720 protein-coding genes, 12 tRNA genes, 1 other RNA gene and 1 pseudogene (2 of these 734 only partly in view) are annotated in these 922,746 nt (G+C 46.9%); 469 read left to right on the top strand and 265 right to left on the bottom strand.

The features are described 5' to 3' along the window. Window positions 1-1,745, bottom strand: the 5' portion of a protein-coding gene (locus PV783_RS29060) for a glutamine synthetase III (protein WP_111577867.1). The gene continues 445 nt to the left of window position 1, outside the view; 1,745 of the gene's 2,190 nt are visible here — the first part of the coding sequence; its start codon is at window positions 1,743-1,745; its stop codon lies beyond the left edge, outside the window. Window positions 1,746-2,035: 290 nt separating this feature from the next. On the opposite strand from PV783_RS29060, the gene purL reads away from it, so the two are divergent. Beyond that, window positions 2,036-4,261: a phosphoribosylformylglycinamidine synthase subunit PurL gene (gene purL / locus PV783_RS29055; protein ID WP_420990517.1), complete on the top strand. Its 2,226-nt coding sequence runs from the start codon at window positions 2,036-2,038 to the stop codon at window positions 4,259-4,261. Between the two features lie 76 nt (window positions 4,262-4,337). Here purL and PV783_RS29050 read toward each other — a convergent pair whose 3' ends face one another. Continuing rightward, entirely contained in the window at window positions 4,338-5,417 is a 1,080-nt protein-coding gene (locus PV783_RS29050; protein WP_420990516.1) for a PepSY-associated TM helix domain-containing protein, read from the bottom strand. Window positions 5,418-6,036: 619 nt separating this feature from the next. Next, window positions 6,037-7,278, bottom strand: coding sequence for an aminotransferase class I/II-fold pyridoxal phosphate-dependent enzyme (locus tag PV783_RS29045; protein ID WP_111577865.1), 1,242 nt, complete (start codon window positions 7,276-7,278; stop codon window positions 6,037-6,039). Between the two features lie 174 nt (window positions 7,279-7,452). On the opposite strand from PV783_RS29045, the gene pafA reads away from it, so the two are divergent. From pafA to PV783_RS29030, 3 genes are read left to right on the top strand one after another with little or no spacing between them, the layout of a single operon-like run. Beyond that, window positions 7,453-9,108: an alkaline phosphatase PafA gene (gene pafA, locus PV783_RS29040; protein WP_420990515.1), complete on the top strand. Its 1,656-nt coding sequence runs from the start codon at window positions 7,453-7,455 to the stop codon at window positions 9,106-9,108. A 48-nt stretch (window positions 9,109-9,156) separates the two neighbouring features. Continuing rightward, on the top strand, window positions 9,157-9,936 hold the full coding sequence (locus PV783_RS29035) for an enoyl-CoA hydratase/isomerase family protein (RefSeq protein ID WP_420990514.1): 780 nt from the start codon (window positions 9,157-9,159) through the stop codon (window positions 9,934-9,936). Between the two features lie 40 nt (window positions 9,937-9,976). Next, a complete protein-coding gene (locus PV783_RS29030; protein WP_420990513.1) occupies window positions 9,977-10,624 on the top strand; it encodes a hypothetical protein in 648 nt (215 codons plus the stop codon). A 79-nt stretch (window positions 10,625-10,703) separates the two neighbouring features. Here PV783_RS29030 and PV783_RS29025 read toward each other — a convergent pair whose 3' ends face one another. Then, window positions 10,704-10,988 carry a hypothetical protein gene (locus PV783_RS29025; RefSeq protein WP_133256166.1) on the bottom strand — a complete coding sequence of 95 codons (285 nt, stop codon included), beginning with the start codon at window positions 10,986-10,988 and terminating at the stop codon, window positions 10,704-10,706. Between the two features lie 278 nt (window positions 10,989-11,266). On the opposite strand from PV783_RS29025, the gene PV783_RS29020 reads away from it, so the two are divergent. The 3 genes from PV783_RS29020 (at window position 11,267) to PV783_RS29010 (ending at window position 14,468) form a co-directional block, all read left to right on the top strand. Further along, the gene (locus PV783_RS29020) at window positions 11,267-12,688 is read left to right on the top strand and encodes a tetratricopeptide repeat protein (protein WP_079471000.1); all 1,422 of its coding nucleotides are present in this window, start codon (window positions 11,267-11,269) and stop codon (window positions 12,686-12,688) included. A gap of 180 nt (window positions 12,689-12,868) precedes the next feature. Then, entirely contained in the window at window positions 12,869-13,633 is a 765-nt protein-coding gene (locus tag PV783_RS29015) for a phosphosulfolactate synthase (protein ID WP_079470721.1), read from the top strand. Between the two features lie 103 nt (window positions 13,634-13,736). After that, a complete protein-coding gene (locus tag PV783_RS29010; RefSeq protein ID WP_079470720.1) occupies window positions 13,737-14,468 on the top strand; it encodes a shikimate dehydrogenase family protein in 732 nt (243 codons plus the stop codon). On the opposite strand, the gene PV783_RS29005 is transcribed toward PV783_RS29010, so the two are convergent. Further along, window positions 14,469-15,266, bottom strand: coding sequence for a class I SAM-dependent methyltransferase (locus PV783_RS29005; RefSeq protein WP_079470719.1), 798 nt, complete (start codon window positions 15,264-15,266; stop codon window positions 14,469-14,471). A 123-nt stretch (window positions 15,267-15,389) separates the two neighbouring features. On the opposite strand from PV783_RS29005, the gene truB reads away from it, so the two are divergent. Then, window positions 15,390-16,085: a tRNA pseudouridine(55) synthase TruB gene (gene truB / locus PV783_RS29000; protein WP_079470718.1), complete on the top strand. Its 696-nt coding sequence runs from the start codon at window positions 15,390-15,392 to the stop codon at window positions 16,083-16,085. Here truB and PV783_RS28995 read toward each other — a convergent pair. Beyond that, on the bottom strand, window positions 16,066-18,495 hold the full coding sequence (locus tag PV783_RS28995; protein ID WP_420990664.1) for a BamA/TamA family outer membrane protein: 2,430 nt from the start codon (window positions 18,493-18,495) through the stop codon (window positions 16,066-16,068). The genes truB and PV783_RS28995 overlap by 20 nt on opposite strands. A gap of 102 nt (window positions 18,496-18,597) precedes the next feature. Between PV783_RS28995 and PV783_RS28990 the strand changes: the two genes are divergently transcribed. From PV783_RS28990 to PV783_RS28980, 3 genes are read left to right on the top strand one after another with little or no spacing between them, the layout of a single operon-like run. Beyond that, window positions 18,598-19,338 carry a TrmH family RNA methyltransferase gene (locus PV783_RS28990; RefSeq protein ID WP_079470716.1) on the top strand — a complete coding sequence of 247 codons (741 nt, stop codon included), beginning with the start codon at window positions 18,598-18,600 and terminating at the stop codon, window positions 19,336-19,338. 6 nt (window positions 19,339-19,344) lie between these two features. Then, window positions 19,345-20,367: a hypothetical protein gene (locus PV783_RS28985; RefSeq protein ID WP_420990512.1), complete on the top strand. Its 1,023-nt coding sequence runs from the start codon at window positions 19,345-19,347 to the stop codon at window positions 20,365-20,367. Continuing rightward, on the top strand, window positions 20,333-22,663 hold the full coding sequence (locus PV783_RS28980; protein ID WP_420990511.1) for a hypothetical protein: 2,331 nt from the start codon (window positions 20,333-20,335) through the stop codon (window positions 22,661-22,663). The genes PV783_RS28985 and PV783_RS28980 overlap by 35 nt, the downstream gene beginning before the upstream one ends. Here PV783_RS28980 and PV783_RS28975 read toward each other — a convergent pair whose 3' ends face one another. Then, window positions 22,664-23,899, bottom strand: a complete 1,236-nt coding sequence (locus tag PV783_RS28975) for an ABC transporter permease (RefSeq protein ID WP_420990510.1) — start codon at window positions 23,897-23,899, stop codon at window positions 22,664-22,666. A 170-nt stretch (window positions 23,900-24,069) separates the two neighbouring features. Here PV783_RS28975 and PV783_RS28970 point away from each other — a divergent pair, with 170 nt between their 5' ends. After that, window positions 24,070-25,362: a DUF5103 domain-containing protein gene (locus PV783_RS28970; RefSeq protein ID WP_420990509.1), complete on the top strand. Its 1,293-nt coding sequence runs from the start codon at window positions 24,070-24,072 to the stop codon at window positions 25,360-25,362. Window positions 25,363-25,419: 57 nt separating this feature from the next. Here PV783_RS28970 and PV783_RS28965 read toward each other — a convergent pair whose 3' ends face one another. The 5 genes from PV783_RS28965 to ffs all read right to left on the bottom strand — a co-directional run bounded on the left by PV783_RS28965 (window position 25,420) and on the right by ffs (window position 31,173). Then, window positions 25,420-26,733, bottom strand: a complete 1,314-nt coding sequence (locus PV783_RS28965) for an NAD(P)/FAD-dependent oxidoreductase (RefSeq protein WP_079470712.1) — start codon at window positions 26,731-26,733, stop codon at window positions 25,420-25,422. Window positions 26,734-27,888: 1,155 nt separating this feature from the next. After that, window positions 27,889-28,599, bottom strand: coding sequence for an MIP/aquaporin family protein (locus PV783_RS28960; protein WP_079470711.1), 711 nt, complete (start codon window positions 28,597-28,599; stop codon window positions 27,889-27,891). A gap of 34 nt (window positions 28,600-28,633) precedes the next feature. After that, complete coding sequence (glpK, locus tag PV783_RS28955; protein ID WP_420990508.1) at window positions 28,634-30,127, bottom strand: glycerol kinase GlpK; 1,494 nt, start codon at window positions 30,125-30,127, stop codon at window positions 28,634-28,636. A 173-nt stretch (window positions 30,128-30,300) separates the two neighbouring features. Beyond that, complete coding sequence (fsa, locus tag PV783_RS28950) at window positions 30,301-30,951, bottom strand: fructose-6-phosphate aldolase (protein WP_079470709.1); 651 nt, start codon at window positions 30,949-30,951, stop codon at window positions 30,301-30,303. A 122-nt stretch (window positions 30,952-31,073) separates the two neighbouring features. Continuing rightward, an RNA gene (gene ffs / locus PV783_RS28945) (signal recognition particle sRNA small type) lies at window positions 31,074-31,173 on the bottom strand. Window positions 31,174-31,375: 202 nt separating this feature from the next. Here ffs and PV783_RS28940 point away from each other — a divergent pair. Continuing rightward, a complete protein-coding gene (locus PV783_RS28940) occupies window positions 31,376-31,819 on the top strand; it encodes a DUF5684 domain-containing protein (protein WP_420990507.1) in 444 nt (147 codons plus the stop codon). Window positions 31,820-31,867: 48 nt separating this feature from the next. Here PV783_RS28940 and PV783_RS28935 read toward each other — a convergent pair whose 3' ends face one another. Continuing rightward, window positions 31,868-32,608, bottom strand: a complete 741-nt coding sequence (locus tag PV783_RS28935; RefSeq protein ID WP_079470707.1) for an RDD family protein — start codon at window positions 32,606-32,608, stop codon at window positions 31,868-31,870. Window positions 32,609-32,728: 120 nt separating this feature from the next. Between PV783_RS28935 and PV783_RS28930 the strand changes: the two genes are divergently transcribed. The 5 genes from PV783_RS28930 to PV783_RS28910 are packed head-to-tail and all read left to right on the top strand — an operon-like array spanning window position 32,729 to window position 38,120. Continuing rightward, on the top strand, window positions 32,729-33,724 hold the full coding sequence (locus PV783_RS28930) for a stage II sporulation protein M (protein WP_079470706.1): 996 nt from the start codon (window positions 32,729-32,731) through the stop codon (window positions 33,722-33,724). Window position 33,725: 1 nt separating this feature from the next. Beyond that, window positions 33,726-34,538: a hypothetical protein gene (locus PV783_RS28925; protein WP_420990506.1), complete on the top strand. Its 813-nt coding sequence runs from the start codon at window positions 33,726-33,728 to the stop codon at window positions 34,536-34,538. Next, the gene (locus PV783_RS28920) at window positions 34,535-35,764 is read left to right on the top strand and encodes a DUF4350 domain-containing protein (RefSeq protein ID WP_420990505.1); all 1,230 of its coding nucleotides are present in this window, start codon (window positions 34,535-34,537) and stop codon (window positions 35,762-35,764) included. Before PV783_RS28925 ends, PV783_RS28920 begins: the two co-directional genes overlap by 4 nt. After that, the gene (locus tag PV783_RS28915) at window positions 35,764-36,744 is read left to right on the top strand and encodes an AAA family ATPase (protein ID WP_079470703.1); all 981 of its coding nucleotides are present in this window, start codon (window positions 35,764-35,766) and stop codon (window positions 36,742-36,744) included. The genes PV783_RS28920 and PV783_RS28915 overlap by 1 nt, the downstream gene beginning before the upstream one ends. A gap of 23 nt (window positions 36,745-36,767) precedes the next feature. Next, a complete protein-coding gene (locus PV783_RS28910) occupies window positions 36,768-38,120 on the top strand; it encodes a DUF58 domain-containing protein (RefSeq protein ID WP_079470702.1) in 1,353 nt (450 codons plus the stop codon). Here PV783_RS28910 and PV783_RS28905 read toward each other — a convergent pair whose 3' ends face one another. The 5 genes from PV783_RS28905 to gatC form a co-directional block, all read right to left on the bottom strand. Beyond that, complete coding sequence (locus PV783_RS28905; RefSeq protein WP_420990504.1) at window positions 38,121-38,810, bottom strand: hypothetical protein; 690 nt, start codon at window positions 38,808-38,810, stop codon at window positions 38,121-38,123. It lies immediately after the preceding gene. Window positions 38,811-38,848: 38 nt separating this feature from the next. After that, entirely contained in the window at window positions 38,849-39,439 is a 591-nt protein-coding gene (locus PV783_RS28900; RefSeq protein ID WP_420990503.1) for a riboflavin synthase, read from the bottom strand. Between the two features lie 21 nt (window positions 39,440-39,460). After that, window positions 39,461-40,021, bottom strand: a complete 561-nt coding sequence (locus tag PV783_RS28895; RefSeq protein WP_420990502.1) for a cob(I)yrinic acid a,c-diamide adenosyltransferase — start codon at window positions 40,019-40,021, stop codon at window positions 39,461-39,463. Window positions 40,022-40,109: 88 nt separating this feature from the next. Next, a complete protein-coding gene (locus PV783_RS28890; protein WP_111577847.1) occupies window positions 40,110-40,811 on the bottom strand; it encodes an ABC transporter ATP-binding protein in 702 nt (233 codons plus the stop codon). 5 nt (window positions 40,812-40,816) lie between these two features. Next, on the bottom strand, window positions 40,817-41,107 hold the full coding sequence (gatC, locus tag PV783_RS28885) for an Asp-tRNA(Asn)/Glu-tRNA(Gln) amidotransferase subunit GatC (protein WP_079470697.1): 291 nt from the start codon (window positions 41,105-41,107) through the stop codon (window positions 40,817-40,819). A 185-nt stretch (window positions 41,108-41,292) separates the two neighbouring features. Between gatC and trpS the strand changes: the two genes are divergently transcribed. After that, window positions 41,293-42,300 carry a tryptophan--tRNA ligase gene (trpS, locus tag PV783_RS28880; RefSeq protein ID WP_420990501.1) on the top strand — a complete coding sequence of 336 codons (1,008 nt, stop codon included), beginning with the start codon at window positions 41,293-41,295 and terminating at the stop codon, window positions 42,298-42,300. Window positions 42,301-42,348: 48 nt separating this feature from the next. Beyond that, on the top strand, window positions 42,349-42,984 hold the full coding sequence (locus tag PV783_RS28875) for a deoxynucleoside kinase (RefSeq protein ID WP_079470695.1): 636 nt from the start codon (window positions 42,349-42,351) through the stop codon (window positions 42,982-42,984). Here the strand turns inward: PV783_RS28875 and PV783_RS28870 are convergent. Next, a complete protein-coding gene (locus PV783_RS28870; RefSeq protein ID WP_420990500.1) occupies window positions 42,981-43,535 on the bottom strand; it encodes a dihydrofolate reductase family protein in 555 nt (184 codons plus the stop codon). The two genes, PV783_RS28875 and PV783_RS28870, sit on opposite strands and share 4 nt — an antisense overlap. 347 nt (window positions 43,536-43,882) lie before the next feature. Between PV783_RS28870 and PV783_RS28865 the strand changes: the two genes are divergently transcribed. The 8 genes from PV783_RS28865 (at window position 43,883) to PV783_RS28830 (ending at window position 55,636) form a co-directional block, all read left to right on the top strand. After that, entirely contained in the window at window positions 43,883-44,674 is a 792-nt protein-coding gene (locus PV783_RS28865; protein ID WP_420990499.1) for a hypothetical protein, read from the top strand. Between the two features lie 68 nt (window positions 44,675-44,742). After that, a complete protein-coding gene (locus PV783_RS28860; protein ID WP_420990498.1) occupies window positions 44,743-46,818 on the top strand; it encodes a ComEA family DNA-binding protein in 2,076 nt (691 codons plus the stop codon). 692 nt (window positions 46,819-47,510) lie between these two features. Beyond that, window positions 47,511-50,717, top strand: a complete 3,207-nt coding sequence (locus PV783_RS28855; protein ID WP_420990497.1) for a SusC/RagA family TonB-linked outer membrane protein — start codon at window positions 47,511-47,513, stop codon at window positions 50,715-50,717. Between the two features lie 19 nt (window positions 50,718-50,736). Next, the gene (locus PV783_RS28850) at window positions 50,737-52,227 is read left to right on the top strand and encodes a SusD/RagB family nutrient-binding outer membrane lipoprotein (RefSeq protein ID WP_420990496.1); all 1,491 of its coding nucleotides are present in this window, start codon (window positions 50,737-50,739) and stop codon (window positions 52,225-52,227) included. Window positions 52,228-52,251: 24 nt separating this feature from the next. Next, window positions 52,252-52,752 carry a lipid-binding protein gene (locus tag PV783_RS28845; protein WP_420990495.1) on the top strand — a complete coding sequence of 167 codons (501 nt, stop codon included), beginning with the start codon at window positions 52,252-52,254 and terminating at the stop codon, window positions 52,750-52,752. An 82-nt stretch (window positions 52,753-52,834) separates the two neighbouring features. Beyond that, window positions 52,835-53,149, top strand: a complete 315-nt coding sequence (locus PV783_RS28840) for a DUF3467 domain-containing protein (RefSeq protein WP_079470689.1) — start codon at window positions 52,835-52,837, stop codon at window positions 53,147-53,149. Window positions 53,150-53,160: 11 nt separating this feature from the next. Continuing rightward, window positions 53,161-54,234, top strand: a complete 1,074-nt coding sequence (locus PV783_RS28835) for an Ldh family oxidoreductase (RefSeq protein ID WP_420990494.1) — start codon at window positions 53,161-53,163, stop codon at window positions 54,232-54,234. A gap of 79 nt (window positions 54,235-54,313) precedes the next feature. Continuing rightward, window positions 54,314-55,636 carry an aspartate kinase gene (locus tag PV783_RS28830; RefSeq protein WP_079470687.1) on the top strand — a complete coding sequence of 441 codons (1,323 nt, stop codon included), beginning with the start codon at window positions 54,314-54,316 and terminating at the stop codon, window positions 55,634-55,636. A 50-nt stretch (window positions 55,637-55,686) separates the two neighbouring features. Here PV783_RS28830 and PV783_RS28825 read toward each other — a convergent pair whose 3' ends face one another. The 4 genes from PV783_RS28825 to dinB are packed head-to-tail and all read right to left on the bottom strand — an operon-like array spanning window position 55,687 to window position 60,838. Further along, window positions 55,687-56,145 carry an RES family NAD+ phosphorylase gene (locus PV783_RS28825; RefSeq protein ID WP_079470686.1) on the bottom strand — a complete coding sequence of 153 codons (459 nt, stop codon included), beginning with the start codon at window positions 56,143-56,145 and terminating at the stop codon, window positions 55,687-55,689. An 18-nt stretch (window positions 56,146-56,163) separates the two neighbouring features. Then, on the bottom strand, window positions 56,164-56,622 hold the full coding sequence (gene parS / locus PV783_RS28820) for a type II toxin-antitoxin system Xre/ParS family antitoxin (protein ID WP_079470685.1): 459 nt from the start codon (window positions 56,620-56,622) through the stop codon (window positions 56,164-56,166). Window positions 56,623-56,663: 41 nt separating this feature from the next. Beyond that, window positions 56,664-59,621 (bottom strand): DNA polymerase III subunit alpha, encoded by a 2,958-nt coding sequence (locus PV783_RS28815; RefSeq protein WP_420990493.1) that lies wholly within the window; start codon window positions 59,619-59,621, stop codon window positions 56,664-56,666. Between the two features lie 5 nt (window positions 59,622-59,626). Beyond that, window positions 59,627-60,838, bottom strand: a complete 1,212-nt coding sequence (gene dinB, locus PV783_RS28810) for a DNA polymerase IV (RefSeq protein ID WP_079470683.1) — start codon at window positions 60,836-60,838, stop codon at window positions 59,627-59,629. 310 nt (window positions 60,839-61,148) lie between these two features. Here dinB and PV783_RS28805 point away from each other — a divergent pair, with 310 nt between their 5' ends. Then, the gene (locus tag PV783_RS28805) at window positions 61,149-61,820 is read left to right on the top strand and encodes an SdpI family protein (protein ID WP_079470682.1); all 672 of its coding nucleotides are present in this window, start codon (window positions 61,149-61,151) and stop codon (window positions 61,818-61,820) included. A gap of 83 nt (window positions 61,821-61,903) precedes the next feature. On the opposite strand, the gene PV783_RS28800 is transcribed toward PV783_RS28805, so the two are convergent. Continuing rightward, window positions 61,904-62,353: a hypothetical protein gene (locus PV783_RS28800; RefSeq protein ID WP_079470681.1), complete on the bottom strand. Its 450-nt coding sequence runs from the start codon at window positions 62,351-62,353 to the stop codon at window positions 61,904-61,906. A 109-nt stretch (window positions 62,354-62,462) separates the two neighbouring features. Here PV783_RS28800 and PV783_RS28795 point away from each other — a divergent pair, with 109 nt between their 5' ends. The 28 genes from PV783_RS28795 to PV783_RS28660 all read left to right on the top strand — a co-directional run bounded on the left by PV783_RS28795 (window position 62,463) and on the right by PV783_RS28660 (window position 87,523). After that, window positions 62,463-63,215, top strand: a complete 753-nt coding sequence (locus PV783_RS28795; RefSeq protein ID WP_079470680.1) for an XRE family transcriptional regulator — start codon at window positions 62,463-62,465, stop codon at window positions 63,213-63,215. Between the two features lie 123 nt (window positions 63,216-63,338). After that, window positions 63,339-63,665 carry a cupin domain-containing protein gene (locus PV783_RS28790; protein WP_079470679.1) on the top strand — a complete coding sequence of 109 codons (327 nt, stop codon included), beginning with the start codon at window positions 63,339-63,341 and terminating at the stop codon, window positions 63,663-63,665. Between the two features lie 71 nt (window positions 63,666-63,736). After that, complete coding sequence (gene rpsU / locus PV783_RS28785) at window positions 63,737-63,934, top strand: 30S ribosomal protein S21 (protein WP_079470678.1); 198 nt, start codon at window positions 63,737-63,739, stop codon at window positions 63,932-63,934. Window positions 63,935-64,020: 86 nt separating this feature from the next. Next, window positions 64,021-64,962 (top strand): tyrosine-type recombinase/integrase, encoded by a 942-nt coding sequence (locus tag PV783_RS28780; protein WP_420990663.1) that lies wholly within the window; start codon window positions 64,021-64,023, stop codon window positions 64,960-64,962. A gap of 161 nt (window positions 64,963-65,123) precedes the next feature. After that, complete coding sequence (locus PV783_RS28775) at window positions 65,124-65,423, top strand: HPF/RaiA family ribosome-associated protein (protein ID WP_079470676.1); 300 nt, start codon at window positions 65,124-65,126, stop codon at window positions 65,421-65,423. Window positions 65,424-65,658: 235 nt separating this feature from the next. Beyond that, window positions 65,659-65,732: transfer RNA gene (locus PV783_RS28770), tRNA-Thr, on the top strand. Window positions 65,733-65,787: 55 nt separating this feature from the next. Beyond that, window positions 65,788-65,869 (top strand) — tRNA-Tyr (locus PV783_RS28765). Between the two features lie 200 nt (window positions 65,870-66,069). After that, window positions 66,070-66,142: transfer RNA gene (locus PV783_RS28760), tRNA-Gly, on the top strand. Window positions 66,143-66,165: 23 nt separating this feature from the next. Beyond that, window positions 66,166-66,237 (top strand) — tRNA-Thr (locus PV783_RS28755). A gap of 114 nt (window positions 66,238-66,351) precedes the next feature. After that, window positions 66,352-66,425 (top strand) — tRNA-Lys (locus tag PV783_RS28750). 72 nt (window positions 66,426-66,497) lie between these two features. Next, window positions 66,498-67,685, top strand: coding sequence for an elongation factor Tu (gene tuf, locus PV783_RS28745; RefSeq protein ID WP_079470675.1), 1,188 nt, complete (start codon window positions 66,498-66,500; stop codon window positions 67,683-67,685). A gap of 101 nt (window positions 67,686-67,786) precedes the next feature. Next, window positions 67,787-67,857, top strand: a tRNA-Trp gene (locus PV783_RS28740). A gap of 103 nt (window positions 67,858-67,960) precedes the next feature. Beyond that, window positions 67,961-68,161, top strand: a complete 201-nt coding sequence (gene secE, locus PV783_RS28735; RefSeq protein ID WP_079470674.1) for a preprotein translocase subunit SecE — start codon at window positions 67,961-67,963, stop codon at window positions 68,159-68,161. Next, entirely contained in the window at window positions 68,162-68,728 is a 567-nt protein-coding gene (gene nusG / locus PV783_RS28730) for a transcription termination/antitermination protein NusG (RefSeq protein WP_079470673.1), read from the top strand. A 90-nt stretch (window positions 68,729-68,818) separates the two neighbouring features. After that, window positions 68,819-70,006 carry a transglutaminase domain-containing protein gene (locus PV783_RS28725; RefSeq protein WP_420990492.1) on the top strand — a complete coding sequence of 396 codons (1,188 nt, stop codon included), beginning with the start codon at window positions 68,819-68,821 and terminating at the stop codon, window positions 70,004-70,006. 227 nt (window positions 70,007-70,233) lie between these two features. Then, the gene (gene rplK / locus PV783_RS28720) at window positions 70,234-70,677 is read left to right on the top strand and encodes a 50S ribosomal protein L11 (RefSeq protein WP_079470671.1); all 444 of its coding nucleotides are present in this window, start codon (window positions 70,234-70,236) and stop codon (window positions 70,675-70,677) included. A 44-nt stretch (window positions 70,678-70,721) separates the two neighbouring features. After that, window positions 70,722-71,411: a 50S ribosomal protein L1 gene (gene rplA / locus PV783_RS28715; RefSeq protein ID WP_079470670.1), complete on the top strand. Its 690-nt coding sequence runs from the start codon at window positions 70,722-70,724 to the stop codon at window positions 71,409-71,411. 58 nt (window positions 71,412-71,469) lie between these two features. Beyond that, complete coding sequence (rplJ, locus tag PV783_RS28710; RefSeq protein WP_079470669.1) at window positions 71,470-71,997, top strand: 50S ribosomal protein L10; 528 nt, start codon at window positions 71,470-71,472, stop codon at window positions 71,995-71,997. A 96-nt stretch (window positions 71,998-72,093) separates the two neighbouring features. Next, window positions 72,094-72,465, top strand: coding sequence for a 50S ribosomal protein L7/L12 (rplL, locus tag PV783_RS28705; protein WP_420990491.1), 372 nt, complete (start codon window positions 72,094-72,096; stop codon window positions 72,463-72,465). Window positions 72,466-72,683: 218 nt separating this feature from the next. Then, window positions 72,684-76,493, top strand: a complete 3,810-nt coding sequence (gene rpoB / locus PV783_RS28700; protein WP_079470667.1) for a DNA-directed RNA polymerase subunit beta — start codon at window positions 72,684-72,686, stop codon at window positions 76,491-76,493. A 121-nt stretch (window positions 76,494-76,614) separates the two neighbouring features. Next, window positions 76,615-80,913 carry a DNA-directed RNA polymerase subunit beta' gene (rpoC, locus tag PV783_RS28695; protein WP_079470666.1) on the top strand — a complete coding sequence of 1,433 codons (4,299 nt, stop codon included), beginning with the start codon at window positions 76,615-76,617 and terminating at the stop codon, window positions 80,911-80,913. A gap of 98 nt (window positions 80,914-81,011) precedes the next feature. Then, a complete protein-coding gene (locus PV783_RS28690) occupies window positions 81,012-81,704 on the top strand; it encodes a DUF4397 domain-containing protein (protein WP_420990490.1) in 693 nt (230 codons plus the stop codon). Window positions 81,705-81,836: 132 nt separating this feature from the next. After that, window positions 81,837-82,835: a glycerophosphodiester phosphodiesterase gene (locus tag PV783_RS28685; protein ID WP_420990489.1), complete on the top strand. Its 999-nt coding sequence runs from the start codon at window positions 81,837-81,839 to the stop codon at window positions 82,833-82,835. Between the two features lie 117 nt (window positions 82,836-82,952). Continuing rightward, entirely contained in the window at window positions 82,953-83,567 is a 615-nt protein-coding gene (locus tag PV783_RS28680) for an OmpH family outer membrane protein (RefSeq protein WP_079470663.1), read from the top strand. Window positions 83,568-83,645: 78 nt separating this feature from the next. Next, window positions 83,646-85,079 carry an APC family permease gene (locus PV783_RS28675; protein WP_420990488.1) on the top strand — a complete coding sequence of 478 codons (1,434 nt, stop codon included), beginning with the start codon at window positions 83,646-83,648 and terminating at the stop codon, window positions 85,077-85,079. 609 nt (window positions 85,080-85,688) lie between these two features. Further along, window positions 85,689-86,294: a DUF4254 domain-containing protein gene (locus PV783_RS28670; RefSeq protein ID WP_336389076.1), complete on the top strand. Its 606-nt coding sequence runs from the start codon at window positions 85,689-85,691 to the stop codon at window positions 86,292-86,294. A gap of 10 nt (window positions 86,295-86,304) precedes the next feature. After that, a complete protein-coding gene (locus PV783_RS28665; RefSeq protein ID WP_420990487.1) occupies window positions 86,305-87,345 on the top strand; it encodes a glycosyltransferase family 9 protein in 1,041 nt (346 codons plus the stop codon). 104 nt (window positions 87,346-87,449) lie between these two features. Next, window positions 87,450-87,523 (top strand) — tRNA-Gln (locus PV783_RS28660). A 240-nt stretch (window positions 87,524-87,763) separates the two neighbouring features. Here PV783_RS28660 and PV783_RS28655 read toward each other — a convergent pair. The 3 genes from PV783_RS28655 to PV783_RS28645 form a co-directional block, all read right to left on the bottom strand. After that, on the bottom strand, window positions 87,764-88,600 hold the full coding sequence (locus tag PV783_RS28655) for a class I SAM-dependent methyltransferase (RefSeq protein ID WP_420990486.1): 837 nt from the start codon (window positions 88,598-88,600) through the stop codon (window positions 87,764-87,766). 142 nt (window positions 88,601-88,742) lie between these two features. Beyond that, complete coding sequence (locus tag PV783_RS28650) at window positions 88,743-89,708, bottom strand: MBL fold metallo-hydrolase (RefSeq protein ID WP_420990485.1); 966 nt, start codon at window positions 89,706-89,708, stop codon at window positions 88,743-88,745. An 86-nt stretch (window positions 89,709-89,794) separates the two neighbouring features. Beyond that, window positions 89,795-90,364, bottom strand: coding sequence for a Crp/Fnr family transcriptional regulator (locus PV783_RS28645; protein WP_079470657.1), 570 nt, complete (start codon window positions 90,362-90,364; stop codon window positions 89,795-89,797). A 469-nt stretch (window positions 90,365-90,833) separates the two neighbouring features. On the opposite strand from PV783_RS28645, the gene PV783_RS28640 reads away from it, so the two are divergent. The 4 genes from PV783_RS28640 to PV783_RS28625 all read left to right on the top strand — a co-directional run bounded on the left by PV783_RS28640 (window position 90,834) and on the right by PV783_RS28625 (window position 99,172). Continuing rightward, window positions 90,834-94,055, top strand: a complete 3,222-nt coding sequence (locus PV783_RS28640; RefSeq protein WP_420990484.1) for a SusC/RagA family TonB-linked outer membrane protein — start codon at window positions 90,834-90,836, stop codon at window positions 94,053-94,055. 20 nt (window positions 94,056-94,075) lie between these two features. Continuing rightward, window positions 94,076-95,572, top strand: a complete 1,497-nt coding sequence (locus PV783_RS28635) for a SusD/RagB family nutrient-binding outer membrane lipoprotein (protein WP_111577828.1) — start codon at window positions 94,076-94,078, stop codon at window positions 95,570-95,572. 28 nt (window positions 95,573-95,600) lie between these two features. Then, on the top strand, window positions 95,601-97,922 hold the full coding sequence (locus PV783_RS28630) for an arylsulfatase (protein WP_420990483.1): 2,322 nt from the start codon (window positions 95,601-95,603) through the stop codon (window positions 97,920-97,922). A gap of 158 nt (window positions 97,923-98,080) precedes the next feature. Then, a complete protein-coding gene (locus PV783_RS28625; RefSeq protein ID WP_336386638.1) occupies window positions 98,081-99,172 on the top strand; it encodes a sterol desaturase family protein in 1,092 nt (363 codons plus the stop codon). A 60-nt stretch (window positions 99,173-99,232) separates the two neighbouring features. Here the strand turns inward: PV783_RS28625 and PV783_RS28620 are convergent, their stop codons facing one another. The 11 genes from PV783_RS28620 to PV783_RS28570 all read right to left on the bottom strand — a co-directional run bounded on the left by PV783_RS28620 (window position 99,233) and on the right by PV783_RS28570 (window position 118,745). Then, on the bottom strand, window positions 99,233-100,297 hold the full coding sequence (locus PV783_RS28620) for a redoxin domain-containing protein (protein WP_420990482.1): 1,065 nt from the start codon (window positions 100,295-100,297) through the stop codon (window positions 99,233-99,235). Window positions 100,298-100,322: 25 nt separating this feature from the next. Further along, window positions 100,323-101,825 (bottom strand): PKD-like family lipoprotein, encoded by a 1,503-nt coding sequence (locus PV783_RS28615; protein WP_420990481.1) that lies wholly within the window; start codon window positions 101,823-101,825, stop codon window positions 100,323-100,325. A 28-nt stretch (window positions 101,826-101,853) separates the two neighbouring features. Continuing rightward, complete coding sequence (locus PV783_RS28610) at window positions 101,854-102,606, bottom strand: DUF4843 domain-containing protein (protein ID WP_420990480.1); 753 nt, start codon at window positions 102,604-102,606, stop codon at window positions 101,854-101,856. A gap of 36 nt (window positions 102,607-102,642) precedes the next feature. Continuing rightward, the gene (locus PV783_RS28605) at window positions 102,643-104,082 is read right to left on the bottom strand and encodes a RagB/SusD family nutrient uptake outer membrane protein (RefSeq protein ID WP_420990479.1); all 1,440 of its coding nucleotides are present in this window, start codon (window positions 104,080-104,082) and stop codon (window positions 102,643-102,645) included. 11 nt (window positions 104,083-104,093) lie between these two features. Then, window positions 104,094-107,480, bottom strand: a complete 3,387-nt coding sequence (locus PV783_RS28600) for a SusC/RagA family TonB-linked outer membrane protein (protein ID WP_420990478.1) — start codon at window positions 107,478-107,480, stop codon at window positions 104,094-104,096. Between the two features lie 133 nt (window positions 107,481-107,613). Continuing rightward, a complete protein-coding gene (locus tag PV783_RS28595; protein ID WP_420990477.1) occupies window positions 107,614-108,786 on the bottom strand; it encodes a FecR family protein in 1,173 nt (390 codons plus the stop codon). A gap of 91 nt (window positions 108,787-108,877) precedes the next feature. Next, entirely contained in the window at window positions 108,878-109,510 is a 633-nt protein-coding gene (locus PV783_RS28590; protein WP_159454334.1) for an RNA polymerase sigma factor, read from the bottom strand. Window positions 109,511-109,625: 115 nt separating this feature from the next. After that, window positions 109,626-112,088: a PQQ-binding-like beta-propeller repeat protein gene (locus PV783_RS28585; RefSeq protein WP_420990476.1), complete on the bottom strand. Its 2,463-nt coding sequence runs from the start codon at window positions 112,086-112,088 to the stop codon at window positions 109,626-109,628. Between the two features lie 127 nt (window positions 112,089-112,215). Further along, window positions 112,216-114,009 carry a RagB/SusD family nutrient uptake outer membrane protein gene (locus tag PV783_RS28580; RefSeq protein ID WP_420990475.1) on the bottom strand — a complete coding sequence of 598 codons (1,794 nt, stop codon included), beginning with the start codon at window positions 114,007-114,009 and terminating at the stop codon, window positions 112,216-112,218. A gap of 19 nt (window positions 114,010-114,028) precedes the next feature. After that, complete coding sequence (locus PV783_RS28575; RefSeq protein WP_420990474.1) at window positions 114,029-117,421, bottom strand: SusC/RagA family TonB-linked outer membrane protein; 3,393 nt, start codon at window positions 117,419-117,421, stop codon at window positions 114,029-114,031. Between the two features lie 244 nt (window positions 117,422-117,665). After that, on the bottom strand, window positions 117,666-118,745 hold the full coding sequence (locus tag PV783_RS28570; protein WP_420990473.1) for a FecR family protein: 1,080 nt from the start codon (window positions 118,743-118,745) through the stop codon (window positions 117,666-117,668). A 217-nt stretch (window positions 118,746-118,962) separates the two neighbouring features. Between PV783_RS28570 and PV783_RS28565 the strand changes: the two genes are divergently transcribed. Then, complete coding sequence (locus PV783_RS28565) at window positions 118,963-119,523, top strand: RNA polymerase sigma-70 factor (protein WP_079470642.1); 561 nt, start codon at window positions 118,963-118,965, stop codon at window positions 119,521-119,523. A gap of 1 nt (window position 119,524) precedes the next feature. Here PV783_RS28565 and PV783_RS28560 read toward each other — a convergent pair whose 3' ends face one another. Continuing rightward, window positions 119,525-120,589 (bottom strand): SDR family oxidoreductase, encoded by a 1,065-nt coding sequence (locus PV783_RS28560; RefSeq protein WP_420990472.1) that lies wholly within the window; start codon window positions 120,587-120,589, stop codon window positions 119,525-119,527. Window positions 120,590-120,680: 91 nt separating this feature from the next. Between PV783_RS28560 and PV783_RS28555 the strand changes: the two genes are divergently transcribed. Then, the gene (locus tag PV783_RS28555) at window positions 120,681-121,511 is read left to right on the top strand and encodes an AraC family transcriptional regulator (RefSeq protein WP_420990471.1); all 831 of its coding nucleotides are present in this window, start codon (window positions 120,681-120,683) and stop codon (window positions 121,509-121,511) included. Between the two features lie 42 nt (window positions 121,512-121,553). Here the strand turns inward: PV783_RS28555 and PV783_RS28550 are convergent, their stop codons facing one another. Beyond that, entirely contained in the window at window positions 121,554-122,654 is a 1,101-nt protein-coding gene (locus PV783_RS28550; RefSeq protein ID WP_227024506.1) for a fatty acid desaturase family protein, read from the bottom strand. A gap of 186 nt (window positions 122,655-122,840) precedes the next feature. On the opposite strand from PV783_RS28550, the gene PV783_RS28545 reads away from it, so the two are divergent. Continuing rightward, window positions 122,841-123,632: a TerC family protein gene (locus PV783_RS28545; protein WP_420990470.1), complete on the top strand. Its 792-nt coding sequence runs from the start codon at window positions 122,841-122,843 to the stop codon at window positions 123,630-123,632. Between the two features lie 45 nt (window positions 123,633-123,677). On the opposite strand, the gene PV783_RS28540 is transcribed toward PV783_RS28545, so the two are convergent. Next, window positions 123,678-124,694: a LacI family DNA-binding transcriptional regulator gene (locus PV783_RS28540; protein ID WP_079470638.1), complete on the bottom strand. Its 1,017-nt coding sequence runs from the start codon at window positions 124,692-124,694 to the stop codon at window positions 123,678-123,680. A gap of 186 nt (window positions 124,695-124,880) precedes the next feature. Here PV783_RS28540 and PV783_RS28535 point away from each other — a divergent pair, with 186 nt between their 5' ends. Genes PV783_RS28535 through PV783_RS28505 form a run of 7 tightly spaced genes read left to right on the top strand, consistent with a single transcriptional unit; the run spans window position 124,881 to window position 135,417 of the window. Continuing rightward, window positions 124,881-127,940 (top strand): SusC/RagA family TonB-linked outer membrane protein, encoded by a 3,060-nt coding sequence (locus PV783_RS28535; RefSeq protein ID WP_420990469.1) that lies wholly within the window; start codon window positions 124,881-124,883, stop codon window positions 127,938-127,940. A gap of 20 nt (window positions 127,941-127,960) precedes the next feature. Beyond that, window positions 127,961-129,517: a SusD/RagB family nutrient-binding outer membrane lipoprotein gene (locus PV783_RS28530; protein WP_420990468.1), complete on the top strand. Its 1,557-nt coding sequence runs from the start codon at window positions 127,961-127,963 to the stop codon at window positions 129,515-129,517. 24 nt (window positions 129,518-129,541) lie between these two features. Beyond that, window positions 129,542-131,563 (top strand): alpha/beta hydrolase family protein, encoded by a 2,022-nt coding sequence (locus PV783_RS28525; RefSeq protein ID WP_420990467.1) that lies wholly within the window; start codon window positions 129,542-129,544, stop codon window positions 131,561-131,563. 18 nt (window positions 131,564-131,581) lie between these two features. Further along, complete coding sequence (locus PV783_RS28520) at window positions 131,582-133,024, top strand: Gfo/Idh/MocA family protein (RefSeq protein ID WP_420990466.1); 1,443 nt, start codon at window positions 131,582-131,584, stop codon at window positions 133,022-133,024. Between the two features lie 26 nt (window positions 133,025-133,050). Continuing rightward, window positions 133,051-133,800 carry a glucosamine-6-phosphate deaminase gene (locus tag PV783_RS28515; protein WP_111577809.1) on the top strand — a complete coding sequence of 250 codons (750 nt, stop codon included), beginning with the start codon at window positions 133,051-133,053 and terminating at the stop codon, window positions 133,798-133,800. A gap of 3 nt (window positions 133,801-133,803) precedes the next feature. Beyond that, complete coding sequence (nagA, locus tag PV783_RS28510) at window positions 133,804-134,994, top strand: N-acetylglucosamine-6-phosphate deacetylase (RefSeq protein WP_420990465.1); 1,191 nt, start codon at window positions 133,804-133,806, stop codon at window positions 134,992-134,994. A 30-nt stretch (window positions 134,995-135,024) separates the two neighbouring features. Then, window positions 135,025-135,417: an acyl-CoA thioesterase gene (locus PV783_RS28505; RefSeq protein ID WP_079470631.1), complete on the top strand. Its 393-nt coding sequence runs from the start codon at window positions 135,025-135,027 to the stop codon at window positions 135,415-135,417. Window positions 135,418-135,419: 2 nt separating this feature from the next. On the opposite strand, the gene PV783_RS28500 is transcribed toward PV783_RS28505, so the two are convergent. The 3 genes from PV783_RS28500 to PV783_RS28490 are packed head-to-tail and all read right to left on the bottom strand — an operon-like array spanning window position 135,420 to window position 137,323. Next, on the bottom strand, window positions 135,420-135,815 hold the full coding sequence (locus PV783_RS28500) for a DUF1634 domain-containing protein (RefSeq protein ID WP_079470630.1): 396 nt from the start codon (window positions 135,813-135,815) through the stop codon (window positions 135,420-135,422). 10 nt (window positions 135,816-135,825) lie between these two features. After that, the gene (locus tag PV783_RS28495; protein ID WP_079470629.1) at window positions 135,826-136,659 is read right to left on the bottom strand and encodes a sulfite exporter TauE/SafE family protein; all 834 of its coding nucleotides are present in this window, start codon (window positions 136,657-136,659) and stop codon (window positions 135,826-135,828) included. Window positions 136,660-136,669: 10 nt separating this feature from the next. Continuing rightward, entirely contained in the window at window positions 136,670-137,323 is a 654-nt protein-coding gene (locus PV783_RS28490; protein ID WP_420990464.1) for a FadR/GntR family transcriptional regulator, read from the bottom strand. A gap of 269 nt (window positions 137,324-137,592) precedes the next feature. Between PV783_RS28490 and PV783_RS28485 the strand changes: the two genes are divergently transcribed. From PV783_RS28485 to PV783_RS28470, 4 genes are all read left to right on the top strand, one after another. Next, window positions 137,593-138,318, top strand: a complete 726-nt coding sequence (locus PV783_RS28485) for a GDSL-type esterase/lipase family protein (RefSeq protein ID WP_420990463.1) — start codon at window positions 137,593-137,595, stop codon at window positions 138,316-138,318. Further along, a complete protein-coding gene (locus tag PV783_RS28480; RefSeq protein ID WP_420990462.1) occupies window positions 138,315-139,958 on the top strand; it encodes an FAD-dependent oxidoreductase in 1,644 nt (547 codons plus the stop codon). Before PV783_RS28485 ends, PV783_RS28480 begins: the two co-directional genes overlap by 4 nt. Window positions 139,959-139,973: 15 nt before the next feature. Beyond that, on the top strand, window positions 139,974-140,522 hold the full coding sequence (locus tag PV783_RS28475; protein WP_079470625.1) for a DUF4126 family protein: 549 nt from the start codon (window positions 139,974-139,976) through the stop codon (window positions 140,520-140,522). A gap of 60 nt (window positions 140,523-140,582) precedes the next feature. Beyond that, a tRNA-Gln gene (locus PV783_RS28470) sits at window positions 140,583-140,653 on the top strand. Between the two features lie 132 nt (window positions 140,654-140,785). On the opposite strand, the gene PV783_RS28465 is transcribed toward PV783_RS28470, so the two are convergent. The 6 genes from PV783_RS28465 to PV783_RS28440 form a co-directional block, all read right to left on the bottom strand. Continuing rightward, window positions 140,786-141,907: an IPT/TIG domain-containing protein gene (locus PV783_RS28465; RefSeq protein ID WP_420990461.1), complete on the bottom strand. Its 1,122-nt coding sequence runs from the start codon at window positions 141,905-141,907 to the stop codon at window positions 140,786-140,788. 11 nt (window positions 141,908-141,918) lie between these two features. Next, window positions 141,919-142,650 (bottom strand): DUF4397 domain-containing protein, encoded by a 732-nt coding sequence (locus PV783_RS28460; RefSeq protein ID WP_420990460.1) that lies wholly within the window; start codon window positions 142,648-142,650, stop codon window positions 141,919-141,921. 14 nt (window positions 142,651-142,664) lie between these two features. Further along, entirely contained in the window at window positions 142,665-144,371 is a 1,707-nt protein-coding gene (locus PV783_RS28455; protein WP_420990459.1) for a hypothetical protein, read from the bottom strand. Between the two features lie 19 nt (window positions 144,372-144,390). Next, window positions 144,391-147,549: a TonB-dependent receptor domain-containing protein gene (locus tag PV783_RS28450; protein WP_420990458.1), complete on the bottom strand. Its 3,159-nt coding sequence runs from the start codon at window positions 147,547-147,549 to the stop codon at window positions 144,391-144,393. Window positions 147,550-147,631: 82 nt separating this feature from the next. After that, window positions 147,632-148,648, bottom strand: a complete 1,017-nt coding sequence (locus tag PV783_RS28445; RefSeq protein ID WP_420990457.1) for a FecR family protein — start codon at window positions 148,646-148,648, stop codon at window positions 147,632-147,634. An 81-nt stretch (window positions 148,649-148,729) separates the two neighbouring features. Next, window positions 148,730-149,302, bottom strand: a complete 573-nt coding sequence (locus tag PV783_RS28440) for an RNA polymerase sigma factor (RefSeq protein WP_420990456.1) — start codon at window positions 149,300-149,302, stop codon at window positions 148,730-148,732. Window positions 149,303-149,427: 125 nt separating this feature from the next. Between PV783_RS28440 and PV783_RS28435 the strand changes: the two genes are divergently transcribed. The 10 genes from PV783_RS28435 (at window position 149,428) to PV783_RS28390 (ending at window position 166,451) form a co-directional block, all read left to right on the top strand. Then, on the top strand, window positions 149,428-150,021 hold the full coding sequence (locus PV783_RS28435; RefSeq protein ID WP_420990455.1) for an RNA polymerase sigma factor: 594 nt from the start codon (window positions 149,428-149,430) through the stop codon (window positions 150,019-150,021). 148 nt (window positions 150,022-150,169) lie between these two features. Next, window positions 150,170-151,345, top strand: a complete 1,176-nt coding sequence (locus PV783_RS28430; protein WP_420990454.1) for a FecR family protein — start codon at window positions 150,170-150,172, stop codon at window positions 151,343-151,345. 240 nt (window positions 151,346-151,585) lie between these two features. Beyond that, a complete protein-coding gene (locus PV783_RS28425; protein WP_420990453.1) occupies window positions 151,586-154,915 on the top strand; it encodes a TonB-dependent receptor in 3,330 nt (1,109 codons plus the stop codon). Window positions 154,916-154,955: 40 nt separating this feature from the next. Then, window positions 154,956-156,527 carry a RagB/SusD family nutrient uptake outer membrane protein gene (locus PV783_RS28420; RefSeq protein ID WP_079470621.1) on the top strand — a complete coding sequence of 524 codons (1,572 nt, stop codon included), beginning with the start codon at window positions 154,956-154,958 and terminating at the stop codon, window positions 156,525-156,527. 39 nt (window positions 156,528-156,566) lie between these two features. Continuing rightward, window positions 156,567-158,069 (top strand): redoxin domain-containing protein, encoded by a 1,503-nt coding sequence (locus tag PV783_RS28415; RefSeq protein WP_420990452.1) that lies wholly within the window; start codon window positions 156,567-156,569, stop codon window positions 158,067-158,069. 175 nt (window positions 158,070-158,244) lie between these two features. Continuing rightward, window positions 158,245-158,817 carry an RNA polymerase sigma-70 factor gene (locus tag PV783_RS28410; RefSeq protein ID WP_079470619.1) on the top strand — a complete coding sequence of 191 codons (573 nt, stop codon included), beginning with the start codon at window positions 158,245-158,247 and terminating at the stop codon, window positions 158,815-158,817. Between the two features lie 61 nt (window positions 158,818-158,878). After that, window positions 158,879-159,856, top strand: coding sequence for a FecR family protein (locus PV783_RS28405; RefSeq protein WP_111577801.1), 978 nt, complete (start codon window positions 158,879-158,881; stop codon window positions 159,854-159,856). Window positions 159,857-160,052: 196 nt separating this feature from the next. Continuing rightward, complete coding sequence (locus tag PV783_RS28400; protein ID WP_168771321.1) at window positions 160,053-163,361, top strand: SusC/RagA family TonB-linked outer membrane protein; 3,309 nt, start codon at window positions 160,053-160,055, stop codon at window positions 163,359-163,361. 29 nt (window positions 163,362-163,390) lie between these two features. Then, complete coding sequence (locus PV783_RS28395; protein ID WP_420990451.1) at window positions 163,391-165,016, top strand: RagB/SusD family nutrient uptake outer membrane protein; 1,626 nt, start codon at window positions 163,391-163,393, stop codon at window positions 165,014-165,016. A gap of 37 nt (window positions 165,017-165,053) precedes the next feature. Then, window positions 165,054-166,451 carry an alpha-L-fucosidase gene (locus PV783_RS28390; RefSeq protein WP_420990450.1) on the top strand — a complete coding sequence of 466 codons (1,398 nt, stop codon included), beginning with the start codon at window positions 165,054-165,056 and terminating at the stop codon, window positions 166,449-166,451. Between the two features lie 65 nt (window positions 166,452-166,516). Here PV783_RS28390 and PV783_RS28385 read toward each other — a convergent pair whose 3' ends face one another. The 3 genes from PV783_RS28385 to PV783_RS28375 form a co-directional block, all read right to left on the bottom strand. Continuing rightward, the gene (locus PV783_RS28385) at window positions 166,517-168,118 is read right to left on the bottom strand and encodes an NAD(P)/FAD-dependent oxidoreductase (protein ID WP_420990449.1); all 1,602 of its coding nucleotides are present in this window, start codon (window positions 168,116-168,118) and stop codon (window positions 166,517-166,519) included. Between the two features lie 289 nt (window positions 168,119-168,407). After that, window positions 168,408-169,256, bottom strand: a complete 849-nt coding sequence (locus PV783_RS28380; RefSeq protein WP_420990448.1) for a hypothetical protein — start codon at window positions 169,254-169,256, stop codon at window positions 168,408-168,410. Between the two features lie 355 nt (window positions 169,257-169,611). Then, entirely contained in the window at window positions 169,612-170,379 is a 768-nt protein-coding gene (locus PV783_RS28375; RefSeq protein WP_420990447.1) for a hypothetical protein, read from the bottom strand. Between the two features lie 125 nt (window positions 170,380-170,504). Here PV783_RS28375 and PV783_RS28370 point away from each other — a divergent pair, with 125 nt between their 5' ends. The 8 genes from PV783_RS28370 (at window position 170,505) to PV783_RS28335 (ending at window position 180,281) form a co-directional block, all read left to right on the top strand. Then, window positions 170,505-173,699 (top strand): SusC/RagA family TonB-linked outer membrane protein, encoded by a 3,195-nt coding sequence (locus PV783_RS28370; RefSeq protein WP_420990446.1) that lies wholly within the window; start codon window positions 170,505-170,507, stop codon window positions 173,697-173,699. Between the two features lie 11 nt (window positions 173,700-173,710). Continuing rightward, window positions 173,711-175,141: a SusD/RagB family nutrient-binding outer membrane lipoprotein gene (locus tag PV783_RS28365; protein ID WP_363437029.1), complete on the top strand. Its 1,431-nt coding sequence runs from the start codon at window positions 173,711-173,713 to the stop codon at window positions 175,139-175,141. 294 nt (window positions 175,142-175,435) lie between these two features. Further along, window positions 175,436-176,044, top strand: coding sequence for a DUF6088 family protein (locus PV783_RS28360; RefSeq protein WP_420990445.1), 609 nt, complete (start codon window positions 175,436-175,438; stop codon window positions 176,042-176,044). Further along, window positions 176,037-177,089 (top strand): nucleotidyl transferase AbiEii/AbiGii toxin family protein, encoded by a 1,053-nt coding sequence (locus tag PV783_RS28355; protein ID WP_420990444.1) that lies wholly within the window; start codon window positions 176,037-176,039, stop codon window positions 177,087-177,089. The genes PV783_RS28360 and PV783_RS28355 overlap by 8 nt, the downstream gene beginning before the upstream one ends. A gap of 148 nt (window positions 177,090-177,237) precedes the next feature. After that, window positions 177,238-177,444: a hypothetical protein gene (locus PV783_RS28350; RefSeq protein WP_420990443.1), complete on the top strand. Its 207-nt coding sequence runs from the start codon at window positions 177,238-177,240 to the stop codon at window positions 177,442-177,444. 769 nt (window positions 177,445-178,213) lie between these two features. Then, window positions 178,214-178,633 (top strand): hypothetical protein, encoded by a 420-nt coding sequence (locus PV783_RS28345; RefSeq protein WP_420990442.1) that lies wholly within the window; start codon window positions 178,214-178,216, stop codon window positions 178,631-178,633. 122 nt (window positions 178,634-178,755) lie between these two features. Further along, the gene (locus PV783_RS28340; protein WP_420990441.1) at window positions 178,756-179,814 is read left to right on the top strand and encodes a hypothetical protein; all 1,059 of its coding nucleotides are present in this window, start codon (window positions 178,756-178,758) and stop codon (window positions 179,812-179,814) included. 176 nt (window positions 179,815-179,990) lie between these two features. Then, the gene (locus tag PV783_RS28335) at window positions 179,991-180,281 is read left to right on the top strand and encodes a helix-turn-helix domain-containing protein (RefSeq protein WP_420990440.1); all 291 of its coding nucleotides are present in this window, start codon (window positions 179,991-179,993) and stop codon (window positions 180,279-180,281) included. A gap of 584 nt (window positions 180,282-180,865) precedes the next feature. On the opposite strand, the gene PV783_RS28330 is transcribed toward PV783_RS28335, so the two are convergent. Then, window positions 180,866-181,186 (bottom strand): hypothetical protein, encoded by a 321-nt coding sequence (locus PV783_RS28330; RefSeq protein ID WP_420990439.1) that lies wholly within the window; start codon window positions 181,184-181,186, stop codon window positions 180,866-180,868. 88 nt (window positions 181,187-181,274) lie between these two features. Here PV783_RS28330 and PV783_RS28325 point away from each other — a divergent pair, with 88 nt between their 5' ends. Together PV783_RS28325 and PV783_RS28320 are read left to right on the top strand one after the other, a co-directional pair. Continuing rightward, window positions 181,275-181,628, top strand: a complete 354-nt coding sequence (locus tag PV783_RS28325) for an ISAon1 family transposase N-terminal region protein (protein ID WP_420990438.1) — start codon at window positions 181,275-181,277, stop codon at window positions 181,626-181,628. A 337-nt stretch (window positions 181,629-181,965) separates the two neighbouring features. Further along, window positions 181,966-182,601 carry an ISAon1 family transposase gene (locus tag PV783_RS28320; protein WP_420990662.1) on the top strand — a complete coding sequence of 212 codons (636 nt, stop codon included), beginning with the start codon at window positions 181,966-181,968 and terminating at the stop codon, window positions 182,599-182,601. 103 nt (window positions 182,602-182,704) lie between these two features. Here PV783_RS28320 and PV783_RS28315 read toward each other — a convergent pair. Then, window positions 182,705-182,775, bottom strand: a tRNA-Gln gene (locus PV783_RS28315). A gap of 167 nt (window positions 182,776-182,942) precedes the next feature. On the opposite strand from PV783_RS28315, the gene PV783_RS28310 reads away from it, so the two are divergent. The 8 genes from PV783_RS28310 (at window position 182,943) to PV783_RS28275 (ending at window position 196,294) form a co-directional block, all read left to right on the top strand. Beyond that, entirely contained in the window at window positions 182,943-184,481 is a 1,539-nt protein-coding gene (locus tag PV783_RS28310) for a hypothetical protein (RefSeq protein WP_420990437.1), read from the top strand. A 70-nt stretch (window positions 184,482-184,551) separates the two neighbouring features. Next, window positions 184,552-187,596 (top strand): S41 family peptidase, encoded by a 3,045-nt coding sequence (locus PV783_RS28305; protein WP_420990436.1) that lies wholly within the window; start codon window positions 184,552-184,554, stop codon window positions 187,594-187,596. A 14-nt stretch (window positions 187,597-187,610) separates the two neighbouring features. Beyond that, window positions 187,611-188,162, top strand: coding sequence for an RNA polymerase sigma factor (locus tag PV783_RS28300; RefSeq protein ID WP_420990435.1), 552 nt, complete (start codon window positions 187,611-187,613; stop codon window positions 188,160-188,162). Window positions 188,163-188,253: 91 nt separating this feature from the next. Then, a complete protein-coding gene (locus PV783_RS28295) occupies window positions 188,254-189,330 on the top strand; it encodes a FecR family protein (protein ID WP_420990434.1) in 1,077 nt (358 codons plus the stop codon). A gap of 111 nt (window positions 189,331-189,441) precedes the next feature. Then, entirely contained in the window at window positions 189,442-192,795 is a 3,354-nt protein-coding gene (locus tag PV783_RS28290) for a TonB-dependent receptor (protein ID WP_336386683.1), read from the top strand. Between the two features lie 12 nt (window positions 192,796-192,807). Continuing rightward, window positions 192,808-194,205, top strand: a complete 1,398-nt coding sequence (locus PV783_RS28285) for a RagB/SusD family nutrient uptake outer membrane protein (RefSeq protein WP_420990433.1) — start codon at window positions 192,808-192,810, stop codon at window positions 194,203-194,205. Continuing rightward, window positions 194,205-195,239 (top strand): cyanophycinase, encoded by a 1,035-nt coding sequence (locus PV783_RS28280; protein ID WP_420990432.1) that lies wholly within the window; start codon window positions 194,205-194,207, stop codon window positions 195,237-195,239. The genes PV783_RS28285 and PV783_RS28280 overlap by 1 nt, the downstream gene beginning before the upstream one ends. A 23-nt stretch (window positions 195,240-195,262) precedes the next feature. Next, on the top strand, window positions 195,263-196,294 hold the full coding sequence (locus tag PV783_RS28275) for an isoaspartyl peptidase/L-asparaginase family protein (protein ID WP_336386686.1): 1,032 nt from the start codon (window positions 195,263-195,265) through the stop codon (window positions 196,292-196,294). Window positions 196,295-196,349: 55 nt separating this feature from the next. Here the strand turns inward: PV783_RS28275 and PV783_RS28270 are convergent, their stop codons facing one another. From PV783_RS28270 to PV783_RS28250, 5 genes are all read right to left on the bottom strand, one after another. After that, window positions 196,350-196,619: a hypothetical protein gene (locus tag PV783_RS28270; RefSeq protein WP_079470598.1), complete on the bottom strand. Its 270-nt coding sequence runs from the start codon at window positions 196,617-196,619 to the stop codon at window positions 196,350-196,352. Between the two features lie 109 nt (window positions 196,620-196,728). After that, a complete protein-coding gene (locus PV783_RS28265; protein ID WP_420990431.1) occupies window positions 196,729-197,703 on the bottom strand; it encodes a hypothetical protein in 975 nt (324 codons plus the stop codon). Between the two features lie 120 nt (window positions 197,704-197,823). Further along, window positions 197,824-198,297, bottom strand: a complete 474-nt coding sequence (locus PV783_RS28260) for a PRC-barrel domain-containing protein (RefSeq protein WP_079470596.1) — start codon at window positions 198,295-198,297, stop codon at window positions 197,824-197,826. Between the two features lie 39 nt (window positions 198,298-198,336). Next, window positions 198,337-198,546, bottom strand: a complete 210-nt coding sequence (locus PV783_RS28255) for a hypothetical protein (RefSeq protein ID WP_079470595.1) — start codon at window positions 198,544-198,546, stop codon at window positions 198,337-198,339. Between the two features lie 177 nt (window positions 198,547-198,723). Continuing rightward, window positions 198,724-199,320 (bottom strand): RNA polymerase sigma-70 factor, encoded by a 597-nt coding sequence (locus PV783_RS28250; RefSeq protein WP_079470594.1) that lies wholly within the window; start codon window positions 199,318-199,320, stop codon window positions 198,724-198,726. A 169-nt stretch (window positions 199,321-199,489) separates the two neighbouring features. On the opposite strand from PV783_RS28250, the gene PV783_RS28245 reads away from it, so the two are divergent. Genes PV783_RS28245 through PV783_RS28230 form a run of 4 tightly spaced genes read left to right on the top strand, consistent with a single transcriptional unit; the run spans window position 199,490 to window position 206,942 of the window. Then, complete coding sequence (locus tag PV783_RS28245; RefSeq protein ID WP_420990430.1) at window positions 199,490-200,464, top strand: FecR family protein; 975 nt, start codon at window positions 199,490-199,492, stop codon at window positions 200,462-200,464. A gap of 17 nt (window positions 200,465-200,481) precedes the next feature. Then, window positions 200,482-203,808, top strand: coding sequence for a SusC/RagA family TonB-linked outer membrane protein (locus tag PV783_RS28240; RefSeq protein ID WP_420990429.1), 3,327 nt, complete (start codon window positions 200,482-200,484; stop codon window positions 203,806-203,808). A 12-nt stretch (window positions 203,809-203,820) separates the two neighbouring features. Beyond that, complete coding sequence (locus PV783_RS28235) at window positions 203,821-205,587, top strand: RagB/SusD family nutrient uptake outer membrane protein (RefSeq protein ID WP_420990428.1); 1,767 nt, start codon at window positions 203,821-203,823, stop codon at window positions 205,585-205,587. Window positions 205,588-205,604: 17 nt separating this feature from the next. Then, window positions 205,605-206,942, top strand: a complete 1,338-nt coding sequence (locus tag PV783_RS28230; RefSeq protein ID WP_420990427.1) for an alkaline phosphatase family protein — start codon at window positions 205,605-205,607, stop codon at window positions 206,940-206,942. 67 nt (window positions 206,943-207,009) lie between these two features. On the opposite strand, the gene PV783_RS28225 is transcribed toward PV783_RS28230, so the two are convergent. From PV783_RS28225 to PV783_RS28215, 3 genes are all read right to left on the bottom strand, one after another. Continuing rightward, entirely contained in the window at window positions 207,010-207,828 is an 819-nt protein-coding gene (locus PV783_RS28225; protein WP_420990426.1) for an AraC family transcriptional regulator, read from the bottom strand. A gap of 13 nt (window positions 207,829-207,841) precedes the next feature. Then, the gene (locus PV783_RS28220) at window positions 207,842-208,594 is read right to left on the bottom strand and encodes an SOS response-associated peptidase (RefSeq protein WP_420990425.1); all 753 of its coding nucleotides are present in this window, start codon (window positions 208,592-208,594) and stop codon (window positions 207,842-207,844) included. Between the two features lie 63 nt (window positions 208,595-208,657). Beyond that, window positions 208,658-209,077, bottom strand: a complete 420-nt coding sequence (locus PV783_RS28215) for a LexA family protein (RefSeq protein WP_420990424.1) — start codon at window positions 209,075-209,077, stop codon at window positions 208,658-208,660. 381 nt (window positions 209,078-209,458) lie between these two features. Here PV783_RS28215 and PV783_RS28210 point away from each other — a divergent pair, with 381 nt between their 5' ends. From PV783_RS28210 to PV783_RS28105, 22 genes are all read left to right on the top strand, one after another. Further along, window positions 209,459-210,139 (top strand): hypothetical protein, encoded by a 681-nt coding sequence (locus tag PV783_RS28210; protein WP_079470587.1) that lies wholly within the window; start codon window positions 209,459-209,461, stop codon window positions 210,137-210,139. A 284-nt stretch (window positions 210,140-210,423) separates the two neighbouring features. Further along, the gene (gene hisG / locus PV783_RS28205) at window positions 210,424-211,278 is read left to right on the top strand and encodes an ATP phosphoribosyltransferase (RefSeq protein ID WP_079470586.1); all 855 of its coding nucleotides are present in this window, start codon (window positions 210,424-210,426) and stop codon (window positions 211,276-211,278) included. 15 nt (window positions 211,279-211,293) lie between these two features. Then, window positions 211,294-212,586: a histidinol dehydrogenase gene (gene hisD, locus PV783_RS28200; RefSeq protein WP_420990423.1), complete on the top strand. Its 1,293-nt coding sequence runs from the start codon at window positions 211,294-211,296 to the stop codon at window positions 212,584-212,586. Between the two features lie 10 nt (window positions 212,587-212,596). Further along, entirely contained in the window at window positions 212,597-213,670 is a 1,074-nt protein-coding gene (gene hisC / locus PV783_RS28195; protein WP_079470583.1) for a histidinol-phosphate transaminase, read from the top strand. Next, a complete protein-coding gene (gene hisB / locus PV783_RS28190; RefSeq protein ID WP_079470582.1) occupies window positions 213,667-214,803 on the top strand; it encodes a bifunctional histidinol-phosphatase/imidazoleglycerol-phosphate dehydratase HisB in 1,137 nt (378 codons plus the stop codon). The genes hisC and hisB overlap by 4 nt, the downstream gene beginning before the upstream one ends. A gap of 246 nt (window positions 214,804-215,049) precedes the next feature. Then, window positions 215,050-216,462 carry an anthranilate synthase component I family protein gene (locus PV783_RS28185; protein WP_079470581.1) on the top strand — a complete coding sequence of 471 codons (1,413 nt, stop codon included), beginning with the start codon at window positions 215,050-215,052 and terminating at the stop codon, window positions 216,460-216,462. A gap of 1 nt (window position 216,463) precedes the next feature. Next, window positions 216,464-217,033 (top strand): anthranilate synthase component II, encoded by a 570-nt coding sequence (locus PV783_RS28180; protein ID WP_420990422.1) that lies wholly within the window; start codon window positions 216,464-216,466, stop codon window positions 217,031-217,033. A gap of 60 nt (window positions 217,034-217,093) precedes the next feature. Continuing rightward, on the top strand, window positions 217,094-218,089 hold the full coding sequence (gene trpD, locus PV783_RS28175) for an anthranilate phosphoribosyltransferase (protein ID WP_336386700.1): 996 nt from the start codon (window positions 217,094-217,096) through the stop codon (window positions 218,087-218,089). Between the two features lie 15 nt (window positions 218,090-218,104). Next, window positions 218,105-218,908, top strand: a complete 804-nt coding sequence (trpC, locus tag PV783_RS28170) for an indole-3-glycerol phosphate synthase TrpC (protein WP_079470577.1) — start codon at window positions 218,105-218,107, stop codon at window positions 218,906-218,908. A 4-nt stretch (window positions 218,909-218,912) separates the two neighbouring features. Then, the gene (locus PV783_RS28165) at window positions 218,913-219,548 is read left to right on the top strand and encodes a phosphoribosylanthranilate isomerase (RefSeq protein ID WP_420990421.1); all 636 of its coding nucleotides are present in this window, start codon (window positions 218,913-218,915) and stop codon (window positions 219,546-219,548) included. 6 nt (window positions 219,549-219,554) lie between these two features. Continuing rightward, window positions 219,555-220,763: a tryptophan synthase subunit beta gene (gene trpB / locus PV783_RS28160; protein WP_079470573.1), complete on the top strand. Its 1,209-nt coding sequence runs from the start codon at window positions 219,555-219,557 to the stop codon at window positions 220,761-220,763. Between the two features lie 8 nt (window positions 220,764-220,771). Then, complete coding sequence (gene trpA, locus PV783_RS28155; RefSeq protein WP_079470572.1) at window positions 220,772-221,545, top strand: tryptophan synthase subunit alpha; 774 nt, start codon at window positions 220,772-220,774, stop codon at window positions 221,543-221,545. Between the two features lie 4 nt (window positions 221,546-221,549). Beyond that, the gene (gene hisH / locus PV783_RS28150; RefSeq protein ID WP_111577767.1) at window positions 221,550-222,143 is read left to right on the top strand and encodes an imidazole glycerol phosphate synthase subunit HisH; all 594 of its coding nucleotides are present in this window, start codon (window positions 221,550-221,552) and stop codon (window positions 222,141-222,143) included. Between the two features lies 1 nt (window position 222,144). Next, a complete protein-coding gene (gene hisA, locus PV783_RS28145; RefSeq protein WP_420990420.1) occupies window positions 222,145-223,290 on the top strand; it encodes a 1-(5-phosphoribosyl)-5-[(5-phosphoribosylamino)methylideneamino]imidazole-4-carboxamide isomerase in 1,146 nt (381 codons plus the stop codon). Window positions 223,291-223,301: 11 nt separating this feature from the next. After that, window positions 223,302-224,057 (top strand): imidazole glycerol phosphate synthase subunit HisF, encoded by a 756-nt coding sequence (hisF, locus tag PV783_RS28140; protein ID WP_079470569.1) that lies wholly within the window; start codon window positions 223,302-223,304, stop codon window positions 224,055-224,057. Between the two features lie 23 nt (window positions 224,058-224,080). Beyond that, window positions 224,081-224,674, top strand: coding sequence for a bifunctional phosphoribosyl-AMP cyclohydrolase/phosphoribosyl-ATP diphosphatase HisIE (hisIE, locus tag PV783_RS28135; protein ID WP_420990419.1), 594 nt, complete (start codon window positions 224,081-224,083; stop codon window positions 224,672-224,674). Window positions 224,675-224,932: 258 nt separating this feature from the next. Beyond that, window positions 224,933-226,015 carry a redoxin domain-containing protein gene (locus PV783_RS28130; protein ID WP_420990418.1) on the top strand — a complete coding sequence of 361 codons (1,083 nt, stop codon included), beginning with the start codon at window positions 224,933-224,935 and terminating at the stop codon, window positions 226,013-226,015. A 70-nt stretch (window positions 226,016-226,085) separates the two neighbouring features. After that, complete coding sequence (locus PV783_RS28125) at window positions 226,086-227,225, top strand: AhpC/TSA family protein (protein WP_079470566.1); 1,140 nt, start codon at window positions 226,086-226,088, stop codon at window positions 227,223-227,225. Between the two features lie 171 nt (window positions 227,226-227,396). Then, window positions 227,397-227,756 (top strand): BlaI/MecI/CopY family transcriptional regulator, encoded by a 360-nt coding sequence (locus PV783_RS28120; RefSeq protein ID WP_079470564.1) that lies wholly within the window; start codon window positions 227,397-227,399, stop codon window positions 227,754-227,756. Between the two features lie 13 nt (window positions 227,757-227,769). Further along, window positions 227,770-229,335 (top strand): TonB-dependent receptor plug domain-containing protein, encoded by a 1,566-nt coding sequence (locus PV783_RS28115; RefSeq protein ID WP_420990417.1) that lies wholly within the window; start codon window positions 227,770-227,772, stop codon window positions 229,333-229,335. A gap of 114 nt (window positions 229,336-229,449) precedes the next feature. Further along, window positions 229,450-229,911 (top strand): redoxin domain-containing protein, encoded by a 462-nt coding sequence (locus PV783_RS28110; RefSeq protein ID WP_111577763.1) that lies wholly within the window; start codon window positions 229,450-229,452, stop codon window positions 229,909-229,911. 1 nt (window position 229,912) lies between these two features. Continuing rightward, window positions 229,913-230,422, top strand: coding sequence for a DsbA family protein (locus PV783_RS28105; RefSeq protein WP_420990416.1), 510 nt, complete (start codon window positions 229,913-229,915; stop codon window positions 230,420-230,422). On the opposite strand, the gene PV783_RS28100 is transcribed toward PV783_RS28105, so the two are convergent. After that, a complete protein-coding gene (locus PV783_RS28100; RefSeq protein WP_420990415.1) occupies window positions 230,405-231,451 on the bottom strand; it encodes a formylglycine-generating enzyme family protein in 1,047 nt (348 codons plus the stop codon). The genes PV783_RS28105 and PV783_RS28100 overlap by 18 nt on opposite strands. 189 nt (window positions 231,452-231,640) lie before the next feature. Here PV783_RS28100 and PV783_RS28095 point away from each other — a divergent pair, with 189 nt between their 5' ends. Then, window positions 231,641-233,011 carry a GH1 family beta-glucosidase gene (locus PV783_RS28095; protein ID WP_420990414.1) on the top strand — a complete coding sequence of 457 codons (1,371 nt, stop codon included), beginning with the start codon at window positions 231,641-231,643 and terminating at the stop codon, window positions 233,009-233,011. Window positions 233,012-233,237: 226 nt separating this feature from the next. Here the strand turns inward: PV783_RS28095 and PV783_RS28090 are convergent, their stop codons facing one another. Continuing rightward, window positions 233,238-234,467, bottom strand: a complete 1,230-nt coding sequence (locus PV783_RS28090) for a hypothetical protein (RefSeq protein ID WP_420990413.1) — start codon at window positions 234,465-234,467, stop codon at window positions 233,238-233,240. A 9-nt stretch (window positions 234,468-234,476) separates the two neighbouring features. Then, window positions 234,477-235,811: a DUF4270 family protein gene (locus PV783_RS28085; RefSeq protein ID WP_420990412.1), complete on the bottom strand. Its 1,335-nt coding sequence runs from the start codon at window positions 235,809-235,811 to the stop codon at window positions 234,477-234,479. Window positions 235,812-236,058: 247 nt separating this feature from the next. On the opposite strand from PV783_RS28085, the gene PV783_RS28080 reads away from it, so the two are divergent. The 5 genes from PV783_RS28080 (at window position 236,059) to PV783_RS28060 (ending at window position 240,931) form a co-directional block, all read left to right on the top strand. Next, complete coding sequence (locus PV783_RS28080; RefSeq protein WP_200817289.1) at window positions 236,059-237,057, top strand: Kelch repeat-containing protein; 999 nt, start codon at window positions 236,059-236,061, stop codon at window positions 237,055-237,057. Then, window positions 237,050-237,397 carry a DUF4907 domain-containing protein gene (locus PV783_RS28075; protein ID WP_420990411.1) on the top strand — a complete coding sequence of 116 codons (348 nt, stop codon included), beginning with the start codon at window positions 237,050-237,052 and terminating at the stop codon, window positions 237,395-237,397. Before PV783_RS28080 ends, PV783_RS28075 begins: the two co-directional genes overlap by 8 nt. A gap of 191 nt (window positions 237,398-237,588) precedes the next feature. Beyond that, window positions 237,589-238,881: a sensor histidine kinase gene (locus PV783_RS28070; RefSeq protein ID WP_111577758.1), complete on the top strand. Its 1,293-nt coding sequence runs from the start codon at window positions 237,589-237,591 to the stop codon at window positions 238,879-238,881. Next, window positions 238,878-239,609 carry a LytR/AlgR family response regulator transcription factor gene (locus PV783_RS28065; protein ID WP_079470552.1) on the top strand — a complete coding sequence of 244 codons (732 nt, stop codon included), beginning with the start codon at window positions 238,878-238,880 and terminating at the stop codon, window positions 239,607-239,609. The genes PV783_RS28070 and PV783_RS28065 overlap by 4 nt, the downstream gene beginning before the upstream one ends. A gap of 194 nt (window positions 239,610-239,803) precedes the next feature. After that, window positions 239,804-240,931, top strand: a complete 1,128-nt coding sequence (locus PV783_RS28060) for a cysteine desulfurase family protein (protein ID WP_079470551.1) — start codon at window positions 239,804-239,806, stop codon at window positions 240,929-240,931. 70 nt (window positions 240,932-241,001) lie between these two features. Here PV783_RS28060 and glmM read toward each other — a convergent pair whose 3' ends face one another. Next, complete coding sequence (glmM, locus tag PV783_RS28055) at window positions 241,002-242,384, bottom strand: phosphoglucosamine mutase (RefSeq protein ID WP_336386711.1); 1,383 nt, start codon at window positions 242,382-242,384, stop codon at window positions 241,002-241,004. 166 nt (window positions 242,385-242,550) lie between these two features. On the opposite strand from glmM, the gene PV783_RS28050 reads away from it, so the two are divergent. The 29 genes from PV783_RS28050 (at window position 242,551) to PV783_RS27910 (ending at window position 273,663) form a co-directional block, all read left to right on the top strand. Beyond that, window positions 242,551-244,569: an LTA synthase family protein gene (locus tag PV783_RS28050; protein WP_420990410.1), complete on the top strand. Its 2,019-nt coding sequence runs from the start codon at window positions 242,551-242,553 to the stop codon at window positions 244,567-244,569. Between the two features lie 31 nt (window positions 244,570-244,600). After that, the gene (locus PV783_RS28045) at window positions 244,601-245,344 is read left to right on the top strand and encodes a class I SAM-dependent methyltransferase (protein WP_420990409.1); all 744 of its coding nucleotides are present in this window, start codon (window positions 244,601-244,603) and stop codon (window positions 245,342-245,344) included. Between the two features lie 2 nt (window positions 245,345-245,346). Beyond that, on the top strand, window positions 245,347-245,925 hold the full coding sequence (locus PV783_RS28040; protein WP_079470547.1) for a phosphatase PAP2 family protein: 579 nt from the start codon (window positions 245,347-245,349) through the stop codon (window positions 245,923-245,925). Then, window positions 245,922-246,653, top strand: coding sequence for a ZIP family metal transporter (locus PV783_RS28035; protein ID WP_079470546.1), 732 nt, complete (start codon window positions 245,922-245,924; stop codon window positions 246,651-246,653). The genes PV783_RS28040 and PV783_RS28035 overlap by 4 nt, the downstream gene beginning before the upstream one ends. A gap of 23 nt (window positions 246,654-246,676) precedes the next feature. Beyond that, window positions 246,677-247,966: a hemolysin family protein gene (locus PV783_RS28030; protein ID WP_420990408.1), complete on the top strand. Its 1,290-nt coding sequence runs from the start codon at window positions 246,677-246,679 to the stop codon at window positions 247,964-247,966. 146 nt (window positions 247,967-248,112) lie between these two features. Beyond that, window positions 248,113-249,648, top strand: a complete 1,536-nt coding sequence (locus PV783_RS28025) for an HAL/PAL/TAL family ammonia-lyase (RefSeq protein WP_420990407.1) — start codon at window positions 248,113-248,115, stop codon at window positions 249,646-249,648. Window positions 249,649-249,696: 48 nt separating this feature from the next. Next, window positions 249,697-250,425, top strand: coding sequence for a 3-oxoacyl-ACP reductase FabG (gene fabG, locus PV783_RS28020; protein ID WP_111577756.1), 729 nt, complete (start codon window positions 249,697-249,699; stop codon window positions 250,423-250,425). Window positions 250,426-250,474: 49 nt separating this feature from the next. After that, window positions 250,475-251,701 carry a beta-ketoacyl-[acyl-carrier-protein] synthase family protein gene (locus tag PV783_RS28015; RefSeq protein ID WP_079470542.1) on the top strand — a complete coding sequence of 409 codons (1,227 nt, stop codon included), beginning with the start codon at window positions 250,475-250,477 and terminating at the stop codon, window positions 251,699-251,701. A 95-nt stretch (window positions 251,702-251,796) separates the two neighbouring features. Next, a complete protein-coding gene (locus tag PV783_RS28010) occupies window positions 251,797-252,054 on the top strand; it encodes an acyl carrier protein (RefSeq protein ID WP_079470541.1) in 258 nt (85 codons plus the stop codon). Further along, window positions 252,054-252,929, top strand: a complete 876-nt coding sequence (locus PV783_RS28005; protein WP_420990406.1) for a lipid A biosynthesis acyltransferase — start codon at window positions 252,054-252,056, stop codon at window positions 252,927-252,929. The genes PV783_RS28010 and PV783_RS28005 overlap by 1 nt, the downstream gene beginning before the upstream one ends. Before the next feature lie 75 nt (window positions 252,930-253,004). Next, the gene (locus PV783_RS28000; RefSeq protein WP_079470539.1) at window positions 253,005-253,430 is read left to right on the top strand and encodes a hypothetical protein; all 426 of its coding nucleotides are present in this window, start codon (window positions 253,005-253,007) and stop codon (window positions 253,428-253,430) included. A 6-nt stretch (window positions 253,431-253,436) separates the two neighbouring features. Next, window positions 253,437-254,195, top strand: coding sequence for a hypothetical protein (locus tag PV783_RS27995; RefSeq protein WP_420990405.1), 759 nt, complete (start codon window positions 253,437-253,439; stop codon window positions 254,193-254,195). 3 nt (window positions 254,196-254,198) lie between these two features. Then, a complete protein-coding gene (locus tag PV783_RS27990) occupies window positions 254,199-254,618 on the top strand; it encodes an acyl-CoA thioesterase (RefSeq protein ID WP_079470537.1) in 420 nt (139 codons plus the stop codon). Between the two features lie 12 nt (window positions 254,619-254,630). Further along, window positions 254,631-255,776, top strand: a complete 1,146-nt coding sequence (locus PV783_RS27985; RefSeq protein ID WP_420990404.1) for a beta-ketoacyl synthase N-terminal-like domain-containing protein — start codon at window positions 254,631-254,633, stop codon at window positions 255,774-255,776. Between the two features lie 14 nt (window positions 255,777-255,790). Then, window positions 255,791-256,852, top strand: a complete 1,062-nt coding sequence (locus tag PV783_RS27980; RefSeq protein WP_420990403.1) for a methyltransferase — start codon at window positions 255,791-255,793, stop codon at window positions 256,850-256,852. 43 nt (window positions 256,853-256,895) lie between these two features. Beyond that, a complete protein-coding gene (locus PV783_RS27975) occupies window positions 256,896-258,152 on the top strand; it encodes an NAD(P)/FAD-dependent oxidoreductase (RefSeq protein ID WP_420990402.1) in 1,257 nt (418 codons plus the stop codon). A gap of 64 nt (window positions 258,153-258,216) precedes the next feature. Continuing rightward, on the top strand, window positions 258,217-259,059 hold the full coding sequence (locus tag PV783_RS27970; RefSeq protein WP_420990401.1) for a phosphopantetheine-binding protein: 843 nt from the start codon (window positions 258,217-258,219) through the stop codon (window positions 259,057-259,059). Then, window positions 259,056-260,252, top strand: a complete 1,197-nt coding sequence (locus PV783_RS27965) for a beta-ketoacyl-[acyl-carrier-protein] synthase family protein (RefSeq protein WP_336386717.1) — start codon at window positions 259,056-259,058, stop codon at window positions 260,250-260,252. Before PV783_RS27970 ends, PV783_RS27965 begins: the two co-directional genes overlap by 4 nt. 12 nt (window positions 260,253-260,264) lie before the next feature. Further along, entirely contained in the window at window positions 260,265-261,329 is a 1,065-nt protein-coding gene (locus PV783_RS27960; RefSeq protein WP_227024502.1) for a beta-ketoacyl synthase N-terminal-like domain-containing protein, read from the top strand. Then, a complete protein-coding gene (locus PV783_RS27955; protein WP_079470530.1) occupies window positions 261,323-262,102 on the top strand; it encodes a polysaccharide deacetylase family protein in 780 nt (259 codons plus the stop codon). Before PV783_RS27960 ends, PV783_RS27955 begins: the two co-directional genes overlap by 7 nt. Next, complete coding sequence (locus PV783_RS27950; protein WP_336386719.1) at window positions 262,095-262,727, top strand: outer membrane lipoprotein carrier protein LolA; 633 nt, start codon at window positions 262,095-262,097, stop codon at window positions 262,725-262,727. The genes PV783_RS27955 and PV783_RS27950 overlap by 8 nt, the downstream gene beginning before the upstream one ends. Beyond that, window positions 262,705-263,328 (top strand): hypothetical protein, encoded by a 624-nt coding sequence (locus PV783_RS27945; RefSeq protein WP_420990400.1) that lies wholly within the window; start codon window positions 262,705-262,707, stop codon window positions 263,326-263,328. The genes PV783_RS27950 and PV783_RS27945 overlap by 23 nt, the downstream gene beginning before the upstream one ends. A 35-nt stretch (window positions 263,329-263,363) precedes the next feature. Next, window positions 263,364-263,723, top strand: a complete 360-nt coding sequence (locus PV783_RS27940; RefSeq protein WP_079470527.1) for a hypothetical protein — start codon at window positions 263,364-263,366, stop codon at window positions 263,721-263,723. Beyond that, window positions 263,724-264,917, top strand: coding sequence for a DUF2062 domain-containing protein (locus PV783_RS27935; RefSeq protein WP_420990399.1), 1,194 nt, complete (start codon window positions 263,724-263,726; stop codon window positions 264,915-264,917). After that, entirely contained in the window at window positions 264,910-268,785 is a 3,876-nt protein-coding gene (locus tag PV783_RS27930; RefSeq protein WP_420990398.1) for a 1-acyl-sn-glycerol-3-phosphate acyltransferase, read from the top strand. The genes PV783_RS27935 and PV783_RS27930 overlap by 8 nt, the downstream gene beginning before the upstream one ends. After that, window positions 268,772-270,289, top strand: a complete 1,518-nt coding sequence (locus tag PV783_RS27925; RefSeq protein WP_363437126.1) for a phytoene desaturase family protein — start codon at window positions 268,772-268,774, stop codon at window positions 270,287-270,289. Before PV783_RS27930 ends, PV783_RS27925 begins: the two co-directional genes overlap by 14 nt. A gap of 1 nt (window position 270,290) precedes the next feature. Beyond that, window positions 270,291-271,976, top strand: a complete 1,686-nt coding sequence (locus PV783_RS27920) for a C45 family autoproteolytic acyltransferase/hydolase (RefSeq protein WP_420990397.1) — start codon at window positions 270,291-270,293, stop codon at window positions 271,974-271,976. Between the two features lie 5 nt (window positions 271,977-271,981). Beyond that, entirely contained in the window at window positions 271,982-272,359 is a 378-nt protein-coding gene (locus tag PV783_RS27915) for a holo-ACP synthase (RefSeq protein WP_079470522.1), read from the top strand. Window positions 272,360-272,370: 11 nt separating this feature from the next. Beyond that, window positions 272,371-273,663 carry a phenylacetate--CoA ligase family protein gene (locus PV783_RS27910; RefSeq protein ID WP_079470521.1) on the top strand — a complete coding sequence of 431 codons (1,293 nt, stop codon included), beginning with the start codon at window positions 272,371-272,373 and terminating at the stop codon, window positions 273,661-273,663. On the opposite strand, the gene PV783_RS27905 is transcribed toward PV783_RS27910, so the two are convergent. The 3 genes from PV783_RS27905 to PV783_RS27895 all read right to left on the bottom strand — a co-directional run bounded on the left by PV783_RS27905 (window position 273,660) and on the right by PV783_RS27895 (window position 274,970). After that, the gene (locus tag PV783_RS27905; protein ID WP_420990396.1) at window positions 273,660-274,040 is read right to left on the bottom strand and encodes a helix-turn-helix domain-containing protein; all 381 of its coding nucleotides are present in this window, start codon (window positions 274,038-274,040) and stop codon (window positions 273,660-273,662) included. The two genes, PV783_RS27910 and PV783_RS27905, sit on opposite strands and share 4 nt — an antisense overlap. Window positions 274,041-274,094: 54 nt before the next feature. Further along, window positions 274,095-274,388 (bottom strand): type II toxin-antitoxin system HigB family toxin, encoded by a 294-nt coding sequence (locus PV783_RS27900; protein ID WP_420990395.1) that lies wholly within the window; start codon window positions 274,386-274,388, stop codon window positions 274,095-274,097. Between the two features lie 93 nt (window positions 274,389-274,481). Beyond that, window positions 274,482-274,970: a DUF6702 family protein gene (locus tag PV783_RS27895; protein ID WP_420990394.1), complete on the bottom strand. Its 489-nt coding sequence runs from the start codon at window positions 274,968-274,970 to the stop codon at window positions 274,482-274,484. A gap of 69 nt (window positions 274,971-275,039) precedes the next feature. Here PV783_RS27895 and PV783_RS27890 point away from each other — a divergent pair, with 69 nt between their 5' ends. From PV783_RS27890 to PV783_RS27880, 3 genes are all read left to right on the top strand, one after another. After that, entirely contained in the window at window positions 275,040-275,621 is a 582-nt protein-coding gene (locus tag PV783_RS27890) for a HupE/UreJ family protein (protein ID WP_420990393.1), read from the top strand. 8 nt (window positions 275,622-275,629) lie between these two features. Continuing rightward, a complete protein-coding gene (locus PV783_RS27885) occupies window positions 275,630-277,954 on the top strand; it encodes a M1 family metallopeptidase (protein WP_420990392.1) in 2,325 nt (774 codons plus the stop codon). A gap of 84 nt (window positions 277,955-278,038) precedes the next feature. Beyond that, entirely contained in the window at window positions 278,039-278,851 is an 813-nt protein-coding gene (locus PV783_RS27880) for an alpha/beta hydrolase (RefSeq protein ID WP_420990391.1), read from the top strand. 249 nt (window positions 278,852-279,100) lie between these two features. Here the strand turns inward: PV783_RS27880 and PV783_RS27875 are convergent, their stop codons facing one another. The 7 genes from PV783_RS27875 to PV783_RS27845 form a co-directional block, all read right to left on the bottom strand. Continuing rightward, on the bottom strand, window positions 279,101-280,702 hold the full coding sequence (locus PV783_RS27875; RefSeq protein WP_420990390.1) for a SusD/RagB family nutrient-binding outer membrane lipoprotein: 1,602 nt from the start codon (window positions 280,700-280,702) through the stop codon (window positions 279,101-279,103). A 29-nt stretch (window positions 280,703-280,731) separates the two neighbouring features. After that, complete coding sequence (locus tag PV783_RS27870; protein WP_200817288.1) at window positions 280,732-283,881, bottom strand: SusC/RagA family TonB-linked outer membrane protein; 3,150 nt, start codon at window positions 283,879-283,881, stop codon at window positions 280,732-280,734. A 376-nt stretch (window positions 283,882-284,257) separates the two neighbouring features. Beyond that, a complete protein-coding gene (locus tag PV783_RS27865; RefSeq protein WP_420990389.1) occupies window positions 284,258-285,835 on the bottom strand; it encodes a SusD/RagB family nutrient-binding outer membrane lipoprotein in 1,578 nt (525 codons plus the stop codon). 11 nt (window positions 285,836-285,846) lie between these two features. Continuing rightward, complete coding sequence (locus PV783_RS27860; RefSeq protein ID WP_420990388.1) at window positions 285,847-289,332, bottom strand: SusC/RagA family TonB-linked outer membrane protein; 3,486 nt, start codon at window positions 289,330-289,332, stop codon at window positions 285,847-285,849. A gap of 5 nt (window positions 289,333-289,337) precedes the next feature. Next, window positions 289,338-290,360 carry a FecR family protein gene (locus tag PV783_RS27855; protein WP_420990387.1) on the bottom strand — a complete coding sequence of 341 codons (1,023 nt, stop codon included), beginning with the start codon at window positions 290,358-290,360 and terminating at the stop codon, window positions 289,338-289,340. Between the two features lie 92 nt (window positions 290,361-290,452). Then, the gene (locus PV783_RS27850; protein ID WP_079470511.1) at window positions 290,453-291,037 is read right to left on the bottom strand and encodes an RNA polymerase sigma factor; all 585 of its coding nucleotides are present in this window, start codon (window positions 291,035-291,037) and stop codon (window positions 290,453-290,455) included. Between the two features lie 138 nt (window positions 291,038-291,175). Next, window positions 291,176-292,051: an AraC family transcriptional regulator gene (locus tag PV783_RS27845; RefSeq protein ID WP_079470510.1), complete on the bottom strand. Its 876-nt coding sequence runs from the start codon at window positions 292,049-292,051 to the stop codon at window positions 291,176-291,178. Between the two features lie 314 nt (window positions 292,052-292,365). Here PV783_RS27845 and PV783_RS27840 point away from each other — a divergent pair, with 314 nt between their 5' ends. The 3 genes from PV783_RS27840 to PV783_RS27830 all read left to right on the top strand — a co-directional run bounded on the left by PV783_RS27840 (window position 292,366) and on the right by PV783_RS27830 (window position 299,160). Continuing rightward, a complete protein-coding gene (locus tag PV783_RS27840) occupies window positions 292,366-293,397 on the top strand; it encodes a LacI family DNA-binding transcriptional regulator (RefSeq protein WP_079470509.1) in 1,032 nt (343 codons plus the stop codon). 856 nt (window positions 293,398-294,253) lie between these two features. After that, window positions 294,254-297,538: a SusC/RagA family TonB-linked outer membrane protein gene (locus PV783_RS27835; protein ID WP_336386734.1), complete on the top strand. Its 3,285-nt coding sequence runs from the start codon at window positions 294,254-294,256 to the stop codon at window positions 297,536-297,538. Between the two features lie 38 nt (window positions 297,539-297,576). After that, window positions 297,577-299,160, top strand: a complete 1,584-nt coding sequence (locus tag PV783_RS27830) for a SusD/RagB family nutrient-binding outer membrane lipoprotein (RefSeq protein ID WP_336386735.1) — start codon at window positions 297,577-297,579, stop codon at window positions 299,158-299,160. 80 nt (window positions 299,161-299,240) lie between these two features. On the opposite strand, the gene mutS is transcribed toward PV783_RS27830, so the two are convergent. Then, on the bottom strand, window positions 299,241-301,850 hold the full coding sequence (gene mutS / locus PV783_RS27825; protein WP_111577742.1) for a DNA mismatch repair protein MutS: 2,610 nt from the start codon (window positions 301,848-301,850) through the stop codon (window positions 299,241-299,243). Between the two features lie 46 nt (window positions 301,851-301,896). Here mutS and PV783_RS27820 point away from each other — a divergent pair, with 46 nt between their 5' ends. The 8 genes from PV783_RS27820 to PV783_RS27785 all read left to right on the top strand — a co-directional run bounded on the left by PV783_RS27820 (window position 301,897) and on the right by PV783_RS27785 (window position 307,881). Beyond that, window positions 301,897-302,430 (top strand): RNA methyltransferase, encoded by a 534-nt coding sequence (locus PV783_RS27820; protein WP_235015944.1) that lies wholly within the window; start codon window positions 301,897-301,899, stop codon window positions 302,428-302,430. A gap of 12 nt (window positions 302,431-302,442) precedes the next feature. Next, window positions 302,443-303,309 carry a UbiA-like polyprenyltransferase gene (locus tag PV783_RS27815; protein WP_079470505.1) on the top strand — a complete coding sequence of 289 codons (867 nt, stop codon included), beginning with the start codon at window positions 302,443-302,445 and terminating at the stop codon, window positions 303,307-303,309. 26 nt (window positions 303,310-303,335) lie between these two features. Continuing rightward, window positions 303,336-303,749, top strand: coding sequence for a Holliday junction resolvase RuvX (gene ruvX / locus PV783_RS27810; RefSeq protein WP_079470504.1), 414 nt, complete (start codon window positions 303,336-303,338; stop codon window positions 303,747-303,749). 102 nt (window positions 303,750-303,851) lie between these two features. Beyond that, entirely contained in the window at window positions 303,852-304,430 is a 579-nt protein-coding gene (def, locus tag PV783_RS27805; RefSeq protein ID WP_420990386.1) for a peptide deformylase, read from the top strand. 119 nt (window positions 304,431-304,549) lie between these two features. Further along, complete coding sequence (locus PV783_RS27800) at window positions 304,550-305,053, top strand: RNA polymerase sigma factor (RefSeq protein ID WP_079470502.1); 504 nt, start codon at window positions 304,550-304,552, stop codon at window positions 305,051-305,053. Between the two features lie 66 nt (window positions 305,054-305,119). After that, window positions 305,120-305,989, top strand: coding sequence for an anti-sigma factor domain-containing protein (locus PV783_RS27795; protein WP_420990385.1), 870 nt, complete (start codon window positions 305,120-305,122; stop codon window positions 305,987-305,989). A gap of 269 nt (window positions 305,990-306,258) precedes the next feature. Then, on the top strand, window positions 306,259-306,798 hold the full coding sequence (locus tag PV783_RS27790; RefSeq protein ID WP_420990384.1) for an anti-sigma factor: 540 nt from the start codon (window positions 306,259-306,261) through the stop codon (window positions 306,796-306,798). A 132-nt stretch (window positions 306,799-306,930) separates the two neighbouring features. Continuing rightward, window positions 306,931-307,881: a hypothetical protein gene (locus PV783_RS27785; RefSeq protein WP_111577739.1), complete on the top strand. Its 951-nt coding sequence runs from the start codon at window positions 306,931-306,933 to the stop codon at window positions 307,879-307,881. 3 nt (window positions 307,882-307,884) lie between these two features. Here the strand turns inward: PV783_RS27785 and PV783_RS27780 are convergent, their stop codons facing one another. Further along, a complete protein-coding gene (locus PV783_RS27780) occupies window positions 307,885-309,555 on the bottom strand; it encodes a gliding motility-associated C-terminal domain-containing protein (protein ID WP_420990383.1) in 1,671 nt (556 codons plus the stop codon). Window positions 309,556-309,678: 123 nt separating this feature from the next. Further along, window positions 309,679-310,752: an RluA family pseudouridine synthase gene (locus PV783_RS27775; protein WP_420990382.1), complete on the bottom strand. Its 1,074-nt coding sequence runs from the start codon at window positions 310,750-310,752 to the stop codon at window positions 309,679-309,681. Window positions 310,753-310,810: 58 nt separating this feature from the next. On the opposite strand from PV783_RS27775, the gene lipB reads away from it, so the two are divergent. Beyond that, entirely contained in the window at window positions 310,811-311,575 is a 765-nt protein-coding gene (gene lipB / locus PV783_RS27770) for a lipoyl(octanoyl) transferase LipB (protein WP_339545901.1), read from the top strand. 2 nt (window positions 311,576-311,577) lie between these two features. On the opposite strand, the gene PV783_RS27765 is transcribed toward lipB, so the two are convergent. The 3 genes from PV783_RS27765 to PV783_RS27755 all read right to left on the bottom strand — a co-directional run bounded on the left by PV783_RS27765 (window position 311,578) and on the right by PV783_RS27755 (window position 314,694). Next, the gene (locus PV783_RS27765; protein WP_079470496.1) at window positions 311,578-312,309 is read right to left on the bottom strand and encodes a hypothetical protein; all 732 of its coding nucleotides are present in this window, start codon (window positions 312,307-312,309) and stop codon (window positions 311,578-311,580) included. Window positions 312,310-312,376: 67 nt separating this feature from the next. Then, the gene (locus PV783_RS27760) at window positions 312,377-313,324 is read right to left on the bottom strand and encodes a 1-aminocyclopropane-1-carboxylate deaminase/D-cysteine desulfhydrase (protein WP_420990381.1); all 948 of its coding nucleotides are present in this window, start codon (window positions 313,322-313,324) and stop codon (window positions 312,377-312,379) included. Window positions 313,325-313,353: 29 nt separating this feature from the next. Continuing rightward, window positions 313,354-314,694 (bottom strand): alpha-L-fucosidase, encoded by a 1,341-nt coding sequence (locus PV783_RS27755; protein WP_420990380.1) that lies wholly within the window; start codon window positions 314,692-314,694, stop codon window positions 313,354-313,356. A gap of 131 nt (window positions 314,695-314,825) precedes the next feature. Between PV783_RS27755 and PV783_RS27750 the strand changes: the two genes are divergently transcribed. The 8 genes from PV783_RS27750 (at window position 314,826) to ilvA (ending at window position 325,053) form a co-directional block, all read left to right on the top strand. Next, complete coding sequence (locus tag PV783_RS27750; protein ID WP_079470493.1) at window positions 314,826-315,728, top strand: sugar phosphate nucleotidyltransferase; 903 nt, start codon at window positions 314,826-314,828, stop codon at window positions 315,726-315,728. Further along, window positions 315,719-316,816 carry an aminoglycoside phosphotransferase family protein gene (locus PV783_RS27745; protein ID WP_336386741.1) on the top strand — a complete coding sequence of 366 codons (1,098 nt, stop codon included), beginning with the start codon at window positions 315,719-315,721 and terminating at the stop codon, window positions 316,814-316,816. The genes PV783_RS27750 and PV783_RS27745 overlap by 10 nt, the downstream gene beginning before the upstream one ends. 515 nt (window positions 316,817-317,331) lie before the next feature. Further along, window positions 317,332-318,234, top strand: coding sequence for a branched-chain amino acid transaminase (locus PV783_RS27740; RefSeq protein ID WP_079470490.1), 903 nt, complete (start codon window positions 317,332-317,334; stop codon window positions 318,232-318,234). Between the two features lie 247 nt (window positions 318,235-318,481). Then, complete coding sequence (gene ilvD, locus PV783_RS27735) at window positions 318,482-320,161, top strand: dihydroxy-acid dehydratase (protein ID WP_079470489.1); 1,680 nt, start codon at window positions 318,482-318,484, stop codon at window positions 320,159-320,161. Then, the gene (gene ilvB / locus PV783_RS27730; RefSeq protein WP_235015942.1) at window positions 320,127-321,875 is read left to right on the top strand and encodes a biosynthetic-type acetolactate synthase large subunit; all 1,749 of its coding nucleotides are present in this window, start codon (window positions 320,127-320,129) and stop codon (window positions 321,873-321,875) included. The genes ilvD and ilvB overlap by 35 nt, the downstream gene beginning before the upstream one ends. 49 nt (window positions 321,876-321,924) lie before the next feature. Then, window positions 321,925-322,461 (top strand): acetolactate synthase small subunit, encoded by a 537-nt coding sequence (gene ilvN, locus PV783_RS27725; RefSeq protein ID WP_079470487.1) that lies wholly within the window; start codon window positions 321,925-321,927, stop codon window positions 322,459-322,461. 128 nt (window positions 322,462-322,589) lie between these two features. Beyond that, a complete protein-coding gene (gene ilvC / locus PV783_RS27720; protein WP_079470486.1) occupies window positions 322,590-323,636 on the top strand; it encodes a ketol-acid reductoisomerase in 1,047 nt (348 codons plus the stop codon). A gap of 160 nt (window positions 323,637-323,796) precedes the next feature. Continuing rightward, a complete protein-coding gene (ilvA, locus tag PV783_RS27715) occupies window positions 323,797-325,053 on the top strand; it encodes a threonine ammonia-lyase IlvA (RefSeq protein ID WP_420990379.1) in 1,257 nt (418 codons plus the stop codon). A gap of 29 nt (window positions 325,054-325,082) precedes the next feature. On the opposite strand, the gene PV783_RS27710 is transcribed toward ilvA, so the two are convergent. Then, window positions 325,083-325,607: a hypothetical protein gene (locus PV783_RS27710; protein ID WP_133256157.1), complete on the bottom strand. Its 525-nt coding sequence runs from the start codon at window positions 325,605-325,607 to the stop codon at window positions 325,083-325,085. A 129-nt stretch (window positions 325,608-325,736) separates the two neighbouring features. Beyond that, window positions 325,737-326,783 carry an NAD(P)-dependent alcohol dehydrogenase gene (locus PV783_RS27705; protein ID WP_420990378.1) on the bottom strand — a complete coding sequence of 349 codons (1,047 nt, stop codon included), beginning with the start codon at window positions 326,781-326,783 and terminating at the stop codon, window positions 325,737-325,739. 149 nt (window positions 326,784-326,932) lie between these two features. Here PV783_RS27705 and PV783_RS27700 point away from each other — a divergent pair, with 149 nt between their 5' ends. From PV783_RS27700 to PV783_RS27665, 8 genes are all read left to right on the top strand, one after another. Further along, window positions 326,933-327,733 carry a glucose 1-dehydrogenase gene (locus PV783_RS27700; protein WP_336386743.1) on the top strand — a complete coding sequence of 267 codons (801 nt, stop codon included), beginning with the start codon at window positions 326,933-326,935 and terminating at the stop codon, window positions 327,731-327,733. Window positions 327,734-327,742: 9 nt separating this feature from the next. After that, a complete protein-coding gene (locus PV783_RS27695; RefSeq protein WP_420990377.1) occupies window positions 327,743-328,882 on the top strand; it encodes an NAD(P)/FAD-dependent oxidoreductase in 1,140 nt (379 codons plus the stop codon). Between the two features lie 397 nt (window positions 328,883-329,279). Beyond that, window positions 329,280-330,965, top strand: coding sequence for a sodium/sugar symporter (locus PV783_RS27690; RefSeq protein ID WP_079470481.1), 1,686 nt, complete (start codon window positions 329,280-329,282; stop codon window positions 330,963-330,965). 96 nt (window positions 330,966-331,061) lie between these two features. Continuing rightward, entirely contained in the window at window positions 331,062-332,540 is a 1,479-nt protein-coding gene (locus PV783_RS27685; protein WP_420990376.1) for a xylulokinase, read from the top strand. A 46-nt stretch (window positions 332,541-332,586) separates the two neighbouring features. After that, window positions 332,587-333,915 (top strand): xylose isomerase, encoded by a 1,329-nt coding sequence (gene xylA, locus PV783_RS27680; RefSeq protein ID WP_420990375.1) that lies wholly within the window; start codon window positions 332,587-332,589, stop codon window positions 333,913-333,915. A gap of 113 nt (window positions 333,916-334,028) precedes the next feature. Then, window positions 334,029-334,982, top strand: coding sequence for an aldose 1-epimerase (locus PV783_RS27675; protein WP_420990374.1), 954 nt, complete (start codon window positions 334,029-334,031; stop codon window positions 334,980-334,982). An 81-nt stretch (window positions 334,983-335,063) separates the two neighbouring features. Continuing rightward, on the top strand, window positions 335,064-335,249 hold the full coding sequence (locus PV783_RS27670) for a CsbD family protein (protein ID WP_079470477.1): 186 nt from the start codon (window positions 335,064-335,066) through the stop codon (window positions 335,247-335,249). 183 nt (window positions 335,250-335,432) lie between these two features. Further along, window positions 335,433-336,149 (top strand): carboxypeptidase-like regulatory domain-containing protein, encoded by a 717-nt coding sequence (locus PV783_RS27665; protein WP_079470476.1) that lies wholly within the window; start codon window positions 335,433-335,435, stop codon window positions 336,147-336,149. A gap of 68 nt (window positions 336,150-336,217) precedes the next feature. Here PV783_RS27665 and PV783_RS27660 read toward each other — a convergent pair whose 3' ends face one another. Together PV783_RS27660 and PV783_RS27655 are read right to left on the bottom strand one after the other, a co-directional pair. Then, on the bottom strand, window positions 336,218-337,351 hold the full coding sequence (locus PV783_RS27660; RefSeq protein WP_420990373.1) for a S1C family serine protease: 1,134 nt from the start codon (window positions 337,349-337,351) through the stop codon (window positions 336,218-336,220). Next, window positions 337,326-337,901, bottom strand: a complete 576-nt coding sequence (locus PV783_RS27655) for an RNA polymerase sigma factor (RefSeq protein ID WP_079470474.1) — start codon at window positions 337,899-337,901, stop codon at window positions 337,326-337,328. The genes PV783_RS27660 and PV783_RS27655 overlap by 26 nt, the downstream gene beginning before the upstream one ends. A 131-nt stretch (window positions 337,902-338,032) precedes the next feature. On the opposite strand from PV783_RS27655, the gene PV783_RS27650 reads away from it, so the two are divergent. The 8 genes from PV783_RS27650 (at window position 338,033) to PV783_RS27615 (ending at window position 346,247) form a co-directional block, all read left to right on the top strand. Next, the gene (locus PV783_RS27650) at window positions 338,033-338,266 is read left to right on the top strand and encodes a hypothetical protein (protein WP_079470473.1); all 234 of its coding nucleotides are present in this window, start codon (window positions 338,033-338,035) and stop codon (window positions 338,264-338,266) included. A gap of 581 nt (window positions 338,267-338,847) precedes the next feature. Continuing rightward, window positions 338,848-339,672: a prephenate dehydratase gene (locus PV783_RS27645; protein ID WP_363437199.1), complete on the top strand. Its 825-nt coding sequence runs from the start codon at window positions 338,848-338,850 to the stop codon at window positions 339,670-339,672. Between the two features lie 8 nt (window positions 339,673-339,680). Then, the gene (locus tag PV783_RS27640; protein WP_111577728.1) at window positions 339,681-340,844 is read left to right on the top strand and encodes a pyridoxal phosphate-dependent aminotransferase; all 1,164 of its coding nucleotides are present in this window, start codon (window positions 339,681-339,683) and stop codon (window positions 340,842-340,844) included. After that, entirely contained in the window at window positions 340,841-341,683 is an 843-nt protein-coding gene (locus tag PV783_RS27635) for a prephenate dehydrogenase (protein ID WP_111577727.1), read from the top strand. The genes PV783_RS27640 and PV783_RS27635 overlap by 4 nt, the downstream gene beginning before the upstream one ends. Before the next feature lie 33 nt (window positions 341,684-341,716). Beyond that, window positions 341,717-342,820, top strand: a complete 1,104-nt coding sequence (locus PV783_RS27630) for a chorismate mutase (RefSeq protein WP_227024498.1) — start codon at window positions 341,717-341,719, stop codon at window positions 342,818-342,820. Between the two features lie 75 nt (window positions 342,821-342,895). After that, a complete protein-coding gene (gene aroB, locus PV783_RS27625) occupies window positions 342,896-343,921 on the top strand; it encodes a 3-dehydroquinate synthase (RefSeq protein WP_420990372.1) in 1,026 nt (341 codons plus the stop codon). A 39-nt stretch (window positions 343,922-343,960) separates the two neighbouring features. Beyond that, window positions 343,961-345,223, top strand: a complete 1,263-nt coding sequence (gene aroA, locus PV783_RS27620) for a 3-phosphoshikimate 1-carboxyvinyltransferase (RefSeq protein WP_079470467.1) — start codon at window positions 343,961-343,963, stop codon at window positions 345,221-345,223. Window positions 345,224-345,245: 22 nt separating this feature from the next. Continuing rightward, on the top strand, window positions 345,246-346,247 hold the full coding sequence (locus PV783_RS27615) for a chorismate synthase (RefSeq protein ID WP_079470466.1): 1,002 nt from the start codon (window positions 345,246-345,248) through the stop codon (window positions 346,245-346,247). Between the two features lie 214 nt (window positions 346,248-346,461). Here the strand turns inward: PV783_RS27615 and PV783_RS27610 are convergent, their stop codons facing one another. From PV783_RS27610 to PV783_RS27585, 6 genes are all read right to left on the bottom strand, one after another. Further along, window positions 346,462-347,181, bottom strand: a complete 720-nt coding sequence (locus PV783_RS27610; protein WP_079470465.1) for an FKBP-type peptidyl-prolyl cis-trans isomerase — start codon at window positions 347,179-347,181, stop codon at window positions 346,462-346,464. Between the two features lie 124 nt (window positions 347,182-347,305). After that, window positions 347,306-349,198 carry a CocE/NonD family hydrolase gene (locus PV783_RS27605; protein WP_420990371.1) on the bottom strand — a complete coding sequence of 631 codons (1,893 nt, stop codon included), beginning with the start codon at window positions 349,196-349,198 and terminating at the stop codon, window positions 347,306-347,308. 73 nt (window positions 349,199-349,271) lie between these two features. After that, window positions 349,272-349,622: an MmcQ/YjbR family DNA-binding protein gene (locus tag PV783_RS27600; RefSeq protein ID WP_079470463.1), complete on the bottom strand. Its 351-nt coding sequence runs from the start codon at window positions 349,620-349,622 to the stop codon at window positions 349,272-349,274. A gap of 47 nt (window positions 349,623-349,669) precedes the next feature. Continuing rightward, window positions 349,670-350,590 (bottom strand): hypothetical protein, encoded by a 921-nt coding sequence (locus PV783_RS27595; protein ID WP_420990370.1) that lies wholly within the window; start codon window positions 350,588-350,590, stop codon window positions 349,670-349,672. A 15-nt stretch (window positions 350,591-350,605) separates the two neighbouring features. After that, the gene (locus PV783_RS27590) at window positions 350,606-351,475 is read right to left on the bottom strand and encodes a hypothetical protein (RefSeq protein WP_420990369.1); all 870 of its coding nucleotides are present in this window, start codon (window positions 351,473-351,475) and stop codon (window positions 350,606-350,608) included. Window positions 351,476-351,742: 267 nt separating this feature from the next. Beyond that, complete coding sequence (locus PV783_RS27585; RefSeq protein ID WP_079470460.1) at window positions 351,743-352,255, bottom strand: hypothetical protein; 513 nt, start codon at window positions 352,253-352,255, stop codon at window positions 351,743-351,745. Window positions 352,256-352,571: 316 nt separating this feature from the next. On the opposite strand from PV783_RS27585, the gene PV783_RS27580 reads away from it, so the two are divergent. Beyond that, a complete protein-coding gene (locus tag PV783_RS27580; protein WP_111577723.1) occupies window positions 352,572-353,822 on the top strand; it encodes an ectonucleotide pyrophosphatase/phosphodiesterase in 1,251 nt (416 codons plus the stop codon). Window positions 353,823-353,902: 80 nt separating this feature from the next. On the opposite strand, the gene gcvP is transcribed toward PV783_RS27580, so the two are convergent. Continuing rightward, a complete protein-coding gene (gene gcvP, locus PV783_RS27575) occupies window positions 353,903-356,764 on the bottom strand; it encodes an aminomethyl-transferring glycine dehydrogenase (RefSeq protein ID WP_079470458.1) in 2,862 nt (953 codons plus the stop codon). A gap of 164 nt (window positions 356,765-356,928) precedes the next feature. Here gcvP and PV783_RS27570 point away from each other — a divergent pair, with 164 nt between their 5' ends. After that, entirely contained in the window at window positions 356,929-357,423 is a 495-nt protein-coding gene (locus tag PV783_RS27570) for a YkgJ family cysteine cluster protein (protein ID WP_079470457.1), read from the top strand. Window positions 357,424-357,463: 40 nt separating this feature from the next. On the opposite strand, the gene PV783_RS27565 is transcribed toward PV783_RS27570, so the two are convergent. Further along, entirely contained in the window at window positions 357,464-358,720 is a 1,257-nt protein-coding gene (locus PV783_RS27565; RefSeq protein ID WP_079470456.1) for an MFS transporter, read from the bottom strand. Window positions 358,721-358,861: 141 nt separating this feature from the next. Here PV783_RS27565 and PV783_RS27560 point away from each other — a divergent pair, with 141 nt between their 5' ends. Further along, the gene (locus PV783_RS27560; protein WP_420990368.1) at window positions 358,862-360,091 is read left to right on the top strand and encodes a PQQ-dependent sugar dehydrogenase; all 1,230 of its coding nucleotides are present in this window, start codon (window positions 358,862-358,864) and stop codon (window positions 360,089-360,091) included. A 275-nt stretch (window positions 360,092-360,366) separates the two neighbouring features. Next, window positions 360,367-362,487 (top strand): carboxy terminal-processing peptidase, encoded by a 2,121-nt coding sequence (locus tag PV783_RS27555; RefSeq protein ID WP_079470454.1) that lies wholly within the window; start codon window positions 360,367-360,369, stop codon window positions 362,485-362,487. A 222-nt stretch (window positions 362,488-362,709) separates the two neighbouring features. On the opposite strand, the gene PV783_RS27550 is transcribed toward PV783_RS27555, so the two are convergent. Continuing rightward, window positions 362,710-364,326, bottom strand: coding sequence for a S41 family peptidase (locus PV783_RS27550; RefSeq protein WP_420990367.1), 1,617 nt, complete (start codon window positions 364,324-364,326; stop codon window positions 362,710-362,712). A gap of 216 nt (window positions 364,327-364,542) precedes the next feature. On the opposite strand from PV783_RS27550, the gene PV783_RS27545 reads away from it, so the two are divergent. The 8 genes from PV783_RS27545 (at window position 364,543) to PV783_RS27510 (ending at window position 374,427) form a co-directional block, all read left to right on the top strand. Continuing rightward, a complete protein-coding gene (locus PV783_RS27545) occupies window positions 364,543-365,391 on the top strand; it encodes a BadF/BadG/BcrA/BcrD ATPase family protein (RefSeq protein WP_336386753.1) in 849 nt (282 codons plus the stop codon). Between the two features lie 19 nt (window positions 365,392-365,410). Beyond that, window positions 365,411-366,229: an N-acetylmuramic acid 6-phosphate etherase gene (gene murQ, locus PV783_RS27540; RefSeq protein ID WP_079470451.1), complete on the top strand. Its 819-nt coding sequence runs from the start codon at window positions 365,411-365,413 to the stop codon at window positions 366,227-366,229. Window positions 366,230-366,259: 30 nt separating this feature from the next. Beyond that, window positions 366,260-366,823, top strand: coding sequence for a hypothetical protein (locus PV783_RS27535; protein WP_079470450.1), 564 nt, complete (start codon window positions 366,260-366,262; stop codon window positions 366,821-366,823). A gap of 187 nt (window positions 366,824-367,010) precedes the next feature. Next, complete coding sequence (locus PV783_RS27530) at window positions 367,011-367,694, top strand: succinate dehydrogenase cytochrome b subunit (protein ID WP_079470449.1); 684 nt, start codon at window positions 367,011-367,013, stop codon at window positions 367,692-367,694. Between the two features lie 19 nt (window positions 367,695-367,713). Then, complete coding sequence (locus tag PV783_RS27525; protein WP_420990366.1) at window positions 367,714-369,687, top strand: fumarate reductase/succinate dehydrogenase flavoprotein subunit; 1,974 nt, start codon at window positions 367,714-367,716, stop codon at window positions 369,685-369,687. Between the two features lie 63 nt (window positions 369,688-369,750). Continuing rightward, a complete protein-coding gene (locus PV783_RS27520; RefSeq protein WP_079470447.1) occupies window positions 369,751-370,515 on the top strand; it encodes a succinate dehydrogenase/fumarate reductase iron-sulfur subunit in 765 nt (254 codons plus the stop codon). Window positions 370,516-370,854: 339 nt separating this feature from the next. Beyond that, window positions 370,855-372,240 (top strand): Gfo/Idh/MocA family protein, encoded by a 1,386-nt coding sequence (locus PV783_RS27515; RefSeq protein WP_111577717.1) that lies wholly within the window; start codon window positions 370,855-370,857, stop codon window positions 372,238-372,240. Between the two features lie 138 nt (window positions 372,241-372,378). Further along, complete coding sequence (locus PV783_RS27510) at window positions 372,379-374,427, top strand: S9 family peptidase (protein ID WP_420990365.1); 2,049 nt, start codon at window positions 372,379-372,381, stop codon at window positions 374,425-374,427. A 54-nt stretch (window positions 374,428-374,481) separates the two neighbouring features. Here the strand turns inward: PV783_RS27510 and murI are convergent, their stop codons facing one another. Together murI and PV783_RS27500 are read right to left on the bottom strand one after the other, a co-directional pair. Further along, a complete protein-coding gene (murI, locus tag PV783_RS27505; protein WP_079470444.1) occupies window positions 374,482-375,300 on the bottom strand; it encodes a glutamate racemase in 819 nt (272 codons plus the stop codon). A gap of 2 nt (window positions 375,301-375,302) precedes the next feature. Then, window positions 375,303-375,965: a carbonic anhydrase gene (locus PV783_RS27500; RefSeq protein ID WP_079470443.1), complete on the bottom strand. Its 663-nt coding sequence runs from the start codon at window positions 375,963-375,965 to the stop codon at window positions 375,303-375,305. Between the two features lie 256 nt (window positions 375,966-376,221). Between PV783_RS27500 and PV783_RS27495 the strand changes: the two genes are divergently transcribed. After that, window positions 376,222-377,865, top strand: a complete 1,644-nt coding sequence (locus tag PV783_RS27495; RefSeq protein WP_079470442.1) for an ABC-F family ATP-binding cassette domain-containing protein — start codon at window positions 376,222-376,224, stop codon at window positions 377,863-377,865. Between the two features lie 76 nt (window positions 377,866-377,941). Here the strand turns inward: PV783_RS27495 and PV783_RS27490 are convergent, their stop codons facing one another. Further along, entirely contained in the window at window positions 377,942-378,337 is a 396-nt protein-coding gene (locus PV783_RS27490; RefSeq protein WP_079470441.1) for a response regulator, read from the bottom strand. Window positions 378,338-378,774: 437 nt separating this feature from the next. Continuing rightward, entirely contained in the window at window positions 378,775-379,737 is a 963-nt protein-coding gene (locus tag PV783_RS27485) for a hypothetical protein (protein WP_079470440.1), read from the bottom strand. A gap of 138 nt (window positions 379,738-379,875) precedes the next feature. Here PV783_RS27485 and PV783_RS27480 point away from each other — a divergent pair, with 138 nt between their 5' ends. Genes PV783_RS27480 through PV783_RS27470 form a run of 3 tightly spaced genes read left to right on the top strand, consistent with a single transcriptional unit; the run spans window position 379,876 to window position 381,870 of the window. Further along, a complete protein-coding gene (locus PV783_RS27480) occupies window positions 379,876-380,568 on the top strand; it encodes a ribonuclease H-like domain-containing protein (protein ID WP_227024494.1) in 693 nt (230 codons plus the stop codon). Window positions 380,569-380,596: 28 nt separating this feature from the next. After that, window positions 380,597-381,592, top strand: a complete 996-nt coding sequence (holA, locus tag PV783_RS27475; RefSeq protein ID WP_111577714.1) for a DNA polymerase III subunit delta — start codon at window positions 380,597-380,599, stop codon at window positions 381,590-381,592. Window positions 381,593-381,600: 8 nt separating this feature from the next. Next, window positions 381,601-381,870, top strand: coding sequence for a hypothetical protein (locus PV783_RS27470; protein WP_420990364.1), 270 nt, complete (start codon window positions 381,601-381,603; stop codon window positions 381,868-381,870). Here PV783_RS27470 and PV783_RS27465 read toward each other — a convergent pair. Further along, window positions 381,867-382,805 (bottom strand): bifunctional riboflavin kinase/FAD synthetase, encoded by a 939-nt coding sequence (locus tag PV783_RS27465; RefSeq protein ID WP_079470436.1) that lies wholly within the window; start codon window positions 382,803-382,805, stop codon window positions 381,867-381,869. The two genes, PV783_RS27470 and PV783_RS27465, sit on opposite strands and share 4 nt — an antisense overlap. 137 nt (window positions 382,806-382,942) lie before the next feature. Between PV783_RS27465 and PV783_RS27460 the strand changes: the two genes are divergently transcribed. After that, a complete protein-coding gene (locus PV783_RS27460) occupies window positions 382,943-384,118 on the top strand; it encodes an AIR synthase related protein (protein ID WP_079470435.1) in 1,176 nt (391 codons plus the stop codon). 303 nt (window positions 384,119-384,421) lie between these two features. On the opposite strand, the gene PV783_RS27455 is transcribed toward PV783_RS27460, so the two are convergent. Together PV783_RS27455 and PV783_RS27450 are read right to left on the bottom strand one after the other, a co-directional pair. Next, window positions 384,422-386,110 carry a TonB family protein gene (locus tag PV783_RS27455; RefSeq protein ID WP_420990363.1) on the bottom strand — a complete coding sequence of 563 codons (1,689 nt, stop codon included), beginning with the start codon at window positions 386,108-386,110 and terminating at the stop codon, window positions 384,422-384,424. A 2-nt stretch (window positions 386,111-386,112) separates the two neighbouring features. After that, window positions 386,113-386,478: a BlaI/MecI/CopY family transcriptional regulator gene (locus tag PV783_RS27450; RefSeq protein WP_079470433.1), complete on the bottom strand. Its 366-nt coding sequence runs from the start codon at window positions 386,476-386,478 to the stop codon at window positions 386,113-386,115. 153 nt (window positions 386,479-386,631) lie between these two features. On the opposite strand from PV783_RS27450, the gene PV783_RS27445 reads away from it, so the two are divergent. The 3 genes from PV783_RS27445 to PV783_RS27435 all read left to right on the top strand — a co-directional run bounded on the left by PV783_RS27445 (window position 386,632) and on the right by PV783_RS27435 (window position 390,233). After that, window positions 386,632-387,327, top strand: a complete 696-nt coding sequence (locus tag PV783_RS27445) for a cell division ATP-binding protein FtsE (protein ID WP_079470432.1) — start codon at window positions 386,632-386,634, stop codon at window positions 387,325-387,327. A gap of 148 nt (window positions 387,328-387,475) precedes the next feature. Continuing rightward, window positions 387,476-387,748 carry a 30S ribosomal protein S15 gene (gene rpsO, locus PV783_RS27440; RefSeq protein ID WP_079470431.1) on the top strand — a complete coding sequence of 91 codons (273 nt, stop codon included), beginning with the start codon at window positions 387,476-387,478 and terminating at the stop codon, window positions 387,746-387,748. A 124-nt stretch (window positions 387,749-387,872) separates the two neighbouring features. Next, window positions 387,873-390,233: a polyribonucleotide nucleotidyltransferase gene (locus PV783_RS27435; RefSeq protein ID WP_079470430.1), complete on the top strand. Its 2,361-nt coding sequence runs from the start codon at window positions 387,873-387,875 to the stop codon at window positions 390,231-390,233. 91 nt (window positions 390,234-390,324) lie between these two features. Here PV783_RS27435 and PV783_RS27430 read toward each other — a convergent pair whose 3' ends face one another. After that, complete coding sequence (locus PV783_RS27430; protein WP_420990362.1) at window positions 390,325-390,894, bottom strand: hypothetical protein; 570 nt, start codon at window positions 390,892-390,894, stop codon at window positions 390,325-390,327. A 121-nt stretch (window positions 390,895-391,015) separates the two neighbouring features. On the opposite strand from PV783_RS27430, the gene prmA reads away from it, so the two are divergent. The 3 genes from prmA to PV783_RS27415 all read left to right on the top strand — a co-directional run bounded on the left by prmA (window position 391,016) and on the right by PV783_RS27415 (window position 393,510). Continuing rightward, window positions 391,016-391,843, top strand: coding sequence for a 50S ribosomal protein L11 methyltransferase (gene prmA / locus PV783_RS27425; protein WP_420990361.1), 828 nt, complete (start codon window positions 391,016-391,018; stop codon window positions 391,841-391,843). A gap of 115 nt (window positions 391,844-391,958) precedes the next feature. Further along, window positions 391,959-392,600, top strand: a complete 642-nt coding sequence (plsY, locus tag PV783_RS27420; RefSeq protein WP_079470427.1) for a glycerol-3-phosphate 1-O-acyltransferase PlsY — start codon at window positions 391,959-391,961, stop codon at window positions 392,598-392,600. A 106-nt stretch (window positions 392,601-392,706) separates the two neighbouring features. Next, window positions 392,707-393,510 (top strand): M48 family metallopeptidase, encoded by an 804-nt coding sequence (locus PV783_RS27415; protein ID WP_079470426.1) that lies wholly within the window; start codon window positions 392,707-392,709, stop codon window positions 393,508-393,510. Window positions 393,511-393,574: 64 nt separating this feature from the next. Here the strand turns inward: PV783_RS27415 and PV783_RS27410 are convergent, their stop codons facing one another. Beyond that, window positions 393,575-394,519 (bottom strand): hydrogen peroxide-inducible genes activator, encoded by a 945-nt coding sequence (locus PV783_RS27410; protein ID WP_079470425.1) that lies wholly within the window; start codon window positions 394,517-394,519, stop codon window positions 393,575-393,577. A gap of 125 nt (window positions 394,520-394,644) precedes the next feature. Next, window positions 394,645-395,973, bottom strand: a complete 1,329-nt coding sequence (locus PV783_RS27405) for a hypothetical protein (RefSeq protein ID WP_133256155.1) — start codon at window positions 395,971-395,973, stop codon at window positions 394,645-394,647. Between the two features lie 187 nt (window positions 395,974-396,160). Here PV783_RS27405 and PV783_RS27400 point away from each other — a divergent pair, with 187 nt between their 5' ends. The 3 genes from PV783_RS27400 to PV783_RS27390 are packed head-to-tail and all read left to right on the top strand — an operon-like array spanning window position 396,161 to window position 398,545. Beyond that, window positions 396,161-396,898, top strand: coding sequence for a glycosyltransferase family 2 protein (locus PV783_RS27400; protein WP_079470423.1), 738 nt, complete (start codon window positions 396,161-396,163; stop codon window positions 396,896-396,898). A gap of 14 nt (window positions 396,899-396,912) precedes the next feature. Beyond that, window positions 396,913-397,710 (top strand): O-methyltransferase, encoded by a 798-nt coding sequence (locus PV783_RS27395; protein WP_079470422.1) that lies wholly within the window; start codon window positions 396,913-396,915, stop codon window positions 397,708-397,710. A 37-nt stretch (window positions 397,711-397,747) separates the two neighbouring features. Then, window positions 397,748-398,545: an alpha/beta hydrolase-fold protein gene (locus tag PV783_RS27390; protein ID WP_420990360.1), complete on the top strand. Its 798-nt coding sequence runs from the start codon at window positions 397,748-397,750 to the stop codon at window positions 398,543-398,545. Between the two features lie 48 nt (window positions 398,546-398,593). On the opposite strand, the gene PV783_RS27385 is transcribed toward PV783_RS27390, so the two are convergent. The 11 genes from PV783_RS27385 to hemA form a co-directional block, all read right to left on the bottom strand. Beyond that, window positions 398,594-400,024, bottom strand: coding sequence for a TolC family protein (locus PV783_RS27385; RefSeq protein ID WP_420990359.1), 1,431 nt, complete (start codon window positions 400,022-400,024; stop codon window positions 398,594-398,596). Then, window positions 400,017-403,157 carry an efflux RND transporter permease subunit gene (locus tag PV783_RS27380; RefSeq protein WP_111577709.1) on the bottom strand — a complete coding sequence of 1,047 codons (3,141 nt, stop codon included), beginning with the start codon at window positions 403,155-403,157 and terminating at the stop codon, window positions 400,017-400,019. Before PV783_RS27380 ends, PV783_RS27385 begins: the two co-directional genes overlap by 8 nt. A 32-nt stretch (window positions 403,158-403,189) precedes the next feature. After that, window positions 403,190-404,308, bottom strand: coding sequence for an efflux RND transporter periplasmic adaptor subunit (locus PV783_RS27375; protein ID WP_420990358.1), 1,119 nt, complete (start codon window positions 404,306-404,308; stop codon window positions 403,190-403,192). Window positions 404,309-404,446: 138 nt separating this feature from the next. Then, window positions 404,447-404,872: a hypothetical protein gene (locus PV783_RS27370; protein ID WP_079470418.1), complete on the bottom strand. Its 426-nt coding sequence runs from the start codon at window positions 404,870-404,872 to the stop codon at window positions 404,447-404,449. Window positions 404,873-405,026: 154 nt separating this feature from the next. Then, the gene (gene hemL, locus PV783_RS27365) at window positions 405,027-406,313 is read right to left on the bottom strand and encodes a glutamate-1-semialdehyde 2,1-aminomutase (protein ID WP_079470417.1); all 1,287 of its coding nucleotides are present in this window, start codon (window positions 406,311-406,313) and stop codon (window positions 405,027-405,029) included. Between the two features lie 36 nt (window positions 406,314-406,349). Further along, complete coding sequence (gene hemB, locus PV783_RS27360; protein ID WP_079470416.1) at window positions 406,350-407,321, bottom strand: porphobilinogen synthase; 972 nt, start codon at window positions 407,319-407,321, stop codon at window positions 406,350-406,352. Window positions 407,322-407,363: 42 nt separating this feature from the next. After that, window positions 407,364-408,278 carry an oxygen-dependent coproporphyrinogen oxidase gene (gene hemF / locus PV783_RS27355; protein ID WP_420990357.1) on the bottom strand — a complete coding sequence of 305 codons (915 nt, stop codon included), beginning with the start codon at window positions 408,276-408,278 and terminating at the stop codon, window positions 407,364-407,366. Between the two features lie 6 nt (window positions 408,279-408,284). After that, window positions 408,285-409,313, bottom strand: coding sequence for a uroporphyrinogen decarboxylase (gene hemE / locus PV783_RS27350; RefSeq protein ID WP_420990356.1), 1,029 nt, complete (start codon window positions 409,311-409,313; stop codon window positions 408,285-408,287). After that, window positions 409,310-410,053, bottom strand: coding sequence for a uroporphyrinogen-III synthase (locus PV783_RS27345; protein ID WP_420990355.1), 744 nt, complete (start codon window positions 410,051-410,053; stop codon window positions 409,310-409,312). The genes hemE and PV783_RS27345 overlap by 4 nt, the downstream gene beginning before the upstream one ends. Next, window positions 410,043-410,963 carry a hydroxymethylbilane synthase gene (hemC, locus tag PV783_RS27340; RefSeq protein ID WP_420990354.1) on the bottom strand — a complete coding sequence of 307 codons (921 nt, stop codon included), beginning with the start codon at window positions 410,961-410,963 and terminating at the stop codon, window positions 410,043-410,045. Before hemC ends, PV783_RS27345 begins: the two co-directional genes overlap by 11 nt. A 4-nt stretch (window positions 410,964-410,967) precedes the next feature. Next, window positions 410,968-412,221, bottom strand: a complete 1,254-nt coding sequence (gene hemA, locus PV783_RS27335; RefSeq protein WP_079470411.1) for a glutamyl-tRNA reductase — start codon at window positions 412,219-412,221, stop codon at window positions 410,968-410,970. Window positions 412,222-412,449: 228 nt separating this feature from the next. Between hemA and hemH the strand changes: the two genes are divergently transcribed. From hemH to PV783_RS27300, 7 genes are all read left to right on the top strand, one after another. Further along, a complete protein-coding gene (gene hemH / locus PV783_RS27330; RefSeq protein ID WP_079470410.1) occupies window positions 412,450-413,493 on the top strand; it encodes a ferrochelatase in 1,044 nt (347 codons plus the stop codon). A 9-nt stretch (window positions 413,494-413,502) separates the two neighbouring features. Further along, window positions 413,503-414,849 (top strand): protoporphyrinogen oxidase, encoded by a 1,347-nt coding sequence (gene hemG, locus PV783_RS27325; protein WP_420990353.1) that lies wholly within the window; start codon window positions 413,503-413,505, stop codon window positions 414,847-414,849. A 60-nt stretch (window positions 414,850-414,909) separates the two neighbouring features. Continuing rightward, entirely contained in the window at window positions 414,910-416,040 is a 1,131-nt protein-coding gene (locus PV783_RS27320; protein WP_420990352.1) for a Re/Si-specific NAD(P)(+) transhydrogenase subunit alpha, read from the top strand. A gap of 29 nt (window positions 416,041-416,069) precedes the next feature. Further along, window positions 416,070-416,381 (top strand): NAD(P) transhydrogenase subunit alpha, encoded by a 312-nt coding sequence (locus tag PV783_RS27315; protein ID WP_079470407.1) that lies wholly within the window; start codon window positions 416,070-416,072, stop codon window positions 416,379-416,381. Between the two features lie 95 nt (window positions 416,382-416,476). Continuing rightward, a complete protein-coding gene (locus PV783_RS27310; RefSeq protein ID WP_420990351.1) occupies window positions 416,477-417,943 on the top strand; it encodes an NAD(P)(+) transhydrogenase (Re/Si-specific) subunit beta in 1,467 nt (488 codons plus the stop codon). Window positions 417,944-418,018: 75 nt separating this feature from the next. Then, the gene (locus tag PV783_RS27305; protein ID WP_420990350.1) at window positions 418,019-419,422 is read left to right on the top strand and encodes a methyltransferase RsmF C-terminal domain-like protein; all 1,404 of its coding nucleotides are present in this window, start codon (window positions 418,019-418,021) and stop codon (window positions 419,420-419,422) included. A 208-nt stretch (window positions 419,423-419,630) separates the two neighbouring features. Beyond that, window positions 419,631-420,605, top strand: a complete 975-nt coding sequence (locus tag PV783_RS27300; protein ID WP_420990349.1) for a LysM peptidoglycan-binding domain-containing protein — start codon at window positions 419,631-419,633, stop codon at window positions 420,603-420,605. Between the two features lie 202 nt (window positions 420,606-420,807). Here the strand turns inward: PV783_RS27300 and fmt are convergent, their stop codons facing one another. Continuing rightward, a complete protein-coding gene (gene fmt / locus PV783_RS27295) occupies window positions 420,808-421,734 on the bottom strand; it encodes a methionyl-tRNA formyltransferase (RefSeq protein ID WP_079470403.1) in 927 nt (308 codons plus the stop codon). 70 nt (window positions 421,735-421,804) lie between these two features. After that, window positions 421,805-422,971, bottom strand: coding sequence for an exo-beta-N-acetylmuramidase NamZ domain-containing protein (locus tag PV783_RS27290; protein ID WP_420990348.1), 1,167 nt, complete (start codon window positions 422,969-422,971; stop codon window positions 421,805-421,807). Between the two features lie 104 nt (window positions 422,972-423,075). Between PV783_RS27290 and PV783_RS27285 the strand changes: the two genes are divergently transcribed. Further along, window positions 423,076-423,504, top strand: coding sequence for an FKBP-type peptidyl-prolyl cis-trans isomerase (locus PV783_RS27285; protein WP_079470987.1), 429 nt, complete (start codon window positions 423,076-423,078; stop codon window positions 423,502-423,504). 71 nt (window positions 423,505-423,575) lie between these two features. Here the strand turns inward: PV783_RS27285 and PV783_RS27280 are convergent, their stop codons facing one another. Beyond that, window positions 423,576-423,770, bottom strand: coding sequence for a cysteine-rich CWC family protein (locus PV783_RS27280; protein ID WP_079470401.1), 195 nt, complete (start codon window positions 423,768-423,770; stop codon window positions 423,576-423,578). Between the two features lie 80 nt (window positions 423,771-423,850). Next, window positions 423,851-426,142 carry a 5-methyltetrahydropteroyltriglutamate--homocysteine S-methyltransferase gene (metE, locus tag PV783_RS27275; protein ID WP_420990347.1) on the bottom strand — a complete coding sequence of 764 codons (2,292 nt, stop codon included), beginning with the start codon at window positions 426,140-426,142 and terminating at the stop codon, window positions 423,851-423,853. Window positions 426,143-426,336: 194 nt separating this feature from the next. Here metE and pepT point away from each other — a divergent pair, with 194 nt between their 5' ends. The 3 genes from pepT (at window position 426,337) to PV783_RS27260 (ending at window position 428,792) form a co-directional block, all read left to right on the top strand. Beyond that, window positions 426,337-427,584 (top strand): peptidase T, encoded by a 1,248-nt coding sequence (pepT, locus tag PV783_RS27270; RefSeq protein WP_420990346.1) that lies wholly within the window; start codon window positions 426,337-426,339, stop codon window positions 427,582-427,584. 85 nt (window positions 427,585-427,669) lie between these two features. Beyond that, complete coding sequence (locus PV783_RS27265) at window positions 427,670-428,386, top strand: MotA/TolQ/ExbB proton channel family protein (protein ID WP_079470399.1); 717 nt, start codon at window positions 427,670-427,672, stop codon at window positions 428,384-428,386. A 10-nt stretch (window positions 428,387-428,396) separates the two neighbouring features. Next, window positions 428,397-428,792 (top strand): ExbD/TolR family protein, encoded by a 396-nt coding sequence (locus PV783_RS27260; protein ID WP_079470398.1) that lies wholly within the window; start codon window positions 428,397-428,399, stop codon window positions 428,790-428,792. Between the two features lie 55 nt (window positions 428,793-428,847). Here PV783_RS27260 and prmC read toward each other — a convergent pair whose 3' ends face one another. Then, window positions 428,848-429,702, bottom strand: coding sequence for a peptide chain release factor N(5)-glutamine methyltransferase (prmC, locus tag PV783_RS27255; protein ID WP_420990345.1), 855 nt, complete (start codon window positions 429,700-429,702; stop codon window positions 428,848-428,850). 107 nt (window positions 429,703-429,809) lie between these two features. Between prmC and ribD the strand changes: the two genes are divergently transcribed. From ribD to PV783_RS27225, 6 genes are all read left to right on the top strand, one after another. Beyond that, window positions 429,810-430,853 carry a bifunctional diaminohydroxyphosphoribosylaminopyrimidine deaminase/5-amino-6-(5-phosphoribosylamino)uracil reductase RibD gene (gene ribD / locus PV783_RS27250; RefSeq protein ID WP_420990344.1) on the top strand — a complete coding sequence of 348 codons (1,044 nt, stop codon included), beginning with the start codon at window positions 429,810-429,812 and terminating at the stop codon, window positions 430,851-430,853. Window positions 430,854-430,879: 26 nt separating this feature from the next. Beyond that, window positions 430,880-431,482 (top strand): IMPACT family protein, encoded by a 603-nt coding sequence (locus PV783_RS27245; RefSeq protein ID WP_079470395.1) that lies wholly within the window; start codon window positions 430,880-430,882, stop codon window positions 431,480-431,482. Between the two features lie 285 nt (window positions 431,483-431,767). After that, window positions 431,768-433,576 (top strand): type VI secretion system Vgr family protein, encoded by a 1,809-nt coding sequence (locus tag PV783_RS27240; RefSeq protein WP_420990343.1) that lies wholly within the window; start codon window positions 431,768-431,770, stop codon window positions 433,574-433,576. 16 nt (window positions 433,577-433,592) lie between these two features. Beyond that, on the top strand, window positions 433,593-434,963 hold the full coding sequence (locus PV783_RS27235; protein WP_420990342.1) for a hypothetical protein: 1,371 nt from the start codon (window positions 433,593-433,595) through the stop codon (window positions 434,961-434,963). Window positions 434,964-434,998: 35 nt separating this feature from the next. Then, entirely contained in the window at window positions 434,999-439,243 is a 4,245-nt protein-coding gene (locus PV783_RS27230) for a DUF6531 domain-containing protein (RefSeq protein ID WP_420990341.1), read from the top strand. Window positions 439,244-439,259: 16 nt separating this feature from the next. Continuing rightward, window positions 439,260-439,685, top strand: coding sequence for a hypothetical protein (locus PV783_RS27225; protein WP_420990340.1), 426 nt, complete (start codon window positions 439,260-439,262; stop codon window positions 439,683-439,685). A gap of 322 nt (window positions 439,686-440,007) precedes the next feature. On the opposite strand, the gene PV783_RS27220 is transcribed toward PV783_RS27225, so the two are convergent. Beyond that, entirely contained in the window at window positions 440,008-440,892 is an 885-nt protein-coding gene (locus tag PV783_RS27220; protein WP_420990339.1) for a 3-hydroxyacyl-CoA dehydrogenase family protein, read from the bottom strand. Between the two features lie 58 nt (window positions 440,893-440,950). Next, the gene (locus PV783_RS27215) at window positions 440,951-441,556 is read right to left on the bottom strand and encodes a carboxypeptidase-like regulatory domain-containing protein (RefSeq protein ID WP_227024489.1); all 606 of its coding nucleotides are present in this window, start codon (window positions 441,554-441,556) and stop codon (window positions 440,951-440,953) included. A gap of 189 nt (window positions 441,557-441,745) precedes the next feature. On the opposite strand from PV783_RS27215, the gene PV783_RS27210 reads away from it, so the two are divergent. From PV783_RS27210 to pyrF, 3 genes are all read left to right on the top strand, one after another. After that, window positions 441,746-442,843 carry an Mrp/NBP35 family ATP-binding protein gene (locus tag PV783_RS27210; RefSeq protein ID WP_420990338.1) on the top strand — a complete coding sequence of 366 codons (1,098 nt, stop codon included), beginning with the start codon at window positions 441,746-441,748 and terminating at the stop codon, window positions 442,841-442,843. Between the two features lie 70 nt (window positions 442,844-442,913). Then, the gene (locus PV783_RS27205; RefSeq protein WP_079470388.1) at window positions 442,914-443,540 is read left to right on the top strand and encodes an FMN-binding negative transcriptional regulator; all 627 of its coding nucleotides are present in this window, start codon (window positions 442,914-442,916) and stop codon (window positions 443,538-443,540) included. A 215-nt stretch (window positions 443,541-443,755) separates the two neighbouring features. Next, window positions 443,756-444,577, top strand: coding sequence for an orotidine-5'-phosphate decarboxylase (gene pyrF / locus PV783_RS27200; RefSeq protein WP_079470387.1), 822 nt, complete (start codon window positions 443,756-443,758; stop codon window positions 444,575-444,577). 72 nt (window positions 444,578-444,649) lie between these two features. Here pyrF and PV783_RS27195 read toward each other — a convergent pair whose 3' ends face one another. Beyond that, window positions 444,650-444,934, bottom strand: coding sequence for a YciI family protein (locus tag PV783_RS27195; protein WP_159454323.1), 285 nt, complete (start codon window positions 444,932-444,934; stop codon window positions 444,650-444,652). A gap of 308 nt (window positions 444,935-445,242) precedes the next feature. On the opposite strand from PV783_RS27195, the gene PV783_RS27190 reads away from it, so the two are divergent. Both PV783_RS27190 and PV783_RS27185 read left to right on the top strand, forming a co-directional pair. Beyond that, window positions 445,243-446,421 (top strand): acyl-CoA dehydrogenase family protein, encoded by a 1,179-nt coding sequence (locus PV783_RS27190; RefSeq protein WP_079470385.1) that lies wholly within the window; start codon window positions 445,243-445,245, stop codon window positions 446,419-446,421. A gap of 16 nt (window positions 446,422-446,437) precedes the next feature. Further along, on the top strand, window positions 446,438-447,454 hold the full coding sequence (locus PV783_RS27185) for an FAD:protein FMN transferase (RefSeq protein WP_420990337.1): 1,017 nt from the start codon (window positions 446,438-446,440) through the stop codon (window positions 447,452-447,454). Between the two features lie 77 nt (window positions 447,455-447,531). Here PV783_RS27185 and PV783_RS27180 read toward each other — a convergent pair whose 3' ends face one another. The 6 genes from PV783_RS27180 to PV783_RS27155 form a co-directional block, all read right to left on the bottom strand. Continuing rightward, window positions 447,532-448,152, bottom strand: a complete 621-nt coding sequence (locus tag PV783_RS27180; protein WP_079470383.1) for an outer membrane beta-barrel protein — start codon at window positions 448,150-448,152, stop codon at window positions 447,532-447,534. Window positions 448,153-448,183: 31 nt separating this feature from the next. Continuing rightward, window positions 448,184-448,828 (bottom strand): DUF4136 domain-containing protein, encoded by a 645-nt coding sequence (locus PV783_RS27175; RefSeq protein ID WP_079470382.1) that lies wholly within the window; start codon window positions 448,826-448,828, stop codon window positions 448,184-448,186. Window positions 448,829-449,031: 203 nt separating this feature from the next. Continuing rightward, entirely contained in the window at window positions 449,032-449,652 is a 621-nt protein-coding gene (locus PV783_RS27170; protein WP_079470985.1) for an HAD family hydrolase, read from the bottom strand. 10 nt (window positions 449,653-449,662) lie between these two features. Beyond that, window positions 449,663-450,955 (bottom strand): DUF2130 domain-containing protein, encoded by a 1,293-nt coding sequence (locus tag PV783_RS27165; RefSeq protein WP_420990336.1) that lies wholly within the window; start codon window positions 450,953-450,955, stop codon window positions 449,663-449,665. A 468-nt stretch (window positions 450,956-451,423) separates the two neighbouring features. After that, complete coding sequence (locus tag PV783_RS27160) at window positions 451,424-452,011, bottom strand: SHOCT domain-containing protein (protein WP_420990335.1); 588 nt, start codon at window positions 452,009-452,011, stop codon at window positions 451,424-451,426. A gap of 289 nt (window positions 452,012-452,300) precedes the next feature. Continuing rightward, complete coding sequence (locus PV783_RS27155; RefSeq protein WP_420990334.1) at window positions 452,301-452,669, bottom strand: DUF5013 domain-containing protein; 369 nt, start codon at window positions 452,667-452,669, stop codon at window positions 452,301-452,303. A 198-nt stretch (window positions 452,670-452,867) separates the two neighbouring features. Between PV783_RS27155 and PV783_RS27150 the strand changes: the two genes are divergently transcribed. Next, window positions 452,868-454,787, top strand: a complete 1,920-nt coding sequence (locus tag PV783_RS27150) for an alpha/beta hydrolase-fold protein (RefSeq protein ID WP_420990333.1) — start codon at window positions 452,868-452,870, stop codon at window positions 454,785-454,787. Window positions 454,788-454,870: 83 nt separating this feature from the next. Here PV783_RS27150 and PV783_RS27145 read toward each other — a convergent pair whose 3' ends face one another. The 4 genes from PV783_RS27145 to PV783_RS27130 form a co-directional block, all read right to left on the bottom strand. Next, window positions 454,871-455,404 (bottom strand): hypothetical protein, encoded by a 534-nt coding sequence (locus tag PV783_RS27145; protein ID WP_420990332.1) that lies wholly within the window; start codon window positions 455,402-455,404, stop codon window positions 454,871-454,873. A 94-nt stretch (window positions 455,405-455,498) separates the two neighbouring features. Further along, window positions 455,499-456,077 (bottom strand): Crp/Fnr family transcriptional regulator, encoded by a 579-nt coding sequence (locus tag PV783_RS27140; RefSeq protein ID WP_079470376.1) that lies wholly within the window; start codon window positions 456,075-456,077, stop codon window positions 455,499-455,501. Between the two features lie 359 nt (window positions 456,078-456,436). Then, window positions 456,437-456,520 (bottom strand) — tRNA-Leu (locus tag PV783_RS27135). A gap of 81 nt (window positions 456,521-456,601) precedes the next feature. Next, window positions 456,602-457,750, bottom strand: coding sequence for a sensor histidine kinase (locus PV783_RS27130; RefSeq protein WP_079470367.1), 1,149 nt, complete (start codon window positions 457,748-457,750; stop codon window positions 456,602-456,604). A 118-nt stretch (window positions 457,751-457,868) separates the two neighbouring features. On the opposite strand from PV783_RS27130, the gene PV783_RS27125 reads away from it, so the two are divergent. The 5 genes from PV783_RS27125 (at window position 457,869) to PV783_RS27105 (ending at window position 460,992) form a co-directional block, all read left to right on the top strand. Beyond that, on the top strand, window positions 457,869-458,888 hold the full coding sequence (locus PV783_RS27125; RefSeq protein WP_336386797.1) for a glycosyltransferase family 2 protein: 1,020 nt from the start codon (window positions 457,869-457,871) through the stop codon (window positions 458,886-458,888). Between the two features lie 106 nt (window positions 458,889-458,994). Next, window positions 458,995-459,195, top strand: a complete 201-nt coding sequence (locus PV783_RS27120; protein ID WP_079470365.1) for a hypothetical protein — start codon at window positions 458,995-458,997, stop codon at window positions 459,193-459,195. Window positions 459,196-459,361: 166 nt separating this feature from the next. After that, window positions 459,362-460,588, top strand: coding sequence for a PepSY-associated TM helix domain-containing protein (locus PV783_RS27115; RefSeq protein ID WP_420990331.1), 1,227 nt, complete (start codon window positions 459,362-459,364; stop codon window positions 460,586-460,588). 228 nt (window positions 460,589-460,816) lie between these two features. Continuing rightward, window positions 460,817-460,892 (top strand) — tRNA-Gly (locus PV783_RS27110). Window positions 460,893-460,919: 27 nt separating this feature from the next. Further along, a tRNA-Gly gene (locus tag PV783_RS27105) sits at window positions 460,920-460,992 on the top strand. 70 nt (window positions 460,993-461,062) lie between these two features. Here PV783_RS27105 and PV783_RS27100 read toward each other — a convergent pair. Then, window positions 461,063-462,232, bottom strand: a complete 1,170-nt coding sequence (locus PV783_RS27100) for a hypothetical protein (protein WP_420990330.1) — start codon at window positions 462,230-462,232, stop codon at window positions 461,063-461,065. Next, window positions 462,219-463,199 (bottom strand): DUF2157 domain-containing protein, encoded by a 981-nt coding sequence (locus PV783_RS27095; protein WP_079470362.1) that lies wholly within the window; start codon window positions 463,197-463,199, stop codon window positions 462,219-462,221. The genes PV783_RS27100 and PV783_RS27095 overlap by 14 nt, the downstream gene beginning before the upstream one ends. A 119-nt stretch (window positions 463,200-463,318) precedes the next feature. On the opposite strand from PV783_RS27095, the gene PV783_RS27090 reads away from it, so the two are divergent. Together PV783_RS27090 and PV783_RS27085 are read left to right on the top strand one after the other, a co-directional pair. Further along, entirely contained in the window at window positions 463,319-464,191 is an 873-nt protein-coding gene (locus PV783_RS27090) for an SMP-30/gluconolactonase/LRE family protein (protein WP_420990329.1), read from the top strand. A 183-nt stretch (window positions 464,192-464,374) separates the two neighbouring features. Next, window positions 464,375-464,668, top strand: coding sequence for a GNAT family N-acetyltransferase (locus tag PV783_RS27085; RefSeq protein ID WP_159454320.1), 294 nt, complete (start codon window positions 464,375-464,377; stop codon window positions 464,666-464,668). Between the two features lie 138 nt (window positions 464,669-464,806). Here PV783_RS27085 and PV783_RS27080 read toward each other — a convergent pair whose 3' ends face one another. Continuing rightward, complete coding sequence (locus PV783_RS27080; protein WP_420990328.1) at window positions 464,807-465,307, bottom strand: OmpH family outer membrane protein; 501 nt, start codon at window positions 465,305-465,307, stop codon at window positions 464,807-464,809. A 414-nt stretch (window positions 465,308-465,721) separates the two neighbouring features. On the opposite strand from PV783_RS27080, the gene PV783_RS27075 reads away from it, so the two are divergent. The 4 genes from PV783_RS27075 to PV783_RS27060 all read left to right on the top strand — a co-directional run bounded on the left by PV783_RS27075 (window position 465,722) and on the right by PV783_RS27060 (window position 470,321). Further along, on the top strand, window positions 465,722-466,297 hold the full coding sequence (locus PV783_RS27075; protein WP_111577676.1) for an RNA polymerase sigma-70 factor: 576 nt from the start codon (window positions 465,722-465,724) through the stop codon (window positions 466,295-466,297). A gap of 10 nt (window positions 466,298-466,307) precedes the next feature. Next, window positions 466,308-467,285 (top strand): FecR family protein, encoded by a 978-nt coding sequence (locus PV783_RS27070; protein WP_420990327.1) that lies wholly within the window; start codon window positions 466,308-466,310, stop codon window positions 467,283-467,285. A 15-nt stretch (window positions 467,286-467,300) separates the two neighbouring features. Continuing rightward, entirely contained in the window at window positions 467,301-469,109 is a 1,809-nt protein-coding gene (locus PV783_RS27065; protein WP_420990326.1) for an STN and carboxypeptidase regulatory-like domain-containing protein, read from the top strand. A gap of 72 nt (window positions 469,110-469,181) precedes the next feature. Next, window positions 469,182-470,321 carry a hypothetical protein gene (locus PV783_RS27060; protein WP_420990325.1) on the top strand — a complete coding sequence of 380 codons (1,140 nt, stop codon included), beginning with the start codon at window positions 469,182-469,184 and terminating at the stop codon, window positions 470,319-470,321. 46 nt (window positions 470,322-470,367) lie between these two features. On the opposite strand, the gene PV783_RS27055 is transcribed toward PV783_RS27060, so the two are convergent. Then, window positions 470,368-471,237, bottom strand: a complete 870-nt coding sequence (locus tag PV783_RS27055) for a hypothetical protein (RefSeq protein ID WP_420990324.1) — start codon at window positions 471,235-471,237, stop codon at window positions 470,368-470,370. Between the two features lie 61 nt (window positions 471,238-471,298). Next, entirely contained in the window at window positions 471,299-472,159 is an 861-nt protein-coding gene (locus tag PV783_RS27050; RefSeq protein WP_420990323.1) for a helix-turn-helix domain-containing protein, read from the bottom strand. An 85-nt stretch (window positions 472,160-472,244) separates the two neighbouring features. Between PV783_RS27050 and PV783_RS27045 the strand changes: the two genes are divergently transcribed. Both PV783_RS27045 and PV783_RS27040 read left to right on the top strand, forming a co-directional pair. Beyond that, entirely contained in the window at window positions 472,245-472,664 is a 420-nt protein-coding gene (locus tag PV783_RS27045) for a hypothetical protein (protein ID WP_079470353.1), read from the top strand. A 192-nt stretch (window positions 472,665-472,856) separates the two neighbouring features. Beyond that, window positions 472,857-475,394 carry a phosphocholine-specific phospholipase C gene (locus PV783_RS27040; protein ID WP_420990322.1) on the top strand — a complete coding sequence of 846 codons (2,538 nt, stop codon included), beginning with the start codon at window positions 472,857-472,859 and terminating at the stop codon, window positions 475,392-475,394. 53 nt (window positions 475,395-475,447) lie between these two features. Here PV783_RS27040 and PV783_RS27035 read toward each other — a convergent pair whose 3' ends face one another. The 6 genes from PV783_RS27035 to PV783_RS27010 all read right to left on the bottom strand — a co-directional run bounded on the left by PV783_RS27035 (window position 475,448) and on the right by PV783_RS27010 (window position 480,569). Further along, a complete protein-coding gene (locus tag PV783_RS27035) occupies window positions 475,448-476,140 on the bottom strand; it encodes a hypothetical protein (protein WP_420990321.1) in 693 nt (230 codons plus the stop codon). After that, a complete protein-coding gene (locus PV783_RS27030) occupies window positions 476,140-477,138 on the bottom strand; it encodes a glycosyltransferase (RefSeq protein WP_336386807.1) in 999 nt (332 codons plus the stop codon). The genes PV783_RS27035 and PV783_RS27030 overlap by 1 nt, the downstream gene beginning before the upstream one ends. A gap of 19 nt (window positions 477,139-477,157) precedes the next feature. Continuing rightward, window positions 477,158-478,171: a glycosyltransferase gene (locus PV783_RS27025; RefSeq protein ID WP_420990320.1), complete on the bottom strand. Its 1,014-nt coding sequence runs from the start codon at window positions 478,169-478,171 to the stop codon at window positions 477,158-477,160. Continuing rightward, on the bottom strand, window positions 478,150-478,761 hold the full coding sequence (locus PV783_RS27020; protein ID WP_079470348.1) for a class I SAM-dependent methyltransferase: 612 nt from the start codon (window positions 478,759-478,761) through the stop codon (window positions 478,150-478,152). The genes PV783_RS27025 and PV783_RS27020 overlap by 22 nt, the downstream gene beginning before the upstream one ends. A gap of 23 nt (window positions 478,762-478,784) precedes the next feature. Further along, window positions 478,785-479,735 (bottom strand): nucleotide-diphospho-sugar transferase, encoded by a 951-nt coding sequence (locus PV783_RS27015; protein ID WP_079470347.1) that lies wholly within the window; start codon window positions 479,733-479,735, stop codon window positions 478,785-478,787. A 75-nt stretch (window positions 479,736-479,810) separates the two neighbouring features. Beyond that, on the bottom strand, window positions 479,811-480,569 hold the full coding sequence (locus tag PV783_RS27010) for a DUF5672 family protein (protein WP_336386810.1): 759 nt from the start codon (window positions 480,567-480,569) through the stop codon (window positions 479,811-479,813). Window positions 480,570-480,855: 286 nt separating this feature from the next. Between PV783_RS27010 and PV783_RS27005 the strand changes: the two genes are divergently transcribed. Together PV783_RS27005 and PV783_RS27000 are read left to right on the top strand one after the other, a co-directional pair. Continuing rightward, window positions 480,856-481,443, top strand: coding sequence for a hypothetical protein (locus tag PV783_RS27005; protein ID WP_079470345.1), 588 nt, complete (start codon window positions 480,856-480,858; stop codon window positions 481,441-481,443). Window positions 481,444-481,601: 158 nt separating this feature from the next. Next, complete coding sequence (locus PV783_RS27000; protein WP_420990319.1) at window positions 481,602-483,161, top strand: L,D-transpeptidase family protein; 1,560 nt, start codon at window positions 481,602-481,604, stop codon at window positions 483,159-483,161. 1 nt (window position 483,162) lies between these two features. Here PV783_RS27000 and PV783_RS26995 read toward each other — a convergent pair whose 3' ends face one another. Continuing rightward, on the bottom strand, window positions 483,163-483,921 hold the full coding sequence (locus PV783_RS26995) for a murein L,D-transpeptidase catalytic domain family protein (protein WP_079470343.1): 759 nt from the start codon (window positions 483,919-483,921) through the stop codon (window positions 483,163-483,165). Between the two features lie 325 nt (window positions 483,922-484,246). Between PV783_RS26995 and PV783_RS26990 the strand changes: the two genes are divergently transcribed. Further along, window positions 484,247-485,026 (top strand): Fpg/Nei family DNA glycosylase, encoded by a 780-nt coding sequence (locus tag PV783_RS26990; protein WP_079470342.1) that lies wholly within the window; start codon window positions 484,247-484,249, stop codon window positions 485,024-485,026. Here PV783_RS26990 and PV783_RS26985 read toward each other — a convergent pair. The 8 genes from PV783_RS26985 to PV783_RS26950 all read right to left on the bottom strand — a co-directional run bounded on the left by PV783_RS26985 (window position 485,015) and on the right by PV783_RS26950 (window position 493,545). Next, window positions 485,015-485,755: a DUF72 domain-containing protein gene (locus PV783_RS26985; RefSeq protein ID WP_420990318.1), complete on the bottom strand. Its 741-nt coding sequence runs from the start codon at window positions 485,753-485,755 to the stop codon at window positions 485,015-485,017. The two genes, PV783_RS26990 and PV783_RS26985, sit on opposite strands and share 12 nt — an antisense overlap. Window positions 485,756-485,855: 100 nt before the next feature. Then, a complete protein-coding gene (locus PV783_RS26980; RefSeq protein ID WP_079470340.1) occupies window positions 485,856-486,668 on the bottom strand; it encodes an SDR family NAD(P)-dependent oxidoreductase in 813 nt (270 codons plus the stop codon). A gap of 13 nt (window positions 486,669-486,681) precedes the next feature. Then, window positions 486,682-487,575, bottom strand: coding sequence for a phytanoyl-CoA dioxygenase family protein (locus PV783_RS26975; protein WP_079470339.1), 894 nt, complete (start codon window positions 487,573-487,575; stop codon window positions 486,682-486,684). A 379-nt stretch (window positions 487,576-487,954) separates the two neighbouring features. Then, on the bottom strand, window positions 487,955-488,548 hold the full coding sequence (locus PV783_RS26970; protein ID WP_079470338.1) for a nucleotidyltransferase family protein: 594 nt from the start codon (window positions 488,546-488,548) through the stop codon (window positions 487,955-487,957). Further along, window positions 488,548-489,702, bottom strand: a complete 1,155-nt coding sequence (locus tag PV783_RS26965) for an XdhC family protein (protein ID WP_420990317.1) — start codon at window positions 489,700-489,702, stop codon at window positions 488,548-488,550. The genes PV783_RS26970 and PV783_RS26965 overlap by 1 nt, the downstream gene beginning before the upstream one ends. Beyond that, entirely contained in the window at window positions 489,699-491,936 is a 2,238-nt protein-coding gene (locus tag PV783_RS26960) for a xanthine dehydrogenase family protein molybdopterin-binding subunit (RefSeq protein WP_079470336.1), read from the bottom strand. The genes PV783_RS26965 and PV783_RS26960 overlap by 4 nt, the downstream gene beginning before the upstream one ends. Beyond that, entirely contained in the window at window positions 491,933-492,913 is a 981-nt protein-coding gene (locus PV783_RS26955) for an FAD binding domain-containing protein (protein WP_079470335.1), read from the bottom strand. Before PV783_RS26955 ends, PV783_RS26960 begins: the two co-directional genes overlap by 4 nt. Continuing rightward, window positions 492,910-493,545 (bottom strand): (2Fe-2S)-binding protein, encoded by a 636-nt coding sequence (locus PV783_RS26950; protein ID WP_079470334.1) that lies wholly within the window; start codon window positions 493,543-493,545, stop codon window positions 492,910-492,912. The genes PV783_RS26955 and PV783_RS26950 overlap by 4 nt, the downstream gene beginning before the upstream one ends. Window positions 493,546-493,734: 189 nt before the next feature. Here PV783_RS26950 and PV783_RS26945 point away from each other — a divergent pair, with 189 nt between their 5' ends. Further along, window positions 493,735-494,403 (top strand): ankyrin repeat domain-containing protein, encoded by a 669-nt coding sequence (locus tag PV783_RS26945; protein ID WP_420990316.1) that lies wholly within the window; start codon window positions 493,735-493,737, stop codon window positions 494,401-494,403. A gap of 47 nt (window positions 494,404-494,450) precedes the next feature. Here PV783_RS26945 and PV783_RS26940 read toward each other — a convergent pair whose 3' ends face one another. Both PV783_RS26940 and PV783_RS26935 read right to left on the bottom strand, forming a co-directional pair. Continuing rightward, window positions 494,451-495,671, bottom strand: a complete 1,221-nt coding sequence (locus PV783_RS26940) for a tetratricopeptide repeat protein (RefSeq protein ID WP_420990315.1) — start codon at window positions 495,669-495,671, stop codon at window positions 494,451-494,453. A gap of 225 nt (window positions 495,672-495,896) precedes the next feature. Continuing rightward, window positions 495,897-496,874 (bottom strand): sugar phosphate isomerase/epimerase family protein, encoded by a 978-nt coding sequence (locus PV783_RS26935; protein ID WP_079470331.1) that lies wholly within the window; start codon window positions 496,872-496,874, stop codon window positions 495,897-495,899. A gap of 345 nt (window positions 496,875-497,219) precedes the next feature. On the opposite strand from PV783_RS26935, the gene lepB reads away from it, so the two are divergent. Next, entirely contained in the window at window positions 497,220-498,407 is a 1,188-nt protein-coding gene (lepB, locus tag PV783_RS26930) for a signal peptidase I (protein WP_079470330.1), read from the top strand. A gap of 199 nt (window positions 498,408-498,606) precedes the next feature. Here lepB and PV783_RS26925 read toward each other — a convergent pair whose 3' ends face one another. Next, window positions 498,607-500,031 (bottom strand): amidohydrolase family protein, encoded by a 1,425-nt coding sequence (locus PV783_RS26925; protein ID WP_420990314.1) that lies wholly within the window; start codon window positions 500,029-500,031, stop codon window positions 498,607-498,609. Between the two features lie 79 nt (window positions 500,032-500,110). After that, on the bottom strand, window positions 500,111-500,932 hold the full coding sequence (locus PV783_RS26920; protein ID WP_420990313.1) for a helix-turn-helix domain-containing protein: 822 nt from the start codon (window positions 500,930-500,932) through the stop codon (window positions 500,111-500,113). 46 nt (window positions 500,933-500,978) lie between these two features. Here PV783_RS26920 and PV783_RS26915 point away from each other — a divergent pair, with 46 nt between their 5' ends. The 12 genes from PV783_RS26915 to PV783_RS26860 all read left to right on the top strand — a co-directional run bounded on the left by PV783_RS26915 (window position 500,979) and on the right by PV783_RS26860 (window position 520,306). Beyond that, window positions 500,979-501,941 carry a YheT family hydrolase gene (locus PV783_RS26915; RefSeq protein WP_111577650.1) on the top strand — a complete coding sequence of 321 codons (963 nt, stop codon included), beginning with the start codon at window positions 500,979-500,981 and terminating at the stop codon, window positions 501,939-501,941. Window positions 501,942-502,042: 101 nt separating this feature from the next. Continuing rightward, a complete protein-coding gene (locus tag PV783_RS26910) occupies window positions 502,043-502,633 on the top strand; it encodes an RNA polymerase sigma factor (protein ID WP_079470326.1) in 591 nt (196 codons plus the stop codon). An 86-nt stretch (window positions 502,634-502,719) separates the two neighbouring features. After that, entirely contained in the window at window positions 502,720-503,892 is a 1,173-nt protein-coding gene (locus PV783_RS26905) for a FecR domain-containing protein (protein WP_420990312.1), read from the top strand. A 305-nt stretch (window positions 503,893-504,197) separates the two neighbouring features. Then, window positions 504,198-507,551 (top strand): SusC/RagA family TonB-linked outer membrane protein, encoded by a 3,354-nt coding sequence (locus tag PV783_RS26900; protein ID WP_420990311.1) that lies wholly within the window; start codon window positions 504,198-504,200, stop codon window positions 507,549-507,551. A gap of 21 nt (window positions 507,552-507,572) precedes the next feature. Beyond that, complete coding sequence (locus tag PV783_RS26895; protein ID WP_420990310.1) at window positions 507,573-509,135, top strand: RagB/SusD family nutrient uptake outer membrane protein; 1,563 nt, start codon at window positions 507,573-507,575, stop codon at window positions 509,133-509,135. A gap of 92 nt (window positions 509,136-509,227) precedes the next feature. After that, window positions 509,228-510,643, top strand: a complete 1,416-nt coding sequence (locus tag PV783_RS26890; protein ID WP_420990309.1) for a glycoside hydrolase family 30 protein — start codon at window positions 509,228-509,230, stop codon at window positions 510,641-510,643. A 391-nt stretch (window positions 510,644-511,034) separates the two neighbouring features. Further along, the gene (locus PV783_RS26885; protein WP_420990308.1) at window positions 511,035-513,683 is read left to right on the top strand and encodes a GH116 family glycosyl-hydrolase; all 2,649 of its coding nucleotides are present in this window, start codon (window positions 511,035-511,037) and stop codon (window positions 513,681-513,683) included. A gap of 61 nt (window positions 513,684-513,744) precedes the next feature. Then, window positions 513,745-514,302, top strand: coding sequence for a DUF1543 domain-containing protein (locus PV783_RS26880; protein WP_420990307.1), 558 nt, complete (start codon window positions 513,745-513,747; stop codon window positions 514,300-514,302). Next, a complete protein-coding gene (locus PV783_RS26875) occupies window positions 514,299-514,838 on the top strand; it encodes a Crp/Fnr family transcriptional regulator (protein ID WP_420990306.1) in 540 nt (179 codons plus the stop codon). The genes PV783_RS26880 and PV783_RS26875 overlap by 4 nt, the downstream gene beginning before the upstream one ends. 69 nt (window positions 514,839-514,907) lie before the next feature. Beyond that, a complete protein-coding gene (locus PV783_RS26870; RefSeq protein ID WP_420990305.1) occupies window positions 514,908-515,858 on the top strand; it encodes a quinone oxidoreductase family protein in 951 nt (316 codons plus the stop codon). 102 nt (window positions 515,859-515,960) lie between these two features. Further along, window positions 515,961-517,106 carry a redoxin domain-containing protein gene (locus PV783_RS26865; RefSeq protein WP_420990304.1) on the top strand — a complete coding sequence of 382 codons (1,146 nt, stop codon included), beginning with the start codon at window positions 515,961-515,963 and terminating at the stop codon, window positions 517,104-517,106. A gap of 182 nt (window positions 517,107-517,288) precedes the next feature. Next, complete coding sequence (locus PV783_RS26860) at window positions 517,289-520,306, top strand: PVC-type heme-binding CxxCH protein (protein ID WP_420990303.1); 3,018 nt, start codon at window positions 517,289-517,291, stop codon at window positions 520,304-520,306. 7 nt (window positions 520,307-520,313) lie between these two features. Here PV783_RS26860 and PV783_RS26855 read toward each other — a convergent pair whose 3' ends face one another. Genes PV783_RS26855 through PV783_RS26845 form a run of 3 tightly spaced genes read right to left on the bottom strand, consistent with a single transcriptional unit; the run spans window position 520,314 to window position 525,117 of the window. Beyond that, window positions 520,314-521,576, bottom strand: a complete 1,263-nt coding sequence (locus PV783_RS26855; RefSeq protein ID WP_420990302.1) for an acetyl-CoA C-acetyltransferase — start codon at window positions 521,574-521,576, stop codon at window positions 520,314-520,316. Window positions 521,577-521,628: 52 nt separating this feature from the next. After that, entirely contained in the window at window positions 521,629-522,603 is a 975-nt protein-coding gene (locus PV783_RS26850) for a 2-hydroxyacid dehydrogenase (RefSeq protein WP_420990301.1), read from the bottom strand. A gap of 12 nt (window positions 522,604-522,615) precedes the next feature. Beyond that, a complete protein-coding gene (locus tag PV783_RS26845) occupies window positions 522,616-525,117 on the bottom strand; it encodes a cation-translocating P-type ATPase (RefSeq protein ID WP_420990300.1) in 2,502 nt (833 codons plus the stop codon). 487 nt (window positions 525,118-525,604) lie between these two features. Here PV783_RS26845 and PV783_RS26840 point away from each other — a divergent pair, with 487 nt between their 5' ends. The 3 genes from PV783_RS26840 (at window position 525,605) to PV783_RS26830 (ending at window position 528,313) form a co-directional block, all read left to right on the top strand. Further along, window positions 525,605-527,041 carry an ArnT family glycosyltransferase gene (locus PV783_RS26840; protein WP_420990299.1) on the top strand — a complete coding sequence of 479 codons (1,437 nt, stop codon included), beginning with the start codon at window positions 525,605-525,607 and terminating at the stop codon, window positions 527,039-527,041. A 187-nt stretch (window positions 527,042-527,228) separates the two neighbouring features. Continuing rightward, entirely contained in the window at window positions 527,229-527,915 is a 687-nt protein-coding gene (locus PV783_RS26835; protein WP_420990298.1) for a hypothetical protein, read from the top strand. A 17-nt stretch (window positions 527,916-527,932) separates the two neighbouring features. Next, the gene (locus tag PV783_RS26830) at window positions 527,933-528,313 is read left to right on the top strand and encodes a hypothetical protein (RefSeq protein ID WP_079470310.1); all 381 of its coding nucleotides are present in this window, start codon (window positions 527,933-527,935) and stop codon (window positions 528,311-528,313) included. 3 nt (window positions 528,314-528,316) lie between these two features. On the opposite strand, the gene PV783_RS26825 is transcribed toward PV783_RS26830, so the two are convergent. The 3 genes from PV783_RS26825 to PV783_RS26815 form a co-directional block, all read right to left on the bottom strand. After that, the gene (locus tag PV783_RS26825; RefSeq protein WP_079470309.1) at window positions 528,317-529,375 is read right to left on the bottom strand and encodes a response regulator; all 1,059 of its coding nucleotides are present in this window, start codon (window positions 529,373-529,375) and stop codon (window positions 528,317-528,319) included. Beyond that, window positions 529,353-530,894, bottom strand: a complete 1,542-nt coding sequence (locus tag PV783_RS26820; RefSeq protein WP_420990297.1) for a PAS domain-containing sensor histidine kinase — start codon at window positions 530,892-530,894, stop codon at window positions 529,353-529,355. The genes PV783_RS26825 and PV783_RS26820 overlap by 23 nt, the downstream gene beginning before the upstream one ends. A 140-nt stretch (window positions 530,895-531,034) precedes the next feature. Next, on the bottom strand, window positions 531,035-531,748 hold the full coding sequence (locus PV783_RS26815; RefSeq protein WP_079470307.1) for a pirin family protein: 714 nt from the start codon (window positions 531,746-531,748) through the stop codon (window positions 531,035-531,037). Between the two features lie 168 nt (window positions 531,749-531,916). Between PV783_RS26815 and PV783_RS26810 the strand changes: the two genes are divergently transcribed. The 10 genes from PV783_RS26810 to PV783_RS26765 all read left to right on the top strand — a co-directional run bounded on the left by PV783_RS26810 (window position 531,917) and on the right by PV783_RS26765 (window position 545,820). Then, on the top strand, window positions 531,917-534,001 hold the full coding sequence (locus PV783_RS26810) for a TonB-dependent receptor plug domain-containing protein (protein WP_420990296.1): 2,085 nt from the start codon (window positions 531,917-531,919) through the stop codon (window positions 533,999-534,001). 11 nt (window positions 534,002-534,012) lie between these two features. Continuing rightward, on the top strand, window positions 534,013-534,600 hold the full coding sequence (locus PV783_RS26805) for an HmuY family protein (RefSeq protein WP_420990295.1): 588 nt from the start codon (window positions 534,013-534,015) through the stop codon (window positions 534,598-534,600). A gap of 18 nt (window positions 534,601-534,618) precedes the next feature. Then, window positions 534,619-535,566: a DUF6607 family protein gene (locus PV783_RS26800; RefSeq protein ID WP_420990294.1), complete on the top strand. Its 948-nt coding sequence runs from the start codon at window positions 534,619-534,621 to the stop codon at window positions 535,564-535,566. Between the two features lie 103 nt (window positions 535,567-535,669). After that, a complete protein-coding gene (locus PV783_RS26795; protein ID WP_420990293.1) occupies window positions 535,670-536,251 on the top strand; it encodes an RNA polymerase sigma factor in 582 nt (193 codons plus the stop codon). Between the two features lie 111 nt (window positions 536,252-536,362). Continuing rightward, window positions 536,363-537,412 (top strand): FecR family protein, encoded by a 1,050-nt coding sequence (locus PV783_RS26790; RefSeq protein ID WP_420990292.1) that lies wholly within the window; start codon window positions 536,363-536,365, stop codon window positions 537,410-537,412. Between the two features lie 226 nt (window positions 537,413-537,638). Next, window positions 537,639-541,031: a SusC/RagA family TonB-linked outer membrane protein gene (locus PV783_RS26785; protein ID WP_420990291.1), complete on the top strand. Its 3,393-nt coding sequence runs from the start codon at window positions 537,639-537,641 to the stop codon at window positions 541,029-541,031. An 18-nt stretch (window positions 541,032-541,049) separates the two neighbouring features. Beyond that, a complete protein-coding gene (locus tag PV783_RS26780; protein ID WP_420990290.1) occupies window positions 541,050-542,480 on the top strand; it encodes a RagB/SusD family nutrient uptake outer membrane protein in 1,431 nt (476 codons plus the stop codon). Window positions 542,481-542,508: 28 nt separating this feature from the next. After that, entirely contained in the window at window positions 542,509-543,207 is a 699-nt protein-coding gene (locus PV783_RS26775) for a DUF4843 domain-containing protein (protein ID WP_079470300.1), read from the top strand. Between the two features lie 36 nt (window positions 543,208-543,243). After that, window positions 543,244-544,698: a PKD-like family lipoprotein gene (locus PV783_RS26770; protein WP_420990289.1), complete on the top strand. Its 1,455-nt coding sequence runs from the start codon at window positions 543,244-543,246 to the stop codon at window positions 544,696-544,698. Between the two features lie 21 nt (window positions 544,699-544,719). Further along, window positions 544,720-545,820: a redoxin family protein gene (locus PV783_RS26765; RefSeq protein ID WP_420990288.1), complete on the top strand. Its 1,101-nt coding sequence runs from the start codon at window positions 544,720-544,722 to the stop codon at window positions 545,818-545,820. Between the two features lie 55 nt (window positions 545,821-545,875). Here the strand turns inward: PV783_RS26765 and PV783_RS26760 are convergent, their stop codons facing one another. Beyond that, window positions 545,876-546,826 carry a DUF3829 domain-containing protein gene (locus PV783_RS26760; protein WP_420990287.1) on the bottom strand — a complete coding sequence of 317 codons (951 nt, stop codon included), beginning with the start codon at window positions 546,824-546,826 and terminating at the stop codon, window positions 545,876-545,878. Window positions 546,827-546,998: 172 nt separating this feature from the next. Here PV783_RS26760 and PV783_RS26755 point away from each other — a divergent pair, with 172 nt between their 5' ends. After that, the gene (locus tag PV783_RS26755) at window positions 546,999-548,099 is read left to right on the top strand and encodes a gliding motility-associated C-terminal domain-containing protein (protein ID WP_420990286.1); all 1,101 of its coding nucleotides are present in this window, start codon (window positions 546,999-547,001) and stop codon (window positions 548,097-548,099) included. Here the strand turns inward: PV783_RS26755 and PV783_RS26750 are convergent. Then, the gene (locus PV783_RS26750) at window positions 548,096-548,812 is read right to left on the bottom strand and encodes a sensor histidine kinase (RefSeq protein ID WP_420990285.1); all 717 of its coding nucleotides are present in this window, start codon (window positions 548,810-548,812) and stop codon (window positions 548,096-548,098) included. The two genes, PV783_RS26755 and PV783_RS26750, sit on opposite strands and share 4 nt — an antisense overlap. 335 nt (window positions 548,813-549,147) lie before the next feature. Here PV783_RS26750 and PV783_RS26745 point away from each other — a divergent pair, with 335 nt between their 5' ends. Continuing rightward, window positions 549,148-549,834, top strand: coding sequence for a response regulator transcription factor (locus tag PV783_RS26745; protein ID WP_111577624.1), 687 nt, complete (start codon window positions 549,148-549,150; stop codon window positions 549,832-549,834). 65 nt (window positions 549,835-549,899) lie between these two features. On the opposite strand, the gene PV783_RS26740 is transcribed toward PV783_RS26745, so the two are convergent. After that, window positions 549,900-550,079 (bottom strand): hypothetical protein, encoded by a 180-nt coding sequence (locus PV783_RS26740; RefSeq protein WP_168771290.1) that lies wholly within the window; start codon window positions 550,077-550,079, stop codon window positions 549,900-549,902. On the opposite strand from PV783_RS26740, the gene PV783_RS26735 reads away from it, so the two are divergent. The 27 genes from PV783_RS26735 to PV783_RS26605 all read left to right on the top strand — a co-directional run bounded on the left by PV783_RS26735 (window position 550,069) and on the right by PV783_RS26605 (window position 580,164). Continuing rightward, window positions 550,069-550,803: a polysaccharide biosynthesis/export family protein gene (locus tag PV783_RS26735; protein WP_227024486.1), complete on the top strand. Its 735-nt coding sequence runs from the start codon at window positions 550,069-550,071 to the stop codon at window positions 550,801-550,803. The two genes, PV783_RS26740 and PV783_RS26735, sit on opposite strands and share 11 nt — an antisense overlap. A 3-nt stretch (window positions 550,804-550,806) precedes the next feature. Then, window positions 550,807-553,158, top strand: a complete 2,352-nt coding sequence (locus tag PV783_RS26730; protein ID WP_079470292.1) for a GumC family protein — start codon at window positions 550,807-550,809, stop codon at window positions 553,156-553,158. A gap of 108 nt (window positions 553,159-553,266) precedes the next feature. Further along, window positions 553,267-553,776, top strand: a complete 510-nt coding sequence (locus PV783_RS26725) for a transcription termination/antitermination NusG family protein (protein ID WP_079470291.1) — start codon at window positions 553,267-553,269, stop codon at window positions 553,774-553,776. An 18-nt stretch (window positions 553,777-553,794) separates the two neighbouring features. Continuing rightward, window positions 553,795-554,817 carry a mannose-1-phosphate guanylyltransferase gene (locus PV783_RS26720; protein WP_079470290.1) on the top strand — a complete coding sequence of 341 codons (1,023 nt, stop codon included), beginning with the start codon at window positions 553,795-553,797 and terminating at the stop codon, window positions 554,815-554,817. Between the two features lie 25 nt (window positions 554,818-554,842). Beyond that, complete coding sequence (gene fcl, locus PV783_RS26715) at window positions 554,843-555,787, top strand: GDP-L-fucose synthase (RefSeq protein ID WP_079470289.1); 945 nt, start codon at window positions 554,843-554,845, stop codon at window positions 555,785-555,787. 11 nt (window positions 555,788-555,798) lie between these two features. Continuing rightward, the gene (locus PV783_RS26710) at window positions 555,799-557,145 is read left to right on the top strand and encodes a UDP-glucose dehydrogenase family protein (protein ID WP_111577622.1); all 1,347 of its coding nucleotides are present in this window, start codon (window positions 555,799-555,801) and stop codon (window positions 557,143-557,145) included. 32 nt (window positions 557,146-557,177) lie between these two features. Continuing rightward, on the top strand, window positions 557,178-558,275 hold the full coding sequence (gene gmd, locus PV783_RS26705; protein ID WP_079470287.1) for a GDP-mannose 4,6-dehydratase: 1,098 nt from the start codon (window positions 557,178-557,180) through the stop codon (window positions 558,273-558,275). Window positions 558,276-558,285: 10 nt separating this feature from the next. Next, complete coding sequence (locus PV783_RS26700; protein ID WP_111577621.1) at window positions 558,286-559,839, top strand: lipopolysaccharide biosynthesis protein; 1,554 nt, start codon at window positions 558,286-558,288, stop codon at window positions 559,837-559,839. A gap of 3 nt (window positions 559,840-559,842) precedes the next feature. Beyond that, window positions 559,843-560,997 carry a glycosyltransferase family 4 protein gene (locus PV783_RS26695; RefSeq protein ID WP_111577620.1) on the top strand — a complete coding sequence of 385 codons (1,155 nt, stop codon included), beginning with the start codon at window positions 559,843-559,845 and terminating at the stop codon, window positions 560,995-560,997. Continuing rightward, the gene (locus tag PV783_RS26690) at window positions 560,990-562,255 is read left to right on the top strand and encodes a hypothetical protein (RefSeq protein ID WP_420990284.1); all 1,266 of its coding nucleotides are present in this window, start codon (window positions 560,990-560,992) and stop codon (window positions 562,253-562,255) included. The genes PV783_RS26695 and PV783_RS26690 overlap by 8 nt, the downstream gene beginning before the upstream one ends. A 19-nt stretch (window positions 562,256-562,274) precedes the next feature. Then, on the top strand, window positions 562,275-563,420 hold the full coding sequence (locus PV783_RS26685; RefSeq protein WP_079470283.1) for a glycosyltransferase family 4 protein: 1,146 nt from the start codon (window positions 562,275-562,277) through the stop codon (window positions 563,418-563,420). Window positions 563,421-563,431: 11 nt separating this feature from the next. Next, entirely contained in the window at window positions 563,432-564,358 is a 927-nt protein-coding gene (locus PV783_RS26680; protein ID WP_079470282.1) for a polysaccharide pyruvyl transferase family protein, read from the top strand. 3 nt (window positions 564,359-564,361) lie between these two features. After that, complete coding sequence (locus tag PV783_RS26675) at window positions 564,362-565,720, top strand: hypothetical protein (protein ID WP_420990283.1); 1,359 nt, start codon at window positions 564,362-564,364, stop codon at window positions 565,718-565,720. Next, window positions 565,717-566,793 carry a glycosyltransferase gene (locus PV783_RS26670; RefSeq protein WP_420990282.1) on the top strand — a complete coding sequence of 359 codons (1,077 nt, stop codon included), beginning with the start codon at window positions 565,717-565,719 and terminating at the stop codon, window positions 566,791-566,793. The genes PV783_RS26675 and PV783_RS26670 overlap by 4 nt, the downstream gene beginning before the upstream one ends. Window positions 566,794-566,802: 9 nt before the next feature. After that, complete coding sequence (locus PV783_RS26665) at window positions 566,803-567,933, top strand: XrtY-associated glycosyltransferase XYAG1 (protein ID WP_420990281.1); 1,131 nt, start codon at window positions 566,803-566,805, stop codon at window positions 567,931-567,933. Beyond that, window positions 567,934-568,839: a glycosyltransferase family 2 protein gene (locus PV783_RS26660; RefSeq protein ID WP_079470278.1), complete on the top strand. Its 906-nt coding sequence runs from the start codon at window positions 567,934-567,936 to the stop codon at window positions 568,837-568,839. It abuts the gene before it with no gap. Between the two features lie 6 nt (window positions 568,840-568,845). Further along, window positions 568,846-569,427: a WcaF family extracellular polysaccharide biosynthesis acetyltransferase gene (locus PV783_RS26655; protein ID WP_079470277.1), complete on the top strand. Its 582-nt coding sequence runs from the start codon at window positions 568,846-568,848 to the stop codon at window positions 569,425-569,427. After that, complete coding sequence (locus PV783_RS26650) at window positions 569,424-570,857, top strand: capsule assembly Wzi family protein (protein ID WP_420990280.1); 1,434 nt, start codon at window positions 569,424-569,426, stop codon at window positions 570,855-570,857. Before PV783_RS26655 ends, PV783_RS26650 begins: the two co-directional genes overlap by 4 nt. A gap of 18 nt (window positions 570,858-570,875) precedes the next feature. Continuing rightward, window positions 570,876-572,111, top strand: coding sequence for a WcaI family glycosyltransferase (locus PV783_RS26645; RefSeq protein WP_079470275.1), 1,236 nt, complete (start codon window positions 570,876-570,878; stop codon window positions 572,109-572,111). Window positions 572,112-572,145: 34 nt separating this feature from the next. Beyond that, window positions 572,146-573,531, top strand: coding sequence for an undecaprenyl-phosphate glucose phosphotransferase (locus PV783_RS26640; protein WP_079470274.1), 1,386 nt, complete (start codon window positions 572,146-572,148; stop codon window positions 573,529-573,531). A 58-nt stretch (window positions 573,532-573,589) separates the two neighbouring features. After that, window positions 573,590-575,731, top strand: a complete 2,142-nt coding sequence (katE, locus tag PV783_RS26635) for a catalase HPII (RefSeq protein WP_420990279.1) — start codon at window positions 573,590-573,592, stop codon at window positions 575,729-575,731. A 64-nt stretch (window positions 575,732-575,795) separates the two neighbouring features. Next, on the top strand, window positions 575,796-576,461 hold the full coding sequence (locus PV783_RS26630; protein WP_420990278.1) for an epimerase: 666 nt from the start codon (window positions 575,796-575,798) through the stop codon (window positions 576,459-576,461). 245 nt (window positions 576,462-576,706) lie between these two features. Continuing rightward, window positions 576,707-577,396: an NUDIX hydrolase gene (locus PV783_RS26625; RefSeq protein WP_420990277.1), complete on the top strand. Its 690-nt coding sequence runs from the start codon at window positions 576,707-576,709 to the stop codon at window positions 577,394-577,396. 4 nt (window positions 577,397-577,400) lie between these two features. Then, complete coding sequence (locus PV783_RS26620; RefSeq protein WP_420990276.1) at window positions 577,401-577,946, top strand: 2OG-Fe(II) oxygenase; 546 nt, start codon at window positions 577,401-577,403, stop codon at window positions 577,944-577,946. An 8-nt stretch (window positions 577,947-577,954) separates the two neighbouring features. Beyond that, a complete protein-coding gene (locus PV783_RS26615) occupies window positions 577,955-578,689 on the top strand; it encodes a metallophosphoesterase family protein (RefSeq protein WP_420990275.1) in 735 nt (244 codons plus the stop codon). Window positions 578,690-578,699: 10 nt separating this feature from the next. Further along, window positions 578,700-579,428: a metallophosphoesterase gene (locus PV783_RS26610; protein WP_420990274.1), complete on the top strand. Its 729-nt coding sequence runs from the start codon at window positions 578,700-578,702 to the stop codon at window positions 579,426-579,428. Window positions 579,429-579,438: 10 nt separating this feature from the next. Beyond that, the gene (locus PV783_RS26605; RefSeq protein WP_420990273.1) at window positions 579,439-580,164 is read left to right on the top strand and encodes a metallophosphoesterase; all 726 of its coding nucleotides are present in this window, start codon (window positions 579,439-579,441) and stop codon (window positions 580,162-580,164) included. Window positions 580,165-580,180: 16 nt separating this feature from the next. Here the strand turns inward: PV783_RS26605 and PV783_RS26600 are convergent, their stop codons facing one another. The 7 genes from PV783_RS26600 to PV783_RS26570 all read right to left on the bottom strand — a co-directional run bounded on the left by PV783_RS26600 (window position 580,181) and on the right by PV783_RS26570 (window position 588,217). Further along, window positions 580,181-581,266, bottom strand: a complete 1,086-nt coding sequence (locus PV783_RS26600) for a hypothetical protein (RefSeq protein ID WP_420990272.1) — start codon at window positions 581,264-581,266, stop codon at window positions 580,181-580,183. 122 nt (window positions 581,267-581,388) lie between these two features. Further along, a complete protein-coding gene (locus PV783_RS26595; protein WP_420990271.1) occupies window positions 581,389-583,944 on the bottom strand; it encodes an outer membrane beta-barrel protein in 2,556 nt (851 codons plus the stop codon). Between the two features lie 96 nt (window positions 583,945-584,040). Further along, window positions 584,041-584,751: a LytR/AlgR family response regulator transcription factor gene (locus PV783_RS26590; protein ID WP_420990270.1), complete on the bottom strand. Its 711-nt coding sequence runs from the start codon at window positions 584,749-584,751 to the stop codon at window positions 584,041-584,043. Next, on the bottom strand, window positions 584,751-585,791 hold the full coding sequence (locus PV783_RS26585) for a sensor histidine kinase (protein WP_079470268.1): 1,041 nt from the start codon (window positions 585,789-585,791) through the stop codon (window positions 584,751-584,753). The genes PV783_RS26590 and PV783_RS26585 overlap by 1 nt, the downstream gene beginning before the upstream one ends. Before the next feature lie 117 nt (window positions 585,792-585,908). Next, window positions 585,909-587,240 carry an ABC1 kinase family protein gene (locus PV783_RS26580; RefSeq protein ID WP_079470267.1) on the bottom strand — a complete coding sequence of 444 codons (1,332 nt, stop codon included), beginning with the start codon at window positions 587,238-587,240 and terminating at the stop codon, window positions 585,909-585,911. A 5-nt stretch (window positions 587,241-587,245) separates the two neighbouring features. Beyond that, the gene (locus PV783_RS26575) at window positions 587,246-587,872 is read right to left on the bottom strand and encodes a TetR/AcrR family transcriptional regulator (RefSeq protein ID WP_079470266.1); all 627 of its coding nucleotides are present in this window, start codon (window positions 587,870-587,872) and stop codon (window positions 587,246-587,248) included. Between the two features lie 213 nt (window positions 587,873-588,085). Continuing rightward, window positions 588,086-588,217, bottom strand: a complete 132-nt coding sequence (locus tag PV783_RS26570; protein WP_420990269.1) for a hypothetical protein — start codon at window positions 588,215-588,217, stop codon at window positions 588,086-588,088. A gap of 190 nt (window positions 588,218-588,407) precedes the next feature. Between PV783_RS26570 and PV783_RS26565 the strand changes: the two genes are divergently transcribed. The 15 genes from PV783_RS26565 (at window position 588,408) to PV783_RS26495 (ending at window position 609,817) form a co-directional block, all read left to right on the top strand. After that, entirely contained in the window at window positions 588,408-589,808 is a 1,401-nt protein-coding gene (locus tag PV783_RS26565) for an RtcB family protein (protein ID WP_420990268.1), read from the top strand. Between the two features lie 4 nt (window positions 589,809-589,812). Next, a complete protein-coding gene (gene prfH / locus PV783_RS26560; RefSeq protein ID WP_420990267.1) occupies window positions 589,813-590,427 on the top strand; it encodes a peptide chain release factor H in 615 nt (204 codons plus the stop codon). Between the two features lie 121 nt (window positions 590,428-590,548). Then, window positions 590,549-591,109 (top strand): RNA polymerase sigma factor, encoded by a 561-nt coding sequence (locus PV783_RS26555; protein ID WP_159454314.1) that lies wholly within the window; start codon window positions 590,549-590,551, stop codon window positions 591,107-591,109. A 54-nt stretch (window positions 591,110-591,163) separates the two neighbouring features. Further along, entirely contained in the window at window positions 591,164-592,288 is a 1,125-nt protein-coding gene (locus tag PV783_RS26550) for a FecR family protein (protein ID WP_420990266.1), read from the top strand. A 205-nt stretch (window positions 592,289-592,493) separates the two neighbouring features. Then, entirely contained in the window at window positions 592,494-595,727 is a 3,234-nt protein-coding gene (locus tag PV783_RS26545) for a TonB-dependent receptor (RefSeq protein WP_336386852.1), read from the top strand. Window positions 595,728-595,737: 10 nt separating this feature from the next. Beyond that, complete coding sequence (locus PV783_RS26540) at window positions 595,738-597,255, top strand: RagB/SusD family nutrient uptake outer membrane protein (RefSeq protein WP_420990265.1); 1,518 nt, start codon at window positions 595,738-595,740, stop codon at window positions 597,253-597,255. Window positions 597,256-597,267: 12 nt separating this feature from the next. Beyond that, a complete protein-coding gene (locus PV783_RS26535; RefSeq protein WP_420990264.1) occupies window positions 597,268-598,137 on the top strand; it encodes a PKD domain-containing protein in 870 nt (289 codons plus the stop codon). Window positions 598,138-598,166: 29 nt separating this feature from the next. Further along, complete coding sequence (locus PV783_RS26530) at window positions 598,167-599,276, top strand: acyltransferase family protein (protein WP_420990263.1); 1,110 nt, start codon at window positions 598,167-598,169, stop codon at window positions 599,274-599,276. 291 nt (window positions 599,277-599,567) lie between these two features. Continuing rightward, window positions 599,568-600,110 (top strand): RNA polymerase sigma factor, encoded by a 543-nt coding sequence (locus PV783_RS26525; protein ID WP_079470256.1) that lies wholly within the window; start codon window positions 599,568-599,570, stop codon window positions 600,108-600,110. Window positions 600,111-600,172: 62 nt separating this feature from the next. Further along, entirely contained in the window at window positions 600,173-601,255 is a 1,083-nt protein-coding gene (locus PV783_RS26520) for a FecR family protein (protein ID WP_420990262.1), read from the top strand. Between the two features lie 131 nt (window positions 601,256-601,386). Then, window positions 601,387-604,818, top strand: a complete 3,432-nt coding sequence (locus PV783_RS26515; RefSeq protein WP_420990261.1) for a TonB-dependent receptor — start codon at window positions 601,387-601,389, stop codon at window positions 604,816-604,818. Window positions 604,819-604,841: 23 nt separating this feature from the next. Then, on the top strand, window positions 604,842-606,677 hold the full coding sequence (locus PV783_RS26510; RefSeq protein ID WP_079470253.1) for a RagB/SusD family nutrient uptake outer membrane protein: 1,836 nt from the start codon (window positions 604,842-604,844) through the stop codon (window positions 606,675-606,677). Window positions 606,678-606,708: 31 nt separating this feature from the next. Continuing rightward, window positions 606,709-608,010 carry an IPT/TIG domain-containing protein gene (locus PV783_RS26505; RefSeq protein WP_420990260.1) on the top strand — a complete coding sequence of 434 codons (1,302 nt, stop codon included), beginning with the start codon at window positions 606,709-606,711 and terminating at the stop codon, window positions 608,008-608,010. A gap of 69 nt (window positions 608,011-608,079) precedes the next feature. Continuing rightward, the gene (locus PV783_RS26500; RefSeq protein WP_336386859.1) at window positions 608,080-609,600 is read left to right on the top strand and encodes a DUF1565 domain-containing protein; all 1,521 of its coding nucleotides are present in this window, start codon (window positions 608,080-608,082) and stop codon (window positions 609,598-609,600) included. A gap of 73 nt (window positions 609,601-609,673) precedes the next feature. Then, window positions 609,674-609,817 (top strand): hypothetical protein, encoded by a 144-nt coding sequence (locus PV783_RS26495; protein ID WP_159454313.1) that lies wholly within the window; start codon window positions 609,674-609,676, stop codon window positions 609,815-609,817. 472 nt (window positions 609,818-610,289) lie between these two features. On the opposite strand, the gene PV783_RS26490 is transcribed toward PV783_RS26495, so the two are convergent. Further along, window positions 610,290-611,387, bottom strand: a complete 1,098-nt coding sequence (locus PV783_RS26490) for an alkene reductase (protein ID WP_420990259.1) — start codon at window positions 611,385-611,387, stop codon at window positions 610,290-610,292. Further along, window positions 611,374-612,495, bottom strand: coding sequence for an alkene reductase (locus PV783_RS26485; RefSeq protein ID WP_420990258.1), 1,122 nt, complete (start codon window positions 612,493-612,495; stop codon window positions 611,374-611,376). The genes PV783_RS26490 and PV783_RS26485 overlap by 14 nt, the downstream gene beginning before the upstream one ends. A 70-nt stretch (window positions 612,496-612,565) precedes the next feature. On the opposite strand from PV783_RS26485, the gene PV783_RS26480 reads away from it, so the two are divergent. Further along, entirely contained in the window at window positions 612,566-613,528 is a 963-nt protein-coding gene (locus tag PV783_RS26480; RefSeq protein ID WP_420990257.1) for a LysR family transcriptional regulator, read from the top strand. On the opposite strand, the gene PV783_RS26475 is transcribed toward PV783_RS26480, so the two are convergent. Then, the gene (locus PV783_RS26475; RefSeq protein ID WP_420990256.1) at window positions 613,493-614,614 is read right to left on the bottom strand and encodes a helix-turn-helix domain-containing protein; all 1,122 of its coding nucleotides are present in this window, start codon (window positions 614,612-614,614) and stop codon (window positions 613,493-613,495) included. The genes PV783_RS26480 and PV783_RS26475 overlap by 36 nt on opposite strands. A 229-nt stretch (window positions 614,615-614,843) precedes the next feature. Between PV783_RS26475 and PV783_RS26470 the strand changes: the two genes are divergently transcribed. Continuing rightward, entirely contained in the window at window positions 614,844-617,720 is a 2,877-nt protein-coding gene (locus PV783_RS26470) for a TonB-dependent receptor (RefSeq protein WP_420990255.1), read from the top strand. A 30-nt stretch (window positions 617,721-617,750) separates the two neighbouring features. Then, window positions 617,751-618,560, top strand: a complete 810-nt coding sequence (locus PV783_RS26465; RefSeq protein ID WP_079470245.1) for a tyrosine-protein phosphatase — start codon at window positions 617,751-617,753, stop codon at window positions 618,558-618,560. 35 nt (window positions 618,561-618,595) lie between these two features. On the opposite strand, the gene PV783_RS26460 is transcribed toward PV783_RS26465, so the two are convergent. Further along, window positions 618,596-619,750: an MFS transporter gene (locus tag PV783_RS26460; RefSeq protein ID WP_079470244.1), complete on the bottom strand. Its 1,155-nt coding sequence runs from the start codon at window positions 619,748-619,750 to the stop codon at window positions 618,596-618,598. Between the two features lie 264 nt (window positions 619,751-620,014). Between PV783_RS26460 and PV783_RS26455 the strand changes: the two genes are divergently transcribed. Next, window positions 620,015-620,542 carry a hypothetical protein gene (locus PV783_RS26455; protein ID WP_420990254.1) on the top strand — a complete coding sequence of 176 codons (528 nt, stop codon included), beginning with the start codon at window positions 620,015-620,017 and terminating at the stop codon, window positions 620,540-620,542. A gap of 43 nt (window positions 620,543-620,585) precedes the next feature. Beyond that, window positions 620,586-621,113, top strand: coding sequence for a helix-turn-helix domain-containing protein (locus PV783_RS26450; RefSeq protein ID WP_133256150.1), 528 nt, complete (start codon window positions 620,586-620,588; stop codon window positions 621,111-621,113). Between the two features lie 107 nt (window positions 621,114-621,220). Here PV783_RS26450 and PV783_RS26445 read toward each other — a convergent pair whose 3' ends face one another. Next, entirely contained in the window at window positions 621,221-621,925 is a 705-nt protein-coding gene (locus tag PV783_RS26445; RefSeq protein WP_420990253.1) for a porin family protein, read from the bottom strand. Between the two features lie 345 nt (window positions 621,926-622,270). On the opposite strand from PV783_RS26445, the gene PV783_RS26440 reads away from it, so the two are divergent. From PV783_RS26440 to PV783_RS26430, 3 genes are all read left to right on the top strand, one after another. Next, window positions 622,271-623,455, top strand: a complete 1,185-nt coding sequence (locus PV783_RS26440) for a glycosidase (protein WP_420990252.1) — start codon at window positions 622,271-622,273, stop codon at window positions 623,453-623,455. 15 nt (window positions 623,456-623,470) lie between these two features. Then, window positions 623,471-624,568, top strand: a complete 1,098-nt coding sequence (locus PV783_RS26435; protein WP_420990251.1) for a glycoside hydrolase family 26 protein — start codon at window positions 623,471-623,473, stop codon at window positions 624,566-624,568. Window positions 624,569-624,664: 96 nt separating this feature from the next. Next, the gene (locus PV783_RS26430) at window positions 624,665-626,740 is read left to right on the top strand and encodes a hypothetical protein (protein ID WP_420990250.1); all 2,076 of its coding nucleotides are present in this window, start codon (window positions 624,665-624,667) and stop codon (window positions 626,738-626,740) included. Here the strand turns inward: PV783_RS26430 and PV783_RS26425 are convergent. The 6 genes from PV783_RS26425 to nirB form a co-directional block, all read right to left on the bottom strand. Next, entirely contained in the window at window positions 626,715-628,172 is a 1,458-nt protein-coding gene (locus PV783_RS26425) for a rubredoxin (protein ID WP_420990249.1), read from the bottom strand. The two genes, PV783_RS26430 and PV783_RS26425, sit on opposite strands and share 26 nt — an antisense overlap. A 2-nt stretch (window positions 628,173-628,174) precedes the next feature. Beyond that, window positions 628,175-631,672, bottom strand: coding sequence for a molybdopterin-dependent oxidoreductase (locus tag PV783_RS26420; protein ID WP_420990248.1), 3,498 nt, complete (start codon window positions 631,670-631,672; stop codon window positions 628,175-628,177). Between the two features lie 20 nt (window positions 631,673-631,692). Further along, the gene (locus PV783_RS26415) at window positions 631,693-632,982 is read right to left on the bottom strand and encodes an MFS transporter (RefSeq protein WP_111577591.1); all 1,290 of its coding nucleotides are present in this window, start codon (window positions 632,980-632,982) and stop codon (window positions 631,693-631,695) included. Between the two features lie 18 nt (window positions 632,983-633,000). After that, a complete protein-coding gene (locus PV783_RS26410; protein WP_420990247.1) occupies window positions 633,001-634,323 on the bottom strand; it encodes an alginate export family protein in 1,323 nt (440 codons plus the stop codon). Window positions 634,324-634,408: 85 nt separating this feature from the next. Next, the gene (nirD, locus tag PV783_RS26405) at window positions 634,409-634,786 is read right to left on the bottom strand and encodes a nitrite reductase small subunit NirD (protein ID WP_079470234.1); all 378 of its coding nucleotides are present in this window, start codon (window positions 634,784-634,786) and stop codon (window positions 634,409-634,411) included. A gap of 25 nt (window positions 634,787-634,811) precedes the next feature. Next, entirely contained in the window at window positions 634,812-637,310 is a 2,499-nt protein-coding gene (gene nirB / locus PV783_RS26400) for a nitrite reductase large subunit NirB (protein WP_420990246.1), read from the bottom strand. 185 nt (window positions 637,311-637,495) lie between these two features. Between nirB and cobA the strand changes: the two genes are divergently transcribed. Further along, entirely contained in the window at window positions 637,496-638,281 is a 786-nt protein-coding gene (cobA, locus tag PV783_RS26395) for a uroporphyrinogen-III C-methyltransferase (RefSeq protein ID WP_111577589.1), read from the top strand. Continuing rightward, window positions 638,268-638,960 carry a Crp/Fnr family transcriptional regulator gene (locus PV783_RS26390; protein ID WP_079470231.1) on the top strand — a complete coding sequence of 231 codons (693 nt, stop codon included), beginning with the start codon at window positions 638,268-638,270 and terminating at the stop codon, window positions 638,958-638,960. Before cobA ends, PV783_RS26390 begins: the two co-directional genes overlap by 14 nt. A 66-nt stretch (window positions 638,961-639,026) precedes the next feature. Here the strand turns inward: PV783_RS26390 and PV783_RS26385 are convergent, their stop codons facing one another. Continuing rightward, window positions 639,027-639,701, bottom strand: coding sequence for a Crp/Fnr family transcriptional regulator (locus PV783_RS26385; RefSeq protein ID WP_079470230.1), 675 nt, complete (start codon window positions 639,699-639,701; stop codon window positions 639,027-639,029). A 146-nt stretch (window positions 639,702-639,847) separates the two neighbouring features. Between PV783_RS26385 and PV783_RS26380 the strand changes: the two genes are divergently transcribed. After that, the gene (locus PV783_RS26380) at window positions 639,848-641,611 is read left to right on the top strand and encodes a chloride channel protein (RefSeq protein ID WP_420990245.1); all 1,764 of its coding nucleotides are present in this window, start codon (window positions 639,848-639,850) and stop codon (window positions 641,609-641,611) included. A 118-nt stretch (window positions 641,612-641,729) separates the two neighbouring features. Further along, complete coding sequence (locus tag PV783_RS26375) at window positions 641,730-642,740, top strand: MBL fold metallo-hydrolase (protein ID WP_420990244.1); 1,011 nt, start codon at window positions 641,730-641,732, stop codon at window positions 642,738-642,740. A 3-nt stretch (window positions 642,741-642,743) separates the two neighbouring features. On the opposite strand, the gene PV783_RS26370 is transcribed toward PV783_RS26375, so the two are convergent. Beyond that, entirely contained in the window at window positions 642,744-643,580 is an 837-nt protein-coding gene (locus tag PV783_RS26370) for a class I SAM-dependent methyltransferase (RefSeq protein WP_420990243.1), read from the bottom strand. A 156-nt stretch (window positions 643,581-643,736) separates the two neighbouring features. Here PV783_RS26370 and acnA point away from each other — a divergent pair, with 156 nt between their 5' ends. Next, complete coding sequence (gene acnA / locus PV783_RS26365) at window positions 643,737-646,463, top strand: aconitate hydratase AcnA (RefSeq protein ID WP_420990242.1); 2,727 nt, start codon at window positions 643,737-643,739, stop codon at window positions 646,461-646,463. Between the two features lie 229 nt (window positions 646,464-646,692). Here the strand turns inward: acnA and PV783_RS26360 are convergent, their stop codons facing one another. The 5 genes from PV783_RS26360 to PV783_RS26340 all read right to left on the bottom strand — a co-directional run bounded on the left by PV783_RS26360 (window position 646,693) and on the right by PV783_RS26340 (window position 654,122). Continuing rightward, window positions 646,693-648,933 carry a cation:proton antiporter gene (locus tag PV783_RS26360; RefSeq protein WP_420990241.1) on the bottom strand — a complete coding sequence of 747 codons (2,241 nt, stop codon included), beginning with the start codon at window positions 648,931-648,933 and terminating at the stop codon, window positions 646,693-646,695. A 217-nt stretch (window positions 648,934-649,150) separates the two neighbouring features. After that, the gene (locus PV783_RS26355; RefSeq protein ID WP_420990240.1) at window positions 649,151-649,504 is read right to left on the bottom strand and encodes a hypothetical protein; all 354 of its coding nucleotides are present in this window, start codon (window positions 649,502-649,504) and stop codon (window positions 649,151-649,153) included. Next, window positions 649,501-650,049, bottom strand: coding sequence for a hypothetical protein (locus tag PV783_RS26350; protein ID WP_420990239.1), 549 nt, complete (start codon window positions 650,047-650,049; stop codon window positions 649,501-649,503). The genes PV783_RS26355 and PV783_RS26350 overlap by 4 nt, the downstream gene beginning before the upstream one ends. Window positions 650,050-650,193: 144 nt before the next feature. Next, a complete protein-coding gene (locus PV783_RS26345) occupies window positions 650,194-650,973 on the bottom strand; it encodes a response regulator (protein WP_420990238.1) in 780 nt (259 codons plus the stop codon). Further along, window positions 650,955-654,122 carry a ligand-binding sensor domain-containing protein gene (locus PV783_RS26340; RefSeq protein ID WP_420990237.1) on the bottom strand — a complete coding sequence of 1,056 codons (3,168 nt, stop codon included), beginning with the start codon at window positions 654,120-654,122 and terminating at the stop codon, window positions 650,955-650,957. The genes PV783_RS26345 and PV783_RS26340 overlap by 19 nt, the downstream gene beginning before the upstream one ends. A gap of 199 nt (window positions 654,123-654,321) precedes the next feature. On the opposite strand from PV783_RS26340, the gene PV783_RS26335 reads away from it, so the two are divergent. The 6 genes from PV783_RS26335 to PV783_RS26310 all read left to right on the top strand — a co-directional run bounded on the left by PV783_RS26335 (window position 654,322) and on the right by PV783_RS26310 (window position 665,196). Beyond that, on the top strand, window positions 654,322-655,347 hold the full coding sequence (locus PV783_RS26335; protein WP_420990236.1) for a family 43 glycosylhydrolase: 1,026 nt from the start codon (window positions 654,322-654,324) through the stop codon (window positions 655,345-655,347). Between the two features lie 19 nt (window positions 655,348-655,366). After that, entirely contained in the window at window positions 655,367-657,214 is a 1,848-nt protein-coding gene (locus PV783_RS26330) for a glycoside hydrolase family 2 protein (RefSeq protein WP_420990235.1), read from the top strand. A 2-nt stretch (window positions 657,215-657,216) separates the two neighbouring features. Continuing rightward, window positions 657,217-659,271, top strand: a complete 2,055-nt coding sequence (locus PV783_RS26325) for a beta-L-arabinofuranosidase domain-containing protein (protein ID WP_420990234.1) — start codon at window positions 657,217-657,219, stop codon at window positions 659,269-659,271. 78 nt (window positions 659,272-659,349) lie between these two features. Then, the gene (locus tag PV783_RS26320; protein ID WP_111577581.1) at window positions 659,350-662,511 is read left to right on the top strand and encodes a SusC/RagA family TonB-linked outer membrane protein; all 3,162 of its coding nucleotides are present in this window, start codon (window positions 659,350-659,352) and stop codon (window positions 662,509-662,511) included. Between the two features lie 19 nt (window positions 662,512-662,530). Then, window positions 662,531-664,483, top strand: a complete 1,953-nt coding sequence (locus PV783_RS26315; RefSeq protein WP_420990233.1) for a RagB/SusD family nutrient uptake outer membrane protein — start codon at window positions 662,531-662,533, stop codon at window positions 664,481-664,483. A gap of 11 nt (window positions 664,484-664,494) precedes the next feature. After that, a complete protein-coding gene (locus PV783_RS26310) occupies window positions 664,495-665,196 on the top strand; it encodes a DUF3823 domain-containing protein (RefSeq protein ID WP_111577579.1) in 702 nt (233 codons plus the stop codon). Window positions 665,197-665,247: 51 nt separating this feature from the next. Here the strand turns inward: PV783_RS26310 and PV783_RS26305 are convergent, their stop codons facing one another. Continuing rightward, entirely contained in the window at window positions 665,248-666,141 is an 894-nt protein-coding gene (locus PV783_RS26305) for a LysR substrate-binding domain-containing protein (protein ID WP_420990232.1), read from the bottom strand. A gap of 74 nt (window positions 666,142-666,215) precedes the next feature. Between PV783_RS26305 and PV783_RS26300 the strand changes: the two genes are divergently transcribed. Both PV783_RS26300 and PV783_RS26295 read left to right on the top strand, forming a co-directional pair. Next, window positions 666,216-666,602 carry a cupin domain-containing protein gene (locus PV783_RS26300; RefSeq protein WP_420990231.1) on the top strand — a complete coding sequence of 129 codons (387 nt, stop codon included), beginning with the start codon at window positions 666,216-666,218 and terminating at the stop codon, window positions 666,600-666,602. Between the two features lie 3 nt (window positions 666,603-666,605). Then, on the top strand, window positions 666,606-666,992 hold the full coding sequence (locus PV783_RS26295) for a tautomerase family protein (protein ID WP_079470217.1): 387 nt from the start codon (window positions 666,606-666,608) through the stop codon (window positions 666,990-666,992). An 8-nt stretch (window positions 666,993-667,000) separates the two neighbouring features. Here the strand turns inward: PV783_RS26295 and PV783_RS26290 are convergent, their stop codons facing one another. Then, window positions 667,001-667,162 (bottom strand): dihydrofolate reductase family protein, encoded by a 162-nt coding sequence (locus tag PV783_RS26290; protein ID WP_420990230.1) that lies wholly within the window; start codon window positions 667,160-667,162, stop codon window positions 667,001-667,003. Between the two features lie 388 nt (window positions 667,163-667,550). Here PV783_RS26290 and PV783_RS26285 point away from each other — a divergent pair, with 388 nt between their 5' ends. The 5 genes from PV783_RS26285 to rpiA all read left to right on the top strand — a co-directional run bounded on the left by PV783_RS26285 (window position 667,551) and on the right by rpiA (window position 674,479). Then, window positions 667,551-668,477 (top strand): YihY/virulence factor BrkB family protein, encoded by a 927-nt coding sequence (locus tag PV783_RS26285; protein ID WP_420990229.1) that lies wholly within the window; start codon window positions 667,551-667,553, stop codon window positions 668,475-668,477. Window positions 668,478-668,595: 118 nt separating this feature from the next. Beyond that, window positions 668,596-669,975: an MFS transporter gene (locus tag PV783_RS26280; protein WP_420990228.1), complete on the top strand. Its 1,380-nt coding sequence runs from the start codon at window positions 668,596-668,598 to the stop codon at window positions 669,973-669,975. After that, window positions 669,975-671,156 carry an AGE family epimerase/isomerase gene (locus PV783_RS26275; RefSeq protein WP_420990227.1) on the top strand — a complete coding sequence of 394 codons (1,182 nt, stop codon included), beginning with the start codon at window positions 669,975-669,977 and terminating at the stop codon, window positions 671,154-671,156. The genes PV783_RS26280 and PV783_RS26275 overlap by 1 nt, the downstream gene beginning before the upstream one ends. A gap of 98 nt (window positions 671,157-671,254) precedes the next feature. Then, the gene (locus tag PV783_RS26270; RefSeq protein ID WP_420990226.1) at window positions 671,255-673,699 is read left to right on the top strand and encodes a glycosyl hydrolase family 95 catalytic domain-containing protein; all 2,445 of its coding nucleotides are present in this window, start codon (window positions 671,255-671,257) and stop codon (window positions 673,697-673,699) included. Between the two features lie 78 nt (window positions 673,700-673,777). Then, window positions 673,778-674,479, top strand: a complete 702-nt coding sequence (gene rpiA, locus PV783_RS26265; RefSeq protein ID WP_420990225.1) for a ribose-5-phosphate isomerase RpiA — start codon at window positions 673,778-673,780, stop codon at window positions 674,477-674,479. Here rpiA and PV783_RS26260 read toward each other — a convergent pair. Further along, the gene (locus tag PV783_RS26260) at window positions 674,467-677,232 is read right to left on the bottom strand and encodes a family 78 glycoside hydrolase catalytic domain (RefSeq protein ID WP_420990224.1); all 2,766 of its coding nucleotides are present in this window, start codon (window positions 677,230-677,232) and stop codon (window positions 674,467-674,469) included. The two genes, rpiA and PV783_RS26260, sit on opposite strands and share 13 nt — an antisense overlap. A 115-nt stretch (window positions 677,233-677,347) precedes the next feature. Between PV783_RS26260 and PV783_RS26255 the strand changes: the two genes are divergently transcribed. From PV783_RS26255 to PV783_RS26205, 11 genes are all read left to right on the top strand, one after another. Then, complete coding sequence (locus PV783_RS26255) at window positions 677,348-677,890, top strand: TetR/AcrR family transcriptional regulator (RefSeq protein WP_420990223.1); 543 nt, start codon at window positions 677,348-677,350, stop codon at window positions 677,888-677,890. 182 nt (window positions 677,891-678,072) lie between these two features. After that, a complete protein-coding gene (locus PV783_RS26250) occupies window positions 678,073-678,513 on the top strand; it encodes a DUF1348 family protein (RefSeq protein ID WP_079470209.1) in 441 nt (146 codons plus the stop codon). An 88-nt stretch (window positions 678,514-678,601) separates the two neighbouring features. After that, window positions 678,602-679,504 (top strand): AraC family transcriptional regulator, encoded by a 903-nt coding sequence (locus PV783_RS26245; protein ID WP_079470208.1) that lies wholly within the window; start codon window positions 678,602-678,604, stop codon window positions 679,502-679,504. 82 nt (window positions 679,505-679,586) lie between these two features. Next, window positions 679,587-680,423, top strand: coding sequence for an oxidoreductase (locus PV783_RS26240; RefSeq protein ID WP_420990222.1), 837 nt, complete (start codon window positions 679,587-679,589; stop codon window positions 680,421-680,423). 520 nt (window positions 680,424-680,943) lie between these two features. Then, window positions 680,944-681,534, top strand: a complete 591-nt coding sequence (locus PV783_RS26235) for a TetR/AcrR family transcriptional regulator (RefSeq protein WP_420990221.1) — start codon at window positions 680,944-680,946, stop codon at window positions 681,532-681,534. A 19-nt stretch (window positions 681,535-681,553) separates the two neighbouring features. Then, window positions 681,554-682,411, top strand: coding sequence for an AraC family transcriptional regulator (locus tag PV783_RS26230; protein ID WP_420990220.1), 858 nt, complete (start codon window positions 681,554-681,556; stop codon window positions 682,409-682,411). 78 nt (window positions 682,412-682,489) lie between these two features. Beyond that, window positions 682,490-684,331 carry an ABC transporter ATP-binding protein gene (locus PV783_RS26225; RefSeq protein ID WP_420990219.1) on the top strand — a complete coding sequence of 614 codons (1,842 nt, stop codon included), beginning with the start codon at window positions 682,490-682,492 and terminating at the stop codon, window positions 684,329-684,331. Between the two features lie 5 nt (window positions 684,332-684,336). Beyond that, window positions 684,337-686,073 carry an ABC transporter ATP-binding protein gene (locus tag PV783_RS26220; RefSeq protein ID WP_420990218.1) on the top strand — a complete coding sequence of 579 codons (1,737 nt, stop codon included), beginning with the start codon at window positions 684,337-684,339 and terminating at the stop codon, window positions 686,071-686,073. Window positions 686,074-686,545: 472 nt separating this feature from the next. Further along, entirely contained in the window at window positions 686,546-687,004 is a 459-nt protein-coding gene (locus PV783_RS26215) for a hypothetical protein (RefSeq protein ID WP_420990217.1), read from the top strand. 2 nt (window positions 687,005-687,006) lie between these two features. Beyond that, complete coding sequence (locus tag PV783_RS26210) at window positions 687,007-687,156, top strand: hypothetical protein (protein WP_420990216.1); 150 nt, start codon at window positions 687,007-687,009, stop codon at window positions 687,154-687,156. A 73-nt stretch (window positions 687,157-687,229) separates the two neighbouring features. Beyond that, window positions 687,230-687,541, top strand: a complete 312-nt coding sequence (locus tag PV783_RS26205) for a DUF3817 domain-containing protein (protein ID WP_420990215.1) — start codon at window positions 687,230-687,232, stop codon at window positions 687,539-687,541. A gap of 145 nt (window positions 687,542-687,686) precedes the next feature. Here the strand turns inward: PV783_RS26205 and PV783_RS26200 are convergent, their stop codons facing one another. Beyond that, window positions 687,687-689,804 carry a DNA topoisomerase 3 gene (locus tag PV783_RS26200; RefSeq protein WP_420990214.1) on the bottom strand — a complete coding sequence of 706 codons (2,118 nt, stop codon included), beginning with the start codon at window positions 689,802-689,804 and terminating at the stop codon, window positions 687,687-687,689. A 164-nt stretch (window positions 689,805-689,968) separates the two neighbouring features. Here PV783_RS26200 and PV783_RS26195 point away from each other — a divergent pair, with 164 nt between their 5' ends. Continuing rightward, window positions 689,969-692,164: a S41 family peptidase gene (locus PV783_RS26195; RefSeq protein WP_420990213.1), complete on the top strand. Its 2,196-nt coding sequence runs from the start codon at window positions 689,969-689,971 to the stop codon at window positions 692,162-692,164. A gap of 1 nt (window position 692,165) precedes the next feature. On the opposite strand, the gene PV783_RS26190 is transcribed toward PV783_RS26195, so the two are convergent. After that, window positions 692,166-695,864: a hypothetical protein gene (locus PV783_RS26190; protein ID WP_420990212.1), complete on the bottom strand. Its 3,699-nt coding sequence runs from the start codon at window positions 695,862-695,864 to the stop codon at window positions 692,166-692,168. Between the two features lie 59 nt (window positions 695,865-695,923). Then, window positions 695,924-696,607 carry a VIT1/CCC1 transporter family protein gene (locus PV783_RS26185; RefSeq protein ID WP_420990211.1) on the bottom strand — a complete coding sequence of 228 codons (684 nt, stop codon included), beginning with the start codon at window positions 696,605-696,607 and terminating at the stop codon, window positions 695,924-695,926. A gap of 103 nt (window positions 696,608-696,710) precedes the next feature. Here PV783_RS26185 and PV783_RS26180 point away from each other — a divergent pair, with 103 nt between their 5' ends. Then, entirely contained in the window at window positions 696,711-697,595 is an 885-nt protein-coding gene (locus tag PV783_RS26180; protein ID WP_420990210.1) for a carbohydrate kinase family protein, read from the top strand. A 37-nt stretch (window positions 697,596-697,632) separates the two neighbouring features. Here PV783_RS26180 and PV783_RS26175 read toward each other — a convergent pair whose 3' ends face one another. Then, window positions 697,633-698,199, bottom strand: coding sequence for a DUF1579 domain-containing protein (locus PV783_RS26175; RefSeq protein WP_336386894.1), 567 nt, complete (start codon window positions 698,197-698,199; stop codon window positions 697,633-697,635). Window positions 698,200-698,353: 154 nt separating this feature from the next. Between PV783_RS26175 and PV783_RS26170 the strand changes: the two genes are divergently transcribed. The 5 genes from PV783_RS26170 to PV783_RS26150 all read left to right on the top strand — a co-directional run bounded on the left by PV783_RS26170 (window position 698,354) and on the right by PV783_RS26150 (window position 706,880). Continuing rightward, complete coding sequence (locus tag PV783_RS26170; RefSeq protein WP_420990209.1) at window positions 698,354-700,690, top strand: GAF domain-containing protein; 2,337 nt, start codon at window positions 698,354-698,356, stop codon at window positions 700,688-700,690. 108 nt (window positions 700,691-700,798) lie between these two features. Then, window positions 700,799-702,217 carry an NAD(P)/FAD-dependent oxidoreductase gene (locus PV783_RS26165; protein WP_336386895.1) on the top strand — a complete coding sequence of 473 codons (1,419 nt, stop codon included), beginning with the start codon at window positions 700,799-700,801 and terminating at the stop codon, window positions 702,215-702,217. Between the two features lie 28 nt (window positions 702,218-702,245). After that, window positions 702,246-703,499, top strand: coding sequence for a YeiH family protein (locus PV783_RS26160; RefSeq protein WP_420990208.1), 1,254 nt, complete (start codon window positions 702,246-702,248; stop codon window positions 703,497-703,499). Window positions 703,500-703,535: 36 nt separating this feature from the next. Then, a complete protein-coding gene (locus PV783_RS26155; protein WP_420990207.1) occupies window positions 703,536-705,200 on the top strand; it encodes a hypothetical protein in 1,665 nt (554 codons plus the stop codon). 27 nt (window positions 705,201-705,227) lie between these two features. Next, window positions 705,228-706,880 (top strand): hypothetical protein, encoded by a 1,653-nt coding sequence (locus tag PV783_RS26150; protein ID WP_420990206.1) that lies wholly within the window; start codon window positions 705,228-705,230, stop codon window positions 706,878-706,880. On the opposite strand, the gene PV783_RS26145 is transcribed toward PV783_RS26150, so the two are convergent. Continuing rightward, a complete protein-coding gene (locus PV783_RS26145; RefSeq protein ID WP_420990205.1) occupies window positions 706,877-709,375 on the bottom strand; it encodes an Hsp70 family protein in 2,499 nt (832 codons plus the stop codon). The genes PV783_RS26150 and PV783_RS26145 overlap by 4 nt on opposite strands. A 4-nt stretch (window positions 709,376-709,379) precedes the next feature. After that, window positions 709,380-709,703, bottom strand: a complete 324-nt coding sequence (locus PV783_RS26140) for a hypothetical protein (protein ID WP_079470196.1) — start codon at window positions 709,701-709,703, stop codon at window positions 709,380-709,382. A gap of 99 nt (window positions 709,704-709,802) precedes the next feature. Here PV783_RS26140 and PV783_RS26135 point away from each other — a divergent pair, with 99 nt between their 5' ends. From PV783_RS26135 to PV783_RS26115, 5 genes are all read left to right on the top strand, one after another. Further along, window positions 709,803-710,255, top strand: coding sequence for a DUF1801 domain-containing protein (locus tag PV783_RS26135; protein ID WP_420990204.1), 453 nt, complete (start codon window positions 709,803-709,805; stop codon window positions 710,253-710,255). Between the two features lie 76 nt (window positions 710,256-710,331). Next, complete coding sequence (locus PV783_RS26130; protein WP_336386901.1) at window positions 710,332-710,676, top strand: hypothetical protein; 345 nt, start codon at window positions 710,332-710,334, stop codon at window positions 710,674-710,676. A 576-nt stretch (window positions 710,677-711,252) separates the two neighbouring features. After that, complete coding sequence (locus PV783_RS26125; RefSeq protein ID WP_079470194.1) at window positions 711,253-712,110, top strand: sugar phosphate isomerase/epimerase family protein; 858 nt, start codon at window positions 711,253-711,255, stop codon at window positions 712,108-712,110. Window positions 712,111-712,137: 27 nt separating this feature from the next. Next, on the top strand, window positions 712,138-713,502 hold the full coding sequence (locus PV783_RS26120) for a Gfo/Idh/MocA family protein (RefSeq protein ID WP_079470193.1): 1,365 nt from the start codon (window positions 712,138-712,140) through the stop codon (window positions 713,500-713,502). A gap of 173 nt (window positions 713,503-713,675) precedes the next feature. Continuing rightward, complete coding sequence (locus PV783_RS26115) at window positions 713,676-715,112, top strand: arylsulfatase (RefSeq protein ID WP_420990203.1); 1,437 nt, start codon at window positions 713,676-713,678, stop codon at window positions 715,110-715,112. Window positions 715,113-715,120: 8 nt separating this feature from the next. Here PV783_RS26115 and PV783_RS26110 read toward each other — a convergent pair whose 3' ends face one another. Beyond that, window positions 715,121-716,110: an aldo/keto reductase gene (locus PV783_RS26110; RefSeq protein ID WP_420990202.1), complete on the bottom strand. Its 990-nt coding sequence runs from the start codon at window positions 716,108-716,110 to the stop codon at window positions 715,121-715,123. A 136-nt stretch (window positions 716,111-716,246) separates the two neighbouring features. Between PV783_RS26110 and PV783_RS26105 the strand changes: the two genes are divergently transcribed. The 5 genes from PV783_RS26105 (at window position 716,247) to PV783_RS26085 (ending at window position 721,317) form a co-directional block, all read left to right on the top strand. After that, window positions 716,247-717,152 carry a helix-turn-helix domain-containing protein gene (locus PV783_RS26105; RefSeq protein WP_420990201.1) on the top strand — a complete coding sequence of 302 codons (906 nt, stop codon included), beginning with the start codon at window positions 716,247-716,249 and terminating at the stop codon, window positions 717,150-717,152. 57 nt (window positions 717,153-717,209) lie between these two features. Beyond that, the gene (locus PV783_RS26100; protein WP_420990200.1) at window positions 717,210-717,638 is read left to right on the top strand and encodes an SRPBCC family protein; all 429 of its coding nucleotides are present in this window, start codon (window positions 717,210-717,212) and stop codon (window positions 717,636-717,638) included. A 299-nt stretch (window positions 717,639-717,937) separates the two neighbouring features. Then, the gene (locus tag PV783_RS26095) at window positions 717,938-718,984 is read left to right on the top strand and encodes a type II asparaginase (RefSeq protein WP_420990199.1); all 1,047 of its coding nucleotides are present in this window, start codon (window positions 717,938-717,940) and stop codon (window positions 718,982-718,984) included. A gap of 18 nt (window positions 718,985-719,002) precedes the next feature. Beyond that, complete coding sequence (aspD, locus tag PV783_RS26090) at window positions 719,003-720,646, top strand: aspartate 4-decarboxylase (protein ID WP_079470188.1); 1,644 nt, start codon at window positions 719,003-719,005, stop codon at window positions 720,644-720,646. Between the two features lie 104 nt (window positions 720,647-720,750). Then, entirely contained in the window at window positions 720,751-721,317 is a 567-nt protein-coding gene (locus tag PV783_RS26085) for a YceI family protein (RefSeq protein WP_420990198.1), read from the top strand. Between the two features lie 83 nt (window positions 721,318-721,400). On the opposite strand, the gene PV783_RS26080 is transcribed toward PV783_RS26085, so the two are convergent. Then, window positions 721,401-721,841, bottom strand: a complete 441-nt coding sequence (locus PV783_RS26080) for a carboxymuconolactone decarboxylase family protein (RefSeq protein WP_079470186.1) — start codon at window positions 721,839-721,841, stop codon at window positions 721,401-721,403. Between the two features lie 91 nt (window positions 721,842-721,932). On the opposite strand from PV783_RS26080, the gene PV783_RS26075 reads away from it, so the two are divergent. Further along, window positions 721,933-723,399 (top strand): PLP-dependent aminotransferase family protein, encoded by a 1,467-nt coding sequence (locus tag PV783_RS26075; protein WP_420990197.1) that lies wholly within the window; start codon window positions 721,933-721,935, stop codon window positions 723,397-723,399. Here the strand turns inward: PV783_RS26075 and PV783_RS26070 are convergent. Beyond that, on the bottom strand, window positions 723,393-726,008 hold the full coding sequence (locus PV783_RS26070) for a putative LPS assembly protein LptD (RefSeq protein WP_420990196.1): 2,616 nt from the start codon (window positions 726,006-726,008) through the stop codon (window positions 723,393-723,395). The two genes, PV783_RS26075 and PV783_RS26070, sit on opposite strands and share 7 nt — an antisense overlap. 89 nt (window positions 726,009-726,097) lie before the next feature. On the opposite strand from PV783_RS26070, the gene PV783_RS26065 reads away from it, so the two are divergent. Further along, window positions 726,098-726,469 (top strand): winged helix-turn-helix transcriptional regulator, encoded by a 372-nt coding sequence (locus PV783_RS26065; RefSeq protein WP_420990195.1) that lies wholly within the window; start codon window positions 726,098-726,100, stop codon window positions 726,467-726,469. Window positions 726,470-726,487: 18 nt separating this feature from the next. Here the strand turns inward: PV783_RS26065 and PV783_RS26060 are convergent, their stop codons facing one another. The 5 genes from PV783_RS26060 to PV783_RS26040 are packed head-to-tail and all read right to left on the bottom strand — an operon-like array spanning window position 726,488 to window position 734,067. Beyond that, window positions 726,488-726,889, bottom strand: a complete 402-nt coding sequence (locus tag PV783_RS26060; protein ID WP_420990194.1) for a hypothetical protein — start codon at window positions 726,887-726,889, stop codon at window positions 726,488-726,490. 24 nt (window positions 726,890-726,913) lie between these two features. After that, window positions 726,914-728,311, bottom strand: coding sequence for a DUF4302 domain-containing protein (locus tag PV783_RS26055; protein WP_420990193.1), 1,398 nt, complete (start codon window positions 728,309-728,311; stop codon window positions 726,914-726,916). Window positions 728,312-728,337: 26 nt separating this feature from the next. Continuing rightward, on the bottom strand, window positions 728,338-729,225 hold the full coding sequence (locus PV783_RS26050) for a substrate import-associated zinc metallohydrolase lipoprotein (protein WP_420990192.1): 888 nt from the start codon (window positions 729,223-729,225) through the stop codon (window positions 728,338-728,340). A 34-nt stretch (window positions 729,226-729,259) separates the two neighbouring features. Continuing rightward, a complete protein-coding gene (locus tag PV783_RS26045; RefSeq protein WP_420990191.1) occupies window positions 729,260-730,687 on the bottom strand; it encodes a RagB/SusD family nutrient uptake outer membrane protein in 1,428 nt (475 codons plus the stop codon). A gap of 17 nt (window positions 730,688-730,704) precedes the next feature. Beyond that, a complete protein-coding gene (locus PV783_RS26040; protein WP_420990190.1) occupies window positions 730,705-734,067 on the bottom strand; it encodes a SusC/RagA family TonB-linked outer membrane protein in 3,363 nt (1,120 codons plus the stop codon). 379 nt (window positions 734,068-734,446) lie between these two features. On the opposite strand from PV783_RS26040, the gene PV783_RS26035 reads away from it, so the two are divergent. Continuing rightward, window positions 734,447-735,028, top strand: a complete 582-nt coding sequence (locus tag PV783_RS26035) for an RNA polymerase sigma factor (RefSeq protein WP_111577544.1) — start codon at window positions 734,447-734,449, stop codon at window positions 735,026-735,028. A gap of 57 nt (window positions 735,029-735,085) precedes the next feature. On the opposite strand, the gene PV783_RS26030 is transcribed toward PV783_RS26035, so the two are convergent. Beyond that, window positions 735,086-736,924 (bottom strand): hypothetical protein, encoded by a 1,839-nt coding sequence (locus PV783_RS26030; protein WP_420990189.1) that lies wholly within the window; start codon window positions 736,922-736,924, stop codon window positions 735,086-735,088. Between the two features lie 523 nt (window positions 736,925-737,447). On the opposite strand from PV783_RS26030, the gene PV783_RS26025 reads away from it, so the two are divergent. The 11 genes from PV783_RS26025 to PV783_RS25975 all read left to right on the top strand — a co-directional run bounded on the left by PV783_RS26025 (window position 737,448) and on the right by PV783_RS25975 (window position 756,840). Further along, entirely contained in the window at window positions 737,448-738,377 is a 930-nt protein-coding gene (locus PV783_RS26025; protein ID WP_420990188.1) for a zeta toxin family protein, read from the top strand. A 454-nt stretch (window positions 738,378-738,831) separates the two neighbouring features. Continuing rightward, complete coding sequence (locus PV783_RS26020; protein WP_420990187.1) at window positions 738,832-741,210, top strand: ABC transporter permease; 2,379 nt, start codon at window positions 738,832-738,834, stop codon at window positions 741,208-741,210. 210 nt (window positions 741,211-741,420) lie between these two features. Then, a complete protein-coding gene (locus PV783_RS26015; protein WP_420990186.1) occupies window positions 741,421-741,822 on the top strand; it encodes a c-type cytochrome in 402 nt (133 codons plus the stop codon). A 12-nt stretch (window positions 741,823-741,834) separates the two neighbouring features. Then, window positions 741,835-744,093: a DUF7133 domain-containing protein gene (locus PV783_RS26010; RefSeq protein WP_420990185.1), complete on the top strand. Its 2,259-nt coding sequence runs from the start codon at window positions 741,835-741,837 to the stop codon at window positions 744,091-744,093. Between the two features lie 239 nt (window positions 744,094-744,332). Then, window positions 744,333-746,804 (top strand): glycosyl hydrolase family 95 catalytic domain-containing protein, encoded by a 2,472-nt coding sequence (locus tag PV783_RS26005; RefSeq protein WP_420990184.1) that lies wholly within the window; start codon window positions 744,333-744,335, stop codon window positions 746,802-746,804. A 175-nt stretch (window positions 746,805-746,979) separates the two neighbouring features. Further along, entirely contained in the window at window positions 746,980-747,570 is a 591-nt protein-coding gene (locus PV783_RS26000; protein WP_336386917.1) for an RNA polymerase sigma-70 factor, read from the top strand. Window positions 747,571-747,660: 90 nt separating this feature from the next. Then, a complete protein-coding gene (locus tag PV783_RS25995) occupies window positions 747,661-748,659 on the top strand; it encodes a FecR family protein (RefSeq protein ID WP_420990183.1) in 999 nt (332 codons plus the stop codon). A gap of 299 nt (window positions 748,660-748,958) precedes the next feature. Further along, the gene (locus tag PV783_RS25990) at window positions 748,959-752,381 is read left to right on the top strand and encodes a TonB-dependent receptor (RefSeq protein WP_420990182.1); all 3,423 of its coding nucleotides are present in this window, start codon (window positions 748,959-748,961) and stop codon (window positions 752,379-752,381) included. Window positions 752,382-752,401: 20 nt separating this feature from the next. Beyond that, window positions 752,402-754,168, top strand: coding sequence for a RagB/SusD family nutrient uptake outer membrane protein (locus PV783_RS25985; protein WP_079470169.1), 1,767 nt, complete (start codon window positions 752,402-752,404; stop codon window positions 754,166-754,168). 32 nt (window positions 754,169-754,200) lie between these two features. After that, on the top strand, window positions 754,201-755,184 hold the full coding sequence (locus tag PV783_RS25980; RefSeq protein WP_420990181.1) for a BT_3987 domain-containing protein: 984 nt from the start codon (window positions 754,201-754,203) through the stop codon (window positions 755,182-755,184). Between the two features lie 57 nt (window positions 755,185-755,241). Next, window positions 755,242-756,840 carry a GxGYxYP domain-containing protein gene (locus PV783_RS25975; RefSeq protein ID WP_420990180.1) on the top strand — a complete coding sequence of 533 codons (1,599 nt, stop codon included), beginning with the start codon at window positions 755,242-755,244 and terminating at the stop codon, window positions 756,838-756,840. A 60-nt stretch (window positions 756,841-756,900) separates the two neighbouring features. Here the strand turns inward: PV783_RS25975 and PV783_RS25970 are convergent, their stop codons facing one another. The 4 genes from PV783_RS25970 to PV783_RS25955 form a co-directional block, all read right to left on the bottom strand. Next, on the bottom strand, window positions 756,901-757,287 hold the full coding sequence (locus tag PV783_RS25970) for a DUF3037 domain-containing protein (protein WP_079470166.1): 387 nt from the start codon (window positions 757,285-757,287) through the stop codon (window positions 756,901-756,903). Further along, on the bottom strand, window positions 757,265-758,068 hold the full coding sequence (locus PV783_RS25965; protein WP_420990179.1) for a HipA family kinase: 804 nt from the start codon (window positions 758,066-758,068) through the stop codon (window positions 757,265-757,267). Before PV783_RS25965 ends, PV783_RS25970 begins: the two co-directional genes overlap by 23 nt. An 84-nt stretch (window positions 758,069-758,152) precedes the next feature. Next, window positions 758,153-759,220 carry a winged helix DNA-binding domain-containing protein gene (locus PV783_RS25960; protein WP_420990178.1) on the bottom strand — a complete coding sequence of 356 codons (1,068 nt, stop codon included), beginning with the start codon at window positions 759,218-759,220 and terminating at the stop codon, window positions 758,153-758,155. Window positions 759,221-759,273: 53 nt separating this feature from the next. Next, window positions 759,274-760,215, bottom strand: coding sequence for a helix-turn-helix transcriptional regulator (locus PV783_RS25955; RefSeq protein ID WP_420990177.1), 942 nt, complete (start codon window positions 760,213-760,215; stop codon window positions 759,274-759,276). Window positions 760,216-760,323: 108 nt separating this feature from the next. Between PV783_RS25955 and PV783_RS25950 the strand changes: the two genes are divergently transcribed. Next, window positions 760,324-761,271: a hypothetical protein gene (locus tag PV783_RS25950; protein ID WP_420990176.1), complete on the top strand. Its 948-nt coding sequence runs from the start codon at window positions 760,324-760,326 to the stop codon at window positions 761,269-761,271. Here the strand turns inward: PV783_RS25950 and PV783_RS25945 are convergent. The 8 genes from PV783_RS25945 to PV783_RS25910 all read right to left on the bottom strand — a co-directional run bounded on the left by PV783_RS25945 (window position 761,260) and on the right by PV783_RS25910 (window position 773,146). Continuing rightward, a complete protein-coding gene (locus PV783_RS25945; protein ID WP_336386926.1) occupies window positions 761,260-761,658 on the bottom strand; it encodes a helix-turn-helix domain-containing protein in 399 nt (132 codons plus the stop codon). The genes PV783_RS25950 and PV783_RS25945 overlap by 12 nt on opposite strands. 155 nt (window positions 761,659-761,813) lie before the next feature. Further along, window positions 761,814-762,665, bottom strand: coding sequence for an aldo/keto reductase (locus PV783_RS25940; RefSeq protein ID WP_420990175.1), 852 nt, complete (start codon window positions 762,663-762,665; stop codon window positions 761,814-761,816). A 129-nt stretch (window positions 762,666-762,794) separates the two neighbouring features. Then, complete coding sequence (locus PV783_RS25935) at window positions 762,795-764,609, bottom strand: cytochrome-c peroxidase (RefSeq protein ID WP_420990174.1); 1,815 nt, start codon at window positions 764,607-764,609, stop codon at window positions 762,795-762,797. After that, complete coding sequence (locus PV783_RS25930) at window positions 764,596-766,164, bottom strand: purple acid phosphatase family protein (RefSeq protein WP_420990173.1); 1,569 nt, start codon at window positions 766,162-766,164, stop codon at window positions 764,596-764,598. Before PV783_RS25930 ends, PV783_RS25935 begins: the two co-directional genes overlap by 14 nt. A 10-nt stretch (window positions 766,165-766,174) precedes the next feature. Continuing rightward, entirely contained in the window at window positions 766,175-767,260 is a 1,086-nt protein-coding gene (locus PV783_RS25925; RefSeq protein WP_420990172.1) for a phytase, read from the bottom strand. A gap of 18 nt (window positions 767,261-767,278) precedes the next feature. Next, window positions 767,279-768,544, bottom strand: coding sequence for a hypothetical protein (locus PV783_RS25920; protein WP_420990171.1), 1,266 nt, complete (start codon window positions 768,542-768,544; stop codon window positions 767,279-767,281). 24 nt (window positions 768,545-768,568) lie between these two features. After that, a complete protein-coding gene (locus PV783_RS25915) occupies window positions 768,569-771,331 on the bottom strand; it encodes a TonB-dependent receptor domain-containing protein (RefSeq protein ID WP_420990170.1) in 2,763 nt (920 codons plus the stop codon). A 237-nt stretch (window positions 771,332-771,568) separates the two neighbouring features. Beyond that, window positions 771,569-773,146 carry a tetratricopeptide repeat protein gene (locus PV783_RS25910; RefSeq protein WP_111577523.1) on the bottom strand — a complete coding sequence of 526 codons (1,578 nt, stop codon included), beginning with the start codon at window positions 773,144-773,146 and terminating at the stop codon, window positions 771,569-771,571. A 186-nt stretch (window positions 773,147-773,332) separates the two neighbouring features. Between PV783_RS25910 and PV783_RS25905 the strand changes: the two genes are divergently transcribed. The 9 genes from PV783_RS25905 to PV783_RS25865 all read left to right on the top strand — a co-directional run bounded on the left by PV783_RS25905 (window position 773,333) and on the right by PV783_RS25865 (window position 787,817). After that, a complete protein-coding gene (locus PV783_RS25905; protein WP_420990169.1) occupies window positions 773,333-774,106 on the top strand; it encodes a 3-keto-disaccharide hydrolase in 774 nt (257 codons plus the stop codon). A gap of 132 nt (window positions 774,107-774,238) precedes the next feature. Then, a complete protein-coding gene (locus tag PV783_RS25900; RefSeq protein ID WP_079470153.1) occupies window positions 774,239-774,841 on the top strand; it encodes an RNA polymerase sigma factor in 603 nt (200 codons plus the stop codon). Window positions 774,842-774,927: 86 nt separating this feature from the next. Further along, window positions 774,928-776,097 (top strand): FecR domain-containing protein, encoded by a 1,170-nt coding sequence (locus PV783_RS25895; RefSeq protein ID WP_420990168.1) that lies wholly within the window; start codon window positions 774,928-774,930, stop codon window positions 776,095-776,097. Window positions 776,098-776,416: 319 nt separating this feature from the next. After that, complete coding sequence (locus tag PV783_RS25890; protein ID WP_420990167.1) at window positions 776,417-779,743, top strand: TonB-dependent receptor; 3,327 nt, start codon at window positions 776,417-776,419, stop codon at window positions 779,741-779,743. Between the two features lie 11 nt (window positions 779,744-779,754). Further along, window positions 779,755-781,443: a RagB/SusD family nutrient uptake outer membrane protein gene (locus PV783_RS25885; RefSeq protein ID WP_420990166.1), complete on the top strand. Its 1,689-nt coding sequence runs from the start codon at window positions 779,755-779,757 to the stop codon at window positions 781,441-781,443. Between the two features lie 8 nt (window positions 781,444-781,451). Next, window positions 781,452-783,926 carry a hypothetical protein gene (locus PV783_RS25880; protein ID WP_420990165.1) on the top strand — a complete coding sequence of 825 codons (2,475 nt, stop codon included), beginning with the start codon at window positions 781,452-781,454 and terminating at the stop codon, window positions 783,924-783,926. Between the two features lie 9 nt (window positions 783,927-783,935). After that, window positions 783,936-785,084 (top strand): hypothetical protein, encoded by a 1,149-nt coding sequence (locus PV783_RS25875; RefSeq protein WP_420990164.1) that lies wholly within the window; start codon window positions 783,936-783,938, stop codon window positions 785,082-785,084. Continuing rightward, entirely contained in the window at window positions 785,047-786,855 is a 1,809-nt protein-coding gene (locus PV783_RS25870) for an FAD-dependent oxidoreductase (RefSeq protein ID WP_420990163.1), read from the top strand. Before PV783_RS25875 ends, PV783_RS25870 begins: the two co-directional genes overlap by 38 nt. Window positions 786,856-786,857: 2 nt before the next feature. Further along, window positions 786,858-787,817, top strand: coding sequence for an FAD:protein FMN transferase (locus tag PV783_RS25865; protein ID WP_420990162.1), 960 nt, complete (start codon window positions 786,858-786,860; stop codon window positions 787,815-787,817). Between the two features lie 31 nt (window positions 787,818-787,848). Here the strand turns inward: PV783_RS25865 and PV783_RS25860 are convergent. Next, window positions 787,849-787,938: pseudogene (locus tag PV783_RS25860) on the bottom strand (hypothetical protein); the annotation flags it as partial. 360 nt (window positions 787,939-788,298) lie between these two features. Here PV783_RS25860 and PV783_RS25855 point away from each other — a divergent pair. After that, window positions 788,299-788,808: a hypothetical protein gene (locus tag PV783_RS25855; protein WP_420990161.1), complete on the top strand. Its 510-nt coding sequence runs from the start codon at window positions 788,299-788,301 to the stop codon at window positions 788,806-788,808. 1 nt (window position 788,809) lies between these two features. On the opposite strand, the gene PV783_RS25850 is transcribed toward PV783_RS25855, so the two are convergent. From PV783_RS25850 to PV783_RS25830, 5 genes are all read right to left on the bottom strand, one after another. Beyond that, the gene (locus tag PV783_RS25850) at window positions 788,810-789,982 is read right to left on the bottom strand and encodes an acyltransferase family protein (RefSeq protein WP_420990160.1); all 1,173 of its coding nucleotides are present in this window, start codon (window positions 789,980-789,982) and stop codon (window positions 788,810-788,812) included. Window positions 789,983-790,052: 70 nt separating this feature from the next. Further along, complete coding sequence (locus PV783_RS25845) at window positions 790,053-791,837, bottom strand: RagB/SusD family nutrient uptake outer membrane protein (RefSeq protein WP_420990159.1); 1,785 nt, start codon at window positions 791,835-791,837, stop codon at window positions 790,053-790,055. A 25-nt stretch (window positions 791,838-791,862) separates the two neighbouring features. Then, entirely contained in the window at window positions 791,863-795,273 is a 3,411-nt protein-coding gene (locus tag PV783_RS25840) for a TonB-dependent receptor (protein ID WP_420990158.1), read from the bottom strand. A gap of 99 nt (window positions 795,274-795,372) precedes the next feature. Continuing rightward, a complete protein-coding gene (locus tag PV783_RS25835; RefSeq protein WP_420990157.1) occupies window positions 795,373-796,350 on the bottom strand; it encodes a FecR family protein in 978 nt (325 codons plus the stop codon). Window positions 796,351-796,451: 101 nt separating this feature from the next. Next, complete coding sequence (locus tag PV783_RS25830) at window positions 796,452-797,012, bottom strand: RNA polymerase sigma-70 factor (protein WP_079470966.1); 561 nt, start codon at window positions 797,010-797,012, stop codon at window positions 796,452-796,454. Between the two features lie 238 nt (window positions 797,013-797,250). Between PV783_RS25830 and PV783_RS25825 the strand changes: the two genes are divergently transcribed. The 4 genes from PV783_RS25825 (at window position 797,251) to PV783_RS25810 (ending at window position 804,517) form a co-directional block, all read left to right on the top strand. Next, complete coding sequence (locus tag PV783_RS25825; RefSeq protein ID WP_420990156.1) at window positions 797,251-798,267, top strand: zinc-binding alcohol dehydrogenase family protein; 1,017 nt, start codon at window positions 797,251-797,253, stop codon at window positions 798,265-798,267. 21 nt (window positions 798,268-798,288) lie between these two features. After that, window positions 798,289-801,078: a family 78 glycoside hydrolase catalytic domain gene (locus tag PV783_RS25820; RefSeq protein WP_420990155.1), complete on the top strand. Its 2,790-nt coding sequence runs from the start codon at window positions 798,289-798,291 to the stop codon at window positions 801,076-801,078. A gap of 181 nt (window positions 801,079-801,259) precedes the next feature. Further along, entirely contained in the window at window positions 801,260-802,993 is a 1,734-nt protein-coding gene (locus PV783_RS25815) for an NACHT domain-containing protein (RefSeq protein ID WP_420990154.1), read from the top strand. A gap of 138 nt (window positions 802,994-803,131) precedes the next feature. Then, window positions 803,132-804,517, top strand: coding sequence for a hypothetical protein (locus tag PV783_RS25810; RefSeq protein WP_420990153.1), 1,386 nt, complete (start codon window positions 803,132-803,134; stop codon window positions 804,515-804,517). Window positions 804,518-804,560: 43 nt separating this feature from the next. On the opposite strand, the gene PV783_RS25805 is transcribed toward PV783_RS25810, so the two are convergent. The 5 genes from PV783_RS25805 to PV783_RS25785 form a co-directional block, all read right to left on the bottom strand. After that, a complete protein-coding gene (locus PV783_RS25805; protein ID WP_079470143.1) occupies window positions 804,561-805,379 on the bottom strand; it encodes an SDR family oxidoreductase in 819 nt (272 codons plus the stop codon). A gap of 159 nt (window positions 805,380-805,538) precedes the next feature. After that, a complete protein-coding gene (locus PV783_RS25800; RefSeq protein ID WP_111577510.1) occupies window positions 805,539-806,546 on the bottom strand; it encodes a hypothetical protein in 1,008 nt (335 codons plus the stop codon). Between the two features lie 334 nt (window positions 806,547-806,880). Next, complete coding sequence (locus tag PV783_RS25795; RefSeq protein ID WP_420990152.1) at window positions 806,881-809,562, bottom strand: sugar-binding domain-containing protein; 2,682 nt, start codon at window positions 809,560-809,562, stop codon at window positions 806,881-806,883. Between the two features lie 62 nt (window positions 809,563-809,624). Then, window positions 809,625-811,070: a RagB/SusD family nutrient uptake outer membrane protein gene (locus PV783_RS25790; protein WP_420990151.1), complete on the bottom strand. Its 1,446-nt coding sequence runs from the start codon at window positions 811,068-811,070 to the stop codon at window positions 809,625-809,627. A 25-nt stretch (window positions 811,071-811,095) separates the two neighbouring features. Next, entirely contained in the window at window positions 811,096-814,446 is a 3,351-nt protein-coding gene (locus PV783_RS25785; protein WP_420990150.1) for a SusC/RagA family TonB-linked outer membrane protein, read from the bottom strand. A 390-nt stretch (window positions 814,447-814,836) separates the two neighbouring features. Between PV783_RS25785 and PV783_RS25780 the strand changes: the two genes are divergently transcribed. Then, window positions 814,837-817,581 (top strand): alpha/beta hydrolase family protein, encoded by a 2,745-nt coding sequence (locus tag PV783_RS25780; protein WP_420990149.1) that lies wholly within the window; start codon window positions 814,837-814,839, stop codon window positions 817,579-817,581. 497 nt (window positions 817,582-818,078) lie between these two features. Here the strand turns inward: PV783_RS25780 and PV783_RS25775 are convergent, their stop codons facing one another. From PV783_RS25775 to PV783_RS25765, 3 genes are all read right to left on the bottom strand, one after another. Next, window positions 818,079-818,342, bottom strand: a complete 264-nt coding sequence (locus PV783_RS25775; RefSeq protein WP_420990148.1) for a hypothetical protein — start codon at window positions 818,340-818,342, stop codon at window positions 818,079-818,081. 142 nt (window positions 818,343-818,484) lie between these two features. Next, window positions 818,485-819,036 carry a TlpA family protein disulfide reductase gene (locus PV783_RS25770; protein ID WP_420990147.1) on the bottom strand — a complete coding sequence of 184 codons (552 nt, stop codon included), beginning with the start codon at window positions 819,034-819,036 and terminating at the stop codon, window positions 818,485-818,487. A 28-nt stretch (window positions 819,037-819,064) separates the two neighbouring features. Beyond that, window positions 819,065-820,639: a hypothetical protein gene (locus PV783_RS25765; RefSeq protein WP_420990146.1), complete on the bottom strand. Its 1,575-nt coding sequence runs from the start codon at window positions 820,637-820,639 to the stop codon at window positions 819,065-819,067. A 734-nt stretch (window positions 820,640-821,373) separates the two neighbouring features. On the opposite strand from PV783_RS25765, the gene PV783_RS25760 reads away from it, so the two are divergent. The 3 genes from PV783_RS25760 to PV783_RS25750 all read left to right on the top strand — a co-directional run bounded on the left by PV783_RS25760 (window position 821,374) and on the right by PV783_RS25750 (window position 828,828). After that, entirely contained in the window at window positions 821,374-824,040 is a 2,667-nt protein-coding gene (locus PV783_RS25760; RefSeq protein WP_420990145.1) for an outer membrane beta-barrel protein, read from the top strand. A 111-nt stretch (window positions 824,041-824,151) separates the two neighbouring features. After that, window positions 824,152-825,263, top strand: a protein-coding gene (locus tag PV783_RS25755; protein ID WP_420990144.1) for an IS3 family transposase whose coding sequence is annotated in 2 segments (ribosomal slippage) — window positions 824,152-824,404 and window positions 824,404-825,263 — 1,113 coding nt in all. Because the reading frame shifts where the segments join, the coding sequence is not laid out codon by codon here. A gap of 904 nt (window positions 825,264-826,167) precedes the next feature. After that, on the top strand, window positions 826,168-828,828 hold the full coding sequence (locus tag PV783_RS25750) for an alpha/beta hydrolase family protein (protein ID WP_420990143.1): 2,661 nt from the start codon (window positions 826,168-826,170) through the stop codon (window positions 828,826-828,828). Between the two features lie 545 nt (window positions 828,829-829,373). On the opposite strand, the gene PV783_RS25745 is transcribed toward PV783_RS25750, so the two are convergent. Further along, window positions 829,374-829,595, bottom strand: coding sequence for a hypothetical protein (locus tag PV783_RS25745; protein ID WP_420990142.1), 222 nt, complete (start codon window positions 829,593-829,595; stop codon window positions 829,374-829,376). Between the two features lie 420 nt (window positions 829,596-830,015). Beyond that, complete coding sequence (locus tag PV783_RS25740; RefSeq protein WP_420990141.1) at window positions 830,016-830,138, bottom strand: hypothetical protein; 123 nt, start codon at window positions 830,136-830,138, stop codon at window positions 830,016-830,018. A gap of 751 nt (window positions 830,139-830,889) precedes the next feature. Between PV783_RS25740 and PV783_RS25735 the strand changes: the two genes are divergently transcribed. Beyond that, on the top strand, window positions 830,890-831,150 hold the full coding sequence (locus PV783_RS25735; protein WP_420990140.1) for a helix-turn-helix domain-containing protein: 261 nt from the start codon (window positions 830,890-830,892) through the stop codon (window positions 831,148-831,150). 171 nt (window positions 831,151-831,321) lie between these two features. On the opposite strand, the gene PV783_RS25730 is transcribed toward PV783_RS25735, so the two are convergent. The 3 genes from PV783_RS25730 to PV783_RS25720 all read right to left on the bottom strand — a co-directional run bounded on the left by PV783_RS25730 (window position 831,322) and on the right by PV783_RS25720 (window position 832,961). After that, complete coding sequence (locus PV783_RS25730; RefSeq protein ID WP_111577498.1) at window positions 831,322-831,546, bottom strand: hypothetical protein; 225 nt, start codon at window positions 831,544-831,546, stop codon at window positions 831,322-831,324. Between the two features lie 56 nt (window positions 831,547-831,602). Then, window positions 831,603-832,379 carry a hypothetical protein gene (locus PV783_RS25725; protein WP_420990139.1) on the bottom strand — a complete coding sequence of 259 codons (777 nt, stop codon included), beginning with the start codon at window positions 832,377-832,379 and terminating at the stop codon, window positions 831,603-831,605. A gap of 363 nt (window positions 832,380-832,742) precedes the next feature. Further along, entirely contained in the window at window positions 832,743-832,961 is a 219-nt protein-coding gene (locus tag PV783_RS25720) for a hypothetical protein (protein WP_420990138.1), read from the bottom strand. Between the two features lie 112 nt (window positions 832,962-833,073). On the opposite strand from PV783_RS25720, the gene PV783_RS25715 reads away from it, so the two are divergent. The 10 genes from PV783_RS25715 to PV783_RS25670 all read left to right on the top strand — a co-directional run bounded on the left by PV783_RS25715 (window position 833,074) and on the right by PV783_RS25670 (window position 849,766). Continuing rightward, window positions 833,074-833,634 carry an RNA polymerase sigma factor gene (locus PV783_RS25715; protein WP_420990137.1) on the top strand — a complete coding sequence of 187 codons (561 nt, stop codon included), beginning with the start codon at window positions 833,074-833,076 and terminating at the stop codon, window positions 833,632-833,634. A gap of 71 nt (window positions 833,635-833,705) precedes the next feature. Then, the gene (locus PV783_RS25710) at window positions 833,706-834,614 is read left to right on the top strand and encodes a FecR family protein (RefSeq protein WP_420990136.1); all 909 of its coding nucleotides are present in this window, start codon (window positions 833,706-833,708) and stop codon (window positions 834,612-834,614) included. A gap of 80 nt (window positions 834,615-834,694) precedes the next feature. Then, entirely contained in the window at window positions 834,695-838,138 is a 3,444-nt protein-coding gene (locus PV783_RS25705; RefSeq protein ID WP_420990135.1) for a TonB-dependent receptor domain-containing protein, read from the top strand. Window positions 838,139-838,149: 11 nt separating this feature from the next. Next, window positions 838,150-839,862: a hypothetical protein gene (locus PV783_RS25700; protein WP_420990134.1), complete on the top strand. Its 1,713-nt coding sequence runs from the start codon at window positions 838,150-838,152 to the stop codon at window positions 839,860-839,862. Between the two features lie 8 nt (window positions 839,863-839,870). Continuing rightward, complete coding sequence (locus PV783_RS25695) at window positions 839,871-841,052, top strand: hypothetical protein (RefSeq protein WP_420990133.1); 1,182 nt, start codon at window positions 839,871-839,873, stop codon at window positions 841,050-841,052. A gap of 18 nt (window positions 841,053-841,070) precedes the next feature. After that, window positions 841,071-842,156, top strand: coding sequence for a fasciclin domain-containing protein (locus PV783_RS25690; RefSeq protein WP_420990132.1), 1,086 nt, complete (start codon window positions 841,071-841,073; stop codon window positions 842,154-842,156). A gap of 11 nt (window positions 842,157-842,167) precedes the next feature. Then, the gene (locus PV783_RS25685; RefSeq protein ID WP_420990131.1) at window positions 842,168-843,352 is read left to right on the top strand and encodes a fasciclin domain-containing protein; all 1,185 of its coding nucleotides are present in this window, start codon (window positions 842,168-842,170) and stop codon (window positions 843,350-843,352) included. Window positions 843,353-843,369: 17 nt separating this feature from the next. Beyond that, complete coding sequence (locus tag PV783_RS25680; RefSeq protein WP_420990130.1) at window positions 843,370-844,353, top strand: fasciclin domain-containing protein; 984 nt, start codon at window positions 843,370-843,372, stop codon at window positions 844,351-844,353. A gap of 2 nt (window positions 844,354-844,355) precedes the next feature. Beyond that, window positions 844,356-847,592, top strand: coding sequence for a TonB-dependent receptor (locus PV783_RS25675; protein WP_420990129.1), 3,237 nt, complete (start codon window positions 844,356-844,358; stop codon window positions 847,590-847,592). 20 nt (window positions 847,593-847,612) lie between these two features. Continuing rightward, the gene (locus PV783_RS25670; RefSeq protein ID WP_420990128.1) at window positions 847,613-849,766 is read left to right on the top strand and encodes an IPT/TIG domain-containing protein; all 2,154 of its coding nucleotides are present in this window, start codon (window positions 847,613-847,615) and stop codon (window positions 849,764-849,766) included. Window positions 849,767-849,838: 72 nt separating this feature from the next. On the opposite strand, the gene PV783_RS25665 is transcribed toward PV783_RS25670, so the two are convergent. From PV783_RS25665 to PV783_RS25655, 3 genes are all read right to left on the bottom strand, one after another. Next, window positions 849,839-851,317, bottom strand: coding sequence for a RagB/SusD family nutrient uptake outer membrane protein (locus tag PV783_RS25665; protein WP_420990127.1), 1,479 nt, complete (start codon window positions 851,315-851,317; stop codon window positions 849,839-849,841). A gap of 25 nt (window positions 851,318-851,342) precedes the next feature. Continuing rightward, complete coding sequence (locus PV783_RS25660; RefSeq protein ID WP_420990126.1) at window positions 851,343-854,495, bottom strand: SusC/RagA family TonB-linked outer membrane protein; 3,153 nt, start codon at window positions 854,493-854,495, stop codon at window positions 851,343-851,345. Between the two features lie 499 nt (window positions 854,496-854,994). Next, window positions 854,995-855,384, bottom strand: coding sequence for a VOC family protein (locus tag PV783_RS25655; RefSeq protein WP_420990125.1), 390 nt, complete (start codon window positions 855,382-855,384; stop codon window positions 854,995-854,997). A 159-nt stretch (window positions 855,385-855,543) separates the two neighbouring features. Between PV783_RS25655 and PV783_RS25650 the strand changes: the two genes are divergently transcribed. Further along, on the top strand, window positions 855,544-856,803 hold the full coding sequence (locus tag PV783_RS25650; protein WP_420990124.1) for an NRAMP family divalent metal transporter: 1,260 nt from the start codon (window positions 855,544-855,546) through the stop codon (window positions 856,801-856,803). A 2-nt stretch (window positions 856,804-856,805) separates the two neighbouring features. On the opposite strand, the gene PV783_RS25645 is transcribed toward PV783_RS25650, so the two are convergent. After that, on the bottom strand, window positions 856,806-858,128 hold the full coding sequence (locus PV783_RS25645; RefSeq protein ID WP_420990123.1) for an amidohydrolase family protein: 1,323 nt from the start codon (window positions 858,126-858,128) through the stop codon (window positions 856,806-856,808). Between the two features lie 199 nt (window positions 858,129-858,327). Between PV783_RS25645 and PV783_RS25640 the strand changes: the two genes are divergently transcribed. Further along, a complete protein-coding gene (locus PV783_RS25640) occupies window positions 858,328-860,154 on the top strand; it encodes a right-handed parallel beta-helix repeat-containing protein (protein ID WP_420990122.1) in 1,827 nt (608 codons plus the stop codon). Here the strand turns inward: PV783_RS25640 and PV783_RS25635 are convergent, their stop codons facing one another. Continuing rightward, on the bottom strand, window positions 860,155-860,973 hold the full coding sequence (locus tag PV783_RS25635; RefSeq protein ID WP_420990121.1) for an SUMF1/EgtB/PvdO family nonheme iron enzyme: 819 nt from the start codon (window positions 860,971-860,973) through the stop codon (window positions 860,155-860,157). Next, window positions 860,951-861,697, bottom strand: coding sequence for a hypothetical protein (locus PV783_RS25630; protein ID WP_420990120.1), 747 nt, complete (start codon window positions 861,695-861,697; stop codon window positions 860,951-860,953). Before PV783_RS25630 ends, PV783_RS25635 begins: the two co-directional genes overlap by 23 nt. A 224-nt stretch (window positions 861,698-861,921) precedes the next feature. On the opposite strand from PV783_RS25630, the gene PV783_RS25625 reads away from it, so the two are divergent. From PV783_RS25625 to PV783_RS25615, 3 genes are read left to right on the top strand one after another with little or no spacing between them, the layout of a single operon-like run. Then, a complete protein-coding gene (locus PV783_RS25625; RefSeq protein WP_420990119.1) occupies window positions 861,922-864,969 on the top strand; it encodes a SusC/RagA family TonB-linked outer membrane protein in 3,048 nt (1,015 codons plus the stop codon). A gap of 21 nt (window positions 864,970-864,990) precedes the next feature. Continuing rightward, on the top strand, window positions 864,991-866,568 hold the full coding sequence (locus tag PV783_RS25620; RefSeq protein ID WP_420990118.1) for a RagB/SusD family nutrient uptake outer membrane protein: 1,578 nt from the start codon (window positions 864,991-864,993) through the stop codon (window positions 866,566-866,568). A 9-nt stretch (window positions 866,569-866,577) separates the two neighbouring features. Continuing rightward, entirely contained in the window at window positions 866,578-867,912 is a 1,335-nt protein-coding gene (locus PV783_RS25615; protein ID WP_420990117.1) for a sulfatase, read from the top strand. Between the two features lie 66 nt (window positions 867,913-867,978). Here PV783_RS25615 and PV783_RS25610 read toward each other — a convergent pair whose 3' ends face one another. From PV783_RS25610 to PV783_RS25600, 3 genes are all read right to left on the bottom strand, one after another. After that, window positions 867,979-869,547 carry a DUF6770 family protein gene (locus PV783_RS25610; RefSeq protein WP_420990116.1) on the bottom strand — a complete coding sequence of 523 codons (1,569 nt, stop codon included), beginning with the start codon at window positions 869,545-869,547 and terminating at the stop codon, window positions 867,979-867,981. A gap of 30 nt (window positions 869,548-869,577) precedes the next feature. Then, on the bottom strand, window positions 869,578-870,972 hold the full coding sequence (locus PV783_RS25605; RefSeq protein ID WP_420990115.1) for a M48 family metallopeptidase: 1,395 nt from the start codon (window positions 870,970-870,972) through the stop codon (window positions 869,578-869,580). Between the two features lie 65 nt (window positions 870,973-871,037). Beyond that, the gene (locus PV783_RS25600) at window positions 871,038-871,871 is read right to left on the bottom strand and encodes a phosphatase PAP2 family protein (protein WP_420990114.1); all 834 of its coding nucleotides are present in this window, start codon (window positions 871,869-871,871) and stop codon (window positions 871,038-871,040) included. Between the two features lie 95 nt (window positions 871,872-871,966). On the opposite strand from PV783_RS25600, the gene PV783_RS25595 reads away from it, so the two are divergent. From PV783_RS25595 to PV783_RS25535, 13 genes are all read left to right on the top strand, one after another. Further along, the gene (locus PV783_RS25595) at window positions 871,967-872,722 is read left to right on the top strand and encodes an MBL fold metallo-hydrolase (RefSeq protein ID WP_420990113.1); all 756 of its coding nucleotides are present in this window, start codon (window positions 871,967-871,969) and stop codon (window positions 872,720-872,722) included. A 72-nt stretch (window positions 872,723-872,794) separates the two neighbouring features. Then, window positions 872,795-873,283, top strand: coding sequence for a DUF5946 family protein (locus PV783_RS25590; RefSeq protein WP_420990112.1), 489 nt, complete (start codon window positions 872,795-872,797; stop codon window positions 873,281-873,283). 41 nt (window positions 873,284-873,324) lie between these two features. Then, entirely contained in the window at window positions 873,325-874,041 is a 717-nt protein-coding gene (locus tag PV783_RS25585) for a DUF92 domain-containing protein (RefSeq protein WP_420990111.1), read from the top strand. Between the two features lie 498 nt (window positions 874,042-874,539). Next, window positions 874,540-875,547 (top strand): type IX secretion system membrane protein PorP/SprF, encoded by a 1,008-nt coding sequence (locus tag PV783_RS25580; protein ID WP_420990110.1) that lies wholly within the window; start codon window positions 874,540-874,542, stop codon window positions 875,545-875,547. A gap of 27 nt (window positions 875,548-875,574) precedes the next feature. Then, the gene (locus PV783_RS25575; RefSeq protein WP_420990109.1) at window positions 875,575-877,167 is read left to right on the top strand and encodes a hypothetical protein; all 1,593 of its coding nucleotides are present in this window, start codon (window positions 875,575-875,577) and stop codon (window positions 877,165-877,167) included. Between the two features lie 83 nt (window positions 877,168-877,250). Further along, a complete protein-coding gene (locus PV783_RS25570; protein WP_420990108.1) occupies window positions 877,251-877,856 on the top strand; it encodes an RNA polymerase sigma factor in 606 nt (201 codons plus the stop codon). Window positions 877,857-877,939: 83 nt separating this feature from the next. Beyond that, complete coding sequence (locus PV783_RS25565; RefSeq protein WP_420990107.1) at window positions 877,940-879,100, top strand: FecR family protein; 1,161 nt, start codon at window positions 877,940-877,942, stop codon at window positions 879,098-879,100. Between the two features lie 185 nt (window positions 879,101-879,285). Beyond that, a complete protein-coding gene (locus PV783_RS25560) occupies window positions 879,286-882,744 on the top strand; it encodes a SusC/RagA family TonB-linked outer membrane protein (protein ID WP_420990106.1) in 3,459 nt (1,152 codons plus the stop codon). Window positions 882,745-882,762: 18 nt separating this feature from the next. After that, window positions 882,763-884,391: a SusD/RagB family nutrient-binding outer membrane lipoprotein gene (locus PV783_RS25555; protein ID WP_420990105.1), complete on the top strand. Its 1,629-nt coding sequence runs from the start codon at window positions 882,763-882,765 to the stop codon at window positions 884,389-884,391. Between the two features lie 28 nt (window positions 884,392-884,419). Beyond that, the gene (locus tag PV783_RS25550) at window positions 884,420-887,230 is read left to right on the top strand and encodes a M16 family metallopeptidase (RefSeq protein ID WP_420990104.1); all 2,811 of its coding nucleotides are present in this window, start codon (window positions 884,420-884,422) and stop codon (window positions 887,228-887,230) included. 6 nt (window positions 887,231-887,236) lie between these two features. Further along, window positions 887,237-889,750, top strand: a complete 2,514-nt coding sequence (locus PV783_RS25545; RefSeq protein ID WP_420990103.1) for an outer membrane beta-barrel protein — start codon at window positions 887,237-887,239, stop codon at window positions 889,748-889,750. A 43-nt stretch (window positions 889,751-889,793) separates the two neighbouring features. Beyond that, a complete protein-coding gene (locus PV783_RS25540; RefSeq protein WP_420990102.1) occupies window positions 889,794-890,372 on the top strand; it encodes a Crp/Fnr family transcriptional regulator in 579 nt (192 codons plus the stop codon). Window positions 890,373-890,437: 65 nt separating this feature from the next. Next, window positions 890,438-891,514 (top strand): NADH:flavin oxidoreductase, encoded by a 1,077-nt coding sequence (locus PV783_RS25535; RefSeq protein ID WP_420990101.1) that lies wholly within the window; start codon window positions 890,438-890,440, stop codon window positions 891,512-891,514. Between the two features lie 23 nt (window positions 891,515-891,537). Here the strand turns inward: PV783_RS25535 and PV783_RS25530 are convergent, their stop codons facing one another. The 4 genes from PV783_RS25530 to PV783_RS25515 form a co-directional block, all read right to left on the bottom strand. After that, window positions 891,538-891,807: a hypothetical protein gene (locus tag PV783_RS25530; protein ID WP_079470098.1), complete on the bottom strand. Its 270-nt coding sequence runs from the start codon at window positions 891,805-891,807 to the stop codon at window positions 891,538-891,540. Between the two features lie 79 nt (window positions 891,808-891,886). Beyond that, complete coding sequence (locus tag PV783_RS25525; protein ID WP_079470097.1) at window positions 891,887-892,786, bottom strand: LysR family transcriptional regulator; 900 nt, start codon at window positions 892,784-892,786, stop codon at window positions 891,887-891,889. A gap of 11 nt (window positions 892,787-892,797) precedes the next feature. Continuing rightward, window positions 892,798-893,595: a hypothetical protein gene (locus PV783_RS25520; protein WP_420990100.1), complete on the bottom strand. Its 798-nt coding sequence runs from the start codon at window positions 893,593-893,595 to the stop codon at window positions 892,798-892,800. 172 nt (window positions 893,596-893,767) lie between these two features. After that, a complete protein-coding gene (locus PV783_RS25515; RefSeq protein ID WP_420990099.1) occupies window positions 893,768-894,895 on the bottom strand; it encodes a hypothetical protein in 1,128 nt (375 codons plus the stop codon). Between the two features lie 119 nt (window positions 894,896-895,014). Between PV783_RS25515 and PV783_RS25510 the strand changes: the two genes are divergently transcribed. Further along, window positions 895,015-896,361 carry a hypothetical protein gene (locus PV783_RS25510; protein WP_420990098.1) on the top strand — a complete coding sequence of 449 codons (1,347 nt, stop codon included), beginning with the start codon at window positions 895,015-895,017 and terminating at the stop codon, window positions 896,359-896,361. A 79-nt stretch (window positions 896,362-896,440) separates the two neighbouring features. On the opposite strand, the gene PV783_RS25505 is transcribed toward PV783_RS25510, so the two are convergent. From PV783_RS25505 to PV783_RS25490, 4 genes are all read right to left on the bottom strand, one after another. Beyond that, complete coding sequence (locus PV783_RS25505) at window positions 896,441-896,854, bottom strand: VOC family protein (RefSeq protein WP_363437940.1); 414 nt, start codon at window positions 896,852-896,854, stop codon at window positions 896,441-896,443. A 256-nt stretch (window positions 896,855-897,110) separates the two neighbouring features. Beyond that, window positions 897,111-897,380 carry a hypothetical protein gene (locus PV783_RS25500; RefSeq protein ID WP_111577460.1) on the bottom strand — a complete coding sequence of 90 codons (270 nt, stop codon included), beginning with the start codon at window positions 897,378-897,380 and terminating at the stop codon, window positions 897,111-897,113. Window positions 897,381-897,395: 15 nt separating this feature from the next. Beyond that, window positions 897,396-897,914 (bottom strand): sigma-70 family RNA polymerase sigma factor, encoded by a 519-nt coding sequence (locus PV783_RS25495; protein ID WP_111577459.1) that lies wholly within the window; start codon window positions 897,912-897,914, stop codon window positions 897,396-897,398. 64 nt (window positions 897,915-897,978) lie between these two features. After that, window positions 897,979-898,743 carry a hypothetical protein gene (locus tag PV783_RS25490; RefSeq protein ID WP_420990097.1) on the bottom strand — a complete coding sequence of 255 codons (765 nt, stop codon included), beginning with the start codon at window positions 898,741-898,743 and terminating at the stop codon, window positions 897,979-897,981. A 319-nt stretch (window positions 898,744-899,062) separates the two neighbouring features. Between PV783_RS25490 and PV783_RS25485 the strand changes: the two genes are divergently transcribed. Together PV783_RS25485 and PV783_RS25480 are read left to right on the top strand one after the other, a co-directional pair. Then, entirely contained in the window at window positions 899,063-899,500 is a 438-nt protein-coding gene (locus PV783_RS25485; RefSeq protein WP_079470089.1) for a hypothetical protein, read from the top strand. Between the two features lie 14 nt (window positions 899,501-899,514). Beyond that, the gene (locus PV783_RS25480) at window positions 899,515-900,699 is read left to right on the top strand and encodes a hypothetical protein (protein ID WP_420990096.1); all 1,185 of its coding nucleotides are present in this window, start codon (window positions 899,515-899,517) and stop codon (window positions 900,697-900,699) included. 7 nt (window positions 900,700-900,706) lie between these two features. Here PV783_RS25480 and PV783_RS25475 read toward each other — a convergent pair whose 3' ends face one another. The 4 genes from PV783_RS25475 to PV783_RS25460 all read right to left on the bottom strand — a co-directional run bounded on the left by PV783_RS25475 (window position 900,707) and on the right by PV783_RS25460 (window position 905,628). Further along, on the bottom strand, window positions 900,707-902,152 hold the full coding sequence (locus PV783_RS25475; protein WP_420990095.1) for an amino acid permease: 1,446 nt from the start codon (window positions 902,150-902,152) through the stop codon (window positions 900,707-900,709). A 117-nt stretch (window positions 902,153-902,269) separates the two neighbouring features. After that, window positions 902,270-903,142, bottom strand: coding sequence for an endonuclease/exonuclease/phosphatase family protein (locus tag PV783_RS25470; RefSeq protein ID WP_420990094.1), 873 nt, complete (start codon window positions 903,140-903,142; stop codon window positions 902,270-902,272). A gap of 23 nt (window positions 903,143-903,165) precedes the next feature. Further along, window positions 903,166-904,134, bottom strand: coding sequence for a metallophosphoesterase family protein (locus PV783_RS25465; RefSeq protein WP_420990093.1), 969 nt, complete (start codon window positions 904,132-904,134; stop codon window positions 903,166-903,168). 18 nt (window positions 904,135-904,152) lie between these two features. Further along, the gene (locus tag PV783_RS25460) at window positions 904,153-905,628 is read right to left on the bottom strand and encodes an alpha-L-fucosidase (protein WP_420990092.1); all 1,476 of its coding nucleotides are present in this window, start codon (window positions 905,626-905,628) and stop codon (window positions 904,153-904,155) included. A 430-nt stretch (window positions 905,629-906,058) separates the two neighbouring features. On the opposite strand from PV783_RS25460, the gene PV783_RS25455 reads away from it, so the two are divergent. From PV783_RS25455 to PV783_RS25415, 9 genes are all read left to right on the top strand, one after another. After that, window positions 906,059-909,178 carry a SusC/RagA family TonB-linked outer membrane protein gene (locus PV783_RS25455; protein ID WP_420990091.1) on the top strand — a complete coding sequence of 1,040 codons (3,120 nt, stop codon included), beginning with the start codon at window positions 906,059-906,061 and terminating at the stop codon, window positions 909,176-909,178. Window positions 909,179-909,196: 18 nt separating this feature from the next. Further along, window positions 909,197-910,705, top strand: a complete 1,509-nt coding sequence (locus PV783_RS25450) for a SusD/RagB family nutrient-binding outer membrane lipoprotein (protein ID WP_420990090.1) — start codon at window positions 909,197-909,199, stop codon at window positions 910,703-910,705. A 28-nt stretch (window positions 910,706-910,733) separates the two neighbouring features. Further along, window positions 910,734-911,972 (top strand): phosphonoacetate hydrolase, encoded by a 1,239-nt coding sequence (gene phnA, locus PV783_RS25445; protein ID WP_420990089.1) that lies wholly within the window; start codon window positions 910,734-910,736, stop codon window positions 911,970-911,972. A gap of 8 nt (window positions 911,973-911,980) precedes the next feature. Further along, on the top strand, window positions 911,981-913,426 hold the full coding sequence (gene phnY / locus PV783_RS25440) for a phosphonoacetaldehyde dehydrogenase (RefSeq protein ID WP_420990088.1): 1,446 nt from the start codon (window positions 911,981-911,983) through the stop codon (window positions 913,424-913,426). A gap of 23 nt (window positions 913,427-913,449) precedes the next feature. Then, window positions 913,450-914,676: an NAD(P)/FAD-dependent oxidoreductase gene (locus PV783_RS25435; protein WP_420990087.1), complete on the top strand. Its 1,227-nt coding sequence runs from the start codon at window positions 913,450-913,452 to the stop codon at window positions 914,674-914,676. A 42-nt stretch (window positions 914,677-914,718) separates the two neighbouring features. Next, entirely contained in the window at window positions 914,719-916,023 is a 1,305-nt protein-coding gene (locus PV783_RS25430; RefSeq protein ID WP_420990086.1) for a DUF5690 family protein, read from the top strand. A gap of 25 nt (window positions 916,024-916,048) precedes the next feature. Then, on the top strand, window positions 916,049-917,143 hold the full coding sequence (locus tag PV783_RS25425) for an alkaline phosphatase family protein (protein WP_420990085.1): 1,095 nt from the start codon (window positions 916,049-916,051) through the stop codon (window positions 917,141-917,143). 4 nt (window positions 917,144-917,147) lie between these two features. Further along, the gene (locus PV783_RS25420) at window positions 917,148-918,749 is read left to right on the top strand and encodes a LamG-like jellyroll fold domain-containing protein (RefSeq protein ID WP_420990084.1); all 1,602 of its coding nucleotides are present in this window, start codon (window positions 917,148-917,150) and stop codon (window positions 918,747-918,749) included. 91 nt (window positions 918,750-918,840) lie between these two features. Beyond that, on the top strand, window positions 918,841-919,731 hold the full coding sequence (locus PV783_RS25415; RefSeq protein ID WP_420990083.1) for a glycoside hydrolase family 43 protein: 891 nt from the start codon (window positions 918,841-918,843) through the stop codon (window positions 919,729-919,731). A 52-nt stretch (window positions 919,732-919,783) separates the two neighbouring features. Here PV783_RS25415 and PV783_RS25410 read toward each other — a convergent pair whose 3' ends face one another. Continuing rightward, window positions 919,784-920,497, bottom strand: a complete 714-nt coding sequence (locus PV783_RS25410; RefSeq protein WP_420990082.1) for a 3-keto-5-aminohexanoate cleavage protein — start codon at window positions 920,495-920,497, stop codon at window positions 919,784-919,786. Window positions 920,498-920,744: 247 nt separating this feature from the next. Between PV783_RS25410 and PV783_RS25405 the strand changes: the two genes are divergently transcribed. Continuing rightward, window positions 920,745-921,605 (top strand): helix-turn-helix domain-containing protein, encoded by an 861-nt coding sequence (locus PV783_RS25405; protein WP_420990081.1) that lies wholly within the window; start codon window positions 920,745-920,747, stop codon window positions 921,603-921,605. Between the two features lie 70 nt (window positions 921,606-921,675). Beyond that, a complete protein-coding gene (locus tag PV783_RS25400) occupies window positions 921,676-922,545 on the top strand; it encodes an SDR family oxidoreductase (RefSeq protein ID WP_336386998.1) in 870 nt (289 codons plus the stop codon). A gap of 74 nt (window positions 922,546-922,619) precedes the next feature. On the opposite strand, the gene PV783_RS25395 is transcribed toward PV783_RS25400, so the two are convergent. Then, window positions 922,620-922,746: the end of a M48 family metallopeptidase gene (locus PV783_RS25395; RefSeq protein WP_079473498.1), read on the bottom strand. It continues 638 nt past the right edge of the window; 127 of the gene's 765 nt are visible here — the last part of the coding sequence; its start codon lies beyond the right edge, outside the window; the stop codon is at window positions 922,620-922,622.

The following is a 922,746-nucleotide window of genomic DNA, read 5'->3' as shown; positions in this document are numbered from 1 at the left end:
ACGCCGGTTTCAGCATAAAGTTTGGTTGCTTTAGGAGTGATCATTGCATCCAGAGCTTTAGGAGTGGTTTTCACATTTGGTAAACCTCTTCTTTCAGCTTCTTTCTCCCATTCTTCGCTGTATCCGTCGCCTTCGAACAGTATTTTTTCCGAATCTACAATATATTTACGAAGAGTTTGCATGATCGCAATCTCTTTTTTCTCGCCTTTTTCGATCAGTGAATCTACTTCTGCTTTGAAGTCAACCAGGGTTTTAGCCATGATAGTATTCAGAACGGTCATTGCAGAAGCACAGTTAGCAGAGGAACCTACCGCGCGGAATTCAAACTTGTTGCCGGTGAAAGCAAAAGGAGAAGTACGGTTACGATCGGTGTTATCCAGCAACAATTCAGGAATATGACGGTGCAGATCCAGTTTCAGGATAGCTTCGTCCTGTTCGTCGAACTTGTTGTTTACGCGGTTTTTAACTTCCTGCAGAACATCGAACAGGTATTTACCGGTAAATACGGAAATGATAGCAGGAGGTGCTTCGTTAGCGCCCAGACGGAAATCGTTGCTTGGAGAAGCAATCGCAGCTCTCATCAGGTCAGCGTAGTCATGTACTGCTTTAATGGTGTTCACAAAGAAAGTGAGGAACATCAGGTTGGTCTTCGGTGTTTTACCGGGAGCCAGCAGGTTTACACCGGTATCGGTGGACATGCTCCAGTTGTTGTGTTTACCGGAACCGTTGATGCCTGCAAAAGGTTTCTCGTGCAGTAACACTTTCAGTTTGTGACGTTTTGCCACTTTATTCATTACATCCATCAGCAGGGAGTTGTGATCCACTGCGATGTTTACTTCTTCAAATATTGGAGCGCACTCGAACTGAGAAGGAGCAACTTCATTATGACGGGTTCTTAAAGGAATACCCAGTTTGTAGGATTCTACTTCGAAATCGCGCATGTAAGCGTAAGCGCGCTCAGGGATAGCACCGAAGTAGTGATCTTCCAGCTGCTGACCTTTGGATGGAGCGTGACCAACAACGGTACGACCGGTCATGATCAGATCAGGACGGGCGTTAGCCATAGTTTCGTCTACCAGGAAGTATTCCTGTTCCCAACCCAGGGTACCGGTTACTTTAGTAACGTTCTTATCGAAATAGTTACATACGTCTACTGCAGCTTTGTCCATTGCAGCCAGTGCTTTCAGCAGTGGTGCTTTGTAATCCAGGGATTCGCCGGTGTAGGCAACAAAGATAGTAGGTATGCAGAGTGTTTTACCATAACCCTGCTCAAGGATGAATGCAGGAGAGGAAGGATCCCAGGCAGTGTAGCCGCGGGCTTCGAAGGTAGCTCTCAAACCACCGTTAGGGAAACTGGAAGCATCTGGTTCCTGTTGTACCAGTGCATCACCATCAAAGGTTTCCAGTGCAGTGCCATCACCTTTCAAAGTGAAAAATGAATCATGTTTTTCTGCGGTAGTGCCGGTCAATGGCTGAAACCAGTGTGTGTAGTGAGTCACACCTTTTTTCATCGCCCATGCTTTCATGCCTGAAGCGATCTGCTCGGACATCTTACGTTCCAGCTTGGTGCCATTTTTAACAGAGTTCATCAGGCTCTTATAAGCCTCATCGCTCAGATATTCCCGAACAACTTTACCAGAGAAAACATTGCTGCCAAATACATCGGTAATTTTACCGTCATGTTCGGTGAGAGTGGAGTCTACGCCAGCTAATCCTTCCAGCGCTTTGAAACGTAACGATTGCATGCTGTAAATTATTTTACACAAAAGAACGCATCCATCGCTATAAATGCAAATAAATTGTTCATTTTAATTGAAAAATTACATTTAGGGCTTTAAAAGGGGTATTTTTTTATCATTTCATTAAATATTTGGAGCGGATCGACTTTGAATCTGATGAATTTAAAAATAAATAATATGATAACGGGCTGCAAAAAAACAGCAGAAAAGCCACCACGGGGTACTCTTGGCATTTGAAGGAAAATCATGTACTTTTGCGACTTCTTTTAAATATCTCGTTTTTTATACTTAAATACATGCAAACCACCGTAGAAATTGCTGAACAGCTAGGACTTACCGCTGACGAGTTTGAACGAATTAAATCTATTTTAGGCCGTACCCCCAATTTTACCGAGTTAAGTATGTACTCAGTAATGTGGAGTGAACACTGCTCTTACAAAAACTCAATCGTCTGGCTGAAGTCTCTGCCCCGCGAAGGCGACAGGCTCCTGGTTAAAGCAGGAGAAGAAAATGCCGGTCTGGTAGATATAGGTGATGGCTACGCGGTGGTATTTAAAATAGAATCGCATAACCACCCTTCCGCTATCGAACCCTTCCAGGGCGCAGCTACCGGTGTTGGTGGTATTCACCGCGATATCTTTACAATGGGCGCCCGTCCCATTGCCGCACTGAACTCTCTTCGCTTTGGTAATATTAATGATAAGAAAACACAACACCTGGTAAAAGGTATTGTACATGGTATAGGCCACTACGGTAACTGCTTCGGCGTTCCTACCGTAGGCGGTGAAACTTATTTTGAAGAATGCTATGGCACCAACCCACTCGTAAATGCGTTCAGCGCAGGTATCGTAAAAGTTGGTCAAACCGTTTCCGCTACTTCATACGGTGAAGGAAATCCTGTTTTCATTGTTGGTTCCGCTACCGGTAAAGACGGTATCGGGGGCGCTTCTTTCGCTTCCGCCAATATCACAGAAGACAGCGTGGAAGATTTACCGGCCGTTCAGGTAGGAGATCCTTTCCAGGAAAAGAAACTGCTGGAAGCCTGCCTGGAAATCATCAAAACCAATGCTATTATTGGTATGCAGGATATGGGCGCTGCCGGTATCACCTGCTCTACTGCAGAAATGAGCGCGAAAGGCGAACATGGTATGAACATCTGGTTAGATAAAGTACCTACCCGCCAGAAAGATATGAAAGCATGGGAAATGCTGCTGAGCGAAAGCCAGGAGCGCATGCTGATAGTAGTGAAGAAAGGAGAAGAAAAACCAGTGCTGGATATCTTCGAAAAATGGGACCTGCACTGCGTTCAGATCGGTGAAGTAACCAAAGATAAAAACCTGAAGTTCTATATGAACGGCGAACTCGAAGCAGATGTTCCTGCTGAAAGTATGGTACTGGGCGGCGGCGCTCCCCAATATCACCGCGCTTATACAGAACCAGCCTATTTCGCTAAAGTAAAAGCATTCGATATTCAGAATATCCCTGATACAGAACACCCGCGTTTTGTAGCAGAAAGAATGGTGGCATTACCAAACATCGCTTCCAAACGCTGGATCTATAACCAGTACGACAGCATGGTGGGTACTGCCAACGCCAGCACCAACGCACCAAGCGATGCCGCTATCGTGTTGGTAAAACCAACAAAGAAAGCGCTGGCCATGACTACCGACTGTAATGGCCGTTACGTATTTGCCGATCCTCATAAAGGCGGACAGATTGCGGTAGCAGAAGCTGCACGTAACATCGTTTGCTCCGGTGGCGAACCGGTAGCTATCACCAACTGCCTCAACTTCGGTAATCCTTACGATCCGGAAGTGTACTACCAGTTTGTACATGCAGTACAGGGTATGGGTGAAGCCTGCCGCAAATTCAATACGCCTGTTACCGGTGGTAACGTGAGCTTCTATAACCAGTCACCCGACGGTCCGGTGTATCCTACTCCAACCATTGGTATGGTGGGTATCCTGGATACTTTGGATCAGCGTATCACCCTTAACTTCAAGGAAGAAGGCGACCTGGTATACCTGGTAGGCCGCAGCCGCAACGATATCAACAGCTCTGAATACCTGCACAAAATCATTGGTATAGAATACAGCCCTGCGCCGCATTTTAACCTCGATGAAGAACTGCACCTGCAACAGGCCATCACCAAACTGAACAAGGCGAAACTGATCCAATCCGCACACGATGTAAGCGACGGCGGTTTATTTGTTACGTTGCTGGAAAGCGCTATGCCATCCGGCCTGGGCTTTGAACTGGCACTCAACAACAAATTCCGTAAAGATGCTTACCTGTTCGGTGAAAGCCAGAGCCGTGTAGTAGTAACCGTTAAGCCTGCAGATAAAGAGAAGTTCGAAGCACTGTTACATGGTTTGGTAGATGCATCAGATAACTCTGTACGCTACGAAAAACTGGGTGTTGTAACCGGTGAATCCATTAAAGTAAATGGAGAAGACTGGGGCAATGTAAGTACCTGGAAAAAAACATATGATACCGCAATTGAAGAGCATCTGAAGAAATAATCTTCCGCTTTTCAACAACATAAAAAAGGGTTCGCATAGCTGTTATGCGAACCCTTTTTATTTCAGCCAACAGCCATCATTTTCTGTTTCCGTGTATTTTGATAATAAACTTTCTGCGATACCAGATCAGGAATCCTGATACAGATAAAACACCAGGGGTTAAGGCAAAGAGAGAATAAATGATTTTCAGAATAATGCCGCCATAGTTGCCGAAGTGAAGGGGAGCGATGGAGGCGTTGAATTTATCGCTGATGGTAGCGTTGCTGAAATCCACCTTTTTTTTAACGGCGCCATTTTCATCGATGAATACCGACGAGGCGTATTCGCCGAAGAAGGCAGATTCATGTGCATGGCCAAGTATCCGTACCGGGTCGCCTGCTTTTTTGGGAGGACGGAGGCCTGTGGCCTGGAAGCCGGGAATAGTGGCCGTAGCTTTGATGAGCAGGGGTTCATATTCGCCGGAAAAAGGGATGGCAGTGTATCCTGCTTTGGTGTTTTTCCGTGCGTCAATTACTTTCAGCTCCATCATAAAGCCGGTAAAAGAGATGAGCAGGTTAAACAGCAGCGCCCATACACCGGTGATGCGGTGCAGGTTGCGCCAGCGCCGGGTGCGGTTATGCCACTCCAATGGCTGCCGGAAGGTGAGTACCTTGCCCAGCGCATGCCTGTAAACAAACAGTCCGGTGAGGACCGACAGGAATAGCCCTATTCCTGTGATTAAGACGATTATAGCCCCTGTTTTACCACTCAGCAGGGTGAAGTGCAAATACATTACATAACCCGTAAAATGGCCTGTATTGGAGTATTGCTGTAATATTTTGCCGGTATAAGGGTTCAGGAAGATGTATACTTTGTGATCTGCTGAATATTCGGCTCTCAGCACGGTACTTTCGTCAGGCGCCTGGGGGAGTCTTACAAAAAACAGGTAAGGATTTCCCGGAAGTGCCTGGCGGGCATCTTTCATTTGTTCCTGCAGTGTTCTGGGAACAGCCTGCGGTGGCACATGATAGGCATGGGCATATACTGCATGATCTATTTCATCGCTGAATACCAGCATACTGCCGGTAAGGCTCACCAATAGCAGCATAGCGCCTGCTACCAGCCCGGTGATTCTGTGCAGGCGGAAAAATTGCTTGCTCCATTGAATGTTGAACACCTGTTTCTTATCAGTTTGACTTAAAAATATACCCGGGCCTAATTAACGAAAGTGCTATAGGCACTTCTGCCGCCTTGCCTTGTCACCGCCATAGTGGTTAAAGGATTGAGTATGTATTGCTTCCGCCGCAAAGTTACCACGATATACCCGGGAATGGCTTACGCAAAAGGGAAAATTATTGCCCGGATTTGAAAAAAAGAGGCGCGCCGGCATCCTGGTGACTTATTGTTGCAGTATAAATCTTTAACAAGCCATTAACAAAATCCCACTTATGTGTTATAGATTTTGGTAAAATCTGACCTATTTTTGGAAAGCATCGATGAATAAAACGACCGAATTAAAATAAAAAAACTTTTATAAAATATTTGGAATCACTTGGTTATTCCAATTTCTATGAAAACCAGTTGTTCTCTACCATGTCCTGATGAAATCTAATGAAAAATTACACCTAGTGAAAGAACGATTTGAAGTAAAGGGCTGAGTAAAATCAGCCCTTTTTGTTTTTCCCGATTATTTTGCCGTACCTTCTTTTGCCATAACCCCTCTGGCCTTTTCCCATTTTAAATAGAAAAGCCTTCCTGGAAAGCAGGAAGGCTTTTAATATTATAGTGTGTGTCAGTTATACCATCGGGATTTCCGCCACCTGGTAAACTTTCTCATCCAGTTTTGCTTTGGTTTCGCTGAATGCCTTGAGGGTAAGTTCAATATCCTCATCGCTGTGTGCAGCGGTTGGGATCAGGCGATAAATGATCTGTCCTTTTGGAATAACAGGGTATACCACGATAGAACAGAAGATGTTATAGTTTTCGCGCAGATCCAGGCACATCGCAGTAGCTTCAGGAATATCGCCCTGCAGGTAGATAGGCGTTACCGGTGAATTGGTTCTGCCGATATTGAATCCACGTTCTTTCAGGCCATTCTGCAGTTTATTCACATTATCCCACAGCTTCGCTTTCATTTCAGGATGCTGACGCATCAGCTGCACACGTTTCAGGTGACCGATAACGATTGGTAACGGAATGGATTTAGCAAAGATCTGGGAGCGCATGTTATAGCGCAGGTAGTTGATGATCTGTTTTTCGCCGCTGATGAAAGCGCCGATAGATGCACCGGATTTTGCAAAGGTATTGAACAACAGGTCGATCTTATCCTGAACGCCCTGTTCTTCGCCGGTACCAGCGCCGGTTTTACCCATTGTTCCAAAGCCGTGGGCATCATCAACCAGCAGGCGGAACTCATATTTATCTTTAAACGCAGCAATTTCCTTCAGTTTACCCTGGTCGCCGGCCATGCCAAACACGCCTTCTGTTACCACAAGTATACCACCACCCTGGGTTTTAGCCAGTTCAGTTGCACGTTTCATCTGCTTGTCGAAATCTTCCATATCGTTATGCTTGAACACATAACGTTTGCCGGGGTGCAGGCGTAAACCATCCAGGATACTGGCGTGGCACTCTGCGTCATACACAATTACATCCCTGCGGCCTACTATCGCATCAATGGCACTCATGATGCCCTGGTAACCATAGTTCAGTAAGGTAGTCGCTTCTTTACCCATGTAATCAGACAGCTCATTTTCCAGCTGCTCATGGTAGTTGGTATTTCCGCTCATCATACGCGCTCCCATCGGAGACGCCATTCCAAAGTCTGCAGCAGCTTTGGCGTCGGTAGCGCGCACTTCCGGGTGGTTGGCCAAACCCAGATAGTTGTTCAGGCTCCATACAATCTTTTCATTACCCCGGAAGTTCATGCGGGGGCCTATTTCTCCTTCCAGTTTAGGAAAGGCAAAATAGCCGTGGGCTCTGTCTGAATGTTCCCCGATAGGGCCCAGATGTTTCAGCAGTTTCTCGAAAATATCCATACGATATATTATGTAATGGTTAATTCATTCCATTTAAAATGGACACAAAGGTATTAAAATATTACTTTTTGTAAACTTGGTTTACATTTGGCGCAAGCCATTTTATGCATTTATTGATGCAACATAACAGTCTATCTTGTTGTGTTACAGTGACTTTTAAATTATTACAATCTAATGAAATTTACACATTTCCTGGCAGCTGCATTCCTGTTATCTGCTACGGCCGGCCAAGCGCAGAACGCTACTCCAAAGCCGCTTTCCCCTGCTAAAAACACCAACACGACAGCCCGTCCCAAACTCATTGTAGGCATGGTAGTAGACCAGATGCGGTGGGACTACCTGTACCGCTATGCCGGCAGGTATGGCGCCGGTGGCTTTAAGCGTTTGCTGCAGGACGGTTTTTCCTGCGAAAACACATTGATCAATTACACACCTACCATCACTGCCTGTGGTCACACCTGTGTGTATACCGGCTCTGTGCCTGCTATCCACGGTATTATCGGCAACACCTGGTACAGTCCCGAACTGGGCCGTACCATGTACTGCGCAGAAGATACCACAGTAACAACCGTTGGCAGCTCTTCCGCCGCCGGTAAAATGAGTCCCCGGAATATGCTGGTAACCACCATCGGCGACGAGTTGAAGTTATCCAATAATTTCCAGAGTAAGGTGATAGGTGTAGCGATTAAAGACCGCGGCGCTATTCTTCCTGCCGGACACAGTGCCAACGCGGCTTTCTGGTATGATGCCGGCACCGGTAACTGGGTGAGCAGCACTTACTACATGAATGAACTGCCTGTATGGGCGCAGGAATTTAACCAGCAGAAATTCCCGCAGCAATATCTCAGCAAACCATGGACCACACTGTATCCTGTATCTACCTATACCCTTAGTACGGCCGATGAAAAGCCTTACGAAGGAAAGTATAAAAATGCCACTAACACCTCCTTCCCGCATAACCTGTCGGAAATCGCCAATACGGCTATTTCGGCTTCTCCCTATGGTAATACCATGACGCTGGAATTTGCCAAAAAAGCAATGGAAGCTTATGGCCTGGGAAAAGGCCCGGTAACGGATTTGCTGGCTATCAGTCTTTCTTCCCCTGATTATGTAGGTCACCAGTTCGGTCCCAATTCAATAGAAGCAGAAGATACTTATCTGCGCCTGGACCAGGACCTGGCCGCATTCTTCACCTACCTCGATGCGAAAGTAGGCAAGGGGCAATACCTGTTCTTTATCACCGCGGATCATGGCGTAGCGCATGTACCCGGATTCATGGCAGAAAACAAACTGCCGGGCGGCGCCTGGGACGATAAAGCTGCCGTGGCCTCCCTGAACGACCAGGTAGCGGCTAAGTTTGGAGTGAAAAATGTGGTGAAAGGCGCCGATAATTACCAGTTCTGGCTGAACCATGATGCTATTGAGCAGGCAGGTAAAAGTGAGGCAGACATCCGGCAGTTTATGATCCGGGAACTGCTGAAATCTCCTGCCATTGCCAAAGCCTTTTCCATAGATAACCTCATGGGCACTACCCTGCCGGAACCCATGCGTACCATGCTGTCTAACGGTTTTAACACTAAAAGAAGCGGCGACATACAGGTAGTACTAACGCCGGGTTATATCGATGGTGGCAATGTGGGAACCACCCACGGATTATGGTACCCTTATGATGCGCATATCCCGCTGGTATGGATGGGCTGGGGCGTTCGTCCGGGTAAAACCAACCGTACAGTAGGTATGACGGATATTACGCCTACCCTGGCTGCTTTGCTGCATATCCAGATGCCCAGCGGTAATGTAGGTCAGGTAATACAGGAGATTACCCATTAAATTTTTTTTGCTTAGATTGCCATAAACAAGGCTTATAATTCTTTGTTTATGGCATTTTCTTTTATCCAGTATACTGTAGCGGAACGGGTAGCCACCATCGCCCTGAACCGGCCGGAGAAGCGTAACGCGCTCAACGGGCCAATGGTAGCAGAACTCCGTGCCGCATTCCGTGCGGCGGCTGCCGATGAAGCCGTGAAAGTAGTAGTGCTGAAGGGGAACGGGGAAGCTTTCTGTGCAGGCGCCGATCTCGAATACCTGCAGCAGCTGCAGCAAAATACCTATGATGAAAATCTCGCTGATTCCCGGGAACTGATGCAGTTATTCCGGGAGATTTATGATCTTGATAAGATAGTGATTGGCCAGGTGGAAGGGCATGCTGTTGCCGGTGGTTGCGGGTTGGTGACCCTGTGCGACCTCAGTTACGCGGTACCGGAAGCGCTGATGGGATATACCGAGGTGAAAATCGGGTTTATTCCTGCCCTGGTGGCTGTTTTCCTGGTTCGTAAAATAGGAGAGGGCCGCTCCCGGGAGCTATTGTTGACCGGTAAACTGGTAACGGCTGAAAAAGCGGCTGCCGATGGCCTGATCACAGCGGTGGTACCCGCGCCAGAAATAGCCCAAAAGGTAGCGAAAGTGGCTGCCAGCCTATGTAATGAAGCTTCTGCCAATTCCCTGAAGGTGACCAAAAAATTGATTGGCACAGTGTTGGACTTACCGGTAGCGGAAGGGTTGGCGCACGCAGCCATACTGAATGCTGCCACCCGCGGCCATGATGACTGTAAACGCGGAATAGCCGCGTTTTTAAACAAAGAGAAGCTTAACTGGTAATGGGTCACTGATTGCCATTTTATTATTAATACACCACACTATGTTATATCGGTTGTTATTAACTTTTACCTTCCTGTGCGGCACCGGCTCACTGCTGGCGCAGCGTGTTATTTCAGATGCAAAGATTGTTTACAAAATGGAACTGCCGCCAGAGCAACTGCAGATGGATGCCATGCTGGAAGGCAGCACCTTCACCCAATATATGCGCGGGCCACTGAGCAGGATTGATATGAATTTCAATATTGTTCACTACACTTACCTGATCAACAGCAAAGCAGAAACAATGACCACGCTGATAGATCAGCATGGGAATAAGTACCTGATACGTGCCGGGAAAGAGCAATACCAGAAGGACCTGAAGCAATACGAAAGTATCCGGTTCGAGGACCAGTCTGAAACCAAAAAGGTGGCGGGCTACGATTGCAGGAAAGCGATTGGTACCATGCCCGATGGTAAAACCTTTGAGGTATATTATGCGCTCGACCTGGTGCCGGAGAATAAGCAGTATAACCGTCGCTTTGTGAACCTGAAGGGAATTCCGCTGGAATTTGAGATTATTACCAAAACGGGATCTAAAACCAGGGTAGTAGCGGTGAAGATAGAATTATACCCGATTCCTGCTTCTTATTTTGATGTGCCTAAAACGGGCTATAAGGAAGTGAGTCAGAAGGAATTGCAGAATATGTAACGCCCAAAAAAAGGACCGGTTAAAAAGCTGTTTAACTTTTTAACCGGCCCATATTGTAATTGAAGAAACGTTAAGTTTATTACCCTTTCTTAAGCGGCAGAATAATCTGCAGTTTCTGAAAGTTCATGTTTCCAGGAGGTTGTGATTGCACCTGGACATTGGATGGTACTACATAAGTGACATTACCTTTCGTATAGGTCATCACCGCTTTCAGGTTAATGACGTTATTATAGTTATTGGTAGTAGTAAACTTAAAGTCTGAGTTGAAGGTACCGGAAAAGCGGTAGCCAGCGTCGAGGCTCAGATTGGTTTTGGGCATAGCTGTATTCAGCACAAAATGTTGGCTGTCAGCTGTTTTTTTCACTTTGTCTTTGTTATTATCGGTGGGCAAAAAGCCATTATTTGCCGCCGCATTGAGAGCAAAAAACGCTAATGCGCCCGCTAACAAGCAAGACAATGAAAAGGTGCGTGATATGTATGTTTTCGCTTTCATTGTAACACAAATGTACAAACTTTTTGATATATTATATAACATATTCTTAACGCAAGATACGAAGAAATCACAAAGAATTGTTAAAAATTTTTTAGCACATAGAATCCACCCCATATTTGGGCATAAATAAAAGTACTATATTTACAGTAATGAGTAAAGACTTTTCATTTTTAAACGAGGATTTTGATGATCTGAGAGACTTGTTGCAGCAGTTTGAAAACCTCAGGGCTGGTAAGTCTCATTCTTTTCTGGACGAAGATTCATTTGAGCAGATCATAGACTATTATGACGAGCATGACGAAATGCCGATCGCATTGCAGGCGGCAGAAATAGCCATCGAACAATTCCCTTATTCCTCCACTCTACTTCTCAAAAAGGCCAACTTACTGATAGAAACCAAAAAATACAAGGAAGCATTGGATTTGCTGGAAAAAGCAGAAGTGCTGGACCGTACTGATATCAATCTTTATATACTGCAAACAGACGTTTACCTGGCGCTGAACCAGCACCAGAAGGCAGCTGCTGTGCTGGAAGAACAGATTGAACAGTTTTCGGGAGAAGACAGGACGGAATTATTGCTGGAGCTGGCCGATGTATACGACGACTGGGAGGAATTTGAAAAAGTATTCGATTGCCTGAAACTGGCGCTGGAGTACGATCCTACCAGTGAAGAAGCATTGCATAAAATCTGTTTCTGGACAGAATTTACCGGTCGCAATGAAGAGAGCATCCGTTTGCACAGCGCCATTATCGACGAGCATCCCTATAACCAGCTGGCCTGGTTTAACCTGGGTACAGCGTTCCAGGGACTGAAGCTATACGAGAAGGCGATCGATGCATATCAATACGCAGTAGCTATTGATGAGAAATTCGATTATGCCTACCGTAATATGGGCGATGCGTATATCCGCCTGCGTAAGTATGCCGAAGCCATAGAAGTGCTCCAGAAACACCTGGAAATAGCCAAGCCGGAGGATGTTATCTATGAAGCCATCGGCCATTGTTACGAAAGACAGCGCAAATTTACCCAGGCGCGTTATTACTACCGTAAAGCCTCGCATCTGAGCCCCAGCGATGATAAGCTGTACTACAAGATTGCAGTTGCCTATATGATGGAAGCCAACTGGGAAAATGCCGCCAAATCGTTACTGAGCGCACTGAAAATAAATAAAACCAACGCAGAGTATAATATGAGCCTGGGTGAATGCTACCTGGAGCTTGGAAAGAACAAGGATGCACTGGTTCATTTCATGAATGCCGTACGTACTAGGCCAAAAAGCGCCGTTACCTGGCAGGAACTGTTAAAGGGACTCTATGTATCCGGATTCCTTGAGGAAGCCCTCGTACAATTGGCCATAGCAGAGGAAAAGGCCGGCCGCAAACCCATTTTTATCTATTACCGGGCGGCTATCCTGATAGCTATGGGTAAAACAAAAGAAGGGTTACTGCACCTGGAAACAGCCCTGCAACAGGCCCCAAAAATTGTTAAAAAGCTCGTAGAGCTTGACCCTGCTGTGTTACAGCATGTGAGTGTGGTTGATCTGATCGCCCAATATCGCCGCAAACGTTAACCAGTGTTATTTACTTTAATAAAATAAAGTATACTTCTTATTTTTGCGCCGGCTTTTAATTGTCATGGACAAAAGTCAATAGTATTTCCGGTTACTAAAATTGCATCTACGCTATCCCGAAGTGCCTGGCGAAAATTAGTATGTGTTTTACTGACCAATAAGAAGATAAAAATATTTCAAATGAATTTTAATCTGACACAAATCCCGGAAAGGACAAAGAAGCCCCGTACACATGGACTCACTATGGTAATGGACAAAGGGCTGAGTTTGGAAGAAGCACGAAATTTTTTATCCGCAGCAGGTCCTCACATTGATATCCTGAAACTGGGTTTTGGCACTGCTTACGTTACGCCCAACCTGCGCGCAAAAATTGAACTTTACCAGTCGGCAAACATTCCCGTATACTTTGGCGGAACCCTGTTCGAAGCCTTTGTAATCCGCAACCAGTTTGAAGAATACATCAAAGTGGTAAAAGATTACGGTATCAGCTACATGGAAGTTTCCGACGGCTCTATCACTATCCCGCATGCGGAAAAATGCGGCTATATTGAAAAACTGGCGAAAATAGGGCTGGTATTGAGCGAAGTAGGCTCCAAAGATGCTGAGCACATTATCCCTCCCTATAAGTGGATTGAACTGATGAGCGCTGAGCTCTCCGCCGGCGCCACTTATGTGATTGCAGAAGCCCGTGAAAGCGGCAACGTGGGCATCTACCGCGGTAGCGGTGAAGTACGCGAAGGACTGGTACAGGAAATCCTGACACAGATCCCCGCTGAAAAAATTATCTGGGAAGCGCCACAGAAAGCCCAACAGCTTTACTTCCTCGAACTGGTAGGCTGTAATGCCAACCTGGGCAACCTGGCTCCCAATGAAGTAATTTCCCTGGAAGCCATGCGTATTGGCCTGAGAGGAGATACTTTTAACCTGTTCCTCGACAGAGAATAGTTTTTTAAATAATTACAGATTATGAATTACGAATTACGGATTTGTGGATAACACAGCTCCCCGGTTCGTAATTCATAATTGGTAATGATCAATTACCTGGTGCATGAAAATTTACGGACTTATTGGCTATCCGCTCAGTCATTCCTTCTCCAAGGGCTTCTTCAAAGAAAAATTTGAAAAGGAAAATATATCAGGATGTGTATATGATAACTTCCCGATTCCAGGTATCTCTGAATTCACCTCCTTGCTGGAACAGCATCCGCAACTACATGGCCTGAACGTTACCATTCCCTATAAAGAAGTAGTGATCCCTTTCTTGGATGAACTCAGCGACGCAGCCGCACAAATTGGCGCTGTAAACTGCATCCACTTTAAGGATGGGAAAAAGACGGGCTACAATACAGATGTAATCGGATTTACCAAATCGCTGCAACCCCTGCTGCAGGCTCATCACCAGCACGCACTGGTACTGGGCACCGGCGGCGCTGCCAAAGCCATTATGTATGCACTGGAACAACTGGGCATTACCTATACAGTAGTAAGCCGGCAACCTGTGAATGGAGCGGTATCTTACGAATCGCTGAACCGGCAGGCAATGGAAGAACACACCGTAATTGTAAATACAACACCACTGGGCATGTATCCCAAAACAGATACCTTCCCTGAAATCCCTTACCAGTACCTTACTTCCAGGCACCTGCTCTATGACCTGGTGTATAACCCGGCAGAAACATCCTTCCTGCAACGGGGCGCCGCACAGGGCGCCACCATCAAAAACGGACACGAAATGCTGATCCTCCAGGCGGAGGCATCGTGGGAGATCTGGAATAAATAACTATTCCGGTTTAATCATGTAGTACACACACGTAGTCACGAAATTCCTGAAGAAAGGAATCGCTGCAATGGGCTTCCACTGTACCCGTGCGCTTACACCAAATTTATATTTATAGATAGGATTGATCAGGTAAAACCTGCGTTGTGTAATCTTATATTGCTGGCGCTTTACGATGCGTTCAAAACGTTCAATGGAAATGCCGGTTGATTTCACATCCATAAGATCTATCACTACATCATCTCCTTCGCCAAACATCCGCAATACGCCTTTGTAGAGCGGGCGGGGAAGCAAATGGATATAAGGCACCATGCTGAGAAATTTGTTCTTGCAAATCTGCTGATGACCTCCATGAGGCATATACCACGGCGGAAAACCAAAATACACCTGTCCGCGTGGACTCAGCAATTGTTTCAGATGACCAATGATCTTTTCCTGGTCAGGAATGTGTTCAATGGCATCTTTCAAAATAATTACATCAAAAGAATTCCGGAATTCTCCGAGGAAATCCAGATCGTAGATATTTTTGGCAATCAGTTTTAATTGCCCGTTGTCGAGATATTTCTGCAAAAAAGTTTTGGCCAGTTCTATCCGGTCCGGTGCAAGATCCACGCCTACACAGTTGCACCCTTTTTCCAGCAAAGGAGTAAGTACACCGCCTTCCCCACATCCTACCTCCATTACGCGCAGCCCTTCCAGTTGCGGAAATTCCTGCTGTATGAATGGCAGCACGTAGTCGCGCGAATTGTCCACCTGTTGCTGGTGCCGTAGTGTTGCGTCTAAATGATGTTCTAATGCCATGTATACTAAAATTGCGTGAATTTAGTAAAAAGCGCTTAGCTTTTAGCTTTTCAGCGTCTTAAATAAATCCTATAATTACCGGCCGCATGCTGACAGCTAACTGCTAATAGCTATCTTTGCGGCATGCAAACGAACGAAAAAACAAATTACCAGGAAGGAGCCGTGATATTGATCAACAAGCCTTTAACATGGACCTCCTTTGATGTAGTGCGTAAGATAAGGAACATCACCAAAGCTAAAATAGGTCACGCCGGCACGCTGGATCCTTTAGCTACCGGACTGCTGATTTGCTGTACCGGGAAAATGACCAAGAAAATCAATGAATACCAGGCGCAGGAGAAAGAATACACCGGCACTTTTACTTTAGGCGCTACCACGCCTACGTTTGATAAGGAGTCTGAGCCGGAGAATTTTAAAGATATCAGCCATCTTGATGAAGCGGCTATAATGGCTGCCACGCAGCCTTTCATCGGTGAAATTATGCAGCTGCCTCCTATACATTCTGCCATCAAACAAAACGGGAAACCTATTTACCTGCTCGCCAGGAAAGGTGTGGATGTAAAAGTAGAACCCCGTAAATTAACCATTGCAGCATTTGAGATCACTAAAATAGATTTACCGGAAGTACATTTCAGGGTGGTATGCAGCACGGGTACGTATATACGCTCCCTGGCAAATGACTATGGTGCACAATTAGGTTGCGGTGCTTATCTGAGCAGTCTTTGCAGAACCCGCATCGGTAATTTCAGTTTGTCGGAGGCTACCGACATGGAGGATTTTATTGCCACTAACTCCGTTCCTAAAACGGATAACCAATAGCTATATTCCAGATAATATTTTCACGGCGCCAGCGGCTGTCTTTCAGATCCCATTCACTTACATACCAGCCGTTTTTATTGCCGGTGAAGTAAGGAACTTTCAACGGGATACCCCAATCCAGACGGATGAGGAAGAAGGAGAAATCCAGTCGCAGGCCCGCGCCGGTACCCATCGCCAGATCGTGATACAGCTGGTTAAAGCGGAATTCGGAACCGGGCCGGGTGGAGTCCTTCCGGATCATCCAGATATTACCCATATCCAGGAAGGTGGCGCCTTTCAGGTTTACGCTGCCACCAAACATCCTCAACAGGTCGAAGCGGTATTCGATGTTTCCTTCCAGTTTCATGTCGCCGGTTTGATCGGGGAATGCCTGCGCAGTTGCGGAGGAATCTTTATAGGAGCCGGGACCTAACGTACGTAAGCGCCACGCACGGATACTATTGGGGCCACCGGAAGTAAACTGCCTGATATAGGGTAGTACCTGTGAATAGCTGTACGGAATACCTACGCCGGCATAAGCCCTGGTAGCAAGCCCGCTGTGTAATCCCAGTTTCCAGAAGTGACGGTAATCTGCTTCTATCTTTACAAAATTTGAAATATTTACATTGGTCAGCGTTTCCAGGTTGGTTTTTTTACCGCTGATGCCGTTCATCAGGCTGTTGATGCCACTGAGCCAGAGCCCTGATTCTTCTACGTTCACGCGGAAATAGCTGTAGTGGTTTTGATGCAGCAGGTCCTGGTTGCTGAAAATAAATGAAACGCTTTCCCCGCCAATCAGGGCCGGTTCAAAGCTGCGTTTCAGGTATGGATTGGTATTCACCACGCTGTCGCGGAAAGTAGGGTCCAGGCTCACTCCTACATAGTTAAGGGTGATGGGCCGGATGATCCAGCGTTTGTAAAGGGTTTCGTTCCAGTCGTAGCCATAGGAGGCATTGATACTGGTCACATCAAACTTTTCTACGCGGGAGAGGTAGTTGGCGCCAAGCGTTAATCTTGTTTTTACGTTGGAGCGGTTGCTTTGTTTGATATTAAATGGCAGTGCAAACCGTGGCCAGGTAAGACTTACCTCGCCTCCAAACTGTTTGGACTGCAGTTCCCATCCTGACTCCTGGCGTACCAGTTCAATACCGGTACTGAGCGCCATACCCAGCTGCGTAGCCGTTCTATTCAGGTTAATATGCCGGTAGTTCAGGGTAACACCCGATCCGAGTGTATAGTCCGAACTGTTACTTAATTCAAAAGTTAAACCCAGTTCCTGCCTGCGCCGGGGCGTGAGGAATACATAGGCATCAAGCGTGTTTACGGAGTCTTTCGGTTCTTTGTATTGCAGGGTTACAAACTGCCATACGCCGATATCGTATAATTTATTGACAGCATTATTATACCGTTGTATGGAATAAGCTTCCCCCGGCCGCAGTAATATGGACCTGGAAAGAATCTTTGGTTTCAGTATTTCCTGGTGGGAGCGGATGGTAATAAACTTACGTTCGTCCTGTTTCAGGGAGCTGTCGTTTGGATTGGCATTCAATGAAAAGTCGGGATAGGCGTATATTTTACCGATATGATACTTTTGCCAGCTATCGGTACTGTCTTCCGGATTTTTAATCCGGATTTCCACATCCATCGTCAGCTTATCCCTGCCTTTATTTTCATTAAAGATATTTACAAACCCTTCAAATGGGTTGAGGGTATTCCGGAACAGGGCTTTGTTAAGCGTGTCCACACTGAATTCTATGGCATCGCGGTTAAACTTGTAGTAGCCCGCATCTTTGATAAGGCGGGTGAGTCTTTCCCTTTCGCTGCCCAGGGTGGCCGATTTAAATACAACGCCTTTCTGTACCAGCGATAATTTCTCATTGGCTTTTACGAGCTGCAGGATGGCGCTATCCGGCACGGTGTAGGTAATCTTATCTATTACAAAGTTTCTTCCTGTATTTACCTGGTAAGTAACACTGGTTTTACGACGGGCAGTTTTTTCCTCATAATTTACTGTTACATAAAAGAAGCCCTGGTTGTGAAGATAGCTGGTCATGCGTGCCACCGATTCTTTGGTTTTGGCAGAATCGTATACCACGGGTTCTTCGAGGTTCCTTTTGGCGAGCATGAGGTTCCAGAACCAGTTGGACTTTTTCTCGTTGTACTTCTGGTTATAGAGCCATACTTTGATGCGGCTGTTGAGCAGTTTTTTATTGGGCTGCTGTGTCATCAGCGATTTGGAAGAAAGGGAGCTGCGCAGATCCTGTTTTTCAGAATTGAGGATTTCGCCCTTTACATCTACTTTGGCGCTGGTATACAGTGTTTGATCTTTCTGGAGATATTTGGTATTGGAGCAGGCTGCCAACGTGAGTATTACAGCCAGTAGCAGCAATTGTTTCAGCAATAAAATTTTTGAATTGGGAAGCAGCTGCATCACGGGCGAAAACGTTGTTAAAAATTTTAAAAGCCAATACTGACGAATGGGTAACCACGCCTCTTCTTGGCTGATTAAAAGAAATCGTGTAGGTTTGGCCCCATGTTGTCAAAGGCGCAAATTAAATATATTCAATCATTACAGCACAAAAAAAACAGGCAAAAATCCAGCCAGTATGTGGCAGAGGGTGACAAGATTGTGCAGGAGCTGCTACAGGCGGGCATGCCCGTGAAAGGAGTATATGCAACGGCCGGTTGGCTGGAACAGCATCACTCCCTGGTAAACCGTATGCCGCCAGGTACTGTAACAGAAGTGGATGCTGCTGTGCTCAAACAACTGTCGTCGCTCACTACCCCCAACCAGGCGATGGCCTTGCTGGATATGCCTGCTCCCGTGAATCCCCTGCCTGCTGCCGGGACAGTAGCTTTGGCGCTGGAAGCCATCCAGGACCCCGGTAATATGGGAACGCTTATTCGTATAGCCGACTGGTTTGGGATTCCGCAGATCATTTGTTCGCCGGATTGTGTGGACGTATATAATCCTAAAACCATACAAGCTACTATGGGCAGTATGATACGGGTTCGTATAGCCGAATACGATATCCGCGAATTGCTGCAGCAAACGAAGCTGCCCTCTTTTGCCGCTACCCTGCATGGAAAAAATATCGCGGAGTTTCCCGTTATCAAAGAAGGCATTATCCTGATAGGTAATGAGGGAAGAGGATTAACGGAAGATGTAACCGCAATGGCCACCCACCGGATCACCATTCCCCGGATCGGAGGCGCCGAATCATTGAATGCTGCAGTAGCTGCAGGTATTATCTGTGGCCGCCTGCTTATTTAACTACTCATGAACCCCCGGATACTGCTCATCATATTATTGCTTTCCTGTAACCACGCAGCGAAACGGAACGTAACACCCGCATTTTATTACTGGAAGCAAACCTGGACGGGCAACACCGCCGAACTGAAATACATGCAGGATCTCCCCGCAAGGCGACTGTATGTAAAACTGTTTGATGTAGACATCGACGAGGTAACCAAAGCGCCCACGCCAGTGGCCATATTCAGGCAGAAAGCCCCTTTCCCTGCCGGCGTGGAAATAGTGCCGGTAGTATTCCTGATGAACGAAATATGGGCAAACCCAACCCCTCAGCTGGCGGCCAATGTATCCCGGCTGCTGGAACAGCTGTGCGATTCCCTGCCCGCCACCAGCATAAAGGAAATCCAGCTGGATTGCGACTGGACCCAAACTTCCCGTGATGCCTACTTCTCCTTTATAAAACAGATCCGGCAAACACCCTTTTTCCGGGAGCGCCGGGTATCCGCTACCATCCGCATGTACCAGGTGAAGTACAAAGTACGCACCGGCATACCGCCGGTAGACAGGGGACTGCTGATGTGCTATAACATGGGTGACCTGCGTAAACCGGGATCGCATAATTCCATTCTCGACATATCCGCTATGGAATCCTACCTGGGCGAACAACGGGTGGCAGCATATCCCTTACCTTTGGATATCGCTTTACCGTTATTCAGCTGGAGCGTTTTATTCCGCAACGGAACGGAGTATACCGGTATTTTAAGAAATATTGGTACGGAGGAATTACAGGATACCACTATCTTTGCAGCCGGTAGCAAGCAACTATATACCATCAGGAAGGATACTACGCTGAACGGATATCCCTTAAAAGAAGGAAGCGTGATCCGGCGTGAAACCATTGATCAGCAGGCATTGGAAACAGCCGCGCAGTTAGTGGCAAAACAGTTGCAAACACCCGATCCGGTTATTATATTTTATCATCTTGATTCAACAACCCTGAAAAAATATCCATTGAATGAACTACAAAAAATTTGTCGTTTTTTTAATTAGCTTTTGTGCCGTTTTCTTTGGCAATGTAGTATACACCTTATCCTGCGGGCCAACACCGGACCCTTACGACTACTACGTTTCCTTTTTTAGTCCGTATGCAAAAGGCGGCGGTTACGAGCCTTTCTATTATACCGCCCTCACCAACTTTTTTGGCGATCCAACCCCATCAGAAGAAACGGCCAATGTTGCCGACTGGCAAAACTATGCAGGCAGCAAAGTAACGGCAAAGGATATACGTGAATGTATTTACACCTACCCGAAAGAGCAGCTGGCTGCTATTGCAGAAGGCAGTACCGCATTACCGGATAGTGTGCAGAAGAACACCTTTGCACAGTTCCTGGGAAAAGAAAAGAACCGGGAAGCGGCACGCTACCTGCTGTTTGCGAAATCGTGCGAGCCTGCCGTGATCAATACCGATCCGTGGTCGGTACCGGAGCGTAATACCCCGTTGCTGTCCGCATTGTATACAGAAGGGCAGGGGCTGCGTGATAAAGTAAAAGATAAAGATATCCGTGACCGTTATAGTTTCCAGCTGGTACGGTTGCAACATTACAGTAAGCAATACCGCGAAGCAGTTGCCTCCTTCGACCAGCTGTTTGACGGAAAGGAAAAGTCTTCCCTGGTATATTATAAGGCCCTGGCGCTGAAATCAGGCGCCTTACTGTATTTGAAGGACTCTGTGCGGAGCGCCTATTTGTTTTCCCGTGTGTTTGAGATGGCCCCATCGCTGCGGCTTTCCTGTTTTATCAGTTTAACATGGACTAACACCAGCAGCGAACAAATATATCCCCTGTGTAAGGATGACCATGAAAAGGCAATGGTAGCGGCTATTTACGGCTTTACCAATCCAGCGCCCGATGTAACCGCCATCCGCCAGGTGTACGCATTAGATCCCGCTTCTCCTGCCCTGAATATATTGTTGGCGAGAGAAATTAATAAACTGGAAGATGCTTACTTCAGCCCGGTGCTGATGGATGAACAGAATAACGGCATTGTGAGCATTCAGGATTATTCGCCTGCGGAAAAGAATAAGCTGCTTGCCAGGCTAAGCGGGTTACAAACCCTGGTGGATAGCCTGGTTCAAAAGGGCAAATTAAAAGATGTGGACTTATGGCGGGTTTCATCTGCCTACCTTTCCTATATCCGTAAAAATTACCCGGCGGCAGCACAACAACTGGCGGCCGTAAAAACAAAAGATCCGGAAGTAAAAGATCAGTGGGAAATTGTGAACCTGCTGGTAAACATCAATCAGCAGAAAACGATCGACAGCGCCTTTGAATCGAAGCTGCTGGCATCTTTTAAATGGCTGGATACAAAAACTGCCGGCGCTGAAAGTTACTGGGATAGCTGGGGAAGAGGGGAAAATAAAAGCTTCTCTTTTAGTAAAACGTACCGTAACCTGTTGTTTGCCATACTGGCGCCGCGCTACCATCAGCAGGGTGATTTTGTGAAAGAATCACTGATCCGGGGCCGCTGCGATTCGCTGAAGATGAACGATTACTTTGTTTCTGGTCAAACCTCCATGGATCAGATCAACAACGATATGAACCCGGCCACGCTGATACGCCTGAAGGATTTCCTGCGCCAGCCGGTTAAAACACCGTACGAATCTTATCTCGCGGGGTTCTTCCCCGAAGGTATTAACATGGATCAGGCGATAGGCGTGAGCTATATGCGCATCCATGATTTCAGCAGCGCGCGCGATTGGTTTAAGAAAGCTGCGCCCGGTGCACTGGCTGTTTCTTACCAGGTATTCCATGATCAGCTGCAGGACTTTGGGGTAGACAGCGCTGAAGCGCCCTATACAAAAGAGATTACGCAGCTGCAGTTCTGCGAGCGCATGGTACAGTTGCAGGAGAAGATGAAAACAGCGCCGGTACCTGCAAAAGTATACTACGATTATGCGACCGCGTTATTCAGCATTTCCTATTATGGCAGAACCTGGAACTTTGTAAAAGACTACCGCCCGTCTACGCAGTGGTATTCCCCGGAATGCGATAAAGATGCTTTTGAGAAGCAGTATTTTGGATGCTACGCAGCAGAGAGTTATTATCTCAAAGCAGCGCAGGCCAGTACTGATAAGGAGTTCAGGGCAAGATGCGCATTTATGGCTGCCCGTTGTTCGCAAAAACATACGGCTAATAATGGCAACAGTGATCAGTATATCACTGCGTTGGTGCATAACCGTTACTTCACTTTGCTAACTGGCAATTATGGACAAACGAAATTCTACCAGCGGGCATATGACCAGTGCAGTTACCTGCGTGATTATGTGAAAAGCACCCGGAAGAAATAACTATTTAAACTGGATAGCCTTCACAGGTGTAATACGCCGGATGATCCTGGCCGGGATTTGCAGTATCACTGTGCAAATAAGAAATGTACCCACGTTGATCAGTACAATATCCACCCAGTGGAGGGATACTGCTGCTACCGACATGTAATAGGATTCTTCCGGCAGCTTGAAAATGCCGGTGGCCTGCTGAAGGAAAGCAATGCCCAGCCCGAAGAAATCGCCGATCAGTATTCCCAGTATAACGATATAAGCCGCCTGGTATACAAATACTTTCTGGATATCCCAGTTGCGCATACCGAGCGCTTTGGCAATGCCTATCATGTTGGTACGTTCCAGGATGAGAATGAGAATAGCCGTGATCATGTTAATGATGGCAACTATGGTCATAATAACGATGATGATCAGTTCATTCTGGTTTTGCAGTTGCAGCCAGTCGAAAATATTCGGATAAATATCCCGGATGGTGCGGGTGAACAATTGGTCCGGCAATACGTTGTTATCCATGTACCGCGCTGTGGAATCCATGTTGCGGTAGTTATTGATGGATATCTCGAAGCCGCCTACCTGGTCGGGGTCCCAGTCGTTGAGTTTACGTACCAGGTTAAGATCGCCGATCACATAGGTTTTATCATATTCCTCGATACCGGTTTTGAATATGCCCGTTACCGTTAGTTTGCGGGCCCGGGGCGGTAATCCGCCTCCCTGTATAAAATAGATAATGGCTTTGTCATTTACTTTCAGCTGCAATTCTTTGGCCATGTATTCGGAGATCATAATTTCCGGTGCATAGGAGCTGTCGTTAAACTGTAGCAGTTTGCCCGCCTGGAGGAAGCGTTTCAGTTGCGGCCAGTCGTATCCCTGGTCTATTCCTTTGAAGATGATGCCGTCTATTTCCTTTTCGGATTTGATGATGGCAGATTTGGTAGCGTAATTGCTGATGGTTTTAATACCGGGTGATGTTTTGATGCTATCTATCAGGCTTTTGCGGCTGTAGAAGGGGATTTCCTCTGTAAGCGGACCGGCATTGGGCTGGTATTCATTGATATGAATATGTCCCCAGAAGCTGAAGATCTTCTCCTGGATCACCTGTTGAAAGCCGTTTACCAGCGCTGTTGCCAGGATCATTACCGCTACGCTGATCGCAGTAGCGGCTACTGCGATATTGATAATGAATTTTGAGAAAGAAGATCCCTTATTGAAAGCAATCCGTCTGGCAATAAAAAATGATAAACGCATGGAACAAATATAGGGAAAAGCTGAAAGTGCAAAGCATAAAGCAAAAAGGGATGCCAACGGGTAATTGGGCGGGATAAATATTCTATCTTCGCCGGGATCATTTGCTACCTGGCTTTTGGCTTTCAGCTTTCCGCTTTTAATCGTAACTTGAATACTATCAATTACCTCGTATGCGTATAGCAGCATTAATTTTTACAATAGTTCTTGTTTCCTGTTTGTTTAACAACAGCACTTCGGCACAAGTGAATGTTATTACTCCGGACCATGTATACTACAACAACATTAAATCCGTGAAGTTTAACCAGAGCGGCGATCCGTTGAGCTTACCCATGTATACAATTGGTACCGGAGAAAAACTGGAACTGTCGTTCGACGACCTGGATAACGATGTGAAGAACTACTATTATTCTTTTGTGCTTTGCAACGCCGACTGGACGCCTGCCCAGGTAAACCAGTTTGATTATATGCGGGGATTTTCAGAAACCAGGATCCTGAATTACAAGTTATCCAGTGTGTCGCTGCAGCGTTATACCCATTACAGTGTGCAGCTGCCAGGCACCAATAGCTACCCCGTAAAATCGGGCAACTACCTGTTGAAGGTTTACCTGGATAGTGATACCTCCCAGCTGGCATTTACCCGCCGGATGTTTGTGGTGGAAAATAAAGCCGGGATAACCGGGTTTATCCAGCAACCTATTGCCCCCAAACTTTTCCGTACACACCAGAAGATCAATTTTGAAGTAAACACTGGCGCCCTGAATATCCAGAACCCGTTTGACCAGATCAAAGTAGTGGTGCTGCAGAACTATCGCTGGGATAATGCACTCACCAAATTGAAGCCGCAGTTTATTAACGGCAACATTTTAAAATACAATGCGGAACAGGACTGTATAATGCCCGCCGGTAAAGAGTATCGCTGGATTGACCTGCGTAGTTTCCGGCTGCAAACCGAAAGGGTGCAGCGTTCAGAATATCATAGCAACAGTACAGATGTATTTGCGGTAATGGACCAGGAGCGGGCAGATAAGCAGTATCAGTTTATTAAAGATATCAACGGAAAATATTACCTGGCCACACTGGATGATTATGATCCTAATTTTGAAGGGGATTATGCGTCTGTACATTTTTCATTTGGAGCGCCGGAACCTTATGCGGGTTATGAGATGTATATCTTTGGAGAGTTTACCAATTATGAGCTGAACAACTCGAACAAGCTTACGTATAATGGGGCCAGTCGTGCTTATGAAGGCACTATTTTCCTGAAGCAGGGCTACTATAATTATATTTACGGCATGGTAGATAAAACCACACCCAATGCAAAATTCAGTACGGATATGACGGAAGGAGATCATTGGGAAACGGAGAACAACTATACTATTTTGTTGTACTACCGGGCGCTGGGAGGAAGGTCTGATGAACTGGTGTCTTCAATTACATTGAATTCGATCCTGAACCGTAAGTAAGGAGTATATAAAAAGCAACAGGGAGATGAAATCATTCATCTCCCTGTTGCTTTTTATTTATGCGCCGATGCTTTGGCGTAGTTTAACAATATTGGCGGCGCCGCGTTTGATGATGATGCGGGTGCCTCTTTCGTAAGTGAAGTACCGGTAGAACCAGTTAATGAATACCACCAGTTTATTCCTGAATCCCAGCAGGCTGAGAAGGTGTACGATCATCCACGCTATCCATGCGAGGTAGCCGCTCATGCGCATACCGGCAAATTCAGCTACCGCCCTGTTGCGGCCAATGGTAGCCATGCTGCCGAGATCTTTATAATTAAATCCTTTCATAGGTTTGTTTTCCATTGAAAGCATCAGGTTGTGCGCTACATTTTTGCCTTGTTGAATGGCCACCTGTGCCACCATCGGGTAGCCTTTGGGGAAGCGGGGATCATTGGTCATCTGGGCAATATCGCCAATCGCATAAATGTTGGTAAATCCTTTGACCTGGTTTAATTCATTTACGATGATACGGCCGTTTGGCAGGATAATGTCTGCCGGGATACCTTTTACCGGGATGCCTTTTACGCCGGCAGACCAGAGGAGTGATTGTGTTTGGATCAGTTCCCCGGTACTGAGGGTAACGGTTTTGCCGTCGTATTCTTTTACGCCGGTATTGGTTAATACGCGGACGCCGATTTCCTGGAGGGCTTCCAGTGTTTGCTGCGATGTTTTTTCGCTGAAGGAGGGCAGTACTTTTGGTCCTGCTTCAATGAGGTATACATTCATTAACGACTGGGGCAGGGTGGGATAGTCTTTCGGCATGATGTATTTGCGGAGTTCTGCAAAAGCGCCGGCCAGTTCCACGCCGGTAGGGCCACCGCCTACCATTACGAAATTGAGCTTTGGTTTTATTTCTTCGGGGTTTTGCAGCAGCAGGCTTTCTTCAAATTGTTTCACCACATAGTTCCTGATTTGTACGGCTTCTATGAGGGATTTCATGCCAATGGCATTGTCTTCAATATCTTTATTTCCGAAGAAGTTGGTGTTGCTGCCGGTGGCGAAAACGAGATAGTCGTAATGTATTTCGCCGATACCGGTTTCCAGTATATTTTCTGCAGAGCGGATGCCTGTAACTTCCGCCATGCGGAATACAAGGTTACGCTGTTTTCTGAAGATGCCACGCAGGGGGAAGGCGATGCTGTCTGGTTCCAGGCCGGCAGTAGATACCTGGTATAGCAGCGGCTGAAACAGGTGGTAGTTGTTCCGGTCGAGCAGTACTACCTGTACGGGTGCATGTTTAAGTTGTTTGGCAAGATTTACGCCGCCGAATCCGCCACCTACTATAACGATTCGCGGTTGTGTTGTTTCCGGGATGTTGGGCTGAATCATAATTCGTCATTTTATATGTTGCCGCAATTGCGATGATATGGTAACCTCTGTCAGTAACCACGGAATCCGGGAGTTTTTTTGGCAAACGGTGTACCGTTGTTAAAGATTCTCAAAGTTACGAAACTTTCAGAAAAAAATGAAACTATAGAAGAAGATTAGTGGGAGATTGTCGCGGAGGTTGTCCTGGTACCCAGATTAGGCTGATTTTACTGATTAGCCTTTTGTGATTTTGGGAGATTGGTGGGAGCGAAGAGCGTGAAGATCGTCATGGGCCACTGATTTTGTTGATTAGCTTTTTGTGATTATGAGGGATTTTCGGAAGATTTTGGAAGATTGAAGTGAGTGGAGGTTGTCCTGGTACCCTGATTACGCTGATTTTACGGATTGGTTTTTGGTGATTATGGGAAGGATTTTTGGAAGATAGGGAGATTTGAAGAGAGCGAAGATGATCCTGCAGCGCTTATTTTGCCAATTGGCTTTTTGTGATTACAGGAGATTTTATAGAAGATTTGGAAGACGGGTGGATAGCGTGTTGCCCTGTGACTATTATCAGGCTGATTTTGCTGAATAGCTTTGGGTATTACAAGAGTTTTTTGGAAGATTTGAGGAGATTCATGCATTGACCGGATTTTAATTCCTGTCTCCGGAGAATTGGTTTATTTTTGATTTTTGAAGGATTTCCGGAAGATTTACTAAAATTAGAAGGCTTTTATCATCGTTATTTCTTGAATAATTAAAAAAGATGAGCAGCATAATCTATTGAATGCCGCTCACTTACTTTCACCGGTATATCAGGACACCGGTTCACTTATATAGCTCCCGCATGAATAACCGGCCTACCTTCTTTCCTCTGTAAGGCCCTGTGATAAAGCGTCTTCAGATCAAGTCCACATCCCCTCCACGTCACCTCCGCGTTATCTCCATGTATTAAGCATGTGCTAAGTATGTATTAAGCATTTGCAAAGCATGTGCAAAGCATAAGCTAAGTATCTCACCGTCAATCTTTAAATATCCCAGTTATCCCCGTCAATCTCTCCAAATCTTCCAAAAATCCCTCATAATCACAAAAAGTCAATCAGTAAAATCAGCGTAATCAGGGTACCAAGACAACCTCCGCGACAACCTCCGCGACAACCTTCGCAACAACCTCCGCACTTAATGCAGCCAGTATTGATACAGGAACGCCGCCGCCGCTGCACCTGCCAGCGGGCCGAGAACAGGGATCCACGCATAGCTCCAGTCGCTGTTGCGTTTGCCGGGAATGGGCAGGAGGAAGTGCATAAGCCGTGGTCCCAGATCACGCGCCGGGTTGATGGCATAACCCGTGGGGCCGCCGAGCGACAAGCCGATAGCCAGCACCACGAAGGCTACAGGCAGTGCATCAAGCGAGCCGATGCCGGCGGTAGGGCCGGTGATATAAGAAATAGCCAGGATGAATACCATTGTGGCAATGAACTCCGTGAGGAAGTTGTACTTCGGATTGCGGATGGCTGGAATGGTGCAGAACACGCCCAGTTTGGTGTCGGCATCGGGCGTTTCATCAAAGTGTTTTTTGTAGGTGAGCCATACCAGGAAGGCGCCCAGCATAGCACCGGCCAATTGGGCGGCTACATAGGCAGGCACTTCTTCCCAGGGGAATTTCCCCTGCAACGCCTGTGAAAAGGTAACGGCAGGGTTGAGGTGGGCGCCGCTGTATTTAGCGGTGGCATATACGCCGATGAATACGGCCATGCCCCATCCCAGGGTGATAACGATCCAGCCGCCCTGGTTGCCTTTGGATTTGTTGAGGATCACGCTGGCCACTACGCCATCGCCCAGTACGATGAGGAATGCGGTGCCGATTAGTTCTGCTAAATAAGGTGACATAAGCTGAAATGAATATTGATAAACGTGGATAAATTTATTCTTCGGTCCATGCCTGCGCTGCCCGGATGGCGCGTTTCCATTCCTTGCGCAGCCGTTCGTTTTCCGCGGGCTCCATTGCCGCGTCGAAAGTGGCATCTATTTTCCATTGCTGCGCAATGGTTTCGATGCTGTCCCAGAAGCCGATGGCGAGTCCGGCGAGGTAGGCCGCCCCCAGTGCGGTTGTTTCTGTGATGGTGGGGCGTACTACCCTGACATTGAGCAGGTCGGCCTGGAATTGCATGAGCAGGTTATTTTTTGTGGCGCCGCCATCTACTCTGAGTTCGGTGATGGGCATACCGGCGTCTGCTTCCATTGCTTTCATCACATCCATTGTTTGGAAGGCGATGCTGTCGAGGGCCGCGCGTGCAATATGCGCGGCAGTGGAGCCACGGGTGAGACCCACCATTGTGCCGCGTGCATGCTGGTTCCAGTAAGGCGCACCAAGACCTGCAAATGCCGGCACCAGGTATACGCCATCGCTGTGAGGTACAGTAGCGGCGAGTTTTTCCACATCAGCAGAGTGGCGGATGATGCCAAGACCATCGCGGAGCCATTGTACTACGGCGCCGCCAATGAAAATACTGCCTTCTAATGCGTAAGTGGTTTTGCCATTTATTTTCCAGGCCACGGTGGTTAACAGGTTGTTTTTGGAAGGAATGGGCTTATCGCCGGTATTCAATACCATAAAACAACCGGTGCCATAGGTGTTTTTTAACATGCCGGGCTGTGTGCATAACTGCCCGAAGAGGGCCGCCTGCTGGTCGCCGGCAATACCGGCAATGGGAATGCGGTAGGGAGTAAGATTGGCTTCTGAGTAGCCATATACTTCGCTGGATTGTTTTACTTCCGGCAGCATGGACGCAGGAATATCGAAGAGGGTAAGCAGTTCGTTGTCCCAATGCATGTCGTGGATATTAAACAGCAAGGTGCGGGAGGCGTTACTCACATCAGTAATGTGGAGTTTGCCGTTGGAGAAATTCCATACCAGCCAGCTGTCAACGGTACCAAAAGCGAGTTCCCCGTTTTCTGCTTTTCTGCGTGCATCGGGAACGTTGTCCAGGATCCACTTTATTTTGGTGCCGGAGAAATAGGCATCTATACGAAGACCTGTTTTATCTTTGACGAGTTGTTCTTTTCCTTCTTTGATGAGGGAATCGCAATAGGCGGCGGTGCGCCTGTCTTGCCATACAATCGCATTGTGTATAGGTTTGCCGGTCCGTTTATCCCACACAATGGTGGTTTCGCGTTGGTTGGTGATACCAATAGCGGCGATGCTTTCACCGGTTACTCTTAATTTAAGGATGGCTTCTGCTGCCACGCTGGCTTGTGAAGTCCAGATTTCCATAGCATCGTGTTCTACCCAGCCGGGTTGCGGGAATATCTGTTTGAATTCTTTCTGGGCAACTGCTTTGATGCTGCCATCATGGTCAAAAATAATGGCGCGGGAGCTGGTGGTGCCCTGATCCAGCGAAAGAATGTATTTTCCCATTAGCTTTTCGTTTAGTGTGTTACCGGGTTTACGTGGATATAAGCACTGAATTTAGATAAATTCTCCAACAAAACATGATCATCTCCCGGAGGGAAAAATATCAGGGTGTTGGATAAAAAAAATCCCCGGCGCAATTACTGCACCGGGGATACACCATCTAAAAAATATTGAGACTACATTTTCTTTGCGTCTTCCAGGAACTTAGCCAGGCCGATATCAGTTAACGGATGTTTCAGCAGACCGAGAATAGATTCTAACGGGCAGGTACATACGTCGGCGCCCACTTCAGCACATTTTACAATGTGGAGTGCGCTACGGATAGAAGCGGCCAGGATTTCAGTTTTGTAACCCTGTAAGCTGTAGATCTGTGCAATTTGTGCGATCAGTTCCACACCATCCCAGTTGGTATCGTCAATACGGCCAATGAATGGGGAAACGTAAGCTGCGCCTGCTTTTGCAGCCAGGATAGCCTGACCGGCAGAGAACACCAGCGTACAGTTGGTTCTAATACCATTGTCGGTAAACCATTTGATGGCTTTTACGCCGTCTTTGATCATAGGTACTTTCACCACGATGTTCGGGTGGATAGCAGCCAGTTTCTTACCTTCTTCAATGATAGATTTAAAATCAGTAGATAATACTTCTGCACTCACATCACCATCTACTATTTCGCAGATATCTTCGTAATGTTTGATAATTGCAGCTTCACCTTTGATGCCTTCTTTAGCCATCAGGGAAGGGTTGGTGGTTACGCCGTCCAGAACGCCAAGATCGTGAGCTTCTTTGATTTGCGCCAGATTAGCCGTATCGATAAAGAATTTCATACTATGATAAATTAGTTGTCAGGAAATGAACATTTGAGGAGAAGCTGTCATTAGTGAAAGAGGTGGAGAAAATAGCAACCAGATACTATTGACAAGCAACTAATGACAATAAAAAAAGAAAAAAAAGGCAAGTTACTTATATCGCACCGCTACAACCACCTACCCTTGCTACATTCCTGTCCTGGGGGAGTTCAGTAGGAGCTGGTCGTATAAGACTTGCCGGTTGCAAAGGTAATATAATGCGCTGAATATCCAAATATTAGCAACAGAAATGTTGAAACTTTTTTTAAAACCGTAGGAATACGCATTCTTTTGGGGCTAATACTGATTACGCTATGTAATGGGAAAAATTATATATATTTGGAATGCAAACGTATCCCAAGTATTGTCATCATTCATTTTTAAAACAATATAAACCTCAATTATGGAAACAACCACTTATGAAGGCGGCAGCGTTTTTGGCGCCATATTCGGTACTGGTTTTATCATCTTCTGTTTAGCGGTTGCTGTCTTCTTTATCATCTGTTTGTGGAAGATATTCGAGAAAGCCGGCCAGGAAGGCTGGAAAGCGATTATCCCTATCTACAACGTTTATGTGCTCACCCAGATTATTGGCAAACCCTGGTATTGGGTAATCCTGATGTGTATTCCTTATGTGGGAATCATCTGGGGTATCTGGGCAACCAACCTGCTCAGCAAAAGCTTTGGTAAAACAGAAGGATTTACGGTAGGGCTGATATTGCTCGGTATCGTATTTTATCCTATCCTGGCATTTGACCGTACCATTGTGTACAAAGGACCGGCAGGCGATCCCACCCGTTTTAATAATGTAAATGAGGATCTGAATTCGATAGGAAAAACGGCCTGATCAAAATAACTGTAAGAAAAAGGCGGCTGAGATAATCAGCCGCCTTTTTTAATGTTCTTTAGTAGTGTAGTAATTATAGTCGTTCAGCACTGTTTCAAGGAAATGTGTATTAGGCATTTCGGTTTCAATATGCAGTACCTCTCTTACCCGCATCGCCACACGGGCTGCGAGGTCTTCATCTTTCGCCTTCAGCGCGCGGTCCAGCAGGTCTTTCACTTTGTTCATATCCCTGTCAGACAGCTTCATGATCTGTGGAAACTGCGGTTTGTAATCGCTGTGGGAAAGATCCCGGAAGATGGTTTCTTCTATACTGCCTTTTCTTTTGGTGCTGATCACGATGGTGCCGGCTACCAGGTCGCCCAGCCGCTGGTTATAAGGCGTGCGCACAATAGATACTGCCGGGATAATTACAGGTACCAGCGCGAAAAAATACAGCGGCGTTTCTATGATCCGGAATATCCATCTTATCAGGTGCTGACTCACACTTGGCTGGTTGCCCGTCATACTTACCACCTGTAGGTGCAGCATTTTTTTGCCGGGTGTTTGTCCTTTCATACCAATTTCCGCCACCGGGAAATAAAACAACAGGGGCAGCAGTACCAGGAAGAAGTAGATGCCTACATGCCCTTCCATTTCTATACGAAAAGAGCTCAAGGTCATATACGCCACCAGGTAATAAAAAAAACGGATGGCGAAATCAATGAGCCACGCCAGGAATCTTTTCATGATGTCTGCTGATTCAAATTCCAGGTCTATATTGAAAGAAGTCGGTATTTTTATATCTGCCATACTCAAATTTACATATTTGTTGATATATTGTTGAACGATTTAGTATGTTTGCCGGTATTCCCCCATTAGTAACCCATTACTGTAGGTGATATCTGTTTTTTAAAAGGGAAAGGACTCACTATGAGAGAATCGCTGTTTATCAAAAAAAATCTGTCCCGCTGGAAAAAATACCAGGAGGAACCAACAGATGACCCTGATGAAATGGCGGAAAGATTTGTATCACTGCTAGATGATCTGTCTTACGCTAAAACTTTTTACAGCTTCAGTAAAGTAACCCGTTATATCAACGGCCTGGCAGCAGGTATCTACCATCGTATTTACCAGAACCGCAAAGAAGATGTAGGACGTTTCCAGTTGTTTTTTAAATACGAATTACCGCTGTTGTTCCGTAAACATCACCGCCTCTTATTATTTACACTCTGTTTCTTTTTATTGTTCTGTATTATCGGCGCGTTTTCATCAGCACATGATGAAACCTTTGTGCGCGGCGTATTGGGCGATGAATATGTAAATATGACGGAACGGAATATCGCCAATAAAGATCCTTTCGGCGTGTATAAAGACGGTAACCCGATACTGATGTTTTTCCGCATCGCTTACAACAACATCATGGTATCCTTCTATTGTTATATTGGAGGTATTTTCCTGGGCGTAGGTTCATTGTACCTGCTGGTGCGCAATGGCGTGATGCTGGGCGTTTTCCAGTATATCTTCTTTTCGCACGGGCTCGGCTGGAAATCTATCCTCGTAATCTGGATACATGGCACGCTGGAAATATCCAGTATTGTGATTGCCGCCTGCGCAGGCATTATCATGGGAAAAAGTATTCTTTTTCCCGGTACACGCAAACGGATCGATTCCCTGCGTAAAGGCGCCAAAGACGGTATCAAAATCATGGTAACCCTCATTCCTGTATTCATTGTAGCCGCTTTCCTGGAAAGCTTTGTAACCCGGTATACGGAAATGCCGCTGGCGGTAAGTCTTTTTATCCTCCTGGCATCACTGGCTTTTATACTGGGATATTTTATTTTCTATCCCATTTACCTGCATAAAAAAGGATATCGATTGAGTGCGGAAGGGAAAGTATTAACACCATTTATCCTTTCAAAGCAGTAACATGAATAATTTTTTCCGGATTAAATACGGCCTGCTGTTACTGCTGCTTTGCTGTTCCATGCAAAGCATGGCGCAATATGAGAACACCGCTCAAACCAAAGAAGCATACGACAGTTTACTGCAGGCAAGGATAACGGAAGACAGCTTCGCTACCATCGCCGTAGACCAGGAGCGTGCAGAAGGCGAACATGAATACGCAACAGAAATCCCGCCATTTGAATTACGCGAGGTGCCGGATTCGCTCGTGAAATCGCTGAAAGAAAACAAGAAACTGCAATACAAGGATATACCACCGGAGCCGCCCAAAGATAATACCTGGATGCAGCGTTTCTTAATAGCTTTATTTTCATCGATCGGCGCTATCCGCATCATTGTGATGCTATTGCTGCTGGCGGGTTTGGGCTTCCTGGTATATTGGTTTATGAAAAGCAATGGCATGAGCTTCTTCCGTAAACCACAGTTAATAGAAGGTTTAACAGAAGTACCCGAAGAAGACCTGCAAAGCGCACAGGAATATGAAGAGAAGATCAAAGCGGCGATAGCCGCCGGGGAAACAAGACAGGCCATCCGTTGGTGGTACCTGTACACGCTGTTTCAGCTGGCCGGACGGGAACTGATAGTACCAGGGAGAGAAAAAACCAATAACGATTACCTGCGCAGCATGCGGAGTTCTCCCTACTATAAAAAATTTGCTACGCTGACGTTGGACTATGAATATATCTGGTATGGCGGATTTGAGGTGAGTGAAGAAAATTTCAGGAATATTAACCAGGAGTTCAGGGATTTTAATAACACAATCGGAAAAGCTTCGTGAAGAACAAACCTCTATATATCGTCCTGTTCGTTTTGCTCCTGCTGGTAGTACTGGTAATGGTGAGTGGAAACCTCGCCAATAAAAAGAATGAGCAATCCACAGATATGACACAGTCTTCTTTTTACAGCAAGGATAAAAAAGCAGGAGGCGCCTACGCTGCCTTTAAAATGCTTCCCCAGCTGTTTATGAGGAATTCTGTACAGGTGGTAACCAAACCATTTGCCCGCACTTTTGATAAAGACAGTGAGCTGAAATTCAGGAACAACGTATATATCCTGGTAGCAGACAAACTCTTTACTACAGAAAGCGATATAGACGCCATGCTGGATTACGTATCGCGGGGAAATGAGCTGTTTATTGCCATGAATACACCGGACCCTTTGCTGGAAAAGCACCTGAAGTTTGTGACGGTGGAAAGCAATAACATGCAATCCAAAAAAGAAGGCATCGTGCAGCGGTATGCTGATGAAACCATTCCAATGGATACTTCCTTCAGCTATCCTGGTATGGTGAGCGGGAATTATTTTTCAGCGGTAGATAGTAACACCACCAACATACTTGGCTACAATTATAAAAACAAGCCCAATTTTATCCGTATTGAATACCGCAGTGGTTTCATTTACCTCCTGCTGAATCCATATACTTTTACGAATTATTTTCTGCTGCACAAACAAAACGTGAAGGCGTTGGAAACACAAATGTCGTACCTGATCAACGACGCGGGCAATGTATACTGGGATGATTTTTATAACAGTCAGCATAGCGCGCAATCAGGCGATTTCAGTGAGTGGCAGGTGCTGATGCGGTATGCCTCCATGCGCTGGGCATTATGGCTGGCGGTAGTATTGCTGCTGATTTACGTGGTGTTTGAAAGCAAGCGCCGGCAACGGATCATTCCCGATAAACCACCGGTGACCAATACTTCGCTGGAGTTTGTGGATGCCATCGGGCAGCTGTATTATCAGCAACATAACAACTATAACCTGGCGCATAAAATGATCATTCATTTTATGGAGTATATACGTTCCCGTTATTACCTCAATACCAATGTGCTGAATGATGAATTCATTGCATCGCTGGCGCGTAAATCGCTGGTGCCGGAAGGGGAAATAAGGGCGTTGCTCCAGATGGTACATCATATCCAGCTGGAAGAAAATATCAGTGATGATGATCTGAAAGATTTTTATAACCGCATTCAACAATTTTATATAAACACGAATAAATAATGGATACCAATACATTTCAACCCAGGACTGATTTTTCTGCCTTGCATGAAGGTGTGGAAGCCATCAGGGAGCAGATCGGTAAAGTAATTGTAGGACAGCATCAGATGGTGGACCTGCTGATAGCAGGTTTGCTTACACAGGGACATGTGCTGATTGAAGGTGTTCCCGGCGTTGCAAAAACACTCACCGCAAAATTGCTGGCGCAGTGTGTGGATGCGGACTTCAGCCGTATCCAGTTTACACCCGACCTGATGCCGGCGGATGTATTGGGCACTTCCGTTTTTAACCCGCAAACAAGGGAGTTTGAATACAAGAAAGGACCCGTTTTCAGTAACCTCGTACTGATCGATGAAATAAACCGTGCCCCGGCCAAAACGCAGTCGGCATTGTTTGAAGTAATGGAAGAAAGACAGATCACGAACGACGGCACCACCTGGTCGCTGGACCGGCCCTTTATGGTGATCGCCACACAAAACCCGATTGAACAGGAAGGTACTTACCGGTTGCCGGAAGCGCAGCTGGACAGGTTCCTGTTTAAGATAGAAGTAAGGTATCCTAACCTGGAAGAGGAAGTAGCAGTATTACGCAGCATCCATCATTTCAACGGGGAAACGGATCTTACAAAAATGATCAGCAAGGTAGTCACTACCACGCAGATTATCGAATTCCAGAACCTGGTACGGCAGGTAGTAGTAGATGAAAAACTGTTTCACTACATCGCGTCTATCATCAATGAAACACGCATGAATTCCTCGCTGTACCTCGGCGCATCGCCGCGTGCATCCATTGCCGTTATGAACTGTGCAAAGGCATCCGCTGCTATGAAGAACCGCGATTTTGTGATCCCTGACGATGTAGTGGAAATGGTACCGCACGTATTGCGCCATCGTATCATGCTGACGCCTGAAAAAGAAATGGAAGGCATCAAAACAGATGACGTGATTGCACAGATCGTAAAAACGATAGAGGTACCGAGATAATCATCTCCCAAGAAGATATTAGTATGTCAGCCACTGTAAAGAATAATTTATTCCAGATACTCTTTTTTACCAACAGGCTTTATTTCCTGCTGGGAGGGAATATCCTGTTATTTATCATCTCGTTTTTTATTCCGCGTATTTTCAATATTGCTGTTATTGCATTTATTGTGCTGGTAGGTGTTGTACTGCTGGACATGATCCTGCTGATCCTGCGCCCGGCAACTATTGTATCGATGGAACGTAAAACCAGTAACCGTTTCAGCAACGGGGATGATAACGAGGTGTTGCTGGATTTTCAAAGCCGGTACCCGTTTCCGGTATTTGTATCTGTAATAGATGAATTGCCTCTTCAGTTCCAGAAACGCGATTTTTTATTAAAAGCAAAAGTATCTGCAGGAGGCTCACATAGTTTCCGCTATGTGTTGCGCCCACTGGAAAGAGGGTTGTATAACTTTGGCTATAGTAATGTATTTGTTAAAAGCGCATTGGGTATTGTGAGCCGCCGGTTTATTTTTGATAATGAACAAACCATCAGCGTGTATCCCAGTTATCACCAGCTGCGGCACTATGCGTTGTATTCCTATATGAACCGGCTGAATGAGCTGGGTGTTCACAAGCGCCGGGTAATTGGCCATAGCATGGAGTTTGATCACATCAAGCCCTATACAAAAGGCGACGATGTGCGTATGCTTAACTGGAAAGCTACTGCGCGCAGCGGTAACCTGATGATCAATAATTATGTGGAAGAAAGATCGCAGCAGGTGTATTCCATCATTGACAAAGGCCGTAATATGAAGATGCCTTTCAATGGATTGTCACTGTTGGATTACGCAATCAATGCATCGCTGGTGTTCAGCAATGTGGCGGTGGATAAAGGCGATAAGGCGGGGCTGGTTACTTTCACCGAAAATAAAGTGGAGGTACTGCCTGCCAGCAATAAAAAAGTGCAGGTAAATAAGATCCTGGAAACGCTGTATGCGCAGGAAACGCTGTGGCAGGAAAGTGATTACGAGGCGCTGAGTGTGCAGTTGCGCAGCAGTTTATCTACCCGGTCACTGCTGATGATCTATACAAATTTTGAGTCGATGTCCAGTCTGCACCGGCAGCTGCCTTTTCTGCGGCGTTTGGCACGCTACCATTTGGTGCTGGTGGTATTCTTTGAGAATACTGAACTGAAGCGGGTTACAGAGCAAACGGTGCAGGATGTGGAAGGGATTTACAAGCAAACTATTGCGCAGAAGTTTGCATATGATAAGAAGCTGATTGTAAAGGAACTGGCGAAATATGGTATTATGTCGTTGCTGAGTCCTCCGGAGCAGCTGACATTGAACGTGGTGAATAAATACCTGGAGTTGAAATCGCGTATGTTGATCTAGCTAGTGTCTTCTCTTCTTTTTAAACAGGTCGTCCGTATTTTTTATAATGAGTGAATCGGCGTCCGGCGCTTGTTTCACGGGTATAACCGATCGCAGGTAGAGGCGGTCGTTGTGTTTATACCAGGCTTCCACGGTTACTGATTTTAATGTATCATTCTTAGGGAGTAATAAATCCTGTCCTATTATTTTTCCTGCGGAGGTGGCGAACCTGATGGCGTTGGTATCTAACGGAAATACTTTCCCGCTGCTGAATTTCCCTTCTATATTCAGATAAAAACGGATATCGCGTTTTATGCTGTCGGCGTAATGATTGAACCGGATACCCGTGATGGCCGGGAGTTGCAGGGAGGTTTGATGGGTAGCGTTGTCGGGTGTAGTAACGGTAAGGGTTATACGGTAATTATCTTTTACCAGTTGTTCCCTGTTAAAACGGAGTACACCATTTTGTACTTGCCCGTTGTTGCTGGTAACGGTTAGTTTGTTCCAGCGGAGATCTCCTTCGAGGAGGCCGGTGGTTTGCTGGGTGGAGCTATCGGTATAAATAATCCGGATGCCCAGGGGGGCGGTGTTGTACAATTCGGTGACGGCATCGGCATCATAAAAGGCTGCTATGCGCGCCACTTTGGGCTGCCGGGCATTTGCCGGCAGGGTGATAGAAAGTATGGTGCAAAGCAGGAGATATTTCAGCATGCGGTTTGGAATGTTTTAGCACCGGTGGCCACCGGCTGTTAATTTCTTACCGCCATTTGCCTGGCTACATATTTGCCGAGAATATCGAATTCCAGGTTTACCAGGCTGCCGGCTTTTATGTTGGATATGTTGGTAAATTCGTAGGTGTATGGAATAATGGCAACGGAGAACTCATCGTTGGTTACATTGAACACGGTGAGACTGATACCATTAAGACAAATACTTCCTTTTTCCACAATCAGCGCGGCAAATTCGGTAGGGTAGCGGAAGCGGTATAACCAGCTGCCGTCCTGTTCCTCGCAGGAGAGGCATTCTCCCACGCTATCCACATGGCCTTGTACCAGGTGGCCATCGATGCGGCCGTTGAACACCATTGCTCTTTCGAGGTTCACAAATTGTGTGGGGGTGAGCTGGCCGAGGTTTGTTTTCTGCAGGGTTTCGTCTACCGCTACGGTTTCGTAGGTATCGCCCTGGATGCTGGTAACGGTTAAGCAAACGCCGTTATGCGACACGCTCTGGTCTATCTTCAACTCGGCTGCCAGTGGTGTTTGTATCGTGAGCACCAGGTTAGCGCCTTCCTTCCTGGTGGATACTACTTCTGCTAATGTTTCTATGATTCCTGTAAACATGCGGCAAATTTAAGCATTTTTCTATACCCGGGGTTTCCAGGGGATTTCTTCTGCGCCCAGCTTGTGTCCTGTCCAGCGGGCGAGTACAAAGAGATAATCGCTGAGGCGGTTAATATACTTCAGTACCAGTGGTTCGATGAACAGGTCGTGTTCCTGCATGCCTACGCAGAGGCGTTCTGTGCGGCGGCATACGCAGCGGGCGATGTGGCAGGTAGATACCGCTACATGTCCGCCGGGGAGGATGAATGATTTCATTACGGGAAGTTCTTCATTCATCTGGTCGATACTTTTTTCCAGGAGGGTGATATCTGCTTCGTGGAGGTCAGGTATTTTCAGTTTGGTTTCTTTGTCGGGGTCGCAGGCCAGTGCGGCGCCGATGGTAAAGAGGCGGTCCTGTATTTCGCGGAGGAGGCTTTTGGTGTCCGGGTCTGCGATGTAGTCGTTTACCAGGCCGATATAGGAGTTGAGTTCATCCACGGTGCCATAGGCATCAATGCGGACATCGCTTTTGGGCACTTTGGTGCCGCCGATAAGGGATGTTTTGCCTTTGTCGCCTGTTTTAGTATATATTTTGAAAGACATGGGTGTTGGTGTTGATCAGTTGCAAATTACGCAAAACGGCGTTACGGGAAAGGTTCCTGTAACGCCGTTTCATTGTAATTGAAATATTTTATGCGTGTACTTTTTCGTTGACGCGGTCGGATTCAATGACGCCATCGCGCAGGCGTATAACGCGGCGGGCGTGATCGGCGATATCTTCTTCGTGTGTTACCAGTACTACGGTGTTGCCGGAGGCGTGGATGGTACCGAAGATTTCCATGATTTCCACAGACGTTTTTGAGTCGAGGTTACCGGTGGGTTCATCCGCGAGGATAAGCGACGGGTTATTAACGAGCGCACGGGCGATGGCAACGCGCTGGCATTGTCCGCCGGAGAGCTCATTGGGCTTATGTTTATAGCGGTCGCCAAGACCTACTTTTTTCAGCATGGCAATGGCTCTTTCTTCCCGTTCCTTTTTGCTCACGCCGGCGTAGATCAGTGGGATGGCCACATTTTCCAGGGCGGTGAGGCGGGGCATGAGGTTAAACTGCTGGAATACAAAGCCGATTTCCTTGCCACGTACAATGGCGAGGTCGTTGTCTTCCATTTTGCTTACATCATGTCCGCTGAGGACATACCTTCCCGCGGTGGGGGTATCCAGGCATCCGAGGATGTTCATCAGGGTAGACTTCCCGGAGCCGGAGGGGCCCATGAGCGCTACATATTCATTCTTGAAAATGTCCAGCGATACGCCTTTGAGCACCGGTAATTCATTTTTACCGAGAAAATAACTTTTCCTGATTCCTTCCAGGTGTATGACGGACTTTTCCATGTGGGTTATTTCTTTATTATTTTCGGCACTTTAAAGTATTCCTCAGTGGCGGAAGGTGCGTTTTTCAGGGCCTCTTCACGGGTGATCACCGGTATAACCTTATCTTCCCTGAAAACATTATAATCATCTGTCAGGTGAAGTAATGGCTTCACATCGGTGGTATCCAGTTCATTGAGTTTCTCCACAAAGGTGATCATCCTCTGGAGGTCTCCGCGTATTTCAATCTTCTCCTGGTCGTTGAATTCCAACCTGGCCAGATCGGCCAGTTGCTGCACCAGTACGTCGTTCACTTCCATAATCAAATTAAATCAAAAGATAATGAAATATAAATGGTAAATATGATAGTATCTCAAAATTAGGGATAAACGGACAGAATAAAGTGCTTTTGATCATCTGCTTTTGGCTTTTGGCGTTTTTTTTACAAAACAGCCCGGTGTGAATGGCTAAAAGCTAAAAGCTATTCTTTAAATTGCGCCCTGTTATGGCTACTGAAAAAGAAATTGTGGTAAGCGGCATACGCCCTACCGGTTATTTGCATTTAGGTAATTATTTTGGCGCTATCCGTAATTATATCCGGATGCAGGAAGATTTTAACTGCTACTTTTTTGTGGCAGACTGGCATTCACTCACCACCCATCCCGATCCGAAGGATCTTCCGGGGAACGTGATGCGGGTACTGGCGGAAAATATTGCATCAGGACTGGACCCCGAAAAGGTATCGCTGTATGTGCAGAGCGACATTCCCGAAATAGCGGAACTGTACCTGCTGATGAATATGCTGGCTTATGTAGGTGAACTGGAGAAAGTACCTACTTTTAAAGATAAGGTGCGGTTGCAGCCGCAGAATGTGAACGCAGGGCTGCTTACTTATCCTGTACTCATGAGCGTGGACATCCTGATCCAGCGCGCGGTAAAAGTGCCGGTGGGTAAGGACCAGGGGCAACACCTGGAAATGGCGCGTAACTTCGCCCAGCGCTTCAATCACCGCTATGGTAACCTGTTCCCCGAACCGGAGGCATTCAACTACGGTGATAGCCTGGTACGTATCCCCAGCCTGGATGGTAACGGCAAAATGAGCAAAAGCGAGAATGAACTGGCTACGCTATACCTGGCAGACGAAGATGATAAGATCATCAACAAGATCAAAAAAGCTAAAACCGACAGCGGTTCCGGTGAACCTGGTTCGCCAATTCCTGATTCTGTACAGAACCTGCTGGACCTGATGAAACTGGTGTGTGCGCCGGATGTAGTATCTTTCTATGAAGAAGCATGGAAGAATACCGGGACTATCCGTTTCGGGGATCTGAAAAAGCAGTTGGGAGAAGATATGGTGAAGTTTATATCGCCTATCCGCGAAAGGGCGAAAGACCTGCAGCGCGATACGGACTACCTGAAGAAGATAATGAAAGCCGGTGCAGAGAAGGCCAGGGCGAATGCGGCACAAACTTTGCAACAGGCGAAAAAACTTATTGGTATAAATTATTATTGAAAAAGTCGCCAACTGTAGCTATTTTCAGTATTAACCACTTCACATCGCATGGCAAAACAGAATAAGATCAAACATATAGCTATCGCCGGAAACATCGGTGCGGGCAAAACCACGCTGACAGAAATGTTGTGCAGGCATTACAAATGGCATCCGCAATATGAAGATGTGGAGCACAATCCTTACCTGAACGATTTTTATGAAGACATGCCCCGCTGGTCATTCAACCTGCAGGTGTATTTTCTGAACGGCCGGTTAAAGCAACTGCTGGAAGTGCAGAACGGAAAAGAAACCGTTATACAGGACCGGACCATTTATGAAGATGCACATATTTTTGCGCCTAACCTCTACGAAATGGGGCTGATGACCAAGCGCGATTTTGATAACTATTTCAATTTCTTTGAAACGCTGAAAAGCATGGTGAAGCCACCGGATCTGCTGATTTACCTGCAGGCATCTGTGCCTACCCTGGTAGCGCAGATACAGAAGAGAGGAAGGGAGTATGAAGAGAATATCCGGCTGGACTACCTGAAACGCCTGAACGAATATTACAACAACTGGATTGAGAAATACAAAGAAGGTCCGTTGCTGATCATTGATATTGATAAGAATAAATTTCCGGAGAGTGATGAAGATCTGGGAGAGATCATTTCCCGGATTGATTCACAGTTGTACGGGTTGTTTTAGCGGCGTTTCAGGTAATGAAGCGCTATACAGCCTGATTTAAGCGTCCTCGAATCTGCCAGTTGCAGGTTTTGCGACTCCTGAAAATTTGCATCGTCAAACAGCCGCCTGCCTTGCCCGACAAGGACAGGATGAACGAGGAAATAATATTCATCCACCAGGCCAAGCGCTATCAGTTCCGAAGGCAGGCTTACACCACCAAGCGAAATATTTTTGCCTGGTTCCTGTTTCAGTTTCAGTACTTCTTCTGCGAGGTTTGCACGGATAAGCCTCGCATTACCTTCAACGTTGTCTAATGTGCGGGAACAAACAATTTTGTCGATGGCGTCAAATGTTCGCGCAAATTCATTCTCTGTTTTCGTACCGGACTGGTTTTTTGCAACCTCAGGCCAATAAGGAACCATCAACTGATAAGTCTTGCGGCCGTAGATAATCAGGTCAACGTCCCGCATGAGGTCCGTAAAATACTGAACGGTTTCTTCGCCGCCACCAAATTTGGTGTGGTCGCAGCAACCATCTGCACTCAGATTGATACCATAGATGATATTTCTCATGGGTAGTGATTTTTCTACATTCTTTCCCAAAGATAAAATAATGCATCGCTCTATGTGAGGGCGATCCGGACAAAACAAAGGGGCGTTTAAGCCAAATCCGCAGTGGTCTTATTTTAAGCGCTAAAGCAGAGAGCCAACCTTTTCTTTTTTTAGTGGAATAACACGCTGAAATTAAAAAGAAAAATCAATGTAATCAGCACAATCAGTTTAATCCTGGGAAAGACAAAATCCGCGTGTTTATGTTTCATTAACACTTCTGTTATTTCCGCTGCTTATTTTTGTATCCGCCGGCAATAAGTTGTTAACCCGTTTGTCTGCGGATTTTTATTGTTAAACCCAATTCCCTGATGAAACAATTATTGTTAACCTTTTTATTCACGTGGTGGATAGCGCTGTTGCATGCGCAACCCTTGCTGACGCCCGTGGGAAAGAATACCGGCAGCGGCAGTTACAGCCGTCATTTCCAGCAGGTGATATCTGCGTGGTACAATCCTGCCGGCTTATCCTGTTTATCTTCTTTTGCAGCGGGTATTTATACCGAGAATAGGTTCATGTTAAAGGACGCCTCGTTGTATGCGGCGATAGTGGCTATTCCGGTGCATGCAGGTGCTTTCGGGGGAAGTATTACGCGGCTGGGTAATACATCCTGGCATCAGCAGCGGCTGAGTAGCGCGTATGGTATGCGGCTTGGTCGAAGGGCTGGTGTTGGGTTGCAGTTTAATTACGAGGCTACCAGTGTGCAGGGATTCGGGACTACCGGTAACATCAGCGTTGATGGCGGAATGCTCTGGCATATCAGTGAGCAATGGCATGGTGGCGTTCATGTGTATAAACCAGCAGAAACGCCTGTTGTATACAGCGGTGGCGTGGGCTTTGAGGCATCGCGTGATTTCCTGCTAACCGGCGAAGTGATTTGTACGGGCGCATTTACTTCCGTGAAGGCATCCGCTTATTACCGCATTATCCGGCAACTGGCGCTGGAAATGGGTATTGCATCCGGTCAGGCTTATAACAATGCGGCAGTGATATTATTCCTGCGATCCCTGCGGATAGACATCGCCGCCGGGTTTCATCCACAGCTGGGCATTACGCCTTCTACTTCATTGATATGGCAGCTTTCTCCGCCGGCAATGGAGTAATGCGATGAGGAATTGCTGGCTGAATGAATTATGGTGCGGCAGGAAATTAAACTTTCAATGTTATTGATATGGCAACTATCCGCTCGGCGATTTGCGGCGTCACCGGTTGTTTGTTGTTGCTGCTGTGTGGGCGGAAAGCGTGGGCCCGTCAACAGGAAGAGGCGTTGCCTCCGGCAATGGAAAATAACCTGGAAAACGAAGCGGCTGGTACAGAAACGGTATCAGAGGATGATGCGCAATGGCAAACTTTAAACGCATTGGCGCGGCATAAGATCCGGTTGAACACAGCAGATGAGGCAACGTTGCAGTCGTTGGGACTGCTTACGGCTTTGCAGATCAGCAGCTTTTTGCGGTACCGCGCTTTATTGGGGGATCTGCTGAGTATTTATGAATTGCAGGCGGTGCCGGGGTTTGAACCGGATGTTATCCGGCGCATACTGCCTTATGTGACGGTAGGCGATGATCTGGCGCCTCATTATACATTAAGGGACTATGTGCATAAAGGCGATCATTCATTCCTGCTGCGCTACGCCCGTGCAGCGGAGAAAGCAAAGGGGTATCTGCACACCGACAGCACCTTACCTGCCTACAGGGGAAGCCCGGAGAAATTGTTTATGCGTTACCGTTATAATTTCCCGCGGTACATGAGCTGGGGAATAGTGATGGAGAAAGATGCCGGGGAAGCTTTTTTTAAAGGTGCGCAAAAGCAGGGATTTGATTTTTACAGTGCGCATGTTTTTATCCGGAACTACCGGGGAATAAAGGCCCTTGCATTGGGGGATTATACGGTGAACATGGGACAGGGATTGTTGAACTGGCAGGGACAGGCATATGGCAAAGGAGCCTCGGTGATGCAAACAAAGCGGGAAGGAGAAGTGTTGAGGCCATACACCTCACCCGGGGAGTTTTATTTTTTCAGGGGAGCAGCTGTTACGCTGCAGCAACAGCGCTGGGAATTGACGGCCTTTGCATCTGTCCGCAAACAGGACGCCAGTACGGATACGCTGATGGATGAAATAACTGCGGCCAGTATCATCAGCAGTGGATATCACCGCACGGTTACCGAAGCCGCCAAACGTGGACAGGTACAGCAGCTCAGCGCGGGCGGGAATATCCGTTACCATGCCAACCGCTGGCAGGTAGGAGGAAATGTAACCAGTCATCATTTAACGCCGGTACTTCAAAAGAAAACAGCGCCCTATAATCAATTCGACTTTAACGGTAACCGGCTTACGGCTGCCAGTATCGACTATTCCGGCAGCTGGAAAAATGTGCATTTATTCGGAGAGGCAGCGGTGAGCAGTAACGGGAAACCTGCCATAGTTCAGGGATTGCTCACCAGCGTGGCGCCTGCGGTAGACATGGCGGTTGTATACCGGTATTATGACAGGGCTTACCAGTCGCTATATGCCAAAGGCTTTGGCGATGGCTACCGCACCGTTAATGAGCAGGGATTATACACCGCCGTTACTTTGAAAGTAAGCCCGCGGTTAAAGGCTGATGTGTATGCTGATATTTTTCACTTCCCCTGGCTGAAATACCGGAGTAATGCGCCTTCTTACGGCAAAGACTTTTTTCTGCAGGGAAGTTATGTACCGGGGAAAACAATGACCCTGTTACTTCGGTATAACTACCGGCAGGGAGCAGAAAATGTATTGTTGCCGGGTAACCCCGTTAAAGTATTGACCGCTGTAACGTCGATGCACATACGTTCCCAGTGGACTATAAAAGTAAACCGGCAGCTGGATCTCAAAACCAGGCTGGAATACAGTAGCTATGAAGCGGCAGGGGATATGCAGCGGGGATGGATGATATACCAGGATGCCAGTTACCGTTTTGCACATCTGCCAGTTGTAATAAGCGGAAGGTTATCCCGTTTTCAGACCAGTAGTTATGATAGCCGGATATATGCAACAGAAAGCAGTGTGCTATATGAAAATGCAGTATCGCAGCTATATGGCGAGGGGTGGCAGTATTACCTGAATGTAAAATGGAAAGTGAACCGCCGGTTATCATGTTGGGCACGCTGCCATCAAAGCAGGTATCCGGGCCAAACCAGTATTGGTAGCGGGAATGATGTGGTAGCAGGGAACAGGAAAACACTGTTTCAATTTCAGCTGCAGTATTTAATAGCAGGAAAATGAATTTTTTTTATGTGGCTATATGTTGATTATCAATTTGTTGTGATACTAAATTTATCTGCTGTTAAAATAATGTTAAGTAGATGCATCACGATTTACTTTTTTTTTCTAACTTGTGGATGTCAACCAAAATCTAAATCTGATTTGCTTTATGAGAAAGACCTTACTGCAAGAAAAAAGCTTGTGATTATGGCTGTAAACCCGCAGCAGGATATTTGTCATGATTCAAATCAATAAGACACAGAGAGAGACTTAGCAAGGCTTTTACCGATTTAAACGCTATAACGGAGCACATAACCATTCCTGTAATTGAGATTACAACTGTTAGCCAACAGTAAGAGGTATACAACAATTTATTGTGAGAGAACACATGTTGATCTATTATAGACTTGTACAACCAAAATCAGAACTGTTTATGAAAAAAAACACTTCTCCCTTTACATAGCCGTTTGGCAATATACCCGACCGTATGTTGCGATAATTATTTTCTGTAACTGCAGAACCGATGGGTATTCTGTCTGATTAGTCATGTCTCCTGAGGCATGATATGGATTCTTTATGCTGTCATTTTAATGCGTAACATGATACAACAATAGCTAAAACATCTTATCCGGAAGCAGCTACTGGCATTTGTTGCCGGGTAAGCATTTATAAGACCCGATGTATTTCTTCTTCAACCAAAATCTGAAACTTTTATGAAAAAGGGGTTCCTCCTTTTTGCCATGCTTATGGCAATCATTCACCTGGCCTACTCGCAGCAGCGACAGGTTACAGGTACCGTTAAGGGAAATGATGGCAATCCGGTTCCGTTTGCCACCATCCAGGTTAAAGGTACCACCGCCGGTACCACCGCCAATGACAATGGCGTATTCAACCTGAGTGTACCCGGTGCTTCCACTGTGCTTGTTATAAGAAGCGTAGGATACAAAGCCCAGGAAATAACTGTGGGAGAAAGTTCAAATCTCCAGGTAACACTGGTAGCAGATAACAAAAACCTGCAGGAAGTAGTAGTAACAGGTTTGGGACTGGTGCGTGAAAAGAAAACCGTGGGGTACGCTACCAGTAACTTTGCTACTGAACAAATTAACAGGGTAGCACCCGTAAGTATGATGGATGGTTTGTCCGGAAAAATAGCCGGTGCTGAAATATCCACTACCAGCGGCGCTCCGGGCGCATCCAACAAAGTAATCCTCCGTGGTTATTCTTCCCTGCAGGGTAACAACCAGCCACTGTATGTGGTAGACGGGGTGCCACTGAATAACGACCGTCCCGGTTCTACAGTTGATGGAAAAGGTGTCAACAACGGCGGTTACGACTTTGGTAACAATGCCAATGATATTAATCCAAATGATATTGAAGCAATCAGCATCCTGAAAGGCGCCGCGGCCACCGCAATTTACGGTTCCAGGGCCGCCAGTGGTGTGGTATTGATCACCACCAAAAAAGGTAAAAGCGGGGGGCTGAAAGTAGATGTGGCCTCAGCAGCCACTTTTTCCCGTGTAGGGATGTTGCCTACCATGCAGGAAAAATTTGGACAGGGCTGGGGTGGTACATTTATTCTTTCAGAAAATGGTAGCTGGGGACCACGCTTAACCGGTGAAAACCGCGAGTGGGGCGCCCCGGTGGATGGTGTATCATTAACAAAACCATTTTCCTTTGTAGAGGATAACGTACGCAACTATTTCACTACCGGTAAAGAATTGAACAACACCATTGCTGTTAGCGGTGGAAATGAAACATCCACTTTCTTCCTGTCTTACGGTAATGTATACAGCGATGGTATCCTGCCTACTGATGCAGACTCTTATAAAAGAAATACTTTCTCTGCAAGAGCATCTACAAAATACGGCAGGTTCTCTGCTTCTGCTTCCTTTAACTACGTAAATAAAAATGCAAAGGCAGTATCTACCCGCAGTGAGGCCGGACTTGGATCTTCTTTGTTTGAAGACATCATCCAGATTCCGGTAGACATCAATATCTCCCAGTTCAAGGATTACAAGAATAAGTATTACAATGTAGATAACTACTTCACTCCTTACGCAGAGAACCCTTATTATTCCCTGTATGAAAATGGGAATAATCTGAAAAGTAACAGGATCTTCGGAAACATTGATCTGAAGTATGGCATCACAGATTGGTTGAATGTACAATGGCGTCTTGGCGCTGATGTTACCAATGCCCAGTCTAAAACCTATAAAGCGAAAAACAGACCATCACTCGACAGCTGGAATGATGGTAATAACGTGGAAGGTGCGCAACGACAGGAAGACGTTGGTTATGTAAGGGAAAACAGCGATTACAGAGGTGAGTTCAACTCCGATCTCCTGCTCACTGCCAATAAAAAGCTGAGCTCAGATTTTACCATTGATGGATTGATTGGCTTTAACGTTAACCAGCGGGAAGGAAAAATATTCAGTTCGGCCGTGAAGGGACTGGCTATTCCAGGTTTCTACGTGATCTCCAACTCACCTAATTCGCCGGTATCACAAACACAGGAATTCAGACGCAGGATTTATGGTCTTTACGGACAAGCTACTTTAGGTTTCCGCGAATACCTGTTCCTGACTGTGAATGCCCGTAACGACTGGTCATCTACATTACCTGAAAAAAATAACAGCTATTTCTACCCTGCGGTGAATGCCGCCTTCATTTTATCAGAAGCACTGAAGCTGGATGATCGCGGTGTTTCTTTTGCAAAACTGCGTGCCAGCTGGGGTAAAACAGGTAACGATGCGGGTCCCTATCTCACTAAAACAACATTATCTACCGGTCAGATCATAGATCTTCCTTTCGGTACACTGGATTTTCCATTTAATGGCATTCCCGGATATACCGTAGGTGATAACATTGGTAATCCTGAACTGGCGCCTGAGTTAAGTAATGAATATGAACTGGGTGCTGAAGTGAAATTCCTGCGGAACAGGTTGGGATTCGATATTGCCTACTATAATAAACTTACCAAAGGTCAGATCCTGGCAGTGCCTACCACGCCGAGTTCCGGTTATGCCAGCATTACGCAGAACTTTGGTAAGGTGAGAAATAAGGGTATAGAGTTATCTGTTAACATCATACCGGTAGAAACAAAAGATTTTACCTGGACCATGAACTACACCTACGCCCGTAACAGGAATACAGTTGAAGAACTTCCTGCAGGTTTGAACCAGGTGGTGCTCAATTTCGCTTACGATGCAAAATTTGTGGCCCGCAAGGGAGATCCGCTGGGTGTATTTTATGCCCCGGTACCTGCTACCACACCGGATGGAAAAATAATTGTAGATGCTACCGGCTTACCTAAAGCAGCAGAAACCGACGGATATTATGGTACATCTCAGCGCGACTTTACAATGGGATTGGTAAACACACTCCGCTATAAAGATTTAACACTGGGCTTCTCTTTCGACTGGAGAAAAGGCGGTGTGTTCTACTCCGGTACAGCAGATCTGACCTACTTCGTGGGTAATGCCTTATTATCTACCTATAACGACAGACGTGCTTTCGTGGTGCCCAATTCTGTAATGCAGATTGGTACGGATGCACAGGCCAAACCAATATATGGTGAAAATACCATTCCGCTGACAGATTATAACTATGATGCTTACTGGTATCATACCACCAATAAAGGTGGCGCTTACTCACAGCGTATCATTGATAAAACCTATTTGAAACTGCGTGATATCACGCTCTCTTACAGTCTGCCTTCATCAGCTGCCAGAAAAATTGCTGCCAGCAACCTGATGCTGACCGTTTTTGCGCGCAACATGTTTGTGTGGACACCGGAAGGAAATACATTCATTGATCCTGAAGTATCCAACTATGGTAACGATTTGAACAGTGAGTTTGGTGAATTCAGATCCATGCCTACTACCAAATCTTATGGTGTTTCATTGAAGGTATCCTTCTAATCTTTTAAATTCTGATATCATGAAAACGTACAACAATCAATATATTCTCCTCCTGCTTTCAGCGGTGCTTTTGTTGGGCGCCTCCTGTAAGAAGAACCTGGATATCAACAACGATCCGAATAACCCACCGTTGGAGCGGGCTACGCCTTATGTGTTGTTTCCGCCTGCGGTAATGTCTACCATATCATGTGCCGGCACTGATGGCGCTGTTATTGGTGGTATCTGGTCGCAATACTGGACACAAAGTAATGCCTCCAACCAGTACAAAACCATTGATGCGTATAATATTCAGCGTACAGACTACAATGCGTTGTATACGCAGATGTTTTCCGGCGCACTGCAGGATTACAGCCTGATGCTCAAATTATGCGACAGCCTGCACGATTATAGTTTTGGTTTGATGGGAACGGTAATGAAAGCCTATTCTTACCAGATATTGGTAGACCTGTACGACCAGGTACCTTACCAGGAAGCATTTGGCGGATTAAACCAACTGCAGCCGAAGTTTGACCGGGGCGATAGCATCTACTCCTGGTTGCTGAGAGATCTGGATATCGCATTGTCCAAAGATCTGACCGTTACCATCCTTGATGAGAATGCAGCACAGGATATTATTTATAAGGGAGATATGGATAAATGGGTAAAGTTTGCCAATACGCTGAAATTAAAAATGTACCTGCGTATGGTGAATGTAAATCCAACTCTGGCAAGAACAAAAATCACGGAGCTGATTAACAGCGGCGCTGAGTTCCTCACAGATGTGGACGCCTCCTACAGCACATTTAAAGATGCACCGGGCCAGGACAACCCGTTATATGAATCAAATATCCGCAGCCTGAATACTACTACCAACATCCGCGCGAGCTACACCATGATGTCGTGGTTACAGAAAAATAAGGATTCACGGATGAACAAAATCTTCCGTGCACCGGGTGCTGCAAGAGGTGTTTATTATGGTATTAACCAGGGAGACTTCACCAGTTTGTCGCCTACTTATAACGTAGCGGCTATCTTCAGGCAAACACCTCTTGATACAGCGTATCTCATTTCCAGGGCTGAAACCAATCTTATGCTGGCAGAAGCAGACGAACGTTATTTCGGTGGTACTAAAGCAAAAGCTTATTATGATGCAGGCGTGCAGGCTGCATTTCAGCAATACAAATTAAGTGCTGATACCTTCATTCAGGCCGGCCGGGTATACGAGTACCCAACAGGGGCTACTTTTGATAAGAAGCTCGAAGCCATTATTACGCAGAAATGGGCTTCTTTCCCGGGTACACATGCACTGGAAGGGTTCCTGGAACAAAACAGAACAGGTTATCCTAAGTACAGCCCGGTATATTCCACTGACCCATCTTACATCCCAGGCCAGCTGGTATATTCCCGTAACGGTGTTACCGGCGCTGGCAAATTCCCTAAACGCCTGGTATTCCCGGATGTGGAAAGGAGCAGAAATAGTAATACACCAGCGGAAGTACCTATTTATCAAAAGGTTTGGTGGGCTTTATAATGTTAACGGTTTAAAATAATTACCATGAGAACAATAATGAATAAACAATATATCACAGGATTGCTGCTGCTGGTGGGTGCTGTTCTTTTTTCTTCCTGTAAAAAGGAATTGCCGGACGTGAAGAATACACAGGTAGTGAAAATGGCCGGCACCTGGTGGGTAACCATGACGCTCAACGGCGCGCCCCAGATCGACGGGGACCATGTACAGATTAATACTTTTAATACCGCTGCCGACGACGGAAAGCAGCTGTGGATACAGGATGCAGGCCTGGGATTCGACTTTCAGTCGAAGGTAGACGTAAATTTAGCTGATCTTACCTTCAGCGCCACCAACGCTAAAGATGAGAACAGCGACGCTACCGTTACCATTACCGCCGGAAAAGTTTTCCCTGATGGTGGAAAATCGAAGGGCGGGCACATAACAGACAGTATTTACATGGAACTGCAAATATCTTCTGATCCCGGCAAGAAGTACGTAGTGGCGGGTATCCTGCGAACCAAGTTCGACGAAGACGACTATTAATACCGGTCAATCCGCTGTTTATAAAAAAAGAGGGCTCATTTGAGTCCTCTTTTTCTATTTTTGTACGGCTAAATCATACAACATGGAAAATCAGCATGAAGAACAGAATCAGCTTAATATAGAGTTGAATGAAGAAATCGCCGAGGGACAATACGCCAATCTCGCCATCATCACTCATTCAAATGCCGAATTTGTGGTAGACTTTGTGAACGTGATGCCCGGTCTGCCAAAGGCTAAGGTGAAATCCCGTATTATCCTCACGCCGCAGCATGCGAAGCGTTTTATGAAAGCCATGCTTGATAATATTAAGAAATACGAATCTGTACACGGCCCGATTCAGGATCAGGAGCAGGTATCGGTACCATTGAATTTTGGTGGACCCACCGCTCAGGCCTAACTTGTTGACAGATGGAACATATTTTTTCTTATCATCATTTGAGAGAATTTACCAGGGAAGTATTTATTCACATGGGGTGCAGCCTGGAACATGCAGCCCTGGCCAGTGAAGTGCTGGTATCGGCAGATTTAAGAGGTATCGATTCTCATGGAATAGCCCGCTTATCGGGCTATGTTCGTTTATGGGAGGCTAAGCGGATCAACGCTAAGCCTAATATCAGGATAGTACACGAAACCCCAAGCACGGCGGTTATTGACGGAGATGCGGGCCTGGGCCTGGTAGTAGCACCCTATGCAATGGAAGTAGCCATGCAAAAGGCCGCAGCCGTTGGTACCGGCTGGGTAAGTGTGAAAAACTCCAACCACTTTGGTATTGCAGGTTACCACGCTATGAAAGCGCTGGACCAGGATATGATTGGTATGGCTATGACCAACGCCAGTCCGCTGGTAGCGCCCACCTTTTCCACCGAACGTATGCTGGGAACCAATCCCATTGCAGTAGCCATTCCCGCAAAAGAGCAGCCAGCGTTTGTGGCGGATTTTGCCACCACCACTGCAGCCAACGGGAAGCTGGAGATCCTGCAGCGCAAAAATGAAGAAGCTCCTTACGGTTGGATCCAGGATAAAGAAGGGAACCCAAGTAACAATCCTCATGAACTCAAGAGTGGCGGGGCTTTGCTGCCTTTGGGCGGCGATCGTGAGCATGGAAGTCATAAAGGGTATTGTTTGGGAGCAATTGTTGATATATTTTCGGCCGTTCTTTCAGGCGCCAATTATGGCCCGTGGGCGCCGCCTTTTGTGAGCTTTCTCCCGCTGGCGCCGGATCCGGTAGGAGAGGGACTGGGACATTTCTTTGGCGCCATGCGTGTAGATGCGTTCCGTCCGGCAGAAGAGTTCAAGGCCAACATGGATACCTGGATCAATCGCTTCCGCGCAGCAGAGCCGGTAGCCGGAAAAAAAGTACTGATCCCCGGAGATCCTGAAAGAGAAATGCATCAGGAGCGGCTGGAAAAGGGTATTCCCGTAATAGCGCCCGTGGTGAAGGATATGCAGGAAGTTGCTGCTAAATTTAATTTGAATTTTTAATTCACAATCGTTCATAAAAAACACCCGGAATGAGGCTGATGCAGCGTTTCAGGTAGCTAAAGCAAAAATAAACATTCAGATGAAAGTGTTAAAATTTGGTGGAACCTCCGTGGGAAAACCAGAGCGTATGCAGTCGGTATCGCAACTGATCACAGCAGATAATGATCAGAAAATTGTGGTTCTCTCTGCACTGTCAGGCACCACAAATTCCCTCGTGGAAATCAGTCAGTCGCTGTCAGAAGGTAAGAAGGAGCAGGCGAAGCAGCAGATAGACAAGCTGGAAAGCCATTACCGGACCTTTTGCAACGACCTGGTGAAGAAGGAAGCCGGCCGCGCAAATGCCAAGGCTATTGTTGATGAACACTTCGAATTTCTGAATATCATCCTGAAGATATCTTTCAATGAAGCACTGAATAAAGATATCCTTGCACAGGGAGAGTTATTGTCTACACGTCTTTTCTGCGTATATCTCGAAGAAGCCGGTATTCCCGCGGTATTATTACCCGCGCTGGATTTCATGAGCATCGACGAATACGAAGAACCGGAAATTCCAAAGATTAAAATTAAACTGGCTAACCTGATCAGCCAGCATAAAGGGCAGCATATCTTTATCACACAGGGATACATTTGCCGCAACGCCAGGGGCGAAGTGGATAACCTGAAACGTGGCGGTAGTGATTACTCTGCTTCCCTGATCGGCGCTGCTATCCAGGCAGATGAAGTACAGATCTGGACGGATATCGACGGTATGCACAACAACGATCCGCGGGTGGTGAAGAAAACTTTCCCGATTGATCAGCTCTCCTTTGATGAAGCAGCGGAACTAGCTTACTTTGGCGCCAAGATCCTTCACCCAGCTTCTATCTGGCCTGCACAGCATTTCAACATCCCGGTGAAATTGCTGAACACCATGCAACCCGAAGCAAAAGGCACTATCATCACTGAGATGCCTAACGGCAACGGTGTAAAGGCAATTGCTGCAAAAGATGGTATCATTGCTATTAAGATCAAGTCCAGCCGCATGTTGTTGGCATATGGCTTCCTCCGTAAGATTTTTGAAATATTTGAGAAATACCGCACCCCGATCGATATGATCACTACTTCTGAAGTAGCGGTATCTATCACCATCGATAACCAGCAATACCTCGATCAGATCCTGAAAGAGCTGCAACCTTTTGGTACCGTGGAACTGGACTACCACCAAACAATCGTTTCCATTGTTGGTAACGAAGTGGCGGCAACTCCTTCCATTATCACCAAATTATTTGATGCGATAGAAGAAATTCCTTTGCGCATGATTTCCTATGGTGGCAGCAGGCATAACATCTCTATCCTGATCAATGGTCAGTTTAAAGAGAAAACCTTGCAGGTATTGAATAAAGGATTGTTTGGCCTGGAATAGGAAAAACGACTTTACATAGAAAAGCAGCGGAGATTACTTCGCTGCTTTTTTTATTTTTTCAACCGCTGATCAAAAACGAAGGGTTGCGTATTCAGGATGGTAATATTTACGGCATCGGGATGCAGCGGGTTGATCAGGTAGTTATATTCATCTGCAATTACCACGGATGGAATCCGGAGCACGGCGTATTTAGCGGTGTCTATCCATTCATCTCCGATACATTGCAGCTCCGGTGAGGGCGCCAGCGATTGCCAGCCGGAGGGCAGATCATGTTTGGTGAGTACTTTAATGGCAATGTTATCGGGGATCTGCAGGGTAGCGATGCAGAAATCCTGTACTATATTTTTCAGTGGAATGTGCACCAGTACTTCCAGCGCCGATAAAGCCCTGCTGCCGGCAGTATACACAATAGCATGCCCCGGGCTGTTCCAGCGGCCTCCATACAGGCGCGCACCTGTTCCACTCAGATCATTGATGTAAGCGCACTTACTGATCCTGTATACTTCCATGTTGATGGTTTCGTAGATTTATGCAAAGATGCCATGCTCAATGCGCCCCAGCTCATCCTGGATAAGCTGAAACCCAAAGGTGGTATCTAAAAGCGAAATAGGGGTTTGATAGTTGAAGGCAGGTAACGGAGTTCTCATCCATTCCTTGAAGTTTTCCAGCTGGCCAAATACTTCGGTACCACGCTGGTAAAGCTGGGAAAGTAAAATAGCACGTTCAGACGTGTCGGCAGACAATTTCTCGTCGTCTGCATAGCGTTGCAGCGTTCTTTCTGACACATGTACTACCTGCGCCAGCTCTGATAAAGAAAAAGACAGCTGCCTGCTCAGATTCAATAAAGCTCTTTTAATAATTCCACTGCGGGAAAGCTGTATAAAATCAAAGTAGCCACTACCGGCAATATATGCCGCTCCACCTCCTGGCTGCTCTACTATCAATAATGCATTTTCCTGCACGCGGTATCCTTTTACGTGTTTCATATACCCGACATTTGTCACAAAAATACAACAAATTGTCGGAATTAAGGCTTTTTATCTTCAAAATAACCAATCTTCCACATCTTATTGATTTCCAGTTGTATTACGCCGTACTCTTCTGCCACCCTGCCCTGCAGCACATAAAAGCCGCCCTTTTGAAAAGGGTACAGCCGCAGGCTATCGGGAAAATGGATGGTATCCATAAACGCGCCGTCGCGGTCGAGGAACGTACCAAAGCACATGGGTTCCCCTTTGCTGCTGCGCAGGAATTTGTTGGTTACCAGGTAGCCAAGCGTGGTAACAGGCTGACCAATATTTTTGCTGAACTCACTGGAAGGCATATACGCACTTTGATCGTGCTGCAATACTTTAAAGGGTGATTGCAGCGGAAAGCCCAGCAGGTCTATCTCATCAAAGGCATCTTCATGCGCGTGATAAGCCAGGGTGGGCAGTTCACAGTTAACAGTGGTGGTATTGCCAAACAAGGAAATGCTGTGTGGATTGACTTCTTTCTTACTTACCAGTAAACTGCTTTTCCACAATAATTCTTTTTTGGTGTAGCCGGTAAAGTTGAAACAGCCAATGCGGATCAGTATTTCCAGCTGTTCCGGACCCGGTGAAATCCGGCTGGTAAAATCTTCGAGATGTAAAAACGTGCCATACTGTTCGCGGTCTTTTAATATTCTTTCCGCCAGCAATTGTTCCAGTCCTTCTATGTGGATCAGTCCTGTGTATACCTCTCTGCCGGTGATATTGGTGGCATAATCGCTATGATTGATACAAGGCGGGTGCAGCGTTACGCCGGTTTTCTGCAATTCCCGGAAATAGAGTTCCCGGTTGTAAAAGCCGCCGAAATTGTTGATAACAGCCACCATAAACTCTGCAGGGAAATAGGTTTTGAGGTACAGGCTTTGGTAGCTTTCCACCGCAAAACTGGCGGAGTGGGCTTTGGAAAAAGAGAAGTTAGCAAAGCTGGCAATTTGACGCCACACTTCCGCAGATACTTCCGGTGGCCGTTTGAGGCGTTCGCAGTTATCAAAGAAACGTTTTTGTATATCCCTGAAGTCGTTGGATCCCCGGTATTTCCCTGCCATCGCCCTTCGCAGGCTATCGGCATCGGCGAGTTCCATGTCTGCATATTTGTGTGCCACTTTAATGACATCTTCCTGGTATACCATAATCCCGAAGGTATCTTTCAGCAGTTCTTCAATAACCGGATGGAGATAAACTACTTCATCGGGGTGCCGGTAACGGTGTATGTATTGTTTCATCATGCCCGATTGCGCTACGCCGGGGCGGATAATAGAACTTGCCGCTACCAGGGTGAGATAATCATCGCATCCCAGTTTCAGCAGCAGTTGCCGCATAGCGGGCGATTCTATATAAAAGCACCCGATGGTATTTACACCAGACAGATTTTTACGCACCAGCGGATCTACCTGGAAAGCTTTTACATCATGGATATCTATATCAACGTCCTGGTTTTTTTTGATGATATCAATGGCATCGCGGATATGTCCGAGGCCACGCTGACTGAGGATATCGAATTTATACAACCCAATTCTTTCCGCCTGCCACATATCCAGTTGCGCGGTTACAAAACCTTTGGGAGGCAGGTAAGTAGTACAGAACTGGTGAATAGGCGCATCACTGATGAGGATACCGCCGGCATGAATACTGAGGTGATTGGGAAATGCTTTTTCCGTATCCATCAGGTTACTGAAGTACGCTATTTTCTGATGGATGCTATCGGCTTCCAGATTAACGTGGAAGCCATTTTCCAGGATTTTATCGATTTCTTTTTTAGGTAGGCCGTATACTTTTCCCAGCTCGCGGATAACGGCGTTGGTTTGAAAAGTAGTTACGGTGCCCAGCAGGGCCGTGTGTTGCGGGCCATACTTATTAAAAACGTACCGGATAATTTCGTCCCGGTCGCGCCAGGAAAAATCAATATCAAAATCCGGAGGTGAGGTGCGGTAAGGATTCAGAAATCTTTCAAAATATAAATCCAGTTCTATCGGATCTACATCTGTAATTTTTATGCAGTAGGCGATAATGGAGTTAGCGCCGCTTCCGCGGCCCACATAAAAGAATCCGCGTTCCTGTGCATAGCGGATGATATCCCAGGTGATGAGAAAATAGGATTCGAAGTTTAGTTGCGCTACAATGGCCAGTTCTTTTTCAATCCGTTGAAGGGCTTCTTCATGATCGTCGCCATAGCGGTATAACATGCCTTCCAGGGCAAGCGCCCGTAGCTTCGCACGATCTTCTTCCACGCTGCCGAGGAAACATTTTTTATTTCGGGAGATGGAATGATGAATATCCATTTCAACGTGGCAGTCTTCCATCACTTCCACGGTTCGCTGTACGATGTCCGGATAATCGGCGAAGTGTTCCACGAGTGAAGCGGGCGTAACAAATTGTTCCTGCGGATGGCCTGTCATAGCCGGCTCCAGCTGTGTGATCAGGATATTCTGATCAATGGCACGCAGCAGTTGATGTAATTCATAATGGGTATTGTCCTGGAAGGTAACTGGCTGGAGGATCACGAGTTTATCGCGGAGTGTGGTGTTAGCTGTTCTGAATAATTTATTGCGTTGCCAGGGTTTTACACCAATGAGTTCATAAGGCGCTAATGATTCAGGAGCGCGGGTTCCCAGCGCATAGATCACCCAGGTATGCGGGATAACGGGCGCCTGATCGGGGAAAGGTTTTTCCTGTTGGAGGTGGGTGGATAAGAAAACATTGATATGGTGCCAGCCTTCCTGGTTGCGGGCCAGCAGGAGATATTTAAAATCATTTCCGTTTCTGCATTCCAGTCCGAGTATAGGTTTAATATCATGTTTACGGCAGAGGGCCACGAACTCCCACGCATCGGAAGTGATGTTGATATTGGTGAGTGCCAGCGATCCGATACCGAGTTCATGTGCTTTCTGCACCAGCATTTCCGCGTGCATGGTGCCATAGCGTAGACTAAAAAATGTTTTGCAGTTGAGGAACATGATGTTTATTTAAAGTATGGCATGATATCTTTTTTCGGTGTGTGCTGGTCTTTTTTTCCGGGTGGTATTACGTTGGTACCTTTCATGAGATATTCCCATCCGAAGCGGTTTTTGATTTGATCGATGGCCTGGTAGAGGGCAATCATTTCCTGTTTGTCGTCGAACAGGCTGATCTGGTAGTTACCGTGTACGAGGTGACTGAAACGTACGCCTATGAGGCGAACCAGCAGCCGGCGGTCGTACAGTTTTTTGAAGAGGTCTTTTACTTTTTCCAGCAGCACATGATCTGCACAGGAGTAAGGAATAGACATTTGTTTGGTAACGGTTTCAAAATCGGAGTAGCGGATTTTGAGGGTGATGCAACCGGTTAATTTATTTTGCTGTCGCAGTTCGAATGCGATTTTCTCCGTCATGCGTACCAGTTCGGCGTGAAGGAATTGCATGTCGATGGTATCTGCGGGAAATGTACTTTCCGTGGAGATAGATTTCTGTTCATAAAAAGGCACCACCGGCGATTCATCGATTCCATTGGCTTTTCTCCAGAGGGCTATTCCGTTTTTTCCCATCCATGCTTCCAGCAGGGAGATGGGCACTTCGCTCAGTGTTTTTACGGTTTCTACGCCGCGGCGCCTCAGCAGGGCGCCGGTTTCACGGCCTACCATTGGAATCTTTTCTACCGCCAGCGGCGCCAGGAAATTTTTTTCTTGTCCGAACAGGATTTCAAGCTGACCATTAGGTTTGGCTTCATCGGTGGCTACTTTTGAAACGAGTTTATTGGATGCGAGTCCGAATGAAATGGGCAGTCCTGATTCTTTCATGATGGTTTTCCGCAGTTCGGTGGTCCATTTCATGGAGCCAAAGAATTTATCCATGCCGGAGAGGTCGAGATAAAATTCATCGATAGATGATTTCTCGTAGAGAGGCGCCTTTCCGGCGATGAGCTCCGTGATTTCCCTCGACTTGGCACTGTACAGTTCCATGTCCCCGCTGCGGACAATAGCGTGGGGACAAAGCCGCAGCGCGGTTTTCATGGGCATGGCGGAATGAATACCATACCTTCTTGCCTCATAACTGCAGGCAGCTACTACAGCGCGATCACTGCTGCCGCCCACCAGGATTGGTTTGCCGAGGAGGCGATTGTCCCGCTGGCATTCCACTGATACAAAGAAGCAGTCCAGATCGAAATGCGCTATTGTTCGCTGTTGTAAAGTGATCATACTGGTAATGGTTTATGGATAAACAAAGGACGGAACAGGGGCAGGCAGTTAAAGCGATTACGGATGGCGGACCGGGCAGAGGGAGGATAGTATAGCAGCAGGCCTGCCAGCCGGAATCACTTTTACATGTGGAGTAAAGTTACTAATTTATTTAGTAATGCTAAGAAAATTAGTAAAAAATATTGAAATTTCCGGTCGCCTCAATTTTCGTAACTTTAGTACAACATATCTGGCAATCAATATGTAATAGATAAGAGAATGGGAATGAAGGAAAACAAGGGAGTATGTGAACATTTAAACTGATCTCCACATGAAAAAACCGGATTTTACCAGGGAATTACTTATCCTCGCTTTGCTGCTGGTGCCGATGGTTTACCTGGCGGTAGTCTTCAAAGACTTACCAGCTGTTTTATCTAACAATGTTAATGCGGCGGGATCTCCTGAGATGGGGACAAAAAATGATTTCCTGCTGCTGATGATCTTTCTCTTTTTCACCAACGGGCTGATCTATTTCCTGTTCCGCTATATTCCACGGGCTGATGAAACCCAGTTGCGGCCTTCTGCTATTGAGATGGAGCATAAAGAGTATTACAGGATCCGTTTCCTGATCCATTCTTACCAGGCGGTATTTACCTGTATTATTATTTTCCTGGTGAGCCAGGGGAAGCCATTTATCATGGAGCGCTGGGCTTTTATTGGCGTGGGGTTGCTGATTGTGGGCATAGGCGCTTACCTGCGTAAGGTGAAGCCTAATAACTATGTGGGGGTGAGAACGCCGTGGACCCTGCAAAGTGCAGAGGTTTGGAGGGAAACGCATCAGATGGCGAGCAATCTGTGGATCAGTGCAGGTGCGGTGATCATCATCGCCGGCTTTTTCCTGTCGCTTATCACAGGGGTATTTATCATATTTTTTGTGGCGATTGTGCTGGCGGCATTACCCTATATTTATTCCTTCAGGTTATATAATAAGGATAAAGGATAATTCAGTGGTCAATCAATACATCGGAAAAAAGGAATGGCGTCCCTGACAGGGGCGCCATTTAATTTTATAATCCGGCAGGTTGTTTAGAACCAGCCTTTGCCGAGAGCTTCCCGGAAAGGCCACGGGATGAGAGCCAGGATAACGATGAAGGCAAGACCAAAGAAGATCAGGCCCAGTTTATGTTTTTGCGCATCGGTAGCCGCTTTCTTTATTTTTGATTTACCGATATGTACCAGTGCGATGGCGATGATGGCCATTACTTCGTGTTCTACTGTGAAGAACCGTAAAACCGGGTTTTTCATGGCGCCTCCCATATCAGCTACGCCGGCCTGGGAAAGGGGACTCATAAAAAACAAAATCAATCCTACTACCAGTTGCAGATCGCAGAAGATCATAAAGAAAAGTCCGGCCTTGCTATCTGCTGCAGTGAATGGTGTTTTGCCTGTTACGCCTTTGAGGGAGCGGATAACCGCCCAGAGCCCTGCCAGCAATATAGCCCATCTTAAGAACGAGTGTACATAGTTAATTAACATATCGAGTTGGATTTTACCGGGCAAAAATAAGCGAAGCGCCCCGAATATATTTGGTAATTCATAAAAATATTTGCTAATTTTGTTAGCAAGGTACTAAATTATTTAGGTTATGTCCGTAGTATGTCAGAATTTGAAATATCTGCGTAAGCAAAAAGCCTGGACGCAGCAAGAGTTTGCCGATAAGCTCGGTATCAAGCGTTCGCTGTTGGGTGCATATGAGGAGGAGCGTGCAGAGCCCCGTACGGAGATCCTGGAACAGGTAAGCGATATGTTCCGGGTATCTATCGATGATCTGCTTCGTCGTGATCTTGGCTCCCAGAAAGATAATTTCCTGGAGAAGCGCCGGCAGCTTAAGCTGGGCAGTTCCCGTCAGGCGATCCAGTTTGTGCCGGTAAAAGCGGCCGCCGGTTACCTGGCCGGTTATAATGATGATGAGTTTATCGAAGAGCTGAACACGTTCACCTTACCCATGCTGGGCGCAGGTGATTACAGGGCATTTGAAATAGCGGGAGATTCCATGCTGCCGGTTACTTCTGGTTCTGTGATCGTTTGTCACAAGGTAGAGGGATGGGATGAGATCAAGAACAATGAAACCTATGTGGTGATTACCTCCCGGGAAGGCATTGTTTTTAAAAGGATCCTGAAGAACAACCGTTCCAAATCTAAGATTACGCTGGTATCTGATAATCCGCAGTTTGAGCCTTATGGCGTGGATATGGAAGAAGTGCTGGAGTTGTGGCAGTCGGATGCGGTAATCAGTAAAGCGGGACAGCAGAGCCGGATGAGTGTAAATCACCTGGCGGATATGGTGAGCCATCTGCAGGACCAGGTAAGCCTGTTGAAGAAGAAGCTGAAAGACTGATTTCCATTACATTATACAAACGGATGGACCGGGAGCATGTAAGCCTCCCGGTCCATCCGTCATGCAATATCCCGATTCTTTCTTAAATTCGGTTATCTGAGAACACGTTAAATCAACCATAGGATGAGATTTCATGTTTCTTTTGCCGAGTCTTTACGACAATTGCAGAAAAGCGATGATGATTTCGCAGTATTGTTTGAACACGGTTCCATGCGGGGGATCATTTTTGCCCCGGATGAGATAGATGGGCAGGAGCCGCATATACAGGACGAGATTTACCTGGTGATGCAGGGGAGTGGTGAGTTTGAAATGGAAGGGAAGGTGGTGACGGTAGGAGTGGGTGATTTCCTGTTTGTTCCGGCAGGGGCAGCGCACCGGTTCCGGAATTTTACGGCCGATTTGCTGTTATGGGTCATCTTTTATGGAGAGGAAGGCGGAGAAATTGAATAATTCTTGTGGTCTTTTGTTTTTTTACAAATGTTGTGTTATCTTTGCGTTCCTAAAAATAAGAGGCAAAAATTATGTTGATCATTGATTCTAAAGATTGCGAAAACATAGACAAGGCGCTTAAAAAATATAAAAAGAAGTTTGAGAAAGCTCGCATTTTACTGCAGCTGAGAACGCGCCAGTCTTTTACTAAACCATCTGTTAAACGTCGTAACCAGGTGTTAAAAGCCGTTTACAAACAACAGTTGGCAACAGGTAAATTTGAAGATTAATATTGCTTAGGCGATAAGCCGTTGGCAACTCAAAATATTTGATGATTGTAAGGTTATTTAATAACTTTACAATCATCAATCTTTTTGTGTTGAACGAAGCTTTATATTCCTTAGCAGAGCGATTCATATCCTATATCCAGCTCGAAAAACGGTACTCAGCGCACACCTGCACTGCCTATCGCAACGATCTTTTCCAGTTTTTTGATTATGTGACCCTCAATTATGGCAGTACGCCGGTTGGGGATCTCAGTCATATTATGATCCGGAGCTGGCTGGCGAAGCTCATGGAAGATGCCATGACAGCCAAAAGTGTTAACCGCAAGATCTCCACACTCAAATCCTTTTTCAAATTCTGTCTGCGTCAGGGCCTGATTAAACAGTCGCCTATGATCAAGGTCATTGCGCCCAAGATCAGCCGTCGTTTGCCCGGCTACATTGAACAGAAGGGGATGCAGGCGCTGGAAGACAATGTGAGTCCTGTTTCGGTAACTTCCCTGCACATCTTTGCCAACGATTTCGAAGGCATTACCCACCGGCTTATTTTTGAGATCTTTTATCAAACGGGTATCCGTTTGTCGGAATTGATTGCTTTGCAGGAATTCCGGGTGGATGAAGGGAACAAATCCGTAAAGGTGATGGGGAAAGGAGGCAAGGAGCGGATTATACCGGTTAGTCCCGAGCTCCTGGTACAGATCCGTGCTTACATGGATGAGAAGCGCCGTTGCCTGGAAGAATTTGAGAACGGGGTATTGCTGGTGCATCCGCATAGCGGTCAGCGTTTGTATCCCAAGTATGTGTACCTGACAGTGCGAAAGTATCTCACGGAACATCAGATTACTACTTTAAAGAAGAAGAGCCCGCATATACTACGACATACCTTTGCTACACACCTTGCGAACAATGGTGCGGATCTGAATGCGATCAAAGAGTTGCTGGGGCACTCGAGCCTGGCCGCCACACAGGTTTACACGCATAATACGATAGAGCAGTTGAAGAAGGTGTATAAGCAGGCGCACCCGAAAGCGTAGCAGTTATTTTAAGCTTTTAACAAAATATTACGCAGCTAAACAGTATTGCATTGCAAAAGTGACTATATTAGTAATCAAGTTCATTATGCTAAAAGAGAATGCCTATGACCTTCCTTTACTAACTAGAACCTAGATTGTTAAATATTTAAAAAATTAGTGCTATGAACGTACAAATTCAAACTGTGCATTTTGATGCTGATTCCAAATTGATAGATCATGTGAACAAGAAAGTTCAGAAACTGAACACCTTTTATGACCGTATCATTAGCGTGGATGTATTTTTAAAAGTGGATAATTTAGCGCATCAAATTAAAGATAAAATAGCCGAGATCAGAGTTCGAATACCCCGTCAGGACCTGTTTGTTAAGCACGAGTCTAAATCCTTCGAAGAGTCCTTCGACCTTGCCTTTGAATCCCTCGTAGAACAGGTGAAAAGAAAGAAGGAAAAGAAATTTCAATAATTTTCTGAAATAATTTTGGAAATATTAATCTCTTTGCTACCTTTGCCATCCCGATTCAAAAAGAGGGTCGGTAAAGGTAGCAAAGTTCTTTATGGTAGGGCGTTTTCGGGGAAGCAGATAAATTTTTAAATATTTGTAACAAACTGAAAAAAAGATTTTGAGAATTGAAAAAATCTCTTAATTTTGCGCTCTCTTTCAACGAGTTACTTTATTGAAAGGATGTTTTTTGAAAGATGCCAGCATAGCTCAGTTGGCCAGAGCTACTGATTTGTAATCAGTGGGTCGGGGGTTCGAATCCCTCTGCTGGCTCATCGATTTTTATTTGGTTGTTTATTAGCCGGATGACAAAATCAAAAGATAGTTAGGGCAGGTTCCAGAGCGGCCAAATGGGGCGGACTGTAAATCCGCTGACTACGTCTTCATAGGTTCGAATCCTATCCTGCCCACAAAAACAGCGTGTTCCGCTTTTGCCCTTCGCAGAGGCGGAACATAGTTGTTGAGAGGAAGGTGAGTAATTCAGAAGTAGTAGACAGAAACACCCTAAACCTGTGGTACAACAGCCTTTAAAGCTCTTATTTTTATTCTTATAATTCTATAAGTGGAAAGTTGCAGTGTTGTTTGCCGGAAGCTTAGTGAATTAAAAAATGCGGGAGTAGCTCAGTTGGTAGAGCGACAGCCTTCCAAGCTGTAGGTCGCGGGTTCGAACCTCGTCTCCCGCTCGTATTTTAAAGCAATTTTTCAAGCTGTTGTAGCTCAGGGGTAGAGCACTTCCTTGGTAAGGAAGAGGTCGAGAGTTCAATTCTCTTCAACAGCTCATTGAATTTTAGAAGAATAGTTGTAGTGAGTTTTTCAATCGCCTCAACAAACTCCATAAAATTCGAATTTCGGAATTCGAATTTGTTAATTCTGCACTCCGAAATTAAAACTTAGCGTTGTAGCTCAATGGAAGAGCAACCCATTTTTATTTAGGGAAGGCCATGAGTTCAATTCTCATCAACGGTACAAGTTTGTAAAACCGTTTTTTTAAAACAACAATCAATACAATCTTTACAAACCATCTAAAAAGAAAATACAATGGCAAAAGAAACCTTCAAGCGGGATAAACCCCACGTAAACATTGGTACCATCGGCCACGTGGATCATGGTAAAACTACTTTGACTGCTGCCATTACCACAATTTTGGCAAATAAAGGTCTGGCAGAGAAGAGAGGATATGATGAGATCGATGCTGCTCCTGAAGAAAAAGAAAGAGGTATTACTATCAATACAGCTCACGTTGAGTATCAGACAACTGCTCGTCACTATGCTCACGTTGACTGTCCTGGTCACGCGGATTATGTGAAGAACATGATTACCGGTGCTGCTCAGATGGACGGTGCTATCCTCGTGGTGGCAGCTACAGATGGTCCTATGCCGCAAACAAGAGAGCACATCCTGCTGGCTCGCCAGGTAGGTGTACCTCGTATCGTAGTATTCATGAACAAAGTTGATCTGGTAGACGATCCTGAACTGCTGGAACTGGTAGAAATCGAAATCCGTGATCTGCTGTCTTCTAACGGTTTTGACGGTGATAACGTTCCTGTTATCCAGGGTTCTGCAACCGGCGCTCTTGCTGGTGACGAAAAATGGGTAGCTGCTATCGACCAACTGATGGACGCTGTTGATACTTACATTCCGCTGCCTCCACGTCCGGTTGATCAACCGTTCCTGATGTCAGTAGAAGACGTATTCTCTATCACCGGTCGTGGTACCGTTGCTACAGGTCGTATCGAACGCGGTCGTATCAAAGTTGGTGAGAACGTTGAAATCGTAGGTCTGCAGGAAGAACCACTGAAATCTACTTGTACTGGTGTTGAGATGTTTAAGAAACTCCTCGACGAAGGTGAAGCAGGTGATAACGCTGGTCTGTTACTCCGCGGTATTGAGAAAACTCAGATCCGTCGTGGTATGGTTATCTGCCAGCCAGGTTCTATCAAACCTCACTCTGAATTCAAATGCGAAGTATACGTACTGAGCAAAGAAGAAGGTGGCCGTCACACTCCGTTCTTCAACAAATACCGTCCTCAGTTCTACTTCCGTACTACTGACGTAACCGGTGAAGTTGAATTACCAGCAGGTGTTGAAATGGTTATGCCTGGTGATAACGTTAGCCTGACAGTTAAACTGATCCAGCCTATCGCTATGGACAAAGGTCTGAAGTTCGCTATCCGTGAAGGTGGTCGTACAGTAGGTGCAGGTCAGGTTACTGAAATCCTGAAATAAGCATCTGAATTATATTAAAAGCCATTAGCTTTGGCTATTAAACGTCAACATTTTTTTATATATTTGCTGACGTCGAAAGCTGAGTGCTAATGGCTTTATACACGGGTATGGTGCAACGGTAGCATACGGGTCTCCAAAACCTTTGATCTGGGTTCGAATCCTAGTACCCGTGCAAGGTTTATAGAAAATAATTAAATGGTTGAGTTGTTACAATAAGACAAGTCAACCATTTTTTAGGCTTTAAACAATTGACCATAAATAGTTAACTTTATATAATGAATAAGATCAGAAACTATTTCCGCGAGTCTTATCATGAATTGGTTTACAAGGTGTCCTGGCCTACCTGGCAAGAGCTCCAGTCTTCTACCATGATTGTGCTGATAGCAACAATATTTGTTACCGGGCTGGTTTGGGGTATGGATGCCGCTTCCAACTTCGTGTTAACTCACTATTACCAAATTTTCAAAGCTAAATAAATGGATGCAGCCAATCTTCCTGCTCAGGAAACAAAGTGGTATGTACTCCGCGTTGTTAGTGGCAAGGAAAAAAAAGTGAAGGAATACCTGGATATTGAAGTACGCCGCTCCGATTGGGGTAACGTAATCAGCCAGATCTTCCTGCCGGTAGAAAAAGTTTATAAAGTGCAGGCCGGTAAAAAGGTAATGCGCGAAAAGAACTTCTATCCCGGATATGTGATGATCGAAGCAGTAGATGGTAAGATGACCGATGAGGTAATACAGGCCATACGTAACGTATCCGGTGTTATCCATTTTCTCGGAAAGGAAAAGCCTATCGCACTCCGTAAATCTGAAGTAAACAAAATGTTAGGTAAGGTGGATGAACTGAGCGATCAGGGACTGACCATGAGCGAGCCTTTCATTGTTGGTGAAACCATTAAGATCATTGATGGTCCGTTCAACGACTTTAATGGTGTGATTGAGGAAGTAATTGAAGACAAGAAAAAACTGAAAGTAACTGTAAAGATCTTTGGCCGTGCTACTCCGGTAGAGCTGAACTTTATGCAGGTAGAGAAACTTTCCTGATAACTTATATAACATCTTTATTGAAAAGCGTTCCGTTTATGCGGAACGCTTTTTCTCGTTTATCCAATATACGTCCTATATCTATTGATTATGAAATCAGTGATTGCTGTGATGCTCGGACTCCTGCTGGCTATTGAGGCAGGTGCTCAGTCCGGGAAATCTGTTAAGCCGGCCGCAACAGCGGCCATTGTTTCCATTCCGGAAGAAGCCACCACTTCTCCCGAAGTGATGGCCAAATGGCTGAAGGCCCATACAGGGAACAGTATGGCATTGCAGCGCGCGCTGTTTAACTGGATGGCTACGCACATCGCCTATGATGCCGAGAACATAAACCGCGTGAGCAGTTACCGGGATTCTGCTGCAGCCATGCTAAAAACGCTGCGTACGCGGAAGGGGCTTAGTACTGATTATGCTGTATTATATGCCCGGGTATGCCGGGAAGCTGGTATAACGGCCGTGGTGGTAACGGGCTACGGGTTACAGAACGATATTATGCTGCCAACCGGTTCGCACGACTGGGTGGTGGCAAAGAATGGAAGTCAGTGGACGATAACTGATCCTACCTGGGGAGCCGGGGTAGTGGATAACGGCCGTTTTATCCAGCGGACCAACTGGACCTGGTTCCAGGCGGCGCCGCAGGTGGCGGTAAAAACCCATATGCCTTACGACCCGATGTGGCAGATGTTACCGTTTCCGCTGCGTCATGATGAGCTGGGTAGCCAGGCTTTTGCAGCTGCGGCCAAACGCCCCGTTTTTGCTTATAACGATACATTGAATAACTGGTTCCGGCAATCGCGGCTGCAGCGGTTAGAGTATGCAGCTGCGAGGATCCGCCGGTTTGGGGGAGCGGCCAATCCGTTTATCATGACGGAGCTGGACTGGATGGACCAGTCGATAAAGGTGCTGGCGGCCAACCAGGAAATTGAGGCGCGGAACCGGCGGGTAGATCAGTTTAACGGGGTAAGCCGGGACTACACGGAGATTGTGAAGCTATATAATGAGTATGTTGATTTTAAGAACCGGCAGTTTGTACCGGAGGTAAGGGATGAGGCATTGAGGAAGATGATTGACGGGATAGCGGGGAAGCTGGCTGCAGCAGAGAAGGCGCTTTCCGGGCTGGAAGGTAATGATGATGCCATGAAAGACAATATAGCAGCATTGCAGCAGGCGGTTACCGGGATGAAGGAAAAGGTGGGGACTGAGCAGCTGTTTGTAAGTAAGTATATAAAGACGGAGAAAGGGAAGCGGAAAGAATTGTTATATGCAAGTGGGAGATAAGTTGTAACTTTGCCGGCTTCGGAGAGTAAGGAAATTTTACGGGAAATGCAATAGATTTGTAAAAAAAATCTCATCCAGAGCAAAAAGGATGCCCAATTTCAAATACTTTTTGACAATTTCATAATAATATATACCTTTGCATCCCCTTTAAAAGGTTATTTTTAGTCTTTTACTTTTGGGAGTCTTCTGTTTGGCAGAGGGCGTTTAACCAAATTAAATTAAGAAACATGGCAAAAGAAATCGCAACGTACGTGAAATTGCAGGTGAAAGGCGGCCAGGCCAATCCTGCACCTCCAATTGGTCCCGCGCTGGGTTCCAAAGGTGTGAACATCATGGAGTTCTGCAAACAGTTTAATGCCCGTACCCAGGATAAAATGGGTAAAGTATTGCCTGTGTTGCTGACTGTTTACACTGACAAATCTTTCGACTTCGTAATTAAAACTCCTCCGGCACCTGTACAGCTGCTGGAAGCTGCTAAATTGCAGAGTGGTTCTAAAGAACCTAACCGTAACAAGGTGGGTAAAGTTTCCTGGGCTCAGGTAGAAGCTATCGCACAAGACAAGATGGCTGATCTGAACTGCTTTACGCTGAACAGCGCTATGAAAATGGTAGCTGGTACTGCTCGTAGCATGGGTATTACTGTTGATGGTAAAGCCCCTTGGGAAAACTAATTGTTTCACCCTGTTGAGGCAGGATCTTAAAATCATTTTGACAAATGGCAACTAAAAAGAGAAAAGTAGCTGACGCTAAGCTCGAAAAAAATAAGGTTTACAGCCTGAAAGAGGCTTCCAGCTTAGTTAAAGATATTAACTGTACTAAATTCGACAGCTCTGTCGATTTACATATCCGCTTAGGCGTTGATCCTAAGAAAGCAGACCAGGCTATCCGTGGTTCCGTAACGCTTCCACACGGTACTGGTAAAACTAAAAGGGTGTTAGTGCTTTGCACACCTGATAAAGAAGCTGCTGCAAAAGAAGCAGGTGCTGATTTCGTTGGACTGGATGAGTTCATCCAGAAGATCGAAGCTGGCTGGACTGATGTAGATGTAATCGTAGCTACTCCTTCTGTAATGCCGAAGATCGGTAAACTGGGTAAGATTTTAGGTCCCCGTAACCTGATGCCAAACCCTAAGACCGGTACTGTTACAAACGACGTTGCAGCTGCAGTAAACGATGTTAAAGGCGGTAAAATCACTTTCAAGGTAGATAAGGCTGGTATCATCCACGCTTCTATCGGTCGTGTATCTTTCGCATCTGATAAAATTGAGCAGAACTCTTTAGAGCTGATCAATGCTATCATCAAGCTGAAACCAGCTACTGCAAAAGGTACTTACCTGAGAGGTCTGTCTATGGCTAGCACCATGAGTCCTGGTATTGTTATCGATACTAAATCTGTTCAAAACTAATTGATCACGAGTTGTAGCCGTTATCTGCAAAGATGGGGCTTGCTACAAACGTTATAATATGAATAAAGATCAAAAAAATGATGCGATCGAACTGCTGAAAAGTAAGTTCTCTCAATACAGCAACTTTTATGTCACTAATACCGAATCATTAACGGTAGCGCAGGTGAATGACCTGAGGAAAGTGTGCTTCGATAAGCAGGTGGAAATGAAGGTGGCTAAGAACACCCTGATCCGTAAGGCTTTGGAATCCCTGGACAGCGAAAAATATGCAGGTGTATTTGACAGTCTGCATGGTGTAACTGCCCTGATGTTCTCTGACAGCCCGAAAGAGCCGGCTCTGATCATCTCTGCATTCCGTAAAGCAAACGGTAAACTGGAAAAACCAGTACTGAAAGCTGCATTTGTTGCTGACGAAGTATTCGTAGGTGACAACCAGCTGGTAGCTTTAACCAACATCAAGACCAAGAACGAGCTTATCGGCGAAGTTATCGGTCTGTTGCAATCTCCTGCAAAGCGCGTTATTGCTGCTTTACTGGAAAAAGGCAAGAAAGAAGAAGCTGGGGTGGAAGCACCTGCGGCAGAATAGTGTGGATGGCCTTTGGCTACCCGCATTCAAAATTGGCTTCCAAGTCACAATATAATTAACAACAACATTACAAACATTACATTAAAACATTATAAAATGGCAGACGTAAAAGCATTAGCTGAACAATTAGTAGGTTTAACTGTTAAGGAAGTACAGGAACTCGCAGATGTACTGAAATCTGAGTATGGCATCGAACCAGCTGCTGCTGCAGTTGTAGTTTCCGCTGGTCCTGGCGACGCAGCTGCTGTTGAAGAGAAAACTGCCTTCAACGTTGTACTGAAAGCTGCAGGTGCAAGCAAACTGAACGTTGTTAAGATCGTTAAAGATCTGACCGGCTTAGGTCTGAAAGAAGCGAAAGAACTGGTTGACGGTGCGCCTAAATCCATCAAGGAAGGCGTTAGCAAAGCTGAGGCAGAAGACCTGAAAGCTAAGCTGACCGAAGCTGGTGCTGAAGTTGAAATTCAGTAATTCTTTGCTTAAGTATACATCTTTTAAAGGTCAAAAGTGCTTTTGCACTTTTGGCCTTATTCCCTTTGGGAAAGTGTCTTTTTCAGAGAGTCAAAACGGGGAATCACTTTTAGGTGACTTTGACCACGTGCAGAAGGCATAAATAAATTGGGATGGTATTGGCAAAGAAATCTTAATTTCCCTAATTCTTACAAGTCATATAACTGCTAACTTCGAATATGTCTCTAAAAAAAGCCCAAACAAACGAAAGAGTAAATTTTGGAAAGATCAAACAAGTTACTGAGACACCGGATCTGTTGGCTATCCAAATCCAATCTTTCAAGGATTTCTTCCAATTAGAAACCACACCAGACAAGCGAAACAACGAAGGCCTTTTTAAAGTATTTAAAGAGAACTTCCCGATTACGGATACCAGAAATATCTTTAATCTGGAATTCCTTGATTATTTCGTGGATCCGCCGCGTTATACGATCGAGGAGTGTATTGAGCGTGGGCTTACTTATTCTGTACCGTTGAAAGCGAAACTCCGCCTCAGCTGTAATGATGAGGAGCATGTGGATTTCCAGACGATTGTCCAGGATGTGTTCCTAGGTAACATTCCTTACATGACTCCAAGAGGTACTTTCGTTATTAATGGTGCTGAGCGTGTTGTTGTATCCCAACTGCACCGTTCACCTGGTGTTTTCTTTGGTCAATCTGTACATCCGAACGGAACCAAGATCTACTCTGCAAGGGTGATCCCGTTCAAGGGCGCATGGATGGAGTTTGCAACGGACATCAACAACGTGATGTACGCTTACATCGACCGTAAGAAGAAATTCCCGGTTACCACCCTGTTGCGTGCCATCGGCTATGAAACAGATAAAGATATTCTGCAGCTGTTTGGCATGGCAGATGAAGTAAAAGCAGACAAAAAAAGTCTTGATAAATATGCCGGCAAGAAGCTGGCTGCCCGCGTTTTAAGAAGCTGGGTGGAAGACTTTGTGGATGAAGATACTGGTGAAGTGGTGAGCATCGAGCGTAATGAAATTATGCTGGAGCGCGATAGCATCCTGGATGAAGCGAATATCGAAACCATCGTAGACATGGGATTGAAAAGCGTGTTTGTTCAGAAAGAAGAGGTGAGTGGTGATTTCTCCATCATCTACAATACATTAAACAAGGATACATCTAACTCCGAACTGGAAGCCGTTCAGCACATCTACCGCCAGTTGCGCGGAGCAGATGCGCCGGATGATGAAACAGCAAGGGGTATTATTGATAAATTGTTCTTCTCCGACAAACGTTACGATTTAGGTGACGTAGGCCGTTACAAGATCAACAGAAAATTAGGTCTTCCTACTCCGTTAGACATGAAAGTGCTGACGAAGGACGACATCATCTCCATCATCAAGTACCTGGTACAGCTCACCAATGGTAAGGCGGAAATCGATGATATCGATCACCTGTCTAACCGCCGTGTACGTACTGTAGGCGAGCAGTTATATGCTCAGTTTGGTGTTGGTCTTGCACGTATGGCACGTACCATCCGTGAAAGAATGAACGTACGTGATAACGAAGTATTTACGCCGGTAGACCTGATCAATGCGAGGACACTGTCTTCCGTGATCAACTCCTTCTTCGGTACTTCCCAGTTGTCACAGTTCCTGGATCAAACAAACCCACTGTCTGAAATCACGCACAAACGCCGTATTTCCGCTCTCGGACCCGGTGGTTTGAGTCGTGAAAGAGCAGGCTTTGAGGTGCGTGACGTTCACTACAGCCACTATGGCCGTTTGTGTACAATTGAAACACCGGAAGGTCCGAACATCGGTCTGATCTCTACCCTTTGCGTTCACGCGAAGGTGAATGAGATGGGCTTTATTGAAACACCTTACCGTAAAGTAAGAGATGGTAAAGTGGACATGCATAAAGTGGAGTTCCTGAGCGCTGAGGAAGAAGATTCTGTGAAGATTGCACAGGCCAACGCCCCACTGGATGACAAAGGACACTTTGTAAATGATAAGGTAAAATCCCGCGAAACCGGTGACTTCCCGATCCTCGACAGAGATGAAGTGGAATTCATGGACGTGGCTCCTAACCAGATCGTAGGTTTGAGTGCATCATTGATTCCGTTCCTGGAACATGATGATGCCAACCGTGCGTTGATGGGATCAAACATGCAACGTCAGGCCGTGCCACTGCTGAATCCGGAAGTTCCTATTGTAGGTACCGGTCTGGAAGGCAAGGCAGCGCGTGACTCCCGTTTGCAGATTACTGCAGATGGTAATGGTGTGATCGAATTTGTGGATGCAAATGAAATCCATGTTCGTTACGAGCGTGATGAAATGCAGAAACTGGTGAGCTTTGAAGACGATCTGATCGTTTACACACTGACCAAATTCGTAAAAACCAACCAGAGCACCTGTATTAACCTCAGACCTTGTGTAAAGAAAGGTCAGCGCGTTAAGGATGGCGACTTCTTAACAGAAGGTTACGCTACCCGTGGTGGTGAACTGGCGCTGGGACGCAACCTGAAGGTAGCGTTCATGCCATGGAAAGGTTACAACTTTGAGGATGCGATCGTAATTTCTGAGCGTGTTGCACGTGAGGATCTGTTTACTTCCATCCACATTGATGAATATGAACTGGAAGTTCGTGATACCAAACTGGGTGAAGAAGAACTGACTCCGGATATTCCTAACGTAAGTGAAGAGGCTACAAAAGACCTCGACCAGAACGGTATCATCCGTGTTGGTGCGCACATCAAGGAAGGCGATATCCTGATTGGTAAAATCACTCCGCGTGGTGAATCTGATCCTTCTCCTGAAGAAAAGCTGTTAAGAGCAATCTTTGGTGACAAGGCTTCTGATGCGAAAGATGCTTCACTGAAAGCGCCTCCGTCAACAGAAGGTGTGGTGATTGATAAGAAACTGTTCAGTCGCGCCAAGAAAGATAAAAATTCCAAAACCCGCGAGAAAGCAGCTATCGAGAAACTGGAGAAAATTCACCAGAAGAATGCGGAAGACCTGCTGGAAGTGCTGATGAGCAAGTTACTGGTATTACTGAAGGATAAAACTTCTCAGGGTATTACCAACACTTACGGTGAAGTATTGATCTCAAAGGGTTCCAAGTTCTCTCCGAAGAACCTGGTAAATATTGATTTCATGAACGTGAATCCGCTGGGCTGGACAACAGACGAAGTGGTGAACGATCAGATCAATACCCTGCTGCATAACTATAACATCAAGTTCAACGAAGAGCTGGGTCGTTACAAACGTGAGAAGTTCAACATCTCTATTGGTGATGAGCTGCCAGCGGGCGTACTGAAACTGGCAAAGGTTTACCTGGCCAGCAAGCGTAAGTTGAAAGTGGGTGATAAGATGGCGGGACGTCACGGTAACAAGGGTATCGTAGCCAAGATTGTGCGTGATGAAGACATGCCGTTCCTGGAAGATGGTACACCACTGGATATCGTACTGAACCCACTCGGGGTACCTTCCCGTATGAACCTCGGACAGATCTATGAAACCGTATTAGGTTGGGCAGGTCTGAAACTGGGCGTACGTTTTGCGACTCCGATCTTTGACGGTGCTACTACAGAGGAAATTGCTGATTATATCAAGGAAGCAGGCTTACCAAGCTTTGGTCACGCTTACCTGCATGACGGTGAAACGGGCGACCGTTTCCACCAGAAAGCAACCGTAGGTGTTATCTACATGCTTAAACTGAGCCACATGGTGGATGATAAGATGCACGCCCGTTCTATCGGACCGTACAGTCTCATTACCCAACAGCCGCTGGGTGGTAAAGCCCAGTTTGGTGGTCAGCGTTTTGGTGAGATGGAGGTATGGGCACTGGAAGCATATGGTGCATCCAACATCCTGCAGGAACTGCTTACTATTAAATCCGATGATATCGTGGGTCGTGCCAAAGCATATGAATCTATCGTGAAGGGAGACAACATACCGAAAGCCGGTGTGCCTGAATCCTTCAATGTATTGATCCATGAATTGCGTGGTCTGGGTCTGGATCTGAAATTTGACTAAGAGCTTTTAGCTACCAGCCATTGGCAGTGATGCCAGTGGCTGATAGCTTGGATATTTCGCAGGAATAAAATTTTTGTCGCTGGCTTACCACCAACGGCTAACAGCTAAAAGCTAATTACAGATGGCTATCAAAAAAGAAAATCGTCCTAAATCAAATTTTAACAGCATTACCATCAGTCTGGCTTCTCCGGATGTTATTCTGGAGCGTTCATACGGTGAAGTGCTGAAACCTGAAACCATCAACTACCGTACTTACAAGCCGGAACGTGATGGTTTATTCTGCGAAAGGATATTCGGGCCTGTAAAGGATTACGAATGTTATTGCGGAAAATACAAACGTATCCGTTATAAGGGTATTGTGTGTGATCGTTGTGGTGTTGAGGTAACGGAGAAGAAAGTACGTCGTGAAAGAATGGGTCACATTCGTTTAGTGGTGCCCGTTGTACATATATGGTATTTCAAATCCCTGCCTAACAAGATCGGTTACCTGCTTGGAATGTCTTCCAAGAAACTGGAAACCATCGTTTACTATGAAAGATACGTAGTAATCCAGGCGGGCATGAAACAGGAGAAAGGCATGAACTACGGTGATTTGCTCACTGAAGAAGAATACCTGGATATCCTGGACACCTTACCAAAAGACAATCAGCTGTTACCGGATGAAGATCCTAACAAGTTTATTGCTAAAATGGGTGCGGAAGCGGTAGAAATGATGCTGGCCCGTATTGATCTGGACAGTCTTTCTTACCAGTTACGTAACCAGGCTGCAACTGAAACTTCCCAGCAACGTAAAGCAGAAGCGCTGAAGCGTTTGAGCGTGGTGGAAGCTTTCCGTGAAGCTAATGGCCGTGTGGAAAACCGTCCTGAATGGATGGTAATGCAATATATTCCTGTGGTACCGCCAGAACTGCGTCCGTTAGTTCCATTGGATGGTGGCCGTTTTGCGTCTTCCGACCTGAACGATCTTTACCGCAGGGTGATTATCCGTAACAACCGTCTGAAACGTTTGATCGAAATTAAGGCGCCTGAGGTGATCCTTCGTAACGAAAAACGTATGCTGCAGGAAGCGGTGGATTCCCTGTTCGACAACTCCCGTAAATCCAACGCGGTGAAAGCGGAAGGTGGTCGTGCACTGAAATCACTGTCAGACGTACTGAAAGGTAAACAAGGCCGTTTCCGTCAGAACTTACTCGGTAAACGTGTGGATTATTCCGGACGTTCTGTTATCGTGGTAGGACCTGAACTGAAACTGCACGAGTGTGGTTTACCAAAAGATATGGCGGCTGAATTATTCAAACCGTTTATTATCCGTAAGCTGATTGAAAGAGGCATCGTTAAAACCGTGAAATCAGCCAAGAAGCTGGTAGATCGTAAAGAAGCGGTGGTTTGGGATATCCTGGAAAACGTGCTGAAAGGTCACCCGGTTATGTTAAACCGTGCTCCAACCCTGCACCGTTTGTCCATACAGGCTTTCCAGCCTAAGCTGGTGGAAGGTAAAGCGATCCAGTTGCACCCGCTCGTGTGTTCTGCGTTTAACGCGGATTTCGATGGTGACCAGATGGCAGTACACGTGCCTTTGAGCAACGCTGCAATCCTGGAAGCCCAACTGCTGATGCTGTCTTCCCATAACATTCTTAACCCGCAGAATGGTACGCCAATTACCCTGCCTTCACAGGACATGGTACTCGGCTTGTATTATATCACAAAGGGTAAGAAAACAATCGGTGATGTAGTAGTAAGAGGAGAAGGTAAAGCTTTCTACTCTGCTGAAGAAGTAATCATCGCATTGAACGAAGACCGTATCGATCTGCATGCTCACATCCGTGTTAAAGCTGATGTAAGAAATGCAAATGGTGAGCTGGAAAGAAAACTGATCGACACTACTGTAGGCCGCGTACTGTTTAACCAGCACGTACCTAAAGCAGCCGGTTATGTAAATGCCCTGCTGACCAAGAAATCACTGCGTGAAATCATCGGTGATATCATTAAAGCAACTGACATTCCAAAAACTGCGAAGTTCCTGGATGACATCAAACAATTAGGTTTCCGCATGGCGTTCCGCGGTGGTCTGTCATTTAACATTAATGACCTGATCATTCCGGATGTTAAGCAGGATATGATTGATGGTGCAGCCGGTGAAGTAGAAGAAGTTTGGGATAACTATAACATGGGTCTGATCACCAACAACGAACGTTACAACCAGATCATTGATATCTGGTCACGTGTGGATACGAAGGTGACAGAAACCCTGATCCGTGAGCTGGCAACAGACAAGCAAGGGTTCAACTCAGTATACATGATGTTGGATTCCGGTGCGCGTGGTTCCAAGCAGCAGATCAAACAGCTGGCTGGTATCAGAGGTCTGATGGCCAAGCCGCGTAAGAGTGGTTCTACCGGTTCGGAGATCATCGAAAACCCGGTATTGTCCAACTTTAAAGATGGTTTGAACGTATTGGAATACTTCATCTCTACGCACGGTGCCCGTAAGGGTCTTGCGGATACGGCGTTGAAAACGGCGGATGCGGGTTACCTGACCCGTCGTCTGGTAGACGTTGCGCAGGATGTGGTAATCAATGAAGAAGATTGTGGTACACTCCGTGGTATTGCTACTTCCGCATTGAAAGATAATGAAGAAGTGATTGAAACACTGTACGACCGTATCCTCGGACGTACTTCCCTGCACGACGTATTTGATCCTCATAATGATGATGAGCTGATCGTTGCTGCCGGTGCTGAAATCACTGAAGAAATTGCACACAGAATTGAAGAAAGCGCCATTGAAACCGTAGAAATCCGCTCCGTACTGACTTGCGAAAGCCGTCGTGGTGTGTGCGTGAAATGTTACGGTAAAAACCTGGCCAGCGGTTATACTGCACAGAAAGGTGATGCCGTGGGTATCATCGCTGCACAGTCGATCGGTGAGCCTGGTACACAGTTGACACTGCGTACCTTCCACGTGGGTGGTGTTGCCGGTTCTACTTCCGTTGAATCCGGTTTGCCAGCTAAGTTTGATGGTACCGTTCAGTTCGATGGCTTACGTACTACCACTTACGAAAACAACCAGGGTGAAAAAGTACAGATCGTTATCGGCCGTACCGGTGAGTTGCGTATCATGGACGTGAAAAATGACCGTCTGCTGGTAACCAACAACATCCCTTATGGTTCTACCCTGTTGGTGAAAGACGGACAGAAAGTAGTGAAAGGTGATATGCTCTGCACATGGGATCCGTTCAACGCCGTTATCGTGTCTGAAATCCCGGGTAGCATTCGTTTCGACAGCATCATTGAAGGTATTACCTTCCGTGAAGAAGCGGACGAACAAACTGGTCACCGTGAGAAAGTGGTAATTGAAACCAAAGACAAGAATAAGATCCCGTCTATCATGGTAGATGGTAATAAAGAGGTGAAATCATACAACTTACCGGTAGGTTCCCACATCGTTATCTCTGAAGGAGATAAGGTGAGAGCTGGTCAGGTAATCGTGAAGATCCCCCGTATTATCGGTAAACTGCGAGATATCACGGGTGGTCTGCCACGTGTAACTGAGCTGTTTGAAGCACGTAACCCAAGCAACCCTGCCATCGTTTCTGAAATTGATGGTGTGGTAGCTTTCGGTAACATCAAACGTGGTAACCGCGAAATCATCATTGAAAGCCGTGAAGGCCAGGTGAAGAAATACCTGGTGCCGTTAACACGTCACATCCTGGTTCAGGACGGTGACTTTGTGAAGGCCGGTACTTCACTCTCCGATGGTTCTACTACTCCTGCAGACATCCTGTCTATCAAAGGACCGTTTGCTGTACAGGAATACCTGGTAAATGAAATCCAGGAAGTATACCGTTTACAGGGTGTGAAGATCAATGATAAACACATCGAGGTGATTGTTCGCCAGATGATGCGTAAAGTAAACATCGAAGATCCGGGTGATACCCGCTTCCTCGAAGGTGATACTGAAGACAGGTTTGATTTCTTCGAAGAAAACGATATGATCTTCGATAAGAAGGTGGTAACTGAAGCCGGTGAATCTGCTAACCTGAAAGCAGGTCAGATAGTAACACTGCGCCAGGTTCGTGAAGAAAACTCCCTGTTACGTCGTGCAGATAAGAAACTGGTAGAATATCGCGATGCACAGCCGGCTACTTCCAGTCCGCTCCTGCAGGGTATTACCAAGGCGTCCCTTGGTACCCGTAGCTGGATCTCTGCTGCTTCGTTCCAGGAAACCACGAAGGTATTGTCACAGGCCGCTATCAACGGTAAAACCGATGATATGATGGGTCTGAAGGAGAATGTGATCACAGGTCACCTGATCCCTGCCGGTACTGGTTTACGTGAGTTTGAAAACATGATCGTAGGTTCTAAAGAAGAATACGACATCCTGGCCTCTTCTAAAGAAGTGTTCCAGTTTGACGAAGAAGAATAGTATTACACAGATATTAAAACAAGAAGCGCTTGCCCCAAAGGCAGGCGCTTTTTGTTTTAATATTACTACATTTGAGTCCGTAAAAAGAAGCGGATTTCATGAAACACCTGATCATTCCTGTTTTAGTATTGTTGGTGATACTGGGCGCCTGTAAAAAGAACAGTGACAGTGCCGTACCTGATACGCACGGTAACTTTATGTTTGTAAATGCAGTGCCTGGCAATGATCAGTTTAATGTGATGCTGGACAGCCTTCCTGTTGCCACCAACGTAGGCTATGGCGCAAATACAGGGTACAAATCCTTCCGTGCGCAGAAGTACAACCTGATCATTTCCAACACCAGGCAGCCTGGTGTAGCATTATACCGTGGGCAGATCTTTCTGCGTAATAATCACTATTATTCTGCTTACGTAGGCGCCGACAGCGCCGGCAACCAGATACTGATTGCTACAGAAGATGACCTGAGCGCTCCCGCGGCAGGCATGTCTAAATTCAGGGTGATTAATTTTGCACAGGCATTCAGGCCCAACCGTACACCGCTTGGTATGGATGTTTATTCCGATACGCTTCCACGCTTTTTCAGGGGACTCACGTTTCCTGCACAAACTGGGTTTGCGCCGCTTTACGGCGACAGCGCCCATTACAAGATTAATTTCCGCTGGTCTGATTCTCTCAGAGTCCTGAAAACATTTGATATGGCTACCCAGGCGGGTAAGATATATACGCTTGTCAGCAACGGATATCCGCTGGATCCTGCCAGGTTCAATGTGTTGCTGATACAGCATAATTAAAGCGATCGCTTCTTAAAGCTTTATAGTAATTTAACGTAGTGTTTTTCCACCCGGGGAGTGGAAATGAATAAATTGCGCGCTATTTTAGCCACAAACGCGGATCACATGAACAATTGCAAAAAAATATTTCTGATGGCAGGAATAACCTTGATGGGTACCGCAGCAGCGGCGCAACACGCCAACGCTCCTTACCTGGATGCCTATACGATTCCCGTTCAGCAAAAGAACGCGGTTATTGGTAAGATCTATGACAGGAACGGGCAGCTGTCGGCCGCCACGTTGCTGGAGGACAAGTCGGGGTTATTTACAATCAGCGGTCATGAATTGAAACTGAGAAAGAAAGCTACGATAAGCAAGGACGGTGATTTTACGTATCCGGTCCGCATTAAAGCAGGAACGGACACCGCTGAATTCCTGCTGGTAGCGGACGATTTTATCCGTAATAAAGTAGTGGCTCATCGTGGTGCATGGAAGCACCAGGCGGGTAGCCAGAACAGCATTACTTCCCTGAAAGACGCGATGAAGCTGGGTTGTGAGGGATCGGAATTTGATGTTTGGTTATCGTCAGATAATGAGCTGGTAATTTCACATGATCCGGAGATAGGGGGAAAGAAGGTAGAAGAGAGTACCCTGGCGGATTTGCAGACCGTTCAGCTGAAGAACGGAGACCGGGTGCCAACGCTGGAGGAGTTTATTGATATAATCCAACAACAGCACCGCACGCGGCTGGTACTGGAGTTAAAGCCTTCCCGCACCGGCAGGGGCGATTTGCTGGCCACCAAAGCGGTAGCAATGGTGCAGGCTAAGAAGGCCCAGGCGTGGATGTTTTACATCAGCTTCGATTACAATATCTGCAAAAAAATCAAGGAGCTTGATCCCGCAGCAAAAATAGCCTATCTCAATGGGGATAAAACACCGGCGCAGCTGCAGGCGGATGGTATATGGGGACTGGATTACAACCAGCAGGTGTTTAAAAATGATCCGCAGTTGATTGCCACCGCGAAGCAACATAAAGTAACTACCAATGCATGGACAATAGATAATCCGGAAATAATGGACGATTTATTGAAAAACGGGGTGGATTATATTACCACTAATGAGCCGGAGATCCTGTTGGAGAAGGTGAAGTAATAATATTCGTTAAAACCTAGCTAAAAAAATGGATGGGAATATGAAAATCCATTAAAAACCTTATTTTAGCCGTTCCATTTTTCAAATGTACTAAAAGAAGCAAATCCACCTATTAACATGCGCACTTGTAAACAATTAGTGACTAAAGGATTATTAGCGGCATTTTCAGCCGGTTTATTGATGTCTTGCCAGGGAAATAAAGCTGGTAACAGTGCACCAGCTGCATCAAGTGCGGCAAACAGCGGTACTCCGGCTGCGGGTAGTTTTAAAATTGCTTATGTAGATCTGGATTCTCTGGAAGCGCATTTTGAGTATTTCAAGGAAAAAAGAGGCTTACTGGAGCAGAAGCAGCAGCAGATGGATAACCAGCTGAAAGGCAAGGCCCGTGCATTGCAGAGTGAGTATGAGGACCTGCAGCGCAGAGCATCTACACTTACCCAGGAGCAGGGGGAAGCAGCGCAGCGTAGCCTGATGTCTAAACAACAGCAGTTAGAGCAGGAAGCGCAGAACCTGCGTGCTACTTATACTGAGCAGGAGACTAAGTTTAATGAAGAACTGCAGAAAAGACTGGATGATTTTCTGAAATCATTTAACGCCGACAAACGTTTTGCATATATATTCTCTTATCGCAGTACTGCCAGCAACATCCTGTATAAAGATCCGGCTTACGATGTAACCCCGGATGTTATTAAAGGAATGAATGATAACAGCGCGGCAACTCCTGCTAAATAAGCGGGTAAACCATCAGAAATTTTTTCTACCTTATAGTCCCGGTTCCCTTATGAGCCGGGATTTTTTATAAATATCAATATGGAAATCAACCAAACTAAATCATTCAAGCCATCCCTGGGCTTATTGGACGCTACCATGATCGTTGCCGGATCCATGATAGGTTCCGGGATCTTTATTGTAACTGCGGAAATTGCCCGTAGCGTGGGTGGCGCAGGCTGGATCACTGCCATGTGGGTATTGGCGGGTATTGTTACGCTGATTGCCGCAATGAGTTACGGTGAATTATCCGGGATGTTCCCCAAAGCCGGCGGCCAGTATGTGTATCTACGCGAAGCCTACAATCCATTTATCGCATTTTTATTTGGCTGGACGCAGTTCGGTGTTATTCAGACTGGTACCATTGCTGCCGTGGCGGTAGCTTTTGCCAAGTTTACCGCTTACCTGATCCCGGGTTTCAGTGAGAAGAATATTTTGCTGGACGCGGGTATCGTGCAGATTTCTGCGGCGCAGATAGTGGCTATCTTGTCTATCATCTTACTAACATTTATTAACACACGCGGTGTACACCACGGTAAGCTGATACAAACCGTATTTACACTGGCGAAGCTGTTGTCTTTATTCGGGCTCATTATTTTCGGGTTGCTGTTTGGCGCAAAATCTGAGATCTGGCAGGCCAACTGGCAGCACGCCTGGGACGCTGCGGCGGTGTCTTCGCAGAATGGTACGGTGGTAACAGCAGCCTTATCGGGGTTGGCGTTATTTGGCGCCATTGCGGTTTCCATGAAAGGGTCGCTGTTTTCCAGTGATGCCTGGAACAACGTGACTTTCATTGCCGGGGAGATCAAAAATCCTTCAAAGAATATTGGCCGTTCCCTTTTCCTGGGAACACTGATTGTAACCATTATTTATGTGAGCTGCAACCTGATGTACTTAGCCGTGCTGCCGCTGAATGAAATTGCGTTTGCCGCCAATGACCGGGTAGCCGTTGCCGTAACCGCCAAGATCTTTGGTTCCAGCGGGGCCATTATTATTGCAGTGATGATCATGATCTCTACTTTTGGGTGTAATAACGGGTTGATCTTATCAGGTGCGCGGATCTATTACACGATGGCAGAAGATAAGTTGTTCTTTAAAAAAGCGGGCGAGCTGAATAAGCACAGCGTGCCTGGCTATGGCTTGTGGATCCAGTGTGCATGGGCTTCCATGCTTTGTTTGACCGGTAGGTACAACGATTTGCTGGCACTGGTAATTTTCGGGGTATTGATATTTTATGTGTTAACCATCCTCGGAATTTTTATTTTAAGAAAGAAGCGTCCGGAGATTGAAAGACCGTACAAAGCTTTGGGTTATCCGGTGTTGCCAATGATTTATATTGTAGTGGCGTTATCGTTGGCGGCGCTGCTGCTGGTGTTTGAAACCAACTATACTTTACCCGGACTGGGCATTATTTTATTGGGCATCCCGCTGTATTATCTTACCAAGATTAAGCGTCCGGCTACTACGGAGAGCTAATTTGGACAAGAAAACGCCGGAATTACCACAAACGTTGTATAAAAAAAGGGGGCCACTGCAGTGCAAAATGCAGTGGCCCCTTTTAATTTGCACTAAGACACACGGACATAAAGATGTCCACCTTTAAACCCTGATTATTTAGAAAACCCGGTACTATTTGAGAATAATTAAACAATTGAAGTTGTCAACATTAACAGAGAAATCCCATAAAAAGTAGTGGTGAGCGGCCACTCCAGGTTTATGAAAAATAACGTCTGTGATCCTGGCCCTGTAATTAGTGATCTGGTATTTTGTTAACAGCTATAGCATTTTAGAACACCCTCAATAAAGCGTTTAGCCATTAGAGTGATTGATTTTTACTGCATTCAAAAAATATTCAAAAACAAACAATCATAAAAATATTATTGCCAACATATGGTGTGATTACATCATTTCAGGGTAAAAAGGAAAATAAGGTGGTATAACCTTGACGGCATCTCAACCCCAAGATAACCATTGAAAGCCTTCACGATTTGCATTCTCGAACATTCACATGACAATCTTTTACAATAAGCGTATGGTCTCTACCATGCGCTTCTTTTTTGTCGCCAGCCTTTGTACATTTGCGCCATGTTTACACAATTGTGCAATAAGATATTTAACCAGAGTATCGTGGCCTACCATGAGCACAACGATGTGCATCAGGCCATTTCCAATCCCTATGAAAAGAGCAGCATTGAACACCTGCTTTTCCTGAAAAACTGGATAGACACGGTGCAGTGGCACCTGGAGGATATTATCCGCGATCCGAAGATTGACCCGGTGGAAGCATTGGGTATTAAGCGTTGGATAGACCGTTCCAACCAGGAGCGTACCGACGTGGTGGAGTACATCGATAGTTATTTCCTGGAAAAGTACGGCAAAACCGCGCCTGCTGCGGATGCGGGGATTAATACCGAGAGTCCTGCCTGGGCAATAGACCGTTTGTCTATTTTGGCCCTGAAAATTTACCACATGCAGGAAGAGGCTACCCGTGCGGATGCTACACCTGAGCACCGTGCAGCGTGCCAGCGTAAGCTGGATATCCTGCTGGAGCAGCAACAGGACCTGAGCACCGCTATTGAAGCGCTGCTGGCAGATATTGCCGCCGGTAAAAAGTTTATGAAGGTATACAAGCAAATGAAGATGTATAATGATCCTTCCCTGAACCCGGTGTTATACAAAAACGAAAAATAAATCTTCTTACTTGGGCACAGTTAAAACGATATTGGTTACCCGGTTGTCTGCTATGGGCGATGTAGCCATGACCATTCCTGTGATGAAACAGGTGCTGGATGAAAATCCGGAAGTGGAGATTGTTTTTGTGACCAACCGGAACTGGGGCGCTTTGTGCGCGGGGATTCCCCGGCTCACCTTTTTCCCGGCGGATGTAAAAGGTATCCATAAAGGGGTAAAAGGACTATATCGCCTGTTCCGTGAAGTAAAAAAGGCCTACCGGATTGCCGCAGTGGCAGACCTGCACAATGTGCTGAGGTCGCAGATTATCCGCACTTTTTTCCGTTTGAGCGGCACACCTGTGGCGGCCATTGATAAAGGCCGCGCCGAAAAGAAAGCACTGACCCGGAAGGAAAATAAGGTATTGCAGCCGCTTACCAGTACCATAGAACGGTATGCGAAAGTATTCCGGCAACTGGGTCTTCGCTGTGAAATGGGCCGCAAACCCGTTTTTCAGCCCCGTGTGTTGCCCGGAACGGTTACAGCGGTAACTGGTTCGAAGCAAGGAAAAAAATGGGTAGGATTGGCTCCTTTTGCTACTTACCGGGAAAAAATGTACCCTTTGGAGCAAATGGCGGCTGTTTTAGGCATGCTGGCGCAGGAACAGGGACTACAGCTATTTCTTTTGGGCGGTGGAAAGCAGGAGGTAGCATTGCTTACACAGCTGGCAGCCCAATATCCGCAGGTAATTGTGGTGGCGGGGCGTTTTTCCCTGGAGGAAGAAATGGCCATCATCAGCCAGCTGGATGTGATGATCAGCATGGATTCGGCCAATATGCACCTGGCTTCCCTGTTTGGGGTGCCTGTGGTATCTGTTTGGGGCGCTACCCATCCTTTTGCGGGATTTATGGGGTATGCACAGTCGCCCGAAAATGCCATCCAGATCCTTGATCTGCCTTGCCGGCCTTGTTCCGTATTTGGCAACAAACCCTGCTTCAGAGGGGATTACGCCTGTATGGAGTGGATAAAACCGGCACAGATAGCGGAAAAAGTGAATGAGTTAGTTTTATAACTCTTTACTGTAGAGGATTCCGAAGGATATTTTAAAAATATTGCAAGTTTTTTTTGCAGAAATAAAAAAAGTTATACTTTTGCCATCCCAAACAATAAGGGTATTGCCCAATAGTATAATGGTAGTACGACAGATTTTGGTTCTGTTTGTCTAGGTTCGAATCCTGGTTGGGCAACCAAAAAGCCGGAACTTTTAAGTTCCGGCTTTTTTATTTCTTCTGAGTCCTAAGTTGACATTTAAAACGTAACACCCCCAGTTACCCCCTTTATTCTGCCAGATAATAAGTCCAACCAGGGAATTACCGGTTGGGAATAATCGCGCTATAGCAAAAGAACTAGTTTCAGTTATCCTTTTAGCTCCTAAATTCCGGATGCATATCTTTCTCCCAAAAAAAGCAGTACAAAACACTATTTATTTACTATCCTTCTTTTTTACATTTTATAATTATAAACCTGAAGGCCGGTTTATCCGGCATCACCTTATTAGGTTCATCAATTTCAAAGAAATCTACTAATCCATATTTTCCGAATTCTTCTTTTACAGATTCCTCGTCATAGAAAAATATTTTGGCTCCTTTCGTAGCTTCAAAGCGGTGTTTGCCTACTTGTTTACCCATTCCATAATTAGGTGATTGCTTAGAGATGACAGAGAAGAACAGGTATCCGTTGGGTTGCAACTGAGCATAACAGTCACGGATAAACTTTTTCCGTTCTTCAGTACCCAACAGGTAAACTAATCCATAGCTAAAGATGCCATCATACAAATGATGATCAAATGGCATGGCGGTTACTGAGCCATGATAGATTTTCATTTCATCTCCATAATGGCTTTTCGCCAGATCAATGGCCGTTTTTGAGATTTCAATGCCTGTTACTTTTATGCCATTGTCCACAAATAACTTTGCATTTCTGCCATATCCGATACCGGGGATCAATATATCTTTAATACCTTCTTTTATAAAAAAATCCTTTGCTAAAATGGTAGATTCAGCGGGTTCAAGTCCCCACATTGTTTGTTTTTCAATAAAACTGGATTCCCAGAAAGCCCCGGTTTCGTCCTCCTGTATGGCGCATTCAAATCCCAGTTCCTTGATAGTTGAGATGATCTTGTCTGAATGGATTACGGGCGCCTCCACACGGATTAGTTGACCGCCATTACCGGTGTCGGAGGTAATGTCTGCATCCGGAAAAATATTTGTAAGCGCCTTTAATACCTGTTCTGCCTCGCGGATATTTGTTTTGAATATTTCGATCATGATAAAACATTTTATGCCAGCCTTCAGGAATAAAGATACGCATTAATTTATAAATGCAACATTGTTGCACTATTAAAAGGAAGCATTAAACCATCAAAACGAATGGCTTAATGCTTCCTTTTTCTCACCTGTTAAAAACAATTTAATTAATGGAATAATTGACGGGTAACCATTGATAATGCTGTGCATCACCACGTAAATGGCCAATCCCCGGAAAGGAAAGATGGGGCGCTGCAATCCAGTAACCATTTTTAACTGCATTCTCAAAAGCTTTGTTACGCTCATCAGCGGCAGCGGATAAATCGACATCAAAATCAATTGTCACCGAAGGATCGGCGAACTGGACTGCGCCGGCATGAATCATATCTCCCCAAAAAACGAGCTTTTGCCCTTTACTCTCCAGTGCATAGCAGCTATGACCGGGAGTATGGCCGGGCGAATTCACCGATGAAATACCTGGAAAAAGTTGTGTGCCCGGATCATACATCTTTACCTTACCTGCCTTTTGATAAGGTATCATAGCGGCTTGCGCGGGATCGAAGAATGGTTGCGCCCTTTTATTGGCGGTGTTCTTATTGGCGGCAGTTAACCAAAACTCAGCTTCCGGCTTGCTGATATATACGGTGGCGTTAGGAAACGCAATTTTATCCCCGTTTGCCAGGCCACCTACATGGTCTGCGTGAAGATGTGTCAGCAATATTGCACTAATGTCTTCCGGATGAAAACCCGCGGCAACAAGGTTTTTCTTTAATTTTCCCAGGGTTGGTCCCAGGAAGCTGCCGCATCCTGCATCGATGAGTATCAGTTGATTGTTCGCCCTCACGAGGTAAGCTGTGATGGAGGTTTCAACCGTGGTGTCGAGGTAGTTTTGATGAAGCAGATCCATCACTTCACCTTTTTGGTTTTCATGCAGCAATGTGGTGAGGTTCAGCGGAATCGTTCCGTCGGACAATGCGATTACCTGGAAATCGCCCAGCTGCATGGAATAGAACCCCGGCTGGGCCGGTAGTTTATGGGCTGAGGGTTGTGATCTTACAGAAAGTAATCCGTTCAACAGCAGCAATAATACGAATGTCCCTCTCAGGGAAAATAAATGTAGAGATTTCATTTTTATTAAATTATCCTACAAAATTCCCATACTTATTTTCCATGGGGGAAGGCATTTATCACTTTAAAAATGTGATAAATCTGCCATTATTTTCGGTATAAACGGCTTATGGTTTCCCTTGAAACGCCCAGGAAAGAAGCTATAAAGGCTTTGGGTACACGACTATACAAGTCCGGATACTGGTTAACAAAATTCTCAAACCTCTCTTTTGTACTACCCATAATCATTAACTGCAGCCTTTTTTGCAACGCAACATATCCAAGACTTGTTTTTACTGCTACATAATGTTCATACTTCCACATCTCCCGGCCTAATTTCTCCCGGTTTTCAAAACTCAGTCCCAGCAGCTCACAATCTTCTACACATTCAATAGCAGTAGTGGCGGCAGTTTGCTTTAAAAAAGCCTCCCGTTCCGATATCCACCAATTCTCTGCGGCAAACTGATAGGTGAATTCCTTGCCGGTGTCAGCATCCGTAATATAGGACCGCAAACATCCCTTTAGTACAAAATACTCGTGTTTCACCCAATCGCCCTCTCTTACCAGCAACCGGTGTTTTTTGAGCTTTAAAGGAGTAAAGTGGGATAAAACATATTCAAACTCTTCATCTGTCAGCTTACAGACCGTTTCTATATGCGTTCTTAATGGATGTACCATAAATCAAAAGTAAAGAATAGCCAAGTTCCCCACCCGGATTTTTTCTATACCCCCAAACTGCCCTGTCAGCGCGGAAGTTCACCCATCCGAAAACTTTTTTTGCCCGGTGCTTGCGTTTTCCAAAAGCCGGTTGTATATTTGTCTACAATAATAGTAGACTAATAGAATTTACCACCACCAAAGTCTTTGTCCCCACCATACAAAGCAAATCTGATTAGTGTTCTTTATTGAAGTTGTCTCACACAGAGGCGACCTGATCAACCAGTTTAATAAACATTTCAACAATGAATCAGCTATTGTACAACAATAGAAGCAACAGGAATTTTAACGCGGATCCAGTGACATCCGTGTGTTGCTGTTGTTGTTAGACGGCCTTTCCGATTGGCACATCCGATTATTTAAATGACACATAGCGTGGTCATCATGGGCATCTATTGCCCAATTCTTCCAACATCTAATTTCCCTTTGTATGTTTAAATATTTACGAAAGACACTATTGTGTGCTGCTTTGTTGTCCTTTACCAGCAGCGTTTATTCACAGGCGCCTGTACTGTTAAAAGGAAAAGTGATTGATAATAAAACACAGGAAGCATTACCTGGTGCATCCGTGCGCGTCAAAGGCGGCGCCACCGGCACGCTGGCAGATGCTACCGGAACATACCAGTTAAGCCTGCTGACATTACCGCAAACCATCGTCGTTACATTTATTGGATATCAGTCGCAGGAAGTATTGATTACCAAAAACGATCTGAACAAAGTAATAAAGCTGGAACAACAGCAGGCGTTATCCGAAGTAGTAGTAACGGCAGTGGGTATACGAAGTGCTACCCGGTCACTTGGTTATAGTGTGGGAGAAGTAAAAGCCGCTGCATTGAAAGATAGCCGGGAACCTAACATAGTAGCGGCGCTCAGCGGAAAGGTAGCTGGTGTGCAGATCAATAACTCCGGTGGCTCCCCCGGTGGATCATCTACCATAAAAATCAGGGGCAACAGTTCCCTGCTGGGCAACAATGCGCCGTTATTTATTTTAGATGGCGTACCGGTAGATAATTCTATCCAGGATATTCTTCCTGTGTCAAACAGTGTTTCGCTGGCTACACCATCTAACAGGGCCATTGATATCAACAGCGCAGACATTGCCAGCGTAACCGTGCTGAAAGGCCCGGCAGCAGCTGCATTGTATGGCATCAGGGCATCAAACGGCGCGGTGGTGATCAATACAAAAAGAGGCAGTTCACTAACAGATAAATCTTTTGGCGTAAGCTATAGCGGATCATTTACGATTGATAAAATAAACCGCCGCATGCAACCACGCCAAACCAGTTTTTCAAATGGCATCGGCGGGCAGTATGTGAAACCAGGCACAACGGGCTCTGATGAAAACTGGGGCGCCTTGCTGGATACCCTTACCTACAGCTCGCAGCCCAGCAACTTTGATAAGAACGGTACTATAGTAGGGAGAAGCTCTCCGCTCTCCAATGGTATACCGGTGAACAGGTACGACAATATCGGGCAGTTTTTCGTTAACGGCTATACGAATGATCATAACATCAGTTTTTATGGCAACACAGGTAATGCAGGCTATTATTTTTCTTATGGAAATCTGAAACAGACAGGCATTATTCCGACAACAGATTTCTTCCGGCATACCTTCCGCTTTAACGGCGACTATACCGTGAACGACCGGCTGAAAGTATCCGGCGGACTCAATTACATCAAGGATGGCGCCGGTAACAGGGCGTTGATGGGAGGATTCAATACCAACGTGGTTCGTGCGCTGATCAATTCTCCGGCAAACTTTGACATCACAAATGGTTACTCCAATCCCTGGGAACATCCTGAATCCTATAAGCTGCCGGCTACTACCAACAAGCCTTGGGGCGACAGCCGTTCCTATGCCAATGGTATTGGCTGGGATAATCCCTACTGGTCGCTTAACATGAATCCACAAACCGATGAGCTGAACCGCTTCATCACCTTTGCGGAAGCCAGCCTGGATATTACGAGCTGGTTAAAAGCCACTGCCCGTTATGGCATCGATAACTATACTGATGTAAGGAAAGGCGCTTTTAGTCGTGGTACCTCCGGCGTAGCTACCGGCACCATCAATGACGTAAATTATTCCAGGAGGGATAACAACCTGGATGTTTTACTGGTGGCCGACAGGAAGCTGAACAAAGACCTGGATCTTACCGTAGTGGCAGGATACAACTATTATAATTCCTGGAAGAACCAGGTGAATACCCGTGGCGACGGATTAACGATCCCTGGTAATTTTAATATCTCCAATGCATCATCTACCCAAACATTTAATCAGACTATCCGCAGGAAACTGGTTGCCGGATATGCAGATGTAAAGCTGGATTACAGGAAGTGGTTATACCTGGAGCTTACCGGAAGAAACGAATGGACTTCCACGCTGGCCAAAGGAAAGAACGCATTCTTTTATCCTTCTGCCAGTACAAGTTTTATTTTTACAGATGCGCTTCACCTGAATAATACAATCCTGAATTTCGGTAAGATACGCGCCACTTACGCGCAGGTGGGTAATGACGCCGATCCGTATTCCCTTGAAACCTATTATGTGCCTACTACCAGCAGCGGTTGGATACAGAGCGGAATCAGTTTCCCATTCAACGGCAAACAGGGACTCAGCTACAGCGCTACTATCGGCAACCCCGATCTTAAACCGGAACGTATCAGCACCTGGGAAGCCGGACTGGACCTGCATTTCTTCCATGATAAAACACAACTGGAAGGAGTTTATTATTACAACAGCAGTAAAGACCAGATCATACCGGTTACGCTGCCTTACTCTACCGGTGCCGCCTATACGCTTACCAATGCCGGTAATATCGTTAACAAAGGAATTGAAGCCAGCCTGTTGCAGCGCATCGTTAGCGGCAGAAAATTTTCATGGACCGCCACCGCCTTGTTTAACAAAAACATCAGCCGTGTAAACTATATCGCTGATAATATTTCCAGTGTTAGTCTTGGTGGCATATGGATGGAAGCAAGAGGCCAGGCGGGGCAGCCCTATGGCGTGTTTTACGGCACCGATGTAAAACGTAACGCAGCAGGAAAACCCATCATCGACGATAACCCCAACAGTGCCAGCTATGGCTATCCATTGGTGAATACCACGTTCACCAAAATAGGAGATCCAAATCCTGATTTCAATGTGGGGTTGCGTAATGAACTGAGATACGGTTCCTTCAGCTTTTCGTTTTTGCTGGATGGCCGCTTTGGTTTTGACCTGTTCAATGCGCCGCGTTTGCAGATGGTGTTTAACGGTGTAGATGCTTCCACGGCTGCAAGAGGCACTACCACTGTGTTTGACGGCGTTACCGCTTCAAAGGGAGAGCCTAATACCATTAGTGCAGTGTTGTCGCAGGCGTGGTACCGTAATACTTTCAATATACAGGGATTGTATGTGGAGCATGATCTCTACTGGATAAAGCTCAAAGATGTGAATCTTACATATGCTTTACCTGCGCAGTTGCTGAAGCCTGCTCACATATCAGCAGCGAGTGTTACGCTGACGGCCAGGAACTTTTTGCTTTCCACCAATTACACCGGCAGTGATCCGGACCTGGGAAGCCGCAATGGTTTGTCGAATGCCGCGGGTATTGACTTCTGGACAACGCCCAACACAAAAAGCTATGGCGTGGCATTGAACGTTTCTTTTTAATCTATTAAGTAATCAGCAAGATGAAAATATATCCATCTAATATCGGACGTTTATTTATTGCAGTGAGTATGTTAGCAGGGCTGGCGTCCTGCTCACTTGAAGGTACCAACGTTAACCCTAACGCCTCTACGGAGGTATCCGTTAGCGCGGTGTTAACCGGTGCAGAAGTAGCGCTCGGCTTTAACCTGGGCGTTAACGCAGGACTGATCGCCAATATCTATATCCAGCAGGCTTCCGGCGCTAACGGTGATGCCGCCTCCTTTGATAACTACGCTTCGTCCACCCAGTATTTTAACCAAACCTGGAGAGGGTTTTATGTAGAAGTGCTGGATGAACTGAAGATTGTGAGAACTACCGCCACGCAGCAGCAGTTGCCCTATTACAGCGGTATTGCACGGGTGTTGAGCGTGTATACTTATGGTACTTTAACAGATCTTTTCGGAGACATCCCCTACAAGGAATCATTATATGGTAACAACATTACCAATCCCGCGTATGATAAGCAGGAGGATATTTATAAATCGTTGCAGGAACAGCTGGACTCCGCTATCGCGGAGCTTTCCTTACCGGCAGCCAGCAACCAGGGTGCATTGCCGGCTACAGATGATGTGATATACGGCGGTAATATTGACCGGTGGAAATCGCTTGCGTATACCCTGAAAGCACGATATGCTATACATCTTACTAAAATAAACAGCACCACTGCTGCACAAGCCGTGTTGAATGCGTTATATGATGGCGCCCGCTACAGGGGAATAGCCGATAATTCAGGAGATGCGCTGGTGATATTCGGCGCATCCACTACCAATGCGAACCCGTTCTATCAGCAGAACACCAACAGGCCGGGATGGATAGGACTGGGCGCTTCTTTTGTAAACCTGTTGAATGGAAATGCCGTAACGGATGATCCTACTAAGCCGGAAGGACTGCTGGTAGACCCAAGACGTGCTTATTTTGCCACTCCTTACCCCGTGGGCAGCAATACTTACAGGGGCAGCGCTCCGGGCGTGCCTGGTGCGTTTTCAGTGATTGGCAGTTATTATGGAACAGCCACTTCACCGGTGGTGATCAGCAGTTTCACCGAAGCAAAATTCCTGGAAGCAGAAGCGCGGTGGAGAATAAATCCTGCGGATCCTCTGGCCAAAACAGCCCTGGAAGCAGCAATACGTTCCTCTTTTCAACGGGTAGTAAGCAACAGCACCGATCCTTATGCCACACCGGAGAAGCAACAGGCATATATAACGGCAAAGGCTATATTAAACGGTGACTCCGGCAGTGATCTGAACACGATCATTACCCAAAAATATATTGCCTTGTTCCTGCAACCGGAAGCGTGGTCGGATTACCGCCGGACAGGCTATCCTGCATTGCCGCTGGCTAAGAACGCGACCAGCGTTGCCAATCCAAACGGACAAATACCCAGGAGGATTCCTTATCCACAGAATGAGCAGACACTGAATAATAATACTCCCGCAGGATCGGGATATCAAACACCTGCCTTGTGGTGGGACAAATAAAACTATCAAGCCAACTAAACAATAAGTAATGAAATTTTCAACCTCATCCGGACCCTTTATTTCGTTGATGCTGCTGGGCGTTGCATCAGGCGCCTATGCGCAATACAGCCCGCAAAAAAGTTATGCCGGAAAGCCAGGTACTACGCTTGCACAAACGGTTATTACGCCAACGCCTTTTAACCCTGTTGCGCCGGCAGGTGCGCCCAATATTATTTATGTGATGCTGGATGATGTGGGATGGGGCGCCAGCAGTGCGTTTGGCGGGTTAGTGGAAACGCCTGTTTTTGATAGCCTGGCTAATAACGGTTTGCGCTATACGAATTTTCATACCACCGCTATTTGCTCGCCCACCCGTGCCTCTTTACTAACTGGCCGCAACCATCATTCTGTGAATGTACCTACAGTGATTGATGCGGCAGTGAACCTGCCAGGTCATAACGGTTACATGCCGTTTGAAAAAGGTACGGTAGCGGAGATATTAAGAGAAGATGGATACAACACATATGCTGTTGGTAAATGGCATGTAACGCCCAGCCCGGATCTTACGCCGGCAGGGCCTTTTAACCGCTGGCCCACAGGCCGCGGGTTTGATGCCTTCTTCGGATTTATGGCCGGAGAAACAGACCAGTATACGCCTGCACTCTGGGAAAATACGGTGAAGGTAGAACCGGATCTGCAGGGAAAGCATCTCACTACCGTGCTGGTGGATAAAGCGATTTCCTATATCGCCGGACAACACTCTGCAGCGCCTGATAAACCTTTCTTCCTGTACTTCACACCGGGGGCTACACACGGGCCTCACCAGGTAGATAAGTCATGGGTGGATAAATACAAAGGTAAATTTGACGCCGGCTGGGATGTATACCGGGAGCAGGTGCTGGCGCGGCAAAAGGCACTGGGACTGGTACCAAAGGATGCAACGCTGCCACCGCGTAATCCCGGCGTGAAGCCGTGGGAATCGCTTTCCGCCACTGAGAAGAAAGTATTTTCCCGCTTCTTTGAAGTATATGCAGGATTTCTTTCCCACACGGATTATGAAGTAGGCCGCCTGGTGAATTACCTGCGCGATACCAAACAGCTGGATAATACGCTGATCGTGCTTATCATTGGCGACAACGGCGCCAGCAAGGAAGGCGGTTTGAGCGGTCATGTGCATGGCATTAATGAGTACATCGACGGTAGTTTGTTTACTGAGAATTATGACCGCAGAATAAAGGATATTGATAGTTTGTATGAGAAGATAGGAAGTCCGGAATCCGGCCCCAACTATCCCGTGGGCTGGGCGCAGGCCGCGAACACACCTTTCCGTTATCTCAAGCAGGATGCCAACAGCGAAGGTGGTACCCGTAACCCGCTGGTGATCTTCTATCCAAAGCTGATCAAAAAAGGAGGCATCCGTACGCAGTATTCACATGTAAACAGTGTAACGCCTACGGTGCTGGAAATTGCGGGGTTGAAAATACCTAAAGTGATCAATGGTTATCCGCAGGATACGCTGGAGGGAATCAGTTTAGCTTATACTATCAACAATGAAAATGCGCCGGGCCGGCATCATGTGCAATACTACGAAATAGCCGGTGGACGCGCTATCTACAAAGATGGCTGGAAAGCTGCCGTAAGCCATAAACGGGGTACGCCGTTCTCCACAGACAAGTGGGAACTATACAACCTGGATACGGATTTTAATGAACAACATGATCTGGCTGCGGATAACCCTGCAAAGCTGAAAGAGCTGCAAAGTCTTTTTGATAAAGAGGCATGGAAGTATAAAGTGTATCCCTTGCTGGGAGATACTACCCGTCTTACCCCTGCTATCCTTACCCGCGGTCCGCTGGATAGCCGCGCCAGCGCTATATTGTATCCGGGGATTACACAAGTGCCTTCGCGTTCCGCGCCGTTTCTTTCAGAGCAGTCGTTTATCATCAAAGCAGATGTGGAGCTGAGTGATGCAAAGAATGAAGGCGTGTTATTAAGTACAGGCGGGCGTTTTTCAGGGTTTACTTTTTTTGTACAACAAGGGAAACTGAAAGCTGTGCATAACAATAACGGTCGGTTAACGGATCTTACTTCGGGTAAAGATCTCCCATTAGGAAAGGCCATACTCCGCTATGAATTGAAATACACACCGGCATTACAACTCACAGACCCGGCAGGTACAGAGTCATTATATATCAATGATGAAAAGGTGGCGGAGCGCACCATCAGCAAAGCCGATGCTACTATTTCCCCTTATGACGAAGGGCTGGATGTGGGAAGGGATCAGGGTTCTGCGGTATCGCCATTGTATAAATCGCCTTACAATTTTACCGGTAAACTTAACCATATCGAAATTATACATCCTTCACTTTAAATGCATTATTATGACGTTAGCAGATCTTGTTTTATTAACAAAAAAAATTGCCATCGGCATATTGATATTCCTGATACCGCTGGTGATTATCGCCGGCAGTATCTGGCTGATACACTTTTTATTTAATCAACATCACTGATCACATAAAAAAGATAAGTATGACAACAACAGCAAAAACGCAGACGCAGGTGATCCTGAAGGACTCCCTGATTAGTTTACTGCTATATGTATTGCCGATAGGGCTCATGTTTCTGTCGTTTTATATCAGTGGCAGCAAACCGTGGCTGAATGCCACTTCTGAGCATCTTTCCTTCCGCGCGCCGGCATTCCTGGAGGCCGTATTTAATAACCTCAAAACGTGGGGATTACCGGCTATTATGCTGGTAGTGGGGATTGTGGAATTTTCTGTAGGATTGTATGAAAATAAGTGGACGAAGAATGAACGCACACTGGATATTGTATGTTTTATACTTCCGAAAATTGTGCTGCGTCCGATGATTGCTTATTTCGGGTTGAAGTTATTGCCTTTTGTTTTACCTGATGCAAAGAATGCATTTGCCTGGGTGCCGTTCTGGTGGGGTATTGCGATCATGGCTGTTGCTGATGATCTAACGCAGTACTGGTATCACCGGCTGCATCATCAATTGCCCCTGTTATGGCGTTTTCACCGTACACACCATTCCGCGCCTTATATGGGCATGGCGATGACGAGCAGGCAGAATATTATTTACACCGCCTTCTTTTCGCAGATCTACCTGACAGTAACGCTTACTTATCTGGGTCTTGGTTATCCGGCGCTTTTTGTAGGCGGCATAAAATCACTGATTACTACTGCAGCGCATTCCAGTATTAAATGGGATAAGCCATTTTATACCATCCGGTGGCTGAACCCGGTAGCATGGGTGATGGAGCGTTTAATTTCAACGCCCGCCACGCATCATGCACACCATGCAGATACTACAGATGATGGCGTGGGATACTACAAAGGTAACTTTGGGAATATGTTTTTTATCTGGGATATCATTTTTGGTACAGGCATTATCACCCGTCAGTATCCAAGTGCTTATGGATTGAAACATTATAAAGAAGAGGAATGGTATGCACAGTTGTTATGGCCTATTTTTAAATCGAAGAAAGAGGGCAGTGAGCTGGCGCATAACGGGCCCGTGGTAGGAGATGAGGTAACAGAAGAACCGGTGCCGGTGGTAGCGCCGCCAGTGGCGGCGATTGTACATGCTGAAGCAGTATAACGGATTGTATGTAATAGAAAGAAACCGCTGCAAACACTTGTTTGCAGCGGTTTCTTTTTGCTACTTCAATAATTCATCGAGTTTATCCAACCCTTCGCCTCTTAAATTGCTGGCGATAATTTTTCCTTCCGGATCGATCAGGTAATTCTGCGGAATAAACCTGACGGCATATTTCTTAGCGCCTTCTGCATTTTGCGGATCGAGTGAAGAGATCTGTTGCCAGGGAAGATTATCTTCTTTGATGGCCTTTATCCAGTCGGCCCTGGACTTGTCCAGTGAAACCCCGAGTATAGTAAAGTTCCTGTCTTTATACTTATTATAGGCATTGAGTACATGCGGGTTCTCCGCCCTGCATGGCATGCACCAGCTGGCCCAGAAATCGATCAGTACATATTTGCCCCGGAAATCTTTCAGGGAAACGGCGATGCCGGCGGTGTCCTTTTCAGTGAAGTCGGGTGCGGGTTTTCCCGGCAGCAACAGTTTGGCCTGTTCCACTCTTTGGGTAAATGCCACTCCGGCTGTGCTGTTTTTCAGTGCGGGCGATAAATTATTGAACAGGGTTTCTTTCTGCATCATGTCTGCCGCTCCGCCGATATCGTTCAATACAAGATCCAGGCTGATCTGTGAAGCCGGGTGCTTTGCCACGAATTCGCGGTAAACCTCCTGCCGGCGTTGGGCGATAGCGGCATAGCTGTTTAATGCAGTATCTGCCTGACGCGCAGAAGCCTTGCTGAGTGCCTGTTCCAGCCGGCTATATTCTTCATTGAGCGGAGTGCCGCCTATACGCAGTTGCCTGCTGGTATCTGCATTGGTAACGGTGATATTTCCTGCTTCCAGGTAGAAATAGGCGCCTGTAAAAGTGGGTCTTGTTCCTGACGAAGGAGTAGTAATGGAAATAACTGATTTTACCGGTTCAGCTATATTGCCTGTTAAGGTGAAGCGGCCATCGGTGATTTTTGCGGAATCATGGATGCGTTTACCATCCAGCTGGTAGTAAACATGCGCCCATGTTTGGTTGTCTGCCTTGCGCAGGCTGCCGTTAATGGTAAACGGCTGCCCGGCATAGGCTGCACCGGCCGTGAAGACCAGGAGCAGGAAGAGGAGGTTGGTTTTGATTTTTCTCATTTTTATAAATTTTTTAGATAGATGTTTATCGTTCGCGGTAGGCGATGCAGGAAATTTTACCCGTTCCTGCATATGATTTATACAGTTGTAACGGTGCATTGATGTCAGGAACGTTATAGATATCCAGTATGCCAGAATTCTCCGGTTGACCCTGGATATAAGTACCCACCAGTAGCTTTTTACTCAGCCCGATGTAGTAAGTGGCGTTGGAAGCGCTGGCGTATGTGGAGGCAAATGGCTGGAATTTCAGGAGTGAAATTTTCCTGTTGCCATAATCATGCATCAGTATGCTGCGTTTGGTGGCATGATCATATTCATACACCTTGCCACCTACATTGTAAAACAGGTAGCCAAGATCGGGACTCACTGCAAAGTTTTCGGCATCAGCAATGCCGTCGCCGGTGATTTCTGCAAAATAGTTCTGTTTACCGGGCACTGTAAATCTTGCCAGGTAACGTTTACCGGTCGTACTGTTTTTCAGCACAGCAAATACTTCGCCGCTGTTGAATGGAGCAAAGGCGCTGTAGAGCAGGTCCATGCCGGTGCTGAAATTAAAGAGGTCTCCTGCGGGAAGTGTGAGACAGGTGGTACCTGATCCGGGATAGCGCAGAAACGTTTTGGTATCTTCATTGAAGATGATCGACTGGCCTGACGTGTTTTGAGCGGTCCAGCGCGATGGTTTGAAAAGCGCAGAACCTCCGTCCTGTGTATTCACCGGGTTGTTAATGGAGCTGTAACCGATTCCATAGATATTGTTGTTGACATAAAGTAAACCGCCATACATCCGGAGGGAAATGTCGGCGCCTGTCCAGTCGGTAACAGGCTCCGCCGCCTGCATAAAATTCTTCAGGTCGTAAGCGGGTACATAATCCAGTGAGTCCAGTCCGAGAAGCACGGCATTTTTGCTGGTGGCTACAAATATGCCGAGAGATCCGTTGGTAGGGCCTCCGAGCTGTGAAAACTGGGTGGCTATAAAAGCAGGCGTGCCTGTTGTTTTGTAAGCAGAGCGTACTTCTTTGAGGATATCGCGGTATAATGTATCGGTGTTACCACTGTGTGAAATCATATCCAGGCGGCTGTTACCATTTTCCATATCGCACAGCATCATCCATCCTTCATAGGAGGGTGCGCCTACATTCAGTGTAAAATAGCTGTCGGTGAACACACCCGTTTTTTTGTCGGTAACGCGGTAGTACATTGCGTAGAGGCCGTAGTCAAGCGTGATCACGGTATCAAGATTCCTCGAGGTGGAAATGATGGTGGGCGCCATCGTGTATCCTACCAGGTGATCCGCCACCCAGTTATAGGTATAGTTGGCAGTATCCTCGTGATCATCTTTTGAAAATTTAAGCACCGGTTTGATCTGCAAACGTGTGCCGTAATCCAACAGGTAAGCAGAGTCCACACCCTGTATAGTGATACTGTTGATGGGTGTATAGGTATAGTTGCCCTTATCCTTCATACATGCCGACAGCAGCAGTGCAAAGATGAAAGAGATCAATATTGGTTTGTAATGATGAGTGTTCATATTTGTTGATGAATAAGATGAAAGAATATTATTGAACAGCGGACCCCATTTTCATTTCGGTTCCATCTTCTTCTGTAATTGTTTTACCTGCGTTCTTCTGGTTGTTTAAATAGGTTTGGAACTGCCTGGAGTAGTTGGTGAGCTGTGTGGTGGAGTACAGTGTACCCGCGTAAAATTTCGCCAGCAAGAGCGACTGGTTGGCAACGAGCAGTTCCAGTTTTTTGCGTGAATAAGCGCCCAGCGCGCTGGTGTTGTTATCCCAGAGATCAGGTTTGGGAAGGATATCCTGTATGATAATTTCCAGGTTGGTGGCAGATATAACATCTGTCGCTGCAGCATTGAACACGCTCATGTTTGTTTGAAAATTGTTGTTGGGACTGAGCTTCAGAAACAGCGACACTGTTTTTTCGCGCAGGTCTGCCGGTCGCAGGATCTTAACAGGTACCAGTTTCTGGTTGGCATTGGCAGGAATAAATAGACTATCGTTAACGGGTAAACGATAATGTTTATCCGCTACAGCGGTGCTGGATTGATCTGCTGTCATATTGAACAACCGGTTATCCGGGGTGACTTTCCCCAGCAGGTTTACATAAAACCCGGTGCTGTCTTCTGTTCTGTTTCCCCGGAAGGCAAAATTGATCATGATAGTATCATAGTTGGTGCCGAAGCGGGAGTAGGAAAAAAAGACATTGCTTTCTTCTGTGTAATGCAGCAGTTCACTTTTGGCGCATCCGGTTACGAGAGCGGTGAGCAGGAGGAAGTATATTGGAAAAATCTTCATGTTATTTGCATTGATACATTTAAGAATAAAGGCTTCCTATCTGAAAGTGGTTTCGGATAGCGGAAGCGGCACTACGTATTTTGCCGGCGTCATGGCAATGGTGGCATTGGCGGAAGAGCCGCTGTTGATGGCCGGAAGATTGATGCGTTTGTAATAGTAGAACAGCTGCCCTTCTCCCCAGAACTCTTTCTGATATTCTTTAGTAAGCTGGTTCCTCTTATCACCGCTGATAGTAACCGGAGGCAGGCCCCTGTTGTAGCGTACGGTATTCAGCAGTGTGGAAGCCCTGCTGTCATCGGTTTCTCCTTCTATAGCGATGTAATACAGTTCTGTGAGCCTCACTAAAGGTTGCAGTTTCCGGTAGAGCAGGTTTTTGTTTTGTATATCTGCATATTTGAAGAAGGTTTTGTCTGTCCGTACGGAAGTTCTGTCTACATCAAAGTTGATCCGGTACCGGTAATCGTTGTTATAATCTTCATAAATGGCGGTAAGCCGCTGCGGCAGCGGCGCCAGCAGGCTGGTGTTAAGACTCGCAGCGAACCAGCTGGTTTGAGTGGCATACATATCTGCATTTTCCAGCCCGAAAATAACTTCGGAAGAAAAGATCCGGTCCGGGTTCACAATGCCGGGAGCGGAGAGGGAAGAAGGACTCCAGGGAAACCAGGGAGTGGCTTCATTGATTACGGCTGTTGCTGTGGCGGCAGCGCCTGTGTTATCGCGCCTGTAGAGCAGCACTCTTGCCTGCAGGGTTTTCACGGCATAATAATTCATGCGGCGGTTGCGCAGACTGAAGAATTTATCTGCCATAGCATCCGGCGCCTTTATACCAGCCGTGCGTACCGGGTCTTTTTCCAGCAGGGTGGCTGCTGTAGATAGATCAGCCAGCACATTTGTGATAACGGTATTAGCGGGCAATAACGCCTCTATTTTTGATTCCGGTGTAACGGGATAGGGAATAGACGTTTTAGTGGAGTCGGTGGCATATACCGGTCCGAAAAGCCGCAACAAATCGAAGGCCACAAACGCCCTTAGCCCGTAGGCTTCTCCCAGCAGCAGATTTTTTTCTTCCGCGCTCAATACATTGTTGGTGCTATCTACATTGTGAATAAAGAGATTGATATTCAGGATAGCGGTGTAGGCATTGTTCCAGATAGCGGTGGTATGCGACATCGCAGTGGCATCTGTGTATTTGTACCCAAACGTTGTATAAAAAGGGTGGGAGGTGGCCGCACAGTTATAATACTGGGCCAGCACATCGAGGGTGGTAGCGGTAAGCTCGCGGCCATACACCGCGGGTTTGGCCAGGTTCAGATAGATGCCGTTGATCACATTACGGATAGATGTTTGGCTGCCGTATACCTGGTTTTCCAGGAACTTGTCTTCCGGCTGTACATCCAGGTATTTACTGCAGGATACCATTGAAAGAAAGAGAATGGTAAGCAGCAGGAGCGGAAAGATGCGTTTTATCGGTTGCATAAAAAATATATTTAGAAGAAGATGTTTAAACTGAAAGAAACCGCATTGCTGAAAGGATAATCGATTCCTCTTTCAGATTTTATATTCGACAGGCGGAAGATATCGTTCATGTAGGCGTTTACCCGGATGGTTTGCAGTTTCAGACGCCGCACCCACGGATATTGTACGGAGCGGAACTCGTAGCCCGCATTGATAGATTCGCCCGTGAGATAATTTTCTTTCTGGATAAAGCGGGACGACATCGGCGTTACATCGGTAAGACTGATCCCTTTAAACAGCGCATCATCGCCGGGTTGTTTCCAGCGTAACTCCAGCGCTCTTTTATCCTGGTTGTACTGCAGCTGGTCGAAGCTGATGTTTTCCACTTTGTTGTACAGGGCGGAGTTGAAAATATAAGCGCCGATACTGTAACGGAGATTGATACCAAACAGGAATCCTTTGATATTAAGATTGGAGCTGATCACGCCTTCCACCTGTGGCCTGCCGTTGCCGATAGGAACGATGTCGGCAGGATCGTATACCAGTGTTTTTTCCCCGTTTGTTTTTCTGAATACTTCTTTACCGGAAGCGGGATCAATACCGAGTGATTTTACCGCCCAGAGTTCATCGGGACTGTAACCATCGAGATAGCGCTGCAGGGAGTTGGATTTCTGCGCTTCATCATTCAGGTTTTTGAGAATGTTGGAGAATCCTTCATACCTGCTTTTGTACAGGCTCCCGGTGTAGCCGAGTGTCCACAGTATATTTTTCCGTGGCAGATAGATGGGTGCATACCGTACAATAGCTTCCACCCCGCGGGTACGGAGGTTTCCTACGTTCAGCACATAGGTAGATACGCCGGAAGATGCAGGCAACGAGCCGTTGGTGATCAGTGGTTTTGACAATTTCTCATAGGCGTTGAAAGTAGCGGTGAAGCGGTTATCAAAGAGGGAAGCATCTATACCAACGCTGGTGCTTTGTGTTTTCTGCCACTCCAGCAACGGGTTACCGAGTTGGGTGAGATAAAGCCCCTGTCCGTAGATGTTCAGGTTATTTTCATATCCGTAAACCGAGGTGGAGGCGTAGCTGCCTAGCGCCTGGTTGCCCGTGGTACCTATATTCCCCCTGATCCGGAGCATGGTTAGCCATTGTATGTCTGACATAAAATGCTCGCTGCTGATGTTCCAACCCACACCGGCCGACCAGAAAGGAGAGTATTTATTTTCGGCGCCGAAAGAAGTGGAGCCGTCTATCCTGAAATTTGCATCTATAAAATAGCGGTTGTCGTATGCGTAGTTAACGCTGCCAAGTGCATTAACCCTTCTTACAGTTGTTTTCTGGTATATGGGTTTGGTGTCCGGCAGGAAGCCATAGGCAAAGGCAGGATTGGGATTTACACCTTCCGGAAAACCAGTGGCAGTGTAAGCGGAATAGGTTTGACTTTGTTCCTGCATTTCCGTCCGGGCGTTCCCGGTGAGACTATGCACATCGTTGAATACTTTCCTGTAAGTAAGCATCAGGTTGGCCTGGTAGCTCATGTTATCTGTACGGGAATCGGTGTAGCGGCCTTTCCGGTATGTATCCACGGTGTCGAACATGGTATTGGCGGCAGGAATAAAAAGCGTGCCTTTGGTACTTCCTTTTTGTACCTGTAAGCCACCGGACAGCCGGAAGCTCCGCGTGAAATCGTATATGAAGTTCAGGTTGTTCTGGAGTATGAGGGTGTTGGTATTGTTTTTTGAATTGAGCGTGGCATTGTACAGCGGGTTGCCTACTTTAACGGTATCAGGAATAAAGGAGTTGGTGTTAACCAGGTATGTTTCCAGGTACCGGTCTGTGTTCAGGCTGCCGTCGTCTCTTTTTTTCCGGTAGTAGGGATTGATGTTTACAAAATCATTGAATGAGCCGTAGGGCGATTCGTTGGAGTTGGTGCCGTTTACATACAGCTGGTTGGTGATGTTCAGTTTTTTCTTGCGATAGGCAAGATCCACGGTAGCGCCCCAGGTGGTTCTGTCGGAGCCGATCATAACGCCGTTCAGTCCGCGGTAGTTCAGTCCTATGCCATATTGAAATTCCTGGCTGCCACCGCTCACGCGCAGCGAGTGCCCGTTGGTGAAGCTGTTTCTCAGCGGAACATTGAGCCAGTAGCTGTTAACTCCGCTGCGTACGGCTGCCAGGCGTTGATTATAGAGGTTGTCGTTGGTGATGCCGGAAAAGCCAAATTCTTTTTTATACAATCCTGCCAGTCGTTGAAATTCCAGGTTTTCTTCTGCATTCATCATATTGTAATCGCGGAGGTCCGGTATTTCCCAGCGGAGGTCGGCGGTGTAGGATACATTGAGTTCTCCCGGTTTGGGTTGTATGGTTTCCACGATCACCACGCCGTTGGCGGCCCTGGAGCCATACAGCGCGGTAGACGCGGCATCTTTGAGCAGGGTAATGGAGGCCACCCGGTTGATGTCGAGATCCACGATCTGGCTCAGGGTTGTTTCCATTCCATTCAGGATAAACAGCGGCTGGTTAGGATCATTGGAAAACTGGTCCCTTACTGTGCTGGAGGAAAGACTTGTTTTGCCGCGTACTTCTATGTTGGGCAGCTGGTTGGGATTGGAACCCTGGATATTATTGGTGGTAACGATAAAGGAGGGGTCCAGTGTTTTTAGGCTCTGGACAACGTTGAGGTTCCCTACCCGGCGCAGGTCCTTGCCGCTGAAAGAGGCCACCGCCCCGGAGAAGGTGAGTTTATTCCTGTCGAACATCCCGGTGCGCACCACTACGTCCTGTATTTCCACGGCGGACCGTTCCAGTTGTATGGTACGGATTCCTTCCTTCCAGGGTTTCAGTTCCAGTGATTTGAAGCCGACAAAGGTGATGAGGATAGCAGTCTTTTCGTCCGGTACACGGATCTGGAAAGTACCATCAGCCAGGGTGGATGTACCCAGGCGGGTTCCTTTCACAATTACGCTGGCGCCGGGCAATGGCTGGCCGTTTGCATCGAAAACCCGGCCCCGCAGCACGATGGATTGCGCCTGTTCGTCCGTACTGCCAGATGGTTTGTAGGGACTGATTACAATGGTATTGCCGTCGCGGATGGAATAGGTGAGTGGTAAGCCTTTCAGGCATTGCGTGAGTACTTCTTTCACCGGCGCATTTTTTACATGCAGGTCAAACCGCTTCTCATCCGGCAACATATCATTGTTGTAGATGAATACATAACCCGTTTGTTTCCGGACTTCTTTAAATACTTCTGCCAGCGTGGTGCTGTTTTTTGAGATCGTAATTTGTGAGAAGCCCGTTGCTGCTACCTGCAGGCAGGTCATCAACAGAAAAATAGCTTTAAACTTCATGGTTGATAATGGTTTGGTCTTTGTCCTGCTGCCATAGTGCAGGAAATGATGATAAAGCCACAAATGTTTCATTTGTGTAGATTCTGGTTTAATCGCGTTATTGAATGATGGGTATCATTTGCTTTGTCTGCAGTGCATAGCAAATTTCGCCCGGATGCGTGGTGGTGCGCATGGTGACTCTAAAAACGACAGTCGGTATAAAAAATCAGTATACTTTAATTTTATTTCCTTCTTCCCTGAATTTCACGGCGCCGGTGGCCGACAATAATGACAATACATCGCTTATCTGTGACGAGCGGGATATTACCGCGCTGAATTTCAGATTGAGCATGGCGGGATCCGCCTCAAAATCCACATTATACCATCTCGACAGGAGGCGTAAAACCACGGCCAGGCGTTCTTCTTCAAAATCGAAATAGCCATTTTTCCAGGCTATTACCTTTGAAGTTTCTACCTGCCGTACCGGGATAGTGGTGATGGCGCCGTTATGGGTAGTAACCGCCTGTTGGTCGGGCGCCAGTATCACGCCGGCGTTGCCGCTTTGTGCGGACACCCTTACTTTTCCTGTAATTAATGTGGTGCTGGTGGCTCCTTCTTCTTCGTACGCGTTGATATTAAAATGCGTGCCGAGTACCGTTACATGCTGATGTGCGGATACTACCACAAAGGGCATGTTTTCCGCGGCGCCTGCATTAAAGGGGCTTACTTCCAGGTATACTTCTCCCGTAATTTCTATCCTTCTTTCCTTACCGGTAAATGCGGTAGGATACCTGACCGATGAAGCGGCGTTGAGCCATGCCTTTGTACCATCCGGTAATGTTACCTGGAACTGTCCGCCGCGCGGGGTGCGCAATACATTGTAGCTTACGCCTGGGGTACTGCTTTGTACATCGTATTTCAACTGGCTGCCCTGCTGGTGGATGGAAGTACCGCCCTGTTGCAGCTGCTGTTTGCCGGAGCTGTCGAGCGCAATACTGGAGCCATCGGCCAGTATGAGAATGGCTTTGTTGGCGCCGGGTTTAGCGGTGCTGATATAGCCTGCTGCCGGCGCTGGTACTTTGGACGGTGGTTGCAGCCAATAGTAAGCACCTGTTGCGATGAGCAGTAAAATGGCTGCTGCCGCGGCATAGCGCGGCCACGGGCTTAATTTTTTCACCGGCTGGTTCTGTGCTTTTATATAAGCAAAGATTTCTTCCCTGAGGGCTATGTCTTCGGTTACTTCAATGGGTGTTCCGAGTGCATCGTCCACTACTTTTTCCAGGACGGGCAGGTGTTGCCTGCTCCTGATCATGGCGAACAGTAGTTCCTTCTCCGTTGCTGTGATGGAGTTGGTGAGGTATTTATCCATTAATGACTGGAATTCCCCGGATGCGTGCATACACGATTACATTTTAAGACATCAGAAAATAGCGTCTTTACTATAAAGACCAAAAAAAAGGGCGATAGGTGCAGTTGAGGGAAAACTTTTTTTATTTTCCTAATTTTTCCAGCAGCCAGATGAGGAGCAATGCGTTGCCACCCTGTTTCCGGACATATTCCCGGATGGTGTTCAGCGCCCGCACCATATGGCTTTTCACGGTAGCTGGCGCGATATTCAGCTCGCGTGCAATTTGCGGATGCGTTAAACCCTGTTCCCGGCTTAAACGGAAAATAAGCGACTGCTGTGGTGGCAACTGTGCAATGGCATCCTGGATGAGGGAGGCGGTTTGTTTGTATTCCAGTAAAGAGTCGGGGGTGAGATAGTTTTCCGGAACGGTGTCTTCCACCTGGTGAACATCCACAAAGGACGCCTGCTGATGAAGGATGTTGACAATCGTATTACGGGCCACAATAAACAACCAGGCGTCGAAATTGTCGACTTCCGGCAGTTTGTGTCTTTTTTCCCATAGTTTGATGAACACTGTTTGCACTGCATCCTTCGCTTCTCCGGGTGTTTTGAGGAAGCTGAGGGCCACCTGGTAGATCTGGTTCCAGTGACTGTTAAATACCTGCCTGTAGGCAGTTTCATCTCCCGCTGCTATCTGTAAAAGAAGCGCCTTCTCGTTATATGTTTGGTTGATTGGCAATTGCTTTCCGTATTCAATATTCCACTTCTGCTGCAAACTATAATAAAATATTTAAAAAAGGGAAGCAATATTCGTAAGATAATAATTTGTTATATAAAAAGAGGATATCTCTTTTAACGGAAATATCCTCTTTTGTATAAGATGCGTGTTCTTATAAGCGGAACGCATTTACGTTTCCTGAAAAATCTGCTACATACAGCATGCCGTTATACACAGCCATATCCGCCAATACGGGCGCGCCGGTATTGAAGCGGCTGATCAGTGTCCCGGTGGCCAGGTCTATCACATATACATACCCGTCAGACGCGCCTGCAATGAGGCGGTTGCCGGCCAGTAAAGGCGTGGATTCGATAGTGGCGGAAGCTGGGGAGGAATAAGGTGCAGAGTAAAACAGGGCTTCACCCGGTACAAAACGCCACTGCTCTTTTTTTGTTTTTTTATCGAAGGCCAGCATACCACCGGAAGCCGTACAGGTAATGATATATCCGTTAGTGACCAGCGGCGCCGTCATGGTTTTCAGTTCTTCCGTAACGGGGATGCTGTCTGTAGTTTTCCCGGTAGCGGGGTCCAGGATATGAAGTTTATTGATACCGTGTACATACAACAAATTATCAAAGAATGCCGGTGTGCCGCTGCGGAAGCGGATCCCTTCATCGCTGCGTTTCCATTGCAATTTCCCGGTGGCGGCGTTGTGGGCAAACAAGTGGTTCCAGTTAGAAGAAGTGATGAGCTGCCCGTTGTGGATAGCCATTGCCGCGGGAGTGCCTTCCCCGCCGGTCCAGTCGTGGTTCGTCCATTTCACCTGCCCGGTGCGGATATCCAGGGCCTGTAAATAATTGCCTGCGCCGGTAAAGTAAACGTCATCGTGGATAGCGCCGGCCGAATTATAGGCGGGCAGGTTTTTCAGATCGCCGGTGTGTTTCCATTTCAGTTTACCGGTAGCGGCATCGAGGGCGTAGGTAACGCCTTCTGCATCGGTAGCCAGCAACAGGCCGTTGTGGTAGCTGATGCTGTGTTTAATGGAGTTACCGGTGGGGAATTGCCACAACTGTTTGCCGGTTTGTGCATCCAGCGCGGTGATGCTGCTATGGTGATTCCCTTCATCATCAATAGTGCCTGTGAATATTTTGCCTGCGGCGCATATGGGAGATGATTTCCAGATATTACCTCCCACGTTTGCGGTCCAGTTTAAATGCAGCGGTCCGGCGGTGGGTATACCGGTAACGCCTGTACGTTGTATGTTCTGTAATACTTCCGGCCAATCGGCGGCGTTCGCACTGGTTTTTACAGGCATATTTTTTACCAGCGTAAATGTATCCCTGCGGAACAGTACCCTACCGGTACCTAATGTAGCTTCTAACGTTGAGGTATATACGCCATTTAACCATGCAGCGGGAATGGAAGTAGTAGCAAACCAGTTCCAGTCGGTGCGGGGTTGCAGCGATACCTGCTTCACGAGGTTTCCTTTTTTATCGAATAAGCTGAACAGTACTTTATTTACCGGGGAAGCAGTGTGATAGGCGTTTGCGCTGATCACCATTTTATCCTGGTCAAATGCAATGCCTGCTGCCGACGGCGACACGGATACCAGTTGATCGTGTACATAGGTATAACGCCGTTGCACAAACGAAAGTCCGTTTTTATCCACGCCGATTATATCGAAGTTGGAAGCCGAGTTGTCGATACCGCCGTCGGGAGGCGGCGCAGCGCAGAGGGAGCGGATGCCGGTGTTGCCGTGGGTACGTGCAAAGTTGATATGCCAGTGGCCATAGATCCAGGCTTTGAGGTGATGTTCATTGAGGTTGATGCTATCGTTTTTTGAACGGATGGTAAACAACGTATCATAAGTGAGCAGATCGTGATTGAACACGATCACGGGCTTTTCAGGCGCCGTGTTGGCAAGATCATTTTTCAGCCATTGCACTACATCATCTACTGTATAGGAAGGTTGATAATCGCCGTTGCGCATGGGCGTTACAATGAAGTGCGCGGGGCCGGCATCAAAGGAGTAGAACACCGGGCCAAACAAGGACTCGTACAATGCTTCACCGTACGGACCCTTTACGAGATCGTGATTGCCGATGCAGTAATATACGGGTACTCCCATTGTGCGGGTATTGATGTATTGCGCGTGGAATGCCATACCTTTTTCGTAGCAGATATCGCCGGTATGGATCATGAAATCAGCGTTTTCATTGTATGCATATTCTTTTGCATCGGTGATCCAGTTGTTGAACTGGTAGGTTTCTGTATCGGTGAGCCGAACAAACTTTGCGGCGGCTGCTGTGGCTTTAGTCACGGGCTGCACACCAAAGTCGTAGGTGGACAGGGTACTATCGGTATGTATATAGAATGCTTTGGTGAACCGGTATCCGGCGGGTGTGGTGATAAATATAAATCTTGTTTTCGTGTGACCGGGGAGGTGATAGTTACCGTTGGCATCGGTGATGGCTACGTGGAGTCCGTCGGATACACGCACGCCTGCGAGTCCTTTTTCCGCGTTGTTTGGTTTGCCGTCGGCATTATTGTCTGTAAACACCTGCCCTGAGAATCCCTGTGCCATCAGTGTTTGCAGGCTGCAGGCGATGAGGAGGGTTAAGAGTAATTTTTTCATGAATGGATTTATTTTATAAGCATGATTGCGGTATTAAAAAGGATTACCACGATCCATGTTTTTGCAGTGAGTCATTCCCCGCAAAAACATGGATCGTGGTAATCCTGCTCATCACTGTTCATCCGGTTTACCAGCCGAATATCTGTTTCAGTTTATCATTCAGTATCGTCTGTTGTTTTGGTATAGGACGATAGTAAAACTGGGGCTCTTTAAAAGTACGGCCGGCGCGGTCGGCAGTAAATTTGATATGACCATTGGTGCCGTTGTCGAGGTAGAAATTATTTTCCCCGTTTTTATCCGTGAGATAGAAACGTGACAATTTTGCCCTCACATCAGCGGGTAACCCGGCGATAGAAGAAGTATCTGTAGTGTTTGGCAGTATAGCGATGTCGGCTACGTTGTCGCCACTCATATCAATGCCGCCGAGTGCGGGAACATACATGCCCTGTGGCGCTTCCTGTAAACGCGCGCCTGCTCTCCAACGATTGATATCTTTGAGACGCAGCCCTTCGCAGGCCAGTTCTACTCTTCTTTCGCGGCGTATTTCCAGCAGCACGCCTTTATTGACGCCGCTTACCTGGTAGGCTGCATTCAGCACCGGGTCCACGTTTCCGTTAGCAGTAACAAGGTTGAGGTCGGGCATTTGCACCCTGCGGCGCAGCAGGTTCACGGATATGTCAAGATCGGCCTGTGTGAGGCTGCCCAGTTCTGCTTTTGCTTCAGCGAAGTTGAGCAGTACTTCGGCGTAACGGTATACGGGTAATGCGGTATAGTTAGTTTCCCAGCCCTGGCGTTGTTTCGGATCGCGTGGATAAAACTTCAACTGGTCGTAAGCGCCGAGGTTAGGCTTTGCGATGTAAAGGTTATTATCCTGGGTGGTGGAAAAGCCGGGATAGGCCACTGTTTCGGCCAGGCGAGGATCACGGTTTTTGAAGGTGGCGGTGAAGCCTGTTTTATCATAGCCTGGCTGTGAAGTGAATGGCGTGCCGTCTTTCATCAGGTAGCTGTATACAAGGCTCTGGCTGAGCGACCAGGTCCATCCGAGTACTGTATGCGTGTTGTTGCCTTTACCAAGACTCTGTGGATAATCTCTCCATTGGATAATTTCTTTGTTGCCGTTTAAGGAAAGACTGGAAAACAAAGCGCGGTAGTCTTCCCCACCTTTGCCGTTATTGTAGATCACATAACGGTTACTGCTTATTACCTGTTGCGCTGCTGATACCGCCTTCTGGAGAAAAGCTTCAGCGGTGCTGGCAAGTTTTACTTCGTCGTGATATTTTCTGAATGTTCCTTCGAAAAGACAGAAGCGGGACATGAGTACCAGGGCAGCGTATTTATTTACGCGGGTGCCGTTGTCTTTATCATCTACCTTAATATTATCCACAGCAAACTGCAGGTCAGCAAGCACAGAGTCGGCCACTGCGGACCGTGGATCACGACCTTTGTACAGATCGGGGTCCACATCTGTTAATGCGTGGCCGTACCAGGGCACATCAGAATAGGTGGCTATCTTTTCAAAATAAAATCTCGCACGGAAGTAGCGGGCAATGCCTATGTAGTGATTAATGTCGGCAGCATCACCTTTTGCTTTACCGGCGTTATCCAGCAGAAAGTTGATATCGCGCAGTACATCCCAGTCGTTCCATCCGCCAACGGTGTTTTCGTCGAGGGTGTTGTGCACCAGTTTGTCCATTTCGCTGCCGGTGTTGCCGGAAACGTTATCGGAGTTATTATCGTCATACGGCGCCGAAAGGTTATCGTCGTATAAGCCGTTGATATAGGTATTCAGATCCTGTGGTGAATTGAAGTATGCTTCCGGTGAGATCTCCGTTTGCGGGTTGCGTTGCAGGAAGTCCTTGTTACAGGAAGCTGCTGCACAGCCCAGTATGATGAGTGATAAATAAAGCCTTTTATTTTTCATGTTCCGATGTTTGAATTAATTAAAAGTTCAGGTTTAATCCGAACGAGTATGTTTTCTGGTAAGGATATACAGAACCGTCCAGTCCTTCAGGATCGATATTTGCTTTCAGGTGGGAGATGGTAAAGATATTTTCCGCACTGAAATAAACACGGAAACGGAAAATCTTGTACTTCTCTGTGATGGACTTTGGAATGGTATAGCCGATAGAAACATTTTTGAGACGGGTATACGCTGCATTTTGCAGGTACCTGGTTTGCGGTGCGCCCAGTTCGGTGGCATCTTCTGCGATATATGATTTCAGGCGTGGGAAGTAACCATTGGGTGTTTCTGGAGTCCAGCGATCGAGGTTGTGTACCTGTACGTTTGTCCATGGTTGTGCATATACGCCCCAGAAATAGTGGTTACCTGCATTGGGGTACCAGTCTCTTTTTCCGATACCCTGGATGAGCGCGCGGAAATCAAAACCTTTGTAGGAGGCGGTGAGGTCGATGCTGTAAGGAAAGCGCGGCATGTTGTTACCGATTATTTTCCTGTCGCCGGGATTGCTGATGGTATTGTCGCCATAGTCAACCGAGCCATCGCCATTGAGATCTTTAAATTTCAGATCGCCTACATAAAACTGGTACTGTTGGTCGTCGGACCCTACTTTGGATTGTTTGGCATGTGACTTCAGTTCGTCTTCGTTCTGGAAAAATCCTTCTGTAACAAGGCCCCAGATATCACCTATTTCCTGTCCCTGGTAGTAGTTGCGGTTTTCCAGTGAGCCGGCGTCGTAGTTGGCGAGCGTACCGGTAGGATTGGTGAAGCGGGTAATAAAGGAACGGCTGTCGGCCACCAGTAATTTTACGCCGTATCCGAAGTCGTTGTTACCGATTTTAAACTGATCGCGCCAGTAAAGGGTCATTTCCCATCCGCGTGTTTTCAGGTCGGCAGAATTGGTTCTTGGAGCCGGTGCGCCGTATACGTTGGGCAGTTCCTGGCTTTTGGCGAACATGCCGTTGGTATAGCGGGTGTAGCGGTCGTAACTGAAGAATAATCTTTCTTTCAGCATGCTGAAGTCGATACCGCCGTTAACGGTTTTCACCGACTGCCAGGTGTAGGTGGCAGTAACCGGTGTTGGTGCATATACGCCGATAGGTAGCTGGCCATTTAATACGGAGTTGATGTTACCGGCCGACATGAGCGGCATGTATCCGTAGGCTTTCCATTGCTGATCGCCCAGGGAACCATAGGAGCCGCGGAGTTTCAGGAGGTCGATGCCTTTAATGCCGCTGAAGAATTTCTCTTTGGAAATTACCCATGCAGCAGAAGCGGATGGGAAGAAGCCCCAGCGGTTATCGGCGCGGAAGCGTGATGATCCGTCGTTACGGCCATTTACTTCTACAATATATTTATCATCATAGGTATAATTCAGGCGATAGAAAATACCTCTTACGGCCCAGTCTTCGATGGTTTGTTTTTCCGTGATATTGCCGGTAGCCAGTTGAGGGGTGGGGTATTGTGTGCTGATGAGTCCCTGCCTGTTTACATTGAATATATTGGTGTAGTGGTATTCCTGGTTGAACCCTGCGAGTGCGCCAACAGCGTGTTTTTTATTGAATGTTTTGTGGAAGTCGGTGTAAACGTTATATACATTATACTTCAGTTCATTGGTACTGTTGTTGGCGGACGACTGGTTACCGTTGGTATATTGGGTAGGCTGATCCGGTCCGGTGCTGTAGGGAACCGGCAGTGTATAGGATTTACCTACGTTATTTCCGCGGCGGTAGGTAGCATCTCCTTTCAGGGTCCATACATCTTTCACCAGGTTTATTTCTGCGTTGAGCGTGGTCATAAATTCGCTCCAGGTATCTGCTGAGCGGCCGCCATTCTGCAGGTTACCCAGTAATGCTGCGCCGTCTGAAGTCCAGGTACCATCCGGGTTGCGGGGTACGGACAAAGAAGGGGTGCGGTTAGCATTATGAAAAAATAAGTAATCAACGGTATTGGCGGGTTGCGAATAGGTGGTGTTGGTGTACATGGTGTTGCTACCAATTTTCACGCGGTCGTTGATGGTATAGGTAGCTTTTGCACGCATGTTATAGCGTGTGTATTGGTCGGGGTTATAGCGGAGCATACCATCCTGTTTGTAATAATCTCCGGAGAAGTAGTAGTTCAGTTTTTCATCTCCGCGGGAAATGCTGAAGTTGGCATTATACGCGGGCGCTGTTTTCTGGTATACTTCATGGAGCCAGTCGGTAGATCCGTAATAAGCATATTTTGTTTTATCGGTGGGGCTTACGATTACTCTTGGCAAAGAAGGGTCGTTGGCAAGTTTTTCTGCATAGGCCCTGTCGGCGGCGGGGTACAGATCATACAGTGGTGTGGCGGCATCATGCTTGTATTGCATGGTGGTGAGTGGGTCTGTAATGATTTTTGGTACCAGTCCTAATGTGCGCACGGCGTAGTTGGCGTTGGCATTCATCAGGAGGCGGCCGTCTTTTCCCGACTTGGTAGTAATGAGCACTACCCCGAAGGCGGCGCGGGCGCCATAGATGGCGGCGGAGGCGGCGTCTTTCAGGGTGGTTACGCTTTCCACATCGGCGGGGTTGAGGCGCGACACTTCTTCATTGGTGAAAGGGATGTTATCTACCAGTATGAAGGGATCGCCGCCGTTGATGGAGGTCATACCACGCAGGTTAAATTTTGGTGCGGAAGATACGCGGCCGTTGTTATTGGTGATATTCAGGTTGGGTAATAATCCCTGCAGGCCGTTACCGATATTGGCGATAGGGCGGCTTTCCAGTTCTTTACCGGAAATAGCATCTACCGCGCCGCTGAGATTAGCCCTTTTCTGTTTGCCGTAACCTACTACCACTACTTCATTGAGGCCGCTGGAATTGGCTTTCATGGCAATGTTAAGAGAGGCGCCGTCACGTGCTTTCATCTGCTGGGCTTCGTAGCCAACGTAGGTGAACTCCACGGTGGCGTTTTCGGGTACTTCCAGGGTAAAGCGGCCATCATTATCTGTTTTAGCGCCCTGTGTGGTACCTTTTACCAGCACGGTAACGCCAATCAGCGGGTTGCCGGCTTCGTCGGTTACCCGTCCTCTTATATGAACATTCTGTACGGTTTCACCTGCTTCCAGGATTACCACCAGGTTATCTTTCATGATCTTATATCCCAGCGAGGTGCCTGCGAGCGCCTTATCCAGGATCTCCGCCACCGGAGCATCTTTCATGGAGATAGAGATTTTCCGGTCGGGGATGCTGGCATTTTTGTACAGGAAAGTATAGTCGCTCTTCTGTCCTATGACAGTCAGCAGCTTACCAATGTTAATATTGTTATAATTAACACTGATCCGTTCCTGTGAAAACCCATGTGCGCTTAGTTGTAAGAACCCGGCACAAAGCAATACGGAGGTTAGTTTCATACGCAATAATAGTTTCCTCATATTCCGCTGGGGAATATGGGAAGGCCACCAATAGCTTTTTTTCATAAATTTGTTTCGTTAGGTTAAATAATGAGCCGTTACCAGATCGTAAGGAAATCGGTTTACATTGTTTAGCCAGCATTTTAAAAGGGGGAATGTTGCTGCATTTCCCTTTTTTTATTTGCTGTCTGCAATAAAAAATCAGTGGATTATCAAGCCATAGATGACGTTTGGATGTTGTGTTTTACCATATGTAAATAACATTTTCTTTCGTGTTCATCTCATAATGAAAGCCCGACATCAGTTGTAATGCCTGCAATACATCTTCAATACTTTGTTTCCGGAATGCGCCTGTAAATACTTCGTGTTTGTATTTATCATTTTTAAAACGCAGGGTTACGTTGAACCAGCGTTCCAGGTCGTGCGATAGTTGTTCAAACGTTACATTGTCAAAGTCGAAGCGGTCGTTAACCCAGGCGGTGGCTGGTTTTTCCGCTGTGGTATGGTTGCCGGCAGCAGCCATTGTTTTTACCGGTGTGATGCTGAAGTTGGTTTTTCTGTTTACAGGTATTTGTTTATTTTCTTTTATGCCGATGATTAATTTTTGTTCCGGTTGCAGCTGTACGGTTTTCCTCGCTCCGCCATGATCATTATCCGGGAAATCCACTTCCACTTTTCCACTGAGCAGGGTTGTTTCCACGGTAGCATCTTCTGTATAGGCTTTTACATTGAATACAGTTCCCAGCACCCGGATATTTATGTTGCCGGATTGGATGATGAACGGATGCGCGGGATCATGCTTTACATCAAAGTACGCTTCACCGGTAAGACTCACCTCACGCTCGCCGTTCAGAAAACGGGTGGCGTCGTATTGGAGGCGGCTGCAGGCGTTGAGTATTACGCTGGTGCCATCCGGCAGTACCACGCTGGTTTTGGAGCCGGTTTTAGTAACCACTTCATTGCGGAAGGCCTGTTTGCGCGGCACGACCGGCCACAGGGTGTAGGCCGTGATGAGTATAGCGATGCCGGCAGCAATGCCGCTGATCATACGCCAGGGGATCAACCGTTTGGCGGGAGGCAGCTCCTGTTCCTGCTGGAGGAACAGGTTGATGCGGTCCATTCCTTCGCTGGCCAGCCGTTCTTCTTCTGCCGGGGAAAATCCGTTGGCGCTGTTAACGGAGCTGATATCCCCGATAATGGTAAAAGCATACTGCAGCTCCGGAAACTGCATCAGCAGCATTTCCAGTTCTTTCAGTTCTTCTGTGGTGGCCTCTCCGGATACTTTCCTGGCCATCAATATATTTACCCGGTTGCGCTCGATCATTTATTTTTATCCGTGTTATATCAGAAGGACGAAAAGAAAATGAAAAACCCCCAAAGCCGCCGGTAAATTTTTTCTTTTCCCGGAAATAGCGCAGATACCACCATTTTCCGCCAAAAAAACACTACTCTAAAAATAAATTGCGGGATAATTTATTTTGTTAACTTTAGCGTAATCTGCGTTATATATTATTGCAACCAATATCAGTGGCTTAAAAGGGATGGATCAGTGTACAATCAATGAATTATTTAAAAACATCACGGTGAACAATGATCAGGCGGCCTTCAAAGCTTTCTATCATCATTTTTTCATCAGGCTGTTACGTTTTTCTTTTTCGCTTACCCGTAGTAAAGAGGTAGCAGAAGAAATAACGAACGATGTTTTTATGCATTGCTGGCAAAAAAGGCAATCACTGACGGACATAAAAAATCCGCAGGTATACCTGTTTGTGGTAGCAAAAAATAAAGCGATTGATTATATGCGTAAACAGGCCAGTTCCCGGCAGGTAGTTTTTGCAGAAGAAGATAAACTGGAAATTGCCTTTGAAAGCGATCCGGAGCAACTGATGATTTCTGCGGAGATGATCCGTAAAATGGAATATACCATTGAACAACTTCCTCCCAAATGCAAAATGGTATACATCCTTGTAAAACAATACGACCTTCGTTATAAAGAGGTAGCCACCATTTTAAACCTCTCGGTTAAAACGGTGGAAAACCAGCTGGCTATTGCCATGAAGCGCCTCACGGCAGCGGTGAATTTCACATTGGAAAAAGCATAGATCAGGGAATTACTTTCATCTTCTTAAAATTTTCAAAGATTTCCAGGAACATCGCTTCGGTATCCACAAACTCCCGGAAGCCTGCGCGGCGTGCTTTGCTGCCATCGGCAAAAAAGTCGTAGTCCCACGAAAAAACAAAGTCGCCGAACTTCCAGGACGATACTTCCGCATAGCTGTATTGCAACCCGTATTTTTCCATCATGGTATTCCATAGTGGTTCCTTGTCGGCCATTACCACATCCAGTTGCATAGGCAGGGGCGCTTCCGTTTCCATATCGAAATAACGGGCTATGCGTGGCCACAGATCCGACCAGCGGAAGAGGTCACCGTTGTTAATATTAAAGGCTTCATTTGTGCCGGCATCACTTTCGGCTGCCCATACCGTGGCTTTTGCCAGGAGGCCGGCGTCGGTCATTTCCATGAGTTTATCGTAGGCGCCTGGTTTTCCGGGGAAGCGGAGCGGCAGTCCCAGTTCCTTTGAAATAGCGGCATACACGGCTATCACCATTGCCAGGTTCATAGGGTTACCCAATGCAAAGCCACCTACTACAGAAGGCCGGATTGCGGACCACGACCAGGATTTGCCCTGTTGATACGCTTCCAGGAAACGTTGCTGCTCCATATTAAATTCCGGCGGCATAAAGCGACCGGCATCTGTTTCGCGCGCCGGCGTTTTAAACGGACCGAAGTGTGCGCCATAAACTTTATATCCCTGCATCAGGCTGATGTGTTGCAGGTTAGGGGCAATAGGTGCTACCACTTCAACTACGTTGCGGAGCATGGTCATATTGGGAGGCACGAGTTCCGCCCAGCTGCCACGGTCCTGGTAGGCGGCGTAAAATATATGCGTCACCGTAGTGAGTTGTTTTAGTTGTTGCTCACTGTTTTCGCGGCTTAATAAGTCTACTGCAATGTGCTTCATATTTGCGTTACCGTCACCGCCTCTCCTGGATAAACCGATAATCTCCCAGTTGGGTTGTGTAAGCAGGTAATCGATAAGATTACGTCCTATTACTCCCTGCGCGCCCGCTATCAGGGCTACTTTCTTATTATTATGCTGTTCCATATCTGTGTTGTATTTTTAACAGTACAAAGATCAGCTCTCCGGGTTGCCTGTTACTTGTACATCCGCGGGGTTCATTGGTATATTTTAAAGAATGAAGAGATACATACAACACGAGTACCTGAAAGTGTCGCACTTTACTACCCGGGAATGGGAGCATCCGGTGCATAACCATAATCATTTTGAACTCATCTTTATACACAAGGGCAGCGGTACGCATTGCGTTTCGGGGATGAATATTCCGTATGATGGTCCGTGTTTGTTTTTACTGGCGCCCTGTGATGCGCATCATTTTGAAATTACGGCGCCCACTACGTTTACCTTTATCAAGTTTACCAATGTATACCTGCATGGCACGGGTAACATACGGTTGCAGCAAAGCTGGAACCAGGAGCTGGATCAGCTGTTGTTACAGGCGCGGCAAAAGAGAATGATTACGGCTGTTCATCGTATGGAACCCTTGATACAGCTGGTGGTGGCAGAGTGGAAAGCTGCCGGGCAAGAAAACAGTGATACTGTTTTCTTTTTGTTACAGGCATTGTTTTCCATGATTAAACAGGTAGCTGATCAGGAATTATTGGAAGCAGGCGCCAAAAGCGGCGCGAGGGTAACGCATATTCTTAACTATATCCACGAACATATTCACCAGGCAGATGATATCCAGGTAGAGCAGCTGGCGGAGTTGTTTGGTTTTTCCAAACATTACCTGGGCGCTTTTTTTAAAGAGCAAACCGGCAGCACGCTGAGGGATTATGTGAACCAGTATAAATTGCAGCTGTTGGAAAACAGGTTGCACTACAGTGTTTTTTCTTTGAAAGAAATCAGTCATGAGCTGGGGTTTAACGACCAGAGTCACCTGAACAAATTTTTCAGGAGATATCATGCCATGAGTCCTTCTGCTTACCGGGAGCAGGTGCAGGGGTAAGATAAACAGGGGAGTACCGGTTGTGGCGCTCCCCTGTTTGTTTTATTTACGGCCAAGTTTTTTGAGCATGCGGGCATGTTCCCACAGGGCGCGTATAAAGGTTGGTTGAACCTGGTAAGGTATGTTAAAGGCAGCCGCCTGTTGTTTCACAATAGGCGCCAGTTTCCGGTAATGCACATGACAGATGCCGGAAAACAGGTGATGTTCTATCTGGTAGTTTAACCCGCCGATACACCAGGACAATACACGGCTGCGTGGTGCGTAGTTGGTGGTATTTTCCATTTCGTGTACAGCCCAGCTGTCTTTCATTTTCCTGTCGGCGTCCGGGGTGGCGTATCCGGAGGAACTCATAACATGTGCCGGCTGAAAGATACAGGCCAGCAGCAACCCTGCGGTGAAATGCATGAGGAAGAATCCTGCCAGCACCCAATACCAGGGCATCCCGGAGAATATTAACGGCAATACCAGGATATATCCATAGTAAATCACTTTGAATAGAGAAATCCTGAACATGGCCTGTTTTAACGTTACTTTTTGTTTTGAAAGAAGGCCATGACTTTTATAGCGTAATACCTGCAGGTAATCTTTTGCTGTCATCCAGAAAAGCGTCATAAGCATGTAAAAGCCCCATGCATACATGTGCTGGTAGCGGTGATACCAGTGGCGGGGCTGATTGGGAGAGAAACGCAGGAATTTAATACTGTCAATGTCTTCATCCAAACCGGTTACATTGGTATAAGTGTGGTGGAGTACGTTGTGCTGTATTTTCCAGGTAGGTGCATATCCGCCTATGATTTCCAGGATATGGCCTATCATATCATTAATACCCTTTTTGGGAGAAAACGAGCCGTGGTTGGCATCATGCATAATGGAAGCACCAATACCGGTAACCCCCAGACCGGTAAGCAACCACAGGCCGAGGTACAACCACACGTTTCCGGCGCCGAGGCCCACCACCATCAAAGTATAGGGTACAAAATATAACGAAAGCATTACGATTGTTTTAATCCACATTTCCCTGTTGGCATACACAGAGATGTTATTAGCGGAAAAGTAATCCTGTACTGCAGCCTTGGCAGATTCTATAAAGCTGTTGTTACCGCGCGAAGCAAAGCGCACTATATGCCATTCATCTTTTTTCATATTACTATTTTAATCAGAAAACGGTGTTGTGATACAGAAAACAAGCAGGAGGGGAGAAGTGCTGATCATTGTATATTCCTGTAATTTACGACAAATGTTTTTAGCAGGCGTTTAGCAGATTTCATCACTATCAAAAAAGGAAGTATATTCGGGTTTGCACATACATAACCTATATAACTGTCAATTATGGAACACCTGCTTACCGTTGACTCGCTGATAAGCCTGTTAACGCTAACCGCACTGGAGATCGTGTTGGGGATCGACAATATTGTGTTTATTTCTATCCTGGCGGGGAAACTGCCGGAAAATAAACAAAAGAAGGCCCGCCGCCTGGGGCTTGGACTTGCCATGTTTGTGCGTATTTTATTGCTGCTGTCTATCAGCTGGATTATGTCGCTGACAAAGCCGCTTTTTAATATAGGCGAATGGATCGGTATACAAAACGCTGAGTGGTTGGGAAAGCTGGCCATTTCTGGTCGTGACCTTATTTTACTGGTAGGAGGGTTATTCCTTATTTATAAAAGTACTGCGGAAATCCACGAGAAACTGGAAGGAGAAGAGCATGCGAATGCCAATGCCAAACAGATGAAGTTCGGGCAGGTGATTGTGCAGATCCTGTTACTGGATATTGTGTTTTCACTGGATTCCGTGATCACGGCCGTGGGAATGGCTGATCATGTGGAGATCATGATTGCAGCGGTTGTGGTGTCTGTAGGCGTTATGCTGCTGGCATCCGAAGCTATCAGCCGTTTTGTGAACAGTCATCCTACGGTGAAAATGCTGGCATTATCGTTCCTGCTGCTGATTGGCGTTTCGCTGATAGCGGAAAGCTTCGACCAGCATATTCCGAAAGGCTATATTTATTTTGCGATGGCATTCTCTGTATTTATCGAGGTGCTGAACCTGAAGGTAAAAGCGCGTTCAGAGAAACCGGTAAAACTGCATAATGAAGCTGAATTGCCTCCAAAGGAAAAATAAGGTAATCATCTTCCAAAAAATATAATAACGGGAAAGCGTATACGATTATGAACGTATACTGCTTTCCCGGATAATTAATTTTCCGGGCAGGATAATTTCTTCAGGAATAAAATTTTTCTTCTTAATATGATTCAGCAGCAGCTGGCAGCTTTTCTTTCCTATTTCAAAGGCTGGTTCAGCAATAGTGGAAAGGGATGGGGAGATGATAGCAGACATCGGGTCGTTGGTAAAACCGATCACGCCCACTTCTTTTCCTACCGCAATATTCTTCTTCTTCAGCGTAACGATGGCGCCCACTGCCTTACGGTCGTTTACCGCAAAAACCGCATCCGGTTTATCATTCAGCTTCCATAATTTTTCGAGGTCATTTTCGCCGCATTCCTGTGTAAACCCGGAATGGATGATCCATTTTTTGCGGATAGGCATTCCATGCTTCCGCAACGCATCCAGGTAGCCATTGAGGCGGCTGGTGGTAAACGTGAGTCCTTCCGGCCCCGCAATGTGCGCTATTTTTTTGTAGCCGTTGGCAATAAGATGCGTGGTAGCTTCAAAGGCGCCGTTGTAGTCGTCCTGCATTACTTTGGAGGTACGGATACCGGCTGCCACGCGGTCGAAGAACACCACGGGTATACCGTCGTCGATGATTTCCTGGAAATGATCACAGGAATCCGCCTGTGAGGAAACCGATACCAGCAGGCCATCCAGGCTGCTGAAAGAAAGATTTCTGATGATGTTTAATTCCCGCGCGGCATCATCGTTCGTTACATACAATATGATATTATAATTATGACTGTAGGCGATTTCCTGGATGCCGGTAAATACAGTAGAGAAATAATAATTGGTAATACCCGGCAGTATCACGGCCAGGTTATGCGTACTGTTTTTTACGAGGCCGGTGGCATTGAAGTTTGGCTTGTAGTTCAATTTGGCAGCCATTTCCAGCACCAGTTTACGGGTATCTGCACTTACGTCATACGTATCTCTCAAAGCCCTTGAAACGGTGGATACAGAGATATTCAATGCATGAGCAATGTCTTTTATGGTAGCATAGTGTCGGCGCATTCTTCTTACAGGTGTGGTTGGAATACTTAAATATAATAAATCAATCGGTAACGTTCTCGGTGAATTTTCCAAAGAAAGGAATCATCGGGTGTATTTTAGGTTCACAATTACCAACCAGGATCACCATAAAATTCATAGTGTATGAGAAGCTGTATTAGCCAAAAGCTACACCTGTATTTCCTAATCATGCTAATTGCCTTGCCATGGCAGCTATCCGCACAAGATCAATTATCCCTGAAGGGCGTAGTACGCGACGCTGCTTCCAGATCGCCGCTTCCCGGCGTAAGTGTAAGCGTAAAAGGTACCACGCGCGGTGTGAGTACCGATGCCGAAGGAAAGTATGCCATTTCCGCGGCTGCCGGCGCTATGCTGGTATTTACCTATGTAGGATATGATAAGAAAGAAATCCCTGTATCAACACAAACAATTATCGATGTAGCACTGCAGCAAAGCGCCACGGGCTTAAATGAAGTAGTGGTCACCGCATTGGGTATTGAGCGTAAAACCCGCTCCCTGGGCTATGCCACGCAACAACTGGATAACGCCGCCATCAACACGGTGAAGGATCCCGGCGCTAATATTATGAATACCCTGAGCGGTAAAGTGGCCGGCGCAGTGATTACGCCCGCAGCCTCCGGCCCCGGTGGTGCAGTAAGAGTTGTATTACGCGGCAACCGGTCGATCAGCGGTAATAACAATGCGCTGATCGTAGTAGATGGTGTGCCGATAGATAATACTATGTCGACCGAAAAAAACGGCGGCGGTTCTGCCAACACTATTTCCACACAGCCTAAAAGTATCAGCAGCGGTTACTCCGGCAGCGATGGCGCGGCCAGCGTGAACCCGCAGGATGTGGAATCTATCAACGTACTGAAAGGACCGGCGGCAGCGGCTTTGTATGGTAGCCGCGCTGCCAACGGCGCTATCATCATCACCACCAAAAGCGGTAAAAGCGGTAAGCTGGCCGTAAATTATAACGGCGGCGTATCGCTGGACCAGCCTAATATGCTGATGAAATTCCAGAACACCTATGGCAGCGGCAGCAAAGGACAAGCCGGAACCCGCGCCCCTGCCAGCTGGGGAGCCCCGGCACAAACCTATTCCGATAATGTGAGAAGCTTTTTTAACACAGGAACAGCCGTGAACAATTCTATCGATATTTCCGGCGGCAACGACAAACTGCGTGGCTATGCATCTTACACCAACAATGCCATCAGTGGTATTATTCCTAAAAACAGGCTGGAAAGAAATACACTGAACCTCCGGGTTGCCGCCGAAATATTGCCCCGCTTAACAACGGATGTAAAATTAACTTACATCAGCCAGGATATTAAAAACAAGCCACGCCTGGGCGATCAGGGTGTTGCCAATGAAGCCTACCTGATGCCGCGTGATCTCAGCAAGGACTCGCTGAACCATTTTGAAGGTACCGATGCTACCGGTCAGCCTTACCCCATTTACTGGACCAATTCCACCACCTTCCAGAATCCTTACTGGGACGTGTACCGTAACATGGTGGATGAATCGCGCAACCGTATTATGCTGATGGGATCAGCCAAATACCGGCTTACCGACTGGCTCAGTTTACAAGGCCGGTATAGCCTTGACCGTTATGACGATAAAATCACTGCATCCTATTATAACGGTACGGTCGCTTTCCCCGTGCAGCCCGGCGGCCGTTACCTGGAGGCGTATGTAAATCACTGGGAACGTAACATGGACCTGTTGTTATCCGGCAGCAATAAATTATCCGGCGATTTCCATGTGAATTATAATGTAGGTGGAAGCATCCTTACCAGCAAGGGATATAATTCACAGGCGCTGGCCAACGGGCTAAGCATTCCTAACCATTTTAATCTCATGTTTGCTACTGCGCCGGCTACTACCAACACTACGGTGCAGAAAGAGATACAATCCGTGTATGGTAATGCCCAGCTGGATTTCAGGCAGTATTTATATTTAGATGTAAGTGCGCGTAACGACTGGTCTTCCACATTGCCAAGTCCGTACAGCTATTTTTATCCTTCCGTGGGATTATCGGCCGTAATATCAGATATGCTGAAGATGCCTTCCTGGGTTACGTTTGGTAAGGTGCGTGCTGCTTATACACAGGTAGGAAATGATGCAGATCCTTACATGCTGTTGCAGGCTTATTATTATAGTGTAGGCGCCGGCGGTGGTTTTGTATCGAGAGATAACACAAAATCCATTTATAATCTGAAGCCCGAACAAACAAAATCGTGGGAGGTGGGACTGGAATGGAAATTCCTCAATGGCCGGCTGGGACTGGATGCTACAGTGTATAAGAATAATACCATTAACCAGTTGCTGAATGTTGGGTTGCCACAGGCCAGCGGTTTTGACGACCAGTATATCAACGCTGGTAATATACAGAATAAGGGGCTTGAAATTATGCTCACAGGTACGCCCATACAACGCAAGGATTTTAGCTGGAACACCAGCCTGAACTTTGCCACCAACAGCAACAAGGTGCTGTACCTGAAAGATGGTGTGGACCAGATCGGCCTTTCTTCCGCTACTAATTTCGCTACTGTGCAGGCAAGAGTAGGAGGTAAGTATGGAGATATGTACGGATACGCATGGCAGAAAGATCCGAAAACAGGACAATACCTCATAGGTACTGATGGCCTCCCCGTGGTTGCGCAGAATCAATACCTCGGCAATTTTAATCCTGATTTCACCCTGGGCTGGAACAACCAGTTCCAGTATAAAAAATTCAGTATGTCGTTCCTCATTGACGGGCGTGTAGGCGGTATCGTTATATCCGGTACTGATGCACTGCTGGCTTCCTATGGCGTAGCCGATTATACCACTCAATACAGGAACGGCGGACTGGTATTGCCCGGTGTGCTGGCAGACGGAAGCGTCAATACCAAATCTATCGACGCAGAAGATTTCTGGACAAAAGTATCGCAGGGTGGCCGCGATGCATGGGGACAATTCTTTGCTTTCAGCGCCACCAATTTCCGGTTGAGGGAATTATCCTTCGGGTATGATTTCGATTTCGATCAGAAGCTGGTAAAGCGTGCCAGGCTTTCTTTAACGGCACGTAACCTGTTTTTCCTGTACCGTGGTAAGTCTGTGCTGGATATACCGGGCATGGGTAAACGTACTTTGCCGGTAGATCCGGAATCCGCACTGGGTACCAGTAACTACCAGGGCATAGAAGCCGGTTTACCGCCGGCAGTACGCAGCTTTGGCCTGAACCTGAATGTATCCTTTTAGTCAACAAAAAACACACAGCCATGAACAAGCAATTAAAATATATACTTCCGCTGGCGCTGACGGTGATGCTGGGCAGCTGTACAAAAAACTTCGACTCCATGAATGTGGACCCAAGCGGGTTAACAGGAGTAGGTAAGGGAGAATTACCATTTATGTTTTCAAAGGCAGAATCATCTGCGGGGATCAACCAGGGATATTACCAGACCGTACAAAACCTGTATGCCGATTTATATGCACAATATTTTGCACTGAACACCAACAGCTTTCAAACCGATCGTTATGTGATCAACGACGGCTGGTTGCCGCGTCCCGGCATCATTGCCTATGTGCAAACTGTACCACAGCTGCGCACCATTTTTGAGAATACGGAAGAAACTTCCGGCGAATATGCACTCGCGGAAATCATGTGGGTATATGCTTTTCATCACCTGACGGATTATTTCGGTCCGGTAGCTTATTTTGATGCCGGAAAAGCCCAGGATGTTATACCTTATGATGCCCAGGATAAAATTTACGACGACTTCTTCAAAAGACTGGACCATGCCGTAAAGAACCTGAAAGCAACCAGTGCTACCAATATTTTTGGTGCTAACGACCTGATATACGCCGGGGATGTGCAACAGTGGATCCGTTTCGCCAATACGCTGCGTTTGCGGCTGGCGCTGCGTATTTCAAAAGTACAGCCCGACCGCGCCAAACAGGAAGCTGAAGCCGCTGTGACAAGTGGTGTAATGACAGCAGTAGCACATACCGCCATGATGAAAAAATCGCTGAATGGTGGCGATGGCAACGGCCTGGCAAGAGTGGCCTCCTATAATGAATTCAGTATGAGCGCTACCATGGCTTCTTATATGAAAGGCTACAATGATCCAAGGATCGGGGCTTTTTACCAGCCTGCGGTAAATGGCGGTACTTTCCGTGGCGTGCGCAACGGATCACCGGCAGTGTCGCTGAATAACCCATTGAACCAGGCATCGCAAACTTCCAATGCGGGTACTTACTGGGCTACCTACAATCCGCTGAACCTCTCCTGGCTGCCTGCGCTGGAGGCACCCAAGCACGTGATGATGGCGGCAGAAGCCTATTTCCTGCGGGCAGAAGGCGCATTGAATGGCTGGAACATGGATGGATCGGCTAAAGATCTGTATGATAAAGGCATTGCGGTGAGCATGGAAAACTGGGGCGTGAAGGACGCGGCTGTTATCAACGCCTATACGAATTCCACTGCAGTACCGGTAGCTCCCGGCGATGTGGAAAATTCTGCCGCGGTAGCCAATATACCAGTTAAATTTGGTACTGTGGTAAACATACAACGTCAGCAGATAGGCACGCAGAAGTGGCTGGCTATTTACCCCGACGGGCTGGAAGCCTGGGCAGAATACCGCCGCAGCGGTTTCCCGGTGATGTACCCGGTGGTGAAATCGGATAACCCCGATTTACCGGCCGGTACTTTTATCAAGCGGCTGCCTTATCCTTCTTCTGAAGCGGTGAACAACGGCGAAGAGCTGAAGAAAGGTATCCAGTTGCTGGGAGGACCGGATAATGCCGCCACCCGTCTTTGGTGGGACGTAGATTGATCTGATCATTAAACACAATTATACTTGAAAGCATTAGTTTCCTTTTTCATGGTGTTGTCCTCACTATTCTACGCTCCGCAGGGGCCGTTGCCAAAAGTTTTCTCCGGAGAGCGGACGGATATTATCCAGCAACAGCTGAAGCAGCAGGCGGCGACCGCGTTTCAGGCGCAGGTGCTGCCTGCCACGGAGCAGGAATGGACACAACGGCGCCGGCAACTGAAGACCGCCATTCTGCAGTCGACCGGCGCCGTGGAGGACCACAAACTGCCATTGCAGGTAAAAGAAACCGGGCGTACGCAACTAACGGGGTACCATATACGTAATATCCTGTTCCAGACAAGGCCCGGTGTATTTGCCACTGCCAACTTATACATCCCCGATGGCAAAGGGCCTTTCCCGGCGGTGATCAACATGCATGGCCACTGGAAGGATGCCCGCATGGGGGAAATGGTACAGGCCACGGCGCATAGCCTTGCATTAAATGGCTACGTGTGTTTAAATATTGATGCATGGGGTGCCGGTGAAAGAGCCACCACCGAAGGCGTGGCGGAATACCACGGCGCCAACCTCGGCGCTTCGCTGATGAATACAGGCAATACTTTGCTGGGCATGCAACTCACCGATAACATGCGGGGAGTAGATTTGCTTTGCAGTTTACCGGAAGTGGACAAAGCGCGTATAGGCGCCACCGGTGCCAGCGGCGGCGGGAATCAAACCATGTGGCTGGCAGCAATGGATGAGCGCATTAAAGCGGCCGTACCGGTAGTGAGTGTAGGCACTTTTGAATCTTATATCATGAACAGCAATTGTGTATGTGAGTTGGTACCGGATGGACTTACCTACATGGAAGAATCCGGGGTACTGGCAATGGTGGCGCCCCGCGCATTGAAAATCTGTAATGCGCTGAATGATGCAAGTAAGTCGTTTTACCCTTTGGAAATGTTGCGCAGTTATAAACAGGCTGCACCCATATATGAGTTACTGCACGCCGGCGATAAACTCAGTTACCAGTTGTTTAATACCGTGCATGGCTACTGGCCTGAAATAAGGGAAACCATGATTGGCTGGATGGATTTGCAGCTGAAACACATTGGTACCGGGGCGCCCAAAAAGGAACCGGCTTTTAATTTGCTGCCCGCTGCACAGCTGTTCACTTTTCCCAACGGGCGCCGCGACAGCAGCGTGATCACTACCGCAGCATGGTGCAGCCGGCAGGGGCAACTGCTTCATCAAACATTGCTGGAAGAAAATATTAATGTTGATGACAAGAGAAAAGCTTTGCAACAACTGTTACGGATAAACGAAAACAGCACACTGAAACAGGCACACCGGTATTCGCCACAGGAAGGGTGGGAGCGTGTAGCGCTGGAAACAACAGATGGTTCACTGATCCCTTTGCTGTTGCGTGCTCCGCGCAGCAAAGAGAAAGGTTATGTAGTGGTAACCCATCCGGGTGGAAAAGACAGTATTCCCGCGGCATTGATTACGGAATTAACGGAGACCGGTAGTGGCATTGTGCTGGCAGACCTGTGGGGTTGCGGTGAGCAAAGCTCCGTATCTGCCACTGCTACAGATGGCAGCCAGCCGCCTTATCATACCCTGGCACGTTCTGCCTTATGGTTGGGCGCCACCGTGCAGGGCAGATGGGTAAGTGATCTGCGGATTATTACAGATTATTTGAAAATGGTAAATGGTGATGTTCGTATAGTGCTTAACGGTAGCAGGGAGGCTGGCGTGGCCTCCCTGTTTTTTGCAGCGCTGAACGGAACAGCTGCACAGGTAACGCTGAACGGCGGCCCGTTGAGTTACCGTTTTGATGAACGCATGGGGATTGACTATTTCAGTATGGCTATACATGTGCCGGGTTTGTTGCAGTGGGGGGATCTTTCGCTGGCGGCGGCGTTGAGTGGAAAGGATGTTGTGTTTAAGATGCCGGTTACCATGTCTGGCCGGCCGGTGACTGGAGCCGCGTTGCAGGCGCAGCAGGAGGAATTCTTCCAATTGAGAAAACGCTATAAACAGCCGGGGCAAAGCATTTTTCAGTAATGTAGAAAATATATCTTTATGATAAATGAACGCAGAGATTTTTTAAAATTAATAGGAATAGCAGGCATTGGAATTGGCAGCAGTACGCTGGTACCCGGTTATGCCAGTGCGCAGGAAAAACCAGGAAAAGCATTGGATCAGATCAGGAAACAGGCAGGCAGAAAATACCGGCAGCAGTTTAATATGAGCGGTTATGCAGCGCCGAAAATTGATACGGTGCGCATAGGTTATATCGGTCTTGGTAACCGGGGCTCCGCTGCCGTGGAGCGTATCACCTATTTGCAGGGTGTGGAGGTAAAAGCGTTGTGTGATATCAGGCCGGAAATGATTGCCGCCACCAAAGAGAGAATTAAAGATGCCGGTTATCACCCGCACGAATACACGGGATCGGCAGATGCGTGGAAGCAATTGTGTGAACGTGATGATATTGACCTGGTATACATTGCCACGCCGTGGGATTTGCATACGCCTATTGCTGTATACGCTATGTTGCACGGTAAGCATGTGGCCACGGAAATTCCGGCGGCTGTTACGATTGATGAGTGCTGGCAGCTGGTAGAAACTTCCGAGAAAACAAAGAAGCATTGCGTGCTGCTGGAAAACTGCTGCTACGATTTCTTTGAACTGCTCACGCTGAATATGGCCCGGCAGGGGTTTTTCGGGGAGTTGGTGCATTGCGAGGGCGCATACATCCATGATATTTTTGAGAGCCTTTTTGATAAGAACAAACGTTATGATGTGTGGCGGCTCAAACAAAATGCACATCGCAATGGAAACCTGTATCCCACGCATGGCCTGGGCCCGGTGTGCCAGGTGCTGGATGTGAACCGTGGCGATAGTATGGAATACCTGGTATCCATGCAAAGCAATGATTTTATGTTGCATCAGAAAGCGGAGGCACTCGCGGCCACTGATGATTTTTATAAGCCTTATGTGAATGCACATTTCCGCGGGAATATGAATACCACTACTATCCGTACCCGCAAGGGCCGCACTATTATGTTGCAGCACGATGTGAGTTCCCCGCGGGTATATTCCCGCCTGCACCTGGTAAGCGGCACAAAAGCCACCGCGCAAAAATATCCGCTGGAGCCAAGAATTTCCCTGAATCATGAAGGATGGGTGAGTGCAGAAGAATTTAAGCAGCTGGAAGAAAAGTATACGCCTGCCATTATTAAAAAGTTGGGTGAGATGGCCAAACAGGTAGGAGGCCACGGTGGTATGGACTTTTTAATGGACTGGCGCCTGATTGATTGTTTACGCAACGGCTTACCCGTAGACATCGACGTATACGATGCAGCCGCATGGAGCGCTATAGGCCCGCTGAGTGAATGGTCGGTGGCCAACCGCTCCAATTCCATCGACATCCCCGATTTTACCAACGGCGCCTGGCAGCATAACAAGCCGGTAGACATCTCCCTGCAGCAGGGTGGTACCACCGGGGTAAAAAGCAAAAAGTAATCATCTCCTGAAAAAATATAAGTGCAATGAAAATCATCCGATCCAAAGACCCGCAAACATTGGGTACTGCAGCCGGCAATACTGCAGTGGCATTGATTAAGGCCGCTATCGCAGAAAAAGGCAGCGCCAATATTATACTGGCCACCGGTACAAGCCAGTTTGAAACAATCCGGCAACTGATAGCCAGCGATATTGACTGGGGAAAAGTGAATATGTTCCACCTCGATGAATATATTGGCCTGCCGGTAACACATCCGGCCAGTTTCCGGAAGTACCTGAGAGAGCGTTTTCTCGACAAGGTAGCGCCGTTGCAATCGGTGTGCCTGATCAATGGGGAAGGCGATCCCGAAGCAGAATGCAGCCGCATTTCCGCACTCATACAGGCGCATCCCATTGATGTGGCTTTGGTGGGCATCGGAGAAAATGGCCATCTCGCTTTTAATGATCCTCCGGCAGATTTTAACACCACGAAACCGTATCTTGTAGTGAACCTCGACGCCGCCTGCCGGCAGCAACAAATGAATGAAGGCTGGTTCAGCGCCGTTACAGAAGTGCCTTTGCAGGCCATCAGTATGTCGGTGCACCAGATCCTGCTATCGAAACATATTATCTGTTCGGTACCCGGTGAGCGGAAGGCGCAGGCAGTAAAAGACAGCCTGGAGCAGCCCGTGAGCAATTTGTTTCCCGCCAGTATTCTACAAACACACGCAGATTGTGTGTTTTACCTGGATGAAGCATCTGCCGCAAAACTGCAACCAGCGCAGAAAACAGTTTAATACATGCAGGAAACTATTAAAATCATCAATGGCCGCCTGATTACGCCGTTCCGGGTAATCACTTCCGGAAGTGTGCTGATTAAAGAAGGCCGGATTGCAGCAGTGGGAGAAGGAACCATTCCTGACCATGCTGATAAGATAATAGATGCCGGGGGCAATTACGTGGCCCCCGGCTTCATCGACCTGCATATACATGGAGGCGGTGGCCATGATTTTATGGATGGTACCGTAAACGCTTTTCACCGTATAACGGAAACGCATGCACGATATGGCACTACCGCAATGGTGCCTACCACTTTAACCGCAGAGAAAGCAGGGCTTTTACATACGCTGGACATTTATCGTCAGGCAGTGGCATTGCCGCATAACGGGGCTTCTTTCCTGGGCATGCACCTGGAAGGACCCTATTTCGCCATGAACCAGCGCGGCGCGCAGGACCCGCGCTATATCCGTAACCCCGATCCGGCTGAATACAAAGAAATACTTGATTACAGCCCGCACATTTCCCGCTGGAGTGTAGCACCCGAATTACCCGGTGCGCTGGAAATGGGCAATTACCTGCGGAGTAAAGGTGTTTTACCGGCTATTGCCCACACGGATGCTGTTTATGAAGAAGTGGTGCAGGCAGTGGAGTGCGGCTATACGCTGGCTACGCATTTTTATTCCGCCATGTCGGGTGTAACGCGCCGTAACCTGTATCGTTATGCCGGTGTAGTGGAAAGCGTTTACCTCATCGATGAAATAGATGCTGAAGTGATTGCCGACGGTGCACACCTGCCGGCGTCGCTGCTGAAACTGATCTATAAAATAAAAGGGGCCAACAGGATCGCGCTGATCACCGATGCCATGCGGGCAGCGGGCATGCCTCCCGGCAAAAGCATACTGGGGCCGCTGAATGGAGGGTTGGAAGTAATTGTGGAAGATGGTGTTGCCAAACTACCTGATGGGAGTGCATTTGCAGGCAGCGTAGCTACGGCAGACCGCCTCGTGAGAAGCATGGTGGAGCTGGCTGGTGTGCCGGTAACAGAAGCCGTGCGGATGATGAGTTATACCCCCGCACGCATCATGGGGGTGTCTGACCGGAAAGGTACGCTGGCAGCAGGAAAAGATGCCGATATTGTTATTTTCGATGAAAACATTGCCGTACAACTGACGATGGTATCAGGAAAAGTTGTGCATCGTATCGGAGAATGAAATAGCTTTGCCTTCAAAATTGTACGGGTCATGAATTTTTATACACGGAAATGGGTAAAGCCGGAGGATCTGAATGCGCACGGCACTTTATTTGGCGGCAGTTTGCTGCGTTGGATCGATGAAGAAGCAGCTATTTATTCCATCATTCAGTTAGGTACCAATCGTTGTGTAACCAAGTACATGTCTGAAATCAATTTTATCAATTCTGCCCGCCAGGGCGATATCGTAGAACTGGGTATTAAAGCCACCCACTTCGGCAGAACTTCTCTCACACTCACCTGCCAGGTGCGCAACAAGATCACGCAAAAAACGATTCTTACTGTTGACAAAATGGTGTTTGTAAGTGTGGATGAACAAGGGAAACCTGTTCCCCACGGCAGAACTGCCATTACCTATACCGACGAACGGCTGCGGGAAGAATAGTATTATATTTTCAGTCCGCCGAACATACTGAATAAAATAATCCCCAGCACCAGCGTAGTGATCAACACGTACAGCCTGTCTTTTTCCAGTGCGAAAGCCAGCAGGGAAAAGAAGATGCGGAGAATAGGTGTGGCCAGTAATACCAGTACGCCCAATTGTATAAATTCCGTGGCGCTGCCCGTGGCTACGCCGTGAAAGATACCGCGGAAAGAAGTGTATTCCGCTCCTTCTCCTTTAAACTGTGAATAATCCGGCACACTGGCTGCGCCTTGTTGCACGAGGTAAAAGATGCCTCCCAGCAAAGCAATGCAGCTGGCAGTGACCACCCCGGTCCTTAGTTGTTTGCCGATGAGTAATTCGATGTCGCGGTCGCCGAGTATTTTCTTAAATATATTCATGACACAGTAATTAGAACTGGTGATTTAATCCGTTATAGATCATTTCCAGCGCCACAAAAGTGATAGCTGCGCAGAAGATGATCCGTAATGTGCGGGCATTGATGAAGGTGAGCAAACGGGCGCCGGTAAAGGCTCCGCCCAACACGCCCAATACTACCGGGAAGGCCATGCCCGGATCGATGTAGCCTCTTTGAAGGTACACGACTGCACTGGCCGCGGCGGTAACGCCAATCATAAAATTGCTGGTAGTAGTACTTACTTTGAAAGGGATACGCATGGTGCTATCCATTGCCAGTACTTTTAACGCGCCCGACCCGATGCCCAGCAAACCTGATAACACGCCTGCTATCAGCATGATGCCGAATCCGCCGGCCACGTTTTTGAGTTTGTAACTTACTTCCCCGGTGGGTGTTGGATAGCTGCTGTTTAGTTTTAGGAGATAAGATAGTTTACTGCCCGTTTGTTCCGCATGTTCGTGCTTTTTCCGGATGGTCATGGCGGCGGAAAATATCAGCACTACGCCGAGCAGGATGGCAATGGTGTTTACCGGTGTAAATATTGCCAGCAGCGCACCTCCTACGGCGCCTGCAGTGGTGGCTATTTCCAGGAACATTCCCAGCCGGATATTGGTAATACCTTCTTTTATATACGCCGTGGCAGCGCCGGAAGAATTGGCTATAGAGGCCAGCAGGGCCACGCCTATGGCGTAGCGGATATCTACATGAAATACAAGTGTGAGCAATGGAATCAGTATCACGCCGCCACCTAAACCGGTGAGGGAGCCCAGTAGCCCGGCTACATAAGCGCCTGCCAGCAGTATTAAGCTAAAGATCAGGATATTCATCTGTTGATATTTAATAGTTATTGTCCAGTATGTCTTCCATTACCTGCCGGGATAATTTGGCGTTGCCGCTTTTGATGGCTTTGTACAATTGTTCGTGCAGGTGGTGACTGATCGCAAAGTGGCTGATACTCTGTGTATCGCGTTTGGCGAAGAAGTCGCGGATTACGGCGGTGAAGCTGCGGAAGAGATCGGCCAGTACATTGTTGCCGGAGGCTTTTGCAATAGCAGTGTGGAAGGCGATATCGGCATCCACGCATTGCTGGTACTGTTGTTCCAGGATGGCTTTTTTGCGTTGTTCCAGTAAGGCTTTCAGCTGGTGGAGATCTTCTTTGGTATGGTTTTCTGCGGCTAGTTTTACGATTTCATAATCCAGCATGCGCCTTACCTGGTTTATTTCCTCGAAGTCGGCGCGCCTGAGACGCTGGTCCAGCGATTCCGCCTGAACGGTTTCATTTACAAAGGTGCCGGCGCCCTGTTGCACGCGCAGAATACCCATCATAGCAAGCGTTTTAATGGCTTCGCGGACGGTAGAGCGGCCTACGGCGTATTGCACCATCAGCTCAGGTTCTGTGGGTATTTTCTGACCTGGTTTATATTTTCCCTGGGAGATATCTTTCTGGATGGCGTTGATAACACGGTCCGATAGTTTGGATGTTTGCTCCATAAATCTTCATTTACGATACAAAGGTATGACGTTTATTTAAACATCTGATGTTTTATTTTTTATCCCTTGATAATTTTGATAGATTGGATATCTAGCCCTGGGGTTGTATATTCGGCAGGCAGTATGATCATTTGCCAGCTGAACGAAACATTCCACGTGAAAAACTTGTATGTCATGGCAGCTGTTTGTTGAGGGTTCATCCAGCCGGTTTCTTAGTAACCACGCCAGCCGGATGGCATTGATTATTATCTCTTCCAAAATAAAAACAAATGCATCGCAGGAATTTTTTACAGGCGGGATTACTCACCGCCACATTTTCATTTCCGGAGAAGTATTTCCCCGGAAGGATCTATCGTCCTGGTAACACAGCTGTTTTCAACGCGGGCATCGGCGGAAATAACACGGTTGACCTGCTGAAGCGTATCGATAAGGATTGCCTGGTACATCAACCGGACCTGACGGTGCTGATGATAGGCACCAACGATATGAATTCGATGAAGCACATTGCTTTACCGGAGTATGAAGCCAACCTGCGGAAAATAGTGGCACAGCTGATAGCGGCCAAAAGCCGGGTATTGATGATGACGATCCTGCCGGTGCATGAGCCTTATTTATATACCCGCCACCCGCGCGCATTTTATGAGCCGGAAGGACATGCCAAACGGAAGCAGCAGGTGAATGATGTGATCCGGAAAATTGCAGCGGATAATAAGCAGGATTTATTAGACATGGGCTACATTTTTCAACAGGTGGGCGATGTGGGAGAAGAGACGGACAGCCTGATCCAGAATGTAGCCAACAGCCAGAAACAGGATGGTGTACATCCTACCCCGGCGGGTTACCGCACCATGGCAGTAGCCGTGTATGAATATATTACGCAACGCCAGCTGCCTCATAACAGGGTGGTTTGTTTCGGCGACAGTATCACCTTTGGCGATGGAGGAACAAACGGAAAAAGTTATCCCGCATATCTAAAAAAATTATTGACAGCATGAGAAAAATAGTCCTGTTAGCAACGATCCTGGTGATCCCTTATTTATTTTCCCGCGCCGGCGCGCCGGTAAATAAGGCAGATGTAATTATTTATGGTGGCACCTCTGCAGCAATTGTGGCCGCGGTGCAGGCGCATAAAATGGGTAAAACAGTCATTGTGGTATCGCCGGATAAACATGTTGGCGGTCTTTCTTCAGGCGGATTAGGGTTTACCGATACCGGCAATAAATCTGTAATAGGTGGCCTGGCCCGTGATTTTTATCACCGCATCTGGTTGCACTACCAGCAACCTGCCGCCTGGAAGTGGCAACAGCAGGCGGAGTATGGCAATAAAGGCCAGGGTACGCCGGCAATGGATGGCGCGGAGCGCACCATGTGGATCTTTGAACCGCATGTAGCAGAGCAGGTATTTGAAGATTATATCCGGGAGAATAACCTGAAAATTTACCGCAACGAATGGCTCGACCGCAAGCAGGGCGTAAAAAAGGAAGGCGGAAAGATAGTGGCTATTACTACCCTCAGCGGACAAACCTATAGCGGCAAAGTATTCATTGACGCCACTTATGAAGGCGATCTGATGGCAGCTGCAGGCGTAAGCTATACCGTAGGCCGCGAAGCAGTGGCCACCTATGGCGAAAGCTGGAACGGCGTACAAACGGGCGTTTTACACCACGGCCATTATTTCAAACAAAATATCAGTCCGTACCGCATTGCCGGTGAGGCAACAAGTGGATTGCTGCCGCGTGTTTCCGGGGAAGATCCCGGGGAAAAAGGAGCGGCGGATAAAAGGATCCAGGCGTATTGTTTTCGTATGTGCCTGACCGATAAACCTGCCAACCGCATTCCTTTTCCGAAGCCGGAAGGCTATGATCCCACGCAGTATGAATTACTTACCCGTGTGCTGGATAGCGGCTGGAATGAAGTGTTCAGTAAGTTTGATCCTATCCCCAATCATAAAACGGATGTGAACAATCATGGTCCTTTTAGTTTTGACAACATTGGTATGAACTACGATTATCCGGAAGCCACCTATGAGCGCAGGAAGGAGATCATTCATGAGCATGAAGTGTATCAGCAGGGACTTTTATATTTCCTTGCGAACGACGCCCGTGTGCCGGCTGCTATTCAGCGTCGCATGCAAACGTGGGGCTTATCGGCCGATGAGTTCCGTGACAATCATAACTGGCCGCACCAGTTGTATGTACGCGAAGCAAGGCGTATGAAAGGCGTGCATGTTATGACGCAGCAATCGGTGCTTGGGGAAAGCGCGGTACCGCAATCTATAGGCATGGGTTCTTATACCCTGGATGCGCATAATGCGCAACGTTATGTGAAAAAAGATGGGTATGTGCAGAATGAAGGCGACATCGGTGTGGATATCAAAGAGCCCTACCAGGTGTCTTACGGGTCCATACTTCCGCAACGGGCAGAGTGCAGCAACCTGCTGGTACCGGTATGCATGTCGGCTTCACATATCGCCTATGGTTCTATCAGGATGGAGCCGGTGTTCATGATCCTGGGGCAGAGTGCCGCCACCGCAGCGGCGCTGGCCATTGATGGGAACAAGGCCGTGCAGGAGGTAGATTACGGGCAGTTGAAAGGGCAGCTGGAGAAAGATCATCAGCGGTTATCGGCACGATAGCATAAACAGTCATCCATGCTACAGCGAACAGAAGCAAAGTGGCATGGATGGCACAATGATTGCGGCGGCTGCTATATGAAAAAAGCTATGATACCTACTATCTGCCGGGCTATTGGCCTGGGCATTGTTACCGGGATGCGCAGCGCAATGGGCCCTGCTTTCGCCAGTTATTTTGTTAGTCAGCAACCATCAGACAAACTACGTAAATCGCCTTTGGGCTTCATGCAAAAGCAAGGTACTTCCCGCTATTTACAAACAATGGCCGCAGGCGAGCTGGTTGTAGACAAAGCACCCAACATCGGAAATCGTATAGCCGCTGCCGGTATTACCGGCCGGGCACTTTCCGGCGCATTGGCTGGAGCTACTTTATACCAGGCAAAAGGTGAGAAAGCCTGGAAAGGAGCGGTAATTGGCGGCGTGGCAGCAGTAGCCGCAGCATACGCATTCTTCTATTTACGCAAGGCTGCCGGCAGGAAATTACATGTAAGAGATGCAGCAGTAGGTGGACTGGAAGATGCTGTAGCACTGGGTATCGCGGCATTGTCTATCAGGAAGAAAAGATAAATTCTTTTATGTAGTTGTTTTCTTTGAGAAAAAAACTACATTTGCATCCCCATAGAATGATGCCTAATAGTATAATGGTAGTACGACAGATTTTGGTTCTGTTTGTCTAGGTTCGAATCCTGGTTGGGCAACACCGGACAATAGTCACAGACAATGTTCAACGGATTTTACCCACTGTAACGTAAGTTGCGGTGGGTTTTTTCTTGCGTTTATTTATCTAATATAAAAACGGCGCCTTTTTAAGGCGCCGTTTTTATATTTAATTACCAGTTGCCGATCGGATAAGTCATAGGTCCATCTATTTCGTATATGATGCTGTTGCCGCACTGATGCTTCCTGATAATGCGCCGTTGCGGGCCGTATTCCCATATGGGTTGGTCTGCAGCGGTGTTGAGGGTGGAAAGCACATACCGCTCACCACTTACTTCCCTGATTACAATAAACGCATGCCAGTCGGGGAAGCCATCAAAGTATTCGTATACATAGTTGGTGTACTCTGAAGGATAGAGTTTGTCCGGCTCCGGCACGCTGGTTTGTTTCAGCACGCCGTTCAGCAGGGCGTTGAAATTAAGCCCCGCATTGGGTGCGTCGCTGTGCTGGTAAATGCCTATTGCATTCATGGCAATGTTATTAGGCAGGAACATGGTGCAGGGGATCTGGCCAGTGAGATATTGACGCAACGTATCGTTCAGGCTTTTGTTGGCGGGCGTAAGCGACATGTAATCCATCACTGCGCCGGTAAGATCCATTCCCGGATCTTTTTGCAGGTATTCGAGAATGTTGTTGGCAACGATGTTAGTGGGTCTTACTGCTACGGTCAGATCGTCCTGTTTGTACTTCGGGCCATTGTAGGTTTGCCAGCTCACCACTGCACGCAGCCCCGTTCCGGCAGGAACTACAATGTGTGCGGTGTCAGGCTTCACGGCGATGATGTTAACGGCCACGCCATCGAGCCATACTTTCAGTACGACAGGATCGTTGCCGAGGTTTTCCCCGGTAAGCAGGATGGTATCGCCGGCATAGACATAGCGCGGATTGGCTGCCTTTATTTTTGGTGAGCCGATTACTTTTACTTCGGGCCACAGTGTGGTTTGCGGACCTATATGCACTACGATGTTGCCGGTAAATACTTTTTCAGGAACCAGCAATTGCAGTTTAGTATCGGACTGGCTGAGGATACGCGCCGGCCGGTCGCTGATGAAAACTTCCGTGGGATAGTTGGACAGCTGGAGGTTTTTGCCGGAAAGTTCCAGCGTGTCGCCCGACTGCACGGTTTCGCGGCTTATTGCCGTGATCTCCGGGGTTGGCAATGCGGGGACCTCATTTTTATCCTGCCGGCAGGATGCCATTATTCCCAGTATTATAACGGTATAGACTATACGCATTTTTATCTCTTTTAAAAATTGATAATGGCAGACATATTGATGGTGGTATTGGGATCTTCTCCCTGCTGCTGTATATACCCGCGGAAAATGAAGGTATAGGAGCGTCCTGCATAGGTAGCAAAGGCTTTCCTGAGCAAGTGTGGTTCACCTTCCGCGGCGCCTGTTCTTTTTACCCGGAAGGAGGGATTCTCTGCCGGGGCTACTTCTATAAAAGGTGTGATGGTTTTATAGGTGAGGCTGTCCATTCCGGGCACTTTTACCGTATCAATGAAAAAATCCAGTGGTCCGGCGTCCGGTGAGAGATGCACAAACCTGATGCGGGCTTTGTGTTCCGGGCGGTCTTGCATATTTTCTTCAGACATCAGCACCTGGTAATAGCCTAAACTATCTGCCAGGTAAAAAGTATACCAGGTATCCTTTGCGAGGGTAGTATATTTTTCTGCGATCTTTACCTGGCCGCTGGTATCGGTGAAGCCTATACGATGTTTGCCGGGAGCTACCCAGTTGTAGCTGGCATTGTTGAACATACCCATTCCAGCGCCGTCGATATCGTTGTAGGCTCTCGCCGTTATAAAGGCGGTGTCTACAAATACCTGGCTTGCTTTGCTGATAAATGCGGTGCTGCCATTATAGATCATCAGGTGGGTAATATCAGGAGATGCCGGTATTTCTGTTGACTTATTGCAGGCAGTTACCCAACAAAAAGTTACCGGCAGTAGTAATTTTAAAAAGATGTTTCGCATAGCTGGATTGTTTATTACCTGGTAATGGAGATAGTGGACAAATGTATCTGGTCAAAGGAGTCGTATCGCGTGTAGCCCACATATAGTTTCCCGAACTGGTCGAACAGGATACGGCTTACTGCGCCTACAATGGCGGTTTGGCCCGGCTGTGGCTTTGTGGCATCGGACATTCCTTTGTAACCGGCTATTTTGTATACCATCTCTTTGTTCACATCAATTTTATAAATGCCGCGGGGTTCTTCTACATAGATCTGTTCATCATACCCAATGAGAATATTACCGTCGAAGTCAGCATCAAAAGAAGTGATGGTGCGCATATCTACTTCTTTAAAAGTGCCGGAGTACAGGAAGTTATCCGGTGCGTTCACGGCCTTTCCAATGATGGTAGTTACCTCTTTGGTGAGTGGGTTGAATTCCCGTACGCATTCTTTCATTTCAGCGCTGCCTGCTCCTTGCGCAAGGTATATTTTGCCGTTTCCTCCCAGCACAATGCCTCTTGGGGAAGCTATCCTGGCTTTGGGGCCGAAGCCGTCCGCCGTATTGCTGCCGTAATTCACCATGGTACCGGCTTTCATGGTTTCGGGGTTGGTTCCATCGTTGTTATAGAACACATAATCCGCCAGGTCGTCTACTGTGCCGGCTTCTGTAGTCACTATGCCATCGGCGGATATTTTGCGGAGTACGGCTCCGCCTCCCGCCCGTCCACCGTCCAGGAAGTAGAGGTTACCTGCTTTATCCAGCTCCATGCCTGCCACCGCGCCTATCATGGCTTTATCCGCAGGTCCGTCCACGATTGCTTCGTAAATCATCCCGTTATCCAGGCAATATTTATCGTTACGCCCAACCAGTGTTTTTACTTCACTGGTGCGGGGATTGATCTTCAATATCCGGTGAAAACGTAATTCGTATTCTAATACGTCCGTACTGCCTGGTAGCGTTATACGTGTCAACGGGGCGTTGGTTACTGCGAGATAGATGGTGCCGTCTTCTGAAATCTTCATGGCATCGATGCTGTTCAGTTTCAGATCGCCGAGCTGCGTGGCAAATTCATTGTTGCCGCCGCCGCCGAGGGTTACGATCCGGTTTCCGGCAAACTTCCTGATGGTCATGTTACGCCTGTTATAGCCGTGATCCGGGTTAAAATCAAAGGCGCCGTTATCGATAAAATAAATGGCTCCTTCTTTATCCATGCCCATATCGTGTACTGCGCCTACGGTGGCGGTACCCACCGGTCCGTCTATGGGTTCCAGTTCTGCATGGGGTGTCATCAGCAAAGGGCTTACGGTTACATCGCCGGGATAGAGGATATCCGGCTTCTTTACGGTGAATTTGAAAGGCGCGCTCCTGATGCCGTTTACGATGATGTAAATGCTGGTTTCGCCGATCTGTGAAGAGTCGGGCACCAACATCCTGAAAGTATCGGCTACGATGGTTTCTTTATCGTCGGTGTATTTGGATATGGGCACTTCCAGTTGTGTTTGTCCGTGTGTGAGTACCGTTGCTTCGGCGTTGCCCACAAAAATTTTCAGGCTGGCATCCGGCTTACCAAACTTTACGTACAGGGTGAGCGGTTCACCGCGCATGGCTATGCCTGGCGTAGCAGTGGTGGCCATCACGATGCCGGATTCTTTCTCCCGTGTATCCAGTTCTTTATCGAATGTTTTTTTACAGGAGAAGCATACCGGTAGTATTAGCAGCAGGTAATATTTTATGTGATTCATATGCACTGATTGGTCAGGATTAGTAAATAAAATTCAGGCCGAGAGAGTAATAGGGCCGCGGGCTGAAAAGCTGGTATGGTCTGTCTTTTGTCCAGTTGTCGCGGTCTTTCACTACGCCATCGTATTTATAGTTGCGGTTAAAGTCGAGGAACAATTCCCGCTTTTGATCCAGCAGGTTTTGCACGCCGGCTTTGAAATGTACATGTTTGTTCAGGCGCTGGCTCCAGGTAAAGTCCAGCAGGTGCTGGCTGCGCTGCATTACATCCGGGATGCCAAGGAGGTGTTCGCTGGGCCGGTGGTTGTTGGTGCCCAGCAATACGATCATAGGGCCGGTAACGTTATAACCGAGAGATATTTTGGTACCGATGGCAGGGTCTTCATAATTGAGTGATGAGTTAAGGATATAAGGCGCCTGCCCTTGCAGCGGGCGTTTGCGGCCTACCTGGTTACCATCTGAACCCTGCGGCTGCATGTCCACGCGGCTGTATATCCATGCCCCGTTCATCATGAAAGAGAGGTTACGGAAAAGAGCGCCTGGTATAAAGCTGAGGCTTTTACGCATTTCGGCTTCTATGCCATATACTTTTGTAGGGCCGGAGTTGATGAAACCGATTTCGTTGATGAACGATGCGTAGTAAGTTTCCCTGATCAGTATTTGTTCGATAGGTTTGTCCAGTGTTTTATAAAAGAAGCCGAGGTTGAACATTTCGTTTTTCAGCATGCTTTCGGGATACCATTCCAGCCGGATATCATAGTTGTCGATATTCACCGGATGCAGCGCCGGGTTGCCGACGTACATCAGGTAGTTTTCTATATCGGCGTAAGGGAAGGGGGCTACTTCACGGAATTCAGGCCGGTTAAGGGTTTTACCGTATCCTGCGCGTACAATGATACGTTCGGCAGGTTTCCAGTTAAGGTTGATGGAGGGGAGCACATGTGTGCGGGAATTTTCTACCACCAAAGGATAATTGGCCTGGCCGGCCATCAGCGCGCCAATAATGCGCAGGCGGTTGTTTTCCACCCTCACGCCACCGAAGATGGAGAGGTTGGAGTGTGGAATGTGGATGTCTGTAGCCAGGAAGTAGGAGAGGTTACGGTTATCTGCGAAGTAGCTGTCGTACGGACTGGTTTCTTCAAACCAGGTATGACCGGTATTGTCTGCCCGGAAATTGTCCGGCGACATATAATGATCCAGCATGTCTTCCGTGAGCTGATAACCGATATGGCCGTTTTCAAAATCACCATTATACGCGGTGCCCTGGCTCAGGCCGAACTGGCGCAGGTTTACGCGTCTTTCTTTCTGTTCGAAAAAGAAGCCTGTTTTTGCAGACCACCAGGGCAACAGCCAATGTTCTGCTTCTGCATTGGCCTGCGCGGTATTTTCGTTGATGCGGGTGTAAATGCGGCGTATGCCGAACGTTTGGGCTGCGCTGCCCACCAGCCAGGGATCGCTGGCGATATGTTCGGGATAGGTGCTGTCCTGGCTGTTGCGGCGGTACCATATCTCGCGGGTATCAGGATCGTTTCTGCGCACCAGGGTATAACCCGCATTGGCGAACAGGTGGGTGTTTCCTTTGTTCTTCAGGTTCCAGTAGGCGCTGAGTTGTGCCGTGTAGAGGAAAGTGCTCTGGAATATCAGCTGGTTGTCTTTACTCTGCCCGTTGAAGTCACTTTGTCTTGAAAGGATATACGACATCATTTGTTTGTTGCCCAGCTGGTTCACAAATTGTTTTAACTCCAGGTGCGCACTGTCGCCAACAGGCAGGGTATTCTGCTGGATGAGGGTGATGCGTGCGGATTGTGTGCCGCTGCGGATCACGCCTTCAGCGCCATTGGCATTGCGGCTGTCGTACACCGGGATGGTATTGTTTTGCGTGGTATTGGTGTAAGCAATGGAGGTGAGATTGTTGATGTGTTTGCGGCCTATTTTCCAGGCATCATAGTAGTTGGCCAGTATCCGTTTATCAAGATCGTTTTTTACTTTGAAGGACTTAAAATTGTTGGGGAATGCCTTCCAGTATGGGGCGTTATCTTTTGGATCGCCGGTATTGAACTTTACCAGATCCGGCAACCCTGCCGGCAATGCGCGGGTGCCGTCGTCGAAGCCGAGTGCATCGTAGCGGCCACCTGCATAGGTGGGCATATCGCTGAAGCTGGAGCCGGGGCGGTATTGAGCAGAGAGTTGCAGATCGAACTGGCGTGTGAGCTGGCTTTTCTTGGTGTATATTTTTACAACGCCGCCTGCGAAATCTCCGGGAAGATCCGGCGCAGGGGATTTATAAATGAGGATACGGTCAATCATGCTGCTGGCGATCTGGTCGTAGGAAAATGCCTTGCTGTCCAGTTCTGTTGCGGGAGCGATGTTATCGTTCAGGAAGGTAACATTATACCGGCGGTTAAGGCCGCGTACTACAATGAACCGGTCGTTTGTGATATTTACGCCGGCTACGCGGCGCACCACTTCAGCCGCATCACGGTCCATGCTGCGGGCAATTTGTTCATTGGAGATACCGGATACTACGCTGCGGGCCGTGCGTACTTCATCTATCAGCTGCGCATCGGTAGTATTGATCACCTTGCGGTGCGGAATGCCGGTTACCACTACTTCCTTCAGCCCGCGTTTCGGCTGCAGCTTAAAATTGGCTTGCAGGGTAGCTTTGCCTTCCACCTTTATACCGTTGAGGCTACCGGTTTCGTATCCAACGTAGCTGAACATCAGATTGTATTTGCCGGGTGGAATTTTATCGATCGTATAATATCCTTTTTCATCTGTTATGGTGGCGAAAGAAGTATTGGCTATCCTTACGGTGGCGCCGATCAAAGGATCGCTGCTTTCGAAATCCACTACGCGGCCGGTGATCCTGCCCGGTACCACCTGTGGTTTGGGCGATACAATGATGTTGTTGCCATCGATCGTAAACAGCATAGCCGTGTTGGCAGAAAGCCGGTCGAGGCAGGATTGAATTCCTGTACGACCGGCAACGGTGATAGGGATGGTTACAACCTTCTGCTTTACAATGGCGGGATCATAAATAAAGTGAAAGCCCGTATGATCTGCAATACGGTTTAGTACTGCTTCCAGTGTTTCCTGCTGTTCCACAATAGCTTTCGCGGCAAATGAAGGTAGCAGGGATAGCAGGAGCCAGCCTAAGCAAATGTGTAAAATTCTCTGATGCATATTTATTTTTTATGGGACAATAAGCGGCCTGCCGCAGGTTTACTGCGGTAATGTCAGGGCCGGGAATGACTATGAATATTTGTTATCGCATATGAACGAGTACAGTATCTCCCTTTTGTTCAAAGTAAATGTTGCGGTTGATGCTTAGCAACGCCAATACCTTTTTGAGTGGCATTCCTTTATCAAAGGAGGCGGTGAACAATTCTTTGCGGCAGCGATTGTCTGTGAATACAAAAATGGCGCCGTAACGGGTGGAGAGTGTTGCGGCGATATCCTGTAACGACTGCCCGTAAAAGTCCAGTTCACCATTGATCCACTTACTGTATCGCGCGGCTGGTACCCTTTGTACGGCATAGGTGCGGTCGGCGCTGATTGTCAGCTGTTCATCGGGCTTTAGTAAGATGGGCTGTGGCGCAATACCGGTATGCACGGATATTGATCCTGTGAGCAACGTGATGCGCATGCCTGCCTTTTCCGTATATGCCTGTACGTTAAAGGAAGTGCCGAGTACCCTGGTTTCCACCCCTTTGCTTTTTACGGTGAAAGGATGGTTAGCATGATGGGTTACATCAAAGAAAGCCTCTCCTTCTGCCAGTATTACTTTTCTTTCGTGTTTATTATAATCAGTTGGAATGAGCAGACGTGAATGGCTGTTGAGCACTACGGTGCTGCTGTCTGCCAGCCGTATGCTGCGCACCTGGCCAATACCGGCATCTATGGTATCATACAAAGGTCCGCTTACCTGCGCAACAGCTGTAGTGCCCGCGGGACGCAGGGTATAATAAAGCGACGCGGATACCAGCGCCAGTAGGGACGCTGCTGCCACCGCGTTGCGTACATTGAGCCAGCGGCGTTTGGGCTGTATAGTAGTATGGATTTCGTTGCTGAAGCGTTCGAATGCCTGTTGATAGCCTTCATCATAAACGCCTATCATCTTATATAAATGCTCCGCTTCCCGGAATATGTGTGCCATTCCTGGATGCGCTTTAAGCCAATTGGTCCAGTATTGCACATCTTTTTCAGGTGCGCCTTTGCAGTAATTGCAGAATGTGATGTCTGATAAAAAATCTTCCGGCAGTGCGTAGTATTGTTCTTCCAACGATCCAATGTTTATTGTTCCACTAGTAGGACAAAGGAGGTGCAGGAATTTCCATGAAAGAAAAGTGGAGTTAACGATTCCTTAATATGGGAGCGAGGGTTTTCCTTTCAATTGCTTCCGGAGTGCGGCGAGGGCTTCGTGTACATAGTTATAGGCCGTTTTTACCGGCTGGCCGGTGATCCGGGCAATCTCTTCGTAACTGTACTGGCGGAAAAAACGCATCTCTATCACCTGTTTGTAGCGGGGCGGGAGACTATGCAGGGCGCGCTGTAAGTTTTGCTGTTTGTCTGTTTCATCCGCCTGGCGTATCAGTATTTCTTCATAGGAGTATTCCACGCCATCCATTTCGCCGGGTTCGTAGGTAACTGTTTTGTTTTGCTGCTTTAGGGCAGTCAACAGCCGGTTGCGTAAGGAAACGGTGAGATAATTTTTCAGGTGCAATATCTTAGAAAGCTCATCTTTTTTTTGCCAGCAATGGAGAAATAGCTGGTGGATGCAGTCGCGTATCAGTTCCTTATCGTCCGTAAGATAACATCCTGCGGCAAACAGCGCATGATAATGTGTTTGGTATAATTGTAAGATGGCATCCCTGTTATCCATTTCATGTATAAGCGATCCGGTGTACTCAAAGTTACCATATCGGCCGGCAGGCACATTTTAAGAAATTGTTAAGCCTGTTTATGGATCACCGGGGAGAAATGAAGCGGATGCCGGCCCAGCTATTATTTAGAAAAGAAAAAGAGAATGATTAAATTGCCGCTTGTCTAACTAAGGAGATATTGCGCGGCGCCAAGTTTCATATAGCAAAAGAATTACTGATCAGTATATCGGAAGGAGATGAAGTAGCTTTTCGTGAACTTTTTTATGGGGCGCTTCCCTGGCTGACATCTTTTATACAGAGGATGGTCAAATCGCCGGAGGGAACCCAGGAAGTTGTACAGGAAACCTTTATCCGCATCTGGCTGAGCCGCGATAAGCTGCCAGGGCTGCTGGAGCCACAGGCATGGATCATACGGGTGGCCAGCAATGAGTGCTTTACCTGGTTCCACAAGCAGGCGGCGCTCCGTAAGATAACGGATATCCGGGACGACGCGGGAAGCGCCGCTGCCAATCTCGCGGAAGACCGCCTGCAGGTACAGGAAACCCTGTTGCTGATCCGGGAGGCAGTGGAGCAATTGCCCCCGCAGCGTAAAAAGATTTACCAGCTTAGCAGGGAGGAAGGGCTGAAAACACAGGAAATTGCCGATCGCCTGCAATGCTCTCCCAGCTACGTAAAAAATACGCTCAGTGCAGCGCTGAGTTATATCCGTGGATATCTTACCGATGCCGGGAAAATAATTCCCCTTTTATTTTTGTTCTCCTTAACACGCTGAAAATAAGGCGGTTAATTTCTTCTCTCTCTTTATTCTAAAAAAAATGTGCTGCCCGATGAGTACCACCGGTCTTTTTTACATTCTATATAGTATTACGCTGCTTGCCGGCGTGCACCTGTAATTATTTTACTACGTTTTGAAAACCACTATGGAACAGAGAATTACTTTTTTATTGAGAAAAAGTGGGGAAGAAGGACTGACGAAAGATGAAGAAGGAGAGCTGACCGCTTTTTTTCAGGATGAAGCCAACCGGGAACTGTTTAACAGCGCAGCGGTTGCATTGCCGGAGGAGCTTTCCGGTGATGTGGAGGTGAACCGTGCCGACTGGGAGCCAATGCTGCAGCATATACTGAATGCCGATAAACCAGGCCATAGCAGCATCCCGGTGAAGGTATTGTACCGGAAATGGTGGCAATATGCAGCGGCTGCGGTGTTTATATTGGTGGCATCAGGAGTATGGTTCTTTATGCAGCAGAAGAAGCAAGGCATCATGCATCACATTCCGGAGGTAGCGGCAGATATAGCGCCGGGCACCAATAAGGCGACGTTGCAGCTGGCCAACGGGAAAACGATTGTACTTTCTGACGCACAGAATGGTGTGGTTGGTCAGCAGGGAAATGCGCAGGTGGTAAAAATGGATAACGGCCTGCTGGCGTATCAGCCTGGGTCACAGTCCGGCGGCAATACGGTGGAATACAATACCATGATCACGCCACGTGGAGGACAGTACCGCATTATACTGCAGGATGGCTCAAAGGTGTGGCTGAATGCCGCCAGCTCTTTAAAATACCCGGCGGTATTCAATGGTCCGGAGCGGGTAGTGGAGCTTACCGGGGAGGCTTACTTTGAGATAGCGGCGAAAGCAGACCAGCCCTTCCGGGTAAAGTCGAAAGGACAGGAAGTATTGGTACTGGGTACCCATTTTAATATCAATGCTTATCCCGATGAAACCGTGACAGCCACTACGCTGATCACGGGTAAGGTGAAAGTATCCGGTGCGGGGTATGCGGGTGTGATGCAACCGGGAGAGCAGGTGCAGCAACAGGAAAACCACAGGTGGCAGCTGTTAAAGAATGTAGATACCGAAACGGTGATGGCCTGGAAGAATGGATATTTTTCTTTTAACAAAGCCAATATCGTTACTGTGATGCGGCAACTGGCCAGGTGGTATGATGTGAATGTAATATTTGAAACCAAAAATACAGAGCAGGCTTTTGTGGGTGAAATACCCCGGAGTGTAAGCCTGGAGCAAGCTTTAGAGATACTTAAATTCAGTGATATTCACTATGTAATAACAGGAAGAACAATTAAGATTATTGATTGATCTGTCAACCAAACAGGATTTATTATCAACCAAAAACCAACCAACCATCAATGAAAAAAAATACGTCTTAAAAAACAAAACAGAAGTGCTTGCAACACTTCTGTTTAATCCGGGCTTACCGACAACCATCCGACTAAAGAAAGTTTAATCAATTCACCCAAACACTACAAATGTATGCAATTAAGTAATTGCTATGGGCATTTCTTTGCCCGTTCCCTCCTTAAAAAAACGATGCTCATTATGAGATTGAATTTTTTCCTGATTGTTGTGCTATGTCTGCATGTAAGTGCAAAAGGGGTGTCTCAGGAGATTACATTATCATTGAAAGAGGCTTCACTTGAAAAAGTACTGACAGGTATTAAAAAACAGAGTACTTATCATTTCTTTTATGATGCGCAACTGCTGCGGCAATCCGCGCCCGTAAGTGTACAATTAAAAAATGCCTCGCTCCGGCAGGCACTGGAGCAGGCTATGCGGGGACTGCCGTTTACCTGGCGTATTGATGAAGAAAATAAGCTGGTGACCATTGGCCGAAAAATGGTAATGGCCCGGCCATTGATGGAGTTGCCATCGGCGTCCGGCATTGTAACCGGGGTGGTGGTAGATCACCAGGGAAAACCCATACCGGGAGCCACGGTAAGCCTGCGGCCTTTTAACAGGGGCACGGTTACCAGGGAAGATGGCTCTTTTACTTTCAGAAATCTTGCTGTTGGTAATTACACCGTCATCGTGACTTTTGTCGGTTTCGGATCTTTCGAAAAAAACATTAAAGTAGGCGAAACCCCGGTACAGCTCACCATTTCGCTGAAGCCTGTGCTTACAGAGCTGAATGCTTCTGTAATTATTGGATACGGCACCACTACCGAACGAAACAAAACAGAATCGATGTCTTCTGTAAGATCGAAGGAGCTTACAGAAAATCATTCCAGTATAGCGGTGTCGGATATGCTGGCGGGCCGGTTGCCAGGACTGTACGCGGTAAAATCCGGTGGTGCGCCGGGAGCGGGTTCTACGCTTTTTGTGCGTGGGCTGAGCACCTTTAATAACTCTGCCCCGCTGGTAGTAATTGATGGCATTCCCGACAGGCGGCTGGATGATCTGAATGCCAACGATATTGATGTAATATCCGTGCTGAAAGATGCGTCGGCGATTTCTGTATATGGCGCGCGTGCGGCCAACGGGGTAATACTGGTGACTACCAAAAAAGGAAACATCGGCAAACCCAGTATCACTTTTGCGGCCAACGTGGTGAACCAGCGTCCTACGCAATATTATAAGCAGATGAATGCTTTTGACTATGCCACTACTTACAATGAAGCGCTGAAGAATGAAGGATTATACCAGCCAGGTGTGGGTATGGGTTTCAGTGATGAAGCCCTGCAGAAATATAAGGATGGTTCTGATCCCAATTATTATCCAAATGTGAACTGGATCGACGAAGTGCTGGCTACTTCTTTGTGGCAAAGCAATTATAATTTATCTGCCGCAGGCGGAAGTGAAAACATCCGGTACTTTATTTCCGGAGGTTATTCAAAAAACAGCGGATTGGTACCCGTAGAAGGTTACAGCCGTTATAACCTGCGCAGCAATTTGGAAGCAAAGGTAACGCGCGATCTGAAGGTGACGATGAACCTCAGCGGGTCATTCAGCAAACAAAATTCAGAAGCGGTGTATGGTTCGGAGTACGTTATCAGTAATATGTATTCAACCCCGCCTATCCGTGCAAACCGCTTCACCAATGGTTTGTATGCTGTTGTGCCGGAGCAGCGCGGCAATGCTTACCAGCAATCGATAGGCGCATCTGGTTACAATCTTACCAATATCAATATCTTTAATTCGGTAGTCAACATACAGTACGATATTCCTTTTGTAAAAGGGTTATCGCTGAAAGCCAATGGCTCCTTCGATAAGCTTTATTCTTTTGGTAAACGCTTCGCTACACCGTATGATATGTATAGTATTAATGCGGCAGGCAATTTTAAGAAAGCAACGCCTTATCCTACGGAGCCTTACCTGCGGGAAACCTTTGCGCAAACGCAGAGCCTCACGCTGGAAGCCGGCGCGCAATACGACCGGTCGTTTGGTAAACATGATTTATCCGGTTTGCTGCTTTATACACAAACCAATAATACCGGTGATAATTTTAATACACAGCGTTCGGGCTTTGTATCTTCCAGTTTATCACAGCTGGACTTAGGCGATCCTACGCGCGTTACCAATGGGGGTTCCGGCACACAAAATGCCAGGCGGGGTTTGGTAGGCCGGTTATCGTATAACTATGCATCGCGCTACCTGTTCCAGTTTAACTTCCGGTATGACGGGTCTGATATTTTCCCTCCTGACCAGCGGTATGGATTTTTCCCGTCGCTGTCTGCCGGGTGGGTTTTATCGGAAGAACCTTTCATGGATAATGTATCCAACGATCTTGATTTCCTGAAGGTAAGAGCGTCGTGGGGGCAGCTGGGTAACGACCGTGTAGATCCGTACCAGTTCCTGACCACTTATGCTTTGGGCGCTACACCGGGATATTCACTGGGAGGCGCTACGCCGCAGTATTATCAAACGTTATCGCCTAATGTATTACCTAACCCGGTATTTACCTGGGAACGTGCGGTAATTGCCAACATAGGCGTGGAAGCGCATTACAAGCAGGATCTCTTAACACTGGAAGCAGATTATTTTCAGAAAAGAACAAAAGATATCCTGGCGCCGCCGGCACAGCAGGTGCCTGCTGTAATTGGTATCGGGCTGCCTGATATTAACAGCGGTATTGTGGATACCAGGGGACTGGAAGTTGTTTTAAGTCATGCGCAACACTTCGGGAAGTTCTCTTATTTTATTTCTCCGAATTTTAGTTTTAGTAAGAATAAGGTCGTCTACTATCCTGAATCACAAAGCATCCCGGAATGGCAGAAGGCAACCGGGAAGTCTATCGGTTATTTTTATAACAGGGTAGGCATGCAGGCGGTTGGATACATATCCGAGGGCCTCTATCAGAGCGAAGAAGAAATTACCAAAGGGCCTAAGCCGCTCTACCCTGGCACTGCGCCCGGTGATATCCGGTATAAGGATGTAGATGGCGACGGCGCCATTACAGCCAGGGACCAGGTTTTCTTTGGCGCTTCATTTTTCCCTAAAATCCAGTACGGTATCCGCTGGGGAGTGAAGTACAGCAGTCTTGAGCTGAATGTGCTGATGCAGGGCGCGGGCGATGTACAAGGGTACGCCTATACGAATCTGCCTGCCACCACAGATAAACTGGACCGTTGGACGCCCACTCACACCAATGCTTCTTATCCGCGTTTGTGGTACAACAATCAGAATAATGAGGAAAACTCTGATTACTGGGCGCGTAATACCGCCTACCTGCGGGTGAAGAACATGGAGCTGGCTTATAGCCTGCCTGGCAGCGTACTTCAGCGTATTGGTGCAAAGAGTTTGCGTATCAGTGTTAGCGCGAACAATCTCTTCACTTTCACTCATTTTAAATCGTTTGACCCGGAAAGTGCGGGGCAGGTACGTGATCCGCTGATGAAATCGTTCGCAGCCGGTTTAACGCTGCAGTTCTGATCAGTGGAAACGAATTTATTGAACCAACTAATGCTCTCAAATGAAAAGATTAATCAGCTATATAGCCCTTGCTGCAACGGTGGGAACAGTTGCCTGTAATAAAGAGGCGTTGAATAAAGGTCCCCTGAACCTTTACAGCGACAGCAACGTATGGAAAGACAGTGCTCTCATCAGCAGGGTGGTGCTGGAATCGTACAGCAAAATACACGCAATCTATGATGATGCGGGAAACTGGATGATCTGCGATATTACCGATGAAGCCAAAGCCGCCAAGTCGTTCCTGGAGTCCAACCAGATTAATTCGGGGCAGTATTCTCCTTCCAGCAATATCAACACCGACCTGTGGACAAACACCTATACGGCGGTGCGGAACTGCAATTCCGTGTTATCGCACCTGGATGAAACGCCCCTCAGTGCCGGTGGAAAGCAACAGATCAAAGGCGAGATGCTGTTTCTCCGGGCGCTGCATTATATGGATCTCTACTTTACTTTCGGGCGTTTCCCGATTATAGATAAAGTACTGACACTGAATGATGAGCTGACAATGGGTCGCGCTACTGATGAAGCCTGCATAAATTTTATGGTGAAAGACCTGGACGATGCCGCGGCCATCCTGCCGGGAAGCTACCCTGCTTCCTCCACAGGACGGGCTACCCGTTTTGCAGCATTAGCCATGAAAGCACGGCTGCTGCTGAATCATAAGGACTATAGCGGCGCGGCTGCTGCCGCCAAAGAGGTAATTGACAAAGGCGGCTTCTCTCTTTTCCCGGATTATGGCGCGATGTTTTTCCCGGAGAATGATGATAACAGCGAAGTTATTTTTAATAAAGAATATGCGGGAGACTTAAGCGGACAGGTACATTCGCTGGACGACTACAACAACTCTACTTACTTCACCGGCTTTGGCAGTGTGCGGGATTGTCCTACGCAGAACATGGTAGACCAGTACCTGATGACAGATGGTAAACCCTGGAATCAATCGGCCTTATATGATCCGGCGCATCCTTATGCTAACCGCGATCCGCGCCTGCATGCCAGCGTTATCTACGATGGCACTACCTGGATGAATACCGAAATGGACTTAAAGCTGGGATCAGCCATGAACCCCGGTACTTCCAGCACCGCCATCACAGGTTACCTGCTGCGCAAGTTCATGAACCCAAATTATATTTTCGGCGGTAATAACACCAACTACCAGAACTGTATCATGATGCGGTTGGGCGAAGTATATCTCAACTATGCAGAGTGCCAGCTGAAACTGAATAATCCCGGTGAAGCGCGCACGTATGTGAACCTGCTGCGTAAGCGGGTAAATATGCCGGAAATAACCGGCACGCTCACGTGGGATGATTATGTGCGTGAACGCACCGTGGAACTGGCATTTGAAGGCCAGCGGTTCAACGATATCCGCAGGTGGGGTACCGGCGCTACGATGATCGGCGCAGCCATCCGGGCGATGCAGGTTGGCATCGTAAACGGCGCCCGGACTTATACTTCGGTGCCACTGGAACAGCGGTTTTTCGAAGACAAAATGTATTATTTCCCGATACCACAGGACCAGTTGCAAAAGTATCCTGCGGGTAAAGTACCGGAGCAGAATCCCGGTTGGTAATCATCTACATAAAATTATATACCGTCAAACACCAGCATTATGAAAATCACTTTCAATCATTTAATCACCGCGGCCTTGCTGTCGTTGCCTTCAATGGCCAATGCGCAGCTGAAGCAAAAAGGCGATAGCCTGATAAGCGTTATTAATAAACATCCGGAAAATATTGCCGCGCACGATGCATACATACAAGCCATGTGGAAAGACAGTGCAGCTGTTGTAAAACAATACCAGCTGTGGACCAAAAAGTTCCCCAAAGAAGCGGGTATCGCTTATGGCTACGGTAAATTTTATACAAACATGGAAAGCCCTGCAGCCCGTCCTTTCCTGCTGAAGGCGGTGGCGCTGAATCCCAAACTGGCGGATGCCTGGCAGGAGCTGTCGATAGATGCAGAGCGCTGGGGCGAGTTTGACAAGGCGCGGGACTTTATGGGTAAAGCGGCTGCTGCAGAACCGGATAATGCAGATTATCTTTTTTACTATGCCAATTCCCTTGAAAAAGATGATCCGGAGAAATACCGGGAGATGTGTAATGAGTTGATCAAAAAGTTCCCGGAAAGTCAGCGCGGAGCACAGGCATTGTATTGGATGGCTTTCCGTGCACCGGATATGCAGAAAAAGAAGGCACTGTATGAGCAGATGCGCCGTGATTTCCCGGTATCAAAGTTCAGCTGGTCCAATTCCGGTATGGAAGAATACTTTGATCTGCTGTTATCTGACAATCCTTCGGAAGCGCTGAAGCTGGCCACTGACCTGGCAGCAACGCCTGGTCTGGAATCAGAAAGCAAAGAAGGGTTTGAGAAAAATGCAAAGCTGGCCGGCCAGTTTATAGCCGCCGGAAAACTACTGGCAGATAATAAAACCAGTGAAGCCGCCGCGGTACTGAATAACATAAAGCCAAAGAGATGGGGCAGCATGCCGCAAACACTGGCATTGCTCAAAGCAAAAGTAGCCAACCAGGGCGGACATCCGCAGCAGGCGTATGATACCCTGATGAAGTACTACGTGGCCACACCGGCCAGGTCGTTGAAAGCGCCGCTGCTGGCCTATGGTAAGGAAGCCGGTAAAACAGAAAGCGCAATTTATGAGGAGCTGAAGCAACAGTTGAATACAGGGGCTAAGGAAGCGTCTTTTTCGCTGGAGTCCTATTTAGCCGATGGTAAAGTATCCATGAAAGACTACAAAGGCAAAGTGGTATTGCTTACCTTCTGGTTTCCCGGCTGTGGCCCCTGCAGGGGAGAGTTTCCTCACTTTGAAAAGGTGCTGAAGAATTTTAATGGTCAGCCGGTATCCTACCTGGGCATTAACATTGTGCGCGACCAGGATGCGTATGTGGTACCGTTTGTGAAATCCAGTAAATATAGCTTTACGCCATTGAAAGATGTGGAAACCAACCGGCAGAACCTCCCGGTGAGAGGCGCGCCCACGAATTACCTGATTGACCAGGATGGTAAGATCATTTTCAAGAATTTCATGATTCAGAATCATGATGCGGAGTTGATGCTGGAGGATATGATCCGGTTGTTGCTGGAGAAACAGGCATAATACAATATTGAAACCCCATTTATGCAGCAGGGCTGGCCAATTGGCCGGTCCTGTTATTTTATGGTATACACCCGGGGCCGGAACGCCACTCATCTTTTTTGCCCAAAGGATAATAATTTAAACTCTATATTTACCCCCGGTATTCCACCTTCATATAAAAAAATTAATATCAGCCATGCCGGCCATCGAGGGGCAAACAGATGAAGAATTGTTGTTGTTGCTGCAGTCGGGTAATGAACAGGCGCTAACCCTGTTGTATAAGCGGCATTGGGAACCGCTGTTCTTGTCGGCCTACCAGGTGCTGAAAGACAAAGAAGCCTGTAAAGACTTGGTACAGGAGCTGTTTACAGAGCTTTGGCAAAAGTCCCATCGCATTCAATTAACCGTTTCCCTGAAGGCTTATCTTTCTGCCAGCATCCGTTACAAGGTATTCCGGTATATCCGGCAAAACCCGGTGCGGGAGGAGTTATTTGATCATATGATGGAGCGGATGGAAGCCGCTTCGCCGGAAAGTAAGCTGGCCGTAAAAGAGCTGCAATCCCTGCTGAATACCCTGATAGACACCTTGCCGGAGAAATGCCGGATCATATTCCGGATGAGCCGGGAGCAACATCTTTCCTATAAAGAGATTGCCACACAGTTGAATGTTTCGGTGAAAACCGTTGAAAACCAGATCAATATTGCCATCCGTAAGCTGCGGTCCGCCCTGGGCTATGCTTTGCTGCTGCTCCTGCTTATTAATAAATAATTTTTTTTGCCTGCTTTGGGGGTAGCCCTTCTTTTTTGTCACTAATGATAAAATACCCCGTATGAACAGACAGGAGTTTTTTTCATTGATAGATAAATGGATGAATGGCTCGGCGAGTGAGGAGGAGATACAATCATTGATGAATTACTATCACAGTTTCAAATCTACCACGGAGTGGGACGAAGCGCAGCTTGGTGCTAAATCCTTACTGGAGGCGGAAATGGAGCAACAGCTGTTGCTGCGCATCCGGACTGCGGAGCCGGAAACAGCGCCGGTGAAACGCATGTGGTGGACAAAAATCGCCGCGGCGGCAGCAGTGCTGCTGGTACTCGCAGCAGCAGGCTGGTGGTATTTCCAGCGCCCTCCGGAGCAAATGGCTGTTCATTCGCAGCAGCAACTGGTGGCCACTAAAGCAGGGGAACACAAGAAGATACAGCTGCCCGATAGTACCATCGTTTGGCTTAGCCCGGCCTCCCGGCTGGAATATACGGATGCTTTCGGGAAAGGAAGCCGTGAACTTACATTGAATGGCGAAGCCTTTTTTGAGGTAGCTACCGATGCGGCGCAGCCTTTTATTATTCACAGCGGGCGGGTAGATACACGGGTGTTGGGCACTTCCTTTAACATCCGGGCATTTGATGCGCAGCCGGATGTGGCGGTAACGGTGTTAACGGGTAAGGTGGCGGTAGGCAACGCGGATAGCGCGGTGCATGTATCTCCCAGCCAGCGGGCGGTGTTTAGCAAGGCTACGGGGAAGATCACGAAGGAAGACGGGGTAGCCACCGGTAACTTATTGAGCCGGCGCGAAGGCATCCTGAAATACGACCGGGCGGGCCTGCGGGAAGTAGCAGCCGAGCTGGGATATTATTACAACGTAAAAATTGAGATCACCGGAGATATTTCCAACTGTTTTTATTTCGGGGAATTTAATACCAACGGCACTTTGGAGAAAGCGTTGCGGCAGCTGTGCCTGTCGCTCAATGCTACCCTGGAGCACAACGGTACTACCTACATCATCAGGAAGGATAAGGAATGCTGAACGTTATGAAATAAACCACCAACCTATGCATAAAGAAGCGCCACCTACATAAAAAGAACCTCCCTTGCGGGAGGCTGAAAGTTAAGTCTTAACGCTAGTATGCCACACTGGCCTGGTAACCGATGGCAGCTAGTTTTTACTCAACCTTAATCTACGTAAAAGTATGAAAAAATGTGTACCTGTAATAGGCATGCTAATGAAAATGTCATTGTGTATTGTAGTCGTTGTATGTAGTACCACACTAACATTGCTGGCCAAGCACACCGAAGCCCAGCTGCTCGAAAAAAGGATTACGCTGAAAGTGGAAGGAGGAGCATTGCATGATGCCCTGGATGAGATAGGCGCCAGCGCCAATCTCTCTTTCAGCTATGCGGTTAATAAAGAGATCTTTAACAGCGTGGTAACTATCCGGGCAAAGCACCAGAAAGTAGGTAATGTACTGAAAGAGCTACTGGCGCCGTTTTCCCTGGAATATTTTATAGCAGATGATAAAGTGATCATCCGCCGCAGCAATGAAATGCTGGCGAATATGCTGCTGGACGCCGATGCCGGCCTGATGTACAAAGACATCCGCGGGAAGGTGGTGAATGAAAAAGATGAACCCCTGCCCGGTGTATCTGTTCGTGTAAAAGATGCTTCCATGGCAGCGGTTACCGATGAAAAAGGAGAATACGTGCTGAAAGGCATCCCTGAAAACGCGGTGCTCATCGTATCTTTTATGGGATATAATACCCAGGAGATAGCCAGCGGTAAGGACACCCAGCTCCGTATTGTACTCACGGAAGACACCAAAAAGCTCGGTGAAATTGTAGTAGTAGGTTATGGCTCCCAGAAAAAGGCCAGTCTTACCAGCGCAGTAGCCTCTGTAAAAGGCGCCGCAGTAGCGGAAAGGCCCGTACCAAACGTAGTAAACGCCTTACAGGGACAAGTACCCGGCCTGTTCATCCAGCAAACCGATGGTATGCCCGGCACCAACAACAACAAACTGAATATCCGCGGTATCAGCACTTTATCCAGCAACCCCGTACTGGTACTGATAGATGGCGTGGCCGGTCAGCTGGAAACAGTAAACCCGCAGGACATTGATAACATCAGCATCCTGAAAGATGCGTCTGCCACCGCTATTTACGGCGCACGCGCTTCCGGCGGGGTAATACTGGTTACCACCCGTAAAGGTAAGCTGAACAGCAAGCCTTCGCTCGCGTACGATGCTTACGCAGGTATACAGCAGCCTACCTATCTCCCAAAACTGGTAGACGCAGTATCCTTTATGCGCAAATGGAATGAATCCCAGCTGAACGATAATCCCGATGCCACCGTGCGTTTTTCTGACGCCGATATCCAGAAATACGCCAGCGGTGAATTGCCCAGTACCGACTGGATCAGCGCCATCTTCAAAGAGAACGCACTCCAGATGCAACATAACGTTGGCGTCTCCGGAGGAACAAAAAATACCGATTACTTTGTATCACTCGGATACCTGAAACAGGAAGGACTGGTACAGGGCGTGATGAACGAGCGCTTTACCTCACGCGTAAATATCAATACACAGATATTGGATAACCTGAAGTTCGGGATCAACACGGTGTATATGAATGCGCCTAAAAGCTTTGCGGGCGCCGGTATTTATACTACCGCCATGCACTGGGCATATATCCTCAACCCTACGGAATGGGCCTATACACCACAGGGGCGCGACAGAAGCTACCGTGGCGGCTCCCAGCCGGTGGCTATTATCAATCACGGCGGGTTTGAAAATTACAAAGACAATTACTTTAATACCAACCTGACGCTGGATTACGGCATTACGAAAAACCTGTCGGTAAAAGGACAGTATTCCTACAACAGCCGCGATATCAAGCATAAAATTTTCAGGGCTACCTATAAGCTGTATGATGATGAGGAAAACCTCGTTACTACACAGCAGTCGCCCAACTCGTTGAACGACGATTATAATACGGCTATTAACCAAACGTTTATTGGTACGCTGAATTACGGCTTACAGGTGAAGCAGCACGACTTTAAAGCCCTGCTGGGATATAGCCAGGAGAGCATGAAGTACGACTCTTACTCCCTGGGTCGCCAGGATTTTCTGAATAATGATATTCATGTGATCAATGGCGGCAGTGTGAAAAAAGACTATTGGTCTACCGGCGGAGGCGCCTATGAATGGGCGATCCAGTCGATGTTCGGACGGTTGTCTTACAGCTTTAAAGACCGCTACCTGCTGGAAGTAAACGGGCGGTACGACGGATCTTCCCGTTTCAAAAATAACCGCTGGGGATTCTTCCCATCTGTTTCTGCCGGATGGAGAATTTCGGAAGAAGACTTCCTGAAAGGATCTGACATTGTGAGCAACCTGAAGCTGCGTGGCTCTTACGGTAAGGTAGGTAATCAGAATGCAACGGGAACGGATACACGTGGTATTTACTCCTGGGCCAGTTTAATTGGTACCGGCGCTTCTTATTTCAATGATAAAGCGCAAACTACCACGTATTATAACAATACCGCTAACCCGGATCTTACCTGGGAAGAGAAAGTAACCGGAAATATTGGTGTGGACGCGGGATTTTTTGATGAGAAATTTACCCTCACCGCTGATGTTTTTAAAGAGAAGACCACCGGGATTTTATTAACGCCCAGTGTGCCATCCACCTTTGGCCGCGATGCGCCCGTAATGAACCTGGGCCGCATGAGCAACTGGGGATGGGAAGTATCTGCCGGCTACCAGAACCGCGATAATAAGCTGAAGTATGGTGTGATGGTGAATATCTACGATTCCCGTAACAAGATCCTCGACCTGGGTGGCACGCCGGATGTATTACAGGAAAACCCCGTAATGGTAGGCCAATCACGGTGGACGTGGTATGGTTATAAAGCGCTTGGCTTGTATCAGTCGGATGAAGAAGTGAAAGCATCGCCTACCTATAAGCCGCAAAATAAAGCCGGCGACATCAAGTACCAGGATACCAACGGCGACGGGCAAATTACCCCGGAAGACCGTGTAATACTGGGCGATGCAGACCCGCACCTGATGTTTGGCGTGAATGCTAATTTCTCCTGGAAGCAGTTTGACCTGAGCATGTTATTCCAGGGCGTGCTGAAAAATAAAACGTACCTCACCGGTTATGCCGTAAGTCCGTTTAACTACGGCGGTTCCTTTACCACCGACCTGATGGACTCCTGGACGCCGCAAAATAAAGGCGCCCGCTATCCCCTGATGCGGCAGGATTTGAGCGTGAACTACGACTTTTCCGACTGGTGGCTGTATGATTCAAAGTATGTGCGTTTGAAGAACCTGCAACTGGGATATAATGTACCCAACAATATTTTGCAGCGCGCGAAGATTGGTCAGCTCCGTTTTTATTTCATGATGGAAAATGTGCTGACGCTGAAGTCGAAACGTTTCCCGAAAAACTTTGACCCGGAAATCGACAACTGGCAGTCGGGTGTGAACTTCCCGCAAATGAAGACTTACACCTTTGGTTTGAACCTGAAATTCTGATGACGCTCTCACTGCAAAACAACAACAACATGAAACGACTACACATCATCACTATATTATGCGCCTGCAGCCTTCTGGCGGCTTGCTCTAAAAACTTCCTGGACCGTGCGCCGCTGGATCAATACTCTGATGACACCTACTGGACCACCGAATCGGATGCAGTGAAATTTGCCTCCAGGGTATATGAATTCCTCCCTTCCGCCGACTTTTTTGTTTGCTATGAAGGAATGAGCGACAACGCTTTTTCCAAAACAGCTTCCTGGGGTAATACCCTTCGCAATGCGCAGCTGATTGGCAACAGCACGTTTGTAGCCACTACCGGTAATCTGGGCGACGAATGGAAGTACGACCAGGTAAGACATTGCCTCGAATTCCTTGATCATGTGGATAAAGTGCCTGATATGAATGAAGGATTAAAGAAAAGATTAAAAGCAGAAGTAAAGGTATCGCTGGCATACCGTTATTTTATAATGGCCACGCTTTTCAGGGATGTGCCTTTGGTGACGAAAGTATTTGCTACTCCTGCTGAGTCGGATGTGCCGCAGGACAAGAAAGCCCTGGTGATTGCGCAGGCGATCAAATGGCTGGATGAAGCCGCACCGGATTTGCCGCCATCTTATACCGGCGACGATAAGGGACGCTTTACACAAGGGGCCGCCTGGGGGCTGAAAGCCCGCGTGCTTTTATATACCGGCGACTATGCAGGTGCTGCCACTGAAGCAAAGAAAGTGATCGACAGCAAAGTGTATTCCCTGTACCCGGATTATTATAACCTGTTTCAGCAGGAAGGAGATTACTCCTCCGAAAGCATGATCAGCTATATCCATGTAAAGGAGTTACGTCCTAACGGCTTGCGTGATATAGCCGGTGTGAACTCTGTTTCAGGAGGTACGCTTTACCTGAATCCTTTGCCTTCGCTGGTAGATGACTATGAAAGCGCTGCCGGTTATTATCCTTATACCAAAGATCCTGCGTATGATGCACATGCACCGTGGAAGAACCGCGACCCGCGTTTAAAGGCCACTATTTATTACCCCGGCAGCACGCTGGCAAATGATAAAATGTACGATCCTATTAACAGTGCGCTGGATAAAATAGGCGGCGATAAAGCCACCTATACCGGCTATGCGTTTAAGAAGATCTTCGATAAAACAGAGCTGGAATCCCGCGATAATGGCGGCAACGACTGGAAGATCCTTCGTTATGCAGAAGTGTTGCTTACGTATGCAGAAGCTGCGAATGAAACCTCCGGGCCATCTGCAGATATTATTAATGCGCTGAATGAAATCAGGCGTCGTGCCGGTATGCCCGATGTAGCCGCCACTTTCGCGCTTAACGGGTGGAGTATGAGCAAGGAAACGCTGCGTACTTTTATCCGTCATGAGCGCCGGATAGAGCTGGCTGGTGAAGGACACCGCTACTTCGATATTTTGCGCTGGAGAATTGGGCAGCAGGTATTGAACGGACCTATTTATACGATAGATGCCTCTGCCGGGTTAACAGATATTCCTGCTACCGGTGGTAAAACCAATAAGTATCCTAAAACAAAGCTGGAAGACAGGCATTTCACTACGGATAAATTTTATGTATGGCCTATACCACAGGGCATACTGGATCAGGGCCGCAAATTGGTGCAACAACCTGAATGGAAGTAAGTACGTTTTATTCTTTTATATTTTAACTCATTAGCTTGTGAAAAAGAATCAGGTTATCAGCTTTCTGGCGGCAGTACTGTTACTCGTAACGGGGCGGGCCGGCGCCCAGCAAACACCGTCGCTGCCTGCGTTGCAGCAGCAGTTTGTGGATCTGCGTTTCGGTATGTTCATCCATTTCAATATTCCTACTTTTATGGATGATGACTGGGCCGATCCGGAAGCATCCCCGGCGATTTTTAATCCGAAGAAACTGGATTGTAATCAATGGGCGGCGGCGGCCAAATCAGCAAACATGTCTTATGGTTGTTTAACCACTAAGCATCACAGTGGTTTTGCCATCTGGGATACCAAAACCACTCCTTATAATGTGATGAACAGTCCGTTGAAAAGAGATGTGGTAAAGGAATACACCACTGCTTTCCGTGCGAAAGGACTGAAGGTGATGTTGTATTATTCTATCCTGGATACGCATCATAAAATCAGGCCGGGGCAAATTACAAAAGAGCATATTAAGATGATCAAGGCGCAGCTCACCGAGTTGCTCACCAACTACGGCGAAATTACCGCGCTGATCATTGATGGCTGGGACGCGCCGTGGTCGAGGATTTCCTACGACGATGTTCCTTTTGAGGAAATTTATGGCCTCATCAAAAGACTGCAGCCTAAGTGCCTGGTGATGGATCTGAACGCTGCGAAGTATCCTGCGGAGGCGTTGTTTTATACGGATATCAAATCGTATGAGCAGGGGGCTGGTCAGCATATTTCTACGGATAACAACCGCTTGCCGGCATTGTCCTGTTTGCCTATTAACACGGCGTGGTTCTGGAAAGCTGATTTCCCTGCTACACCGGTGAAGAGCGTGGACCAGTTGGTAAATGAAAACATCGTTCCTTTTGGTAAAGCGTGGTGTAATTTCATTTTAAACGTAGCGCCTAACCGGGATGGTTTAATCGACAACAATGCGCTGGAAGCATTAAAGCAGGTAGGAAAACAGTGGAAGAATGACGGACCGGTAGCGGCATTACCTGCGTATGCATCTCCCATTATTTCTCCCAACATTGCCAAACACCAGGCGGCTAATTCCAGCTGGAGCAGTGATATGAACATCATGGATTTTGCGAACGATGATAGTTTCAGAAGCACGTGGCAATCGAACCGTGCGGTAAAGCAGCCCTGGTTTGAAGTGGAATTTGACAAACAGCAGGGTTTTAACATGATTGTGATTACAGAAGACAAAGCGCGTATTAAACAATACAGGCTGGAGTATAATGAGAACGGGGAGTGGAAGCCACTGCCATCAGCAGGGGAGAATGCGGGGCGTGTGAGGATTCACCGTTTTCCGCGTGTATGGGGTAATAAAGTGAGGATACTGATAGACGATTACACTGAAACGCCCGCGATTGCAGAGTTTGGCGTGTATAACGAGAAACGGTAACCATTGATTTTATCCGCAGACTTTGTTCCCGGAGATAGTTTCCAGGAACAAAGTCTGCGGATTTTTTATTTTTTCTCTTCATGATATTCCTGTTCTGTGTTGATAGACCAGATATTTGATTTGGTAACGATGCCGTTGGCGATATTATCTACCGCTACCATTGCGGTGAGCATAGAGTGGTCGGAGTTATTGTATTTGTGCATACCGTTGCGGCCAACCAGGAACAGGTTTTCGAAGGTATCTATATAGCTTTTCAGTTCTTCAAAGCGGGCATAGGTGCCCCAATAGGCGGGGTATGTTTTTTCCATTCTGAGCACGGTGGCGTCCAGCACATCTGCTTGTTGCGCCAGTCCTATTTTACAGAGTTCCGTGATGGCGGTTTGCCGGATTTGTTCATCTGTCAGTTCCCAGAAATCATCTCCTTTATTGCAGAAGTATTCCATGCCCACCCAGGTAGTGTCGGGGTCTTTCACCATGTAGGGGCTCCAGTTATTGAATAGTTGCAGTCGTCCTACTTTCACATCTTTTTCCTGGATGTAGATCCAGGTGTCTTTCAGTTCCAGTGGTTTGTGTTCGCCGGTTTTTTTATCCGCGAAGCTGAGGTTTTTTAGTAAGATGCCGATGGTGATAAAGTCGCGGTAATGTAGTCCGGCGGCGATTTCCCGGACATTGCCCGGTACATTTGCTTCCAGGTCGGCTACCAGTTCTTTGATGGGCATGGTAGAGAAGAAGTAGTCGCCTTCCAGCAGTACTACTTCGCCGGTGGTGTGATCCAGCGCTTCGATGGCGGTGATTTGATTACCGGAAGTATGAATCTTTTTTACATCGTGTTGCATTAATACGGTACCGCCTTTGTTGATTACCTGGTGGGCCACTTCTTCCCAGAGTTGGCCGGGGCCGTGTTTTGGATAGAGGAATTGTTCGATCAGGCTGGTTTCCACATTTTTTTGTTTCAGGTCTTTGGGCTTTCCTGCTTCGATGGCAGATTTTACTGCATGTGAAATTGCTTTACCGATAGAGATGCCTTTGATCCTTTGTGCGCCCCATTCTGCGGAGATGGCTTTGCAGGAAACGCCCCATACTTTTTCTGTATAGTCTTTGAAGAAGAGGTGGTAAAGGGTAAGTCCAAAACGGTTTACCATGAAGTCTTCCAGCGACTTTTCATTTTTCCTGGGGAAGATCTGTGCCCACAGGTACGACACCATAATACTGATGGTAGTGGAGAAGCCCAGTTTACGCAGGGTATCTACCGATAGCTGAATGGGGTAGGTAAAGAATTTGTGCAGGAAGTAGATGCGCGACAGGCGTTTTCTTACCAGCATGATGAGGTCGGGATCGGGCGCTACGAGGGTATCCGTGTTATTGTTGTTGCGGGTAGCTTTTATTTCTTTTGTTTTTTGCTGGTAGCTGATAGAGAATATTTCTGCGGCTTCTTTATCCAGCGGCATCATGTTCATCCACCAGTCCATTACGCGGTCTGATTTGGAGAAGAAGCGGTGGCCACCGATATCGATGCGGTTGCCTTTATAGTTTACAGTTTTGGAGATCCCGCCGATATCTGTGCTTTTCTCCAGTACAATAGGGGTGATACTGGTGCGCTGTAGTAGTTCATAGGCAGCAGTGAGCCCTGCAGGGCCGGCGCCAATGATGATAGCTTTCTTTTGCATGAGCGAATGAGGTTATTGAATAAATGGTTCTGAGGTGAGCTGTTGTGCAATTACCTGTTTGAAACGGCCTGCCGGAGAGGCATTCCCCGGGCAAAAAAATGGTGGAAGCTGTTAGTCAGTGGCATAGTAGAAAAATGGTTTTACTCCAGGTATTTCCGGGCAAGGGAATTACCTGTTTTTTTGAGGGTGTATATAAATATGGGTTAGCAGCAGATAATGAAGGCTGCCCGCACTATACAAGTATAGACGATGTTACTGAAATGCGACGGCAGCAATAAAGGTTAGCGGTTCAGAATTTCCATTTATAAAAATTGAGGGGAGCGTGTTTTCCTTCGCTGATGGTAACATAGCCGCTGTTGTCTGGCAGGATGGTGATGCCTTCACCTTGTTTTTCGATTACGTAAGGGAGTTCTTTTGCAGGTTTTGACATGGCCTGTTCCACACTTTCGTTGGTATTGCGGTGCCAGTAGTAAACGGTGGTGAGGGTTTTAATCACGATGTGGTGTCCGTCTTTGGAAATATCGCCGGAGGTAACCCAGGTGTAGGGGAGTTTTATTAATTTCTGCAGAGTGTCTTTATCGCCGTCTTTGAAAAACAGCTGACTTGTTTTATAGAGGCTTATTTCTTTTTCTCTTTTGCTGAGGATATAGATTTGTTTGCTGATAGGATCAATCATGAGCGACTCTGCATCGCGGGGGCTGTTGGGGTAGTGGAGTGTGAGCACATCTGGGGTTACTTCCAGGTGTGCAGCGGGGAGTTTATCCGGCTCCTGGAACCGGTAAATGCGGATATGCCCCCTTACACCGGAGTTATCGCCGATATCACCTACGTATACATAATGCTTGCCTTTTTCCGGTCCGATACCTTCCGCAATATCTTCCCAGTCGCGGTTACCTGCATCCGCGAGTTTCACGGTGCTGATCAGCGCTGCTTTGCTGTTGAGCAGGTATACTTCGGGTTTGTTGCCGCTGTCGTTGTGCGTCCAGTAGCAGCCTTTCAGGGTAGTGCTGGAGGCGATGCCGGAAGCTTCTTTGATTTTGTCGGTAGACAGGGCGCCGAGTGCCACCGGGGCAACGGTTTGTGCCAGGGTGGTGATAGAGGACAGGAGCATGAGTATATAGATGATGATATAACGCATGCGTAAAATTACGGAAAAGTGGGGAATTAATAAGTGTATACGTATGAGTTACTCAGGAATGGCTTAGGAATCGCTGTACAGTGGCTTAGGACATACAGTATCCATGCAGGGGAGGTGGACTTGAAGCGGAGGTTGTCTTCACCAGGATCAGGATGATTTTACGGATTGCTTTTTTTGATTTTTTTTGCTTGTGAGGGATTTTTTGGAAGATGATTGATCGTTGAACGGGTGATTTTTGGTTTTTTATGGCTTTTTATTGTTGATGTGATACCGTGGCGCATGGCGATTCACGGGAGCGATGGCTCCGGGGTTTTAGAGATGATATTTTGTTGATTGTTTTAAGCAGTGGGAGCACTCATTCCCGTTGCCACTTATTGGTGGTGCGCACTACCGGTGATCCTGGTGTTTTCGCGGGTCTGTAAGGTAATACTTTCCTGACATCCGGTATATGCTGTTTCCTTTTTGCGGCTTCCTTTTTGGTTGCCGGTGTAGCGGCGAACACGATATCGGCGGCCATGAAGCGGCGATCCCCAACAGGATCGGCTCCTTTCCAGGCGGTTACCTGCAATACTACCAGCAGCGTTCCTTTTCCGGGAACGGATGCGTTCAGTTCTGCTCCATTGAAGGGGGCGTTCAGATCCACCTTTATGGTAGTGGAATGCTGTTTAATGATCCGCCGTTCCACGAAGCTGATGCGTGTAGCCATCACCGTTATTTGCAGGTGCGTAATGGCTCCCTGCGGCGATAATGTTTGAGCCGGTATTTTTAATGTACCGTTTTGCATGACCGGTTGCAGCCAGAAGAATTTATCGATCCCGGTGTGTTTATTGAACCGGAAGCCTTCGAGGTGTTTCCACTGGTCTTTCCCCGCGGTGATCAATACTTTATTGAGACGGTTCACGAGGGAGCCGTCGCAGTTAATTTCCAGCTGAGGCGTAATAGCCTGCCGGATGAGTTTAGCCTTCCTGCTGGCGACCCCGAAATTGCGGGATGCCTGCCGGGTAGCGGCAGTTTGTTTTACAGTGACCGGCATGGTGCGTACAAAATAGCTCCCATTTCTCCGGTAACCGATCACATTATCCAACTTACCGGTGAATTGGAATAACCCAGTTTGTTTTGCCATAGCGATTTGTTTTTACTGAAAATACGAAGAAATGGCGAGATGTGAGCTTTCCCGTGCTATTGACATTAAGAGATTAATGCGCTATTTTGTATAATATATCTTAACCAAAATCTAACCTCTATTCAATGAAAAAACTCCTCGCTATCCTATTGGTGTACTGTGCCATATCCTTACCCTCCATCGCGCAAACAGGTATTATTACCGGTAAGGTAACAGGTGAAAAAGGTGAAAGCCTGCCTGGCGTGAGCGTACAGATCAAAAACACTAATAAAGGTACTTCAACAGACACCGATGGAAACTTCCGGCTGGATGCCGGCAATACCGATGTAATACTGATTTTCCGCCTGGTAGGGTATCTTACAACAGAAGTAAATACCAGTGGAAAAAGTAGCATTACCGTTACACTAAAGCAGGACACCCGGAACCTGGATCAGGTGGTGGTTACTGCGTTGGGCATCTCCCGGAAAGAAAGAGCAGTAGGTTACTCGGTACAGGAAGTAAAAGGGAGTAACCTTACGCTTACGAAAGAGCAGAATGTGCTGGGCTCCCTGACGGGTAAAATAGCGGGTGTGCAGGTGGTAGGTTCATCCGGCGCGAGTATGGGCGGTACGCAAAAAATAAAGCTCCGTGGCATCAACTCTATCAACGGGCAGGAAGAGCCGCTGATAGTAGTGGATGGAACGCCTATTTCGAATAATAACTTTGCCGGCAGAAACGGTCCGGATCTGGGAAACCTGGCGCAGGATGTTAACCCGGAGGATATTGAATCCGTGAATGTGCTGAAAGGCCCGGCTGCTTCCGCGTTATATGGATTGAGAGGACAGTATGGCGTGATCCTGATCACCACGCGGCAAGGTGGTCGTAAAGGAAACCGGAAAGTGGCGGTGGATGTTAACTCCGCTTTTTCCGTTGAGAAAGCAGGCAATTTTATGCCGTTGCAAAATATTTATGGGGCCGGTAGCAGTCAGCAGTTCAGTACTATTACCGTGAACGGGCAATCGCAGTTACTGGCGTCCGGTACCGACGAAAGCTGGGGCCCGAAAATGGATGGCACACCCGTACGGCAAATGTATAGTTTCTATCCTGCTGATCCTGACTATGGCAAGCTAACGCCTTTTAGTCCGCATCCCGATAATATCAAGGACTACTTTGTAACGGGTACTACTTTCAATAACAACATCAGTATGTCTGGCGGCGGTGAAAATACCACTTTCCGGTTGTCGTTCAATCACACTGATATCAAGGGTATTGAGCCCAATACCTATCTCAAAAGAAATAATCTCGGTTTTAACGGCTCGCTGAATCTTACGCCGAAATTAACGGTATCTACCAGCTTCAATTATGCCAACAATAAAGGTCAGCGGCCGGCCCAGGGCTACTACCAGGGTTCGCGTAACTTTTATCAGTGGTTTGAACGGTCGCTGGATATGAACCGGCTAAAGCAATATAAATATCCTGATGGTACTTTTTATCACTGGAATCATGAAGATATTGATGATCCTGATTTTCTGAAGAAGCCGGGCAGCGACTGGAACAACCCTTACTTTGAAGCATACGAAAATCTTAATCACGATACGCGCGACCGCTTCTTTGGGAATGTGGGCCTGAGCTATGATGTATTGCCGGGACTGAAAGTAAGCGGCGCCGTGAGAGGGGATATGTATACGCAGAGCATTGATCAGCGTAAGGCTTATGGTGGCAGGGATATCAACGAATATTATGAAGCGAAATTTGAGAATAAGGAGATGAACTACGAGATACTGGCCCAGTATAATAAAGCATTTGATAAACTGAGTTTGAATGCCAATCTGGGCGGTAACCTGCTTACGCAACGGTATAACGGCATCCAGGGCAGAACGCAGGGCGGTTTATCTGTTGTTAATTTCTATAATCTTTCTGCTTCCATCGACCGGCCAAATGTATCCAACTATCTCCGGAGAAAGGAAGTGCGCAGTGCGTTTGCAGCTGTTTCACTGGGTTATGATAATATTTATTACCTCGATGCTACCGTGCGTAATGATATCTCCTCCGCACTGCCGGCGGGTAATAATTCTTATTGGTATCCATCTGTATCTTTTAGTATGGTATTCAGTGAGCTGCTGAAGTGGGAGCCGCTTTCCTATGGAAAAGTGCGGCTCAGTTTTGCGAAAGCAGGATCGGACCTTGATCCTTACCAGATCTACGAGTCGTATATACTGGAAACGCCGTATAAAGGACGTGATGATAATCCTTATTTGCCCATGCATCTGCCTACCACGCTCAATAACCCGGGGATCAAGCCATCGTTGGGTAATTCCTTTGAAACAGGTTTGGATCTGAAGGTGCTGAATAACCGTTTGGGGCTTGCATTTACCTATTACAACCAGCAGAATATTGACCAGGTGCTGAGTATCCCCGTATCAGGCGCTATTGGCTATGAGAATACGATTATCAATGCCGGTAAGATCCAGAATAAAGGGGTGGAGCTGAGTTTGAATGGCACACCGGTACAAACAAAATTCTTTAACTGGAATTCTACGCTCAATGTGAGCAGGAACAGGAGCCTGGTGAAGGAATTGTATCCGGGCATTAACACCCTGCAGCTGGATGTGAATACGTATTCAAGAGTGAGCGTTTACCTGAATGCCGATGTAAACGCCGCTTTCGGCACGCTGGTGGGGAATGCTTACCGTCGTGATACTAAAACGGGCAAGATACTACTGGATGCGGCCAACTTGCCGATGTTTGAAGAGAACCACAACTTTGGCAGCGTGGTACCCGATTTCACCGGGGGATGGCTGAATACGTTCCGTATTGGCCGGTTCGATGTATCAGCGATGATCGATTTTCAATCCGGCGGGCAATTTTTCAGCTGGACAAAAATGCTGAGTGTTAAGTCGGGTCAGGCTGAAGAAACAGCGGCCATTAATGATAAAGGGAAGAATGTACGCGATCCGCTGGCAGATGGTGGCGGCGTGAAAGTAAATGGTATCTCCAGCGTAACAGGAGCCGAAGTAACCGCTTATGTAGATGCAAAATCTTATTACCGTACGGTGCTTGGCACATCGGTATATGAAGAATGGTTGTATGATGCCAGTTATATTAAGATGCGGGAACTTCGTGTAGGCTATACATTTACCAAAGAGCTGCATAAGAAAATGCCATTCAACAGTATTAATGTAGCGCTTATTGCGCGTAATCCTTTTATGATATACCAGCAGGCGCCCAAAGGGCTTGATCCTTCCGAACTGTCCACGGGACGGTCGTCTATCAGCTGGCTGGAAACAGGGCAATTAGCCACCACCCGTTCGTTTGGTATCAATCTTAACATTTCTCTGTAAACCAGTCTATCATGAAAAAGCTATTATATATTATTATCGTACTTGCGTTTACGTTAGTATCCTGCACTAAGTTTTCTGACAGTATTAACCGTGATCCGAATCAGCCGGATACTTTTTCCAATCCCAAACTGCTTACCTATGCCATCCTGAGAATGGATACCACCACGGCCACTCCATATGGATTGTTGTATGTACAGCATCTTTCCGAAAAAGTATATACAGATGCCTCCCGTTATATCAACATCTCCTTTGAATTTTCCAGTTTTTATGCCGATGCGCTGATGAACCTGAACAAGATCATCAACACTGTTCATTTTAATGAAGATGAAGGATCTGCCAATAACCAGAAAGCAGTAGCCAGGATACTCCGGGCTTACTTCTTCTGGTACATCACCGACCGCTGGGGAGATGTGCCTTACAAAGAAGCATTGCAGGGACGGGATAAAATAAATCCCGCTTACGACCGCCAGAAAGATATTTATACAGACCTGTTTAAAGAACTAACCGAAGCCGCCGCCCAGCTGGAAGACAGCAAAACCGCCGCCGCAGGCGATGTGCTGTATTATGGTGATATCAGTAAATGGAAACGGCTGGCCGCCACCCTGCATGCACTCATGGCATTACGACTGTCGAAAGTAGACCCCGCCTGGGGCAAGCGTGAATTTGCCGCCGCATTAACCGATGGCATCTTTACCAGTAACGACGACAATGCCATTTCGCAGCACCTCGGAGAAGCAGCCTACCAGAACTACTGGTACTACGTGTATTCCGTGCAGGGCCGTAGATGGTACTGCATCAGCAAGCCACTCGTAGATTATATGAAGCCACTGGGCGATCCCCGCCTGAAAGTATATGCAGGCACCACCGGCAGCGGCGATTATGTAGGCATGCCTTACGGTTTGCAGGGAAACCAGGCGCAGAATATCCCCGCAAGCAGCGTATCCTTCCAGGGAACGGCTATACGTAAACAGGATGCCACCGTTTACCTGGTGACATACGCGCAGGCACTGTTTGCCCGTGCAGAAGCCGCGAAGCTGGGATGGATCAGCGGCGGCGATGCGGCAGCATTGCTGGATTACAATGCCGCTGTTACCGCGTCTATTAATCAATGGACAGGTTCCTCCACCGGCGTTGCCGCCTATCTTGCCCGTCCGGAAGTAGCGTATAATGCCGCTACCGCTATTAAACAGATTGCATACCAACGTTGGGTACATCTGTATATGAACGGTTATGAAGCATGGGCAGAATGGAGAAGGACAGGCTATCCTGAGTTAACGCCTGCGCCGGATAATAATAACATCCCTATTCCCCGGAGGCAGGGGTACCCGCTTTCAGAGCATAATGTGAATACGAAGAGTGTGGATGATGCGGTTGCTGCGCAGCCGGGGTTGCATGGTAAGGATGATTTGACGGGGAGAGTGTGGTGGGATGTGGAGAGGTAAGGGAAGGTGGCGGAATATGCCTGCGGATAATAATCCCCTTATTCGCCGCAAAATGTGCGGCGAATAAGGGAGCTACCAGATAGATTTTGTCCTTTCTTCTGTATCGGCATTTATTTCTTTATTTGACTTGCCTTGTACTTTGTTTTAGTTGTACAACTAATTGATTTTTATTGTTTTGATTAAGTACGTGTTTTATAAATCTGTTACCTTTTTGTGGTTTTTTGTAACTTAATTTGTTACTTTTTTTGTAAAAAAGGTAACAGATTTGGAGGCTTTTCGGTATATTTGTAGTATATGGGAAGTATTCAGACCAATATTGAGGATAAAATCTCTTATCTTAAAAAAGGGAGTCTCATTTTTCCTGCTGATTTCAGGGGGGAGGGTTCAAGTGCTGCCATTAAAATGGCATTATCCCGGCTTACGGCAAAGGGTAAGTTAAAGCGACTTTCTCATGGGATTTATTATGTTCCCAAACAAGATCGTGTATTTGGGGAATTATATCCAGATCCCGAAAAGGTAGCAGAAGCTGTGGCGAAGAAAGAAAAGGTACGTATCAGGCCAACAGGTTCTCAGGCGTTGCACAAATTAGGACTTACTACCCAGGTGCCAACTAAAATGACATACTTAACAGACGGGGAACGCAGGCAAATAAAAATGGGCAATTTGTATATTGAGTTTAAACCTACTACCCCCAAAAAGATGGCATTTGAGGGTGAGTTAAGTAGCCTTGTTATACTAGGTCTCATAGAAATTGGAACTAAGAATCTCTCAGTAGAATTTGAAAAAAGAATAAAGGAAATTCTTCAAAGCGAAAAAAGCGAGGCGCTGACAAAAGATTTGGCTTTAGCTCCTGCCCAGGTTTATGACTTTATTATACATCTATTAAGCGATTCGCATGATTGAATGGCTACATCTTACAGATACCCAAAGACGAACTTCACTTAACCAGGCTGCTGTTAAATCGGGAGTGATTCCTGTTGCAATTGAAAAGGACTGGTGGGTAACCCTTGTACTTAAAGCACTTTTTACAACTCCCAATGAAGGACATTTTATTTTTAAAGGTGGTACATCCTTAAGTAAAGGGTTTGGATTAATTGAGCGTTTTTCAGAGGACATAGATATAGCCCTGTCCCCGGAGGCTTTTGGTAAAAAGTATAAAGATGAGCCTACCCACAGGTATGTAAAGGGTTTGAAAAAAGAAGGATGTGCATTTACTACCGGTACTATAATTAAAGAATTGGCTGTTAGTCTGCAACAGACAGGATTAGATCTTGCCACCATTGAAATGTTCGCCGAAGCAATAGATCCTTTAATGCGGGACAAAGACCCGCAAACAATTTATGTACGGTATCGCTCTTTATTTGAGCCCCACCCTTATTTGAAGAATGAAGTAAGGATTGAGTTTAGTGTAAGATCCCTGACTGAGCCATTTGAGACCGTGGACATCCAGTCTCTTCTTTGGCAACATTTTCCTAATCCCATATATGCAGAGCAGTTATCTAAAGTAAGAGCTACCCATCCAATGAAGACGCTATTGGAGAAGATGTTTCTACTTCATGAAAAATTTCAAATTATCAATCAAAGGCAGATTTCACCCGAAGATGTTAAGCTGGAACGCGGCTCCAGGCATTTATTCGATCTGATCAGAATGGATGATAAGGGAATTGCAGATCAGCTTTTGACCGATCCACAATTTTATGAAAAATTATTATTGCACCGACGATACTGGATACGTCAAAAGGGGGTGGACTATGATAAACTTCAGCCGGCAACTTTAAACTTTAGACCTCCGGCAGAAATTTTAGAAGTTTATCGAGCGGACTATACGACTATGCGCGCTGAAATGATATATGGTAAGTCGGAGGATTTTGATTCCCTCATTCAAAGACTGAACAATTTAAACAACAAAATTAATGGGATGGTGTTACCATCTACGGTTATGGCTTAAAGCGATTATTCATTATAACCATGCTTATTATTTTAGCATTATAGTTTGCAGAGAACAAGGGCCAATTATCAATGATATCTTAAATGTTTGATTTTTACTTTGATACTAAAGTATTAGATTGCAAGCTGTACCTATACCTAATATTTTTATGAATAAATGGAAAATTTACGCCATCGTTATGAGCCTTATTGCCTTTGGTTCTGTAAAGGAAACATTACGCATATTAACTTCTGATGCCCCGGATATAAAGGACAACAGAGCCGCCTTAATACCAATAGCCATCCTTCTAGCGGGTATTTTTATTTTCCTGGCGATTCGGCTATGGAGAAAATCTGGTAACCGTAACCTTTCATAATCCGGAGATTTAGCTTATGTAAGCAAGTTGTCGAAAAGTATCGCCTCTCCAACGATATGCCAATCAGTTGAGAGCAGCAGATATTTCTGCAACAATAGGAAAACTTGAAAAAAATGACTGTTAGGGGCGTTTAATAGTATCACTCCCCCTTTCCCCAATAAAAAAAAGTCCGCTATCAAAGCGGACTTTTTTTTATTGCCTGACCTAGATTCGAACCATGACAAACAGAGTCAAAGTCACCGTTAGTTTGATTCGGATCATCGTTTAACTCTCTTCTGGGGGTGGTAGTAAATATCAAAAAATGTTAATTAATTAGATATTTCGAAAATTTTCTTTACCAGCTAAACATTGCCGCAAAAATAAAAAACCTAAAGCGATCCTCCTATTGGTAGCCATTCTGTCCTCCGCATTTCGATACTCACATAGGCTGTACTCTCACCGCAGCAATCAGAAAAAGGTTCTGTAATAAGCACCTTACGCGAAAAGTACCTACGCATGCTATAGCATAGCTCTGAAAAGACCCGAAGTTATGAAAACCTTGCTGACAATGCTAAAGAAACATTCCGGTAAGATCTGGTGGATATTGCTGTTTGTGCTTATTATTGCAGTCCTGGGAAAACTTACCACCTTTATCTCCCGCATCGGATCTGACACACAGCCGACTGCCTCAATTTCAACATTAGATGAGGTAAGATCCTAGAGGGATAAGAATGGTGAGCTGGTAGCGATCATCAAAGCGTAGGAAATCGCGCGGGATAAATACTGGGCTATGGTAGATTCTCTGGCTCGCGCCCTAAAAGTTAAAAGCAGCCAGGTAAAATCAGCGGACCGTTGTATTCTGCGCACTGATTCTATTATTCAAAAGGATATTAACTTGTTTCGAAGGGAAGATTCATTCCTGATCACAAAAAAAGATGCATACCTGGATCTTAAATTGCTTGCCATTGATAGTACGGTGGCTTATATTCGATTGTCTAACAGGGATACCATCACCCGTACGGAAATGCGCAGATCCACTTTCTTCAGTACCGCATACACTGATATTTATCTAAGTAGCGCCAGCCCCTATAATCATATTACCAGTGGAGCGTCGTTTCGAGTTCAGGTCCCCAGACTAATCATCACTATTGGTCCTCAAATTGGATATGATCTTATTAACAGGAAAGCAACTGTAGGAATTGGAGTTTAAGTACCGATTTTAAAAATTTATCAGGTTGTCAGATAGTTATATATTATATTGAAATAAGTATATTTAAGTCACACTTAAAGTCGAATTGCTTTTATACATTTGTGAAGTAAAATCGAAGGAACATGAAGATAGTGGAACTTTACGAGAAAAGCTGTAAAAAAGTGCCCAAAGGGATAGAAGCCTGGGTGCAGGCGCCTGCTGTAAAAACCAGGTTTTCTGCCAAAGTTCCAGCGTTGTTAAATACGCATCAAAACAGAATATGTTCTGTTATTGCAAAAACCCCATTTGTTAAATATGGAGGTCCGTTTTATGGCGGAGGTATGGCAATTCCTACAGCAAATTTTATCAATACAGGTTCGCATTATAATTCTACGAAATCATTAGTCAGTCATATCTCTGCTGTTACTGCAGTGGTGAAAAATATTGAGCTGGATTTTCAAGTTCATATTGCCTCGCATGGATCCTCGTACACGCCATCATTTATAACCAAAGCTTTGGCTTCTTCTATTGGAGGGATAAACTGGGGTTTAACTGGTCAATGGGCGGCAGGATGTGGGAAAACTAATAACTGGGACAATTACTATCAAAACATTCTGATAATCGAACCCAAACCTTTCAGTGGTGGGTCTTATGTTCCTTACTACACCGATTATTATAATGCAGCAGACCAGATTCTTTCACATGCCAGTAAAAAAACAGGTGCATACACCTTTGTTGCCGGCAAAAAGAAGGATTATAAAACCCCTGGTATTTTCCTATTACTTGAGCAAAAAGCTGCTTATCAACTGCCATTGAATTTGTTTCTAAATTTCAATGGGGTATCAAACCCGTTTGATATATTAACAGCAGGTGAAGAAAATAAAAAAGCTGCAGTTGATCAAACCAGCAGTAAATCAGTTTTTCAGGATGTTATTGCAGCAGTTAAGTTGTTTCTTGAAGGGTTTTTAAAACATCTTCATCAACAATTACGCACGTTATTAAAATTAGATAAAAGGTATCTTCTTCGCACAGTTGTTAGGTCACTGCGAATTACAACATTTGATGGAAAAGAAGCTGATAGTGATTTGTTTCTTCTGAAAAGTTTTGAGAAACACAATTACTATCACACATTAAATTTCCCAACAAAATGTCTGAAAAAGATATTCAAATACAGATGGTTGAACACGCCATCACTATGTTAGAGAGTAAAGGCACATTATCAGGTAAAGACCTGAAGGTATATAAAGACCTTATTGCACTTAGGGAGAAAATCAAGGCCAAAAACTATAAAGTGAACTGGGTCGGTTTTCTTCCAGTAATTGCTCACTTTCTTGAAAAAATAAGGGAGCATTTTATGGACCAATAAACCACACTTAAAATGAAATTGGGAAAAGCGATTGTTAAGCTGCGTGAACTTCATGGCCTCAAACAGGTTGAATTGGCTGATAAAGCTGGTATATCAGCAACAGCTTTATCGCAGATTGAGACCGACAAGGCAAAACCTAGCGATAAAACGCTAAAAGATATCGCTGCGGTATTTAATAAGGATGCAGCGTTTATCATCTTGTTATCGATCGATCCGGAAAAGGATATGAACGAAGAGGATGGTGCAATGTTCAAACACCTTTTCCCAGGATTTCATGATAAATTATTATCTACTATTGGATAGTAACATGTAAAATAATCGGTAGTATGGAGCTTGCCCTGCTACCGGTTATTTTATCATCATACTCTACCCGCAATGAAAAAGCTTTTTGGGAATATGTGATGAAACATGCTTGTAAGCGACTCAGAGCCCAGGGACTTGCCGCTGATCTGACCGATTCCGTTTCTCTCTTCCCATATTTCTGTATAAAAGTCATGCCCCCATAGCTACTGTGCTTTGTCTGAACGGAAGAATTCTTTACGTTTTTAAAGAGTGTCTTTTCAGGGGGACTCTGTAGTGATATTTCCTTTCACATTTAGGGGCCTTGTCACCGTTACTACTTCATTACCCTTTAAACCGTCCAGCGGGAATCTTTCATCTGCAAGGGTAAGTGAGCAGCTCCTGGAGCTTATGAGAATGCGTGATGGCACCTCTCTAGGGGGATATCTTCCACTCTTTCAATATATTAGAGAATGACATGCTCTATCACTGTCAGCTCTTTTTGTTAGAGTGCCATAATCCGGTTTTCCACTGTAGCCATCTGCTCTCCGTTGATACGCAATTCCTCCTGAATGCCTTTCAGCTTAAGAATAAGCAGCTGTCTTTGCTCAGAGAGTTTGCGACGGTAATTCCCCAGCCCTTTTATGGAACCACTTGCTATATCTTTGTACTTCATCAGGGGTTATAACAGGTTCCTGTTTGCTGCAATATAGAGCAGGATTCAGTAACTGTTTGATGACGGAGTTATAGCCTTTTTTCAGCTTTGACTTAATATCCTTCAGGGCCTGTTTTACGAGTTTCTTGCGTTTAGCAACGGTGGGAGCATCAGCAAATCCCTTTTTAAAACTGCAGTGTTTTTCCCCTAGGAAAAATTCCCTTGAACGCAGGATCATAGAACCAATACTCGATATACCATTTTGTATTAACATATGAGTGATAGTTTACTACGGATCAAGTTGAAAAGTTGGGGGATAGTCAAAAAAATAGTTTTTTTGCTTCCAATTAAGATTGACAGCCTTGGACAAGAATTTTAGCCTCTTGATAGAGGCCCTGCTACCAGAAGGGATTTTATATTACTTTGAGATAACTGATGCATCTCAAAATGAGACTGAAATAAGTATTTATTTAGAAGAAAAGAATATTGTTCCCGCTGAGCATCAGCATAAAAAACTTCACGCCAAAGACTTCCTTCCTCCCGTTGCAGTTCAGGATTTTCCTATCCGCAGAAAGAAGGTCACTTTGTATGTAAAGCGCCGCCGGTGGGAGGTTGTATCCACTGGGGAAACGGTGACAAGAGATTGGGAAATAGTGAAAAAGGGAACGCGAATGACATTGGAATTCGGTTATTTTTTAAAAGGATTACTTAGATAATCACCCTATCAGCCCTGTTCAGCTTGGGCATATCTACGGAGTTGACGGGAAACAACTCGGGCAACAATACAAACATCATTTAAGTGATTTTTCCAGCTGGGAGCAGAAAGAGCATGCTTCTCAGTGGATGCTCTTTGAGCAAAATATCGGCGCGACTTTAAGCATAGATGAAACGGCCTTTTCCAGCGGAGAGCTATATACCATAGTCACAAATAAGCTGGCTAAAGGGCGTAAAGGCTCAATAGTGGCTATGATCAAGGGGACTCAGTCTGAATTTCTGAAAGAAATACTGTTTAAAATCCCTAAGCGCCTGCGCGGGAGAGTATAGGAAGTTACTATTGATATGTCTGGTAGCCTCAATAGCACTGTGAAAGCATGTTTTCCTAATGCACACCGGGTGATAGATCGCTTCCATGTACAGCACCTGGCCTTTGAAGCAGTACAGGAAATAAGAATAAAACATCGATGGGAGGCCCTGGAACAGGAAAATCAGGAGTATGAGCAAGCCAAACGGGCAGCAGTGAAGTATGAGCCTGTCAGGCTACACAATGGCGACACTGCGAAACAGCTGTTAGCCAGAAGCAGATATTTGCTGTTTAAGCACCCCAGACTATGGACCAGAGAGCAGCAGAGAGCCGAACTTTTATTTAGTCATTATCCTCTTATTCATAAATCCTATCAGCTATCCCTGCGGCTGGGCGAGGTTTACAGGCAGTGTAAGTGTAAAGAAGAGGCGTTTAAGAAACTGGCTTTGTGGTATAACGACGTAGAAGAGACGGGGATATTATCCTTCAAAACCGTTGCCAGGACTATCAGAACTCATTATCTGGGCATTCTCAACTTCTTCAACAACAGGGCGACCAATGCGGCTGCCGAATCTTTTAATGCAAAAATAAAGTCCTTTAGAAACGCATTAAGAGGGGTAAGAGATGTAGAATTCTTTCTTTATAGATTAACTAAACTCTATGCTTAAAAGTTACACCATCCCCCAACTTTTCAACTTGATCCTTTACTACCCCGCCAGAGTTTGGGAAATTAAAAAGCCGAACCCTTTACTGGAGAAGGATTCGGCTTCGTTGCCTGACCTGGATTCGAACCAAGACAAACAGAGTCAGAGTCTGTCGTACTACCGTTATACTATCAGGCAATAGCAATTCAGGACCGCGAAATTATGACATTTCTGATAATTACCAAATTTTTAATCCCCTTTTCTCAAAAAAAGATCTTTAAAACGCTGAAAATCATGCACTGATACCTCAATTCAGTGGCTTCTTTTATACTTGTAGCCATATGTAAAATCCCTCAAAACTGGCTATGTTATTACTATCTCCCCGGTCCTTTGTTACTCCCGCTCCTGGTTTCGGCGCCTTTATATTTGCCAGCCGGCGCAATGGGCTGCTCCTGGCCGCAGCCGTTATTGTTGCAGTGATCAAGATGGTGGTATTCAAACATTTTTTCCCGTATATAGATTTTACGTCAGATACAGGTTCTTATATGGAAACGGCCCTGCAGAACAGGAATTACAACCTCTGGCCCATAGGATATTCTAAATTCCTGTGGCTGTTTCACCAGTTTTCCCGTTCTGAAACAATGCTTACCATAGTGCAGTTTATATTGCTGGAAGCCAGCGCCTTTTTCTTTTATTTCAGTGTATGCTACATTTTTAATCCGCAGAGCTATTTCAGGTATGGCTTTTATGCATTTCTGCTTATTAATCCGTTGTTCCCGTTTCTGAGTAATTATTTTATTTCGGATGCTTTGTTTCTCTCGCTCGGACTTACCTGGATTACCTTGTTGCTCTGGATTCTGCACAAACCCACCACGCTGTTACTGGTATTTCACGGGCTGTTGCTGGGGTATGCTTTTACGGTGCGGTATAATGCCATGTTTTACCCGTTGGTGGCGTTGATACCGATTTTATTATCGGCTTACCGGCCGTGGCAGAAAGTGGTGGCTGTTTTATTACCGGTGGTGCTGATCGTTTCGTTTGTGGTGTTTACCCGCCAGAAAACCGCGGAGCATTCCGGGGTGAAAATATTTTCTGCTTTCAGTGGCTGGCAGATTATGAATAACGCTATGTATATGATGCAGTATATACCGCTGGATTCCGTGGGCGTACCAGAACAGTTTGCCAAAACGCATAAGGCGGTATATCATTACATGACAGCGCTGAAGAAGTTGCCGAGAAGAATAGTGGTGTCAGACGGATCGTATTTTATGTGGGATATGAACGGGCCGCAGAAGGGATTGCTGAGAGACTATGGACTGGCGCATAAGGACAAAGATGTATATGCCGGCTGGTGTGGCGTAGCGCCTTTATGCAGCGACTACGGGAATTATATGATCCGGAAATATCCCTGGGACTTTACCCGCTATTATTTGCTGGGCAATGCGAAGCTATACCTGTTACCGGAGCTGGAAGTATTAGGTGGGTATAACCGGCCCATCATCAACCTGGTGAATAAAGAAGTAGCTACTTTTTTTAAAGATGGGGATAAGCCAAAGCCGGAAGGCAAATACAATAACTGGCAAAGTACGCTGATGTCGCTGTTCCCTTCCCTGATAGTGATTTGTCATTTGTTGTTTATAGAAGAAACGATCCGCTATCTTATTAAAAAAGGAGTCCGGAAAACCAGCCGTAAATTTAATATCGCGCTGCTGTTGTGCTGGGCTTTCATCGGGCTGAATTTTGCATTCAGCGTTTTTGCTGCGCCAATTGTATTGCGATACCAGGTATTATTAATTGTATTGCTGCTGGGGTATACCCTGTTGCTTACAGAAGTAACCGATGCGCCACTGGTGACCCAGGAAGAAGCTGAAGCCGAGGAGGAGCGGGTGATGCTGGGCATTTAGCAGGATGCAGTAACCCCGGAAAATATGAATGATATATTTGTATCTTTATCCGGGTTGTTACAAACTGCGAATGAAAAGACTGATCATTATTTTACTCATCTTGTTTTTTGGGGAATATATTTTTGCCCAAAGTTCGTTCAGCTGGCTGCGCTATCCTTCCCTTTCTCCTGATGGAAAAACAATAGCATTTACTTATAAAAGCGATCTGTACACTGTAGCCGCCACAGGTGGTACTGCTATACAGTTAACGAATAGCAGCGCAGAAGAATGGATGCCTGTATGGAGCCACAATGGCCGCAGCATTGCCTTTGCATCGGACCGCTATGGTAATGCAGATGTCTTCCTGGTACCTGCCGGCGGGGGAATTGCAAAACAGCTCACCTTTCATTCAGCAGATGAATATCCATATGATTTTAGCGAAGATGATCAGCAGGTGATTTTTGGCGGCGTAAGAATGGATGCGGTGAACAACCGGCAATTCCCTTCAGATGCGCAGCCAGAACTATATCGTGTATCCGTAAACGGTGGACGGGTAACGCAGCTGCTAACTGTTCCCGCAGAAGATGCAAAACTCAATGGTCAATACATTATTTATCACGATAAGAAGAACCGGGAGAATCCGTGGCGAAAGCACCAGGTATCTGCTGCAGCAAGGGATATATGGCTGTATGATACGCAGAAAGATACCTACCGGCAACTGACAAACTTTCGCGGGGAAGACAGGTCACCGGTGTTTACCAATAAAGGAAAGGCCATCTGTTATCTGAGTGAAGAGAGTGGTAGTTTTAATGTACACCGTTTATGGCTGGATCGTCCCGGAACATCGGAACAACTCACAACATTTAAGCATTACCCCGTCCGGTTTCTCAGCGCCGCCGGCAATGGTGTGCTGTGCTTTGGTTTCAACGGGGATATTTATTTGCAGGCGCCGGGTGCAGCACCTGAAAAGATAAACATACGCCTTACCAGCCGCACCATAGAAAACACAAAGGTAGTGCCGGTGGCGGATCATATTAAATACGGTGTGGTTTCACCTTCCGGTAAGGAGTGCGCATTTATTTTCCGGGGAGATGTATTTGCCGCCGGCATGGAACAGGGTACCATCCGGCAGTTGACGCATACCCCGGGAGAAGAGGCAGACCTCAGCTTTTCACCGGATGGCACAAAATTGTTGTATGCGAGTGAAAGCAGTCGTGGCTGGCAGCTTTGCGAGATGGATCTGTTGCGTGGAAAAGCAACCGTGTTGCTGGCCAACGGCCAGGAAAACTACCAGCCTTTGTATTCTCCCGATGGAAAAGAAGTAGCTTATATCGAAAACAGGGTAACGTTAAGAATATATAACATCGCTTCGGGAAAGAGCCGTCGCATTGCGTCGTTGTTCAGCCGTAAGGATCACGACCAGTATTTTCGCTGGAGCGCTGACAGCAAGTATCTCCTGCTTCAATACAACCAGCCTGGCGCCGGCAACCAGGAAGTAGGTCTCGTAGCAGCTGATGGCAGTGGTAGTGTACAAAACATCACGCAAAGTGGCTTTGCTGATGAGGCGCCGCAATGGGCAATGGACGGAAAGATGATGATCTGGAAAAGCGACCGGAACGGACTGCGGGGTTTTTCCACCAGCAGCAGCCGGCAGCAGGACGTATATGCGTTACCGTTTTCCGGCAACAGTTTTAAAGATGCAGAACGGATTACAAAACTAACCCCCTCGGCCGCTATGCTGGCGGATGTATTACTGAGTAAAAACGGGAATAAATTATATTATCTGGTAAAAGCCGGTGCGGCTTACCAGTTGTGGATAACGGATGTATCCACCAAAACATCCACGATGCCTTTGTCTGTTAAGGCGGAAGATTGTTCCCTGCAATGGGATACTGCACAACAACAGCTTTTCCTGCTGGCAGACGCCCGTATCCTGCAATTGGATACCACCGGAAAAACGCAGCATAGCATCACCATTAACGGCACTATGAAAATAGATTTGCCCGCAGAAAGGGAAGCGATGTTCTCGCATATCTGGCGACGAACAAAGGAAGCATTTTATACCGCCGGTTATCACGGCGCCGACTGGGAAGCGTATGGCCGGAATTATGAAAAGTTCCTGCCGCATATTGCCAACAACTTTGAACTGGCAGAGATGGTAAGTGAAATGCTGGGTGAGCTGAATGTAAGTCACAGTGGTGCTACGGGTAGCAATATTGCGGAAGAAAAAGAAGAAACGGCTTCCCTGGGTATTTGTTACGATGTATCTTACAGGGGCGCCGGTGTGAAAATAAGTGAGGTACTTCCCAATGGTCCGCTGGATCAGGAAGCATTTGGCCTGAAGCCGGGCATGTTTATTACGGCTATAGATGGAGAGGAGATTACAGCAGATAAAGATCTTTCCCAATATCTTAATCACCGGGCAGGTAAAAATACCCGGTTGCGTATTAGTGATGGCGGTCAGCAGCGGGATATAGTGGTGACGCCGGTTACGCCGGAAGCAGAAAGTGACCTGCTGTACAAAAGATGGGTGAAACGCAACAGGGACGAAGTAACACGCCTCAGCAACGGCCAGCTGGGATATGTACATTTATACCGGATGAATGATGCTGCCTATCGCAACGCCTACAGCGAAATAATGGGCAGGTATGCCGGCTGCAAAGGTATTGTGGTGGATACCCGTTTTAACCGGGGGGGCGACCTGGCCTCAGACCTGGGTATGATGCTGAGTGGCACGGAGGTCAGGAAAAATACAACGGACTCCCAGGTAGAAAGCTTCGAACCCGGCTTCCGCTGGACAAAGCCATCGGTGGTGATTGCCAACGAAGCCAACTACAGCGATGGCAGCTGTTTTGCGTTCGACTATCAGTATCTCCATATGGGCAAGCTGATAGGCATGCCGGTGCCGGGAAGCTGTACTTTCATGACCGGGGAAACATTATCTAATGGGAATCTCCACTGGAGCGTGCCTTCGCTCGGTGTAAAAAGCAGGGAGGGCTATTACCTGGAAAATCATCAGACGGAGCCGGATATACGTGCGAATAACGCGCCTGAAGAGATAACTAAAGGAAGAGATCAGCAACTGGAAGCAGCCATCAGGGAACTGATGAAGGAAACTGCGATATCAACATTATAACGACCTGCATTTTTATGTCTTATGAAGAAGACAATAATATTCATTGGGAGCGCCTGAGAAACGGCGATAAACAGGCGTTGTTTGCACTGTATAATAATACCTATTCACATTTGCTGCGGTTTGGATTAAAAATTTGCGGCAGCGATGAACTGGTAAAGGACTGTATCACACAATTGTTTTTGCAGCTCTGGACCCGGCACCAAACGCTGCGCCCGGTAACCAATGTACCGGCCTATTTATTTACCGCCCTGAAACGACAGCTGCTGGATCAATTGGCGTACCAGTCGAAGATCCATGCCGCCATTCACCGGATGACGGATAAAGAAGCAGAGAGTGAATTATCCTATGAAGAAATAATTATCCAGGTACAACAGGATGAAGAATTAAAACAACGGCTGCAACAGGCCCTGAAAGCGCTAACCCCACGACAGATAGAGCTGATACGGCTTAAATTTTTTGAAGGATTGTCGTATGAACAGATAGCCGCACAAACTTCGCAAACGGTGAAAACGGCTTACAATACCATTTATGATGCCATCAAAGCACTAAGGAAAATGCTGAAATAAGCAGCATTTTTCTATCTCCCGGAAAAAAAATTATAAAACCCTTAGGAAAAACGGCCGGTTTTGCCGTCTGTATAATCAAAGGCATACCTACATGAATTTCCAGGATTTCGAAGCCGCCGACTTTGCATGTGATGAATCTTTCCAGCGCTATTGCCTGGAAGAGAACGACACTGATGTATTATTTTGGGAGAGCTGGGTGGCCAGCCATCCCGAAAAGAAGGCCGCTGTACAGGAAGCCCGGTATATGATTGAGGTACTGTCGGCCCGGCAGGGCAACCGCCTGGAGCAATTGAAACACCTGCAGGATGGTATTTCACAGTATGAGCTTCTTCATTCAGCCCTGGAAGAGCAGCCTGTCACTCCTTCCGGCAGAAAAATCAATCCGCTATTTAAATATGCCGCTGCATTGGGAGGCATCCTGCTGCTGGCCGGAGCTATTTACCTGTTCAACCGTACCAATACTGTTGCCGATATCACCTCGCCCGAAACAGGCATGGTGGTTATCAATGCCGGCAATGATCCCCGTAAAACGATCGTGCTACCGGATGGTTCCTCCATTATTTTACGGCAAAACAGTACCGTGGAACTGGCCGCAGGCTTTAATGAGGCCAACAGGCAGTTAACCCTTACCGGAGAGGCTTTTTTTGATGTAACACAACATGCGCAGTACCCTTTCATTGTACATACTGCCGCTTTTGATATTAAGGTACTGGGTACCGTTTTTAATGTAAGCGCCTATGCCGGCAGTCATCAATCGGAAACTGCTTTGTTTAAAGGCAAGGTAGAGGTTACGCTGGCCAACAAACCGGAAGAGAAGATCATACTACAACCAAATCAGAAATTCACAACGAATGCAGCCGGGCTGTCAACACCGGCCAATCCTTTTAAAATAGTGCCGCTGGATGCTGATCCGGTAAATCACAAAGCCAGGGAAATAGCCTGGGTAAGAAACCGGCTGGAAATTGAAAACGAGCCACTGGAAGCGATTGCAGGCAAGCTGGAAAAATGGTATGGTATCCGGGTCACCTTTGCAGATGAAGAAGTAAAGCATTACCGGTATTCCGGCACTTTTGAAAGTGAAACGATCCTGAAAGCACTGGATGCCCTGCAGTTATCTTATCCATTCAGCTTTAAAATGGTAAACGGAGAAATTATTATCAGTAAATAAATAATTATACATCAACCAAATATAAGAAAGGGGGAAGTGGTGGAACACTTCCCCCCGGAATTAGGCTAGAAAATGTCCTGAATGATCATTTACTAAACCAACATCAAAGGTATGTTAAAACTTGTATTCCTGGAATGGAAGGGGAAACCTGTTCCCACCGGCAAATTGCTGCTTACTATGAAATTAACGGTTCTTCTTTTTTTGACCTGCCTTCAGGTGCAGGCTATTTGTTTCGCGCAGGAGACGATCACCCTGCAGGTAAAAGAAACAAGTATCAAACAATTGCTGAAAACATTGGAACATCAAACAGCTTACCGCTTTGTGTTTCATGATAAAACACTGCCTGAAAACAAAAAGGTGACAGTAGCAGCAAAGGAAGCCACATTGGACGCGGTGCTCTCACAGGCATTTGCAGGCACCAACCTGGCCTATTCCCTGAAAGAAGACGGGCTGGTAGTAGTATACGCCGGTACAGAAAGTAAATCTGCCGTAGATATTACTATCAGGGGAACCGTCCGGGGACTGGATAACCTGCCTTTACCCGGTGTTACGGTACGTGCCTCCGGCACCACTGCCGGCACGCTTACCAATGAAGATGGCGCCTATACGCTCATTGCTCCTGATAATGCCGCCACGCTCCAGTTTTCACTGGTAGGCTATGTTAGTCAGCAGGTAACTATCGGTAACCGGCGTGAAATCAACGTGGTATTAACAGAAGATATCAAAACGCTGAATGCCGTAACGGTTACCGGGTATACGAATTATGCCAGGGATAAATCTACCGCCGCCGCCGGCGTAGTAGGCGCTGATAAAATTACACAGGTGCCTATGGCTACCTTCGACCAGATCCTGCAGGGACGGGTTCCGGGAATGGTGGTATCTGCGGGTTCCGGTCAGCCGGGTACCAGCGCCACTATTACCGTACGCGGCGTAGGTACCATTAATGGCAGCTCCTCCGTTTTATATGTAATGGATGGTATTCCCATTGAAGCAGGTCAGTTTCAGGGTATCAACCCTTCAGACATCGCTTCTGTTACCGTATTGAAAGACGCTTCCGCCAAAGCATTATACGGATCGCGCGGTTCCAATGGCGTAATTGTGATCACCACCAAAAAAGGACAGGCAGGAAGATTAGCAGTGTCCTATAAATCGCAATATGGTTTTTCCAATATGACCACGCCAAAATTCCAGATGATGAATTCAGCGCAGCACCTGCAGTTTGAAGAAGAAATCGGTCTGGAAACCGGCGCTAATCTTGGACCCGGCTGGGAATTTTCCAGTAAAAATCCTGACTACGCCAATAAAACACCACAGGAAAAACAGGAAGCAGACCATATCATCGATAGTTTAAGAAATGTAAATACCGACTGGAGAAAGATTTTCCTGCAAACAGGTAAATTCCAGGAACAACAGCTGAGCGTAAGCGGTGGTAATGAAAACATACGGTTTTATAGTTCCGTGAATTATTATGATCAGCAGGGTATTGCCAAACGTTCTGAACTGAAACGTTACAGCTTTAAAAATAACCTGGATTTCAACGCCGGTAAGTTAACCGCCAACATCAACGTGGGCCTTGCCTATTCTGAATCTTCCTTTATAGAAAGAGAAGCTTCCAGCAGCGGCAGCAACCCGCTGGCAGCTGTATACTACGCCCTGCCTTATGAATATCCTTATGCACCGGATGGTACCCTCGTCACCAACTATAACGATGATGTGTACCCGGTATATGATCTGCGGGAAGGCAGCAATGCACTGGAAGCATTATTAAATACCAGCAGCAAAGACAACCAGCTGAAAAGCATTATCGGTACTTCACTGAATTATATCCTGGCAAAAGGACTGGTAGCGAAAACCAGGCTGGGCATCGACTTCAGGGAAACTACCACCGAGCGTTATGTGAATCCGGATTCCTATTCCGGCTATAAAGTAGATAACGGCGGAAGAGGTAGTTTTGGAGAAGGCGTTACCAGGAACGTTACACTGGTGAGCACTTCCGGGTTAACGTATTCAAAAGTTGCCGGTAAACATGATTTTGAAGTATCCGGTTATTTTGAGTTTACCCGGAATAATTACCGCGCATTTGACTATACCGGTTATGACCTGGACGACAGGTTGCCCGCTACTCCTGCGGCCATTACCCCTGGCTCGCCCTACAACGCTTTGCTGGGAGGCGGCCGCACCAAAAGCGCACTGGCTTCCTGGATTGGCGTAGGCCGGTATACTTTCAATGAAAAGTATACACTGAATGCCAGTTACCGGTACGACGGCGCTTCTACCGTACCACCGGACAACCGCTGGCATGGCTTCTATTCCCTGGGTGTTGGATGGGAAGTGAAGAAAGAAAATTTCCTGAAAGATGTAAGCTTTGTAGATAACCTGCGCTTCCGTGCGAGCTATGGTACTTCTGCCAATCCATTTTCCAATCTTGGCCCCTTTGCTTATTTCCGTACCTACGGAACCGAGCAGTATGGCGGTAATCCGGCCATTGTGCCTAACCAGCCGGGTAATCCTAACTACGACTGGGAGTATGCCAAAGAATTTAACGTTGGCTTTGACCTGGGTGTAATGAATAACCGTATCCGCCTGGTAACGGATGTATATAATAAAGTAACCAATAACCTCTTCATAGAACAGCCTTTATCTATCACTTCCGGTTTTTCCACCATGTTCCTCAATTCCGGCGCTATGCGCAACAGGGGCATAGAAATGGATCTCCAGGGAGATATTGTGAAGAGAAGAGATTTCACCTGGTCGGTAGGAGTAAACTTTGCGTATAATAAAAATGTGATCACCGATCTGGGGGCTTCCGGTGAATTTACGCAGGGTACCACGCAGATTGTAAGAGTAGGCTTGCCCTACGGATCACACTATGCGCCTAAATGGGCCGGGGTGGATCCGCAAACAGGCGATCCGTTGTACTACGACAGATCGGGTAATAAAACGAGCGATTACAATGAAACGGCTTTGAGCGTAGCGGAGTTTGGCACTTATATTCCTCCTTTCACCGGTGGGTTTAATACCGGCGTTACCTGGAAAGGATTTTATCTGAATGCCCTGTTTACGTTTGCAGATAAAACCATGCGCTATCTCAACGAAGATTATTACAACGAAAACCCAAGTTTTGCCAGCAGTAATCAGTCGGTGCGCATGTTGTATGACCGCTGGAAGAAACCGGGCGATAACGCCATCCTGCCTAAGTTTGACGCCAGCAGGGGATTCTCTTCCAAAGATATCCAGGATGCATCTTACCTGCGTTTAAGGAATGTAAATATCGGCTATAATTTCCCGAAAGAAATTATGACCCACCTGAAATTTGTGCAGGGCATCCAGATTTTCGCGCAGGCGCAGAACCTGTATACCTGGACCAAATGGAAAAGTTTTGATCCGGAAAATAACTATGGTGAGGGCAGGTTTGATTACCCCAGCGCACGAACCTACACTTTTGGCCTGAACGTTAATTTTTAAATCATTGAGCTCATGACAATCCGTTATATCAAATATACTTTTACACTCCTGTTGTTGTTGTGTATACTTGCCTGTAATAAGCAACTGGACCTTTCGCCTACCGACAGTATCATAGATCCGGGAAGAACTTTCCGGACGGTGAATGATCTGAATGGCGGCCTGCTCGGCGCCTATTCTGGTCTTACCTATAACACCATCTACAGCGTATCCCTGATGACCGATGAGTGTACCCTTCCCAGTGAAAATGGTACGGGTGGCGGCGTTGCCACTTACCGTTGGCGGGTGGATCCCAGCAATACCACCGTTACCGCTTCTTTCGGGGAATATTACATTGCCATTGACCGCGCCAACCGGGTATTGGGCGCTATGAGTAATGTTCCTGCCAAAGGTGATGAGATAGGTTTGAAAGATCAGTACCGTGGAGAGGCATTAGCTATTCGTGCTTATTGTCATTTCCAGTTATTGCAGAGTTATGCAGAAGCATATGAGCCGGCCGCTATGGGAGTGCCTTATATGGATACTTCCGTTAACAGTTTTCCTGCACGGAATACTTTTGGAGAAGTAATAGCTGGTATAGAAAGAGATTTGCAGCTGGCTAAAACACTGATCCCTGCTGAGGCAGATGATAATACGAGGATCACGCTTCCGGCCATTTCTGCTATCCAGGCGAGAGTGGCTTTATACGCCAAAAAATGGAGCGATGCAATAACTTATGCCACAGAAGCCATTGATGCGTTGCCGCTGGCTGATGCCAGCGATTTTCCCGGCATCTGGAAAGACACGAAGGAGGCTGAAGTGATCTGGAAACTGAAACAGGTGGCAGGCAGTAATGATGACCTGATCGGCAGCGCTTATTTCAACAGGGATGTAGCGTTGTATGTACCTTCCTTTGAACTGATTAACCTGTTTGATAAGAATAACGATGTGCGTTATCCTGCTTACATACAGTTTGACGATACCCGTGGCGCCGGTAACTCCGAGTACCTGGTGAATAAATACTTTGGTTCTTCCGGCAGCCTGGGCCTGGCGGATATTAAGCTTTTAAGAACAGGAGAAATGTACCTGATCCGTGCGGAGGCACTGGCAGAAAGTAACCGGGTGGGAGACGGCGCTGCTGATCTGAACAGCCTGCGTGCCGCGCGCATCAATGGTTACACGCCGCAGTCATTCAACAATAAAGATGCGTTGATCACGGCTTTGTATACCGAACGTTTCAAGGAACTGGCCTTTGAAGGGCACCGTCTCTTCGATCTGAGAAGAAGGGGCCTGAATGTAACCCGCAACCCGGAAGACGCTGTCAACGCCCTGGGTGCCGTGTTGCTAAAACCCGGCCAGAAGGGATATGTATTCCCTATTCCTGATGCGGAAACCAAAGCCAACAAAAACATGAAACAAAATCCCGGCTACTGATGAAAAAGATAATGATTGTGCTAACGGTAACGGCTATGTGTTTAAATGCCTGTTACATGCGTGTTCCAAAACAACCGGCTGTTGCCGGTCGCCCGGCCTCGATAGGAATTATTGGCGATACCGCAGACGTAACCACACCGGTAAAAGGCGGCGTGGCATTGATTGGTGGCGGGGGCAATGTAGACGGCGCTTTTCAGTGGATGATTGAACGCAGCGGCGGCGGCGATGTGGTAGTACTTACAGCCTCCGGCAACGGTGGTTATAACAGTGACATAGATTCCCTCGGAAAAGTAAATTCCGTGGAAACGCTGAATATCACCAGTCGCGAACTGGCTAACAACGATACGGTAGCCAATATTATCCGCAACGCGGAGATGTTGTTTATTGCCGGCGGGGATCAGTCGCGCTACATGAACCAGTGGAGGGGCACCAAAGTGAATGATGCGATTAATTATTTACTGCAGGAAAAGAAGGTGCCGGTAGGCGGTACCAGCGCGGGCTGTGCCATCCTGAGCGGGTTTTATTACAGCGGAGAAGGCGGCAGTGCAGTGTCTGATTCTGTGTTGGCCAATCCGTATGATTCGCTGGTGAAAGTGTACAACAACGATTTCCTGCATGCGCCTTATCTTCGTGACGTGATCAGCGATCAGCATTACCTGAAGCGTGGCCGGGAAGGCAGGCATGTTACTTTTATGAGCCGCATTATCAAAGACCAGGGCATCTTCCCCTGCGGTATTGCACCCGACGAAAAAACGGCGGTGTGTATTGACGAAGCAGGGATGGCAAAGGTTTTTGGTGTGAGTAAGGCATATTTTATCCTGACTGACAGTCTTAAAAAGCCGGAACTTTGCGACCCGGGACAACCACTGCAATGGAACCACAACGGGCAGGCATTGAAAGTATATGAGATTCCTGCCAGTGCCTCCGGCAACGGCAGTTTCCGGGTAACTGATTTTGATGCGGCAACAGCCAGTGGCGGCGCCTGGTACTGGTGGTGGGTGGAAAACGGACAGTTGAAGAAGAAGGCAATCTGATTATTCTCTTAATAAAATTTGATATGAAAGGCAGGTTTGGCATTTTATTTTTTCTGACAGCACTTTTTGTTTTACCTGTAATGGCGCAGCAAAAGGCATCGTCCTACGTACTGGTGATTCATGGCGGTGCGGGTACCATTCTTAAAAAGAATATGACCCCGGAGAAAGAAGCGGCTTACAAAACATCTTTACAGAAAGCACTGGAAACAGGTTACAAGATCCTGCAATCCGGCGGAAGCAGTTTGGATGCGGTGGAAGCCACTGTAAGGGTACTGGAAGACGATTCCCTTTTTAATGCAGGGAAAGGTGCGGTGTTTACCCATGAAGGACGCAACGAACTGGATGCCGCTATTATGAATGGTAAAACCAGGGCAGCAGGCGCCGTAGCCGGTGTAACCACCGTGCGTAATCCGGTGAGCGCTGCAAGGGCTGTGATGGAAAAGTCGGAGCATGTGATGATGGTAGGTCCTGGTGCGGAAAAGTTTGCAAAGGAAGCCGGATTGGAAATAGTAGATCCTTCTTATTTCAGAACAGAATCACGCTGGAGGGACCTGCAAAGGGCTATCAGGGAGGATTCTGTTGCAGCGGCTAAATCCAACGCCTATACGAACCCGGAAAAACTGGGCATCAAAAACAGGGATTATAAATTTGGTACCGTGGGCGCCGTGGCGCTGGATCAGCAGGGCAACCTGGCGGCGGCTACTTCTACCGGCGGTATGACCAACAAAAAATATGGCCGCATTGGCGATTCCCCGATCATTGGTGCAGGTACTTATGCGAACAATGAAACAGCGGCTATTTCCTGTACCGGCTGGGGTGAGTTTTATATCCGTAATGTGGTGGCTTATGATTTGTCGGCCCTCATGGCGTATAAAGGACTTTCTGTGCAGCAGGCGGGAAATACCGTGATCAAAAAAGTAGGTGATATGGGCGGCGATGGCGGTTTGATTGCCCTGGACAAAAAAGGAAATATGACCATGTCGTTCAATACAGAAGGCATGTACCGGGGCGCCGTTACCAAAGACGGGAAAATTGAAATTGCGATCTATAAGTAAGTGTTAAAATAACGAACGGATGCGGGGCGTAGTACCCGGATCCGTTCGTGTTTTTTTATTCCAACGGCCTTTTTGGTGAATCATCTTCCTCCAGGCTGTTTTCAGCTACATCCTCATCCGTAATATCTTCTTCCTCCAGCAGTTCATCTATTTCCACGTCATCATCTTCTTCATCCAATAGTTCATCGGAAGTATCGTCTCCCCGCCGTGATTGTTCATCCTGGTTGCCTTTTTGCGGCACCGGTTGTTGTTTCTGATTAACAATATCGTCTGGTTGAAGATCATCGTCGAGGAGTGGTCCGGGTGTTTTAGGTTGTGTGGTCATAAAGCATGTTTTTCAGGAAATGACCCAAACATCGCACCACTAAAAACGGCTTGATTTACAAGGGGCTAACGGGGAAGGCTGCGTAAATAAATACACAGTTGTGGGATAATTATTCATTCACCACTTTACTTTTTCTGAAAACGGCGCTCCATTTACTTACAAAATCAGCCGGCAAAGTTTCTGTTTTTTTAGCGATAAAAACGGCGTGAAAGGATTTAGGTCCCTGTATCACGTAATACAGTTGTGATTCCGGGTTCCCCGCGCCGGGTGTTTCCACTTTAAACAGCGCCCACCGCCGTTGGGGGATATTTTCTTTTCCAAGCACCGTGATCTTTGCCTGGGATGCTTTACTTACTGCGGCGTCTGAAAAGCTTTTCACGGCAAGATCAATGTTATTGACCCTTGCATTTTCCATTGTCATATCATTGATGAGCAGGGTCCATTGCTGCGGGGTTTCGTCGGCGGGCAGGAACTGGCGCGTGGCCAGGTTGTCCACCTCAGTATCGGTGATCATGGTCCATTTAATACCGGCCGGCAACGCTATTTTAAGGCGTTCTTTCCTCGCTGCTTTGCCTGTTTTGAAGGAATGTCCTATTTCGTGAAATAAGGGCTTAAAACCGGCGGAAAATGGCGAAAGGGTAGTGGCTGTCAGCAGGTAGGTTTTATTGTCTGCATACGCAATAAAAATGCTGGCAAATATAGTATCGGCCCTGTTTCCCTCCAGGTGTATTTCATCCAGCCAGATCATCCGTTTGCCGGCGCTCACGATGCTGCCGGAATCCAGCAGTTTGAAATAGGGATTGCGGCCGATATAGTACAGGAGTTTTTTTGCGATGGCATCCACATTGGAGCGGGGTTCTTCCACTACGTTGACTATAAAATTTTCCGGCGCCGGAAGGGCGCTGTCGGCGGTGCTCCGCTGCGCCATAAATTTCAGGGAAGGGATCTGTTTGTTTTTTATTACCTGCCATCCGTTGGGAATTCCTACGGAGAAATGATTCGCCGTATCAGGGTAGTTCACCAGGTTCTGGCCTTTTACAACAAAAGAAAGTAACACGAGGCCACACAGCAGAGCATATTTCATCCGGAGTAATTTGTGTACAAATAAAGGGTATTTAGTGTAGCCTGCAAAAGAGAAAGCCTCCGACCGGAGGCTTTCTCTTTTGCAGGCTAACGTTCAACGGACGATTATTTAAGGCAAGTACTATACGCGGTTGTCCCGTGGCGCCCGGGTTCCATAAAACTTTTCCTGGTTAAACTGGTCGTGGCCATAAAAGTCGCTGTCGGCTATATGCGAATCCGGTGAAACAAATACATTCCGGATATCCTGTTCTGTTTCGGGCGTAACAATCACTCCTTTCTCATAGAAAGGCAGAATACTGATCTGTACAGGCGTTACTTCCGGCAACAGTACCGTATCATCTTTTTCATGCAGGATGGCCACGCCGATGGGGAATAGTACTTTCCGGTCGGTGAGTCCTACCCGGTTGCCTTTCAGGTTGATGACGAGATAGCGTACCCTGCGTGAGGCAGGATTGAACAGCAGGTCATCTACTTTTCCCAGTTTATTTCCCTGCAGGTCTTCTACTTCCCAATGCCTGACATCGGGCTGTCCGTCTACGATTTCAAATTTGCTGCCGCTTAATTCTTCAAGCCGGTTAGTTGCAGTTATAGACATGGTAATGATTTTTTAAGATGAAGAATCGGTGAGGGGCCGTTAGGGCTGTGTGCCGGCAGTATCCGCTGCTGGCGCCATATTACCGGTATCGGCGGTGGTAACAGTATCAGTAGTTGTTATGATGTCGCGGCGGTTGTTGTTACTGCTGCGCATGAGTAAGAACATAATAGCAACAATGATAACAAGCCCTAGTATCAGCCATATCCACGCCGGATTTTTTTTCCTGGGTTGAACTTCTAAGTGTGCCATAATTATAGGATTAAGAATGGTTCATACAATGTCCGGCAATCATTATACCAATGCACACAAAAAAACAGTAAATCATTATTTTCCTGGTCTATGGCTGATTAGGGAGGATTTATCCGGTAATTCCGGGGAGTTCAGCCATTTTTTTTAGGGTGTTTTTCCTACGTATTGCGGAAATTATCATCCGGTGCAGATACTCACTGCTACCAGCAGGATACCGAGATAATGTTCTTCTTTCAGTTCCCGGCGTAGTACCTGTAGCGCTTTGCTCATGTGCTTTTCCACTGTTTTTACAGAGATGCCCATTTCCTGTGCAATCGTTTTATAGCTCATATTACCATAGTAATTGAGCATAAACACCTCTTTGCATTTTTGTGGCAGTGTATTAATGCTGCGGGCGATCCGGTTTTTCAGTTCATGCTGTTCCAGCTGCACGGGCTGTACCACTTCCTGCTGGTGCGCCTGCCTGATCAGCACCTGGTGATGGTTTTCTTTGAGCAGTTTATTACGCAGCTGGTTGGATACCTTATATTTAACGGCATTGTTAAGATAACCGCTGATGTTAACATCTCCGGGCAGTTCATCTCTCCTGAGATATAAACTCGTAAAAATATCCTGTATAATATCTTTTACCTGTTCCCGGTCTTTCAGAATACGGAATGCCTGGTTGCTGAGAGAAATAACGGTGGCCCGGTATAATAGCTCAAAGGCTTTGGTATCGCCACTCCTGGCTTGTTGCCATAAATTATCACATGTATGTTGACCAGCGGAGCAGATAAGCGTTCAGTTTTGCCTGCAAAGATATCTACTGGGGTAAAGTTTCCATGTTAACTTATGGTAAACAACTTCTTCCAATGTTAACTAAATATGAATTCGTTCTTTTTGGGAGAAAAGGAGTGGGGGTAAATGTCCGTTCAGGTGATAAGTATTACAAACACCCATACTGATGACGCCATCGCGCCTGCAATATTTACTGGACAGATACCTGAACGGAACTGCTACGGAAGCGGAGCAGGCAGAGTACGATCATTGGTATGAGCAACAGCAAGTGCCGGAGATAAATGCCTTTACTTCTGCAGAAAGAAGTGAGATGTATGCCGTAATAGCCACCCGTATCAGGGAAAAGCGCCGGGTGGTGTACCTGCGCCGTGCCGCCGCTGTTGCCGCTGCCGTAGTAATAGCCGCCGGTGCGTTGTGGATATTTAATACTACGCTGCCGCCTGCACGAAAAGTAGCAGTCAAACAAGCAGTACTGCAGCCCGACACGACCGCCATCGCCAATACTTCCGGCAAACAGCAGATTCTTCATTTGCCGGACGGCTCACAGGTAATATTATATAAGGATGCGGAAATCCGCTTTGTGGCTCCGTTTGGTACAAAAAACAGGGTAGTGTTGCTGCGTGGTAAAGGGTATTTTAACGTAGCAGCGAACGCGCCCAAACCCTTTACAGTATGGAGCGAGGGCGTGTCCACCACCGCGTTGGGGACCAGCTTTACTATCTCCAGTAAACAAAAGGAAGTAAACGTAATTCTCCATACAGGTAAAGTAATGGTGAAGACCAATACACAGGTGCGCTATCTCACACCGGGCCAGTCGCTGGTTTGTAATGCTGCTACGGGAATTGCACGCTTGCAGCCAACTCCGGAGAAAACACTTGTTACGCCGAAGATCGACTTTGGCTCCTTACGTGGATTTACCGCTACATTCGACCAGGCGCCGTTATCCAATGTATTCGACACTATTGCCAGGGGATATCATGTGAACATTCAGCTCAAGGCGGCTGCCTTTAATAATATCGCCTTCTCCGGGGTAATCCGGGATACCGATTCACTGTTACAGGTGCTGCATCGTATTGCGATGCTGCACGATTTGAAAATTACATCAACAAATACAGGTTACCGTATAGAAAAGAATCACTAACTAAACATTTGCGCATTATGACACATCGCTACCTGCTAGTGAAGGGCGGAGCTTTGCCCCTGAACCACTCCAACAGGTTCCTGCATGGCTGTAAATTTATCAGCCTGCTGCTCCTGATGGCTTTTATCAACCTGCTGCCGGCACAGGCACAAAAGAAAACATGGATCAAAGGCTTAATTGAAGACGAAAAAGGACAGGCCGTACCGGGCGCTTCTGTACAGCTGAAAAGCGGCCCCGATAGCCTGAAAAGCTTTGCCATCACAGATGCAAAGGGCGTATTTACTTTTGATAACTCGCATCTGCAAGGTCCGTTTGTATTTACGATCGCTTATGTGGGATATGTTACACAGGTAATTACCAAAAACAATCTCGATCCGCAGAAAGAGCAATCTATTTACGTGGTGATGAAAGAATCTTCGGCTGCGCTCAGCGAAATAGTAGTAGTTGGTTATGGTACCCAAAAGAAGATTAATCTCACCGGAGCGGTAGACCAGGTAGGAAAAGAGGTATTTGAGAACAGGCCCATGACCAGCGCCACCAAAGGGTTGCAGGGAGTATTGCCAAATCTTAATATCCGTATCACGGATGGTAAGCCCATCCGCGGCGCTACCTATAATGTAAGAGGTACCACCTCCATTGGTGCAGGTGGTAGCGCACTGGTACTTATAGATGGCGTTCCCGGCGATCCCAATTTATTAAACCCCAACGATATTGAAAGTGTAACCGTATTGAAGGATGCGGCTTCCGCCGCTATTTACGGCGCACGCGGTAGTTTCGGCGTGGTACTCATCACCACAAAAAATCCTGCTAAAAATAGTACGCAGCTTACTTACTCCAGTAACTACTCACTGAACGACCGCACTGTTAAACCACAGTTTGTTACTAACGGGTACGAATGGGCCAAAAATTTTGATGAAGCCTATTACGCATGGAACGATTATAAGTCGCACCCCGCCAAAGCCAACAGCGTATTCCCTTTTTCACTGGATTACCTCGACGAGCTGAAACGCAGAAACGACGACCCTTCCCTGCCAAAAACAGACATCGATCCCACTACGGGCAACTATGTTTATTACGGTAATACCGACTGGTTCAAAGAACTGTATGCAGACCGGAACCCCGGTACAGAACAAACATTGTCCGCCTCCGGTGGCAATGCAAAATCGGAATATTATCTCTCCGGCAGGTATATGTCGCAGAACGGTATCTTCCGGTACAACCCCGATAAATTCAAGATGTATAATGTGCGGGCAAAAGGAGCGGTAAGGCCGTTCGACTGGCTCAAACTGGAAAATAATTTCGACTTCTCCCAACGCACTTATTTCTTCCCGATCCTCAACCACCCCAGCAATACGCCGGTATGGAGAAGGATTTCGGATGAGGCATTTCCTGTTGCCATGCTGAAAAACCCGGATGGCTCCCTCACTGAAAACGCCGCTATTGTATTTGGTAGTTTCTTAACGGGGAATAACTATTCCGATCAAACGCAGCTGATGCTGAGAAATACGTCGCGCTTTACCACGTCTTTCCTGCATGATAAACTGCATGTGAACGGCGACTTCACCTATGCTTATACGTCCAGTGTGGAAACACGTTTGTATACGCCGGTGCCCTACAGTAAAACACCCGGTCAAACACTGACCCGGGGCGAAAGTAAGATGAATGAAGAAAACGACCGGACTACCTATACCGGCATGAACCTCTATGCGGATTATGAACAACGTGTAGCGAAAAATACCTTTAAGTTACTGGTTGGATACAACTATGAAAACACCCTGTTCAAATCGCGGTATTATCAGCACGACGGATTGATTAATCCCAATATGCCCGATTTTTCGCTGATGAATGGGTTGAACTATGTGCTCACAGGTGGTGGCTATGAATGGCGTACGCTCGGAGGCTTCTTCCGCCTTAACTATAACTATGATGAGCGTTACCTGTTGGAAGTAAATGGCCGTTACGATGGTTCTTCCAAGTTCCCGGAATCACAGCAGTTTGGCTTCTTTCCTTCTGCTTCTGCCGGGTGGCGCGTGTCGAAAGAGAAGTTCTGGAATGTATCACCGAAGGCAGTGAGCGATTTAAAGCTGAGAGCTTCATACGGGGCATTGGGTAATGGTAATGTGAATCCTTACCAGTTCCTGCAAACCATGTCGGTGACCAAACTGCAGATGGCTATCAACGGTGTGATACCGGATTATACGCAACAGCCAAATGTGATACCTAATGGTCTTACCTGGGAGAAATCCACTACGCTGAATGGTGGTATAGATGTATCGTTGCTGAACAGCCGTTTAAAAGTTTCCTTTGATAAATACACCCGCAACACTACCAATATGTTTACCGTGGGATTACCGGTTCCTGCTGTGTTTGGCGCCAGTGTGCCAAAAGGGAACTATGCTGATCTGCAAACAAAGGGCTGGGAATTATCGGTGAACTGGTCGGATCAGTTTAAAGCCGGCAGCAAGCCTTTCAGTTATTCATTTGGTGTGGTGTTATCTGATTATAAATCATACATCACCCGTTTCAACAATCCCAGTAAGCTGATCAACACTTATTATGAAGGCATGCGCGTAGGTGATATGTGGGGTTTTGTAAATGATGGTTATTTCCAGAGCCAGGATGAAATTAATAAGTATGACGTTGACCAGTCGTTTATCCGCGTGTCTAATGCCAATAAGTTGTTACCCGGAGATATCCGTTTTAAAGATCTTGATGGAAACAAGAAGATAGACCAGGGCGAGGGCACGGTATACAAGCCGGGCGATCAGCAGGTGATTGGCAATACCGAACCCCGTTATGCTTTTGGGATTACCGGTAGCGCTAACTGGAATAATTTCTTTGTGAACTTTTTCTTCCAGGGTATTGGTAAGCGCGACTGGTGGCCGGGTACAGATGCCTCTCTTTTCTGGGGGCAATACAACCGTCCTTATAGCTGGATGCCGCAGGAGATCATGGATAACCGCTGGTCGGAAACCAATCCGGATGCGTATTTCCCGCGCTTCCGTGGATACACTGCGCTCAACTCCAATGCAGAGCTGGTTGTGCAGCAATCAAAGTATGTGCAGAACGTGGCTTACATCCGTTTAAAGAACCTGACAGTTGGCTACAACCTGCCGCAGGAATGGATTTCAAGGATTAAGATGAAGAATGCCAGGGTGTTCTTCACGGGTCAGAACCTGTGGACGTGGTCGCCGTTGTACCGCATAATGAAAACGCTGGATCCGGAAGTGATTGAAGGTTCCGATCCTGAGTTGAATAACAATGCCGCGGGCATTGGTGCGGGTAATGGTATGTCGTATCCGATGTTGAAAACATATACCGTTGGTTTAAGTGTAACTTTTTAACGACTAATGTTTATGAAGATGAAAAATAGTATTTACCTGTTATTGATCCTGGCGATGGTGTCCTGTAAGAAGGATCTCGACCTGAAGCCGTTTGATAAACTGGATCCTGATAATGCGTTTAATACAGAGCAGGATCTGCAGCTGTATGCTACTTCTTTCTATAAAATATTACCTGATGGAAATGCAATTATCAGGGGAGATGTGATGAGCGATTATATGGCGGGGAAAGATGTGAATACGTTCATTCAGCGCGATGCTTACTCGGCTACGCAGAGTAGCGGCTGGAGCTGGAGCGACCTGCGTAATATCAATTATTTCCTGGAGCATTACAGCCAGGCGAAAATTCCTGACGAAGCTAAAAATCATTATGCCGGTATTGCCCGTTTTTTCCGTGCCATGTTTTACTTTGAAAAGGTGAAGCGTTTTGGTGATGTGCCCTGGTATAGTAAAACCATGACCATCGAAGATCCGGAGTTGTATAAAGGCCGTGATCCGCGCACGATGGTAATGGACAGTGTACTGGCTGATCTTGATTTTGCGTGTGCCAATATCCGTAACAAAAAAGATAACACCTGTTCACAGATCACGCGTTGGGTGGCGCTGGCGTATAAGTCGCGCGTATGTTTATTTGAAGGCACGTACCGTAAGCATCGTCCGGGAACGCAGACACCGGGTTACGACAACTGGCTGAACGCCGCGGTGAGTGCCGCCGACGAAGTGATAAAGAGCGGACTGTATACGCTGAACACCGGCAGCGACGCCACTATGAGCTACCGCAACCTGTTCATTAATGAAACGCCGAATGTGAATGAAGTGATCCTGGCGTATGTGTGTAATAAAAGCTTGCGCGTATTCAATGATGCCAACTGGTTTTTTACCAGCACCACTTACGGTAACAGGATCAGTCTTGTTAAAACATTTACCGATACTTATCTGAACATCGATGGCAGCCGCTTTACAGACAAAGCTGGTTATGATAACCTGCCTTTCAATGAAGAAGTAAAGAACCGGGATCTGCGTTTGCAGCAAACTATCCGTATGGGGAAATACAGCCGCGACGGACAAATTGCGCCGCCTGATTTTACGTATACCTATACCGGTTACCAGCCGCTGAAGTTTACGATGGATTCAAAAGCTACCGATGGTGTGGCAGAGAATAATAACTCTGTTCCTATTATCCGTTATGCAGAAGTATTGCTGAATAAGGCAGAAGCAAAGGCCGAGTTGAACAGCTTCACCGCGGACGATTGGAATAGCACCATCAAATTACTGAGAACCCGCGCAGGTTTGAAGAATACCGAGATGCCGGTAACAGCCGATCCTTATCTCATTGATTATTTCAAGGATAAAACAGCACTCCCGAATGTTAACGCAAGCGTAACAGACGCCGTGTTACTAGAAGTACGCCGTGAAAGAGGGATTGAGCTGATCCTGGAAGGGTTCCGTTTTTATGACCTGGTGCGCTGGGGACTTGGTTCCTTACTATTGAAGCCTTATATTGGCTTATATGTACCTGCTATGGATGCCCTGATGGATTTAAATGAAGATGGAAAGCCCGATGTATCCTTTGTAAAGAAAACGCCGGCCACTAAAGTGCCGGGTGTATACTACTTCCTGATTGATGACGACCAGACCAAATTATCTGCCGGTAACAGCGGTAACCTGATCTGGCTGAGTAATATTGAACGTCAGTGGGCAAATTATAAGTACGTATACCCGATACCGTATAATGAGCTGGTATTGAACCCTAAGCTGAGGCAGAATCCTGAATGGAAATAAAGTAAAACAAAAATAGTATGAAGAAGATTACCGGTATAGCACTGTTGCTGATGATAGGATTCACATCTTATGCACAGCGCGCTTCGCATGTGGTGCTGATTACCATTGATGGCTTCCGGCCTGAGTTTTATACCGATGCCTCCTGGGGTATGGTAAACCTGCGGGCAATGAAAGACAGCGGCGCTTATGCAGATGGGGTAAACAGTGTATTCCCTACTGTTACCTATCCCAATCACACGTCGCTGATCACTGGTGTTACGCCGGCCAGGCATGGTATTTACTATAACACGCCTTTTGAACCCAACGGCGCCAGCGGGATCTGGTATTTTTATTACGACAGTATCAAAACGCCTACGTTGTTCGACGCTGTGCATAAAGCCGGTAGAAAATCGGCCAATGTAATCTGGCCGGTATCCGTAGGCGCACCGATCGATTACAACATACCGGATGTATGGTCCGTTGGTAAGAAGGACAGACGGGAGCTGATGGCCACCGTAACCAATCCGGTTTCGTTGTGGCAGGAAGTACAGGAGCATGCCACCGGTAAACTGGGCGAAAAGGATTTCACGATGGAAGATGAAGAACTGATCCTGGATGAAAATGTGGCGCGCATGTCGGCCTACCTGATTGCTACCTATAAGCCTGCTTTTACTACGCTGCACCTGGCCTGCACGGACCATTACGAACATGAACAGGGCCGCGACGGACTGTTGGTGAGAAAGGCGGTAGCCGGCGCCGACAGGGCATTGGGTACCATTATAGAAGCACTCAAACGGGCAGGGATATACGAAAGTACCACCATCATTGTTACCGGTGATCACGGTTTTGTGAATATCAGCAAAAACTTTTCCCCGAATGTATTGCTGGCGCAAAACGGATTGCTGAATAATGCCAAAACGGGCGACTGGAAAGCACAGTTCCATTCTTCCGGCGGAGCGGCTTTCCTGCATCTGAAAGATCCGAAGGATGTGGCTACACAGCAGAAAGTGCTGGCGTTGCTGAAAGCGCTGCCAGCTGCACAGCAGCAACTATTCCGGGTTATTACCCGCAAACAGCTCGATGCAGTGGGTGCTGATCCACACGCGGCCCTGGCTATTTCCGCATCTGATGGCGTAACCATTGGCGGCGCATCTACCGGGGAGCTGGTACGGGCAGCCAAAGGAGGAACGCATGGTTGTTTCCCGGATTTTAAGCAGATACAAACCGGCTTTGTGGCCTCCGGAGCCGGGATAGTGGCAGGTGCTCATGTGAAAGAAATGAACGTAACAGATGTGGCGCCGCTGGTAGCGCAACTGCTTGGGCTATCGCTGGATAATACCGATGGCAAAGTGCCGGCGGGTGTGGTAACAAAATAAAGCATTGAAAACGTAGCAATAGTAAGCGGGTGCCTTGTGAGAGGGGCGCCCGCTTTTTTTGTGGCGTTTAAGATGGCCTGAATTTATTTCTGAACAGGAGCGGGGTAGTGCCGGTATGTTTCACAAAGAAGCGGGAAAAATGGGTATGGTTTTCAAATCCCAGTTCATAGGCAATTTCCCGTATATGGAGGTCTGTATAATAGAGTATTCTTTTGGCTTCGGTTAAAACGGTATCCGCGATCCAGTGAGATAAGGGAAACCCGGTGGCTGTATGAACGCAGTAGCTGAGGTAGTCGGCGCTTATGTTTAGTTCACGCGCCATGCTTTCCGGTGTGGGCATGGAGCGGCCTTTGTCGGCCAGCGCTTCTTTGAAGCGGCTGGTAATCTTTTCCGGTTCGGTTTGTGCAGTGGCTGGCGTATTACACGGAGGATAACATGCTGCTGCTGTATGGAACAATGTTTCGAGTAAACTATGGAGAATGTTATTATAAAAAAGAGAGGGTTGGCTGAACTGCTGCAACAGCAGCTGGCAGAGCTGTTCCGGCATATGCAGTGAAGCTGCATCCAGCGGCTGGCATTGCCGGCTTATGGGTAAACTTTTAAACAGGTTGATGCACGCGGATGGGATAAGGAAGGCTTCAGCCGAAATAAGCCATCCCTGCAGATCTTCGACTTCTTTTAATACATGCACCTGGCCAGGATGAACAAAGGCGAAGGAAGGCGTAGTGATATGAAGCGGCTGCCCGTTTATTTCCAGGCTGCAATGGCCTTTCCGGAGTAGGAATAACAGGTATGCATCTTCCTGATGGTTGATTACGCCAATTTCCTGTATATAAATGCCACCGGTGGTAGCCGGTTTGAAGAAAGGGATAACAGTGTCTTTCATCGGTGAAAATTATTTACACCTGCAGGGCAGGTAAATTTTCATAGGCTGCCGGGGTTATTACTGTTGCGTCGTCGGGCTTTACTTTTCTGACAGAATTCACCGGCCAGCATTCCAGTTGTGTTGCGGGCAGTTCATACTGTATGATGGATCGTATATCCGTATCTGTTAGATCTGGTTGCAGCCATTGTTCTGCAAGTTCAGTCGTAAGCATCATGGGCATTCTGCCGGCGTTGTCGCCGCCGTTATGGATTTGTGCCATCAGTGGGTTAGCGGCGCGGGTTAACAGTGTGAAAGCGGGTATGCGTGCGGGTTTATCCACATCCCAGGAGTTAGACATTGCCCATAGTCCCGCTATGAAAAAGAGTTCCTGTTCTTTGGGTTTAATATAGTAGGCCACTTTGTTTTTCCATCCGGGAATATGCCGGTATTCAAAGAAGCCGCTGGCAGGAACGAGGCAACGCTGATGCCGGATAGCATTCCACATCGTACCATTTTCAAGAACTTTTTCGCTGCGGGCATTCAGGAAAAGTTGTCGCTGCCGTTTTACTTTTTCCAGGGTATCCAGCATTTTAGGTACGGGGCCCCAGGTATATTTTTCCAGTTTGAATCCGTTGTTGTTGGTTACCACCGGCCATTGCGGGTAAGACATCCCTATCTTGTGCCAGGTGGGATCGAAGTGGATATCCAGTTTGCCGCCGGGTTTCAGTCGCGGCAGGTATTTGAAAATGCTCTCTATGCTGGAGGTAAAAGCGATATCGTAACACATATTGATCTGTCGGGATGTTATAGCTGATAAAGGTACTTTTATTTCTGTATCTGTTCCGGTGCGCTATTTACGCATATCTACAATTACCGCGGTTACCACGCCCCACACCTGGAAGTCGGCATCTTCAGTGATAACAATGGGTTTATAAAAAGCATTTTCGGGGTGCAGTACCCAGCTGCGGCCTGCTTTTACGAGGCGTTTTACGGTATATTCCCCATTGAGCGCCGCCACCACAATATCTCCTGTAGATGGGCGGATGGAGCGGTCTACAACGGCCATGCAACCGTCGGGGATGCTGGCATCTGTCATGCTATCGCCTTTTACCCTGATAATGAAGGAGGTAGTGGGATTGGGCTGCAGGATACGGGAGAGATCAATCTGTTCTTCCTCGTAATCCAGGGCGGGTGTGGGAAACCCCGCGGGGACACTGGTATTAAAGAATGGCAGGGTGATGTGCGGGTCACTCAGTTTCAATACTTGCATATGACTATCGTTTTTGTGAATACTAATATTATTAGCAAAATAAAGCTAAAATTATTAGTTTATAAAATCCATTAACACATCGTTTGCAAAAGTGGAAATCTGCAACTGCAGCGGGTGAAAAGTAAGTGACAGGAGATCAGTGTGCTGTGAATTCCGGCTGCTAAAACAGGCGCAGTAAGTTTTTTTTGAGGAGGGGAGAAGGGAACATATCTAGTTAAATAATTAGCAATTATTGGCGGTTTATATATTTGTTAATCACTTGTTATTCACCGCATCCGGATTTTTTTTCTACACTCTCCCTATATCCCATCAATAACTTCATGCGCCGTTAAATTTTTAGGCGGCGATAATATTGTAAACCTCAGATAATCCTTATTTCTTATGGGCATTCAAATCAAAGCACTCCTGTTCTGCTGCCTGGCAGCTTTCACCTTCTTTGTACCTAATGAGCTGTCTGCAAAAGTTAAATCCAAAAAGATTGTCATCAATACCGAAAATGATGCACGGATCTATGTAGATGGAAAACTGGTCAATAACACCTCTACAGAAATTAAAGTAGCCGCGTATGCACAGGTGAATATCCGCGTGGAAAAAGTAGGTTTCATTACACAGGAAAGGAACTACATTAACGACGGAAAGCACACATTACCTTCTACAGATTATATTAAACTGGAGAAAGATGATGCTTACGAAAATTCAATGGTAACCAATCTCGCTAACCAGGATATCGACGTGCGGACCAGTCATGATGAAGAAAATTCCTGGAAGCTGATCAACCGGATCATTACCGGTTATTTTGATGTGATTGCGGTTACTGATAAAGCCACAGGATACATGTGTACTGCCTGGGTGGTAAAATCTTTTAAAGCAGCTACTATCCGTACCCGTCTTATTATCAAAACAGGAAACACAGATCCGCTTACCTACAAGGCGAAGCTGGTCAGCGAAATAGCCCCTCCCGGTGTTTCTGCCAGTTCTGATGAGTCATTCCGCAACTGGGACCGGCTGTTGCGTACTTTCGAAAATGTAGTGCCTGAACTGCAAAGCAGGCTGGCGAAATAAACGTGGAATTACTTACGAAAGGAGTATGGGAAACAACCATTTATACCAGTGGTTATATATAAGCGCTTATATTTAAATTTCCGGTTAATTCCAAAAAAAACCTTTGTTATTTCATTTTACTTCCTATTTTTGCACCTGAAATTATGATAACAAACAAACATACACATCACCACCATCATATCTTACCACAAGGGTAGGCAGGGGATGATTTGTGTATATCACCATATTACATCATCAACAGGGGCTTACCGCAGAGGTAAGCCCCTTTTTTTATTTTATCAGGGATGAAACTGAAAATTGCAATCCAGAAATCTGGCCGCCTGCACGACGATTCCATCAAGCTTTTGAAGGAGTGCGGCATCGACATCAACAATGGTGTTAATAAGCTGAAGACAGAAGCCACCAACTTCCCGCTGGAAGTGTTTTTCCTGCGCGATGATGATATTCCGCAATACATTGAAGATGGTGTGGCAGATATAGGAATTGTAGGAGAAAATGTAGTGCTGGAAAAACAAAAGCAGGTAAATATTGTTCAGAAACTGGGCTTTGGCAAATGCCGCTTATCTATGGCAGTGGAGAAATCAGTGGATTATACTTCCGTGAAAGACCTGCAGAACAAACGTATTGCTACCAGTTACCCGGTGATAGTGGAAGATTTTCTGCAACAAAACGGTATCACCGCAGAGATCCATGAAATCAGCGGCTCCGTGGAAATAGCGCCCGGTATAGGTTTGGCGGATGCCATCTGTGACCTGGTGAGCAGCGGATCTACCCTGTTCATGAATGGTTTGAAAGAAGTGGAAACAGTGCTGAAGTCGGAAGCCGTGCTGGCAGCCTGTCACAGCCTGAAGCCGGAACAACAGCTGTTGCTGGACAAACTTTTATTCCGCATCCAGGCAGTAAGGAAAGCAAAAAATAATAAGTACATCCTGCTCAATGCGCCCAATGATAAACTGAATGAAATTATTGGCCTGCTGCCGGGTATGAAAAGCCCTACAGTACTGCCCTTGGCAGAAGCCGGCTGGAGCTCTGTTCATTCAGTGCTGAATGAAAATGATTTCTGGGATATCATCGAAAGCCTGAAAGAGGCCGGTGCACAAGGTATCCTGGTAGTGCCCATCGAAAAAATGGTGATCTGATAAACTGAGTAAACGATGCAAATAACCAGATTTCCCGATAAAAGTTCCTGGAATACACTGCTGCAAAGACCTGTAATGGATACCTCCACGCTCGAAAAGAAAGTGAACGATATCCTCCAGGAAGTACGTACCGGCGGAGACGCTGCTGTCAGAAAATTTGCAGCTGAATTTGATAAAGTAACGCTGGACAATTTACAGGTACCATCCGCCGCTTTTGCTGCTGCAGAAGCCACCCTGGAACCCGCACTGAAAGCGGCTATCCAGCAGGCGGCAAAAAATATTACTACCTTTCACCGCGCACAGCAGGAAAAGGTACAGGTAATTGAAACCATGCCCGGCGTACAATGCTGGCGTAAATCAGTAGCCATACAAAAGGTAGGCTTATATATTCCCGGGGGCTCCGCACCGCTGTTTTCCACTATCCTGATGCTGGGAATACCAGCCATGATAGCTGGTTGTAAGGAGATAGTGCTTTGCACGCCTTCCCTGCACCCGGCGATATTGTACACTGCACAGCTGACAGGAATTGAAAAAGTATTTACAATCGGTGGTGTACAGGCCATTGGCGCTATGGCTTACGGTACGGAAAGCGTGCCGCAGGTATATAAAATCTTTGGGCCGGGTAACCAGTATGTTACCTGTGCAAAACAACTGGTAAATAAAAGCGGCGTAGCCATCGATATGCCGGCTGGTCCTTCTGAAGTGGCTGTGCTGGCGGATGATAGCTGTGTGCCGGCTTTTGTGGCGGCCGATTTACTGTCGCAGGCAGAGCATGGCCCCGACAGCCAGGTGGTATTGGTAACCACGAGTGAGAAAGTACTTACCAATGTGACTAATGCCCTGAATGCCCAGCTGGATGCACTTCCCCGCAAAGGCATTGCCACCGCAGCGTTGGGAAACAGCAAGATGATCCTGGTGAAGGATATGGACACTGCCATTGAAATGCTGAACACCTATGCGCCGGAACACCTGATCCTGGCCTGTGAAGGTGCAGAGAACCTGGCAGATAAAGTAACAGATGCCGGGTCCGTTTTCATGGGCAACTACACCCCGGAAAGCGCTGGCGATTATGCTTCCGGCACCAATCACACGCTGCCTACGAATGGCTATGCCAGGGCTTATAGCGGTGTTTCGCTGGATAGCTTCGTAAAAAAGATTACTTTTCAGCAGATATCTCCCGAAGGGCTGCAGAATATTGGTTCTACCATAGAAGCAATGGCAGCGGCAGAGGGACTGGAGGCACATAAAAACGCCGTTACCGTAAGATTAAAACAGCTGGAATACACCGGCTCAATAATAACAGATTAATTAATGCGATATGTTTAATCTCGATACCCTGGTAAGGGAAAACATAAAAAAACTGGTGCCTTATTCTACTGCCAGAGATGAGTTCAAAGGAGAAGCGTCCATCTTCCTGGATGCGAATGAGAATAATTTCGGATCTCCGTTGCCGGTGAATTATAACCGCTATCCTGATCCGATGCAATGGCAGCTCAAATACAAAATTGCCGATATCAAAGGCGTGCCCCCGCAGAATATTTTTATTGGTCACGGCAGCGACGAAGCCATAGACGTGCTTTACCGCTCATTCGTAAATCCGGGTGTGGATAATGTGATTCTTTGTCCGCCTACCTATGGCATGTATGAAGTAAGCGCGCACATCAACGATGCTGTTATCCGCAAGGTAACGCTGACTGAAGATTTCCAGCTGGACATTCCCGCGCTGCAACAGGCCATAGACGCCAATACAAAGCTCATCTTCATCTGTTCTCCCAATAACCCTACCGGTAATTCTATTAACCGTTCGGATATTGAACTGCTGTTGAATAATTTTGATGGTATTGTAGTGATAGATGAAGCTTATATCAATTTCTCCCGCCAGAAAACCTTTATACAGGAACTCACCGAATACCCGAACCTCGTGGTGATGCAAACGCTGTCGAAAGCATGGGGACTGGCCGGACTCCGTATCGGGATGGCTTTTGCCAGTGAAGATATTGTGAACACCTTTAACAAGGTGAAGCCTCCGTATAATATCAGCCAGGCTACCAATGAGCTGGCGCTCCAGGCATTGGAAAACGTGAGCCAGGTAAATGAATGGATCCGTGAAATAGTGATAGAACGCGACCTGCTCTCCGGCGCGCTGCTCCAGCTGCCGGAAGTACTGCACATTTATCCCAGCGACGCCAGCTTTATCCTGGTGAAAACCACCGATGCGAAAGGCATCTACAACTACCTTATTGAACAGGGAATTGTAGTGCGTGACCGTTCCAAAGTAGAGCTGTGTATGGGTTGCCTGCGGATCACCATAGGCACGCCGGCTGAGAACCTGCGCCTGCTGGAAGTATTGAAATCTTTTAACCTGAAAACAGCCACAACAGCATCTGCATGAAACGAGTGCTCTTTATAGACCGCGATGGTACCCTGATTAAGGAAGTGCCGCCAACTTACCAGATCGATAGCCTGGACAAAATAGAGTTTTATCCCAAAGTATTTGTGAATATGGCGCGGATCGCCGCTGAGCTGGACTATGAGCTGGCAATGGTTACCAACCAGGATGGTTTGGGCACCGCCTCTTTCCCGGAAGATACCTTCTGGCCTGCGCAGAACATGATCATGAAAGCGCTTGAGAACGAAGGGATCAAGTTTGATGAGGTGTTTATTGACCGCTCTTTTCCGGCTGATAATGCGCCTACCCGCAAGCCCCGCACCGGTATGCTCACCAAATACCTCGATGGCAGCTATGATCTGGCCAACTCTTTCGTGATCGGCGATCGTATCACCGATGTGGAACTGGCAAAGAACCTGGGTGCAAAAGCTATCTGGATCAATGAAGGCTCCGGTTTGGGCAGCGCAGAGATCAGCGATAACACGGCCGCCCTGCAATCCGTAATTGCCCTTGAAACCACCGACTGGAACCGGATCTATGAGTTCCTGAAGCTGGGATTAAGAACGGTAACGCATGTACGTAAAACCAATGAAACAGATATCAATATAGAACTGAACCTGGATGGTACCGGTAAAGCGGATATTCATACCGGGTTGGGTTTCTTTGATCATATGCTCGACCAGATTGCCCGTCATGGCGCCATAGACCTGAAGATTACGGCCAAAGGCGACCTGCATATCGATGAGCACCATACCATAGAAGATACCGGTATTGCACTGGGAGAAGCCATTGCCAAAGGTTTGGGTGATAAGCGTGGTATCGAAAGATACGGTTTCTGCCTGCCGATGGATGATTGCCTGGCCCAGGTGGGTATTGACTTTGGCGGTCGTAACTGGCTGGTATGGGATGCGGAATTTAAAAGGGAAAAAATAGGGGAGATGCCTACCGAGATGTTCTATCATTTCTTCAAATCCTTTTCAGATGGCGCCAAAGCAAACCTGAACATTAAGGCAGAAGGTGAAAATGAGCATCATAAGATAGAAGCTATCTTCAAAACCTTTGCCAAGTCCATCAAAATGGCGGTAAAGCGCAATCCGGCCAATATGCAGCTGCCTTCTACCAAAGGGGTGCTGTAGGACAGCGAAGATGCCACCACAAAAAAAATTTGCATTTTCTAAAAAAATGTTTCATTTTTGTTCTCGCTATGCAAAATATCATTACAAACAAACATTGGTGGTGGCACGGAATCAATTCCTGATCTGTGTTACAGTGCCATGTTTCGTTTAGAAATATATTTGGAAGGCCCGCTGTTACACAGCGGGCCTTCCGCTTTTTCAGCCCTTCCCTTTTTCAAATAAAACAAATACTTCACCCAATACATCATGCGTACCATCCAAGTAAAAACGAGATCCAAACAGATGCTGGCAGACATTTTCACGCCAGTGGGAATATATCTGCGGCTGCGCGATAAATTCCCGGGTTCTATTCTCCTCGAAAGCACTGACTACAGGGCCAGTGACAACAGTTATTCCTTTATTTGTGTGAAGCCTATTGCAGGTATCGAAGTTACTTCCACGTCGCACTTCGAGTTTAAATATCCCAACCTGCCTGTGGAAAAGAAAGAGCTGAAGAATAAGCAGCAGGTACTGGATGAAATGGAGAAGTTTCTGGGCAACTATTCTTTCACCGGCAAACACCCGGTACCAATGGCACAGAGCCTCTTCGGCTATACTACTTTTGATGCCGTACAGTTCTTTGAAACCATTGAATTTAATAAGAAGAAACAACAGGCAGGTAACACCATCCCGCTGATGCGTTACCGCTACTATCAATATGTAATAGCGATCAATCACTTTAAAGATGAACTTTATCTTTGTGAAAACCAGGTAGAGGGCATCGACAGTGAGTTTGAACTACTGGAGTCGCTTATCCGGCACAAAGATTCCCCCGGGTATCCGTTTGCCACTACCGGGGAAGAAGAAAGCAATATGACGGACGCGGAATATATGCAGATGGTAGAACAAGGCAAACAACACTGCTTCCGCGGAGACGTTTTCCAGGTAGTACTTTCCAGAGCTTTCCAGCAATCCTTCAAAGGCGACGAATTCAACGTTTACCGCGCCCTCCGCTCCATCAACCCCTCTCCTTATCTCTTCTTCTTCGATTACGGCGATTACAAATTAATGGGTTCCTCACCGGAAGCACAGATCGTGATTACAGATGGCAAAGCCACTATTCACCCCATTGCAGGTACTTTTCGCCGTACCGGGGATGATGAACAGGACAAACTACTGGCCAATAAGCTGTTGGAAGATCCGAAGGAAAACGCAGAACACGTGATGCTGGTGGACCTGGCAAGAAATGACCTCAGCAGAAATGCCACAGAAGTGGAGGTAGCTTCTTACAGACAGGTACATTTTTATTCCCACGTAATTCACCTGGTAAGCGAAGTAACCGGAAAGGTAGATCCAAAGCTGAATCCCTTCACCCTCCTGGCTTCCTCCTTCCCGGCAGGTACGCTGTCCGGCGCACCAAAATACCGTGCTATGGAAATCATTGATCAGTATGAACCCACTGCGCGTGGCTTCTACGGTGGTTGTATCGGCGCTGTTGGTTTCAACGGCAACTTCAACCACGCCATCATGATCCGCTCCATACTCAGTAAAATGAATACCCTGTACTATCAGGCCGGCGCCGGTGTGGTAGCCAAATCAGTAGCTTCTTCGGAACTGGAGGAAGTGAACAACAAACTCAATGCGTTAAAACAAGCCATTCTGCTGGCACAAAAAATTTAGTATGAACATCCTCGTTTTCGATAACTACGATTCATTTACATATAACCTCGTTCATCTCGTGGAAAAAATCATCAACGGTAAAGTAACCGTGGTACGCAATGATGAAATTCCACTGGAAAAAGTAAACGACTACGATAAAATCATTTTATCGCCCGGCCCCGGTATTCCGGAAGAAGCCGGATTGTTACTGCCGCTGATCAAAGAATATGCACCCACCAAATCCATTTTTGGGGTATGTTTAGGTCAGCAGGCCATAGGACAGGCTTTTGGCGCTTCTCTCACCAACCTGAAAGAAGTATACCACGGCGTAGCTACCAATGTGAATATTATTAAAGAAGATGGACGGCTGTTTAACGGTTTACCACGACAAATACTCGCTGGCCGTTACCACTCCTGGGTAATCGACGAATTTACCCTGCCTGCGGAACTGGTGATCACCGCCAAAGATGAAGATGGTTTTATCATGGCGGTACAACATAACAAGTATGATGTGAGTGGCGTACAGTTTCACCCGGAAAGTGTGCTTACCCCGCAGGGAGAAAAGATTGTAAGAAACTGGTTAAGCCTGTAAGAACAACAGGACGCCCGTTTTAACATTATCGAACACCCAATCAGCAAAATTCTTCCAAAAATGAAAAAGATTCTTAACTACCTTTTTGAACATAAAACTTTCAGCCGCGAAGCTGCCAAAGACATCCTGATCAGCATTTCCAAAGGGATGTTCAATGAAAGCGAACTGGCCGCTTTTATGACCGTATACCTGATGCGCAGCATCACCATCGATGAGTTGCTGGGCTTCCGTGATGCCTTGCTGGAACTCTGTGTACCGGTTAATCTCAACGGTTACGATGTACTGGATATCGTTGGTACCGGCGGGGATGCAAAAAATACTTTTAATATTTCTACCTTGTCGTGCTTTGTGGTAGCCGGCGCAGGCGCCAAAGTAGCCAAGCATGGCAACTATGGCGTATCTTCTGTAAGCGGCGCCTCCAATGTAATGGAGCTGGTGGGGTATAAATTCAAGAACGACGATGCCAAACTGAGAACAGAGCTGGAAGATTCAGGTATCTGTTTCCTCCACGCACCCCTGTTCCACCCGGCGTTAAAACATGTAGCAGGTATCCGCCGCCAGCTGGGTATCCGTACGTTCTTTAACATGCTCGGCCCCCTGGTGAACCCGGCGCTGGCCAAACATCAGCTGATCGGTGTGTACAGCCTGGAAATGGCGCGGGTATACAACTACCTGTTCCAGCAAACAGATAAGCAGTTTGTGATTGTTCACAGCCTCGACGGATATGATGAAATATCCCTCACAGCAGATACTAAAGTGATCACCAACAAAGGTGAACAGGACTGGACCCCGGAACAGCTGGGCAAACGTAAAGTTCACCAGGAAGATATTTACGGTGGTAACTCTACTGAAGAAGCCGCAAAGATCTTTATGAAGATTTTGAAAGGAGAAGGTACCTGGGCACAGAACTCCGTTGTTTTTGCCAACGCAGCAATGGGTTTGTACAGCCTCGGAAAATATAATTCGTATGAAGATTGCTTCGCCGCCGCGGTAGAATCCCTGGAGTCGGGCAGTGCACATAATGCGTTCAAAAAACTGATTGCTTTGCAGTCGTAGTACAGATAGTTTATCATGAAGAATATTTTAGCAGAAATTGTTGCTCATAAACACATCGAAGTAGCTGCCCGCAAACTGCAGCGCAGCGCGCAGGACCTGGAGCAGTCGCCGGCATTCCCGAGGGAAACCTTGTCGCTCCGCCATTTCCTGCAGCAACCGGAAAAAACGGGTATCATTGCGGAATTCAAACGCCGCTCTCCCTCAAAAGGAGTGATTAATGGTGATGTTACCGTGCAACAGGTAACCACGGCGTATACCCGTTACGGCGCTTCCGGGCTGTCGGTACTCACCGATGAAAAATATTTCGGTGGTTCATCCGACGACCTGCAACAGGCGCGCAGCTTCAACCAGATCCCGATTCTGCGGAAAGATTTTGTGATAGATGAATACCAGATACTGGAAGCTAAGGCGATCGGTGCGGATGTAATACTTCTCATCGCAGAATGCCTGGATGCCGCGCAGGTAGCACACCTGGCAGCTTTTGCACATAACCTCGGACTGGAAGTGTTGCTGGAAGTACACAGTGAAGCGCAACTGGAAAAAGTAACTGAACATACTCACCTGGTAGGGGTGAATAACCGCGACCTGATCACTTTCCAGGTAGACTTTAACCGCTCCTGTGAACTGGCCCCGAAAATTCCGGCCGATAAAGTTAAAGTGGCAGAAAGTGGTATCAACGATCCTGCGGCTATTGTAACGCTGAAAGCCGCCGGATTCCAGGGATTCCTGATAGGCGAGCATTTCATGAAACAGGAAGATCCGGCGCGTGCCTTTGAAAATTTTGTACAAACACTCAACGACCTGCAGCATAAATCATAACACTATGCGTATTAAAGTTTGCGGCATTACCAGGATAACTGACTTGCAGGCGCTGGTAGATAACAGCGTTGACTACGCAGGGTTTATTTTTTACGAAAAATCCCCTCGTTTTGCCGGTAACAAAATAGATGCAAGATCGGTACGGGAAACCACCCGCATCAAGAAAGCAGGGGTGTTTGTAAATGCGCCGCTGGAGCAGATCCAGCGTACCGTGAGCGATTACGCACTGGACCTGGTGCAACTGCATGGCGATGAAACGCCGGAGTTTTGCGCTGCTGTCCGCACATTTATTCCGGTGGTAAAGGCTTTTCGTATAGGTGACAACGTTAACTGGCAAACCGAAGTAGCGCCTTTTATACCGGTAACGGATTATTTCCTCTTCGATACCGCGTCCGTAAAAGGCTATGGCGGTACCGGCGAAAGATTTAACTGGGAGCTGCTGGCTGCTTATCCTTTTGATCATCCCTTCTTTTTAAGCGGGGGCATTAGTGCAGATCAGGCAGCAGAGATATTGGAGATGCAGTTGCCGGCGTTGTTTGCGGCGGATGTGAACAGTAAGTTTGAAGACAGCCCGGGTGTGAAAAACATCCCGCTAGTAAAACAATTTGTGAAACAAATTCATTCATCAATAATAAAATAGACGGTCATGGATATTGCGATTAATACCGGCAACTCCAGGTATCAGGTGGATAAGAATGGCTATTATGGCAGATTTGGTGGGGCATACATCCCTGAGATGCTGTATCCCAATGTACAGGAATTACAGTCCCAATACCTCAGCATCCTCAGCGATCCTACTTTTCAGCAGGACTTTGAAGCCCTGCTGCGGGATTATGTAGGACGCCCTTCCCCTTTATATTTTGCCAAGCGTTTGTCTGAAAAATATAAAGCGAAAATTTATCTTAAGAGAGAAGATCTGAATCATACCGGCGCACATAAAGTAAACAATACTATCGGGCAGATCCTGCTGGCGCAACGACTGGGCAAACGCCGCATCATCGCTGAAACCGGCGCTGGTCAGCATGGCGTGGCTACAGCTACCGTATGTGCGCTCATGGGCATGGAGTGCGTGGTGTATATGGGCAGCATCGACATAGAAAGACAGGCGCCCAACGTAGCCCGTATGAAAATGCTGGGAGCTACCGTAGTACCGGCCACCAGCGGCAGCAAAACGTTGAAAGACGCTACCAACGAAGCAATCCGCGACTGGATCAATAACCCGGTAAATACCCATTATATTTTAGGTACCGCTGCGGGGCCGCATCCATATCCTGATATGGTGGCCCGTTTCCAGTCGGTGATCAGTGAAGAAATAAAAAAACAGCTCCTGGAGAAAACCGGCAGCGAAAATCCTGACTATGTACTGGCCTGTATCGGTGGCGGCAGCAATGCAGCCGGCGCCTACTTCCACTACCTCGACAGGGAAGAGGTGAAACTCGTAGCAGTAGAAGCTGGCGGAAAGGGCGTACACAGCGGGTTTTCCGCCGCTACCACGCAGCTGGGCACCATTGGTATTATCCATGCCAGCAAAACATTGCTGATGCAAACCAACGACGGACAAATCGTGGAACCGCATTCCATTTCTGCAGGACTCGATTACCCCGGCATCGGACCGATGCACGCCCATTTGTATGAATCAGGCCGTGCACAGTTCCTGTCGGCTACCGATGATGAGGCACTCGCAGCGGCTTATGAACTGAGCCTGCTGGAAGGAATTATTCCTGCTATGGAATCGGCTCACGCCCTGGCTAAACTGAAAGACCTGCCCCTGAATACAGATGATGTAGTAGTGGTATGCCTTTCCGGCCGCGGTGATAAAGATCTGGATACCTATATCCGTCACATGAATAAATAAAATGGATTATGCAAAATCGTATTGATCAACTGTTTGCCGTTAAGCGGCACAACGTTTTAAATATATATTGTACGGCTGGTTTTCCGGAGTTAAATGACACCCTGCCGGTAATGACCGCGTTACAGCAGTATGGGGCGGATCTTATTGAACTGGGCATGCCCTTCTCCGATCCGCTGGCAGATGGCCCTGTGATCCAGGACAGCAGCACCAAAGCGTTGCAGAATGGAATGAGTCTTCACAAATTGTTTGAACAACTCACCAGCTTCAGGGATCGTATACAGGTGCCCGTTATCCTCATGGGGTATTTCAACCCGGTATTAACTTACGGTGTGGAAGCCTTTTGTGCAAAGTGTGCGGAAGTAGGGATAGATGGCATCATTGTGCCGGACCTGCCAATGGCTGAATATGAAAATGAATACAGACCTGTTTTTGAAAAGTATAACCTGCACCTGATTTTCCTGGTAACACCGGAAACCAGTGAAGAACGGATCCGTAAAATAGATAGTCTGAGTAAAGGTTTTATTTATGCGGTGTCTTCTTCCTCCACTACAGGAAAGGACAAGGATATGAAAGACCAGCAGGCTTATTTTGAGCGGCTGAAGCAGCTGCAGCTTAAAAACCCGGTTTTAATTGGTTTTGGTATAAAAGATAAAGCTACTTTTGAGGCAGCATCTGCATATGCCAATGGTGCTATTATTGGTACTGCTTTTATCAGGGCCATTGAGCACAGCAAAAATATTGACGAAACGGTGAAAACGTTTATTTCGGGAATAACTCAGTAATAACATGAAAACGGTTATCATAAAATATAACGCGGGTAATATCCGCTCTGTGCAATTCGCATTGGAGCGTTTAGGCGTAAACGGTACTGTTACGGATGATCACGAAGAGATCATGTCGGCCGACAAGGTGATTTTTCCCGGAGTGGGAGAAGCCAGCACGGCGATGCAGTACCTGAGAGAAAGGAAACTGGATGCTGTGATTGCCGGCCTGAAACAGCCGGTGCTGGGCATTTGCCTGGGAATGCAGCTGTTGTGTAAATATTCGGAAGAAAACGATACCAAATGCCTCGGTGTATTTGATGTGGATGTGAAACGTTTTCAGTCGCCGGTAGAAAACCTGCTGAAAATACCACAGATCGGCTGGAACAACATCACCGGTTTACATAGCGTAGTGTTTGAACACGTGCCGGAGAATTCCTACATGTATTTTGTGCATAGCTACTATGCCGCCCTCGGCGCAGATACAGTAGCCATCACCAATTACGTGATCAACTACAGCGCTGCTTTGCAGAAGGATAACTTTTATGCGGTACAGTTTCACCCGGAGAAATCCGCAGTAGCAGGCGCCCGTATTATTGAAAACTTTTTGAACCTGTAAGATGAATATCCGGAAAATCAGCGCAGATGATACGCTGCAACTCCGCAGGGATGTGTTGTATCCCAATGAGTCGCTGGACGCTGTAAAAGTAGACCACGATGCAGATGGATTACACTTCGGCGTTTTTGACCAGGGACAACTGGTAACAGTGGTATCCCTTTTCCTGGGCCGCGACAGTGCGCAATTCCGCAAACTGGCTACAGCGCAGGCTGCACAGGGGAAAGGCTTTGGCGAAGCGATACTGGCGCATCTGGCGGATATCTGTAAAAAAGAAAAAATAAAACTGCTCTGGTGTAATGCCCGCGATACCGCAGTAACATTTTATGACAGGCTGGGCTACACGACGAAAGGGGACTACTTTGTTAAAGGAGGAATCACTTTTGTTAGAATGGAGCTGCCTTTGGATCAGCAAAACATGACGACTAAGAAATTTGAAATTATACCTGCTATCGATATCATTGGTGGTAAATGCGTAAGGCTTACCCAGGGCGATTACAACCAGCAGAAAGTATATAACGAACATCCGCTGGAAGTGGCGAAGGAATTTGAAGCTATCGGTGTTCGCCGTCTTCACCTGGTAGACCTCGACGGCGCCAAAAAAGGAGCGGTGGTAAACTGGAAAGTGCTGGAGAGCATTGCCGGTAAAACCGGTTTGGTAACAGATTTTGGCGGTGGCATTAAAACAGATAAAGACCTGGAGATTGTATTTCAAAGCGGCGCAGCGCTGGCTACCATTGGTAGTGTGGCCGTGAAGCAACCGGAACTGTTTTTCAGCTGGGTGAAGCAATATGGGGCAGATAAAATATTCCTGGGCGCTGATGTGAAGGAAGAAAAGATTGCGGTAGGCGGCTGGCTGGAAACAACCGAGTTATCTGTATTCGATTTCCTCGAAAGTAATATCGCACGGGGCGTTACCAATATTTTTTGCACCGATATCGCTAAGGACGGCCTTTTACAGGGGCCGTCAATTGATCTGTATAAAAAAATTATAGAACGCTTTCCGGGTATTAACTTTGTGGCCAGCGGCGGCGTGAGCAATATTGAAGATGTGGCAGCCCTGCAGGAAATTGGCTGTAGTGGCGCTATCATCGGTAAAGCGATCTATGAAGGTAACATCTCTATGGATGCATTAAAAACATTCCTGTAAACTATTAGCACATGTTGACCAAACGCATCATACCATGCCTGGATATCAAAGACGGCCGTACCGTGAAGGGCATCAATTTTGAAAATATCCGCGATGCCGGCGATCCCGTGGAACTGGGTGCTTTATATGCTTCACAGGGAGCAGATGAGCTGGTGTTCCTGGATATAACGGCAACGAATGAACGGAGAAAAACGCTGGCGGAACTGGTAACAAACATTGCCCGTCATGTGAATATTCCGTTTACTGTTGGTGGCGGTATTTCTTCTGTAGAAGATGTTTACGTACTGCTGCAATCCGGTGCAGACAAGATTTCGGTGAATACCTCTGCTTTTAAAGACCCGGCGCTGGTAGACAGGCTGGCCCGCGAATTTGGCAGTCAGTGTATTGTACTGGCTATTGATACCCGCTTTGAGGACGGCGATTGGTACGTATACCTCAATGGCGGCCGCGTGAAAACGGATGTAAAAGCATTCGACTGGGCAAAAGAAGCAGTCGGCCGTGGGGCGGGTGAGATATTGCTTACCTCCATGAATAACGACGGCACGAAGAAAGGCTTTGCGCTGGATATTACCGGGCAGCTGGCACAGCACCTGAATGTACCTGTTATAGCCTCCGGCGGCGCTGGTACGATGGAGCATTTTACCGACGTTTTTGAAAACGCACAGGCAGATGCCGCACTCGCTGCGAGCATCTTCCACTATAAAGAAATAGAAATTCCTGCGCTCAAAACTTTTCTTTATAACAAGGGAGTGAACGTAAGATTTTAAGTGATACCTGAAACAAGTAAACAATGCAGATAGATTTTCAAAAGTCGCCCGATGGCCTGGTACCGGCCATTATACAGGACGCCATCACCAATAAGGTGCTGATGCTCGGTTATATGAACCGGGAGTCGCTGGAGAAAACCGTTTTGGATGGCAAGGTGACTTTTTTCAGCCGCTCAAAAAACCGTTTGTGGACAAAGGGAGAGGAGAGTGGTAATTTCCTGATCGTTAAAGACCTCATGGTAGATTGCGACCAGGATACGATTCTCATTAAAGCCAGTCCTGTAGGCCCGGTATGCCATACCGGCGCTGATACCTGCTGGGATGAAAAGAATGTAGACAACAACTTTCTTTCCACCCTGGAGAACATCATTACCGACCGGAAAAACAATCCTTCCGATAAATCTTATACTGCCAGTCTTTTTGCCAAAGGCATCAACAAAATTGCGCAGAAAGTAGGAGAGGAAGCCGTAGAAGTGGTGATTGAAGCCAAAGACAATAACGATGAGTTGTTCCTCAACGAATCCGCTGACCTGTTGTTCCATTACCTGATCCTTCTTCAGGCAAAGGGTTTCCAGCTGTCAGATGTTATATCGGTGTTAAAACAGCGGCATAAATAGTATACCGGCTTCGCCGGTTTTTAAATTGTCTTGCCCAGGATTTAACTGATTAAAATGATTTCGCTGATTTTATTTTTATTTATTAGAGGTTGATAACTAACTTATAAGCCCACTCATGAACAAAATCAAATCACGGTAATTACTTTAATCAGTTAAATCCTGGGCAAGACAATTTAAAAGCCGGCGAAGCCGGCAGCCATCTCCATAAAAAAATCTCTTCGTATATTACACCCCACTAACTAATTAAAATAATTCTTAATGAAACAGATTTTCCTGTTAGCCGCTGCGGTGTTGGTTTTCGCAGGTGCGGATGCCCAGCAGGTGTCGGGTATTGTGAGGGGAGGCAACGGCAAAACCATTTATCTTTTTAACGACCAGGATAACAACCCGGATGATTCGGCAGTGATAAAGAATGAGCAGTTCAGCTTCCGTGTGAAAGGTGGTAAGGAGCCTGCGGTGTATGCTTTGATATTGCGGGACGTAAATTACCCGTTGTTATTTGTAACAGGGAACGAGCCGGTTCAGGTTACTACTTCTGTGGCTACTTATCCCATTGCTACTTCCGTAAAGGGAAATGAAAATACGCTGGCGATGCAGGAGTACCAGAAAGCATTTGAGCCATTGATCAAACAGGCGCAGGAGCTGAATGAGGAAGCAAAACAGATCAATCCTGAAGACGAGCCGGGAAAGAATGCCTTCCGTAAGAAAGCGGAGACTTTCAGCCGGGAAGTGGTGAATACCGGTAAACAGTTTATTACCTCGCATCCGAAGAGTATTGCCAGTATCTGGCTGATGATGAACGAACTGCGCAGCAGGCTGGAGCCGGAAGAGTTCAGACAATTGTTTGAATCACTGGATAAGTCGGTGCAGGAAAGCCAGTACGGGCAGAGCGTAACCGCCTATGTAAAAAGTCTGAAAGCGAACGTGTTGAATGTGGCAGCCGACGATTTTTCGCAGGAGGATACCAAAGGGAAGCCGGTAAAATTATCGTCTTTCCGCGGCAAGTATGTATTGGTTGATTTCTGGGCGAGCTGGTGTGGTCCGTGCCGCCAGGAGAATCCCAATGTAGTAAAGGCTTATAACAGGTTCAAGGATAAAAACTTCACCATTCTGGGCGTTTCGCTGGATGATAACCGCGACCGCTGGTTGCGGGCTATTGACCAGGACGGATTGGCCTGGACCCAGGTATCTGATTTGCGTGGCTGGGGCAATGAAGTAGCCGTGCAGTATGGCGTTCAGTCTATTCCCACCAACTTCCTCGTAGATCCCACCGGGAAAATTATTGCCCGCAATCTGCGTGGGGAAGAGCTGGAGGCTAAACTGGAGCAGTTGCTAAAATAGCCGCTTATCAAAATCAGGTTGTTAATGACCGGCGGATTTTACAAATTTGTTATTCGTAAAACAAAAACCAATGAAAAAAGCGATTATAGGTGTTGCCCTTTTAGTGCCGGCGCTGATGTTTGCCCAGGATAAGAAAGGCGCGGCTGCAGGCAAACCATATACTATACAGGGAACTGTTTCCCAACAGCAGAATCCTGCTACTGTTTACCTCCGGATGCGTAAGGGCGGTGAGAACTTCATGGATAGTGCGCAGATCAAAGACGGTAAATTTACCTTTAACGGCACCCTGGAAGAAGCTGGTTTGGCCAGCCTGATGCTGGTGCAGAAAGGCACAGAAAAACCAATGTCGATGGGACGTGATATGCTGGCGGTTTTCCTGGACAAAGGCGTTATCACTATCAGCACTACTGATTCTATCAGCAAAGCTACTGTTACCGGTTCTAAAGCAAATGACGATTATAAAAATCTGAATGAGCTGCTGAAAGATGTAAATGAGAAAAGCGCTGCTTTGCAGAAACAATACCGCGAACTGGCAAAGAATAAAGACGAAGAAGGGATTAAGAAGCTGGAAGCAGAATATGACGCGTTAGACGTAGAAGAGAAAAAGATCGAGAACGATTTTCTTTCTAAAAATACCAACTCTCCCATTGCGATGTTCCTGTTAAACCAGGTAGCCGGTTATGATATAAAACCAGCTGAAGTTACACCGCTGTTCAAGAAATTAAGCAAGGAAGCGAAGAATTCACCTTCCGGTAAGGAATTCTCCAAACGTCTCGAATCTGCCCGTAAAACGGCTGTTGGTCAGCCTGCCATTGAATTTGCCCAGGCAGATGCCAGTGGTAAAGATATCAGCCTGTCGTCTTTCCGTGGTAAATATGTACTGGTTGATTTCTGGGCCAGCTGGTGCGGCCCCTGCCGTGCAGAAAACCCTAACGTGGTAAAAGCATACGATAAATTCAAATCCAAAGGCTTTGAAATCCTCGGCGTTTCCCTGGATGACAAAAAAGACAAGTGGCTGGCGGCTGTTGATGCAGACAAGCTCACCTGGACGCATGTATCCGATCTGAAAGGCTGGAAGAATGCAGCAGCAGACCTTTACGGCGTTCGCGCCATCCCGCAGAATGTACTGATCGATCCTAAAGGAAAGATCGTAGCAAAAAACCTGCGTGGTGATGAACTGGCCTCCAAGCTGGAAGAGATATTGAAATAATAATTTCCCTCCGGGAGAAATATATTAAGAGGTGCAAAGGTTCCATCCTTTGCACCTCTTTCTTTTTTAACAATCCTGCCCGCTGAAATCATCTTTCTGAAAAAATATTTGTTTATCTACGAAACTTTCGTAGATTTACGAAAGAATCGTAATTCAAAAATATTCATTACTATGGAAAAACTGACCCAGCAAGAAGAAACGGCCATGCTGGCTATCTGGAAAGTAGGGAAAGGTTTTGTGAAAGACTTCCTGGAAGCGCACAGCGCTCCGGCGCCCCCATATACTACATTGGCTTCCACCATCAAGAACCTGGAGAAAAAAGGATTTGTGGAAAGCAGGAAGGTGGGTAACGTATATGAATACACGCCTGTTATGGAAGAAGCAGCTTATAAACAGAAGTTTATGAACGGCTTTGTGAAAGACTATTTCGAGAACTCGTATAAAGAGCTGGTGTCTTTTTTCGCCAAAGAGAAAAAGATCAGTCCGGCTGAGTTAAAGGAAATTATCAACATGATAGAAAAAGGTAAATAATAAAATTACGGCTATGGTACCTGCTATTTTAATATACCTCTTAAAGGCAAATATCGCGCTCACGTTATTTTTTCTCGCTTACCGCTTTGGTTTGCGCAGGCTTACCTTTTATACCGGGAACCGGTTGTTCCTGCTTACCGGTATTGCTTTTTCATCCTTGTTTCCCTCAATTCCCATCGATGCGTTTGTAAACAGGCATGAGGTGCTGGCGGATAATGTGATGACCTATGTGCCGGATCTTGCCGGCTGGCAGGCGCCTGCACCGGTGTTTACCATCTGGACATTGCTGGTGTATATCTTCTGGACAGGTGTATCTGTAATGGCTATACGTTTTTGTTTCCAGTTATTGTCGTTATGGAAGATACACCGGAGCTCGCAGCGCAGGGAAATAGCCGATATCCCTGTACAGGTGCTGCAGCAACCCGTGAATCCTTTTTCTTTCTTCCGGAATATTTATATCAATCCTGTGCTGCATCAGCCGGAGGAGCTGCCGGCTATACTGCGTCATGAAAAAGTGCATGTACAGCAATGGCACAGTGTGGATGTGGTATTGGGAGAACTCAACAACATTTTTTACTGGTTCAATCCCGGCGCATGGCTCATGAAAACAGCCATCCGTGAAAACCTGGAGTTTATAACAGACAGGTACCTGCTAAAGCAGGGCGTGGATAAAACCGCCTATCAATACAATTTAATTAAAGTAAGTGGGATCCCATATGCGACGGCCATCGCAAACAATTTCAATTTCTCACATCTAAAAAACAGGATCATCATGATGAACAGCAAAAAGTCATCACGTTATCAAATGGCGCGTTACCTGGTATTAGGACTACTGGTAGGGGGAACCGTTTTGTCGCTCAACTACACAAAGGCGCCTTCCGTTAATCCTTTTATCAGCAGTATCATTAAAGATACCGTACCACCGCCACCACCTCCGCCCGCGCCGCCCAAAGCACCGCGGCCACCTGCGCCACCCAAAGTGAAACAGTCACCACCTGCGCCGCCGAGGGTAATAAAAGATACCCTGGCACCTGTGCAAAAGGAAGGAAATGTAATCAGGCTTCGGGATGTGGATCCGGATAAAGCCCCGCTCTACATAGTAGATGGTAATCCAGTGGAATCAATGGAAGGCATTTCCCCGGATAATATCGAATCTATCAGCGTGTTGAAAGACAAATCAGCTACTGCAATTTATGGTCCCCGGGCAAAGAACGGTGTGATCCTGATTACCATGAAGAAGGATGTAAGGGTTGCACCGGCAACGGATACTGACCACAGCGCTGTTAAAGTGGTTGGATTCAAGACTGGTATTAATACCAACGGTAATGGTGTTCAAACGCTTCCGGCTAATGTATTACTGGTGGTAGACGGCAAAAAAATTACCCAGGAAGAAGCTAACAACATACCTGCTTCTTCTATCAAAGAAGTAAATGTTTACAAAGGAGGCAAAGCTACTATTTACAAAGGGGAAGCGCATCCGGAAGGTGTAGTAGTGATCACCACCAAAGCCAATCCGGGCGGAACAGTGAATCCAGGGGGTGTGATAAGGGTAGAATCTGATACCGTTATCGTAAAGTAATAAAGGCAACAGCCTATCTCACAAAAAGCCACGGTCCGCCACCGTGGCATTTTTGTTTCTGCACAACATTATTCCGCGGCAGCTGTTTATATAGGACTAACAATCCAACCGCTTATGTTACAGAAAGGCGAAATTGCTCCTGATTTCACATTGGAAGCCACTCCGGAAAGGAAGGTACATTTAAAGGACCTGCGTGGAAAAAATGTTATCCTGGCCTTTTACCCGGCCGACTGGAGTCCCGTATGCAGCGATCAGATGACGCTGTACAATGAAATGCTTCACTACTTTGAAAAGTACAATGCTGTGCTATTGGGTATTTCCGTAGATGGCGCCTGGTGCCATCACGCGTTTGCCAGCGCCCGCCAGATCCACTTCGACCTGCTCTCCGATTTTGAGCCGAAAGGCGCGGTTTCCATTGCTTACGGCGTATATGAGGAAAAGTTTGGCGTAAGCAAACGTGCGTTATTTGTAATAGATGCCAACGGCATCATTCAATGGAGCTATTTATCGCCGGTGAACGAAAACCCGGGCGCAGATGGCATCCTGGAAGCCCTGGAAAATCTCAAAAATAACTGATATGCCTACACTGATCCCACCGGTAAACGCATTGGACCATGTCCTCGGTGCACCCGATGCCACTATCGAACTGGTTGAATATGGCGACTTTCAATGCCCTTACTGCCGGGAGGCTTTTTTCGTGGTAAAAGAACTGCAGGAACGTTTTGCCCGCCAGCTCCGGTTTGTATTCCGCAATTTTCCATTGTCTGAAGCCCATGAATATGCGATGGATGCCGCATTGGCAGCAGAAGCCGCCGCTAAACAAAACCGTTTCTGGGAAATGCATGATGCCATTTACAACCGTCAGCCCGAATTAAATGAAGCCCTGTTGTTAACACTGGCAAAAGAAATGGGGCTGGATCTGCAGCGATTCACAGAAGACCTGGAGGCGCCCAAACTGCTGAGCAGGGTGGAGGCCGACTTTGAAAGCGGTGTTCGCAGCGGCGTAAACGGTACGCCTACTTTTTATGTAAACGGCAAACGGTACAACGGCGACTACCGTGAACTATCTTCATTTCTGGTCAAGTGAACGCACGCAGCGGAAACCCAGGTTCGCCAAACCGGATTCAGGTGTGCTTTTCATGCGTGCCGACACCCGGTATCCCCGGCAATATTCGTCACTGCACATAAAGGAACCTCCCCGGATTACGCGCTTGGCCTGGCCCGGATCGTCCGGATCAAACCCTGCTGCCGGTCCCGCCGGATTCTTCACTCCTTTTTCTCCCTGGATATAATAATTGGCATCGTACCAGTCTTCACACCATTCCCACACATTGCCGGACATGTCGTATAACTGGTAACCGTTAGGACTATACGATTTCACCGGGGCGAGACCGTAGTAGCCATCTGTTTTGGTATTATTGTAAGGGAAATTACCATTCCAGGTATTGGCTTTGGGCTTGCCGCTGGTTAAGGCTTCGGTTCCCCAGGGATATATTTTGCCCGACAGGCCGCCACGTGCTGCATATTCCCATTCAGCCTCCGTAGGAAGGCGTTTCCCGGCCCATTTGGCGTAAGCCTGTGCATCCAGCCACGACACCTGCGTAACGGGCTCATTTTCCCGCTTATCGATGTTGCTGGCTGGTCCTTCAGGATGCTGCCAGGTAGCACCTGCCACAAAGGACCACCACTGGGAAATATCATTGAAAGGAACCGCATGATCAGGAGGCGTGAATACCAGCGCTCCCGGCATCATCATGCTTGCCAATGCAGCGCTGTCGGGTTCCGGTGTTCCTGGCGGCAGGCTGGCCAGCAATTCTTCTTTACTGATAGGCTTTTCCGCAGTAGTTACATATCCTGTTGCGGCTACAAATCGTGCAAATTCGGCATTGGTCACTTCATGTTCATCCATCCAGAAACCGGCAATATCCACGGTGTGTTTAGGATATTCATCTGCCATACCGGTGGAGTCGTCGGCGCCCATTGTAAAAGTACCTGCCGGTACCAGTACCATTTTATTCAGCGAATCCTTTCCGGCAGCAGCTGGTTCCTGCTTCCCCGGATTCCCCGCGCAGGCGCTCAGAAATGCAAAGCCAAGCAATAGGTTTATCTTAAACATATAATATTTGTCTATCAATTTAGTAGGCTTTCAAAAATAATATATTAAAACAGCTTTTGCGAAATTTTCACCATCGCCTGTCCGGCCGCAAATGTCCCGTTAACAATTATATAATTAAATTTCCACGAAAACTGTTGTAAACTGCATGCTGTTTCGGGAGGCATTTGCCCCCGGTTACAGGTATTGCATATGCAAACAACTGCCATACCCTTTACCCGAAAGGATTTCGGGGATGATTTTCTCTGGGGGGTTACTATTTCCGCATTTCAGAATGAAGGTGCCTTCAATACCGATGGCAAAGGACCCTCTATTTGGGATACTTTCTCCGGCCGTAAAGGAAAGATCAAAGATAAAAGTCACGCACAGGTAGCCACCGATTTTTACAACCGCTATACACAGGATATACTGCTGGCAAAGCTATTGGGCTTTTCCGTGTTCCGTTTTTCACTGTCGTGGTCGCGCATCATGCCTAAAGGCACGGGTGCGGTAAATCCCGCGGGGATCGACTTTTACCACCGGGTAATAGATGCGTGCCTGGAGCTGGGGCTGGAGCCTTATGTAACGCTTTATCACTGGGATTTGCCCCAGGCGCTGGAGCATAAAGGCGGCTGGAGCCACCGGGGTGTTGTTTTTGCTTTTGAAGAATTTGTACGGGTATGCGCCCGCGAATTCGGGAATAAAGTGAAGAACTGGATTGTGATGAATGAGCCTTTCGGCTTTACGGCCTTGGGTTACATGCTTGGTGTACATGCACCGGGCAAGTTTGGGCTCTCCTGGTTTTTGCCGGCCGTGCATCATGCAGTGATGGCACAGGCGGAAGGTGGACGCGTGCTCCGGGAAGAAGTTGCCGGCGCCAATATCGGCACGGCGCTGTCCTGCTCACAGATTATTCCTAATAGCAACAGCGACGCCGACCTGATGGCGGCGCGTCGTGCAGATGCACTGTTTAACCGCCTGTTCCTGGAACCTTCGCTGGGGATGGGATACCCGGTAACGGATTTTCCGTTGCTCAAACGTATTGAACGCCGGTACGCCCTGTGGCGCGACTGGGACCGGCTGGCCTTTGATTTTGATTTTATTGGTGTGCAGAATTATTTCCCGCTGGTAGTAAAGTACAATACTTTTATGCCGGTGGTGAGAATCTCCGAAGTGAAGGCCCGGTACAGGAATGTGCCCTTAACAGGACTGGGCTGGGAAATTAACGGCAACGGGTTATACGAAATTCTCCGCCAGTTTGCCGGTTACAAAGGCGTAAAAAAACTGATCGTTACAGAGGGCGGAGCCGCCTTCCCGGATATACCCGGCGCCGATGGCCGCGTAGCAGATACTGCGCGCATCAGCTATTTCCAGGAATATCTTGCAGCGGTGCTGAAAGCAAAAAAAGAAGGGATTCCGGTAGATGGTTATTTCGCCTGGACCCTTACCGATAACTTTGAGTGGGCAGAAGGCTACCGTGCCCGCTTTGGCCTGGTGTACGTGAATTTTGACACGCAGCAGCGAATGATTAAAGACTCCGGCTACTGGTTCCGGGAGTTGTTGTCGACGGAGAAAGAATTGTAGTAGATGCGGATTTTGTCTTGGAACAGGATTACGCTGATTATACTGATTACCAGGATTTGAACCTTTTAGATTTTATAATGATTAAGGGAGATATAAGCGAATAGATTCGCCTGTATCTCCCTTAATCATTATAAAAAATCCGAAAAAATAAAATCAAATAAATCAGTATAATCAGCGTAATCCTGTTCCAGGACAATTTACAATCGCCGGAGGCGATTCCTATCTACTATTGCGCTAATCGTTTAAAGAACCAGATATCCCTTAAGCTGAAGTTAAATACAGCATTTACGTATGTTTCCTTCACCAGCGCAGTGCCTTCTTTGCCGCGTTGTCCGGCTTCCAGGCCAACATAATACCTTAGCTGACCATTTTTATTGGGGAGTGATACGCCCAATGTACCGGAGATATCGGTGATTTGTGTGCTGCCTACTACCAGCGGGGTTTTATTATAAGCAAATCCCGCCTGTAACACGGCTCCTTCAAAGCTTTGGTTATAGTACTGCCGTTTAATCGTATATTCTACACCGGTAGAATACCGTTCTCCATCCTGGTAGCGGTAGGTAGCGCCTTTTTCATTCAGTGAGTTCCACAGCGAGTGCCGGTAATCTGCTACCCAGGTAATGGTACCGTTGGTAAGACTCAAACCTGCACCATATTCTGCGGGCAGGGTAAAGAAAGAAGGATCTTCGTCTTTCTGGTATAACGAAGTGCCGTCCTGGTTAACAATATTCAGTTTTTCCTGGAGCTTCATCGTTGTTTCGAAGCGGTAAGTGGCGCCCAGTCCGAGTTGCCAGTCCTTGCCTATTTTTCCTGCATATTGTGCGCCTGCTGTAAAGTTAGGTTTGAATCCGTATTTGTTATGTTGTGTTTGTAAGGAGTCAGAACCAATATATTGGGTAGTATTCAGCGGTCCGAATAAGAAGGCGGTAGATATGCCGGCGGAGAAATTTTTGCTGATCTGGAAACCGTTGGAGATATAGGCCCGGTTAAACCCGCCGGTGCCGGTAGTGGTGGCGGTTACAGGGGTGCCTGTACCGGTTACAAACTGTTGGTTTTCCAGTTTGTAATCGATGCTGCTGAAGGGTGTAATACCTGCGCCGATGCCCCACCATTTGGCTGCTTTGAATCCGAGTGCGAGCCGTTTAAAATTGATATCCCCGGCGCTTTGTGAAATATTGTTGCCGCTGTAATTTATCTGCTGTGCTTTCAGCGACACGTCAAACATGAAGTTTTGCGGAGGCAGTGCGCTGTAAGAGGCGGGATTCAGTTCGTTGAGGTAACCGGAATGCCTGCGGCCGATGCCGGTGCTTCCCAGCCCGAAATTGCGGCTGTAATCCCTCGATTCCAGGTCGCCTATGCCATAGGCAGAGTAAATGGAATTGAGGCCGTGTTGTGCTTTTACAGTGGCTGTGCACAACAGGAGTATGATTAATCCGCTATATATTTTTATTCGCATGAGTATCCTTTATTTATACAACAGATAGTATAACTGTATTTTAAGCTGGTTTTGAGTATTCTTCTGATCGCCTGTAACCAGCCGGTCCAGCGTTGTTCTGCTGTCTGTAGCACTTGGTGTAAGCAGGAGGCCGCGGGAGTTGACGTCGCTGACGGTTTGTTCTTTTGTTACATAGCTGGTAATGTCAAAAGTGTAGTTGGTGTTTTTATCATACAGTTTATCTACAGTCAGTTGACCATAAGTAAGGGTATCTGTGACATCGTTCAGTTTATTTACTTCGCACAGCGCCATTCTTGGTGGCAGGCGGCTATCTGTATAAGTGCCCAGCACCGGTTTGAGCGTCATATATACTTTCATTATTTTAAAGAACTGCCCCATGTACACAAGGTTTTTGATATAGGGGATATCTATTCGTGTAGCCGATCCGGTGATAGGTTGTGTGAATACCCTGTTGCCGGTGCTGGCAGAGGAAAGTTCTTTAACGTTGCCGGCAAGCGGCGCCAGTGGCGTGCCGGTATGATCTGCTACTACCTGGTTGAATTGCAGGTTAGATGCCTGCATTTTAAAATCAACGTATTTAACAGTGGTGATGATTTCGTTAACGTGATAGTATAACCGCATCACGAGGGAGCTGTCTGTTGCGCTAAATCCGCTAACGGCTTTACTGTTGGGGCCACCTCTCACATTCAGTCCTTTAAAGAATTCCAGGAAGGTATTATTGGCAGTGATGTCCGGGCTTTTATCGCGCAGCATGCCAAACAGTTGGGCGCCCAGCTGATCGGACATATGCAGGGTAACGGTTTTGTCGGTACCCGGCCTGATAATGCCGCTGAAACTGCCTATCGGCGTGCTTTCTGTAGAGAAGCTGCTGTTGTTATACAGGTAGTAGAAATTTTTTGCGGTTTGTATGGTAGACGTTACCCGGTATACCTGGAGATCCTGTGGTATGGTGGAGTCGCCGGCGATATAGCCGTTAGGACGCATTATCAATACCATAGAATCGTATGCGGAGCCATTTACCGGGATATCTACTGCAGCGGGTTGCGCAATCTGGAAATAGGATTGTATGGTGGCGGTGCCAAACAGCGGGTCCACTCTTTTCCCGGCCAGTAATACTTCAGCCCCGGAAGTGGGTACAGAATCCTGCTGCACGGTTTTCACATTTACAGTGAGCGTGTCGGTCAGGATGTAATCCGTATTCTGATTATTATCTACAACATTATTATAGGTAAACCCGGTTTTTTGGCAGGAAGAAACAGCCGCCACCAGTAAAAGTGCGGGGAGGTATCTGCGTATGCCTCCTGCTGAACGCCTGAAAAATAAGTGATACATGGTATTGTTCATGGTGCGCAATTTTAGACAGGATCAATACTTTCAGTTCCTTTAATATGCCAATGGCCAAAATTCATCGATGAATAACGAAATATATCCTTTATGCCGCCAATAGCGTAGCAACAGGCATTTCAGCCGAAAGAAACCAACTGGTAGATGAAATAACGGTATCCGTCCGTTAAAAACAGGGGAACAGCTATTTCCTGTTTGCGGGAATGCTCCTGCGGATAATTTTGGCGCTAGTAAAAAGAACATGCTAATGCGATATTTAAAAGGTTATAGTTTATTATTGATGGCTTCCCTGGCGGCCTGTTCGAAAAGTTCAGATACCACTACGCTGGTGGGGAACTGGATGAAGCGCTCTCAATACGAAGGCGTGGCCAGGAGCTCGGCAGCTTCCTTCGTAATTGATAATAAAGCCTACGTAGGTACCGGCTATGATGGAACGGAAAGATTACAGGACTTCTGGGTATACGATGTGGATCTGAACCAGTGGACGCAGATAACCTCATTCCCCGGTGTAGCGAGGAATGGAGCAGTTGGCATGGCAATGGCCGGTAAAGGTTATGTGGGTACCGGTTACGACGGATTAAATAAGCTGAACGACTTTTACGAATACGATCCGGTTGCCAAAACCTGGACCAAAAAAGCCAACTTTAAAGGAACGGCCCGTTACGGCGCAGTGGCTTTTGCACTGAACGACAAAGGTTTTATTACCACCGGTTATGATGGCAACTGGTTAAAGGATAACTGGAAATTTGATCCTACTGCTCCGGATGCTACAGCGTGGACGCAGGTAGAAAGTATGAACAGCGGAAAGAGAACAGATGCTTCTGCTTTTGTGATCGGTAACAAAGCCTACGTTTGCATGGGTACTGCCAACGCAGCTAATGTAACCGACTTCTATTCATTCGACGGAACTACCTGGACTACCCTCAACCCGATCGCCAACGTAAACGACGATAGTTTTGATGATGACTATAACTTTGCAGGCAGCTCTGCTGCCGCTTTCTCCATGAAAGGCAAAGGCTACATCGTTTCTGGTATTAAAGGTGGCTATTCCGCCGCTGTATGGGAATACACGCCGGGTACCGACCGCTGGGTACAGAAAACCGATTTTGAAGGAGCTGCCCGCTCAGGAGCGGTTGGCTTTAGCCTGAAAGACCGTGGCTTCGTTGGACTGGGCGCCAGTTCCAGCCTCTCGCTCGATGATTTATGGGAATTTGATCCAAATGCAGAGTACAACAAAAATGACTAAACGTAATATCATTATCGTAGCTGGTATAGCCGTGATCGTATTGGCCTTTGTGGTGGGGAAATCTTACCGGAAAACCACACCCGGCCCGGGGTCGGATATGGTTCCGGTAGTAGTGGTGCCCTTTGAGATAAACAACGGATGGGGATACAAGGTAAATGTAGATGGACATACTTATATCTACCAGGATGTGATACCCGCTATTCCTGGTAACCATGTGTTCAGATCAAGAGAGGAGGCAATGCGTGTAGGGCAGGTGGTAGCAACGAAGTTGACACAACATAAAATACCATCGGTATCACGGCAGGAATTAATAGCCATGCAGATACCGGAAGCGCAATAGATTGTGAATGTGTTTTGTATGCAGGCTTTGTCTTTCACAGTTTTTTACTGAGAAAGACAAAGCCTGTATATGCCTGTTTTTAAGCTGTTTTTAATTTCTTTATTAAATTTAACAAACCCTTATATCGGATTAACAAATTTTAACACAAGCCTAACCCTATCTGGTGTAAGTTTATCGCATCAAACAAAGTGATGCTAAATTTTAAACGGATTATCAAAAGTCGTCCCTTCCTCATTTCACTGCACATCCTTGGCTGGGCGTGCTTTCTGTTTTTCCCATTTTTCATTTACCGCATCCAGATTCTGCATACAGGTTTCTTTATAAAAGAACTCATTGATAACCTGTTTCTCATCGGTATTTTTTATCTCAATATATATGTACTGATCCCCCGTTTTTTTAACGGGAAAAAGATTGCCATCTATCTCAGCAGCATCGTTTTACTGATCGTTTTTATCACGGCGCAACAGGCGGTTTTAAATTATTATTTCTTCCGGAATTATGCGCGCGGGCCACATCCGATGATGACGATACGCATGGATAGAAAATTTAACAAATCAGAAGTAACATCCGACGACTTTCCACCGTTTCACCGTCGTCGTATGATGATAAGGGAAAGATTGATGGGGGCAGACGCGCAGGCTATCCCCGCCAGCCAGGTAACAGAGGGGAAATCGGTCACCAACGATACCGCCGGTGTTGCCGTTGCAGGTATTGCCGCTGCTCCTCCGCTGCCCGGAGTGCCAATGTTGGAGCCGGATGCACCAACTATCCTGGAGTACCTGTTTTTTCCGGAAGTGCTGCGGAGGTCCGGATTTTTTGCACTGCTTATGTTGTTTATGAGCGGATTTATCAAGATTGCCCTGGAATGGTTTAAAAGCGAGAAACAACGGGAAGAGCTGAAAGTGGAAAAATTAAATGCGGAATTAAAATTTTTAAAGTCGCAGATTAATCCTCACTTCCTTTTTAACTGTCTAAATACTATTTACTCGCTGGCTCATAAACAATCGGCGCAAACAGAACATGCCATTCTGAAGTTGTCAACCATAATGCGTTATATGATCTATGAGTCCAATGAAGCCCGGGTATTGCTGTCGCACGAACTGAAATACCTTCATGATTACATTGAAATACAACGTTTACGGTTACCAAAGGATATAGAGATCAATTACCAGTTAAGCGGCAACGCGGATGGGGTAGAAATAGAACCGATGCTGCTGGTGCCTTTTGTGGAAAACGCCTTTAAACACGGGATCAGTTATACCGAAGATTCCTTTATAGATATAGATATTGCTACAACTGAAAATATGATCAGATTAACAGTTAAGAACAGTCACTTTAAAGAACGGGTAGCCGAAAGGGGAGGAATTGGCCTGGACAACGTATTAAAACGATTGGCATTGCTCTACGAGCATGAACATGAGATTGATATCACGGAAACCGAGAACCAATTTATTGTTGATCTTAAAATTGCGTTGAAAAAATGATAAAGTGTATTGCAGTGGATGACGAGCCGCTGGCGCTGGAAATCATGGAAGACTACATCCGTAAGGTTCCTTTTCTGACCCTGGCAGGTAAATTCGAAAACGCGGCCACCGCGTTACGCTTCATCCAGGACGAACCGGTAGACCTGGTATTCCTTGATATCAAAATGCCTGATATTACAGGGATCCAGTTCCTGAAATCCCTTAAATACCCACCAATGGTGGTGTTTACCACTGCCTACGGAGAGTATGCCCTGGATGGCTTTAACCTGGATGTGGTAGACTACCTCCTGAAACCCGTTCCTTTTGAACGCTTTCTGAAGGCCGCCGCCAAAGCCAGCGAAACATGGTCTGCTACCCAGCAGAAAAATGTAAGCGCCGGCAATAACGCCATCCCTATGGATGCCGCATGGGTAAATGACTACATCTTCATAAAAACAGAATACAAGATCATCAAGATCAATCTGGAAGACATTCTTTTCATCGAAGCACTGAAAGACTATACGAAGATCTATACACAAAACCTGCCGGTACTCACACTACGCAGCCTGAAATCATTTGAAACCCGTTTACCGGCCGATAAATTTATCCGGGTACACCGGTCGTACCTGGTTTCCCTTAACAAAATCAACTGCGTGGAAAAGAATACCGTGATGATCGCCAACCAGTCGATCCCTATTTCAGATGGGTACCGCGACCGGTTCTATGACGTGATTAACAGAAATTCATAATATATTTTCCCTTCGGGAGATGTGCATTAAAAGGTGGACAACGCGCTTCAACTGGTTTGGCGTGTTGTCTACCTTTTAAATTTCCGCTTATAAAAAACCAAAATCAAAAATCCCAAAATTTTCGGAACTTCGCTACCTTTTAAGACCACCAACCACCATTAATTATTTATTCTTTTATCAAAAACCACCAAACATTGGAAAGAATATACTTCGACAATGCAGCTACCACATCGCTGGATCCAGCGGTATTAGAAGCGATGCTGCCATTTATGACGGAAAAGTTCGGTAATCCTTCCTCTATCTATTCTTACGGACGGGAATCAAGACTGGGTATCGAAAATGCGCGTAAATCAGTCGCCAAAACATTAAATGCACATCCGGGAGAAATTTTCTTTACCTCCGGTGGTACAGAAAGTAGCAACACGGCCATCAATGCCGCGGTAAAAGATCTGGGCTGCAAGCACATTATCTCTTCGCCCATTGAGCACCATGCTACCCTGCACACCGTAGAATACCTGCATCACCACGATGGCGTAGCCCTTTCTTTTGTGAATGTGCTGCCTACCGGCCATATTGATATGGACCACCTGCGTGAACTGCTGCAGAATTCCGGGGAGCGCTGCCTGGTATCCCTCATGCACGCCAACAATGAAATCGGTAACCTGCTGGATATTCATGCCGTAGGGAACCTCTGCAAGGAGTTTGACGCCATCTTTCATTCAGACACCGTGCAAACCGTAGGTCACTACCCGTTTGACCTGCGCAATACCCCGGTACACTTCATCACCGGCGCCGGGCATAAGTTCCACGGCCCCAAAGGAGTAGGGATCCTGTACATCAACGAAAATGTTAAAATAACGCCTTTCATCCAGGGAGGCAGCCAGGAACGCAACATGCGCGCCGGCACTGAAAACCTGTATGGTATCATCGGTTTTGCAAAAGCCCTGGAACTGGCCACTATACACCATGAAGAGCATAGCGCGCATATTAACGGCCTGCGTATGTACATGGCAGAACAGCTGCAAAAACACATTCCTGAAGTAGCCTTCAATGGCGATTTGTATGGCCGTAGCCTTTACACCGTACTGAATGTGGCTTTCCCCAAGTCTGAGAAAACGGAGATGATCCTGTTTAATATGGATATCAACGGCATCTGCGCTTCCGGCGGCAGTGCGTGTACTTCCGGCGCCAATGCGGGATCTCACGTTATTCGCGCCATCAACAGCAATCCTAACCAAATTGCGGTTCGCTTCTCCTTCTGTAAAAATAACACCAAAGAAGAAGTGGATAAGGTAGTAGAAAGACTGAAAGAACTGATGTAATTGATCCGAACATAAAAAAAGGCAGCTAAGTATTTCTTAGCTGCCTTTTTTATTATATACCGTTTACACACTAGTGCATAAACTCCTTAATATCCTGCATGATTCTTTTGGCGATATTGTCTGCCGTAGTTTCATTCTGGCTTTCCGCGTAAATACGGATAATAGGTTCTGTATTGGATGTACGGAGATGTACCCAGTCTTTATCGAACTCTATTTTCAGTCCGTCTTCGGTATTTAAAGGCTGGTTTTTATACTTTACCTTGATTTTTTCGAAGATAGTTTTTACATCTACGCCTTTATCCAGCTCTATTTTATTTTTGGAGATGAAATAATCGGGATAGCTGTTGCGTAAAGCTTTGATGCTTTTTTTGCTGTGCGCCAGGTGGCTCAGGAACAGCCCGATACCGATCAGGGCATCACGGCCGTAGTGCAGGTCAGGAACAATGATACCACCATTGCCTTCTCCGCCGATCACCGCGTTGGTATCTTTCATTTTCTTTACCACGTTCACTTCCCCTACCGCAGATGGGGTATATTCACCGCCATGCTTCAGGGTTACGTCCTTCAGCGCCTGTGTGGAAGACATATTGGAAACGGTATTACCCTTTCTTTTGCTTAAAACGTAATCCGCTACTGCCACCAGGGTGTATTCTTCCCCGAACATGCTTCCATCTTCACAAACAAAGCACAAACGGTCTACATCCGGATCAACGGCAATACCGAGGTCGGCATTGGATTTATTTACTTCATTGGAAAGAGCGGTCAGGTTTTCTGCCAGCGGTTCCGGATTATGGCTGAATTTGCCGTTTACTTCCGCAAACAGCACTTCTACTTCTTCCACGCCCAGTGCTTTCAGCAGGGGCGGAACAAATAAAGCGCCGGTAGAATTTACCGCATCCACCACAATTTTGAAGTTGCGTGCTTTAATGGCAGGCACATCCACCAGCGGGTAGTTCACGATCAGGTCAATATGCTTCTGCAGATAAGAATCGTCGGCAGTGTAGGTGCCGAGCTTATTTACATCTGCAAAGTTAAAGTCTTCCTGTTCGGCTATTTCCAGCAGCTGTGCGCCGTCTTCACCGGAAATGAATTCGCCTTTGCTGTTCAGCAGCTTCAGGGCGTTCCATTCTCTCGGATTGTGGCTGGCAGTGAGAATAATACCGCCTGCGGCATTTTCCATCGTTACCGCCAGTTCCACGGTGGGGGTGGTGGATAAACCGAGGTCTATCACATCAATCCCAAGCCCGTTGAGGGTGGATACTACCAGGTTTTTTACCATTTCGCCGGAAATACGGCCATCACGGCCTATTACCACCTTACGGTTGTCTGTTTGCCGGCTCAGCCAGGTGCCGTAAGCGGCTGTGAATTTTACCACATCTAATGGAGAAAGTCCCTCGCCGGGCCTACCGCCTATGGTTCCGCGTATGCCGGATATCGATTTGATCAGTGCCACAAGATTCAATTTTAAAGGAAGGCAAATATAAAAAAATCCATTCCAGAAAACCTAATTATGAAAAGATGACCACGAATACACCGCTATCATTCCTGTTTTTCAATTTTCCGCCATCACTTTTCACTATATTTGCAGCTACGCTTTTCAAAAAACAGCTATACGTTACATGCAATACTCGTGGAAGAATATACCCCGGTATATTCGTTATGTGTTTGTTCAAACGCTTTACCTCTTCCTGCTAATGGTGATGTTCAGGGCTATATTTTACCTGTTCTTCTTTAAAACAACCATTACGGAGCATGCAGCGATACTCAAAGCCTGGAACCTGGGACTAAGATTTGATCTCCGGCTGGCACTTTACCTCATGATCCCCATATTGTTATTAACGCTGATTACCCGGAATAAATTTTTTACGTCCAGGGCTATACGTAATACCAATTTTGTCTATTTCTTCCTTATTTACCTGTTACTTACCCTTCTTTATATACTGGACCTCGGTCATTACGACTACCTGGGGCAACGTCTCGACCCTTCTGTATTGAGATTCCTGGCAAAAGGGGAGCGGGCAGACAATGCCCGGATGGTATGGCAAAGTTACCCGGTAGTGAGAGGCGCGCTGGGAATTTTTGTTTTCATGTTCCTTGTATACCGTTTGCAGAAGGCTACCTGGAAAAAATTTGCCGCCCAGCCGGTGATCTACCTGCGTAAATGGCCTTTTACCGGCTGTGTAACAGGCATGGTGCTGTTGTTTGCCGCAGGCATTTATGGAAACATCGCTTATTTCCCGCTGCGCTGGAGCCAGGCCATGTTTACCCGCGACAATGGCGTAACCAGCCTGGGACTCAATCCCATCCTGTATTTTGCATCCAACTTTTCTGTAAAAGGGGATACCTATAATTTGGAAGCCACCAAAAAATATTACCCGTCCCTGGCTGCCTACCTTAAAGTGGATTCCGCCGATGTGAATAACCTCAACTATGTGCGTACCGTTGCCGGCGACAGCAGCAGGCCCCGGCTCAATGTAGTATTGGTAATGCTGGAATCTACCGGTGCGGCAGTAACCAGTATGTATGGAAATCCCATGCAGGCCACGCCCAATATGCAACGCCTGGCAGACAGCGGCATCCTGTTTAAAAATTTTTATGTACCGGCCATCAGCACCGCCAAAACGGTATTTGGCGTGCACACCGGTTTGCCGGACATTACTGCGGTGAAAACAGCCAGCCGTCATCCTAAAATGCTGGATCAGCGCATTGTGATGGACCAGTTCAAAGGCTACGACAAACTGTACCTGCTGGGAGGAAATACCAACTGGGCCAATATTCGCGCGGTATTTACCAACAACGTGGAAGGTGTGCGCATTTATGAAGAGGGCATGTACAAATCCGGGAAGGCCGATGTATGGGGCATCTCCGATTATGACCTGATCACCGAAGCCAGTGGTATTTTTAAAGAAAATAATGATAAGAAGAAACCTTTTGTGGCCTTCCTCCAGCTGGCAGATAATCACCCGCCGTACACCACTACCAGCGGTGCCGGCGATTTTAAAAAGCTGACGGAGAAAGACCTGGACATGAAAAAGTTCAAACAATCGGGCTTTGTGTCGGTAGACCAGTTCAATGCACTGAGGTATGAAGATTATAACGTGGGACACCTTATTAATATGGCCCGTAAAGATGGCTATCTTGATAATACCATTTTTGTATTTTTCGGAGATCATAACTGCGTGCTTAATCCATACAGTTTTATGCCGTTGCCGGAATATGAATTATCCACCGGCGGCGTACATGTAACTGCATTTATGTATAGTCCGAAGCACCTGGCGCCACAACAGGTGAGTACCCCGGGAAGCTTGCTGGATGTATATCCTACAGTAGCGAAACTGGTGGGAATGCCGTATAAAAATTATACATTGGGCGTAGACCTGTTTGATAGTACCAGGGTGAACGATAAATATGTGTTCATGACTTACCTGCGTAACCAGATGCCTTTTTACGCTACATTGGGTGATCGTTACCTGTATGAAATCAACCTGGTCACAGATGCTACCGCACTGTATGATCTGAAAGGCGACCCGTTGAAGAATATCCGTGCCCAGCAGCCGGATACAGCGAAAAGCCTCGATAATTTAACACGTGGCTTTTACGAAAGCACCCGATATTTGATGTTTAATAATAAAAAATAGCTGTTAGCTTCTGCCTATAGCTGCACAAAATATGGAAGTAGATAAACTATGGTTTAAAGATTGGTTTAATTCTCCTTATTATCATCTGTTGTACAACAACCGGGATGACAGGGAAGCCGCGGCATTTATTGATAAGTTACTCACCTATCTGCAACCGGCGCCGGATGCGGAAATGCTGGATGTAGCCTGTGGAAGGGGACGGCATGCCAAATACCTGGCGGATAAAGGTTACTATGTAACCGGAATCGATCTTTCTATCGAAAGTATTAATATCGCAAAAAAGCTGGAAAATGATCACCTCAGCTTTTTTCAGCACGACATGCGTTTGCCTTTTTGGGTAAACTACTTCGATGTGGTGTTTAACTTCTTTACCAGCTTTGGTTATTTTGAATCGCAGCGCGACAATGATAACGCATTGCGTACGCTCAAAAACGCCCTGAAGCCGGGAGGCAAGCTGGTACTGGATTATCTGAACAGCAATTACGTAGCTGCTCACCTGGTGAACGATGAAGTAAAGGAAAAAGATAATGTAGTATTTGATATCCGCCGGGAACTGAAAGCGCATAAATTTATGAAGCAGATCAGTATCCTGGATAAGGAAAAGATGCGTCGCGCTACGTACACCGAAAGCGTGAATGCCTTTACCAGGCAGGAGTTTGAAACCATGTTCGCCAAACAGGGGCTCAAAATAACAGAAATATTCGGCGACTATCACTTTAACAGCTATGATGAACAGCGTTCGCCACGACTGATCATCATTGCCACAAAATCATAGCCATGCTTGAATCGATACTCCGCGAAGATCTCCGGCTCTTTTTTCATATTAACGGTCAATGGTATAATGGATTCCTGGATGTAGTGCTGCCTTTTTTAAGGGAGCCTTTTGTTTGGGCGCCGCTATACCTGTTCCTGGGGCTGTTTGTAACTATTAACTATGGCTGGAAGGGCCTTTTCTGGATATTGTTCTTTCTGCTGTGCTTTGGCGTGGCAGACCAGAGCAGCCTGTATCTGAAAAGCGCGATCGGAAGGGTGAGGCCCTGCCGCGATCCGCTGGTGTCGCATTACGCACGGGTATTGGTGGTGTATTGTCCTATGAGCGGGAGTTTTACTTCCAATCATGCCGCCAATCATTTTGCCCTGGCTACATTTTGTTTCATAACTTTAAAACAGGCATTTCACCGGTACGCCTGGTTATTTTTTGTATGGGCGGCTGCTATTGCCTATGCACAGGTATACGTAGGCGTGCACTATCCGCTCGATGTAGCGGGAGGTGCAGTACTGGGTATTTTAATCGGACTGCTGAGCGGTAGTTTTTTTCAACGCCGCATAAGACTGGAGTCTGAACTCGCATCATGAACTGGAACTATCTGATACTAATACTGGCTGCAACCATTGCTGGTGGGATTATTCCCATGACAGTAAAACGCGTCAATGCCAACTTTTCTATTTACCTGCTCGCATTTACCGGGGCTTTTCTTTTTGGGGTGATCATTATGCACCTCCTGCCGGAAGTGTATGAGGCGCTGGGCCACCAGGCGGGTGTTTATATTGTGCTGGGATTTTTCCTGCAGGTATTCCTGCAGCAGCTCTCACATGGTATGGAACACGGCCATACCCATATACCGCAAACCCATCACCATCATATTGCGGTGACCCCGCTTTTGCTGGGGCTTTCCATCCACGCGTTCATGGAAGGGTTGCCGCTGGGCTTTAAGTACAATGATCATTCGGCACTACCCTCGCTGATGGCGGGCGTGGCTGCTCATAAAATTCCGGAGGCATTAACACTCATTACCGTGATGATGCATGCCAACAAGAAAAGGGCAGATCTCTGGCGGATACTGATCATTTTCGCGTTGGTAACGCCGCTGGCCGCTGTATTGGCGGGTTGGCTGGGCAGCCGTTTTGAAGTGATACAACATTACCTCTTATACGTGGTAGCGCTGGTGGTGGGTGCATTTCTGCACATTTCCACTACTATCTTTTACGAAAGTGGCACCAAACATCATGAACTCAGCAGGAAAAAAGTGCTGGCAATAGCCCTGGGCTTGCTTCTGGCATTTCTAACCCTGATATTTGAATAATTTTTTATTTTTAGGCTTTATATATGGAAGTCGTCATTATCCTCATCCTTATTTTATTGAACGGCCTTTTCTCGATGTCGGAGATAGCGTTGGTCTCGGCCCGGAAGATCCGATTGGAGAACCAGGCCAATAAAGGGGATGAAAAAGCAAAGGCAGCTTTAAAGCTTGCCAACAATCCGGACACCTTTCTTTCTACCGTGCAAATCGGTATTACCCTGATCGGCATCTTAACGGGTATTTATTCAGGCGAGAACATCAAAACAGATGTGATGGCCTGGCTTAACACCTTTCCGGTTATACAGCCATACAGCAGTGTGGTGGCTACTGTTATCATTGTAGTGGTGATCACTTATTTTTCTATGGTATTGGGAGAACTGGTGCCGAAACGTATCGGGCTGGCCAAACCGGAAGCGATCGCCAAGTTTATGGCCAAGCCTATGCAGGTGCTTTCCTGGCTTACCTTTCCCTTTATCTGGTTATTAACCGCTTCTTCTGCGGCGCTGATAAAATTATTAAATCTCAAATCCGGTGAACCCCATGTTACGGAAGAAGAGATCAAAGCTATTATTAATGAAGGCACCAGCTCTGGCGCCATTGAAGAAACTGAACAGGAGATCATAGAAAGGGTATTCCACCTGGGCGACCGTAATATTACCTCGCTCATGACTTACCGTAATGATATTACCTGGCTGGATATCAACGATGAACCTGCCACCTACCGGCAAACCATCCTGGATAGCCTGCATTCAGTGTATCCGGTGTGCGACGGACAGATAGACAGTATTAAAGGACTTATTACCATCAAGGACCTGTATTCCGTAGCGGGACAGTCGACCCCGATCACTGACATTATCCGTAAGCCGTTATTTGTGCCGGAAAACAATACCGCGTACCAGGTGCTGGAAAAGTTTAAGGAAACACACCTGCACGCTGCTTTTATTGTGGATGAATATGGCACTTTCCTGGGAATGATCACGCTGAATGATATCCTGGAAGCGATTGTGGGCGACATGCCGGAAACTGCCGAAAGCGACGATTACGAAATGGTGCTCCGGGATGATGGTACCTGGCTGGTAGATGCCCAGATCCCGTTTTATGATTTCCTGGAAGAATTTGATAAAGAAGACTGGATGACCGAGTTTGAGCAGGATTTTGATACGCTGGCAGGGTTTATCCTGCATCACCTGGAACATATTCCGCAAACAGGAGAGAAGTTCTCCTGGAGAGATTTTACTTTTGAAATAGTGGACATGGATGCGCATCGTATCGACAAAGTACTGGTTACACCGCCAACAACAACAGAAGAAGATTAGGCTTGCTCCCCACCCCGATAAGTAATAACCGCATGCGTAATTACCCGTAATTCGTTGAGTGGGGTTGTTATTTATTTGGATAAATCTAGCTTTATGCTAATTTTGAGCACTTTTTTACATATACAAATAATTTAATTTAAGATAAAATGGTTGCAATAGGAAGTAAGGCACTGTCCCTGGAAGAAGTGTACAGGGTCCTTTTGGGCGGAGAAGAGCTGACATTGGAAGCAGCGGCTTTGCAGCAGGTGGAAGCTAGTTTTCTATTCCTCGAAAAATTTTCGGCAAAGAAACTGATTTACGGTATCAACACCGGTTTTGGCCCGATGGCCCAATACCGCATCAGCGATGAAGATACTTTCCAGTTGCAGTATAACCTGATCCGCAGCCATAGCTCCGGCGCCGGCAACTGTATGTCGCCGTTGCATACGAAAGCCCTGATGATAGCGCGTTTGAGCAGCTTTATGCAGGCGCATTCCGGTATTCACCCGGAAGTGGTATATCTTTTAAAAGACCTGATCAATAAAAACGTATATCCGTGTGTGTTTGAGCATGGTGGCGTAGGCGCCAGCGGCGACCTGGTACAGTTGGCCCATCTGGCGCTGGTACTGATCGGCGAAGGAGAGGTATGGTATGAAGATAAATATCAGCCTACGGCAGATGTTTTTGCTAAACTGAACCTGAAACCTATAGGCATTCACGTGAGAGAAGGACTGGCCATTATCAACGGTACTTCCGCCATGACGGGCATCGGGCTGGTAAACCTCATTGAAGCAAAGAAACTGCTGGGCTGGTCGGTGGTATTATCTGCCATGATCAATGAAATAGTAGAAGCATTTGACGACCACCTGTCGGCCGAACTGAATGCCGTGAAAAAGCATGAAGGCCAGCAGCAGATTGCCGCCAAAATGCGGGAGATCCTCAAGGGCAGCAAAATGGTCCGCCATCGCCCTGATCATCTTTATAAAGAACTGGAAGAAGAAATTTTTAAAGATAAAGTACAGGAGTATTATTCCCTGCGCTGCGTACCGCAGATCCTGGGTCCTGTATACGATACCCTTGCACAGGCAGAAAAGCTGGTGGTACAGGAACTGAATTCCGTGAGTGATAATCCCGTGGTGGATCATCACCTGGAAAACGTTTTCCACGGCGGAAATTTCCACGGCGATTATGTCTCCCTGGAAATGGATAAAATCAAGATAGCCATCACCAAATTATCGATGCTGGCAGAAAGACAACTCAACTACCTGCTGAACGAAAAGCTGAATCACAAGTTCCCGCCGTTTATGAACCTGGGCAAACTTGGCTTCAATTTTGGAATGCAGGGAGTACAATTTACGGCAACCTCCACCGTGGCGGAAAACCAGACTTTGTCGTTCCCGATGTATGTGCACAGTATTCCGAACAACAACGATAACCAGGATATTGTGAGCATGGGAACCAACGCTGCTATCATGACCAGCAAAGTAATAGAGAATACTTTCCAGGTATTGGCTATACAGGTGATGACAGTATTACAGGCGGTGGATTATCTGAATTGCCAGGACCGTTTGGCGGGATTCTCTCACAAAGTATACCAGGAAGTGAGAGCAATTTTCCCTAAATTTATTGAGGACAGCCCGCGCTATAAAGATCTTCAGCAAATTAAAGCGTACCTGATAAAGAACATGCCGATTCAGTTCTGATCAAATAATTGTGGTTAGCCGTCATTCGTAATTCGTAATTTGTAATTCATGAAATGTGCATTAGTAACAGGAGGGTCCAGGGGCATAGGCAGGGCAGTATGTATTAAAATGGCCGAAGCAGGCTATCATGTGCTGATCAACTACAAAGGAAATGAGGCTGCAGCGCTGGAAACGCTGGAGGCAGTAAAAGCAAAAGGCAGTACCGGTGAACTGATGCCGTTTAACGTAGGCGATGCCGCCGAAGTGCAACAGGTATTAGGGAGCTGGGTAGAAAATAATAAAGAACAACAGATAGAAGTACTGGTGAATAATGCGGGCATCCGGGAAGATTCCCTGATGTTCTGGATGAATGAGGCGCAATGGAGTAATGTACTCAATATCAGTTTGAACGGATTTTTCAACGTAACCAAGCAGGTGCTGAACGGCATGTTGCTGAAACGTTACGGGCGTATCATTAACATGGTATCGCTGTCCGGTATCAAGGGCTTACCCGGTCAAACCAACTACTCTGCCGCCAAAGCAGGGGTAATTGGCGCTACAAAGGCACTGGCACAGGAAGTTGCCAAAAGAGGGGTAACGGTGAACGCCGTTGCGCCCGGTTTCATCAGAACAGATATGACCGCCGAGCTTAATGAAAAAGAGCTGGCAGCGCAGGTTCCCATGAACCGCTTTGGCACCGCCGAAGAGGTGGCGGATGCAGTGGCCTTCCTGGCTTCCAAATCTGCCGGTTATATTACCGGGGAAATTTTAAACATCAATGGGGGGCTGCACACTTAATAACGTCAATATAACTGGGCTATAGGCTAACCGCTAAAAGCTAAGAGCTATGAACAGAGTAGTGATCACTGGGATGGGAATTTATTCCTGCATCGGAAAGGATATGCAGGAAGTAAAAGATTCATTGTATCAGGGCAAATCCGGTATAGTACTGGATCCCGAAAGAAAAACATTTGGCTACCGTTCCGGGCTGACCGGGTATATAGAAAGACCTGAACTCAAAGGGTTGCTGGATCGCCGGGCAAGGCTCATGATGCCCGAACAGGCGGAATTTGCCTACATGGCCACCCGCGAAGCCCTCGCACAGGCAGGCATGACACCTGAATATATTGACTCCACACCGATAGGACTTTTATATGGCAACGACAGCTCCGCAAAACCGGTGGTAGAAGCCAATGATGTGATGCGGGCTAAAAAAGATACGATGCTGGTGGGTTCCGGATCTGTTTTCCAGACCATGAACTCCACGGTGAATATGAACCTGGCTACTATTTTTAAGCTCAGGGGCGTAAACTTCACCGTAAGCGCGGCCTGCGCCAGCGGCTCACATGCTATCGGGCTCGGATATATGTTTATCCGGAACGGTATGCAGGACGCTGTGATCTGCGGCGGCGCACAGGAAGTAAATGTGTATGCGATGGGAAATTTTGATGCCATTGCCGCATTTTCTGTGAGGGAAGGAGATCCTACCCGTGCTTCCCGGCCATTTGACCGCGACCGGGATGGACTGGTACCCAGCGGCGGCGCTGCCACTGTGATCCTGGAAAGCCTGGAGTCTGCACAGCGCAGGGGCGCCACAATTTTAGGCGAAGTGCTGGGATACGGCTTTTCCTCCAATGGCGCGCATATTTCCAATCCAACTGTAGACGGACCTGTAAGATCCCTGCAGATAGCCCTGCAGGATGCCGGTTTGCAGCCGGGCGATATTGAGTATATCAACGCACACGCCACCTCCACCGCCGCCGGTGATGCCAGCGAGGCCAAAGCGATTCATGAAGTGTTTGGCGCTTCACGGCCCTACGTAAGCTCCACCAAGTCCATGACCGGCCACGAATGCTGGATGGCGGGCGCCAGTGAAATTGTATATTCCATGCTTATGATGCAGCATGGCTTTATTGCCCCCAATATCAACCTGGATAACCCTGATGAGGATGCCGCCAGGTTAAATATTGTAACCAGTACAATTAATAAAAATTTTAATATATTTTTGTCAAATTCTTTTGGCTTTGGAGGAACAAATTCATCCCTGATAGTAAGGGGGTGGAATGGAAAATAAATATCCTTAACTTTGGCGCTCGGAATAGGATTAGCTGACCAATAGACTGAATAAACACAAATTATTAACCGACCTATATCTGATTTCACACTTTTATGGACATTAGAGAGATAATAACTGTTACGAATAAGTTTCTGGTAGAGGAGTTTGAAGCAAACCCTGAAGCCATCACGCCGGAAGCAAACATGAAATCCACACTGGATCTGGATAGTTTGGATTATATCGACATGGTGGTAGTAATAGAAGATAACTTCGGATTTAAAGTAAATCCTGAAGAGTTCCAGGCTATTGTCACCTTCCAGGATTTCTACAACTATGTAGCCACTCGTGTACAACAAAAAGAACTGGTATAATGCCTTCCTGGCAAGGAAAATCTAAGGGGAGTAAGTTCGGATATAGTTGTTTTGTTTTCCTGTTGAAGCATGGAGGGGTGGTGCCTGCGTATATGTTGCTGAGATTTGTAGCCTTCTATTTTTTTGCATTTTCCTGGAGTTCCTCAAAACCTGTCTATCATTATCTCCGTACAAAAATTGGTTATAGCAGGGGCCGCGCGTTGCTCAGTTTATACCGGAATTATCATGTATTTGGCCAAACACTGATCGATAAGGTAGTGGTGATGGCAGACATGTCCAATAAATTCACCTTTGAGTTTGAGGGAGAACATCATTTACGTGAAATGATTGCCGGCGGTAAAGGCGGCATCCTTTTGAGCGCACATGTGGGTAACTGGGAAGTAGCCGGTCATTTGTTCAAGCGCCTCCAAACCCGTATCAATATTGTGATGTTCGACGGCGAACACCAGCGGATCAAAGATTATCTGTCTGGTATTACGGGCGACCGGAACATGAATGTGATCGTGATCAAGGATGACCTGTCGCATATTTATGCTATCAATGAAGCATTGAATAATAAGGAGCTGGTGTGTATGCATGCCGACAGGTTTCTGCCGGGCAATAAAACCGTAACGGTTCCTTTTTTGGGCCAGGATGCCCGTTTTCCGCTGGGTCCTTTCCTGCTGGCCGCCACCTTCCGGGTGCCGGTTTCCGTAGTATTTGCCTTTAAGGAATCGTCTACCCATTATCATTTTTTTGCCACAGAACCCCGCGCGTACCACGGCCGGCGTAACCAGGGAGTAGAAACCGCCCTGCAGGATTTTGTGCATCATGTGGAAGAAAAAGTATACCGTTACCCGGTACAATGGTTTAATTATTACGATTTTTGGGAATAATGCGTGTTTTTACTGTTAATAATTTCGTATAATTCTATTTATTTCGTGTTTCATATTTAATAATAACTTGTGCAGATGTTTATTCATTCAGACGATATCACCGCCTATATTCCCCAGCGTACTCCCATTGTGATGATCAGTGGAATCCTGGCTGTAGATGGCCCCGTAACCCGTACCGGTCTTCACATAGCACCAGATAATATTTTTGTGGAGAATGGGGTGCTCACCGCACCCGGCCTGATGGAAAATATTGCACAAACCGCCGCTGCCCGCATCGGCTATATCGCCAAACAGCAGAATACCCCCGTTCCCCTGGGGTTTATTGGCGCTGTAAAAGACCTGGAAATACTGGAGCTGCCGCCGGCAGGACAAATGATAGAAACAACCACCGAAATCGGCGGTGAAGTATTTAATGCCACTATGGTAACCGGAAAAGTGATGTTTGACGGCCGCCTGATGGCACAATGCGAAATGAAAATATTCATCAATCCCCAAATTTAATCACACATGAACTGCAGAAAATTAATTGCACTTCCGTTGCTGATGTTGAGCATGATGGCTATGACAGCAAATGCTCAAACACTGAAGAACTTCCTGGACAACAAAGATTCTTCCTTTACCTGGCTGGGCGTGGATTTTACACAAGCCAAACTGTTGGGTGATGCCGCCGCCAAAACAGACGCCATCGTAGACCATGAGTTTACTGCCCTTAACCAGGTAATTGTGAACGAACAAAAGAAGTATGATGTACCAGGCGCGTTTCACCGCGATAAATACAATACCAGTATTGGTTTGGTGAACAAACGCAATGAAGCCATCAATAAAGATGCGCTGAAATCTGATGAATCTTCCGACTTTGAACGTCTTAAACCGGAAGACATTGCCAAAGTGGTGAAATCGTACGATTTTACCGGAAAACATGGAATCGGCGTAATGCTGGTAATGGAAGGCATGAGCAAAACCAGCAAAAGTGCCTCTATGTGGCTGGCCATTTTTGACATGGACAAGAAAAATGTACTGCTCACAGAACGTTATGTAGGTAAAGGCCAGAAATGGAGCTTTGCATGGCGCAACTACTGGCTGGCTACCATTAAGAGTGTGCTGGATGATATCAACGACGACTACAGCAAACTGAAAACCAAATACGCTGAAGCCAAAGATCCGGAAGAACCAAAACCGGTAGTGGCAGCACCCGCAGCAAAGAAAGAAACCAAAGCTGCCGGTACAACAACGCCCGCAACAAAGAAACCAAAGAAGAAAGGATAAATTATGATACTGACTGAATGCACCAACATACTGATAAGATTTAATGAAGCAGATCCGCTGGGAATAGTATGGCACGGGCATTATGTGCGGTATTTTGAAGACGGCAGGGAAGCTTTCGGAGAAAAATACGGGCTCAGATACCTGGATATTTTTGAAGAAGGATTCACTGTACCGGTAGTAAATGTACAATGTGATTACAAACGCTCTTTGCGCTACGGCGACAGGGTGATAGTAGAAACAAGGTATGTGGACGACCTGGCAGCAAAAATAAAATTTGAATACATCCTTACCAATCCTGCCACAGGAGAAATAGTAGCAAAGGGTTCTTCCGTACAGGTATTCCTGGACAAGGAAACTTCATCCCTGCAATTGATTGCTCCTCCTTTTTTCAGTGAATGGAAAAAAAAGCACGGACTGGTATAACCAAAGGGTATTATGCAACAGGTGTATGTAGTAGCAGATAATATTGTGGGGCCTCTTGGCAGTACTACCCGGGAAAATTTTGACCAGGTTTTATCTGGCAACAGTGGCATAGCGCAGCATAACAATGCCGCCTATGCCGCTGCTCCGTTTTATGGCGCTATCACAACGCCTGCACAACTGGATGCCTTTACGGCAAACGCTAACGTAAAAGGATACACGCGGTTTGAGCAGCTGCTGGTTGCTTCTATACAATCGGCTTTGCGACAAACAGCTGTTACGCTCACAGATGCACGCACCGGCTTCATTATTTCCACTACAAAAGGAAATATTGAACTGCTGGAGCAGCAACCTGAAGGCGCCGTACCACCGCTGGCCAACATGCAGCTGTACACCACTGCAAAGAAAGTGGCCGCTCATTTTAACGCGGCTAATGAACCGCTGGTGATCAGCAGTGCCTGCATTTCAGGGCTGGTGGCCATTTTAACCGGCAAACGGCTCATTCAATCAGGACGCTATGATCACGTAGTGGTGACCGGCGCAGATGTGCTGACCCGCTTTGTATTATCCGGGTTTCAGTCGTTCCAGGCAGTAAGCGCTGTTCCCTGTAAGCCGTTCGATGCCAACAGAACAGGCGTTACGCTGGGAGAAGGCGCTGCCACCGTGATCCTCAGCCGGGAAAAAGGGGACGCGCTTTTTTCATTGGGCGCAGGCGCCATCAGCAATGATGCCAATCATATTTCCGGTCCTTCCCGTACCGGCGAAGAACTGGCCGCAGTGATGCAGCTGGCGGTAAACGGCAGCGGACTCACTGCTGCGGACATTGGATTTGTATCGGCACATGGCACGGCTACCCTGTACAACGATGAAATGGAGGCGAAAGCACTGCATCACGCCGGACTGGCAGCCTTACCGGTAAACAGCCTGAAAGGCTATTACGGCCATACGCTGGGCGCCGCCGGACTCATAGAAGCAATTATCAGCATGCAGGCCATGAAAGCCGGTGTGGTATTGCCAACAAAAGGATTTGAAATACCCGGTGTGAGTATGCCGGTGAATGTTCATAATACCCTGCTGCAAAAAACATCCCGCCACTTCCTGAAAACAGTATCAGGTTTCGGTGGATGCAATGCAGCGATGGTTTTTAATCTTAACAGCTAAACAAAGTTATTGTCGTGTTTAATAAAGAAACAAAAACAGCACTCGAAGCAAAAGAAGCTGCATTGCGTCTGGCATTTGCCCCCGTTGCGTTTCAGGCTACCCGGGCATTACGTGATATGGGTATTTTAACGGCGGTGAGCAACAGCCGCTCTGCCGGTATTACCATTGAAGAAATAATGGAGCAAACCAAAATGTCGCGTTATGCTGTAAGAGTGTTGCTGGAAGCAGGTTTAGGTATGGAGCTGGTGATTGTGAACGATAAACGGTATACCCTCACCAAAACCGGTTACTTTATTTTACATGATCAGCTTACCCGCATCAATATGGACTTTTCACAGGATATCTGCTACAAAGGCATGAATCATCTGCAGGAAAGTCTGATAGAAGGAAAGCCTGCCGGCTTGCGCGAACTCGGTCCCTGGGATACTATTTACCCGGGCTTGTCGCTGCTGCCACCTGAAGTAGGTAAAAGCTGGTTCGACTTCGACCATTACTATTCAGACCTTGCTACTCCGCAGGCGCTGGATATTGTTTTTGAAAAGAAACCAAAACGTTTGCTCGATATTGGTGGTAACACCGGTAAGTGGGCCCTGGCCTGCACCGCCAAAGATCCGGAAGTGGAAGTAACCATCTTTGATTTACCGGGTCAGGCCGGACTGGCACAACAGAAAATGAAAGATGTCGGCGTGGAAAACCGGGTGCATTTTCATATTGCCAACATCCTCCACGAGGAAGTGCCCTTCCCGCAAGGCTTTGATGCCATCTGGATGAGCCAGTTCCTCGACTGTTTTTCTGAAGCTGAAATTGTTTCCATCCTGAAACGTTGCCGCGAAGCGCTCAACGAAGGAGGGACTGTATATATCCTGGAGCCTTTCTGGAACCGCCAGCAGTTTAAATCCGCCGCTTTTTGCCTGCAGCAGACTTCCCTGTACTTTACCGCTATGGCTAATGGTAACAGCCAGATGTATCATACAGATGATTTCTTCCAGTGTATTGATGATGCCGGTTTAACCATTATTGAGGAAAATGACCAGATGGGAATGAACTATACATTGTTGAAATGTCAAAAAAAATAACAAACCCAATCGCATAAATCTATAACTCCCAAAATCGTCACTTATGAAAACTGAGCAAGTTGATGTACTGGTAATAGGAGCGGGTCCGGCAGGAACAGTAGCGGCATCTATCATTCATCAGGCAGGGTACAATGTAAAAGTGGTGGAGAAGCAGAAATTCCCCCGTTTTGTGATCGGTGAAAGCCTGTTGCCCCGCAGCATGGAAGCCCTGGAAGAAGCAGGGTTTATTGACGCCATTAAAGCAAAGGGATTTCAGCAGAAGTATGGGGCAAAGTTTGTAAAAGGAGACGCGCTCTGCGATTTTACTTTCCAGGAGCAATTCACACCAGGCTGGACCTGGACCTGGCAGGTAACCCGCGCTGATTTTGATAAAACGCTGGCCGACACCGTAGAGAGCATGGGTGTACCGGTAGCTTATGAAACAACTGTAACGGATATACGTTTTAACGGGTCTGATTCCATTACAACGGTAGAAGATAAAGATGGGCAGCAGTCGCAGATTGCAGCCCGCTTCATAGTAGACGGCAGCGGCTACGGCCGGGTGATTCCCAAATTATTCAACCTGGAGAAAAATTCCAACCTGCAACCCCGCAAGGCGTTATTTGCCCACACCGTGGATGTGCGCCGTTCCATGGCCGACGAACCTAACCGCATTACCGCAGTGGTACATAAAAAGGGCGTATGGATCTGGATCATTCCTTTCGCTACCGGGGTTACTTCCCTGGGTTTTGTGGGAGATCCGGAATTTTTTGAGGAATATCCGGGTACCGATGAAAAGAAATACCGCGCCCTGCTGGAGGCAGAACCCTATACCAGGGAGCGTTTCCGGGATGTGGAACTGGTATTTGAACCACGTATTTTACAGTCGTGGTCTGCTACCACGGATAAATTTTATGGAGATGGATTTGTGCTGACCGGTAACGTGACAGAATTTCTGGACCCGATTTTCTCTTCTGGCGTAACTTTGGCCTGTGTTTCCTCGCAAACAGCGGCAAAACTGGTGATCCGGAAACTGAAAGGTGAGGCGGTAGATTGGGAGAAAGAGTATATGGAGCCTACCATGCAGGGCGTGAATACATTCCGTTCCTATGTGATGGCCTGGTACGAAGGCACCCTCGATACCATTTTCTTTAAGAAAGATGCTGATCCGCTGATAAAAGGACAAATTTGTTCTGTACTGGCTGGTTATGTGTGGGATATGAATAATCCTTTTGTGAAAAATCATGATACGGCCTTGAAACGTTTGGTCAGGACTATTGAATTAACAGAAAAATTAAAAAGCAACCCGGAGATTGAATAGCGGATCGACATATATTACGGGGAGTTGCATCATACGGCAAAACAGGGTTTATTTAAATGGCTCTTTGTTGTGGGAAGCGGATTCCGCACTGGAATTACCTGAGTTTTTGCGGGCGGGATACGACCGTTTTTCCGGTCAGTATCCTAAATTCCATAAAATGGACGCCCTCAGCAAGCTGGGCTGGCTGGCAGCGGAAGTATTGCTGAAGGACACCGACATACATTTATTGTCACCGGAACAAACAGGCATGGTATTATCCAACCGGAGCAGCAGCCTGGATACAGATTTGCGGTACTACGCTACGGTAAAGGATTTTGCCAGTCCGGCGTTGTTTGTGTATACCCTGCCCAATATCGTGATGGGAGAGATCTCCATCCGGCATGGTTTTAAAGGAGAGAATACTTTTTTTGTATCAGATGTTTTTGATACAACTTTAATGAGCACCTATCCGGCGCAGCTGCTGGCAGAAACGCCTTTGCAGGCTTGTATTTGCGGGTGGGTAGAAGTAATGGAACAACAATACGAGGCCGTATTATTCCTCGTGGAAAATAAACAGCGGAACAATGCCATCCCTTTAACAGAGGCGGCTTTGTCATCGTTGTATCAACAAAAAACAGTTAATAACTTTAATCAAACTACAGTGGAAAAGTTGATGGCGGATCTGAAAGCGCAGATCATAGAACAATTGAACTTGCAGGAAGTAGCACCGGACAGCATTGGCAACGATCAGCCGTTGTTTACAAAGGAAGGGCTTGGGCTCGATTCTATCGATGCGCTGGAATTGATTGTATTGCTGCAACAGCACTACAATATCCGCATTGCCAATCCTGAAGAAGGACCGAAGATCTTCCACTCGGTACGCACGATGGCGGTGTATATTACCGAAAATCAAACCGTAAAGGCATGAGTGAAAAGGTGTGGATAGCAGGCGGTGGAGTGATCAGCGGTATCGGGCTGGATGTACCTGCCTGTATACAATCGTTCCGGGACATGAAACCCGGTATGGAAGCCATGCAGCACCTGTCTTCTGTTCATCGCACTACCTTTCCGGTAGCAGAAGTAAAGGCAGATAACGCCACCCTCGCCGATATGGCGCGGATGCCGGAAAATATCAGCCGTACAGCCCTGCTCAGCATGATTGCCGCCCGCGAGGCGTGGCAGTCCAGCGGGTTGGGGGATATCTCCCAATACCGGGTAGGATTTGTTTCCGGCAATACCGTAGGCGGGATGGATAAAACCGAGGATTTTTTCGCGGAGTACCTGTCTGATCCCCGTGGTGGCCGGTTACAGAACCTGGTTCATCACGAATGCGGCAGCATCACCGAACTGGTAGCCGACAGTCTCGGCGTGCGTCATCACATTTCTACTATCAGCACGGCCTGTTCTTCCGGCGCCAACGCATTGATGTATGGCTCCCGGCTGATCCGCAATAACATTGTGGATGTGGTGATTGCCGGCGGTACAGATGCGCTGACCCGCTTTACGCTCAACGGGTTCAATACCCTCATGATCCTTGATCAGCAGCCCTGCCGGCCTTTTGACGATACCCGTACCGGGCTTAACCTCGGCGAAGGCGCGGGTTACGTGGTGCTGGTATCCGATAGCCTGGCCGCCCGCCTGCAGCCCTGGTGCCGCCTCAGCGGCTTTGCCAATGCTAATGATGCCTTTCACCAAACGGCGTCTTCGCCGGATGGCACGGGTAATTACCTGGCCATGAAAGGCGCGCTGGATATGGGCGGACTGCAACCACAACAAATTGGTTATATTAATTTACACGGCACCGGTACACAGAATAATGATGTATCGGAAGGAATCGCTATAAACCGGCTCTTTGCACCGCATTTCCCGGCGATGAGTTCTACCAAATCCTTTACCGGTCATACGCTGGGCGCCAGCGGTGGCATCGAAGCCGTATTTTCGGCGCTGGCAGTAAAGGAAGGAATTATTTACCCGAATGCACGTTTCGAGCACCAGATGAAGGAATTACCATTTGCACCCGTTACCGCCTTTTCTGCAGGTCATGATCTGCAACATGTAATGTCCAACTCATTCGGTTTTGGCGGCAATTGTTCCAGCCTGTTATTTTCAAGGGCCAGTTAACAGCTATAAATTATGCAGATCTATATAAATGGCACCGGTTGTATTTCTCCGCAGGAAACTGCGCAGGGAGGCCCTTTGCTGGCTACTCCCAGGGAATACGAACAGGTGCGCCTGGCTACCGTGGATCCCGATTACAAACAATGGATTGATGTGAAACAGATCCGCAGGATGAGCCGGGTGGTGAAAATGGGAGTAGGGGCGGCGAATTTAAGCCTGGAAGCAGCCGGCATTACCGCTCCGGATGCGATCATTACGGGAACTGCTTATGGCTGCCTGGACGACACGGGCGTGTTCCTCACCAAAATGGTGAACCAGCAGGAGGAAATGCTTACACCTACTGCCTTTATACAAAGTACACACAATACCGTAGCCGGTCAGATTGCCCTGCTATTGGGTTGCAACGGATATAACAACACCTTCGTTCACCGTGGCTTTTCTTTTGAAAACGCCCTGCTGGACGCTATTATGATATTGAAAGAAGGCTCCGCACAACACATTCTCGCCGGCGGAGTGGATGAAATTACGAATCACAGTCACCAGTTGCTGTCGCGTTTCGGCCTCTATAAAAAGACGCCGGTAAAAACGATGGAATTGCTGAACAGCCCTTCCCGCGGCACTATTGCCGGTGAAGGCGCTGCTTTTTTTACATTGGGTATTACCAAACAACCAGGTACCGTAGCCGAACTATCCGGTGTAAGTACCTTGTACAAACCGCTTTGGGAAGGAGAAGTGATCGGGCACATCATGAAATTCCTGGAAGATAATAATTGCACGCCTGCAGACATCGATCTGATTGTTACCGGCAGGAATGGTGATATTGACCAGGATGAGATTTATGAAGAAGTAGCCGACGCCTTATTTCCTGAACATGCGGAAGCCAGCTTTAAACACCTCTGCGGGGAATATCCTACAGCGGCGTCTTTCGGCGTATGGATGGCCAATGCCATCATAGCGCAACAGGAAGTGCCGGAAGCAGCAGTGTTTTTTGGTAAGGCGCCGGAGAAGATAAAAAAAGTATTAATCTATAATCACCACCAGGGAACACATCATTCGCTGGTATTACTCACTGCATGCTAAACAACAGGGTTGTAAATATCATTGCCACTATTAGTCTCCTGGTACTTTTGTTCCTGGATAAAGTAATGGCGTATGGTATTTCCTTCTGGTGGTACGGTGTGCCTTTGCTTATTTTTCTCCCGGTAACTGTTTACGGGGCGATGAATATTGAATCGGGCTTTTTTTTAAAAGCGTTTTGTGAGGCCAATACTACAGAAAAGGTAGTGGCGCTTTCTTTTGATGACGGGCCACAGGAGGCTTTTACGCCGCAGATACTGGACATCCTGCACAGGGAACAGGTACCTGCTGCTTTTTTTTGTATCGGGAAGAATATCAGGGGGAATGAGCGCTTACTGAAACGGATATACGAAGAAGGTCATATCATAGGTAATCATACTTATTCACACCACTTCTGGTTTGATATGAAGTTATCCGGTAACATGCTGAAGGATATGCAGGAAATGGATGCGCTCACGGTAGACGCTACGGGCCTGCATCCGCGCCTGTTCCGCCCACCTTACGGCGTCACCAATCCGAACCTGGCAAGGGCAGTAAAAGCAGGTAATTATCTGCCGGTAGGCTGGAACATACGCTCACTGGATACAGTGGCAAAGGATGAAACAGCATTACTGCACCGGATTATGCAGCAGCTGAAACCAGGGGCCGTTATTTTACTGCATGATACCTGTAAGATAACCGCAGATATACTGCCACAGCTGATCCATGCGATCCGTGAAAAGGGATACCGCCTGGAAAGAATTGATAAAATGTTAAACGTTAGAGCATATGTGTAAATGGCTGTTAATACTGATTGGTTGTGTAGTGAGCCTGCAAATACAGGCCCAGTCCGGATTTAAGCCGGTAGGAGATATGACGCCGCTGAAGCAGCAGTTTGCAAAAGCCGCTCAGAGTACACAAAGCATTCAGTGCGATTTTGTACAGGAAAAGAACCTGAGCATGTTGTCTGATAAAATTGTGTCTAAAGGGAAATTCTGGTTTAAGAAAGATAATAAAGTAAGAATGGAATACCTCCAGCCTTCTTATTACCTGCTGGTGATTAACGGGAAAGATATCCGTATCAAGGACGCGCAGAAAGAGAATAAAGTGTCGGGGAAGAATAATAAACTGTTTGAACAGATCAATAAAATTACGGTGGATTGTGTAAGGGGAACCGTGTTGGATAACGCTGATTTTTCTACCAAAGCCGCTGAAAATGCCCAGTATTACCGCCTGGAGCTTACGCCGGTAAACAAGGTAATGAAAGAATATTTTCAAACGATTGTGCTGCTGGTTGATAAACAGGACTATTCTGTATCAAAAATTACGATGGCGGAATTATCAGGCGATGATACCACCATCAGTTTTTTACATAAACAATTGAACACAAATATCCCGGATGCGGTATTTTCTGCTAAGTAGTTTGTTGGGAATAGTGATGCTGATGGCAGGTTGCCGGTCGGTGTACAAAGGATTACAGCCTGTGAGCGGCGATGTAAATTGTATCAGGCAGTTCAGCCCGCAGTTCACGTCTACGCTATATAGCACGCAGGTTGATATTCTGAAGCATCACCTGAGCGGACTCCTGTTTTTCAAGCAGATGCCGGATAGCAGTATCCGCGTGGTATTTGCCAACGAGATGGGATTTAAGTTCTTTGATTTTGAATTTGATAAGCAGGGGAATTTCACCAAACACTACCTGATGGCCAAAATGGACAAGAAGGCAGTGGTGAAAACGTTACAGCAGGATTTTGCATTGGTGCTGCTGCGGCCCGGTCTGCAGGCAGCGCATATGGCTACGGATAGCCATTACCGTTATATAGTAGTGCCTACGGAAAAAGGTAACAACTATTATATCACGGATACCGCCTGTACGAAACTGGTGCGGATAGAAAAGTCGTCGCGCCGCAAACCGGCTGTCACCGTGTGGATGCAGCATTATAACAACGGTGTGCCGGATACAATCAACATCCGTCATGAGCATTTCAAATTCAATATTTCATTGCAGAAAGTAGAAAAGTAAAAACGTCACCTTTAATTATATAATCACACAGTCCAATGTTAGCAGGAAATTTTTATACCGTTACAGCGCAATCCCAGGAACCCGGACAGGTGGCTACCACCATCGAACTGAATGCGGCACATCCCATATTTCAGGGTCATTTCCCGGAACAGCCTGTAGTACCGGGTGTATGCATGATGCAAACCATTACGGAAGTGCTGGAAAGTGCGCTGGACAGAAAGGTGATGCTGAAAAAAGCAAACCAGATGAAATTCCTGAACATGATAGACCCGGTAAAACAGCCACTGGTGGATGTTACGCTGACCTACAAAGAAGAGGAAGGAGGATGGAAAGTGAATGCTACACTGAAGCGCGACGATAAAACATTTATGAAGTTCCAGGGTATATTCAACTAAGTGACCAGCCAACCTACACATAACGAACACTTTGAACGCCACCGCGCAGCGGTGCTCATTCCTACGTACAACAACGCCGGTACGCTGAGCGCTGTATTGTCCGATGCGCTTGCTTATACCAGTCATGTGATTGTGGTAAATGACGGTGCTACAGATGAAACAGCGGCGGTACTGGAACAGTTCCCTTCCCTGCAATTAGTTTCGTATAGCCCTAACCGTGGAAAAGGCGTGGCGCTTCGCCGTGGATTTTCCTACGCGCTGGAGCAGGGCTACGACTATGTAATCACAATGGATGCCGACGGGCAGCATTTTGCCACTGATCTGCCCACTATGTTGCAGCAGATTGAAGAACATCCGGGCGCACTGATCATAGGCGCCCGTAACCTGCACCAGGAGAATATGCCGGGCAAAAGTACTTCTGCCAACAAAGTATCTAACTTCTGGTTCCAGGTAACCACCGGATTGAAAGGACCTGATACACAATCCGGCTACCGCCTGTATCCCCTGCAACGCATGGGGAGAATGCACTACTTCTGCACCAAATATGAATTTGAAATAGAAGTGCTGGTGCGCAGCGCATGGAAAGGTATTAAGGTAGACTGGACGCCGGTGCGTGTATACTACCCGCCACCGGAAGAACGGGTGTCTCATTTCAGACCGGTAAGGGATGTTTCGCGCATCACAGTATTGAACACCATACTGGTACTCGTTACTTTTTTGTATATCAAACCCCGCGACCTGGTCCGTTTTCTTTTAAAAAAAGAGAACTGGAAAAAAATGTGGAAAGAAGAAGTGCTGAAGTCTGACGAATCCAATATCAGGAAAGCGGCTTCCATTGGCTTTGGTATTTTTATGGGAATCATACCTATCTGGGGATTCCAGCTATTGGTGTCTATCCTGTTGTCTATAAAATTCAGGCTGAATAAGGCATTGGTGCTGCTTTTTGCACATATCAGTACCCCGCCGCTTACACCATTTGTGATCTTTGCCAGCTTCCTGGCAGGGCGTGTATGGATGGGGCAAACCGCCAAAGACCTGGTATTTTCCAATGGCATCAACTTCGATACCATCAGGGATAACCTGTTGCAATATGTATTTGGCAGCATTACACTGGCAGTATTGGGTGGATTGCTGGCCTGGATAGTGAGTTGGGCAATACTGACAATTTTTAGAAAAGAAAGAAGAAATGGGTAATCTTTTTGTAGCGATCTATAATTTTTTTGAGCAGCGTAAAGCATGGCTGTGGTGTTGCACCATTGCCAGTTTTTTGCTGGTTGGATATTTTGCTGCACAAATAAAACTGGAAGAAGATATTACCAAAATATTGCCGCAGGATAAGAAACTGGATAAACTGCAACAGGTGTTCCAGGATTCCCGGTTTGCGGATAAGCTGATTGTTACCATCTCCCAAAAAGATACTACGCAGGAAGCCCAGCCTGATAGTTTAACGGCCTATGCCGCAGAACTGGCTACCAGGGCGGGCGCACAGCTATCGCCCTATATCAGGCAGATTCAGTCGCAAACAGACGACGCCATGATCATGGGATTGATGCAGGTGATACAACAACACCTGCCCATCTTCCTGGAAAAAAATGATTACGCGAAAATCGATAGTTTACTGGCACCTCAGCAACTACAGCAATCATTACAATACGATTATAATACGCTGATATCACCCGCAGGACTGGTACTGAAAAAAATGATCCAGGCCGATCCGGTAGGCATTTCCTGGATAGGCGTAAAGAAACTGCAACACCTGCAGTATGATGATCAGTTTGAACTGTATGATAACTACATCATCACTAAAGATCATAAACACCTGATGATCTTTATCACGCCGGCAAACCCGCCGGGCGCCACAAAAATCAATGCGCAGTTCCTGAAAGGACTTGATAAAATAAAGGATAGTCTTGATCAGCAATACCCCGGCATCGCCGCCTCTTACTTCGGTGGTACTGCTGTTTCCGTGGGTAATGCCACCCAGTTAAGACAGGATACTTTTTTAACACAAGGCATCACCGTAGTACTATTGGTAGTACTGATTGCCCTGTTCTTTAAAAAGAAAAGAGCCCCGGTGCTGGTGATGCTGCCGGTGATTTTCGGCGGACTGTTTTCACTGGCATGGATATACGTTATTAAAGGGCACATCTCCGTAATGGCGATGGGCGCGGGCGCTGTAGTGCTTGGTATTGCGGTGAATTATTCGCTGCATGTATTTAATCATTACCGTCACTCGCAGAATATCCGCGAAGTGATCAACGACCTGGCCACCCCCATGACGCTCGGTAGTTTTACTACTATCGGCGGGTTTCTGTGTTTGCAGTTTGTGCATTCTCCTATGCTGAAAGACGTGGGACTATTTGCTGCACTCAGCCTGGTGGGCGCTGCCTTATTTTCGCTGATCTTCCTGCCACACTGGATTGTAATGGGCCGGCAATCAGTGAAAGCAGCCACCCATCATGATAACTGGCTCGACAAATTATCCGCTTACCGGCCGGAGAAAAACAAGTACCTGGTAGGCACTATTTTCCTGTTTACCATCGTGTTTTTCTATACTGCACGCAACGTATCCTTTGAAAGTGATATGATGCGCATGAACTACATGACACCGCAATTAAGAGCTGCGGAAGCACAGCTGAACAGCGTAAATTCCTACGTGGCGCAATCGGTGTATGTAGTGTCTGACGGCCACAACCTGGAAGGAGCGCTGGAAAGCGGCGAAAAGCTGCTGCCGGTTATTCAGCAGTTGCAGGAAAAAGGTATCGTGAAAAAGTATGCCGGCGTACAGGCGTTACTGTTATCCAATAAGGAACAGGAGGCACGTATTAACCGCTGGAATCATTACTGGACCGCAGACAGGAAGCAGCAATTGCTGCAATATCTGCGTAGTGAAGGAAGCACGCTGGGCTTTAGTAAAGCTGCTTTTGACCCCTTTGACCAGTTGATCAATAAAAATTTTCAGCCGCTCGATCCCAGTGCTTTGCAGGTACTGCGTAGCGGTAACCTCGGAGATTTTATTATAGAAAAGAACGGTACTACCTCCGTGGTAACCTTACTGAAAGTAGATCCGGCCCACAAACAGGCAGTGTACGATGCGCTGGAGAACATACCGAATACAACGGTGCTGGATAAACAATACGCAGCTAACCGCCTGGTAGAAGTGGTGAAAGATGAGTTCAACAGTATTGCATGGATGACTTCCCTGCTGGTATTTTTTGCATTGTTATTATCGTATGGCCGTATTGAACTGGCGCTCATCACCTTTATCCCGATGGCTGTCAGCTGGGTGTGGATATTAGGTATCATGGGGCTTTTCGGGATCAAGTTCAATATTGTAAATATCATCCTCTCTACTTTTATTTTTGGTTTGGGAGATGATTACAGCATCTTTATGATGGATGGCCTGTTACAGGAATACAGGACCGGGAAGAAAACCCTTTCTTCTTTCAAGTCATCCATTTTCCTGTCGGCCATCACTACTATTCTTGGGTTGGGTGTGCTCATCTTTGCACAGCATCCTTCACTGAAATCTATTGCGCTGATTTCTATTATCGGTATTGGCACCGTGGTGTTGATTTCGCAGGTAATGATCCCTTTCCTGTTTAACTGGCTGATCACCGGCCGTGTGCGGAAAGGCTTTGCACCGTGGACTTTCAAAGGATGGACGCTTTCTGTATTTTCCTTTACTTATTTTGCGATGGGCAGCTTTCTTTTAACTGCTATCGGTACGGTGCTGATCCGCTGGAACCCTTTCAATAAAGAAAAGGGAAAGGTGTTGTATCACCGCATACTTTCTGCGTATACACACAGCGTATTGTATATTATGCGCAATGTGAAGAAGCGCATTATTAATCCTTCCAATGAGCAACTGGAAAAGCCGGCGGTGATTATCAGTAATCATCAGTCTTTCCTCGATATATTAGTGTCCACCATGCTTCATCCGAAGGTGATATTGCTTACCAATCAATGGGTATGGCGTTCGCCGGTGTTTGGCTCCGTAGTTCGCCTGGCGGATTACTATCCTGTAGCGGACGGTGCAGAGGGCGCTATTGAAAAGCTGAGAGACAGGGTAGCGGAAGGGTATTCTATTGTAGTGTACCCGGAAGGCACCCGCTCGCCCGACCCGGCTATCAAGCGTTTTCATAAAGGCGCTTTTTATATTGCAGAACAATTGGGTCTGGATATTTTACCGATGGTGATTCACGGTACCGCCTATACGATGAGTAAGGGGGATTTCCTGTTGAAGGATGGTACAGTAACCGTAAAATACCTGCCCCGTATTACACCTGAAGATAAGTCGTGGGGAGATAATTACAGCGCACGTACGAAATCTATCAGCCGGTATTTTAAACAACAATATGAAATATTACGCGCGGAAACGGAAGTGCCAAAATATTTCCGGGAGCAGCTGAAATATAATTATATCTACAAAGGACCGGTGCTGGAATGGTATATGCGTGTGAAAACAAAGATGGAAAACAATTACCAGCTGTTTCATGAGTTATTACCCAAAGAAGGACGCATACTGGATATTGGCTGTGGCTATGGGTTCATGGACTACATGCTTACTTGGACGGCGCCGGGCAGAACCATTACTGGTATTGATTACGATGAAGATAAGATAGCCACTGCGGCTTACTGTTATAATAAACCGGAACAGCTGCAGTTTATTCATGGTGATATTTCCGCTACTCCTTTTAACGAGTATGATGCCTTTATATTGAGTGATGTGTTGCACTACCTGCCTGCAGATGAACAGGAGATGTTGTTGCAGCAATGTATAGCACGGCTTGCGCCGGATGGTGTGATTGTGATCCGCGATGGCGACAGCGACATGGCCAAAAGGCACGAGGGGACGAAGTTCACAGAGTTTATGTCTACAAAAGTAATTGGGTTTAATAAAACGAAAGATCAGCCATTGTCGTTTTTCTCAGCTGCACATGTACGTAGTCTTGTTCACAAATATGGTGCAGTAGCGGAGGAAATAGACAATACCCGGTACACCTCTAATGTAATATTTGTGATCAAAAAACTTCCCCAGGAAAATTATGCACCACTATGATGTCATCATTATAGGCAGCGGCCTAGGCGGTTTGGTATGTGGAGCTATCCTCAGCCGGCATGGGTATCGTGTGTGCATATACGAAAAGAACCGGCAAACGGGCGGTTGCCTGCAAACATGGTCGCGCGATAAAGTTATTTTTGACTCTGGTGTGCATTATATTGGCGGACTGGCGCCTGGTGAAAACCTTTACAAAGTATTTAAATACCTCGGCATTTATGATAAGCTCCGGCTGAAACGTATGGATATGGATGGTTTCGATCATATCAGTTTTGCCGGGGATGATAAAGTGTACCGGATAGCGCAGGGAGAAGAGAACTTCATCCGTACGCTGCTGGAGGATTTTCCTGAAGAAGAGGCGGCGTTACGCGCCTATTGCAATAAGATCACGGAAGTATGCAGCAAGTTCCCGCTGTATAATCTTCGTACCGGTGATTATGAAGAAAAGCGGTCGGTGTTGCAGCTGAATACTGCCGACTATTTGCGCAGCATTACCAGCAATGAAAAACTGCAACAGGTACTGGCCGGCAACAATCTTTTGTATGCGGGTGTAGCGGAGAAAACGCCTTTTTACGTACATGCGTTGGTGTTAAACAGCTATATGAAAAGCTCCTGGAAGTGTGTGGATGGCGGCTCCCAGATAGGAAAGCTGCTATGCCGCCAGATCCGGGAGAACGGTGGAGAAGTGATCCGTAACATGGCTGTTACCGCTATCAATGGCGACGGCGATAAGGTGGATCATATTGTATTGCAGGATGGCAGCAAAGTACAGGCTACGTATTATATCTCTAACCTGCATCCTGCGCAAACGATGGCGATTACCCACAGCGATGTATTGCGCAGCGCTTACCGCAGCCGCATGCAGGGATTGGAAAATTCAATAGGCGCCTTTGTACTGAACGTAGCTTTGAAACCGGGTACCTTTAAATATCTTAACTACAATCATTACTACCATGCAACAGGCAATGCCTGGGCAGGTATTGATTATAAAGAAGAAGAGTGGCCGCAAACCTATGCCATGTACGTATCGGCCAGCTCCCGGCATGAAACCTGGGCTGATAGTTTATCGATCATGACCTATATGCGGTATGATGAGGTAAAGCAATGGCAGCATACTTTTAATACGGTGTTACAAACCGGCAGCAGGGGAGCGGAGTATGAAGCATTTAAGGAGAAAAAAGCCAACCTGCTTATTGATTGTGTGGAAAAGCAGTTTCCGGGTTTCCGGAATTGTATCCATACGTCCTATGTGGCTACGCCGTTATCGTACCGGGATTATATCGGTACCGGCGACGGCAGCATGTACGGCATTGCAAAAGATAGCGCAGATCCTTTACGGACAATGGTTTCGGCCCGTACCAAACTATCTAATTTGTATCTTACCGGTCAAAACCTGAACTTGCATGGAATTTTAGGGGTAACCATCAGCAGTGTAATCACCTCGGCGGAGTTGCTGGGAATGGATTTCCTGGTAGATGAAATTAATCAGTCAATATATACTTGAAGTGAAAAATAAGAAACGCAGCGGCTGGAGAAGATTTGGACGCATACTACTATACATCATCGGCTTTTTCGTATTGCTTTTTATCGGGCTGGCTATTTACCTGGTATCGGTAAGTAAAATGCCGCCGCCGGTAATAGCCGACCAGCGCGCATTACAGCTGCAGCGCACCCAGCTGGACAGCACCGCGTATACATTGGGCAACAACTGGTTCCGTAAAAGCAACAGTGGATTGTATGAAATGTATGTGGAGGGCGCTCCGTTCGAAAGAGGAGTGATCAATGGCAAACTTTCCGGGGAGCTGATCCGGCGCCAGGAAGATGTATTTGTGGCGCAATTCAGCAAAATGGTGCCTTCTACTTTCTACCTGCATTTCCTGAAATATTTTATCGGCTGGTTTAACCGCGATCTGGCGGATCATGTGCCGGAAGAGTTTAAGGAAGAAATTTATGGAGAGTCTTTTTCTGCTTCTCCCAACTACGACTATATTGGTACCAACTATGCCCGGTTGATGAACTATCATGCTGCGCACGACATTGGACATGCCCTGCAAGGCATGATGCTGGTGGGTTGTACGTCTTTCGGTACGTGGAATGATCAGTCGGCCGACAGTAACCTGATTATTGGCCGCAACTTCGATTTTTACATGGGCGATGCCTTTGCAGAAGAGAAGATGGTGGTATTCTACCGTCCTGAGAAAGGCCACAACTTTATGTTTGTAACCTGGGGCGGCTTTACCGGCGTGGTTTCCGGCATGAACGACAAAGGTCTCACCGTAACCATCAATGCTGCCAAAACCAGCGTACCTACCGCTGCCGCTACCCCGGTATCACTGGTGGCGCGGGAAATACTGCAATATGCAAAAAACATCAATGAAGCATGGGAAATTGCGCGGAAGCGTAAGATGTTTGTTTCAGAGTCTTTCCTGGTAGGTTCTGCAGAAGATAATAAAGCGGTGCTCATCGAAAAAACACCGGAAGGCATGGATATGTACAGTTCCGGTAAAAACTTTATCACCTGCACCAATCACTTCCAGGGCGATTCGCTGGGCAGCCTGGCATCTAATAAATTACAGATAAAAGAAAGTGCCTCCGAATATCGCTACGAAAGACTTACAGAACTGATGAAAGAGAAGGGACCCAATACTGTTCAGAAAACAGTGGATATCCTGCGCGATCGCGCAGGTTTACACAATGCGGATATCGGGATGGGTAATGAGAAAGCCATTAACCAGCTGATTGCGCACCACTCCATTGTGTTTGAGCCTAAGAAAGGGATGGTATGGGTGTCTACCGCACCTTATCAGCTGGGACAGTTTGTGGCTTACGATCTGAATAAGATTTTCAGCATGCATGGTCTTACTACTGATCATGAAGTATACGACAGTGCACAGAATATTGCGGCAGATAGTTTCCTGCTGTCAAAAGATTATCTTGCCTTTGAAACCTACCGCAAGCTGAGAGATCAGCTGAAAGAAGGGCAGGCAGTGGATATCCGTGCATTGATTGCTTCTAACCCGGCTTATTATCACACTTACGTGCTGGCAGGTGATTATGAATATAAGCAGAAAGCATATGCAAAGGCGAAGTCTTATTACGAGACGGCGTTAACAAAAGTGATTGCCACCAAAGGTGAAGAGGATCATATCCGCAAGCAGCTGGCACTGTGTAATGCTAAACTAAAAAGCTAACCACTATGATCATTGGCATCGGAACAGATATCGTAGAAGTGCCGCGCATCGCGGCAAAGCTGGCGAAGGGAGATGGATTCCGGAACCTGGTGTTTACTCCTTTTGAAATCAGCTATTGTGAAAACCAGGCGATGCCGGCGGAAAGTTATGCTGCCCGCTTTGCTGCAAAGGAAGCCTTACTAAAGGCATTGGGTACCGGCTGGGGCAATGGCGGTGTGAACTTCGACGAAATAGAGATCCGCAATGATGAAGCCGGGAAACCGCAATTATTTTTAATAGGAAACGGTGCAGACAGATACGCATCAGCAGGCATCCGGAAAATATGGGTATCATTGTCCCATGAAAAAAGTGCCGCTGTTGCAATGGTGATTTTAGAAGGATAAATTTATAGAAGATGTATATACCGGATATAGAACTACAGTCTAAAGCAGCTATCAGGGCTTACCAGGAGAAGGAAGTAATGCGCCTGCTGGGTTACCTGCGTGAATTTTCGCCATTCTATAAAGCATGGTTTAAAAAACACGGCATTGCTGCAGACCAGGTTCAATCGCTGGAAGCATTTTCGCAGATCCCGCCGGTTACGAAGGAAGATCTCCAGGAACATAACTGGGAGTTTCTTTGTGTGGATAAAAGCAAAATAGCCGAATACACTACTACCTCCGGAACTTTAGGACGCCCGGTGATCATCGCCTTAACGGAAAAAGACCTGCAGCGTTTAAGCTATAACGAGTATATTTCTTTCTGTTGTGCAGATGGTACCGACAGCGATATTTACCAGCTTATGCTTACACTGGACCGTCAGTTTATGGCGGGTATGGCGTATTACAATGGCATCCGTAAACTGGGAGCAGGCGTACTGCGTGTAGGCCCGGGCGTGCCCAGCATGCAATGGGAAAATATCCAGCGGATACAACCTACCACTATTGTAGGTGTTCCTTCTTTTATTGTAAAGCTGATTGCTTACGCCAAAGAACATCATATAGATATCAATCAGACCTCCGTGAAGAAAGCGGTATGCATTGGAGAGAATATCCGCAACACGGACTTTTCACTGAACGTACTGGGCAAGAAGATCACAGAGCAATGGAATATCCAGCTCTATTCCACCTATGCATCCACTGAAATGCAAACTGCTTTTACGGAATGCAAAGCCGGTCAGGGTGGTCATCATCACCCGGAGCTGCTCTATGTGGAGTTACTTGATGAAAACAACCAGCCCGTTGCACCGGGAGAAGAAGGGGAAGTAACTATTACCACACTGGGCGTGGAAGGGATGCCCCTGCTGCGCTATAAAACCGGTGACATTTGCCAGTATCATTATGGAGCCTGCTCCTGCGGCAGACATACGCTCCGGTTATCTCCCGTAATAGGCCGTAAAAAACAGATGATCAAATATAAGGGCACTACCCTGTATCCGCCTGCCCTGTTTGATTTGCTCAATGATATGGAAGACGTGAAAGAGTTTGTAGTGGAAGTGTATTCCAATGAACTCGGTACAGATGAAATATTGCTGCACCTGTGGCCGCGGGAAGAATCAGAAGAAATGGACCGTAAGATAAAGTCGTATTTGCAGGCGAAGCTGCGGGTGATTCCGCAGGTACGGTATACCAGTCAGCAGGATATTATGCGGATGCAGTTTCCGGAGAACAGCCGGAAGCCGGTGAAGTTTTTGGATAACAGGAGTTAAACATGTTGCATAATAAATTCTGCATCAATTTTGAGCTTGTGATAAATTTTCTTTAAGAAATCCACATCCGGATCCCGTTTACCATTCAGTATTTGCGAAAATTTAGCCTCCCCAATATCCAACATACTTGCCATCTCTTTTTGTTTGAGTTTCATTTCAAACATTTTTAACTCGATCATTCCGGTTAATGTAGTTGGTCTGGGGATTGGATAGCGTGTATCTTCATAGTGTTCAGCAGCAATAGAAAGATGTTGAAGCTCTTTTAACTCAGTAGAACTTAAATTGGATTCACCTTTTTTCATTAACAAATGAATACGTTGCATTGCGGCAGCATATTCTTTTTCGGTAGAAAAGGAAAGTTTAGGTAACTTTTTCATATTATCGTTTTAACTGTATGCACACATCACCCATGTGCAGATTGGGCCTGTCATCTAAAGCGAATCAGGGTTTACTTTATCATATTCTTTATGAGTACCGATAAATCTTATATATACGGTTCGGACACGAAAGAAAATCCTTGCTATTAGTCTGAACTTATTTCCACCTATATCAAAAACATATAAGTTGTCACCGATATAGTCTACAGTATTAAAGCTTTCCTTTATATCCGAAAACTTTGACCAGTCAGCCAGTTTACTAATATAATACCAGTATAATAAAGGGTCAACAGCGTCTGGATGTTTTAAGGAAAACTCATTGATTGCAGTTTTCGAAACGATCACCATAACAAGAGTTTACCCTTCAAAGGTAAAAATTAAATTTCAATAAATGAAATTTAATTTAAAAAATAAAAATTATGGTAACTGGTTTTCTACATCCTAAAACCCCATCACCGCCACCTCTTTCGGGTTATCCAGCTTCGTACTTTTCCTTTCTCCGCCCACCAGCACATGTACCATATTCGTTTGCGTGGCATGGCGTTCATACAACAGGTTATTCTTTACCTGCACTTTCTTTGGTGTGGGTACATTTTCCGCTTCGAGGAAACTCCACACAGCATCTTCTTCTATTTTATAACCAATAAAATGAAGGGGAACATTTTTACCGTCGAGGGTAATCACCAGGTGTTGGGAGAGATAGGCAGAGATATAGCCTTCTACCTGTTTCCGGCTGGCAGGGTGGGTAATATCAAGCGGGATCTTATACTGTGCTTTAAGGGTATTTTCCAGGTCGTCTGTAAAAATGCGGCAGCTTACCTGCAGTTCTTTTTTACCGGCATCGTGTGAAATCTCTGTCACGCTTGCATAGAAGGGGTGCAGGGCTGTGAGCCACAACGTCATCCACCATTTACATAATAATAAACCCACTGGACTAATATTTTTAAAAAAAATTAACTTTTACTTTTTATAATTACCAAAATTATAGAAAAGGGGACAATGGATGAGTTGTATTTTCAGCTGGGGTGGCAACATATTATAAACTGGGACGCGTACGACCATATTCTCTTTGTAATAGCGTTGAGTGCCATTTACCTGCTGCGCGACTGGAGAAAAGTACTGGTATTGGTGACTGCATTTACGATCGGTCATTCTATTACGCTGGCTTTAAGTGTGTTACACATTATCCGTATACCCGCGGCGCTTATTGAATTCCTGATACCGGTGACCATCTGCGTAACAGCTGTTTCCAATATTATCCGGAAAAACGATGAGCCGCAGAAGTTGCAGCTGAATTATTTTTATGCACTATTTTTCGGTTTAATTCACGGACTGGGGTTTTCCAATTACTTAAAAAGTTTGCTGGGGAGCCAAGCAAACATTGTTAAGCCACTCCTGGGATTCAATTTAGGGCTGGAATTCGGGCAGATCATCATTGTGATGTGCATACTGCTCATTTCCACCGCGATCGTGAAATTTGGAGGCATAAAACGCCGGGACTGGAACATGTTCCTTTCTTCTGCCACCTTTGGCGTCGCATTTTTAATGATCATTCAAAGCGTAAGAGCACTGTTTATATAATACTGTTTATGAGAAAACAACTTTACCTGGCCGGGGTATTGTGCTGCAGCGTATTGACGCTGCAGGCGCAAAACAACCCGGGATCCAATCATGGCAACCGCTTCGAGCAACTGGGTACCATGCTGCAAACACCCAACATGTACCGCTCTGCTTCCGGCGCTCCAGGCCCTAAGTACTGGCAGCAACGGGCAGATTACGACATCGAAGCGCAACTGGATGATGAGCAGCAGAAACTCACCGGCGCAGAAACCATCACCTACTTTAATAATTCTCCCGATCCGCTTACCTACCTGTGGCTACAGCTGGATGAGAATGAACACGACAGCAAAAGCGATAACCAGCAGTTCAATGAAAGCCGCATGTCAGATAAAATGACGCTGGCCACACTGAACAGTATCCTGCCTTCGGGAAAAGACCTGGGCGTAAAGATTGTAAAGCTCACCGATGCTGATGGCAAAGCATTGCCTTATACCATTAACCAGACGATGCTCCGCATCGATCTGCCTAAGCCGTTGATGCCCGGCGAGAAGTACCGGTTTAAAGTATCCTGGTGGTATAACATTTCCGACCGTATGACCATTGGCGGCCGTGGTGGCTATGAATATTTTCCGGAAGATAAAAATTACCTGTACACCATTTCCCAGTGGTATCCGCGACTGGCCGTATATTCCGATTTCCAGGGCTGGCAGAACAAACAGTTTACCGGCAGAGGAGAATTTGCCCTCACGTTTGGTAATTTTCGTGTACGCATGACCGTTCCTGCGGACCATATAGTGGGCGCCACCGGCGAATGCCAGAACTATAAAGAAGTACTCACACCGGCGCAATACCAGCGCTGGCAGCAGGCGCAGAACAGCAAAGAGCCTGTGGAAGTAGTGAACCTCGACGAAGCAAAGAAAGCCATGCAGGGCCATGCCGGCAAAACAAATACCTGGGTGTATGAAGCGCAGAATGTACGCGACTTCGCCTGGGTATCTTCCCGGCGCATTGTATGGGACGCCCTCGCTACCAATGTGGAAGGCAACAAGGTAATGGCTATGTCGTATTACGGACCGGAAGCATATCCGCTCTACCGCCGCTATTCTTCCAAAGTAGTGGCCCACACCCTTCAATCCTACTCCAAACATACTATTCCATATCCTTACCCGGTGGCTATTTCCGTGGAAGCCGCCAATGGAATGGAATATCCCATGATCTGCTTTAACTATGGCCGTGCCGATAAAGACGGCACCTATAGCGAAGCCACCAAGAACGGCATGATCGGGGTGATCACGCACGAAGTAGGACACAACTTCTTCCCCATGATCGTGAACTCCGATGAAAGGCAATGGACCTGGATGGACGAAGGCCTTAATACCTTCTGCCAGTTTATGGCAGAACAGGAGTGGGACAGCAACTTCCCTTCTGGCCGCGGCCCTGCTCATAAGATTGTGGATTATATGAAGATGCCGAAAGATCAGCTGGAACCTATCATGACAAACTCCGAGAACATCGTGCAGTTTGGGCCCAATGCTTATGCGAAACCGGCCACAGGATTGAATATTCTCCGTGAAACCATCATGGGCCGCGACCTGTTTGATTTTGCATTCCGTGAATACGCCCGCCGCTGGGCCTTCAAACACCCCACACCGGCGGATTTCTTCCGTACAATGGAAGATGCCTCTGCTGTAGACCTGGACTGGTTCTGGCGCGGATGGTTCTTTGGAACCGAACCGGTAGACATCTCTATCGACAGCCTCAAATGGTATCGCATGGATGGCAAAAATCCGGAAGAAACAGCCAAATCCGCACAGGCAGCCTATGATAAAAATATGGATCATATAGCCAGGCAGAGAAATAAAGCCGCCGGCGTAAAATACACGGTAGACCAGGATACGAGCCTGCAGGACTTCTACAGTAAATGGAACCGCTTCGAGGTAAGCCAGGAAGATAAAGCAGCCTATAACCAGTTCTATAATGGCCTGAGCAAAGAAGAAAAAGCGCTGTACGACAGTAAGAAGAACTTCTACCAGCTGACATTCTCCAATAAAGGCGGACTGGTAATGCCGCTCATCATTGAGTGGACGTATGCCGATGGTACGAAAGAAACCGACCGGATCTCCGCCTACATCTGGCGCAAAGATGAAAATGCCGTTACAAAGGTATTTGCAAAAGATAAACAGGTGGTAGCCGTGAAGCTCGATCCACTGCGGGAAACAGCCGATATCGACGAAAGCAACAACAGCTGGCCACGCGAAGCTGCACCATCTAAATTCGAGTTGTTTAAGGCATCCGGGGGAATCCGAGGTGCCTCCAGTGGCGATAACCCGATGAAGAAAGCAAGTACAAAATAAACAAGCTATTTTATATTTTGTGGCGGCTATCATCAATGTATGGTAGCCGCCTTACTTTTTAAGATTCTTTTAAAAGCCCGAGTTATGAAAGTAATAGCCCGTTTATTATTATGGATATGCCTGGTGCAAACAGCCAGGGCCGCGGATGTAGATACCGTTTCTATTGTAAGTCAGAAAATGCAGCGCGCCTACAAATGTGTAGTCATTACCCCCACCAGCTACAAAAACGGCACGCAGCGCTACCCTGTGGTATACCTGCTGCACGGCGCCGGCGGCAATTTCGCCAACTGGGTAACCAATGTCCCCGTTATCAAAGAACTGGCAGATACTTATCAGTGCATGATCGTATGCCCCGATGGCGCGGTAACCAGCTGGTATTTCGACAGCCCCATAGATAGCTCCATGCGTTTTGAAACCTATGTGTCAAAGGAGATTCCGCAATACATAGATCAGCATTATCAAACGTTACCCGAACCCGCTCACCGCGCTATCGCCGGTTTAAGCATGGGCGGCCACGGCGCTATGTTCCTTGCTATCCGCCACCAGGACGTATTTGGAGCCGCCGGCAGCATGAGTGGTGGTGTGGATTTTCGCCCCTTCCCAAAAAACTGGGACCTGAAAAAACGCCTGGGCGAACCCGGACCAGATGGCGCTAACTGGTACGACTATACGGTACTCAAACAGGTAGATAGTCTCAAATCAGGCGCGTTGTCCATTATCATCGATTGCGGGGTGAAAGACTTCTTTATTGATGTAAACCGGGATCTTCATAAAAAATTATTGCTGGCAGGTATCGCTCACGACTATACGGAGCGTCCGGGAGAGCACAACTGGCAGTACTGGGCCAACGCTGTGAAGTACCAGCTGTTGTTCTTTCATCAGTTTTTTCAACAATAGATAGAGCGTATGTTGTCTTTCTCAGGATTAAACTGATTATACTGATTACCTTGATTTTATTTTTTTGATTTTAAAAGATTCTGGGAGATATACGCTTATATCTCCCAGAATCTTTTAAAATCAAAAGTGATCAAATCCCTAAATCAGTATAATCAGTTTAATCCTGAGAAAGACAACATACGCGTATGCCGGTCCTCAACAGGACCGGCCTTTTTTATGCACGCGATTCAAAATAAGAATGTCCGGTAATTATTTTTTCGGATCCCACCACAAATGAGTACCACCTACGTCTTTTGGTTCGCTCAGTGTGCTCACTGCTTTCGCAACGGCAGCTCCGTTGGTAGAGTATTCATTACTTGGGAACGGCGCCCTGCGAACGAAATCGGTAGTACTTACTTTTCCACCGCTGTTGTTCACAACAACAGGGAACAGTTTAGGATAACCGGTACGGCGGAATTCACTCCATGCTTCCTGTCCTTCAGGGAAATTAGCGATCCATTTCTGGGTAACGATACGTTCCAGCTTTCTTTCCAGCGTAACACCTTCTTCCCATTTGATGGTGATGGTGCTCAGGTATTGTGAACCCTTCTTAATATCATTTTGTCCGGCAGTCATGGCTTTGGGATCAATGTATTCAGCAGGCAGGGAAGTAGCATTGTTGTAGTAAGTGCTGGCGCTGCCTAATGAATATTGATTAAAGGATGTTTGAATACCGGTTTCATAATTGGTTTGTGCATTACCTGCACCTGCCCATCCGCGGATAGCCGCTTCTGCTTTCAGGAACCAGGCTTCAGCAGCGGTTACCAGCTGTAATTTGCCAGGCAGGTCCATCAGTTTGGAATAGTCGGCGTAACGCGCTTTACCATCGATGTTAATACCATTACGGATACCGATATAGCGGTCTTTTACAGCAGGGTCCACTGCTTTCTTGAAGTACAAAGGCAGACGGGGATCGTTGTAACCACCGAGATAAGTACCAATGGGCGCACCCATTAAAATATCGCCCCAGGAGCCGCAGATGGTATTCAGCGGATGCGTGGTGCTTCCGATATCCACGGTGAAGTTATCCTTGTACGTTTGCAGCAGTCCGCCGGCGTTGGCCAGGGCCGCTTCGCCTTCCAGTTTCGCTTTCGCGGCATCTACGTTTACGATACGCAGTGCCAGCCTTAAACGGAGGGTGTTGGCAAACTGTAACCACTGTTTGTAGTTACCGCCGTACACGAGATCAGATTTCTTAAACAACTCTGAAGATGGTTTATCAGCCAGCGGAGTCAGAATATCGATCGCTGTTTTCAGTTCTTCAAAGAAGGTATAGTAAACATCCTTCTGGCTGTCGTAGTCAACAGAACCGTCACCATTGGGCGTGTTATATTTGCTGTAGATGATGGGGCCGAAGATATCGGAGGTACGGTGCATGGCTTCCACCTTCACGATCAGCGACATGGCGTAGCTATCAGGTACTTTACCTTTTGTAAAACCAGCCACTTTATAGCAGGGGTTCATTACATTGGTATAGCCGGTGCTGAAAGTAGTGTTGATCCAGCCATCCACAAAACTGTAAGTGATGTTGTTGATGTTACCGCCGAAAGGAGTGGGAGACATCATGTATCCGCTGTAAATATCACTCAGCAGGTTTTGTTGCAGCTGGAAGGTAGGCGCCGGCTGATACAGGTAAATGCTGCGTTGTGCCTGTTGCAATAAGGCGGGTACCAGGGCGAAATCAGCCGCTAATTCCTCATCCGTGGAACCGTATGGGTTTTTGTTGATGTCCTCAAAGTTTTTGGTACAGCTGCTGAAGCATAGTGTGGCTGCCATCACCAGACCAGCTATTTTGAATGTTTTATAATTCATAGCTCTTGTTTTTGTTGTTCTTAATCAGGTTAAAATGCACATTTCAGGTTCAATCCAAAGCTGCGGGTAGATGGTAAACCAAATACATCCACACCTTGTACACCGTTGCCGGTACTCATGCTCAATTCAGGATCGTAAGGCGCTTTTTTAGTGATGAAGAACAGGTTACGTCCTACCAGTCCAAGCTTCATGTCTTTGAAGAATCCTGGTTTCAATGCGAAAGTATAGCCGATGGATAATTCTCTTAAACGGATGTTGGTAGCATCATACATGTAGAACTCCGTGATACCGGCGCGACCGCCAATTCCCTGATAGTACAGGTCTGCAGGCACCTTCCCGGTATATGCTTTACCGCTGCCGTAAACAGCAGGTACATCCACGCCACCGTTGTTACGGGCATCTGCGGATGCTTTTGACACACCGTACTGGTCCATCATTGCCTGGGTGATACTCATTACTTTACCACCAAAGCGGCCATCTACAAGGATGTTTACGTTGAACTTTTTCCAGTTAATGGTATTGCTCCATCCCAGGAGGAAGTCTGGTGTTGGGTTACCGAGGTATTCCAGTTTACCGTCTTTTGCTTTGGGCTTACCGGTTTCATCGTCTATTACCAGCTGACCGCTTTCGCTGCGCACTGCTTTCCTGCCGTAGATATCGCCGTAGGAGCTTCCTTCATGCAGTACTAACGCATACGTATTAACGTTATCGCCTCTTGGTGTGAGGGTATAGTCACCGTTTAACTGCGGCGCCAGTTTGATCAGCTTATTCCTGTTACGGGTGAAGTTGAAGGCAGTGTTCCAGCCTACATTCTTCTGTTTAACTACCTGGAAACCCAGTGTGGCTTCTATACCGGTATTCTGTACGTCACCTGCGTTCAGGTAAGCATTAGGATACAGGTAGCCAACGGATACGGGGAAGTCGAAGTATTGATCTTTTGTGTGGGAATTGTACCAGGTAACATCCAGGTTCAGGCGGTTGTCAAGGAATCTCCACTCTGTACCTATTTCAACGGAAGTGGTGATCTCTGGTTTCAATGCTACGCCACCAAAAGGACCGGCAATGTTGGAGATCAGTGTGCCGGAAATGATCTGGTTGGTAGGACGTGTTACAAACTGATCTACGTCGTTACCCACTTTAGCATAAGATGCACGGATCTTTGAATAAGTGATGGCGGAAGGCATCTTGAATACATCACTCAGAATGGTATTTAAACCAGCTGAGTAATACAGGTAACCTTTCTTCATAGAAGGGGTGTAAGCCAGGGTAGATGACCAGTCGTTACGGGCGGTCAGATCCAGGAATACTTTTTCGCTGAGGTTCACACCGGCTGTTGCAAACACGGATTGGATCTGCCTTCTGGCGCCGGTGGGTGTTAATTTCGCAGCAGGACTCAGGTTCAGGTTACCAATGTGGAATACATTGGCAAAAGCCAGGTCGCCGTCTTTGGAATCTATAAAGGTACGGTCCTGTTTCAGGTCGTTGATGCTGGTACCGGCAGTGAAATTGAATCCGAGTTTATCGGATAATTTCCTGTTACCTGATACTAACAGATCACCATAGTATTGTGTGCTGGTGAGGTAATCGTAAGTATAACGGCCGTTGGCATCTGCAATAGTGGTTTGTGTACCGGCATTTGCTTTCAGTTCATATTTATCCCATGCTTTGTTGGCGTTACCACGTACCTGTACATTTAACCAGTCGTTGATAGCATAGCGCAAGCTCAGTGATGCAATCAGGTTATCTTTCCTGTTTTCGGTAACGTTCCTGTTCAGGATCCAGTATGGATTCTGCTGGAAGTCTTCCCCTGCCTGGCCTTTATCATAATTGATGTTCCACCAGTTCTGCATGTTTACGTTACGTTGTGCAGAGAAGTATTCATAATTGTTTTTATAACTTTCGAAATCCAGTCCTCTTGGGAAGATATATAAACCGGTAAGCGGGTTATAATATAAACCGGAAGTAGGGCGGTTGTGTGCATTTTGTGTGGTCATCTGCACATTCGCATCAATATTCAGTTTGTCGTTCAGGAAGGTGCCTGTTTCCCTGAAGTTGAGTGTATGCTGACCATACTTTGCGGTAGGCATTATTCCTGTATTCGTGGTGTTGGAATAGGAGAAATAAGTTTGTGCCTTTTCAGTACCGCCGGCTACGTTTACGGAGTTGATCCAGGTAGTACCGGTTTTAAAGAAATCTTTTACAATTTCAGGGCTGCTGCCTGCTTTACCCCAGCTATCAATGGTACCGTTGCCTGTTTGAAGATAGGAGTTTTGTGATTCGGGCAGATATGCGGGTCTGTCGATAGTGAAGTTAGAAGAGAAGTTCACTTTTGCCTGACCGGCTTTACCTTTTTTAGTAGTAATGATAATCACACCATTACCGGCCTGGCTGCCATACAATGCAGATGCAGAGGCGCCTTTCAGTACGTTGATGCTTTCAATATCATCCGGGTTGATGGTACTTAAGATATCGCCACCATCGCGGCCACCGGAAGATGCGCCGGATGCCTGTCCCCAGAGGTCACCAGGTTGCGCGCTGGTGAAGTTAGCGATAGGTACGCCATCGATCACGTACAGTGGCTGGTTTTCACGGATAGATTTTTGTCCGCGTAAAATCACCCTGGCAGAACCGCCCACACCGGAAGCGCTGCGGTTGATCTGCAACCCGGAAACTTTACCGGATAAGCTATTGATAACGTTTGTTTCTTTTACGTTCGTCAGATCTTCTCCTTTTACCTGTTGGGTAGAGTAGGTCAGATCTTTTGCTTTACGCTGGATACCCAGCGCAGTAACTACCAGCTCATTCAGTCCTCTTACATTATCTTCAAGGGTAGCATTGAGGGTAGCGCTGCTGCCAACGGTACTTTCTTTAATGGCAAAACCAACATAGCTGAAAACCAATACATCACCGGTTTTAGCATTGATATGATATTTACCTTCTGCACTTGTTTGCGTGCCTTTGGAGGCGCCTTTAATTTGTACAGTAACACCAGGAAGAGGATTGCCTTTGCTATCCTTTACGGTGCCGCTGATTTCTTTTTCCTGGAAAGTGCTACGGAATGAAGATGCGGGCGACCATGTATAGCTGGCGGCCTTCACATATGCACTGTCTGCTAATATGGAAGTGAGGGCCAGACCGGTCATAGCGCACACTTTCATAAGGCGTAGGTTTTTTTTCATACTTGCCTTTTTTTTGGTTAATAAATGGGATTTGTATAGTTGAATTAAACTGACCATTTTTTATAGCGTGCATTGTTTGGAAATAAGATAGCCGTTAGCATGGCGCGTACCATCCTTTACTGGCTGTTTTTCTTCGTGTTGTATGCAGTTACCGGCCTATAGGGGCGTGCAAAGCCTCATTGCTTATCGCAATGTGTTGACCGGGTTGAGCAAAGCAAATGTGTTTTCCTTACATGAAATGTTGTTTTTAATAACGTCTGTTTGTTACAGGCTGTATAGCATAAAGCGTTCAATTGTGGCGCTTCCGGAAAGGAGTCGTACGGAGTTATATTTAGTACTATCGGGTTTTAAATTATTTTTAAATTTTTTTGAGATGTTACCGGAGATCCCACCAGAGCGGTGTTCCGCCGGTATCCGGTCCTTTTAATGTGGCAACAGCACGGGCTACTGCTTTAGGATTGGTAACAAGTTCTATCTGCGGCATGGGCAGGCGGCGGATAAATTTTTCGGTAGAAATAGTACCGCCACTATTGTTGATTACCACGGGAAATAATTTAGGGTAACCGGTGCGGCGGAATTCACTCCATGCTTCCTGTCCTTCCGGGAACATGGCAATCCATTTCTGGGTGATGATCCGTTCCAGCTTCTGTTGAAGCGCAGCGCTTTCTTCCCACTTAATGGTGATGGTACTTAAATGAGGATCGCCTTCCGGTACATTATTATCGCCATTCTGCGGATCGGTATATGGATGGGGTTTATCCACATTGTTATTCATATATGCATTAGCGTTAGTAATGCTGTATTGATTAAAAGAAGTGCTGATGCCGGTGGCATAATTAGTGGCTGCGTTACCGGCGCCCTGCCAGCCATACAGCGCTGCTTCGGCTTTCAGGAACCAGGCTTCCGCGGCGGTCATAAACAATATCTTATTGTCAAATTTCACCAGCTGGGAAAAGCCACTGTATTCTTCTTTGGCGGCAATCTTAATACCGTTGCGGATGCCGTGGTAAACGTTCACGCCATCGTCGGTTGGTACAAAATAATGCGCCAGCCGCGGATCCTTATACCCGGTGAGGATCGATTCCATAGGCGCGCTCATTCTTAAGTCGGCCCAGGTGTAACACATAATATTCAGCGGATGGGTAACCGGTGAAATATTCACTGCAAAATTATCCGCAGGTGTTGTGAGCAGCCCGATCGGATGACGCAGTGCTGCCTCTCCTTCTTCACGCGCTTTTTTCGGATCAATGCCTGAAATACGGATAGCCAGCCGCAAACGAAGGGTGTTGGCAAATTTCACCCATTGGGTGTAGTCGCCTTTGTATACCAGGTCGAAGGCAGCAAAGCGTTGAGGGAAGCCGCTGTTAATAAAACCAGTTAATGTGTCCACCGCTTCATCCAGGTCTTTAAAAAAAGCATAGTACGCTTCCTGTTGTGAATCATAATCAATCCCCATTTCCTCATTCAGTATACCATACTTTGTGTAAATCACCGGGCCATAAATATCGCTGATACGATGCATGGCTTCTACTTTGATGATCTGCGCCCACGCATAAAAATCGGCGTAGTGGCCTTTGGCTTTCGATTGTGCAAAATCGCAGGTCTTCATTATATTGCTGTAGGTTACCTGCCAGGGTTTATTGTTCCAGTAGTATAACAGGCCATAGTTGGTATTATTGATATTGCCTTCAAAAGGAGTGGGCGCCATCATATAGCCGGAGAAAATATCCGCATTCAGATTCTGTTGCAGCTGGGCAGTAGGCGGGTCGTTATAAATAAGCAGGTTCAGCTGGGCCTGCGACAATGGTTCCCCCATCAGCCGGTAATCGGCTTTCAGTTCCTCTTCTGTAAAGTCGAAAGGATTCCTGTTAATCTCATCAAATCTCTTCGTACATGCACTTGCCAGCACAACTGCCATAACGGCGAATAATGTGTTGATTTTCCAGCTTTTCATTGGTGAGTATTTTAAATTCCTAATCTCAGGTTGATGCCCATACTTCGTGTGGGTGGCAACCCAAAAACATCTACACCCTGCAGTCCGTTGCCCGTACCCATAGATACTTCCGGATCAAACGGCGCGTGCAGTTCAAAAAAGAACAGGTTCCTGCCTACTATGCCCATGCGCATATTGCGGATCCATTTCCACTTCAGCGGTATGCGGTAGCTCAGGCTTAGTTCCCGTAAGCGGATGTTGGTGGCGTCGTACATATACATTTCGCCAATGCCGGCCCTGCCGCCAATGGTGGTGTAGTAACTCTGTGCGTCCAGTTTTCCGCTGTAAGGTGTGCCGTTGCTGTTCACCGCGTTTATTTCCACGCCGCCTTTGTCGCGGGCTTTGGCGCTTTCTTCACTTACGCCATACCAGTCCAGTACTGCCTGTGTTACGCTCATTACCTTGCCACCGAAGCGGCCGTCTATAAGGAAGCTGAGGTTAAAGTTTTTATAGTCGATGCTGTTGTTCCATCCTAATGTGAAATCGGGATTGGGATTACCCACTTTTTTAAATGCGTTGCGTGTTTGCAGTTTGCCGGCAGCATCAATCACGTAGGCGCCTTTATCGTTCTGCAACAATTCTTTATTGGAATAGATGTCGCCCCAGGAACCGCCTTCCATGATGAACGAGCCAAACATATTTACCCCGAAATCGGTGAGTACAAACATGCTGCTGGTATCTGCACCGATGATCCTGGAGTTGGAAAGGGAAACGATTTTATTTTTATTCGCGGCAAAGTTGATAGTGCTGGTCCAGGACACTGCCTTATTACGTATAGGCATTAAAGTGAGTGTGGCTTCCCATCCCTGGTTTTGTATATTCCCCATGTTGAGATAGTAGGTATTATACCTGTTGCCCAGTGGTGCCGGCACTTCCATGTACTGTTTGTAGTTATTATTTTTGTAGAAGGTAATATCGGCGGTGATCCTGTTTTTCAGAAGATGCGCTTCCAGACCTATTTCAAAAGACCGGTTGTCTTCTGGCTCCAGGCTGAGACCCGGGTAAAGCGTACGTTGATTCAGCACCACGCGTGTAACGCCGGCAATGGTTTGCAGCGTAAACGCTGCCGGCCGGGAAGAGTAGGCGGCGATATCGTTACCTACTTTGGCGTAGGAAATGCGGGAACGCAGAAAATCAACAGCTGCGGGCATTTTAAACATCTCACTCCATACGGCAGATAGCCCGGCTGAATAATAAAAATATCCTTTGTGCAGCGTAGAAGTATAGGCGAATGTACTGGACCAGTCGTTACGGCCGGTGAGATCCAGGAAAAGATAATTGTTGATGCCTGCCTGTACATTACCGAATAGGGCCTGTAGTTGCTTCTGGTCTATGCTGTGTTGTGCATCGAGCGAGGTGCTGAGGATATTGGATACCGAAAATTTATTCGGGTATGTGAGCCCCGGATCGGCATTGGGATTGGAGCCGTTAAAATTGCGTTCGTGTGCTTTGGTGTCTGTAATGCTTGCGCCGATATTGCCGGCCAGGTGCAGCCACTTGTTCATTTTCCGGCTGGCGTTCAGCATCATATCTCCGTACAGTTGGGTATTAAATTCCCGTTCGAGGGTATACCGCCCGTTGGAGCCGGCGAGTACAATTTGTGTACCGGCGTATGCTTCCAGTTCGTATTGATCGAGCGATTTATCAAAGTTGCCGCGTCCTTTCAATGATAGCCAATCGTTCAGCTGCCAGGTAAGCGAGAGGGTAGCGAGGCCACGGTAGCGGGAATCCAGCCGCAGGTCGCGGTACAGCGCCCACATGGGGTTTTGCTGGTCGTCCTGCCCGATCCACTTTTTATCATTGCGGATGTTCCACCAGTTCTGCATGTACAGGTCGCGGCCCTGGTCGTAGTATTCAAAATTATTTTTGTAGTAGTCGAAGTCCTGCCCGCGGGGAAAGGTATAGAGCCCGGAGATGGGGCTGTAGTACAATCCCGATGAAAGCCGGTTGGTAGTGCTTTGCGCGGTGAAAGATACGTTGGCGTCCATTACCAGTTTGTCGTTCAGCAGCTTCAGTGTTTCGCGCAGGTTCACCGTATGACGGTCGAATTTGTTGGTGGGAAGAATTCCTTTATTGGTTGTATTGGCGTATGAAAAATAACTCTGCGCGGTTTCTGTGCCGCCGCTGAAGGCGATGGTGTTGGTAAAGGTGGAGCCGGTGTTATAAAAGTTTTTTACATGATCGGGGGCATTGATGGATCGGCCCCAGCTGCCGAGTGATCCGGGTTGTGGCGTGCCTACTTTATCCACGCCCGGCGTATCGGTTTGTGCATAACGATATTGCAGCGGGGGCAGGATCGCGGGCGTTTCGCGGGTATAATCGGAAGAAACGTCAATTTTGCTTCGGCCGGGTTTTCCTTTTTTGGTGGTGATGAGGATCACGCCGTTAGCGGCCTGGCTGCCATAAAGCGCCGCTGCGGAAGCGCCTTTCAGGATACTGATGCTTTCAATATCATCAGGGTTGATGTTGGAGATACCGTCGCCGCCGTCGCGGCCACCGGCCCCGATGATGTTATGCGACTGCCCCCATACATCTGCGGGTTGTGCCGGTGTGTAATTGGCATAAGGTACGCCATCCACGATATAGAGGGGTTGATTTTCGCGGGTGGATTTGTTGCCGCGCAATACCACTCTCACAGAGCCACCGATGCCGGAGGCGCTGCGGGTGATGGTGGCGCCGGCTGTTTTTCCGTTCAGGCAGTTGATAACATTGGCATCTTTTACCAGTTGCAGGTCATCGCCGTCCAGTTGTTGGGTGGAGTAGGGCAGTTCCCGGCTTTTTTTCTGGATGCCCAGTGCAGTAACCACCAGTTCACTGAGTGCTTTTACATTTTCCTGCAGGCGTACATCGATGCGGGGATCGGCGCCCACCGTCACTTCGCGGGTAATGAATCCTACGGAACTGAATACAAGCACATCGCCGGTACTGGCTTTCAGTGAAAAACCAGCATCGGCGTTGGATTGGGTTCCTTTATTGGAATGTTTGATCTGAATGGTGACTCCCGGGAGCTGCGTGCCTTTGTTATCGCGTACGGTTCCACTGATCTCTCTCTCCAGGGACACATGATTCAGCAGGTCTACAGTGGGCGAGGGTTTGGCTTCACTTTCTGCGCCTACAATGATTTTGTTATTGATCAGGGTAAACTTTAATCCGGCCTGAACTGATAGTAGCGTAAGCACTTCATCGATGGGTGTTTTCGTACAGTTCAACGTAATCTTTTTCTTCAGGTTAAGATCCGTTTTGTCGTAATGAAAGTTGAGTCCTGTTTTTACCGAAATTTCGGTCATTACTTCTTCCAGGTTTTTATTTTTTACCTGGATGGTGACAACGATACCTGTGGGCGGGTCGGGTGTTTGCGTGATGGCACTAGTCGTTGTGTTCAAGCTCCCCGCCAACAGTAGTGTCAGCATCAACCCTGTGGATACAAACCACATCATGGGGCATGGCTTTACCCTCATATGGACTAGTTTTTGTTTTGCAGGTGAACGGTGTCGTTTTTAATGGTATAAGAAAGGGATTTAGCCAGGCAGATGATATCCATGACGTCTTTCAGGCTTTCGTTTTTGAAAGAGCCGTTGTAGTTCCATTCTTTTTTGTCGCTTTCGTTAATAACGGTAACGTCATAACGATTTTCTATACCTGTTACTATTTCATTATAGGGTGCGTCTTTGAATACGAGGTATCCCTGTTTCCAGGCGGTCACCTCTTCGGGTTTGCTGAAAACAGATTTTACGAGGCTGAGTGAAATGAGGTCGTAGCTGAGCTGTTCACTTGGCAGCAGGATGAGTGAGGAGGCAGATTGGCTGTTTTTATTCAGCTGGTCTACTTTTACTTTACCGCTTACGAGTGCCACGGTTACTTTGTGTTCGCTGGCATATGCCCGGATGTTGAAGGCGGTACCGAGTGCAGTGGTGGCCAGTTCCCCGGTATTCACCACAAATTTCCTGGTTGGGTCGGCGGCTACATTGAAAAAGGCTTCTCCTTCTTCCAGGAAAATGGTGCGGCCGTTGCTATCGAAATGTTCGGGGTAGCGTACTTTACTGCCGGCGTTCAGTTCGAGGGAGCTGCCGTCTTCGAGGGTGACACTTTCCTTGTTGCCTTTTGGTGTGGTGATTTCCACAAAACCATCTTTTACCACCCGGTTGGCTCCATTTGCGGCAATGGGGGCGGGTTGGTTGCCGGTGGCAGGATGTGTGCCGGGTGTTGGCTGGTTGAACCAGAAAACGCCTGCTGCCAGTAATACTACTGCCGCTGCGGCGTACCAGTAACGGGCACGCATATGCCGCACCTTTGGTGCGGGGGTGATATGTTCGTTGAGTTGTAAACGGATGCTGTCGAGTTCGCGGTCGAGTTCTTTGTCTTCTACATAGGTGGACTTGTGCCGGTTGATATTTTCAAACCATTGATCCACAATAGCCTCCTCCTCCGGTGAGCAATTCCCCTGGTTATACCGTTCCAGCAATATTTTAATCTGTTCTGTGTCCACCTGTTGCCGTTTTATGTGTTGATAAGTCGTAATAACGTGGAAAAGGTACCATGTACATTTAATTATTTTTTATCCGGTGCCGGGTGTGCGGGTTAGATAAACAAATAAACATATATCAGGAGTACGATCAGGTCGGTCCTGGCATAGCTGGTCCTTAGTATCTTTAATGCTTTGGTAATCTGGTTTTTTACGGTCTGTTGTGAAAGGCCAAGATGGGTGGAGATCTGTTCTACGGTAAGGTTTTCGAACCTGCTGAGCATGAAAATTTCTTTCATACGGTCGGGCAGGTGGTTGATGGCCTCAAACAGTTCCTGTGTCCGTGCTTTATTATCTACTGTTTCCGTGATGGAGTGCGGCTGTGCATCGAAATGTTCGATGAGCTGCTGCAGGTATTTACGGTAAGTGGCGTTTTTCCGGTAAATATCGATGATTTTGTGGCGGGCTACCTGGTACAGGTAAGCTTTCAATGATTCCTTGAGGATCAGTGAATGTCTTTTCTCCCAAAGGGAAATAAAGAGTTCCTGCAGCACATCTTTGCTGATCTCGGAGGCATCCAGTTTGCTGTGTATAAACAAATACAACATTTTACTGTAGCGGTCGTAGATGGCATTGAAGGCAGCGGTGTCGTCGCTTTTCAGCAGCGAAATTAACTGGTTATCGGAATAACTGCTGTACATCGAATTACAGTAGTAATTAAGCGTTTTGGTTGATAATTACTGAAATGAATGTAAGAAGAAAAATTTGATATTTTGACATTTGGCCCTTACTTTTTAAAATAACTAAATAACCAAATGATAAAATAATTATATTTTTTATCATGCTTCCTTCAGGCGCAGTTCATTTTTGTATTCCTTGGGTGTTTTGCCTACTATTTCCTTGAAGAACCGGTTGAAATTGGACAGGTTCTTAAAGCCGCAGGAGTAGGCGATTTCCGCGATGGACCAGTCTTCCTCGGTTAACCGTTTACAGGCGTGCCCGATGCGTACTTCATTGAGGAACTGTACAAAGGATTTTTTTGTACGGTTTTTAAAGAAGCGGCAGAAGGATTGGGGCGACAGGTTGGTGATGCTGGCTACATCCTGCAGGGATATTTCTTTGGAGAAGTTATTCATGACGTACTTGAATACTTCATCGATCTTATGGTTATCCTTTACATTATAGGCGTGGGAGTAGCCGGTGCTGGCCAGGTAATAGCAATCGCGGGTTTCTGAGAGTGTTTTTAAGATGTGGAGCAGGGAGATGATACGGTCCAGTCCTTCCTTCCGGGGAAGGGCCAGGATCTCGGGTTTCAGCAGCTCGTGGGTGGCGCCGGTGATTTTCATCCCCCTTTGCGCCCGGTGAAATAATTCACTGAGTGCTTTGGTTTCCGGTAATCCGTAAAATTTCTCCCCGAATATGTCTTTAGGGAAATAGATGACCACAGAGCGGGCTTTCAGATTTTCATCTCCCTTATAATATTCTTCCTCATTATACCATACATGCGGTATATGCGGTCCGAGAAACACCATATCGCCTTCTTCAAAGCTCTCGATGCTATCCCCTACAATTCTCTTCCCGTGGCTTTCCGTAACATATACCAGTTCACACTCCGGGTGGAAGTGGAATGGTGTATTGAAATAAGGATCACTTCTTTCTATAATCGTGATCTGATTATCGGCAAAAGCCCCAACTTTAATAAGGATGGGTTTCATTCATGTATTAATTTAAGCTACTATGTTAGTGTGACCGTCCTGTACTTTATTACCATTGCCATTATTCCCGTCTGGGGGAACCCTATGCAGGTAGGCGAGCAGTATTGAGATCGTCCTATGAATGATGCCAAATTATTAAAAATTGGTTAAAAAAATATCATTTTGCCGAAAATAACCTTTTTATGTGATAGAAAACAAACCGGGGTAAAGAGCAATAGTTTTGACCGGGTTACTTGGAATAATTAGCACAAGAGCGTAATTTCCAACTTCATTTTGTAAATTACGTCCGGCTAAATCGATGTAGCATTTTTTCTATGAAAGGGATCTCTATTAAAGATATTGCAAAACAAGCCGGAGTATCTCCTACAACGGTATCTTTTGTACTCAACGGTAAAGCAAAGGAGAAAAGAATCAGTGAACAGGTAAGTAAGAAAATCCAGAAAATTGCCACCCGTCTGAAATATAAACCGAACCAGCTCGCCCGCGGACTGCGTACCGGTAAAACCAAAACTATTGGTCTTATTGTGGAGGATATTGCCAACAACTTCTTTGCCACACTGGCCAAAGTAGTGGAAGACGAAGCCGACAAGCACGGTTATAAAGTGCTTTACGGCAGCACAGAAGACAATACGGAAAAGGCAAAAGGACTCCTCGAAGTATTAAAATACCGGCAGGTGGATGGCTATATTATCACGCCTACCAAAAACCTCGATAAAGAAATAGAACTGCTTCAATCGGCCGCCAAACCACTGGTGCTGGTGGATCGTTATTTCCCGCATGTGAACAGCCATTATGTGGTGCTTAATAACTATAAGGGCGCCTATGATGCCACTACTCACCTGGTGAAACAAGGCTATAAAAAAATTGCCATCGTTACTATCGCATCTGATCAAACACAGATGAAAGAAAGGCTTGACGGGTTCACTGCTGCGCTCAAGGACCATAAAATTCCTTTTAATAAATCGTTTGTGAAACGCCTGCCGTTCGACCTGGACCGGGAAAGTTTCAACAATGAGATAAAGAAATTCCTCACTGCTGTAAAAGGCGTGGACGCTGTATTTTTTGCCACCAACTACCTGGGTATCGCCGGTATTGAAACGATCCGCTCAATGGGGTGGGAGATAGGAAAAGAAATCGGGCTGGTGGGTTTTGATGACCATGACCTGTTCCGTTTGCACAGTCCTTCTATTACCTGTGTATCACAACCTATCGCAGCTATCGGAAAAAGTATTGTGGATTTATTGATGAAAGAACTGAATCATGTAGCGGGCACTCCTGCTTCTCCGCCGCAACAGGTAATACTGGAGCCGGAGCTGATTATCCGCGGTTCTTCTTCGCGGAAGTAATGTCTTTTTGATTTGATTTTATAATGATCAGGGGAGATAAGCATAGAGATACCTATGCTTATCTCCCCTGAAGCATTGTATAGCCAGCTGTAACCAGGGGGTGATACTTCCTGTATTTATATTATACCCGGAGATAAAACAGGGATAAGCCATATCTCTATAGGTACAACTTATCTACGGCTTAAATACGGGTTATATACGGCTTATCTACGGCTTATCCTATAATGAGGGTGGCATATGGCAGAGATTGCCAATAGATGGATTTAGCGCTTTAAATACAGTTTTTATGCTTTTTTATTTTCAGCCCGGACAGCAATAATTTTTAATGATAGCAGTGGGACATCTGCTTTTATCTCTCTTTATCGTTAAAAAAATCTGAACAAAATCAGATCAATTTAATCACGCTCAATCCGTATAATCCTGAAAAAGACAATCGCCTCCGGCGATTACCTAATGCTATTTTAATCACATGGAATATTATTTTCTCTTTCTTAACGAGCTGTTAACGATAAATAAAAAAATTGTTAAATCTTCTTTGCACTTCTCATAATTATCCCTAAGTTTGAAACCATTATTCAGACTGATCAGCCAAACTTGTAGCGAAAATGAAATGTGAGAGTGGTATACAGGTTTTTTTTATGTGGTATTGCTAAAACGTTTTAGTATTACTATAGTGTCAGAATAACAATTAATGCCAATGGAGTAATTCCATTTAATTATTTAAGAACGGAAACCACGTGATTACCATCAGAACCCCTGTGCAATGCAGGCAGGTTAATGGTAGCGGGACCTTTCGTGTCTTTTTTGCTTATGTGTCTGATTCACTTGTTATAATTCACTAAACCAAAAGGAAGCTATGCGAAGATCACTTCTTCTCACCACGTTGCTTTTCTTATGCTGCTGTATCACTGCTTGGGCGCAGGATAAGAAAGCTGTTGCGGGAACCGTTAAGGACGCAAAAGGAACGCCTTTACCGGGTGTTACCGTAAAAGAGAAAAACGCCTCCAACGGAGCTACAACCGGCCCCGATGGAAATTTCAAAATCCAGGTAGCAGATGGTGCTACACTCGTTTTTTCCTACATAGGATTTATCAACCAGGAAGTAGCTGTTAATGGACAGTCTACCGTAAACATTGTATTAAAAGAAGACAACAAGAATCTGAATGAAGTAGTGGTTACCGCTATGGGTATTAAGAGAGAAGCCAAGGCACTGGGTTACTCTGTGAGTACTGTAAGTTCAAAAGAAATTACCGAAAGCGGAAGCACAAACTTTGCTTCTGCCTTGTATGGTAAAGCAGCCGGTGTGAAAATTGTGGCTGCTCCGGGTGGCGCTTCCAGCGCTGTTTCCGTACAGGTAAGGGGTGTATCCTCTATCGGTTTGAGTACACAGCCGCTGTACGTGGTAGATGGTGTACCGTTGAGAAACTTCAATGATCTTACTTCCGGAAGCTTTGGTACCAGCAACTCAAGAATTGAGGGAAATGGTGCACTGGACATCAATCCGGAAGACATCGAAACACTCACTATCCTGAAAGGTGCGAGTGCTTCTGCATTGTATGGTTCTGAAGCTACTAACGGTGTGGTAGTTATTACCACCAAGAAAGGTGTTAAAGGCCGCGGTCTGAACGTAGATGTAAACTACACTTTCAACCAGGAGAAAATTGCTTCGCAACCAGACTATCAGAACGAATATGGTCCCGGGTACGATCCGCAAACGAATATCGTAAATGGTATTGCTGATGCTGAAGGTTGGGTTACTGATGCCGATGGCTCCAGGCACCCGTATTATCGCGCTTACAATCAGTTCGGCCCTAAATTCGATGGCAGTGATGTGAAATACTGGGATGGTACTACCCGTAAATATGTTGCACAGAAAGATAACTATAAAGACTTCTTCCAGACAGGTTACAACTCTGCAGCCAATGTAGCAATCTCAAATGCCAGCGATAAGGGTAGTTTCCGCTTTTCTTACAATCGCGTGGATTATAAGAGCATCATGCCGGGAAGTAATCTCTATAAGAACAACTTCAATTTGAACGGTACATTAAAACTGAGTGAAAGGGTAAGTGTGGATCTCGTATCTACTTACAATAATAGCTTTGTTCATAACCGTGCAAACGTAATGAGTAACATATTCGGTTCATTCGACGGTTTCTTTAGCCGCTTTGATGATATGAATACGTTCTTAAATAAATACCAGACCAGTAACGGTTATAAGTACGTGGATGCTAACAACAACCAGTACGATCAGGATGAGAAAATGGCCTATCGTTTCAGAGCTACCAACCTGATGGATTACCTGTGGAACAACCTGCGTAACAACTACGATGAAACCCAGAACCGCTTTATCAACAGTGCAACCCTGAATGTGGGTATCCTGGATAATCTGCGTTTCAGAGGTAGAGTAGGAGGCGATTTCACCAACGTAACTACCGCAGATGAACAACATAACACACAACCGGCTGCGTTAGGATATACTGGTCAGTACGATGTAAATACCCGTAACAATAACGTGTTTTACGGAGATGCGATCCTCGTATATAATCCTAAAGTTGCCAAAGACTTTGATCTCTCTGTTACAGGTGGTGTTACCGGCCGTAAACAAACGTATAAAAATCAGTTCACTCAAACCAAAGATGGTCTGGTGGATGAAAACTGGTTTAGTTTGAATAACTCTGCAAGTCCGTTGTATGCTACCTCTGTTCGCGCTGAACAGATAGATGTAGCGGCTTTTGGAATGTTGAACCTGAGCTATAAAGGCTTCCTGTTCCTGGAAGGAACAGGTCGTTATGAGTCTACCTCTACTTTACCGGTAGCTAATAACAAATACTTTTATCCTTCCGTGAACGCCGGTTTCCTGCTTTCCGAAGTAGCTAAACTGCCTGCATTTGTTGACTATGCGAAGTTCAGGGCTTCTTATGGCCTGGTTGGTAATCATCCTAATCTTTATCAGTCCAACATTGCATACAATCCTTACACCGTTACGCTGAGTAAGAACAATGTTCCCTACCAGCAATCCAATCCTTCCGCTTTTGGTAATGAACTGCTGGAATCAGAAAGAAAAAGGGAAATGGAGTTTGGCTTTGAAGCACGTTTCCTGAAAAATAAGATCGGTGTAGATTTCAGTTATTATAACAATAAGATCACGAACCAGATCCTGACACTGAGCACACCTGCATCTTCCGGCGCTACTTCTCAGCTGGTGAATGCGGGCGACCTGAGCAACTATGGCTACGAAGCTGCTATTAATGCCACACCAATTGCTAATAAAGATTTCCGCTGGACTACCCGCTTTAACTTTGCGGTAAATAGAAACAGACTTACTGCACTGAAAGATGGTCAGACTACTTTAACCATGCCTTCCTATGATGGTGGTTACCTGCTGATCCGCTCTAACGTAGGCGATCCGCTGGGTAATATTTATGTACATCCGGCTAACAAAGACGAAAACGGTAATAAGATTGTAAATGCAGATGGTATTTACACTACCAACACTGCCGAGTACGAATATGCCGGCAACATTATGCCTAAAGTAGTAGGTGGTTTCTCCAACTCCGTGAGCTATAAAAACTTTTCACTGGACTTTACACTGGATTATCGCTTAGGTGGTAACCTGGTATCTATTCCTTACTACTATCAGATCGGTGCCGGTATGTTTAACAGTACCCTGCAATACAGGGATGCAGCACATGGCGGTCTTGCCTACGATGCAATCGACTACGCAAGTGGTAACCTGGTGGCTAATCCGAATGGTGCGCATCACGATGGTGTAATCCTGCCAGGTGTAACTGAAGATGGTAAAAAGAATGAGAAAGTAATTACAGCCGGACAATACTGGTCTACCCAGCACGATTGGCAGACTAACGGTTTGTATGAAAACGCCGTGTTTAAAAACAGCTACGTGAAGTTGCGTGAGGTAACACTTACTTACAATATGCCAAAAAGCATCATAGAAAAACTGCATTTGCAGAATCTGCAGTTTTCATTGATCGGCAGAAACCTGTTCTATATCTGGAAAACCTTACCTAAAGGTTTAGATCCGGAAGTAGCAGTAGGTTCTTCCTGGCTGAGTCAGGGTGTTGATGGCGGCACAGTGGGCCCTACCCGGAGTTTAGGCGCCAGCCTGCGTGCACGTTTTTAGTAGTATGCTGATTTTGTAAACGAACTTAACAAATTGAAATGAAACGTCTTTTAATAAACACTTCACTTCTTATCTTACTTGTTGCTTCTTTCAGCGCATGTAAGAAACAGATTGCAGACGATTACGCTAACCCGGAGTTAAGTCAGACCGGCTCTATGAGCAAACTGCTCAGCGGTATGTTCATCAATAAGCGTATGCGTCCATCGTACTGGGATTATGCCACTTTTATATTGCCCACTACAGCCAGCTTCTCGCAGACCACGGCATTACAGCCAGGTACAAAGATGTATGTACCTTCTTTGTCTTACACTGAAAACCGCTGGGTAGACTTTTATGCAGGGTCCAAAAGTGACGACAATGACTTTAACTACGTTGGACCTGGTATCATGGCTAACTTCAGGGAAATGCAAACTACTTTCGGAAAACTGACACCGGAGGAACAGGCAGACCAACTGGTATTCCTGAATTGCGCCAAAGTAATTTTATTTGACCAGACCAGCCAGATGGTGGATCTCTGGGGTGATATTCCTTTTGGCCAGGCAGGTTCATTGAATACGCCCGACCGTAATGTAGATCCTGCTGCTTTTGAAGATGCAGCTGCTATTTATGATACGCTGATCTCCGGACTCAACAGCCTGAATACTTATTTTGAAACAGTCCAGCTCTCTAATGTAGCCAAAGCCAGCTTAAGTAAAGCGGATATTATGCTGAAAGGGGATGTGAATGCCTGGAGACGTTATACCAACTCACTGCGTTTGCGTTTATTAATGCGTACTTCGTTTGTGAAAGAAGCAAGCGCGAAAACGGAAGTGACGACTATGCTGAATAACCCGGTGAAATATCCGTTAATCAGCTCCAACCTGGAAAATGCAACTATTCAGATGAGTCCTCCGTCACTGAAAAGCGATATATTTAGCGCTTTAACAGGAAGTCCTTTTGCTCCTGCTTTCCTCCTGGATACAGTAATGGCAACGAATGACGATCCCCGGACAGAAGTATACTGGGATAAAGGTACTACACATGGTTTAAAAGGCTTCCCGGCTAACGGTACTGCCGCTGCTTATGAGGCTGCAGGTTATGCTACTTACGACTCTGCAACTTTCTTCAATAACTACAACGTACCTGGAGTTATTTTTACAGCTTCAGAAGTGAGCTTCCTGAAAGCAGAAGCAGGTGAAAGATGGGGTATAGGATCACCTCTTACCGATTATACGAATGGTCTTAAACAGTCGATAGAATTTTATTATGGCCTTAATAAAGCAGTGGTATACCGTGCGGATCAAAGCTGGCCTGTAATACCAACGCCTACTGATTCGGCTGTTAATAGCTTCCTGACTATGCCGGCTATTGCCTATACAGGCACCACCCAGCAGAAACTGGCAAAAATCTGGACGCAGAAATGGGTGAACTTCTTTATCCTTCAGGCTGGCGAAGCATGGACAGAGATAAGACGTACTGGTTATCCGAAGCTGCCTTTCCCACTGGCATCTACTTCCGGTTCTACCGTTCCGCCTGAGCGTTTGTTGTATCCTTCTACTGAGCAGGTGTACAATCCAGACAACTACGCAAAAGTTGCTGCAAAAGACAAAGCCAACATCAAAATTTTCTGGGACGTTCGTTAAGGACCAGTGAACAATTATAATAAAAAAACGTCCCGGACTTTCCGGGACGTTTTTTTATTATAATAACGATGATCAGCAACCTACCCGATCATATTCTTAATCTCACTCAGCTTCAGCAATGCTTCTACCGGTGTTAACCGGTTAATATCCACGGTATCCAGTTTCTCCCGGATCTGCTGGAACACATCACTATGTGCATCAAATATATTCAGCTGTAGCTTCTGAGACGGTGTGCTGATCTGTTTTATATTTTTCTGCAGTGGTGCATCGATATGTTTTTCTTCGAGATTGGCCAGCACTTCATTGGCTCTGTTGATCAGCTCTGGCGGCATGCCGGCCATGCGGGCCACGTGAATACCAAAGCTGTGGCGACTTCCGCCGGGCGCCAGTTTACGCAGGAAGATAATTTTGTTCCCCGATTCCATGTTGGTGATATGGAAGTTCTTTACCCGCGCGTGTTTGTTTTCCAGTTCATTCAGTTCATGATAGTGGGTGGCAAACAGCGTTTTAGGGCGGTGTGTGGTCATGTCGTGGAGATATTCCACGATGCTCCAGGCGATGGAGATACCATCGTAAGTGCTGGTACCGCGGCCTATTTCATCCAGTATTACGAGGCTGCGCGCTGTAATGCTGTTGATGATGCTGGCGGTTTCGTTCATTTCCACCATAAAGGTAGATTCTCCGCCGCTCAGGTTATCGGAAGCGCCTACACGGGTAAATATTTTATCAGTAAGACCAATATCCGCGCTGGTGGCAGGTACAAAGCTACCCATGTGCGACATCAGGGTGATGAGCGCCGTTTGCCGCAGCAGGGCCGATTTACCGGACATGTTGGGTCCCGTAAGAATAATGATCTGTTGGGATTCCTTATCGAGTTGCAGGTCGTTGGAAACGTAGGTATCACCCGCAGGTAGCCCCCTTTCAATCACCGGATGACGGCCTTCTTTGATCAGAAGGTCGAAGCCTTCCGTGATATTCGGGCGGCGGTATTTGTATTGCAGGGCGTTGTGTGCAAAACACAGGAGGCAGTCGATCCGCGCAAACACCTGTGCATCTTCCTGTACCGGCTTAATAAATGCCTGGAGACTTTGCACCAGGTCGTCGAACAGTTTGCTTTCCAGCACCTGGATCTTATCTTCTGCTCCTACAATCTTTTCCTCGTACTCTTTCAGTTCGGGAGTGATATAGCGTTCTGCGTTGGCCAGTGTTTGCTTGCGCATCCAGCGGTCGGGCACTTTGTTTTTGTGGGTGTTGGTTACTTCCAGGTAATAGCCGAAAACGTTGTTGAAAGCTATTTTCAGGGAAGGGATACCGGTGGCTTCTGATTCTTTTTGCTGGATTTGCAGGAGATAGTCTTTCCCTTTGTTGGCGATGTTCCGGAGGTCATCCAGTTCAGCGTTTACCCCTTCTTTGATGCAGCCGCCTTTGTTTACCAGTACCGGCGGGTTTTCCATGATTTCGTTAAGAATACGGTCCAGTAAAGGAACGCAGGGGTCCAGTTTTTCGTTTAGCCGCCGGAGGTAGTCGCTGCTGCTGTTTTCCAGGAGTGCCTGTACCGCCTGTACCTGTTGCAGGGAGCGGGCCAGTTGTAATACTTCGCGTGGATTTATTTTCTTCAGCGGTATTTTGGATACCAGTCTTTCCAGGTCGCCGGTTTGTTTCAGGTGATGTACCAGTGACTTGGAGAGATCGGTTTCTTTGATAAAGTATTCAACGGTATCCAGCCTTTCGTTGATGGCTTTGATATCGCGGAGGGGGAATACCATCCAGCGTTTGAGCAGGCGTGCGCCCATCGGGGTTACGGTATTGTCCAGTACTTTCAGGAGGGTATGCCCGTTTTCCACGCTGCTGTTGAGCAGTTCCAGGTTGCGCACGGTGAAGCGGTCCATCCAGAGGAAGTCATCCTGGCTGATGCGCTGCATGCGGGTGATATGCTGGAGGTTGGGATGCTCGGTATCTTTCAGGTAGTGAAGGGTGGCGCCGGCAGCGATAATAGCGGACGGCAGGCCTTCCACACCGTATCCTTTCAGGGAATGGGTCTGGAAATGTTTCAGCAGTATTTCTTCCGCATAGGTGGTGGTAAATATCCACTCATCCATAGTATAGGTGTAGAAACGGGTGCCGAAAGTGGCTTTGAAATTTTTCTGTTGTTGTTTGGCGAACAGTACTTCTGCCGGGCGGAAGCTCTGGAGGAGTTTATCCACATATTCCGTACTGCCTTCTGCAATAAAAAATTCGCCGGTGGAAATATCGAGAAAAGATACGCCGGTGGTGTCTGTACCAAAATGAACAGCCGCCAGGAAGTTGTTGCTGGAGTTTTCCAGCAGCTTATCGTTGATGGCTACGCCGGGTGTCACCATTTCTGTGACGCCGCGTTTAACAATGCCTTTTACTGTTTTAGGATCTTCCAGCTGGTCGCACACGGCCACCCGGTGACCTGCTTTTACCAGTTTATGAAGATAAGTATCTAACGAGTGGTGGGGAAATCCTGCCAGGTCAACATAAGAGGCGGACCCGTTGGCCCTTTTGGTTAAAACAATGCCCAGCACCCGGGCGGCTATAACTGCATCCTCATTAAACGTTTCATAAAAATCGCCAACACGGAACAACAGTACGGCATCAGGGTATCTGTCCTTGATGGCCTTATGTTGCTGCATGAGCGGTGTTTCTTCCGTTTTACTTTTTGCCATGCCGCAAATATATAAAACTCATCCCATCCTATTATCTTTGCAGGTGATGAGAAAATTAAGCATGGATGAACTGGGCCGTAAAACGGTGGAAGAGTTCAAGGCTGCCGATAAAACGCCTATTGTACTGGTACTGGATAATATACGCAGCATGCACAATGTGGGGTCGGTGTTCCGTACGGCGGATGCATTCCTTGTACAGGGAATCATTCTTTGTGGCTATACGCCGGTGCCGCCGCACCGCGATATCAATAAAACGGCGTTGGGCGCTACCGAAACAGTGGAGTGGCAGTATTTTGATACCACGGTGAGTGCTGTACAGGAGCTGAAAACAGCCGGGTACCGGGTGATGGCCATTGAGCAGGCGGTGAACAGTTATATGCTGAACAGTTTTGTACCACCTGCGGATCAGCCGCTGGCGCTGGTTTTTGGGAATGAAGTGAGCGGGGTAGACGGGGAAGTAATGAAGCTGGTGGATGGTTGTATTGAAATTCCCCAGCTGGGCATGAAGCATTCCTTAAATATTTCTGTGAGTACCGGTATTGTGGTTTGGGATATCTTTGTAAAATTGAAGAAGGCTTAAAGGACTAATTATATGATTTCTACGGTCAACAAGTATTTATCGCTGGTAAAGTTCAGTCACACGATCTTTGCCATGCCTTTTGCCCTCACCGGCTTTTTTATGGCTATCACCAAAGGCGGCGGCGGTCTTAACTGGGTTACATTTGCGCTGGTAGTGCTGTGTATGGTGTTTGCACGCAGTGCGGCGATGGCGTTTAACCGGTGGCTGGATGTGGATATCGACAAGCTCAATCCACGTACGGCTAAAAGGGAAATACCAGCCGGTATCATATCTCCCAAAAATGCCCTGTTTTTTATTATAGCCAATGTGGTATTATTTATTCTCACCACCTGGTTTATCAACCCCGTGTGCTTTTACCTGTCGCCGGTAGCCTTGCTGGTGGTGCTGGGATATAGCTACACCAAGCGTTTTACCGCCCTTTGCCACCTGGTGCTGGGTGTAGGATTGGCGCTGGCGCCGATTGGCGCTTACCTGGCAGTAACCGCCAGTTTTGCGCTGTTACCGGTGCTGGTATCTTTGCTGGTGCTGTGCTGGGTATCCGGTTTTGACATTATTTACTCCCTGCAGGACGAGGACTTTGATAAATCACAGCAGCTGAATTCCATCCCGGCGTGGTTGGGACTTTCCGGCGCCCTGCGTTTTTCTGAATTACTCCATGTGATAGCCGCGGCGCTGGTAGTAACTATCGGCTTAACCGGCAATTTTCACTGGATCTACTGGATAGGAGCCGCTGTTTTTGTGGTGATGCTGGTTTCGCAGCATTTGCTGGTAAAACCCGATGATCTCAGTAAGATCAATATTATGTTTATGACTACCAACGGGATTGCGAGCGTGGTGTTCGCTGTTTTTGCGATCACGGATATGCTCGTTTTTCATTAACCCAACACCCTGCTAAAAGATACGATATGGCCCGCCTGATGGCAATAGATTACGGAAAAAAGAGAACGGGACTGGCCGTAACAGACCCTTTACAGATGATTGCCACCGGGCTTACCACCGTTGCCACGCATGACCTGATCCCTTTCCTGAAAAAATACTTCGCCGCCGAACAGGTGGAAACGATTGTAATAGGGGAACCCAAAGGGCTGGATGGCAACGCAACAGATGCTACTGCACTGGTTACGGAGTGTATCCGTATCATCAAAAAGAATTTCCCGGATATCCCTGTTGTAACGGTGGACGAGCGTTTTACCTCCAAAATGGCTTTCCAGACGATGATCGACAGCGGTCTGAAGAAAATGGACCGCCGGAATAAGGCCCTCGTTGATGAGATCAGTGCCACTATCATACTGCAGGAATATCTCCGTAATAAAATATAATAACATATAAAAAATCAGCTTAATCAGGCTAATCGGGGGCAAGACAACATCCGCTTAACTCCGAAATTGTCTATCTTTGCGGATTAAACCAAGTATTTGAACATGATTTTGCCAATTGTAGCTTACGGTCACCCGGTATTGAGAAAAGTAGCAGAAGACATCACTCCTGAATATCCTAACCTGAAGGAATTGATTGCCAATATGTGGGAAACCATGTATGGTTCCAACGGCGTGGGCATTGCCGCCCCGCAGGTAAATAAGGCGATCCGGCTGTTTGTGGTAGACAGTGAGCAGATTATTCATAACCTGGAAGAAGACGAAAAGAACGATTATCCCGGAGATGAAGGCGTGAAAGGAGTGTTTATCAACGCGCATATCGTGGAAACCGGCGGGAAAGACTGGGCATATAATGAAGGATGTTTGAGTATTCCGAAGGTACGGGAAGATGTAAACAGGGCGGAAACGGTTACCCTGAGCTATGTGGACGAGAACTTTATCCCGCATGAAAGAACATTCACGGGTGTGACTGCCCGGGTAATCCTCCATGAGTATGATCACATCGACGGTGTTTTATTCATCGATCACCTGAAGCCATTAAAGCGCAGAATGTTGAAAAGTAAGCTCGAAGACATTACCAAAGGCAAAATAAGAGTAGATTACAAGATGACTTTCCCTAAATAGGAAATAATTTTGTAATGTAAAGAAAACCTGTTATTTTGGTATCATAAAGTATAACATCCATATCCTCAAACTTGGGAGCTACCTTAACATACACTGAAGTTGAATTGATTCAGGGCCTTATGGCCAGGGATGAAAAGATATTCACTTATTTGTATGATCATTATTCACCTGCTTTATATGGCGTAGCCCTGAAAGTAGTAGGAGAAGAAGCCGCAGCGGGAGATGTACTACAGGAAGTATTTGTAAAGATCTGGCGGAATATTGACCGCTATGATGCCTCCAAAGGCAGGTTATTTACCTGGATGCTGAATATTACCCGCAACACAGCAATCGACAGTCTTCGCTCAAAAAATCATAAACTGGAACAGCGCGTACAGGATGTAAACAGTGTTGCACTGATGTATGAACCACAGCTGGCGGTACACTTATCTGTGGACCATCTTGGTTTAACCAAAGTGATTGAAAAGCTTCAAAAAGATCAACGAATTATTATAGACATGGCTTACTTCAAGGGACATACCCAGGAAGAAATAGCCAGGTCCCTTGAAATACCATTGGGCACCGTGAAAACCCGCATGCGCAATGCTATCATACAATTGAGAACACTGTTAAAACAATTGTAATTATAAGAAATAGTGGATGTACAACGATACATATCATCCGGAATCCTTGAAAGCTATGTATTCGGTATGTTACCGGAAGCAGAACAAGGTGAGGTAGAAACGGCCGTATCTCAATACCCCGACGTTAAAGCTGCAGTGGATTCATTGCAGCACGACAAGGAGCGTTTTGTGCAGCTGTATGCAATAGCACCTCCTCACGGCATCAAGGAACGGCTGGTGGAAATTATCCGTCAGGAAAACACGCAGGAAGGAAACGACCTGCTGCCGGATGAACTGCGTGCGCCAATCCCCACACCCCTGAACGGAAAACAGAAAAAACAAACGCAGCAACCAGCCAGGGAAACCCCGGTAAAACAGCTGCCGGTGGCCAAAAAATCAAATGACCGGATCTGGAAGTACCTGACCGCCGCCATCGTAGTCTTGTTGCTGGGCAGTGTGTTCATGAATTTCTTTTTCTTCCGGAAATCTACTGATTATAAAAGCCGCTACCAGTCGCTGATAGCCACCAAAGAAAAACTGGAAGCAGATAAGGAACAGCAGGCGTTGACCAGTTTAAAGGAAACGCCCGGCAATGTGGTGACAGATGTGGATCCCCTGAATAATCCCGATTTTAAATGGACAAAAATCCCCGGTGGCGGCAAATATGCAGGCAACCTGGTATCTGTAGGATGGAATGCAAAAACACAGGCCGTATACCTCCAGGCGCAACTGATGCCTGTACCTCCGGCCGGTAAGCAATTCCAGCTATGGGCCATTGTGAATAAGAAGCTGGTGGATGCAGGTGTTTTTCTCACCGGCGCCGATGCCTCACAACTGTTACAACAAATGAAAGCAGTAGTGGTTGCACAGGGCTTCGCCATTACGCTTGAAAAGAAAGGCGGCAGCCCCGACCCAAGTATGGACCAGGTATGCATGTCGGCAAAACTGGCAAACTAACGCCGGATTTGTTTATCATAATGAGTATATCGCCTTTACCGGCGCCCCGATTAACCATTTTCAAAGAGAAATAACTATTATAGAAAAATATCCGTGAAAGCAGAAGGCGTGATCATGTTCCGTTTTGTCGTGTTGTGAAATCCGTTAGTATTTAAGTACCTAAACTATATCCAAAAACACGTTTATTCACACAATTCAATAATGAAACCAATTTGCAGGAGGGTTAACCTGTACCCGATCAAGACCTGCAACAACCAAAAGTAGTATCCATGCAAGAAACTAAAAACCTATCCTGGAAATGGCTTGCCACCGTCGCCGCCGTGCTGCTGGTAGGAAGTCTTATTCTGAATTATGTGTACTTTAACCGGTACAAGGAATTCAAGGAGTACAAAGACAAATACCAGTCTTTACTCGTATCACAGAACTCCATTTTGTCCAAGACCAAACAAATGCAGGAATCTCTGGATATTCTCCAGGATCCTAAAGTTCTGAAAGTGCCGATGCCAGGTACCAAAGCGTTCCCTGAAGCATTAGCTACTGTATTCTGGAACCCGCAAAGTCAGGAAGTGTATCTGAAAGTTAACAAACTGCCAGAACCAACTGCCGACAAACAGTATCAGCTCTGGGCTATCGTAGATGGCAAACCGGTTGATATGGGCGTGTTCGAAATGGGTGATACAGCCAGCCTCCTCCAGAAAATGAAAGTAACCGGCAAAGCACAAATGTTTGCTGTTACACTGGAGAAAAAAGGTGGTGCGCTGCAGCCTACTATGGAACAAATGTATGTGGCCGGAAAAATCCCCGGTTGATAAAAAGAGATAGTTCTTCTCTATCTCTTTTTAAAGAAAAACAGAAAGCTGTTGCAAGTGATACTTGCAACGGCTTTCTGTTTTTAGTATTTGCCTGGCATCCACTTTGCTCTTTTTTACTAAATTGCAGCTATGTCACATTTTTGGAAAAGTATAGCCGGAACCATTGCCCTCAGCCTGTTACAATGTTTGCAACTCAACGCTCAGGACACAGCCCGCTATAAAGGAATGACGGTTAACCTGGATGAAGTTATTGTAGCCGCAAAGCGTATAGGCTTCGACGTTAACAGCTTTATTAAAAGGGTGGAAGATGACACCACCTTTTACCGCGCATTCAAAAACCTGCATATCGTAGGCTTTGATGCCATCAACGATATCCAGGTACTTGGCAAAAAAGCACAGGTACAGGCTTCCCTGTATAATCAAACCCACCAGGAAATGAAAGGGAAATGCCGCACCATGCAGGTTTCTAACGAAAAAGTAACCGGCGACTTCTATACCCGCAAAGGAAATTATAATTATTATACGGCCGAATTATACGCTAACCTCTTCTTTACCAAAGGCACCGTGTGTACCGATGAATCAGGCGAAGATCCCGACCGCTCCAGCGGCAGCCTCGCCAGGCATAAGGCGCAGCTGAAACAACTGATCTTTAACCCCGGGAAACCTATCCGTGGTGTGCCCATCGTAGGGCCCAAAGTAGCCATCTTCAACAGCGAGGTAATGCGGTACTACGATTTTTCCATCACCGCCGAAAACTATGTGGACGGCACCTCCTGCTATGTATTTACTGCCAGAACAAAGCCCGGCCTGAGCCGCATCGACAGGGCAGACGTGGTAATCGACGAGCTGATCACCTGGTTTAATAAAGAGAACTTTGAGATCGTTGGCCGTAAATATGCCCTGTCTTACAAAACGATGTTGTTTGATTTTAATGTGAAGATGAATGTGCAGATGACCAAATATAATGGCCTCCTGATACCCGCGCTGGTTACCTATAACGGCACCTGGAATGTACCCTTCAAAAAAAGGGAGACAGCCGTGTTTGCCGCTAAGTTCCTGAATTTTACGGGGGCGCAGTAACCGTTAGTTCACCAAAGTAATGGTGCCGGTTTTATGCACGGCAAACCGGGTGATCACTTCTTTATAATCCACTATCCACACATAAGTGGCAATATCTGCTAAAGTACCGTTCACACGGCCATTCCAGCCCACCTGCGGATCGGTAGTATAGAAAATCCGTTCTCCCCAGCGGTTGTAGATGCTGAGCGTATAATCGTATATGGGACACCGGTATACCGGCCGGAAATAATCATTTCTTCCGTCTCCATTGGGAGAAAAGGCTGTGGGGAAGTATAGCTGGCATTCGCAATCATGATATTTTACTTCTACTGAGTCAACAGATGTTCCGCAGCTATTGGTAGCCACCATGGCATAAAACCCGGGCCTGGTAACGGTGTACATGGGTGTGCTGGTACTGTCCTGCCACTTGTAAGTGCCGCCACCAGCGCCGGTGGCGCGCAGCTGGTATACTTCATTCCTGCAGAGCAGCGTATCCGGGCCTAGGTTTACCCGCAGGGTATCTTCAAATTTTACGGAGATGCTGTCCATCGATTCGCAGCGGCCTATTTGTGCATGCACATAATAGAAGCCGGGCTTGGTTACATAGTAAGTGGCCTGGTCGGAGCCATCCTGCCAGAGATATTGTCCGTTGCCGAAATCGGCGGTAAGCACCAGGAAGTTGCCTTTACAGATGCTGGTATCGTTGCCGAGATCCAGTTTTTTTAACCGGTTATAATTGATGAAGATGGTATCTACCACGCTGCAGGTGTTGTTGATTTCCACCAGCGCCCACAGGTTAGTGGTGTTGCGGATGGTTACCGATGGCGTAGTAGCGCCGGTACTCCATTCCCATTTGGTGGCCTCCGGGATGGCCGGTGCCACGCGGATCGTTTCCCCGGGACACAGCAGGGTATCCGGTCCCAGTGAAAAAGGATATGGGGCACCGGTGAAAGTAATGGTAATATCGTCCGACACAGTGGGGCATCCTTTCGGATATACGTCTACGTGATAAGTACCGGAGGTATAAACATCCTGCGTAGGTTCTGTATTACCGGTACTCCAGAGATAGGTGCAGTTTTGCGCGGTAGCATCCAGCGCAATATGTTCGCCGGTGCATAATATGAGGTCTTTGCCGAGATCAATTTCTGGGATGGGTGTATAAAAAACATTCACCGAGTCGGGGTTCGGGCAGCCGTTTATTTTTACTTTATAGGTTGCGGAAGTATCCACGAGGATGCTGCTGTTGGTAGAGCTGTCCTGCCACAGGTATGTAGCGCCGGGAATGATGGGCGCCTGCAAAGTCATGGTACCGCCTTCACACAGGGTGATGTCCTGGTCACCGAGGTCGAAGATCACGGGTGTAACGATGGTAACGGGTTGTATGGTGGTATCCGGAACACCGTTGCGCCAGGCGATGAGGGTATCGGTATAGGTATCGGTACTGGTATAAATATGATACGCCCGCATGCTCCTGGAAGAATCTTTATCTCCCGAAGGGGGATCATTAAAAAACCATTTTACAGAGTCAATACCGGCGGGATTGATGATCAGGAAAAAAGAGGTATCGTTTACACAGGTAGAGGATACAGCGAAAGGGGTATTCTGGGCGCCGGCTTTGTTACTAAACAGGCAGCACACCAGTAAAACCGGCATAAGGAATACGAATCGACAGAAAACAGATATTTGGTCTCTCATGCAATGACATGGGTAATTGCCGCTAAGATAACCTAAACATGTAGAATATTTATAATAATAAATATGATTTTTGTGAGAAGATGATTTTAGCGGAGACAATTCCCCGCTAAAACCGGGTGTAAGTTATTCTTCATCCTCTTTCAGTGGCCTGGCCGCGATGTATCTTTTCCATTTTTCCAGCACAGAAGTAAAGTCGGAAGGTAAGTTGCTTTCAAAGTACATCTGCTCGCGGGTGCGGGGATGTATAAAGCCCAGCTGTTGTGCATGCAGGGCATGACGGGGCATGATATTAAAGCAGTTTTCCACAAACTGTTTGTACTTCGTATATACGGTTCCTTTAACGATGCGGTTACCACCGTAGGTTTCATCATTAAACAGGGAGTGGCCGATATGCTGCATGTGTACGCGGATCTGGTGGGTGCGGCCGGTTTCGAGGCGGCATTCAATCATGGTTACATAATTAAACCTTTCCAGTACCCGGTAATGGGTAATAGCTTCTTTGCCGTATTCACCGTCGGGATATGCGTCCATGATTTTACGTAAGCGTTGATGGCGGCCTACGTGGGCTACCACCGTGCCTTCGTCTTCCTCAAAATCGCCCCACACCAGCGCAATGTAGCGGCGATGTACGGTGTGATCAAAGAATTGCTTGGCCAGGTCGTTCATCGCCTTTTCGGATTTGGCGATGACCAGCAACCCGCTGGTATTTTTATCGATGCGGTGTACCAGCCCAAAGCGGGGGATTTCCGGCTCTGTAGCCTGGGTTTTATCGCCCAGGTACCATGAGAGGCCGTTTACCAGTGTACCATCGCGGTTGCCGCAGCCGGGATGTACTACCAGGCCGGCGGGTTTGTCGATGATCATAATATCGTCGTCTTCAAATACAATATTCAGCGGTAGCTCTTGTGGAATGATATCGGTATTTTCCGGGTTCCGGTTGGAAAACACAACGATCCTGTCCAGCGGCCGGATCTTGTAATTGGCCTTCACGGGTTTATCGTTCACCAATACCAGTTCACCATCCAGGGCCTGTTGGATCTTATTGCGGGTGGCGCCTTCTATGCGGTTAGTAAGGAATTTATCAATACGGATAGGGTCCTGACCTTTGTCGACCACCATATTAATCTTTTCATATAATTCCTCGCTGCCATCCCCGTTTTCCAGCTCATCTTCCAGTTCCAGCAATTCTTCAGCCATCAATATAATTTTTTGCAAAGGTAAAGCTTAGTTGGCAGTTTAGCAGCCCTGTGGGCAAATGTTCCGTATCACAGCGATTTGGCGTACCTTTGCGCAGCTGAAAAAGACCAATATGATCATGGATAAAGTAAAGCAGAAGATTGTAGTAAAAGACCTCGGCGTGATAGACTACCAGGCTGCCTGGGATTACCAGGAGCAGTTGCTGAAGGAAAATGTGCAGTTGAAAACCAGGGTGGCCGATCAGTTGCCAAAGGCTACTACCAACTACCTGTTGTTTTGCGAACATCCTCCCGTGTATACCATTGGTAAAAGCGGTCATATGGAAAACCTGCTGATCTCCCAACAGGAGCTGCAGGAGCAGGGGATAGGCTTTGTGCCTACCAACCGTGGCGGAGATATTACCTTTCATGGTCCCGGCCAGGTGGTGGGTTATCCTATCCTGGATCTCGAAAATTTCTTTACAGATATCGGCAAATACCTGCGCTGCCTGGAAGAGGTGATCATTCGTACATTGGCGGAGTATGGCGTAACCGGCGACCGTTCTTCCGGGGAAACCGGCGTATGGCTGGATCCGCACGATAAAACGAAGGCCCGTAAAATATGCGCAATGGGCGTACGTTGCAGCCGCTGGGTAACCATGCATGGTTTCGCCCTGAATGTGAATACCCTTATGGATTACTTCAATAACATCATCGCCTGTGGCATTGCCGACAAGCAGGTAGCCTCACTCGATAAAGAAGTGGGAAAGCCGGTAAGCCTGGAAGAAGTAAAAGCTAAGCTGAGCAAACATTTCGGCGAAGTGTTCAACGCTGAAATGGTGTAGTGTTACATTTTATAGTTCAGTGGAATAAACAGGTTCCATTTCTCCTTTAATTTCCCATCCTCGAATATTTCGAAGTTGAACCACCCGGCATGCATGAAAATGGCTTTCTCTAAAATGAGGGAAGGGCCTTTTACCTGGTCTATATCAAAAAGGAAGGTGCCGTTGGCTTCATAAAACTTAACGGAGTATTTCTTTTGTGGAGCATCCGGCAGTTTTATGTTGATATTACCATCGGCGGTAGTGTAGATGTAGTTGGAGGGATGCCAGGAGGCTCTTTCCGGCTCCCTGTTTTCCTGTTCTTTGCCTCTCAGTCCTCTTGAAGCATCCATGATATCGGCATACTGTAATTTCTGATCCGCGCGGATAGTGCTGTCGGACAAGGCCAGTATGGTTTTGCTGTACATGAAGCGTCCGTTGGTGAATAAGATAAAGAGGCGGTAGTAGTTGCTGCCCGGTAACGGTTTATTATCGAGATAGGCATTCCTTGTTTGAGTAGGATAGCTGGCGTAACCAATGGTATTAAAGTTCAGCACGCTGTCGAGCGAGCGCTGTACACCAATTTCTTTTACCTGTGTGAAGCCGGAGATCCAGTCCAGTTGTATTCTACCGGTTTTAATAGAAGCGGTAAAATTAGGCAGTACAGGTGGCACAAACTCCTGTGTCTGAGCCTTTCCTGCAAATCCGGTCAATAAAAAAATTCCAATAACAAATGTTATACGCACAATCTGCTTCATACTGATTATTCCGTGAGCTCTTAAAGTTGGCAAAAATACACTACCGTTCAAATATAATGAACAGTTTTTAAAAGGATAGAACGCCGGGAGGGAGGGAAAGATTGCCCTGGAGGCCACCGCTGTGTATCAGCAATATGTTGCTGTTGGCCGGAAAGTAGCCCTGCTGGACCAGATCACGAAAGGCCATTACCAGTTTGCCGGTGTAAATAATATCTGTCGGGATGCCTGTTTCTTTGTAAATAGTATTGATAAAATCTATAAGTGCCGGTGATTTCTTTGCATAGCCTCCACCGTGGTGTTCGTATAATAACTGCCAGCGGGTGGTATTATCGGGATGCAATAGATCAGTAACTTCTTTTTCAAGGTACTGTGCGCCTTTCAGCACAGGAATGCCAATTACCTGCTGATGTGGTGCGGCACTGTTGATGAGGCCCGCAAGCGTAGTGCCTGTGCCTACTGCACAGAGGATATGTGTATAGTTTGTTGTGGGGAAGATGGAAAGGATCTCTTCACAGCCTTTGGCGCCCAGGGCGTTGTGACCGCCTTCAGGAACAACATGATAACCGGGATATACAGTTTCGCCGCCTTTATCATTGCGATAATCCTCCCGGCTAACGAAAACGAGCTTCATGCCATTGTTTTCCGCGGTTTGAAGCGTATGATTCAACTGGCCGTTATGTTCTTCCCCCCGGATAATACCTGTGCAGGGCAAAGCCGCTTCCTTACAGGCCAGCGCAGTGGCTGCAATATGATTGGAGTAGGCACCGCCATAGGTAAGGATGCCGGTGTTGTTATTGGCCTTAGCCGCCGCGATGTTGTATTTCAGCTTAAACCACTTGTTGCCTGATACCTCCGGGTGAATTTTATCCAAACGCAGCATGGCAGCGTGGATATGCTCCGGCAGCCAGGTGGTTTGAAAAGATTCGAGGGTAATGTTGTTATAAGAAAGCATGCAGCGGTTAAGTGATAAGGCGATAAAAAGATCAGGGAGATGAAAGCATACGGCAGCTCTCATCTCCCCAAATATAAAATCAAAATCGCTTATTAATCGTTGGTGAGGAAACCGCCCTGGCCTCTGTACAGCTTCACTGCCTTATCCAGCTTCACTTTCAGCACCGTGATGTATTTATCGTGTACATTTTCCGGTACGTCTATAAATACCAGTCCGGGTACAGGGCTCCAGGAAATTTTGCCAACTACCTTGTGGGTCAGCTGGCTGTTGTTGCCCAGTACGGTGATGCTTTCAATTTTATTGGAGAGGCCCTTCACCATTACCTGGCCGCTGGTTTTAGCAGGCAGGAACAGGTAGAGGGTGCTGGAATCTTTGGAGAGGGTGGTGGGGCCATAGAAGTGTCCCTGCGGAATACCACCGATGGTATTGAACACCGCTTCGCCGTTGCGTTTGTTCCAGGCGCCGAGTTCTTTCAGCATATGTACTTCTTCTTCAGGGATGCTGCCATCGGCTTTGGGGCCTATATCGAGCAGGAGGTTACCGCCATTGCTCACAGCATCCACGAAGATGGTGATGATTTCGAAGGGTGTTTTCCAGTTGTTGTCTTGTGGCTGCCATCCCCAGTTGTTGTTGATGGTCATGCAAAGCTCCCACCAGTGGTACTTCGGGCGCGATACGGGGAAGTTCTGTTCCGGGGTTTCATAGTCGCCGTAACCCTGAAGGCGTCCGTTGATAATGGTGTTGGGATTATGGGAGGTGAGCATTTGTCTCATTTTGGGTGCTTCCCATTCTTCGGCAGAGTGTTCCCAGTCGCCGTCAAACCACCACAGGTCCGGGTTGAACTTCGTCATTACTTCGGCCATTTGTCCTTCATAATATTTCAGGAAGCGTTGCCATCTTTCGGGCTGGGCTTTGATTTCGTAGCGGTTGCTGTCTTTCAGAAACTGCGGATAATCGTTGTGGCTCCAGTCGATCAGGGAGAAATAGGCACCACATTTGATACTATCGCGCCGCAAAGCCGCGTAGAGCGGGGTGAGCACGTCTCTTTTCGCCGGTGTACTGTTAGCAACATCCAGTTTACTGTATTTGCTGTCCCACAGCGCCACGCCGTCGTGGTGTTTGGTGGTCATTACCGCATAGCGGGCGCCGGATTCTTTGATGAGGTCGGCCCATGCCTGCGGGTTGTAATTATTTGCAGTAAAGCCTTTCAGCTGCTGCATGTAATCGGGGTAGGATATTTTTTTGTTGTGGAACGACCAGGATTCATCGATTCCTTTGACGGAATAGATGCCCCAGTGAATAAAAATGCCCAGTTTGGCATCGGAGAACCACTGCATTTTTTCTTTGATGTCATCCGGATTTGTTTTCTGTTGCGCATGGGCAGCCGTAAGAAGCTGCATGGCAAAGGCTACCAGCACTAATAATCTCTTCATTGTTCAGTTTAATTAATCTTTAAAAAAGGGTGTTACTACAAAAAGAAAGTGTGAAAATAGTTTTAATGATTAAATTTAGCGCCGATATTTTTAGGTAAATAGTTGACACTTATAAAACTAATATCAGAAAAATGCAACCGACTTTATTGATTTTGGCGGCCGGTATGGCCAGCCGCTACGGAAGTTTAAAGCAAATCCAGCAATTTGGCCCCAGCGGTGAAACTATCGTTGACTACTCTATTTACGACGCCATCAGCGCCGGTTTTGGAAAAATAGTGTTCATCATCCGCGAGAATTTTGCGGCTGAGTTCAAGGAAATCTTTGAACCAAAGCTCAAAGGCCGCGTGGCTGTTGATTTTGTATACCAGGAAATGGATGCTTTTTTAGGAGATCATGCGGTACCGGCCGAAAGGACTAAGCCGTGGGGTACTGCCCACGCCGTTCTTTGTGCCAAAAACGCTATCAATGAGCCATTTGCAGTGATCAATGCAGATGATTTCTATGGTACCGATGCTTTCGTTAAAATGGCGGCTTTCCTGAACAACGACTGCAAACCTGATGTATACAGCGTGGTAGGTTATGAACTGGGCAAAACTATCAGTGAGCACGGTTCTGTATCCCGCGGTGTATGCGAAGTAAGCGCAGACGGTAACCTGGCGGCTATCAACGAAAGGACCAAGATATACGCTGAAAACAACCAGATCGTTTATGAAGAAGCAGATGGCAGCAAACATCCGTTACCAGCCAACACGCCGGTATCCATGAACTTCTGGGGATTTCATCCGAGCGTATTTGAACTGAGCCAGGGCCTTTTCAGTGAATTCCTGGAAAAAAACAGCAGCAATCCTAAATCGGAGTTCTTTATTACGATTGTAGCCGATGAATTTACCCGCCGTGGTATTGGCCAGGTAAAAGTAATCCCAACCAGTGCAAAATGGTTTGGCGTTACTTACAAAGAAGATGCACCGGGCGTGCAGGCCAGCTTGTCGGCGCTGGTTGAGAATGGAGAATATCCAGACAATTTATGGAAATAAAACCCAACAAAAAGATCCTTCAGGCTTTTGGACTTGAGCCTGAAGGATTAAATGTCCGAAAATTTGGATCAGGACACATCAACAACACTTTTTTGTTAGAAAAAAAGCAGGACGGCAGTAGATACGTTTTACAAAAGATCAATGTAAACGTGTTTAAGGAACCAGGAGTTATCGCCGCCAACCAGAGAATGGCAGCGGATTATCTGGCAGTTCATCATCCCGGCTATCTGTTTATTACGCCGATCCCCACGGTTAACGGGGAAGAGCTCTTTGTAATTGACAACGAATACTGGAGATTGATCCCTTTTATTGCGGATTCCGTAACGGTAGACCAGGCCGACAACCCAAAGCAGGCGTATGAAGCAGCCAAACAATTTGGCCGCCTCGCCAGTTACCTTTCGGGAATTGACCTGAAGCCGTTTAAAGCTTCGATTCCAAACTTTCACAACCTGACCCTTCGGTACAGCGCCTTCCAGGAGGCTATCCGAACGGCAAAGGAAGACCGGAAAGTTGCAGCAGAAGAGATGATTGAAGATTTCCTCCGCTATTCTGACATCGCAGTAACGTATGAACAACTGAAAACAAATCCTGAATTCAGGGACCATCTGATGCACCACGATACCAAAATCAATAACGTATTGCTCAACAAGGATACTTATGAAGGTATTTGTGTATGTGACCTGGATACCCTGATGCCCGGAAAAATCATCTCAGACCTCGGTGACATGGTACGCACTTATGTTTGCCCCGTGTCTGAAGAAGAAAGGGATTTCAGCCAGATCGTTATCCGCGAAGAATACTACGAAGCCCTTATGCAGGGGTATCTCGCAGAGATTGGCGGTACTTTGACAAAAGTAGAAAAAGAACAACTGTTCTTTGCCGGGAAGTTTATGATCTACATGCAGGGGATACGCTTCCTCACCGATTATCTGAACGGTGATGTATATTATCCCATCAAGTATCCGGCACACAATTACGACCGCGCAAAAAATCAGCTGGTTTTACTGCAGCGGCTCATGGAAAAAGAAACAGTACTGCAGGATATCATCGACAAATGCCTGCATGTCAACGTAACAAGTGAACAGTAAATGAAATCATTTTTTAGAACGTGAACAGTAAATGAAATGAAATCATTTTATCCCGGTGCTTCCTGCACCGGGATTTTTTTTCCATAAATACCCCTAATCCGCGTCTTTTGTACACAAAATTGGTAGATTAATTTATAAGGATCATACGATTTGTTTAGAAAATGCGTAACTATTGCTTTCTTTTTTTAAATATTTTCAAAAACCCTTAATGTGATTAATTTTTTACTAAATATTGGGTGTGTTGTTGTTTTTTATTTTTTTCACGAATACTTTTGTAGAAACGCTAAAGAAAATAGGCACCTCCATGTGGGTAAATAAAGACAATATAAAACTTAATCACATCGTACCTCAGCTCAACTGGGCTATCACGAAGGTCGTGATTATCGTCGTTGTCATTATTAGCCACCAGTATGGAGGATAGGTAAACGTGCATATAATCACAAAATATAACGCCTTCCTCCGCAAAGAGGGAGGCTTTTTTTTGGACTGTATATTCCTGGTATAATTTCAATTTTATGTATAGCTATTACAACGACAACACTTTTCTTTACATCAACGGTGAGTACACCAAAGCAAATGCTGCTACAACTGACCTGTATGGCCAGTCGCTCCACTACGGTTATGCTGTTTTTGAAGGCATCCGCGCCTACAAAACCGCAAACGGCGAAGTGAAGATCTTTAAAGCAAAAGAACACTTCGACCGCCTGAAGCGCTCCTGTGAACTGATCCACATCCCTTACAAATTTGATAACGAAGAGCTGATCGCCGCTTGTTATAAAGTACTGGAGATGAACAACATGGAAGAAGCGTATATCCGGCCGCTGGTTTTCTGTCCGCCAAATATGACGCTGAAAGCCGCCGCAGAGTCGCACATCCTGATCTGCGCGTGGGAATGGGGAGCTTACCTGGGAGAAAAGCTGTTGCGCGTAATGACTTCCTCCTACGAACGACCAAATCCGAAAGCATTTAAAATAGAATCCAAATCGGCCGGTCTTTATGTAAACTCCATACTGGCCTCGCAGGAAGCAAAAGAAAAAGGTTACGATGAAGCGCTGCTGCTGGATATGAATGGTTACGTTGCAGAAGGCCCCGGTGCTAACATCTTCTTTGAAAAAGACGGCAAAATATACACTCCTCCCGCCGGTAACATCCTCCCAGGCATCACCCGCGCCACTGTTATCGAACTTTGCCAGGAACTGAATATCCCACTGGAACAGAAATTATTCACCATCCCGGAATTAAAAGAAGCCGAAGCAGCGTTTTTCTGCGGTACCGCAGCAGAAATCATCGGTATCGACTCCCTGGACGGTCAGTCTTTCAGCAAACCCTGGGCACAGTCACTCGGAAAATTACTCCAACAGGCTTACAAAGCTAAAGTGCTGGAAAAATCATTTCAGCGCGAAGCTCAATTAGCATAACCGTTGGCTGTTAGCTGTTAGCATTCGCTAAATGCTAACAGCTGACAGTTAAAACCCTTTGAAGGTTGTAAATCGAAAAACTTACAATCCTTTGCAGTAAAGGGTTTTGAAGTTAAAAAGGCAGATTTGAAGACCGGTAAATTGGAATAAGTTGGTTTGAATTTGACGACGACACCGGGTAATTTGTGGAGAGTTTTTAAAATAGGGTACCTATAAACACCTGTAATCGGGGTAATAACAAAAAGCAATGGAATTAAATAAATACAGCAAGACGATCACGCAAGACCCTACGCAACCAGCTGCGCAGGCACAATTGTATGGAATTGGTTTAACAGAAGAAGATCTGAAAAAAGCACAGGTGGGTATCGTCAGCATGGGCTACGATGGCAACACCTGCAATATGCACCTGAATGATCTGGCGAAAGACGTGAAAAAAGGCGTCTGGGCAAATGATCTGGTCGGACTCATTTTCCATACTATTGGCGTCAGTGACGGTATGAGCAATGGTACGCCGGGGATGCGCTACTCCCTCGTTAGCCGTGATCTGATTGCAGATTCCATTGAAACCGTTGCAGGAGCGCAGTATTACGACGCCCTGATCACCGTACCTGGCTGCGATAAGAACATGCCCGGTTCCCTGATGGCAATGGGTCGCCTCAACCGCCCCTCTATCATGGTTTACGGCGGTACCATCGCCCCCGGAAAATATAAAGGCCAGGATCTTAACATCATCTCAGCATTTGAAGCATTAGGTCAGAAAATGGCCGGCAAACTGGATGAAGGCGATTTCAAAGGCATTGTACAGAATTCCTGCCCCGGCGCCGGCGCCTGTGGCGGTATGTACACTGCTAATACCATGTCTTCCGCTATTGAAGCACTCGGTATGAGTCTCCCGTACAGCTCATCCAACCCCGCATTGAGCCAGGACAAAAAAGATGAATGTATCGCTGCCGGTAAATACATCCGCCTGCTCCTTGAAAAAGATATTAAACCTAAGGACATCATGACCAAAGAGGCGTTTGAAAACGCCCTCACCATCATCATGGCCCTGGGTGGCAGCACCAACGCCGTACTGCACTTTATCGCCATTGCGAAGTCAGTAGGCATCTCTATCAGGCTGGAAGATTTTCAGCGCATCAGCGACAAAACACCGCTGATCGCCGACCTGAAACCAAGTGGTAAATACCTCATGGAAGACCTCCACAACATTGGCGGCGTTCCACTGGTAATGAAATATCTCCTGAAAAAAGGATATCTCCACGGCCATTGTATGACCGTTACCGGTAAAACAATCGCCGAAAACCTGGAAGACGTGGCAGACATAGATTTCAGCACACAGGATATCATTGTGCCGCTGGAAAAACCACTGAAACAAACCGCCCACATCCAGATCCTCTACGGTAACCTCGCTACAGAAGGCTCCGTAGCCAAGATCACCGGTAAGGAAGGCGAACGCTTCAGAGGCCCCGCCCGTGTATTCGACGGCGAATTTGAACTGATCGCAGGCATCACCTCTGGTAAAGTGAAAGAAGGGGATGTGGTCGTCATCCGCCAGGTAGGCCCGAAAGGCGCTCCCGGTATGCCGGAAATGCTAAAACCCACCAGCGCCATCATGGGCGTGGGACTGGGTAAAAGCGTAGCCCTCATCACTGATGGCCGTTTCTCCGGTGGCACCCACGGATTTGTGGTAGGCCATATTACCCCGGAAGCTTTTGAAGGGGGAAATATCGCACTCGTACAAGACAACGATATCATCGAAATAGACGCAACGAAGAATTTTATCAATGTGGAAATCAGTGATGAAGAACTGGCCGCACGCCGGGCAGCGTGGAAACAACCCGCATTGAGAGTGACCAATGGAATCTTATTTAAGTACGCAAAACTTGTAAAAAATGCAACAGAAGGATGTGTTACCGATGAAGCCTGAGATAGCAGATAAACAGTTAGCTGCAAAGCCTGTGATTACAGGTTCCGAGGCTGTGATCCGTTCCCTGATCGAAGAAGGGGTGGACACTATTTTCGGATATCCCGGCGGGGCGATCATGCCTATTTATGATGCCCTTTACGATTTCCAGGATCAGGTCCATCACATACTCGTCCGGCACGAACAGGGTGCCACTCATGCTGCACAAGGCTATGCACGCAGTTCTGGTAAGGTAGGTGTAGCTTTTGCTACGTCCGGTCCGGGCGCTACCAACCTGGTTACAGGTTTGGCGGATGCTTATATGGACAGTACCCCAATGGTATGCGTAACCGGCCAGGTAGCCGCCGCCCTGTTAGGAACCGATGCATTTCAGGAAACAGACGTGATCGGCATTACCATGCCTATCACCAAGTGGAATATACAGGTGACCCGTCCGGAAGATATCCCCGGCGCAATGGCCAAAGCATTTTACATTGCCCGCAGCGGCCGTCCCGGCCCTGTACTGGTGGATATCACCAAAAATGCACAGTTCGGGGAATTTGAATACGAGTACAAGAAATGTGAATATATCCGCAGTTACCGTCCTATTCCTGAATTGAACCAGGATGCAGTAACCGCAGCAGCAGCGCTGATCAACGGTGCAAAGAAGCCATTCATCCTCTGTGGTCATGGCGTACTGTTATCAGGTGCGGAAAAAGAACTGATCGCACTGGCTGAAAAAGCCGCAATTCCGATCGGATCTACTTTACTGGGCCTGTCTGCCGTACCGGTAGATCACCCGCTGTATGTAGGTATGCTGGGAATGCATGGTAACTATGGTCCCAATATGCTCACCGGCGAAGCCGATGTCGTAATCGCAGTGGGCATGCGCTTCGATGACCGTGTAACCGGCGACGTAGGCACTTATGTTCCCAACGCGAAAGTTATACACATCGAAATCGATGCAGCAGAGATCAACAAGATCATTAAAGCTGATGTAGCCGTTCACGCAGATGCAAAGCCAGCCCTGGCAGCATTGATCAAACAGGTAAACCCTGCAGAGCATGCAGCCTGGCTGGAAGAATTCCGCGCCGCTGATAAAAAAGAATATGATAAAGTACAGCATGCTGAACTTTATCCGCAGGAAGGTGAACTGAAAATGGCAGAAGTAATCCGCCTGATCTCAGAAAAAACCAAAGGCGAAGCAGTACTGGTAACAGATGTTGGTCAGCACCAGATGGTAGCTTCCCGCTACTACCGCTTTAAAAATCCCAATACCAATGTCACCTCCGGTGGAATGGGTACGATGGGCTTTTCGCTGCCGGCAGCAATGGGCGCTAAAACCGGTACGCCTGAAAAAGAAGTAGTCGCTATTATCGGCGATGGTTGCTTCCAGATGACATTACAGGAACTGGGCACTATTCACCAGTCGCAGATTGGTGTGAAAATAGTGATCCTGAACAATAACTTCCTGGGAATGGTAAGACAATGGCAGCAACTGTTTTTCGACAGGCGCTATTCCTCCACTGAAATGGTCAATCCCGACTTTGTACAGGTTGCCAAAGGATTTTATATCCCCGGCAAAAAAGTAACAGCAAGGGAAGATATATCCGCCGCTATTGATGAAATGCTGGCGCACAAGGGTGCTTATCTGCTGGAAGTAGTAGTGGAAAAAGAAGATAACGTATTCCCAATGGTGCCCGCAGGCGCTCCTGTTTCCAGCATCAGGCTGGAGTAGCAGCATCCCGGAGGATTCACATTGATCATTTGTAATTCACAACAGGTATATGCAAAAAGAATATACAGTAACGGTATATACGGAAGATCGTATAGGTATAACCAACCGTATCACCATCATATTTACCCGCAGGGGCATCAATATCACCAGCTTAACCACCGCTGAAACAGAAATTCCGGGTGTGTATAAGTTTGTAATAACGGTGATGTCTACACGTGAGAAGCTGGATAAGGTAGTTGGACAGATAGAAAGACTGATTGAAATTCACCGCGCTTTTGTGCATGAAGAAGATGAAGTGGTATACCAGGAGCTGGCGTTGTACAAGATTTCTACCCGGTCGTTACATACAGGTGATATCGAAAGACTGATACGTGAAAACAATGCGCGTATCCTGACGATCACCGCAGATTATTTTGTGATCGAGAAAACAGGTCATCAGCAGGAGCTGACGGATTTTATCAAGAAACTGGAGCCATACGGCCTGATAGAGTACACCAAGAGCGGAAGGGTTGCCATTGTAAAATGGAGCCGCCGTTTCCACGAGCACCTGAAAGAATTACATACACAGGAAGCGCCCGGCCTTTAGCTGCGTGCTTTCAGCAAATAACTGGCTGCCGGCCAGCCGCCGGCAGCTGACATCTTAATCATTATTCATTCAAATCACACCTCAGCTAATAGCTAACAGCTAGTAGCTAAAAGCTAAAAAAACAACACATGGCAACCATCAATTTTGGAGGGGTACTCGAACAAGTAGTAACCAGAGAAGAATTCCCTATGGAAAAAGCAAGGGAAGTGCTGAAGAACGAAGTGATTGCAGTTATTGGTTATGGCGTACAAGGTCCTGGCCAGGCACTGAACCTGAAAGACAATGGCTTTAATGTTATTGTAGGTCAACGTAAAAATTCCAAAACCTGGGATAAAGCAGTTGCTGATGGCTGGGTTCCTGGTGAAACTTTATTCGATATCGAAGAAGCAGCTCAGAAAGGTACTATTCTTCAGTTCCTGCTGTCTGATGCCGGACAGATCACCCTGTGGCCTACTTTAAAGCAACACCTGACTCCTGGTAAAGCGCTGTACTTCTCCCACGGTTTCGGTATTACCTATAAAGAGCAAACCGGTATTATTCCTCCTGCTGATGTAGACGTAATCCTGGTAGCTCCAAAAGGTTCCGGTACTTCACTGCGCCGCCTGTTCCTGGCTGGTCAGGGTCTGAACTCCAGCTACGCTATTTTCCAGGACGCTACCGGCCGCGCTAAAGAACGCGTAGTAGCACTGGGTATCGGCGTTGGTTCCGGTTACCTGTTCGAAACAGATTTCAAAAAAGAAGTTTACTCCGATCTTACCGGCGAACGCGGCTCTCTGATGGGTTGTATCCAGGGTATCTTCGCTGCTCAATACGAAACACTGCGTAAGAATGGTCACTCACCTTCTGAAGCTTTCAACGAAACAGTAGAAGAACTCACTCAGTCACTGATGCCACTGGTAGCAGAAAACGGTATGGACTGGATGTATGCAAACTGCTCTACTACTGCTCAGCGCGGTGCGCTCGACTGGTGGAAGAAGTTCAAAACTGCTACCCAGCCTGTATTTGATGAACTGTATGCCAGCGTTGCTGCAGGTAAAGAAGCTGCCCGTTCTATCGCTTCCAATAGCACCCCGGACTACCGCGAGAAACTGAACGAAGAACTGAAAGAACTCCGCGAAAGCGAAATGTGGCAGGCAGGTGCGGCTGTACGTAAGCTGCGTCCTAACAACGCTTAATAGCTAATATTATACATTACAATGGCAAAGCATTTTCGAATTATTGAAATTATTGGCGCTCGTATTTAGTACGGAAGAATACATCTTTCCAATACTGAATACAGGTTCCATGATTTCGATAATCCCGAAAATGCTTTGCCATTTGTATTAATTACATTTTATGTCTGAAGTAATGAGTAGTGTCAATTCCCTGAATATCCTGGACGCGGCAGTGAAACTGAAACCAATCGTCACCCGCACTCCGCTGATGTATAGCGCCAACCTTTCCCGGCGTTATAACTGCGACGTATATCTGAAAAGAGAGGATATGCAGATTGTACGCTCTTATAAATTGCGCGGCGCCTATAACCTCATCAGCAGCCTGCCCGCCGAACTGCTGGCCAAAGGCGTTACCTGCGCCAGCGCCGGTAATCACGCCCAGGGCTTCGCTTATGCGTGTAAAGCCATGAATATAAAAGGCGTGGTGTTTATGCCCGTGATCACACCAAAACAAAAAGTTAACCAGGTAAATATGTTTGGCGGCGATCATATAGAAATCCGCCTTGTAGGAGATACCTTCGACGATTGCTCTGCGGAAGCCCAGGCTTTCACAAAAGCAAACAGTATGACCTTTATCCCTCCTTTCGATAACCCGAAAATAATTGAAGGACAAGGTACAGTGGCAGTGGAAATACTGGAAGACCAGTCCGCTATCGATTTTCTTTTTGTACCCGTTGGTGGCGGCGGACTTGCTGCCGGCCTCGGCACCTATTTCAAAACTTACAGCCCCAATACCCGCATCATCGGCGTGGAACCGGAAGGCGCGCCCTCCATGCTCCGCGCACTGGAAAACGGCGGCCCCGTTACCCTCGACGAAATAGAACGATTTGTAGATGGCGCCGCTGTTAAAAGAGTAGGTACCCTCAACTACGAAATCTGTAAAGATGTGCTGGACAAAATGCACCTGGTACCCGAAGGAAAAGTGTGTTCTACCATCCTCCGGTTATATAATGAAGATGCTATTGTGGTAGAACCCGCGGGCGCCTTGTCCATAGCGGCACTGGACGACCATGCAGCAGAAATCAAAGGAAAAAAAGTAGTATGCGTTATCAGCGGCAGTAACAACGACATCGACCGCATGCAGGAAATAAAGGAACGCTCACTCCTGTATGAAGGATTGAAACACTATTTTATTGTACGCTTTGCTCAACGTCCCGGAGCCCTGAAACAATTTGTGAATGATATACTTGGCCCGGATGATGATATCACCCGGTTTGAATATATCCAGAAACATAATAAGGAAATAGGCCCGGCACTGGTAGGGGTGGAATTGAGGCACCGCGAAGACTACGATAAACTGATTGCCAATTGTCAGAAATATAATTTCCAGATCACCGAACTGAATAAAGATGACAGCCTGTTCGGGTATCTCGTATAAAAATCAGGCGCGTCCATAAAATGGGCGCGCTATTTTTTTTGTGACGCTACCACCGGAAAATCCAGTAATTCACATTCCTCAATTTTGAGATCCCAGATCAGCCCCCTGCAATAGCCTTTCAGGAAAACCGGGCTTCCCTTCGTTAAATTGATATCTTCCTTGTTCTGCAGAAAGCATTTAATGGAATGGGATCTGTCACTGCTTTTAAGGATCATATAGGCAGTGCCCATTGGATTAATACCTGTACCAATATAAATACCGTTTAGATATACCGTTTCATTCGTATACTTTTCTGCCACTACCGGATCATTCGCCAGATATAGCTTTTGCAGCTCTATGGCGCCTATAGGGTATTGTGCACATCTTCCTATACTGGTATCTTCTTCGGGCATTACCGCGAAATGCAGATCAGCAGCAACATCCGGTATACCCTTGTGCTGGTTAAGAAATGAGTAAAGCAAAATTCCGGCAATGGTGATGACAACCATACCAATTGTGATTAGATGCAGGCGCCGGTACCTGTTGCGGTTCTTTGAGGTAGTAGTACTCGACATGACGGGGAATTTAGGGATAGTGACTAATATACCAACAAAACCAAAGAGCAAATCCTGCTTAACAACTGCATAACAAAAAAACGCCCGGCCCGGTTCACCGGGACGGGCGTAAAATAAAATCCGGCGAGCTTATTTTAAACTCGCAATGTCAATTACAAACCGGTACTTCACATCGCCTTTCAGCATCCGCTCATAAGCGGTATTGATATCTTTGATATTAATTACTTCCACATCGCTGGTAATATTATGTTCTGCGCAGTAATCCAGCATTTCCTGCGTTTCACGGATACCGCCGATCAATGACCCGGCAATGCTCCTGCGTCCCATGATCAGGTTGAAAGCCGGTACCACGGAAGGTTCCGGAGGCACTCCCAGGCAAATCATCACACCATCGAGATTCAAAAGGTTTAAGTAAGTGGTGTAATCATGCGGGGCAGAAATAGTATTGATGATAAAATCGAACTTGCTGTAGAGCTGCTTTACCTGTGCTTTATCTGTCATCAGTGCAAAATGATGGGCTCCCAGCCGGCGGGCATCCGCTTCTTTGGAAGGAGAGGTGCTCAGCATAGTTACCTCGGCGCCCATAGAGGAGGCGAGCTTTACTGCCATGTGACCAAGGCCGCCCAATCCCACTACTGCCACTTTATGTCCTTTACCTACTTTCCAGTGGCGAAGGGGGGAATAAGTGGTAATGCCGGCGCATAACAGCGGTGCTACGCCATCGAGCGGTAACTTATCAGAAACTTTCAGCGTATAGTTTTCATCTGTTACAATATGGGTGGAGTATCCGCCATAAGTATGCGTTTTTCTATCCATTTCGTAACCGTTGTACGTACTGGCGCCACCGGTTACACAATATTGCTCCTCGCCGGATTTGCATGGATCGCACTGCCGGCATGAATCTACAAAGCAGCCTATCCCGGCCAGATCGCCCACCTTGAATTTCGTGACATGATCGCCGACTTTGGTGATACGCCCCACTATTTCATGACCGGGAACCATCGGGTAAATGGAATTGCCCCACTCATTCCGCACCTGGTGTATATCCGAATGGCATACCCCGCAGTAAAGGATTTCGATCTGCACATCATGCGGACCGGGCTCCCTGCGCTCAAAATTCCAGGGACCTAATGGCGATGCAGCATCCTGCACAGCATAAGCTTTTGTTGCAATCATGGTGTAAAATTTTAGTCCCCCGAAGCTACATAATTTGTACTATCCGGATACCTGCCCGTTTAAAACGGCTCTTTTTACTGTTTTTTCAATAACTTATACAGTAATAAACGGATCGCCTGTTTTTATTTTTGGTGTAAAATAATAAGATCATGGAGCTTAACTTAAAAGGAAAGGTAGCCATCGTTACCGGTGGCAGTAAAGGCATAGGCAAAGGCATCGCAGCGTCCTTGCTGCAGGAAGGCGCTACAGTAGTGATCACCGCCCGTAATGCGGATGAACTGGAAGATACAGCCGCCATGTTCCGGCTGCAGGGAAAGGATGTGCTGGCGGTAGTAGCAGATATGACGAAAGAAGCGGACCTGCAGCGGCTGGTTAACACCACGGTGCAGCAGCTGGGTCATATCGATATCCTCGTAAACAACGCCGGCGGCATTGATGCCTTCGGACCATTGGATACCATCAGTATGAGTCAGTGGCGCCAGGTGTTTGAAGTCAATTTCTTCGGTCTGGTTGCACTCACCCAGTTGGTAATACCGCATATGAAAAAGCAGGGCGGTGGCAGGATCATCAATATCTCCTCCGAAAATGCGGAACAGCCGGATCCCAACATGGGCCATTATAATGCTACAAAAGCCGCGTTGAATAACTATTCCAAAACATTGTCGCAGAACTACGGAAAAGACAATATCCTGGTAAACACCGTTTCACCCGCATTTATCAAAACACCTTTGGTAGATGAAATGCTGGAAGGCATCTCAAAAGAAAAAAATATTTCCATCGCCGATGCCGCCAAAGAATTCCTGAAACAAAACCGTCCTTACCAGGTATTGGGCCGCCCCGGTACCCCGGAAGAAACCGGCAGCATAGTAGCCTTCCTGGCTTCTGATCACGCCTCTTTCATCACGGGCGCGGTATTCCGGGTAGATGGCGGATCTGTAGGCACTGTATAAATAATAAGTATGTTAAGTTTCTGGGAGAAGGAAAGCCTGCTGCAATACGATTATATCATTATCGGCAGCGGTATCGTTGGCTTATCGGCCGCCATCAGCCTGAAAGAAAGAGCGCCCGGCAGCCGGGTACTGGTGCTGGAAAGAGACATTCTACCCACCGGCGCCAGTACCAAAAACGCCGGCTTTGCCTGTATCGGTAGCCTCACCGAAATATTGACCGATCTGCAAACGATGTCCGTGGAAGCGGTGAAGAACCTGGTTAATCTGCGCCTGCAGGGCTTACGCCTGCTGCGCAGCCGCCTCGGCGACGCCACTATCGGCTACAGGGAAAACGGCAGCCATGAACTGATCGCCCCCCGGGAAGAATGGGCGCTGCTCCAACTCCCGGAAGTAAACCACATCCTGGCAGAACTCTTCAACGGGGAACCCGCATTCACCCTGGCAAACGACCGCCTCCCTGTTTTCGGTTTTGCCCCCGGTCATGTAAAAGCACTTATCCGCAATAACTTTGAAGGAGAATTACATACCGGTAAAATGATGCGGGCGCTCATTGACACCGCCCTGTTAAAAGGAGTGGAAATTAAAACCGGCTGCACCGTAAAAACAATAGACGATTTTCATACAGGTGTAAACGTTATAGTGCCGCATCATACCCTGGAAGAAGACATTACCTTCTCCGCCCGCAAAGTGCTCATCTGCACCAATGCCTTTACCCGCCGGCTGCTCCCGGAGGAAGATGTAGTGCCCGGCAGGGGACAGGTACTCATTACCACGCCGGTAAAAGACCTGCCCTTTAAAGGAGTTTTCCACATGGAAGAAGGATATTATTATTTCAGGGAACTGGAAGGAAGAGTACTGCTGGGTGGTGGCCGTCAGCTCGATTTTGCCGGGGAAACTTCCACCAACTTCCGGTTTAACGACCGGATCCAGCACGAGCTGGAAGTATTGCTGCATAACGTAATACTCCCGGGCCGTGAAGTGGCGGTGGCCGACAGGTGGACCGGCATTATGGCTTTTGGTAAAACAAAGCAACCTATCGTAAAGGCACATACGAAAAATGTGATCATGGGCGTGCGCATGGGAGGCATGGGCGTGGCCATCGGTTCTGTAATCGGCGACAATATTGCCGTGATGGCATTGGAGTCCTGATAATAACCCGCTACGGGCAGGCATCGGCCAAAATGTTTTTTCCCGCCAAAGCCGAAAAACTTGCTTCCCGGTTTTCTGTGTTCTATATTTATTTTTTATTTCCACGCTATCAGGCATTCAGTTGACAATTCCTATCTCCATAAAGGAAAGGAAATCAATCAGGAATGTATTTTTATTGCGTTCACGGGTACCTTTTGTGAAAGTAAAGGGTATCAATTGTTTCTTTTTATACAAAAGCACTATGACAAGTAATTTAAATGTATAGTTTTAGCACCCGGTAAACCGCGGCAGCCCTCGCGTTTTTTATTTTCACGTAAAAAAAACATTTGTAAGCGTATTTTTTACATTTATTATGTATATTGATCCGCTAAATTTTTTATAACCACGTTTGAACGTTATGCAAACAAAATCCTTACACATCTTTGATTACCTGGTATTCCTGGTATATTTTTTAATAGTGGCTGGCTATGGTTACTATATCTATCAGAAAAAGAAGAAGACCACAACGGATTCCAAAGACTTTTTCCTGGCAGAAGGTTCCCTTACCTGGTGGGCTATCGGCGCATCGCTCATTGCTTCCAATATTTCTGCAGAGCAGTTTATAGGGATGTCCGGAAACGGATTCAGCATGGGACTGGCCATTTCAACCTACGAATGGATGGCGGCGGCTACGCTCATCGTGGTAGCAGTGTTTTTCCTGCCTATTTACCTGAAAAATAAGATCTATACCATGCCCCAGTTCCTGGAACGCAGGTATAATCAAACGGTAAGTACCATCATGGCCGTTTTCTGGCTGTTGTTGTATGTGGTAGTGAATCTCACCTCTATTCTTTATCTCGGCGCCCTCGCTGTTTCCACCATCTCCGGTATAAACTTCTATGTGTGTATGGTGGCACTGGCCTTCTTCGCCATCCTCATTACGCTGGGAGGGATGAAGGTGATCGGCTACACCGATGTGATACAGGTGTTTTTCCTCATCCTCGGCGGATTAGCCACTACTTACCTGGCATTGCAGCTGGTGTCTGAGCATTTTGGAGAGAAAGGCGTACTAAAAGGCTTCTCCCTGATGACACAACATGCCAGCGATCATTTCCATATGATCCTTCATAAAGAGAATCCCAAATACCTCGATCTGCCCGGCCTGAGCGTGTTGATTGGTGGTATGTGGATCGTAAACCTGAACTACTGGGGATGTAACCAATATATTACACAACGTGCATTGGGTGCGGATCTGAAAACCGCCCGCCAGGGATTACTGTTTGCAGGCTTCCTGAAACTCCTGATGCCGGTGATCGTAGTATTACCGGGTATTGCGGCTTACGTACTGTATGCCCAGAACCACGGCGATTTCGCACAATCTATGATGAAAGGCGGTTCCCTGAACCCGGATAATGCTTACCCTGTACTGCTCAACCTCCTGCCTTCGGGGCTGAAAGGACTGGCATTTGCTGCTTTAACAGCCGCGGTAGTGGCTTCCCTGGCAGGTAAGGCCAACAGTATTTCCACCATTTATTCCCTGGATATTTATAAGAAGATATATAACAAAAATGCCGACGAAAAGAAGATCGTAGGCGTAGGCCGTGCCGTGGTAATTATTACCATGATCATTGCCATCGTGATTTCCAACTTCCTCGGTATAGATAAAAAAGGTGGTTTCCAGTTTATCCAGGAATATACCGGCTTTGTTTCTCCCGGTGTATTTGCCATGTTTGCCCTCGGATTTTTCTGGAAACGGACAACTTCCAGCGCAGCCATGTTTGCGATGATAGGTGGTTTGCTTCTTTCCTTCTTCCTGAAATTTATGCCGGCATGGGTAAACCTGGAGCCTTTGCACCAGTTTGGCTTTGCCGCATTAAACCCGGACAGCGGCTTGTATGAAATGGCCTTCATTGATCGTATGGGACTGGTGTTTGTAGTGTGCGTGGTGGGTATGATCATTATTACGTTGTCGGATAAACGCAGTGTGAACAATCCGAAAGGACTGGCTATCGACGCCAGCATGTTTAAACCCAACCTGGGCTTTACCGTGGGCGCCTTACTGATTGTAGGTATTCTTATTGCCCTGTATACTGTATTCTGGTAATAGGAACATTTTATTATTTTGGTATCCGGATATTTTAGGACATTTTCCTGTCGTAAAATATCCGGTCCTTTTTCAGATTGTTAATTTTTTCGCGTTATGTACTTTATAGGATACGATATTGGGTCATCGTCTATCAAAGCGGCGTTGCTGAATGCTGATACCGGCGCTTGCGTGGCCACTGCCACCTGCCCCGAAAAAGAGATGGCTATTGATGTACCACAGGCCGACTGGGCAGAGCAGGACCCTGAGAGCTGGTGGAAGGAAATTATTCACGCTACGGAAATCCTGCTGAACAGGTATACTGTTGATCCTGCACAGATCAAAGGAATCGGTATTGCTTACCAGATGCACGGATTGGTGTGTGTGGACAAGCAACAACAGGTACTACGCCCGGCTATTATCTGGTGCGACAGCCGTGCCGTAAATACTGGTAATGCCGCCTTTAAAGCACTAGGGGAACAGTATTGCCTTGAGCACCTGCTTAATTCTCCAGGTAACTTCACCGCCTCAAAGCTTCGCTGGATCCAGGAAAATGAACCGCATATTTATGAACGTATTCATAAGGTAATGCTGCCGGGTGATTTTATTGCCATGAAATTAACCGGTGAAGCCTGCACCACCATCTCCGGCTTATCAGAAGGTACCTTTTGGGACTTTGAGGAAAATACCGTTTCCAAAGCATTACTGAAGTATTATAATATAGATGAACAACTGCTGTCTGCCATCGTACCTACGTTCGGCATCCAGGGCCAGCTCACAGCGGCAGCAGCTGCTACCTTGAAACTGGCGCCCGGCACACCGGTTACCTACCGCGCCGGCGATCAGCCCAACAACGCTTTTTCGCTCAATGTGCTGCAACCCGGAGAAGCCGCCACCACAGCGGGTACATCGGGCGTAGTATATGCCGTACACGATAAAAACAGTTTCGACCAGCAGAGCCGTGTCAATACATTTGTGCATGTGAATAACGATCACACCCATACAAGAAATGGCGTGCTCATGTGTCTTAACGGTACCGGTATTGCCAACAGCTGGCTCAAAAACCTGGTAGGGGATATCACCTATCCTGAAATGAATACCCTGGCGCAACAGGCGCCGGTAGGCGCTAAGGGCCTGCAGGTGTTTCCTTTTGGCAACGGTGCGGAACGCATCCTGGAAAACAGGAGCCTCGGCGCTACCCTCCGCAACCTGGAGTTCAACCGCCACAGCCGCGCGCACATTATGCGCGCCGTACAGGAAGGCATTGTATTTGGCCTTAACTATGGCATGGACATCATGGCGGAAATGGACCTCAGCATTCACCGTGTAAGAGCCGGACATGCCAACATGTTCCTCAGCCCCCTGTTCCGGGAAGCCTTCGCCAATACCGCCAATGTAGTGATAGAATTATATAATACAGATGGTGCTCAGGGCGCCGCCCGCGGCGCAGCAATAGGAGCCGGCTATGTTAGCACTGCAGACGCTTTCCGCGGTATGGAATGCCTCGCAGTGATAGAGCCGGATGCCGCGCTGCAGTCACAATACCGTGATGTTTACGGCAACTGGCTGAACGGTCTTCGTACCCTGATGCACTAACGGAAATATATAGGTTGATCCAGCATTTTAAAAAACCACATTAGTTATGAGTATTACATTAGGAAACAACGAGTATTTCAAAGGGATTGGTAAAATACAGTTCGAAGGACCACAGTCAGACAACCCGCTGGCTTACAAATGGTATGATGAGAACCGCCTCATCGGCGGTAAATCCATGAAAGAACTGTTTCGTTTTGCAGTGTCTTACTGGCATACCTTCTGCGGAACCGGCGGTGATCCCTTTGGTCCGGGTACCAAACAATTCCCGTGGCTCACTTCTTCAGACGCCAATCAGAGCGCTAAAGACAAGATGGACGCAGCTTTTGAGTTCATCACCAAAATGGGGCTTCCGTACTACTGCTTCCATGATATAGACCTGGTAGACGAAGGCGCTAACATCGCAGAATACGAAAGCCGTATGCAGCAAATCGTTGCCTACGCCAAACAAAAGCAACAAGCCAGCGGCGTGAAATTGTTATGGGGCACAGCCAACGTATTCAGCAACCCACGCTACATGAACGGCGCTGCTACCAATCCTGATTTTGCAGTATTGGCCTACGCAGGTACCCAGGTGAAAAATTCACTGGATGCCACCATCGCACTGGGCGGCGAAAACTACGTATTCTGGGGCGGTCGTGAAGGTTACATGACCCTGCTCAACACCAACATGAAACGCGAACAGGAACACCTGGGCCGTTTCCTGGGCATGGCCCGTGATTACGCACGGGCACAGGGTTTCAAAGGTACCTTCTTCATAGAGCCTAAACCCTGCGAACCCACCAAACACCAATACGATTACGATGCCGCCACGGTGATCGGCTTCCTGCGCCAGTTTGGCCTCGACAAAGATTTCAAACTGAACCTTGAAGTAAACCACGCTACGCTGGCAGGCCATACCTTCCAGCACGAACTGCAGGTAGCTGTAGATGCAGGGATGCTGGGCAGCATTGACGCTAACCGCGGGGATGCGCAAAACGGTTGGGATACTGATCAGTTTCCCACCAACCTCAACGACCTCATTGAAAGCATGCTCGTAATTCTTGAAGCTGGCGGATTTGCCGGCGGTGGTGTAAACTTCGACGCAAAAACCCGTCGTAACTCCACCGACCTGGAAGATATCTTCCATGCACACATCGGAGGTATCGATACTTTCGCAAGAGCAGCGATCGTTGCGGAAAAAGTACTGACAGCCACGCCGTATAAAAAGTTCCGCCAGGACCGCTATGCTTCTTTCGACAGTGGTAAAGGACAGGAATTTGAAGCAGGTAAACTAACGTTGGAGGACCTCCGTAATTTTGCCCTGGCAAACGGAGAGCCCAAACAAACCAGCGGCAAACAGGAATGGCTGGAAAACCTGATCAACGCAAGCATTTAAGATATTTTTTGGGATTTTGCCTTGGTATTATTTGATAACAACAAACAGCTGTTATCAAATAATACCAAAGTAAAATCCCAAAATGTTTTATTTTTCTTCCAAAATAATGAACAATGAAATTTGGCATCCATTCTTTTCAAGAGGCAGGATTTGATATCGTTGCGCTCCAGGATCTCGAAACAGGAACGCAGGTGGAAATAATTCCTTCTTACGGCGCACTGCTGCATGCTTTCAAGGTAAAGCACACAACAGGGAATCTGAACCTGATAGATAGTTATACAGATATCGCCGACCTGGAAGCAAATCTGCGCACCAGCTTTAAAAGCGTAAAACTGAGTCCCTACGCATGCCGCATGAAGGATGCGCAATATACCTGGGAAGGTAAGCCCTACACCATTCAAAAAACATTGGCGCCCGGAAATGCCATCCACGGCTTGTTATACGATGCCCCTTTCACGGTGACCGCGCAACAGGCGGATGATCAGCAGGCATCGGTAACCCTTACCCATCATTTTAAACAAACGGATGATGCAGGGTATCCTTTTGCGTACGACTGTATCGCTACTTTTACCCTGCGCGCCGGTAATGAGCTGCAACTGAACACCACCCTCGTAAACCAGAGTGGCGCTACCATCCCCGTGATGGATGGCTGGCATCCATACTTCAGCACCGGTACCCCGGTAGATGAACTGGTGCTCACCTTTGCTTCAAAAGAAATAGTGGAGTTTAACGAAAAATTGCTGCCTACCGGAAAAGTATTGCCATATACCGAATTTGTTGAAGGGAAGCTGCTGAAAGGCGTGGAGCTTGATAATTCCTTTGTACTGGATCTCACAAAGCCACAACCGCTTGCCACGATCCACGATCCGAAGAAAAATATCAACATTGCCTTCTACCCGGAAAATAGCTACCCCATCCTGCAGATATACATTCCGCCGCACCGCACCAGCATCGCTGTGGAAAACCTTAGCGGCGCCCCGGATGCCTTTAACAACGGGCTCGGACTGGTTCAGCTGGCTGCCGGCGAAAGCAGGGTTTTCAGTACCCGCATCCAGGTGTCTTTATAGCATAACCAGGTGATGGCATATTCTTTGGCTCTTCCACTTTCATAAGTAACCCGATTATATCACCATATAAATTGAAAGATTATGGACAAGTTACAAATCAAAGGAAAGTGGAACGAATTAAAAGGTACCCTGAAACAAAAATATGCGGACCTGACCGACGATGACCTGTTATATGAAGAAGGACAGGAAGATAAGTTGATTGGAAAGCTGCAACAGAAATTGGGTAAAAGCCGGGACGAAGTGATCGATTTACTGAAGTCTGCCTGATTGGTACAACCTGAAATTTTAAATACACAGATCCTTCCGCCCCCGGGGTGGAAGGATTTTGTTTTTAAAACACCGTGGCATTTTCTTTAATTTGTACTTCGTTAGGGTAGATGAACAATGTCTATACTGATCTGTTTGTAAAGAATTGGAAGGGATTTAGCTGTAAAAATTATTATATTCTATATGAAGGTTTTCATACGCATCATAGCACTAGGCTGTATACTCAGTATGGCATTTGCTCCGAAGGTACAGGCACAGGTAACCGTTACCGGGATGATTTCAGACAGCAACAAGCTGGTGCTGCCCTATGCCACAGTCAGCAATCTCAATTCCGGGAAACGGTCGCTTTCCGATCAGGGAGGGTATTACAAAATATCTGCCTCCCGCAACGACCGGCTCGTGGTTACTTTCGTAGGCTACAAGCCGGATACGGTCATCGTTACCCAAAGTTCCGGCACTCAAACCATCAATGTGGTGATGGAATCGGCCGGGAAGTTCCTGAAAGGAGTGGAGATCACCTCCCAGTATACGCCTTACCAGGTGGATTCAATGGAAAGACGTAACCAGTACGGATATATTCTTGATAATCCGAACAAACCACTGGCAGGTGGCAGTACTCCTGAAGGCGCTGGTATCGTATTTAGTCCCATTACCCGTTTCTCCAAAAAAGAAAAACAAAAACGGCAGTTTAAAGAGAATTACGAGAAGATGGAAAAAGAAAAGTACATCGACTCCCGCTTTACACCGGTACTGGTAAGCCGGGTAACAGGGCTTAAAGGCGACTCCCTCCAGTTATTTATGCGGGACAATTATCCTGATTATAATACCATGCGGACGATCAATAACAATGATCTGTTGTACTGGATCACTGATAAATACAAAGCCTGGCTGAAGAAATAAGCAGGCAGAGGGCATAAAAAAAGCGCGGGATAACATATCCCGCGCTTTTTATTTTAATGGGTGTTGGTTCAATTATACACCTTCACCATATATACAAAGTCTTCCAGTTTCTTAATCTGATCTACCCGGTTCATTCCTTCCAGGCGGCTCTTATGGTTCCAATCCTTCCGGGTTTGTTTATCTTTTGGCATTTCGTCCAGCAGATGTTTGAGGTGGGCAGATTTTACCGCAAAGGCAATACCATCGGAGGTAGTTTGTTTGCCGGTTACTATTCCCACTACATCTCCTTTGCTGTCGAGCAGCGGAGCGCCGCTGTTACCCGGGTTTACCGGGATAGATACCTGGTAGGCCGTAGTATCTCCGTTAAAACCTGTTTTGGCGCTGATATAACCTTTGCCATAAACAATTTCATCGCGGGGAAAGCCCATTGTGAATACTTCTTCGCCCAGTTTTACGCTTTGTGGTTTCAAAGCATAGGGCAGGGGTTGACTTTTAAAAGAAGAATCTGCAATCTTCAGTACCGCCAGATCGCTGGAAATATCTTCAAATATGCTGATAGCTTTAAAAGCTTCTCCTTTATTATTCTGAACATATACGGAGTCGGCGCCGGCTACTACATGATAGTTGGTAACGATATAGCCATTACCGGATACCGCGAAACCGGTACCACCATAGGTGCCCGGGTTTAACGGAGCCCTGCTCTTACTGTTCATATCACTGATGATGGCATTCTGGGAACGTTGAATATTATTCAGTACCCTTCTTACATCTTCGTATTGTGCAGTGGATTTATTTTTGGAAACATTCTGTATTACCGCGATGGTAGACAGGGAGGTAACCAGTGCTATACAGGCGGCGGCAGCCAGGTTGGTGATGGTTCTGCGACGGATGGTTAATCTTCTTGCAGTCTGGTTTTCTTCCTGTGCCTGTTTGCGGAGACTCGGCATATCCAGTTGCTGATGTACCTGGTTGAGCTTTGCCTGTAATTGTTGGCGTTTTCCGTAATTGCCCAGGTGTTGCAGAAACAGCTGGTGTTCTTCTACCTGTTTATTAACTAACGGGTTGGTATGACGTAAAGTTTCGAAAGCAGTTTTTTCCTGTTCGCTCATTTCCCCTTCCAGGTAACGCTCAATTTCACGTAATAAGATCATGTCTTCTTTCATGGCTGCTTTCTGCTTATAGTGGTGTTTTGTATTGATCAAAAAATAACTTCTTCAAACGCATCAGGCACTTGTACTTCTGGTTCTTGGCATTTTCGGCATTGGTGTATCCGAACTTTTCTGCTATTTCCTGCATAGATTTTTTATGCAGATAATAATCTTCCAGGATGGTTTGGCAGGGTTGACCAATACTGCTCATTGCCCCTTCCATGATCCTGAATTCCTGATCCCTTGCCTCATGTTCTTCCAGTTCTTCCGCGGCCGGAATTACTTCTTCCAGCTCAGGCGTTAAAGCATATAATCCGTAGGTACGGTGAACTTTTTTAAGCCACAGATGGCGGCAAACCGAATAAAGAAAGGTTTTTAGCCTGCTGCTTAAAGTAAAATCACTGGTTTGTACCTTTTCATATAATACTATAATAGCCTCCTGGAACACATCTTTTGCGTCGTCTTCCGAGCCATTATGCTGAAGGATCATTCGTAATACCACCGGAAAGTTCTCAGAATAGATGATTTCCAATGACTTATCCTCGCCTTTTGCCAGTCCCAGCAATAATTCCCGGTCTCTTGTTATGTCTTGATTTTGCTTCACTCTTAATACAGTTATTAGGCATTTGGTAACCCAAAGTAGCGAAAAAAAATATTTTTAAAAGTTTGGGTTACCTTTTAGGTGATCCCGGTATAAAGGTTAAATCATTCAAAAACAACTTAAATAATTGTAACATGAAGAACGTAATCAAAATTGGTTTCTTAGCTCTGTCTTTCGGTCTGTTCGCAGTTGCTTGCGGTGGTGCAAAAACTGAAACTGGTACCGACTCTACTGCTAGCGCTGCTGGTGCTACTATCGATTCAGCTGCTCAGGTAGCTACTTCTACTGTTGATTCTGTAGCTAACGCTGCAAAAGCAACTGTTGATTCTGCTGCTAAAACTGTTGATTCAGCTGCTGCTCATCACTAATCTGACTTTAGAATTTATAATTAACCGTTCCGGCTTAGCCTGAACGGTTTTTTTATGCCCCGTTTTTGATTATGGAAATATGTTTCTTTGAAAGTTATTCAATAAACGACCTTTATTATTAAAAAAAGCATATTTTTTGATATTACCCCTTGGATAATTAAAATCGTGCCGTATTTTTGTCCTACACTCAAAACGAGTAACAAATAATAATATGATACAGCAAACCTCTTTCGGCTTTTTTAGCTTTTATTATTTCTGGTACCAGAAATAGGGAGGTCGTTTGTAAAAGATAAAAGAACTACAAAAAGGCCTTCCGGAACCGGAAGGCCTTTTTTAATACCAAAAACAGGCATACAGCCAGCTGATGCCAACAACAGATAAACATATGTTACAGCCAGTTTCAGGCAATTACTTTTTTTATTACTTCTCTTACTTCTTTTATGCGAAGAAGCAGGGGACTCGTTTGCAATAACATACTTACATATAAAGTACAGCGCAAAGGGTCCCGGATCGGGACCCTTTCTGTTTTTAATAGCTAGTTGCTGTAGCAACTATAACTGAATAAAATCAATCACATACACATGAAAATTGCCATACAGGGGTTTGAAGGATGTTTTCACCAGGTTGCTGCCCAGGGGTATTTCGGTAAACAAACCGAAATAGAATGCTGTGCCTCCTTTGCAGAGCTGGTTAAAAAAGCAAAACAGCAAACCGATGTGGATGCAGGTATAATGGCCATCGAAAACTCAATTGCCGGTAGCATCTTACCAAACTACAGTCTTATTAAAAACTCTGGTCTGCACATCACCGGTGAAATTTATCTCCAGATCAACCAGCACCTCATGGTACTGCCCGGGCAAACAATGGAAGATATCAGGGAAGTACATTCCCATCCGATGGCCCTTTTGCAGTGTATGGATTTCCTGGAAAAGTACCCGCATATCAAACTGGTGGAAACAGAAGATACCGCCCTCAGTGCCAAACATGTAAGACAGAAGAAACTGAAAAGTACGGCTGCTATTGCAGGTAAACTGGCTGCGGAAATCTTTGAACTGGATATTATAGCGCCTAATATCCACACCAATAAAAATAACTATACCCGCTTCCTGGCCGTGTCCCGCACGCCGATCGCTACGCCGGAAGATGCCAATAAAGCATCCGTATACTTTCAAACGAGCCACGACAGGGGCAGCCTGGCTAAAGTGCTTACCCAGATTGCAGTGGCCGGCATCAACCTGTCGAAGCTGCAATCCTTTCCTATCCCGGCGAAAGAGTGGAATTATTACTTCCACGCCGATATGGAATTTGATAACGCCGCTCACTTTGAAAAAGCATTATCGAAAATAGAGCCACTCACAGAACACCTGAAAGTGCTGGGTATTTATAAAAAAGGAAAAACACATTAATCAGTTTTATGCAGATACAGGTCGCTAAAAGATTACAAGGCACAGAAGAATATTACTTCTCCAAAAAGCTCAGGGAAATTGAGGAAATGAACCAAACCGGTACAAAGGTGATCAACCTCGGTATCGGAAGCCCGGATCTGCCTCCTCATCCTTCAGTGGTGGCTGCATTGAACGAGAATGCCGCTTTGCCGAATACGCACAACTACCAGGGCTATAAAGGTATTCCCGCCCTGCGTAAAGCAATGGCAGACTGGTATCAACGCTATTACAACGTAACCCTGAACCCGGATACGGAAGTATTGCCGCTGATTGGTTCCAAAGAAGGGATTATGCATATCTGCATGACTTACCTGCAGGAAGGTGATGAAGCCCTGATCCCTAACCCGGGTTACCCTACCTACCGCTCTGCAGTGAACCTGAGTGGCGCTACTGTTGTTGATTATGACCTGACGGAAGAGAACAGCTGGCTGCCGGACCTGGATGCACTGGCCCAAAAAGACCTGAGCCGCGTGAAATTGATGTGGGTAAACTACCCGCATATGCCTACCGGCGCAAAAGTAAACAGGGAGTTTGCCGCAAAGCTCATCGCTTTCGCCAAACAACATAATATCCTTATCTGCCACGATAATCCGTACAGCTTCATCCTGAATGAGCAACCCGAAAGTTTGCTGCAGTTTGAAGGTGCAAAAGATGTGGTGCTGGAACTGAACTCCCTCAGCAAATCGTCCAATATGGCCGGATGGCGCATTGGTATGCTGGTGGGCAAGGCAGAGTGGATTGCACAGGTACTGCGCTTCAAAAGCAATATGGATTCCGGTATGTTCCAGCCTATGCAGATGGCCGCTGTAAAAGCACTGCAGCTGGGTAAAGACTGGTACGACGACTTAAATAAAATTTACCGTGCACGCAGGGAAAAAGTATTTCAGTTGCTGGATCTGCTGCATTGCACCTATGATAAAAACCAGGTAGGTATGTTCGTTTGGGCAAAAATACCTGCTACTAACGAAAACGGCTATACGCTCACTGATGAAATACTGCAAAAGGCACGTGTATTCATTACTCCGGGAGGAATATTCGGAAGTAACGGTAACGGCTATATCAGGGTGAGTTTGTGCCAGGATGAAAAAGTTTTCCAGGAAGCGATAGAACGTATCAAAACCAACGTAAAATGATTGCAACAATAATAGGAACGGGTTTAATCGGCGGCTCGCTCGCCATCACGCTGAAGGAAAAAGGCGTGGCGGAGCGGATCATCGGGGTAGATCAGAACCAGGAGCACCTGCAACGGGCGCTGGAGCTGAACATCATCGATGAAGGCGCCAGCCTGGAAGATGCCATGAAGCGCTCGAGCCTGGTGATACTGGCGATCCCGGTGGATGCAGTGCTGCAGGCCCTGCCCGCCATCATGGATAAAGCGCGCCCCGGACAGGTGATTATGGATGTAGGTTCTACCAAAGAAAAAATACTGCAACTCGTTGCCGGTCATCCCAACAGAGGACGCTTCGTAGCGGCCCATCCGATGGCCGGCACCGAGTACTCCGGCCCCGATGCAGCTGTACGCAACCTCTTCGTAAATAAAACGATGGTGCTCTGCGATGTGAAAAACAGCGATGAAGACGCCCTGGAAGTAGTGGAAAATATGGTAGACCAGCTGCAGATGCGCACTGTGTATATGAATGCAGAAGAGCACGACCTGCACACTGCCTATGTATCTCACATTTCTCACATCACTTCTTTCGCACTGGCATTAACCGTGTTGAAAAAAGAGAAAGAGTCAGGACGCATCTTTGAACTGGCAAGCGGTGGTTTTGAATCCACTGTACGGTTGGCGAAAAGCTCTCCTGATATGTGGGTACCTATCTTCAAACACAACCGGAACAATGTACTCGATGTACTGGACGAACATATCAGCCAGTTACAGCAGATGAAATCATTGCTGGAAAATGAAGACTACGACACCTTTTACAAATTGATTCAAAAATCCAATAAAATCAGGAAGATCCTGAAATAACTAAATTCTGATAATCTACTTAACTTCAATACTATGGTACAGACAATGGAACAGATATTATCTAAAACAAAATTCTCCGATCCGTCTTCCGATAAAAAGCCGTTGATCATTTCCGGACCCTGCAGTGCAGAAACCGAAGAGCAGGTATTAGCCACCGCACTGGCCCTGCAAAAAACAGGTAAAGTGGACGTTTTACGCGCCGGTATCTGGAAACCCCGTACCCGCCCCGGTTCTTTCGAAGGCATCGGTACAAAGGGTCTTGCATGGTTGCAGAAAGCCCGTGAAATCACAGGTCTGCCGCTGGCGGTGGAAGTAGCTACTGCGAAGCAGGTGGAAGATGCGCTGCATTTCGGTGTGGATATTCTGTGGGTAGGCGCACGTACTACCGTAAACCCTTTCTCTGTACAGGAAGTAGCTGACGCACTGAGAGGCGTGGACACTACCGTTTTAATTAAGAATCCTATCAATCCTGACCTGGAACTGTGGATTGGCGCTGTGGAAAGAATCCAGAAAGCAGGTATCAATAAAGTAGGTTTAATTCACCGTGGCTTCTCCAGCTATGGCAACACCCAATACCGTAATGCACCAATGTGGCACCTGGCTATTGAGCTGAAACGCCGTATGCCTGAACTGCCTATGATCTGCGATCCTTCGCATATCTCCGGTCGCCGCGATATTTTGCAGGAAGTTTCCCAGGAAGCCATTGACCTCGATTACGATGGACTGATGCTGGAAACACACGTAGATCCGGACAATGCCTGGAGCGATGCCAAACAACAGATCACGCCTGAAAAATTAGCAGACCTGCTGGATGGTATCACCTGGAGAAGAGAACATTCCGATAAAAAAGATTTCAACTCTGCACTGGAAAAACTGCGCGCGCAGATTAACCAGGTAGATGATGAAATTATGCTGTTGCTCGGCAACCGTATGAAAATTGCAGAAAAGATTGGTGTGTACAAGAAAGAAAATAACATCACCATCCTGCAAACAAACCGCTGGAATGAAATACTGGACCGCGCGGTGTCTAAAGGTGAGAAACTGGGCCTGACGAAAGATTTCATCGTGAAATATTTTGATGCAGTTCACCTGGAATCCATCAACCGCCAGAACAAAGTAATGAACGAAGATAAGTAGATCCATCAGCCGCCGGCTGTTGACACTAACAACAGCCGGCAGTAGTTTTTTCTGACAGCTAAAGCTAATCGCTCCATGCTCATACAAACCCACCAGTTTCAACAACAGGAAACCACCTATTTTTTAGGGGAAAGCCTGATGGAGTTGGGCAATCATGTAAACCGTCACAGGGCCGTACTGGTAATAGATGAAAATGTAGAATACTATCACGGTCATCATCTGCACAACTGGAACAAAATTGTGGTGCCCTCAGGGGAAGAATTAAAGAACATGGCTACGGTGGATAAGATCATCGATGGTCTTATTTCTTACGAAGCCGACCGCAAAACCACGCTGGTTGGTATTGGTGGCGGAATGCTTACTGATGTGGCAGGATTTGCTGCCAGCATATACATGCGTGGAATTCCTTTTGGCTTTGTACCTACTACATTATTGGCGCAGGTAGATGCTTCCATTGGCGGAAAGAATGGGGTGAGTCATGGTAAACAGAAAAACCTGCTAGGCATTATCCGCCAGCCGGAGTTTATCCTCTTCGATTATACCCTGCCGCTCACTATGCCGGCAGAAGAATGGCATAACGGCTTTGCTGAAATCATCAAATACGCGTGTATCATGGATGCAACGTTGTTTGATTATCTCGAAAATAACAAAGAAAAAGCACTGGCCCGCGATGTGGAAGTACTGCAATACCTGGTGGAAAAATCGGTAGCAGCAAAAACAAAGGTAGTACTGGAAGATGAGCTGGAAAACGGTCCGCGCAGATGGCTCAACTTTGGTCATACCCTCGGTCATGCTGTGGAAAAGCTTGAACATATAGCGCATGGAAAAGCAGTGGCCATAGGGATGGTAGCAGCTACCCGTTTTTCGGAAAAGCTGATGAACCTGCCGGCAGATCAAACGATCCGCCTGATAAAACTGATCAGCGATTACCAGCTGCCCGTAGCTTTTAACTCTGATAAAGACGCGGTGTTCGACATCTTTAAACTGGATAAAAAACGGGAGAAAGATGTAATACATTTTGTATTACTGGAGCAGATCGGGAAAGCAACCACCATGCCCATTCCCATTGCAGAACTGAAGTTGTTACTGCAGGAATTGTAAATTTTTTTCTAATTAATTAAAGGCAGACGAAATATACATATGCAAGTTACTGTATCACCAGCCATCATTAAAGGCACGGTTACGGCCAATCCTTCCAAAAGCGCCATGCAACGCGCTGTGGCAGCGGCTTTGCTGGCAAAAGGAAAGAGCATTATCCGTAATCCCGGCCTGAGCAATGATTGCCTGGCAGCACTGGAAGTAGCCGAAAACCTGGGTGCTAAAATCAAACGGGAATACGACTATTTCGAAATCACCAGCAACGGTGTAGCACCGTTTTATGATGAAATCAACTGCGGCGAATCCGGTTTGGGGATCCGTATGTTTACGCCCATCGCGGCGTTGTCGTCCCTGCCCATTACCATTGAAGGCCACGGTAGCTTAACCACCCGCCCGATGGATTTCTTCGAAGCCGTATTACCACAGCTCGATGTAAAATGCTCCACACAGGGCGGTAAATTGCCCCTGCATATCCAGGGACCGTTACATCCGAAAGATATTACGATCGATGGTTCCCTCAGCTCACAGTTCCTCACCGGCCTGCTCATGGCTTACGGTGCTGCAGCAGAAAACGTGACCATCACAGTAACAGATCTGAAAAGCAAACCATACATTGCGTTAACCCTTCAACTAATGGCGCACTTTGGCGTTCAGGTGGAAGAAAAGAATTTTGAAACCTTCCATTTCGGAAAGAAACAGGCGTATAACCCCTGCGACTATACGGTGGAAGGCGACTGGAGCGGTGCCGCATTCCTGCTGGTAGCTGCGGCAGTAGCCGGTAAAGCAGAAGTACAGCATCTCAACACGTCCTCTGCCCAGTCAGATAAAGCTATCCTGGAAGCATTGGAAAAAGCCGGCGCACATTTAATGTCCGGCGTGTTTACGGTAAATATAGAAAAAGGCGGGTTGAACGCATTTGAAATAGATGCCACCGACTGTCCCGATCTGTTCCCTCCGCTGGTAGCGCTGGCTGCTAACTGTAACGGCACTACGAAAATAAAAGGCGTGAGCCGTTTGGCTCATAAAGAAAGCGATCGCGGTTTAACACTGCAGGAGGAATTTGGCAAGATGGGTATTAAGATTGACCTTGAAGGCGATATCATGCTGGTACACGGCGGCACCGGTATTAAAGGCGCCCAGGTACATTCACATAACGACCACCGTATTGCGATGGCCTGTGCTGTAGCTGCTTTAACGGCAGACGGCCCGGTGATCATCGACAATGCAGAAGCAATCAACAAATCCTACCCGGAATTTTATGATCACCTGGAATTGTTGGGTGGTAAGGTGGCAGTAACCGTATAATTTCACTTTAAATCATCAGCGTGTGAACAGTTTTGGCAGATTATTCAGGGTAAATGTTTTTGGAGAATCACATGGCGCCAGCGTTGGCGTAAATATAGATGGCATACCGGCAGGTATCCCGTTAAAGCAGGAAGATTTCCTGGCAGACCTGGAACGTCGTAAAGGCGGTTCCAGAGGCACTACGCCCCGCAAGGAGGAAGACCTGCCCTTTATCAAATCAGGCGTTTTTAACGATTTCACTACCGGTGCACCTGTTACTATTCTTTTTGAAAATAACAATACCCGCAGCACTGATTACGAAAAGCTGCGGGAGTTTCCGCGTCCGGGGCATGCCGATTTTGTAGCGACCGAAAAGTTTGGCGGCTTTGAAGACTATCGCGGCGGCGGGCATTTCAGCGGCAGGCTCACCCTCAACCTGGTGGCAGCCGGTGTAATTGCCAAAAAGATCCTGGGCGAAGAGATCCAGGTAAATGCCACCATCACGGAAGTAGGAGGTAACCCTGATCCGGAAGCCGGACTGGAAGCCGCGATTGCAGCAAAAGATTCGGTAGGTGGTATCGTGGAGTGCGTGGTAAATGGCCTGCCCATTGGCCTGGGCGAACCTTTCTTTGATTCGCTGGAATCCGCGCTGGCGCACGCCGTTTTTGCAATTCCTGCTATCAAAGGTATTGAGTTTGGCGCCGGCTTTGCTGCTGCTAAAATGAAAGGACTCGAACATAACGATCCCATCATCGATAAAACCGGTAAAACGGCCTCCAATCATGCAGGTGGGGTAGTAGGCGGTATTACCAACGGGAACCCGCTGGTTTTCCGCATCGCGGTGAAACCTACCTCCAGTACACCTAAAGAACAACAAACCCTCAACATAAAAAGCGGGGAAGTGGAAACTTTCAGCGTGAAAGGCCGTCACGACCTTTGCATCGCGCTGCGCGTACCGGTGGTACTGGAAGCAGTTACCGCTATGGTACTGGCTGATTTCCTGTTGCTGGAACAACGCCGGCCGCGGGTGTTTGCTGCGAAGTAGGGATCGCCTTCGGCGATTGTCTTTTTCAGGATTAAACTGATTAGACTGATAACGCTGATTTGATTATATTTTGATTTTAAAAGATTAGGGAAGATAAAAGCGGATTTGCTTCTATCTTCCCTAATCTTTTTATAAAAAATCCTGAAAAACTAAATCAGTTCAATCAGCTTAATCAGTTTAATCCTGAAAAAGACAATCGCCGAAGGCGATCCTTTTACTGCTCAATCGCCAGCAGCTCCACATCGAATATCAGCGCTGCACCCGGGCCAATTTTCGGACCTGCACCACGATCGCCGTATGCCAGCTCAGAAGGAATGAAAAGACGCCATTTAGAGCCTACAGGCATTAACTGAAGGGCTTCTGTCCAGCCTTTGATCACGCCGCCTACCGGGAAGGAGATGGGCTGACCTCTGTCTACAGAGCTATCGAACACCGTACCATCGATTAATGTACCGTGATAATGCGTTTTTACTTTATCGGCGGCGGTAGGTTTAGGACCATCGCCTTCTTTCAGGATCTGGTACTGTAAACCATCAGGCAGCGTTACAACTCCTGGTTTGGATTTATTCTCCGCCAGGAATTTAAGTCCTGCTTCGCGGTTTTTGGCAGCTTTGTCTGCTTTCAGCTGCTGCAGATAATTACTTATGCTCATATCACATTGTTCTTTTGACAGTGTTAACGGTTTGTTCTTCAACGCATCCTGTACTGCTTTGGCCAGAAGGGCAGGATTCACATTTTCCAGTCCCTGGGCCTTCAGGTTCTCCGCAATACTAACTCCTATTCCGTAGCTCACGGAGTCCAGTTTGTTTTTCAATACCGGTGACTTAACGGCTGTTTTGGCCACGGGCTTCTTAGGTGCAGGTTTAGCCTGACTGAAACCTTGTACGGATAAGCATCCCAGGGCTCCTATGAACAGGTATTTTTTGTACTTCATAAATAATAGACAGAAATGTTAGTTAAAATAAGGCTTTTTAAAGATGATGCAAGTTAATCAATATAATATTTCGCCCGCAAGCCTTTTACCGGGATGACACCGTTGGCATCATCCCGGTAAATCATTACTTCACTACCGGCAGCACCACGTTGGAGGGATGCTGTGCATCGTGGTAGATGCGGATAGTGGCCTTTTTAAAATCTTTGTCAGTAGCCTTGTAAATATCCATGAACTGCTGCGGGTTCCGGTCTGACAGCGGGAACCAGCTGCTTTGTACCTGGATCATGATGCGGTGTCCTTTCTGGAAGGTATGCGCCACATCCGGCATAGTGAATTTCACTTCAGCAGGTTGATCAGGCACAAATGCTTCCGGCTTTTCAAAGCTGTTGCGGAATTTGCCGCGCATGATCTCTCCACGTACCAGCATCTGGTAGCCGCCCATCGGGTAGGTAGCGGAAGGCACCCTGCGATGTTCGGCAGGGGCGTCTTCTTCATATTTGAAATCGTCGGGGAATACGTCAATCACTTTCACGATGAAATCGGCATCTGTAGTGCTGGTGCTGGCAATCAGGTCTGCTACTACGGGGCCGGCCAGGGTAATGTCTTTGTCCAGTACTTCACTTTCAAATACAGCTACATCAGGTCTGCGGGCGGCAAAGCGCTGATCATCGGTCATATAGTTGATGGTACGGCCAAAATGTACGTCTTCTGTATACGGAACGGGTTTGGCCGGGTCGCTTACGTATTCGCTGAAGCTATTGGCAGCAGCGGGTTTGGTAAAGGAAAGCTTACCATCTTCCTGCAAATAAACAGGAGCGTCTTCCATGTTAGCCGGAGGCCATTTAGGGAGTTGTTTCCATTTGTTTTCGCCGGTGAAGAAAATAGTGGCTTCTGCGATATCAGGTGCAGCGCCTTTGCCTTTAAGGTAATAGTTGAAGAAAGGAATTTCAACATTTTGTGCGTAGTATTCGGCGGTGTTGCTGCCAAAGCGCACATTACCCAGGTGGGTGCCATCGTTGGATGCCCATTGACCGTGGTACCACGGTCCCATTACAATACGGTTGTTGGTAGCCGGACTTTTGGTTTCAATGGCCTGATAGGTATTCCACGCGCCGAAGCAATCTTCCGCATCAAACACGCCTCCTACAATCAACATAGCGGGTTTTACATTCTGCAGGAAGTTGCGCACGTTGCGGGCTTTCCACCAGCTGTCGTAAGTAGGATGTGCGTACATTTCATGCCAGAAGGTTACGCTGTCGCCGATGATCTTAGCGAAGTTGGGCAATGCGCCGGTTTCCAGGTAGTATTTGTAGTTGTCGTGCGTGTAGTAATCAATGCCCTTTGGCCCTTCCATAGTGGGTTTGGGATGCGGCTGGTCAAATACCGTATAAAAAGAGAAAGCGTCTGCGATAAAGAAAGCACCGTTGTGATGAAAATCATCTCCCAAAAACCAATCCGTAACAGGCGCCTGCGGACTCACCGCTTTCAGGGCCGGGTGGCCGCTCAGCGCAGCCATAGTAGAGTAGAAGCCGGGATAGGAAATACCAAATATTCCTACGTTACCGTTGTTGCCGCTGAGGTTTTTCACCAGCCAGTCGATGGTATCATAGGTATCACTGGCTTCATCAATATCTTTCTTTCCCTTTTTAGCAGGATTGAAAGGTCTTACATTTACAAATTTACCTTCACTCATCCAGGTGCCTCTTACATCCTGTATGACCATGATGTAGCCTTCTTTCAGGTATTCTTTGTAATGATTTTTATACAACGGACGGAAAGCATTTTCTCCATAAGGAGCGCAGGAATAAGGTGTGCGCGTCATCAGGATAGGATGTTTTTCCGATTGATCTTTCGGCAGGTAAATGGAAGTAAACAACTTAATGCCATCGCGCATGGTGATGTACACTTCCTTTTTAGTGTAGTGTTCATGCATCCAGAGTGAATCCTGGTTAACGGCCTTACACGCCGCAGGAATTACAAACAGCGCGGCACAGGCCAGCAGCAGCCATTTTCTCATAAACAGTTTATTTTAGATTTCGGGCTAATGTAATAAAAAAACGGGGGATGGCTGGCAGCTATGTGGGGAACGGTTACCGGCCCAGTTTCTCTTTTTCTTTCTTTGGTAAACTCGCCACTACCAACTCGTACGAATTTCTGATCCATTCCAGCAGCAGCTTATTGGGAATACCGGAGTGTACATCAACAGTATTCCAGTGTTTTTTATTCATGTGATAGCCGGGGATCACGCCTTCATAACGCTCCCGCAGCTCAACAGCTTCTTCCGGATCGCATTTGAGGTTAATAGATGCAAAATTTGAAAGGCCGCTGAGGGCAAATACTTTTCCGCAAACTTTATATACCAGGGTTTCATCTCCAAAAGGAAACTCTTCTGTAACGCCGGGTAGTGAAAGACAATATTCCTGAAATTGTGCAAGGTTCATGAGTAACAATTATATCTTGTTACAAAAGTCTGTAAAATTTCCGGGAATTATGGAAGTGGCCTGTAATGATACCGCCATTGGATGGTACTGGTAACACCGTTTTGTATGGACAACTCTGTAGTGTAAACGACCTGGCTATCGTGATCATCGCGGATATCCCGGAAGATATGGGTGATCTCAGTCTGACTGCCGCCAGGAGGGAGATGCTTTTCAGTGATCTTTTTTACATTGGTGCGACCGGCAAATAAGCGATGGTCCGGCCTCATTATAAATCGCAGATAAGGATATTGTTTGCCGAGTGCATAGAAAAAGTTAGGCGTGTCGTCATATTCAAACTGAGATATGCTGCTGGTATGCAGTGTGGTTTCTTCTCCGCCTGGCAGGGTGGGGGAGGCATAATAGCCATAACCATTGCGTGTTAAGTTGTTGAGCTGATCGCCGGAATAATTACAGGTGGTGATGGCTATCAATTGGCGCATATAATCGGCGCCCTTCTCTGTTATCAATGTATCTGTGAGTTCAATCAATTTGCCGCTGTCATCAAATGTAAATCGCATTGCGTCCGGTACCGTGTCATTTCTCCCTCCAGAGTATGGTGGGTACAGGAATCCTGTTATCTTAAATTCTCTTTCAGATGATTGTACCACATTTTTTTCCGACAATTTGAAATTGGCTCCGTCCTTTCGATAGAGAACTGTTCCTGTCAGCTTTCCATTGGCATCGGTTTTAAATTCCATATGCATAGTAGCCTGATCACTGCCGGGTTCATAATGGTCGAAGGTGGTTAGTTGCTGGTTATTGTTATAACCCAGCTGCTCATAGAGAATATTATCTCTATAAATCTGTGTTATCAGGCGAGTAACCTGTATGGGCGCTGGTCCCGTTGGTTCTTTCGGCCGATCTTTTTTCCGGCATCCGGTATTAGTCAATATTACAAGCGCAATGACGGGTAGCGTAATATATTTCATGGTATGATTTCGTTCTTAATCTGCTTTGATCACTTTATAGGTATAAGCAATTGTTTTATTAATGCCTGGAATACTTTGTGTTTGTGGATACTGTGTGGTATCATACATTTTATAGGTGATGGGGCAGATCTTCGGTGGTACATTGTCTGTTTTATACGTAAAAGCTGCTGTGAGGTGTTCACTCAAAAGGTAAGGATAATAGTTATCGGACGGATAGGGAAAATTATCACCGCCAATGGTGCGGAACAGCAGTGGGTTTTTTGATACCTGTGGAAACAATGGATTCTCCAGCGGAAGGTATGCAAGGTCAAATGTGTTCGAGAGTAATTCGGGTTCCCCGTTATATACATGATACCAGTTTATATCCTGAAACTGCGTGATATCTTTCCCGTTATACTGGTATTGTTTGTACAACACTGCCACTCCAACAACAATAGAAATGGTGTCTTTAGTGCCTACGAGGGTGAGCATTCTTTGATTGTTAGTCTGTAAATAATTAAGCGTATCGTATCCGGAAATTTCATTACCCAGTTCCCTGTAAAAGGTGGTGTAAATGATAAACCTGTCTGCATTCCACGCCACTGAATCCTTTTGGCTAAGACTTTTTATAGTATTATCATTTTCGTTATAATACCTGGCCATTGATACATAACCTTCCTGGTTATAGGTGTAGGCTATATAATTTTGCCAGATACGGTAAGTAGGATTGTAGTCCCATCTCTCCGTAACCTGGTGTTTGTCATTATAAACAAGACTGTCTTTGGGTACATTATTCACGCGGATCGTGGTAACGAGGTAAATATCTTTTGGTGGCTCCGGCCGGGGTGGGGGAGTAACGCTATTGTCTTTTTTGCACTGACAGGCCGGAGCTATTATGAGTAGCAAAAGCGCAGTATAGTACAGCAGGATTTTTACCGGATATAGTAAGGATAAACGCATAAATTGGATAACAACCTGTTAAAAATACCGATTTATTGATGGCTTCTGCGGGAAAAGTAAGGTCAAATTATCAAGCAGACGCTCCCGGAGTGCAGGTTTAGGATAAAACGCTGATATGGGGTAAATGTTACAAGCCGGCCCTGCAATAATATAGCCCTGTGCGTTAGCAGGTAAGCTACACGCACAGGGCCGGCACTTAAAAACTTTGGCGGATTATTTCTTGTTGATACTGATGATCACACGGGAATAACGGGCATAGGTGATCTCCACTTGCTGCCCTGCCCTGTATCCTTCCAACGCACCACGCATCCAGTAAAACAGGCGTTTTTTCTTATTCTCCAGCAGGATCATAATATTGGTTTGTGTATCATTGTTTTCCAGGTATACCGCTTCCATCGGCGCCTCCAGGGTGGCTTTCTGTAGGGCAGTCAGATCTTTTTTAATAGCCCAGTAGCGTATATCTGTTACTTTTATCAACGCAAATATCAATGCTATCACAAAGCATAACAGCCATACCCAGAACCAAAGGTTTTTGAAAGACAGGAGCGAATCATCCGCATCACCCAGGTTGTTGTGAGTGTATAAATAAATTTGCGGTATCACAGCAGCAATCAATAATAGCCCAAAACCGATAAGGGTGAATTTTGTTAACTGTTGCTTGTTTCTCTTCAGCGCGTCCTGTAATAAAAAATGTTCCTCAGTCGTAATAAAGGTGTAATCAGACATAGTTGTTAGATGGTTTTTCAGTAGGCTAATATATAGATAAACAATTAATTAATTAAAATTATATATATAATTTTTTATTTAGTGATTATCATTTTGCTTGTTTGCAGCCATTTTGTAATAATATGTGGTAAAATATTATTACATGTTTAAGAGAGATTTAATAGCTGTGGTAACTCATATCTGCATTTTTATTAACGGATATATAACTACTTTATGCCGTTTTGAATGGAAATAGTTTTCTAATTTGCCCCGCATTATAACCCATCATCTGTTATTCTTCCCCAATTGTTACCATGCAATCATAAATACTATAATAGTGAAAAGGATTTTTTTATTAGCCGCTGTCCTGTTATCGATCAGCTTTGCCGGCTACGCCCAGGATACTGCCCAGCTGGTAGTGGAAGGAAGAAAGAACAGCGCCACGCAGCAGTCGAGGCCCTATGTGATCATGATCTCCATTGATGGTTTCCGGTACGACTACGCCGAAAAATACAATGCACAAAACCTGCTGCGCCTGTCGGGAGCAGGCGTTCGCGCTACTGCTATGCAGCCGGCATTTCCATCCCTTACGTTTCCCAATCACTATTCCCTGGCTACTGGTCTTTACCCCGCCCATCACGGCCTGGTGGATAATTTTTTTTACGACCGTAAAAGAGATGCTGTTTACAAAGTGGGCAACCGCGATGCCGTGGAAGACGGCACCTGGTACAATGGTGTGCCATTATGGGTATTGGCGGAGAAACAGGAAATGATCAGCGCCAGCTATTTCTGGGTAGGATCAGAAAGCGCTATACAAAACATACGTCCTACCTACTATTTTAAGTACCAGGAAAAAACAAGGATCGATCAACGCATCCAAACAGTCATAAACTGGCTCCGCCTGCCGGAAGAACAACGCCCGCACCTCATTACCTTCTACTTCCCTGAAGTGGATCACATGGGACATTCCTGGGGACCAGACGCCGACAGTGTACGCAGCGCCGTACAATTTGTGGATGCCGCCATCGGCAAAATGGTGGCCGAAGCAGAGCAGCTGCATCTCCCGGTAAATTTTATCGTGGTATCCGATCACGGTATGATGCTGGCAGATACCACTCATACCATCACCCTGCCGGATGCACCCGTGCTGCAACCCCTGAAAAGTATACCTGGAAACGAAAAGGTAATGCTATACGGTAAAACCGACGAGGAAATCAAAGCCGCATATGATTATCTTAAACAACACGAAAATCATTATACTGCTTACCTGAAAAAGGAAACACCGGAAAGATGGCATTACGGTCAGGAAGATGTTTATAACCGTATCGGTGATATTATCCTGCTGGCAGAAGCTAACTATATATTTACACCGTCAAAAAAAGCAAGTCCGGGTCATCATGGGTATGACAATAACCTCACCAACATGAACGCCATCTTCATGGCCTGGGGACCGGCTTTTAAGCCACATACCCGTATCGCCACTTTCGAAAACGTACATGTGTACCCGTTAGTAGCAAGAATACTTGGCCTGGATATCACACAGCCTATCGATGGGCGCCTGGAAGTACTGGAGCCTGTCTTACAATAACCGTTATTTATCTTAAAAAAAAAGAGAAGGGGATAGACGTAACATCTATCCCCTTCTCTTTTAATATTTAAACCAACAGCTTATACCGCTGCTTCCTCATATGCACTTGCAGGTTCGCAGGTACAGATCAGGTTCCTGTCGCCGAATGTATTGTTGATACGGCTAACAGAAGGCCAGAATTTATTTGCCTTCACATATTCCAGCGGGAATGCTGCCTGCTGACGGCTGTATGGACGGGTCCATTCATCGGCAGTGATCACCTGTTGGGTATGCGGTGCATTTTTCAGTACGTTGTTTTGTTTATCGCTTTGTCCCAGTTCTACCGCACGAATCTCTTCACGGATAGCCAGCAGCGCATCGCAGAAGCGATCCAGCTCACCTTTATCCTCACTTTCAGTAGGCTCAATCATGATAGTGCCCGGAACCGGGAAGCTCATGGTAGGAGCGTGGAAGCCATAATCCATCAGACGTTTGGCCACATCTTCCGCTTCAATACCGGCAGCTGCTTTAAACGGACGGAGGTCCACAATGAATTCATGCGCACAGGTACCGTTAACACCGGTATACAGGATGTCATATGCTTTTTCCAGTCTTGCCTTCATATAGTTGGCATTCAGGATAGCAAATTCAGACGCCTGTTTAACGCCATTGAATCCAAGCATGCGGATGTAAGCGTAAGAGATCAGCAGGATGCTGGCAGAACCAAATGGCGCTGCAGATACGGCGTTGGATGGCTTGCCGTCATTCAGCGTAACGTGTCCTGGCAGGAATGGCGCCAGGTGTTTTGCTACGCAGATAGGGCCCATGCCGGGACCGCCGCCACCGTGAGGAATAGCGAAAGTTTTATGCAGGTTCAGGTGACAAACGTCTGCGCCAATCAGTCCGGGTGCGGTTAAACCTACCTGGGCGTTCATGTTGGCGCCGTCCATGTATACCTGTCCGCCGTGTTCGTGTATTGTAGCGCAGATATCTTTTACACTTTCTTCATATACACCATAGGTAGATGGATAAGTGATCATGATACCGGCGAGGTCTTTACTGTAGGTGGCTGCTTTTGCTTTCAGATCGTCTACATCGATGTAGCCGTTTTCCAGCGCTTTTACAATCACTACCTTGAAGCCTGCCATTACTGCAGATGCGGGGTTGGTACCGTGGGCGCTGATCGGGATCAGCATTACATTACGGTGGCCTTCACCTCTGCTCTTCTGGTATTCGCGGATCACCAGCAGGCCGGCGTATTCACCCTGTGCGCCACTGTTAGGCTGCAGGCTGCATGCGTCGAAGCCGGTAATTTTGCTGAGGTATTCTCCCAGTTCTTCAGCCATCTGTAAATAGCCGCCTACCTGGTTTTTCGGTGCAAATGGATGCATTTTGCTCCAGTGTGCCCAGCTCAAAGGAATCATCTCGGTAGCTGCATTCAGCTTCATGGTGCAGGAACCCAGGGAGATCATGGAAGTATTCAGGGAAAGATCCTTGTTTTCCAGCATCTTCAGGTAACGCATCATCAGCGATTCGCTGTGATAGCTGTTAAATACAGGATATTGCAGGTAAGGAGAAGTACGTTGCAGATCGGCAGGGATACCGGTGGTACCACCGGAAACGGCTGCTGCATCTGTAGTACCCGCGCCAAATACGTGCAGGATGTCGTTTACATCAGCAATGGTAGTGGTTTCATCAAGAGAGATACCCACATTGCCATTGGCGAAGTAACGGAAGTTGATACCCAGTGCTTCTGCAGCATCTTTTACATCAGCGCCTTCAACTACGATAGTATCGAAGAAGCTGTCTGACGCCAGCTTCAGACCTTTAGCCTTCAGCTTACCCGCCAGTGTATTGGTGAGCAGGGAAATACGGGTAGCAATATTTTTCAGCCCTTCCGGACCATGATATACAGCATACATGGCGGCCATATTGGCGAGCAATGCCTGTGCAGTACAGATATTGGAAGTTGCTTTTTCACGTTTGATGTGCTGTTCACGGGTTTGCAGTGCCATACGCAGCGCACGGCCGCCATTGGCATCAATGCTCACACCGATGATACGGCCGGGGATAGAACGTTTAAAATCGTCCTTTACGGCAAAGAAAGCAGCGTGCGGACCACCAAAGCCCAATGGAACACCAAAGCGTTGTGCAGAACCAAAGGCGGCATCAGCGCCCATGTCACCAGGGGAAGTAAGCAGGGTCAGTGCCAGCAGGTCTGTTGCCACACCTACAAATGCGCCCACTGCGTGTACCTGGTCAATGAAAGCACGGTAATCGGCTGCAGCACCCACGTTGTCGGGATACTGGATCAGCGCACCGAAATATAGTTCGTCGAAGGAAGCAGTTTTGTAATCGCCTGTCACTACTTCAATGTGAAGCGGGGTAGCGCGGGTATAAATTACATCCAGCGTTTGCGGATATACGTTGTTATCTACAAAAAATTTAGGTCTGGTTACATGGTCATGATCCTTATTCAGCGCATTGAAGAACATGGTCATGGCTTCTGCTGCGGCAGTGGCTTCATCCAGCAGGGAAGCATTGGCAATTGGCAGTCCTGTCAGATCACATACCATTGTCTGGTAGTTCAGCAGGCTTTCCAGGCGGCCCTGGGAAATTTCTGCCTGGTACGGCGTATACTGGGTATACCATCCTGGATTCTCAAATACATTACGCAGAATAACACTTGGTGTAATCGTATCAAAATAACCCTGGCCAATATAGTTGCGGTATACTTTGTTTTTCAGTGATATGTCCTTCAGATGACGGAGATAATCACTTTCACTCATCGCTGCAGGAATAGCCAGTGGCTGTTGCATACGGATGGCGCCCGGAACGGTTTTGCTGATCAGCTGGTCCAGGTTGGAGGCCCCGATGGTTTCCAGCATCTGGTTGGTCTCTCTTTCATTCGGCCCTATGTGACGGTGCACGAATTCATTTTGTTGAATATCAAAAAGATTCATGATGTAAGCAGGTAATTTGAAATAGAATGCGCAAAGCTATGCAGATTTTAAGCAACGGCCAAACAATCAATACTGGCGGGGGAAAACAGTGATAAATGATACTTCAGGGATGGGTGTATATGTCATAATTTTGTCCACAGACTATTTACCTATCTTTGCACCAAATGAGCAAAATATTAGAAGACTGGGAACAGAAGGCCCAGGATAAGCAAAAAGCGAATAAACAGTTCCTCGCAAAACTGCAAACCCGCCGTGGAAAAGGAGTGGAGAAGCTGTTGCCGGATCTGCATGAGGAAGCATTCAGTAAAATCGACTGCCTCCAGTGCGGTAACTGCTGCAAAACCATCAGCCCCCGTTTTAAAGGGCCCGATATCAGGCGCATCTCAAAGCACCTGGGCATGAAGGAAGGCGATTTCATTGAAACCTACCTCCGGCTTGATAAGGATGAAGACTATGTGGTGAAGTTCACGCCGTGCCCCTTCCTGGGCGCCGACAACTACTGCGGCATCTATGATGTACGCCCCGGCGATTGCGCCAACTATCCCTACACAGATAGTTACGACTTTTTTAAACGCCCGAAGATCACCTACGAAAACAGCACCGTTTGCCCGGCTGTTTATTATGTACTGGAAAAGTTAAAAGAAAAGATGGATTTATAGGTAAAGGCGGTTAGCGCTGTTAAAGGCTAACCGCCGCCTGCTAAGGCTTCAGATCCAGCTTGCGCATAGCCGGTGAAATAATGTAAGTGGTGATCACCACGCCCAGCGTAACACATCCTCCAAACACTACCGACGGCACCAAACCCATTGCCCTGGCCATAAAACCGCTTTCAAAGGCCCCCAGCTCATTGGAAGAACCCACAAACATGGAACTTACTGATGCTACCCGCCCGCGCATATCGTCCGGCGTTTTTAACTGCAGGATCGTTTGCCGTATGATTACACTGATACCATCCAGCGCGCCACTGATCAGCAGCGCAAACATCGACAGGTAAAAGCTTGTGGAAAGACCAAACAATATAATGGTTAAACCAAAGCCGAATACCGCCGCCAGCAGCTTGATACCCGGTTTGTTCACCAATGGCTTATGGGCCAGTATAAACATGGTGACCAGCGCACCCACCGCAGGGGCGGAACGCAGCAATCCATAACCCAGGGAACCCACATGCAGTACATCTGTGGCAAATGCCGGTAACATCGCTACCGCACCGCCAAACAACACTGCAAACATATCAAGCGCCATCGCATTCAATACCACTTTGGTTTTCCATACAAACCGCATTCCTTCAGTAAGACCAGTCACAAAACTCTCGCCCTTCGGCTTATAATAAACCGGCTTGGGCTTTATCTTCAGCAAACTGTATAAGGGCGCCAGGAAAATAAATACTACCATCAACATCGACCAGTGTACCCCGAACCAGTGAATGAAAAGCCCGCCCAGCGCAGGTCCCAGCACACCGCCTATCTGCCACGCAGAACTGCTCCACGTAGAGGCGTTGGCGTATAATTCACGCGGCACCAGCAGCGACATCAGGGTAAAGTTAGAAGGACTTGTATAGGCCCGCACAATGCCGCCCAGGAAAACCAGCAGGTAAATGAGGTTAAGCACCCAGTGCTTTGAAACGCCCGCCACTGCACGGTCCCAGGTTAACAGGAATAACCCCGAGCTGATAAAAAGATAAGCAATCACACAATAGAGGAGCATGCCCCGCTTCTCACGTTTGTCTACCATATGCCCGGCAAACGGCGCCAGCAACACGGCAGGAATTACTTCTGCCAAACCTATCAATCCCAGTGAGAAGGGATCTTTTGAAATTTCATATACTTTCCATTCTATAATGGCAAATTGCATGGCCAGCGCAAATACAAGCGCAAAGCGGATTACCAGGTAATAATTGAATTCCGGAAAGCGTAGCGAAGCGTATGGGTCGTTCTTTTTCGGTGCCGTAGTGTCCAACCTGATGAGTTTTTTGCGAAGGTACAAAAATCAGAAACGGCGACGGCAGAATATCAGGCAATCCGCTTCACCGCTCACCACAATCACTTCTTCCTTTCGGCTTTCTGGGTTATATTTATTCTGCATTAATACCGCAGTTCTATGGAAATACATACCCTTATTTTCCGGGCTTTATTACCGGCCATATTCATACAATTTGCCTGTGCGGGCAATAATTCCAATGATGATGGTCCTGAGCCTCCGGCTAATGCGCCCCGGAAAGCGAAGCTGCAGCTGGTAACAGACCAGTTCATATCTCCGGTAAATATGGCCGTGCCCGGGGATGGTACCGGCAGGTTATTTTTCTGTCAGAAAGAAGGGAAAGTATGGATCGTGCAGCAAAACAAGCTGCTTCCCACCCCTTTCCTGGATGTAAGCAGCGATATGATTTCCGTAAATCCGGGATATGATGAACGCGGGCTGTTAGGGATGGCCTTTCACCCCGATTTTAAATCGAATCACAAGTTTTATGTGTACTATAGCTCGCCTGCTAAAAGATCCGGCTTCGATCACACCAGCCGCCTGGTAGAGTTTACCACCACAGCAGGAAATCCAAATGTGGCTAATACCGCCTCCAAAAGGATTGTACTGGAAGTGGATGAACCGGAATCCAATCATAACGGCGGGCAGCTGCAGTTTGGGGCCGATGGCTACCTCTATGTGGGGCTTGGTGATGGCGGCGGTGGCGGTGATAAACATGGCACTATTGGCAACGGCCAGAACCTCAATACTTTACTGGGTAAAATATTAAGAATAAATGTCAATGGAACACCCTATTCTATCCCTCCGGATAATCCTTTCGTTAACCGGCCCGACACCCGGCCTGAAATATGGGCCTATGGCCTTCGCAACCCCTGGCGCTTTTCCTTCGATAAAACCACCAGGATGCTCTTTGCCGGTGACGTAGGACAGAATAAGTATGAAGAAGTAGACATCATCACCAAAGGAGGCAACTACGGCTGGCGCATCCTGGAAGGCACTCATGACTATAACGTGCCTGCGGGTGCGGACAAGTCGGCATTGATTGCACCTATCCACGAATACAGCCACGATGTGGGGATAAGTATCACCGGTGGCTATGTATATCGCGGCAGCGCCATCCCGGCGCTGAAAGGATTATATGTTTTCGGCGATTATAACGGGAAAGCCTTTGTACTCACGCCCAACGGGCAAAAATGGACCAGCGCTCCGCTGGAACTCACCGGTCGCCCGGCAGATAACCTCCAGATCCTCAGCTGGGGAGAGGATGAACAGGGCGAATTATATATGCTTGCCAGCACTTCCGGCAGCAGCGGATTTAAAGGAGCGGTGTATAAGCTGGTGAAAGAATAAAACATTCCAGCCACCTTAATCGTTTACTTCAGGTCCACCTTTCAGGCGGGGTTCCTTCGTGGATGCTTCGTAGATACTTCGTGGATACGTCGACAGCCGGTAACCACACCCTCACAGGTACTGTAGCGGGCGGGAAAAACAACGCTTTTCAGCCATGTATCTCGCCTGGTGCCCGTTTGGCCCAATTTTTTGTTAAAAGGAAATAAATTGCACGACCGACGGGTGATTTTATTTTATATTTGATTTGACAACGTTTAAGTTCAATTGAGATACATATGAGACTGAAAGTGATTATACCGGTTGTGCTGCTTAGCATCTCCGCAGGCGTGTTGGCTTTTAATAAGCTCGGACATAATGACGATCCTCCGGGTCGTTATGAGGTGATCATGAACCTGGTGGGGCAGATGCTGAAAGAAGGGCATTATCAACCCAAAGCAATAGATGACAAATTCTCCACCGAAGTTTTTAATAAATACCTGCGTAGCCTGGATACGGAAAAGAAATTTTTCCTGAAAACAGATGTGGATAAACTTATGCCCCTCGCCGTTCATATTGATGATGAACTGAAAGGGGCACCGATCGACTGTTTCCGCAGCATCAACACCCTGATCAAACAACGGGTGGCTGAAGCAGCAGCGATCTACCCTGAAATCCTGTCCAAGCCTTTTGATTTCACCGTAGATGAAAAGGTAACACTGGACCCGGATAAAGTGGATTTTCCTGCAGATGAAAATGCCCGTAAAGAAGCCTGGCGCAAAGTATTGAAATACCGTACGCTGGAAAAACTGACCGATCTCCAGGAAATGAGAGAAAAAGATAAGGGGAAAGACAGCATTAAAACCAAAACCGATGTGGAACTGGAAGCAGAAGCCCGCGTAAAGGTGAAACAACTGTACGACCGTTATTTTGAACGTCTGAAAAACAGGCAGAACGATAATGACCGCTTTAACCTCTATGTGAATGCGATCACCACTACCATGGATCCGCATACCGACTACTTCCCGCCGGATGAAAAACGTGCGTTCGAAGAACAGATGGCCGGTAAATTCTTTGGTATCGGCGCACAGCTGAAAGAAGAAGGCGACAAAATCCGCGTGGTAAGCATCGTTACCGGAAGCCCGAGCTGGAAACAGGGACAACTGAAAGCCAACGACGTGATCCAGAAAGTTGCACAGGGAAATACTGAACCAGTGGATATTACCGGTTACCCCGTAGAAGATGCGGTGAAACTGATCCGTGGTAAAAAAGGTACTCCCGTAAAACTGACCGTAAGAAGCGTGGACGGTACTACTAAAGATATCACCATCATCCGTGATGAAATTGTTACCGAAGAAACATTCGCCAAATCAGCGATCATCAACGGACAACATAAAATAGGCTACATCTACCTGCCGGAATTCTATGCCGACTTCAACGACCGTAACGGCGCCCGCAGCGCGGAAGACGTTGCCAAAGAGGTAGCCAAGCTGAAAGCAGAGAATGTGGAAGGCATTATCCTTGATCTCCGCTTCAACGGCGGCGGCTCCCTCCAGGATGTAGTGCAGATGGCCGGCCTGTTCATTCCGGAAGGCCCCGTGGTACAGGTACGCTCCCGTGGCGGCGACGCTGTAGTACTGCGCGACCGCGATAAGAATGTACAATACGAAGGACCACTGGCTATCATGGTAAATGAATACAGCGCTTCCGCTTCTGAAATTATGGCCGCAGCCATGCAGGACTACAAACGCGCAGTAATCATCGGCAGCACCCAAACATTTGGTAAAGGCACGGTACAGCGTCTCTTCAACCTGGATGATTTCTACCCGGTAAAAGACGGTGGCAGCCTCGGCGCACTGAAACTTACCCAGCAGAAATTTTACCGTGCAAATGGAGGTTCTACCCAGCTGAAAGGCGTGGCTTCAGATATTGTATTGCCTGATCCATACTACGAAGTAGCTGAACGTAAAGATTCCGATGCACTGGCATGGGATGAAATCCCCCGCGCAAGCTTCACCGCATGGTATAACCCGGTAAATGCAGAATCTCTGAAAAAGAACAGCGAAAAAAGAATGGCTTCCAGCGCAGCTTTCAAATTGCTCAACGAAAACCTGAACACTTTAAAGAAACTGGAAAAACAGGAAACTTATTCCCTGAACCTGCAGACGTATAAAACAGAACAAAAAACAAATACCGCTGCACTCAAAAAATATGATGCAGTAAATGATAAAGTAAAAGAACTCAATATCATAAACATCAAATCTGATATGGAGAAATTTGGCAACGATTCTTCCAAGATAGCCCGTAACAAGGACTGGATCAGGATCAGAACCAAAGACATCTATCTCGATGAAGCAGTGAACGTAATGAATGACCTGATCGTTCAGTCATTGCCTAAGATGCAGCGTAAAAACCAGTAGCAGGATCGCCTCCGGCGATGGAAATTGTCTTGGAGCAGGATTACGCTGATTATACTGATTTATTGGATTTAATCATATTCGATTTTAAAGATTAAGGGAGATAAAAGTGAATATCCACTTCTATCTCCCTTAATCATTTATAAAACTCAGAAAGTAAAAATCAAGCTAATCAATATAATCAGCGTAATCCTGCTCCAAGACAATTTCCATCGCCGAAGGCGATCACTGTGATGCTCCCTTTTCCTTGCTCACTACTTCCAGCGCTTTCTTTACCATAGGATCTTCTGCATTGATGGCCTCATAGAAACCTTCTGTTCTGTACAGCTGGCGTGCCAGCATGGCTTTGAGCCTTGTGCGGATTTCTGTTTCGTCACGGGCAGTAAGATGATCCAGGCCAGGTACGCTGTCTTTTTTAGCGTATGCTTTAAAGTCGCTGATCAGTTCAGGCGTAGTCTGGAAGTTTTTGGTGAAAGCCTCTGCGTTCGTATAAGATTTGAAAATTTCCCTGTGCGTGGTATAATACTGATACGCAAAGTTGCTGAACGTATTGCGGGTATAAATAGCGGTTAAAGTAGGAGTAAAACGGGAAGTATCAAACGGAATGAAGATATCCGGTGTAATACCGCCACCGCCGTAAACAGGGCGGCCTGCTGCTGTTTTATAAAGCACGGTATCGGTTATTTTGATACTGTCTTTATTCACCATTTCCCCATGGTGGTATCGTTCAATGATGTCGTCATCATAATCATCATGTCCTTTTCCATAAGGCTTCTGGATACTTCTGCCGGAAGGAATATAGTAGCGGGCTACCGTAAGACGCAGCGCGCCTCCGTTGTCCAGGTCGTACTGTTCCTGTACCAGGCCCTTGCCAAAAGTGCGGCGGCCAATAACGGTGCCACGGTCCCAGTCCTGTATGGCGCCTGCAAGGATTTCACTGGCGGAAGCAGAGCCTTCGTCCGTAAGTACGGCGAGGGCGCCTCTTTCAAAAAGACCCGGCCGTTTCGTTTTATAATCGGTGCGGGGGAAGTCTTTCCCCTTCGTGTATACAATCAGTTTCTGGTCGTCGATGAGTTCATCGGCAATGCGGGTGGCTGCATCCAGGTAACCGCCGGGGTTCTGCCGGAGGTCAATTACCAGTTTCTGCATGCCTTGTTTTTCCAGCTGACGGATGGCTTTCATAAACTCATCGTAGGTAGTGGCGGAAAATTTGCTGATCTTGATATAACCTACGCCAGGAGCTGCCATGTAGCTGGCATCTATACTATACAAAGGAATAACGCCTCTCTTGATGGGAATGGTGATCTTTTTATCCTGTCTTAATACAATGGTGTTCACGGTGGAACCGGCAGGGCCTCTCAGCAGTTTGCGGATCTTTTCCGGTGTAATGCTGTTGCCGGCTACCAGGCTGTCGTTCACTTTCAGGATCTTATCACCGGTTTGTACGCCTGCGGTTTCAGACGGGCCGCCGCTCAGCACACTCACCACGTTCACCGTATCGGCAGTGATATTGAATTCTACCCCGATCCCTTCAAAGTTACCTTCCATATCTTCATTTACCCGTTGCAGTTCAGAAGGTGGTATATATATGGAGTGAGGATCCAGGTGGGTCAGTAACCCTTCTATGGCTTCCTGCTGTAAATCATCTGTATTAAGTGAATCTACATATTTCGCTTTGATCAGGTCCATCACTTCCTGTAACGGGCCCCTGTTGGGTTTGGTAAAAAATACAGTGGCCCCTCCGTTGTTCGATCCAGGCATTTTATGTCCGAGGAACATTCCCAGGGCTAATACAACTGCAAAGAGAAGAGGTAAAAAAACATTCAACTTCCTGTTAGACATAATCAGATTATTATCCCGCTAATTTATATGACCAATCTTTGTATCCATGTAGCAAAAGCACCTGGCGGAAAGCAATCTGCTGCATACATGTATCATCATCACTTAAACTTAAAGGGGCCATTTGTTTTTATGAACCCCTTTTGTTTAAATTGTGACAAAAATAGCATAAATCGGGTGCAAACTTTTAGGATTCTTAAATTTCATAAATAACCGGATATGGGTGCTGGAATAAAGTTAATTGCTGACAGCGGATCTACGAAGACGGAATGGGGCTTGCTCGGCGCGGCGGAACCGCTGATATTGAAAACGCAGGGCGTGAGTCCGTATTTTCAATCTGCGGAGCAGATCAAGGCCATTTTCGAAAAGGAACTGGTACCACAGTTACCTGCCGGCCAACCGGTAACAGCAATATATTTTTATGGAACGGGCCTGTCGCAGCCAAAGAACCTGCAGCTGGTATCCGATGCTATAAAGGCGGTATGGCCTGCTGCTGCATTTGATGTACAGCACGACCTTATGGGGGCTGCCCGCGCACTTTGCGGCGCACAGGAAGGCGTGGTAAGCATTTTAGGTACCGGCTCCAATTCCTGTTACTATGATGGGAAAGAAGTGGTGAAGAACAATCCGGGCCTGGGTTATATCCTCGGCGATGAAGGCAGTGGCGCCTACCTGGGGCGTAAAGTGCTCCAGTATTACCTTTACCATAGTTTTGATGCCGACCTGCACGCCCGCTTTGAATATAAGTACCATACCAATAAAGATGAGATCCTGGAAAACGTATACCGCAAGCCGTTAGCCAACCGCTACCTGGCCGGGTTTACAGAGTTTCTGTCGGAGAACCGCGAGCACTACATGATCCAGAACATCCTGGAAGACGGGCTGAACGACTTCTTCTTTAATCATATTTATAAATACAGGGAAAGCTGGACCACCGCACTACACTTTACCGGTGGGGTTGCCTGGCACTTCCGAGACATCATCAGTGAATTGTGCGAACTCTATGAATTGCCAATGGGCAAAGTGCTGCGCACGCCAATGGAAGGTTTGCTGGAATATCATCGTTAATCATTTTTAACCATTCAATATGTCATTTGTAAAAGTAACGGAACAGGCTTCACACTATCGTCACCTCGAAAAGATGAGCGTGCAGGAGCTGCTGACGAACATGAACAAAGAAGATCAGACCGTTCCGTTAGCCGTGGAAAAAGCGATCCCGCAAATAGAAAAACTGGTGACCGCCGTAGCAGATAAAATGCTGGCAGGTGGCCGCCTGTTTTATATGGGAGCCGGTACCAGCGGACGTTTAGGTGTGGTAGACGCCTCGGAATGCCCGCCTACTTTTGGCGTGCCGCAGGGACTGGTGGTAGGATTGATTGCCGGCGGCGATACGGCTATACGTAAAGCCGTGGAGTTTGCGGAAGACAGCCGCACACAGGGCTGGGAAGATCTGCAGGCGTATAATATAACCGATAAAGATGTGGTGGTGGGAATCGCAGCCAGCGGCACCACGCCTTATGTAATAGGCGCCCTCAATGAATGCCGTAAGCACGGTATTGTAACGGGCAGCATCAGCTGTAACCCGGATACGCCGGTATCTGCGGCGGCCGACTTCCCCGTGGAGGTAGTGGTAGGACCGGAGTTTGTAACGGGCAGCACACGCCTGAAAAGCGGCACTGCGCAGAAGCTGGTGCTGAATATGCTGTCTACCGCCGTGATGATCCAGCTCGGCAGGGTAGAAGATAACAAAATGGTGAACATGCAGCTCAGTAACGAAAAGCTGGTAGACCGCGGCGTGAAAATGCTCATGGAACAATTGTCACTCACCGATTACGAACAGGCGCAACAACTGCTGTTAAAGGCCGGCAGCGTGAAAAAGGCAGTGGACGATTTTACCGGAAAATGATTTTAAAACTTTTGTACCCAGCAACCAGGTATGCATAACATAGAGCCATATTACAACTGGCGGCATTTGTACACCGCCGAAGAAGATGAGTACTCTCCGTTTTATGGAAGGGAATACAGTGAGTTTGAATATTCCAATTCGGTGTATAACTATTATATACATCCACAGTGGGATGAATTTGGCTCACGCAACCTGTACATGAAAATTCTCTTCATAGATTACCAGTTTAACTTCGCCATCATAGAATTACTGGGAGAATGGAATGATGCGATTGATAACGACATCATGACTATGAAGCGCAACATCATCGATACCCTCATCGCACAAGGCATCACAAAATATATTCTCATCACGGAAAATGTAATGAACTTCCATTCTTCCGATGATTGTTATTATGAAGAATGGTGGGAAGATATCCGCGATGAAGGCGGCTGGATCGTAAGCCTCAACATGCCAATACAAACCCGCGAAGAGTTTGAGAGAGCACGTTTGCACTACTATGTTCACCTGCTCGATGATGATAAATGGCGTACCTATCAACCATTACACCTGTTTAATATGGTGGATAATATCATGTTAAAACGGCTGGAATAATATTAATTTTCATTACAAAATGAAAGATATTATGCGTGTTTAGATGATTATAAATGCGTAATGAATGTGAATAATAATATATGCGTATGAAAACCTGATAAATATCATTTGGTTTTTATTTTTCCTGCGTTAAATTTGCCCGACATTTCAAACATCTTTTTATACTAGGAAGCTTAGAATTTTACTTATGAAGTGGTCACAGTTCTTTAATACCTCTATCGGTAAGAAGTTATTGGTAGGTGCTACCGGCTTGTTTCTTTGCAGTTTTGTTATTGTACACCTGGCAGGTAATTTCCAGCTGTTGTACAACGACGAAGGCAAGGCCTTTAACGCATACGCTGCGTTTATGGGACACAACAGCCTGATTCAGTTTATTGCCTGGGGGCTGAAAATTGTGATCCTGCTGCACGCGTTTATTGCGCTCCAGCTCACATTCAGCAACAGAGCAGCCCGTCCGGTGAAATACGCCGTGAACCCGGGTAATCAGACATCTTCCTGGTTCAGTCGTCAGATGGCCATTATGGGAAGTATCCTCTTAATCTTCATCGTTATCCACCTGGTTAACTTCTGGGGGAAATTCCACTACACGGAGATGCCCACCCGCACTTATGAAGGCAGCATTGAACCGCTGAAAGACCTGTATGCTTTATCTTATGAAACCTTCAAGAATGGCTGGCTGGTAGCATTGTACGTGATCGGTATGATCGGTCTGTCTTTCCACCTGATCCACGGCTTTAAAAGCGCCTGTCAGACCTTTGGTTTAAATCATAAAAAATACAACGGCTTACTCAGCTTCATTGGCATATGGTTGTTTGGTATCGCAATTCCTATCGGTTTTGCTATCATCCCCGTTGTAATCTATTTCAAATAATTCTGTAAAGTAAGGATATATGTTTGACGCAAAAATTCCTGCCGGACCATTAAATTCCAAATGGGAAGACTATAAAGGACACTGTAAACTGGTGAACCCTGCCAATAAGCGCAACCTGGAAGTAATTATCATTGGTACTGGTTTGGCCGGCGCTTCAGCAGCGGCTTCATTAGGAGAGTTGGGATATAAAGTAAAAGCATTCTGCTTTCAGGATAGTCCGCGCCGCGCACACAGTATTGCTGCCCAGGGTGGTATCAATGCGGCAAAAAATTATCAGAATGACGGTGACTCTGTTTTCCGCTTATTCTACGACACAGTAAAAGGTGGTGACTACCGCGCCCGTGAAGCCAACGTACACCGTTTGGCAGAAGTGAGCGGTAATATTATAGATCAGTGCGTGGCACAGGGTGTTCCCTTTGCACGTGAATATGGTGGCCTGTTAAGTAACCGCTCTTTTGGTGGTACACAGGTACAGCGTACTTTTTATGCCGCCGGTCAAACCGGTCAGCAGTTGCTCCTCGGCGCTTACTCCGCACTGGAACGCCAGGTAGCACTGGGTAACGTGAAAATGTATAACCGCCACGAAATGCTCGACATCGTGAAAATCGATGGTAAAGCACGCGGTATCATTGCACGTAACCTGATCACCGGCGAACTGGAACGCCACTTCGGTCATGCCGTGCTGATCTGCAGCGGTGGTTATGGCAACGTGTTCTACCTGTCTACCAACGCAATGGGTTCTAACGTAACTGCCGCCTGGAAAGCTACCAAGAACGGCGCTTACTTCGCTAACCCCTGCTTCACACAGATCCATCCTACCTGTATCCCGGTTTCCGGCGATCACCAGTCGAAACTGACCCTCATGTCAGAATCACTGCGTAACGATGGCCGTATCTGGGTACCCAAAAAACAAAACGATACCCGCAAAGCCAGTGAGATCCCCGAAGAAGAAAGGGATTACTACCTGGAAAGAAGATATCCTGCATTCGGTAACCTCGTTCCCCGCGACGTGGCTTCCCGTGCAGCAAAAGAAAGATGCGATGCCGGTTATGGCGTAGGTACTTCCAAACAGGCAGTATACCTCGACTTTGCCGCAGCCATCGAACGTTATGGTAATATTGAAGTGGGTAAACGCCAGCTCTCCAATATCTCCAAAGAAGAAATTATTAAACTGGGTAAAGAAGTAGTAGCCGAGAAATATGGTAACCTGTTCGACATGTACGCCAAAATCACCGGTGAAAATCCTTACGAACTGCCCATGCGTATCTATCCTGCGGTACACTACACAATGGGTGGCCTCTGGGTGGATTACGAACTGGGTACTACCGTTCCCGGCTTATATTCCCTGGGAGAAGCAAACTTCTCTGATCACGGCGCTAACCGCCTCGGTGCATCTGCACTGATGCAGGGCCTGGCAGATGGTTACTTCGTGATTCCTTACACCGTTGGTAACTACCTGGCAGATGAAATCCGCACAAAGGCAATCCCTACCGACCACCCTGCTTTCGTAGAGGCAGAAAATAAAGTGAGGGAAACCATCAATAAGTTCATCAACATCAAAGGCACCAAATCTGTCGATTTCTTCCACAAGAAACTGGGTAAGATCATGTGGGACAAATGCGGTATGGCGCGTAATGAAAAGGGCCTGAAAGAAGCGATCGAAGAAATTAAAGCGCTGCGTGCTGAGTTCTGGAAAGATGTTCGCGTTCCCGGTGAAGCCAATGAATTCAACCCCGAACTGGAAAAAGCCGGTCGCGTGGCCGACTTCCTGGAACTGGGCGAATTAATGTGCATCGATGCGTTGAACCGCCGCGAATCCTGTGGTGGCCACTTCCGCGAAGAATCACAAACAGATGAAGGGGAAGCAAAACGTGACGACGAAAACTTCAGCTACGTATCTGCATGGGAATACAAAGGCGATGGCCAGTATGAACTGCACAAAGAACCGCTGGAATTCGTTGAATGTAAACCAACACAGCGTAGCTACAAATAATGGTTATTGGTAAACTGTTTAACGGTTAGCCAGGATTATAAATCAAATAATTGTCCAAGGTATATGGAACATTATAACATGAACCTCACATTAAAAGTGTGGAGGCAGAAAAACAAAAACGATCAGGGTAGATTTGAAACATTACAGGCAAAAAACATTTCTTCTGAAATGTCTTTCCTGGAAATGTTTGATGTAGTGAATGAAGAGCTGATCAATGAAGGCAAAGAACCAATAGCATTTGACCACGACTGCCGCGAAGGTATCTGCGGTATGTGCTCCATGCATATCAACGGCCGCGCACACGGTCCGTGGGATGGTACTACTACCTGCCAGCTGCACATGCGCGCTTTCAAAGATGGCGATACCATTACGGTAGAACCCTGGAGAGCAGGCGCATTCCCGGTGATTAAAGATCTGACAGTAGACAGATCCGCTTTCGACCGCATCATTGAAGCAGGTGGTTATATTTCCGTAAATACAGGTAACGCACAGGATGCGAACTGTTTACCGGTAGATAAAAACAAAGCTGACCTGGCTTTTGCGGCTGCTGCCTGTATCGGTTGCGGCGCCTGCGTAGCAGCTTGTAAGAACTCTTCTGCCATGCTGTTCGTATCTGCAAAAGTTTCCCAGCTGGCATTGCTGCCACAGGGCCAGCCAGAAAAACAATCCCGCGCCCTCAACATGGTTGCGCAAATGGATAAGGAAGGTTTTGGTAGCTGTACCAATACCGGCGCCTGCGAAGCTGAATGCCCGAAAGAAATTTCCCTCACCAATATCGCCCGCCTCAACCGGGAGTTTATTGGCGCAGGATTTTCTTCCGAGAAATAGCGGAGTTTGTCTTACTCAGGATTAAACTGATTAAGCGGATTACATTGATTTTTTCTTTTATGATATTAGGGAGATGAGAATGGAATATCCATTCTTATCTCCTTTCTTTTTTTTATTTGTTCTCCCAAAAAGTAGAAATCTTCCAAAAAAATCCCAAAACCAATATCATCTCCCCCAATCATTTACAAAATCCCCCAAAATAAAATCAATCTAATCAGCTTAATCAGTTTAATCCTGAGTAAGACAACCTCCGCACCCTCCGCTCATCCATCGAACTTTATCTTTCTAAATTTTTTTACTATCATGTGTTTTTTCCACGCAATGTAAAACAGAGAACATATGTCAGAACAATCACGCAGAAAGTTTATCAAACACATCGGCAGCACTGCCGCACTGCTCGGAATAGGCCAGCTGGCGGCCCTCGCAAAAGAAAAGGAACACGTAGAAATATTACAGCCTGAAAAAAGGATCGCTCCGAACGACAAAATCCGGATCGCCTGTGTAGGAATGGGCATCATGGGATTCGGGGATGTGGAAACCGCCATCAAAGTGCCGGGAGTGGAATTTGTGGGCGCTGCTGATCTGTACACCGGCCACCTTACCAAAGTGAAAGACGTATTCGGTCCGCAGGTATACACCACCCGCGACTACCGCGAACTACTGAAACGAAAAGATATAGACGCCATCATAGTAGCTACACCCGACCACTGGCACGATACCATTGCCATTGCCGCAATGGAAGCCGGTAAAGCCGTGTATTGTGAAAAGCCGATGGTACAGCAGATAGAAGAAGGGCATAAAGTAATTGCCGCACAGCAACGCACCAAAGCCGTTTTCCAGGTGGGCAGCCAGCGCGTTAGCAGCGTGGCCCTCGCAGAAGCGCGTAAACGTTACCAGGCAGGCGAAATAGGACAACTGAACGTGGTAGAGGCCAGGATGGACCGCCATAGCGCACTCGGCGCCTGGCAATATTCCATCCCGCCGGATGCTTCACCCGCTACCGTAGACTTTGACACCTTCCTGAAAGATACAGCCAAAATGCCTTTCGACCCGGTACGCTTCTTCCGCTGGCGTAATTACCGCGCCTATGGCACCGGTATCCCCGGAGATCTGTTTGTACACCTCATCTCCGGACTGCATTTCATTACCGGGTCGCTCGGTCCCACTTCCATTTACGCCAGCGGCAACCTGGTACAATGGAAAGATGGCCGCGACGTGCCGGATGTGGTAGTAGCCATTTTCGACTACCCCGAAACAAAAGAACATCCCGCCTTCCAGATGACACTCCGCGTGAATTTTGCCGATGGCAGCGGCGGCGGTGAATACACCCGTTTTATTGGTACCGACGGCGTGCTGGAACTGGGCTGGAATGATTTCAAAATCAAAAAACACAAACTGCCGGAAGCGCCGGGCTATGGTGGCTGGGATACCTATAACACGTTTACCAAACAACAACAGGCGCAGTACGTGCAGGAGTATAACGCCAAATACCCTACAGATAAACGGAATACAGTGGAAACCTCCAGCGCTTTTGCTTCTCCCAAAGGATACGACGACCGCCTGGACCACTTCACCAACTTCTTTGAATCCATGCGCTCCGGTAAACCAGTGGTGGAAGATGCCGTATTTGGTCTCCGCGCCGCAGGACCAGCCCTGGTAACAAATGAAAGCTACTTCAGCAAAAAACTGATCAACTGGGACCCGGTGAATATGAAAATAGTGTAAGGAGAATTCGTAATTTGTAATGCTTTTGAGTTAAAACCTTACTATTTAAATCTATCTCCTATGTTTAAAAACTTCCAGGGTAATTGTTGGTTGCTTTTGGGAACGGTGCTTTTGTCTTGTAATCAAAAGAAAAATACTATGAATGACCAGGCCGATATAAAACCTCCTGTAGCGGAAAAGATAGCTAAAGAACTCAGCATCCACGGCGACAAACGGATCGATAATTATTACTGGATGAACAACCGGGAAGATCCGAAAGTACTGTCCTGGCTGAACGCAGAAAACGCCTACCTCGACACTATCCTGTCGCCCGAAAAAAAGCTCCGCGAAAAACTCTTCACCGAGATGAAATCCCGGATCAAGGAAACAGATATGAGTGTACCCTATCTTAAAAACGGTTATTATTACTATACCCGTTATGAAGAAGGGAAAGAGTACCCCGTGCATTGCCGTAAGAAAGGGAGCCTGGAAGCGCCGGAAGAGGTGATCCTGAACGTAAACGAACTGGCTGCAGGCCACGCCTATTGCCAGGTAGCGGGATTGAGTGTAAGTCCCGATGCGAAATTACTCGCCTACGGAATAGATACGGTAAGCCGCAGACGTTATATCATCCGGATCAAAAACCTGGAAACAAACGAACTGCTGAAAGACGAAATCCATGAAACCACCGCCGGCAGCACCTGGGCCAGTGATAATAAAACCCTGTTCTATTCCCGCAAAGATACCGTTACCCTCCGGGCCGATCGTATCATGCGGCACTCACTGGGCGTTGCAACCGACAAGGAAGTGTATCATGAAGCCGATGAAACGTTTAATGTAGAGGTATCCAAAACAAAATCCGGTAAGTATATTATTATCAACAGCGAAAGTACGTTGTCGTCTGAAAGCAGGATCCTGGATGCGGCCAAACCCAATGAAGAATTCCGCATTTTCCACCCGCGTGAAAAAGAGATGCTGTACCACGTGGATCACCGTGATGATAAATTCTACATTACCACCAACTGGAATGCACTCAACTTCCGACTGATGGAAACCGCGCTGGATAAAACTTCCCGGCAAAACTGGAAAGAGCTGATCCCCAACCGCAGCGATGTATTGCTGGAAGGAGTGGAGCTGTTTAAAGAGTATACGGTATTGGAAGAAAGAAAAGGCGGTTTAACGCATATCCGGATCATCAACGACAAAACCCATACGGAAAAATACCTGCCCTTTTCAGAAACCGCATACACTGCTTCCGTTAGCAGTAACCCGGAAATGGACAGCAAAGAACTGCGGTATAACTATACTTCCATGATCACGCCCAACTCTGTGTATGATTACAACATGGAAACAGGCGCCAGTGAACTGAAACGCCAGCAGGAAGTACTGGGCGGTTATGATCCGAAAGATTACACCACAGAGAGATTATTTGCTACTGCCACAGATGGTACCAAAATCCCGGTGTCGATTGTGTATAAGAAAACCTTTGAGAAAAATGGCAAGGGCCCGTTATTACTGTATGGATACGGTTCTTACGGCAACAGCATGGATGCTACTTTCAGCTCTACGCGGCTAAGTTTACTGGATCGTGGTTTTGCTTTTGCTATTGCACATATCCGTGGCGGCCAGGAAATGGGGCGGCAGTGGTATGAAGACGGCAAGATGTTTAAAAAGAAAAACACCTTCACCGATTTCATCGCCTGCGCCAAATTCCTGGTACAGCAGCATTACACCGACTCGGCACATCTTTATGCGATGGGCGGCAGTGCAGGTGGCTTGCTGATGGGCGCTGTAGCCAACATGGAGCCTACGTTGTTCAACGGCATTGTAGCACAGGTGCCTTTTGTAGATGTGGTTACCACCATGCTCGATGAAAGTATTCCGCTCACCACCGGTGAGTTTGATGAGTGGGGCAATCCAAAAAATAAAGATTCTTACGATTACATGAAGTCCTATTCTCCTTACGATAATGTGGAGCAGAAGGCATATCCGAATATGCTGGTCACCACCGGGTTGCACGATTCACAGGTACAGTACTGGGAACCGGCCAAGTGGGTGGCGAAGCTAAGGGAAATGAAAACAGATCATCATTTACTGCTGTTGCATACCAATATGGAAGCCGGCCACGGTGGCGCTTCCGGAAGATTTAAAGCACTGGAGGAAGTGGCGCTGGAGTATTCGTTCCTGTTAAAGCTCGAGGGAAAATAAAGAAGAGAAATAAAAATGTAAAGCCTGCCGGTATCATTTGCCGGCAGGCTTTATTTATTTGGTGAGCATCTTTGCAGATGTTACTGTTTTACCGTAAAAGATCTCCGCCATTTTATCAAAAATGGCCGGGTCATCGGTTGTATAAAAAGTACGCTGCTGTTGTTTACTCAACCTGCTTTCCATTTCAGGATGGCGTTTCAGATAATCTTTCAGGCTGTGCGCCACAATTTTTCCCTGCGACAAAACAGTGATACCGCCTGGTAAAAACTGTTTAATCTTTTTCATCAGCAGGGGATAGTGGGTGCAGCCAAGTACCAGGGTATCGATGCCGGGTGAGGGCAGCAATATTTTATCCAGGTACTCTTTTACAAAGTAGTCTGCACCTTCGTTTTCGTGTTCATTATTTTCAATCAGCGGTACCCACATAGGGCAGGCCAGCTGATGTGTTTTTACGTGCGGGAAAAACTTTTGGATTTCCAGCGGGTAAGATTCGGACGATACGGTGCCGTTGGTGGCCAGTATGCCTACTTCACCGGTTTGTGTGATGGTGCCCACCATTTCAGAAGTAGGACGGATCACGCCCAGCACCCGGTTATCAGGGGCTATATTGGGCAGATCTTTTTGCTGAATGGTACGCAGCGCTTTGGCCGAAGCGGTGTTACAGGCAAGTATTACCAGCGGGCAACCCATTGCAAACAGTTTCTGCACACATTCCAGCGTATACGCGTGAATGGTATCAAAGCCACGGTTGCCATAAGGTGCGCGGGCGTTATCGCCCAGGTAGATATAATCGTATTGCGGGAGTTCCGCTACTATTTCTTTGAGTACGGTTAAGCCGCCGTAGCCGGAGTCGAATATGCCTATCGGACCCATGATTAGTCGTTGTCTTTTTGCATCAGGCCGGAACCTGTTAAGTCATAAATCTTCTGAATTTCATGCAATACACCTTCAAAGTCTATTTCCAGGTCTTTCAGCATGCCGTTTTTCAGATCATACACCCAGCCGTGTACGGTAGGGAACCCTTTTTCCACGTATGATTTCTGCACCGCTGCGGTTTTGATCACGTTGATGCATTGTTCCTGTGTATTCAGTTCAACGAGGCGGTTGTAGCGTGTATGCTCATCCGTTATAGCGTTGAGTTCGTCCATATGGAGGCGGTAAACATCGCGGATGTTGCGCAGCCAGGGGTTGAGGATGCCGAGGTCTTTCGCCTGCATGGCCGCCTTTACGCCGCCGCAGTTGTAGTGACCGCATACAATGATATGTTTTACTTCGAGATGTACCACCGCGTAGTTGATCACACCCATCACGTTGAGGTCGGTGTTGGGAACAAGGTTGGCAATATTGCGATGTACAAAAACTTCACCTGCTTCGAGTCCCATGATTTCATTGGTGGGAACGCGGCTGTCGCTGCAGCCAATATACAGATAGGCTGGTTTCTGGGAATCGGCCATCTTCTCGAAAAACTCCTCGTCCGTGGCCATTTTGGAAGCTACCCAACGTTTGTTATTCTCAAATATCTCTTTATATGCTGTCATGCGGTTCCATTTTTATGCGCTAAAGATACGTATAGAAAGCATATATGAGACAACTCTTTCATGATGAATGGGTTAACAGCAGAAGAGGAATGACCGCTTTTGCTTACTGCTGATAAGGTTAGGCATAGTGAATGTATAAAATGCTGTTACAAAGATGATTATCATTGTTTTTTTATCGATATGTCTGGTAGGATGTCTTCTTGGAAACCCCGCATAAAATCAGTACCTTTGCAGCTTCAAAATTTACATAGCCAGCATGATCAGTGTTAAAAACGTAACGCTCTCTTTTGGTAAGAGAGTATTGTTTGACGAAGTAAACCTCAATTTCACAAAAGGGAACTGTTATGGTGTGATTGGGGCCAATGGAGCAGGTAAGTCTACTTTTCTGAAGATATTGTCCGGTGAAATAGAACCGAATAAAGGTACTGTGGAAATCACCCCCGGTGAGCGCATGAGCGTGCTCACACAGAACCACTTTGGGTTTGACGAGGTTACCGTACTGAATGCCGTATTGATGGGTAATAAGAAACTTTGGGAAATAGCGCACGAAAGGGACACTATTTACGCCAAAGAAGACTTTACCGAAGAAGACGGTATGCGCGCAGGCGAACTGGAAGCTGAGTATGGCGAAATGGGCGGTTATACCGCAGAAAGCGATGCGGGCGTACTGCTGAGCGATCTGGGTGTGAAGGAAGAAATGCACGGCACGCTCATGAAAGACATTGCCGGTAGCCTTAAAGTGCGGGTACTGCTTGCACAGGCGCTGTTCGGTAATCCTGATATCCTGCTGCTGGATGAGCCTACGAACGACCTTGATGTGGAAACCATTGGCTGGCTGGAAAACTTCCTGGCCGACTACGAAAATATCGTGATCGTTGTATCCCACGACCGTCACTTCCTCGATGCCGTATGTACGCATGTGGCAGATGTGGACCGCGCGAAGATCCAGATCTTCAGTGGTAACTACACCTTCTGGTACGAATCATCACAGCTGATGGCCCGCCAGATTGCAGATAAGAACAAGAAAATGGAAGATAAGCGTAAAGACCTCATGGACTTTATCGCCCGCTTTAGTGCCAACGCCTCCAAAAGTAAACAGGCTACTTCCCGTAAGAAAGCCCTCGAAAAACTGGTGGTGGAAGATATCCAGCCTTCTAACCGTAAGTATCCGGGTATCATCTTCAAGCAACAGCGCGAAGTAGGTAACCAGATCCTGAACGTAGAGAAACTGGAAAAACTGGTGGATGGCCGCAAACTCTTTACAGATGTTACTTTCTCCGTTAACAAGGGAGATAAGATCGCGTTCCTGTCTAAAGATCACCTGGCACTCACTACCTTCTTTGAAGTAATCAACAATGAAGCAAAGGCCGACAGCGGCAAGTTTGAATGGGGTACCACTGTTACCAGTGCCTACCTGCCAAACGACAACGCTGCCTTCTTTACCAATAAAGACCTGAACCTGATGGATTGGCTGCGTCAATACGTACCACCACATGTAACTGATGTGGATGAGCCGTTCCTGCGTGGCTTCCTCGGTAAAATGTTATTTGGCGGAGATGAGATCATGAAGAAAACTTCCGTGCTGAGTGGTGGTGAAAAAGTACGTTGCATGACCAGCCGCATGATGCTGCAGGATCCGAATGTGCTGATACTTGATGAGCCTACCAACCACCTGGATCTGGAATCTATCCAGTCTTTCAACGAAAGTATGATCAACTACAAAGGCGTGGTGTTGTTCACTACCCATGACCATACCTTCATGCAATCAGTAGCAAACCGTATTATTGAACTGACGCCTAAAGGCATCATCGACAGATTGATGACCTTTGATGAGTACCTGGCCGATGAACGTGTGAAAGCACTGCGTGAAGAAATGTACGGCAGCGCGGTTTTAGCGTAAAAGATAAATAGCTGAAAATAATTGAAGCGAATGATCAACCGATCATTCGCTTCTTTTTTAATGGTGTTTTTATATCTTACAGATACTCCTCTATTACTTTCAGTTTATTCTTATCGAGCGGTTTTGTAATGTACGCCATCAGCTCCGGCGTATGCTGCACTTTTTGCATATCGCGTACATCCACAGAGGAGGAGCACATAATAATCGGGATGGTACTTTTAAGAGAAGTTTTCAATCCTCTGTATGCCTCAATAAAATCCCAGCCATTCATTCGCTGCATATTCATATCAAGAATGATAAGAGAGGGTAAGGTAGGCTGAGGGGTACTGGAAAGCTGCTCCAGGGCCTCTTCTGCACAGAGAAAAGAGGTAACTACCAGGTGATCGCTTTGGTGCCCCAACATTTTTTTGATGATGAAATGAAATATTTCATCGTCATCTACAACGTACACTATTTTATTCATGTCTTCCATGCTTCAGTTTTAATTGGGCTTCTTATCTTATCCGATAATAACAAAAGGTGCACAAGAGACGATGTCAAGAAGCGAATTATCTGGGACCGTTTTCTGTCAAATAAAGGACGTTGACTTCAGGGATAACAAGCTGCTGAAATCAATCTCCTTAATTGTAAACACGGGCTAAACCGGCATTATATGCCTGTCACATTCTCTTCTTAAGCATTGGTCAAGGGAGTGCAGTGGCCTCCGGCTATCTTTAATTGTGAAGCAAAGAACGTTAATTTAATTTTATTTTTATATATATCTTTTTGGCAATAACTAATCATTAACAAATCAGATAAGCGAAAAAAACACCATGAACCCGCTGTAAAACCGCTATAAATGCGAATGGCCGGAGCGAAAGAACGTACTTTCACTCCGGCCATTGCCTTTATCACTAAAGCTGATTGCTACTAAAACAAGCCGCCTTTTTTCAATGTTACTTTACCTTGTCCGATTTTGAAACCATTGTGATAGATTTCAACAGCATAATCGCCTACTTTGAAATCGGAGTTCTGTTTCCAGTCCATACTTACTGTTTGTTTCTGACCAGTAGTGTAAGCAACTGTTTTCTTAGCAGTATATAATTTCTCGGTACCATCTTCCAGTGTGAAACGGCCGGAACCCAGCGCTTCTACAGCCAGAGGAGCTCCATCGGGAGCAGTGATGGCTACAAAAATTTCTTTGTCACCGGTTGGTGCAATGCGGTTGTCGTCCAGGTCAAAGATAACCCGCATCATATCTGCGCGTTTTGCTTTGCTGGTTTCCACTTCTTTACCGTTGTTCTTTACACGGATCGGTAACAGTTTAATGTTGGATGCGTGCAGTACGGAACCCAGGTCTACTTTCTTGTTAAGACTATCCTTCACAGTAGACACAGAGTCGCGCTCTTTACGTGCATAATCTCTTTCACCTGCCAGCACTATTTTTTCACCTTCAAGGCGTTCAATAGTTTCTGAGTAACCTTCAATATTGGATTTCAGCTGCTCAATCAGGCGACGGGCCTCCGCCAGCTGTGCCTGCGTAGCATTTTTATTGGTCAGGATGCTGGAGATCCTGGCTTTCATATCCTGTATTTCTTTATCTTTTGTTTTAACCAGGCTGTCCATCCGGGTGTTCTGCGAAACCAGATCATCCAGGCGGGCATTGGCTGCATTGTATTCCTGTTGCAGTGCATCACGGGAAGAAGAAATCGAATCTATCTGGGTACTTTTTTGAACGATTTGCTCATTGGATTTATTTTTATCGTACAACATATATATCCAGGTACCCGCTAATGCTGCAATTAAAATACCGTAAATTAGACCGTTCCGGCTACGTGGTTTTTCTGGTCCGGGTGATCCCGGTGCAGGTGAATTAAAAGTGTTCTCCGTCATAGTTGTGAGTTTTATGTTTATTGTTATATGGTTAAAAATTGTTATTCAAAAGTACTTATAATATTCATATTTTATAAATAGCTATAAAACTGTTTTTCAATCGTGCTTCCAAATATTGCATTAGATCAATTATTACTGTTGGACATAGAAACAACACCGGCGGCTCCAGCTATAGAGCACTTATCTGAAGACATGCAACAGCTCTGGCGGGAGAAAATTACAAAAACTGCGCCAGTTTCGGGAAATGAAGATTCAGCATACGCTGACAGGGCTGGCATCTACGCTGAGTTTGGGAAAATTGTGTGTATTTCGGTAGGCTTCTTCAGTCTCGAAAATAACAGGTACCAGCTAAGGCTGAAATCGTTTTATGATGATGATGAAGCAGTTGTGCTGTCAGGATTTTTAGAATTAATCAATAAATTCTATGCGAAATACCCCCGGTTCCAGTTTGCCGGGCATAACATCAAAGAATTTGATATTCCTTTTATTTGCAGGAGGTCTGTTATCCATCAGTTATCTTTGCCACAGCCTTTACAGTTGCACGGATTTAAACCCTGGGAAATTCCCATGCTCGATACCCTGCAACTGTGGCGCTTCGGGGACTTTAAACATTATATTTCCCTGAAACTCCTGACCGCCGTAATGGGTATTGATACACCCAAAGACGATATAGACGGCAGCATGGTAGGCAAGGTATACTGGGAGGAAAGAGACCTGGAACGTATTGCCGCCTATTGCCAGAAGGATGTACTGGCGGTAGCACAGCTGCTGCTGAAATTCAAACGTTTACCGGCATTGACACAGGAAGATATTATCATCGTAAAAAAATAGTCTTAAAAAGACGAAAAGCATTCTAGTAATGGAGTACCAGGATATCATCAGGGATTGGAAGCAACAGAAATTCAAATCATTATACTGGCTGGAAGGAGATGAAGACTTTTTTATTGACCAGGTTACCAGCTATGCAGAGCATGAGCTGCTGCCTGAATCAGAAAGAGGCTTCAACCTCACCGTCCTTTATGGAAAAGATACCGACTGGAGCCAGGTGATCAACGCCTGCCGCAGGTACCCGATGTTTGCGGAAAGACAGGTGGTACTCCTCAAAGAAGCCCAGGCCATGCGCGACCTCCTGAAACTGGAAACCTATATCGATAACCCGCTTACCTCCACCGTGTTTGTAGTGGCGCATAAACAGGGCAAAATAGATGGCAGGAGTAAAATGGCCAAGCTCATAAAGGAAAAAGGCGTACTCCTGTCTACCAAAAAATTATATGATAACCAACTCCCCACCTGGGTGGAAAGCTATGTGAGCAGCCGCGGACTGGCCATCTCACAAAAAGCGGCTATCCTCCTGGTAGACCATATCGGTAATGACCTGTCGCGTATCTCCAATGAAATAGATAAGCTGCTGGTAAACCTCCCGGCCCAGAAAAAGATTGATGAAGGGGATATTGAAAAGTATGTGGGCATCAGCAAAGAATACAATGTATTTGAATTGCAAAACGCCCTGGGACAGAAAAATACGGCCAAAGTATTCCGCATCATCTCTTACTTTGCCGCCAATCCCAAAGCAGCGCCTATCCAGATGACACTGCCCGCATTGTATAATTTCTTCGCAAAAGTAAACCTCATTTTCAGTGTAAAAGGAGGAGAAAAGGAAGTAGCCACTGCGCTGGGTGTACATCCTTTTTTTGTGAAGGACTATATGAACGCTGCCCGTCAATACGGACCCGAAGGAACCGAAAAAGCTATCTTGCTGTTACATCAATATAACCTGCGGAGTATAGGCATTAACGATAGTGGTGTGGAAGACGGGGAACTGATGAAAGAACTGATGTATAAGGTGATGAATTAATTATTTCTATGGCTCTTGGGGTAAAAAAGATATTCAGGTTGCTGTTTGGTCTGTTGTGTTTCTGCTTAAGTAGTTTCTGCGCGCTGATTGTGCTGATGAATATTATTACTATTCATAAGGGAAGCATCGGTGTGGATTTTAGAATGAGCACCAACACCGCATTGGTGATGTGCTTTTATGTGATCGCTTCTGCTTTTTTCCTCTGGCGTGGGGTCCGTTTAATGAAACCTCCTAAAAAGAAAGAGGAAAAGACGGAGCTGCTGGGAGAAGAATTCTAAATCTTCGCCAGGATCTCCTTCGCTTGTGCAGAATCCTTATCCATCTGCACTATCAGGGCATCTATATTATCAAATTTCAGGTTGGACCGGATGTATTCTACAAAGTGAACGGTCAATTCCTGTCCGTAAATATCTTCCTTAAAATCAAAGATGTGTACTTCCAGGCGCAGATCAGTGCCATTGAAAGTAGGGCGGAAGCCGATGCTCATAACGGCGGGTAATAATTCGCTGCGGCCGCTGAGCTGTGCATTTACGGCATAAATCCCTTCAGCGGGAATCAGCTTTCTTTCATCTGTCAGGTGCAGATTTGCGGTTGGATAACCCAGCTGCCGGCCCATTTTATCCCCATGCACCACAGTGCCGGTTAAGAAATAAGTGTAGTCCAGTAATTCATTGGCGAGCCGGATACCGCCTTCCTGCAGGCTTTTGCGGATCTTCGTAGAACTCACCGTAAGATCATGCACTACCTGTTGCGGAATTTCTATCAGGGTAAAACCATACTGCTGCTGTTCTGCTTCCAGCAGTTCCAGTCCACCTTCCCGGTTATGACCAAACCGGTGGTCGTAGCCTATGATAATGGTATGCGGCTTGAAGCGCGCTACCAGGAAGTCTTCCAGGTAACTGCGGGCGGGCATCTCAGAAAATTCTTTGGTAAAAGGTACCACTACCAGGTGATCGATACCGGCACGTTCCAGCAAGGCAATTTTTTCAGGCAGGGTAGTCAGCAGCCGGATGTTATTGGGTTTGGGTTGTAATACTTCCCGCGGATGCGGATCAAAGGTAATGATCACGGTTTCTCCACCGCAGGTATCGGCAGCCTGCTCCAATTGTTCAATAATGAAGCGGTGGCCTGCATGTACTCCGTCGAAAGTGCCTATCGTGATAATAGCATTACGGAATTCCGGTAAATGGTCTAAGTCCCTGTGAACCTGCATATAAATCAATAACTATCAAAATCGCCGTGCAAATCTAACACATTCGGCGGGCATTCTGCATGGAATCTGTTACTTTTGCAGCCTGAAGAGCATCTTTATTTAGTTTATTTTTTATTTACATATTTATTTATTTCCCGGTGGATAATAATATTTACGCCAAACGTGGTGTTTCAGCAGGTAAGGAAGATGTGCATAATGCCATTAAAAACATTGATAAGGGTCTTTTCCCCAAGGCATTCTGCAAAATTGTACCCGATATTTTAGGGGGCGATGAAGCCTATTGCAATATCATGCACGCAGATGGCGCCGGCACCAAATCTTCCCTGGCTTATATTTATTGGAAAGAAACCGGTGATCTGGGCGTTTGGAAAGGCATAGCCCAGGATGCAATTATCATGAACATGGACGACCTGCTTTGTGTGGGCGCTACAGATAATATCCTCCTTTCTTCCACCATTGGCCGCAACAAACAATTGCTGCCGGGTGAAGTAATTGCCGCCATCATCAATGGCACGGAAGAAATCCTGGCAGAACTGCGGAACCACGGTATCAGTATTTATTCCACCGGTGGGGAAACCGCCGATGTGGGAGACCTGGTACGTACCATCATCGTGGATTCCACTGTTACCTGCCGCATGAAACGCGAAGATGTGATCTCCAATGATCGTATCCAGGCGGGAGATGTGGTAGTGGGACTGGCATCGTACGGTCAGGCCACTTACGAAACAGAATACAACGGCGGTATGGGCAGTAATGGTCTTACCAGTGCCCGTCACGATGTATTCAGCAAAGCTATTGCGGAGAAATACCCCGAAAGCTTTGATCCCAATATTCCTTATGAACTGGTATTCAGCGGTAAAAAATCGCTGACAGATAAAATAGATATTCCGGGCTTTGGCGCCGTGGATGCAGGCAAGCTGGTATTGTCGCCCACCCGCACCTATGCACCGGTGATCAAGAAAGTGCTGGAGCAATTCCGTCCGCAGATCCACGGGATGGTGCATTGCAGTGGCGGCGCTCAAACCAAAGTGCTGCATTTTATCGAGAAACTGCATGTAATCAAGGATAACCTGTTCCCGGTACCTCCGTTGTTCAGTCTTATCCAGGAGCAGTCCGGTACCCCCTGGAAGGAAATGTACCAGGTATTTAACATGGGCCACAGGATGGAACTGTATGTGCCGGAAGCAATAGCCGCCGACATTATCAGCATTTCCAAAAGCTTTAATATCGATGCACAGATTATAGGCAGGGTAGAGGCCGCTGAAGAGAAGAAAGTGACGGTGAAAGCGCCGGCCGGTACTTTTGTGTATTAGGAAGATAGTGTTAAAAAAGTATCCTGTTCACCGGCAAAGTGGGCAGGATTTTTTATTCATAGTGTATGGGGAGTGTATTGGAAGTGTATCATGAGTGTATGGTGAGTGTATGGGAACAGTATAGGGAGTGTATGGGGAGTGTAGGGGGACTGTATAGGGAGTGTATGGGGAATACGACACATAGACGAGTCCTAAGTATCCAAGAAGTATCCAAGACATATCGGAGAAGTAATAACCATATTTTAATAAGAAAGGCCACCGTTTTAACCGGTGGCCTTTCTTCATTGATTGTTTATAGTTGTGTTAGTTTTGTAAACTAAACCTGATAGGAAGATTGAACTGCACAGCTACCTGGTGTTCGTTTTGCACGCCTGGCTCCCATTTCGGCATGGCTTTAACTACTCTTATCGCTTCATCTTCAAGGCCATAGCCTTTCTTTGCACCCACTGTTTTCACATCACGGATGCTGCCATCTGCATCCACAACAAACTGCACAAAAGTGGTACCGCTTATTTTGGCTTTCTGTGCCTCTTCCGGGTAACGGATGTTTTTATTGAGATATAGTCCGAGCGCATTATCACCGCCTGGAAATTTCGGAGGATGTTCAACGAAGGTGAATACTTCATTATTATTATTGTTAGGTGGCGGGAAGTTCACGGTTTGACTACCGGGTTTGGGCGCCTGTTTGCCGGCATCCAGCATGAAGCGGATGGGCAGGTTAAACTGTACAGATACCGTTTTCCCCTGGTGTTTTCCAGGTACCCACTGCGGCATTTCCTTTACTACGCGGATGGCTTCTTCAGCAAGACCAAAGCCCGGATTTTTTCCCACGAGGCGAACATCCGTGATATTACCTTCTTCGTTTACCACATAACTTACGAACACGGTACCGGATATATTTTTTTCCTGTGCAGTTTTTGGATACCGGATGTTCCTGGAAAGATACTTTGCCAGCGCTTCCTCACCACCCGGGAAAGAAGGGGGCTGCTCTACAAAAGTGTAAACGTTCTCTTTCGTTTTGTTCACCTTCTTCACAGGTGTAGTATCCATTGCAAGGGCGGAGGGTACCGCTGAGGGGGTGGGTACAACGGTGTTAGTGGCGGCAAGCGCCGGAATGGCGGACGGACGCTTATCGGCCACAAATGCAAGAGAGCAGAAAATGAATGCAGCCAGTGGCAGCACCATGATGCGTCGCAGGTAACTGAACCTGGGGGTGTGGAATTGTGTCAGCATAAGAATTCTTCTTTTTATTGGCGGATGGAAAAAGTCGTTCGTAATACTGAATTGTTTGCTTTGAAAGGCCATCTGGAGGATGGTTTGGGCGTAGCCGGCTATTTCTTCTCCGGCCGCTTTTTTATCGGCCAGGAATTCATGCACCAGCGCCAGTTCCCTTTTTATCAGGTGAAAGAAGGGATTGATCCAGCACACGGCCGTTACCAGTTCCATGAACAGTTTATCTGTGCTGTGTTTCTCCTGCAGGTGTACCAGTTCATGTTTGAAGATCTGCTGCCCTTCGGGCGAATTCAGCGAAGTTTGATGATCCCAGAAAATATAGCTGAAGAAAGAGAAGGGCGCTTTGATATCCTTGTTTTTTACAAACCGGTAAGGGGGAATTTCCTGTACCTGGCTGCGGCGGATCAGGTTTTTGATCCGGAAAAGACTGATCACCGTTCTTGTCAGCAGCAACCCTATCACCGCGATGTATAATGTGTTAAGCACTGTGCCGGAGCTGATCCCCGGGCTTGCTGATATCACGGTTTCGCGGATATTAACAATACGCGCGGTATAAGATAATACTGCAGAGGATTCGGTTGCCTGACCAGGCAGTGGAATCTTCAGGAGTGGTGTGAGCAGGGAAATCAGGGTGATGAGTACTAGGTAGTACCGGTTCCATTGATGGAAGCGGTTATTACGCAGGGCAATATAATAGTAGCCGTATAAAACGGCAGAACAGATGATCACTTTAGAGAGATAGGTGAGCAGAACTGTCATGGTTAAGGTTTTTGGGCTGCTTTAATTTTTTGTACCAGTTTCTCCAGTTCAGCGATACTCAGTTCTTTCTCTTTCACAAAAAAAGAAACCATGTTGCTGAAGGAGCCGTCGAAATAGCCTTTTACAATATTGTTGACCGTTTTGTGGCTGTAAGCGTCTTTGGTAACAAGGGCAAAATACTGGTGTGATTTACCGTAGGCTTTGAAGTCAACAAATCCTTTTTCAATCAGGATTTTCACGAGGGTAGATACGGTATTGTAATGTGGTTTTGGTTCCGGCATTACTTCTATTATATCTTTCACGAAGGCGGGTCCTGTTTCCCAGAGTGCCTGCATGATCTGTTCTTCTGCTTTGGTGAGTTGTTTCATATATCTCGTTTATAAAACCAAGTTAAAACTAATTATTTAGTTCGACAACTATTTTTTTAGTTTTAAAGAGATGGATATTTGATATATTATCACAACGAGTTATTTTTTAATTAGTTATTTTTGTCCGCACAGACCGTAAAAAACAGAAAGGACATGACGCCTGAACAACCTATCATACAATTAACAAACGCCAGTATATACCAGGGCCATTCATTGATATTATCTGATGTGAACATCACGGTGAATAAGGGTGAATTTGTGTATCTCATTGGTAAAACCGGTACCGGGAAATCCAGTTTGTTAAAGACATTGTATGGCGATTTACCTTTAAATGATGGCACAGGACAGGTGGTTGGTTTTGATCTCAAGAAGATGGATTGGAAAAAAGTGCCGTATCTTCGCCGGAATCTGGGTGTGGTATTCCAGGATTTTCAGTTATTAACCGACCGCAACGTGCATGATAACCTGAAATTTGCGCTCCGGGCAACCGGTTGGCAGGATCCAAAGGAAATGGAGAATAAGATCACGGATGTACTGGAAAAAGTGGGGTTGGGTACCAAAGGCTTTAAGATGCCGTATGAGTTATCGGGAGGAGAGCAGCAGCGTGTAGATATTGCCCGTGCTATGCTGAATTCGCCAAAACTGATCCTGGCGGATGAGCCTACAGGTAACCTGGATCCGGAAACTTCCGATGGTATTATGCAGCTGTTATTCCGTATCTGCCGCGAAGGAACCGCCATAGTGATGGCCACACACGATTACATTGTATTACAGAAATTCCCGTCGAGAGTACTGCGTACAGAAAACGGGCATGTAACGGATAATGCAGCTGTGAATTTCTCTTCTTAGGAGTTGTTGAGAAAGAAAATCTTACAGATGTACATTATCCCTCATTTATTATTAATTTCCGGTTAATTGGTAATTCCTATTTTTTAAATTACCTTTGCACCGGAAAAATAGCGACAAAAAACATTATTATTACTTATTATTTTTAAAGATGTCTTACTTAACTGTTGAAAAGAAAGCCAATATTTTTAAGGAATTTGGTGGAAGCGAAAAAAATACAGGCTCTGTGGAAGCACAAATCGCACTGCTGACTGAGCGTATCAACAGCATTTCCGGTCACCTGAAACAAAACAAAAAAGATTTTTCTACCCACCGTGGTTTGATGAAGATGGTTGGCCAGAGAAAGCGTTTGCTTTCCTATTTATCTAAAACCAACCTCACAGGCTACCGTGCCCTCATCGAGAAGTTAGGTATCAGGAAATAACCATGACTTAATTATAGCGCTATTCCCAACTTATATGGTTGGGAATAGTTTTTTTGTATGTATACCTTTTGTTGTTCTTTAGCGATCAAAAAAGAATAACTTTATTTTTAATCCTCACTTTATTATGAATCTGACACCTATTTCAGTGAAATTCGATATAGGAGACGGTCGTATGGTGACCATCGAAACCGGCAAGTTGGCCCGTCAGGCTGACGGTGCCGTTACGGTGCGTTTAGGGAATTCAATATTGCTGGCCACCGTGGTAGCAAATAAAGAACCCAAACCAGGCCAGTCTTTCTTCCCCCTTACAGTTGATTACCAGGAAAAGTTTGCATCCGCAGGCCGTATCCCAGGTTCCTTTTTCAAGCGTGAAGGCCGGTTGTCTGATTCCGAGGTACTTATTTCCCGTTTGATTGACCGCGCTCTGCGTCCCCTGTTCCCCGACAATTATTTATGTGAAGTTCAGGTACTGGTGTCCCTGATTTCATCTGATCCCGAAGTAATGCCCGATGCACTGGCCTGTCTGGCTGCATCTGCTGCACTGGCTGTATCCGACGTTCCCATCCAGGAAATTATTTCTGAGTGCCGCGTAGCGCGCATTGATGGCAAACTCGTGATCAACCCTAACCGTACTGAACTGGCTAAAGCCGACATGGACTTCATCATCGGTGCTACCGATAAGAACATCATGATGGTGGAAGGTGAAAGTAAAGAGTGCCAGGAAGAAGATCTGATCCTCGCAATTGAAGCAGCACACGCTGCGATCAAGGTGCAGGTAAAAGCACAGGAAGAACTGCGTGACCTGAAAGGTGTAACCGGCAAACGTGAATACGCACAACCTCATCAGAACGAAGAACTGAAAGCAAAAGTAGAAGCTTTTGCAAAAGATAAAATTTACCAGGTAGCCAAGTCAGCTTCAGCCAAGCACGATCGCAGCGATGCGTTTGCTGCCATCGGCACCGAACTGAAAGAACACCTGGGCGAATTACCGGAAGAAGACCAGCCGCTGGTAAAAGAATACCTGCATGACCTGGAAAAAGAAGTGATCCGCAACATGATCCTGGACGAATCCGTTCGCCTGGATGGCCGTGCACTGGATCAGGTTCGTCCGCTGGCTATGGAAACAGATATCCTGCCTTCTCCTCACGGTTCCGCCCTGTTTACCCGTGGTGAAACACAGTCGCTGACTACCGTTACACTGGGTACTCCGGAAGATGAACTGCTGATCGAAAGCGCAGCCGTTTCCAACTATTCCAAATTTATCCTGCACTACAATTTTCCTCCATTCTCTACAGGTGAAGTGAAAATGATGCGCGGTCCCGGCCGTCGCGAAGTAGGACATGGTAACCTGGCCATGCGCTCCCTGAAGCAAATGATGCCAGGCAGCGACTACGCTTACACAGTAAGGGTGGTTTCTGATATCCTCGAATCAAACGGTTCTTCCTCTATGGCTACCGTATGTGCCGGTTCACTGGCACTGATGGACGCCGGTGTGCCCCTGCCTAAACACGTTTCCGGTGTGGCAATGGGTCTGATCTCCCGCGCATCCGATGGCAAATGGGCAGTATTAACCGACATCCTCGGTGATGAAGATCACCTGGGTGATATGGACTTTAAAGTAACCGGTACCCGCGATGGTATTGTGGGTATCCAGATGGATATTAAAGTGGATGGTTTAAGCATGGATGTAATGCGCTCCGCACTGGCTCAGGCTAAGAAAGGCCGTCTGCATATCGTGGAAGCCATGTACGAAGCAATGCCTGCTGCACGTCCTGAACCAAAACCACATGCACCACGCATGGAGAAGATCATCATCGACCGTGAATTTATCGGCGCTGTAATCGGACCCGGTGGTAAAATTATACAGGAGATCCAACGCGAAACCGGTACTACCATCAACATCGAAGAAGTTGGTGAAACCGGTGAAGTTAGTATCTTCTCTTCTCAGAAAGAAAGTCTTGATAAAGCAGTTGCATGGGTGAAAGGAATCATTGCAATACCTGAAGTAGGTGAAGTATATGAATCCGTTGTAAAATCCATCATGCCTTATGGTGCTTTCGTTGAGTTCATGCCTGGTAAACAAGGCTTGCTCCACATCTCTGAAGTTTCCTGGAAACGCCTGGAAACAATGGAAGGTGTGCTGACAGAAGGCGAAAAAGTAAAAGTAAAACTGACTGGTACCGATCCTAAAACCGGTAAGTTTAAGCTGAGCCGCAAAGTGCTCATGCCTAAACCGGAAGGTTATGTGGAAAGGCCAGAACGTGAAGAGCGTGGCGACAGAGGCGACTTCCGTGATCGTGGCGATCGTGGAGACCGCGGCGGTGATCGTGGCGACAGACGTGGTCCCCGTGACGACAGACGTGGCGGTGATGACAGACGTGGTGGCGGCGACAGACGTGATTTCAACCGCGACGGTAACCGTGGTGGCGGAAATTACAACGCCGGTCCTGAAAAACCTCAGGAACCTACCTTTGATGCCGAATAGGCGCTGTTATAGCTAGCAGATAACTGGAATTAAATACAAAAGAAAGCAGTCACCCAGGTGGCTGCTTTCTCTTTTTATGATGGATCCGTTTTTATCTCCTCGTAAGCTGCTCTACACGGAAAGTACTTTCCCTGAAAATTTCCCGGCCGCTGTTCAGGCGGAACACCCGGTAATTATTACCATCTACCGGTTCGGCAATCATCTTGTAAGCAGGTTGTATCGCTTTGGTACTTCTGTCTATCACCCTTACTTCCCCGCCGGCCAGCAGGTCCGGCATTATTTCTTCCACATAGGGAAGCATAATACCGCCATCTTCTGCCCATAACATATTCATTTTACCGGTGCTGTAACTAAAATCCTTGTTGGCAGTATCTTCCAGGTAGCAATAAGCCTTACGGAAATGGTTGCCCATATCAATGGCATTCAGGTGTGCAAACTGTACGCTGTTAAATACCTTGTTACTGTATTTACTGTTGCGGAGGGTAGAATCCATGCCCGTCATGTATTCCGTGAGATGTTTCCGGTCGAAGATCAGCGTTACATTTTCAGTCTGGTAAATGATGGAATCCATAATAGGTTCTGGTGGCCGTACTTTAATTACCTGGGCCATGCCCGGCAGGGACAACGCCACGCCGGTCAGCAGGAGGAACAGTGCTTTCATAGGATAGTTGATATGATTTATAAATCAAATATAATGATTTTTAATATCTGGAGATGATTTTAGCGGCAGATACAGGGGCAAAAGACTGAAAGCTAGCCACTAATGGCTATATTTGCGGCCTATGTCTTACATTGCTATTACCATGCGGGCCGGCGCCGAACAAACAGACCTGCTGATTGCCCAGTTATCTGAGCTGAAATACGAAGGGTTTGAAGAACAGCCGGACACACTTATTGCCTATATCCCCGCCGCTGATTTCGACGAGGCCGCGCTACAGCAGCAACTGGAAGCCCACGGGGTTACCTATACGAAAGAAACGATTTTACCGGTTAACTGGAACGCCCTGTGGGAGAGCAATTTCCAGCCGGTGCAGGTAGATAGCTTTTGTGGTATACGGGCGGAGTTTCATCCGCCGTTTGATCCGCAACCCGTATATGAAATTATTATTACCCCTAAAATGGCTTTTGGTACCGGTCATCATGCTACTACTGCTTCCATGATAAAACTCATGGAGCCACTGGACTTTAAGGGGAAGAAGGTATTTGATTTTGGTACAGGAACCGGTATTCTCGCCATCCTGGCGGAAATGATGGGGGCTGATACGGTGGATGCCATTGACTACGACGAATGGTCGGTGAATAATACGCTGGAAAATCTTACTGCCAACGGCATGAACAAGGTAAAAGTATGGCAGGCAGACAACCTTGATGCAATTACCGGAAAATATGATATATTGCTGGCAAATATCAACTATAACATTTTACTGAAATTTATGGGAGATATGCGGCATTTATTAGTGCCGGGGGGCAAATTACTATTGAGCGGGATCTTACCAACCGACGAAGAAAACATTGCAGCGGCCGCAGTTTCAACAGGTTTTATCATGGAGGGAAGGATAGAAAAAGATAACTGGCTGGCGCTTCAGTTTTATGTACCCCCAACAAAATAGATTAAAAGTTACATATAAATAGTGTTGATAATCCAACTTTTGTGTTACAATCTTTTCTAATATTCTCTCTATTTTAACACAGAATTTGTTATCTTAGCATTCCTAACTTGTAGTGATGATAGAAATTTTATTGCTTATTTGTGCTTATCTGATAGGATCTGTTCCTACAGCTGTTTGGGTGAGTAAAGGCGTTTTTGGTATGGATATCCGGGAGTATGGCAGCGGCAATGCCGGTGCTACCAATACTTTCAGGGTGCTGGGGCCTAAAGCGGGTACTTTTGTAATGGTAGTAGACATGCTGAAAGGCGTGTTGGCTGTACGTTTAGCTTATCTGGCTCCCTATTATCTTGATCCTGAGCATCTTACACAGCTCGTGAATCTCCAGATCGGTCTGGGGCTCGCTGCAGTGGTAGGTCATATATTCCCTATCTGGGCAAACTTCAAGGGCGGTAAAGGAATTGCTACCCTGTTCGGACTGGTGCTTGCCATCCAGCCGCTGGTAGCGCTGTGCTGCGTAGGCGTATTTTTAATGATCCTTTTTTTAACCAGATACGTTTCTCTCAGTTCTATCATTGCCAGTATCGCTTTCCCGATACTTATCCTCTATATCTTCAATGAACCGGAAATTTTCTATCGCATATTTGCTATTGCTGTAGCTTTAATGGTGGTATTAACCCACCAGAAGAATATTACGCGGCTGTTGAAAGGTGTGGAAAGTAAAGTTCCGTTGTTTAAGAACAGAAAAGACAAGAACTAGTTATAGTTATATATTAAAGCAGGAAGCAAAAAGCGACAGCCATAAAAATGTGCATGCTTTTTGCTTTTTGCATTGTGCGTTTCCGCATATTTAAATTGATGCTCCCATGAAAAAGTATGTTTTATTCTTTACTGCAAGCCTCGCATTGGCGGCCTGTTCGCGTGTACCCATCACCGGCCGTAGTCAGCTGAACCTCGTTCCTGAAAGCACTATGCAATCAATGGCTGTGCAACAATACCAGTCGTTTTTGTCTGAAAACAAAGTAGTGGCGCAAACTACCAGTAAAGACGCCGAAATGGTAAGAAGAGTGGGCCAGCGCATTGCGTCTGCCGTTACCAGGTACATGAACCAGAATAATATGGGGAATGAAATATCCAGCTATAAATGGGAATTTAACCTCGTAGATAGTAAAGAAGTGAATGCCTGGTGTATGCCTGGCGGTAAGGTAGTGGTATATACAGGTTTGTTGCCGGTAACCCAGAATGAAACTGCACTTGCCTGTGTAATGGGCCATGAAATAGCACATGCGATTGCCCGTCATGGTAACGAACGTATGAGCCAGGGACTGGTAATGCAGGGGATCCAGGTAGCAGGCGCTGTGGCGCTGAATAAGAATCCTACTGCCGTAAACCTCTTCAACCAGGCATTTGGTATAGGCGGTAACTTAGGTACGCTTGCCTTTTCCCGCGGTAATGAGCTGGAAGCCGATCACCTGGGTGTAATATTCATGGCAATGGCCGGTTACAATCCACAGGAATCAATTCCTTTCTGGCAACGTATGGCTAACATGAGCAAAGGTCAGAAGCCACCTGAACTCCTGAGTACACACCCCAGCGACGCTACCCGCGTACAAAAATTACAACAGCTGATGCCGGAAGCAATGAAGTATTATACACCGGCGAAAGCATAAATCTCTTTAAAAAGCAACGGGCTGGTAATGTATTATTACCAGCCCGTTTTCTTTATATCTTCCGTTATGCCGTTATAATTTCAATTACCTTCTTATTTTTCTGCACCTTCATCTTCTCCGGCACATGTGCCAGGATCTCTTTTTTGAAGGCTTCTATCAACGCCTGTTTAATAAAGTGACGATGTGTTACCAGGCTGATCTCCCTCACCGGTTCGGGCGCCTTGAAATAGCGCACCATATTCAGCTGTCGGGAGGAAAGGTCCTGCAGCGACAGCTCTGGTAAAATCGTATAGCCTTCATTGAGGTCTACCATTCTTTTCAGCGTTTCCACACTACCGGTATTATATTCGAGGTTCTTATTATCGCCCATTGTGAATTTATCTTTACAGATATTCAGCACCTGGTTGCGCATGCAATGTCCTTCGTTGAGCAGCCACACATCTTTGATATCCAGCTCGTCTGCTTTCACAATTTTTTTCTCGTACAAAGCATTGCTTTTAGCGGTATACACCACAAAGGACTCATAAAACAAAGGATGTTCTTCCAGGTGAGGGTTATGCAGGGGAGTAGCCAGCAAACCACAATCCAGCAGTTCCTGTTTTAGTTGCTGCATAATTTGTTCGGTAGGATATTCCCATATCTCCAGCCGTACCTTCGGATATTTTTTCATGAACCCGGTCAGGATACGCGGAAGCAGGTAAGGCGCCAGGGTAGGAATGATGCCTACTTTCAGGTTGCCCTGTACTTCCTTTTTCTGGTCTGCTATAATCTCGCGGATGCGGGCATTTTCCTTAATAATGATTCTGGCCTGGGCAACCACGGATACGCCTATTTCTGTAGGGACTACCGGTAATTTGCTGCGATCAAACAGTTTAATGCCTAATTCATCTTCCAGCTTCTGAATCTGCATGCTCAGTGTTGGCTGGGTTACAAAGCATTTCTCTGCTGCTACTACAAAACTTCTGTAGGTATCTACCGCAACAATGTACTCCAATTGAACTGTCGTCATTTCCTCTAAGATTGTGGCGTAAAGGTATAAATAAAATCTATAGGAAGACGTTAAATCCTATAAAAGCAACAGGCGGTAGTGAAATCCTTCACTACCGCCTGTTGCTTTTATATTAATATGTTTAACTAGAATATCCTGTAACGGTACTTGATTTTTTCTGTATTGCTGTACAGTTCCCGTATATTGATAGACGCCTGGATTTCGCCCACTGCTTCTGTTTTCAGGTTCCTGAATTCCGCCTGTTTGGCATCGATGATGCTTTTGTCGGCAAGACCATTATCCTGAGCAATTTTCAGCGAGTTGTTTACTTTGGTATAGTAAGAATCCAGTAAAGTGAAATACTCGTTGTAAAGATTTTCAAATCGTTTGGTTTGTAAAACCAGGTCTTCCAGCTGGTTATTTACTTCTTTCAGGGAAGAGTTTTCGCGCAGCAGGGATTCATAGTCGATCCGTTTGCCTTTGGTATATTTCTCTTCCAGTTTAGCGAAGTAATCCACTACTTTTTCTTTCTTAAAATCAAAAAAGTATTCATTCATCGTTTGGCTCAAACCCTGATTCCCTTTCTGCGGAGCAGGAAATTTGAGAGAAGTGGCGGTAAATGAAAGATGATCAAACAGGTTATCCTGTAACAGGCTTAACTGATCTTTATTGAAGTTCAGGCCATATTCAAATTTCTGGTTGGCATCATTTAATGCGGTGTAATACACCACATATTTGTTCAGCTCTTTTTCAAAATCCTGTAATGACTTCTGGTTGATCTGTTTGTTATTCACACTCACGCTGTGCAGGAAGTTCATCACTGAGTTGGCAATTGCCAGCGGGGGAGTGAGGGAGGTAAAGCTCTGGAAGATAGGACTGTTGATGATCGACTTGGTAGACTCAACAATTTTAGAATTCTTTTCTCCTTTATCTCCTTTGTTTTTCAGGATGATCTTTTCTACCAGTTCTACAATGCGGTCGCTCAGAGAAAAGCCCAGCGCTTTACTTTCCGGGTTATTCAGCGAGGTGATGAAAACATCGAGGTTATTGGTAGTGGTACGTGACTTCAGATCGATAATTTTCTTATTCAGCAGATAATAGGTTTCACTGGCATTGATGATATTATTTTTTATCAGCTCATACTTCGTGATATTATCTATTTCCTTTCCCTGTAACAGGGCCTGTATAGCGGTAGAGTTTTGTTTGTCATTGTCGGTGATCCGTTGTACGTCTTCCAGCAGTTTGCGGATGGTGGTATCCTGGGTTCTGATAACAGGAGACGTGGTGCTTTTCAGTTCCGGGTCCTGTGCATAGGCTGTCTGGAAAGTAAAAAGTAAAACAAGTGGGGCTGGTAGCACTTTAATCCATCTGGTGGTCAGAAATTTTTGAGCCAGGTGTACTAACGGTAATGACTCATCGGGCTTGCAGGTCAAGCGTTTATCATGCCTCATTTCCGTTGGTAGGTGTTTTAACATGTTGTTTTTGCTTTTTGTTAACAAAAATTTAAGAAAATATGATGCCAAAAACATCATCAGGCAAAGATAAATAATTAATAACAGTTAAAATTAAATCATGATAGGTGGTGTCCGGAACGCATTTCCGGGAGATATTTTGAATTATCAGCAGGTGAGTTACCTTTGCTGCCAAATTTGATCCACTTTCATGCTTAATAACAAAAAGATCGTGGTTGTATTACCGGCCTACAACGCAGCACTTACGCTGGAAAAAACATTCCGGGAAATCCCTTTTGACATAGTTGATGATGTAGTACTGGTAGATGATGCCAGCAGAGACGATACCCTTGAAGTCGGCAGGCGGCTGGGGATTCAGCACCTGATACGTCACGATAACAACAAAGGTTATGGAGGTAACCAGAAATCCTGCTACAACAAAGCGCTGGACCTCGGAGCTGATATTGTGGTGATGCTGCATCCCGATTATCAGTATACACCAAAGCTCATTACCGCCATGTGCAGTATTATTGCCAACGATGTGTACCCGGTGGTATTCGGGTCCAGGATCCTGGGAAAAGGCGCCCTGAAAGGGGGAATGCCAATGTATAAGTACATATTTAATCGTTTCTTAACATTGACACAAAACATCCTGATTGGTCAGAAGCTGAGTGAATACCACACCGGCTACCGCACTTTTTCATCGGAAGTATTGCGTGATATCAACTATATGGCTGATAATGACGATTTTGTGTTCGATAATGAAATGGTTTCGCAGATATTTATGAAAGGATACGATATTGCAGAGATTACCTGTCCTACCAAATACTTCGACGAGGCCTCCAGTATCAATTTCAAACGCAGCGCCATTTATGGTTTAGGTGTGTTGAGAGTATCCCTGCAGCATCGTTTGCATATGTGGGGCATGATAAAAGGAAAGATCTATTAAAAATAATTTAGCCAGTGGGTTTAGCGCAACAGTATAATTTAGCCGGAAAGTACCTGAAGTATTATTTTACTTCAGGCAATCGTCATGATGTACATTCTCCCTTTGTATTTTCACTGATAGAGGATGTATTGCTGGATAAAAAACAGCATCCGGCTTTCCGGGAAATAGAACAGTTGCGCAAACAGTTGCTGCAAAGTAATGAAACGCTCCAGGTAACCGACCTGGGCGCAGGGTCGCTGATATCGGCCGGTAATGAACGCCGGGTACGGGATATTACCCGCTATGCGGCAAAACAGCCCAAATTCGGGCAGTTATTTTACCGGCTGATACAATACCTCCAACCGGGCCGTATCCTTGAATTGGGTACTTCTATGGGGCTTTCTACAGCATATATGGCAAAGGCCGCCCCGCAGGCCCGTATTTATACCATTGAAGGATGCCCTAATATAGCCGCGCGGGCTGCCAAAAACTTTGAGGCGCTTCACATCAAAAACATCACGCAGGTAACGGGGAATTTTGATACCGTGTTACCGGACGTGTTAAAACAAATGCAGCTGCCCGACTGGGTGTATATAGATGGGAACCATCGCAAAGAACCCACCCTGGCCTATTTTGAGCAGTGCCTGCAGTTTGCTGATGAATACTCCGTTTTTATTTTTGACGATATCCACTGGACCCCGGATATGGAAGCCGCCTGGCATACCATACAGGAACATCCGCAGGTGACCATGACCATCGACCTGTTTTTTATCGGGCTGGTATTTTTCCGGAAAGATTTTAAAGTTAAACAGCATTTTACACTGAAATACTGATTTTGCCGTAGTATATTGGGTGTAAAATTCCCCAGTTATGTGTTACCTGAAATTATTCTTCCTGGCCTGCATGCTCACCGGTAGCCTGGTAGCCGCTGCACAGGACGATCTTTCCCAGTACAGCCGTGAATCGTTTATCCGTAAGGGTGATACCCTCCGCTACCGTCTCCTGCTGCCGGCCAACTACGATAGTCACAAAAAATATCCCCTGATCGTTTTCCTGCATGGAGCCGGAGAAAGGGGCACTGATAATAACGCGCAGCTGCTGCATGGCGGCGCCATGTTCGTGCGTGATACCATCCGCGCCAATTACCCGGCATTTGTGGTTTTCCCGCAATGCCCTCCCGATCAAACATGGGCGCCTATGAAATTTGAGCGTGACAGCACCGGTAAAATAATCAAGGCAGATTTTCCGCTGGATGGCGATCCCACACCTCCCACCGCTTTACTCAACCAATTGCTGGATAGTTTACTGGCCGGCGGAAAAGTGGATACCAAACGTGTATACATCGGCGGTTTATCGCTCGGTGGAATGGGCACCTTTTATGAAATCACCAAACGTCCCAATATTTTTGCTGCCGCATTTCCTATCTGTGGCGCAGGCAACGTAGCAGCAGCTGATAGGTTTGCTAAAAAAGTACCGGTGTGGATTTTTCACGGCGGTGATGACAACGTAGTGCCGGTAGAAGCCTCCAGGGCTTATGATGCGAAACTGAAAGCACTGGGTGCAGAAGAAAAATATACGGAGTATCCCGGCGTAGGACACAACAGCTGGGACAATATGTTTGTGGAACCCGGTGTGATGCCGTGGTTGTTTCAGCACCGTAAAAAATAAAATACAGAAGGGATCGCCTGTGCGGCGATCCCTTCTGTTAAAAAAACTTTAGTTACCTCCCAAAGCGCGATACAGCGATACCATTCCCTGGTACACATTCCGGCGCGTAGTTACCAGCGCCAGCTCTGCTTCCAGCACACTCTTCTGTGCAGTGATCACTTCCAGGTAATTGGCATAACCGGTAGTGAAAAGAATGTTAGCGGTAGATACCGCCTCCTGCAACACCAATACCTCCTTGCTTTTCAGCGCATAGGCTTCCTGCTGGTTTTCTACTTTGTTTAAGGCAGAAGCTACTTCCTGGTAGCCATTTACAATGGTCTGCTGGTATTCGTAGAATGCCGTCCAGGCATTGGCGGTACTGATATTGTATTGCGCCTGTATTTGTTTTTTATTGAAGATGGGAGCGGTTAAATTCCCTACAGCGCCCCATGCTATGGACGCGGGCGACTGGAACAGCAACCCTGCCTTGAAAGCATTAAAGCCCGCATAGGGCGTAATGGTGAGTCCGGGTAAAAAGGCCGCCCGCGCGGCTTTCACATCAGCTTTTGTGGCGGCCAGTTCAAGCTCCGCCCGCTGTACATCCGGGCGTTGCAGCAGCAGGCTGGCAGGGATACCTTTTTTTATCGTCGCCGGCAACGCCTGCGCATCTTTTACCGTGCTGCGTACAATGGGCTGTGGCAGTCTTCCCAGGAGGGCATTGAGCTGGTTTTCCAAAGAAGCGATTTCCTGTTTTACGCCATACTCCAATGCCTGTGTGCTCAGTAACTGGGCGGTGAACTGTTGCACTGCCAGCTCGGTAGCGCGTCCGCCGGCCTTTTGAATATGCACGGTGGCGACTGCGGTTTCCTGTAATTTAATATTGCGTTGTATAATAGCCAGCTCATTGTCCATCGCGGTAAGCTCGTAATACAGCCCGGTAACGCCTGCCACTATTTGCGTGGTAAGCAGGCGGCGGCCCTGTTCACTGCCGAGAAAGCGTGCGTAGGTGGCCTGGCGCTGGCTTTTCAGTTTACCCCAGAGATCTATTTCCCAGCTGCTTCTCAGCCCTGCAAAGTATTCAGGTGTTGGACCGGGAATGCGTTGATCCTTACTGATATTGGGCGACAGGTTGGTATCGAAATTACCTACACCATTGAGCGTATAGTCCGCATACTTATCCACACCGGCTGATAAGGAAAGATTCAGCGACGGCAGCCATGCGTTTTTTGCCATCATCAGGTTGGCCTGCGCTGTAGCAACGCGTTGTGCAGCAGAGAGCAGGTCATAGTTATTACGCAAGGCGGTATCAATGAGGCTCCGCAAATTTGGATCATTAAATACCTGCGCGAAGTTGTGCAGTGAAATGGTATCACTGCTATTACCTGATACCACGGGAACGCTTATACGTTCCGGCAGCGCCAGTTCTTTTTGTGTGCTGCAGGCCACTGTTGCAGTGGCCATCGCAGCATATAATGCGTATTGATATATTCGTTTATTCATTGGTGTAAGCTTTTAGTTCAACGGATTTTTTTCTGATCATGGAAGCAAACAGCACGTATAATCCGGGTATGATCAGTACACCGAAAATGGTTCCGATGAGCATGCCGCCGGCTGCGGCTGTACCAATGGAACGGTTGCCCATAGCGCCGGCGCCGGAGGCAATACACAATGGTATTAACCCGGCGATGAATGCGAACGACGTCATGAGAATGGGGCGTAGCCTGGATACGGCGCCTTCTTTCGCAGCGGCGAGGATGGTAGCGCCGTGCTTATTTCTCAGAATGGCAAATTCCACAATGAGGATGGCATTCTTTCCAAGTAAACCTATCAGCATTACCAATGCCACCTGTGCATAGATGTTATTTTCCAGGCCCAGTACCTTCAGGGAAAGGAAGGCGCCGAAAATACCGGCTGGCAACGATAACAATACCGGCAGTGGCAGCAGGAAGCTTTCGTACTGAGCGGCCAGTAACAGGTATACAAACACCAGTACGATGATGAAAATATAGAAGGCCTGGTTACCGGAAAGGATTTGTTCTCTCGTCATACCACTCCATTCGTAGCTATATCCCCTTGGCAATTCTTTGGCGGCTACTTCCTGTACAGCGGCAATGGCCTGGCTGCTGCTGAATCCTGGTTTGGCGTCGCCATTGATCATGGCGGCGGTGTACATGTTATAGCGGGTCAGTTGTTCCGGTCCGTATACACGTTCCAGTTTTACGAAGTCGGAATACGACACCATTTCGCCGCGGTCGTTTTTTACGTAGAGACGCAGCAGGTCGTCGGGTTTGGTGCGATAAGAGGGATCTGCCTGTACCATTACTTTATACATTTGCCCGAAGCGGATGAAGTTGGAAGCATAGAAGCTACCCATCAGCGTTTGAAGATTGCTCATGGCATTTTCTATACTCACACCTTTTTTTGCAGCCATGGCCTGGTCTACATGGATCAGGTATTGCGGGAACTCCGCATCAAAGCTGGTGAAGGCGCTGCCTATTTCCGGTCTTTTTTTCAGTGCGTCGATGAACTGGTTGGTGATCTGCGCGGTTTGCCGGAGATCGCCGCTGCCGCTGCGATCGAGCAGCCGTAGTTCAAACCCGCTGGAGTTACCGAATCCCGGAACGGTAGGCGGCGGGAAAAATTCTATGCTGGCATCTGCAATACCAGCTGTTTTCTTTTGTAATATTTCAATGATATCCTGTACAGATGCTTTGCGGTCGTCCCAGGGCTTCAGGTTTACCATGCCCATCCCGTAAGACGCGCCGGCCACTTCGTTTACCAGGCTGTAACCTGCAAGGGTGGATACGGATTCCACTTCTCCCAGTTCAGCAGCAATAGCCTGCACCTGGTCCAGTATGGCTTCGGTACGTTCTACTGTTGCGCCCGGAGGAGTGGTTACGTTTACATAGATCATCCCCTGGTCTTCGGTAGGAATGAACCCGGAAGGCAGGATGGCGCTAACGCCCCAGGTGGCGGCGAAGAAGAATACGAGGCAGGCCAGTGTAATCAGTCTCCTGCCGGCGATAAAGCTGATCAGCTTTGCATATTTATTTTCGGTAGCATTATAGCCTTTGTTGAAACCGTTGAAGAAGCGCTGCAGCAGGCTCTTTTTACGGGGTTTGCCATGTGTGTCTTTTAACATGATGGCGCAGAGTGCAGGCGTTAACGTTACTGCGTTGATACCTGATATCACAATGGAAATGGCCAGTGTGAGCGAGAACTGCCGGTAGAATACGCCTACCGGACCCGATAAAAATGCCACCGGTATAAATACGGCAGACATTACGAGCGTGATGGCCACCAACGCCCCGCTGATTTCTTTCATGGCTGCCAGCGTGGCTTCCATCGGAGGGAGATGTTCTTCACTCATTTTCACGTGTACGGCTTCTACTACCACAATGGCATTATCTACCACAATACCAATAGCCAGTACCAGTGCAAAGAGCGTGAGCAGGTTAATGGAGAAGCCCATCATCTGCATAAAGGCTAACGTACCAATTAACGCTACCGGTACCGCAAGTGCAGGAATGAGGGTGGAGCGGAAGTCCTGCAGGAAAATGAACACCACGATAAATACCAGCAGGAACGCTTCAAACAGGGTTCTTACCACTTCGTGGATAGAGGCGTCGAGAAAGCGGGAAACGTCGTAGTTGAAGTTAAAGGTCATGCCCGGAGGAAACGAGGAATTCTTCATTTCTTCCATTTTTGCCTTCACATTGTTAATTACTTCGCGTGCATTGGAGCCGGGTCGTTGTTTAAGCATGATGGAAGCGGAAGGCTTGCCGTCTGTTTTGGATACCATGCTGTAGGTGAGCGAGCCAAATTCTACATCGGCTACATCTTTAAGGTGCAGTACAGATCCGTCCTGTCCTGCCCGCAGTACGATTTGCCGGTATTGCTCCGGTTCAAAAAATTTACCGGTGTAGCGTAACACATATTGCAGCATCATCGCATCTTTATCGGAGCTTTCGCCGGTTTTACCAGGAGCTGCTTCAATATTCTGTTTGCGGATAGCCTGTATCACTTCATCGGCAGATACGTTGTAGGCCAGCATACGATCGGGTTTCAGCCACACGCGCATGGCGTATTCTTTTGCGCCCATGATTTCCGCACGGCCTACTCCATCGATGCGTTTTAATTCCTGGAGTACGTTGATGTCGGCAAAGTTGTAAATAAACTGTTCATCCAGGGTGGTGTCCTCGCTCATCACGTTGAGGTATAACAGCATACTGTTTACCTCTTTTTCCGTGGTTACGCCGGCCTTGATCACTTCTTCGGGCAGCTCATCAATAATGGTGGCTACGCGGTTTTGTACGTTCACTGCGGCCTGGTCGGGGTCTGTACCCACCTGGAAGAACACCTGGATCACGGTGATCCCGTCGTTACTGGATACGGACGACATATACGTCATACCCGGTACCCCGTTGATGGCTCTTTCCAGTGGTGTAGACACTGCTTTGGCAGATACTTCCGCATTGGCGCCGGTATATTTAGCCGTTACCGTTACCGAAGGCGGCACAATATCGGGGAACTGGGTAACCGGTAAGGTAAATAGCGCGAGCAGGCCTACCAGTGTGATAATAAGCGATATGACCAGTGACAGCACTGGCCTTTTTATAAAAGTTTCAAACATTGTTCCGTGATTTCAGCTCAAAAGCTGTGTGATTATAAACTGAGTAAACTATCCATTGCAACGCCGCGTGGTGAAATCCGGATACCATCGCGGATGTTGCGTACGCCTTCACACACAATCCGTTCTCCGGGCTGAAGTCCGGACTGAACGATGTAGAAATGTGCAAAGCGGGCCTGTGGAATAAAGTTTCTCATCTTCACTTTGTTGCTGCCGTCCACCACGAACACATAGTTTTTGTCCTGCATTTCGAATACGGCTTTTTGTGGGATGATCACCGCACTGTCTATTTCAGTGGTAAGACGCACCTTCCCGCTGGCGCCATGTTTCAGCAGCTTGGAAGGGTTGGGGAAGCGGGCACGGAATGCAATGGAGCCGGTGTTTTCTTCAAACTCACCTTCTATGGTTTCTATTTTACCAGTGTGATTATAATCTGTCCCATCTGCCAATACAAGCGCTACCTGCCGGTAGCTGTTGTCACCTTTGGCCAGCGCTTTATTATATTGTAGATACTCTGTTTCTGATACGTTGAAATAAGCATAAAATTCGCGTGTATCCGACACCGTAGTCAGCAGGGTGCCTTCACTGATCAGGCTTCCTTTCTTTAAGGGAATACGGTCGATGATACCATCAAAAGGGGCGCGGATACTGGTATACGACAGGCGCATTTCCGCGTTGGAGGCGGCAGAGCGGGCTTCTTCTATTTTTGCCTGTGCCGCAGCGAGTTTTGCATTGGCTACTTCCAGTTCGGAAGGGGCTACTACTTTTTTCTCTACCAGCAACTTTACCCGGTCCAGTTCCAGTGCGGCAGCTTTGCTTTCTGCTACCATGCTGCTGAGAACGGCTTTTGCTTTGGCCAGTTCTGCCCGGTATTCCGCATCATTGATACCAAACAGCAGTTGTCCCTTTTTTACTTCCTGACCTTCGTCGATAAATATTTTATCAAGAAAGCCATTTACACGGGCGCGTATTTCCACATTCTGCACCGCCTGGATATCTGTTACATAAGAACGGTGCAGCAGTGTATCTTTTGTTACCAGTGTGGTAACCGGTAAAACTTTAAGATCCTCGTTGTTGGTACTTTCTCCCTTGGTGGCACAACCGGCCATGAAAAGAGCGATCAGCGATGTTAAGATCCCTGTATATTGACGCATAGCAATAAGATATTGATCCCGGCATAACCGGAATAGGTGAATACAACACAATAGGAGGCCATCCGCTGTGATAGCAGAAAAGGCAGGCATCTCCCTAAAAAAAATTAAAAATGATTACAATAAAAGGTGTGCTGGTATTCAAAAAGGAGTAAACCGGAAGAGAAAGGAATAGTAGGCGGGCCGGAAGGATTTCTGGCGGCCATACTCACCGGTTTTGTTTTCAGGAATATAAATGCTGCGTGCAGTATTATCTGCATCGAGATATACAATGCGGGTGGCGGTACTTACCTGCGGGGCAGCTGCAGAAAGATACCAGCGTGTTTTGCGCCGGTGCTTCGTGATATGCCATACTTCGGTACCTTCATCATCTGCTTCGAGATGTACAGGAATTTTATTAACAAGACTTAATAACCTGTCCTGCTCTACCTGTTGCTTGTGCAGATCGGGTAACAGAAAATAATGACGATGTGCTGCAAACGAAGGCAGGACGCCGGTTGCCAGCTGTAAACACAGCAGGAAGCAGACGAGTGTCCAACGTTTTAATATGTGCGCACGATCATTCATTAAACCGCAAAATTAATAGTTTTTGATTTATTTAAAGATTAGTTTATTGTAAAGGATCTATTTTTTGATAACCGGTAAGATGTGTATAAAAATAAAGAGCCGTCTCATTTTATAGAGACAGCTCTTTCCACTCTGCACAGGATTGAATTGTTAACTATTTTATCGCCTGCATGGCAGATTTAGCAGCAGCAATGGTTTCATCCAGGTCTTCGGTAGTGAGTGCATTACTCATAAACCAGCTTTCGAAAGCGGAAGGCGGCAAATAAATACCACGGTCCAGCATCGCATGGAAGAAACGTTTGAATAATTCATTATTAGCGGCAGAGGCAGCAGAGAAATCCACAATCGGATATTCAGTGAAATGTGCGCTCAGCATAGAGCCCATCTGGTTGATGCTATGCACGATACCTGCAGCGCCAAATGCTTCTTTTAATCCATTCACCAGGTAGCTGGCTTTTTCTTCCAGTTGCTGGTAGATAACAGGATTTTCATTCAGCGTTTGCAATAAAGTATAACCGGCAATCATTGCAATAGGGTTACCGCTTAAAGTGCCTGCCTGGTATACCTTTCCGGCCGGAGCAAGATGTTCCATGATTTCTTTCGGACCTGCTACTGCGCCCACCGGCATACCTGCCCCGATGATTTTACCAAAAGTAACAAGATCGGCCCGGATGCCCAGCAATTCCTGTGCACCACCGCGGGCCAAACGGAACCCCGTCATTACTTCATCGAAGATGAGCAGGATATTGTTTGCATCGCAAAGCTGGCGGAGCCCTTCCAGGAAGCCTGGTTGCGGAAGGATACAGCCCATGTTGCCCGCTACCGGTTCAATGATAATAGCAGCAATCTGGTTGGTGTTATCGGCAATCAATTGCTCTACTGCGGGTAAATTATTGTATGGAGCCGTAAGCGTATCTTCTGCTACTGCAGTGGTAACGCCCGGCACAGATTGAATGCCCAGCGTAGCTACGCCACTGCCGGCGCTTACCAGGAACGCATCAGCGTGACCGTGGTAGCAACCTTCAAATTTGATAAACTTATTACGGCCGGTATAGCCTCTTGCCAGCCGGATGGCTGTCATACAGGCTTCCGTACCGGAGTTTACCATACGTATCATATCGATATTAGGCACCATGCCTGTGATCAGTTCTGCGATCTTTGTTTCCAGTTCTGTAGGAGCCCCGAAAGATGTGGAGTAGGTGGCGTATTCCTGTATGGCCTTTACCACCGGCTCATATGCATGGCCGAGGATCATGGGCCCCCAGGAATTGATATAGTCGATATAACGGTTGCCATCTACATCGTACATATAGGCGCCTTTGGCACGTTCCATAAATACGGGAGTGCCGCCTACACTTTTAAATGCACGTACGGGAGAGTTAACACCGCCGGGAATTACCTGCTTTGCTTTCCCGAATAACATTTCACTTTTACTGTACATCTGTTGGTGGTTTATTATTTTACGCAAGATAGGGAATTATGCATTCAGCAGTTTTACAGCGTCTTTTGCAAAGTAGGTAGCGATCAGATCCGCGCCGGCGCGTTTCATACTGGTCATACATTCCATGATGGCCTTGTTTTCATCGAGCCAGCCTCTTTCTGCTGCTGCTTTGATCATGGCGTATTCTCCGCTTACATGATAAGCACTCACTGGTACGGTTACACGGTCTTTAATAATGCGCATAATATCGAGGTAAGCCATAGCAGGTTTTACCATTACAATGTCGGCGCCTTCTTCAATATCCATCAGCGTTTCCCGGATCGCTTCGCGGGAATTGGCATAATCCATCTGGTAGGTTTTTTTATCGCCGAAGCCGGGAGCAGAGTCCAGTGCATCACGGAAAGGGCCGTAAAAACAGGACGCGTATTTGGCGCTGTAAGCCATAATGCCTGTTTTGTCGAAACCATTCTCTTCAAGGATATTGCGGATTGCCAGGATGCGGCCATCCATCATATCGCTGGGCGCTACAAAATCGGCGCCTGCCTGTGCATGGCTCAGGCTCATGCGTGCCAGTACTTCTACCGTAGGATCGTTTACAATTTCCGTTCCGTCTACAATACCATCGTGACCGTAGGAAGAGTAGGGGTCCAGTGCAACATCTGTCATTACCACCATTTCGGGAATGGCATTTTTAATGCCGCGGATGGCACGCTGCATCAACCCGTTGGGGTTTACTGCTTCGGTACCTTTATTATCTTTTACACTGTCCGGCGCTTTCACAAACAGCAGTACGCTTTTAATACCCAGGCTCCAGAGTTCCCTGGCTTCTTTAATGGTAAGATCCAGGGAGTACCTGAAATAACCCGGCATAGAGCTGATCTCTTCTTTCACATTTTCTCCTTCGGTAACAAATAACGGCGCTATAAAATCGCTGGGTGTTAAAATTGTTTCCGCTACCATTGCACGAATAGCAGGAGATACTCTTAAAATTCTGTTTCTTCTGATCATCTTTATAAAAATTTTATTGTTTTTATATCGTCGTCTGCCGGCTTATTCTTTTACCCATTCCCTGGGCTTCAGGTATTCTTCCAGCTGTGCTTCCGGGCTGCCGGGTGCAGGATGAAAGTCGTACTCCCAGCGGGCCACAGGTGGTAAGCTCATCAGGATGGATTCTGTACGGCCGTTTGTTTTCAGGCCAAACAGTGTGCCCCTGTCGTGAACAAGATTGAACTCCACATAACGTCCACGCCTATACGCCTGCCAGTTTTTATGTGCGTCGGTATAAGGCAGATTTTTTGTTTTCTCTACCAGCGGAAGATATGCTTCAAGGAAAGCGTTTCCATTTGCTTTGGAGAAATTCAGGAGTTCTTCTGCGGTCCTTTCTGCGTTGGGCCGGAGGTAATCATAAAAGATACCGCCTATGCCGCGCGCTTCGTTATTACGGTGTTTATTGATAAAGTATTCGTCGCAGTGTTTTTTATATGCAGGATACAATTCTTTTCCAAAAGGATCACAGGCATCTTTAAAGGTACGGTGAAAATGTACACCGTCTTCTTCCTGCAGGTAATAGGGCGTAAGATCCGCACCACCGCCAAACCAGCTGTCTTTCAGCGTTCCATCCTGGTCATACAATTCAAAATAGCGGAAGTTGGCATGCACGGTAGGCACAAAGGGATTCACCGGATGCAGCACCAGCGAAATACCACATGCCATGAACTGGCTGTTGGTAACGCCGAATTGTTGTGCCATTGCCTCCGGCAACTCACCATGAACAACCGAAGTATTTACACCGCCTTTTTCAAACACATTCCCGTTGGCGATCACGCGTGTTTTACCACCGCCGCCACCAGGGCGTTCCCAGCGGTCTTCCAGGAAAGTAGCTTTGCCGTCTGTTTTCTCCAGCGCAGCGCAGATCTCATCCTGTAAGCCGTGTATGAATGATATGAAATTATCTTTGATGCTCATGGTTAATTATCCGTGTGCTTTAACTGTTTCTACGAATGCTTTGGCGTGATCAACCGGAACATTTGGTAAGATACCATGTCCGAGGTTGGCAATGTAACGCTGTCTGCCAAAGCCTTTCAGCATTTCCTTTACGGCCTTTTCAATTTCGGGGATCGGCGCCAGCAATTTAGCCGGATCAAAATTTCCCTGCAGGGTGATGTTGCTACCGGCAAACTGGCGGGCCAGTTCCGGTTTAATACACCAATCGATACCCAGTCCGTGCGCGCCGGTAGCGGCCATGTCTTCCAGGGCAAACCAGGCGCCTTTGGCAAATACGATAGTAGGACAAACATCCTTCATCGCGGCAACTATCTGGCGGATATATTGTAAAGAGAATACTTCAAAATCCTGCGGACTGAGCAGCCCGCCCCAGGAGTCAAATACCTGTACGGTATCAGCGCCTGCGGCTACCTGTGCTTTCAGGTAAGCGATGGTGGTATCGGTGATCATCTGCAGCAACTGATGTGCTACAACAGGCTGCTGATAGCAGAATGCTTTTGCTTCATCAAAAGTTTTGGAACCCTTGCCTTGTACCATATAGCAGAGCAAGGTCCAGGGCGCGCCACCAAAGCCTATCAGCGGCACCCTGCCATCCAGTGTTTTTTTGGTGAGCTTCAGCGCATCAAATACATAGTGCAGTCTTTCCTGTACATCGGGAACGCATAAACGTTGCAGATCCTGCGCGGTTTTAATGGGAGCGGGCAGCAGTGGTCCTACTTTTTCCACCAGCTGTACTTCCATGCCCATTGCCTGTGGAACCACCAGGATATCGGAGAAGATGATAGCAGCATCAACGCCTACCTGGTCTACCGGCATCACCGTTATTTCTGTTGCCAGCTCCGGGTTTTCGCAGCGTTCAAAGAACGTATATTTATCACGCAGTTTGATATAATCCGGTAAATAGCGACCAGCCTGACGCATCATCCATACCGGTGTGCGGGAAACAGTTTCGCCTTTAAGGGCCTTCAGCAATAAGTCGTTCTTCAATGCGCTCATTCGTAGCAGTTAATGTTGTTAAAATAAAATATAGCAGTTTGCACCATGCTTTCTTCGCTGATATCGGTGCTCATTATAATTTTGTTATCGGTGTGTACTCTCAGTTCGGTGGCGGTTGTTCTGCCAATGGCGAAGCAAACGGTTTTACTATTCAGCCTGTTGGCAGACAGGTAGCTTTTTACGGCGCTGGGACTGAAAAATAATACACCGTCGTAATCATCGGCTGTTACAGCGGGTGCAGGAATATTTTCGTAGATCACGAATTCCTTTACTTCAATACCAGCCTTTTGCAATGCATCCGGTAATTCGTTTCTCCGGATATTTCCGCAGAAAAAATTAACGGAAGTAATGTTACCAATTTGTATAATGGCCTTAGCAAGTTCGCTGCCATAATGCGATTCCGCTAAGATCTTACAATCAGTGAACACGTTTTCCACTGCTTTCCTGGTGCTCCCGGAAATACAGCAGATATTTGGCTCGCTGATCACATAAAATGTATCATCCTGGTGCAAATAATATTTGGCCAGTATTCTCGCTGCATTGGCGCTGGTGAACACATGTACAGCTTCCGGACGGAAAACCTGTGCCATATGCTCTTCGCCTAACAGTGCTTCATTGAGAAGCGGCTTTATCTGTATAAAATCCTGTACATCTATGTGTATACCACTTTCACCAGCAACAGCCACAGAGCTGTCTGTTAAATGCCTGGTGCTTAATATGCGGTATTTATCATTTAGCATTTCTGATCTGTGCTACTATTTCAGCGCCACCCTGCGCCATAATATCTTCTGCAGCTTCCTGTCCGAGGTGTTGGGCCTGTTCCAATGGTACTTCGCGTGAAACAGTGAAGAACCGGGCGCCATCAAGGCTGCACAGTTCACCGCTGAAATGTATGTGATTGTTTTGTATATAAGCGTAAGCGCTGATAGGGGTGGTGCATCCGCCCATCAGGGTACGTAAAAATTCTCGTTCAATGTGTGTGGCGAGGGCGGTATCTGCATGATTAAAAGCAGCGCATGCATCCAGGCAAAATTGATCATCTTCCCTGCACACTGCCACCACTGCGCCCTGTGCGGGAGCTGGCAGCATCCAGTCGAGATCAATGGAATTAGCAGGACGAACGTTGATCCTTTCCAGTCCGGCTACCGCGAAAATGGCGCCGTCCCAGTTTTCTTCCGCCAGTTTTCTTAAGCGGGTATTAACATTGCCACGCAGGTTATGCAGCTGGTGCTGTGGATATTTCCGCAGCCACTGTGCTTTACGGCGTACACTGCTGGTAGCGATGTTAGCTATATAATCGGGTTGTGAAAGGAAGTTAGTATCGTTTTTATATACCAGCAAATCTTTTACCGGTCCGCGTTGCAGGATAGCGGCATGTACAATTTGCTTCGGAAGTTGTGTGGGAACGTCTTTGAAGGAGTGAACGGCAATGTCTATACGGTTATTGAGCAATGCCAGGTCGAGGCTTTTTGTGAAGATGCCCTGAACGCCTATTTCATACAGGGGTGTTACCAGGTCTATATCTCCTTCGCTTTTGATGGGTACCAGTTCTGTACGGTAACCTTGTGCGGTGAGCAGATCATTTACCTGGTTTGCCTGCCACAAGGCCAGCTGACTTTCTCTTGTGCCTATCCTGATAACTTTATCCATTTGTTTATTCCTGGTTAACTCCGGTCTCAAAAATATCGTTGATCATGGCGATGTACTGGTCGCTTTTGTCTGTTTCCTTGCGTACTTTACCAGCCATGAGATTAATCATTTTTTGTATGATGCGGGAAGATACGAGTTCGATGTCTTCCATGTTATAGTGACCGCCGTTTTTCTGTTGCTGTATTTCGCGGGTATGTATTTCCTGCAGCTTATCTTTTACGGCTTTCAGTACTACTGCGTGTTTGCGCATTTTGTACCAGTAAAGGAATTCCTCCATATGTTCGTCGATGATGGAGATTGCCTTTGGTACTTCTCCCAGCCTGTTTTGCAGGGTTTCATCCTGTACTTTGGAGAGTTCATCCACATTCACGAGGGTGATATGCGGGAGTTCACCTACAGCCGCTTCCACGTTAAAAGGAATGGATAAGTCGACGATGAGTTTTGGAGAAGTATTGCGGAGATGTTCTGCCAGCACTGTTGGGTGTGGGGCATTGGAAGCAACGAGTATCACATCTGCCTGCTGCATTTCGCTTACCATATCTTCGATGGGAGCGTATTTCAGTCCGTGCTGGCCGGCGAATTCGGCGGCCACCTGCAGGGTGCGGTTAATGAGGGTTACTTCTTTTACGCCGAGGTATTCGATCATGTTCTTGCAGGTGTTGCGGCCTATTTTACCTACACCCAGCAATACAATTTTTTTATCTTTTATATCAGGACAGATGCGTTCCAGCATTCTCACGGTGGCAAAAGCCACTGATACCGTGCCTTTGCTGAGTCCTGTTTCAGTTTTGATGAGTTTGGAAACCTGTAAAACGCTGTTGACAAGCCTTTCCAGGAAGCTGCCCAGGCTGTGATGCGCTTTGGCAAACTTAGTGGCATTACGGATCTGACCTATGATTTCGTAGTCGCCGAGGATCTGGGAGTCAAGACCGGTACCTACCTGGTACAAATGCCTGATTGCTTCTTCTCCTGACTTGGTATAGGCTAATTCTTCCAACTGGCTTCTGTCGCCGTTTGATTCCCTGCAAAGCAAATCTATCAACTGCCCCGGGTTCGCTGCAAATCCGTATACTTCCGTTCTGTTACATGTAGAGAGCACAAAGAGATCGTCTAATTGCACTACCCTGGCATGCTCCAGGAGTTGTTGATACTGAGCCGGATTGATGGCGTATAATCCCCTGATAGCAGCGTCTGTTTTCTTATAGTTGATGCCAACGATATGAAAATTTGCTATTTCTTTTGAATGACTGACCTGCATGTTTTTGTATAAGCTTCCGGTTGCAAAAGTACTTTCATACGTCCCAAACAAAAGGGGTTAGCTGTCATTAGTGTGTCATTTCTACTACTGGTAATCATTACGACGAAAAAATGATTTTTATCAGGTTTTGCCTTTACAAAAGAATGACACTAATCAGCCTGGCTATACGTGGACTATAATGCTTTTCGCTTTCGGCTTTTTGCTTACTTTTGCACCAATTTAAAAGAAATGGTATCTAAATCTGATGTTGGAATAGTATTAATGAACCTCGGATCGCCTGATTCTACCGCCGTGCCGGATGTTAAGCGTTATCTGAATGAGTTCCTGATGGACAAGCGTGTAATTGATTATCCGTGGTTGTTCCGCAAGATCTTAATTGAAGGTATCATTGTGCCAAAACGTGCGGAGCAATCTGCCAGGGCTTATGAATCTATCTGGTGGGAAGAAGGATCGCCATTGGTGGCTTTAACAAAGCAGCTGCAGATGGCAGTGCAGAACGACATGGAAATCCCGGTGGAAATAGCCATGCGTTATGGTAACCCGCATCCGCAGGTGGCTTACGACAACCTGCTCAAACAAAATCCTGGTCTGAAAGAAGTGGTGCTGTTGCCCCTGTATCCGCATTATGCCATGTCTTCTTATGAAACAGCCGTGGAATACGCGCAGGAAGTCTATAAAAAGAAAAAATATAAATTCAAGCTGTCGGTAGTGCCTCCGTTTTATGATGAACCGGATTATATTAACGCACTTACTGAAAGCATGCGTCCATATCTTCAGCAGGACTATGATTACGTATTATTCAGTTATCATGGGTTGCCGGAAAGGCATATGCGTAAAGCCGATCCTACCGGTGCGCATTGCATGAAGGTGAATGATTGCTGTCATGTAAAGTCACCCGCACATGATTATTGCTACCGTCACCAGATCACGGTTACTACTGAGCTGGTAGCGGAAAAGCTGGGACTGCCGCGGGAAAAATGGGGTATCTCTTTTCAGTCGAGGTTGGGTCGTGAAGAATGGCTGAAGCCCTACACCGCCGGTTTGCTGGAAACACTGCCGGCTGAAGGCAAAAAACGACTGCTCATCGTGTGTCCTGCTTTTGTTTCAGATTGCCTTGAAACACTGGAGGAGATAGCTGTAGAAGGAAAACATTCTTTCCTGAACAGTGGCGGCGAATCTTTTACTATGATTCCGTGTTTGAATATTCACCCGTTATGGGTAAAAGCTGTGGTTAAATATTGCACGCAGATAATCGCAACTGAAGCCGTTTAAATTTATCATATGTCTGATCAACCCGTATTGATTGTCGGCGCCGGTCTGTCCGGGCTGAGTATTGCATATGAATTGCAGAAACTGCAGGTGCCATACCAGGTACTGGAGGTTTCTGATCATACCGGTGGTGTAATGAAATCTATACGGGAAAATGGCTTTGAGCTGGATGCAGGCGCCAACACCATCGCGGCGTCGCCGGAACTGCTGCAGTATTTTACAGAACTGGGTCTTGATAAAGAAATTCTGCAGGCCAGCGCCGCCAGCAAAAACCGCTTCCTGGTTAGAAGACACCAACTACATGCGGTTTCCCCACATCCTTTCAAAATCATGGCTTCTCCATACCTGAGCCGCGGCAGTAAGTGGCGGCTGTTTACAGAGCGTTTCCGTAAACCGGCCACGGTAGCAGGAGAAGAAACAGTAAGTGATTTTGTAACAAGAAGATTTAATAAAGAGATTGCCGAATATGTTTTTGACCCGGTATTATCAGGCATCTATGCCGGTAATCCCGACCTGATGAGCGTAGCGGAAGTATTGCCCGCACTCCCGCGGTGGGAGCGGGAATACGGCAGCGTTACCAAAGGGCTGATGAAAGATAAGGGCGCTATGGGCGGCCGGAAAATCATCAGCTTCAAAGGCGGCAACCAGTTGCTCACAAACCGTTTACATCAATTGCTGACCACCCCGGTACGCTTTAATTGCAACGTAACCGGCATCACTGCCGCCAATGGCGGATATATTGTGAGTGCGGTGGAAAACGGGGTATCAGAAAGCTATACCGCTTCAAAAGTTGTACTGACCACCCCGGCATACAGCACGGCAGAAACCATTACCCACCTCGATGCGGCTACCGCAGCCTTGTTAAACAATATTCATTACCCCCGCATGGGTGTACTGCACCTGGGCTTTGACGCCGCCGCGCTGCCACAGCCGCTGGAAGGCTTTGGCTTCCTGGTGCCCAATGCAGAAAATATGCATTTCCTCGGCGCTATCTGCAACTCTGCTATCTTCCCGGATAAAGCCCCCGCGGGCAAAATCCTGTTTACCGTATTCCTGGGAGGTGCGAGGCAGGAAAGCCTGTTTGACCAGATGAACCCGGAAACCCTGCAGCAGCAGGTAGTTTCGGAGGTACGCTCTTTACTGCACCTGTCGGCCCCACCGGTGATGCAGCGGTTCAGTACATGGAACAAGGCCATCCCGCAGCTGAATGTAGGTCATGTTAAGTTGCGGAATGCTGTAAAAGACTTTGAAAAAAAATATCCGGGCATCCATATCTCCGGAAATTACCTGCAAGGCGTAGCCATCCCGGCTTTACTGCAACATGCTGTTGCTTTGGCCGCTTCTCTGAAGAAAAATTAAACAGAAAAATAGTTCGTTGTTGCCGTTTTTTCTTTAAATTCCATTATAAATTTCCACCAGATGATTGCAGGAATTTTAAAAGAAAAAAACGGCGAAACGAGGGTGTCTCTTGTCCCTGAAGTAGTAAAGCAACTGCAGCAAATGTCGGTGACCGTGTGGGTGGAGCAGGGAGCCGGCGACCATGCTTTTTATAACGATGACGCCTATATGCAGGCGGGCGCGGAAATAAAAACAGCTGCCAATATCCTCACCGGAGCAGATATCATCTTTACCCTGCAGCCTCCGTCAAAAGAGATAACAGACCAGATCCCTCCGGGAAAAATTATTGCCGGTATTTTGCAGCCACTGTACCGCGTAAACGAAGTGGAGTACTGGGCGTCCCGTAATATCACCGCTTTCAGTTTAGATACCATCCCCCGCACAACCCGTGCGCAGGTAATGGATGTGCTTAGTTCGCAGGCCAATATCGCCGGTTATAAGGCAGTATTGCTGGCAGCGTATAGCTATTCCCGTTACTTTCCCATGTTTATGACCGCAGCAGGCAGTATTGCTCCCGCCAAAGTATTGATACTGGGCGCCGGTGTAGCGGGTTTGCAGGCTATTGCCACCGCCCGCCGTTTGGGTGCTGTAGTGGAAGTATTTGATACCAGGCCCGCTGTGAAAGAAGAAGTGATGAGCCTGGGCGCCAAATTTGTGGAAGTGGAAGGAGCCGCAGATGCCTCCTCCGCCGGCGGTTACGCGGTTGAACAAAGCGAAACATATAAGCAGCAGCAACAGCAGCGTATTGGGGAAAGCATTGCCAAAGCAGATATTGTGATCACCACTGCGCAAATTCCGGGTAAAGCAGCGCCGGTACTGGTAAGCAATGAAATGCTGGACCGTATGCGGCCCGGTTCCGTGATTGTGGATCTTGCCGCCGCCACGGGCGGTAACACCAGTGCTACAAAGAACAATGAAACCGTGCAGTACAAAGGAGTGACCATCATCGGAAATTCCAACCTGCCTGCTACTATGCCGGCCGATGCCAGTAAGCTGTATGCAAAAAATGTATTCAATTTCCTGAAACTGATACTGACAAAAGAAGGAGCGCTGCACCTGAATTTTGAAGATGATATTGTGAAAGGCGCCTGTATTACACACAACGGTGAAATTGTGAACGACCGTGTGAAAAACCTGATGCAGCCAGCTTAGTAGTCGAGATCGTAAAATACCTGTCTGACATGGAATATATTTTAACTTTTCTTCACCAGCATATCGATCTTATCTACATCGTTATCCTGTCTGTTTTTTTAGGAATAGAAGTGATTTCGAGAGTGCCGTCTGTATTGCATACACCGTTGATGAGCGGCGCCAACGCTATTCACGGCGTTGTAATTATCGGGGCTATCATTGTGATGGGGAAGGCGGAAGCGGATAATTATCCCGCGCTGATCATCGGCTTCCTGGCGGTGATCCTGGGTACGATCAATGTGGTAGGAGGTTTTGTGGTAACCGACCGTATGCTGGAAATGTTCAAAGGAAAAAAGAAATAGCTGGTAAAGGGTTACCGTTATCTGTTGTTTTTTTTACGGCAGACAGATGCTAACTGTTTAACAGCTTAAAGCTAACGGCTAAAAGCATAATACTTATGGGATCCAGCATTTTATCAATTATCTACCTGATCGGCTCTGTTACTTTTATCCTCGGACTGAAAATGTTAAGTAAACCGGATACTGCCCGCAAAGGCAACCTGGTAGCCGCCGCGGGAATGTCGCTGGCCATTCTCGGCACTATCTTTCTCTACCGGGTAAACGATGCCCCCCTGCATAATTATGGTTGGATCTTCACCGGGCTGCTTATCGGTGGTGTTATCGGCGTGTTGTCTGCAAAGAAGGTGAAGATGACGGCCATGCCGGAAATGGTAAGTATGTTTAACGGCATGGGCGGGGCATGTGCTGCGCTTATTTCTATCGTGGAATTTGACCACCTGATCAAACTGATAAAGAATTTATACGCACCTGTTTCCGACGATCACCTGGCGCTTCAGTTACTGGAGTCGTCTGCCTCAAAAGGAATGGTGATCATCATTTTGCTGAGCCTCATCATTGGCGCGGTATCCTGCGCGGGCAGCATTGTTGCGTGGGGAAAGCTTACCGGAAAAGTGAAGGATTTTTCCTTCAACGGCCAGCATTTCCTCAACATGGGGGTACTGGCGCTGATAGTAGGATTATCCGTTTGGCTGGTGTGTATCTTTGGTATTTCGCCGGGAACGGGTCTTATTGTCTTTTACGTTGTTTTCCTGCTGGCGCTGTTTTATGGCGTGTTATTCGTGCTGCCGATTGGTGGGGCGGATATGCCCGTGGTGATTTCCCTGTTGAATTCATTTACCGGAGTAGCCGCGGCCTGTGGCGGGTTCCTGTACAGTAACCCGGTGATGCTCACGGGCGGTATCCTGGTAGGTTCGGCCGGAACTATCCTTACCATCCTCATGTGCAAGGCCATGAACCGTTCCCTGAAAAACGTGCTGATAGGCTCTTTTGGCGGTGGTGCAGCAGGTGCTGCTGCCTCCGGGAAGGAGCAGGGTAACTATAAAGAAATCAGTTTGAATGATGCCGCCGTAGTGCTGGCATATGCCAATAAAGTGATCATTGTACCAGGGTATGGATTGGCGGTGGCGCAGGCCCAGCATGCGTGTCATGAGTTGGAGAAGCAGCTGGAGGAAAAAGGTGTGGAAGTAAAATACGCTATTCACCCGGTAGCGGGCCGTATGCCCGGGCATATGAATGTATTGCTGGCAGAAGCAGATGTTCCCTATGAGAAGTTATTGGAAATGGAAGATGCCAACGCTGAATTTCCTACTACCGATGCGGTATTGATCTTGGGGGCCAATGATGTGGTAAACCCGGCAGCGAAGAGCGATCCCGCCAGTCCCATTTACGGGATGCCTATCCTGGAAGTTGAAAACGCAAAAGTGGTGATCGTCAATAAACGCAGTATGAAACCGGGATATGCCGGTATCGAAAACGATCTCTTTTTCCAACCCAAAACGTCCATGCTGTTTGGAGATGCAAAGAAGGTGTTGCAGGAGCTGCTTTCCGCCATCAAGGAGGTGTGAGCCCGAAAGAAAACCTTCTCCCCGGCTATTCCCGCATAAAACATTTTTTGCTAAATTTGCGGAAAAAAAATTCCTTTGTCCAGTCAATTACCAGCAGCGCTACTAGATTCGTTAGCGGGACTTCCGGGTTATAACCGGGAAACTTTTGAGCAGGTGCATGCCGCCGCCGAAAAAATTACTTCACTGCGATTGAATCCCAATAAAATAAAAACGCCGGAACGAACGGCCGCTGTGCTGCAATCCCTGTCGGCCACCGGCGCCACCCCGGTTCCCTGGAGCAGGGATGGGTATTATTTACCGGAGCGGCCCTCCTTTACATTTGATCCTTATTTTCATGCGGGCGCCTACTATGTGCAGGAGGCTTCCTCTATGTTCCTGGAACAGGTGGTACGTGCAACAGTGGATCTTACACAGCCATTGAAGGTATTGGACCTTTGTGCTTCTCCGGGAGGCAAATCCACTTTGCTGCAATCCCTGATCAGCCGGGATAGCCTGTTGGTGGCCAACGAGGTGATCAAGCCACGGGCCGCGCTGCTGACAGACAACCTCACAAAATGGGGCGCTGCAAATGTAGTGGTGAGCAATAATGATCCGCGTGATTTTTCAAGGCTGCCTGGTTACTTTGATCTGGCAGTAGTGGATGCGCCTTGTTCCGGCTCCGGTTTATTCCGCCGCGATCCGGAGCTGGTGGAGGAATGGTCGCCGGAGAATGTAACGCTCTGCAGCCAGCGGCAGCAAAGGATTATGGCAGATGTGCTGCCATCGGTAAAAGAAGGCGGTGTTGTTATTTATTCCACCTGCTCTTTTTCTGCAGAAGAAGATGAAGCGATCCTGGATTGGCTGGCCGATCATTTTGAACTGGAGAATATCCCGGTTACACTGAATCCCGAATGGAATATTGTTGCAACGGTAACGCACAAACGAAATTGTACCGGTTACCGGTTTTACCCCGACAGGCTGAAGGGAGAAGGATTTTTTATAGCAGCTTTCCGTAAGCGCAGCAGCGAAACTCCGCGAAAGCCGAAGCAACATAAATCAACTGCACTCACTGCCCGTCAGCAGGAGGTAGTTACCCCCTGGATAAAGATGCCTGACGATTACCAGTATTTCATGCACCAGGAAGAAGTATTGATTTTGCCACCTTCTGTGGCAGCAGAAATACCATTGTTGCGGCAACAATTGTATATTCGCAAGGCGGGTGTAAAAGCAGGACATCCCAGCGCGAAAGAACTGATCCCCGATCATCAGCTGGCAGCCAGCACATTAGTATCCGATGAGCTGCCGGTGGTTTCCCTGGATTTGCGGCAGGCATTGCAATACCTGCGCAAGGAAGATCCGGGAATGAGCACACGGGTGCGGGGCTGGGCGCTGGTAAGATATGAGGACATGAACCTCGGCTGGGCAAAAATATTACCCAACCGCATGAACAACTACTATCCGAAAGAGCTGCGCATCCTGAAAGAGATTACAGGATTGTAAAGAATAAACGACTGCTATTTATCCGGGAATGATACTAACTTTGAAATACAGTGCCAACGGGGGCGCCGTTTATAACGGCAGCCACAACAAAAAGGGATTTTCTCCGTTTGGTTTATTAAATAATTTTGTCAATTTTAACGCATATATTCGTTGCCCGAAATAGCAGATAAAATTTAAGATATTCTGCTGCATCATAAACAGAGTTAGTATGATAAAATCGATTCTTTCAATCGTCTTGTTTGGTTTTAGTGCAGTAGCGGCGCAAGCGCAGGACACGCTGGAGGTACAAGGTACTTCCCCCGCTCTCTACATATCCCATGTTGTTAAAAAAGGAGAAAATTTTTATAGTCTCAGCCGTGCTTATGGCTTACCGCCAAAAGAAATTGCGGCCGCCAATAAAGTGAATATGGAACAGGGATTACAGCTGGGTCATAAGCTGCATATCCCCCTCACCACTGCCAACTTTTCACAGAAAGCAGATGCCTCCGGCAAGCCGGTATATCATAAAGTATCCGATAAGGAAACTTTATACCGTGTGAGTGTGAACTATAACAAAGTACCGCTGGATAATATCCGTCAGTGGAATAGTTTTTCCGGAGATGGACTGAAAAAAGACAGCTACCTGATTGTGGGCTTTATGAAAGCTGGTGGCGCCGCTGCTGAAGCTGCCCCCCGTCCTGAAAAAGTAAAGGAGAAAGCCACCCCGGCAGCAGAACCGGTAGTTACTTTATCTCCACCACCACCACCGCCTCCGGCAGTAAAGGAAACGCCTAAGAAAGAAAAAGAACCGGAAGCCCGTCCTGTAGCAGAAACAACAGAAACGGTTACTCCTGCCCCCGCGCCGGTTAAATCCGCTCCTGTTAGCAGCAGCACCGATTTTGAACAGTTGTATGAGCAGCAAACCAACGGCGGCAAAAAAACTACTTCTGAAAAAGGCCCCGGTACCTGGTTCAAGAGCAATGCGGTAGGTAAATACTATGCGCTGCATAACACCGCACCACGTGGCACCATCATCAAGGTAACCAATCCCCTGAACGGCAAAGCAGTATATGCAAAAGTACTGGACGTAATCCCGCAGATGAAAGCCAATGCGGGCCTTATCATCAAACTGAGCGACAGTGCGATGCAGGCACTCGGCAGCAATGAAACCAAGTTTTACTGCGAGCTGAGTTACGAGGATTAACGCGGATGTTGTCTTGGCGCAGGATTACGCTGATTATACTGATTTATTGGATTTTTATAAATGATTAAGGGAGATAGAAGTGGATACACACTTTTATCTCCCTTAATCTTTAAAATCGAATATGATCAAATCCAATAAATCAGTATAATCAGCGTAATCCTGCGCCAGGACAATTTCCATCGCCGAAGGCGATCTCCCCGGCCTAAAAGCGATACCCCCGCAGAAACGCTTCCACATCCATTTTCTTCTTGCCTTCCAGCTGGATTTCATCCAGGTAGAGATAACCGTCCGGTGCTGCTATTTTGATATAGCTTTTTTGATCGGTATCAAAATCGCCCGGTGCTTTTGCCGGCGTGGTATGTTCCTTACGGGCTTTATATATTTTCAGTGTTTTCCCCTGGAAAGTAGTCCATGCAGCGGGGTAGGGACTAAGTCCGCGTACCAGGTTGTAAATGCTGTCCAACGGCTGGTTCCAGTTGATCTGGCAGGTTTCCTTGAAAATTTTTGGCGCATGTTTTATTTCCGCTGCCGGGATATTGGCCTGTGGCGTTTCCTGTACGTTGCCTGTGGCAATAGCCTGTACAGTTTTAAGCAGTAAGCGGGCGCCTGTTTGCATCAGGGCATCGTGCAGTTCACCGGCGGTTTCATCGTCGCGGATAGCTACTTTATCGCTGAACAGGATGTCGCCGGTATCTATTTCATGCTGTAGTTTGAAGGTGGTAACGCCGGACTCTTTTTCACCGTTGATAATAGCCCAGTTAATGGGTGCTGCGCCGCGGTAATTGGGCAGTAGTGAGGCATGTACATTGATAGTGCCTTCGGGGGGCATATTCCATACTATTTCAGGTAACATGCGGAAGGCCACTACTACCTGAAGGTCGGCTTTCAGCTCTTTTAGGGCAGCAATGAAATCAGGATTTTTCAGTTTCTCCGGTTGCAAAACAGTGAGTCCTTTACTCACTGCATATTGTTTCACTGCGCTCTCCTGCAGCTGTAACCCACGACCGGCGGGCTTATCCGGTGCTGTGATCACACCCACTACATTAAATCCGTTCTGTACTAATATATCAAGGGATGCCACTGCAAAATCAGGGGTACCCATAAAAACAATGCGAAGCTCTTTACTCATAGGATGCAAAAATAACGACCTTTCGCGGATTTTAACGAGGGGAAGACGGAAAGCCATTCCCCTTTGCTTTTTAGTACAACAGGTATTTGGCGCGTATTATCTTAAACTTCGCCAGTCCGGGTTCCCAGCTTTTGCGGATCTCTGCTTCAGACATACCTTTCACGATCTGCTGTTGCAGTATGGTGTTACCGGCCAGTTTGCTGAAGAAGGGAATGAAGAATTTAGATTTATCCGGGAACATGCGATAGGCATTCAGCAGCCATTTCAGCTCAATTTTACGGCCTGCGTGGGGAGTTGCTTCCGGGGCATCGCTCAGGTCAAAGCCGTAGCACAGCTGGTCTTTCAGCACCGGTGTTGGATTAGTGGCGCTGGCGCGGGGCGTAAATGAATAACCCTTTTTAGGAAAAGCCGGTGAGCCATATACCTGGAAAGGCTTGTCAGTACCACGTCCCAGGCTAAGTGCGGTGCCTTCAAAAAAGCAGAGGGAGGCATAGAGGTTGATAGCGGCCATATTGGGCAGGTTGGGCGATGGTTTGATGGGCACGCGGTAAAATGTTTTGTGGTCATAATTTTCGCAGGGAATCACTTTAATATCGCAGTGTACGCCTTTGCGGAGCATGTGTTCTCCGTTCAGCATCCGCGCATATTCGCCAACGGTCATGCCATGTACCACAGGGATAGGTTGCATGCCTATAAAGGAACGGTACGCGGTATCGAGGATGGGACCGTCTACATAGTCGCCGTTGGGATTAGGACGGTCCAGTATTACGAGTGTTTTTTTATTTTCTGCTGCGGATTCCATCAGCTCCTGCAGGGAAGAGATGTAAGTAAAAAAGCGGGTGCCTACATCCTGGATGTCGAACAGCAGGATGTCCACATCTTCCAGATCGGCTGCGGTAGCTTTACGGTGTTGCCCGTAGAGCGACACAATGGGAATACCGGTAGCGGAATCAATGCTGTTGGCTACTTTTTCACCATGACCAGCATTGCCGCGGAAGCCGTGCTCAGGGCTGAAGATCTTCTGTATTTTTATATTCAGTTTTAACAGGGAGTCTACCAGGTGCGTATTATCGATGGTGGCGGTTTGATTCACCATCATGGCTACCCGCTTGTTTTTCAGCAGTGGAAGGTAACGCGCCGTTTGTGTGGCGCCTGGCAATACATGTTCCGCATATTGTGCGGAGGTTTCATAAATGCACCCTGCCAGGAGGACGCAAAGAAGGAGAATACGGTTCATACCGTTAAGATAATGCAAAGCTTTATTGACTGTATCAAAAAGTGCGGATTATGGCTGCTTTTTGTATCTTGCGCGTAATTATTAACACTAAACAATTAATTTTTATGCAAACTGTTAAAAACGGGGATACAGTGAAGGTGCATTACCACGGCCGTTTAACGAACGGAACTACTTTTGATTCTTCCGAAGGTAGAGCTCCGCTCGAATTCAAGGTAGGTGCCGGTATGGTTATCAAAGGTTTTGAGAATGGTGTGCTGGACATGAAAGTTGGCGACAAGAAAACCATTCATATCCCTGTTGATCAGGCATATGGTCCCAAAAGTGATGAAATGATCATGGATTTTCCAAAAGAAAATATCCCGGCTGATCTGAATCCTGAAGTAGGTATGGAATTGCAGATGAGCAACCCTCAGGGACAGGTTTTCCAGGTAAAAGTAGCTGCTATCGGCGACGAGTTTATTACCCTGGATGCTAACCACGCACTGGCTGGCGAAGACCTGGTATTTGACCTCGAACTGGTTGAAATCGTATAATATTCAGGTGTTTTTTTGATTTACGGATGCAGGAACTGGTTGATAAAACTACCCTTGCATCCGTAAATTTTTTATGTCTGCTGATACATTGCTTTCATATCGCGCAAACAATCTGCGCAAAGACAACCACTATAATTTTGCTGGATAAAATAACGCTCTTCTTCGGTTAACACCACATCCTGGCACTGACAGCGTAGAATGGTGCCTACGCGGCATTCAAAGGTGCGTTCGCACCGCGGACAGGTTACGGTTTCATGACATGCCATGTCCTAAAATTACGGATTTTAGGCTGCATTCAGTAAATGCAGCGCGGATGATTTTCGCCGCATTTACTAAAAGCCCGGTACTAGTTGCTCATCGCCAATCGCACATTTTTTGCGGCGGTAACCATATTGCGCAATGCCATTTCTGTTTCCGGCCATTTCCGCGTTTTAAGCCCGCAGTCGGGGTTTACCCATATGTTGCGCAGCGGTAATAAGGCCGCCGCCTTATGCAATAATGCCTCCATTTCCGCTATTGCCGGTACTCTTGGAGAGTGGATATCATATACACCCGGACCGGTTTCATTCGGATATTTAAATCCTGCAAATGCTTCCAGCAGTTCCATCTGTGAGCGCGATGTTTCTATGGTAATCACATCGGCATCCATCGCGGCGATGTGCGCTATGATATCATTGAATTCCGCATAGCACATATGCGTGTGAATCTGGGTGGAATCATCCACAGTACTTACCGCAAGGCGGAAGGCTTTCACGGCCTCACTGAGATAGGCGGCGCGCTGTGCTTTACGCAGTGGCAGCCCTTCGCGGAGCGCCGGCTCATCTACCTGTATGATGGTAATGCCGGCATCTTCGAGGTCTTTTACTTCATCACGGATGGCGAGTGCAATTTGCATAGCGGTTTGCATACGCGGCTGGTCATTTCTTACAAAAGACCATTGCAGAATGGTGATGGGGCCGGTCAACATGCCTTTAACAGGCTTGCTGGTCAGCGACTGCGCAAAACGGCTCCAGGCAACGGTCATGGGTTCCGGCCGTTGTACATCTCCAAAAATAACCGGCGGTTTTACACACCGGGTGCCGTAACTCTGTACCCAGCCATTTTGGGTAAATACAAATCCATCCAGTTGTTCCCCAAAGTATTCCACCATGTCATTCCGCTCAAACTCGCCGTGCACCAGCACATCCAGCCCGAGGCTTTCCTGGCGGTAAATGGTTTCCGTGATAGCGTTACGGATATCCGCGTTATAAGTTTCCGGCGTAATGATCCCTTTTTTAAGATCGGCGCGGAGTTGTCTTATTTCCGAGGTTTGCGGGAATGAGCCGATGGTGGTGGTAGGAAACAGCGGAAGTTGTAATACCGATTGCTGTAATTTCTGACGGTGCGGGAAGATGCTGTGCCGCTGTGTATCCGCTGTGGTAATACTTTCCAGCCGGGCTTTCACTTCCGGCTGATGTATCCGGGAAGATATTTTGCGGCTGTTCATCACTGTTTCATTGTCAATGAGCAGGGAGGTATCGCCGGCTATGATGTGCTTCAGCGCTATCACTTCGGCTACTTTCTGCTTGGCAAAAGCCATCCATTGTTTTACTTCCGGGTCCAGCGCGGTTTCATCTTCCAGGTTGTAGGGAACATGCAGGAGGGAGCAGGAAGTGCCCAGCAGTACACGTTCTTCACCGATTTGCTGTATCGCTTTTTCAATCAGCGCCACGGAAGCGGCGTAATCATTTTTCCAGATATTGCGACCGTCCACTACGCCGAGCGACAACCATTTATCTGCCGGGAGAGCCGCCAGTACGGCATCCAGTTGCTCCGGAGCCCTTACCAGGTCGATATGCACCGCCTGCACCGGCAGCTGCAAAGCCAGGGTGGTATTGTCTTCCAGCCCACCGAAATAAGTGGTCAGTAATATGCTGAGCGCAGGCAATGCCTGGCTTATAGCGGTGTATGCGGCGTGGTAAAGGTCTCTGGTGGCGGGGTCCAGGTCGGTCACCAGGAAAGGTTCATCCAGCTGGATCCACGTGGCGCCCGCCTGTTGAAGGGATCTTAACAATTCGATATAAACGGGCAGCAGTTTTTCCAGCAGCTGGGTGTGCGTAAGGTCATCTCCCTTAATTTTTCCACATAAAATAAAGGTAACAGGCCCGATGAGTACGGGTTTGGTGGTGATACCATGACTAAGCGCTTCTTTGAATTCTTCCACACACTTAGGCTGGTGCAGGGTATATTGCTGAACGGATTCAAATTCAGGTACCAGGTAATGATAATTGGTATCAAACCATTTGGTCATTTCCAGGGCAGTGATATCGAAGTTATTTTTCTGGTACCCCCTTGCCATAGCGAAATACAGCTCCGGGCAACCCGGGTTGGCGAATGTTTGCTGCAATGCTTTGAAACGCGAAGGAATTACGCCCAGGGTCATGCACATATCCAGTACCTGGTCGTACCAGGAAAAATCGTTGGAGGGAATCAGGTCAATACCGGCTTCCTGTAACCCGTTCCAGTTCTCTTTTCGTAGCTGCCTTGACGTTAGCTCAAGACGCTCCAGGGAAATTTTTCCGGCCCAGTAATTTTCGCAGGCTTTTTTCAGCTCCCGCTGGCTACCTATTCTCGGATAGCCTGGAATGTTGGTAAGCATATATAGGATGTATTTTATTCTACACAAACCTATCATTATTAGATCTTTGTTCGATCATTCCATATAATTTTGGTTTTTTGTCTTAAAAAAATAGACTTTTGAAGAATAAATTACTGTTTGGGATATTGTGAGAGATGGTAAAACAGAATAATCTACGGCAGAAGTGTGAAGATGATTTTCCTTACGTTTGCAATATGTTTACAAATTACTCATATACAGTAGATAAACGCTTCATGCGTTACGCACAGATAGATACACAGTCGGACCCGATGAGCAACACTTTTCCTACCACGGAAAAACAAAAGGATCTTTCCCGGTTGCTGGTAAAGGAATTACAGGAAATGGGTATTACCGATGCAGAACTGGACGAACATGGCTATGTGTATGCCACCATCCCGGCCAACACCGATAAAAAAGTACCCGTGATCTGCTTTTGTTCACATGTGGATACTTCTTCAGACAGCAGTGGCACTGGTGTAAAGCCGATTGTACACCACCAATACGATGGCGGCGATATTGTTTTGCCCGATGACGAAACAGTAGTGATCAGCGCAAAAGAACATCCTTACCTGGCCAGTAAAAAAGGCGACGATATTATTACTGCCAGCGGTACCACACTGCTGGGGGCAGACGATAAAGCCGGTGTGGCCGAAATTATGGATGCCACCCATTTCCTGATGACGCATCCCGAAGTAAAGCATGGCGCTATCCGCATCCTGTTTACCCCGGATGAAGAGGTGGGCCGTGGTGTGGAAAAAGTGGATATGAAGAAGCTGGCCGCCGATTTTGGCTATACCATGGATGGCGGAGAACTGGGTTCCCTGGAAGATGAGAATTTCTCGGCAGATGGCGCCAGGATCACGGTTTATGGCATCAGCGCCCATCCCGGTTCCGCAAAGGATAAACTGGTAAGCGCTATCAAAATAGCCGGCGAAATCGTAGATGCGTTACCGAAAGACAGTCTTTCCCCTGAAACCACCGACGACCGTGAAGGCTTTATCCACCCGGTTCGTATACAGGGCACCGTAGAAAAAACAGAAATCGATTTTATTATACGTGATTTTGAAACCGCCCATCTCGAAGCGCATGAAACTTTCCTGCGCAGGATCATGGATAAGGTGCTGGCAAAACATCATGGCGCAAAGGCTACGCTGAAAGTAACAGAGCAGTACCGCAATATGAAAGAGGTGCTGGTAAATCATCCTGAAGTAACGGCCAATGCAGCAGAAGCCATCCGCCGTGCCGGCGTACAACCCCTGAGAATGAGCATCCGGGGCGGTACCGATGGTTCCCGCCTGTCTTTTATGGGGCTTCCCTGTCCCAATATTTTTACCGGTGAAATGGCGCTTCATAGCAAACATGAATACGTAAGCATACAGGATATGCAGAAAGCGGTGCAAACAATTGTGTATCTGGCACAGGTTTGGGAAGAGAAGGCATAAATATTGCCGCGCACATTCGCAAATATTTTATTACTTTAACCGTTTATAGTAGTGTTCTACTTATGCACCCGTTAAAATATAGTTCATGTTGTTAGGTTTTATTACGTTATTACAGGATTCTTTATCGTCTCTTCCGGCTGATTCAGCAGCCCTGGCAGCCGGTGCTGCCGGAGCCCCGGCGCCGGAAATTCATTTGATAGATATGCTGATGAAAGGCGGTGTGCTGATGATCCCACTGGGGATACTTTCCCTGATAGCTGTATATGTATTTGTGGAAAGAGCCATCACCATCAGTAAAGCCGGCCGGTTGCCTGATAACTTTATGCCCATGATCCGTGATCAGATCACCACGGGGAACATGCAATCTGCCAGATCACTGGCAAAAAATACCTACGGACCCATTGCCCGTATGATTGAGAAAGGAATTCAGCGCATAGGCAAGCCTATTGAAAATATTGAAAAATCAATGGAGAATGTGGGTAAACTTGAAATTTACCGGATGGAGAAGAACCTGGTAATCCTGTCTATTATTGCAGGTATTGCCCCTATGTTCGGATTCCTCGGTACCATTGCAGGGATGATCCAGACTTTCTTCAATATCTCCATTACTTCTGATATCACACTGGGAACCATTGCCGGCGGTATCTATGTAAAAATGATTACTTCTGCTTCCGGGTTAATTATCGGTATTGTGGCTTTCATCGGCTACAGTTACCTGAATGCCCAGATAGACAAGGTAGTAAACAAGATGGAAGGCGCTTCTGCTGAATTCATCGATATTTTGCAGGAACCAACCCGCTAAAACCACCCTCATGAATTTACGCAGACGAAATAAGAGACAGGTGGAAATGCACAACTCAGCACTGAATGACATTCTGTTCATTCTGTTGTTGTTCTTTCTTATTGTTTCCACCCTGGCTAATCCGAATGTGATTAAACTGCTGCTGCCGAAAGCGAAGAGCAATACCAAGTCGAAACAAACAGTAGTAGTCAGTATCAACGATAAACGCGAGTTTTTTGTAGGCACCAATAAAGTGACCTTTGACCACCTGAAACAGGCGCTGGCGCCTTCTATCGGTAATGAAAAGATTGATCCCACCATTGTTATCAATGCGGAAAAATCTGTACCGGTGGAAGATGTGGTGAGTGTGATGGAAGTGGCCAGGGAGATGGGGGCCAAAGTAGTGCTGGCCACCGCACATAAGTAATAATGCCTTTAACTTATACGGAACCTGGTGGTATAATACCACCAGGTTTTTTTATTTATATCTTCTTTCCTTTTACCATCCTGTCTTTCCCAAACATATCCTGCTTCAGTGTTACTTCTGTAAACCCAATATGCTCCATTAACGCTACCACTTCTTTTCCCAGCGCTTCATTGATTTCAAAATAAAGGGCGCCGCCGGAAACCAGCCTGGAATGCGCCATTTCGGAGATATGCCGGTAAAACAGCAGTGCATCATTATCCGGAACAAACAGGGCCAGCGACGGCTCAAAGTCCCAAACCCGCTGCTGCATAGAGGTTTGCTCACTCTGTGTGATATAGGGGGGATTGCTCACAATCATATCAAACTCCGGTAAGCCTGCCATCTGTTGCGGGTTCAGCGCATCCAGGTGAAGGAACCCAACATCCAGCCGTTGGCGTGCAGCATTGCTGCGCGCCACTTCCAGCGCGCCTTCGCTCACATCTATGGCAGATACCTGTGCATCCGGCAATGATTTTTTTAATGCCAGCGGAATGCATCCGCTGCCGGTGCCTACGTCCAGCAGGTGAAGCCGGTGGCGGTGTGCGGCGTCCTGCACCATCCATTCTACCAGTTCTTCCGTTTCCGGACGGGGAATCAATACATTTTTATTTACGAGGAGTTCCATGCCATAAAACCAGCTGGTACCAGTGATATATTGTACCGGCTCATGGCGCTGCAGGGCTTCTATGGCTGCCTGGAGACGTTGCTTCTGATCGGGGGAAAGGATTTTTGTTTTGTGAACAATCCGGTCCAGTTTACTCATACCCGTTAGGTATTCCATTATGATATGTGCAATGTTGGCGGCTTCCCGCTCATCATATAGTTCACTGATGGCGCCTGTAATATAGGTAAAGGCCGTTTGTATAGTCAATATAATCAGTTTAAGGCATGTGACAGGAAAGTGCAAACCTGGGGGAGCGGCATTTTCCATTCGTTAAAAACGATACTTTTGCAAAAATATTACTTCGCCCGGTGATTATGAATAGCACGTTCAATGAATTTTATATGCAGCGTTGCCTCGAACTGGCCGCTATGGGAGCTGGTCAGGTGGCGCCCAATCCAATGGTGGGAGCCGTACTGGTGCACCAGGGGCGTATCATCGGGGAAGGCTATCACCGGCAGTACGGGCAGGCCCACGCGGAAGTGAACTGTGTGAACAGCGTGGCGCCGGAAGAACGTTCGCTCATTCCGCTGGCTACCATGTATGTAAGCCTGGAACCCTGTGCGCATCATGGTAAAACGCCACCCTGCGCGGATCTCATAGTATCGCAAGGCATCCGGCAGGTGGTGATTGGCTGCGTGGATACCTTTTCAGCTGTAGCCGGAAAGGGCATCGAAAAACTGGAGAAAGCCGGTGTACAGGTACAAACAGGCGTGCTGGAAGCGGCCTGCCGGCAAATCAACCGCCGTTTTTTTACTTTTCATGAACAACAACGCCCTTATATTGTACTGAAGTGGGCGCAGAGCAGCAATGGCCTGATCGCCGGCGCCGGCGGGGCGCCCGTGCGGATATCCAATAAATACAGCGACCGCCTGGTACACAAATGGCGCAGCGAGGAAATGGGTATCCTGGCAGGCACCCGCACCGCGGTAAATGATAACCCCCGGCTCAATAACCGGCTGTGGACGGGGAAAGACCCGGTGCGCCTGATCATTGACCGGGAGTTGAAAGTGCCAAGGTCCCATCACGTATGGGACGGTAGTATCCCTACTATCTTCATCACGGCCACAGCGGCGGAAACGCATGGTCTTACCGAAACCCTGCCGCTCGATTTCAACACCGCCCTGCTGCCGCAACTGATGCAGCAGTTACACCGGCGGCAGATCCAGAGCATCCTGGTGGAAGGCGGCAGCAATGTGCTGCAGCAATTTATTGCAGCCGGTTTGTGGGATGAGGCGCGTGTTATCACGGGTACGGATACACTGCCGGAAGGACTGGCAGCGCCGGTACTCACCAACGCATCGCTCACGCATACCTTACAGGTAGCCGGCGATCGTATCGATTTTTATCATCCCGCGTAGTTTTAAGCGCGTATTAAATTATTTTGATGGAGGTTTATTTTACAATTGATAAAACAGCAGTAGCAGAATTTAAAGACAGAGGCAGCAAATTTCTCGCGTACGCATTTCCCGTTAAATCGCCTGAGGAAGTAAAAGAATGCCTTGGAGAGGTGAAAAAGGAACATCCAAAAGCCACCCATCACTGTTATGCGTACCGCCTCGGCACCGCCGGGCTCCAGTTCCGCGCCAGCGACGACGGAGAGCCTTCGGGCTCAGCAGGTAAACCTATCCTGGGGCAAATAGACAGTAAACAAATTACGGATGTGCTCATTGTAGTGGTGCGTTATTTTGGCGGTAGCCTGCTCGGCGTACCCGGACTCATCAATGCGTACAAAATGAGCGCGGCCATGGTGCTGCAACTCATCCCCGTGATCCAGAAAAACATTGAAGCCAAATATCATCTCAGCTTTGATTACACCATTATGAACGACGTAATGATGGTGGTGAAGCAAAATAACTGCACCGTTATTTCACAGGAATTGCAGCTGTTCTGCGAAATGGTGATCGGCGTTCCGAAATCAGGCGAAGAGCTTTGCCTGCTGCGCTTAAAAGATATTTACGGATTACAGATACAACCACAAAAGCCCTGATAAGAAGAATGGATGATCCTGGTAAGCAGGCGGATGTTACAACATGTAGATAGGAATCCGTACTTCAGGATCATCTCCCCAAAATACCCCCGAAAATATTTTCCCCATTTGCATAAAATGAGAGAGTCGTAATATAAATTTCCTTAAATTTAATTTTGTTAACTAGGATTTCCTTAACCCGTTTTTCAGGTGTTTTTTGAGATGAGATCTGCCCGTACAGCAGCGCCCATCCAGCTTTTTCAGATCAGATATAGGACCATATTAATATTAAAAGCCCCCCTGTATATGTTACATACCATAACAACCGTATCTATTGCTGACAAACAGTTTAAACAATTTCATTCCCTGCGCCTGGAACAACAGTTACAGGGACATCATCATTTTGAGCTGAAAATAGGCTACGACTGGCTGCAGGAACTGGGGCCCGGTATGGTGTCGGCTACCAAAGCTTTTCTGGGAAAAGAAGTGAGCATCACCATACAGGCTTTTGAGCAATTACAAACATATGAACCGCTTATTTTCAATGGCATTGTGATGTCTGTCAGCTCCGGAAAAGAAAGCGATGGCACACATGGTTTTTGCGTGATCCGCGGATACAGTCCCACCGTTTTGCTAAGTAACGACCTGCATGTACAGGCGTTTGAAAACCAGGACCTCAGCGCTATTGTGAACACTACGCTGAAAGCGGGTGGCCCCTATGTAGCACGTCCGCTGGTAGATCCCAATACCACATCGCCACTGAAATATATTGTGCAGTACAAAGAAACATCGTTCGATTTCCTGCACCGGCTCTCAGAACGTTTCGGGGAATGGTTTTTTTATAACGGGCAACAGGTGGTTTTTGGAAAATACCAACCCCGTGAAGTATCACTGGTACACCTGGTTGACCTCATGAGCTTCGACCTCGAAATGAAAGTGCAGCCAAATAATCAGCAGTTGAACGGATTTGACTACCGGAACAACAAAGTGGTGGAAAATACCACGGTGGCGCAGCCCGCCGGGAAAGTCAACGATTATACCTCACATGTACAGGGACTAAGCGAAAAATTATACAGTACCCCCTCCACCTATAAAATGAACCACGCCTTTACCAGCAACGCCAAAGCAGAACTGGATACGCTGGTAACCCGGCAAAAAAAAGGACGTATGGCCGCTATGGTGCAACTGAAAGGCAGCAGCAGGCATACCTCGCTCCGGGTTGGGGATCATATTTCCATCCAGGAGAGCGTATACGCAAAAGACGATCATGGGAAATTCATGATCTGGGGGCTTACCCATCATGTAACCGGCAACGGCGACTATTACAACGAGTTTGAAGGTATCCCGGCAGATGCGGCCGTTCCGCCGGTGAACCTGGAAAATATCCCCTTCTGTGAAGCACAGAGTGCCACAGTAGTAGACAATCATGATCCTAAAGACCTCGGGCGTGTAAGAGCGCGTTTCAAATGGCAGCAACAGGGCATGACGCCCTGGATGAGAGTGGTGGCTCCCCACGGTGGTGGCAGCAAAGGCATGTATATGGTACCGGAAAAAGGAGAAGAAGTAGTAGTGGACTTCGAAGGCGGCAACCCCGAACTCCCCTTCGTACTGGGAACCACCTACAATGGGGAAGGCAAGTCGGGATTTGGCACCGCCAACAACGACATGAAAGCCATCCGCACCCGCACCGGCATTTCCATTTTACTGAATGATGCCGACGGCAGCGTTACCGTTTCAGATAAAGCCGGTAATACCATCTTCATCGATGGCACAGATAAAATGTCGCTCTTCTCCAAAACAAAAATGTCAATATCTTCCAAAGAAGTTGAAATAACCTCCGAGAAATTTAGCATCGCAGCCTCCGAACAGGGCTCTATTGTTGCCAAGAAAGGCATCTACCTGGAAGGCACTGAAACGGTCACCGTAAACAGTAAGGATGCCGTAGTGAAAGGAGGTGACTCACTTACACTGATATCGAAAGACCTGCTGGCCTCCGGCAGTAAAAATGCCAACATTACCGGCGCCTCCGTTATGGTAAATGGTACAAAGGATGTTACGGTAAGCGGGCATGGCGATGTAATAGTATCCGGCGGACTGGTGAAAATAAATTCCTGATCCTTAAAGCTCACTTATGACAACCTCACCAACTATCGGGCAGGAGTTTTATAAAGTAAGGGAAACATGGGCCACCGCCGACAGTGATCACCAATGGAAACTGGCCATCTGGCAGATACAATATGCCGACGTGGAAATTATTGATAAATTCCTGGAAACCGAACGCACTGCTATTGGTGTTTTTAAAGAGATATTTTTCAGATTTGATTCCCCCTACCGGGAAGATCACCAGGCGTATGAACAGGCGCTGTGGAATGAATTCCTGGAATGGTTTGAACCCCTGCCACGCGAAGAATATGATGTGTACGCCGCCATGAAAAAAGATGGCCTGCTGAAAACAGATTATCATCCCGACGGCAGTCTGCCGCCAACAGCACAAAGTATCTGGAAGGAACTGCGGCGTTTTATGGGCTGCATCCGCGGCCTGGAAGATACCGGCTGCTGCATTTATTTTCCCGCTTTAAGACCCGACCAGCCCGATGCCGGCGCATGGTACGCGGATGTACTGAAAAAAGGATTGCCGGAAGGTATCCGGCTTGTTACCATAGATATAGCGGCCAATTCCCGTATCACCATTCCCAAAATATTTACCAACCAGGTAAAAGTATTGCAGCCATCCCTGCAAATGGTGGCAGCCATTAATCATGAAATGGATAAAGGTGGTGGCAATTCCGACACCATCAGTGTAGATGCACGTTTCCGTAAACAGATCCGTAAAGTGATGGATTGCACTACACAACCCGGTTCACCCACGCTGGATCAGGAAGTATCAGCACTGCTTTCACTCAGTAAAAAAATGGGCGGTGAATCCCACGAAGTAGCCGGAATGATGATAGCTGCACAGGCGTATTTCATGGCGCGTGAATCTGATAAGAGCGCCGGCTATGCGGATAAAGCCATCCGCTTATCGAGGCAGCTGATGGACAGGAATGATCCGGCGGGCTATCCTACCTGGAAATCCTGCGTGATGATCCGCGCCGCTATACTGGCCGGCAGGAAGAAAAGAAAGCAAGCCATTGCACTCTATGAAGCACTGGCGCTGGAAGCCGTAAATAAAGGCGATGCCTTTATGATCATGGAAGGATACCGGCTTTGCGGTCACCTGCATTATGAACTGGGACAATTGAATACGGCCTTTGAAAACCTGTTGCTGTCTATGACCGGCGGCAGCTACCTGGAACGGGAAGTAAGAAGACAATCAACTTTCCTGCATGCGGCCGCGATGGCGGTGCACCTGTGTGAAAAGATCCGGGGACCGGAAGATCTCGCCATATTGGAAAGTAACCTGCAGGAATTATTAGGTGACGACTGGCATACATTACTACAGGCGGAAGGCATGGACAAAGCAACAGTGAGACGTAAATCCACCTTGTTTGAGTTTAACTAAGATCCTATCCCACGAGGGAATAAAGTAATCATATCATGGCTGTAGAAAACAAAGGCTTTGGGGCATTATTTGCGGAAAAGAAAAACTCACTGGACCATATCCAGAAAGGAATGGCCAGTATCTTACCCGCTTTCCCGGGAATGCCCGCCGCAAAATATTTTGACCTCGGCATAGGTATTGACTTTCACGATTCCGTATTTCCTCCATCACCGTTATTGCCGGTACCGCATATCGGTATGGTGTTCGATATCCTCGGCGCTATCATGGCAGCTATTGCCAGCGTGGTGCCTCCGCCACCACCACCGCCGCCTGCAGAGGAAGGAAAAGAACCGGCGCCGGAACCATTTTCACTGGCAGCTACCGCACAAATGCTGGTACATGCACTCAGCCCTTCCGTAAAAGTACATAACCAATGGGTGGCCAATGCAGGTACACCCATCCTGCATTTACCCGCCATCATTGCACATTTGCCCTTTCCCATTGTGAAGCCCAAAGCGGCATCCGAAATGTGGATGGGTAGTTCTACTGTGCTGGCAGACGGCGGTCCTTTTTCCACGCAGTTTCATCCCGCGCTGTCGTGTAACCTGGTGGGACTTCCTTCACCACCACGGCTGAATAAAAAGAGCACTGCTATGGCGTTAATGGCGCCTACTTCTATGTTACTGATCATGACTTCTTCCGGGAAACCGGTGCTGGTGGGTGGTCCGCCGACTATCGACCTGTTTCAGCTCATGTTTAAACTGGGGTTGAAAGGACTGTCCAAAGCAGCAGGCGCCGCTTTACAAAAAGTAATTAATAAGATAGAAAGCCGGTTTCCAAAGCTGGCAGGCATACTGCAGGATTTTAAGTGTAAAAGGTTTGGAGAACCTGTGGATGCGGTAACCGGAAGAGTGGTGTCTTCCAATATAGATTTTGAATTGCCCGGCCCCATACCGCTGGTATGGGAACGCACCTATTACAGCGATGCAGAAGTACAGGGGCCATTGGGTTACAACTGGCACCACAGCTATAATCTCAGTCTGTACAATCTGCATAACGGGTACTTCAGTATCCGCCTGGCAGATGGCCGCGAAACAGTGATGCCGGCACTGCCAGCAAACAGCAGCTATTTTAACAGGGCGGAACAGTTGTGGTGGCGCCGCGACAACAGCGGTTATTACCTGGAAGATAAAGAGCAACTCCAGTATCGCTTCAATGCCCGGCCTGCGCCCGATGGCAGTTGCATGCTATCTGAAATATGCAGCGCGGCAGGGTTCCGGATCCAGTTCCGGTATAACGGGCACGGCTATCTGCAACAGATCATCGACAGCGGCAACCGGCTGCTGCAGGTAACTACCGATGAACAAGGCCGTATTGAAGGGATTCACACACGCAAAGGAGCGGAAGTTATTCACCTCGTGCGTTATTCCTTTGATGAAGATGGTAACCTCGCAAGCACCACCAATGCGCGTGATGTCAGCAAATACTTTTTTTACAAAGGGCATTTAATGGTGCGGCTAACCAACCAGAGCGGATTGAATTTTTACTGGGAGTATGAAGGCAGGGGAGATGAGGCGCGTTGTGTTCATACCTGGGGAGATGAAGGCGTATTGGAATATCATGCAAAGTATGAAAAAGGGAAAACCGTTGTTACTAACGGTCTTGGGCACACGACAACCTATTATTACGACGAACGTTATCTTATTTATAAATTCATTGATGGCAACGGAGGGGCTACCCTGCAGCATTACAACAGGTATGATGAACTGGAAGTTGTGGTAGATCCTGCGGGTAATACCGTGAAGTATGAATATGATGCCTATGGAAATAAAGTGAAAGAAACCAATGGCAACGGGGAATCCACCTTATTTTATTATGACGAAGAGCAACGGTTGACAGGCGTTAAAACGCCCGGTGGCAAACGGGTGGAATGGACCTACAATGAAGAAGGATTGTTGGTGAAGAAAAAGAACATGGAAGGAGTGGTAACGCGGTACCGGTATACTGGTCCGTATCTTACACAGGTAACCCATAAAAACGGCCGCACCTTTGAACTGGAATATGATGAACAGCATAACCTCAGCAAGATTACCTCACCGGAAAATGCACAGTGTTACTGGAAGTACGATGAACTGGGGCAGTTGATAAAAGAAACCACTGAAACCGGCTACTGGTACGCGTATGAATACGATGCCGCCGGCAATATTATTCATATGGAAGAAGCGGATGGCAGTAGTCATCACTTTAGTTACGACGCAGCTGATAACCTGGTGAAGGCGGAAGATGGCCAGCGGGAAGTAAGTTTTACCTACGGACCATTGGGCGTATTAACGGGCAGGAGTCAGCATGGTGTGAATGTCCGGTTTAATTATGACAGGGAGCTGCAGTTGCGTAGCATCGCCAACGAAGGCGGAGAGCTGTACCGGCAGGAGCCGGATGCAAACGGAAATATCATCCATGAATGGGGCTTCGATGGTGTGCATTACCACTACGAACGCGATGCTGCAGGCCGTGTGAAAAAAATATTCCGGCCGGATAATCGCTGGACCGCCTGCGAATATGATGGCACCGGTTTACTGGTAAGGGAAGAATACAACGACGGTAGCGTAACTGCATATGGATATAACAAAGACGGGCAGCTGACCGGCGCCTTTAATGAAGACGGGGCAGTTACCATCCAACGGGACGCCTATGGTCACACCATCAGCGAGGTGCAGGGCGCTTACGCAGTGAACCGTGAATACAATGAATGGGGAGAACCGGTTTTTGTAGGAAGCACACTGGGTGCTGCTATTCAACTGGAACACCACGCCGCAGGATATGTAAAGGAGATGCAGGCTGCCAATGGACCGGGAGATTCCTGGCAGGCGCAGTGGAAACACAATGAAAGCGGACTGGAAGTATTGCGGATGTTGTCCGGTGGAGTGACGGTAGAAACACAACGCGATAAGCAGGGGTTGGTAGTGAGGCAATCTATCGGGGTACACAAGGTAGAACAAAGCCGCATCCGTTATGAATGGGGGAAAAATACAAAGCTGCGCCGGATGGTGAATGAACTGAATGGTGCGCAATCGCAGTTTTCCTATGATGAATTTGATAACCTTGTAAGTGCCACCTATGGACAGTCAAACGGCGCCGCGATGGATACGGTTTACCGGATACCGGATAAGCTGGGGCATCTTTTCAGAACACCCGCACGTACTGATCGCGTGTATGGCAAAGGCGGACGCCTGCTGGAATGTCCGGATTACTTCTATTATTACGATGGAGAAGGAAATCTTATCTGCAAGGAATTCCGGCACAATCACCAGGTGGCGGAAGATAAGCAGGCATGGGCGAAGGCAAATAAAGTAGTATTGAAAGGAAGCCATACAGGTTGGGTATATGAGTGGAAGGCAAACGGATGGCTGTGGAAAGTGATCACACCTTCGGGAGGAGAAATTATATTCAGCTATGATCCGCTGGGAAGACGTATTGCGAAGGTGAATAAACGGAAGCAGGAAGTAACACGTTGGCTATGGGACGGCAATGTGCCATTGCATGAATGGCAGTATACCGGCGATTATCCACCGCACCTCGAAGCCGTGGCAGATGGCGCATTGCAGATAGAAGCAGAGCCGGTAGAGAACCTGGTGACCTGGGTATTTGAAGATGATTCTTTTACACCCTGTGCAAAACTTACTGCAGGCGGGGCTTATAGTATCGTAACAGACCATCTTGGTACACCTACACACGCGTTTGATATTGCCGGAAATAAAGTATGGGAGCGGGAACTCGATTGCTACGGAAAAGTGATCCGCCTGCGTGGTGATAAAACATTTTGTAATTATCTTTATCAGGGGCAGTATGAAGATACTGAAACAGGATTGGCGTATAACCGTTTCAGATACTATTCACCTGGCGAAGGTATGTACATAAGCCAGGATCCGATCGGATTAGCAGGAGGGAATGCTACCATGTACGCATACATACGGGATTCCAATCAATCCGTTGATCCATACGGGTTGATGGAATTATACGCATTGTTAGCGAAGAAAGATGGATGGTACCCGGTAATGCAGTATGGTAAAAAAGCCCCCATTGGAGAAATGTATCTGAAGAAAGGGGACTTATGGAAAATAGGAGAAACCATCAATCCGAAAAAAAGGTATAGTCAAAAATGGCTGGACAAAATGGATTTGGATAAAGTGAGGATTGCTACAGGAAATAAAAAGGCAATGCAGGTTATAGAACGTCAGAAGTTAAAAGGATACGAGGCATGGAAAGGACACCTGCCTCCCGGCAATAAAGCACATCACTAAAAGTTTTAAACTATATATGAGAATATCACTAAACGTTGATACCTATTTAGATTCGATTTTGAGTTTAAGGGACGAATTAGATCCGGTATGTGAGAAGGTAAATGAAAAGTATGGAAGCGTCGAAACACCTGATGTGATGGGCATCGCCATCAGGTGTCTGCCGGATGAACTGGAAAGAAAAACCTTTAAGCGCTATGACAAAAAGGATCGTTACTTAACAATTGATATCACCGTTAGCTATGATAAGTATAAAGGCCTGCAAAGGATTGAACAAAGACATGATCTGGGACATACCATATACGACAACATCGTTGATGCCATTTCAAAGTATAAATTCCAGGAATTAACCGGGAGTGATTTTTTAAAAGACTTTAAAAGCTGGTGTAATGAAATCGGGTGGTTGCTGGATGAAATTGACTGGAGCCTCGACCCTGATGCATAGAAACATTAACCGGCTTACACTACAACATACAGGCGCTGTTAAAATGTGAAGAACAGCAGCAAACAGCGGATAGTATTTTTTCGGCTGATATTGTTTTACACATATCCTGGCAGCCATTTATTTTCCACAGGATATAGTAAAGCTGTTGTCGTACTTTTCTTTTTATGTAAAAGAAAAATACGACAACAGCTTTACCATTTAATCAGCTTATCTGGCAATATTTCCCGTTGGAGATCATCAGTCTGCTGGTGTTGAGAAAACGGAAAGGATACAGCAATAGTTTTATTGACCACCCACTGTTGAATAAATTCCTGCTTTTTATTTAAAACCGTTCGCTCACAACAAGGTCTTTACTGCCTGGGGTGTATTTATAAAATCCTTCACCGCTTTTAACACCGAGATAACCTGCTGTTACCATGTTTACAAGCAGCGGACAGGGTGCATATTTAGGATTGCCAAAGCCGTCGTGCAGTACCTGCAGAATAGAGAGGCAAACATCCAGCCCGATGAAATCCGCCAGCTGCAAGGGTCCCATCGGGTGCGCCATCCCCAGTTTCATCACTGTATCAATTTCAGCTACGCCCGCCACGCCTTCAAAAAGGGAGCAGATAGCTTCGTTGATCATGGGCATCAGGATGCGGTTGGCGATAAAGCCGGGATAATCATTTACTACGCAGGGAACTTTCTCCAGTTTTTCGGAAAGCGCTACGATAGTAGCGGTTACTTCTTTATCGGTGGCGTAGCCATTGATGATCTCTACCAGTTTCATTACCGGTACGGGATTCATGAAGTGCATGCCTATTACTTTTGCAGGACGTTTGGTAACCGCAGCAATTTTTGTAATAGAGATAGAAGACGTGTTGGTGGCGAGAATGGCATCAGCCGGGGCGTGGAGGTCGAGATCCTGGAATATTTTCAGTTTCAGCGCAATATTTTCTGTGGCGGCTTCCACTACCAGGGATACTTCTTTTACGCCGGCGGCCAGGTCGGTTTGCAGGGAAATGTTACCCAGGGTATCCGCCTTTATGGCTTCGGTAATGGTGCCTTTTGCCACCTGGCGGTCCAGGTTTTTGGTAATGGTTTGCAGCGCCTTATCCAGTGCCGGGGCCGAAACATCTATCAGGTTTACGGCGTAGCCGTGTTGAGCAAATACATGCGCAATACCATTTCCCATAGTACCAGCGCCGATAACCGCAATTTTTTGCATGGTGTAGTGATTTGTCGGAATTGAATAAGGCGCTAATTTAAGGTATTACACGTTACGGTCAGTAACTGCCATAACTGTCGTCTTTCCTTTTAAAGTCGCCCTGTTTCCATGCCTGGATAAACTGGGCCCATGCCAGCGGATTGAAGATATTTTGCGGAGGAGGCTGACCGGCATAGTAAAGGCTCTGGGCCTGTTTCTTGAGGTATTGGCTGGTGCCTTCCCTGCCGTCGACCGGTGTATAACGGGCCATAGCGCGAAGCCTGGCATTACTTGTATTTTTTCGGGCCACCTCATATGCATCGTCTGGGATGTCCATATTGGCAAAGGCCCGTTCAAATTCTTCCCTGGAAAGATAAGGTTTGATGATAGTTACCGGGAGATAGGTGGTATCTTCCACCATCAGCTGTATCAGGGAAAAGCTGTTGCCTTTGATGTCCGGAGGTATGCGGTAATTTTTATGTTTGAAGCCCACTGCACTGAACGACAGGGTATCGCCTTTAAATACAACGATAGAAAAGATGCCGGATCTGTTGGAGATAGTTCCCCTGTTTTGTCCTTTTACCAGGATGCTTACTGCAGGGATGGCCCGAAGACTGTCTGCCGTCATGGTAATACCCGAAATTTGTATAACGCTGTCTCTGAATTCCGCGATCTGAGCTTTCAAAAGGAAAGGAGATAAAACGAAAACTATTATGAGTGACAGTATGTAGGATCTTTTCTGATGCATGCCGGCCCTAAGATATAAAAATTTAATTACGTGTTTTCATGCAGTTGGTCTCCTGCCCAGAGAAATTGTAAATTAAATCCCAATTGGGTTAACTTTGCTGTCTGGATTCAAAATTAACAACAATTTATGATCACGAAAGAGCAGGTTTTAAAGGCCCTGAGCAACGTAGAAGAGCCGGATCTGGGCAAGGATCTCGTTACGCTGAACATGGTAAAAGATATAGAGATTGATGGCAATAAAGTAAAATTTACGGTCATTCTTACCACGCCGGCGTGTCCGTTAAAGGACCTGATCCGCAATGCCTGTGTGAATGCTATTCACATGCTGGTAAGCAAGGATGCAGAAGTGGAAGTTGTCATGACGGCCAACGTAAATACCAAAAGAGCAAATGGACAGGGTGTCCTGTCTAATGTAAAAAATATCATTGTGGTGGCCTCTGGTAAAGGGGGAGTGGGTAAATCCACTGTGGCAGCCAACCTGGCGCTGGCTTTGGGCCGTGATGGCGCCAAAGTAGGGCTGATGGATGCGGATATTTACGGTCCGTCCGTTCCTATTATGTTCGGATTACGTGGCGAAAGGCCGCTGATGGTGAATGTAGATGGCAAAGGCATGATCCAGCCGATAGAAAAATTCGGTATCAAGGTCATGTCTATTGGTTTGCTGATAGATGAAAGACAGGCGGTTGTTTGGCGCGGACCTATGGCCAGCAGCGCTTTGAAGCAGTTTATTACCGATGTATACTGGGATGAACTGGATTACCTGATCATCGATATGCCTCCCGGCACCGGCGATATTCACCTCACCCTGGTACAAACGGTGCCTGTTACCGGTGCTGTGATTGTAACCACACCGCAGGATGTAGCCCTGGCCGATGCTAAAAAGGGTATTGCCATGTTCATGGGACAGCAGATCAATGTGCCAATTCTCGGATTAGTGGAAAATATGGCCTATTTCACGCCTGCCGAACTGCCTGAAAATAAATATTACATTTTTGGTAAAGAAGGCGGAAAACAACTGGCAGAAGAAATGGATATCCCGTTCCTCGGCCAGATCCCGCTGGTACAAAGCATCCGCGAAGGCGGTGATGCCGGTGTGCCCGCTATGGCCGGCGACGAAAAGCTAACCCGTAAGGCCTTCCTGGATGTTGCCGGTGCAGCTGCACGCAGCATCGCTATGCGCAACGCCAATATTGCTCCTACCAGGATTGTGGAAATTATTGTATAAAAGAATCAGCGGTTACGGATTACAGATAAGAATATCTGTGATCCGTAATCATCTTCTCTAATAGCTTCATATGTATACTCCAAAACATACCAGGGAAACCAACTGGGATACTATTGCCAATTTTATCAGGGAAAATGGTTTTGGTTTGCTGATTAATACCGATAACGCCGGAACTCCCCATGCCACGCATATTCCCATGACGCTGGTGGAAAAAACACCCGGAGAATTTGTGTTACACGGACATATCGCACGGATTAACCCACAATGGGAACTTTTTGAGAAAAACGAAACACTGGCAGTGTTTTCAGGACATCACGCGTATATTTCCTCCTCGTGGTACGAAAAGGAAAAGATACCTACCTGGAATTATATGGCAGTACATATTCATGGTACCATCCGTATCCAGGAAGAAGCAGAAGTGGTGCAGGCGTTGGGTACATTAATGGATCACTACGAGGCGGCATCTGCCTGCCCGGTGCATATCAGCGATATTGATGATAAAACGCTCCGTAACAATGTAAAAGCCATTGTGGGATTTGAAATGAGCATCCGGGAGGTAAACGCCAATTATAAGCTCAGCCAGAATAAAAAAGATATGGATTATTTCAGCGTGATTGCACATTTGCGGGCATTGGGCGATGAAAATTCACTGCGCGTGGCGGCAGAAATGGAGGCCCGCCGGTCAACTGAAAAATAGACAGAAACATTTTATTTTTGTTGATGGTCGTAATCCCAAAAAGGAATATCTTTATTTGAATCTTCCGCGTTAACGAAAATCCACATTGCTGGTAAGCCACAACTACCACAGTGAATAAAAAAAGAGTTGTTTTTCAATTACAGGTAATCATAATATGTTTAAAGAAGCGTCAATGCTTAAGTTTTTCTTAACTTTGCGCCCCAAATTAACCGACTATGAATCGACAGGAATTGGTGAATCTGATTAAGGAAAAGCAGTCTTACCTATGTGTAGGACTGGATACGGACATTCAAAAGATTCCAAAACACCTGCTTTCTCATGCAGATCCGGTGTTTGCCTTTAACAAGGCGATTATTGACGCTACCAAAGATCTTTGCGTGGCGTATAAAATTAATACGGCCTTTTACGAAAGTATGGGCATGCGCGGCTGGGAAAGTTTACAACGCACCATTGAATATATCCCTGAGGGTATATTCACTATTGCTGATGCCAAACGCGGTGATATCGGCAATACTTCCACCCAGTACGCCAAAACATTTTTCGAAACCTATAAGTTCGATTCTGTGACCGTTGCGCCATACATGGGTAAAGACAGCGTAACGCCTTTCCTCCAGTTCTCTGAAAAATGGGCGATCCTGCTGGGATTAACTTCCAATGAAGGCAGCCAGGACTTCCAGATGCAACAGATCGGGGACGAGTTCCTGTTTGAAAAAGTGCTGAAAGCCGGCATGGAATGGGGTACTCCGGAAAACCTGATGTTCGTGGTAGGAGCTACCCAGTCATCACAACTGGGCTATATCCGCAAACTGGTACCGGATCATTTCTTCCTTGTACCAGGGGTAGGCGCACAGGGCGGAAGCCTCGAGGAAATTTCCACACAGGCCATGAATAAGGATTGCGGACTGCTGGTAAATGCCAGCCGTGCTATCATTTATGCAGGCAATGGAGACGATTTTGCTACAGATGCCCGTCGTGTAGCCAAACAATACCAGGTGGAAATGGCCGGTTACCTGAACAAGATGGTTGCAGCCGTGTAAATAATTTTTTAATACCGGTACCGGGCAGCTGCGGTTTGCAGCAGACACCAGGTACCGGTATCTCCCTGATTACTACTTAAAAATACAGTTCTTTACGGTCCACCAAGGCTTTACCTCGAAAACCAGCCGGCCCGCTATCACAGCAGCATCCTTATTCACCAGCGACACTACTTCCAGGCTGTCTTTACAATCCATAATTAAAATACCACGCAGCTCTTCATCATTTTCAAAAGGCCCTGCTACCAGCAGTTTGCCGGCGGTTGCCATTTTGTTGATGTTGTCCATGTGGGCCTGTTGGATTTTTGCTGCCAGGGCAGTATCCTGGTTCCGGATGGGGCCTTTCTTGAGCAGAACCATCCAATACCGTTTTAGTTCAGGAGGTGCGCCTGATTTGACTTTTGGGGGTAGCACTCTGTTCAGTGCAACAGATTGTAATGGTGTGGGGTGAAATGATAACATCACAATGACTAAAAATCCCAATAGCAAAAGCGCAGGTATAACTTTGCTTGCCATAGTTATTGAATTTGAAGGAAAGGTACAAACTTGTCATGAAATAACATGCTTGTCTTCCCGGTATTTTAATGCAGGCATACATGGCTGAAATCTCCCCGTGGACGTGGTTCCTAACAGGTAATTTCTTATATTGGGTATTAAACCCGTAGTTAATGCAACAAGATCTGTTTCAGTCACCTGATTACTTTGCTATAGATGATTTGCTGAAAGAAGAACACCTTTTGATCCGCGACGCAGTACGCCAGTGGGTGAAGAAAGAAGTATCCCCCATTATCGAAGACTACTGCCAGCGCGCTGCTTTTCCATCACATATTTTAGAAGGACTCGGAGAACTGGGCTGCTTCGGCCCCACCATCCCGGTGGAATACGGCGGAGGCGGAATGGATCATATTGCTTACGGACTGATGATGCAGGAGCTGGAACGGGGCGACAGTGGCATCCGGTCCACCGCTTCGGTGCAGGGATCGCTGGTGATGTTCCCGATCTTTACTTTTGGCAGCGAAGCCCAGAAAAAGAAGTACCTGCCCAAACTGGCTACAGGAGAATGGATGGGCTGCTTTGGCCTTACAGAACCTGACCATGGTTCCAATCCTGCCGGCATGCTTACCAACTTCCGGGAGGAAGGAGATCATGTGATCCTGAACGGCGCTAAAATGTGGATCTCCAATGCGCCATTTGCAGATATCGCTGTAGTGTGGGCAAAAGATGAAAGTGGTGTGATCCGCGGTATCATTGTGGAAAGAGGCATGGAAGGTTTTACCACGCCTGAAACAAAAGGGAAGTGGAGTTTACGTGCCAGCGCTACCGGCGAGCTGGTATTTGACAATGTAAAAGTACCTAAAGAAAATATTCTGCCCGAAGCCCGCGGCTTAAAAGGGCCGTTAACCTGCCTTTCTTCGGCGCGTTATGGTATTGCCTGGGGAGTGATAGGCGCCGCGATGGATTGCTACGATACGGCCCTCAGATATGCCAAAGAACGCATTCAGTTTGACCGTCCCATTGGCGGATTTCAGCTTACGCAGAAGAAACTGGCAGAGATGATTACAGAAATCACCAAAGCGCAGCTGCTCAACTGGCGCCTCGGGGTGTTAAAAAATGAAGGAAAAGCAACGGCTGCACAAATATCCATGGCCAAGCGCAACTCCTGCGAAGTGGCCGCCAATATAGCCCGCAACGCCCGCAGTATTTTAGGCGGAATGGGTATCACCGGCGAATTCCCGGTAATGCGTCATATGATGAACCTGGAAAGCGTAATGACTTACGAAGGAACACACGAAATACATTTACTTATCACCGGTATGGATATTACAGGGTTAGACGCATTTAAATAGCAGCATCAGCGGTTACATGAAACGATTTTTTTTCCTGGCCATTCTTCTGTGGTCTGCCAACACCCGGGCGCAGCAGGCGCCTGCCCTGAAGCTGATCACCTGCGAAGGAAAAGCACAGGGTACCTATTATCTCGTGAAATATTTATCGGCCGATACCACGTCAATGGATAAACGAATTGATTCTTTATTTGGCATGATCGATCAGTCGTTGTCGCTGTATAAACCCGGATCAGCCATCAACCGGTTTAATGAAACCGGCCATGTTACGATGGACGAACACATGAAAGCAGTGATTCAAAAAGCCTTATTTACCAGCAAAGCCACCAACGGCCTGTTTGATATTACGGTAAAGCCGCTGGTTTACCTGTGGGGCTTTGGCGTTACCAAACCTTCTTTTAAAGGCGTGCCGCCACCGGACAGCATCAAAGCTGCCATGTCGTATATTGGTTACCGTTATCTCCGTATAAAAGGGGATCAGCTGTATGCAGCAAAGAAAGGCGTACAGATTGATTGCAACGGTATCGCGCAGGGATATACAGTAGATGTTATCGGACACTTTTTATCGCAACAGGGAATAGATAATTACCTGGTAGATGTAGGTGGTGAATTATGTGCAAAAGGACATAATCATCAGCATAAAATATGGAGTGTGGGGATCGAAAGACCATCGCCCGGCGATACTGCCTATGAGCCGGTACAGGGGCTGGTACGGCTTCCCGGCAAGGGCATTGCCACCAGCGGAAATTACCGCCGCTTTTTTGACCAGGGACATACACGTTTTGCGCATACCATTCACCCCGGAACCGGAGTGGCGTTGCATAATAATATTATCAGCGTAACCGTAATTGCGAAGGATTGTTTTACTGCAGATGCTTTTGATAACCCGCTTATCCTGATGGGTGTGGAAAAGGGACTTGCCTTTATTGCGCAGCATCCGGAGTATGGGCTGGAAGCAATTTATATTTATAAAGATAAAGATGGCGCTATTAAAGAAGCCTTTAGTAAAGGTTTTAAGGCATATATGGAATTCTAAAAAAAATGTCCCGTTCGCTGGTTCACGAACGGGACTCACTCTCACGCTTTCTTCTTAGAATATGGACATAAAAGGATTTAGTTCAGTGAGAACTTCAATCCAATATTTCCCTGAACGGTATTGTAATTGGTGATATCGCCATACTTATAAGGCGCATAGTTATACCGTACATTGGCATTGAACATCAACGGTGAAGCCTTTCCAAAAGGCACATTGATGCCTATTTCCGGGCTCACGAGGAATTGCCAGCTATTATCTTTCTCTACAAATTCACCCCAGTATTTTTCATAATTCATATTAGCAGTACCTACACCAACGGTAGCATACGGAATAACCGCTGCAGATGGTTGGGTGAATGCATAACTCACTGTTGCCTGGATCGGAATTACCTGCAATGTGCGCGACTGAACAGCAGATACATCACCTTGCTTATCGGGATATACTGCACGTGGAAGCCGTTGATAAAAGTCCTGGAACCCGGAACGTAATCCTACAGACCACTGATTATTCAATTGATATTGTAACCCTGCACTCCAGCCACGGAAGCTGGTTTTGTCGGAATAGTCCTTTAATGAACCCAGGGGTTGTGCAATGGAGTAATTAACATCTACGGATAAAGGCGGACGAACCTGTGCGGATACTGCCTGGGCAGCAAAACATCCTGCAAATATCAATATCCAGTTTCTTATCTTTTTCATTTCCTGTCAGTTTAAAAGTTCTCAATCAACATTAATTAGCGGTTTTACTCAGGTAGGGCGATTGGGCAAAAGATGCCTGCACCATTGAATCGATATTACCGATACTCCATACGCCCGAGCCACGCCATAATGAATTCCATACAGCTGTCAGCTTATTGTTTTTAGGGTTTTTGAGGTCAAAAACATCGATGGCTACCTGTCTTTCATTCACCTGGTAAACGGTGTAGTAAGAAGGCCAGTACCAGCCGCCACCCGGATATCCCCAGTAACCTGGATCCCAGTAGCCGCCGCCACCCCACCATCCCGGATTCCAGGAGATGTTGGTGTAGGAGTTGTCGATGCGTGTGAGGTTCACTGCCAGATCGGGTTTGGCGGCTTTGTTCACAAGTGTGTAACCCCGTTGCTGCATAGCAGTGGTTACGGAAGCAATTAATTTTTTGTCGTAGTCGGTCAGCTCTTTTTTAGCTGAATCGCTGGTGCGCGTCAGCACTGCCACTGAATCTACTATGCTAAAAGTTGAATATGAGGTGAAGTTAGCGGTGCTGTCGTGGTTAGTGATATAGATCCTCGACTCTTCATTAGTCATATCTTTTAAGGGATCTTTACGACAGCTGCTGAATGAAACCATCGCTACCACTGCGGCAGCGGCGCTGAATAAAAACAAAGTTCTTTTCATGTCCTAGCGTATTAATTTAAAAAAATAAAATCTACAGGTTAACGATCATGGACCAAACAGATTGGTATCCTGACATTCCGATTTCCGTGTATCTTTCTTGAACGGATTAGATGGTTGATTGTTACAGAAAGTTTATCTGTGGAGTGTTAATGAAATCCTAAAGTGAGAGAAGGGCTAACAAATACAATAAGTAATGTAGTGGATTAAATTATTATAGATCGATTTTCTAATGCTGTTTTTAACTGTTCCGGACTTTCAAATAAAATAGTATCAATGCCAAACTCACGCGCCGCTAATACATTGCGTAAATTATCATCGATGAACAACGACGTATGTGCGTCAGCGTTATATCTGTCAAGTAAGAGCTGGAAAAATGCATGGGCAGGTTTACGCATTTTTTCTTTGCCGGAAACTACGATGCCATCGAACCAGTGGAGGGAAGGGTACATGGCCCAGGCAATGGGGAACGTTTCATCAGACCAGTTGGTAAGCGCGTATAATTTATATTGGCCGCTTTCTTTTAGTCGATGCAATATGTTTTTTGTGCCTTCAATTTCTCCGCCGAGCATTTCATCCCACCTGCCGTAGTAGGCGCGGATATTTTCTTCATGGTGTGGAAAGCTGTTAACCAGCAGTTCAGTGCCTTCTGCTAATGTTCTGCCTTCATCCTGTGTTTCGTTCCAATCCGAAGTACATACATCGCGGAGGAAGTTTTCCATTTCTTCTTCCGAAGAAAAAATTTTACGGTACAAATGACGGGGATTCCAGTCGATCAATACTGCGCCCAGGTCGAATATAATTGTGTTGATCTTTTTGTTTTGCATAGGTTTATATTTATTCAGGAAGTTCATCGGCTGCATCCTCCAGCAGTTGCAGGTCTACCGAATCGCTGCCGGCAATACCTTCAATAGAGCCTTTGATATGTGCTGCATTGAGCAATACTTTTTCCAGTTGTTTTTCGCGTGCTTTCCAGAGTTTTTCCATCGCATCCCGTTCGCGCTGTATGGATAATTTCATAGACATAAACCCTTCGCGGATCGCTTTCCATTGCTCTGCAAACTCTCCCCCGGTAAGGTATTCGTAGAGCATGTGCATTTTGTCGCCTTTGTTTTCCTGTGAGCGGAGCTTACCTGAAATTTTGATGATCCCGTCTCTCAGCACATAGGCCAGTGCTTTCACTTCTGCGAAGGTGCAGATCCAGATGCCTTCTTTTTCACCAAACCGCTCCATGTCTTTGGGCATGGTTTGGGTAACCAGGATGGCTACATCCACACCCTGGCTGCGCATGTCTGCTTTCAGCTTCTCTACCCAGTCTTTGATAAACTCTTTGGTACGTTTGCTTTCATAGATGATGCGTCCGCATTCCTGTCCGTACTGGTTGCGGATCAGTTGTATGCAGTCGGCGCCACGAACGCCTTTGCCTACCGGCGTTACTTCATCAAAGGGGAAATGGAGACGCAGCATTTCTTCCAGTATCAGTTCCTGTGCTTCACCCTGCAGCTGCATGGAGCCTTGTTCTGCCCGGCGTCTCATTTCTTCTGCCAGTTTGCGCTGGTCTTCCAGTTGCTTTTCCAGTTCACGGAGGCGTAGCTGGTGTTCTGTATCTTTGAGGGAGTTACGTTCGGATTCTTCCCTTCGTATCTGATCGGCCAGTTCTGACCGGGCTTCCAGTAATCTTTTCTGGAGATCAATTTCCAGTTCCTGTTCTTTGGTTTTCAGGTCCTGCTCCTTGCGGAGGAACTCCAGCTCCTGTTTGCGGGCTTCGCGGAGCTTTTCTTCCTGTTCCTGGTTGGCTTCCTTCAAAGCCGACAGCTGGCTGCCGAAATCGGCGGTAATGGTTTTGCGTAGTTCCTGCTCCATGGCATCCTGGAGCTGTTTTTTTTCTGCGAGTACACGGCGGTTCACTTCTTCTTCCTGTTGCTGTTTCAGTGTTTCTATCTGCCGGCGTTCGAGTGCCATCTTATTTTTTTCAGAAAGAAGTGTATCTTTTTCCTCCTGGAGAGATTTCAGGCGTCTGCGCCATTCATCTTCCATTTTTCCCCGCATTTCTTTTTCTATATCCGCTGCAAAAGCATCCTCAATAACAAACTGGTGCCTGCAACTGGGACAGGTAATTGATGTTCCCATAGTATCTCAGTAAAAAATTACGTAAAGATAGGGGTTTGGCCGCCGGAATAAAAAAAGGAAGGAGCTTGCTCTTCCTTCCTCCTGCATCCATAATGGCTGAAACAAACAATAGTAATAGGTTTTTCAATTGGATAGCATTTCCTGCCGGGGTAACAACGGCAAGATGGGAAATGATTGTTAGCCCGAAGTTAAGTATGGGTTAGGGAATTGTTAAGTATGTGTTCCTGATATATTCGCAATTACCGATATATAAGCCATTCCCGGTATGTTTATAGTTGACACGGAGTAAAAACGGTGATAAGCCGTATCTCTATAGATACAGCTTATCTACGGCTTATATACGGCTCAGATACGGCTTATCTACGGCTTATCCTATGCTTGGGGTGGCATATGGCAGAGGTTGCTATTAACGAAAAGAGCCTGTTCCGGTAAGAAACAGGCTCTTTTATATACATTTAACCAACGTTGTTATTGTGCCAGTAGCTTTTTCTTTTGCGCGTTATATTCTTCCTGGGTAAGGGCGCCTGAATCTAAAAGTTCTTTTAGCTTTTTCAATTCATCGGCAACGGAGCCTCCTGTTGAAGTCCCGCTCTGCTCTTTTTTGGCATATGCAGCAGGTGGAATGAGTTCTCCGCCCTCCACGGCATTATCTATTTCAATCCAATAGTTAACCAGCTCTCCAAAGCCAACCCTTGCAACAATGGTATATCCCGTTTTCTTATTTCCATAAGCAATCAATGATTTTACCTTGGTTGATTTACCGGCCATGTTTGTACCCGCATACCGCTTGTTGCTATAATTGTCGCCGGAAGTTTCTGTTGCAAATCCTGCGGGCGACTGATAAATGAACGAAAATGTTTTATTGGGCATGGATCCCTTTCCTATCTTCAGTTCATCGCCCGGTTTAACAGTCCATCCGGAAGGAGTAGTATATCCTTTTTCCACGAGGGCCTGCGCAGCCATTTGTTTTGTTCCGGGTTCTATTACTGTTGGCGCGTTCTGGGAGAAAGCCGCTACGGGGAATAATGCTGCTAATGCAAATAGAAATCTTTTCATGGTGTTAATTTCAGAGGTTATTATTTTTTATTGTTTTGTACGGTTGTTTTAAAACAGGCCAGGCATCAGTAAGTTATATCCTGGGGGTATGAAACAAAGTGTTGGTGAATTATCCTTTTCATGTGCTACGAAGAATAGGTATATAGAACCTAATTTACAAAAATCTTTATACAACTATGCTTACCAGCTAATTTTTGGGGCGAAAGGACAAGACAAACCCTGCCGTGGATCCAGTAAAAAAGCCTGTTCCGGTAAGGAACAGGCGCTCAGGCATAGGATATGGAAAGGATCAGTTTTTTATCAGTTTAACAGAAGGCACGCGCCAGTACTGGTTGCCGGACGTCATGGTGGCTACAAAGCCTAACGAAACGGTTTGTGGCTGAGCGATGCTAAACTGGCACTGCGCCATTGCATTCACAAACCTCGCGGTGGTGAACGCGGCATATCCCGCTGCAGTAGACAGGTCGCTTATATCCGGGAGCGTATTGCCGGCAACAGCTACCACGTATACAGGGTCGAGCGCTTCTGTGTAGCAGTTCACAAGGAAAATATAATTCCCTGCAGGTAGCGTCACCGTTTGATAAATTTTACCATTGATGATACTGGCTGTTCCGCCCCATCCGGATTCCATTATGCGATGCTTGAAATCTTCTGACATTTTACCGGTTTTAAGATACATTCCACTCACCGCTTATGTATTTTATTGTCTATAAGACAATTATACCATCAATTTCAACAAATAAGCTATTGGTTAAAAGCGGCTTCCTGTATTTTTGTTTTATCACCGGCTCTGATGATATTACGTTAATCACCCGGAAGTAACTAAGCTGCATTTGTAATAAAACAATTATTCCACATGAAAAAGATAGTATTTAGTGTTACCATCCTTCTATTGTTTGCCGTAACCGCTTTTACACAAGGCATTATTGAGCACGCCCTGCCCGGTTTTGACACCCCACGTACGGATATACCGCATGGCAGTATTGATACCATCACGTATAATTCGGCAACGGTGGGTAATCCGCGCAAAGCACTGATATATTTGCCGCCAGGATTTTCAAAGAAAAATAAATACCCGGTGTTATACCTGTTGCACGGCATTGGCGGCGATGAACAGGAATGGCTGAGAGGCGGCACGCCACAGGTAATCCTGGACAACCTGTACGCAGAAGGAAAAATTGAGCCGATGATTGTTGTTATGCCTAACGGAAGGGCTATGAAAGACGACCGGGCTACGGGGAATATCATGGCTCCCGACAAAGTGGAGGCATTTGCCACTTTTGAAAAAGATTTGTTGAGCGATCTTATACCCTACATACAAAAGAAGTATCCTGTTTATACAGACAGGGAGCACCGGGCCATAGCCGGACTGTCCATGGGAGGAGGGCAGTCACTGAATTTTGGACTGGGTAACCTGGACAGGTTTGCATGGATCGGCGGTTTTTCCTCGGCCCCAAACACCAAAGTACCGGAGCAGTTGATACCGGATCCTGTTAAGGCCAGGGAGCAAATAAAACTACTCTGGATTTCCTGCGGCGCCAGCGACGGATTAATTGCTTTCAGCAAACGCACGCATGATTATCTCCAAAAAAACAACGTACCGCATATCTATTACATTGAACCGGGTGTGCATGACTTTAAGGTATGGAAGAACGGATTGTTTATGTTTTCCCAGCTGATCTTTAAGCCCGTGGATACTACTACCTTCTCAAAATACCCGGTGGTGGGCGCTCCTGCCGAAACCAATGTGCGCAATGCAAAGTATCCGCAGGTACTGGCCGACCATCGCGTTGTTTTCCGCACCAAAGCGCCGGAAGCGCGGAAGGTACAGGTGGACCTGGGCCGCAGGTATGATATGGTGAAGGACACCGGCGGTTTATGGACCGTAACGACAGATTCCATAGGCGAAGGTTTTCATTACTATTCCCTGCTGATAGATGGGGTGGCCGTTGCGGACCCCGCCAGTGAAACCTTTTACGGCATGGGAAGAATGGCAAGCGGTATTGAAATACCGTTTGCCGGTGGTAACTATTATGCGTTAAGAGATGTGCCGCATGGCGATATCCGGATCAGGAAGTATTTCTCCAAGGTTACAGGTTCATGGCGGCAGTTGTATATCTATACTCCTCCCGGTTATGATGCCAATACAACCGAAAAATACCCAGTGCTCTATATTTTGCATGGTGGCGGTGAAGACGAAACCGGCTGGGCCCTGCAAGGCAAAACGGATCTGATCATGGATAACCTCATTGCTGCAAAAAAAGCCGGGCCTATGCTGATCGTGATGCCCGATGCCAACGTAGGTGGCACAGCTTTCGACGAATCTTCATTGAAGACATTTGAAACAGAACTGAAGGATATCATTATTCCGCTGGTAGAAAAAAACTATCGCGCCGAAACAGCTGCCAATAAAAGGGCATTGGCGGGTTTATCGATGGGCGGCATTCATACGCTTTATACAGGTATTAAAAATACGGATCTGTTTTCTTCCCTGGGGGTATTCAGTTCCGGCTGGATGCAGTCGCGGCAGGCCGGTGTTGCGGCAGCACAGTACGATTTCATGAAAGCCCATGCCGCCATGATTAACAACAACCTGAAGACGTTCTGGATTGCGATGGGTGGAAAGGAAGATATTGCCTACGGGAACTGTCAGCTGATGCTGGCAAAATTGGATGAGTTGAATATTAAACATACTTATAGCGAATACCAGGGAGGCCACACCTGGCCGGTATGGCGGAATAACCTGTTCAATTTTACGCAGGTGATTTTTAAATAAATTTGCGAGGGGGACAGATTTTGACATTGGAAAAATTGCCGGTCCACCTTACCCCGATAAGGTGGACCGGCAGACGGAAAATGCTATATACCCCTGGCTACTTCTCCTGATGAATTTTTATTACTTCTTTTTTGCTTAATGAATTGGTAAGCCGAACCGGCAAGAAACAGTACGAAAAATATAAGCAGTGTTTTCCCTATCAAAGGGTCGCCGCTATTTTTGGCCAAAGGGTTCCCGATTGGGATCCGGGTTAGTGTTTCGTTAACGGTAGGAACCATAGACAGAAAAAAACTGAGCGACAGCAGAAAGTTTTCGAAATAACGGGCTTTGTTATGCTGTCCCATCTTGTAATAAAGGAAAAAAGCAATTATTACCAGGATTAAAATCAATAACGAAAAAAGATGTCCGGCGTTAAAGCCACCTTGTTTTGAAAGCCCTAATGCTGTTAAGGAAGTGATGATTGTTCCGTAAAAATATATTTTCCCGGATGTGTTAGCAAGATTGATTTTAGCATACTTTACAAACGATATTAATGCTGCTACAATGGCAATGATACCAATGATGGTATGAAAAATGCCCAAATTTGATAGTCCCATATTGTTATTTTCTTTCTGCAAAAATTCGGAGAAAAAAAATGGGAAACATTCACTTAAGTTAATCCGGAATAACTTTTTTCACTTTGTTCAGCAAAAAATGGATGTTAATGCGGAATCAACGATTAATTCTCTTACGGATACGGCTTAACGAAGGAGTGGTGATACCCAGATAAGAGGATATATGGTAGGCTGGGATACGGTTCACGATATTAGGGTGTTCTTTCAACAATTTAACATAACGCTCTTCATGTGAATAGAACAGGAACTCTTCTGTCCGGGCCTGAGAGTAATTAAAAAATAACTCGGCCAACAGCCGTCCGAATTTGCTCCAGTTAGGATGTGTATCGTACAAATTGTTTAAATCACGGTAAGTGATATATATAATTTCGGAGTCCTCTAACGCCTCTATGAAGTATACACAGGGATAACGGGTGATGAAGCTCCTGAATGATACAATAAACTGATTTTCAGAAAAGAAGAAAATATTCTTTTCTTCGTCGGTCACAGGATCATTGTAATAAATCCTGAAAATTCCTTTCACTACCAACCCCAGGTCGTTGCAGACCACATTCTGCATATTAAAAAAATCACCTTTTTTTATTTTACGGGTTTTCCAATAAGGACTGCTGTCTGTGATATCTTTGGGCGTAAGCGCCGCAAAGTTCATCAGATGCTGTTTTAATATCTCACTCATACGCTGGTGTTTTTGAACTTTGACGCACTGGGTGCTAAAGTGGTTAAAATTAACAATCAGGAGCCAGTATTTATAGCCTGTCAGAGTCGCAGGTTTCACAGCAAATTACAACACTTTGCCTGTGATGCCCTACTGTAAGTAATGTAAGGCTATTAAAATGCAAAAAGGAACTTAAAAGAAAGACGTGATGGGGGTGGGGGGCTGAAATGAAAAAACCACTGTCAGAAGAATCTGAACAGTGGTTCGAGAATTTTAGGATTCGTGTAGTGCTGCTTTGACATGTTCAATTGATTTCTGTTTACCTTTTTTCAATTGACGCTCCGCAAAGCTGCCACAGTAATAACTAATCCTTTTAGTTGTGCGAAGGAGGAGATTCGAACTCCCAAGCCCTTTCAGGCACTACCACCTCAAAGTAGCGCGTCTACCAATTTCGCCACCTTCGCATCTGGTAGAATGGGGTGCAAAAATAATGGCTTTTTTAAAATAAGCAAATTTTTTTATTCATATTTTACTGAAAAGGGTTGTTATTTCCGTAATAGGATCCGGAAAGTGGTGCCTTTATTTATTTCGGACGACTTCACATACAGCCGGCCGCGGTGGTATTCTTCAATGATCCGTTTGGCCAGTGACAGGCCCAGGCCCCATCCCCGCTTTTTGGTGCTGAATCCGGGTTTGAACACTTTTTCGAAGCTCAGTTTAGGGATGCCTTTACCGGTGTCGGCTACATCGATGGTGATAAAAGTAGGGTGGTTTTCTATGGTGATATCAATCTTTCCTTTTCCTTCCATCGCATCAAGGGCATTTTTTAATAAGTTTTCCACAACCCAGTCGAAAAGCGGGGGAGAAAACATGGCAGGCAGCTCTTCTTCCGCGCTGTGAACCGTGAGTATCACCTTCTGGGGCGCCCGTTTGCGGATGTAATTGGTCATATTTTCTATTTGTGCCACGATGTCTTTCTCTTCCAGTTTTGGAACGCTTCCTATTTTAGAGAAACGGTCGGTGATCAGCTTCAGGCGGTCTACATCTTTGGAGAGTTCTGTTACGATGGTGGCATTGGCTTCATTGTCGCGGAGAATTTCCAGCCAGGCTTCCATAGAGGAGAGGGGCGTGCCCAGCTGATGGGCTGTTTCTTTGGCCAGTCCTACCCACACCTGGTTTTGGGTGGCGCGGTTGGTGCTGGACAGGGCAAAGAGTACTATGGCAATGAAAAGGGTCACCACTATCAGCTGAATGTACGGGTAGTAGCGGATCTGCCGGAGAATCAGCGAATCGCCGTAGTAGATGTAGTTATATAGTTTCTGTTTGGAATCCACTTCCATGATAAACGGCGGATGTTGCTTTTTAAATGCCTGCAGTTCGTTGTTCAGGAAGTGGGGGTCCTGCATAATGCGCATGGAGTCGAGGTTGCGGCTATCCAGGATCTTACCGGTTTCGTCGGTTAATATCAGCGGGATGGTGGTATTGTTGGTAACGATGTCTACTGCCAGGTTAAGGTTGGCTTCGGAACTTGCCCGCAGGAGTTCGCGGTTGGCTTCCACCCAGGTAGCAACTTTTTTTCTTTCTTCCTCCTGAATGTTCCGGGATAAATTACTTACAAACCAGATAGTAGTGCCTATGATGAGCACTGCTATGGAGGCCAGTACAAACTTCCAACCGATATACTGTTTAAACATACTTCTAATTTAAGCCTTATTCGACTTACCTGAATCTGTAATGATTCGCAAATATTAGAATCCTTTGTTGCATATTTGCATCTCAAAAATAATTGTTCACGCATAAACGTAATTGCCGTTGTCCGTATTGCCATCAGTAGCAGTTGTTATTTTAAATTGGAATGGGAGATCTTTTCTGGAAAAGTTCCTGCCGTCTGTTTGCCGTTCTACCTACGGCAACCTGCAGCTGGTGCTGGCCGATAATGCCTCTACGGACGACAGTGTGGCTTTTGTGGCGGCGCATTACCCGCAGATCCGGATTATCCGGAATCCCCGGAATGATGGGTTTGCCGGCGGGTACAATGATGCCCTGCAACATGTGCAGGCCGACATTTACGTGCTGCTTAACCAGGACGTAGAGGTGGAACCGGGCTGGATAGAGCCGGTAGTGGCGCTCATGCAGCAGGATACGAAGATAGCTGCCTGTCAGCCTAAAATGAGGGCTTACAAAGACCCCGACGAATTTGAATATGCAGGGGCAGCCGGTGGCTGGATGGATATCCTGGGCTATACTTTTTGCCGGGGACGGATCCTGTATACCACGGAGAAAGACAACGGGCAATATGACGATGTAAAGGACATTTTCTGGGCAACCGGGGCGGCATTGTTTATCCGTTCGGCCTGTTATCACCAGGTGGGGGGCTTCGACCGCGATTTTTTTGCGCATATGGAAGAAGTGGACCTCTGCTGGCGGCTGCAAAGAGCGGGTTACCGCATTTGTTACTGTCCTGATTCCAGGGTGTTTCACGTAGGAGGCGGGAGCTTACCACAGGGGAATCCCCGCAAGCTGTACCTGAACTTCAGGAATAACCTGATGATGCTGTGGAAAAACCTGCATAGTGAAGACCGCTGGATTGTGCTGGTACAACGCTTTTTCCTGGATATACTCGCGGGCGTAAAAAGCCTGGTAGCAGGAAAACCAAAGGATATGGCGGCTATTTACCGTGCCTATAAGGATTATTATCGCTGGCGGAGGACTTATGTGAAGAAAGATGATCTGCCGGAAATGAAGCTGATGAAAATGAGTGGTGTGTTTCACGGTATTATGATCTGGCGCTATTACTTTCTCGGACACAAACATTTTTCTGAATTGATTTAAGCAGCGGTAATCTCCGGGGGAAGTTTCTTATCTCACAAAATTACCAGCTATGAAAATTCGAAAATTTCAAAATATTATGTAGGTTTGCACCGGAAATAAACTGATTATGGAACAGAATACAGTAGAAAATAAATACGACATCACCTTAGACAAGGTTTCCCGTTCCCGCTGGCTTTTTTACGTACAATTGTTTTGTATGGTAGCCTTCATCCTGGGAGTTAGCTACGGGCTTTACGCACATAGATACAAGGGCAAGCCGGAAGTAAAGGTGCAGGAAAGCTCGCTGTACAATCCAAAATATAAATAAGCCACGGCTTAAACATAATTATCCAGCCTCCACCGGTTTTCCGGTGGAGGCTTTTTTTATGCCTTTCCGTTTTGCGTAAATAAAATTCCCGATCCGATCAGCTTTTCTGACCATTTGAATCGACTTTTGTATCTCCGGCATGATATCTACCGGTAGGTGTTAGTATATGTTTAAACGGACGGATAAGTTAAAGAAGAAACAGCATAAGTCGCTGTTCAGGATAGTTGTGGATAAGCTGCATCTCTGGCTGGGGCTGGGGGCTGGCATTATTGTGCTTATTATCAGCATTACCGGCTGTTTGTTTGTTTTTCAGAAAGAAGTGAACGATTATTATTATCGTAAAATATTATATGTTACCCCGGAAAATACGCCCTTACGCCCGGTAAGCGAACTGAAAAAGACTGCGCAGGCCGCCCTGGGACCTGATAAACCGGCGATGAGCATCACTACTTACGCCAGGCCGGACATGGCCTGGGAGTTTATGGCTTATAAAGGCAACGATACTGCACTAACCTATTTTGGCACATTGGAATATTATGAATCTGTGCTGGTGAACCCTTACACCGGAAAGGTGACCGGAAGGATCGACTATAAGTACAATTTCTTTTCCATTGTAAAAGGCATCCACTGGAGTCTTTTGCTGAATGATAAGTACGGGCAAACCATTGTAGGCTGGAGCACGCTCATTTTTGTGGTCCTGATGATCACCGGGTTGATCATGTGGTGGCCAAAGAAATGGAACAAAGCCAACCGCGATAAGAGCTTTAAAATAAAATGGAAAGCAGGCTTCAAAAGAGTGAACTACGACCTGCACAATGTACTGGGCTTTTATGCTATGATCATTGCATTGGTAATTGCCTTTACCGGTATGGTGTGGGCATTTACATGGTTTCAGACCACGGTATATGTAGTGGCTTCCCGCAGCATTACTCCTCCTGATGTAAAACAATATGAATCTGCCAAAACAGCTGCACAGCTGAGCCAGGATCCGCTGGATATCGCTTACAGCAAGGCATTGCCTATACTGAAAGATGCAAAGCGCATATTCATTGCCCCGGCGTTTGGTGAAACCGGGGTGAACACTATCAGCGGAAATAAAGGAGAGGAAACCTATTATGGTTCGGATAATCTTACGTTTGACCAGTACAGCGGTGAGTTGCTGGGTAGAAGGAACGACTCGCATAAAAATGCGGGAGAGCGGTTAATAGACATGAACTATGATATCCATGTGGGCGCTATCGCCGGACTGCCCGGAAAGATCCTGGCCTTCATCATCAGCCTGATCTGCGCATCGTTACCGGTAACGGGTTTTTATGTGTGGTGGGGTAAAAGAAAGAAGTCGAAAAAGAAACCGGTAGTGATCCGTGCATCTGCTGTACCGAGCACAATGTAAATAAAAAGTGTTACTTATTTTTCTGCTGAAATGCTTTTCCCTGCTGTGTTCCAGCAAGTTGCTGTATACAGCAGCGTAAAAAATATTCGAAAAAGTTTCAAAAAAAATTTTGTGTTTTCAGTCCGTTTCCTATCTTTGCAATCCCAACGAAAACGCCACGGGGCAAAGCAAACGAAAGAATGCGGTTCGAAAGGAAGAGTTCTTAAAATAAGAAAGTTTTTAATACCTGCGAAAGTAGCTCATTTGGTAGAGCACGACCTTGCCAAGGTCGGGGTGGCCGGTTCGAGCCCGGTCTTTCGCTCCAGTTTTTTATAAAGTTCTTAATACATCTGCGAAAGTAGCTCATTTGGTAGAGCACGACCTTGCCAAGGTCGGGGTGGCCGGTTCGAGCCCGGTCTTTCGCTCTAAAGCCTGACTGATCATTTCAGTCAGGCTTTTTTTATGCGCGGAAGCGAAAGCCCTCCGCGCCTTTGGTTAATATCCTCCGCTTGCTCCGCCACCGCCACCGGTACCGCCGCCAAACTGCACATCATTACCGGCAGGCTGTGTACCCGGTACATATGTTTGCGCAATGATCAGCGACTCCAGCCTTAATTTGTCTGCCAGGGAAGGATCTTCCGGCTCTGCATAAGTGAAGCCATGCTTCGGTTCTTTCAGGTGACGGATCAGTGCCCAGGCGCCTACGGTGAGTGCCAGGCCGCCAATTACCATTGCCGTTTCCAACGGAAGCACGCTGTGATAGTAACGGATGGTAAATACAATGGCAGCCAGTAATATCATACCCGTACGCAGCAGCACAGCATCTTTTTTCCGGATACCCAGGTAGAGATATACCACCGGAATAACGGCTGTATAGATCCAGAAGAATATCGCACCCGGAATGCTTTGTCCATCCTGCAGCTGCAAATCAAACATCTCATTACTCACCTCTCTCACTACGAAATAATTACCCGCCAGGTAAAGCGTGAGTAACGACAGTACCGATACAATCGTCAGGCAATGTTTATAATGCCTGCTGCTATGATAGGCCGATATTTTTTTTGCCGCAATGTATACGGTAATAGAGATAAACATGATAAGAAACGGCACAATGGTTTTGGCAACAGGCCCCAGTTTGATAGCCACTGTGAATATAAAACCCAGGAAAGCCAGGTATGCTACACCCGCTATCATCATATCTGCAAAGCGCAAAGTTGCCAGCACGGTAACTATACAAACCACCAAACAGACAGTAGAAGCAGAGATATGACCTACAATTACCATGCTGCTGCAAATGAGCAGTATAGCGCCCCATAACAGGGCATCATCAACTCCTGCGCGGAATAACTTCTTCTCGCGGATAAATATTTCCAGGATACCATAACATACCAGTCCGGCGAAAATACAAAGACCCGCAAATCCATCTTCATTACGCAGCATATCCATTGCCATGAGCGACAATAAGCCAAGCGAAAACGAGATAATAACAACCGTAAGAATAAACAATCCGATTTTAATCACGGGATTGGGTGTATAGAAATTTACCGGGTGTGCCGCTTCAATTGCTTTGTAGGTGGGTACGGTGATACAGTTTTTCCGCAGTGCTTTTTCTGCTTCCTCCTGTATTTCAAGATTATCGAGTGTTTGGGAATTATACGCTAGCATGTTTGATTTTTTTGTTGAGGCTGATCAATAATACAATTACGCCAATGGCAGAACCGATGAAGTATAGCAATCCGAGATATACGCCGCCGATATCGTTTGTTGTAATAAGTAAACGCACTACGGCAATACTCAAAGCGATATATCCATATAAAACAGTGATCAGTACAAAGTAGAAAGACCGTTCCCTGAATGCTTCTTTGAAAATAAAGAAACCAATAACCGCCATAAATGCGAACCAGGCTAACCAACCTGCATCATATACACACATGCCGGCTACACAGGCAATAAAAATGATATGCGCACCAAAGTTCTGGTAGGTAAAAGCAAAGTGTTTTTTCAGATTTTTTCTGGCAGATATAAATGCCAGCAGCAACAGGAGTCCTCCCAGTATCACGCCGGTATAAATAAGCTGTACGCTGCCGAAATCATTGGCGGATAATAACTGGAAAGGCGTTACTGCAATACCCATCCAGGCGGCGAGGTTGGTGATAGCCATCGACAGTACACCCAGGTGATCGAAGTAATACGCGCTCACGGTGAGTACAGCCAGCGGGATAAAAGTGGCCAGTCCGTACGCAGTGCCAAATGCCGTGTACTGAAACTGGAGATAACCCACAAACGTAACGAACGTGAGACAGCCTAACAGTAACGCATAATCGAAAAAGGCATTGGGCGAGTTTACTTTTGCCCATGAAAACGGCGCTTTTTTCCGGATACAATAACTAAAGCAACCGGCGCAGATCACACCAATAATCAAAAGGATTACCTGGTGACCAATAGTATCGATATTTTTATAGATCAGGATACCCAAACCACCACTCAGCAGTAGTACGCCGAGGTAGAGTAGTGTTTTTATTTCCCAGTGGAGGGAGAATAGCTGCTGATCTTCCGCAGTTTTTACTGCCGTAAGCTCCGCATCATTTATCAGTGCTGCTGCGCGGAGTTTTTCAAATACTTTGATGTTCATAGATGGAGTTAAAGTAGTTGGAATTAACAATCGTTACCCGCTGCAATATACAATATCAGCGCACAAAACTATATATTGTGGTATACGGAAATGATTCGCAGTAAATCCACCGCACGAGCATGAAAACATACCAGGCTTCCATATTGTCAACATTAACTTGTGAATTAGGCGAAGGCGCTTGCTGGTGGCCCGAAAGAAGCAGCTGGTGCTGGGTGGATATCCTGGGCTTTACGATTTATATACGCAACCTGAATGGCCATCAGCAACAGTTTGACACCGGTAACTATGTAACTACGCTGGTGCCGGTGGCGGGCAGGAATGAGCTGTTGGTGGGGTTGAAAGACGGTATTGCCTTTTTTTCACCGGAGCACGGACTGGGCAAACGTATCGCTGTGCTGGAAGAACGCAGCAACGTGCGTTGCAACGATGGTAAATGTGATCCTGCGGGGCGGCTGTGGATCGGTACCATGCAGATGCCGGCGGATGAAGGAACGGGCAACCTGTATTGTATCAGCGGGTCTGCGGCGCCTGTATTGAAACTGGCTGGCGTAACCATCTCAAACGGGTTGGTGTGGAAAGGGGATAAAATGTATTACAACGATACGCATACCCGTACGGTGCAGGAGTTCAGTTATGATGAATCCAGTGGTGCTATTGCCTTTACAAGGGTAGCCGTACGTATTCCGCCGGAACTGGGATGGCCGGATGGCATGGCGATAGACAGCGGGGGGATGTTGTGGGTTGCCCACTGGGGCGGTTATGGCGTATATTGCTGGAACCCTGAAACGGGTGAATTGCTGGGAAAAGTGGCCGTGCCGGCGCCGCATGTATCTTCATGTGCTTTTGGCGGCCCGGATATGGATGAACTGCTGATTACAACCGCCCGGGAGCACATGACAGCTGAACAGGTAGCTGAATATCCCCTTAGTGGCAGTGTGTTTCACGTAAAGCTTCCAGTTAAAGGCTTACCTGCCAACTACTTTAAGTATTAATTATTTTTACATATTATTGTTTCACGGTTTTCTGCTATATTATTAGTATATTTGCAGACGGAATCAGCTTTTTCAGGGTATTTTAATACCATTCGTACTATCTTATTTCAACTTCCCTTTGCATAAGATACTTCCCTTTAGTATGCTACCGCTAGAAACATCATGTAAAAAATAATTATGATCATGAAGGATTTTAAAATTATTGACAACAAAGAGGCCAGGCAGTTTGAGGCGCATATCGCCGGACAGATGGCTAAAGTTATTTACGAAAGAAACGGAAGCCGTATTTTCCTGACTGGTGCAGAAGTGCCGCCGGTATTGGAAAAACAGGGTGTATTACCAATGATGCTGGGAAAAGTAATGGAGGAAATTTCTGCACAGAATATCCGTATGGTGCCTTCCAGCAAAAAAGTGGCAGAATTTGTTCGCAGTAATCCTCAGTGGAAAACGCTGCTGGCGCATGGTTTACACATATAGCTCTTTATTTTACATTTGACATTTAGTTATTTAATTATTTGCCGGCCATCCACATTATCAGAAAATAAGAATGGCGGAAGATTCATCGGACATTGAGACCAGTCAGATAACTAAATAACTAAATATTCAAATGCCCTCTTACCTGATTCCCATCTTCACCTTTACTGCTGACATCAGGTCATCGGCTTCTGCGGATACCAACACCGCGTCTCTGGAGTTATCAATCACCAGCGTATAGCCCTTTTCGTTAGCTACCGCCTTTAATATCTTTTTTGCTTTATCAAGAATAGGAGTCAGTAATTGCTGTTCCCTGGCATTCATGGCCTGCTCAGACATCTCTTTATATTTCTGGATATTGGCTTGCAGCGCTTTGATTTCAGATACTTTCACTTCTTTCAAAGTCTCACTCAACTTACCCTGGGTACTGTCAAATTCAGTTACCTTCTTCGTGTACTCGGCCACCAGCTGCTGCCCGTCGGCATTCAACTTCTCCTGTAAAATATTTAATGAATCTCCTGCCAGTTTACTTTCCGGCATCATGCTGATCATTTGTTGAAAATTGATGTAGCCCGTTTTGGATTGGGCAAAAAGAACAGTACTTGCTAACAGTAACAGGCAAAGTGTACAGATATATTTCATCGGGATAATTTTCACAATAATAATCGTCCAGTTGTGAAATATTCTTTAACACGAATATAAAGTAATGTTAAAGTGACGGGGATTTTGTCTTTTTCAGGATTAAACTTATTTGGCTGATTACCCTGATTTCATTTTATGAACTGTATTTTTTATTGTTTTATTATTTAATTATTTATATGTAATTAGATGTTAATAATTACTTTGTATTAAGTGAAAACATGAGAATAAATGTGATAAGAATAAAATCAGGGTAATCAGCCAAATAAGTTTAATCCTGAAAAAGACAACCTCCGTGTTTAATCCTGAAAAAAAACAATCTCCGCGTAGGGGTAAGTACTTAGAAAGGTGTCGTATAATAAATCAGTTCAATTGGCAGAAGGAATTATATTTGACGTTAGATATCAAACCCTAGGCATGGAATTTATGAATCCGGGTAATACTGCAGCACCGGTAATAGAAAACTCATTAACATTTGAACAGGTTTTTAAAACTCATTTTAAAGGCTTGCACGCATATGCATGTACCTTATTAAAAGACGAAGTGATGGCGGAAGAGATGGTACAGAATGTCTTTTGTAAACTATGGGAAAAATCAGGTGATATAAAAATAAAGCAATCTGTTTCGGGATACCTATACCGGGCGGTGTATCACGAGTGCATTAATTATCTGCGGCACCAGAAAGTGAAAGCTACCCACCAGGCACATACCAAATACCAGATGAGCAATGACCATGATACCGGCAACGCATCCGGAAAAGTAATGCTGCGGGAGCTGGAAGAGAAGCTGGAAAAAGCTTTGATGGCACTACCTGAAAAGTGCCGCACCGTTTTTCAGCTGAGCCGCTTCGAAGAACTGAAATACCAGGAAATAGCAGATCGCCTGGATATCTCTATAAAAACTGTGGAAAATCAGATGGGCAAAGCGTTGCGCTTATTACGACTCAACCTGGTAGATTTTCTGCCCTTGTTATTAATTTTGCTCCACCTGTAAAAGTGCATCCGTGAAAAAAATATCTACACATATAAACGACGACCTGCTGGTAAAGCATCTGCTGGATATCACCACACCATCCGAAAAAGCAGCTGTAACCGCATGGCTGGCAGAAAAGGAGGAGCATCAACGCTACTTTGAACACTTCCGCCTGATATGGGAGGAAAGCCGCAAACTGGCTGCGGTAAGCACCGTGAGTGAAAATGACGCATGGTCGCGCTTCCAGCAACGGGTAGGCACCAACGAAAATACAACCCGCATCGTAAAACTGGATACCGGTATTGCCTGGCGACCTATTCTCCGCATTGCCGCCATACTCATCGTCATGATAGGCGCTGCCGGCGCCTGGTTTATCTCGCAAAACCGCAACACCCCGCTGATCGTAAGCTCAGGGGAGCAAATCAAACAGGACGTTTTGCCGGATGGCTCCCAGGTAACGCTGAATAAGCAATCCACTATCACCTATGCAGGCAACAGAAAACAACGCTCTGTAAAACTGGAAGGGGAAGCATTTTTTAATGTGGCACAGGACCCTGGAAAACCATTCGTGATAAAAGTGAACGATGTAACCGTAACTGTATTGGGTACTTCTTTCAATGTTAAAAGCGTACACGGTAAAACAGAAGTAATTGTGGAAACCGGCGCTGTGGAAGTAACAAAAAACAATAACAGCGTACAACTGAAACAACACGAAAAAGCAGTGGTAACCGAACAACAGGCTGCCCCCAGCAAACAAAGTAATACAGATGAATTGTACAGCTACTACCGCACCCAAACGTTTGTATGCAATAACACGCCTTTATGGAAACTGGTGGAGATCCTGAATGAAGCATATGGCGTAAACATCGTTATTGCCAACAATGCTAAACGCGATCTGCAGATTAATTCTACCTTTACCAACAGTTCGCTGGATAGTACTTTAAAAGTAATCGGGCTTACTTATGAGATCGCCGTGGAGAAACAGGGATCACAAATTATACTGAAATAATAGCCTTCGTACTGTATGTTACTACCTAAGCAATTGCTGACATTAATATTTGTTTGTTGTTTTTCATTACCACTGGCTGCCCAGCAGCTACTGAATAAAACCGTTAGCATTGACGTGAAGCAGCGGCCACTTTCGGAAGTGCTCACCACCATCAGCAAACAAGGCAATTTTTATTTCTCGTATCTCAGTACCATCCTTCCACAAGACAGCCTGGTAAGCATCTCTGTAAAAAACAAAAGTGTAAAACAGGTACTTGATATTTTATTCAACGGTGATTTTTTATATAAAGAATCGGGGAACTATATTATCCTTTTAAAAAAATCATCGGGACAAGTATACTATCTGATCAGCGGGGTGGTCACGGACCGGAAAACAGGTCAACGGCTACCCAATGCCAGTGTGTATGAACGACAGCAACTCATTTCTACCCTAACAAACAACGACGGTTACTTCAGGCTGCGGTTAAAGGATAAATATCCTACCGCAGCCATCAGTGTTAATAAGGACCTCTATGCAGATACCTCCCTGTTACTCACTGCCGGTTACGACCAGGAAATCGCGGTAAGTATTGCCCCTGCTACTTATCAGCTGAAAGTGGTGGATATCACCGGGCACCCACATGTGGAAAAAACCTGGTTCGGCGGCATGTTTTTATCTTCCCGTCAGAAGTTAACCAGTTTGAACATCGGCGCTTTCCTGGCTGACAAGCCTTACCAGGTGTCGCTCACGCCGGGCCTGGGTACTCACGGCAGGATGAGCGGACAGGTAGTGAATAAATTTTCGGTGAACATGCTCGGCGGCTACGCCGCAGGTGTAGATGGCTTGGAAATAGGCACCGTTTTCAACATCGTGAAAAATGATATGCAGCATGTACAGATCGCGGGCATGGTGAATATAGTGGGTGGAAAAACCAAAGGGGTGCAGCTGGCGGGTTTTCACAATAACGTACTGGACTCTATGAAAGGCGTACAGGTAGCTGGTATCAGCAATATTACAGAAGGTAATATGGAAGGAGTGCAACTCACCGGCGCCATCGGCCAGGTGTACGGCAATATTAAAGGCGTATCCATACAGGGCATCGCCGGCGTTACACGTGGCAATACGCAGGGCTGGCAGGTAGCGGGCGCGCTCAACTACAATGGTAAAAACCTCGACGGGTTGCAACTGAGCGGCATTGCCAATTACAACGGAAAAGATGCGCAGGGTATGCAGCTCGCGGGCGGTGGAAATATCAACCGCGGTGTGATGAAAGGCTTGCAGCTCGCCGCTATTTTTAACTACGCGCGGCAAATGGATGGTGTACAGATTGGCCTGGTAAATATTGCAGATACGGTGAACGGATATAGTATCGGCATCATCAATATTGTGCGGAGAGGTTACAAGAAAGTTGCCATATTCAGTACCGATGTGCTGCCTTTTAATATTGCCTGGAAAGCAGGTCGCAGTGAGCTGTACAGCATCCTGCTGGGTGGCGCCGGCTTTGGCGAAAACAACAAAGCGTGGTCGCTGGGATATGGTGTAGGTAAAATTATTCCGTTTAATAAAACGTTGTCGTTATCCACAGAAATTACCGCGCAGAATATTTTCCTGGGCAGCTGGGAGCGTAATACACAGATCTTCCGTTTGCAACCTTCTCTCAATGTTAAATTATCCAAACGCATCACCTTATTTGCGGGGCCGGCGATGGCGATTTACATCGATGATAAAATAGCGCCTATGCCGGGTTATAAGTCGGTGGACTTTAGCAGGCACTATCCTTCTTTTAACATTGGAAACTCCGTTACTTCCTGGTTGGGATGGCAGGCGGGTATCAGTCTTTTTTAAATTTCATTTCTTCCGCATAGGGGTATAAGTTCTTCAACGTGTCGTTATACAGTACGAAATAACTAACACACCATGAGAATATTTTACTTCAGCAGCCGGATCATTTGTTTCTTTGTTTCCGTTTTATCCTTTGTCACAGCGGCTTATGCGCAAACGCCGCTTACCAGTCCTGCGCATATTGGTTTTGTATACCCTTTGAGCAGCAACGGAAAAAATGCAGCTGCCTATACCAATCATTTTTCATTGCATATCATTGCCGGCGTGTCCAAAGCTGAAACAGGCGCGGCTATCGCAGGCATTTCCAATATCATTAAAGACAACGCTACCGGCGCAGAAATAGCGGCTTTTTCCAATCATATTGGCAAAACGTTTCACGCTGCCACGGTAGCAGGTTTTATGAACCAGGTGAAAACCAGCGCCGATGGCGCTATGGTGGCGGGTTTTCTGAATTTGTCCGGAAGCATGCATGGTGTCCAGATGGCAGGATTCGCCAACCTGGTGCAGCATGATGTGAAAGGCACGCAGGTAGCCGGTTTTATGAATATGGGCGCAAATAATTCACAGGCGCAGGTGGCCGGGTTTACGAATATTGTAAAGAAAGATGCCGGCATACAGATAGCCGGTTTTATGAATAAATCGGAGAACGTGCACACACAGGTGGCTGGTTTTCTGAATATGGCAAAGAAAGTGAAAGGCGTGCAGGTTGGTTTTATTAACATTGCGGACAGCAGTGAATATCCGATTGGAGTGATCAACATCGTGAAAGGCGGCGAAAAGCAGGTAAGTGTGAGCATTGATGAAACTGCTACTACCATCGCGTCTTTCAAATCGGGTGGAAGAATACTATACGGTATCCTCGGGGTGGGATATAACTTTAAGGATAATCCTAATCCGCTGTATGCCCTGCAGGCGGGTATGGGTGCGCATTTCCCGCTGTTATCACATTTCAGGATTAATGCAGAAGCCACGTCGCTGATACTTACCGATTTCAAAAAAGGTTATTATCACCGTCAGTCGCTGGGCATATTTCCAGCCTACCGTTTTGGCAGCAGGGTAGAAGTATTTGCGGGTCCTACGTTTAATGTTGTGCAAACGGAACATGGTGTGGGAGAGGAGCTGAGCAACCATTATATCTGGTCGAAGTATAGGAGCAACAATAAATTTCGCGGCGAATATATTGGCGGTACCGCTGGTGTACAGGTAAGATTGTAATCATTATTTTCAGCGGAGGAAGCGCACTTCCTCCGCTGAAATATTTTTATTTTGAAATATTGTATCTCAATATATTCCCTTCCAGCATAGCGGGTACAATTGCCGCACCAGCGGCATCCAGTGTAAAATCAGCAGGGCCGGCAACCGGTTCCTCATTCAGGGTGGTAACCTTGCCACTGGCCAGATCCAGTTTTAGCAGTATCCCTTTCTTTTCAAAAGCTACCCAGTCGGAAATGATCAGTTGTGTATTATGCGCGGTGAGTGCAATACCATCATAATAACCCGGCCGGCTGGTGAGTGGTTTGAATACTTTTTCCGTTGCAGCCATATCAATATAACCAATTTGTCCATCCGGTTTATTATCACCGCCAAATCCGCATACATACAGCTTTTTAGTGTGGGCGTCGTAAACCACGCCATTGGTACCTTTTATGGGATTGGTGTATACCAGTTCTTCCATGCGTGGATGTTTACTGAGATGTACCAGGAAGAGTTTATTTACATCGGTAGCAGAAACCACCAGGGTAGTGTCGTTGATGGCGGCAATATCATTCAGGAAAGCGGTGGCGGGTGCAAAATCTACATTATATAGTTGTGCGCCGGTAACGATGTCGTATCCTTTTACTTTATCGATGTCTGCTACAAAGAGCGTGTGATGCAGGATGAACGCGCCTTTGGGCGCATCCAGCCCTTTTGCCAGGATGCTGCCGTTGCCTTTTTTGTCCATGCGGAAAATGCTGCCGTTACCATCTTTTTTTGTGGGGTTGCCGCCTTCGCCTATGTCTGCGATATAATAGTTGTTGTTGTCGGTGGCCACGCTTTCCGGGGCGTGCATGAATGCGGAGTTATTGAGCTTTTGCTGGGCAAAGGTTTGGCCGGCCATCAGGATGAAAGCCATTACAGATATACGTTTCATAGTTGATGTTATTTTTCATCAAAGGTATATCCGCCGGAGATGGAGCTGTAGCACGAATCGTTCAAAAAATAGCATTTTTGGTTCGTTGTGCGTTTTTTGGGGTGGTGCCGTAAAGTTGCCGGTATTGTTTTATAAAGTAAGATACATTTTCAAAACCGCACTCATAGGCGATTTCATTGACGTTGTTGCGGGAATGCAGCAGGAGTTCCCGTGCATGTTTCAGCCGTTCTTCATTGATCCATTTTTTGGGAGGCGCATCATAGAGGCGGGCAAATTCCCTTTTGAAGCTGCTCAAACTTAGCCCGCACATTTTCGCATATTCTTCGAGGGTAAAAGGCTGGAAGAGATTATTGCGGATGATCAGGGAAATATTTTCCGCACTGTTGTCGAAAAGATGGGACAGGAATGCCCGGACGGTTTCCCGGCATTCGCCGCAAAGCAATAGCAGCAGTACCTCGTGTATTTTTAATTCCAGCAACCGGGTGGTGTGGGTGTTGGGATGCTCCAGGTAATTCAGGATGCTGTTGCGCACCTGTAACAGATCATTTTTACAGGAGATGATTAATGGCAGCGTTGCGTTTGTGGCCGGGGCGGGAGCGCCATCTTCACTGATAAAAGAACGTAGCAGGGTATCATCTATGCACAGTAAAAGCGATTGATAATCGGCGCCATCCGTAATGAAATCGGTCATGAGGTAAACGCCTCTTTTCAGCAATACGAGGTCGCCGGCGTGGGCGATCATGTCTCCTTCCGGGAAATGCATATGTTTGGTGCCCCGGAGAATGAATACCAGGGAGTTTTCTGTAAGAAAACCCTGTTCTTTGCCGGGTTCGTCAGATTGCCTGAACCACGCCACTATTGACTTTCCGGCGTGCTGCAACCGTACATCGGGAATATGTTCAAAGGCTTTTGGATATCGCATTAACATGCCATAAAATTACGGATTAGCATGGAATTATATGTTTATGGCATTGTATTTGGTAAAATGATGTTAAAAGCAACTCAATATGAAAACATGGTTTTACCTGCCGCTGCTGTTACTGGGTTTTATATTGCCCGGTTGCACCAAAACAACTAACGAAGTAGTAATCCCTAACCAGACGATTTTGTTTGAAATAAATCCGGCCGACTGGGGATTTGATAACAATACCGGCGTTTACTTTTATTCCATCCCTGTATCGGAGCTGAATAACGTGAACCAGTTGGATGGTGTGATTGTTTCTATGGCCAGATATGATGCCAACGCTCCAACAGTGGTGCCACAGGCATTTGAATTATTGCCACAGGTGTATAACAATCAATCTTATTTCGTTATCCACGATGATCAGGCAGTAGAGGTGGATATCAAAGGTGTGAACGGCGCTGCATCACAAAAGCCGGCTACCAAAGTGAGAGTGAAAATTGTATTGATACCTTCTGCACAGTAAACCGGCTTTACCATTTCTCAACATACATAAGGCTTCCGTGGAAACGGGCGCCTTTTTTTATTTCCGTTAAGTCAGAACCATAATAATAAAATAACCACCATTCTTCATAGTAAGTGGCATATAGCAAGGGATTTTTACTATTTTCCATCTTTCGTAATCCCTTTACAGTGTACAAGAAAAATTCAACGAATAATGGATAACAGAAGAGATTTTATTAAGAAGGCAGCGTTGCTATCCGGGGCTGCCGGTGTTTTTAGCGCCCTGCCGGCGTCTATCCAGCGGGCAATGGCTATTGACCCTAAGCCGGGTACTACTTTCCTGGATGCAGAGCACATCGTGGTGCTGATGCAGGAGAACCGCTCTTTTGACCACTGTTATGGAACGCTCCGCGGAGTGCGGGGCTACAATGATCCACGTGCCATTCAGCTGCCCAACAAAAACCTGGTATGGCTGCAGAGCAATGCAAAGAATGAAACGTACGCCCCTTTCCGGCTCAACCTGAAGGAAACAAAAGCCACCTGGATGAGCAGCCTGCCGCATTCATGGGGTAACCAGGTAGATGCCCGCAACAACGGTAAATATGATCAGTGGCTGCTGGTAAAGAAATCAGGTAATAAAGACTGGGCGCCTATGCCACTCACACTGGGGTATTATAACCGGGAGGATATTCCGTTTTATTATTCCCTGGCAGATGCCTTTACCGTATGCGATCAGAATTTCTGTTCTTCGTTAACCGGTACAACACCCAACAGGCTTTATCTCTGGACGGGTACCCTGCGCGATGAACAGAAAGCCGATTCCAAAGCCAATGTATGGAATGAAGATGTGGACTATGGCCGGGAGGCACATTGGACCAGTTTCCCCGAACGTCTTGAAGACAACGGCGTTTCCTGGAAAATTTACCAGAATGAAATCAGCGCTGCGGGCCTGGAAGGAGAAAAAGATGGTATGCTGGCCAACTTTACCGATAACCCCATAGAGTGGTTTGCTGCCTATAACGTTCGCTTTGCTGCCGGGCATATTCAATACCTGCAACGCAGAATTAAAGACCTGCCTGCCGAAATAAAAACGCTGGAATCAAAACTGGGCAGTACTTCCGGGGAAGAAACCACCAAGCTGCAAAAGCAACTGGAACAACGTAAAACGGAACTGGAACGGGCAAAGTCAGACGCAGAAAAATTTACGGCAGCTAATTTTGCGAAATTGCCGCAACGCGCACAAAATCTCCATAATAAAGCATTTACCACCAATATTGCCGATCCTGATTACCACGAACTGGAAACCCTCACCTACAAAGATGGTGGTACGGAAAGAACGGTACAGGTGCCGAAGGGCGACATCCTGCATCAGTTCAGAACAGATGTAAATGAAGGCAAGCTGCCAACTATTTCCTGGCTGGTGGCGCCGGGCGAGTTTTCTGATCACCCCGGATCGCCGTGGTATGGCGCCTGGTATGTATCTGAAGTGCTGGATATCCTGACCCGCCAGGAAGAGGTATGGAAAAAGACCATCTTCATTTTATGTTATGATGAGAATGATGGCTACTTCGACCACGTACCTCCGTTTACCGCACCGCATAAACCCGGCACCGGCAAGGTATCTGCAGGAATTGATACCGGTATTGAATATGTAACACGCGAGGAAGAAGAAGCAAAGAAATATCTCAGCGCAGATGAAATCCGGGAAAGCCCTATCGGGTTGGGTTACCGTGTGCCATTGGTGATAGCATCGCCCTGGAGCCGCGGTGGCTATGTAAATTCGCAGGTATGCGACCATACTTCCATCCTGCAGTTGATGGAACATTTCCTGCAACACAAAACGGGAAAGCCTATCAAAGAAACGAACATATCTGCCTGGCGCCGTACGGTGTGCAGTGATCTTACTTCCGTATTCCGTCCTTTTAACGGGGAAAAAATCTCCGTGCCCTTCCCGGAAAGGAACGAGTTTATTGAAACGATCTACAATGCGAAGTTCAAGAAGCTGCCGGATGAATTCAAGCTGCTCACCGCGGAGGAAATTGCAAAGATCAATGCCAACCCCGCCGCCGCAGAGTGGATGCCACAGCAGGAGAAAGGTACCCGTGTTTCCAATGCATTGCCTTATGAATTGTACGTTGGAGGAAAACTGGGAGCGGATAAGCAATCATTTGAAATAAGTTTTGAGGCCGCCAGCAAGGTGTTTGGCAACCGGGCAGCCGGCGCTCCATTCAATGTATATGCACCCGGCAAATACCTGCGGGAAACCACCCAAACAATGGAGCCGGTAAGAACCTGGTCGTATGCCGTGAAGGCCGGCGACCAGTTGAAAGATGCCTGGCCACTGACGGCTTTTGAAAACGCGCACTATCACCTGAGAGTATACGGCCCCAATGGCTTTTACCGTGAATTCACCGGCGCAGCCAATGATCCGCAGGTGGAAATACAATGCAGCTATCAGCGGAGTCTTACCAACAGTAAGAAACTGACTGGCAACGTGGAACTTAAACTGGTGAACCACGGTACACAACCGGCCACTTTTACCATCACCGACCTGGGATATAACAAGGGCGTACTGAAGAAAACAGTAGCCGCACGCACCACCGCCACGTTGGTAATAGACCTGGCTAAAAGCCACGGCTGGTACGATTTTTCCGTGAAAGCCACCGGTAGCGATGTATTTGCGCAGCGTTATGCCGGCAGGGTGGAAACCGGGAAGGAAAGCATCAGCGACCCGGTGATGGGAAGAGTATAATATTTATTTACAACGATAGGAAAGAAGGCGTCTCATTAGTATGAGGCGCCTTTTTATTGTTCTACTGGAGGCGATTGTTTTTTGTCCGTTAGCTTCAAACGAAGTTTGGTAAGTAAAGGCAATATTGATTTGCACTTCTTTATAAAGCGCTGCGACAAATCGTGCCGCGACAGGAAGGCATGGTAAATACGGTCGTTGTAGGTAGTGCCGTACCCGAATTTATTGTGCTCCGGATGATGCAGGTACCATTGCTCATCTTCGATGTGAGTGGGCCACCAGTATTTTACATTGCCACCACGTCGTATAATCTCTTCCGTTAGATTTTGTCCCGCATCCATATCTTCCGTCATATTCATATCCGGATATCCCAGCTCTTTCAGGTAAGCGGTGGAAATACCAAAGAAGAAGGGGGAAACATACAGGTTTTTTGCGTCGCGCAGGTGATTGGCTGTTTGCGCCGCGCCGGCGATGGTGCGGGGTTCACGAAGATCTTCCAATAGCTCAGATAACCACTCCTTACGTGTGGGCACGCAATCAATATCAAAGAAAATGAGGTAGTCGGTATCTGTAACGGTTCTGCATATATGATTCAGAAAGTCGCCATGGCTGAACTGTTCATCAACAATGTGATGTACCGGCACGCCGAATTTACCAAACACTGCTTTTTGATACCGGGGCACCCTGGGATTTACTTTATGATTATAAAACGAGAATATCTTAAACTGCTTTCTTCTTTCTCTTGCCATCATTTATTATTTAAGAATTTTTTAATTGAGTAGGTCACCTCGTCCTGTTTGCGGGCGAATGGCGACAGGTAGAAGAGTACTTGTCTTTCTGTTGTCAGGTCCCGTTTAGACAAACCTATTCTTGCAAACAATATCCGGATCGGGGTCATAACAAGTAAACGCCACCTGTTTTTATGTTTGTTTTTGTTGTGGAGAAAGAGCGCCCTGTCGTACACGCTCAGCACTTTTGTGGCCTCGCGGATGCCGTCCATCAGGCGGTCCCTGTAATCGATTGTTAATCTTTCTGCCGGTATAAAATGTTTCAGCTTCAGATCTTTATCATAATATAAGGTAAACCCCCACAGGAGCAGGCGTTTGCAGTATTCGAAATCATCGCCGGTGGTAAGTTTTTCGCCATTCCTGCCATTCAGGAGGGAAGGATACCTGTCGTCAAACACCTGGAGGAACAGGGCTCTGCGGGTAATCAGTCCGGCGCCGAGAACAAACCCACGATGGGTTACATCTCCCGATTCTTCTGCGGGGATACCGATGGCATATTTATCTTTATATTCTTCAAACCAGTCGGGATACGCTGCCGAATCTGTTACCGGTACATTTTGTCCGCCTGCCGCACCGATCATTTTATCTTTCAGCATCACCTGCCAGGAAAGATAAACGTAGTTTTTATCCAGCAGGTTATCATCGTCACAAAATATGAGGCATTCATAATTAGCTTCCCTGGCGCCTCTTTTCCGGGCGTACATTTGTCCGCGCGTAAACTCATCCACTATCCTGCACGTAGCATTCACCGGTTTATTTTCCTGCCAGATGGCCCGGGTGCATTCAACCGTGTTATCTGTTGAGGCATTGTTGACCAGTATTATCTCCCAGAAAAAATCTTCCGGCACTACCTGTTCATTCAGATGAGCTAATGTTTGCGGCAGCCGGGAAGCACTGTTATAACAGCAGATAATAACTGAAACGCCTTTGATATTACTTTCCGGAATCTTCCACTTCATGTTTATATTTAATTTTAAGCTATTCTACTTTCAGGATCCTGACTATCTGGTTCACCGGTAATGGTACCGGTTTGTTCAGTGCTGCATAGGTTCCTGCGTTGGTGGCGATGAATTCCACGAGATCAAACATTTTGTGTGGATCTTTGCTCCAGCGGGCCCTGATGAATTTCTTCAGGGATTTCCGGGAGAATTTCCACCGCGGCATTATTTTTTGTTCGAGTGTTTTTTTTTGTTCGGGAAATACCTGCAGCAGACAGGTTTCATAACAGATAAACGTGCCATACAGCAAACGTTGCAGGTATTGGCTGTTGGCCCGGCTCTGCGGTATGATGTGCGTGAGTTTCAGCGCTGGAGATACGCCTGCAGCATATCCTTTGCTGATGCAATGCAATACCATTTGTGTGTCTTCCCCGCTGCTGAGTTTATTCCCTTTTCTGCCGGAAGCGGTAAAGCGTCCCTGGCGGGCCAGTTGCACGAATTCTTTCAACAGGGAGGCGGTGGTGCAAAGACCGGTACCAAAAGGATAACAGGATTGCCACGAATTTTCCCGGGCGGTTCGTACTGTTTGTTCTTCCCGCTGCTGAAAGGCCATGCTGGCAAAATGCCTGATGGCGTTATCTACTCCGTCAATGAAATCCACTGTCACTTTACCGGGGCCCCAGGCTGCCACTGCAGGAAATTGTTCGTTTAGTTTTTTCAATTCCTGGAGGTAATCGCTTTCGGGTTCATTGTCGTAGTCAAAATATACGATATAGTTGCCGGCAGCTTTTTCGATGGCCGCCATGCGTGCATAATTTACGCCCTGCTCCGGTACCAGGAGGATGTGCATGCCGGGGATCTTTTCTTCGAATATCTTTATATATGATTGTTGGTGAAGTGGGAGATCGCTGTTGTTATCCACTAAAATCACTTCGGTGGAAATACCGGAGGTATCCAGCTGCCACACGGCTTCCAGGCAACGTTGCAGTATACGTTTATCCGGATTGAACGTGCATATAACCAGTGAATAATCTATCTTTTTTTCCCAATCCATAACGAGTCATATTGCCTGAAAAAATTGAAATGGTTGCCCACCAGGTTTTCGATCACATAAGTAGGACCCAGTTCATCCCGGTCGGGGTAGTAGTCGTGGAAAGCGATGTAGCCGCCTCTTACAACTTTGGAGGCGTACAATTCAAAATCCGATCTGCATCCTGCGATGGAGTGGTCGCCATCGATAAAGAGGAAGTCGATTTTTTGAAAGTCGTTATGCATTTCATACGAATAGCCTTTTTTCACGATGATCTTATCATGAACAGAGAGGCGTTCCATATTTTCCGTAAAGCGTATCAGGAGATCGGTGCTGGCGCCTTTCTCTGCATATTCTTTGCGGCTTTCCTGGTCAAACCCGGCGTCTGCATTGAATGGATCGATGGCATATATTTTTCCTGACCGGAGTCCTTTTGAAATACAGTAGGTGCTTTTTCCCTGCCAGCTGCCAATTTCCACCACTACCGCGTCGCGGCGTAGTTTACGTGCGGTGAGGAACAGTCCCAGTGCCTCCCGTTCGGTGAGCCATCCATCTATTTCGTAATAGGGATGGATCTTTTTCAGGGCAGATCTTTCTATCATTTTTTGAAACATACTGTTGGACGTTTGAAGATGATTTATTTAAAAAGACTTCTTACCCATCGTTTAAACCGTCTTCTCAACAGTTGTTCTTTTTTTACTTTCCGCCATTTCTCTTCGAGCATAAAGTCTTTACTTAAAAAATAATAATCGGCCTGTTTCTCCGGTGTAAAATGCAAAGGATGCACCAGGGGTTTTTCCAGTTGTTCCGCCGGCAGGTTGGCGTGATCTTCCGGAACGTTATATGTATGGGTGGCATCCGGCCTGAACCCTAAGTTGCTGATAAGATTTACGTTGGGTGTAATACATAGTCCGTTCCGGAAAAAGTTAATCAGGTTAAACTGGTAGTCCCAGGAGTCTATTTCTTTTCTTTTTAGTCTTTGAAAGATGTCTATCCAGCCGTCGATCAGGAATTGATCCGTAAAGATATTTTTCAGTACAGCAACGGTTTCCTTTTCGTTGTAGTGCTCGAGGTCGATGTCGTATGCTTCCCATGCCCGCCGCCAGCTTGCCCATCCCCAGATGTGGCTGTATTGTGAGAAATAGTAGCTGCCGTTTCCCCACTTTTTTCCCATCTGCAGATTGGTGCCGGTGATATTCACCATACGTGTATCGTGCCGGTAGCGCGGGAGCAGCTGGTCGCAAAAATAGAAGAAGTCGTTGGTCGGTAAACAATCGTCTTCCAGGATAATGCCTTCTTCTTCCTGTTGGAAAAACCAGGTCACAGCTTCTGCTACGGCTACTTTACAGCCTTTATTTTCTTCACTGAATAATTTGTATACGCTACAGTCCCAATCTACCTGGTCATATATCATCCTTGTTTCCCTGCATAGCTGTGTATCTTTTTCTACGCCGGCCCGTGGTCCGTCTGCTGCGATATATAACTTAGCGGGCCGGGCTTCTCTTACCCGTTCAAATATCTTTAAGGCAGTATCAGGTCGGTTGAAGGATAATAATAAGACAGGAGATTGCACATGATAATTGGCCATACCTGATAAATAGATGTATAGTAAATTTAATAAAATGATGAATGGAAAACAAGCATATACCTGATAAGCGGCTGCTTATACTTTGATATATTCTTTCCAGAAAGGAAATCTGAACCAGGCATGACATCCGAGTGGCAACCGGCCATTATTTAGTTCATACAGCCGTTCCGGATTTACTTCAAAACTGAATACAGCAGCGGTTTCCGGAGGTGCAGTTCTGAAGGACGGTTCCAGGAGGGGAACTACCTGTGTCCAGATCATATCTTCATTAAAATTTTTTCCTGTATAATATTTTTTAAGATGAATGTTAAAAAAGATAGCGTCCTGATCCTGTTTTATCCTTTTCCGTAAAGCGGCACAATTGGCGTAAATGAAATGATAGAATTTCCATCTTAACTTATATCTTCTGAGTAATTTCAGAACCGTCAGACATGACTGTATATTGCGGATAGAAAAACCGGAATTAAGCGCACCGTGGAATGGTGCATCCGGTGTTGCATTCAGGTATCCCTCAAAAACAGGCGCCCCTATAAAATCGAAGTCGAACCCATGATGTTCATGAACTTTAGAGCTAAAGATATAAGCATCCAGTTCGTAGGTCATCATAAATTCGTAGTCAGCAAATTGCTGGTAAAACGGAACCGATAGTTTCATCCTGTTATAATTCCCCAGGGAAGAAAGCCACGACGGTGCAACCGGTTTAAGTTTGAGCCCGGGATGTATTGCCAGGTAGCGATCAATGGGCAGTCCTTCCGGGTAAACAAGGAAACAGTCGAATGCTTTCAGATGCCTGTGGCATGCATGCAGGGACAAAACTTCTTCCTCAGATAGCACAGATTTATGTACAGGTATTATTACACAAAGTTTACGGCGCACTGTCATATTCTAATTATAGGTTATTAAAGAAATGGTTCAGATGACAAAAAGGGATCACATTGTATTTAAACCAACAAGTGACGATTTTGTTTAAGAAAAGGGAGAGAGTTATGGATGGGTGTTTGAACTAAATTATACCATTTTTGTTATTTGTTTTTTTGTATATTGACTAACGTGTAAAGATCCCGTTGCCTCGAATCTCCACATATCATTAATTATATTAAATCATCCAAAATCTTCCTTTATGAAATTATCTTCCCGTCACCTGCCCCTCATGTTTCTGTTTGCTGTAATTCTGGCTTTTGCTGCCTGCTCCAAAGATGGAGATCAGGGCCCTGCCGGAAATCCCGGTCCAGCCGGCCCAGCGGGTCCTGGCGGTCCTGCCGGCCCTGCGGGTCCCAAAGGCGATACCGGTGTGGCGAACGTGATCTACTCGGAGTGGCTCAATGTAGCCTTTGATAGTATCCGGGATGAAAATGGCGTGCCAACCGGCGATGGCTTTATTGGTTCCATCGAAATTCCAAAACTGACCAAAGAAATACTGACCAAGGGCGTTATAAATGTTTACTTTAACCTTGATTCCGCCGATGCGCCTTATATAGTACCTTTGCCTTATGTGGATCCTTACCTGTTTGTAAGTTTCCGCGCTGCTGAAGGAGGAATCATCATCCTGGCCAGTCATGATCTCAGCTCCGGCAATTACCCCGGCGAGAAAGTGATCCAGCAGTTCCGCTACGTGCTGGTTCCCGGCGGCGTTGCTGCCCGCAGTGCCAGTGGAGTGGACTGGAAAAATTATAAGTCTGTACAACAATACCTGGGACTAAAGAATTAGCGCAAATATTTTTTGTGAGAAAGTCCTCCTGCACCCCGCAGGGGGACTTTTTGTTGCGCTATATGCACAGTTTGTTCCGCGGCGGCTACGTCCGCTCTTTTTTTGCCCCGGTAAAAGGGCATCCTGCAACCGGCTTCCTATTTGATAGATGATCAGGTATGAAAAGGCTACTACTGATTGCATTGTTTGCATACATGCTTAATGGCTGCAACTCCCCATCTGCCCCTGCCACGTCTGATGAACACATTAGTCCCCGGAATGCAGGGATTACCCCGGAAAATGCCTACAACGACCTGTTCCTGGACAGCTCGGCTATTGCCGCATTCATCACCGCAGAAAAGCTGAACGATACCATCGCTAACCGGCTACGCAGCTTTTACAATGCGCGTAACTTCGAATTTGCCTGGTTCGACAGTAAGGGGCCGGTAGAACAGGCTGCCGCCTTCCGGAGCCTGTATAATTACAGTAAAGACAGCATCAGCAACCGGGCGCTTGATAGGCGGCTGAATGCCCTTATCGATGAAGACAGCCTGGTAGTGAGCGCTACCGACAAAGAAATTATTAAAACGGAACTGCAGCTTACCTGGCGGCTCATTAACTATTTCAGGGAAACCGGCGGCAGCATCGGTCAGCTGGAGCACATGGTGCCGGGACAGCGTTACGCTGCAATGGAGCTGGCAGATTCCATGCTTAAAACCAATGATAAGATGTTCCCGGCGGTTGCTCCTATGAAAGAGCCGCTCAAAGCCTACCGGGAATATGTTATAAATGGTGGCTGGCAGCCATTGCCCGCAATAAAGAAGGGATTGAAAAGGGGGCAATCATCTCCCGAAATTATAGCTGTAAAGAAACGGTTGCTGATAACCGGGGAGCTGAAGAATAATGACAGCACCGATGTATTTAATGATGAACTGGAAACGGCCGTCAATACATTCCGTAACAGCAACGGATATACGCAAAATGGCGTCTTGAATGATACTGTGATCAATGCGTTAAACATCCCTGCGGAAGAACGGCTGCGGGAGTTGCTGGTAAATATGGAACGCATGAAGTGGATGCCTGTAAAACCGCAGGGGAAGCTGATCCTGGTAAATATACCTGCTTTTATACTGCATGTAACGGACGGGGATAAACGTTTATTTGATATGGATATTGTGGTGGGAAAGGAAGGGCACAGCACTACTATGTTTTCAGGAATGCTGAACCAGGTGGTGTTTAGTCCTTACTGGAATATTCCCCGCAGCATTGTACGGAAGGAGATCCTGCCGGCCATCCAGCGCAACAGGGGATACCTGGCGTCGAAAGGTATGGAGGTTACCGGGCAGGCGAACGGGTTGCCGGTTATCCGTCAGCGGCCGGGGCAGCGTAACGCACTGGGACGGGTGAAGTTCCTGTTCCCGAACAGTTACAATATCTACTTTCATGATACGCCTGAGAAAAGTCTTTTTGAAAGGGATAACCGGGCCTACAGTCATGGTTGTATCCGGCTGAAGGATCCGGTGAAAATGGCGCAGTTTGTCCTGGAGGGCTCACCTCAATGGACCAACGAAAAAATTGATAGTGCTATGAACAGTGGAAAGGAAAAGTTTGTAGCGGTGAAGGATCCGGTGCCGGTGATTATTACCTATTTCACCGCATGGATGGAAGGAGGCAAGTTATACTTTGCCTCCGATGTATATGGGCATGACGCCGTTTTTAAGCAAAAGCTGTTTAAATAGTTTAAGACGCAGTGCTGTCTTTTACGAGGATTTTGGTATGCGCGGAATAATATTTATCCGGGCTGTAAAGAAACAGGCAGGTACCATTCCTGATGCTGCTGATCACTTTACGGTGCACATTTTCGGGGATGGCGGGGCATCCCAGGCTGCGGCCAATATAACCCTGTAACTTGCCAAGGTTATCATTCACATAGTTTGCACTGTGCATTACAATACCCCTGCTGAGGGCGTTATCGTTGATGCCGGCTTCTTCGCCTTCAAGACGGAGGGAGTAGCCATGTTCGCCGTTATAGGTATCGCCGGTAACGTAAAAACCAAGACTGCTTTTAAAGCTGTTCATCTTATTGGAAAACGCGTTGGCGATATCTTTTCCGGAATTCCGGCCATGAGATACGAGGGTGTTGAAAAGTAATAGTTTGTTTTTCAGATCTATTACAAACAAACGCTTTTTGGTACTGGGCAGGGAGAAGTCGATAATAGACAATACATCCGGATTTTTTATCCGTCCGTTTTCCTGCAGGTGCTCGTATCCTACCATCGCATTGTCAAACGCCTCCCTGGAAAGACCAGTAGTATCCAGCCGCATCATGTCGTATAGACTTTCCCGCTGAACCGAGTCAGTTTTTACAGCAGTAGCCGGTTGGGTAGCTGCAGTGGATGTTCCAGCTGTGGTAAGGTTGGTGAAATTTGTAAATAGAAATACGAAAAGACAAATTGTAATAATAAAAATCAACGGTTTAATCACTTGCTTCAATTTCATGTTCACACTCCGTGTTTTATTGGTTTAGAGAAAAGGCATAGGGCACAAATATAGCGATTTTTGTGTTTAAAAAGCCCGCAAAGTCGCGTCTGAGGCCGCTGGGCGATTATTTTAACAGGTTATTCACATACATGAAAAATATGTATAAGTGGCTAATATTGGTTAAATGATGGACAATATCAGCATAAGCTGATCTGTTATGATAATTATCTTTGGTTTATTGTTTCGTAGAAGGAAAAAACTGCCATAAAAAATGGGTCGGTTATTGCTGCCGGCCCTTTATTATTTCCCGCACATTCGTTAACTTATCTTAAAAATATTTATCATGCCTGAATTACCTGATCTGCAAGCCTTCCGGCATAACCTGGAAAAAGCGCTGCTTCATAAAAAACTGAAGTCTGTTACGGTAAAGAATGCGAAGAAATTACATACCAAAGAAGCCGACCTGCAGGCCGCATTGGAAGGGCAGGCATTGGAACACATACAGCGGGTGGGAAAGGAGCTGCATTTTGTATTTAAAAACGGGCATGTGCTGGGTATGCATTTAATGTTGCATGGGAAATTATATTTGTTTGAGAAGAAGAATGAGCAAAAGTATACCATTGTAGAATTGTTGTTTGGAGATGGTACCGGGCTGGCCTTAACGGATTTCCAGGCCGCTGCCAATATCACTCTCGATCCGGAAGAGAAAACTGCGCCGGATGCGATGTCGAAAGACTTCAACGAAAGCTACCTGGCAGCACAGCTGGCAAAGAAGAAAATAACCATTAAAAAATACCTGCTGGATCAGCACAATGTATTGGGGATCGGAAACGCGTATGCAGATGATATTTTATGGGACGCAAAAATTTCACCTTTTTCTATCGCTAATAAAATACCGGCCCCAAAGATCAAAGCGCTGTTGAAATCAGTAAAAAAGATCCTGGAAGGAGCGGAAAAGAAAATCCTGAAAAGTAATCCTGATATCATTAATGGCGAGGTCCGCGATTTTATGCTGGTGCATAACTCCAAATTAACCGAAAGCCCCGGTGGCGCTCCTATTAAGAAGGACACCGGTGGTGGCCGGAAAACTTATTATACAGACGAACAGGAGCTATTTGAGTAGCGCCATCAATTGTTGTGCATTTTGTAAAGCATAACCGTGCCCGTCGTTGTTAAAAAATGCCCAGATAGTATGTTTGTCCTGTTGCCACTCTTTGAATTTCCCCGCATAGGTATCCATTGTTTTTTCGGGATATAATTGATCGTACCTGCCGTCTGGCCCGTGGAAGCGGACATAGATATGTTTTGCGGTAATGGTTTCTGCAAACGGCCACCGGCGCCCTGATAGTGCAATCACCCAGGCAATTTTGTATTGCTGTAGCAAAGCAGTGGCTTCATCAGAAAGCCAGCTTTGGTGCCGCGCTTCCAATGCGAAGTGATAACCGGGATAGTTTTTTGTAAGTACTTTGAAGAAGTGATCTGCTCTTTCTGCCTCAAAAGCGGCTGTTGGCGGCAACTGGATGAGTACGGGGCCCAGGTGTTTTATGAAGGGATCGAAGAGGTCAAAGAATTTGGGTAGAGATTCTTCGGGGTCCAGTAATCTTTTTACATGGGTGATATACCTGCTGATTTTCGGGCAAAAATAAAAACGTGTAGGTACCTTTTCTACCCAGGCTTTTACTGTAGCCGGTTTGGGCAGGTGATAAAAGCTGGTGTTTATTTCTGTTACCTTAAATTTTTTTGCATACCAGGGGAGATAGTCAACGGGTTTTAATCCTGTTGGATAGAATATTTCGCGCCAATGCCTGTAGCTCCAGCCGGATGTGCCGATATGAATGCCTGCAGTTGCCATTCGTTTTTTTGAATAGAAGTGCTGCAAATGTTGTTCCCATATACATAAGAAAGCGGCACCAGGTATGATGCAGCTTTCTCATATAAGCAGGGGTTGTATTTCAGGCAGTGAGTGCTACGGTGCTGGTTTCTTTCTCTTTTGGTTCATAGATACCCGCGGCAATTTTCTCCACAAATAATTTGGGGAAGAATTTTGGCAGCCAGGCATTCAGTTTATTGGTGAAGCCGGGAACGATTTCTGCTTTGCCTTTGAAGAGGCCGTCTACCGCAATTCTGGCGACTTTTTCCGGCGTCATATTGAAGCGGTTGGCAACGTTACGGGTGTAGTCGCCCATGCGCGCCCGGTTTACGAAATCCGTGTCGGTGCTGCCGGGACTCAGGGCACTGACCGATATGGGGGAGTGCCTGAGTTCATACCGGAGTCCGCGTGTAAAGGAAAGCGCAAAGGCTTTTGTAGACGCGTAAATATTGAGATATGGAACGGTTTGATAGGCTGTTGTGCTGGCGAGGTTGAGCAGGTACGCTTTTGGAAACTGCCGCAGCACTGGTATATAGGCATAGGATAACCCTACCTGTGCCCTGATATTTACATCAATGATGTTGAACTGTTCCTGTAGGGTGAGTTGCTCAAATGGTCCGTTGATACCATAACCGGCGTTATTCACCACTACGGAAAGCGAATGATGCCAGGTGCTGCTCCAACCGGTAACATTTGATAAAGCATCGGGGGCCGACAGATCCTGGTGCAACGTATGTACGTTCACGTGATATTGCGCCGCAAGTGTTTCTGCTGTAGCAGCGAGGCTTTTTTCATCTATATCTACCAGCAGCAAATGATAATTCCTTTCCGCCAGTTGTGCAGCGATGGCTTTTCCTATTCCTTTTGCTGCGCCGGTTATTAATGCGTATGACATCGGATTATATTTTTTAGAGAGATGGAGTGTTTACTTCCGCAAGGCTTTCTGACCGGGCTTTTACATTCACCCACTGTGGTCTGCCACCGTACAGATGTTGTTTCAGATGTGCCAGTTTGTGATAAAAAGGAGTAGGACTGGCAGCCGTTTTAGGCTGGTAAGCGCCGGTGATGATGGGAATATACATCACTCTTCTGCGGCTTTTTTCGCCAGTGTAGGGCGACTGCTGCACGCGGTGCCAGAGGCGCCCGTCGTGAACCGTGAGATCGCCGGCTTCAATATCAAAGCCTACTTCTTTTTCATCGGGGTTATTGTCTATGAAGTATTTCTTTCTGAATAGCAGTTTTAATATTCCCTGCTCATGTGTGCCGGGCAATACTCTGAGGCCGCCATTGTCCAGCGGGCAATCATCGAGGTGAATGCCTACATTGAGCATCGGCAGGATGCGTGAGCCCAGGAACAGATCGCGGGGGCTGTCGGTGTGCCAGCCGAGTTGTTTAAACTGGCTGTCCGTAGTGTTTACGTAGTGGTTTACTACCAGTCCGTCTTTTTCGTTTTCACCGATCCTGCCGGAGTAGGGGCCCAGCAAAGCAGTGAGTGTTTGCAGTCTTTTGTCTTTTAACAGTTCCCGCAATGCGTTACTATAGTGTGATGCGAAGGCGATGCGCTGGATCAGCGGGCTGCCGTCCACGTCTGTACCGAATTTGAGCGGAATACCATTTACTTTCTGAATGTTATTCCGGATCAGAAGTTCCTGTACACGTTGTACTTCTTCATGCACAGTAGCAAGTGCATTTTTATCGAGGAAGTTTTTAAACTGTATGATGCCATAGGTGCGAAACCAGGCAAGGTGCGCTGCAGTTACTCCCCCGGCGAGAGAGAATACGGGTTGGTTGGTCGTTTTCATGACGAAAATTTTTGTTGACAGTGTTAAATCAGTTGTTGAAATAGAAAATACTATCGCGGCAATTGGTGGGGTGGCCGCAGAGGGGAGTGGGTGTTAACAACAACAATATGATGCCGCTATTGTGAGGCGGTTGGTTGAGGCGCTTATCGGGCGCGGGTTTCGATGACGTTGATCTGTGTTCATGGTGAGTATGATTTTTATTAGTCTACCAATCTTGTAGACAAATATAAGCATGTCATTTTATTTACCAAAAAAATTTTTCAGGAAAAAGCAAAGAATATCTCATCAGGATCCTGTAATACAGGACCATGAAGGTTTTCAGGGGAGGCGACAGGAAGGGAATATGCCGTTGCGGGGAGAAGCCCCTGTAAAAGGTGGTTTATTTTGTGCTGGTAAGCAGTTGTTCATAGTCGCCATTGGTATCTATATCCACTGCTCCCTGTGGAAAATCGACCGTAGCCACCTGCTCCGGATGTTGCAACAATATTTTCTTTGCGCCTTCCTGCCCATTGAGTGCCAGCAGTTGTGGAAAAAAAGATTTACCAAAAAGCGCCGGCGTACCGGTGGAATTGCCATAGGTGCAGGCTACAATCGCTTTGCCGGAGGAGTTTTTCAGCGCAAACATTTCTTCCAGCAGCGCGGTGGTAATAAAAGGCTGATCGCATAGCAGCAGCAGTGCATTGCTCACGTGAGGGGCTATACGCAGCAGGTGCTGTAACCCGGTGTGGATGGAGCCGCCCATACCGGCAGGCCAGTTTGGATTTACAACAGTATGTACTTTTTCAGACACCAGTTGTTCCCTGATTTGAGTGGCAAAGGCGCCCAGCACTACTACGGTGGGCATATCGCACTGACGGGCCGTGTGTACTACGTTTTGCAGCAGGCTTTTGTTTTGGAAGGGGAGTTGTTGTTTGGGTGTTCCCAGTCGTTTAGAGGCGCCGGCGGCCAGGATGATGATACCAGTTGTTTCCATTATAGTTGTTGTTGATGTATGATCTGTTGTTCGCGGGAATGGATAGCCGTTGTTTTTTCCCGCAGTGATGTAGCGGCAGCGGCAGACAGTACGGATTTTATTTCACTGATAACGGACAAGGCAATTTCCTCTGATGTTTCAGCGCCCAGGTCCAATCCTGCTGGTCCGTGTATGCGTTCCCGTTGTAGCGGGGAAATGCAGATGCCGTTTTCCGCCAGCTCGTCGAGCATACGCTGTAGTTTTTTTGCAGGCCCCAGCACGCCTATGTAGGGCAACGGCAGCGGGAGCAGTTGCGCCAGCAGGGCAAGATCGTAATTGTAATTGTGAGTCATCAGTACTGCCACGGTATATTGATCTGTTTGCACCTGTGGAAGTACCTGTACGGGTTTGGCGGTGATCACCTGCGTGGCTTCCGGAAAACGCATGGTGGTGGCGTAACCGGGACGGCCATCAATAACGGTAGTGTGCCATCCGAGCAATGCTGCCATTTTCACCAGCGGGATTACATCGTTGCCTGCACCTGCAATTAATAGCTGTGGCGCCGGCGGAATGTAGGCCGTATGTGTCGTGTAGTCGTTGCCGGTAGAGACGTATGTTTTTGTAAAAGAAGTGCGGGTTTGCAAAGCCTGATGTGCATCGGCAGTGATGGCGTTTTGCAGCTGAGCATCGGTGATGCAGTGATGCAACTGACCATTGGCGGTGAGCACCAGGCAGGTACCGGGTTGCGGCGCTTTGCGCTGGCGCAGCGTAAACAGGGTAACCAGTACAGCAGGCGTACGATGGGAAGTTATTTCCTGCAGCATAGCCACGGGGTTGCCCGGATCTTCTGCATTCACGGGTTCCAGCAGTATATGAATGATACCGTTGCATCCAAGTCCTACGCCGAGTTTGGCATCGTCTTCATCGTTGGTATCGTAAGTCACCAGCATGGGCCGTTGCTGCATCATTACCAGCTGCGCTTTACGCAGGGCGTCCCCTTCGAGGCAACCGCCGCTGATGGCGCCGGTGAGCATACCGGTTTCTGTAACCAGCATCCTTGCGCCTGGCTGGCGGTAAGCAGAGCCTTCCACATGTACTACCGTAGCCAGCGCCGTTTTTATTCCCTGGCGGCAGGCAGCGTGGTATGACTTTACAATGTCTTCCAGTTCTTTCATGTACTCATTTTATTTTCCAGCTTCCATTGCTGATATCCTTTCTCATCCAGTACTTTATCCGGGGTGATGGGCAGGTCGCGTACCCGCTTACCGGTGGCGTGGTATACGGCATTGGAAACTGCGGCGGCAAAGCCGATCAGCGCTATTTCTCCCATGCCTTTTGAGCCCATCGGGTTAATGTAAGGATCTTTCTTGTTAATAAAATATACATCGGTAGGTGGCGTATCTGCATTTACCGGAACGTGATAGTCTGCATAGTTATTGTTTACAAAACGTCCGAAACGGTGATCCATAACCGCTTCTTCAGTGAGCGCCATACCGATGCCGCCTACTACGCCGCCGATCATCTGGCTGCGGGCTGTTTTGGCGTTTACAATGGTACCTGCATCTGCCACACTTACAATATGTTTTATACGAACCACGCCGGTAGCCGGATGTACATGTACTTTGGTAAAATGCACAGAGAAAGAATACATGGAATATTTTTTTCTTTCTTCCCCGCTTTGTGAAGTGGCTACTACATTTACTTCCGGTAACTGTTGTTGTTGTAAGATAGTTTCGTAAGATATTTTTTCAGATTGCCCGGCTCTCAGCAGTTGTCCATCTTCAAAAATAATTGTTTCCGGAGCAGCATTTTTAAAAGCCGGTACATGGCTGATTGCAAGACCCGCCAGCTTCTGCTGCAATGCCTTACAGGCGTCTGTTACCGCGCTGCCTAAAGTAGACACGGTAGAAGACCCGCCTTGCTGGGGTGCAAACGGGTAGGCAGATTCGCCGAGCATGAATTTTATTTTTGCCGGCGCTATGCCGGTTACATCTGCAGCTATCTGTACCATTGCGGTAGCAGTACCCGGGCCAATATCGGCGGCAGCACTCTGCAGGATGAGTGAACCATCTGCTTTTAGTGTAGCCGATACCGTAGCTTTGCCGCGGAATGCGCCAAAGGTGCCGCTGCTCATGCCATAGCCTACCAGCATACCATCTTCCTGCATACTGCGGGGAGCGGCTTTCCGGTTCGACCATCCAATTTTCTCCGCTCCCAGCTGGTAAGCTTCCTTGAGGTATTTACTGGAGAAAGGGAGATCTTTTTCAGGGTCGGTGTCCGCATGGTTCAGCACCCGGAGTTCCAGCGGATCGATGTTGAGTTTATAAGACAGTTCATCAATGGCCGACTCCAGTGCAAATGCGCCGGTAGCTTCGCCGGGGCCCCGCATCCAGATGGGCGTGCTGATATTAAGCGGTACCAGTTTGTACCGGGTAGTTACATTGGGGCAGGCATACATGAATTTGCTCATGGATACAATGCCTTCTGTAAAATCCTCGTAGGGAGACGTAACGGCTACTGCTTCATGGGTGATGCCGGTGAGCTTACCATCGGCAGTGGCGCCCAGGCTTAATCGTTGTACGGCGTTAGGCCGGTAGCCTACCAATGTAAACATCTGGTCGCGTGTGATCACCAGTTTTACTGGTTTGCGTACTTTCTTTGCAGCCACTATGGTGGCTATTTCCAGCGGCCATACACGTAACGCCATACCAAATCCGCCGCCCACAAACTGCGAATGCACAGTGATATTCTGTTCCGGTATCTGGAATAGTCTTTTGATGGTATCCTGCACATTTTTTACTCCCTGCGTTTTGGCGTAGAGCACCAGTGTGTCCGGCGTATCCCAGTGGGCAATGATGCCGGCCAGTTCCATTGGGTTATGTACTTCCAGCGGAAGGCTATAGGTGGCGTCAATGGTAACAGGCGCTTTTTTCCAGGCATCTGCTTCCCCGCGTGTATAGTCTTTCATCCGGTTATTCTGAAAGGCTTTACCCATATTGGCATTCATATCGGTGTAATGCGTTTCCTGGTTGTATTGTACTTCCACGAGGGAAGCAGCATGTACAGCGCGTTCCATCGTGTTGGCCAATACGATGGCTACCGGCTGCCCGTTGGAGTAGATGCGGTTGTCTTTGAATATTTTGAGTCCGTCTTTCGCATTGGGATCGGAATTTTTATATCCCGGTACCGGCGGGGCGTTGAGATGTGATATTACATCCTGCACGCCGGGGGCTCTGAGCGCTTTGGTAGTATTGATGCTTTTAATGGTACCGTTGCTGATGGAGCTGCATACCAGTGCGGCATACAGCAGTTCCGGCAGTTGGTGGTCTGCGAAATATTTTGCGCCGCCGGTTACTTTCAGGCGGCCATCCACACGGTCCATCGACTGTCCTGTTTGTTGCTTTTTCATACGCTGGCAGCTTTAAGTAAGGCGGTTTGAATACTGTTGACTGATAAACCTGTTTTAAATTGGTTATGCGTGTATGCTTTGGCAGATTGCAATGCAATGTCTGCCGCATGGCGGAAATTTTCTTCCGTAGGCGCTTTGCCGGCCAATGCTTTCTCGGCATCGTACAGTCGCCAGGGTTTATGCGCTACGCCGCCCATTGCCAGCCGGGCGCTCCGGATTACATTATTGCTGATGTCCAGCGCTGCGGCTACAGATACCAGTGCAAATGCGTATGAGGCGCGGTCGCGTACCTTCAGGTAGTATACATTTTTCGTGTAGGCGTTAGCGGGAATTTCCACGGCTGTAATCAGTTCTCCTTTTGCGAGGTTGTTATCCAGCTGCGGGGTATTGCCCGGGAGGCGGTGAAAATCTGTAAAAGGAATGCGGCGGTTACCTTTCGGGCCGGTTACCAGTACGGTCGCATCCAGTGCGGCAAGTGCCACGCACATATCGCTGGGGTGTACGGCAATGCAGCTTTCGCTGGCGCCAAAGATGGCATGCATACGGTTGATGCCGCCAATAGCGCCACAGCCGCTGTTGGGGCTGCGTTTATTGCAGGGCATGGTAGTATCATAAAAATAAGTGCAGCGGGTACGTTGCATCATATTGCCGCCTACGGTAGCCATATTGCGGAGTTGCTGTGAAGCGCCTGCCAGTAAAGCCTGCGACAGCAGCGGATGATGCGTGGTAACCAGTTCATGTGCGGCCAGTTCACTGTTAAGCGCCAGGGCGCCTATATGCAGCGTGTTACCATTTAACTGGATATCTTTTAACGGCAAACGGTTAATGTCTACCAGTTTTTCCGGGATCACCACGCCGCTTTTCATCAGGTCCAGCAGGTTGGTGCCGCCGGCGATGAAACGGGCAGTGTTATCTTTTGCCACCGCGTCGATAGCTGCCTTCAGGCTCGCGGGGCGTACGTAGGAGAATTGGTTCATACTGTTTTCCCTCCCTGTTTTACTTCCGTAATGGCGTGAACGATATTGTCGTATGCACCGCAGCGGCAGATATTTCCACTCATAAATTCTCTTATTTCTTCGGGGGAACCGGCATGGCCTTCACGGATGCAGGCTACGGCCGACATGATTTGCCCGGGCGTACAATAACCACACTGGAAGCCATCGTGCTTAATAAAGGCTTCCTGTACCGGATGCAGTTGTTCGCCGTTGGCGAGGCCCTCAATGGTCGTGATTTTTTTGCCTTCCTGCATAACGGCGAGCGTGAGACAGGAATTAATGCGGTGGCCGTTTACATGCACCGTACAGGCGCCGCACTGGCCATGATCGCAGCCTTTTTTGGTGCCGGTAAGATTCAGTTGTTCCCGGAGAAGGTCCAGCAATGTAACACGGGGTTCTACAGAAACCTCTATTTTCTTCCCGTTTATTTCCATGCTTACCGGCATTTTTTCAAAGATGCCTGCAATGGCTTCATCGTGCTGAGCCGCTTTTATTACCAGCGGGGGAGTGAGCGCCAGTGCCATCATAGCGGAAGATTGTTTCAGGAAGTCGCGGCGGGCTTCATGTTTTTCCTTCCTGTGCGGATAGTGTTGTTGGTCGTTTTCCTGTGGCATTTTCTACCAGATTTAATCACTAATAAGTTAGGAAATAAATCCGGTATTTTGCTTTTAAAATAGATGAACGGATATATCTTTTTTACCGGGCGGAAGAAGACAGGTAGTTTTAATTAGTCCTGTTTTATGCATGAATAACACCATTGATCACGGCTACGGTGCTTTATTTTCGTGTAACAAACCTCCATAATGCGATTAACTTTATTACTGGGCCTGCTCTGGATCATACATCCGGCCTGCGCACAAAAAGAAAAGGAGACGATGATACGTGATAATACAATTTTCAAAGCGGTAGCCGGAAACGACACCAGCGCCATTAAAGCAGCTATAGCCAGGGGCGAACAGCTGGAGGCAAAAGATGCACAGGGACGCACGCCATTAATGGTGGCTACCTATCATCATCACACTGCTGCCGCGAAATTATTGACGGCTGCCGGCGCCAATGTAAATGCGCAGGATCAGCTGTTAAACTCGCCCTTCCTGTATGCCGGTGCTGAAGGTTATACGGATATGGTACAACTATACATGCCCGGAGCAGATTATAAAGTATATAACCGCTACGGCGGCTCTGCGCTGATTCCTGCCTGTGAGCGTGCGCATCTTGAAGTAATAGCGGTATTGCTGGCGGATAAAAATTTCCCGGTGGATCACATCAACCGCCTGGGCTGGACCGCCCTCCTGGAGGCCGTGATATTAGGCCAGGGTGGCGCCGCGCATCAGCAGGTGGTAAAAATGCTGATTGCTGCGGGCGCCAATGTGAATATAGCGGACAAAGACGGCGTAACGCCTTTGCAACATGCACTGAAAAGAAATTATAAAGAGATCGTACAAATGCTGCAACAGGCAGGCGCCAGGTAGTTTTATGCTTCAGATCTTTTAATATCCGCCAGCAGGCGCGATGATAATCACCCGCCGTTTTTTAGATGTGAAAGCCACTGTTGCGCAAATTCATTTCCCGGTTCCAGTTGCAGCAGGTGTTCAAAAGAGGCAATGGCTTCCGGGATCCGTTCCATATGATAAAAGAGTACTGCCCGGTTCAGATGTACATATGGATTTTCGGGTGCAATGGCCAGCGCTTCGTTATAAACGGCCAGCGCCTGATCGTATTGTTCCAGCAACATCAGTATGGAGCCTTTGTTCATGAGCAGCGGCGGCTGGCCGGGCGACAACTCCAGTCCTTTATCAGCGTACACTAATCCTTGTTGCAGGCGTTCATAAACGCTTCGCTGTGTGGCTTCATTGGGGCCACTGTCTTCCATATGCGTGATGGCCGCATTGGCATCCTGGAGGATCTGCACTACCTGTTGCTCGTACCAGGCGGCGCTTTTATCCACCTGTTCTGTAAATGGTACGGCTTCGAGGTCTATTTCTTCTTCTACTTCTTCCTGCGCTGTTGCAGGCATCTTATCTGCTGCAGGGGCGTACCACCACTTACAGAATTTCCCCAGCTCACCACCTACGGGCAGTTCATCTGCCGGAGGCAATCCTTCATCCGGGATGGCATCATTGGCTACTACCAGTTCCAGTATGGCTTCCAGCGCTTTATAATGAATGGGTTCACCTTCCTGTTCTGCTTCCATTACCAGGTAAGGAAGGAACTGATACCACAGGCCCAGCACGTCTTTATCTTTTTGTTCCCCGGCGGCTTCTGCCACTTCGTGCGCCAGCGGGAAAGTGTCCATCTTTTCCGGCGCTATGGCGTCATCGCCGGTGAGGGTGCCATTGGCTACCATAGCCGCCCAGAGCGCGGAGCCGGCATCGCAGTATAAAATATAGGATTGAGTGGCGAAATCGAAGTTAGCGTAACCCGCTACAGGATTGGTTTCCTGGTTCCATTCAGCAGTGGGTTCTTCATAAATGAAGCTAAACTTTTTACTGGCAGCCAATGCATCAAACCAGGCAGCATGCGCGGCATAAGCCGGATGCGCAGTAACGGGAAAGGTATATACGAAATGATGTTTGATTAATACATCCATTACCCGGAAATGGGTAAACCCGGTATCGTATTGCTGTTGTAATTTGTACAGATTAAAAAAGAGGCTCCTGCGATCCAGTCCTTCTTCCTGGCTTTTATCCAGGCAAAGAACAGATAGTTCCACCAATGTTTCAATTTCATGCATCGCCATATGTTAGTTGCTTTGGTGCAAAACTACGCGAATTTTGTCTTTTTCAGGATTAGGCTGATTATACTGATTGAGGGATTTGATCACTTTTGATTTTAAAAGATAAAGGGAGATATAAGCGAATACCCGCTTGTATCTCCCTTTATCTTTTAAAATCATTTATAAAATCCAAAAAGTAAAATCCCTCAATCAGTATAATCAGTCTAATCCTGAAAAAGACAAACTCCGTTATTTCAGCAAAACGTTCTTCACGTATTTATAACTCTGCGTTACGCTGTCGAATGGATCGATAGTGATTTTATCCTGCTCTACGAAGAGATGTTTTACACCGGCAAGTTTTGCCTGGGCAAATATTTTGGAGAAGTTGATGCTGCCGGTTCCTACTTCTGCAAAAGTAACTCCGGAGAGCAGCTCCATAGAGGTTTTGTTTTCTGTGCCGCTGGCGGTAAGACTGGCTGTATTGGCTTTGTCCATGTCTTTCACATGCCAGGCTACAAATCTGCCGGGTGCTTCTTTAAACAGGGTGATTGGATCACGACCGGATTTTACCGCCCAGAAAAGATCCAGTTCAAAGGCAACGAGTGCGGGATCTGTTTCTTTCAGCATGATTTCATAACCAGTGCTGTTGCTGTCTGCCAGCGGTTTGAATTCCCAGTAGTGGTTATGATAACCGATCTTCAGGTTTGCTTTTTTACATTGTTCACCGGCTTTATTCAGTTGTTCGGCCATGAACTTATAATCGTCAGCGCCCAGTTTCTTATCCCAGAGGGAGAGGGGGAGTACCGGAACGATAAAATATTGTTGTCCGAGTGCAGCAGCCAGGTCGATCTGTGGCTGCAGCGCATCCGCATTGCCATTGCCTTTGGTCAGGTAATCGTTGAGCTGATAATGGCCGCTGGGTGTACTAAGCTGGTGTTGTTTCAATACAGCATTCAGTTCGGCGGGCTTCAGTCCCCAGAATTCTCCTTTATCGTCTGCACCCTGGAAGCCGTAAAAAGTTTCTACTTCTTTGTAGCCGATACCTGCTACTTTGGCCAGCGTACCTTTAGGATCCTTGGCCAGCTGGTCGCGGAGGGTATACAGCTGCAAACCTATTTTCTTTGGGAGCGCTTTGTTGCCGGTCATGGCGGCCAAAGCACCGGGCAACATCATACCTGCGGCTATCAGCCCGGTTTGTTGTATGAATGAACGTCTCGACGTATGCATGGTAATTATGTTTGGAACGTGGGTAAATGTGTAACTACTGAAGTGGTTACGCAGAGCAATTTAATAAAACGATTTTATCTTGTTGAAATTTTTTAAAAAGAATTACGGGAGATAATACTTTTTTGCAGAAACGGGTATAATAGTACAATGAAATGTGTGCTTTTAATAACGCAGATGTCTCATGGCAGTAAAGGCTGATTTGGGCTGTATGATAATGCTGTAAAGGTTTTTGCCCGTTGCTTACTGCGTCATTACAGCAGCCCTTTTTGTCCATATAAATTTTGAAAAGATGTGGGTATAATTAATTAAATTGTTAGTAGTTACTTATCCAAAACCACGTGTAAAATGAATTTTTCTTTCAGCGATGTAAAGCAGCCAGAGGAAGGTACCCGGAAGAAATCGAAGGTGAGAGAATGGATAGAAGCTGCTCTTTTTGCTGTGGTTGCCGCTACCCTTATCCGTACCTTTATCTTTGAAGCTTTTGTTATCCCCAGCGCTTCTATGGAAAAAACATTGCTGATCAACGATTTTATTTTTGTCAGCAAAATCAGCTACGGTCCGCGTATCCCCATCACACCACTGGCATGGCCTTTTACCCATCACACCCTTCCGTTTACCAGAAACACCAAACCCTTTTCCACCGCTGTTCAATGGCCCTATACACGTTTGCCGGGCTTCAGCAGTATTCAACACAATGATGTGGTGGTATTTAATTATCCCTGCGGGGATACCGTATTGAAAACCATTACCGGCGATGATGAGGACTACTACACAAATATGCGGTCGCTTGGTGCGGAATACGTTCATAAAAATTATCCTCCTCCCGTAATCCGGCCGGTCGACAAAAGAGAAAACTGGATCAAGCGATGCATCGCTGTTCCGGGTGACACGCTGCAGATCATCGACGGCATCGTGTATATCAATCATGCGCCCACGGCCTCACCGGAACACTTTGAAGCGCGGTATTATGTTACCATGCCGGATAAAAAAGAACTCAGCGACTCTATGCGGGATGTACTGGGAACAGATCATATCCAGCGGGCTACCCGCGATTCGGGCATGTTTATTTACAACCTCACCACCGCCAATATAGATACCCTGAAAGCTATGGGCGCTACCGTGCAACGCTATGTGTATGATGCCTTCGCGGATTCGCGGGTGTTCCCCTTTGATACGAAACACTACGACTGGAACGAGGATTGCTTCGGACCTTTATACATTCCCCGGAAAGGGACCACCGTAACGCTGGATACCCTTACCCTGCCTTTCTACAGCCGCATCATAGATACGTATGAACACAACACGCTGCGGGTGGTGAATGGAAAAATTTATATCAACAACCAGGAAACCAATACCTATACCTTCAAAATGGATTATTACTGGATGATGGGGGATAACCGCCGTGAATCGATGGATTCCCGCTTCTGGGGCTATGTTCCCGAAGATCATATTGTGGGAAAAGCGTGGATCATCTGGATGAGTATTCATCATAACCGCATCCGTTGGGGACGGCTGTTCTCAGCGATAAAATAGCGGAATTTGTCTTTTTCAGGATTAGACTGATTTTACTGATTACTTTGATTTTACTTTAGGATTTTATAAAGGATTAAAAAAAATTTTGGGAGATTTAAGCGAATATATCCGCTTAAATCTCCCAAAATCCTTTAAAATCAAAAGTGATCAAATCCCTAAATCAGTAAAATCAGTCTAATCCTGAAAAAGACAAAATCCGCTACTTTGTTCGCGCAGTTTTATCTTTTACATCCTGTAACAGCCCGTCCAGTGCGGCCCTGTTAAGCAGCTTGCCTTTTACTACGAGCGCATAAATTTTCTGCGTATTGTGGATATCCGCTACCGGGTTGGCATCCAGTAACAGGATGTCTGCTTTTTTACCGGGAGCGATGGCGCCATAATTTGTTTTATGCAGGTAGGCGGGTGAGTTGATCACAGACGCCTGTAATGCTTCCAGCGGCGTAAGCCCGAATTTTACCATCAGCGCCAGTTCCTGGTGAAGACCTATACCCGGATAATCAAATGAGTTCAGGTAACCCGCATCGGTGCCGGCCATAATGGTAACACCGGCTTTCTGCAGCAGCGGCAGTATGGAAGATGATTTTTCATAGATCATTTTACGCCAGGCAATGGCGGCGCTGTCGTCTGTTATTACGCGCTTTACACGCATTTCATAAGTACGCTGGAGTCCTTTGCCAATGTATTGCAGGTAGGGATCGTGTGCGTGGTTATCCTGGTCAAAATACGCCATTACATTTCCCAGTGTAAGCGTTGGCGTTATGAAGGTACCTTTCTCTGCCATGTGGCGGTAGGTGTTCATAGCAGCGGCGGTATCAAAGTTGTTGAGGATATATTTATTGATATCCTTTCCTTTTATTTCGCCGTTGGCGATGGCGCGTGCAAAAGCGGCATCATCTTTCACACCGGCTTTCCACGCATAGGTTAAATGTTCTACGGAGCTGAGGCCCGCGTCTGTTACCTGTTGCATGGTAAGTACATAAGGTACGTGCCCGGAAATAAACATCCCTCTTTTCCTGGCTTCTTTCAGTGCTTCCAGGTATATTTCCGGCTTGATGGTATTCTCTGTAATTTTTACAAAATCTACTTTCAGTTTCTGGAGAGAATCCAGTGCCTGTTGCAGTTCCGCGGAGGTGCCTATTTCCAGGTCGCCCAGCCACACGGATTTATAGCCTTCCAGTTTTGGACCGGAGGTGAAAATGGTGGGGCCTTGTAATTGCCCGTTGTTGATGGCATCGCGCCATTTTAAAACGTCCATGCTGATGTCTGCTGCACAATCGCGGATGGTAGTAATACCGTGGGCGAGATACAGCGGCAGGAAGTTTTTATTTTCTTCGGCCAGCGTATCGCCGCCACCAAAGTGCATATGCATATCCCATAAACCGGGCATGGCGTATTTGCCCTTACCGTCTACCGTTTGCGTGGCCTGGTATTGCATGGCCTGTTTGTTATTCATCACGGCAATGATACTGTCGTTGCGCACCGCAATGGCCTGGTTGGCAGTGATCTTACCGGTTTTTACATCAATGATACGTACAGACCTGATCAGCAGATCGGCCTTTTTTTGCTGGCTGAATGCTGATACCCCGCAAAGCAGTACCAGCGAAGAGAACAGTATTTTTTTCATACTTATGTTGTGCTATCCTGCAAAGGTATCCCGGTATACAGGTGGAAAATGGTACTGGTTATAATATCACGGGTACATTTTATAACTGGCGGCGGAAATCCATCGGGGTTAGGGAAGTATATTTTCTGAAGAACCGGGAAAAGTAAGAAGTATCGTTAAAGCCCAGCGTAAAGGCAATTTCCTTTATATCCATGTCGGTGAGCGTGAGCATACGTTTGGCCTCCAGCAGCAACCGTTCCCGGATGTAAGTGCCGGCGGTTTTACCGGTTTCTTTCTTGCATACCTGGTTCAGGTAACTCGCCGTAACATGCAGCTTTGCAGCATAGTAAGCTACTTCATGATATTGTGCATAATGTTTTTCCAGCAGCAACAGGAAACGGTTGATGAGGTGATTCCCCGCGGCGGCCACTTCCTCCGGGTGGATGGCAGCATACCAGCGTTGCAGCAACAGCAATACAATTTGCAGCCGGTGTTGCGTAATAGCAGCGGTGGTTTCTTTCTCCATCAGCTGCAGCTCCTGGAATAACTGATCATATTGCGCCTGGTCCAGCTTCAGCAGCGGTTTGGATGCCGGTGTGAAAAAAGGCCACAGTGGCCCTTTCTGTAGCATGAACTCTGCAGAAAACATCACCTGGTAGCCGGAGGTGTTCTTCGACAGCTGCCAGTGGTGCGCCTGGCCGGGGGCCAGGAAAAATACAGTGCGGGGGCTTACTTTATAATCGTTAAAGTCGATGGTATGAACACCGCTCCCTTGTCCAATTACCAGCAGCATGAAAAAATCATGTTTATGCGCTTCCGGTATCACCGTCATATTGATCGGCGCATGATATACTATTTTGAAATCCTCTTTTTTGTAAGGAAGATTAAATATTTTCTCTATACCAAAAACGGGTAGCGACATGTAGCGAAAATACGGATTAAGGAGTTTGAATTCGTAATTTTGCGGGATGCCCGTATTACATAACTCAGATTACCAGGCGCCTTTTTTATTACAGAATCGCCATATGCTCACCATCTATCCCTCTTTATTCCGCAGCATCCGGCCGGCGGTGTACAGGAGGGAGCGGATTGCTACGCCCGATGCCGATTTCCTGGATCTGGATTTCAGTGAGAAGGGGCATGAGCGTATTGTAGTGATCCTGCATGGACTGGAAGGCAATGCCAGTCGCAAGTATGTGCTGGGGATGGTGCATATCTTCAATAGCGCCGGTTTTGATACGGTGTCCATGAATTTCAGGGGCTGCAGTGGTGAGCCGAATAAAAACCTCCGTTTTTACCACAGTGGCGAAACGGAAGATCTGCATACCGTGATTCAATACCTGGTGTCGCTGAAAAAGTACAAGGCCATTCACCTGGTGGGCTTTTCACTGGGAGGGAATGTAACATTAAAATATTTGGGAGAAAGGGGCGCGTCGCTGGATAGTGCGATAAAATCGGCCGTAGCCATTTCTGTGCCGTGTGACCTGAAAAGCGGCTCTGCGGAGTTGGAGAAAAGACACAATATTATATATATGCAGCGCTTCATCCGCGACCTGGGAGAGAAGCTGCGCTTGAAGGAGTTGCAGTTCCCGGGGAGTATCAGCCTCGACCGGTATGCGGATATCCGGTCGTTCCGGCAATTCGATGATCGCTATACAGCGCCCATGCATGGGTTTAAAGATGCCCTTACCTATTGGGAACAATGCAGTTCCCGTCCGTTGCTGCCTTACATCCGGATACCGGTATTGGTAATCAATGCGAAAGATGATCCGTTCCTTGGGAAGGAGTGTTATCCTTATGAGATAGCGGCCGACAGTCCATACCTTTTCCTGGAAACCCCGCACCAGGGTGGCCATGTGGGATTTGTGAAATTCGGGGACGATTTTTACTGGTCAGAGAAAAGGGCGCTGGCATTTATACAGGAAGCGTAAACTATACACCAGTGCTGTGAAATTCGTGTTATTTGTATTTCCCGTGGTTTTTTATAATTTACACCGGAACGGTGTGCATCATTAAAACCTGTTAAACTCATATGGAGCGAATGCCATCTGAAGAAGAAGTGTTGTTGAGGATGATAGGGGGCGACGAATTGGCTTTTTCCAGTATCTACCGGCACTACCATTCTTCTCTCTATATCTACCTGTTACGCTTTTGCAAAGTGCCTTCCCTGGCGGAGGACCTTGTTCATGATGTATTCCTGAAGATATGGGAAATCAGGGAGCGGATTAACCCAAAGCTTTCTTTCAGCGGTTATCTTTACAGGATTGCCCGTAACCACGTTTTTAAAACCATCGCCAAACTGGCTACCGATGAGCAAATGCGCGAGCAATTGTTTTTGCAGCTCTCCCACCACGATACCGGGTTAACTGATCTGACGGTAAGGTCGCGGGAGTACGACCGCCTTTTCCAGGAAGCATTAAGCCGGATGACCAGCCAGCGGCAAAGCGTATTCCGCCTGTGCCGGCAGGAAGGCAAAACATATGATGAAGCCGCCGCCATATTAGGTATTTCCCGCGATACCGTAAAGAAGCATATGGTTCTCAGTATGCGGTTTATACAGGATTATATCTTCCGTCATGGCGATATCCTGGTGGCGACCTATCTTCTTACCACCATTATTTAAAAAAATATTTTCCCGGAGGGGTACCCTCTTTCTTCATTTCCGGATATTATATGCAGGGCCTGTATTCAAAAGGTTCTGGCATAATAATGAATTTACCGGAAGACTACCAGGAAGCACTATTGCAAAAATACCTCGATGGGCAATGCAGCCCGGAGGAAATAGCCACCTTATATAGCTGGCTGCTGACCTCTGATGCGCATAAGCCTTTGTTGTCAGTGATGCAACAGGATTTTGAGCGTATCATGCAGGAGCGGCCGGCAGTTCCGGAAGAACTGAGCAACCGGATAGAAACCCGGTTGTTGCAATCTATCAGTACCAGTAAGGAAGAAGCGGTACCGATGCGGGTATCCTTCCGCCGTAACTGGGCGATAGCAGCTACAGTAGCCTTGTTGGTAACATCCGGCATTACTTTGTTTTACAACCTGCGTAAGCCTGCAGTACCTTTACCGGCTGCTCCGCTCATCACAGACGTAATGCCGGGTACCAACAAAGCCATACTTACACTGGCCGATGGCTCGGTGGTTACGCTCGACAGTGCAGGCAAACAGGAGATCCGGCAGGGTGCAACGGTAGTGAAGCAACAAAACGGAAAACTCGAGTACGCTGTGTCCGGCGGTCATGCATCAGTTGGATATAACACACTGAAAGTACCACGCGGCGGGCAGTTCACCGTGGAATTGCCGGATGGCACACAGGCATGGCTCAATTCAGCCTCCAGCCTGCGTTATCCAACTGCTTTTACCGGTAATAACCGCACCGTGGAAATGGAAGGGCAGGGCTATTTTGAAGTAAAGCAGGATGCAAAGCATCCGTTTATTGTAAAAGTAAATGCCATAGAAGTACAGGTACTGGGCACTGCGTTCGATATTATGGCCTATGCCGATGAAGACGCCGTGAAAACCACTTTGCTTAGTGGTGCAGTAAAAGTGAAGCTTGGTAAGGCAGAAAAGTACCTGCGTCCCGGCGATCAGGCAGCCATCAGTAACAGCACCGGCATGATGTCGGTATACGCTGCAGATGTAGCGGGTGTAACCGCCTGGAAGACCGGATTCTTTGAATTTGACAATGCTAATATAAACGTAATTATGAGACAGCTAGCCCGCTGGTATGATATTGAGACAGATACAAGAAATGCAGACAACAGGCTATTCGGTGGGAGGATCAACAGGAACCTGCCGCTATCGGAAATGTTGAAACTGCTGGAAGCGAGTGGTGCGAAATTTAACCTGGAAGGAAGAAAATTAACCGTAATAAAATAACAAGACAACACTTTTAATATTTGCTAATTATTGCAGCTTCCACGTTGCGGCAATCCACGTAAAAACTGATAAATTTCAAACAGATGACAACAACCGAAACAAGTTAACCGGGAAAGGTATGTCCGAAAAAAACCGGAAGTGCTCGCAACACTCCCGGTATGGCCTGGGCATTCCCTTGAGTTTCAGTCCCTTAATCAAAGAACTTCATTACAAGAATTCCCAAACACTACAAAAGTATGCAATTAAACTTTAGTGGTATAATTTCCTGTACCCGGAAATTACTATCAACCAAAATGTTCTGCGTTATGAAAATGACCGCCTTTTTGCTTCTTACAGCTTGCCTGCATATCAGCGCAAAAGGATTGTCGCAGCAGATCACACTCTCGGAAAAAAATGCACCCCTGAAAAAAGTGCTGAAAGAAGTGGCCCGACAAGCGGGTATATCTGTGGTGTATGACGAAGCATTATTGTCTTCATTTGCGCGTGTTAACGTAAATGTCAGTAATGTATCGGTAAAGGAAGCCCTGGACATCTGCCTGAAAAATCAACCCCTGGCTTATGTCATGGAAGGAAAGCGCATCACCCTGGTAAATATACTTCCGGGAAAAAGCGCCGATTCCAGTATAACCGTTACCGGTAGTGTGTTATCTGAAACAGGCGAACCCATTCCGGGAGCTACTATCCGTGTACAGAATGCCGGTACCGGAACTGCGGCAGATGCTGAAGGTAAATTCAGTATCAGAGTACCCAACAATAAAAGCCTGCTGCTGGTATCTTTTATCGGATACGACAGTAAAGTGGTAGCGGTATCCAACAGTCCTTTGAGTATTCGCCTGAAACCCTCCAATACTGCGCTCACAGAAACAGTAGTAGTGGGTTATGGTATTCAGAAGAAAAGTGTGGTGACCGGCGCTATTTCCAGCGTGCGTGCCGCTGATATTGAATCCCAGCCCGTAACCCGCGTGGAGCAGGTGCTCCAGGGCCGCACATCCGGCTTAACAGTGGCAGCCAGTTCCGGTCAGCCGGGTTCGGCGTCGTCTGTCCGCGTGAGAGGCATCACTTCTTTCAACAACAATAACCCGCTGTGGGTAATAGATGGCGTAGTGGTAGATAATGGTGGCATCGGCTACCTGAACCAATACGATATTGAATCCGTGGAAGTGCTGAAAGATGCGGCTTCCCAGGCTATTTACGGTGCACGCGCCGCTGCGGGGGTTATCCTGGTAACTACCAAAAAAGGCAAGAGCGGTAAAATATCCGTGAGCTATAATGGTTACCTGGGCACTTCAGCACCGGCACATAAACTGAAACTGCTGGATGCCACGCAATACGCCACTTTAAGAAATGAAGCGGTTACAAATGATGGTGGTACCGCCCCTTTTGCCAATCCTTCTTCTTATGGCAAGGGTACCGACTGGCAGGCTGAAATATTTAACAACAGCGCTATCCGCCAGAATCATGAACTGAGCATCAGCGGCGGCAGCGAAAAATCTACGTTCTATTCCTCCTTTGGTTACCTGAAGCAGGAAGGTATCGTGGCTTCCGATATCTCCAAATACGAACGGGTTAACTTCCGTCTGAATTCCACGCATAAAATTACTCCCTGGCTTACCTGGGGCGAAAACGTTGGTTATTCTTATGAGAAATCAACCGGCATAGGTAATACCAATAATGAATTTGGTGGACCGCTGAGTTCCGCCATCAACCTGGATCCGATTACCAAAGCCGTGATCACCGATCCGGCAGAATCTGCCGGAGGCGCATACACACAAACAGGCGCCCGGAAAAATGCGGCCGGACAGTTCTATGGCATCTCCGATCAGGTGGCGCAGGAAATTACCAATCCACTGGCTTATATCAGTACCCGTCTTGGAAATTACAACTGGTCGCACAACGTGGTAGGTAATACCTTCCTGGAAATGGAGCCGGTTAAAGGATTAAAATTCCGCTCTACTGTAGGCGCAAAAATTTCTTTCTGGGGAGATGAAACATTTACGCCTATTTATTACCTGAACAGTTCTTCCAAAAATACCCGTACCTCTTTTAACCGCGGCCAGCATCAGAGCTATGCATGGAACATTGAAAATATCGTTTCCTATACCCGCAGTTTCAATAAGCACAACATCACGTTGCTCGCAGGGCAGGGCGCTTATATGGATAATCGCTTAAAGGAACTCAATGTAATGTTCTACGACATCCCGGCCACAAATTTTGAAGAGGCATCGCTTAACTTTAAATCGTCAGCGGCCAACCGTATCTCCGATGGTAAGGAAAATATTGATCACCGTGTATCTTCCCTCTTCGGACGTATCAACTACAACTATGCAGAAAAATACCTGGTAGAAGGTATCCTGCGCCGCGACGGTTCCTCCCGCTTCGGCCCCAACCACCAGTATGGTATCTTCCCTTCTTATTCATTGGGATGGGTGGCCTCCAAAGAAAGTTTCTGGCCGGAAAATAAAGTGGTGGACTTCCTCAAATTCCGCGGCGGTTACGGTACGGTAGGTAGCGATGAAATAGACGACCAGGCATTTGCTTCTACTATCGGCAGCGGCAGGAATTATAATTTTGGTCCGCTCGGTTATACCGTTGGTTACAGCCCCAATGCACCGGCCAATCCAAATCTGAAATGGGAATCCACCAGTCAAACCAATATCGGTTTTGAAGCTACGCTGTTACGCAATATTACACTGAGCTTCGACTGGTACAACAAAAAAACAAAAGATATCCTGATGAAGCCCCGCCTGCCCTTATTTGTAGGCGCTATCGACAACTCCGCGGCCAACGTGGGCAGCATGGAAAACAGCGGTGTGGAACTGGAACTGGGCTACCACGGGAAGATCGGTGAAGTGGAATTTTCTGCCAATGGGAATGCTTCCTACATGAGAAACAAAGTAACCTACCTCGGTGATGGCGTAACCCGCTTAAACGATAAGGAAGAAAGGTTCCAGAACATGCCCGAAATTGTAAGAACAGAAATAGGCCATGCTTTCAACTCTTTTTATGGTTATGAATTAATGGGCATTTTCCAGAACCAGCAACAGATAGATGCCTACACCAACAAAACAGGCGGCAAGATCCAGCCATCTGCAAAACCAGGCGATTTCCAGTTTGCAGACCTCGATGGTGATGGCAGCATTTCAGATAAAGACCGGACTTTCATCGGTAATCCCACTCCGAGCTGGACTTATGGTTTAACCATCAGCGCCGCATACAAAGGATTTGATATCATCGCATTTGGCCAGGGCGTTAACGGCAACAAAATTTTCCAGGGATTACGCCGCCTGGATATTCCAAAAGCAAACTGGCAAACCAAAGCCCTGGAACGCTGGACGCCGGAAAATCCTTCTACTACTTATCCACGGCTTACCGCTGCTGATCCAAATAAAAACTACAGCAGACCTTCTTCTTTTTACCTGGAAGATGGCAGCTACTTCAGGATTAAAACATTACAGATAGGTTATTCATTACCGTCAACGCTGGTGAAGAGAACCGGGTTGCAGAAAATACGTGTATACGTGATGACCGAAAACCTGCTCACGATTACGAAATATACCGGGTACGATCCTGAAATAGGCGGTACCAATGCGTTGAGCATCGACCGTGGCGTATATCCGCAGGCACGCTCCTTTATGGGTGGTTTGAATGTTACTTTCTGATAATTTTAAAGCTGATCAAAAATGAAAAAACGAAACTTAAAATATATAGTAGCCATAGCGGCAGGCATGCAGTTAATGAGCAGCTGCAGTGATAAATTCATTACCGTTCCTCCCAAAGGAAGTTTCCTGGAAAGTACTTACTACTCCAATCAACAGGAAGCATTTAACGGGTTGGTAGCGGTATATGACATGGTGGGCTACCAGGCCGGCAACTATACCACGAAGATAGGCGCTATGGATGCCGCATCAGACGACCACTGGACCGGTGGCGCCAGTCCCAGTGATATTAATGTGTTCCAGGTAATGACCCGGTTAGACCTGCTTACGCCGCTTACCGGTCCGCAGGATGAACTCTGGAAAAGAGGCTTTTCAGGCATCAGCCGCGCCAATACCCTGTTATCCAAGCTGCCGGGAGTACCAATGGATGAAAATCTGAAAAAGAGATATGCTGCAGAAGCAAAATTACTGCGTGCATATTTTTATTTCGACCTGGTGCGCTTATTCAGGAATGTACCGCTGATGACAGCGCCACTTCCTATTGACGATGTCAAGAAAGTAACCCAGGCCACACCGGAAGAAGTATACAAACAGATTGAGCAGGATTTGAAAGATGCCATTGCGGAAGCCAGTCTGCCGGACGTGCCGCCACGCCTTACCGAAGGAGGCCGCGTAGGTAAAGGCGTTGCACATGCTTTGCTGGGTAAAGTATACCTGTATGAAAAAAAATGGACTGAAGCCGCCGCAGAACTTAAAGAAGTAAATGGCGAAACTCCCGGTCAGCCGAGTGCTAAATACAACTATACACTGGTGCCGAATTTTGCCGATTTATGGAGATCAGAAGATGCCTACAAATTTCCCAGCGAATCTATCTTTGAGATATCCTATACTTCTACTTCCGGTGGTAACTGGACTTCGGGCGTAGCCAACACCGACGGAAATATCCTGAATATCCTTTGCGGTCCCCGCAGCCTGGTGGCAACACCCGCTACCAGTGAGGCTTCCCAGTATGTGGCCGGATGGGGTTTCCTGCTTGTATCCAAAGAACTGGAAAGCGTTATGCGTGGCGATCCGCGCTATAACGCCACCATCCTGGATATGAAAAGCCTCGTGACCGCAGGTAAAGCAACCTACTCGGAAAGTTTTGATAACACGGGCTTCTTCCTGAATAAATTTGTGGGCCGTACTGCCAACATCTCCCAGGGTGGTGGTAACATGGAACTGAACTTTCCGCAAAACCTGTATGAAATACGCCTGGCAGATACTTACCTGATGGAAGCAGAAGCCCGCGTGAAAGCAGGAGAAGGCAGTGGCAGCGGCAGTCGCGCTTATCAGTTGCTCAATGCCGTACGTGCCCGCGTTGGACTAACACCCATAGATGCCACTTTCGACAATATCTTTAAAGAAAGACGTCTTGAACTGGCCGGAGAAGGACACCGTTTCCTCGACCTGGTAAGAACCGGGCAGGCATCCGCTGTACTGAACGCTATCGATAAAAGAAGCTTTAAACCTAAGAATGAAATATTGCCGATTCCTGCGCTGGAACTGCAAAACACAAGTCTGAAGCAGAGCAAAGAGTGGGAGTAATGATCCCTTCATTCAGGAGTTCCTGTATTTCTTCAAAAAAGAAGAAAATACGGGAATTCCTGAATACTTTTACCGATTAATAATCCTTTGCTATGATGAAGAGAACCGGACAACTGCTATGTTGCCTCGCCTTGCTGACAGGAAGTATTCAGCCCGCAATAAGTCAGCAGAAAAAAAATAGAGAGATCCGTTACTGGTTAACATCTCCCGACAAATCCATTGCCCTGCAACAGCAGGCAACCACACTGCCGTTTACCACGCAGGATAAAAATATGGCTACCATTGAAGTGGATGCCGCAACAAAGTTTCAGCCGATAGATGGCTTTGGCTTTACCCTCACCGGTGGCAGTGCCACGCTGATCAACCAGCTGCCCGCTGCACAACAGGATGCCTTGCTGAAAGAATTGTTCCTCACAAAAGGTAATGGCATCGGCATCAGCTACCTGCGCCTCAGCATCGGCGCTTCCGATTTGAGCGCATCTGTATTTACCTATGATGATATGCCCGACGGACAAACAGATCCGGAGCTGAAGCATTTCAATATCAACGAAGAAAAAAAAGACCTGATCCCCGTACTGAAAAAAATTGTAGCACTAAACCCGGCTATTAAAATATTAGGATCTCCCTGGACACCACCTGCCTGGATGAAAACAAATAACTCGTTTATTGGTGGCAGCCTGAAACCGGAATACTACGGCGCTTATGCACAGTATTTTGTAAAGTATGTAAAGACGATGAAAGCTGCTGGTATTACTATCGATGCCATCACCATCCAGAATGAACCGCTGCATCCTAGAAATAATCCCAGCATGCTGATGCTGGCGGAAGACCAGGCCATTTTTATCAAAGATCACCTGGGCCCTGCTTTTAAAAAAGCCGGTGTGAAAACAAAGATCATCCTGTATGATCACAACTGCGATAAGCCGGAATACCCCCTCATTATTTTGAGAGATAAGGCCGCTTATCCTTACATAGATGGTTCTGCATTTCACCTGTATGGCGGTACTATTGATGCGCTGAGTAAAGTACACAACGAGTTCCCGGCAAAGCACCTCTACTTTACAGAGCAGTGGTCTGATGGTAAAGGCAGTTTCTCCCATGAGCTGAAAAATAATGTCAGCAAACTGATCGTAGGCGCCACCCGCAACTGGAGCCGCAACGTATTGCAATGGAACCTCGCTGCTGATGCGCATTGGAATCCTCATACCGATCAGGGCGGCTGCTCCCAGTGCCTGGGTGGTATTACCATTGATGGCCAGTCTATTTCCCGCAACTCCTCCTACTATGTAATAGGCCATGCTGCTAAGTTTGTGCCGGCTGGTTCCACAAGGATTGCTTCCAATATTGCGGGGCCGCTTGATAACGTGGCCTTTTTAACGCCAGGAGGTAAAACCGTTCTGATTGTAGTAAACACAGATGCGGCTGCGCAGGATTTCCAGATTAAAGTAAAAAACAAAGCAGCAGCTGCTTCCTTACGCAGCGGAGAAGTAGCTACTTTTGTTTGGTAGCACGCGAAGGTTGTCTTACTCAGGATTAAACTGATTATACGGATTACCTTGATTTTACTTTTTTGATTTTAAAAAATTCGGGGAGATATAAGCAAGTGCATCCGCTTATATCTCCCCGAATTTTTTAGAATCAAAAGTGATCAAATCCCCTAAATCCGTGTAATCAGTTTAATCCTGAGTAAGACAAAATCCGTACTGATGATTTATTCACATTTACTGACGCTCCCTTAACATACGGCGTAATCCTTACGGAAGGTTGTATATATTGCTTTACCACTGGTTATGATTAACATCCGGCAGGAGAATATGACATTGAACAATGAGAATAATGCCTGTAAGGCGTTATGCCCGCGCGTTATACCCGTACTGCCTGGAAATAAAACACTTCTTTATGGGTATTGAACGTAGAAAATTTTTAAGAAATATTGGTTTAACAATGGCGGGTGCATTAACCGTGCGTCTGCCGGTGTTAGGCAGCGCTATGGCAGAAAGTGGCCGGCTATTGTTTACCCGGCAGCCGGATGCGGCCTGGATCGCTTCCCTCTACGAACGGAGCAATGCTACCACTTATCTCAAAAGCAGGAATGAGCTGCAATATATCGGTATGCCGGTAGGAGGGATCATGTGCGGTACCGTGTATCTCGGTGGTGATGGCCGCCTGTGGCTCTGGGATATTTTTAATAAAAACCAGGAAGGAATAGAACCCAAAGTAGTTAACTACAGTGCCAATGTGCTGGATGGCGGCAAAAAAGTGCGCTCCCGCGATGGGGCGTGTTATATTGAGCCATCAAAAAATATCCGGCCGCTGGACCAGGGATTTGCGTTGCAGCTTAGCTGGGGCGGGCAAACCATTATCCGGAAATTTGATGAGGAAAGCTGGCCAGAAATCAGTTTTGAAGCAACCTATCCGATAGCCACTATCCGTTATACCGATCCCGCGCTGCCGGTAGCGGTTACGCTGGAAGCATTTTCTCCTTTTATTCCTTTGAATGAAGATGATTCCGGGTTGCCCGTTACCATTCTGTCTTACAAAATAGAAAACAAGGATAGGGTGCCTGTTACCGCCACTATTCTCGGATGGCTGGAAAACAAAACGGCTATTTATTCTGCAGGCGATGCTCACGAACGTGTGAATACTTCTGTGAAAGGAAAGAACTGGCAGGGCATTTATGAAACGGTACGTACCAAAAGCGGCAATGATAAAGATTTTCAGCAACAGTACGACTACGGAAATTTTTGTATCGCGGCAGCGGGCAATAAAGTAATGGTAAGCCCGGCCATGCCCACGGGTGAATTAACGGACGCACATTTTTCCCTGATGTCTGCAAAGCAGGCAGTAAAAGGAACGGGAGAGAAGTTAACCGGTACCGTTGCCACCAGGCATGCCGTACTACCGGGAAGGGCTATACGTACTGATTTTGCCATCAGCTGGTACGCGGCCAACCTGCATTTCAAAGATATCCAGGGAGAAGGACGCTACTACGCCAATAAGTTTACAGATGCTGCGGCAGTAATGAAATACGTACTGGAGAATTATGCCCGCCTGGCCGGAGAAAGCCGCCTGTGGAAGAATACCTGGTACGACGCATCGTTGCCGTGGTGGTTTATGGAGCGCACTTTTCTCAACATATCCACACTCGCTACTACCACGGCGCACCGCTTCAGGTCGGGCCGCTTTTATGCATGGGAAGGCGTGGGTGCCTGTGAAGGTACCTGCACCCACGTATGGCAGTATGCACAGGCTGTTGGCCGCATATTCCCGGCGCTGGAGCGCGATACCCGGCAACGGGTGGACCTCGGCATTGGCCAGATGCCCGACGGCGGCATCCTGTTTCGCGGCGAAGCAGAGAAGCGCCCCGCTATCGACGGACAGGCAGGCACCATACTACGCATTTACCGCGAACACCAGATGAGCAGCGATCATGCTTTCCTGCAACAAAACTGGCCCAATATAAAGAAGGCTACGCTCTTCCTGATCCGCCAGGACCGCAACAACGACGGCATGGAAGATACGCCGATGGAAAATACGCTGGATGCTGTTTGGGATGGGGAAATCGCCTGGATTGTGGGATTGTGCATCGCTGCTGTTAAAGCGGCTGCACTCATGGCCGCAGAAGTAAATGATACTGCATTCGCTGCTATCTGTAACGACTATACGGAGAAAGGAAAACGGAACATGGAAACGCAGTTGTTCAATGGCGAATATTTTATTCATCAGCCGGATAAAGTGAAAGGAAGATCGGTGATCGGTTCTTACAATACTTGTCATATCGACCAGGTATATGGCCAGAGCTGGGCTTTCCAGGTGGGTATGGACCGGGTAATTGACCGCGAAAAAACATTGTCGGCTTTAAAAGCATTGTATAAATATAATTTTAAGGCAGACGTAGGGCCTTACATTGCCGCTCATCCCGGAGGCCGGCCCTATGCACTCGCAGGTGAAGGAGGCATGATCCTGAACACCAATCCCCGCAATGAGGAGTTTCCTTTTGGTGTGAAAGATGCGTGGCAACTCGGGTACTTTAATGAATGCATGAGTGGCTTTGAACACCAGGTGGCAGCGCATATGATGGCGGAAGGTATGACCGATGAAGCGCTTACGCTTACCCGCGCTATACACGACCGTTACTATGCCGGGAAGCGCAACCCCTTTAATGAAATAGAATGCAGCGACCACTACGCGCGCGCTATGGCCAGCTATGGCACTTTTGTTACCGCCAGCGGATTCCGTTATCATGGTCCTAAAGGTTTTATTGCCTTTGCACCGGCCATCAACCGGGAAAATTTTAAAGCGCCCTTTGTTACCGCCGAAGGGTGGGGCACTTATACACAACAGGGTAGTAATCATACGCTGTGGCTAAAATATGGCCGGCTGCAAATAAACACCTTGTGCTTTCAGCGTACCGGTGTGAAACAGGTATTGTTGGGAGATAAGAAAACACCGGCCACTTTTAAAGAAGAAAATGGTTACGTTACTATTCAACTGGCCACATCACTGCAATTGAGGGCAGGTCAGCATTTCCATCTTACTATCGTATAATTTATGAAGGCATATGCAAGAACTAAAAATGCTGTATCTTTCTTACTGCAAACAGTAAAAAATGGCGGAGTTAAAATTGTTTATGCTGGTGTTGGGATGTTCGCTGGAAGGGCGTCATACAGAACAACACGATGTGTTTTTTGGGATCGGGCATCACCTGCGTGATCTTATTCCTGATATGAGGGCCTTCTGGCCGGAGGCCAAAGACAAACTGCACATCGATGGTTACAGGGAAGTAAACTTTGTGGATAACCATAGGATCAGGGTGGTGGAGAAAAAAGAAACCCTGCACCAGGAAATGCAATTGTTTTTCCTGAACCTGGGCGGTTATAAGCCCGATGAGATGGAAGAGTTTCATTACAAAATTCTCAGCGTACAAAAAGATATCGGCGCGTCGATCCGGGCATCCAAACAAACGGCCTTTTACAAGCATACCTCTTTCGGAGAGGCTACCTCGCACGTTGATGATAAGTATGGCGTAGACGTAGATGATGTGCATAACGTAAAGGATATTTTACCGGCGCATCTGAAGGAAAAGTACACATTGGAAATTACACCAGCAACCGATGCGATCGCCGATCCTGTTCATCTCGGATATTTTCAGCTGCAACATTTATGAGAGGATCAGAATACATTGATTGGTCGCAGTACCGGCATCTCTATGAAGAAATCAGCGTACCCGCCAGATCTGTTTTGCTGGAGGAAGGCAAAGTATCCCGGTATGCCTATTTCATCATAGAAGGCGCCGTGCGCGTGTGGTTTAACAATAAAGGGAAAGATACCACCTTCCAGTTTTTCTTTGAAGGAGAAGGGGTGTCTTCCATTGAGAGTTTCCGTACCGGTCAGCCGAGCATGTGTACTATAGAAACCATTACTGCCGCCAGGCTCTATAAGATCACCAAAGAAAACCTGGACCTGGTAATTGACAGCACGCCGGGGTTAAGGCCAAAGATGGAAGAAATTATGTTTCAACGTTTGCTGCGTTACGCCAGCATGTTCATATCCCAGATCCGCGATACGCCGCAGGAGCGCTATGAGGCGCTGATCCGTGATCAACCGCACATCCTGCAAAGAGTTCCCCTGCAATACATCGCTTCTTATCTGGGTATTACCCCTGTGTCCCTGAGCAGGATCAGGAATAAACTTCACCGGTAATTTCTTAACAAATGTAAAGTGATCCTGTTTTTTCGTCGTGCATCTTTGTGATACAAAAATGCAAATAAGATGAATGCAGCAATTGTAACTCCCGGTCAGGTTCCTCAGTATGGATATTTCGCTGATCCTGTGGCCGGAGAAAAAGAACAGATCGTACAGGTAAAGGCCGCCGCTATACACCATGTGGTGAAATCCATTGCGGCCGGAAAGCACTATTCCTCGGGCGGCGATCAATCCCTTGTTCCCGGTGTGGACGGCGTGGGCCTGCTGGCAGATGGCTCACGTGTGTATTTCGGCGCCGTACGTAAGCCTTATGGCACTTTCGCGGAGTTAAGCATCACCACGCAGGGTTGGAGCATGCCGCTTCTGGATGGCCTCCCGGATGCCACTGCCGCGGCTATTTTTAATCCTGCCATGTCGTCCTGGCTGGCATTAACCTACAGGGCGCAGCTGCAACCCGGAGAAACCGTGTTGGTTCTCGGCGCCACCGGCACATCGGGTCAACTGGCAGTACAGGTTGCAAAATTGCTGGGTGCAGGCAAAGTGATTGCCGCCGGTCGTAATAAAGCCGTGCTGGAACAACTGCGCGCACTTGGAGCAGATGAATGTATACCGCTGGACCAATCTCCCGAAAACCTCGTAAAAGCTTTTGCCGCTCAACCTTATGATGTGGTAATAGATTACCTGTGGGGAGAACCGGTAATGACGCTTATTACAGCACTAACGGGTAATAGCCTGAGGAAGGAAGCACCGCGCACACGCCTGGTACAGGTAGGCAGTATGGCCGGAGATCCTATTTCACTTCCTTCCGGGGCATTGCGCAGTTCGCGGCTGGAAATCATGGGAAGTGGCGGTGGCAGCGTATCTATAGAAGCCATCTTTAAAGTATTACCGGAAATTATGAAAAAGGCCGCTGAAGGAAAACTGCAGATTAACACTATAGAGATGCCGCTGAGTGAAGTAGCCACTGCCTGGGCACGCGAAGTCCCCGGTGGTAGCAGGCTGGTGCTCGTTCCCTGAGCCCCGCCGGTAATCACGGTTCATTAACCGCCTGTCATTAAGCATTTGAAGGGGCTGTTGCATTTTTATACTTTCGGGCAAAACCAACCAATCATTCATCGTATGAAAAAAATGATTCTCGGCTGCCTGGCAACAGTGGCCGTTTCAGGTGCATTTGCACAAAAGAAATCTGTCATCACCGGTAAAATACCCGTGGCCTTTGACAATGAATACATCTATCTCTTTAATGTATCCGGTAACGGCTACAAAAAACTGGATTCTGCACTGATAGAAAAAGGCGCTTTCAAACTGCAGTATGAAGTAACAGATACATTAGCCGCGATGTTAAGCGTAGGCACCAAAGCAGTGGATAAGCCATTGCGTGGTAACCAGGCGTTGTACATTACGCCAAACGACAAGATAACCTTCACACTCAAAACTGCCGGCGAACCCAACGCCTTATCCGGGGCGGTGATCAAAGGTTCGGTTATTACCAGACAACAGCTGGAAATGGATGCCGTGCTGGCGCCGGTTACAAAAAGTATGGATTCCCTCCGCGCTATCGGACAGAAAATGATGATGCAGACAGAAAGGGATACCACCGGCTACTATGCTATGAGCATGACTTTCAGAAAACTGGCAGAAGAGAGAGAAGCGCTGCAGGAAAAGTTTATGCTGGCGCACACTGATTATTATGTAAGCCTCGCTACGCTTTATGAAGGCATGGGTGGCCGTGTAGAAGACGTAGAAGGTACGCAGAAACTGTTTGATAAATTTCCATTGGCGTTACGCCAGTCCAGCCTCGGACAAAAAGCAGCAGACTTGCTGAAAGCCTCTGCGTTACTGGGAAAGAACCAGGTAGCTCCTGATTTTTCTGCAGCTACTCCGGATGGTAAAACCATGAAGCTGTCTGACCTGAGAGGTAAATATGTTTTGCTCGATTTCTGGGCCAGTTGGTGTGGTCCCTGCCGCGCTGAAAACCCTAACGTGGTAAAGGCATACAATAAATTCAAGGATAAGAATTTTGATATCCTGGGTGTTTCCCTCGACAGAACCGGCGATGAAGCAAAATGGACAGCCGCTATTGAAAAGGATGGTCTTGTGTGGCATCATGTAAGCGATCTGAAATGGTGGAAAAGTGATATCGCTAAATTGTATATGATCCATTCTATTCCACAGAATTTTCTGCTCGACCCGCAAGGACGAATTATAGCTACTAATCTGAGGGGGGAGGCATTAGAGAAAGAACTGGAAAAAATACTGCACTAAGTTATTCATTCATTTCCGGCATGGTATCTGCACTATGCCTGCAACGAATTATTTATTCGGTGAAATGGATGACAATGGACCACCCGTCCCGGTTTCCCGGGACGGGTTTTTTTATGAAAAAATGTGAATTTATTTATTACTTTTAATACGTGTTATATTGACAATTAATTATTTCCGCGTATATGAAATACATTCACCGGGCGATATTGATGGTAACTGTTGTTATCAGCGCATGCCAATCGAACAAGCCGGCAACGCCGCCAACTGTACTAACGGAAGCGCAGCAACGACTGCCTGAAAATGCCGTACATGGACTAAAAACGCTTTCAGGTTTGGAAACAACCCTGTTTGCCAGTGAACCCAGCATCATGAATCCTACCAACATGGATATCGATGAAAAGGGCCGGGTATGGATCACGGAAGCCTATAACTACCGCAATGAATTAAATCCGGGGCATCCTTATAAGGCTGCCGGTGATCGTATTATGATCCTGGAAGATTTGAACGGAGATGGAAAGGCAGACACGGCCAAAGTATTTTACCAGGATACCTGCATAAATGCGGCACTGGGTATTTGTGTGCTGGGAAATAAAGTGATAGTGTCCTGCAGTCCGAACGTATTTATTTTTACAGATACCAACGGAGATGATAAAGCAGATAAAAAAGAATTGCTGTTCCGCGGTATCGGTGGCGTACAGCACGATCATGCCATTCATTCATTCACCTTTGGTCCCGACGGGAAACTGTATTTCAATTTCGGCAACGCCGGCGACAGCATACTTGACAAGAATGGAAACGTGATCCGGGATGCAGAAGGTAACCTGATCGCCAACAAAGGGAAGCCTTACCGCCAGGGAATGATTTTCCGCTGTAATGAAGATGGCAGCAACCTGGAAGTAATGGCGCATAACTTCCGTAACAACTACGAAGTAGCGGTGGATGCTTTTGGTAACATGTGGCAGAGCGATAACGACGACGATGGCAACAGGGGCGTTCGCATCAACTATATTCTTGAACATGGCAACTATGGTTATACGGATGAGATGACCGGCGCAGGCTGGTCATCCCGCCGTATGAATATGGAAGACTCCATCCCATACCGGCACTGGCACCTCAATGACCCCGGTGTAGTGCCCAACCTGTTGCAAACGGGTTCGGGTTCGCCTACAGGTATGGTGATCTATGAAGGAGAGCTGTTGCCCGCGCCTTTCCGTAACCAGATGATCCACGGAGAGCCCGGCCATAACGTAGTAAGATCCTATCCCGTAAAAAAATACGGCGCCGGCTATACGGCAACTATTGAAAATATCCTGGAAAGCAGTTCCGATCAGTGGTTCAGGCCAGCAGATGTGTGCGTGGCGCCGGATGGATCACTGTTTGTAGCCGACTGGTACGACCCCGGTGTTGGCGGTCACCAGGTAGCCGACCTGAACCGGGGCCGCGTATTTCGTATAGCCCCGCCCGGTAGCGCCTATAAGGTGAAGCCACCGGTGCTCAATACTGCCGCCGATGCCATTGCCGCATTGAAGAATCCTAATCTCAGTACCCGCTACCTCGCATGGACAAAACTCTCCGGCATGGGCGCGGCTGCAGAAAAGGAATTACAGGAGCTGTATAACAGCGCCAACCCCCGCTACCGGGCCCGCGCCCTGTGGCTGCTCAGCAGGCTGCCTAACGGTAACGGCTATGTGCTGGCAGCCCTGAAAGATAAAGATGAAGATATCCGCATCACGGCCATCCGTGCCGCCAGGGAAACCGGCGTATCCTACGGCAATATGCTGGTAACAGATACTTCCGTTGCGGTGCGCCGCCAGTTGCTATTGGCCATGCATCACAGCCATGAAAAAGACATGCCTGCCAACTGGGCATTGCTCGCTGCACAATACAACGGAAATGACCGGTGGTACCTGGAAGCACTGGGCATTGCAGCAGATGGCAACTGGGATGCCTGCTTTAATGAATGGCGGAAATTACCACCTAATACAAAACACCCCAAAGCAGACCATGATATTATCTGGCGCGCCAGAACACCGGCGGCGCTGCCGTTGCTGGCCGCATTGATCCTGGACCCGGATGCAGATCCCCTGCAAAACAAACGCTACTTCCGTGCATTTGATTTCTATCCCACCGCAGCAAGCACGCCCGTGCTGCTGGGATTACTGAAAGGACAACATCCGCAGCAAGCCTATATCAATGCATTGGCATTTATACAACTGGATGAGAAAGCAGTGCCTAAAACGCCGGACATCGCAGCCCTGCTCCGTAACAGCCTGGCCGCATTCAAAGGGCATATGGAATTTGTTGACCTCGTGTTAAAGTACCATGTCCGCGATCAGAATGAAACACTTTTGCAAATGGTGCTGGATTCAAAGCGCGAAGACCTCCAGGGATACGCGATGAAAGCGCTGCTGCAAAGCGGCGGACAACTGCTGGTGATAAAAACCATTTCAAAAAAGGATTCGGCATCTGCCATCTCACTGATAAACGCCGTCGGCAAAACACAGGACCGCACCAGCCGGACGTTGCTTTCTACACTGATGCGCAACAACGTATACCCTTTACCGTTACGACAACAGGCCACGCGCAATCTTGGTCACGGATGGGATGGATTTGAAGATCTGTGGAATATGGTGGAAGGCAAATCGCTCCCCGCCGATTTAGATACTGTAGCCAGGGCAGTGCTTACACACGCATGGCGGCAGGACATCAAAGCCAAAGCCGTAGCCCATTATGAGCCTGCAGCAGTACACCACGACCTGCTGCCCGTAGATAAGCTGGTGACCCTGCCGGGCAACATCTCCGGAGGAAAAAAAGTATTTAATACTTATTGTGCTACCTGCCACCTGGATGGAAATTCCGGCGTGAACTTCGGACCTGCATTAACAGAAATTGGCAGTAAGCTTACTAAAAGCGCTATCTACGATGCCATCATCGAACCGGATGCAGGCATCAGCTTCGGTTTTGAAGGCTATTTCTTTAAGCTAAAAGATGGCTCACAGGTATTGGGTTATATTGCCGGAGAAACAAAAGAGGAAGTAGATGTGCGTACCGCTGGTGGTCAGGGTGTAAAACTGCAAAAGAGCACCATTGTATCCCGGAAAGCATATGAACATTCACTGATGCCCACCGGTCTCGCTACAGCTATGTCGCAGCAGGAACTGGTTGACCTGGTTACCTACCTGGCATCATTAAAAAAGTAGGGAGTGCTTATCTTTCTAAGATAGCTGTTACGCCCATGCCGCCGGCGGTGCAAATAGAAATCAACGCCCGGCCGCTGCCGCGCTGTTGCAGCATTTTAGCGGTTTGCGCTACTATACGTGCGCCGGTGGCCGCAAAGGGATGGCCAATAGCCACGCTGCCGCCTTTTGTATTTAGTTTGTCCCGGTCGATACTTCCCAGCGGCGTATCCCAGCCGAGTTTTTTGCAATAGGCCGCATCTTCCCATGCCTTCAGTGTGCAGAGTACCTGCCCGCTGAAGGCTTCATGGATTTCATAGATATCAAAGTCTTGTAGCTTCAGGTGATTGCGTTTCAGCATACGCGCCACGGCGTAGGTAGGCGCCATTAGCAGTCCTTCGCCGTTTACATAATCCACGGCGGCGGTTTCCGCATCTACAAGATGGGCCAGCACGGGCCAGTTCTGTTGCTGCGCAAACTCTTCGGAGGCCATCAGCAAAGCGGCTGCGCCGTCGGTATACAAAGTGCTGTTACCTGCTGTCAGGGAGCCCTTGCCGCTGAAATCGAAAGCCGGCTTCAATGCAGCCAGTTTCTCCGGTGTGGTATCGGCCCGCACAATAGTATCTCTCTTCACACCTTTATAAGGAATAATGAGGTCATTGAAAAAGCCTTCTTCATAAGCCTTTGCGGCATTCATATGGCTCCGGTATGCCAGCGCATCCTGCTCTTGGCGTGTAATGCCCCATTCCTTTACCATTTTTTCGGTGTGTTGCCCCATCGACAAGCCCGTTCTGGGTTCCACGATGGAAGGATATAATGGCTTCAGGTCTTTGAAGCGGATAGAGGCCAGTATTTTTAGCCGTTGGGAAAAGGTTTTTGCGGCCCGCAGATCGGCCAGCTTCCACGCCAGCTGTTGCTGGAACAGCAACGGAATATCGCTGTTGGTATCGCTGCCGCCGCTGATGGCGGTATCTATTTGTCCGCAGCCAATGCGGAGGCCGAGTTGTATAGTGGTATCCAGGCTGGTGCCGCAGGCTCTCAGTACGCCATAGGCGGGCGTATGGGGATCCAGCGAGGTGCCCAGCACGCACTCCCTGGCAAAGTTCCAATCGGTGGAGCGGTTCAGCAATGCGCCCAGCGCCACTTCCCCCAGCCGTTTTCCGGAAAGCTGGTATTTGTCCACCAATGCGCTCAATACAGTGGTTAACATTTCCTGGTTGCTGATATGATTGTACTCTTTAAAGGATCTTACGAAAGGGATACGTAATCCGCCGATGATAGCGACCTTTTTCATGCTGCTGTGCTTTAACTAAAGTTAAGGAATATATCAGCCCGATGGTACTTGTTTACAGGTCATAAATATGATTCACCGGGTTGGGCACAGGTTGGCCGGTTAAGGCAGCAATTACATTCTGTGCAGCAATCCTGGACATGGCATTGCGGGTTTCCAGTGTGGCCGAGCCAATATGCGGCAGTACTGCTACGGTAGGCATTTCCAGCAGTGGATTATCCGGGTGCATGGGTTCCGGATTGGTAACATCCAGCCCGGCGCCCCATATTTGCCCTTCCTGTAAAGCGGCAATGAGATCTGTTTCATTGTGGATGCCTCCGCGTGCTGCATTGATGAAAATGGCGGTGGGCTTCATTTTACGGAAGGCGTCTTTATTAAACTTCTCTTTTGTTTCGGGTGTAAGAGAGGTGTGTATGCTGATAACATCGCTTTGTTGCAGCAACTCATCAAAGGTAACAAAGGTGGCGTCCAGCTCTTTTTCAGCGGCTTCGTTGCGATGGCGGTTGCAGTAAATGATTTTCATACCAAAAGCAGCCTTGCAGCGTTTAGCCATTACCGTACCTATGTTGCCGAGTCCCCATATGCCCAGTGTTTTTCCTTCTATATCGGTGCCTAGATTGGCGGTAGGAGTAGAGAATCCCCATTCGCCTTTTAAAATTCTTTTATGCTGATAGAATGCCTTTCGTGCTACGGATAACATCAGTAAAAAGGCGGTATCGGCGGTGGCGTTACTTAATACGCCAGGCGTGTTAGTGATCTGTAATCCCAGTTCTGTAGCCGCTTTCAGATCTACGTTATCGTATCCTACGGATAAAAGACTGATCACTTTCAGGTGGCGGCATTGTTCCAAAAATGCCCGGTCCAGTTTTTCGCCGCCGGCAAAAAGCAGGGCATCACTGTCTTTGCAATATTGTACTCTTTGTGCGGGCGTCATTTCTTTTTCTTCCGACCACTGTGTAACGGTAAAGCCTGCACGTTGCAGGAGTGATAACCCTTCTTCCGGAATAACCCTTGTTGTGAATACCTTCATAATATCATCAGTTTAATTGCGCTGAAATTTTCTCTTCCCCAGTTTCCATATTTCAAACCATAATACCGATGCTGCACTGATGGCGGTACACAGCAGCAGTTCATACACTGAAAGACCGGTAATACTGAAGAACCGCGCCACCGGCGGAATATATAACATCGCTGCCAGCAACAGCAGGGTGATACCAATTACGCCCACCATCAGTTTGTTCCGGTTGCGCATACTGTGTATAAAGGAGTAATAGAATGAACGGTTCACCAAGGTAAGAAAAATATTTGCGAGAACCAGCGTAGTGAACACCATGCTGCGGGTGAGCACTTCCCCCGAATCCCGTGCTACGCTCCACTGGTAGGCCGTTAGTACGCCTGCGGTGATGATCAGTCCCTGCAGGATGCTGATATTCATTTCCCGGAAAGAGAGAAAGGTTTGTGTAATAGGCCGGGGTGGTTGTAACATGGCATTTTCTTCCATCGGTTCATTTTCATACACAATAGAACAGGTAGGACCCATAATTACTTCCAGGAAGATCACATGCACGGGCGTAAATATATTGGGATAGATCCAGCCGAGAAACAGTGGGAGCGATACAGTGAGGATAATCGGGATGTGAATAGAGATGATATACTGCACCGCCTTTTTTATATTGGTATAAATTCTCCGTCCCATTGCAATGGCATCCACCATGTTGCTGAGATCATCATTCACCAGGATCAGCGCTGCGGCCTGTTTGGCGATCTCCGTTCCTTTTTTGCCCATTGCAATGCCAATGTGAGCAGCCTTCAGCGCAGGACCATCATTCACGCCGTCGCCGGTCATGGCCACCACTTCATTGTCTGCTTTCAACGCATTGATGGCGGCCAGTTTTGCTTCGGGGAACATGCGTGTAAAAATATTGACAGACTGTAAGGTTTGCTGCATCTTTTTTTCGTTCATCTGCATCAGGGCATCACCGTTTACGGCTTCATCTGCCTGCTGTAACGCGGCCTGTTGTGCAATGGCGCGGGTGGTAACGGCGTTGTCGCCGGTAATGATCTTTACCTTAATACCCGCCTGGTAAAATTGCTGGAATACCTTGCCAATATTGCTTTTAGGAGGATCGTAGAAGGCCAGCAAACCCACAAAAGCAAACGGCAGCTCCTGTTGCGTGGCGGGGTAGTTGGTACCGGTAAAATCCGAAGTGGCTACTCCCAGTACCCGGTAGCCTTTTGCTGCCAGTATATTTACCTGGTCGAGGATCGTTTGTTTTTCTTTTTCCGGGAGATGGGAAACCTGTAGTATCGCTTCCGGCGCTCCTTTCGCTGCCACGATGCGTTTGCCTGCTGTGTTCTCAAAAATATGCGTCATCATAGGAGGCTTGCCTTCCAGTGGATATTCATGCACCATTGTGTAATTGGTGCGTTCATCCACCGGCGTCATTTCTTCGTATAGCCGGTGCAGTGTTTTCTCCATCGGATCAAACGGTACCGGCTCACTGGCCCACATGGCGCTGGTGATCAGCGCCGCCGGAAAGTGACCGGCTTCATATATCGTGTAGTCGGCGCCGTTATACACCGCCTGCAGGCTCATTTTGTTTTCAGTAATGGTACCTGTTTTATCGGTGCAGATAACGGTGGCGCTGCCTAATGCTTCCACGGTACGGATCCTTTTTACAATAATCCCCATCTGCATCAGCCGCCTGGAACCCAGTGCCATAAAGGTGGTGAAGGCCACCGGTATTTCTTCGGGTAAAATAGACATGGCCAGCGTTAGCCCTTTCAGCAGGCTGTCGGTAAGGCTCCCGCTGCGGATGTAGTTAAACAGCCATACTCCCAGGAAAACGATCACACCGGCTACGGCCATCCATTTTACAAACTGCCGGATCTGTTGTTGCAACGGCGTTATTTCTTCTTTGATATTGAGAATGGCTTCTCCCAGCTGGCCGATTTTTGTTTGCGCGCCTATCTCCTGTACTTCACAGATAGCGAGTCCGGACACCACTACGGTGCCGCTGTACACTTTATTGTCTTCACTGTCGCTTTGTTTGAATACGGCGTAGGCTTCGCCGGTGAGGGCCGATTCGTTGACAGAAAAGTCATTGCTATGTACAATGATGCCGTCGGCATTGATCGTATTACCTTCGGACACCAGCATCATATCTCCCTTTACAATTTCGCTGGTAGGGATACTTTTCAGTTCCCCGCTGCGGATAACCGTGCTGAGTGGCTCATTCATTTTCTCCAGCGCTTCCAGTGCTTTACGGCTGCGGCTATCCTGGTAAAACGAAATGCCCGATACTAATGCAATGGCAGCCAGCATAAAATACGCCTCGCCCAGTTCTCCCATCACAAAATAAATGGCAGTTACTGCTATGAGTAATACCAGCATGGGCTCTTCCGTGATTTCTTTCAATACGGCCTTCAGTGGACTGGTAACAGGTTCCGGAGGGGTATTGCTGCCATGTTGTTCTCTTGAAGCAGTAACAGCTGCTTCATCCAAACCTTTGATATGCTCCGGTAAATTGATCTGTCCAGCCATGCAGGGTTGTTTTGGTGAAAGGAGGTCTGTTAAATTTACGAATTATGAATTAAGGATTTGTAATTCATAAATTTTTATCATCTTTAAAGATTGATTTGCCTGACGGGTGATAGGACGGTCTGATGCGGAATTTCTACTCTTCCCGCCTGAAAATGTACATCACTCACCTCACTGCCCGGCTGGAAGGAAATTGGCCACCACGCGCGATTTCTTCCGGTAGTTGAAACAACAGACGGCATTACCCTTACGCCTGAACGCGGATTAGCCGCTGTTTGAGGCTGAACATAACCAGTGCAGTAGTGTTAATTATAGTTAAGCAACAGGTATAAAATTACCAAGCGGCACAGAGATTGTGGAAGGAACGACTCTGATCACACTATCACAACTGTCAGCCTAACATATGCGGGATCTATCGGGGAGTAATCGTTTCTTGGCCTATATCACAGCAAATAAGTGGGTGGCTGTTGCCATCGGGATTATTGTGTTGATGAGATTTTCATTTACAGGGATCATGGGAGCTATGCCCCAGGATGCCTATTATTATTTCTACGGACAACACTTCGCCCTGTCATATTTCGATCACCCTCCGGCAATAGCATGGATCCTGCGTGCTTTTACCGACTTATTGGGCCGGCATGTATTTGTGATCAAGCTGGCAGATACTCTCGTAACCATCGGTACCCTGCTGGCTTTTTATCGCTTGTCGGCATGCTTCCTTCCCCGGGAACGAGCCTGGAATAGCCTGTTGTTGCTGGGCGCTACGCTGATGATCACTATCTTATCACTGGTATCCACGCCCGACGTGCCTTTGCTGCTGTTCTGGACATTATCGCTGATTGCTATGTACAGGGCGGTGTTTGAGCAGCGTAAAGCATATTGGATATGGGCGGGGATTGCAATGGGACTGGCATTCGACAGCAAGTATACGGCTATTTTCCTGCCGGCGGGCGCCGTGCTTTACCTGTTGCTGTCCAGGGAGCACCGCCGGTATTTGTGGTCGCCCTGGTTCTTTGCCAGTATCGTGGTTTTCTGTATCACCATTTTGCCGGTAGTGATCTGGAATGTGGATAACGACTTTGCCTCTTTCCGGTTCCAATCATCCGACCGGGTAGGGGGCGTGGAATTCCGGCCGCTGGATTTTTTCGGTGTTATTGGTCACCAGGCCGCCATCCTGTTGCCGGTATTATTCTTTGCCTTGCTGTATTATGTGTATAAGCTGGTCCGCAAATACGGATGGCATATTGGCCGGATCTCTGCCCGGCAGCTTTTCCTGTTATGCTTTTTTATCCCCGTTTTTGGCATTTTCTTCCTGATTTCTCCTATTTACTGGGTAAAGATCAACTGGATGATGCCTGCCTATATTACGGGCATTATATGGATCAGCACCTGGATCACGTTTAAATATGTACGCTGGCAGTGGATTTGCTCATTGGTAATACACCTGGCGCTGGCTGTAGAGATCATTTTCTATCCGGTACCTATTCATTCTGATGATACGATGATTGGCTGGAAAGGGCTGGGCGACGGTGTAAAGACACTGTCTGAAGAATACCCCGATGATTTTATTTTCTCTGCAGATGATTATAAAACCAGTGCCATGCTCAATCTCTACCTGGGGCGCATGGTATACTCCCGTAATATTATTGGTGAAAATGCCCTGCAGTTCGATTTTATCGGCACCGATATCAATGCATTAAAAGGAAAAAATGCCCTGTTTATCAATTCATTGACCGACGTAAACGATGATGTGGATGAACAGGAGTTTGTGGAAGAAGAACTGGCGCCGTTCTTTAGTTCGGTACGGCCGCTGCCTCCCATTGTTGTTACCCGCCAGGGCCGCGTAGTAAGGAAATTCCTCGTTTTCCGCTGCATGAACTATCAGCCTCCGCAGCAGGGTAATGACGCCGGTCATCCGAAAGAATGATGACAGTCAACAGAAGGAGTAATGCCCGTCATTGTTCAGCAATGCATTCCGGCTTAGTTTTACATCAGCATTTGGACATCCACCTGGATTCCTTGGCGTAAATAAAAGTGAAGATGTGCTGTTCGAGAAGGTATCACCGTTCTATCAGCGGTGGTACTTTTACCTACTGTTAAAAAAAATGCAAATCATGTTCAGCGGATTAACTCCTACATCCCGTCAGCGGAAATTTTGTGAAGGTTTTCTCTTTTTTCCCATCAGGCATTTACGTAAGTATGGGAATCATATTTTCAGGCAATACGGACGTCATGCCGGTGTGAAAGCATTATTGGATATGCAGTTGGGCATGCCGGGGAACAACGACCGGTATGCTGAAGAAATACAGCGCTGTATCGCCGAAAAGGCAGCACCGGAAACGGCGCAGGTGCTGGCAAAGCTGGAAGAATTTTATACGCAGGTACAAGCGGCTGCCGGTAGTTTGCCGGGCTTATACCTGGATTTCAGTGATCTCATCATTCATTTTTACAGGGAGGCATCCATCTATCACAATGTGATTCTGCGCAATATGAAGCAGGAATTACAGCCGGCCGGAAAATCAAAAAAACGGGAACCGGTGGTGGAACCCGGACAGGAACACATCTCTAAACTATACAGGGTAGTAAAAGAATTTGTTTTGCAAAGCAAAAGCATGTTGTCTGTACTGGAAGATGTGGCAAGAAAGGAGAACTATTTACCAGGCGAACAATATCTCCGCCAGATGATGGAATTAATATCAAACATCCGGCAGATGAATCATCACCAGCAACATCTATGTCAGCTATTGAAGAAATGGGGAGCGGATAAGAATCTGCATATGCAGCAAACCTATTATAATTAGCAACTATCAATATCAATATGTCTTATGAACCTCTGACTGAAACAGCTATTGCTGCCTACCGGGAAGCATGCAGCAACTGGATCAGGACGCTGAAAGCCTTAAGGGAAGATAATGCCTCGCTGATCAACCGGCTGGCGGCAGCGTTGAAAGAAACAACGCGGCGGTCGTTCATTGAGGAGGCAGAGGAGTTTCAGCTCACTATGCTGGACCGGGAAGAGTCGTTGGTCCTGTTGCGGCATGAGATAGGGGAGCAGCTCGACTGGCTGAATAAGCAGCCGGCGGGCGTGCCTGCGCCTCATCCGTATGCGGTGCTGAAAAATGATATGGAAGGAATGATGCAGGAGTACGAGCGGTTAAAGGTGGCATTCCTCGTTTTTATAGCCGCTGAAAAGGTATAGACATCAGTTTACCAGCGCCGCCAGTTTTTTGATAGATAGAAAAGCAATCTGACCCTCTTTCAATGCAATCAGCTGCTCATCCCTGAAGTCGCCCAATGTACGTATCAGTGATTCTTTTGCCACCCCCGCTACTGCAGCAAGGTTTTCCCGGCTGATATCAATCGTAAAATGTTTACTGCCTTTTGTATTGTATTTTTTATCGAGCATCAGTAATGCTTCCGCTACTTTTTTACGGAGCGAGTTATACGCGAGTCCGATCAGCTGCTGTTCTTTTTCCGCCATTTCTTTTGATAACATCTGGATAAATTTTCCCAGCACTTCGGGGTTACTGCTGATCAGCTGCTCAAAATCTTTTTGTGGGATCACCGCTACCAGCGTGTCTTCCATCGCCTCTGCATACTCCTGGTAGTTGCCGCCTTCAAGCAGGGCATTATACCCGAGAAAATCTCCTTCGTTATATAAACCAATGATCAGTTCTTTTCCTTCATCATTGCGTTTATACGTTTTTACTTTTCCCTGGAGCAGGTAGTACAAATGATCCGGGCGATTGCCGGCGGCGTAAATGCTTTGTTTCTTTTTATAATGATTGGTATTACGGTCTTCTTTGAGCAGGGTCAGCTGATCCTTGCCGGTACTGGCAGAGAGTAATACCTGGAGTCCGTGTAAACCGGTAACGGTGTCCTGTTTAATTTCTGCACATCTTTTCAGGCGGCTTTCTATAGCGCTGAGTAATTCCGTGCCTTCGAAGGGCTTGGTGATATAATCATCTGCGCCCAGCTCCATTCCTTTTCGTATATCCGTTCTTTCAGCTTTGGCTGTCAGGAAGATAAAAGGCGTTTTTTGCAGGGCTTTATTTTTATGCAGCATGTGTAATACGCCGTAGCCATCCAGCACGGGCATCATGATATCGCATACAATAAGATCGGGGAGGTGTTCCAGCGCCATTGCCACGCCTTCTTTGCCGTTGGTGGCGGTGAGCACCTGGTAGTTGGCCAGTTCAAGGATTTCTGCTACGTTGTCACGGATAGCAGCATTATCTTCAATCAGCAATATTTTTTCCATGAGCGTCAGTTTTGGGGAAGGGAACCGTAACAATAAACTCTGTACCTTTTTCCGGAGCGCTGTTACAGGAAACTGTGCCATTCATTAATTCTGCATATTTGGCTACAATGTGCAGCCCAAGTCCGGTGCCCTGGATATTGGATACATGCTGACTACGGAAAAAACGCTCAAAAAGATGCTGGCGGTCTTCTTCTGAAATACCTATTCCCTTGTCTTTTACGGATAACTGGAAAGTGCTGTCGCTACATTGTGAACGGATAGAAATGATGGCTCCCTCCGGAGAAAACTTGATGGCATTGGATACAAGATTCATAACAATGTGTTTTAATAGTGTAGGGTCCATGCAGGCATGAGCAGCGCCGTGGTGCGCATAGTAAATATTCTGTTTGGCTTTTTTGAGTCCGTCCATTTCACCGAGAATGTTGCTGATATGTTTGCCGGCATCAAAAGTACCGGGGCGCACCTGTATCTTTCCTTCTTCTATTTTTCCTACCGACAGGAAATCGTTTAATATATCCGTCAGCATATTTACGGCGGAAATAATACGTTGAATATGTTTACTCCGTTTGGCTAAATCATCATCAGCTTCATATTTGGACACCAGGTAGATGGAAGAGAGAATAGCGCTGAGTGGCGTCCTGAATTCGTGGGAGGCCAGGGATACAAACCTGGATTTAAGTTCATTCAGCTCCCGCTCTTTCTCCAGGGAAGTTCTCAGCTCTGATTCGGCCTGTTTAATGCGGGAAAGGTCAATGGCAATGCCGATGTACCCGGTAATATCGGAGGCATCGCGGATGGCGGATACCGTCAGGGAAACCGGTAGCCTGCTTCCATCTTTCCGGATATACTGCCATTCGTATTCATTGTACAGGTTCAGCCTGGCTTTGATCGTAAGTGTTTCCATACCGGGAGCAACCGGCTGATTCAGCTGTTGTGAAAATTCTTCTGCCCGCAGGGCTACTTCTTCCGGATCATGCAGCAGCAGCGGGGTATACACATCCACCACTTCGCTGGCTTTGTAGCCCAGTATCCTTTCTGCTGCCGGGTTGAACCACCTGATGAAACCATCGGTATTGATTACGATGATCATGGCGCCGGTGCTGGTCCATAAACTGTTGAGGAAGCTGTTCATCCGCTGGAGCGAACCGTCTTTAACGGCCGCTTCTTTCCGTTGCTGTGAAAGCTCGCGGAGCGTCATCTCAGCATTGCGGCGATCGGTGGTATCAGTGATATAGATGATCGTTAGTATTCCTTCAGGGGTGCTATGGTTAACCTGGTTGATCTCTACCGGGAACTGGCTGGTGTTTTTCCGTACCGCATATTGTTCTTTGCCATTGTGAATAAGCAACAAGCTCACTAACTGACCCGTAACCTCTTCTTTTGTGTAGCCAAACTGGTTAAGCAGGAAGGGGTTGGCCATCACGATCCGGTGCTGGTTGTCGGCAACCAGTATGCTGATGGTGGCATGGTTAAAGAGTACCTCGAAACCTATGTAATTATTTTGAGAGGTATTAATCATACAGGTAATTGACCCTTTGGAGCGGTGCTGTATAAATTTAATGATTCCCGGTGGAATAAATTACCTGTATGAATAAATTGGATGTTATTATTTTATAAAACTAATAATATGTTTGTATTTAATATGTATTAAGAAGATGCTTACTTCTGATTGACAGGTGTTTCAATAATCAGGAACTCTGTTTTCTCTCCACACTGCAGGATCACCTCACCGGTTTCCCATATCCCGATAGCATCACGCGGCTGCAATACCTGGTCCTGTACTCTCAGGCTGCCCGAAATGGAAAAGATAAACAGGCATTTATTCAGTTGGTTAAAGGTATAGGTAACACTGGCCGGCTGCTCATAATAACCGAGCGACAACTTCGCGTTCTGGTTGATCCAGCAATGCTGCATTCCTTCTTCACCGGATACGATGGTTACCAGTTTGTTCTTTCGTTTTTCCAGGGGGAAACTCCGCTGCTGATACCGCGGTGAAATGTTTTGTTGTTTGGGAAGAATCCAGATCTGTAAGAAGTTAACTTCTTCTGTACCTATATTGTACTCTTCATGTCGTAGCCCGCTGCCGGCACTCATGATCTGTACAGCGGGTGCTTCTATCTCGGTACTGTATCCCATTGTATCTTTATGGTTCATCTTTCCTTTCAGCAAAACGGAAATGATTTCCATATTCACATGTGGATGAATACCAAAGCCTTTGCCGGCTTCTACATAGTCGTCGTTGAAGGCGAACAGCGTACCAAAAGCGCTGCGCATCGGGTGGTAAAAATCACTGAAGCTGAAGAAGAAATTACTTTTCAGCCAGCCTATGTCTTTCACGCCTCTGTCGCCCGCCGGGAAGTATTGTGTTTTCATATATTAATGAACAGGTAATGATTTAAAATTGTTTGGACACCGGTTAGTTTTCCGGACTAACTAAGTTAAATGCAAATTTCCGGATCTCGTAAATAACTTTCCCAAACTCGTAAAGGTACTGATGTTTATGCCCGTACTTTTGCTTCACAATTTCAGATAAACCTTAAGATGTATAAATTTTTATTCCTGCTCACCTGCATCATGCGGGTAGGGACCCTTTTTGCCCAAACCGACACTACTTCCGGCAGTAAAGTGTTACAGGAAGTAGTGGTTACCGCCACCAGGAATGAACAACTGTTAAGCAAAGTACCCGTACCGGTTACGGTGATCCATAAACAACAGATACAGGCTATGGGAGCGGTACTGCTGCAGCAGGTACTGGCAGAACAAACCGGCCTGTTCATCACCTCCAACCACGGAACAGGCGTGCAGATGCAGGGACTGGAAGCAGAATATACACTTATATTACTGGATGGCGAACCGCTCATCGGCAGAACTGCCGGCACCTTCGACCTGTCGAGGATTGTAGTGGGCAATATTGAAAGGATTGAAATTATTAAAGGCCCCGTTTCTTCACTCTATGGCAGCGATGCACTGGCAGGCGTTATTAACATCATTACCAGCAACAACAGCAAGGAGGGAATAAGCAGTATCAGCGGGCGGTATGGCTCTAATAATACCTATACCCTCGATGGCAGTACGCGTATTCCTTATAAAAAAGGATCTTTCTCCGCCAGCGTAAATGCCTATAACAGTGACGGATACACGCTCGGGACAGGGGGCAGCACGCCTACCGTGTCGCCATTTAAAGCATATACGGCACAATCGCGCTGGCAGCACAACTGGTCTGAAAAATGGAGCACTGTTCTCTCTGGTCGCTACTATGAACAAAAGTACAACAGCTATTTCTCCGACGTAAAAGGAATGGTGGATGATATCGGAAAAGAGAAAGACATGAACGGATCATTGCAGCTCATTCATACGCCGGCAAAGAATTTCAGGCAAACGTTGCGGCTGTATTATTCCCGGTACTCCACCAATGAGGATATGCATTACCAGGCCGACAAAAGTTTGTATGATGCCTCATTTTTTACCCAGCAATACCTGAAGCCGGAGTACCAGGCCGACTGGCAGCTGCACCCGAAACATCAGCTCACCGCGGGTATGGGGTATGTGCATGAATCGCTGGAAGCCACCCGCTATGAGGAACGTATGGCCTTTAATACCGGGTATGTATTTATACAGGAAAACTGGAAACCGGCAGATGCATGGAATGTATTGCTCGGTGGCCGCTTTGATACACACAATCAATACCCTTCCCAGTTCAGCCCCAAGCTGTCGGTATCCTACCAGTTAACGCCCAACTGGCGCTTGCTGGGCACCGTAGGCCGCGGCTACCGCGCACCTGATTTCCGACAGCTGTACCTGCATTTCAATAATGCAGCAGTAGGTTATACCGTGGTAGGTACCAAACTGGCGGCAGACATCCTGAAAGAAATGGAGAAACAGGGGCAGATCAAACAGGTAAACATCGACCCGGAACAACTAAAAAACCTGGATGCCGAAAGCTCCTGGTCATACAACCTGGGAGTGGAAGGGAAACCATTTTCCCGCACCACCGTCAAAGCAAATGTCTTTTACAACAGTGTAAAAAACCTGATTGACACCCGTGCTATTGCCGTAAAAACAAACGACCTCGCTGTATACAGCTATGTAAATATCAACAGCATTACCACTGCCGGCGCAGAAGCGGAGCTGGGACAAGCCATTGGTAGCCATCTGCAGCTGTCTGCCGGCTATCAATACCTTCGTTCAAAGGACAATGATCTTTTTAAAAGGGTAAAGAACGGGGAAGTATATACGAAAGATGAGACTACCGGGGAAACACGCGCACTTACCCGTAAGGAATACTTCGGATTGTTTAACCGCTCACATCATTCCGCCAACCTGAAAATTGCGTATAGCCTTTCCCGTTTTGGTATAGATGCGAATGCACGGGTGCTGTACCGCAGCAAATACGGCTTCACCGACGAAAACGGGAATAACACGCCTGATAAGACCAGCGAGTTTGTGCCCGGTTATGCTACGGTAAACCTGGCAGCCGCGAAATACCTGTTCAAACGCCAGCTGCGTATGCAGGCCACTGTGGAAAACGTATTTAACTACACGGATGCGCAGCATATCAGCACCATGCCCGGAAGGATCTATTCTGTCGGGGCCACCTGGAATTTTTATCATCACGTAAACCATTAACCAAATACTATATGAAACAAATACTCACAGCTGGTATGCTGTCACTGTCGCTTTTTACACTGGTGTCCTGCAGCAAAGATGATGATAATACCGTTACACCGCCGGTTGTTGCAGTGGAAACTAAAACAGTAGCAAACGTCGACGCCGACGCAGCGAATAAAGGCAGCTTTACTTTATACAGTCTTGTGGACAATAAAGTAATCCCCAACAGCGATTCTGCCACCACCAAATGGGATATTGGTTTCAAAGCCACTACCATCATCATCAACGGTGGTACCAGCGGACCGGGTAAAGCAGAAGCCCAGGTGATCACCGGCATATTCAGCCAGTTGGTAACTGCGCCGGAAACGGGCTACACTGCCGATGCTGCTGCAAAGAAAGCCATCACCGGCTGGTATTCCTACAATATGACCACCCACGTGATTTCACCGGTAACAGGCGCCGTGATTGTACTGAAAACAGCGAACGGTAATTATGCCAAACTGGAAGTGACCAGCTATTATAAGGATGCGCCGGCCACTCCGGATCAGAATTCAATAAGCCGTTACTATAACTTCCGGTTTGCTTATCAGCCGGATGGCACACGTAAGTTCAACTAACCACTCATTTTTATTTTTATGAAACGTATTACCATTTTAACCATCGGCGCATTCATGACGCTGGCAGCAACAGCCCAGCAAAAGGGCGGTGATAAACTATCGCAGGATAAAGCAGCTATCAAAAGTATGTGTGGATGCCAGGAAGTGACCTTTGAATACACGGAAACATTCCCGGCAGATACCAGCTATAAACCCAAAGGATATCATAAAATTATTGACGCCATAGAATATGTAACCGTTGCATCCGAAGATCCCCGCCGCATTGTATTGCAGCATCTGCTTATTGCAGACAGCAGCGTGATCAAGCACTGGACGGAAGACTGGCAGTACGAAAATCAGCAACTGCTTGCTTATGCACAGGATAACCAGTGGAAGAAGATCACCCTGCCCGCTGCCCAGGTGAAGGGCCAGTGGTCGCAGAAAGTATATGGTGTGGATGATGAGCCGCGTTACGAAGGCTCTGCTACCTGGGTACATGCCGATGGCCGCCACTACTGGGAAGCTGCGTCCGATGCACCGTTGCCCCGCCGCGAATACACCACCCGCAAGGACTATAATGTATTACACCGGGTAAATCATCATGAAATCACTGCTACCGGATCTGTACATGAGCAGGATAACAAGAAAGTGATCCGCGCAAATGGTACTGATAAGGTGATTGTAGGAGAGAAAGGATTGAACACCTATAACCGCACCGGCGAAAGCAAATGCCAGCTGGCTAAAGAATGGTGGGAACAACATAAAGCTTTCTGGACAGTAGTACGTAAGAGTTGGGATAAAATTTATGGTGAAAGCAGTGAAATTAACCTGCAGAAGAAAGTAAATAATGAACCGCTATATAAGGTAATGTCTGCGCTGGAGGAAAAAGCTTTCCGCAAAGAGCTTTCCGGCGCCGAACTGGAAAAGACCGTAACAACTACATTACAACAGTTTTCGCATAATACAGAGTTGAGTTTACAACGATAAACGAGTGGATAAGAAAAGTACCGCAGTCATTCCTGGCTGCGGTTTTTTTGTTTTGCTAAAATATTTTGAACTATTTTGTCGGGCAATCATATATTACGTGGATATGCCTTCCCGGAGTAATTACGATGAGAACACAATGCTGGAGCTGTTATCACAGGGCAGTGAGTATGCTTTTACGGAGCTGTTTAGCCGCTACCGTACAAAGGTGTATTCTGTGGCATTCCGGTTTCTCCGGTCGCAGGCTGCCGCTGAAGAAGTGGTACAGGATGTGTTCCTGAAGTGCTGGTTGAAACGTGAAACCCTGCCGGAGGTGAAAAACCTGGATGCCTACCTGAAAGTTGTGACCAGGAACCTGGTCCTGAACCGTTTCCGCAAACTGGCCAACGAAGCCGCCGCCCAGGAAGAGCTGGGCCGCCGGGAAGTAATGGTAAACGATACTGATCACCGGATACAGGAATACCAATACCAGGAAATTATCCAGGCTGCCCTCGGACAGTTGTCGCCCCAGCAACGGGAAGTATACCGCCTCGCCAAAGAAGAAGGACTAAGCCATGAGGCCATCGCCAGTCGCATGCATATCTCCGCCGTTACCGTTAAATCCCATATGGCCAGGGCATTACAGTCGATCCGCCGCTACCTGAACGGCAGCATCAGTATCTTCCTGTTGATGTCTCTTATTAAATAATAATAAAAAATATATTTTTTCACCCTCCACCATTGGAATTTGCCGGGTGTCTGTTATTATATAAGTTTTGAAAAACTACCTGTAAGTTCCTGTAAAGTTATTGTAATCGTTATGACGAACGATCCTGGATTCAATGAATTAATGGATAAATACCTTGCCGGGAAAGCCAGCGAGGCAGAGTGGAATGAATTGAGGGGATTGATCAACAAAGGCAACTTTGATGAAGAAATAAAGAACCGGATAGATGCGGAATGGGATAGTGGCATTATGGAACCAGGCGTTTCATTTGAGCGCTATCATGAGATGATCGGCAATATTATGTCGGCCGAATCACATATTGCCAGTATCATCCCGCTTAAACGGAACCGTCGCCGCAGCATGCGGAGGCTGGCCCTGGCAGCTGTTGTAACCGGCTTGCTGGTGCTGCCTTTCGCTGGCTGGTGGTGGTGGCATGCCGGCGGAAAGCAGTCCCCGGTAGCCATTACCAGACCCGCAGCAGCACCTGCCGCGGAAGAAGTGGTGGAAGTACAAACGAAGTTTGTACGCCTGCCCGATGGGAGTACGGTATTACTCGCGGACAACAGCCGCCTGGAATATAACCGCGATTTCAAAGGAAATAAAAGGGAAGTACGGTTATGGGGAGAAGGATATTTTGATATTAAAGAAGTGCCGGATAAACCCTTTATCGTGAAAACCGGTAAGCTCAGCACGCAGGTACTTGGCACTGCTTTTAATGTAAAAGCATCGGCCGATCAGCAGCGTGTGGTGGTTACCGTTACCAGGGGTAAGGTGAAGGTAAATGATGAAAAAAACAGCTATGGTGTACTGGTAGCGGATCAGCAGTTATCGGTAAATATGCTTACCAGCACAGTAACAAGGGCAGAGGTGAAGAGCATAGAAGTGGTAAAATGGAAAGATGAATTCCTGGTGCTGGACGATGTAAGCATGGAGGAAGCAGCTGTTATGATAGGAGATAAATACCATGTGAAAATATTATTTGCCAATGAGTCATTAAAGAATTGCCGTATTGCAGGAACATTTTTTCATAACCAGCCTTTGGAAAAAGTGCTGACCATTATTTGCAGTGTGGCAAATGCCGGGTATACCATTTATCCCAATGATAAAGTAGTACTGAACGGAGAAGGATGTGCCAACCAATAAATAAACGCTTATCAAAACGGTAGTCAATCAAATAAACGGAATGTAACATCGGTGAAGATTTTCATCTGGTAAGGCGCGTTGTGCACCGCGCGTAGCTGCTATTTTTTTATTGTAATTATCTAAATCAACCATCAGAATTATGGATCTAATCTCCGTGAGGGATCGCTATGTCCCTATGCGAATCAACCAACCATACATTAAGAAAAAGGGCAAAACAGGTTTTATTATGAAGATAATTTTCTTGTATTTTTTTCTGCTGGCATTGTCCGTTCAGCTACTGATAGCCTCACCGGTGTTGGGCCAGGAACTGGGAAAGAAAACAATTACACTGGGTCTCAGGGATGAATCACTTCACAGCGCTATTAAGAAAATTGAGCAGGCAAGCGGTTTTCTTTTTGCCTATCCACCTACAGCAGTGGCGAAATACAAGCATATCACGCTGCCAACCGCCAGCCGCTCCGTAAGTGCTACACTGAATGCAGTTCTCGAAAATACCAACCTCGCTTACCGGGAGGTGGACAGCAGCGTGGTATTGTATGTAAAACCTATTGCCAATCCCGGCATTTCAGGCAACGACGCCGCTGAACTATTCCAGCAACAGGCAGTTATTACCGGCCGTATCCTTGATGAAAAAAGTGGCGACCACATTGTTGGCGCCACCATTATTGAGAAAGGAAATAAAGTACTGAACGGCACCACTTCCAACGAAGTAGGTGCCTTTAAAATACCGGTGAATGTATCAGGAGGGAAAGCCACCTTGCTCATCAGCTATGTAGGCTATGAAACAAAGGAAGTGGAAGTGCGCAGATCCGCTAATCTCACTGTTAAACTAAGTACCAGCTCCAAGTCACTGAACGCAGTAGTGGTAACCGGACTGTTTTCCAGGCCGGCGGAAAACTTCACCGGTGCAGCATCTTCCTATACAAAAGAAGAACTGAACAAGGTATCGGGCAATAGTGTGTTAAGCGCACTGCGCGCACTGGACCCCTCTTTCCAGATGCCGGAAAATATCGGTGCCGGTTCCAACCCCAATGCATTGCCCAACGTGGTGGTAAGAGGCGGTAACAGCCTCGGCAACCTTAACGGGACTAATCAAAGTAACGTATACGACTTTACTACCAGCCCCAACACACCGCTCTTTATTATGGACGGATTTGAGGTATCACTGCAACGGGTAAACGATTTCGACATGAACCGCATCGCAAAGGTTACTATCTTAAAAGATGCGGCAGCTACCTCTATTTACGGTTCCCGTGCAGCCAACGGCGTAATTGTTATTGAAACTATAAGGCCCCGCGAAGGCAGTTTACGTGTAACCTATACCGGTAGTGTGGTAGCAGAACTGCCTGACCTGAAAGGCTACGACCTGGTAAACTCCAAAGAAAAACTCCAGCTGGAAAAAGAAGCCGGTCTTTATAACGGCTATCCCAACCCCGTTTGGCAGGAAAGAAAAGATTTCCTGTATAACTACCGCCTGGCGGAAGTAGCCAAAGGTATCAATACCGACTGGCTCAATGTACCCCTGCGCAATGGCATCGGCAGTACGCATAACCTATACCTGGAAGGTGGCTCGGAATCGGTGATGTATGGCCTCAATGGTACTTATAACACTACAGAGGGCGTTATGAAGGGCTCCAGCCGGCAGAATATTTCCGGCAACACGTATTTGTCCTACCGGTATAAAAACTTTTTATTCAGAAATGATCTCACCCTCAATTTCAATAAGGCAGTTAACTCACCCTATGGTTCATTTTATACTTATACTAAATTAAATCCTTACTGGTCGCCTTACGATGCGAACGGTAATCCCAAATACTACCTGGAAGATATCCGCTTCTTTGATGACGCACGGCTGGCTTCACAACTGAACCCGGTTTACAATGTGTCGCTGCATTCAGTAGACGAGTCCAGGCAACAGAATATCACCAACAACTTCTTTGCACAGTGGCAGGCAAAAGAATGGCTGCGCTTTACCGGCCGCTTTGCCTATCAGCGCACTACCACCGGCGGTGATAGATTCCTTCCGGCCCAGCATACATCCTTCGATAGTATTCCCGTGGAACGGTATTATGAAAAAGGATCTTACACCAAAGGGTATGGCTTCAGGAACACAATCGATGGATCTTTTACCATCGACCTGAACAAATCCTTCGGATCACATATGTTTTTCGGGTCAGTGGGTACTACCCTGCGCCAGGATAAACTTACTTCAGAATCCTATACCATCAACGGATTCCCGAATGATAAACTGGACCAGGTGACACTGGGAAACGGCTATAAAGCAGGTTCGCGGCCATTCGGTGGAGAAGGACTTACCCGCCTGCTGGGATATTTCGCCAACGTGAGTTACGCATACGACAACCGTTACCTGCTGGATGTTTCCTACCGTCTGGACGGTTCTTCCCAGTTTGGCGCCAACAAACGCTTTGCCTCTTTCTGGAGCGTAGGAGGCGGATGGAATCTTCATAAAGAAAAATTCCTGGAAAACAGTACTGCTATCAACCGGCTGAAACTCCGCTACTCGTATGGTTATACCGGCTCCTCCAATTTTGCCAGCTACCTCGGTCTTACTACCAGTAAGTATTATACCGACCAGGACTATTTATATCACCTCGGTACCTCCCTGCTGGGCTTTGGCAACCCTAATCTTGCCTGGCAGCAAACTGCCAAAAGCAACTTCGGTATTGACGGTACTTTTTTCAGGCGACTGGATATTAGTGCCAACTATTTTGAAGAGAAAACAAAAGGCTCCGTGGTATCTATCACCACCGCTCCATCTACCGGGTTTTCCATGTATATGGATAACATGGGCGACGTAGTAAGCAAGGGGTATGAAGTAAATTTGCGCTATACCATTTTCTCTAATTCGCGCAACCGCGACAGCTGGTCCGTTTTTGCCAACGGATTCCATGTGCAGAATAAAATTGAAAAAATCTCCAATACCCTCGAACAGTTAAACAAGAGAAATACAGACTCACTCAGCACCACACCGCTGGCCCGGTTTGCCGAAGGCCGCAGCACCACAGCCATCTGGGCAGTGCCATCGCTGGGCATCGATCCTTCTACCGGAAGGGAAATTTTCCGTACCCGCAACGGTACCACTACTACCGTGTATGATCCGCTGGACCAGGTAATAGTAGGAGATGCCCGCTCCACACTGGAAGGAACCTTCGGAACTAATTTTGAAAAAAGAGGCATCGGGGTAAATCTCTATTTCCGGTACCGGTTTGGTGGCTACACCTACAATCAAACACTGGTTGACAGGGTAGAGAGCGCCGACATGAGATTTAATGTGGACCGCCGCGTATTTGAAGAGCGCTGGAAAAAACCGGGTGACGTAACTTTTTATAAAGGTATTGTGGATAATAACGGGTATACTATTAACACTATCACCTATGCCACTTCCCGCTTTGTACAGAAAGACGACTGGCTGAGCCTCGAAAGCGCCTCGCTGTATTACCGCTTAAGTGATGCGCAGAACGCACGGCTACGCCTGCACGATACCAAAATCACCCTCTTCACGAACCAGCTGTTCTGGTGGTCCAGCATTAAGCGGGAAAGAGGACTGGATTATCCTTTCAGCCGCAGCTTCACTTTACAGTTACAAACCACTTTTTAATTTTAAGAGGATCTGAACATGAAACATCTACGCAATATATTTTTCCTGGTGGCTTCCGTTGCCTCACTCACACTTACTTCCTGCAAGAAATGGCTGGATGTAAGACCCAAAACCGAAATCAAGGAATCAGAACAGTTTTCTACCGAACAGGGTTTCAAAGATGCGCTGTATGGCAGCTATCAGAAAGCAGCAGACGGGCAACTCTACGGTGGCAACCTGACTTTCAGTTTCCTGGAAGTGCTGTCGCAGGGATACGACAATACCACGAAAATAGACCACGACTTTTTCTATGCCGCTACCTACCAGTATAGCAATGCCGGTATAACAGACATCATCAACAACATCTGGAGTAATATGTATGCTACCATCGCGCAAACAAATTATATCCTGAAAAACATCGACAGTAAAAAATCAGTCTTTACAGCAGATAACTATAATATTATCAAAGGTGAAGCGCTGGCGCTGCGGGCGTTTATACACTTTGACCTGCTGCGCTTATACGCGCCTTCTCCTAAATCAGATGCTACTGCCACTGCCATTCCTTATATGACAGCCTTTACGGTAACGCCACAGGCACGTCTGACAGTAACCGAGGTGATTGCATTATGTGAAAAAGATCTGAAAGAAGCAGAAGCGTTATTGAAAGTATACCCGCAAATGAGCAATCCCGGTGGTAACGACGACTTTCTCGCCTTCCGCAGCAACCGCATGAACTATTGGGCGGTAAAAGCATTACTGGCAAGATTGTATCTCTACAATAACAACAAAGTACAGGCACTGGCTTATGCAAAAGAAGTAATTGCCAGCAATAATTTCCGCTTTATTACTTCCGGTGAATTAACAACCAATGCTGCTGATCTCAACAGGACCTTTACACCGGAACACATTTTCTCTATCTATGTATCTAAGCTGAGAGAGCCTGTGAGCAGCTATTTTATGATGGCTACCGGTGATAAAATGTATAGGAAATTTACCATCACGGAAGAACGCAGAAAAGCCGTGTTTGAAACTGCAGCAGGTGGCAGTACCGATATCCGCTTTGTTAGTAACAGCCTGTGGAGCGTAAGCAATGGTATTATATTCCCCAGTAAACTCTGGCAGGTAGATGAAAACAGGGAATCACTAAAGAAAAGAATACCGGTGCTTTCCCTGTCAGAAATGTATTACATCGCCGCAGAAAGCGAGCCAGCTCCTGCTGAAGGACTCAAATGGCTGAACAGGATCCGTGCCGCCAGGAACATTGTAGAACTGCAGGCAGGGCTGGATGCCGCTACTTTACAGCATGAAATATTTAAAGAGTACCGCAGGGACTTTATCTGTGTAGGACAACTCTTCTATTATTACAAACGGTTAAACCTGGCTAAAATTGAAGGTGCCCTCAATGGTACCATCAATAATACGCAGTACGTACTGCCATTGCCCAACCAGGAAATCGAGTTTGGAAAATAATCATCTGCATCTCTTTAAATCATTAAACATGAAAAATATTAACCGGCTGATAGCAACAGCCATATTATACCTGCTGATAAGTGCATGTGGAAAGGAAGAGCGGCTGATGTACAAAGAACCGCCTGCTATCTACTTCTCCCGGGATTTCGTATTGCCCGACAGTATCAATTACACATTTGTGGTAAAACCAGATACCGTATTGAGAGATACCGTGTACCTCAATATCCGGATCACCGGGCTGGCTACTGATGCCGACAGGAAATTTAACCTGGTAATAGCGGACAGCTCTACCGCCGTGAAAGGAAAACATTTTGATATAGGCCCTGCCGTTATAAAAGCAGGTGAATATGCTATAAAGTTCCCGGTATACCTTTTCCGTACTCCGGATATGAAAGATAAAGTGTTCTCTGTTTATTTTCGTATAGCCTCTTCCGATGACTTTGCCGCAGGATTCGCCAACAGCCTTAAATACCAGATAAGGATAACGGATATGCTGCTGAAGCCCGCCGATTGGAGCGATTTCTTCTACGGCGCCTATTCACTCACCAAGCATCAGTTCATGGTATCGCGGTTAGGTACCACCGCTATCACAATGGGAACAGGCGCACAATTCTCGGAGATCATGTCTATCCTGCAAAAGATGCGTGTAGAACTGATCAGGTACGAAAATACAAACGGACCGCTGATAGATGAAAATGGCAACCGGGTTACTTTTCCTGCTATTTAATCTGCATTCTTATTTCTTTATCCTAAAAGTTGCAATATGAAATTGTCAGTATATAATTGGTTATGTGTTTTAATGCTGGTAATGCTTACGCTGTCCGGTTGCCTGAAAGACAAGAGCAATAAAGATATTATTCCTATTAATGTGCTGAGTATCTCTGATACCACCGCAGTAGATGCCGTACTGCAGTTTGATACATTAACTGTGAGGCCCGATATTAAAGAGGCGGTACCGTCAGACAAAGATGGACTGGTATATGAATGGAGCATCCACCAGAATGATTCTGAAGATGCTTACCCGGTATATATCCTGGACAGCACCCGTTACCTTCACCAGGCTATCCGTGTGAAACCTGGCATTTACAGGCTCATTTATAAAGTAACCGTGAAAGCCTCCGGTGTTTCTTACTTTAAGTTCTTCAATCTGAAAGTCATTAATCGCTTCAGCGAAGGATGGCTGGTAATGGAAGATGTAGCCGGTAAAACAGATATGAGCATCATCCTGAACACAGATACCTCCTTCCATCATATTTTCACAGAACTGAATAAAGACTATGTACTGAATGCACCGGTGCAGGTAGCTACCACTAACTTTTACGGTGCTAAATCGGTGTGGATGTTTGGCGCTGATAACGCCATAGAACTGGAGTATACAGAAATGACAAAACTCACAGACTACACCAGTTGGTTCTGGGAAACACCGCCAGTGTTCCATCCGCAAAAGTTCAGACAAATCGATGACGGGACGAATATCATGATTAACGATGGTCTTCTGAATGTACGTGTTGCCGGAGGTTTTCCGGGAGATGTAAAATATATGAATACACTTCCTTTCCCGGGAGGCAAAGGCGATAACTATTATTTTTCTTCTTATGTAGGGGTCGGTCCGCAACCCTACACCGGTGAAAAAACGCCCTATTCCGCTATCTTTTTTGATACAAAAAGCAAAGGCTTTGTATACCTGTCGGGTGCTTCCCTGATCCCTTCCCTGGTGGCTTTCAGCGCACCGGAGCCGGGTAGTTACTTTGATATGCGTAATATCGGGATGGACCTCCTTGCAATGGACCAGGGAAATGCGCCTTTCCTGAATAACGCTATCTTTAAGGATAACGGTAATTATTATTTATACCAGATAGATGGCAACCGCTCGGACCCCACCGTCGGAAAAAAACTGATCACGGGCGATGCACCTGAACTGGCTGCCTTCACTAAAATGACCAGCTCCAAAAAATTACAGCAGATCTATTTTCTCGTTAATGGCAACATCTACCTGTATGATATTCCCTCTGGCAAAGCAAGGGCCATCAAGGCCATTGCAGCAGGAGAGCAGGTAACTTACTTCCAATGTACCGGCGACGATGTAATGGTAGGCACCTGGAACGGTACGGAGGGAAAATTGTACCGCTACAGGATCAGTCCCCTGGGCGATTTCCAGAATGTAAAGGTATTCACTGGTTTTGGCAAAATTGTAAGCATGACCTATAAAGCAGCATAACCATCAAAACCCACTATTAATATGAAGAAATCAATCGCCTTGTTGACAGCCACTATTGGCATACTGTCGGTACAGGCACAGAACGGTAAAGGCTATACGATTAATGGCGTTATCCACGGAGAGGACACCGGTAAAGTATACCTGAATACTTTTATGCTGCCCGGTCATGAGCCGGATTCCACTGTGCTGAAGAACGGGAAATTTACGTTTAAAGGAAAGGTGGGCTCACCGCAATTGTATTCGATATGGACGGCCGCTTCAAAATATAATGGGATATCGTTTTTCCTGGAAAACAACACTATCACCATTACCGCCTATAAGGATTCTATGGGCGCCGCAAAAATAACCGGTTCGGCAAATCAGCCTTTATACACCGGATGGGCAGAAACATGGGAAGCAATACGGCAGAAGGCAGGCAAATTATATCAGCGTTCGGATGCGGCAGAGAAAAGCAAAGACAGTGTGGAGAAAAAGGCCGTAACAGCCGGATTTGCTGCTCTGGATAAAGAACTGGATAGCGCTGTTACCGCTTTTGTAAAGCGTTATCCCGGTTCGCCAATGGCCGCATTTGTGATCGTGGACAGGTATATCAATTATTCTTATCCGGAAAAAGCGGCGGCTGCCTATAAACTGCTGACCGACGCGGCAAAGAAAACAGACTACGGCCTGGCCATCAAAGCCTCGATGGATAAACACGCTAAAATGAGCGTGGGCGCCCGTCCGGCAATGTCGCTGCCTGATAGCACCGGTAAGCTGGTGAAGTTGACCGACTTTAAAGGGAAGATAGTACTGGTGGATTTCTGGGCCAGCTGGTGTGGGCCCTGCCGTGCAGAAAATCCCAACGTAGTAAAAGCATATCAGCGCTTCCATGATCAGGGTTTTGATATTCTCGGTGTATCACTGGATACTGATAAAAAAGCCTGGCTGAAAGCGGTAGGTAAAGACGGACTAACGTGGACGCACGTATCAGATTTGAAAGGCTGGAAAAGTACTCCTGTATTGGAATTTGGTATTTCAGGCATTCCTGCCAACTTTATTGTTGACGGCAGTGGAAAAATAATCGCACAGAATTTACGCGGAGAAGAATTAGAGAAGAAGTTGGAAGAAGTATTTAAGAAATAGTCACCGCTAAGATAAATGGGTAGATATCCACGCTGGATATCTACCCATTGTTATTTTATTTTGTGAAGCTGTTGTACCTGCCAATCATGGTATCGAGCGCGCTGTCGAGGCTTTCGAGCTGACTGTCGGTCATTTCGCCTTTTTCCCTGGCGTCACGCATGATCCTTTTTGCTGTCAGCAGGAACTGATGGAAGCTGTCGTAGAAGTTCTTGTAGTATCCGTCTTTGCTTTCTTTTGCCGCGTTGGCCATATCTATGCCGGCATGCGCTGCCTGGCTTTTTTCCAATGCATCATAGGCGGCCTGTGCTTTGTCGCTGATCTTTGCGAAGTCTGCACCGCCTTCTCCCAGCAGGTTAATGTAATCGCGTACCGACTGCATATCTGCTTTCATAGCCAGTACGTATTCTTTTATGGGGCTGTCTTTCAGAATGATCGCCTCACTGGCATCTGCTACTTCACTTACTCTTTTCATCAGGACGGCTTTCTGTTCAAAAAATACCTGGGCGTTGTTGCGGATAGAATCTGCCAGTGCCAGGCCCTTTGCGCCTTTATCGTCTTTATAGTCCTGTGCTTTCAGGTAATCATCCAGTTGGGTGTAAGTAGTTTTTAACTTGTCGAACGAGCCTTTAAAGCTGGCTACCTTTTCTTTAAAAAACTGTTGATCTGCCTTATTTAAGGCATCTACCGGTTCTTCCACTTTCACCTTTCCATGACTGATCATACTGATCATAATGGGTTTGATGATACTGCTGAGGAAGGCAGGATTGCCGTTGCGAGACAGCAATTCGGTTACACGGTCGGCGTTATTTACCAGCCGCTCTACGTAATCGGAATTTTTGTTAGACAGGTCTACAATCAGGTTGGTGTACTCAATTACGTCATTTGCCGAAGATGCAGATTTATCTTCGTACGCTGCGTTGCTGTCTTTTTTACCAGTTTCATTACATGACACAAACGTGGTGAGAAGGGCGGCTCCCAGGGCTAAGTACAGTACGGATCTTTTCATGATAAGTGTTTTTCGGATTAAACGATGGCACAATCGCGTGCCGGGGCTTTTTCGTGGGCAAAGATATTTTTTCAGGCAAACAAAACAAAAGAAAAGTAGGAAGACAAACTACTCGTATAAGTATATGTCATCATCTATATAACCGGTAATTTTAATGCGGTAAATGAGCGGCATGTTTTCAGATCTCACAGTTATATACGGAATACTATGCTGCTGGCTGTTTTTGGCTGTGTGCGCCCCGGCGGAGGCACAGCAGATACCCTTAAGTAACCCTTCACTGGAAGGCCGTACCGGGAAAGGTTTGGTTCCTGCAGGCTGGATGGTAGCTAATGGTACGCCGGATACACAGCCGGGCGTTTTTGAGATCCTGCTGGCTCCTTCGGCAGGTAATAGTTATATAGGTGTGCATAGTGGAAAAGGATTCCTGGAAGGTATTGCCCAGAAGTTGTCTGCCCCGTTAAAACAGGACAGCACTTATATATTGAGCTTCGACCTGGCCTTTACACTTTACTATTTATACCCGGCCTGTTATGGCAACCTGGCAATCTTTGGAGGTAATGCACCGGGAGATACTGCTGAGTTGTTATGGTCGTCCGGTAATTTTATCCATGAGAACTGGAAACGTTATCATGCCATATTCAGGCCGCACCGCAGTCATGCTTATATTTCGTTCTGGGCTTACCCAACAACGCCCTGCAACAAAAGTATGTATGGAATAGCGTTGCTGATGGACAATCTTTCTGCCATTGATCCGCTGATACCGCCCGCAGTGCAGGCCAGTGTAAAGCCCTGCAGCTGCGGGGAAGTAGCCGATGGCCGCATTATGCTGCACGTAACCGGTGGCGCGGCGCCCTACCGGTACCGGCTGGATAACGGGCTGTGGCAAACAGACAGCGTGTTCCCCGGGCTTGCGGCGGGTACGCATATAGCGGAAATAATGGATGCACATGATTACAGCGCCGGCATAACTGCTAAGGTGGAATCTCCCTGGAAAAACTGTACGGTGGTAATGCCCGGTGCTTTCAGTCCGAACAACGACGGGCTAAATGATTTGTTTCGTCCGAAAGTATACGACGTTATTCACGACTACCGGTTACGGGTATATGACAGGTGGGGAGCTTTGGTGTTTATGAGCAATGCGCCCGAAGTGGGCTGGGACGGGAATTTTAAAGGCATGCCGGCGGGAGTGCAGGCATATGTATACATATGTACGTATACGGATAGCCGTAGTGAACAGCATGTATTGAAAGGAACGGTGATGCTGCTCCGTTAATAATTAAAGGTAACCGAGAAGACAGAACCATTTTTACCGCTGGTTACGCTGATGTGTCCGTTGTTGGCGGCAACATACGATTTTACAATGGCCAGGCCCAGGCCGGTGCCCTCTTTGCTGCGGGCGTTTGTTGCCCGGAAAAAAGGAGTGAATAAAAAGCGTATATCCGCCTCCGGTATACCAATGCCATTGTCCTTTACTTTGATGCAGAGGTGGTTTTTCCGGAAATGCAGGCCCAGCAGTGGATCCCCGGAAGAATATTTAAACGCATTGCTGATGAGATTGGTGAGTATCCCCGCCAGGTGGCTTCTGTCGATATAGATATTACGCGGGCGTCCGGATACTTTGATGCGGAGTTCCCGCTGGTCGGCACGGTTGCTGAAATATTGCTGCCGGATCATACTGGCAAAAATGGGTAGGGCTGTTTCTTCCGGTTGTGTTACTGGGTTGCCGGCTACCACGCTGCCGGTAGCGAGGATGTCATCTACCATGCTGCTTAAAATGTCTATTTCTTCCTTAATGCGGGACAAATTGCGTTCGTAAAACGGTAACATCAATTCATCTCTCTGCATTTTGGTTTCCAGTAACTCTATGGAGGACGAGATGGCACTGATCGGTGTTTTAAATTCATGTGTAGCCATTGCAATAAAATCCGATCGCATTTCCAGTAATGATTTTTGGCCACCTGCATGCCTTTTGATATGGTTCAGCATACTTTTTTTTTGGTTGATTCTTAAATAAGGTTTCTATTTCGAAGGATATCGGGTTAGGAGCACAAATGGTTATGTACACAATATACGAAACTTATCTATATTTTTAAAAAAGTCCATTTTGGTTACTTTTATTTAACATAGACTGTATATTTATTTATATAGAAAATATTATAATTTGTTTTATGAAGATGCCTTATTTTGCTTTTGTCTGTATATAAGCTGATAACATATGTGTAAAAAATCATACTAACCAGCTATCATTTTTCAGACTATATTTACTATCAGATTATTTTATTAAACCATATCATTTCGAGTACCATACCCCCCGTTTAGCCATGATCAACATTGGAATCATTGAAGACAACCATTTTCTGCTAAGTAATTACCGTGAATTCCTGGAAGACTTCCAGGAGTGTAAGGTTATGTTTGCCTGTAAATCGATAGAGGAATTTATGGCCTTACCCGTTACTTATCCTGATGTAAAAGTAATCCTGCTGGATATCACTTTACCTGGTATATCCGGTATTGAAGGGCTCCGCGAAGTAAGGCGGCTGTATCCCGACACAAAGGTGATTGTACTGTCTGGTCATGAAGAGCAGCAGTATATTATTGAAGCCATTAAAAACGGCGCGAGCGGCTATGTTATTAAATCCAGCCGTCTCAGTGATATCTATCAGTCGGTGATGGATACCGTGCAAAGCGGCGCTTCTTTATCTCCGCGCGCAGCACACCTGCTCATTACTCATATCAATAAGGATCCGCTGGAAAGCATCAAAGACAAGCTTACCCGCAGGGAGTATGAACTGGTGGCTTTGCTGAAGGAGGGTTACTCATATAAGGAAATGGCCGCCAAGCTGTTCGTGACAGTATTCACTGTGAACCAACATCTGAAAAAAGTATATTTTAAATTGAACGTTTCAACCAAATCTGAGTTAATCTCAAAAATTTTATCAAATAATTTATTCATCACCCTGTTTTTTATTCTTATCCAAGTAAATTATTTAAATTTTAAATTTATTTGATATGTCGATGGCTGTGAACGGTAACTTACTTTAATAAGTAAGGACACCATACCAATCATCCCAATTTATACTGTAGTGAGTAATTGAATACCACCCCGTTCTGAAGTAATATTGTATTGAGAGGAACGGTCAGTGTAAGTGATGATGTTAAATGCCATATCGATGATATTGAAAGCCTGCTTAACCTGGATAGGATTGGGATTGCTATGCTTAAGTTGTTTGTTTACTTCGTGCGTGTCAACCAAAAATGCTGTTTATTTCAATGATGTGAGAGATACGGTGCTATTACCATCAGATAGCAGTTTTGACCCTCGTATCCAAAAGAACGACATACTGCAGATTAATGTAAGCAGTCTTAATCCGGAGGATGTGATCATTTATAATGTATCCAACATGACCTCCGCTTCCGGCGCCGGTGGCGCCAACGCAGGAGCCGGCGCTATGCTGGGAGGATTCCTGGTAGACGAACAGGGATTTATACAGTACCCCGTACTGGGTCCCGTAAAAGTAACAGGCCTCACCAAAAAAGCACTTACCGTATACCTGCATGATCAGCTCATTGAACGAAAGCTCCTGGTAGATCCGGTGGTGAGCATACGGTTTCTCAACTACCGCGTAACCATACTGGGAGAGGTGAATAAACCAACTGTAGTAAACGTAACCAACGAAAAAATATCGGTCCTTGAAGCATTGGGAATGGCAGGGGATATAACGGTGTTCGGTAAACGAAATAATATCCTGTTGATCCGGGAGATAGACGGGCAGCGGATTATACGACGCATCGATCTGAACGACAAAAGTATCCTGAATTCTCCTTATTATTTTCTGCAACCCAATGATATCCTATATGTAGAACCCAATAAGTCAAAAGTAGCGACGGCTGATCGTTCGCGGCAGGTACTGCCAATTATTCTCAGCAGTCTCTCATTACTCGTTATTATCCTGGACCGGTTAGTTATTAATAATTAGGTTATGCAAAAAGTTAACGGACATAAAACCCAGCACACGGAAGCGCCTCAGAGTTTGCTTACTATCATCCGCTCCCGCTATCTGCCATACTGGCCTTTCTTTGCAGGAGCCGTAGTAATCGCACTGTTAGCAGCTTTCCTTTATCTCCGTTATGCCACTCCCCTGTATAAAATTTCCGGCGTGCTCCTGGTACAGGAAGCCACCAACGGACTCGGCGCCAGCGATATGCTGCAGTCGCTCGACCTGATGGGCGGCAGCAAAACGGTGATGGAAAACGAAATAGAAATCCTGAAATCACGCACCCTCACAAAAGAAGTGGTAAGGAACCTGAATCTTTATGGAGAAGTAATAGAAAAAGGAAAAATAAGAGACGTTGTACTTTATAAAGATAGCCCGGTGAAATTTACCTTCCTGGAACCGGAATCTATCCAGCTGGCTTCTACCGGCAACTGGCCTTTTACATACGATCCTGTGCAAAAGCGTGTAGCCATCGACGGTAAAAAATATCCGCTGAACGATACCGTGCAAACACGCTGGGGAAAAATGCTCATCCAGGCAAAAGCCAGGCATACAGATACTACCGCCGGTTATGTACTGCATATCATGAATGAAAAAACCTGGATGCAGATCATCCTTGGCACTATGAAAATTATGCCCGCCGCAAAAGCCGGCAGCGTAGTGGATCTTGAATACACCGATGCAGCGCCGGAACGCGGGGAAGATATTGTGAATGAACTGATCCGGGTATACAGCCAGGCCGCTGTGGAAGATAAGAACAGAACTTCTGCCAACACCATGCGCTTCGTGGAAGAACGCCTGCGTATTGTAAGTGCGGAATTGGGCCAGGCGGAAACGGAAGTGGAACACTTCAAAACTTCCCAGGGCATTGTAGACATCAGTGAACAAAGCAAAATATTCCTGGCAGGTGTGCAGGAGAACGACCGTAAGATCAGTGAAGCCAACATGCAGATCTCCGTATTGGATGCCATTGAAAGATATGTTACGAGCCAGAACCCGGGAGGGAATATTGTACCCGGTACATTGGGCCTTTCAGATCCGGTGTTGCTGGAACTGGTGAGCAAGTTATCTGAAACAGAATTACAACTGGAAAGACTACGCAAAACCACCGGGGAAAACAGTCCGCTGCTGGCAAGTTTGAACCGGCAGGTAGAAAGGCTGAAACCCGCTATCATGGAAAATATCGGGAGCCTGCGCGCTAACCTGCAGGCCGGCTTAACACGCCTGCAGGCAGAAAACAGCCGCAACATGGGCATCATCCGCAGCGTACCCGGAAAAGAAAAAGCATTGCTGGAAGTAAGCAGGCAACAGGTGATCAAGAATAATATTTACACCTTCCTGCTGGAGAAAAGAGAAGAAACCGCACTGGCATACGCGGCTGCCGTGTCCGACAGCCGCGTGGTAGATGCGGGAGAAGCTGCAGCATATGCTTTCAGTCCGCAGAAACCAATGGTATTCGGTATTTCAATACTCACAGCCCTTGCACTGGTAGCAGGATTTGTATCACTGAAAGATATGATGAACCGCGAAGTAATGTTCCGCGCAGATATTGAGAAAGTAACAACGGCGCCTATTGCAGCAGAAATAATGTACCACGACAGCAAAGATGCCATCGTGATGTCCAATAACAGCAGAACCGCCGTGGCAGAACAGTTCAGGGCATTAAGAACATCCCTGTCTTACATCGGTTTAAACGGCGACCGCAAAACATTACTGATCACTTCTTCCATATCCGGTGAAGGAAAAAGCTTTATATCCGTTAACCTGGCAATGAGCTTATCACTCGCAAAAAAGAAAGTAGTGTTGCTGGAATTTGACCTGAGGAAACCAATGGTCAGCAAAATGCTGAACATGCGCGCCGACCCGGGTATCAGCAACTATCTCGTTGGAAAAGCATCATTGCAGCAGATATTGCAACCCGTAGGAGACAATGAATACCTCTATCTGTTGTCGGCCGGTATTATGCCGCCAAATCCAAGTGAACTTATTCTGAATGGTGAACTGGAGCGATTACTGAATGAACTGAAAGAACGGTTCGATTATATTATCATCGACTCCGCCCCCGTTGGATTGGTAACCGATGCCCGCCTGATAGCGCCCTATTGCGATGCTACCCTGTATGTGGTGCGTCATCAACGGACCCCGAAACACTATCTTAAATTAATTGAAGAGTTGTATCAGAATAAAGAATTAGGAAAACTAAACATCGTGTTTAACGGTATCAAACGACAAGGTGTAGCAGGATACGGTTACGGATCCGGATATGGTGACATTAACGGATACGGATACACGGAAGTAACAAAGAAACCCGGATTATTCAGGCGCAGTGTAAAGTAACTGCAGCCAGCTATAGTCGAAAATATAAATAAACAAAGGGCGAATAATGCCCGCTCCTGCCTTTATAAATTCTGCAAAAACTATCCGATCACCTTAAAACCGGCTTCTATGTTTAATGAACAGCCTCCGGTCTGGTATGCGGTATATACCCGGCCAAAATGCGAAAAAAAAGTGGCAGACCTTTTCACCCGTAAAAAGGTGGAACACTACGTTCCCGCTAAACCGTTGGTGCGTGCCCGTAAGATCATCCAGGAACCTCTTTTTCCATCCTACGTATTCGTACACATTCCTGAAAGCAGGAGCTGGGTGGTAAAAGAAACAGACAACGTGGTCAACTTCGTATACTGGCTGGGGCAACCGGCGGTGATACCGGATCACGAAATAGCACTCATCCGCCATTTTCTCCGTGACTATGAAGATGTATCTGTAGAAAAGTTTCCTATAAAAGCACAGGAAGAGGAGGATCGTCCTGCTTCGTCCGCCAGGATCTTACAGATCAGTCGTAACCGCGTGAAAGTGGAACTCAATAGCCTGGGCTGTATGCTTGTAGCAACCGTGCCATCCAGGGAAATGACGGTGATCACCGGCCATAAAACGGTGAACGGACATCATTACTGACCATAAACCAATCATCCTATGATGCAGCACATTCTTCTTTGCGGTGGCTCCGGCACCCGGTTATGGCCTTTGTCCAACCAACAAACGCCCAAGCAGTTACTCACCCTGTTCGACGGCTATAGTCTTTTACAACTTGCTTTCCGGCGCAACCGTTTTGCCTGTAATAAAGTAATGGCGATCGTCAATGAACAACAATCGGAAATTGTTCAGGAACAACTAATGCAGGCAGGTGCAGCGGCGCCGGTATGCCTGGCAGAACCGGTAGGCCGTAATACGGCTGCCGCTATTGCCCTGGCAGCCTTCACCGCAGAGCCGGAAACCATATTACTCATCACACCCGCCGATCACCTCATAGGTACGCCCGACCGGTACGCCATGGCCATTGAAACAGCCGGTCTGCTGGCCGCTGGCAACCATATCGTTACCATCGGCCTGGTGCCTACACGCCCGGATACGGGTTTCGGCTACATCAGCTACTCCGGTCATGATGTGCTCCGCTTTGTGGAAAAACCCGACCGCCCCGTGGCAGAAGCCATGCTGGCGGCCGGAGGATTCCTCTGGAACAGCGGCATCTTCTGTTGCAAAGCACGCATCATGCTGCAGGAACTGCAGAAACATGCACCTGCTATCTACGAAGCTGCTGCCATCGCCGCGGAAGAATGGAAACAAACCGGCGTGCTGTCGAAAGAAAGCATGGAAGCGATACCATCAGACAGCATCGACTACGCGGTGCTGGAAAAGAGCAGCATCGTAAAAGTAGTGCCAAGCAAAATGGACTGGAGCGATGTAGGCAGCTATGAAGCACTGGCAGACGCACTTTCACAACATTACCAATACAGGAATCACCAGGCGGTATTTATTCAAAGCGATCCCCATAAAAGTATGGTGATCGGGAAAGATAAACTGGTGGCACTGGTGGGCGTGGAAAATATGGTAGTGGTGAACACGGAAAGCGCACTGCTGATCATGCAAAAAGGAAGCGGACAGGATATTAAACAACTGCATCAATGGGTGAGGGAAAACCGCCCGGAACTGCTCTAAACATAAACACAATCAATCAACACGTATGGAGGCAAACGATCTTATATATGTAGCCGGCCACCGCGGAATGGTAGGAAGTGCTATTAAAAGGAGACTGGAAACATTAGGTTACCAGAACATTATTACCCGCACATCCGGCAGTCTGGATCTGCGGAACGCTGCAGCGGTGGACGAATTTTTTGCGAAAGAAAAACCGGCCTATGTATTCCTGGCAGCTGCCAAAGTAGGCGGCATACACGCTAATAATACTTACCGCGCGGAGTTCCTGTACGATAATCTTATGATTGCCGCCAATGTAATTCATTCGGCATGGAAACACAACGTTACCAAGTTGCAGTTCCTGGGGAGTTCCTGCATTTATCCACGCATGGCGCCGCAGCCTATCAAAGAAAGCTTCTTACTGACAGGTTTACTGGAACAAACCAACGAACCTTACGCGATTGCAAAAATAGCCGGCATCAAATTATGCGAAGCTTACCGCGATCAGTATGGCTGCAACTTTACCAGCGTAATGCCCACTAACCTGTTTGGCATCGGCGATAATTATCACCCGGAAAATGCACACGTATTACCGGCGCTGATCCGCCGCTTTCATGAAGCGAAAGTGAATCAGAAACCATCGGTAACCGTATGGGGCACGGGAATGCCTAAACGGGAATTTTTATTTGCAGATGACCTGGCAGATGCCTGTGTATTCCTCATGCAGCATTACAGCGAAAAGGAACCTGTGAACATCGGAATAGGAGAAGACCTCACCATTAAGCAACTGGCAGAATATATCCGGGAAGTGGTTTGCTATGAAGGAGAAATCATTTTTGATGCTACCAAACCTGACGGCACACCACGCAAGCTGATGGATGTGTCAAAACTGCACCGGTTGGGATGGAAACATAGCATCAGCCTGAAAGAAGGGCTGGTAATGGCTTACAGGGATTTCCTGCAACAGGATCAGTTCAAATTACAACCTTAAAAACCAGTGGTATGAAAGTAGTCATTGTAGGAACAGGATACGTTGGACTGGTTACCGGCGCCTGCCTGGCTGAAGTGGGAACCAGTGTTACCTGCGTTGATGTGGACGCAGCAAAGATAGCGCGGCTTCAGAAAGGGGTATTACCCATTTATGAACCCGGTTTGCCTGAAATGGTGATGCGTAATCAGGCGAGCGGCCGTCTTTCCTTCACTACCTCTCTGGCCAGCGCATTGCCCGGTGCAGAAGTAGTATTCATTGCCGTAGGCACACCACCGGGAGAAGATGGCAGCGCCGACCTGAAGTATGTATTACAGGTAGCGCATGAAGTAGGGCAGCACATGGAGCATTACCTCCTGCTGGTGACTAAAAGCACTGTGCCGGTAGGTACCGCCGCCCGTGTGAACCGTGCTGTAAAAGAAAGCCTGTCGGCCCGCCAGCTGATTATTGATTACGATGTTGCTTCCAACCCCGAGTTCCTGAAAGAAGGCGCTGCGGTAAATGATTTCCTGAAACCGGATCGTATAGTCGCCGGCGTGAGTACTACCCATGCCCGCGAAGTACTGGAACAATTATACCGCCCGTTTGTGTTAAACGGACATCCGCTGCTTTTTATGGATATCGCCTCCGCGGAGATGACCAAGTACGCAGCCAATGCCATGCTGGCCACCAGGATCTCCTACATGAATGATATCGCCAACGTATGCACGCTGGTGGGTGCGGATATTAACCAGGTACGAAAAGGCATCGGCAGCGATCCCCGCATCGGGAAACACTTCCTGTATCCGGGTATCGGCTATGGTGGTTCCTGTTTTCCGAAAGATGTAAAAGCCCTGATCCAAACCGGCCGCGAATACGGGTATCAGCTCCGCATTCTTGAAGCCGTGGAAGCAGTGAATGAAGACCAGAAGAAAATATTATCCGATAAAGTGCTCCGTCACTTCGATGGCGATATCAAAGGCCGCACGTTCGCCGTATGGGGATTGTCTTTCAAACCCAACACCGACGACATGCGGGAAGCGCCTTCGCTGGTGCTGATCAACAGCCTGCTGGAAGCCGGCGCACAGGTTCGTGTATACGATCCCGTTGCAATGGAGGAAGCGCTTCACGTGTTGGGCGACAGCGTTGTTTTTGCGGATGATATGTACGCCGCCGCCACCGGTGCAGATGCGGTGCTGCTGGTAACGGAATGGAATGCCTTCCGGATGCCCGACTGGCCACGCCTGCGCAGCCTGCTGCAAACACCGCTGCTCTTTGATGGCAGGAATATTTATGATGACGTACAACTGGTAAAACACGGGTTCACTTATTACGGCATCGGCAATACCGCCGCTACCGCAGTAAATGCCCTTATGCAATAACTTATTTCTTTATCACTAAAAATAACGATCGTATGAAAGTAGCCCTGATAACAGGTATTACCGGCCAGGATGGCGCTTATCTGGCAGAACTGCTGCTGGGAAAGGGATATATGGTGCATGGTGTAAAACGCCGCGCTTCGCTGATCAACACAGAAAGAATTGATCACCTCTACCAGGATATGCACAGCGAAAATGTGCGCTTCCGTTTGCATTACGGCGACATGACCGACAGCACCAACCTCATACGCATTATACAGGAAACCCAACCGGATGAAATCTATAACCTGGCGGCCATGAGCCATGTACGGGTAAGTTTTGATACGCCCGAATACACGGCCAACGCGGATGGAATAGGCACACTGCGTCTCCTGGAAGCGCTGCGCATCCTGAAAATGGAAAAGAAAACACGCATCTACCAGGCCAGCACCTCTGAACTATATGGATTGGTACAGGAAGTGCCGCAACGTGAAACCACACCTTTCTACCCACGCAGTCCATACGCCGTGGCGAAATTATACGCTTACTGGATTACGGTGAACTACCGTGAGGCATATGGTATGTACGCCTGTAACGGTATCCTCTTTAACCACGAAAGCCCGCTGCGCGGAGAAACCTTCGTAACCCGCAAAATCACCAGGGGCGCTGCTGCCATCGCACTCGGATTACAGGATAAACTGTACCTCGGTAACCTGGATGCACAACGCGACTGGGGCCATGCAAAAGATTATGTGGAAGCCATGTGGCGCATCCTGCAACAGGAAACACCGGACGACTATGTAATTGCCACCGGCATCACCACTACAGTAAGAGAGTTTGTACGCATGTCCTTTGCAGAACTGGGCATTGAAATCGCCTTCACCGGCACCGGCGCCGAAGAAATCGGAACAGTGGCTGCCTGTACAAATGAAGTATACGCGTTGCCGTTAGGTAAGCAGGTAGTAGCCATTGATCCGCGCTATTTCCGCCCTACAGAAGTGGAACTGCTGATAGGCGATCCTACCAAGTCCAAAACTGTACTGGGATGGGAACCTGCCTACGACCTGGCTGCACTGGTAAAGGAAATGATGGCCAGCGATGTGGCATTGTTTGCAAAGAAAGAAGTTACACAACTGGAACACTTAATCGGATAATTTAACAAACATGCAGGTAGCGAACAGGGTGATATTGAATACAGGAGCGCTTTACGGGCGAATGCTGATCACCGTTTTTATTTCCTTGTACGCCACCCGGCTGGTGCTCAACCTGCTGGGTGCGGCGGACTATGGATTGTTTAACCTGATCAGCGGGGTCATTGCCATGTTGTCTTTTCTGAACATGGCCATGACCATCAGCACGCAGCGGTATATGTCTTTTCACCTGGGCACCAAAGACGCACACAAATTAAAAGTGGTGTTTAACTCCAGCGTGCTGCTACACTTTGTACTGGGCCTGGCATTGGTGCTGCTGTTTGAAGTAATAGGCAGCTATCTTTTTGATCATGTGCTTAACTATCCTGCATCCCGCACCATGGCCGCCAAACTCATCTTTCAGTTCATGGTGGTCAGCGCATTCTTTACCATCATCTCCGTGCCTTATGATGCTACATTGATTGCACAGGAGAACATGGTAATGGTAGCTATACTGGGTATTGTGGAATCAGTAGGAAAGCTGCTGATAGCACTCAGCCTGCAATACACTTCGTACGACCGACTCATTGTATACGGTGGACTCATGGCCTTGCTCACGGTATTACTGCTGGTATTCAAACAGGTTTACTGCGCCGTGAAGTATGAGGAAAGCCGTATCCGCATCCGGCAGTATTTCGACAAAAATCTTTTGAAAGAAATGTTTGCCTATGCGGGTTGGAATATGTTTGGCGCCGGCAGCTTTGTGGCACGCAACCAGGGCATTGCGCTCCTGCTGAATGTTTTCTTTGGCACCATCGTAAATGCGGCCTATGGCATCGCCAACCAGGTAAATGCGCAGCTCAGCTACTTTTCTGTTACCATGTTGCGGGCGTTAAATCCGCAGATCATTAAAAGTGAGGGCAGCGGCGACCGACCGAGGATGCTGCGGCTGGCCATGATTGCCAGCAAGTTTTCCTTTTTCCTGCTGAGTTTTTTTGCCATCCCCATGATGATAGAAATGCCTTTTGTATTGCAATGCTGGCTGAAGCAGGTACCTGATTTTACGGTGATGATGTGCCGCCTGATCATCATTGCTACCTTGATTAACCAGCTGTCGTCTGGTATACAGGTAGCCGTGCAATCAGTGGGGAAAATAAGAAAGTACCAGGTAGTGGTGAGCACAATGGTACTGTTCAATTTACCCATAGCATGGCTGCTGCTGAAAGCCGGATACCCCGCAGCTACTGTATTGATCAGCGCAATAGCCATAGAAGTGGTAAGCGGCATCTATCGTATGATGGCGGCGAAAACTATCACGGGCTTGTCTCCGGCAGTATTCACCCGGCAGGTGATCATCAAATCAATAGTGCCGGTACTGCTGGCAGCCGGACTGGCCTGTATCCCGCAGCTATTCATGGGCGAAGGGTTTGTGCGGCTGGGCGTTACCACCATAGTAAGTATCATCAGTATTGTGTTCCTCATCCGGCTCATTGGGTTAACCACCGATGAAACTGCGAAAGTGGAACAGTTACTCAACCGGATTTTCACAAAACTACAGGCACGGCTAGTGGTATTAAAAGCGAATTAAGATATGAACATTCTTTTCTTCACAGACATATCTCCCTTCCCGCAAAACGGGGGAGAACGGATCAGGAGCTACTACCTGATCAAAGCTTTGTCGCAGCTCGGCTATGAGGTGATTGCCGTGGTACGGAATGTGGAGAAGGTAGACCTGCAAAAATACCATCTCCCTAACGTTACTTTTTATACTTATGAAGCAAAACCTTTTGACCTGCTGACCCGTATTACGGGTAAACAATACTTCCAGCGATCCGCCACCGTGATGAACATCTTTGAAGAGGTGTGCCGGGAATACCCTTTGGCAGCAGCTATCCTGGACTATGGCTATGTAGGTCATTATATTTCTTATTTCCAACAGAAACAGATCCCCGTTATCCTGGGTACTCACAACGCACAGCCCATGATCACGTGGCAGCTGCCTTCAAAAAGTATTGTGGATAAGCTGCGCAAGTGGCAGCTGTTCAGCATGGAGAAGCTGCATGAACGTATGTACTTTAACAAGGCTGCAGCTGTGCTGGTAGTGAGTGAAGATGATAATGCCTATCACACACGGTTCCTGCCTAAACAGAAAGTATTTACCGTTCCCAATTTCCTGGATGCAAAAGACTATCACTTCACCGGGAAGAAGCAACAGCGTGTGTTGGTGATGACGGCTAACTTCGGCGTATATATGAATTTCGCCGGCCTTAAATGGTTTATAGAAAATGTGTGGGATGATGACCTGGCCGGAAAGTATGATCTGTGGCTGGTTGGTAGAGGTTCTAAGGAAGCGCTGAAACAAATTACCGGTAAAGAAGAGTATCGCAATATTGTGGCATTTGGAAAAGTAGATGATGTGAAATGGTATATCTCCGTAGCCAGTGCCGTAATTATTCCGTTGGTGCATGGCAGTGGTACCCGCCTGAAATGCCTGGAAGCAATGGCGCTCAGCACACCAATTATCAGCACCCGTAAGGGTGTGGAAGGTGTGAAGAGCCATCACTTTATTGTGTCTGATGAACCGGCCGCCTTTAAACAATCCTTACTGGCGTTTGATCCGGAAACAGATAAAGGCGCCAGGTTACGCGAAGATTTTTTACAGGAATACAGCCTGGATGTAAACCGGGAACGACTGCAGCAAATTGTTCACTACGCGGTACGCGGTAAAATACCTGCCTATGTTTAACCGGGTCAAAATAGCCATGTACACTTTGCTGAGTGGCGTGAATGTAGCACTGGTAGGCCAGTTGAAGCTCAATGAGATCATGGTGCTGCTGTCTACTCCCTTTGTATTTGACCTGCGGGATTTTAAAGCATATCCCATGTTCCGCAAGATCATTTTTGCATTGGTAGCGCTTTTTGTATTCCAGGCTGTTACAGATCTGTTTGTTGTACATAGTTCATCAGAAAATTTCATGCGGGGTTGGGCTGCTATTATTATGTCTATCCTCTCTTTTATTTTTCTGTTTAAAACTTTGGAAGATGACCAGGCAATCTTCTTCTTCCTTTGCATGACCCTTATAAAAAATATTATCTGGACAGATGATAATGCAGATACGGATATGTCGTACTTCAAATTTAAAATGGTACCTATCCTGTCGTACGCTGTTTATATCTGTTCTTTCCTATTATATCGCAGGGGACAATGGAAAGCAGTGCTGGCGCTGCTATTAGGCTATAGCCTGTTGTGTTTTGCCCGCGACTCGCGCTCAACAGGCATGGTCTTTTTCCTCGGTGCTATCATCATCTACTGCTTTAACAGCGGCATGTACCTCACCCGCGACCGGTTGCTGGTATTTGGTATTGCAGGCGCTATCCTGTTCCAGTTTGCCTATGTATGTTATGTAAATGCTGTCATGAATCATGAAATAGGCGGGGATCATGCTTCCGAACAAATAGACCGGCTTGATAATCCTTATAACCCCTTATCGCTGCTCATGACAGGCAGAGGCGAAACCTTTGCTGCTATGGCCGCTATCGCCGATGCGCCGTTGTTTGGTCATGGTTCCTGGGCAAAAGATGATAACCTGCAATATTACCGGATCCTGTTGTTGTACCAGAATGAAGAGATGAATGAACAACTGGCTACTTCAACAGATCACCTGATCCCCAGTCACTCGATCCTGCTGGGCGCCTGGGTAAACTGCGGACTGGGTGGATTTATTGCAGTATTGCTCATATTCATCTTCCTGCTGAGAATGGGTTTCTATCTCATCCGGAATGCAGCAGATACGGCCTTGTACCCGGTATTGGTACTCATGACGATTGGGGTGATATGGACCTTTCTTTTCTCTCCCATCCAGCAACTGAGATTTAATATACCCGCTATTGGTGCAGTGTTGTTACGCGCGTATTACGATTTTATGGAAGAAGCCAGCACCGGGGAAATAGCGGTACAAACAAATGAAACGATCGATATGCTATCTCCCGAAGGGAAAATATAAACGGTAAAAAACATCAGCTATGAAAATATGCTTCATTACACTAGGGGATATTAAATTCATTGCCACCATGAAACGGGCCATAGGCATGGCCGGACCGTTGCTGTCGCTCGGCTGGGAGGTATCCATCATTGCACAGGACAGTGAAGAAAACCGCAAACGCATAGCGATGGAGTGCAGCGAAGCAGTAAAGGTATACTACTATCAGCCTGGCTCAGCAGGAGAAGAAGTAAAGGTTAAAACGGATCTGGTAAACCAGATTGCACCCGACTATGTGCTGTTCTGTTCCTTTAGTTTCCGCAACCGTATTTCCAAAAGTAAACTGAACGTAAAACCGAAAATACTAATCGAACATTCGGAGCTACCCTCCGGAATCCCAGATAATAAAGGCATCCGCAAGTTAGCTATGCTGGCGTTGGAATATTGGTCGGTGTTGTATGCAGATGGACTGCTGTGTGCCAGTAAGTATCTCTGTAACGTATATACGAAAAGAGCGGCTCAGTTGTTCCGCAAGCAGTTGCCCGTGTTATACTCGCCTTACGCATTCAACAACGATGTAATAGCATCACCGCGTATCCGCCTGAAAGAATTGCAGGATGCTTATGCAGGTAAAACCATGTTGATCTATATGGGTACGCTTACCCGCAACTATGGCCTTTTTACCATGTTACAGGCGATGGAAATGGTGAGTAAGGAAAGAAGTGATGTGGTGTTAATGCTGTTGGGTCAGGGAAGACATATGGCGGAAGCAAAAGCTTTTGTGAAAGAAAAACAGCTTGATGCACAGGTAGAATTCCTGGGCTATGCACCGGAAGAAGATCTCAGCTCCTGGTTTACTGCTGCCGATGCATTTATTTCCCCGCTGAATGATACCGTGCAGGACTGGGCACGTTGCCCCAGCAAAATTTATATGTACCTGCCATTTGAAAAGCCGGTGTTTACCTGCGCTATTGGCGAGCCGCTTGAAATATTCGGACAACAGGGATATTATTTCAATAACAATGCGCCGGCATCGCTGGCAGTATTGATCAGTAAACTGGCCAACGGCAGACTGGCGCCGGCAACGGTGAATAGCGAAGCCCACAGCTGGGAACGACGGGCAGTTGATTTTACAGCATGGATCAACAGTAACGATGCAGTAAAAGTATTACGTATTGCTAACCTGTAAATGACTACAACGTGAACTATGTGTATTATAAAGATCCCAAAGGCAATTTTGGTGATGACCTGAACGGTTGGCTCTGGCCCAAGTTATTTGGCGAAGGCAACATCAATGACCCGGAAGCGTTCCTGGGCATTGGCTCAATCCTGTTCGATGGCTCCCCGTTATTCAGGGATATACCGGACAAATGCAAGATCGTATTCGGCACAGGTGTAAGGCCCTCTCATCAAACCTTCAGCCTCAACAGCAGTTGGGATATCCGCTTCCTGCGTGGACCATTATCTGCCTATGCGTTTAATAATCAGTTCCCGTATATCGCAGATGCTGCTTATGCCATCCGCCAGCTGCCGGAGTTCGATAAATTCCTGAAGGTGAAAAAAAAGTATAAGGTGAGCGTGATCCCTTATTTTAAGTCAGTGCCGTTTTTCGATTGGGAAGCGCTCTGTAGTAAACTGGGTTATAATTATATCTCACCGCGCTCTGAAAAAGGTGTGGAGCATACCTTACAGGAAATCGCTGCATCGGAATATGTGATTGCAGAAGCCATGCACGGCGCTATCCTCGCCGATGCGCTGCGCGTGCCCTGGCATCGCTTTATATTGTCTACCCCGCATACAGAAGGCAGCGGCGTGGCGGAATTTAAATGGATGGACTGGCAGGCGGCCATTCATCTGTATAATATCAATGCTACACCCGTGAAGCTTTACCGCAAGTCATTTCTTCATCAGAAAATTAAAACACTCTCCGGCAACCGTATCAGCGCGGAGTTTATGGCCAGGGATATCGTAAAAACAGACCTGCTGAAAACGCTGCAGGCGGTGAATGGTTTTTATTTATCTGAAGAAGATGTGATCAGGCGTATCGATAATAAAATTCATGATCAGACTTTTTTGTTGAGAAAAGAAAAGTGCATGGATAAATCATCTTTCATCACAACACATTAACATATGCAGCAGGAATTTATTTTATCAGCAGGAACAGGACATTTCTTTTTTGGTTTTCATGATCTGGTAGCTTGGAATGCTGCAGGTGATAAATTGCTCGCATTACAAACACCGGATATTACCGTTCCACCCGACCCGCGCATTCCCTGCGGCATTGGCTATTTCGATGCAGCGCAGCAATTCCGCCGGATGGGAGATACCTATGCTTACAACTATCCGCAAGGCGCCCGCCAGCAATGGATTGGCGATACAGATACTTTTATTGTAAATGATCGTGTTGATGATGTTTGGGGTTCTCGGATATATGATACAAATGCCGGTAAATGTGTGAGCGTATTGCATCAGCCCGCCCATGTGATTACAGACGAAGGCGTCGCCTTTGGCATCGACTATGCACGGTTGTTCCGTGTAGGAGGATATGGATACACCGGTCTTACGGATAAGTATGCACACGTTCATGTGCCCGATACATCCGGTATTGTGAAACATAATGTATACACCGGTGAGCAGACAATGCTGCTGTCTATCGCCGCTGCTGCCAATTATAAAATGAATCCTGCCCTGGGGCAGCATCATTATATCACGCATCTGCTGCTGAATCCTTCGCAGCAGCGATTAGCATTCCTGCATCGCTATAAGTTGAAAGACGGTGGCGAAACTACACGGCTTATGACCATTGGTGTGGACGGCAGCGACCTGAAATGCCTGGCAACGGGGTTTCTCAGTCATTTCGACTGGAAAGATGATTCCCACATTGCTATCTGGGGCAGAACAGGCAGTAACATCGAAAAACTGCGTGGCTCGCTGTTGTATAAGATGATGCCTTCCGGGTTGATTTCCGGAGGAAAGAAAGTACTGAAGAAATTATTATATACAAAAGAGAAAGGAGCCAAAGCAGTAGCACCCTTCAACTGGTTGTTACTGGAAGATGTGGATAACGGGGCACCGACGATGTTGGCGAAAGATATTATTACAGAAGACGGGCATCCGATGTTTTGCCCTGCAGACCGCGACTGGATGATTTGTGATACCTATCCCAACCAGCAGGGGATCCGTACACTGTTTCTTTTCCAGTACAGCACGCAACAGAAAGTTACGTTGGGTACTTACCGTATGATTGATGATAAACCTGACCTGCAACTGGCACACCCTTTACTGGCCGGTGTGGAAGAAGGCGTGTTAAAAGCCTTTTCGCTGGAGCAGATGGCTTTTACACGCAGCGGCCTGCATTGTGATTTGCACCCACGCTGGAAGCGCGATGGTAATGTGGTGGCTTTTGATTCCATCCATGAAGGCCGCCGCATGATTTATGGTTATGATGTGAGCAGTATTATTCATGCACATAAAAATGTATTGGTATGATTGCCATCCTGCAGCCACTGGTACCGCATTACCGCGAGCATTTTTTTAACCGGCTCAATGAGCAGGCGCCTTTCGATCTGTATTGTTATGATCAGGCGGATGCTATTAAGCAGCAGAACCTGTCGGCCGGCAATACTACAGTGAAGCAATTACCCGCCTGGAGCGTAGGCCCGTTCGTGTTATATAACCCGTTGCGCTTTTTTAGTAAAGATTATAAAGTGCTGGTGCTGATGCTCAATTTCGCGCATTTGTCCACCTGGATGATCCTGCTGCTGAAGCCTTTGCTGAAACAAAAGGTTATTCTCTGGGGACACGGTATTTCAGTGAAGAGATATGTACAGGAAGAGCAACGCCCCAGCCGCTTATTGAAATGGATGATACAGCTGGCCGATGCTACCTGGTTTTACACGCCAAAGGAAATGGCGCTCTGGCAACAGGAGATGCCGGGTTTAAAAGCAGTGGCTTTAAACAATACCATTTCTGAAGTGGAGAAGATCATGCAACGGGAGGTGCCCGATAAAACAGCGTTGCGGGAGAAATATAATATCCGTTCAAAACGCATATTGATCTACTGCGCCCGCTTCAATGAAACCGGCCGTCGTATTGATCTGCTGGAAAAGCTGATGCGGGAAACCGATCCGGAACAGTACGGATTTATTATTATCGGCGCAGGTAAATATAAGCCGGACTTCAGCAGTTATCCACATGTGCACGACTTCGGTGCAGTATATGATCCTACCATCAAGCATGAGTTGTTTGGTATCGCGGATCTGTACTTTCAACCAGGATGGGTGGGCCTTTCAGCGGTGGAAGCAATGGCCTATGGTAAACCGGTATGTACTTTTAAACGCAGCGAGGAAGTATTGCAATGTGTGGAATACAGTTATATCAGGGATGGCTACAATGGTTTAATCTTCGATAACATGGAGGAGTGCTTATATGTGCTGGAGCAATTATCGGATGAAGAGATTAACAGGTTGGGCCAACATGCCAAACAGTTTGTGGGAGAAAACCTTACCATGACGGCGATGGTGGATAATGCTTTTCACTCACTGGATTCAATGAATAAATAACCCTTGTTTATGAAGATACTTTTTATTGTTCCTTCCTACAAACCGGCCTACGTGTACGGAGGCCCTATTGTAGTAATAGCGCGGCTGGCGGAGCAACTGGTGTTAATGGGGCACCAGGTGGAAGTGTATACTACCACTGCCAACGGTGCGAAGGAACTGGATATAGCGGCTAATACCACGGTGATCATGGACGGGGTGAAGGTAACCTATTTCAAAAGGATCACCGGTGATCATACGCATGTGTCGCCGGCGTTGTGGAAAGCAGTTTGGTCTAATGCAAAACAATTTGATAAAGTACATATCCACTCCTGGTGGAATTTCCTGGTGATGGGCGCCTCCTTTATCTGTAAATGGAAAAAGCTGAAACCATTGCTATCGCCGCATGGCATGTTCTGCGACTATGTACTGACGGCGCGGAACAACCGGAAGAAAAAGCTGCTGCATACGGTGATGGGTAAACGTTTATTAAAGAACACTTACCTGCATGTATCGTCAGAGCTGGAGTGGAAAGAATGCCGGCAGGTGAATACACAATGGGAAGGCGGACAGGTATTTAACCTGGTGGATTTACCGGAGGGAAGTTTTGTGCGGACAGAGAACGAAGTATTTACCATCAGTTTTCTTTCACGGGTAGATCCCAAGAAAGGGTTGGACCTGCTGATCCGTGCATTGGCAAAGGTTACGTTCCCTTACCGGTTACAGATTGCGGGGAGCGGAGATGCACAGTATGTAGCTGAATTAAAAGATTTAATTGCGTCGCTCGATATGGATAATAGCGTCGAATGGGTAGGTTGGAAAGGCAGTGAGGATAAATTTCATTTCCTCGCTGCCACCGACCTTTTTGCGCTTACCTCCCGTAACGAAAACTTTGCCATTGTAGTGATTGAATCGCTGTATGCGGGCACGCCGGTGCTGATCAGCGACCAGGTAGGACTGGCAACGTATGTGCAGCAGCATGACCTGGGCTGGATTACGGGGATTGATAGTGTGGAGACGATCACCGCGCAGCTCACTGCTGCTTACCAGGAAAAGGGACAACGGCAAAGGATTACACGGTCTGCCCCTTTGCAGATCCGTAATGATTTCAATGATGCCACACTGGCGTCGTCTTATGTAGAACTGTATGAAAAATGTAGCTAGATGAAGATCGCGGTAGTAATACTCACATTTAATGAATCGTTGCACCTGGCACGCTGCCTGGAGAATCTCCGGCAAATAACGGATGAGCTGTACGTAATAGATGCTTTTTCAACAGATGATACCGTAGCGATAGCGGAAAGATTCGGCGCAAAGGTTTTTCAGCGCAAATGGGTCAACTATGCCAATCAGTTTCAGTGGGCATTGGATCATTGCGGCATTGAAACACCCTGGGTGATGCGCATGGATGCAGATGAATACCTGGAACCCGGATTGGTAAAGGAAATCCGCCAGCGGATAGACAAAGTGCCAGCCGGTATAACAGGCATATATATACGCCGGAAGGTGTTATTCAAAGGTAAATGGATCCGCTTCGGCGGTTTCTACCCGCATACCCTCTTGCGGATATGGCGCAATGGGGTAGGCAGCATCGAACAGCGCTGGATGGATGAACATATTGTATTGTCCGACGGCGCTACGATGCTGTTTAAAGAACATATTGTGGACGATAACCTGAACTCCATTCACTGGTGGGTAAACAAACATAATAACTACGCCATCCGTGAAATGGTAGACCTGCTGAATATCCGCTATGGCTTCTGGCAAACTGACGAAAGGTTGCTGCGCGAAAGCGGAACACAGGCCAAACGGAAACGGTTCCTGAAGGAGAAGGTATACGCCTCCATGTCGCCGGGAATGCGCGCTTCGCTGTATTTCCTGTTCCGCTATGTAGTGCGTTACGGCTTCCTGGATGGTTATAAGGGGTTCCTCTTCCATTTCATGCAGGGGTACTGGTATCGTTTACTCGTAGACGTTAATGTGCAGGAATTTCAGCAAAAGCTCGATGGAAACGAAAGCAGGGAAGATATTATGGCGTTACTGAAACAGGATTATAACATTCATATCTGATATCACATGACCACTAATCTTGCTGCATTTAATACAGGCAGTTATTATGCCGGCCCTAAGTGGAAAGTGCTGTTATGGTACTTCTGTAACTACTACATTTTCAACAGCGCTTTCCCCTGGCCATACGGCTTAAAAAGCAAGCTGCTGAAGCTGTTTGGCGCCCGTGTGGGCAAAGGCCTCGTCATAAAAACAAAGGTGCGGATCAAATATCCGTGGCTGCTGACTATCGGCGATCATTGCTGGATAGGGGAATCGGTATGGATTGATAACCTGGCGGCGGTAACGCTCGGAGATCATGTTTGCCTTTCACAGGGCGCCCTGCTGCTGACCGGCAACCACGATTATAAACAACCGGATTTTCCTTACCGGCTTGGTCCTATCCACATTGAGAATGGCGCCTGGATAGGCGCTATGGCAGTAGTGTGTGCCGGTGTTACCTGCGGTAGCCATGCCGTGCTTACAGTAAACAGCGTGGTTTCAAAAGAGATGGAGCCCTGGCTGATCTACTCCGGCAACCCGGCGGTGGCAGTACGTAAAAGGGAAATGAAAGGGCATACGGTTACCATACTAAATACGGCGGCTATATGAAGAAATGGGGCTTATATATCGCGCTAATGATAGGGCCGGCCACTGCGTGGGCGCAGGTTCATTTTGTGGATTCGCTGGAAGTGCATGCGGGCGCAGTAGGAACCATTGCTTCAAAAGATTATCAGCCGCTCTGGCTCATGGCCAATCACTTTGGTACCATCAGCGATCGTAAAGGCGATGTGTCCACACATGTGGGTTTTAGCAACGGGCACGTATGGAAAGAGGATTTTTATGTGAGGTACGGGCTGGATGTATACAACAATGATCAGTTCCATCAAACATTTATAGAACAGGGATATGTAAAGGCCGGTTATAAACACTGGGAAATCAGGGCCGGGCGGTATGAAGAAATCATAGGGGAAACAGACAAAGACCTGAGCAGCGGCTCTATGGGGATCAGCGGTAACGCACTCCCCATACCGAAAGTAGGCATCGCGGTAACGCAGTACACCGATATTCCCTACACCAATGGCTGGGTGCAGTTTAAAGGACTCATCAGTCACGGCTGGATGGGAAAGGACCAGTATATTAAAGATGCCTGGTTGCATGAGAAAAATTTCTATCTCCGCATAGGCAAAAGAAAACTAAAGGTATTTGGTGGTATACAGCACTACGCGGTATGGGGTGGTAACCGGAAAGACCTGCCAAAGATCACCGCCGACTGGCAGGGGTTTATGGATGTGCTGCTGGTAAAAACAAAAGATGATGGTACCGTTGGTACTTCGGAGATACAGCCGAATCGACCCGGCGACCACCGCGGCATTATAGAAGGAGGTATTGAATGGGAAAATGATCAGTTGTCGCTTCGCCTGTATAATCAAACCCCTTTTGAATCGGGGCAGGGTATCGATATCCGGAACATCGACCGGCTCCTGGGCATTGTGTATACCAACAAACAAGCTGGCAGCTGGCTGGAGAAGATCACAGCAGAGGTGCTGTATACCAAACAAATGAACGATTTCTTCCCGTTGCATCAACGCGAAAGTTACTATAACAACGGCGTATATCTTACCGGCTGGGATTATCACGAACGTGTGATCGGCACGCCGTTGTTTATTGACCGGGATCGCGGACAGCATTACTTCCCCAGCATGAAGCCGTTCAACTGGAATGATCATAAGGATTCACTGAGGGCAAAGGGAGGGAATATTATTAATAACCGTGTAATGGGAGTGCATATCGGTGCGCTTTATCATCTCCCGAAAAAAATTACCGGCAGAACATTAATCACCTACACACAAAATTATGGCACCTACACCAATACCGCCCTCTTTAAGCCAATGAAGCGGCAATGGTATACGTTGCAGGAGTTTCAGTACCAGCTGTCGTCGAAAGGACTTGCCCTGAAAGCATCCATAGCAGTGGATCAGGGGCAGCTCTCCGATAACGTGGGGTTTATGATGGGGGTGTTATGGAGTTGGCGGCAATAATATTTAAATACAACGTATATGGGTAAACGAATATTACTGATAGGCGGCAATTTTTCACCCGAGCCAACGGGAATAGGAAAGTATAATGGAGAAATGATCAGTTGGCTGGCAGATAACGGGTACGACTGCACGGTAATAACTACCTATCCTTATTACCCGCAATGGCAGGTGCAATCGCCCTATGAACGGTCAAAGAACTGGTTTAAAAAAGAAGTACTTCCGCAGGGAAAAGGAAAACTAACGGTATACCGCTGCCCGCAGTATGTACCTGCAGAACCTTCCGGCAAGAAGAGGATGTTGCAGGACTTTTCTTTTGCAGCGGCCGCATTTGTCAAAGTGATGCAACTGGTGTGGAAGAAGAAGTATGATATTGTGATTACGGTAGCGCCGCCCTTTCATCTCGGGTTGCTGGCCGTTCTCTATAAAAAGCTGCGGGGAGCCAGCTTCGTGTACCATGTGCAGGATTTGCAGATAGAAGCCGCGCGTGACCTGCAGATGATCCGCTCGCCACGGCTTATCAATGCGCTGCTGAAACTGGAGAAGATGATTCTCCGGCAGGCAGATCACGTAAGCAGTATAGCCGACGGGATGATCCGTAAAATAAGTGACAAGGCTGGCAGGGAAGTGTTTTATTTTCCTAACTGGGTGGATGTAACACAATTTCATCCACTAACGGATAAGGCTATATTAAAACAGTCTTTTGGATTTCTGCCTACCGATAAAATTATATTGTATTCCGGCGCCATCGGCGAAAAGCAGGGACTGGAAGCCTTGTTGCATGCCGCTGCATCCTGGCAGCACCGTGAAGAAATGAAGTTCCTGATCTGTGGTTCCGGTCCTTATAAAGCGAAGCTGGAACAGGTTGCATCGCAACTGCAGTTAAAGAACACGATCTTCTTTCCATTGCAACCCCTCGCGCAGTTTAATAACTTTTTAAACATGGCAGACGTACACCTGGTTATACAAAAATCACATGCCAGCGATCTGGTGATGCCATCTAAGTTAACCACTATACTTGCGGTGGGCGGTATAGCGCTGATTACCGCCAATGAAGGCACGGGCCTGCATGAGCTGGTAAGCCGGCATCAGATGGGAATCCTCGTGGATGCGGAAAACCAGGAGGCGCTGCAAACGGGTATAGGCAGGGCGGTATGGGAAAATACCGCCGACATTGCAAGGAATGCCCGTGAATTTGCAGCCAGTCACCTTTCTATTTCAGGAGTGATGACGCGCTTTAAAGAACAGGTGGCGTAGCGCTTTCTTTTATTGATCAACCATATTCTATTTTATGCTGAACCGGTATCTCAAAATTTGCAGTATCCAGTTGATTGTGCTGGATTTTATCTGGCTGAACGTATTGTTTTTTTTAACCAGCTCCTGGTTGCAGCGGTACGACCGTATGCAGGATATTAACGTGGATATTTTTCTCGTAGTATCAAACCTCTCCTGGCTGGTGGCTTTGTACACTACCGGTATTTACTTCCTCAGTCAGCAATTATCGTTTGACCGTATTGCCCGTAAAACAATACAGAGCATATTGCTGTACCTGTTGTTATTGTTGTTATCATTGTTTCTCACCAAGCAATTATATTCCCGGTTGTTTATTTTGAGTTATTGTTCCAGCTTCCTCTGCATGGTATTGCTGGGCCGCTGGGTTTTCTACAAGGTTACCCGGCATATCCTGCATCGCAACGGAGTGGAAAAGAAAGTGGTGATCCTCGGGTATAATGATCTTTCCAAACAACTGGCGGATCAGTTGATAGGAGATAACAGCAACCTCAAGTTTGAAGGTTATTTTGAAGAATCCAGTAATGTGCATGAGTTGTCTTATTACCCGGTGATAGGTAACCTGGAAGCCTGTGTGCCCTATGCACAGTCTAATAATATCCGTGAAATATATTCTACGTTATCTCCCGAAAAATTTCCTTACCTGTACACTTTGGCGAGGGAAGCAGAGCTGAACCTGATTCACTTCCGCTTTGTGCCCGATTTCAAGTTGTTTGTGAACAGGCAGATCTTTGTGGATTACTTCAATAATATTCCTATCATCTCATTGCGTTCTGAACCATTGGATGATATTGCCAACCGCATCCGTAAGCGGGTGTTTGATATTATCTTCAGCAGTCTTGTGATTGTTTTTATACTCACCTGGCTGATTCCTTTGCTGGCACTGCTGATCAAGCTGGAGTCCAGGGGGCCGGTGTTTTTTATTCAATACCGTACAGGCCGTAATAACCTGAATTTTCCGTGCTTGAAACTGCGGAGTATGTATGTAAATAATGAAGCGAATGCGAAGCAGGCTACGCGACATGATAGCCGGTTCACAAGGATCGGGCGTATCCTGCGTAAAACAAACCTCGATGAAATGCCGCAGTTTCTGAATGTATTTATGGGCGATATGTCTATTGTGGGGCCTCGTCCACATATGCTTCGTCATACCGAGGAATTTTCGCGGGTGATCCAGCAGTACATGATCCGCCATTTCCTGAAACCCGGTATTACAGGCTGGGCGCAGGTATGCGGGTTACGCGGGGAAATTACAGAGGAGTCACATCTGCGCAGAAGGATCGAGCATGATATCTGGTACATGGAAAACTGGTCGGTATATCTCGATCTGCGTATTATATTTTTAACGATCAGGAATACGATTAAGGGAGATGAGAATGCGTTTTGAATAGGTATGGTTTGTGTGAATGAATGAGTCCTACCTCATCATTAAAATCACCAAACCAATGGCAAAGAAAAGAAATCCTATTATCGGAAAGTCAAACAGGAAGGTGGAAAGTCTTACCCCGCATACAGAAGAAGGGGTAGACCAGTTCCTGACCACTAACCAGGGTTTACGCATTAATGATAACCAGAACTCCTTGAAAGCAGGTGAACGTGGTGCTTCGCTGCTGGAAGATTTTATTTTAAGGGAGAAAATTACACACTTTGACCACGAACGTATTCCGGAGAGAATTGTGCATGCCCGGGGAGAAGCTGCTCACGGTTATTTCCAGGTGTATGAGTCTATGGCGAAATATACAAAGGCGGGTTTCTTACAGGATCCGTCGAAACAAACGCCGGTATTTGTCCGCTTCTCTACGGTAGCGGGCTCACGCGGCTCTACTGATCTGGCCCGTGATGTGCGTGGTTTTGCAGTGAAGTTTTATACCGATGAAGGAAACTATGATCTTGTAGGCAACAACATGCCTGTATTTTTTATACAGGATGCAATGAAGTTCCCTGATTTTGTTCATGCTGTTAAGCCGGAGCCACACAATGAAATGCCCCAGGCTGCTTCTGCGCATGATACTTTCTGGGATTTTATATCCCTTGCGCCGGAAAGCATGCATATGATTATGTGGGCCATGAGTGATCGCGCTATTCCCCGCAGTTTACGTATGATGGAAGGATTTGGTGTACACACTTTCCGCTTTATCAATGCAGCAGGTAAGGGCAGCTTTGTAAAGTTTCACTGGAAACCATTGTTGGGCGTGCATTCTGTGGCATGGGATGAGGCGCAGAAAATTTCCGGTAAAGACGCCGACTTTCATCGCCGCGATTTGTGGAATGCCATTGAATCAGGCGCCTTTCCCGAATGGGAGTTTGGTGTGCAGATAGTTGCAGAAAAAGATGAACATAAATTTCCGTTCGATCTCCTCGATCCTACTAAAATAATTCCTGAAGAAGTAGTACCGGTAATGCGTATCGGTAAGATGGTGTTGAATCGTAACCCGGATAATTTCTTCGCAGAAACGGAGCAGGTAGCATTTCATCCCGGACACCTGGTGCCGGGGATCGATTTTACCAATGACCCGCTTTTACAGGGAAGATTATTTTCTTATACAGACACGCAGCTGTCGAGACTGGGCAGTCCCAATTTTCATGAAATCCCCATCAACCGTCCGGTTGCGCCGGTTCACAACAACCAGCGCGATGGCCACATGCGGCAAACCATTAATCGGGGTGAAGCTGCCTATGAGCCTAATACCGTCAGCAACGGTTGTCCTTTCCAGGCAAAGATGAAAGACGGTGGTTTTACTTCTTATGAAGAAAGAATAGATACTAAAAAGATCCGCGGCCGTAGTGCAAGCTTCTTTGATCACTTCAGCCAGGCCACCTTGTTTTATAACAGCCAGTCGGAAGTGGAAAAAACGCATATCGTAAAAGCCCTGCGCTTTGAGCTTGGCAAGGTAACCCGTACGGATATACGTGAACGGATGATCGGTGTGTTAACACAGGTAGATAAAACGCTTGCTGCACGGGTGGCGGAAGGGCTGGGATTACCCGTACCTGCGAAACCGGAATTTCCCATTAACCACATCCGGCCGGCAGATGCAGATATCAAAAAGTACGAGCCCAAAGCCGTAAAGCAACAGGTAACTACTTCGCCGGCGTTGAGCATGGCCAATACAGTAAAGAATACGGTGAAGTCCAGGCAGGTAGCGTTCCTGGTGGCGGACGGCGTTTCCGGTACAGATGTGGCCAAAATGAAAGCCGACCTGGTAGCGGCAGGCGCGCAGGTGCAGCTGATAGCTCCGAGGCTTGGTACCATCAAAGTAGCCGGCGGCGCAGATCTCCAGGCCGACCAGAGCCTGCTCATCGCGGCATCTGTGCTGTTTGATGCCGTATATGTGCCCGGCGGTAAGGCCAGCGCCGCTGTATTAGCCAAAGATCCGGCAGCGCTGCATTTCATCAACGAAGCCTATAAACATTGCAAGGCCATTGCAGTAAATGGCGAAGGAGTGGAAGTGCTGAAAGGCACCTACCTGCAAACAGAAAGTAATGAACCGGGTTTGTTGCTGAACAAAAGCAGTAAGGACTTTATAAACGCCATCGCACAGCATCGTTTCTGGGAGAGGGAAGCTAACGACAACATCCCGGCATAGATATTTTTATTAAAATCAAACGAAAGATCTAAATTTCGGGATATCTGAAATTTAAATTGTTCCTATGGAGATAAGAGCCATTATTACAGGAAGTACCGGTATGGTAGGAGAAGGGGTGCTGCATGAATGTTTACAACATCCGGATGTAAAGGAGGTGCTGGTTATTAACCGCAGACCCTGTGGCGTAAAGCATCCCAAGCTGAAGGAAATCATTCATGAAAATTTCTATGATATGCTGCCCGTGGCAACAAAGCTGCATGGATATAACGCCTGTTACTTCTGCCTGGGCGTTTCTTCCGTAGGAATGAAGGAAGACAGGTATAAGCGGGTCACTTATGATCTTACTATGGAAGTGGCTAAAACGCTGGCCGCTCTCAATTCAGATATGACCTTCTGTTATGTTTCCGGTGCGGGCACCGACAGCTCGGAGAAAGGCCGCAGTATGTGGGCGCGGGTGAAGGGCAAAACCGAAAATGACCTGCTGAGGCAGCCGTTCAAGGCGGCGTATATGTTCCGGCCGGGTTTTATGTTACCTACCGATGGATTGAGAAATAGCCAGAAGTACTATAAGTATATGACCTGGGCCTATCCGTTCTTCCGGCGCGTTTTCCCACAGTGGGTATCCACGCTGGCGGAGGTGGGGCAGGCCATGATCAATGTTACCCTTTATGGCTATTCGAAGCCGGTGCTGGAAGTAAAGGATATCGTGACTTTGGCTCATCACCCATAAAATACTGGTAACCTGCGGGATAGCGGTCTACTTTATATAGATCGCGGGGTGTATATTTGCATCTTGTTACTTTAACAGTGTAACAGTTGTAGGTTATGAGATGACTGGAATATTCCTATCCCGGGTCCAAATAAAAAAGGCGGTGCTTCGGCGCCGCCTTTTTGTTTTACAGATAAAATCCAATCAATTTTTAGGTTATCTCCCCAAAAAATCTTTACTTCACGTTAAAATGACGCAAACAGAGTATGAAGTCTTTCCACGAGTATAAGAACCCCTCCCTGGCGGTAGACCTGGTGGTATTTGGATACCACAACAATACCTTATCGGTATTGCTGCTGAACCGTAAGGAGGAGCCGTTTAAAGACTGCTGGACCTTACCGGGCGGCTTCCTGCAAATGGAAGAAACCTTCCTGGACACCTGTTCCCGCATCCTGCAAACAAAGCTGGGCATGAAGGAAGTATTCCTTGAACAGCTCTATTCCTTTGACGCACCTGACAGGGATCCGCGTGGCCGGGTAATAGCTGTGGGATATTATGCCCTCATTAACCCCGCTAAATTCAACGTGGTAGCCGGTAGCATGGCCAATGATGTAAAATGGTTCAATGTCAGGAAAATGCCTGCTCTGGGCTTCGACCATAAACATATTTTTAAACAGGCGCTGCAAAGGCTCCGGTCGAAGATCCAGTATTACCCGGTAGGATTTGAATTACTCGACGAACTGTTTACCATCACAGAGCTGCATGAACTGTATGAATGTATCCTGCAAACCACCATCGACCGGCGCAACTTCCGCCGCAAAATACTGGACGCCGCCTATGTGGTTAATACAGGCCTGAAACGCGAAGGATTGAAGAACCGGCATCCCGAACTGTACAAGTTCAACAAACAACTGAAGAAAAATAGTTTCCAGATCAATGTTCCCACTGAAACCTGATGTTATGGAGAAAATCACTTACACCCCGGAAATTTTTACCATTAAAAACTTTCTCAGCACAGCCGAATGTGCCCGACTTATAGAAAAAAGTGAAGCAACGGGCTACGAAGAAGCCACTGTAGACGTAGGCGGAGGCGTGCAACGGATGATAAAAGGTGTACGAAATAATGAACGGGTCTTGTATAAAGATGTAGCTTATGCTACCTTTATCTGGGAACGGCTGAAAAACTTTGTTCCGGAAGGAAAAGATAACAGAACCGCCTGCGGTGTAAATGAATTGTTCCGGTTCTATAAATACAGCCCCGGACAACGCTTCAAAATGCACAAGGACGGCAGTTTTGAGCGGAACAGGTTTGAAGCCAGCCAGTATACTTTTATGATCTATCTGAACGAAGCATATACCGGCGGGGAAACCATTTTTGCTTCCGGCGAAATCATCCGCCCGGAATCCGGTACTGCCCTGATATTTCATCACCCGTTGCGGCATGAAGGTTCATTGCTTACTGCAGGTGTGAAATATGTGCTGCGAACGGACATTATGTACAAATAAAACAAAACATGCCCGCAACCTACGTAATAGGTGATATACACGGTGCGCTGAAAGCCCTCAAACAGCTGGTAGAGCGTATCGCGCCGAAAACAACCGATACACTGATTTTTTTAGGTGATTATGTGGATGGATGGTCTGAGTCTGCAGAAACAATCACCTGGCTCATGGAACTGGAATCACAATACACCTGCATTTTTATAAAAGGAAACCACGACGCCTGGTGCGAATCCTGGCTGAATGGCGTAATGCCCGAAGCCTCCTGGCAACGCAATGGCGGCAAAGCCACGGTGGAGAGTTTCAATAAGCTGTCGCCCGCAGCGCTGGAAGGCCACCAACAATTCCTGAACCGCATGCGCATGTATTACATCGACGATCAAAACAGGTTGTACATACACGCGGGGTTCACTTCCACTCACGGTCCCGCCCATGAAAGGTTTGAACCCATGCTCTACTGGGACAGAAGCCTCTGGGAACTCGCCCTGGCGATGGATCGCAGCATTCCAAAGAACTCCATGTTCTATCCAAAAAGACTGCTGCAGTTCAAGGAGATTTATATTGGTCATACCCCCAGCCTTAACTATGGTGAAGATCTCCCCATGATCGCCTGCAATGTACATAACATCGACACCGGCGCCGCCTTCAAGGGCAAAATTTCCGCGATGAATGTGGATACGAAAGAAGTGTGGCAGAGCGATGCGGTGTATTTACTGTATCCGGGGGAGAATGGCCGGAATCCATCATAGCACGTATAATATGCCTGCAACCTATGTAATTGGTGATATACATGGCGCCCTGAAAGCCCTGGACCAACTGATCGGACGGCTACCGCTCCGTGATGGAGATACACTTATCTTTTTAGGTGATTACGTGGATGGATGGCCGGAGTCTGCCGGTGTGATCAACTACCTGATGTCGCTGGAATCAAAATTGGCATGTGTTTTTATAAAAGGTAATCATGATATATCATGCGAATCATGGTTAAATGAAAAGACAATAGAAAATCCGTGGGCTAATAATGCAGGGAAGGCAACAGTAGCAAGTTATCATAAATTATCTGCAGACGAGCGGATGGTGCATGCCCGTTTTTTCTCCGGCATGTCTCCTTATTTTATTGACGATAAAAATCGCCTGTTTATCCATGCCGGTTTTTCAAATGCCTCCGGCTCTGGATTAATTGATCAGGTGATATACAAAGACAGAAGTCTGTGGGAGCTTGCGCTTACTATGGATAAACGTGTGAAGAAAGATCCCGGCTTATTTCCAAAGAAACTGCTGCAATTTCACGAAATTTATATTGGTCATACCCCTACGCTGATATACAATAAAGATCTTCCTATGATCGCCTGCAACGTGCACAACATCGACACCGGCGCCGCCTTCAAGGGCAAAATTTCCGCGATGAATGTGGATACGAAAGAAGTGTGGCAGAGCGATGCGGTGTATTTACTGTATCCGGGGGAGAATGGCCGGAATCCATCATAGCACGTATAATATGCCTGCAACCTATGTAATTGGTGATATACATGGCGCCCTGAAAGCCCTGGACCAACTGATCGGACGGCTACCGCTCCGTGATGGAGATACACTTATCTTTTTAGGTGATTACGTGGATGGATGGCCGGAGTCTGCCGGTGTGATCAACTACCTGATGTCGCTGGAATCAAAATTGGCATGTGTTTTTATAAAAGGTAATCATGATATATCATGCGAATCATGGTTAAATGAAAAGACAATAGAAAATCCGTGGGCTAATAATGCAGGGAAGGCAACAGTAGCAAGTTATCATAAATTATCTGCAGACGAGCGGATGGTGCATGCCCGTTTTTTCTCCGGCATGTCTCCTTATTTTATTGACGATAAAAATCGCCTGTTTATCCATGCCGGTTTTTCAAATGCCTCCGGCTCTGGATTAATTGATCAGGTGATATACAAAGACAGAAGTCTGTGGGAGCTTGCGCTTACTATGGATAAACGTGTGAAGAAAGATCCCGGCTTATTTCCAAAGAAACTGCTGCAATTTCACGAAATTTATATTGGTCATACCCCTACGCTGATATACAATAAAGATCTTCCTATGATCGCCTGCAACGTGCACAACATCGACACCGGCGCCGCCTTCAAGGGCAAAATTTCCGCTATGAATGTGGATACGAAAGAAGTGTGGCAGAGCGATGCGGTGTATTTACTATATCCGGGGGAGAATGGCCGGAATCCATGACTCCGGCCTTCAACTATTATTTGTTTACAGTGGCCTGTATTGTTTTTAACTCCTTCATCAACGCTTTATTGGTAGCTTTTACTTCCGTTATTTCTTTCTGCATAGAGATCAGGTGAAGTGTCAGCTCCTCCACTTTTTTCAACAGGATAGCGTTCATATCTCCCAGATCCTGGCCATTTTCAGCAACTTCCTTTGCGGAAGGCACCTCTGGTAAATGTTTGTTTTCCCTGATGAATGCTTCGGTTTTTTGTAAAGATGGCAACTGGTAATCCTGTTCAAAAACATAATCAGGCCAGGTAGCGGCCTGTGTTACTTTAACCTTTCTGGCAGCAATGGTACCTTCCACGGCAAGTTTATTGGTGCCGGGGGCGGTGGTGCCTATTCCCACGTTACCGTTGGCTTTGACCATAAATAACGATGTGCCATAGGAATTAACGGTGAATACGTTGGCGTTGGTAAGTCTTGCGTTGGTTTTACTTCTTCCGTCTAACATGACAGCAGCGGAATATGGTTCAAGTGGAGGAGGGGCCACATCTTCAGCTTCTCCGTTCAAAGCAATACCATATGGTCTTCCCGGGCTATAGGCCCGGCCGATGATGCTCGGAATATAGGCCCCTGTCTGATAAGTGCCGTTAGTAATGCGCAGTACAGCTTCGGCTTCAGAGACGTTTGTATAGGTGAATTTAGCCAGGGCTACTGGCTCCGCTTCAGTACTGGGCAAACCGGAAACGTGCAATTGCGCAGTAGGGGATATTGTATTAACCCCCATATACCCATTACTTCTCATAACAGTTAAATACCTGGCAATGAAGCTGCCATCATTGTTATAAGCAAATAATGCAAAATCGCTGCCCTGGGGGTTAGTGCCGCTTTCTGCATTGGCGGTTCCCAATCCCCAGCGATAAGCACTGTTTTGCATAAGCATATAGTGGCCCGAACCGGCTCCGGCTGTCGTGGTAGAAGTCCTGAACTGGCTTGCGCGTCCAATCCCATCAATATTAAAATTAGCACCGCTCTGTAATGTAGTCTGGTTGAGGATCTGTGCATTACTCATCATTGCTGTCAAACAGCAAAAGGAAGTTAACAAAAAGAATCTTTTCATGGTAAAGGAGAATAAGGTTACAAAATCAATCAAAGATGTAAAAAATTCCTCACAAAAAAAAGCCCGGAACGCTCAGGTGTACCCCCTTCGCATTCCGGTGCTTTAAACTATAAGACAACTTCTTACTGAATCACTTCCTGCATTCCCTGCATACCTGCGCCCATATTCTTTCTCTTAAACAGGCTGGCGTCAATTTTACCAAACCGGTAAGCAAATGTCAGGCGCATCATCTGCGGGTCGCGTAAGCGACTGTAATATTGTGTGAAATAATCACTTTGTGAATACTGGTCGGACCAGCGGGTTCTGAAGATATCATTCACGCTGAAGGTCACCGAAGCGGCATTGTTTTTCAGGAAGCTCTTTTTGATGGCGGCGTCTACACCATAGAAAGAAGCAATGTATCCCTGTGAAGCATTCTGCGACTGCTGCATAGGCGGACCGCTCTGCACATTCTTATTTTCATTCACCGGCAAATTGGTTTTCGACTGGTATGTACCTGTGAGCTGCAATTCAAAATTAGCAGGCAGTTTAAAGGTGTTGTTAAGCTTACCAAACCAGCTCCAGAGCGCATCCTGCGATTGCGTTACATTGTCTGTATTGATCTTTGAATTATAAATGTTCACGTTGGCTGTTGCGCTCCACCATTTGGCTAAATTATACATGGCGGTTACTTCCGCGCCGGCAGAATAGCTGGAATTGGCGTTGATGTAAGTGTTCACCAGCATTTCCTGGCCGTTTACCGGATCGGTTTCCTTCGTGAGGTAACGGGTGATCAGGTTGTTGGTATGTCGGTAATAGATAGACGCCAATATGGTATTGTTTCCTTTCAGCGTTTTCAGGTACGACATTTCCAGTGAAGTGGTGAATTCCGGTACCAGTCCCGGATTACCTTTTGTGATATTCAGCTTATCGGTGGAATCGGTGAAAGGAATCAACTGGAAGAAGTTGGGCCGGTTAATACGACGGGTATAGCTCACTTGCAGCTCCTGGTCGTGTTTCAGCTTCTGGCTTAAAAACAGCGATGGGAACAGGCTTACCGGGTAGTTGTTGGAGAAATGCTGCCCGTTGTTGAGCAGATCGCCGGTGTAATTGGAACTTTCTGCACGTACGCCAACTTTATAACCAAAATTACCGATAGTGTTGGATACGCTTACATAAGCTGCGTATACATTATCACTGTTCTTATAATTATTGGAGGCCGCCGGGATCAGTACATATTCCTGTGTTTCCGGGTCCAGCATATAGTTGTTAAAGTTGCTCTTCGTTTTACGGACAGAGGCTCTCAACCCGGTTTCCAGCTTTAATTTACCGCTGAAAGGTTTTACATAATCCGTTTGGATGGTCATAAAGCTCATGGAGCCATTACCCAGGATCTGTTGTATATCGCTGCCGCTGATGTTGCTGCCGGTATAACGGTCGGTCCTGTAGTCGGAGTTATTATCGCTCTTTCCGCCAAAATAGTTGAAGTCGGCGGTCAGTTCTTCTCCTTCTTTAGGGAAAAGGTGTTTCATGCCCAATACCAGGCCGTTTGCGTTGAACTTGTTGTGAGAACTGGAGTTACGCTGACTGAAAGCCCTGATATCGGCGGCTTTATTCAGGGTATCGGTATTGATATCAATCCGTTCAGAAGGGTTCATGGAACCATGTACCTTGATACCGGCCACAGATAAGGTGGTGCGGTTGGTAACAAACCAATCCAGCCCAAGTTTACCAAAAATGAAACCACCATCGGTTTTGTTGGTGTTGTACTGGTTGATGTTGGTAGGTGGTTCATCCGCAAAGTTGTTACGCTCGGTGGTACCATTGGTACGGCCTTTCATCTGGTTACCCATTACGCTGGCGGAAATATTTACTTTATCCTGGCGCAGGTTAAAGTCCGCACCGCCATTTACAGCGCCGCGTTTATCCACACCGGCGCGCAGGTTACCGTTGTAACCCGTTTTCCGGTTCTTTTTCAGTACAATGTTCAGGATACCGGCACTGCCACCGGACGCGTCGTATTTGGCAGAAGGATTGGTGATCACTTCCACGTTTTCAATCGCATCCGCCGGAATCTGTTCCAGGGTAAGGGTGGTTGGGCGCCCGTCGATATACAGCTGTGGCGCGCTGTTACGCAGGGTTACATTACCATCGATATCCACGTTTACAGAAGGCACGTTTTTCATCACGTCCAGTGCGGTACCGCCGGCGCTTACGATGTTTTTTTCCACATTGAATACCTTTTTATCGATATCCATCTGCATCATCGGCTTGGTGCCGGCTACCGTAACGCCCTGCAACTGCGTGGTGCTTACTGCCAGCTTAATATTGCCGAGATCCTTTTCAAATGGCGGAAAGGTAACCGGTTGTTCCACAGTTTTGTACCCGGTAGCAGTGATCCGCAGCTTGAGCGGGCCTCTGCCGGGCAGATCTTCCAGGCTGAACTCACCGTTGCCTTTGGTCAGTACGCCTTTCAGCAATTTTTCCTTCATTTTTTTTGTGACACTATCCATGCGGTTCTGCAGGATAATTACGGAAGCATAAGGAACGGCTTTTCCATCGGGGTCAATAATTTTGCCATATACATGGCCGCTCATTCCCATACCCATACCCACCGGCATTTTGGCACCTGCGGGGGGCTGAGCTGCAGCACTCATTGAAAGCAAAAACAGGGTGATAAACAAATAAATCTTATACATTTTATATAAATTCAGATCACGCAAAAGTATACCCACCAGGTGGATAAAATAAATTAAATGAGATGAGTGGGGAAAAAACAGCTACGAACTGTCGGATCACTGACCGGCCTTACCGGCAATGGCATATACCGCATCACGGTAAGTATCGCCCACAGGGAGTTCCAGCGTATCAAGGAATACGGCGTTTTTCCGGATCGTAGTGATGGCGGCAATGGAAACGATATACGACTTATGCACCCGTACAAACCTGGAGCCGGGCAACTGTTCCTCCAATCCCTTGATGCTCATACGGGTAATAACCGGTTTGGAGCTGCTGTTCAGGTGGATTTTTACATAATCTTTCAATCCTTCTATCCACCGGATATCGGCATATACTACTTTCAGCAGGCTGTAGTCCACGTTCACAAAAAAGAAATCCGCCTCTTCCCGCGCCGTTTTTCCGCCTGTTTTGAGCAGGAAAAGCTCCTGCGCTTTGTTACAGGCTTTGATAAATCGCTCCAGGGACACCGGTTTTACGAGATAGTCCGTTACGGCGAGGTTAAAGCCCTGCAACGCATATTTTTCATAAGCAGTGATGAGGATCACCAGTGGTTTATTGGGCAGCGACTCCAGGAACTGTAGCCCCGTAAGTCCGGGCATCTGGATGTCCAGGAATATGAGGTCTACGGATTGGTGCCGCAAAATCTCCATCGCCTCAAATGCGTTGTTGCATTTGCCGGTGAGCTGCAGGTAAGGAACCATGCTGATATTGTCTTCCAGCAGGTCCAGCGCTAACGGTTCATCGTCTATGGCAATACATTTCATCATCAGTGGAGATTTAATTGCAAGGATACTATAAACCAGTCATCTTTCTTATCAATATGCAAAACATAATTATCTCCATACAACAAATTCAAACGCCTTTTTACATTTGTAAGACCAATACCGCTGGTTTTATCTTTTATTTCGGAAGAATCTTTATTGAAACGGTTACGCACGGAAAAAAACAATTTGTCATCCCGCGTATATAGCCGGATATCTATCATAGCATCAGTGATCATGCCGGTACCGTGCTTAAAAGCGTTTTCCACAAAGGGGATCAGGAGCATCGGCTCTATTTCATAACAGGTATCCCCCGTTTCCAGCGATACCTGGATGGTTACATTCTTCCCGAAACGTTGCTGCTGCAGGTCAATATAACTTTGCAGGTATTCGGTTTCTTTTTGCAGGGGAACTTTGTCTTCATCCGCTTCGTACAACATATAACGCATCAGCGACGACAGCTTGATGAGAGAAGGTTCCAGCACATCCGACTTTTTACGCGCCAGCGATACCATGTTGTTGAGCACATTGAACATAAAATGCGGACTTACCTGTGAGCGGAGCAGCGATAATTCTGTTTTCAGCAACTCATTTTCCCGCGCACTGCTTCGTCTTTCCAGCTTCATTTTATCCACAATCATCTGGAAAGCTGTACTGGCTGAGAGTACAAAGGAAAAAGTAAAAAAGGTGAACAGGATGGCTGGTTTTATATCCATCTGATGCGGTTTCAGGAATATCTTTTCAAAAGTATACCGCATGGTGCACATAAAAATAAATATCCCCACGATGTAAAGGATATAATCGACAATCTTCTTTTTATAAACCAGTTTCGGAATAAATACCCAGGCGTTCAGGTAAAAAAACACGACCATTACCAGGTAAGTGAAATACACATACATGGCCCACGCCTGTTTTTCATCCATGCGGTCCCGGTCGTACTTTTCGTTGGTAGGATGTAACAAATAGGGGAGAGAGAAGAATATCAGCCATGCGAGCATATGCCTGGCTATTATTGCCCATTTTTGTTGGTACCATTCCTGTTTCATGGCGGCAAATTAGGGCATTTGTATAATTATCAAGGCGGAGTTGCGACCAATTGTAATAATTCTACGACTAACATGGAAAAGAACAAAGCTTTCCGGGGGATGTCCCCGGAAAGCCGGTTAAGCAGTTTTCCTGGCATCCATCAGCTCCTGTATCCTGGCGGGGCCGGTGATCACATTCGCTTTCAGGTCGCTCAGAATGGAGTATAACCCAAAATAGGTACGGTTAATATAAAGACTATGCCTGGAGCCACGTGCTACCTTTGAATCACGGATCTCTTTCATATTGTAGAGTTCATCCATGTAGGCATATATTTCATTAAAATAAACTTCGTTGCCGAAATCAAAATTGTCCAGCGTAAAGGGAAGGGTCAGCAAATCGATCATATGTTGGAAAAGACCGGAGAAGAATTCCACCTCTTTGGGGGTGTCTGACGGATGGATCATCTCCAGGTTGGTATAGATCTGGTGCCGGCGTTTCTCGTCTTTCAATACCTCTTTATCTACCAGCAGGAAATAATTCTCATAAAAATCTTCCGGAATTTCCTTTACACAGCCAAAATCAAAGATGCCCACGGTGCCGTCCGGGCGCATCAGGAAATTGCCGGGATGCGGGTCTGCATGCACTTGTTTCAGGCTATGCACCTGGAACTGGTAAAAGTCCCAGAGGGCCTGGCCAATCTTATCCCGCACTTCCTGCGAGGGGTTGGTCAGCAAAAACTCCTTCAGATGCTGACCATCCAGCCAGTCCATTGTAATGATCCGGTCCGACGATAGTTCCGGGTAGTAACCGGGAAACTTCAGGTTGGGAATATGCGCGCATTCCCTGGAAAGATCCATAGAACGGCGGAGTTCCAGCGCATAGTCGGTTTCCTCGAGCAGCTTACTTTCTATCTCGTCAAAATATTTGTCCATGTCCACCTCGTTCATGCCCACAATGCGGATGGCAAAGGGTTTCACCATGCGGAGGTCGGACTTTACACTATTGGCCACACCGGGATACTGGATTTTCACGGCCAGTTTCTTACCATTTTTGGTGGCTTTATGCACCTGCCCTATGGAGGCGGCATTGGACGCCTGCAGGTCAAACTGGTCGTACAGCTGTGAAGGCGATTTGCCCAACGTCTTTACAAAAGTATTTACTACCAGCGGGCCGCTCAGCGGGGGGGCGCTGTATTGCGACATGGCAAACTTTTCGGTATAGGCCTTCGGAAGCATGCCTTTATCCATACTCAGCATCTGCGCCACTTTCAGCGCGCTGCCTTTCAGGTTACTCAGCGTATCATAAATATCCGCGGCATTATCCTGGTGAAGCTCTTCTTTGGTGGTAGAAGGGTCCATCAGTTTGCGGGTGTAGTGTTTGATATAATTGGTACCTACCTTAAGTCCTGTCGTAACGAATTTGCCTGCCCGTTCCACTTTTGAAGTGGGAATATTGGATTGTTCTTTCATGATACTTATTTCCGCGTAAAAATAAATTTCCCGAAGTCCAGCAAACTATCCAGTGTATTGGATTTAATCAGCTGGAAGCTCAGGTTCACCGCTTTTTCAATGGCGGCATCCGTCATTTCAAACTGGTTGCTGGTATCGTCCAGCCAGTATTTCAGCACAAACAGGGCCTGTAACCAGAAACCATGTACATACTGATCGGAGATATATTTTCTTTCCTTGATTTCGCTGGACTGATAACCTTCTTTCACAAGGTCGCTTACATACTTGTTAAACGCATGACGGAAAGTTTCCAGTTTGTTGCGGTACAGGTCTGGTAACCGGAAGTGTTTGCGCTGTAATAACAGGTAGCTCCGGTCTTCCTTCAGCTTCTGTACCCAGAGGAAATAAAAGGCCAGCAGTTTTTCCTGCGCATTATATTGCTGATAAATTTCATCTGCATGCAGCTGATCCAATGTTTGTTGGAAGATAGCTAACCAGATGTCTTTTTCTACCGCTTCCAGTGAACTGTATTGTTCATAGAATTCGGTTTCAGAAACGTCTACAAGTTTGCAGAGCGCATAAACAGAAACGGGCGCTTTGCCGTTTTCCAGCCAGTACACTTTATAGGCGTTGCGGATGAGCTGTTTGTCCATAAGAAAAAGTTTTATAATGTTGATGTAACCCGTCCGGAGCGGGTTCCGGAGGTTAAAAATGCGGGTACATACAAATTTACGTCATGCACAGTTATAAACCCTTTTTTATAGGCTGGAGAAATGTTAAAATCTGCCACAATCTGCATTGAAATTATTATGTGAAAAAAATGCCGTTGTATTTGTAAAATAAATATACCTTTGCATCCGAATTCCTTATTTATCATCTTTTAAAATACAAGGAATCATGACAGAACATACCCACATATCGCGCCTTTCGCTTCTTGCCTGATCAGGCAAACGTTGCTGCTTACCTTTTACATAAGCCGGAATAATACTTACATGCATCTTATACTTTTTGTATAAACGCATTTCGTATATACGGATACGTTAGTGCCTCCGTTTGCTTTATCTCCTCCTTTCAGCGGAAGGTGTATTCCCACCCAGAACAAAATTTATATTTAATACCCGCACCGGATAACCGGCGCAGCAGTGGTGTGCCCGCAAAGGCCGCATCCCTGCAAATACATCACCTTTTATGGGCAGTATAAAAACAAAGGAACTTAGTAAAATAGGTTATACAAACGACCAGGCCAGAAGCCTCGTCATCAATATTATATCAAAGCATTTCAAACATGAGGCAAAGGCAGATCTCCTGGCGTTATTAACCGCCATCAAAGCGGATCCGGCCAGCTATCGCTCCCACGAAATACTGGGAAAAATAGCAGACACCTTTATGGATGAACCGGTGGAATGCAATTTTCAGTCGTACGACCTGCTGGAAAAAACAGGCCAGCTGAAAGTATACGGCGCTAAAGAAATAGAACGCTCCGCCAAACAACAAATGGAAACGGCGATGTCCTTACCGGTTACCGTACAGGGCGCCCTTATGCCGGACGCACATACCGGCTATGGCCTGCCTATCGGCGGCGTGCTGGCTACCGATAACGCCGTACTGCCGTTTGCGGTAGGCGTGGATATCGGCTGCCGCATGGCGCTCACCATCTTCGACGAAGGAGAAAGCTTTTTAAAACGCTTCTCCCACCAGGTAAAAGTGGCGTTGAAAGAATACACGCACTTCGGCATGGAAGGTGGACTCGAATTTCCGCAGGAACATGAAGTGCTCGACAGCGCGGTGTTCCAGTCAACAGAACTGTTGCGGAAACTACAGGCCAAAGCCGCGCGGCAGTTAGGTTCTTCCGGCAGCGGCAACCACTTCGTGGAATTCGGTTTAATAGAACTGAAGGAAGACAATGCGTTGCAATTGCCACCAAAAAAGTACCTGGCATTGCTGTCGCATTCCGGCAGCCGCGGACTGGGCGCTAACATCGCGCAGCATTACACACGTATTGCAATGGATACCTGCAAGCTGCCAAAGTCAGCGCAGCAGCTGGCCTGGCTGGACCTCAACAGTGAAGCCGGACAGGAATACTGGCTGGCCATGAACCTGGCGGGCGATTACGCCAAAGCATGCCACGACCGCATTCACCTCAACCTCATGAAGGCGCTGGGTTTGCAGTCGCTCGCAAAAGTGGAAAATCACCACAACTTTGCCTGGGAAGATACCCTTGCAAACGGTCAATCCGTGATCATCCACCGCAAAGGCGCTACTCCGGCTCATGCCGGCGAAATGGGCATCATCCCCGGCAGCATGTGCACCGCCGCCTACCTCGTAATGGGAAAGGGCGTGGACAATGCTTTATACTCTGCCTCCCACGGCGCAGGCAGGGCCATGAGCCGCAAAAGAGCCAAAGAAAGCATGACCGTGTCCGGTTTGAAAAAAATGCTGGCCGCCGCAGGCGTAACCCTCATCGGTGGCAGCGTGGAAGAAAACCCGCTGGCGTATAAAGACATTGAAAATGTTATCAGCGCACAGCAGGAATTAGTAGACATACAAGGCCGGTTTATGCCCGCCATAGTAAGAATGAATAAAGACTAACAACATGGAACAAATGATTATACAGATCATCTCCGGCCGCGGCCCTGCAGAATGTTGCAGGGTGGTGGCCAGGGTGCAGGAAATAATGATAAAGGAAGGCCGTGCAGCTGGCATCAGCATACAGGTACTGGAAAATATCAAAGGAGATATTAACGGCACCCTGCTTTCTGCGACGCTGCTGCTCAAAGGAAAAAATGTAACGGCTTTCTGCGGAGCGTGGGAAGGCACCGTGCAGTGGATTGCACAAAGCCCCTACCGCAAATTCCATAAACGTAAAAACTGGTTCGTAGGTGTATCTGTATTTGATATCAAAAAACAGGTGCAGTGGAATCCCAAAGACGTAACGCTGGAAACCTGCCGTGCCGCGGGCCCGGGCGGTCAGCATGTAAATAAAGTGGAAACCGCAGTTCGTGGTATTCACCGCCCAAGCGGATTACAGGTGCTGGCAATGGACAGCCGCTCACAGTTACAGAATAAACAGTTATGCCTGGAACGGCTGGAAGCAAAGTTCCTCGCCTGGCAAACCAGTGAGCTGGTAAAACAGCAGCAGGATCGCTGGCAGGAACACAACGAACTGGAAAGAGGCGATGCGGTGAAAGTGATCCGCGAACGGTTGTAAGAAGAAGGTGTATCGGCTGGTACACCTTTTTTAATATTGCTCTATCGCCTTTGCGAAAGACAAATTCCGCTTCTTTTTACTTATTTTTATAGCGCACACCGATATCAACCAATTACCACACGTGGAGGAACAAAGTGACATAGCGCTATTACAAAGACTACGGCAATCCGATGAATCGGCGTACACCGAAATATTTCATCGTTATTGGGAGAAACTGTATGCTATTGCGTACAACCGCTTACGTACCCGCGCCGCTGCGGAGGATGTAGTGCAGGAAGTGTTGGCCAGCCTGTGGGTTAGAAAAGCAGAACTGGATATCCGCCACCTTTCCGGGTACCTCGCCACCGCCACCCGATACGCCGTATTCCGCCAGATCAGCCGTTTACTGCCGGATCATCCGCTCGATACGCCCGATGTGGCGCAGCAACTGGTGCAAACCCCGGACATGGATCACCTGGATTATTGCCGCCTCCAGGAACGGCTCGGACAGGAAATAGCCCAGCTCCCCGAAAAATGCCGCCTCGTATTTTTGTACAGCCGCCGCGATCAATACAGCAATAAAGAAATCGCCGCCGCCCTGCAATTGTCCGAAAAAACCGTGGAAGCCCATCTCACAAAGGCTTTGAAACACCTGCGCGTTCGCCTGAAAGATGTATACCCCTATCTTTCTTTCTTCTTCTGAAAAAAAATATAAAAACAACTAAGGGTAACAGCAGTATTTCTGTACTCTGTTATTATGCAGCACCTAAGAGACCTGATCCAACGTTACCTGAAAGGCAATGCTTCACCCGAAGAAGTGGAAGCGCTTCATGAGTGGTATGATAGCTTCGACGACAGCGAAGTGCCGCTGCCCGTGGAGCCGGGGGAAGACCGCCGGATGCTGGAACAACGGCTGCTCAACAGGTTGAAGCCGGTGATGCAGCCACCAAAAGTAAAAAGGATTCCCTTCTGGCGTTATGCGGCTGCTGCGGCCCTGCTGGCCCTGGTAGCAGTAGCCGGCAAAATAGGGTGGCAGCACCGGTATCCATCTCCCCAAAAAAATATCATGGCGGATAACACTACCGCAACAGATAAACCACCCGCCAACAAAAAAGCCATGCTTACACTGGCCGATGGCAGCACCATCACCCTCGATGATGCCGCCAACGGCGCCCTCGGTAAACAAGGCGGCGCAAATATCATCAAAAAAGAAAAAGGACAACTGGCCTACCAGGCCGGAGACGCCAACGGCGCAGTGGTGTACAATACCCTCACTGTGCCTCGTGGTGGCCAATACCAGCTGGTATTGCCGGACGGCACCAACGTATGGCTCAACTCCGCTACCTCCCTGCGCTATCCCACCAGTTTCCGGGGAGCAGAACGGAAAGTGATCCTGCAGGGGCAAGCCTACTTTGAAATCGCCGCCAATGCCACGCAACCCTTTAAAGTACAGGCCAATGAAATGGAAGTGCTGGTGCTGGGCACCCGCTTCGATATGATGGCCTACGCCGACGAACCAACTATCAACGCCACCCTGGTGGATGGAAAAATAAAAGTACAGGATAAGATCCTGCGCCCCGGTCAGCAGGCCGTGCTGGCACTGTCCGGCCACGAGCTCACCGTACGCGATGCCGACGTGAATAAAATTATGGCCTGGAAAAACGGCCTCTTTGTATTTAATAATATGGACCTGCCAACCATACTGCGGGAAATTGCCCGCTGGTATGATGTGGAAATAGTTTATCAGTCCGCACCCGGTAAAGAACTGTATGGTGGCGGAATCAGCCGGAATCTTAATTTATCAGCCGTATTGCACGTATTAGAAGAAAACGGAACTAATCACTTTAAAACAGATGGAAATAAAGTAGTGGTATTACCGTAAAACCTGTAAAAAAAACATATGAAGTAACACATTGAACAATGAAAAAAGCCGGAGGTGGTGACACACCCCCGGCAGCAGCTCAGCATCCTGTAAGATCAGCGACGATCATTTAAGAATTCTAAACCTTATTAAAAGTATGCATTTAAAATTTAAGGAGATACCATTTCTCCCAAAGGGACTTTTATTAACCAAAATTTTGCGGGTTATGAAAATGACCACCTGGCTTATCCTGATCGCCTGCTTACATGTAAGCGCCAGGAGTTTTTCACAACAGGTTACCCTCTCTGTGAAAAATATGCCGTTACAGAAAGTGTTTGCAGAAATAATCCTGCAATCCGGGGCCACCATCGTATACAATGAATCCGCCCTCAAAAACACTACCCCGGTTACCTTACAGGTAAGCAGCGCTTCCGTGCAATCCGTACTGGAGCAATGTCTGCAACATCAGCCGGTTACCTTTTCTATCAACAACGGCGTATTCGTGATCCGCCCAAAGTCCGAGCCCCCGCCGCCGCCAGTGGATACTACTGGCCGTATTACCGGTACCGTGCGTGGCCCTGATGGCACCTTGCTTCCCGGCGCTACGGTAATCGTAAAAGGCACCAGCAGGGGCAACGCCACCAATGCCGGTGGACAATTCACGGTAGCAGCCAACGCCGGCGAAATACTGGTAGTCACTTTCACCGGCTACGACAAACAGGAACTGCCCGCCCGCAACGGCATGCAGGTAACCCTGCGCACCGCTAACAGTCAGCTGGACCAGGTAGTGGTAGTGGGCTACTCCGATAAAAAGAAAAGCGAATTAACCAGCGCCGTTACCGTAGTAGATGCAGCAAAACTGAAAGACGTTACCACCAACGATGTAGGTACCATGCTGCAAGGCAAGGTAGCCGGCCTCCAGGTGGTAAGCAGCTCCGGCGTTCCCGGCGCCGCAGCAGAAATACGCATGCGCGGCATTTCCTCTGTAAACGCTTCACAAAGTCCGCTCGTAGTAGTAGATGGTATCATTGGTGGTAACTACGACCCCAATGATATAGAAAGCGTAACCGTGCTCAAAGATGCCGGCGCCACCGCCATGTACGGCTCCCAGGCTAATGCCGGCGTGATCATCATCACCACTAAAAGAGCCGCCTCCGGAAAAATACAGTTCCAGGCAAAAGTAACCACCGGCTTCCGCACACCGGACTTCGGCACCATGGACATGATGAACGGCAGCGAATTGTATGAACGCCAGAAAGAATATTACCGCGATTATATTCCCGGCGCTACCAACAACTCCTATAAAATAGACCTGCTGAAATTCTATAATGAACGCCCGCTTGCCCTGCGCAACCAGAACTACAACTGGTTAACAGACATGTTCCAGCGCGCACCCATGCAGAATGTATATCTCTCCGCCAGCGGCAGATCAGAAAAATCAGATTACTACCTGGGTCTCTCTTATTATAACGAGAAAGGTACGTTCATGAATACCAACTACCAGCGCGTAAACCTGAGAGCCAATTCTACCTATCACTTTACCAAACGTATCAGCTTAACCAATAACATCAATCTCAGTGGCTCCTTTGGTAAAACATACGACTATAACGATATGTATTATGCATTCCTCAATATGCCCTGGGATAACCCATACGACAGCTCCGGTAAAGCATTGTATGTAGATGGTAACTCGCCTTTCAAATGGTGGTCGCGCGATAAGGTGAATCCTATTCACACCATCAATAATTCAGAGCATCCCTATAAAAATTTTGATGTGAATTATGATATGGGACTTAATATCGGCATCACCGACTGGCTTACCTTTACCAGTACCAACCGGTTGTCGCTGGGATACAATAAAAATAAAACCTGGTATTCGCCGGATGTGGCCGGGCAATATCATGGTACCGGTTACCTCAGCGAATTCAGTACGCTGAACTACGGCTACGTATCCAATAACCTGCTGAAAGTAGATTTCCGCATGGGTGATCATCGCATCAGCGGCCTTGCGGGCGTAGCGTTTGAAGGCAGCAATACCGAAGTGCTGGGCGCCTCCGGAAAAGGATTGCCCGCCGGGTTAAAAGTGCTGAACGTAGTAGCTAACAGCCAGATTGTAAATGGCAGTATCAATGAAGCCATTATACAGTCGCTCATCTCACAGGTAAACTACAGTTACCTGGATAAATATTTCCTCACCGGATCATTCCGCGTGGATGGCTCTTCCAATTTTCCGTCCGCCAATCGCTGGGCATCTTTCCCTTCTGTTTCTGCAGCATGGTTGATGAGTAATGAGGATTTTCTGAAAGATAATAATGTGTTCACCAATCTGAAACTCCGCGCCAGTTATGGTGTTACCGGTACGCAGGACATCGGGTCATCGCGCTACCTTGCGTTGTTTTCACTGGCTAGTCAGTATAACGGACAAATAGCGGCAACCCCTTCACAGTTGCCCAGCCCGGATCTCACCTGGGAAAGCAAATACCAGTGGAACGGCGGTATCGATATCGGGTTGTTTAAACGTATAGATCTGAGTGTGGATGTGTATAACAATATCACCAAAAACCTGTTGCTGCAGGTATCGCAACCCCTGTCGGTCGGCTTTGAAACACGCTGGCAGAACGTAGGTGAACTGGTGAATAATGGCGTGGAACTGGGCATCAGCTCCGTGAATATCCGCAGCCGGAAATTCCAGTGGAGCACCGATTTTAATATCAACTTCAACACCAACAAACTGCAGAAATTCCCGGCCAGCATCATCAATACACAATCTACCTGGAGTATCTCGCAGATCTACCGCAATGGTGGTAACCTGTATGAATTTTATATGCCCAAATGGTTAGGTGTGGACGTACAAACCGGCGCACCTTTGTGGGAAGTAGTGGATAAAGACGGCAACAAATCATCAACATCAGATTATGCCAGCGCCACCTACCAGGAAGTAGGCTCCGCACTGCCGAAGTTCCAGGGAGGCATGACTAACACCTTTACATACAGCGGTATTTCTTTAAGCGCAAATATCTATTTCCTTTCCGGCAACAAAGTATACAGCAATAACCTCCGCTTTGTGGAAAATGACGGCAACGAACCTTACTACAACCAGGTAAACCTGCCCAAAGGCAGCAGCACCTGGGCGAAGCCTGGTGATAACGCTACAGAGCCCAGTCCGCAGAACTCTGCCAACAGCACGCAAACGTCTACACGTTTCCTGAAAGATGGCAGCTTCTGGGCGTTGCGCAATATCAGCCTGAGTTACGAACTGCCAAAAGCCCTCGTAAACAGGTGGCGCCTCGATGGAGTAACGGTTGGCTTCACTGCCGATAACGTGCATACGTTCACCAATTTCTTAGGGCAGGACCCGCAAACTACCATCACACCTGGATCACAGGTGATGCCGGGCGTATCGGATTTTAAATATCCCAACAACCGCCAGTACCTGTTCAACATTAATTTCAGATTTTAAAATGCCTGTCATGAGATCAGCGATTATAATATTACTACTACTGCCTGTGTTGTTATGGCAAACAGGTTGTATGAAAGATGTGAATCCAAGCGATGCCCTCACCACAGAAACCATTACCGGTTCTCCCGAAGGGCTGAAGAACGCCGTAAACGGGGCATATTCCCTGCTAAAGGATCATGTACCGTTTAATGGTACTACCGATGATAATAACATGTACCTGCGTCAGTATTTCCAGCTGTCGGATTTTGCCAGCGATGATATTGTATGCGGACAAACAACAGAAGATCCCCTGTTCTATAGTTTCTCGTTAGGCCACTCGCCTACGCAAACGAATACACGCTATTTCTGGTATATCTCCTACAAAATTATCAACGACGCCAATACTGTAATTGAAGCGGTGGAGAAGCAGGCTAGCCCTGACGCCACTACGCAGCAAATGCTGGGTGAGTGCTATTTCCTGCGCGCCTTCAGTCACTTTAACCTGGTGAAATTATTTGCCATGCCATACGCGCAAAACCCCGGCGCTCCCGGTGTGATCCTGCGCACTGCCACCAGCGATCCTGCGCAAAAGGCACGCGCCAGTGTAGGCGAAGTATATGCACAGATCATTGCAGACGCCAGGAAGGGCGCCGAACTGATGTCGCAAAGCAGGGGGCCGCAGTACGCTTCCCGCGAAGCCGCCTGGGCGCTGCTCTCCAGGGCTTACCTGTATGAAGGGAACAACGACAGCACCACTTACTTCGCGTCGCAGGTTATTTCGTCCGGCCGCTATTCACTGGCTACCCCGGCTACTTACCCCGATTTGTTTGCCAACGCTGCCGCCGGTACAGAAACCATTTTCTGTGTGGCCTTTACGCAGCTGGACGACTACGGTAAGTTTGGTTCTATCGCCTCCATGATCTATTCCAATGGTAACTCCGGTTGGGGCGAAGAATTTGCGTCCGCATCGCTGAGGGATACCATGTCCGCTAATCCGGAAGATGTACGCTGGAAATATATTATCCCGCTGAAAGATGATAACGGCGTATTACAGAAAAAGAACGGCATCGATATTTACTATATCTCCAAATTCTCCGGGCAGGGAGGAAGTCCTACGCTTAGCTCGCCCATTCTTTTCCGCCTTGCGGAAATGTACCTGAACAGGGCAGAGGCAGCAGCTAAGGCGGGTAAAACAGCCGCCGCACTGGACGACCTGGATATCATCCGCACCAACCGCGGCTTGTCGGGCGCATTGTATCATCAACAGCTGCCTGCCGGGAAAACCGCACTGGACGTAGTGTTAAAGGAAAGACGACTGGAACTTGCTTTTGAAGGCCACCGAACCTTCGATGTGTACCGCAATAAAAAAGCCATGAACAGAACTTACTGGGGTTATCATTTACCGGGTTTGAAAGAATCCGATATCAACCCGGCTGTAAATCCTTCCGGTTATGCTGGCATGGTGGTGCAGCCCGATAATCCCAAGATCATCTATTACATCCCGATCGATGAAATAGAAACCAATAAACTGTGCGTACAGAATCCTTAAAACTACCCGATCATGCAAAAGCAACTGTTCTATATATTCATGCTGCTGTGTGCAGCTTCCGCCTGCAAAAAAGATGATACCAATCCCGCGCCGCTGGTAGTATATACCATCGAAGTAGAAGGCAACCAGGTATCTTTTAATAACACCACTACCGGCGCCACCTCGTGGAAATGGGACTTTGGCGATGGTACCGGTTCCACCGAGCAAAGCCCCGTACATACCTACCAGGGCAAGGGCAAATACGTGCCTACGTTGTATGCTACGTCTGCCGCAGGGGTTACGGCGGAAGGATCTACCGTGATCCGCATCTCTAAAACCTCGCCGGTGAAACTCACCGATAACAGCCTGGCCGACTGGGATACCATCAGCCAGAATGTGATCACTGCCGGCCCGGCCGGCGGCGTTTTCAAAAAGGTAAAATTCGATTACGACGGACAGTTTGTTTATTTCTATGGAGAGATGAGTGGTAAACTGGCCGATGGCGCTATTTTCGACGTGTATATCGACAGCGACAACAGTGCCGCTACGGGCCTGATCACCTCCCTGTTTACCGGCGCGGCGTACGATGTATTGCTGGAGGGACAGCTATTGCTCAATCAGAATACAGCGCCTATCCCGATGGCGATGTATTACCATAACGGACCGCAAACCAGCTTCAGTTTCGACCAGCAATCAGGTACAGATTTCTTTACGATGGGCACCATTGCGGAAGCCGGTGGTGTGATCCGTTTTGAAGGAAAACTGGACCGCTCAAAAATAAAGGGCTTTACGGGAGCGGCTATACGACTTGGCATGGTGGCCACTTCCAACGATTGGTCCACCCAGCTGGGCACCATCCCCGATGAAGGGGCCGCCGCTTTTTTATTAAATATGCCGGAATAAATTATTAATTTAAGCCTACAAACAGGACAATGAGCCAAACAACCAATGTCAGCCAACGATTGATTTCCCTGGATGTGATGCGTGGCCTTATTATGATTCTCCTGGCAGGAGAAAGCGCCCGTATCTATGAGTCGATCGCACATTTGCACCCTACGGGAATAGCCGGCAGTTTAATAACGCAGTTTTTTCACCACCCCTGGAACGGGCTACGCGCCTGGGACCTGGTGCAACCTGCTTTTATGACAATGGCCGGTGCTGCGATGTTCATCTCTTATTATTATAAAACACAAAAGGGCATTACCTGGTCACAAAATTTCAGACATATTGCCCTGCGTTGTTTAAAGTTGTTTATATTTGGTACTGCCCTCCATTGCGTATATGCAGGAAGGTTAGTATGGGAGTTATGGAATGTGCTCACGCAGTTATCTGTAACCACCCTGATCGCTTACCTCATCATACGCCGTTCCTTTGGTTTTCAGCTGGGTGTAAGCCTGTTATTGCTGCTGGCAACCGATTTATTGTACCGGTTTGTTTTATTGCCCGGTTTCGAAGAACCCTTCATACAAGGTCATAACTTCGGAGCTTTTATGGATACTGTGCTGATGGGTAAAATCAACCCGGACGGATGGGTGACCATTAACTTTATACCCACTGCCGCGCATACCATCTGGGGCGCGCTGGCCGGGAAGTTACTGATCAGCGACCGGCCACGGGCACAGAAAATAAAAATCCTGGTGACAGCCGGGCTGATAGGGCTCATCACCGGCTTCGGACTGGACCTGGCAGGCATTACACCCATTATCAAACGGATTGCCACTGCATCTTTTACGCTGGCTTCCGGCGGATGGGTAATGCTGGTAATGGCCCTGCTGTACTGGCTGATAGATGTAAAACAAAATGTGCGTTACGCCTGGATAGCCACTGTGGTAGGCATGAACGCCATTTTTATTTACCTCTTCTTTGAAACAGTAGGCGGGCAATGGGTAAATCCTACCACCGGCATCTTTGTAAAAGGATTTACGGCACTGGCAGGAATCCCCGAAAGCATCCGGGAAATATTATCCGCTTTTGCAGTGCTGGCGCTGGAATGGGGACTGTGTTACTGGCTATTTAAAAAGAAGATCTTCTTTAAATTATAAGCTATCTACTGAAACCCCCATGGAACAAAAGCTCCGGTATCCTTTACCGGGGCTTTTAATTTTTTTACTGCCCCCCGTATATTTTTCCGATTTTATTATTTACCTTGATTCCAGTTTAATAGTCAATTAGCCAAAATCTTTAGTATCAAAGCGTGAACAATGGAAGAAGTAAATTTCTTCCGGATCATTTAATCAAAATCACTGTAATAAGGCTGCCGCTAAGCAGCGTTACAGATATGTTATGTGTTTAAACTACCTGTAATGAATAATTACCAATAAGGTTCCGGTTACATGAGTCATTCTTCAGACATAGTATTGGTACAACGGTTAAAGGAAGGCGATGCTTCAGCATATGATGCTTTATTTATGAAGTATCACAAGCTGCTTTGCCTGAATGCCTATTGGTTTCTGCGAAACGAAGCAGAAGCAAATGATCTTGTACAGACCTTCTTCCTGGACATTTGGGACAAAAAATTATACCTTCATTTTTCAGGCGATATCAAAGGATACCTGCATCAGGCCGTAAAAAACCGTTGCCTGACGCATCTTAAAAAGCAAAAGACAGAACTGGAAAATAAAGTAGCGTTCACCCAGTTACAGGAAGATACCTGTATGGTAAACACCGAAGTTTCACCGGATTATTATAAACAGGTATTAACGGCCATCAATGATATGGCGGTACAAAAAAGATCGGCTATACAAATGGTGTATATCCAGGGAAAACGTTACCAGGAAGCAGCAGATGAAATGGGTATCAGTATCAATTCTTTCAAAACCCATCTGAAAAGAGGGCTGAAAGTATTACGTCATGCAATTACTAATAAGGGGTATTAGCCCGCGTTTTGTTAACAATGGAGCAGGCACAGGAAAAAATATTTGAATTATATCTACAACGTTTGTCGGGAACACTCTCTGCAGAAGAGGAGCGGTATGTGCAGGAAATGCTGCAGCACGATGCCGGTTTCAAAGCACAGTGGGATCAGCTGGAGCAGGAGAACATGACCCTTCATACCGACAGGTATCTTCAGCAGATTGATTCCGAAGCTGCCCTTCACCGGATTAAAGAAGAAAGAACAACACGCCGCCCGGTCGTCCACCTTAAAAAGTGGTTGTCCGCCGCCGCCATATTACTATTGACAGGTAGTGGCGTCTATTACTTCTTTGTCCGCACAACACCGGCCACTTCACCAACAGTGGCTATGCAGCAGCAGAAGCAACCGGTTCGCCTGTTGCTGAGCAATGGCGAAAAAGTAGTGCTGAGTAAAGACAGCAGCACCAAAACCATTGCCCTGAACAACGCCACGCTGAATACCAGCAATGGCGCCCTGCAATATTCTTCTGCCGACACCGTATTAAATACCCTCGATGTACCCGCCGGCGAAAGCTATAAACTCACCTTGTCAGACGGTACGGAAGTATGGCTGAACGCCGCCACCAGGCTGCGTTTTCCTTTCCATTTCGGACGTCCCGCAAGAGAAGTATATGTAGAAGGGGAAGCCTATTTTAAGGTGGCCGCCAATGCAGAGAAACCCTTTATTGTACACACTGCACTTACCAGCGTGCAAGTGCTGGGAACAGCTTTTAATATAAATACCTATCAGCCGGGCATCGTGAAAACGGCGCTCGTACAGGGTAGTGTTGTCACCAAAGGAAAAACCGGCGAACGCCAAACGCTGCAACCAGGCATCCAGGCTGATTATGATGCCGGTAAAGGATTTGTTACCAGTCATTTTGATGAAGAAGAAGTATTATCCTGGCGCAACGGTGTTTACTACTATCACCGCATGCCGCTTACAACCCTTATCACCGCTGCTTCCCGCTTCTATGGGATGCGTTTTGTATTGGATAAGAACAAGGAAGCCGGACAGGTAGTAACGGGCCTGATGGACCGTAACCGGCTGGAAGATTTCTTATCAGATCTTAAAACAACTGCACATATCGAATACCATTTATCAGGAAATGAAATTACCCTGAGATAAATTTTTCTTCCCTCAAAAAATATTTTTACTACTCCTTGTCACCCGTTTTCTGAAAAACGATGTAGTTGTGATGAAAGCATTTGTTACGGTCATTTGCTGTACCATCATTTTAACTTGTAAACAATTCCCGAATGAGAAAAAGTATACGCCACTGCCAGCTGGCTATGCGAAACGTTGTGCGCATGTTGGTGCTGTGTGCCCTTATATGCACGTCATTTTCCAGCGTGAAGGCACAAACACCGCCGCCTTCGCTGCAATCAATCGTCACGGTTACCGGTAACGAGGTAACCCTCCTGCAGATCTTCCGGGCCATCAAAAAGCAAACAGGGCTCACCCTGGTGTACAGCAACCAGCTGTTGAACGACGGGGAAAAGATGTCGCTCAACTTTCAGCAGGCGAAACTGGAAGAAGTACTGGCTTTTATCTTTAAAAATAAAAATATCAGCTACGTACTGCAACGCAATCGTATTGTACTCGACAAAAAAGCAGCTGCTCCGGAAACAACAGCAGCTCCCGCAGGGGAGAAACCGGCAGAGTGGCTGGTGCGCGGGCAGGTAATGGATGTAGATGGAAATCCCTTGCCTGGCGCTACTATTACGGTGAAAGACAGTAAAAAAGGAACCGTTACCGATGTAATGGGCGTATTTTCTATTGCCGCCAACAGGGACGATATCATCAAAGTAGCGATGATGGGAATGAATCCCGAAGAAGTAAAAGTAGTAAACCAGAAAACACTCAAAGTAAGTTTAACCGCAAAGGTGGATAAGCTGAATGAAGTAGTGGTAGTAGGTTTTGGCAGCCAGAAAAAAGTAACCGTAACAGGCGCTGTATCCACCGTAAATATGGCTGATATGCAAACACCGGTGCGCTCACTTACCAACGCATTGGTAGGCAAGGTAGCCGGTGTAATATCCATGCAGAGCGGCGGTGGTGAACCCGGTTATGATAACCCTAACTTCACTATCCGCGGTATTGGTACTTTCCAGGGAAGCGTTTCTCCACTCATCATTGTGGATGGCGTGCAAAGGGAAGATGTAAACAGTACCTACGGCGGTGCTTTCAATAACATTGACCCGGAAGATATCCAGAGCATTTCGTTGCTGAAAGATGCTTCCGCTACCGCAGTATATGGCGCCAAAGGCGCCAATGGCGTACTGATCATTACTACCCGCAGAGGGGTTGCCGGTAAACCAAAAGTATCTGCCAAAGCAGAAACGGGTTTCAGCGGATTAACCCAGATGCCAAAAATGCTGGATGGCGTGAATTATATGAAGCTGTATAATGAAGCCCGTACCAACGCCGGGGAAGAACCGGTATATTCCGATGAACTGATCCGTAAAACAGCCAGCGGTCTTGATCCATATATCTATCCAAATGTAAACTGGATTAAGACTATTTATAAGGATTGGGCATCTATGGCCAATGCCAACGTAAACGTAAGTGGCGGTGGTGAAGCCATGCGCTACTATGTGTCGATGTCGTTTTACAACCAGGACGGACAATATAAAGTGAATAACATCGGATACAACCCCAACCTCAATTTCAAAAGATATGATTTCAGGAGTAATGTAGACCTGAACGTGACCAAAACAACATTGCTTTCCCTTAACCTGGCTTCCATGCTGGTAAATACCCGCTACCCGGGTAATTCCGCCGGCTCTATCTGGTATTCTACCTACGCCACCAACCCCATTTCCTTCCCGGTATCTTACCCGGATGGCAAGTGGGCAGGCCCGGTTAACAACGGTGGCTCCAATCCGTTTAACCTCGTACAAAACGCAGGTTACGCTACAGAATTCAGACCTTCCATCCAATCCGTGTTATCCCTCAATCAGAAACTGGATGTAATTACCGAAGGACTGAGCGCCAACGCGCGTTTTTCTTTTGATACCTACAGCGAATTTGATAACAGAAGAACCGGTGTAAATGATTTGTTTTATGCGCCTGGCAGAAATGAAGATGGTAGTTTAATCTTTAACCAAACCAGAACAGGAAACACCTACCTGGGCTATGGCGCTTCTTCCACCGGTGAGCGCATGATGTACCTGGAAGGTAACCTCACTTACGATCATAGCTTCGGTAAACATAATTTCGGTGCATTGTTGGTAGGTAGTATCCGTAACCGCCTGGTGGGTTCTGCCGGTGATGTGAAAGGAGCCATTCCTTACCGCAACCAAAGCGCGGCAGCCCGGGTCACCTATTCCTATATGGACAAATACCTGGCAGAAGTAAATATGGGCGCTACCGGATCTGAAAACTTTGAACAGGGAAAAAGATGGGGTTACTTCCCCGCAGGTTCTGTTGGCTGGGTAATTTCTAAAGAAAACTTTTTCCTGCCTTATACAAATGTGGTCAACCTGTTAAAGATCCGCGGATCTTATGGTATGACAGGAAATGACCAGATAGACGGGAACCGCTTCGGTTATCTCACTTATTATAACGGCGCGTCCGGCGTGTCTTTCGGAAGCTCCGGTACGCCTTCCTATTATGGAGGTATTAATGCAGATGTAATTGGTACCGAAAACCTTACCTGGGAAAAATCTGCTAAAACAGATATCGGCCTGGAAATAGGTTTGTGGAATAAGTTGAATATTATAGTAGATGGATTCCAGGATAAAAGAAGTGCCATCCTCGTTGCGCGGAGATCTATTTCACCCGTAGCCGGATATGGCTCCAGCAGCATTTACGGTAACATCGGTGAAATGGTGAATAAAGGAATAGATGGCAGCATGGAATATACCGGTCGTATCGGAAAAGATATCTCCATTCGTGTATTCGGTAACGTTACTTACGCACGTAACAAGATCCTTTTTGCAGATAATCCCATTGCCCTGTACGCCTATGCACAACAGGAGGGACATAAGGTTGGCGAATTCAAAGGTTACCAGAGCCTCGGCCTGTTCACCAGCCAGGATGATGTGGAAAAAAGCCCGCAGCAGTTCAGGGTAGTGCATCCCGGTGATGTAAAGTATGCAGACCTGAATAACGACGGAAGGATTGATGGTAACGACCAAACTTATTTGGGCAAATCCAGTTTTCCTACCTGGTCATATGGTTACGGCTTTAATTTCGGCTACAAGAAATTTGAGCTTTCTGCCGTTTTCGCCGGCGTGGCTGATGTAGGGATCATGGCCAATGGCTCTGAAGTGCGCGGCAATGGGGCCGGCGCTGATGGTGTAGGCGTTATTCCTTTCGCCGGTATGGGACAATATCCGGCCAGTGTACTGGAAGATATGATGAACAGATGGACACCGGAGAATCCCAGTCAGGATGTACACTATCCACGTTTAACGGTAGCCAATACCAACGACAATAACTATTTAAACAGCAGTTGGTGGATCAGGGACGGTAGTTTCATGCGCCTGAAACAGGCTACTTTCAGCTATTCCTTTATCACACCGGATATGAAGCGCAAGGGCATCAGCAGCTTACAGGTATATACCACTGCTACCAACATGCTCACGTTCTCGAAGTTTAAATTATGGGATCCGGAACTGGGTAACAACGCGGCAAAGTATCCTTATCCGAAAACCTTTACCCTGGGTGTAAGAGCGCAGTTTTAATCAAGATCAAAAAGATTATTGTTATGACCAGATATAAATACCTGTTACTTTTTTTCATCGGTATCAACGCCATTACACTGGTATCCTGCAGTAAGTACCTGGATAAAAAGCCGGATAATCTTCTTACCGAAGATCAGATCTGGCAAACCAGGGCTAACGCGGAAGCCTATCTGAGTAATATTTACAGCGCCCGGCAGGCTGGCGGCGATTATGCCGGCATAGGCGCCGCGGATGAACTCTCTGTTTCTATTCCCGGTACTACGGTAAGGTACATGGTGGGCGGCAACTGGAGTGCATCTGATTGGTACTTCTACAACTGGGGCGGCTACTATACTGCCATCCGGAAATCTTTCATCTTCGAACAAAACATCGATAAGGTACCGGCTGATCAGCTGAGCAACGAGCTGAAAGCACAATACAAAGCAGAAAACCTTTTCCTGCGCGGTTACTTTTACTGGATGCTGCTAAGACAATACGGACCGTTTGTAAAACTCACCACTACTGTTAGTCAGGATGAAGACATGAACAAGTATCCGAGAGCGCCTTTCGATACCTGCGTAAAATTCATCAATGAAATGCTGGATGGCGCAGCAGCCGGACTTCCTTTCGTATGGAGTTCCTCCGGTAACAATGGCCGTGCAACCCGCGGCGCCTGTCTAGCTGTAAAAGCAAAGGTAGCACAGTGGGCTGCCAGTCCTTTATGGAATGGTAATCCCGCTCTTGCCGGATTTAAAAACCAGGACGGTACCGCACTCGCACCAGCCGGCTATGATGTGAATAAATGGCGCATCGCCGCACAGGCAGCAAAAGCGATCATCGATTCCAACAAGTACAAATTGTTTACCAACCTCGATAATGGCGGTACTACTTTTGATCCGTTCCTTTCTGTAAGAGATGTATTCCTTACTTCCTGGAATGATGAAATCATTCTTGCTTCCATGAACTGGCAACGCTGGGGATATACCATCTGTTCCTCTCCCGGCCCCGCAGGATACAACCTGTACAACGCCACACAAAATGTAGTGGATGCCTTTTATATGAACAATGGTAAAACCATCAGTGATCCTACTTCTAACTACGTGGAAACAGGCTTTGCTACACAGGACGGTGAGCACTACTGGGAAAATAAGGAGGGCGACTGGAACATGTACGCAAAGCGCGAACCACGGTTCTATGCTTACATCGCCTACAACCGCCGCCCGGTGATTGCAGCGGTATCAGTGGATGATAAAAACTACTTCTCTTCTGAAAAAAATAAAGATGGTACCGGCCGCCAGGAATTTTATTACAGCGGTAAATCAGGGATGCAGGGAATGGGCAGCAACGTTATCACCGGCTATCTCCCGGCTAAATTACTGAGTCCGAACGATAACCTCCGTAGCATGTCTACCGACGCATACCGTTCTCCGTATATCCTTATCCGTTATTCGGAAATTTTACTGGACTATGCAGAAGCACTGAACGAATATGATCCTGCCAATCCTGATATCGTGAAGTACCTCAACCAGGTAAGAACACGCGCCGGCCTGCCCGGCATTGAAACCGTGTACCCAGGCGCAGTTGGCAACCAGGAAGAAATGAGAAAATATATTCTGCGGGAAAGACAGGTGGAATTTTGCTTTGAAGGCGATCGTTATTACACGCTCATCCGCCGGTTGCTGATGAGCAAACCGGAAAACCAGGCTATTTACGGCATGAATATAAATGCGAAAGATAATGACCAGGGATTTTCTTTCACCGGTTTTTATACCCGCACACTTTTCCAGAAAAGATACTGGGATAACAAAATGTATATGTTCCCTATCCAGCAACAGGACCTGGAAAGAGATCGCGCATTGGTGCAAAACCCGGGCTGGTAATTCTTCTTTATTTAATTCTTAACTAACTACTATGATCAGGCCACTGAATTCATATATACTGAAAGGTTGTTTACTGATGTCTGCCTTGTTGGCGGGATGTTCAAAGGACGAGGATCTGAAACACGCGGAAGGGCAACCCGTATTGCTCACCGACTTCATTCCCGCCACCGGCGGCAGTACCACGGAAGTACTGATTACAGGCGATAACTTTTCCGCTGATACCTCCGATATAACGGTTACCATCAATGGTAAACGTTGTGCTATCGTGAACGCCAATACGAAACAGATTATGGTGATAGTGCCAAAGAAATGCGGCACCGGAAACCTGGTGGTGAAAGTAGGAAAAGATAGTGTGGTGAGCAGCACGCCGTTTACCTATGTGTTTTCCAGGACCGTTACAACGCTGGCCGGCAACGGCACTGCAGGATTTGCAAACGGCAAGGGCGCCGATGCGTTGTTTAATTTTAACGGGCAAAGCTGGTACCGCATGATGGGAATTGGTGCAGATGATAACGGGAACGTATATGTGGCAGATCCGGGTAACGCCTGTATCCGTAAAATTGATAACGCAGGAAATGCCACCGTGTTAGCCGGTAGTCCGGGCAACGGCGGAAGCGACGATGGCAAAGGTCCGGCAGCGCGTTTCCAGATTCCATATGGTTTAGCACTGGATGCGCAGGGCAATGTGTATACGGCAGATCCGGGCACCTGGAGCATCCGCAAAATTACACCGGATGGCACTACCACCACCCTGGGCGGCACGGTGCAGGAGCCCTGGAATGTAGCGGTAGACAAAGTATCCGGTAAAGTATATTATTGCAGCAACGGCGGCGGAAGCGTTTTCGAGATGAAGGCAGATGGCAGCAGTACCGCTATTATCAATGGCATCACCTCCCCCGGTGGAATGGACTTCGACAAGGCGGGTAACTTATACGTATCAAGTAATACCGGTCATACTATTATCCAGTTTAAGGCAGGCACATGGCAGCCTACTGTGATTGCCGGTGCTACCGGAGTGGCAGGCTATGTAAACGGAACAGGCGCTGCTGCACGGTTTGCAAATCCCTGGGGACTGGCAGTAGACATCACTGGTAATATATACGTGGCAGGTAATGGTAGCTACGGCGCTAATGCTGATGAAAGTATCCGCGCCATTTCCGCTAACACCTGGGATGTGATTACGTATGCCGGCAGCAACAGCGCCGGGTTTACAGACGGTATCGGAGCCGCTGCTTCCTTCAACGCACCGATGGGAGTAGCAGTAGATAAGGATGGAATAGTGTATGTGTTGGATAAGAATAATAACAGGGTCAGGAAAATAATTTCAGAATAACTTATATGCAAACCCACGGCGGCAGTAACTACTGCCGCCATTTATTTTTTAAAGATGTTAAACAGGAACATGTATTTATTGCTATTCGCAATGCTGGCCGGCGCCTGTAGTAAAGGATCTACCGCTGTTACTACCGTTGATGCCGCACAAACCCACACGTATTACGTAGCAGCCAACGGCGATAATTCGGCCGCAGGTACTATCAACAAACCACTACGCAGCATCAACATCGCTTTGGCAAAAGCCCTTCCCGGCGATACTGTGATGGTGAGGGCCGGAACATACGCAGAGAAGGTAGTGTTTCCTCGCTCCGGCCGATTGGAGAAGCTTATTACCCTCAAAGCATATCCCGGTGAAAAAGCCGTGATTGATGGCACTGGTATGACCGTTACCGGAAAGGAAGCACTGGTTACCATTAGTAACGCCAGTTATGTGGTGCTGGAAGGATTTGATATCTGCAATTTAAAGAGTAGCGCGGCATGGGCCAATGTGAATGGGATTACAGCAGATGCCGGCGCCGGCAATATCATCATCCGGAAAAATAAAATTTATAATATAGAACATAACGTAGACCCATCGCAGGGCCGTAGCGGTCATGGTATCGAGATTATCGGCAACACCGCCGATGTGATGAAGAACATTCTTGTGGAAGATAATATCATTCACGATACTAAAACAGGGTATAGCGAAAATCTCACGATCAATGGTTATGTAGATGGATTTACTATCAGGAGAAACACGATCTACAATACTGAGAACATTGGTATCGACGCGGCAGGTGGTTATGCTGCCAATACCAACCCCGCATTTAATTATGCCAGGAACGGCGTTATCACCGAAAATGAATTGTATAACATTGATATGACCCGCGGGCCTGTTGGCGGAACGCATGGCCACGGCGCTATCGCTATTTATGTAGACGGCGCGCGGAATATCACCGTGGAAAGAAACCGTATTCATGAAGCAGACCGCGGCATTGGTATCGTCAGTGAAAACGATGCTTATCCTACCAGCAACTGCATTGTGCGAAATAACTTTGTGTATAACTGCTGGCGTACCGGCATCTATCTTGGCGGCTACCTGGGTTATACATCCGGTGGCACACGCAATTGTTACGTGGTAAACAATACGTTATTATTCAACGACCGAGAGCCGGGCGCCTTCGGCGAAATAGAAGGAGAGATCCGCCTCACAGAGCAATGCTTTGATAATGTGATCCGTAATAATATCGTATATGCGCGACCGGTAGATATCTTTGTGCATAAATATACCAGCACAGGTTCCGGTAATATCATAGACAACAATCTTTACTTCACCACCGGTACACCGCAATGGATCTGGAACGGTACTAATACTAACATCATTACCGATTTCAACACATGGAAAACTACCTCCGGCACGGATGCGAATTCCGTGTATGGCACAGATCCGTTACTCATCAGTACAACAACACCAGATCTGCACATCGCTCCCAATTCACCGGCCCGCAATACCGGCGCAGTGATCTCTGAAGCAGTGAATGGCAGTCTGGATATCGACGGCAACGCACGTATTGTCAATAATAAGATCAGCAAAGGAGCGCAGCAGTGATAAATCCCCTTTTTACGTGATTGATGGTAACAGATTCTTATCGTAGATTGAAGTAACCTAAATCTGTATCAATATGAAAAAGAAAATCACTTCAAAGCTGAAGCTCACAAAAATTACTGTTGCCAGCCTTAGTAAAGCGCCACAGGAGAAAGACAAAGGCCGCACTTTGCCAACTACGCAGTTTATTTCCTGCGGAGAAACTTTTTGGGTATGCTAATAGCCGGATGCCCAATGGCTAAAGTTTGTTTTAGTTGAATTGAACCCGCTGTAACAGGCGGGTTCAGTGTTTTATGGGGGATAATGTAATAGATCGGGTTGCGGAAAAAATGTTGTGAAAACAGACGGGAGTAACATAAAGTTTAATATTATTAATAATGTGATAAATCAATATGCCCTTTAGATTATCTGAACGCTTTCTTAGCAAAATAAAACCATATAGAGAATTATTAAAATAGGTGTTCCCAAGGGGAGATAGTGCATTGATAGTGCATTAACAGTGCATGAGGAGTGCATGAGGAGTGCATGCGAACCGTATAGATAGTGCATAGATAGTCCATAACATACCCATGTCCGAAGTATTGGAGGGGCATCCGGGAGGCAATGGCGGCATTACTCGTCATATGTCGGTTAATCTTCAGATGAGTGCCCCAATAAAAAAGCATTACGGTATGAATCGTAATGCTTCCTTCTTATTGTATTGCTTCATACGCCACATAGTCTGTATATCCATGTGCGGCCCCTCCATAGTGTAAATTCCGGTCGGGTGTATTTAATGGCCAGTTGTTTTTTAATCGTTCGGCAAGGTCAGGGTTGGCAATGTAAGGCTCGCCCCATGCGGCCAGGTCAATGGTGCCGGCTGTTAAATATTGCTCCGCTTTTTCCTTGTTCATACCGCCTGCCAGTATGATCACGCCGCTGTATTGTTTTCTGAAACATTCCAGGAAGCCGTCGGGTAAGGCAAAGCTGCCTCTCGATTGCTGGTCCATGATATGAATGTAGGCGATGTTCCGTTTGCCGAGTTCCGCGGCGAGGTAACTATAGGTAGCTTCCAGCTCATCGTAGTGGGGCATTTCATGTAAGCCGCCGTAAGGAGTAAGACGGATAGCTACTTTCGCCGCGCCAATGTTAGCGATGCACGCATCAATGGCTTCCAGTAAAAAGCGGCTGCGGTTAACGATGTTGCCGCCATATTCATCGGTGCGGTTATTCACAAAAGGATTCAGGAACTGTTCAATCAGGTAGCCGTTAGCGCCGTGGAGTTCTACTCCGTCGAAGCCCGCTTTTACTGCATTGGCAGCGGCGTTGGCAAAATCCTGGATCACGCCTTTCACGCCTTCGGTGGTTAATGCTGCCGGAACAGAGCAGGTAACAAATGCTTCCTGGCCGTTTTCGTTGTAGCCCCAGGCATGTGAGTTGGCGGCCTGGATGTTGGAAGCGCTTACTGGTGCAATGCCGCCGGGTTGATTGGTGGTATGTGATACGCGGCCCACGTGCCACAACTGTGTAAATATTTTAGTGCCTGCTGCGTGAACGGCTGCAGTAACCAGTTTCCAGCCTTCCACCTGCTCCGGTGTATACAAGCCGGGAATATGCAATACGCCCGATGAAGTAGGAGAGATGGAAGTGCCTTCCGTGATGATGAGTCCTGCGTTAGTGCGTTGGCGGTAGTACAACGCATTCATTTCGTTGGGAATTCCGTTTGGATTCCGTGCGCGTGTCATGGGCGCCATCACGATCCTGTTCTTTAATGCCAGGCCTTTGCCGGTATATGGTTCAAATAATAGCATCTGTTGTTTTTTTGATGATGGGATAATCGGTGTATCCTGCGGCGTTGCCGCCGAAGAATGTCGATCTGTCGGGCTCATTGAGTGGCAACTGGTGTTGCAGGCGGTAAGGCAGATCGGGGTTGGCAATAAACGGACGTCCAAAACCGATGAGGTCTGCCCAGCCTTTCTGCAATGCTTCTTCAGCCCTGGCAACGGTATACTTACCGGCATAAATAAGGGTACCGGAGAAGGCTTCTCTGTATGCTTCCTTAAAGGCCACCGGCATCACGGGGGCATTGTCCCAGTCGGCCTCCGCGATGTGGATATAGGCAATGCCTATGTCGTTCAGCACTTTGGCTGCTGCGATATAAGTTTCTTCGGGATGGTCGTCCATAGCGCCCATTAAAGTAGTCAGCGGCGCCTGGCGCACGCCTACACGGTGTTTTCCGATGGCATCTGCTACTGCGGTTACCACTTCTCTCAGGAAGCGTAACCGGTTTTCCAGGGAGCCGCCGTATTCGTCTGTTCTGTGATTGGTTTGTGAGTCGATGAACTGCTCAATGAGGTAGCCATTGGCTCCGTGCAATTCCACGCCATCAAAACCGGCGGCTACCGCGTTTTTGGCGGCCTGCGCAAATTCGTTGATAATAGCCTGTATTTCGGGCCTGGTAAGCTCGCGGGGCATAGAGTGCTGAACCATTTCCCCGGCGCCGTTTTCGGGCCCTTTCCCTGCGGGATCGGCAAATACTTTCACGCCTTCTGCAAGGATGGCGGAAGGTGCCACCGGGGCAGCCCCATTTTCCTGTATGGAGATATGTGAAACACGGCCTACATGCCACAACTGGGCGAAGATGACGCCGTTATTGGCATGTACGGCGTCTGTAACCTGTTTCCAGCCGGCTATTTGCTCCGCATTGTATATACCCGGGGTCCAGGCGTAGCCCTGGCCCTGCCGGCTCACCTGTGTGCCTTCTGATATTATCAGCCCGGCACCGGTACGCTGACTGTAATATTCCGCCATCAGTGAAGTGGCTACATCGCCACGGGCCGCTCTGGACCTGGTCATTGGCGGCATTACTATCCTGTTTTTCAGGTGAAGCCCGCCTAGTGTATATTCTGTAAAAAGCATCGTATTAATATTTTGACAACACAAAATTCTCCCAAAATATATTATTATCATAATTATTTAACTTATACCTTTGTATCAGAAAAATGATAATGATATGGGACTAAACCTGGAATGGCTCCGTACCTTCAAATCCATCTATGAGCAGGGCACCCTTACCGGTGCGGCACAGGAGCTTTTTATTTCACAGCCTGGCGTAAGCCTGCACCTCAACTCCCTGGAAGCATATACCGGCTACAAACTGTTCGACCGCTCGGCCAAAAAACTCGTGCCCACCGAAAAGGGAAAAGTGATCTATAACTTTATAGAGGAACCACTGCTCAAACTGGAAAACGCAGAACAGCTTTTTCATAAAAGCACAAAAACCGACAGGGCCACTATCAGCATCGGTATGTGTTTCGAAACATTTCAATACACACTGGAGAAATACATCGCCACGCTGCCCTTTAACATCATCATCAAATTCGGCGACTACCCGCAAATGATCAACGACCTCGATAAAGGACTGCTGGACCTCATCATCACCCCACAGAAAGGTGATCAGAAAAACCTGGAGTTTAAACCTTTCTCGAAAGAAAAAATTGTACTGGTGGCCGGCGGTAAAACAGATATCCAGCCACTGAACGCATTATTGAAAAAGAAAGATATGAAAGCAGCGGAGAACTGGCTGAAAGAACAGCTATGGTACAGCACTGCGGCAGATATGGAGCACCTGAAACGATTCTGGCAATTTAACTTCCGCCATCAGATGGATTTTAAACCCAACTACATCGTTCCGAATATCTGTTCTATTGTTCGCTGTCTTAGTGGCGAAACCGGTTTTTCAGTAGTACCCGACTTTTTGTGCGCCCATGAAATTGAAAATGGCAGCATGAAGCCGGTGTGGGAAGGGGAACAGGTCATAGAAAATACACTGTATTTCGGTACCCGGAAAAAAACAATGTACGCGGCAGAAATAGACAAAGTACAGCGGATCTTTTCCACTGAATTTGTTAGCCCGTCACTCGTGAATAGTTACGCTGGCAGCCACCAGTGATTTGATATATTCAGTAGGTGTAAGACCGGTAATCTTTTTAAAATACTGGTTAAAAGATGATTTGGCTTTAAAGCCACAATCATACGCCAGTGTTAACACATTCACCGGCAGTGCTTTTTCGTTCATGAAGCGGATCTGTTCCATCGCCCGCCGGATGCGCCATTCATTGATATACTGGTAAAACGACTTCCCTGCATAACTGTTCAGCGTTTCTGAAATATGATACTTACTGATCCCGGCGCCCTGCGCGAGCTTGTCGAGGTTTAACTCAGCATCCGTGAATATTTTTGTTTTATGGAGATAAGCTTCCAGCGATTGCAATAGCATCCGCTGCTCTTCGGTACTGAGCTGCATCCTGCGGGAAGGCAATATCTCTGCCGCTGCTACTGTTTGCGCCGCTGCCTTCACCGGCTGCGCACCTATAATTCCCACATACTTGTACCGGATAATCACGAGGCACACCACTAACAGTAAGGAATATACGATATCTCTGCAGATAATATTATAGTTATACGAGCTATCCAGCAGGTGCACCGACTGTGCCGTTTTAAACCCCAGCGAAATAATGCTGATAATACCCAACAGGTAGCTGATACTGTTAATCAGCTTCTTCTCCTGCGGCATATCGGGTAATTGCTTCGCAATACGGAGCGATAACCCGGGAAAGAGGAAACCCAACACCATCATCATCCAGGTGGTGGTTTCATTGTAGTAATACAATACCGCGTGACCGGCATCCGCCGACCACATCAGCACGCACACCACCGTAAGATAACCCACTGCACCTAGTATGAAAGGAAGAAAAACATACCACCGCGAAGCAGGAATAAATGCAGCATCCCGCCGCTGGCACGCATATAAATACAGTAACGGTCCGTAACAAAAACCGATAAATGTATTCATCTGTGTACGCACCTCGTTGTCGTTCACAAAAGAATATATACAGAATTTAATAGCAAGATGCGCAGCAATACAGCACAGCAACAGGATCAGCAGAAAATCTGCTTTACTGCGCAATTTACTGCTTCCTAATAAAGCAACTGCGGTAAGCGCCTGAAATGCTCCGATGGCAATAACATATATCATAGTGCGGATATGCACCGAAAGTATAAAACCAATATTACCGGAATGTTAAACCTGCGGTTTCAGACAGCTGCCGCCCTATTTGGTAATGATTTCGTAACACATGGTAATGCATTGGTTTTCAATAAAAGTGAGTACGTTTAAAACGGAAAATACGTATACACGTAGCAGTAGTTGGATGCGGTCGAACTCATCATCAGCAACCCCCACTTTTGTTGAAAAATACCTTCATATGGATCGCATTTTTAAACCATTAAAAAGCTCCCGTTACCTTACATTACTGCTCCTGCTGGTAATGGCCGGCACGGCAAAGGCACAAACCATCAAAGGAGTTATCAACGGCAGGGAAGGACACCTGCCCGGCGCTTCTGTACAAACCACAGGAAGCAAACAAGGCACCGCTACCGATCTGAATGGCGCCTTCACTATCAATGTACACACCACCGGCAAAGTAATCCTGCTGGTATCCTATATAGGACATGAAACACAACAACTGGAACTAACCGTAAAACCCGGCATCAACGACGCCGGCAATATCACATTAACGCCTACCGGTGGCAAACTGGGAGAAGTACTGGTGAAAGGAACAATGGCGCCTTCCACCGTGAAAGCCCTCAGTATCAAAAAGAATTCCCTCGCTATTATGGATGTAATCGCGGCGGATGCCATCGGTAAATTACCGGACCGTAACGCTGCCGAAGCGGTACAACGCGTACAGGGCGTAGCCGTAGCCCGCTACCACGGCGAAGCCGATGCCGCCACTGTAAGAGGTACGCCCTTCGCCTGGACCTCTACTCTTTTTAACGGCAGCCGCCTGCCAAGCGCCAATGTACTCGGCAACCGCAACTCTGTACTGGACGCAGTACCTTCAGAAATTATCCAGTACGTACAGGTAGCCAAAGCCATTACACCAGACATGGAAGGCGACGCGATTGGTGGTTCCATTAACTTCATTACCCGCACCGCTCCCGCTAAAAGAACACTCAATGTAAGTGCGGCAGGCGGTTACAACACCTTTTCAAAAGATGCTACCTACAACGCATCCCTTGTATACGGTGATCGCTTTTTTAAAGATAAACTGGGCGTGATGATCGCCGGCGCCATCTGGGACCGCCAGTGGGGAACGGATGCCTTTGAAGTAGCCTACAATACCGGCCTTCCTGATCCGGTACAGCAGAAGTCTGTCAGCACCGTTATGCTGAAACGATACATGGGTAAACGGCAGACTTATGGCGCCAACGTTGGACTAGAATATAAATTCAATTCTTCCCATAAAATATTCTTCCGCGGACTGATGGATAAATTCAACGATATCCGCCCGGTATATGAATCTTATGTGGATTACAACAACAGCCGCTACCAGTACAACTATCGCTACTCTTACTATCAAACTGTATTGAACGGCGGAGAACTGGGCGGTGAACACCAGCTGTCTTCCAAAGTAAAAATGGACTGGACGGTGAGCGATTACTACACAAAGTATTTCCTGGAAACACCACCTACCAATGGTAATAAAGGATTACCCATCGCTACTTTCCGTCAGAAAATAACCGGTGGTTTTAATAATCTTTCTGCAGATGGAAAACGGTATTGGGGTTTCGATTCACCACAAGGTATTGGCGGAGATCCGTTACACTTTGATGCCGGCATAAAAAACAGCGGGGAAGTAATGGACCCGTCGAAGCTCACCCTGCAACAGTTAGTGATTGCGCAACTGGATACAAAAGAAGAAGATAAAACCGCACAGGTGAACTTCAAAGTAAGCGCCTCTTCCAGGGTGAACCTGAAGTTCGGCGCCAAATACCGCCATAAAGACCGCGCCGGTACGTATGGCTCCAACATCGTGTACCTCCCCGGCGCCGCACTGGGCATTCCAAATTCACCGGGCCTGCTGCCGCTGAATACACTGCAAACCACTGATTTCCCGGTACGCGGCGGTTTCTTCCAGGGACTGAAAGGCAACTATGATCAGTTTATGATTGATCCCATCACCAAACAACAGCTGTTTGATTTGTACGATACCGCCACCCTGCGTAAAAACGGCTTTGCCGATTACACGTCTAAATCCAATGCTACCAATATTTATACAGGTACAGAGAATGTAGCAGCAGCTTATGCAATGGCAGAAATCGATCTTACAGAAAAATTGAAAATGATTGCCGGTGTAAGAAATGAATACACCGCCTTTACATTGCATGGTTCAAAAGCCACTGCAGAAGGCACACCAAAAGTAACCACCATTACACCGGCTACAGTAAAAAATAATTACAATGCGCTGTTGCCAATGCTGCACCTTAAATACAGCATTAACGACCAGGCCAACCTGCGTGCTGCCTACACCCGCACGTTTATCCGCCCCAATTTTACAGACCTCACGCCAGGCGAATCTGTGGATAACACCGGCTCTACTATCACCATCACCAAAGGTAATCCCGACTTGCAGCCAACCTTCTCCAACAACTTCGATCTGATGGGCGAATACTATTTTAAAAATATTGGTCTCATCTCCGGCGGTGTCTTTTATAAGAAAATCAGTAACGTAATTTTTGCAGATAAAACTTACTATACGGAGAATAATACGAACTACGTGGTGGCACAGGCAAAGAACCTGAACGATGCCTCCCTCACAGGACTGGAAGCAGGCATCAACAAGCGGTTCGATTTTCTGCCAGGTGTCCTCAGTGGATTGGGTGCAGAACTGAATTATACTTTTATCAGTTCGTCGGTAGAAGTGCCAAGAACCGCCAGCGGTAATAAGATCATGGATAAAACCAGTCTGCCAAACCAATCGCGTCACCTGTTTAACAGCATTCTCTTTTATGAACGTAACGGTCTGATGATCCGTATTGCGGGCAACTACCGCGGTGCATCGGTAGAAACCATTAATCAGCAGCTGGGCAAGGATTTTTATATCTGGACAGATAAGAACTTTACAGTAGATGCTTCTGCTACCGTAAACATCACATCCAAAATACGGGTGTTTGCAGAGCTGAATAACATTACCAATGAACCGCTGAAAACCTATATGGGTGATAAACGCCGTATCGCCGCTGAAGAATGGTATGGCAGTCGCGGTCAGGCGGGTATCCGCTGGGACATCATCAAATAACATCATCTCTCAAAAAATAACAAACACTATATGAAAAGAATAATGCTGGTACTGGCTATTGCCTTACCCGGTGCAACTTTTGCCCAATTAGCCGATAGCGCGCAAAGAGTGGTGCGCATGCAGGGAGCGGTTAACTTCCGCGATGTAGGCGGATACAAAACAAATGATGGCAAAAAAGTAGTATGGGGGAAAGTGTTCCGCTCTGCCGATGTAAGCCACCTGACAGACCAGGACCTCACCGTGCTGGAACAAAAACATATCCACACCGTAATAGATTTCCGTGGCGTGAAAGAAGCTGCTGCTGCGCCGGATCATTTGCTGCCCAAAACAGATTACCTGCTATGCCCTGCCGGCAGCGACAGTCTGCCTGGTGCTGCGCAAATGGGAGAAATCATTAAGAATGGTAATTTCCTGGAGAAGTTTTACGGTAACACCCAATACCTGGGCGATCGTTATAAACCACTGTTTCAGAAACTCCTGGTGTTACCTGCCAATGAATCTATCATGTACCACTGCACCGGTGGCCGCGACAGAACCGGTATGGCTACTGCGTTATTCCTCTACGCATTAGGCGTGCCGCAGCAAACCATCGAAGCAGATTTTACTGCCAGCAATGTATACCTGCTGCCTATGAATAAACGGATGTTCCAGGGGCTGCAACAAAGTACTGGTATGGATGAAGAAACCATCCGTAAAGCATTGGAGCTGAAACCGGAATTATTGCACAGCCTTTTTAATGCCATTAAAGGCAAATACGGCACGGTAGAAAATTTCTTTGAGAAAGAATTGGGGATCGGGGAAAAAGAAAGGGCGATCCTGAAAGAGAAGTATACTATTTAGCAGTTTAAGCGGAGGGGAATACCCTCCGCTTAAACTTATTCCTTCATTCCTTTCACCAGGGCAACAATCGCTAATCCGCATATCGCCATAATGGCAAATGACCAGCGTAAACTGGTAGCCTGTGCCACCAATCCTACCAGTGGCGGTACTACCATGAATCCAAGATAGCCGATTGTAGAAATAGAGGCCAGCGTTTGCCCGCTGTTAGTACTCTTTGAGCGTCCTGCCAGGCTGAATACCAGCGGCACTACACACGCTACTCCCAAACCAGCAAAAATAAACCCGATACCGGCCGTCACCGGATAAGGCAGCACTATAGCGAGTAATAACCCGGTGAGTATAAACCAGCCGCTATACAGCAGCATCGATTTGATGCCCAGGCGGTTTACGAGCCTGTCGCCGATAAAACGTCCGGTAGTCATGGCTACCATGTATATGCCAAAAGCTGCTACAGCAGTGGATTTGCTGGTGCCAACAATTTTTTCAAAGTATAGCCCGCTCCAGTCGTACATCGTATTCTCCGTAGCCATACAGGCAAAGCAGATCAGCGAATATTTCAGCAGTGATTTATCGGGCAGTGCAAAAGCCGCCCTTTTTACCGTTTCCTTCACCGGCTGATCCGGTAATGTTTTGGGATAGTAATAGATGGTAAATACCAGTAATAATGTACTGATCATCAGCAGATGATAGGAAGGCGCCACGTTCATAGTCACCATCAGGTAGCCAATAGCCGCGCCTGCAAAGCCCGCCACGCTCCAGATGCCATGAAAAGTGGTCATAATAGACTGGGGGAACAGGTGTTGCACCTGCACCGCCTGCGAGTTCATGGAGAGGTTCAGCAGGTTACGGGCAGAGCCAAAACAAAACAACACCAGTGCCAGCTGCCAGATACTGGTGGTGAAACCCGGTAAGCTCAGTATCAGGTTAAACACCATTGCGCCAAATACCATGATCTTCCGGCTGCTGAATAGCCCCAGCAGTCTGCCGGTAATGGGCATTGTGAGCATCAGCCCGATAGGCAGTGCCAGTAGTACCAGCCCGAATTGCGCCTCATTTAAATGCAATTGCTGCTTAATGGAGGGAATCCTGGAGGCCCAGGAAGAATAACCTAATCCGGAGATGAAAAAGAAGACGGAAATAGCGATGCGGTATTGCCTCGCATCGGTTTCATTTTGAATATCTGCTAACATGATCTGCGCTCCACACCTGTTTGTGGTATTTGACGGTGCAAAATTAGGCAAATCCGGGGAGAATTGGCGTGGGGAATGCGGGGATTGCGCAGAAATGAAGCGGGGGGAGGGTTTGGGTGTTAGGTGGACACTTTATTGTGGGGGGGAGGGTGGCGCATATACTTGTATTATCATGTGAGGTACTATTTTTGTTTACTTATTTGTAAATAGTTTACATTTTTGTAATTTTTTTTCAATATCTTTGCACTGAAAATAAAAGAAGGAATGGTAGGGGGATCAATTGACGTAAAAATAGAGAAAATAGCAACCGGAGAGCTTTTGGATGCGCTCATTGAACCGATGACTGTCAAGGATTTCATAGTGGTGAAAAAGAGTAAAAACTGGTTCGATAAATTTAACTGGAACCAGTATACCGGAAAGGAAGTCTATAAGTTAAAGTTGAAAGATAATGATATCCTTTTAGGTCTGATTTGTTTGGTGGATCATACAGACCCTGGTATTGACGCTATTGAAATTGAGTTATTAGAGGTATCGGCGGAGCATATTGGAAAGGAAAAGCAGCTGGACCATATCGGAGGATGTCTGATCGCTTTTGCCTGCCGTGAATCTTTTAAACGGGGGCACGAAGGTTGTGTTTTCCTGGTGCCCAAAACCTCCCTCATAAATTATTATAAGGATAAATATGGGTTTGAGAACGTTCCACTTAAAACTCCTGACAGACCTAATGGGTTCATGATACTTTATGAATCTGGATCGAGGAGATTGATTAAAACCTATATTGATCGGGATTGACCGGCCAAAATTTTACCGTTCAGAAAAGAAAATCGCAGAAGATATGAAATCGTATAAGGAAATTGAAAAGAAGCATAGCCCGGAAGAAATAGCGGAATCACTTATTTTTCCGGGACCTAAAGATGCCAGTGAGCGGGAGCAACTGCTATCGGCCTTCAAAAAGGTCAGAAAGCAGTATAAAGATGGACAATCTGAAGAAAGCAAGTTGATTGCGCAGCTCCTTCAATTAAAATTCCTGATCGAAGATTATTTGAAAGCAGATAGTTTTAATAAAGAATTTTATTTCGGATATTTTCTGAAAGAATATATCACCCGACAGGAAAAGAAGAATAAAGAATTTGCACAGGAAATAGATGTGGACCCGACCGAATTAAGCCAGATCATTAATCAGCACAGAAAACCTACCGAAAAAATTATTTATAGATTGGAGTTACATTCCAACAGGAATTTCCCTGCTGTGATGTGGTTTAGGTTACTGGAAAAGGAAAGGGAATATGAATTACGGCATAATAATAAGATAGTTGATAGTGAGAAAATACATGTAAAGCAGCAATTGCATTTTTCTTTTTAATAGCAATAGTTAAAAATCGGGACTCATCATGCCAATCCCCTTTCATATTTAACAATTATGGCTGCGGATCGAAATAGATCGGCAGCCATAACAGTTCCTTCATTATATCACAACCTATACCCAACCGTAACAGATAAATTCCTGTTTTTATAATCCCGTTTGGAATAAGTATCAGCCTCTTTAATCTCCCCGATATTTATCAGGCCCGGCTCATAATTAACTCCCAGCGCAAATCTTTTATACTCAACCCCCACACCGGAACTTAATCCGAAATCCGTTTTTGCTAAACCCGTTCGTGTTTCACCGAATGTATCTGTTGAAGTTTTTTCATAATTGGTTTCTCCGGATGAATGAACTGTTTTGTTCCTGGTTACTTCTTTTCCGCCGATACCATAAGCAATATAAGCACCTGCCTGTATAAAAAGCCTGGTGCTGGAAGTGAGAGAAAACTTGTATCCGATAAGGAGAGGTAGTTGAAGATAAGTTTGGTTGGTTATTATTTTCCTGTAAGTAATTGGGGCATTGCTACCTCCAATCCACCTTTCGGCATCCTCATGTATGGTTCCTTTAGTGGTAAGCGAAACACCGGATCGTATATAAACAGCATTCGACAGGTTATAGTCGGCATTAAATCCTACCTGGAATCCCGGTTTACTCTTCTTTTCTCCAATAATATAGTTTACCGTTTCATGGGCGTTGGACAAATTAAATCCGCCGTTTAGCCCAAAGGTGAAGCACTTGTGTTGCGCAACCAGCTGAAGAGCGGGTAACAGTATTACACAGGTTGAAATGAGTAATTTTCTGACGTTCATGCTACAGTATAAATTTATCTTCATCAGGAAATAGGGTTTAAGTCTGATGCCCTAAATGTAGTAAATATTAAAAGTTCTTTTTGAGAGAAAGAAGATCATCTTATCAAGGATATTTCTTTCTCAAAGTATACTTATCATCATCATTTGATTGAAATAGTATAACATTTGGAAAAGAAAGTGTCATTAAAGTATTTGATACGTCCGTAATTTTAATGTCACGATCACACTTGTACGAACGTTATGAATAAAAATACATTTACAGGCAATATCAGCGCTGCATCATTTTAACTTATATCAGCAGGATTTAATGCAGGCATAAAATGCCGATTAAAAAGTACCGGTTTTATGGCATATACAATGAAAAACACAAGCATGCAGGTGGAACAGTTGCAGGAACAATACGAACAACTGGTACAACGCGGCAATGAACCTGCAGGTACCTACAACGGCATCTATAGCCGGTATAAGTATCCCGTACTAACGGCAGCGCATATACCTTATTTCTGGAAATTTGATCTGAACCCGGCCACCAATCCACACCTGCAGGAACGTATAGGCGTGAACGCGGTATTCAATGCAGGCGCCATCTGCCTGAATGGTAAGTTTTACCTCGTGGCCAGGGTGGAAGGCAACGACCGTAAATCTTTTTTTGCCGTAGCCGAAAGTCCGAACGGTACCGATCACTTCCGCTTCTGGGATTACCCCATCGCGCTGCCACAGGTGGCCGACAAAGAAACCAATGTGTATGATATACGTTTAACACAGCATGAAGATGGATGGATCTACGGCCTGTTTTGCGTGGAACGCAGGGACCCTGCGGCAGCGCCGGGCGATCAGTCGGCGGCAGTAGCGCAATGCGGCATTGTCCGCACCAAAGATCTCCGCTCATGGGAACGCCTGCCGGATCTCAAAACGCCTTCGCCCCAGCAACGCAACGTAGTGCTGCATCCGGAACTGGTAAACGGCAAATATGCTTTTTATACCCGTCCGCAGGATGGCTTTATTGAAGCCGGAAACGGCGGGGGCATTGGCTTCGGACTGGCAGATGATATCACCCGCGCCGTTATCCACGAAGAACAGTTGCTGGATAAAAAAGTTTATCACACGGTATACGAAGCAAAAAACGGCCTGGGACCGGCGCCCATAAAAACAAAAAAAGGCTGGCTGCATTTAGCGCATGGTGTGCGTAACACCGCTGCGGGGCTGCGTTACACGCTCTATGTATTTATCACATCGCTGGAAGATCCAACCCAGGTAATACATAAGCCTGCCGGCTATTTCATGGCGCCGGAAGGAGAGGAGCGTGTGGGAGATGTATCCAACGTATTATTTTCCAACGGCTGGGTAACAGACGAAGAAGGAAATATCTTTGTATATTATGCCTCGTCAGATACCCGTATGCACGTTGCCGTTACCACAGTGGATAAGATGCTGGACTATGCCATCAACACGCCGGCAGACGGATTTACTTCCGACAGTACCGTACAACGTATATGCGAGCAGGTGAGTAAGAACCAGACATTCCTGTAACGCTAAATGAACCACATGAAATTATTAACCATTATCACCGCTGTATTGCTGGGCGCCATACCCACGCTCGCACAACAACAGCCCATTGATAAAAAGGCTACGCCGGAAACCAGGCAGCTGCTGCATAACATGGCGGCGCTGCTGGATAAAGGCGTCATCCTCGGTCACCAGGACGACCTGGCCTATGGCATGCAATGGGCCTATAAACCAGGCGAATCTGACGTGAAACGGTTAACGGGACAATACCCCGGCGTTTTTGGATGGGAACTGGGCCGCCTGGAAAAAGACAGCACCCATAACCTGGATGGTGTTCCGTTCGACTCTATCGTAGTATATATGAAATGGGTATACGAAAACGGCGGCATCAATACTTTCAGCTGGCATTTCAACGATCCCGTAACAAAGGCCACGGCCTGGAGCACTAATCCGAGCACGGTAAAAAGTATTATCCCCGGAGGCGCGCATCATGCCGCTTACAAAGCTTACCTGGATAAACTGGCTGTTTATCTTCATAAAATAAAAAATGATAAGGGAGAAGGAATCCCTTTATTGTTCCGCCCGTTCCATGAGCATACCGGTAACTGGTTCTGGTGGGGCAAATCCTCGTGTACACCGGAAGAATTTAAAGACATCTGGCAATTCACCGTTACCTACCTGCGTGATGTAAAACAATTGCATAACCTGCTGTATGCATACTCTGCCGCAGATTTTGCGACAGAAAAAGAATACCTGGAACGCTATCCCGGTGATGCATATGTGGATGTGCTGGGCTTTGATGCTTACTGCAATAAAGATGTAGCCCATTTTGTAAAAGACCTTAACAACCGGTTAAGTATCCTTCAGCAAGTAGCTGCCACACACCATAAAGTTCCCGCCCTTACCGAAGTAGGCAACATCAATACACCACAGTCGGAGTGGTGGACAAAAACATTTGGACCCGTACTGGAAAAATATAAGATGTCTTATGCACTCTTCTGGCGCAATGGGCCAAAGGAAGGCGCTTTCATACCTTACGAAGGCCAGGTAAGCGCGGCAGATTTTATTAAGTTCGCTACACAACCACCGGTTATTTTACTGAACCAGTTACAAACAACTGCTGTTTATAAAAAATAGTAAGTTGTTATCAGGACAATTATATATTTTGTAGGGGAGAGATGATTACCGGGGAGGTAATAATTTCTCCCCTTTCTGTATTTAAATATCCACGTTATGCCCTTCTTTAAATATATTGTCAGCTGTTGTTTTCTTTACCTGCCTGTAGCGGCGCAGGTGCCGGTAAACCTGCATGGATACAAGCCCTCCGGCGATGTAAAGGTAAGCGTGGCCAATCAGCAACTCACTGCTGTGTGGAATGCCGGCGCCAATCAACAGGCACGGATTGTACTGGATATGGAGCAGCGAAGCCCGCTCATCCATAGTCTCAGCTGGAACAACGGTAAAAAGGAATGGCAGCAGGTGGCGTCCGGTCTGCAACCCGTATTTTTTCTTACCACCGGCAAACGTGACCTGGTATCACAAAACGGCTGGAATATCTTCTTTGATAAAACGGCAAAATTACCGCGCACCACTTACCCGGTACAATTGCAGAAAGACAGTATCGCCGTTATTACAGATGGCTCCCGAACTGTTATTCGTGTAGCCGGCGCCACCGGAGGCCCTTTTAGCGGTGCGGTGGAAATAACCCTGTACAATGGCAGCGGACTGATGAACATGGCAGCTGTGATGACTACCCAAAAAGATTCTACCGCTATACTATATGACGCCGGACTAACGGCTACGGATATACCCTGGCAACAGATTCACTGGGCGGATCCCAAAGGTGTGATGAAGTCTGTGCCGGCAGTAGCAGGTACCCAAAGCACCAATGTCGCCGTGAAATACCGCACCATCATCGGTGAAAGTAAAACCGGTAGCCTGGCATTATTTCCCGCGCCGCACCAGTTCTTTTATCCGTTGGATAATTGTTTCAACCAGTCATTTACCTGGTACGGGAATAGTTATAATAAAACTGCACCCGGTTATGGTATTGGTATCCGGCAGGAACCGGAAGGGGATAAAAGATGGGTACCCTGGTTTAATGCTCCTCCCGGAACTGCACAGCGCCTTCATTTCTTTTGTTTACTCAGCAATACCACTGCCGGCCAAACATTGCAATATGTACGCCGCTATACCCACAGTGATGCATATACGCCGCTCCCCGGATACTACACCATGAGCAGCCACTTTCACCAGGAGCATACTGCTGATGTATTGAATAAACTGCCGATGCCGGAACTTCCTGCATTCATAAAAGCCTTTCGTGAAACGGGTGTAAACATCGTTCACCTGGGCGAGTTCCACGGCCCCGGACATCCACGCGGTCCGGAAAGTGAACGCTTCCTTGAACAGCAAACACTGTTTAAAGAGTGTGAACGATTGTCTACCAAGCAGTTTTTACTGCTCCCCGGTGAAGAGCCTAATAACTTCTTCGGCGGGCACTGGATGAACTTCTTCCCTAAACCGGTTTATTGGGTGATGGATCGTAAGCCCTCACAGCCTTTTGTAACCAATGATCCTACCTATGGGAAAGTATACCGCGTAAGCAATAAAGAAGAAATGCTGCAGCTATTGCAAACAGAAAAAGGCATGGCCTGGACAGCTCATGCACGTACCAAAGGATCTACCGGGTTCCCTGATAAATATAAAGAGGAAGCATTTTTTACGGCTCCCCAATTTATGGGGGCAGCCTGGAAAGCTTTACCCGCCGATCTTTCACAGCCTTATCTCGGCAAGCGGGCGCTGGACCTGCTGGATGATATGGCCAACTGGGGCTTGCACAAAACAATGATTGCAGAAGCAGATCTGTTCCGCATTACGCCGGAAGATGAATTGTACGGACACCTCAACGTAAACTATCTTCAGCTGGATCACCTGCCCGCTTTTAAAGATGGCTGGCAACCTGTGCTGGATGCCATGCAACAGGGAAAGTTTTTTGTAACCACAGGAGAAATATTATTGCCCGCTTTTACCGTGAATGGAAAATCTTCCGGTAATACGATCGCCGCCGCACGGAAGGGAATTGTGAAAGTATCTGCCAGCTGGACTTTCCCGCTTAACTATGCGGTAATCATCTCCGGCGATGGAAAGGAGGTTTACCGGGAAAAAATTCCCCTGCACCAAACGCAGTCATTCGGATCAACCACGTTTACATTTAATACGAACCTGGAAAACCGTAAATGGGTACGGTTTGAATTGTGGGATGTTGCTGCCAATGGCGCATTTACACAGTGTGTGTGGATAAAGTAGCTTCGTTAATCGCTTTAAAGTCATCTAATGGCGACGAACATACGGAGCAGCAATAATCTTCCGGTAAATCACTGAATAAAGTACCTGCAGGTACTTGCTGTTCCGGATCTCCGGCGGCATCGTCGTATACCGTTAAGCACACCTGGCATTGATGAACTGTCCGTTCGACAGCGGCAACAGGCGCCAGCGATTGCTGCTCCGTTACATAGTGCTGTAATACATCCGCCTCACTTTCCCGCTCGTAAAAAGTTCTGCACAACGCTACAATGTAAGGCCCCAGGTGCTCTTTGGAAACGCCTTCCCGGTATAACAGCAGCTGTGCGGAATTGGCGTTATAACCCGCCGTATACAGAATGTCGTAACGCTGCATATACTTCAGCTTGCTGCCATGTTTGTTTTCCTGCTTGCGGATTACCACCGTTCCAAAAAGGCTTGCCGGCCGGTTAATCCTCACACTGAAACACAAACCATAAGTACGCACATCAGCCGTATCAAAATAGCGGATGATGTGCCGCTTTAAAACAAGCCCATCTTCACAGTTATCTTCTACCTGCCAGTTTAATTCATTCGCGGCATGACGCACATTGATGCCATACTTCCCCAACACATAATCCCAGAGCTTACGGTGGGCCGGCTCAATATTTTTAATGATCAGCGACTTCCACGGCGTGGCATATAATTGCCCGATGCGGGTTTCCAGGCAAATGGTACATACTTCTTTCAAAAAAGCAATCGGGAAATCTTCATCTCTCCGGTAAATACCTAACCAATAACTATTGTCGTGCTTATTAAAACCTTCGTAGTAGGGTAAATGAAAAGCAGGAAGATCCGGCTCCTTTTCTTTCGCGCGACCAATGTAACTTGCTACCTGTTTTACCTGCTGGTACACTTCCTCCGGCGTATCGCCTTCATTGATGCTTTGCTCCAGTTGCTTGCTCATAGCAGCAATATTATTGGTATAGATCAGCTCCGGCCACGCATACAGCTGCTGGCTTCCCGGCATGCGGATATACAGGTACCAGTAATGTAAACTGGAAGAAGAGATCCAGTTGATATGCCCGGTGAACAACGGAACAAATGTTTGCTGACTATCACAGATATTGATCTTCAGCGTTGGCGTATAGTCGAACCCGTTAAATACATCTTTATAAATTCCTTCACTCAGCCAGCTGTCGTGGATAAAGATACCAGCCGCAGGGTAGGAGCTCATAATATTGGGCTGCTCCGCTATAGGCAGTTGTTTATCCGCGCAGTTCTTTTTAAAGGCGGCTAAATTTTTATCCGGTATATCTACCAGCAATTGTTGCCGTAAGCCAAAACGTACATGCGTAGCCTGCGCTGCTGCCGCTGTTTCCAGCAGCTCCAGCAGGTATCCCGGTGAAATAATACCACCGGTGAAATTAACGGGTAATGTATGCGTATGTTTAGCCATAATTATACAAGTGCTGCCATGGTTTTTTGAATTGATTTTTCCAGCAAAGCCTTTACCTCAGATTTACAGCTGCCACAGCCCAAACCAGCGCCGGAAGCCTGGCAAAGCTGTTGCAGGTTCTCACAACCTCCTGCTATCTTCTCCATAATATTACCTTCACCTACATTGCCACAGGAGCATACCAGCCTGCCAATTACCGGCGTTCCCTTTTTGCCGGAACGTAACAGTTCCAGCCGCTTATCCGACAACTCAATTTTTTGCTGAATAAGATCCCTGAATTCGATGAACTCCGATTTGTCGCCGATCAGGATGGCGCCCACCAGCCGGTCCTGGTGAATGATACATTTCTTATAATAACGTTTTGCTTTATCAATAAACACTACTTCTTCATAAGCCGGATCCTTCGGTGTTTCCACCATGCCAAGCGAACAAAGATCGGTGCCATGCATCTTCAGGATATTCATAAACAGGGAGCCCTGGTAGTAATTGCTGATGTCGCCATTGAGATAACGGGCCACTACTTCTGCCTGTTGTTCCGCGGCGGCAGTGATGCCGTATAACGTACCATTGAAAGCCGCAATTTCGCCAATAGCGTAGATGTCCGGATCACTGGTCTGAAGATATTCATTCACCACCACGCCGCGGTTGCACTCCAGTTGCGCCGCCTGGGCCAGCTCTATATTGGGAACCGTGCCTATAGACATGACCACTGCCTGGCAGGGAATGTACAGGCCGCTTTTCAGCTGGATGCCTTCCAGCTGATCCTGCCCGGAGAAACGGTTGATTTCATCATTATAATAGATGTCAATACCGCGGTCGGTAAGTTCTTCGTAAAGTAGCTGCCCACCCAGCGTATCCAGTTGGCGGTCCATTAACCGGGAAGTACGTTGTATAACGCCAACGTCTATATTAATTTCTTTGAGAGATGCTGCCAGCTCTATCCCCAACAATCCACCACCTGCTATCATTACTTTCCCTTTGGATGGATCTATATGCTGTTTGAAGGCATCTGCATCCATCCGGGTACGCATCGTGAAAATGCCCGGTATGGGTGGAATATCCCGCAACGTGGCGGCCCGGCTGCCGGTAGCCATCAGCAGGATATCGTACGTATGTACGTTCCCGTTACTATCAGTGAGTAACTTATTGCTGCGGTCGATAAGCGTAATGCTTACGCCGCGGTGCAAGGTAATATTGTAAGATTTTTCTTCTGCACTGGTCATCTTCACCAGCTGCTTCCATTGCTGGGTGCCGCTGATGTAATCCGGTAGCATCACGCGGTTGTAAAACGGCAGGTCTTCTTTACTGAACACCACTATTTCATCGGAAGTGTTTAGTTCTCGGTACGACTTTACAAATCCGCAGGCCCCGGCTCCGGCGCCTATTATCACAATTTTCTGTACCGGTTTCCGGTAGCGCGCTACCTGTACCGCTGCATATTTAAAGTCCGGCTGTTTGGAAAGAGGATCAAGCAACGGGCTGGTCAGGTTATTGGCGCGGTGAAGATCGCTGTGCAATATTTTTCCCCAATGCATAGGCAGGAAAACAACGCCTTTTTTGATAGTAGTGCTAAGCTGCGCTTTTACCCGTACTGTTCCGCGTCCGTTGGTAACGGTAACAATATCTTCTGCCGAAATGCCGCGCTGCCGTGCATCTTCGGGATGTATTTCAAGAAAGGAGGAAGAAATATGCTGCTTCAGCTTACTCACCTTACCTGTTTTGCTCATGGTATGCCACTGGTCGCGTATGCGGCCGGTGGTGAGTATCAGCGGCAACTCATTGCTGAGTGGCTCGGATCTGTTGTCATCGTCGAAACTATGGATTACCGCCCTTTCGTCAGGGGTATAAAACCGGTGGTCGCGGAACAGTCGCGGCGTGCCGTTGCCCGATTGGTAGGGCCACTGCACGCTGCGCTGTGCCTTGATAATATCATAGTTCAATTCACTCACATCAATGTTGGTACCGGCAGTAAGCCGGCAATGTTCATCGTATATCTCAGATACATTCGTATAGTCGAATCCGTGATACCCCATTTTTTGCGCAAAGCGGCAAATGATTTCGGCATCGGGTAACGCCTCGCCGGGCGCATCGGTCACTTTGGTGAGATAGCTGATGCGTCGTTCTGCGTTGGTCATGGTGCCCTCTTTTTCTGTCCATGCAGCGGCGGGTAATACCACATCTGCATAACGCAATGTTTCGGGCTTACTGGAAATTTCCTGCACCACTACATACTTTGCCTTTTGCAGTGCAGCTTCGGCAAAGCGGGCGTCGGGCAGGCTCACCAACGGATTGGTACACATGATCCAGATAGCTTTCAGCCGTCCATCGTTTAATGCGGTGAACATCTCTGTGGCAGTAAGCCCCGGCTTGTCGGAAAGCTCGGTGCCTCCCCAGAAAGCCTGTACCTCCTTACGGTGCGCAGGATTGTTCAGCACGCGGTGCGCCGGGAGGAGATTGGATAAACCGCCTACTTCGCGGCCACCCATTGCATTGGGCTGGCCTGTTAAAGAGAAAGGACCGCTGCCGGGTTTGCCGATATGGCCGGTGATCAGGTGAAGGTTAATGAGACTAAGATTTTTATGCACGCCCACGGAGCTTTGGTTCAAACCCATTGTCCAGAGGGTCATGAACCCGGTTGCGTTGCCAATGTAATCGGCGGCCTTGTGGATATCTTCCGCAGCAATACCGCAAATGGCCGCCGCTTCTTCTATGGTGCGTTCCATCACGGTATCCTTGTACTTATCAAAACCATTGGTATGCGCTTCCACAAAGGAACTATCCGTATGCCCGGCGGTGATCAGCGCGCGGCCTATGGCGTGGTGTAATACAATATCAGTACCGGGGTTTACCTGCAAATGCAGACCTGCCAGCGCGCAACTTTGTGTTACCCGCGGGTCACTCACAATAATCTTCATAGCCGGGTTGGCTGCTTTCGCTGCTTCTACCCTGCGCCATAAAATAGGATGGCACCACGCCGGATTGGCGCCTGCCACAAAGATGCAGTCGGCCTGCTCTATATCATCGTAGGTGCCGGGCACTGCATCTTCTCCCAAAGCCATTTTATAAGCCACTACCGCACTGCTCATACACAGCCGGGAGTTGGTATCTATATTATTGCTGCCAATAAATCCTTTGATCAGCTTATTCACTACATAGTATTCCTCCGTCAGGCATTGCCCGGATGCGTAGAAGGCTACAGCATCCGGACCATGTTTTTTTATGATGGCTGCAAATACAGCGGCGGTTCTTTCCAATGCCTGATCCCATGTAACCCTTTGCCGTGGAAGGTTACGGTGGTACCGCATTTCAGGATACAGCAACCTGTCTGATGTATCCATCACTGTATAATGCAGGTTCATACCTTTGGAACAAAGCATACCCTTATTAACCGGGTGTGTTTTGTCACCTTCTACATGCAGCTTGCCCTGCCGGTCTTTATGTACCACTATTCCACAGCCTACGCCGCAGTAACAACAGGTGGTTTTGAATGATGCTTGCATGCTAAAGGTTTTACAATGATTTATGATACCGCTACCGGTGTTCTTACCGGTGCTTCCTCAGCAGCAGGCTGCCGGGTAAAGCGTGTCAGCATTACAATACAGGAGATGGCAATAACTACATAGCCAATATACGTGAACGCCTGTACGTAACTGATACTGTCTGATTTAAACAGGAAGCCGAACATCATTCCGCCGAGGTTGCCCCCTGCGCCAACAATACCGCTTACCAGCCCCGCATTTTTTTCGTTGATAAAAGGTACGATGCCATAAGTGGCGCCATTGGCCATTTTCAGGAACAGCGCAAAGCTCAGCATGGCGATGATAGCCACTACCAGCGATCCTGCCTGTGCAAATAATAACAACCCGATTCCTTCCGCCAGCAGCATCAGGGCCAATAACCATCCTTTACCTCTCATGCCAAACCTGGCGCCTGCCTTATCTGAAATAATGCCTCCCAGTGCCCGCGCAAACAGGTTCATAAAACCAAATATACCGGCCCAGAACCCTGCACTGCCTTGCGAAAGTTGAAATGTATCTACAAAATGTAAAGACGCTACGTTATCAAAAGTGATCTCCATACCAAAGCACATGCCGTATGCCAGTGTAAGCGCCCAGATGCGCCAGTCGCCCAGCACAGACCAATCCGTTTTATTATCTTTCTTATTATAACCAATCTCATCAAAATTTCCGTTAGGCGTATCTTTTGTATAACGGTAATACAGGTACGCTACACCGAGCATCATCAGTCCCGGCAGTATCATGGCGTACCGCCACGCTTCCGGTTTGGTGTAACCAAAACCAACAATCGCGGCAAATATCACCGGCATCACCATGTTGGTAACGCCTCCGCCCAGGTTGCCCCAGCCGCCGGTAATTGCATTGGCGGTGCCTTTGATGGCAGGGGCGAACATAAGGGAGGTGTGAAACTGCGTAATAACAAAGGAACCGCCTATAACGCTGATGGCTAAACGGAACAGCATAAAGGAAGTATAGTCTTTTGATAACCCAACCAGGAATACCGGCAACGAACCCACCAGCAACAGCCGGATCGCGGTTTTACGCGGTCCCCAGGTATCACAGAGCCGGCCAATGATAAGCCGCGCTATGATGGTGCCGGATACGGAAGCAATAATGATATTACCTACCTGCGATTTGGTTAACCCGAGATCCGCACGGATAGTAGGCATCAGCGGCGCCAGCCCAAACCAGCCAAAGAAACAAACGAAGAACATCAGCCACGTAATATGGAACGTGCGCATCTGTATGGTATCAAGACTGAATATTTTTAATTTTTCTAAAGGAGCAGCCATGTGTTGTGTTTTTACAGGTTATTTAATCAGAAATTCGGGCCGGATATTAACCGATATATATGCCCAGTTACTGTTTGCAGCAGCGTTCTTTACATTTTTAACAGTAGGGGAAGACAGGGTGGCAGTACTCCAGAAATGGCTGTAACCTGCTTCCAGTCCTATCATTTTGGTAAGGGTGTAATTCGCTGTTACATCTGCTTCTGTTCCAAACTGTTTCTTCATGCCCGTTACATCGGCTGCACTGAAAAACTCGTGTACATCGCCGGTCAATGCCCAACGCGGCCCCGGCTTTAGTTTCGTTTTTACGTAATAGTCCTGTAATCCTTTATTCCCAAATCCGCTGGCCACATAGAAGTAATCCATATTGCCCCAGAACTTATGCGGGGTGCCATACAGCGGATCAAAATCCGGACTGGTATAATCCGCGCCTGCGCCTGCGCTGAATGCTTTATTCACACTATAAAAGAAAGAACCTGAAAGTAAACTGCCGCTCACCGTTTGTCCGTTCCCGTTGGTGCCAAACTGATGATACACGGCAGCTGTATAGGTAAATCTGTTAAATGCCTGCGTGTAAAATAAACCCGTGGTCATACGGGTATTCACCGCTCCTTCGTATACTTTTACAGCCACATGTTCTACACTGTCGATGTGGTATTTTGAAAACTGATCTGTCAGGAAAAGAAAGGATAAATTGCCTTTGTTCAGCTTCCTGGATACATAAGCAAATTCCAGGCTTTTGTACATATTGCCGCCATTGGTGTTCGCGGTATAATTACCGGGAGGCGTGGCATTGTATACACTGCCGCTGGCATTTTCTTTATTCTGGTTAAAGGCGGCGCCCACATGCAGGGTCCACGCATTACTTTCGTATTTCAACACTGCTGCATCGTGCCGGCGGCCCTGTTGCAGCCAGTCGAGATTGCCCAGTAAACGGCTGTCGTCATACACCAGTTCCTGGCGGCCGATCTTCAGAGAAAGACTTTTATTCTTCACCACAGTGTCTGTCAGCAATACTTCCGCCCACGCTTCATGCAGCATAAACCCGTTATTATCCGGGGTAGTGGTGCGGTTAATAGTAGAGCCGTCCTGTCCCCAAACACGTACATCCTGTACCGTTAGTCCCAGCTTGATCCGGTAGGCGCTGAAGCCGGCCATTAACCGGGTACGCTGAGAGGTGAAGAAAGCTGGTGCGGCGCCTTCGGGCTGCGGAGCGCCTTGTCCGTTACGTAGTTCGGTGCGGGTTCTGAGTTGCGCACCGAGTGAGAGTTGGGCATAGCCGTACTGCGATAACAGCAGTCCGGGAAGTATCAACGATACCTTGCCTGGAAACCATTTTTTCATGTAACTTTGGTTGATTTTGAATGAGCCAATCATTTCCGGATCAGAAGCCCGGTTAGCCTGCCAGCTACCGGGTTTCGTTTTTTTATTATACACCTGCCATCTCCATCTCAGCAGCTACACCTATATATACCATGTCGTCCACGATTTTTACAGGGTAGGTAGTGAGGGAACATTCGTGTTCGTCAGACAGGCAACGGCCATCTTTCAGGGAGAATGTTTTTTTATGAAAAGGACAGGCTACTTTAGGCTCATCTTGTACAGTGCCCGTCATACCGCGACTGAGTGCCATCTGCTGGCGGTGCGGGCAAAGGTTTTGGGTGGCATACCATTCATTTCTGCGGGCAAAATAGAACAGGGCTATCTGCTCTTCTTTGTACTTTACGCAAACGCCGCCATTGGTAGGTACATCTGATGTTTTGCAGGCCAGGAACCAGCTGGTAGTAGTTGTGTGAGTAGTAGACATAGCAGTGTATTTTTGTGTAAAGAGATTATTTCCATTCAGCGGCTTTCTTCTGAGCCCGCATCGTTTCAAATTTTACAGTCGGATCTTTATCGGTTGGTGCATTTACAAAGTGGGAGAAACGCTTGCGCAGTTCTGGGTTTTCCACTACTTCGCGCCACTCGCATTTGTAGTTATCTACCAGGAGTTGCATTTCTGATTCGAGCTGGGTGGCAATACCAAGACTGTCATTCACCACCACATTGCGTAAATAGTCCATACCGCCATCCAGCTTATTAAGCCAGGTAGCTGTACGCGTCAGCGGATCGGCTGTTTTGATGTAAAACATCAGGAAGCGGTCGATGTATTGGATACAGGTTTCGCTGTCGATGTCTGATGCCAGCAGTTGTGCATGTTGTGGTTTGGAACCGCCGTTACCGCATACATACAGGTTCCAGCCTCTTTCGGTGGCGATGATGCCAAAGTCTTTCGACTGCGCCTCTGCACATTCCCGGATACAACCGGATACGGCCGATTTAATTTTATGCGGCGCCCGCAATCCGCGGTAGCGTTCTTCTATCCGGATGGCGAAGCTCACACTGTCGTGCAGCCCGAAGCGGCACCAGGTAGAGCCCACGCAGCTTTTTACTGTACGGAGCGCTTTACCATAAGCATGGCCGCTTTCAAAACCTGCTGCAATCAACTCTTCCCAGATATTTGGCAGGTCACTGAGATGTGCGCCAAACAAGTCGATACGTTGTCCGCCGGTGATTTTCGTATAGAGGTTATATTTAGTACCTATCTGCCCGATCACTACCAGTTTTTCCGGTGTAATTTCTCCACCGGGAATCCGGGGCACTACAGAGTAGGTACCACCTTTCTGGATATTGGCGAGGTAGCGGTCGTTGGAATCCTGCGCTGTATCGTTGCCTTTATCGAGGATCATATCATTCCACAAACTGGCCAGGATAGAGGCTACCACTGGTTTACATACTTCGCAGCCTTCCCCGCTGCCGTAATGGTCCAGTACTTCATCAAAGGAACGGAGTGATTTTACTTTGATGAGGTCCAGCATTTCCTGGCGGGAGTATTGGAAGTGTTCGCATACCACGTTGCGGATATATTTGCCCTGTGCCTTCATGGTGGCGGTGATCAGGTCTTTCACCATTGGTGTACAGCCACCACAGCAGGTACCGGCTTTGGTACATTTCTTTACTTCGTCCAGTGTTTCACGGCCATCGGTCACCGCCTGGCAGATAGCGCCTTTGCTTACGCTTTCACAGCTGCAGATAATGGCTTCATCCGGAAGCGCGGTAACGCCCGCGCCGGTATCGGCACTGCCGCTTCTGTTACCCAGCAGTAAATCTTCCGGGTTGGCCGGCAGGGCCAGTTTGTTTTTGGTGGTTTGCAGCAGCATGTTGTAAGCGGCTGCGTCACCTATTAAAATACCTCCCAGCAGGAACTGGCCATCGTGGGTGATGTTGATCCTTTTGTAAGTGCCTTTGAATTTATCTTCAAATACAATGCTGTGGCAGCTTTCCGGGGCAGGGAACGGGTCGCCGAAGCTGGCCACATCCACGCCGATGAGTTTTAATTTGGTGCTCATATCAAACCCGGTGAAGGCTTTGGCTTCACCGGCGATATGGGAGGCGGCCACTTCTGCCATTTCATAACCCGGGGCCACCAGGCCGTAGATCATGTTGTTGTAAAGTGCGCACTCACCGATGGAATATATAAAGGAGTCACTTGTCTGCATTTGTTCGTTTACCACAATGCCACCACGTGGACCAACGGCGATACCGGCAGCACGTGCCAGCTCGTCGCGTGGTTTAATACCGGCAGACACAACCAGGATGTCTGTCTCCAGGATAGTATCGTCCGAAAACTGGAGCCCTGTTATTGCTTCATCTCCCAGTATCTCCCGGGTGTTTTTACCGGTAAGCACTTTCAGTCCCAGGCTGGCCAGCTTGTTTTGCAGGATGCCGGAGCCCTGTTCATCTATCTGGCGTGGCATGAGGCGGGAGGAAAACTCCACCACATGCGTATTATTAATACCGAGGTCCAGGAGGGCTTTGGCAGCTTCCAGTCCCAGCAATCCGCCGCCTATTACAGCGCCGCTGCGGGCTCCGGGGGCATAGGCCTTCATCATTTCCAGGTCTTCTATAGTGCGGTAAATGAATACGCCTTTTTTATCCATGCCGGGTACCGGTGGCACAAACGCGGCAGAGCCGGTGGCCATCACCAGGTAATCGTAGGTTTCCACGATACCTTTATATGACTGTACGGTTTTATTGGTGCGGTCAATCTGTAATACCGGGTCGCCGAGGTGCAGGCGGATACCCTGCTCTACATACCAGTCGGCCGTAGCCAGCAGCAGGTCGTCGGCTGTTTTGCCGTCAAACCAGGAGGTGAGATGTACGCGATCATAAGCGGGACGGGGTTCTTCTCCAAATACAACCAGTTCAATCGGGGTGTCGGCAGATTTGGAAATGATCTTCTCACAAAATTTGTATCCCACCATACCGTTTCCTATAACTACTATTTTCATTCGATTATATTTAAGGATCAGAAATCTGGAATTATATTATGAATTAATTAATATAATAGTATTTTTTGTTTTGGAGACGATTTTTAAGGTAGGTGTATGATGTTAATTATAAAATTAAGCGTTTTTGTTTTAATTTTAGGCATGCATAGCTGTTAAATCTTCATATAATTTTAAATGTCATATGTATGCAGGTATCAAATCCATCTCTATCTTTAGTCGGAGCAGGACCCGGAGATCCTGAAATGATCACGCTGAAAGCGATTAACACCATCCGCCGGGCCAACGTCATATTATATGATGCATTGGTAAATGAATCCCTGCTCACTTATGCCTCGCCGGGTGCGATCATTAAGTTTGTAGGTAAAAGATATGGTTGCCATGCCCTGTCCCAGCAGGAAATAAACCACCTGATCGTGGAAATGGCGCTGGCCCACGGCCATGTAGTACGGCTCAAAGGCGGCGATCCCTTTGTATTTGGCAGGGCTGTGGAAGAAATTGAAGCTGCCAGGAAGCATGGAATCAAAGTGGCCATTGTGCCAGGAATCTCCAGTGCAGTAGCGGTACCGGCATCCCAGATGATACCGCTTACCTGCAGGGGCACCGCGGAAAGCTTCTGGGTAACCACCGGCACCACCAAAAGCGGCGATATTTCAAAAGACATCGCGCTGGCGGCACAATCCACTGCAACGGTAGTGATATTAATGGCCATGAGTAAACTGGAAGGTATCATGGATATCTTTCACGCACACGGCAAAGCAGCAACACCGGTAGCCATTATCCAGGACGGCACCACACCACAGCAAAAAATGGTGATCGGTACCGTAAAGGATATTGCCTTACGTGCACAGGCCGCCGGAATGGGAAATCCTGCTATTATAGTGGTAGGAGAGGTAGTAAAGCTGCAATCCCTGCTGGCAGATGAAACATTACAACAATTACAAAACAGCAATACGATACATGAAGAAAGATAAACAGGGTTGTGATGGTAAAACTTGCCTCCTTTGCCGGTTGTCCCTGAAAGAATGGGCCCCGGCAACAGCATTGTACCGCAAAAATTTTACCCTGAACAAAGGAGAAACCCTGTTTAAAGAAGGTGATAAAGTAGAAGGGATCTACTTTATTTATGAAGGCCGTATGAAAGTGCATAAACACTGGGGCTCCGAAAAAGAACTCATTGTACGCTTTGCACAGAAAGGCGATATCGTTGGCCACCGCGGCATAGGCGGTACGGAACATTATTATCCCATATCAGCCACTGCATTGGAGCCGGTAAAAGTTTGTTTTATAGAGATGGACTTTTTCCAGGCGTCTCTTAAAATCAATCACGACCTGCTGTACGAACTCATGTTGTTTTATGCACAGGAACTGCAAACGTCCGAAAAGCAGATGCGTAACCTTGCGCATATGTCTGTTAAAGGCCGCATGGCCAATGCACTAATACAGCTCCAGCAAAAGTTTGGTTTCAACAAAGACGGGTTTATTGACCTTGCACTTAGTAAACAAGACCTCGCCTCCTACATCGGCGCTACTTACGAAACCACTTTCCGGGTATTGAATGAATTGATAGAAGAACGGCTGGTAGCCGTTTCAGGGAAGAGTATCACCATTTTGAATGAAGATAAGTTAGCCCGGCTTACGGCAACCAGTTAGCCTGCCAGCAGGCGTTTCCGGATCAAGTCCACCTCAAAGGCGTGTATGCGCCGTGGTAACTTCCCTTCAACCTCCAACAATATACCTGCGCAGCTTTTTCTCGTTTAATATCGTTATCGCCCTGCCTTCCGCAGTAATCAGCTTCTCCGCGATAAACTCCTGCAAATTGCGGTAAATAGTTTCATAGGTGGTGCCTGCAAAAGCCGCAAGATCCTGGCGGCTGATGGTAAAATGAAGCGCCTTATGCAAGCGGCTGAGTTCCAGCAAAGCGTCTGCCAGTCTGCCTTTTACATCCATATGCACCAGGTTGCGCATCTTCCGTTCTGCTTCCTGTAATTCGTCGGCATAAAACTGCATCAGCTTCAACGCCAGGCTGGGATTCACTTTCAGCGATGCCTCAAAAAACGACAGCTCTGTATAACACACCGTGGTGTCTTCCAGTGCGGTGGCAGAAACAGTATACAGCCGATCTCCGCTGCCCAACCCGCGATGCCCGAGGATATCGCCTTTCTGCGCAAAGCGGACGATGAGTTCTTTTTCGGCCCCCCATTGCTTATGCACTTTCACTTTGCCATCATACAAAAAAAAGATCCCCTTCACCGGGCTGCCCTCCTGGAAAATTGTTTCATTCTTCTTATAAAAAAGATGCTGCCTGTGATCTGATACCGCCGCAATCCATTCAGGGATGCTGTATTGGCATAAAAAACAGGTGTTTAGATCGCAGGTTCCGGCTTTTTTCATGACTGCAATACTAATGTTTTTTCGCGTTTTTGGAAGAAAAAATAGGTTTTAATATGATTTGAATCATATTTTTGCATTGTTTTAAAGATGTAATTGTCACTTTATATAGTATGAATCACAAAAAAGAGCAGAAATTTGCCGGAAACATGTCACGGAGGGTGTTTTACCTCAGTCTGCAGGCATGTATCAACGCCCTGGCTATCGGCGTAGTGGCAAAAGCACTGGTGTTGCTGATCAGTCTCATTACCAACCTGTCGTTTTACGGGAAATTTTCATTTGAAGAAGCAGGGCCGGCAGGAAACCACCTGGGCATGCTGGTAATCATAGTACCCATCATAGGTAGCCTGATAGTAGGGGTGATGGCGCGTTTTGGCAGTAAAGCCATCCGCGGTCATGGTATCCCGGAGGCGATGGAAAACATCATCGGCAATGAAAGCAAGATCCCGCCGGTGATTACATTGCTGAAACCCTTGTCTGCTGCCATCTCTATCGGTACCGGTGGTCCCTTTGGTGCAGAAGGCCCCATCATCGCTACGGGTGGCGCCATTGGCTCCTTCACAGGGCAGGTGATCCATATTTCTTCGGCAGAAAGAAAAGTTTTGCTGGCAGCAGGCGCCTGCGCCGGTATGGCCGCTATCTTCGGAAGCCCGTTGGCAGCTGTTTTGCTGGCTATTGAACTGCTGCTGTTTGAATTCTCTCCCCGTTCGGTGATTCCCGTGGCCATAGGCTGTATCGCCGGCGCCGGTATGCACATCCTGTTGTTCGACAGCACCCCGGTTTTTGCCATGCCGCCAATCCCTGCGGTAACGGATATCGCCCTGGTCACTTATGTGCTGATGGGCGCTATCATAGGCGTAGTGGCGGCTTACGTGTCGAAGTCCGTTTATTTTGTGGAAGACCTGTTTGAGAAATTACCCATCCACTGGATGTGGTGGCCGGCACTCGGCGCCATCGCGGTGGGTGTGACCGGCTACTTCGCCCCGCACACAATGGGTGTGGGTTATGATAACATTAAAACACTGTTAACCGGCACCGCGCCGCTGGCACTGCTGGTATCGCTTTGTGTGCTCAAATATCTTTCATGGGTGATTTCCCTGGGCAGCGGTACCTCCGGCGGAACGCTGGCGCCCCTGTTTACCATCGGTGGTGCTTTTGGAGCATTGCTGGGTGTGGCAGTAATGCATATATTCCCCGGCAGCGGCATCAACATCGCTACAGCGGCGTTGATTGGTATGGCTGCCATGTTTGCCGGCGCCTCCCGCGCATTGCTCACGGCTATTGTATTCTCACTGGAAACAACCGGGCAAACACATGGCCTCCTGCCGCTGATAGCCGCCTGCACGGCCGCTTATTTTGTGTCGTTCTTCCTGATGAAAGGCAGTATCATGACAGAAAAGATCCGCCGCAGAGGCGTGGCCACCCCGGAAGAATATACCCCTGATATGATGCAGCTGATCAATGTGGCGGCCGTGGCCACCAACCCTCCTGTAGCGCTGGAGGAAGATACTACCCAGGCGCAGGCACATCAGTTGCTGCAAACAGTTTTTTATCACTACCGCTACCTGCCGGTAACAGATAAGGCCGGGCATTTCAAAGGATATGTAAACCGGCAGCACCTGTTGGCCGGAAACAATATGCCTCTCCGGGACCTCCTGGAATCATCTGCGCCCTACCTGTACCCCGCCGATGATATCAATCTCGTTACAGAACTATTCGATAGTTATCCGCCGGATATCCTGGCGGTACTCGATGCGGGAAAGAAATTAACAGGCATTGTCACTGCCGATGCGGTGCTGAGAACCTATGGCGAACGCCGCAAGGCTACCGCAAAGTATCATTCTGCTTTCTATGGCAATACCCGCCTGCTGCGGTTAATGGCACGGGGCAAACGCCTGCTGGCACGGCCTTAACATCCTGACATAACGGTTGAAATGCAGGTCCGCTCTTTTGGGCGGGCCTTTTTTTATGCCCCGTAAAATATTCTCCTGCGCTGCCCGTCTTCCTATAAAAGCGTCTTAACTTTAATACATGCAGCGGAAATTACCTTCCATAAAAGAAAGAATACAACAGTCTCAGAACTTCCGTAACGGATCCTTTCAGAACCTCTCCGTTACGCCGATGAAGCCGGAGGATGTTACTTATTTCACCATGCTCCGCAAAGTGCTGAAACGCCCGGCAGATGTACGGCCTCCCGGACCTATGCCAACAGTGCGCACGGATCTGAAAGCATTATACTCGGAAAAGCCCGTAGTCACCTGGTTTGGCCACTCTTCTTATCTCATCCATGTAAAAGGATTTAATATACTGGTAGACCCCGTGTTTAGCGGCAGCGCATCGCCCATGTCATGTATGGTAAAGGCATTCCCCGGAGCTGATGCCTATACGCCAGCAGATATGCCGGAAATAGATCTGATGATCATCACCCACAATCACTATGATCATCTTGATAAAAAAACATTAGCCCAGCTAAAGCCCCATACCAAAAGAATATATACCAGCTTAGGTGTTGGCTATGATCTGCAGCGCTGCGTGGCAACCGGCAACAATGTCACGGAAATGGACTGGTGGGAAACCCGTGAAATCGCAAAAGATATCACCCTAACGGCTACGCCTGCACGACATTTCTCCGGCCGTGGAATTAAAAGAGGCGGTAGCCTCTGGTCTTCTTTTGTACTGGAAATATTCGGGTATAAAATTTTTATCGGCGGAGACTCCGGGTACGATACGCATTTCAAAGCCATTGGTGATAAATTCGGTCCGTTCGACCTGGTAATACTGGAATGCGGGCAATACAACGATTACTGGCCTTTCATCCATATGAACCCGGAAGAAACCGTGCAGGCGGCCATCGACCTGCAGGCAAAAGCCCTGCTGCCGGTACATTGGGGCAAATTTGTACTGGCTATGCATGCATGGAATGACTCCCCGAAACGGGTGACTGCCGCCGGCGCGCAAAGGGGGCTGCTTGTTACCACTCCCCGCATAGGAGAGCCGGTAACCGTAGGCGCACATTATCCGCAGGAGCATTGGTGGGAATAGTTCCTAGATCCGGAAGCTCACCATTTCCACAATGCCTTCACCGGGCGCATGAAACAGATGATTGTCCCCGGTGAGCTTTTTCTCCGTTTCACACAGCGGCTCCACCGTATCCAGTATTCCATCCAGCTGGTATAATAAGCCTGCAATATCCGCCCGGTTATTCACATTTACCGGCCGGCCAATATAGTTTTCCAATACTTCCTTCACTGCTTTGTGATAAGACAGGAACCTGGCAGGTACTTCTTCTTCAGATAGAGAATAATCCAGCAACACCAGGTGATGTTGCTGTGGCGTTTTAAATAACTGCATCACCTGCACAAACGCATCGTTAGAGATATAATGAAGCACGCCCTCAAAAACAATGATCGCAGGAATCTCTTCCCGGTAGCCGTTTTCCAATAACTTACTCCATAACAACGCAGTATCCGTTATATCACATTTGATAAAGCGGATCAGCGGATTACCCGGCATGATCTCTTCATAGAGTTGCTGCTTTTCTTCAATGTATCCATTATCCACTTCTATAATCCTGCTGATCTGTTGCGGGTAATTTTCCAGGAGATATAAAGATAAAGGGTCCAGTCCGGCGCCCAGCATAATCACCTGTTGACCCGGAAATGCCGGCATGCGCTCCCGCAACATCCGGCGGATGCTTTGTTTTCGCAGGCATATCATATCTGCAATAAACGGATATTGCTGTTTCAGTTCATCATAGAAACCGCTGGTTTCGCTAAAATCGATCGCTTCTATATACTGTTGCTGCAGTGGTGTGGTATACAATTGCATCGCTGCTTCCAGCACCAGGCGGGACGTGGAGGGTACTTTTAATTTTTCGGTCATTTTGAGGTGCATTTATAATAAAGCTAATATAGGCCAATGCATGGCTACAGCAGGGTTATTTTAATATTAATGGTTCATAAACGCTTCACAATAAGGTATATTTAATAAACAAAATGGTAGCATCATTGTTTCACTAAAATGTCAACAACTCAGATTATGCAGCCACGTATCGCATCACTCAGCAAACTGGAACAGGACGGTAGAAAAATCTCCCGGTTGCCTTTCTCGATCAGGATCTTACTGGAAAATGTTCTGCGGAACCATGACAACTTCGCCATCACCGACGAACACCTGGAAACATTGGTAAACTGGGACCCCGCAGGGACGGACAAAGAAATACCTTTTAAGCCCGCGCGCGTACTGATGCAGGACTTTACCGGCGTAGCCGCCGTAGTGGATATTGCTTCCATCCGTGCAGAGGTGATCCGTAAAGGAAAAGACGGTGCAAAAATTAACCCGGCCATCCCGGTGGATCTCGTGGTAGATCACTCTGTGCAGGTCGATTTCTTTGGAACAGATTACTCCTATACAAAAAATGTGGCCTATGAATATGAACGTAATAAAGAACGTTACCAGCTGCTCAAATGGGCGCAACAGGCTTTCGATAATTTTACGGTAGTACCGCCAGGCATGGGGATCTGTCACCAGGTAAACCTGGAATACCTTGCCAAAGGCGTTATAAGCCGCGATGGCTGGCTGTTTCCCGATACATTGGTTGGCACCGACTCCCATACCCCCATGGTTAACGGTATCGGAGTACTGGGCTGGGGCGTAGGTGGTATTGAAGCAGAAGCAGCCATCTTAGGTCAGCCCATCTATTTCTCCTGTCCCCAGGTGATCGGGCTGCGTCTCACCGGCCGGCTCACAGAAGGCGTTACCGCCACCGATATGGTACTCGCCATCACGCAGCTGTTGCGTAAATACGGGGTGGTCGACAAATTTGTGGAAGTATTCGGCGACGGACTTGACTTCCTCTCTGTACCTGACCGCGCCACGATCTCTAATATGTCGCCGGAATTTGGCTGCACTGTTACCTATTTCCCGATAGATACGCAAACACTGCAATACATGCATCGCACCAACCGCTCCAAAGAGGATATTGCGCAGGTGGAAAACTATTGCAAAGAAAATATGCTCTGGCGTCATGGCAGCGAGCAAATCACCTATACGGATATTATTGAACTGGACCTCGGACAAATACAATCCGCTGTGGCCGGGCCTAAGCGGCCACAGGACCGTATCCTGGTCCGCGACCTGCACAACGAGTTTGAAACCCTGCTCAGCAAGGAATTTAAACGCATGTATACGCCCGAAGGAAAACGCCGCGACACCGCCTGGCTGTCGGAAGGAGGCTCCGGCACCGCCTTTACCTACGAAATACAAAAGCATACAGAAGAAGTAGCGGTAGAACTGGACTATCTTAAATCCGTACGTATTAAACTGAAAAATGAAGAATATGTACTGAGCGATGGCGCCATTACCATTGCCGCTATCACCAGCTGTACCAATACTTCCAATCCAAGCGTGATGATAGGCGCAGGGCTGGTAGCGAAAAAAGCTATCAGTCGCGGGTTGTATGTAAAGCCCTGGGTGAAAACCAGCCTGGCGCCAGGTTCAAGGGTAGTAACGGAATACCTGAAACGCTCGGGCTTACTCTCCGAACTGGAAGCGCTGCGTTTTCATATTGTTGGCTACGGCTGTACTTCGTGTATTGGTAACAGTGGTCCGCTGCCGCCGGCCATCGCGGAAGCGGTGGAGAAAGGAAACCTGGTGGTGGCATCTGTACTTTCCGGCAACCGTAACTTCGAGGCAAGGGTACATCCGCAGGTGAAGATGAACTTCCTGGCTTCGCCATTGCTGGTGGTAGCCTACGCCATTGCAGGCCGCATCGATGTGGATATGCTCACCGCCCCATTGGGCTACGACCCCAATGGCGAACCCGTATACCTCCGCGATATCTGGCCCACCCAGCAGGAAATCAACGACGCTGTAGCCGCCGCCGTAAAGCAGGAAGATTTTGAAAATATCTACAAAGTAATATTCGACGGTGATGAACAATGGCGCGGTTTACTGGCGCCATCCGGGAAGGATTATCACTGGAGCAACGACTCTACCTATATCCGGGAAGCGCCGTTCTTTAACGGGTTGTCTGAATTCCCGCTTCCCGTGGAAGATGTAAAAGATGCACGCGTGCTGCTGAAACTGGGAGACTCCGTTACCACGGATCATATCTCTCCGGCAGGTTCATTCAAACCGGATACGCCGGCAGGCAAGTACCTGTTGGACCGTGGCATTGATCCACGCCTGTTTAACTCCTATGGCTCCCGCAGGGGAAACCATGAAGTAATGATCCGCGGCACCTTTGCCAATGTGCGTATTAAAAATGAGCTATCGCCCAAAGAAGGTGGTTTTACCACCATCATTCCATCCGGAACAGTATTGCCCATTTATGATGCGGCGCAGCAATATGCTGCTAAAAAAGTGCCGCTGATTATACTGGCCGGAAAGGAATATGGCAGCGGTTCTTCGCGCGACTGGGCTGCAAAGGGCACCAATCTTCTCGGTGTAAAAGCAGTGATTGCAGAAAGCTACGAACGTATTCACCGCAGCAACCTGGTAGGTATGGGCGTACTCCCACTCGAATACCTCGAAGGAGAAAATGCAAACACCTTAAAACTTACCGGAACTGAATTGTACACCATCAGCGATATATCTGCTGGTCTCGTTCCAAATAAAATACTAACGGTAACGGCTATCCCGGCAGAAGGGGCGCCCATTGTATTCAAAGTAAAATCCAAGCTGAACTCCCTGATAGAAATTGAGTACTATCGTCATGGTGGTATTTTGCAGTATGTGCTGCGGGCGTTTCTTGAAAAAGCGTAGGATCGCCTTCGGCGATGTTAAATTGTCTTGGAGCAGGATTTTGGGATTAACCGTGATTCCGTTGATTTTCCCACCATCTGTTATAAATATTTAGGGGAGATAGAAGCGAATTCGCTTCTATCTCCCCTAAATATTTATAAAATCCAAAATAATCAAATCCTTAAATCAGTATAATCAGTGTAATCCTGCTCCAAGACAATTTAACATCGCCGAAGGCGATCCTACGCGCTTACCTGCCCCGTGAAAATTCCAGGATCTTCCGGCGGTTACCCACCAGCCAGACTACATCCTCCCATTCAAACTCCGTTTCGGAAGCGGGGTTAAGGATCTTTTCACCGCCGCGGGCAATACCCACCACCAGCGCCTGCGTTTTTTCGCGGATGCCGGAACCGCGGATGGTCTGGCCTTTGAGGCCATTGTGCTCATCCACCACGATGCTGGTGAGGCCAATGTTTTCATCTGCCACATCATCACTTCTTTCTACATTCAGCGTGTTCACTACCCGGTTAAATTCTTCCAGCTGCGCTTCCGTGCCAATAGCAGTAAGGATATCGTGCGGGAACAATTTTTCATCGCGTGTAGGGGCGTAGATGGTCACATTGCCTCTCTTAATGGCCCCTACGTTGATGCCGTATTTCTCCCGCAGCTGCAGATCTATCAGCGGTTTATCCACCAGGGTTGACCACGGATCAATTTCCACCTCGGATACCTGTGCATCCCAGGGCAGAAGGTCTGCTGCCGTAGCTTTATTGTTGGCCGCATCGGCCGTTTCACGGGCATTCAGATTGGTAAGAAAGCGGCTTTCAATACGGTTATAATATTTCTGTAATTGTGACCGCAGTACCAGCAACACGCAGGCCAGTATAATGGCAGTGCCCATCAACGCCTGCCAGAAAGGGAAGTACTGGTTTACCAGGAAACCCACCAGCAGCACAGCCACCACGTTACGCACCACTTCCACCACTACCAGCGGTCCGTGATTGTATTTGGAATCCAGCCACAACGCCTTGTAAGAGTTGCTCGAAATTTTCTGTACCATCAGCGCCCAGATAAACGGCGACATCATGGCAATTCCAATGATCACACTCACCAGCTCCGCCAGGAACAGGTTCTTCACATACTTTATCACAAACGGACCAATATAGTAGGTGTTCAGCAGGATTACCGCGAGGATGATCACCGCATTGAGTACAATCACTTTTACATAACTGCGCAATACAATACGCCAGTCGCTTTCCGCCTGTAAGGTTTGTGAACTGGCGCTATACCGGTTCAGGGTGGCCATCCAGCGCGCGGGGATAATTTTCTCCAGCCAGTTGTAAAACGGTATGGAAAACTTGATCATGTAAGGCGTTGTAAAAGTAGTAATGGCCGAAACGCCCACGGCTACCGGGAACAGGAACTCGCTGGTCACACCCAGTGAAAGCCCCAGCGTGGCAATAATAAAGGCAAACTCACCTACCTGCGCCATGCTCATACCCACCTGAACGGCCTGTTTCAGCGGCTGACCGGATAATAACGCTCCCATAGTGGTGCTGAAAAATTTACCGGTAATGGTTAACAAGGTTATCCACAACACCGGCCACCTGTATTCTACAATCATTTCGGGGTTAATGAGCATACCTACCGATACGAAAAAGATAGCGCCAAAAAGATCTTTTACCGGTTGTATCAGGTGCTCCACTTTTTCAGAAGAGGTGGTTTCCGCTATGATAGAACCCATGATGAAGGCGCCCAGTTCTGCGGAGAAACCGACTTTGGTCGCCAGGATCACCATGCCCAGACAGAGCGCTATACTCAGTATCAGCAGGGTTTCACCATTCAGGTAACGTTCTATTTTTTTGAGTGCAGTAGGTAACAGGAAGATACCCGCCAGGAACCATACGGCCAGGAAGAACATCAGCTTGGCAATGGTAAACAACATCTCTGTGCCTTCAAATTTACGGCTCACTGCCATCGTAGATAACAATACCATCATGAGGATCACCACAATGTCTTCTATCACCAATACGCCGAATACGATTTTGGTAAAGGACTTTTTCTTGATGCCTAATTCTTCAAAGGCGCGGATAATAATAGTAGTGGAAGAACTGGCCAGTAAACCCCCGAGGAACAGGCTGTCCATAAAACCCCAGCCCATCAGCTTACCGGTGAAATAACCAGCTACCGTGATAAGCGCTATTTCTACAAATGCGGTAATGGTGGCAGTACCTCCCACCCGCATCAGCTTTTTGAAACTAAACTCCAGACCCAGTGAAAATAAGAGGAAAATAACGCCGATCTCAGACCAGGTTTTTATGCCTTCCGCATCCCCGATAGTGGGAAATAGTTTGAAATTGGGGCCCACTATAAACCCCGCGATGATATACCCCAGCACCATCGGCTGTTTCAGCCGTTTAAACAGTAATGTAATAACTCCCGCCGCTCCTAATATTAATGCCAGGTCAATGATCAATGATGGTAGATGCATACAGTAATAATCGATTTAATGATTCGTGTGATGTACTTTTATGACGCTGAGAAATCAGCGCACATATGTGTCAGATGCCAGTTTCCGGATCTTTGAATATTGCTAATATATTATTTTTCCTGCGGGGAAGCAAGATTAAGTTTGGGAGAAGGGAAAGGAAAAGAGGCTATCGCAGGGGAAAGCAGGGAAGAAAATAACAGCTGTACAGGAGGAAGGGTCAGGATTTATCCTTTTTTGATCCTTGTTGTTTTTTCCATTTTGCAGCGGAGGGGAAGTGGATATTTATTAACTCAATGCCAAGAGCCGCTTCCAGTTTGGAAATAATCTGAAGCGTCATATTTTCCTGACCTCCGAGTATTTTATTTACCTCCTGGAGGGAAATATCCATATGTGCCGCAAGTGTTTCCGGTGTTATTTTCTTTATCTCCATCGCGTTTGAAGCTGTAATGGCTATTTTCAGCGACTTATCCAGCCATGTTTTATTTTCCTTCCGGAATTTAACCCGTTCCAGGACAAGAGCGGATTCGTCTCCGCTTACAAGTGCATCCAGCTTTTTTCTTAATTCACTCATAATATTGAATTTAAATCTTCAGGGATTTGAATGTTTTTTGATTGCAGGAATCTTTTTGTGCGCTCTAACTTACTCAATTCTTCCTGCAGATGAACAGGTCGCATATTGTTGGTTAATTTAATTGCGCCACCGGTGATAATGAAACAATTTTTATCAATTCGCAGGGCATATAATCTTAACCAGCTACGTCTTATTTTTCCTTTGCTTTTTTGCAGTGAAATTAATCTATACTCAGTATTAAATAATGGCTGGAATATATACTGAAGTTCATAATTTATATCCTGGCAACAAGTGAATAAAGTATCTTCAAATCTAACGGCGTCAGTAATCGTGGTAACAATTGCTTCATCGATACTGGTTTCTCCCCAGAAGCCATTACGTAAATCAGGGGAATTCCTGTTAAAGAAGTCCCTTAATTCTCTCTGATTGCGCCATGTCTGCATGATGCAGGTATATTCACTATATTCTTTCTGATCGTATTGTATGGAATATAATCCATCCGGAGTTGTAGCATTTTCCGGAACGAAGATACGTATTAGCTTCATAAAATCAACTGAAGGTTAACTGTTTTTAAAATTAAAAGCAGGTAACAATGTTGATGTTGGGAAAGGAGAGGAAGTAATTTCTTATGATGAAAATTACCGGATCACTAAAATAGTTTTTTTATTATTTCAAGAAAAATAAATTTCCTACCGCTCTTTCTCCGCCTGTATCTGCGCCACATATCTCGATGGTAGTATCCCGAACTGCTTCTGGAAATTCTTTCCAAAATTAGTCAGGGAGGCAAAGCCGCAAAGCTCCGCTACTTCATTTACTTTGTATGATCCGGTAGACAGCAAAGACGCCGCTTTTTTCAGTCGCGCAATATTGATCAGTTCATGCGGGGTAAGATCTGATATCGCTTTTATTTTACGGTAGAAGGTGGGCCGGCTCATATTCATGAAGTCTGCCAGCTGTTCTACATCCAGGTCGATATTATTGAGATGCTGATTGATCAGGTCATTCAGCTTTTCCAGAAATTGTTCGTCAGCGCTGGTATAGGCCATGCTGCGCAGATGTACCAGCGGGGTGCTGGCATAGTAGGATTTTATTTTATGACGGTTGCTGAGCAGGCTCGCAATTTGCGCCTGCAGGAATTCAGGTGAAAATGGTTTTTCAATATAAGCATCGGCGCCAAGTTCAAGCCCCTCTATTTTCGATTGCATCGTATTGCGTGCTGTAAGCAGGATTACCGGAATATGACTCGATACAAAATCGGACTTAATAATACGGCAAAGCTCAAAGCCATCCATTACAGGCATCATCACATCACTGATCACCAGTTGCACGGGTTGCTCCTGCAATAAAAGCATAGCGGCCTGCCCGTCACGCGCAGTGGTCACTTTATATTTATCTTCCAGGTCGTCTGCAATGAAAGAAAGTATTTCTTCATTATCATCTACCAGCAGTATCAGTGGTTTGTTTTCCATTTGCTCAGGTTAAATTCTATTTCCTGGTGAACAGGCAAAGTAAGTGAAAAAACATTTAATGTTCCATCTGTGGATAACAGCTCCAGGCTGCCTTTGTGCAGCAGCGTTAATGACCTTGATAGCGACAACCCAATACCGGTACCGGATTTGTCGGCGGTGGCCTTTGCCCGGAAGAATGGCTCAAATATTTTTTCTTTCATCTCCACAGGAATAATGTATCCGTCGTTCTTCACCAGTATGGTAAAAGTGGTATCATTTTCATCAACAGGCAACAGGTGTATAGATGCTTTGGTGGCTGCATAACGGATAGCATTGTTAATAAGATTGCCTAATATTTTATGTAGTGCTTCCCCATCTACATAAGCAAAAAAATGCAGGCTGGATAACTCTATTTTAAACCGGATATCCTGCTGCTCTGCCGCCGGTGTAAACCGCAGATGATTTTCTTTCAGCAGCTCAGAAATATCAGTACGCACAAAATTGAGACTGAAACCATGGATCTCTGTTTTGCGGAAATCGAGCAACTGGTTGGTCAACTCCAGCAGCCGGTCGGTATTGCGTTCCATGATGCGCAGGTTCTTCTGGATCAGCGGTACTTCATCGGATTTACGGATCACCTTTTCCATTGGTCCCTTGATCAGTGTAAGCGGCGTACGGATCTCATGCGCGAGATGTGTAAAGAATTCAATTTTTGCCTGGTACAACTCTTTTTCTTTTTCGTGCTCCAGCAGCTCCAGCTGCCGTTTTTGCTTTTGCTGCGCACGCTGATGATACCACCGGATAATAAAATACGCCAGGCTGCACAACAGGATGACATAGGCCGCATACGCCCAATAGCTGGCCCAAAAGGGCGGCAGAATAGTAATGGTAAGCACACGCGGCGTAATACTCCAGTTACCGCCACTGCTGGCCGACTTCACCATAAACTTATAAGTACCGGGAGATAATTTGGTAAAGAAGGCTTTCCGGTTGGTTTCCAGGTAAGTCCAGTCCCGGTCCAGCCCTTCCATTTTATACGCATAGGCCGTCATCTCAGGCGAGGTGTAACTCAGCGCCGCAAAGTTGATGCTAAACGACGACTGATCGTGTGATAACACAATCGTATCCGTCAGGAAAATGGATTTCTCCAGGATATCGCCTACTGCTGCTTCTTTATTATACACCTGGAAGCCGGTAATATATACCGGTGGAAGGTAACTGTTACGCACAAACGATTCCGGGTTGAAACGGATCAATCCTTTTACACTGCCGAAATACATATTACCGCAACTATCTTTATAGGCAGAATTATAATTAAACTGATCATTTAACAATCCACTGGCTTTGGTATATACTACCGCATTCTCTGTAGCCGGTGTAAAGCACGCCAGCCCTTTGGAGGTAGTTATCCACAGACGGTCACTCTGATCTTCCAGGATGCAGAACATCATGTTGCTCTGGAAACCATGATGGGTTCTGTAGGTGGTGAAATTATTCCGTTGCCGGTTATACAAACAAAGACCATCATCTGTAGCCAGCCATAAACGATGATGACTGTCTTCAAAAATTCTGTTCACCCGGTTGTTGCTCACACTGGTGCTGTCGCGTGCATCATGCAGGTAGAGCCCTTTTCTGCCCGTGCGGCGGTTATAGAAATAGAGCCCGTCTCTCACGGTGCCTAACCATATGGTGCCTTCACTATCTTCAAAAACAGCCGTATAAAAAATATAATGAGGTACTTCTTTTACGGTATTAAATTCATCACGGGAACGGATATACTCATATAACCCCCAGGTGGTGCAGATCAATATATTATTGTCGCTGGTACGCAGTAAACTATAAATAAAACCGCTGTGCAGCTGATGTGGACCGTCTCCCGGCGCATAGTGCCGGATAAATTTCCCCGTGGGAATATTCATGATATCCAGCCCATGCTCGAAGGTACCTATCCAGAGAGAATCTCCGGTGATCAGTAAGCCATGAAGATTGGTATGCGATAAACCCGGTGCATGTTTATCCAATGGCCTGATGGCGGAAAAACTGCCATCCGATGGCGTAAACTTATTCAACCCGCCATCTTCAGTACCTATCCATAGATGACCATATTTGTCGGGATGTATTTCCCTTACTGCATTGCCACTGAGAGAAGAAGAGCCTGTTTTCGGGAATAACTTCTCAAAGTAAGTATATGGCTGCGGGAAATAATTGGTGCCGCCAAAGTAAGTACCAACCCATATACCGCCTTCTTTATCTTTACAAAAATTATAAATGGCATTGTCAGAAACAGAGTAAGGATCGTCATAATTTTTTTTCAGGTTGATGACCTTACCGCTTTTAATGTTATAGATATAGATACCGGATTCTGACGCAATCCAGTATTCATCATCATTCCGGCGGATAAAGTCTCTCACATATAATTCGATACCTGCTGTATCCCTGGAAAGGAAATCTTCGTAGGTACGTGTCCGTGTGTTGAATAGCTTTAAGCCCTGCCCTGCGGTACACGCCCAGATAGTATCCCTGCCCATCGGCACAATTTTCTGGATAGCGTAGGAATTCGGTTTGGTGGAATGTGTAAAAAGAGAGTAGGTGGTGAAATTATTTTTGTCGTAGTGATAAACAGCCATATATCCCCTGGAGGATGCCAGCCAGAGTTGCCCTTCACCATCCAGGCAAACAGAGGACGCGTCCGGAAAGCCGGGAATTTCTGTCAGGCGGTCGGCAGCGGCCTGGTAACGGAACAAATGTCCTGCGGAAATAATCCAGATATTTCCTTGCCTATCCTTGGTAATAGCCCGTACTTCTCCTTCTGTCTTTTTACTCAGCTCTCGGAACTGCTCATTACGCGGGTTATATATAAATACTCCTTTGTCCGATCCTACATACAGCAAACCGTCATCGTCCTGGAACAGGCAAAGGACATAGTTGCCGCCGATACTTCCGGGTTGCTCTGTTCGCCGGAATACGCGGAAGGTGTAGCCATCGAACCGGTTTAAACCATATATCGTTCCAAACCACATAAACCCCTGCTTGTCCTGCAGTGTGCAGATAACGGCATTGTGCGATAAACCGTTCTCTACCTGGTAATGTACAAAACCGGGCGACTGGCTATATAGCGCCTCGCTTAGCAGCAGCAATACGAACAGGATGTAATAGCGGATTTTTGGCATGTGTTCATTTAGTGGAAAGCTTAAAACTAATGGTTTTTCCGCTAAAACCTACTACCGTCCGGCCAAAAGCTAAAATGATACAAAAGCGAGAAAAATTGAGATAAATGGGCAAACAAGTATTCAAAGGATAGTCTTTCTTTGGAGAAGTGTGTTAAGCGTGAAATATACACTTAAATAAGCCATCTTCTAAATCCATGTTATGAAAAGTAGCCAACTACTTTCACTGGTATTTTTACTGTTCATCAGTGGGACATGCCGCGCTGCTTCTGCGGATACTACCGGTATGTTCAAAAATCCCTTACTGGCTTCCGGCCCCGATCCCTGGGTGGTGAGGCACAACGGCATGTATTACTATATGCATACTACGGGTCATAACCTGGTGATGCGGAAAACAAAAAACATGTCGGCACTGGCCCAGTCAACCGAAACAGTTATCTGGAGACCACCGGCCAAAGGTCCCAACGCAAGGGATATCTGGGCGCCGGAGCTGCATCGCCTGAATGGGAAATGGTACGTGTATTATACCGCCGGATCATCAGATAGTATTCATCCGCAACACACCTTCGTACTGGAAAATACCGCGGAAGACCCTACCACCGGCAGCTGGACCGACAAAGGACAGATCACTGATCCTGCCCATCCGGAGCATTTCGCTATTGATGGTACCCTCTTTCAACATAAAGGCAATAACTATTTTATCTGGAGCGGACATAATGGAAAAGATGCCGTACAACGCCTGTATATCGCCCGCATGAAAGATCCGTGGACACTGGCCTCATCAAAAGTAGAGATTGCTGCACCGCAGTATCCGTGGGAACAGAACGGGATAAATGAAGGGCCTGAAATCCTGCGGAATGCTAAGGGAGAAGTATTCCTTGTTTTTTCTGCGTGTGGTTGCTGGACAGAAAATTATATACTCGGTATCATGAAACTAAAGACCGGCGCCGATCCGCTGTTACCAGCAAGCTGGACCAAATCGCCGGAGCCGGTATTGCAAAGTAAACCGGAGAATGGCGCTTATGCACCGGGACATAACGGCTTCTTTAAATCGCCCGATGGGAAAGAAGACTGGATCATTTATCACGCCAACTCAAAAGCCGGACAGGGATGCGGCAACCTTCGTAATCCCCGCATACAAAAAATCACCTGGAATGCAGACGGGACCCCGTTTTTTGGAGAACCGGTGAAAATAAATACATGGATCACTAATCCCGCTGGAGAATAAAATCACTTTAAGTAAATATATGAAAAAGAAGTACCTATTTTTTGCACTGGCACTAGGATTGGGCAGCAGTACAGCAATAGCACAACAACAGGATTGGAAAATGGTGAATGGAAAGATTGCTTCCACCTGGAGCGAACAGGTATCGCCGGCAGCTACATTGCCGGAATATCCGCGTCCGCAGCTGGTTCGCGGCAACTGGAAAAACCTGAATGGATTGTGGAATTATGCCATCAAAGCAAAGGAGGAGAATCAACCTGCCACGTGGGACGGCAAAATACTGGTACCTTTTGCTGTTGAATCAGCACTCTCCGGAGTAGGCCGTAATGTTGGGAAAGACAGTACCCTGTGGTACAACACCACACTCACACTGCCTTCCGGTATGCAGGGTAAAAAAATACTGCTGCACTTCGGCGCATCCGACTGGCGTACTACCGTATACGTGAATGGTAAAGAAGCCGGCAGCCACGAAGGCGGCTTTGATCCATTTACCTTCGATATCACCTCATTAGTGAAAAAAGGTAAACAGGAGATCGTAGTAAAAGTATGGGACCCTACCGACGACGGCGATCAGCCAAGAGGTAAGCAGGTAAAGCGTCCCGAAGGGATCTGGTATACACCGGTAACGGGTATCTGGCAAACGGTTTGGGTGGAAGCGGTAGCGGATACCTATATCGCCTCTACCAAACAAACACCAGACATCGACCAGGAAACACTTACCGTAGCGGCTAATGTGGAAAACGTAAAAGCTGGCGACGTGGTAAAAGTAACTGCGTATGACGGTGGCACCAAAGTAGCAGAAAGCACGATTAACGGTGAAAATGCCGTACTGAAAATAGCGTCGCCAAAATTATGGTCGCCCGAAACCCCTTTCCTCTATAACCTCACTCTCACGGTTACACGAAAAGGTAAAGTAATCGACGAAGTAAAAAGCTATTTCGCCATGCGTAAATCTTCCATTGGCAAAGATGCCAACGGTGTGGAACGCATGTTGCTGAACAATAAATTCGTATTCCAGTACGGCCCGCTGGATCAGGGCTGGTGGCCCGACGGATTATATACCGCACCCACAGATGAAGCCCTGAAGTTTGATATCGTACAAACTAAAGCAATGGGCTTTAACATGATCCGGAAACATATTAAGGTAGAACCTGCACGCTGGTATTATTACTGCGATCAGCTGGGTATGCTGGTATGGCAGGACATGCCAAGCGGCGATCTCGGAAATGGCTGGGAGCCACGCCCTGGTATTATCGACCGCGCCACCGACCAGAAACGTTCAGCCGAATCAGAAGGCTACTACCGGAAGGAATGGAACGCCATCATAGATCACTTATACAACTATCCTTCTATTGTAGTATGGACGCCATTCAACGAAGCATGGGGCCAATTCAAAACTGTAGAAATTGCAGAATGGACTATGAAGAAAGATCCCTCCCGCCTCGTGAACACTGCGAGTGGTGGTAATTTCTACCCGGTAGGACATATCATCGACCTGCACAACTACCCTGAACCGGCAATGCCCGACCCTGCTATATATGGCGATAAACGCGCCATCGTACTGGGTGAATTTGGTGGTCTCGGCCTCCCGGTGAACGGTCACGTGTGGCAGCAAAAAGATAACTGGGGATACCAGAGCTTCAAAAATGAAGAAGATCTTTTTAAACGCTACAGCGGTTTTACGGACAGGCTGGAAACATTGATTAAGCAAGGATTATCAGCCGCCGTATACACACAAACAACCGATGTGGAAGTGGAAATAAATGGCCTGATGACCTACGACCGGAAAGTGCAGAAGATGCCACTGGAAAAATTAAAACTGATTCATCAGAAATTATATAACCCGGCTTTGGTAACTATAAAACCATAACGATGAAAAAGCGAAAGTTGTTTGGCTTATTGATGCTTTCTGCTTTTTTTGTTGGTCTTATCCCGGCGGATGCAGCGCATCTGCCGGGTGCCAGGGCCGACACCAATACTTTTGTGGCACCCGTTTACCAGGCATTGCCGCTGGGCGCAGTCAAGCCACAAGGCTGGCTGCTGCACCAGCTGCAGATCATGCGCAATGGTACCAGTGGCCACCTCGATGAAGTATATGATAAAGTGAAAAATGACAACGGCTGGCTCGGTGGAAAAGGCGACGGCTGGGAAGAAACACCCTACTGGCTCGATGGCGCTGTGCCACTGGCTTACCTGCTCAACGACCAGGAGCTGAAAAATAAAGTACTCCGTTATATCAACTGGACCCTTGATCATCAGCGTCCTTCCGGTTATTTTGGCCCGCTCACAAAAGCCGAAAGAGAAAAAAATATAACCATTGGCGTTAGTAATGCTGCAGATGGTGACGACTGGTGGCCAAAGATGGTGATGCTGAAAGTACTGCAGCAATATTATACGGCCACAAATGATCCCCGTGTTTTACCTTTTATGACGCGGTATTTTCACTACCAGCTGCAGGTATTGAAAACCTGCCCGCTCGGTAAATGGACGGAATGGGCCACCTCCCGTGGCGCAGAGAATGTAATGGTAGCACAATGGCTGTACAGTATCAATAAAGACAAACAACTGCTGGAACTGGCTGCACTGCTGCAATCACAGGCATTCACCTGGAGCAGCTGGCTCGGTAACCGCAGCTGGGTAATAGATGCCGCTGCACAGCAAAATGACCAGCACTGGATGCGCCGCCACGGCGTGAATGTAGGCATGGGACTGAAAGATCCCGTGGTAAACTATCAACGCACCGGTAACAAAAAATACCTGCAGGACCTGCACACCGGCTTTGCCGACCTGATGAACCTGCATGGATTGCCAATGGGTATCTTCTCTGCGGATGAAGATCTTCACGGTAACGCACCTACGCAGGGAACAGAGTTATGCGCCGTTGTGGAAGCCATGTTTTCCCTGGAGGAGATTATCGGCATCACCGGTGATCCGCTGTATATGGAAGCATTGGAACGTATGACCTTTAACGCGCTGCCCACTCAAACAACAGATGACTATAACAACAAACAATACTTCCAGGTAGCTAACCAGGTGAATATCAAAAGAGGCGTATTCAATTTTTCCCTGCCATTCGACCGTGAAATGAATAACGTACTGGGTATGCGCAGCGGTTATACCTGCTGCCTGGCCAATATGCACCAGGGCTGGACAAAATTTGCTTCCCACCTGTGGTATGGCACGGCAGAAAACGGGCTGGCTGCACTTACATACAGCCCGAATGAAGTAACGGCTAAAGTGGGAAAAAGCAATACACCTGTTACCATCCGGGAAGAAACCGGTTATCCTTTTGAAGAGCAGATCCGCTTCCGGATGCGCATGCAGCAGGCAGTGGCCTTCCCTCTCCAGTTGCGTATCCCCGCCTGGTGCGATGAAGCAACCCTATTGCTCAACGGCGAAAAATTGCGCACCGCAAAAGGTGGTCAGATCATTACGGTAAGCCGTAACTGGAAGAATGATGATCAGCTGGTGCTGCAACTGCCCATGCAGATACGCACTTCCAACTGGGGCCGTAACTCACGCGCAGTGGAAAGAGGTCCGCTCGTGTACGCGTTAAAGTTAGAAGAGCAATGGGAGAAAGGACATGATGAGGTGGAAGGCGATTACTTCAGCGTTTACCCGAAGGGTGAATGGAACTATGGTCTGCCAGAAAAAATCATCCGCGAGCCGGCAAAGTATCTGCAGGTAAGCGTCCTGAAACCCGTAACAGACACTTTTGTATGGAACCTGGCACATGCGCCGGTAACCCTTAGCACCACAGGTAAACAACTCCCTGAGTGGAAACTGGTGGATGACGTAGCGCCGCAACCCGTAACAGACAGGAACGGTATTTATAAAGGAAAAGTAAACGACAAAGAAACCAATATAAGCCTGGTGCCCTATGGCTGCACGAAGGTGAGAATAGTAGCATTCCCGGTAGTGAAGTAAACAACAGCAGAAGCAGACATCAACCAAAAGACAGTTATGTAAGCCTGATAATTTAATAAGACCACACAAAAACTTGTTATGAAAAAACGATTACGTTTCCGCAATTCAATCCGGAAAGTGATACCGGGCGGCTATTGCCGGCTATTTACGGTATTGTTGCTTTCCCTCGGCCTGATGGCCCATGCTGCACCTGCAGACATGGTAATTACCGGTAAGGTAACAGACGATAAAGGAATACCACTGGTAGGAGTAACAGTGAATGTAAAAGGCACCAATAAAGGAACCGCTACAGATGGCGCCGGAAATTACTCCCTGTCTGTTCCGGAAAATGGTGCCGTACTGGTGTTTTCCTATGTAGGATTTTTAAAACAGGAAGTTCCGCTGTCGGGCAAGAAAGTAGTGAACGTACAACTGGAAACTGATAGTAAAGGATTGGGAGAAGTAGTAGTGGTTGGGTACGGTACGCAGAAGAAGGAGTCTATTACAGGCGCTATCTCCGGCGTTACCAGTAAAGACCTGGAGAGGGTTCACGCTTCTACTGTGAGCGCTACGCTGGCAGGTAAAATACCGGGCGTGTCTTTCCGTATGCCTGACGGCAGGCCCGGCGCCGGCGCCAATATCCAGATCCGTAACTTTGGAAATGCCCTGTATGTAATTGACGGTATACAGAAAGATGCCGGCCAGTTCAATAACATTTCTCCCAACGACATTGAAAGCATCACCGTACTCAAAGACGCGTCGGCCGCCATTTACGGCGTAAGGGCCGCCAACGGGGTAGTGGTGGTAACCACCAAACGTGGTAAAATGGGCGCCGGAAATACCATTAACGTAGACGCCTATACGGGATGGCAAAATTGGTCGAGATTCCCCAAAACTGTAAACGCCTATGAATGGATGCTGGGTAAAGCGGATGCAGAAATGAACGACGAAAACCCGCATACAGACATCACCAGGGAAGAACTGGAGAAATGGAAAGCAGGAACAGAAAAAGGATATAAGAGCTTCGACTGGTATGATTTTATTATCAAGAAAAACGCCCCGCAGAACTCTATCAACGTAAATGCTACAGGCGGTTCGGAGAACATTAACTACTATCTTTCCCTCACCCGCCTGGACCAGAAATCAGTGTTGGGAAGAGAGTTTGATTTTAACCGTACCAATATCCAGAGTAACGTGGATGCCAAAGTAGCCAAACGTGTAAAAGTAGGCGTACAGATCAACGGTCGTATTGAACAACGCGATAACCCCGGCGTACCAGGCGGCGACGATTATTGGGCGCCCCGTTTCGCCCTGTTCCGCAACAGGCCCACAGAAAGGCCCTACGCCAACGACAACCCGCTGTACCCAAATGATATCGGCCATAACACAGAGAACTGGGCGGTGCAAACCAAAGACATCTCCGGCTACTGGACGGAAGACTGGCGTGTACTGCAAACCAACTTCAATGCTACTTACGAAACACCGATAAAGGGGCTTACGCTGAAAGGAATGTATTCCTACTATTTCGCCGACAAGCTGATGAACGGTCACGAATACACGTACGATACCTACACCTACCAGGAAGCTACCGATACTTACCTGCGCACCGGCGGAAGCTCCAATCCCTGGAGGGAAAGAGGCAACCATAAAGTACTGGAAAATGTACTGCAGGGCCAGATCAATTATAACAACACTTTCGGCAAACACACCATCGGCGCTACATTGGTATCTGAACGTATCAAACGCCGGGAACTGGATGTATGGGTGCATGCCGTACCCAAAAGTAACGAGCTGCCACTGATCCAGTTTTCCGATATGGATACTTATAATGATAACGACTGGACGGAAGCACGTGTAGGCTACATCGGCCGGCTGAACTATAGCTTCAGCGATAAATACTTTCTCGAAGTAGCGGGCCGTTACGATGGCTCCTGGAAATTTACACCAGATAAAAGATGGGGCTTCTTCCCATCTATCTCCGGAGGATGGAGAATAACAGAAGAACCTTTTGTTAAGAACTGGCTGGGCGGAAATTCTATTCTTACAGAATTAAAACTACGGGCTTCCTATGGCGAACTGGGTGACGATGATATTGGTATCGGCGCCTACGATTACCTGCCCGGGTACACCTATGGTACTTCTACCGTAATCCTGGATGGCACCGTTATCAGGGGCTCGCGCGATAAAGGCGTTCCCAACGACCGCCTCTCCTGGTTTACCAGTAAGATCGCCGACGTAGGATTGGATTACCAGTTGTGGAATGGGAAAATATCCGGCTCTCTCGATTTCTTTAACCGTAAACGCTCCGGCTTACGCGGCCGTAAATACGATGTACTGGTACCAAGTGAAATAGGTTACAACCTGCCGGATGAAAACGTGAACAGCGATTCTCAGAGAGGTGGTGAGTTCTCTGCCGCCTATAACGGGCAGGCAGGCAAAGTGAATTTCGTGATAGGTGGTAATGTGTCTTACTCCCGCAGCAGGTTCCTCGAAAGTTATAAACCGGTGTGGGGCAACTCATGGGATCATTACAGGAATTCCATTGAAGACCGCTGGAATAATATCTACTGGGGATATGAAGCAATTGGTCAGTTCCAGTCGCAGGAAGAAATCAACAAATACCCTGTTAACGTTGACGGGCAAGGCAATAAAACTTTGTTACCGGGAGATATTATCTACAAAGATATGAACGGTGATAACGTAATTAATGATTATGATCAGCGCCCTATTGGCTACCAGACAACCGGTAACCCTACTGTTAACTTTGGTTTGAACTTCGGTGTAAGATGGAATGGTATTGATTTTACAGCCGACTTCTCCGGTGGCTCCATGTACTCCTACAATCAGAACTGGGAAATGAGATGGCCCTATCAGAACGGCGGTAACCTGTTGAAACAATTCTACGATGACCGCTGGCACCGCGAAGATCCTTTTGATCTGAACAGCAAATGGATTCCCGGTAAGAACCCTCCGCTGCGTTTCAACAAAGGTGGTCATAGTAATTACAACAAGCCTTCCACTTTCTGGTTGCATAATGTGCATTACCTGCGGTTGAGAACAATGGAAATTGGTTATTCCATTCCCCAGCAAATACTGGACAGGATCAGGTTTAAGAAGGTGAGGGTATATGTAAATACTTACAATCTCTTCTCGCTGGATAATGTAAAAGATCTTGGAATAGAACCGGAAATAGCTGATGAAAACGGGTTGCAGTATCCGCAGAATAAGCTGGTTAATATTGGGTTGAACTTTACTTTCTAAGTAATTAATAAGATTCGTTATGAAAAAAAGTTTGTTATATATAGGTCTTTGTGCACTCGCTTTAAGTGCGGCCTGCAACAGGGACAAAGATTTCCTGGATGTGCCGCCGTCCAACATCCTGCAGAACGATCAGTTATGGAATGATGAAGGGCTGATTCTGTCAGTGTTGGCAGATCTGTATGATCGTTATCCCGACAGGCAAACAGATGTGAACAATTCCACCATTCCGTCTATGGTAGTACAAACCATTGATAACTGGGGAGAATTTGCCCGTTTCGATGAAGCATTTGCTTCTGAAAACGGCCAGTACTGGCGACATAGCGCCGGTGATTATCCATACGTGTTTCCGGGTATGATTGTTCGCGGAGGTGCGGAAGTAACCTATTGGGACTACGCCTACATCAGGGAACTGAATATCTTTATTGAAAAATGCGGTACTTCTACAAAACTTAAACAGGAGGTAAAAGACCGGTTTATAGCAGAAGCGCGTTACCTGAGAGCAGTGGTGTATTTTGAAGAAGTAAAAAGGGTGGGCGGTGTGCCGCTGATCCTGCAGGCAATGGAATATGATTATAAAAATGATCCTGCTTACCTGCAACATCCACGCGCAAAAGAATCGGAGATCTATGATTTTGTGATCAGTGAAATGGATTCTGTAAAGAAATATGTGCCTGCAAGCCCGGTAAGTAAAACACGTGTAACGGTAGGACTGGCACTGGCCACCAAAACAAGGGCAGCACTATATGCCGGTTCCATTGCGAAACATGGTGCTGAAACACCACAGGTATCTTTGCCTGGTGGAGAAGTGGGCATTCCTGTTTCAAAAGCAAACGCTTATTACACCACTGCCTTACAGGCAGCACAGGAGCTGATTGCAACAGGAAGTTATTCTCTGTACAAAAAGAATTCAGATAATGTTACACAGAATTTTGTCAGCCTGTTTATAGACAAGGGCTCTAATCCGGAAGTAATATTTGCAAAGGATTACAAACTACAGAGCGGAAGGGTACAACCCTGGACCTTATGGAGCCAGCCCCGTTCCAATGCCGAGGAACAACAGGGTGGCCGCCTCAATCCATCGCTGAATCTCGTACAGTCGTTCGAGCTATTGGACAACACCTTTGCCCCGCTACCCATAAATGCCAGCGGTGGAGGCTATATCTATTATAATGATCCGATGGACCTGTTTGCCAACCGGGATCCACGTTTAGCCGCAACAGTTATGTTACCTGGATCTGAATTTAAAGATAAGAAAGTGGATATCTGGGCTGGTTATATTAAAAAAGATGGCAGCATTGTTACCGGTGATAATTTCGGAGCAAAAGCAAAGCTGGAACCGAATGGCCCGGATGTGCAGGTGGTTGGGTTCGATGGTCCGGTAAATAACCTGGAGTTCAGCGCGCAATCCGGCTTTATCATCCGTAAGTATATGGACCCAACTGTTGGTTCCGGCCGTATTGGTACGCAGAGTGAAGTGTGGTGGATCCGTTACCGTTACGCTGAAGTACTGCTGAACGCTGCAGAAGCAGCGTTTGAACTGGGCCAGGCGGGAGTGGCCGCCGGCTATATCAATGAGGTGCGTGAAAGGGCCGGCTTTAAAATTCCGCTGACGGCGGCGCAAATCACTTTCGACCGGATTGTACATGAAAGAAAAGTGGAGCTGGCCTTTGAAGGGCACGAGTTCTGGGATATGAAGCGCTGGCGTTTGGCACACAAGGTATGGAATGGCGCTAAAACGCCGCTTACCACTACGCCGGGAAGTGCAACAGCTGTAAGCACCCGCGTATTTGCCCTGTGGCCTTACAAAGTATATGATCCGGGAAGTGCCAATAACGGTAAATATGTATTTAAACAGGTGTTGCCCGGAGCGGTTACCTCTGCGCATTTGTTCCGTTTAGGAAATTATTACGGATTTATCGGAGACGATATCCGGAATAATAATCCTAAAATAGTAAAGAATCCTAACCAATAAAGTGATTTATTATGAGAACTAAAATTCAGTATGCGATATTCATTGCGTTAGGTGTCTTTTCTGCTTCCTGCAAGAAAGATAACTATAAGGCGCCGTCCAGTACTTTCAACGGGCGACTGGTATACCAGGGGGAACCAATAAATGTTAGTTATAACGATGTATATTTTGAATTGTGGGAACCCGGATGGGGAACCCGTACGCCCATCAACGTTAATGTTAGCCAGGACGGTTCGTTTTCAGCGATGTTGTTCAACGCTGCCTATAAACTGGTGATTCCTTCTGCCCAGGGGCCTTTCAGGTCTATTCCCGATAAAACAACCAATACAGATACTATTCCGCTGACTATCTCCGGCAACCTGCACCAGGATATCGAGGTAATGCCTTATTACATGATCCGGTCTCCGAAATTTACGGCGGTGGCCAAAAAACTCACGGCAACCTTTAGTGCCGAGAAGATCATTAAAGATGCCAATGCGAGGGATATTGAGCGGGTATTCCTGTACGTGTGTAAAACACAGTTTGTGGATGGCCGTAATAGTATTGAAACTGCCGACATGGCGGGCGGCGATATCGTTGATCCTGCTAATATCAGTTTGCAGCTGACTATACCAGATGTAGTGCCGGCGCAGCCTTCCGTATTTGTGAGGGTTGGCTTAAAAATAGCCGGTGTGGAAGATCTGCTTTTCTCCCCGGTACAGGAGATTACACTGTAGAGAATGATGAACAGACAAATTCACATGCCCGCCGGTTTTCCGGTGGGCTTTTTATTTTTTCTTCGTCCGTTTCCGGATATCATTTACCTGTGTAGTGATGGTGTCGAAGAGAATATCCGTGAGTCGCTTTATAGCGGGGGAAGGCGTTTTTTTGCGGGTAAGCATAAACACGGCCACATCAGGTAACGCCGGTAGCCCGCTGGTTGTAGTAAGCGCCACGCAGCCCGCAGGCAATCCCATTTCTGTGCGGATGGTGATACCCAGTCCGGCCTGTGCGGCGGCCCACATCCCAGCTACGCTGCTACTGGTGAGCGCTGGTCGCCATGTACGCTTTGCCTTTTCCAGTGCGGCCAGGCCCACACTGCGAAACAGGCATGGCGCTTCAAATAGCAGCAATGGCAATGGTTGTAGCTGCGCTACATTCTTTTGACTGTTACCGATCCATCGTATAGGTACATGTCCTATGAGGATGGCATCTTCCGGTACATCCTTTCCAAAGGAGAGTACCACATCCAGTTTACCGCGTTGTAACTGCTGTTGCAGCACTGCCTGCCGGTCGATAGTAACTTCCACTTCCATTTGCGGATGTATGGCGGCAAACCGCGCCAGCACCACCGGCAGGCCACTTTCTGCAAAGTCTGCCGGCAGCCCCAGTTTTACTTTTCCTGCTATATGCGTGGCCGTTAGTGCATTGATGGCTTGCTGGTTAACATCCAGCAGCTGCCGGGCATAACCCAGCAATATTTCCCCGGCGGGAGTGAGTTGCCAGCCGCGTCCCTGCCTGATAAATAGCTGCTGACCGGTGATTTCTTCCAGCCGCTGCATCTGAAGGCTTACGGCCGACTGTGACCTTGACACCTGGTCGGCTGCCCTTGCAAAACTATCGAGATCCACCGCCAGCACAAAGGTGCGGAGCAGGTCCATCTCCAGCAGGTCTGTTATCATGGTTTAGTTTTATTAAAGTATAATGTTAAATGTTTCAATATTACAAATGTATGAAACCGTAGTAAATTTGAACCATGAAAAAAATATTGCTGATCATGAACGTGCTAACTACCGGAACATTGGCTGCACAAATGCCGCCAGCCCGCAAAGTATTACTGCAGCAGGTGCTGCCTGGCATATCTGTGGAAACAGTAAAAATGGACGAGATCACTTTTGCGCCGGGACAGGGAGCGCCGGTACATCATCATCCGTGTGAAGTATATGGATATGTAGTATCGGGGCAGATCCTGTACAAGCCAGCCGGAGAGGCCGTTCAACTGTTACACGCCGGCGACAGCTTCCGGGAAGCAGCAGGCAAGGAAATCAGTGTATTCAAAAATGCACAGAACGATCAACCTGCAACCTTTATAGCTGTTTACCTGTTGAGAAAAGATCAGCCTTCTATCATCATAAATAAATAAGTCATGCCTTTCGTACAGATCTATCTGGGAAAACATCTTTCCCAACAAAATAAAAAAGACATCTCTCTCGCTGTTCACCAGAGCCTCGTGGATATTTTTAGTATTCCACAGGCGGATTATTTCCAGGTGATTCATGCAATGGAACCCGGCGATATCCTTTATCCGGAAAGTTATTTTGACGTGCCGCATACAGGTAACCTGCTCTACATCCGCATCACGGCCAGGGCCGGCAGAACACCGGATATGAAACAGGCGCTGTATGAAAAAATAGCCAGCCGTATTGCCGCTGCCACACCGGTGAGTGCAGATGATGTAATTATCATCTTCGTGGAAAACGATCTGGAGGACTGGTCTTTCGGCCGCGGGATTGCGCAGATGGTAAAGAAATAACGTATCAGTTATATCGTGTAGTGCAGTTTCAGCACACCATTGGGATGAGATGCGGTATCCGTTAAACGGAATACTTTTTCCATTGGTATGCCGCCAAATAATGGGCGTCCTTCTCCCAATACTACCGGCATCACTTGTATGATCATTTCATCGATGAGGTCTGCCTCCATTCAATTTTTCCATTGCGGTCGGCGATGTAACCATCCAGGCTGGTGGCAATGTATACTTTCAGCTTTTTCATTTTCTATGCGAAGTTGAGGGTGTTTGATAGTCGCGGAATCAGAATAATAGAATGAAAAAAAATATCTGTAGAGATATTTTTTTGCTCTTTTCTAAGGTACTACATTTGGTAAATAATGAAAAATGGAGCAGGAATCGCCACATGAGTAAGTCCCCGCTACACCGCGTTTTTATATTTTAAATGGCCACCTGATAAAATATGCCCGCTACCAATCCTTCAGTTTCCTGATATAAACCGTCAGCTTTTCCGCCATTAACCCCATCGGCCATTGAGCCGTTAAAACAAACACGGAAATTAATCAGTAAATTGGGTGAGGTATGAACACCATTACAACAGAAAAACAATTGCCACGCTGGCAGCTTTTCCTGCTTTCCTTCAAAGAGGCATATAAGGCATTGCAGGCCAGCGACCCGCTGCGGATGGCCGGAGCCACAGCCTTCTTCACCACTTTTGCGTTGCCCGCTATCCTGATTATTATTATCCAGCTGCTGCGTATTATTTTCCGCATACAGCATCCCGGCCGGCGCCTCATGGTACAGCTGGAAGGTATGTTTGGAAAGGAAGCAACCGAAGCCATCCTCGAAACCCTGAAAGCCTTCCGGAGTATTGCACAGAACTGGATCATTGCTATTGCCGGATTTATCTTCCTGCTGTTTGTAGCTACTACACTCTTTAAAATTATTAAGGGCTCCCTGAATGAGCTGTGGAAAATAAGACCAGCGCACAAAAGTAGCTTTTGGGAAATTATGGTGTCGCGGCTGAAAGCAGTGCTGGTGATTGTTTTTGCAGGTGTCCTGTTTATCATCGACCTGGTGGCGGAAACCGCGCGTATCTTTCTTGGAAAGTATATAGACTTATACCTGCCTGCACTGGCCAGTTACTATAACAGTACGCTCAACTATGTTATTTCTGTGATCATTGTCACCATCTGGTTTTTCCTTGTGTTCCATTTCCTGCCGGACGGGCGTCCGCGCTGGAGGATAGGGATTACCGGTGCGCTGGTGACCAGTATCCTGTTTAACATCGGGAAAATGGTATTAAAGGTCATGCTCACTTATAGTAGTATTAATAGCATTTATGGCGCTTCTGCATCTACTGTGCTGGTGTTGTTGTTTATGTTTTATTCTTCCCTGATTTTTTATTTCGGGGCCTGTTTTACCTATGCCTGGGGCGCCCTTACAGGTAGGCCCGTGGAGCCATTGCATTACGCCGCCAGGTTTGAAATCACCCCTGCGGAAGACTGATATCCCCAATTGATAACAAAGCACCCTGAATAGATAAATAAGTATTATAAAAATTGTCCTTTATAGAGATAGATTTGCTAATCGCAGTATAAAATATTTTTTAAGCAGAATTCCACCTATGGGCAACAAAATTTCGTTAAAGGAAAAAGTAGGGTATGGCTTTGGGGATATGGCTTCTTCCATGTTCTGGAAGTTGTTTGGTATGTACCTGTTGTTTTTTTATACAGATGTGATGGGCATTGCTGCCGCCGCGGTAGGAACCATGTTCCTGGTTACCCGTATATGGGATACCTTCTTTGATCCGGTAGTAGGTACTTTATCCGACAGAACCCATTCCAGGTGGGGAAAGTTCAGGCCATACATTTTATATATGGCAGTGCCTTTTGGTATTATCGGTGTACTCACTTTTACCACGCCGGACTATAGCGCCACGGGCAAGCTGGTATACGCTTACATCACCTATTCCGCCATGATGATGATCTATTCCCTGATTAATGTGCCATACGCATCGTTGCTGGGGGTAATTTCTGCCGATGGAAAAGAAAGGAATACGCTGGCCTCTTTCAGGATGGCCTTTGCTTTTGGTGGCAGTCTTATTGCGCTGGCATTAATAGAACCGCTGGTAAATTTTTTTAGTAAAGCCGGCGGCCGGGAAAACCTGCAACTTGGCTGGCAGCTGGGCGTAGCAGTGATAGCAGTAATCTGTGTGATCTTATTCCTGCTGTGTTTTGCCTGGGTCAAAGAAAGGGTGCAGCCTATCAAAGATGAACAATCGTCACTGAAAGAGGATGTAAAGGATCTCTGGAGAAACAAACCCTGGTGGATCTTGCTGGGGGCTGGTATTGCTGCACTTATCTTCAATTCTATCCGCGATGGCGCTACCCTGTATTATTTCAAATATTATATACAGAATGCACAGGCATTTAAGTTGGGCAGTGTCAGCATCACGTATTCCACGCTGTACCTGGTACTTGGCCAGGCGGCCAATATAGCGGGCGTAATCCTTGCTTCTCCTGTAGGTAATAAAATTGGTAAGAAGAATACCTACCTGGGCGCTATGGTGATAGCTTCTGTACTCAGTACAGGGTTTTACTGGCTGGGCCGCGGGCAGCTCACGCTGATCTTTATCTTCCAGTTCCTCATCAGTATTTGCGCGGGTATTATTTTCCCGTTGTTATGGTCGATGTATGCAGATATTGCGGATTATTCAGAATGGAGAAACGGTCGCCGTGCCACTGGTTTGATTTTCTCTTCCTCCTCTATGTCGCAGAAATTTGGCTGGACGATCGGCGGTGCGCTTACCGGCTGGCTGCTTGGCGCTTTTGGTTTTAAAGCCAACGAAGTACAGGCCGATGCCGCACAAAACGGCATCCTGTTAATGCTTAGTTTTTTACCGGCTATCGGGTCGGTGTTGTCTATTATATTTATTGCAATGTACCCGCTTTCTGAAGAGCGCATTGCTACTATCTCTGCTGAACTGGAACAAAGAAGGAAATAATGCAACAGGAATTAAGAGCTTTACTGGAAAAAGAACTCACCGCCATCCTGGATTACTGGATGAAATACACGCCGGACGAAACATACGGCGGCTTTTATGGTAAGCTTGGAAATGATAATATCCCCATGCCGGAAGCAGCCAAAGGAGCTGTGTTAAATGCCCGCATCCTGTGGACTTTTGCAGCTGCTTACAACAGTACCCGCAACCCGGTGTACCTTGCAATGGCGGATCGTGCATATCAGTATTTTAATACGCACTTTATTGATCATACCTACGGAGGTGTATACTGGACGGTGGATTATACCGGTCAGCCGGCGGAAACAAAGAAACAGGTATACGCTATTGCATTTGCACTTTACGCATACAGTGAATACTACAAGGCGGCGGCGCATCCGGAGGTACTGGCTACGGCCATCTCCCTGTACAATAGTATGGAAGAACACAGCTATGATCCGGTTTATGGCGGCTACTTTGAAGCATTCACACGGGAGTGGCAGGAAATAGCGGACCTGCGCCTCAGTGCAAAAGATGCCAATGAAAAGAAAACCATGAACACTCATCTGCATGTAGTGGAAGCCTATGCCAACCTGTACACGGTTTGGCCGGATGAAAAACTACGCACACAAATACAAGGGCTGTTGCAGGTATTCTATGATAAGATCATCGATAAAAAAAGCGGGCATCTGCATTTATTTTTTGATGAACAATGGCAGGTAAAAGGGAACAATGTATCCTATGGTCATGATATTGAAGCCAGCTGGCTCCTGCAGGAAGCTGCGGAAAACATCGGCGATCCGGTTCTCACGGAACAATACCGGAAACTGGCGCTGGTGATCACCAATGCCACCCTGCAAGGCGGCATAGATAAAGATGGAGGTCTCTGGTATGAATACGAAACTTCCCGCCGGCATATGAATACCGAAAAACACTGGTGGCCACAGGCCGAAGCGCTGGTGGGTTTTATCAACGCCTGGCAGCTGCAGCCGCATGGCCGCTATCTGCAACATGCACAAAACACCTGGAACTTTATCACGCAGCATATCATCGATAAAACCAATGGCGAATGGTTCTGGGGCGTGTACAAAGATTACAGCATCATCCCGGAAGACAAAGCCGGACTCTGGAAATGTCCTTATCATAACGCCCGGGCGTGTATGGAAGGCGTGAAGCGGCTGCAATGAGCCGGTCACCGATACTGAATTCGCATTTCTTAATTTGTAATTAGCAATTCCCCCTTGCGGGCTTTCCCTGCATAACTATTTTATATATCTTGATGCACATGAACTGCAAGATATATTCCACGCTGCAAGCTGCATTTTTATTGGGCGCCCTCACGTTATCGGCGCAATCTGATGTAACGGTACGGTTCAGTGAACCGGCCCGGCATTTCACCGCGTCTGCCCCGTTGGGAAACGGGCGTATGGGCGCTATGGTGTTTGGTAACACCAACAGGGAACGCATTGTGTTAAACGAAATATCGATGTGGGCCGGCGGCGTACAGGACGCCGACAGCAAAGAAGCTGGCAACTACCTGCCACAGATCAGAACATTATTACTGGAAGGAAAGAATATTGAAGCGCAGAAAATGCTGCAGCAATATTTTGTGTGCAAGGGTCCGGGAAGCAGTGGTGGCGCCAACGTAAAGTTTGGTTGCTATCAAACCCTGGGCGATCTTTTTATCCAGTGGAAAGATACCACGTCGGCGGTAAGCAACTACCAGCGCCAGCTGCGGCTGGATAGCGCCATCAGCGCCGTAAGCTGGGAGAAGAACGGAGTTATTTTTAAGGAAGAAGTGCTGGTATCGGCCCCCGGGCAGGTAGCTGTGGTACGACTCACCGCCAGCAAGCCAGGCAGCCTCTCTTTCAGCACAGGGTTATACCGGAAAGAACGCGCTGCACTGAAACTGGTAAATGGCAACCTGGAAATGAGCGGTACACTGAATGGCGGTAACAACGACCCCGGCGTTCAGTATGCAGCTGTACTGAAAGTAATACCCAAAGGCGGCGCCCGCACACAAAGCAATGACCAGATCACCATTACCGGCGCCACCGAATGCTTGTTACTGGTGGCCGCACGTACCAATATGAACTGGCCGGCGGTGGAAACGCCCGGTCCGGCCCCGATGCCGAAAACACTGGCAGACATCAGCAAAGTCACGGCGGCGTCGTGGCAATCATTACTGCAGGCACACGTAAAAGACTATACGTCGTTCTTCAACCGTTGCCGCATATCCTTTGCAGATAACAGCAATGAGGAGGTGAAGTTACTCGCTACCATCGACCGGCTGCAACGCCTGCACGACGGTAAGAAAGACGCTTCCCTGGCCTCCCTGTATTTTAACTTCGGACGGTACCTGCTCATCAGCTCCTCCCGTAATGGCGGCATGCCGGCCAATTTACAGGGGCTGTGGGCGGAAGAGTACCAAACGCCGTGGAACGCCGACTATCACCTCAACATCAACGTACAGATGAACTATTGGCCGGCAGAAGTAACCAACCTGTCGGACTGCCACCAGCCACTGTTTACACTGGCCAGGCAAATGGCGAAATATGGTCAGCGTACTGCCCGTACTTACTATAACGCAGATGGCTGGGTAGCACATGTGATCAACAATCCGTGGGGCTTTACTTCTCCAGGAGAGGGGGCCGACTGGGGTTCTACCTTAACCGGCGGCGCCTGGGTAGCCACTCATCTCTGGAAACATTACCAGTATACCAACGATAAAAAGTTCCTGAAAGAAATATACCCGGTACTGAAAGGCGCGGCTGTATTTTATAAAGATATCCTGATTACCGAACCATCGCATCAGTGGCTGGTTACTGCGCCTTCCAATTCACCGGAAAATGCGTACATCCTGCCCAACGGGCAGCAGGGACAAACCTGTATGGGCCCAACAATGGATATGCAGATCGGAAGGGATCTGCTCAAAGCCAACCAGGAAGCGGCCCGCATCCTGCAAACAGATAAAGCCTGGGCAGACACACTCCAGGTAGTACTGAACAAACTGGCGCCTAACCAGGTAAGCCCGAGCACAGGCGGGGTGCAGGAATGGCTGCAGGATTATAAAGAATCCGATCCGCATCACCGCCACGTGTCACCATTGTATGGCTTATACCCTTACGATGAAATTACGCCGTGGGATACGCCGGAGCTGGCTGCTGCTGCGGAAAAAACGCTGCTCAGAAGAGGCGATGGCGGCACCGGATGGTCACGCGCATGGAAAATTGCTTTCTGGGCCCGCTTAGGCAACGGCAACCACGCCTATACGATGTTGCGCGAATTATTGGCGCCTGCTGCGGCTACCAGCGAAATCAGTATGAGATCAGGTGCGGGTACCTATGCTAACCTTTTCTGCGCGCATCCGCCGTTCCAGATTGATGGTAACTTAGGTGCTGTTGCCGGCATCGCGGAAATGTTGCTGCAAAGTCATGGCGGCGACAACGTGATCCGCCTGCTGCCGGCCCTGCCGGACAATGAGGAATTTGCTGCCGGCCAGGTAAAAGGACTTTGTGCCATCAATGGTTTTGTAGTGGATTTCAGCTGGAAGAATAAAGCGGTGCAGGAACTCAACCTGCTCTCCAATACCGGTGCAGAGTGTCGCGTGTTGCTGCCGGAAAGCGCTGTGGTAAAGGATCGTAACGGAGCGGTAATACCGCATCAGTATAAGGATGGCGTGTTGCGCTTTGCTACAAAGAAAGGAATGAAGTATCGCATAGCAGTATAAAGTTGCGGAATTTTGTCTTACTCAGACCAACCTGAGTAAGACAAAAAAATCGCATCTTTACCTTTCATAACAACCCATATGGAAGATCTGAAGCAAGTGGCTGCAAAGGCAGCATTGGATTATATAAAACCCGGCCATATCATAGGACTGGGCGCAGGCAGCACCATTGCGCACCTGGTGAATTATCTGAAAGCAGCCGAAACGTTGTTTAAAAGCATTACCACGGTCACCTCTTCCTTTAACACACAGCAGTTGCTGCAGGAACACGGATTTAACACGAAGCAACCCGGGGAACTATCCCAACTGGATATTTATTTTGATGGATGCGATCAGTTTGATCATCAGCTGAATGCTTTGAAAAGTGGCGGCGGTATTCATACGCGCGAGAAATTGCTGGCCGCGATGGCAGATAAGTTTATCCTTATCGGCGATGGCTCCAAGTACGTAACGCAGTTGTACACTACTTTTCCCGTGGTGATAGAGGTGATCCCGGAGGCGGTTCCCTTTGTGATGAAGCAGCTGAAGAAAATATTTTCACTGGCTAACCCGGTGATCCGGCTCAGTAATAAAAAAGATGGCGCAGTGATTACGGAGAATGGCAACCTGCTCATTGATATCTGGTTCCGTTCCTTCCCACCATTAGACAGCCTCAATCATCGTTTAAAGGAAATTCCGGGTATTCTCGAAACTTCACTTTTTTACAATATGGCGCATGCTGCCATCATAGCGGGAAAGAATGGAGTGGAAATTATTCCGAAAGATCCGGCTTACCTGATCTGAAACTCTTTTGTACCAGCGGTTACATGATAACGTAACCCTTTACCGGTGTTTTGTGTAGTTACCGGTTTATCATTTTCATATATTTTTTGTGTGGGTGAGATGTGAAAAAAGATGTCTGCACCGGCATTTGCGGGTACCGTCACACGGTAGGTGATGGCAGTACCGTTTCTTTTCCAGGAGGAAACCACGGTGCCATAAGGGCTGTCATGACTTCCTTCAAAATGATCCAGTCCTTCCACGAAATTGGGCGACAGCAGGATGTTTTTAAACCCGGGTGCATTTTCATCCGGCTTAATACCGGCAAGGCCCTTGTACATCCAGGCGCCTATTTCGCCAAACATGATGTGGTTGCGCGACAGATCTGAAGAAGCGTTGATGTCCCAGTTTTCAAAGAGGGTAGTGGCGCCGTTCATGATCCACCAGCCCCAGGATGGGAAGGTGCGTTGCGCGGCCAGTTTCCAGGCCACATCTGCATAGCCGTTTTCGCTCAGCGCATTCAGGATACTTTTGGTTCCGAGTAAACCTACGTCGAGGTGAAAGTTATCTGCGGCTACTCTCTTAGCGAGATTGGCAGCTACTTTGCTTTTCATGGCATCCGGTACCAATCCCCAGTACAGGGCAACACTTTGCTCTGTTTGTACTCCTTCTCCATAAATACCGGTTTCCTTGTTCAGGTATTTGGTATTAAAGGCAGTTTTGATCTTTTCTGCTAATGCGCTGTAATAGGTATAGTCGTCCGTTTTACCAAACAGTTTCGCTGCTTTGGCCAGAATCAGTGCATCGGCGTAGTAGTAAGCCGTTGAGGTGAATTCTACCGGCGATTTTGATTTTACCGGTACCCAGTCGCCGAGGCCCCAGGTGGTTAACCCGTAAGGACTGATTTCCGTGATCCGGTTTACATACCGGCGCATATTATCATAGGAGGCCGACAGCAGCGTGGCATCGCCGTAAAAAAGATAGATGTTCCACGGGATGATGGCAATGGTGCTGGTCCAGTCCGGGCCGTTGCCCCATTCATATCCCCAGCCGCCGGTTGGAATGATAGAGGGCAGCACACCGTTGGGTTGCTGTTCATCGCGGTGGTCTGCCAGCCACTTTTCGTAGATGGTGATGCCGTCGTAGCTATACAGTCCTGTTTCAATGGCGATCTGTGCATCTCCCGTCCAGCCGTTCTTTTCGCGCTGCGGGCAATCCGTTGGATAGCCGAACAGGTTGGAGAGATACGCGTTATTGGTGGCTGCGAATAATTTATTGATCATAGTATCGGAGCCATGAACGTGGCCTACGGGAGGTACGTTGCTGTGCATGAAATAGCCGGTAAGACTTTCCTTGTTGAGCTGCACCGGTTTACTGCTGGTAACTTCCACATACTGAAAACCTTTATAATTAAAGTGGGGCATAAAGGATTCTTCGCCTTTGCCGCTGAGCGTAAAAATATCTGTCTGGAAAGGATCGGTGTCATCTGTAGGGCGGTAGTGCACCACGATATTCGACAGATCCACGAAACCTTTTTTATCCAGTTGTTCGCCGTGCTTCAGTTTAATGACGGTGCCGGCTGCACCGCTTACGCGGATCTTGCTAACACCGGCAATATTTCTGCCCAGGTCATATATCCAGGTGCTGTCGTTGGGATGGGTAACGCCGGCAGCAGGAATTTCCTCCACATTTTCGATGGGATATAGTTGTTGGGACACAATATTTTGAGAAGGCGCGGCGCGGTAAATAACATCCTTCCATTTGCTGTCGTCGAAATTAACCGTATTCCATCCTGGTTGTTCTTTGCGGGCATCATAATGTTCCGCGGTGTAGATGCTGTTAAATACAATAGGTCCCAGCGCTGTTTTCCAGTCTTTCCCCGAGGAAATGGTTTCCACGGTGCCATCGGTATAGGTTACCCGCAGATCGAGGCAGAATGCGGGTCTTCCGCGCCACGGAGCTTCATGGAAATTCCATACGGCGGTGGACTGGTGATTGTACCATCCATTACCAAGCATCACGCCGATGGCGTTTTTACCGGATTGCATCAGGGAGGTAACATCGTAGGTAACGTACAGCGTGCGGCGGTCGAAGCGCGTATACATGGGATCGAGGCGATGATTACCTGCTTTTTTCCCGTTGATATACAGTTCATACAAGCCTGCTACAGCGATGTAGGCACGGGCAGATTTAATTGTATTATCCGCCGTGAAAACTTTCCTGAAGTTAGCGGCGGGTTTCAGGCGAACGTCGTCATTGTCGCTGATCCAGGCGCCTTTCCAGTTGTTTTGTTGCCGCATGCCGGTTTCAAACCAGGAGCGGCGGGCAATGGATTTTACGCCGTCTTTATCCCACACTTCCACGCTCCAGTAATAGCGGGTAAATGGATCGAGTGCTTTCCCGGAGTAGGTGGTCAGGATATCTGCGCGGTTGATTTTTCCGGAGGTCCAGAGCGGATGGGTGTTCAGCGTCAGGGAGTCGTCGGATACACGGATCTGGTAAGCTGTTTGACGCGCGCCGGGGCGTGTATCTTCCAGTTGCCACGACAACCGTGGATGAGCGGCATCTACGCCGAGTGGCGTTACCAGGTGCTCACATTTCAGGCTGGTGGCCTCGCAGGGGGTGACTCCTGTTGCTGCTTTGCTGGCAGTGGCAGGTTGGGCCGCCTTGTAATGGCTATTGGCTTTTGTGAAGGCCGTAAGGCTGTCTGCCTTTGCACTGGCTGATACAACAAAAAATAACAGGTACAGAAACAATTTCCGGAATATTGAATGCATGCTAAGCGCTTGATTATTTGACAACAAGATAAAGTAAGCCGCACTTTTTTTTTATTGTTTTATGTAAATGGAAAAAGATAGATCGATCTGTCTATTTATTTCTTATCTTTGTTCCATGAAGAAGAAAACAGGTGATCCGAAGCAGCGTTTGCTGGATACAGCCACTACGCTTTTCTATAACCAGGGGTATCATGCCACGGGCATTAACCAGGTAATTGAAGAAGCCGGTGTGGCAAGAGCCAGTTTGTATCTGCATTACGAGTCAAAGGAATCCCTGCTGCTGGCGTTCTTAAACCAGCGGCATATCGACTGGATGGCCGGGCTGAAAAGCTTTACGGATGAGGCCAGCAAGCCGAAGGATAAAATTGCAGCGGCGTTTGACTTCCTGTCTGATAATAATGAAAGGGAGCATTTCAGGGGTTGTGCCTTTTTGAATATCCTCTCGGAAACTACGGAGAAGGATGCTTCGGTGCTGACAGTGATACAGGATCATAAAAAAGACCTGCGCGCCTTTCTGGGGGAGATCCTCACCAACGAAAAGCAGTTGATAAAGGACCACGTTTACCTGTTGTTTGAATCAGCAATCGTGGAAAGTCAGCTTTACCGGAATCAGTGGCCGGTGCAGGAAGCGAGGAAAATGGCGCTGGGGCTGTTGTAGTGTGGCAGCTTTATTGGAACCAGGGAAATTGTTGCAGTGCGGCAGCAGATCATTTCTGCAAACTAACAACCGACCACATTATATAAATCAAAAGATGCCGGGCATCTTTTTTTTAACCTTTTTAGATAGACAGATCGATCTATCTATATAAATCATATTCATCATTTTTAAACATCTCAAACATGGAACAAAAATTCCCTCTTCCCCCATTTACGCGTGAAACCGCCCTGCAGAAAGTACAGATGGCAGAAGATGCCTGGAACAGCCGTGATCCGCAAAAGGTATCATTGGTATATACACCCGACACTGTATGGCGCAACCGCGACCAGTTTATCAACGGCCGGGAAGAAGTAGTGGCCTTTCTTACAAAAAAATGGCAGCGCGAGCTGGATTACCGCCTGAAAAAAGAACTCTGGAGTTTTACCGACAACCACATTGCCGTATGTTTTGAGTATGAATGGCATGATCATGCCGGTAACTGGTTCAGGTCTTACGGTAATGAGCTATGGGAGTTTAATGCCGACGGATTCATGCAGCGCAGGCTGGCGGCCATCAACGACGTGCCTATTAAAAGCAGCGAACGGAAATTCCGGGAACCGGAAGACCTGGTACTGGCCTGTTAGAACGCCGGACGATAATGTGATGATGGTGATTATCCGGAAAATTATCATCATCACATCAATCATAGTGTGAATTTTGTAATTTTGTAAGATGAACAAAACAGAAACACTCCGGGAGTTTTACGAACATAAGTTCCAGGCAGTACCTGATAAGTTACAGCAGGATATCGGACATTTTAATGTGTTCCGGCTGGAAGACTGTATTGTAGACGGCGCTTCAACGGTGAAGTACAGCCGCCGCGATTTTTACAAAGTAAGCCTGCTAAGGGGAACCAATCTCTATCACTATGCCGATAAAACCATTGAGGTAAAAGGCAGTACCCTGATTTTCTTCAATCCGCTGGTCCCTTATGGCTGGGAGCCCCGCTCCACCGACAATAGTGGCTATTTCTGCATATTCAGGGAGTCCTTTTTTACCGGCGCCACCCGTGGTAATATCCACGATCTGCCCATGATGATGCCGGGCGGCATTCCCTCCTATATACTCACAAAGGCCCAGGACAAAGAAGTATCAGAGATCTTTAAAAAGATGCTCACAGAAATTAATACGGACTATGTCTATAAATACGATCTGCTGCGCAGTTACCTCACAGAAATCATCCATTACGCATTAAAGATGCAACCCTCCGAAACCCTGTACCAGCACGCCGATGCGAAGTCGCGTATCACTGCGGTATTTACCGACCTGCTGGAACGGCAATTCCCCATTGAATCGCCGGCACAGCGGTTTGCATTGCGTTCGGCCAACGACTTTGCAAAGCAGTTGTCCGTACACGTAAACCACCTGAACCGGGCCATCCGCGAAACCACCGGTAAAACCACCACAGCACACATTGCAGAACGCTTAACCGCCGAGGCAAAGGCTTTATTAAAGCACACCAGCTGGAACGTGGCAGAAATCAGTTATGCCCTCGGATTTGAAGAGCCCGCCCACTTCAGTAACTTTTTTAAAAAACAAACCAGCATCACCCCCGGCGCTTTCCGCGTTGTTTGAATTTTGCAATCATTGGTTTGAATAACGTAACAGGTGGCAACGCTCCCTGATCTACTTTTGTGTTAATAAAAAACACAAGATCATGGACAACAAAAAAGTATGGTTTGTAACCGGCGCCTCCAAAGGATTAGGCCGCTCCCTTGTAAAACAATTATTAGGTAAAGGATATAAAGTAGCAGCCACCTCACGTAGCATCGACGACCTGCGCAAAATTGCAACGGACGAGGATTTCCTGCCGCTGGCCGTTGACCTTAAAAATGAAAACAGCATACAGGCAGCGGTAAAAGAAACAATCAGCCGCTTTGGCCGTATCGATGTGCTGGTAAACAACGCCGGATACGGACAGGTAGGCAGCATTGAAGAACTGTCGGATGCGGAATCAAGAAGCAATTTTGATGTGAATGTATTCGGCCTGCTGAATGTAACCCGCAATATCCTGCCGCAGATGAGAGCGCAGCAATCGGGACAGATTTTCAATATTTCCTCTATTGCCGGCTTTACCGGTGGCTTCCCCGGCTTCGGGATCTATTGCGCTACCAAGTTTGCAGTAGACGGCTTGTCAGAGTCGCTCGCCGCAGAGGTAAAACCTTTTGGTATCTCCGTTACCATCGTTTCTCCCGGTTATTTCAGAACCGATTTCCTCACTTCCGGCTCCCTGGGCGTGCCTGCCAACCCATTGGCCGCTTATGAGGCTGTTCGCGCCACCCAACATGCGCATCAGGAGGAGATCAACGGCAACCAGCCTGGAGATCCTGAAAAAGCAGTAGCCGCCATCATCGATATAGCCGATATGGAAAATGCACCGCTGCACCTCTTCCTCGGTGAAGATGCCTACAACCTCGCTTATCAGAAAATAGCCATGTTGGAAGCCGACCTGGAACAGTGGAAAGAAGTAACCGTTGGAACCGCGATTGCGTAGTGGAGTGATCGCCTTCGGCGATTGTCTTTTTCAGGATTAGCCTGGTTATGTTGATTACACTGATTTTATCAGGTTGTGATTTTAAAGATGAGGGAAGCTAAAAGCGAATATATCCGCTTCTGGCTTCCCTCATCTTTTTAAAAAAAATTAGTGAAAAGTAAAAATAAGCAAAACGGTTAAACCTGTTACCATACAATGTTCTATAAAATAGCAGTCTTAGTTTGGAACCCGGTGTTTGATAGGTTTGGGGCTTGAAAACACACACTTCGATACAGGTATTTATTTAATAAAAAGATTGATAATAAATAAAGATAACATACCGTATAGTATGTTATTTTGTATATTTGCACGGATAAATAAAAGATTTGGGTTAGCATTAAAAAAAATAGCATAGGTGCGATTAATAGGTTCAATTACTATGATTTCTATTCCTCATGTACATTTTAAGATGTGAAATGGATTTTTGATGAGGAAGATTGTGAAGGACCATCTTTACTAAAAATACCGGATAGTATCTTATATGAAAAAAGCAGAAGCTACGCGCCTGAACATTCTACAAAAATCCTTTGATTTGATTTATGCCAGAGGGTATCAGAATGCCAGTATTGACGATATATTGGCTACCACACAGGTAACCAAAGGAGCTTTTTATTACCATTTCAAAAACAAAGATGAAATGGGATTAGCTATCATCAATGAGCTAATGATGCCTGCATTAATAAAAGATTTTATTGAACCTTTGCAAAACGCTGGAAACCCACTGGATGCTATTTACAATCTGATGCATCATTTGCTGATTGAAAACGATTTTCTGAAAGTAGAATACGGTTGTCCTGCGGCCAACTTCACACAGGAGATGACGCCCTGGAACGAAGACTTTAGCAATGCTTTGAACGAAATAATACAGGAATGGGTAAAGATAATGACAGCTGTTATTGAAAATGGAAAAAAGTTAGGGCATATCCGTAAAGATGTCAATGCAAGACAAGTAACCTTTTTTGTTATGTCCGGTTATTGGGGGATTCGCAATTTCGGGAAATTAGAGAATAATAAAAAAGTGTATTTACCCTATTTGAAAGAACTTAAAAGCTATTTGAATACACTAAAATAATCCTGATATAAAAAGTGCAATGTCCAAAAATCAGAAAACGATTCCGTTGAGATCACTAACCAAAGAATTGGGTAAGGGTATCGCTCTTATACAAGTACCATTGGGAGTTTTTATGTCGGATGAATACATCAGGCAGACACATCGGGACAACTACCATGTATTCTTTTTATTGGAGGAGGGAACAGTATCACTTGAAATTGATTTCCAGAAACATCGGTTAAAAGCACCTTCCCTGATGTATATACAACCTTATCAGGTGCACAAAGGATTAGCAATAGATAATGTAATATTTACAGCCTTACTCATCAACAATGAAAACTTAAATCCTGAATATTTAAACATCTTAGAAGATCTTTCACCGGCAAAACCTTTAACCCTAAGCAAAGAAACCTTTTCTATCCTGTCGGAAACCGTATCACTCAGTTTAAAATTCTATAAAAGAGAAAATGAAAAACTGTATCATTTCTTATTGAAAGATAGTTGTAATACTTTGGTTGCTCTTATTGCCTCACAGTATTTAATCCAATCCCAATCATCGGATGTTCTTTCGAGATTTGAAGTAATTTTCAAAGGCTTTAAGGTATTATTGGAGCGAAATTTTTCGACTATAAAACGACCTTCAGACTACGCAGATAGGTTGAGCATATCTGTATCCTATCTGAATGAGTGCGTAAAAAATGTATCAGGGTATCCTGTTTCGCACCACATTCAACAAAGGATTGTTTTAGAAGCAAAACGTTTGCTTTATCACACGAACAAGTCCGTAAAAGAGATTGCTATGGAACTGGGGTATGAAGATTATGCCTACTTCTCCCGACTGTTTTCCAAATTGACAGGAATGTCAGCTTTAGCTTTCCGAAGCAAAAACCACGATTAATCCAATACTTACAATCTTCCTTCCATTGTTTGAACCATGCGTTCATTGTTCCTTTGCAATGAATTAAAGTCAAACTAAATGGAGTCGTTAAACATAAAGCTTCCTGAAGGAAAAAAAAGCAAATTTCTATCACTGAAAGACTTCGAAGAATTAATAGAACCGGTAAAGCGTCCTATGATTATCGCCATTGTTTTACAGGCAATTTCAGCTGTTGCCTCCATTGTGCCATTCATTGCCGTTGTAGACCTGGCGAAAGTATTATTGGAAGAACAAAAAGCTATAGATGCAGATGCGGCATGGCGAGCCTGTTGGATTGCGTTTTTCGCATTGCTTGTTCGAATGGCCACCACTTATACGGCTTATTTCATTTCGCACAATGCAGACAATGATTTTCAATTTTATATCCGAAAAAGAATGGCCAGACACCTGGTCAAAGTTCCTTTAGGGTGGTTTACCAATCGCAGTGCCGGAGATGTAAAGAAAGCAATGGCGGATGATGTCATGAATATGCATAATCTGATCGCTCATGCAGCTTTGGAATTGCTTACTGCAGTGCTGCTTCCCTTAATTACAATCATCTACTTATTTAGCATTAGCTGGATCATGGCACTGGTTGCTCTTATTCCTATCATTATAGGTATATACATGTATACCCGCCAATTGAAAAAAGGATTGAAGCTGATGGATACCTATACCGAATCGATGGGGAAAATCAATGGAGCGGCGATTGAGTTTGTACAGGGAATAAGTGTGGTGAAAACATTCGGGCAAACGGGAAAGACATACAGTCGTTTTTTTGAAGCAGGAGATAGATTTCTAAAGGTTATGTGGGATATGATGAAAGGAGCATTACATACTTCATCTATTGCGGAGTTATTCCTTACCCACATAACATCACTGGTTGCTATTTCGACGGCAACCATTTTTGCCGTTCAGATGGGTTGGGTATCTTCTTTTGTTATCGTTCCATTTACCTTACTCGGCTTAGGAATTACAGCGCCATTATTGGCGGCAGTATATGGAGGAAGGGCATTACAGGAAGCAGGAGTAGCAGCTACCAGGGTGAAAGAACTATTGGCCACACCTGTTTTGGAAGAAGCTGTTGCGGGGAAAAAACTAAATAGTCCCGATCTGGAACTACAGCATGTTTCATTTAGTTATGACCAAAAAACCAACGTGCTTGATGACATAAACATTACACTGAAACCGGGAACTACCACGGCTTTGGTGGGCAGGTCAGGATCCGGTAAATCGACCATCGCTAAATTGATTCCCCGATTCTGGGATATCTCAGAGGGTGAAATTTTGTTGGGTGGAGTTAATATAAAATACTTGCCTACTACAGAATTGTATCAGCATATCAGTTTTGTATTTCAGGAAGTGCAAATGCTCAGAACGAGTGTACGGGAGAACATCGCTCTCGCCAGACCGGATGCCCATCAGGATGAAATTGTAGTTGCGGCCAAAGCGGCTAAAATTCATGATAGAATTATGGAATTACCTCGTGGCTACGATAGCGTTGTATATGAAGATGCATTATTTTCAGGTGGAGAGGCGCAGCGTTTATCCATCGCCCGGGCTTTATTGGCTGATACACCCATATTGGTAATGGACGAAGCTACCGCTTTTGCCGATCCTGAATCAGAAGCCTTAATTCAGGATGCACTCTCTAATCTTACTATGGGTCGTACATTATTGGTAATAGCACACAGGCTCTCTACCATACAGTATGCAGATAATATTATTGTACTCGATAAAGGAAGAATTATAGAACAGGGAACACATAATCAGTTATTGAATAACAATAGAAAGTATGCCAGTCTTTGGGAAAGACATGAGCGTTCAACCATGTGGTTTCCGGAAACAGTAGTATCAGAAAACAGTGCAAATAATTCACCAATCAGTAACCCTGTCAATTAATCAGTATGTTTCGCAAGATTTTAAGAATATTAGACACCGATGCCCATAAATTCCGGTTATTGATTTTTACACATTTTATATGTGGTATTTTACAAGGTTTGGCATTCGCAGTTTTAGTACCGCTATTGCGTAGTCTCTTAGTAGACGATTTAGAAAACGTATGGACCTGGGTATTGGTGGAGCTGGCTATAATGATTGTTTATTCTGCCTTATCCTATTGGACTAGAATAGCAGGGTTAAAATTATCTACTGATTTATGTAGTGTATTATGGCGAAGATTAGGAGATCATATTTCCATTCTTCCGCTCGGATGGTTTTCCGGAGGTCAGGTAGGGCAAGTTGCCAAACTAACGAGCGATGGTGTGCTTAACGTGATGGCCGTTTCAACAAATCTGCTAAAGCCATTAATGGATGCCTTTGTGACACCTTCAGTAGTTGTAATAACGATAGCCATTTTCGACTGGAAGCTGGCTTTAGCAGTAGCGGCAACGGTTCCGTTTATCATTGCAGCTTATTACATTGCCGAGAAAATTACGCACCGTTTTGACGATCAGTGGTATTCAGCTTCCGTGAATATGTCTAATCGTATTGTTGAATTTGCACAGACCCAACCTATACTAAGAGCGTTTAACAGAACAAACAACAGTATACAGCTTTTGGATGATGCAATACTACAAAGCAGAAATGCCACCAGGAAAAGTCTGGCTATGGGTTCATTAGGGCAAACGTTATTTTTAATCGTCATACAAGCTGCATTTACCATCGTTCTTTTTGTGGGAACTTACCGGGCATTGGGTGCTAATATTGATGCTCCTGAATTGATTGCATTGCTAATTCTGGTTACACGGTTTGCGCAGCCACTTTCAGAAGCAGGAGGATTGGGGGTTGCAGCCCGTGTAGCTCGTAACCTTTTAGAGCGTATGGAAAAATTGATGGGAACGCCCGGATTGCCCGAAGCTGCATTACCCGTGAAAGCAAATGATGCATCCATTGAATTTAGAAATGTATCGTTTGGTTATGAGAACAACAGAACAGTACTACAGGATATTAATTTTAAAGTTCAGCCCAATACAATAACCGCTTTAGTAGGAGCATCAGGATCGGGTAAAACTACCATTACAAGATTGATCGGGAGATTTTGGGATGTTAACTCCGGAGAGGTAATGATTGGGGGCAGTAATGTAAAATCACTTTCAGGAAAGGATTTAATGGCACAGATTTCATTTGTTTTTCAGGATGTGTACTTATTTACCGGAACTATTGAAGAAAATATTCGGATGGCTAAACCCCATGCCACAAAAGAAGAATTTGATGATGCGATACGTGCGGCAAGGGTTGATGAAATCATAGAACGGCTTCCTGATGGATTAGCAACACAGGTAGGAGAAGCAGGGAGCTTACTTTCTGGTGGCGAACGTCAGCGGGTTTCTATTGCCAGAGCTATCTTAAAAGATGCCCCTATTATTCTCCTGGACGAAGCAACGTCTGCTTTGGATGCAGAAAACGAAGCATTGGTTCAGGAAGCACTAAGTGCATTAAGTGCCAACCGCACCTTGATTATTGTGGCACATCGCCTGCAAACTATTATGGCATCAGACCAGATACTGGTGCTTGGTAATAGCACAATAACAGAACGTGGCAGACATCATGATTTGTTAGCTAAGGGAGGACGTTATGCCGATTTCTGGAAAGAAAAAGAAAGAGCTAAAGGATGGAGGATTAAGTCGAATGAGATTGTTTAATTGTCTTGTTTTAATAATTTTTATTTGAATTAAATACAGTAAAAAAATTATTTACATCTAAAACATACTATTTAGTATGTTTTTTTATTTACCTTTGCAATCGATGATTCGATTTGGATGGGGATAATTGCCCTATAAATATTTTTATAGAACAACTCATTATGAATGGAAGATACCTGATAGTAGAAAATAAACGATAAGAAGAGTTGCTTTACAACATAGCTGATTTCCTTTGGAATAACGGGAATGAAGTAATTGTACAGGAGAATTTCTATGATGATGAATATTAACATCAGTTTTTACTGAAAAGTTCTTGCGTAGTTATTGTAGATGAAGAGAATTTTTAAGAAACTGAAAACGGGATGCAGGATAACCTGCATAAAGATGAATTTATTTTCCAATAAAAGTTATAACTAAAATATTTTTTTTTTTGCCTAAAAACATACTAAACGGTATCTTTTAATTAAATGCAATGTATCAAACACTCATATTTTGCCACAATTCTATGCGATGGCTTGTATTAGCCAGTTTGTTATTAGCTCTTTATAGGGCTTATAAAGGTTATTTTTCTAAATCGGAATTTTCCAAAACCGATAATGCAGTACGGCATTGGACGGCAACCATTTCCCACATCCAACTGATGATTGGTATGATTCTCTATTTTCAAAGCCCACTGGTTCAATACTTTCTTGCCAATTTCAAAACAGCCGTTCTGGATTTTAATATGTTTTTTTTCGGACTGATACATAGTTCACTGATGTTGATTTCCATTGTACTCATTACTATCGGCGCTGCTTCTGCCAAACGAAAGGAAACCGATACGGCAAAATTTAAAACAATGCTGATTTGGTTTACAGTTGCATTAGCTCTCATATTCATAGCCATTCCCTGGCCATTTTCACCATTAGCAAACAGACCTTATTTCAGATAGTCATGAACATATTTATAGCCGGAGCCAACGGAGCAGTTGGTAAGAAAATAATAGCAAAATCCTTGGCAGATGGACATTCTGTAATGGCAAAGGAATACAAAGGATTGGATGAATTTAACAATCTGAATATTGGCAGTATTATCTGTTTGTAAAACTGATTGTAAATACACTCATCAAAACCGATTGGTTAGTATCAAAAAATATTAACATTCAAAATTTATACTAATGATTTTAAAACTCTTAAAAACAAAAATAGGAAGACTAAGAATCATAGGCTTTCTGGAAGGAATTTCATTGATTGTTTTAGTATTTATTGCTGTACCGATGAAGTATTGGTATAATGATGAATCTTTAACCAAAATGATGGGACCGATACACGGAGCATTGTTTTTATTGTTCCTGTTAAATACATTCAGTGCCGGCATCGAACAAAAATGGAAAGCTAAGACTACAGGAATGATATTAGCTTCCAGCCTTATTCCGTTTGGTACATTCTACGTGGATTACAAATTCTTAAAAAATATAGACAAGCAATGAAAGACCTATTGATTTGCGGTTTAACCTTAATCTTTTTTATAAAAATCACGGAAAATCAAAACGCAATCAAATCAATGTAATCAACATAATCAGTCTAATCCTGCTCCAGGACAATTTACCATCGCCGAAGGCGATGTCCTCCGCACTAAGACATGCTGATATTAAAATCCGGTCCCAGCTCCAGTTTCCCTTCACGCGCTTCTTCACTGCCGGGAACTTTGAGCCCTTTTATTTTAGCGGTTTTGCCTTTGGTCAGCAGATCAGTGATATGTTTTTCTGTTAACTTTTTACCCAGTATTTCAAAAGGAAGTTTGAAACCGCATTCCTTAAAATTGGCGCAGCCATAGGCAGTGTTACCTTTTTTAAGCGGATGCGTTTTGCATTTCGGGCATTGCATTTCTTCTATCACCACTACCTTTTTGGGCTTAGGTTCTTTTTTAGGCTTCTCTTTTTCTTCCGGCACGGGGGGCGGATCGGGGGCAATGGTGATGAACTTGTAGCTGGCGGTTTTTACTTCTTTGGTAAGATCAACCACCATCTGGATCAGTTCATCTTTGAAGGTATCCATAGCATACTCGCCTTTTTCTATGAGGCGTAGTTTACGCTCCCACTGACCGGTTAGTTCAGCGCTTTTCAGCAATTCTGTCTGTATAGTGTCAATGAGATCTATGCCGGTTTGGGTGGCATAGATATTCTTCTTTTTCTTCTCGATATATTTTCTGCGGAACAGTGTTTCGATAATGTTGGCGCGGGTAGAAGGCCGGCCGATACCATTGTCTTTCAGCAGTTCCCTCATTTCCTCATCATCTACCTGCTTGCCGGCGGTTTCCATTGCCCTCAGCAAAGTAGCTTCTGTAAAGGCTTTGGGCGGAGAAGTTTTGCCCTGGTGGATGCGCGGGGTATGTGGCCCGCTTTCACCCACTTCAAAGTGAGGAAGTATTTTTTCTTCTTCTTCCCCTTCCTTTTTCTCTTTTACATCGTTGGCATATACTTCTTTCCAGCCGGGTTCTATGATCTGTTTACCGGTTACTTTGAAAGGCACTTGTCCTACTTTACCAAGTACGGTGGTATTGGAGATCTTACATTCCGGGTAGAAAGCGGCGATAAAGCGGCGGGCTACCAGGTCGTAGATCCGTTTTTCTTCCAGGGGAAGACCACCGGGATGCTGACCGGTAGGGATGATGGCATGGTGATCGGTTACTTTTTTATCGTCGAAAACGGTTTTCAGCTTAGGGATCGGCGCGGCCAGCAGCGGGGCGGTAAGCGCGCTGTAGGGTGTCATATCCTGCAGGATGCCCGCAATTTTCGGGTGCAGGTCTTCCGAGAGGTAAGTGGTATCTACCCTGGGGTAGGTGGTCAGCTTTTTCTCGTAGAGGTTCTGGATATATTTGAGCGTATCGTCTGCGGAGAAGCCGAATTTTTTATTGGCTTCCACCTGCAGGGCGGTGAGGTCAAACAGGCGCGGATTGCCTTCTTTACCATCTTTCTTTTCAAAAGAAGTTACTTCAAACGGATGTTCCTGCAGGTAGGCAAGCCCTTTGGCAGCCTTATCCGGTGTTTTCAGCCGGTCGATGGCCGCAGTGAATTCTGTTTCCCGGTAAATGGTTTTCAGTTCCCAGTAATCTTCTGATACAAAGGCATTGATTTCCTTTTGCCGTTGTACAATCATCGCCAGGGTAGGTGTTTGCACCCTTCCGATAGACAATACCACTTTGCCTTGCGCAAATTTCTTAGTGAACAGCCGGGTGGCGTTCATGCCCAGGAGCCAGTCGCCGATAGCGCGTGCGCTGCCTGCGGCATACAGGTTATTATATTGTTCGGAAGCTTTCAGGTTCTGAAAACCATCGCGGATAGCCTCTACCGTTAGTGAGGAAATCCAGAGCCTTTTAATGGGTGCAGCGCACTTGGCTTTCAGCAGTACCCAACGCTGGATCAGTTCCCCCTCCTGGCCGGCATCCCCGCAGTTTATCACTTCTTCACAAGCCTGTACCAGGGTTTCTATAATTTTAAACTGTTTCTGTACGCCTGAATTTTCAATCAGTTTGATACCGAAGCTGGGAGGAATCATCGGCAGATCTTCGAGCCGCCAGAACTTCCATTGCTCGTAATAATCGTGCGGCTCCTTGAGGGTACAGAAATGTCCGAAAGTCCAGGTTACCTGGTAGCCATTGCCCTCATAGTAGCCATCTTTGCGTTGTTTCGCACCGATCACTTCTGCAATATCCCTTGCCACGCTTGGTTTTTCAGCAATGCAAACTTTCATATTCATTCAAAATTGGGTAACAAATGTCGGATAAAAAGTTGTAAATGAAAGAAGGTAAAGTACATCAAAAAATCTTAAAATAATCAAGTGCACACTTTAACTTTTAGGGTACAAAAATACCCGTTACTTTAAGGTAAGATTTGAAACAGAAAATCCTTTTCCTTATGCGCTTTCCGGCCCTTTTATTATCGTGTGCCTTATCTCTTCCTGTTGCAGCCCAATTCCCCGCGTCTTTCGACGGAAGTTTTGAAAGTAAGAAACCGGATGGCGGACTGCCGTCCGGCTGGATCGACTGGGGCTCCAATTACCGCCTGGCCGTTGACAGCACCAGTTATGAAGGACATGGAGCATTGCGTATTACGCCATTTGAAAAAAGAGGCAGTAACGATTTTGGTTGCACCGTAATGCGCATCCCGGTTACTTTCGCCGGGAAAACCATTTTGCTCAATGGCTACCTGAAACTGGATTCAGTGACCGATGGCTATGCCGGCCTGTTTATGAGGGTAGACAATACATCTGGCGCCGTATACAAAATGGACAATATGCAGAAGCAGCGGCTACAGGGAACCACCGGCTGGAAAAAATACAGCATTACCCTTTCCCTGCCACCCGGTGGTGGTACGGTATATGCAGGCGCCATTAACCATAGCAATGGCAACGTATGGGCCGATAACCTGGAAATACTGATTGATGGGAAACCGTTGAAAGAAGCGCCACCACTGCGTGTGTTTAAGGCCGACAGCGATCACGCGTTCGATAAAGGCTCCGGTATAACTATCTCCGGTCTTACACCTTTACAAACAACACACCTGGAAGTTCTCGGAAAAGTATGGGGCTTCCTGAAATATTATCATCCTGCAGTAATGGCCGGGGAGTATAACTGGGACTATGAACTGTTCCGGATCCTGCCGGCGATACTGAACAGTGCCAGCGAAACGGCCAGGAATGAGGTGTTGCTTCGCTGGATTAACCAGCTTACCACACCGAAAGAGGTCCGGCATACACGCACCGCTAAAACGGTTATTAAATTCACTCCTGATCTCGACTGGCTTTCAGATGAGAAAACACTGGGTGCTGCGTTATCTGCATCCCTGAAAAATGTGGCGGCCATGAACCGCGGGGATTTCAATTATTATCTCGAACTGGCGCCCGCAGGAAATCCATCATTTAAAAATGAACAGGGCTATAACACCATGCCCTTTCCTGATGCCGGTTTCCGGCTACTGGCATTATACCGCTACTGGAATATCATACAATACTACTTCCCTTATAAGCACCTGATCACCGAAGGCTGGAATAATAAACTGGCGGAATATATCCCGGCAATGGTAAACGCGGCAGATACCGCGTCCTATCAAACTGCACTGCTACGGCTCATTGCTGGCATCCATGATTCGCACGCCGGTATGTATGGACCCAATGTAGTGATCCGCGGTGCAGATAGATTCAGAACGTTGCCACTGAGGGCGCGGTTTGTGGAAAATAAGGCCGTGCTGGTAAAAGTGGGCGATGAAAAATATGGACTACGCACCGGCGATGTGATTACCGCCATTAATAAAGAGCCGGTGGCGGCTATAGTACAAAGATTACTACCTGTTACCTCTGCTTCCAATTACGCCACACAATTAAACAGGATTGAGCAGGTCCTGTTTCAAACGAAGGATAGCACCCTGCAACTGGAGTATGAAAGAGAGGGTAACGTCAGCAGCGTAACGTTAACCACCACCACTTATAAACAGGCCATCATACCGGGCGAACGGCCATCCGTTTCCTGGAAGATGATAGGGGAAGATGCAGGATACGTATACCCGGGTAATTTTAAGAACACACAAATGGACTCGGTGAGCGAAGCTTTTAAAAACACCAAAGGAATGGTCATAGACCTGCGTTCTTATCCTGCGGACAACCTGTTGAATTCTCTCGTGAAGTATGTGTTGCCTTCGCCCATGCCCTTTGCGAAGTTTACTGTTGGCAGTATACAGCAGCCGGGGTTGTTTGGCATGACGGGCGAAATGAAGGCAGGTACAAAGAACAAAGATTATTACAAAGGCAAGGTGGTGATCCTGGTAGATGCTACCACGCAAAGCAACGCCGAGTTTGTTACGATGGCGCTCCGGCTGGCGCCGCGCGCCGTGGTGCTGGGCAGCACTACCGCCGGGGCAGACGGAAATGTTTCTTATTTTACACTTCCCGGCGGCGTACAAACGCTGATCACCGGCATTGGCGTGTACTATCCTGATGGCCGGGAAACGCAGCAGGTGGGCATTGTTCCCGACATTGTGATGGAACCAACGGTGAAGGGTATACGTGAAAACAGGGATGAGCTGTTGGACAGGGCCCTGGCCATTATCAGGGAATAAGTTACTTTTTTGGTAAAGAATATTTCTTTGCTACTTTATTATATTTCTTCAGGTACTTCCGGTCTTTTTTAACGCCTACGGCTGTTACCATACCGGAAGTTTCTGCTTTTACCCAATAGTTGAAGATGAACTTCTCCTGGTCGCGCTCAAAGAACATAAGGGTGGGCCGTTGATTGCGGTTTCTCAGGAAAGCGTTTGCCAGGAGGGTTTCCAGGTTAGCCTTGAAACCCTGCCGCGTGGAATCCTTTTTATTGAGTACCTGTACGTTCAGGTTGTGATAGTAAAAATTCATGGTGCCCAGCGTAGCGTATTTATTTCCTGACCATTGCGAGAAGACCGTATCTGCATAACCGCGTCTTACTTTTACGGCAGCCATGGGGATGGCTACGGCATTAAAATCTTTCAGATCCATCGGGGCGAGATAGCTTTGTGCCATGAAGCCAGAAAGGGAATCCCCATAAGATTCATGATAGGAAAAGTAACGGATGGGATTTCCCAGCAGCCGGCTGGTGGCCTGCACCAGGAGACTGTCGGTGTTACCGTAGGTATTGCCGAAATGTGTGATCAGGGCGTTAATATCTGTAATGGGTACGGCCGACCACTTGTGCGTGGACTTCGACGATTCATTGACCGTTACGGCGGATTGCTTTACCACGATAGAATCCACCTGTAAGGCAAATGGAATAGTGTAAATTAATTTTGTAGGCATCCATTTTTCGATGCCGTGTTCAAACGGAATCCGTTTATCCCTGGCCGTAGTTAGCAGCGTATTCTCCACCGTAATTTTCCGGATGGCAATGGTGGTGTCGCCGGGTTGGTGATGCATATTGATACCGCTGATCTGTAAGGCATCTCCTTTCACCGTAATGTAATCGCGCTGCCAGCGGGCGGCGCGGAAAGTTTCTGCTGCCGTGAGGTTGGGCGCCACTTCAAAGTTGCTCACATGAAATGTTTGGGTGGCTGGGTCCAGTTTAAAGCTTTCCGCGTGGGCATGGATCTGTTTATTGCGGTAGTGTAATCTGCCGTCGCTGAGAGTGGTATTGTTGATAAATGACTGCCATTTTATTTTATGCCCCTGGTGCCAGGAGAAGGACGCATCTTTAAACAACCCGGACAACTTTTGTAATACCAGTTCCAGCGTATCGGCATGGTGCAGGGAAAATTGCGCCTCCTGCCATGCGAGGGCTACACCGGAATGGAGCGATAAATGGCCGGACTTATCCTTATGCAACGCCCCCTTATTAAGTTGCAGGGATAGTTGCGGAACCGCGGCAGTGGTACCGGTATGGCTATAGGAAAGTGCTGATAGCTGCACGTGCATATCACCGTATTGCAACATGCCGTCGCTATTTAATTCCAGTTCACTCCCCGTGAGCCTGGCCTGTGTTTCCAACCGGGTAGTATCGGGTCCTTTGATGCTGGTATGCGTAACCGCGGCATTGCCTGTAGCCAGTTTACTGATAGCCACCTTGCTGAAGTCGGTGCTATGAATATTGGTTTGAATATCAAGGGAAGGGACTGTTATTTTAGTACGGCCGTTACCGTTATGCAGCGTGGCATCGGCATCGGTAATGTACGTATAGCCGTTGCTGCTAAGCCGGACGCCACCAATGGAAACATCCATCTTTTTATTATGATGGCTGATGCGGTTAAGCTGCCCCGTGACAGATGCCCAGGTAAAGAAGCGTTGGCGCGTGCGTATATCTTTCAAAGCTATTTTAGCTGCATTAAAACTGCTGTGTTCACCGGCGCCTTCGCTGTTAAATTGCATGTTGCCGATGTCCATGCGGGCGATGCGGATCACTGGCAGGTCCTTCTTTGCAGGAGCCTCTTTCTTTGCGCCATTGTGCGGCGCCTGTATATTGAGGGCGCCTATTCTTAACACATCTACCTGTATATCCTTTGTTTGCTGGTATACGTCCCAGTCGAACACTTCCCAGTAAAGATCCCGCGCGGCAATGCGGGTACCGTTGGAGAGTGATACGGCTAGTTTCGTGGCTTTATTATGCCGGTGGGTACCGTCGAAACTATAGTTGTCCAGCGTAATATTGGCCTTGTCGGATATCACATTCATTTGCAGGATACGCAGGTTGGGCATGGCGTGCTTAATATCTACCAGTGAATCGCTGAGCAGGAAGTTGTGCAGCAGGATATCGGTGTTCAGATTTTTTACCAGTAGCGTCACCTTTGATTTACCGTTGGAAGTAAAGTTAACATTGCCATCTACTATCCGGAAAGTGTTCACCTGTATCAGCTCACTGAGCCCGTGCAGGGTTTGATAGAAGGCAGGCATTTTAAGAGCGGTGCTGTCTGTTGGTGTTTTACCTTTAACGGGTTGTTTTGCTTTGGTAAGAAAAGTGATGCCGGGTTGGTAGAGTACGGCGCTGGTGGCTTTCAAACGCTTTCTCAGCAGGTGTTCCAGGCTTACGTTGTTGAGCCGCAGGGATGGTGCGCGGAAGGTTAATCCTTTGCCGGAATGGTTTTGTGGCGTGGGACTGTATTCCACATTGTTAAAGATGACGTCATTCTGTTGCAGGATAAATTCGTCCACGCTAAGCTGGAACATACTATCGAGCGAATAGAACTTTATTTTATCGAGGTTCAGTGCGATGCTGTCGGTGGTGATACCGGGTGTAGTATCATGTGCAATAGTAAGGTTATAGATATTCAGGTTGGTACGTTTGGTAGTGCCGGTAGATACATTGCCGCGGAGTAACAGTTCACCATCCTTTACTTCGATGTATTTAAAGTTCATCTTTTTGAACAGGGTATTGGGCAGGCTGTCCAGCGCCACTTTTTTATCTTTGGCGCTCACCTTTCTGCCGGGGAGTTTCAGCACCGGGCGGATACACACGAGGGTATCTATCAGTAATTCTTCCCGCATATAAATAGCAGGGAGATGCCGGGCGCTGAAATAGAACTTATCTGCCTGCAGCGACATTTCTCCTTTTGTGGCAGTAGCGGCACTGAAGATAGTAGCAGAGTCGAGTTCAAAGATTTGTTTTTTACCGGAGAAGTGCAGCCGTTTGAAGCTGATGGTATTCCTGCCGTCCGGAAGGATCCAGTGTTGGTGATCGAATGAGAAGTCCACATCATCTGATCCCAGGATGTGGTTATCCGAATGCGTAACTTTAGAAAAATTGAGGATAGAGAAATTGAAATGATCAACACGCAGTGGCGGCGGACCGTTTACCTTGCTGTATAACAGCGAACCGTTTTGCAGGTGAACGATGCGGGCGTTTACGTATTGCAGGGTTTGTTCCAGGTGCTGTACAACAGACGAGAGCTGGAACCCTTCCTGGCGTGGGCCGCGCGACACATGTTCATGAATACTGAGTGCCGGGCTGATTACGGAAAGACTATCCACCAGCAATTTTTTATGCAGTATCAGTGCCCGCCAGGATTGTATGGAGAGATAAACCCTGGGAATGGATACATCGAAATGCGAGGTTACGTTGATGGTATCTTTCCCTGTAAGCCGCGCACCGCTGATTACAATATTTCTTTTGAAGAGGGAGAAGTCGATATCATCCGCATCAAACGTATAGGCGTTACCGGATTCCTTGTTCACAATGTACCGTATGATGTTTACGAACTTATGTTCCACAAGATAATATAGCAGCACGCCTATGGCAATCCTGATGATGAGCAGGATTGCCAGTACTTTCAGCCATATTCTTGCTTTGGGCGATATCTTCATATTCCTCGTATGCGAATGACCTGATTACAAACAGCCGGGTATCATATATGTTCACCTTTTCAGGAAACCAGTTTTGCGATGGCAAAAGCAGCAGCAGCAGCGAGCACACCTATCATGGTTACTTTCAGGGCGCCCTGTACGGGTGGTTGCCCGGTTACTTTACTTTTAAAATAGCCGAATACAAACAGGCAGATGATGGTGAGCGCGGTGGAGCCTACCAAACCACGTTGAGGCGTGTCCGTGAAAAGATACGCCGATAAAGGCAGGAGTCCGCCCACAAAATAGGAGGCGCCGATGGTGAGCGCGCTTTGCCGTGCCCTGTTTGGATTCGGCGCTTCCAGTCCCAGTTCAAATTTCATCATGAAGTTCACCCATTTGGTTTTGTCTTTCGACAGCTCGGTGGCAATGAGGTGTTGTACTTCCGGGCTGAGGCCATATTCCGCAAACACTTCTTTCACTTCTTCCATTTCTTTGTCGGGTACGGTTTCCACCTCTGTATATTCTCTTCTTAATTCGCTTTCATAGTGTTCCAGTTCTGTTTTCCCGGCGAGGTAGCCGCCGAGGCCCATGGCAATACAGCCGGCTACAATTTCGGCGATACCGGCGGTGAGGATGATGTTATTGCTGCTCACGGCGCCGCTGAGTCCTGCGGCCAGGGCAAAGGGCACGGTGAGTCCGTCGCTCATGCCAATGACCATATCTGTAATAAAATCTGAGCTTTTTAAATGTTCTTCCTGGTGCATCTTTTCCGGGTTTAGGGGGCTTCGCGTTATAAATATAAGTGCTTTATCGTATTTTGTCTGAACAATGTAAGGGATCATCACCTTTAATCAAAATTGAAAAATTATGGCAAACGGGATTGTATGTTTTGGTGAAATGCTCTGGGATATTTTACCGGAGAAGGAATTACCCGGTGGAGCGGTGATGAATGTAGCTTACCACCTGCAGAAGCTGGGAGAGCAGGTATCGCTGGTATCCCGTGTGGGGCGTGACGTACGGGGGCAGGGGCTGCTGGATATGCTGCACCGGTTTGGACTGGATACCAGCCTGGTGCAGATCGATGAGCAGCAGGAAACCGGGAAAGTATACGCTGATATGACGGATCCGCATAATGTGCATTATGATATCGTATACCCGGCGGCGTGGGATTTTATTGAATATACGCCGGTATTATCTGCGCGGCTAAAGGATACGGCTACACGCTATTTTGTATTCGGGAGTCTTTGCTCCCGGGATAAGGTGTCGCTGCATACGTTGCAGCAGGCATTGAAGGAAGATGTGGTGAAAGTGCTGGATATTAATTTAAGGGAGCCGCATTACACCCGTGCACATGTGGAATGGCTGCTCACGGAGTGCCATATCCTGAAGCTGAATACCGCTGAGCTGGAGCTGATCAGCGGATGGTATCATCCTTATGTGGATAAGGAGCAGGCCGTGCGTATGTTGTCGGAGCGTTTTGGGATTACGACTATTGTGGTAACAATGGGCAGTGAGGGTGCGTTGTTGTTTATGAATGATATTTTTTATGTGGAACCTGGTATTGCGGTGAAGGTGGTGGATACTATCGGTAGCGGGGATGCCTTCCTGGCGGGGTTCCTGCATAGCATCATCCGTGGGCGTGCAGCGCGGGAGTGCCTGGTATTTGCCAATGCGTTGGGGGCGCTGGTGGCGTCTTATGCGGGAGGTGCGCCGGACTATAACGTGAATGATATTTTAAAGCAGGGGAATTAGCGTCCATCGGAAGCTGGTTCCCCTGCAAAACCTGGTGTTATTTGCGGGTGTATTTAATCTCCATGTCTTTTGTTTCTTTTCCATCTACTGTTTTGTACATTTCCATCGTGTGATGGTCTTTATCCTGCCATTTCATTACCTGGCGGATATTGTGTTCTTTGCCGGTTGTGGGGTCCAGCCCTTTACCGGTAAGTTCCAGTCCGTCGCCGTTAGGTTTCCCTTCCATCATGGTGATGCCGGTGCCCATGTTGTCTACCCAGGTGGTGATGTAGATTTTCTTTGCATTGTCGTACGCCATAGTACTGATGCCTTCGAAGTCCATGCCCATCATGTTGGCGGTGTAACGGCCCTCACAATAGCGGCCGCCCAGGATCATTTTGTAAGCGGCGGTGCCCATTGATTTGGTAGGTGGGGCATCTGGCTTTTCCCAGAAGGTCATGTCGGCTGTCCATTCGCCATCCATTTGTGCCATTTTCTGGTGTGCGGGGCCTGGTGTCATGTAATCTGTCCATGCTTTCATCATAGCGGCAGAGTCTTGCTGAGCAAAGGTTGCGGAGTTAATTAACAGGCATAACGCAGCTGTTAACAGGTAAATTGTTTTCATGATTTGCAGCTGTTTAAGAGATGTTTGTATCGGGGTGAAATTACAGGATAACAAGATAAGATATTTATTGCTTTCCGCCATCGCATGCGTGTTGCACCTCGTAAATAGCCGGGATTTCCCCTACCTTTGATCCTGAAAAAGAATATTCCCCTTTATGCAAACAACCATATTGGATGTGTCAGGAAAAAAGGCGCAGCCACTGGCCATAGATGCAGCCATTTCCTTTGAATCATTTATATCCTATCTGAAGCAGCGGATCGGGGAAGAACCTACCGTAAAAGCCCGGTTGTATAAAGAAGCCCTGGCCGCATTTGAAGCGTCGGATATTGGCCGGCGGGATATCCCCCTGGAAGAAACGTCTCAGTATTCCGACCTGCTGGAGTATGTATATGCCTGTCTTTCTCCCGCCATGAGCCCGGAGCATCAGCTGGCCTGGGGACTCAGCTTCCCGTTCCTGCCCACTACTTTTTACGGCACCGACCTGATCTATCAACTGCTTGCAAATAATTCGCCGGAATATAATTACGAAGTAACCCGTACACCGGCTGATTATCACCGGGAGCGGCTGCAGCTGGTGTATTCACTGATCCTGCAACGATTGTATAATTTCCAGGCGCCGGTAAAAACGGAGCAACACCATGCAGGGGTGAATACCGCTACCGGTTTGCTGCAATATTATGCGGTGGCCATCAGTACCGACTTTGTTGAGGTGACGGCAAAAGGGGAACTGCCGGACATTGATTTTGTACAACTGTACACACATTTTAGTGAAGGAGGCGGGGTGGAAATACTGGAGGAAATGATGCCACTGGACCTGTTCCGTTTCCGTGGATTTTGTGTGATTACCGTAACAGATGTTACAGCGGAAAAAGCGGTGGAAAATATTTCGGGTATGCGGCTGTCGCGTACAACGCTGATAGATGAAAAGAATTACGAGCGGGTGATCTTATCGCTTAAATCGCTGGTGCGCGACACCCGGATTGAATTCGACCTGTTTCCTTTCCTGCGGGTGAATGATAACCCGGTGTATAGTTTTGAAAAGGGCGGTACCGGTGTATTGTTTGCTGTTTGGGGAGAAAGCCGCTTGTCGCCGGAAGAGTTCAGCCGGAATGCGAAAGCATTTATGTCAAAACCACTCTTCTTTTTTTCCGGAGATATCGGGAAAGAAACGCGGAAGGAATATGCGTTCCTGGAATATTTCCGTGAGCAGGGGGTAAAATCACTGGCCATTATGCCCATTTTCTTTATGGGCGAACCGGTGGGTGCATTTGCGGTACATACCTGGAGCGATCATTCGTTCGACGAAAAAACGTTGTCGCTGCTGGAACCTGCCATAGGAGCAATAGGCCAGCTGTTACAGATTTATATAGAAGAATTTAACGGGGAGATAGAAAAGGTGATCAAGGAGAAATTTACTTCCATACAACCCGCGGTGCAATGGAAATTTAACGAAGCCGCCTGGTATTACCTGTACCGGCTGAAAAAGAACCAGCCGGCTGTCATCAGTAATATCCTGTTCAAAGAAGTATACCCGTTGTATGGCGCCATTGATATCCGGAATTCTACTGTAGAAAGAAATAAAGCCATTATTGCCGACCTGGATAGTCATTTAAGCATCCTTGCCAATACGTTGGACGTGCTGCGTAAGTACCAGCAGAACGACCTGTTGCAGGAAATGATTTATCATTGCCAGCGGTGGCAGCAGGCCCTGTTGCATCAGCAGCTGAGTCCTTCCGATGAAAATGCGCTGAACAGGTTCCTGGAAGAGGAATCGGTGAGTTACCTGCAGCATATAGCGGCACAATACCCCAACACCCGTGAAACCATTAATACCTGCCTGGAAAGTATGGCCGGTAATGTGAATAAGGATGCGCTGGAAGTATCTATGCAGCTCATCACCCAGGCCGCGAACGGCTACCTGGAATCGGAGAAAGCCAGGTTACAGGAATCCTATCCCTGTTATTTTGAAAAGTTCAGAACGGATGGCGTGGAGTATGATATTTATATTGGTCAGTCTATTGCACCGGACCGGCCCTTTAATCACTTCCATCTCAAAAACCTCCGGTTATGGCAGTTGTCTTCTATGGTGGCCATTACAAAGCTTACCCACTCGCTGATAGCGCAGATGGAAAAAGAGCTGTTTACCACCCAGCTTATTTTTGTGCATAACCATCCTATTGATATCAGCTTCCGGGCAGATGAACGGAAGTTTGATGTAGAGGGCGCATATAATATCCGTTACCAGATGATTAAGAAGCGGATCGATAAAGTACATATCCGGAACACCGAAGAACGGTTAACCCAGCCCGATAAAATTGCGTTGATCTATTCCGACAGGGACGATGTGGACGATTACCTGCCGTTTATCCGTTATTTACAGGATACCGGTGTGCTGCACCCGGAACTGGAAGAGCTGGAACTGGAAGACCTGCAGGGCCTCAGCGGTTTGAAAGCGCTGCGCCTGGCCGTAGTAGTGGAGGAGGCGAAATAAAATATTATCTTTCTCAAAAATAATTTGCATTCCCGTTAATAGTATACTAAGTTTGTAGACTAATAAATCAGCGCGGGGGTATGATCTCTCAACCGCGGCAAGCAGCTCATGGAGAAAAAAGATTACGATGTAATAGTGGTAGGGTCCGGACCCAATGGCCTGTCTGCCGCCATCAGGCTGCAACAGCAGGGGGTATCGGTGTTGCTGCTGGAAGCAAAGGATATCATTGGCGGGGGAATGCGTACTGCAGAACTTACGTTGCCGGGGTTTTACCACGACGTATGTTCGGCGGTGCATCCCATGGCGATGGGATCTCCTTTTTTTTCCAAACTGCCGCTGGCGGATTACGGATTGGAGTTTGCCTACTCCCCGCTGGAAGCAGCCCATCCGTTTGATGATGGCACAGCAGCCTTCCTGGCGCGTTCGCTGGACGATACCGCCCGCGCGCTGGGAGCAGATGGAAAAGTGTACCGGGAGCTGATAAAACCGGTAGCTGACAATTGGGAAGCAGTGGCGGAAGATAGCCTGGGGCCTTTTTCCTTTCCGCGGCATCCTTTGATCATGGCACGTTTTGGACTGAATGCACTGCGCTCTGCATCGGCTGTTGCCAACAGGTTTTCCACTACCGCAGCGCGGGGTTTATGGGCCGGCATGACGGCACACTCCATACAACCCTTAACCAACGTGGCTTCTGCGGCTATCGGCATTGTATTGTCTGCGGTAGGCCACCGCTACGGATGGCCGGTTCCCAAAGGCGGTTCACAGGCAATCGGCCATGCGCTGGCGCAATACTTTATTTCACTCGGCGGACAAATTCAGACAGGCGTACGCGTTAGTTCGCTGTCGCAACTGCCATCGCATCATGCAGTGGTTTTTGATCTCACGCCAAAACAATTACTCACCATTGCCGGTGATCAGTTTTCACCGTATTATAAACGGCAGCTGTCCCGCTACCGCTACGGTCCGGGCGTATTTAAGATGGACTGGGCATTAAGCGGTCCCATTCCTTTCACTGCACCGGAATGCAGGCAGGCCATCACAGTACACCTGGGTGGCACCTTTGAAGAAATTGCCTTATCGGAGCAACAGGCATACGATGGAAAGATCTGTAAGGCGCCGTATGTATTGCTGTCGCAGCAAAGCCTGTTTGATCACAGGGCGCCTGCCGGAAAACATACAGCCTGGGCCTATTGCCACGTTCCTAACGGCAGCGACGCGGACATGACCCAGATCATAGAACAGCAGATAGAACGCTTTGCGCCGGGGTTCCGCGACCTGATCCTGGCAAAACACACCATGAATGCACAACAGATGGAAATATATAATCCAAACTATGTAGGGGGCGATATCAATGGCGGCATCATTGACATCAGGCAGTTGTACACCCGTCCTGCCTGTCGCATTTCTCCCTACCGTACCTCTGCCAAAGGGATCTATATCTGTTCTTCCGCTACACCGCCGGGAGGCGGCGTTCATGGCATGTGCGGATACCATGCTGCCAACACCGTGCTGAAAGATATTTTTTAAACCGTCACTATCTTAATGAAAAAAAAATATGCCTGGAGTTAAGTCTTATTTACAGGAAGATTGGGCCATTGTTGTACTGGGGTTCCTGATCATCCTGCTATCGCTGGCCGGAATACACGTTGCTTTACCGGATTACAAATGGAGTACCACCGGTGACCTCACCACAAAAGTATTGACCGGCGCCAACTTTTTAAAAATAGGTGCACAGTTTATTTACGTGTTGCTGGTGGCCCTGCTGGGATCCTTTCTTACCGGCAGATCATTAAAAAATACCCTGCTGGTATTCCCGGCAGTGTTCATATTAACCACACTGGCGCTGATTGTAGCGGGTAACGCCGCGTTAAATGAACTGGGACTGGAAGCGGTTATCTTCAGCCTGATCATTGGCTTGCTGATCGGTAACCTGTTTAAATTACCCACCTGGTTTCGCGAAGCGCTTACCTCGGAGTTTTTTGTGAAGATAGGTTTGGTATTGCTCGGTACTACCGTTATTTTTTCAGATGTGCTGAAAGCCGGTTCCCTGGGGCTGATACAGGCATTGGTGGTAGTTATTTCTGTATGGTATTTCTCTTATTGGGTATGTAAGCGACTGAAAATAGATAAAGAGCTGACCATGATGTTATCCAGCGCGGTATCTATTTGCGGGGTATCTGCAGCCATCGCTACTTCCGGCGCTATTAAGGGAGATTCAAAGAAATTGTCGCTGGTGATTTCACTGGTATTGATTACCGCTATTCCGATGATGATTTTTATGCCGATGATAGCCCATCATTTCCGGTTCCCGGAAGAAGTAACGGGGGCGTGGCTGGGAGGCAGTATAGACACTACCGGTGCGGTGGTAGCCTCCGGATCGCTGGTAGGTGAAACCGCATTGAAGATCAGCACCATCGTGAAATTTTCGCAGAATGTGTTGCTGGGTATTGCGGCCTTTGCTATATCGGTATACTGGACTTACACCAAACATCCGAATGCGGCTGATAAAGAGCAGAAGCCCACGCTGAAAGTGATCTGGGATAGATTTCCAAAATTCGTGATCGGCTTTATCATTGCTTCGCTGGTATTTTCATTTTTATTGTCACCTGCAGCTATTGCGCCGGTGAAGGGATCGCTGAAAAGTTTACAGGGATTGTGGTTTGCGCTGGCATTTACCAGCATCGGGCTGGAAACAAATTTCAAGGACCTGATTGGCACAGAAAGCAGGAAACCCGTGTATGCGTTCCTGATAGCGCAAACGTTTAACGTGATTGTTACACTGATATTGGCTTACCTGCTGTTTTCCTGACCCGGCTGATTACTTTTTTTAGTATTTTGCCGGTATATGAAATACCTGAATCCCTTTGCTTTCCTGGAGAAGATGAATGGCGGGCCCGTATCAGCGGAGGATGCTGCCGCAGTATCCCTTCTCCGGAAAAAAATGATGGCAGAGCTGGAATTATCGGAAGAAAAGGTATTACGGGTAGGTGCGCAATGGTTCAGTAAAAACGACCTGCTGCTTTTTTTTGATGAACTGCAGTCGCCTGGCAAATTACACTTACATCAACAGATCAATGAAGATAACGTCCTGTCGGCTTTCCTGGAAACGGGCAAGCTGACAGGACTTTTTAATAATAACCCGCTTTACAGCACGCCTGTTTTCCTCACTTTTATAGCACCCTTTTACGAACCGGTTTTTACCACGGCGGTGCTCAGTAGCCTGAAACAGCAGCAGGCGGCGGCACTACAGCAATTGTATGCTAATCCGCTGTTGATGGATGGCGAACACCTGAACCGGAGTTATGATAAAATATTCCGCGCATTACAGGAATCCTATAAAATACTGGAAGCCGCAGAAAAGGGCAGGAGAGCAGATCCTGGCTCCAGGTGGCGGGAAGCCGCTCCATATGTGAGTTTGCAGCAGGTACAGGCGCTGAATGCGTTGCCGGATGTTTTCCAGGAGTTCCGGAATGACTATGGTATCCTGATGATCAACTTTGCATTGGCGCTGGATGGTACCCGCGAAAATAAAAAGGCGCTGGAAGTCCTGCATGCCGTAAACACATTGAAATGCGGTGCGTATGTGAGAGAAGAAACACACCGGTATCTTCAGCAACTGGAAGAAAAGGCCGCCAGCCGCAAATCGTTGCTGGGCAGGTTTTTCGGGAATGGTTATAAAACCCGGCAACAGCGCCGGAAACTGGTGCGTGATGTATTGCTGAAAGGAGGAATTGCGCTTGGCATTATCGTAGCCATTTTCATCGGCGCCCGCTTTGAACAGGAATATACGCCCCGCATAAAAGTCCGCGAAAGTGAGCACAGTATTTTTATGGGCGCCCGTACTTCGCTGACTATGCAATACCTTTTATCGCAGCTACTGATGGATACAGAAAAGCGGGCGAAGAAGCTGTTAAAGGGCTCTAAGATGCCATCTCCGGCTACCGGGGCAGATGTGTATGGCGCTGATTTTATGAAGGCCGTACGTATGCAGGGAGATTATGGCGCCGGCTTTGTGCGTCCGCCTTTTGGCCGGTCGCGGGAGTGGGCGCCGGAAGACAGCTCCTGGCACGATGCCGCACACCGGCAAAGCATGCAGGTGGTTAACCGTCAGGATGGCGCACTGATTACAATGGTGCAAACACCCGATTCTTTTTACTCGTGTTACATAGCGCCGTTCGACAGCGCCTTTGTACCCCTGCCGCTTTCAATAAGCAGGGTATATTTTTACGCCGGTGTAGGCTGGGACCCGGACTGGCAGGCGGAATATGCAATGGAATATGTACCATCTTATCGTGCCAAAGGTTTTTTCCTCATGCCGGTGTATGATGCACTGTCGTTTCTGAAAACGTCGTGCCTGCAACTCAACCTGGACAGTAGCTACTGGCAACACTCCAACCGTTATATCCCGGTAGAAGTTTTCTTATCCCAAAAGAACCAGCTGCAGCAGGAGCTGCAACTCCGGCAGCTGACCAATAATTTCAACGGCGTAGACCTGATTCCGGTGGAGTAGCCACTTTTTTATTTATTTTGCTCTCTTATGAAGTATGTGAATCCCGTTAGTTTCCTGGAGACAGTTCATGGTGGACCCGTAGATACGGAGAATGCTGCTGCGTTATCCCTTCTCCGGAAAAAAATGCTGGCAGAACTGGAACTGTCGGATGACAAGCAACTTAAAATAAATCAATGGATATTCGATAAGCACCAGCTGTTACAGTTTTTCGACAAGCTGACAGCAGGCAACGAGCTGCGCTATCATGCACAGATAGCGGCAGACCCAGTGCTGCTGCATTTCCTGGAAACCGGTGAAATCACCGGAAGGTTTGCGGATAGTCCTCTTTATAATGAGAATGGATTCCTGAAATTTATATCTCCTTACTACGAACCATTATTTGCAAATGCGGTATTGGATAGTTTGAAACATCAACGGTTACAGAATACGATCGATCTGTTTGCTAATCCTTTGCTGTTGGATGGGGAACATACCACCACCTGTTATGGACGGATATTCCGTTATGTGAGAGTGCTGGAAGAAAGGTTAAAAATTATAATAGCAAAGCTCAGGGCAGGCGAGGCGATTCCCCTGCGGGAACTGTGGCCCTTCGCCAATATTACGTTGGTGAAACAACTGAATCAGTTGCCATATGCGTTTTATGAGTGGAGAAGTGACTACGGTATTTCTTTGATCAACCTGGGACTGGCTATATACCGGAATGATTTTACAAATGGTATGGCTATAGTTGGACTGACAGGAAAATTACTGACCTCGGAATATGTGCAGGAGGAAATGGCAAGGTGGACAGTGAAGATGAAGGTGTACTGGAAGGAGCAGGAAAAGAAGATGTCCCTGGCGCAGCGGATTGGGCGTTGGGTGGCGCCTATCCGGCCTAAATGGTTAAGTGAGCAGGGAGCCGGTTCGTTGATCATAGGTGTGGCGGTCGCACTTATTTTTGTGATCAACGTAAGGCCCATGTTTACAAGACCTAATCCTACTTTATCTGCACCTGTGAATTATTTTATCACCAGCCGCACTAAGGAAGCAATGAAATATCTCCTGTTCAACCTACAAACGGACTCGATATATACTCCATACAGGGATGTGAGTAAAACCCCCATAACAGGAGACGACGTATACGGCCCCGACTTTATGGCTGCATTGCAAAAACCGCTGTTCTCCAATACCACCGATCCCGCTGTGCTAAAAACAGTAAATGATCGTCTTAAAGACCGCAAACCAGGAGCAACCATCTCTGCACCAAAATCGAATACCGCGCACCGGCAAAGCCTGCATCTCTACAACCGTTTGATCGTTCCTGCCATTGCCATGATCCAAACGCCCGATACTTTTTATTCCTGCTATATTGCGCCGGCGGATAGCGCTTATGTACCGCTGCAGCTCACCGTTAACCAGCTGTATGTATATGCAGGGCAGCTTTGGAATGGAAGTAAGGTAGCCAGGGCTCCGATGGACGATGCGCGTGCCTACCGGGTTAAAGGTTTTTTCCTGATGCCGTATAAAAATTCCAGGCAGTTCCTGAAGGAAAGCAGCCTGATTTTTAAGCTCGACCCCAATTACTGGGCTACCTCCGACCGGAATATCCCTATTGAAATCGGGCTTACTGATAGTACCAGTTTGTATTTCAACCTGCTGGAAAATAATGCAGCAGGAATAGAACTGGAAATAGGCAATTAACCGATCCCGGTTCCTTTCAGCTGGTCGGTTTCTTTTTTGGTATCCGGCATGAGGTTGTACAGTTGATTCACGGCTACTTTCAGTTCTTCATAATTTTTCCGTTCCAGCGCTTTTTCCCCGATTTCCTTGAAGCGGGCGGCTGTTTGAGGATCGGTATAATCATCTGTACTTACGTTGGCGTAGTAGTAATACGCATTGATCCAGGTTTCGGGTTTGTTGCGTCTTATTTCCCAGCAAAGGTCATTCAGTTCATCAATTTTTGCCTTGATGGCGTAGTAGCTTTGTGAAGAAAGACAGGCGCTTTCATCGGCGGTGATCTTTTCAAAACGGATCATCCGGGCGCTGTCTTCTTCTTCCCGGATATTATACAAACAATATTCTTTCCTTTTAAAATAGAGTTCTGTAATTTCTACAATCAGCTGGTCTTTCCCGGTACTGTCGAGATGTTGCGCGAGTTTACGTTTCTTTTCTTCCAGCTGATATTTTTCGTCGGTCACATCGTCTGTGCTGAGCAATTCCAGGCGGTTGCTGATATGATCCAGATCCACCATGATATCCTGTACGGTTGCTGCCAGTTCATACTGCTGGCTTCTCCTGAATGATTTTATTTTTTCAGATGCGTTGAGGCGCAGCTGGCGGATATCGTCCAGTAGTTTGCCGGTATTGATTTTCCTGACCATCGGGTTAAATACTTCGGAGAATTCCTGTTCATTCATGAGCAGTACTGCCCTCACGGAAAGGTCCCTGCTTTCGCTGATCTGTAAGGTAATTTCCACATCGGAGCCTTTCACGAGATCGGTGATGAGGTCGGTGCTTTTTATTTCGATCATGCCGAGGGGAACGCAGCTGCCGGGGATGGCATAGCGACTGCCTTCCAGCACGTTGATCAGGAGGCTGTCCTGGCTGGTGCGCAGGATTGTTTTCATCACTTCTTTGATAATCGTTTTCCTCAGTGGGAGGATGGCGTTTTTTTCAAAGATGAGTTCCAGTTTGGTGGTATTGTTTTCCAGGTCATCTATTTCAATACAGATATCGTTTGGCAATGGTTGACCATGAATATTAAACTTGCCCTGCGAAATAGCGATTACGGGTGCTTGTACCGCCAGTTCGTTATGTGCGGCATCGAATACCAGGATATTAAATACGTTGCTGGTATTTTCGGCCAGCAGCAGCATTTCAGAGATACGTTCCTGTAATGGTTTGATGCCGCTGTCGTAGCCACCGTCGGCACGCACAATGCGGTAGCTTAATCCGGCTACGGGGCCGGTTACGATGGCGGTAAAATATTCTTCCTTATCGGCGGTATTTTTCTGATAGGCTGTTTTAAACCGGATATCCGGCATGCCTGCGGCCAAAGGTTTGCTGGCGGCGGGGTTGGACTGGGTAATTGTTTTGGTGCCGGCATACCATGCAGCACCTGCGGCTACGGCAGTGGTGGGATCTACGCTGCAGTTAACGGGGATGCCCAGTTGTGCCGCGACCAGGTTTTTTACCAGCGGGATATACGTGCTGCCGCCAATCATCACTACTTCTTTGATATCGGCAGCGGTGAGGTGGTTACGGTCGATGATCTTTTTTACGAGATCAACGGAATACTGTATGCGGTCGTATATAACGGTTTCAAATTGTTCGCGGGTAATGGTGAGATAGATGTCGTGCGGTTGGCCGGTGGCGTCAGTGATTTCAAATTCCATTTCCGCCGAAGGACTGGCAGTGAGTTGTACTTTTACTTCTTCTGCTTTTTTAAGCAGGATATGATACAGGGTATTATATTTTCCGCGTGCGCTGCGCATTTCGGTGAGCAGGTCGGGAAGGGTGTGTTGTTGTTGCAGGGCGGGAATCACCAGTTGTTCTATGATGGCAATGTCGAAGTCCACGCCTCCGAGATAGTTATCTCCTTCATGATCAGTAACGCGCATTTCGCCATCCACAATTTTTACGAGGGCCACATCAAAGGTGCCGCCGCCGAGGTCATACACCAGCCATTGCCCCTGAAGGGAGGTAGCGTTGGCCTGTTTGTTGGCAAAAGCGAGGCTGGCGGCAATGGGTTCCTGCAGCAGCAGTACTTCGCTGAAGCCTGCATCGTTGCCTGCTTTTTTGGTAGCGTTCGACTGGATAGTATCAAAAGAAGCGGGGATAGTGATGATCACTGCTTCCGGTTTTTCGCCGGTATAGATAAAGTTTTTGAGTTCGCGGAGTACGAGGGCAGAAAGTTCTACCGGTGTTTTAAAGTCGCTCGTATTAGGTACAAAGAATGATTCCGATGTTCCCATTTTTCTTTTGAAAGAAGAGAACACATTTTCCGGATCTTTCTCTATCAGCTCCCTGGCTTTGTCGCCAACAATGATCCTGTCTTTCCGGAAGGCCACCACCGAAGGCAGCGTTTCTTTCTGACCGAACGGGTTTTTAAAGATTTCCACGGCGCCGTTCTGGAACCTGGCGATCAGGGAATTGGTAGTGCCCAGGTCGATACCGAAATTAATTTGGTTGTTCATAGGTTTATTTTGCTGCGGCGATGACTACACCTTTTTGTAAAATGGATTTTTGTCCTCCGTTTGTATAATATACCACGGGCTTGATCACATTTACTATTTCCATGTCCGGCGACATTTCGCCGGTGATGCTGGCTTCGTAATCCACCCGTGTTTCCCTGTATGGTTCACCCAGTGGGTTGAGGATGGTATAACCTGCTTCTTCAAAATGTTGTTTGATCCGGTCTATATTACGTTGCAGGGATAGCAGCTCCGGTTTGGCACTTGTTTTCTTATCCAGTTCAAAAACCTGGTTGATGATCCGGATATGCAGGGTAGATAATGGGTCCATTATTCAAATGCTGGTCTAAGCAAATATATGGATAATTTAATCTGTTTTCCGGAAGTTACCGGGGCGTTTTATTTAACTTCATACTACAATCAGCTTCTTATGATATCCAAAGCCGCTACCCCTGATGAATATTTTGCTGCGTTGCCTCCCGGCCGCAAAGAAATACTCACCCGTTTGCGCCAGGTGTTGCAGGAGCACATACCGGCCGGGTTCCGGGAAGAAATGAATTATGGTATGCCTGGCTTTGTGGTGCCGCACTCCCTGTATCCTTCCGGGTATCATGCAAACCCGGAACTGCCTTTGCCTTTTATCAGTATTGCATCGCAGAAAAATTATGTGTCTTTTTATCACATGGGGTTGTATGATCCGGAGTTGTTGGAATGGCTTACCACCCGTTGGATAGAAACAACCGGTAAGAAGCCGGATATGGGAAAAGGTTGTATCCGGTTTAAAAAAACGACGGAGATACCATATGAGTTGCTGGGAGAACTGGCGGCAAAGATTACACCGGAAACGTGGATTAAGCAGTATGAAAAAGAAGTAAAAAAGTAGGAAGATGCATATAGGAATTATCTTTTTATTTACTGTTTGTCGGAATTTATAGGTATATTAATATAAAAAAAGAAAGATGAAGATTACCACCTCAAAAATACTTCCTTCCATTAACGAACTATCAGAAACCCTGAAGCAAAAGTTCTCCGGCAGGTATTCTTATGAGCTATTTGATTTTGGTAACAAGCAAAGTATTTTTGTGGAGAAATCTGCTTTTGTATCCATCCAGGTAACAAAAGAAGAAAACGAAATTGTGATAGAGAGAATGACTAAGCCATCTGTTCTCACAACAATATTCTTTTTACTGGACCTTATCACTACGGGTAGTGGCAATCTGCTGCACCGGCTTTTACCTTTTTATTCAGAACAGAGAAAGCTTGAACAGGAATTAAGTACTTTTTTAAAACAGGAGTATAATTAGTCAGCGCTTCTTTCTGCTTTCCTTCCCATATAAATTCAACATGCCTTTATTTCGTCAGGCTATTCCGATGAACCTAACATACAGGCTATGATTTGTTAATCGCTGCGTTCCTGCAGGTGTTTTACCAATCATAGCCTGTGTTGGTTTTTAGACGGATAAAATTATTATTTTAGGCAGTCAATATATGAAATGGCGTTAAAATACTATTAGCCTCAGGGACCTAAGTGTATGGGGAGTGTATGGGGAGTGTATTGTGAGTGTATTGTGAGTGTATGGGAACTGTATAGGGAGAGTATGGGGAGTGTATAGTGACTGTATGGGGACTGTATAGGAACCATATAGGGAGTACGACACATACACGACTCCTAAGTATCTGAGAAGTATCCGGGAAGTATCGGAGAAGTATGCAGGAAGTAATCCGCATAAAGCTTAAATCTCCCCTTTAAGGCTGAGCCTGGGGAAAATATGGAACGGTAACCCCCTGTTTTTCCGCCTGTCGTCTTTTTGTTTTGTTTTTCCGGAATTAGATATTATCTTAATGCTGTTCCGTTTTTCCACATAAACATACCAGACGTTATGAAAACTTGGTTGCTACTGCTTTTTTCTGTTATCTTCTCTCCATTTTTGCAATCGAATGCACAGTCGTTGCCGGCTATTGGCATCTGCACTTCTTTTTCCAACGACAGTCTCGCTGCGGCCACCGGGTTTACTTTCCTGGAAGAAACGGTCCGCAAGATCCTGTCGCCCGCACTGAGCGAGGCGCAATTCAGGGAACAACTGCACGCCATCCGCAACAGCAAGTGCAAGATCCAGACTTGCAATGTGTTTATCCCGGGAACCATGAAGCTAACCGGCAACGAAGTAAACGAAGCCAATGTGCTGGGGTACGTGGATTCTGTGATGCAACGGGCAAAAATTGCAGGAGTAAAGCTCATTGTGCTGGGCAGCGGGGAAGCCCGGAAAATACCGGAAGGCGCCGACCGGGGAAAATGCAAACAACAGTTTATTCAACTATGTCGTAAAATGGCAGTGGTGGCTGCAAAGTACAATATTATCATCGCTATGGAAAACCTCAATGCCACGGAAACCAATTTTGTGAATACGCTGGCAGAAGGAAATGAGATCGTTACAGCCATACAGCATCCTAACTTCCGGCTTACTGCAGATATCTATCATATGCTGAAAGAGCATGAATCGCCCGCCAGCATAGAAAATGCAAAGGCGGTACTGGTACATTGCCACATCGCGGAACGGGATAAACGCACACCGCCCGGTGTTGCCGGAGACGATTTCCGGCCCTATTTTGCCGCCCTGCATAAAATTGGATATACCGGTCGTATTATGATGGAATGTCGCTGGGACGACCCGGCCAGGCAGTATAAACCAGCATTTGATTACCTGGAAGGTCAACTGAAAGAAGCTTACGCCAAATAAACCACACACTATAAAAAACGCCTTTATATGTCTGAATCAAAAAAAACAAGACGGGAATTCCTGCAACAGTCGTTACTGGCAGGAGCCGGTATCACGATCAGTGCTATGGGAATGCCCGCCAGCAGCTATGCCCGCATCATGGGCGCCAACGACCGGGTAAATGTGGGACTGGTAGGATTTTCCGATCGTGCACGCCAGGCCCTGCTGCCATCTTTCTTTAACAACAATAAGGAACTGAACTTTGATCTGATCGCTGTATCTGATATATGGAACCGCCGCAGGGATGAAGGAAAAGCTTTCCTGCAGCAGAAAACGGGGCATAACGTACAGGCATGTATGAATAATGATGAGCTGTATAATATCAAAGGACTGGATGCGGTATTCATCGCCTCCGCCGATTTTCAGCATGCTTACCATACCATTGAAGCGGTAAAGAATAAGTGCGATGTATACAGCGAAAAACCTTTCGCGGAAACAATGGAAGACGCCCGCAGCGCCCTTAAAGCCGTGAAAGACTCCGGCCGTATTATGCAGGTGGGTACGCAGCGCCGCAGCGGTCCGAGCTACCACTCCGCTGCCAACTTCATCCAACAGGGGAAATTTGGTCCTATTACGATGGTGGAAATGACCTGGAACGTAAATCAGCCAGGCCGCTGGCGCCGCCCGGACCTGGTAAAGTCCATCAAAGAATCGGATACCGACTGGAAACGCTTCCTGGCCGGCCGCCCGCAGGATAGCTGGGACCCGCGCAAGTATCTCGAATACCGCCTCTTCTGGCCTTATTCCTCCGGTATCTTCGGGCAGTGGATGACACACCAGATAGATACGGTGCATTGGTTCAGCGGGTTGAAACATCCACGCAGCGCAGTAGCTAATGGCGGCATTTATATGTGGAAAGATGGCCGCAAAAACCCGGATACTCTCACTGCTGTTTTCGACTACGGCCCGGAAAATGATCCTTCCAATGGCTTCCAGGTAATGTACAGCAGCCGTTTCCACAACTCTGCCGGCGGTACCAAAGAAATTTATTATTCCAACGGCGGCACTATTGATATGTCTACCAACAAAATAAGCGCTACCGGTGGCCTCACCGAAAAAGAAGCGCAGGAAATGGGCATGCACGCTAACCTGCTGACGCCTCAAACACTCAGCAACGAAGAAGCTGCTGCTACCAGCGCCAACACCGGTGGCGATCCGCTCACCAATGCGCACGTACGCAACTGGATGACGTGTGTGCGTGAACGTAAGCAACCCAATGCACCGATAGAAGCAGCCTACTCACACTCTATTGCACTCATCATGGGTAACGCGGCCTACCGCACCGGCATGAAAGCCACCTTCGATGAAGCTACACAGGAAGTGATGGTAGGAGGTAAAGTATTTAAAATGTAAAAACATATTGTTAAGCGGAGGGATACAATCCCTCCGCTTAAACAATTTCAGTGCAGGCCCCACCCGCTACTGCCGGATATCCTGCTTTGCTACCAGCGCCATTGTTGTAAAAAGACCGGAATACTTTTGTATTTTGGACCAGCGAAGTAATTGCAAGGTATAGCACAATGAACATGAAAATTTTTAATACACTACTGCCTGTTGCAGCAGGGCTCACCCTGTTAACCGCACCAGTGGCGGCACAGCAAAAAAAGGCGACTCCTCCCAATATTGTTTTTATTCTTGCGGACGACCTGGGTTACGGCGACCTGAGTGCATATGGTCAGCGTAAATTCAGTACGCCCCACATCGATCAGCTGGCAAAGCAGGGTATGCGGTTTACACAATTCTACGCAGGTACATCGGTATGCGCACCTTCCCGCGCATCGCTGGTAACCGGGCTGCATACAGGGCATACCTTTATCAGGGGCAACAAGGAGATCCAGCCGGAAGGACAACAACCTATAGCCGACACCGTTACAACGGTGATGGAAGTACTGAAAAAAGCCGGGTATACTTCCGGTATCTTTGGTAAATGGGGACTGGGCCCGGTTGGCTCAGAAGGCGATCCGCTGAAGCAGGGAGCCGACCGTTTTTATGGTTATAACTGCCAGCGCGAATCGCACCGCTTTTTTCCAACACACCTGTGGAACAACGATACCAAAGTGGTGCTGGAACAAAACGGCCAGCTGGAACATATGAACACCTATGCACCGGACCTTATCCAGCAACAGGCGCTCCGCTTCCTGGACGACAATAAAAACAAACCTTTCTTTTTATATCTCACCTACACCCTGCCACATGCGGAGCTACAGGTACCGGATGATAGCCTCTTTCAGCATTTTAAAGGCAAATTTGAAGAGAAGCCCTATAAAGGCAACGACTACGGCCCAAACGCCACTGTGCCTGGCTATGCCTCCCAGCAATATCCGCATGCTACTTTTGCCACAATGGTTACCCGGTTGGATAACTACGTAGGACAGGTGATGGCGCGCTTAAAAGAACTGGGCTTAGATAAAAATACCCTGGTGATTTTTACCAGCGATAACGGACCGCATAAAGAAGGCGGCGCCGATCCGGCTTTCTTCAACAGCAGCGGAGGTTTTCGCGGGGTTAAACGCGACCTGTATGAAGGCGGTATCCGCGAACCGTTTATTGCACGCTGGCCTGGTAAAATCAAAGCCGGCAGCACCAACAGTTTCCAGGGCGCGTTCTGGGACATTATGCCTACACTGGCGCAGCTCACCAACGCACCGGCCGTGCCTTATACAGACGGCGTGTCACTATTACCTGCGCTTACAAACGGAAAAGGACAGCAGCAACATAATTATCTCTATTGGGAATTCCATGAAGACGGCGGCCGTCAGGCTGTGCGGGAGGGAAACTGGAAAGCGGTGCGCTTGCAGGCAGCGCAACACCCTGATGGGCCTGTGGAACTCTATGATCTTTCCACAGACCCGGGAGAAACAAAGAATATGGCAGCAGCCCGCCCGGACATTGCGCGCAGACTGGCTGCCCATATGAAAGAGGCGCATGTGGAAACAGCGTTGTTCCCCTTCCAGGAAAAGTAGCGGAACGCTTAGCTCTTATCCACCAGTTTGTTCATTGCCTCAGTATACCGTTCCCCGGTGTTGGGATATTTCTGCAGCAATTCTTCCAGGTTTTGCAGATCAGCAGCTGTTAAATCTACATCCACTGCACCGGCGTTATCCAGCAGGTATTTTCTCCTTTTGGTGCCGGGAATAGGAATGATATTTTCGCCCTGTGCCAGCACCCATGCCAATGCCAGTTGTGCAGTGGTACAGTTTTTACCGGCAGCCAGTTCCGCAAACCCGGCAGCCAGCAGGCGGTTGTTTTCCGCATGTTCGCCCTGGTAACGGGGGAGTGATTTGCGGAAATCGTTGTCGGCAAGATTGGCAATATCAAGGTCGTTGGTCATCAGGCCGCGTGCAAGCGGACTGAATGGCACAAAGCTGATGCCCAGTTCCTTGCACGCCGGCAGGATCTCTTTCTCCACGTCTCTTGTCAGCAGCGAGTATTCGCTTTGCAATGCACTGATAGGATGTACGGCCTGCGCTTTACGCAAAGTGGTAGCCGAGGCCTCGGAGAGGCCGAGGTAGCGTACCTTTCCTTCCTTCACCAGTTCAGCCATAGCGCCTACCATTTCTTCCACTGGTACGTTCGGGTCGATGCGGTGTGCATAATATAAATCAATCACATCCGTTTGTAATCTCTTCAAGCTGGCTTCCACGGCCTTTCTCATGTAGGCGGGTGAACCATCGAATTGTATTGCACCGGGCGAAGCAGGAGAAGAAGTAAAGCCAAATTTGGTGGCAATAAATATCTTGCTGCGGTTAGGCTTTAATACTTTGGCGATCAGCTCTTCATTTTTGCCGGCAGCATACACATCCGCTGTATCCCAGAAATTGATCCCGATTTCCAGGGCCTTTTCCAGGGTGGCAATAGATTCCACGTCGTCCGGCGTGCCATAGGCAAAGCTCATACCCATGCAGCCCAGTCCGATGGCTGACAATTGCACGTCTGTTGTTCCTAGTGTTCTGTACTTCATATGATGTAAATTTCGGGTTGGTGGTAATTCAAAGGGGCAAAGATAAGCGGCGTAATACCTGCATACTTGTAGTTATTACAGTATTAATTGTGCAAATCAAAGATACCCCGTAATATTCGTATTTTTAGGACCCATTATGAACCACGACAAACAACATCAGTTAGTTACCGCATTCAGCGTTACCGATATCACAGACTGGTTTTGTGATGATATCCGCTTAACGCATACTGTTTCCCGTTACACAAAACCCGATAAGATACGCGCCAGCAACGATACCGATGTGGTACGCCTGCATTTCGGCATGAAAGGCGACTATGCGTTTTCGTATAAACAACTGGACCGTTCTTTTGACCTGATCGGCGGGCATCACAACATCATGTACTCAAATGGCTTTGAGATTGAAGTAACGCCCAAAGCCACAGAAATAGAAACATTCGGGATCCAGTTCTCCAAAAAACAATTCCTGGAATTTACCGAAAACGGGAATGAACATCTGCAACGCTTTTGTGAAGCGGTGCTGAGTGGAAAAAGCGTATTGCTGTCTGAAAACTGGGGTCCCATTGATGCCGGTATCCAACAGGTGATTGTGCAAATACTGACCTGCCGTTTTACGGGACAGCTGAAGAAATTATTCCTCCTGTCGAAGAGTATTGAATTGCTGGTGCTATCGGCCGAGGCATATAATTATACCGCGAAGAAAGACATCTTTATAAAAAATAAAACAGACAAAGAAAAGATCATTGCAGTAAGAGACCTGATCAACGACCGGCTCACTAACCCGCCCGGCCTCAGTGAAATAGCGCAACTCGTAGGACTGAATGAATATAAACTCAAACGTGGTTTTAAAGAAACATTTAATTCCACGGTGTTTGATTATCTCACCGGGCAACGCCTGCAGCTGGCCAATCAATACCTGCAGGACACCCAGAAAACTTCTGCTGAAATAGCCTATGAGCTGGGCTATTCCACACCACAACATTTTAATAATGCCTTTAAAAAGAAATTCGGGGTTACTCCCAATTCCGTTAGAATTAATCCGTAAAATGCAATCCGCCGGAACAGCGGTTGCTTAATATTGTACTATCAAAAACAATGTATTATGGACAAGCAGTTAAAACTTTCGGAAACCATCAGTATCAACGCCCCTGTTGCAAAAGTATGGGCCGCCATCACTGATAAGGCACTGATCAAAGAATATTTTTTTGGAACAGATGTTATCAGCGACTGGAAAGTGGGTAGTCCGGTGATCTGGTCCGGTGAATGGGAAGGAAAACACTATGAAGAAAAAGGTGAAGTACTGGCAGCGGAGCTGGATAAGAAATTATCTTTCACTTACCTGAGTTCCGGTAAAGAAGATAAACCGGAGAATTATTCCGTTATCGTTTATACACTGAACAGTAACGGCAATGGCGCTACCGGCTTTACCGTGAGCCAGGAGAATTTTGAAAACCAGGAAGCCTGCGATCATTCGCGCGATAACTGGCAGCAGGTGCTGGCTGGCCTGAAGAAAGTGGCGGAGAAAGCGTAAAGGATCGCCTTCGGCGATGGAAATTGTCTTGAAGCAGGATTAGGCTGATTATACTGATTACGCAGATTTGATTACGTTTTGATTTTAAAAGATTAGGGAAGATAAAAGCGGATGTATTCGTTTTTATCTTCCCTAATCTTTTAATAAAAATCCCGGAAAATAAAATCAGTGTAATCAGTATAATCAGCCTAATCCTGCTTCAAGACAATTTTCATCGCCGAAGGCGATGTGAACAATCCGCAAACTTCCGTTGTTCTATTATCCTGACCATTCCACCAAACAATCTAAAGGTGTTACATATGAAAATCGTCTGTACTTTAATCATTGTATTATTTGTCTGTATCTCATCCATTGCCCAGAAACCCCGTGTGATCATCCTGGCCACCGGCGGCACTATTGCCGGTGAAGGCGCTTCCGCCGACAGGGCTGCTTACACGGCAGGCAAGGTGCCCATTGCTTCTTTACTGAAAGCGGTACCGGGTATTGAGAAAATTGCAGCTATTACCGGCGAACAGATCGCCAACGTAGGCAGCCAGGATATGACCATTGATATCTGGATGAAGCTGAATAAGCGGATCAATGAAATATACGCCAATAATGAGGCGGATGGTATTGTGATCACGCATGGTACCGACACACAGGAAGAAACCGCGTATTTTCTGAACCTCACTGAACGTACCGATAAGCCGGTAGTGCTCACCGGTTCTATGCGCCCCTCCACCGCTATCAGTGCAGATGGTCCCAAAAATTTATTTGATGCTGTAACCGTGGCTGCCAGCCCTAAATCTGCCGGACGTGGCGTACTGCTGGTGTTTAATGAAAGCATTTTTGATGGCCGTGATGTATCAAAAGGGAATACTACCAAAGTAGATGCCTTCTATGCGCCCAACCTGGGACCGCTGGGCCAGGTGTACGATGGCCGGGTGGCCTACTACCAGAGCGCCATGCGGAAAGCAAATAAAGAAACGCCTTTTGATATTGCGGGTGTTACGTCATTGCCGAAAGTAGGTATCGCTTATATGTATGCCGATGCGGACCCGGTAGCCATTAACAATTTTGTAAAAGACGGGTACAAAGGAATTATCATTGCCGGCGTAGGCAACGGTAATTTCAACAAAGCATTTTACGACGCCATTGCGGAGGCGATAAAGAAAGGCGTGGTGGTGGTGCGCTCCAGTCATGTTGGCTCCGGCCGCGTTACCCAATATGATGAAGTAGACGATAAAACACTGGGTACCATTGTGAGCGATGACCTCAACCCGCAGAAAGCCAGGATCCTCCTGATGCTTGGACTTACCCAAACTTCAAACAGGGATATGTTGCAGAGTTACTTTTTCACCTATTGACCCGACAAACATTATTTTATGGGACTGTCTTATATCAAAACTACCGTTGCAGAACAACGTGCATTACAGAAATTAAGCCCTTTTGAACTGAAGGATACGCTGATTTCACTGGCACAACAAACCGCACAGAAAAGTATTGAGGTAATGCTGAATGCAGGGCGTGGTAATCCTAACTGGACGGCCTCCACACCGCGGGAAGCCTTCTTCCTGCTGGGGCAATTCGGTATAGCGGAATGCCGCCGTAATATGCGGGAGGAGCATGGCTTTACCGGCGTGCCTGAAAAGAGCGGCATCGCCGACCGGTTCAAAAGTTTCCTGGCCCTGCATAAAGATGCTCCCGGCGCGGCGCTGCTGCAACAGGCATATTTATACGGACAAAATGTACACCAGTTTAACGACGATGCCTTTGTATTTGAACTGGCAGAAAGTGTGATCGGTAATGAATACCCGGTGCCTGGCCGCATGCTGGCACATATGGAGCCGATTGTGCATGATTATATTGTACAGGAGATGTGTGGCGGGGAAAAGTCGAAAGGTAAATTCGACCTGTTTGCCGTAGAAGGCGGCACGGCGGCGATGTGTTATATCTTCGATTCACTGATGCAGAACAAACTGCTGAAACAGGGATCAAAGATCGCTTTGATGGTGCCTGTTTTTACGCCCTATCTGGAAATACCGGAACTGGACCGCTACCAGTTTGAAGTGGTGTATATCAACGCGAAGGGCGAAACCAAAGAAGGCCGGCATACCTGGCAGTACCCGGATGAGGAACTAGAAAAATTAAAGGACCCTGGCATCCGGGTGTTGTTTTGTGTAAACCCCAGTAACCCGCCATCGCGGGCCCTGGCGCCTGCAGCGTTGGATAAGCTGGCAAAGATTGTAAAGAAGGATAACCCTCATCTGATGATTGTAACGGATGATGTATACGGCACTTTTGTGAATGGGTTCCGGTCGTTGTTGTCAAAGATCCCTTACAACACAATCTGTGTATACTCTTTCTCCAAATATTTTGGTTGTACCGGCTGGCGTTTAGGCGTGATCGCTATTCATGAAGACAACATCTTTGATGAGCAGATTGCCGCCCTGCCTGCCGCTGCTAAAAAAGATCTGGCAAAGCGCTACAGTACTACTACATTGCACCCGGAAAAAATGAAGTTCATCGACCGCATGGTGGCGGATAGTCGACAGGTGGCGCTGAACCATACTGCCGGACTTTCGTTGCCGCAGCAAACACAAATGACTTTATTCAGCCTGTTTGCGCTGCTCGACAAAGAGAACAATTACAAACAGGTAGCGCAGGCGCTGGTGCATAAACGGCTGAAGTTATTGTGGGATAAGCTGGAACAGCCGCAGCTGGATGATCCGCTGAATACCGGGTATTATGCTGAAATAGATATTGCATCGTGGGCGTCGAAAATTTATGGAGACGATTTCCTGAAATGGTTGCAGAAAAAAATGCAGCCCACGGATATCCTTTTCCGGCTGGCGGAAAAAACGGCGATTGTATTATTGAATGGTGGCGGCTTTGCCGGTCCGGAATGGTCGGTAAGGGTATCGCTGGCCAATTTACCTACCGATGCGTATACATTGATAGGGGAAAGCCTTACTGAAATTATGCACGAATACGTGAGCGCCTACAAAGAAGAAACCGGTAAAAAATAGCTTTTTTTTCATAATGATAGATGTACGGCAGGTGGCATTGCAAGGGCTGCCTGCTGTTTTTTTATGATTTGGTAATAAGCGGGGAATTAGCCAACTTAGCAGGTATGAAAGCACCCGCAAACGCACGGCGTATATGGTTGTTATGCCTCCTGGCATTTTGCAGTATTTCTGCACAGGCGCAGCACTATGTTCCTACAGACGCCGGTTCCAAAGTACAGTTTACCATTATCAATCACCTGATCTTTACTTCTACGGTGAATGGCTATTTCAAAGGATTGAAAGGGAGTATCCGTTTTGATCCGCGCGACCTGAAATCGTCATCGATAGATGCTACCGTGGCTGTAAATACGATCAGTACCGGTATTGGTAAACGCGACAGGGACCTGCTGGAAGAGAAGTATTTTAATGCGGCAAAATATCCGGTGATGCGGATTGTTTCCACCGGCATTGCAGCTACGGATAAGCCCTCCACTTACCAGCTCACTGCGGCGCTTACCATCAAGGGAATTACGCGAACCATCACTTTTCCGTTTACGGCAGTGGTATCTGCTGAGGCGGTGCAACTGACCGGTAAGTTTACCATTAACCGGAAAGACTTCCAGGTGGGGCCAGACAATGCCATTGATGATAAGCTCACAGTAACGCTGAATGTACAGGCAAAAAAACAGTAACGGTGATACGCCGTGTGCCCGTACACGGGTATCATCCTCAGCTTCGCTGCGGGCAGTTTTTACAGATACCATATTGTTGGGTTTTATTGACCAGGAATACGCCGGGTAGTGATCCCGATACGATCCCACGCATTAATAATATTGACTGCCATAATCAGCTGCGCAGTGCCATTCAGACCAAATGTGGCCAACGCTTTTTCATAGGTTTCATCGGTAAGTCCTTTCTCGCTGATAAGCGTAATTTCTTCCGTCATAGCCAGGATGATCCGCTCTTCTTCCGTGAACTGTGGCGATTCCCGCCATACCGGGAGCAGCAGCAGGCGTTGCGTGGTTTCGCCTGAGTTAAGTGCGTCTATACTATGTTTATTTACGCAAAAGGCGCAGCCGTTGATCTGCGAGGCGCGTATTCTTATCAGCTCATGATGGAGCGGAGCAATGCCGGTGGTAGCAAGATATTTTTCCAGCCCCAGCATAGCGGCGTAGGCGCCGGGTTCCGTTTCGTTCATCAAAAATCTGGTTGTCATCGTCAATTGTTTTGTATTAAAAATGATCCTGCAAATTTACCGGCAACTGGAGTATCTTAGTAGTCCACCTTACAATTGTTAAGTAGTCCAGATGCTGCCATTTAAAACGCTCATACAAACAGATAAAACGCTGAAGCTGCCGGTGTACCAGCAAATCGCCAACCGGCTCATAGGGCTTATCCAGGAAGGGATCTTAAAGCCGGGGCTATATCTGCCCGGCAGCCGGGTGCTGGCGTTGCAACTGGAGCTGCACCGGAAAACGGTGATTGCGGCGTATGATGAGTTGGTAAGCCAGGACTGGCTGGTGGCGGTGCCGCGCAAAGGGGTGATGGTAGCGGCCAATTTACCGGTAATACGACCCCGGACTTATCGCGGCGCGGTATCTCCTTATGAAGATGCGGCGGCGTTTTCATTTCATCTGGCTCCTTCCATAACACTGGCCAGTGTGAAGCCGGTTACCGGTGCACTGGTCGTCAATGATGGCTTCCCGGATGCACGGCTGGCGCCTCTTACCGACTGGGTAAAGGAATGCCGTTCGGTGATTGAAAGTCCTCGGTATCACAAGCTGCTGATGTATGGAGGCGCTACTGGCCTGGAATCGCTGCGCAAGCAAATGATGGAGTATCTTTCTGATACCCGCGGATTAAATATCAGTTTGCCGCATATCATGATTACCCGCGGCGCACAAATGGCTATTTACCTGGCTGCTGCATTACTCATCAAAAAAGATGACCTGGTGATTGTTGGTAGTCCGAACTATTTTTTCGCGGACCTCTGTTTTGAACAACGGGGCGCACAGCTGTTACGGGTGCCGGTAGATGAAGAAGGGATTGACGTAGATATGATTGAACAGCTATGCAGCAAACGGAAAATAAAGATGCTGTACCTGATTACGCATCATCACCATCCTACCACGGTTACGCTGAGTGCAGCGCGGCGAATGAAGCTGCTGGCGGTTATCCGGAAGTACAAGTTGCCGGTGATAGAAGATGACTACGATTATGATTTTCACTACAGCTCGGCGCCAATTTTACCATTGGCCAGTGCAGATCATGGCGGTAATGTGATTTATATCGGGTCGTTTACAAAATCGCTGGGGCTGTCTATCCGTATCGGGTTTATGATTGCGCCTGCGGATTTTATTAAGGCCGCCGCCGACTTGCGCCGGCTGATGGACCTGCGCGGGGATAACCTTTCCGAGCAGGCATTGGCCAATCTGTTTGAGGATGGTACCATAGATAGGCATCTTAAAAAATCAAATAAAATTTATAAAGAAAGACGGGACCTGCTTTGTCACTTATTGCGCACCAAACTTGGCGATGCGGTGAAGTTTACGGTTCCTTCCGGCGGAATGGCTATCTGGTTGCGCTTCTCCAAAAAATATCCGCTGAAGAAAATTGCAGCAAAGGCAGCAGCACTTGGTTTGCAGATGACAAGCGGCGAGCAATACCACTATGGCGCTTCGTCGCAGAATGCGCTGCGTTTGGGTTTTGCATCGCTCAACAATAAAGAAATTGCGGCGGTGGTAGGAACACTGGAAAAGGTGTTGTTCTACTGATCATAGAACTGCCTGGATCGGTTAAGCCGCAAATCCTTCAGGATGCTGGCTTTGGCGCTTATAGTGAAACTGAACTGCCGGTAAGTGCCAAACGGAATCAGGTTGATGGAGAGATTGAAATCGTGCAGGTCGCGCGAGATATACATGTTGGTGTACGCGATTTGCATGTTGGTAAAATCGAAGCCACTGTTCAAACCGATCTTCCATTTTGGTGTGAGACTGAAGTCGCCGTTAAAACTTACATATTGGGTGATCCGCTTTACCACGCCGCCGGAATCGGGGATAATGGTGTTGGTATAAGATAAACTATAAGAAAGATCTATGCGCCAGGGGATATCGAAATCCACGTATTCGCCCGGATTGTTACGCACCATCTGCAGCTGCCGCTGTTGCGCCGCAAAAGCGGCGTCTGCGCCCTGTACATTCTCCAAAGAGTCGATCTTCTGTTCCTTTTCCTTGCTCTTTGCATCCTTCGACTGGAACGAAGTGCTCAGGGAAACGCTGGCGTTGGTTAAACGCCCCAGGCTGATTTTACCCTGCTGCCATACGTATTTATCGAGGCGGCGGCCACGGGCATCTACCTGGTAGGGATCGATGTTACCGCTGGCGGAGATATTCAGTTTATCGAACAGGTTGGTACGGGCGTAGAGGCTGAAAGTAGACAACTTAAATGAATCGGCCACCAGGTTGTAGCTGCCGTTGATCCCAAAACCATCCAATAGTTTTATTTTCTTTTCATGATGCCCGGTTGTATCTTTTTTCGAGAATACTTTCATCTCCAGGTTATTATCCAGTCCGAAGTTAATACCTCCGAAAGCGCCTGGGGAAGGCACCCCGATGATAGCCCCGTCGAAATCGGACACCATTTGTTTATCGCCTTCCTTGTTGTACTGCAGCTCATGATAATACTGGCTGGAGAGATCCGGGCGGTAGCTTACACTCATCGTGGGCCGCATCACATGACGGATGGCTTTTATCTTCGAGTTTTTGTTAAACGTATACATGCCGTACATGGCGGTGGACAGCGACATGCTGGCGCTGATATCGCGGGCACTGTAAAAGCCCGGAATATAAGTGGTGTCAATAGCGCCACCCGCGGTGTCCGATCCAAGGTTCTTTTTATTGGGGTCCCACTTGCGGATAAGTTTCTTGGTGTACCAGTATTCTGTATAGTTGATGCCCGGTGATAACGTAAATGTTTTAAACACCGGGATAGAAAACGAGATCGGGATATTGTGCTGCATACCTGTTTGCATGGCATCAAACATCGCTTGTTTTCCAAACAGGGAATCCTTGAAATTAGCCTGGTTACGCAGGATGGTATTGTAGGAAACCCCGATTTTTTCATACCACTTTGGTGTGCCCACCATTTCCTTTGGCTGGAAAGGGTAGATGGTGTTCACGGTGAAAGTCGCATCCGGGAAAGAGATGGACACATCGCGGGTGCTGAGGTTTTGCGAGTGGTTCAATCCCATTGTAAGGTTATAGGGTTTGCCCTGCCAGGTTTTGGAGAACGTGATAGATGACCCGATGTTATTGTTTACGCGGGTATTGTAATCAAATACATTGTATTTGTTATAGGAAGATGTACCAAAGTTTACTGCCGCACCAAAGTTCACACCGGGGCGGGCCTTGCTGTCCATACTGTGGTTCCAGGTTACGCGGAAATCTTTCGAGGTACTGAACTCTGATTTTACTTCCGGGTCGCCGAAGCGGGTGTTGGCAAAGTCGAAGTTAAAGCCCCCGTTGTATTTATATCTTTTCCGGTAGGTAGGACTGGCCTTGATCCCCCAGCTGCCGTACGAGTAGAGGTCTATCCGGGTAGTGAGGTCGAAGTTGTCGCCCAGGCCGAGATAGTACCCGCCGTTTTCCAGGCCGATTCCCTTTTGCTGGTTCACCACGTATTGTGGTGGTAGGATCCCGGAGCGTTGTCCCTGGGTGATGGGGAAAATGGCGAACGGGATAAACAAAGGTGTGGGAATGCCTTCAATTTCCAGGTTAGCCGGACCGGAGATCACCAGTTTATCGGGGATCACTTTTATTTTACGGGCGCGGAACTGGAAGTGCGGGGTATCGAGATCGCAGGTGGTAAATGTATTTTTAAAGCCGAAGATGGTATTGTCCGGCATCCGTTTGGACTGCTGGCTGGTGATAAATCCTTCTCCATATACCGACCGGGTATTATAAATTTTTGCTTTACGGGTGGTAATATTAAACTGCATGGTATCTGACTCAAAGCTTTGCCCGTTGTCGGTCATAACAGGGCGGCCAATGGCTTTGCCGGCGGTGTCGTTTACTTTGGTGGCTTCCACCATGCCGTTTTCCTGGTCGAAGCTGATACGTTCCGCGGTGATGTTGGTTTCTTTGTATTTGGTATCGCCGCTACCGTACAGGAGTATACGTTTTTTGGGTATCTGCATTACGATGGAGTCTTTCGCTTTGTAATGGATGGGGGCATCCATGCTATCGGGTGAGGCGATGGGCAAAGTATCAGCGGGGAGGCTGTCCAAAGCATCCGGTGAAATAATGAGGGCCGTATGAGGCACGCCTGCGGCAATAAGAATGAGGGCAATCAGTAAAACCGAAAGTAGCTGGCAAAGTATTTTCATGTATGCAATTGGATGGCATCCGTTGAGCGAAAATAGTACCGGAATGGTTATGTTTGCCTCGTGTAACCGGTTACAAAAAGGATACTGACATGGAACATTTAAGCGAAAAGGAATGCAAATCAGCCGGGATGGCTGTAAGAGATACTTTAGAAACCATCAGCGGAAAGTGGAAGCTATTGATACTTTTAACATTTTATAAAGGAGGCAAGCGTCGTTTCCGTGAGTTGGTGAAAGAATTAAACATTTCACCGAGGGTACTTTCAAAGGAATTGCAGGAGCTGGAAATGCATAAACTGGTAAGTCGTACGGTATGCGATACGCGGCCGGTGACAGTGGAATATGACATTACGCCTTACTGCAAAACACTGGCGCCGGTGATTGGTGCGATGAAAGAGTGGGGAGAGCAGCATCGCGTGGAAATTCTCGGCAAGAAAAATACAAGTGAAAACGGAGGGGAATGATCCCCTCCGTTTTTTATTTTAGTAGAATAATCCTCTTAACAGGTTTTTCTTATCGTCGAGTGGTGGCTTTGACGCCATGAATGCGGACATCTGTTCGCTGTTCAGCACTGCGGCGAGTTTTGTTTTAAAGTCGTTGAACAGGGCAGGTTGCTGCTGCCTGTAAACGCTGAGGTCTTGTTTGTTAGCCAGCGCCAATGTTCTTTTGGCGTCGAGATAGTTCAGTATTATTTTATTTACCTGTGGTTTCTGCGCATCGGTCACCGCAATGTTTCTCAGGTAAATCATGCTATAATCGGTATTGGCCCTTGTTTGCTTGTAGCCTTCCTTTACCTGGTTAACCGGCGACGGGGTGCTTTGTTGGGCCTGTGCCAATTTGCCGCCCAGCAGGGTTATAACAGCTATGAAGAATATCTTTCTCATCTGATAAAAATTTTAATAATAAAATTACTGGTGGTTCCATGAGATCCAGCCCAGTGCATCGCCGGCAGTCACCATATCCATTGTAGTTCCATCTGCTTTACGTACAATATAAAAGCCTGCGGAGTTGGCAAAATAAGGCGGTGCTGTTTTACCGGTATTAAAAACATTATTGGTAGAAATAATGGCCGGAGGATTCACGATTGGATCGCCGCCGTCGAGCATTTCGAAGGTAAGACGGCCGCCACTTTGTAAATATGGATACGCCACTCCGCCCGCAAACAGGTAGGGGTAGCCGTTAGTAGCTCCTACGAAGAACGGCGACAACACATCATAAAAGTCGCCACCGCCTGCATCTACCAGGCCCGGGAAGTATACATACCTGTAATAGGTTCGGCCGGGAAAGGTAAGTCCCCTGATATTGTAAGCGTCATCCACTCCGCTGATGTGGAAGCCCGGAATAGTAAGCCAGGGATTGTCGAGTCCTTCGTTGTAGAAGTCGATAGCGATTCCTGGTTCCGGCGATAGCGGCGCCAGAGCGGGCGCAATGGTAGCAGCAGTACCATTGACAGTGGCGCTGATGGTGCGGCTGCCTGCATTCCAAACGAGATTGTCGAGGGAGCGAACCGTGAGTCCACCAACAGTAACGGGTTCCTGCAGTATGATGCTGGTGGGCGCGAACTGGCAGCCGACATTGGTAATAGTTTGACTGCCTGCTGTTTTAATATCGAACGACCTGCCGCCTACGCCGGGAGTTATTTCGAAGATGACGCCGCCAACGTTCACCCGTTTGAAATATTCGAGGATCTTATTGAAGGTGCTATAGGAACCGAACCCGCTGGTAGTAAACAGGGTTTGTTCTGCCTGCGTGGCCTTTACCATCACCGCTTCCGCCTGATTCAGGTTGCCTTTCAAACGGATGGTGTCTCCCAGTTCCGATGCGGCTATGTTGTCTGCAAAAGAAAATTCAAAATCGGTTCCCCATCCGAAGCCTGATCCGAAAGGACTGTTGGATATACTACCATCCGGATCGCAGGGGAGGTGAACATAGCTATAGGTATCAAAGATCAGCGTTGGGCGCTGGTTAGCTTTGATGCGATAGCCGGTATTGTTAAAAACAGTGGCAGCTCCCATGTTAAAATCCGACAGCATAGACACCTGGCTGTTTTTATCGAATTTCATATAATAAGAGAATACTGCTTTGGGCCCGTTGCGGGTAACGCCGCCATTGGTGGAGGTACCGTTGGTGTACTGGGTAACCACCCATCCATAGGGGGCGTCCGTAAGCTTTTGCTGATAGGTGGCCAGGGCCTGTGCTATTCTCACATCCGTTGGTATCCCATCTATATTAAGGTCTGATTTCCTGTCGCACGCAGAGAGCATCACTGCTATGCCGAGGAAATAATATATCCATATCTTTTTCATAAATAATAATTCAGGGTGATCAACAATTATTGATAATAGGCGGCCAGGGCTCTGCGGCATTTGCGTTGCAGGGCATAAAAGTCGATAGACCACGACCGGGCAAAATAGTCCACCACCGCTGCTTCTTTTGCTTTGATGGCTTCATATCCATATGTTCCCGGACCATCTGTCTGATCGGCCAGAATTTTCTCATAGTTGTCGTATCCATCGTTGCCATTGTCGGCGCCTATCAGGAGGGACGCGACCATTTCCACGAAATCTTCATTCGGGTCCGATTCTGCGTAGGCGGTAATGAACCCGTCCATCCGCGCTTCCTGGTCGGCGATATTATACCAGTTACCGGTGTACCGTGGTGTGATCTGTTTAAATGAAGGAGGCACTATAATATTCTGATTCAGGATGTGGCCGAACTCGTGGTGCATGGTATGTCCCATCCGTTTCAGCGTATTGGAATCTTTTGCCTGGGTGGTGAAATTGTTAAATTCAAACAGCACCATGGAAGTACCGCCTTCCGCCTGGCCGAGAATAATAGAACCATTACTCAGGTATTGTGCGGAACCTGCTACTTTAAATGTTTTCGGCAGGTATTTTCTCAGGAAAACGGTGCTGCCGGTTTGATCATTATAAGGTCTGAAAGTAACCGCCAGCAAGGCTTTTAGCGCCGGGATCATTTTCTCAGCCTTTGGCGGAACAATTTCGTAAGGAAAGTCCAGCTGACCGGGCAGCCATTTATAATAAACAGCGATGTTATAAGGTACAGTCAGACTATCGTGTATAAAGATATCTTCCAGCGTGTTGGCGGTAGAGTCGCCGCCGAGTCCAACGGGAGGTGTGGTAAGGTTCACCTTTTCTTTTTTGCACGCGCTCCCCATTAGTAGCAGGAGGAAGATGCCGGTGATGATATGTAGTTTCATTGGTTTCATTTTTAAAAGGTTTACAACAGATGAATTATCGCGGATTCAATGCCATACCGTCGTTCACCGCTTCCGGCGGTAGCTGCAGCAATCGCCTTTTATCGCCGGGTACCAGGGTCGTGTTAAAATTGGGTGAGCCGGTATGTACTACCGGGATATCGAGACGAAGGATATCGAACCAGCGCAGACCTTCCTGCATGTAAGTGATCCTTTTCATAAAGAGCGTAGTTTCGATCATGGATTGATCCTGTGGCAAGCCATAGAAAGACATCATTTTTGCGATGGTTACGTTGTGGCTGGCTGGATTGTAGCCTGAGATATTTTTGCTTACCCAGGTATTCATGTCCGTAACAGCCGCGCTGTAATTCTTTAAACGGATATTAGCTTCAACCCGGTTCAGTAATACTTCATCCATGCTCAGGAGCGACATCACTGTAACATCTGACTTGAATTTCGGGAAGTTAAAATACTGTGGACCTGCACCATAGATGCTGGCTGCCAGGTTACCGCCGGTAACATTGTTCGACAGGAAATATTCCTGGTTAATTTCAGAGCCTATCCCATAGCGGTAGCTGTAATAGTTGTCCGGATATTTTGTGCCGGGTGCTTCCTGCAGTAAAATATTGGCAGGATTAGATGCGTGGTTATAGTATACCACCATATCATCGTACGACATGCCGTAGAATGCGTCCTGGTCGCGGATCAGGTTAGCCGGGTTGGCGCTGCCGAAAACAGCGGTGGCATGTGTTACCACTTTTGCATAATCCCGTTTGAATAAATAGAACCGTGCAGCAAAGGCGTTTGCAGCCTGGCGGGTGAAGTGATATTTTGGCGCGTTGGCATACAGTTCATCTTTCAGCAGGGGTAAGCCGGTGGTAAGGTCGCTTTCAATTTTCTGGTATACGGCCGCCACATTGCTCCGGTCGTATTTATTGAAAACGGACGTGCTGATGGTGGTCATGTAGGGTACGCCCGGATCGTTGGCCGCGGTAGCCGGATTATATGCTTTGGCAAACAGGGTAACCAGCATAAAGTGGGCATAGGCCCTGCATACGAGCGCTTCTCCTTTTTGTGCGGAATAATTTGCCGAGTCCGGACCGCTGCAGTAGGACAATGCCTGGTTGGCCACCGCAATAGCGGCATAACAGGAGTCCCAGTAGGCAATGGGGCCATCGGCGGAAATATCATCTGCATCCTGGTACTTAAAAGTTTGGGTATTGATCAGGAAGGTTTGCGGATCAATACCTACCCCGGTGTTGCCTTTGTCTTCCACATTATCGCTCATTGCTTCGCAAAACAGCATATAACTGGCATGCGGATACGCAGTAGTGAGCAGCTGGGTAACCTGCTCCGGTGAGGTGATCACCGTCCTGTTATCGGGCAGTGTTTCGAGGTACTTCTTACAGCCAGGTATGGTTAGTACGGCGGTAAACAAGCCTATATAGATCAGTAGTTTTTTCATAATGAATACTTTTTGGATTAAAGGCTTACCCTCAGTGAAACGGTTACCTGTTTGTTGACAGGCATTGCTACCCCGCCGGTATTATAAAATTCCGGGTCTTGCCCGTGCAGGCGTTCATCGGCGTAGATAAGCCATAAGTTGTTTCCTGTAGCCGTGAGTGATCCGCCTTTTAAACCGATGCGACCCAGCAATGGTGCGGGGATCTGGTAACTGAGGGTCACTGATTTTAATCTTACAAATCCACCATCTGCTACGCGGTCGCTGGAAAAGTTATAGTTGTTATACGGATAAGCGGTATTATCCAGCAGATGTGTTTGTGTGTAGATGTCGGCCACGGAGGGGATATTTGTTTTCTTATCATCTCCGGGTAAGCTCCATCTTCCTTTAAACTCATTTGGCAGCGAGTTAAAATCGGTGTAGTTGGTAGTGTATACCGGTGTAAGCCTGATTTTATTTCCTGCCTGGTAAGTAATGAGTGCGCTGAGGGAAAAATCCTTATACCGGAAGGTGTTGCTCCATCCGCCGGTGATGGTTGGATCGGCGGGGCCTTCATATTTCAGGTATTTCACATTATGGCTTTGCAGGTATACGCCGGACGAAACGGTGCCGGTGTCGTTGATAAAGCGTGCTACGCCGGTGTATGGGTCCAGTCCTGCGTTTTGCAGGGAGAAGAGTCCGCGTACAGGGTAGCCTTCCAGTGCGCCGCCGCCTTCACCTACCAGGTCGAAGATCACGGGGTTGTTCCTGGCGTTGGTGATGAGGGTATTGTTATAGCTGAAGATGAGGGTACTGGTAAGACCCACATTCTTTTGTGCAATAATTTTGCCGGTGAGCGCTACGTCCACACCATGAGATTTCATATCGGCATAGTTGGCGAATTGGTTTACCTGTCCGCCTACGCCGGAAGTTTTAATCAAACCGATCAGGTCGAAACTTTTTCTCCGGTAGTAGTCGAAGGTAAGTCCGAGTCTTTCTTCAAAAAATCCCATATCAGTGCCGAGGTCCAGTTCATACTTTTTCTCCCAGGTAAGATCCGAGTTTTCCAGTGCCTGTATGAGAATGGCGGTTTGCTGATCGGCAAGATATGGCCGGGCGGTAACAAACGACCGCAGGATGGCGGTGGTATTGGTGGCCGCACCGGTGCTGGCGTTCAGGCCATAGCTGGCTTTGAGCATCAGGTGACTCACCGCTGAGGAATTTTTCAGGAAGTTTTCCTGGTCAATGTTCCAGTTACCGGCAACGGTCCAGGTAGGTAGCCAGCGCGCGTTGGGGGAGCTGCCAAGCCTGTTGGAACCATCTTCGCGGACGGTGGCCTGGAGGGTGTATTTATTTTTATAGGTATAACTGGCGTTGGCATAAAATGCGGTGAACCGGTCGTAGTCATTGCTTACCCCGTAGTAGGTTTTATTTTTCTCTGTCATTTTTTTGATGAAGAGATAATCTACAAAGGGTGTTCCGCCGCTGTTATACTGATAACCTACGCCTATGTTGTTGGACGTTTGGCGATCGGCGTATTTTACTTCCTGTCCTATCAGCGCGGCTACCTGGTGTTCATCATCGTTGAACGACTGGTTATAGTTAAACTGGTTACGGAAAGTATAATTTTTCAGTTCCACATCATTTCTCCGGTAAAATCCTCCGTAGGGGAGTACTACTACTGCCGGGTCGTTAGGGAAGTCCGGATTTTTGTAGAGGAATGGATTCCGCTGGTTGATAATGCTGTTGCCGTTGGCGCGGTAGGCATTGGCCTCATTGGATTTTTCGTTTGACTTATGTTCCGCACTTGTCCGGGCGTAGCGGATGGCGCCGGTAAAGTCGTAGTTGAAGTGGGAATTGAATTTATAATTCAGGTTGCCCTGTAACCTGAAATCGATGACGTTGAGGTCTGTAAAATTATTTCTCGTTTCGTCAATGATATTAAAGGGGGCAAAGTTCCGCGTGAAGTATTCAAGTTGGCCGTTTTCGTCGTATGCTCTGAGTGCCCTGCTGGTGCTGAGTGCATAGGAGAAGGGGTTAATGTCGAAGTCCCTGGTATAGGTACCCTGTACTTTGTCCGATACGCGGTCTTCCGTGCCTGGTGCGCGTTGCTGGCGTACGTTACCGTTGATCTGGAGGCCGTAGCTCAGTTTATTATTAGGTGTATAGTTGGCGCGCATGTTTACCGTATATCGTTTCACGTTATCAGCGATGGTCCAGCCGGCGTCGTTGTAGAAGCTGGTGGAGAGATAGAGCTGTGACTTTTCGCTACCGGTAGACAGGCTCAGTGAGTGTTCCTGTGTGAGGGAATTCCGGAACAGGATATCGAACCAGTCGGTGTTGGCATTGGCGTATTGCATGAGCCATTGCTGCCGTGCCTGCGGGGTATTCAGTACAGAAAATTTATCGCTGCCATCGGGATACTGAAGGAGGCGGCCCAGTTTTCCGTAGATGCCTGAAGTAGGTTCGTTGATCTGTTCGGAATACTGGAGCAGTTGTTTACGTTCCAGTTCCGCGTATACCGACATCTGGTCGGCAGAGTTCATGATATCGTAGTTTTCGTAGGAGGGTTTCAGTTGTACGCCGAAGTTGCCGGTGTAAGAAACTGCGGCCCTGCCTGCCTTACCTTTTTTGGTGGTGATAACGATTACACCGTTCATGGCGCGGGCGCCATAGAGGGCGGTGGCGGCAGCATCTTTCAGGATATCGAAGGTTTCAATATCGTTGGCATTCAGTCCGGCTACGGCAGAACCCAGGAGGGTATTGATATTACCACTGGAGAGCTGTTCGTTGGAAACGTTTACGATATCTTCCAGTACTACGCCGTCTACTACCCACAGTGGTTTGTTTTCACCGGAGATAGAGGTAGCGCCGCGGATACGTACTTTAGGAGCGGAACCGAAGGTGCCGGAAACGTTTTGTACGCTCACACCGGCAGCGCGGCCTTCCAGCATACGGCTCACATCCTGTACGCCGTCTATTTTCACATTATCGCCTTTGAGGGTAACGGCGGCGCCGGCAAATTTCTTACGGTCGATATTCTGGAAACCGGTTACCACCACACCTCCCAGTTCAGTTACATCTTCTTCGAGGGAAATAACCAGGTTAGCGGTGGCCCTTACTTCCCGGGTTTTATAGCCCACGGCAGATATTACCAGCGTGGCGCCATCCGGTACATCCAGGTCAAATGCACCTGCCGTATTGGTAATAGCGCCTCTTGTAGTACCCTTTACTTTTACCGAGGCACCGGGTAATGGTTCCCCTTTATTGTTGCGGATAATGCCATGCACAGGGGCCGCCGCTTTCGCGGTTTGCCGCAAGGGGCCGGGCGGGAGTTTTTCCAGGGAATCCCTGGCGCTTGCCTGCAAAGAAAGCGCGAGCAGAAAAAGGGACAGTAGCTTCATAGTTAACAGCGATTTAATTGAATATAATCCGGGCAATGTAGGGTAGGGAAACGCACCCAGCTTTCTACATCTCTTGGTTGAATGCATATGAGGCAATAAGGGTTTAATCTTATATTCTGGTTGATATCACTATACCTTCCCGGCAGTATTATTGATGGCTCCGACTTGATAAAAAAAGCAAAAACTTACCGGGGATCTTATCTACATCAGTACATTATCATAGTGTATAAGGCTAATTTAACTAAAATTATTATACCATTGAGAGCAAAAAAAGAAGAACGGTCAATTTCGTCCCGGCAGCGGTTACGCATTTTGCCGTAAACGATTTTTACTGTATTTTGCCCCCTCGTTATGGAACTAATCCCATTATTCCAACATCATGCATGATAATGAATTATGGTACTCCTATAAAGAAGGAGATGTAAAAGCCCTGGAAGGATTATATGAACTGTATTATTCCCCGCTCACGAACTACGGATTTAAATTTACGCCCGATAATGTATGCATAGAAGAAAGCATGCAGGATCTTTTCCTGAAGCTATGGCAAAACAGGGAGCGTATTGAAAGTCCGGCGGTGGTAAAGCAGTACCTGTATCTTTCTTTCCGGCGTATCCTGCTTCGTAAGCTGGAGTACAACCCTTCGCGGCATGAAGAAGAGTTGAGTGGGGAACATATTCCTTTTCAACTGGAGCTGATTGGCGGGCATCCGATGGTGAGGAAAGAACGCATGGAGGAACTTACTGCCAAAGTAGATATGTTGCTCAACATTTTAACTAACCGGCAACGGGAAGCGGTTTTCCTGAAATACTATGAGGATCTTTCCTATGAAGAGATCGCTGACATTATGCACATGAATATTGTTGGCGCGTACAAGCTGATATACCGTGCGCTTGAAAGTTTACGTGAGCAGTTTGGCGACTTCACTTTACTCCTGATCCTTTACGTGTTAAAACGGGCGTGACAATTGAAATTAGAAGATAAAAAAAGCAGCGAAGATTTTCTTCGCTGCTTTTTTATGTTACGCTGTTTTGCAGAAAGCAATATGATCATGTACCAGTGGTATTTTCTGATAGCCGTTGGTAAGACCTAATTGCAGATCCAGCCAGAGAATATACGCGCAGGGTTCCATACCGGCGGTAGAGAATACCAGGCTGTTGTTGTGGTATTCTGCTGCTGCCGGTGGCGGGCCGCCGTGGAAGGATGCCGGGAGTACGGGGTTGCCTTCAAAGCGGAGGGTAAATGCTTCGATATGCGGGTGGGCAATGGTGTATTGTGCGGTAACGGTGGTGGTGATACCTCCGCAGCCGTGGCCGCTGCCGGTAGTTTCCCCGATTTCGAGCATGGCTGCTGCGAGGATATTTTCATCACCGGTGTAGCCCCATCCCGGGTGTCTTCTTTGTTTATAATTTACATTGGATACTACAATTTTCTCCAGTGTATTGATGGCAGTGAGTGTGGTGGTACCTACTTTCCGGGCTTCAAAGATAATTTTGAAAGTATGGATGCCTGCTCTTTGTGCGGGTGGTACGGCGTTGCCGGCCACGAGCACAGTGGGTGCGGTGAGATCAAAATTATCCCTTGCGAAGGCCGTGCCGGCGGCATTGAGTGCCAGCTGCGCAGTATTGAGAATAGCCAGTACGCCATTGGTAGGGGTGAAGATACCGGTGGTTAAGTTATTGCCGCGCGGTACGGGAATCCATACTTCACCTGCGCTGTTGAGGGCGGGGGTAACAATTACCGCTTCGTGCGTCCAGGTGGTGGGGCCGGTTTGTTTCAGCAGTTCGCCGATCTTAAATGGCAGCAGGGCGCTGAGCACCTGTGTGGCGCTGAGTTCGTAGCTGGTGTCTGCGTTGATAATGCGGAAGCGGTATTCCATTTCATTGGAGTTGGTGCCGCTTGGCAGGGTGCCGTTGAGATCGAGCGGGCCGTAGAAAGAGAGACGGGGTACATCGGTGGTGTAACCCTGTACATCAAACTGGGCGCCGGTAGGGCCTATGTCGTACGCGCCTACTCTTTCAAAGAGGGCGGGTACTTCGTTGTTGGGAGTGATATCGTCTGGTACGCAGAGTTCTATACAGAAGCAGGGACCGCGGTTGGTGCGGTCGGCGCGGTGGCCTACGCTGCGGTCTTCCTTTAGCAATACGGCGCCTGATACAGGTTCCGTGATGCTGAAATAAAGATCGGGGCCTGCGGGCCATTCTACATTAAGCCAGGGCGACAGGAGCGTTTGGCTGAAGTCGGCCATTGTATAGTCTATCCTGAAATGGCCGGTGGCATCGGTGAGCTGGCTGCCGAGAGGATCGTCCTGGAGCCAGTCTACATCAAAAGCGGCTACCCGTAAACCTTGCAGGGGCTTCTGGGTTTTACAGTTGATCACACGGCCGCAGATCACCCATGCATCATATTTAGCGCGGATGAGGCACCACCAGCGGTTAGGGATTACATATTCCCAGGAAGCGAAGAAATCATTTTCCTGTCCGCGCCACCGTGGCTGGAGCGTGGTAATGTGGAACTGGAGGGTAGGCAATGTGCCGGGGTAAGGTTTGGGGCGTGGTACATTGCCGCATTCGAAGTCGATTTCAAAGGCTTCGCCTTCATACTTACTTTCTCTTCCGAGAGAAAAGGCGAAGTTGCCTTCTGCATCCGTGAGGGTTTCTGCCAGCAGGTTGCCGGCTTTCTTTTTGGCTTCTTCTGCGGATACTTCGTGAAAAGTTTCTTTCTCCGCAGCAGTGGCCTGCAGGATTACTTCCCGGGAAACGGCTGCCCGGTAAAGCCTGATCTTAACGTTGGCAATGGCTTCTATGCAGTATTTGTCGCACAGAAGGCCCTTTAAATTGCCTTTAAACTGGTAACTCATGACATTTTATTTTGGGGTTATTTTAAATCTAAAGCAGGTGCTTTTGGGGTGTTCTTCATTAGAATTTTTGGGGACTGTTTGTGCTGTTATAATGACGCCTGCTTCTTTAACAAATCTCCACCTAAATTCCTTCGTTATCAAGAGGATAAGTGCGGGAATTGCCAAATGCGTATATATCGCGCGGTGGCGGGAAAGCGCTGATAAGTGGAAAGGTATTTCGGGCATCCGGGATAAAAGCGCTTTTTTGCCGGTCAGGTAATAATCTTTACAGATTTATAGAAAGATGATCAGCGTTTGCTGGTCATCTTTTTTATGTTAATCATTTTCTTTTAACCTGTTTTTTACGGGTGATTTGCATTGGCAGGGTACATTTGTTAACGATATTGTTTAACCCACAAAAACTTAGATGAATGCCGGAAGATATTGGATGTGCGCCGATATTAAGAGGCCATGACGATGGAAGTTTTCCTGAAATAAGTGTTCAGTTGAGTAGTGGAATGTATCTGAAAATGATTGTTAGTTGATGAGCCAGAAATATTCGAGGGTTTTAATAGAGGAGAAGCAAGTAGAATTCTTTTTAAGGCATGTACTTGATTTTGATCCATCCAGCTTGGAAGGAATTATTCCCGGTATAGTTGCAGGTGAAATCGGCATACTGAATGTGCCCTATGAAATGCAGACATATTCAGGAAATGAATATAGGGATAAGAGATTTTTTGATGAGCCTTCCAGGGAAAAACTGAGGGTTACAATTGTAGATGAATTACTGTCAAAGACCAGATTAGCCGACGATGAAGATATTTGTTTAGGAAAAGGTGGAGCGCTGCCTGTTGGTGGCATTATCAGTAACAGGAAAGCATTTATATTGATTGGGTTACCGGCTTCAGGGAAATCATCTATTGCGTGCCGTATGGCTGACAACTTTGGCGCAATAATTTTGGATGCAGATTTTGCAAAGAGAAAACTGCCGGAATATTCAAGATATCCATTTGGTGCCTCATTGGTGCATGAGGAATCTAGTAAGATCATTTCAAATCCAGATCCGATAGTGCCTTCTTTAACACTGAGGTCAATTGATTTGGGCTATAACATTCTGTTGCCGAAAATTGGTCAGGACGTAAATGCAATAATTGATTTGGCGGCGTTTTTACATTTTAAAAGATACGAGGTGCATTTGACTTTGGTTTCTCTTTTGAGACAGAAGGCAACTGTCCGCGCAATTCATAGATTTCATGAAACAAAACGGTACGTTCCTATTGGATTGATATTCGACGGTTATGGAAATGATCCATGTTTGACCTACTATTTAATAAAAAATAAATTATATAGCTTTATTTCCAGTTATGGCGCAATTTCTACAGATGTTCCAAAGGGGCAACTGCCTTATTGTATTGATTTATTGAACGATAACCCTGCAAAGCTGTTCGAATTCCGTGAAAATATCTTAATTTAGTTAAGTATGAAAAGGAAATATCTTGCAAAATTGGGAAGAACAAAGAAAGTTGATATCCTCTCAAAGAAAATGAGAATCACATTGAGATCAAAACAAAATGATCTCCGGACAGGAGATGATCTATATCAACGGTATTCTTCCATTATGTCTTATTACTACAACTCGGAAGCCTCAGAAATCAGGGATTTGATCAATGCAGGTAGTACGGGAAAGAATACTAAATAAGTTTGCAGCAACACATTATTCAAACAGGGGTTTTCCACATCGGAAAACCCCTGTTTCTTTTTACTGTCTTGTCCATTTCCGGACACCCTTGTCTTAAATCCGGACAGATTATAATTTTCACGTATTCAATTCCGCCTGATCCTAACACCTCTACCCACTGGCATTTTCTTCGCAGCAGCCCTACGATCCCGTGAGATTGATATCTTTTCAAAATCCAACTTTCCTGCTGATGTTTAAAAACTATCTCAAAATTGCCTGGCGCAATCTCTGGAGAAATAAAGTTTTTTCTTTTATCAATGTAATGGGCCTCACTATCGGTCTTACTGCCTGCTTCTTCATTTTCCTCTATGTACGTTTTGAACTGAGCTATGATAAATTTCATAGTAAAGGAGATCGTATCTACCGCGTTATCTGTGATATAAAAACGCCCAGTGAAATGATCAGGAGCGGAAGCACGCCCTGGCCGTTTGGTCCGGATATGCAACACGATTTTCCGGAGGTGGAAGCGTTTACACGGTTTAGCGGAGCCAATTTGCTGGTAAAGAAAGGCAACCTGAGTTTCCAGGAAGAGCATTCGTTGTTTGCCGATTCATCCCTCTTCCGGGTATTTGATTTTAAACTTATTTATGGTAACCCCGCTACGGCGCTGAAGGAAGTGAACAGCGTGGTGTTGAGTAAAACAGCGGTGAAGAAATATTTCGGGGATACAGATCCCGTAGGACAAACTGTACAACTGACCGGTGCCCTGGTACCAGTGACTATTACCGGTGTGATGGAAGACATGCCACAAAATTCCCAGATCAAAGCAGATATGCTGGTGTCGATGTCTACTTTGGTAAGTATGAACCCACGTATCGATAAGGCATGGGGCAATTTTGGCGCAAACACTTTCCTGCTACTAAAGCCTAATGCAGATCCTGCCGCGCTGACAGCCAAGTTCCCGGACTTTGTAGAGCGGCACAATGGTGATGAGAGAAGAAAGGCCAAAATGTTTTATACCGTTTTGCTGCAGCCGCTGGAACAGATCTACCTGCATTCCGACCGGGATTCTTTTGAAAACGGTAGTATAACGAATGTGTACATTTTTTCCATTATTGCCATTTTTATATTGTTTATCGCCTGTATTAACTTCATCAATCTCACCACTGCAAGGTCAGTAGAGCGTGCAAAGGAGATCGGCATACGTAAAGTGGTGGGTGCTACGCGGGTGGAGCTGATCCGGCAGTTTATCGGGGAATGTGTGCTGTTGTGTTTGATGGCGTTTGTATTCACGGTGGTATTATTCGTAGCATTGCTGCCATCTTTTAACCTGCTGGCAGGAAAAACGGTCAGTACCGGTTTATTTGCCAATGCCTGGTATATCGGGGCATTGCTGGCAGCCGCCGTTGGCATTGGCTTACTGGCAGGTGTGTATCCGGCGCTGGTGCTGTCGTCCTTTAAGCCGGTAACGGTATTGAAAGGCCGGTTTTCTACGGGTACCAAAGGTATTTTTCTTCGCAAAGGACTGGTGGTAACGCAATTTGCTATTTCCATTGCACTGATCACGGGCACTATTGTGGTGTATTTGCAAATGCATTATGTGCATAGTAAAGACCTGGGCTTTAACAAAGAGCAGGTGCTGGTGATAGATACACATGGCGACCCGGCAAAACATACATTCAGAACATCTATTGAAGATATTCCGAAAGTAAATTCCGTGACCATTTCATCAGGTATTCCCGGCGGAGAAACCAATGGCGCTTATTCAGAAATACAGAATAAACAAGGGGATATGCAGGTAGCTAACCTGGACCTGTATTCCGTAGATTACAATTTTTTGCAGCAATATAAAATGAAGATAGTAGCCGGGCGCGGATTCTCCCGCGACTATGGCAGCGATTCTTCCCATGCCCTGGTGATCAATGAGGCGGCCGCAAAGCTGTTTGGTTACGCTACTCCCGATGAGGCTATCGGCAGGGGCTACCGGCAATGGGGCCACGAAGGCACCATCATAGGCGTGGTAAAGGATTTTCATTTCCGCTCGCTGCAGCAGGATATCAAACCGCTTACCATCCGGATGGAACCGCAGGATTGTGAAGTGGTGTCAGTGAACGTAGCTCCCGGAGAGCTGTCGGGTACCATCGCGGCTATTGAGCGTAAGTGGAGAACCCTGATGCCTAACCGGCCATTCAGTTATTATTTCCTGGACGAGTTCTTCGACAGGCAATACCGCACAGAAGAACGGTTTGGTAAACTCTTTTTCAATTTTGCCCTGCTGGCTATTATTATTTCTTGTCTTGGTTTACTCGGACTGGCCTCCTACAGCGCTATGCAACGCACGCGGGAAATCGGCATCCGTAAGGTAATGGGGGCATCTGTAGCTGATATCGTGAACCTGTTATCAAAAGAATTTCTTAAACTGGTATTAATCTCTTTTGTGATAGCCACACCGGTAGCCTGGTATTTTATGCACAAATGGCTGCAGGTATTTGCTTACCGGATCAGTATCGGCTGGTGGGTATTTGCCGTATCCGGCATTATTGCGGGTATCATCGCTATTGGCACCATCAGCTACCAGGCGTTGAAAGCCGCGCTGGCAGACCCGGTGAAAAGTATGCGGGCAGAATAGCGTTAGCAGTTCCGGAACAACTATTCTTATCTTATCATGAGCACCCTGCTCCGGGGAAATTAACGCGTTTATTAATGCGTTAACGGCTTTTTTTTGTCTTTTTTTTCCGGAAACCACCCGGATTAATCTTTTATTAATCATTTATTATGCCCTCCCGCTTTACTTGCACCAACATTCTATTCCACATTATTTATAATTCTTTATTGAGATATGAAACGTTTAGCTATTCCTCTTTTTTTACTGATGTGTGTCATGGGTACCGTTAATGCCCAAACGAAACCGGCTGCCCAAAAGGCGACTGTCAAAGCTTCTCCCAAAACAACTACTGCACCGGCTATAAAACCACAGGATATTGAAGAAGGCAAAATGCTGCTGACTAAATCTGATTGCCTTGCCTGTCATAAAGTGGACACAAAAGTAGTAGGACCGGCTTATGCTGATGTGGCAAAGAAGTATCCGTATTCTGCTGCAAACGTCGACCTGTTGTCGTCCAAGATTATCAACGGCGGTTCCGGTACCTGGGGAGCAGTGCCTATGGCGGCGCACCCCGCGCTGACGGCCGCAGATGCGAAGAAAATGGTCACTTATATTCTCTCTTTAAAAGCTAAATAAAGTTCCGCGTTCATGAAAAGAAATTCATTACTGGCAATGATGCTGGCGGGCTTCAGCCTGTTTATTTATCAATGCAGGGTATCCAGTAAAACCAGCGGTATCAAAAAGGATGCAGCCGGCAATATTATAGTGAACCCGCATCCTTCCCCGGCATATCAAACCGTAAAGGAAAGTATGAAATCCATCCAGGTGCCGGCCGGTTATCACCTGCAGCTGGTGGCCAGCGAGCCAATGATCAAAGAACCCGTAGCGATTGTATGGGACGGCAACGCCCGGATGTATGTGGCAGAAATGCGTACTTATATGCAGGACATCAACGGTACGGGGCAGCGAAAGCCCATCTGCCGCATATCCTTACTGGAAGACACCAACGGCGATGGTACGATGGATAAAAGTTCCACGTTCATCGACAGCCTGGTACTGCCCCGCATGATGTTGTGTGTAGGACATAAGCTGCTGGTAAATGAAACCTTTACCTATAATATCAGGAGTTATGAAGATACCAACGGCGATGGCGTGGCAGATGCCACCGAGTTGGTGTACAAAAACGATAAGCCCGATACCCGCAACCTGGAACACCAGAAGAGCGGCCTCGTATGGAATATGGACAACTGGATTTATGTAAGCTGCGACCCGGTACGTTATCGTTATGTGAGCGGGAAACTGGTACCGGATAGTTTAACCAATTCACCCGGCGGACAGTGGGGATTAGGAAATGATGATTACGGCAGATTGTATTTCTCCAGCGCAGGCGCCGAAATTCCGGCACTGGGTTTCCAGATCAACCCTGCCTACGGTTTCCTGAATCCCAACGATCAGTACGACCGTGATTTCCTGGCGGTATGGCCCATCATTGCTACCCCGGATGTACAGGGCGGTATGAACAGGTTACGCCCCGATACTACGCTCAATCACTTTACCGCCAGCTGCGGGCAGTCGGTGTTCAGGGGAGATGCGCTGCCTGCTGATCTGAAAGGCGACCTGCTCATCTGTGAGCCGGTAGGCCGCCTGATCCGCCGTGCGAAAGTATCTGAAGTAGATGGTAAGATCACGCTGAAGAACGCATACAACGGCCAGCAGGAATTTATCACTTCCTATGATATGAACTTCCGCCCGGTGAATACTGCCACTGGTCCGGATGGCTGTTTGTATATCGTGGATATGTATCGCGGCATTATCCAGGAAGCCACCTGGACAGCTGAAGGCAGCTTCCTGCGCCCGCGCATTCTGCAAAAGGGACTGGACAAAAATATTGGCCGCGGTCGCATCTACCGCCTGGTACATGACGGTTATAAACCAGATGCGAAACCTAAATTGCTGGATGCACCTGGCAGTACGATGATTACCTGGCTTGATCACCCCAACGGTTGGTGGAGAGAAAACGCACAGAAGGAAATTATTGCCAATGGCGACCTGTCTGTAGTACCTGCACTAAAACTTATTGCCACGGGTAAACATACCACCATTGGAAAAACCACCGGTGCACTGGCACGTATTCACGCCCTGTGGACACTGGAAGGTTTGCATGCCATTGATAAAGAAACATTGTTTACCGCCTTTGGCGATACAGACGCGCAGGTGAGAAAAGCTGCCGTATGGATCAGCGAAACCTATCTGAAAGAGAATGATGAAGCCGTAATCAGCAAACTGGCTTCGCTGCAACATGATCCTGCAGCCGCTGTGCAGATACAGCTGGTGTTGTCGTTATCTGTAAGTAAATCCGAAAAAGCAAAAGCATTGCAAACCGCGATGGTGAGTAATTCCGCTTACACAAAAATGCTGAGCAGCGTTGCTAACAGCGTGGAAGTAAATAACAACACCAAACTATTTGGCAGCCGTCTGGCCAACATGCCGGCAGCGCATCGTAATCTTATTCTGAACGGGGCTAATATTTACAAACAGCTTTGTTCTACCTGTCATGGTCCGGATGGCAAAGGCATTGTAGTTGGCGGCGGTACTGCTGCCGCACCGCCTTTCGTAGGTTCCAAACGGGTAAGCGGCGACAAGGAACTGATGATGAAAATTCTGCTCAACGGTTTATCCGGTCCTATCGACGGCAAAACCTACACCGATGTAATGGCGCCCTTTGGCGCTACCAACACCGATGAATGGGTGGCTTCTATCTTAAGTTATGTGCGGTATAACTTCGGGAAAAATGAAAAGGGAAAGTCGCCGGTAGTGGACGTGGAAAGCGTAAAGAAAATGAGAGCGGCTACCGCCGGTCGTGATAAATTCTGGACGCTGGAAGAACTGGAGCAATCTGCCAGGTAGATCAACGGAGAATATCATCATAATCCCCTGCTATCCGGCAGGGGATTAGTTATTAATATGAAAGGATGCTGTATGTAAAGAATTGCAATTATAAATTGTATTTTGATCCGGCAAGCGGATTTTTCCGGGGAAGAAATGCCGCAGGCGTAATGACCCGGGCGGCAATAAGCCCGGTAACCAGTTCGGCGTTTTGAAAGAAAACCGCCGGAGTAATTTATTCCACTTAACTGTAAAAACTCATGCGAAGGAACAAACACACTATAGCCGTTTGCGTTATAGCATTGCTAACATCGCTGCCTGCATTGGCGCAGCGCATGGAGCTGAAACTCAGGTACGACCGCCCCTCAGGCAAAGTATGGGAAGCGGCACTGCCGGTAGGCAACGGCCGCCTGGCTGCAATGGTATATGGTAATCCCGGAAGTGAACTGATACGGCTAAACGAAAATACGGTATGGAGCGGCAGCCCCAACCGCAATGAAAATCCACATGCGCTGGCAGCGTTGCCGGAAATCCGTCAGCTGATTTTCGAGGGCAAAATGAAAGAGGCCAGCGATATAGCAGCAAAAAATATCCAGTCAGAAAAGATCAACGGCATGTGCTATCAGCCGGTGGGCGACCTGGAACTGGCATTTCCCGGTCATGAGCAATACACCGGTTATGAACGGGAGCTGGATCTGCAAACAGCGGTAGCCGCTACCAGCTATACCGTAAACGGGGTAAAGTATACCCGGCAGGTATTTGCCTCTATACCGGATCAGGCGATTATTATACAGCTTACCGCCAGTAAACCCGGCAGCATTACTTTTAACGCCGGCATGAAGAGCCCGCAAAAATCGAATATAGTCACCAGCGGAAATAATGAACTGGTGTTATCCGGTATCAGCGGGGATAAAGACGGTGTGCCGGGTAAGGTGAAGTTCCAGTCGCAGGTAAGATTTAAAACCAGTGGTGGTAAAACTGCCGCCGATGGTAACACTATCAGTATTACCGGCGCCGATGCGGTGACTATCTACGTGTCAATTGCCACCAACTTTGTAAACTATGCTGATCTGAGCGGCGATGAAGTAAAGCGTACCACGGCGTATATGTCGAAGGTATGGCCAAAGCATTTCGCAAGTCTTTTGAAAGATCATATTGCGGCTTACCAGCACTTCTTTAACCGGGTACAGCTGGACTTAGGTACCACCGATTCTATCAAAAATCCAACAGACATCCGCCTCCGGGATTTCAGGAATGGCAATGATCCGCAGCTGGTAACACTGTATTTCCAGTTTGGCCGCTACCTGCTGATAGCCGCTTCACAACCGGGCGGTCAGCCGGCAAACCTGCAGGGAGTCTGGAACCCGCTGATGAATCCACCGTGGGGAAGTAAGTATACTATCAACATTAATACAGAAATGAATTACTGGCCTGCGGAAGAAACAAACCTTTCTGAAATGCATGAGCCATTGATACAAATGGTGAAGGACTTATCTGTTACCGGCCGGGAAACAGCGAAGGTAATGTATGGCGCCGGTGGCTGGGTAGTGCATCATAATACAGACCTGTGGCGTATTACAGGCCCGGTAGATCCTATTTATTACGGTTTGTGGCCAATGGGCGGCGCATGGTTAAGCCGGCATACGTGGGAGAAATATCTGTTTAATGGCGATAAGAAATACCTGCAAACCGTGTATCCTGCATTAAAAGGCGCCGCGCAGTTTTACCTGGATTTTCTGGTAGAAGAGCCGGTGCATAAATGGCTGGTGGTATCGCCTTCCATGTCGCCGGAAAATAATCCGAAAGCCTATCCCGGCGTATCTATATCGGCAGGCACCACGATGGATAATCAACTGGTATTTGATCTGTTTACCAATACCATCCATGCCGCAGAAATCTTACAAACTGATAAAGCGCTGGTGGAAAAAATGAAGGCGGCACGTAAGCGTTTGCCACCTATGCAGGTGGGGCAGAATAACCAGTTGCAGGAATGGCTGCAGGATCTGGATGATCCAAACGACAAACACCGTCACGTGTCACATTTATTCGGATTGTATCCTGCCAACCAGATCTCGGCCTACCGCACGCCTGCTTTGTTCAGCGCTGCGCGCACCTCGTTGCTGCAACGCGGCGATGTGTCCACGGGTTGGTCGATGGGCTGGAAAGTGAACCTCTGGGCGCGTTTGCTGGATGGCAATCATGCATGGAAACTGATTAAAGACCAGCTCACCCCATCGGGCGTAAATAAAGGAGAGAACAGTGGCGGTGGCACTTATCCCAATCTTTTTGATGCGCATCCGCCTTTCCAGATCGATGGGAACTATGGCTGCACCGCAGGGATCTGTGAAATGCTGCTGCAAAGCCAGGATGGCGCTATCCACCTGTTGCCGGCCCTTCCGGACGACTGGAAGAATGGCCGTGTGAGCGGCTTACGTGCGCGTGGTGGTTTTGAGATCAAGGAAATGGTGTGGGAAAATGGTCAGCTGAGTAAGATCACAATCCGTTCCACGCTTGGTGGCAACTGTCGCCTGCGTGTACCCAATGCGTTGCAGGAAAACGGACAACTGAAAGCAGCTGGTGGCGCTCAAACCAATCCTTTCTTCGAAGTAGCGCCAACTGCTCCTGCATTGGTGAGCAACAAAGCAAAGGTAGAGGAGTTGCCTTTGCCCAATACGATATTGTATGATTTGGATACGCAGGCGGGGAAGACGTATACTTTTGTAAGGCAATAAATAATTAATATCTTTTGTATAAGCAAAGACCGGTGGGGGCTTCCTTCGCCGGTCTTTCCTGTTTGTTGATGTATGATTTTGAAAAAAAAGTTTACTTTCGGGTTATAGCGTCGAAGGGGCATTTAAGGAGTCAACAAATCAGATCAACCACCATTATTATTTTATACTACCGGATTTGGAAAATACTAGGGAATCACCGGATGTGCAATTGATTCTTCGGCTACAGGCGGGAGATGAGACGGCGTTCCGTGAAGTGTTTGACCGGTTTAGTCAGAAGATATACGGGTTGGCTTGTCATTTCCTGAAGAACAAAGACCAGGGAAAGGAAGTGGTGCAGGAAACGATGTTGCGACTTTGGGAACACCGGTTAAAGCTGAGTGTGGACTATGCCCTTGCCCCTTATGTATATACCATTGCACGACGGGTTGCCTTAAACCTGTTACGGCAGGCCGCCAGCAGCCGTGCAGCTTCCCTGAAACTCTGGGAATCTATTCCTGCCTACCATAATGATACGGAAGAAACCGTGCTGGGCGCAGATCTCGAAAGGATCACGGGACAGATATTGAATATATTGCCTCCCCAGCAACAGGAAATTTTCCGCTTAAGCAGGTTTGAAGGGCTCACCTATGAAGAAATAGCCGTTCGTATGAATATCTCTCCCCATACTGTTAAATACCACATGATGGCTGCGCTGAAGGTATTGCGTACCCATTTTAACGAAGCCGAAATTGTTTTTGGCTTCCTGGCATTCTCCCTGTTATTTTAAAAAAATATTTTTTTTGACTACCCGACAGGTATCCCCTGCGTGTATTGCATTATACCGGCTTTTTTCTGCCCGGGATAAATTGTATTTCACGTGGATGAACATCGTATACATCTTTTGTTGACAAAACTGGCAGGCAACACCATCAATGAACAGGAATTTGAAGAACTGATGTTGCTGTTGCGGCAGGCTGAATCTGATGACGCCGTTCAGCCGCCATTCGACAAAACCTGGTCGGGACTCACACCGGCCACGCAGCTGTCGCCCGGAGAAGCCCGCTCACTCTACGATCAGATTAAAGAGAACCCCCGTTTTTCCCAAACGGAGGATGTTCCTGTTTTAAAACCTCATCGCTGGCTCGCCTATGCCGCGGGGATACTGGTGCTGATCGGTGCTGGCCTGGCCGCCTGGCTGCTCATGAAACCATCCCGGAAACCTGCTTTGGTATATGAGGAAGTATGGGCGCCCGCAGGCAAGCGGGTACGGCTGGTACTGGAAGACAGCACCGAGGTGTGGCTGAATAACGGCAGTAAACTGCGATATCCTGTTGCCTTTACCGGTAATACCCGGGAATTATATGTAGAGGGAGAAGCCTGTTTTGATGTTACCCGCAGGGATCAGCAGCCGTTTATTGTGCATAGTGGTAATGTGGCGGTGAAGGTGCTGGGAACAGTGTTTAATATACAGGCCTACCAGCAGGCGCCGCTGGCGGTAACGGTGGTTAGCGGAAAAGTGAGTGTGGCAGCAGGGACTACGGCATTAGGTGTATTACATCCCAACGAAAAACTGGAATATGAAGCAGTAAGCCGGCGTGCAAAAATTGATACGGTGAATGCGGAAAACCTGCTGGCCTGGAAAAAAGGAGAGCTTATTATGGACGATGTGACAATGGAGCAGGCTGCCGCCATCATTGGCCGGTGGTATAATGTGCAGGTGGAATTGGGGAATGACGCCATCCGCAACTGCCGTTTTTCCCTTTCTTTTTTGCATGGGGAAAGTATCGGGGAAGTGATGAAAATGATTTGCGAATTGAACGGATGCTCATGGAAGATGAGAGGCAGCGCTATTATTATCAGCGGAAAGGGATGTTAACACGGTTTACTTGTATTCATCATCATAATCACGTACCATGAAAAAGTTCCACTTCGATTAGCCTTTACAGCGGCAAAAAAATACGTTATGAAATCAGTTTAAAAAAGTATCGCCGTGGAGGCAACCACGACGATACCTGAAAATTGGTTACAGGTGCAGGCAAGCACCCGTAACCGGATGGTTTTTAAACTCAGTATGTCAACCGATTAAAACCAAACAAATCTATGATTTTTTCAGTAAGTAAGGGACGGATGCGCCCTTATGAGCGTCTTATCCTGAACAAAACAATCCTTTGGATTATGAGATGTTCCACGATAACACTGGCCATATTGCTTTTTGGTTGCCAGTTACTGATGGCAGGCAGAACAAACGGCCAGGATATCCACCAGACAAAAATTGCACTGGGTGTTTCCGGCAAAAGCCTCGAAGCCACGTTAAAAGAAATTGAGCAACGAACAGATTTCCGTTTTGGTTACAGGGTCGCGGAACTAAGCCGCATCGGGCAGGTAAACCTGCCTGCGGGCACACGGACCGTTGCTGCCACACTCGATCTCCTGCTGGCAAAAACAAACCTCACCTACCGGCAAAATGACCGGTATATTTTTATTGTACCAAAGCCGGCTCCTCCCAAAACGGTGGTGCAGGAAAAGCGTATAGCCGGTACGGTTACCTCTACCAAAGGTGAATTGCTTCCGGGGGTAAATGTGCGACTGAAAGGCACCTCCACAGGCGCTAATACCGATGCGGAAGGGCACTTCAATATCCCTGCCGGCAACAATGAAAATGCTATCCTGGTATTTTCCTTTATCGGGTATGTTACGAAAGAAGTACCTGTTGGCGGACAATCCCGTATCGATGTGCAGTTGAAAGAAGGCTCCACTGCACTTGGAGAAGTCATTGTAGTGGGTTATGGCACACAACAGAAAGCAACTACTACCGCAGCGGTATCTACTGTGAAGGGAAAGGATTTTGCACAAAAGCCGGTGGTCAATCTTACCAATAACCTCGTAGGACGGGCGCCCGGCATTATTGCAGACCAGGGCAGCGGCGAACCTGGCCAGGACGGCTCCCGGCTTCGTATCAGAGGCACCTCCACGTTAGGCAACGCCAACCCCCTGTTGGTAGTGGATGGCATTTACCGTGATTTTTCGCGGCTGGACCCGGCCTCTATTGAGTCTGTCACCATCCTGAAAGACGCGGCAGCAGTAGCGCCTTATGGCCTGGCTGGCGCCAACGGCGTGATACTGGTAACCACTAAGAAAGGTAAAACCGGTGTGCCTACGTTGTCCTATAATGGTTATGCAGGCATCCAGAATCCAACACGCATGCCCAAAATGGTTAATTCCTGGGAGTATGCATTATTAACCAATGAAGCCAACCGGAACAGCGGGTTAAATCCGGCTTTTACACCGGAAGAAGTAGAGCAATATAGAAAAACTGTTACCGGCGCAGCAGATGCCGATCCCGACAAATACCCCAACAGCAGCGGGCTCCGGGATGTTATACAAAGAAATGCACTGCTCACCAATCACAATCTGCAGCTTTCCGGCGGAACAGAAAAAGTCAGGTATTTCACCGCCTTCAGTTATACTAACCAGGACGGACAGTTTTCTACCACCAACCTGAAAAAATATAACGTATTGGCCAACCTGGATGTACAGGCTACCAGCACTACCCGCGTAGGGCTATCGCTGAGTGGCTGGGTGGAAAACCAGCAGTATTCCGGTTATGCCGATCCTTACAACGGAGATGCCAACAACCGCTATGCTGCCGCCGGCGGAGGAATTATGTACCAGGCATTCAGAACGCCGCCTACATCTGCTATTTACTATAGTAATGGATTGTGGGGAAGTTATATTACCAATTCACTTGTGGGTACCATTAACCATAGTGGCTATGTGAAAAACGAGAATACGCAGATTATGACCACCTTTTCAATAGAGCAGCAACTGCCTTTCCTGAAGGGCCTTAGCGTTAAAGGAGTGGCCAGCTACGATCCCTATACCACGTACACCAAAGTATGGCAAACACCTATACCAACCTACAGCGTAAACTTCAGCACTAACCCATACGAATATACGCAACGGCTGATTGGTCCTGCGAAACCGTCGCTCCAGCTGAGCAACAGCCAGAATAAAGCGTTTACCTATCAGGGATATATCAACTACCACAACACCTTCGGGGCACACGATATTACATTCCTCGGCGTGGCTGAATCTCGCATTCAAAAAGGCTGGAACGTAGATGCCAGCAGGAGGAATTACCCGATAGATATTGATGAACTGGACAGGGGAGGGGTGGCCAACGGTGATATCAGTAATGGCGGATCCTCTTCTGAACAGCGGCAGGTGGGTTATGTATACCGGTTGAGTTACGGTTACGCCGGTAAGTACCTGGCGGAAGTATCCGGCAGGTATGACGGTCATTATTATTTTGCTCCCGGCCGTAAGTACGGTTTCTTTCCCGCGTTTTCACTGGGCTGGAATATAGGCCAGGAGAACTTTATAAAGGATCATTACAGCTGGATCAATTTGCTGAAGGTCCGGGCCTCCTATGGAGAATCCGGTAATCTTGCCGGAGGTCCGTTCCAGTATATGAGTGGTTATGCCGTTTATAATAACGCAGCAGTATTAGGTAATGCGCTTACTACAGGGATCTATGAAACGATCCAGGGAAATACCTTTATCACCTGGGAGCGGGCAAAGAAAACAGATATAGGTGTAGATGGAATTTTGTGGGATGGCGCCCTCTCGTTCGGCGTGGATTATTTTTATGAAAAGCGTTCAAACATGCTGGTGCCGCCCACGGTAACAGTGCCGGCAGAATACGGTACAGGGCTGTCTGAATTAAACGCCGCCATCATGAGTAACCAGGGGATTGAGCTGAGCGTGGGTACTGCGCATACTTTTTCCAATGGGTTAAAGCTGGAAGTAAACGGCAACTTTACCTATGCACAAAATAAGCTGTTACAGGTATTTGAATCGGATGCCACTTTTAATAATCCCAACCGCCGTCGTACCGGCCGGGCCAATGGCACCCAGTTTGGATTGAAGGCGCTGGGCTATTATAAACCCGATGATTTTAATGCAGATGGAACGCTGAAAGCAGGTATTGCTTCGCTGGCCAATGCACCGGTGAAGCCGGGAGATCTCAAATATGCAGACCTGAGTGGCCCGGATGGTAAAGCCGACGGCGTGATAGATGATAATGATGAAACCGTGATCGGTCGCCCCAATGGCGTACCGCAAATGATCTTCGGCTTATCTCCTGCTATCTCCTGGAAAGGTTTCGACCTGAACCTCCTGTTACAGGGCGCCGCGCAGATCAGTTTGCCGGTAGGTGGCAACCTGGTGTATCCTTTCGACCAGCAAGGATCTGCCAGCAAATTATACTATGATAATCACTGGACGCCAGCCAACCCGGACGCATTGTATCCGCGTACTACCAATCAGCCAGTGGCCTATAATACCCGGTTCTCTTCCTGGTGGGTGCGGGATGCATCCTATCTGAAACTGAGAAGCGCGGAATTTGGTTACACCCTGCCGTCTTCCCTCACCAAACGCTGGTATATGCAACAACTCCGCGTGTATGTATCCGGACAGAACTTATGGACATGGACGCCGAATATGAAGGAGATGATTGATCCTGAAGCCCGTTCTTCTAACGGACAATATTATTTCCAGCAGCAGGTATTTTCATTCGGACTGAACGTAACCTTTTAATATCCAAACCGTCAACAGCCATGTTCAAGATAAAACAATACCTTTTAATACTGACTGCCACCCTCCTGTTCATTTCCTGTAAAAAAGATTTCCTGGATGTACAGGCGCGTGACAGGGTGGGAGATGATGCCGTATGGGCATCTACCAATAATGCCGATCTCTTTCTCAATGATATTTATAACCAGTTGCCGGATATGAATAATGAAACGGAACACCTGGAACAGTATACGGATAATTCGGATGTAGGCGTTACCTGGATGGCCGGTTACAGCAGTATCCGGGTAGCTAATATCACGCCTTCCAACCTGCCCCGCGGACCGTGGGATATGTGGTACTGGGGAAAAGAAAGTAACAACGACAGTCGTACCGGGAATTACGAGAAGATCCGGAAATGCAATCTCTTTATCACGAAAGTGGGCGCATCTGCGTTGCCGGAGGATTATAAAAAGGAAAGGATCGCCGAAGCGCGCTTTTTAAGAGCTATGTACTATCACTGGTTATGGATGGCTTATGGTGGCGTGCCTGTTATTACCAATGTGCTGGATAATCTTACCCAGGGGGATGATATTTATGTACCAAGAAGTACCTCAAAACAAACATTTGAATTCATCGATAAAGAACTGGGGGAAATTGCAGACATCTTACCTGAAAAACAGTCAGAACCCGGCAGGGCCACCAAAGGCGCTGCACTTACCCTGAAAGGATGGTGTGAACTGTTTTATGCCAGCCCGTTGCGCAATTCCGGTGATGTGGCCAATCCCGGCGGTGACCTTGAAAGATGGAAACTGGCCGCGAAAACCAATAAGCAGGTAATAGATCTTGGAGTATATGACCTTTATCCCGACTTCCGCAACCTGTTCCTCCGGGTAGGCAACAACAGTACAGAATCCATTTTTGCCAGGCAGTATATGGAAGGAAAAGGCGGACAGCTGGAAGGTAAGGAAGGACCTACCATTGTAAACGGTGTACAGCAGGCATGGGGTAATTTTCAGCCTACACAGGAACTGGTGGATGAATTTTCGATGGCCAACGGTAAGGCGATTTATGAACCGGGTTCGGGCTATAATCCGCAGCAACCATACGTAGGAAGAGAAAAAAGATTTTATCAGACTATTCTCTTTAATGGTTCGCCCTGGCAGGGTGATACCCTTCGCATGGTAGTAGGGCTCGGACGAAAAACTGCCAATGAAATTGATCTGGGATATACCAGTGATGTTACCCATACTGGTTACTATGCCTGCAAGCGGCTGGACGAAAAGATTCTGGGGAGTGATAACCGCGCCAACAGCACCTCTTACCAGAACTATATGTTTTTCCGCTTTGGAGAAGTGTTACTCAGTTTCGCAGAAGCAGAAAATGAAGTGAACGGACCTACTGCGGAAGTGCTGGCGGCGGTGAACAAGGTGCGCACACGCGCCGGTAACCTGCCCACAGTGGAAGCCACCTACGGAACAGTGAATAAACAGCAGATGAGAGATATCATTCGCCGTGAGCGCAGGGTGGAACTGGCTTTTGAAGACAGGCGCTGGTGGGATGTGCTGCGTTGGAAAATAGCGGACCGTATGATGGATGGTTCAACAGGTGTGTTAAACCGGCCGGAAAAAGGCATGGTCATAACGGGAACGGCTACCCTCACTTATACGCCGGTGAATGTGAGCAACCGCCTGTTCCTGCCAAAGATGTACATCATGCCTATTCCGCAGCATGTACTGGACCGTAATCCGGCGATCCGTGCCCAGAGCGGTGGGGAAGACAACTGGCAGAACGGGCAGAATCCCGGGTATTGATTTTTGCAGCAACCTTCTTTAATTCCGATTTTATGAACAGATTATCCAGCTATATTTTTTTCCTGCTCATCACAGGTCTTATTGTTTTCACCGCTTGTAAGAAAGATCGTGTCGCCACGTCAACTGTGTACATGCCCAACGCATTGGGCGTAGTAAAGGTAACGTTTGAGATGGCAGATACGCCTTACACCATACCGGTGAGCGCGGTTATAACCGGCGCTGAATATGCTACTGTGACCAATGCGGTAGCGGGAAGTGATATTGTGGTACACTTCAAGGCAGACCCGGAAAAGGTGGCTTTCTTCAATGAACAGAATGGTACTGATTACCGCGTATTACCTGAAGGCAGTTACGAAATGCCTGCTACTGCTACTATTGTTAAAGGCGCTTCTATTACTGCTGCAACAGGACTGGCAATCCACGCCAAAGGAAAAATAGATCCCTTCCAGGATTATATGATCCCCGTTAGTATTGAAAGCATTGAAGGAGCCAACGCCAGTGCCTACCAACAAACTACTTATTATGTGGTAAATGCTACAGCGGATCTGAACAGCATGATACCTTATGATCAGGCTAAATGGACCATTGCCGGTTTTTCCACGGAAGAACCAGCGGAAGGCGGTGGAAACGGGCTGGCCGCAAGAGCGATAGACAATGATCCATCCACCTTCTGGAATTCCAAATGGTCGGGTGGTGAGCCCGGTCCTCCCCATTATTTTATAGTAGATATGGGAGAAGAGAAAGCGGTACATGGCATCGGTATCATGGACCGTTATTTTGAGGGCAGCTGGCAAACCGATGGTCATGGTCAACCCCAGGATATAACCGTTTCCGTTAGTGCGGATAATGCCACCTGGACAGAAGTGGCTGTATTAAAAGATGTACCGCATGATCCCGGTCAGCCCTGGTACAAATATTTTGTATCTACGCTAAAACAGGCGCGGTACGTGAAGTTCACCGTAACAAAAGTATACGGCACTTCCAGCACCAACATCGCGGAAGTACAGGTGTTTTAACGCAAATGCCACACTGTTTCTATTTATTTTTTATCACCAACTGATCACATTTCTTATATGAGAAATAGCCATACTTTTATCTTTTTTATAGCCACCATGCTGGCCGTTGTTACGGCCTGTGGCAAAAAGAATACTACCGAAGTAGCCGTAGTACTACCACCGGGAGCAGATACCGTTGTATTGAAGAAAGGGGTACTCCATCAGAAGGGCGCTGCCCTCACAGCGCTGTGTGCGATCCCGGCCAGCTCGCTCACCGCCGAACAAAAAGTGCTGATCGCCACACTCCAGGGAGTGGTAGCAAAAACTTCCGGTGAACAGATCTATATTGACGAGGGAGGTGCTTCTTCCGTATGGAAAAATTATCTTTCCGAAAAATATAAAATAAGGATTACTAACTATACGTCATGGGCGGAACTACTCCGGCACTTCGTCCCTAAAGTAAGTGGCTATGTGTTGTACAACCGCACTAAAAATATCCGCTCTCTCACTGCCGCAAATTCCCTGTGCGGACCCATGAATGCCATTGCAGTGGATGCCAGCCTGGAAACGGCTGTTATCACTGCCGGTATAAAGATAAAAAAAGCGGATATGCGTGCACGCGATGAGAAGTGGGTATGGGAACATTATTCTGCAACATTCAGCCGCTCGTTGGCAGCAGAACAGAACCCTGCTATTGATCACCACCTCCGGGATTACATTACGCTCACCAATGCGTTTACTTTTTACGACGGCGAAACGCCCTGGCGCGCCGATGTGCTAAAAGCCCTGCAACCGGAAGCCTTTTGCTTCGGATACGGGAAGGAAGAATTTTCGATGGTGGCAAATGCAGCTGCTGCCGGCGTTGTAATGTTGCCAACAGACCTGGCCGCTAATCTTGCGCCGCTGAGCAGTGTGTATGACGAAGCGCCGTTGAAGCAGCAGGGCCGCACCACACCGGCGGCAGAACAAAATGTACACTACGTTACTTTCCTGTTGAGTGACGGCGATAATGTAGGCTACGATCTGTGGAGCATGCAGCAATACTTCAGCCATCCGCTGAGAGGCACATTCAATATGGGCTATACCATCAGCCCTTCCCTGGTGGACCTGGCGCCTGCCGCCATGCGGTGGTATTATGAAAAGGCAGCTAATACAGATAAAGGCAGGGATTTTTTTGTAGCCGGACCAAGTGGAAGTGGATATACTTTTCCCAGCAAAATGCCGGCCGCCGCACTCGATCAGTACGTGCAACGCCTGAATACTTTTATGGCAAAATCCGATCTGAATATCGTGAATATCCTGGATCAGGGCGCCCTGGAAAGAATGGATCTGTGGGATAAATATCTCGCACAACCTAATATAGATGCCCTGCTGTATACCGGTTACGGAGAAGCACCCGGTGGCAGTATCCGCTTTTCTGCCAACGGGAAACCTGTTATAGAAGCCGGCGATAACCTATGGGCCGGGTTGGAAGAAGAAGCTACTGTGATCAGTAACATCAACGCCAGACCTGCAGACCCGTATAGCCGTTCAGGTTATACACTGGTGTTTGTACATACCTGGACAAAAGATATGTCGGCCATAAGTACAGTAATAGCCGGCCTGAACAAAAATGTACGGGTAGTTACACCAGATGCCTTTGTGCAGCTGGTCCGTAAAAATCTCGGAACAAAATAACGATTGTCTGAAAATGCAGATGCCGGGTTATTTACCCGGCATCTGCATTTTTTGCGTTATTTAAAGTACCAGCTGCCGGTGCAACCGCATCAGCGTATCTTCCGCATCAGCGCTGCAAAAACCGGGATGCACCCTCGATGTTTGCACTACACTGCTGCGCGTAGCAGTTAACCAGCGGAAGCGGCTGGCGAGATCCAGCGCCCCGATCGGGCCACCTGCTTTGCTGCCTTTGGAAATTTCCACGAAGGCATCGAGGTAGGGGCGGATGGTGTTAACATCTGTTTCCGGAGAAAGTGCGTGTAGTTTTTCTTCGTTCAATGTATATACTGCCCGTAAAAATTTTTGTTGCCTGCAATAGAGAATAACACCAACATTCAGAAATTCTTCCCGCTCTACGCTTGGCACCACCCGTATTACAGCGTACTCATATAAGTGATTGTCTTGCATGTTGTGCTTCTTTTACAAAAATTCCGGAGTGGCTGATCCGGTTTGTTAAAAATTCAAAGTATACCTGGCGTCTTTCTTCCGGTGTAACATCGTTGCTATCTTCACTACGCAACCATTCTTCGGGAATGATGTTTACAACGGCGCGTATCCGCTCCGGTGTGAGGATCAGGTTGAAGGCGGCATCTACCTGTTCCAGCTCACTGGCCTGTGGCAGCAGCACATGATCTTTTACCTGTACAAAAGGACGAAGGGATTGTTCCTGCCAGTTTTGCCAGGAGTGATGGAAATAGAGTGAGGCGCCATGATCAATAAGCCACAGTTCATTGTGCCACATCAGCATATTGGTGTTGCGGGCGGTGCGGTCTACATTGGTCAGGAGGCAGTCGAGCCACACGATCTTCGACGCTGTTAACGCATCAATGGTATTTACCGTAGGATCATAGGTGGTGGCGCCGGATAAATAGTGCAGGGCAAGATTGAGGCCCACACTTTTTTTCAGGAGATCCTGTATTTCTTCATCGGGTTCTGTACGGCCAAAAGCAGCATCGAGATTGGCAAATACGAGTTCCGGTATTTTCAGTTTGAGTATCCTGGCCAGTTCGCCGCCGATTAATTCTGCGATGAGTGCTTTTACGCCCTGGCCTGCGCCCCTGAACTTCAGGGCATACAGGAATCCGTCGTCTGCTTCGGCGATGGCCGGCAGCGAACCACCTTCACGTAACGGTGTTACGTATCGGGTTACATTCACCGTTCTTAGCTGAAGTTGAATATCGTCTATCATCTGATAATCTGGTTATCGTTTTCTTAATATGAGTCTATAGTCAAACAAAGTAACCAAATATCAGGCACTTTTTGTCACCGGGCTTTATATGGAGGTGATGCTTTGCAGCTTCTTCCCCATAAAAGCCGCATAGGCGGCAGCTGCGGTGTCTACTGCTGCTTTTTTGCCGGGACAGATCAGTTGTGTGGTCACAGTAATATGTTGACTGCTTTCTTTCCGGTTCCAGATGCCGCTCACCTGCCCGTTCACCACCACTACAGGTTTAAAGATGCCATAACCGGCGGTGGACTGGTGCTCAGCAGGGAGGATATCGCAGCGGTCTTTATACGCCACAGCGTATTCGTCGTAGCTGGGCAGAAGGAATGTGGAGGAAACCGTGCGTTTATTTGCCAGTGCGCCGGCAGCAAACCAATAGGCTTGCCCGTTAGCAACGGTATGGGAAAGTTGTTCTTTGTTGAGGTGCAGTCCTGTTTTGATATCGGCGATATTTAACCCGCTCCACCACTGGAAATCCTGGATGGTGGCGGGGCCTCTGCTGCTGAAGTAGCAGAGGGTGAGACGTGCGATAGCTTCTTCGCGGCCAGGTGCAGGCGCATCGGGTACGCGGTCGGAGAGCAACGCATAGGTAAATTGTTTTCCCTGCCGGGGGCCGCTGCAGATGAGTCCTTCCAGCTCCGCATCCATCAGGAGGAATCCCAGCCGGATATCATCGGTGTTGATCTTCGCTTTGGCGAGCAATGGAAGAAGGGCTGTGCGGGTGAGAAATTTATGGTCGCCAAGCGCTTTGGTGATAATGTTGTTGCTCCGTTTCAGGTCTTTGTCGGAGATGCCCAGTTTTACGTGCAGTCTTTTATTAAAGGCTTTTATTTTGGGAGCGGTCAGTTGCAGCATCCAGCGGATATCTTCCGGCGCCACAAAGTGCCAGGTGGGGCGCAGGATATGGGTGCGCAGGATTTTTCCTTCGTTAAAATCCTTTTCAATGGAGGCGTCGGTAGTGCCTTTAATACGGTTCCCGATAGCCCATTTGGCGCCTGCATAATCCTGGGCCTGTATGCAGCCCATCCAGCGTACCAGGTCGGCGGGCCGGGTAAAACGGGAATGGAGGAGCTGCTGCTGATGCAGCCGGTGTTGTATGATCTGCTGACTGTTCATATTCCAAAATTACCGGTGGGGTGTGACAACGGTATGTCAGTTGGGAAAACGGGTCAGGAAACTTTTTTCAGCATTTCCTTCAGCCGGTCTTTTACCAGGGTTTTAAGGGATGCTGGTGTAATAATGTCGGCTTGATCAGCAAAGGTGATATACCACCGGGAAAATGCCTGTATACAGGGCGCCTCAAATTCCATCCGGGTGTGCGTTTTACCTGCTTTCTCACTGTTAAAGCCGTAGTTATATTTCTGTTCTGTAAGATACCGGGCCATATCGTTATGCACGTTGATCACTACCGGGAACGACTGCCCGTTATCTTTAGGTTTGTTTGCCAGGTATTCAGTCAGGGAGATGTGTTGCCGGTGGAATGGCCGGCCGGTATCTTTTACAGAAAGCATCCGTTCTGTTCTGAAAGGATGATACTTTTTGGAGGTGGTGCAGAAGGCGATGGCATTCCAGCTGCCATTTTCCCGGAAAATACCGATAGGTTCTATATCCCTTTCATTAACGCCGGTTTCGGTAGCATACCGGATATGCAGCACTGTCTTTTCACCTACTGCCCTGATGAGCAGGGGAAGGGTATCATTGAGCAGGTGATTATGTTCGGATACTTTATGCTTAACGGCAATATTTTCTTCCAGGTCTTCCAGCACTTTTTTCTGTGCATTGCGCAGTACGGCTTTTACTTTGAACATCGCGCCTTTAAAGCGCTCGCTGTTTTGCAGGTCGGCATGATGCTCCAGCATTTTTTCTGCCATCAGGAAAGCAATTACTTCTTCTTCGGTAAACATTACCGGTGGCAGGCGATAACCTTCCATGATGGAGTAACCCAGTCCTTTTTCGCCGATAACAGGCACTCCGGCCTGTTCCAGCGAACGTACGTCGCGGTAAACAGTACGCAGGCTCACATCAAAGCGGTCGGCAATTTCCTGGGCCAGCACCAGTTTTTTGGATTGCAGATGTATGAGGATGGCGGTTAAGCGGTCGAAGCGGTTCATCGTGGTAATCAGTTAACAGGATTAAGGAAACTAAATTACTGTTTTCCCCGGATATCGTTTTTGCGCCGGGAGTATTACCTTTGCCGGCACAGATATTTGCTTAAAGTTATGATGAAACGTTTGTTTGTTATGGTATGCCTCCTGGCGGGATGGATAACTGCCAGTTTTGCGCAGTCGGATGAATACCTGAAAAAGAAGAATGTGCCCGATACTATTTTACAAAACCGCACCCTGTTACTGGCAGGTACTTTTAATGCACAGAAAGCACTGCTGCAATTGTTCCCCGGAAAATATTATAATCTTACTAAAGATAATTACAGGAATGAACTGATCAACTGGGAATGTAAAACCTGTAAGCCGAAGCCTTACCCGGATGTAAATGAAGATGGTAATCCCGCCTTCCCTTATCCTGAAGGCGTGGCCACCCGTTTGATCAACGAAATGGACTTTAAAGACTCCACGGGGTTGCAGTATAAAGTGATCAGCTTTAACCATTCTGTATTTGATGAAGAAGGTTTCCAGACCTCGCGCTTCACCGGCGGCTTACTGGGCCTCGCCAAGTTTGTGCTCACCGATGAAGGCTGGAAGCTGCGGATGTTTCAACCTGCTATCAAAGCGTATGGCGCTTTTTCAAAATGCCCTACGCCGAAACCATTACTGATAGGCAATGATCAGTATGCGTTTATGATTAAACATAGTAATGGACCCGGTGGCGGTCCGTTCGATGGGGACTATTTCCTGATTGCAGGTATCAACGGCGGTTACCAGCAGGTGATGGCCGCTTATGGTGTGGAAAGAACAGAAGCAGAAGAAGGGTTATCCAGCTGGAGCAGCGAGTACACGGTATCTGCGGGCGATAAAAAGTACTTCCGTGATATTGTGATCACGTTAAAGGGAACCGCCACCGCTACGGACACCGACCAGCTTCCGGATGAAGTGAAAAGCCTGCTGAAAGGCAAAAAGAAAATACGGTTTACAGCCGTGAAAAGATATGTATACATGGGCAGCAAAGGCTATCAGCTGCAATTGCCCGTGAAAGCCACGCTAATCAACTGATGCCACTTCCAGGGCGGGTATTTCCATGCTGCGCCCTGTGATCTTTTTCCGGTGCATTGTTCCCCATACGGTTAATGAATGGAGCACATCTCCCAGGGTATCGCTGTAGTCAGTCAGCTCGTACTCCATAAGGGTACTGCCTTCCGCTGCCGGTATTCTTCTCACAAAACCGTTCATCTCCATATCTTTCAGCTCATTCGACAACACCTTTGCCGAAATCCCTTCCACTAAACGCTGCAGTTCATTAAACCGCCGCCTGTGGTCAATAAGGGCCACAATAATCTTCAGTTTCCACTTGCCACCGATGGCGTACATCGCGTCTCCCACGGCAGCGAGAGAGGCGGCACATACTTCCGGTGAAGGATGACGTTTTTTATCCACTTGCATATATTTTAACTTATCTGGAGGTTAGTAGTAACCTCCAGGTAAGACTGAACAGATAGTTACCAAAGGTAAGCAGTTTTCCTGAAGCCGGCTTACGGACTTTAAATAAGAAAGGGGAAAGCGACCCCGCCTTCCCCTTTCTTAAAATCACCTGATTGTTATTTGCTGAGTAATTGAAAATCTTCTTCAGATAATTCAATTGCTCCTGCTTTAAGATTTTCTTCCAGGTGGGCAATGCTTTTAGTTCCCGGGATCAGCAGGATATTGCTGGCGCGTTTCAGCAGCCATGCCAGCGCAATCTGCGCGGTGGTGGCGTTGTGGCGGGCGGCAATTTTACTGATCTTTTCTTCCAGCGTATGCGGACCGGAAGCCAGCGGGTACCACGGAATAAAGGCAATACCTTTTTCAGCAGTATAATCCAGTACGGATTCCCACTGGCGGTTACCGAGGTTGTACAGGTTTTGTACCGATACAATGGGGAGTATTTTTTCTGCCTGCTGGATCTGCTCAATATTTACTTCAGACAGCCCTACATGCTTAATCTTACCCGCTTTCACGGCGGCCACTACCGGCGCCAGGGTTTCTTCCACCGGGATGTTGGGGTCTATGCGGTGCAACTGCCAGAGATCTATCACATCTGTTTTCAGATTCTTGAGACTGGCATCGATGTCTTTGGCAATCCATTCCGGGCGGCCATCAGGTATCCACTGGTTGGGTCCGGGGCGCTGGAAGCCGCCTTTGGTAGCGATAATGAGCCCTTTTTGATATGGATGCAGGGCATCCGCAATGAGGCGTTCATTGGTACCTGGACCATAAGCCGCTGCGGTATCAATAAAGTTTACACCGGAAGCCACTGCCTGTTGCAGTACCTTGATGGCGTTGGGACGGTCGGTTGCATCACCAAACACACCGTTGCCGGTTAATTGCATGGCGCCGTAACCCACGCGGTTAATATTGAACTCACCTCCTAAAAGAAAGGTGGTGGCGGGAGATATTTGTGTTGTTTCCATTTTTTTATGATTTGATGGATCAAAGGTAGGGGGAACGGCTGATCCGGAAATTGTGAAAATAACAGAAAGAGTTGTATAAATCAAAGAATGAGGAGGAGGGGATGTTTGTCATTAAAACGTAATACCGGGCTACTTTGCGATGGGCTTATCCGTCAACGCATGCATAAACGCAATCAGGTCCCTGATCTCTGTTTCGTTGAGATGCAACTTCGTGGAAGAAAGCGTTTGATACGGATCAGCCATACCCACTCCATTGCCGCCGCCGGCATTATAAAATTCCATCACTTTTTCAAGGTCACGGAACGCGCCGTTGTGCATGTAAGGGGCGGTCATAGCGCTATTACGCACCGTGGGTGTTTTGAAGGCACGCTGATAATATGCGATCGGGAAAAATTCAAACCTGCCGGCATCGGTATCGTGTTGCGGATGTTGGAGATCATCATTGACAGGCATGCCCAGGTTTTCAAATTCGGTGAACTGGTACAGGGGTGGTGTGAGCCCGTTGAACAGTGGTGCAAAGTGACAGGTAGCGCATTGCGCTTTCCCGGTAAATAAGTTGAAGCCCCGGATTTGTGCAGGCGTCAATGCGTTTTTGTTGCCGGCAAAATATTCATCCATTGCGCTGTTCATGGGTGCGAGGGTACTTAGATACGCCGCGATAGCGGTGGCCAGGTGCGGCATGGTTACAGCGGCGCTGTCTTCAGGAAAGGTGGCAGCAAAGGCGTTGCGGTAATGCGCACTGTCTTTTAGCCGGCTGATGATCACAGCGGGATGGCCATCCATCTCTTCGGGGTTGCTGATTACGGTCAGTATTTGTTTTGATAACGTACCGGCTCTGCCGTCCCAGAACTGTGCGTATTGGAACGCAGTATAGGTGAGGCCCGGCGCATTTCTTCTTACCGTCGTTTTATTATCCAGCGCCATACTGGTGCGCAGGCCATCGCTGAAGTATAGTTCCGGGCGGTGACAGGTACCACAGTTGCGGGTGTTGTTACCGGAAAGCGCTTTTTCAAAGAATAATTGCTTCCCTAACAGCTTTTCTTTTTCCGTATATACGGCGCCGTTAGTAAATGCTTTGAGGTCTATAGCATCTTTGCTGAAGAGGTTGGGTGCGTTGTAATTAAGCGCGCTGCGGGTATGCAGGTCCAACTGTAACGCACGTATGAGTGCGCCGGTACTTTCCTGCAAGGGGAGGCCGCAGGTGGTGAGGAACTCCAGCCGGTTGAAATCGTCGAAGCCGGGATGTGCATCGAGGTATTGTATACAAAGGGCCAGGTAATGTGCCACGGATTTTGTTTCGGGAGAAGAGGTGCTGAGCCAGGGTTCCATCACTGCCTGGATAGTTCGCATGGATTGTGCGGTTTCTGCGATCCCTGTTTTTATTTCCGGTGCATCGTAGCCGGTGATGCCTCCTGCGTACAGGCGTACCAGTTCGAGGCGGATACTTTCCATAATGGCTTTATCGCTGGTGGTGAACTGGTAGAGCAACGATGTGAGATCAGCTGCGGCGGTACGGATTACCAGTGCTTCTGTTACCAGTTCTTTTTTCCGGGAGAAAGGATCTTTCTCAAACAACAGTACCGCTATCTGCTGTAACCCTGATGGCGCCTGGTATTCCATGTAAGGTTCATCTATTTCCGTTTTGGCCGGGCGGTTATACACCATAGCGGAAGAGAAGAAAAAGTAATCAAGGAAAAACTCAATCCTTTTATATTGTAACCGGCACTTTTTCAGTGCTTCCCTGGCTGCGGTAATGCTGGCCGTATCATCTTTATCAATCGCCTGTATGGCTTGTTCCAGTTCCAGGGAAGCCGCCGAAAATCCGTTGGCGCCTTCCCTGAAAATGGCAATAGTATGGGTAACACCGCGGTCGTCCGTGGAGGGTGTAAAGCTATAAGCTACCAGCAGGCTGAATAACAGCCAGATGATCTTATTTCGATACATATACGGTGAAGGTATCTTTTACATTATTGTACGCATCTGCTACGGTATATTTCGTGGTAGACGCGGTAGGTGTTACGGTAATACTCCGGGTGGTTTCCTTACGGTTATTCCATTTGTAGGTACCGATGAAAGAAGCCGTTAATGTGGCTGTTTCTCCTTTTTTAATCCGGATATCCGTGTTCCGGTTTACGTTTTTCATCATGGTAAACTGGTCGCGGATAGTGCCATCTGCGCAGATCCATTTCAGATCCAGGCGGTTGTCCTGTATTTCGAGTATGCTGGAGCCGCCGTGTTCTGCATCTGCAAAATACATGGCGTTATGCGGGTAAACGGTTTGTTTGCCGCCCAGTTTCCCGGCGGAGCCGCTCACTACGTATACAGTACCGGTGGTACGGATGCTGTCTTTGATATACGGTGCGGAATTGTTGCCGCCGTCGTAGCGGCCGGAAGAGTTGCTCACGTTATGTTTGGCCGGATCAAAGCTGTTGGCGGGGCCATAATGTCCTTTGATCATCTTAGATCTTTCGTAATCATGACTATGCCCATTCAGTACCAGGTCTACGCCGTTGCGTTCCAGTATCCGGATAAAGTTTTCACGGATATGCACCAATTCATCTTCTTCATCAGAATTATGGGAACCCATTGTATACGGCGGATGGTGCCAGTAGGCAATTACCCAACCCTTGTTTTTATTGGCGGCGAGATCTTTCTTTATCCAGATTACCTGCGGACCGGTAGTGTCGTACAGGCGGTAAGCGCTGTCTTCTTTACCGTAGCTGTCGAGCGACAGGAAGTGGATGTTCCCGATATCAAAAGAATAGAAAGAAGCTGAGTGGGAAGGCAACCCGCCGGATTCTCCTTCCGATGGCATGGAGAAGTTCTGGTAGTAGTTTGTTTGGTGCGATTGCTGTGCAAAGGCAGCAGAGATATCGGTATCATGATAGTCATGATTTCCGGGCGCCGGGAACAGGGGAAATTTCTTCAGCAGGTCATCTTTATAAACATTAAAAAACTTGCTCTGATACTCCGCGTCCGTACCGTTGGGATAGGCGTTATCGCCTAACAGTATCCATGCATTCAGGTAGTTGTTGCCGAGGTACTTTACCAATTGTTCCTTTACGAGTTGCTGGTTGGGAGAGCCGTCGCCGCAATCGCCGAGTGCGGCAATGCGGTACAGGTCTGTTTTACCGGCTTCGGGCAGGGTCATAAAGTAGTTGTCTGCGTTGCCCTGCAATACATCCTTATAGCCGCCAATGGAATAATAGTAGCGGGTGTTGGGTTGCAGGTTTGTAAGCAGTACTTTATGCTCTGTTACCAGGTTGGCATCATCTGCCTGCTGATCCAGCTTATCCGGCGCGGTGCCGTATTTCACACGGCTGCGGGCAGATGCATCGGTGCGCCAGCGGATCAGCATCTGCTGTGTACCGGCTGCCTGCAGGTAAGGGCCACGGATCAGCTTTGCAGCGATGGGCGCTTTCGTAACAGCAGCATCCTGTGCCTGCACCAGGTGTAAACCGGCGAACAGGCACAGGGAAGCGAGAAAGATAGATTTCATATATGGGACACTATTTTTTTGTTGGCGCTGATTCCAGCTCTTTACCGGCAATATCTTCCCAGCGATAATAATGGAAGGTCCGGTCGTCGCTCATCACTACAAATAATCCATGTTTGAAAGTATTGTTCAGTGGCACATTTACTATATCGGAGCCATCGCTGTGGCCGGCGCTTACTTTCACCACTTTCAGTAACGTATGCGTTGTTCCTGACCGGCTGAAGATATGAAATTTGTTGGCACCCTGGTCAGATACCAGGATATATCCTTTGGTGGGAGAGGTTTTATAAATAGAAATACCCTCATGATCTTCTGTAAAACCGGTGGTGCCGAAAACTGTTAATTCTTCATTACCTTTTTCCGGGTCGGCATAATATTGTCGTACGCCGTACTGTTCATCAGAGTAATAAACATAGCCGGCTTCATTATCTACGGCAATAGATTCTATTTCCTTTTTACCGCTGTAGTGGCCAAACTTACGTACCAGTGTGGCTTTTATTTTTCCGGCACCGTTATCGGTAAGGCGGTATTGCCATAAATAGGTACCATCCTGCGGACCGGTTTTACGGCCTGCAATTACATAGTGTTCGTTCTTTTTGTTAGTGTAAACCGCCACTCCCATGAGATCACGGTATTGTGTGCCGGTTTCGCCTTCAAATGCCGGGATGCCGCCATCATCGATGGGTTGCATATCGGGCAATGAATAGAAGCGGAGCTTATGCGTGATGCGCTCGGTAGTAACGGCATAGTCTATACGTTTTCCGTTGAGGAGTAATCCGTATGCAATGTCCACATTGTTGGGACGTTGCAGGTTAGGCACTACCTGTTTGATCTTTCCTTCAAGGTCAAACACATACAGGGCGCCCTCGGCCGATTTATCAGTGCCTATCACCAGGCTCCGGGCGGGGTTTTGAGGGTTTACCCAGATAGCAGGATCGTCTGAATCAAACTTTACCTGTTCGGTGATTACCGCGGGCTGAATAGTAGTGGTGTCCGTGTATGCCTGTCCGTTAGCCCGGCTTGCCGGTCTTGCGCAGGCAAGAAAACACAGCAGTCCGGCAAGAACTGCTGTGGAGAATAATATATTGCGTGTAGTCATTACTGTGAGATCGCTGTTTTAGTTTTTAGTGCCAAAGGCGCCAATAAAAGAGGAAGGAGCAGGAGAGGCGTAGTTAATGCCGTTCAGCACCAGTCCGTTCGGGAAGTTACGGATAAAGGCGGTGGTACCGGCGCCCAGCGCAGGTGAGCCGGCCAGTAAATGAAAGTCCCAGTTGGTGTTAAAATCCGGGCTATCGGTCGGTGTGTTCAACGGATAATTTACAAATTTCGGATCATTCTCACCGGCTTTTGTACTGATAACATCATTGGCGCCGCTAATGATATCTTTTGCGGGCTGGAACTGGTCTACAGTAGTTTGGTTAAAGCCATAATAAAGATTGTTGCTGATAACCGAGCGACTGTCCTCTACTTTTTTGGTATCTCTCTTAATACCAAACCGTGTGTTGGCAAACAGGTTATTGTGTAGTTCTACAAACACGGTAGCTTCCACCCACACGGAGCCCCCTTTTACTGTTGGTCTTCTCCAGCCGGTGTTGAGCATGGTATTGTTATAGGCAATTACATGCGCCTGTGGCGTGCGTTCGCCGGAGTTGGATAATTTAAGCGCGTTGGTATTGGTAGAATAGAAGAGATTGTAACTCACATCCGCGATACAACCGGATTTGATGTTAATACCTTCTCCGCCGGTGATACCGGTGGTGTAAAATTTATTATTGGAGAAGATAAGTTTGCCGCCTTCAATGTAGGTGCAGTCTTCATTAAAATTGCGGAAGATACAGTTAGTCACTACCAGCTTACCATTCACATTGCTGTACCATAATGCGGGCAGTGCTTCGCCACTCACAGCTTTATACAATCCCTGTTTTACAGAAGCAGACGACTCGGTGGTAACAGCACCGCCGTATTCAAGGATGGTATTGTCCAACAGCAGCTCTGCACAGGATTTCGCTGCGAGAATACCACCCCATTGTTTACCAAACTTGCGGCTGTCAGTGCGGTAGTTTTCTTCAATAGTAAATCTCACCGGTTGTTCAGCGGTTCCCATTGAATACAGGTTGCCTTTTACAATTACTTCCGGTTTTACGAGGGTATCCATGATTACTAATACGCCTTCTTCAATCACCAGCGTTTTACCTTCCGGGATGGTGATATCGCCGGAAACGCGCTGGATGCTGCCTTTGGGCCAGATGCCCCACACATCGCCGTGAACGGTGCCGGAACCAATGATGCTTTCGCTGAGGTCTACATCGCTGTTTGCTTTTTTACAGCCGCTGACAATGGTCAGTATCAACGCAGCGTAAAAGAGAATATTTTTATATTTCATGATGATGAATATTTTGGAATGAGTTTATAATTTGTAACGTACACCCAGCAGGTAGGTTTGTTTGTAATATTCTTTCCTGATCAGGGTTTCATTGGCTTTTCCCTGTCCCGGCATATTGGTGTTGGCAGGGTCAGTTCCTTTGATAAATATTTCTGCCGGCGTGTTCAGCAGGTTGCCTGCTTTGGCGAAGATGCTGAAGTTATTCCTGAACCTTTTTTCTACAGAAACATCCATCTGTATAAATCCTTTCTGCCAGAGATCATTGTCGATGTACTGGGAAACGGTAACGATGCGTGGACCGGTATAAGCGCCGGCCAGCTGTGCATCCCATCCATGCTGTATGTCTTTGTACAACACAGAGAGGTTACCGATATGCTCGGACTGTCCGTACAGCGGACGTGTTTGATCTACCGCGATGGTTTTAACGTCGCCTTTTTCATCCCTTATCCGCAAACTTTTGGAAGTAGTGATGGAAGAGTGGGTGTAAGTGTAGTTGGCTTTGAAACCTATTTTGCTGAAGAATTTGATATAGTCTATTTCCAGGCCATAGTTGCGGGCGGTACCGAAGTTACCGGCAGAATAGTACTGGTCTTGCGGACGGGTGGCGTCTGCACGGATGGTATTTTCGATAGGGTCCTGGATTCTTTTGTAGAATATGCCTACCAGTAATTGATCGGAACGTTTCGGAAACAGTTCATAGCGCAGATCAAAGTTATCGGCGATAGCGCGTTTCAGATCAGGGTTACCGCGTTCCTGGTAATCTTCCAGTACAATTTTGGAAGGAACAATTTCAAAGAAGCCGGGACGGTTCAGTGAGCGGAAGTAAGAACCACGTAAGTTCTGGTGTTCGGATAATTCGTATTTCAGATTCAGGCTGGGCAACACATCGGTGTACACCTGGCTGCCGGTAGGACGGTCTTCGCCCTGTGGAAAAAACATATGATAACCCTGGTTGGTATGTTCCACACGTACGCCACCGGTTATTTCCAGTTCGGATACTTCGAATTTAAACATACCATATCCGGAGGTTGTTTTTTCGGAAGCATCGTAAGTAAGCGGGTTGCCTACTGCGCCGCCGGGGTTCTGGATCTCCCATACAATATCTGTATAGCTGGTAAAATCCTTACCATACAATGCGTTGATATTGGAAGGTCTGAATGTATAGTTATTAAAGAAGCTGCTGCGTTGTTTGTCGCGGTACAGGCCACCTGCGGAGAAATCTACTTTTGTTCCGGCTATCCTGGCAGTGTAAGTAAGATCAAGGTAACCCGCGATATCATCGTCTGTATTACGTTCCCAACGGCGGTTGGTGCCATTGTTCTCAACAGTGGTACGTGTTTCCTTGAAGTTGTTACGCACCCCGTTTAATGCGATGGTGGTATTATCGGGTACCTCATTTTTGGCGGAGGAGAATACGGCAGACCACTGCAATTTTAATTTACCGGGAATGATATGATGATCACCATGCAGGGTGGAATTGTAAATCTGCTGCGTGGTTTTCCTGGAGCGGCTTTCAAATGTCAGTTGCGCATTGCCGGCCACAGGATCAAATATGCCATCGGAGAAGTTGGTGGTGATGCCTTCACGGGTCTGATAGCTTTGCAGATTCATGTAGGCATTGTAAAGCGACAGCTTATTGTTTTCATTAAACACGTAGTCGATCTTTCCATGCAGGCCGCTGCGTTGCTGCTGTTCGCTGTACTGCCGGTTTTGCATACTGGTAAGCACGGAGTAATGCCCGGTGTCCATATCATTCTTATAGAAAGTGCTGGTAGTGGCGCGATAAGTATTCTGGAAGCTACCGGCGAGGATCACGCCCAGTTTATTGTGCAGGAAACGCTGGCCGATGGATAAACCTGCTACCAGGTTGGGCGCGAAGTTTTTGTTTTTATAGTCCAGTGTGCCGGTGGCAAAATCTGCCGGGGTGGCGTTATAGCTTTTACCGTGGGCTTCGTAAGGTGATTTGGATTGTATGTGGCTGGCATCAAAAGAAGTAAAGCCTTTGTCCAGTACCATCTGGCTGTAGCCGGTAGCTACGTTGGCGTTGAGCGATAATTTGCCAGGGGCGTCTTTCATCACCATGTTCACTACGCCGCCCACCGCATCGCCTTCCATGTTTGGTGTTAAGGACTTGTATACTTCGAGGCGGTCCAGCAACTCAGACGGGAAGATGTCGAGCGGCACGTACCGGTATTTATTATCCGGGCTGGGTATTTTCACCCCGTTGATAAGCGTGTAGTTGTATCTTTTGTCCATGCCGCGGAGAATGGCGTATTGTCCGTCGCCGTTGCTGCTGCGTTCTATGGAGATTCCGGAAACGCGCTGGATTACGTTCGCCACGGTGAGGTCGGGCGATACTTCTATAGCCTGACCGGATACTACGTTCATCACCTGGATGGATTTCTGTTCCAGTTTGCGGGCCGTGTTTTCTGAAGAGGCTTTGGTGCCGCCGGCAATCACTACTTCACTCAGGTTTTTGCTGCTGCGTTCACTGAGGTAGATGTTGAGCGCCGGGTTATCACTTTCCAGTACGGTCACTTCTTTTGTTAATGTTTTGTAGGTAAGATGGGAAATGTGCAGGGTGAATTTTCCTGCCGTAATCTTTTTGAATTCAAAGGAACCGTCGAGACCAGTGAGGGCAACCAGTTTGGTTTGGTCCATTACAACAGTGACGCCTACCAGCGGTTCGCCCGTTTTCTGATCGTACACGTGTCCTTTCAGACTGCCGGCGCTGGCAAATGTGACGCTCAGCAGCAGACATAAAAGCGTTGTTAAAAGTGTCTTCATCTTTGGTGAATTTGATGCCGTTCGTGTTAGTGGCGAACTGCATCGCAAATGTGGGCTGCTGCAAAAAAAAATGCAAAAAAGCAGCGTAAGCAAAACGTAAACAGCGTTAACAACGCCGTAAACAAAGCGTGATCAGCGTATACAAACAGGATGTAAATGATTGGTAATTAAGTATTTATTTGTAACAGGAATCGCCATTACCATTATGTTACCGCAACGTTACCGGAACGTTATGCATCACAGGCTTTGTACAAAAGTGTTGAGCGTATCGCCTTCCGGGATGTTTAATTTTTTCCGGAGACGATATCTTGCTACCCGTAAACTGTCGGGTGAAATACCAAGAATGGTCGCCATATCTTTTGAGTCCATATTCATTTTATGGAGCGCCAGTAATTTGATATCGTTGTTGGTAAGATCGCTGTACAACGCATTGAGTTTATCAAAAAACACCTGGTGTACCTGTTCAAAGATGCCGGTGAATTCTTTCCATTGTTTCTCGTGATTCACGGTCTGGTTAATTTTCAGTACCAGTTGCTGCAGTTGCCTTTTCTGGTCCCGTTTATCTTCCTGCACCATTTCGGAGAGGGTGTTACGCAGCTCATCGAGGAACTGGTTCCGTTGGATCACATCCAGCGTGTGGGTGGCCAGTTGTTTACTTTTCAGTTCCAGCTGGTCTTTCTGCACCCGGTTTATTTCAGCATTCCGTTCAGATACGGTCTGCGCCTGGCTGATTTTCAGCTTCTGGCGGGAGATGGTGAGGAGGCAAAGGATGATGAGTAGTACTACCACAATCACTACAGCGGTGTAAATGATGCGGTTTATTTTATGGCTGTTTTCCAGCTGGAGGATTTCGTCGTTCTTTTTATTGGTGTCGTACAGGATCTGGAGGAAGTTCATCTGCTGGTTGTTTTGGGCCGAGTAGATGTCGAGCAGGCATTTGCGGCTGTACTCCATATAATAAAAGGCGCTGTCGTTCCGTCCGAGGAGATTGAATGCTTTGGCAATGTCTTTACAGGCTGCCGCTTCCTGGTATTTATTATTGGTTTGCAGTGCAAGGGCCAGTGCTTCCCTGGAGTAGGGCAGGCTGTTTTTAACATCGCCGGTTTTCCGGAGTACGTCTCCTATATTATTGAGTACTTCAATGCCTGCTATGCGTTCGTGGCTTGCCTCAAAAAGTTGCAGGGCCATGCGGAAAGACGATAGTGCGGTATCGTATTTTTCAAGGTCTTCATAAATGGTGCCCAGGTTTTCGTAGATGCCGGCCATACCAAAGGTATCGCGTGCGCCCTGGTATTGGGTCAGCGCCAGTTGCTGGAAGTACCGGGCGCTGTCGTATTGTTGTTGCTTTTCATAATAATGGCCGATGTTGCCATAGGTGGCAGCCATGCCGGCGGGATCGTTTACCTGGCGGTACAGCTGGAGGGCTTTATCGTACTGCATTTTAGCGCCCGGCTTATTAATATTGCGGTAATACAGCTGGCCCATATCATTGAGCACGGCTGCTTCGGCCGCTTTATGGCCGGTGGCGGTAAAAAGGGTGGCCGCCTGCTGGTAATATTCCAGCGATTTGGCGTAGTGGCCCAGGGTGAAGCAGATCTTTCCCATCTGACGGAGGCATTTGCCAGCAGTGGCTTCATCTTTGTTACTGATAGCTGCATCATGCATTTTGCGCAGGGCAAGAAAGGCGGCATCCGGTGATTCCTGGCTGAGCTTTCCGGCGGCGGCGAGCTGCATTTGCAGCGTGTCCTGCGCAGCGGTGGCGATTACCGGGAAGGCAGATAAGCATAGTACGATAAACTGAAAAACCCGTTTCATTTGTAATGACAGCACGTATTAATTAAGTGTAATCAATCCGCAAAGAATGTTTTTTAGTGTTAACTGTATGTTACCAAACCAGCTGCCGCTGACATAAAAATGCTTGCTTACCGATACTATTTTATATATTATTGTGACGCCGGTTACATTTTTGACCCATAAATTAGTTCCAGTTAAATATTGATTATGAAAAAGAGAATCTTAGTTACCATGCTGCTGGCCGGAGGAATTGGCGCCGCCAATGCCCAGGAAAAAGCAAAGCCTGAAGATACAGAAGTGTATACCCCGGTGCCCCCGGAAGTAAAGCCCGGGAAAAAATGTGGTGAAGCGCCTTCGGATGCCATCATCCTGTTCGATGGCAGCAGCCTGGATCAGTGGGTAATGACCGACGACCGGGAGAAACCCGCAGAATGGCTGGTGAGCAAAGGCGTTCTGACGGTGAACAAGAAGGTAGGGAATATTGAAACAAAGAAAGCGTTTACCAACTACCAGTTACACATCGAATGGCGCGTTCCCGCCAATATCACCGGTACCGGTCAGGGCAGGGGCAACAGCGGTGTTTTCCTGGCTTCCGTCGGTAAAGGAGATGCCGGTTATGAATTACAGGTACTGGATTCCTACAATAATAAAACATATACCAATGGCCAGGCTGGCAGCATTTACAAGCAGTCGGTGCCACTGGCTAACCCTACCCTGAAGCCAGGGGAGTGGAATACGTATGATGTGATCTGGACAGCGCCCGTATTTGGTGCAGATGGGGCGTTGACATCTCCCGCAAAAGTAACCGTAACCTTTAACGGGGTAGTAGTACAAAATGGCTACGAGCTGAAAGGCCCTACCCAATACATCGGTCAGGCAGCCTACCGCCAGGCGCATGGTCCCAGCCCTATCAAGCTGCAGGCACATGGCGATAAGAGCGAGCCGCTGAGTTTCCGCAATATCTGGGTAAGAGAATTATAGTAACAAAAACGAATTTACAGGAAAGGGCGGTCGGCAACGACCGCCCTTTTTTTATTTTTTTCTCCCTGTTCCATCATTTTCTTTACTTTTAATACCACGACGTTATGTAAAACTATTCCACTTTCCTGTTTCATGGAGCATGTAAACATTGAGAAGAACTTGTTGCTAAGGGCTGCTGCGGGCCATGAGGAGTCGTTTACTCAACTCTTTTTCCTGTACCGGCATAAGTTGTACAGCTTCCTGCTGCGCCTGACGGAATCTCCGGAGATGACGGAAGATGTGATACAGGATGTATTCCTGAAGTTGTGGAAAGACCGCGAAAACCTGGTGAACATCGAACAGTTCGGCGGATATATTTACCGGATGGCGCAACACCAGGCGCTGAATGCGTTCCGGCGCATGGCGAAAGAAACCCTGATCCTCGCCGAACTCACCAGGGTGACTAACGGGGCCGCGCCCGCCGATGCCGCGGACAACCTGAGTGTCCGGGAAGTAAGGGAAAAGTTACAATACGCGCTGGATCATCTTCCCCCAAAACAAAAACTGGTATATACCCTGAGCCGGGAACAGGGGCTGAAACACGATGAAATTGCCCGGCAGCTCAATATCTCCCCGTCTACCGTTAATAACCATATGATTGCCGCCCTGCGCACCATCCGTCAGCAACTGGGGCCGCACCTGCATTCCATTACGGGCGCTTCCTGCCTGCTCATGATCATCGATGGCTTCCGCTGAAAAAAATATTTTTAATTACACTAGTCATATTTTCCCGCTCAGGTGTCTATTGTAAGACAGATTCCGCATTAATGTAAAAACACCGCATGATTTCAGCAAGGATCAGCTACCTGGCAGCACGCTATTTTGATAATACCTGTACACCGGCAGAAAAGCTGGAGCTGGCGGCATGGATCGGCCGGCAAACGGATGATGCCGTGCTGGAAGAAGTATTGGGCGACGCCTGGGAATCGCATGTGCCGCTGATCATGATGCCCGATGAAATGTCGGACCGCATTGTGGCAGCCATGTTTGGCCGCGCGCCGGAAGTGCCTGTAGTGCCGGTACGTACCCGCTACCATAAAATATGGTGGGCGGCTGCCAGTATCCTCGTGCTTGGTGGCATCGGCGTATGGGCATGGCAGCATCAGCCGACGCCGGCGCCGGTAGCGGAAAGCAAACAGCAGCGGTATAAAAATGAAGTGATGCCCGGCAGCAACCGCGCTATGCTCACCCTGGCCGATGGCAGCGTTATTGCGCTGGACAGTGCCGGCAACGGCGTGCTCGGTCGACAGGGTGCCGTAAAAATCATCAAACAGGCCAACGGAGAACTGGCTTATGTGGGCAACGGTAACGGCGAAGCCATGTATAATACTATGACCACCCCCCGTGGCGGCCAGTACCACCTTACCCTGCCCGATGGCACCCAGGTATGGCTGAACGCTGCTTCTGCCATTACTTACCCTGCGGCCTTTACAGGTAAGGAAAGAAAAGTAACGGTGAAAGGAGAAGCTTATTTCGAGGTAGCTGCCAATGCCAGTATGCCTTTCCGGGTGGCGGCCGGCAACACAGAAATAACGGTACTGGGTACACGGTTTAACATAAATGCCTATACGGAGGAACCGGCTATCCGCACTACACTGGTAGATGGCGCTGTGAGCGTGGCTGCCGGGAAAAACACCACCATACTCCGTCCGCGTATGCAGGCGAGGGTAGGGAAAGATGAAGTATTACACGTTACTGAAAATATAGATACCGATGAAACCATCGCCTGGAAAAACGGGTTCTTCCAGTTTACCGATGCAGATATGCCTACGGTGATGCGGCAAATAGAAAAGTGGTACGACGTTAAAGTGTCTTATGAAGGAGCGATTCCTGAAAGAAGCTTTGGCGGCGGCATGCAACGCTCTTTGCCCTTAACGGAGGTGCTGGGAATACTGGAGGAAAATGGGGTAAAATTTAAGATAGAGGGAAAAAATATTATTGTTCTGAAATAAAAAACCACGTTACTGATTTACTACTAAACTAAGAAACACAAATTCCACTGCATAGGCTCCTGAAGTTTATGTATTCTACCTGTTATGCACAATAAAGCCGGAAACGCTGATAACATTTCCGGCGGCGTCTGGATAACACAAACAAAAAAGTCGGCGAAGACTCCTTATTCATTCAACCAAACAATGCAAATGTATGCAAATTAATTGTATCGCTCTTTGCAGCCGGACAGCTGTTGCTATTACCCGGAGCGTTATTTCCCGGACAGGCAGCAGGGTTTCCCGGCATCGCACGCTATGCTCAACCAAAATGCTGTTAGCTATGAAGTTAACGATTCTGTTCACGTTATTGCTCCTGAACGTAAGCGCCACCGGCCTTTCGCAAACGGTAAGCTTTTCAGGTAAGTCGGTATCACTCAAATCAGTGTTTGCCGCTATCAAAAAACAAACGGGATACGTAGTGTTCTACGACAACCTGCTGCTGAAAAACAGCAAGCCCGTGACCATCTCCGTGGAAAACGCGCCGCTGGCGGTTTTGCTCAATGCTGCCCTGAAAGACCAGGGGATGACTTTTACCATCCTGGATAAAACCATCTCCGTGAGGAAGCAACAGCTGCTCACGCTTCCTCCTATCCTGAAGTTAATGATCCCGCAGATGACCATCACCGGCCGGGTTACAGACGACTCCAATACACCGCTGCCAGGTGTGACCGTATTGCAGAAAGGAACCAGCAACGCTGTTATTACCAACGAAACCGGCGAATACCGGCTCACCAACATCAGCGATGGCGCCGTGATCGTTTTTTCCTATATCGGGTTTAATAAAGAAGAAGTTACCGTGAATGGCCAGTATAAGCTGGACATCCGTCTTACCAAAGCCGCCAACACCGCCCTCGATGAACTGGTGGTAATTGGTTATGGCACCATGAAAAAAAGTGACCTCACCGGCGCCGTGTCTACCGTGAAAGGTGATGCCATCGCCTCCCGCAAAACCACACAGGTGTCGCAGGCGCTCCAGGGCGCTGTTCCGGGCGTAATGGTTACCCGTACCAACAACGCGCCGGGCGCCGTGGCACAGATCCGTGTAAGAGGGATCACTACTATTTCTGATGCCGGCGCTTCACCGCTCATCATCCTCGATGGCGTACCCATTGATGATATCAACTCTATCAACCCAAATGATATTGATAATATTTCTGTACTGAAAGACGCCGCTTCTGCTTCTATTTATGGCTCCAGGGCGGCTGCCGGCGTGATCCTCGTTACTACCAAACGTGCGAAGAACGGGCAGCTGGATCTGAACTACAGTTATGAATACGGTGTGGAAAAGCCCACCAAACTGCGTGATTATGCCAATGCGGTAGACTATATGCGCCTCACCAATGAGCTGCGGTGGAACGACAACGGCAATAACGCCAACGAATACCCTATTTACACCAAAGATATTGTGGATAACTACGCCGCACTGCATGCACAAAATCCGGATCAGTACCCCGATACCGACTTCAGAGGTATGATCCTCAGCAACAGCGCACCCCGTGAAAGCCATGCACTGAGCATCGCCGGCGCCGGGAAATCCCTGCGTTCCAGGGTGTCGCTGGTATATGATAAAATCGGCGCGCTGTACGAGGGCCGCTCGTACGACCGGCTTACCGCACGCATCAACAACGATATCATCATCAATAAATACCTCACCGCCAGCGTAGATGTGAATTACAAACGCACCATCGTTAAACAGCCGACCATTGATCCGATGTACAAGATGGGCATCATGCCGCCCATTTATGCGGCCATGTGGTCTGATGGCCGCATCGGCGCGGGAAAAGACGGCGCTAACGTGTACGTGCAAACAAAATATGGCGGCTTTAACAACAACTGGTTTAACCAGCTTGGCGGAAAAGTAGGTATCGATTTTACGCCCATAGAAGGATTGAAAATTTCCGGTATCGTATCTCCCTTTATCAACTTTGATAAAGGAAAGAAATTTACCCGCAAGGTGCCCTATACTGCTTTCAATAATCCAAACGCTATTTCAGGATATATTGAAGGTCTTACCGAAACCAAACTGGAAGAAGCGCGCAACGATAACTACCGCTACACCACCCAGTTTGTCGCTAATTACAATAAACAGATCAAAGACCACAGCTTTAGCCTGATGGGCGGATATGAATTTTATAAGGCATTCAATGAAGACCTGGGTGCATCGCGCGGACAATATATCCTCAGCAACTATCCCTACCTGAACCTGGGCCCGCTGGAGTTCCGCGACAACAGCGGCGGCGCCTATGAAAATGCATACCGCTCCTGGTTTGGAAGAGTTACCTATAGCTATAAAGATAAATACCTGTTCCAGGGAAATATCCGTTATGATGCGTCTTCCCGTTTTGCCGCAGGCTACCGCTGGGGTTCTTTCCCGTCTTTCTCTGCCGGCTGGGTGATATCAGAAGAGAAATTTATGAAGTCTACCGCGCCGTGGTTATCCTTTGCAAAGCTCCGTGCTTCCTGGGGTTCACTGGGTAATGAACGCATCGGTAACTATCCTTACCAGGCATTGCTGCGCTTTGAAAATAATTCCCTGTTTTATAAAGGCAACAACATCGTATCGGCACAATCTGCTGCACAGTGGCAATATGCCATCCGTGATATTTCCTGGGAAACCACGCACTCGTGGGATTTGGGCGCAGATGTAAATTTCCTTGATAACAGGTTGCGTTTTACCGGTGATTATTTTAAGAAGACAACCGAAGATATCCTGCTGGAGCTGGAAATCCCTGATTATATCGGCTTCGACAATCCTTACCAGAACACCGGTAAAATGTTTACTACCGGCTGGGAAGCACAACTGGGCTGGAACGATCGCATCGGTGATTTCACTTATAGTGTATCCGTGAACGTATCCGACTTTGTATCCAAAATGGGCAATCTTGGAGGAACACAATTCGTTGGCGATTCTATAAAAAGACAAGGCAGTGAATTCAACGAATGGTATGGCTATATATCTGATGGTATTTACCAAACACAGGACGAAGTGGATAAATCAGCAAAGCTCAACGCCAACGTGAAACCCGGTGATATCCGCTACCGTGATGTGAGTGGCCCCAACGGTGTGCCCGATGGCAAAATATCCCCTGAATACGACCGCGTACTGCTGGGTGGTTCGCTGCCGCGTTATCAGTATGGCATCAGTTTGCAGGGCGGATTCCGCAACTGGGATCTGGGTATTGTATTCCAGGGTATAGGCAAACAAAACTCCCGCCTCACTACCGATATGGTACGGCCACTCTATGAAAATTTTGGCAATTTCCCGGCTATCATCGATGGCAATTCCTGGAGCAAATACAATACGCCGGAACAGAATAAAGCCGCCAGGTATCCGCGCTATACCAATACCTCTGCAGGTAATAACTACGCCATGTCCGACTTCTGGCTGATCAACGGCGCCTATTTACGCCTGAAAAATATCAACGTAGGATATTCCATGCCCAATGACTGGGTAAAGAAGATCCGCATTCAGAGCGTTCGTATATACGGTAGCGTTAGCGACCTGTTCTCTGTGCATAATTTCCCGAAAGGTTGGGACCCTGAACAACCATCACTGGGTTATCCTATTACCACCAGTTATGTTATTGGCGCATCTGTTAAATTCTAAATTCCACGAACATGAAGCAACTTATTCTCATAGCCGGCATCACTTGTATTTTCTTCAGCGCCTGCGGCAGCCTGGATCTGAACCCGCTGTCCGATGGCTCCAGCGAAACCTGGAATTCCAATGCGGAAGAAATAGAAATGTCGCTCAACGGATTGTATAAAATCAATTTCTGGATGAAGGACGACGATGATTGGACCGACGACTGGATATACCGCGACGTTACCACCGCTGTTACCGGCGCTACTATCAATGGTGAAACAGATTTTGTAAAGAAGTGGTGGACGGATACCTACAAAGCCGTAGCCCGCGCCAACAACATCCTGCAAAGCATTTCCCGCGCAAATAAGGTACTGTCGGCCGACCAGATAAACAACTACACCGCGGAAGCCCGCTTTGTAAGAGCGTGTATGTATTCCCGTTTACTATCGCATTACGGCAACATCATTTATACCGACTCCACACTCGACATCGACCAGGCGCTGCAGCTGAAGCAAATGGATAAAGCCACAGTGTTAAAAAAGATCTATGAAGATTTTGATTTCGCCGCAGCTACCTTAAAAACTACTTATGGCGCATCGGAACTGAAGCGTGCCACCAAAGGCGCTGCCCTGGCCATGAAAGCACGTATTGCACTGTATATGGGCGACTGGGCCGTTGCACGCGATGCTGCCAAAGCATGTATCGATCTGGATGTATATAAACTGCACGATAATTTTGGAAACCTGTTCCTGTCGAAAACAAAGAATTCCACTGAAACTGTTTTTGGATTGCCAAGATCGGTGACGTTAAAAGTTACTTTCGACGACTGCCAGAATTATGTGTCGCGTAACGCCGGTGGCTGGGCTGCCAAAGATCCGTCCTGGGATCTCTTTTGTAGTTTTTTATGTAAAGATGGATTACCGGTAGATGAATCCCCTTTATTTAATCCCCGCCGTCCGTTTGATAACCGCGATCCGCGCTGTGCCGCCACCATCGTGGAATTCCAGACCCCGCACCTGGGATACGTTTTCCAGCCGCATCCGGATTCCCTGAAAGTGAGGTCAGTATCAGATAATAAATACGTGGAAAATAAAGATACCCGTGCTATTGCACAATACGCCTCTTTCAACGGGTTGTTATGGAAAAAAGGTATCGATGGCGACTGGCTCCTCAACTCCTGGAAAATGGAAGCCGATAATATTGTGATCCGTTTTGCAGATGTATTGCTCATATATGCAGAAGCCAAAACAGAGTTAGGAGAAACAGACCAGCTGGTGCGCGATGCCATTAACAAAGTAAGGGCGCGCGCCTATGGTACCGTGTACACCAATACCAGTGCGTATCCTGCGGTTACCGCCGCGGATCAGTCCAGCCTGCGTAAAATTATCCGTACCGAAAGAAGAATGGAGTTTGCACTGGAAGGTATCCGTTACATGGATATCATCCGCTGGAAGCTGGCGGAAAAAGTGCTGAACAAAGCAAACTATGGTTTGCTGGAACCCGCAGAGCTGCGTACAAAAATAGTGCAGCCGGGATTATGGTTCTTCCCGCAAACGCCTGCTATTGATGAAGATGGTATAGCCGATTTTACCGCGATGTATAACGCCGGACTGATAAAACAGATCACTGTGCGTAAGTTTGATGCCACGCGCCAGTACCTGTGGCCTATTCCATCAACAGAAGTATTGACCAGTCACCTAACCCAGAATCCAAACTATTAAGCGATCGTATGAAACAAAAGAATAGACTGGCCGCAGTAATAGTTGCCATCGGTATATCGGGAGCTGCGTGTAAAAGTGAAAAAGCCGCAGCCCCGCGATCGTTCAGCGGTATTTATCCGCAGCTGGCCATGTATAACAAGGAAGGGGAGTGTGGCACCGGTGCCGTAGTACCGTGGGCGGGGAAGTTGTGGGTAATTACTTATGGTCCGCACCTGCCTTATGGCTCGTCCGATAAACTGTATGAAATAACGCCGGATCTGAAACAGGTGGTGCGCAGCGAAAGCATTGGCGGCACACCGGCCAACCGGATGATTCACCCGGAAAGTCACCAGTTGTTTATAGGACCGTATGCCATCGGTGAAAATGGCCAGGTGCGCACCATACCCTACACGGCCATGCCAGGGCGGCATACCGGTAACGCACGGCATCTTACAGATCCTGCCGGTAAAATTTATTATGGTACCATGGAAGAAGGTTTTTACGAAGTAGATGTAAAAACCCTTCAACCTGTTTTATTATATGAAGATGGAAATGTAAAAAGCAAAAAAGGCGCAGACACTACCGCTAATACACCTTCCGCCTTATTGCCGGGAGCGCATGGTAAAGGCTTGTATTCCGGTCAGGGCGTAATGATTTATTCCAACAATGGTGAACCCGGACCCAAAGCGCTGACCCAGTTTGATATTGAAGCGGGGTCGTTATCGGAATGGAACGGGAAAGACTGGAAAGTTGTGCGCCGGAACCAGTTCACGGAAATTACTGGTCCGGGTGGCATCTCCGGAAATAAAAATCCGGCCACCGATCCCATATGGGCTACGGGTTGGGATCATAAATCTGTATTACTCGGATTGCGCGACCAGGGCAGATGGTCCTTCTTCCGTTTGCCAAAGGCCAGTCATAGCTACGATGGCGCGCATGGCTGGAACACCGAGTGGCCGCGTATCCGCGACATCGGCGCAGAAAATAAGCCGGATTACCTCATGACGATGCACGGCCTGTTCTGGCATTTCCCCGGACAGTTTTCTACCGGGCATACTGCGGGTATCCGTCCCCGTAGTGCATACCTGAAAGTGATCGGCGACTTCGCCCGCTGGCAGGATCAACTGGTATTTGGTTGTGACGATGCCGCGCAAAAAGAATTTCTCAACAAGCGGGCCGCCAAAGGAAACATCGAAGGACCAGGCCAATCCAATTCCAATCTATGGTTTACTTCCCTGCAACAACCCGATGAGCTGGGACCCAACACCGCCGAAGGCGCTGTGTGGCTGAACGAAGCAGTAACGCCATCGCAGCCTTCCGAACCTTTCCTCTTTGCCGGATGGCCTCACCGCAGCGCACGGATCACCCATAACGGCAAACGTCCCGTGGAGTTCACGCTGGAAACAGATAAGGGCGACGGCATCTGGAGCATTGCACAAAAAGTAACCGTGGCACCCGGTAAAACCGGCGACATTATTTTCCCGGAAAACATGCCGGGAGAATGGATCCGTATTACCGCCGCGCAACCGGTAGTAGCTACGGCGCATTTCTTTTATGCTGCCAATGATGCCCGCAAAACAGTGCCGGCAGCGCTTTTTAACGGACTAAGCAAAGTAACGGACGCCGTTTCCAATGGCGGACTCTTATATGGCCTGGGCGACGACCGCCGCGCACTTGGCATACTCGCACAGTCGTATAAAAACGGGGATGCTACCGTGGAAGGCTATTACGAGCTGGATGCCAACATGGACCTCGTGAAAAAAGATGATCCTAAAACAGCGGACTTTATCCGGCAGAAATTTGCAATCCCACAACAGGCAGTGACCATTGAAGCTGGCTCTGTATTGATAGTAGACGATAAAGGCCGCAGATGGCGGTTGCCACTGGGCAACGAAGCCTTTGCAGGTCTTACCGGCAAAGCCGCCTTGCGCATTTGCCGCGAGGTATCAACAGAAAGGGACCTGTTTAATTGCATGGGTACCTTCTATGAATTGCCTGCGGAAAACGCCGACGGTTATGCGAAAATAAGACCGGTAGCATCGCATCCTTTCCGGATCAACGACTACGCCGCCTACCGCGGCTTGCTGGTAATGACGGGTATTGCGCCCGATACCAAAGCCGGTGAACACATCATTGTATCGGCCGATAAAAAAGCAATGGTGTGGGCAGGCGCGATTGATGATCTATGGCAACTGGGCCGGCCGGTGGGCCGTGGAGGTCCATGGAAAGATGCTGCAGTAGAAGCAGGCAAACCATCAGATCCTTACCTGGTGGGTTTTTACTCACAGCGTCAGCTGCAGTTGTCACATGATGCTACCGCGCCCGTTGAATTTACCGTAGACATTGATCCCGTAGGCAATGGCGCCTGGATGAATTATAAAACCGTTACCGTTGCTCCGGGAGAAACGCTGAACTGGCAATTCCCCGGTGGTTTCGAGGCACGGTGGATCCGTTTCACGACCAATAAAAACTGCCGCGCTACCGCATGGCTGGAATATAAATAAGCGACGAACATGAAATATACAGTGGTCTGTTTACTGATTTGGTGTTGCCAGGTAACAAACGGGATGAATCCCGCTGATACCCTGAAAGACGTGCTGGGTAACCGGTCGTTGTTGCCGGTTGCCGCCATGTATAAAACATACCGGATCAGCGACACGGCTGCTTACGAGCTGCAACTGGCGCTGGATGCTGATAACAGACCACTGTATTATTACCGGAATATTTTTACGCCCGTTTGTTATACGGGAGAATGTAAACCGGTATACATCAACCTTTACTGGGATCTGCTGGGCAATTATATCCGTTATGACCTGCCCGCAAAGGAAGTATTAACGAAACTGGATCACCGGGAATTTAAGCGCGATGATTATGAAAAACTGCACGACATACTGGCGCGTCCTAATTCATTGCTTGCGGACCTGGCTATCACCGACCTTATTGTACCGGGAACGGAAAATCTCAGCGATTCGGTAGATGCCCGTACCGGCGCTACGCTCAAAACCATTAAAAATGAAGTGATCTCCGGCGCGGTATATACCTGCTATACGTTGTGGCATATTGCACACGGACCGGTAACAGATGAAATTACCCGCATCACCGATACGTATCTCAATCCCGCACTGCTGCACCGTTTTCTATCTTCCCAAAATCATACTTACCAGTATAAGGCACTTGAAAAGATTATGGATAAAAATGGAAGGATAGCGCCGGGTTTTGAGAAAGATATCCGTACATTGATCAATGGCAAAAACATTTTTATTGCACGCTATACCTTACAGCAGGTGTATCCCGGTTTTGTTACCGGCGCTAAAGCACAATCGTGGTTGTGGGATACCTATACTAAAAGCGGCTATCCCCTGCAATTAACAATACTGCGCAAGCTGGCCACCGTGCCGCTGAGTGCTGCAATGGCGAAGCAACTCGCCGTCGCCGGCAGCAGTGCCAACGAAGAACAGTTCCATTTAATATTGGCTGCATTGCAGGCCACTCCTGGTTTGCCGGAGCCGGTAATACAGCAGCTGGCAGATCAGTTAAAAAATACCGATGCCACACGGGCAGCCGCTATCCATGCGTTGCTGTTACAACGGCAGCCGGTGAATCATTCCGTAAAAATTAAGATGCATGAATATGAACAAACGCTTCATCCAACTGAAAAATAGCTGGTTGATCATCCTGTTGTTGTGTGTATGCACACAATGGCTGCAGGCGCAGCAGCGGATATTTGTGGAAACAGAATCCTTCGCAGAAAAAGGTGGCTGGGTAATTGACCAGCAGTCGTTTCCCGTAATGGGCTCCTCTTACCTGATGGCGCACGGCATGGGCCGCCCGGTAAAAGATGCCGTGACTACCGTCAATTTTCCGGAGAAAGGTACTTACCATGTATGGGTGCGTACCAAAGACTGGGCCCCCTTCCCGAAAGGACCGGGAAAATTCCGGGTGGTGATAAATGATGCACCGGTGAAAACGGTGTTTGGCGAAAGTGGCAACGACAAATGGAAATGGTACGATGGTGGAGAGATCACCGTTCCTGCCGGCGCCGCAAAAATCGCCCTGCGCGATCTCACCGGTTTTAATGGCCGCTGTGATGCGCTGCTATTCACCACCGGCAAATTCACGCCACCGGATGATGCCGCTGCATTAAGCGCATTACGCCGTAACCTGTTGCATTTAACGGCCACGCCAAAAGCAGCCGGGCCTTTTGACCTCGTAGTAGTGGGTGGTGGCATTGCCGGCACCTGTGCCGCTATCTCCGCTGCCCGCATGGGTTTGAAGGTAGCATTAATCCAGGACAGGCCTGTACTCGGTGGTAACAACAGCTCAGAAATACGGGTACACCTGAGGGGGGATATCGACAAAAATTACTATCCCAAACTGGGCCGTATTGTAAGGGAAATGGATAACGGCGATCCCGGTAATGGTAACCCCGATGCAAATGAATATGGCGATGCCCGTAAAATTGATATCGTTAAAGCAGAAAAAAATCTCACCCTGTTCCTCAATACCTACGTGTTCAAAGTAGAAAAAGAGAACGACCGCATTGTTGCGGTTACCGGTCGTGATATCGCCAACAGCCAGGAAACACGTTTTACCGGCACTTACTTCTCCGATTGTACCGGCGATGGTACGGTAGGATATCTTGCCGGCGCCGCCTTCAGAATGGGCCGTGAAAGCAAGGCAGAAACAGGCGAATCGCTCGCTGCGGAAAAGCCGGATAGCTTTACATTGGGTACTTCCAACTTATGGGCTTCCCTGCCAACAGACAGCGTTACTTCCTTCCCCGCCACGCCATGGGCACTGCAGTTTTCAGACGAATATCATATCGATGCGTCTAAAGCCGACTGGGAGTGGGAAACCGGCTTTGGTAATTTCAATACCATCACCGAGGCAGAACAGCTCCGCGATCATAACCTGCGCGCCATTTATGGTAACTGGTCGTATCTCAAAAACAGCAAGCCTGAAAAATACGGCAAACAACAACTCGCGTGGGTAGCCTATATCGGTGGTAAACGCGAATCCCGGAGGATCATCGGTGATCATGTGCTTACACAGATGGATATCCAGGAAGGCAAAATGTATCCCGATGGCACCGTCACCGCCACCTGGACCATCGACCTGCATTTCCCGGATCCTGTCAACAAAAAATATTTTGAAGGACAGGAGTTTTTTGCCGGCACCAAACATATCAGGGTAGCGCCGTATACCATTCCGTACCGTTGCCTGTATTCTAAAAATATCAGCAACCTGTTTATGGCAGGACGGAATATCAGTACCACGCACGTAGCCTTTGGCAGCACCCGTGTAATGCGCACCTGTGGCATGATGGGAGAAGTAGTAGGCTTTGCCGCCTATGTAGCCAACAAATACCACAGCAGCCCGAGAAGTGTATACACCGATCACCTCACCGAATTTATGGACCTGATTAAAAATTAAAGATGTACGCCGTTTATATCCTGCTGCTGCTTCATACCGCCGTTGCTCCTTCCCTGATACACCTGGAAGGCAGCGCGCAGGGCACCACCTGGCATATTCAATATGCCGATGCGCAGCAGCGGGATTTTACGCCGCAAATCACCCAAACCCTGCAGGATATCGACCAGTGCTTATCCATTTACAGGAAAGACTCCGAGATCTCTTTATTCAACCGCGCCGCTTCTATTGAATTCCAGCTGCCCTATTTTTACCCGGTATTAAAAAAATCTGCCGAGATATACGCCGCCACCGATGGCGCCTTCGACCCCACCGTAATGCCCCTCACCGCCGCTTACCGGCAGGGGAAAAGAACACATACCCCGTGGTGGGAAAAGGCCGATTCCCTGTTGCAATACGTAGGCTTTTCGTATATCCGTTTTGATGAAACAGGCGTGCGCAAATTAAAGGAAGGCGTGAGCCTGGACTTCGATGGTATTGCCCAGGGCTATAGTGTGGATGTTTTAGCCGCTTTACTGGACCGTAACGGCATCAGCAACTACATGGTAGAGATAGGAGGAGAAGTGCGCTGTAAAGGGCTTAAAAACGGTGTGTCATGGACTGTTGGCATCGATAACCCGTTGCATCCTGATCAGCAGCTGGCTACTGTACGGCTGCACAACCGGTCCGCTACCACAGCAGGTAACTACCGCGATCATTATGAGCAGAACGGCACCATATCCGGGCATATCATTCATCCCAAAACAGGGTACTCCACACCGGATTCGCTGTTAAGCGTTACCGTGTTTTCCGAAGATGCCATCACCGCAGATGGGTATGACACGGCTTTTATGGTGATGGGCGTGGAGGGTACAAAACGGTTCCTGGAGCAGCGGAAAGATATGGATGTGTACCTGGTGTACTTGGATGCGAAGGGCGGGGTAAGGGTGTGGATGACGGAGGGGTTGAGGGGGATGGTAGAGTGAGGTTGCCACAAACTTTTATTATTGGTTCACCAAAAGCTACCTCCAGCTTAATAAGCGTTTCTATTGTGAAATCCTGTACACCTGATAACCATTTGGATAGTTCAGCCTCGCTTTTATTCATTTTCTCCGCCAAAAGATTTGGTTTACCTTCAAATTTTTCTTCCAGCAGTTCATGAATTCTATCCTGTATATCCATAGATAGTTTTATGTGTTTCCGAACATCAGCCGGTGTTTGTTCGATAATAGATTGAAATTTGTCAAGCTTCATATATTAATTTCAAAACAAATTAAGCATTCAAATTTTGAGAAATCAATCTCAATAACAACACGAAATTCCTTTTTCTTCAAATACATTCTTTCTACAACGAGTTAAATCTCGATTATTAACAAAATTGCAGACATCATTTCCCTGATTGATAGTACTGATTTTATAATAATCGTGTATAGATTTCTTTATAGCGTATTTAGAAAACGATTAACTATGAAAGGAAAGAAAAACTACGAAGAAGAACTCACAATAGACAACATCTACCCTCACGGTCTTTCCAGGGAAGAGAAAGCAGCAGCAGACAGGGAAATGGCTGCGTTTCGTATGGAACAGTGGAATAAGATGACCAAAGCAGATCACCTCCGCGCAGACCTGCTGCAAGTCAAGTACCAAATGGAAAGCGTTATTGAATCACTGGAGTACCAGGGCTCATTGCATTTCGGCTATTTCCTTTCTGCCTATATCCGGGCAGTACAAAAAAAGCAAAAGGAATTTGCCGCAGAAATCAGCATTGATGAAACCCGTTTAAGTCGCATTATCCACAATAAGGAATTCCCGAATGATGAACTGTTTATCAGACTGGAACTGCATTCAAACAATACCATATCCGCACTCAGCTGGTTTTTGCTGGCGGGAAAAGGGAAAGCCTATAATATCAGCACAAATAAAGAATTACGAAGGAAAGAGAAGAAAAATGTGCATAAAACCATTGCAAAAATATAGGTTACAAATACTTTTTAACCACCCCATTTTTCCGCACCAAATACACCACGCTCCAACTCAGCGCTGCCGTTACCACAAACGTGATCAGGAACTTCACGAACGCGTGTAATGGCGCATTCAACAAACTGTACTGGCACCAGACAATGAAAATATAATGCACCAGGTAAATACCATAGGCATTAGCGGAAAGTGATTCCCACCACGGGTTTGTTTTATTGAGGATACTTTTAAACAGGGTTAAAAAAGCAATACAGCTCATTGTACAGGATAATATCCATATCAACCTGTAGATAAGGGTGGCCTGTAATTCGCTCAGCTGGTGGTTGCCGATCATCCGGATGATGGGGGCTTCACTGAGTTTCAGCCCGGCGTATATCACCAGACAACTGATTACCCACAGCGGCCATTTTTTTACAAAGGCAGATCCATCTGCAAATATGCCGTTGGCCAGCCCCGGCGCGCCGATCACTGCTCCCAGCAGGAAGTAACCGGCATACAGGAACACCCTGCTGATCTGGAAATCGAAAGGACCGATGCCCGTCCATGCATACGGGGATACAAATTGGATAACAGGAATATAGAGTAATAAAGTATAGATGTACCAGGAAAGAAATAATTTTCCCGGACGTTGCTTTTGCATCGCCAGCCAGTTACCTGCTTTGTTCACCCCGTTTTTTACCAACGGGTAGCACAAGGCAAAAACTAGGTTAAACACAAACAATACCCAGATGAACCAGGGCGGTCCTACCGGCCACGCTTCTACCGTAAAAAAATCTATTACATAAGCCTTTATATTGTGTTGCCCTGTAGCCAAAAGAAAGGAAGGGTAATAGGCGATAAGCATCAGCAGGGTAACGCCGATCATAAAAGGAATAAACAATCGGTAAAACCTGTCCCGGATAAATTTCCCCATGCTTTTGCTACGCAAACTGTTCATCACAAAAATGCCGCTGATCAGGAACATCAGCGACATAAAAAAGATGTCATTAAAATCTTCAAAGATATCCAGCCCCTTCCACCTCGCAGTATCTACCACGGGGTTGGTGGAGAGGATATAGGCGCTTTTATTAAAAGATGCAAACGTGGTGTATGCCAGCGATGAATGATGGGCCACAACTAAAAGAGTAATAAACGAACGCAGATTATCCACCCAACTATTCCTGACTGGTACCATATGTTTACCGGGTTTAGCAGGAACAAGATAAAACAAAAAGTTGCAGGACATGCCTGCAACTTTTTACTACTTAGTATCCCGGGTTCTGTACAATCTTCGGGTTACGGTCTATCACGTCCTGTGGTACCGGGTTCAGGTACATTTTGGCGGTAAACACATGCGGATGATTCAGTGGTACAATTTCGTATTTCCATACTCCCGCATTATCGTTTGGAGAAGTGTTGGTAATCTTCATGGCGTGTTTATCCACATTCATCACGGTACTCACTGTTTTCCAGCGGATGATATCATAAAAGCGTTTGTTCTCAAAGCAGAGTTCCACGCGTCTTTCGTGATAAATAGCGGCCCGCATATCTGCCTGGGATAACCCCGGTGCAAGATTGGGTAAGCCGGCCCTTTTGCGGATCTGGTTAATGGCGTTATATACGGTACCATCCGGTCCTGCGGCTTCATTTTGCGCTTCTGCATATCCCAGCAGTACTTCTGCGTAGCGGTAATAAATAAAGTTGGCGCCGCTTACTGCACCACCGCCGGGACGTACCAGTGGGTTGAGCCGCTTCTTAAAATAATAACCGGTGTTGCTTACGTCGTCGGTACCAAAGTCAATCTGGTTTTTGGACGGATGTACTTTATCGATGCGGGTGTATATGACGTCGGCTTTGTCCATCCAGGTCATTTTATAGGGGGCGCCGTCATATACGATCCAGTCGTAGAAGCGTCGCTCGCGGCCTACATAAGGATGCTGCGGATCATAGCCGGAAGTGGGATCGGTGATAGGCTTGCCATTGGCCATATTGAACTGGTCTACCAGTTCCTGCGTGGGGTTGTAGTTGCCCCAGGTATAATAAGCGCCGTTAATCCACACGGGACCGCCATATTGTTCAAAAGAAGATCCCATGGTGTTGGCTACTACCTGCCGGTCCCACACCACTTCTGAATGGTATTCATTGGCTTCATACCAGATGGCGGAAGGATCGGGAAACAGTTCATACGCTTTGCCGTTGCCATAAAGATCAATGAATTGTTTGAAGGTGGCAGCGGCCTTTGCCCAGCGTTGTGCGTCGTAGTTATTGTAGCCGGCTACTTTGTGCGGGTCATTTCCTGCGGCGGGTTGTGGAGCGTTGAATGCAGGACTGGCGGCATATAGTTCCACCCATCCTTTTAAGGCCAGTGCAGCGCCGAGGGTAGCACGACCTGCATCTGCATCGCCCTTGTTATATTTAGCCGGCAGGTAACCGTCTTTGGCAATGGAATCGAGTTGCGTGGTGATGAAGTCCACTGTTTCTGCAAAGGTGTTCCTGGGCGTATAGATGGCAGCGCTGTCCATTGTGCGCCTGTCTGCGGGAACGGTGATAATGGGCAATCCACCGATGTGCATCCACAATTCGCTGTAGAAAAAGGCGCGGATAAACCGGGCTTCATCGAGCCGTTTGTTCAGCCACTCCGGGGAAAAGTTTGCAGCGTTTTTACGCACTTCTGTAATGAAGGTGTTGCATTTGCGGATATTGGTAAAGATAGTGGTCCAGTTGGTCAGATCGCCGGAACCGGTGATGCCTCCCCAAATGGTGTAGTCGTTGGAAGACGGTTCCACAATGCCTTGTTTCCAGTTGTAGGACGTGTAATAAAAACCGGCGTCATTGTCGTCGGTGAAGTTATCCAGGTTTTCCGGCTGGTTCCAGTAGTTGGGTAATGCGCTGTAGATATCGTTGAGGAAAAGATCAGCATTCCCTTCTGTACCCCACTGGGTTTCATCGGTGAGTTTCGACTTGTCGGTATTTTCCAGGAATTCCTTTTTGCACGACAGGATACTGAGTAGCAGTATGACGGCGGACAACAAATGTATGAAGCGGATCATAATATTTTGATTTAACAGGATGAATCTAAAAAGTGACATTGAGCCCAAACACAAATACCTTCTGGTTAGGATAAGCTGTTTCCAGGTCGGTGTAGCCTACTTCCGGGTCCATGAATTTCATTTTGCTGAGGGTGAGCAGGTTTTGCCCGGAGAAATAAGCACGAACGCTCTGCATCTTCATAGCCTTGGAAATATTGGCCGGAAGCGTGTATCCCAGCACGGCAGTTTTTAACCGGAGATAACCTGTTTTCATCATCCAGAAATCAGAGTTCTGCGTGTTATTGGCGTAAGGCGACTGGTTCGCACGAGGGTACTTTGCATTGGGGGTGTTGGGTGTCCAGTGGTTGTCATAGTATTCATAGGCAGAATTGCTATTGTTGTTGTTAAAGGGCACTGTCTGAAAACCGCGGATGTTCAGGCTGGCCAGTGCAGAACCCTGGAAAAACAGGCTGAGGTCAAATCCTTTCCAGGAGGCGCTGGGGGTGAAGCCGTAAGTGATGAAAGGATATACCGGGTTGCCGATCACCGTTTCATCGTAGGAGTCTATTCTACCATCGGGTTTACCATCAGGGCCGCCTATATCAGCATAGCGGATATCGCCGGGATGCAGTACGCCAAACTGGGTAACGTTATATCCATCTTCAGTGTTGATGATGCCATCTTTGTTTTTATCATCTTCCAGGGAAAACAATCCCAGCGCATGATAGCCGAACTGTGTGCCGGTGGGCCGGCCTGTTCTGCTCCGGTTGGGATTATTGCGTGTGGCGGAAGTTTCAAACACCTGGATCATTTTATTTTTAGCATAGCTGAAATTGCCGTTCAGGTTAACCTGCAGGCCATTGGAGAAACGGTGGCTGGTACCGGCGGAAATATCGATACCACGGTTTTCCATAATGCCCTGGTTTTCATCGGAGAGGTTCAGGCCATATTCTACCGGCACCGTTACAGCCGGAGGCAGTAACATACCTGTTCTTCTTTCATGAAAATAATCTACTTCCAGGGTGAGCAAACCTTTCCACAAAGTAGCGTCTATACCGATATCTGCTTTAGTAGATATTTCCCAGGTGATGTTGGGATTGGCTTCGCGGGTGATGTTGGAACCCTGTACCATATTACCGTTGCCATAAGCATAGGCGTTGCCGTATAAATTATAGCCGTTCAGATACTGGAATGCCGCGCCGGCCAGGTTACCCGATTTTCCCCAGGAGCCTCTTAATTTAAGGTAGGTCAGCGGGGAGGGATGGTCTTTCATAAAGTTTTCTTCAGAGATGATCCATCCTGCGGAGAAGGCGGGGAAATAACCCCAGCGTTTGCCGGGAGCAAAGTAGTAATGACCATCGTACCGGCCGGCCGCTTCAAAAAGATATTTATGATCGTAGATGTACCCTAAGCGGTATACAAATCCAAGCTGGCTACCGGTAATCGTGGAGCCGTTGTTATCAAAATCATTTTTGTTGGAGCTGCCCATACCCAGCTCGTCGATGTTTACCGCAAAATTATTGCGCCGCGCAGAAAAGCCGGTGGAATCATTTTTGCGGGCTTCTGCTACCAGCAGCCCGGTGAAGTCGTGTTTACCAAAGGTGTTATGATAGTTCAGGAATCCCTGGTAGGTGAAGTACTGGTTTTTTGAGTACTCCTGGTTCAGCCAGGTGTATGGAGCAGCACTTCCTTCCGATGTGGATATCTGTTTCGTATAGCTGTAAGGGTTAGTGGACGTGTTCTGTGAGTAAAAGTAAAACGGCGTATGCCATCCTTTAACGGTGAAGTCGTTAGGATCATAGCTAAAGGTTCCTTTAATACTCAGCCCTTTAATGAAAGGCAGTTGTTGCTCCACGGCAAGGGTAGTGAGCAGGGAAGTAGCTTTGCGGTGGGAATAACCTGCTTTCAGGATCCCTACCGGCGTGTTGCCCGCAAACTCGCCCCAGAGGCCATTACTGTAGTACATGTTGGTAATGGGGATCAGTTTATATGCGCTGCGGAACAGCTGTCCCGGTGTGGTGGCGGCATCCACGCTGTTGGTGTTTTCGATGGCGCCAATGAGCGACAGCGATACCGTAGTAGTAGAGGTGGCGCTCACTTCCATGTTCACGTTATAGTCGTAACGCTTGTAATTTATTGGGTCAAACATCCCGTCCTGTTTGAGGAAACCTAGACCGGCATAATACCTGATTACTTTGGTGCCGCCGCTGAGCTGCAGGTTATAATTTTGAATAGGTGCGCGCATGCGTACCAGGTCTTTGGTATTGCTGATGGGATATTTGTCGGGATCTTTAGCGTTCAGGTCTGCATAGGTATTAATAAGCTCTTCGGAGAAAGGCTGTTGTGCGCCACCGGGATTTTCATTCATATAGGCTTCATTACGCAGGCGCATATAGTCCTGGGCGTTCAGCATCTTTGGGTAATAGGTGGGCGTTTGCCAGCCATAGTAGGCGTTGAGCGACAGCGAAGGCATACCTGTTTGTCCGCGTTTGGTGGTAATGAGTATTACGCCGTTGGCGCCGCCCAATCCATACGGGGCTACTGCGGCGGCATCTTTCAACACGGTAACGGAGGCGATGGAGCTGGGTGCAATTTCATTGATGTTATTACGGATGATCCCATCCACTACTATTAGTGGTGAGTTGTTGCCGGTGGTGGCAATACCCCTGATGTGGATATCGGGATTATCCCTGCCAGGCTGGCCGCCATTGGGACGCATGCTGATACCGGAAACATTTCCTGCCAGCGAATTGGAGATGTTGGTCACCGGCGATTTCGCCAGTTCCTTTCCCTGTACTGCTGCTACAGCTGCGGTAGAGGAAGTTTTCTTCTGTGTACCGTAACCTACCACCACTACTTCATTTAAGCCGCTGGCGCTTTCTTTCAGGATAATGTTGATGGGATCGGTGGTGCTTACCACTTCCGTTTGTTCATAACCTACATAACTGAATACCAGCGTAACGCCGGCAGCGGCCTGCAGTTCAAAACGACCGTGTTCATTGGTCATGGTGCCAATATTGGTGCCTTTTACTTTTACGGATACGCCAATGAGCGGATCGCCATGTTCATTTTTTACGATGCCGCTTATTTTGGCGGCGCTTATATTGCCGGAGGCAATTACAATAGCGTTGTCGTTTAGTACAGTGTAACGCAGTGTGGTGCCGGTAAAGGTTTTTGTGAGCAGTTGTTCTACCGTGGCATTTTCTGCATGAATGGATACCGGCGGTTCTTCCGGTAAAATATCGTCGTTGTAGATGAGCCGGCAGCGGCTTTTTTGTTGAATAGCTTTCAGCACTGTTTTAATGCTGACTTTCTCCAGGGAGATGCTGATCTTTTCCTGGGTGACGGAGGTGGCGTATAAGGGTGTGATACCGGTTAACAGCAAAGCCAGGATAAGTATGCCCGGCAGCCCGCCATGCAGACTTTTATTAAAAGTCCATAGGAACATTATTTTCATAACATGGAATGTAAGAGGGTGAAGGAAAGTAAAGTACAGTGAGTGCTTTGTAATGTTTTTATGTCATAGCATTTATTTTTGAAGATGAAGAATGTGATATCAGTTACTGATATGGACCTCTTTCCCGTTGACCCGGAAATTAAAATGGCGCGATAGCTGCAGCATTTTCAACGCCTCTTCTATTGATTCTGTATCGATGATGCCGGAAAACCGGAGTTGTTGAAGGTTGGCAGATTCAAAGTAAAAAGTAACGCCATACCACTGCTTCATTTTCACTGCCAGCCCGGCAAAGGTTTCGTTGTCAAATGCCAGCTTGTTATTGAGCCAGGATATTTCCCGGAGTTGTCCGCTGCTGTCTTTTTCCAGGTGTTTTTGCTGGAAGACAGGCGCCAGGCGGGTTGCCGGAACCATTAGTTTTTCTTCGGGTTGCAGCACCACGGTTTTTTCGCCGAACGATACCGCAATTTTTCCACGCACCAGCGTAGTAGAAATGGCGCTGTCGCCCGTATAGGCTTTCACGTTAAACGCGGTGCCGAGTACGCGGATGTTTACTTTTCCCGCATGAATAATAAAAGGAATGCCTTCACTTTTTGAGATATCAAAAAATGCTTCACCGGTGAGCGTAATTTCACGGTGTTGTTTGCCAAAGCCGTTTTTTTCGTAACTGAGTTGTGTGTTGCTGTTAAGCCATACTGTGGAGCCATCGGGAAGTACTACTCTTGACTTTCCACCGGGAGCGGAGCTGAGTTGTTGCACTGCCGGTGTTGTGGAACGCCACAGCACCCATGCTGCCGTTAATACCGCTGCTGCTGCCGCAACTGCTGCCAGTCTGCGTACAACACTGCGGCGCCGGGATGGCTGTAGTTGCGGGCTTACCGCTTCCCATATACGTTCTTTACTGTCATGAGCAGGGGGTACTTCCTGCATAGGCGCCTGCCAGATAGCCGCGGCAAGTTCCCGCGAAGCGGCTGCCTCCGGATCATCTTTCAGCAATGTTTCCAGTTCAGACAGTTCTTCGGGTGAAATATCACCGCTGAACTGTTTACCGAGTAATATCCATATACGGTCGTTGCTCATAGTACGATTGAAAATGGTTGAATGAACGCGCGCTTCGGGGTATAAGACAACCGGAAGGAGAGAATACCCCCAAAGAGGGAAGAATTTTTTTTGAGAAGGGGTTACTGATCGCCAGGCAGCGGCGTAGTGAGGAATGCTCTCATTTTAGTGAGTTTTTTCAGCGCGATGCCCACCTGGTTTTCTACTGTTTTTATGGAGATGTTAAGCAGTACGGCTACCTCCCTGTATTTGAGCTCATCTTCTTTCACCAGTTTAAAGATCAGCCGGCACTGCGGTGGCAGCTCGCTGATAGCCATATTAATATGCCGCATCATTTCATTGCTGATGAGTTGTGCTTCAGGGTTTATTTCATATTCCGGTAAACTGGCTTCATCGAGATGCAGCGTTTTTTTAGAGGTATATTTACGGAGATAGTTCAGCGCAATGTTGCGGGTGGCTGCATAGAGATACCATTTCAGGTTGCTTACCTGGTGCAGGCTTTCCTTTTTTCTCCAAACGGCAATAAACACATCTGCTACTATTTCTTCCGCCATTTCCCTGGAATGAACAATGGCCAGGGCTAACTGGAGTAATGGCGCGCAGAAGCAATCGTATAATTCTTTAAATGCCTGTGTATCACCGCTGTATATTCTGCTTTGCAATTCGGGGATATCGTCGCGCATAAAAGTAAAAATACCCAAATTATACAAATTTGCAAACGCACAAATATTAAGTGTCTGAATGACAGATTACTTGTTATTTAAGGGTTTTTCACCGAAAAAAGGCAATATATCTTACAGAGATGATAATATACTATGATAAATATTTACCTTAAACCTGTTTCTTTGAATATCGTTCGTCCTGCCCGTATGTGAAAATAAAACATCCGGGTACGGATTTTTTTTTCTAAATTAATTTATAGTGAAAACACTCATTTGTACTACTCCCGGCAATTTTGAATATGGTCTGCAGGCAATGCCCGCGCTGCAGGCGGGTCATGCTATTATCCGTATCCGGAAAATAGGTGTTTGTGGCACCGATCTGCACGCTTTTGAAGGTACCCAGCCTTATTTTAACTACCCCCGCATCCTGGGACATGAGCTGGCTGGTGAAATTGTAGCGCTGGACGCAGTGGAAACCACTGATTTCCATGTCGGGGAGCTGGTAACCATTATCCCCTACGAAAACTGCGGCGTTTGTATTGCCTGCCGTAACGGCAAACCCAACTGCTGCGAAAACATCGCAGTGCTGGGTGTACATAAAGACGGCGGCATGGCCGAATTCATCTCGGTGCCGGAGCGGCTGCTGGTGCATGGCAACGGCCTCACGGCCGAACAACTGGCACTGGTGGAACCCCTGTCGGTAAGTGCGCATGGCATCCGTCGCGCAGCCGTTCAACCTGGTGAGTTTGTGCTGGTAATAGGAGCAGGGCCCATCGGGCTGGCGGCAATGGAATTTGCCCGCATTGCCGGCGCACAGGTAATCGCCACCGATATCCAGGATAAACGGCTGGAATTTGCACGGGAAACACTGGGTATTCCTTATACCATTAATGCCGCCACCGACGTAGCCGGGCAGCTGCGCACCATCACCGGCGGTGATATGCCGGTAGTAGTGATCGACGCCACCGGTAACCAGAAGGCCATTAACAACGGCATCTATTACCTGGCACACGGCGGCCGGTATGTGCTTATTGGGTTACAAAAAGAATTGCTGCAGTTTCCCCATCCCGAATTCCATAAAAGGGAAACCACGCTGATGAGCAGCCGCAACGCCACCCGCGAGGATTTTGAACAGGTGATCCGCTGCATCAAAGAAGGAAAGGCGCGTCCGGATAAATATGTTACACACCGGGTGAAATTCGGGGAAGTGAAAACCACCTTTGCTTCCTGGCTGGATCCCCGCAATGAAGTGATAAAGGCGATCATAGATATTTGATCCTCAAAACAGCTGATGATGATGAAATCATGGTTCTTGTTGCTACTGCTGGGTATTACCAATACCGTTGTTGCACAATCTGTTTCATTGCAACAGCTGCTATGCGAATACCAGCACAATCCCATTGGTATCGATGCCACACGTCCCGCTCTCAGCTGGCAACTGCAAAGCAAAGGAACCAACATCCGGCAAACTGCTTACCGCATACTGGTGGCCGACAATCCCGCTGCGCTGGAGAAAAACCGCGGGCGTAGCTGGGATTCAAAAAAAGTATCATCGGACCAGTCGGTGCAGGTGCTTTACAACGGCAAGCCACTCTTGCCCGCCACTACCTACTACTGGAAAGTAATGGTATGGGATCAGCAGGGAAAGCCCTCCGCGTGGAGTGAAACGGCACAGTGGCATACCGGGCTGTTTTCTCCGCGCGACTGGCAACAAGCGCAATGGATTGGCTATGAGAAAATGCCGGATACGGCACGCATCGTTCCCGCCATCACCAACGACAGCGACAAAAAATACCGTAACCGGAAAGATATACTGCCCCTGCTGCGAAAAGAATTTAATATCGCCAAACCGCTGCAAAGGGCCACTGTTTATATCAGCGGATTAGGTCAGTTTGATCTTCATCTCAACGGAAAAAAAACAGGCGATCATTTTCTCGATCCCGGCTGGACAAAATATGATCAGCATGCCCTCTATGTTACCTTTGATGTAACGTCGCAGTTACACACCGGTACCAATGCACTCGGTGTGATGCTGGGCAACGGCTTCTTTTATGTGCCCGGAGAAAGGTACCGGAAACTCACCGGCGCCTTTGGTTATCCACAGCTCATTTGCCGGCTGCATCTGCAATACAGCGATGGCACCACCGAAAATATTATCAGCGACACCAGTTGGAAAGCGGCCCCCGGCCCCGTTACTTTTTCCAGCATCTACGGCGGGGAAGATTACAACGCTACCCTGGAACAACCAGGATGGGACACGCCTTCCTTTGATGATGCCTCCTGGCAACCCGCAGTAGCTGTACCCGGCCCGCCGCAACTGGACGCGCAAACCGCCGCGCCGCTGAAAATATTCGACCGCTTTACACCGCTTAAAGTAACACAAACCGGTACTAACACCTGGGTATACGATATGGGGCAAAATGCGTCTGCTATTCCTGCCATCTCCCTGAAAGGGAAAAAAGGAATGGTGGTACGTATTACGCCGGCGGAACTGATCACCGGCAAGGGCCTGGCAGATCAATCTGCCGTAGGCAGCCCGGTGTTTTTTAATTATACTTTAAAGGGACAGAATACGGAATCCTGGCAACCGCAGTTTATGTACTATGGCTTCCGGTATATTCAAATTGATGGCGCGGTGCCCGCCGGCAGCAGCAATCCTTCGGGGTTGCCGGAAATACAAGCGCTGTATAGCCTGCACACCCGCAATGCAGCCGCCACCATCGGGCAGTTTACCTGCTCCAATGAATTGTTCAATCAAACTTTTAAGCTGATCGACTGGGCCATCCGCAGTAACACGGCGAGCGTGTTTACCGATTGCCCGCACCGCGAAAAACTGGGCTGGCTGGAAGAAGCGCACCTGGTAGGCAGCTCTATCCGTTACAATTACGACATTGCCGCACTTTGCAGGAAAGTAGTGCGCGACATGATCCATGCACAAACCGCGGATGGCCTGATCCCCGACATCGCGCCGGAGTATGTGCATTTCGATGACGGCTTCCGCGACTCGCCGGAATGGGGCAGCAACGGCATTATCCTGCCCTGGTATATGTACCAGTGGTACGGCGATAAATCTGTACTGGAAGAAAGTTACCCGATGATGACCCGCTACGTGAACTATCTCTCGCAAAAATCAGATCATCATATTCTCTCACACGGGCTGGGCGACTGGTACGACATTGGCCCGAAATTCCCCGGCGAATCGCAGCTTACCCCGAAGGGTATAACGGCTACGGCTATATATTATTATGACCTCAGCATCCTGTCGAAAGTAGCCACGGTATTGGGAAAAAAGGAGGATGCACAAAAATACCTGTCGCAAAGTGAAGCAGTGAAGCAAGCCTATAACCGCGCCTTCTTCAACGATAGTACCAAACAATATGCTACGGGTAGTCAAACGGCCAACGCCATGTCGGTATACATGCAGCTGGCAGATCCGCGTTACAAAACCGATATCGTGGAAAATATTGTGGCAGATATCCGTCAGCATAACAACAGTCTCACTGCCGGCGATATCGGTTACCGCTACCTGCTCCGCGTACTGGACGATGAAGGCCGTTCGGATGTGATCTTTGATATGAACAGTCGCAGCGATGTTCCCGGCTACGGCCTGCAACTGGCCAAAGGCGCTACTGCGCTCACCGAATCCTGGCAGGGCTACCGCGATGCATCCAATAATCATTTTATGCTGGGCCACCTGATGGAATGGTTTTACAGCGGTCTTGCTGGTATACGGCCCGCGCCCGGCAGTATTGCCTTCCGCGATATAGTGATCCGGCCGGAACCTGTTGGCGATGTTACCGCCGCCAAAGCCAGCTATCTTTCCCCCTATGGTGAAATTGTGAGCGACTGGAAGAAAGAAGACAACACGTTTACACTGCGTGTACGTATACCTGCCAACACTCATGCTACTATTTATCTTCCTGCGGAATCCACTTCAGATGTTACCGTAAATGGAGTAGCGGTGGCCATAGAAAAGGGATATAAAGAGGGCCGGTATGTTATGGAAACCGGTTCCGGTGAGTATCTGCTGCATGTGGTGAACCGGCGGCCGGTAACGTCATCGGCGGGGAGTTATGCAGTGAGGTGACGCCTCCAGTGACTTTTCCTATTCCTGGGAATCTTTCTGTAATTTTCTTCGATATGTTACCTTTTATCTCTTTCTGGTGTATTTACATTAGCGCATTGATCCGATAAAGCTTAAAGTGATAATATTATTTACGTGTACCTATTTATATAACAGAAAAAGAGTATAAAGATTCATTGAAGATATGGAGATAATAAAAGACTTATTGAAAGGTCCTATGGAAAAAATTTGGAATGTTATTGATGGTGAAGCATCCCAGCTTATTTTTAATCGACTTTTGGAGTATCAGGTGGAAGAGTTCAATAGAAACTATTTTACTAAAACTATACTGCATCGGGCCGAACCAGTAAGACTATTGGACTTTTATCAACCATTATTTATTCGACCATTTGGAAAAAAGAATCAAAACGAAAAAATACCAACATGTTCGGTCAAAGATTTATTTAAGGACAAGAAGTCAATTACAATTTTGGGCACTGCAGGTAGTGGGAAAAGTACAATAGTAAAATTTTTATTGATCAACTCTATTCAAGAATCATTTAAAATTCCAATAAGGATTGAGTTACGGTATTTAAATAAGTATAGTGGCGGGCTACACAAGTATATTGAAGAAGAGGTTTTTAATCTTGAACAGCTTTCAGTTAGTGAAAAAGCAACGAAGAAATTACTTAACTCAGGTGACTTTTTGTTTTTCTTTGATGGTTATGATGAACTCAGCTCAACTGTAAAGGAGAAGATCACCAAAGATATAAACGATTTTACAAAGATTTATTCTAATAATCTTTTTTTGTTAACGTCAAGACCTTATACGAATGTTGAGTTACTTGCCAAATTTTCAAATTTTGAGGTATGTGAATTATCTAAAACTGAAATTGAAGAGTTTGTAAGAAAGCAGATATCACTAAACGAGAAAGAAATTGTTGAACGAATAGTTGAAGGTATAAATAATGATCATAGCAAGTCTTATGATACTTTTCTGAGTAACCCACTACTGCTATCGATGTTCATTTTGACATTCCAGACCTACTCTACTGTTCCTCCCAAAAGAAGTGCATTTTATAAACAAGTTTTTGATTCGCTATTTCATCTTCATGACAGTATGTCAAAATTGGCATATGATAGGGAAAAAAAATCAGGTTTGAGTAAAGAGCAATTTGAACATGTACTAAAATTATTTTCCTTCATTTCTTTTTTTAAGCAAGTTTTCGTATTTGATCAAATGTATATGGAAAGTACCTTAAATAAGATTAAGGAAACAAAGAAGAATCTACAGTTTGATAATGAGTATTTAATTGATGACCTTCAAATAGCCATCTGCATATTAAATAAGGAAGGAGTTGATTATGTTTTTCCTCATAGGTCATTGCAGGAGTATTTCTCTAGTCTTTATATAGCTAGCTTAGAAACAAAACAGAAAAATGAGGTGTATAAAAAACTTCTAGATCAGTTTATTAGAAATGATATTTTTGAACTTCTGCCTAAAGATAATTTTTTTGCTTTATTAATTGAACAAGATCAAATTGGAGTTATTAAGCACTTATCTCTACCTTTTTTAGAAAGAGCGCAGGAGGATTTAAGGCCAGGCCTACCTAAAAAGAAAATGGAGAATACATTAACAATTTTGAATTATTTTACTTATTCCTTCCACCGGGATGAGAATATGTTTGATGAATTATCTGCATGTCTTGAAGAGTATCAACTTAAGCGATATGAAATTTACAGAAAAGTAATTGATAGGAGTAGAAGTGGCGGACAGGATAGAGTTGAGTTTAATGTGGATGAGAGAATTTTTTTAGATGATATCTTAAATGATTATTTGAAAAGGATCAAACCGTCTATTTCCAGAGTAATTAGATCCTTGAAAGCTTATTTGAAAGAGGAAGTCGAAAGCGATAATAATATTATAGGTTTGGTATAAATAATAATCATCTGAGGAGGAGCCTTTGATATGAACAGCCCGATATTTTCCCACCTCTAGTACTTTCCACCTGATTAGGGTGTATTATTATTTGCACGTATGGTGCGCGGCAAGGATACTAACCCCCAACCAATCGTTATGAATGAAGCACTACTCCACGTAATTCAAAAGGATTTACCGGCATTTCTGCAGCAGCTGAACGAAAAGCATCACGCTCACCGGCCGGTGGGCATGCTGGAAAAAACGGATATCGCTTACCTTGAAACATTGCAAGGCAACAGGCGGCAACAGCGGGAACAAATTTCTTTATACCTGATACTGGCATACAGTAATTATGCGATAGATGAGCTACGGATGGCCATCCATTATTTTGAACAGGCATTTACCCTGTCCGACGACTATTTTCCGCAGGGCGCCCTGCTGGCGAAAGCTTACCTGGATGCTTTGCATACCGTGGCCGTACAAGCGGGCGATCTTTCTTTGCTGAGTAATGGTTTGGAGTGGGCCGAGAAATTTGAGTTCATCAAATTTAATACACATAAGGAGCTGGCAGCTATCTACTACCAGGCAAAAGATTATCATACTGCTGCTGCCCTCTGGAAGCAGCACCTGCAAAATGTCCCCGATTGTGTAACCACCAGCCAGCTGCTGATTAAAACATTGTCGGATCAGCATCGTTATGAAGCGGCTATTGCCGTGTTTAAACATGCGCCGGCGTCTGTGCAGCAGGTATCTTTCTTACAACTGCTGGTAGGTCATTGTTACAAAGAAACCGGGGAATATGCGGAGGCAGAAAAGCTGTATAAAGCCGCTATGTCTGCTCCCTACAATGATCAGTGCCTGCCTATGTGTGCCCTGGCGGAGCTGTATGCGGAAAGTCTTACGGATTACCGGCTGGCCCATAGCTGGTACCAGCAGGCGGTAGATCAGAAGGGGAGTAGCTACGATTTGCTGTATGCAAAAATTTCCTACCTGCGTTTCCTGGTAGATCAGGGAGAAACATCCACCGCACTGTCCCTGCTGTTGTTTATGGAACAGCAACTTAATTCCAACTATCTCCGCCTGTCGCCCCGCGATTTGAACCGGGTGGCCCGGTGCCTGTATAAACTGAATACGCGGTTAGATCAGGCTACGAAGTTCTCCCGTCGTGCGGTAGAACTGGAGCCGCATGTAACAGATTACGTACACACCTTGGTGGCTATATTGATCCGCATCAGGGAATGGGATGAAGTAACGCCGCATGTACGTCACTGGCTGAAGTTCTCCGACGATGAAATGGTGAAAGCTTCCTGGAGTGATTACAGCCTGCTGTTCCAGGATACTATTATGCAAGGCCAGCAGGCTACTATGGAAGCGCTGTTATACGATAAAACGTCTGATTGCTGGCGCGCCATCCGGTGCGCGTTGTACAAAACATCGGAGGATGGGGAAACGGCGATTATCCCCAATGATATTTATCCTGTTGCGGATCAACTATACAAACAATTTATTTTCAGGGATATGCCGCGCATATTCCCAGAGTAGGGAGGGGGAAAAGCCCGGTAAAATTTTTTACCGGGCAATTTTTTTATGACAGGAACAAATCCCGCTGCAGTTTGCCGCCCGGCACCACTGCATATTTATCAAAGTTGGTGATACCCGCCGCTTTCAACACCTCTTCATCAATCAATGTATTTCCCGAGTACGACGCGGGTTGTTGGAGGATATATTCCACTGCGTCGGCAATAATTTCCGGGGTACGGCTTTTGTTGATCAGCGAATCGCCTCCCAGCAGGTTTTTTACCGCGGCGGTAGCGATAGTGGTGGCCGGCCACAGTGCGTTGGAGGCAATGTTGTATTTCTCCAGCTCATTTGCCCAGCCCATTGCCAGCATGCTCATATTGTATTTGCTGATGGTGTACGCTACGTGTGGTCCAAACCATCTTGGATCGAGGTTTATTGGTGGCGACAGCGTAAGGATATGCGGATTATTTCCTTTTTTCAGATAAGGAAGGCAATGTTGTGTTACGAGGAAGGTGCCGCGTACGTTGATATTGTACATCAGGTCGAAACGTTTGGCGGGGGTTTCTTCTGTATTGGTGAGCTGAATGGCGGATGCGTTGTTGATCACTACATCAATCCCGCCAAATTTCTCCACACCCTGTTGCACGGCGGCGGCTATCTGTGCTTCTTCCCGGATGTCTACCTGTACAGCGAGGGCTTTACCACCGGCGGCTTCTACTTCTGCGGCGGCGGAGTAAATGGTTCCTCCCAGTCTTGGATCTTCTTCTACGCTTTTGGCGGCAATGATGATATTGGCTCCCCGGCTGGCGAGGCGCAGCGCAATGGCTTTGCCTATGCCACGGCTTGCGCCGGTAATAAAGATGGTACGTTGCTGAAATGACATAACCCTTGCTTTTAGCGGTGAGAAAGAAAGAGGAATTTAAGGAATCTTTCTCTGACGGCAAAAAGCAAGGGCTATTTTGAGGGACAAGTGAATGGCCGGATCAGGATTGATCCGGCATATTAACAACCTAAAAAATCAAAATGGGGATATTCAATCTCTTCATTGACTATTTCGAATGATAGCGATGGAACAGTTGAAATAGGATTCAAACAGGGTAGTGAATTCGTTTACATTGTTCATTGCTATGGAAGTACAAACTTTTTCAAGGGATTCTGCAGATGTAGTTACGGTGCCATATGCCTGGATCATCTGGCGTTGGAAGTGAAAGTGCTCCGGCGTCATGAAAAAGCTATCTATAAAGGCTTCTCTTAACTCCTGGGTGCCGAGGTCCAGCAGCACTGCCATTTTTGCCATCGAAAACTTTTCGTTGGTAACGTTAATAAGGTATTTGATGGAGGCTTCTAGTTTTTCGGATACATATAACGGGAACACCCGCATGGGCTCGTCCTCCAGTTTATCCTGCGCCGCAAAATTGAAGTACAGCTCCAGGCAACACCTGTGCATGAATACTTCTGCCTGTTTACCTACAAACTTGCAATTGCAGATCGCATCAATAAGATCTGTACACGCCAGGTTGATGTGATACGGCTCTGCGTTGACAGGCGCACTTCCTTTCTGACCTGTTTTCTTCACTATTGCTGCCAGCTCAGGATATTCAAGTGCCAGCTCCGCCAGGTCTTCCGGTGTGATATTGATATGGAAGCTGAACATATTATCCCAAGGTTTCATGGGCGCTTTATGTGCGCTGGGTTCCAGTTTGAACAAGGTCATTTCCCTTTTGGCCATCATATACGGTCCATTATCTGTAATCTCTGCCACCACTTCGCCACCAGCCATAAAATGCAGGGCCAACAGTTCAATCTTTGTATAAGGGATCAGCATAATGGCGTGTTCCTTATTATACACTTCATGTGTACGGAGTGTAAACCTGCCAAATTTGATGGTTTGACTAATGATGTCCACATAATCATCACTTCTGAAGGAGATTTTAGCTGCCGGCATAGCCAGGTGCTGGTATTCCGGGGGTAAACTGTCAATAGAGATGAAATCCTGGTCATCTTCATCGATTCTTAAAGGTATACGGGGTAAGTTGCTGGGCGCTTTCATAACATTATTTTTTTTGAAAGTGGTGGTAAAAATGTCTGTTATTGTTTTGCCTGCTGACCGGGCTGACTGAAGTGTTTTTATAGGATAGCAACAAACTATTTCAATCTGGCCTATTCAGTTTTGTATCTTAAAATTTTGCTTTTGTCTTTTTTTAAGGTTAATCATATATAATACACCTGCAAATTTGCCTACGTACTATTGATATGAAAAAATAATTTATTTGACATTTTGAGTGTGATTTTGAGAAAAAATGGGTCACCAATAGGAATATTAGCGACCGACACATGAGTGCGTAAGGGGTGTAAACCATCCACCCACTTACACCGCGTAGAGTTTAGTTATTTTGTGGCCAGGTAGGGAGGCCGGCTTTCATTTTTTGAAGGGTTTCGGCGTAAACTTTTTCATATTGGGTTCCCTTTCCAAGTTGTAAGGCCTTTTCTTCCCATTTAATAGCCTCGCTAGATTTTTTTGTTTTGTGAAGTAATTGAGCGTATGTGTCATATGCTTCTGGTGATTGATCCCACTTCTCAATGGCATATTTCAGAACGTCTATGGCAAATTCTAAAATTATTGGATCATTCACATTTTCGTATATGTACCACGTCATGTTGTTAATGTCATATTCAGGATGGGCTAGTGCTTTCTCAAAATAAAGCACATAGTATTTCGCGAAATTCTTCCAGTCTTTGTTTTTGGACTCTACACCGTAATAAATCATGCGTTTACCTAAAATTAGTTCTTCTCCTACAGCACCATACTTATTACTAACCTTCTGCTGTATAGAATCCCAGTTGGGGTTTTCTTTTACATACGGTGCTACTTCTTCATAGTCTATTATTGATTTGACTTTACTTATTGCCGCAGTTTCCCAAAGAGCTGAATCCACCTTTTGAGGATGTTGCATAAAGAGATCAAACCCTTTGTCTTTAGTAGTTTTAGTTATTTTCCTGATAAATGTTAAATTCTCTTTCGAATAAGGTTGGGATAATGTACTGATATATGTATTGCCCAACGCTGTTGTGTTTTCTTGATCTTTTCTTCTTATTGAAATTGAAATAAGCCGTCTTAAAAAGGCAGAATCCCGCTTTCCGTTTCTGTATTCACTTAGGAACTCATCATATCTGCTGTCATTATCGTTTATATTTATATTAGTTGCAATAAAGAAGTTCGTGTCTAAATTGAAACCGGATGTTTGTTTTACTATTTCTTGATTAATTTTTCTCATTTCGGTTACCGAAATTTTAATTACTTCGCGATCGTAAGTTAGTAACCCATTTTCCTCCCCTTCGACGTCGAAAGGTTGTGTATAAATAGAAGCGCTTAACCCAACTTTTTCCAGTTTTTTAAGATCCTCTATCATTTGTATGTATTTTCCCTTCAACTCAGAAGCTGTTGCTTGTACATATCCCCAGCCCTGCATATCATCCCATTCGTGACCAGGAACCGGAACCCCTATACCACCAAATTCACCTACTACTCTTGCTTTATTAACGCGTGCAGGAGGGAGTCTAGGTTCGGGATATGAATGTACATCTGTTAGATCACTGGCTACCCAGGGATTCTCAGCGGGATCTCTTAGCTGATTATCAACATATAAGAGTTCTCCAGAGTGTCCGTTGACTATTCTGCTTGGATCATAGCTTTTTACCCACTTTGTTAATCTTTCTTGATCATAAGCTCCCCAGCGCTCGTTGAATAGAACCCAGATCACAATGCAAGGATGGTTGTACAGTTGGTCTATGGTTGTTTGAACCTCTTTCTCGAAAATAACTCTGGATCCCTCCGGGAGACCATGGGGAGGATTAACAAAATCTTGCCAGACTAGGACACCTATTTTATCTGCATAATAATACCATCTTTCTGGTTCAATTTTTATGTGCTTCCGTATTGTATTGAACCCTAGTGATTTTATAGCTTTTATGTCAAAGGCTAATGCTTCATCTGTAGGCGCTGTATAAAGTCCTTCTGGCCAGAAGCCTTGATCAAGGATACCCAGATTATAAGTGTATTTGTTATTAAGAAAGATTCGATCTGTTCCCTTTTCATCCTTTTGGATATTAATTTTACGCATTCCAAAATAGCTCTTTACTTCATCCAAGGTCTTACCGCCACATATAATTTTTATAGAAAGATCATATAAAAAGGGATCATCTGGCGACCATAACCTCATGTTTGGAATATTAATAATGTTATTTTCTTGATTTTGCGTAACTTTTATTTTTGTTTTACTAACTAGTTTCTCATTCTCCAATGTGGAGATTTCTAACCATGTATTTTCTATCTTTCCGGATATATTTACCTTTAAAGTGACTAAGCTATTGTCGATGTCAGGTGTAGTCTTTAAGCTAGTTATATGTGTTGGAGATACTTTTTCCAACCATACAGTTTGCCAGATACCGCTAGAAGACGTGTAATATATATTAGCTGGATTAAGTACTTGCTTCCCGTGTGGATTAATTCCCTTATCACTGGGATCATAAACTTTAATTAGAACTTCATTACTACCTGGTTTCAGAAAATCTGTAATATCATATGAAAAATTTTGATATCCTCCAGTATGTTGGCCTACCTCTTTTTTATTAATTAAGATTGTAGCTTTCCAGTCAATGGCACCGAAATTTAATAGAATCCGTTCGTTACCAATTGACTTTGGATATTCAAAATATTTTTTATACCAAAGGCATTTATCTGGCATTAATTTTTTTTGTACACCAGACAGTGCTGATTCAATCGGATATGGAACTAAGATAACACCTTCAAAATTAGAAGGGGCAGTTTCAGATGAATCAGTAATAGAGTACTCCCAAAGCCCATTTAGATTTTCCCAATTTTTCCTTTGCAGTTGTGGTCTGGGATATTCCTTTAGTGCATTGTCTGGGCTTACTTTAGCTGCCCATCTTGATTGCATATGAAGAGGTGACATTTGATAATTTACGCGATCGTTTTTTTTATATTGGGCATAACAATTAAAACTAATTAAAGCTAAGAATCCTATGCTAATAAATATTTTCCTCATTGTTGGTTTTGTTTAGAAAAATTATTGATGTATCAAGCATTATTTATTTTTGACTCTATCTTTTAATATCCGGCATTTTGAGTGAGATTCCCATTTACAAGAATATCATAAGAGGGGACAGGTAATAGTTGCCAGTTACTGCTCCATGAGCCGCCTTTTGAGGGGGTAACGTTTGCCATTATCGTGTTGACCTTTTCTGTTCTTTTTATATCAAACCATCTATGCCCCCATTCGGTGAATAACTCTACTTGCCTTTCACGATAGATCGCATCAAGTAAAGGTTCTTTCTCATTTATCGTAGAGCCATTTAGACCAGCTCTCATACGAATACTATTTAGATCATTGCGAGAGTCTTTAATATTGTTTTGTTGTGCTCTTGCTTCTGCTCGAATTAGGTACTGCTCTCCGAGACGGAACACACAATTGTATTCAGTTAAAGGGGCATCAAGTGTTCCCGATTTATATTTATGTGCATAATGATATAGAATTCCTGAAGATGTTACTGTATCTATCCATATTTTCTTTCGTTGATCATTTATTTCAAAGCTGTTTAGCAATTGAGGACTAAGAAAGACTGGTTTGTCTACAGTTGGACCAGCAGTGGTGAGAATATAGATTTTGGCATCTTCTGTATTTGATCCAATATTAACGGGCTGTAGTTGCCATATAGCCTCGTGACTATTGAGCAGGAATGTTCTATTCAAGGAATCCAAATTGAATTCTATTGAATTATTAATGATTTCTGTAGATTGAACCTCTGCGTTCTTCCAATCTTTGATATACAGATAGCTTCTTGCTAAAAGAGCAGCGGCAGACCATTTAGTGGGTCTTACCCTTTCTGTCGTTTTGTTTAATAGGGTACCATCTAAATAATCAGAAGAAAGCAATGATTTTGCTTCTTTTAGATCTGATATAATTTGAGTCCATATTACCTCTTTGGAATTACGATGTAGTATATTGTTTATTGTATAATCAGTGCTTAAAACTAATGGGACGTCTCCATAGAGGTTCACCAGATAGAAGTAGCATAATGCTCTCATAAATTTTACTTCTCCCAGCAGTTGTTGCTTTATACTTGGAGTTAAGGTTGTAGAACTAGTGAGACCTTCAAGAGACAAGTTTAGAATATAAATTTCTTTATAGATTGTACTCCAGAAATCATTATATGAAGTAATTGTCTTTAAGTTATTTTGATAGTAAGCTCGTAGCCTAATATCACCTGAACCACCATATAAAACTAACTCGTCTCCAGAAAGGCCCGTTGTTAATCCAATAGCAGATAAGTCTGTTCCGGTAATATTGCTAGCACTTAAAGTAGTATAAATCCCCGTTAGTACTGCCGAAGCTGTTACGTCATTTGTGTATACATTTTTGGCGTCAATACTTGTTTTAGGAGTATTAACTTCGATTAATTTAGCACAATTTAAGTGGATAATTAGAGAAGTGAGGAGGATGGCAAATCTATGGGTGGTTGAAAATTTATCTGCAGCTCTGATTATAAATATCATGACATTTTTTTTTGTTGTAGTATTGTTATAGCGTAACCTGTATTCCAAGCGTAATTGTGCGTAAGGGCGGAAGCGAGATATCAGTCTCAGGATCTAAAGATCTAAAATTTGTAATTGTAAATAAATTTTGTGCATTTAGAAATATCCTTGCGTTTACTAGATGGAGGATTTTTTTTAGATGATCCGGTAGCTGCCATGAAATGGAAACATTTTTTAATCGAATAAAAGAAGCGTCAACAAAAATAGCATCGCTGTTTCTTATGTAGCTTATATCTGTATTTTTACCTGCACTATATGGCTGAATCGTTTTTTTATCTCCGTTTTTCTGCCAACGATCTAGAACGCTTGTAGATTGATTGCCTAATCCTGAATAGAAATCGCCAGGGTATACTATATTTCTTTGGCCATAGGTTACATTATCAATTGAAGATATTTTTGTGAATGCAAAAAAGAAGTCTAACGAGATATTTTTAAAGCCTAATGTATTTTGAATGCCACCAAAGAATTTCGGATCGGTATTAACTATTACAGTTTTGTCGGCAGGGTCCGATGGGCTTAATGTTATGTTTCCTTTTGCATCTAAAAATTGATAGACCCCTGTCGTGTCATTAATTCCTGCATATTTGAAATATGTTCTCGAAGATAGAGGGCGGCCTATGTAAATTGAATTGTTTTTATCCTGACCAAAATATGAATGTAATTGATTTTTAGGAATGGTGATATTGAAATTGGTTGTCCAGTAAAAATCCTTTGTTTTGATATTGGTGCTGGAAAGCGTTAATTCCCAGCCTGTATTTTGTACAACCGCCGGGAAATTTTTGGTTACTCCCGAGAATCCAGTGATTGAGGAAAGACGCGTGTTAGTCAGTTGATTTGAGGATCGATTTAGATTATAGTTTGCTGTTACTAGAATTCTGTCTGTTATGAATCCAAGTTCTAATCCAATTTGTAATTTTTTTGTTTCCTCCCATTGTAAGTAAGGATTGGTTAGTCTTGTAGGAGATAGTCCTATAACATTTTGATAAGCATTTCCAGTAATGAAAACAGGTTGGTAAATATTCATAAATTGATAGTCCCCTATTTGATCATTACCTGTGGTGCCGAAGCTGCCTCTTAACTTGCCAAAACTTAAGAAAGGTAACCCTGATTGGATAAAGGATTCCTGGGAGAAAACCCAGGCAGATCCTATTGCTCCAAAATTATGGAAATGGTTTTCTGAGCCAAAGCGAGAACTTCCATCTCTCCTTGCAGTTAAGTTTAGAATGTATTTATCTAACCAATTGTAAGTTAGTCTGCCATATAACGCGTTGTATTTGTATATTGAATTAATGTTTGTCCCTGTGACGTTTGTGGCGGATGCAAGATCTTCCATTACCAATTCATTACTAAATCCACTTGCTTGGATATTTTCTTGATCACTATTTTGTTGTGAGATAGTTGTCCCAATTAGGACGTTAAGGCTGCCTTTAGAAACTTTTTGTTTATATTCCAATTGAGGTTCTATTATCCATGAGTTATTATTATTGGTTAAAAAAGAAGACCCATTAGGGACATATTGCCTAAATTCTGGAGCATAAGCAGTTACTGGGTATTTTGATATTTCGTTTGTTTGTAATTTATTGTAACCAAAACTGCTTTTGATTATTAGGCCAGGGATTATTTCATAACCCAGGATTGCATTGGCAATTAAATTAGATGTTTTGTTGGTGCTATTTTGGACGGATGTTGCCAGTGGATTAACGTAATATGTGGTAGACCCATTGTCATCTGGCATCCAGTTGATAGTTCCATCTGGATTATATGGATTTGGGGCAACTGGTGCTAATGCTAATGCACTTGAAGTGAAATCCGCAAGGGGTAGTTGGTTTTCATCTTGTACATATGAGCCTGTGAGTTGAAATTTGAGTTTTTGATCTGAGGAGTTACTATTCAAGTTTAAATGGACTGTTCCTTTTCTATATAAGAAGGCGCCTGGAAATACAGTAGTTTCTTTATGGTAACCGGCGCCAACAATAAATTGTGTAAAGGCATTACCACCAGATACGCTAAATTGAGCGTCATTATATTTTGCTGTTTTACCAATGAGTTCTTCTTGCCAATCGACGTTTCGGGTAGTATCCCATGTGCCATTTAAATCCCAATCAAACACTGAAGCCGTACTACCATCGTTTTTTAAAGCTTCATGTCGCATTGAGAGATATTCATTGGTATTTAATACATCCATCTTTCTGGGGATTTGGGACCATCCACTTTGTACTGTAAGATTTACCCTGGTGGGACCCGCTTTGCCCTTCTTGGTCGTGATTAATACGGCTCCATTCGCAGCCCTAGATCCATATATGGCAGTGGCATCCGCGTCTTTTAGCACCTCAATACTTTCTATATCAGCGGAATTCATATAGTTTAATGGACTTCCATTTAATACACCTGACGCGGGATTAGATCCAATCGCATTATTTGTTGGTAGTAATTGCGAAACATAAGGAACTCCATCAACAACATAGAATGGATCATTACCGCTACGTAAGCTGTTTTGTCCCTGAATGCGAACAGTTACTCCTGAGCCTGGTAGGCCGTTTGCTTGCTGAATATATATTCCTGGAATACGTCCTTGCAGGGCCACTAATGGGTTGTTGACTGGTTGTTTTTCTATGTCAATTGCTTTTAAGCTACTGATGTTTCCCGTGTTTAGTCTCTTTGTTGTACTACCATAAGCCATTATGACTTTTTCATCGAGTAAGTTAGTGCGAGGGCTTAGCTGAACTAGAAAATCCTTGTCGTCGGCAATTATCTCTTTTGACTCGAATCCAATTGAACTAATAACCACAATGCTACCTTTCTCAATATTCGACACGCGAAAACTGCCGTCAGTATTTGAAGCAGTTCCATACTTATTCTTATTTTTCAATTTAATCGATGCCCCAGGTATAGGGGCGCCATTGGTATCAACAACTTTACCTGAAAGTTGCAATGGCGAAGATGCGGTATCTTTTTTAACTAGCGTAGTATTGCTTTTTGTGGTGTTTTTTTGATTAAAAATGGAAATTGTATGATCATGCAAAATAAAGGACAGATTTTTTTTGTCATTAAGAAGAAGTTCCATTACTTCAATGATGTCTGCCTTTAAGAAATTCACAGTAACCTTCTTCTTCTCATTAAGTTGGGTATCTTTATAGTTATTGTAAACTGTGAACCCAGTTTGTTGTTTGATTATTTTGAAAACAATTTCAAGTGGTATATCATTGGCTGAAATTGTAACTTTCGATATTTGTCTGTTCGTATTGCCTAATACGTTATTATCGTAATGAAAACCGAAGAAAAGTATAAGTATAAAGGAAATTCTTTGTACAGGTGTTTCTCGTAGCATTCTATACATATACATAATTTGTCTATTTTGCTTCTGGTTTGGAGAAAAGGCAAATGATTGATATTTATATTACACACAGAACATAACTTCAGTACTATAGGCGGTTAAATTTTATGCATGGGGCAAGCGTATAGTACTTTCGTTAGCCAAAGGTGTATTCAATGGATATGTGGATAGTAAAAGCTTAGGCAGTAAGATTTAATAATATTAATAAGTATTGATATATTAAAAGGCCTGTGCTCAGTGAGTTGCGAAACATATTATTTTATTAGGTTTCAATTAACTCTGCAGTCATGTAGCAGCATCAATTACTAATTTATATGGACACGAGCTTTATTATGTTGCTCATCTATAGCTTTTATTAAACGTACTTATGTACTTAAAAAAAAACATGTTATAATGAGGTTAATAATTTCTTTATATCTATTATTTTCATTTCTCTTCTTGAATGTCCACGGACAGAATATCTTTGTGGGTAATGAACTCAATTCTTTAAATGGAAGCAAGCCCCTAGTTGATTCTTCTTGTTATAGCAAGTGGCCTTATGTTGCAGATCCAATAATATCCAGTAGTGGAAATTATACTTATTACTCAACAAAGAACGTGTATAATGATGGATGTAATGCTGTTTTAAAGGAATGTACAGGGGACTGGGAAATGAGAATTCCAGACAGCGGAAATTTTCAATTCTCTGCGAATGGAAAGGTAGGCACGTTTATGTCACGGGACTCTTTATACGTAATTGAGTTGGGAAAGACATATAGTGATACAATCGCTGGCGTTCAATATTTTAAGCTGCCTTCTCATGAGAATTCGAACTGGCTGGCATACAAAAATTCACAAGAATTGGTATTGTACAACTTAATCTCTAAAGAGAAGAGGTCTCATAAGTCAGTTAAGAATTTTTTATTTACCGATGATGGCAAAAGTTTGATATTGGAAACTGAGGGAATGGAGAAGGATGAGTCTATCCAATTCGTTGATAAATTGACGCTTGCGACCGGTAAGACTACAAGAATATGGAAGGGACGGGGATTAGAGAAGATGTTATTTAACAATTCAGCTTCAATTTTTGTGTTTCTTTTATCGAATATAGACATGAAAGAGAAAGCGATATGGTACAAGAGTGAAGTAGGGGAGCCTGTGTTGTTGGTTAATAATGCAATAGCTAGCAGGGATAGTATTTTGCAATTAGATGATATCATAAAGCTGAGTGACGATGGAGCGCGTGTTTTTTTTACAACAAAAGGTATTAGAAGCAGGATAACAAAAAAGAGCTCTTCATCAACGCTGACTGTGTGGAGCTATATGGATGAAAAGTTGCAATCTGCACAGTCAAAAGACGACGAGGTTATTCCGGTCTATACCTCTGTTATTGAGGTCCCAAGCAGACATATTACCAATTTGGACAAGGAAAATGATTGGATATTGAGCCGCAGCAATGAAGATAATGTTTGTTTGATACAACATATGATGGGAACCGCAGATGCATTTGAACGGGCATGGAATCCTGCCGCATTTCAAACATATTTTATTAAATCCTTACGCAATGATGATCGACTGATTCTGAATCTAAAAGATGCACAGATTATCCAGCTTTCGCCTGCGGGGAAATTTGTTGTATATTATGACAAATTGCAGGGTAATTATTTTAGTTATGAAATTGCTACAGGGGTCTATCGAAATATTAGCTCTGGGATAGAGGTTTCCTGGATTGATTCTTTCAGAGATGATTTAATATTGAAGACACCAAGAGGGATTGGAGGATGGTTGAAAAATGATGTCGGAGTTTTAATTTATGACAGATTTGATATTTGGCTGATTGATCCATTAGGGATGAGTGCCCCACTGAATATTACAAATGGTTATGGACTTCGAAATAATATTATTTTTAACCTTGGTCTCCAGGAATATTCTCAGAGTTCAATTTCTAAGCGGGATACACTGATATTGAATGCATTGAATTTACGAAATATGCAGAATGGTTTTTTTAAAAAGGTAATGAATAAGTCGGGTAATCCAGTTATGTTGACAATGGACGATTGTATATACCATCTTATTAATAATCCTTATGTCGATAATGCAGGAATGTATCCTATAAAAGCTTCCAACAGTAAGAAGTATATTGTTTTAAGAATGAAATCAAACGAGTCACCGAATTACTTTTTTACGTCCGATTTTACAAAATTTGTCCCGATAACAAACATCCATCCTGAAAGGGCCTTTAATTGGTATAGAACAGAATTGCATAGTTGGAGAAAGGAAGGAGGTAGACCTTTGAATGGAGTACTTTATAAACCTGAGAATTTTAATCCTAATAAGAAGTATCCCGTAATATTTCGTTATTATGAAAAGCGATCATTTGCACTCAATGAATATTTGGTCCCTGAATTTCTTACCAATAAGTGTAACCTAAATATACCAACATTTGTAAGTAACGGATATTTGGTCTTTGCTCCAGATATAGAGTATGAGATTGGGGATCCAATGCAAGGAACTTATGATGCTGTTGTTTCAGCCGCACAATATTTGTCCAGTTTGCCTTTCATTGACAAAAGTAAAATGGGAATAGGAGGATGTAGCTTTGGAGGATTGCAGACCAACTACCTAATTACTCATACCAATTTGTTTGCGGCAGCCTATTCATCGTCATCAATGTGTGATTTTATCAGCGCCTACGGAGATGTTCCATCCAAGTACCAGGGGCTGATTGACTATTTTGAGTCTGGACAGGCCAGAATGGGGGGGACCTTATGGCAAATTCCGGACAAGTACATAAAGAATTCTCCCATTTTTGGGGCCGATAAAGTTACTACTCCTCTTTTGTTAATGCATACGACAAACGATGGAGTATATTCTTTTTCACAAGCACTTGAATTTTTTACGGGGTTACGAAGATTAGGCAAACGGGTATGGTTATTAGAGTATTCTGATGGGAACCATGCGATTTATGGGAAGTCTGCGGAAGATTTTAGCATTCGTCTTAATCAATTCTTTGATCATTATTTGAAAGGTACAGCTGCCCCAATATGGATGACTCGCGGAATACCAGTTCAATTGAAAGGTGTTGAGAACGGTTATAACCTTGATTATGATATATCGACTCCAGGAAAGGGATTAGTCGGAGATTCAGCAAGCAAATGATGCTCTAAATAAAGAGACAATTATAACATTGAACTGAGTGTGTTATGACTGGTTAAGTGTTAGTTGGGAACTCTACATGTAAAGATAGAAGAATAGTAAATTAAAATGTTGAAGTGCATTAGGTATATTACATGTGGACGGCGAATTCTTGATAGAGATCGATTGATTGAGTATGGAGAGGGCTAATTAATATGGAGAGGGCTAGTATGAATGAGGTTTAATATGAATTATCTTTTAGTTTTGAATAGTGTTGAGTTGAAGTAGTCTCTGTTTTAATTAGTTTTTTAAGGACGGCTTTAATGAATGGATTAAAGCAATCGAAACGTTAGCAGATGCCTTGAAATAACATTCTGCGGGGACTATTTATTTCTTTATAAAGAACCATCTCCCGGTTTTAAGTAACATGGGAGATGGTTACTTTAATTGATATTAACATGAAAATGTTACAAATCTATTGAGATATAATCGAATCTCATAGTTGATTCATTTCATCCAAATTAACCATTAATAATAACTCTAGCAGTACATGTAGTAGTTGGAGTCAGGAAAATTGTGGATGAGTATGGAGTGATAGCTCCGTTGGCATTTGGTGTACGCAGCAAATCAACTGGCACATTACATGCACTGGTTTGAACGCCGCCTACAACGGTGGTACCCAGACTATAGAAGGTTTTAGGGACTCTATTAGCTTTGAATGCTAATGATCCACCAACTACTGCTAAAATAGCTACTGCTGTTAATGCAAATTTTGCTTGTTTCATAATGATAGATGCTTTTTAAAGTTAAAAAAGCTAAACTTAGGAATTATAAATTTGCCTACTCATTTATAATGGCTTTCGGCTTCCCCATTTTATTTGACTGATTCTCCTTGCAAGATCGAATCAGTCTATGTTGTACAACAATTTATTTCTCGCTTATGGACTTTATTTGATCATATTTTACATTGCCGATGAAGGCGGCATTCATTTTTTTGTTACTTGTATATATAACTAAGTATGGGACATTCTGTGTTTTGAAAAAGTCTCCAAACTTAAACTTGTAATCTCTTCCAATTATTACGTTGCCATATTTCTCTAGTTGATTGTCTTCATAGAATTTCTTTATATCTGATATGAAATATGGTGTGATTAAGTAGAATTGTATGTTTTTTAAGTATTTCATATTTTTGATTATCTCGTTCAATTCGGTTTTGCAATATGGACAATATGGGGCGAAGTAGAATAAAACTATTGGTTTACCATCTGGTGCCGTCGCAGTATTGACATAAGTTAAGCTATCAGTAAGCAAAAGATCAATTTCGGGTAGCAATTCGCCTTCGTGTCCGGTTGATATAGGTTTATTCCTAGTTTCTTGTTTGTTATTGGAGAATGAATATTGAGGAGTTCTTATAATTACATATAAGAGTATCCCTGAGACAAATAGAATAACTATAAGTATATTCTTTCTATTTTTCATGTTTCTTTCTTTTTTCTTAGTTAGCTACCTATATTGCAGTAAGTTCCGGTTTCTCATTTTTAAGTTTTTCTTGATGATTGGTTTCTTCTTGTGGAACTCCCTTTGCCGCCTTAACAAGAAACTCTACGAGGAGAAAAGTGAACGCCAGGGAAACCAATATAGGAAATAGCTGAAATCGTAATGCAATCGGTGATGCAAAAACGCTAAATCCAAAATTTACTGCCCAGAGAGCGATAACAAGTATTAGTCCTTTTTTTAGCTGGGGATACTGTTTGTACCCTTTTAATAGTACAAAACTGATTGTACTAAGTACTAGAATTACATTCATCGTCCCAGTCAGCACTGGATAGAAGTCAAGAGTAGTGACACTATAGTCCTTGAAGTAAGATCTCAATTTTGTGCTTTTATAATCGAACCATACTTTTGCTGTTTCGTTTACACTGTCGATTCCTGTACTATAGTGATCAAGAAATTCTACAGGAGGTGCATAGTATTTTACGGCGTTTGGGATTAAGTAGTGCTTGGCGAATTCTGATGGATACGCTTTAATTAGAAATGTCCCATAATCTTTCATGATTGGCGCAACGGTGGCCCACTTTTTCAATGCAGATGCCGTAGAGTCTCCTTTGAACTGGCCTTCCATGTATATGGATAAAGGTGATCTGGGATCCCACATATAGACTGTACTTGCTACAAGTGCTTCCACTGGGTGAGTTCTAATATCTCTGCTTGAGTCGAAATAGGAACGTACCATTTTATCAAGTTGTTGTAATCTCATTGGTACTTTCTTTCTATGGGAACTGTCAATATATCTATACGCATATAAAGCATTGTTAGCCATCTGCCAACCGGTAAAAGGGGTAAATTGATTGTACCCACTAATCTCTTTATACTTTTTACTTGTTACTTCCGTAAATATTCCGATAAGTAGAAGGCTTATCGAAAAACCTACCAGGTTCATCCAAACTTTACGCCTTGTTAATATAAGAGCAACGCCACTAATAATTGGGTAGAATAATGCATTGTATCTAACTGTAAATGCCATAAACAGAACCAATGCATTTATAATTATCAATTTTTCAGTAGGCCTGTTCATAATCCATAGTAATGAAGTAAACCATATTAGGCTAAGCGAAAGAAAGAATGCATCACTTGAGATATAGTTTGCAAGATAAAGATACACTGGATTGACCAACATGAATATGAATAGCACTATTTTAGTTAACCTCGCAGGATTGTAAAAATAAAATATCGTAAAAACTAGGGATAATGTACTGGATTGCAGTAGAAGATATTGAATCGCAACCACCACTGTGTCTGAATGGGTGAAAACACTTATCAAACGAAGAAACTTAGAGTATCCAATAGGATATGTGTTTACAGTAAAGTTGTGATATGCCGTTTCCAGATACAAATAAGAATCCCCATTTATAAATCCTGCGAATGGGTATAGAAATTTAAAGATAACAAATTGTATAATTATTACTGGAATTCCGATTCTTATAAACCACCTATTTCCTGGATGCCTAAAGATGAAGTGCTTTAGGCTTAGTTGTAATTTTTCTTGCTGTTGTTCATCAAATTGGTGCGCAAGAGTGCTCATATATTTAGTTTATTATTTTATTTATTCCTACGTAAATTTCTTTTCCCGTATTAGATCAACTTATCATTTTTTTGAAACACATTTCTTTTTTATGTGGCGAGGATCGCTTTGAGTTGTTATGCAGGAGCTCTACTTAAATTCAAGAGAGTTTACCAAATTTCCTGGTACTTATTTATTTGCAATAAGGTATATTGCAAAATAATAAATAATGTGTTCTCCGCCCAGATCATTTTTATATTATTGTATCTATGGAGAATCCTGATTTTAGAGTACTAGGGCACTATGTTCGCATTTATAGATATTGAGACTCATAATTACCTAAGTTGCGTTCGGACTTAATAGACATGAATTGTAGTTGTCAATAAGGGGTATTAATCAACAAGGGGCATTAAATTATCTGGTCAGATGTGCCCGCTGGTAGTACATGTTTGTTGTTATTCTTACTCTATTGCTTGATCTTATAAATGAGAATGACATGGTTTGAGTTATTTAAGGGTTTGATCGAATCTATTAACGGAATGGGGACAAGGTTTTTTAAAATTATTGTTTCGTTTTTAGGGCTGCTTGCTCATTCCATAAATCAAAATTAATTTTACTCACTGCAATCTGCATACAGGGGCAATATTTTGACCTATAATTTATGAAAACATTCTCTTTGAATTACTTCGCGGGGTATTACTGCAGTTAGGTAGCATTTAAATATAGGAATTTACAGACTATTGGTAATCCCTCATATGAAACCATTCGTACTATTTTTTTTTATACATTTCCTATCGATGCAGATGACAGGTCAGATAGCTAGTAAATTGCGACTCAAAGGGCATGTTCTTGATAAGGAAAGTCGTACCGTTTTATGTGGTGCTACAATAACTTGCTTATATAGCAGAGATTCTTCCGTAGTTTCTTATAGACTTACGAATGAAAATGGAATGTTTTTTTTTGATAGTCTTAAGTTTGATAAATATGTGTTGCATATTACTTTCCTTGGTTATCAGCAGCTGATGATTCCTGTGAGTCCTAAAGTGGGGGAGGTTGATATTGATTTAGGAACGATCGGAATTAAGAGGATTGGATTAACGTTGAACCAGATTGAGATTGTTGAATTAAAAAAAGTTGTGAGAGTTACAAAGGATACGATTGAGTTTAACGCGAGCCATTTTAAAACAAAAAGCAATGCTAGCGCGGAGGATTTGTTTAAGATGATACCAGGTGTTCAGGTGGACAAAGATGGTACAATTCGCGTAAATGGAAATATAGTGAAGAATATTATGGTAGATGGAAGGCCCTTGTTTGGTGATGACCCTAAAATACTAAGTGGGAACTTGCAAGCTGATTTGATAGACAAGGTGCAGTTTATAGATATGGAAGGTGATCAGAGGGGAATAGGTCGTCTGAGTGGTAATGGATCGGGGAAGGGTATAAATATTACTATTAAAAAAGAAAAAAGGGGTTTAGTCTCCGGTGAGCTAACTGCAGCATATGGTAGTAATAATCGATTTGCAACCAAACTTAATCTAAGCCACTTTAGAAATCAACAGCAGATGCTTTTGTTTGGGAATGGGGATAACGTAAATGGCTCTCTAGATTCTAAGTCCATTGGGAGTGGTGGGGTTCAGAGAAATTGGATTGGTGGCGGAAGCTACAGTGATATTATTAGTAAAAAGTTGACGATAAATGCCAGTTACTTGATTACCGATAATCTAAGTTCAAGTCAACGTACCAGTGTCATGCAAAGTTTCGTGGCTGATTCAATTCTATATTATAATCAGGCTTCTGATAATAGACTTAGTTTAAGAAATAGTGCACTTTCTTTACAGATTGAGTATAAAATTGATTCTCTTCAAAAGCTTACTTTTGGAAGTCAACTTTCTTTATCTACAAATAGTAACGTTTTGACAAGTAGCTATGAATCGCTAACTAGTCAATTATGGAAATTGAATAGTAGTACGTTGGACAATACTAATATGAATAGAGTATTTTCTCTATCTGGTAGTGTACAGTATGAAAAAAAATTTATGAAGAAGGGCCGGGCTATGGATATGATGTTTAGTTATAGCACCGGACATAATGATAATTCGGGATATAATAAATCTGATAATTTCTACTATCCAATGGTAGGAGATCCGATTTGTGATACTATTAATTATCATGTTTTGGGCCATGGGAGAATACAACAATTGTTCTTTATGATAAGTTATACAGAACCAATTCTCAAAAATGGATCTGTCAATATTATTGTTGCAAGTGACCATTTAAGTAGCATGAATGATAAATCTGTACTCAGTTATAATGGTATTAACTCTTTATATGACAGATTGGTTGATAGTCTTAGTTATAAGTTTGATAATGACCCAATTCAACATATTGCCAAGATACGTTGGTTGTTTCAGAAGGAGAAGTATGACTGGTCGGTTTCATTGGCGGCTCTTAACTATCAAATGTCGGCTCAATACGGTAGTTCCGAGAAAGATTTATCCAGACGTATTCTTAGATTTTTACCCGATGCTCATTTTAACTTTTTGCGGTCTGGTAACAAGCGGTTTCGATTTTCGTATAGAAATGTAGTTGAATTTCCAGAAGCATCTCAATTGGTATCTATTCTTGATATCAGTGATCCGTTATATCAGAAGAAAGGAAATCCGAGGTTGGATCCAATGAGTGCACACAATTTAAGTATAGCATATAGCGGCATCAATGGCAGGTCATTGCGTAGTTTTTCTTTGGAGTTGAATGGCAAATTTATGTTCGATCAGATTGTTAATGCTACGTTGATAGATTCAGTGGGACGTCAAATGATTCAGCCATTAAATTTGAGTGGAGGCCGATTTTTTAGCCTGGATATTGAGAACGGATTTCCTTTAATTAACCCCCAAAGCTCGCTTTTCTTTATTGCTAAAGCTATGATTAGAAAAGATCTAAGTTACGCTAATCAGATCCCCTGGATTACTAAAAGTGTTTATTTGACGCAATCAATTAGGTTTAATTATAGCCACAAATCATTGTACGATTTCATTTTGTCTGGAAATTTAAACTATAATAAGGTAAGATATCCTGATACTAATTTGCGTAAATCTGTTTTTTGGAACGGAGGATTTGCGGCTGCAGCAAATATTAATCTCCCTTTCGGATTTATCGTTGGTACTGATGTTTACATAGGATTATCATCGGGCAGAGCAGAAGGATATAATACGGGTTATTTAATGATGAACGCCTCGATCGCCAAGCAGTTGTTTCAGCATAAAGAAGGACTTATAGAATTGCAGGGATTTGATCTACTAGGGCAAAATGTAAGTGTTACCCGAAATATAGGTGGAAATTATATTGAGGATTTAAAAACCAACACTCTTCAACGATTCTTAATTCTTAAGTTTTCTTATTTTTTGGGAAAAAAGCACAAATGAATGATTGTGTTTTAAGTATTATATAGAATTCATCTTATTTATGTAAGTATCCCTATTATGGTGACAGTTTAAACTTAGAAAAAGTTGCTAAATTTAAACTGAACTACTATTATGAAAAAGACCAGATTCACAGAAACACAGATTGTATCTATTTTAAAACAGCATGAAAATGGCCTGGCAATAAAAGATATCTGTCGTGAACATAGCATTTCAGAGGCCACGTTTTACAATTGGAAAAACAAGTATGGAGGAATGGAAGCCTCAGATGTGAAGCGGCTCAAGGACCTGGAAGAGGAAAATTCCAGGCTGAAAAGAATGTATGCCGATCTGTCGTTGGACAATCAGATTTTAAAAGATCTGTTCACAAAAAAAGGCTGGGCCCTTCCACAAAAAGACAAGTAGCAGAAGAACTGGTCGCTGATCAGGGTATTTCTGTGAGTAGGGCCTGCAGATTGGTATCCTTCCCTCGCACAAAATTCTATTATCGAACCCGTAAAAATGATAAGGCTCTCATCCATGCTTTAGAGGAGCTGGCTTTTAAGTACACTTCATATGGCTTCCGTAAGTTGTTTGCTTATTTAAGGCGGGCCGGGCACAGTTGGAACCATAAAAAGGTTTACCGGGTCTATAGGATGCTTAAGCTCAATAACAGGAAGAAATTGAAGCGAAGAGTACCAGCCCGCATCAAACAGCCGTTGCAGCAACAAACCAATATCAATGTCACCTGGAGTATGGATTTTATGAGCGATAGCATGACAGGTAGCAGAAGATTCAGAACTTTTAATGTGATAGATGACTGCTCCCGGGAAGCTTTAGCTATTGAAGTAGATACTTCCCTATCTTCCTTTCGCATAGTAAGGGTACTGGATAGGATTATTGAGGTCAGAGGCAAGCCAGCAGCTATAAGAACGGATAATGGACCGGAATTTACCTCCGGCTATTTTGAACAATGGTGTAATAATAACGGCATCAGGCTACAATATATTCAGCCTGGCAGACCAATGCAAAACGGGTATATTGAGCGATTTAACCGCCTTTACAGAGAAGCTGTACTGAATGCGTATATATTCGAAGATCTTCATCAGGTAAGAGAATTGACAGCCAATTGGATAGATGAGTACAATCAACGAAGGCCACATGAATCTTTGAATAATCTCACGCCATATGAGTGGGTTATGAAGCTTGAGGATATGAAAAAAATCCAAATAACCACTGTCACCTAAATGGAGTACTTACACAAATTTGAAGTAGAAGCTATGAGAATCGCAGTTAAAGCCCGCAAATGAATCTAAATCTATTTGGACTGACTTCAATAATGGTTGTTTCATATAGATAGCTTATTCCAAAAGGAGGTGTCTTATGGAATGATACCTCCTTTTTGTGAAATGTGTTTAGCGTTATCTACTATAAAGATGAAAATATTCGAATATGCATTCTGCTTTTGTGCGCCAGTAGATACAGAGCTTATGACGCAGTCCTGAAGTAAAATAAAATCTTATTCTGTCTTTCCGTTAACCAGTTGTTAAAATATCTAATGGTATTTGTCTGTGCACTTACCTAATTCGAATTCTAGTTTCAGGTGTATATAGTGTAATCTTTATTGGTGATTTTTCTAATGAAATTGAATTACTTGTTTTCTATTATTTATAATGTGTATTAGGCGGCGTCGATTACTGAAATAACAGGACAGGTCATATTAGTTGGAGCAATACTGGCTTTTATTGTTCTTGTGCCAAATGGATTGTAAGTATATTGATAGGAAGTTGGTTTGGTGCATACGTTTCGAACTTCCCCGCTTATTACAGCTGTAGTGTCGAGATAGAATATGTTTAGCATTCTGGTCGCTTTATAAGCCAACGCGCCGCCTGTAATGCCCAATGATGCCACTATTGAAAGGATTATTTTAGCTTTGTGCATTTTTTTTAGATTATAGTGTGTTCAAAAATGTCTGGGAATCGAATAGATCTTTTTAGAGCTGTAACATTGCTCTAAAGGTATGAGGTTGTACTGTAATGTAGCAGCATTGAATTAGCGTATTTTAAAGCTAGATAGAGATAATCAGCGGCGTTGTATGCATAATCGGGTAGGGACAATGCTCTGATATGCCTTTTAATTAATGCTATATTCATGAAGTATATTAATCTCTTTTTACTTGTAATATTTAATTCCTATTGCATAGGCCAAATTCCAGCTAATGTATATCACAAAGAGATTCAGCATCGCGATCCCAAGCTTAAATTGGATTCTTCGACTTTTGGTAATTGGCCGTATATTTCATTGTCAGGTATTACGGATAATGGAAACTATTTTGCTTATGTTATCCAAAGTGAAAAGAATGAGAGTCGTGAATTTATCCTAGAATCTACGGTAGATGATTGGGAGATTAGGTCGACCTTGAAAGAATTTTATTCGTTTACATATGATAGTAGATATGCCGTTTGGATAAATGAACATGATAGTCTATGCATTGCTCGCCTTGGGCTATCTGAAATAAGATATATTCCTAACGTTTTGTTTTTTAGCATTCAAGGAAAATATATGTCATATCAATTGAAGGATTATAGTAGTTCTTTACTTGAAGTAAATATTAGAAATAATAAGATTGTTTCGCGCCTATCGGCAAAAGAGTCGGTTATCATGGAAAGCGGAAACATACGCCTTTTATTAGTACATAATTCTCTTAGCGAGCAGTTGGTTTCCGTTCGCAGAGGATGTAATGAGAGAAAGGTATTGTGGGAGGGTACTAGCATCTGTAGTCTTATAAAAGATAAAAAAAGTAATCAGATAGCTTTTTTTTCAGGATCTAATAGAGATAGTATTTTTTATTATAAAATTGGAGCAGATGAGGTAAATAGCTTGTTACTCAATATTGATTCTAATATTCTTGTTTCAAGATTGACCCATTTTAGTAGTAATGGTATGAATATATTTATTCATTTAGTTGAGAATGCCCGATTAGACACCAATCTCCAAAATGTGACTATGAATTTATGGACCTATAAAGATACTAGGTTAAGATCGGAGCAACTGATTGAGTCAAATAGTAGGACTTATAGAGGAGTGGTTCGTATGTCAGATTATTCCTTTAATAGATTAGATAGTGGGAATGATTGGATTTTTTTGCCCAGTATACATGATACGGTTGCATTGATCCGTCGGCAAAAGGAAATTACACCAGGTGATGAAACTCATTGGAATTCCGCTTCTGTTTTTTGTTGGTATCTTAAGTCTATAAACTATGGACATGAAATTAGTTTGGAAGAGATTAGGAAGAATGTTTTAGTAGAAGTATCTCCCTCGGGTAAATTTGTGATTTACTACGATGAGATAAGTGGTGCTTATTTTGTATATGAAACTTGTACTGGCACAAGGCGTAATTTGACACTTGGTATAGATGAAAATTGGAAAAAGAATTTTGCTAGTGGAACCTACGGTAGGTGTATATTGGGATGGGATTTTAATGATGAGAGAGTGTTTATAAAGGGCGAATATGACATTTGGGAGATTGATCCATCCGGTAGAAAAGAGGCTTTAAATTTGACCAATGGTTACGGTAAAAGGCATAGGGTAATTTTCGATTTTGCACTTGAGGAGTATTCTCGTCGGGGATTTAAAAGACATGAGGCAATAATATTGACGGCGTTTAATATTGATAATAAGGAGAACGGATTCTATATGAAAAGATTGGGAAAAGAAGGAGATCCTGACTCGCTAACTATGGGATCTTTTATATATAGTATCACAGGTAGTCCATGTCTGCCTGCCGGAGCGAACTATGCACCTTTAAAGGCTTTACATTCTCGTCGTTATATTGTTAGACGAATGAGTGCCAGTGCTGCGCCTAATTTTTTTGTGACATCTGACTTTATAGTTTTCAAGAGGTTAACTAATCTGTATCCTGAGAAGTTATTTAATTGGTATAGAAGCGAGTTACATAGTTGGCGATCATTAAATGGAGATACGTTGCAGGGAGTATTATATAAACCTGAGGATTTTGATTCACATAAAAAGTATCCCGTAATTTTCTATTACTATGAGAGAAGGTCTGATGCATTAAATTTATATATGGAACCTCGTGCGTTAGAAAGTGGATGCGCAATTAATATCCCTTATTATGTTAGCAATGGATACTTGGTTTTTAGCCCAGATATTTATTATGCAATTGGAAATCCTATGCAAGGAACATATGATGCTTTGATTTCCGCTGCAAATTATTTAGGTGCAAAATCTTATGTTGATGCGACCAAAATGGGCCTTCAAGGTTGTAGTTGGGGAGGCATACAAACTAATTATATTGTTACTCATTGTGATTTGTTTGCGGCCGCGTGTTCAGCCTCCGGTATCACTAATTGGGTTAGTAGCTATTGTGGCATAAAAGGTTTGGGGGAAAGTATGCAAGGCATGTATGAGGTTGGACAATTTCGTATGGGCGGTACTCTGTGGCAGAAGACGGATACTTATATTAAAAATTCTGCGGTTTTCTACGTCCATAAAATCTCTACTCCGTTATTGTTAATGCATACCATTAATGATAAATTGTGTAGTTTTGACGATATTTTTCAGTTTTATTCATCTCTTTACCGTTTAAGAAAGAAAGGGTGGTTGCTTGTCTACGATGGGAATCATGGTGTGTTCGGCAAAGATGAGGTTGATTTTAGCATACGTATGAAGCAGTTCTTTGATCATTATTTAAAGAACAGTCCTGCCCCTAAGTGGATGACACATCCTTCTTCTGACTGGCTGCATAATACGGACGATGGATTAGGTTGGGATGCCAGAGGATTTTAGAAAGTTGATATGTGGTATATTTGCTCGGAATTTTGATATTACCTTTAATACGCATTCCGCCTTATAGCTTTGAATTTATCCGTTGATTAGTACTCTGGATGTACATGTTGTTGTTGGAGTGCTATTATATGTACTGGAATATGGTGTGAGCCTTCCAAGAGGATGTGGGGCTCTGGGCAGTTGGACAGGGATGATGCAGGCGGAAGTGTTTTGACCATACAATATGGTACTTCCAATTGCGTAAAAGGTTCGATTGATCTTGTTGATCTTTCTGGCAGCTAGCCCTCCCGTTACAGCTAGTATTATTATGATTATTAGTGCTATTTTTTCTTGTTTCATTACAGGTATTTTAATGTTTTGTATAATACAGAATTTATTTAGATTACTTCCATTAACCTATGCAAAGGTATGAATGAAGGTTTATAAGAATCTATTGGCTGGAATGCAATATCCAATTTTAGTCCCGTGGTGATATTTAAATTAATTCGCGCCGGTCCCTGATTAGATTTTGACTATGAAGTTATTATTACTAATAAATATTGATATTATGTTTTGGCGTTGTAAGCCAACATGGTATGTATAATCTGTTGTTTAGAGTTATCTTTTATTGGTATTATTTTTTGATTCCTATCTATTTTATCGTAAATAGTGCTTGGAGTAATAGTGAGCGGGGGGGCATACTTAAATATGACTATTGGCCTACTCAACAAAAATGCCAATATTCCACCCACTGTTACCGCCGCAATCGCAATCCTTGCTCTTTTCATAACCATAAATTTACTCTTCAACAATAATGTATGCCTTCAGTTTCGAAATTCTTTCACTAGTAAGATCCTTTTCTCTCCACAGCCGTGTTAGCAACCACGCTCATATATATAATTCTCCACACCGCCACAACCTCCCACATAGGCCGGTATATAATGACGGGTTGGCAATCCGGAAGCTACTCTTGTTAGTGTGGTAAGCATTGATAAATCCTTACTCTATCGTGAATCGAATTTACGAGTGTTCTCTGCAATCTCCATGCAGAAACAAAAGTGCCCTCAGTTTTTGCTGAGGGTAAAAAGCACATCACCCTGATACCGTGTGGGTAAGTGGGCAGAGGAACGACAATCTTGAAATACTAAACCTAACTGGGTCCCGGATGGAGCTAGCTACGCACTATAAATAGTAGTCGGCAGTGTGCACTATGCGGTCCAGTCGGTATTGGTCCAGCCGGCCAGATTTGCCCGCATAGTCTTGTAAGCTAACGCATTGCCAATAATGGACATCAATCCCACCGTCGTTAATAAAATTTTTGCTTTCTTCATAATGATAAAGACTTATGACTTATAAAGAGTACCTACTTTTGATGATAAGTTTCGGCTTTCCTATAGAAATACTGGTCACATAAAATGTATGTGAAGCTCTTATCAAGCATCTTGCAAAAGCTATCACTGATAGCTCGGGAGTAAAAATAGAAAATATTCCACGGTGCTCCAACTGACCCACAGGGACATCGTTAAACATAGCAATACCTTAAATGGCCCCAAAATGAAATCCGCTATTTTACTCCGTTACTTAAACCACTGTCTTGCAGTAGCCTCATAATGATAAACGGATTATCCGTATCATTAACCCAATAGCATTCGAAGGTTATAACTAGCGCGTTCTCTGTACTTTTGCCCTAAAGAAATTAGGTGAAGATGATGGGAGGAATCAGAAATGCACATTTCCCTTTGTTTAGGAGAAAGAGGGCTTAAAATAGTTGGATCGCAGAAGAACTATTTTCACAAGCAGTACACGTTCAATCTACTGAGGAATTAAAAAATGGTAACTAGGTGAATTGGATCGAATGACAAAGAAAATGGTCAATCTCTCAATTTTTCACAATAGCTACTCATTTTAGTCCATAATTTCCTATCTTAGCCAAATACTCGATCTGAGTATCTCATTCTTTCCCAAATTCATCTCAACGAACCTCGTATTGTTAACACCATATTTGTGTATATAATATACCAACACTTCAGAGTTTAGTGAATTGTTTAACCTTGCAATTAGAATGCAAAAATGAAAAATGACATGGTATCCGAGCAAGACCTGGAGAATCTTAAAAACGAGGAAGTAAAGGAAATCGGGGAATTAAGAAAATTATTGGAGCAGGTCACTGCTATGTTTAACCCTCCCCGTCAATGGCTTAAATCTTACGAAGTGCGTGACCTGATGGGCATCTCGGGAGGTACCCTCCAAAACATGCGCAATAATGGTACGCTTGCTTCCAAAAAAGTAGGTGGTTTAATGTACTATAAGTATAGTGACATTCTTAAGCTGATGGAAGGATAAAAATTCAATCAAATCTGTCTTTAACTTTGGCAAGATCTGCTCCTTAAAGAACAGATGCGGAACTGACATTTGTATCATTCAAGCGAGGGCTGGACCACAGCCTTGAATTCGCCACCGCATAAAAAAGGCCCTCGCATTTGCGAGAGCCTTTGTAATAACCGGATGGTTTGTTTATTCGGAGGCCTCTGTTGAGGGCTCCTCATATACTACCGCCTGGCTTACTGTCGAAAGTACGGTCCCTGCAACAGCCAGGTAAGTGGCTATCTTAGCAATAATAACAGGTACCGCCGGAATTCCAATCAGAGCGGTGCTGATGGCCGTTAATACCAGCCCTATATTGCGGGCTTTGGTAAAGAAAGGCGGCGTATCAGCTATTAAACGTGCAGCGAGTTTCATTTGCATTGTTTTAATCGTTAAAAAATACCGGGGTCAGTGAAACCCCGGTTTGAGGGTTAAGGAGCAGGTGTAGCGACCGGCATACCGGAAACTTCCACCAGTGATAACGCATTGTTGATGCCATTTTTCAGTTTGTTGAATACCCCGTTTACCTGTTGGTAAAAGGCGATACCCAGCGCGAGGAACAATGGCTTGGTACTGTTGGCAGTAACATTGGTCAATAGGTGGAGTTTCTGAGTGGCAGAGCCATCTATCGGAATCTCTTCGCTGGTAGCGACACCATTTACAAATGTTTCTGCTTCGAAGTCCACTTCAGCGCCGCCAGCCAGGATTTTAAAATGGGTGGCGCCGGCAGGACTGGCCATCAGGTCAATCGGCCTGAATACAGGTATGTCTACTTGAAGCGTACCGGCAACGCGATCTATAGCGGCGGTGTACGGAGCAAATAGCGTTGCTTCCAAACGTGAATTGCTGTTGAACTCAAAGTCTTTGAGTAGCTCCGCTTCGCCGTCAATCACATTACGTTGGCCCCTTACATTTACAGCATCTGCCTTGATGACTTTCACCATTTCCCGGCATAGCCGCGAAGACGTATAACTGTCTTTAATATTCATCACCAGCGTACGGAATGCGGTGAGGAGTATCTTGCAAGCTTTACCTGCCCTGCCAAATTCCGCTGTATTTTCTCTGGTCCTGGCGAATGCGGGATCTGTTGCAATACGATTTGCACTAACACCACCTTTCTCTCGGGCAAGATACCCCGCTTTTGACTTGTAGAAAGTAATGTTGCCAATCGTTCCTTGAAGTGGGATAATCCCATTTTGTTTTGCCATTTTTTATAAAATTTAGAAATAAAAAATAGGGCTTCTTGGTAGTCAGCCCTTTTAGGCTTACACCTGCGCAGGATGTAGTAAATGGCATTCACTTCCGCTAAACTAGTATCGTATTTTTATTCAAGAAAATTTCCATTCACATTGATACAGATTGTATCATATTGATACGTGTTTTTGAGGGAACGATCAGAAAAGAGGGTATAAAAGAAGAGAAAGAGGAATAGGAAAAGAAGTAGTAATTCGGGGTTTACTCCCCGTTTACTCCCCCTTTGCCTCCCGTTTAAGGGTATTCAGAATGGTGGAATGTCGGTTGTGGCAACCTGAAATAAGTGCGTCAGTGGACGCCAGAAGTTAAATAATGATTTACTCCCCAATAATCACATATGTCTTGCAGGCTCCAGGCTCTTTAGCCAGTTGTACTTTTCTCCCGGGCATCGTGGTATCAGCTACCACGCTTTTATACATGATAGTTTGCACTGTACATGCCCCACCTTTATACGCTGGCATGTAATAATAAGTAGGCAGTGCGGCAGCTATCGTCGCCAGGCCAACCATTACAAGTAAAATTTGGGCTTTCGTCATATCCTGAAATTAAGAAGCATCACTGCAAACTCATCTCAGAAAACATAACAATACCTTAAACCACCTCCCCAACAAAATCCCCTATTTTCGCCCCGTTGCTCAAACCACTGCCATGTTGCATGCTCATGATGATATAGCGCTTATCCGTACCGGTGACACAAAAGCATTCGAAAGGTGTTTCAATCAACACTGGCCGGCGCTCTATGCCTTCGCCCTCAAAATCCTCGGCAATAAAGACGACGCAAAGGATGTAGTGCAGGGCGTATACATCTCCCTGTGGTCGCGGAAAGAAAAGCTGAATCTGAGCGGCCCCCTCGAAAACTATCTCCACCAGGCTGTCCGCTTCCAGTCTATCAAAAAGCTAAAGGAAATCATGAACCGGCCGGAGGAGCTGGACCGTGTGCAGGAGTATATCATGCCGGTGTTAAACGATATCTGGGAAAAGATGGAAACGGCCGATGTATTTAAAGAAATCGATACCCAGTTAACCACCTTACCGGAAAAAACGCGGGAAATATTCCTGCTGAGTCGCCGGCATCATTTATCTATTGCGGAAATCGCCGGGAAATTAAATCTCTCCGAAAAAACAGTAAGAAACCAGCTGCACATAGCATTGAAGGCGCTCAGGCATCATATTGCTGTGGCCCTGATCCTCGCGGAAGTAATGAGTTAATAATTCCTTAACGTACTTCTTCGGGACAAGCACCTCCGCTAAAGGAACATATCTATAGAAGAATGTTCCGGATGAATATCACACAGTTTAAAAGATTGGTCAGTAATTACCTGTCGGGCAATGCCACCCACAGGGAAGCTACGTTGCTGAACACCTACCTCGATAAAGCCTGGGAGGAAAAACAGGTGCCTGCTGATGTGGAAGAGCAGCGCCTTGAGGTGTGGAATAACCTGAAAAGGGAAATCGCACCGCCACGCATCAGGGTATGGCGGTATGCGGCTACGGCCTTAATCCTCATAGCCACCGGGGCTACCTATACCTACCGGCTGGCGTTGCAGAACTGGCTGGATCCTGTTCCCATGCAAAGCATTACGGCCCTTAAGTACCAGGTAAAAAAGGTAATCCTGCCGGATAGCTCGGTAGCTATTCTCAACGGAGGTACCACGCTTATTTATCCCCAATACTTCCGCGGCAAACAAAGAAACATCACAGTAAACGGGGAAGCATTCTTCGAGGTCACGCCGCAAACCGAGCCTTTCATCATCACCGGCCCGCATTTAAGCGTAAAGGTATTGGGCACCAGCTTCGTGGTGGCCGATAGTAGTGGTATCGAAAAGCCAAAGGTAAGCGTGAAAACGGGTAGGGTAGCGGTTACCGCCGGGGCGGCGGTACAGCAGCTCACGGAAAATGAGGAGCTCGTATACGACAAGGAAACCATCTATATCTATAAACAAGCGGAAGTAAACACCGGGTGGACCAGCAAAAAGCTGTTGTTCAATGAATCGGCGCTGAACGATGTTTTCAGGGAAATAGAATCGCTGTACGGCGTAAAAATAAAAACCACGCCGGCTATCAGCGACCTGAAATTCACCGGCGCATTCGAGGAAACCGACACCATGAACGATATCCTGAAAGTGATATCCCTGTCGTACCGGCTAACTATTCACAAAAACAAAAACGGCATCATCGTAATTAAGTAGCATCAAACATAACGGGAATGCTAACAACCATCGGCCTACAGCTGCTGGTAACGGATCTTCTTTTTTTAAATCGCAAACGAATGAAGGAAAAAATTTTACACGGATGTATGTGGGTCCTGCTATGCTTTACTTTGCCGGCAATGGCACAGGAAAGCTTCCTGCAGAAAAAGATCAGCATCAGTTTCAGGAATGAGCCCATCGCAAAATGTTTCATGACAGTGCAGCAGAAGGGCGGCATTACCTTCTTCTACAATCCTGCCGATATGAAGGCGGTGGAAAAAAAATATACGGCCGATCTCAATAATAAAACCGTAGCGGAAGTGATCACCTGGTTATTACAAAATACCGGGTTGGAATTTGAAGCGGTAGATGGCAGGAAGGTAGTAGTACGAAAAATCATTATCAAACAATCAACAGCACCCCGGAAACGCACCATCAGCGGGATGGTGACAGACGCAACAAAAAACAGCCCCATCGCCCGCGCGGAAATCATGGCGCAAAGTACCGGCAGTGTAGTGATGGCCGATGAATCCGGCCGCTTTTCGGTGGAAGTAAAAGATACCACCGATGTACTGGTGATCTATTATGTAGGCTACGCTACCAAAATGATCAAAGCCGGCAGCGCGCCGGTGTTATCGGTGCAACTGAAACCAGACAGCAAAACACTGAGCGGCGTAACGGTAGATGCCCGCCGCCGCTCCAACACGGAAGTAATGCTGCTGAACGACCGTAAAAACTCCGCCATGATCTCCGACGGGATCTCTGCACAAAACATCGAAAAAACAGCCAGCATTACCACTACCCAGGCCCTGCAACGTGTATCGGGCGTAACGGTTACCGACGATAAGTATGTAGCCATCCGCGGCCTCGGCGACCGCTCCGTGATCGGGCAGCTCAATGGCATCCGCCTGGCCTCTTCCGATCCCGACAGGAGCGCTATTCCGCTGGACCTGGTGCCTGCCGGCCTGCTGGACAATATCACCATCTACAAAACCACTACCTCCGATAAACCTGCCGATGCCGCTGCCGGTATCGTGGAGCTCAAAACAAAGTCGGTGCCCGACAGGGAAATGCTCACCATCACGGCGCAAACCGGCATGAACTCGCAAACCGGCAGCAAAGTGAACAGCTTCTATAACAGCGACATGGGCTTTCTCGGGCAAAAGGTAAAATCAAAAGGATTGTCGCCGGAATTCCGGGAGCTGTCCAACCAGTACCCCAACGGCCTGGGCGATATCCAGCGCAAAATCGCCAACAGCCGCAACGATCCGGCCCTGCTGGCAGAAGCAAACCGCATCAGCGGTATCATGCACGGCTTTGATCCCGTGCTCACCACAAAGTATAAATCGGCGCCGCTGAACCAGATCTATGCAGTTACTTACGGTAACAGCTATACGGTATTTAAGAAACACCAGGTAGGATTAATAGCCGGCGCCAATTATTATAACCGCACCAACGATATTTACGACGGCCAGCTCACCCAATACAGCGTATACCAGGGCGTGTTAACAGGCAACAGCGCATTGTACAGTCCCCGTGTAATCCCTAACTACATTACCCCCAACAACATCAATCTTGGGAAGTATTTAAATTATAAGGAAAACACCGGCACACAAACACTCAACTATGGATTTTTGGGTGGACTCACCTACCGCTTCAGCCCTCAGCACGAAATAAGTATGCAGTACCTGGGTAGCCGTGGTGCGGAAACACGCGCCAGCAACCTGCACGGCGCCTACGAATATACCGGCCTGCCAGGCAAGGTGTATAACCTCGTGTATTCCTTACGCCAAAGCTATCGCACACTCAACACCTTCAACCTCCAGGGCGAGCATAAGTTCACAAAAAAAGAATACGCGCCAAAGCTGAGCTACAACCTCGCTACCTCTTCGTCGGCGCAGGATGATCCGGACTATCGCTTTGTAAACCTGGCGGACTATCGCGTAAATGGCGGTACCAGCCATCCCGGCGCAATAGATATACCGGGCACTACACCGCCCATTGTGGCTTCACCTGGCTTGTATTCCCTGGTATCAGGTTATGTAAACGGATATGGCCCCTACGGTATCATCCAGGCTGATCCCAACGGACGCCGTTTCCGCCAGTTAAAGGAAAATAATTACAACTATAAAGCGGATATCACACTGCCTTTTAAAGTCCTCGGTAAAAAACAGGAGTTTAAAACAGGTGTGAACTACCTGCACCGGAGAAGGCGTTTTTCAGAGAATGTACTCTATCTTCCGGGTTCCAATTATTCTGCCGGCGGCGCACTGCCGCTGTATGAAGTAAATGGTCAGCTGGATCAGCTGGTAGGTTACGATCGTATTGGTATCCGTCCGCCTGCTTCCTATAATGAAGAAGGCGCCCCCCGCAGTGGCGGATTCCTGTACAACATCCAGAAGTCGCCCAATAACTATAAAGGCTACTATGAAACCCGCGCGTTTTATGGTATGCTGGACCTGCATCTGACAGAACAGCTGCGCCTCACCGGTGGGGTACGGTTTGAAATGACGGATATACAAGCCGCAGTAGATACATCCAATGTATTCCTGGATCCCTCTATTACTGCTACAGATGCCGGCGGTAACAAAATAAACCTGGTATATACCGAACCAAATTCTATCTACAAAACAGATTACGAACCTTACTACTCTGCTAACCTTACCTATACACTGAATAAGAATATGAACTTCCGGTTGGGCTACAACACTACGCTGGCCCGGCCGGAGCTGAGGGAACTCACCAACGTATTTGATTTTGACCCTTTCCAGTTTGCATTGGTGGTAGGTAATCCCAACCTGAAAAACCAGCAAACCACTAACTACGATTTCCGCTGGGAATGGTTCCCCGCACCGGGTGAGGTATTGTCTGCTTCGGTTTTTTATAAGGAGATAGATAACCAGTTAACAAAGGTGTTTAAACAAAATTCGTCCGGACTGGAAGCTCGGTTCCCCGAATTCCCTGCGATAGAGTTTCAGAACGATCCCAACAAAGGACGCGTGTATGGAATAGAGCTGGAAGTGGTAAAAAACCTCGGTCTGCTGTGGGCGCCCATGAAAAACCTTTTCCTGGGATCTAACCTGCTGCTGGCGCAAAGTGAAATCAAAAAAACAAAAGAGCGCCTGGAATCTTCCCGTGCTATTGATCGCCGCGCACCGGCCAACAGCCCGCTGTTTGAACAGGCGCCGTATTCCGTGAATGTATTCCTGAACTACAACAACACGAAATCAGGCACCGATTTCACGGCCACTTTTAACATGGTAGGAGAGCGCCTCATCCAGGTAAACCTCGATGGTACGCCGGATCTCTACTCCCGGCCTAATCCCGTACTGGATTTCGTGGGCTCGCAAAAATTGCTGAAACGCCTCACCTTAAAAGGATATGCAAAAAATATACTCGACAGGCCAGTGGAAGAAGTATACGCCAACCCAGGTACAGGAGGGAATTTTTACGGAAAGAAATATGTACGCAGAAGTTTTTACCGCGGAACAGAATTTATGCTGGGATTGACTTTTAACCTGTAAAAATTTGAATGATGAAAATGAAAATTACTTATATACTCATAGCGGTGGCGGTAATGATGAACGCCTGCAGCAAAAAGCTCGACTACAGCTATGATAACCGCGTGGTGCAATACCCGGTGAGCGCCTCCGGCATCCGCGTGGTTAACCTGGTAGGCGCCACGGAATTGTCGGTGAACGGACAACGCCTCACCAGCTACCTGCAGCCCGATAAAGAAGGAAATTATGGCCTTAATGAAACACGCGGTACTGCATATTTCCCGGAAACAGGCCGTTTAGGGTTAACATATAGTATTCCCCGGGAGCAGGTGAAAGCCAGCGGCTGGGTAGATAGTATCCTGTTCAGCAGTCTGTCTGTTAAAAATGCGGTGCCAGCCCCCCGGCCCTTCCGCGCAAAAGAGGATGATGCGCATCCGAACGATTATTACTTTGTACGTTTCAGACCCAATCCGGACGGTTTTCAGGACTCTTTATTCGTGATCCCACGGGGTATATCACCGGCGGCAGATCCGGCTGTATTTAAGGTCCGTTTGCTGAATCTCAGTTCCACCATTGCCGGAAGTATTCCTCCGGGTATTTTCCGCACCGGGCCTATGTCGCTTACGCTGGCCGACGGCACCGGAGTGCCGGGTCTCAGCAACATTGCTCCCGGCAAATATTCTGATTATGTGGAAATACCCTATGGTACCTACCAGTTCAAAGTATTGAATAACGAAGGAAAAGAAGTCCCGGCCGGCGGAACCATTTATAATCTTTTCAACCCGGCTACCGGCACCCTGATGGATATAAACGGTACACCCGGCATCGGCGGTAATAAAGATACCTGGCTTACCTACGCACCACTGAAAACATTTCAGCCCGGAGGTATTTATACCATCGTAGTATCAAGTACCTACGAGGCCAACATCCCAACCGGTAACCCTAACGGGGAAACCTACAAATCAGAAAATAACACCTTCCGTATTATTGCAGATATTCCTGAACCGTTGAATATCACTTACGCCCGTTTACAGGGTGTGAATGTAGCCGCAGGGAAAAAGATTACCTGGCAGGTAGACGGGCAGCCGATGGGCAGTACATTAGCCTTTACCCAACAAACCACCTACAGTCGGTATATAACGGGTACGCATATAGTAAAAGCACTGGATGAAAACGGCCAGGTATTGGCCGAAAGTAATCTCGCCATGCAACCCGCTGATAATTTTACAGCCTGGCTGTATACCCGTAAAGATGGCAGCGCCGCAATTACTTTTTCCGCCAATAACCTCAGTGGAAAATACTATGACGGTACTGCTACGGATGATGGTACCTACAGTATACTGAAAGCTGTGTATCCTTTCTGGATCCGCTTCATGAATTTCTGCCCGGACCTGGAAGAGGTCACTTTTACACAGGGTAACGGACAACCATTTAGTGCGGTTTCCGCATTGGCATATCAACATATTTATTTCGCAAAAGCAGTAACCGATCTTCCCTATGTGATGCAGATGGTCAATTTTTCGCAACCGGTAATGGCCTACGCCTCCAGGCCCGGTATTGCCCCCGGCGATTGGCTGCGCAATATCACGCCGCTGAAAAGCCGTGATTTTATTGCCCGCCCGGAATTATATAAAACACCGGAATTACCACAGAGCGAACCAGGCATATATACCGTAGTGCTGCTGGGTAGCACCGCCGCCAATGCTACAGAAAAAGCCCGGATGATTATTGTGAAACATAACAATTGAGTAGTCTTATGAATAATAAATACTTTTTACTGCCACTACTACTGGCCGCACTGTTCTTCAGCAGCTGCCGCAAAACGGACTATGTGGTATTGGATAATCCCGCCTACCTGCGGGTATTCAACTGCCTTGAATTTACTACCAATCTTGATAACAAAGATGCGCCGCAACCATTTCTCACCTTCCTGGTAGATCCCGTAATGGATGATGCCGGGGTACCTGTCAGCGCTGCTATCACAGGCGACTTCCTGGAGCGGCGCAGCGACTGGGCAAGACCCTATCCCGATGCCGCCAGTAATGTACTGTGGCAAAAAGAATATCCGGGTACTAAAAGAGTGCTGGCAGCTCCCATCGTGAATGGATATGATCTTTCGAGCTGGGCGCAGGTGCCTTCAGGTAAGCATCATATTGTTTTCCGTACCCGGCCGCTGAACAACACACCCTACTTTGAACTGGATAAAATGGAACGGGGTGTTACGTTGATTGATACCACGATAGACCTGAGTGCGGGGGAAGTATATACGATGCATGCATTGATAAAAGAATATACCAGCCAGCAACCGTTTATGTACCTGCGTAAGGAAACATTTCCGAAACAACCCTTCGCTGATTCTATGGTATATGTAAACTTCTATAACCTCAGCGCAGCCAATTTTTATACGAAAGCGCCCGATGCAGTGCCAAATGAGGACCTGTCCAACACCAAGCTAAGCGACACCATGAACGTTTACTACTCGCTCAATAAACTGGCGGCAAATGGCGCTCCCGTGGCGCTGCCGGGTTACAAAGGCATACCGGTAGGACAGATCATTTATTCCCTGGAACCTAAAGTAACGCCTTACTACAGCTTCCCTTTATTTGCGGATACCAGCAGCAATAAAATCTTCACAGGCAACATGAGCCAGCAGTTTGGATTTTACGCCCCCGGTTTTACCCCGGAAAACCTGGGCTACCCGGCTTTTATACCGGTAGGTGTTTATGCTGCCGTGATCATGGGCGATTATGGCGAATCCGGCAGAAATGCCTATCTGCCTTTCAAGATAAAATGTGATCTGCGTACAGGGCTGGTAGTGAGTATCCATTCCGGTACCAATAATCCCCGGTCATTTGCTACGGTCAATACGGTGGAGTATATCAACCGCAGGATGTATGTAACTACCATCCAGCGCAAGTTTGCACCGCCGGTTTATTAACGTCTTTATTATTTCGATATGCTGAATATTTCTATCATAAAACAGTTCATGGCAGTATCGCTGCTGCTGGCGCTCATAACGGGCTGCCGGAAAGATAATCTCATTCCGCCCATTGACAGAACAACCACGCCGCGCGCAATGGGCGCATTTATTGAAAATAATTATGACCTGAGCATCTTAACTGCTGCCCTGAAAAGAACAGGCCTGCTGGATACGCTGAATCAGGGCGGCCCCTTTACCTTTTTTGCGCCGGATAATGCGGCATTCAATAAAATGGGTATTACAGGTCCGGGAGATGTCGATAAAATGGAGGTGGATAGTCTGCGGTCTATGCTCCGTTATCATATGATCCGTAACCGCTACTTTACCACCACCTTCCCACAGCAAATAGATAACAGGTATCTTACCCTTTCCGGAGACGAAATATATGTATCTACCCTGAAAGCAGCCACTATCTCGCCAGACCTGGACATGTTTGTAAATGGTGCGCTGATCCTCAAGGAAAGTAAAAGAAATATCGCTTTGGCCAATGGGGTGCTGCATATCCTTGCCAAGCCGCTGAAGCTCACCCGGGGCACCGTACAGGACTATATCGCCGCAGATACCAGCTTAACTTTATTTGCTGCTGCCATGAAACAATTCAATTTATGGGACGGTCTTAAAACAAATAAACCATTAACGGTTTTCGCACCGGCCAATAGCGCCTTCCTGAAATACGGACTCACAGCAGAAAAGATTGCCAGCATGAATCCTGCTGATTATAAGGCCATCACCTTTGCTATTTACCCGGTAGAAATGAGACCTATGCACGTCTTTTCTACAGATGGTTATCTGCTTGCAGGTAGTGCTACACTGGGTGAGGGAGCCATCAAAGCAGGAGGGTATGGCATTGCACTCGGGTATTCGTATAATAGTTATTACGGTCAGGAAATTTCTTTTATAAGTGTTTTGAAAAAGAAAGCGGCCGACTGGTACCCGAACGAGGACGGCCCCTCCAATGTAAACTACCTGAACGGTCTCGCAAATGCAGATCATAAATGTAGCAACGGCATCGTACATGTAATAGATGACCTTTTCCTGAACCCGGATTTAATGAAGCAATAAAAACGAAACAGATGACATCAAAAATATCTTTGCTCTTATTACTGCTCCTGGCTTTTGCGGCCTGCAGCAAACAGGACATAGAACCGGAGCCGGTAGGTGAACCTGTGCCGCATGAATCAGGTCCGGATAAAACATGGCAACAACAACTGGCTGTTTCTTCGTTTGCCCGTTTCCGTGAAGCATGGCAGCGCTCGGGTATGGATCAGAAAGTAAACCAGGATGGCGCAGGCTTTTATACCCTCATTGTACCCACCGATAAAGCTTTTGACGAAGCCGGCTGGACACTGGAAAAAATAAAGGCGGCAGATGCGACCGTATTGGATGAATTATTATCCTACTACATAATGCCCGCCCGCCTGTTGCCGGAAAATATTACCGCCGTAAAAGGCAGTACGCCGGCAGCAACACTGTCATCCCGTTCTTTCGCCGACAGGGAAAACTGGTACAATGATTATGTAGATTTCCAGTTCCTGGCAAAATCCGGCGATAGCCTGATGGTCAATGGTGTGGCCCTCAGCAAATGGGGACAACAACTGGAAGGTACCAACGGCGTAATATATCCCATTGATCACCTGATCAGCAAACCACAACAATCCATGTGGGAATACCTGCAAAGCCAGCCGCGTTTCAGCCTGTATGTAGCTGCATTACTTGTCAACGATAGCCTGTACCAGTCCGTCTGGATGAATAGTTCACTGCCGCTGCTGAAATCATCATCATCGCTGGCACAGTTCACCCTGTTCGCACCCAACAACGATGCGTTTATAAAAAATGGTTTTCATAATGCAGATGATATCCTGCAATACTGCCTCCGTTCCTGGCCGTTGCCTTCTCCCGGCTATGATGAAAATATGTATTGGCAACAGCCGGTAACTGCTATGGATTCCATTCTGATGGCATGCGGACCGGAAATAGCCAACGCCTCCCAGCTGACTGGAATAGAGGCCCGCGTAGGACCGGTTTTCTTTAGCAACGACCTTACGCTGAATGCTGCCCAACTCAGTGGACTAGTGCTTTTTAAAGGACAGCCTTATAACACCCCGCCAACACAAATCAGTTTATCGTTTATTAACAACAACGGCCAGCCCGGCGTCAGAAGAATAGGCACCAACTATCCTTACATCAGTTTAAAGAGCAGGGATATAAGAGTGATCAATGGTGTTGTTCACGAAGTAGGAGATCTCTTTAAACAATAATTTTTAAAAGCAGCCAAATGAAAAAATTCACTTATACAGGTTTGCTGATACTCTTATTGTCAGCCTGTACAAAGGATAAAGATAACACAGCAGGTCCGGATGAAATCAATCGCCTCACCTACATCATCGACGATAATAAATTTAACTTCTCTTCCTTTAATACCGCTTTGGGCAGAACCGGTTACCGTAACATGCTGGCGCAAGCAGGGCCTTATACGGTGATGGTGCCGGATAACAACGCATTTGCAAAAGCCGGGTATGCAACTAACCAACAGGTACTAACCCAAAGTGCAGTCATTCTCAATAACCTGGTGTCCTATCACATTATAAACGGTACCTGGGAGTTGAATAAACTGCCTTATCAGTTTAATCAGGAAATATCGGCGATTACCGGCGCAAAAATGTTTGTTACACACTGGATCAAAGGCGAAGATACCGTACTGACGATTAATGGCAGCCCCGTCCTCGCGTACAACCTGCCCGCCAGTAACGGTATGATACAGGTACTTGATAATGTGTTGCAACCATTGGTATATCAAACGCTGTCAGATGCGATTGCTACAGATACCAGTCTTACTTTTCTAAACGTAGCATTGCAACAGGCAGGTATGAAAACGCTGATCTCCGGTAGTGCCACCTATACTTTTTTTGCGCCTTCCAATTCGGCATTCCGCAACGCAGGCTTTCCTTCTGTAGACAGTATCAATAAAACAGATGCAAAAACATTACGCGATCTGTTGGAATACCACCTGTTTGCAGGCCGGAAGTTTATCTACGATTATATCCTTACCACCGGCAATTCCGATCAAACGGAACAAGCGATGCAAAACGGTAATAACGTAGGCATTTCACTCGTAAAAGATGATACAGGTGTGAAATACATAGGCATCACCATAAAGGGAGCCGGCAACAAAGTACCGGCAGAGGTGAAAAGAGAAAATCTCATGGCCGGCAACGGGGTACTCCACATCATAGACCAGGTATTAAAAGAAAATCAGTAGTGATGAAGAAAATTTTATACATAGCTTATTTGCTCACCGTGCTGCTGGCAACCAGCCGCCTGTCATATGCGCAGGAAACAAACGGTACGCTGAGCGGAAAGATCACCAACGATAAAAATGAACCGCTTATTGGTGTTACCGTACTGGCCATACATGAGCCCTCCGGTACAAAGTATGGCGTAATCACCACCGCCGATGGCCGCTACTATTTGCCGGGCCTGCGTATCGGCGGCCCTTACTCCGTAAGCATTACCATGATGGGCATGCAGCCGCAGAAAAGGGAGCAACTGAACGTTCGCCTCGGTGAACCCCTGCAACTCAACGTGGTAATGGCTGTTGCCGGTAAAGATCTTGCTGCGGTAACCATCAAAGGCACAAAAAAAGCCGCTTCCGCCAATACCACCGGCGCAGGGCAAAACATCAACCGCACACAACTGGCAAACATGCCCACCATCTCGCGCAGCCTGCAGGACATGACCAAAATGGTTCCGCAGAGCAGCCGCGATAATTCCTTTGCCGGTACCAACTTCCGCTACAACAACGTAACCATCGATGGCGCCATTAATAACGATGCTATTGGCTTCAGCCCCTCCGCAGGAGGCATCACCGGCAGCTCCGGTATGCCCGGCTCCAGTACCCGCACCAACGCGGTATCGCTGGATGCTATTGAAGACATGCAGGTATACCTGGCCCCCTTCGATGTGAAGATCGGGAACTTCACCGGCGGTAGTATCAATGCTGTTACACGCAGTGGTACCAATACGGTAACCGGCTCGGTGTATGGCTTTGGCCGTAACGCTGCGCTCACCGGCAAAGGCCCCAACGGCAAAATGAACAGCGACTTCTATGATTACCAGGCAGGTGCCCGGATCGGATTCCCTATCATAAAAAATAAACTGTTCTTTTTTACCAATGAAGAAATAACCTCCCGCCAGGATCCTGCGCAGCTGCTGGTTGGTCAACCGGAAACGGCGCAGATCCTCAGCGTGAAAGATGCAGACGATATCCGCAACGCAACGCTGAGCCGCTATGGCAACGCCTTCGATCCGGGTACCGCCGGTAATTATACGGCGTACTCCCGCTCGCAGAAATTCTTTAACCGCATCGATTGGAACATCAACGATAAACACCAGCTCTCCTTCCGCAATAATACCATTCTGTCGAAAGCTATGAACATGGACCGGGATCAACAGGATTTCCGGTTCAGCAGCATGGCCTATCAACAGGTAAATAACCAGAGTTCTACCGTGATGGAAATAAAGTCGAGGTTCAACAACCGCTGGTCCAACAGCTTCATCGCCGGTTTCAGCGTGGTACACGACAAGCGTAACCCCGGTTCAGATCCATCACTGCCACAGGTGCAGATCGCCGGCCGCACACCCGGTACCACCATCTACCTCGGTACCGATCGTGAGGCGAGCATCTTTGATATGAAACAACGTACCATCGAAATCTCTGATAACCTTACCTTCAGAAAAGGAAAACATACCGTGTTACTTGGTACGCACAATGAACTGTATCATATCGACTATGGCTTTGTTAACAGCTGGAACGGGAGAGTGGATTACCTCAGCATTGAAGATTACCTGAACAACAATCCTTACCGCGTTCGCGGTAGTTACAACTATACCAACAACAGCCGCGAATATATCCTCGCACATCCGGAAGCACAGTTTAATGTAAACATGCACAGCGTATACGCACAGGATGAAATACAGGTAACAGACAAACTGAAAGTGATCCCCGGTATACGCGCCGATTATACCTGGCTGCCGGAGAAACCTGCACTGAGCGATAAAACACAGAACGCATACACCGATGGCTCCTTTGGTAACACCTACGCCTATACGCCGCTTAACCGCATCAACAACGGTTACCTGGGTAAAGTGCAACTGTCGCCACGGCTCGGCTTCCGCTACGACTGGAAAAACGATCAAAGCCTTATCCTCCGTGGTGGTACCGGGCTGTTCACCGGCCGTATTCCTTTCGCCTGGATCGCCTACGCATATTATAATAATGGCATCAACTACGGCTCCTTTGATCAGAAGGCAGATACAAAAGTATTTGTACCCGGCAGCGATCCGCTGCAACCAAATCCCAACGGTATTGCACAGTTCATTGAGCAGAACGGCGCACAGATGAATAACCGGAACGCAGGTAAAACACAGGTAGATGTGATTGACAATAACTTCGTGATGCCGCAGGTATGGCGTAGCAGCGTAGGATTGGATTATGTGAGCCCGGCAGGATTTAAATACACGGTGGAAGCGATGTACACCAAAACACTGAAGGATGTGCTGTTTCAGCAGGTGAACATCAAGGATGATCCGAAATATTACCCTTATGATAAAGACCGGCAGCAACCCATTTACAGCGGCACCACAGATCCGCATTTTTCCAACGCCTACCTGTTAAGCAATACAAAGAAAGGCTACCGCTACAGCTTTACCGGTAGCGTGAACCGCAGCTTCCCTTCGGGTATCCAGGCGTCACTGGCTTATACTTATGGAGGTTCCAAAGATATCTCCAACGGTATCCGCAACTCTATGGAAAGCAACTGGCAGCTGAACCAGGCGCTGAGTCCCAACAACCCGGGATTGGCATGGTCCAACTTTGATGTACGTCACCGTATAGTCGGCAACGTTACTTATCATAAAGCATGGAGCAACAGCTGGGTGAGTACCATTACAATATTTGCTACTGCGCAATCCGGCAGCCCGTTTACCTATGGTGTGGTGAACAACAGCATCCAGGGATTACCACAGCAGGTGAGCTTATTGTACATTCCTTATGTGGATGAAGCGATCAACTATTTCCGCGATAAAGGTATTTCTGCGGAACAGCAGGCGGCTGCTTTTAATGCTTATATAGATGGGGATAAATACCTGCGCAGCCGCCGCGGGCAGTTCACAGAGCGTAATGCCGGCCGCACGCCGTGGAATGTGCAGGCCGATCTGCACTTTGCACAGGAGTATCATTTCGGCGGAAAGCAGTTCATCACTTTTACTGCAGACGTAGTGAATTTAACGCACCTGGTCAACAGCAACTGGGGCAAGGTATATTTCTCTCCCAATACATTTAACTCCACTGCCAGCACCGGCTTAACACCGGTATTCCCGGCAGGGCAAAACCCGGGCGGATACCCGGTGTATACCTTCGAAAACCCGGGCAAGCCATACTCAGTTGATTTCCTCAACTCCAGGGCACAGGTGCAGCTGGGATTACGGTACTCTTTTTAATCAATGTTAATCATCTGACAATGAAATATGCTTTATACCTGCTGTCGGTAATGTTGTTACTGGCAGCAGGCTGCAAGAAAGATAGAGATAATAACACGGTGGCCATGAATGTAAAAACGTTCTGGCCCAATAGTGGAAATGCAGGTACCATTGTTACCCTGCAGGGGCAAGGACTTAATAAAGAAGTACTGGTAAGCTTTAATGGCACGGAGGCCAGGGTACTGGATGCACGCGATTCTGTGCTGATAGTACTGGCGCCGGACAATGGCAGTACCGGTCCGCTTTCCGTAAAATCCGGCGACCGTAAAATGGAACTGGGTACCTACACTTACCAGGCTTTGAGTTTACATGGTATCAGTCCGGCTAACGGTCCCGCAGGTACGAATATTTCTATCCGCGGCGCGGGCTTCAGCAGCATGGAAGCACCGGCAAAGGTAACCATCAACGGAAAGGAAGCGCTGATCACCGGTGCGTCTGATACATTGCTGGTAGCAGCTGTGCCGGAAGGCGCAGGTACCGGTAAGGTCGTGGTAATGGTAGATGGAAAAGAAGTGAGTGGCCCCGATTTTACGTTCCAGTTTATCAGCAGCATCAAGCCGCTGAAGGGTGGTAGCGGTACGGCGGTAACCATTAACGGGGAAGGCTTTAATACGCTGGCTACCGGCAACAGCGTAACCTTTAATGGTAAAGCAGCTACGGTAATAAGCGCCACCGCCGGTAAGCTGGTGGTAACAGCGCCGGAAGGTGTAGCTACAGGACCGGTAGCAGTAAGCATCAACGGGCAGAAAACAATTGGCCAGGTATTTACCGTGCTGCCCAAACCAGTGATCAGAACGGTAACGCCATTGAGCGCGCCGGCTGGCGCTACAGTGGACATCGCAGGTGATTACTTCAGCACCTTCACCGATGAGGTAACGGTGTCCTTCAACGGGCACACCGCCGTTGTTACTGCAGCTGCCGATAAAAGTATAAGCGTAAAAGTACCCGCCGGAGCAGGCGCCGGGAAAATGCAGCTCGTTGTAAACGGACAGCAAACAGAAGGACCGTTGTTTAAAGAGCAGTCGCTGGGCATTTTACAGCTGATACCGGATAACGGTCTCGCAGGTACGGAGGTGATCGTGAAAGGACTCGGTTTCAGCGCCAATGCGGCGGAGAACATTGTTAGCTTTAATGGGGTGGTGGTACCGGTAACTACAGCCACCGACAGCACGCTTCGTGTAATGGTGCCCGTTGGGGTAAGCACCGGCGCGCTGAAAGTAAAAGTGGGCGCACTGGATGCCACAGGTCCGGTATTCCGCAGGGCAGGCGTGATCACCATTGTGGGTGGTCCGTCGCAAACTGTTTTTACCGAACCGAAAGGTGTAGCAGTAGATTCCCGCGGCAATATATTCGTACTTGATCTGAACGTGATAAAGAAGGTAACCACCACCGGAACCGTGAGCATTTTCGCAGGGAAAACAGATGGCTCCACCGGGAATGCAGATGGCGACGGAACGGCCGCGGCATTCAATTACCCGGTAGCCTGCGTAATGGATGCGCAGGATAACCTCTATGTATGTGATCAGAACAATAGAAGCATCCGCAAAATTACACCGGCCGGTGCTGTAACAACAATCGCCCGTGTATCATTTACGCCCATTGGTTTGGGTATTGATAAAAATGGTACAGTTTACATAGGCGCGCAATACTCCGGTGTATACCGCCTCGATGGTGCCGGCAATGCCAGTGCGCTGGCGCCAAGTGTATACCAGAGTGCACCGGGTACAATGGTAGTGGATAACAGTGGAGCTTTGTTTTTCGGTGGCGACTGGGACAACCCGTTTGTTTCTAAAATTGCAGGCGGCGTTAAAATGCTGTATGCCGGCAACCAGTTCGGCTATAACGATGGATCGCTTACCGGGGCGCAGTTCAGTGGCATTACCGGCCTGGCCCGCAATACGGTAACCGGCGAAATATATGTGGCAGATAACAATGCCATCCGGTTAATCGCCAACGACCAGGTAACGCGGATCACCGGTTGGAAAGGTGGCAGCAATCCTGTAGCAGGAAACGATGACGGAACATTAAACCAGGCTACTTACAACAACATCAATGGCATTTGTACAGATAAAGAAGGAAATATTTATGTAGTAGAACGGTTTGGGAAAGCAGTAAGGAAAATTATCCTGCAATAATTTTTTTAGAAAGAAGAAAAGGGGCTGACCAGATTACTGGTCAGCCCCTTTGTTATGAATAAGCGTTGCAGCTTAGTAACCAGGATTCTGTTTCATGTTTGGATTACGTTCCACTTCTGCATTTGGCAGCGGGAAAACAACCGCATCGTCATTCCACTCCTGTGCGTCAATACCGCCGTGCGCGGGAATGGCACGGTGTGTTCTCAGGAAGTCGAATTCGCCATGCCCTTCGAAAGCCAGTTCTATTCGGCGTTCGGTAAGGATATCATTGATCAGTGCCGCCTGTGTGAGCGGCGCCAGTACTTTTGCCTTCGCTCTTGTTCTGATGGCATTCAGCAGGGTGATGGCTTCCGGGTTGGCAACACCTGGCGTTAACCTGGCTAATGCTTCTGCCTTGGTGAGCATAATTTCTGCCAGACGTACAACAGGTACCCAGGCATCTACGGTGCTGGCGCCAAAAAACTTCTTGGTATAAAAGGCGGTGGTATCGCCGCCACTGATGGCATAAGTAAACAGTGGTTTCGCACGCAGATCGGTGAAACGATCGAAATTGGGGAGCGTCAGGTAGGTCTGGCTGATGGTGATATCTCCCCTGCCTGAACTGCCGTAATGCTGGCCGATGGCGTTATTGGTATTGGGGTTGTCGCCGGAGCTCATGGCTACAGAAAAAATGCGTTCCAGGGAAGCCTGGTAGTTTCCTGAAGACCATACATCAGCAGGAGTGGCATCCAGGTCATATCCATAGGACGACAGGAGCACGCTATCTGCATAGTCACGGGCTTTGGCCCAGTTGCCTTCATACAGGTAGATCCGGGACAGCAGTGCATGGGCGGCGCCTTTGGTGGCACGGCTGCGGTCATTGTAATCATCCCCGGTGCTTACAGGCAATACGGCTGCGGCTTCAGTGAGGTCTTTGATCATCTGGTCATACACTTCCTTCACGGTGTTGCGGGGAACTTTATTCTTCGGATCAATGGCTTCACCACCATCCTTTGCAGCAGTAAGTATCAGGGGTACGCCCATATGCCCGGCATCTGGTTGGAAAGTATAGGTTTGTGCGTAGGTATTTACCAGGAAGAAGTACGTGAGCGCACGGATAAATTTGGCCTCTGCGTAATAGCCTGCTGCCACTTCTGCGCCAACTACGCTTTCATGATCCTTGAGGTTCTGTGAAAAATAATTGCTTTCAAAAATAGTCCGGTATCCACCTGACCAGCAGTTGAACGCATACACGTTGTTGGAAAGCATATTGAAGGTAGGTACGTTGCCAAAGTAGGAGGAGATATTTACATCCACCGATCTTACGTCCGAATAGATCAGTACGCGGCCACCCAGGAACTCTCCATTCTGCAGGGCATCATACATACCAATGGCCGACTTTTCAATCCTTTCCGGTGTGCTGAATGCTTCTTCCGGCGTTAGTTTGGAAAAGGGGATCTGGTCATTTACTTTGGAGCAGGAAAACAGCATCGTAGATGCGATCGCTACTGCGCCGATGGCCAAACCAATGCTTGTTTTTTTCCGGGAGTTCGGTTTATATTTTAATTCCATAATTCAGTTTTTTAATCGCTAACAATTAGAATCCAACATTTAAGCCCAGCATGAATATTCTTGGTAAAGGCATACCCCTGTTATCTGTTCCGTAGTTGATATTGCTGTCACGGTTGGTATTGATTTCAGGATCGGCGCCTTTATATTTGGTAATGATAAAGGCATTCTGCACGAGGGCATATAAACGCAGGCTGTTCAAACCGATTTTTTCTTTGATACCAGGGAAAGTATAACCGAGGCTGATTTCACGCGCTCTCAGGAAATCGCCTTTTTCCATCCAGCGGGTAGATGCCTGGTTGGTTGGAGCATCGGAGAGTACCAGTTTGGGAACATCCGTGTTTTTATTTTCAGGAGTCCATCTGTTTTTGATATCTTCCAGGTTGTTCTGGAAATAGTTGCTCATCAGGGCAGCCCTGGTAGAATTGTATACATAGTTGCCACCGCTGTATTGCAGCAGGATGCTCAGGTCAATGCCTTTGTAGCTGAAGGTGTTATTGAAACCGCCATACCAGGTAGGGTAGCCGGATTTTTCCTGGTATTGCGCATCAGAGGCAGTAACAGCGCTCATTGGTTTGGTGCCGTCAGGAGAGGTCCATTTTCTGGCAGTAGGTACATTGGGATCTAAATTGTACATCACCAGTTCGCCTTTGGCGTTGTAGTACATTGGATTACCATTATCCGGGTTTACGCCACCCCATTCGATGAGTTTAAACACGCCGAGGGTTTTGCCAACGCTAACCCGGTTGTTTCCTTTGATGATATCAGATCCGTCGGCAGTAGCAGTCACCCTGTTTTTAATAATGGTGAAGTTGATGCTGGAATTCCAGGTAAAGTCCCTGGTGGAAATGTTCTGGGTATTTAAGGTCAGTTCCAGTCCTTTGTTCCACATGGTACCAATGTTGGTAGTGAGGATAGAACCCACCGCACCGGTAACAGGATCCCAGGGAGTACCAACGGTAGCCAGTATAGGCGCATCCAGGATCAGGTGGTCGATATTACTGTGGAAGTAATCTGCCACAAAAGTGATCCTGTTTTTCAGCAGGGTAACGTCCACGCCTATATCCAGTTTCTTTGATTTTTCCCATTGGAGGTTAGGGTCACCGATCTGTGCAACGCCAAATCCGTTGACATCACCATACTGTCCGCCGCCATACAGGGAACGGAATGCGTATGCCCGGATGTTGGAGTTACCCACCATACCATAGCTGGCCCTGAACTTCAGGTCGTTGATCACAGAAATATTATCTTTAAAGAAGCCTTCTTCAGAAATTCTCCATCCTACAGATACACCAGGGAAATAACCACGACGGTTATTGGAACCAAAGTCGGAATAAGCATCCGCTCTCAGGGTTGCATCAAAATAGTATTTCGATCCGTAGTTATAACCTACTTTACCGAAGTAAGACTCAAACGAGTTGGCAACCCTGCCGCCACCGGTATAGCTGTTATCAGAACCGGCAAATAAACCGTCATAGATTTCTTTAAAATAAGAATCTGCCAGGTTACCCTGTCCGGTGTATAATTGTTTCTGTTCTGTATGTTGGGATTCCTGACCTATGGTAGCGCTGATGAAATGCAGGTTGTTAATTGATTTCGTGTAGGTGGCAAAGTTAGACCAGTTCCACAGGTTCTGTCTGAAGAGGTTTTCCTGTACGAGGCCATTGTTGCCCAATCCCAAACCTGCCTGTAACGGGCCGCTGTATTGGTCTTCAAAGTTCTGTACCAGGTCAACGCCAAACCGGGAAGTTATTTTCAAACCGGCGATCGGCTCAATTTCCACGTAAGCGCTGGATAATACGCGGGTGGCAGTATTATCATTTCTTCCGAATTGTAAGTTGGACAGCGGGTGGAAGAAGCGGTTCAGTTTATTGGTAGTGATGTTATTACCATCCGCCAGATCCCCGTTGCTGGACTTGATATACAGGTTGCCATTTTTGTCATACACCGGTACATTTGGCATGGCGTTGTAAGCGGAGAAGGTGGAGCCTGCGAGGTATCCGTCAGACAATACGCCGTTGTTCAGTGATTTGGAACTGTATAAAGAGATACCTGATTTCAGCCATTTTTTAGGCGTAACATCCAGGTTCATACGGATGCTACCCCTGCGTAAACGGTTCACAAGCACCATACCCTGCTGATCAGCATATTCACCGGACGCATAGAATTTTGCTTTCTCTGTACCGCCGGTAAGTGATAACTGGTGATTCTGGATAACGCCGGTGCGGAACACTTCATCCAGCCAGTCAGTTCTGTCTGGTTTACCATCACCGTTTAAATCAATATCTTTTGCGAGGATGGGAGTAACACCACCCGTTTTAGTGGCGTTCTTTGCTTTTTCATTCTGGATAATAATGAAGTCGTCGCCATTCAGCAGTTTAGGTAATCTCACCGCATTGCTCACGCCCACATACCCGTTATAGTTTACATTGATAGTACCGTTTTTACCTCTTTTGGTAGTAATGATAATTACACCGGCAGCCGCGCGGGAGCCGTACAAAGCACTGGCAGCGGCATCTTTCAACACGTCGACCGATTCAATGTCGTTGGGATTGATGTCTGCAAGCGGGTTATAACGGGTACCGTTACCACTGTTAAAAACGTTCAGGTTAGTGAGGGAGTTCACCGGGATACCGTCCACTATTACCAATGGCTGCGAGCTGTTGGTGATGGAGTTAACGCCCCTGATGCGGATGTTTACGTTATCACCCAGCACACCGGAGTTGGTGCTGATGTTTACACCGGCAGCACGGCCTGTTAACGCCTGGTCGAAGCTGGTGGCAGGGCGGTTATTAACAAGTCCGGCTGACACATGACTCACGGAGGAAGTCACATCTTTTCTTTTCAGTTCTCCATAACCGGTTACAAGTATTTCACTTAGTACTCTGTTGCTGCCGGATAAAGCAACAGTGATGTTTTGGCGGTTACCGGGTTTCTCTTCTTTCGTTTCATAGCCAACAAAAGAGAATAATAAGATGGTATTGGCATCCGCCTGGATGGAAAACCTACCATCGGCGCCTGATACAACACCTGTTTTGGTGCCTTTGATAATTACAGATACACCGGGCAGCTCCTGTCCGTCCTGTGCATCTGTTACCTTACCAGTAATCGTTCGGGTCTGGGCATAGGAATGCACCACACCAATGGCCAGCAAAAGCCATAGTAGTAAACCTTTTTTCATACGGTTTCAATTTGGTTTAGATATATAAGAAAATGTTGCGGGCAGGCGACTACGCGTCAGATTTTGGTCTAATAAGTAATCGGGTCTTGAAAGGCGCAGACGCCTGCTTTATTCATAGTTATACAGATTTTGGTTTAAAGTATATATACAGAATAGATAAGCCCATAAAGGCTTGTAACATTATTAAAGATTTTGTTGTTGATAGAAATACCACCTCTGGACGGACCGGGGTCCATCGCAACATCTGCTGTGTAAAAGGTTAATAAAAACCAGTATGTAGTTGGCTATGCTACAATCGTTGGGCCTACAGTACAGATTTAGATAAAATAATTAAGCGTCGTGATTAGCAAAAACAAGTCAGTTATAGCATGTTCAAATTTTGGTTATAGGGTCCATGTCCGGTTACAGCGGGTCAAAGCTGAAAACAAAACAGGATGATTCTCATTAGCGGCATAAAAATATACCGTTTTTTGCATAAAAACAATATTACCCGGAATGTTTATTTTGAAATATAATTACTTACCTCCAACAGGTTGCCGTCGGGATCCCTGAAGTAGATGGAGCGGATCTTGCCGGTAGCGCCGGTTCTTTCTACAATCCCGCCTTCCAGGATATTTATTTTCAGCGCGGTTAATTCAACTAAAATTTCTTCCACTTCAGTATCCGCAATGAAACACAGATCCGCCGATCCCATAGTGGGAGTAAGCGCTTTAGGATCTATTTCCCGGCCTTTTTCATGCAGGTTTATTTTCTGGTGTCCGAAACGCAGTGCCTTACGGTCATCACCAAAGGTGATCACTTCCATGCCCAGTACTGTTTCATAAAAACGACAGGTGGCTGATATATCTTTTACTGTCAGCACCAAATGATCTAAGCGGTTAATGACCATATGAAAATGTTTTATAACTGGGCAAAGGTCGGATGAAGTCATCAATTAAATAAATAGTATTATCAGATCATCATGATTGGCAAAAACAATGGATGACGCCGGAAGCTATATATCCCGGAATTCCATTAACTTACCATATACCCATTAATGACAAGGTTCATGGATAAACAGGACTCCCCCAATAAACCCATCTCGTTTTTTAAAAAGCTGGGTCCCGGCTTAATTACCGGCGCCAGCGATGACGACCCGTCCGGTATTGCCACCTATTCGCAGGCAGGCGCACAGTTCGGGTTGGCCACTTTATGGACGTCGTTGCTCACTTTCCCGCTGATGGCGGCTATCCAGGGCATGTGCGCCCGCATCGGGCTCGTTACCTGCGAGGGCTTAACGGTTACCTTAAAAAAGAATTATCCAAGGCCGGTACTTTACATCATGCTGTTATTCAGTTTTCCGGCCATTACGCTGAACATAGGCGCGGATATCCAGGGCATGGGAGCGGTATGTCATATGATCTTCCCGGCAGTACCGGTATCCGTTTTTTGTGTGGGAATCACCGCCCTGATGATGTTTGTGATCATCCGTTTTTCCTACGAAAAAATTGCCATGATCCTGAAGTGGCTTTGTATGTCGCTGCTGTTGTATATCGTAGTGCCCTTTATGATAAAACAAAACTGGGGTGACATAGCAAAACATACTTTCATCCCCACCATTCAATATAACAAAGATTTCTTCTCTATCATCGTTGCGATACTGGGTACTACTATTTCACCGTATCTCTTTTTCTGGCAAACGACTATGGAAGCGGAAGACCAGGCGCATAACGGCAAAGGGATTGTGGTGGATAAAAGGGTGTTGAGTGAAATGAAGACAGATGTAAACACGGGGATGTTGTTTTCCAATATTGTAATGTTCTTCATCATCCTCACTGCGGGCAGCGTATTATTTCCGGCTGGTGTAAGAGAGATAGATACCGTAGATCAGGCCGCCAAAGCGCTGGAGCCACTGGCAGGAAAACTTACTTACCTGATTTTTGCAACGGGCGTATTAGGAACGGGGTTGCTGGCTATCCCGGTGCTGGCGGGTTCACAGTCGTATATGCTCGCGGAAACGCTAGGGTGGCAGGCGGGGCTGGATAAGAAGTTCTCCCAGGCCAAACCGTTTTATGTATCTATTATCATTTCCCTGATCGTGGGTTTATCGCTCGATTTCCTCGGGGTGAGCCCCATTAAAGCGCTGTTGTATACCGCCATTGCCTATGGCCTTACGGCGCCGGTATTGATTGCGATGATCATGCATATCGGCAACAATAAAAAGATTATGAAAGAGTATACCAATTCAAAGTTGTCGAATATCCTCGGCGGACTTACACTATTGCTGATGACTGCCGCGGCAGTGGCTATGATCTGGTTCCTGTTCTGATATCATGGACGGGGAATGGTGTTCTTAAATATTTTCCCGTCTTTAATGATAAGCAGGAGGTTTTTCTCCGGATCGCCCAATAGCTCCAGGTTCTTCAATACGTCGCCGTCTACCAGCAACATATCTGCCAGCGCACCTTCTTCCAGTACGCCAAGCTTACCAGGGTAAGGATTCCGCGGACCGGACAATGCCAGCAGTTGTGCATTATCACTGGTGATCATTTTAAGGATTTCGAAGTTGCTGAACCAGTTTTTCATGCGGATTACCTGCTGGTTCTGGTTTTTTGTTGCCGCGGGGTTAAAAAGCATGTCTGTTCCCCAGGCCAGCTTTACTTTATATTTTTTTGCCCACTGGTAGATGTGATCCGTACCTTCTCCTACCATTTTGCTGTCTGCCGCCTGTTTGGGATCGCTGTAGGTATTGCTGTTGGGGCCACCAAACGGCTGCATGCTTAGCCAGATGCCTTTATCGGCCAGGAGTTTCACACATTCCTCATCCATCAGGTGCCCGTGGTCAATACACTTCACGCCGGCAGCAACGGCCCGCTTAATGGCTGCTGTCGTATAGGCGTGCACAGTAACATAGGTACCCCAGTCGGCCGCCGCCTGCACTGCCGCTTTCATTTCCTCTACGGAATACTGGGTCGCTTCCAGCGGATCATAAAGAGAGGCAACTCCGCCGCCTGCTGCGAGTTTTATTTGTGATGCGCCATGCCGCAGCTGTTCACGGGTGGCTACCAGCACTTCATCACTGCCGTCGGCAATAATGCCTACGCCCAGCGCTTCCGGTCTGGATATTTCCCGGGCCGACATACGGGGAGGATCTGTAGGTAAACGGAAATCGCCATGTCCCGCAGTCTGGGAAATCATGGCGCCGCTGGCATAAATCCGGGGACCAGGCTGCAGACCCTGGTCAATAGCGCGCTTAATGCCAAATACCGGCCCGGCCAGATCCCTTACAGCGGTAAAGCCTCTCAACAGGGTTTGTTCCGATTCTCTGGCTGCCCGGATAAACAGAAAGCTCTGTTCGCCCATCATCATATCCGTCATGGTATTGGCGCACATGAAGCTGTGCCAGTGGGCATCTATCATGCCCGGCATCAGGAACCGCTGTTGCCCGTCGATGATGGTCACCATCATGCTTTTATTGGTAGCAACCGGGTCTTTGGAAATGCGGGTAATCACATTGCCGGTGATCAGCACATTAACGGTTTCGGTTTTATTATCCTTCCCGTTGAACAGCTGCACATTGTTAATTAACACCTGTTGCTGTGCATTTATCAGCAAAGGAAACAGGCAGTAAAGAAACAGCAATACTTTTTTCATGATTATGCCTTTTCTTTATGAACACCTTTCCGCCACTTTTGTTTGGCGCAGCAGAAAATTATCTGCTTCATAACCGGCATATTTAGTAGCTTTCCTCTTACCTGCAGCAGCGCAGAAAATGGCTTTAAAATAGTACGCGTTTGCAGCAAAACAGTATCATCATCTTTCCACGTAAAGAATTTTTTATCATCATCAGCAAATGAATATTTTCAGAAAGATATTTACCTGCACAGGAATCGTTTTTACTTTCACCGCTGCCGCACAGGAACGGATACACGTAAATAGTTTTGGTCTTGCACCCAATACCTTCACAGATGCCGCTACGCGGGTACAGCAGGCAATTGCAGCGTGTAAGGACAAACCCGGCGCCATATTGGAGTTTGCGCCCGGCCGTTACGATTTTTACCCCGACAGCGCCGTGAAGAAAGTATATTTTATTTCCAACACTTCCAGCGAAACAGAAGTGCCGGAGAAAACAAAAACCATCGGGTTGTTTTTTGAAAACTTCAAAGACCTTACCATTGAAGGGAATGGAGCGGAATTTGTTTTTCATGGAAAGATGACCACCTGGGTTTTTGACCGGTGTGAGAACATCACCATGCGCAACGTGACTGTGGATATGGAACGCCCTTCCATGTCGGAAATGACGCTGAAAACGGTTACGCCGCAAATGGTAGTTGCAGCTGTGCATCCCGCATCAAAGTATGCTATTATTGACCAGCACCTCGAATGGTATGGTCCTAAATGGGGCATGAAAATATTCCATGCAGTGCTGGCAGATACCGTCAAAGGCGTATACACTTATTCCTCCTGGACGCCATTTCAAAAAAGTACGGCCACTACTATTGCTCCCAATACCGTACAGTTTACCGGCGATTTCTCCGGCTTCAAAGGCAGGCCTGGCAACGTGCTTACGGTAAGGGATGGCATCCGTGACCAGGTAGGCGCCTTTATTCAGCATTGCCGCAATGTACAGCTGGAGCATATTAACATGCGTTACATGCATGGCCTCGGGATTGTATCCCAGTTCTCCGAAGATCTTCACTACAGCCATATACAGATCATGCCCGGTGAAAAGAGTGGTCGCGTAATGGCCACATTTGCAGATGGCATGCACTTTTCCGGCTGCAAAGGAAACATCACCATTACAGATTCGCATTTCAAGGGTCTGCACGACGATCCGGTGAATGTACACGGCACTCACCTGGTAATTACGGAGAAAGTGGCGCCACGGGTACTGAAACTGCGGTTTATGCATCATCAGACATATGGGTTCCAGGCTTTCTTTGCGGGCGACAGTATCAGTTTCGTACATGCTGCCACGTTGCAGGGATATGCAAACGGGCGGGTCACCACCGCGCGCATGCTCAATGAAAGGGAAATGGAAGTGACGTTCAGCACGGATCTGCCGGAAGGGATTGTTGCCGGCGACTGCCTCGAAAACATCACCTGGACACCGTCGCTGACGATACGGAATTGCCTGTTTGAAGCCGTGAATACAAGAGGACTGCTGGTAACCACCCGTAAAAAAGTAGTGATAGAACATAACCGGTTTTACAGAACAGGTATGCATGCCATCCTCATCGCCGATGATGCCGCCAGCTGGTTTGAATCCGGCCCGGTACAGGATGTGCTGATCACCGGTAATACCTTCGAAGGCTGCGGGTATAACCTGGCGCCCGATAATAATTATGTGATTGCCATAGCACCGGAAAACCACCAGCTGTTCAAAGGCTTTATGGTGCATCATAACATCCGCATAGAAGATAATGAATTCAGGATTTACGATTACCCGGTGTTAACTGCCCGCAGCACAGGCAACTTATCGTTTACCCGTAACCGTATTTCCTGGATGAAAGACTATTTGCCGCAGGGCGCACCACGGCCTGCGTTCCGGCTCACCGGCTGTGAAGGCGTAAAGCTGAATAGAAATGCGTGGCAGGTGCCTTTTAAACCGGCAGTGTTGCTGCAAAGCATGACGGCCAAAGCCATCAAAACAGATCTGCCGGTAGAAGTGAAGCCATAATTATTTTACCGTCCGGAAACCCTGGTTGCTGAAAGAAGCCCGCTGGTGAACACGCCCAATATCCACGGAGTTGAAGAAGGAACAGGAGCGTTGGCTGCACCACCATGAGCCGCCGCGGGCATGGGCCAAGGTTGGGCTTTCACCGGGCTTTATATGCCCGGAACAGAATTCAAAAACGTTGCCATACATATCATACAACCCCCAGGCATTGGGTTGAAAGCTGCCAACAGGCGCTGTATACATATATCCGTCTGAACTATCAGCCTGCAGGTGGTCTTTCCCATGCCAGATATTGGCATAGCGGCCGATGAGCGCTTTTTTATCTCCAAAAAAATAAGTGGTGCGGGCGCCGGCACGCGAAGCAATTTCCCATTCTTCCAGCGTTGGAAGTCTTACGCCTGCCCAGTGGCAATAAGCCTGCGCGTCTTTATAGCTGATACAGGTAACCGGGTGCTCCATTTTGTTTTCAATGCCACCGGCACTCACCCCATTGGGGAAACGCCAGCAGGCGGTAGAATCATTGTTCCATTCAAACTCCCGCAATCCCGGTACAAATACCAGCGCATCGTGTCGTTGCTCTGCATCGGTTACATAACCGGTGGCCGCCACAAACGCGGCAAACTGCCGGTTAGTGGTTTCATATACGGCTATATTAAAACTATCTACCCTCGCTTGTCTTTCCGGGTTAAGCGTATGTTGTGGCCCACCTATGCGGTAGGTGCCGGCGGGTACCAATACGTATTCGCCCGGCGTTTGCGCGGAGCTGGCATAGCCACTCAGCACCAGCAACCCAATACTAACCTTTTTTAGGAAGCCCATTGTAAAATGCAGTAGCCCGTTCAATGATCAACGCTTCATTGGCGGTATTGAAATTTAAGAATGCCTGGTAACTGGTTTCTTCATCGGCGTACAGCTTTTTGTAGGAAGCAGAGGAGAGAAAGGGCGCATACTCATTATTCTTCATTAATATCATCAGCAGGGTGAGGATATCATGATCCTTATGATCCCTGTTATAGGTGCTGATCAGCAAAGGAATCATTTCCCGGCCATTGATGTCGATGATCGCCTTTTTATAGTTAACGCCAACCCGGTTACTACGCTGGATGGAAGCGCTCATTAACGCAATGACGGAGTCGCGGTTAGCCTTCATGAAATTCTGCTGACGCTGGCTCCAGCTGTATTCCCCGAAGGCGTCCGGCAATTGTGCGAAAATCTTTTTATGCTCATCCGGAACCGGTGGCATGGCATCACAGTTCTGGCTATACGATTCTCCATGGAGCAGGTGATAAGTAAGCTTTTCCCGCATAGATAAAGCCATGTATTCTTTTTTGGGAGGCAAAGAGGTGTTCTCGTCTTCATCATCACCGGTTTTGGCAATCAGGGCCAGTACTTTTCCCAATCCATCCGGAGGTCTGCTTATTTTCAGGCGGTATTCGTGATAAGCCTGGCTTTCTTTGCTGGGCTCAACCCATGTTCCATCTTCCTGGGAAAAACAAACGCTGTAAGCAAATACTGATAGGAGAGCTGCTACAATCTTTTTCATGAAAATTGAAAATTTAAGGGAAGATAAAACAGGTGCAAGGATTTGCCAAACAATTCCTACAGCTCGTCATTGCTACTGACAATACGTCTGCTTTTATAAAAAATACAAATACCCTATAGGATTTGTAGACTATAACATATATTTTTGTCGCTGTCAATGAAAAAAACATAGGACCAACATCACTTCCGGCTGATAAGAGCTAACACACTAATATAAATAACTGAATGAAAAAGCTATCACTTTTCATGTATGGCATCGCCATGCTGTTAACTTTTGCTGCAACGGCACAGCAAACGCTGAAAACAGCCGGCCAGGTAAGATCCGGCAAAGGCGAAAAACTGCCGGGCATCAATATCCAGGTAAAACATTCCGGTAAAGGAACCGTAACGGATGCAGAAGGACGCTTCTCGCTCTCCGTAGCGCCCGGAGATACCCTCCTGGTTTCCGGTATCGGGTATAAAAAACTGGAGGCGCCGGTAAACGGAAGATCGCAGCTGGATCTGCGGCTCGCCGACGATGAAACCGCCCTCGGTGAAGTAGTGGTGATAGGTTATGGTACCCAGAAGAAAAGTGATCTCACCAATTCGGTGGCACAAATTAAAGGAGCAGATATCACCCGTCGCCCGGTATCCAATATCCAGCAGGCATTACAGGGCCTGGCTCCCGGTGTTACGGTGCTCGACAGGGGCGGCGCTCCAGGCGTATCCAACGCCACCATCCGCGTAAGAGGGATCACCACCTTTAATATCAATAGCAGCAGCACCAGCGGCTACGACCTCGGTAAAAACGACGCACTCGTAATTATAGATGGAATTGAACAACGCATGCAGGATATCAACCCGGAAGATATTGAGTCGCTCTCCGTGCTGAAAGACGCCGCCTCCACCGCCATATACGGCTCGCGCGCTACCAACGGCGTAATCCTCATCACCACAAAAAGAGGCAAATCAGGCAAACTAACCGTGAACTACAACGGGTACTATGCCTGGCAGAAAAGTGTGAACAAACCGCAAATGATGGACATCGAATCCTATATGCGGGAACAGGTGGTGGCCTATACGAACGCCGGAGTAGCCGTGCCGGCGCGCTTCTCAGAGGAATCCATCCAGCAGTATGTAAATGCAACAGACCGTTATAAATATCCTATGCCCAACACCTGGTTCAATACCATGCTCAAAACTTCACCGCAGCAAAGCCATGTGCTGTCACTGTCCGGTGGCAATGAAGTGGTGAAAACACGCATGAGCGTACGTTACCAGGACCAGCAGGGGATTGTGGAAAATTACAGCGACAAGCTCAGTGAAGTACGCATGAACGCGGATTACAGTCCGCTCAACAGCCGTGTACATTTTGCCGGCGATATCAACTACCGCAATAACACCAACACGAAGCCAACGGTAGAACCCTTTAATAATATGTTTCATGGCTCGCTGTGGGCGGTTCCGAAATATCCCGATGGCACCTACGGCCTCAGCACACAAGGCAACAACCCGCTGATGTTTGACGAAATCGGTGGATTATCAAAACAGGGAATCGATTATTTTTTAGGTAATGTAAGGGGAGATGTGGACCTGCTGCCAGGACTCCGCTTTTCCTCACAATTCGGTACCCGCGTGATGTACACGCAACAAAAGAATTTTACCAATTCTTACACCAATACCGATAAAAATACCAACATCACCAAAACGGTAGCCAACAACAGTTTAACAGAAGTGCGCAACACCCTGCGGGAATACACCTGGAATAACCTCCTCACCTACGAACACTCGTTTGGTAAACACGACCTGAAAGCACTGGCCGGTTATTCACAGATAGATAATAAACAAACTTTCCTCACGGCCTACCGCGAAAGATTTTATAATAACGATATTACCTCCATTGGACAGGGCGCCAACGACGGCACCAAAAGTAACAGCGGCAGCGATGCGGAATACGGCCTGCGTTCCTATTTTGGCAGAATCAACTACGCCTATGCAGGCAAATACCTGCTGGAAGTAAATGGCCGCTACGATGGCTCCTCCCGCTTTGCGGATGGCAAACGTTACAGCTTCTTCCCATCCTTCTCCGCCGGATGGCGCATTGCAAAGGAACAATTCTTTGCACCACTGCTACCCATCGTAAACGATTTGAAACTAAGAGGCTCCTACGGTAAAACCGGTAACCAGTCGGTAGACCTGTACAGCTATTACGACGCACTCACCGCCACCAGCTACACCTTCAACGGCGTGCCGGTACCGGGTTACCGCCAAACCACACTGGCCAACACAGATCTCGGCTGGGAAAGTACAACCCAGCTGGATCTTGGTCTGGATGCAGCTTTCCTCGACAGGCGACTAAATGTAACCGCCGATTATTACCGCAAACTTACTTCTGATATCCTGCTCAATCTCGACATTCCGGCTACTGTTGGTTTGAATGCTCCTCCGCAAAATGCAGGCTCAGTAGAGAATAAAGGCGTGGAAATAGCGGTGAACTACAATAGTAAACAAAGCGGCCATTTCCGCTATACCATCGGTGCTAATTTCAGTTACAATGAAAATAAAGTAACAGACCTGAAAGGCACCGGCCCTTATATCACCGGTTCGGATATTGATCCCCGTTATATCATCAAAACAGGATTGCCGATCAACACCCTCTGGGGATACCAGACGGATGGCCTGTTTCAGACCGTGGAGGAAATCAGTAAGTATCCCACACTGGCATCTAACACCAAACCCGGTGATGTGAAGTATGTAGACCGCAATAACGATGGTAAAATTGATGCCAACGATATGACGAACATCGGTCTTTCTTTTCCGAAATATACTTTCGGGCTGAACGCAGGACTTCAATACAAAGAATTTGAACTGAATATCCTGATCCAGGGCGCGGCAAAAGTAGATACCCGCTTATCCGGTGCACTGGCGGAAATGGGCAACCAGGAAGGCTTTACGCACGAGATCTATGCAAACAACTACTGGACGCCGGAGCATACCAATGCCCGTTTCCCGCGTCCTGTTAAATACGATCTGCGTAACGTAGCTACATCAGACCGGCTGGTAATCGACGGTTCTTACATCCGTCTGAAAAATATCCAGCTGTCGTATCACCTGCCGGAATACATCACCAAAAAAGCGCTCATCAGCAAGTCTACGGTATACGTATCCGCTACCAACCTGTTCACGATTTCCAAACTCAATGAATGGAACCTCGATCCGGAAGCGGAATCCGGCAGGGCGGTATACTATCCGCAAACCTCCTTGTTCACTGTTGGACTTAACCTGCAGTTTTAATGTTGCAAAAAACGAATTGTTATGAACTTAATCCATAAAAGTATTTATCTTTTCCTGGTTATCCTGCTGGCCTCCTGCAATAAAGACCTGCTGGATACCGCGCCTACAGACCGTCTTGCGGTAAATGTATTCTGGAAAACAGAAGCCGATGCCAAGCTTGCAGTAAACGCATTGTATCTCGATCTCGACAGCACCAACATCCTCTCGCTGGATGCGCTCACCGATATCGGGCATACCAACCAGAACTTTGATGTGCAGGCGTATATTGAACTGGGTACCTATGATCAGTCCAGCGCCAAAGTATATGGCGAATGGAAGAACGCCTACAAAGGTATCCATGCTGCCAACTATTTCCTGGAGAATGTGGATAAGGTAACTTCCTCCACCCCGGCGCTGATCAACCAGTTCAAGGGGGAAGCAAAAACACTGCGGGCTTACCAGTATATTAAACTGGCAGGTTTATATGGAGATGTACCACTGGTTACCACTTCTATTACCCTGGAACAGGCACGGGCCCTGCAAAGAACACCGGTAGCACAGATCTACGATTTTATTGACAAGGAACTAACGGAAGCGGCTACACTGTTACCGGCCACTTATTCCAGTGCAGCCGATAAAGGCCGCATTGCCCGCGGCGCTGCCTGGGCGCTGAAAGCCCGTGCCGACCTGTTCGCCGGCCGCTATCAGCTGGCTGTAGCTGCAGCAACGGAAGTAAACGGTCTTGGCTATACGCTGTATGATTCTTATCAGAAATTATTCACCTATGCGGCGGAGAATAACAAAGAAGTGATCCTTGATAAACAGTTTATTAAAGACAATTACCCCAACAACGTGTTCAGCATGATGGCGCCCTACAGCCAGAAGAACGGCAACAGCTCCTATGTGCCCACCAAAGTACTGGCAGATACTTACCAGATGAAAGACGGCAAAGCCATCCATGCACCGGGCAGTACTTTTGATGAGGACCATCCCTATGATAACAGGGATCCCCGCCTCAGGTACAGCCTGTTTGTAGATGGCGATGTACTTCCCTCCGGTGCAGTGTTTCATCCCGCTCCCAACAGCGGTACGGCAGACGCTATCGGCAGCACCTACATCGCTTCCACTACCGGGTATAACCTGAAAAAATACATCAACCCGGAAGACTATGCCAATCCAACAAACTGCGGCATCAATATGATCCTGCTGCGTTATGCGGAAGTATTGCTTACATACGCAGAAGCAAAAATAGAACTGAATCAGCTGGACCAGAGCGTGTACAACGCCATCAACACGGTTCGTCAGCGGGCAGATGTAAACATGCCCGCATTGCCTGCCGGCCTTACCCAGGCCCAGCTGCGCGATGCGGTAAGGTACGAACGTACTGTGGAACTGGCCTTTGAAGGACTGCGCCTCTACGATATCCGCCGCTGGAAAACAGCGGAGCAGGTAATGACCGGCCCGGTATATGGCATTACCTGGAATAATAATGGTCAACGTACAGTCGTGCAGGTAGTATCCTTTAATCGTGCATTTGATAAGTCGAGACACTATCTTTGGCCGGTGCCGCAGAAAGAGCGTGACCTGGACCCGGCATTATCACAAAATCCAAACTGGTAATTTTTGTTTATGAAGCGATATATTTTTTGTTTACTGGCGGCGCTTTCCTTTGGCATGGCACCTGCCGTGTATGCACAGCAGCGACCCAATATCATCTTCGTATTAACCGATGATATGGGATACAGCGACCTGGGTTGTTATGGCAACCCGCAGATCCGTACGCCTTTCCTGGATCATGTGGCGGAGCAGGGAGTAAAGTCCACCGGGTATATGGTTACCTCTCCATCCTGCACGCCTTCCAGGGTAAGCCTGTTAACGGGCCGCTATCCAACCCGCTCCCAGCTTAATTTCCCGATACCTCCGGGATATAAGATCGGGCTGCCGGATGAAGATGTTACGATTGCTGAAATGCTGAAAAGAGTGGGGTATAATACCTGCATGATAGGCAAGTGGCACCTGGGCGATATCCAGCCGTATAACTTCCCGGTTGCGCAGGGCTTTGATCATTACTTTGGTTTATTGTACAGCCACGATTACCGCTTCCCTTACGTGAAAACGGATACCGTGCTGAAAATTTACCGCGACAGAACACCGGAAATCTTCCGCCCCGCGGATACTTCCCTCACGGAGTTATACACAAAAGAGGCGATTAAGTATGTGAAGCAACAGAAAAAGGACAAACCTTTTTTCCTGTACCTGGCGCATAACATGCCGCACCTGCCGGTGGCCGCTTCTAAAAAATTCAGGGGGCAGTCGCCAGGCGGTTTGTATGGCGATGTGATAGAAGAGATAGACGCCAACCTGGCAGACCTCTGGAAAGCAGTAGAGCAGCAGGGTCTGGCGGATAACACCATTTTCATTTTCAGCAGTGACAACGGTCCCTGGATAGATTTTCCGGCGCGTATGTCGGCCGATAATGTGATCAAGCCCTGGGATGTGGGCAGCACGGGTATTTTCCGTGGAAAGAAAGGAGAAACCTATGAAGGCGGTCACCGCGTTCCGTTTATCGTGTACTGGAAAAACCATGTACCGGCCCACAAAACTATCACGGATGCTTTCACCAGCATGGACGTACTCCCTACACTGGCAGCCTGGGTAAATGCGCCGCTTCCTGCCGGCAGGAAACTGGATGGGGAATCAGTGCTGGATCTGCTCACCGGTAAAAAGGAACACATCGTTCATGCTCCTATTTACTACGTGAACAACGGTACACCGGAAGCCATCCGTGTGGGCGACTGGAAGCTGCGCAGAACCACCGATGCTAAAACAGGCACTAAAAATATAGAGCTGTTTAATCTTGGGTCTGACGTACGGGAACGTACTAACGTCGCGCAGGAATATCCTGATAAAGTAAACGCATTGGCGCAGCTGCTGGACCAGTATAATGGTAATACAGCGAATTAATCTTGCTGGAAATGAAAAAGCAGCGAAGGTTTTCTTCGCTGCTTTTTCATTAAGATGAATGTATTGTTAACTGATCTTTTCCAGGTGTACATCAATACGTTTTTCTTTCTTAAAATATTCCAGGATCATTACAGAGCCAGGCTTTGCAGGGAATATTTTCAGCTTGCTGGCGTTGGATTTTAACTTGATCTTATCCTGCGTGAATTTACTGCCGTTATAATGGATGGTATTGAACGTTTGTCCCTTGTAATCACCGGTTCTTTCATAATCACTGTAACAGATAGAGAACGTTTCGTTATCTTCATCACCGGTAGTAAAATCATAATCAAAAGCGCCAGTGCTTTTGAGCGCCAGTGCAATTATATGCTGGCTTACATAATCTATACCTGGTGGGGTAGCGGCGGTGTTATTTGTTTTATTAAATATCTGGGCGCCGGTTATATTAAAATGTTCATCAAATGTCATGACCACCATATCGGTGATGGTGATTTTTGTAGCATTAAATGCATCAACTCCTCCCGCTGCAATGCTTAATGCCTTCAGGGCTGTACCGCCGGCGCTAACCTGCCTTTTATAGCCTTCGCCTACTACCGTTAGTTTGCCATCCGCTGAAAGAATGAGGTTATGAATACAGAGATAACCTATTTCATCTATTTTTCCTTTGCCGGAAGTGTGAAGGTATTTGGCAAAATCAGTTTCCCAGCTGTTGTATTTTCTGGAGAGAATTTTTCCTGCTGTATTCATTTCATAAACAGCAAGCCCTTTGCTGGCGGACTTTACCGGGTTCGCATCCTTATCGCAATAAGGCCCCATTACCAGGAAGGTACCATCGCTTTTACGTTTGATGCTGGTAGGGAGTATGCGGTATTCGTCTTCATCTTCATCTCCCTCAAGATCAAATGCCACTTTTTTAGTAATAAAGTTGATACCTACCAGGTGTGGTTTCATGGCATTGCTGATCAGGCGTCTTCTGCTCAGTACCTGCAGGATAATAAGACTATCGGTATTACCCAGGTATTCTGCCATGGCAAACCGGTTTTTGTCATCCGGGATGTACTTCCAGTAAGCTTTTTTCTGGGATCCGTAGAAATCCATTTCATAGGTATAATCTTTTCCGTCTTTCACCGGCATTACAGATACAAACCCTTTTTCTCCCACATCAAATACATGCTGGTTGGTAGCTTCATTATCTGCACGGTCTTTGTTGTACATCTTCATGAACTCCTCCGTTTTACGGCTGTATTCATTGATATAGGTACGGAGCAGCTTACCTTCCATAGAATATATCTTCATCGTGAGTTTTCTTTCCTTTTCATCCTGGAAAAGAAAAGAGAGACTGTTACCATTGTATGCCGCTTCCAGGAGATTCACCTTTTTGTTATCCTCGAACTTGATATCTTTTACTTTATTGAGATTCTCGTCCAGGATCTGCAAAGTATATTCATTGGTTTTTCTATCTACTTTATCACTCAGATAAAAAAAGAAGTATCCTTTGATCTGTTGCTTCTCCATAATGGTACCGCTGTTACGCAAATAAGCGGAATACACATTGTCGATAGATAACTTACCCTGCGCCTTCAATGCAGACCAGCCAGAGAGAAAGAGCAGTACTACTGCGAACATTTTTTTGTACATGATGTTTAGGTATTAGGGCGTTAATTTTTATTATTGGATTAACTGACGCGATTTATTAAACTCCCGCATAAAAGCGGTATAGGTATTCAGTTTCGGCTGATATGCTTCCAGGTAATAAAAGCTGATGGCCGGGTATTCATCCAGGTGCAGGTTTTGGATCATCTGCAGCAACACATTGTAATTATCGGTGTAAACCGGTGATGGCAGGTCGGCGAGCTTCCCCAGGGTATGCGCTTTCTGTGCATCATAACAACTGTTCAGTACTTTCCCGATATGAGTTACCAGGAAAGGATCACCGGGATATTCCTGTAACAGGGAAATCGCATAATATAAGCTCCTCGAATACTGGTCGTTTTCAAATGCATAACTGATCACTTCATATTTAAAAGCATGCCGCAGGGAATCAAAAGTGGCTTTGTCAATAATATTCAGCGCGGTATTGTTCCTTTGACCGGCGCCTGTCATTGCTTCCAGTAGCTTTATACGTTGTTTGCAATCAGGATGTGTTTTGAGAGAATCTTCCATCTCCTGGTCTTTTTCCAGCTGCGCGTGTCCGCCGAGTAGTCCTTCCCGTTTGGCTGTCCACCTTTTGCGGAAGGGATATGCTTTGGCGTTAAATAGTTGTTGTAACCTGGCGGCGGTATTCATGGTATCTATGTCTACCGTATCCAGCAGGGCCATTACAGTTAGCGCGCCATTCACGCTGAAGCGGGTGCGTTGCAGGAATACCAGCCCCATAGAATCGGCCTGCGATTCATGGTCCCGGCTGTGCCGGCGGCTGTTAAATGTAACGCCCCTGATCAGTTTTTCCAGTTGCTCCCGCTTGCCATATTCCGTGGCTTTGATCTTACGCAGCTCCTGCTGCATATCTTTCCCGTTCATGGTATTTACATAACGGGCAATGCCGTTTTCACTATGCTGGAGGTAGTAATGCGCCAGTTCATGACACAATACAAAAGCTGCCTGGCTCTCGTTTTCCAGTTGCTTAAACAGGCCCATGTTAAACAGGATAATGCCTTCGCCGATATAGCTGGCATTGGGAACGGCCGATCTTGAAAAGTAGCAGTATATTTTTTGATGTTGTAGTAACGGGTTTGCCTGCACAATTTCCTGTAATAACTTATCAAGATATTGTTTGGCACCGGTGGCCGTATAGATTTCTTTTTTGTCGAATTTGGACTTGATATTTTCCCAGCGCTGATCGTAAATAGCCTGGAATTCTTTTTTGTATTTGGATGGGAAGGCAGCCAGCCTGGCTTTGTAGCCGGCTTCAAACTGTTGTTCCAGGCTGGTTAGCAGGCGTTCGTCCGGACTGGCGGGACTGAATACGTTTAACTGTGCGCTCACAGTAGGGGTGAAATAAATAAAACAGGCAATGCAAACAATACAAATCCGCGCAGCGGGCCGGAAGCAGGGAATACTCATATATGACATAGCGTTATAGGCGCTGCTAAATTAGCTATTTATTTCTAATTCCTGCAGGTTTCAGATCAGGGGGCCATCATGAGTTGCATGGCTTTTTTATGCTCCAGTTCCCGGTGATGCCGGAAAACGCTTTTGGTTACAAAATGTCCCAGTGCCAGACCTACCCACACATCGCTGCTCCAGTGCCGGTTTTCATACAGGCGGGTGGCGCCGGTAAGCCCGGCAATGCCATAGGACACCCACGGCACCCACGGATGATCTTTTCCGTACAGCTCCGCGAAAGCGGTGGCTACTGTCATCACGGTAAGGCTATGTCCTGATGGGAAAGAAGTATGCTGTTTATCTTTGCTGAAGGGAGCATTGAAACTAAACGGGGAGTCGTAATAGGTAGGGCGTCCGCGTCTCACAATACTTTTAAGGGTAGCGTAAATGGCGGTGGAAATGATGAGCGATTTGGCAGCCATCAGTCCGCCGTGTTCCAGGTTGCGGTCTTTTGCAATCACGCCCACCACATACATGCCGGCTACAAGATACGGGGAATAGGCATTGCCAAAGGGTTCTATCTGGTCTGTTACGCTGGTAACAAAATTCGACTGGTGACGCACAAAAAACTGTTTCACACCATAATCCCCTCCCAGCAGGATACCGGTTACCCCGGTTATCACACCCAGCCGGATGTAATCTCTTTTCTCCCAGTGGGCAGGCCGGGCTACCGTATATTTCAGGTCCTGCCAGATACTGCCCAGGTAAACGCCGTTTATGCGGTACCGTATTAAGGTGTCGCTGGCTTTAATAGCCGGATGGCTGCTGTCTGTCACAACGGGCAGGCTGCTGTCCGATTGTGCCTGTAAGCGGGGCGAGAAAATAACCAGTAAAAGAAATATAAGCCGGAATCCCATCTGTTTAAGTGCTTTGCAAAGAGCACGAAAGTAGTATTTTTAAGAAGAAGCAGCGCCGGAATTGTTTAACTTTACGATCACATTAATCAGCAATTATGAGAAACTGTTTCCTTGCCCTCCTGGTACTTTTGGCCACAGGCAATGCCATTGCGCAGAGAGTTACACCGGATGTGATCTCCACCTCCAAAGGCAATCTTACTATCCAGCCCATTAACCACGCCGACCTCCTGTTGTCGGTGGCAGGCAAAACCATTTATGTGGACCCTGCCGGTGGAGCGGAGCCACATAAAGGACTGGCAGCGCCGGATATCATCCTGGTAACGGATATTCATGGCGATCACTTTGACCCGGCTACCATCAATGCTGTTAAAACGGCTCATACAATTATTGTTGCCCCGGCAGTGGTAACAGCGAAACTGGAAGGCATACCTGCCAGCCAGGTCATCACCCTGAAAAACGGCGAATCCAAAACCGTGGAAGGAATTTCCATCAACGCCATTCCCATGTACAACCTGCCGGAAAGCGCCACCGCTATGCATACCAAAGGCAGGGGTAATGGATATGTGCTGAAGGTAGGGGGTAAGTCTGTCTATATCTCCGGTGATACCCAGGGCATTCCGGAAATGAGGACGCTGAAAAATATTGATGTAGCTTTTGTTTGCATGAACCTGCCATATACAATGGATGTAACGGAAGCGGCAGATGCCGTACTGGCCTTTGCTCCAAAAATAGTATATCCTTATCATTACCGCGGTAAAGGCGGACTCGCCGATGTAAATAAGTTCAAAAGCCTGGTAGACGCAGGTAATAAAGGAATTGAAGTAAGACTGCGTGATTGGTATGCGAAATAATAACCGCTGAAAGAATGCTGGTGTAAAATCCTTATTTTTAGTATTTACACCAGCATTTAATTTCAGCAGCACATGACAGAAAACAACATCATTTGCCCGGGCTGTAAACTACATCTTGCATACCAGCAATTGGCCCCCTCCGAAAGATATAATGCATCCGGTGAATGCCTGGACCTCTTCAATCAGCTTGCCGACCGTACCTTTGCTTTTAAACATCCGGATTTCCATCATCAGCTGTCGGTAGATGCCTACGGCGCCCAGCATGCCGGTGGCGTGAGCCGGAACATCATCACCGCCTACGCATTGATAGGGTTGTATCTTGCACTGGAAAAGAATTATACCGGGCGGCAGGTACAGCATGTGCACAGCATTATCCCCAAACAATCCTGGGAGAAGCTGGAACCGCCCGCCACCACCGGCGCTCTCACCGTACAGGATGTACTCAAAGCCACCACGGAAGAGGAACTATACGCCGCTATGAAAAAATGGGCACAGGCGGTATGGGATAGCTGGAGCGTACATCATGCCTTTATAAAAGAAAAGACCGCCCTTTACATTTAAAAAATCAGGAACGGGATATTTGTATAGTTTTGCGGCTTGTTATGCAACTATCTTCTTTCTTCGAACTGATTATTATACTGGTGGCAATTATTGCCATTGCGGTACTGTGTGTAAAAAAACGTAAGCTCACTCCGGGCGGTGGCGTAATGGCAGCGGCAGTAGCCCTGCTGGTAGCCGCCGGAACCGGCTACGGCGGACTGTTATTGCTCGGCGCATTTTTTATCATGGGCATAACCGCCACTTCGCATAAGAAGCACCTGAAAATTTTTCCGGGAGAAAACCATCCCGAACAGCGCACGGCCGGTCAGGTATTTGCCAATGGCGGAGTGGCCGCTATCATGGCGTTACTGGCGCTCATAAGCCCCGACATCGACGATATGTACCAGATGATGCTGGCCGCCAGCCTGGCTGCGGCTACTGCCGATACGCTGTCGTCCGAACTGGGCATGGTATACGGCCGCAACTTTTATAATATCCTCACCTTTAAAAAGGAGGCCAGGGGCCTGGATGGGGTAGTCAGCCTGGAAGGCACCCTGCTGGGCGCTGCGGGCGCCGGCATCCTCGCTTTACTTTACGGTATCTGTTTTGGTATGGACGAAACCGTATGGTTTGTGGCCATTGCCGGTATTGCCGGTAACCTGGCAGACTCCCTGCTGGGCGCCACACTGGAACGCAAACACATCATCGGTAATGATACGGTGAATTTCGGCAATACCTTGTTTGGCGCTATTACAGCGATGCTGTTGTACCTGCTGTAACCCCATGTAGATAGGATTCCTATGTTGTCACATATGTTATTCTGCTGCAAATGATAAAATTTAGTAAACCTTTTACCATTTTTATTGTTGATAAAGGCTGGGAGATACCCTTCTGGTTGCTATTGATGTATGTAGATAAGGAAAGGTATCCTTCACGACCGTCTTCAAAAACTGATTTGTAGCTCATATTCTATGGGAAAAAACGTGCCCGTCGCACGTGCAACCCCCTTTTGTCTGTCCGGTTATAACATTGACATATCCTTTATGCGGCACTGTATCCTGCTACCACCACGCAATGTGAATAAGATCATGGAGTTTATTGTACCCCGGACGGAAATGGTAAAACGATTGTTTCGTGATAACACCTCAATCAAAGTATTTACTTCTACATACTGAAATGATGTACAGCACAAACTGACAGGGATTTAACGGGGAAGTCAAATTACTTCGGTAATCATTACTTATTGACATCTTAAAGGATCTCGTATGAGCATAAACATGAAATCAAAGTTAATGCTGTTGTTAGCGTTTTCCGGCCTGCTGTATAAGCCGGTATCAATACAGGCGCAGCAAAACCTACAGTTCAGCCAATATATTTTTAATATGTTGAGCGTGAACCCGGCTTACGCAGGTTACAAAGAAGAGCTGTTTGCCAATGCCATTTACAGAAAGCAATGGGTTAATTTCCCCGGTGGTCCTCAAACCGGCGGCGTATCTGTAGACGGCGCCCTGAACGCCTCCCGCGATAACCGCGTGGGATTGGGGCTGCAGGTAATGTACGATAAACTGGGTCCCCAGGACGCTACTTCCATTTATGGAATGTACTCCTACCGTATCCCACTGAATGAAGACGGCGATAAGCGTTTATGCCTGGGAGTAGGAGCAGGGGTTACGCAATATGCCATCGACGGCAACGCGCTTGTGTACAACGATGATAATGATCCTACCATTCCTATGGGCAGGGCATCTACCTGGGTACCCGATGCACGGTTCGGGATCTATTACTTCACCTCGAAATTTTACGTAGGCGCCTCTGTAATGGATCTCTTTTCCCTTTATACAGATGCCTCCCGTTATTACTGGAAAGGATACCAGTATAAAACCATCCGTAAAACACAACACCTGTATGTAAACGCCGGCATGATGTTCGACTTGTCTGAAAGCATAAAGTTCAAGCCATCTATCCTGGTAAAAGAAGACTTTAAAGGACCCACCAATGTAGACCTCACTGCTTTATTCTTTATAGCCGACCGCCTTTGGGTTGGCGGCTCTTACCGCACCGGGGTGAAGATCTGGAGTAAACCCGCGCTGGATAAAAACCTGGAACAACTGGATGCCGCCAGCGCACTGGTACAGTTTAATATCACCAATCAATTCAGGTTGGGATATGCGTACGATCTTACCGTTAGCAAAATGTCTTCTTTCCAGAGCGGATCACATGAAATATCCATCGGGTTTTTGTTCCCCGGCAAAAAAGCCAGGGTGATCAGTCCGAGATATTTCTAATGCAGGGTATTCATTTAAATACACACTATGAAAAAATATGCTGGTATAATTCTACTCATCTTATCGGTACAGTTTTTACAGGCACAGGAACAGTTGTCGCTGGACCAACAGGCTGCTGTTTACTACAACAAATACGACTACGCAAAAGCGGCTTCCCTGTATGAAAGGATTGCTGCAAAGAGAAAGGACAAAACAAAAACCCTTGTGCTGGAACGCCTGGCAGAATCCTACCGGCATATCAATGAATATGCAGCGGCCGCCGATTGGTACGCTAAATTGCTGGCCCGCCCCGATGCCCCTGCTGATGCCCGTTTATACTACGGCGATATGCTCAAAAGTCTAGGTAAATACGCCGACGCAAAAGCTGCTTATACACAATATGCACAAACCGGTAACCAGGAACGCGTAAAGAACAGGATCGCCGGCTGCGACGCTGCACAGGAATGGATACAAGCACCCACGCCTGTTGCCATCCGCAATGTGGAACGGCTTAACACCATTGGCTCCGACTGGGGCGCTACTTACTATCCCGGCGGCATCGTATTCGTGTCCGACTCACTATACCGTAACCAGCTCGAAAACGGCAGCCATTTTAACAGGAATGTATATGGCCGCACCCGCACCGATTTTCAGGGGCTTTATATAGGAGATACCGCCAACTATGGTAACGTATACATCAAAGATTTTTCCCCGGCATTCAACTGGTCGAAATACCATGTAGGCCCCGCCGTTTTTGACAAAGATTACCGCACGGCCTATGTAACCATGACAAACGCCGATCGTCGCATTCCTGCCGTAAAAGAAGATAAAGTGAAGTACGGCTATCGCCGCCTGGAATTATTCTCCGCCCAAAAAGATGCAAATGGCAAATGGGGAGAACTAACGGCATTCCCGTATAATAAACCCGATGAATATTCCCTGGGACACGCCGCCCTCAGCAATGATGGCAACACCCTTTATTTTGCAGCCAATATGCCCGGCGGACAGGGGGCTACAGATATCTGGTACAGCGAAAAACAAAGCGATGGCAAATGGAGCACACCGGTAAACTGCGGCCCGGGTATTAATACTTTGGAAGAAGAGGAGTTTCCAACCATAGCCCCCGATGGCAGCCTGTACTTTTCCAGTAAAGGATGGACCGGCATGGGTGGCTTCGACATTTTCCATACCAGCGGTAGTAAAACCCAGTGGAGTACACCGGAAAACCTTCGCTATCCCACCAATTCCGCGGGCGACGATTTTTATTTTGTAGCCGCCGCCAACGGAGATACCTACTTCGCCTCCAACCGCACCGGCGGCAAAGGAAGCGATGATATTTATTCCATTACCACACCCTCCGCCTATACGCTTACCCAATTACCACCAGGACTCGTGATCCCATTCACCGGTACCGTGTGCCCGTCATTAACAGCCGCATGTATTTACATTTATAACAAGCAACGGCAAATCGGTTGGTGCTTTATCGGGGAAGCCGGCAGGGAAATTACCCTGACACTGGAAAAAGATACCGACTATGAAATCCGCCTCCATTATCCGGGTGGCACACGCGTGGAAACTATTGAGTTCAATACACGCGGCATGAAAGACGGGGAAGTGCTGAGAAAAGATATCTGTAAATAAAAAGAAGAACGAATGACGGCTTTTTTTCTATTTTTACGATATCAATCAAAACACCGATCTCTCCGCGCCTAGATTTTTATGGAATGCACCAGTTAGAAGATGAGAAGGAATTGCTCCAGCGGATAGCCAACGCCGATCAGGAGGCATTCAGTATACTTTATGAACATTATGCCAGGCATGTGTACGGCATTGCCCTGCGCCTGATGAAATCGCCGGAGATAGCACAGGACCTTACCCAGGAAGTTTTTGTAAGAATATGGGTGAAAAGAGACCACCTGCTTACTGTACAGCAATTCAGACCCTGGCTCAACACCATTACCCGCAACATGGCGATGGATTACCTGCGGAAAAAAGTAGTGGCTCCGGAAAATGAAGAATACCTGACCAGCTTTTTTACCGATACAGCGCCTTCCGTAGAAGAACAACTGGCGCTGAAACAACTGGAAGGAGCCATTTTACAGGCGGTAGACCAACTTTCCCCTCAATTAAAAACCGCTTTTATGCTAAGTCGTTTCCAGGGATTAACCCATACGGAAATTGCACAACGCATGAATATTTCACCCATTACCTCCAGAAGTCATTTAGTACGGGCATTGGCTATTATCCGTAAATACCTGGAAGAAAACTTCCCGGAAATTGCACTGGTGGCTCTTTTGTACCTGACGCCATTATTTTCTGCTTTTTTTTAAGAAAGTATGCATTACCCCCCGGATGTATTTACGTCTATAGTAGCGAAGGGTAGTAACAACATCAACCATTATTATTTAAATGCATGCAACCTGCCGACAAGGAATTTGATGAACTGTTCCGCAAGTATACGGACGATACCATGACACCGGAAGAGTTCCGGCAATGGCGGGTGATGCTCCTGGATGAGCGCAACACCGCCAGGCTGGAAAGCTTGCTGGCGGCGCTTGCCGACACCGACCACTCGGCATTCGGACAGGATGCGCCCCTGCCGGAAATGTACGCGCATATTATACAAGCCATCCCATCAAAAGCAACAGATAAACCACCACGCCGCCTGATTTGGTGGGCGGCAGCGGCATCCCTGCTGCTACTCATTGGCACCGGTATTTTCCGCTGGCAGCAGCAAGCCGGCAAACAGCAGCTGGCAGCGAAATACGACGTGGCGCCAGGCAGCAGCAAAGCCGTATTGAAACTGGCCGACGGCTCCGTAATCACACTCGACAGCGTTGCCAAACGGCAGATACAGCTGGGCAATGCCACCGCCCAGCAGGTAAACGGCCAGTTGAATTATGCACCTTCCTCCAATGGGGAAGCCGCCGGTATCAATGTACTCACAACGCCCCGCGGTGGCCAGTTCCAGGTAGTATTACCCGACGGCACAAAAGTATGGCTGAACGCCGCCTCTTCACTTAGCTATCCTACCGCTTTTACCGGCCGGGAACGACTGGTGGAAGTGAGCGGGGAAGCCTATTTTGAAGTAGCGAAGGATGCACACAAACCCTTCCGGGTAAAGATCAGCAAACAGGAAAGCTATATTGATGTACTGGGTACTCACTTTAACATAAACGCTTACCCCGATGAAGCAGCCATCCGCTCCACTTTGCTGGAAGGGCGTATCCGCTTCAGCGCAGCGCAGGCGGTGGTATTGCAGCCAGGGCAGCAGGCTGTTTTAGCGGCAGGTACGCACACGCCGCAGGTGGTGAACGGGGTGGATACCAGCGCGGTAATGGCGTGGCGCAGCGGGCTGTTTAATTTTGAAGGACAACACCTGCGCGAGGTAATGCGGCAACTGGCCAGGTGGTACAACATCGAGGTAGTGTATGACCAGGAAGTGCCGGATGTGGTGTTTGGCGGAAAAATAGTGCGGAATGTAAGCCTGACGCAATTGCTCAAAATATTGACCGATGCCGGCATTCACTTCAGGCTGGAACCGGGAGGAAAGCTCATCATACAACCTAAATAAACCAATCATAAAAAACGAAAACCGGAAGTGCTTGGACCCACTTCCGGTTAGTAGTTCAGTCGTTTTAAATTTTCCGTAAGAGAATCTATTATCAACCAAACCAAATGCAATTTATGCAAAAAAATGCTTATTGTGGCCACCTGTCATGGTGGAGGCATCGTTACATTACCAAAATCTTGTTCGTAATGAGGCTGACCTTTTTACTGATGACCATTACTTTTCTCAGTGTGCATGCATCAACTTTTTCGCAAAGTGTCACACTTTCAGGAAAGGATCTTTCCCTGAAGAAAATTTTTACTGCTATCGAGCAGCAAACAGGCTATGTAGTTTTCTACAACAGCGAATTGCTGAAAACAGCGAAACCGGTAACGGTAGCGGCGGAAGAGATGCCATTGGCGGCTTTCCTGGAAACGGCTTTTAAAGACCAGCCGTTGAATTATACCATCACCGATAAAGTGATTACACTTGCGGTAAAGCCACCGCCACTGGAAGGCAAACTACCTTTTGTGGTAAGTGCTTTTATAGAAGTGAGAGGAACCGTGCTGAATGCGGTGAATAAAGAGCCCATTGCGTCGGCATCTGTAAAAATAAAAGGAAAGAACAGGGGCGCTATTACCGATGCACAGGGCAACTTCGCGTTGAATGCAGAACCCGGCAATGTGTTGGTCATCACTTCCCTGCAATATGAAACACAGGAAATAAAGATCATCCCTAATCAGCCTGCACTCACGGTGCTGATGAATCCCGCGGTATCCAAACTGGATGAAACCGTAGTAACGGCTTTTGGTATAGAAAAGAGTTCTAAAGAAGTGGGTTACAGCGTAGCCAAAGTGAGCGGGGCAGATATCAACCGCGCCAATTCCGGTAACCTGCTCCAGGGGCTGGCCGGTAAAGTATCCGGGTTAAATATTGCTGTACAGAGTGCCGACATGAACCCACAGATGCGGGTACTGATCCGCGGCATCCGCTCCTTTAGCACCACCAGTAATAATCAGCCGCTGTTTATCCTGAATGGTACGCCATTGTCTTTTGGATCGGATAATGGCTCCGCCGCCATGATCATGGACTTTATCAATAACATCAACCCTGCGGATATTGAAAACGTAACCGTGCTGAAAGGCGCCAACGGTACGGCTTTGTACGGACCGGAAGGGGTGAATGGCGTGATCGTTATCACCACCAAAAAAGGACAAAAAGGCAAACCCGCTATCAACTTTCGTAACAACGTAAGCTTTTCCCGTCTCGATTTCCGGAACGATAAAAGCAAACAGCGACGCTTCGGTAACGGCAGCGGACTGGTAGACGACAAAGGAAACGGTATTTACAGCAGCCTGGATAAAAACGGCTGGGGCCCCGCTTACGATGGCCGGCTGGTACCAATAGGAAGAGCCGATGAAAACGGCGACTACCAGATGGTGACCTACTCCGATAAGAAAGACGCAAGACGGTTCTTCAATGTAAGTCATACTATACAAAACAACCTGTCTATCTCGCAATCAGATGCCATCTCCGATTTCTACCTGGGGCTAAGCGCAGTGAACGCAACAGGCATGGTACCGGGCGACAAACAGGATGCTGTTAACCTCTTCTTCAGCGCAGGCCGTAAACTGGGAAAACTGAATGTACAGTTGAACCTGAACTACTCCCGCACCAATACCGATAAAGGCCCTGAGTTCACTGATATGCTGAGCACACCCACTTTTATCCCTATCCTTAGTTACAAGGATTATGAAAATGATAAGTGGTCAGACCTCAACCACTACTGGAACGACAATGATGTGATGAGCCCTTACCAGGCAGCAACAGCCCGCAGGAAAAAAGGTACGGATAATGCGGTGATAGCCGGTTTGATCCTGACAGGCAAAGTATTGCCCTGGTTAACGGTAACGGATAAACCGAGTATTGTATATGATGGCTTCTACGAAAAATCGACATCACAGCCACAGAATTTTTCTGATTTTGCAAAGCAGTTCGGCGGCTATAACCGTTTCCGCGACAGGCTCTCACAGCTGTCGGAAGAAACCCGCTCTAACACCACGCTTAACAACGACCTGCTGATTACAGCATTAAACCATGCCGGCGATTTTAATTTCCGGACTACTTTGGGTAGCTCCGTAAAGGAAAATTATTATAAGAAATTAGGTGGTAGCGGTAATCCGATTATACCGGTATTCAACCTGGCTTTTTCCCGCGATCCGACAGGCGCCGGTGAAGAATCACTGCTGACCCGTAATTATTCCTTCTTCGGTACTTCCGGTATTGGTTACAAAGACAAAGTATTTGTGGAATTGATGGCGCGGAACGACTGGGATTCCAAGCGTGCAAAAGCAGGCAGGGGCAAAGACCTGTACATAGGAGGTAATACTTCTGTGATCCTGAATGAAGTAATTTCTTCCCTGAAAAATTATACCTGGCTGTCACGCCTGCAGGTACGCGCAGCAGTAAATACCACGGCCAATATGAATATTGAGCCATATCAGTCGGAGCGGACATTGCAGATGGCGTATTCTAATAGTTTTCCTTATCCCGGCACCTCAGACGAAGGCGTCATTGCCTATGAATACCTGGGAGGTAATCCTAACCCGTTACTGAAGCCGGAGAAAATCCTCAGCCAGGAGTATGGCGCCAGTGTGAGCCTGTGGAAAAACCGGGTATCGGCCGATTTTACCTGGTATACCCAGCGCAATAACGGGGTGATCATGAAAGTGAAAATTCCGTGGTTAAGCGGTGGCAGCACCGTAGATAACCTCGGGATAATGCGCAATTATGGCTGGGAACTGGATCTGAAATTTGATCCGGTTATTAAAACAAGGAGCGGCTTTTCTGTCAGTGCCGATGTACGTATGGCCATGAACGATAATAAAGTCATTTCCATCAGTGACGCCTATGACGGACTGTTTCCTTTAAAAACACCTTATTACGGCAGCATGTATGGTATAGTGGCACGTACCGGCGAGCGCGCATTTGAATACCAGGTATATGATTTAAAAAGAGATGCCGCAGGCAGGGTGATTGTGAATAAAGAAACCGGTATGCCGGATGTGGATATGAACAACCCCATTTATGGCGGCCGTACGTTACCCAAATATTCCGGTGGAATGAACCTGAACTTTGCGTTTAAAGGATTCACGCTGGCAGTGCTGGGAGAATTCAATACCGGCGCTATGCACTATTCTGAACTGATGCAGTATGACGTACAATATGGCTTCAGCGCACTCACTTTGTACAACGACCGCAAGCCATTTATCTATCCCAATTCATCATATGATGATGGCAGCGGTAAATATGTGCCTAACACAAGCGTATATACGAAAAGCGCCAACCAGGAATTATATAGCCACTTTACCAATGCTTCTGCGAATTACCTGACGAAAGCAGATTTCTTCAAAATAAGGGAAGTAGTGATTGGCTACGAGCGCTTCTTTAAAACAAAAACCATCAAGAAACTCAATTTAAGTGTATACGGCAGAAATGTGTTCAACTTCTATGCAAAAGCAAATAAATCAGGTGATCCGCAACTGATCAAAGGCCCGGGCGACAGAGGCTATCGTACTATCCCCGACAATCTTTCGGGATCAGCTTCCGGGGTGTCTACCGTTCCGGGTGTAGCACAATATGGAGTGATCACTACTGTGAGTTTCTAACAACAAAAAATTAAACTGATGCGCAAAAGATATCATATTTTAACGGGAGCCCTCTTAACTGCTGCCATCTTCATCGCCGGGTGTAAAAAAGGCTGGATTGATATTAACTACAATCCGATGCAGCTTACAGAAAACAATGCCACACCGGATCTGATGTTGCCGGATATGTTGTTCAACAGCATGTCGGGTGTGAATAACGAAACGGAAGCACAATGGATGGGCTACTGGACATTTGCAGAGTATTCTTCCGGAGCCAACGTACTTACTTATTATCAACTGGATGATATGTTTTTCGGCACCAGTTCTCCCGATCCGGCTATCCTGCTCTGGGAGGCAAATGCAAGGGTACACGACCAGCCTTATTACATTGGTATTGCCAAAGCGATCAGGGCATTGCAATGGAGCCGCGCGGTAGATAACAGCAATAACATGCCATATAGCGAGGCCAATAATACCAGCATCCGGAAACCTAAATACGACACCGGGGAATTCATTTATGAAGACCTGGTGAAGCAGCTGGATTCGGCTATTACACTCATCCGTGAAGCACCACAGGATAAAGCGATCCGTATTTCCATCGCGGATATTATGTTTCATGGCGATAAACAAAAGTGGTTTAAGTTTATCAATACCCTCAAACTACGGTTGCTGGTACACCAGGCCAATAAACCCGGCCGGGAGGATTATATCAAAGGAGAAATTGCGAAGATCGTAGCACAGGGTTCCGGTTTTTTAAACAGTGGGGAAAATGCGGATATAAACCCCGGTTTTACAGATCAGCGGCCTTCCAAGTATTACGCGAAATACTCACAGTATGATATATATCCCCGCTATTATACTGTGGCTGGGGATAAACAAATACCTAACTGGCAGATGGCTTCCGCAAACGTAACCGCCATGAATATGTTGAAAGAAAACCATGATCCCCGTCTCGGTTTCTTTTACTCACCCGCCCGTGTGCCATTGCCTGCCAATGCAGTGGAACCATTTACACAACCTGGTCCGCAGGAATACAGGGGCAATAAATTCGGTTTGCCGGTAGATGAACAACAGTACCCTTACAACCGTACGGAATATGTGTCACAGGTAGGCGGCGTACGCACTTTCCGTACACCTGTATCGCCTTTATCGACCGGTATCATAAAAGGCTATGATATGCCCTGCTGGATCATTACCAGCATCGAAAGCATGTTCCTGCAGGCAGAAGCCATTCAGCGCGGATGGTTGCCCGGTGATCCCGAAACTGCCTATAAGAACGCCGTGAAGGAATCGTTCCGCTGGCTCAATGTAGGCGGCAACACCACGGTGCCTTCCCTGTCGGATGATGCTTTCAATACCTGGTACAATGCAGAAACAGCTGCCGCCAATCCAAAGGTGAGCTGGGCCGCCGCACCGGATAAGTACAAACTGCTGATGTTCCAGAAATACATGGCCTTTAACGGTATTGAACCTTTTGAAGCATGGGTGGACTACCGCCGCAACGGCAGGTTCCCGGAAATCCCATTGTCTTACGACCCCGCCAGGGTGGGCAATATCATGCCTATCCGGTGTCCTTACCCGGCATCAGAAATGGTACAGAATAAGGAAAACCTGCTGGCACAGGGTCCTATCGACATCTTCACCAGCAAAATCTGGTGGATGCCATAATCATCTTCTAAAAAAAATAACGGTTATCATGATAAAATTTTGTTGCAGCATTGCAGCATGGGGGATGCTATTGTCTGTCGCTACCGGCAGCATAGCCCATGCACAACAAACCGGTGAAACAGTGCCGATGGATCCGGAAGTAACGATAGGTAAACTCCCCAACGGGTTTACCTATTATATCCGGAAAAATACCACGCCGGAAAAAAGAGCGGTAATGTACCTGGTGAACAAAGCCGGGTCTATCCTGGAAACAGACGAACAGCGCGGCCTGGCGCACTTCCTGGAGCACATGGCGTTTAACGGTACCACCCATTATCCCAAAAATGAACTGGTAAATTATCTCCAGAAATCAGGCGTGCGTTTTGGCGCAGACCTTAACGCCTACACGGGGTTTGATGAAACCGTATACCAGCTGCCGGTATCCGTGGAAGATAAAACCGTTTTCCGTAATGCCATGCAGATCATGCGCGACTGGGCACAGGAACTCACCCTCAGTGATGAGGAAATAGATAATGAAAGAGGCGTGATCCTCGAAGAAAAAAGACAACGCCTGGGCTCCGCACAACGCATACAGGACAAAGTAATGCCGTTGTCAGTGAACCAGTCGCTGTACGCCTCCCGTTTGCCGATAGGCACGGAAGAAGTACTGAAAAACTTTAAGCATGAACAGATCCGCGCTTTTTATAAAGACTGGTACCGGCCCGACCTGCAGGCATTGATCGTAGTGGGCGATGTAAATGTGGCGCAGATAGAAAAATCCATCCGCGCTATGTTCGCCGATCTGCGCTCACCCGCACAGCCGAAAGAACGTAAATACACCACTATCCCGCTCACCGGCAAAAACCAGTTCCTGGCGGTAACAGATGCGGAAGTGGCCACCACCCGCCTGGAACTCACCATCAAGCAGCCGGGAGCCACCATTAAAACAAAAACGGATTTCAGCAATATCCTCATCCAATCCCTGTTTAACAGCATGGTCAGCGATCGCATGAATGAAGTGGCACGGCAAAAAAATGCCCCCTTCCTCAGTGGTGGTGCAGGGTTTGGTAAAATGATGGCCAATCTCAGCGGCCTTAGCGGCAGAGTAGTACTCAAGCCCGGTGAAACAGAAAAAGGCATCAAAGCCTGGTGGACAGAACTGCAACGGATAAAGAAATACGGCTTCACCGAAGGAGAATTGCAACGGGCAAAAACCTCCTTCCTCAGCAATATTTCCCTGAGCTACAAGGAGCGGGATAAAACCCCTTCGGAATCGTATGTAAGGGAATATGTAAAACACTTCCTGGAAGGTGAAGCAAGTCCGGGCAGCGCATATGAAACCGCCTTGTACAAAGCCATTACCGACACGCTCACGTTGAAGGGTTTTAATGCTGTTATACAATCCTACTTTAAGGACACCGACCGTGATCTTATCCTGGTGGCCAACGACAAACAGAAAGACTCCCTTCCTTCGGAAGCCACCGTGCTGCAATGGATGAACGAAGCTGCCACCGCGTCCATCGCTGCCTATGAAGATAAAAAAGTACTGCGTACCACGCTGCTCGACAGTGCCCCGCAACCGGGTACTATCATCAGTGAGAAAGTGATCAAAGACCTGGGCATCACTTCCCTGGAACTCAGCAACGGACTGAAAGTGCTGCTGAAACCAACCAGCTTTAAAAAAGATGAAATCTTATTTAATGGTTTCAGCCGCGGAGGTTTATCACAGGTAAGTGACGCTGATTTTTATAACGCCAGCATCGCAGCTTCACTCGTTAGCGCCAGCGGCGTATCAGATATGACCCAGGCGGAATTACGCAAACTACTCACCGGGAAAAATGTGTCGGTATCGCCATTCATCAGCGAAACATCAGAAGGCATCTCCGGCGGTGCTGCTGATGAAGACCTGGAAACCGCGCTGCAACTGGTATACCTGTATTTTACTAGTCCGCGTAAAGACCCGGTGATGTTCAGCAATATGATTGAACAGGCGCGGCTGTCGTACGCCAATGCCAACAAAGCGCCGCGGCAACTATACAGCGATACCCTCAACGCTGTAATGGCTAATTATCACTTCCGTAAGATGCAGCTGCCGGAGCAACAACTGAACCTGCTCGATGCAGATCAGGCACTGGCCATTTATAAAAACCGGTTTGCAGATGCCGCCGGCTTCACCTTCACTTTTGTTGGCAACTTTAGCACCGATAGTATCAAACCATTGCTGGTTAAGTACCTTGGATCATTGCCGGCTTTACATAAACAGGAAGATGTAAAGGATCTTCAGCTGAATTATCCGCAGGGCAGGGTAGTGAAAAAAGTAGTAGCCGGTAAAGAGCCGCAGGCAATTGTTACCCTCGCTTTCAGCGGTTCCTTTCCGTACGATATCACCACCAGCGACCAGATGAAAGCACTGGCAGGGGTGCTTAATATCCGTCTTACAGAACGGCTCCGCGAACAGGAAGCAGGCGTATACAGCGTTAATGTAAATGCCAATACCCGCAAAGTACCTTCCGGTGAATATATGTTTGGCATTAATTTTATCTGCGACCCGCGCAACGTGGAAACCCTGATCCTTAGCGTTAACAGTGAAATTGTGAAGTTGAAAACAACAGGCGTGGCAGAAGATGATGTGGTAAAATATAAGGCCGGCTATAAAAGCAGCGTGGAACGGGCGTTTAAAGAAAACGGATTCTGGCTGAATTATATCGCTTCCACGCTCCTGAACCAGGAACCTTTGCAACAGCCGGATATAAAGGACCGGCTGCAACAAATCACACCGGAAACTTTACAGCAAACCGCTGTGAAATATTTTAACAATGCTAACTATATCCGCGCCGTACTGGTACCGGAAAGTAACTAAACAAACGTGAAAACACTATACGCCGCCGGGATTGCATTTTTCCTTGCCGGATGTTTCGTAACCGCCCCTTGCGCAATTGCACAGGGGCGGGCTGCGGACAGCCTGCCGGTAACAGCTTCCGATACCACGCACCCCAAAATTATTGGACTCAAAGCCGTAGAGGTAACCGCTGCCAAACCGCCTTTTACACTTCGTAACGACACCCTGGAATTTGACGCTTCTGCCATAAAACTGGCTGCAAATGCCAGCGTATTGCAGCTGCTGAAAAAACTCCCCGGCGTAGTGATAGGCAGTGATGGCAGCATTACCGTGAACGGAAAATCAGTAACAAGAATAAAAGTAGATGGCAGGGAATTTTTTGGAGATAATAAAGAAGCGGCCACCAAATACCTGCCCGCGGAAATTATTGATAAGGTAGAAGTAACCGCCACCAAAGACCTCGCCTCCCAGCGCTCCCTTGCAGTGAAGGCCCCGGCGGAAGATGTAACCGTTAACCTCGTACTTAAAAAAGATAAAAACACCGGCATCGTAGGAAACATAACTGCCGGTGCGGGTAGTCGTGACCGTTACCTTGCAGATGGCATGATCAGCTCTATGCGTAATCCTACACGTATCAGCGTGATGGCGGCTGCAAAGAATGCTGCTGATCAGCCGGGCGGCATAACAGCGGTATCCACCACTGGCATGGGCGGCGGCGGAGAAGGAGGCTTGCCGGAATACAAAAACGGCAGCATCAACATCAATACAAAAGCCGGTAAAAAGCTCACGTTGGACGGTAACTACAGCTATAATAACACTAAAAACACAAAAACAGCTGCCACCGACCGGCTCAATTTGTTGCCGGATAACAGTTTCCGTAATCAAAGTACCAATAACGAAGTAACAAGGAACGGCCAGCATCAGCTATATACCAGTCTTGTTTATGAAAAAGATTCACTAACCACCTGGACATTCAGGACCAACGCGGCTATCGGGAAAAAAAGCAACACATTGCAGTCGCATTCCTTATCGGAAACCCCCACCGGCGACCTGCTGAATACGCTCTTTTCTCGGAATAACGGGGAAGCACATACGCGCAACGGCGGCAGTGAAATTAATTTCAACAAAACCAGCCGTAACCGCAAGCTGAACCTCAACACCACCTGGCGGTTTGATGCCGGCAGTAAAAAACAAACTGAATATAACAATACGGTCAATAATTTTTATACCAACAATAGCATCAGTCAGCGGGATTCTTTAAACCAGTATATCAGCTCCAGGGAAAACAGCTTTAATAATAATTTTACATTTAACCTGTCGGCAGCCATTGGGCATGGCTTTGTGCTGGCATTAGATTACACGCTGGGTACCACTTACAACAAACAACTCCGGGAAGTATTTGAAGAAGATCCCGCGTCCGGTAAATATGGTATGCGGGATAGTGCTTTATCCAGCAGTAATAAAAACTCGAGTTTTACCCATACGCCTTCTGTGCAGCTGGCCTGGAAAAGCGACCGCCTCAGCATAGCGCTGAATACCGGTATGCGGATTTTGCAACAGGAAAACCGGCTGCTGTGGCTGGACTCCGTGATTAAGATCCATCAGCAACAATTTGCGCCCAACCTGCAATTAAATTATTCTGTCAGTAAATACGGACGGTTGTTTACCAACTATTCCATTTCTTCTTCCGCCCCTTCGGCAGAGCAGTTGTCGCCCGTAGTGGATAACACCAACCCCTTATTCATGAAGGTCGGCAACCCTTTGCTGAAAGGCACTTTCACCCAAAACCTGTCGCTGATGTTTTTCGTTTATCAGCCGGTAACAGGGTTTACTTTCAATCTTAGTGGCAATGGCTCCGTTGCCCGCAATGAAATTGTGGCGGATCAGCGTTATGATTCCCTGGGACGGCAAATCAGTACCTTTCAGAATGTGAATGGTACGTGGAGAATGATGGTATATGGAAATATCAATCTCCAAAAGAAAAAGAACAACTGGACGTTCAACAATGGTATTAATGTTAACATAAACAGGAACCGGGGTGTTGGCCTGGTGGCCGGTGAAAAAAATATTTCCAACGGGTGGGCTGCCGGCGCCGGTGTTTATTTTTCCGTTGCTTATAAAGAATGGCTGACCATATCGCCTGCTGTAAATATAGATGTGAATAGCACCGTTTATTCGCTGCCTGGTATTGATAACGTTAATTACAACACGCAACGCCTTAACATGCAGTGGGAGCTGATCCCCATTAAACGGCTGGAGCTGTCCGGCGATATGGCGTATCACTATAATTCGCAGGTAACGGCGCCGGACCAACGCCGTTACTTTGTTTGTAACAGTGCGGTGGCCTATAGTTTTGGCAGGAAAGAACAGATGAAGTTGAAATGCCGGGTGAATGATCTTTTTAATAATAACACTAATATCTCCAATATCACTACGGCTACCTATACAGAAACAAAACAGGTAAATGCTTTACAGCGTTATGTAATGATCAGTTTCCAGTATTTTTTCGGGAAGATGGGACCGCAAAAGATTATTCTTTGAGACGTTCCTGCACAGGGCTATCTTTGAAGAATAACCAAGGAGCATGAAATTGCTGACAGATAGTATTCTCCAACATGTACCGCTGCGCGACGCTGATATTAAACGTATTCCCGGCTATTTTGAATCCGTGCGTACGCGCCGCCGCCAGTTCCTGTTGCGGGAGGGCGATGTTTGCCGCCACGAATTTTTTGTGCTGAAAGGTTGTTGCCGTCAGTATGAAAAAGATGCCACGGGGAAAGAAAATGTGCTGCAGTTCAGCGTGGAAGGCTGGTGGATCACGGATCTGGACAGTATGCTGTCCGGTCAGCCATCCCTGTTTAATATTGACGTGCTGGAAGGAGGGGAGGTGTTGCGTATCACCCGGCAGCAACTGGAGCAGCTGTTTAACGATATCCCGGCAGTGGAACGGTATTACCGCATTATTTCCCAGCGGGGTTACATCGCGTTGCAACGTCGTATCCTGTCGCTGCAGAAGCCTGCCATAGAGCGGTACCGTGGGTTTGTAAGCCGGTATCCTTTTCTTGAAACGCGCCTGCCCCAGCACCAGGTAGCGGCGTACCTGGGTATTACCCCTGAGTCACTAAGCCGTTTACGTCGTAAAATAGCAAAGGAGCCGTTATAGATTTCTTACCATTTGTTATTGTTTTGAAGGGGCTGCGTGCACAACTTTGCATTAAAGTTTTAGATATGACTACACACCCGGTATTGGCGCCTGTTATGCTGGCGCAGCAATCTGTAAAGAACAGGGTGGTGCTGGCGCCTATGAGTCGAGCCAGCGCTACATTGCAGGGCATTCCTACTGCAGCTATGCACACTTATTACGAACGTTTTGCCCTCGGTGGTTTTGGGATCATCATCACTGAAGGAGTATATACCGATGCGGTGGCCAGCCAGGCGTATCCGCATCAGCCGGGGCTGGTAACGCCACAACAGGTGGCCGGCTGGCAGGAGCTGGCAGTGAAAGTAAAAGCACACGGCAGCTTATTCATTGCGCAGCTGATGCATGCCGGCGCGTTATCGCAGCATTTATCGCATACGCTGGCGCCCTCTGTGGTAACGCCGCTGGGTCGTAAGCTGCGTTCCTACGGTGGCGGCGATGGCCCTTTCCCGATTCCTGCCGCCATGACGCCCGGAGACATCGCCACCGCAGTGGCAGGATACGCCGCGGCGGCTACCAACGCCGTGGCCGCCGGATTTGATGGCATAGAAGTGCATGCCGCCAATGGCTACTTGCCCGACCAGTTTTTAACGGAGTATACCAATCTGCGGGAGGATGAATACGGCGGATCTGTGGTGAACCGTTTCCGTATTATCGCGGAAATCATCACTGCTATCAGGCAGGCAGTGCCTCCGCATTTTATTATCGGGCTGCGCCTCTCGGAAGGCAAAGTGAATAACTTCACGTATCGCTGGCCGGATGGCGCTGTTACGGCAGCAGCACTACTCGAAGAAGTAAGCAAGGTATCACCGGATTATATCCATATTTCAGGGGAAGGCAGCACCTGGGAAAAACTGGGCGCCTATGCACATGGGGAAACACTTACGGGCATGGCTAAACGTATTGTTCAACGGCCGGTGATTGCCAACGGCGGCATGGAAGAACTGGCCGTGGCCGGGAGGGCATTAACGGAAGGACATGCGGATCTTATTTCGCTCGGAAAGGCGGCACTTGCCAATCCAAACTGGCCGGCACGTGTGGCCGCAGGGGAACCGTTCACACCTTTTGAGCGGGGAATGGCGGAGCCTTTTCCGCCGTTGCAGTAATATTCCGTTCGGGATGCAGGGGGTTATTCACCATTATTCAGCATCTCCATTTCGAGGAGCTTGCTGCCTCCTGCAAAATCTGCCGCAGCATCCGGACATAATACCATTCCCAGGGAATTCATCATTCTTTGGGCAACCAGGTCTATATCTTCGGTGGTGGTGGCGAGAAATGGCGCCTGGCTTTTCAGCCGCTGGATTAACGCATTCTTCTGGGTAACAGAGATATCTACCAGCTTGTTAATTCTTTCTACAGCCGCTTTGTACAGTTCGTCGTAATAAAAAAGCATGTTCATGTCAACAGGTTATTTTGTATGGTTCAAATGTAGCCCATAGCTTATAATCCTGGCTATATGAAAATATTATGACCTATAATTAATAATTATAAATGGATCTGGCCATTTTGATGAAGCGTTTGTTGAGGTCGCTGGTTTCGCCTTTTCGTTGAATGAAATAAAAACTACGTTCTATCCGCAGCCCTTCAAAGGAGAGGATGGTTAACTCGCCGTGTTGCAACTCTTTAGCGATGGAGCGGGTAGACAGGAATCCTACACAGCCGGATTCCAGCAGGAAGTTTTTCAGGGCTTCGGTGCCTCCCAGCCTGACTTTTATTTTCAGGTCGTTGAGCCGGATCTTGCTTTTCTGCAGCCCTTTTTTGAGCGCTTCCAGGGTGCCGCTGCCGCGCTCCCGGATGGCTACGGGCATCTGCAGGATTTCTTTCAGTGGGTAGTTCTTTTTGCGGGCCAGTGGGTTGTCGTGACTGCATACGGCCACTATCTGGTCTTTCAGGAAAGGCTGGTAGGTAATATTGCTCAGTTGTCCTTTTTCTTCGGTAACGCCTATATTAATTTCTTTGTCGAGCAGTGCCTGCAATACAATTTCACTGTTCCGGTTAAGCAGGGAAATATCCACCAGCGGGTATTCGCGGTGAAAGGCCGACATTACTTTGGGTAATATATAGAGTGCTGCGGTGGTGCTGGCGCCCAGGTTGAGCATGCCGGTGGCCTGCTGCTGGTCGTGGATCACGGAAATATCGAACTCGGTTTCCTGTTGTATATGGCGTACGGTAAGCAGGCGGTTATACAGCAGCTGACCGGCGTCTGTCAGTTCTATCTGCAAACCTTTTCTTTCAAATAATTTGGTTTTATATTGTTCTTCCAACCCTTTGATATGTGTGCTTACCGCCGGTTGTGAAATAAACAACGCCTGGCTGGCCTTTGAAAAGCTTTTCTGATGGGCCACTTCCATAAAGATCTGGTGACGGTTAGATAGCATGTGCGCAAATTTTATGGAGCGTATAAAATCTCTCTCCGGCGGATAAAACGGACTTTGTCTTTATAATCCGTTATCCTGTTATTCATGATTTCCACTTTTTCTATCCAGTTATGATGAAGGTCGTAGGTAAATTCATACCGGTGCACCGTTCTTTCTACAGTACCGGTGGTGGTATTCCGGTCGCATATTTTCGCGGTCAGATGTCCCTGTTCATTGTAGTGGCAAATAGTGGTTTCTACTGCATGGTTACCGGCCAAACCGTCGGCGTCCTGGAATTTGTATTCTTCCAGTAATTGCTGCCGGCTGTTATACTTACTTTTAGTGATTTCCATCAGCGCATCAAAAGAATAGTAGCGGGTAATTTCTATCCGGCAGCCATCGTCATCTGTGCTGGTATTGGTTTCCCATTGCTCGTTGTAGGGATCTTCCTCTACGGGCAGGGGGTCGTTGTTTTCCAGTTGCTCCAGCACATTACCTGCTTCATCATACCGGGTGTAGAAGGTATCTTCCCCATAGTATTCGATGCATTCTTTCAGGGTACCGTTTTCAAAATAGCTGTTTTTGTAGATAGGCCCCTTCGCTGCGGAGGTCAGCGCTTTTTCCAGCAGGTTTCCCTGGTCATCAAAAGTATAAACGAGGGTTTTATCCAATTCGTGGCCGGCGGTATAATCTTCCCATTTGAGCAATAATCCTTTCTCATCAAAAAAGGAGAGTTCGTACCCGTAATATTTGCCATCGGGGTCTGTGGTAGCATATTTCATTTGCTGTACCGGCCCGGTCAGCTCAGTATCTGCCAATGTCTGTTTCATGGTACCTAAAGTTATTGGAAACAAAATAAACTTCCACTATTTAAGTACTTATTTCTGCATGATATTTTTGGGGTGGTGTTTTCCGGGTATTTTTTTCCGGGAGAGATGGGGAATGCGGTAATCCCCGTAAAGCCAGGCAACCCTCACGGGGGCTGCCTGGCGGAAGGAGTGGTTATTTGTCGAAGGTCATATTTTCAAACTTATCCAGTTTGGCCATTATTCCCCAGCCATAAAAATCGTTGGCCAGGGCAATCAGTACTTCGTTGTCGCCGGCCACCAATGGGAGGGGAAAGGATGCGTTATCCACGGTGCAACGGCCATCCGGTTGCTTCACCAGCGGGGAACCGTACCGGTTTTTATCTACATAGAGGTACTTCCCGTTTATGAAAACCCATACCTCGTCGCTAAAGCCAAGGTGTAGCTGCCGGGTTTGCGCTACGGCGGAGCGGATATTTGTTTTCAGCCACACAATGCGCCGGGCGCGGTTTTCAGCGCTGCCAAATTTGCGGGTTACATTGACCAGTCCTCTTCTTTCGGCCCGGATGGTTTCCCAGGGTGCATCCGTGCCGGGCTTCCATGCCATACTGAAATCAATCTTTTCGGGGGTATTCACAGGCTGTGAAATTTGCCAGGTGCGGAGATAGGAAGCGTCATTGTTAGTGATATCAATGCCTTCACCGGGGGGCAATCCCTCCGTTTGATCCGGTTTCACCACCAGGTTGGCAATGATCGCCTGTCCGTCGAATGCCAGGCCGCCATGCCAGGTGTTGCCTTCCAGTCGCGGTACCTCCAGCACCGGCCGGGAGGTATCGTTTACATACACGCGCATTTGTTTGCCGGAAATAACCAGCTTCACATGGCTCCAGTCGTCTTTGGAAAACCACGCGGCTGCCTGGTACTGATCCAGCATATCCCACAGGTTAATACCATCGATATGCGGTGCATACTGTACGGCGTCGCCTGTACCGGAAAGAGGTGTACGGAAATAGAAACATTCATTCTCTTTCCGGCTCATACGCCTGAAATAGAACGACGCAAAAGGGGAGGTAGCTTGTACGTCGTATTCAATGGTACCGTTGGTAAAGTCGAGATCTTTCAGCACTACAGTGTCGTTGGAGTGCAACAGCTTCATGGCCGGCACCGATTTATAGGTGATAAATTCCACGGTGCCGGGTTGGAATGCCCAGTGCCCGGCTTCCAGCGGTACCTTGATAACCTCCTGTTGGCCAGGTTTCTTTTTTTGTGCTGCTACGCATAATGGAAGCAATAGGAATAAGCACGCGATGCGGATTTTTGTCATGACCAGTATTTTTAATTTTAAATGCTGCAGCAAATCTGAATAATAACTAATTTCAGGGCGAATCATTGGCGCATCAAGTGTGTGCAAATCTGTGCAAGCTTGTAACAGACTACCAGGGAATGAATAATAGTTTTGAGATTAATTATATACGAAAGTGTCTGGAGCTGGCAGAAGCCCGGTTAAACCGGGGCGACGCCAGCGAATGGACCAGCTATGATTTTGAAAAACTAAGTGCAGCTATAGAAGAAGCCACCGGGGTAATATTGAGTGTTACCACCCTGAAACGGCTGTGGGGAAAACTGAAGTACACCAATATGCCCGCCACCACCACGCTGAACACCCTGGCGCAGTTTGCCGGGTATGCGGACTGGCGGGAGTTTAAGCGCCTCGTTACCTTGTTGCCGGGGCCTGGTACAATTGCGGCAACCGGCGATGAAACCACCGGGCTTTTACCAGGTGATGATATCACGTCTGTAAATACGGCGCCTGGCGATGCCTCCGCCGCAGTGCCGCGGAAACGTAGTAAATGGACTTATTGGTTGCTGGGCCTGATACCGCTGGGAATCCTCGTATATGCCTTACTGTTATCCAATACCAAACCGGGGAAACCGCTTGATACAACCGCTTTTTCCTTCAGCTCCAATAAAGTGGTAGCGGATGGCGTACCCAATTCTGTTATTTTCAATTATAACGCCGCCGCAGCAGGGAATGATTCTGTTTTCATTGCGCAAACCTGGGATATCAGGAGGAAAATACCGGTATCTGCAAAAGAAAAAACATACACGGCTATTTACTATGAGCCGGGTTATTTCAAGGCGAAATTAATGGTGGGTAAGCAGATCATAAAGGAGCACGACCTGATGATCGGCTCCGGTGGCTGGCTTGCCATGATAGAACAGGAGCCGGGTACGCCGCTGTATTTCCGGAAAAGCGAAGTAGCAAAAGGAAACGGAATAGAAGTGGACGAAGCATTGTTGTCGGCGTATCACGTTCCGCTGCAACCCGTTCCTCCCGCGTTGCGCTTCTATAATGTACAACCCCTGGGCGACATAAAAACGGATCATTTTACTTTTGAAACAACCCTGAAAAGCGATTTTCAGCAGGGCACCGCTGCCTGTCAGCGCGTAGAAGTGCTGATCCTGTGCAAAAATGACCTGATCTCCATCCCGCTGTGCGCTCCCGGATGCGTGGGGGATCTCTCCCTGTTTGCCGCCGGCACTGTCATCAAAAGCAGGAATACCGACCTCTCAAAATTTGGCGCCGACCTGACAAAATGGGTAAAACTCCGCGTGGTGGCAAAAGACAGGCATATGCAGTTTTTTGTGAACGATAGCGCCGCCGCGGCGCTCACCATCGCCAATCCGCCTTCCGGCATTGTTGGTGTGCAGTACCGGTTCAATGGCACCGGCGCCGTAAAGGACACCCGCTTTACGAAAGATAGTGCTGTGATTGCATTACAGCAATAACTGCTGCTGGTCTATCTCCCGGAAAATAATTATAAATAAAAAAAGCCGGTTGGGAAAAAGGCCCTGACCGGCGGTGGTGTTATTTTTCGTTGGCTTTCAATACCTCCACATAATGAGGATTGTACATAATGCCCAATATATTACCAAAAGGATCCACCACGGAGGCTGTAACAAATCCATGTCCCCGCTCTGTAACAGGTTCAAAGGCGGTAGCTCCCAGTTGCAGTAATTTTTCCAACCCCGCCTGGATATCATCTACATGCCAGTAAATAACAGCGCCGCCGGGTCCGTTGCCGGCTGATTTTGGCGCATATTTGCTGTCGATAATACCCAGTTCGTTCTGATAGTCGCCCAGGCGGAACTCTGCATAGCCGGGCTTTTCAAAGTAAGGAGGAATACCGGTTAACTCAGTGTACCATTTTTTTGCGGCTTCGTGGTCTGCTGCGTAAAAGGTCAGTGTGGCAAATCCTCTTAAAATGTTTGTGTTGCTCATATGGATTGTTTTAGGATGAAATTTTTATTGTCTGATGTAAAAGTAGCAGGCGGGTATGACAACCTTATGTCAGCAGCAGAAAAAGAAATCCGGGCTTTTTTATAAAAAGGTAATCATTTTGGAGGGAAACGGGGCGGACAGGGCATTTTAAACATAAAACAAAAGAACTGTATTAAAGGCGTACTATTACCTTTAATACAGTTCATACATCAGCAGGGCTGGTTCCACAAAAAGAACGCACAAAGATTTTGAGTGATCAGGACATATGGAAGCCCCATTTTTTACTCTTCTTTGTTTTATAACTGCGTTTTCTTTTCCCGGGTGGGTAAGGGCGTGGGTTTCCCATTGTGTCAAGTAATAGTTGCATTTTCTTTTCAGCTAGTTCCGGATTAGTGATTTCGTTATACTTCTGTTGATTAAAAGCAGATTCGCTCTTCCAGCCATCAAGGAGTTGCCTTTCGTAATCTGTTAATTTGTTCTGATGAAACTTTAACAGCAAGCTTGCGAGATCTGAAATTTTCAGCATAAATGGAGGATTATATTATTGAGTGAAGAAATCGGCTTCTTTCGATTTGAAAATGGAATAAAGGATTTTCTTTGCATTGTCTTTATGTTTTTTAACAGTATTTCTGCTGACCTTTAGCTTTGCGGCAATCTCTTTTATACTCTTATTTTCCAATGTAAGCAGGATCACTTCCTGCTGCCGGTCTGTTAGCCTGTGAATATTTTCCCGTATAAATTCTGTATAATACGCACGGTCCCAGGGATCTATTTCTACCTTTGGGTTTTCCGAATCATATATCGCCTGGGTTACTGAGCGCTCTTTTGCCTTATTCTCTTTTTTACGTTTAGCTTCACCCATTAATCTGAATCTTGTTGCATTCATAAGATAGCTTTCCAAATTGTTAATAACCTCGTCATTTCTTCTCAGGAAAATGCCCAGTATAGCGGTTCCTATCGCATCCCTTACATCTTCCGGGTCGAAACTGGGAAAACGTTTTTCAATCCGCAGCTTTATTTCTCCATAACTTTCGTTGAAGTTGTTGTTGTGGTCAGACATATGATTCCCTGTTTAATTAAAGTGAATAATTAATCAATTGTTTTTTAGCATTATTTAATGCTGACTAAACGGTGAGAAATCTATGTGTGATCAGATTGAATGATTTGTTGTCCCTTGTTTTATATTGTTTGAGTATCTTTTTGCAAGATGATTCTTTATATAGCCAACTATTATTTTTACATAATCCAATATTAGCCTTATATAACCCGATTTTGTTTTTGCACAACTCACTATTGTATTTCCATAGCTCACTATTATCTTTGTATAGCCCACTATTGTCTCTATATAATTCACTATTATCTTTGCATAACCCACTATTATCTCTACATAACTCACTATTATCTTTGCATAACCCACTATTATCCCTACATAACTCGCAATTATCTTTGTATAGCCCACTATTGTCTCTATATAACTCACTATTATCTTTTATTACCTGTAAACGCATCTGTTTATTGACGACTCGCTTAAACTTTATCAGGTATACCCGCTTTGAATTCCAACTGTTCCCCTTGATACACTCAATTTCTATTTCATTGTTTATATTGAATGATGAAGTTGTACTAAATTCCGTTGCTGCTGCAGGACTGAATGTAATAGTGGAATTTATACCGGACATATTGTCTAAATAGAAAGAAACCTCCTCATGATCATCATTAACAACGGTAAAATCAGCTGGGTTTTTAATTGATAGACGCGAAGCATCGTTGGAGATAAAAAAAATATACAATAGAAAAGTCAGAACTCTTAAAATCATTTTGTCGATTTTTTTATAATTTTTAAGATAATGTTCAATAATAGAAACTTGCTGACGCACTGTACTTTCCATTTTTTTATTATTTAGCGTTTTTAATTCGAGACCTCTCTTCCGGAAAAGTGTATCGTTATTAATAAGACAAATCAATTATCGTTTTGGGTAATACATTTTGGAAGTATTTTTTTCCTGCCGGTAAAATAGTAGCCGGCGTTGTTATTGGGGGAAGGGGATGGAGCCGGTGTTTTCCCGGAGATCCAGTATTTATAGGCATTACAACGGAGTGAGTAGTGTAATTGGTTAATCCTTTGTTAAGCACTTTTTTTTAAGAAGTAGTAAGAATTATACCATTGTCTCGCCAGAATATCTATTTTTAGGTTCTAATCTGTATATCATGAAAAAGGTAGCCTATGACCCTGATGGCGGAAAAATCTGGATAAGGATAGAAATGACCGGCATCTACTTTATTACTTACATCTACCAGATGTGGGCGGCCACCGCCGATGAACTGCCCATATTAACAAAGCCCCTCCGGCAAAACAGCAACGAACTGCCGCAACCGGATTATTACCTCGTTCAAAACGACTACAAACCCGGTGAACCACTAATAAATTTTGATAAAAGAGTACTGGATATTTCCTTCAGGGTAAGGAAGTATGAGGACGACAACGGTTATAAATTAAGGGTAAGCGTGTTGCAGGGCGACGATTTCAATACCGCCAAAGTAATAGGCAGCGATCAGGTTGGCTATGGCGCCACCGCTACATTAGGTGCGGATGTTACCGGCAAACAGGAAGATATATTACTGCAGTTAATCGCTAAACAGGATTGATTTAAAACACATGTATGTCAGCACTGAGAAAAATATGTATGCTGTTATCCCTGATTTCTTTTCAGGCATCTGCGCAGTTTAAAACAGACAGCACCGAGCATTACCTGCTAAACTTTTCCGTGCCGGACATGCCGGCATTTAAAGCATTGGGAGCAGATCCTTCCAACCTGTTGCGCCCATCGGATATTCAAAAATTTGCGCTCAGTTTATCCCCGTTTTATTCAAACAGCCCGGGCGTGATCCCACGAAATTTCGCGGTGGAATTTTCTCCCGGTAAACTGGCCAGCAAAAACTGGACACTGGAAGATTATGGCAAAAGGAAGTTCTGGTACAACTCTTCCTTTAGTATCGGTGCGATTGTCGACTCCGGGAATGTATCCTCTAAACTGGCCGTAGGCTACCGGTTTTCTATTGTCAGGAAGAAAGACGACCTGTTACTGAATGCTGCAAAAAGAAAAGCTGTTTTTGTTGCACAACAACAGGCACAGTTAGCGCTCCGGGAATTTAAAAATAACTGGATCATTATTGTACATAAGGAAGTGCCACCTGCAGAGCGCGCACAGTATGGAGTAGAACACGATAAAGAGTTCTGGGATTTCGCAGAAAATAAAGCAGAAGCATATCTCAAAGAAAATCCGGATACCGCTTTACAGGCCAGCTACGATGCCTTTAAAAAAGGATACGACACCGATAAAAAGAAATATTACACAGCAGTAGATGACCTGATAGAAAAGTTTAAAAGCGAACATTGGAACGCTACCCGCCTGGATGGCGCCATTGCATGGGTAGGGCAATCCCGCGATTCATTGATTAAAAATGCCGGCTTCGCTTCCTTCAATACCTGGCTCACCTGGGCATTGGGCATCGGGAAAAGCAGCCAGCTGTTGCTGGGTGGTAGTTTTAGCCTGCCCCGGTCGGAGTTTAAAGACAGCACTTTCATCAATGCAACGGTGAATGTACGCTACTACCTGGGCACCTCCGGCTTCAGGGGATTTGCGGAAACGCAGTTTAAGTATCAAAACTATGATAACCTGGAAAAGTCCCTGCTGTTCAATTTCGGCACTGAATTCAGGGTTGCGAAAAGCATCTGGATTGTGGCGGAAGCAGGCATTGATAATTACCTGAAGGAGAAAGACCCTTTCAGCGCTTTTATAGCGAGTATCAATTTGCGGTACGGATTTAACCAGGTGATGAAGTAGTGATGGGTCAGGATGGTATCACCCTCCTGACTTTATTCCTCTTCACCAGCAAAAAACATACATACAAAAACGCCACCCATGCCGGGATCAGTTCTACCGGTAGCTTCATCCCCGTTATCCACATCAGGATCAGGATACCCACCAGGAACACCAGGCAAATGTAATTGGACACCGGGTAAATAAAGGAAGGGAATTTTGTTTGGATCTGCGCGTCCCGTTTACTCTTTTTGAATTTCAGATGTACTACGGTAATCATCAGCCAGTTGATGATCAGTGAAGACACCACCAGCGACATCAGCACCTCCAGCGCTTTTTCAGGGATCACTTTATTTACCACAATACAGATCGCAGCAAACAATCCTGATACAAGAATCGCTTTTACAGGAACATGATTTTTATTTAGTTGAGATAGAAATGCGGGTGCATTGCCTTGCTTCGACAAACCGTACAACATCCTGCTGTTACTGTATACGCAGCTGTTGTAAACGGAAAGGGCCGCGGTTAAAACGATCAGGTTCAGCACATTTGCAATCAGGCTGGTGAAATAGATGGTTTTGCCAAAAAGAGAAAACTGGAATCCCTTCAGGCTCTCAAATACCATTACAAAAGGACTGCTGTCGGTAGTAATACTTTTCCACGGCGATAAAGAAAACAGGATAACAAGCGCGCCCACATAAAAGATCAGGATACGGTAAATCACCTGGTTGGTGGCCTTTGGGATTGTTTTTTCCGGTTGGTCCGCTTCTGCGGCAGTGATACCAATCAGTTCCAGCCCGCCAAATGAAAACATGATCAGGGCAATGGCTGCAAACAATCCCTGGAAACCGCCTTTACCGTCGGCATGCAATAATCCCCGCGGGAAAAATCCGCCGTCGTTCCAGAGATTCTGAATACTGGCCTGGGCACCGCCGCTTCCGCTTATCAGTAAATAAATACCAAAAACGATCATGGCGATGATCGCCACTACCTTTATGATGGAAAACCAAAACTCTGCCTCTCCATATACTTTAACAGAACTCAGGTTTAACGCATTAATAGCAATAAAGAAAAAAAGACTGGAAGACCATAACGGGATCTCCGGCCACCAGAAATGCACATATACGCCGATGGCAGTCAGTTCCGACATGCTCACCAGGATATAAAGAATCCAGTAATTCCATCCCGAAGAAAAACCTGCAAATGAGCCCCAGTATTTATAGGCAAAATGACTGAAACTGCCGGATACCGGTTCTTCCACCACCATTTCGCCCAGCTGGCGCATAATAAAGAAAGCAATAATACCGGCCAGTGCATAGCCCAAAATAACAGACGGTCCCGCCAGTACGGCTGCCGGGCCTATGCCCAGGAATAAGCCGGTGCCTATGGCGCCGCCCAGGGCAATCAGCTGGATATGCCTGTTCTGTAATCCTCTTTTAAGGCTTTTTTCGTCGTTTTTTTCGTTTGTTGCGTTCAATGTTTATGATTGCTGGATAAGGCTGCAATTTGGGGTAATTTCGGCAGAATTGAAACTTTGATTTATTTCACCCCTTAAACCCCTGTGCCCGGCAATAAACATGAATATCTTATTTATTCAAATAAACAGAACAGCCTTCACGGGATAATGATCAGATAAGGTATCTGTAACAGCATCTTTAATTATTTCTACTTGTTTACACCTGTCTTTTATTTCTTTGGAAAGGAGGATATGATCAATCTTTATTTTTTCACTTAGAGGAACTGCCGGGTATATCCTGGTCGGATAGCTTGACTCAAATTTTTTATGGAATAGTGAATAGCTGTCATAAAAACCGGCATCAAGGAAAGTACGTATTACTTTGTAATCGATCTGGTTATTTTCATCCAGGTTCTGTAATACTGAATTCTTTTCCTGCGCAAGTTGCATACTATCCCGTATGCCGGTGTGGGTATAGAAGATACTGTCGTAAGGTGTAAATGAATTAAAATCTCCGAGGATGATGACTGGTTTTCCGGCCCTCTCTTTTTCCTGTATGGCATGGAGCACTGCACCGGCCTCCTGTAATCTCCTGGCGCTGCTGAAAGGAGAGAAGTGTACCACAAAGAAACCGGTTCCTTTTATTTCTGCATATAAACATCCGTGATGCATGCCTGGCATCAGCCGGTATATATTGGTGATGGGATAGCGGGAAGAAATGCCAACAGGGTAACCTTTTTCTTTCAGAATAACCGCATATGGATGTCCCCATGTGGCAGCCAGCTTTGCAAATGAATCTTGTGTAAAATTATTCAGTTCTTCAAAAGCGATTACATCGGCATGCTGTTGCCTGGCCCAGTTTACAAATGTATTTCTGCGCTGGCTGTCGCCTTCAAATCCATTCCATACATTGTAGGTAATTACCGTTAAAGGAATTTTTCTTCCGGTTTTGGAAGAAGTAAACGACAATAATAACGTGGTGCATGCCAGCAGGCCTAATATATATTTCATGTGAAAAGAAGATAAGTGAGAAATCACACTTTGAGTGTTCTGTCCGATATAACAGGCACAATGGGATAGATGTATTCCACAAGTTTTACACCCAGCATTTCCGGCGATGAGCCAACAAAAACCGTTTTTTTACCTTTTATGGTGATAACGCCGTTATCCGTTATTTCAATCGTGGCCCAAAGCGGATCTTTATAAGGCACGGTGTATTTTATTGCGGGATGTGCTTTGTCCACCGCTTCAGAATAACGGATCTCCTTGTATTCGTCGCCCAGCCACTGGTAGGAGGCGCTGTTAATTTGTACATAGTGGATGCCGTTGATGTAGTTGTAATAATCCTGGTGATGATGACCACTCAGTACCATGATCACTTTCTGTTTGTTACCCTGATTAGCCTGTTCCAGTGTATACCGCAACAGCGTGCCGTTTTCAAGTCCGCCTGCGTCGTTATCCAGTCCCTGGTGGCAACATACAATAGTAGGTGTTGTGGCGTTTTCCAGGTCTTTTTTTAACCACTCCAGTTGTGTGAGCGATATGAAACGGGCATATCCCGGTGGTCTGGATTTACTTTCATTATGCTCATTGCCATCCAGTATGATGAAATGAAACCCATTTGCATCAAACGAATAGTATCTGCCTTTGGCCTTCCAGAAGGCCACTACCTGCTCGCGGGTATGGCCGCCATCTGTGTCATGATTCCCTATTACATGGTAGGAGGGTCCTTTGAACTGATTCCAGATATCCATCAGCGGCTGGTTTTCTTTTTTAGGATAGCAAAAGTCACCCATCTGTATAATAAAATCAGGCGATTCATCTTTCATCTTATTAATAAAGGCAGATAAGCGCTCTGGTCCGTCATGCATGATATCGTGGTGTAAGTCGGCAATCACACCAAACCGGATCTTTTTACGCGAAGGCTTCCATTCCGGGTAGCGTGGAAATAATAAGGCGCCGCTGGCAAGACTGGTTTTCGTTAAAAATTCTTTTCTATCCATTTTCTTTTATGTTAAGATTTATAGAATGCTGATAGCGTAGGCGTATTTGCTGGTATACTTGTCGGGATGAAATGTGGGGAAGGTTATTATTATATCCTTTCCCGCCTGTTTCCATGATAATGCCTCATTTGTTTCCAGCAGCCGGATCGTGGCGCCGTGTTCCGGTTGTATGTCTTTTATGGTGAAGTGGTTACCGGCGGGCCATTTAGGCAGTATGGCAAATATTTCACCGGTGCCGGGAAGGGTAGTAAAGAAGCATTCTTTTACTGCATATCCGGGATCAGGATCGGTGGTAAGTTTCAGGATAAAATCACCGTTGGCTTTGAAGTCGCCCTCAGCTCTTTGAGGTTTGTAATCACGCCTGCCGCTGCTCCACTGGCATGGCCTGATCCATTTGCGGGTGTTGTAAATGGCTTTGCCATTCCTTTGCAGCCATGCGCCCATTTGCAACAGCCGTTCCTGCATAACGGGTGGTATTTTACCAGAGGCGTCGGGACCAATGTCCAGCAACAGGTTGCCGCCTCTGCTTACGAGGTCGCTCAAAAGAAGCACCAACGTTTCAGGGGAGTTATAGTCCTGGATATCTTCCACTTTATTGTAGCTGTAAGAGAAGCCGATGCCCCTGCTTTCTTCAAAGTAATGATCCCCGAAATCCATGTCGGGCTGGTATTCCGGGGTGTATACACTGCCATGTTTAAACCGGATTCCCTTGCCGTACCTGTCGTAGGTAACCACATTTGTTTTTACCGCACTCTCATTATACAACCAGCTTAAGAATTCAGTGGCGTGCCAGGTGGTATCGCTGTCTTCCCAGTCGCCATCCGTCCAGAAAACAACCGGTTTATATTTTTCAATTAACGCTTTTGCCTGTGGTATGGCATGTTGCAGGGCGTATTTTTCCGGGTTGGCTTTATATAAAGGGTTGTACCATTCATACCATGAAAAGTAAACACCGGGCATTACGGAGGTTTTTCTTATTTCAGTGAGCAGATCTCCCAGCAGATCCCGTTTGGGGCCTACGGTTGCTGCGGTCCAGGGGAATCCCCAGGTTTTATTGGCATATTCATCCGGCCACCAGCAGAAGCCATCGTGGTGCTTGGCTACCGGTACTACATATTTTGCCCCCGATTTTTCAATCAGCTGTGCCCATTCGCGTGGATTATATAGTTCAGCTTTAAAATCGTTTGCCAGCTCATAATAGGTTTTATTACCAAATACTTTCCGGTGATAGCTGGCTACATCGCCTTTGAATGCACCCGTTTGCAGCCAGTACTGATACCATTCAGCATACTGGCCTTTCGGTGCATAAGCGGGAACTGCGTATACGCCCCAGGTAATAAAGATGCCAAACTTCGCATCCATAAACCATTGGGGAACCGTCCGCTTGTCCAGGCTTTTCCAGTTGGGCTGGTATTGTTGCGCTCCGGCTGTAAAACAGAAAAGCGCAGGCAGCACTGTTTGAAAGACTTTGTATAAAAACCGGTAACGAATCATCGCCAGTATTTTAATTAATAAATACAAATACTAAACACAAGTGTAGTTAATATTTCCAGTATTTTATAATCCGGGACAGAAAAATTTAATAAAAGAACCGGATGGTGCATCTGCATGACTGACCGGCGTTATATATTAACAGGTGTTTGTAATACACTATAGCAATAACTTTCAGGGAAATGTCATTTATTTATTGGTACAATTCGCTGCTTGCTTATTAATATATTCAATTAAAAGCGTTTTCAGTTTATATTTTTTGATCATCTCTATCGCCGGCATTTCTTTGAAATAAAAAGTTTAGTATAAATAAACATTTCTCAAAATTAATGTTTAATATTACTAAACAAAGGTTTAGTAGTTTAATATTTCATCCGTCAACCATCAGCCACGTACAGTGATCAATTAATGAAAAAAACCAAAATCTTCTATCATGAAATTAACGCTCTTACTTGCCCTTAGCTTATGGGCTGCGTTGCCAGCTGCTTTTGCACAAAAAGAAATCAAAGGAATTGTAACAGATGAAAATGCACAACCATTAACCGGTGTTTCGGTTTTGCTGAAAGGCACTAACAAAGGAGCTATCACCGACCTGAAAGGAAACTTCACCATTAACATGAAGGTACCCGGTACCCTTACTTTCAGTTTTGTGGGCTACACCGCAAAAGAAATGACCGTGAACAATGAGCAGCCCCTGACAGTACAATTGATTCCTTCCAAAGGGGGATTGAACGAAGTGGTAGTCACCGCGCTCGGGGTTAGAAAAGAAAAGAAAGCCGTGGGCTTCGCGGTACAGGAGGTAAAGGGCGCCGACCTTGTAAAGGCGCGTGAACCGAATGCCATCAACTCTCTCACCGGGAAAGTGGCAGGTCTCACCATCGCTGCCAGCAGCAATCTTTTCGGGGATCCCGGCATATTACTGCGCGGTCACTCCGGTGTATTGATCGTAGTGGATAACGTGATCGTAAAATCAGATTCATGGAACCTGGCGCCGGATGACATCGAATCCTACTCGGTACTGAAAGGCGCCAGCGCAGCAGCACTGTATGGCGCACTGGGCGCTAACGGTGCTATCATTATTACCACCCGCAGAGGCTCTAAAGATAAACGCGGATTCTCCGTGGAGTTTAATTCCAGCACACAACTGCAAACCGGCTATAACGCCATCCCGAAATACCAGACAGAATACGGCGCCGGCGATGGATTTGAATACGCCTTCAAAGATGGTAAAGGAAGCGGCATCAATGACAACGATTATTTTATCTGGGGCCCACGGTTCGAAGGGCAGCTGATCACCCAGTATAACAGCCCGGTAGATCCATCTACCGGGGAACTAGTACCCATCCCATGGGAAGCAAGAGGAAAGGATAACCTGAAAAATTTCCTTCGTAGCGGATTACTCAGTACCAACAATATCGCTATCTCCGCTAATAACGATAAAGGCGATATGCGTCTATCGGTATCTCAAACCTACCAGAAAGGAACTGTCCCCAATTCCCAGGTAGCCAGTACCAACTTTGGTTTCAACGGTGGCCTCAACGTCGGATCCAAAGTGCGCTTTGAAACAAATATTAACTACAATAAACAATACACTAAAAATTATCCGTCACTCGGCTACGGCCCGCAAAGCCTTATTTACCTGATGACCATCTGGGGCGGTGTGGACTACGACGTAAGAGACCTGCGCAACTACTGGCAGCCCGGCAAAGAAGGCATCCAGGCATACAGCAGGGAATATACCCTCTATAATAATCCCTGGTTGGTTGCCTATGAAAATCTGCGCGGCTATTATAAAGATGACCTCTATGGCTATATCAAAATGGATTATTCCATCAGCAACAAATTTAAATTCAGCGCCAGAACAAACGTGAGTACCTATACCCTGAACCGTTCTACCCGTTACCCGGTATCCGGTACTTTCTATTCTCCCTATAATATTGTAGGAGGATATGAAGAATCATACACCCAATTATGGGAAAATAATACGGAAGCGTCACTGAACTATTCCGATACCTATGGTAATTTCCATTTTCACGGCGCGCTGTATGGCAACCTCAGAACCCTTTCCTATAAGCAAATGACCGGCGCCACACTCGGCGGGCTTGTAGTGCCTGGTGTATACACTTTGTCCAATTCTGTGTTGCCTAATTCGCCCACCAACACCAGAGCGACCAAACAGGTATCCAGTGCTTACAGCTTCCTGGACCTCGACTATAAAAACTATCTCTTCCTGAGTGTTACCGGCCGTTTTGATAAATCGTCCACACTGCCGGTAAAAAATAACACCTACTTTTATCCGTCTGTATCCCTGAGCGCTGTTATCTCGGATATGGTTAAACTGCCCAGGGCCATCTCTTATCTTAAACTCCGCGGTTCATATGCCAACGTGGCTACAGATCTTGGTACTGAACCCACAGACCTGTATAACCTGCTCCCTTCCTATTCAACTTATTCTACCAGGTGGAACAACAATGTGGGTGTTTCCTACTCCGGTACACTGTATAATCCTGATATCCTCCCTTCCAGGATCAAAACCGTGGAAGTGGGAATGGAAGCCAGGTTCCTGCATAACCGCCTCGGATTTGACCTCGCCCGGTACCGCAACGTGGAAGGCCCCGGTATTGTAAACGTAACGGTATCCAACAGCTCCGGTGTAAATACCATCCAGAAAAATGCATATACCTATTTGCGCAAAGGATGGGAGCTTACGGTAACCGCTACTCCTGTTGCCCGTAAAAACTTTTCCTGGAACACGCTGATCAACTGGTCCACTTCCCATCGCTGGCTGGATAAAATCGACGGGGTGCTTACCCGCGACGGCAATATCCACCTCGGTGAACGCGCAGATGCCTATTACATCACCGACTTCCAACGCGATGATAAAGGACAAATGATTGTAGGCACCAACGGATTACCTGCCTATAATCCATATACCACCCGCATAGGCTACGCAAATAATAATTTTGAAGCCAGTATTAACAACAGCTTCCGCTATAAAGCAATCAGCTTCTCCTTCCAGCTGGATGGCCGCTTCGGTGGACTCATCAACAACTACCTGGATGGCTACCAGTGGAGCGCCGGCACAGCACCGGAATCGGCCAGTCCATACCGGTTGCTCGACTGGAACCACCGCGATGATCCCAACTGGAAAGGATCTGTAATGACAAACGGACAAAGGATCGTATCCGGTCAGCTCAGCACCGACCAGGACGGGAAAATTGTTGCCGACACAAGAGTGTTCGCACCCAATGATAAACCGGTGCTCTGGCAAACATGGGCCAGGAACTATTATCAGTCGGGATATAATCTTGCCCGTAACCGCACCTACGCCAAACTGAGGGAAGTAGTGCTTACTTATAATTTCCCCTCCGCAATGCTGGAACGCACTCATTTTATCCATAATGCCAGCATCTCCGCGGTAGGCCGGAACTTATTGTACTTCACCGGGAAGGGGACACGCAATATGGATCTTGATCAGTATACCGGAAGCGTATCCAGTTTGGAAACGCCCTCTGTGAAAAGCTTTGGTATTAACTTAAACCTGACCTTCTAACTGTTCAATCACATCAACATGAAATCCACAAAATATATATTCATAGCGGGCCTGGCCACGCTTTTACTGGCCGGCTCCTGCAAGAAAATAGAGGATCTTCAGCAAAATCCATCTGCCATCTATGATCCAAATGCACAATTAATATTTACAGGCATTCTGCTGAATATGAATGAATCGCCCTGGGGTACGGACCAGCGCAACAACCAGTTTATGGTGATCAACGAAAGCTATTACGGCAACCAGGCTTACACCTGGGGAACCGGATCCACCGCCGGTTACGACCAGTTGCGTAATGTATTGCAGCTGGAAGCACAGGCTGCAAAACTGGGAGATCTCGGTAAACCATACCTGGCGCTTGCCAAATTTTTCAGGGCTTATTTCTTTGTGGAAATGACGCAGATGCTGGGCGATATCCCCATGAAAGATGCGCTGAAAGGTCGCACGGAAGGCGTTTTTCAGCCTGCCTATGATCCTCAGCCCGATATCTACAAACAATGCCTGCAATGGCTGGAAGAAGCAAATGCCGATATCAGTACACAGCTTACACAAACAGTAGGAGGAGACTTCTTCTATGCAGGAGATCTATCGAAATGGCAACGGTTCATCAATTCCTACAGGCTCAGGGTGTTGATTAGTCTTAGTAAAAGAGCAGACGATACCCCTGAACTGAATGTGAAACAACAGTTTTCCACCATCATAAACAATCCGTCAAAATACCCGCTGATCCTGGACAATAAAGATAACTTCCAACTGGTGTACAACAGTACCACCACCTCCAACTATTATCCTTTATGGCCCAGCAACGGTGTTGTAGTAAAACAAGACCTGCGCAATAATTTAGGCGATACATATATGAGTATTCTTACCGCTACCAGCGATCCCCGCATATTTGTTGTTGCGAATCCTACAGATTCGGCTAAAAACAGCGGAGACCCTGCATACGCCACAAAGTTTACTTCTTTCCGCGGTGGTAAAACCGGTGAACTGCAAACTACGCTCAAGGCCCAGGCAGTAGCCGGTAAATTATCCACTATCAACTTTGATTACTGGCAGGCTTCACCTGCCGGCATCCCTAATATTATGTTCGGCGCCGCTGAAACAGAATTTTCTATTGCAGAAGCGGTGAACAGAGGCTGGATCTCCGGAGATGCGGCCGACCACTATAAAAAAGGCATCACTGCTTCCATGAAATTTTATGGTGTAAGCTTGGGAGACATCGCCGCGTATTTCCTCCTGCCTGGCAATGATTACGCCGGCAATAACGCATCGGGTCTCAGGCAGATCCTGTTGCAGAAATACGCCGCCTTCTTTGAAAATTCCGGCAGGCAGGCTTATTACAATTTCCGCAGAACAGGTACGCCTGTATTTGATATTGGCCCGGCAAACGGTAATAATAACCAGATCCCCGTGCGCTGGCCATATCCAACATCGGAATACACGACCAACGAATCCAATATCAAAGCATCACTGCAAAAGCAATATGCAGGATCGGATACCCGGAACGATGTGATGTGGCTGATAAAATAATCTTAACAGGCGATATAAAATCAGAACTATGGATATTTCAACAACCGCTTTTACAGTAAATGGTAAAACCTATCATCCACCTTCAAAACCAGTCGTGGTAATTTGTATGGATGGATCGGCAGACGAATATTACAATGCCTCCCTGGCAAGAGGACGGATGCCTCACCTGGAAAAGATGATCGTAACCGGCTTTAGGGGCCTGGTGAGAGGAGCTTTACCGTCTTTTACCAACGTAAATAATTCTTCTATCGTAACAGGTGTGTCGCCTGCCGTACATGGTATCTCCGGTAATTTTTTTTATGATGAGAAGAAAGACCAGGAGATCATGATGAACTCGGCGGAGTACCTGCGTGCGGACACTATTCTTGCTGCTGCAGCCAATGCGGGAAGAAAAGTAGCAGTAGTAACTGCCAAGGAAAAATTGCGTGATATCCTTTCGCACAAAATGAAAGGCATCGCTTTTTCAGCAGAAAAAGCAGCCCAGGCAAAAATGGATACACATGGTATCGATAATGCAGAAGCAATTACGGGTCACCAGACGCCCGAAATATACAGTGCTGCTGCCAGCCTGTTTGTGCTGCGCGCCGGCGTGGCCCTGATAGAAAAAGGAATGGCTGATTTCCTGTACCTGTCGCTTACAGATTACATGCAGCATACCTATGCACCGGAAGCTGAAGCCTCGCTGGATTTTTATGCCGCTATTGATACGGAGCTGGGCCGCTTACTCGCCACCGGGGCCATCATAGGCGCTACGCCCGATCATGGTATGAATGCCAAAGTGGATGAACATGGCAAACCAAATGTACTTTTCGTGGAAGATATGCTGGAAGCACAGTTCGGAAATCACTTCCGGGTGATCTGCCCTATTACGGATCCTTATGTTAAGCATCATGGCGCACTCGGCTCCTATGTGGTGATTCATATGAATGATAAATCAAAGATACCGGCAGTGAAAGAATGGCTGGAGCAACAACCAGGGATCACAGAGGTGCACGACAAACACGCCGCTGCCAGGTTGCTGGAGCAGCCGGAAGACCGTACCGGTGATCTGGTTGTACTGTCTGCACGGGACGTGGTAGTGGGCCGGCGCCCGCAATACCACGATCTCTCCGCGCTGGATGGTACATTAAGGTCGCACGGCGGCAGATACGAGGAAATGGTGTCCATGATCCTGTCGCAGCCGCTGAATGCAGCTTACACCATGAAAGCCGCGGGGGACCCAAGAAATTTCCACGTGTTCGATTTTCTCATCAATGGAACAAAATAAATACTCCTATGGACCCAGTTACCATCAATACAACGGATGTAATGCAGCTCAGTTGCTATGTAGCCGGAAAAAAAGTGAAACCGGGGCACGAACTGGAAGTAAGGAATCCATATAATAACCGCCTGGTAGGTGTTGTGCAAACCGCTACTACCCGTGATGTGGATAATGCGGTATCGGCCGCTCTTAAAGGCGGCACAAGGCTTACCCATTACGAACGCTATGCCATCCTCGAAAGAGCGCGTCATTTGCTGGTGCAAAGAAAAGAAGATTTTGCAGCACTGATCAGCGCAGAAGCCGGTCTGGCTATCCGGGAGGCCAGGTATGAAACAGAAAGAGCGCATGATGTACTTTTATTTGCGGCGATTGAATGTTTGAAAGATGATGGGCAACTTTTCTCCTGCGATGTTTCCCCAAAAGGAAAACACCGCAAAATCCTCAGCTTCCGGGAACCGCTGTCGCTGGGGGTTTGTATCACCCCTTTCAATCATCCGCTGAACCAGGTATTGCACAAAATCGCTCCTGCCATTGTAGCCGGTACCCCGGTGATCCTGAAGCCTTCGGAGAAAACGCCGCTTACTGCCATCAAGGCAACAGAGCTGCTGTACGAGGCCGGTCTTCCTCCGCACATGCTGAGCGTATTGCTCGGCAACACTTCGGAAGTAGCAGAACCTCTGGTGAAAAACCCGGCGGTAGACATTGTTTCTTTTACCGGCAGCGTAGCCGTAGGAAAACGTATTGCCGCTACCGCAGGATATAAAAAGGTGATCCTCGAACTGGGTGGCAACGATCCGCTGATCATCATGGAAGATGCTGACCTGGACCTGGCGGCACTGCTTGCGGCAGAAGGCTCCTTCCGGAATAGCGGGCAACGCTGCACAGCAGTAAAACGTATCCTGGTACATGAAAAAGTACAGGATGATTTCATCCGGAAATTTGTACACAAATCAAGAGAGTATACCTGCGGGGATCCGTCAGATCCGGCAACAATGGTAGGAACGGTGATCGACGAAGCTGCTGCTGTTTACCTGGAAAGGGTAACGGAAGATGCAGTGAAAGCAGGAGCGAAGATACGGCTTGGCGGCGCCCGCAGGGGAGCTTTGCTGGAGCCAACCATACTAACCAACGTACCCCGCGATGCCGACATTGTGGTAAATGAATCCTTTGGTCCGCTGGCGCCGGTAATGACTTTCACCGATATCAACGACGCTATCACACTCTCCAATGCAACCGCATACGGACTTTCATCCGGCATCGTTACCCGCAGCATGGAGTATGCAATGCGGTTTATAAAGGAGCTGAAAGTAGGCACGGTAAATATCAATGAAATTCCGGGCTTCCGGATCGAGAGCTCTCCCTTCGGAGGGGTAAAGGATTCCGGGCTGGGGATAAAGGAAGGGGTGATTGAAGCCATCAAATGTTTTTCGTTTATTAAAACATGCTCCATCCCCTGGTAACATTTAACCGTAAATATATTAACATGAATGTTGAAAAAGCCGACGTGGTGGTTATTGGCGGAGGCATATTTGGTTGTGCCATCGCCTATTATTATACCCGGAATAACCCCGGGAAGAAGATCGTTGTGCTGGAACGTAATGAGCTGTGCAATGCGGCTACCAGCCGTGCCGCCGCACTGATGACAAGGATCCGTCCCAAAAAAGCATTTATACCGCTCTCCCTGGAAACCTATAATGCAGTAGGTGAAATGGAGCAACAACTGGGGGAAAGCCTCGATATGAAAACCGTCGGCGTCATGCACGTGGCGGCATCCGAAAGCAGTGTGAGGGATCTGGAAGAATTAATGTCAATTGCAGGAGAATTTAATGAGCCTGCCGTTTATATTACCAGAACCGAAGCGCATAAGATGGCGCCGTGGCTGAAAACAGAGGAGGTGCTGCGTATCGGATACATCCCGCAGGAAGCTTATTGCGATCCTTATTTGCTGGGAACTTTTTATGCCCGCTGCGCAAAAATGCAGGGCGCTGATATCAGGCAGGGCGTAGAAGTTACTTCGCTGCTGATGGAAGGTATTACTGCAACAGGTGTTCGTACAAAAGACGGTGAAATAAGCGCGGGGAAAGTGATTATTGCAGCCGGCGCCTGGTCGCCGTTGTTTGCTGCCCAGGCTGGCGTTGGTTTACCCATGGCCCCGGTAAGAAGCCAGTACTGGATTACCGAAAGAGCGCCCATTTTTCCGGTAGATGCCCCCATTGTATTATTACCGGATGCCCAGGCCTATACCCGGCCGGAAGGTGGCAGTCTTTTATTCGGTATCAGGGAGAAAAAATCCTTCAGCGTTTCTCCGGAAGAAATACCCGCTGATATCAGCAATTTTATCTTCAGTCCCGATAAAGGTATGCACGACCTCTCGGAAGTAATAGAAAGACTTGCACGCTTTTTCCCCGGTGTATATGAAACCGGGCTCAAATACTACGTGGCAGGATTTTCAGGATATACGCCCGATAATAATCTCACGATGGGAGAAGTACACGGCAAAGAAAACCTGTTGATGGCCACAGGCTGTGTGGGCGCTGGTATTGCCGTTTCCGGCGGGGTTGGGCATGCCTTCGCTGAAATGGCGGCAGGCCACCCAAATCCATATGATTTCAATAGCTTTGATATCGGCAGGTTTGGGGAGATAGATCCTTTCAGCCGGGAATGGCTCGACAAATGCGCAATGGCGAGATCCTTAAAGAAAAGCGGATGAGCCCCCGTGATAGTATATCTCTTCAACAACTAAACCAGTCAGATGAACAGGATGCAACGATTACTCAGAAAATCAGATATACTATTCGTATGCTGGTGTATGGTGGCTGCTTTTGGCACTTACTTTTGCATGTATGCATTCAGGAAACCATTCAACACCGGCATCTATGCAGGGTATAGCATCGGCTTCCTGGATTATAAAGTAGTACTGATCATTTCGCAGGTATTAGGATATATGGTATCAAAGTTTATTGGTATCAAAGTAATCGCTGAACTAAAGCCGGCCAACCGGCAAAAGTTAATAATCAGTCTTATTGTTTTTGCAGAAATATCACTGGTATTATTCGGCACTGTACCGGCGCCATATAATTTCTTTTGCCTTTTTCTAAACGGCCTTCCGCTGGGCATGGTATGGGGTGTTATTTTCAGCTACCTGGAAGGACGGCGGTTTACAGAAGTATTGAGCATGGGCCTCAGTACCAGTCTCATTATTTCTTCCGGATTTCTGAAAACTATCTATCTGCAGGTACACAGCGTTTTTCCGTTGCTATCAGAATTCTGGATGCCGGCGGTAGTGGGCCTGATCTTCCTGCCCTTCTTCCTGTTGTTTGTCTGGATGCTGTCCGTGATCCCCGCGCCAACGGAAAAGGATATACAGGCCAGATCAAAGCGGCTGCCAATGGATACGCAAGACAAGAAAAAAGTATGGCGTGATTACAGATGGGGCCTCATCGGGATCATTATTGTATATGCACTGTTAACCATGCTGCGCGATTTCAGGGACAATTTTTCCGTGGAAGTATGGAGTGAACTGGATAGAGGCTGGCGGCCGGATGTATTTGCAAAAACAGAAAGCATTTCAGGCGCTATTGTGCTCATTGCAATAGGATGCCTGTCGGCCGTTAAAAAAAGTGCCACTGCCTTCTGGTGTACGTTCGGCTTAATATTTACGGGGCTTTCTCTCAGTGGTCTTTCCACGCTGTTTTTTCAACTGCGGTGGCTGAGCCCTTTCTGGTGGATGCTGCTGTTGGGAATGGGATTGTTCCTCGCATACATTCCTATCCAGATTGCCATCTTTGAACGGCTTATTGCACTTTTCCGCATCAAAGCCAACGCAGGCTTCTTTGTGTATACCTGTGATTCTATTGGTTACATGGGCAGCGTAGGCTTGCTACTTTACAAGGAATGCTTTGATCATAATCATAGCTGGACCAGGATGCTGATGAATTTTTCTTACCTGCAAACCACTGTTGCTATTGTGGTACTAGCGCTCACAGCGTTGTTTTTCTACCGTAAAGAACAATGGCGGAACGAAACTGCTACTGCCCCCGCAGCCATCATTTCTTAATAAACTAATTTTAATATACTGAACAATGAAAATAAAATTATTACTATGCCTGGCAGGATTGATCCTTTGCCTGGCATCCACTGCACAACAACAATACACCACAAAAAATATTATTTACATCTCTATTGATGGTTACCGTTGGAAAGAACTGTTCAGAGGCGCGGAACGCGCCCTGTTGGTGAATAAAAAATACAATACAGATACGGCGGGTAACCTGAAAAAATACTGGTCGGAAAATCAGGAAGAAAGAAGAAAACTGCTGATGCCCTTTACGTGGAATTATTTGTCGGAACACGGACAACTATATGGCAACCGCGATCTTGGTAACAATGTAAACGTACGTAACAAAGCCTGGATCTCTTATCCCGGTCGCGCGGAAAGCCTTACAGGATATGCTGATCCGGCTATTACCACCAACAGTCATCCCGACAATCCCAACGAAACCGTGCTCGAATTCCTTAACAACCAGCAGGGATTCAAAGGCAAAGTGGTCACCTTTGCTTCCTGGGATGCAGTAGCAAAGATTGTGAACCGTAACCGCAGCGGCATGCTTGTAAATATTCCTTTTGATAACCTCACCGGTAACCATCTTTCAGAAGCGGAAAAACTGGCCAGCGAAACACAGCATTATGCACCAAAAATATGGGGAGATGGAGAACGGCTGGATGCCAACACATACGCCATGGCACGGTCGTATATTTTTGCTCAGCATCCCAGAGTGGTGTACATCGACCTGGCAGATACAGATGAATACGGGCATGAAGGAAAGTATGATGCCTATCTCGATGCTATTCATAACATAGATGCTATGATAGCAAGCCTCTGGAAAGGATTACAGGAAGATGCTTTCTACCGCAATAAAACCACGTTCATTATTGTACCTGATCATGGCCGCGGTGATGAGCATCAATGGACCAGTCACGGCGCTTCCATTCCGCATGCCAACGAAACCTGGTTGTTGGTACTTGGTCCGGATACCGCTCCCCTGGGGGAAATAAAAACATCGCAACAACTTTACCAGGACCAGTTTGCCAAAACACTGGCGGCTTTTCTTGGTTTTAACTTTACCAGTAAACACCCGGTAGGAGAAGCAGTAACCAGTGTGTTGGGAAAAAAATAGGTATATGAAGAAAAGAATATTATGGATGTGGGTGTGTATCGCATGCTGTACCAGCGCCGTTGCACAGCAACCGGTATACACCCTGGACTTTGATAAAAACAATTTTAAGTACCCACCCGTCGCAGACTCCGAAGCGGTATACACTGTTGATCTGCAACAATCCCAATTTGAGAAAGGACTGAGTGGTTATGCCCTGGATCTGTCTGCCAACGCCATTTTGAGGCGACCGGTAAAACCGGACAGGAAAACCTTACCACCATTTAATGAAAAAACTTCCTTTACAGTCCAGGTCTGGATCAAAACCCTGCCCGGCGCACTGATGGGAACACCTGTGATGGGTAACAAAAAAGCCGATGATCCCGCCACTGCAGGGTGGCAGATCTATTCACAGGAAAATGGCGCATGGGCACTGGTATTAAACGATGGTAAAAACCGCTACGACTATAAACCTACCGCTCCACGGCAAAGGATCAACGACGGTGCGTGGCACCAGCTTGTTTTTACCGTGCGGCGCGATAAGCAGGAAGTATGGATCTATTTCGATGGCCGCAACGTGGCCATCTACAATACACCTGGCGCCGGCAGTTTTGAAAGTGAACAGGCTAGCGTTATCGGCGGATCAGATGAGAAATGGGAGTACGGCTCCAATGCCCAGTGGAATGCCTTTAACGGATATATAGATGAGGTGAAGATCTGGAATCAATCCATTACGCCGGAAGCAGTACGCCAGCTCTATACCACATGCATTCCAGGTATGCCGGCAGATGAACCACTGGCGCCCCGTCACCTGAAAGTGCTCTCCTGGAACATCTGGCATGGCGGCCACCGGTACGGTCAGTATGTAGGACTCCAACGATTAATCGAAACTATTAAAGCCACCAACGCAGATGTTATTGGCCTGATAGAAACTTACGGCTCCGGTGAAGTGATTGCTGATTCGCTTGGCTATTACTTCTACCTGATCAGCTCCAATCTTTCTGTTATAAGCAAGTATCCGTTTACAGAAACTTTTATTTCCAAAAAACCATCCAACAGCGGCGGCGTAAAAATAAAACTGGCGCCGGGTAAAGATCTCGTCTACTTTAATACCTGGTTACATTATCTGCCGGATTATTCGGAAAGTATTATCAGTAAAAACAGAACCGCCGATTCGCTGATAGCAGATGAAGCCGCAACGCGACAAACAGAAATAACCGCTATCCTGGAAAGTATGCAACCTGTTATTAAAAACGCACACAACACGCCTGTGTTGATGGCAGGGGATTTTAATATAGGCTCACACCTCGACTGGATACCCGCTACCAGCGCCATTCACTACAACCGCGTAGTGGAGTGGCCGGAAAGCAAAGCTATGTTGAAGGCAGGTTTCACGGATAGCTACCGGAAGCTGCATATCGATCCGCTGCTGGATCCTGGTTTTACCTGGACACCACGGGCAGCCACGTCTTCCACCCGTTATGGTGTGAGAGACCGGATTGATTATATCTACTATCTGGGAGCGGCCCTGCATCCAATTGAATCACGCGTAATAGATTATCACCCGGTTATGTTTCCTTCGGATCATGCAGCGGTGATGACTGTTTTTGAGTGGAGGGGGGAGAGGTAGGTTTATGACTGAATAGAAATAAGCTTTTTCCTATCCCTTCGCATGGCATAGTTATCGATAACATATCTGCTGAAAAATAAATTCAAAAGTTATGCTATCTCATCAAAACCCAATAATCCGGCATAAATTCACTGCTGATCCTACCGCAATAGTCAACAATAACACCATATACCTATACACCGGCCACGACGAAGCACCCGTAGGAACGGAAGCCTACGTAATGAACGAGTGGTTGTGCTTCTCATCCACCAACCTCACGGAATGGACGGAACATCCTGTTCCATTAAAAGCAACAGACTTTTCATGGGCCAGCGGTAACGCTTACGCATCAAAGGTAATCGCGCACAACGGTAAGTTTTATTGGTATGTGGCCGTAGCCCATGCTACCATTAAAGGTTCGGCCATTGGTGTGGCAGAGGCCACCAATCCGGCTGGTCCGTTTAAAGATGCCCGTGGATCGGCATTGATCACCCTTGATATGCTGCCATCAGGTGTTCATGAAAAAGCTAACCTGGATCCAACCGTGATGATCGACGACAACGGGCAGGCATATATTTTCTGGGGGAACGGACAGTGCTTTTATGCGAAGCTGAAACCCAATCTCACTGAACTGGACGGGCCCATACATACACTGGACCTGCCGGGGTTTGAAGAAGGCACACACCTGCATAAACGCAACGGTTGGCACTATCTTTCCTATGGTTACCAGATGCCGGAAAGGGTGGCTTATGCCATGAGCCGGAGTATGGAAGGTCCGTGGGAGTTTAAGGGAATATTAAATGAACTGGCCGGAAATTGCGAAACAAACAGGCCGGCAATACTGGATTTCAAAGGAAGGTCTTATTTTATTTATCACAATGGCGGACTGAAAAATGGAGGAAGTCACAGGCGCTCGGTGTGTATCGACTATCTGCATTACAATTCCGACGATACCATGAAACGGGTTATCATGACCTCAGAAGGAGTACAGATGGCATATTAAATGCAGTGCCTGTTATTATGAAAGTAATAGGCTCAGCCTGGAAAAGAAATAATCAACTCCAGTGAAAGGCTGCTTTCACCAGCGCTTCGTTGCTTTCTGCAATGGCGCCGGATGGGTCCAGCAAAGTATCTTCAAATCCTATCCTCAGGTCGTAGCCCTTATATTTAGCTACTTTCAGTATTTCCCAGCAGGTACTGTCAAAACCATGCAATACCACGGTTTGATGCGGCTGCTTATCGGTAAGCTTATCTTCAATGGCTTTCACCGTTGCCAGTGCTGCCGTCAGCTCCTGCTCTTCCGGTTCAATTAACAGCCGGAAACATTCCTTCAGTAATCCGCTGCTATTGAAATTAGCGACTGCTACTGCGGAGTTGAGACCCGCTTCCACACCTATCTTCTTATCGAGTATTGCCTGTATGATGCGTTCAAAACCAGCTTCATGCCCGTTTACAGACACAAAGTTGGGCAGTACTTCCCACTCGCGGATATATGCAAGCCGCTGGCTGATATCGGGTACTATCCAGGCGCCGGTGCTGATGCCTACCGGGATTTCCGGCACAGCTGCCTTTACGGCTTTTACCTGTTCATTCACAAACTGTGGTTCCAGGGTTTCTTTACCGTTGTGGTCACGTACATGGAAATGGATGGCGCCAGCCCCGGCAAGAACAGCGCTTGTGGCGGCTGCCACCAGCTCAGCTGTGGTAACCGGAATATCCGGATGATCGGCTTTGGACCTGGAACCATTTAATGCTGCTTTTATAAACATACTTCCTGGCTTTTTTGAGGTCACTGCATAAATGATACCTGTATTTTGATGATCAGCTTTTTCGCCGGTACGGCCGAAAGCAGGAGCGCCAGCGCTGTGGAGGAGGGTGATCAGATTGCAGTATTTTTTCCCTGAAGTGGGTATTTACCTGCTGCGGCAACAGGGCAGGGCTTGTCTTCTTTCATCATTATTTTTAGCATACCGGTTGAGCTTTTTATCATAGCTTTAATCGTTTAAAAAGCTGCTGATGACGGATAATATTCTGACACAATCGTTAAAAGACATTACGGACCAGGAAATAAGTATCAACAAATTTATTGGAACGCAGAATAATGAAGATTTTTACAAAAAAGCAGCACATCGCAGGGATGACCATTACCTGTTTATCTTTCAAAAAAAAGGCAGAAGTACGATCGTTATTGATTTTAAAGAAGTGGAATTAATTGAAAGTATGGTCTTGTGCGTGTTACCCGGACAAATTCATTATGGCGTTACAGCAGATAATAACACTGAAGCATGGCTGATCACACTGGATACTAATTTTGTGGAAGAAGATTACAGGAGAATTTTTGATGATTACTATTTTCAAAACACACCATTAGCCTTATCCGGCTTAGAAAGTGCTTCCCTAAATGATTGTATTGAATTGATGGCGTCCATAGCGCAAAACCGCCGGACATTGAATTTTATGCCCCAGGTAATGTATTCATTGATCAGCGCCGGTATTGGAATGTTCGTTTCTGCTTATCGCCGGCAGGAGAATAAGGACGCATCTTTATCACGCACGCATCTTTTAACACAGCAATTTAAACGGTTACTTTTGCAACAGTTTAAAACACATAAAACTACTTCTGCTTACGCTACCCTGTTAAATATAACCCCTGCATACCTGAACGATGCCGTAAAACAGACAACAGGATTCACGGTAAGTTTCTGGATACAACAAACTATTATCGTAGAGGCAAAAAGACTATTGTATGCAACAAATGCATCTGTTAAGGAAATAGCCTGGCAGTTGGGTTTTACTGATCACGCTTATTTTACCCGCTATTTTTCTAATGCCGAAGGCCAGCCGCCACTGCAATTCCGACACAATTGCCGCAAATAATCCAATAGTTCCCCTTATCCATCCATTTTACGGGTGAATAGCTGCTGATAACTTTGCAGGAAAATAACAAATGGGAACCCACATCATTCTTACGGTAGGAGTAGTATGCCTGCTATGGCTTTTATTCAGGGGGATAAAGTTTGTTTATCCTTATATCCGTCGCACGGATCTTAAAAAGTACCTGACGCCGGGAGCCTTTGCTGTTGTGACCGGCGCAACCGACGGAATCGGGAAGGCTATCGCTATGGCACTGGCAAAGAAAGGCTTTAATATCGTTTTACATGGCCGGAACGAAGAGAAATTACAGGCGGTGAAACTGGAAATTGAAACGGATAACCCGCAGTGCAGGGTAGTTCTCCTGTTACATGATGGAAGCAGGAAAAGCCGGGTGAATGTGGAAGAAATTGAGCATTTACCTGTGACGGTACTGGTTAATAACGTAGGGATAGGGCCGATGAATGCACTCGCGGATTTTTCTGCTGACGAAATTGATGAAACAATTACGCTTAACATGGCCTTCCCATCACAGCTTACCCGTAGTTTGCTGCCACAACTGGGAAAACAGGCGCTTATATTAAATATTTCGTCGTATGCGGGCCTGTTCCCACCGCCCTATTTAGCGGTTTATGCAGGCTCAAAGGCATATAACAATGCCTTTTCCATTTCGCTGGCCCGTGAATTAGAAAATGTGGAAGTGATTTCAATAATAACCGGTAGTGTAAACACCGGGACAAATAAAAAGCCTGTCACCTTTATGAGACCGGCCGCGGCCACCTATGCAAAACATGTGCTGGCCATTGTGGGTTGTGGCAGAAAGAGTATTATGCCCTATTGGCCTCATGCCATACAAACTTTTCTGATATCCCTGCTGCCTGAAAAGCTGATCGATAGGGCAACCAAAAGAGCCATGCAACAGGAGTTAAAACGTCCGGGGGCTTAACCTGGCAGGCGTTTTAGTATAGCCAGAAAGGATTACATTCATCCTTTCTGGCTTACATCTTCCTGAAAAAATAATTATTTCGCTGCTACAACAGGTTTCTCATACCCATCTTTCTTCGCTTTCTCCGCCATTGTATTCATTCTTTTTTCTGTATCAGGGTGAGAAGAGAATAACTGGGATCCTTTCTTTTTATCACCACTG

The organism is Chitinophaga sp. CC14, assembly GCF_048957795.1.
In the GTDB taxonomy this organism is placed as follows: domain Bacteria; phylum Bacteroidota; class Bacteroidia; order Chitinophagales; family Chitinophagaceae; genus Chitinophaga; species Chitinophaga ginsengisegetis.
Note: the sequence above shows the minus strand (reverse complement) of the source record. Positions and strands in the feature narration are given on the sequence as shown.

What these genes read in the sequence shown, in the direction of transcription:
- purL (WP_420990517.1), top strand. Translation starts at nt 2,036, where the DNA reads ATGCAAACCACCGTAGAAATTGCTGAACAGCTAGGACTTACCGCTGAC.
- PV783_RS29045 (WP_111577865.1), bottom strand. Translation starts at nt 7,278, where the DNA reads ATGGATATTTTCGAGAAACTGCTGAAACATCTGGGCCCTATCGGGGAA.
- pafA (WP_420990515.1), top strand. Translation starts at nt 7,453, where the DNA reads ATGAAATTTACACATTTCCTGGCAGCTGCATTCCTGTTATCTGCTACG.
- PV783_RS29035 (WP_420990514.1), top strand. Translation starts at nt 9,157, where the DNA reads ATGGCATTTTCTTTTATCCAGTATACTGTAGCGGAACGGGTAGCCACC.
- PV783_RS29030 (WP_420990513.1), top strand. Translation starts at nt 9,977, where the DNA reads ATGTTATATCGGTTGTTATTAACTTTTACCTTCCTGTGCGGCACCGGC.
- PV783_RS29020 (WP_079471000.1), top strand. Translation starts at nt 11,267, where the DNA reads ATGAGTAAAGACTTTTCATTTTTAAACGAGGATTTTGATGATCTGAGA.
- PV783_RS29015 (WP_079470721.1), top strand. Translation starts at nt 12,869, where the DNA reads ATGAATTTTAATCTGACACAAATCCCGGAAAGGACAAAGAAGCCCCGT.
- PV783_RS29010 (WP_079470720.1), top strand. Translation starts at nt 13,737, where the DNA reads ATGAAAATTTACGGACTTATTGGCTATCCGCTCAGTCATTCCTTCTCC.
- PV783_RS29005 (WP_079470719.1), bottom strand. Translation starts at nt 15,266, where the DNA reads ATGGCATTAGAACATCATTTAGACGCAACACTACGGCACCAGCAACAG.
- truB (WP_079470718.1), top strand. Translation starts at nt 15,390, where the DNA reads ATGCAAACGAACGAAAAAACAAATTACCAGGAAGGAGCCGTGATATTG.
- PV783_RS28995 (WP_420990664.1), bottom strand. Translation starts at nt 18,495, where the DNA reads ATGCAGCTGCTTCCCAATTCAAAAATTTTATTGCTGAAACAATTGCTG.
- PV783_RS28990 (WP_079470716.1), top strand. Translation starts at nt 18,598, where the DNA reads ATGTTGTCAAAGGCGCAAATTAAATATATTCAATCATTACAGCACAAA.
- PV783_RS28985 (WP_420990512.1), top strand. Translation starts at nt 19,345, where the DNA reads ATGAACCCCCGGATACTGCTCATCATATTATTGCTTTCCTGTAACCAC.
- PV783_RS28980 (WP_420990511.1), top strand. Translation starts at nt 20,333, where the DNA reads ATGAACTACAAAAAATTTGTCGTTTTTTTAATTAGCTTTTGTGCCGTT.
- PV783_RS28975 (WP_420990510.1), bottom strand. Translation starts at nt 23,899, where the DNA reads ATGCGTTTATCATTTTTTATTGCCAGACGGATTGCTTTCAATAAGGGA.
- PV783_RS28970 (WP_420990509.1), top strand. Translation starts at nt 24,070, where the DNA reads ATGCGTATAGCAGCATTAATTTTTACAATAGTTCTTGTTTCCTGTTTG.
- PV783_RS28965 (WP_079470712.1), bottom strand. Translation starts at nt 26,733, where the DNA reads ATGATTCAGCCCAACATCCCGGAAACAACACAACCGCGAATCGTTATA.
- PV783_RS28960 (WP_079470711.1), bottom strand. Translation starts at nt 28,599, where the DNA reads ATGTCACCTTATTTAGCAGAACTAATCGGCACCGCATTCCTCATCGTA.
- glpK (WP_420990508.1), bottom strand. Translation starts at nt 30,127, where the DNA reads ATGGGAAAATACATTCTTTCGCTGGATCAGGGCACCACCAGCTCCCGC.
- fsa (WP_079470709.1), bottom strand. Translation starts at nt 30,951, where the DNA reads ATGAAATTCTTTATCGATACGGCTAATCTGGCGCAAATCAAAGAAGCT.
- PV783_RS28940 (WP_420990507.1), top strand. Translation starts at nt 31,376, where the DNA reads ATGGAAACAACCACTTATGAAGGCGGCAGCGTTTTTGGCGCCATATTC.
- PV783_RS28935 (WP_079470707.1), bottom strand. Translation starts at nt 32,608, where the DNA reads ATGGCAGATATAAAAATACCGACTTCTTTCAATATAGACCTGGAATTT.
- PV783_RS28930 (WP_079470706.1), top strand. Translation starts at nt 32,729, where the DNA reads ATGAGAGAATCGCTGTTTATCAAAAAAAATCTGTCCCGCTGGAAAAAA.
- PV783_RS28925 (WP_420990506.1), top strand. Translation starts at nt 33,726, where the DNA reads ATGAATAATTTTTTCCGGATTAAATACGGCCTGCTGTTACTGCTGCTT.
- PV783_RS28915 (WP_079470703.1), top strand. Translation starts at nt 35,764, where the DNA reads ATGGATACCAATACATTTCAACCCAGGACTGATTTTTCTGCCTTGCAT.
- PV783_RS28910 (WP_079470702.1), top strand. Translation starts at nt 36,768, where the DNA reads ATGTCAGCCACTGTAAAGAATAATTTATTCCAGATACTCTTTTTTACC.
- PV783_RS28905 (WP_420990504.1), bottom strand. Translation starts at nt 38,810, where the DNA reads ATGCTGAAATATCTCCTGCTTTGCACCATACTTTCTATCACCCTGCCG.
- PV783_RS28900 (WP_420990503.1), bottom strand. Translation starts at nt 39,439, where the DNA reads ATGTTTACAGGAATCATAGAAACATTAGCAGAAGTAGTATCCACCAGG.
- PV783_RS28895 (WP_420990502.1), bottom strand. Translation starts at nt 40,021, where the DNA reads ATGTCTTTCAAAATATATACTAAAACAGGCGACAAAGGCAAAACATCC.
- PV783_RS28890 (WP_111577847.1), bottom strand. Translation starts at nt 40,811, where the DNA reads ATGGAAAAGTCCGTCATACACCTGGAAGGAATCAGGAAAAGTTATTTT.
- gatC (WP_079470697.1), bottom strand. Translation starts at nt 41,107, where the DNA reads ATGGAAGTGAACGACGTACTGGTGCAGCAACTGGCCGATCTGGCCAGG.
- trpS (WP_420990501.1), top strand. Translation starts at nt 41,293, where the DNA reads ATGGCTACTGAAAAAGAAATTGTGGTAAGCGGCATACGCCCTACCGGT.
- PV783_RS28875 (WP_079470695.1), top strand. Translation starts at nt 42,349, where the DNA reads ATGGCAAAACAGAATAAGATCAAACATATAGCTATCGCCGGAAACATC.
- PV783_RS28870 (WP_420990500.1), bottom strand. Translation starts at nt 43,535, where the DNA reads ATGAGAAATATCATCTATGGTATCAATCTGAGTGCAGATGGTTGCTGC.
- PV783_RS28865 (WP_420990499.1), top strand. Translation starts at nt 43,883, where the DNA reads ATGAAACAATTATTGTTAACCTTTTTATTCACGTGGTGGATAGCGCTG.
- PV783_RS28860 (WP_420990498.1), top strand. Translation starts at nt 44,743, where the DNA reads ATGGCAACTATCCGCTCGGCGATTTGCGGCGTCACCGGTTGTTTGTTG.
- PV783_RS28855 (WP_420990497.1), top strand. Translation starts at nt 47,511, where the DNA reads ATGAAAAAGGGGTTCCTCCTTTTTGCCATGCTTATGGCAATCATTCAC.
- PV783_RS28850 (WP_420990496.1), top strand. Translation starts at nt 50,737, where the DNA reads ATGAAAACGTACAACAATCAATATATTCTCCTCCTGCTTTCAGCGGTG.
- PV783_RS28845 (WP_420990495.1), top strand. Translation starts at nt 52,252, where the DNA reads ATGAGAACAATAATGAATAAACAATATATCACAGGATTGCTGCTGCTG.
- PV783_RS28840 (WP_079470689.1), top strand. Translation starts at nt 52,835, where the DNA reads ATGGAAAATCAGCATGAAGAACAGAATCAGCTTAATATAGAGTTGAAT.
- PV783_RS28835 (WP_420990494.1), top strand. Translation starts at nt 53,161, where the DNA reads ATGGAACATATTTTTTCTTATCATCATTTGAGAGAATTTACCAGGGAA.
- PV783_RS28830 (WP_079470687.1), top strand. Translation starts at nt 54,314, where the DNA reads ATGAAAGTGTTAAAATTTGGTGGAACCTCCGTGGGAAAACCAGAGCGT.
- PV783_RS28825 (WP_079470686.1), bottom strand. Translation starts at nt 56,145, where the DNA reads ATGGAAGTATACAGGATCAGTAAGTGCGCTTACATCAATGATCTGAGT.
- parS (WP_079470685.1), bottom strand. Translation starts at nt 56,622, where the DNA reads ATGAAACACGTAAAAGGATACCGCGTGCAGGAAAATGCATTATTGATA.
- PV783_RS28815 (WP_420990493.1), bottom strand. Translation starts at nt 59,621, where the DNA reads ATGTTCCTCAACTGCAAAACATTTTTTAGTCTACGCTATGGCACCATG.
- dinB (WP_079470683.1), bottom strand. Translation starts at nt 60,838, where the DNA reads ATGATCACTTTACAACAGCGAACAATAGCGCATTTCGATCTGGACTGC.
- PV783_RS28805 (WP_079470682.1), top strand. Translation starts at nt 61,149, where the DNA reads ATGAAAAAACCGGATTTTACCAGGGAATTACTTATCCTCGCTTTGCTG.
- PV783_RS28800 (WP_079470681.1), bottom strand. Translation starts at nt 62,353, where the DNA reads ATGTTAATTAACTATGTACACTCGTTCTTAAGATGGGCTATATTGCTG.
- PV783_RS28795 (WP_079470680.1), top strand. Translation starts at nt 62,463, where the DNA reads ATGTCCGTAGTATGTCAGAATTTGAAATATCTGCGTAAGCAAAAAGCC.
- PV783_RS28790 (WP_079470679.1), top strand. Translation starts at nt 63,339, where the DNA reads ATGAGATTTCATGTTTCTTTTGCCGAGTCTTTACGACAATTGCAGAAA.
- rpsU (WP_079470678.1), top strand. Translation starts at nt 63,737, where the DNA reads ATGTTGATCATTGATTCTAAAGATTGCGAAAACATAGACAAGGCGCTT.
- PV783_RS28775 (WP_079470676.1), top strand. Translation starts at nt 65,124, where the DNA reads ATGAACGTACAAATTCAAACTGTGCATTTTGATGCTGATTCCAAATTG.
- tuf (WP_079470675.1), top strand. Translation starts at nt 66,498, where the DNA reads ATGGCAAAAGAAACCTTCAAGCGGGATAAACCCCACGTAAACATTGGT.
- secE (WP_079470674.1), top strand. Translation starts at nt 67,961, where the DNA reads ATGAATAAGATCAGAAACTATTTCCGCGAGTCTTATCATGAATTGGTT.
- nusG (WP_079470673.1), top strand. Translation starts at nt 68,162, where the DNA reads ATGGATGCAGCCAATCTTCCTGCTCAGGAAACAAAGTGGTATGTACTC.
- PV783_RS28725 (WP_420990492.1), top strand. Translation starts at nt 68,819, where the DNA reads ATGAAATCAGTGATTGCTGTGATGCTCGGACTCCTGCTGGCTATTGAG.
- rplK (WP_079470671.1), top strand. Translation starts at nt 70,234, where the DNA reads ATGGCAAAAGAAATCGCAACGTACGTGAAATTGCAGGTGAAAGGCGGC.
- rplA (WP_079470670.1), top strand. Translation starts at nt 70,722, where the DNA reads ATGGCAACTAAAAAGAGAAAAGTAGCTGACGCTAAGCTCGAAAAAAAT.
- rplJ (WP_079470669.1), top strand. Translation starts at nt 71,470, where the DNA reads ATGAATAAAGATCAAAAAAATGATGCGATCGAACTGCTGAAAAGTAAG.
- rplL (WP_420990491.1), top strand. Translation starts at nt 72,094, where the DNA reads ATGGCAGACGTAAAAGCATTAGCTGAACAATTAGTAGGTTTAACTGTT.
- rpoB (WP_079470667.1), top strand. Translation starts at nt 72,684, where the DNA reads ATGTCTCTAAAAAAAGCCCAAACAAACGAAAGAGTAAATTTTGGAAAG.
- rpoC (WP_079470666.1), top strand. Translation starts at nt 76,615, where the DNA reads ATGGCTATCAAAAAAGAAAATCGTCCTAAATCAAATTTTAACAGCATT.
- PV783_RS28690 (WP_420990490.1), top strand. Translation starts at nt 81,012, where the DNA reads ATGAAACACCTGATCATTCCTGTTTTAGTATTGTTGGTGATACTGGGC.
- PV783_RS28685 (WP_420990489.1), top strand. Translation starts at nt 81,837, where the DNA reads ATGGCAGGAATAACCTTGATGGGTACCGCAGCAGCGGCGCAACACGCC.
- PV783_RS28680 (WP_079470663.1), top strand. Translation starts at nt 82,953, where the DNA reads ATGCGCACTTGTAAACAATTAGTGACTAAAGGATTATTAGCGGCATTT.
- PV783_RS28675 (WP_420990488.1), top strand. Translation starts at nt 83,646, where the DNA reads ATGGAAATCAACCAAACTAAATCATTCAAGCCATCCCTGGGCTTATTG.
- PV783_RS28670 (WP_336389076.1), top strand. Translation starts at nt 85,689, where the DNA reads ATGTTTACACAATTGTGCAATAAGATATTTAACCAGAGTATCGTGGCC.
- PV783_RS28655 (WP_420990486.1), bottom strand. Translation starts at nt 88,600, where the DNA reads ATGATCGAAATATTCAAAACAAATATCCGCGAGGCAGAACAGGTATTA.
- PV783_RS28650 (WP_420990485.1), bottom strand. Translation starts at nt 89,708, where the DNA reads ATGAAATCTCTACATTTATTTTCCCTGAGAGGGACATTCGTATTATTG.
- PV783_RS28645 (WP_079470657.1), bottom strand. Translation starts at nt 90,364, where the DNA reads ATGGTACATCCATTAAGAACGCATATAGAAACGGTCTGTAAGCTGACA.
- PV783_RS28640 (WP_420990484.1), top strand. Translation starts at nt 90,834, where the DNA reads ATGTTTAAATATTTACGAAAGACACTATTGTGTGCTGCTTTGTTGTCC.
- PV783_RS28635 (WP_111577828.1), top strand. Translation starts at nt 94,076, where the DNA reads ATGAAAATATATCCATCTAATATCGGACGTTTATTTATTGCAGTGAGT.
- PV783_RS28630 (WP_420990483.1), top strand. Translation starts at nt 95,601, where the DNA reads ATGAAATTTTCAACCTCATCCGGACCCTTTATTTCGTTGATGCTGCTG.
- PV783_RS28625 (WP_336386638.1), top strand. Translation starts at nt 98,081, where the DNA reads ATGACAACAACAGCAAAAACGCAGACGCAGGTGATCCTGAAGGACTCC.
- PV783_RS28620 (WP_420990482.1), bottom strand. Translation starts at nt 100,297, where the DNA reads ATGAGAAAAATCAAAACCAACCTCCTCTTCCTGCTCCTGGTCTTCACG.
- PV783_RS28615 (WP_420990481.1), bottom strand. Translation starts at nt 101,825, where the DNA reads ATGAACACTCATCATTACAAACCAATATTGATCTCTTTCATCTTTGCA.
- PV783_RS28610 (WP_420990480.1), bottom strand. Translation starts at nt 102,606, where the DNA reads ATGAAGATTTTTCCAATATACTTCCTCCTGCTCACCGCTCTCGTAACC.
- PV783_RS28605 (WP_420990479.1), bottom strand. Translation starts at nt 104,082, where the DNA reads ATGCAACCGATAAAACGCATCTTTCCGCTCCTGCTGCTTACCATTCTC.
- PV783_RS28600 (WP_420990478.1), bottom strand. Translation starts at nt 107,480, where the DNA reads ATGAAACATTTGTGGCTTTATCATCATTTCCTGCACTATGGCAGCAGG.
- PV783_RS28595 (WP_420990477.1), bottom strand. Translation starts at nt 108,786, where the DNA reads ATGCACGCATCCGGGGAATTCCAGTCATTAATGGATAAATACCTCACC.
- PV783_RS28585 (WP_420990476.1), bottom strand. Translation starts at nt 112,088, where the DNA reads ATGAAAAAATTACTCTTAACCCTCCTCATCGCCTGCAGCCTGCAAACA.
- PV783_RS28580 (WP_420990475.1), bottom strand. Translation starts at nt 114,009, where the DNA reads ATGAAAAATAAAAGGCTTTATTTATCACTCATCATACTGGGCTGTGCA.
- PV783_RS28575 (WP_420990474.1), bottom strand. Translation starts at nt 117,421, where the DNA reads ATGAAACTAACCTCCGTATTGCTTTGTGCCGGGTTCTTACAACTAAGC.
- PV783_RS28570 (WP_420990473.1), bottom strand. Translation starts at nt 118,745, where the DNA reads ATGATCGAGCGCAACCGGGTAAATATATTGATGGCCAGGAAAGTATCC.
- PV783_RS28565 (WP_079470642.1), top strand. Translation starts at nt 118,963, where the DNA reads ATGGATCAGTGTACAATCAATGAATTATTTAAAAACATCACGGTGAAC.
- PV783_RS28560 (WP_420990472.1), bottom strand. Translation starts at nt 120,589, where the DNA reads ATGGAACAGCATAATAATAAGAAAGTAGCCCTGATAGCGGGCGCGCAG.
- PV783_RS28555 (WP_420990471.1), top strand. Translation starts at nt 120,681, where the DNA reads ATGAAGAGATACATACAACACGAGTACCTGAAAGTGTCGCACTTTACT.
- PV783_RS28550 (WP_227024506.1), bottom strand. Translation starts at nt 122,654, where the DNA reads ATGAAAAAAGATGAATGGCATATAGTGCGCTTTGCTTCGCGCGGTAAC.
- PV783_RS28545 (WP_420990470.1), top strand. Translation starts at nt 122,841, where the DNA reads ATGGAACACCTGCTTACCGTTGACTCGCTGATAAGCCTGTTAACGCTA.
- PV783_RS28540 (WP_079470638.1), bottom strand. Translation starts at nt 124,694, where the DNA reads ATGCGCCGACACTATGCTACCATAAAAGACATTGCTCATGCATTGAAT.
- PV783_RS28535 (WP_420990469.1), top strand. Translation starts at nt 124,881, where the DNA reads ATGCTAATTGCCTTGCCATGGCAGCTATCCGCACAAGATCAATTATCC.
- PV783_RS28530 (WP_420990468.1), top strand. Translation starts at nt 127,961, where the DNA reads ATGAACAAGCAATTAAAATATATACTTCCGCTGGCGCTGACGGTGATG.
- PV783_RS28520 (WP_420990466.1), top strand. Translation starts at nt 131,582, where the DNA reads ATGATAAATGAACGCAGAGATTTTTTAAAATTAATAGGAATAGCAGGC.
- PV783_RS28515 (WP_111577809.1), top strand. Translation starts at nt 133,051, where the DNA reads ATGAAAATCATCCGATCCAAAGACCCGCAAACATTGGGTACTGCAGCC.
- nagA (WP_420990465.1), top strand. Translation starts at nt 133,804, where the DNA reads ATGCAGGAAACTATTAAAATCATCAATGGCCGCCTGATTACGCCGTTC.
- PV783_RS28505 (WP_079470631.1), top strand. Translation starts at nt 135,025, where the DNA reads ATGAATTTTTATACACGGAAATGGGTAAAGCCGGAGGATCTGAATGCG.
- PV783_RS28500 (WP_079470630.1), bottom strand. Translation starts at nt 135,815, where the DNA reads ATGAATATATTTAAGAAAATACTCGGCGACCGCGACATCGAATTACTC.
- PV783_RS28495 (WP_079470629.1), bottom strand. Translation starts at nt 136,659, where the DNA reads ATGAATATCCTGATCTTTAGCTTAATACTGCTGGCAGGCGCTTATGTA.
- PV783_RS28490 (WP_420990464.1), bottom strand. Translation starts at nt 137,323, where the DNA reads ATGGAGCAAACATCCAAACTATCGGACCGTGTTATCAACGCCATCCAG.
- PV783_RS28485 (WP_420990463.1), top strand. Translation starts at nt 137,593, where the DNA reads ATGCATCGCAGGAATTTTTTACAGGCGGGATTACTCACCGCCACATTT.
- PV783_RS28480 (WP_420990462.1), top strand. Translation starts at nt 138,315, where the DNA reads ATGAGAAAAATAGTCCTGTTAGCAACGATCCTGGTGATCCCTTATTTA.
- PV783_RS28475 (WP_079470625.1), top strand. Translation starts at nt 139,974, where the DNA reads ATGCTACAGCGAACAGAAGCAAAGTGGCATGGATGGCACAATGATTGC.
- PV783_RS28465 (WP_420990461.1), bottom strand. Translation starts at nt 141,907, where the DNA reads ATGCGTATAGTCTATACCGTTATAATACTGGGAATAATGGCATCCTGC.
- PV783_RS28460 (WP_420990460.1), bottom strand. Translation starts at nt 142,650, where the DNA reads ATGCGAAACATCTTTTTAAAATTACTACTGCCGGTAACTTTTTGTTGG.
- PV783_RS28455 (WP_420990459.1), bottom strand. Translation starts at nt 144,371, where the DNA reads ATGAATCACATAAAATATTACCTGCTGCTAATACTACCGGTATGCTTC.
- PV783_RS28450 (WP_420990458.1), bottom strand. Translation starts at nt 147,549, where the DNA reads ATGCATCAGAGAATTTTACACATTTGCTTAGGCTGGCTCCTGCTATCC.
- PV783_RS28430 (WP_420990454.1), top strand. Translation starts at nt 150,170, where the DNA reads ATGGAACAGAGAATTACTTTTTTATTGAGAAAAAGTGGGGAAGAAGGA.
- PV783_RS28425 (WP_420990453.1), top strand. Translation starts at nt 151,586, where the DNA reads ATGAGATTGAATTTTTTCCTGATTGTTGTGCTATGTCTGCATGTAAGT.
- PV783_RS28420 (WP_079470621.1), top strand. Translation starts at nt 154,956, where the DNA reads ATGAAAAGATTAATCAGCTATATAGCCCTTGCTGCAACGGTGGGAACA.
- PV783_RS28415 (WP_420990452.1), top strand. Translation starts at nt 156,567, where the DNA reads ATGAAAATCACTTTCAATCATTTAATCACCGCGGCCTTGCTGTCGTTG.
- PV783_RS28410 (WP_079470619.1), top strand. Translation starts at nt 158,245, where the DNA reads ATGCCGGCCATCGAGGGGCAAACAGATGAAGAATTGTTGTTGTTGCTG.
- PV783_RS28405 (WP_111577801.1), top strand. Translation starts at nt 158,879, where the DNA reads ATGAACAGACAGGAGTTTTTTTCATTGATAGATAAATGGATGAATGGC.
- PV783_RS28400 (WP_168771321.1), top strand. Translation starts at nt 160,053, where the DNA reads ATGAAAATGTCATTGTGTATTGTAGTCGTTGTATGTAGTACCACACTA.
- PV783_RS28395 (WP_420990451.1), top strand. Translation starts at nt 163,391, where the DNA reads ATGAAACGACTACACATCATCACTATATTATGCGCCTGCAGCCTTCTG.
- PV783_RS28385 (WP_420990449.1), bottom strand. Translation starts at nt 168,118, where the DNA reads ATGCAAAAGAAAGCTATCATCATTGGCGCCGGCCCTGCAGGGCTCACT.
- PV783_RS28380 (WP_420990448.1), bottom strand. Translation starts at nt 169,256, where the DNA reads ATGCGTTATATCATCATCTATATACTCATGCTCCTGTCCTCTATCACC.
- PV783_RS28375 (WP_420990447.1), bottom strand. Translation starts at nt 170,379, where the DNA reads ATGGCAAAACAAACTGGGTTATTCCAATTCACCGGTAAGTTGGATAAT.
- PV783_RS28370 (WP_420990446.1), top strand. Translation starts at nt 170,505, where the DNA reads ATGAAAAAACTCCTCGCTATCCTATTGGTGTACTGTGCCATATCCTTA.
- PV783_RS28365 (WP_363437029.1), top strand. Translation starts at nt 173,711, where the DNA reads ATGAAAAAGCTATTATATATTATTATCGTACTTGCGTTTACGTTAGTA.
- PV783_RS28360 (WP_420990445.1), top strand. Translation starts at nt 175,436, where the DNA reads ATGGGAAGTATTCAGACCAATATTGAGGATAAAATCTCTTATCTTAAA.
- PV783_RS28355 (WP_420990444.1), top strand. Translation starts at nt 176,037, where the DNA reads ATGATTGAATGGCTACATCTTACAGATACCCAAAGACGAACTTCACTT.
- PV783_RS28350 (WP_420990443.1), top strand. Translation starts at nt 177,238, where the DNA reads ATGAATAAATGGAAAATTTACGCCATCGTTATGAGCCTTATTGCCTTT.
- PV783_RS28345 (WP_420990442.1), top strand. Translation starts at nt 178,214, where the DNA reads ATGGTAGATTCTCTGGCTCGCGCCCTAAAAGTTAAAAGCAGCCAGGTA.
- PV783_RS28340 (WP_420990441.1), top strand. Translation starts at nt 178,756, where the DNA reads ATGAAGATAGTGGAACTTTACGAGAAAAGCTGTAAAAAAGTGCCCAAA.
- PV783_RS28335 (WP_420990440.1), top strand. Translation starts at nt 179,991, where the DNA reads ATGAAATTGGGAAAAGCGATTGTTAAGCTGCGTGAACTTCATGGCCTC.
- PV783_RS28330 (WP_420990439.1), bottom strand. Translation starts at nt 181,186, where the DNA reads ATGTTAATACAAAATGGTATATCGAGTATTGGTTCTATGATCCTGCGT.
- PV783_RS28310 (WP_420990437.1), top strand. Translation starts at nt 182,943, where the DNA reads ATGTTATTACTATCTCCCCGGTCCTTTGTTACTCCCGCTCCTGGTTTC.
- PV783_RS28305 (WP_420990436.1), top strand. Translation starts at nt 184,552, where the DNA reads ATGAAAAGACTGATCATTATTTTACTCATCTTGTTTTTTGGGGAATAT.
- PV783_RS28300 (WP_420990435.1), top strand. Translation starts at nt 187,611, where the DNA reads ATGTCTTATGAAGAAGACAATAATATTCATTGGGAGCGCCTGAGAAAC.
- PV783_RS28295 (WP_420990434.1), top strand. Translation starts at nt 188,254, where the DNA reads ATGAATTTCCAGGATTTCGAAGCCGCCGACTTTGCATGTGATGAATCT.
- PV783_RS28290 (WP_336386683.1), top strand. Translation starts at nt 189,442, where the DNA reads ATGTTAAAACTTGTATTCCTGGAATGGAAGGGGAAACCTGTTCCCACC.
- PV783_RS28285 (WP_420990433.1), top strand. Translation starts at nt 192,808, where the DNA reads ATGACAATCCGTTATATCAAATATACTTTTACACTCCTGTTGTTGTTG.
- PV783_RS28280 (WP_420990432.1), top strand. Translation starts at nt 194,205, where the DNA reads ATGAAAAAGATAATGATTGTGCTAACGGTAACGGCTATGTGTTTAAAT.
- PV783_RS28275 (WP_336386686.1), top strand. Translation starts at nt 195,263, where the DNA reads ATGAAAGGCAGGTTTGGCATTTTATTTTTTCTGACAGCACTTTTTGTT.
- PV783_RS28270 (WP_079470598.1), bottom strand. Translation starts at nt 196,619, where the DNA reads ATGACCACACAACCTAAAACACCCGGACCACTCCTCGACGATGATCTT.
- PV783_RS28265 (WP_420990431.1), bottom strand. Translation starts at nt 197,703, where the DNA reads ATGAAATATGCTCTGCTGTGTGGCCTCGTGTTACTTTCTTTTGTTGTA.
- PV783_RS28260 (WP_079470596.1), bottom strand. Translation starts at nt 198,297, where the DNA reads ATGTCTATAACTGCAACTAACCGGCTTGAAGAATTAAGCGGCAGCAAA.
- PV783_RS28255 (WP_079470595.1), bottom strand. Translation starts at nt 198,546, where the DNA reads ATGGCACACTTAGAAGTTCAACCCAGGAAAAAAAATCCGGCGTGGATA.
- PV783_RS28245 (WP_420990430.1), top strand. Translation starts at nt 199,490, where the DNA reads ATGACGCCATCGCGCCTGCAATATTTACTGGACAGATACCTGAACGGA.
- PV783_RS28240 (WP_420990429.1), top strand. Translation starts at nt 200,482, where the DNA reads ATGACACATCGCTACCTGCTAGTGAAGGGCGGAGCTTTGCCCCTGAAC.
- PV783_RS28235 (WP_420990428.1), top strand. Translation starts at nt 203,821, where the DNA reads ATGAAGATGAAAAATAGTATTTACCTGTTATTGATCCTGGCGATGGTG.
- PV783_RS28230 (WP_420990427.1), top strand. Translation starts at nt 205,605, where the DNA reads ATGAAGAAGATTACCGGTATAGCACTGTTGCTGATGATAGGATTCACA.
- PV783_RS28225 (WP_420990426.1), bottom strand. Translation starts at nt 207,828, where the DNA reads ATGAAAGACACTGTTATCCCTTTCTTCAAACCGGCTACCACCGGTGGC.
- PV783_RS28220 (WP_420990425.1), bottom strand. Translation starts at nt 208,594, where the DNA reads ATGTGTTACGATATCGCTTTTACCTCCAGCATAGAGAGCATTTTCAAA.
- PV783_RS28215 (WP_420990424.1), bottom strand. Translation starts at nt 209,077, where the DNA reads ATGCAAGTATTGAAACTGAGTGACCCGCACATCACCCTGCCATTCTTT.
- PV783_RS28210 (WP_079470587.1), top strand. Translation starts at nt 209,459, where the DNA reads ATGGGCATTCAAATCAAAGCACTCCTGTTCTGCTGCCTGGCAGCTTTC.
- hisG (WP_079470586.1), top strand. Translation starts at nt 210,424, where the DNA reads ATGAAACTGAAAATTGCAATCCAGAAATCTGGCCGCCTGCACGACGAT.
- hisD (WP_420990423.1), top strand. Translation starts at nt 211,294, where the DNA reads ATGCAAATAACCAGATTTCCCGATAAAAGTTCCTGGAATACACTGCTG.
- hisC (WP_079470583.1), top strand. Translation starts at nt 212,597, where the DNA reads ATGTTTAATCTCGATACCCTGGTAAGGGAAAACATAAAAAAACTGGTG.
- hisB (WP_079470582.1), top strand. Translation starts at nt 213,667, where the DNA reads ATGAAACGAGTGCTCTTTATAGACCGCGATGGTACCCTGATTAAGGAA.
- PV783_RS28185 (WP_079470581.1), top strand. Translation starts at nt 215,050, where the DNA reads ATGCGTACCATCCAAGTAAAAACGAGATCCAAACAGATGCTGGCAGAC.
- PV783_RS28180 (WP_420990422.1), top strand. Translation starts at nt 216,464, where the DNA reads ATGAACATCCTCGTTTTCGATAACTACGATTCATTTACATATAACCTC.
- trpD (WP_336386700.1), top strand. Translation starts at nt 217,094, where the DNA reads ATGAAAAAGATTCTTAACTACCTTTTTGAACATAAAACTTTCAGCCGC.
- trpC (WP_079470577.1), top strand. Translation starts at nt 218,105, where the DNA reads ATGAAGAATATTTTAGCAGAAATTGTTGCTCATAAACACATCGAAGTA.
- PV783_RS28165 (WP_420990421.1), top strand. Translation starts at nt 218,913, where the DNA reads ATGCGTATTAAAGTTTGCGGCATTACCAGGATAACTGACTTGCAGGCG.
- trpB (WP_079470573.1), top strand. Translation starts at nt 219,555, where the DNA reads ATGGATATTGCGATTAATACCGGCAACTCCAGGTATCAGGTGGATAAG.
- trpA (WP_079470572.1), top strand. Translation starts at nt 220,772, where the DNA reads ATGCAAAATCGTATTGATCAACTGTTTGCCGTTAAGCGGCACAACGTT.
- hisH (WP_111577767.1), top strand. Translation starts at nt 221,550, where the DNA reads ATGAAAACGGTTATCATAAAATATAACGCGGGTAATATCCGCTCTGTG.
- hisA (WP_420990420.1), top strand. Translation starts at nt 222,145, where the DNA reads ATGAATATCCGGAAAATCAGCGCAGATGATACGCTGCAACTCCGCAGG.
- hisF (WP_079470569.1), top strand. Translation starts at nt 223,302, where the DNA reads ATGTTGACCAAACGCATCATACCATGCCTGGATATCAAAGACGGCCGT.
- hisIE (WP_420990419.1), top strand. Translation starts at nt 224,081, where the DNA reads ATGCAGATAGATTTTCAAAAGTCGCCCGATGGCCTGGTACCGGCCATT.
- PV783_RS28130 (WP_420990418.1), top strand. Translation starts at nt 224,933, where the DNA reads ATGAAACAGATTTTCCTGTTAGCCGCTGCGGTGTTGGTTTTCGCAGGT.
- PV783_RS28125 (WP_079470566.1), top strand. Translation starts at nt 226,086, where the DNA reads ATGAAAAAAGCGATTATAGGTGTTGCCCTTTTAGTGCCGGCGCTGATG.
- PV783_RS28120 (WP_079470564.1), top strand. Translation starts at nt 227,397, where the DNA reads ATGGAAAAACTGACCCAGCAAGAAGAAACGGCCATGCTGGCTATCTGG.
- PV783_RS28115 (WP_420990417.1), top strand. Translation starts at nt 227,770, where the DNA reads ATGGTACCTGCTATTTTAATATACCTCTTAAAGGCAAATATCGCGCTC.
- PV783_RS28110 (WP_111577763.1), top strand. Translation starts at nt 229,450, where the DNA reads ATGTTACAGAAAGGCGAAATTGCTCCTGATTTCACATTGGAAGCCACT.
- PV783_RS28105 (WP_420990416.1), top strand. Translation starts at nt 229,913, where the DNA reads ATGCCTACACTGATCCCACCGGTAAACGCATTGGACCATGTCCTCGGT.
- PV783_RS28100 (WP_420990415.1), bottom strand. Translation starts at nt 231,451, where the DNA reads ATGTTTAAGATAAACCTATTGCTTGGCTTTGCATTTCTGAGCGCCTGC.
- PV783_RS28095 (WP_420990414.1), top strand. Translation starts at nt 231,641, where the DNA reads ATGCAAACAACTGCCATACCCTTTACCCGAAAGGATTTCGGGGATGAT.
- PV783_RS28090 (WP_420990413.1), bottom strand. Translation starts at nt 234,467, where the DNA reads ATGCGAATAAAAATATATAGCGGATTAATCATACTCCTGTTGTGCACA.
- PV783_RS28085 (WP_420990412.1), bottom strand. Translation starts at nt 235,811, where the DNA reads ATGAACAATACCATGTATCACTTATTTTTCAGGCGTTCAGCAGGAGGC.
- PV783_RS28080 (WP_200817289.1), top strand. Translation starts at nt 236,059, where the DNA reads ATGCGATATTTAAAAGGTTATAGTTTATTATTGATGGCTTCCCTGGCG.
- PV783_RS28075 (WP_420990411.1), top strand. Translation starts at nt 237,050, where the DNA reads ATGACTAAACGTAATATCATTATCGTAGCTGGTATAGCCGTGATCGTA.
- PV783_RS28070 (WP_111577758.1), top strand. Translation starts at nt 237,589, where the DNA reads ATGCTAAATTTTAAACGGATTATCAAAAGTCGTCCCTTCCTCATTTCA.
- PV783_RS28065 (WP_079470552.1), top strand. Translation starts at nt 238,878, where the DNA reads ATGATAAAGTGTATTGCAGTGGATGACGAGCCGCTGGCGCTGGAAATC.
- PV783_RS28050 (WP_420990410.1), top strand. Translation starts at nt 242,551, where the DNA reads ATGCAATACTCGTGGAAGAATATACCCCGGTATATTCGTTATGTGTTT.
- PV783_RS28045 (WP_420990409.1), top strand. Translation starts at nt 244,601, where the DNA reads ATGGAAGTAGATAAACTATGGTTTAAAGATTGGTTTAATTCTCCTTAT.
- PV783_RS28040 (WP_079470547.1), top strand. Translation starts at nt 245,347, where the DNA reads ATGCTTGAATCGATACTCCGCGAAGATCTCCGGCTCTTTTTTCATATT.
- PV783_RS28035 (WP_079470546.1), top strand. Translation starts at nt 245,922, where the DNA reads ATGAACTGGAACTATCTGATACTAATACTGGCTGCAACCATTGCTGGT.
- PV783_RS28030 (WP_420990408.1), top strand. Translation starts at nt 246,677, where the DNA reads ATGGAAGTCGTCATTATCCTCATCCTTATTTTATTGAACGGCCTTTTC.
- PV783_RS28025 (WP_420990407.1), top strand. Translation starts at nt 248,113, where the DNA reads ATGGTTGCAATAGGAAGTAAGGCACTGTCCCTGGAAGAAGTGTACAGG.
- fabG (WP_111577756.1), top strand. Translation starts at nt 249,697, where the DNA reads ATGAAATGTGCATTAGTAACAGGAGGGTCCAGGGGCATAGGCAGGGCA.
- PV783_RS28015 (WP_079470542.1), top strand. Translation starts at nt 250,475, where the DNA reads ATGAACAGAGTAGTGATCACTGGGATGGGAATTTATTCCTGCATCGGA.
- PV783_RS28010 (WP_079470541.1), top strand. Translation starts at nt 251,797, where the DNA reads ATGGACATTAGAGAGATAATAACTGTTACGAATAAGTTTCTGGTAGAG.
- PV783_RS28005 (WP_420990406.1), top strand. Translation starts at nt 252,054, where the DNA reads ATGCCTTCCTGGCAAGGAAAATCTAAGGGGAGTAAGTTCGGATATAGT.
- PV783_RS28000 (WP_079470539.1), top strand. Translation starts at nt 253,005, where the DNA reads ATGTTTATTCATTCAGACGATATCACCGCCTATATTCCCCAGCGTACT.
- PV783_RS27995 (WP_420990405.1), top strand. Translation starts at nt 253,437, where the DNA reads ATGAACTGCAGAAAATTAATTGCACTTCCGTTGCTGATGTTGAGCATG.
- PV783_RS27990 (WP_079470537.1), top strand. Translation starts at nt 254,199, where the DNA reads ATGATACTGACTGAATGCACCAACATACTGATAAGATTTAATGAAGCA.
- PV783_RS27985 (WP_420990404.1), top strand. Translation starts at nt 254,631, where the DNA reads ATGCAACAGGTGTATGTAGTAGCAGATAATATTGTGGGGCCTCTTGGC.
- PV783_RS27975 (WP_420990402.1), top strand. Translation starts at nt 256,896, where the DNA reads ATGAAAACTGAGCAAGTTGATGTACTGGTAATAGGAGCGGGTCCGGCA.
- PV783_RS27965 (WP_336386717.1), top strand. Translation starts at nt 259,056, where the DNA reads ATGAGTGAAAAGGTGTGGATAGCAGGCGGTGGAGTGATCAGCGGTATC.
- PV783_RS27960 (WP_227024502.1), top strand. Translation starts at nt 260,265, where the DNA reads ATGCAGATCTATATAAATGGCACCGGTTGTATTTCTCCGCAGGAAACT.
- PV783_RS27955 (WP_079470530.1), top strand. Translation starts at nt 261,323, where the DNA reads ATGCTAAACAACAGGGTTGTAAATATCATTGCCACTATTAGTCTCCTG.
- PV783_RS27950 (WP_336386719.1), top strand. Translation starts at nt 262,095, where the DNA reads ATGTGTAAATGGCTGTTAATACTGATTGGTTGTGTAGTGAGCCTGCAA.
- PV783_RS27945 (WP_420990400.1), top strand. Translation starts at nt 262,705, where the DNA reads ATGCGGTATTTTCTGCTAAGTAGTTTGTTGGGAATAGTGATGCTGATG.
- PV783_RS27940 (WP_079470527.1), top strand. Translation starts at nt 263,364, where the DNA reads ATGTTAGCAGGAAATTTTTATACCGTTACAGCGCAATCCCAGGAACCC.
- PV783_RS27930 (WP_420990398.1), top strand. Translation starts at nt 264,910, where the DNA reads ATGGGTAATCTTTTTGTAGCGATCTATAATTTTTTTGAGCAGCGTAAA.
- PV783_RS27925 (WP_363437126.1), top strand. Translation starts at nt 268,772, where the DNA reads ATGCACCACTATGATGTCATCATTATAGGCAGCGGCCTAGGCGGTTTG.
- PV783_RS27915 (WP_079470522.1), top strand. Translation starts at nt 271,982, where the DNA reads ATGATCATTGGCATCGGAACAGATATCGTAGAAGTGCCGCGCATCGCG.
- PV783_RS27910 (WP_079470521.1), top strand. Translation starts at nt 272,371, where the DNA reads ATGTATATACCGGATATAGAACTACAGTCTAAAGCAGCTATCAGGGCT.
- PV783_RS27905 (WP_420990396.1), bottom strand. Translation starts at nt 274,040, where the DNA reads ATGAAAAAGTTACCTAAACTTTCCTTTTCTACCGAAAAAGAATATGCT.
- PV783_RS27900 (WP_420990395.1), bottom strand. Translation starts at nt 274,388, where the DNA reads ATGGTGATCGTTTCGAAAACTGCAATCAATGAGTTTTCCTTAAAACAT.
- PV783_RS27890 (WP_420990393.1), top strand. Translation starts at nt 275,040, where the DNA reads ATGGATGAGTTGTATTTTCAGCTGGGGTGGCAACATATTATAAACTGG.
- PV783_RS27885 (WP_420990392.1), top strand. Translation starts at nt 275,630, where the DNA reads ATGAGAAAACAACTTTACCTGGCCGGGGTATTGTGCTGCAGCGTATTG.
- PV783_RS27880 (WP_420990391.1), top strand. Translation starts at nt 278,039, where the DNA reads ATGAAAGTAATAGCCCGTTTATTATTATGGATATGCCTGGTGCAAACA.
- PV783_RS27875 (WP_420990390.1), bottom strand. Translation starts at nt 280,702, where the DNA reads ATGAATTATAAAACATTCAAAATAGCTGGTCTGGTGATGGCAGCCACA.
- PV783_RS27870 (WP_200817288.1), bottom strand. Translation starts at nt 283,881, where the DNA reads ATGAAAAAAAACCTACGCCTTATGAAAGTGTGCGCTATGACCGGTCTG.
- PV783_RS27865 (WP_420990389.1), bottom strand. Translation starts at nt 285,835, where the DNA reads ATGAAAAGCTGGAAAATCAACACATTATTCGCCGTTATGGCAGTTGTG.
- PV783_RS27860 (WP_420990388.1), bottom strand. Translation starts at nt 289,332, where the DNA reads ATGAGGGTAAAGCCATGCCCCATGATGTGGTTTGTATCCACAGGGTTG.
- PV783_RS27850 (WP_079470511.1), bottom strand. Translation starts at nt 291,037, where the DNA reads ATGTACAGCAGTTATTCCGATAACCAGTTAATTTCGCTGCTGAAAAGC.
- PV783_RS27845 (WP_079470510.1), bottom strand. Translation starts at nt 292,051, where the DNA reads ATGAAACCCATCCTTATTAAAGTTGGGGCTTTTGCCGATAATCAGATC.
- PV783_RS27840 (WP_079470509.1), top strand. Translation starts at nt 292,366, where the DNA reads ATGAAAGGGATCTCTATTAAAGATATTGCAAAACAAGCCGGAGTATCT.
- PV783_RS27835 (WP_336386734.1), top strand. Translation starts at nt 294,254, where the DNA reads ATGCGAAGATCACTTCTTCTCACCACGTTGCTTTTCTTATGCTGCTGT.
- PV783_RS27830 (WP_336386735.1), top strand. Translation starts at nt 297,577, where the DNA reads ATGAAACGTCTTTTAATAAACACTTCACTTCTTATCTTACTTGTTGCT.
- mutS (WP_111577742.1), bottom strand. Translation starts at nt 301,850, where the DNA reads ATGGCAAAAAGTAAAACGGAAGAAACACCGCTCATGCAGCAACATAAG.
- PV783_RS27820 (WP_235015944.1), top strand. Translation starts at nt 301,897, where the DNA reads ATGAGAAAATTAAGCATGGATGAACTGGGCCGTAAAACGGTGGAAGAG.
- PV783_RS27815 (WP_079470505.1), top strand. Translation starts at nt 302,443, where the DNA reads ATGATTTCTACGGTCAACAAGTATTTATCGCTGGTAAAGTTCAGTCAC.
- ruvX (WP_079470504.1), top strand. Translation starts at nt 303,336, where the DNA reads ATGGCCCGCCTGATGGCAATAGATTACGGAAAAAAGAGAACGGGACTG.
- def (WP_420990386.1), top strand. Translation starts at nt 303,852, where the DNA reads ATGATTTTGCCAATTGTAGCTTACGGTCACCCGGTATTGAGAAAAGTA.
- PV783_RS27800 (WP_079470502.1), top strand. Translation starts at nt 304,550, where the DNA reads ATGGCCAGGGATGAAAAGATATTCACTTATTTGTATGATCATTATTCA.
- PV783_RS27795 (WP_420990385.1), top strand. Translation starts at nt 305,120, where the DNA reads ATGTTACCGGAAGCAGAACAAGGTGAGGTAGAAACGGCCGTATCTCAA.
- PV783_RS27790 (WP_420990384.1), top strand. Translation starts at nt 306,259, where the DNA reads ATGCAAGAAACTAAAAACCTATCCTGGAAATGGCTTGCCACCGTCGCC.
- PV783_RS27785 (WP_111577739.1), top strand. Translation starts at nt 306,931, where the DNA reads ATGTCACATTTTTGGAAAAGTATAGCCGGAACCATTGCCCTCAGCCTG.
- PV783_RS27780 (WP_420990383.1), bottom strand. Translation starts at nt 309,555, where the DNA reads ATGAGAGACCAAATATCTGTTTTCTGTCGATTCGTATTCCTTATGCCG.
- PV783_RS27775 (WP_420990382.1), bottom strand. Translation starts at nt 310,752, where the DNA reads ATGGCTGAAGAATTGCTGGAACTGGAAGATGAGCTGGAAAACGGGGAT.
- lipB (WP_339545901.1), top strand. Translation starts at nt 310,811, where the DNA reads ATGTTCCGTATCACAGCGATTTGGCGTACCTTTGCGCAGCTGAAAAAG.
- PV783_RS27765 (WP_079470496.1), bottom strand. Translation starts at nt 312,309, where the DNA reads ATGAAGCAGATTGTGCGTATAACATTTGTTATTGGAATTTTTTTATTG.
- PV783_RS27760 (WP_420990381.1), bottom strand. Translation starts at nt 313,324, where the DNA reads ATGAGAGCTGCCGTATGCTTTCATCTCCCTGATCTTTTTATCGCCTTA.
- PV783_RS27755 (WP_420990380.1), bottom strand. Translation starts at nt 314,694, where the DNA reads ATGAAGAGATTATTAGTGCTGGTAGCCTTTGCCATGCAGCTTCTTACG.
- PV783_RS27750 (WP_079470493.1), top strand. Translation starts at nt 314,826, where the DNA reads ATGCAACCGACTTTATTGATTTTGGCGGCCGGTATGGCCAGCCGCTAC.
- PV783_RS27745 (WP_336386741.1), top strand. Translation starts at nt 315,719, where the DNA reads ATGGAAATAAAACCCAACAAAAAGATCCTTCAGGCTTTTGGACTTGAG.
- PV783_RS27740 (WP_079470490.1), top strand. Translation starts at nt 317,332, where the DNA reads ATGTATAGCTATTACAACGACAACACTTTTCTTTACATCAACGGTGAG.
- ilvD (WP_079470489.1), top strand. Translation starts at nt 318,482, where the DNA reads ATGGAATTAAATAAATACAGCAAGACGATCACGCAAGACCCTACGCAA.
- ilvB (WP_235015942.1), top strand. Translation starts at nt 320,127, where the DNA reads ATGCAACAGAAGGATGTGTTACCGATGAAGCCTGAGATAGCAGATAAA.
- ilvN (WP_079470487.1), top strand. Translation starts at nt 321,925, where the DNA reads ATGCAAAAAGAATATACAGTAACGGTATATACGGAAGATCGTATAGGT.
- ilvC (WP_079470486.1), top strand. Translation starts at nt 322,590, where the DNA reads ATGGCAACCATCAATTTTGGAGGGGTACTCGAACAAGTAGTAACCAGA.
- ilvA (WP_420990379.1), top strand. Translation starts at nt 323,797, where the DNA reads ATGTCTGAAGTAATGAGTAGTGTCAATTCCCTGAATATCCTGGACGCG.
- PV783_RS27710 (WP_133256157.1), bottom strand. Translation starts at nt 325,607, where the DNA reads ATGTCGAGTACTACTACCTCAAAGAACCGCAACAGGTACCGGCGCCTG.
- PV783_RS27705 (WP_420990378.1), bottom strand. Translation starts at nt 326,783, where the DNA reads ATGATTGCAACAAAAGCTTATGCTGTGCAGGATGCTGCATCGCCATTA.
- PV783_RS27700 (WP_336386743.1), top strand. Translation starts at nt 326,933, where the DNA reads ATGGAGCTTAACTTAAAAGGAAAGGTAGCCATCGTTACCGGTGGCAGT.
- PV783_RS27695 (WP_420990377.1), top strand. Translation starts at nt 327,743, where the DNA reads ATGTTAAGTTTCTGGGAGAAGGAAAGCCTGCTGCAATACGATTATATC.
- PV783_RS27690 (WP_079470481.1), top strand. Translation starts at nt 329,280, where the DNA reads ATGCAAACAAAATCCTTACACATCTTTGATTACCTGGTATTCCTGGTA.
- PV783_RS27685 (WP_420990376.1), top strand. Translation starts at nt 331,062, where the DNA reads ATGTACTTTATAGGATACGATATTGGGTCATCGTCTATCAAAGCGGCG.
- xylA (WP_420990375.1), top strand. Translation starts at nt 332,587, where the DNA reads ATGAGTATTACATTAGGAAACAACGAGTATTTCAAAGGGATTGGTAAA.
- PV783_RS27675 (WP_420990374.1), top strand. Translation starts at nt 334,029, where the DNA reads ATGAAATTTGGCATCCATTCTTTTCAAGAGGCAGGATTTGATATCGTT.
- PV783_RS27670 (WP_079470477.1), top strand. Translation starts at nt 335,064, where the DNA reads ATGGACAAGTTACAAATCAAAGGAAAGTGGAACGAATTAAAAGGTACC.
- PV783_RS27665 (WP_079470476.1), top strand. Translation starts at nt 335,433, where the DNA reads ATGAAGGTTTTCATACGCATCATAGCACTAGGCTGTATACTCAGTATG.
- PV783_RS27650 (WP_079470473.1), top strand. Translation starts at nt 338,033, where the DNA reads ATGAAGAACGTAATCAAAATTGGTTTCTTAGCTCTGTCTTTCGGTCTG.
- PV783_RS27645 (WP_363437199.1), top strand. Translation starts at nt 338,848, where the DNA reads ATGAAAATTGCCATACAGGGGTTTGAAGGATGTTTTCACCAGGTTGCT.
- PV783_RS27640 (WP_111577728.1), top strand. Translation starts at nt 339,681, where the DNA reads ATGCAGATACAGGTCGCTAAAAGATTACAAGGCACAGAAGAATATTAC.
- PV783_RS27635 (WP_111577727.1), top strand. Translation starts at nt 340,841, where the DNA reads ATGATTGCAACAATAATAGGAACGGGTTTAATCGGCGGCTCGCTCGCC.
- PV783_RS27630 (WP_227024498.1), top strand. Translation starts at nt 341,717, where the DNA reads ATGGTACAGACAATGGAACAGATATTATCTAAAACAAAATTCTCCGAT.
- aroB (WP_420990372.1), top strand. Translation starts at nt 342,896, where the DNA reads ATGCTCATACAAACCCACCAGTTTCAACAACAGGAAACCACCTATTTT.
- aroA (WP_079470467.1), top strand. Translation starts at nt 343,961, where the DNA reads ATGCAAGTTACTGTATCACCAGCCATCATTAAAGGCACGGTTACGGCC.
- PV783_RS27610 (WP_079470465.1), bottom strand. Translation starts at nt 347,181, where the DNA reads ATGAAGTACAAAAAATACCTGTTCATAGGAGCCCTGGGATGCTTATCC.
- PV783_RS27605 (WP_420990371.1), bottom strand. Translation starts at nt 349,198, where the DNA reads ATGAGAAAATGGCTGCTGCTGGCCTGTGCCGCGCTGTTTGTAATTCCT.
- PV783_RS27600 (WP_079470463.1), bottom strand. Translation starts at nt 349,622, where the DNA reads ATGAACCTTGCACAATTTCAGGAATATTGTCTTTCACTACCCGGCGTT.
- PV783_RS27595 (WP_420990370.1), bottom strand. Translation starts at nt 350,590, where the DNA reads ATGAAATATATTACGCTACCCGTCATTGCGCTTGTAATATTGACTAAT.
- PV783_RS27585 (WP_079470460.1), bottom strand. Translation starts at nt 352,255, where the DNA reads ATGTCTGATTACACCTTTATTACGACTGAGGAACATTTTTTATTACAG.
- gcvP (WP_079470458.1), bottom strand. Translation starts at nt 356,764, where the DNA reads ATGAATCTTTTTGATATTCAACAAAATGAATTCGTGCACCGTCACATA.
- PV783_RS27570 (WP_079470457.1), top strand. Translation starts at nt 356,929, where the DNA reads ATGAGCAAAATATTAGAAGACTGGGAACAGAAGGCCCAGGATAAGCAA.
- PV783_RS27560 (WP_420990368.1), top strand. Translation starts at nt 358,862, where the DNA reads ATGGAAATACATACCCTTATTTTCCGGGCTTTATTACCGGCCATATTC.
- PV783_RS27555 (WP_079470454.1), top strand. Translation starts at nt 360,367, where the DNA reads ATGAGACTGAAAGTGATTATACCGGTTGTGCTGCTTAGCATCTCCGCA.
- PV783_RS27550 (WP_420990367.1), bottom strand. Translation starts at nt 364,326, where the DNA reads ATGTCTAACAGGAAGTTGAATGTTTTTTTACCTCTTCTCTTTGCAGTT.
- PV783_RS27545 (WP_336386753.1), top strand. Translation starts at nt 364,543, where the DNA reads ATGGGTGCTGGAATAAAGTTAATTGCTGACAGCGGATCTACGAAGACG.
- murQ (WP_079470451.1), top strand. Translation starts at nt 365,411, where the DNA reads ATGTCATTTGTAAAAGTAACGGAACAGGCTTCACACTATCGTCACCTC.
- PV783_RS27535 (WP_079470450.1), top strand. Translation starts at nt 366,260, where the DNA reads ATGCATAACATAGAGCCATATTACAACTGGCGGCATTTGTACACCGCC.
- PV783_RS27530 (WP_079470449.1), top strand. Translation starts at nt 367,011, where the DNA reads ATGAAGTGGTCACAGTTCTTTAATACCTCTATCGGTAAGAAGTTATTG.
- PV783_RS27525 (WP_420990366.1), top strand. Translation starts at nt 367,714, where the DNA reads ATGTTTGACGCAAAAATTCCTGCCGGACCATTAAATTCCAAATGGGAA.
- PV783_RS27520 (WP_079470447.1), top strand. Translation starts at nt 369,751, where the DNA reads ATGGAACATTATAACATGAACCTCACATTAAAAGTGTGGAGGCAGAAA.
- PV783_RS27515 (WP_111577717.1), top strand. Translation starts at nt 370,855, where the DNA reads ATGTCAGAACAATCACGCAGAAAGTTTATCAAACACATCGGCAGCACT.
- PV783_RS27510 (WP_420990365.1), top strand. Translation starts at nt 372,379, where the DNA reads ATGAATGACCAGGCCGATATAAAACCTCCTGTAGCGGAAAAGATAGCT.
- murI (WP_079470444.1), bottom strand. Translation starts at nt 375,300, where the DNA reads ATGGGTCCGATAGGCATATTCGACTCCGGCTACGGCGGCTTAACCGTA.
- PV783_RS27500 (WP_079470443.1), bottom strand. Translation starts at nt 375,965, where the DNA reads ATGACAGCATATAAAGAGATATTTGAGAATAACAAACGTTGGGTAGCT.
- PV783_RS27495 (WP_079470442.1), top strand. Translation starts at nt 376,222, where the DNA reads ATGATCAGTGTTAAAAACGTAACGCTCTCTTTTGGTAAGAGAGTATTG.
- PV783_RS27490 (WP_079470441.1), bottom strand. Translation starts at nt 378,337, where the DNA reads ATGGAAGACATGAATAAAATAGTGTACGTTGTAGATGACGATGAAATA.
- PV783_RS27485 (WP_079470440.1), bottom strand. Translation starts at nt 379,737, where the DNA reads ATGACGGAGAACACTTTTAATTCACCTGCACCGGGATCACCCGGACCA.
- holA (WP_111577714.1), top strand. Translation starts at nt 380,597, where the DNA reads ATGGAGTACCAGGATATCATCAGGGATTGGAAGCAACAGAAATTCAAA.
- PV783_RS27470 (WP_420990364.1), top strand. Translation starts at nt 381,601, where the DNA reads ATGGCTCTTGGGGTAAAAAAGATATTCAGGTTGCTGTTTGGTCTGTTG.
- PV783_RS27465 (WP_079470436.1), bottom strand. Translation starts at nt 382,805, where the DNA reads ATGCAGGTTCACAGGGACTTAGACCATTTACCGGAATTCCGTAATGCT.
- PV783_RS27455 (WP_420990363.1), bottom strand. Translation starts at nt 386,110, where the DNA reads ATGACAGTTCTGCTCACCTATCTCTCTAAAGTGATCATCTGTTCTGCC.
- PV783_RS27450 (WP_079470433.1), bottom strand. Translation starts at nt 386,478, where the DNA reads ATGAAACAACTCACCAAAGCAGAAGAACAGATCATGCAGGCACTCTGG.
- PV783_RS27445 (WP_079470432.1), top strand. Translation starts at nt 386,632, where the DNA reads ATGACGCCTGAACAACCTATCATACAATTAACAAACGCCAGTATATAC.
- rpsO (WP_079470431.1), top strand. Translation starts at nt 387,476, where the DNA reads ATGTCTTACTTAACTGTTGAAAAGAAAGCCAATATTTTTAAGGAATTT.
- PV783_RS27435 (WP_079470430.1), top strand. Translation starts at nt 387,873, where the DNA reads ATGAATCTGACACCTATTTCAGTGAAATTCGATATAGGAGACGGTCGT.
- PV783_RS27430 (WP_420990362.1), bottom strand. Translation starts at nt 390,894, where the DNA reads ATGAAAGCACTGTTCCTCCTGCTGACCGGCGTGGCGTTGTCCCTGCCG.
- prmA (WP_420990361.1), top strand. Translation starts at nt 391,016, where the DNA reads ATGTCTTACATTGCTATTACCATGCGGGCCGGCGCCGAACAAACAGAC.
- plsY (WP_079470427.1), top strand. Translation starts at nt 391,959, where the DNA reads ATGATAGAAATTTTATTGCTTATTTGTGCTTATCTGATAGGATCTGTT.
- PV783_RS27415 (WP_079470426.1), top strand. Translation starts at nt 392,707, where the DNA reads ATGAAAAAGTATGTTTTATTCTTTACTGCAAGCCTCGCATTGGCGGCC.
- PV783_RS27410 (WP_079470425.1), bottom strand. Translation starts at nt 394,519, where the DNA reads ATGACGACAGTTCAATTGGAGTACATTGTTGCGGTAGATACCTACAGA.
- PV783_RS27405 (WP_133256155.1), bottom strand. Translation starts at nt 395,973, where the DNA reads ATGTTAAAACACCTACCAACGGAAATGAGGCATGATAAACGCTTGACC.
- PV783_RS27400 (WP_079470423.1), top strand. Translation starts at nt 396,161, where the DNA reads ATGCTTAATAACAAAAAGATCGTGGTTGTATTACCGGCCTACAACGCA.
- PV783_RS27390 (WP_420990360.1), top strand. Translation starts at nt 397,748, where the DNA reads ATGTGTTACCTGAAATTATTCTTCCTGGCCTGCATGCTCACCGGTAGC.
- PV783_RS27385 (WP_420990359.1), bottom strand. Translation starts at nt 400,024, where the DNA reads ATGAATAAACGAATATATCAATACGCATTATATGCTGCGATGGCCACT.
- PV783_RS27380 (WP_111577709.1), bottom strand. Translation starts at nt 403,157, where the DNA reads ATGTTTGAAACTTTTATAAAAAGGCCAGTGCTGTCACTGGTCATATCG.
- PV783_RS27375 (WP_420990358.1), bottom strand. Translation starts at nt 404,308, where the DNA reads ATGCGTCAATATACAGGGATCTTAACATCGCTGATCGCTCTTTTCATG.
- PV783_RS27370 (WP_079470418.1), bottom strand. Translation starts at nt 404,872, where the DNA reads ATGAATGATCGTGCGCACATATTAAAACGTTGGACACTCGTCTGCTTC.
- hemL (WP_079470417.1), bottom strand. Translation starts at nt 406,313, where the DNA reads ATGTACAGTAAAAGTGAAATGTTATTCGGGAAAGCAAAGCAGGTAATT.
- hemB (WP_079470416.1), bottom strand. Translation starts at nt 407,321, where the DNA reads ATGATCAGAAGAAACAGAATTTTAAGAGTATCTCCTGCTATTCGTGCA.
- hemF (WP_420990357.1), bottom strand. Translation starts at nt 408,278, where the DNA reads ATGAGCATCAAAGATAATTTCATATCATTCATACACGGCTTACAGGAT.
- hemE (WP_420990356.1), bottom strand. Translation starts at nt 409,313, where the DNA reads ATGAGCGCATTGAAGAACGACTTATTGCTGAAGGCCCTTAAAGGCGAA.
- PV783_RS27345 (WP_420990355.1), bottom strand. Translation starts at nt 410,053, where the DNA reads ATGCTAAATGATAAATACCGCATATTAAGCACCAGGCATTTAACAGAC.
- hemC (WP_420990354.1), bottom strand. Translation starts at nt 410,963, where the DNA reads ATGGATAAAGTTATCAGGATAGGCACAAGAGAAAGTCAGCTGGCCTTG.
- hemA (WP_079470411.1), bottom strand. Translation starts at nt 412,221, where the DNA reads ATGCAGGTCAGTCATTCAAAAGAAATAGCAAATTTTCATATCGTTGGC.
- hemH (WP_079470410.1), top strand. Translation starts at nt 412,450, where the DNA reads ATGGTATCTAAATCTGATGTTGGAATAGTATTAATGAACCTCGGATCG.
- hemG (WP_420990353.1), top strand. Translation starts at nt 413,503, where the DNA reads ATGTCTGATCAACCCGTATTGATTGTCGGCGCCGGTCTGTCCGGGCTG.
- PV783_RS27320 (WP_420990352.1), top strand. Translation starts at nt 414,910, where the DNA reads ATGATTGCAGGAATTTTAAAAGAAAAAAACGGCGAAACGAGGGTGTCT.
- PV783_RS27315 (WP_079470407.1), top strand. Translation starts at nt 416,070, where the DNA reads ATGGAATATATTTTAACTTTTCTTCACCAGCATATCGATCTTATCTAC.
- PV783_RS27310 (WP_420990351.1), top strand. Translation starts at nt 416,477, where the DNA reads ATGGGATCCAGCATTTTATCAATTATCTACCTGATCGGCTCTGTTACT.
- PV783_RS27300 (WP_420990349.1), top strand. Translation starts at nt 419,631, where the DNA reads ATGATAAAATCGATTCTTTCAATCGTCTTGTTTGGTTTTAGTGCAGTA.
- fmt (WP_079470403.1), bottom strand. Translation starts at nt 421,734, where the DNA reads ATGAGTAAAGAGCTTCGCATTGTTTTTATGGGTACCCCTGATTTTGCA.
- PV783_RS27290 (WP_420990348.1), bottom strand. Translation starts at nt 422,971, where the DNA reads ATGAACCGTATTCTCCTTCTTTGCGTCCTCCTGGCAGGGTGCATTTAT.
- PV783_RS27285 (WP_079470987.1), top strand. Translation starts at nt 423,076, where the DNA reads ATGCAAACTGTTAAAAACGGGGATACAGTGAAGGTGCATTACCACGGC.
- PV783_RS27280 (WP_079470401.1), bottom strand. Translation starts at nt 423,770, where the DNA reads ATGGCATGTCATGAAACCGTAACCTGTCCGCGGTGCGAACGCACCTTT.
- metE (WP_420990347.1), bottom strand. Translation starts at nt 426,142, where the DNA reads ATGCTTACCAACATTCCAGGCTATCCGAGAATAGGTAGCCAGCGGGAG.
- pepT (WP_420990346.1), top strand. Translation starts at nt 426,337, where the DNA reads ATGTTTACAAATTACTCATATACAGTAGATAAACGCTTCATGCGTTAC.
- PV783_RS27265 (WP_079470399.1), top strand. Translation starts at nt 427,670, where the DNA reads ATGTTGTTAGGTTTTATTACGTTATTACAGGATTCTTTATCGTCTCTT.
- PV783_RS27260 (WP_079470398.1), top strand. Translation starts at nt 428,397, where the DNA reads ATGAATTTACGCAGACGAAATAAGAGACAGGTGGAAATGCACAACTCA.
- ribD (WP_420990344.1), top strand. Translation starts at nt 429,810, where the DNA reads ATGAATAGCACGTTCAATGAATTTTATATGCAGCGTTGCCTCGAACTG.
- PV783_RS27245 (WP_079470395.1), top strand. Translation starts at nt 430,880, where the DNA reads ATGGAGGTTTATTTTACAATTGATAAAACAGCAGTAGCAGAATTTAAA.
- PV783_RS27240 (WP_420990343.1), top strand. Translation starts at nt 431,768, where the DNA reads ATGTTACATACCATAACAACCGTATCTATTGCTGACAAACAGTTTAAA.
- PV783_RS27235 (WP_420990342.1), top strand. Translation starts at nt 433,593, where the DNA reads ATGACAACCTCACCAACTATCGGGCAGGAGTTTTATAAAGTAAGGGAA.
- PV783_RS27230 (WP_420990341.1), top strand. Translation starts at nt 434,999, where the DNA reads ATGGCTGTAGAAAACAAAGGCTTTGGGGCATTATTTGCGGAAAAGAAA.
- PV783_RS27225 (WP_420990340.1), top strand. Translation starts at nt 439,260, where the DNA reads ATGAGAATATCACTAAACGTTGATACCTATTTAGATTCGATTTTGAGT.
- PV783_RS27220 (WP_420990339.1), bottom strand. Translation starts at nt 440,892, where the DNA reads ATGCAAAAAATTGCGGTTATCGGCGCTGGTACTATGGGAAATGGTATT.
- PV783_RS27210 (WP_420990338.1), top strand. Translation starts at nt 441,746, where the DNA reads ATGATCACGAAAGAGCAGGTTTTAAAGGCCCTGAGCAACGTAGAAGAG.
- PV783_RS27205 (WP_079470388.1), top strand. Translation starts at nt 442,914, where the DNA reads ATGTATACTCCAAAACATACCAGGGAAACCAACTGGGATACTATTGCC.
- pyrF (WP_079470387.1), top strand. Translation starts at nt 443,756, where the DNA reads ATGAATCGACAGGAATTGGTGAATCTGATTAAGGAAAAGCAGTCTTAC.
- PV783_RS27195 (WP_159454323.1), bottom strand. Translation starts at nt 444,934, where the DNA reads ATGGTTCTGCTCAAGAAAGGCCCCATCCGGAACCAGGATACTGCCCTG.
- PV783_RS27190 (WP_079470385.1), top strand. Translation starts at nt 445,243, where the DNA reads ATGCAACAAGATCTGTTTCAGTCACCTGATTACTTTGCTATAGATGAT.
- PV783_RS27185 (WP_420990337.1), top strand. Translation starts at nt 446,438, where the DNA reads ATGAAACGATTTTTTTTCCTGGCCATTCTTCTGTGGTCTGCCAACACC.
- PV783_RS27180 (WP_079470383.1), bottom strand. Translation starts at nt 448,152, where the DNA reads ATGAAAAAGATAAGAAACTGGATATTGATATTTGCAGGATGTTTTGCT.
- PV783_RS27175 (WP_079470382.1), bottom strand. Translation starts at nt 448,828, where the DNA reads ATGAAAAGAACTTTGTTTTTATTCAGCGCCGCTGCCGCAGTGGTAGCG.
- PV783_RS27170 (WP_079470985.1), bottom strand. Translation starts at nt 449,652, where the DNA reads ATGCAAAACAAAAAGATCAACACAATTATATTCGACCTGGGCGCAGTA.
- PV783_RS27165 (WP_420990336.1), bottom strand. Translation starts at nt 450,955, where the DNA reads ATGGGAACATCAATTACCTGTCCCAGTTGCAGGCACCAGTTTGTTATT.
- PV783_RS27160 (WP_420990335.1), bottom strand. Translation starts at nt 452,011, where the DNA reads ATGAAAAGATTTCTATTTGCATTAGCAGCATTATTCCCCGTAGCGGCT.
- PV783_RS27155 (WP_420990334.1), bottom strand. Translation starts at nt 452,669, where the DNA reads ATGTCAGAAGATTTCAAGCATCGCATAATGGAATCCGGATGGGGCGGA.
- PV783_RS27150 (WP_420990333.1), top strand. Translation starts at nt 452,868, where the DNA reads ATGAAAAAGATAGTATTTAGTGTTACCATCCTTCTATTGTTTGCCGTA.
- PV783_RS27140 (WP_079470376.1), bottom strand. Translation starts at nt 456,077, where the DNA reads ATGAGTGAGATATTAAAACAGCATCTGATGAACTTTGCGGCGCTTACG.
- PV783_RS27130 (WP_079470367.1), bottom strand. Translation starts at nt 457,750, where the DNA reads ATGTTTAAACAGTATATCGGTTGGAAGTTTGTACTGGCCTCCATAGCA.
- PV783_RS27120 (WP_079470365.1), top strand. Translation starts at nt 458,995, where the DNA reads ATGGAACAGAATACAGTAGAAAATAAATACGACATCACCTTAGACAAG.
- PV783_RS27115 (WP_420990331.1), top strand. Translation starts at nt 459,362, where the DNA reads ATGTTTAAACGGACGGATAAGTTAAAGAAGAAACAGCATAAGTCGCTG.
- PV783_RS27100 (WP_420990330.1), bottom strand. Translation starts at nt 462,232, where the DNA reads ATGCTAGCGTATAATTCCCAAACACTCGATAATCTTGAAATACAGGAG.
- PV783_RS27095 (WP_079470362.1), bottom strand. Translation starts at nt 463,199, where the DNA reads ATGAACATCAAAGTATTTGAAAAACTCCGCGCAGCAGCACTGATAAAT.
- PV783_RS27090 (WP_420990329.1), top strand. Translation starts at nt 463,319, where the DNA reads ATGAAAACATACCAGGCTTCCATATTGTCAACATTAACTTGTGAATTA.
- PV783_RS27085 (WP_159454320.1), top strand. Translation starts at nt 464,375, where the DNA reads ATGAAGGATTTTAAAATTATTGACAACAAAGAGGCCAGGCAGTTTGAG.
- PV783_RS27080 (WP_420990328.1), bottom strand. Translation starts at nt 465,307, where the DNA reads ATGAAATATATCTGTACACTTTGCCTGTTACTGTTAGCAAGTACTGTT.
- PV783_RS27075 (WP_111577676.1), top strand. Translation starts at nt 465,722, where the DNA reads ATGGAATTTATGAATCCGGGTAATACTGCAGCACCGGTAATAGAAAAC.
- PV783_RS27065 (WP_420990326.1), top strand. Translation starts at nt 467,301, where the DNA reads ATGTTACTACCTAAGCAATTGCTGACATTAATATTTGTTTGTTGTTTT.
- PV783_RS27060 (WP_420990325.1), top strand. Translation starts at nt 469,182, where the DNA reads ATGAGAATATTTTACTTCAGCAGCCGGATCATTTGTTTCTTTGTTTCC.
- PV783_RS27055 (WP_420990324.1), bottom strand. Translation starts at nt 471,237, where the DNA reads ATGAAACGTATATCTGTAATGGCTTTCATCCTGATGGCCGGCCAAACC.
- PV783_RS27050 (WP_420990323.1), bottom strand. Translation starts at nt 472,159, where the DNA reads ATGCGATATCCAAAAGCCTTTGAACATATTCCCGATGTACGGTTGCAG.
- PV783_RS27045 (WP_079470353.1), top strand. Translation starts at nt 472,245, where the DNA reads ATGAAAACATGGTTTTACCTGCCGCTGCTGTTACTGGGTTTTATATTG.
- PV783_RS27040 (WP_420990322.1), top strand. Translation starts at nt 472,857, where the DNA reads ATGGATAACAGAAGAGATTTTATTAAGAAGGCAGCGTTGCTATCCGGG.
- PV783_RS27035 (WP_420990321.1), bottom strand. Translation starts at nt 476,140, where the DNA reads ATGGCAAGAGAAAGAAGAAAGCAGTTTAAGATATTCTCGTTTTATAAT.
- PV783_RS27030 (WP_336386807.1), bottom strand. Translation starts at nt 477,138, where the DNA reads ATGAAGTGGAAGATTCCGGAAAGTAATATCAAAGGCGTTTCAGTTATT.
- PV783_RS27025 (WP_420990320.1), bottom strand. Translation starts at nt 478,171, where the DNA reads ATGGATTGGGAAAAAAAGATAGATTATTCACTGGTTATATGCACGTTC.
- PV783_RS27020 (WP_079470348.1), bottom strand. Translation starts at nt 478,761, where the DNA reads ATGTTTCAAAAAATGATAGAAAGATCTGCCCTGAAAAAGATCCATCCC.
- PV783_RS27015 (WP_079470347.1), bottom strand. Translation starts at nt 479,735, where the DNA reads ATGGCCAATTATCATGTGCAATCTCCTGTCTTATTATTATCCTTCAAC.
- PV783_RS27005 (WP_079470345.1), top strand. Translation starts at nt 480,856, where the DNA reads ATGAAATTATCTTCCCGTCACCTGCCCCTCATGTTTCTGTTTGCTGTA.
- PV783_RS27000 (WP_420990319.1), top strand. Translation starts at nt 481,602, where the DNA reads ATGAAAAGGCTACTACTGATTGCATTGTTTGCATACATGCTTAATGGC.
- PV783_RS26995 (WP_079470343.1), bottom strand. Translation starts at nt 483,921, where the DNA reads ATGAAATTGAAGCAAGTGATTAAACCGTTGATTTTTATTATTACAATT.
- PV783_RS26990 (WP_079470342.1), top strand. Translation starts at nt 484,247, where the DNA reads ATGCCTGAATTACCTGATCTGCAAGCCTTCCGGCATAACCTGGAAAAA.
- PV783_RS26985 (WP_420990318.1), bottom strand. Translation starts at nt 485,755, where the DNA reads ATGGCAACTGCAGGCATTCATATCGGCACATCCGGCTGGAGCTACAGG.
- PV783_RS26980 (WP_079470340.1), bottom strand. Translation starts at nt 486,668, where the DNA reads ATGTCATACGCATTAATAACCGGCGCAGCAAAAGGAATAGGAAAAGCC.
- PV783_RS26975 (WP_079470339.1), bottom strand. Translation starts at nt 487,575, where the DNA reads ATGAAAACGACCAACCAACCCGTATTCTCTCTCGCCGGGGGAGTAACT.
- PV783_RS26970 (WP_079470338.1), bottom strand. Translation starts at nt 488,548, where the DNA reads ATGGAAACAACTGGTATCATCATCCTGGCCGCCGGCGCCTCTAAACGA.
- PV783_RS26965 (WP_420990317.1), bottom strand. Translation starts at nt 489,702, where the DNA reads ATGAAAGAACTGGAAGACATTGTAAAGTCATACCACGCTGCCTGCCGC.
- PV783_RS26960 (WP_079470336.1), bottom strand. Translation starts at nt 491,936, where the DNA reads ATGAAAAAGCAACAAACAGGACAGTCGATGGACCGTGTGGATGGCCGC.
- PV783_RS26955 (WP_079470335.1), bottom strand. Translation starts at nt 492,913, where the DNA reads ATGAACCAATTCTCCTACGTACGCCCCGCGAGCCTGAAGGCAGCTATC.
- PV783_RS26950 (WP_079470334.1), bottom strand. Translation starts at nt 493,545, where the DNA reads ATGCCACAGGAAAACGACCAACAACACTATCCGCACAGGAAGGAAAAA.
- PV783_RS26945 (WP_420990316.1), top strand. Translation starts at nt 493,735, where the DNA reads ATGCGATTAACTTTATTACTGGGCCTGCTCTGGATCATACATCCGGCC.
- PV783_RS26940 (WP_420990315.1), bottom strand. Translation starts at nt 495,671, where the DNA reads ATGGCGATGCATGAAATTGAAACATTGGTGGAACTATCTGTTCTTTGC.
- PV783_RS26935 (WP_079470331.1), bottom strand. Translation starts at nt 496,874, where the DNA reads ATGCATACGTCGAGACGTTCATTCATACAACAAACCGGGCTGATAGCC.
- lepB (WP_079470330.1), top strand. Translation starts at nt 497,220, where the DNA reads ATGAATTTTTCTTTCAGCGATGTAAAGCAGCCAGAGGAAGGTACCCGG.
- PV783_RS26925 (WP_420990314.1), bottom strand. Translation starts at nt 500,031, where the DNA reads ATGAAAAAAATACTGTTCTCTTCGCTGGTACTGCTTTGCGGGGTATCA.
- PV783_RS26920 (WP_420990313.1), bottom strand. Translation starts at nt 500,932, where the DNA reads ATGTCGCTACCCGTTTTTGGTATAGAGAAAATATTTAATCTTCCTTAC.
- PV783_RS26915 (WP_111577650.1), top strand. Translation starts at nt 500,979, where the DNA reads ATGCCCGTATTACATAACTCAGATTACCAGGCGCCTTTTTTATTACAG.
- PV783_RS26910 (WP_079470326.1), top strand. Translation starts at nt 502,043, where the DNA reads ATGGAGCGAATGCCATCTGAAGAAGAAGTGTTGTTGAGGATGATAGGG.
- PV783_RS26905 (WP_420990312.1), top strand. Translation starts at nt 502,720, where the DNA reads ATGAATTTACCGGAAGACTACCAGGAAGCACTATTGCAAAAATACCTC.
- PV783_RS26900 (WP_420990311.1), top strand. Translation starts at nt 504,198, where the DNA reads ATGAAAATGACCGCCTTTTTGCTTCTTACAGCTTGCCTGCATATCAGC.
- PV783_RS26895 (WP_420990310.1), top strand. Translation starts at nt 507,573, where the DNA reads ATGAAAAAACGAAACTTAAAATATATAGTAGCCATAGCGGCAGGCATG.
- PV783_RS26890 (WP_420990309.1), top strand. Translation starts at nt 509,228, where the DNA reads ATGATGAAGAGAACCGGACAACTGCTATGTTGCCTCGCCTTGCTGACA.
- PV783_RS26885 (WP_420990308.1), top strand. Translation starts at nt 511,035, where the DNA reads ATGGGTATTGAACGTAGAAAATTTTTAAGAAATATTGGTTTAACAATG.
- PV783_RS26880 (WP_420990307.1), top strand. Translation starts at nt 513,745, where the DNA reads ATGGCGGAGTTAAAATTGTTTATGCTGGTGTTGGGATGTTCGCTGGAA.
- PV783_RS26875 (WP_420990306.1), top strand. Translation starts at nt 514,299, where the DNA reads ATGAGAGGATCAGAATACATTGATTGGTCGCAGTACCGGCATCTCTAT.
- PV783_RS26870 (WP_420990305.1), top strand. Translation starts at nt 514,908, where the DNA reads ATGAATGCAGCAATTGTAACTCCCGGTCAGGTTCCTCAGTATGGATAT.
- PV783_RS26865 (WP_420990304.1), top strand. Translation starts at nt 515,961, where the DNA reads ATGAAAAAAATGATTCTCGGCTGCCTGGCAACAGTGGCCGTTTCAGGT.
- PV783_RS26860 (WP_420990303.1), top strand. Translation starts at nt 517,289, where the DNA reads ATGAAATACATTCACCGGGCGATATTGATGGTAACTGTTGTTATCAGC.
- PV783_RS26855 (WP_420990302.1), bottom strand. Translation starts at nt 521,576, where the DNA reads ATGAAAAAGGTCGCTATCATCGGCGGATTACGTATCCCTTTCGTAAGA.
- PV783_RS26850 (WP_420990301.1), bottom strand. Translation starts at nt 522,603, where the DNA reads ATGAAGGTATTCACAACAAGGGTTATTCCGGAAGAAGGGTTATCACTC.
- PV783_RS26845 (WP_420990300.1), bottom strand. Translation starts at nt 525,117, where the DNA reads ATGGCTGGACAGATCAATTTACCGGAGCATATCAAAGGTTTGGATGAA.
- PV783_RS26840 (WP_420990299.1), top strand. Translation starts at nt 525,605, where the DNA reads ATGAGATTTTCATTTACAGGGATCATGGGAGCTATGCCCCAGGATGCC.
- PV783_RS26835 (WP_420990298.1), top strand. Translation starts at nt 527,229, where the DNA reads ATGTTCAGCGGATTAACTCCTACATCCCGTCAGCGGAAATTTTGTGAA.
- PV783_RS26830 (WP_079470310.1), top strand. Translation starts at nt 527,933, where the DNA reads ATGTCTTATGAACCTCTGACTGAAACAGCTATTGCTGCCTACCGGGAA.
- PV783_RS26825 (WP_079470309.1), bottom strand. Translation starts at nt 529,375, where the DNA reads ATGGAAAAAATATTGCTGATTGAAGATAATGCTGCTATCCGTGACAAC.
- PV783_RS26820 (WP_420990297.1), bottom strand. Translation starts at nt 530,894, where the DNA reads ATGATTAATACCTCTCAAAATAATTACATAGGTTTCGAGGTACTCTTT.
- PV783_RS26815 (WP_079470307.1), bottom strand. Translation starts at nt 531,748, where the DNA reads ATGAAAACACAATACTTCCCGGCGGGCGACAGAGGCGTGAAAGACATA.
- PV783_RS26810 (WP_420990296.1), top strand. Translation starts at nt 531,917, where the DNA reads ATGTATAAATTTTTATTCCTGCTCACCTGCATCATGCGGGTAGGGACC.
- PV783_RS26805 (WP_420990295.1), top strand. Translation starts at nt 534,013, where the DNA reads ATGAAACAAATACTCACAGCTGGTATGCTGTCACTGTCGCTTTTTACA.
- PV783_RS26800 (WP_420990294.1), top strand. Translation starts at nt 534,619, where the DNA reads ATGAAACGTATTACCATTTTAACCATCGGCGCATTCATGACGCTGGCA.
- PV783_RS26795 (WP_420990293.1), top strand. Translation starts at nt 535,670, where the DNA reads ATGCCTTCCCGGAGTAATTACGATGAGAACACAATGCTGGAGCTGTTA.
- PV783_RS26790 (WP_420990292.1), top strand. Translation starts at nt 536,363, where the DNA reads ATGACGAACGATCCTGGATTCAATGAATTAATGGATAAATACCTTGCC.
- PV783_RS26785 (WP_420990291.1), top strand. Translation starts at nt 537,639, where the DNA reads ATGAAGATAATTTTCTTGTATTTTTTTCTGCTGGCATTGTCCGTTCAG.
- PV783_RS26780 (WP_420990290.1), top strand. Translation starts at nt 541,050, where the DNA reads ATGAAACATCTACGCAATATATTTTTCCTGGTGGCTTCCGTTGCCTCA.
- PV783_RS26775 (WP_079470300.1), top strand. Translation starts at nt 542,509, where the DNA reads ATGAAAAATATTAACCGGCTGATAGCAACAGCCATATTATACCTGCTG.
- PV783_RS26770 (WP_420990289.1), top strand. Translation starts at nt 543,244, where the DNA reads ATGAAATTGTCAGTATATAATTGGTTATGTGTTTTAATGCTGGTAATG.
- PV783_RS26765 (WP_420990288.1), top strand. Translation starts at nt 544,720, where the DNA reads ATGAAGAAATCAATCGCCTTGTTGACAGCCACTATTGGCATACTGTCG.
- PV783_RS26760 (WP_420990287.1), bottom strand. Translation starts at nt 546,826, where the DNA reads ATGAAAAGATCCGTACTGTACTTAGCCCTGGGAGCCGCCCTTCTCACC.
- PV783_RS26755 (WP_420990286.1), top strand. Translation starts at nt 546,999, where the DNA reads ATGTTTTCAGATCTCACAGTTATATACGGAATACTATGCTGCTGGCTG.
- PV783_RS26750 (WP_420990285.1), bottom strand. Translation starts at nt 548,812, where the DNA reads ATGCTGAACCATATCAAAAGGCATGCAGGTGGCCAAAAATCATTACTG.
- PV783_RS26745 (WP_111577624.1), top strand. Translation starts at nt 549,148, where the DNA reads ATGATCAACATTGGAATCATTGAAGACAACCATTTTCTGCTAAGTAAT.
- PV783_RS26730 (WP_079470292.1), top strand. Translation starts at nt 550,807, where the DNA reads ATGCAAAAAGTTAACGGACATAAAACCCAGCACACGGAAGCGCCTCAG.
- PV783_RS26725 (WP_079470291.1), top strand. Translation starts at nt 553,267, where the DNA reads ATGTTTAATGAACAGCCTCCGGTCTGGTATGCGGTATATACCCGGCCA.
- PV783_RS26720 (WP_079470290.1), top strand. Translation starts at nt 553,795, where the DNA reads ATGATGCAGCACATTCTTCTTTGCGGTGGCTCCGGCACCCGGTTATGG.
- fcl (WP_079470289.1), top strand. Translation starts at nt 554,843, where the DNA reads ATGGAGGCAAACGATCTTATATATGTAGCCGGCCACCGCGGAATGGTA.
- PV783_RS26710 (WP_111577622.1), top strand. Translation starts at nt 555,799, where the DNA reads ATGAAAGTAGTCATTGTAGGAACAGGATACGTTGGACTGGTTACCGGC.
- gmd (WP_079470287.1), top strand. Translation starts at nt 557,178, where the DNA reads ATGAAAGTAGCCCTGATAACAGGTATTACCGGCCAGGATGGCGCTTAT.
- PV783_RS26700 (WP_111577621.1), top strand. Translation starts at nt 558,286, where the DNA reads ATGCAGGTAGCGAACAGGGTGATATTGAATACAGGAGCGCTTTACGGG.
- PV783_RS26695 (WP_111577620.1), top strand. Translation starts at nt 559,843, where the DNA reads ATGAACATTCTTTTCTTCACAGACATATCTCCCTTCCCGCAAAACGGG.
- PV783_RS26690 (WP_420990284.1), top strand. Translation starts at nt 560,990, where the DNA reads ATGTTTAACCGGGTCAAAATAGCCATGTACACTTTGCTGAGTGGCGTG.
- PV783_RS26685 (WP_079470283.1), top strand. Translation starts at nt 562,275, where the DNA reads ATGAAAATATGCTTCATTACACTAGGGGATATTAAATTCATTGCCACC.
- PV783_RS26675 (WP_420990283.1), top strand. Translation starts at nt 564,362, where the DNA reads ATGCAGCAGGAATTTATTTTATCAGCAGGAACAGGACATTTCTTTTTT.
- PV783_RS26670 (WP_420990282.1), top strand. Translation starts at nt 565,717, where the DNA reads ATGATTGCCATCCTGCAGCCACTGGTACCGCATTACCGCGAGCATTTT.
- PV783_RS26665 (WP_420990281.1), top strand. Translation starts at nt 566,803, where the DNA reads ATGAAGATACTTTTTATTGTTCCTTCCTACAAACCGGCCTACGTGTAC.
- PV783_RS26660 (WP_079470278.1), top strand. Translation starts at nt 567,934, where the DNA reads ATGAAGATCGCGGTAGTAATACTCACATTTAATGAATCGTTGCACCTG.
- PV783_RS26655 (WP_079470277.1), top strand. Translation starts at nt 568,846, where the DNA reads ATGACCACTAATCTTGCTGCATTTAATACAGGCAGTTATTATGCCGGC.
- PV783_RS26650 (WP_420990280.1), top strand. Translation starts at nt 569,424, where the DNA reads ATGAAGAAATGGGGCTTATATATCGCGCTAATGATAGGGCCGGCCACT.
- PV783_RS26645 (WP_079470275.1), top strand. Translation starts at nt 570,876, where the DNA reads ATGGGTAAACGAATATTACTGATAGGCGGCAATTTTTCACCCGAGCCA.
- PV783_RS26640 (WP_079470274.1), top strand. Translation starts at nt 572,146, where the DNA reads ATGCTGAACCGGTATCTCAAAATTTGCAGTATCCAGTTGATTGTGCTG.
- katE (WP_420990279.1), top strand. Translation starts at nt 573,590, where the DNA reads ATGGCAAAGAAAAGAAATCCTATTATCGGAAAGTCAAACAGGAAGGTG.
- PV783_RS26630 (WP_420990278.1), top strand. Translation starts at nt 575,796, where the DNA reads ATGGAGATAAGAGCCATTATTACAGGAAGTACCGGTATGGTAGGAGAA.
- PV783_RS26625 (WP_420990277.1), top strand. Translation starts at nt 576,707, where the DNA reads ATGAAGTCTTTCCACGAGTATAAGAACCCCTCCCTGGCGGTAGACCTG.
- PV783_RS26620 (WP_420990276.1), top strand. Translation starts at nt 577,401, where the DNA reads ATGGAGAAAATCACTTACACCCCGGAAATTTTTACCATTAAAAACTTT.
- PV783_RS26615 (WP_420990275.1), top strand. Translation starts at nt 577,955, where the DNA reads ATGCCCGCAACCTACGTAATAGGTGATATACACGGTGCGCTGAAAGCC.
- PV783_RS26610 (WP_420990274.1), top strand. Translation starts at nt 578,700, where the DNA reads ATGCCTGCAACCTATGTAATTGGTGATATACATGGCGCCCTGAAAGCC.
- PV783_RS26605 (WP_420990273.1), top strand. Translation starts at nt 579,439, where the DNA reads ATGCCTGCAACCTATGTAATTGGTGATATACATGGCGCCCTGAAAGCC.
- PV783_RS26600 (WP_420990272.1), bottom strand. Translation starts at nt 581,266, where the DNA reads ATGAAAAGATTCTTTTTGTTAACTTCCTTTTGCTGTTTGACAGCAATG.
- PV783_RS26595 (WP_420990271.1), bottom strand. Translation starts at nt 583,944, where the DNA reads ATGTATAAGATTTATTTGTTTATCACCCTGTTTTTGCTTTCAATGAGT.
- PV783_RS26590 (WP_420990270.1), bottom strand. Translation starts at nt 584,751, where the DNA reads ATGATGAAATGTATTGCCATAGACGATGAACCGTTAGCGCTGGACCTG.
- PV783_RS26585 (WP_079470268.1), bottom strand. Translation starts at nt 585,791, where the DNA reads ATGAAACAGGAATGGTACCAACAAAAATGGGCAATAATAGCCAGGCAT.
- PV783_RS26580 (WP_079470267.1), bottom strand. Translation starts at nt 587,240, where the DNA reads ATGAAAGAACAATCCAATATTCCCACTTCAAAAGTGGAACGGGCAGGC.
- PV783_RS26575 (WP_079470266.1), bottom strand. Translation starts at nt 587,872, where the DNA reads ATGGACAAACAGCTCATCCGCAACGCCTATAAAGTGTACTGGCTGGAA.
- PV783_RS26570 (WP_420990269.1), bottom strand. Translation starts at nt 588,217, where the DNA reads ATGCATGTAAGTATTATTCCGGCTTATGTAAAAGGTAAGCAGCAACGT.
- PV783_RS26565 (WP_420990268.1), top strand. Translation starts at nt 588,408, where the DNA reads ATGGGCAGTATAAAAACAAAGGAACTTAGTAAAATAGGTTATACAAAC.
- prfH (WP_420990267.1), top strand. Translation starts at nt 589,813, where the DNA reads ATGGAACAAATGATTATACAGATCATCTCCGGCCGCGGCCCTGCAGAA.
- PV783_RS26550 (WP_420990266.1), top strand. Translation starts at nt 591,164, where the DNA reads ATGCAGCACCTAAGAGACCTGATCCAACGTTACCTGAAAGGCAATGCT.
- PV783_RS26545 (WP_336386852.1), top strand. Translation starts at nt 592,494, where the DNA reads ATGAAAATGACCACCTGGCTTATCCTGATCGCCTGCTTACATGTAAGC.
- PV783_RS26540 (WP_420990265.1), top strand. Translation starts at nt 595,738, where the DNA reads ATGAGATCAGCGATTATAATATTACTACTACTGCCTGTGTTGTTATGG.
- PV783_RS26535 (WP_420990264.1), top strand. Translation starts at nt 597,268, where the DNA reads ATGCAAAAGCAACTGTTCTATATATTCATGCTGCTGTGTGCAGCTTCC.
- PV783_RS26530 (WP_420990263.1), top strand. Translation starts at nt 598,167, where the DNA reads ATGAGCCAAACAACCAATGTCAGCCAACGATTGATTTCCCTGGATGTG.
- PV783_RS26525 (WP_079470256.1), top strand. Translation starts at nt 599,568, where the DNA reads ATGAGTCATTCTTCAGACATAGTATTGGTACAACGGTTAAAGGAAGGC.
- PV783_RS26515 (WP_420990261.1), top strand. Translation starts at nt 601,387, where the DNA reads ATGAGAAAAAGTATACGCCACTGCCAGCTGGCTATGCGAAACGTTGTG.
- PV783_RS26510 (WP_079470253.1), top strand. Translation starts at nt 604,842, where the DNA reads ATGACCAGATATAAATACCTGTTACTTTTTTTCATCGGTATCAACGCC.
- PV783_RS26505 (WP_420990260.1), top strand. Translation starts at nt 606,709, where the DNA reads ATGATCAGGCCACTGAATTCATATATACTGAAAGGTTGTTTACTGATG.
- PV783_RS26500 (WP_336386859.1), top strand. Translation starts at nt 608,080, where the DNA reads ATGTATTTATTGCTATTCGCAATGCTGGCCGGCGCCTGTAGTAAAGGA.
- PV783_RS26495 (WP_159454313.1), top strand. Translation starts at nt 609,674, where the DNA reads ATGAAAAAGAAAATCACTTCAAAGCTGAAGCTCACAAAAATTACTGTT.
- PV783_RS26490 (WP_420990259.1), bottom strand. Translation starts at nt 611,387, where the DNA reads ATGCTATTATTTGAACCATATACCGGCAAAGGCCTGGCATTAAAGAAC.
- PV783_RS26485 (WP_420990258.1), bottom strand. Translation starts at nt 612,495, where the DNA reads ATGCTTTTTACAGAATATACACTAGGCGGGCTTCACCTGAAAAACAGG.
- PV783_RS26475 (WP_420990256.1), bottom strand. Translation starts at nt 614,614, where the DNA reads ATGATATATGTTATTGCCATCGGAGCATTTCAGGCGCTTACCGCAGTT.
- PV783_RS26470 (WP_420990255.1), top strand. Translation starts at nt 614,844, where the DNA reads ATGGATCGCATTTTTAAACCATTAAAAAGCTCCCGTTACCTTACATTA.
- PV783_RS26465 (WP_079470245.1), top strand. Translation starts at nt 617,751, where the DNA reads ATGAAAAGAATAATGCTGGTACTGGCTATTGCCTTACCCGGTGCAACT.
- PV783_RS26460 (WP_079470244.1), bottom strand. Translation starts at nt 619,750, where the DNA reads ATGTTAGCAGATATTCAAAATGAAACCGATGCGAGGCAATACCGCATC.
- PV783_RS26455 (WP_420990254.1), top strand. Translation starts at nt 620,015, where the DNA reads ATGGTAGGGGGATCAATTGACGTAAAAATAGAGAAAATAGCAACCGGA.
- PV783_RS26450 (WP_133256150.1), top strand. Translation starts at nt 620,586, where the DNA reads ATGAAATCGTATAAGGAAATTGAAAAGAAGCATAGCCCGGAAGAAATA.
- PV783_RS26445 (WP_420990253.1), bottom strand. Translation starts at nt 621,925, where the DNA reads ATGAACGTCAGAAAATTACTCATTTCAACCTGTGTAATACTGTTACCC.
- PV783_RS26440 (WP_420990252.1), top strand. Translation starts at nt 622,271, where the DNA reads ATGGCATATACAATGAAAAACACAAGCATGCAGGTGGAACAGTTGCAG.
- PV783_RS26435 (WP_420990251.1), top strand. Translation starts at nt 623,471, where the DNA reads ATGAAATTATTAACCATTATCACCGCTGTATTGCTGGGCGCCATACCC.
- PV783_RS26430 (WP_420990250.1), top strand. Translation starts at nt 624,665, where the DNA reads ATGCCCTTCTTTAAATATATTGTCAGCTGTTGTTTTCTTTACCTGCCT.
- PV783_RS26425 (WP_420990249.1), bottom strand. Translation starts at nt 628,172, where the DNA reads ATGGCTAAACATACGCATACATTACCCGTTAATTTCACCGGTGGTATT.
- PV783_RS26420 (WP_420990248.1), bottom strand. Translation starts at nt 631,672, where the DNA reads ATGCAAGCATCATTCAAAACCACCTGTTGTTACTGCGGCGTAGGCTGT.
- PV783_RS26415 (WP_111577591.1), bottom strand. Translation starts at nt 632,982, where the DNA reads ATGGCTGCTCCTTTAGAAAAATTAAAAATATTCAGTCTTGATACCATA.
- PV783_RS26410 (WP_420990247.1), bottom strand. Translation starts at nt 634,323, where the DNA reads ATGAAAAAATGGTTTCCAGGCAAGGTATCGTTGATACTTCCCGGACTG.
- nirD (WP_079470234.1), bottom strand. Translation starts at nt 634,786, where the DNA reads ATGTCTACTACTCACACAACTACTACCAGCTGGTTCCTGGCCTGCAAA.
- nirB (WP_420990246.1), bottom strand. Translation starts at nt 637,310, where the DNA reads ATGAAAATAGTAGTTATAGGAAACGGTATGGTGGGATACAAATTTTGT.
- cobA (WP_111577589.1), top strand. Translation starts at nt 637,496, where the DNA reads ATGCAGGTATCAAATCCATCTCTATCTTTAGTCGGAGCAGGACCCGGA.
- PV783_RS26390 (WP_079470231.1), top strand. Translation starts at nt 638,268, where the DNA reads ATGAAGAAAGATAAACAGGGTTGTGATGGTAAAACTTGCCTCCTTTGC.
- PV783_RS26385 (WP_079470230.1), bottom strand. Translation starts at nt 639,701, where the DNA reads ATGAAAAAAGCCGGAACCTGCGATCTAAACACCTGTTTTTTATGCCAA.
- PV783_RS26380 (WP_420990245.1), top strand. Translation starts at nt 639,848, where the DNA reads ATGTCACGGAGGGTGTTTTACCTCAGTCTGCAGGCATGTATCAACGCC.
- PV783_RS26375 (WP_420990244.1), top strand. Translation starts at nt 641,730, where the DNA reads ATGCAGCGGAAATTACCTTCCATAAAAGAAAGAATACAACAGTCTCAG.
- PV783_RS26370 (WP_420990243.1), bottom strand. Translation starts at nt 643,580, where the DNA reads ATGACCGAAAAATTAAAAGTACCCTCCACGTCCCGCCTGGTGCTGGAA.
- acnA (WP_420990242.1), top strand. Translation starts at nt 643,737, where the DNA reads ATGCAGCCACGTATCGCATCACTCAGCAAACTGGAACAGGACGGTAGA.
- PV783_RS26360 (WP_420990241.1), bottom strand. Translation starts at nt 648,933, where the DNA reads ATGCATCTACCATCATTGATCATTGACCTGGCATTAATATTAGGAGCG.
- PV783_RS26355 (WP_420990240.1), bottom strand. Translation starts at nt 649,504, where the DNA reads ATGAGTGAATTAAGAAAAAAGCTGGATGCACTTGTAAGCGGAGACGAA.
- PV783_RS26350 (WP_420990239.1), bottom strand. Translation starts at nt 650,049, where the DNA reads ATGAAGCTAATACGTATCTTCGTTCCGGAAAATGCTACAACTCCGGAT.
- PV783_RS26345 (WP_420990238.1), bottom strand. Translation starts at nt 650,973, where the DNA reads ATGGAAAACAAACCACTGATACTGCTGGTAGATGATAATGAAGAAATA.
- PV783_RS26340 (WP_420990237.1), bottom strand. Translation starts at nt 654,122, where the DNA reads ATGCCAAAAATCCGCTATTACATCCTGTTCGTATTGCTGCTGCTAAGC.
- PV783_RS26335 (WP_420990236.1), top strand. Translation starts at nt 654,322, where the DNA reads ATGAAAAGTAGCCAACTACTTTCACTGGTATTTTTACTGTTCATCAGT.
- PV783_RS26330 (WP_420990235.1), top strand. Translation starts at nt 655,367, where the DNA reads ATGAAAAAGAAGTACCTATTTTTTGCACTGGCACTAGGATTGGGCAGC.
- PV783_RS26325 (WP_420990234.1), top strand. Translation starts at nt 657,217, where the DNA reads ATGAAAAAGCGAAAGTTGTTTGGCTTATTGATGCTTTCTGCTTTTTTT.
- PV783_RS26320 (WP_111577581.1), top strand. Translation starts at nt 659,350, where the DNA reads ATGAAAAAACGATTACGTTTCCGCAATTCAATCCGGAAAGTGATACCG.
- PV783_RS26315 (WP_420990233.1), top strand. Translation starts at nt 662,531, where the DNA reads ATGAAAAAAAGTTTGTTATATATAGGTCTTTGTGCACTCGCTTTAAGT.
- PV783_RS26310 (WP_111577579.1), top strand. Translation starts at nt 664,495, where the DNA reads ATGAGAACTAAAATTCAGTATGCGATATTCATTGCGTTAGGTGTCTTT.
- PV783_RS26305 (WP_420990232.1), bottom strand. Translation starts at nt 666,141, where the DNA reads ATGATAACAGACCTGCTGGAGATGGACCTGCTCCGCACCTTTGTGCTG.
- PV783_RS26300 (WP_420990231.1), top strand. Translation starts at nt 666,216, where the DNA reads ATGAAAAAAATATTGCTGATCATGAACGTGCTAACTACCGGAACATTG.
- PV783_RS26295 (WP_079470217.1), top strand. Translation starts at nt 666,606, where the DNA reads ATGCCTTTCGTACAGATCTATCTGGGAAAACATCTTTCCCAACAAAAT.
- PV783_RS26290 (WP_420990230.1), bottom strand. Translation starts at nt 667,162, where the DNA reads ATGGAGGCAGACCTCATCGATGAAATGATCATACAAGTGATGCCGGTA.
- PV783_RS26285 (WP_420990229.1), top strand. Translation starts at nt 667,551, where the DNA reads ATGAACACCATTACAACAGAAAAACAATTGCCACGCTGGCAGCTTTTC.
- PV783_RS26280 (WP_420990228.1), top strand. Translation starts at nt 668,596, where the DNA reads ATGGGCAACAAAATTTCGTTAAAGGAAAAAGTAGGGTATGGCTTTGGG.
- PV783_RS26275 (WP_420990227.1), top strand. Translation starts at nt 669,975, where the DNA reads ATGCAACAGGAATTAAGAGCTTTACTGGAAAAAGAACTCACCGCCATC.
- PV783_RS26270 (WP_420990226.1), top strand. Translation starts at nt 671,255, where the DNA reads ATGAACTGCAAGATATATTCCACGCTGCAAGCTGCATTTTTATTGGGC.
- rpiA (WP_420990225.1), top strand. Translation starts at nt 673,778, where the DNA reads ATGGAAGATCTGAAGCAAGTGGCTGCAAAGGCAGCATTGGATTATATA.
- PV783_RS26260 (WP_420990224.1), bottom strand. Translation starts at nt 677,232, where the DNA reads ATGCATTCAATATTCCGGAAATTGTTTCTGTACCTGTTATTTTTTGTT.
- PV783_RS26255 (WP_420990223.1), top strand. Translation starts at nt 677,348, where the DNA reads ATGAAGAAGAAAACAGGTGATCCGAAGCAGCGTTTGCTGGATACAGCC.
- PV783_RS26250 (WP_079470209.1), top strand. Translation starts at nt 678,073, where the DNA reads ATGGAACAAAAATTCCCTCTTCCCCCATTTACGCGTGAAACCGCCCTG.
- PV783_RS26245 (WP_079470208.1), top strand. Translation starts at nt 678,602, where the DNA reads ATGAACAAAACAGAAACACTCCGGGAGTTTTACGAACATAAGTTCCAG.
- PV783_RS26240 (WP_420990222.1), top strand. Translation starts at nt 679,587, where the DNA reads ATGGACAACAAAAAAGTATGGTTTGTAACCGGCGCCTCCAAAGGATTA.
- PV783_RS26235 (WP_420990221.1), top strand. Translation starts at nt 680,944, where the DNA reads ATGAAAAAAGCAGAAGCTACGCGCCTGAACATTCTACAAAAATCCTTT.
- PV783_RS26230 (WP_420990220.1), top strand. Translation starts at nt 681,554, where the DNA reads ATGTCCAAAAATCAGAAAACGATTCCGTTGAGATCACTAACCAAAGAA.
- PV783_RS26225 (WP_420990219.1), top strand. Translation starts at nt 682,490, where the DNA reads ATGGAGTCGTTAAACATAAAGCTTCCTGAAGGAAAAAAAAGCAAATTT.
- PV783_RS26220 (WP_420990218.1), top strand. Translation starts at nt 684,337, where the DNA reads ATGTTTCGCAAGATTTTAAGAATATTAGACACCGATGCCCATAAATTC.
- PV783_RS26215 (WP_420990217.1), top strand. Translation starts at nt 686,546, where the DNA reads ATGTATCAAACACTCATATTTTGCCACAATTCTATGCGATGGCTTGTA.
- PV783_RS26210 (WP_420990216.1), top strand. Translation starts at nt 687,007, where the DNA reads ATGAACATATTTATAGCCGGAGCCAACGGAGCAGTTGGTAAGAAAATA.
- PV783_RS26205 (WP_420990215.1), top strand. Translation starts at nt 687,230, where the DNA reads ATGATTTTAAAACTCTTAAAAACAAAAATAGGAAGACTAAGAATCATA.
- PV783_RS26200 (WP_420990214.1), bottom strand. Translation starts at nt 689,804, where the DNA reads ATGAAAGTTTGCATTGCTGAAAAACCAAGCGTGGCAAGGGATATTGCA.
- PV783_RS26195 (WP_420990213.1), top strand. Translation starts at nt 689,969, where the DNA reads ATGCGCTTTCCGGCCCTTTTATTATCGTGTGCCTTATCTCTTCCTGTT.
- PV783_RS26190 (WP_420990212.1), bottom strand. Translation starts at nt 695,864, where the DNA reads ATGAAGATATCGCCCAAAGCAAGAATATGGCTGAAAGTACTGGCAATC.
- PV783_RS26185 (WP_420990211.1), bottom strand. Translation starts at nt 696,607, where the DNA reads ATGCACCAGGAAGAACATTTAAAAAGCTCAGATTTTATTACAGATATG.
- PV783_RS26180 (WP_420990210.1), top strand. Translation starts at nt 696,711, where the DNA reads ATGGCAAACGGGATTGTATGTTTTGGTGAAATGCTCTGGGATATTTTA.
- PV783_RS26175 (WP_336386894.1), bottom strand. Translation starts at nt 698,199, where the DNA reads ATGAAAACAATTTACCTGTTAACAGCTGCGTTATGCCTGTTAATTAAC.
- PV783_RS26170 (WP_420990209.1), top strand. Translation starts at nt 698,354, where the DNA reads ATGCAAACAACCATATTGGATGTGTCAGGAAAAAAGGCGCAGCCACTG.
- PV783_RS26165 (WP_336386895.1), top strand. Translation starts at nt 700,799, where the DNA reads ATGGAGAAAAAAGATTACGATGTAATAGTGGTAGGGTCCGGACCCAAT.
- PV783_RS26160 (WP_420990208.1), top strand. Translation starts at nt 702,246, where the DNA reads ATGCCTGGAGTTAAGTCTTATTTACAGGAAGATTGGGCCATTGTTGTA.
- PV783_RS26155 (WP_420990207.1), top strand. Translation starts at nt 703,536, where the DNA reads ATGAAATACCTGAATCCCTTTGCTTTCCTGGAGAAGATGAATGGCGGG.
- PV783_RS26150 (WP_420990206.1), top strand. Translation starts at nt 705,228, where the DNA reads ATGAAGTATGTGAATCCCGTTAGTTTCCTGGAGACAGTTCATGGTGGA.
- PV783_RS26145 (WP_420990205.1), bottom strand. Translation starts at nt 709,375, where the DNA reads ATGAACAACCAAATTAATTTCGGTATCGACCTGGGCACTACCAATTCC.
- PV783_RS26140 (WP_079470196.1), bottom strand. Translation starts at nt 709,703, where the DNA reads ATGGACCCATTATCTACCCTGCATATCCGGATCATCAACCAGGTTTTT.
- PV783_RS26135 (WP_420990204.1), top strand. Translation starts at nt 709,803, where the DNA reads ATGATATCCAAAGCCGCTACCCCTGATGAATATTTTGCTGCGTTGCCT.
- PV783_RS26130 (WP_336386901.1), top strand. Translation starts at nt 710,332, where the DNA reads ATGAAGATTACCACCTCAAAAATACTTCCTTCCATTAACGAACTATCA.
- PV783_RS26125 (WP_079470194.1), top strand. Translation starts at nt 711,253, where the DNA reads ATGAAAACTTGGTTGCTACTGCTTTTTTCTGTTATCTTCTCTCCATTT.
- PV783_RS26120 (WP_079470193.1), top strand. Translation starts at nt 712,138, where the DNA reads ATGTCTGAATCAAAAAAAACAAGACGGGAATTCCTGCAACAGTCGTTA.
- PV783_RS26115 (WP_420990203.1), top strand. Translation starts at nt 713,676, where the DNA reads ATGAAAATTTTTAATACACTACTGCCTGTTGCAGCAGGGCTCACCCTG.
- PV783_RS26110 (WP_420990202.1), bottom strand. Translation starts at nt 716,110, where the DNA reads ATGAAGTACAGAACACTAGGAACAACAGACGTGCAATTGTCAGCCATC.
- PV783_RS26105 (WP_420990201.1), top strand. Translation starts at nt 716,247, where the DNA reads ATGAACCACGACAAACAACATCAGTTAGTTACCGCATTCAGCGTTACC.
- PV783_RS26100 (WP_420990200.1), top strand. Translation starts at nt 717,210, where the DNA reads ATGGACAAGCAGTTAAAACTTTCGGAAACCATCAGTATCAACGCCCCT.
- PV783_RS26095 (WP_420990199.1), top strand. Translation starts at nt 717,938, where the DNA reads ATGAAAATCGTCTGTACTTTAATCATTGTATTATTTGTCTGTATCTCA.
- aspD (WP_079470188.1), top strand. Translation starts at nt 719,003, where the DNA reads ATGGGACTGTCTTATATCAAAACTACCGTTGCAGAACAACGTGCATTA.
- PV783_RS26085 (WP_420990198.1), top strand. Translation starts at nt 720,751, where the DNA reads ATGAAAGCACCCGCAAACGCACGGCGTATATGGTTGTTATGCCTCCTG.
- PV783_RS26080 (WP_079470186.1), bottom strand. Translation starts at nt 721,841, where the DNA reads ATGACAACCAGATTTTTGATGAACGAAACGGAACCCGGCGCCTACGCC.
- PV783_RS26075 (WP_420990197.1), top strand. Translation starts at nt 721,933, where the DNA reads ATGCTGCCATTTAAAACGCTCATACAAACAGATAAAACGCTGAAGCTG.
- PV783_RS26070 (WP_420990196.1), bottom strand. Translation starts at nt 726,008, where the DNA reads ATGAAAATACTTTGCCAGCTACTTTCGGTTTTACTGATTGCCCTCATT.
- PV783_RS26065 (WP_420990195.1), top strand. Translation starts at nt 726,098, where the DNA reads ATGGAACATTTAAGCGAAAAGGAATGCAAATCAGCCGGGATGGCTGTA.
- PV783_RS26060 (WP_420990194.1), bottom strand. Translation starts at nt 726,889, where the DNA reads ATGAGAAAGATATTCTTCATAGCTGTTATAACCCTGCTGGGCGGCAAA.
- PV783_RS26055 (WP_420990193.1), bottom strand. Translation starts at nt 728,311, where the DNA reads ATGAAAAAGATATGGATATATTATTTCCTCGGCATAGCAGTGATGCTC.
- PV783_RS26050 (WP_420990192.1), bottom strand. Translation starts at nt 729,225, where the DNA reads ATGAAACTACATATCATCACCGGCATCTTCCTCCTGCTACTAATGGGG.
- PV783_RS26045 (WP_420990191.1), bottom strand. Translation starts at nt 730,687, where the DNA reads ATGAAAAAACTACTGATCTATATAGGCTTGTTTACCGCCGTACTAACC.
- PV783_RS26040 (WP_420990190.1), bottom strand. Translation starts at nt 734,067, where the DNA reads ATGAAGCTACTGTCCCTTTTTCTGCTCGCGCTTTCTTTGCAGGCAAGC.
- PV783_RS26035 (WP_111577544.1), top strand. Translation starts at nt 734,447, where the DNA reads ATGCATGATAATGAATTATGGTACTCCTATAAAGAAGGAGATGTAAAA.
- PV783_RS26030 (WP_420990189.1), bottom strand. Translation starts at nt 736,924, where the DNA reads ATGAGTTACCAGTTTAAAGGCAATTTAAAGGGCCTTCTGTGCGACAAA.
- PV783_RS26025 (WP_420990188.1), top strand. Translation starts at nt 737,448, where the DNA reads ATGAGCCAGAAATATTCGAGGGTTTTAATAGAGGAGAAGCAAGTAGAA.
- PV783_RS26020 (WP_420990187.1), top strand. Translation starts at nt 738,832, where the DNA reads ATGTTTAAAAACTATCTCAAAATTGCCTGGCGCAATCTCTGGAGAAAT.
- PV783_RS26015 (WP_420990186.1), top strand. Translation starts at nt 741,421, where the DNA reads ATGAAACGTTTAGCTATTCCTCTTTTTTTACTGATGTGTGTCATGGGT.
- PV783_RS26010 (WP_420990185.1), top strand. Translation starts at nt 741,835, where the DNA reads ATGAAAAGAAATTCATTACTGGCAATGATGCTGGCGGGCTTCAGCCTG.
- PV783_RS26005 (WP_420990184.1), top strand. Translation starts at nt 744,333, where the DNA reads ATGCGAAGGAACAAACACACTATAGCCGTTTGCGTTATAGCATTGCTA.
- PV783_RS25990 (WP_420990182.1), top strand. Translation starts at nt 748,959, where the DNA reads ATGAGATGTTCCACGATAACACTGGCCATATTGCTTTTTGGTTGCCAG.
- PV783_RS25985 (WP_079470169.1), top strand. Translation starts at nt 752,402, where the DNA reads ATGTTCAAGATAAAACAATACCTTTTAATACTGACTGCCACCCTCCTG.
- PV783_RS25980 (WP_420990181.1), top strand. Translation starts at nt 754,201, where the DNA reads ATGAACAGATTATCCAGCTATATTTTTTTCCTGCTCATCACAGGTCTT.
- PV783_RS25975 (WP_420990180.1), top strand. Translation starts at nt 755,242, where the DNA reads ATGAGAAATAGCCATACTTTTATCTTTTTTATAGCCACCATGCTGGCC.
- PV783_RS25970 (WP_079470166.1), bottom strand. Translation starts at nt 757,287, where the DNA reads ATGCAAGACAATCACTTATATGAGTACGCTGTAATACGGGTGGTGCCA.
- PV783_RS25965 (WP_420990179.1), bottom strand. Translation starts at nt 758,068, where the DNA reads ATGATAGACGATATTCAACTTCAGCTAAGAACGGTGAATGTAACCCGA.
- PV783_RS25960 (WP_420990178.1), bottom strand. Translation starts at nt 759,220, where the DNA reads ATGAACAGTCAGCAGATCATACAACACCGGCTGCATCAGCAGCAGCTC.
- PV783_RS25955 (WP_420990177.1), bottom strand. Translation starts at nt 760,215, where the DNA reads ATGAACCGCTTCGACCGCTTAACCGCCATCCTCATACATCTGCAATCC.
- PV783_RS25950 (WP_420990176.1), top strand. Translation starts at nt 760,324, where the DNA reads ATGATGAAACGTTTGTTTGTTATGGTATGCCTCCTGGCGGGATGGATA.
- PV783_RS25945 (WP_336386926.1), bottom strand. Translation starts at nt 761,658, where the DNA reads ATGCAAGTGGATAAAAAACGTCATCCTTCACCGGAAGTATGTGCCGCC.
- PV783_RS25940 (WP_420990175.1), bottom strand. Translation starts at nt 762,665, where the DNA reads ATGGAAACAACACAAATATCTCCCGCCACCACCTTTCTTTTAGGAGGT.
- PV783_RS25935 (WP_420990174.1), bottom strand. Translation starts at nt 764,609, where the DNA reads ATGTATCGAAATAAGATCATCTGGCTGTTATTCAGCCTGCTGGTAGCT.
- PV783_RS25930 (WP_420990173.1), bottom strand. Translation starts at nt 766,164, where the DNA reads ATGAAATCTATCTTTCTCGCTTCCCTGTGCCTGTTCGCCGGTTTACAC.
- PV783_RS25925 (WP_420990172.1), bottom strand. Translation starts at nt 767,260, where the DNA reads ATGACTACACGCAATATATTATTCTCCACAGCAGTTCTTGCCGGACTG.
- PV783_RS25920 (WP_420990171.1), bottom strand. Translation starts at nt 768,544, where the DNA reads ATGAAATATAAAAATATTCTCTTTTACGCTGCGTTGATACTGACCATT.
- PV783_RS25915 (WP_420990170.1), bottom strand. Translation starts at nt 771,331, where the DNA reads ATGAAGACACTTTTAACAACGCTTTTATGTCTGCTGCTGAGCGTCACA.
- PV783_RS25910 (WP_111577523.1), bottom strand. Translation starts at nt 773,146, where the DNA reads ATGAAACGGGTTTTTCAGTTTATCGTACTATGCTTATCTGCCTTCCCG.
- PV783_RS25905 (WP_420990169.1), top strand. Translation starts at nt 773,333, where the DNA reads ATGAAAAAGAGAATCTTAGTTACCATGCTGCTGGCCGGAGGAATTGGC.
- PV783_RS25900 (WP_079470153.1), top strand. Translation starts at nt 774,239, where the DNA reads ATGGAGCATGTAAACATTGAGAAGAACTTGTTGCTAAGGGCTGCTGCG.
- PV783_RS25895 (WP_420990168.1), top strand. Translation starts at nt 774,928, where the DNA reads ATGATTTCAGCAAGGATCAGCTACCTGGCAGCACGCTATTTTGATAAT.
- PV783_RS25890 (WP_420990167.1), top strand. Translation starts at nt 776,417, where the DNA reads ATGAAGTTAACGATTCTGTTCACGTTATTGCTCCTGAACGTAAGCGCC.
- PV783_RS25885 (WP_420990166.1), top strand. Translation starts at nt 779,755, where the DNA reads ATGAAGCAACTTATTCTCATAGCCGGCATCACTTGTATTTTCTTCAGC.
- PV783_RS25880 (WP_420990165.1), top strand. Translation starts at nt 781,452, where the DNA reads ATGAAACAAAAGAATAGACTGGCCGCAGTAATAGTTGCCATCGGTATA.
- PV783_RS25875 (WP_420990164.1), top strand. Translation starts at nt 783,936, where the DNA reads ATGAAATATACAGTGGTCTGTTTACTGATTTGGTGTTGCCAGGTAACA.
- PV783_RS25870 (WP_420990163.1), top strand. Translation starts at nt 785,047, where the DNA reads ATGAATATGAACAAACGCTTCATCCAACTGAAAAATAGCTGGTTGATC.
- PV783_RS25865 (WP_420990162.1), top strand. Translation starts at nt 786,858, where the DNA reads ATGTACGCCGTTTATATCCTGCTGCTGCTTCATACCGCCGTTGCTCCT.
- PV783_RS25855 (WP_420990161.1), top strand. Translation starts at nt 788,299, where the DNA reads ATGAAAGGAAAGAAAAACTACGAAGAAGAACTCACAATAGACAACATC.
- PV783_RS25850 (WP_420990160.1), bottom strand. Translation starts at nt 789,982, where the DNA reads ATGGTACCAGTCAGGAATAGTTGGGTGGATAATCTGCGTTCGTTTATT.
- PV783_RS25845 (WP_420990159.1), bottom strand. Translation starts at nt 791,837, where the DNA reads ATGATCCGCTTCATACATTTGTTGTCCGCCGTCATACTGCTACTCAGT.
- PV783_RS25840 (WP_420990158.1), bottom strand. Translation starts at nt 795,273, where the DNA reads ATGAAAATAATGTTCCTATGGACTTTTAATAAAAGTCTGCATGGCGGG.
- PV783_RS25835 (WP_420990157.1), bottom strand. Translation starts at nt 796,350, where the DNA reads ATGAGCAACGACCGTATATGGATATTACTCGGTAAACAGTTCAGCGGT.
- PV783_RS25830 (WP_079470966.1), bottom strand. Translation starts at nt 797,012, where the DNA reads ATGCGCGACGATATCCCCGAATTGCAAAGCAGAATATACAGCGGTGAT.
- PV783_RS25820 (WP_420990155.1), top strand. Translation starts at nt 798,289, where the DNA reads ATGAAATCATGGTTCTTGTTGCTACTGCTGGGTATTACCAATACCGTT.
- PV783_RS25815 (WP_420990154.1), top strand. Translation starts at nt 801,260, where the DNA reads ATGGAGATAATAAAAGACTTATTGAAAGGTCCTATGGAAAAAATTTGG.
- PV783_RS25810 (WP_420990153.1), top strand. Translation starts at nt 803,132, where the DNA reads ATGAATGAAGCACTACTCCACGTAATTCAAAAGGATTTACCGGCATTT.
- PV783_RS25805 (WP_079470143.1), bottom strand. Translation starts at nt 805,379, where the DNA reads ATGTCATTTCAGCAACGTACCATCTTTATTACCGGCGCAAGCCGTGGC.
- PV783_RS25800 (WP_111577510.1), bottom strand. Translation starts at nt 806,546, where the DNA reads ATGAAAGCGCCCAGCAACTTACCCCGTATACCTTTAAGAATCGATGAA.
- PV783_RS25795 (WP_420990152.1), bottom strand. Translation starts at nt 809,562, where the DNA reads ATGAGGAAAATATTTATTAGCATAGGATTCTTAGCTTTAATTAGTTTT.
- PV783_RS25790 (WP_420990151.1), bottom strand. Translation starts at nt 811,070, where the DNA reads ATGATATTTATAATCAGAGCTGCAGATAAATTTTCAACCACCCATAGA.
- PV783_RS25785 (WP_420990150.1), bottom strand. Translation starts at nt 814,446, where the DNA reads ATGTATAGAATGCTACGAGAAACACCTGTACAAAGAATTTCCTTTATA.
- PV783_RS25780 (WP_420990149.1), top strand. Translation starts at nt 814,837, where the DNA reads ATGAGGTTAATAATTTCTTTATATCTATTATTTTCATTTCTCTTCTTG.
- PV783_RS25775 (WP_420990148.1), bottom strand. Translation starts at nt 818,342, where the DNA reads ATGAAACAAGCAAAATTTGCATTAACAGCAGTAGCTATTTTAGCAGTA.
- PV783_RS25770 (WP_420990147.1), bottom strand. Translation starts at nt 819,036, where the DNA reads ATGAAAAATAGAAAGAATATACTTATAGTTATTCTATTTGTCTCAGGG.
- PV783_RS25765 (WP_420990146.1), bottom strand. Translation starts at nt 820,639, where the DNA reads ATGAGCACTCTTGCGCACCAATTTGATGAACAACAGCAAGAAAAATTA.
- PV783_RS25760 (WP_420990145.1), top strand. Translation starts at nt 821,374, where the DNA reads ATGAAACCATTCGTACTATTTTTTTTTATACATTTCCTATCGATGCAG.
- PV783_RS25750 (WP_420990143.1), top strand. Translation starts at nt 826,168, where the DNA reads ATGAAGTATATTAATCTCTTTTTACTTGTAATATTTAATTCCTATTGC.
- PV783_RS25745 (WP_420990142.1), bottom strand. Translation starts at nt 829,595, where the DNA reads ATGAAAAGAGCAAGGATTGCGATTGCGGCGGTAACAGTGGGTGGAATA.
- PV783_RS25740 (WP_420990141.1), bottom strand. Translation starts at nt 830,138, where the DNA reads ATGAAGAAAGCAAAAATTTTATTAACGACGGTGGGATTGATGTCCATT.
- PV783_RS25735 (WP_420990140.1), top strand. Translation starts at nt 830,890, where the DNA reads ATGGTATCCGAGCAAGACCTGGAGAATCTTAAAAACGAGGAAGTAAAG.
- PV783_RS25730 (WP_111577498.1), bottom strand. Translation starts at nt 831,546, where the DNA reads ATGAAACTCGCTGCACGTTTAATAGCTGATACGCCGCCTTTCTTTACC.
- PV783_RS25725 (WP_420990139.1), bottom strand. Translation starts at nt 832,379, where the DNA reads ATGGCAAAACAAAATGGGATTATCCCACTTCAAGGAACGATTGGCAAC.
- PV783_RS25720 (WP_420990138.1), bottom strand. Translation starts at nt 832,961, where the DNA reads ATGACGAAAGCCCAAATTTTACTTGTAATGGTTGGCCTGGCGACGATA.
- PV783_RS25715 (WP_420990137.1), top strand. Translation starts at nt 833,074, where the DNA reads ATGTTGCATGCTCATGATGATATAGCGCTTATCCGTACCGGTGACACA.
- PV783_RS25710 (WP_420990136.1), top strand. Translation starts at nt 833,706, where the DNA reads ATGAATATCACACAGTTTAAAAGATTGGTCAGTAATTACCTGTCGGGC.
- PV783_RS25705 (WP_420990135.1), top strand. Translation starts at nt 834,695, where the DNA reads ATGAAGGAAAAAATTTTACACGGATGTATGTGGGTCCTGCTATGCTTT.
- PV783_RS25700 (WP_420990134.1), top strand. Translation starts at nt 838,150, where the DNA reads ATGAAAATGAAAATTACTTATATACTCATAGCGGTGGCGGTAATGATG.
- PV783_RS25695 (WP_420990133.1), top strand. Translation starts at nt 839,871, where the DNA reads ATGAATAATAAATACTTTTTACTGCCACTACTACTGGCCGCACTGTTC.
- PV783_RS25690 (WP_420990132.1), top strand. Translation starts at nt 841,071, where the DNA reads ATGCTGAATATTTCTATCATAAAACAGTTCATGGCAGTATCGCTGCTG.
- PV783_RS25685 (WP_420990131.1), top strand. Translation starts at nt 842,168, where the DNA reads ATGACATCAAAAATATCTTTGCTCTTATTACTGCTCCTGGCTTTTGCG.
- PV783_RS25680 (WP_420990130.1), top strand. Translation starts at nt 843,370, where the DNA reads ATGAAAAAATTCACTTATACAGGTTTGCTGATACTCTTATTGTCAGCC.
- PV783_RS25675 (WP_420990129.1), top strand. Translation starts at nt 844,356, where the DNA reads ATGAAGAAAATTTTATACATAGCTTATTTGCTCACCGTGCTGCTGGCA.
- PV783_RS25670 (WP_420990128.1), top strand. Translation starts at nt 847,613, where the DNA reads ATGAAATATGCTTTATACCTGCTGTCGGTAATGTTGTTACTGGCAGCA.
- PV783_RS25665 (WP_420990127.1), bottom strand. Translation starts at nt 851,317, where the DNA reads ATGGAATTAAAATATAAACCGAACTCCCGGAAAAAAACAAGCATTGGT.
- PV783_RS25660 (WP_420990126.1), bottom strand. Translation starts at nt 854,495, where the DNA reads ATGAAAAAAGGTTTACTACTATGGCTTTTGCTGGCCATTGGTGTGGTG.
- PV783_RS25655 (WP_420990125.1), bottom strand. Translation starts at nt 855,384, where the DNA reads ATGGTCATTAACCGCTTAGATCATTTGGTGCTGACAGTAAAAGATATA.
- PV783_RS25650 (WP_420990124.1), top strand. Translation starts at nt 855,544, where the DNA reads ATGGATAAACAGGACTCCCCCAATAAACCCATCTCGTTTTTTAAAAAG.
- PV783_RS25645 (WP_420990123.1), bottom strand. Translation starts at nt 858,128, where the DNA reads ATGAAAAAAGTATTGCTGTTTCTTTACTGCCTGTTTCCTTTGCTGATA.
- PV783_RS25640 (WP_420990122.1), top strand. Translation starts at nt 858,328, where the DNA reads ATGAATATTTTCAGAAAGATATTTACCTGCACAGGAATCGTTTTTACT.
- PV783_RS25635 (WP_420990121.1), bottom strand. Translation starts at nt 860,973, where the DNA reads ATGGGCTTCCTAAAAAAGGTTAGTATTGGGTTGCTGGTGCTGAGTGGC.
- PV783_RS25630 (WP_420990120.1), bottom strand. Translation starts at nt 861,697, where the DNA reads ATGAAAAAGATTGTAGCAGCTCTCCTATCAGTATTTGCTTACAGCGTT.
- PV783_RS25625 (WP_420990119.1), top strand. Translation starts at nt 861,922, where the DNA reads ATGAAAAAGCTATCACTTTTCATGTATGGCATCGCCATGCTGTTAACT.
- PV783_RS25620 (WP_420990118.1), top strand. Translation starts at nt 864,991, where the DNA reads ATGAACTTAATCCATAAAAGTATTTATCTTTTCCTGGTTATCCTGCTG.
- PV783_RS25615 (WP_420990117.1), top strand. Translation starts at nt 866,578, where the DNA reads ATGAAGCGATATATTTTTTGTTTACTGGCGGCGCTTTCCTTTGGCATG.
- PV783_RS25610 (WP_420990116.1), bottom strand. Translation starts at nt 869,547, where the DNA reads ATGTACAAAAAAATGTTCGCAGTAGTACTGCTCTTTCTCTCTGGCTGG.
- PV783_RS25605 (WP_420990115.1), bottom strand. Translation starts at nt 870,972, where the DNA reads ATGAGTATTCCCTGCTTCCGGCCCGCTGCGCGGATTTGTATTGTTTGC.
- PV783_RS25600 (WP_420990114.1), bottom strand. Translation starts at nt 871,871, where the DNA reads ATGGGATTCCGGCTTATATTTCTTTTACTGGTTATTTTCTCGCCCCGC.
- PV783_RS25595 (WP_420990113.1), top strand. Translation starts at nt 871,967, where the DNA reads ATGAGAAACTGTTTCCTTGCCCTCCTGGTACTTTTGGCCACAGGCAAT.
- PV783_RS25590 (WP_420990112.1), top strand. Translation starts at nt 872,795, where the DNA reads ATGACAGAAAACAACATCATTTGCCCGGGCTGTAAACTACATCTTGCA.
- PV783_RS25585 (WP_420990111.1), top strand. Translation starts at nt 873,325, where the DNA reads ATGCAACTATCTTCTTTCTTCGAACTGATTATTATACTGGTGGCAATT.
- PV783_RS25580 (WP_420990110.1), top strand. Translation starts at nt 874,540, where the DNA reads ATGAAATCAAAGTTAATGCTGTTGTTAGCGTTTTCCGGCCTGCTGTAT.
- PV783_RS25575 (WP_420990109.1), top strand. Translation starts at nt 875,575, where the DNA reads ATGAAAAAATATGCTGGTATAATTCTACTCATCTTATCGGTACAGTTT.
- PV783_RS25570 (WP_420990108.1), top strand. Translation starts at nt 877,251, where the DNA reads ATGCACCAGTTAGAAGATGAGAAGGAATTGCTCCAGCGGATAGCCAAC.
- PV783_RS25565 (WP_420990107.1), top strand. Translation starts at nt 877,940, where the DNA reads ATGCAACCTGCCGACAAGGAATTTGATGAACTGTTCCGCAAGTATACG.
- PV783_RS25560 (WP_420990106.1), top strand. Translation starts at nt 879,286, where the DNA reads ATGAGGCTGACCTTTTTACTGATGACCATTACTTTTCTCAGTGTGCAT.
- PV783_RS25555 (WP_420990105.1), top strand. Translation starts at nt 882,763, where the DNA reads ATGCGCAAAAGATATCATATTTTAACGGGAGCCCTCTTAACTGCTGCC.
- PV783_RS25550 (WP_420990104.1), top strand. Translation starts at nt 884,420, where the DNA reads ATGATAAAATTTTGTTGCAGCATTGCAGCATGGGGGATGCTATTGTCT.
- PV783_RS25540 (WP_420990102.1), top strand. Translation starts at nt 889,794, where the DNA reads ATGAAATTGCTGACAGATAGTATTCTCCAACATGTACCGCTGCGCGAC.
- PV783_RS25535 (WP_420990101.1), top strand. Translation starts at nt 890,438, where the DNA reads ATGACTACACACCCGGTATTGGCGCCTGTTATGCTGGCGCAGCAATCT.
- PV783_RS25530 (WP_079470098.1), bottom strand. Translation starts at nt 891,807, where the DNA reads ATGAACATGCTTTTTTATTACGACGAACTGTACAAAGCGGCTGTAGAA.
- PV783_RS25525 (WP_079470097.1), bottom strand. Translation starts at nt 892,786, where the DNA reads ATGCTATCTAACCGTCACCAGATCTTTATGGAAGTGGCCCATCAGAAA.
- PV783_RS25520 (WP_420990100.1), bottom strand. Translation starts at nt 893,595, where the DNA reads ATGAAACAGACATTGGCAGATACTGAGCTGACCGGGCCGGTACAGCAA.
- PV783_RS25515 (WP_420990099.1), bottom strand. Translation starts at nt 894,895, where the DNA reads ATGACAAAAATCCGCATCGCGTGCTTATTCCTATTGCTTCCATTATGC.
- PV783_RS25510 (WP_420990098.1), top strand. Translation starts at nt 895,015, where the DNA reads ATGAATAATAGTTTTGAGATTAATTATATACGAAAGTGTCTGGAGCTG.
- PV783_RS25505 (WP_363437940.1), bottom strand. Translation starts at nt 896,854, where the DNA reads ATGAGCAACACAAACATTTTAAGAGGATTTGCCACACTGACCTTTTAC.
- PV783_RS25500 (WP_111577460.1), bottom strand. Translation starts at nt 897,380, where the DNA reads ATGCTGAAAATTTCAGATCTCGCAAGCTTGCTGTTAAAGTTTCATCAG.
- PV783_RS25495 (WP_111577459.1), bottom strand. Translation starts at nt 897,914, where the DNA reads ATGTCTGACCACAACAACAACTTCAACGAAAGTTATGGAGAAATAAAG.
- PV783_RS25490 (WP_420990097.1), bottom strand. Translation starts at nt 898,743, where the DNA reads ATGGAAAGTACAGTGCGTCAGCAAGTTTCTATTATTGAACATTATCTT.
- PV783_RS25485 (WP_079470089.1), top strand. Translation starts at nt 899,063, where the DNA reads ATGAAAAAGGTAGCCTATGACCCTGATGGCGGAAAAATCTGGATAAGG.
- PV783_RS25480 (WP_420990096.1), top strand. Translation starts at nt 899,515, where the DNA reads ATGTCAGCACTGAGAAAAATATGTATGCTGTTATCCCTGATTTCTTTT.
- PV783_RS25470 (WP_420990094.1), bottom strand. Translation starts at nt 903,142, where the DNA reads ATGAAATATATATTAGGCCTGCTGGCATGCACCACGTTATTATTGTCG.
- PV783_RS25465 (WP_420990093.1), bottom strand. Translation starts at nt 904,134, where the DNA reads ATGGATAGAAAAGAATTTTTAACGAAAACCAGTCTTGCCAGCGGCGCC.
- PV783_RS25460 (WP_420990092.1), bottom strand. Translation starts at nt 905,628, where the DNA reads ATGATTCGTTACCGGTTTTTATACAAAGTCTTTCAAACAGTGCTGCCT.
- PV783_RS25455 (WP_420990091.1), top strand. Translation starts at nt 906,059, where the DNA reads ATGAAATTAACGCTCTTACTTGCCCTTAGCTTATGGGCTGCGTTGCCA.
- PV783_RS25450 (WP_420990090.1), top strand. Translation starts at nt 909,197, where the DNA reads ATGAAATCCACAAAATATATATTCATAGCGGGCCTGGCCACGCTTTTA.
- phnA (WP_420990089.1), top strand. Translation starts at nt 910,734, where the DNA reads ATGGATATTTCAACAACCGCTTTTACAGTAAATGGTAAAACCTATCAT.
- phnY (WP_420990088.1), top strand. Translation starts at nt 911,981, where the DNA reads ATGGACCCAGTTACCATCAATACAACGGATGTAATGCAGCTCAGTTGC.
- PV783_RS25435 (WP_420990087.1), top strand. Translation starts at nt 913,450, where the DNA reads ATGAATGTTGAAAAAGCCGACGTGGTGGTTATTGGCGGAGGCATATTT.
- PV783_RS25430 (WP_420990086.1), top strand. Translation starts at nt 914,719, where the DNA reads ATGAACAGGATGCAACGATTACTCAGAAAATCAGATATACTATTCGTA.
- PV783_RS25425 (WP_420990085.1), top strand. Translation starts at nt 916,049, where the DNA reads ATGAAAATAAAATTATTACTATGCCTGGCAGGATTGATCCTTTGCCTG.
- PV783_RS25420 (WP_420990084.1), top strand. Translation starts at nt 917,148, where the DNA reads ATGAAGAAAAGAATATTATGGATGTGGGTGTGTATCGCATGCTGTACC.
- PV783_RS25415 (WP_420990083.1), top strand. Translation starts at nt 918,841, where the DNA reads ATGCTATCTCATCAAAACCCAATAATCCGGCATAAATTCACTGCTGAT.
- PV783_RS25410 (WP_420990082.1), bottom strand. Translation starts at nt 920,497, where the DNA reads ATGTTTATAAAAGCAGCATTAAATGGTTCCAGGTCCAAAGCCGATCAT.
- PV783_RS25405 (WP_420990081.1), top strand. Translation starts at nt 920,745, where the DNA reads ATGACGGATAATATTCTGACACAATCGTTAAAAGACATTACGGACCAG.
- PV783_RS25400 (WP_336386998.1), top strand. Translation starts at nt 921,676, where the DNA reads ATGGGAACCCACATCATTCTTACGGTAGGAGTAGTATGCCTGCTATGG.